A 922,746-nucleotide genomic window follows, 5' to 3' on the forward strand; every position below is an offset into this window, starting at 1 on the left:
TGTTTAATAATGAACGTGTAATCACAATTAATACAATCGCGATTCCAATTAACATAATTGTAGCTGTACGTAAGAAATCTTGCCCAGTTACTTCTTTTAAATCAACGTTTCTAGCTGTCGTTCCTCCGATTGCTGTTTTCGCATGATTTAATTCCGTCCCCTTCAAAGTACCATCTATCGTTTTATTGAGTTCTTGAATAATTGGCATCGCTTCTTTTGAATACGGATTTACGTCTAAAATGATTGTCATTTTAGCAGTCTTTCTATCATGTGACATGTACGTATTCAAAGCTTTTTGGAAATCTTCTCCCTCCAAAACTTCTTTTGGAATATAAAATTTCTCAGAGCTTTTTGATTCATTTAGTTCTCCTAAATATTTCTGAGCATCCCCTAGGCCATTACTTACCTTTTCAAGGCCTTCTGTACTTTTAGATAGTCCTGATTGTAATTGTCCCATCTGTTCTTGCAAGTCTTTCAGCCCTGTTAATAGCTGTCCTTGCCCATCATTTATTTTCGTTAATCCGGTTTGTAACTCCAATGACTTGTTTGCAATTTGTTTTGAACCTGTTGCTCCTTCATTTAATCCATTTTTAAGATCAGCTGCTCCTTTTTGTAACTTAGTAACTCCATTGCTCATTTCTTTTAAGCCGTTATCCACTTTCAATAACGATTGATTCGCTTCTTTAAATGATCCCATCGCCGCATTGTGCTGCGCTTTCAATTTATTTAATTCATTTGACAGCCCACCTAATTGCTTTTGAGCCTCTTTAGCAATTCCTATCGTCTGCAGAATGTTAGGATCATTTGCTAATTCTGGTTTCGTTTGAATGAAATTGGTCATTAACATTTCAATTTGTTCATAACCTTTCTTCGCACCGTCAATCGCTTGAGAAATACTTTCGAAGTATTGATCGTAAGAACTTAAACCTTTTTCTAACTGCGTATAGCCAGCATGAAGTTGTGAAGTTGCATGAGATAATACACTTATATTTTCATTTACTGAAGTTAACCCACTCTCAATTTGCTGCGCACCTTTTGCTCCGTCATTTATGCCATTTGATAGTTGATTTAAAGCTGTTCCTAATGCCGATACACCATTTTTCGCTTCATTTGTTCCATCAATTAACTTTTGAACGTTTGCAAGACTATTTGAGTTCTTATTACCCATCTTATCTTTCGCAGTAGTTAATCCATCATTAATTTCCTTTATACCACCATTGGCATCTCCTAAACCTGTATTTAGTTCACCCGCTTGTTTATTTATATATAGTTCTTTAATCCTATCACCAGTTGGACGTGTCGGTGCATATACTTCTGAAACACCTTTCACTTTCAAAATCTTATCAGTTAGTTCATCTAAAGTTTGAAGCGAACTCACCTCATCTAACTTGTTATTCGATTGAATGACTAACGTACTTGGTGAAGAAAAACCAGGTGGAAAATGTTCTTCTATTACGTTAATCCCCATTTTCGACTCATATTTATTATCTACTTCAAATAAATCGTTGTAATTAAGTGTATTAGAATACTTTAATATGAAAGGAATCGATATCACAAATACAATAATTAAAGCTACAAATGGTCTTACTACTGCGTTTTTCGCAAAGAATCCCCATAGACGACTGTCTTCATGACCTTTAAATGTTTTAACGGGATAAAACATCCCTTTTCCTAAAAGCACCATGAAAAACGGATTTAACGTAGTTAATACGAGTAATAATACTGCAACACCAATTGCTACCGCTGAAGTAGATTGATATAATTTAAAGCTCGCTAAAGCAAGAGATGCAAAACCAATTAGTACTGCTATCCCGCTATATAAAACAGTTTTCCCTGCCGATTTAAATGTTTCTTTCGTAGCCAAAAATACGTTTTCTTGTTTACTTAATTCTTCTTTAAATCTCGTAAATAATAAAATGTTATAGTCCGTTCCTACCCCAAACAGGACAACAACGACAAACACTTGTGTAAAGTTAGAAAACGGAAAATTAAATTGATCTACAAGATGAGCAATAACCCCCATTGAAACTAAATATGATACCCCAACAATAAGAAGAGAAACAATAGGAACAATCGGTGAACGAAATACAATGATTAATATAACTAGAATGAAAATAATTGAAATAACTTCAGTCTTTTTCACGCCCTCTTGAGAAGATGTAAGAAAATCACCCGCGATTAAGTCACTTCCTGTTAAGTACGTTTTTACCCCTTTCGTTTTCACTTTATTATGAAGATTATTTGAAACTTTCGATATTTCACCATGTTTTTTATCTATCGATATTTGCGTTAAAATAGTCGTATTATCTTTAGAAACTAATTGTTTCTCTAATTCTTTATTATCTAAATGTGAAACAACTTCTTTAATTCCTAATTGTTCTTTTTCATTTTGCAAAGCATTGATTGTTTTTGTTATTTCCTCTTTTTGTTCAGTCGTTAAAGCTGTTTTACTACCACTATTAAAAACTGCTATAATCTCATACTTTTCTGTCCCGTCTTTATTCATTTCTTTTATCATTTTGTCAGCAATACTACTTTGTTCTGTATTAGGAATCGTAATGTGCCCTTTTTCTTTCACTAATTTATCCATATTAGGCATCGTAACGATCATTGTAATGGTAATAACTATCCACAATAGAAAAGATAAACTTCTCCAATTTCTCAGCTTGCTCATTTGCATCATCTCCCGCGATTAAAATTTCATGTTAGTTTTGGAATGAATATTCATTCCCACCTTTTTAAAATACCATTCCGGAATGAACATTCATTCCTATTACTCTATTACATTATTTTATAAACTCTATTAAACTACTTTTTCGGAATGAATGTTCATTCCTTTAGTTACACAAATACCCTCTCCTACCCTCATTTTTTAACTATATTTAGGAATGAATATTCATTCCTGTCCTTATAAAGCTATAGAATCAAATGATTCTAATAGCGTTCCAAGAGCTTTCTTCCAATTCTTTTACTAATTCTTTTGAGTACTCTAATTGCCCTGTTGCAATTACTTTAATTAATTTTTCTAACGGTTGATATACAATAATAATTAAAGCAACTGGAGGTAACGGACGGAGTAAGCCTTTTACAATCCCATCTTCTATAATATTCATAAAGAAGCCTATAAAATCATCAAATATTTTCTTGCTTTGTTCATCAAGAAAATAACTATCACAGTGAGAATTTGTAAACAGAAAAGCATCCACATTATTTCTCGCAAATTCAAATAAACGGTTATACGTATGACTAAACTGTTCACGAATATTTGCTTCAACAGGAAAATCCGTTTTTATCATTTCAGAAAGCTGTAACATACTTTTTGAAAATAATGAATTAACAAGCGCCTCTTTATTTTCAAAATAGCGATAAATAGTACCCGCACCAACTTTTGCCTTTTCAGCGATCATTGGAATTGTCGTACCATCGTAACCACGCTCTGCAAAAAGTTGCATCGCAGCATCAAAAATATCCTCTTGTTTGTTTTTAGCCATTTTTTCCACCTCTATTTTCAGGAATGAAAATTCATTCCGTTTTTAATTATAAATTACAGGGAATAAAAGTCAAGTGTGTGACTACGTATAGTTGTAATTTTATTCCCTTATTTGTGAATAAAATTATATCAGCGATTTTCAGGATATATCAACTTACCGACAAAAACCGACGCCCAAAGAGAAAGCTGTCCCAAAATTTGATTTTGGACAGCCCTATTTTTTAAAAGAAATCATAAATAAATGCATCTCGTACCGGAACTATTTTCTCAAACGCTTGTATTTCCTCTTCTCTTCCGCTAATTAATTCTAATTCATTTAGTTCTAATGGGCGTTTGTATCCAAGCAATATTGTAGATAGTGCATTTATATCTAGCTTGATCCCTTTATCCATCAGTTCTTCTATAATTGTTATTTCATAATTTGCAAGTCTCACTGATACATTATTCCACGGTGCAAATGAATCTGTAATATGTAAGATTAATTCTTGCTGTACGTTGTTCCAGTTCAACTCATATTGTTTTAAGAACTGCTCTACATCTACAATTCTTCCCATAAAATATGGTTTTATTTCTGTTTTCACACGTGGTTCTTGCAATGTATATAACAACTGTTCGTTTTCACTTACTGTCATTTCAAGTTCTTTAATCATAGAATCATGTTGGCAAATAAAGTTCCATAGACCATTTCGTGCTTCATTATGCAGTGGTACGAATTCTTCTACAGTCATTTTAGATTTTTCTATTTTATATAACATGTAACCTGCTGCAGTTTTATTTTCATCGTAGTAAATTGCTAATGTTAAATCCTCATAAACAGCTTGTAACCACCATTTTTCATTGCGAACAAGCATACCAGAAAAACGTTCTGCAAATGTTTCATAAAGCTTCTCGACTTCTTCTGGGTGATTTTCTTTATTGAAACGTTTCACAGTACCATTCACTTGTTTTTTCATAACTAAATCACTCTTTGTCAAATGACATACGAGAAGATTCGCACAAAGTTCCCAGCCGTATTTACGGTAAAATGTAACAGCAAATGGATGTAACATTGATACTGTATATCCGTCTTTTTTCATCGTTTGAAGAGAATGTTGAAGCAATTCTTTCACATATCCGCTTCTTCTGTATTCTGGATACGTTGCTACCCCTGCAACGCCACCCATTTTAAATTTTTCTTTTCCTATGTATATATGAAACGGAATAAGGTGTAGTTTTGCAGCTAAGTCATTACCTTCCATAATACCGTATACTTCATGACTTTCCTTCATTTTTGTAAGTTGTTGTTGTATTCGTTCTTCTTCAACTTTATATTGAAAAGCGTATTCTGATAAGCGTAATGCTTCTCTAAATTTATCTTCTTTTAATCGTATAACGTTCATAGATTTTCCCCCTTCTTTATTTGAATTGTACCATAATTTAAAATATTACAGTGCGGTGAATGAAATTATATAGACTTAACGACACAAATTCAATATAAAAAAGCAGATACATCCTGTATCTGCTTCTCATCCATTTATTTAGTTAACCTTTGAAGTTCTTCGAAGAATGTAGGGTATGATACACCTACTGCTTCTGCGTCTTCAATTGTTGTTTTACCTTCTGCTAGACAGCCGGCAATCGCAAGCATCATTCCGATGCGGTGATCACCATAACTATTTACTGTATTGCCTTTTAAAGCTGATTTTCCGTAAATGATCATACCGTCATCAGTTGCTTCTATGCGAGCTCCTAGTTTCGTTAACTCAGCAACCACTGTATCAATACGGTTCGTTTCTTTTACTTTTAATTCGTGTGCATCTTTAATTACTGTAATTCCTTCTGCTTGCGTTGCCGCTAATGCGATTACAGGAATTTCATCAATTAATCTAGGGATAATATCTCCGCCGATTTCGATTCCTTTTAATGAAGATGTTTCAATTGTAATGTTTGCAGCTGGTTCTGATGCTCCTTCGTTAATTGGCTCTACAGTGAACGTAGCATCCATTTTCTCTAAAACATCAATAATACCTGTACGTGTTGGATTCATCCCTACATTTTGTAATACTAGTTTACTATTTGGAATAATTGCACCTGCTACTAAGAAAAAGGCAGCTGATGATACGTCACCTGGTACTTGAACATCTGTCGCTGTTAACTTTTGTCCACCTGCTAGTTTCACTGTCTTTCCTTCGCGAGTTACTTTAACGCCAAATGCTTCAAGCATTCTTTCCGTATGATCGCGAGAAATATGTGGTTCTGTAACAGCTGTTACACCCTCTGCACGAAGGCCAGCAAGTAAAATAGCTGACTTTACTTGTGCGCTTGCTACCGGCGAAGTGTATTCAATTGCTTTTAAATCTCCACCACGTATTGTTAGCGGTGTAAACGTTCCTTCTTCACGGCCATCAATGTTCGCACCCATTTGTTTTAATGGATTTGTTACACGTTTCATCGGTCTTTTTGCAATAGATGCATCACCTTGTACGCAAGAGAAAAATGGTGTATTTGCCAAAATTCCTGACATTAAACGTATAGTTGTACCAGAATTACCAACATCTAATACAGCTTTCGGTTCTTGTAAACCTTCTAATCCTTTACCAACTACAGTGACTTCATCACCGTTTTGCACGATGTCTACTCCCATTTCTTTAAAACAAGAAATTGTACTTAAACAATCTGCGCCAGGCAAGAAACCTTTAATTGTTGTTTTTCCTTCTGCAATCGCACCGAACATAACAGCGCGGTGAGAAATTGATTTATCTCCCGGAATTGTAATGTTGCCATTTAATCCGTTATTAACAGGTTGTATCGTTCTTTCCTTCACGTTTTCACCTTCTCATTTAAATTGTTTCATACGTTTGGTATTTTTCTTCTCCAAGCGCTAGCTTTGCTTTCGTACGATCTTCTTCTCGTTGGAAGCTAATACGTAATACCCCAAGCAATCCTTCACGCGCTTCTAATATTTGCAAGTTCGTAATACTAATTTCCTCGCGAGCCAAAATACTCGTAATATGAGCCAATGCCCCAACTTTATCTAAAACATCGACGTATAAGTCGTGATAGGCAGGAATTGCCCCTCTCTTTCGTACTGGTAAAGAGTCACGGTATTCTTTCGCATCTGCAAAATAGTTTTGAATCTCGCCTGCATCTCCAGTAGAAACTGTATCATATAAACCTTCCATTTCAGAGATCCACTCTTTTAATAATACCATTAAATGCTCACGATTTTGCTTAACAATATCACTCCACATTTTCGGACTACTAGATGCGATGCGTGTAATGTCTTTAAACCCTCCGGCAGCTAGTTGATGAATGAGTGGATTATCTCCTGCATGTTTTTCTACTTGCTTTACTAATCCAGCGGCAATAAGATGCGGGAAATGACTTACAATCCCTGTTACATAATCATGTTCTTCTGTATTTAAAACAAGGAAATGTGACCCTGTTCCTTTTAACCAATCTTTTAACTCTTCCACATGTTCATTTGGCACATGATTCATTGGTGTTAAAATGTAAAATGCATTTTCAAATAAATGCGCTTTTGCACTTTCAACTCCCGTTTTATGAGAACCTGCCATTGGATGTCCACCAATGAAAGAAATTTCCTTTGAAAATAAAGCTTCTGCTTCATTCATAATCGTGCCTTTTGTGCTACCAACATCGGTTACAATAACATCTTTTCGTAAACGAAATGACGCTAATTTGTGTAATAACTTCTTCGTTTCTTCAACTGGTGAAGCAAAAACAATTAAATGTGCCTCTTCACATGCATGTTGTAAATCTACTGCTATTTCATCTACTACGTGTAATTCTTTTGCACGCTCTACTTGTTCTTGAAATATATCATAACCTGTTATCGTTACATCGTGCTCTTTCTTAATTGCTAATGCGAGAGAACCTCCGATTAAACCCGTTCCAATTAATACTACCTGTTTACGCATTTGCCTCATCTCGAGACTTTCTTTTTTTATTTTCAAAGTGTTGTTGTAACACTGAAATCACTCCTTCATTTTGCTCCCTTGTTCCGACTGTGATGCGGACACCATTCGGGAACGGACGAATAATAAATCCTGCGTGTGCGCAAGCTTCATAAATCTCTCCACCATTTTCTACTGGCAAGAAGATGAAATTTGTTTGTGACTGATAAAATGGAATTTCATTTTCCTTACAGAAACTTTCGTATTGTCGTAAACCTTCTGTATTCACACGAACTATTTCTTCAATAAACTCGTCATCACCAAAAGCAATCGTCGCTGCTTTTTGCGCTAATGAAGATACGTTAAATGGCAAACGAACAACATTTAATTTTTCGATTAATTCTTCATGTCCAACCGCATATCCAACGCGGAAAGAAGCTAATCCGTACGCTTTAGAAAATGTTCTAAGCACAAGAATATTTTTATGTTTTTCTAAAAGCGGTAATGTCTCTGGGAAATCTTTTGCTGTTACGTATTCATAGTACGCTTCATCAATGACAATTAACGTATTTTCACTAATCCCTTCAATGAATTGAGTCAATTTTCGGTCATTCACATATGTGCCTGTTGGATTGTTCGGGTTACAAATCCATACGATTTTTGTATTGTTATCTACTACTGAAGAAATTTCGTCTAAGTCGTATACACCATTATTTAACGCAACTTCCTTCACTTCGCAACCTTCTATAATTGCATGATGACGGTACTGCGGGAATGTTGCCCCAGCCGTTACGATATTATCTCCTGCTTTAAGTACTGCACGGCTTATTATTTGAATGACTTCATCTAAACCACTACCGCAAAGTACTTGTTCCATTTGCACATGTAACTTATTTGCAATTGTTTGACGGAGCGTTGTAGCACCTCCGTCAGGATATAAAGCATGATCCAACCACGATTTTTGCAACTCATCTAAAACTCGTGGTGAACAGCCGAATGGATTTTCATTCGATGCTAATTTAACAAACGAATGATCTCCGTACACTTCTTTCATTTGTTCAGGTGATTTACCTGGTTTATATGGTTGTAATGATGATAGTTGATCTTTTACTTGCATGTTAAAACCACCTTTTTATTAAAATTCTTTTGCGTATTTATTATGTTGCGTAATGTTTTGTTGAATTAATTCCATACGATCTTTTCCGAATTGTTCGACTAGTGCATGTGCAAGTTCCCATGCTACAACAGATTCAGCTACTACACCTGCTGCTGGTACTGCACAGCTATCAGATCTTTCAATACTCGCTTGAAATGCTTCTTTCGTATCTATATCAACACTTGCTAACGGTTTGTATAATGTTGGTATTGGTTTCATTACACCTCTTACGACAATTGGCATTCCCGTTGTCATACCGCCTTCTAAACCGCCGGCATTATTCGTTTTTCTCGTGTATCCTTGTTCTTCATCCCATAAAATTTCATCATGCACTTTACTTCCTGGTTGTCTTGCTGCTTCAAAACCAACACCAATTTCAGCACCTTTAAATGCATTAATACTCATAATTGCACCAGCAAGTTTTGCATCTAATTTACGATCGTAATGAACGTAACTACCAACGCCAATCGGCATGCCTTCTGCAATGACTTCTACAATGCCGCCGATTGAATCTCCGCTACTTTTTGCATGATCAATCGCATCCATCATCTCTTGTTCTACTTCTTTATCTAAACATCGAACTGGTGAGTTTTCAGTAATTGTTTGAATTTCTTCAATTGACAAGTTAGAAATATGTTTTGCTTTTACTCCACCAATTTCAAGTACATGTCCTGCAATTTCTACACCTAATTCTTTTAAAATTTGTTTCGCAACCGCACCAGCAGCTACACGAACTGTCGTTTCTCTTGCAGAAGAGCGCTCTAGTACGTTTCTTATATCACGGTGACCATATTTAATTGCTCCATTTAAATCCGCATGTCCTGGACGTGGTTTCGTAATTGTACGTTTCATTTCTTTACTTTCTTTTTCCGAAATTGGCTCTGCACCCATTACTTTCGTCCAATGTTTGAAATCATCATTTTTTACGATTAACGTAATGGGTGAGCCAAGTGTCATCCCATGACGAACACCACTTACAATTTCAACTGTATCTGTTTCAATTTGCATACGTCTTCCGCGTCCGTGCCCTTTTTGTCTTCTTAATAATTCTTTATTAATATGTTCCGCCGCCAGCGTTAAACCTGCTGGTACACCTTCTAAAATAACTGTTAACTGCGGTCCATGTGATTCTCCAGCTGTAATGTATCTCATTTCTCTTGCCCCTTTACTATTTTTTTGTACAAAAAAATCCCTACTGAGCGCTCAGTAGGGACGATGTTCATCGCGGTACCACCCTAGTTGTAGACTTCTTTCGTCTACCTCTCTTCTTCTTTAACGATCATTAGACCGTCTTTCCCATCAAAACTTGACGAAAAAGATGCTCCAAGGCTGTAATTCATGCTTACCTTTGTACTGATTCACACCGACCATCAGCTCTCTTTAACAGTGAGATAAGCACTACTGTTTCCTCTTCAGCGCATATATGATATGGAATTAAGATAATTTATTTTTGAATCCTTTTAGCTCTTCCATAAATTTATGGAATTCTGGAATATCCATTTGTTGTGCAGAATCTGATAACGCCACTGCTGGGTCTGGGTGTACTTCAGCCATTACTGCATCTGCGCCAATTGCAAGAGCCGCTTTCGCTGTTGGTAATAATAAATCTCTACGGCCAGTTGAATGCGTTACGTCAACAACAACTGGTAAATGTGTTTCTTTCTTTAAAATCGGTACTGCTGAAATGTCTAATGTGTTACGTGTTGCTCTTTCGTATGTGCGGATACCGCGCTCACAAAGAATAATTTGGTCGTTACCTTGTGCAATGATGTATTCCGCTGCGTTAATGAACTCATCAATTGTTGCTGCTAATCCACGTTTTAATAATACCGGCTTGTTAACTTTACCTACAGCTCGTAGTAAATCGAAGTTTTGCATGTTACGTGCACCAACTTGAATTACATCAACGTAGTCTAATGCCATTTCAACATCGTTTGGATTTAAAATTTCACTAATGATCGCTAAGTCGAACTCATCTGCTACTTGGCGTAAAATTTGTAATCCTTCTACTCCTAAACCTTGGAAATCGTATGGAGATGTTCTCGGTTTGAAAGCACCACCGCGCATTAATTTTAAGCCTTGGTCCTTCATCGCTTGCCCTACTTGGCGAACTTGCTCTAAGCTTTCGACCGCACAAGGTCCCATAATGAACGTTTGTGTGCCGTTACCAATCAATTCACCTTTTACATCAACGATTGTGTTTTCTTGTTTCTTTTTACGTGATACTAGTAATGCTTTACGGTTATCATCTTCTTGTAATTCTAAGCTAGCTTTGAAGATTGTTTTGAAAATATGTTGAACCGTTGACGTTTCGAATGGTCCTTCGTTATTCTCTGCGATCATATCAAGTACTTCACGCTCACGTACTGGATCAAAACGTTTCGTACCTTGTACTTGCTTTTGCTCCCCAATTTTTTGAACGATTTCACCACGTTTGTTTAAAAGGTGTAATAGTTGTAAGTTAATTTCATCTACCTGTTTACGTAATTGATCTAATTCATGATTTGCCATTTGGAAATCCTCCTCTAATGTTTTAAAAGTATAGTAAGAGAATGAAAAATTCTCTATTTTCTGAACTGGTCAATTATACAAATTTAAAGTGGAATCGATACCTCTTCTTATTTTAAACTAATAATTAGTACAAAGACACTATCCACTAGTTAAAAACCCACTTTTTTTGTACAAAAAATCCCTACTGATCCAATCAGTAGGGACGATATTTATCGCGGTACCACCCTAGTTGTAGACTTCTTTCGTCTACCTCTCTTCATTGTTAACGATCATCTGACCGTCTTTCCCTTCATAAAGATATATACCATCTTTACTACGAAAAAGATGCTCTAGGACTGTAATTCGCTCTTGTTTTTGTACTGGTTCACACCAACCACCAGCTCTCTGTTACAGGGAAACAACAACTACTGCTTTTCCTTTCAACGCATACATATTTAATTTTCAAGTTGGGCCACTAAAATACAAAAAGTCCCTACTGAATAAATCAGTAGGGACGATATTTATCGCGGTACCACCCTAGTTGTAGACTAACTTTCCGTCTACCTCTCTTCACTGTTAACGATCAATTGACCGCTTTTTCTTCATAAAGAAAATACTATCTTTACTACGAAAAAGATGCTCCAAGACTGTAATTCATGATTATCCCTGTACTGGTTCGCACCAACCACCAGCTCTCTGTTACAGTAAGACTAACCACTACTGTGATCTCTTCATTGCACTTTGTTTATTCAAATGTTTTTTGAAATTGAATAAGTATGATTCGTATTATAGAACGCTTTTCAAAACACTGTCAACAACTTTTTATATATTTTTTAAAATTCTACTTTCGCCCTACATTTCTTCTTGTAAATTCTCCATAACAATTCCGATGCGAATTATCTCATTATCTATTGCATTTATTACACATTTTTCTACTCTATACCCGATTAATAATTCTTTTATTTGAATGATTTCCGTTTCAAGTAAATCCGCTTCCTGAAGCGTTTGCAGTAAAGTAAAAAATACGTTTGCATACAACTCTTTATACATTTTTATACTCTCTGTCTTCTCAAGTATTTCATTAAATAACTGTTTTAACTCCGTTTGATTTCCCTTTCCACCTACGTCCGAAAATGATTTACAAATTATCGATAACCCTCTTTCTACTATTTCATCCATAAATAAAATAATACGTAAAAGCATTACATATTCTCTAGCTGTGATTTCACCCATTTTCGGTCGTTCTCGCAAAAATATACTGAGCCAAACTGCCCAAAATTTTTGTTGCTCTTTTGCGCTTAACGTTTTGACGTAATAGCATAAAAACTGCATAAACTTAATTTTATTTTCTTCATTTTCTCGTGTAAGTAAAGGGTATAACCAGTCTGTTTTTTGTTCCCAATACAGTACACATTTAATAAATACAAAACTGAGCCATTTTAAGAAAGCTTCCCTCGTATGCGGATGTAATACTTCCAAATGTTCTACTGCATACTTAATAAATTGCTTCATTTCTGTAAATAAAGGTAAATTGATTTGCGTGTAACACAAGCCGGCCCATGCATATTTCGTGATCTCATTTTCCTTCTTTAACTCTAAGTACGGTAACAAATATTTTCGGCACCATTGCTTCTCAATATGATAAAGAAATGTAATATCTGCTACTAAACGCGCTAACATAAAATTTGTTCGTTCTGTACTAATTCTTACTTGTTCTTCAAATAAAAATAAATATTCATACACATTGCGATCGTATAAATGATCATATGATAACAGTTTTAATAGTACAGCTGTCATTTTCCCAACAGGATGCTGAATCGATTCATTGTAAAAATCTTGTTTTCCAAGCTTAAAATCCGTATCACTTTTCATTACTTGAGGGAATACCGAAAAAGCAAACCGTTTCACATTGCGTATACTATTTTCCTCTAACTCTTCTAATCGATTACTAATTTCATATAGAAAGCTACTAATTAACCAATGAAAAGCTGTATTTCTAACGAATTTCTGTAATAGAGGAATAACTTTTTGTATTTGTTCATTTGTCAGTCCTCGGTTATTTCGCCACTCCCTAATACAAACAAACCATACTTCATTACTTATTTCGTGCATTCCAACTAATTGATATGCAAATGAAATACTCCATTCTGTATTCAATTTACATGCTTTCGATAACATCTCTAAAAAATGACGTTGTTCAAAAACACCATCTTGAGAAAATTGCTGAACTTGCTTCATAATTTCATCGTCTTTTAGTTGCAATAATCCATCGGCAGTTACATTACAAGTAATACTTTGTTCTGCGGCCTCTTTCTTTTGTACACTGTATCGATCAGAATGAAAGTGAGGATGTTTTTGCTTCATTAACTCATAACCTTTTGCTGTAGATGGACTATTTGTATCACAATTGAATAATAAATCTAAAACGAAACAAACATCAAATGCCCTCTCCTCTGCAAGATCCTTCAGTACAATTTGAATGACTTCTTCTTTTGTTTTTTCTAAAGAGAGTGCGTAATGATTTTTTATAAGTTGAAAAACTTCTTGTTTATACGTGACATCTAAAAGAATTCCTTCCTGTAACAACCATTTCATTTTCTCATCGGCGCTAACAAATACATTTTTATTCATCGCATCAATTGCAATTCGATTTTGAAGTACGCTGTTTGCTTCTATCATTTCTGTAATATAATAATTTGCTTTTTTCTCATCGTTTTCACATAGATAGGTTAAACATTCTTTTACAATTTGAATTAAAAACGCTAGATCATTTTGCTGAAACTCTTTTTCCACATTTTCCTTATCCCTTTTTTTCAGTGCCGCTTGCCTTAGTGATAACATCCGCATCTTCTCTATTCCCATCATCATAATTGGAACGGCATAATAGGAAATATGCGGTTTCATCTTTTCATTCCAAATTTGCTCCACAAAAGAAAATGTAGACACGGGTAAACGACTCGATTCCTCAAGTTCTATTGATTCCCCGGTATCATTTCCCCACTTTCTTTCACGCTTCAACTTAAGTTTGCCGTCCAAAATAAACGTTAGTAACAATAAAGCGATTTCTTTATGCTCAGGAAAAGAACATTTTTGCAGTAAGTAAGAAATTGTTTCGATCGATTTACTATCTTTTTCAGCTGTTTCTAATAAAAGCAGTGTCCACCTTGCAAACAACAACGGGTCCATTTTCATTTTCGTTTCGTTTAAGTAGCTACAAATTGTTCTCCATAATAACGGAGATAGTTTAGAGTGATTTTTAAAAATTAATTGAAATAATTCTTTTTGATGACTAAAAAGAAATTGTTCCACTAACCATTTTGCAAGTAATTCATCTACCTCGTTATAGTTTGATGTAATTAAAAATAAATTTTGTAATTTCCCTTCCGCTTCAAGCCATTCCACCCATTCATAATCGTGAGCAAATTCAACGAAGTAGCGGACTGTTTCAATTTTTTTTATAGATTGTTTTATGTATGATAATTGTTCCTGCTCTACTGACGGCGGTACTGTTACTATGTCACGAATTCGCATTCGTTTTGTAATATAATTATCCCCCATTAACTCCGCCCATCGTTTTACTGCTTTAACGAGAGATTGATGATTATTACCTTTATTCGGATATACAATCGGCCGTATTCCTAAATGCTCCCAGTGGTACGTATTTTCCCCTTGTGCGACAAATGCATAACGTCTTGTACTTGGTGGTAAACCAGTTGCTAAATATTTCATTACTGGGTCATTATGGCTATATCCAACGAATAAAACGGTATAATTCGAGAATAAATCAACTAAAAACCTTCTTGCCCATCCTTCTGTCAAGTAAGCCCTTCCAAAATCACCATCTGTTAAAATTAACGCTTCTTTTTCTTGTTCTATATTGCCATGTATGTAAGCGAGTCCTTTAAACGCTCTACCTGTAGGTAACGCAGGTGCGTAATATACGTTTAATTCTCTATTCATTTCTTTTATCGCAGTTGTAAAATGTCGATCAAAATTTGTCGTTACAATACGAACTTCTGTGTCCAAAGGAAACAACCTCGGAATTGCATAATGAAGCGGATTCGGTTTTGACTTTTCTATATGAACTAGATCTCTTGCAACTTGATGTACATCTTTTGTTTTCGCAATTTTACCAAGATAATAATCATGTGGTTCTGTTATTTCACGTTTTTCTACATATAACGTTTTCGCAATTTCATCAACAAGATCATCAAAATTCGGTAAGTTTGATTTCCCTTTCATAGAAACTCCCGCTCCAACAAATAATACTAACTTTCCTTGTTCAAGATGATCAATTAACTCGTCTGGAATTTCTACTTCTGAAGTAATCCACACCCAGGATTCCCCCTTACCTAAAAATGTCATATACCCTCATTTTACTATAACATTTTTTCTTTATTTTTATAATATTTAGACTAAATTCCGAACATGAAAAAGTTTTATGTAAATAAATCCGTTACAATGTATGAACTTCAGAATTTATTGTAAAACTATGTATAAATCGGAGGTGTAAATTTTGAATGATTTCACAGTAGTGCTTATCAAGTTTATATCGTGCATTATCGCATTTAGTATTGGACTCGCTTTATTTTTCCCTGCAACGTTCGTCCAAATTATTTCATTTAGTCTCTTTGTAACAATCGTATCTTATATGTTCGTTGATAAAATCATATTAAATCGAATTGGCAATACTGGTGCCATTATGTCGGATTTCTTACTAACGTATTTAAGCGTATGGATTTTCGGTAATATTTTATTAGACAACTATATGCAAATTGCATGGGGAAGCATCCTTTCCGCGATTGTCTTTACATTATCTGAAGTAATCGTTCATCGTTTCTCTGGCTCTCACACAAGGCACCATAACGATAATATTCGTATTAATCGCCGCTTCGCATATGGTACGGAGTTTGCGGAAGAACAGAATATATTGGATAAAGATAAGAAGAAGTAATATTTTGATGCAGGAGCGCCCTTTTTAATTATGTGGTGCTCTTTTTTTGTGTTTTCATTATGGTACGTGAAATTATATGAACGATTTTTCAAATATATCAACGATTATTGCAATATATCGACGTTTCGACAAAGGATATCGACTTACCGACATTATTTGACACGATTTCCTCTAATAAAAAACTGCCTCTTATTTAGAGACAGTTTCTTTCAAATCTTTTAACGTAACAACATTAGCAAACGCTCCAAACACTACGTTATGATGCTTCACAATGTCTTCAGCACGTAACACCTCTGTATCAAACGTACTATGTGCATCGCTCACTAACGTTACTTTATACCCTTCACTACACGCTCTTCGCGTTGTCGTATCCACACAGTACTCCGTTTGCATTCCTGAAATGATAACATGATCGATTCCCTTGTCTTGCAATACTTCTTTTAGGTTCGTCTTGTGGAATGAATCTGGAGTCGTTTTTTCAACCACACACTCCCCTTCTAGTGGAGCAATTGCCGCATGGATTTTCCACCCGTCTGTACCTTTTTCTAACGGATGGTCTTTCCGTCCATTATGTTGCACATAAATTACCGGAATATCATTTGAACGGCATTTCTCAATAAGCTCTTGTAATGTTTGTAAAAACTTTTCCCCATTATGTACCGGCATTTTTGCTGTATACATACCTGCTTGCACATCGATTACTAATAATGCTTTTTTCATATCGCGCAGCTCCCTTTGTTTATATTCCATCATCCAACAATCTTCTAATACCCCTTCATGCAGTTCATGTTCTTTTAAAATCTTTACCTTTTTAAATCCGCATTTTTCATAACACTTTATTGCACGTTCATTATTTACTTTCGGGTCCATTGCGATTGCTTTTGCTCCCGTGTTCTCCATAATATATGTAATTGCTGCCTGAACAAGTTTAGTTCCAATGCCCTTTTCCCAATAAGCGGGTTCTCCGATAAATTGATCCATTCCCCATACATTTTGTGATGCTTCATAGTCATATAAAGTTTTCCACTCTGAATCAACTGGATACATTTGAATATAACCGATCGGCATACCATCAAACTCTATTAAGCATCTTTTTTCATGACTATTTGGATTATGTATAAAATGATCCAGTACCATTTCTACTGATTGCGGATTATCTCGTCCTTCATAATACTGCAACACTTCTGGGTCTGTTAACCATTTTGAAATGGTTGGTGCATCCTCTTCTACTACATACCTAACCGATACATTATCTTTTTGAAATAGCATATAATACCTCTTTTTAATTATTTATATTTTTTCTAGTAGTGAAATCTTTAATTGCACTTATTAATGCGTATGGTAACAATGTAATCGCAAAAAAAGCTGTAAATATATTAAAATGAGGGATTTTATATGGCGTGAACCATTCTGTGAAAAATTGAGAATTTAATACTCTATTAAAAAATTCTCCGCCAGGTCTAAAGTTTGGTGCCCATGCAGTTACTTCACAAATAATAAACAACAATTGTACAATTATAAATGCCCCAAGATAGCGAAACCATGTTCGTTTCCAAATGGGCTGCGCCTTATTTAATTTCGTTTCCATTTAGCCCCCACCTTTTTTATTTGCATCCTATTAATTATACACTTTCTATGTTTCATTTATTAAAATTTTCTATATAATCATTTACGTTGGGGGAATATATTATGTCTAATCCTATACTTAAATCATCCTTAGAGGAAACTCTGCAAGCGGTAAAACAACAATCGCAAAGCAACTACAAGAATATTTCGAAAAAAAATAAAAGCCAGCCTCAATAAAGAAAACTGACTTCTATCTAGAAAACTATATAAATTATAAAATTTTCACTTTAACAGTTTGTCTTCCCCAATTCATCGCTTTACTTTTTGAACCCATTAATACATCAATGCGATTACCTTTAATTGCACTTCCGGTATCTCCAGCGATTGCTTCTCCATAACCTTCTACCCATACTTTAGATCCTAATGGGATTACTTTCGGATCTACTGCGATAATTCTCATATTTGGATTAGCCGTTAAATCATGCCCCATCGCAGTTAAAACGCGTCCACCATATGTACCATTCTCACTCGGATCAGCAGTATATGCTGTCGCCACCACCGTTAATTCACGTTTAGCAGACTGCGCGTTATTTTTAGACTCTTCTTTTGCCTTTAGTGCTTCTCGTGCTTTTGCCTCTTCCTTGGCTTTGGCTATTTCTCGTGCTTTCGCTTCTTCCTTAGCCTTTGCTATTTCTCGTGCTTTCGCCTCTTCCTTAGCTTTGGCTATTTCTCGTGCTTTCGCCTCTTCCTTAGCTTTGGCTATTTCTTGCGCTTTTGCTTCTTCTTTAGCTTTGGCTATTTCTCGTGCTTTTGCTTCTTCTTTAGCCTTTGCTATTTCTCGTGCTTTCGCCTCTTCCTTAGCTTTGGCTATCTCTTGTGCTTTTACTTCTTCCTTAGCTTTGGCTATCTCTTGTGCTTTTGCTTCTTCTTTAGCTTTGGCTATCTCTTGCACTTTCACTTCTTCCTTAGCCTTTGCTATTTCCTGTACTTTCGCTTCTTCCTTAGCTTTGGCTTCTTCTTGCACTTTTACTTCTTCCTTAGGTTTCGCTACTTCTTGCACTTTCACTTCTTCCTTAGGTTTCGCTACTTCTTGCACTTTCACTTCTTCCTTAGGTTTCGCTACTTCTTGCACTTTCACTTCTTCCTTAGGTTTCGCTACTTCTTGCACTTTCACTTCTTCCTTAGGTTTCGCTACTTCTTGCACTTTCACTTCTTCCTTAGGTTTCGCTACTTCTTGCACTTTCACTTCTTCCTTAGGTTTCGCTACTTCTTGCACTTTCACTTCTTCCTTAGGTTTCGCTACTTCTTGCACTTTCACTTCTTCCTTAGGTTTTATTGTTTCTTTTGCCTTTGTTATCTTCTGTGTTTTAGCTTCTTCCTTAGCTTTCACCGATTTTTGTACTTTCGCTACTTGCTTCGTTTTCTCGTCAGCCTTTTTTTCAATTGGTGCTTTACTTGATAAGAAAGAAACATTTACATAAGCTGTTTTTCCCTTATACTCAAATTGTAGCCATCCGTCTTTTACTTGCTTCGTTGATTCAATTACATCATCTTTTTTCAGTCTGCCAAGAATTTTTGATTCTGTGTTTGATTCAGAACGTACATTTAACAAATCTGCTGTTACATGGTAAATATCTTTAGTAAACTCCGAGCTTACAAATACTTCTTTACCATTTAACTCAATTTTTGACCAGCCATCTTCGGTATTGATGACTTTTAACTCTTCCCCGTTTTTTACTTTTTCGACCACTTTTGATTCTGTAGTCGGTTTTTCACGTACGTTGAGTACATCTGCTGTTACGATCGTTTCTGCAGTAGCAGTTGTAGTAAATGCTCCCAATCCGAAAACAGTTGCTGTTGCTGCGCCAATTACTTTTTTCATATTAACCTCCATTATATTTTTTGAATTCTATCAAATACTCCCATTAAAATAAGAGATTTAATGAAAGCATTCGCAACAGATATATTAATACGACTTAATATACTGTTATTAAAACTCCTTACTCCAATACTATCAAATTCTTATTCTTAATTCTATATTTTATAAGTCGCCTTATCTTCTATAAACGTTTCATGTCGTAATTCCCGCCAAAAATAAACTTACGATTGCTAAAAAATGAAGATGAATTTGAGGATTATTCTGAGAAAGATGAATATAGAATATTATTTGAAACGAGAAGAAAAAAGTTACCGATATACAACTTGGCTTAGAAATCCCTCATTTAATAATTACATTAGAAAAATGAAATCATCACTTTGATTCCCAATCAGTTTAATAAAAAATAGCTAATGGAATATCTCCATCAGCTATTTTTTATTTTGAAGAAATACTAACAAGGCATCTTCTTCCCAAGCTTCCAGCTAAACCATCTCCCATGCCCTTCCGTTTCTCCAACCGTTTCACGATATTCGTTTCCGTTAATATAATAATCAATATGAAAGTCCCGGTCCCACATGTTGTTATAAAGATGGAATACATCACGCTTTGCACCGATTTCTTGGATTTGTTTTTCTAGCTTACGTTTTACTTGTTCAGGTATTTGATTGGCGACGTGTGTATGAAAAATGCAGATAACAGCATCTTCACTTATTTGTTCAATAATAGATGGTAATAACTCTACACCGTCTCCTTCTATTAATTGAACAGATTTATTTTTTACTAAAGATGCAGCTTGGTCAAAGAGTTCAAGCCTTTCCTTATGTTCTGGCCAAACAAGTGCACGTAGCCATAAATAATCTTCGTTACTATGTAAATCATTTACATGTAAATCTAGTCCAATTCTTTCTACGACAGGTGGACTTTCTTTTAATAAATGAGGCACATTCTCCCCTCTTATTTCAGAAGTTACATGTACATTCGAGTTTATATTTCCGTACGTTTCATCTGTACCGTACGAATAGCTATATTGGTCCCAAAATAATTGTAATCCAGAACTTGTCCCAATTTCTATTAACGCTAACGGTTTATTCACTTTGTTAAATATGTAACTGAAACTTGGATATAAGTACGCACATCGTCTTACTTCATTCGTTTGAACGAGTTTCGTTTGTAATAAATTAATCATTTCTTCTCTGTACATTTTACAGAAATCTTTAAAATGATCAAAAGCTTGATCTAAATCCGTATTAGCATGTTCAACTAAGCTACTATAATACGTTTTTACATGATGTTCTTTCCCTGCTAACAATAAATAATGTACTGCACCTAATAATAAGTTTGGGACTGGTTGACCTACCTGAGCATAGGACGATAGTGTAAGTACTTCCTCATCTTCAGCAATTTTCATTGATAAATATTCATATAAGTCACTTGACCCTTTACATTCCTTTATTGAAAAATTTCGAAATAAGTTTGCGATTTGTTCTTGTGTACGCATGTGTATCCCCCTTTTTAATATTCAGAATAATCATACAATAAATTTTTAAAAAAGTCCCATAAAAAGGTATCCTTTCTACCGACTTTTGGATACGTAAGCTTTTTCGAGATAATTTCAAACTGTAATTTTTTTCTATTCATTAACTGAAAAGTGCTTGTTAAATAAGAATTTTGGCAAATAAAGCGTTAAATATTTTAAAATTATCAGATAACACTAGATATTTTAGTCTATTAATTATTATAATAGAGTATGAGATGGTTATACAATTGAGACAAAAAAGGTAAATACCTAGGTGGGGCCTAGGCGGTGTTTTCTTTTTACGGCTTAGACACAGTAAACACCTACTCTTTTTTGCCAATATAGGGGATGGAGAGATTATCATGAGCAACATGCAGCAAAAAACAGACGTTATCTTAATTGGTGCAGGAATTATGAGTGCAACGTTAGGCTCATTGCTAAAAGAATTAGCACCAGAATGGGAAATTAAAGTTTTTGAAAAACTCGCAAGTGCCGGGGAAGAAAGCTCTAATGAATGGAATAATGCAGGTACAGGGCATTCTGCGCTATGCGAACTGAACTATACTTCCGAAAAATCTGACGGATCTATAGATATTAGTAAGGCTGTAAAAGTGAATGAGCAATTCCAGCTTTCAAGACAATTTTGGGCATATCTTGTAAAAAGCAAATTAATTCGTAATCCACAAGATTTTATTATGCCTCTACCTCATATGAGTTTAGTACAAGGTGAAAAAAATGTGCAGTTTCTAAAAAACCGTTTTGAAGCGCTTTCAAAAAATCCACTGTTTCAAGGAATGGAGTTTTCCGATTCTCCTGAAACATTAAAAAAATGGCTTCCACTCATTATGGAAGGTCGTACATCTAATGAGCCTATGGCGGCAACGAAAATTGACTCTGGAACAGATGTTAATTTTGGTGCATTAACACGAATGTTGTTTGATTACTTAAAAACGAAAAATGTCGAGCTAAACTACAAACATAGTGTTGAAAACATTAAACGCACGAAAAATGGTTTGTGGGAAGTGAAAGTACACGATATGAATAGTGGTAAAATTGAGCATCACACTGCTAAATTCGTCTTTATTGGCGGCGGTGGCGGTAGCCTACCTCTACTTCAAAAAACTGGTATCCCTGAATCAAAACATATCGGTGGCTTCCCGGTAAGTGGACTATTTATGGTATGTAAAAACCAAAAAGTTGTAGAGCAGCATCATGCGAAAGTGTACGGTAAAGCTAAAGTTGGGGCTCCGCCAATGTCTGTACCTCATCTAGATACGAGATATATAGACAACAAAAAAGCATTACTGTTTGGGCCATTCGCAGGCTTCTCACCTAAATTCTTAAAAACTGGTTCAAACCTTGACTTAATTGGTTCTGTAAAACCAAATAACGTCTTAACAATGTTAGCTGCTGGTGTAAAAGAAATGGGACTAACAAAATACTTAATTCAGCAAGTTATGTTATCACACGAAAAACGTATGGAAGAATTACGCGAATTCATTCCGAACGCTAAAAGTGAAGATTGGGATATTGTAGTTGCTGGTCAGCGTGTACAAGTAATTAAAGATACTGATGCCGGCGGTAAAGGTACACTTCAATTCGGTACAGAAGTTGTTAGTGCGGCTGATGGATCAATCGCGGCGTTACTAGGTGCATCACCGGGTGCTTCTACTGCCGTTCATGTTATGCTTGAAGTATTAGAAAAATGTTTCCCAAGCCGAATGGTAGAATGGGAAGGAAAAATAAAAGAAATGATTCCTTCTTACGGCATTTCACTAACTGAAAATCCAAGATTGTTCCAAGACCTTCACACTTCTACAGGTCGTACCCTTGGATTAAATGAAAAAGAAACAGTTCATAATTAATGAAGAAATAAAAACGTCCGATACATTCGGACGTTTTTTCGTTACTAGAAATTATATTTTTCAATATTATCCTTTGTAAATACGACTCGTTCTGGTAGTACGATAATTCCGTTCCCTTCTGCCTCATAGTCATATCCTTGAATGGAGTTTGGCTCTACTTTTACTTTTCCAATTCCTTTTACTTCGAAGCTATCCCCCACTTTTAACTTCTTCCCTTTTACAACAATTTCATTTGCAACATACGTTGCGAGTGCACCTTGTTGTTTTACATCCCATAAACCAAATTGTGCTACTGTTCCTCGTTTTACGTAATCACGCATAACGTTTGGTGTAGAGAAGCCCGTTACGACAACCTTTTTATCCATTTTTAAATTTTCAGCTGCTTGTGCCATTGCCGGAAGTGCCGTTGCATCTGGACAAATGACTGCATTAATATCAGGATACGTTTTTAAAATATTCTCTCCTACTGACAAAGACTTTTGCGCATTATTTTCACCGTACTGCGTCGTTACAATTTCCCAGTTCGGATATTTCTTTTTAATAATTTCTTTCGCTTTCGTTACCCATTGGTTTTGATCCGTTACTGTCGGGCTAGAATAAAAGAATGCTACTTTTCCTTTATCTCCAATTTGCTTTGAGGTCATTTCTATTAATAAATTAGCAAGTTGGTCTGGTGTTCCTTGGCTGATATAAAAGGAACGGTCTTTCGGATTCACATCAGAATCCCACGTTAAGACAGTCATTCCTTTTTTCTTAGCACGTTGCAGTGATTGTGATAAACCATCTACTGATGTAGAAGAGACCATAAGTGCATCATAGTTTTGGTTAATAAAATTATTTATATACTTTACTTGCCCTGATACGCTTGCTTCAGACGGTCCATCATATTTCACTTGTACGCCTAGTTTATCCCCCATCTCTTTTGCTCCTTCACCACCTGATGTAAAGAAGCCAACTCCAGTTAATTTTGGGATAAATGCAAATTTCACATCATCAGCTTTTTTCTTATCTGTGGTTTGACTAGAACAAGCGATTAAACCGATTAAACAAATACATACAATGAATACAATCCCTAGTTTTCTCTTCATGACATTTCCCCCTTATGCAAATTCTTTCTTTTCCCCAGTGTGAATTGATGTAATTTGAAATGTCTCATAATAACTGAAAGAATAAGAATCATACCAATTACTACGTTGGATTGTTCATTTGTTAAACCCGTCATTTGCAAACCATACTGCATGAGCCCAATAAAAATACTCGCTAGTACAGTACCGATAATGCTTCCTTTTCCCCCTGTAATAAGTGTCCCGCCTAATACGACTGCTGTAATGATTGGTAAAATTGTTTCACTTCCCATATCAGCACGTGCGGAACCAAAATATGCGGTTAAGAAAGCACCTCCTAATCCACCTCCTAACCCGGAAAGTATGTAAGCGATAATGACTACTTTTTTCGTTTTAATCCCGGTGTATTTTGCTGTATTCTCGTTCGCACCTGTTAATTTTACATGGCGCCCGTATATAGTTCGGTGAAATAATACAGTACATAAAACTGTTAATACGATCAGTAGCCATAATAAATTCGGTATTCCTATAAAACTACCGTTTGCCAGTTGTACAAATGTGTCAGGTAAACCGCTTATTCCTTCGTACCCAGAAGCACCTGCTCCTCCTGAAATGACGAGTGCAATTCCTCCGTATAAAAACATCGTTCCGAGTGTAACGACGAGTGGTTCTACATCTGTCATTTTTATAATGAGTCCGTTTATAGCGCCTGCTAAACAACTAATTATTAGGGCGATTATGACAGCAAACAAAATAGGTATTCCGTTCATCCAAAGTACACCGATCAAGATCGAAGTGAGACCCATTATTGAGCCGACCGATACATCAATTCCTCCTGTTACAATAACAAAAGTCATTGGTATCGCCGCAATTGCGATAAATAGGAAATCATTTGTACTAAAAAGGAGATTACTTATATTTAAGAAATCACTATTTATCAAACTAAAAAGGATGAATTCTATAAGAAGTAATACAACTAGAACTCCTTCCCATCTGTATACATACTTCATAGATTCATCCTCCTTTCTGCCTTCCACTTTTTCATAACACTATCTAATATGATGATAAGTAATAATAAAAAACCTGAAATAGCATTATTCCAAAATGCTGGTATTTTTAAAAAGACGAGTGAGCTGCTTATTGTTTCTAAAAATAATGCTCCTAATGCAGCTCCAAATATAGATCCTGTTCCGCCTTTTAGATGAATGCCTCCTAGTACAGCGGCTGCGATTACTTGTAATTCTAATCCTGTACCTGTCTGATTAGGAATGAACCCGATATTCATAACAAATATGCACCCAGCGAGCGCAGCACTTATACCTGAAATCATAAACGCATATATCTTCACTTGATTAACAGGTATACCAATAAGTCTCGCGCCATCTTCATTATCACCTACCGCATAAAAGTATCTTCCAAATGGCACCTTCCTTAAAAAGAAGTATAGTAGTAGTAAAATAATAAGAACAACCCATACAATTATCGGCAGACCAAGTATGACGATAGATGACAGCTGCTTAAAATCATTTGGAATATCTTCTATCCACTTACCGCCTGTAAAAATTAACATCGCACCTCTAACAATTCCTAGCATACCTAATGTCATAATAATGGCTGGCACCCGAAACATCGCAACGCCAATACCATTTACGAAACCGATAATAGTGCCAAGTGTAATAGCAGCAAATATCGACAAGGATGCACTATACTCATTCGTTAACATCATTCCGCAAACTGCTGCACTTAACCCCATGCTTGAACCAACTGATACATCTATATTTTTCGTAAATAAGACGAACGATTGACCGATTGCTAGCACGACTAAAATAACGCTTGATTTCATCAGTAAAGATAACGAGCTAAATTGAATAAAACTAGGGTTTATCATTCCTACAATAGCTATATAAATTAGTAGTAACAGTATGATAGACGTTTCATGCATTTTTAACATACGTTTCATTCCGCTACACCTCCGTATGCAAGGCGTGTAACTTCATTCACACTCAGTTGTTCTTTTTCCATATGAGAAACAAATCGCCCATTTCTCATTACATATACACGGTTTACTAGTTGGACAATTTCTTCAACATCTGAAGAGATTAATAAAATTGCGAGTCCTTCCCTTTTCATTTTTTCTATCGTCTCATACACTTCAAGCCTTGCTTTCGCATCAATTCCGCGAGTCGGCTCATCAAGAATAATAATTTTAGGATTACATGCAAGATACTTCGCAAGCACAACCTTCTGCTGATTACCTCCTGATAAAGATGCCAGTTCTTTATTCATATTCTGTACAACAATTCGGAACTGTTCTATAAACGAATTAACTAAAGCGCTTTCTTTTTCTTGATTTATAAAAAAGCGATTATTTTGATATAAACTTGCTGCTGCAATATTTTCTTTAACAGAAGCAATTGAGAAAATTCCATTCCTCGCCCTATCCTCTGGCACATAAACTAGTCCTTCGTCTAGCCTTTTATGCAAAGAACACGTATCAATTGATTTTCCACCCAATAAGATAGACCCTGATTTTATAGTTTTCAATCCAAATATCGCTTCTGCTAATTCCGTTCTACCGGATCCTATAATGCCAGCAACACCTACAACCTCACCCGCATGTACAGTGAATGATATATTTTCGAATGCGTGACCATTTATATCAACCACTTCTAATATTTTTTTCGTCTTTGCTGTCTCTTGAACTACTTCTATTTTCTCTTTCTGTTTATATCCTTTTGGCAATAGTCCCTCCATTAACATGTCATATGTATAGTCACATACATCACCTTGGCTTACAACCATTCCATCACGTAGTATTGCTACTTTGTTGGCAATTTCAAAGATTTCTGGAAAGCGATGCGTAATATAAATCATCCCAATTCCTTTTTCTTGTAAACTTTTCATCAACACAAAAAGACTCTTAATTTCGTGTGTTGTTAATGTCGATGTTGGTTCATCTAGAATAAGAATCTCAGCTTCTCTTATTAATCCTCTAACGATTTCTACTAACTGTTGTTGTGCAATCGATAATGTTCCTCCTAGTTTATTAAGGTCAATATCCCATCCTAAGCTGCTAATCAATTGCTCAATCTGTACTCTTAATTTCTTTTTCTTTTCTTTTAACCCGATACATATATTTTCTTCAATAGTCATATGCGGAAAAATGAGTGGTTCTTGCGGTATTAAATACATACCTTTTCGGTGTGCTTCTGACGGATTTGAAAACTGTTGCTTCCTTCCTTTTACATACATCTCTCCATCATCATACGAATATAACCCCGTTAATATTTTCATTAATGTTGATTTCCCGGCGCCATTTCCCCCCACTAAAGCGTATATATCTCCGCGCTCTACTTGTAAGTTCACTTCTTTTAATACAAGTTGATTTAAAAACGCCTTACTCATTTTCTTTACTTGTAATAAAGGTACGTTCTCCACATGATGTCACCTGCCTTTATCCAGAACATTTTTTGAGAAAATAATTATTTGTTCTACTTGTTTTGTAGCATTGTATATTCCTTTTTTTATATCTAGAACACTTTTTTCTACGTACTATTAATCGCTTCAACTGGAATAAACAAAATATATGGTACATATGTTTAAGCTGTGGTCAATTGTTGAAAGGGATGAAGAGTATGACTCAGCTGAACTTTGAAGAGAATTTATTAACGAAAGTAGCTTGGTACTATTATAAGGACCAATTAACACAACAGGAGATCGCTTCACTTCTTCATATTTCAAGAAATAAAGTCGTCCGGTTATTAGATAAGGCACGCAGTGAAGGCATCGTTACATTTCACGTAAAAGGGACTGGTTTGCACTGTTTAAGTATTGAGCGTGACTTAATGAAAAAGTTCTACTTAAAAGATGCTTTTATTATCCCGACCCCAGTAAACAATTATCACGATTCTCTCGGAAAAGCTGCTGCACAATATTTAGAAACTCAGCTCCAGCAAGGAGATTTACTCGGTATTGGCTGGGGAGAAACCATTAGCAAAATGCTAGAAAACATTCATTTTGAAAGTTCTATCAACCTTTCAATCGTAACGCTAACAGGCGGGGTAAATCACTATCTCCCGAGAAAACAAAACTATTTACATTACATGCAAGGTGATCTTCACATTATCCCTACGCCGTTTCTAGCGTCTACAACCGAAATGGCACAAAGTATTCTATCAGAACCGAGTGTAAAAGATATGCTTCATGTCGCTTCACTTGCTCATACGGCTGTTGTCGGTATTGGAGGACTATCTCAAGACGCTACGATTGTAAAGAAAGAAAAATTAACACTACGTGAGATGACATATATTCGTAGTCAAAACGGCGTAGGCGATATTTTAGGACAGTTTTATAATACAAATGGCGATTTATTAGAGCTCTCGCATCACAATCGTCTAATTGGCACGCCTCTCTCTATTTTGCGCAATATGAATCATGTCGTCGGTGTTGCTGGAGGTACAGAAAAGATAGATGCAATTTATGGTGCCTTAAAAGGAAAGTTTATTCATACATTAATTACCGATGAGGAGACTGCCCTCTCCTTATTACGAAAGGATGGTGATTGTTCATGTCCCATTTATTAGCTTTCGATGCTGGTACAGGAAGCATTCGAGCAGTTCTTTTTGATTTACATGGTAATCAAACTGCAGTAAGTCAAAAAGAATGGATTCACAAATCTGACCCTCGTTATCCAGGCTCTATGAACTTTGATGTAATAGAAAATTGGAAGCTAGTACAAGAATGCACGAAAGAGGTTCTTCAAAAAAGCAATACCCCTGCCTCTTCTATTCTTGCTATTAGCGCTACAAGTATGCGGGAAGGATTTGTTTTATATGATCAAGATGGGCAAGAAATATGGGCCTGTGCAAATGTTGATGGGCGTGCATCTGCGGAGGTTAGTGAACTAAAAGAAATTCGGTCACATCTTGAAAAAGATTTATATACAAAGTCTGGTCAAACTTTTTCATTAGGTGCTTTACCCCGCCTACTTTGGATTAAAAAACATGAACCTGACGTCTATAATACTATTCACTCTTTTACAATGTTAAACGATTGGATTTTATATAAACTGAGCGACGTGCTGCAAATTGATCCTTCAAACGGTTGTACGTCTGGAATCTTTGATTTACAAAATAGAAATTGGGATAACGATGTAGCTAAAGAGTGTGGTATAACTTTGCCATTTTCACCAAAAGTAAATGAAGCTGGTACAGTAATTGGCAACGTTACAAAAGAGTGTGCAGCATTAACTGGATTACGTGAAGGAATTCCTGTCGTAGCCGGGGGCGGAGATGCTCAAATGGCATCGCTCGGAACTGGAGTTGTGAAACCGAATCAAACATTAATATGCGGAGGTAGTTTTTGGCAACAAGAAGTGAATGTTACTGAGCCAATAATAGATCCACAAGCTGCGATTCGTATAAATTGTCACGTCGTACCTAACCTATGGCAATATGAAACGATTGCCTTTTTCCCAGGCCTCGTTATGCGCTGGTTTCGAGACGCTTTTTGCCAAGAAGAAAAGAAACTTGCTGACAAACTTGGTGTAGATGCTTATGAATTACTAGAAGAACAAGCGAAAGACGTACCTGTCGGTTCACATGGCATTATCCCTACTTTTTCAAACGTTATGAACTACATTTCTTGGCGTCATGCCGCACCTTCTTTTTTAAATTTAAGTTTAGACGCTGACAAATGCGGAAAAAAAGAACTATTTCGTGCTATTGAAGAAAATGCCGCCTTCGTTACACTTGGCAACTTAAAATTAATAGAAAATCTAACTGGTACATTCCCTTCTGAAGTTATTTTTGCTGGCGGTGCCGCTAAAGGAAAACTATGGCCACAAATTCTATCAGACGTCCTTGGTATTCCTGTAAAAGTACCTGTTGTGAAAGAAGCAGCTGCTTTAGGAACTGCAATTGCTGCAGGAGTTGGTGCTGGCATATATGCATCTATGGAAGAGACTGCCGAAGAGTTTGTACAGTGGGAGCAAACATTCGAACCAGTTACTGAAAATCACGAACTATATAAAGAGTTCTATAAAACATGGAAAACTGTATATGACAGTCAGCTCACTTTAGCTGATAACGGGCTCACCTCACATATGTGGATTGCGCCTGGTGCACTGTAACACATTACATAAAGGAGTGAACTGTATGCTAAAAGCGAATGAAAATGACTTCTCCTATCGCTTCGGTGATAACGGGCCGAAATATTTAATACAAGGTCCGAATATTGATCTTGGCCTTGTTGTCATTCAGCCTGGGCAGGAGTTTCAAAACCATTATCATACGACGTGCGAAGAGGTCTTTTATGCATTAGAAGGTGAAATAGATTTCTATGTAAATAACGAAAGATTTCCAATGAAACAAGGTGATGTCCTGCAAGTTCGTCCTCATGAATCTCACTATCTTATTAACCATTCTGACAAACCTTTTAAAGCGGTTTTTATAAAGTCACCACACTTACCAAATAAAGATACTGTTCAAACGGAAAATCCAACATTAACGAAGGAGTGATTTTGAATGACTTGGGGATTTAAAAATCGATTAAATACAATTTTACCTGATGGCAGAGCGGTTATGTTAGCGATAGATCACGGCTACTTTTTAGGACCAATTCACGGGCTTGAACAACCACTTGAAACAGTTAAAAACTTACTTCCTTACACAGATTCCCTCTTTTTAACGCGAGGTGTACTTAACTCCTGCATTCCTGAAAACTGCAGCACACCGATGGTTATGCGTGTATCAGGCGGAGCTACTGTCGTCGGTAAAGACTTAGCGAATGAAACAATTGTTACCCCTGTAAAAGAAGCAGTAAAACAAAATGCAATTGGCGTCGGCGTATCTGTTTTCGTCGGATCAGACTATGAAACACAAACAGTTACAAATCTCGCAAATGTAGTTTCAGAAGCTCACGATTATGGTCTGCCAGTACTTGGCATTACCGCAGTTGCAAAAGAACTGCAAAAACGTGAAGCTCGCTTTTTAGCACTTGCTTCCCGTGTATGCGTTGAAATGGGTGCTGACATTATTAAAACGTATTACTGCGAAGGATTCGAAAAAATTACAAGCACTTGCCCTGCACCAGTCGTCATCGCGGGCGGCCCAAAACTAGATTCAATTGAAGACGCATTAAACATTACGTATAACGCCCTGCAAGAAGGTGCAATCGGCGTAGATATGGGCCGCAACATATGGCAATCCGAACATCCAGCTGCGATGATTCAAGCGATACATGGGATTGTGAAAAATGGGTTGAATGTGAAAGAGGCGTTGGAACTTTATAATGATGTAAAGAACTAATGTAAAGGGACAGACTATATATTAGTTTGTCCCTTTACAACTTTCATAAACAAGTGTCTCTTCGTTTTCACTAATTAATCTGATGTACAACACTTAAAACTCATTGCTGATAGAGTGTACTTATTTACAACATCTGTTCATAATCTCTTTTATGACATTCCGTACAATGAAATGATTTTTGATTCATAAAGAAATTATGTATTTTATTTTGTGGTAAATTCGTATAACGAGCTGACTTAGTTGATATACACCCTGATGCCAATGAAACAGTGCTCCAAAGAGCTTCATCAAATTTCCCAGCATTACCTCCATGGTGCGGAACAACCATTACATACGGTTTTTCTATCTTTGAATTTGAAATTACTTTATAGATTTGTCGATAAGAATGATCTCCTGTTAATAAGCCTATAGAATCATTTCCTTCAACAGAAAGCACAATACCACTTTGATTTATATTACTTCCATCAGTTGAACGAAATAACTCAAAATTATTTATCTTTCCTTGAGAGATCAAATCTATCCTTCTTCCCGTTTTAGGAGAAGGTTTAATGATATCAATTCTTATACCTAATGATTTTAAACGATTTAAAGCTTTATTAGCTTGTAGAGTATTCGGAATTTTAGATGGGGCAACTAAATTCTTCATTAATTTCAATTCTACATCATTTAAATCTAATATCCCTCTATAATGATCAAAATCCCAATGACTAATAACGGCGTAATATGGTCTATCTATATTTACTTTATTAAGGATTTCATTCATTTCTTCATTACTAAACTTTACATCTCCACCTAAATCATAAATTAAACGAAACATACTATATCTAAAAAACCAATCAAAAAACTCGCATTTCAAATCCCCATCACAATAACATCGTCTTCTTTCAACTATCTCGTTCCAATTTCCGCATCCAACATCTTTAACAATTAACTCCAAATTACCAAATTTCTCTTTTTTCTTCATGTCTTTATATAACTTAGACTCAGTAAATTTTTCAATCATTTCAAATTCCCTAATAATCTCTTTTGTCGTTAGAAATTGTTGAAAATTTAGTTTTGCAGTACTTTTTTGTTCTAGGTAAAATCTGATTAGTCTATTTTCCCTTCCTTCTTCTTCATTTAAAATTCTGAATTCCTCAAATATACAAGCTGGTATATCGTACCAACTCCCTGCTCGCGGACCTTTATATGCCTCAAATTTCATTTTTTGAAAGTGCAAAAGTGTCTTCGAAGATTCTCTTGAAATTTGCACCTCTAAAAGTTGTGCTACCTTTTCTAAATCCGCCATTGAATTAAAATCCAATATAATATCGTATGTTTTTAATTTATTATTAAAATTTACCTTTTCACAATATAATTTCATTTCGTATCTCCTAATTATTTTGATGTATTTTTAGCCGTTAATTCATTTAGTAAAACCACTTCTTTTATCATTTTACTTCCGTCTAATTATAAAATCTAGATATTAAGTTTCTATATCGGACAAATAACTACTAGCTATTAAAAATATGTCTAAATCATTTAGACATATAAACAGGATATATCTCAACTAAAGTATGTTACTCAATAAGAATATTCAACGTGCTTAAATTTGAAATTCAGTTAGATTAAAAAGCGTTTTTAATGGGATTTATTCCCTTTCCAAACTGGATAAGGGGCTATAAAAGAGGATATTTGTTTATTAATAAACAAATATCCTCTACCTTTACATATATATTACGACTGTTGATAAGCCGCTTTCGATGATTTTACATAATAAACTGCATGATCCACATTAATAATATGATCTGGTTTTGGTTTACCACGGCTCGCTCTATGTCCAGCTAAATGTTCTTCACTTGTTTCCCAGTTTTTCCATGCTTCTTCAGATTCCCAGCGAATCATAACGACTACTTCTTCGTCGCCGCGTCTTACTTTTTTCACAAGAACACTTAAATCAATAAAACCTTCAAACTTTTCAATAATACCTTCTCCAGTAAAACGTTCTACAACTATATTTGATGTACCTTCTTTTACTGTAAATGTTTTCGTTTCGATAAACACATATCCCACTCCTTCATTGTAATACGAATACTACTATACTTCTATTATAGTTGATTATGATAATTATTTTCAATTATAAAGTTTAAATTTTTCGAATTATGCTGTTTTCTCTTCAACTGCCCCATCTAAAAATTTGAAATATGGGAGTAAGATTCCGATTAAAGAAGTGACACATATAATTGAACCGATAATAAAGTATAGTGCTCTTACTCCCCACATTTCACTCAAAATCCCCCCTACTAACACACCTAATGGCATAGCGGATCGTATGAAAAATAATCGCACCGAAAATACTTGTCCTATCATATTGTTCGGAACTGATTGTTGGCATATCGTCGTATTATAAACATTGAAAAAGGCAATACAAACACCTGCAACTATTTCAATTATTACCGCTATTACAATACTGTGGTTAAAACCTAGTGAAATGTATGTGAGCCCCCCTATAAACAATCCTCCAAGCATAAATATACGCCGGCTTTTATATGTTACTTTTCCGACTAGTATAGTTCCAACTACATAGCCAAGTGGGAATCCGGCCATAAAATAACCATATTCCGCATATCCCGCTGATAGCTCATCTTTTATATAAGGAAGATTTGTAACCATCGTTACCCCAACTCCAAATTGCACGAAAGTAAGAAATATACCGAGCCAAACGATGATTGGTTTTGTGAAAAAATATGTAAAACCGTGAAGAAACTGTTCTAGCCACGTTTTCCGAATAGGTTTCGACGTTCTATTTTCTTTTATATAAAATAAGAAAGCACCACTAACAAATAAACATATGCATACGAAAGATAATGTAAGTCCTGTTCCAATCAAATGAATGACTACTCCACCTAATACTGGCGCAAGAAACATCATAAGACGAGTCATTCCATCAATGTACGCATTTGCATCTTGAAGTTGTTCTTTCCTTACAATGCTCGGTGTAATTGCTTGATTTGCAGGTGTATAAAGTGGTGTAATAAGTCCCACTACAATTTGAACAACATAAATGTGCCAAACTTCTAAACTGCCGGAAACTAGCATTATCAAAGGTAATAAGAATACGGACGCTCGTATCCATTGTGAAAAAATCATAATCCACTTCCGACTCCATTTATCAATAAATGGGCCACTTATTAATTGCAGTATGAGTGATGGAATGAAATATAATAACCACATACTACTTAAAGCCATTTCCGATCCTGTTAACTCATATACTAGAATTGAATTACATAACGTTCCGAAAGCCCCTCCTAATTCTGAGATTGCACTACCAATCCACATAAAAAAGAACGAACGATTTTTCAATATATGTTTCAATTTCATACACCAACTTTTCTTTTATATTCCTCCCTTTATGTACATTCTTGTTGTATATTATCTATTTAAAAACGCATCTAATTCTTTCGCTAACAATTGTACTGCTTTCTTTCTTAATACATATTTTCCGTCATGTATATCCACTAACTTCGCCGCACGTAACAATTTCAAATGATGGTGTATAGTAGATTTACCAAGTTGCAGTCTTTCTGTAATTTCCTGCAATGTTCGTTCTTTTTCGAACAACATTTTTACAATACGTAACCTCGCTTCATCCCCAAGAACTTTATGCTTTTGAACTAAAAAATAATTCGGTTCATAAGGATCTTCAGGATGGATACTTTCGTTTGCAACTGGGTAATGAAATACTTTCGTATCTTCAATATCCGCCTCAATATTCCACGGTCTGTATGTCATTTGCGGAATAAGAAGTACGTGATGAACACTTGGCTCTGGCATATAGTTCACGCCACCAGTAGCCCACTCGACAAACTCTTCCGGTTTCATTTTTTTATTCATTTCATTCTTTGCTTCATAATCTCGTTTGAATATAGAAAGTATTTCTTCTTCCTCTTTCTGAATAACGCTCTCATACCAACCTGTCATAACAGCAATTAAATGGGATTTTAGCACTTGTACATCAACATCACATATAAAACGAATATACGTAGAGAAAAACTGATGTTCTTGTGTCAGTTCCATTAGTTCATGTATTGCAGTTACGTTTCCACTTGCCGCTAAAGTTCTTTTTTCTTGGTACTTCTCCCCTAAAAACGGTAAACATATATATTTCAAATCTACTTCTGAAAGCGAATCGATTTTACCATGAAACTGTGCTAAGTCCTGAAAATCCTCTTCATACAACAACTGAAGTAACGCTTTCCACGTATTATGTTTTTCTACAAACTGTAAGTGCTCTCTCATTTCTTCTGTTAATGATTGCTTCATTTCTTCCCATTCATTTTGGCTCTTTTCAAGAGTATCAATTAACCGCTTATGAGTAATTGCTGCAATGCCAAGAGCACATTCGAAAAGTATCGAATATTTCACTTGAACGTTATAAGTTTCCCTCTTTCTACTCGTTATGTGATAGACCTCCATTTTTATCCCTCCTTGTTTGCTATATATTAAATTCTATGTTTATCGAATTTTACCTTCTACATTTTTAGAATTAACAAAATTTTAGTTGAAATACATTCATTCTAAATTAAGAAGAATAGGAGCTTTTTTATATACAAATAATAAGCCTCAAGGAGTTGTTGACATGTATTTCATATTGAATATGTTAGGGATTTTCGTTGTCATATTAATCGTTTTCTTATGTTCGCCTAATAAAAAACATATAAAATGGAGACCAATTGTAATTCTCATCATATTGGAGCTTTTTATTACGTGGTTTATGTTAGGCACAAAGCTAGGCAGTATTATCATTAATAAAATTGCTTCATTTTTCAGTTGGCTACTGGCATGTGCGAATGAAGGAATTCGATTTGCATTCCCTTCTGCTATGGAAAATCAAACAATTGATTTCTTCTTTAGCGCATTACTTCCTATCATTTTTGTTATCACGTTCTTTGATATTCTTTCTTACTTTGGAATCTTAACTTGGATTATTGATAAAGTAGGTGCAATTATTTCAAAGATTTCTCGTTTACCCAAGTTAGAAAGCTTCTTTTCGATTCAAATGATGTTTTTAGGGAACACCGAAGCGCTTGCTGTTGTTCGGGATCAATTATCTGTTTTAAAAGAAAATCGTCTGCTGACTTTTGGAATTATGAGTATGAGTAGCGTCAGCGGATCCATTCTTGGTGCTTATTTATCAATGGTTCCAGCAACATATATTTTCAGCGCAATCCCATTAAACTGTATTAACGCATTAATTTTAGCCAATGTATTAAATCCTGTGGAAGTTTCGAAAGAAGAAGATGTTGTTTATTCACCTTCCAAACATGAAAAAAAGATTTCTTTTCTACTATTTCCAACAGTATGTTAGTCGGGATGAATATGGTTATCGTTATTTTAGCTATGGTAATTGGATATGTAGCTTTAACAGCATGTTTAAATGGGATTTTAGGATTTTTTGTAACGGGTTTAACAATTCAAAAAATCTTCTCTATTATCTTTAGTCCTTTCGCTTTTTTACTCGGTTTATCGGGCAGTGATGCTATGTATGTAGCTGAACTAATGGGGATCAAAATAACGACGAATGAATTTGTTGCAATGATGGATTTAAAATCAAACTTAAAGTCTTTACAACCGCATACGGTTGCGGTGGCAACGACATTTTTAGCTTCTTTTGCTAACTTTAGTACAGTGGGTATGATTTATGGAACTTACAACTCATTATTTGGCGGCGAAAAATCATCAGTCATCGGGAAAAATGTTTGGAAGCTTCTTGTGAGCGGAATGGCTGTTTCCTTATTAAGCGCTATGCTTGTTGGGCTTTTTGTATGGTAAATAATTTTTAAAATAAAAGACACCCAAACGAAAATTGAGTGTCTTTTATTTTTATTTTCGAATTTGTCCATTACCACGAATTATATATTTTGTGGAAGTTAATGCAGGAAGTCCCATTGGTCCCCTTACGTGTAGCTTTTGTGTACTGATGCCAATCTCAGCTCCGAATCCGAATTCAGATCCATCAGTAAAACGAGTTGATGCATTGTGATACAGCGCAGCAGCATCAACAGATACGAAAAATTTGCTGACGTTTTCCTCGTTTTCTGAAATAATCGCTTCAGAATGCATAGACCCATACGTATTTATGTGGTGAATCGCTTCTTCTATAGAAGAAACTATTTTAACTGCTAGCGTGAGAGATAAAAATTCTGTCCCCCAGTCTTCTTCTGAAGCAAGTACAATTGACGAATCCATTGCCAATGCTTTTTGATCACCACGTAGCTCCACGCCTCTTTCCTTCAAAGAAGAAAACAACTCGCTACCATATTGCTGCGCCCAGTTCTCATGAAGTACAATCGTTTCAATCGCATTACATACAGATGGACGCTGCGTTTTTGCATTTATAATAATATCAAATGCCATTTGTTTATCCGCTGTTTCATCAATGAAAATATGACAATTTCCTGCACCTGTTTCAAGTACTGGAACAGACGCTTCCCTCACAACAGTATCGATTAATTGTTTGCCACCTCTTGGAATAAGAACGTCTAGATAATCATTCATTGTAAACAACTGCTTCGCACTATCTCTCGTTGTATCTTCTATAAGCTGTACACTTTCTTCTGGTAAGCTTGTTTGTTTGAGCGCTCTGTGAATAACGGCAACAATGGCTTTATTAGAATGAATAGCAGAAGAACTACCACGTAATATGACTGCGTTTCCTGTCTTCAAACAAATAGTAGCAGCATCCACTGTTACATTCGGTCTTGCCTCGTAAATCATCCCAACAACACCAAGTGGTACACGCATTTCCTGAATAGATAGTCCATTTGGCCTTTCCCATGCACTTACACATTCTCCTACAGGATCACGTAATTCAATTAGCTGCTTAATCCCTTCTGTCATATCAACAATACGCTGTTCATTCAGCATAAGGCGATCAAGGAGAGAATCAGAAAACCCTTTTGCCTTACCTTCTTCAATATCCCTCTTATTTTCCTCTAAAATATAAGCTGTTTCACTTATTAATTGATTTGCAATTGCAGCAAGTGCTTCGTTTTTTTGATGTGTAGATTTTAGTACAAGTTCCCTAGCAACCTCTTTCGCTCTTTTCCCCTTTGCTAACACTTCATTCATTTTTATTTCCTCCTTTTTAACATCACTATTCTTAAAGTGAAACCCAATGATCCCTATGGATGACTTCATAATTATGCCTTTCGCCTCTTGCTTGAATATGTTGGCTTTGCATACCTTTTATCTCTCTTAATTCCTCTGCGCTATATGTGCATTGTCCTTTTCCAATTACGCGACCTTGTTGCGTCATGACTTCTACAACATCGCCAACTTTGAAAAATCCTGACACATTTGTAACACCCGCAGGAAGAAGACTCTTGCCATGCTGAATGATAGCTGTAGTTGCTCCGGCGTCTATTTCAATTTGACCGCTAACAACCGAATGCAAGGCAATCCATTGCTTGTTCATCTTCATTTCTTTTTGAGGGGCATTTCCGACATACGTCCCGTCACCTTTCCCCTTTAAAACATCAACAAATTTCTCTTGTCCACGTCCTGTACCGATAAATACACTTACCCCAAGAGATAGCGCCGTCTTTGCAGCATCAATTTTTGATTTCATACCGCCAGTCCCAAGTTTTGAGCCAGCATCTCCAGCAAGAGAAGCAATTTCTTCTGTAACTTCAGGAAGGAAATAATATTTTTTCGCATCCTCATTTTTTTGAGGATTTTTATCATATAAACCGTTCACATCTGTAAAAATCATCAGCATATCTGCCGAAACAAGTCCGCTTACTAAAGCTGACAGCATATCATTATCACCGAACGTTAACTCCTCTAAAGAGATGGAATCATTTTCATTAATAATTGGAAGAGCAGAACGGTTTAGTAACTCTCCTAACGTCGCGTAAGCATTACTATATTGTTCTTTTCTAGAAAAATCACTTCTCGTCAGCAATAGTTGCGCAGTAACGATGCCATATTTACGGAATTCCTCCGTGTATGCCTGCATTAATAAACTTTGTCCGACAGCTGCTGCAGCCTGTTTTCCTTTAATTGTTACAGGTCTGCTAGGGTATCCTAGAGCAGAAAAACCTGCAGCAACGGCCCCAGATGTAATTAATAAAACTTCATGCCCTTCCTCTTTCAATCGAGCCAATGCGGCAACATGATCTGAAAGTTGTTCTTTAGAAATGCCTCCATGACTATCCGCCAAAGAACTGCTCCCAATCTTTACAACTATTCGCTGTTTCTTCACTTTTTTATCCCCCAAGTCTAAAATCAAAGTTTTTTATACATTACACTTCTATTCATACAGCTTTCTTATAAGTGCTGCACGTAGCCTATTTAAGAGCAAAATAAAAATGACCGCTTCGCCCTTAATAAAATAAAAAGGACGAAACGGTCATTGTTCCGCGGTACCACCTTAATTGATATACATAGATATCCACTTGGCGCCTATAACGCAGGCGAACGCCTAAACTTTCATTTAAGACTCAGGGATAGGTTCGATATATTCTATACGAGGAATCTTTCAGCCGGTGAATTCCACTCTCTTTCGCAAGAAGACATATGTACTATTTCCCTTCAACGATTTTCGGTTTAATTTTTTTATATTATGCGATATAGTTCGATTTGGTGTCAAGAGGTATTTTAAAAATAAATAGAACGACAAGTTACTTGTATGAAATTATTGCCCTACTGAATGAAAATACAAATCGATATAAGGTGAATTCATATTTATAAACATAAACCTTATATTTTAGTGTATATATTTACAGAATGTTGAATATAATTGATTTTTATCTTTTCGTATTGCAAAAAGGAATATATTCTCTTAGAATGTTTCTTTATATTGCACAGAGATGTTATTGTTATATTAAGATAACAATTTCGAAATGATATAATTTATTAAAAAAGGAGCAAGATTGAGTTATTATGGATAAACAAATTGGATTCATCGGATGCGGAAATATGGGGATGGCTATAATTGGCGGGATGCTAAATAAACATATAGTGTCTTCAAATCATATCATTTGTTCAGATTTAAACACGACAAATTTAGAAAATGCTAGTGAAAAGTACGGAATAACTATAACTACTGATAACAATGAAGTCGCGAAAAATGCTGATATTTTAATTTTATCAATTAAACCAGACTTATACTCATTAGTAATTAACGAAATTAAAGAAGTGATAAAAAACGATGCTATCATCGTTACGATCGCTGCTGGTAAAAGTATTGAAAGTACTGAAAATGCCTTTAATAAAAAATTAAAAGTTGTACGAGTAATGCCTAATACTCCTGCTCTTGTTGGAGAAGGAATGTCAGCATTATGCCCGAATGAAATGGTGACAGAAAAAGATTTAGAAGATGTGCTAAACATTTTCAATAGTTTTGGTCAATCAGAGATTGTAAGTGAAAAGTTAATGGATATTGTAACATCTGTAAGTGGTTCTTCACCAGCATACGTATATATGATTATAGAAGCGATGGCAGATGCTGCTGTACTAGATGGCATGCCAAGAAATCAAGCATATAAATTTGCTGCTCAGGCAGTATTAGGATCTGCAAAAATGGTACTAGAAACAGGCATACATCCAGGTGAATTGAAAGATATGGTTTGTTCTCCTGGCGGAACAACGATAGAAGCTGTAGCAACTTTAGAGGAAAAAGGCTTACGAACAGCCATCATTTCAGCTATGCAACGTTGTACACAAAAGTCTGTCGAACTATCTGGTCAAACGAAAAAATAAAACTATTAAAGAGATCACGTTAGTTATGAATTTCATTAGAAATGCACTACATGATAAACGGCCAAACTCGAATTTACTTGAGTTTGGCCGTTTCAGTTGTTAATTATATTAAAATAATTTCCCTTCCCTACTATACTTGTGTAATTTTATTAGAAACAAGTAATTTTTCAATGCAAATCGGTAACATGTCTAATAGCGTTTCAAATGCGTAATTTACATCTAGACGTTCTGTCCATTGATGTGCATCTTTTCCTACCGGTCCCATATTTAAAACTGGAACATCAAATTCTTCTAGTTCCTGAAGTGGAATTGAGTAACCTTTATCCCATAATGGCATATTGTCTACAAGTGAACTCATTGAATCTAATGGATTCTGTAAGCCCACATAACTCAAATCTGAAATTCCTCCAAAATAGTTTTGGTTTTCAAATGAAATATTATGATTGAAGTTTGCATACTTTTCCATCTCTCCAACTACCTCTTTAATTAATTGGTTGTTACGTGAACTTACAGCTGGATAATATGGCGGAGCAAAGAAAAGTACAATCATCGGTGCTTTTTCTTTACATAAGATGGCTAATTTATCTACTAAATCAATCGTTACCGCACGATCATCTTTATCTTCTCTATTTTTTATAATGCTAGATTGAATTTCATTTATTTTCTCTTGCCCATGTTGTTCAATTGCATATGCGATAAGCTCTTCATACGTTAATACATTTACTTTGAGGTTAGGTGGTATGAATGGATTATATTTAGAAAAACGATATGCATGTTTTTCATACGACTCTTCTATTTTCTCTGCTACTTTCGTTACTTTTTGACGCAGCAATGAAACGACATCTGTCATTGATTTTTCTAATAAAAACAAATTAAATAATGTGACTGCACGATGCGGAATTTGTACAGAGTAATCCTCCTTTAAGTCCCTTTGAAGTAAATTAGTTGGCGGAGGACTCGCTTCCCCTTCTACAATATCACAAAGGTCTGTATTCAACTCTAATTCTGCTGTTATTAATGAAGCCATATAACTCCCATTTAGGCCCGCAAAAGGTTCACCTACATGTGTCTCTTTTCCGTAGCAAAGAAAACCAGGTAACACTTTACCAATAGAACCAGTATAAATATATTTCTTTTGATCACCAGGGTGCCTTGCAAACATAGGCTCTGAATTTAGTACTGTTTTATAATCTAAATCATGTTCTCTTGCTAAATCTAATAATCTTGGAACAGCAGCTCTCATCCCTACAGAGTTTACTTCTTCATCAGGTACGGCCAATAAAAGAACATTCCCATCAAATCTTCCTTCACAGGCTTGCTCAATCATCGCCATTTGTAACGTGAGGCCGCATTTCATGTCCATTGTTCCTCTACCAAACAGCCAATCTCCTTGTTCTATATCTTCACGTACATGGTCTGGTAATTCATCTTTATGAGAATAAAACATAGACGTTAACTTTTTAGGATTAAATGCATCTTCTTTCCACACGCCGTAATCTTGCACATCTACAACATCAAAGTGACTAACAAGAACTACGGTATTTTTTGTACTGTCACTTTTCTTTACTAGTGCTGTAACAAAGTATCGTCCATCGCCCGTCGGATTTTTTTGCAAATGGTGTGGATTTTCTTTGAAGTACTGTAAATCAGATAATTGTTCCACAACGAAGTCTGGCAATATCACTTCAGCTTCTGTACCTGTAATACTAGGAATTTCAACAAGACCGCTTAATAATTGAATCAATTGTTCTTTTGATTGCCACTTTGACATATAAATCCCCCTATTTTTCCGCATTATGAAAATGAATTCCAGTATATGAATAAAAAATGACGACAGTTATCAAAATTATAGTTCTGATGTACTGCCGATTTTTATTGATATTTCATGTGCTGCTTGTTTCACCTTACTAATAAGAAAAGAAAGTCGATCATCATTAATGCGATGACTAATTAACCCAACACTTAATGCTCCTACTACTTTATGATTAAATCCGATAATAGGTGCAGCTACTGAAGCTGTCCCTTCTGTTTTTTCTCCATAACTGACAGCATATCCTTCGTTTCTTATTTGCTTTATTTGATCAAGAAGAATTTGCTTTTGTTCTGGTAAAGCAGAAAGTAGTTGCTCAACAATATATTCCATTTCATTCTGTTTCATATTGGCAAGCATCGTTTTATTTGCAGCACCAATTGAAAGAGGAATCTGTTCCCCTAAGTTATCAATAACTCGAATTTTTAAAGGGCTATCCATTCTTTCAATGATAATAGAATGTGTTCCATTTGGAATGTTCAAATAAACACTTTCTTCCACTTCATAGGCCAATCGTTTCATTACTTCTCTTGCGACTGATCTGTAGTCTACCTTCTCCAATTGTCGTAATCCTATTTCCATCCACATTGGTCCAATTTTGTACTGTTTCGTCTCTGAAATTTGTGTAACTAGCCCATGCTCGATTAGAGAGTTAAGTAATCTATGTACTGTACTAACTGGGAGATGTGTTTTGTCCGCTATATCAGAAATGGCCCAATACTCTTTTTCATTAGTAGAATTTAATAACTTTATAATACTTATCGCTCGATCAATGGACTGTACCATAACTCACCTCTACTTCACTTGTAATATGTTAGCACGCTCAATTACCTATCAATTTAACAAACATTCGAAATGAAATCAATCTATTTATTCAATTTTCTAAAAATAAAAATATGTTGCGAACAATAATTTGAAAGCGTAAACAAAAAAATATTGACTTTTCTTTTTAATTATCTGAAAATTATAACAAGATTTCACATCACGGAATATATTCCACAATACGGAAAAACATCAAATTTTATGCTATCAACTACGAAAGTGAGGAAAACAATGGCGCAAGTAAATAATACAAACAATGAATTAAAACGTACGATGAAAAGTAGACACTTATTCATGATTGCACTCGGTGGCGTGATTGGAACGGGATTATTTAACGGATCTGGTTTTATTATAAGTCAGGCTGGACCTGGTGGGTCCGTACTTGCCTTTATGGCCGGTGGATTATTAATGTATTTCGTTATGCTATGTCTTGGTGAACTCGCTGTAGCCATGCCTGTTTCGGGGTCTTTCCAGGAATATGCCACTAAGTTTATCAATCCTGCAACTGGCTTTACAATCGGATGGTTGTATTGGTTAAGCTGGGCGAATACGACCGGCCTTGAATTTACAACTGCTGGCATTACAATGCAGCGCTGGTTTCCTGATATTCCTGTTTGGGTTTGGTGTTTAATATTTGGAGTTACAATCTTCACGATTAACGCACTATCTGCTCGTAGTTATGCAGAAACAGAATTTTGGTTTTCAAGTATAAAAGTATCTGCCATTATCGCCTTTATTATCCTTGGTGGCGCCGCTATGTTCGGTTTTATTGATTTAAAAGGCGACGAACCAGCTCCGCTATTATCAAATTTCGTAAATCATGGTGGTTTATTCCCAAATGGACTTGCAGCTATTCTATTAACAATGGTTACAGTCAATTATTCCTTCCAAGGTACAGAACTTGTTGGAATCGCTGCAGGTGAAAGTGAAGATCCAGCAAAAACTTTACCTCGTTCTATTAGAAATATTATATGGCGTACGATGTTTTTCTTCGTCTTAGCAATCTTTGTTCTCGTTGCTTTAATTCCTTGGGAAGAAGCAGGATTAACAAAAAGCCTGTTCGTTGCTGTTTTTGATAATATCGGTATTCCATATGCCGCTGATATTATGAACTTTGTTATTCTTACTGCTGTTCTTTCTGTCGCAAACTCAGGACTATACGCGGCAACTCGTATGCTTTGGTCATTATCCAAAAATGAAATGGCTCCAGCCTTTTTAAAGAAATTATCATCACGAGGAATACCTTTAAACGCTTTAATTATGACAATTGCTATTTCTGCTTTTTCTCTTTTGACAAGCGTAGTAGCTGCTGAAACTGTTTACTTATGGTTAATTTCCATTTCTGGCGTCATAACAATCATTGTTTGGATGTCAATTTGTGTCTCTCAATTCTTTTTCCGGAAACATTATGTAGCAGACGGTGGAAAATTAGAAGACTTAAAGTTCAAAACTCCACTTTATCCACTTGTACCAATTCTTGGTTTTGGATTGTATGGCATTATATTAATCAGTCTTATTTTTATCCCTGAACAACGACTAGGAATCTATTGCACTGTACCATTTATTATCTTTTGCTACACGTACTATCACTTTAAAGTTAAGAAAAGAATTGCTACTAACACTCGTAGTGAAAGTAAAATTAGCGAAACTATGTAATACTATACTTATATATAAAAGACCGCACATAGCTTTTACCTTATGTGCGGTCTTTTATCATTTTAATTCGCTTTAAAATTATATAATGGCTTAATAATGTGCTTTATATCTATTGTTTCTTTTGTATTTCCAATAATTTCATCCATTGGCTTATAAACCATTGGTGCCTCGTCAATTGTGCTTTCCACTGCTGATGTAGTCCAAACCTCTGTCATCGTATTTTGAAATTCCTCTAGACTCAATGATTCTTTAGCCTTCTTACGACTCATGATACGTCCTGCCCCATGCGGACCAGAAAAATTCCAGTCTGGATTACCTTTACCAAATGCAATAATTGAACCATCTCTCATGTTAATTGGAATAATGACTCGTTCATCTTTCTGAGCTGAAATAGCACCTTTTCGTAGAATCATATTTTCTATGTCTATATAGTTATGTATTGTAGTAAATTGATCGGTTACTTTCCAGTCCATTTTCGTAACAATTTCATCGATCATTGCTTTACGATTTAACGCAGCATACTTTTGAGCAATATTCATGTCATTCATATAATCTTTGAATCCCTGTCCTTCTAAATAAGCTAATTCTTTTCGAATATTAGGCTTCTTTATTCCACGTAAAGTTTCTTGTATTTCTTTTTCTCTCCCTTCTTTCATTAATCTCTTAATAATCTCATCTTTCATTGATGTAACATCAATGAGTTGTTCATATGCGAAGTTCTGATAATACTCTGCTATTTGCTTTCCTAAATTACGAGAACCACTATGAATGACAATATATACATTCCCTTTATCGTCTTCATTTAGTTCGATGAAATGATTCCCTCCTCCAAGAGTACCTATACTTTTTTGAGCGCGTTGTAATGTAAATGGTGCTCTCACACCATCAAAATCAATCATTTTTGAGAATCGATGTTCTTTATCTCGGATACGAAAACCACTTGGAACGAATTTACGAATTGTTTCGTCTAAATAATCGAAATTAATTTCTTCTTTTTTCTTATCAATTACAACAACTTCCATACCACAACCAATGTCTACCCCTACAAGATTAGGAACGATTTTATCTTGTATTGTCATTGTTGTCCCAATCGTACACCCTGCTCCCGCATGTGTATCTGGCATAATACGAATTTGACTATCCTTTACAAATTCTTGGTTACAAAGATCAATAATCTGCCCTGTCGCAGTCTCATCAACGTTATTCGTAAATACTTTCGCTTCATTGTATTTTCCTTGTAATTTCAACATCTTTCATTCCCCTTCCTTTTGAAAGAATTATTTTATTACGTTGTTTCTGTTCTCATCATTACTCTCATCCAGCTTTTGCTTTCCATTATATATGTATGATATCCTTCACAATAATAAAAAAAATGATGTTTTATCTTGTTTACATAATATGATTATCCTATTCTTTAATTTATACCTACATATGAGTATTCCACGTCCTCAATATCCGTTATATATAACAAAAACTCCCCTTAAATCGAAAATGATTAAGGGGGAGTTTTATAGCCGATGAAATTATAATTCCGATTTCACCCGAACAGAAACATTATTTTTAATTATATTTTTTACATCTTTAAAGCTAACAAAATTGTTACTTTTCTCATCCCAAAGACGGAAACGGAGTGATCGTAAGCTTGTAGCAAGTGTAATTGTTGGTACATTTTTTAACGGAAGCGTATTATTGTGTGCCTCTTCTAGTTTATAGTTAGGTACTCTTGGACTTAAATGGTGAACATGATGAAATCCAATATTACCAGTTAAGAATTGCAAGATTTTTGGAAGTTTATAAAATGAACTTCCTTCTACTGCCGCTTTCACATATTCCCAATCTTTATCTTCTTCAAAGTAAGAATCCTCGAATGTGTGCTGTACGTAAAACAGCCAAATCCCTACTGAACCTGCAATTAAGAATATCGTACCATGTACTAATAGGAACGATTGCCATCCTATTGCCCAGCAAAGTATTGCTACTACAGCAACGATAATAATATTCGTCAAATACGTATTCATACGTTCTTTCTGTCTTGCACCTTTTCGGTTAAATCTATTTTTAAGCAAGAAAACATAAATCGGACCTAATCCAAACATAACGAATGGATTGCGATATAAACGATATGCTAAACGAAGTCTAAATGGTGCAGCTACATATTCATCGACTGTAAGCGTCCAAATATCTCCTGTACCTCGCTTATCTAAATTACCACTTGTAGCGTGATGAATCGCATGCTCATGCCCCCATTGATCAAATGGGAATAACGTTAACACACCCATACATGTACCTACTATTCTATTTGCACGTCGACTTTTAAAGAATGAATAATGGGTACAATCATGAAAAATTATGAAAATTCGCGTCATAAAACCAGCAGCTAACAAAGATGGAACTAATGCTAACAGATAAGAAACAGACAAACTTTTATAAGCGAGATACCATAAAACAACAAATGGCACGACTGTGTTAATAAGTTGCCACACACTTTTTTTAATTGTTGATTTTTCATATGGAGCAACTTGTTTTTTTAAATTTTTAGTATTTTCTAATGTCATTTTACTAATTCCTTTCCTTTTTGTTGCTAATTCATATTATAGCATACTATTAGTATCAGGTGTTAAAAGTAGATGTAATAAATTGAAACTTTAATCAGTGGGGGTTTTGTTCATCCCCCACTGATTATTAGTTGAACCAATCGGGCTTTTACGGGCAGTTGATCCCCCACCTAACTTCTTTGCTTCCGCTGAATTTTGAGGTGAGGGTCTTACTGCCCGTTAATGCGGGATAAATATTATATACTATAAAAATCTCTTTTTTCTTACTCAATACTTACAAATTACTTACTCCCCAAATAGCGCTATAATTGGACAAATGGAGCGTTTTATTTATAAAATGAACTTCTACAAACTTTTTCACAAGCAGAAAAGAGCTGCCATAAGTCAGTTTCACCGGCTTATGGCAGCTCCTCTTCATTTTATTTTATCGATGGATCCAAACTGCACCTGCAGACTTGTCTTCAGCTTGACCTACTACTTCAAACTTCAATCCTAGTTTAGGTAACTTACGTCCCGCATCTGGAATAACGCTGTTGATGTATTGCTTAGAATCATCAAATTTTGCAACTCCTGGTAATCCTTTATAGTCAAAGATACCGCGAGTTGGTGAATTTACTTTCCATGCTGGCGTTTGATCAAATGAGAATGCCGCATCGGCAATTTGATAACGTGTACTGCTCTTCACAGTAGGTTGTCCGTTTAATGTTCCTACGATTGCCTCTGGATGAGAATCTACTACTCCAAGGAACCCTTCACCTGGATGAACGCCTACCCAGTTATCTGTAAAGCTTTGATCCGCATACCATACAACCATTCCTGTATTAAATACTGGACCACGTGCATATTGTAATGCAGTATCAGACCCAGCGTAATTACGCCACTCGATATAGTAGTTATGTTTCTTCTGTTCAAATCCGTTAGACACAGTAAATCCTTTTAATGTCATTGCTGGCTGGCCTTCTGCGTCATCAGAGAAAACAACTTTTCCATCTACAGTTAATGCTGCATTGTCTAACGCAAATCCTTTATATGCTACTGCAATATCTGTTACATACTCAAATTGCAGTTTTACTTTCTTTCCTTTGAATTGATTTAAATCATATGATTTATCAATCCACTTACCATCCGTTGTATCTATACCGCCTTTTACATCTTTTTCGCCCATTCGATCAATGCGTGTCTTCGTTCCATCTTCTGCAATCGCATATACGTCAAGGAAATCATACTTCGCTTCCAGTTCGTAAAATGCCTTATAATCGAACTTGGCATCCGTTGCAGTCGTTAAGTCAAATACTGGTGTCTCAAGTGTTGTATGAATGTCATTTCCTTTCGTGCTGTAATAAAACTTCTTACCAAATGCTGACTCAATATTTTTTATATCTTTGTCTGGCAAGTTAACACGAATGATTCCTGGTCGTTTTGATTTTGTCACACTTTGATCTAAATACGTTGCAGTACCGATTCCCGTGCGAAGTTTATCATAATCAACCTCAATAATATTCGCCCAGTTCCCCTTCATATTTTTTTGGAAAAACTCTTTATTTTGCGGTGAGAAACTTGTTGGCTCTGTACCTGCAATTTTTCCAGCCCAGCTACCGCCACTCATTAGAGACCATGATTCAACTGGTTCACCTTGTCCTGAATACTTTGTATCGTATTCATCTGGCAAGCCTAAATCATGACCATACTCATGTGCAAATACACCAACCGCTCCGTCTTCAGGCTCGATTGTATAATCGTATGCAGCCATCTTTCCGCCCCAGTTCGAAACAGAAGATTTTGTACCATCAATCGCATATGGCTTCGACCCTAGTTTTGAACGATGAGACCAAATTGCATCATCTTTCAATTTACCACCGCCAGCTTCTTGACCCACGCCTGCATGTACTACCATTAAATGATCGATGATTCCATCTGGCTCATTTTTATTTCCATCACCATCTTGATCGTATTGATCAAATTGGTCATAATCTGCTAAATTGATACCTTTTGCTACTGCTGCTTTCAATGCTTCTTTCACAAAATCTTTTGGGCCTAAAGGACCTTTGTTGTCATGACCAGTTCCCGCATCAGCACCATAATCTGACGCTTTTCCTGGAACAGTAAGCCATTCTGTTACAGTTCCATCAACTGTGTAGCTTCCGCCAGATTGTTCTTCATAATATTGTTTAAATGTATTAATCTTCGATCCATCAAATAACGTAAATGGCTCATCACCAAATAACATTTTTTGATAATGTTCACGATTAAAGTCCTTAGAATACATATACCCCGGTTCTTGATCGATATTATTATGCTTAAAATCGCTAAATTCTACGAGTAATACAAGTACTTTATCTTTTCGAACAGCCCCATTGTACTCAGCTTGCTTCGCTGGTGTAGTCGGTACTTTTCCATTTAATTTTCCTGGGTTCAATCCTGGACCTTGCCCAGCTACTGGTCCTACTTCGGGCTGCTGCGCTTGTTCATTTTCCTTCATTTTTGCATCTTTTACTTTTTTCATAAAATCTGAAGCTTCTTGCGTAAGATTATCTCCTGTCAAGATTTCTTTTCCAGGGTTTTCCCCTTTCTTTTTCTCAACATATTTTTCGACAGCCTTTGATGTCTCAGCTTGTGATGCAGATTGATCGATTACTCCCCGTTGCTTCAGCGCTTCTGCCAAGCGTTCCTCTGGTATTAAATGCTCATCAATTGGTAGAGATGGTGGCGTATCAGCATACGCTGCATGACTTCCAAAAGCAAACGTACTACTTAGCACTGCTGCTGTTGTTAATACCGCTAAAGGTTTTAATTTCTTTTTCTTTCTCAATGTATTTCCTCCCCAGTGTCTGCAAATTATCGATTTTTGCCGATAGCAATATAATATTCGTTATAATACGAATATTCAATCTTTTTAAAGTGCTAAAATGTTGAGAAATATTTTTTCTAGGATGAAAAACATAAAACAGGTAAATTTACAGGAAGTTCACTCTAGAATTTGTGGTTCTCTTTCCTCCTTTTTTCGAATGAAATCTCATCTATACAAAAATGCCAATTCCTAAGTAGTAGCTAAGGAATTGGCATTTTTTTAACGAGAATGCTTTATGAATAAACGACTTGCTTCTTCTGGTACATAGAACTTACCATTGCTTTCTACAACAACACTTCCTAGTTCATAATCTTTATTCTTAATACGAATTATATTTTTGTTAACAAATAATTGAGCTGTTACATTATTATGTTTTACTATGAGTACAGGATTCGCTACATCAGTTTTATCTATTGTTACAGTTGCACCATTCTGCTTAAAGGCTAATTCACTCTCTACAAATAATTTGTTTGTTACTTCTTCTAAATTAAAGCCCATCGCTTTCGCTATTGTCTTTGCAACGTCCGTGTTTTGAATCAAACCAACTGGCTTTTGAGGGCCGTATGAATATAAAAATACATCCTCACCAGTATGACCTCCTGTTGTAAAGCCTATGTTCGCACGGTTAGCCAATAATGTAGTGAAAATTGGACCTACGTCTATTTTCTTTTTAACCACTTTTAACCTTTCTTTTTCATCATAAGTTAAATTGTCCAACCCGTATAATTTAGCTACCTCTTCTACATTGGATAGATCAGATTTCAAATTATTGATAGTCCCTTCAAGTGTCATTTTCGCTTTTTTCAATGGATCAATATATGCAGAGACCGGCGTAGTATTATAACCTTTTGTCGTATTCATATTGCCAATAGAAATACCGCTGTTACCATGGTCCGCTACGGCTATTAGCATCGTATTACCATCTTTTTTTGCAAATCTTAATGCTTCTGCAACTGCATGATCAAATGCTAACACATCACTAATCATCCCAATTGGATCATTCACATGTGCAGCCCAATCTGGCTTACTTCCTTCCACAAATAAAAAGAACCCATCTTTATCTTTTGATAACGTTTGAATGGCTTTTTCCGTCATTTGCGAAAGTGTTGGTTGCTCCGGATTTGTTGCTTCACGATTCATATCAAATGCTAAGGCATTATGTGAGAATGAGCCCCAAATTTTATTAGATTTAGATTTCAATAATGCCTCTTTCGTTTCAATAAAGTCGTAGCCTTTATTTTGAATCACTTTTACTAAATCTTCACCATCTTTTCGAATCCCACTATCTGTCTCAGGTAGAAGTGCTGCTTTTCCCCCGCCTAATACGACATCTATATTTTGATATACTTGTTGCTCCGCGAGCACTTCAAAATTTTTACGATTCAAATGATGAGCGGAGAATCCAGCAGGAGTAGCATGCTGAATTTCAGCTGTAGCAACAATTCCAGTAGCGCGACCAGTACGTTTGGCACCTTCTAAAACATTGGCAACTGGCCGTAACTTGTCCTCTTCTTTTATTGGTTTTAAGCCAGGTGAACTCACAATTGTAGGTAATACCCCATGCCCATCAACTTAAGAACGAAAACAAAATGAACTTTCGTTCAAACAAACTAAAAAACACGTAATGTACTTTTGGTATTGAAAAGTACACACACCAAATAAACTCTAACGAGTTTCATTTTAAAAATTATGCAGCTTTCTTTTGTTTTCCAAACCCATTATACTCATAGACAACACCCATAATATCAAAGATAGTTTTCTTCTCATATCGATGAGATTTCCGTCCATTCTTCTGTAGGAGGTCGAACAAACGGATTAAAATCTTTGTTAGATTTTGGGTGTTTCTCTGTATCGCTTGATATAACAGCGATACATGATCTTGAATCATCCCAATGGCTTTATATTCACTTAATTCTCTTTTGTTCTTTTGCAAAAGAAGTTTACGCATCTTAAACATCGTAGAAGAACAGATAAAGATGGCAATAAGTCTTCCATACACATGACATTCTAATCGCTCTTTTTTGATAGTTTGCCAATGATGAATTTGAAATAAGGATTTCCACGTTTTAAAAATAATTTCTATTTGCCAGCGAAGGGAGTAAAAGTCATGTATTTGTTCCATCGGAACAACTCCTTCAGGCGTATTTGAGACATATATGTTGATACCCGTTAATCGTTTACTCTTTTCTGAAAATGTAATACCCTTTTTACTTTCAGTGTAACTTTGTTTTTTTCTACGTTCCTGTATCTGTTTGTCTGTTAAACGATAGATAATTACACGTGTGAATAGTTTTTGATTCTTTCCAATGTAAGCTTCTTTTATTTCGTATGTTTGACCGGGTTTTAAATTGTTCATAATATGTTCTAAATCAACTTGGATATACTGTGATTGCTTTTTTACGGTTCCGTTTCGAAAGTATTCTGGAAACGGATTTTTTACATACACGGTATGGTTTAATTTTAATCTGGATATATAATAAGCACCTCGTTGATCCATTTGATCTAAGTCTTCTAATGAAAAATAACCTAAATCACGGATACATAAATCGCTTGGACGTAATGTGTCTAAGCATTCTGTTCCAAAGGTCTTATCATTATTTTTTCCTGGACCTATCTGAAAGTTTAGAAACTGTCCGCTATGTAAGTCATATTCTAATTGAATCTTGATACCCGCTGTTTGTGCACAACCACCTGATCCAGGATATACATGGGCTAAATGTTTTGGTACTTGGAAAATCGTCGCATCTAAAATACGAATTCGTTGAAAATACATGAGCGCCGCGCTTGAAATGGCCGATGTTTCACAGATTTTACTTTTCCATAATGCCGAAAAAATATATTTCAAAAATTCAACCGCTTTTTTATCAAAGCGTTTATTGAGTCCTTCTGGACTCATAAGAGTGCCTGTGGCCGCATGTAATTGACTGCATAGTCGAACAAGCGAGTCACTCGCTGTACGTTGACTTACCCAAATACATATGGTAGCTAATTCATTTCCAGAAAACTTTCGTTTTCTTTTTACAAAACCTAATTCTTTTGCGAGTTCTTCCAAAAGAGAAGGGGTTAAATGACGATACAGTTCTTCAGAAAATAGTTGTAATTCATCTTGAATCGAAAGATTCATAAAAAATGTCACCCTTTCTAGCTAGCTTTTTAGAAAGAATAACGTTTTTTGTCACTTGGGGGTAGTGAAAATTCTTAAGTTGATGGGCATGAGGTAATACCCCTACAAATCCTGAATTCGATTTATTCCCCGTTGCTAAAGCTGTAGCTGCTGGAGCTGAGTCTGTTATAGCTGATTCCGCCGAATATGTACGAACTCCTCCTGTTACAATTTCATCTAATGCAAGTGGTTTCCCTTTATACAAGCGAGCTAATGTGGTTGCTGAAGAACTCGTTCCGTCCATAACCATCATGATTACATTTTTCGGTTGTCGTTCTACTTTTTTCACTTTAGCTTCCACCGTATGATCATTCATCATACTTTCAGTACATAACATACTTAGTGTGATTGTTCCTACTAACAGTAACTTCTTCATCTTTAAACCCAATACAAACATGATTGCGCCTCCATTAGTTTCACATTCATTTACATACAAAATTCTGACTGCCTACATATGTTTTATTAGTTCCCAATTTTTCTAAAGCTAACAATAGGAACTTTCTTATTCATTACATCTCGGTATAGTTCATCTATCTTATAAAGAAGATTTTTTATTATTAACTTGTTAAACAATAAATCCCCAATTGAATTAAATAAAAATTTATTGTTTAACAATAAATTTCGTGGTAAATTAATAAGATATTAAATAAATGAGGTGCTTTTTATGAAACAAGGATCAACACTCTTCCTAAAGACAGCTGTGATTCTAATGGGTATCCCTGTTCTTGCTATGTGCATTTTTTTAGTTCCTAAAATAGGAAACTTCGCCGCAGAACTTTATCCTGATATTGCATATATTAAATATCTTGTATTTATCAACTTATACGCAACAGCAATACCTTATTATTTTGCGCTGTATCAAACATTCAAACTTTTAAACTATATTGATAAAAACAACGCATTCTCTGAGCTGTCTGTTAAAGCTTTAAAAAATATTAAGTACAGCGCACTAGCCATTAGTGTATTATATGTATTAGGTATGCCACTTTTCTATCTTGTGGCAGAGAGAGATGACGCCCCTGGCATTATTATTATTGGAATGATTATAATTTTTGCTTCAATGGTAATCGCGGTCTTTGCTGCCGTACTCCAAAGACTATTAAAAGATGCGATAGATATAAAATCAGAAAATGATTTAACGGTCTGAGGTGAATAATATGGCAATTATTATTAATATTGATGTAATGTTAGCGAAAAGAAAAATGAGTGTAACAGAGCTTTCGGAGAAGGTTGGAATTACAATGGCTAACCTTTCGATCTTGAAAAATGGAAAAGCAAAAGCAGTCCGTTTTTCAACTTTAGAAGCCATTTGTAAAGCATTAGAATGCCAACCTGGAGATATTTTAGAATATCAACCGGAAGAAAGCGAATAAAAAGAGTCCTTCATACGAGAAGGACTCTTTTTACTGCACATTACGGCGCAAAACTAATTTGACCAGTAAACAATAAGATAATTGCGATGATCCAAAATATAAAAAATGATGAGGACAGTATGAATGAAAGAATAGCAATCCCCTTCTTCTCTGTTTTTTTCGTCATTGTAATGATAGAAAGTATGATACCTGCAACTGTCAGGGCAACGGTAATATAATCTCCCACTATATTACCTGCATTCGCTATCCTTGTCGGTGTAATAAATACGAACAAAAAACATAAAATACCGATGAGTAAACATATGTAGCTTATTATACTGTACTTCTTTTTAGGAACTAGTTCAGTTTTCATACTAACTCACCCCTTCTATATAGCTATAAGTTCATATTAGCACAAATAACCATAATTTGGTTAAATCAATAAAAAACAGATACAGCGGGAACTTCCACTGTATCTGTTTTTTATTTAATAACTAAACCTGCTATTTCTTCTTTATCATTATAAGTTATGATGAAGGTACGTTGTTCTTTACTATATTTCGCTACAAGAATAACCGTATATAAACCATCTTTTTCTTCAATCGATTGTTTTTCAATTTTTTCAAACGTACCAGCTTTCTCGATTATAGGTGTAAGATCTTTCATCTTTTCTTCTGACAATGCAGCTGTCATTTTACTATCAAATTTCTCATGCACTTCTTTATATTTTGCCTCATTTAATAATGATACAACTTCTTCCGCTTTCGAAATAAATTTTTTAGACGTACTTTCATCTACTTTATTACCGGTACATGCTGCAAGTGCAAACGCCGCGATAGCACTTATAATAATAAGTAACATTTTTCTCATTTTCATACACCCTTTCTTTTTAAAATGAAACTATAACTCAAAACGAATAACGCACAAATTGCTATTGAAACTTCTGACATAATAATCCCAATTTTCCCTGGCACATATAGCGAGATAATGCCCGCTAATGCATTTACAGTCCCATGGATGAGAATTGCATATACAACATAACGAAATTTCTTTTGGACGACAGCTTGCAATACAATGAAAGAAAGCCCAACATGTAATACCATCGCAAAGATGCGCTCAATACCACCGAGATAATAACTGTCACCATTTTGAATGACTGTTTGTGATAATAATAGGGATATTACTGGGATACCGACTATCAACACCGCCTCAATACCACCATGCCCTGCTCCAAATAAAAAACCAGACTGCCAATCTCGTTGCTTCATAAAATAACGCATTGCGATAAAACGAGCTATCTCTTCAAAAATTCCAGCTGATATACTAAGCAAAACCGCAAATAGTATAGGCTGCATAACAGAAAACATTTGAAAATCTGTGCTAGTTCCATTTACATAATTCAGTATTGGTATGCGAATCAATATTTGTGATACAACAAAAGCCAATACGCCTAACATATATGGAATATAGCGTTTCTTCCAAAAAGCATATAAAAGTGCAATAAGCGGTAAACCAAAGCTAATCATTGTTGTAAAAATTAGACCATTCATCTCGCTTCACCTCTTACTTGAAGTGTATAAAATTGAGTGAAGAAAGTATGTAGTTATTTCTTATTCGGTTTCCTTTTCATCATAGATGGTCATTTCATCTCACTTAATATAAATGTTTGCGTGAAATAGGGACTTACATAAGTTGTTTCTAACGTCGCATTATTTGTTTTATTTATGATACGTTTTAATGAGAATAGTCCGTATCCTCTAGTCCCTTCTTTACTTGAATGGTTTTTTTCATAAATTTTTTGCAAATCAATCCCTTCACTCTTTGAACTATTACGCACGATAAAATATTGTCGTAAATCCATTTCAAAGAATGCGATTTGTAATATCTTTTCCTCACTACGTACTGCTTCCTCAATTGCATTATCTACTAAAACTGAAATGATACGGATAAATGAAATAATCGTCATCGAAACACTTTCAATGTTCTCCGGTATATCAAGCATTACTTTTATTTGTTGCTGCTGAGCATCGCTAACTTTCGCTCTTAATACGCTTCTTACTTCAGGAATTTGTACGCGGGATAATTTCGCGATATCAAGTTCATGATCATTTATTGTTTTTAATGTAGGTGCGACAACATCATAGTACACTTGCTCAATTTCTTTCACATTTTTTGTACGTATTCCTTCTTCTAACGATAGTAATACATTCATATAATCATGACGAAAACTAGCAAGCTCATCATGCATATCCTCTAATTTTTCCACATAATCTAATAACTCTTTATCTAAACGTTTTTCATGCTCTTCTCGTAACTTTTCTTTCGATAAATGTGAGCTTATTAGTACGATGATTAGTAATAATAAAAAAATAATAATCGCTGAATTATAACTTACTTCACTGTATTGTTGATTTATTTTTGCTAAAAACTCAGTTGACGGCTGAGTTAAAATTAATTCAATAATAAACCCGATCATTAATAATATATAAGTTACATAGTATAACGGACTACTTACTATATATTGAGCGATTTTTTGAATTCTTTTTCGCGCTACTAAAATACCGATAAAAGTAAGGATTGATACGATAAGATGAATAATACTACCTGTCCATAAATATAAATTGAATGGCGTTAACATAAAGATTTTCATCCCTAAATCTAATAGCAACATTTTCACTAACGTTATAATCACCATACTCACCAGTGCAAAATATAAATTATGCTTAAATTTCAATTCATTTTGCATTAATCCTAAACTTATTAAAAATAACACAATCGTACTATTCAATTCTGGATATCTCGTTACTGTTACGACAATAGCAAGTAAAATAATGAATACCGTACTTAAAGCTATTAACATTCTAACTGACAATCTGTTGTATCGGATTAATTGTATATATAAAAACGTATGACACATACTAGTAAGCAGTATTGCAAATAAATCATAAATATACATTACATCTCACCCTTTAACATGTTACGTACTTTACTCACTAAACGCCGTGACACTGGAATGCGTTTCCCGCTTTTTAAAACTATCATTTTTTGTTTCGCATCGTAAGAAGACATTTGCTTCGTATTCACGATATATGACTGATGGCAACGAAATAAACGTTCATCTATTATTTCTATCTCCTTTAATGCTCCATAAAAATAAACGATTCGATCTAACGTCACTAATGCTAACCGGTGCGGTTCATCAGTCATAACATATTCAACTTCATGAAAAGGAACCCGCACAGTGGCATTACTATTTGCAACGATAAAGTCATCCGACGGAATAATATGCTTATTTCTTGCTTCATATTGAAGTAAACATTGTTCAAAAACTTTATATCTCTCCTCGTATGGCAACCCTTTATCAATAAAAGTTAAAGCTGATACCATGTATTGATATGAAATAGGTGCAAATTCAGAATGCGTCGTTACAAAAACAATAATTCCTTGCGTATCATACTTTCGTATCTCTTGTGCTACTTGTAACCCTTTACGCTCTTCCCTTTTAATCTCTATATCTAAAAAATAGATTGGGACATACTTCGCCTTCGGAATATTAGTAATAATATTTTCACTTTTACTAGTCACCTCAATAAAATCAAAAGGCAACCTATACTTCTCACAAATCTCTTCAACTAGCCGCTTCATTTGCTGTGCTTGTATGACATCGTCTTCTAAAATGAAAATACTCATGTAATCACTCGCTTTATTGGAATCTTTTCATCTATAGATTTATCTATAAATATATAATTCAAATTATAATAATATTCTCCTTCTCATTAATTGAAATAATTAATCTGCTATTACATAGAGAAACCTCAACTTTTCAAACAAAAAGTTGAGGTTTTCTTCAAATCAATTTATAACTAAATCCGCCCAATCCTTCGGCAATTCCGTTTCTAAGTAATAATCCTCTGCTTTCCAATACCTATTCTTAAACTTTGAAAGGTTCTTTTCCGGACTCTCCCGAAGAAAACGTGTCTCTCTTGGACAATCCAAGTACACCATATAATGAAAGAAATCTCTCCATTCTTTTCGCTGTAGAAAAACACCTTCAATTACTATGACACCTACTATGGGGATCTGTACTTTTTTCATTTCGCATGAGTCTGTCTTATCATTATAGAACGGTAATTTTAGTTTTGTTTCATTTTGTAACTTTCGAAAAAATTTCTGCCGAAGCCACTCAATATCCCATTGCAAATAATAATACTCATACCATTCTTCAAATCCGGTATCATAGCGTTTATTACGCTCCACTATATAATCATCAATATGAAAAATATGAAACGGAATGCTTTCCTGTTTCATATTTTCCTTTAAATTTGCAACAAATGTTGTTTTTCCTGAACGACTTAAACCATCTATACCTAAAATGAACCTATTTTCTTTATGCTTCTTCATAACATTTATCAATTCACTCGTACTCATTATTTCTTCCACTCTTCTTTTAATAAAGAATATAAAATCGTATCATGCGCAACTCCATTTTGAATCATATGTTTTCGAAGTAATCCTTCTTCTTGAAATCCTGCTTTACTTAATAATTTTTGAGAAGCTTTATTCTCTACATATACAACAGCAGCAATTCTTATAAGTTGCAACGTTTCAAACCCGTAAGCTAAAATCGCCTGTAACGCTTCCGAGGCGTATCCTTGTCCCCAATATGTATCGTCTAATTCATAACCAATTTCAGCTCGCTTATGATGATTGTTTATTAAATGAAAACCGCACGTTCCGATTAATTGGCCCGTCCCCTTTTTCTCTATTCCCCAGCGAAATACATTTCCCTCTTCATAACGATTTTTAAACGTTTGAATCGTTGTTTTCGCTTGCTCAATATTTTCGAAAGAATCCATTCCGAAATAACGTATAACAGATTCTTTTGAAAAATAACGGAACATCGTTTCTGCATCTAACAGCGTTAATTCTCTTAATTGTAAACGTTCTGTTTCTAGTTTCGGAAACCCCATCTCTTTTTCTCCTTCTATTCTAATGAACTGCAAATTTCAATATAATTTCCATCTGGATCGGCAATATATGCAATTGTTTGTCCCCACGGCTTTACAATTGGTTCAACTAAAATCGTAATACCTTGTTCTCTAAATTGCTCAATTGTTTTTTCTACATTTTCAACAACGAATCCTAATTCAAAATGAGAAGATTGTAACTCGCCTTCTGTAAGTGGTAATCCTGTTAATTCTTTCACGTCTTGCCGCGTATTCATTGCTAATATTGTAGATCCCGTATTAAATTCAATATATGTACCGTGCTCTGCTTTTATAGGCAACTGTAAAATATCTTTATAGAATTTTAAACATTCCTCAAACTTTTCTACATATAAAATGATGTACTTCATTTTTAAATTCATTTTACTTCCCCCTTTATATCCATCCCTAAAATTTCGACAAAAGTCTCATAAAAACCTTGTTTCCTATAGTAGCGAGCATAAAAAAATGAGGCCGATTTCTCGGCCCCCCAGCTTATTGGCATAAAACAGGAGATTTGGTTTGGACATAACCAGTTCGTACTCTTATTATATTTTATTTTTTCTGAATTTTAAATACATTAAATACCTATTTATATTGAGAAAGTTTTTTTATTTGCATAAAATTAAAGAATTTAAGAAATGCTACAAATGGAGGTGTATACATATGGAACCAATGCTATGTCCAAGCTGTAAAACGAACCGTACCCGCTTTAATATTCTTGAGCAACAAGTAAAACCCGTTAAGTTAAATCCACAAACTGGCCAAGTAGAAGAAGAATACACAAACGAAACGATGAACGCTTTTCATATGGCTTATCAAGGACCTACATACAGAGTCCAATGCGCTGTATGCGGACTTGTTGAAAATCCTGAACAATTTATTAAACCTGCTCAAAATCAGTCTTTCTAATAAAAACATGATTATCCCTTGTAGAAATAGATTTTTCTATAGGGGATTTTTTCGTTTTGTACTTTAATAAAAAACGTGTTTCTTCCTTATTATAAGTTACACCCCACATCTTTTTAGTCATCTTTTATTTTTTGATCCTCAATATGAATCTTTTTTCTTCATTTATTATTTTCAGGGTAAATTGCGGCTTTGATATTGTTAATTTTATGCCTTCATATAGATTTTTATTATATAAAAAAGAGTGAGCAAAAATACGATTATATAGAAACAAAAGAAGTTGATTCCCATATTAATTACCTCTTTACAAAATCAACTTCTTTTAAACTCCACTTTTTATTATAATATTTCACTTTTTAATTTCTTGATTTTCCAAGAAAGTCTTATAAAGAAGTACATCCACATACCACCTGTAAGACCGGTCATAACTTTCGCCCACATTGGCACTCTTGATTCCATCGGGCTTAAAAACAGATTATACATTGATGGTAATAAACTTGCTGATATAATAACAAGGAATAACAATAATTCATTTAGTTTTTGTATCCTCGTCTCCTTTTCTGAGTAAATATCAGGCAATTCATTTACTTCTTCTACTTCTTTACAAAAATAATTCCATCTTGTGAAACTTGTTACGCGTTTCCAACCTGACATTTCGTATATTTCGAAATATTCTTGTTGTTGTTCTTTCGAATCTCTATAAACCAATCTAAAATCAGCTTTGTACATTACATCTTTTGGCTCCGTTTTCTGAAACGTATACATTAAATTATATTTTTGTAATGCCCAACCTTGCTGATGCATCTTTCGTAAAAAAGCTTCTTCTTTTTCTAAATTCCATGCCGTAAAAAACTTGAATACCCTTTTTGTCTCCATCTTCCATTCACTCCCCTAATATACTATTCCCATTCCTTACAGATCTCTGCAACCTGTTATACTCTAGCTCTAATACTTCTTTACCAAGTGGCGTTAACTCATAGCACTTCTTTCTATCTGTTGAGGCAACTTCAATAATTAATTTCTCTTTTAATAACTTCGTCGTATTCCCGTATAAAGTTCCAGGACCGAGTTTTACTTCTCCATTTGTCATCTCTTCTACCATTTGCATAATTCCATATCCGTGCATTGGTTTCACTAGGGATAACAATATGTAATATGTCGCCTCAGTTAACGGAATATATTTTCTCGCTTTCGTATTCATTATAACCACCTCCGATACATCGCTTCATGATATATCGACTTGCGATACATCGTATACCGATATTATATATTCACATTCCAAAATATGCAAGAGTATAATTTAATAATTGAATATTTATTTCTTTGAATTGAAAAATCATATAAATTTTCTGAATAATTTGTTAAAATATAGAAATATCCGTTTATATTTTGAAAGGAATGATACATATGATAAATAAATTGAAAGAAAATATAGGTTCAGTTTTTGTAGGTAAAGAAAATGTTATAGATTTATTAATCGTTTCCTTGCTTGCTGATGGTCATGTACTTCTTGAGGATGTACCTGGTACTGGGAAAACGTTACTTGCGAAAACACTTTCAAAAAGTATTGGTGGTAATTTTTCTCGCGTTCAATTTACACCGGATGTACTTCCGAGTGATGTGACAGGTATTGAATATTTCAATCCGAAAACGAGCGAATTCGAGTTAAGATTCGGACCAGTCGTGGCAAACATTCTACTGGCAGATGAAATTAACCGTGCAATGCCGAGAACACAGTCTAGTTTATTAGAAGCGATGGAAGAACGACAAGTGACGCTTGAAAAGCAGTCAACTCCTCTTCCAAAACCGTTCTTTGTTATTGCGACGCAAAATCCAATTGAATCACAAGGAACCTTCCCTCTTCCTGATGCACAGCTTGATCGCTTTTTAATGACAATTTCTATAGGTTATCCGAATCCTGAAGACGAACTACAAATGATGCGACGTTTTCGTAACGATACACCACTAGAAAGTGTCACATCTGTTATTACTTTAGATGATATTTTAGAGGCACAGAAACGAGTGAAAGAAATTTTCGTATCAGAACCGTTAGAACATTACATCATTAAGCTTGCTCATGCTACAAGAAATCATGATTATATCGCTAACGGTGTAAGTCCGCGTGCCACACTTGCTTTAGTACGTGCTGTTCAAGCTTTAGCCTTTTTACGCGGGAGAGAATATTGCACACCAGAAGATATACAATTGTTAGTTCCTTCTGTTTGGAATCACCGTATCGTCTTATCAATGGAAGGTGCATTACGTACGACAAAAAATGAAATGATGCAAAAGATTTTAAAAGAGGTTGACGTACCAGTGGAGATTGAGCAAACATGAATGGACAGCGCGTTGTAACTGTACCTTTATTTTTTCAACTTCATATTATTCAACTATCTGTTCCAGGCGCGATACTATTTACATTTTTTATGCCGCAACGAATCATTATGTTTTTCTTTTTCTTCTACTATTTATTTGCGATTTTCATTTATAAATATGTCGCATATATAGAAAAACAGTTTCAAGTGCTAAACGAGAAACAAACAACTCGCTTATTTCCTAATGAATCTGGACAATTTTTTATTCATTTAAAAAACGGAGCAAACATACCACTCGTTAACGGTGTTTGTTATTTTCATTTAGATCCGTCCCTACTACCGCATAAAGATCAAGGAATTGAACAAATATCAAAAACACTATTCTCTTTCCCATTTTCACAACCTGCCCATTCAGCGCAAAAATGGGATTTATCATTAACTGCAACGAAGCGTGGCGTGTTTCAAATTGAACAATTCGAATGTGTTTTGAAAGATCCTTTTCATTTATTATCTGTACATTTACCTGTATTTGATAAATTAAGAACTGAAATTATTGTGTACCCTTCTCCTAAAGAAGTAGCAGGTTTGCAAGAACTTCAGCAACTTTTAAATGGATCTTATCGAACGAATTTTTCTTTTTACAATGATGAAACATCTATTATTGGTGTGAAACGATATGAACGTGAGTCTTTCCGTTCTATTCATTGGAAAGCATCTGCTAAAATGCAGGAATTACAGGCGAAGCAATATGAACCTGTAAAAAATTATAGTTGGACGATCTGTCTTTCTTTAGCTGCTGATCGCGGGTTTGGTTGGAAAGATAATATAGAAGATCTTATTTCATTTGCAACATACATTTGTCAATACGCTACGAAGCATCAAATACCGTTTGAATTATTTATTAGTATATTAGCTGAAGGTGGTCCTCTGCACTTACCATTAAATGAAGGGCAAACACATTACGCAAAAGCTTTAGAGGAATTGGCACGTATTTCAGACGATAGCACATTAATTCCGAAACAAGGATTTCTCCATTATACAAATAGAAAAGGAGAACGATCGTCTACAATGATTTACATTGGCTTGCAGAAGAATGACCTCTCTCTTCTATCGCAACCTACGTTTCTCATAAATAACGAAGGGATGGTGGAAAAGCTTGAAAACTTGGCTCTATCACATTAATGACTTTCTTCTGCTGCTCCTCCTTTCGTTATTAACAGAAAGGGACGAACTTATAGCTATTACTATATTTTTAGCACTAAGCTATATTGGTGTATTTCTAATCCATACATTCACGAAGAAAAAAACAACAGGATTTGTCATACTGTTAATGACTCAAATAATCGGTTGTTCTATTTTTCTCCCGTTCTCTCTATTTGGCACAATTATGTTACCGCTTTTCTTCTTTATCGTACATGTAGTTGGACCAGGATACCCAGTTCAAAAATCGTTAGGTGGTATTGTTTGGTTTGGTGTTTCAGCTATATTTTATGCTCCCTTTCCAACGCTCGGGAAACTGTTACTATTAGTTATACACATTATGATTACATTTTGGTTAACCGGGGCAAATCGGAATCAACAGTTATTACGTTTCACTTCTATCATTACGATTGGTGTAATGAGTATATTAATTGTTCAAGTATTTCCTTTTATTCGAGTTATTTTTAGTTTTATCATAGAAATAGTCGCATTAGGGGTCGGTTATATTTTAAATCCATTTCTCGTAGCAGCTGAATTGAAAGATACGGAAGGGGTTTGGGCGAGTAAAGGTCATCTCTTAAAACCACAAATTGAAGATGGAAAAACACCTCCTGATTTTGATCCAACTCTTATAAATAGCATTACCATAATAGCCTGTGTAGCCATTGCTATTTATGTCGTTTGGAAAATAATAAAAAAACGAAAACAATTCAGTTTACCAAATATACCTGTCTTTGAATCTACTATCATCACTGATAAAGAAGGAATGAGCCAAAAACGTTTGAAACGAAACAAACCGCCACATAACGAAATTCGAAAAGAGATTTTTAAGCTTGAAAGTAAGTTAACTCCCCCTTTAAATAGAAATCGAGGAGAAACTATTGAGGCATGGTTAGATAGAATAAATAGTGAAGAAGATGTAAATATTCAGAGTCATATTATTAGTAATGCTTATAATACAGTGCGTTATTCAAATGGGGAAAACACCGTACTTTTGTATGAATTTAAGGAAGAAATCCATAAACTCTATGCATATCAGAAAAGTTTAAAGAAAAGAAAGAAATAACACAACAAAAAGACTCCTATTTTCATAGGAGTCTTTTTATACTTCTACGTTACTTTTTAAATTGAGGCGTTTTTCCCTGCTTCAATCTCTAATGACTCTTCATGCCACCAAAGTGTTTCTTCAGGATCTTCTTTAGCAATTTGGTGTGCTTCTTTTTTCGATTCTACTGTAGGATATGAACCTTTTAGCGCACGTCCTGATGTTGTAACGAATAGTACACTAAATACAACTAATCCAATAATACTTACACCTGTTAAATAAAATGCCGGTGCAAGCGGGTTACCGGTTGCATGAACTAAGTATGAACATACAAGTGGTGTTGTACCACCAAATATCGATACAGAAATATTAAATGAGATCGAAAGTGCTCGATAACGTACATCAGTGAAAAAGAGTGATGGTAATAATGAAGGTAATGTTCCTTCATATACACTTAGGAAGAAACCTAATACGAAAATACCTGCAAATATAGCTGCAATATGCCCGTTACCTATTAGTAAAAATGCAGGGATTGCAAATACAGTTAAACCAAGTAAACCAATTTGCACGACGCGTTTATTACCAATTTTATCACTTAATTTACCGAAATATAGTGCTAGTGGAATCATAAGTGCCATCGTAATAGAAATAATTAGTAAGCCTGTTGTTTCTTCGACTTTAAGTACTTGAGTTAGATAAGAAGGAATATACGAAAGAATCATATAATTTGTAATATTAAAGAAGGCGACAATTACTGTGCTTAATAAGAAGTCTTTTTTGTGATATTTCATAATATCCATAAATGAAAATTGTTCATTGTCTTCAGATTCCTCTTGTGCTTTTTCCATCTCTTCAAAGATGGGAGATTCATCTAAATGACGGCGTAAGTATAAACCGACCAAACCAATTGGTGCAGCTATTAAGAAAGGAATACGCCAGCCCCAGCTGAGCATTTGTTCATCTGTTAACAATAACGTCAAAATGGTAACAATTACCGATGCAGCAATGTAACCTGAGAGTGTTCCAATTTCAAGACCACTACCGAGTATACCACGCTTTTTATCTGGAGAAGATTCTGCGATATAAACCATTGCTCCTGAATATTCGCCGCCTGTAGAGAAGCCTTGAATCATTCGGGCAACTAAAAGTAGTATTGGTGCCCATACACCAATTTGTTCATAGGTTGGTAGTAATGCGATGAATAATGTAGAAAGTGCCATTAAAATAATAGTAGTACTTAACACGATTTTTCGGCCGTACTTATCTCCTATTCTACCAAAGAATACACCTCCGATTGGTCGAACGAGGAAGGCCGCTGCAAATGTACCGAATGTAAGTACAAGTTGCAATCCACTATTATCAACACCTGAGAAGAATAATTGACTTAAAATTACCGCTAAATACGCGTATAATCCGAAGTCAAACCACTCCATTGCGTTCCCTATACCAGTAGCAACTACTGCTTTCCTGGCTTGTTTAGGATTAACAATATTAACGTCTTGAGGTTCAAAATTTAAATCATTATTTTGTTGCATATAATAAAACAGCTCCTTATTTAATTTAACTTCTTTAAGCACACCTTCTCTTATTGAATAAAATTAATTCGAAGCACTTAAGGAAAATTAACGTCTCCTTATCTGTTATTATTGTTTCACATAATTAATTATTTGTCCAATGAGATGCTCTCTAGGTTAAGTAATTTACTATTTTAAAAAGCTGAAGAAGTCGCTATTTTAGCGGCTTCTTCAGCTTTTTATATTTTTTTAAATACTTGCTGTAGCAGCTATGTTATGAACACAAGAAATAAACTCATAAGTGAATGCGTCAATTTCCTCTTTCGTAATAATATACGGCGGAAGTAATCGAATAATATTCCCTTGTGTTACATCGACCAACATTCCTTTACTCATTAACTCAATCTGTAATTTCTTCACATTTTCATTCGTATCATTCACACTTATTCCAAACATCATCCCCGCATGACGCACTTCCTGAATATAATAAGAATTTTCTTTCTGAATGTCTTGCAGTTTGTCATTCAAATATAGTGACGTTTCATATGCTTCTTGCATTAAACCATCGTCAAGTAATGTATTTAATACCGTTAAACCTAAAGCCGTTCCCATTGATGAATGAGCAAATGTGGTGCCGTGATCTCCTGGTGCAAATACATCACATAACTTTTCACCTACAATAATTCCGCCAAGTGGTATCCCGCCTCCTGCTCCTTTACCAATTTGAATAATATGTGGTGTAATATTGAAATTTTGATAAGCAAATAGTTTTCCTGTTCTCCCCATACCACTTTGAACTTCATCAACGATAAGTAATACATTATATTTCTCACATAAATTTTGAACACCATGTAAAAATTCACCCGATAATGGATAAATTCCCCCGCTTCCTAATACAGGTTCTAACAGAATTGCAATTGGATTTTCATGAATAATTGTTTCTTCTAATTGCTCTATATTCTCGCGCTCAACTTCATATACTGGGATCGATGTTTTCGGGAAATTTTGATATACACTTTCTTGTCTTGTAAAATGAAGTGCCCCCAACGTACGCCCGTGGAAACTATTCTTTAACACTACAATTCCTTCACGTTCTTCATGCATAATAGCTCTATATTTATCAATTAATTTCAACGTTGTTTCTGTCGCTTCCGTACCTGAGTTTGTAAAAAAGACCTTTCCGTTTTTTAAAGAGCAATCAACTAATTTCTTTGCATATTCAATCGCAACTGGATTTAAAAAATGAAACGGTAAATGCAACGACTTCGTAACTTGATCCATTGTCGTTTGCACAATTTTCGGATGATTGTATCCTAATACATTTACGCCTACACCAGAAAATAAATCTAAATACTCTTTACCATCCACATCATACAGCTTACACCCTTCTCCTCTTTCTATCGCAAGCTTTGTACGACAGTACGTTGACATCATATACTCTTTATCTAATTGAAACCAATCCGACATGTTACATTCCTCCTAGTTATTCTCCCTGTTTTATTTATGTTCATTTTCTATAAAGTCATGTATAAATTCATTTTTAAGATTGAAATTTTAATAGTAATGTTCTTCCCGATATTCATTTTTCCATAATTTCTTCTATTTCAACAGGTCCACTACATACGCGTTTTTCTCATCTAGCGGTCTGTAACTAGTTTGAACTTAGCGTGTTATACATAATCAAGGCTATAAAATCATATTTAGTAACAATGGACGAAAAAGATTTGGAGGCTATATTGATGAATGAACACTATGATAAACAGAGACAATCTTTACTAAGGAAAGACTTTAATGATAATGGAGAACGTAATGAACAAGCTATACTTCACTCTCAAACAGTTGGTTCACGTGGACCTGTTCTAGAGCAAGATAGTGTGCTTCACGAGGCGTTACAACAATTTATTCACGAAAAAATTTTAGAAAGACCTGTTCATGTAAAAGGATTTGGTGCGTTCGGTTATTTTCAAACAATCTATCCAATGCCCGAACATACTAAACTAAATTTCCTACAAAATGCTAATGAGAAAGTTCCCGTTATGGTGCGATTTTCATTAGCTGTTAGCACGAAAGGAACACCTGATACTTCTAGAAATGTACGCGGTTTTTCTACAAAATTTTATACTAAAGAAGGTATTTTCGATCTATTATGTAATCACATTCCTGTCTTTTCTGTACGCGATCCGATGCGTTTCCCTGAAACCATTCAAGCGTTGTCACCTTCACCTAAAAATAACTTATTAGACCCTAATAGATTTTGGAGCTTTGTCGCTAGAGCACCTGAATCCATACATTTCGTTGTACGTTTGTACTCTGATAATGGTACGGTCAAAAGCCTTCGCCACATCCCAGGACATAGTGTAAATACATATGTTTGGAGAAATGCAGAAGGCAATAGAAAGTATGTAAAGTATCATTGGTACCCATTTGAAGGTGTACAATTCATTACTAGTGAGGAAGCAAATAAACTTGCTGCTGAAAACCCAGATTATAGCGGGAAAGATTTATATGATGCAATTGCAAATAGTAAACCTGTGGAATATGGTTTATATGTCCAGCTCATGGACCCGAAAGATGAAGCGCATCTTTCTTACGATCCTTTAGATGATACAAAGATATGGGATGAAAAAGCGTATCCTCTTATACCAGTCGGCAAAATGGTATTAAATAAAAACCCTGAAAATTATATGGAACAAGTAGAAAAAGTCGCTTTCTCCCCTTCTAATTTACTTGACGGTGCTGAATTATCAGATGATAAAATGTTGCAAGGGCGAGCTAACATTTATAGTGATTCCCAAAGAAGAAGAATTGGTCCCGAATTTCGGAAATTAACGATTAACCAACAGCAAAATTGGACACCTGCTAATCAAATAACGAGCGGTGACGGAAGATACGTTGAAGGTAAAATTGAAAGAACTTCAATAACGAAACAAGATGACTTTACGCAGGCTGGTGAATTTTATACGAAGTTAAAACCGATAGAAAAAGAACATCTTGCCGAAAACTTAGCTGGTGATTTGAAAGTTATATCTGATGATATTAGAAAGATAGTGTTAGAGTATTTTCATAACGTGTCAGCTGATTTGGTGAAGAGGATTGAAACCAAAATAGAAAAATAATAAGAAGTAAGAACGCATCGACTTTTTTCATAAAAAAGAGCCATTTATCTAACCTTTTTTAGTCAGCTAAATGGCTCTTTTTTATTTTTTCACCACATTATATCTTTTCAGAACTACACTTCCGAATTTATTAAATATCCGATCCATCAAGAAGCCCATCAATCCAAGAATAACAAGACCGACAAAAATCCAATCTGTTTTGAAATATAACCTTGCATTCCAAATCATATAACCAATTCCTTCATTAGCTGCAACCATTTCAGCTCCAACAATGGCCATAAATGAGGATCCCATTGCAAGCTTTGCCCCCGTATAAATATAAGGAAGTGCTGCTGGTATGATGACATGGAACATAATTTGCCATTCTGATGCTCCCATACTTCTCGCTGAGCGAATTTTATCTTCTTCAACAGCTTGCACACCGGTAATTGTGTTAATCGTCACAATAAAGAAAGTTGCATACATAATGAGAAAAATTTTAGATTGCTCTCCAATACCAAACCAAAGCATAAATAATGTTATAAAGGCAAGAGGTGGAATAAAGCGAATAAAATTGATAACTGGATCAAAGAGCGCTCTTAACCATGGGATTCGGCCAATTAATAATCCTACCGGAATGGCTACAAGATTCCCTAAAATCCATCCAGCTATTACTCTTAAAAAACTAACTCCTATATATATAAATAAGGAACCATTTTGACTCAGTTCAATTGCTCCATACAAAACTGCTATCGGACTTGGCAAAAATTGCGGATCAGAAAAATTCGCTACAACACTCCATATCGTAAGAATAAGTATCCAAGCGATAATTCCACTTTGTAATAGCTTCTTTTGTAAACCAATCTTGAAATTATTTGTTTCATAAATAGTCTCTTTTCTTGCAATCTCATCTTTCAACACGCTCATATTTGGACCTCCTTTCAATCAAAGTGTGATTGAATCATTTGATAATAGTAATTAAATTCTTTATCTGTAAATGTTCTCGGATACGGTAGTGGAATATCGTAAATCTTTTCAATTTTTGAAGAAGGTCCTTTAGACATTACCCCTATTCTTTGCCCAAGTAATAGCGCTTCTTGAATATCATGAGTGACAAAAATAATCGTTTTGTTTGTTTCTTTCCAAATTCGTATTAACTCTATTTGCATTGTTCTTCTAGTCATTGCATCGAGTGCTCCAAATGGTTCATCCATTAATAAAAATTGCGAGTCATTGGCTAACACACGTGCTAATTGAACTCTTTGTTTCATTCCTCCAGAAAGTTCTCTTGGATATTTTCCTTCATGCCCATCTAGTCCAACAAGTTTTATATAGTGAGAGGATATATCATTTCGGGTCTGCTTTATCATTTTTTTCATTTTTAAACCAAATTCAATATTTTCTTTAATTGTTAGCCACGGAAAAAGCGCTGCGTCTGCTTGTTGAAATACGACGCCACGATTTCTATCAGGCTTAATTACCTCTTCATTATTGACTATTAGTTTCCCTGATGTCTTTTCAACAAATCCAGCAAGCATACTTAATAACGTAGATTTTCCACATCCGCTTGGGCCAAGTAATATAAAAAATTCACCATTCCCAATTGTTAAATTTACATCTTCTAAAACAAATTGTTCGTTATTAAATGATTTAGATAACCCAGAAATAGAAATGGCCACAGGAGATTTCAATACTTCTTTTTCACTTACTGTACTCACCATACTTCACTCCTATTCTATTTATAAGTAACAGATTCAGGGAAAGCTTTCTTTAGTGATTCAAGATCAATCTTATCTTTCAATTCATATTTATCTTTCAGCTTCCCTTTTTCTTCTAACCATTTTTTCATATCTTCTAGATGCTTAGCATCTTCTTTTGTAAATCCAAGAACATAGTTCTGTCTTTCAATATCTTTTAATGCATCTTTCTCGGGTAGTTTCAATTGTTCAAAAGCAAGTTTTGCTGTTTCTTTTTTATTGTTTTCTACGTACTTTATACCTTCAGAAAGAGCCTTAATTGTATTTTCAACGGCTTTTGGATTCTTCTCGACGAATGATCTTTTTGCTAGTAAATAGCTGTCAATTGTGACACCAGCACTTTCTAAATCACCTAATTTTGTTACACCTTTTATATTTTTAAATTTATCCTTTAATGCACCAGAACTCCAAACAGCATCTATATCACCATTTTTCATTCCTACAATAGCTTCGTCTGGTGTACTATATGGAACGAAGGTAATATCCTTTTCATTAATATGTTTCGCTGCCAAATATTTCGCCCAAACATACTCCGTTACAGTCCCTTTAGGTACGCCTAACTTTTTACCTTTTAAATCATTTTCTGTTTTAATACCCTCTCTAACTAGAAGCTCATTGTCTTTTGATGATTTTTCATTTCCTCGCGTAAGTGTTGAAATTACGACCATATCCCCTTTTCCTAACGAATTTAAAAGCGCATAATCAGCAGCAAGACCTGTATCAGCTTGTTCGGTTAATACCGCATTAACTGTATCAATTCCATAAGCAAAATTCGATAGTTGAGCTTTAATACTATTTTTCTCAAAATAGCCTTGTTTCTCGGCAGCTCTAAACTGAAAAGATCCGCCCGCAGCTGTATCTATAGCCATTTTCACCGTGGCCGTTTCTTTCCCATTACTTTTTGTCGTTCCCACACTTTCTTTTGAAAAGTTTGAGCACCCTGCTACAGCTAAACTAGTAATCATTGATAAACTTAAAAATAAAGGCTTTAATTTCACCATTTATCATTCCTCCATAACAATTTGTTCAAGCTTGAAGTAAGATTTGTTTAACCTAAATATTACGTTAAATTATTACAAATAAAGAAATGGAAACGTTTTGTCATATAACAAACCTATCAAGTTCATTTTAATAAGTGGGGGAAATGACTCTCCCCACACTTTAAATTACTAGCGTTAATCTCGTATTTTATTTATTTCTTCCAATGTCGCTACACAGAAATCTCCGGTGCCGTAAGATATTGTTCCTTCGACTGTCACAACAGATTCCGTACCAGCTTCTGCAGCATTCGGGACTCTAAATGCTGCTATATCAAGAGGAGTAATTTCTTTCTCCTCTGGTTTTTCTAGTTGAGGTACCCACTCATACGGTACACGATACGCACGGTAAACCATATTGGAGTTTCTGTTATTTTTATAAGGTGAAATATATTCCCATACAAGCTCATGCTCACGAGTAACTTCAAAAATCCGACCATCTGCTCCTTCTGTAATCAATGTATTTCCGTTTGGTAGCCTTTGGGCAGAACTAATATATGGACTGTAAAATCGATACGAATCTAAAGGAGCTTGATATCCAGCTTCAGTTGACGTATATTGCCACTCAATTTCTAAAGTTACTGGATTAATTTCTAGAATCCTCGAGTGATCACGAACAGCATTTTTGGAACCGTATGGAGATGCAGGGTTTGGAAGACCGTATCCTGCCCAACCACCATTATCAAATACAAGTAAATTCCCTTCTCCAGGCAATCCTTTCGGAATGATATGTGCATGATGTTGTCCAATGATCCATCCTAAATGCTTAACATCTGGGCTAGAATAATCAGGACCGAGTTTCCAAACTATATTTCCTGTCTTCTTGTCAATAATGGCAATTATATTTGACTCCCTAGCATCCCAAATAATATTTTCAGGATGAAAACGTTCATCTCCTTGGTCATAAAACTTATTCGGACCAATTGTAGACATAGAATTTATATGCATCCAATCTCCATCCGAATTACCACCAAAGGATCTAATATTAGGATTACGGAATAGTACATTTTTAGCACTTTCATCAAATCCAAGTTCTTCAAAATGATCACTGACAGCCCACTCCCATATAATATTCCCTTCCCAATCTACCTCAATAATGACATCATCTAATAACGGCTTATCGGATATATTCGGATTATGTACATTTTTGTGTGCTAAAATTAACGTATTTCCACCATCTGTTTTCGGTTCTAATTCTGGTGCATAGTAACCCACGGGATTTCCCTCACGCTGATAATCATGATGAGCTCTAGCCATCCACTGCGGATCATGGCCTGGGTCTTCAATGTGTTCCAGACGGTTAAATCTCCAGACTATGTTTCCTTCCCAATCTACTTGAACTAAATCTACTTCATCTTGAAAACCGTACTCAGGATCTCTTTGTGCTGTATGACCAAAAACATATCCGCCTGGTAATAACTTATTTGGAAATCCACGCAGTCCTTTCCATAAGTGTACTTCCTTTCCATTCATATCAATTAATAACGCACCATGATCTGCAGCTTGATAAATTGTATAACCACTCCAAGCTTTCCCGGGATTATATACTGTTGCCCCTGTTGGATAAATTGTTGGATGTCCCATTCTTTCCACTCCTATTCATATTATTAATAAGTCACCTTTTAATAGTTTGAATTTTCAGACCCAAATAACTAGAGTAATAGTATTCTTTGTTATTCCTCTGTATTCTCATTACTTAGTTTCATAATCCTATCCGAAAGGTGTTCTAAATTATAGGCTAAGCGTTTAAAAATTTCGGCCTGCACGTGTAATTCTTCTATTGAAAATCCATCGAATAAAACAGACATAAAACTTGTTCTTATTTTATTATTTCGCTTTATAAATTTCAGGCCATCTTCAGTAATATCAAGTAAAGTGATTCGTCTATCTTCCTGATGACGTTTCCGAATAGCCAAGCCTCTTTCTTCTAACTTATCGCATAATGCCGTAATCGCTCCTGATGTAAAATCCAGTTCTTCTGCTAAGTCAGTTAGACGCTGCTCACCATCTCGAATAATTTTGTTTAATATTAAGATGCCCGGCAACATAATACCTTCAATCTTAATTTTGTCACGTTCCTTTACAAACTTACGGACCATTTTACGAAACAACCAATCTGTTTCTTCGATTAATGTTGGCATCGTTTTATTCATATCTCCTCCGCTCCTTGCTCTATGAATAATACAAAAAGGCACGAACACATTTCAAAATTATGAAATGTATACGTGCCTTTGGTTATCCAATCAGCTATTCAATTTGTTTTAGCATTAAAATAATGAGTGGTAAAATAAGTAATATCCACATATTAATCCATTAATTCCTATGAGTCAAGTATGTTTTAAGAATATATTTTCCTAATTTATCTATTTGTTCTCGTTTAAGGTTATTTTTGAGATTATTTATATGTAACCCTATTTATAACAATACATCTAAAATATAAAACTCCCCCACTTTACATAACTACTGTAGCGGAGGAGTTCTTTCTAATATTACTTTATCAAATTCACCGGCGAAGCAACTACCTTTCCACTTTTCACATCATATAGCCCTATAGGCGTTACCCGTATAAAAGGCAAGTGCGTCGCAGAAAAGAATAAAATTGTAAATGATGGATCATCATACGCGTAGCCACGCTCTTGTAGTAATTTCACCATCTGTTTCTCTTCCTGTATTAATTCACTCATTTTTAAATTAGACATAATTCCGAGCAATGGTAATGCGATTTCATGTAATACTTCATTCTTCTCAGCTATTACCATTCCCCCGCCAAGCTCTTTTACTCTATGAAAAGCTATAAGCATATCTTCTTTTCTTTTTCCGATAAGAATGATGTCACCTGTACCAGAATAAGAGCTAGCAAGCCCACCTAGTTCTTTCGCAAAACCTTTCACAACTGTATTCACTCGCCAACTTCCATCACGAGCAATCATCATAAGGAAACATTCATCATGATCTGTGGACAATTCATTACATTCTATGTTGATTTTACTAGTATATGGTTTTGTAATAACGTTATTTAATAAGTGTATACCCGTTTTATTAGAGAAAATCATATCCTCTTTTTCTATGGACCAATCTAATGATAATGGAGTTACTTTACATTTACCCCAGTCTATATGTAATGCTTCATGCGTATTTACACCGTCACGCTTCACCCATTTCCCCTTTGCAATAACGCTCGCTGGCACTGGGTTTTCTTTACTTTCTAAAATATTGATATTAGCAATTCTCCCTGTCGCAATCGAACCATGTATATGCTCCATATTATAATAACGAGCAATATTATAACTTGCCATATGATATGCATCTATTACTGGAACACCTTGCTTTATAGCAGTAGTAATCATTACATTCGTCATTCCGTTTTCATAAAAGGACGGATGAGAACCATCTGTTGTGAAAAAGAATCTATCAAATTGCTTCACACCTAATTCCAATAGTTCTTTTAATAAAACTTCTAAATCTGGTCGGATGGAAGAGTTTCTAAGAGAAACAGTGTAACCTTGCATAAGACGAGTTAACGATTCTTGACCCGTCATTGCTTCATGATCACAGTCTGTACCTAACAGTTTTAATTTTACTAATGTTGCTTCAGATGCTCCTGGGAAATGTCCTTCTACTTTTTTCTGTAATCGCTTTGTTTCCTGCACCCAATTTAACATTTCATCATCGCCATGTAATAATTTTGGCCATGCTGTTAGCTCTCCTCCTTGAAGAACTGCTTCATGCTGTAGCCACTCTATTATTTCTTCACTATTAAATAAAGATTGCCCATTTTGCAATTCAGTTTGTCCATCAAAACGGCACCACCAATACATACTAGCTGGAAGCTTTTTAAATTTATCTAATAAATGAAATGATTCCTCACGCTTTAATGTGAAAAATAGAGTTAAATTATCATTAATAAAAGTTGTTGTCCCAAATTGCATCGCATGATTCGCTAACGTCTCTGGATTATATAATTGATATGGATGTGCATGCGGTTCCATGTAACTAGGAACGACATACTTTCCATCACAATCAATAACTTCACATTCATGTAGTTGCTCTGGTAGTTTTTCTCCTACATATATAATTCTGTCATCATAGATCCAAATATTTGCTTCCATCCATTCACGTATATAGGAATTTAAGTATGTTGCGTTCTTTAATAATTTATGAGGATTTCTTGTACCGTCTATTATTTCAACATGTTCTCGTAATTGCTCGTTACTCCATCTGAACTGATTTTGTCCCAATGTAGTTCACTCCAAATCAATTTACTTTTTTTATTAAAACAAAATAATTAATAAACTAAAGTATTATTCATTCATAACTCCCCTGTATAGCCCCTATACCTCTCATTATATGGAATAATCTCAAAAATAACAATTTTCAAAACAAACAACAACTCTTTGTCCCACAACAAAAAGGATGTCATGCAACTGACATCCTTTTTATACTAAACTATAAGATTGAATTGCAATTTGAAATACACTTGTATCATATTTATGTTCTACATATACTTAATACCATATCATGAATGTTAATACTGTCCTTATTTGTGAAATTTAAAAAGCATCTCTTTTATTTAAAACTATCGCAGAAACCTATTCGCTTTTTCTTCATCTATTTATTAAATTCAACTTGCATCATTTTATTAAACTGTGTAAGGATTTCAACCGGACCTAAAGAATTAGCATTGACAGCAAATGTATGCTTGCCTCCAATTACTCCACCAGCAAAAGTCATAAACCCAGGAATTGATCCTCCGTGTCCCCAAACTGAGACACCATTTGGAAGTTTCGTCTCATAGATTCCAAGGCCATATCCATCACCAACCCCTTTTCCTTCTATAGGAACTGTAGTAAGCATTTCTTTTAACTCGCGTTCCTTCAGTAACTTACCACCGAGTAAAGATGAAAAGAACTTGTTTAAATCATCCGCATTAGAAATCATATCTCCAGCTGCATTAGCTAAACTCGGATTATAATACGTAATGTCTTTCAACTCGCCTGTTTCGTCCATTTTCACATATCCACGAGCATGATTCTTTCCTGGGATGACGGGTGAATTTCCTGGTAAAAACGTATTTGGCAAGTCCAGAGGTTCAATAATTCGCTTTTCAATTTCTTCCGAATAACTATTACCAGTTATTTTTTCAATAAGCATTCCTAGTATTACGTATCCTGTGTTTGAATACAACCAGTCTTTACCCGGCGAGAAATCTGGAGGTAGAGAAAGACCTATTTTCACTATTTCTTCAGCTGTATACGTTTTTTTCGAATTCATTATGTCAGCATCTTTTGACTTTAAGTATTCAGCGATACCACTTGTATGATTCAAAAGTTGGCGTATCGTAATTTGATTGCCATCATACCCATTTCCTTGAACGAGACCCGGTAACCACTTCTCAATTGAATCGTCAAGTTGTACGCGATTTTCTCCAACTAATTGAAGAACCGTCGTGGCGGTAAAAGTTTTCGTCACACTACCAATTCGAAAGCGATAATCTGATTTCACCGGTTTCTTTGTGCTTAAATCTGCTACGCCAGCAGTATAACTACTAATTTTCCCTTTATTAGACGTCTTAGCTAATACCCCTGGCGCTCCAATTTGAATTGTTTCCTGCATGACCCTTTTCCAACCATTCCGATTCTTTTGATCATGTGCTTCTGACGAATTAGAAATATTTTGAGTAGACTCTGCTTTTACAGTAAAACCTGGTGTGAATACAGTGGTACCCGCTAATAAAACTGCCAAACTTGCTAACTTCATTGGATTACGTTTTTTCATAAGATTCTCTCTCCCCTATTCATATCATTTTGATTCGAAATATACTTTTATCCTATATGATAAAACTCTCTTTTTTCTTATCCATTCCTTACAAAATACTTACGTTTAAAGTTTGATACGATCTGCTAAGAAAGAATTATGTATGAAAATAAAAAGGACATAAAAAATAAGGAAAGTCCCTTAACTTCCCCCGTTTTTATTTCACCTTATCTTAATTATTTTAAGATGTTTCATTGTGTTCGTATTAAAATGAATAAAAAAGAACGTGTTTTCATTTTTTATGTAAACACGTTCTTTTTTTATTTAAGCAACTAATCTATATTCACCTTTACCATCCTGCACTAGCGTTCATACCATTTCCGATAATAGAAAGTAATAGTGGCCATAATACCGGTCCTAACGTAAGAAGTAGATTAAGAAGTATAAGTATTCTATATCCACCGGTGAAATTATGATTTTTACGATTAACAAATACGAGACTGACTAATGATAGTATAGTCGTTAAAAATAACACTAACATTACCAACCAATACCACACCATTAAACTGAGACTCCATGGTGTTAATAGCTCGTGTATGATACAAAATGAAATTCCTAACACAGCAAAACTAAAGCTAGTCACCGATGTTTTTATAAGCCATTTATTTATTTTTTTGTCGTATGTAGTTTTACAATATAAATCTATTAAAGTGAATAAAGATAAATATGCCATTAATACGCCTATCCAAGACAATAACCAGTCTCCGTCCCCTTTGAATAATAAGAACAGCAACCAACACATACCTACTGCAGAAAAAACAAAAGAAATAAGTATGCTTTTTAATACTGATTTCATTACATTTTCACACCCTTAAAAAACTTAAAAATTAATTATAATTTATAAAAATTAAGTATAGGTTAACATGTAATGAAGTATAAGTAAATAAAGTTAATTTATAGTTAATTTCATTTTAATCAAATTTCCGTATAAAAAAAGAAAAGGTGGATATTTACATATCCACCTTCCCATCTCCCTCTACCCACTTCATTATTTCTTCCACCTCTAAATCCGTATACGTCTTTTCCCCATAACGAACAGACTCATATAACGGGATAATATCCCTTGTTCTACAAATTCTTTTTAACCACTGTTGCATCGTTTCATAAGACCTTCTCTGTTCATGAAATGGTAAAGTTCTTTCCCATTCAACTAACGTTTTTCTTATCGTATCTGGTGGTAACGGCTGTTCTAACTGATGCTTCATTTTCTTGTTCTTTTCGATTCTGTCCGTATTTTCATTTGTTATCGATTGTTTATCCTGTTCTATTTCGGATTTCGTTACCTTTTTCCTAACGGATTTATAAAGAAAATATATAATTATCCCTGCAATCATTACATAAAAAGCTATACTAATCCATGAATTTGAAAGAACAGAAAATATGTGTCCCCATGAACTTTCCTTTTTAAAACCTTTAAATTTTTTACCCGTTGTCGTTCTCTCCCCATTATCTCCTACTTTTTTCTCTTCTATAGGTGTTCCATACTCTTCAGTATCACCGTAGTTTATAGTTTCCTTATAATTTTTTTCAGATTTCTTTTCACTAAAAAAACGTTCTTTTACTATGTCTTGCACATACAAAACACCTTGTGAAAACGTTATCGCACTAATCGCAAAGAAAAGTATGATTAAAGTTCTTACACCCCATAACTTCACTTTCATATGTCGCTTTTTATTCGCCATGACATAAGCCCCTTCTTATTCTTTCATTACAATCCATTTATTCGTTCTACTGTATTTCTTTGGTGAAGTACCAATAATTAAAGGAACCGCATCCAGTTCCTTTCGACGAAAGCCTGCTGTGTAAAAATAAGAAGAAGATACAGGCGTATCTTGGTCTGATATCGAGGCAAGTACCCTTAATACATTTTGCAAGTGTTTCCGATTATCCCCATTTTTTATATGTAGCAAACCGTTATCTTTTATACTATTGATCCATACTTCAAATGAACAGTTTTGCATGAGCAATTGTTTACATATACCCGCCGTTAATTCGATTAGTTCCTCTGTATCATTTCGCAAAGAAACACCACTTTTATTTTGCAAGTTGAGATAAATCGCATATTTATCTGATTGCGTTCGCTCATACTTTTTCGCAGTTATCGCCCCTGTTTTCGCTGTCGCACTCCAGTGGATAGAACGAAAATCTTCATTTTCATACGACTTCACTCCCATTACTTTCGTTTCATCATATAAGGGTGATGACATCGCTTTTCGAAATCCTCGTGACCATTCTTGTAATTCAGGAACTTGCATTTTCGGAACAGCTGGTAAGACTAAATAAGAGGGCGCATCAACTTGTTTATATGTGATATGGTTCGTCATAAATCCAAAGGGATCTGTAATGACAATTTCAACTTCTTCCCATCTCGCAATTCCCCTTTTTACAGCTACAGCTTGTAAATCAAATAAAACTGACTCTCTTCCTTTTAAATTAAAATTCATATAATAATTTGAACCTGTACTATGATTTTTGTTTATTTCATCATGATTCCAAGTTAGCTTATTTTCACATTTAAATCGAAATACAACATTAAAAATAGGAAAAATTGATTTGTTTGAAATTTTTATTTTGCATCTGTTCGTTTCACCTATAAAAACATTCGAATTTCCTTGACTGTATTCCCATTCAACACGAGATACTTTACGTATATAAACATGCATAGCACCTATTAAAATTACATATAAAAATACGAGAGATAATATGAGTAAATTACTTGAAAATACACTTAAAATAACGGCTACAACTGACATAACTCCTATTACGAAAGGCTCCGCTAAAGGTGTATACACAAGTTGTTGATTCATCGTACATTCTCCACTGGCACATTAATCGTATGAAGAATTTCTTTCATAATTTGTTCTTTCGTCGTTTTCATCTCTCCCTCAATCGTTAACGTTAAACGATGAGCACATATGGAAGCAGCAAGTTGTTTTATATCATCTGGCGTACAGTAATCTCTTTCATTTAATATTGCCCGTGCTTGAATCGCTCTCATAAATGCCAACGTTCCCCGCGGGCTTACACCAATTTCAATTAGCTCATGCTTACGAGTTGCTTCAATAATTTCAAGAAGATAATCTTGCACATCATTCCCTACTAGCACTTCTCTTGCACGTTTTTGCATCGTAATAATTTCTTCACTTGAAATAATAGAGTGTAATGTTTCTAACGGATCATTCGTTTGAAACCGATTCATCATTTCCTTTTCAGCTTCTCTCGTAGGATAACCTTGGCGTATTGTGAGTAAAAACCGGTCTAACTGAGCATCAGGTAAAGGAAATGTACCGGCCGATTCAAGAGGATTTTGCGTTGCAATTACTAAAAAAGGTTCTGGTAATAAATGTGTCTGTTTCGCAATTGTAACAGTACGTTCTTCCATCACTTCTAATAACGAAGATTGTGTTCTCGGTACAGCACGATTAATTTCATCCACTACTACTATATTTGCAAAAATAGGACCTAACCTCGTTTTAAATTCCGATTCCTTCACATTAAAATATTCGAGACCAATAACATCTCCGGGCAAAGTATCCGCTGTAAATTGTATTCTTTGAAATTTTGCGTCCACGCTTTTAGCCAAACTTTTCGCTAGTGTTGTTTTTCCTGTCCCCGGTACATCTTCTAATAAAATATGTCCTTTTGCTATTAGAGCAATGGCTGCAAGTTCTATGGATTCATCTTTTCCTATAATAACTTTCGAAATATTATTAGTGATTTTCTTTAATGTGTTCATCTATTTACCCCCCCATTTTCTTTTATTCCGAAAATTAAGAATTATTATTTTCCAAATTATAACACATTACGGTAAAAGTAAATATATTCCTGTCAAAATAAAAAAGATGACCTTAGCACTATAAGCTAAAGTCATCTTTCTCATTATTTTACTAACTCTCCATTATAAGCTGTTATATCAAGAGGAGCAGTTAAAAACTGTTTTACTTTGCTAACGAAAGATGTGAAGTGTTCACTCGTATTATGACTCGCAACTGCTGCTTCATCTTTCCACACTTCAACCATTGTATACACATTTTCTTTTTCTATGTCCTTATACAAGTCATAAGAAATATTTCCACTTTCTTCTCTTGAACTATGAATCAGCGGACGAATCTCTTCTAAAAATGATTGTTGTTTCGCTGGATCTACTTGAAATATTGCGTGAATAATAATCATGGTGTTTCCCCTCTCATCTTTCACTTATTGAAGTTCTTTTATAAAATTATTTCCACTCTGCAACTTTTTCAATTGGAAGACGTACTGATTGGTAACCACTGTCAGCTGCTTTTCCGATTGAAATTAACATAACTGGTACGTAACGTTCTTTATCTAATCCGAACGCTTCAGCAATTTGGTCTTTTTCAAAACCACCAATTGGACAAGTATCATAGCCGTGAGCACGAGCTGCTAGCATAAATTGCATTGCTACAAGACCGCCGTCAATAAGTACAGTATCTTTCATTACTTCTGGTGTAACCATTGAGAAGTAAGCTGAAAGTTTTTTCATTTGATCTTCTTTTACTTCTGCTGGCATGAAACCGCGCTCTACTGCTGTACCGTAAATTTCTTCTGCGTTATCAAAGTTGTTTAAATCACCAAATAAAGCGATCATTGCTGAAGATGTTTCTACTTGAGATTGATTGAATTTCGCAAGTGGTGCAAGTGTTGCTTTCGCTTCGTCACTTTCAATCACAAGGAATCTCCATGGTTGCATGTTTACTGATGATGGTGCAAGTGTTGCTTCTGTAAGAATTTCTGTCATTTCTTCTTTGCTAATTTTCACCGATGTATCGTATTTACGGATTGAACGGCGTCCTGTTAAAATTTCGTTAAAATTATTTGTTTTTACTGAGTTAGTCATAGTTGTATTCTCCCTTTTTTAAAGTTCTTTTATGTTTTCTTGAATGTGAATTAACATATTTAAAAGATTATCGCGTTCTTCTTCACTTAATCCTTTAAATGCCGATGCTGCAAAACGTTCTTTTTCCTCTTGAAACGCTTGAATTTTATTTCGTCCCTCTTCAGTTAGAGAAACTAACGTAATTCTGTTATCCTCTGGATTTTTACGTCTTACAATCATTTCATTAGCCTCAAGCTGCTTTAAATGCCTCGTAATCGCCGCATTATCAATATTCACTTCTTGTTGAAGTGCTTTTTGACTAATTTCACCTACTTCATATAACTGAAGTATAAGCTCTAATCGAGACTGGCTCATACCCGTACACCCTTCAAATTTCGAACTTACTTCTTTATTTAGAAAGTGTAATTTATATAAAATAATCGCTTCTTTTGAGCATGAACTTGTCAAACTATCCCTCCTTTACATACAAAACGAAAATGTTTGATGCATCAATAGTTGATATGTCAATTAATATAATCTATATCGATTTAGATTGCAAGCTTTTTGTTTTCATTTTTATTTTTCCAAATTAAGGCGCTTTGTCGCGTTACAAAAAATGTAAATTACATTATAATAGTAATAATTTAAATGACTGGAGAGTGATTGTAATGCGGCAATACACAAATAGAAATGAGGAAATGAAAATGGAAAATGAAATGAGGATATTGATATATGACAACATTAAATATAGGGATTGTCGCGCACGTAGACGCTGGCAAGACGAGTTTGACTGAGCGTATTCTTTATGAAACGAATGTGATTAAAGAAGTTGGCCGAGTTGATAGTGGAAGCACGCAAACTGACTCAATGGAATTAGAAAGACAGCGTGGAATTACGATTAAAGCATCTGTCGTGTCTTTCTTTATTGATGATATAAAAGTAAATGTCATTGATACACCTGGACACGCTGATTTTATCGCTGAAGTGGAGCGATCATTTCGCGTTTTAGACGGTGCGATTTTAGTTATTTCTGCCGTTGAAGGTGTGCAAGCACAAACGAAGATTTTAATGCGGACATTACAGAAACTCAACATACCGACTATTTTATTTGTTAATAAAATTGATCGTAGTGGTGCAAATACTGAAAAAGTTGTAAAGCATATAAAAACGATTCTTTCAAATGAAGCATTCCCCTTCTATTCTGTCCAAAACGAAGGAACAAAGGAAGCTCGTATTATTGAATATAAATCATATGACGATTGTATAGAACGATTAGCACCATATAATGAATCGTTACTTGAGTCATATGTAAATAACGAAATCGTAACGGACACAATGTTAAGAGAAGAACTCATTAAACAAATAGCGCAAGCAAATGTGTATCCGATTTTCTTCGGTTCCGCAATGACGGGTATAGGAGTATCTGAACTACTTGAAAATATTTCAACCTTACTTCCAGCTAATAATCTGTCTCAAGACGAAGAATTGTCCGGTGTTGTTTTTAAAATTGAACGTGAATCTTCTGGAGAAAAAATTGCTTACGTAAGAGTTTTTTCTGGTAGCTTACACGTTAGAAAACATGTTGATATACAGCGTGATCAGTCTCTACCACATAAGGAAAAGATTAAAAAAATGTGCATGTTTCATAATGGAGATGCTGTTCAAACTTCTACCGTTCCTAGCGGAGAATTTTGCAAAGTGTGGGGACTAAGTGATATTAAAATTGGTGATATTATCGGTGCACGGACTGATTATATAAAAGATATTCACTTTGCCGAACCACAAATGGAAGCTGCCATCGATGCAGTACCTAAAGAACGAATTCATGATTTATACGCTGCACTTATGGAACTATGTGAAGAAGATCCACTCATTAAAGTGTGGAAAGATGATGTTCATAATGAACTATATATTCGCCTGTTCGGTGAAGTACAAAAAGAAGTAATTGAAACGACTCTTTTTGAGAAATATAATTTGCAGGTTACTTTTTCAAGCACGCGAGTTGTATGTATTGAAAAACCAATTGGCATTGGGAATTCCGTTGAAGTAATGGGTGAAAAAGCGAATCCATTTTACGCAACAGTTGGATTCAAAGTCGAACGTGGTGAACTTAATTCTGGCATAACATATACATTAGGCGTTGAACTTGGCTCACTACCTTTAGCATTTCATAAAGCGATTGAAGATACTGTATTCCAAACGTTAAAACAAGGTTTATACGGTTGGGAAGTTACGGATATTTCTGTCACGTTAACGCATACAGGTTATGCTAGTCCTGTTACAACAGCGAGTGACTTTAGAAACGTAACGCCACTCGTTTTAATGGATGCTTTAAAGAAAGCTGAAACATATGTATATGAACCAGTAAATGCGTTTGAATTAACTGTACCGGAGCAGGCAATTAGTACCACAATGTATAAGCTCGCTGCCATTCCAGCAACTTTTGCAGAGCCTATATTCAATAATGATTCTTATCAATTAACAGGCTCATTACCTGTTACGAAAACAGAGAATTTTAAGCGAATGCTTCATTCATTCACTGAAGGAGAAGGAATATTTACAACGAAGCCAGCTGGTTTCACAAAAATTTCGGCTCCCTTCCCTACTCGAAAACGTGTTGATTATAATCCGCTGAACCGGAAAGATTATTTGCTTCATGTGTTGAAGGCTTATTAAAATAAAAGAGGTGCAATTCGCACCTCTTTTTGCATGTATTGATAAGTTAGTTTTCCCTAACAATTTCTTTAAGCTTTTCTATTATTTTCGCTATCGCTTCAATTGAATTCTCTGTTTCAAATTCCCCAACATTTACAGAATGATTTGCATTTTTGATAACATCAATCGTTAAATTCGTTTTATATAACTGCTTAACTTGATCTGCATTATATTGATGATCTTTATCCCCAATAACTAAAAGCCCTTCGTGACTACTATGTAAAATAGAATCAAAAATAGATTCAAAAGTTAGTAAAGGTGTAAGCACTATCATTTTTGACTGCGTGAATTCTTCTCTCTTCATTAAATCATTTGCAATCGGAATTGTTCCGAGTGACTTCCCTAAAAACATCGATTTGCTGTATTGTTCATTTTTCAACACTTCATTTATTACGGGATTAATATCATCCATCATTACTTTCGTTAGTTCTTCTATTGGTTTATTCATTACCTGTTCATCGTAAGAGTAATGAATATGTACAACATCAATTTTATGTTCAAGCATAAGCATCGTCGCGTAATAAAATAACGGCTTATCGTAATTATATCCTGAACCTGAGAACATAAAGCAAACCGTACTAGAACCTTTTTCGATATGTGTGTAACGAATTACTTTGTCATTTATATGTACCTCTTTTTTAGTCCCCTTCACCCTTTTTCCCTCCGAATACGTTTATTTTTGTAAAACGATATGTTCTGTATGTACTGCTATATCCTTTACTTTCTCTTTTATAAATGCAGGCTGTAAGTTATATGTATGCAGTTCTTCTACTGACACCCATCTAAACAAATACGTTCTACCCTCTTCTTCCAAAATATATTGATCCGCTCCATTCGCAGGTAACTCATGTAGCTCTACTTCATAATAAAAACTAATTTCATGAAACTTTCGCTCAGAAAGCGTAAAGAAATTTTCTACTGACCATAATAATCTCTTTATCTCAATAGAAACCGCTAACTCTTCAGCAAGCTCTCGTTTTAACGCATCTTCACTATTCTCTAGCATTTTCACTCTACCGCCGGGTACGTACCAATAATCTTCCCCTTTGTTTTGAAGAATAAGTATTTTATTATTATGTTTACAAATTGCTCCGACTCGGTAGTTAAAACATGTTTTCTCAACTTTGAACGTAAGATCCACAACGATTGTCCCCTATACTTCATTTAAAAATCGCTATAAAACTATTATGTATGTATCGTACAAATAAGATTACTAAATTTTTCTAGTTCGTTCAATAATTTTCGAACTTTCCAAAAATTATACACATCATTTGTCATCACAAGTATAAATACATATGTCACAATTACTGCGCACACTTTGGAAGCAGTATGGGGGACGAATGCATCTATCTCTATCAATATACAAAATTGAAGAATCAAATAATTTTCAAGAAATCATTGTAAAAGATAAAGTGAAACATCAATAAGTGGAGTTTTTATCTTTTTCCTGTTGTTTTTAAATATAGTTAAGACATTATTAAAAAGACGCAAGGTCAACTTATGTGCTAATTAATTCTTTTTCTAGAAAAAGCGTCTTTTATTGCACTTGTTACTACATTTAGGAATAATAAAATAGCCATAACTGCCGTTAGTACATTAAATTGCTTTGTTTTATAAGGAGCGAACCATTCCGTAAAGAACTCTGAATTAACGAGACGATCCCCAACTCCTCCTTCCTTGAAGTTCGGTATCCACGAATTCATGTCAAGGATGATAAAAATTAGTTGCATAACGAAAAATGCTCCAATAGTTTTCAGCCAATTTCGTATTCGACTAGGACGCTCTTTTTTTAATTTCATTTAAACCATCCTCCTTTTAGAACTTGCTATTAAAGAGCCTTGTTCTGATAGATACGAATAGATAATATCCATGAAACCCCATAGCACCCCACTGCTATGACAGCAAATAAAAGAAATATTTTCAAATCTGAAATCTCTTTTAAAAAGGTCAGTACACCATTAGCATATTTATTTAATAAATATGGAGTATTTTTCATTAAATATATAACTCCAATAGATAAAAATATAAAAACTGGTACAAGTGTTTTCACTTTAAATGCAACAAAAAATGGGATGTAAAATGCTGTTATCAGCATGACTGCCAAGAAGCCTAGTATGTAACTTTCTATGGAAAGTTGAAATTCCATGCTGTCTAAAATGAAATATTTTCCAACTAAACAAAATGGGATGATTACTATTGTAAAAAGTAAAGTTCCAACGTATTTTGAACTTATAATTTCCTTCCTAGTATACGGTAATGAGTTTACTAAAATATTAGCATTATCTTTATCATCAGATTGATATGTGTTAATTACAAAAACGGCACTACAAATGATTATGACATATGCTACATCCATGCCGGCCCACAAATAGGTAACTAGAAATAAGAGATAAGCAGGCAAGAAAGTTTTTTGTAAAATCAAATCCTTTTTAATTAAATTAAGCATCTTGAATCCCCCTTTTTCATGAAATACATAATATCCTCTAAACTCGGTTTTTCAATCACCACATCCTTATCAAATAAATTTTCGATAGAATGTGCATTTTCAATCAATCCCTCGAAACCTGTATTTGCCTTACGTACAGAAATAAATTCACGCTCAGTATCAAACTTTAACAAATCTAGTGGTCCTTTGACTAAAACATAATCCTCTGCAATGGCATAAATATCTTTTGTGAAAATATGCTTCCCATTTTGAATAAATGTAATATAATCGGCAATGCGGTCTAAATCCGTTGTAATATGTGATGAGAAAAAGATAGTTTTCTCTCCATCCTGCATAATATTTTGTAGAACATCCAATAATTCTCTTCTGAATACAGGATCAAGTCCAGATGTAGGTTCATCCATAATAATTAGTTCAGCATGATGTGAAAGGGCAATTGCGAGAGAGGCTTTCATTTTCATTCCTTTGGAGAATGTTTTCATTTTTTTGTTTAATGGTAATTCGAACAGCTCTTTATAATATGTAAATTGGTTAAAATCCCATTTTTTATAAGCAGGTGCAATAATTTTAGTAATTTCCTTTAATGTGAGTTCATCATAAAACACATTATCGTCATAAACGAAGCCAATTCTTTCTTTAATTCGTTTCGCATCAGTCGAATAGTTCATGCCAAATAAGGAGACGTTTCCACTATCCGGGTTTATTAGATTCATAATCATTTTAATTGTTGTAGATTTACCTGATCCATTTCCTCCAATAAAACCCGTAACAAATCCTTTTTTTACTTCCATCGAAAAATTGTTTATTTGAAACCCTTTAAAAGATTTACTGACATTTTGAAGTTCTATTACGTTTTCCAAAAGTTTTCCTCCTCGTATAAAATTGTAAGCATTTCTTTTAGCTCATTTAAAGAAACATCCATTTGCTTAGCATTTTGAATCGCTTCACATAACTTTTCTTCAACTGTTTTTAATTTTTCTTCTTTCATAGTTTCAATGTTTTGTTCTGCTACAAAGGACCCTCTTCCGACAATTGAATTAATAAAACCGTCTTTTTCCAGTTCTTCATATGCTCTTTTCGTTGTAATAATACTTACTCGTAAATCTTTTGCTAACTGACGCATTGAAGGAAGAGCATCTCCTTGTTTTAAATCACCTAGTAAAATAAGCTTTTTTATTTGGGCACTAATTTGTTCATAAATAGGTTCCTTTGAAGTGTTCGTAATAGTGATTTGCATGCAAATACCTCTTTTTAAAAATATTGTATATATACTTTATATACAATATATACTATCGTACATTTCAAATCAACAGAAATTTTCCAAAATATAGTTACAAACACAATCTAATAATGTAATTAATACAACTTATTTATACAGGCCTTCCTTGTATTAGCCGGATTTTGAGGCGGCGGTCTTGCTACTAGCTAATACACGATAAAGACTTCGTTGTGTTTTACAGAAAAATTGGCACAACTGATAGTGTGAAAAAGAAAGAGTTTGAAATAGAAGAAAAATTTGAGGAAGTTGATATCAAGTTAGACTAGGATGAGGATGACGAAGAAGGACTGAAAAATATGTTTTCTAAGCTGCGGGAAATGTACGAGGAAGAACCAATTGAATTATAAATTCACATACGAAAAACACCTTGTTTCTTTAGTAACAAGGCGTTTTTTCTTAATACTAGGTTTAAATTGTTATTTTTCCGCTAAATTTATTAATACCATCTTTCTAACAATTCCTTCTCCCTTTCGCCTGAAATACCTGCTTTTAATTCCCATTCGTCTGTGCTCTTCATCCACTCATACACGTCTGTAACTGTCTCTTCTATTCTTCTAAAAGTAAGCCCTTCTTTCACAGCATTCTCGACACTAATAGAAAACCCGCCTTTCCACGGCTTCGTCTCACCATCTAATGGAAAAGTTTCCGGAATCCATAAAGGCATTTCTGTCCACGGCTGCACATTATGTTCACTCATAAACGATTCGTCTACCCAAACAAATTCAGCATCACTATTCGTAACCTTTTTACACGTATTTAATAGCTCTTCCATCGTCAATTCATCATTCGGTGCTGTTACATTGAATATACCTGCTTTATTGTTTTCTGCCATGTTGAGTCCCCAGTTTGCGACGTCTTTTATATCAACTATCTGCACTGGACGGTCTTTTCTTCCTGGAACTAACACTTTACCTCCTTTTGCTACACGCTGAATCCAGTATGGAAGTCGATCTGTATAATCAAACATTCCTGATAGAAGTCCTGCTCTTACGTGTAAAACACGCCGAGGCCAATACTCCTCTGCTTCTTTTTCACATAATACTTTCAGTGCACCATAATGCTCATAAGGAGATATTTCACTATTCTCTACAGCCTTTATTTGCTCTTTCGTTGGTTCAGGTTGTAATATATAGTCTTCTTTTATGTCATGCGGAATCCAATCTTTATATACGGAAAGGCTAGAGATGAATATATAATGTTTTATATTATCTTTTAAGACATCTCCAATATTCCGAATGTGATGTGGAGAAAACCCACACGTATCCACGACAACATCCCATTTTCGATTTTCTAAGCTTGATACACCACCATTTCTGTCACCGATTAACTGCTCCACTTCAGGAAAGAGTTCTTTGTTTGTTCCGCGGTTAAATAATGTAACTTCATGACCCCTGTTCAAAGCCTCTTCTACAAATGCTCTGCCTAAAAATCGTGTACCACCTAGTATTAGAATTTTCATGGTTCTCCCCCATTCATCATTAAAAATCCTTTCTTTTGTTAAACGATTTTCTATCATAAAAAGTTACGGGGGGATTTTTTATTTTAATCCTACAAATAAAAAGAATCCGTCTTGAAAAATTAATCAATACGGATTCTTAAATTAGATATAATTGTTAAATTACTAACTCCGCACAACTTCCCCATCAACTAACTCAATAATTCTATTACACTTATTCGCTACTTCCATATCATGCGTTACAATAATAATTGTTCGTCCTTCTTCATTCAGTTGTAACAGTAGATTCATAATTTCTTCTCCTGTTTTTCTATCTAAATTTCCAGTCGGTTCATCTGCCAATATTAATTCTGGTTCGCCCACTAACGCTCTTGCAATTGCGACGCGCTGCTGTTGTCCACCTGATAGCTCGTCGGGTGTTTTATACATATGTTCTTTTAATCCTACTTTTTCTAAATAGAACTTCGCCTTATTTTCTTTTTCCCGTTGCTTTAGCTTTCTATATGTGAGTGGTAGCACTACATTATCCAGTACAGTATGTTCTTTTAACAATGCAAAATATTGAAAAATAAATCCGATCATTTCATTTCTTGTTTTATGAACTTTATTTGCTCTAATTTCAGTTAATGTTTTTTCATTTAACGTATATTCACCCTCATTTGGCATATCAATTAACCCGATAACATTTAGTAATGTACTCTTCCCTGAGCCTGATCGCCCCATTACCGCTATCATTTCGCCCTTATTTATCGTTAAATTTATACCGTTTAACGCGAACGTATTATGGTTCTTGTTACTATACACCTTTTTAATATCTTTTAGCACAATCAAACTCATTATTCCATTCCTCCTATTAATGTTTTCGGTTCGAGCTTTCTAATAAATAAGAAGACAATTACATTCGAGACAACGATGATCAATAATAAGAATAGAAATACTAAAAATAATATAGGCATATCCAATTTAAAGTCTAATACCGTTACTGTTTTTATATCCTTTGACATTTGCAATAGAGCCCCATATCTCCATGAAAAGTATACTAGTGACATCCCTAAGCCAACTATTGCTACAATAATATTTTCTAAAACAATTTGAATAAACATTCCAAATTTACTTTCGCCAAAAGCTATTTTTATACCAAATTCCCGCTTTCTCATCAAAATAGAAATAATAGTCGTTACTACAATTCCGACGATTGAGAATAAAATAAATAAGATTCCGACTATAAGTTGAGGTATTTCAGAATAGCTATCAAGAGTAACCCCTTCATTTATTTCTTCACCTAAACTTTTTAAATAAAACGTACCATCGTTTCCTTTAAGTTGAATTGATTCTTCTAATTTCTTTATATCTGCACCTTTTTGTAAATATAAAACTGTACTTTGATGTAGTCTTAAAAACATCGCTTCATATTTTTCATATCTATTAGATGACATAGGCATTATCATTGCGTAATCCAACTTCAAATATGTGTTCGTCGTATTATTATTTACGATAAATTTATTTTCTGGCAAAAATCCTGTAATTGTATATTGATTATTAATTGTATCCCCAACTTGAAAATATTTCTTAAAGTAAGAACCCATTAAAACCTTTGTTTTCTCTTCACTATTTTTTTGAAAATCTTCATGTAAGAAGCCTTCTTCAAATTTCAAAGGTAAATGTAACAATTTGTAGTAATTTTCATCTACAAAAATTGTTTTAATAGTAGGTCTGTCATCGTGATACGTTTTATGTTTCAAATCATTAATCATACTGGTTTGAAGTGGTCTATTACTTGACTCTATTTCAATAACTCTCTGCTCGTATGTACCATACGAAATCACATCTTTATTTTGTTGAATCGTTTTATAAACTTCTTGAATTTGTTCTTTATTAAATTTATTGCTTTGTGACCTATCTGCCGTCGTTTCAAAATTAATTAAATATGTTTTATCAACATTTAATACTGAGCTGGATTTATCGTTTAGGTGGTGTAAGTTATAAAATACATTAATTGAACTCGTTATAGTTGCTAATCCAAATGTAATCTGTATTAGAAGAAGTACCGAAAATAGAAGTCTCTTTTTTAATGCTAGGAACGCACTTTTTATTCTCATCATTTTTACTCCTTTAATGCTTTAGCAGGTTCACTTTTAAGCACATATACAATTGGTATTACAGAGAGGATAAAAGCTATAGTAAGTGAAAGAAATATACACATTACAATATGAGTAGACTGTAAACTAATGCTATAACTTGTAAACTCTAAAATATTTTCACTCAAAGTGCTAAAAATCCATTGTATGCATATTGCACAAACTGATGCAGCAATTGCACATAAAAACAATTGACTAAATATAAAAATAAAAAGATTTACATTACTTGCTCCCAAAGCCTTCCTTAACGAAAAACTCTTTTTCTTTGTATAAATCCAATAATAACTGACTATTATACTAGTAATTATAGCTATACAAAAAATTCTATATGGAAAACTGAGTAACTCTTCTACGGCTTCACTAGAGTTTTTTTCCTTCTCATAGTTCTCTTTTTCACTAAACACTTTGGCATTTATATCTTTATTGTTCTGCTTTACATGCTGTATGAAAGTTTCTATCTCTTCTTTAGGGTTTTCGTTAGAACGAACGATCATGTGGAATGTCTTTTCATTTTGTATCTTTTGTTTCACTTCATCTGGCATGTCATGTAAAGAGACATAAATTTTCATATCATACTCATATTCGGTATTTACTCCTGCTACGCCTTTAACTGTATATTCCTTATTAAATAGTTTTATTGTTTCCGTATTTTTATAAATTTTCCTCCCCACTATTACACTATTTTCTTCATGTTGTTCCATCTGAGAACCTTTTAGCAATGGTGGAGACCAATTTTTATTAAGGAGACCATTCATTGTTATTCGCCCGATATCTGGAATAGTAATACGAATATCATTTGTAATAACACTAGCATTTTTAAAATCAGATTCTACTAACGTCTGAAATTGTTTGAAATTGAATTCCCCCATATTAGTAAGTTGAACGGAATAGTAATAATTAAAATAACCATTTTTACTATCATAAAATCTCTCATCATAATAATCTTTCGTCGACATTGCGATAAGTATCGGCCATATTGTCAATACAAACGCAATAAATAACATAATGAATATCGCTTTGTTCACCACTATTTCTTTTAATACTAGATTCATATATCCTCCTTATTTTAAAAACCGTGAAAAAAGTATATATCCTTTTTCACGGTCTTTGTTGATTTTTATTTAATTGCCATTTCCTTATAGGCGAACGCACTATCATCCTCTACGACTGACCATTCATGAGTCGAATAACCACCATGCACTTTCCCTTTAGATGAAATTTCAAGATCTATACGATCTGTAATTCGTGCATTATCCACTTCTTCTTTTCTAAAAGAGCCATCACTAAATTTAGCTGTTACAGTCATTTTGTACATAAGAGGTTCATTTGATTTTGCAGTGTAGGCAGTTGCCGTAGCTTTCGAACCGGCTCCTGACCACCTTGCACTATTATCCCAACTAATCGAAGCAAATGAAACGGAAGAAACCATACCTAATAAAGAAGCAGTTAGTCCTGTAACAGCTAAAGTTTTTTGAAGTAAGCTTTTCATATATCCTTAATCTCCCTTTTTAAAATATTCACTTAAATATTTAAGTATTTTTAGGCCTTGTCCTCATTATACATAAAAAAAATAACCTCATACCTATAAAACCTAATATTTACATTTTTTAATATTTCTCTTACATTCCTCTGAACTTTTCGTCATAAAACAAAAAGATGGTATGAAACTCCAATTCACACCATCTTTTCACTAAAATTATTTATTTGACCGTATACAAGGAAGAATACATTTCACAATTAATTCCCATCTATCCCGTGCATTTGGTATAACTTCAGAAGCAATTACTACAACCAAATCCTGCTTCGGAATACAACAAATCATATTCCCACCGTCACCCATAGCACAGTATGAAAAGATTCCATCCTCTTCTCGTAACCACCATAAGTAACCATATTGATTTTGGTTCATTGTTGTCGATTCTTTTATCCATGATTTTGATAAAATTTGTTTTCCATTATGAATACCTTCATTCAAATACATCTGTCCAAACTTAGCCATATCTTTAACTGTTAACGTTAGTCCCCAGCCGCCTGTCGAAATACCATTTGGATCATGAACCCATCCTTTTACATCTTTTCCGAATAAGTCATCAAATCCAAACGCTTTCATATTGTAGTTTGGAATTTCTCTCATGTCGAGTGGCTGAAATAGCTGTTCATTCGCAAATTCACGCGCACTTTTTCCTGTTGCACTCGTGATAATTGCTGATAGTACATGCGCTCCTGCAGATGAATATTTAAAAGTTCCAATCTCTCCGCCGTTCCCCATTCTATGAAGTGTATACTGTACCCAGTCTGGTTGTGTACATAATTCTTCTAACGGTTCCTGCCAGTCTACAAAAGGATATGGAGCTGTCATTGTAAGTAAGTGTCGCACTGTTATTTCAGATTCCTTACGTTTATATTCAGGAAAAAACTCTATTACTTTTTGATCAACGCTTTTTATATAGCCTTTATCTATACATATCCCAATTAGGGCCGAGATTATCGTTTTTGTGACTGACGCTACATGAAATGCATCATCTGGACCATGCCCGTTATAATAGTTTTCAAAAATAACATTACCTTTCTGCACTACTAACATACCATTCATGTTTTTATATTCTTCTTGTATAATCTGATCTAACTTTTCAGCAGTTTTCATTATTCCTTCCCCTTTAACCTATAATTAAAAAGGTTCGATAGGTACATATATATCAACTATATGTTTATTTTCTGGGTGCTGCCTTGGGTCATTTTTATACATTTCAAAAGGATACGCATCTCTCGGTTTATATCCGCTATTTGGTAGCCATTCACCGTATAAAAAATCCCATGCTCCTTTATATTCATCTTGTTGTATTTCAAAATGACTTACCGCATACTTTCCAGAAGGTATTACCATTATTCCAATGTTGTTCGTTTCTACTGCGGATTCATCCGGAATTGTTATACATAAACTAGTCCTTAACTGATAGTCCTCTGTAAATTCATGATGATCGTGGTAAATGGTTAATACTTTCGTATCCTCAAATACATGATAGTTTTGCTTAGCTGCGTAATGAAATAATTTCTCTATCATTTTTGGAAAAGCTATAGTTAACTCCCTATATGTACCGATATGTCTTATGTATGCAACGTTTATATCGTCCGCTGTTACAATTTCAACATTTCCTCGAACCTTCTTACATTCATTGTATTGAGAAGTTCTTCTTACGTCTTTGCAATTCTTGCTATTATGGTTTCGATATTGAGACGGACTTACTCCGTAATAATTTTTAAATGTACGGGAGAAAACTGCCGAATCTGTGAAACCAAAATGGTAAGCGATGTCAGTAATCGTCATATCCGAACGGTATGTAAGAAGGTTTGTTGCCCTTTCCAGTTTCAATCGGTTTACATACCGAGATAATGGTTCATCTACTATCCCTTTAAAAATTCTATGAAAATGATACTTTGAAAATCCTGCTACATCGGCTAGCTCTTCAATAGATAGTGAACTATCGATGTTGGATTCTATATAATCTTGAACCTTATGTATGCGTCTTACATACTCATTTCTACTTTGTTTATTCTCCATACTTGTTATCTCCTCACAACAAAAAGGCTAACTTTTCGCTAGCCTACTTTTACACATTTTTCAAAAATAAAACTCTACTCCCGCCGTTCCCATCATAATTTGTATGTACCGATACACCCTCTACCTCATCATCCCCAGCCTCAATTCGAAAACCGATTTCTTGATGAAACTGTATCGATTTTTTATTAACTGGTGACGTAATTGCTTTTACAACTTTACGATTATTTGCACGTGCGACATCAAAGAAATACGAATACAATGTCGATGCAATTCCTCTTCTTCTATACTTCGGATTTACCCCGATAAAATGAACGTACGCTTCCTCTTTATGCGTTTGCGAAAAGAATCCGCATAAGAAACCTAACGTTTCGCCATCTTCTTCAATGATAAAACTCGTTTCTTGAAAGTGAACGAAAAACAATTTCGGCAACATAGCAGCCATGTCTCTCCCGCCCCACCAATCATTTAAAACAGAATGAATCTTTACATAATCTTCCCCTTGGATGTTTCTTACTCGCATACGTTTCTCCCTCTCACTCACTTCATTTTTTCATAAATTTTAATGACTGTTTCTACTAAAAGGATAAATACCCATATCCCGCAAAATACAAGAACTGACTGAAATATAGAACCTAACATAACAATACTTATTAAACCTAATTCTGATCCCGAAATAGATATTTCATCAAACCCAAGATTATGTATAAATGGACCAGTTGAAAAAGCCATAAAAATAGATCCTATTAAATAAATCACACTCATTATTTTTAATATTTTTATAGAAAGATACGAAGTTTGTTCTTGCTCCACTTGTGATAATTCGATTTCTCCACTCGCAATTCCTTTTTGCAAACAGTCTTCACATAAAAATTCTTCCTTAATTTTTTTACCACCGTGCAATGTACCTGTTATTTCTTTACAGCGCGAACACTTTCGATTTATCATTTTGTTATCACTCCAATCTCGTAAGATTATACTTATACAATTCCATTTTTACCTTATTATCCATTTTATGTATTTTATAGAGAGGTGACGTGTTTTATGATATCTAAACTTACTTTTGGCTATAAAAAGCCTACTGAGCAATATGTATTACGGCCTAGTTGTTATGCAATTATTTTTAACTCAACTTCTTCAAAAATTGCTGTTATCCAAAAAGGAGACCGTTATTTTTTACCCGGCGGTGGTATGGAAGGTACCGAAACAAAAGATGAATGCTTACATCGTGAACTACTAGAGGAATTAGGATGGGCAATTGAAATTAATCAATATATCGGTAATGCAATGCGATATTTTTATGCGGAAAAAGAAGATACTTATTATTTAAACGATGGGTTCTTTTATATTGCGAACATGGTGCAGAAACGAACTGGAAACTGTGAGGAGGATCATGTTTTAAGGTGGATGTCTCCATTACATGCTATAGAATATTTACTTCATGATCATCAAAAATGGGCTGTTGAACAAGCGCTTTTATTACGAAACAAAAAAGGATCTCCTTCTATATGAAAGAGATCCTTTTTACTGTTAGCTTACCTTTTTCAAATTGAGAGCTGGCTTTTTGATTCCACCTTTTTTTACAACATATAGACCCACAAAGATAATAAGTCCGCCAACCAGTTGCATCATATTGATTTGCTCCCCTATTGTTACTGCCGCAAAAATAACTGCGAACAACGGTACAAGATACATATATACCATTACTTTCGTTGAGCCTATTTGACTAATACCGACATACCACATCGCAAGTCCGAAGATGGTCGCGAAGACGATTGAATATGCTAGAGACCCCCAGCTTAGCATGTCTACTGGCCACGTTAATGTGTTTACGTTGAATAAACAATATATAACGAGAGGTACAATTCCAATTAAAGTAGACCATGATGTGACGCTCATTGCGGAGTATTTTGTAATAAGAGGTTGCGCTAATATCGGATACCATCCCCACGCAATTGCTGCGACTAATCCAATTATATTACCGAGCCATGCATACTCGTAAGTAGCTCCTCCCGTATGCCCTGTTAATAAAACAAATGCTGCACCAATAAATGCTACTATTGAACCAATCTGTACTTTCATGGAAAAACGTTCTTGTTTGTGTAATACCGCTAATATCCCTGTAAATATAGGTGACATCGCAATTAATAATGAGGCGTTCGTTGCTGAAGTATATTTCACAGATAGCATAAACATCGTTTGATACATTGTCGTTCCAACGATGCCGACTGCTACTAATCGTAACCAATCTTTTCTTTCAATACGTAATGAGCGTTCCATCATAAAAGTAATAAGTAATAATACCGGTGATGCTACTAAAAATCGTAAACTATTAAATTGAATGGATGACATAAATGCCACGCCATACTTTCCAATTGTATAATTTGCTCCCCATACTAACGCTACTGATACTAGGAGCCATTCCATTTGCCATCGTTTCATCCGAATCTCCCCTTCCATATTTAGCATAGTAAAATTGGCTGGATATAACACCGTCCAATTGGCTGTTTTTTTACCCAGCCAATTTGCTATACTGGATGTATATAAGAGATACGGAGGCGTTTTTTTATGGAATGGAAACTAGATAGTGACAGTAAAATCCCTATTTATCAGCAAGTTGTTGACTTTATTGAGAAACGTATTACATACGGAGAACTACCTCCAGGAAGCTTCCTACCTTCCGAACGAAAATTAGCTACGCAGTTAAATGTAAATCGAAGTACAGTTACTACTGCTTATAATGAATTACGTGCTATGGGAATTGTAGAAAGTACGACTGGTAAAGGAACACGCGTGAGTACACATATGTGGGGCGTTTCTCCGACATTAACGCCGAACTGGAGAAATTTCGTAGAAGGTGGTACATTTTTACCAAACTTACCGTTACTTCGCCATATTCGGGCAGAAGTACAACAAAATGAAAATATTATAGATTTTGCAAACGGAGAACTCGGTTGTAACCTCTATCCTCACGATCAACTACAAACAATTTTACGAGAACAACCGTTAACGCACTCATTAAGTTACGATCATCCGCAAGGGTACCTCCCGCTAAGACAAGCGGTAGTAAAATATATGAAAGAATATTTAAAAGTTGAAGCGACTGAACAATCGATTATGATTACATCTGGCGCACAGCAAGCACTTCACCTTATCGTACAATGTTTATTAAACCCAGGTGATGCTGTCGCTTTCGAAAGTCCATCACACTGTTATTCCTTACCGTTATTCCAATCAGCAGGTATTCGTATTTTCCCATTACCTGTCGATGAACACGGTATTAATCCGGATGATGTGCAAGAGCTATATAGAAAGCATCGTATTAAAATGATCTTTTTAAATCCAAATTTCCAAAATCCTACTGGCACAATGCTGCATCCAAATCGTAGAAAAAAACTATTATCACTTTGTGCAGACTTACGAATTGCGATTGTGGAAGATGATCCATCTAGTTTACTTACGCTAGAAAAGAAACAACCTTGCCCTACCTTAAAATCAATTGATGAAAACGGAACTGTCATTTATGTACATTCTTTATCTAAAATGATTGCACCAGGTTTACGAGTCGGCTGGCTTGTTGCCCCGCAATCGGTAGTAGAAAGGTTATCCGACGCAAGGCACCAAATGGAATTAGGTATGAGCATTTTCCCGCAGTGGCTTATGCAGCAATTTTTCGAAACCGTACCATTTCAGTCTCATATCGTACCGTTACGAAAACAACTAGCAGAAAAAAGAAACGTTATCGTCCGTGCTCTAAACGAGCAACTTCACAATAAAATCTCTTTTTCAAATCCGACCGGTGGTATATACATATGGGGGAAATTAAAAGAACCGATAAACGAAAAACAACTCATTATGCAAAGCTTAAAACAAGAAATAGCCTTTATGCCGGGGAGTATTTTCGGCGCGAAAGATGGTTATATACGTTTATCTTATGGAAAAGTGGATATTGATCAAATTGAGGAAGGTATTTCTCGGTTGCGTGAGGCTATTTTGGTTTGTGAAAAGTAACTTTAGATACAAACCCTCGTTTGACAAAACCTAAATCTACCATTATCATCAACACGAACCTAGTTATAGGAGTGATACCAATGAAAATCTATGTTGATGCAGATGCTTGCCCTGTAAAAGATGTAATTATTTTTGAAGCTACGAAGGCAGAAATTCCTGTTACCCTCGTTACAAGCTTTTCTCATTATTCTAATGCAGAGCAACCAAAAGGCGTGGAAACAATTTATGTTGATTCTGGAGCAGATGCTGCGGATTACCGAATTATGCAGTTAGCCCAAAAAGAAGATTTAATCATAACACAAGATTACGGTCTTGCTTCGCTTGCTTTAGCAAAAGGTTGTATCGTACTACACCATAAAGGCTATAAGTATACGAATGATAACATTGAACAATTGTTACAAACACGATATTTAAGTGCAATGGTTCGAAAAAGTGGTAAACGTACAAAGGGACCGAAACCATTTACAGCAGAAGATAAAGAAAAATTTAGAGCACTCTTTAAAAGTTTTATCGCACGTTAAAAATGAACCGTCTATTTGCAAGAAAAACTTCGTAAAATAAAGAAGAGAATATCCAAATGAACATTCTCTTCTTGGGGTTTACCCGTTTAAAATGAAGGTAAATTATCTAAGTTATTTTCTTTTATTCCATCAGGTTCGCTACGTATAATATCTCTGCCATACTTATGAAATACGTCCACATGAGCTAACTTCCCTGATTTTGCTTCACTAAGAGCAGTCATATAATCTAACTCTCTCCCGCTACTTGTTTTAAAAGCAATTAAATCCCCATCATCATTTTTACGAACTGCAACTATTTGTTCTGCTCCTGTATTAACTTCATGGTCTACTTCGAATTGAGCTTGTTCTTCTCCTTGATATAAATAATCATTATACACTTTTTCAAAATCTTTTTTGTCCATTAAACTCACCTCCAACACATTTTATTAGTATGGTTGGGAGGTGCTGGTTTTATGTAATTTCCTTTTAGCAAAATGGATTTTTAATACCTACGCAAATCCTTCAAAGTTTCCAAAATATCATCTGTAAAGGCTGTACTACCCTCTGTCTCTAAAACTCTAAAATATAAACTTCTTAAGAAAGCTCTAATATTTTGTACTAAAATATCATACTGAGGATGCGGGATGTCTTCAACAATTGCTATACTATGTAACCAGTTGCTCCACTCTTCTTCTGTTAAAAGATTTTGATTACGTAACGACATAATTGGCGTTACTAATCTCTCATCCTCAAAGTGTATGTAAACATAGTCATTTAGGCGAACTTTCTGACGAACAGCTGCAAGAATCGCATATGAAAACTCACGATTTTGTATTGTACGTGCTAACGCATCGAGCGCATCCGCTGCATGTGCAGTAGAGTGTGCCCATCCTTTTCCTTCTACATAACCTCTTACATCTTCTTCTAAATATACATATTCCAGCACTTGTTCTGCTACGCTGTATAGTTGTTCTTCTGATAACAACGGTTCTCTTTCATGAACAGATAAAATAAGTGGTGGAATTAATACAGAGAATGCACGTTTAAAAACAGAGTCTGTTCCCTTTTCACCAATTTTATAAAATAAATAATCAGGACTAATTGCTTGTAGCATTAATCCCCGTAATTCTTTTTGTCTAAATACATCATTTGTAATCCATGTGTGAAGCGTACTATAAATTAAATCATCACGTAATTCAGCATCAGGTGATCCGATATAATCTAGCATCCACTGCGCATATGGATATGCATCTACGTCTTCTGGTACAGCATAATTATTATTTTTAATTTGTAGTAGTTCTTCTTTTAATTCTAGTACTTCATTCATTCTATTTTTCTCCCCTTTTTGCGTTTCTTATTGCCTTATCCCCCGTTTTTCACTTTCTAAAGCTAATATAATTATACGAGAATTATAACTATTAATAAAAGGCTATACATATACTTTTGATTGTGTATTTCTTCCGCTAATTCATTTGCAAATGCTGTTTTTCCTGATGCTGTAATACCGCTTACTCCAACTCTTGTTGGGTGAGTTAAGTTTAATTTTAAAATATGATCTACAATTTCTTTAATTTGTTGTTTTCGGTTCATGATATTTCCCCCTCCATTTAGTTTACATAACAAAATTATAATTAATTTTCTATGTCACTATTTGTCGGTAAGTCGATATCCTATGTCGAATCGTCGATAAATCGAAAAAATCGTTGATATATTTTAAGTTACGATAGATATATTTGAAAAATCGTTGATATATTTTGATTAGCTTACTTCCCCTTAAACCCTCGATATAAAGCAGTCCGTAATTCTTGTTTGTATTCTTCAATTTCTGGCATATCGAGCTCTTCTGCCAGCCTTATAGCTAATTCAATATCGTACGGTACACGTACAAGCTGGATGGAAAAACTTGCTGCTTCTTTTTTATTGTAAGTTCCTTCGAATATTAAATAGGAAGCTTGTGTAATTTCAAGCGGATTTCCTACGCTACCAGCGTTACATAACGTTTTCCCTCTGAAATTTTGAACGAACGCTTGGTGAACATCACCGTAGCAAACGACATCTGGTTTTCTTTCTCCTTCTATATTCTCTGTGAGCTCACTGTTTTCGAACATACTAATACGCTCTTCTCTTGAAGCGTGTGGTTGAATTCTTTCATATAAACTTCTTGGTGAGGCGTGGAACATTCGAATGAGTTTTCCACTCATATAAAACTCGATTGAAAATGGTAAGCTTCTTAAATAGTCATTTTGTTCTTCCGATAGTTGTTTTTGATGCCATTTTAATGCTTCAAATTCAGTCGGCTTTGTAATAAAATCATCCCAGTTCCCCATTACGACTACTTCACATTCTTTACGAATGATTTCAATTACTTCGCTAGAATGAGGACCTTTTCCTACTAAATCTCCAAGACAAATAATGCGTTCGATCCCTCTCAATTTAATATCTTGTAGTACAGATTCTAAAGCCGGAATATTACCATGTATATCTGAAATTACTGCTATTTTGTTCATATAAATTCCTCCGTTATTTATTAAATTCACTTGATTGGTACCATTTTGGAATATAGGATGAAAATTGATTATGATCTTCTAAAATTCCGTTTAACCTTTCCTTCATATCACCTACTAAATGCGGCGTGCTTCGGTTTGTCCATACGATATCAGCTGGGAATGTCATTGCTGCATATAAAGAGTACATTTTCCAAAAATAAAGCGATGGTTCGCCTCTGCAATAACCATGGACTTGTCCAACCGCAAATGGTTTGCTTATTCTCGTAGTAAAAATCGCTACGTTATAAAAATCGTGAATTGGATCACCAAAATCATATCCACCAAAATCGATAACGATAAATTCTTTATTATGAATCATACTATTTGCTGGATGGAAGTCATCGTGTAAAAATGTGATTGGACGATTTTTTAATAAGTCTTTATGATTTTCTACAAAAGTTAATACTGGCTTCAAATCTATAAAATTCACTTCGTAATCTGCTAATGCCTCTATGTATTTTTCGTATTTATTCCATCTAGATGTTTCCCATTTATCACTTGCACTTTCTCTTTCAATTGAGTGAATCCGCTTTAATACTTCTCCAGCTTTTCTTCCTGCATGATACTGTTCTTCCGCCGATAGCTTACTTAAGCCCTCTTCACCATTTACACCTTGGGCCCATTCAAATACTTGAACACATTTATTTAATTCCTCAAGTTTTATGAAATGAATTAACTTAGGTGTTGGAATATGTAATGACTCTAATTGTTTCATATACGTATATTCTTCTTGTTTACGTTCAAAATGAACTGCATCACATACTTTTACAAAATATGTTACTTTGTTTTCTAATTCTATTTTATATTTCTCTTCATGTGAGAAACCTTTTGAAATAGCTGTACACTTTATAATACGAGGGCATTCTAGTTTTCTCTCTATCTCTCTAAGTATTTCATTCACAACGTTCACCTCTATTAATATATGTACAAACTACCTAACACTTCATGCTCTCGTTTATTTTCTCCTTTACATTCCACTGCAAATGGATATTCACCATAATTCTTTATGTATTCTTGTACTAGACCTTCTCCAATCGGTTCACAAAACTGTACTTGAATGTCACCAAACGATACACTTTGACACTCCGCATTCCATTCTTCATTTTTCATGACTAGAGTTGCAGTTAGCTCCATGACTGCTTTCCATTTCCGTACTGTTTCTCGAACATTTTTCACTGCGTAATGAATCGTTTCAATTTGTTGTACTTTGTTTTTATGTTCAGTGATCGTGCCAATGTTACGTAAATCATTTCTTCTTTCTTCGTCCGTTTCATTCCACTGTATAAAGAAAGGTAATTTCGGTCCGTTCTTATCTTGCTTTACAAATAACATTTTCCATTCTAAAAGACGGCCATCTTTTCTCATACGTTTCCCTTCAAATGGTCCTATCGTATGTAAACCGTGCTTACTAAACTTTACTGCTAGCTCTTCAATTGCATCTGTTCGAATTGCGATTTGAAGCATACCCTCACCGTCTTGTAATTTCACTACCGTTTCTTGTACTAATGGATTATCTGCTTTCTTCGCTTTTTCTTCATGTTGAACTGCTAAAAATTCTATATATGATAAATCAAAATAACATAAACTATTCCAAGTACCCCAAGTAGTATGCTCTCCGCCTAGTGCAGTATGAAATCCACGCTCCTGCATTTGTTTTGCCGCTTCCTCCGGTGTACAGTTCACTGCATGTACGAGGTGATCAAATAATAACATGTCTTTCTCCCCTTTCTCTCCATCCTTTTATTGTATATTTTATTTTTCTTTCGTTCAATTCAAAAAACTTTAAAACCTAGTTGATTTATACGATTAATGTGTATTATAATGAAACAAATTTAATTATTGCTGATTGGAAAAACCAAAGGCACTTTTCTCATACGGGAAAAGTGCCTTTTTCATTTACTATTACAGGGGGATTATTTATGCAGAAATTAATTGTCTTTGCTATTATTGGATTTTTCGCTCAATTGATCGATGGAGCGCTTGGAATGGCGTACGGGGTAACATCTACCTCGCTTTTACTAATGTTTGGTATCGCACCAGCGGTCGCTTCCGCTTCTGTTCATTTAGCTGAAGTCGTTACAACCGCCGCTTCTGGTGCATCTCACATCAAATTTGGAAACGTTGATAAATATACCGTTTCCAGGCTTACATTACCAGGAGCAATTGGCGCATTTATTGGAGCATGTTTTTTAAGCAATTTACCTGGGGATGTAATTAAACCGTACATTTCTGTATTTTTATTTACTTTAGGGGTTTATATTTTATTACGATTCATTATTCAAAAACAAGTTGTTACTTCAAATAAACGTATGTCGGCTAAACAACTTGTTCCGCTTGGCTTATTCGCTGGATTCGTTGATTCAACTGGTGGTGGGGGCTGGGGTCCGATTACGACACCTGTACTTCTAGCAAGAGGAAATGAAGCTAGAAAAGTTATCGGATCTGTAGATACGAGTGAGTTTCCTGTTTCACTTGCTGCAACAATTGGTTTCTTCATCTCACTCGGCTGGGAACAAGTAAGTTGGGTTTGGGTATTTTCGTTAATGCTTGGCGGTATTGTCGCAGCTCCAATCGCTGCATGGTTAGTGCGCATCGTTCCTTCTCATTTACTTGGCGTATTAGTTGGTGGCCTTATTATCTTTACAAACATTCGTACACTACTTACTACTTTTAAAGTGGATCCAACTATTATTTCACTTTCTTACGTGGTAATTGGTCTTGTCGTTATTATTTCTATTTTCATTGCTGTTCGCAATCATTCCAATCGTTCTAACACATCAACAGCCCAATATCCGAATGATCAAAAACAGATGCTACCTTAATTACTAAAAAACCGCTCAACTTACTTCGAGCGGTTTTTTTCTATTTTCCAATTCATCATTGTTTCTGTCGAATCTACTCTTTTCATATGTAACTTCTCTAACACACGAATCGAACCATAATTATCAAGGAGCGTCTCTGCAATAATCGTTTCTACCTCTCCTGTCTGAAAAGCCCAATCTATTAGTTCTTGTACAGCTTCTGTCGCATACCCTTTATTCCAATATTTCTCAATAAAACCGTAACCAATTTCTACTGTATGCTCCTCATTTGGTTTCCCTTTAAACCCTATATCACCTAGAACGATGTCATCTTCTTTTCGAATGACATACCAGGCGCCCCAAGGTAATAAATCCTTATCCTGTTTTACATTTTCTACATGTCCTACAATATGTGGACCACTATTATATCCTTGCTCGTTAGCAACGTGTATACTCTCTTCTGTACAAGGCATTATATAAAGCCTTTCTGTTTCTAATTTCATTTTGATTTCCCCTTTTTACTTAAACGTTACTCTAATTATAACAAAAAATATGACCTTATTATGAATGTCGAATTATATTTTCTGAATTTTCTTTTAATTTTTGAAGGGTTTTTCAATATTTTTTGCGAAACATTTGTATAACAATTTTTTCTTTGCTTATTGTTACATAATAGTAGGTTCGGGTGGAGTTTTGCGAGCGTTTCCTATACAATAACCGATATTTTTTGATTTTTTCCTACAAAATATCTTGCAATATATTCAGAAACTCATTACAATTGCCATATATTAAAAATCTTAGCAATATATCAAATCCTCATCAATCCGATGAGGTAGAGGTTGCGACTTTTAAGAGTAAAACGGACGAGACACAGAGAAAGTCACCGACTCCGTTTGAAAGGAAAAGTTGCCGAAGTTTATATTTCTTCTCTGGAAATATGAGCTGGGGCTGTCTCCGAAAGGAACAGAACTGTCACGTTTACAAAATTACCGTGTAAACGTGGGGTGCTATCTTAACGGAAGGGTATGATGGGGTGGTTATTTGTGAAACGTTCCGCCAAATTCCTTTGGCGGTTTTTTGTATTTTTCTCCCCCGCTCCTTCCTATCTTACAAGAAAAGGAGTGTTGAACATGAATAGCGCAACGAATCAAACTACCTCTCAAACAGAAACTACAAAAGGAAAAGGTGAATTAAGACGCGGTCTAAAATCAAGGCACCTTACGATGATTTCTCTCGGCGGTACAATTGGTACCGGACTATTTCTTGCCAGCGGTGGTGTCATCCATTCAGCTGGACCTGGCGGTGCATTAATTGCATACGCCGCAATTGGAATTATGGTTTACTTTTTAATGACAAGCTTAGCTGAACTCGCAGCTTACATGCCTGTTACTGGATCTTTTAGCACGTACGCAACAAAATTTGTTGATCCATCACTTGGCTTTGCACTTGGTTGGAACTATTGGTATAACTGGGCCATTACAATTGCTGCTGAACTAGCGGCGGTAACATTAATTATGAAATTTTGGTTCCCTGATACCCCTTCTCTTATTTGGAGCGGATTATGTTTAGCTATTATTTTCCTTTTAAACTACTTATCTGTTAAAGGGTTTGGTGAATCTGAATATTGGTTCGCACTTATTAAAGTAGTTACCATTATTATCTTTTTAATTGTCGGTTTCATGATGATTTTCGGAATTATGGGCGGCGAAACTGTTGGCTTCAAAAACTTCACTGTTGCAGATGCACCATTTAACGGTGGTATAATGGCAATTATCGGAGTATTTATGGCAGCTGGTTTCTCCTTCCAAGGAACTGAATTACTTGGAGTAGCTGCTGGTGAAACTTCTGATCCAGAACGCAATATTCCGAAAGCAATTCGTTCAATTTTCTGGCGTATTCTTTTATTCTATATCCTTGCCATTCTCGTTATCGGTTTATTAATTCCTTATACAACTGAAAGCCTTGCAGCAAGTGATGTAACAGTAAGTCCATTTACACTTATTTTTGAAAAAGCGGGCGTTGCCTTCGCTGCTTCTGTTATGAACGCTGTTATTTTAACGGCAGTACTGTCTGCTGGTAACTCTGGTATGTATGCTTCAACTCGTATGCTTTGGGATTTAGCTCGCCAAGGAAAAGCACCAAAATTCTTAGGAAAATTAGATAGCCGCGGTGTACCTGTTAACGCATTAATCGTAACATCAATTGTCGGTAGTATCGCTTTCATTGCTTCTCTATTCGGTGACGGCGTTGTATACATTTGGTTATTAAATGCATCAGGAATGTCTGGCTTTATCGCTTGGGTTGGAATTGCAATTAGTCATTACCGTTTCCGTAAAGCATATATTGCACAAGGAAAAGATTTAAATGACTTACCATATAGAGCAAAATGGTTCCCGTTCGGACCAATTTTCGCATTTACACTTTGTATCATCGTAATTTTAGGACAAAACTACGGCGCATTTATGGGTGAATCAATCGATTGGAACGGTGTACTCGTTTCTTACATCGGTTTACCACTCTTCTTAGTACTATGGTTAGGATATAAATTTACGAAGAAAACAAAAGTGATTCCACTTGATAAATGTGAACTGAAATAAAGGGAGACGAGCAAACAAATTTGTTTGCTCGTTTTTTATTACAAACCTCTTTACTTCCCTATTTCTTCTGTTTTTGCAATAATAAAGAAAATATAAATAAAGGTTGGGATACCATGAACATTCGCATTACTGATGAAGCAAAAGCAGCTATACATAGATTAGAACGTGAAGACAAAAAGATCATTCGCATTAGAGGGACAATGACAAACTCTTGTAGTATTTTCGTTGATGTCGATTTAATTTGGGATACATATGTTGCAAATGATGTTGTATATGAAGATGCAGACCTTATCTTGCAAATGGATTCATTTACGAAAGACTACACTGGTGATACAGTGAAGCTTGATTATAAGACGACAGGTTTTAGTATTACGACTCCGAGTGAGACTTTAGTTTATGGATTGTCGATTAAAAAATAAAACTTGTTTTCAACTGACCACTGAGGTGAAAAAATGGGTAAATATGTTCCATTAAAATTTTTATTTAACGAAGAATTAGCAGAAAAAATGGCTGATTCTATTTGTAAACATGATCCTACTTTCTCTAAAAGAAACTTTGTATCTTCCGTAACATGTAACGTTGAAAATTTAGAGCTAAAGCAGCGTATTGAAGTAATTGCAGATGAATTACACAATGCTTTACAAAAAGATTTTAATGAAGCAATACATACATTACTGAAAACATTAGGACCAGAAAATACAACAGAAGTAGGCACATTTACAAACGGATATATGTACATGCCTATTGCAAAATACGTTGAAAAATATGGACTTAACGAATTTGAAACCTCATTCAACGCCATGTATGAAATAACGAAAAGGAATACTGCTGAATATGCCATTCGGCCTTTTCTTGAAACATACCATGAAAACACACTAAACATATTACAACAGTGGATTCATGACGAAAACAGCCACATTAGAAGATTAGTTTCCGAAGGTACAAGACCAAGACTTCCTTGGGCTAAAAAAATAGGAGCTCTGAAAAGTGACTTTAAGTACAATTTACAGCTTCTTGAGCCTTTAATGAATGACCCTTCTAAATATGTTCAAAAATCTGTAGCCAATCATATTAACGATATTACGAAAGAAGATAAAGAACTCGTTTTTCAATGGTTGCAGCAATTACGTGATAAACAGCATCCAGTTAATCCTTGGATTATAAAACATGGGTTACGAACGGTGATTAAAAATGGTACTTTACCAAAAGATTTTTGTTTTTGAGTATTTTAAACAAAAACGCGTATGCTTCAAAAATAAAGCATACGCATTTCTTTCTTTTAAATACAGCAATAACAAACGTATTTTTCCAACATTCCATTTCTTCAATGAAAGGTCTATAGTATTATTTCGATAAAGCTAAACCACCTACCATTGCTCATAAAATCTATCCCTATTCCATTTCTACTTGCTTCATATAATATTCCATCGCTTCATTAAGCCATTTTTGTTCATCTTCTGCGAAAGGCGAAGGTATCATATTTTCAAGTTCTTGCATATCCAGTTCTTCCACACTAGTATTAGCTAACTTTTGTATCAGATCCTCATTAAGAAATGAAAAAGACTCTTCAATATATTCCTTAATCATCTCTTGTACTTTCGAATCCTCGACTGGTTTACCATTTAATTGCTTAACCTTTTTAGACAATTGAATGAACGTTTTATCCAAAGCAATTTTATCTTCTTCTGATTTCTTTGATATTTCTTCCACGATATCCGTTAACTTATGGCGTTCCGTCCATTCTTTGTGTGTATGTTCAGTATTCATACCGTAAATAAGACTAAATAATACAGTACTATCTACCTCTTCTTCCTCTTCGACTAACTTCATTACTCTTTTAATTACTTGCATTGATTGCTCAATTTGTTCTTGTTCTCTTTCTAACACTTGCAAATGGAGAGACAAGCTTTCATTCAGATCAACGCTAAAGCTTGATTCATGTAACAAATTAGCGACTTTATCTAGACTATAGCCTAGAAATTTTAAACTTATAATTTTTTGTAAGGTTATAATATCTTGATATTTATAAATGCGGTGCCCTGAAGAAGGATTCTTTTCTGGTTGTAACAATCCAATTTCATCATAGTAATGCAAAGTAGGAATTGGTATGCCCGTTTTTTTCGAGAATTCTCCAATAGAAAACTTTTTATCCGTATTCATGTAAATCCCCCTATTAAAAATATAAATTCATTATAAAACCTAAAGTAACTAGAGGTTCAAGAGGATAATTCAAGAAAATTCAAAAACGTTAAAATTCATGTAATCAATACGTATTGCACTATTTCATTTAATGGCCCAATTATTGAAGAGCATAACCTTCCCTCACAAATTCAAAGGACTTTCACTTACTTATCCCGAATATATAAATAACCATTCTTACAAGGAGCGAATGTATATGAATCTATTCGAACACGAAACGTAAAACCGTTCCCCTTTCATAAGAGGTCCTCCTTTTTTCTTTTCTCACCATATCATTTACTTACAAAATAGGAGGATACAATTATGAAACGTGATCCATTATTTTTAACTTTATTAGAAAGTGCTAATACAAATTTTAGCGGTTGGGATTTTTCTTTTATTTCAGAAACGGGTCGAATGAAGAGCGAGCCTTTATCGTGGTCATATGGCAGTACAGCTTTCCAGCTTATGCAGCATGCAGAATCAATGCTCGATATGGGGACTGGCGGCGGAGAGTTTTTATCTATGTTACAACCGTTCCCACCAACTATTTATGCGACTGAGGGTTATGCACCAAACTTGCCAATTGCTCGGAAGAAATTAGAACCTTTAGGGGTTACAGTTGTGGCAGTAATTGATGATACTGCTTTACCATTTCAAGATGAACAATTTGATTTCATTATGAATCAACATGAATCCTATTCTGCTTCTGAGGTAAATAGAATACTTTCTCCTAATGGAATATTTCTTACACAACAAGTTGGTGGTCTCGATTGTGCGGAACTAAATGAGCAGTTTAACGCACCGCTAAATAACGAATTTGCAAGTTGGTCTCTTGAAACAGCATGTAGTGAGTTAAAGGAAAATGGATTTACTATTTTAGAAGCAAAAGAAGAGTTTCCTTTCCAACGCTTTTACGACATTGGTGCTATTGTCTATTATTTAAAAGCAATTCCGTGGCAAATCCCTAATTTTACTGTCGAAAGGTATTATGAGGAATTATATCGTATACATAAAGTCATCTTACAAAAAGGATATTTTGATGTGACGCAACATCGTTTTCTGATTAAGGCGATTCGCAGTTAATCATGGAGCATATGAAAAAGAGATGGATCTACCATCTCTTTTTCCCCGTTTATTTTTAAAAATTTTGTGGTGGTTTCTAGATTGTTAAGTACGTCCACGTCTTGCAATCACATCAGCTAATGTAATAAGTTGCTCGTGCGTTATCTTTCCGGATACCTTTTCTTTTATAATTTTTTCCATTTCCTTTGTAACAGTCATGCCTTCTATTTCTAGACTCGCTTTGGCCGCCTCGAAAGCTTTATTTAGTTCTTCCTCGTTTTTGAATGTCATAATTTGAGTCACTCCCTTCAAATCATTTTTTTACTCTTTTAATACAAGAAAGGTAATATCATCCCATTTCCTCTCTAATTGTAAAGTAGTCTTTTCAATACTTCCTCCTGTTAACAAATCATATCCTTCAATCTCAGCTACCAATTGTTTCGTTTTACTCTTTGGATTCATATCTTTGTATAAGATGTATAACTTATTACCATGTACTTGTATATCCGAAATCCCTTTGTCCTCTCTAGTGATTTTTGTATTTTTGTCACTTTGTAATGAATATGTACGTATGATGTTCAAGTTCTCATCTAGCTCTTTCACTTTTTCATCATTATTTAAAATATACACCTTATCTTCAATCACCTGCACTAGAACAGGTATGAATTGCTTTTCGTCTAATATTGTTTCTTTTTCTACTACTCTAGTCTTTGTATTTACCATAATTAATTTAGGTGGTAACTTTTGATTTACATTATCACTTAGTACGAACAATAATTTATCTTTATACTTTTGAAAAATTATTTTTTGAGCAGTTGGTGCAAAATACACATTTTCATTAGGAATTTCAAATTCGTTTGTTTTTTTATTTGTGACCAAATCTATTTCTGAAATATATACTTTGTCTAGCGTTTGTGAAAATGCGTATATATGATTCTCAATAATATGTGCACCTTGAATCGTTCCCTTTAGTTCTACACTCTCTTGCCTTTTGTCACTATCTTTCCAATATACAAGTTCACTTGTATATCCCTTCTTTTCGTCTACCAATCCAATATTCACATCATAATATACATATCCTTGTTCTGCATGGATGAAATATGCCCCTGCGTTTACATCTTGTAATTCTTTAGGTCTATTGATCCCTTGTACCTTGCCTGTCTTATTTATTGCATAATGATTGTTATTTCTATTTGATGAAAAGTAGTATCCCTTTTCATCTTTTGCATTGCTCATCATACTTTGACCATCTACTTCCATTTTACTAATCGTATTTCCTTTCTTATCATATGCATATATGTAACCACCATCTTTCATTGCATTTGAATAGGATACTAGATAGTCCGCTTGTTGAATGTTTTTAAGTTCTTTATCACTTTTAGAACAAGCTACCAAGAGGAACATCGTACATATAACGATTATGGCCAATGAATTGTATTTCTGAAACATATCTTTCCCCCTTATATATAATGAGAGCAATCAACATACAAATGCTAATTGCTCTTTGAAAGATTTTATTAACTTGAGTATGAAAGATTTTTTTTTACATATCGTGTGTTCGCATTATCATCTGTCAAATATGAAGTTGTGTAAGTAATAATATTCCCGTTATCGTACGTGAATATATGCTCTAACTTATTTTCTTCTGTTAATACTATTGGTAAGTATTTTGGTAAATTGCTCACTACACCTCTATTATCCTTATTTAATATCCAATCAATTTCTTTCCATTCTAATAATCCTTCCGCCATACTTACTGGCGTGTCCATATGTACCCCATCTGGCAGATCAGCAAGGAATACATACATTCCTTCACGCCCCTGAGACTCGTCCTTACTTTTAAAAACGACATTCCCTTTATACGTTACACTTGGAAGATCTATGCCTGTTTCTTCAAGCGTTTCTCTAATTATTCCTTCATATGGCGTTTCATTATCTTCAATTTTTCCACCAACACCATTCCACATTCCCATATTTGGCTTTTTATTTCTATTCAATAAGAGTATTTTATTTCCTTTTCTAATGAAACAAATTGTGTACTTATACATACGTTTCTTTCCTTTCTTTTTCCCCTCATCTAAAAATTTAAACAGCATTTTGATTAGACTTGCTGCATAAAAAAATTCTTATTATACAAACAACTGTTTTTTTAATGAGGTATTTTGCTCATTTTTATTCAAAAACATTCTCCTTACAATCATATCTCACATAATATATTGTACAACTTTCGTTTCCAGAAAGGAGTGTTCAAAATCGATAACATAAGCAGCGAATTTTTAAAACAATTTTACGATAGTCGCGTCTGGTTATATGATACACATTGGCTTGGAGTCCCCATTCTCAAACTTCCTTCTGATCTTTTTTTGTATCAAGAAATGATTTACGAATTAAAACCCGATTTAATTATTGAATGTGGCACTTGTTATGGTGGTAGCGCACTGTATTTAGCTTCCATTTTAGATTTAATTGGAAAAGGTCATGTTCTTACTATTGATATATTTCCACAACCAAATCGTCCATCCCATGATCGTATTACGTATTTAACAGCTTCTTCTGTTTCAGTAACCGCTGTGCAAACAATATTAAGTATGCGCAAACCTGATGATGTGATTTTAGTTATTTTAGATTCAGATCATAGTAAAGAGCATGTAGCAAAAGAATTGTTGCTTTATAAATCTATCGTTACTAAAGGCAGTTATATTATAGTAGAAGATACATCTATTAATGGAAATCCTGTTTCTCCTGATTGGGGACCTGGCCCAATGGAAGCTGTTGAAGAGTTTTTAGCTACAAACAACAATTTCATAATCGATGAATCTAAGCATAAGTTTTTCATATCATTTAACCCAAAAGGTTTTTTAAAGAAGATAAAGTGAAACGTTAATAAGTGGGGATAGAGAAACCCCCACTTATTCTATGATCTTCATTTTTGAAAAAGGATAATATACAAATTCCACTTTGCCTATTAGATTATCTTCTTCAATATATCCTAAACCGTTTCGACTATCTCTACTAAGTTCACGATTATCTCCCATTACAAATAATTTATTTGGTGGGATTTTTGTCTTTTGAAAGTTATAAAACACTTGCGTATTATTGAATAAATCTTTATTTGTATACGGTTCTTCTTGTTTTTTATCATTCACATATACAGATCCATTCGTTATGTTAATTACGTCACCAGGAAGCCCTATTACTCGTTTTACATAATATTTTGACTCATCCTCTTCCTTTATAATGACAATTTCTCCATGCTCTAAATCAGAAAAGTGTACGGCTGCTTTATTTACAAATACGTAGTCTTCTTCATATAAAGTCGGTTGCATCGATTTCCCTTCCACTTTACATAAAGTAAAAGAATGATAGGCTATTACCAAAACAAACACGAAGAGTATGTATTTCCCCCAACCTCTTTTAATCTCCTGTTTCATATCCATTCCCACCTTATTCAAACGCTTTTTAAATCAAAAAATATATCACTGCACCATATGTCTCAATGCAGTGATATTATTTTTACTGGGCCTTGTTCGGCTGCTCTACTGGGACTGGATTTCCACCTGCTCTTTTCGCTTTCAATTCAAAATACGCATCCAAAATCTCTTTACCAATCGCGGAATTAATTCCTGATTTGTCATCATTTACCCATGGTACAACAACTGAAAAAGCTACTTCCGGATCAGCATCATACGGCGCATAACCGGCAAGAGTTAAATTATAACATTTTTTTCGATTATTGTTTTCATCTCTTCCAATTTCACTTTCTCCACCATACACAGTTTCAGCTGTCCCTGTTTTTCCAGCTGGTTTATACGGTAATCCTTTAAACGTTGCAGTACCTGTTCCGTCATTCTCTTGAAAAACCCTTCTAAATCCTTCTTTTACATGATTAATGTATGAAGTGTTCATATCCACTCGATTTAAAATAACTGGTTCAATAGATCGAATAACTTTTCCAACATCCTCTGGTCTATGTGGTTGTTCTCTCACTTCTTGCACAATTTGCGGTTTCATTCTGTAACCACCGTTTGCAATGGTTGAAATATATTGAGCAAGTTGAAGCGGCGTATATGTATCGTACTGTCCAATCGCATAATCAAGTAAAAAACCAGGTACGTTATCCGTTCTACCCATTTGACCAATCGATTCATTCGGCAAGTCAATACCAGTCGGTACACCTAAACCAAATTGTCTAAAATAGTAGCGCATTTTATTAAATGTCTCTTGTTTAATATCTAATGGATTGTTTGGCACATAATTTATACCTGCCATCTTTAATGCTGTATTAAACATATATACGTTTGATGAAACTTGTAAAGCTCTTAAATCATCAATATCACCAAAGTCTTTCCACGATTTCTTCGGCTTAGAGCTTCCTTTAAAATACATAGGTGCATCAAAGAAATGTGTATACGGCTTAATTGTGTCAGTTTGATAGCCGGCTAATAATGTAGCCCCTTTCACAGTTGACCCTAACTCATAAGAACTTGTCATCGTCCCTAAAGCATAGTCCTCTATTTGCATCCCGCCATCTTTATTTACAATTTTCTTTCCTGCCATCGATAAAATTTGACCGTTTTTCGGATTCATCATTACAACGAATGCACGATCCATCATCGGCTCTGCAGAATGAAATGCTCGTAAATTCTTTTCAAGACTTTCCTCTACTTTTTTCTGTAACTCCATATCTACTGTTAACATTAAATTATTTCCACTTTTTCCTTCGGTCACTTTTTCTGTCCGGATTATATTTCCTGCTTTATCTGTAATGCTTCTAGATTGCTCTTTCGTTCCATGTAATGCGTCTTCATATTGCTTTTCGATGTAACTCTTACCAATGCGGTCATTTCGGTTATAATCACGCACTAAATAATAATCTAATTGTTCCCTTGGCAATCCTTCATTTTCAGTAGAAACGCTACCAAGAATAGAACGAAGTATTTTATCATTTGGGTATTCACGTTCCCAGTCTACTGTCGTATCTACTCCGGGCAAGCTTGCCAATCTTTCACTTACGACTGCATATTCATTTTGACTTACATCTTTTTTAACGATTTGCGGCGTCATTTTATATCCCGCATTCATTTTGCTTTTAATAGCTAGTACTTCTAGGTCTTCTTTTGAAAGTTCGCTTAATTCTTCTTGTGTAATTCTTTCCCTACGTAACTCTTCCACTTTTTTATCTAATTCTTTTCCTTCTATCTCCTGCTTCCTAAATTTACTCTCATCTTCTTTCGTTACTTTTTCTGCTGCCCGCTTTTCATTTAACTGCATCCAAAAATCCTTTTTATCTGTTTCTGTTAACTTGTCTATATCCTCTGGCGACATTTCAATTAACTGGGCTAACTGTCTTGCTACTTGTAAAACTTCTTTCGAATCTACTCCTTTCATTTTCGTATATGTAACGGTTCGTAGTGGTTTGTTATTTACAATCACCTGACCTTGTCGATCAAACATTTTCCCTCTAGGAACAGGTGTACTTACCGTTACATCTTCCTTTTTGTTCACTTCATTTCTATACGTTTCTCCATCAATGATTTGTACTTTACCTAATTGAATTATAATAGCTGAAAATAAAAGAAAGACGATAAAAAATAGTACATTTAACCGAAAAGGAATATGAGTCTTTTTCTTTTTCGATTGTTTCTTCTGCTCCTTTTTCTGTCTCATTTCGCTCCCTCGCTTCATTCTATTAACATTTCTACATGGAACCATTATGTATCAAATTTATTTATATGATATATATAGAATTTTATATTAATTATAAAAGAAATAAAAGATTTAATTTTCAGTTTTTTAATTTTATATCCTATTTATTACCATTCCCTTAATGCACAATAACATGAATATTATTCTAAAAGAAAAATGGTACAAATTTATTTTTATACCATTAGTTTACATTTATTTGCATACTAAAGAAATAAATTCATAAAAGACATTACTTAAGGAGAGAACGAAAATGACAGATTCATTTACAATACATACTAATGCGCCCCATTGTTTAAACTTTATGATTTATATTCAAAATATTTATCTCAACCAAAAAGAGAAAAAGGAAAATTTAAAATTTCCTTACATAGCAAGACAATTCAATTTTTCTACTAACTTTGAAGCAAATTTCAAAGAATTATGGCATTCACTTCGCAAACAAATGGCTAATGACAAGTATGATTCGCAAATTTTTTATGATGAAAACCATATCTTTTATGAGAATCTTTTTGATAATCATTTATGTAATAAAGAATTATTCAAAGAATTAATATGTAGTTTTAAAGTATGGTGGACTAGCATAGCAGGTCAGCTTTCATTAGAATGGTCTGTAAGTGATTTTAGTAGACAACTTTACGAAGACTTAGTTTTATATATAAAACAACACCAAATAAAACCTTTACAACAGCTACATATTAGCTTACTTTATGACGATTGTGTATTCGTTAAAAATAATACTACTTCTTACTCTGCTATTTTACCTACGAAACACTTTTTTATTAATTATAGAGATGTTGTTACTACATTATCGACATGTTTTCACGCTGCTTAGTATAACGATTACTCAAATAAAAAACTGAGGCGGATACCTCAGTTTTTTCGATAACTTATTTCCTTGAAGACAATCCGTCAACAAATTCACCAATCTTATTTTGAAAAACATAATCAAAGTTATATTCCTGTCCTGTTAACTCTTCATTTACTAAAATCGTTGTTGCTCCTACTTCCCTCTTTGCAATTTGCGGGAATGAAGCGACAGGCTGTACTTTGAGTGACGTCCCCATTACGAGAAGTACATCTGTTTCATATAAACGTTTTATCGCGTTTTGATATTGTGGCAATGTATCTCCGTATAACACAACGTCTGGATTTAAAATGAAATTACACTTCTGACAGCGCGGCACCTCATGATCAATCATATACTGCAAATCATATCCCGTTTTACACTTCGGACAATGTGCTGTTTGCAGTGTGCCGTGTAAATCAATAACATGTTTACTACCACCTAATTGATGTAAACCATCAATATTTTGCGTTAAAATCGTAATATCTTTCCCTTGTTCTTCTAGTTCTGCTAAAAAGCGATGTCCACGATTTGGCTTATATTGATGAAACGTATTGATTTGAAATATTTCTTTATAATGCTTCCAAAATTCTTTCGGACTTCGGTTATAGTACCCTCTTGATAAGTACATTTCCACATTCGCATCAGCATACAATCCATTTGCTGAACGAAAATCTGGGATACCACTTTCCGTACTTGCTCCTGCACCTGTTAATACTGTCATTTTCTTCGCTTTTTCTAAAATTGAACGTACTTCTTCAAATTGTTGCACAACAATCACCTCTATGTATTTTCCTATACTATATTATACCAGTTGTTTACAGGAGGTGTCGTACAATTCATTCTACTTAATGCGTCGTGCCACCAACCTCTACAATATCCACCTCAACGGTCGTCGTTACTTCAACTGCCAACTCTATCCCTTTACGAATAGTAGAAAGTGACATACTCGGTTGCCCTGGATAATTACTCGCTTGCTCTGGTAAAAACGGAATATGAATAAATCCGCCTTTCATTTTTGTATCATGTTTTTCTAGTTCATGCATGAGACCATAGAATAAATGATTACAAACGAACGTACCTGCTGTTTGTGAAACGGAAGCCGGTATACCTTCTTCTTGAAGTTTTTTTACAATTGCTTTCATCGGAAGTGTAGACCAATAAGCAGCTGGTCCTTCTTCTACGACTGGTACATCTACCGGCTGGTTTCCTTCATTGTCAGCAATTCTTGCATCATCAATATTAATTGCGACACGCTCTATCGTAATATCTGGTCTACCTCCAGCTTGTCCAATGCATATAATGAATTCCGGTGCTAGTTCTTCTATATACTCTTTTAATACACTGATTGATTTATGAAATACAGTGGGTACTTGTTTACTAATAATCTTGTATTCTCCGATTGTTTTTTCATGCAAACTTTTTGCGACTTCCCAAGCTGGATTGATACTTTCTCCACCGAACGGATCAAATCCTGTTAATAATACTGTTTTCATAGTTTTCTCCTCCTAATTAGAAACGATATACTAGGCCGTACATGATAAACATATTAATAATGAAAATGGAAAGAGCAATTGGTACCTGCGCTTTAATAACGGCATTTTTATCTTTTAGTTCTAAAAGCATTGCCGGAACGATATTAAAGTTTGCTGCCATTGGCGTAAGTAGCGTTCCGCAATATCCCGCAAACATACCAAGCGCTGCCATAATCGCTGGATTCCCGCCGTGCATTTGTACAATTAAAGGTAAACCAATTCCGCCAGTAATAACGGCAAACGCTGCGAAAGCATTTCCCATTACAACTGTGAAAAGCATCATTCCTAAACAGTACGCCATAACAGCAACGAACGGATACTCTGTCGGTAACACTTGTCCGACTAAATCAGAAACGACTTGTCCAACGCCAGATTTTGCGAAAATACCGCCAAGTGCCGCTAACATTTGTGGTAAAATAACAGCCCAGCCGACAGCTTGTAATAGTCTGCTTCCTTCTTGTACAGGCGTTGTTATTTTCGATTTTGTAATACGCATTGCCGCAACGAATGCAAGTAATGCTCCTAATGCTAATGCTACTAGCGTTACTTTATCCGGATCAACAAGAGAAACATTTCCCCATTTGATTTTTCCTAACGTTAACGTACCGATAATTGTAAAAATAGGTATTAAAAGTGCAGGCATAAAAATTTTATTTTTTAATTTCTCCGCATGTTTCACACGTTCTTGTACTGGTGCTTCTTTCTCCTGAGATTTTGTTACTTTATTCATTGACGCTAACACAACCATAGCGAGTACGATACAGCCAACGTAAAACGAAGGAATCACATTTCCGAATAAAAATGTAACGGCAAACAATGCCCAAAATAGACTAGAACCAAATCGATTTGGATGTTCACGATCGAATGCGATACGAACGGCGATAAAGGCAACGATTATACCTAATACATAGTAGATTGTATCCATTGTGATGATGTTCATTTTATATCGCCTCCTTCTCTTCTTTTTCTTTTGATGTCATCGTTTTTGCTATATATTTATCAAACCTTCTAAATCTAATCCAGCTTACGATAAGTGCAGATATTGCAGTTGGGATACCCCAAAGCGCCATATCCCATACTCCGACATGCATACCTACTGAATCGAAGAACCCTTTCATTAATAGAATCGCACCAGTTGCGATAAAAATATCTTCTCCGAAAAACCAAGCTGTATTTTCCGCAGCCGCTGCATTTGCTTTAATCTTTTCTCTTAATTTTTCAGGGAGCTTACCGTATTTACCTTGCGCAGCCCCTTCTGCCATCGGTGCAACGAGTGGTCTTACCGTTTGTGCATGACCACCAATATTAAGCCCTAGTGCTGCTGATGATTCTCTTATCGTAAAATATGATATTAATACTCTTCCAGTTGTTGCACCTTTTGATTTCGTTATAAGTGCTTCTGCTCTTTCTTTCAAACCGTAACGCTCTAAAATTCCGATTACCGGTAAAGTTAATATGATAGGCATAGACATATATCTATTTTCTATGAAAAATTTACCGAACATGCTAATCACATCATAAAAACTTAATCCTGAAACCATACCAGTAACAATACCTGCAACCATAACGACTAAAAGTGTATTTAATCTAAATAAAAAGCCCACTGCAACTAGTAATATCCCGATTAATTTCACCAATTCCAACACTTCCCCACATTTTTTTATTTCGGTGCACAAATAGAAATACCATTATGTTCGAATGTTCTGTATATTCTTTTCGCAAATTGTACTGCTTTTTCTCCATCACCGTGTAAACAAATCGTTTGCGCTTGAACTGCTACCTTCTCTCCATTCACCGAATTTACATAGCCTTCTTTCACCATTTGAAGCACTTGCTTTATCGCTTCTTCTTCATTTTTTATAAGCGCATTTTCTTCCGTACGACTCGTTAATGTTCCATCTTGCTTATACGTACGATCTGCGAAAGCTTCTTGTATGAGAGTTATATTGTATTTTTCTGCAGCCTGTATAAACGCCTCGCTATTTGCTAATCCGTAAAGTAATAGACTTGGATTTATATGATATATTGCCTTTGCAATTGCATCTGCAATTTCCGGATTAGTTGCCGCCATATTATATAGAGCACCGTGGGGTTTCACATGATGCATCTTCCCGCCAGCTGCTTTTACAAAACCGTCTAATGCACCAATTTGATATAGAACATAATCGTATACTTCACTTGCTGGAACGTTCATATTCCTTCTACCAAATCCAATTAAATCTGGAAATCCGGGGTGTGCCCCTATCGCAACGTTATGTTGCATTGCCTTTTCAACTGTTTGACGCATAACGGACGGATCACCTGCATGAAAACCGCAAGCAACGTTTATTGAGGAAACGAACGGGAGAATTTCATCATCATTCCCCATTTTATAAGCGCCAAAACTTTCTCCTAAATCACAATTTAAATCAATTGTAGTCACACTGTTTCCCTCCTAATTTCAGCTTCGTAAAGCAATGAATTTCTTTAATAGATTCATATTTACTTCTTGTTCTATGTACAATTGTTCCGCTTCTTCAAGCGAAATTTTCTCAAAAGAAACATAGTCCCCCGGCTTTAGCTGGGCAAGAAGAGGTAAATCTACTGAAATGATATTTCCCATTCTCGGATAGCCACCTGTCGTTTGCCTATCTGCCATTAATATAATCGGCTGTCCACCATTAGGAACTTGAATGGTTCCAAATGTAACAGGACTCGATAAAATCTCTTTTTCTTCCATCCTATTTAATACTTCTCCCTCAACCCTATAGCCCATACGGTCAGCATAATTAGATACCTTATACTCTTTCGTAAAAAATGCCTTTCTACTTTCTTCTGTAAATTGATTATATTCAAAGTCAACTATGACACGAAGCTTAGGATGTTTCTTATACTTTGGTAGTACGCTGTTGCTAATTGCCCATTTCGTTTTTATTCTCTCATCTTTTTGTAAGTCTTGAACGAAACGATTCGCCATTTCTGGTTGTACACCAATTTGGAAGTAGTCACCCTTTTTCAACATTCTTCCTTCTATACCTCCAATCGCAGCACGTATGTAAGTACTTTTGCTTCCCATCGTACGATCAATATGGATACCACCTGCAAAAGTCACATACGTTCTGCAACCACTTTTCACTTTTCCAAAGCAAAGCATACTACCTTCTTCCGCTAAAATGGGACGCCATAATGGTATACGCTCCCCATTTAGTAACGGTTCCATATCTGCACCGCCAATCGCAAGTAACGTCGTTTTCTTTATTAACAATTTCGGTCCCATAATCGTCATTTCGAGTGCCGCCTCATTCTCTTCATTACCAACTAACATATTGATCATCCGAAGTGCACTTTGATCCATCGCCCCGCCAACTGGCACACCGTATTGTTGATAATGAGATCGTCCTAAATCTTGGACTGTTGTAAACATCCCTGCATGCAAAACCTCTACATCCATTCTTTAGCCCCCTCAAGTGATACGTACTCTTCCTTCGTTATTGGGATAAATCGTAAATACATCCCGCTTTGAATAAAGGTTGGTGTTTCTTCTTCCGGATTAAATAAGGAGATTGGTGTTCGGCCAATAATATTCCATCCACCCGGTGTTTCAAGCGGATAAATACCTGTTTGATTTCCGCCGATTCCTACCGAACCAGGAGAGATTTGTAACCGCGGTATTTCTTTTCTAGGTGTTTCTAGTTCTTTTGATAGTCCTCCTAAATATGGGAACCCTGGTGTAAAGCCTAACATATATACAAAATACGTTGTTTCACTATGTATGCGAATGACATCTTCTACTTGTAAACCGTGATAATGTGCCACCTCTTCTAAATCAGGTCCATATTCTCCCCCGTAATAAACGGGTATAGAAATATGTTTCACATCTCGTTTCAGCTCTTCCTTATACGTATCTAACATTCTAGCTATGTATTGGCATACGCAATCATATGGTCTTATCTTTCTATCATTTCCCTTCCATACTTCATACAAATTGTAGTAAACGGCTAATGAAGTAAACGACGGAACACATTCAACCATCCCTACAAACGGATGTTGCTGCAACGCTTGAAATAGTCGTTGTACTTTTTCGTATACATCCATCCCGATTTCTTCACCAAATGTAACAATAATTGCTTGATCCCCATGCCCATCAACTTAAGAATTTTCACTACCCCCAAGTGACAAAAAACGTTATTCTTTCTAAAAAGCTAGCTAGAAAGGGTGACATTTTTTATGAATCTTTCGATTCAAGATGAATTACAACTATTTTCTGAAGAACTGTATCGTCATTTAACCCCTTCTCTTTTGGAAGAACTCGCAAAAGAATTAGGTTTTGTAAAAAGAAAACGAAAGTTTTCTGGAAATGAATTAGCTACCATATGTATTTGGGTAAGTCAACGTACAGCGAGTGACTCGCTTGTTCGACTATGCAGTCAATTACATGCGGCCACAGGCACTCTTATGAGTCCAGAAGGACTCAATAAACGCTTTGATAAAAAAGCGGTTGAATTTTTGAAATATATTTTTTCGGCATTATGGAAAAGTAAAATCTGTGAAACATCGGCCATTTCAAGCGCGGCGCTCACGTATTTTCAACGAATTCGTATTTTAGATGCGACGATTTTCCAAGTACCAAAACATTTAGCCCATGTATATCCTGGATCAGGTGGTTGTGCACAAACAGCGGGTATCAAGATTCAATTAGAATATGACTTACATAGCGGACAGTTTCTAAACTTTCAGATAGGTCCAGGAAAAAATAATGATAAGACCTTTGGAACAGAATGCTTAGACACATTACGTCCAAGCGATTTATGTATCCGTGATTTAGGTTATTTTTCATTAGAAGACTTAGATCAAATGGATCAACGAGGTGCTTATTATATATCCAGATTAAAATTAAACCATACCGTGTATGTAAAAAATCCGTTTCCAGAATACTTTCGAAACGGAACCGTAAAAAAGCAATCACAGTATATCCAAGTTGATTTAGAACATATTATGAACAATTTAAAACCCGGTCAAACATACGAAATAAAAGAAGCTTACATTGGAAAGAATCAAAAACTATTCACACGTGTAATTATCTATCGTTTAACAGACAAACAGATACAGGAACGTAGAAAAAAACAAAGTTACACTGAAAGTAAAAAGGGTATTACATTTTCAGAAAAGAGTAAACGATTAACGGGTATCAACATATATGTCTCAAATACGCCTGAAGGAGTTGTTCCGATGGAACAAATACATGACTTTTACTCCCTTCGCTGGCAAATAGAAATTATTTTTAAAACGTGGAAATCCTTATTTCAAATTCATCATTGGCAAACTATCAAAAAAGAGCGATTAGAATGTCATGTGTATGGAAGACTTATTGCCATCTTTATCTGTTCTTCTACGATGTTTAAGATGCGTAAACTTCTTTTGCAAAAGAACAAAAGAGAATTAAGTGAATATAAAGCCATTGGGATGATTCAAGATCATGTATCGCTGTTATATCAAGCGATACAGAGAAACACCCAAAATCTAACAAAGATTTTAATCCGTTTGTTCGACCTCCTACAGAAGAATGGACGGAAATCTCATCGATATGAGAAGAAAACTATCTTTGATATTATGGGTGTTGTCTATGAGTATAATGGGTTTGGAAAACAAAAGAAAGCTGCATAATTTTTAAAATGAAACTCGTTAGAGTTTATTTGGTGTGTGTACTTTTCAATACCAAAAGTACATTACGTGTTTTTTAGTTTGTTTGAACGAAAGTTCATTTTGTTTTCGTTCTTAAGTTGATGGGCATGTGCTTGATCCCCTAACGCAGAAAATTTCATCCTACTCCCTCTTTCTATGCCAAAAAGCCAAGTTCTTTCGAAATGCGATTCGCTGTCTCTTTCACCTTCGCGATAAAATATGAAATGTTACTTTCGCTGTACTCAATTGCTAATCCTGAAATGCTAATGCCTGCTACAACCGTTCCATCATTTGCGAAAATGGGCGCTGCTATAGCTGCTGTATGATTTTCTAACTCAGAATAGCTAATGGTGTGTCCTTCCTTTTTCGCCATTTGTAACACTTCTAGTAATTGTTTCTTATCTACGATTGTTCCATCTGCAAATTGTTTTAAATTCGTTTCCTCTATGTATTTCCGTTTCTTTTCCTCAGAAAAATACGATAGTAAAATTCTCGGACATGCACCGGCATAAAGTGGCGCTCTTCTTCCAACCGCCGTATACACACGTACAGGCTGAACGCCTTCCATCTTTTCCACATAAATCGCATCATTACCATCTTGAATAATTAAATTAACTGCCTGCCCTAAACTATCTCTAAGCTCTTTCATATATGGAATCGCAATATTTCTTACGGATAGTCTTTGTGAAACAAGTTGACCGAACCGTAAAAACACAACTCCTAAACGATATTTCCCCTTCTCATTTTTTTGTAAAAACTCCATTTCTTCTAACGAACCAATTAAACGATAAACAGATGTTTTCGGCATACTCGTAAGCTGAACCATCTCTGTTAAACTGAGCTCTTCATGCTCATAAAACAACTCTAAAATGTCCATTGTCTTAACTGCCGTTTTATTTATACTCATTCTATCTCCCTCTTGTTCCGAATTTCGGAACTTAAATTCCGTTTTTCGAAACAAACATATAATTTAAAATTATAAAATATTCTTTCAATTCTATCAATATATTTTTCAGCTACTTAACCTTTATGTAAGGTCAATACAAAATAAAATTTAGAAATAATGATGGTTCTCTTTCAAAACCTCAAGTTATAGCAGAACCAAACGTTTAAATAAATAGGCATAAAAAAAGTATGGAAGAATATTTCTCCCATACTTTTTCTTTATAACGCTCTTACTTGTTTCAACGGCCAGAAAACAGCTTGTCCTTTTCCGACAATTTCATCTTCTGAAATAAATCCAAACATACGACCGTCTTTAGAAACTTCACGATTATCCCCTAAAACAAATACTTGGCCTTCTGGCACTTTCGTTTTTCCTGTGATTTGTTCTAACGTAAAGTCTGGAGTTAATACACGGCCTGCTGCTTTTTCTTTAAACTCTTTTAAATATGGTTCTTCCATCGCTTTTCCGTTTACATATAAAACATCATTTTTATACTCAACTGTATCACCTGGTAAACCAATTACTCGTTTTACTAAATCGTATCCTTCTTTTCCATGAAAGACGATAATATCAAAACGTTCTAATCCACTTATACTGTAACCAATCTTGTTCACGAGAACTCGTTCGTTATTTTCTAAAGTGGGCATCATCGATTCGCCTTGTACTAATGACGGTGTAAATAAAACACCGCGAATAATTGCGATTAATACAAGGGTAAATCCTATCGTTTTCGCCCATGAGAATAATTCTTTCTTCGTATTTTCCTTCATCGTTTCTCCTCTTTCTTAATTGTTTATTGTATGATTTGAACTAATTCTTGTACGAAATTAGGATCAATTTCAGCAAAACATGATTTCCCTTCTCTTACCGCTGTACCGACATGAGCTTGCGAAATTCCAGTTTCATTTAGCAATTGCTTTATATTTTCTTTCGTTACACCAGCTCCAACTACAAGCTGAATTTGACCATCGCTTACCTTTTGCATATCTGTAAGCACCGGAATATTATCAACTATATTCCCTTGTCCACCTGAAGTTAAGACGTGAGTCACTTTATGAAACTTCTTTAACGTTCTCATCGCTTCTACTGGATTTTCCGTGTCGTCTATTGCACGGTGATATGTGACATTTATCCCATCTACCACAGATAATAAATTCGCTAGTTTCTCTTCATCCACTTCATTTCTTTCATTTAATACACCTAATACAACACCAGCTACTCCTAAATTCTGAGCAACTACAATATCTTCTTTCATCATTTCAATTTCTTCTTCCGTATATGTAAAAGACTTCGCATGCGGACGAATCATAACGTGAATTGGTATATGTACTGCTTCTACCGCTTTTTTTATAAATGCATAACTCGGCGTTAAACCGCCTTCTGTATAAGATGAAATTAATTCAATTCGCTTCCCGCCAGCTCGTTCAATTCGTTTCACGTCTTCTAAACATGTTGCAATAACCTCTAGCATGAGATAACCTCTTTTCGTGCTTTTTTCTTATTATACAGTAGGTGAAATAAGAAGCATAGCATTCTCCTATAAAACGATAAAAAGAAGAATGAAAAGAAAGATTTTTTAACTACTAACATCTATTGGTAATTTTATTTTCTACAAAAAAGGAGTAACCTCCTAGCACTTCCGACTAGGTGTCACTCCTTTTTTATTTTAGTTATTTTTCTTAGTTACTTCATTATAATAATGGCTAAATGCTTCTACTAATGCGTCTACGGAAGCATACAGTTCTTCTGGAGTATTATCTACCCCTCCCATTTCAATAAGTAATGCATTTGGAGAAAGATCTTGATTATATACTCCATTCCCGCTTTTACGATCTTTAATAAAAATGCCTCGGCTTAAACCGTAATACTTCTCGTCTAAATATGAATTGATTGCCGTTACTATTTTTTTATTTTTTTCATAGTTAGGATTTTCTCGACCTAAAATAAAATAGAGTCGTGCATAATCCTTTCCATTAATCGTTTTCTTCGTAATATTTTTTCGTGCATCGTCCCTATGAAGATCAATGGGAAACATAATATTTTTATCTTGTGCTAATTTTTCTTGTAATATTTGACGAGATCCTTTGTAAGATTGGGCCCAGTTTAAATTTTTATTTCGTAGAAAGTCCCTCATATTTGTCGTATCATGTGAAACGCCTATTCCTTTTTCTTCTAACTTTTGTTTTAAATAATTTCCAACAAACGTAATATTCACTTCATTATTTGTACTAGAGGCATCATCAGGTTTAGTAGCACCTGGAATGAGAGGAATAAACGACTCCCAACTATGTGTATGATAAATAAAAACTTTATTTTCACCGTTATTTTGTGTATTTGAATTGTTTTCTTTCTCACTCTTTGGGTGTTTAACAGCAGTACCTTTATCTTGAATATTCTCTAAAGGAATGCTGGATTCTTCAGGAATGTTCGTATAATCTGTTCCTTCCCCGGCAATTAATATTTCTGAATAAAATTGATTCATATTTGGAAGTTCTCGAGTTAATAAGCTCCGGAGGTCATTTACATTAATATTTGTAGAAAGTGAAAGTAAAAAAGATTCCAAAGACGCTCGTCCTTTTTCTTTATGAAATTCTTCGGCAAAATAACGATTTTCACTGCCTATCATATACATAAGGCCTTTCGTAGAATTCGTTCCTAATAATTGATTAATATAATAAGATTTAAATACGTTTGAATTACTAGAAATGAAGAATGAAGTGAGAATACATATAATTGTGAATAAAAGACATATCATTACATACTTTATATTAAATACTTTCAGTTTCACTTTATTCATTTTATATCTCCCTTCATTTACTATATTCTTACGCATAATTTTCAATGAATATGATTACTAATTTAATAGAATCGTCTCAACTACTATTTTTTCAGCTAATCTCTTTCCGTAAAGCAAGTGAGGTTAATTTGTCGTGCGCAAATATCACTAAAGATTTTTAAAAGAAATGAAATAACCTGAGTCTACATTTGTATAGACTCAGGTTATTTCATTTCTTTATTTTCCATGTCAATGCCTAATTCGTCTTTCAAGAACTTCATACCTTTTCTTGTAAGATGGACAGCCCGATTCTTATCCGTTTTTGTAATCCATTTCTGTTCAAAAAATAGTTTTGCTATTGCAGATCCTAACCAACCAGAAATATGGTAGCGTCGTTCACTCCAATCAAGACAAGGTTTTGCAAATATTCTTCTCTTTATATTTGCCGTTTCAATATTTATTCCAAAATTCAGAAACCATCGCTTACCTTGTTCCGTTACAATGTATTCTCCTTTCTCTAAAATGATAAATTCCTTATCTAATAATTTTTCGGTTATCTCTACACCGAGTCTACCTGCAAGATGATCGTAACAAGTTCGAGCATAACGAATTTGTTTTAGTTGATCTGATTGTTTTAAAGACCGAACTTGAACTGTTGGTGCGATTGTTCCTAACTTTTCAAGAACCTCTGCTACCTCTTGATTAGCAAGTCGATAGTAACGATGTCTACCATGTTGTTCAACTTTAAGTAGATTCCCCTCTACTAATTTAGAAAGATGAGAACTAATTGTTGGATGTGACACCTTTGCCATATAAGCTAATTCGCTAGCAGGTAGTGCCTGATTATTCATTAAACACTCTAAGATAATTGCTCTTGTAGGTTCAGCAATAAGTTTAGCTATATATGAGATATTCGGATATACATTCATATTTCGATGATACCCTAACTATTAAATTGATACAATTATTTTAAATTTAACAGTAAAGGAGAATGTATTATGAATGCAATTGATCTTAGTATATTAAATTTAAAAGAAACGAGAAGGCGCTCTATCAAACTGTGGAGGTCACTTCCTGATAGCTTGCTTTCTTGGAAACCTGACAACGAAGCAATGACTTTTGGAGAGATGATCCGTCATGTGTGGAGTGCAAGTTTCCATTATCATTTGCTCTTAAGGAACGACGGATCGATAAAGACAGATATACATACTCCATACGATAAAGAACCAATCACTTCTGTTGAAAAAGAGATAGAGTTATCGCAATCGTATTTTTCCAATTTTATAGAATATGTTGAATCCATATCAACTGAAGAATTAGAATCAAGACTTATTGATAGAAGTGATGTAGGCTATCAACGATATTTGGGTGACATGCTTTTAAGAATTGCCTATCATGATGCCGTTCATACGGGTCAGTTTTTACAATACTTAAGAATGGTAGGATTGGAAAGACCCCTTATATGGGATTAACCTTAAATAAAGATTTTGTGAGGAAAGCCCGATTACCGTCAAGCTTAGATTAAGTAAAAAGGTTGTGGTAACTTGATGAATAATACGAATATTGTTGCAAACCGAGCACTTTCTCATTTTAGTGAAAAAATGGTAATCCTGACTGCTGGTATCGGGATGTTTTTATCATCTTTAGATACTGGTATTATCAATATTGCTTTACCATTTCTAGAAAAAGAATTTCACTCAACAGTAACTATAACGGCATGGAGTGTAACTATATATGTTACGGCACTTAGTGCCACTATCCTTTTATTTGGAAAACTTAGTGATCGCGTAGGCCGAATCCGAATATGTTTGTGGGGGTTTGTTCTATTTCTTTTCAGTTCTATATTATGCGGTTTATCTCAAGAAATGTGGCAAATGCTTGTATTCCGAGCCATTCAGGGCATTGGTGCTGCTGCTTTACAAGCTACATCTGCAGCTCTCATTACAACTCTTGTCACCCCTGAAAATCGTAGTCATGCATTAGGTACCTTAGGAGTAATGATAGGATTAGGGCCTATTTTAGGTCCCACTGCAGGAGGATTTTTCATTTCACTTGGAAGTTGGCGATGGATTTTTTTGATTAACATTCCATTATGCCTAATTGGATTATGGGCTTGTTACAAAATCTCTCGAGTTATAAAAGAAGAAATACATCCATCACCTATCGATGTATTAGGAAATATATACTTCACTTTAAGCGCCTTGCTATTTCTTTTTGGTTTCTCTCATGGATCAAGTGTAGGAATGAAAAGTATATCTACATGGGAATATATCATGATTTCAATTATTTTATTAGTTACTTTTATAATTCATGAATCCAAAGTAAAACACCCTATTATAGATGTACATTTATGCCAGCATTCAAACTTTATCGTTCCTATATTTGCAACAGTAGGTTTTGGAGTGGCCTCAGCAATTATTTTTATCATTCCACCCTATTTCCTACAAGCATTTACGCAATTAACTCCTTGGCAAACAGGATTTGTTTTATTATCAGCCCCGCTTGGTTTAGTAATATTTTCGCGAATAGCAGGAAAATACATGGAACGTTTTGGGCCAAAATTACTTATGAAAATAGGTTTATGTGTTATGTTTATAGCATTTGTTGGATTAAGCTTTATCCAAGCCCATTGGTCACCATATATAATGGTGAGCTTATTACTTCTATATGGGGGTGGAGGGGGAATTTTCCAGCCTGCTAATATTGCATCAATTATGACATCTGTATCTAAAGAGAAACAAGGTACGATTGGAGCTGTGCAACGTATGTTACAAAACGTTGCAATTGCATTTGGTGCCGCAGTTGCCGCAACATTTATGGATTCACAAGGCAATATGGAAACAGATGAGCTTATTCAAGCATTCCGATATTCGTGGTACTTTGGTGGAGGATTACTATTATTTAATCTTTTATGTTTTTTAGGCTATCGGAAATCTTAAAATGACCAAATATAATTTCTAACAATTAAAAGCCGAATTTATCCCAAGATAAATTCGGCTTATTTTTTTCGTTTTGGTGAACAATTAATTGCTTAAGTTGAGGGGCGTGTATAGTGACCCTTATGACTCTTTCTAATTTTGAAATATACTCTATATCAGACGATACAGTGTTGGCAACATATCGTGTAAGAGATGAAACTAGAATGCAGAATACTTTGTGAAGCTCCATTTGGAAACTAATAGAGGGAAGATGGCAAATGTTTTTCCAACAAGGAACACTTACAAAATCATGATAAGCATTTATATTAAAACGCGTGCTTTTTAAACTAGTATATCCAACGAATAAAAAGCACGTGTTCGATTACTAATCAAACACGTGCTTTCAAAACAACTATATTGCACTTAAATAATAAAGTTCAAGCTAAAAAAACTACGACCGAAACGCAGCATCCGCCAACATAGATAGTGTTGCATCGTCCATCGGCGGATTGTGTAATCCTGCTCTTACGTTTAAATAGTAACGATGAAGCGGATTTTTTTCTGATAAACTTTTTGCTCCTACGATGCGCATTGATTTATCCACTATCGATATCGCCGCATTTGTTACGGCGTATTTCACTGCCGCTAATTCTGCTTGCAGTGACAGTTTATCTTCTGCCTCATCGTATTTTTTCGCAATTTGATATAAAAAGACGCGAGCTTGCATAAGCTCGAGTTCTAATTCTCCAACTAATCTTCTAACATTCGGTAATAAACTAATAGAATGGTTTAAACTATTTGGTTTGTATGATCCCGCAAACTGAACTGCATAATTTCTTGCTGATTGTGCAATTCCTAAATAACATGCTGGTATATGTAGCAACCAGCCAATACCCTTTTGTTTCACTTTCCCGCCTTTTACATCCGTCAAAAAGCGACTTTCTATCTCTACATTTTGTAAGACAAGGTCGTGGCTAGCAGTCCCTCGCATCGCAACGCTATCCCACGTTTCTTCAATGGATACACCGATTGTATTTCTTGGAATAACAAACTCACCAACTTCTTCACGGCCTTCCATACTCGCTGAAATAATAAAATAATCAAGTACTGGCGCCATCGTTGTAAAAGTTTTCCTTCCATTTATAACCCACTTCTCGCCTTGTTGAACCGCTATTGTTTCTGGTTTACCGCCACGCGTCGGACTCCCTGTTTTCGGTTCTGTTGCTGCCCTATTAAAGAGCGCCCCATTTCGCACTTCTTCGCAAAACCATTTAAACATCTCATCATTCCAAGAGCGATTTTCCGCTAGTTCTTTCACAATGCCAAGATGCCAGCCAATCGATAATGCAGTAGCCCCGCAGCCTTCCGCAATTTTCTCTTGAAATAGAACGAAGTCATATAAAGAAATCGCACTACCACCAAATTCCTTCGGTAACGTTAATTTCGTATATCCGATATCTTTCAAATCATTTATATTTTCATACGGAAATGATCCTAATTCACTTAGTTGATGCTCCCTTTCCATGAACTTCGGAATCAATTTATTTATTTGTTCAATAATGAAAGATTGTTTTTCTGTTTCAACAAATGAGAGTGCCATACTATAATCTCCTTTATGTTCGATTCATAAACCGTTCATTTTGTCATTATGATTATATGAAGCTACCTCTCTATTGTTTCACTATTCCGATAAAAATACAATGTTTTTGACTAATAAGAAAAGTTCCTATTTAAAGATAGGTTCTTTTCTTATTAGTCTCCCTTCAATACCTTTAATGGCAACGAGGTTACATATCCAATATACGAGAATAATTCTTTAAAGAAGAATGGTATTTCTGTATCTAACGTTTTATATGCTGATGTCGGCGTTGGTGAAGCATACGCTTCAATATTAATATGTTTTGCGATTCTCATTGCGCGTTTCATATGAAGTGGATCACTTACAATCGTGTATGTGCGTATTCCGTTCTCTATTCCAACTTCCTTCGCATTCTTTAAATTTTCTTCAGTGAAAAGGGATTTTGTTTCAATTAAAATATCTTCCTCTTTTACACCTTGTTTCATTGCATATACTCTTGCAGTACGCGCTTCCTCAAGCTCTGCCTCGAACTTTGTACCACCTGTAAAAATAATCTTTTTAATATTTCCGTTCTTATATAAAGAAATCGCATGATTAATTCTTTCTTTAAATACAGGAGATGGTTTTCCATTCCAAGAAGCTGCTCCTAGTACGATACCAGCATCCGTTTTCACGCTATCATCTGTTTTAAAACGATAACTCCAAATATCGTAAGCTGCATAACTTACATATAAAATAGCAGAACAAATCATTAGTAAAAATACTTGAAAGATTCGCCTTTTCTTACTCTTCTTATTTTCTTTCATTTGTAATTGCCTCCGTACATCATCCATACTTCTATAAAAAAACATTTATATCAAATCGTTTTGTTTGAGTTTATTTAAAAGAAGGAACTTTACTTGTTATTTATGTATAAAAGGGTTTTCATTTAAAATTGAGGATTATCAATTCATTTTCATTTGCGGTTTTCATTACATGTTTTAAATTCATAAGTTTATTACCATACAACTACATTGTAACGAATTTTGTCTCAGAAGGGAACGATGAAACAAAAGGAATTAAAATAAAGTAGCATTTTGTAAGAAAAAAGGTATATTTTTCATGCCTTAAGAACAATATACCTTTCAAAACACGAATTATAGCTTTTCTTTATACAACTCTAATTTTTCTAACAATTGTTCTTTCACGTCTGGCCATTCACTTGAGATAATACTGTACACAACTGCATCTCTCACATAACCATTTGATAATTTTCTTTCATTTCTAAGCACACCCTCTTTTACTGCGCCTAACCTTTCAATTGCTCGTTGTGCTTTTTCATTTCTTGCATCCGTCTTAATTTGTACCCTGAGCATATGCAGTTTTTCAAAAGCATACTGGAGAAGCATATACTTACACTCTGTATTGATACTCGTACGCTGGACACTTGGATGATACCACGTTTGTCCTAACTCGACTGTTTTATCTTCCACTGAAATATTATATAGACGTGTACTCCCTACAATCTTATTCGTCTGTTGATCCACTACAACGAAAGGGATTTGCGTACCTTTTCCATAACCTTGTATCGCTTTTTGCACATATTGCTGCATATCTTGCATACTATCCATTTTAGAGATTAAATACGCCCAAATTTCCCGATTTCCTTCTACAATCGAAAACAAAGTTTCGACATCATTACTATCCATTAACCGTAGCTTTGCTCTTTCGTGAATGATTTCCATTTGTAAGCCCCCTTTTTCTTACTATATCACAGAAATAAACATTTAATTATATAGATATTAAAACATTAACACTAACTTTTAAATGCACTTAAAATTCAAGTTTTAATACCTTCTTACATAATAATCCGTAAAAGCCTGTAACAAATACCGTGTCCATCCCATTATATCAAGCTACATTTATATTGGTTTCATTTCATGTAAGGTTTTTCTTTTTCTAAAGGTCTAGTGTGCATTATTGAAAGATTTGCACACCAAAAACGCTATTATTTCTACAAAAAGATTATTTTTTCAATTTGGTAGTATGGATAATTCTGGATTACACCCAAAAAATACTATATAATAATAAAGTGAAAGTTTTACAGTTAATTCATATGGGGTAAATGGGAGGATATAAAAATGCTAGATCAAATTACTTGGGGAACGCCAGGCAGCTTATTATGCTTAGGATTCTTTTTTGCAGGATTAGGAATTTTCTTAAGAAGTATTACGTCATATTCGAAAAACAAATAAAACATCAAAAAAGTGTACATTTTAAAGTATTTACTTGATAAAAACACTAAACAAAAGAATCCTTCCTTTTATAGAAGGATTCTTTTTATACCTTTCCCCTTTTTAAAGCAACAAATAAGCAATCGGCGTAATGATAAGCAATGTTAATATCGTTCTTTGTACGTACAGAATAATAAGTTCTGATACTTTTAACGGAATATCTGTCGATAAAATACAAGGAATGGATGCTGAGAAAAACAATATAGATGATACCGAAACAACCGCAATGACAAACTTTGTCACAAGTGGTGCACTAACTACTAATAATGATGGTAAAAACATTTCCGCAATACCGACGGATGCCGCTTTAGCAGCTAAGTCTGCTTCTGGCAGTTGCAAAGCCCATGTAAAAGGATAAAAAATATAACTGATCCAATCAAATATTGGTGTGAACTTCGCTAAGACAATACCAATTAACCCTACAGACATAATAGATGGTAAAATTCCCATTGTCATAATAAAGCCGTCTTTTAAGTTCACTGCGATATTTTTCATAACGCTTGGTGCAGTTTTTGATACTTCTAATGCATCTTCCCAAGCGCGTTCTAACATTTTCTCTTTATAAACAGGCTCTGGGAACCCTTCTTCTGTTACATATGTATCTGGTTTTCTACTAAGGGGTGGAAGTCTTACGGTGATAGCAGTTACGATGAATGTTACAACGAGAGTCGTCCAAAAATAAACATTCCATAAATGCATAATATCTAATGTTTTTGCGATGATGATCATAAATGTTGCGGATACTGTAGAAAATCCTGTAGCGATAATGGCTGCTTCTTTTGTTGTATACTTTCCTTCTTTATAGACACGGTTCGTAATTAATAAAGCCAGTGAATAACTTCCCACAAAGGACGCAACCGCATCAATTGCTGATCGTCCAGGTGTTTTCCATAACGGCCTCATAATCGGACGGCAAAACGTACCGATAAATTCAAGTAATCCATACCCGACTAATAATGCTAAAAAAGCCGAACCAATCGGAACGAGTAAACTTACCGATATTACTAGTTTCTCATACAAAAACGGCCCAACATCTGGCGCAAAGAACCAAGCTGGCCCTACTTTCAAACAATATAATACACCGAAAACGACGCCAACCACTTTTAAAGTCGAAAAGCAAATATCTACGATAGATGTATTCCATTTTTTCGTATAAAACGGATAAATTGCACCCATTACCATAACGAGTAGTGCGTAATAAGGTACGACGCTCGGAACCGAAGCTCTAATCCACGACACGATATGATCAATCATTATGGAAGAAGCGCCATTTATCGTAACTGGTACGAAAAACATAAACACCCCAACGAGACTAGCGAGTATAAACCGAAGAATGATGCTCTTCTCACTCCCTGTCTTAATTACATTCCTTTTTAATTCAATTTCACTCAAAATTCGACACCCCCTATTTATCTAAATATTCTGTATAATTATATTAAATTCCTTCTTTTCATTTGAAAATGACACAAGCAATAATCTTACATTTTTATTGTCAGTCTCCAAAAATTATCATATAATATCTTTCATACATGTTACATATGCTCATTCCAAACATACATTTTGTAACTAAATTATTTCTTTTTTCAATTTACTCTTTAAATTATCCCACATAAAAATAGAAGGAGAATGGAAATTTGAAAACAATAAAAATAACTATGGCAAGTGCGTTGCTATTTGGTGCTATCATCGCTCCATCTAGTTCTTTCGCTGTGAGTGAAACTGTAACACAAAAAAATAATGCGCAATTGGAGAATTACGAAGACGAAGACGATTACTACTATCAATTTCCTGATGTTATTGGCTGGGCAAAGCCGTCCGTTGATTATTTAGTAAAGAAAAAAGTCTTATCTGGCTTACCAGACGGTACATTTGGACCTAATCTTGAAATTGATAGAGCTTCTGCCGCAATTATCATGGCAAAAATATTAAACTTACAAATAGACCCTTCAGCAAAGCCATCATTTAAAGATTCCCAAAAACATTGGGCTACTCCTTATATTGCTGCAGTTGAAAAAGCTGGGATTATTAAAGGCGTCGGGAATGGAAATTTCGAACCTTCTGGAAAGCTAACGAGAGCTGCTATGGCCTCTATGCTTGTTCATGCATATAACTTAGACAAAAAAGCCACTGAAAAACTACCTACTGTATTCCGAGATTTAAAAGGGCATTGGAGTGAAAAATCGGCTAATCTTCTTGTTGCTCTTGGTATTTCACTGGGCTATGGTGGTAGTCATTGGTATCCAGATAACACGATTACCCGTGCAGAAGCTGCAAGTTTAGTTGCTCGCACAGACCAATCGAAAGATAAAGAAATTAAATTAAAGCAAGTTACTATGAAACAACATTATTTTATTTATCCTGAAACCTCTCTTCATTCAGGTATACTTGCTGAATATGCACCACAAACCGTTACTGTATTCGATGAATCTGAAAACGGATGGATTAAAATTGCGACGGATCATGGGTTAAAGTGGACACCATTAAAAGAGAAACAAGTCTACATTGATAAAAACTTTGTTACCTTTGATAGACCGTCAAGAACAGGATACGTGGTTGGTAAATATCCCCCTCAAACTGTAACAGTCGTTGAAGAAAATAGCATCTGGTTAAAAATTCGCACTAGCGAAGGGCTTCAATGGATGAATCCATATTTAAAAGAGGGTGAAGGAAAAGAACTAACATACATACCAAGAACATTTTTTGCTTACGATAGCCCTAATTTTTCTTCTAAAATATCTGGAAAGTATGCTCCACAAGGCGGCATCGAAGAATTAGCTATGGGAGATGACGGATGGGTACAAATTCGTACAGATAAAGGACCGAAATGGATAAACATGTCTTATCTCTTACGTCCAAAGCTCCTCTTAAATGTTCCTGCCATTAATCAATTGCCGGAACTACAAAAAGGAAGTGCAGTTGTTTCACTCCAAATGCTTTTAGAATACTATACAGGACGCTCATTAAATAAAGTAGACTTTGCTAATCAAATGCCATTTGATACAACTCGACGCCAGACTACAGGTGATGGAAAAATTTCAGTTTGGGGTGATCCAGACATCGGATTCGTTGGTGATGTAAGAGGAATAAATTATGGTTACTCTATTAACCCGGCACCATTGAAACAATTACTTGATAAACATGCAAGAGGTACAGATTTAACAGGACAGGATTTCTCTGTATTAGAAAGCTATGTACGGAATGGTAAACCAGTTGTAGCGTGGGTAGGAAACAAAATAACTGCTCCACAACTAGAACAAACTTGGAAAACACCTCAAGGAAAAACCGTAAATGGATACAGAAATGCACATACTATTATCATAACTGGTGTAGATGATCGTAACATTTATTATAATGACCCACTAGACGGTAAAAAAGACCAGCCAATGGTAAAATCCCGATTTGAGCACAGTTATAATCAAATGGGTAAAAAAGCTTTAAGTATCGATTAATCATATAAAAAAGCCTATTTTGATCGTATGATTCAAAATAGGCTTTTTCTATTACTGTCCATAATCATCCACAATTACTTAAATGACACGATACGATTCTTCTGCCACTATCTTATTACTACTCTTATTCGCATCATATGTAATTAACGCTTTCCAAAGTGCCCATCCTCTCGCTCTATTCCACGTTTCTTCATCTATTTGTAGTACTTCTTTACATATCTTTCTACTACTTTTATCAAAAAACATCCATAACATCGCTGCATCACTTGGCAATCTTACACTCATCCCCTAAGTGAAATGTTCTGTTATCATGCCCACTAAACTTTACAGGTTTCACCTCTAAATGTGTCCAGTCAGGAAACTGTTCCCCCTATTAATCTTTTAACTAAACCAGTATTAATTTGATTCATTTACTCTCCCCTTTTCTTTTGAAACTTACTAAATCCATCTGTACTGCCAACATATTCAAAACCATTGCTCTTATAAAAATCATTCAATATGCGATTATGCCCTACACAATCTAGTTTTAAAAACTCTTTGTCATGTTGTACATTCTCTTCTACCCACTGTAACATCCATTCTCCGATTCCGTTCCCCTTATACTTCCGATTCACCGCAAATCTATGAATATATAATGAATTAGAAACTTCCTCTTTACCAAAAATATATTCATCCCATTCATTTTGTTTAGGAGATACTGTAACTGTACCGATAATTTCATCTTCTTTCGTAACCACATATGTATATTTCTCTCTTATACCTTCTAATATTTCAGCCGTAGCTTCTCCTCCTAAAAGGTACTGCCACTGGTCCACTTCTTTATGTTGTAGCCATTGTGCTACTTCTTTTAATAGAGTAATAATGTTATCGCTTTCCTCTTCAGTAGCGGTTCGAATTGTATATTCTTTACTTATAGTTCTCTCCATATTGCGTTTCCCCTTTCAAATTCTTACTATACTGACAAACGTGTTCTACCGTCATTTTCGTCTGTAACATATTCTACATAAAACCCCTGATTTCGTGCGTTTTCATACATCAGTTCAATCGCTTTTTGGTCTTCCGCATAAATTTGTATGTATTGACCGTCCGCCACTAATACGACTATCTCACACTTACTTTCCATAAACTCTTCATATGTTTCAATATCTAGTACTATTTCTCCTTTGAGATATGCTTTTAAATCTGCAAAAATAAGATAATATACGTTGGCTTTAAATAACCTGTTCAAATCCGATCCTTCCATTACACTTGGTTCTTCTGGAAATAACGCTTCATCCAATCCACCACGTGCTACTAAGTATGACTCCTCACTCCCTACCCACCAATCATATGAAGGAATATGAATTGGCTTTAATACTTTCCAAAGTAAATTATTATATTCATTTGGAATTTCTACAAAGATTCCTCTTTTCATATGTTTACTCCTAACATATTTGTTTCCATTTTTGTTTCATACATTATATACGAAATTCAGCTACTATATATAACTTGTATTTCATCACAAAAACCGTCCCACTACTAGTGAAACGGTTTTAATTCCTTAAGCATTCACTTCGTCTTCACAAAATAATATAAAAACCACACCGCATGATTTTGTTCATCGGCAGCTATTCTACGCAGTAACTCTTTCAAATGTGTATCTGATGTCTCATCTGCAATTTCCAAGTAAAAATCCACTGTCTTCTGTTCATCTTGTATTGCGAATTCTAATCCTTGTAAGTACGTATTCGGACATTCTTCTGTAATTTGTGGTTTTGGCTGCTGACCAGTTAAATTTGTATAGATCTGTACAAACTGATGAAAATGCTTTATTTCATCGTTACGAATTTCAAGAATTTGATTTCGTTCTGCCGTATTTGGAGCCATGTTAGCTAATTTCGCGTAACAATTTATAGCACTAAACTCTCCGTTAATTGCTTTCTCAATATCACGAATCAGCTTATCATTTTGCCTATACCAATCATAATAATTCGAACTATACATCGTATCCCCTCCATTATTTCACATAACACTTTATGCAATTTGAAATAGTAAGAGCATGTATACAAAATAAACCGCAAATACGAACTCTTCATCTCCCTATAGACTAATAATCATTTCACCACAAAAAGAACGCTTCACTACGAGTGAAACGTTCTTTGTTCTAAGCGTTTAATTCTGTTGTATGTTCCTTTATTGCACTATGTTTGAAAGCAGTCGCTAAAATAATAACGATACTTACCGCACCAATCCAAATAAGCACAATAACAGGTGTACTCCAGCTTAACCCTTTTCCGAAGAAGAATATTTCTCTAAGTCCTTCAATCATAAATCGCATCGGCAACCATGTATACACCCAGTCTTGGTAAAATGGAGACAACATTTCAGGCGCTAATGATAATAACGGTGCACCAAAGAATAGTAAGAGAGCAAATATACTGATTCCCTTTAGTCCGACTATTGAAAGTACCGCCGATATCATTAAGAAGAAACTAAAGGACGTAATAGTTAAAAACAGTGCCGTATCAGTGAAATTTGAAATATTTAGTCCTACCATTCCATCCGCAATCCATGTAAGACCGAACCCAATGACAAATGCTGCGACAGCCCCTGTTATGATTTGTTTTAGTTTTAATATGAAGTTTTCTTTTCTTGTACCTACTGGCATTTTACTTATCGCAATAAAGATAATTGCTGCGCTCGCTAAACTTGCAATCCATAACGGTTGGAATAAAGAAATTGGCGAGTTACCGTTCGCACTGTTTTTGCCAATTTCATTTACATTTATCACTTTCTTTGTAATCGGTGTTACTACATTTGAAACTTGATCTGCTGTTAACGTAACTCCTTTTGCTTTATATCCTTCTAATAGTTGCGCGCGAACAGTATTGTTCATATTATCAACTACACCATTTAACATTTGCCCTGCCATAGTTGATGCTGCTGTATTCATTCCTTGATTTATAAATATTTCTACCTCTGGCGAAGATGGATGTGGTGTTCGTAATGATGCTTGTTTTGTACTAAAGTCTTTCGGAATGACTAACGCTGCATAATACTCTTGATCATTTAAACCGTTTTGCAAGGTTTCCTCATTTTTCACTTCTATCCACTTCACCGCAGGTTCTTCTTCTGATTTTGATGTCTTTTTCATATTATCAACAATTGTTTGCCCCATATTCATCTTCGGTTGATTCGGAATTTCTACTCCTTGATCCTCATTTACAATTGCGATTGGCAAGTTTTTCGGCTGAGGTTGAACGGTTGGAAATAACGTTAATGAAAAAATAAAAACAACAAGTAGGGCAATAACTGGTGATAATAATAAAAGTTTATTTTTAAACATTTTCTTTTCTCCTCCTATCATTTGATTTATAATAACCAACAACGTGTTGTTTATTTATATTTGAATTATATGTTCGAGTTGAACCTTATACAATAATCAAAAATCGTGAATGTGTCGGTTATAAGACACTTTCTTGAAATGTGTTGGCTAAAATTAAGGAGGGACATGCTTTGCGCGATAGTAATTTAGATTTACGTGTTGTTCGTACGAAAACTGCCATACGAAATGCATTGGTGGAATTAATTGAGGACAAAGGTTTTGACGCCATTACAGTGAAAGATATTACAACGAAAGCAAACATTAATCGCGGTACTTTCTATACGCACTATCAAGATAAATTTGATTTAATGACAAAATGCCAAGAAGACATTATGTATGAGTTTTCTAGCATTGCAAAAAAGAGATTCCCAGAAGTGATTGCGGATCTCGGATCGAATCCTTCTCCAACAATGCCGTTTCTACTTATCACTTCTATTCTTGAATTTCTAAATGAAAATAGTGATTTTATGAAAGCTGTATTAAGCCCAAAAGGAGATTTATCTTTTCAAACAAAGTTGAAAGACTTTATGTGGAAAACATTATTTGAAGATACGAATGGTGCTCTCATTAATAAGGAAAATTTACTTGTTCCAAGCCAATATTTAGCTTCTTATATGGCATCTGCTCATATTGGTGTCATTCAGCAATGGTTAAATAGTGGCCAAAAAGAAACACCAGAGGAAATTGCTCGTATTTTATCAACAATCGCAGTTCATGGACCTTTTTATGCAGCTGGCTTAAAGAAGTGAGTTATTGCAAAATAAAAAGATCATCCACTATTTATAGCGGATGATCTTTTACTTCATTACAACACTTCAATATACCCTTCTGTTCCATGTACTCGTATTCGTTGCCCATCTTTTATTAATTTCGTAGCGTTCTCTACTCCAACGACTGCCGGTAATCCATATTCCCGTGCAATAACCGCCCCGTGAGTCATAAGTCCGCCGACTTCAGTGACTAGTCCTTTTATAGATACAAATAATGGCGTCCAGCCAGGGTCAGTAAAAGCTGTAACTAATATATCTCCCTCTTCTAAATTCGCTTCTTCCATGTTTAAAATAACGCGAGCTCTCCCCTCAACTACTCCAGAAGAAACAGGCAGACCTGCAATCGCGTCAGCTGGGAGGTTTTCTCGTTTATATTTACCTGTAATGATTTCTCCATCAGACGTCATTATACGAGGAGGCGTTAGTTTTTCATATAATTTATAATCATTTTTTTGTTTATGAATAAGCTCATAATTTAGTTTCTTCGTGCGAACAACTTCGTGAAGTTCTTCAAAAGTTAAATAGTATATATCATCAACTTCATGAATGACACCGCTCTGCACAAGTTGCTCAGCTTCTTTTAGTAACGCCTGCTTATATATGAAATAACGATTAATCATACCGTATTTCGGATATTCACGATAGCCGATAAAATTACGGATATTGCGAATCATTCGCTTCGTTTCTTCTACTTTTTGTTTTCCATCCGGCAATTGCTGCAATCGATCTACTAACTCTTCTTCTTTTTTCAAAGCTTCTTGCAGTCCTTCTTCAAATTTCCGTTTACTTGCACCATATTCAAAATCTCTTATATTATTTAAAATCATCGGGATAATGGTTGTTGGCTTCTCACTCCAGCGCGTTTTCGTAATGTCGATTTCTCCGCTACATCTCATTCCGTATTTATTTAGAAAAGCATCTATTGCCTCTCGAGCTTTTTCTCCGCCTTTAAACTGAACGAGTTCATCTAAAAAGCTATCATTTTCTACATGTTGTAAATACGCAATAACTTCTTCGTACGGCCGAATCACATCAGCAACTTCCATTAATGCTAAACCCATTTCCGACGTAATATTATTTTGCACCGATTGAGAAAGGGTGTCCGCTGCATTCTTTTCGCCCAGCCATTGCTCCATTTTTTCATTGATCCATGTTGAAGCATTCATACCTGCCATAATAACTGCTATACTTTGCGGATTAAACAATACTTTCTTTAATTGCTGAATATCTTCCAAAATAAAATCAAGTACGTCCACTCCTGATTTCAGTTGCATAGTTTCTTTTAACTCTTCAAGTGATGCTTCACTATTCTTTATTAATTCCGTAACGATTGCTGGATCATTTTCGATTTCTGGTTGCGTGCTTACAGGTGGCACACCTTTACCAACACTCTTTTCTTTTTCATCATCCGGCAACAATGTAATAAAATTATCTCGCTCGATTATAGTCGTTAATGCATCTCTTACGAGTGGATCTGATTTTCCTAACGTATTTATTAAATACTCTCTGCTAGCAGGTGAAGCTAATTGTTGCGTAGCATCAACAAACAGCCGTCCTCCCGCTTTACGCATTGGGGCACTTGTCGTTAACAGGAAAAAAGATAACCCTAATGGTTTCATCGCATCGATCATCATTTGTTGGTGACCAACTGATATATATACATGATTTTCCCCATCATTTTCTTCCGGAATTGGATATAAAGTCGTTATCGGCCTGCTTTGAACAATATAAAATGTATTACGGGCTAAACACCATTCAATATCTTGCGGACAGCCAAAATAAGCTTCAATCTGTCTCCCAATCTGTGCGAGTTGTAATATTTGTCGTTCAGACAATGTTTGAATCTTTTGCTGAGCTGAATCAATTTGTTTCGTCTCTGTTCCGCCCTCTTTTACAGCATAAATAGCTAATTTTTTAGTCGCTATCATCGTTTCAGTAATTTTACCTTCTTTTACTTTATAATTATCGGCAGAGACCAGTCCTGATACTAACGCCTCACCAAGTCCAAAACTGGCATCAATTGATAGCACCTTTCGGTTAGAAGTAACCGGATCAGCCGTAAATAAAATTCCCGAAGCCTGCGGGAAAACCATTTTTTGAACGACAACACATATAGAAACTTGATTATGTTCAAAACCATTTTGCATACGGTACATGACTGCTCGCTCTGTAAATAAAGAAGCCCAGCACTTTCTTACATGCTGTAAAATCGCTTCTTTTCCGATAATATTTAAATACGTATCTTGTTGACCTGCAAACGAGGCATACGGTAAATCTTCAGCCGTAGCACTAGAACGCACGGCATACGCATGTTCATTTCCAAAACGTGAGAGATAATGAGCTACCGCTTCCACTACATCAGAAGGGATTTGTACTGCTATAATGACTTCTCTAATTTCCTTACTCATTTCACCAATTTGAGCTCGGTCTTCAAGTTTCAACTTGGTTAGCTGCTGCAACAAAGTTTGAAGATTTTCATTTTGCTCGATGGCCTTTTCATATCCTACCGTTGTCACACAAAATCCTTCTGGCACCTCTATACCTTGAATGTTAGATAACTCCCCTAAATTCAAACCTTTTCCGCCGACGAGTGAAAGCTGCCCCTTTTCTATTTCCTGAAAATCGAGAACGAAAGAACTCATATAACATCTCTCCTTACTATGCATGTGTTCTTGATTGTAGCAGGAGTAAATGAGAAGAAATAGTCTATTTCGAATTTGATTTACATGATATAATTAAGTTAGGAAGAGATTAAATAATGCCCGAGTTGCATAATGAAGCAACTCGGGCTTCTTATTTCCTCTCAATTTTAAATTACAATTTGTTCACAACTAACTTCAATGTATTTCTGTTTTTTCCCCTTTATTATAGAAAGGCCATGAATTATCACTCACAATTCTTACCTCAACAAATGGTACATAACTCGAAATACGCCTTAGTTTAACCTCCTGTGAGCCTTTTCACAGGAGGTTTTATACATACATATATTATTTATAATTAACCCGTTCTCCTATTTTTCAAAAGCATATTTTGTGTCATAATAACGCTTTTTAGAATTTATATATACCTTCTAATTTTTCTAAAAAAGGATGATTGTATTGGAAATGAAAAAGCTTCAAGGAATGTATGATGATGTTATTAGTTTAGGGGAAAATTGTTATACTGCTATTCATCTAAAAAAATATAAGCTGCGGAAATACTCAGGTCCTCTAGATTGGTTTGTATCACCGAATCTTTCTTCTATCAACACATTATTGAAAAATAATTTCGTAGACTTTATGGATTTAAAAAACATGCAAGCAATGCCGGAGCAAAATGTCGTGTTTAATGATGGCGTGATACAACCTGTTTTTTCTCATATTATAAAAGATACAAAATATAACGTAACATCTTATCACGATTTCCCTGTTATTCCGAATGAAGATTGGTTCATCACATATCATGATTTTAAACAAAAATTAGATCGAAGAATTGATAACCTTTACGAAAGAATTCATAATTCTCAATCCATTTTATTTGTTAGATGGGGCGGAAGCTTAACTGAAACGCTTGAATTACAAACCGTTTTATCAAATATTGTTAAAAATAATTTTAAGATCCTTTTACTCTATCCAACAGGACTTGAAAATGAAATAAACGAATTAGAATGGGGGCTTGATCATGTTTTTCCCGTTCAAGTTTCAAGTAATTATCAAAATAAAAGAACTTGGTATATCCTCTTAAAAGATATACACTTAAACTCCAAAAAATAGTATAAACTACGACTTTAAAATCAATATTCTTTGTTTACATTTTAAATGAATTAACATATCTCCCCCTTAATTCTAAGTCTAAGTTATTGTTTTTTGTAATCCCCCACTCATTCTTTTCTCAAATGCTCCAAAATGGATTTTCAAAATTAGGGAACTATAATGTCATATTGGAATAAATTAAGGGGGAGAAAAATTGGACAATGAAATGAATTATGGAAGTGATTACAAGTTTATTCCGGCAACTTCAATTGAAAGTGGTCATGGCATTGAAGTATTGCCTGATTTATTTTGTTACACGATTCAAATCGTCAACATCTGTTTTGTTGGACATCCCAAGAGCAATGATTTTGTTTTAATTGATGCTGGAATGCCTAAATGTGCAAATGAAATTATCTCTGTCACTGAGACGCGATTTGGTACAAATAGTCGCCCTAAAGCAATTATTTTAACTCATGGGCATTTTGATCATGTTGGGGGAATAATTGAACTCATCAAGTATTGGGATGTTCCAGTCTATGCCCATCAAATGGAAATACCTTTCCTGACTGGACTACAAAGCTATCCTGAACCAGATCCAACAGTTGAAGGTGGTATGGTAGCGAAAATGTCGCCTTTGTTCCCTAATGAACCGATTGATTTAGGAAATAGCATAAAAGTACTACCTGCAGATGGAACTGTTCCTCATATGCCAGAGTTTAGATGGGTGCATACACCAGGACACACTCCAGGTCATATTTCATTATTCCGAGAAAAAGACCGAACATTAATTGCAGGGGACGCTTTTGTTACAGTGAAACAGGAATATCTATATAAGGTAATTACTCAAGAACAGGAAATAAGCGGTCCGCCTCGTTATTTAACAACAGACTGGAACGCTGCTAAAGAATCCGTTATTAAATTAGAAAAATTAAAGCCTCTAGTCACTGTTACTGGACACGGAATACCAATGTCAGGTGAATTGCTATCAACAAGCCTTAAAACACTCGTTCAAGAATTCGATAAAATTGCTGTACCTGATTACGGAAAATATGTAGATAAAAAGATACATTAAGCACAAAAACTTTGGTTTTTATATTAAAGAATTAACATATGATACAAAATTAACACGTCAAAAAAATATTAAGTTTAATATGAAAATACACTGTACTTAATTAACATCTCTATCCTAAGAATAGAACTACCCTTTTGGAATAAAAATCGATCTTTCACACACACTATTTATAATAAAGTCTGCTTCTTACCCAGGCTTTATTTCTTACCATTAAAGAGCAGTCATAATAAATAACTGCTCTTTTTAATTTCATAGTATAAGCTTACATTTTTTGTTCATACTATATTTAACCATGATATAGTTATACTCCTTAAATTCATGGATGTAATTTTCTCGCTGCAGTTAGCTTTTGCTAGCTGCTTTTTATTTATAAATTTTAAAAATGAAAATAAAATACTGATTTTTATCAAAGTTTCTTTTAAGTACAGTATGACCAAATTGCATTTCAAAGTTTTTAATTTCAAAAAATCTAATAATTACCATGAACTTAATACATTATTACCTTTTGTTCTCGATCTGCTGCCCCTAGACCATTGCAAACAAAGTATAAAAATAAGAACAATATCAACGCAATCCCCACCATAATACATCAGCACGCCCCCGATTTCAGCTTGTTCAGTGACTACACCAGCAGGCGGATGAGCATATATGTATTTTGATAATATCCCATGACCAGCTGATGCAACTATTAAAATAATTGATCGGTATTTATAACTATATCTATGGGATATTGGATCAATATAAATCATTGATGTGGTAAACAAATATCCTGCAATAAAAACGTGGAAATGTATGAACAAATGAAGAAGTATACTTTTGTGCATCATCGAGTATAAATTAGTAGTATAGAGAATCCATAGCCCTCCTAGATTAAGCAAGGTTGCGATAATGGGATGAGTAAGGATTTGTAGCGGCTTACTCTTTAATACACTTGAAAGACGTCGCGCTACTTTCACATTGAGCGTTCGTAAAAAAAGAGTCATCGGAGCTGCTAATGCTATAAAAATTGGAGCAAGCATCCCAAGGAGTAAATGCACAAGCATATGTATTGTGAAGTCATTATGAGCACGATAAGCTAATGGCCCAACAACTGCTATTGCCGCACAAATAAGCCCTAAAACCCAGAAGACAATTCGATATAACGGCCATCGTTTGTAATGGCGATTTGATAAAATCGTGGCTACTATATAAATGATTAACATAATTAAAATGAATACGAATAGTAAAATATCCAGTGCATTCCATATTTCATGATGAAGATGGTTATTGTTCATTTAAGCTTTTACCTCTCAATAATCTTTCATCAGTTCTTGTCTGAAAAACTAGCAGAATGCCAAATAAGAGCATTACAGTCGCAATTATATTCCATATTACATCGTAGATAAGAACATTCTCTACGTATCGAATCTGGTGTATTTTCATTAGTTTATGTTGAATTATACCGTCATATAATTGAAACCCACCACTACCAAGCATTAATCCGCTCCACCACCTTTTCAACCAAAATGCATCTCTACGACGAAGATCAGCAACTATGAACAAGGAACCAATCGTTGCAAACCAACTAAAAGCATGAAAAAGACCATCTGAAATGAGTCCAATATCTGTTGTAGATTTATCATAGAAATGGTGCCAATGCAGCAGTTGATGAAAAATAGTTTCATCTATAAAAGCTACTAATCCTAGTCCAAACAAGATACCTGACCATAGATTACGGGTCAAATAAACAGAAGAGGTTAAATAGCTTGTATTATCGGTTTTGGTAACCATTAAATCCTATCCTTTCCACTAATGTATATTCTTATTTTTCCCAAAAGAAAAACGTGCTAAACATACTTAGTGCCAAAGGAAAATAACATTCAACTAGATGTATCATATAAATACTTATTCTCAAGAGTATTTAATATTTGATTAAAACTCACTAAAAAAACTTGAAGGGGTTCACCATTCTAAAACAGCGCTAGTATAATTTCTTTAATATTTTAGAATGAATCTATATTTTTAGCATTTAATCAATTTATTAACAATGGAAATTACCATTTAGTCTTAACTATTTGATTTTCTATAAATAAACTATAGTTTTCCTCTAAAGATAATTTCCATATCTTCATTTTAATATTGCATTTGTATTGCCTTTTGCACATTTTGAATATCATTTTTTAATAGTTGTTTTAAATCGTAAGCTGGATAGTAACCACGTTCGTACATAAAGTTAAAAACCTGCGCATGTAATTGTATAGCACCATTTATTTGACGAGTTAAAACTTCTCTCAGTCGGGGTGTTGCAGTTTCGGTAATCGCGATTGCATAATTTCGAACAGATGTCTTTGCTAATCCAAGTAAATCTCCAGCGTAAAATCCAGTGTCATCACGATGCTGCTGCGATTGAAATCCAGGAGCATACGGATAAAACTGTACTAACTCTTGCAGATTGTTTTGGATGACATTTATAGCTTTAATATATAACGATTGAAGTGCTTGATCAGGTACATTTCTAACTGACTTTTTTAATTTGATTAAGCCGTTCGCTTGAAATGCTACTAATTCATGTAAATCCAATGTTTCATGCCAAGCTAACTGATTAGGATAAGACATGTATGTTCCCCCTTAATATTCACTCATGCTACATTATGCAAAAAAATTCAAAAAGGGCCTATACTACATGAATTCATTTCAATCTAATTCATGATTACTTTTCATCCTTCTATGTTAATCACAATAAAGTATCCTTAATTCCTCTTCCCTACTTTTTTATATCCTTAATTTTGATTTTCAAAATGACTTCCTCGCCTTTACAATCTATAAATTTAATTTTTTCTTCCTTAAAAATCCCCATCATAATACATCCCTTCTTGTTTCGTTATAAACCATATTAGTTAGAAAATATAAATGTGAACATTGTACCTACATATTCCTTATATATTTTTCAAATTTTATAGCTACTTAAAATTTATACGTTATTAAAGATCAACTATTAAAGTAACTACATTGAAGGGGATTCTTCATTAAATCATTTTATTTTTATAGATTAAAAAATAATTATTCTATCCGTGTTAGTCACCTATTCTTAAATAATTAATAGGTTATATATTATGACCTAGGAGGGATAAAAAGATGACTATACTTTATGATAAAGACTCTTTACAAAAACATATTATTAACCTTCCACATTGGCAACAAGAAGCTTTCTGTTCTTTTAAATTAAAAATGACAGATAAAAATAAACCTTTTCCTTGTATCCCGGCTCAACACGGCTTTACAGCGAATCACCTCCGGTACGGATTCATTGATGATCCTAGAGATACGAATACTAGCGAGGACTTTGCTACATTACTTAAAGAATATACTGAATGTTCTAGAGATACAGGTCAATATGCCTCACTTATTGTTTTTATTCATACACCAATAGATTTAATGAGAGAAACTACAGTTAAAGATTTTGAACATATGTATTGGTCTCTACTTAATACAACTAGTCGTTTGGACGAGATGGAATGGCCTACGCATATCCCCAATGACCCTATGGAAAATACTTGGGAATTTTGCTTTCATAATGAATCATATTTCGTCTACTGTGCTACACCTGCCCATGTCAATAGACAAAGTAGACATTTTTCATGTATGATGCTTGCTTTAACTCCTAGGTGGGTTTTACAGGGAATTATGAATTCTGAGAAACGCAGTAGAAAACTAAAAAACTTAATACGTCAACGTCTAGCCGCTTATGACAAAGCCCCTATTCACCCTTCTCTTAAAGATTATGGTGAAAAAGATAATTATGAATGGCAACAATATTTTTTACGTGATGATGAAACAATTCCATCCAAGTGTCCGTTTTCTCGAATCATAAAATACTTGCATAAAAATAAGTAATCCACTCTACTTTTTATTATTTAGTTGTACAAACTTTAACCACTGAATAGATTTAATATAGATTAAATTTAGTGGGAGGAGCATATCATACGTGGGCATATTTTTAAGCTATGTTTTCTTAGGTTTATCATTATCTGCTCCAATGGGACCTATAAATGCTGCGCAGCTAGAAAAAGGTATTAGGAGTGGTTTTTTCCATGCTTGGATCCTTGGTATAGGAGCCTTACTTGCAGATGTTATCTACATGGCACTTATTTATTTAGGTGTCATTCATTTCCTCGAAAAAGATATTATCAAACTTTTCTTATGGTCTTTCGGCGCTTTTGTTTTAATCTATACAGGCATTGAAAGTGTAAAAAATGCGAATCAAATTAGCATTAGTAATACTAGAAATGATGATTCAATTATTAAAAGCTTTTTTTCTGGTTTTTTTATGTCTTTATCGAACCCATTAACAATTCTATTTTGGCTTGGCATTTTCGGCTCTATATTAGCAAAAGCCGCTTCTTCCTATAATAAAGAGCAGCTTTTGTTATATAGCTTTGGTACTATTTTAGGTATTTTTATTTGGGATATTACGATGGAAAGTACTTCTAGTATATTTCGTAAAATTTTAAATACGCGTATATTATCTCTTATAACAGTAATATCTGGAATATCACTTATTATTTATGGATTATATTTTGGTTTTCAAACTTACCAAATCATTTTTCAATAACTTCTATTATTTTGTTCTGACATACTATTCATGGAGTAAAAGAAAGATACTTCATATAGCTGTATTCCTTTTTCTTGAGACAAAATGAACAATTATAGTAACGATAATAACTATTCCTAAAAACAACAAGCTCACAAGGAAACCAAAACGCGTTGTTTTTTGCAATAGTGTTCCACTAACAGCTAGTGCAATCATAATAAGACCAATAATACTTTTTATCTGCATCCAACCTTTTGGATTCATTAATCTCCAAAAGGAAAGAAGAATTAAACTCCATGTATACAACAACATCAATCCAGCTGCAGTTGTTACATATTCATATATATTTTTCGGTAGTAATAAAGCGCTAAGGATAGAAGCACCAAGCCCCATTATGATAAGAATTAAAGCTGGAAAAGAGATATTCTTCTTGTTTTTTTTCGCAAACATCGCAGGTGCATCACCCTCTTCAGCTAAGTTCATTAATACACTTGTCACCGCAAATAATGAACCAACTAACGTTGAAAAGCCCGCTAAAATTAATACTACATTTAAAATAAATGGCACATACGGTAAATTATAGTCTTGTAACGCTATTACAAAAGGACTTTCTTTCGTATTAAACTGGTTTAATGGTACCATCATAATTGCCAACCCTAAAGAGACTACGTAAATAATCGTTAAAATCATTAGCATTACTCTTCCTGATTTTTGTGCATCTTTAGGGTCTTTCAGTCTTATTGTCATTAACCCCATAATTTCGATTCCTCCAAATGCATAAAATGCATAAATTAGAGAGGACCAAGTGCCTTTTAATCCATTTGGGAACCAATCTTTGAAATTCCGCGGAATTTGTGCTTTATATAAACCACCCTTTATAAATCCTAAAATAACTAAAATAGCAATTACAATAAACCCCATAATAGCAGCGATTTTTATAATAGCCATCCATTTCTCTAAACGTTCGAATATCTTTACCCCTATAAAAATAATTAATATAGCCGCTACTCCATATATAGCAGCAAATATCCATAGTGGTATCTTAGGAAACCAGTAACGTGAAAAGATTCCTAACGCACTTAACTGGCTGCCCATAATAAGCAGTTCAGAACACCAATATGTCCATCCATGACTAAAACCCGCCCAATTTCCAAAAGCTTTTTTTGAGTATATACGAAAAGATCCTTTTTGCGGATCTTCTACAGCCATTTTTGCCAATGCTTCAAATACAATATAAGTAGTAAATCCAGTTAATATAAGAATAAGAATAATTGACGAACCACCTATTTTAATTCCTATACTGGATCCTAAAAAGAAACCGGTCCCTATTGTACAACCAATCCCAATAAGTGAGAGTTGCCACCATTTTAAATCTTTTTTTTCTTTCGTTTCGTTCTTAGCATCATGACAGGTCATATCACGATTCTCCTTTATTCATTTTGAGAATGCCCCTCATGATCACTTAAGTACTTCTCAGCAAGCTTTTCAACAACATCAGTGACATTATGAGCCTTTATTTTATGGTTTGCTACTAGTTCACTTCCTACAGAAATCTCAACTGTAAATAACGCTTCATATTTCATTTTCTCTGCCCCTTTCGCATCAAATATAATCTCTTATCTTTTATCCTTTATTTCACAAAAATTCATTATGTATGTAAAACCTCGAGAGTCTAAAAGTTAAACAAATAAAGTCGAAACGATTGTAACGCTACTAAGCTTATTTATTAAAAAAATGTATGAGAAAGGAGAGACGGCATGCCTCTCCTCTATATCCATTTCATATATAAAATTAACGAGTAACGCCACCGCCAAGTTGTTGCTCAGCTAATGATACAAGACGTTTCGTAATTTCACCACCAACAGATCCGTTTGCACGAGCTGTTGCATCTGCACCAAGTTGTACGCCAAATTCTTGAGCAATTTCATATTTCATTTGATCAAGAGCTTGTTCAGCGCCACGTACTAATAATTGATTGCTGCTTCCACTGTTATTGTTTGACATGTTCATTCACCTCCTTCTTTCTTTAATATGTTAAATTACATGCTAAAATATATAGCTAATTAATTGGTAATTACGACCGTGAATTCAAAGGTATAGTTGATCTTCTTTAAACTAAAAATAATCATGTATAGGAGAACGAAATACATCTTACGTGCCATGGGATATCATAAGTAGACCTCCATTACAACATAAAACGGGTTAAGCTATTTAACAGCATAACCCGTTTTTAATAAAATATTTTATTCCATATACGTTTAGACAATGGAGGAAAATAATGAAACATATTGTTGCTTTATTAATTAAATACACAGCGATAACTACAGTATTACTTATCGTACTTGGTATCTTTCAAGGTATTTCCATTCCTAGAGTATTGCTTATTTCTCTCTTCCTAACAGGAGTTGCCTATTTAATTGGCGATCTTTTCATTTTACCTAAATACGGAAATATGATTGCTACAATGGCAGATTTCGGCTTAACCTTCTTCGGAATTTGGCTTTTAACATCTTTATTTACTAATTTAGATACTACTCGTAATATTGGATTTTCTTCATTTATAGCCACATTAATTATTGGCGGAATAGAGATTTTCTTCCACATTTATATGAAGAGGTTAGTACTGCGTAACAACGATGAATTAAGAAATCACAATCATATTCACCATGATAAATACGCTATGGAAATGTCAGATGAATATATGGATTCTTCCACAATAAATAAATCCAAGCTTAAGGATACATCTAAAAAATAAAAAAGTGGCCAACGCCACTTTTTTATTTTTGTTTATTAAGCTTGATCAGAGTTTCTCACATGTAATGGAGGTGGAACCACCCATCCTTTTTTCTTACTTAAACGTAGCAAAGTTACACCTGCCTGCGCTTTTTTCATATGAAATTGTCCAAATAACATGCCTACATCTTCTCGAAGGCATTTTCCCATTACTTGACTACATGTCACAAGTCCAGCTGCTAATCCTGTAGAAACAGCTGCTGCAATTTCAACATCATTAATACGCGCTCCCGGAGGAATGTCTTCAATAGATGCTACTGGTCGTTCTGGAGGAGCAGGCGGTAAAGCAACCCCATTAACTTTTAAAAGTGCTTTTAATTCTTCTATTTCCGAGTTCATATCATTTTCAATTAAGCCTTCTAAAAACTTCTTCAAATCTTCATCACCTGTGTGATTCATAAATACTTGGTGGCTTGCAATCGCACCCTGCGCAGCAAGAAGATAACTCCAAATGTCGAACACTTCTCCGTAATGTAACGGTTCATTTTGAGGATTTCCACTTAATATACCCATTTTTAAATTCCTACCTTTCGAAAATATTATAATAAATATTGATTTCAATATTGAAATCAAATTTTTAAGTATGCTTTTTCCTGCAAAAGATTTTCTACTATGCATGGAAAACACCTTTCCAACACTGCGTGTTTATTGTTTAGGAAAGTAGTTTACAAATTAAATACCCAAAGATTATGAAAGAAGATTATCAATAATCTTTGAGTGAGAATTCATTTACTATAAGGTTTTGTTTTTATACATACACAAAAGAAATTGATTTACATATCTACTATATTTTATGTCAATTCACTTAACGGTTCGCTCTACCACCAAGTTGTTGTTCAGCCATTGCTACTAAACGTTTTGTAATTTCACCACCAACAGATCCGTTTGAACGAGCTGTTGTATCCGCACCAAGTTGTACACCAAACTCTTGTGCAATTTCATATTTCATTTGATCAAGAGCTTGTTCAGCACCTCGAACTAACAATTCATTACGACTTCCACTATTATTGTTTGCCATATTATTTCACCTCCGATGTTTTTAATATGCTTCAAGTTATGAAATAATAATTATCCTTTTTATGGGAATTAGATCATGAATAAATATTGAGTTTCTTCTTAAAATAGGGCAGAAGACATAAGAAAGAAGAGTTACTATAACATACTGTCATAACAACACTATGTATAGATTCCTCTTTACTAAAGATTTCTGTGTTGCCAAGAGGATACATATAAATTATGAAAAATGATTCCTAAGGAGAAATGAGATGAAAGCTGTAACCTATCAAGGACCAAACAAAGTACAAGTTAAACAAGTGGATGATGCAAAGTTAGAGAAAAAAGATGATATTATTGTAAAAATTACTTCAACCGCTATTTGCGGTTCTGATTTACATTTATATCAAGGCAACATGCCTTTACCTCCAGGGTACATTATTGGTCATGAACCAATGGGAATTGTTGAAGAAGTTGGTCCAGATGTTACTAAAGTAAAGAAAGGCGATCGTGTTGTTATCCCTTTTAATGTTGCATGTGGACATTGTTTTTATTGCCAACATGAAATGGAAAGTCAATGTGATAACTCGAATCCTCATTTTGATTCTGGTGGATACTTTGGTTACACAGAGAAATTTGGTAACCATCCAGGTGGACAAGCTGAATATTTAAAAGTTCCTTTTGGAAATTTCACTCCATTTGTTATACCAGAATCATGCGAACTGGAAGATGAATCCCTACTCTTTTTATCTGATGTTTTGCCAACAGCCTATTGGAGTGTAAAAAATGCAGGTGTTAAGCGAGGCGATACTGTTATCGTACTTGGTTGTGGCCCTGTTGGATTAATGACACAAAAATTCGCTTGGATGCAAGGTGCTAAACGTGTAATTGCAGTGGATTACTTAGATTATCGAATACATTATGCAAAAAAGATTAACAATGTTGAGGTATTTGAGTTTACAAAATTTCCTGATATGGGAGAACATTTAAAGGAAATTACGCATGGCGGTGCGGATGTAGTTATTGATTGTGTAGGCATGGATGGGAAAAAATCTCCCCTAGAATTTCTGGAACAAAAATTAAAATTACAAGGCGGTACCCTCGGTCCTATTCAAATCGCTACGAAAGCTGTAAGAAAATATGGAACAGTTCAAATGACTGGTGTTTATGGCGGTAATTATAATGCCTTTCCACTCGGGGCATTTTGGGTTAGAAATATTAATCTAAAAATGGGACAAGCACCTGTCATCCATTTTATGCCGGAATTATTTAAGAAAATAACAAACAAAGAATTCGATCCAAAAGAGATTATTACACACAAAATTCCCCTTGAAGAAGCAAGCTACGGTTATCAAATTTTTAATAATCGTGAAGATGATTGTATAAAAGTCATTTTAAAGCCTTGAACATATAATTCATCATTCTTAATGAAAAGATAAGATTACATTTCGTAATCTTATCTTTTTTATTAAAACACTAAGTATCTCCCCTATTTTCATCTCACATCGAAAATAGTTATTTCAAAAAGACTTTGCATTTTAAGGTAAAAGTTTTTGGTAAAAAAATGAATTTCAGTATTAAGTAACCAATTAACGGACACGATAACAATGTTAACTAACTTAAAAGAGGTGTACTTCATGTTTTATTATAAAGAGGAAATAATTAATATGATTAAGCCGGACAAACCAGATCCTGCTGCTGCAAAAGTTTTACAAGAAATATTAGGTGGGCATTATGGTGAAATGCGTACAATGATGCAATACTTTTTCCAAAGCTCAAATTTTAGAGGTAAAGAGAAGCAATATCGTGATTTACTTCGAGGTGTTTTTTTAGAGGAAATAAGTCATGTAGAACTTGTACAACATACAATTAATCAACTATTAACTGGATCTGGTGAACCTACGCCTGGAAATGCTGGTATTGACACAGCACCACTTGACGAAGCGGTTAAACATGCAAATCCTCATCACTTTATTGTAGGGGCTCAAAGTTCATTACCTGTTGATGCAGCTGGCAACCCATGGAATGGATCTTGGGTATATAGTCATGGAAACTTAATTAGCGATTTACTAGATAATGTTGTACTTGAATCTACAGGTGTACTTCAAAAAACTAGAATTTATGAAATGAGTTCTAATCAAACCTTTAGAGAAACACTTGCATTTTTAATTGTACGTGATAATGCACATCAAAATGCTTTCGCAAAAGCTTTAGAAACATTAGGGGTTGAATGGGGCAAACTCTTCCCAGTGCCGAACTATGATATTAATAAATATCCAGAGTGCAGAAAGTATGTCGACATGGGATTCCATAACGCACAATTTAATTTCAGCTTAGATTCAACAAGAATGGGAGAAATATTCCAAGGTGAATCACCAAGTAGAAACAAAGGAACATTAGCAGTAACTGACCCGCCAAAAGGTTTTCCTGTACCAGAGCTTCCTGAAATGCCAAATGAGCATAGTCCTGGATTAAAAGATATGGATCTTTAAGATTATTGTGGCCAACTATTTATTCATGGTTGGTCATAGTTATTTATAAAGATTCATGTAAACTTGTTGTTAACATGATAGGATGTTTTAATAAATCCTCTTTATTTAAAAGTGATGTTGATTATATTGCTGCTCCTCTTAATTTTGTTTCTATGAACCATTAAACGCCACTGTATACTTACTTATAACCTCCCTACCTCTATTCACATATAACATCCCTATATTGTAAAAAAAAGAGGAGGAGCTTGTCCCCCCTCTTCTTTTAATTTTTCTTTAAAAGAGTTGCTCCTGCAATCCCTGGGTGCGTCATTTCGAATGGATCTAGAATTAACTCTAAGTCTTCTTGTGACAGTACACCATTTTTCACACAAAGTTCTCGAACGGATTGCCCTGTCGCGATTGCTTCTTTCGCAACGCGAGCTGCTGCTTCATAACCGATATGAGGGTTCACGGCTGTAATAATTCCTACACTCTTCTCAACATACTCTTTTAAGCGATCTTCATTCGCTTCAATTCCTTTTAAGCAATTATCTGTAAAGGCACGGAAACCGTTATTCATAATGCTAATTGATTGTAGTAAGTTGAAAACAAGTACTGGTTCCATCACGTTTAATTCTAATTGACCTGCTTCTGAAGCAAGACAAATTGTATGGTCGTTACCAATTACTTGGAATGCAATTTGATTAATTACTTCTGGCATAACAGGGTTTACTTTCCCTGGCATAATAGATGAACCTGGTTGACGAGCCGGTAACATAATTTCTGCTAAACCAACACGTGGACCTGATGCCATTAAGCGAAGGTCATTCGCAATTTTAGACATATTCATCATACATACTTTAAGTGCTGCAGATACTTCTGTGTATGCATCCGTATTTTGCGTTGCATCTACTAAGTCTTCTGCACCAACTAGTGGTAGTTCACTAATTGCAGCTAAATGTTTTACAACTGCTTCAATATATTCTGGGTCTGCATTTAAGCCTGTACCAACTGCAGTTGCTCCCATGTTCACTTCATATAAGTGTTGACGTGATTGCTGAATTCGTTTCATATCACGTTCAAGTACACGAGAGTACGCTTTAAATTCTTGTCCAAGGCGAATTGGCACAGCGTCTTGTAAATGTGTACGACCCATTTTAATCACATGATCGAACTGTTCTGCTTTTAATTCAAATACATCGTGCATATAACCCATCGTTTGTAATAAACCTTCTAATGCGTTTAATGTAGCGATATGAATCGCCGTTGGGAATGCATCGTTTGTTGATTGCGCCATGTTTACATGACTATTTGGACTAATATAGTGATAGTCTCCCTTTTCCATTCCTAATAATTCAAGAGCACGATTGGCAATGACTTCATTTGCATTCATGTTCATTGAAGTACCTGCTCCGCCTTGGATTGGATCTACGATAAAATGATCATGCCATTTCCCGTCAAGAATTTCTTGAGCAGCTTCTGCGATCGCGCCGCCCTTGTTCAATTCCAATCTTCCTACATCTGTATTGGCAAGCGCTGCAGCTTTTTTTACAACTGCGAACGCTTTAATTAAACTTTCATGGATTTTATACCCTGTAATCGGGAAATTTTCAACAGCGCGTAAAGTTTGAATTCCGTAATATGCCTCAATAGGTAATTCCTTTCCTCCCAAAAAATCATTCTCCACTCGCACGTTCTTGTTTGTCATTGCCATTTTAATTTCTCCCCCATATTAAATGTAAAACCTAAATAAATCATATGAAGTCCTTACCAATCCTTATCAGATTTTATTGTTAAATCGTAGGCTAAAGGCTCTTCAATAATTTTTTTAATCTCTTCTAATTTATTAGTTTTTCCAAGCGCCCACATCAATTTTGCTATGATGGCTTCCGTATTCATATCTCCAGACAATATTACTTGATGTTGTGCCACTTTCCGTCCTACTTCATAGAGAAGTATGTCTTCTCCTTCTTCCAGGCATTGAGTAGTAATCACTACAGCAATCCCCATTTCAGTCAACTCTTGAATTTTCGAAAGCAAGTTCCTTCCTTCAAAAGGTAATCCACCGTTTCCAAAACTTTCAATAATAATCCCTTTATACAAATCTTTTAAACAATCAAATATCTCTGGCTTTGTACCTGGATACAATTTCATAAGAAAAACATCCGTACATAAATTAGTATTTATTGAAAGTTCATTATGTGAGGAAGTTGGCTTCCAATGATATTTCACTTCATCTTCATTTACTTCAGCAACATATGGAGAATTCACACTTTCAAATGCATCATAACTTTTTGTTCGCATTTTAACTGCTCTCGTCCCAATAATCACCCTACTATCAAAAACAATAAACACACCGCCAACACTCTCACAGGCAAACCTAAGAGCATCAGCTACATTTTTCTTTGCGTCTGTCTTTTTAAAACTAATAGGTACTTGTGAACCTGTTAAAACAACTGGTTTTCTTAAACCTTGCAGCATATAAGATAACGCAGAAGATGTATAAGCTAACGTATCCGTTCCATGTGTAATCACAAACCCGTCATAGTCATCATAGTGATTAAAAACAGCATTAGCTATTTCTTTCCAGTGCTCAGGTTGCATATTGGTACTATCAATATTCATTAAGATTTTGCAATCTATTTCTAAGTTTCGAGAAGACTTCGAAAAATAATTCAATAATTCCTCAGCGGACAATCCTGGAACAAGCCCCTCATTCCCCTCCACAGATGCAATTGTCCCACCAGTTGCAAGTAATAAAATTTTCTTCATACACAACCCCTCCATAAAATAAACAACGATATATCGTTCGCGTAATGCGTATTTATATTTATCATTATAGAACTTAATTTGAATTAATCAAGATTTTGTATTCAATACGCGTACTTTTTTTCTATTCTTGATTCTTTTTCTATGTTATAATTAATTTAATAAAAATAGATGGGGTATGAGACGAATGCTGGAACGTTTATCTGAATTAAGAAAAAATCAAAAGTGGTCCTTACAAGAGACAGCAGATCGACTTGGGATTGCGAAAAGCACCTATGCCGGGTATGAAAATGGTTATAGATTACCTTCCTTACAATCTTTATCTAAAATAGCCGATTTATTTGATACATCTGTAGATTATATATTAGGTCGAATTGAACATTCACATCAAAACAAAGATGTAATTGATATTACAAGACTCCTAAACGATCCAGATCCAACACTTTTAATAGATGGAGAAGCACTGTCAACAGAAGAGATAATAGATTTTATTGCTTTTGTGAGAAGTAAACGAGAACTAAGTTCCAAGAGAATAGAAAATATTGAACCAACATGTAAAAATTGATTCAATAAAAAACGAATACACTGCACTTTTAAACTAAAAAATACTTAGACACTTAATTTGTAAACAGTATATATAGGATTAGCTTTAGGAATATTATTAAAATGTAATTTATTAACTTTATATTTATAAATTACATTTTAATATTTTGCATATGCAAAATATTCTTCTAAAAACAAGGAATTCCCGCTATTTTAGCGTTACTTGCCCTTTTATCAGTCATATAGAACTAAAGCTTTTCAATAAAGGAACTCATTTGTAAAAAATACGCTATTCTTTCTGTAGATTTATAAGAAAGGATGGCGTTTTTGTATGTCTATTTCTGTATCGAAAAAATTTGGAAATATAACAGATTTCAAACAAGAATTAGCAAAGTATATAGAGTACTATAATCATGAAAGAATCAAGGGAAAATCAAAGGGAATGAACCCAGTATTGTACTAGGCTCATTCCCTAAAGGCTACCTAATAAACCGATCTTTCTAAATTTCGGGGGGCACATTCTAGTTGAATTGCTAAAAGCAACAAATTTACTACTTTAAAGTTAAGTGCTTAACCTTGACGTACTTAAATTCTTTTTTCCAGATAAAGCATACATTATATCTTGATGCTTGATTGTTCTCTTATAATTATGTGGTATCGGGAATTTGTTTCGGTGTTCTTTCATTATAATTAAAGTTTGAAGTTCTATGCTCAATACTTTTGCGAGGACATGATAGTTATATCCATTGTTTAACAGAGAAATTATGTCATAAAACATAGTTTTTCCACCCACTAATTTTACTAATCTATTCTTTAACTCATCCCTTTTTTCTTTAGCTTCATCAATTTCTAACAACATGGATTTTTTATTTGTTTGCTTAATGTATTGAGTATATAACTCTGGGAATTCTTTTTGGACTTCTTTGTTTAATACTGGTTTATATTTAATCATATAAGTAACTTGTAACAATGAGCGTTTTAACAAACTATCTTCAATGAGATACGCTACTTTATTAAATAAATGTACATATTCCTTAATATTGGAATAACTATTAAAATGAGCTAATACTCTACTTTTTATATTAAAAGCCTTGCCTATATAAATAATATTGTCATTATAATCTTTAATGAAATAAATACCACTGTCATCTTTTTCTAATTCATTATCCAGTTCTTCTAGACTCATAAAATGCAATTCACTCATACTTTCCTCTCCTTATTAGTTTTAAATCATGAAAAACAGGCAAGGTTTCTAAAAAAGGCACTCTGCTGTCCTAGGATTTTTCATTTTAGTTCTTGCTAAATATCAAAAAACTGTTTCTATTTTACTCAACTATCAATATGATTATTAATAAATTTTTCGATCGTTATTATCTCGCAATTTTATCATGTAATTTCGAGATCGTTTCCTCATTTAAATTACTGTGTTTTATCGAATAAAGGAAATATACTACTACCCCAATAGTAATCCAAATACTAAAGTACACCCATGTCCTTAACGGTAAATTTAGCATTAAAAACACACAGCATACAATTGCAACGCATGGTAATACAGGTACAAAAGGTACCATAAATCCACGTTTTAAATTTGGGTGTGATTTACGTAGCATAATAACTGATAGACAAACTAACGCAAACGTCACCAAACTACCGATATTAACTAAATTAACCAATTCTTTCAAATCAATAAACCCAGCTATTATAGAACTCCCTATTCCTGCCAATCCAGTTACAAAAGTGGGTGCTCCAGTTTTCTTATTAACTTTCGCAAATGATTTCGGTAACAATCCATCACGACTCATTGCAAAGAATACTCGTGTTGCCGCATACATATTCGAAAAAATAACTGCCATAAGGCCAATTACAGCACCTGCAGCAATTGCACCAGCGACTTTTCCTTGTCCTACCACTTCCATTACATAAGCCATTGCCTCAGGAACATTTAATTCTTTATAGGAAACCATTCCTGTCATAACAAGGCATACCATAATATAAATAATTGTACATATGATTAATGATGCAATAATACCGATAGGAAGATTACGTTTCGGATCTTTTACTTCTTCTGCTGAAGTTGCTAATATATCAAAACCCGTAAAAGCGAATAAAATAGCTGCTCCACCCGTAAAAACTCCACTTAAACCGTATGGTGCAATTGGTATCCAGTTCATTGGTTTTACATAGAATATACCAACCGTAATAAACAACAAAATCATTCCAATTTTAATCAATACCATTATATTATTGATTCGTTTACTTTCCTTCGTACCACGAGATAACATCCATGCCAATATCAATGTAATAATTACTGCTGGTAGATTCACAATACCACCATGCGAAGGAATCGTTACTAGAGCTTTAGGTATCTCTAATCCAAATCCCTTTATTAAATTGTGGAAATAGCCTGTCCATCCAGCAGCGACAGCTGCTGTTGCCACGATATATATTAACAGCAATGACCAACCTACTAGATGAGCAACAAACTCACCAATTGTTGCATATGAGTACGTATATACACTACCAGACGCCGGGAGTGTAGAAGCAATTTCTGCGTAACATAATGCTATAAATCCGCATATAATTGCTGCAAGTACAAATGAAAAAATAACTGCTGGACCAGCATCTCTTGCTGCTACTAATCCAGTTAAGACAAGAACACCTGTTCCAACTATCGAGCCTACTCCTAACATAATTAAATCAAATGCTCCTAATGTTTTCGTTAAAGTCTTGCTTTGATTATGCTCTAACAATTGTGTAACGGATTTCTTTTTTAGTAAATTACTCATATTTTCTGTATCCCCTTTAAAATAAGGTTTGTTCGTCTCGTTAGTGTTGTATATAAATTTACTTAGTTATTAACTAGCCTCATAATATTTCTTTTACATTAAATAGATTTGAAATATTATATAAATTCGCTTCTCACTTACTAGTTAAACTAGACATTTCCATAGATTTTTGCATACAACGTTTCATAGCTGAAATGATAGCTGTTCTTAAACCTTTTTCTTCTAGCGTTACTACAGCTTCTATCGTCGTTCCACCTGGAGAACAAACCATATCCTTTAATTCACCTGGATGTATTCCTGTTTCCAATACCATTTTTGCAGAACCTAATACAGCCTGAGCCGCAAATTTATAAGCTTGTTTTCTCGGCATACCGCCAAGTACAGCAGCATCTGCCATGGCTTCTATAAACATATACACATATGCTGGAGAAGAACCACTAATAGATGTAACAACATCCATTAGTTTTTCATTTACGACCTCCGTCTGGCCGAAAATATTAAATATGTTCAGTACCTCTTTTATATCTTTTTCTGTAACCATTTCATTAAAACATAACGCAGACATTCCTTCTCCAACAAGTGCCGGTGTATTAGGCATTACTCTAACAACTTTTAACTTTCTACCAAATTCATTCTCAGTGCTCTTAATACTTTTTCCTGCAGCAATAGTTACAACGATTACATCATTTTTTATTTGATCTTTTATTTGGTTAATTACCGATGAGTATAAATCTGGTTTGATTGATAAAATTAAAATGTCAGCACTGTTAGCGACTTCATTGTTGTTAGTAGTTATAGTTATGCCATATTCATTACTAGCATTTTTTAAATTACTGACGTTTAAATCTGAACAAATTATTTGATCTGGAGAAACTATATTTTTTTTAATCATCCCACCTATCATAGCAATACCCATGTTTCCACATCCGATGAATCCTATTTGTTTATTCATAATAATTTGCTCTTGCTCCTTCTACTCTAAATTTTATTGATTTTGAAATTATTATTCTAAATAAGGGCTATTACAATTACTGGGTTTATCAATAGAATTTAAAAATTCTCCTTCCTATATAGAGCTTACATATACCTCTAATAATTACTTATTTTCAAAATTCCCTTCTATTTGCACTGCTTTCGCTTGCACTTCAAACTCCTCCTATTCGGATATATAACGATTCCTCTTTTTTTCCTAACGTTAAATAAAACACCATTAGTAACGGTTGTTATTTACTTTATAGTGCAAAAGAAGTGTATAGGATAAAGAATGAACTTTTAATAAAATCATTTCTTTAATCTATAATAAGAAGGACATAAAAAAACAAAAAGTTACAAAAATTTTCAAATTAAAATTTTCGTAACTTTTTGTTTTTGTGTAAATATAAGGTCGATTAAGACGTCTCATCGTTTTAAACTTGACGCTCCATAATCTTGTATAGTTACATTTATATGATATTTAATCGGTACCTTACTAAATGTTCGATCCCAATCTTTTTTGACTTTCTCCCATGTTCTCGGGTGTTTAATTCTTAATTGGTTGCCAAAACCCGCAATATCGACTTGATATTCTTTTTGTATTTTTTTTGTAACATGATGCACTAAGTGCTTTACTTCTTTTTCAATAGCTTTTTCTTCCCTTTTTAAAAATTCATTTTCAAAATCTTTTCCTGATTGCATCCAATTTTCAGACAAACGTCCTTCTGATTCAATGTTTACATCAAAGGAAATATTATTTCTGTTAACATGGGGTATGATTTTGCTTTTTATTGACTTTATTTCGTATATAATGAGTTTCTTTGATTCTTTATCAAAAGTTTTTACCACACCACCATTCCTTTTTCCGTTTATCCATACTACTCCTTCCAATTCCTGTTCATTTAAAAAACCCATCAACTTTTTTGTCTTCCCTTTAATTACAGCAGCTCCTGCAAATTTTGTTTCTCCTTTTATCGAGATTACATTTTGCAAAAGAAAACTGGACCCTGACCGCATCTTTCCTTCCAATTTAGCGAGCGATACAGGAGGTAAAATCCTTGTTGTTCTATTTCTATTATCTGCAATTCCAGACAAACGAAATGCTGGGATTTCTCCTTTTTTGTTTGACTCCAGTACCTCCTTCGCTAGACCCTTGCTAATTAAGAGCATACAGCTAAGCCGAACTTCATTGTCACGGAGATACTGTTCAAGTAATTGTTCTAAACTGTATGTACGTACAAGATTATCACTAATAACAATGTTTTTTAAATGTGGGCTGAACATTGTGCTCTCTCTTTTCAATGAAAACTCACGAACAATTTGATGAATGGAATCACCGGTCTCAGAAACATTTATATAACGTTTTTGTTGTCCATTTCCTTTACTTTGTGCTTGCGAACTAACAATTTGATAAGTAGCTGTTATAAGATTTCTTTTAGGATAACCTCCTTCCTCATCCTCTTTCTCAATTGTTGAATCCTTCCCTTTATCTAGTGCTATACCTGCAGTTAAGCTCAACTCTTCTACTTCTTTACTGCTCCAACATCCTGTTAAAAATAGAAGCAAAAGCGTCCCTAACAAAGCCAAATAGAACCGCACATAATTAAATTTATGTTTCACACTACTCCTCCTTTTAATCGCGTAATAATAAGAAGAAGCAGTGGTAGTAAACCAAATAAAAATAATGCAACATTACCGAGCATATCCCCCAATTTAAGCAAGTCATTTATATTTTTCGAAGTCATAGCAATGATGTAAATAATTGGAATCAAGGCAAAAATAAACGGATGAATACTCTTTTTAAAGAGTTGCGCTAATCCTAATGCAGCTGCATAGTAACTAATTGTATATGTAGCAAATATTTGCATAATCCATATTACAAGCAGTAAAGATTCAAAACGTTCAAATATCAAACCAGAAATTTCAAAACTGCGCATAAGGTCAATTGTCGGCCATGTTCTTGTTACAACCCCATCAATTGATAATGCACCAATGACCATTACAACAGTTATTACATAAAAGATTAACGGAATAGAAATTCCAACTAAAATAGCTTTTACTGCTTTCTTTCGTTGTTCCATAAATACCAAAAGAATTAACATAATTTCAGGACCTGTATATGCGAGAGACGTTGTTTTTATCCCATCTAACACTGGTTTAATTCCCAAACCTAATACGGGACGGAGATTATCTATCTCGAATATTCCGATACTCATAAAGGAAATGATTAAAAAAATAAAAACAGTAATAGGAAATATTATTTCAAACATCCGTGCAATTGAATTAATACCACCCATAATCAAATAGAGACCTATCCACATAAAAGGCATAACAATAGCCCATGTGGGGGTTCCTTCGAGCAAAAAAAAGCTTATTACTTCTGCCATTGAACGAATTTGAAATGCTGAAGTTGTAAGAAAATACCCTATAATAAGAAAACTAAGCAATCTGCCTATCCATTTCCCTACAATATCTTGACTGTATTGGTAAAATGTTTTTTCTGGAAACTGCTGACTTAATTTGACCATAATTACTCCTGAAATCATTGCCAATATTCCACCTAATATCACACTTAACCATACATCTGGTGTTTTCACTTTTTCCACAGATGCTCTGGGCAAAGTAAGAATTCCTGTCCCAAGTATGTAATTTACAATAATAACAACTGCTTGTGAAGTTGTTATTCGGTCTTTAGGTATAGTAATCACTGAAGGTCACTTCCTTTCGTCATCAGCTACCTTTTGCGGATAGTTTTTTTGGTATGCATTATTTTCGGTCGACGTCTCATTATTTTTAATGGCATGCGAACCATAAAATCTTTCCAGTCACTGAATCGATATGGAACAGCAGGGCTGGTATAAGGAACGCCAAAACTTTTCAGTTTCACTAAATGACTGCAAAGTAAAAGAAAGAACAGAATAACTCCATACAAGCCAAATATCGCAGCACAAAACATAGCTACAAAACGAAGAATGCGTAACGTAATTCCCACACTATATTGCGGAATAGTAAAAGAAGAAATAGCTGTTACCGCAACAACGATAACCATTATTGGACTAACAATTCCTGCTCCTACGGCAGCCTGACCAATTATTAAACCGCCCACAATTCCCATTGCCGGTCCAATCGGTTTAGGCAGACGTAAACCTGCTTCTCGTAAAACTTCGATAGCTATTTCCATAATTAACGCTTCTATTAAAGCGGGAAAAGGAACTCCTTCTCGCGATCCGATAATAGAAATAGCGAGCTTAGTGGGAATTAATCCTGGATGAAATGAAATGAAAGAAATATACAGTGCTGGAGCAAATAATGAAACAAAAGCTGTCATGAAGCGTAATAAACGGAGAAGTGTACCAGGAAGCCACCTTTCATAATAATCTTCTGGTGATTGCAGCAGCATGCTAAATGTAACTGGAGCAATTAAAACAAATGGTGTTCCATCTAACAAAATAGCTACTCGACCTTCCATCAAAGCACTAATAACACGATCAGGTCGTTCTGTATTTTGAATTTGCGGAAAAGGACTTAGATAATTATCTTCAATGAGTTGCTCTATATAACCAGATTCGAGTACACTGTCTATGTCAATTTTCTGAATTCTGTTTTTTATTTCATCCACCAATTCTGTACTAGCAAGATCTTTAATAAATGCGACAACTAACTCTTTCTTTGCACGTTCTCCTACTGGTAGCTTTACTAATGATAAGCTCTCATCCGCACAATGTCGTCGCAAAAGTGAGGTATTATCACTTAATACTTCAGTAAAACCGACCCGTGGCCCTCTGACTAATGCCTCCGATACTGGTTCTTCAACGTTTCGTTTATTTGCTTTTGTTGTACCAAGAATAAACACATCTGCTAAACCATCAATTAAAAGAGCTGTTGAACCTATCAATACTTTGGGTATTAAATCTTTTATGTAATGGACTTCTGCTACTTCACTAATTGTAAGAACTTTATTTTTAATATATTCTTTTGAAACAGTCCCCTCCACATAAGAAGATTCATTTTTATATTCATCAGAAAAATCATCCATTAGTAATTTCATAATATGTTTGTCAATTATCTCTTTATCTGATAGACCATCAACAAAAACGATCCCAGCCTGAATATCTGTGCGCCCAATATTAAACTTCCGAAACCGAACATCAGAATTATGTCCGATTTGTTGCTTTATAAGTTCTAAGTTAGAGGCAAAATCATTTGTGAAATGAACGATTGTATTTTGAGAAGGTTTATACTCTTGTTTCGTTTTACTTTGAATATTATTTTTTTTCACTTGTTTGTCTCTTGACTTCCACCAACTCATTCTTCCCACTCTTTCTCTGACATACGAACCCAATGAAAAAATCTTGAGATAGTATACGGAATTAAAAACAAGATAAAAGCTTGTACAAAGACTTTCCAATCCGGAAGATAAGAAGTAATTATGTTCCACATTTTTATCACCCAATTTATATACTCTGCTAGGATTGAGATTTCTAAAAAACGATATGTACTTAATAAAAAATAACGATAAGATTAAAGAGCAGAAAAGCTAGACATTATGCTTATTTCGTACCAATAACCTAGTTAGTATAAAAACATTTCTGACCTAAAATACCCTTTCCAATTATAATTTGTTAGATATTATCTCCTTTTCCCTTATTTATATGCCCGCATTTGAATTTCAAATAATATAAGGATCGATGATATTTCCTCTTAAAGAAAAAAAGATGCTAGAAGATAGCATCTTTTTTCAACTCAACTTACTATGTATTTATATTTTATTGTGGAAATACTCGTTTTTTTAAATGAATATTAATGTTTAAAAAAATAAAAAATACATATTCTTTTGTTCTAAGTTCATACACTTCTACCAAATCGATACGGAATTTTCTGATTTTAAATTCAATATGAAATAAAGGAAAATCCTCTCTTAGAAAAACTATATAAAACAAATAACATGAAAACAACTATCAATCTATTAATTGAACGTAATAATGAGCAAGAGTTTATCATCTTAATTCCAAGTGTATTCGTTTTGCTTCAAAATAAAGAACTTGAATAAATTTTTTCGTATCAATACGAGCAGGTAATGTTGGTTCATTATTCAATTCTGTCATCTTTCTCCTTACGGTAGTAAAATCAAAAAATCTAGAAGCATAATTTTCGAACTTCGGGTTTAAAAAATCAGTAAGTCCAAGGGATGCTAAATGGTCTAATGATTGATAAATTGCTCTCCGAATCCGTTGTTTGGAAGCTTCTATGAATCTTTTTAATTCGGTATCTTCAGCTGAATCCCCAAGTTTTTTTTGAGCTAAATTCATAAAAATCTCTTTTAGTGAGGGAAAACCTTGTTCCAACGTGTTATCTTGTTCATATTTATATAAATAATCTAGCATATCCATTAAATCTTTACTTCCACTTTCACTGGCTATTCCTAATTCAGACAAAAGAAAATGAATGGAATTTTGAAAATGATTAAAAGTATTTAAATGTTTTTCATTACGGTATTTTTCTTGCACACTTGAATTACTATCCAATTTTAGTACCGTATTAAGCGATTCTTGAATGTTTTTTATCGATTTTTCCAAACGAATTCGTTCAATGACTTTCCGAACAACTGTTAATACTTCAATCCGGTTAATCGGCTTAATAATATAGTATTCAACACCTAGCGAATAAGCTTCAGCAATTAATTCTTTTGATTCTACTTGAGAGACCATGATAATTTTCCCTTTAAACGAAGGTTTTATTTGACGAATAGTTTTTATTCCATCTTGAATTGGCATTAACAAATCGATAAATAAAATGTCTATATTTTTAAGGATTAGCATTTGTTGCTCTAAAGATAAACCATCCTCAGCTTCTCCTATAACCTCCCCAAGATCTTCATCCTCGATAATTTGAGCCAACATTGAGCGAACCGCTTTTTCATCATCTACTATATAAAAATACATAGAATCACCCTTTCGAAATTATATGATCAATCCCTAATCTAATTATAAAAATTGATCCTTTTCCTTCGGTTCTGTCCTCAATCGTAACATCACCTTCAAGTTGTTCGACCATTTCTTTAACATACGATAATCCGATACCTGTCGATGGATTGCCTAAATCATCATATTTAGAAGTAAAACCAGGCTCAAAAATTGAATCTTTATATTTTGAAGAAATACCGGGACCATTATCGCCTATTTGAAATTCAACAAAATGGTGGTCTTTATTAATGTCAATTGTGATGGTTCCCATACCTTGGATAGCCTCTACAGCGTTTGTAACGATATTATTTATAATAGATAAGATTGTGTAAATATGATAATGAGGATGCACACCATCAATTTTATACACAAATTGGATGTCTTTCTCTAGCAACCGTGCATATTTCGCATTTGCCCGTATAATGATATTTACTAGTTCATGTACAGACATATAATCTGTAAAACTTTCATCAGAAATTAATTTTGAAAGTCCTGCAAAAATACGTTGGTTATCCTTTTTAACGTCATGAACCTCACCAGCAATTTGTAATGCCTGTTGCCTTAAATCCCCAAACTGAAAATCCATCTGTTTGTGCTCAAAAGAGTCTAAAGTTTTATATAAATCATAGGATTTTTTTGTTATATTCTCAGCATCTTGTAATGTTTTTTTTAAATGAACAGCATCTTCATATAAATTAGAGATGAGCATGAGCATGTGTTCATTTTGTTTCTTTATGTGTTTCTCCCTTGATTGCGCTTCATACAATTTCATCATATTGAAAAAGCTTAGAACTATAAAACTATGGGAACATGCGATAACAATGATCTCATTTATTGCCTCGGATGTGATCGATGTTTTTAATACGAAATATTGAATCATTAATTCCACACAGTCTGACAGTATTTCAATCATGCAACCAATCAAACCAATCATTAGTGGTTGATGATAAAAACGTTTAATTTTTGCTAAATGAAAGAGATACGAATAAGTAAAATAAAAGAAAAAACTAGGATAGTGAGTATGAAAAGCGGCTAGCCAATCCATATTTCCCTTTATAATGACATCCATTGAGATACGAAATACTACCACGACTATCGCTGTTAAAAAACCCGGTAAAAATGCTGGAATTCGTCGAAACAATAACAAAAAAAAGAAAAATGTTGGTGCACCAAAGCTCATTCTAAATGTTTCATTTAAAGGAAATGACTTTATTTCACCTACTAAGGGTACTGTAAGTATCATTAAAACGAGAATATAGATGTCTTTTTTTACTAAATTACTAAGATTCAAAATAATCACTTCTCACTTTCGCCTAACAGTCAGTATACAAACCTATTTGCATTAATACAATACTTACTCTATTTTTTTCAAAAACTGATAAATAAGATATAAACGAAAGCATTATAGATTGTGAGTATTCATTACACTCTTCTACTTTAGAAAGATACTTTATAACTCAAAAATGTTCAGACACAATATAAGGTCTGAACACTTTTGGACTCGCTCTAACACCAAAATATCTGTGTTCCTTTTTAAAATATACTTAAATCCCATTCTTTTGCAATATGTTCTAACAACATAATTCCTGGTAAACTATTCCCATACTCATCAATGGCTGGTCCGTAAATACCAATACCACATCCATCTTGGAACGATAAATCCTTCCTAGATTTTGAGGGAACAAGTGTCATAATTCCGCCGGATACCCCACTCTTAGCTGGTAATCCAATGAAAGCAGCAAATTTTCCGGAAGCATTGTACATTCCACAAGTAAGCATTAAAGCTTTTGTTAACCTAGCTACTTCTTTAGGGAGCACTTGTTCTTTGCGAATAGGATGATATCCATCATGTGCTAGTATAAGCCCTATTAAGGCAATATCTTCTGTATTTATTTCAATCGAACATTGTTTTAGGTAAACCTCTAGTGTCTCCTCCACATCTGATTCTAGAAAACCATTCTCCTTTAAATAGTATGCTAATGCTCTATTACGATGAGCCGTTTCCCATTCTGATTGAAATACTATTTCATTAATAGCGGGACGCTTCTCTATCATTTTTTCAATTAATACGTATATAGATTCTAATTTTTCTTGCACTGATGTCCCTGGCAAAAGTGAAGCTATCGTAATTGCTCCAGCATTAATCATAGGATTAAAAGGTTTTCCTGGTTTATGTATCTCCAAACGAATAATCGAATTAAAGGCATCTCCAGTTGGCTCTACGTCAACCCGTTCTAATACATAAGAAATACCGCGACTTAAACAAGCGGCTATAAAACCGATTACTTTTGATATACTTTGTAATGTGAACGGTATCTCCCAATCTCCTGACTTTATCATTGTTCCATCTGGCTTTACTATACAAATACCTAACTGTGATACATTTATTTCCCCCAGAGCTGGAATATAACTGGCGCTTCGTCCCTTAGCTGCATACGTTCGATAATGGGCTACCCATTGATCTAAGCAAACTTTTTCTTGACCCTCAACTTGAACGCTAGAATCCTTTATCATTTAATCATATTCCCCCGTACTATTAACTTTATATAGAATGATTTTTTCTTTACTATAATCAATAATATTTGCACTAGAACCAAGAAAAATATTCAGACATATTGCAGTCTGAATATCTTTCTTATTACACACTTTTCTTTTTTGAAGTTTCCTCATAACTATCCCAACATTCAATATTTTCAAGCCCTTTAATGTTTTCTTTATAAAAAATAGGATCTTTACCAGCTTTTTTCTGGTTTTTATAATCTTGTAACGCCGCAAATGCTACTTTTGAAAGTAAGGTAATAGCAATTAAATTAATAATAACCATAAAGCCCATAAATAAGTCCGCTAAATCCCATACAATTTGAATCTTTGCAACAGAACCAAATACAATCATAGCCAATACACTTATTCTGTATATCATTAACCACACTTTACTTGTATGTAAGAAGCGAATATTTGTTTCACCATAATAATAGTTGCCAATTAACGCACCAAATCCAAATAAAAAAACAAAGATAGCAAGACAACCCGATGCCCAAGGACCGATGTGTTCACTTAATGCTGCTTGTGTCAGTGCAATACCATTTAACCCCGGTTGTTTATATGCATCAGACAGCAAAATAATAAAGGCAGTGCTAGTACAAATGATTAGCGTATCCGTTAATACACCAAATGCTTGAATCAGTCCTTGTTTCACCGGATGGCTTGTTGTTGCTGTTGCGGCAACGTTTGGTGCACTTCCCATACCAGCTTCATTTGAGAATAAACCGCGTTTAACTCCATTCATAAGTGCTGCACCAATTGAACCACCTGCTATTTGTTTAAAACCAAATGCGTTTTGAACAATAAGAGAAAGAACTTCCGGCATTTTTGATATGTTGGTAACTACAACAAATAATGCAACTCCAATGTATAATACCGCTAAAAATACCACCTTGTATTCAGCCATTTTTGCAATACGTTGTACACCACCAAAAATAATTGCAGCAAAAGCAATGGCCATGATTATCCCAACTGTTAGACGATCTGTACCAAATGAGTTTTGAAAAGCGATTGTAACTGTATTTGATTGTACTGAATTGAATACAAGACCAAAAGTAATTGTGATTAAAATAGAGAATAATACTCCCATCCAACGTTTATTCAACCCTTTTTCCATATAATAGGATGGACCACCGCGGAAACCAGTTTTATCTTTTACTTTATATATCTGTGCTAATGTGCTTTCGACAAAACTGGAGGCCGAGCTAATAATAGAAATAATCCACATCCAAAATACAGCTCCAGGACCACCTAATGCAATTGCAATCGCAATTCCTGTGATATTCCCTGTTCCAACGCGGGCTGCCATACCAATACAAAACGCTTGAAAAGGAGAGATTTGATCTTTAGAACCACTTTTCCCCTCCATTAATACACGGACCATCTCTTTTAACATTCGAAACTGTACAAAATTCAATTTAAATGTAAAATAAATTCCGCAAATAACAAGCATAATAATTAACAATTTAGACCATAAAAAATCATTCGTTGATCCGACTAAATCTACAAAAAACCTTTCCATATTATCACCCCATACCAAAAATTTATCTATCATAATCTATATAAAATCACCTATATTCCCTGACATAAATACCTCATTCATATTCAAATACAACAAGGATAAAAATTTTCTATATGAATCGGATTGACCTGTTAAAGCAAACATCACAACATGTAACTGTAAAACTAAAATTTTGAAGAACTTAACATTTATACAAACGGATACTCTCCCCCTTTCTGCAAACTAATATTTTTATCCACTAACATTGTTGTACTATTATGTTTGTTTCGTTTACCGGTGATTTAAATCATAATAATCAATAGTGATTAAGTGGTTTTTTGTTAATTTTCTCAAGAACATGGAAGTATCTCCTTTCTCACTACTAATCTCAAAAATAGGCTAAGTAAAAACTTTACGAAAATTATATAAAGCGCTTTCAATCTTCAACTAAGAGAAGCTTGTTTTTAATTTATAATTAAAAGTACAGAATGTTACGAAAAAGTACAGATTTTTATAAAAACAAAAAATATTTTAAGATTTTTTCATATAAAAAAACAGTGAGATTTTGTGAATTTTATACAGTATCCAAATGTCGCGGATGCTGTTCTACCTAATCTCTGACAGGCCTCTATTTCCTTCATAAAAACATACATATTTTTTCTCTTTTAGAAGTTCATATAAAGTATTTGAAATCAAGAATCAACAGGACGTTATAAGAATATTTAAAAAATAAAACATTTAATTTATTTATGGTATCATACAAAAAACATTTGTTTTCTCAATTAATCCCCCTAGTTGGGTTCGTCTATATTGCACATATTTACAACATGAAAGACACTAAGAAAAAAAGGATTTTGTTGAAGGGATGAAACATTACAAAACTCTTATTTAGGACCTTATGACATCCTCTTTTCTAGCAATATCGAATTATCCCAAAAAACGTATATTTACTAACATAAATTACAGGTGGTGTATTGTGAAAGAAATAGTATTCGTTCAAAATAAAAAAAGACTCCTTATGAAATTCGAATTTTTAAAAAAGGATTTAGTACTTACCATCTCACTGATACTAGCAATTGTAAGCTGCTTAATACATTCGCCAAAGATCGAATATATTAACTTTGAAGTGTTAATTAGCTTATTTAATCTAATGGTGGCCATTAAGGCCTTGGAACAGCTAAAGATATTAGACAAACTTGCCGTTGCGATTTTAAATAAATGCAATAACAGCAGGTCAATATCTATTATTCTAATTTTGTTATGCTTTATTTGCTCCATGTTTGTAACAAATGATGTTGCTCTCCTCACTTTTGTACCAATAACACTTGTCATTAGTAAAAAAACACAAATGAACATGATGGATACAATCATCCTGCAAACAATTGCGGCAAACATCGGCAGTAGCTTGATGCCTATGGGAAACCCACAAAATTTATACTTATATTCTTACTATGGAATTAAGCTCCTCCCATTTTTAGGTTCAATCCTGCTTTTAGCTGTACTTGGAATCAGTTTGTTATTTATATTTACCCAAAAACTTCAAAAAACAGATTTAAAAATAGAACTACCTGTTATTACCTTGAAGAATCGAAAAAAAGCTACCATCTGGATTTTGATACTTATCACTATCATTGCATCCATTTTTGGTTTCATTAATTATTACATTGCTCTAATAGTTACATTGGTGGCAGCATTTACGTTAGATAGAAACTTACTATTTAAGATCGATTACTTTCTTCTAATAACCTTTGTCTGTTTTTTTATTTTTATCGGAAACATTTCCCATTCTGATGCGCTGGAGACATTTGCTCGCGCTAATTTAAGAGGAGATACTTCAGTCTTCTTTAGTTCCATATTTTTGAGTCAATTGATTAGCAATTTTCCTACTTCAATTCTTCTATCAAACTTTACTTCTGATTGGAAAGCTTTATTACTAGGAGTAAATATTGGAGGGCTTGGAACAATTATCGCATCTTTAGCCAGTGTAATTTCCTATAAACTATTCACTCAGGCCAATGGTAAAGAGAGTAAGGCATATTTAATTAAATTTAGCATTTACAACTTTTCATTTTTAATCATACTTACATGTATACAGTACTTTATCTTTAAATTTCTAAAGATTTTTTAAAGAATTGATTACTTTAGAAAAACCCAAATATCTCAGCATTCAATTGAGAAATTTGGGTTTTAATATAGGTATGTTTAAAGAGATACAACAAAGTTACCATCAATTTAATATTTTAAGATGTTCTCAAAGCGAAAATCTTTTAGCTTTTACGTTATTTATTAGATTTCAGCTTATTTTTTATGTACTCAGTTATATAATAAATGACTGAATTTATAGGGTAATAACTTTCAATTAATAATAGAAATATAGCATATTACAATGTTATTTCATTTTTGAAGTCCTCTTCACAAAATCCTTAATGTCCCTCAATTTTTTTCCGCTAATATTATCTTTGATGGTTGAATCTATTTCAATTTCTAATTTTGCAAATGCTGCTCCTGCACAATTATATATACTTGATTCAAAAGCAAGATGTCTTGCAGTACCACTAAATGCCTTTTTAATATCAATGTCAGGACGATAAACGTTGAATTTATCAGGCCCTTCAAATACGTTAGAGTCACAATTTGTTGCACCAATCATACAGTAGTATCCACATAACTAGTTACATTCTCCTTTTGTCTATTGTTAATAGCTTCGTAATAAAAGCTATTAAACAGCAAAAGTGCGAAGTCTTAAATTAGACTTCGCACCTTATACAAATTTACAATCCGTGACGATACCAACACAAATGCAATACTATATACATACTAATCACTCATTATATGTGTTGCTGTTTTAATTGGCCAATGTATAAACAAATCCTTTTACTTAGCCCTCCTTCATGTTTAGCTTAATTGTTTCTATATACTTAATCCCCTCTATACTCATTTCAAGCGATAATCCATTCTGATTGAAATTACAAATGACAAAATTTTTCCGTTTTTCCTTTTTGTCTACTTGCTAAATTCAGCAAGTAAAATATTTTTAAAAAATTCCGGATTATTAATGTTTAAACTGTTGGCATTGATAGCGAGTGTATGTTTACCTCCAAGTGTTCCACCAACAAAAGTGGAAAACCCTGGAACGGCTCCCCTGTGTCCCCATACCGAGACACCATTTGGAAGCTTAATTTCAAGTATTCCAAGACCATATCCAGTTCCCTCTCTTTCTGTAGGAACTGTAGTAAGCATTTGTTTTAATTGCTGTTCCTTCAGTAATTTGCCACCTAGTAAGTAAGAGAAGAATTTGTTTAAGTCGTCAGCAGTAGAAATCATATCTCCATCCGAGCTACCTGGGTTAATATAAGTAACGTCTTTTAGCTCACTCGCTTTGTCTAGTTGCAAATAGCCACGGGCATGCTTGGTGCCTGGAATCACGCTTGAATTGCCAGGTAGGAATGTATTTGACAAATCAAGCGGTTCAATAATCCGATTTTCAACCTCTTCCGCATAACTGTTTCCTGTTACTTTTTCAATAAGCATCCCCAGTAATACGTATCCTGTGTTTGAATAAGACCAACCCTTTCCTGGAGCAAAGTCTGGGGGAAGAGAAATCCCCATCTTTACAAATTCTTCAGCTGTATACGATTTTTTTATATCCGTAATATCAAAGTCTTTTGAATTTATATAGTCAGCAATACCACTTGTATGATTCATGATTTGCCGGATTGTAATCTGGTTACCATCATATCCGTTTCCTTGAATGACACCAGGCAACCATTTTTCAATGGAGTCATCTAGATTCAAACGGTTCTCTCCAGATAATTGAAGGAGCACTGTTGCAATGAACGTTTTCGTCACACTGCCAATGCGAAAGCGAAAATCTGCTTTCATTGGTTTCTTAGTTCTCAGATCCGCTATCCCAGCAGTATAAATCCAAGTTTTACCACCCTTAGAAATGTTAGCGAGTATTCCCGGGTATCCAAGTTGCAGTTCATCTCGCATTGCTTTCTTAACGGAAGTACGATTTACATTTTGCGTAGGTTCTGCTTTTACAATGGATGTTGGTGTTACGTATAACAGAGAACTTCCAGCTATTAAAAGTGCTAGACTTGCACATGTAATTTTACTGCGTGTTTTCATAAAGAATTCCTCTCTTCTATTAAAATTGTATAGATAGTTGATAGCAGTGTCCTATACGAACCACACAATTATCCATTCTCCCACTGATGAAAAGGCAACAATGTATTTGCAATCATTGTACTCATTATTTTCACAAAACACTCTTGTTACTGATTGTTTTATATGTAGGCCGTACTTATCCCCCTTTCACGCCTCCTTATATTTTTATCCTACACAATGAAAATCTCTTTTTTCTTACCTATCCCTTACAAATTCCTTACATTCGAAATCGCTTCTATAATAGGGTTGAAGTAGCATCTATGCCCGAAAGCGCAAAAGCACCAATGCTTTTCGCTTCAGTGTTTTTTTGCGCTTTACATATTGAAGATTCGTTTTACGCTTAACAGGTTACATTGCTGATTTTTTCTAATGCGATTATTCTTCTTGCTATATCACACAAATGAAATTACACTACACGAACCATTCCTAATGTTGTTAAAATCACTTGTTTCTATTTATACAAAAGTACAGATAAATTGAATACGCGTCCAATCACAATTTGCTATTTTCTAGACTCAAAGTTTACCTCTTCAATAAGTGGAAATAATAGAACTATAAAACTTTGGATGGAGGATTTATATTGAAGAATAACGATAATTACGATGGGAAATTACCACATAATGCTGAATCTTACTGGACGAGCAGTATTCATTTACCTGAATACCCTTCCTTAGAAAATGACATGCAGGTCGATGTTATTATTGTAGGAGGAGGAATTACTGGCATTACTTCTGCCTATCTTTTAGTAAATGAAGGTCTAAAAGTCGCTGTTATAGAGGCAGACAAATTATTAAATGGAACGACTGGACATACGACAGCTAAAATTACTGCTCAACATGATATGATTTATGAAGAGCTTATCAGATATACCGGAAGAACTACCGCAAGATTGTATTACGAAGCAAACATCGATGCTTTAAAATTCATTCAAACTACAATTAATAAACATCAAATCGATTGCGATTTCACTCAACAAGATGCTTATCTGTATGCCACAACAGAAGAATATGCATATAAGTTAGAAAAAGAAGCAGAAGCTTATAAAGAGCTTCATATTGAAGGCGAGCTTGTAAACAAACTTCCTATTGATTTAAAAATACATAATGCACTTGTTATGAGAAATCAGGCACAATTCCATCCACTTAAATATTTAGCCCATCTTTCAAATATAATTACAGAAAAAGGTGGATACATCTTTGAAAATACCACAGCAGTAAATATAAAAACAGGCGAGCAACCTGTGGTTCTTACCCGTGGAGGAGCTCAAATTACAGGGAAGTATATTCTCTCTTGTTCCCATTTCCCTTTTTATGAAGGTGCAGGACTTTACTCTACAAGAATGCATGCAGACCGATCTTATATAATTGCTGCTAAGACAAGAACAAATTATCCAGGTGGTATGTATATTAGTGTAGATGAACCGACACGTTCTCTCCGTTCCACAACAATTAATGGAGAAGAATTCATTCTTATCTCTGGAGAAAGTCATAAAACGGGACAAGGCGGCGAAATATTAAAACATTATGAAGCACTAGAAATATTCGGACAACAAGTTTTCGGCCTTGAAAATATCCCATATCGTTGGTCAGCACAAGATTTAATTACACTAGACAAGATTCCTTATATCGGTGAGATTACATCCGATCAAAAAAATATATTAATTGCTACTGGATACAGAAAATGGGGTATGACAAACGGAACCGCAGCGGCGCTTTTATTTCGAGACATCATATTAAAAGAAAAGAACAAATATCGGGAATTATATACTCCCTCTCGTTTCCACATGAACCCTAGTTTAAAGAATTTCTTAGTCGAAAATGCCAATGTTGTTGGACACTTAATTAAAGGCAAGTTAGAGATTCCTCAAAAATGTATTCGTGATTTATCTAACGATGAAGGAGCTGTCGTTGATATTGATGGACATAGAAAAGGAGCTTATAAGGATGTAGAAGGTAAACTTCATATTGTAGATACAACTTGTACTCACATTGGATGTGAAGTTGAATGGAACAATGGAGAACGTTCTTGGGATTGCCCATGCCATGGTTCGCGATTCTCGTATACAGGAGAGGTACTTGAAGGGCCTGCTGAAAAACCATTACAAAAGTATGACTATAAAATGCTTGATAATCTTACTTCAGAAGACTCTGGTTACTAATTAAATTTATGTAAGCAAAAACAGCTACATAGTATATAGCTGTTTTTGCTGTTTTTGCTTTTTTAACTCCTTATTGTCCGTAATCTCAAATCGAAATATAATCTGTCCTATTCCTATCAATTTAAGAAATATATTCTTCCCCAACATGAAAAATTGAGTTGAACTTCTAAAGATAACTATGAAAGGGTAAAATTGAATTTACAATTAAAACCAACATACTGCCGTTTGAGGGTAACTCGGTTTTATTCGTTTGATGATGTTATGGTCCTACTCCTAAAACTGACAACTTATAAGAGAATATCATTTTTCACCTTCTATTCTAACTAACAAGTCGTGAAATTCGTTTCTTCTTCCATGAAAGTTTATAATATCCATATTGCAAAAGTAAACTTACAATAAATGCTGCTGGATACCCAATCCATATTCCTTTTATACCAAGATTTGTATGATAAGAAAGGTAATAAGCAACAGGGACTTCTACAAGCCATATTGATACGACACCGATAATAGTGGGCCATAATACAGTTCCACTTGCTCGCATTGTTGCACCAATAATTTGAGCATGACCGAAAATTAAGTAACTCCAAAGTGTAATCATCACCAAACTATGCGCAATTTCAACTGTATTCGTGTTCGTTAAGAATAACGATAAGATTTCTCTTGAAAACAAGTAAATAAAAGCGATTAGTATACCACCAATTATATAATTCATAATAATTCCAGCACGAATAACTTCCTGTAATCGGTTAAATTGTTTCCCACCAATAGATTGCGCAGCGAAAATAGATACCGTAATTCCAAGGCTAACCGCAGGCATCTGAACATAACTTGCAACCTGGTTTACAACCCCATATGCAGCAGTCGCATCAGAACCGAAACGATTCACAAATGCGATTACCGCAATCTCAGATAACGAAACAAGAATCATATTAATACTCGCTGGAATTCCAAGGCGTAATAATAGTTTTAATAAATCCCAATCCATACGAAGATATTTCCGTACGGTCTCATCTAATTGCAGTGGATGATTCTTCTTTTTTAAATAAATAAGCATAACAATAAATGTTACAACTGTCGAGATAACAGAAGCATAGGCAGCTCCGTACACACCAAGTTTGGGTATTCCTAGCCAACCAAAAATTAGAATAGGTAATAGAATTATATTTAAGACTGTACTAACAATTAAGAAATAAAACGGTGTCTTAGAATCTCCTGTACCTCTTATAAACGTTGTATAAGAGAAATATAGAAATAAAACTGGCATAGAAATAAATAAAATACGCGCATAATGCACACTCATATCAATTATATTCTCTGGCGTACCCATAAAACGCATAATGTTCAGAGCAAATACATTTCCCACTATTGCCAAAATAACTCCTATTATAAAGGTAAATGTCAACGTCGTACCAACAATGGCTTTTAAACGATCTTCATTACGGGCTCCAAATGCCTGACCAATTAAAATCGAACTACCTGATCCAATTCCAATTACAAACGAAACAAGTAAAAAGAATAATGGGAAAAATGCTGAAATGGCAGCTAATTCATTCACACCAAGCCATCGTCCTACTACCACCATACCAAATAATTGTCCAACTGATTGTAATATGTTACTTAAAAGCAAGGGAACTAGAAAAATAGACATTAATTTCCATGTTGTTTTCTCTCCCTTTTGTTGATTTTTTAATTTTTTACTTTCTTGAATACTATCTATCGATGATTTCACATTTGATTTCCCCTTTTATTTGGAGGAATTATGTCATTCCGAGAATAATACGTTACAAATAAAAAAAGAAATTTTTAAATTAACGTTATTATCTTATCCATAGATTTCCCCCTACGTAATAAAGATTTTTGAGAATTTGTTTATCCATTCATTCTTTCTACCATTTATCTCTTTCCCCCCAAATTTTGATATAAACGAAATGAAGCTTTCCCCTTATAAAGCCTATCCTGATATTTCTTCTAAGCAATAGTAAACATCTTCCTTACCTCTTTAAGTTAACTCTTCAACATCTACAGTAGTTAAATTAATTTGCTTTGCATCATTTATTTTAATAAAATTATTTATATTATTAAATGTAATAAATAATTAGGAAGCGAAATTGGTATAAAAAATGTCTTTTGTTATGTTTTTAACATCGTGAATACTTAATAATTAATTTATTTTACAATTAATACTAGACCCTTGTTGCTTTGTTTGTTAAAGCAATTAACATAGATTACTGTTTTTAGTTATGTTGTATATTTTCTTAAAGATGTGTCCAAAATATAACTAACCTGTTTTAGAACAAATTGGTTACCGAGTAGTTAGCTTTTGCTAACTACTTTTTATTATTAAATATGTTCTTATCAAAATAATGAATTTCTAACTATTAGCTCAGTTCTTCCCATCCAGAAGAGTAGTTTGTACTTTTACTTAAAATTTCTTAAAAACCATTTGAGCATAGATTTTTCCCATTAAAAAAGGAGAGATTATAATCCCTCCTTCTAATCCATACACTATATAATTAGCGAGTGAATCGACCATCAAGTTATATATTGAAATTTTGTGCGATTTTATATTTCATTTGATCGTTTGCACTTTCAGCATCACGAACTAATAATTCGTTACGGCTTCCACTATTATTGTTTGCTATTATTACGTATACTCATTAAATTCCATGTCCATACTATTTAGCAACGGTAGTCCATGCCATTCGGATTGACCTCCAGCACATGATAAATCTATTTTTCTAATTTATGTATATTATTCAACTAATTCTACCATTAATCTTCTGTGCTACCTGTAGATCTTTTGTTTTAAATCCGCTATTTATAGCCCATCTATAAAATAGAAATGAAACAATTGAAATAAGTACCATATCCCATCCATAAGTTATAATATTTAACCCGCCAAATTTTTCACTTCCAATGTACGATATACAAATCATAAATAATAAATACCCCACAATCCATAATCCAGCTAAAAAATTCTTCTTAAATCCAACCCATTTTGTTTTTAATTGATAATAAAAATATATAGGTAAGCCCATAAGTATAATAAACATTACTTCTCCTGTTAATGGCCACCTTGCCCAATATAATGTTAATGATGCAAAAATGAACCCTAAAGGTGCGATAATTTTTAATCCCTTTATATAGAAAGGACGATGAAAATTAGGTGCAGTTTTTCTCAGAGTCATTACTGTTATTGGTCCAGTAACATATGAAATTAATGTAGCTACTGAAATCACTTCAGCTAAAACACCCCATCCTTTAAATAAAAATAAAAAAACAAAACAAATCATTAAATTAAACATCATGGCAAATCTAGGCACACCATATGTAGGATGTAATTTCCCAAAAACTTTAGGGAAATATCCATTCTTCTCCATTCCGTACAGCATGCGTGATGTGGTTGCCATATAAGTAGTACCTGTACCAGAAGGGGATACAAAAGCATCTAAATATAATACAATAACTAACCAATTAATATTTAGTGCTATTGCTAAATCAGCAAATGGTGAATTGAAATTTAAATTTGACCATCCGTTAATTATCATATTAGGATTTACAGCGCCGATAAACGCAATTTGTAATAATACATATATTATAGTTGAAATTAAAATAGATCCTACAACTGCCCGAGGAATGGATTTCCCTGGGTTCTTTGCTTCACCAGCCATATTAATTGGACTCTGAAAACCATTGAATGCAAAAATAACACCGGATGTTGCCATAGCAGTTAATACATTTGACCAATTAGATACATGAAAGTCCTGATGACTAGTAAAATTTTCTCCATGAAATCCAACGAATAGCAATGCACCAATTGTAAGACCAGGAATTACGATTTTAAATATAGTAATTAGAGAATTTACTTTTGCAAATAGACTAACAGTCCAATAGTTTAAAAAGAAATATATAATAATAAGTAAAGAAGCAGCTGCAAGACCTTTTGAAGTCAACATCCCATTGTCTACTAAATCCTTGGCCCAACTTGCCCACTCCCAAGGCCATGAACTCATATATTGTATTGAGGCTATAGCTTCAACTGGAATAACTGAGACGATGGCTATCCAATTCGCCCATGCAGCAATAAATCCTACGAAATCTCCATGTGAGTATTGGGTATATTTTACCATTCCGCCAGCCTCCGGAATCATAGCTCCTAACTCGCTATATGGTAAGGCAATAAATAATATTACAATCATTCCTAAGAGCCAAGAAAAGATAGCGGCCCCTCCTGATATTTTAGCAGCCTTCCATGCACCAAATAACCAGCCAGACCCTAAAATCGAGCCAATCCCAGTCATTGTGAGTGCAAAGGTTCCTAGCTTGCGTTTCATATTTTTCATTTTCCACACGCCCCTCGTTTACAAAATAAATAGGATTTTTTTATTTATTAACCATTTATTCATGTATACTAGCCCCCTTTTTATTTAAAGTAAGAATACAAATTTTATAGACTCATTCACCATAAAATTCATCTCCAATCAACTCTTTATATTGTATGTATACCCTTTATAATTCTCTCTAAACCTGAAATTTTTAACTATATTTGTTACGGAAAAACATCATAATCTAGTATGCCTCTATATTAAGAATATTTCAGTTCTAATAGACGAAAGTTCATCTTGTCTATGGTCTTAATTTGATAGGCGATACTACTCCCAGATGCACTCAAGCTAGATAAGGAACTGAAGGAAACTATTATAGAAATTTCTACATTTCTTTCGAAACATATGGTTCCCTTCTTACCAAAAACTCAACTCTAATTTAGTGAATTGATTAAGTGTATTGGGAGACTTTTATTGAGATAAATCTTCGGCAAATAATGACACCCCTTGTTTTTTATGCATATTCCTAAAAAGTATGTCACTCTTTCCCATTAATTAAGAAAATGCTAACGTGCTTTTAATCTCTAGAATAGTCCCAACTCTTAAGTTGATGGATGTGTGGCCGTACTCCATTGCTATCAAACAAAACAATGATAGTTACGGATGAATTAGCAATTATACGAATTTCATTTTTTTCGGCATTCTGCATCTAGACGGTATACCTATTAGCCACGGTAAAACTCTATTTCAAATCAAAAAAATAGATTACCTGCACACGAAAAAGTATAGTGCATAGGTAATCTATTTTTTTGAGATTAATAAAAACCTAATTTATTTTTTGAATTCTTCCATCAATAATAGACTGAATTGGTTCTTTTGATTTTTTTATGTAATCTACTAATGCTTCAAAATCAGTTGGTCCTGTTTCAGCATCTTTACCGTTTTTAAAGGATACAAATCCATCTCCACCTGAAGCTAAAAATGCGTTCGCAACGACGCTGTAAGTTTTAGAAGGAATCATTTCTTCTCCATTTGTTAGGCGAATACTTGTTACTTTTTCTCCATTAGGTTTGTTTGCATCCCAAGTGTATTGGATCCCTGAAATTTGAAGCATTCTTGTTATGTCTTTTTGCCATTGTTGATTTAAAATATCACGAATATCTTGACCCGTTAAATTTACTTTTATTAATTGATTTCCGAATGGTTGAATACCATATATCTCTCCCCATGTAATATCACCAGCATCTAAGTCATTACGAATACCACCAGGATTCATAAGTGCAATTTGAGATTGCATTGTTGCACGCTGGGCATCAGCAACTAAATTTCCAAGAGTAGATTCACCAGCCGTATTTAGTTTGCGATCTAGTGGAGCAATAGACTTACCTACAACTTCATTAACAAGAGGTGCGATTTTTGCTTGATATTTCTCCATCTTCTTCTTTATTTTTTTATCAGGCTCCATGCCTTCATGGTAAGTTGTAACAATTTCTGCTTTTTTCTCAACAATATCTTGTGTTTTACGATCAATCTTTACATCAACATCAGCAAAAGCCATACCGTAAGAATTTGCTTGTACGACAAGTTTATTATTAACAGTTCCATTTACATAAGTGTGGCTATGCCCACCAAAAATAACATCGACTTCTGGATCAGTCTCATTTGCTAATCGGACGATATCACCATTTGTTACGCCGTTCCCATCTGTTGTCCCCCCGTTATGTGCAAGAACAACGATAGATTTAACGCCTAGTTTTTTTAATTGCTTTACGGATTTGTTAATAGCTTCAACTTCATCTGTAATTTCTACATTCTTTAGCATAGTAGGCATAACAAGGTTAGGCACATCCGTTGTTACGACTCCGATAAATCCAACAGGAACTCCTTGTACCTTTTTTATAGTGAATGGTGGTAAAAATAAACGACCAGTGGATTTATTATAGAAATTTGCGGCAACATATGGGAATTTTGCACCTTTAAATTTCCCTGTTTTCTCATGGTATCCTCCATAAATAAGGCGTTTCATTTCTTCAACACCTTCATCAAATTCATGATTTCCTATAGTTCCAACATCGAATTTTAAATCATTTAGAAATTCAATGGTAGGTTCGTCTTGTAATAATGCTGAAACAGGAGTACTTGCTCCAACAACATCGCCAGCATGTACTTTTAATGTATTCGGATTTTGTTTTTCACGATCGCGTAAATAAGCCCCTAAGTACTCGATTCCCCCTGCATCTTTATTGTTAATTTTTTTTACTGTGTCTAGTTGCCCATGAAAATCGTTAATCCCGAGCATTTGCACATCTATGTAGCGGTTTGGTTCTGTACTTGCTTGGGCTGAAGGCACAGCGAATACACTAGTAAAAGTAACTGTACTTAATGCTAAAGCAACTGGAATGATTTTTTTCAACATAAAATTTCTCTCCCCTAATAATTAAAATCTTACATAATACGATGTTATTTTAATATATTAAGAGGATTATTTCTATAAAAATTCTACTAATTATAAAAATTAATAAGATTTTATCGTTTTCTGACAAAAACATTTCTTTATTTTGAGGATTATTCAAAATATTATCTTGATAGTAATATAGCAATCCACCTAAGAGACAAAAAACTCTAATCCATAAATTTTAGCCGTTAAGAAAAATATTCAACTCGAAACTAATAGAGATTTATCAACCTAACATTTCAATATCAATATTTAAAAATGAGCAAAAATTTCGTTATAGAAGATTTCAATTCTTTAAATTGGTTACAGTGGTGCACTACGCCGCATTCAAAAAGATGCTCCTGGATTTATCCAAGAGCATCTTTTTGAAACTTTATTTTTTATTTGTTTATGAACTATCTTATGATATTTAGTACTTCTCATATAAAAAAACATTTTAACAATCATATGGAAGGATACCTAACTATTTTCACGGAATCTCTAGGTATTCTACTGTGCTCACTTCAATTAATAAGCATCTGATTCATGGCTTTTCTTTACTGCATCTTTTGTTGCTTCGTTTGCAGCTAATGAACCTTGGCCATATTTTGATTTACTTACTTCGCGGCCTGGAAGTTTGTTTTCCGTTTTAGCTTCTTTCATTTTCTTTTCAATACCTTCTTTAACACGACGGCCATAATCTTCATCAGCTTGTGTGAAGTGTTCAATCATCGCATTCTGAATTCTTTTGTCACATACTGCAAGTGCTTCAGATAGATTTTTAACCAACTCATTTCGTTCCCACTCCTCAAAACTACGATACGTGTGACCTGCTTGACCATAATTATTAGGACGATCGATTGGTGCACTCATAGCAGCCGCATTGTAAGTTGGTTGGTGTGGATGGTGCTTTTCTTGTTTTGCATCTTTATAACCACCCAGCATAGATGGCTCATAGTTAATATGCGGATTTTCTCCAGACTCTTTCGGATTACGCATATCCATTTGACCACGATGTTGATTTGTACGAACAGGTGCTTTAGGTGCATTAACAGGTAATTGTAGATAGTTTGCACCAACGCGATAACGTTGCGTATCTGAATAAGAGAAAGTACGACCTTGCAGCATTTTATCATCTGAGAAGTCCATGCCATCAACAAGTACTCCTGTACCAAAAGCAGCTTGTTCAATGTCTGAATGGTAATCAACTGGATTACGATCAAGAACCATACGTCCTACTGGTAACCAGGGGAACTGCTCCTCTGGCCAAAGCTTCGTATCATCAAGAGGATCAAAATCGAGTTCTGGATGATAATCATCCTCCATAATTTGTACAAATAGCTCCCACTCTGGATAATCTTTGCGCTCAATTGCTTCATATAAATCTTGTGTTGCATGACTAACATTCATTGCTTGAATACTGTTTGCATCTTCTTGTGTTAAATTTCGAATTCCCTGCTTCGGCTCCCAGTGATATTTCACCAATACCGCTTCGCCTTTTTCATTTACCCATTTATAAGTGTTCACACCAGATCCCTGCATATGGCGATATGTTGCTGGAATACCCCATGGAGAAAATAAAAATGTAATCATATGCGTTGCCTCCGGGGTACGAGAAACAAAATCAAACATTCTCTGAGGATTCGCCACATTCGAAACCGGATCAACCTTAAACGCATGAATCATATCTGGGAACTTCATCGCATCACGAATAAAGAAAATTTTTAAATTATTCCCTACTAAATCCCAGTTACCATCTTCCGTATACATTTTCACTGCAAAACCTCGTGGATCCCTTGCTGTTTCTGGTGAGTCCTTAGCTCCAGCTACTGTAGAAAAACGAACCATTAACGGTGTTTTTTTGCCAGCCCCCGAAAACACTTTCGCACGAGTATATTTTTCTACCGGCTCATCTCCAACTTTTCCATACGTTTCAAAATACCCAAATGCTCCAGCTCCTCGCGCATGTACTACACGTTCTGGAACCTCTTCTCGATCAAAATGAGAAATTTTTTCGATGAAATGATAATTTTCAAGTGTTGCTGGACCACGATTCCCAATTGTTCGGATATTTTGATTATCCTTCACAGGGTGCCCCTGTCGTGTTGTCAATGTCTCACGTTTCATGTCTTGTTCATCTAGAGAATTCATGTCCTGGTTTTCTTCCATAATTGAAAACCTCCTCAAAATTATTCACCTTTAGGTATTTCCATTTATTAGAAAAAATATGATGGAATTGCAAATTATTTATCATGTATCAATTAACAATGATATAGTTGTAATCAGTCCTTTAAGAATAATAGGAGTGCTTCATGTGTTAATTTCCCACTATATTCAAATGGTACAGTTGCATCTGAATCATCATGAATAACAAGGGTAGGTATATTAATCTTGGCTAAATCGCCTCTGAAGTCTGTTTTGCTGAAAGCAGCGATATCCCTATTGTAAAGTCGAAATGATACTATCCCAATTAATAAATATTACTAACTATATATCTAGATTAATATCTGTCATATTTTTTATATACAAGATTAATTAGATTTAAAAAAAGATTTCTTTTTCTTTACTCGTAATAAATCACCTGTCCACCCTTTGAATCGCATATACATATACATACCTCCTGTTGTGAAAATAATAAATAAGAGAGCAATTAAATAGCTATATTTCCATTCTAGTTCAGGCATATATTTAAAATTCATCCCCCACAATGCTCCTAAGGCCGTCAAAGGCGTACTTACAGCAGTTAATACAGTAAGAGCTTTCATAATCTCATTCCCACGATGTGAAGAAACAACTTCTTGTAAATGAATCATCGTGTCCAATTCTTCTTGGTACTCTTTAACAAGTTGTAATCCACGCTCTAATTTTACGTTTGTTTGTTTATAACAAAGAGTGTTTGTTAAGTTTTCTAACCAAGCTTCTTTCAGGCCTTGTAACACTTCTTGTATTAAGCGAAACACATGTGTGTTCATAAATAGTTCATGACGAATATGATAAATTCTTTCTAAAACTGCTATGTTATTATGATGATAAAAATCCCATAATACATTTCTGAAATTGTTTTCGAAATAGTCAACCTTTCGCAAGTAGTGAGATATAAACATTGATAAAATAGCACATAATCCTTCAGCGGAACTATTACAATTTTTCACACTAAAAGAGGAATTATGTATTAATTTTTGAAAATCCTCTTCCTCTTTTTCCTGAACCGTTATGAGTATTCCATGAGCTACGAAATAATGAAGAAATTTTTGAATTTTGGCGTCCTTTTTATCTTGATCATATAAAAACGAACCATATACACAAGTTTGACTTGATGATAACGTATAAACATATAATCCATTTTCACAAGGAGAACTTATTTTCTTTATAAATTGAGAGAGATAAGATGTTACATCACGAGGGATTATAGAAGAAAGTTTTTCAAGCTCACTAGTTTTCACATGATACCAACTCCATTTCGTCATTTTTATGCATTCCATATTATTCTTCCTTTCTAAATAGTTTTATGTTTGATCGAATCATATCCGTAATATGAAATTTGTATGTAGGTATTCATGTCTTGGAGGAAAAGTTTTTAGATCAACTAAATTACAAAATAAAGTGAAACTTTAATCAGTGGGGGTTTTCTTCATCCCCCACTGATTATTAGCCCTCACCAATCGGACTTTAATGGCATAGAAGGTCTTATTCTATTAAAAGGAAGACCCCCTATATATTAGCTATTTTTATTCTCAATTTTAAACATTTCCTCTATATAAGCACTTTTTATCTTTTCTTATAAAGCATTTTTTATATGTGGAAAAGAAGCTACATAATTGGGCACGTCTATTCAACGAACTCCATTTCGGTCGTTATTATAATTTAGATTCATATACAGATTGATTGGTGATGTCGTCAAATACTTGACTTCCAATCATGTAGTATCCATGAAGTGCAGCCTCTTTCGAAGCGTCTACCATACGGAAAGAAGAAATTTCACCTTGTATTTTTTCAATTCGTTTTTTGTGGAGATCTACTATTCCTCCTGTCCAAATAATAGTGTCATACTGGTCTAACTTAAATTGTTCTTGTAATACACGCATAACGTCTTGGAAGTGTGCATCCAACTCTTTTTGAATCAAAGTATGAACCTGACTTGTCTGAGGATCTTCTTCTCGACCTCCATATCCTTTTTCTAATATGTTTGGCATATCGTTAATATGCAATTGATTACTTTCACCCGCATGATTCTGCACGATATTCTTAATATTTTTCAAGGGCTTGCTACATCCTAGTTCCGTCTCATAATGATTTAAAATGACATTCTGTTTCATATCTGTCATTTCTAATGTACGAAATCCACCATCAATAATTAAGATACGATCTCGTTCCTGAATGATTCCCTCTTTTAAGAAATAGGCATGTAAAGCGACCGGTTGCTGAAGAATTAAAGCATTTTCCACCGTAATAGTAATAAATTTTCCATCAATTTGCACAGAAGTTTCTTTTTTTAGTGCACGTTGTAATTGCTCATGCTGACTACCAAAACAAGTGACAGGAAGCCCGGTAACAACTAAAGGTAACACGACATTTTCTTTATAATCCTTTGCAATGCAACCAAATATTTGTTGTTTAAACCGTTCGCTTTCATAATAATTTTCTATTTCTTCGTCAAATGGAGGAAGCAATGAAGCGTCAGATTGATGCGCTTCATTTCCCATATAGTATGCAAAGTCTAAATCTATAAAACTTACCTTTGTTAAATCTTCACTTTCATCATGATTAGGTACAGGGGCTAGTGTGGAAGCTTCACTCTTAATCGTCACCTCAGAATCTACATCCTGTCGATATGCCCGCTTAGTAAAACCAATTCCTACATCAATTGCATACAGAGATTTCATACTTTCTTCCTCACTTTCTCTTTTTAGAATTAAATCTAAGCACTCTCTTCTTTCATATATTTCTTTTCATTTTTCGTTTTTTCTCCGTCTATGTCCTTACTGTTTTGATTTATTTCGTTATCCTTTTCATCTGTTTTCTTTTTGTTCGTTTCGTTTTCTGTTAAGTCTTTAATGGTAGAAATGACAACTGGTGTGGCTGTAAGCAGTTGTGGTAATGTTTGTTTTGCAACATTAGCTGCAGTTACAGAGAATTGTTTACTTGTTTCGGTTACCTTCTCCAATGTTTCCTTTATGTTTCCTTCTTGCAATTTTTCTTTTACGCTTTTTCCTTTTGTTTGTATCGCTTTCCGATTTTCCTTTTTTAATAAGGAGACTATAACTCCAGTCGTAATCCCAATCATAGCGTATTTAAATATTGTATGTTTCATTTTTTCTCACCCTTCTCCACTTTTATTTTCTTCCATGCTACAAGCTAAAATAATTACCTTACCTATTGCAATCTATTAGAGAGAATGATAGTTTTGCGGTTGCCTATCACTCGCCGTTAGTGTTTCATCTGTTACTAGGAGTAAAATTCTCCCTTGATCTAGTTTTTCTTCATATAAGTTAGCTTCCTCCTTCGACAACCCCATTTCTTCCATTTGATTTCGGAGCTCGTCCCCTTTTTTGGAGAAAAAGTTGATAATACTTGTGCCCAATCCTTGTTCTTTTACTCCAATCGTATTTATGTTTGTATCATCCGCAATCTTTTTTGTTATATGTTTTTCATGTGTTAAGACGTAAATGTCATCTTGGTGAATCCCTTGCAATTCTAGCTCTTTTACTTTCATAACTACTTCCTGTTCATTATCATATTCATGAACCACCGGTTTTCTTTCATTCTTATGCATCTTATTTTTCCTCCTTTAGATTTTTTATTTAGTTGTTATGTAATATGTAATACACCTATTTTAAAAATGTTAAACCTAAATTTTCAAAAAATTTCACACGATAGATTATTAATGTTTTTGAATATTAAAGAGATGTCACGAGCACTTTCCTTTGATAGCAGTGTTACAAATAACGATTTGTGTAAAAGGCATGTCCCTTATTTTATAGAAAATTTCTATTTAGAAAAATAAAAAACACTCCTTTTCAAAGAGTGTTTTTAAAAAATATAACCTAATAGTAATGTTTCTATTTTAATCGCAGAAAGAAAGTCTTTATTAAAACATATGGTTGCTAATTTAATTGCAATCTTCCTTGCACCCAAGCAGCAATATCATTTATAACATACTCGGGGATATTAGCAGGACATAATATTCATCTGGTTTACTTATTTCCCCATCACCCTCTGTAAAGAAATGATTTAACTTTGGATATAGTCGATAATCAACGTTACCTCGTTCTTTTAGTTGTTCTTTCCAAAGAGGGATTTCGATTTTCGATTGAACTTGATAGTCTCGTTCTCCTTGAATAATAAAAAGCGGTGTCTTTTGTTCTTTTGACATTTCCACTGCTTTCATTTTACGTATAGAATCCTTACTTCACAGGATTTTTTTGCTGTTTTCATTATATCCTTACTATACAAATGAAAATATACAATCATACTAAATATACAAACTTTGCATAAAAAAATGATTTTATAGTATCTTTTTAATATCCATGTCCGCCTTGCCAACCACCATGTCCGCCTTGCCAACCACCGTGTCCGCCCGGCCAACCACCATGTCCGCCTTGCCAACCACCATGTCCACCTTGCCAACCACCGTGTCCGCCTTGCCAACCACCGTGTCCGCCCGGCCAACCACCGTGTCCACCTTGCCAACCACCGTGTCCACCTTGCCAACCACCGTGTCCACCTTGCCAACCACCGTGCCCGCCTTGCCAACCACCATGCCCGCCTTGCCAACCACCGTGTCCACCTTGCCAACCACCGTGTCCACCCGGCCAACCACCGTGTCCGCCTTGCCACCAGCCTGCATAGCCTTGTCTCTGTGAGTTCATTCCTTCGCATCCCTTCTTATTAAAAGTTCAAATACTGTAACTGGGTATTCTCTAAATATAATTATGTATCCCAAAAATAAATGTATCCGCAAACATCCCGATTCTTGGTAAAGTAATTATCTAATGAAAAAAACATTTTCGCGGGATAAAAAATAATACGATTTGCATGAAAGAATAACCATACACTGTTATCCCTCCTTTAAACACCTATTTAAGAAAAACTTAAGAAATTCACTTCTAAATTCATAAGAATTTTTTCCTATACTTAAAATAAGTAATTTAACAAGAGGAGAAACGATCATGAAGAAATTTGTAATTTGCATAATAGGAATAGGTCTTCCTATATACTTACTACCTTTCATATTACGCGGGGATTTAGACAGATTTAATCCGATTGCTGAAGAAAAAAATGTATATGCGGTTGCAAAAGGATATGGTGTTCCGGATTATCATCATAAAGGACGAGCTATGTACGCCCTAAAAGGTGTTGATGAGTTAAACAATGAAAAAGAATATAAAGTTGGAACGAACACCCCTAATGATTTTATTAGAAAAACTTTCTTAAAGATTTATGTAAAAGGAAAATATGTTTATTCTTACGATATTATTGCAGAAAAGGATATTCCGGAGAAAATAAGAGATCAATTAAAAATAGTAAACAAATAAAAAATAAGCTGATTTTTTATCGGCTTATTTTTTTCATTCCCTTATCTTCTCCAGTCCAAAGAGTCGTCTTTGTTTCAGCATCAGCGATAAGATATTTTACTCGGAATTTTTTTTCTGTTTCTGTCCATGATGCTATTAAGTAAATTTGTCTATTCGGATTAATTTTAGGATTTTCTTGTGTACCCGCTGTCTTACTTATCCACGGTCCTATTTCGGATTTCATAGTCGATTGTAAATCTTTATATAGAACTGTTTTCTGTATATGATTTTCAGCGTCATGAAAAGGGACATAGAAAGAACGATACGTATGATTTTTAACCTTACTATAAAAAACTTTTGGATTTTCAAAGATTTTACTTGCATTGTTTTCTGTATAGGAAATCTCTTTTGAAGAATCCTCTGCATTTGCCATCCCTTGTACACTTAGTAAAAGAAAGCTACAAGTAAACAAAACCGCTATCATTTTTTTCATATTAAACTCCTTCAATTTTTTAATATTTATACCCAAATAAGGTTATTTCATGCGAATTGATCCATTCAAGATCTGGATATACATCAAAAATGCTAGCAATTACTAAAAAAAGACTCTTACATAGTAAGAATCTTTTTTATATAATCTCCATCGATTTATTAAACTGATTATCATTGTTTCAATAGCCATTCTTCCATTACTTTCACTGTTTCACCTTGTTGTGCTTTTGACGTAATTAAGCTCGCATTATCACCTTTTTGCTCACCGTACATGCCAAAATGAGCATGGTTTCCGCCTTTTATCATGTGCATAGTTGTATTCTTTGACATAAACTTTTTATTGTCCTCTATTTTTTCTACAGTTGCTAACGCATCTACTTCTCCATAAATTGATAACATCGGGATCGATTTCGTAGAGAAGTCATCTGCAGGATACGAACCTAAGAAAATAATCCCGTCTACCTTTTCTTCATGTTGAAAGGCATACTTAGAAATCATAGCTCCGCCCATTGAATGCCCCGCAACATACCATTTTTGAACTTCCGGATACTTTTCAATTACACTACCTACCTCATTGATTCCAAGTATCGCTAAGTTTAATGGTAATTTAGGCATTACTACAAAATGTCCATCTTTTGCAAGTGCTTCCCCTAAGTAACTATAAGCCTCCGCTTCTACTTTAGCTCCTTGATAAAAAATAACCCCTATTTTAGCATCTTTCTCTCCAAAAACTATATAATCTTCATCTTTTTTATCATCCACTAATGACAACGCCTCTTCCGTCGGTTTATAACTAAACTGAGACCAAACAAAAAAACTAATACTTCCTATAAGTAAAATACCTAGTAAAGAGTACAGAACAATTTTCATCCACTTCTTCACATATATGCCCTCCCTAAGATGTGTATATTCTATACTTTAGATTATCATTAATAAACATAAAAACTCGAGCATTTTTATTATGCTCAAGTTTTCATTTACGTCTTTAATTCATACTATAAATGGTCCAAGATAAATATGTAGCAAATGTAGTCCATAAAAAATACGGGATTAGCAACCATGCCGATACTTTAGATAAATTGGAAGAAAACATAATGAGAAGTAACGTAGTAATAGCGACTAGTAAACAATCTACAGTTGCTAAAAACAAATTCTTTTGGCTAAATTGAAAATAGCTGAACGCTTGATTGAATATATAATTTAAAAGGAATAAAAACCAAAATGTTTTTGGCTTGAATCCATAGTTGTTGTAAATAATTGCAACTGATAATGCAATAAGTCCAAATAATACAGCCCATATCATTCCGATTGTCATACCAGGAGGTGTCCAAAACGGCTTTTCTAACGCATCATACCAAGTACGATCAATAGGAAATAAAACACTAGAAACATAAAACAAACCATATGTTAGTAAAAATACTATAATACTAGATTTTTTCATAAACATTCTCCTTTTTAATAGAAGGTTTTAGAAACTCTATATGATTCGTATGCTCTTTCAATGAATACAACTTTAATACGTAAATAGACATTATAACCTTTACATATCAAATTCATATTGACTCGTGTATTTTATATAGATTCTTTCATACTTTTATATGCACAAAGGGCTCTCTCTCGTGCTGCCTTATGATCAACAACTGGCAAAGGGTATGTATCTCCTAGCTTTATATTGGCTTTTTGTAAAATATGCTCAGGTGCTTCCCACGGTTTATGTATATATTTATTAGGCATATCTCTTAATTCTGGTACCCATTTTCTTATATACTCCCCATCTTTATCAAACTTTTCACCTTGTGTGATCGGGTTAAAAATACGAAAGTACGGTGATGCATCTGCCCCACTTCCAGCAACCCATTGCCACCCCATTGTATTATTTGCAATATCAGCATCTAATAGTGTATCCATAAACCATTTTGCTCCTTCTTGCCACGGAATTAACAAATGCTTTACAAGAAAAGAGGCTACAGCCATTCTTGCTCGGTTATGCATAAAACCTGTTTGCCATAGTTCCCGCATTCCTGCATCAATAAACGGGTAACCAGTTTTGCCCTTCTGCCATACTCTTAATAACTTCTTTTCATTATTCCACGGAAAATATTCAAAGCTCTTATTAAGAGGTTTATATACTGTAAATGGATAATGATATAGCAAATAATAAGAAAACTCTCGCCAAATAAATTGACGTATAAAGCTATTCACTTGTTGTTCAAAAAGACTACATTGTTTTTCGTTACTTTTATTTATTAAGTAATGATACATTAGCTTTACTGATATTTGACCAAATGAAAGATACGGTGCCAACATCGAATGAGCATTTTGATTTGGAAAATCCCTTCCTTCACTATAAGAGACTAATTTGCTAGAGAAAAATTTCTTACATGTTTTGTATGCCCTTTCTTCTGTAGGCTCCCATATTGATTCCATATGAGATGTCCACGGTATAGTCGGCAACAAGTGTAATTCTGAAACAGATAAACTTGCTGGTAAAGAACTTCCCCATTTTATACTCTGCACTTTACTAATAGGTTTAGATATTACCTGCTTTTGAAATGCATTATAAAAAGGCGTAAAAACCTTATATTCAGTGTTATCTTTCTTTTTAATAATCCACGGTTCTAATAATAAATGCGAATTAAATTCCTTACAGGTAATACCTTTATCTTCTAACATCATTTTCATTTTTTGATTAGATTGTAATCTATCCGGATCATAACAAATATTCCAATATACAGCCGTTATACCTAACTGTTCTATGAGAGAAAGTATTTCTTCCATTGTATTTCCTTTGCGGATTATTAAAGTAGATCCCAATGCCTCAAGTTGCCTCTTTACATCTATTATAGTATGGTGTAGCCACCACTTTGACGCACTTCCTATTGAAAAAGTTTCATCATATACATATAGCGGAAGAACCTCACCAGACTGAGCAGCTTCAAATAGAGCTGGGTTATCATATAAACGGAAATCTTTTTGAAACATAACGATGATTTTATTTTGCATGGCTATCCTTTCTAATTCTTAAAGCACAATTCATTCTTTATTAGAACAAATACTTCTGTTATTTTTAAATGATTATAAGAATCATTTTTTGTAATTGCAAACAAACTCTTCTATCTTTAATGGATTTTTCCAACTCTTAATAAAGATAAAAATATAATGCACTTTGTACTTATCTTAAACTCTTATAAAATAAAAAAGAAAATGGAGAGAAAGATGAAAAAACAATTTTATAAACAATCAAACTTAAATACATCTATAGATTCAACAATCCTATGGACTTTTCAAAACCAAAATGCCATAAATACACTTTTGAATGAAGGTAAGCTTATAGCCGATCCTATTTTTGTTAGTAAAGAAGATTGCACAGCATATAAATACATTGTAAGACGCATGAAACAGAAAGGTATTGACTTTATTATAGATTTACCCATTTGGGCATGGCATTCATGCAATGGTTACCAAAAGAAGCCTACTTATGAGACTGCAAGAGAATTACTATCAGATATTCAATTAGAGAAAGAAATATACCTCATCGAATTCACATGTCCTAATTTTTTATTCATGTTAACAAACTATAGCCGATGGTGCGACATTTATTTTAAACTTACTGGCAATCCTAAAGCAAGTGTAACAAATGATGAAGAAAAATACTTATTTAATCTTTACCCTACCATTGAGGAAGAATGGGAATATCATCATATCCAAGCAACTCTACCCTACCTAAAAAAAGAATGGATTATACAAATAACTGAACTTAGTAAAATGAATGGATTTAACAAATAATATTGTTTATGAATGCTTTAATTAAGCATTCATAAACATAACAAATAGTCACATGAAACTAATACATTTAAAATAGCTTTTTTTATAATGGAATCCTAAATAAGCTCCTTACTACTATGATTTTGTATACATGCAGTTTACTCATTTAGTTTTGGTCTAGTTTGTAAATATAAACTCAAATCTGGACTTGAACCGTTAATAATTATATCTCGAACAATTTTAGAAAGTACCATACTATAAACTAATCCATTATCTCCATACGCATAGATAAAGTGACAATTTGGAAATTCTTCATACATTCCAATTATAGGTAAACCATCATGAGTACCACCATAAAAAGCACTAAAATAAAATTCAGGTTCAACTGTTATATTGGGAAAGAGCTTATTAAATTCATTCACTAATTTCTCTTTTTTATGGATTAATTTTGAATCTCTTTCTTGAGCAATGTTTGTATCTTCATCTAATCCACCTATAATAATCCTATTATCTACAGTAGTTCTCATATAAATATATGGTCTCGCAGTTTCCCAAATGAGAGTGCGTTTATACCAAGAAGATAAATCTTCCACAGGATTAGTAACAATTGCATATGAGCTAATCAGTGTAGCGTTCTTTTCCTTTTTAAATTCCAATCCTTCATATCCTGCAGCCACAATTACTTTATTGGCAGTAATAGAATTGCCCTCCTTTGTATAAAAGATAGCACATTCTTTCTCTAACTTTTTGCCAACAATCTCTGTATCTTCATAAATGTGAACTCCTTTATTAGAGGCTTGTTCTAATAAACTATGTGTAAATTTATAAGGATTTATTTCACCATCATTATACGTATAAATAGCTGCACGTTTTTTAAATGGATATCTCTGTCCAATTTGTTTTTCTGATAACCAAACCGCTTTAAAATCATGCTTATGTAAATAATACAGTTCCTTTTCTAATTTCTTTATATCCTCTTTATAACTTGCATAATATAAGCTGTCACGTCGTTTAAAGTCAGAGCAATAAGGCAAGTTTTGATCAGCATATTCAATATCATTAATAGCTTGTTCACATAATTTCATATGCTTAACTGCATACTCTTCCCCAAATGTATTTACAAGTTCATAAAACATCTTATCACCTAAATATTGAATAAGTGCTGTATTTGTAAGGTTACTTCCATGTCCTACCTTTCTTTTATCAACGATAACAATATTTAAATCTGATTCACTCAAATAGTATGCTGATTGAGCACCCGAACTTCCTGCTCCTATTATTAGTACGTCACATTTTATATCTTCGTCCAAACGAGGATAAGAAGGTGTATTAGAAAAAGTCGTGTTCCAATATAATTTCCCTTTCTGTAAATCCATTTTAATTGCACCGTCCTAAATAAAATAGTTATATCCCCATCGGTATCTCCAAATCATTCTTACTATATACTTCTTATCAAAATTATCTTGCTATCATGAATAAAGGTTTTCATAAACCTAAAAGCCTTGTCTTAAAAATTTTTTCGAAAAAACGTCAAATAATTTTTTATTTTTATTATAAAAAGAGCAAAAGATCTCCATTTATAGAAGATTTCTTTTACTCTTTTCAAAGGAAATAACTCCAAATATTTAACATATTATAGTATCTACCAAATAAAAGTTGCTTATCTATCGATAACTTACACATAAGAATACATTTGTTTCACTACTTTATTAACAGAAACTTTAACAACCGTTTCTTTTTCCCCTGTTCTATCAATCTTGAAACCATGAACTTTAACATCAGACGGTACTAGTGGATGATGACAAATCATATCTATACTCTTCTCAATATTTTCACTAACATTTTCTTTTCCACTTAGCCATTCCTCAAGGCTACCACTTGAAAATTCAGGCATACAATTTTCAAAGAGATAGTCTAGTTCCTTGTTATTTGTTATAGAATCACGTTGAATTTGTAGATTAACTACATTAGTTTCTTTATCCTCTATTCCGACAACAAAAATTTCTTCCACATTTTCTTCATAAATAGCAATAATAATAGATCTCATTATATCTCCAAAAGGATGTACAATTACGGAATCGTAGCTGTGTATAGTCAACATGTTTTCTTGTTGAATGTTAGTTACTTGTTGGATAATAGGCTCTATTCCTTGTTCCATCTCTGTTAACAATAAAACCTTTTTATGCTTTGAACTCATATATAGCACTCCTTCTTCATGATTGTATTTATGAAACTTTTAAGCTAGTAACAATGATTCATTACATGATTTTTACCAGTTTTTCCAGCGTCCCTCTGAATCAACACTTGCAAGTCTGACCCATCCATTTTGAACTTTTTCTCGAAATGTGAAATCATTATTTAGCAAACGTTCTATATATTTAGTAGGCGCTTGAATTACAATGAGTAAACGAAGTGGTGAGTGATACGTTTCACTATCTGACTGCATAACGGATTGCCAAGGTAAGCCTGATAACAAATCACTTGCATTTCCTTGCATAACACCGAGACCTGCCGTAACGGTTTGTGTTGTTTTGTTTCCACTACCATAATAATGAGGAGCTACAGTTGAAGCGTAATATTGTAGATTGATCCACTGCGCTACTGTTCCTGGTCCCGCTATGATGCTAGCTAATATATCGCCATTTTCATCCTGTTTCCAATCATAATTATGAAGGAAAGCCCTACCTTCTAAGTCACAATCCTGAGTCAATTCACGCTGCCCGATAATAAAAGATGCATTACGAGCTAATCCCCATTCCGGACGTATTTCACTCCAATCTTCTGCAAATCGATGTGCCTCTTTACTCGGATTTTTTATTTTCATTTTAAAATTAGGCAATTGTGTTAAACGCTCTCTATTTGCCTCTTGGCTCACATTTGGCATAACCGACTCAATATTATCAAATGCTTCTTGCGCAGCTTCCGAAAGTTCTGGAACGTAAATCCAGTCCAATTCGTCCACTGTTGTTTTATGTTCAGCTGCTGCAAAAATGGTATCCTCAGGAATTTTAATGCCTTCAGCAGACAATGCCTCTCTTACTTCTGGAAGATTACATAATGTAGCAAAAACTCTTGCATTGAACCCTCCTGCTGCTCCGCCACACGCACCACACTCAAGCGCTGCAGCATAAGGATTGTTCGTACTTTGACTACTGTGTCCGCACATTACAACTAAAGGAGCAAATTTTTCTGTCAGTCCCACCATTTTTAAAGCTTGACGCACATAGTTCACTTTTTCTTCTTTCGTAAAACCGATAGGTATCTCACATTTTGTATCATGGACATGATTAAGTGAGAATGTTGTATTAGGTTTTTGTAACATATTTTTACGAAGGTTACGAATGAAGCCACCTACTCTTCTTGGCACAAAACTCCTTGTTATCATTTGTAAACCAAGTAAAGGGCCACTTACCTCAGGTAATAGCATACTTGTCAATACATTTTTTTTCATCGTCTTAAACGTATAACTTACTGAGCTGTCTATCTTCTTACGTTGCTCATAAGATTTATATTCATTTTCATCCGCGAGTTCTTTTATTTGATGTTTCGGTTTTAATATAACTGGCAAAGAAGGATGGCTGTTATTACTGCCTAGTTCACTAGTCGCAATTGGTAACCCAAAGAAGCCAGCTATTCCAAACGTTTCAAACGGACCTAATTTTTCAAGGTGGCGACGAAACGGTTCTGAACGGACATCAATACAAAATGCTAATTGAGCTACTACACGCTTTTTATCATTCGTTGCACGTTGTTTAGAAGAAATCTTCTTCTTTAATTGCTCTGCATGCGTCTGTTCCCAAGCTTCCAGCCAAAGTTTCTTACGAGTATTTTCATCAAAACGATAAGCAAATGCTAATAATTCGCTTTGTTCAGTGGCAGACATTTGTAACCATTCCCGTGTTGAAATATCCCCCCAATAGATCCAAGAAGCTATAAGTGGGACAATCGAAACTTTTTTCTCAGCCTTTTGATTTTTTAAAGGTAAATAAGGTTTTACAATAGCCAGCTCCATTGAAATTCGAACTGCTAAATATTCTATAACGAGTGCCTGTTCCTTAATTGATTGTTGGGAGCGCCATCGTATCATTCCTGCCCACCCAGGCAAAGAAAGTAAGTGCCCTTCAAGGTAAGCTTGCCTGTTAGATTCAGGAATTCCTAGTTCAGATAATGCTTTTGTTAAAGCTCCCTGGGCATCCTGTGGCCAATCTTTTAAAACTTTACGCTCATTTTTACTGAGCGCTGGATCAAATGTAATAAGGTGATGCCATGCACGATACAAACCTTTCTCTCGGTTTGGCATCGTCCAACTTGATCCGGAGTCATCAAGATATAATTTACACCATTTAATAATATGGTAATTAAGAACATCTGATAGGTTGTCACCCTTTTGATTCTCTATAAGTGAACTGATTGGTTGCATAGAAGAGTCTTCCATACTCCCTGTATTTATATAACTTATTTCTTCTGCTAATTTATTTAATTCTGGCGATGATAATAAACTAGAAGGTAAACTCTCTAACTTTAAAGCTTCTTGGCAAAAACGCTCTGCTGTCTCTCGCGGAATATGAAAAGATTGTGAATCAAGCCAACGAGACAAGCCTATTTGTAAAAATGATTCCTCAATCTCACCTTTCGCCTTTGCCGAATGAATCATGGAGGCACTAGGATAAATATCTACATTACGAGCTTCTTTTAACCAATTTGCGACTTGTTCAAATGATTGCTTTTCAAGCCCCATCCAAGGGTGATGAGCTGCGAATGTAGAGATAGGCCAAAGTGGTGCAATCACTCGGCTAGCAGATTCAACTAAATCATTCATATTCTTTTCTTGTATTTCAATGTTTGTATCTTTCTTTTTTAAAGTTTCTTTCGTTACGATTGACTGTATGCTCATCACGAATTACCTCCCTTTGATACATAATGTTTCAGATAGCTTGGGTGACTTTCTACTGACTTTCGTCTCGCCTCACCTACTCGAACTAACCAAAGATAAAGTACAGCGAATAAAGTAGAAGATTGATTACGAGTAACGAAAGTACAAATAACACTACTAAATAGTAAGATACATATAACAAAAATAACGGCTGGAGCTGAGGGTTGAACACTTTGATACATGTCAGTATGCAACCATTTATAAAGAGAGTTATGAACAGTAAAGTAAATGAGAGAAAATCCACTCAAAACTATTAAGCCAGCAATTCTTCCCATTCTTCCCTCTCCAAAAACAACAAGCTGTTTCCACGAAAAGTATAATGACCATCCTAAGATTAACGCACTAACTAATTCATACCCCTCTCCAGAAGTCATAAACCAGAAAGCAATTGCTATAAATAATCCTAAAACACGTCCGAACATAATCCATAAATTGGACATCTTTTCATTAGATTGCTTCACTCCATCAAAACGTTGTACGGAAGAACCAGCTTGTAAAAACAGTGTGGCTTTAAATAAACCGTGTAAAATTAAATGAATAACAGCTGCTAAATAGGCCCCTAATGCGCATTGAATCAGCATAAATCCCATTTGTGCAATCGTCGAACCTACTAGCTGACGTTTATAATCAACTTGGACTAAACTAATTCCTGTACCTATTAAGACAGAAATACTAGAGAAAATGAGTAAAATGATTTGTGCAATATCATCATGAAAAAGTGGCGAAAATCTAGTTAACATGATACCGCCAGCATTTACTAAACCCGCATGCATAATAGCAGAAACAGGAGTTGGAGCAACAGCTGATTCAATTAACCATCTTTGGAAAGGCCATTGTGCTGCTGGAATCATCACAGCTACTATAATCAATAAGTTAATTCCTGTTTTCTCCAATGTTCCAAATTGAGCTACATTTTCATTCGTTAAAACTGATGTTAACTGCCACTGTCCAGTTATTTGAAACAACCAAATGATAGCTGATAGCAAGGCAATCCAACTTATTGTAAATAAATAGCCTGAGATTTTTGTTGCTTCACTAACTACCTTCCACCCTTTATTTAGCCCGATGAGTAGAACCAATCCTATAAGAGTTGCTCCCCAACACATAATCATGAAGCGAAGATCATCGCTTAACCATGCAACCGAAGATACACCTGTAGTAAATGTAAAAAGTGCAAAGTATTTTCGATATGAGCGGTCTCCCATTAAGTAACGTACAGAAAATCGCTGAATGATTAAACCAATTGTAAGAACGAAGAAAGCCATGAACCAAGCTAAAGTATCTAGATGCCAAGGCCCCACAACTCTATCTCCATTGTGATTAACAAGTGCAAGTAAAGAAACCAATGAAGGCAAAGCAGCGATACCAATATGGATATGAACAAAACGTAAAGGCATCCTTGCATGTAAAAACAATAATCCACTTAGCCAAGAAGCACTAAGCGCGATAAAAAATAATGTTAACAGTGTTGATGAACTTAGCGAAATTAACATGTAAAATACTCCCTTCCAAACGAAAATAACTTATAAAAATTCCTTTTCATTACGATAGTTTTTTTAATTTTAATTTTCATTCACTCTTTTTCGTACATCGTTTTTTTCCATAAAAAAAACCGACAACTTCCATAATTCAATGATTTTATATCATCATTGAATTATGGAGATTGTCGGTTTCACTTCAACTAACTTCAATAAAGTTTTTTGAAGAGCTCCCATTTTATAGAGGATAGTAATATATGTATTACTCCTATGAAAAATAACAGTATATCTCTGATCTCCTAGATTATGCAATCAATATATCAATTTATGTTATGCGCTATCTTTTCATTAAGAAACTTTTTCATTTAGTCAATATTACATATTAAAAAAATGCTAAAGCCTTAATTATAGCAAACAGTTAAAATAAGCATCTATTAATTTTTAAAACAATTATAAGATAAACCATATTAAGCAGTTTGTCAATTTATTTATCCGTTTTGCGAATCAAAATTCATTATACATAAATAATTTCAAGTTTTCTTGTTTTCTAATCATTACCTTGTTAATAAGATAAAATAAAGTACACAACTTGTAGATTTCTTAATTACCTCACTGCATTTTTAGTGTATCTTCCACTACCCCTACAGTGATTTTAATTTTTAAAATTTCTCCTCAAGATTATGGAACAATTTAAAAATCATTACTCGTTCACCAGTACGAGAACTTATATCCGTATGAAAACTTTTCACTTTTTCTCCAGTTAATTCTAGTATGATCTCTTTCAAATCGTCAATTCCAGATTCAACTAGCTCCGAACGATTTTTCTTTATCGTTAGCATACCGTCTTTCGTTTCGCAAACAGTATATTCAGCCGGTGTTAAAATACCTTGTAAATTTACGATAATCATATCTCGTAATATATCTGTCTTAACGGATATAGACCCGCGTCCTAGGTAGTCCTTTTCCCAGTGCGTAATTGCTTTACTTATCTCTGACTCAATAGAGCCTTTTGAGTTTTTCATTTATGTATCCTCCTTCAATAAAATGAATTTACAATAACAATATAATAATCTGGATTGATTTTATTTTCAATTATTGAGAAGAATTTATAGAAATCGTTTTAAGGAATCCTTTAGGATTAAAATAAATTTTCATATGGCGATATACGTTTTTGGGGTTATTCCTAACAAGATACTCTTACTATAAAGACTCTGTTGCATAGATTTCTGAAAAGGACATTCCGGGGAAAATAAGGAAACTTTTGTGACATAATACATAAACGAAATAGCCTACTCTGATGAGTAGGCTATTTCGTTTTATTTTCGTCAAAAATCTATGCATACCTTCATTCGAACACATTATCCGATTAGGTTTATGCATATTTCCTTCGAATTTTACCAACCACCAATAATAGTAAAGGAATTCCTAGCTCATAGACGGGAAATGCAATTGGAATTACAAAAAATATGTAGTAATAATGGGTAAATGTTTGGATATTTTTAACTGATACAGCTATGATGAACGAAATAGGAGCAAGAACTAAAGCTACTTTTCGCCAATCCTTTAAATGAAATATTTGTGCTGTTCCATAACAAGCGATAAACATGTATAACGCCAGTTTAACAAAAATACTAAAAAACCAAATAATTACTATCAAAATATCTACATTTTGAATGAACTCCATGACGGATATGTACCGGCTCAAATCGTAAACCGGATACAAAAAACTTGAAGATAGATTCGGACCGAATGTTAAAATGACCGCTAATGTTCCGATCGTTACCATGAAAACGGCCAGTCCTACTCCCCACATCGCCCGCGATGACGCTTGTTCTGGTTTGTCCATAAAGAAAACGAACATCATCATCATGACAGCCTCCCCGAAAAATGCAGCTACAGGAGTATAGGAGCCTTTAAGTATCGGAAGCCATCCAGAATCATGATAAATAGGCCGCATATAATCCCAATTCATATTGCCAATATTCAAAATGATTACAAACGTTATCATTAAAAGTACAATTGGCCCTATAATTTCACTTAAACGTCCAACCCCCTCCACCCCGCCTTGGTAAATAATAAAAATGAGCAATAACATCGCAGTCAAGACAATAACCCACAAAGGTGTATTATGAAACAAAGCGATAATAATGAACTCACCAAATTCACGGACGGTTATCCAAATTATCATGTACCATCCAAAGAAGTAAGGAATCAGCAGCAGCTTTCCTAGCCATTTACCAAGAATGGTTTGACTAAATTCAATTAACGTTTGTTTCGGATAGAGCGAACCAAGTGTAGTTGCCAAAAAAGTAAGAGCAACCCCTATCCCCCCTGCAATCAAGATCGAAATCCACGCATCTTGTTTGGCAGTGCGAATCGTCGCTGGAATAACTAGAAGGAGTGATTGTCCCACTTCAAATGTGAACATCATCCAAAAAATTTGCCTGCCAGAGATTTTCATTGAATTTCTCACACTCTATATTCCTCCTTATTTTTTCATTTCGTTTTTCTTTAACTGCAACGGTGGTCCAGTCAGTCCTACTCTCCGAATAGTAAGCTTTGTATGAACAGAAACTTGCACTTTTCGAAATTGTTTACTCCAATTCTTTTTTAGCCCTTTCCATTCGGATGGATATTTTCGATGAATGGCTTCCCCAAATCCAAAGATATCGGTTCCGTATTGTTTTTGAACCTTTTTAATAGTTTGGAGAGCTTGCTTTTCAGATTGTTTTTCCAATACATGTTCTAAAAGAGTGATATTTTTTGGCTGCGAAAGATCTAAATTCGTATTATTCTCCTGAATTGTTCCTTCACCAGAAAAAACAATATCACACTTAATTGTGTCCCCTTGTATAGTAGGTATAATTTTTCTATTGATTTTTGTCATATATAAACTTGCACTACCATTTCCTTTAGAGGCGCTTGCTGTAACCGTCTGTTTACTTAAACGATTCACTATCCAAAGAGTAGTTAACCATTCCTGCATGTTTAAATACCCTATCAATTTGAAATCGTTGTTAAATATAGCACCGCCTACAATTTGAAACCCTTTGACCTCAGTTTTTCCTTTTTTATGAGACACATTTAGTTTAATAACGGGTAAAATCGGAGTGATTCCATCACTCGTACTAGCAATAAGAAAATGTAATAAAGACATATCTCCTAACGCCTCTATTTGCATATGCTCTTTCAGTGCCCCAAGTGCCGGGATAGATTCTAAGGGGATGGATGCTTTCAAAAACTCTTTTGCAGTATGCCCCTTTATTACAAACGCATCTGCTCGTAATCGAATGTCAGGATCGCGGCTATATGCATCTAAAACTGAAGCGAGGCCATTTTTAGCCATTTTTTCTCCAATCAATATTACACGCTGGTGCCCTCGAAAGATTTCTCTCGACATTTTTGTTTGCATCATTTGTACAGCTTCATGTGTATCCTTTCCAATTCCTGATTCTATAAAAACCGATTTTCCTGCATTACTTCTTCCGCTCTGTCCCATTCCCATTTTTGATGGGATAATAAACTGCGCACTAATTTCAACCTTATTATTCTTCGCTTGATCAAGTCCCCACCCTAATTCAATTGCCAGATCATTTAGCTCCGTACGATCCCAACATCCCGTCAAGAAGCATAATGAAACGACCAGTATCATAGAGAGCGCCTTGTGCAGACTCATTCTGTTTCCCCTCCCCGTTTCTCATCTGGCTTTTGTCCATCTGGAAAACGAACTTTCTCTTCACCAGATACCATTATTGGGCGGTGTGTCATATTCCAACGAGGCGTTCGGAGAAAAACATCCTTTAAATCACGCGGAGTCTGAGGCGCAACTGGACTTAAATACGGAATGCCAAAAGAACGAATGTTAGTTAAATGAATCAAAATCGCAAGGGTACTTATTGCTATACCGTATAGCCCAAGCATTCCTGCCAATAACAGCATAGGAAAGCGTAACATCCGGTAAGCTGTTCCTAAGTTGTAGCGCGGGAACGCAAATGACGCAATACCGGTTGTCGCCACAACAATAACTAAAGGTGCGGAAATAATACCTGCTTGCACAGCAGCTTGCCCGATAACAAGTGCCCCCACAATGCTAACTGCTGATCCAACGGGTTTTGGTAACCGAACGCCCGCTTCCCTCAAACCTTCAAATAAAAATTCCATCATTAGTGCTTCTATAACAGCAGGAAAAGGAATACCTTCTCGCGCAGCTGCAATACTAATAAGCAAATTTGTCGGAATTAATTTCGGATGAAAAGTTGTAATAGCAACATAGAGAGACGGAAGAAATAATGAAATATTAATTAATATTAAACGTATCCATCGAACAAAAGTCGTGTAGATGGAGCGCTCATAATAATCCTCCGCTGCTTGCAAACCCGTCCAAAATGTCATCGGAACGATTAAAACGAAAGGTGTATTATCGACTAAAATGGCGACTTTCCCTTCTAATAAACTTGCACAAACCGCGTCTGGTCGCTCGGTATTTTGAATTTGCGGAAAGGGAGAAAAGGGTTGATCCTCGATAAACTCTTCAATAAAAGCTGACTCCAACACCCCATCAATTTGAATTCGCTTTACCCTTTGGCGAACTTCATCCAAAACCGAATCGGGTGCAATGCCCTCAATATAGGCAATTACCACATCTGTCTGTGATAATTCCCCAATCGAATAAGGTTCCATTTTTAGTCTTTGACTCCGAATCCTTCGGCGAATTAGGCTCGTATTCACCCTTAACGTTTCGGTAAATCCGTCCCGAGGGCCACGAACAGAAATCTCGGCAGCCGGTTCTTCAATACCTCGTTTTTCAAACCCTTTTAAATCAGCGACTAGAGCTTGACTCTCTCCTTCTGTTAAAATGACGATATTCGCTTTCAATATCGCTTCTATAACCTCATGAACTTTTGAAATCGTCTTTACTTGAGAAACCGCAACAAGCTGTTTTTGTATAATTTCTCCTACCGAATCCTCACTCTTTACCCCACTAGGCAAACCTTCAAACATCATTGGTTTGAAAACAACTTGTTCCACAATCTTAGTGTCAGCTAATCCATCTATATAAATAAAAAGAATTTCAATTTGACTATTTATGAGAAGTGGACGAAATACAATATCGGAACAATTTTCAAAAACTTGTCTCAAAACTTCTTCATTCGCACATACACTCTGCTTGAGTTCACACTCTTGATCATGTTGGATCTGCATACTTGCACTCTCAAGTTCCTGAATATTTTTTCTCAAACGATTTCTACTAAGTTTTTTCATCATACTACCCCATTTATCGAATGGTTTATGTTTTTATACTTGAACTTTAGTGTTAGTGATTTCTTGACAGAAAAGCTTTAGAAACCGTTCCACCACATGGTTTTTGGGTCAGTAATCATTTGGCTAGAAAACAACAGGAAAATATCCCCTCTATATCCTTCTTAAAATCTCCTTACACATGAAAATTATTCAATTTTTTCTATAAGTTAGTTATTCTAAAGTGTGGTATCCAAAAAGTAACTTGTAACTGATGAGTTGTTAAATTGGTACTAATACACTTATGGAAACGAGCCCAAAAAGCATGCTCTGAAGAAAGATAAATCAGAACATGCTCTGAATTGATTTAATGGAATCACTCTTTTAGAAAAGAACTAAGATCATTTCTTTAATCCTTCTTTCACTAAAATACTCTTTAATGAAATCATCTCATTTTTTAGTAACCCTGTTGATACTATATGATTTTTCTGGAAGTTTAATTGAAAATAATCCGCTTCATTTTAAACAATATTTTCATACTAGCATGCTAGTATAAAGATAAAATACAGAGATAGCCTTACCATTGAAATTCTATTATAATTTTGTAATCGCAATTCATTTGAATCAAATAAAAAATCAGAAGAAATAATATTATTGGGAGGTACTCCGATGAACCTTTTAATTAGAAAGTTAGAAAAAAATGATGTAGGCAATTTCCCGGAAATTGATGATAGTTTTATAGTGAATGCTCGGTTAATTCTTTCTCTTTCCAAAGTAAATAGACGCATAGAATATACAGTAGAAGACGTTCCAAATTATGAAAAAAGTTATTTGCAAAATCAATATGATAATGAAGCACTTGCTTACAATGACTATATAAATAAACCGAATCAAGTAATTTACATAGCACTGTTACATAACCAAATCATTGGATTCATAGTATTGAAAAAGAATTGGAATCACTATGCTTACATAGAAGATATAACAGTCGATAAAAAATATCGTACACTCGGAGTTGGTAAAAGATTAGTTGACCAAGCAAAGAAGTGGGCAAAAGAAGGCAATATGCCCGGGATCATGCTTGAAACGCAAAATAATAATGTCGCAGCATGTAAATTTTATGAAAAATGTGGATTTGTAATTGGTGGATTTGATTTTCTTGTTTACAAAGGTTTGGATATGACAAGTGATGAAGTAGCAATTTATTGGTATTTGCATTTCGAATGAAAATGCTCTTAACGTTAAACATAGTCAAAATAAAAACCCCAATCTCTCTAAATTAAAATTGAGAAACTGGGGGTTTTTATCTAAAACAGATAACTAATTAGTAATCCTGCTGATAATAAGAAGCCGAAAATCGTATTTGTCATCGCTGTTGATTTCATGGCGATACGCATATATCCGGGATCCTTTGCACCTTTTTGGAAACTTTGAATTGCAGAGATTGGTTTTCTCAAACCTAGGAACATAACTAATGCCCAAGGGCTTATATAACCCATTAATACAATTACCGCAATCCATAAATAAGCAACGAAAAAGGCTACAGCTAGTGTTACTACAGCTTTTTCTCTGCCAAGGAGGATTACTAATGTCTTTCTTCCACCTTTAATATCTTCTTCGATATCTCGGATGTTATTTGACATGTTGATTGCACCGACTAAAATTCCAATTGGAATGGAAATCAATACACTTTCAGTCGTTATCGTATTCGTTTGAATAAAGAAGGCAATAAGTACAAAGCATGTCCCCATTAACAAGCCAGAAACTAATTCTCCAAACGGAGTGTACGCAATTGGTAATGGACCACCTGTATATAAATAGCCAACCGCCATTCCGATTAAACCGATGACGACTAACCACCAGCTACTATTCATACAAATATAAATTCCGATAAGTGCAGCTAGTACATACAATAAAAGTGCGACTGTTAACACATTTTTTGGTTTCAATCCATGACGGACAATTCCGCCACCAATTCCAACAGAATCAGCTGTATCTAATCCACGTTTGAAATCATAGTACTCATTAAATAAGTTCGTCGCTATTTGCAATGCTAAACATGCAACCATCATCGCAATAAATAAAAGCCAATCAATTTTGGCAACATAAAGTGATGCCACTGTTCCTAAAATTACAGGAGAAAACGTCGCCGTTAACGTATGCGGGCGCGTCATCTTCCATATTAATTTAGCGGAACTAATTTCTTTTTCTGTCCCCATAACTCTGTTCAATCTCCCTACATTTAAGTATAAATTACTAGCAGTATCTTTCTATCTGTTTTCTGCCACGCATCCATTATATCAAAAAATGAATTGGTAATAGAACTGTAATGCTCTTGCTTATCTCTCCATCACTCTTAAATTCAGTTTTTCAAAAGAAAGCCCGTTGCTCGCATTCGAACAACGGACCTTTTTTATATGAACCAATTTAAAACATCCTCAGTAATCTCTTCTGGTCTATCCCTGTGCATTAAACGCTTATCTTCAAGTATAATCGATGCTATTTCATGTAAGTTGATGGTTAGACTACATCTTCACGCCCCTCAAATTAATATAGTTTAATAATTGTATGATTCGTTTATCATATGTGTGGTGTTTCAAGGTCCTATCCAGCCCATTTTTTGCTATACGTTTTCTTTCTTGTACATGTTCCAAATAATACTCTGTTTTTTGTATAAACTCCGATGCACTATTAAAAGTTTCTATTTCAACACCTGGTATGTAATGTTTTGCTATATCTGGACGTATATCAGTTAATTGAAAAGAACCTACGGCATTAATTTCAAACGTCCTATTATTTACGGAATACGCTTGAATATTTGCAGAGTTACAATTCAATTCCTGATCAATTAGTGAACGATGCAAATTTATATTGATTTTAGTAGATACGTAAAAATGTAACGCATCTTCATACTTTGCAAGTGGCAAGAGTTGTATTTTATCCTTTAATCTTTCATAATTCTTTAACTTCTCCCAACCGAATCCTACAATTTTTATGTTCTTCCCTACTAAATACTCTGCAATCGAATCAACAAAGTGAATTCTATTTTCAAATGCTGTACCTATAAAACTAAGGTCATACTTATATGTATCTTCTTTAAGAGAAGGTTTAAACACATCTTGATTTGCTGCTAACGGGAGATGAAATACATTCTTACATCCTATCCCCGTATAAAACTTGATACAATTTAAATCTTGCGTAAATATGTAGTCATAAAACGGAACAACGTTTTGTGTTACATCCGTATAATAAGGATCGTCTGTTAGCCAAAGCCCAGTAGTAAACCCTGCCTTTTTTAAGAATGGCATAATATGATTAAATTCTTCACTTAAACCGCTTAATACCAAAATAAAATCTGGTTTCATTTTTAACGCGGTTTTTATAGCTTTTTCTGGACTCACCATACTTGTATCGCTGTTTACCTTTTGTAAACTATTCAAAATTGCTGCTTCGATCATTGGATAATAAAAAGGAATTCCTGATTGAATAAATAGAATTTTCTTAGGAGTGTTGTCTTTCATGTCCTTCCTCCTATACATATTTTCTCATTCTCAAAAAAGCACTTTATATTCTGGGTTTAGCTAAGGCCCTTTTATGTAGGCTCTGCAATCTTTATTCATTTTCATAACATCCTACTTTATATTTATAAGCATCGTTTATGTCCATTATGTGGAACTTTCCTTATTTTATAGGCTGATGGGATTTGGGGAGGTGTCACAAAGGGAATAAAGTTAGGTTATATTCAGCCAAATTATTAAACATAGAAAATGAACATATCTGGACGATTATCCATTCGTAAAAATTCATGTGATTGAACCGTAACCCCAAACGAAGTAGTAACTTCTTGTTTTGGTTCACTTGAAACGAATTCAACTGTAAACGGAGCCCCTTCTTCTATCGCTCTTTTCAGTACCTCAAAAGGTGCAAAGGAGACAAGTTCTCCAAAACCGTCAAACAATACAATTTGTATTTTCATTTTTAGAACACCTCATATGGTTTCTTATTTGAATCCCAAATTAGGAGAATACATGTTATATACAAATTAATAATGAAGATAGTCTTTCTCCCCTCACTCTATAAACTTCCAAATGTTCTTCTAATTCCCTCTCATCACTTATTACACTTAGCGTTTTCTTCACAAAATTCCAATTCAAACTACCAGATAGCCAAAGTAATGAAGATAGTCTTTTATAATCATTTGATGTTACAATATTATGAGCCTTATATCCTTCTAAAAATTCACTAGCAACACTTGAACATACTTCATGCGAATGTATTCCTTCTGTTCGAGAATACCACTTTAGTAAAAAGGCTAGTCCTTCAATACGATCAACATATCCAATCGATTCGACATCTACAATTCCTTTTACCTGCTCACTTGAGTCCCATAAAACATTCAAAGGATTTAAATCTGTCTGTACGATAAACTTTAATTCACTCGTATATGCACACTCTATATGATATGTAGCTAGATTTATATACTCCCGTAATTCTTTGCATGCACTTGCCTTACTTTCTAACATATGAATAAACTGGGCATACCCATCCAAATGTGATTTCTTTTGAAAAATCGAGCTTTGAAATGCGCAAGATATGTCATGAATCTTTCTTGATTCCTTTCCAAAGGCTTTTGCGATAGCTTCTGTACAATGTGTAATATGTTCTCCCTCAATCCAATTAGACAAGACAAATCGGTATTGTTCCTCATTCCAAGCGACAAGTGTAAATGGCTCTCCTGCCCTATTCTTATTTATCTGCATAAAAGGAATTCCATGTTCGCGTACATAATACGTAAACCATACTTGCTCTATCAGTTGTTCGTTTGATAACGCTCCAAAAGCTGGATTGATTGTTCGCTTGCTATTTATAAATCTTGCGGAATATCGCTTTCCATTTACGATAATTTTATAGTGTAAATCTGTATGCCAACTATTATTATGTAATTCTTCTTCCACTGCTAATGTATGAATTTCTTTAAAATAATTTATTAATACGTCTTTTATTATGTGTTTCATCCTATTCTCCTTACATGTAAAAATCCTCGATGATAGGTTTGTAAAATACACTTAATTTACTCAAAAGGAAAATAATATCCTACGTAATTAAACACATTTGTAAACCCTACATTTTCCACAACTGCGATAGAAGACTTGTTCAATTCCATACAGTCCCAATATGGAGTAATGTCATTCTCCAAACAATCTTTCACAAAACTATGAGCTATCGTTTGAGCTAATTTTCTCCCCTGGTGCTCTTCTATTGTTTCAATATCTATACAGTGTATATTTTCAAATACAAATCCTGAAAAACAAACACTCACAATTAGATCACCATAAACAATGCAATAACCGATTCCTTCATTGAAAAAACAATCTGGTGAAGACCAAAACTCTAAAATTTTTGATTGTAAAAAATCAATGTTCTTAAATGTGTTATTATTATTTTCATAGAGAGCTTTACTCATTTTTAGCACAGTATATCCCTGTTCAAATTTAGGCTCATGATGATTTTTATAATCCTCTTTTCTTAGCATATACACTCTTTGATTCTAACTCTTTAAGTTACGGTGCTGAAATATTCTTTCAATTGTTTTGTTCCACTTTGAATGATTACCGATTCCTTCAAAACAATTTAGTCCAACCTTTTTCGCCTCAGGTTTTATTACATTATTAATAAGATGATTCATTTCTTTATTAAACTCTTCATTTTCAGCATTTCCAATAAAAAAGAAGCCATCATTATTGCCTAACCAAATAAGCCCCGAATTAGGGGAAGATATGTTATCTACAAATATACGACCAGGATTCACCCCTGCAATTACAGCTTTGACTTCTAATTGACCTCGTTCATTTATTAAACTACTACATTTATAAAAATCATTCTTGCTTAATTCAGAAATCATAAGTTAAACCACCTTTCCTAAACCAATCTATTCTAACTTTATCATTACGTCAGAATATTCTCTATTTAATTTAGTGTTTTTTGTAAATCAATGTAGTCTATGTATAAAAAGAGTCAATCTCCTATGCAACAGAAGATTGACTCTTTCCTTTATTTATAAAAATTGTTTCATACATTGAAGCTCAGACTACTCTTTTTCCTACCAGATCATCAAATCCCAAATAAACATGTGAGGGTATAGTTGGGAACATATAATCGGTATGACGAAAAAGAGCACCTATTATTACATCATCCTTATTTAAAACTCAACCAAGCATCCGCCCAGTCCGCATGATCATTTCCGTTACCGTTACCTGCATCATCAACGACTAGTTTTAATTCTTTTTTACCTGTAAGGTCAACATCAACAAATTTTGCTGGCGTATTATAGTACATTGTACCGCTATTAAATACTTCGGCCCCATCAAGTAGCACTTTAAATACGACTGAACCGCCTTTACCACCAGGCTCCTGGTCGATTCCTACGTATGAATGAAATCGTTTGTAAGTTGAATTTGATATGTCGTACGTAATTTCTGACTTCGAATGCGTTCCGATTCCTTTTTTGTACGTAATCGGCCCTGTCGTTCCGAGTAATGAAATTGGATTTTTGTCGGTACTTTTATCCTTTTGAACCGTTGCCCAGCCAGCAGTTGCTTTTACCCATGAAATGTCACTAAGGTAGATGCCGCCGGAAGCAACTTGCACTTTCGTTGATGTTACCACCGCATTCCCCAATTTTACAGAAACTTCAACTTCTTTTACTCCTTTAAACTGGGATGGTGGCGTGATAACAAACGAATATGTTTCCTCTCCTCCTGCCGATAATTGAAAGTCTGTCGCTAATGGCTGTGCATTCCAGCCTTCTGGTAATTGTAATTCAATTTTTCCAGGTGTAACTTTTTCCTTTATTTCATTTTGGACCTTTACCTTTAATGTAGTCGAACCACCTTCACTACTAATTGGATATGGGTCAACATTTGCCGAAATTAGCTTTACTGCTGGCGTTACTTCTATTTGATTGGATTTACTAATCGTCCCGCTATCTGTAGTTACCTCCGCTTCAATGGAATACTTATTAGCAACTACATCAATAGGGACAGATAAATCTGCCTCAATTGTTTTCGATTCCCCTGGTTCAACGCCTTCAAAAGCTACTTTAATTGGCTTCACATTCCAGCTCTCTGGAGCCTTTACAACCACTTCTCCAGATGAAGATTTCAGCGTACCAAAGTTTGATAAGTTTGCCTTTACCTTAACTGTATTTCCTGCTGTTACACTGCTGGGAGATTCTAGATCGAAACTAAGCATAGACTCAATTTTATACTTTTTACCTGCTTCCGTTTTAAATGAAATCGTATCGCCATCCTTCGTAAATGGCACCGGTGTATTCGTACCGACTCTTGTCACAGTAAACGATGTATTGAATATCGGACTTTTTAACTTTACATCGTTTCCATGATCAGAAGTCACCTGAATAACTGTAGGCGTGCCATTTTTCCAATCCGCATCAATCGTAAATGCACCGCGTGCTCTTAATCCTTTATAAGAACCGTCTTTCCAAGCCTTCGGAAGTGCAGGCAATAGTTGAATGGAGTCGGTATGGCTTTGAATTAACATTTCAGCAATTCCTGATGTTGCGCCAAAATTCCCATCAATTTGAAACGGCGGATGGGTATCAAATAAGTTGCTGAGCGTACTTCCAGTAAGTTGCCCTTGCAGGATTTTATACGCATGGTCACCATCTAACAAACGTGCCCATAAGTTAATTTTATTCGCTTTACTCCAGCCTGTTCCCTCGTCACCACGATGGTTTAAAGTAACTTTAGCTGCCTCTAGCCATTCTGGTGTATTGTGATTAATCATACTTCCCGGATATAGCGCAACTAACTGGGATATATGCCTATGCGTTTCGCCAGGGTCATCTATATCGTCCTTCCACTCTTGCACCTGACCATATCTACCAATTTGAATTGGCGGGAATAATTTATCCCTTTTCGCCTTTAACTCATCCCGAAATACATTATCAACCTGTAAAACTTCACTCGCTTCAATTACATTAGAGAACAATTCATATACTAACTGTTGGTCAAAGGCACATCCATTAGAAATGCCACCAAGCTCTGGAGACCAGCACGGAGAAACAACTAACTTCTTATTTTGATCTTCTACTAAAAACTTACTATGAAACACTGCCGCTTCTTTCAGTATCGGATAAATCTTTTCTTGTAAGTATTGTTTATCATCCGTAAACTTGTAATGCTCCCAAAGGTTTTGACCAATAAAGGCATTCGCACTAGGTGCCCATCCCCAGCCTAATCCCCATCCAGGCGCAGTAAATCCAAATGGATTATTCATCGTGTTAACGGTCCACCCGCCGCCTGTAACACCAAAATGTTTTTCTGCTGAAACCCTTCCCGGTTCTCTCAATGAATCAACATAATCCATTAATGGCTCAGCTGTTTCAGATAGATTTGTCACTTCTGCAGGCCAATAATTCATTTGCAAATTAATATTAAAATGATAATCACTTTCCCACGGTGGTGTGTTCGAATTATTCCATACTCCTTGTAAATTTGCAGGAAGCGTTCCTGGTCTTGAAGAAGAAATAAGCAAATATCTTCCATATTGGAAGAATAGTTCTTCTAAATACTTACTGTTTTCTTTACTGTAAGATGCTAGTAATTCATTTGTTGGAACGGATGGTTTTTCTCCTCCTAAATTTAAAGAAACACGATTAAATAAAGAGTAATAGTCTTTTATATGTGTATATTTTAAAACCTCATAACTCTTGTTAGAAATAGCGGACATAATTTTTTCAACCTTTTGATGTGGATCTTCCCCCTTATAACTCGGGTACTTATTTTCATAATCAGTAGCTGCAGTCATAATAATTGTTAAACTATCTGCATTTGCTACTTTAATTTTCCCATTCTCTGCTGTTAATGTACCGCCTTCATTTAGTACTTTAAATTCCGATTCATATTTCATTCCATTATTCGCTATTTGTCCTTTTATCGTGATTTTGTTATCTTTGGACGTTACTTGCCCTCCCTGTGCACTCGTTGGTCTAACATCTAATGAAAGCTGTTTCGATTCACTAGCAGTTAAACGCATGACCATAACGCGATCAGGGTAACTTGCAAAATATTCCCTATTATATTGAACACCTTTATAGTTATAGGACACCGTAGAAATTCCCTCATTTAAATTTAATTCCCTGCGATAATTGGAAAATGAAGACCCATCTGGCATATTAAAATCTAAGTATATGTCCCCGAAATTTTGATAGGAACCAAAGCCTTTTTGGAGACCTGTGAGAAATTGCGTAGATTCCCTTTCTGCTCCTGATTTATCACCTTTTGATAACTTTTCTCTAATGCTACCTAAGTGACTCGCTGCCCCATCACGATTCCCGTACGTATACTCACTTGTACTGCTTGGTCCGCCAGTCCAAAGCGTTTTTTCATTAAACTGAATACGTTCTTGTTGGACTCCACCAAAGACCATTCCACCCATATAGCCATTACCGATTGGCAATGCTTGTTTTTCCCAATCTTTTGCTGGCTCATTGTACCAAAGTGATAGTTTCTTTCCCTCTGGTTTTGGATTTTCAATCGTAATAGGTGCTGTTGCTTTTGCTTTACTAAACTCTCCAGTGCTTCCTAAAGAAAATAATAAAGTACTAAAAAGCAATCACCCTGTTAATACGTTTCTCAGTTTCAAATTTCCATCCCCTTTTGAAAAGCGAATGTAAAATGTCCCCTTCTGCACATTGACTTCTTTTATTCTCTCCTTGAAATTCGCTATTCTTTTATATGGAAGTATAAGAGGCAAAAAACATTTTCCTCTTATACTTCTTTTGAAATACCTTTTCACAAACGTAATAGTTATCTAGTAAATGCTGCTGTTACACCACCATCAACTGTAATCATACATCCCGTTGTTTTATCTGCCTTTGAGGAGGCAAAGAAAGCAATCGATTCAGCAATATCCCTCGAATAAATATTAACTAATAATGTTGTACGTTTACGGTAATGTTCCTCTAATTGATCAGGTTCGATACCATATGCTGCGGCACGTTCTTCGCGCCACTTTGAACCCCAAATAGCTGATCCTTGCAACACCGCATCGGGAAGAACTGAATTTACACGTATGCCATACTCACCGCCTTCAGCTGCAATACATCTCGCTAAATGCGTTTCGAGTGCTTTTACAGAACTGTATGCCGAAGCATTTTTTCCGGCATATACAGAATTTTTCGAGCCGACAAATACCATATTCCCGCCAATGCCTTGCTGTTTCATTTGCTTGAACGCTTCACGTGCCACTAAAAAGTAGCCTGTTCCAAGTACGTTCATATTTAAATTCCATTCTTGAAGTGTCGTTTCATCAAATGGACTAGACGTCGCAAGTCCTGCATTATTCACGATACTATCAACGCCTCCGTAAGTAAGAGCTGCCTTTTCAAATGCCGCCTTTACTTCTTCTTCTTTTGTTACATCCATTTTCACAGCAGTAGCGCGACCTTCGCCGTACTTCTCGTTAATTTCAGCCGCAACTTTTTCTGCCCCTTCAAAATTCAAGTCAGCAAGCACGACATGCGCACCTTCTGAAACGAGGCAGCGTCCCGTTTCACTTCCAATTCCGCCAGCACCACCTGTAATAAAAACAACTTTGCGAGAAAATTCCGCTTCAGCCGGTGCTAACGATAATTTATACAGCTCTAGCGGCCAGTACTCCACATTGTAAGATTCATTTTCATTTAAAGAAACGAAACGTCCGAGCGTTGTAGCACCTTTCATTACCGAAATTGCCCTATGATACAGCGCACCACTTACTTTTGACATTGCCACATTTTTACCGGTATTCACCATACCGATACCAGGAATTAAAATAACGCGAGGTGCAGATTCAAACATTTTGTCTCCTTCGTATTTGTTACGTTCAAAGTAAGCTTTATACTCATCTTTAAAGTTTGTAACACCAGATTTAATACTCTCTATTAATCCGTCTACGTTTTTTGTTTGCGGATCCCAATCAATATAAAGAGGACTGCGCTTTGTATGAACTAAATGATCCGGACAAGCTGCTCCAACTTGCGAAAGCTCTCGTGCATCGTGGCTGTTTACAAATTGAAGTACTTCATCTGTATCATCATAAGATAATAACATTTTCTTTTCGTCGCTAACTGCCCCGCGAATAATCGGCATTACTTTTGCAAGAATGCTTCTACGCTCTTCTACTGAGAGTGTTTCGTATTTTTCACCTCCGAATACAGTATTTTCATTCACTCGTTCATTGATGTATTGTTCTGCCTCATTAATAACTGCAATTGTTCTTTCATAGCTTTCCTTCGCCGTATCTCCCCAAACGACTAGGCCATGTTTTTCCATTAACACGAGTTCAGCATTTGGATTATTTTTCACACCTTCTGCAATCATTTTAGATAACGTAAATCCAGGACGCACATACGGAACCCAAACGAAACGATTGCCGTAAATCTCCTCCGCAATTTGTCTTCCATTATGTGCGCAGCAAAGACTAATAATGGCATCTGGATGTGTATGATCCACATGTTTAAACGGTAAAAATGCGTGTAATAATGTTTCGATAGATGCACGTGGATGCTTACTGTCAATCATACAATGAGCTAAATACTCTACCATTTCTTCATCTGACATTTCTTCACGCTCCATTAATAAGCGAATGTCTTCCATTCTTAAACCTGTAAAATTTTGTGCTTTCATCGTTGCTAAATCGGATCCACTTCCCTTAACCCACATCACTTCTATATTGCGGCCGCGGAAATCTTTTTCAAATGTCTTTACCGATGTGTTTCCGCCTCCCCAATTACATACAGCACGGTCTGTTCCAATTACATTTGAACGATATACTAATTCGTCTACTCCTTGCGATAATTGTGATGCCTTTGTTTCATTCCATAAACTGTTAACCATCTTTTTACCCCCGTTGTTTTTTTATTGTTCTATTATTTCGGATACGAAAATAGTGTGTATCCGTATGTTCAAGAGTTTCCTATTACTTGCGATTTTTTTAAACACTACAATTGTTACACTTTCATTCCAATGCGAAAAAATATGCTCTATAGTAACCCCCCGACGTACGATCAGGGGGATTTTTCACTTACTGATATAATGGACCAAAGTTTTGGCAGGCACGGTAATCTGCAGCTTCTGGATCTTTTGTTCCGAACATCCCCCATGCACTCGGTCTGAAGATGTCCTCTTCTTTGACGTTATGCATATTCACAGGAATTCGGAGCATGGAAGCAAGAGTAATTAAATCACTGCCAATGTGGCCGTAGCTTATTACACAGTGATTAGCACCCCAATTATTCATTACTGTGTAAACATCTTGAAAGGCACCTTCTCCCGTTAAATTTGGCACAAACCAAGTTGTTGGCCAAGTTGGATCTGTTCTCCCATCCAATACGTCGTGAACCTCTTCTGGTATTTCAACCGTATAGCCTTCTGCAATTTGTAAAACAGGTCCTAATCCTTTCACGAGGTTGAGACGAGCTGCTGTTACAGGCATATTTCCTTTTGTTAAGAAATCGCTCGAGAACCCGCCCCCGCGGAAATATCCTGTTGAAGCTGGTCGCCAGGAAGTAGCTGCCAAACATTTTTGCGCTTCTTCCTCTGTAATTTCCCAAAATGGTTTTATAGCAGGCTTTCCATCTTTCGTTTGTTGTCCTGTCCCGTCAAGTGCAGCTGAACCGGAGTTAATCATATGAATAAATCCATTTGCCGCCAATCCTTCAGGTTTATGTCCTGTCACGCGTTCTACTGCCTCTGGGCTCCAATACGTTCTTACATCTGCAAAAACTTGAGCTGTATTTGTTAATAAATGACCAAATAGCATCGTAACTCCATTTAAACTATCATTTTCAGTAGCCATAATGTATGGCGGGCGAATTCCGTTCCAATCAAATGAGGAATTTAAAATCGTCTCCATAAAATCACCATTCGGGAAATGATCCGTCCATTGACGCTGGCCTTGGAAACCTGCGGAAATAGCGTTATGCCCTAGCGCTTCTTCACCATAACCAAGTTCCTCTAGTTTCGGATTTCCAACCATGAGATCTCTTGCAATTAACGTCATTTTCACACTAGTTTCCCAGTCTTTATTCTTTTGCTCCCTTGATCGTTGCATCTCTTCCGCATTATTATCTGGACCTTCTGGGCAATACTCCTTCACCCAGTTTAAAGCTCTTTCATATTCTTCCTTATCATAAATCTCTTCATCTATCCTTCTGACAAATTCGGTCATATCAATATATTCATTTCTCATTCCTAAATAATCTTGGAAAAACTCGGGGTTAACGGTACTACCGGCAATCCCCATAGATACAGATCCCATCGAAAGATACGATTTTCCTTTTAAAGTAGCAACGACAAGACCAGACTTTGCAAATTGAAGTAATTTTCCCTGCACATCTTCAGGAATAGATGTATCACTTAAATCTTGCACATCTTTCCCGTATATGCCGAAAGCCGGAATACCCTTTTGATTGTGGGCAGCTAAGACAGCTGCAAGATACACTGCCCCTGGACGTTCTGTTCCATTAAATCCCCATACTGCTTTTGGAATGTCTGGATTCATATCCATCGTTTCAGAACCATAGCACCAGCATGGTGTAACAGTAATAGAAACACCAACTCCCTCTATCGCAAATTTTTCAGCCGCTTTGGCCGCTTCAGCCACACCGCCAATACATGTATCAGCGATGACACATTCTACTGCCTCTCCATTGTAATGACGTAAATTTTCAGTTAATAAATTCGCTACCGATTTTGCAAGATTCATCGTCATATCTTCAAGAGATTCACGTACACCATTTCTTCTGCCATCAATCGTTGGCCTAATTCCAATTTTCGGTAATGTATTATAAAATCTATTATGAACTGTTTTCATTTTAAAGCTCCCTTCTTACTACATTGTTATCGATTATTTCAAGAAAACGGCCGTATGCTTCTTGCCATTCTAATTGATTTTGAGGTTGATAATGTTTAACAGGAAACGAGTTTTCAACAACCTCTCTACCTTCCTTTAAATCCTTTATTTTTCCTAGCGCAATCCATTGCGATAATGCATTTCCAATTGCACTCGCTTCAACCGGCCCCGCTACAACAGGGCGGTTAATCGCATTTGCGGTAAATTGACAAAACAGATCATTTTGAATACCACCGCCGCCCATGTGGATAACTTCTATTGACTTTCCAGTTAACACTTCCAGCTTCTCTAACACCCATCTGTACTTGAATGAAAGACTCTCCAAAATACAGCGGAGGAAACTTCCTTCCGTTTCAGGCGGCTGTTGACCGCTCTTTATACAGAAATCAAGGATTTGTTTTGGCATATTTTCCGGATTGAAGAAAGAAGGATCATCTGGGTCTATGAAATGTGCAAATGGTTTTGTATTTCGAATGAACGCTGCTTCTTCTTCGTAAGTAAAAAGCTTGCCTTCTTTTGCCCAAGTCCCCCTACATTCTTGAATGAGCCATAATCCCATAATATTTTTAAGTAGCCGAAACTCGCCATCTGCCGTTCCTTCATTTGTAAAGCCCCATTCCAAAGCCTGTTCATTTATTACTGGATCCTTTACTTGGATTCCCATTAAAATCCATGTACCACAACTCATAAAAACAGAATATTCAGACTTTATAGGTAATGCGGCAAGAGCGCAGGCTGTATCATGCCCTGTACCAGCAATAACTTTAACAGGCTTCATGCCAAATTCGTTATGAATGGAAGGAAGCGTCGGTCCGAGAGTTGTTCCTGGCATTACAATATGTGCCATCATTTCTGTAGGCAAGCTCAACTTTGTCATGAGGGCATTATCCCAATTACGCTCGTGAATGTTAAATAACGATGTCGTTGTACTAATCGTATATTCATTCGCCTTTACACCTGAAAATAAATAGCTCAGCAAGTTTGGCGTTAATAATAGCGTTTTTGCCTTTTCCATTAAATTTTGGTTATGCTTTTTTATAGCATGAAGCTGGCAAATCGTATTAATTGCTGCTGGCGTGACTCCCGTTCGAGAGAACAAAACATCCCTCGGAATGACTTCCGTAATTTCTTTTAAGCTATCATTTGTATGCGGATCTCTATAAGAATAAGGATTGCTAAGCAATTCCCCTGTTGCAGAAAGAAGTCCGAAATCAACGCCCCACGTATCGATAGATAAACTTTCGATCGACTTATGACCGTTTCGAATACTTTTCCCTATTCCATTCTTCATTTCTTGGAAGATCCTTAAAATATCCCAATAATAATGACCTGTTGCGTAAATAGGGCGATTGGAGAACCGGTGAACTTCTTCCAGATAAAGGCGTTTCCCATCAAATCCACTTACCATTAAACGCCCATTAGATGCACCTAAATCAAAAGCCCAAACTTTTTCCATTCCTTCACACCCCTCGGAAACACTTCAATTACTCCCCATCTTTTAGTAGTTGTAATCTATATTTCTCAGAAGATAGATTTCTTAATTCGTGACATTCTTCCTCTGTCAAAATTCTTGGCACGCCCACCGTCGATGCAATCGTATATACTTTGGCTGCTTCTTCTAGAATTTGCATGAGAAAATATGCTTCTTTCATTGTTTTACCAACCGTAAGTACCCCGTGATTCCTCATTACGACTACATCATTTTCTTCAATCACATTTGATACAGCAGTAGCCAATACTTCTGTAGTCGGAATCATATATTCAAGATAAGATACGCTTTTGATCATTGCTGGAAAATCTGGGAATAGACTCGGAATGGTATGACCGGTACATGATACACCTACCGAATAACTTGGATGAGCATGTAAAACAGCTGTTATATCAGGACGTTTACGAAAACATTCCAGATGCATTAATATTTCAGAAGATGGTTTTAAATCATCCAATATCTCACCAGTTTCAATATTGACACGTACCCACTCGTGGTCTTCTATCTCTTGCAAATCAAAACCGCTAGGAGAGATATACATCATATTTCCGTCTCTCATACTTAAATTTCCACCTGCTCCTACTACAAGACCCGTTTGGACAATCTTATTTGCATATACTTTCAAATCATTTATTACACTCGACAATAGTATGCACCTCAGTTTCTCTCTTATTTGCACCGCTAGTTTCGCTTTAAATTTTATTGATATAGAACTTCCTTAATTTTTGGATCATCAATGTTCTTTTTATCGTACCAATAGAAACCAGTGTCAATTGTTTTGGATACTTGTTTCCCATCTAGGTTCTCAACAGCTGCTTTAACAGTTTCATAACCAATTCCAATTGGATTTTGCGTAATCGCACCTGCCATTACTCCGCTCTTAATCGCATCAATTTGTAGTTTTCCAGAGTCAAAGCCAACTACTACTACACTCTTTTTGTTCAATTCTTTAACAGCATTTACTACCCCTATCGCAGAACCTTCATTTGTACCGAAAATACCTTTTACATTTGGGTGCGCTTGCATAATTGCCTTAGCAGCGTCAGTCGATTTTAATTGATCGCCGCTACCATATTGAATATCGACAAGTTTGATGTTCGGATACTTTGATTTGATTGTATTTACAAAGCCATCTCGGCGTTCAACACCTGTTTTACTTGTCTGGTCGTGAGCAACTACTGCTACTTCTCCTTTTTCACCAATTAATCCAGCCATTTTCTCAGCTGCAAGAGCTGCCGCTGCTTTATTATCTGTTGCTGCTGTTGCAACAGGTATATCTCCCTCAACACCTGAGTCAAATGCAACAACCGGAATCTTTTTGTTTTTTGCTTGTTCTAATAAAGGAAGAGCTGCCTTAGAGTCTAATGCCGCAAACCCAATCGCATCTGGTTTTTTATCAAGTGTGCTACGGAGCATTTCAACTTGTTTATCCACCTGCGCTTCCGTTTCAGGACCTACAAATGTAATATTCACCTTATACTCATCTGCTGCTTGCTCAGCCCCTTTTTTAACTGCCTGCCAAAACTGATGCTGGAAACCTTTTGAAATAATCGCAACATAGCGCTTGCCGTCATCTTTTGCAGGAGCATCACTATCCTTACTTCCCGTGCTTGCATTATTTGAAGAACACGCTCCCATAAACATTGAGATTGCGAGAATTGATGATAAAACGATGCCCTTTTTTGCTTTTTTCATCCAAAACTCCCCCTATATATTGTTTTATTTAAAAACAGTATCGCAGTTAATTCTTTGCTTTTTTGTTTCGTAACACATCTGCGTAAACTGCCAATAAGATAACCGCTCCAACAACTACTGTTTGCCACTCTTGCGGTACGGAAAGGATTTGAAGACCATTTGTTAACACACTCATAATCAATGCACCGATAACAGTACCAAGAATTGTTCCTTTACCACCACTTAAAGAAGTTCCTCCGATAACGACTGCTGCGATTGCTTCCAATTCATATCCCGCTCCTAAAGCTGGCTGGGCAGAATTTAGACGAGATGCCATTATGATCCCTGCAACACCAGTAAAAACACCTGCAAGCATGTAGATAATGATTTTCCACTTATCAACATTCACTCCTGAAAGCCTAGTTGCTTCTTCATTGCTTCCTAGTGCAAATGTATACCTTCCGATAATCGTTTTATTTAAAATTAAGCTTGCGAAAATAGCCATTCCAAAAAAGATGAAAACAGCATTCGGAATAGCAAAGCCAGGGATAATAGAACCCATCGCAATTTTGTTAAAGCTTGGTATAGAAGTGAAATAAATTGGAGTGGCTTTCGAAATAACAAGTGCCAATCCTTTCGCGATCATCATCATCGCTAACGTTGCAATAAATGGCGGAATCTTCAATTTTGCAATTGCAGCTCCAGAAATTAAACCTACTACGGCACCTATTAAAATACCTCCGAGTACAGCTACCCAAACTGGTAAACCTAAGTTGACAGCAAACACACCTGTCATAACCGAAGACAAGGTTAGTACGGTTCCACAGGATAAATCAATTCCACTTGTAACGATAATCATCGTTGCCCCTAAAGCAAGGATGCCTGTAACAGCTGTTGATAAAAAGATGCCTATAATATTATCAAATTGCAGAAAATTAGCTGAAGCAATTGAAAAAATGACAACAAGTACAATTAAACTTGCAAATGCTAGAAGCTGCTGAAGAGCATTTGTATTCATCCCTTTCCTCATCTTCCCTTTAACTGGAAGTTCGACTACCTTTTGTATTTCCATTCTTGTTCACTCCTTTATCATCCGTTAGTATCCATTACATAATACGTTTTGTTGCAAGAGTCATAATTGCTTCTTGTGATGCTTTTTCATCATTTTTCAATTCTCCTGTTATTTTGCCTTCACACATAACAATCACGCGGTGACTGATCCTTAAAATTTCAGGAAGCTCTGAGGAAATCATAATAATAGATTTTCCTTGCTGTGCTAAATCATGTAGTAACTTATAAATTTCGTCTTTTGCCCCAATATCAATCCCGCGAGTAGGCTCATCAAAGATTAAGATATCTGAATCTCTAGTCAACCACTTGCCTATAACAACTTTTTGCTGATTCCCTCCTGAAAGATTTTTCACTAATTGATTACCTGATGGTGTTTTTATTTTTAACCTCTTAATTAATTCCTCAGATTGTTGATCCACTTTCGATACATGCATCCAGCCGAAAGGTTTCACATAATCTTTCATCGATGCCATTGCAATATTTGTTTTTACATCCATCCCAACTAAAAGGCCAAACTGTTTTCGATCCTCAGATAAATATCCAATCCCATGTTGCACTGCATCGGAAGGATTTTTAATATTCTGTCTTTTTCCTTTAATAAAAATCTCCCCTGAATCTAGTGGGTCTGCCCCAAATATAGCACGGGCTACTTCTGTTCTTCCAGCCCCCATCAATCCAGCAAAGCCAACGATTTCCCCTTTATACAGTTCAAAACTTACATCCTTTATCGTGTTCCCTCTCTTTAAATTTTTTACTTCAAACACCTTTTCTCTCGATCTCTCTTTCATTTCTGGTTTTTGATTGTTATCAATTTTCCTTCCAACCATCATCGAGATAATTTGTTCAATCGTTGCATCCTTTGTATGCATCGTTCCTACATATGTACCGTCTCGCATAATCGATACACGGTCCGTAATTTTCTTTAGCTCTTCCATACGGTGAGAAATATAAACAATTCCTACACCGTCCTCCCGTAATTTCCGAATCATCACAAATAATGCATCGATTTCAGTATCCGTTAAAGCTGCTGTTGGCTCATCCATAATCAATACTTTTGAATCAAAGGATAGGGCCTTAGAGATTTCTACCATTTGTTGTTTCGCAACTGTTAAATTGCCTACCAATTCTCTTGGGTCTAGATGAATGTTTAACCTTTCAAATAGTTTTTTTGCTCTGTTATTTAGTTCTTTTTCATCCAAAAAAAGATTAAATAGCCCTTTAGGTTCTCTTCCAATAAAAATATTTTGGGCAACTGTTAAATGCGGAGCTAAATTAAGTTCCTGATGGATTATACTGATTCCAAGTCTTTGTGCTGCTTTTGTATCGGGAACCTCGATTTCTCTTCCTTCGTATGCAATCGTTCCAGTATCCCTTTGATAAATCCCTGTTAAAATTTTCATTAATGTAGACTTTCCGGCTCCATTCTCGCCTAGGAGCGCGTGAACTTCGCCTTTTTTCAATTCAAACCGCACATTAGAAAGCGCTTGCACCCCAGGGAACGCTTTACTAATTCCATCCATTTTCAGTAGCAATTCACTCATCCTATCACCTACTACCCTATCAATTTTTTATTCAAATACTATATTAGTTTCATCATGCGTTAATCTGTAACCACGCCCTTTTTTAAAATCATATTGGCATAGAGAGCACTTTCACTCGTTGCAACAATTGCATACGCCTTCTTTGCCCTCTCATAAAACGCAAAGCGGTCAATCATCTCAAACCCATCAAAATGAGTATCATATTTTTTAATTGTCGCATCATACGTTTCCCAAATGGAGGGGGATACATGATCCCCCTTTACAACCTTCATTAACGAAACAGAATGATTACTATACGTATCGAGTGGAAAAAATTGCAAAATTGCCTGTAATACTTCAAGAACCCCATGACCTTCACATCGAATGAGCTTCGTCCCGCAAGAGGCAGCAGGGAAATTGCCATCCGCTAAAACAATCTCATCCCCATGCCCCATTTCTAAAAGAACTTTCATTAAATCCGGACTAATTATTTTCGGTATTCCTTTTAGCATTTCTATCTCCCTTCCGATTTTTATCTTAACGAAAATACGTTTCAACTACTTACACTTTGTGCATCTATTAATAACTTTGGTGTAAATATTTCATGAAAGGGACCTTCTTCATTATTTAAGCGTTTCAGTAATATATCGCCTACCCTTTCTCCCATTTCATATGGTTTGTGAGCGACTGATATAATCCCAGGCGCTTGTAATAATTGTGCGGCTTCCACATCACCAAAAGAAGCGATCACGATGTCCTCTGGTACAGAGTAGCCTCTCCTCGTTAATTCAAGAAGAACACCAAATGCCATTTCATTGTTCAAAGATAGAATAGCTGACGGTTTCTCAGTGAAATTAAGAAAATAATCAACTGCTTTCATACCACCTTCTCTTGTGAAAGTGCTATTAAACGTATAGTTTTCATCTTCTTGAATCCCAAACTCTTCTAAAGCTTTCTGAAATCCTTCATAGCGCTCTTTACCTGTACTAACGTTTAACAATCCATTTACAAGACCAATCGATCGATGCCCCTGTTGTAAAAGATAGCTCGTTAATCTATAAGCACTTTCAAAATTACTTTCTACAACCGAATCTAATTTTGAATCTCCAATCTCAACAGTCCGATCAACTAAAACGATTGGTACACCAGCTTGATGAATACTTCTTACTCTTTCTTCACAACCTCCAGCAGTAGCCAATACAATCGCATCCACCCGCTGTTCCACTAATAGTTGCAACAATTTATCCTCTTTTTTAGGGTTTTCATGACTGCTACAGAAAATAAGGTTATAGCCCTTTTGCTGTACAATATCTTCAATCGCCTTTGAAATTGTCATGTAATAATGGTTTGTAATATCCGGAATCACAACACCAATCGTGTATGTTTTATCTTGCTTTAAACTTCTAGCAATCGCATTTGGTTGATAATTCAATTTTTTCACAGCTAAATGAACACGATCTTTAATGTCGTCACTTACAAATCCACTTTCGTTTAACACACGAGATACTGTAGCTGTAGACACATTCGCTTCCAATGCAACATCTTTAATTGTAGACTTAGCCATTTCATCACTCTTTCTAAATTTTCAAGAAATCGTTTACTTCAGTTTTGTTTAAACCCTTATTTCATCCATGTAAACGATTACTTAGTAGTTTACATGGATAATAATAATTTAATTTTCAGAATATTTCAAGGCTTTTTATAAACATTTTTTTCACAAAAATACACCTATTCATCAGATAACCTGAAAAACGTGAATGGAGTCGTTTTTTTTCGTGATTAAATCCACGTTTATTACACATTCTACTGCCGTCATACCGTTCTATTTTGAAGTTTCATAGCACATAAAAAAGAGCCTACTCGATTGAGTTGGCTCTTCCCTTTATTTACTACTCCCCTGTTTCAGAAAATCGTTTTATACGTTCACCAATTTCATCACGAACACGTTGAAATTCAGACCATTCTTTTCCTGCTGGATCATCAAATCCCCAATGAACACGATTCACATCCGGCGGAGTAGATGGACAAACAGAATCCGCATGACTACAAAGCGTAACGACTAAATCAGCACGATTTAAAATGTTTGCATCAATTATATCTGATGTTTGATTTGTTATGTCGATATTTACTTCGTTCATTGCTTTAATTGCGTTTGGATTTACTCCATGTGCTTCGATTCCTGCAGAATACACATTCCAATTATCTCCTAAATATTTCTTTCCCCATGCTTCTGCCATTTGGCTTCGGCATGAATTTCCTGTACATAAAAAGTAGATTGTCTTTTTGTTCTCCATGTTGTTTTCCACCTTTATTTTTAAATTTAGACTGATTGATCATTAAAATATTTACGTTTAAACCAAAAAGCGACGTTTACAAGTGCAATCATGACAGGTACTTCAACTAAAGGACCGATAACAGCTGCAAATGCTGCGCCCGAATGAATACCAAACACACCAACTGCTACAGCAATCGCTAACTCGAAATTATTGCTACCTGCTGTAAATGCTAATGTTGTAGTCACCGGATAGTTTGCACCAATCTTTCTTCCCATAAAGAAAGAAACAAAAAACATTACAATAAAATAAATGAGTAATGGAATTGCTATTCTTACTACATCTAGTGGTACGCTAACAATCATCTCTCCTTTTAAAGAAAACATAATAATGATCGTAAATAGCAATGCAATCAATGTAAGTGGACTAATCTTAGGTATAAACACCTTTTCATACCACTGTCTTCCTTTTAACTTAACTAGTACAAAGCGCGTCAACATACCTGCTATAAAAGGAATTCCCAAATAAATAAACACTGATTTTGCTACTTCTATCATTGTAATATCGACAATAGCACCTTCAATCCCTAACCATTCTGGAATGACTGTTACAAACACGTATGCATAAATGGAGAAGAATAACATTTGAAATACCGAGTTAAAAGCCACTAAACCTGCCGCATACTCTTTATCCCCATCGGCAAGATCGTTCCAAACAATGACCATCGCAATGCAACGTGCTAATCCAATCATAATGAGACCAACCATGTATTCTGGTTTATCAGGAAGAAAAATAATTGCTAACACAAACATAAGTACCGGACCAATAATCCAGTTTTGTACTAAAGATAGAACTAACACTTTTACATCTTTAAATACTCGGCCCATTTCCTCGTAGCGAACCTTCGCCAATGGTGGATACATCATGACAATTAAACCAACAGCAAGCGGGATAGACGTCGTTCCCACTTGTAATGTATTCAGTCCGTCTACTACACTAGGAAACACAAATCCTAAACAAATCCCAACAGCCATCGCTAGAAAGATCCATAGTGTTAAATATCGGTCTAGAAAAGATAAACGTTTCATTTTATTTTCCATCTCCTATTAACAACAAGAATTTTTAGCTACCTCATTTGAAGTCGTGCAACAAGATGACTCTTCAATTTTGTGAACATTACTATCTGCTTTCGTATAAAAGAATTCCCACTCATTCCCATCAGGGTCTGTTACCCAAAACTTATCTTGCACTGCATAGCAACAAGTCGTATCCATCTCATCACGCGCAAAGAAACCTTCTTTTTCTAATCTTTCTTTATGTAATGTAATTTCTTCAGCTGTATCCACTTGGAAACCAAAATGATTTACCTGGTTTCCCTTCACCTCATCTCGTACGTTCAGCGTGAAATTCAGCCCTGGCGTCTCTAATAAAAATTTTGCATAATCCGTTTTCACCTTAACTGGTGAAACACCAAATACCTTTTCATAAAATTCAATAGACTTCTCTAAATTCGTAACGTTTATACCGACGTGAACATATCTCATACCTTATTCCTCCTCTTTATATATCGTTAATCAATTTTTTTTGATTAATAACTCAAAATTTTAACAGCAGCTACCTTTGCCTGTTTTTCTAAAGATACAGCACAATTCTTCTGATAATAAATTATTCACTTCCGCATCATTTAAATCATAATAACTCCACGTACCTTTTGTTTCTTTTACAATTAAACCTGCGTCTAATAAAATCTTTAAATGATAGGACAACTTAGATTGTGTCATTTCAAAAATCTCTGTTAAATCACATACACACGTTTGGCCTCTCTGACAAAGCTCATACATGATTTCTAGACGTTTCTGATCCGCTAATGCTTTAAACTTTTTCTCATAGAGCTGGAAATTTTGCGCCACTGTAGTTCACTCTCCCTTCATCAATTTTTTTTGATGTTTATAGTATATACGTAGATGAGTTCTATATGCAACTTGTTAATCAAGTTTTTTTGATTTATCAAAAAAACTTCCTCGCATCATCACTTTGCTACAACTAAAAAAGACTATAGCCTTTTCAAAAATGAAAAACTATGGTTCTTTTTACAACTTAATAGTTACAACATTTCCGAGAAATGGAGTCTCTATAACTATTTTTAATTTTAATTTTAATTTGATCATTATAGAGTAGTGCCCCGTCACCCTCAATCTAAGAAAAACAAATACCCCAAAATGAGAAAAATCGATATAACTCTTGTTTTTGGTGCATATTCATAAAAAGCACGTTACCCTTTCTCATTAACATAAGAGAATAATAACGTGCTTTTTATTTCAAAAATAGTCTAAATCCTTAAGTTGATGGTTGTGGGGCGGGACCCTAATAAGAACGGTATCTAAGGTTGTATGAGTGGTGTTAGTTCCATTCCAAAGGCCTCTGCCGACGATTAACTCAAGTACCGGTTTCGGATAACCCCCATGTGATGAAGCTCGTGTCCTGCAATGCTGTACGCGAGGGCGCGCGCCGTAATGCTTAGGTTGTTGGCTGTGCCCTTGCGGATCCACGCCTCCGCTGGTAGCCCGCGCAGCAATGTAATCGTTGATTGCCGTACGGCCCGGTAGTCTTCGGCCAATTGCGCGGTTGTCCAGCTTCCGAAAGGAGGTATGAATAATTCCTGATCGAAACCGGTCAAAGGCGTCTGGTCCCCTCTTGCGAACCGGAGCAGGCGGTAGGTCATGACGCGTTCCGCGTCTGTAATGTGGCCCACAACTTCTTTCAGTGTCCATTTTCCTTCCGCATACCGATATGCGGCCTGGCTTTCGGTCAACGATGCCAGGAGTTCGGTCATTTGCTTTTCCTGAGCGAGCAGAATGTCGATGATGTTACCGTCTGGCACCAAACGGATATATTCGCCGGAGCTCCCAGCGTATTCTTCTTCTGACGGTCTTTGATTCATACGTAATCACCTCTTTATGTATATATAGAAAATTATAGCACTCGTCTATGTCTAATCAATTCGCGAAATGATAAAACTTCCCTTCTAATAATTGAGGATAAGCAACTATTTAGTTGGTCGCCACACTATCCTGATTCGTTAGCACAATAAGCAATGCTAATCAATAATGCATAAAAATTAGAAGTTATACAATATTTCAAAGTTATGAATATATATTAGATTATTCCAAAACATACATAAATACATTTTGTCGAAACTATTAAAAAGGTAAATTTTCTCTAGCTGGAGAATTAATAATTGTTTTACCAATATGTAAAAATCTCAATTTAAAACTAAAGGAGAACAAAATGGGAAAAATAATTGTATCGATGTACCTCTCACTAGATGGTGTCATGGAGGAACCAGCTTGGACTGCTCCATACTTCAATGAAGAAGTAGCAAAGTTTCAATCCAATTTACTGTTTGAAAGTGAAGCTCTTCTACTAGGGCGAGTAACCTATCAAGGTTTTGCAGCTGCCTGGCCTTCTATGACTGATGAAGAAGGTTTTGCTGATAAGATGAACAGCATTCCTAAATTTGTTGCTTCAACAACTTTAGAAAAAACCGAATGGAATGCAAATCTTATCAAGGATAATGTTATAGAAGAAATATCGAAACTGAAGGAACAGCCCGGTCAGAACCTTTTAATCTATGGCAGTGGTGATCTTACACAAACATTAATGCAACATGACCTCATTGATGAATATCACTTTATAGTCAATCCCGTTATCGTAGGAAGCGGAAAGCGTCTCTTTAAAACCGGAAACGATACAAAGGCTTTAAAACTGATCGAAACAATAACGACCAGTTCAGGTGTCGTTATTCTTTCCTATCAGCCGGAGAAAAAAGAATAATTATTGATAAATTATATAAACCAAAAAACTCATCAGAATAAATCCTGTTGAGTTTTTTTATAAGATAATACATATATTAATTTATAAAAATCATACGGGTTAGTACTTTATCAGTCATACCTACATAGGCATCGGATATTCCATATGTTTGTCCTGTTTGGAGAGAGCTCATTAATACCTCCATATCTAGCTGTATATACTCTGTAGCTTTCTTTATTCTTTCATCCTGAAAATAATCAGGTTTGCAATTTTTACAGCCCATACAAAGACAAGGATCCAGAGAGTAATGATAATAATGCCTGTTATCCAATTCTTTGGTTTGCTTGTTATCTGTCTTTCCTCTACCTTTCTTTTACAATCCTCCAACACTTCTTTAGGAATCAGTTTTAATGCCAAGTATACACCTAATGGTACAAGAATCAAATCATCAAGATACCCCAAGATTGGAATGAAGTCTGGGATTAAATCTATAAGACTAAAAGCATACGCAACAACAAGCATTGTAAATAATTTAGCATACCAAGGGACTCTTTCATCTCGATATGCCAAATAAAGTACAAGAAGTTGTTTTTTTTTAGTTTCTAGCCCATTTTTTCATTTTTTGTATGATAGATATTTTTTCTTCTGTTTCTATCGGTTTATTTTGATTCAAATTATTCCTCTCCCATTTTATTACTACGTACACATCTTCTCAGAATTGTTCTTATTAACTGTATAATAATTACATAGCTACTATTGAGTCTAATACTTTATTTTAATAAAAACTATTTATAATATAAAACCTAATGATCAGTCTACATTTTATTAATCAATAAATTAGAAAGATAAGAGATAAGAAACACGTTTAAATCAACTAGGTTTAATCTAATTCAGTTTTTAAATGGGAACAAGCATGTGAGGGAGGGATCCCCAGATTTTCGTTCTGGGGTATTCTTTAATTTTAACCTGATAGACATAGGATATGTGTTGTTTTAAAGAAAATAGAAAAAGCGTATTTTGACTAGATAATCAAAATACACTTTTTTCTTTCTTTATTTATTTTGTAAAAGGTGTATAGGTTTAGCCGATAATGATTGTTTTGCTGCTATCCATACAACAATTATTGTTGTTATAACAGATAAAAGTATGCCTAAAATGGACCAAGTCATATCTATTTTCATCGGCATTTGGAATAAGAAGCGTAAAGTGATACCTGAAAAGGCTAGGGCAATTCCAGCGCCAACTAATCCAGCCGATAGGGAGATAATCGTGTTTTCTAATAAGATAGACTTCATCAAATTACTAGAAGACATACCAACTGTTTTCATAATAGCAACATCTCGTGTCTGTTGCATTAAGCGAATGACAACTTGATTTCCAATTGTAAGAACAGCTGTTAAAAATGCGAACAACGCTACAATTGAGAAGAAAGCACTTTGCATTTGAATAATATACTGAAGACTATCGATTGCTGTAGCGGCAATTGAATATGCCATTGCTGAACCAGGAAGTTTTTCATTTAATTCTGTTAATATAGTATTTGTTTTTTTAGGATCACTATCTAAGGAATAAGTAATTCGGCTTGGTTTCCCATATGTAGCTAATGTTTCAGTTGGAATACGGATGCCAACGGTTTTAACTACACCAGATTTAAAGAAACCTATAATTTCGCAGTTTACTAATTCATTTCCAATTTGAATGTCAACTGTATCACCGACTTTTACACCTAATTTCTTATAGCTGTCCAAAAGAATTGCTTTTTTCCCCTTTGCATCCGATAGAGCTAAATCACGCCCTTCAGATATCATATAGGATCTAGAGTTAAGAGAGGTATCTACCCCTTCTATTGAAATTTTAGTTGAGCTAAAAAATTTATCATCTTTTATATTTTTCATGAATATAGATGCTGCGTCCACTCCGTTAATATTTTGGAGTCTTCCATCTAATTGATAACCTTTTTTCGATCCTTTTATGTCCTTAATAGATTGTAGCTGCTTTTCAACGTTCCCTTCGTCATGAATGGAACTTGTAATAAGGATATTTCCCATTGCCTCTCTTTCCAATTGACCTTGAACTGACTCAATTAAATTGTCTGCAAATACATGACTAGAGACAACAGAAACAACACCAATAGTTAAGGTAACTGCCAATAAACCATTTCGTTTACTTGTAGTAGCCATGTTGTGTAAAGCAAGAAAGAGGCTTTGTGGCATTATGCTTTTCATGGCGCCAATTAATCTGAATAATAAAGAATATATAAACCCTATAAATCGGACAAAAGTAAAAATAAATAACAGAACTGCAGTTGTAAGTAAAAGAGCAAGAAACCACTTAAAGACTGCGTTGCCATTTGTATTTGTTGTGAAAGCTATATTGTAAACATAAATAGAAAGAATGCCACAAGTAAATATAAAAAGTTGAAATTTCTTTTTAAATGGTAAAGCATAATTCACACTTGTGTTCTCAGTATCACGTAACATTTGAAGTGGTGATACACACATTCCACTTTTTACTGGTATCCAAGAAGCTAAGAAGGTTACAATTAATCCCACAATAATTGTTGTAAAAATTACGGACCATGAAATTCCCCAATGTAGCGGTAGTGAAAGCACGTCTGCTAGATAGGACGTCAGCCAAACACTAGCTAATAAGCCGAGTACAATCCCACCAACTGTTCCGAGAATCGCTAGCCATAATGCTTCTAATAGAAAATATCGAATAATATATTTAGTTTTCATTCCTACGGACTTCATAACAGCGATATCATGCGTACGTGAAGCAATAATGACTTTCATTGTATTAGAAGTAGTAATAGCGGCAATTCCAAGAGCTAATATACTGAAAAGCTGAAGAAATGGTAACAACATCCGTAAATCTTTCTGTTTCTCTAGCTCCTTATCCTGAACATCTATTACACTACTTTGTGGTAATTGTTTTTGAATATTCTTTTTAAAAGAAGAGATATTAACATTTTCATTTAATAAGATTAATGCTTCATTAATTGTGCCTGCAGGTACATTTAAAAGCTGCTGTGCTTGATCTAAATGTACATAGGCAGTTCCAAAAATTGAAGCATCGCCATAGGATTCTTGGACACCTTCTACTAAACCACTAATTTTATAAGAGGTCATTGCCCCAGTAGAACGGTTAGGAATCTCAACTCTATCTCCTACTTTGACTTGCAAACGGTCAGCTGTATTTTTTGAAAGTAGTAGTTCATCTTTATGTAAAGTACGAATATTAGGAAACAGATTATCACCAAAGAAAGGATAGTGGTTCGTTTCAATTCCCTTTACAATTAAACTTGTTGTTTTCCGATCAGATTTGACCATACTTTGACCTAATAAAGAAGTTGTGAGCGCTTTCTGTTCTTCTTTAGGAATGGAAGAAATAAGAGTTTCGCGATCCATCGGTTTTAAATAGGATTGAACTGACACATCCCCTCCTAAAAGAATTTTAGAGGATTCGTGAATAGATCGCGGAACCAGCTCTACCAACATAGACATAGAAAAGAAACTAGCTACTCCTATTAAAATACTGAACACAGTAAAAAAAGTTCTTAAACGATTACGTGCTAAACTACGTAGTGCAGATTTTAGTAGCATGGTGTTATGCCACCTTCTTGCTCACTAGATTTTGTATGGTCGTTAAAGGTTTCTTGAACGAGGAGGCCATCTTCCATTTTTAAAACACGATCTGAAAGTTTTGCCACATGCGTATCATGTGTAGCAATAATAAACGTCATCTGGAGTTGGTCACGTAGTTGAAAAATTAAGTCCAAAATATTTTTTCCTGTTTTGGAATCTAAGTTCCCAGTTGGTTCATCAGCAATAACAATGGCTGGATTATTTACTAATGCACGAGCAATTGCTACACGCTGTTGTTGACCTCCAGATAGCTGGCTTGGTAAATGATGATATCGTTCTTTCATCCCAACAAGGTCCAACATTTCCCTAGACTTTGTTATCATTTCTTTTTGGCTTCTTACTCCAGCGCACATAAGTGCCATCATAACATTTTCTTGAGCGGTCATTGTTGTGATTAAATTATACGATTGAAAAACAAAACCAATCTTTTTTGCACGGAAATCAGCTAGCTTTTCTTCTGACATGGAGGTAATATCTTGTTGTTCAATAATAATACGTCCTTCGGTAGGGGTATCCAATGATCCCAGTATTCCAAGTAGTGTGGATTTTCCGCTTCCACTAGGACCAATAATACTAACAATCTCTCCAGAATAAAATTTAGTGCTAAGCCCTTTTAAAATTTGAATTGTTCCTGCTTCGGTTTCATAAGCTTTCTTGATTTTTTCTACTTGAAGGATGGTTTGTTTGTTTATCATCCTTTTCCCTCCCGGCCCTTTTAAATTTTAATGTAAAGACAACTATTGTTCTAATTAAAACTATAATTATTACAATAATGGCACCTTTTGCATTTCCCCATGTGAACGAATCTAGCGATGTGAATAAATAGATGGTATATCGAAGAATGAACCAGATAGCAGTGATAACTGAACAAAAATATATACTAGCATATGTAAGAAATGCTATTTTATAGTGCCTGTTCATCCTCTTAATTGTATCATTAAATTGCTTTCGATAATCAGGCTTGAAAAAAAAGTATCCCAGGAGACCACTTTTCACCAATTGGAAGGTTCTAGTATGCAAGTTTGCAATTCCTAGAATGTCAGTAAGAACCCAAAAACCGTCATATTGTAAAAATGGATATAAGTTATATAGAACTGTAATGAGTATGAATTGATTTGCTACAAAAAATTCCTGGAATCCTGAAATAAAATAACACAACTCAAATAATATAAATATTCATAATTCAAAGTAAATTCCGCCCAGGTCAATAACTACTCTTTGTCGTCTAGGCAATCGCCAGGTATCACTTAAATCAACAAATAAAACAGGCCGCATCATATAAAGACCCATTCCGACGTCTTTAGGTTGTATTTTATATCGATAAGCAGCAACTATATGACCAAGTTCATGGATAATAATAGAAAATAATAGCAGCAAAATTGCAATAGTAAATTTATAAACGGATCCAAATGTGTTTGATATATTTTCAGTATTAGCCTGAAAAAAATAATGTATTAGACTTATACTGAAGAAAATACTAAATAAAACAAATACGCCCCGAAAGAATAAGAATTCGAAATATTTGGATGCCTTTTTTAAGTAAGAAGCGTGGAATATTGCTATTCTAAATGTAATTGCAGAGTGATGAGATGCTTTTTTTTCAGAACCAACTAAAACCCCTTTTGGTAATAGATGTTCATTTATCAGTTCTGTTAACTCATTTATAGTAATATTGCCATCGTGATTCGTTTGTACCATTGTACATATATCTCCTATGGATGTGGTTCCATCCATATAATTGAATAAATTTCTCAGTGATTCAGTGACTTTTAATTGTAATCCGTTATCAAATTTTATTAAATAACGAGGCCCCTCCTCCCAAACATCCATATTATAAACTTCGTATGGAATTAACTTTGGAAAGATATTTTGCGATGCTGTCAAATTGATCACATCCTTTAAGAGAAAGTAACCCCACAATGGTGAAGGTATTTGTGGAGTTATATCTTTTTATTTAATTAGTTCTAAAAAGGCAGTTTCATTTTTCTTAATATAAGTCGAAATGGTTTGATGTGAATCATTACAGTAAGGTTTATTAATGGCACCATTTCGCATTAAATTAGCATAAGCACATCCTCCACCACAAAATAGTGAGATACTACAACTACTACACTGTTCGGAGTCAGTAATATCTGGATCCCAAATAGCATGCTTATCAGCATCTAAATTGTATTCAGGAAAAAAGGAACCCACTGCAGTTTCTGGCTTACCTACGGCCTCAGGACAAGCGTATATTAAACCTTCTGCACCAAATGCATAGAAACGCTGTTCTCTCGCACTACATTCTTTAAAATAAGGTAAACTATGCATGACAGAAGAGCAGGAATCAAGTTCACTTACCTTCTCCCAGTCAAAAGTTCGTATGGCTTGACGGATTCTAGAAGTACGAATGTTAAGGTCTGTACCCAGTTTTGCGTTAAATTTATCCATAAATTCTTCTAAATCTCCGAAAATATTATAAATTTCGGCGAGTAATTCATGCTCTGGAAGGTGATTTGGTAGATTATCTCCGTAATGATCAGTAACAGGAGATACCTGCCAACCAAAATTAGGATAAGTATTCCAATGTTGATCTTCGATAAAGGTTGCTAATTCTTTTACATATGCAAGATTATCTTTATTCACATTAGTACGTAAGCCTACTGCGAAACCACGCTCTAATGCCAGTGAAATATTAGCAGCAATTATCACAACAAATTGAGCAGTTGAAGCATTTCATTTCATCCCTGTTTTCAAGTGTTTCCATTTGATCAGCTAACTTTGTCCAAAGCTGTTCATTGTCATTAACTGAACGGATTTTAAAAGATTTTTTTTCCATTTTTAAATCCCCCTCTATTATAGTTGCTTTGTTTTCATATAAAATAAAATGAAAGTGGATTCTGATATAAAATAGCTTTATGAAAATAAGTTGATAAACATTGAAAATTACTTTGCTATACCAGAAAACTTCCATTATTTGGATCCGGCTCAATAATTATAATAAATGGAATCATATGTAATTAGCAACTTCAAAATTCGGAATATTTCGTGATAGATTTTTCAGATATTAAAGTATAGAAATGGTGTTATAAAGCTCACAAACATTCAAAAATACATACATAAAGAAATTCGTTCTCCTGAAAGAATAAGAGTAACCTGAACTATCTACAGAAGGGACGGATTGTATGATAACCTTTTTTTCATGAGTTTTGTGGTTTATCATTTGTGCCTCATATTTCTACTTTTTCACGTGTAGTGCTTGGTTTCGAGAAGAAGGCATTCCTCTGCTTCACGAACAGGTACTAAAAGAAATGCATCGTGATTGATTCCTTGTGCTTTAATTAAAAGTACCGCCACTGTACCTACAAAACAACAATTGTGTGATAATTATCCATCATTATATTGTTATCCCCATAGCAAAGTATCATTTCATTCTACTATGAAGCATTCCTCCTCTTTTTTTAATAGAAAAAGAGAGTCCCTTTATAGGCACTCTCTTTTATGTATATCCTCTATGTTTAATCGATTACGATTTCATGCATATTTAGCATGTTTAACTTTTCTTTATAAAAACTCAGTACTTTTTGAGCATGTTGTATAGTCATTAATCTATCTTAAACAGTAAGTGATTCAAAATACGGATAAACGAATATCTGTAGCATAACCATTTAGCTGCACGCACTGTTCTAAAATCAATGAGGATTCCTCATCTAATTTCCGACACGATTTGTGCAGCATTAAAAGGTTATGAGTTTTTGGGACTGTTCTACCGTTTAGTGCAATCTTATGTTCCATAGTTACGGTACGACTAGCACGTTCTAGAAACTCTTCTGGCCCATACACTAAAAAATCAACTGGTGTTTCCATAACATCGTAAATACCCCAATTGATACGATTAATGACTCCCCTTTTTCTTGCTCCTACACCTTCTACAACAATACAGAGATCAAATTCACTGTCTTCATTTGGTGTGCCATATGCATGAGAGCCAAAAAGGATGATTTTTTGGACAGAAGACACAGTTTCACAAATCTTTTGAACCAATAGGTCCAATTCCCTTTGTACTTCTTCGTTAATCCGAATCACTCCTCGGATAAAGTAATTATATTGACGTTTAAGTATATTATACATGCGTTGCTCTTCTCCTTCCTATTACATATTTATTTTTATATTGTTCTCTTGTTTCCCAACGTTCTGCAATGCTTGATAACATTCGTATACCTGCTTAAAATCCTGTAAGAATCCATCATCAGAGATACTATGAAATCCTTTGAAGTTCTTTCTACACCAATATAAGAGATCAAATTCATCCTTAGCTAAAAAAGAATCTGGATTGAAATGAATAAATGCCTCTGCTATACAAGCCAGAAGCAATGGTATCATTTCAGCATCCTCTTTTGATAAATCCAGTACAGATACAACGGGGTATACTGCTTATATTGATAGTATTGTGGCGGTACCCCACATCCATCAACTTGAAGGCTTTATAATGCCCCTAAAACAAAAAAATTACGCATTTTCACCTGGAGATGCCCATTTTCTCGTTTTGGGGTATTTGCTTTTCTTAGATTGATTGGCATGGGGCGGGACCCCAAACAGTACGATTTTATTTCAAAGACACAACGATCTTACTACACACTTTTTATTTATCCCACACTCTCATCTGCTAGTATTACTATTTTTTATTACTAATGTTGCCGTTTCACTCGGATGGCTAAGAGGAAAATGATGGCCATATGGAACAAAATCAACCTTACCAAGATGCGATGGAGCAGAATAGCCTCTGTCATACTCCCCCCAAATAATGTGAAGATTATACTTTGTTACTTCATTGAAATCACCTTGATCGTTTTTCAGTAGTAAACTGTTAAGCTGAACCGTAGTATTTAAAATTCTAGGAGAAGTAAAACTTTTACTTATTTTTTCAATATAATGTTCAGGGATGCTCTCCGTACTTTCAAACAAACCATTACTTAATAAATAACGCTCTATCAAATTAGTAGTTGCTAATTTTAATGTCCATTTGTTCATAAATTGAGGAACATTTAGCGATTTAGCATTTTTTTTAGCAACAGGTGGCTGTAGTAAAGTGATTGCATACTTCTCATCTATGTACTCTTGTACCAATGCTTCCAGAAGAATAAACGCACCGAATGAATGTCCAATTAGATGTGCACCATTCGTAGCTTTCTCCAATAACTTTTTCACTACATTCAAATAGATAGCTAGAAGATTTTTCTCTCGTTTAAAAGGAGAACGTCCCAAACCTGGAAGATCCAAAATCCATACAGGTTGACCAGTTTTTTCATGAAGCTCTTGTGCTAAAGGAAATAAATCCTCTCCATCACTCAATAAACCATGTAATAAAATAAACGGTTTACCCTTTCCTTGTAATTGGTAAAGGGTATTGTTATCGCATAATGTTCGTTTAAATACATGATTATGCTGGCCATTTTGATACATCATTCGATAATCCAGATCAGCTACTACGGCAGGGAAAAATTTCATTACACTCGTCTTCTTAAACCAATCTCCTCCCATAATTTTTTTCGCTGAAACATCTGAAAATTTTCGGTTTGTAATAAAATTCAGTCCATCAGAAGGAATTTTTGTTATTTTACTTACTCCACTATTCATAATTGCTTTCATAAATGGCATTGGAACAGAGATTTTTGGTGCCCTCATATTCATACTTTCCGACATAATACTTAATAATTCAGCAATGTTTTGATCGTGCTGTTTGTCTTCAACAAGTGTATATGTTTGAATAGTCGGTTGCTCCAATCTGAAAACCTGCACAATAAACTTCGCAAGCTCATCGTTTGAAATAAGTGGTAACCTGTATCCCTTACCTCCAGGAATCACTGGCATGAGCCCTCTTCGCATACTCATCACAAGCAAACCTAATCCTGCTATCTGCTCTGTACTCCCTGTTTTACTACTACCGACTACAGTTGGCGGATTAATTACAGAAAGCGGATAACCTACTGCTGATGCCTGCTGACGGATATAAAGATCTGCTAAAAATTTTGTTCTCTCATATGGATTTTTTATTTTCAAATAATTGTTTCCTTCTTTAAACACATCAATTGCAATCTTGCTATTTTTATCATCAAAGGGACTCATATAACCTACAACATGAATAAATTGTTGCAAGCCCTTCAATTGATGAATACTTTTAGCTAATTCACTAATATGTTTGGCGCCATTTAAAAATACGGAAGCTGCCTCTTTACTTGTCGCTTGAATATCCATGGGACCTCCTGCGTGAATAATCACATCCGTTTTCAATACCCTCTCCTTATCTTCAGCACTTAGACCTAAATCTATTTTCGTCAAATCACCTTCAATAAAGTGCATAACTTCCTTTTTTAAGATGCCTCTTTCTTGAAAAATGCTTGTTGCTTTACTTTTCGACCTCACTAAAAGAAGAATTTTAACATCCTCTTTGGCTAATTCTTTCACTAATTGCTTTCCAATAAAGCCTGTTCCACCAGTTAAAAATACTGTTCTCATATAAAATCCCCCTTTTAGTACTACTTAGTACTAATTCGATGTAAAAAAAATGCTTCTTTTATCGAAGCAATTTTAAAAAATGATCTGCTGTTTTCGTGATTACAGTTGCATCCTTCAATGTTTCTGAAATAAATAACGCCCCTTCAAGATTTGTAATAAAAAGGGATGCAACCTCATCAATATGAATCGTATTTCTGAATTCTCCATTCTCTACCCCTTGTTTAAGTAATAGAGCAACTTTCTCTTGTAATCCTGTAAAAAAAAGACCTATTTTTTCTTTTATTTGCGTGGCCTGTGTAGGACTTTGAATATAAAGAGTAATAAATGGACAGCTCCCCTTATACTCTCTCGACTGAACTCCTTGTGATAATTGCTTTAAAAACAGTTGGATACGATCTTCAACTAAAAATTGGTTCTGAGAAAGTACGTCATCAATTGCAGATTGATACATTTCAATCCAATAATCAACGACTCCTTCTAATAATTGTTCCTTATTAGAAAAGTGATAATACACATTAGACTTTGAAACTTTGCTTACACGTACTAATTCATCCATACTTGTATAAGCAAACCCTTTTTCTAAAAATAATGTTGCAGCTACTTCAATCACACGTTTTTGATTCATTAATTTTACCTTTTTCATAATTAGAACTATATAGTACTAATTTAAATATTGCAAGTATTTATGTTAATTTTCAAAAAAATTTAATTAAAAAATTCCACTAACATTGATTTTACTGCAAAAAAATCTTATTTTAAATAAAGTTTAACTGCCCCCCGAAATTGTTCATTCACTATTGTCTAATAGAGGTCACCATACATACCCATCACAACTTTAGAAAAAGAAATGCCCCCAAAACAAAAAATGAACGGCTTCTCAGAATAATTATCTGTAGAGAAAGAAAATTTTAATTTAGGAGTATATGAAAATATTAGCTTGATGGTGATGTGGTGCTCCTCCATAAAAAGAAATTTTAAACATCTTAATCTGCCTTTCCTTTATGTAAATATGGGAATAACGAAATTACCCCAAGGATAGCTAAACAAGCTCCAATCCATAACGGAGATACAAAACCATATCCTTTACTGATCCCAAGACCACCTAGTGATGAACCAATAACAATACCTAGCGTAATAAAAGAACTATGAACCGTATTTATCATTATTCCATTACTAGCTGTTTTCATCACCCTCGCAACCATAGCTGGATTCAATGCTACACCAGTTAAACCAATAAAAATTGTAGAAATCACTGCAATGTATTTATTCTCTGCACTTAAAGCAAATAAAGACAACGCTATGATTAATATAATTAATCCACCCATAAGTATTTTCATTGTAAATTTATCAGCAAACTTGCCGATTATTATATTTCCAATTACCGTCGCACTACCATAGAGAGCAAGTAAATACGGAATACTTGCACTTGAAAAGCCTGTGACATTTGTAAAGATCGGAGTGAAATAACTAAATGCTGCAAACGTACCACCAATAATGAACATACTTGTTACGTACGCTGCCCAAAGATGAATATTCTTAAATCGCAGAAGTTCGTCTTTCCAATGTAATTGCTCTTTATTTGAAGATGATGGTAACAACCATTGAATCATAAGCCCTGATACTAGCACAAGAACAGAAACAGCCCCAAAACTAATACGCCAGCCAAAAGATTGGGAAATAACGGTTGTTATAGGTAAACCTAATACAGTTGCGAACATTAAACCTGCAAGTACAATTGATGCAGCTTTTCCCCTTGAATCAGAGTGAACCAATGTCGCAGAAAAGGAAATCGCAACTCCAAAAGCTGAAGCTGAAGCAATACCAGTTATAATACGTGAAATCATCATAATATCATAGTTCCAAGCAATAGCTCCGAGCGATTGACCAATTAAAAATACGAACATTAAAAACAATAATGCTTGTTTGCTGCGCATTCGTAAAAGAATTGCAGTTAAAATGGGACCTCCTATTACCATTGCTCCTGCATAAGCTGAAATTAAATACCCAATAGATGATACAGAAACATGGAATGCAAGAGCAAGTTCATTCATCATACCTGCAACCATAAATTCTGATGTAGTCATACAAAAGATTGCTAAAGCTAATAAATAAATAATCGATGGCATAAAAACACTCCTTATTCATTATTGTAATGATCGGTACAAAAATAGTGCGAAAAAAGAGCGCACTAAGCGCCACAAATAGACTCCACTGTTCCTTTGATAACTTGTTCAGACAACATCCGATTTTGCATCGATACATTAAGAACACGGAATCCGTAATAACTGCTTAAAAGCAGACTAGCTAATTCCTCAGCTGATTGCTTCTTTGAAATTTCACCTGTTTGCAATCCTTCCTCCATCACTGTTTCAATAGCTTGTTTAAGAAGTTCAACATGCTTCGAGAAAATTTCTTGTACCATTAAATCGTTTTTAGCACGTTCTATACTGGCATTAATCAATAAACATCCTTTTTGATCAATATTCTCAAAGTCTTCTTTCAATGCCCATTCAAAAAAATTACTTAATCGTTCTTTAACTGGAATTGGAGTATGTAACAATTTCCTTTGTTCCTTAATCCCAATTTCATGGTAGCGTTCTAATACTTGTTTATACAGTTCATGTTTACTACCGAAAGTATTGTATAAACTTCCTTTTCCAAGTCCTGTATCACTGCATAAATCTTGTGTAGAACACCCTTCATATCCTCTTAACCAAAATGTTTTCATTGCAACATCTACAATTGAGGAATAATCAAACTCTCGAGGTCTGCCGCGTTTATTCAATCGTATCCTCCTCTCATTTTAAAGATAACATGAATAGAATACTCTTTTTTGTACCACGCGGTCAATAATTTATTTTATTGTTACTGTAAAATTAAATTTGACTATTTTAGATTATGAATAATTAAAAATAGCCCCCTTATTCAAGTTGCCTAGCGAAAAAATCACGTTTGAATAGGCTTTTTTAGCATCCCTATCCCTATCTTTCTATACATCACCAGATATGAAACGAAGATCGTTTCATATCTAGTAATTTACTTGGTTGGCTTAATAGGTATGGAGTAGTGCCCCTATAAACAAAATCCTCCAGAAACATCTAATACCTGCCCCGTTACCCAGCGGCTATCAGAAGAAGCAAGAAATACTACTGCATCTGCAATATCTTCAACTTGCCCAATTCGACCGAACACAGATGAATTCGTAGCAAAATTTCGTATTTCTGGATCATCTAGCAATTTCGCATTGATATCTGTCTTCGTATATCCAGGCATAATTGTATTCACAGTTATCCCTCTTTCTCCAAGATGTTTAGCTAGAGGCAGTGTCATCGTATTTAATGCACCTTTACTTAAGCCGTATGCAATGGACCCTGTAAAACCAAGTCTTACTTCAGCTGATGAAATGTTAATAATGCGCCCTTCTGCTCGTAGTAACGGTAATGTTTGCTGAATTAAAAAGAATGGCGCCTTAATATTTACGGCCATAATTTCATCAAAAACTTCTTCTGTCGTATTTTCAATCGTCCCTTGTGTACCTATCCCTGCATTGTTTACTAAAATATCAATCTCTGATGTACCAACTCTTATTTGTAATTCATTCTTTAATTGTTCTACTAGCTTTTTGACATTATCAATTGAATTGAGATCTGCTTCAATTAAGAACGCCTTTCCTCCATTAGATTCAATCTCACGAATTGTTTCATCTGCAGCTGCTTTATTTCGACCGTAGTGAATTGCCACTAATGCACCGTCGTTTGCCAATCTCATCGCAATCGCACGACCAATTCCGCGACTTGCCCCTGTTACTAACGCTACTTTCCCATCAAGATTCTTCATTTTTTCCATCCTTCCTAAATTTACGTTTGATAAAAACCTATACTTATATTTTTATGTAAAAACCAATTATTTTAAATATAGATTTATAGGTAATTTAGCTCGTTCACTTATGATATTATAGTTATAGTTTGTGATTCACTTTAAAAAATAAAATAAGGAGGCTACACAATGCAAAATGCAGTAAAACTAGATGAAATCGACCATAAAATAATGAACTTGTTGTATGAAAATGCAAGAATTTCTGTTTCAGAAATAGGACGAATTATATCCATGACGCAACCTGCTGTAAAGGAGCGTATGAATAAACTTGAAGATCAAGGAGTTATAGCGGCTTACCGAACGAAATTTGAACCTTCTAAAATTAATAAAAACATTCAAGCATTCATCATGTTTAAAACGAGCCAATGCTCTGATTTTATCCAATATTGTAATGCCGCTCCTGAAGTAACTGATTTATATCGAATTAGCGGGGAATTTAATTATATGATGAAGGTCATGAGCGATTCGATGGATTCCCTTGCTGCATTTTTAGACTCTTTAATGCAATTCGGCTTATCGTCTCCTTTAATTGTTTTAAAGAGTGAGTTTGAGGAGAAATTGTCATTCTAATAAAGTGATAGGCACCAGCTTTCCAAAAAAGAAAAAGGAGTGGATCATCCACTCCTTTCAATCACCTATCCCTGATTTCTCTGCGCCTCTCTAAACTCCTCCTTCACCTTCTCTAACAACCCTTCTTCTGTAATTAATCGATACGCCGTATTTGCTAATGCTTTTGCCGATGTAATTAATGCTTTATCCCCTAATTCTGAACGCGCTGCTTCTCTAAATTCATTCGTATGTGCAATTAAGTCATCTGGGCCGATTTTAATGTACGGGTGAATGGTTGGTACGACTTGACTTACGTTTCCTGCGTCAGTTGAGCCGATGCCGAGTCTTTCTTTACGGTTTACATCCTCACCTAGTAATTCCAGTTCTTCGGCTACGATATCGTTATATGTTTTTGTTACGAGTAGTTCATCGATTTCATTTTGGAATTGATGGATTTTTACTTTTGTGCCTGTTGCTAGTGCTGCCCCTTGTGCGATATTTTTTACTTTTTCTGTTACTTCCGCACATCTTTTTCTCGTTGCAGCACGGATGAAGAATCTTGCTGCGGCGTAGTCAGGAATAATGTTAGGTGCTTTTCCGCCTTCTGTAATCACGCCATGAATTTTCACGTCTGACGGAAGTTGTTGGCGAAGTGCGTTAATACTGTTGTACAGCTGAATCACCGCGTCTAATGCGTTAATCCCTTCTTCAGGTGATGCTGCGGCGTGAGCTGTTTTTCCGTAAAAATGAAAATCAAGTGGATCGACTGCTAGTGAAGGACTCGTTGTTGCTGTCTTTCCGCTCGGATGAATCATAAGCGCCGCATCAATATTTTTAAATAAGCCTGCCTTTACATAACTCGATTTTGCGCTACCGTTCGGTCCTCCTTCTTCAGCTGGTGTTCCGAACACAACAACTTCCCCGCCAATTTCTTCAAGCGTTTCTGATAATGCGATCGCTGCTGCAACGCTAATTGTGCCAATTAAATTGTGACCACACGCATGGCCAAGTCCTGGTAAAGCGTCATACTCAGCTAAAAATGCGATTGCTGGTCCTTGTTTCCCTGAACTTTTTCGCGCAATAAATCCCGTTTCATGTCCAGCTATATTGTGCTGCAACTGAAATCCTGCACTACCTAGCAATAAACTTAACGTTCTAGATGCATAAAACTCTTGGTTACCAATCTCCGGATTCCCATGAATATCATGACTTGTTTCTATGTACTTTTCCTTATTTCTTTCGATACTCTCTTCAATTTTTTTTCTTTGTGACGCTACTCCTGTCGCTCCCATTTTTCTTCCTCCTTTTATTTTCACGTAAAAAAGCCTCTTTCTAAAAGATAGAAAGAGGCTTCTGTATATACAGTCAAATTGAGCTTCTTTCTTATCTTTCAAGTTACCTTGCTGGAATTGGCACAGTATTCATAACGAATCCGCTGCCGAGGTATCATAGGGCCAGTCCCTCCACCTCTCGTGATAAGAATTTTCATAAAATTATATTAAATTACATTCATTCTAAGTTCATTTCAAATAAAAGTCAAGGAATTCCTATCCGAATTTACCGAATATCTAAAAACCCTTTTAATACACCAATGGTTTCTGGTGCTTGCAGTCTTGCACATACGTACGGAAATTCTGTACTACCTTCAAACATCATTTGAGATGTAAGGGGTGCGCCTGCCCAAAAGATTTCATCATCGATTACTAGGAACGGGAATGCTTTATTTTGTCTTTGTAACTTTACATTTTTCAGTGGAACTGGTCCATCACTATACACCGTTATTTGCGCATTTGTACGCATTAACGCTTGCCATACTCGTTTATCTACTTGTTTCGTACTTGGAAGTGAAATAATGATTTTTCGTTTTGCTGCTAAAATATCTTTTAATACCCCTTTCGTTTCCTCAAGATTCATTTCCATAAACCAGCGTAATCGTTTCGATATTTTCCGTTCCCACAATTGTCTTGATGTCGTGCGATCATACAGATCTCCGTGGCGTTCTATATGAGCCGTTAATTGTGACAACGCTTGTTTTCTCGATAAATTTTTGCGCATATAGTGGCAATCTGATAATTGAATAAACTTCCCTCTCGCTCTTGTCACTGCTACATTGACGAGGCGATGGTTTTTATGGTCAAAGAATAATACGCCAGGTCGTTCTTGCGGATAACTATCTACTGTATCAAAAATCATCATATCTCTTTCAGATCCTTGGAACTTATGAACTGTCGCTGCTAAAACAGGTATGTTTTGGTATTTCGTTCTCTGTAACATTTCTCTAATACACGTTGATAAAAAGCGAGACTGCGCTCTGTAAGGCGTCACAACACCAATGGATTGCACACCATCTAACAGTCCGATTAACATCATTTGCATTGCTACTAAACCAGACATAATGTTAAAACGAGATCCTGAAGCAGCGTCTTTTAACGAAAAAGCTCCCATTTGGCTCGTATCAAATAAAACACTCGCTTCATTTGCGAACGGTTGTAGTTTCGCAAGTTCTTTACGCTCGGAAACAGACGGATGATCGTATACTCTATTTTTATAAATAAACGAATTCGTAAACTTCGATATATCCGCATGCATACGTCTTTGTTCCTGCAACATAAACAGGTTCGGATGTGCTTCTGATTTATTAACAGACTCCACAATCCCGGCATGGTAAAACATATCTTCGCCAAGCCATTTTCGAACGAGTTCATGGTTTGCCATCGCAATTGGAGGTAACTGTAAAAAGTCACCACAAACGACGATACGTTTTCCAAGTGAAGCAGCTAATGCAATTTGCGGAACAAACGCCATACTCACTTCATCTACGACAACTAAATCAAATGTACGCTCATAAATAAGTGAATCAATAGCACATTTCGATAAAGTCGCACCAATCACTTTCGCATTTTCAATATATTCTTTTTCTACTTCTTTAATTTTCGCTTTTTGCTTTCGAAGATCACTTTCTATCTCTTGTATACGCTTCTTATCAGCAGATGTTGCTTTATACGATAAAATCTTTTCACGAAGCTCTTGTCGTGTCTCTTCTAAATAGAGTCTCTCCTCACCCCAAGACCCGTTCGTCGTTTCAACTAACTTCGACGCAAGTAACGTTTCATGATTTCGTATATGTTCGTGTTGACTATAACCGTAACGAACAATTTCACCAGGCGTCCATTTCTTTTTCTTTTCAATTTGCTTTGTTACTTCACTCATTAATACGTCCACTGCTGCATTACTATGAGCTAACACAAGTACCGACTTTCCTTTTTGATAATGAGCCGAAATAATACGTGATAAATTGTAAGACTTCCCTGTTCCAGGTGGTCCCCATACGTACGTTGTCGGATTATAAAACGAGCGATACGCCAATTCATTTTTCGGATTTTTCATCTTCTCAATATGTTTCGGACTACTCGTCCCATCAACAAGACGCTTTATACGATTACGTTTCAGCTTATCTTTACGCGCTTCCTTCAACCTCTCTTGCAGTTGCTCTAAAAGCTGCCACGGTTCACTGTACAAAACAGCTTCTCGTATTTCACCTTGTATATAATCATTTAATTTCAGTTCTATTTCTAATCCATGTACAGATAATACTTCTCCTGTCGCTTCCTCACCATCGAACTCAATTCGAATCGGTGAACCTTCAGGCAAGCTTACTTCCGAAATAAGCTGAAATACGTATACTGTACTTTCATAATCTGTATATAAAAAACGACCGTTCATGATAGAAATTTTACTACCACCTATCGTTTTCCAATGTTTAATTTCATACGCTAATGCATAATGCCACTCTTTCATCGTTTCCGATAATGAAGGAGTTTGAGTAGGTGTATTCATCGTATAATCTCCTTCCTTCTCCCCAAACATACTTTCTCACTATACCATATAACACGCTAAAATTTGTAAGGTTTTTATCTTGCTTATTTTCTTAATTTTCAATAACATATTGTATATAATTTTCAGAAAGAAGGAATCTACATGCCAGTTAGAAGAATCGAACACGTTGGACTTATGGTTGCAAACCTAGAAACATCTATCGCATTTTATGAAGAAGTAGTTGGCTTACAACTCATTAAGAGAATGGGACACCCGAATCCAGACTTAAAACTCGCTTTTTTAGGTGTGGAAGAATCGAAGGAAACGATACTGGAACTCATTGAAGGTTACAACTCCTCTCTTCCGGCAGAAGGAAAAGTACATCACATTTGCTTTAAGGTAGATTCATTAAAAGAAGAAATCAAAAGACTCAAGAAACATGGCGTAACATTTTTACTAGGAGAAGAAATCGAAACATTACCGGATGGAACACGTTACATATTCTTTGCGGGTCCTGATGGGGAATGGATTGAGTTTTTTGAGACGGAGAGATAAAGTAAAACTTTAATCAACCCACAAATAGCGGGGGATCATAACTTTATGATCCACAAAAGGAGTAGAAACTGATGAATACAGTTTTTATTATCGTTTTTTGGGTACTTATACTATTTCCACTTCTTTATATAATACTGATAAAGAAGTGGAATATAAAAGTAGCTGCTTTATTTGTTGGAAGGGTTCTATTAAGCATTGTCTATTTCATAAATGGAATGATGTTAGGACTGCAACGAAATTGGGTAGAACCTCCTTATGAAACAGAATGGAATTTCTTTGTAAAGTCTTTACTAAACGGAAAAACTGATGCACTTATGCACTTGTTACTTCTAATTATTATCATTACTTTGGATTTAGTTGTTACATTTTATTATATTAATAAAAAGAAATAGGATATCCACTCCTATTTCTTTTTTAATGGGTAGCACCACATGCCCATCAAGCTACTATTTTGATGTCCCCAAAAACTAAAAATTTATCTCTTCAAAGTTAGTTGTCTATGAAAATTGAGTTCATTTTTTGTCTTTGGATATTTGCTTTACTTAGCTTGATAGCAATGTGATTATACCTCTTATAAATGTTTTAAAAATCTTTCAAATAGTTCTAACTTGCACAATGCTTCCCGTTAATATAATACGCTGATTCTGTGAAAACCGTAAATACAACCTCTACTTCTGAAAGTCCAAAATCCATTATATATGTAGTAATGGCCTTGGCAAATCGATCACGAATTTCCTGTCCACGCTCAAACCATTTCACTTCTATAAGAGGAAACGCTTCTATTTCTTCTCCATTGAATACAAACGTAGAACTTGGTAGTTCCAAGGTAAAATTATCCGTACCACACTCACAGATATGTGCGAGCTCTTCTACTAATGGCTTGCTTATGCTTTTTAATTGTTCAGTAGTAATTCCACGAAACACAACATGTGGCATGTTAATCCCTCCTTTACATAGCTTTATACTTGCTCACATCATAACACAATTTATTTTGCTGCACTAACCTTTATTGGTACATTATTCTTAGTTACTAAATAATAGTTTTGTTCATAATTTTGCAACAAGTATACATTACAATTACTTTAGCAAATTAAAATAAATTTGCATTTCTTGTGCCCCTTACCTCCCAGTAAGGGGCGTACCCTTTTACAAATCATTATTTCAATACAATTTTCAAAGTACTTTTACATCAATTTCACAAATTCAAGAACTCTCATATGTTACATCCTTTTCCAAAGAACTATATGCTGATACACGAATCCCTATCTATATAGGGATTTTTTGTGCAAGTCCCCTCACCATCAATTTAAGAATAAAAAAAGAAGGGGATTATCCCCCCTCCTTTTACGCTTGCTCCGACTTTCAAAATTATTTCGTATACCCACGATTCAGTTCCGTTAACTTTTCATTGATGTTAAAAATTCTTACTCTAATATCTTTAACACCAGCTGCTTCAAGTCTGTTCTTGTGCATTTCCGCGTATTTTTCAGCATCTTGTTTTTCTTCAAATACATAAATGCCTCCAGCTTCTTTTGTTTCTTCATTCTCTGTCCATATTTTCCAGTGGAATCCTTCTTCTTCGTTAATACTGTTTGCTAAATCCCAAAATCCTTTTTCCATTTCTTCACCAAAAGGACCTTCAAACGGAAAATCAACTTGTAATAAATATGCCATCTTTGCTCACTCCTATTTTTAATATAAAACTCTTACCATTTCTTTTACTAATTATAATTTTTTGATTCTAACGATGATACTGTTTACATTCGTATTGCTATTATTCCACCACTAATTTGAAAATCATACTATTTATAAAATACCCACAAAACGGTAGCAATTTAAACGCAAACAGTTTTAAGTTATGTTTAAAAAATATGATACAAACTTATCCCTAAACTAAGAACAAACAAAACAAGCGCAGGTATTGCTTTCTTAAAGGGATCTCTCGCTAGTACAATTAGAGTTAATGCAGCTGCAAGCATCGTACCGCCTAACAACAATCCTGCTAATAAAGCTATTGTTGGAATCCAAATTCCTATTAACATTCCAATCGCTCCTACAATCTCAAAAGCTCCAGTTAAGAAATTAAAAAACGAAGGTAAACCAAATCGCTTGAACTCGTCTGCCATTTTCCCAGAAATAATTTTCGTACCTGTCATTAAAAAGAACAGAAATAATACAACTTTTACTACATTGATTAATATTAAAATAGCAATCACATCTTTCTTATTTATTTGATACATTTACATGCTATAGCATATATAATATGAAATTTTGACTGGTACTAGGAAAAAACGTGATCCTGAATCGAATCTCATACAAAATAAAGATATCTCCACTATTCCTTAAAACAAATTATATGCTATAGCATATATAATACATAAAATAAAGTTTGTTCCTTATGAATAGCATCAATAAGGAACAAGTATTAATAGCGTGTATCATACAATTTGTTTAATAATGATTGTAATACTTTAATCTCTTCTTCGCTCAAATTACTCGTAACGAAATGGTGAGCGTCTGTCACTACAGGCAAGATTGTTTTCTTTAACTCGTCACCTTTTTCAGTTAAAAACAGGTTGTGTGAACGTCGATCTTGCTCATTCAAATCCTTCTTTACAATCCCTTTTCTCTCCATTGACTGTATCATTCTTACGACAGTAGTTTGATCTTTATCAATCGCTTCTGCTAACTCTTTTTGAGTAGTGGCCCTTTGGCTACAAAGAACACTAATAATCCCCCACTGCTCTGGCGTAACTCCGAAAGGCTTTAATTTCTTCGTAAAATAATTCGTCATTTTCACATCGGTACGATGAACAAGATAGCCTAATAAATCATGTAAGTTCATATATCACCTCTATAAATTAATATATAAAAGAGTATAGCATACCAGTCAATTATTCACAGTTAATGTATTCATTTTATTAATTATATGCTATGGCATATATATTATAGTATGTCATTTTAATTGTCAAATGAATTACCTATTTCTCTACAGTATCAGTCCAACTTACTAAAAAAAACAAAATCCCGCATTCAATGAAAATACGGGATTTTTACAAATGAGTTATTCACTTATTCAAAAGAAGTTCATTCGTTACATATTACTTATTTAATTAAGAAACATTCATATACCAGCCCAAACATCTTTTCCATATCGCCCTTCATCTTGCAAACGATCTAACCAATTCCTTGCTTCTTGTTCACTAACTTCATGAATTTCTTGATAGGCTTGACAAAGGGTATCTTCTACGTCAGGAGCCATTTTACTTCCATCACCACATATATAAAGATGGGCCCCATTATCTAATAACGAAATTAAATGGATTCTATCTTCTTTTATTACATGCTGTACATATGTTTTAGGATGTCCTTCTAAGCGAGAAAAAGCTGTGTGTAAAGAGATTAATCCCTCTCTTTCATCATTTTCTAATTCTGTACGATAGAGATAATCCTTTTCAGGATGACGACAACCAAAGTATAGATGTGCTTCTCCTACCTTCATACCTTTTTGCTTTTGAACACGACGCGCTTGTAAGAATCCACGGAATGGTGCAATTCCAGTGCCTGGTCCAACCATGATAATTGGTGTTTCTAGATTTTCAGGTAATTGAAAGTTTGATTGTGGCGTTCGAATGAAACAGATAATCTCATCTTTATTATGACGCTGAGCTAAATAATTAGAAGCGACTCCTTCATATGTCCCTTCCCCACTCCATGCAGGCGCATTTACAACACCAACCGTAATGCTCAGACGATCCTGGGCAACAAGTGGAGAACTTGAGATAGAATAGTAACGCGGTTTGAGCGCCGGAAGAAGTTCTAAAAAGCGTTCAAATCGGATTTCACAAGCCTCATACTTTTCAAGAAGATCTAACATTGAAATACGTTTCTTTAATATTTGTTCTTGATAAACTCCCTCTTCCAATAATGATTCCAATTCCTTTTTATGAGGAGGGCATACTGTGAATGTCGCCATTTCTCGTATTTGTGCACGAGTAGCTGCTTCTTGCACTTCGACACTATAACTAAGAAGGTCATATAAACGAACAGGACTGTCTAAAGGTATATGATTTACACTGCGCCCACTTGCGCTTAAAATGACTTGATCCTTCCCGTTTAATCCAAAGCGTTTTAAAATTCGGTTGACATTTTTCTCACTATTAATTGGCAGTACCCCAAGGTGGTCTCCTTCTTTATATGTAGCGCCTTCTGGCAATGATATCTCAATATGTCGCGTACTTCTTTCACTGCTAGATGATTGAAGTTCACGATTTTCTAATATAGATGCATAAACTGCTTCATATGTTCGCGCAAGAGGAGATCCTCCAAGACGGCTGACAAATTGCAGGCTCAAAGTACTGCGTTCTTTCTCCATGTTTTTGTTAAGTTCCAATCCAAATGACTTCATCGCATCAGACCACATACTTTGTTTCCATTGCTCGAGCTGTTCCTCAAAATCACCACTTGCATCTGCTTCTCCGCGTTTAGAAAACCTTGTTGCTCCTTTTTGAGCCATTTGCTCATCAATGTATCTTGGAATTCGCTGATAAGTACTAGCCCAATTATGATCTCCACAACCAAAAACTGCGTATTGAACACCTTTTAGCTCATCTGGTTTTAATTCTTCCAACCATTGCACAAACTGTCCTGCATTACTTGGCGGTTTTCCATTATAAGAAGAAGTTACAATAAGAACCGCTCCTTCTTTCGGCAAACTTCCAATTCGATCGTTAAGAGCTGCCACTTCCGTTTGAACACCTTCTAAACTAGCTGTATCTGCTAGTTCTCTTGCAATGCCCTCTGCTACCCCTGTATCCGAGCCATACAGAACAAGAAGCGAAAGATTATCGGCTCCAATAATAGAAGGAGTTTTCTGAACTTGCTGCTTGGTTTCATCGTTTTTCAGTTTCTCCTCTGTAGGCGCAAGAACAGTATTATGGCTAATAGTTTCATTTCGAGGTACAATCCTAATTTTAAAATCACCAGGCTTTAGCGTTAATGTTTGTTTTACGTCCAGCTGATAGTCTTCATAATCGATGAATTCAAAATGTTGAAGAAGCATTCCCATTACGAGTGTGGCTTCATGAAGTGCAAACTGCATACCGATACATGCTCGCTGACCATTTCCAAATGGTTTATAAGCATGATGAGGAACCTTATCCAGCTCTTCAAATCGTTCAGGTTGGAATTCTTCCACATTGTCTCCCCACGCATCTTTATCCCTATGTAGCTGTGGAATAAGGACAGAAATACGATCCTCTCCTTTCTTAATTGGATATTTCCCACCAATCACTGTATCTTCTTTCGCATAGAGACTGAATGCTGGAGCAGTCGGCCATAGACGTAGTGATTCATTTAAAATCATCCGTATATACTTAAGCTTCATAACTTGTTGGTATGTTGGAGTGGGATCTGTCAAAACACGGTCTACTTCTTCATAGGCTTTTTCCAATTTATCCGGATTCTTTAATAAAAAATAGATTGCAAAAGATAACAATCCACTTGTTGTTTCATGCCCAGCTATTAAAAAAGTGATAATTTGAAAACGAATATTTTCATCATCTAATTTTTCACCCGTTTCCGGATCCTGCACATGTAACATACGGGAAAGTAAATCATTTTCTTCCTGATTTCCACTACTTTTACGTTCAGCAATAATATTATCTACTAAAGAAAACATAGATTGAATATCATGCTGAAATTGACGTTTCGTTCTCCACATGAGTTTATCTTCTATATCCAGCCGCTGCAATTGGTGCATCGCCTCATCTAGAGCACGGGTCATGCTAGTGATAAAAGGATGAGAGGTCTCACGATAAAAGCTATTAAATCGGTAATTAAAACCACATAGACCAATTGTATCTAATGTAAGGCGAGTCATATCCCCTGGGACATCTACATTTTCATTCGGATTCAGTCTTGCCCATTTTTGAACGAGTTGCACGGCAATATCGACCATCATAGCATGATAATCTTTCATTGCCCGTTGACTGAATGTAGGCATCAAAATATTATGAGCTTTTTTCCAGTTAGGCTCGTCAGTCTCGCTTGTAAATAATCCGTCTCCAGCAAAGGCACGAACCTTTGCTAAAGCACCCTCTATACTTTTATCAAATCTTGTTTCATCACAAACTTCCGCTACCAGTTCATGTCCAGAAACGACAATGATGGTATCACTCAAAGTTTGAATTTGAAAAATAGGACCATACTCTTCTGCCAGCTTAATAAACGATAGAGTCGGTTTATCTTTATCGATTAATGGGAGATTCCCTAGCGGTCCATATGTTTTCGGCTGGGGAATGGCAGATACTTTTTTATCCATTACAAACACCCTTTCAAAAAAGCATGAAATAAAGTGAAACTTTAATCAGTGGGGGTTTTGTTCATCCCCCACTGATTATCAGCCCTCACTAACCGGGCTTTTACGGGCAGTTGATTCCCCACCTAACTTCTTTGCTTCCGCTGAATTTTGAGGTGGGGTTTTACTGCCCGGCAAATAGCGAGATAAAATATCCCATTTAATAAAAAGAAGATAGCGATGAATCTCCTGGGATAAAAATATGTAATTGATTATCTTTTTTATCATTTCCCTAACTATTCACGATTATGATATTGCTTATAAGGTTGGTAATCTAAGTTGTTTATTGACATTAGATTTATAACTTGCAGAAAAAATAATATATTACAATGAGGCGTATTATTATAATGTTTATTAGAAATTGAGAGCTAAAGATTGTAGTATTTGGAAATCCAGTAGTTTCTCATATCAATTCAAACAAATACGATAAGCAAGTATACTGTGTTGCTAATGAAAAGGATCTGATATGAATATCAGACCCTTTTCATTATGTGTAATTATTTCACTGTTTCTTTCAGTTCTTTTCCCGCTTTAATTATCAGTTCCTTAGCAACAAAAAACTTGTAGAAATTATTATCTCAAGTTTTATTTTGCTCTACCGATTTAACCTCTCAACAGCTTCCGCGCTTATATCTACACGTTTAACGAAAAAAACTAATAGTAGCGCAACAACATTCATGCCAAGCGCTACATAGAATGAATGCTGAATTCCGGATAACAAAGCCTTCTGCGTTACCATTGCCTTCGTAGCTTCTGTGAAGGTTGTTGGATCTACATGAGCCATTAAACTTTCAGCTTTTGTTTTTGTTACAGAATTCATAATCGTAACAAGAATAGCAGTACCAATTGAACCGGACACTTGTTGAGCTGTATTATTAACAGCTGTACCGTGCGGATTTAAGCGAGTTGGCAATTGATTAAGGCCATTTGTCATAAGTGGCATCATCACCATCGCCATCCCAAACATCCGCAATGTGTAAATAAGGATAATATGTGTGTGACTAGAATCGAGTTGCAGATTTGCCAACATATAAGTTGAAACAGCTGTAATGGAAAGTCCTACTATACCAAGAAGCCGAGGGCCATACTTATCAAATAGTTTACCTGTAATGGGTGACATAACTCCCATTATTACCGCACCTGGAAGCATCATCAGCCCAGAGCTCAGCGGCGAAATACCACGGACATTTTGTACATAAGCCGGTGTTAAAATCATCCCCGAAAACATAGCCACCGCATTAACAATTGCAATTACAGACGCAAGTGCAAACATTGGGTACTTGTAAACACGTAAATCCAACAACGGTTCATTCATTTTTAATTGACGGATAATGAAAGCAATTAAGGCAATAGCGCCTATGATTAAGGTTGTTAAGACAACTTTATTCGTCCACCCATCTGAGCTTGCAGAACTAAAACCATATAACAGACCGCCAAAGCCGACAGAAGATAATAGTAATGAGAGATAATCAAGTTTTGCATTTTTGTTTTGTCTCATGACATTTTCCGATTTCCAAATCCCTAACAGTAAGCTAATGATTGCTAGCGGTAAAATCATTTCAAAAAGCAAACGCCAGTCATAATACTCTACAATATAACCTGATAATGTTGGTCCAATGGCCGGAGCTGTAATCATAACTAACCCAAAAATCCCCATTGCCGTTCCCCTTTTTTCTCTCGGAAAGCTTACTAGCATAATATTCATTAACAAAGGTCCCATGACTGAAGAACCTGCTGCTTGCACCATCCGGCCAGTAAGTAATAAACCGAAGTTCGGTGCTACAGCTGCTAAGGCCGTACCAAGAATAAAAATCACCATAGATGTAATAAATAAGCTCCTATTGGAGAATCGGGTTATTAAAAATGCTGATGCCGGAATTAATATACCACTTACAAGCATATAGCCTGTAGAAAGCCACTGGATCGTTGAATAATTTTGAATTTCTAAATCCTTCATTATTGATGGCAAGGCCACATTTAAAAGCGAGTTATTTAGAAATGAAACAAATGCCCCAATAAAAAGGATTACAAGCATTACATATGGTGGTTTTCTTTTATGTAACGTTTCACTCATATATTTATTTGCCCCTTCATTATAAATTCCGTTGATTCATTTCACTCGTTTGCATATTTGCACGAGAATATATTACCCTTGCAGTATTTTGCCAAACTCTTCGAATGGATATTCTCTTTTTAGCAATTCTACTTACCCAACTTAAGATTTTGAATAAATATGTAAATACGTTTGTAAACCGAATTTACATTAGGCTGCAATAAACAAAAGAAGCGACTGAAAATACGCTTCTAAAATAAAGTGAAACTTTAATCAGTGGGGGTTTTGTTCACCCCCACTGATTATTAGTTGAACCAATCGGACTTTTGCAGGTAGCCCACAACAAACAGCGGGATAAACCAACAAGTCCACACACCCATTCCTTTAAATACAGGCTTGGAAATCTAGTTATGTAACCATCCATAAAAAGGAATATTACATAGGCTAAGTCTAACATTACATTTTTAAAGTAAGGGGAATAAGCTTATGCACCAATATTGGTATGTGAATTCCAAGGAAAACGAGGAACAATATAATAACCAAAATTCAATGTCATCATTATATTCACAGCCCCAAATAACGAAAGCTGAGGGAATAAATGGTCTGAAGGTTCCTGAGTATTGGAGTTATCGAGTCTATCCATATGGTTGGGATTCACCAACCAATTATACAGGTTTCAATCCCGAGCCCCCTTCCTTCTCTTGGGGGCAGCCAATCCATTATGCAGGGTTGATGCCTCAAGGACATCCTGCTAATTGGACTCCATTACCAGGCAATGCAAGTTTTAATTATCAAAAACCTCCCATCCCCTGGGCCCAACCATTCAATCATGCAGGGATGTTCGCACAAGGTCATCTTGCCGCTTTACTATCGCCGCCAGCTAAAGCTTTTAACTTCGGTACCAATAACTGGGGTGTTTTCGGAAACTCTCCAGGATGGGGAGGGCAGGTAAGTCCCATGGGATGGGGGAATAACGGAAGTTATGGTCAGCCAGGAATGCTCGGAAACTTACTTACAGTAGGAAAAAACACCATGAATGGAATCGGAATGCTTAGTAGTCTAATGGGTATGGGAAAGTTCTTCTTTTAGTTAATTAGAGCGAGAGGATAGGTCCATAACCCAGAATTAAAAAACATTTCCTTTTCTATTCATTTAATCTTCTCAAACATGCTTCCAATACTCCCTCCACGTTCATTTCCTCGTCTTTCAAATTATAAAAACATCTATACTTGATAGAGGTGTGGTAGCACCAACAAAACGCAAATTCCGCACGTAAAAACCCGGTTCTTTTACGAAAGAACCGGGTTTTTAACTTTTATTTATTTGATAAAGAAGTCAAATCTCTTTTTCATTATTTAACACTTTGAACACGGCCAATTTGTCCATCTTGTAATCGAACTTTAATGCCGTATGTATGTGTTTCACTATGTGTTAAAATGTCTTTCACAACGCCACTTACAGTTTTACTATAATCATTATCCAATTGAATAACTACATGTGAACCAACTGAAATTTGTGATCTTGTTGGTTTCCCACCTGTTGCTTGTGTCGGTTTTTCTTGTTTTTGTGTTCTCTCCTGTTATGTAGATTGCTGTTGCTGAGCTTTCTTCTCTTCTTGCTTGCGTTTTTCTTCAGCGACTCTTTGTTGCTCTTCTTGCTTACGTTTTTCTTCTTCCGCTTTTTGTTGCTCTTCTTGCTTACGTTTTTCTTCTTCTACTTTTTGTTGCTCTTCTTGTTTACGCTTCTCTTCTTCTGCTCTTTGTTGCTCTTCTTGTTTACGCTTCTCTTCTTCTGCTCTTTGTTGCTCTTCTTGTTTATTCTTTTCTTCCTCTGCTACTTTTTTGTCTTCATCCACTTTTTGCTCATCTGGTGCGCCCTTTAATTTTTCTTCATTACCTTTACAAGCACTTAAAGCAATTACACATAAACTCATAAGTGCAAATAATAACAATTTCTTTGACATTTAAAAATCCTCCTATTTATACATTACAAATCAATAACTTTCATAGCATAACAAAAATACAATCCTTTCTTTGTCAAAATTTGTCGTATATATTTATTTTCTACTAAGACACTGACACTGCAATAAAAATGGAGATTATTATATCGATTCGTGCAAAAAATACGCTCGCCTGCTAGTCAAGTATACTTAATTCATGAAAACCTTCATCTATTTAGTGAAACCATTGAAAAAACATTAATAATCCCAAATATTTTAATTAACATAATTTATCACTTACAAACAATAGAAAAGGATCTTTCAATTGAAGATCCTTTTCTATCGCTCATCTAACTAAATAAATGGGTTAATTGCATAACGCTCTTCTAACTTTCCTTGCGAAGCTTAGTGGATCATCAACGTCTTCAATATTAACGTAAATCAAATTTGGTTCATCACATAACCACTCATTGTGTATAGATGAAACGATTATTCCTTGTTTAATAATCGTAGCAACAAATCCAGTGACTTCCTTTTGTAAGAGCGCTACCCGACCTAGACATAATGCCCGTCCAGTTTTTTGATTTCTTGATTCGAATGAGAAAGAACTTGTTACCCTAAAACGTTTCCCTAAGATTGTTGCCTTTATTTCATCCCGGTTTATCGTTGCCACGCATTTTCCACCGGCAAATCCTTCTTGGCCACCGATAATTCTTGCAAACTGTTGACAAATTAATTCATCATTACACGCCATACCTTTCATCATCCCCCCTTTTACTATTAGGTTATGAATGAATACAAAGCTCTGAAACGGTAATGAATCTATTCTATTATAAAAAAAGATGCTGGGAATCTTTTAAAGAGCATAAAAAATACACCCTAAGATGCCACCCTCCGACTTGAGAATCATATCTATGTATGAAAAAAATTTAGAAAAGGCCAATACAAAAGAGAAAGTTCTAACTGTAATGTATAGAGTGCTTACGATATTAAGAATCCCGTTATATTACTTTCTGATCAGTCTCGTTAAAGCCATCCCAATAAATCCAGCACCCATCCCTATTAGCCATCCAGCATGAGTATCACCTAATATAGATCCCACTCCTCCGCCAAGAAACATGCATCCAACGAATACTAATCCTCCAATTCCCCAATTCGACCGTTCCATAGTTCATTCACATCCTTTCAGTAAAATATATGCTATTAGCTACCTTAACTTTCTTGCATAGGATGGTTATTTATTTTGCGTAGTTTTAGTACTTTCAGGGAATTCATAAGATGTAGAGAATGGGACATTTAAATAAATGGCAGAAGGATGATTTGATTATTTATATTACAATACCTTAAGAGCTATGGAACAAATTCTTCAACTAATCAACTAATAGAAGCCTGGAGATTTTCCACAATCAGTAGCTCGTCGCTATCAAACTAAAATTTCATTTGAGGGAAGAATGTATTTCTTTACATAATAGCAATGGGATTCCTCCAGTATTTCGAACAAAAACCACACTAAGCACATTTTCATACAAAAAAGCCGATTTTTGTCCCACTAAGGATAAACCGGCTCATTGTAATTGACCTTGAAGGACTCGTTATATAAATTCGTCATTTTCATCAAAAAACATAGCTCTAGCTAAGACACTTTTATCCGGTTTTTGGTTAATAGACACATGTGATTTAAATTATCCTTTATTATATAGACCAGTCATCTGCCACATTTCTTTTTACATATATTTTTTAAAAGAAGGTTTCCATTCTGATAAATCCTTATAAACAAACGTTATGTTGTTACATATTTCCTCTGCAACTTCGTACATATGTTTTATATCATTAGCCGTAAATAATATAGACCCTTTGCGTTGCGTGCTATCTACAATAGTTGGTATGGTGTCGCCCTCTTTTACTACTAGATCAATTAATACTACCTCGGATATGTTAGTTAATCCTTTATACTTGATTTCTTTTAAGCAACCTGGTTTTGGAATCAAGCTTAAAGACATAGCTTGACATTTTGAAGGTAGACATCTAAATTCATCTATAGTCTCAGTAGCTAGCGTATCATAATAGTATCCAAATTGAGATATGCCAGTTGTTAGTTCCACCATCTTCCAGATGTTGCCACCACCTATTCTAACTTGAGACTCTATAATTATTGGTTTATTGTGTTTGTCTATCTTTATTTCTGTATGAGTAATGCCATTTTCCATTTGCATATCGTCCAAAAATAACATTACTTTCTCCATAATGAATTGTTTTTGAGATTCATCTATAGGTGCCGGCATAATCGTATAGTTTATTATAAATGTATCTTCTTTACATACTTCAGCTGATATAGCAAGTATAGAATGTTTTTTGTTATAAGAAACGGTTTCAACCGTATAAACTATATCACCTGCAATATACTCTTCCACTAAAACAGGTAGTTGAATACCATTTTCTTCAATAAATACCCCTACGTCATCTCCCGAGTTTAGCTTACATACTCCTTTACCCCCTGCCCCAATCGGCGGCTTTATTATAACACTATCTTTTTTATTCAAAAATTCATTAATGTCTTTAGTATTATTACAAACTGTCGAATCTATCGAAAAGTCTTTACCTGCTAGAATTTCACGCATCATGTCTTTATTACGAGTTATCATATTAGCATTGTAAGAGGGTCCTTTAACATTAAAAATCTTTGCAATTATACAAGCCGTATCTAATACTGTTTCGTTGAAAGATACAACCACATCAAAAGGTTTCTCTTTAAATAATTCTTCAGCATAGTATATAGACAAGGGTATGTTTGTTGTGTCTATTTCTTTTTTATAGAAACATTTTTCTAAGATAACTCCATCAAAATATATGTGTCTAGCGTAAGACCCTATATAGGAAACAGTGTACCCACTGTCTAATGCATCTTGTATAGGTTTTGTCCATCCCCCTATAAATAAAATGTGTGGTTTATTTTCTATGTCAGTTCCTTTTAATACCTTATGCATCATAATCATCCCCTCTAAAATGAACTCGTATATTCAATGTCAGTTCCTTTTGATACGCCTCGTCTTAACAACGCCACTAAACACAATGTTGTTCCGAAACCTCCTATAAATAACGTAGTTTGAAGCCCGAATATAGAAATTAAAAATGCACTAGCAAAACTTCCCAATGCCCAAGCTCCCCAATTAAGCGTGCGCTGTACAGCATTTACTCGGCCAAGCATGTGATTTGGTGAGGCAAGTTGTCGTATAGTTGCGGCGTAAGGGCCAAATACACCTTCTCCCATACCATGTATGATACTTGCGGCTACTATACCGTAAACTGTTCCCATATATCCCATTATCGGTATAAAAGCCAAACCGGTAACTGATACAGTAGCGCTATAAATAAGCATTTTTGTATTATTAATTCGTTGACTCTTTTTCATGAGAACCGTATTACCTATTAAAAACCCTACCGCTGCTGAACCTACAACAAATCCTATTTCAATTTCAGATAGCCCCATTACCTTATAAAGGAATATTACTAAAATGCTATTTAGTATGTATTTAAAAAAACCGTAAACAGCACCACATGTCACAATTGGCTCTAATACAGGGTGTTTTTTGAAATATATCAAACCCTCATATATGTTTTCGTATATGGATTTTAAATTTACGTCTTTTAAAGAACCCTCTGTATGCGGTTTAAACTTTGAAATAAATAATACAAACATAAAACAAACAAAATACGTTACTGCGTCAACAGTAAACGATCCTGTTAATCCGACTAGAGTAATGACGATTCCAGCTAGCATAGGACCAATTACTATAGAAAGAGACTCCGAAAGTGCTAGTTGAGCATTTCCTTTTTTTAAGTTGTCTTTATCTGTTACGATTTCCGGTAAGAAAGAAGGAATGGCAATGTTGTAAAACGTGGTGAATATTCCATTTAAAAACATGATAAACACCAATAAAGGGAACGTTATTATATTTGTTACAGTAAGTATGAATACTGATAAAAACAATATGCCTTGACATATACTACAAATTAGCAAAACATTTTTCCTATGAAAAATGTCTATTAAAGCACCGGCTACTAACCCAAAAATTAGGTAAGGGACGAATATAACCCCACGAAGCATAGCAGCATTTGCTTCACTTGTTTGTAACACCTCTAATGCAAAAAGTGGCAAAGCTACTATTGTAAACTGAGTACCTAACAAACTTATAGACTGTCCTAGCCAAAGCTTGTGAAAATTAAAATGTTTGCTACCTTTCATAATATCCCCCCCGTTAAATCCATCTTTATAAATTATCAAGTTTACGATATAAGTCAGAGTAGGCAAAAACTATCTTTCAACTAATGTCTGTACCACATAAAAATTCGAAACCTGCTATACAAGCGAGTTTAGTTTCAAAATGAAAACTTGATGTTTAAAAATTACCTGGCTAATGAAAAGCTCACCTTCCCAAAGATACTTCCGCATTCATTTATAAATCAATTGATATACGGATTGAATTTGCTTGTAAGAATCAGTTTATTAATTAGTTTGTTTCGAATTCATTTTCCGATTGTATGTCACTTTGAATCACCTCCAGCATCAGTATAACCTTGAAGGCACGCTGTTGTACGCATTTTGGAATGTAATAGCAAGATAACGAAGCTACGATGACGAACTGAATGGATTTAACCTTGTTATTGGAGGACACATATATACATGACAATTGATTAAAATACATCAAGCCCTATGGGATAAATTTTTAGATAAACCAAAATAACATGCAAAAAGCCCCTTCAAAATTTGAAGTGGCTTTTTAATATATAGAAATTAGCTTAAAGCAAAGATAACAACTCTTGAAGGGGGCATTTTTTATTATTCATGTTTATTGAGGAGCCTTTGTTTGAAGCAACTTTAACCCCCTCCCAATAAAAATCAGCCCTGTTACTTTGTTTAGAATCATTCCTACCTTTTGATTTCCTCTTAATTTTTTGGTGACATAGGAAGAGAAATAAGCAACAAATAAACACCACAATAGTCCAGTTACTGTAAAAGTAATTCCTAAAATGATAAAAGGTATAGAACCTGAAGCCTTTGTGTCTATAAACTGCGGCAGAAACGCAATAAAGAATAAAGAGACTTTTGGATTCGTAAGACTTGTTAAGATTCCTTGTAAATATATCTTTCTTTTGATTTACAACCGATAAAACTGATGGATTGTACCATTCGTATCACGGAGCCAAAACTCACTATTGAATAAATAAAACCCCAGAAATCCAAAGGTCTCTGGGGCTTCCTTATATATTTAGCTCTTTTTGCTTTTTGTTTTGTTTATGTCTATACAGTAATTTTCGACTTATGAGAGAAATCAGTAATAAGATCAATATTAGTACGAAAAGTTGCATAAATGACAAATCAAAATATTTAGCACCTGTAACGATTAAAAGTGTAGAAATTGTGCCTTTTACAACGAAAAAAATAATAACCCATAATCCGCCTTTTTTCCAGTTCATTTTATATTATCCTTTCCTACGTTTAAGTTCTTAAAAGATTTAGTAATAGTTCTTGAATGTGATACCTTAATAGAAATCTATTATATGAATATAAGAAATAGACTTTTTCATAAAATTCATGTCCAATTACATACGACGATTCCATCATAAATGAAAATGATATTCAGTGTCAATTTTATTGACTATTTGAAAACCTGTTTCTTCATCTTAATCTCTTTCTACTTTGTTTCTTATACGCAATAAACTCTTGTATTCAAACAAAAACACCTCCATTGCATTTGCACACTTTGTATGCGAATGCAAGAGGTGTTTTTTCATGTACCATCAGGTGCTTTATTTATTCGTTTAAGTTCTTAATACGTACCTATTTTCTAGTACACGATAACTGGATCATACGTGTTCAAACTATCATAAACAGTTTTTGCAACGTTAGGAAGAAGGTTCACACAACCGCCTGATCCTCCTGTTAAATAAGCATTACTTCCCCAGTCTTTTCGCCAGCCGGCATCGTGGAATCCTTGACCGCTATTTGTGAATGGAACCCAGTAATCTACTTTCACTGCATAATCAGCTTTCCCTACTGCGCTGCCTCTCAGCGTGTATGGAGTTCGTTTATATAAAACGTACCACACACCTGGTGATGTATCTTCACCCGTGCTATGTTTACCCGTTACTACATTTGTTGTAACGACTAGTTTGCCATCTTTATAAATCCAAATTTGTTGGTCTGCAATGGATACTTCTGCATATGTGTCTCCTATGCCATTATTCGATGTTGTTTTATAACCGATCCCTTCTTTCTCCCAACCATTCCCGTGAATGTTAGAAGCAGAAAGTGATTTTTCGCCTTTTTCAAAGGCTTGCCCAACTTGTTTTGTCTCTTTTTCCACATCTAGTGCCCAGCCATATCCTTGTCCTTTTACTGATATAACCGAACCAGAATGTGTTTTAAAAGCGAAGTCTTTATGTAATGTAGATTTAGCCTTATTAATTTCAGCAACCTTATTCTTAATTTCGCTCGCATCGATTGTCACTTTCATATCCTTTGACATAGTGGCATTTTGAATTAAATCTTTCGCTTTTAATGAATACACTTCATCCTGCACTTTATAATCAACAGACTGCGTAAGAAGATTCTGTAATGCTTTCTCTTCTTTTTTAATAATTGGATCGTCTTCTTTAATAGGTTGTATGTATGCAGACTTTAGATGAATTTCGCTTTTATGCTTCTGTTTATCGTAATCTTTTAGTAAACTCGCAACGTCATATTGTTTTCCATCAACGCTCTTCGAAATAACAATTTTTCCTTGTTCAAGCTTTGCCATAGCATCTTGAGGTGCCTTTAATTTTTCATTCATAGACACGAGCTTTTCTTCTACAAGTTTTTTCATCGTTTCACTACGATACTGCTCTGCCTTTTTTGGTAGCAATGAATAATCTTTTTCCTTTGAAGAAGGGAAAAATGTCCACTGGCTTTTTAATAGTTTCTTAACTTGCGGCAAATCTTTTTCCGTCAGTTCCGTTTTTGTCTCTTTTTCATCTAAAATTTGTTGTTGATCAATATAAACTTTGTTTGCTAGTCCAGATGTTTTTAATTTCTGTATTGCCTCATCAGCGCTCATACCACCGACTTTTGTATCATTAATCGTAACATTAGAATTGAAGTGAGTTGCCTGATAATAACTCATTCCCCCAAGGAGAAGTGCAAGTACACCGCCACCTGCTGCGATAAGCTTCCAATTTGTAAAACGTTTTTTGGATCTTACCCGTTTTTTCTCAACTTCTTCAACAGATTCATTTACTGTATTGTTGTTCATCAATCTTTCCCCCGTATACATTAACGTCAATTGATTTTAAACCAAAACCATTGAATAGTGTACCTTATTTTTCCTTAAATTTCATTGTTTTTAACTAGGTTTTATCTCATTTAATCGTTAAAAGTTAGATTTTTTATAGAAAGATATATAAATATGGTAGATAAAGTGAAAAAGGAACCACATCAATCGAGCTATTATGGGCCCTAGCATTCCTTGAATTTTGAAGAGTGGTACTCTCCATGAACTTTAACTTAGTGAAATAAATGTTAGAAGGTTCAAGTTAGAGAACAGCACCTTAGAATGTCTTCTACTTATGAAAAATATCCATAAAAAAGGGACTACATGTAGACTCTTTTTTGTGAACATTTTAATATCGTATTTTTATAAACATAGCATTCCCCTATGCTTTTCGCTTTTCACTAAGGTTCACAACATCTACTATCAGGCTAACTCATTTCACCTTATGGCCTTTTATCATCAATAATTTAAAAATTATTTAAACTATTATATATGTTTGTACCACGCTTTATTGATACGTTCAACCTTTACAGGTGTTGAAGTTTTTGACTCATTCTTTGTTATAACCCTATTATTAGAACATCCTGCAATAGTAAGGCAGCATGTAACCAATAAAACCAATAATATAAATTTATTCAAATAGCCACTCCTATATAAGTAAAATATTATATTGAGAAAATTAAACATACCATCGAATCTTTGTAAAAACAATATATTTACTAGTTTTATTTTCATTAGCGGATTAATGGACGCTTTAAGATGCTTTTTTTGCATTTATAAGGGTAAAACTTCACGTTCATCAAGTCAAGGTTCGATTTCTGTTTAATTCGCTCTCAGAGTTTATTCCCATATAAAAGATGGCTATTTTTCTTGAAAACTAAGTATCTTCCAAAACAAAAACTGGTAGACTCCATATACATTTATTCAACTAACTTCTCCCCTGTAACAATCTGAAACAAAGTGGCTACATTTTTCCCTTCTAATTGAACGTACTGGCTATTCCCCGCTATGATTTCTATTTTATCCTTATTAGGAATTACCCAAATTTGATACAACACAGCTTTCGCCTCTATTTTCGGATTTTTAAATTGAAAAATAAAATGATAATCAGCTGGACGAGACATTTGCACTTTTTTATTTTCAAAAGTAGTATCCTTTAATATTTTCTTTACTTGCATCACTTCATTATTATCTGTCACTACCTTAAAATCTTCATATTCATTATCACCAATATCTTTTTGCACTTCAATTCTTTGCTCTTCATTTTCTAGTCCAGTTGAACAGCCGGTTATTATGAATATACAGATACTGATCATAACTAGAGGCCAATTTCTAACTTTCATATTAATACCCTCTTTTCAATACAAAATATTTTAATTTGTAAAATAAAGGTAATTAATTTAGACTTAAAAATATAAATAATAAAGAGAAAGGAGTATCGTTCCATGCAGTTAAAAACATACACTTGGAAAAGCTATACGTTTCTCTTTGCAAGTATATTCGTTACTATTAATCTCTTTCTTTTCACACCTATTTTAGACAGGGTTGGAGTAGAATATGTTGTGCCTTTCGCTTACTTCATATTAGCTTCCGCTGTTATAGCAATCCTATTAGCGGTAATATCTTTTTGTAGTCGAAATGAAAGGAAAATTTTAGCGATTATCGGTTTATGTTTTACTCTATTTAATACAGCAATTATTTTATTCTTCCTTTGGTTCGGTTACCATTTCACTTAAGTGAAATATAAATAAACTCCATAAGCTACAAATAAAATTAATAAAATAAAAATACCGAGTATCGTGTATATCATCCATTTTAAGTTTGAACTCATATACTCCCCCTTCTGGCCTCCTAATAATTCCAGTATATAACAAAAAGCATTGGATACCCAATGCTTTTTCATACTTACGCGAATAAAGATGTATTCGCATATAAAGCTGGTGAACCACCTGAATGTACGAATAAAATGTTGTCCTCTTTATTAAATGTACCTTTTCTAATTAAGTCGATTAATCCCGCTACTGCTTTACCTGTGTATACTGGATCCAGTAAAATACCTTCAGTTTTTGCTAACAGCTGCACTGCTTCCACCATTTCTGGCGTTGGTAACGCGTAACCTGGTCCTACATATTCATCAAAGCATGTAACAGCTTCGCGCGGGATAAAGTTTGGAATACCAACGTGAGCTGAAGTTTCATCTACAAGTTTTGCTACTTTCTCTTCTTGCTCTGCTTTTCCTCTACTTACGTTAATTCCGATTACTGGGATGTTACTTTGTGTTCCAGCAAAACCTGTAATTAAACCAGCGTGCATGCCGCCGCTACCGCTTACGCAAATGACTGAACTGAAATCAATTCCTTGGTCAAATGATTGCGCCATAATTTCTTGCGCACAAGCAACGTATCCCATTGCGCCAGTAGGATTTGATCCACCAACTGGAATGACATATGGTGTATTCCCTTTTTCACTAACTTCTTTTGCGACTTTATGCATCTCTTCCATAAGATCTGCTCCGTTTTGTACAACAATGACATTTTCAGCACCTAGTAAATGATATAAGAAATAGTTTCCGTTAAAGTCTGGCTTCTCTTCTGGCTCAAGCCCTTCTTCTAATACAAGAATACATTTCATTTTTTCTTTTACTGCAGCTGCCAGTGTCAGGCGGCAATGATTGGACTGAATACCACCAGCTGTAATTAACGTATCTGCACCCTTTGCCTGTGCATCCGCAACTAGAAACTCTAACTTTCTCGTCTTATTACCACCAGCTGTTAAACCAAGTAAATCATCTCGTTTAAAATAAATAGTCGGTCCACCAAGCGCCTCAGAAAAATTGTTTAATTTTTCAATTGGTGTATATGACTCTGTATATTTTTTTCTCGGGAATTTAGCTAAATTCATGAATAACGCTCCTTTGTACTTCTTTCACAATGTATGTAACGATACTATTATTACATGTAAAAATGATGAAGTCATCTTTCTGGGGTAAAAATGTGTTGGAATTCGGTTTTGGCGAATGGAATTGTATTAAAGGTTTTATCTTCAATGCGGTACATGAAATTATAACAATGATTTTAACCATATTACGGTGCATGAAATTTATATCGACGATTTTTAAAATATATCGTTCATAACTTGAAATATATCAACGATTTTTTCAATATATCGACGATTCGACATGAGATATCGACTTATCGACAAAAACTGACAACGAAAAAGAACCCACTCGATAAAAAGTAGGCCCTCTTCCAATCATTTATTTGCAGAAAAACGAAGTAGCTGTGTTAATCCTGGTCCTAAATTCATTTCGCCTTTATGGCGTACGTATACGATTTTGTCCCCGTCAAATTTGGGTGGGTTTCCTGGATTATAAGTATGCCACTCGTCCGTTCCTTCTATAGAGTACTCCATGTATTCTGTTGCACCGACGATTACGTTTTTACTATCATCTGCCGTTACATTTGGTGCCATTTGTGCAATTTTCGAATCACTAATTAATAATTTCTTTATTTCCTTATCACGTTTGTAATCGTAAGCTGTCACCATTACATCGCTACCATATGCTTTCACTTGCAACCCTTGTTTAAATGAATAACCATCAGGAGCAGTCTTCTCTCCTCCATTTGGTCCAGCCGACATCCAGCCCGTTTCAATACCACCTGTATTTACAACTGTAAATCCTTTTTTATCTCCGCCTGCAATTTTCTTTTTACCAGCCCAGTCTGGCAAGTTTAAATCCCAGTGCGTGTGACTCGTAAAGAAAACGACCTGCGGATAGTCTTTTAATATATCGTACAATTTATCAACGTTTAAATAGTCTTGTAAATATGGTGATTGTCTTGATCCAGACACCGTATCAGGTAAAACGTGATGAGAAAAAATGAAAATCGGCTTGTTTTTATCTTTTTGGCTGTACTCTTCTAAATTTTGTTTTAACCAACCTAATTGTTCATCACTCATATATACTTCATCCCACATTTTTGAATCGTGGTATTTCATATATTTTTCCGTTCCTAAAAATAGAAGCGGATAACCGTCTAATTCTTTTTTATGATATACCTTTTCTTGTCCGCTAAATTTCAGATAGCGGTTAAATAAAGTTTCCTCAGTTACACCATTTGGCCATGTACTTTGAGATAACTTCCCATCAGCTGTCCATTTACCAGCATAAAACTCATGATTCCCAATAGCCGACCATACATTCTCGGGATGCTTATTTTTGTTTAACACACGCTTCACATCATCATATTGTGACTGTTGTCCAGTTGGCGTTATATCCCCATTCATAATAAGCGCTCTAGAAAGTGGCGTCACTTTGTTCATATCTTTTAACACGTGATCAAAGTCTCCTAAATCCCCTTGAATATCACTAATAACATTAAAAGTTGTAGCTGATTTTCGAACTTGCTCTTTCCCTTCCGCATGTGCTGAAAATGTCGGTAATAATGCAGTCATAACCACTAACGAAGCAACTGTCTTTTTCATACAAATTCTCCCCCTAATAATAGAATGTACAAACTGACATGTTCTGCCTTCTCTTAGGTGCTTGTCCAATTCACATTATAAGGAGGGATTGTAAAGATAGATGGAGTTAAAAGTTAAGTGTTTTTTAAGAGGATTTGTTGGTTTTCAGTTTATCTCTTTAACTTTTCTTCATTTAATCCAAATAACTCTGGCAAAACAAAATCCCCATCTTTCCTAATCAATACATCATCAAACCAAATTTCACCCCCGCCATACTCTGGTCTTTGAATGTTTACTAAGTCCCAATGTATCGCTGAATTATTTCCGTTATCTGCACCTTGCAATGAATCTCCAATCGCTAGATGAAAACTACCATTTATTTTTTCATCAAATAACGTATTATTCATCGGATGTAGTATGTAGGGGTTAAAAGCTAGCGCGAACTCTCCAATATATCTTGCTCCCTCATCCGTATCAAGAATTCGGTTCATTCGCTCTGTATCATTTGCATATGCCTCTATTATTTTCCCCTGTTTAACATGTAACTTTATATTTTGAAACGCATAACCTTGTTGAACGGAAACTGTATTAAATGTTATTACTCCATTTACAGAATCTTTGACAGGTGCTGTATATATTTCGCCATCCGGGATATTATCCGTACCATCCCCCTTTAAAACGCCTATTTCTTCAATGGAAAACTCCAAATCCGTTCCTTCTCCAATAATCCTCACTCGTTTTGTCTTTTCCATTAATTCTTTTAATGGCTCCATTGCTTTCGACATGTTGTTATAATCTAGCGTACATACATCATAGTAGAATTTTTCATAAGCCTCCGTGCTCATATTTGCTTCTTGTGCAGAAGCCGCATTCGGAATACGAGTTGTCACCCATCTCGTTTTATACACTGCTTCACCATGAGCTTTTCCAAATATTGTTTGATATAACTTCATTTTTTCTGCCGGTACATCCGCTAATTCATATGCATTTCTAGGACTACGAAGATTAATATACACTTGCATCTTACTTAATCGGTAACATTCCCAATCTGCTAATAACTTAAATTGTTCTTCAGATCCTGACAAAATTAATTACCTCGTAACAGACACGTCGCGCATTGATACATGCGCATATCCACTTGCTTTTTCCACTGACTTAATAATTTCACGAACGACTGCGGGGGCTATCTCTGTAACACTTTGGATCAACACTTGATCACCAGGTCGCACTTTCGTAGAATGGTTGACTAATACATCTGCTAATTTCAATAACCTTTGCTTCACTACACCCCTCACCCTTTCAAAAAAATAATAAAAAAAGAACTACTCTTTTAAATATTTCTTTCTTTCATCCAAACGATAGATAGAAAATAAATCATTAAAAATAGAATATATCAATTCCATAACTAGGGTATTACAGCAACACTCAAATAAAGAGTTCCTGGTAACATCCATATGAAGCAAACGATCATAAAAGTCTTTTTCCTTGCAACAGCCGCAATTACTGCTAGAAAAGATGGAAGTAGGAATATAAAAAATACAGTGATATATACTTCCTTGTCGAGCATTTGATTGCTGTAAGGATTGAAATAAAAATGCTTATAGCTGCTACTACCCCTATATAACTTTTCATAATTCCCCACCTTCCAATAGCAGTGTACTTAATACTTTTCATTCTTACTATTTATATCTCCCGTTCCATACAGAACTCTCTTTGGATTTATAACAATCATTAAAACTGCTACTACTAAATAAAACATCGCGTTATACATAATTAAATCGATTAAATTTCCGTTTAAGATACCAATAAAGAAATTAAAAAATTGATGGATAATGATTGGAATAATTAAATTCTGATTTATGTTGTAAAATGCAGTCATGACGATTTTTATACATATGATAGAGATCATAAAAAACAGAATATATTTCATTAGGTCCATGCCAAAAAATCCTGTAGTAAACCAAATAGGTAGATGCCACATCCCCCACCAAAATCCAATGATTATTGAAGCTTTTAATGGTGAATACTTCTTTTGAAGCTCAATTTGTGCAAAACCTCTCCATCCTAGTTCTTCTCCCAATGGCCCCGCAAGAAAGTTTTTAACAAAGAAATAGATTAGCATTCCCCATGAAGAGACAGTAAAGATAGAGTCTACTTCACTATTTTTAGACACGACAAATAAAATCATTAAAAATATGAAAGTTTGAATCGCACTCACAATAAGAAGGACAGAAACTTTAAGTTTGTTCTTGAACTTGTCTTTTACAAATTGTATAAAACTCTGTCCTGGATAGATTTTTTTAAATAGTATGGCAAAAGCAAAAGTTGAAGACCAAGACGATATACAAAACATTACATCAAAAACCCATGCTGGAAATCCTAGCATACTTATAGCTCCTACAAGCAAAAAAAGTGGCAGAAAAATGATATTGGTTAGTACAATAAAACTCGCTACTGGTTTTTTAAGTTTCTTTTTCCTTTTCATGCGTAATCCCCATTTCAAACTAAGTATTTCGTAAACATAATAGTATTTATATTTACAGATACTCTCAGCTTAAACCTGGGGGTTACTCACAGGTCAATACATGTCTGCATTATTTTACAGGTGCATAAATTTCTAAAAATATACGCTCAAGTTCATCTTCATACGTGGTAAGTAATATGTTTATATACACTAGCCCCAAAAGCTCATGCCCTTGTTCTATTGCTGCTTTTCTTAAACTGGATTCCACGATATGATCAATACTATTCCCACCAGTTGACCACCTGCCATCTTCAATAACTGTATACATACATTTTGGATACGATAGAATTTCTCCTTCTAATTCTTTATCAAAGTCCTCTACTTTTCTTACAATTATAAATTTATCTTCTATAATACCTTCTTCATTAAAACTTATAACTCTTCGTAAAGATGTTAAAGTAACTGCTTTTTTTAAGCTATCCGGATTCTTTTTCAAAGATTCATATTCATCATACGCAGTAAAATGCTCTATCTCTCCATTTACTTCTAAAGGCTTCATTTCTTTTACTACGCATTTCCCTAAGAATTTCTTTATTTTTTCGCAATCTTCTTTTGCAATTTGAATTTTTTTTAAAAGAAGTTTTTTATATTCTATCTCCTCTAAAACTTCTTGTTCTTTCTCTTCTAGTAATAATTTTATTCCCTCTATACTCTTACTTTTTCTTAATTCCTGAATTTTTTTTATTTCGATATCCATTTCCCTATAGAAATTGACCGTTGTTATATCATATATATCAAAATGATTATATTTTCTATACTTATTCTCAATATTTTGCTTTGGCTTGACCAAACCTTTTTCCTCATAAAACTTCAAAGTATCCCTAGATACACTTAAAAATTTAGCGACTTGTCCAATTGTGTACATTATGTTCTCCTTTAGCATCACTACTTAATTTGTTACATTCATACTTCATATTCTTTACATTATCGAAATTCCCTTCCTAGTTAATATTTCCCACTTGTTCTCCTACAAAAAAAGACACAGAGATTCCTCCCCATGTCTACTAATTCCTTACTTCTTCACCGCATGCACATAATGCACCGTCTCGAAAGCTTTTAAATAATCGTTTCGTCCTTCAAAATAGAATGCATTTATATCTTCTGGTGATAAATGCTCATAAATGAGTAAGCCCGCCTTCTCTAACAGTGCTTCCATTTCGGCGTAAGAATAACATGATTTCATCGGTTCTCCGCCTACTGCAGCCATTTTTACCATGTTTTCAACTCGATTAGACAGTCCCTTTTCTGTAAATAAGTTTTCATCTGGATAATCAAAAACGATAGAGCTCCCTTCCGAAACCATCTCGAACAAACATTCTATTAAACTAGAAAGCTCCTCTTTTGTTAAATAATACGACACACCTAAAAGGCTAAAGAACGTTTTTTTATGTTCAAATCCTTCATTCCGTAACTGTTCATAGGAAAATCCTTTCGTGAAATCCATCGAAATAAAATGAAGATTATTTGGAACTTCAAGTTCTGCTTCTTTTATTCTCTCCTTCTTAAACCCTTGTGTAGAAGGATGATCCACTTCAAATATTTCTATATTACTCTCTAATTCTCGGTGTCTAAAACTAAATGTATCTAATCCCGCACCGAGTATAACGTATTGTTTCGTTCCCAGCGTAATCTCGTGTAGTAATACTCTTTCACAATATGCCGCACGTGCTAAAGGTGTTGGTGATAATTGCACTTGTGTAATCCATTTTAATATTTCTTGTGGATTATCTTGAAACTGCTTTGCAATGTCTGTATTGAAAAAATGTATTTCTTGAACCATGTTCATTTCAATGTCGTTACGTTCTTTTTGAGAAATGAACTCTTTAGCTACATAATCATCAAAGATTTTAGGATTATCAAATTCACTATGATATGCCCTGCTGAAAGCTGATACTAACGATGTTACACTTGATTCACCTTTTTTCACGCACATACACTCCTTCATTTTCACAATAAAAATAGGGTCCCCCTGGCCAGGAGAACCCTATTATACACTTTATTTTTATATTGGTAAATTATAGAATAAATAAGTTTTTTTGTCAAGTTTCCAGCCTACTATCACTTCGGCACTTTGTATATTCTCTGGCAGGAAAATATTCAATCTACATTGAATATTCCAGACTATAACAACACACATGGAGGCCAATATGAAACGACTCGTCATTATTACGGTAGGAAAAACACACAGCGGTAAAACTACATTTGCAAAATCTTTAGAAAAAGAGTTACCCCACTCTTTCGTTATGGATCAAGATAACCAAGCTGAATTTATTAACACGCATTACGAAAAATTACAGCCGGCTGAAGGCCCTAATACATTTAAGCACGGTCTTTCGAAATTCATTGTTGATTATGCGAAAGGACATACAAATTTACACCTTATTATTAGTAACTCCAATCGCAGTAAAAATGGAAGGTTATATTTACTAAACGAATTATTTCCACAAAATGAATATGTACGTATACTCGTTCATTTTGATATTCCAGATGATGTACTTTACGAAAGAGTGGCTCGAAGCACGCGAAATACGAATATTTTTAGAGGTGGATATGCTAGTTTCAAAGAAGTACTTGATCGACAACAAACTGAATCACTACATGAAGATGTGGTGGATCCTATAGAAAACGAAGCTGACTATTTGTTTGTAATTCGTAATAGCAAAGATGTAAACTCTACTATAGAAGAAATTGTTCATCTAGCTAAAGTATTGTCCCCTACCCCAAAATAAGATAATTTTAAAATTACATAATCATAGATTATTATGCAAATACTTCCTCTGGGCGCCGCACATGGTATATAATAATAAAATAATCTACTTATATATGCTCAATTTTACACAAAACAGTTCATGCATATGAAAGAAAAGAGGTACAAAAATATGAAAACAAAACAAACAATCGCTGCGTCTACACTAGCTTTAGCAATGATTGCTGGCGCAAACTCTGCTCATGCGGAAGTAACCGATGCTACTCCTCAGCAAAGTACGGGAGATCGATTAGCTGAAATTAAGCAACATAAACAAGAGTTAGATGCGAAATTGCAGCAACACAAAGAAAACGTGGATCAAACATTGAATGAACTTAACAAAGTTAAGGAAAATGTTGATACGAAGGTGAATGAACTACACGAGCGTAAACAAGTTGCCGATGAAAAAATTAACGAAATTAAGCAACGTAAAGAAGAGTTCGATGCAAAACTTCAGCAAGATAAACAAATCGCCGAAGATAAAATCGCTGAAATAAAAGAGCATAAAAAACAAGTAGAAGATAAAGTTGCTGAAGTAAAAGAGCATAAGCAAAATATCGATAACAAAGTAAATGAGATTAAAGAACATAAACAAACTGTCGATGAAAAAGTGAATGAAATGAAGCAGCATAAAGAGAACATCGATCAAAAGGTTAATGAACTTAAGGAAGTTAAAAAACAAGTCGATGAAAAGTTAGCTGAGTTAAAGAAAGCGAAACAAACTGCTGAGGACAAACTTGCTGAGCTAAAAGAAAACAAACCGCATACTGGGAACACGTTAGAGGAACTTAAGAAAATTAAAGGCAATTTAGATAGCCTTTCCGCTAACTTAGAACTAGCTAAACAAGATGTGAAAAACAAACTAGCTGCATTACAAGAAGCTAGACAAGATTTAATCAATAAAATTAACGAGATTAAGCAATCGAAACAAACTGTTTCAGACGATTTATCAAAGAAAAAACAAGACTTAGATATTAAAATCAACGACTTTAAACATACTGAGAAAAAAATTGAGGACAAATTAGCTGAGTTACATACAACGAAGCAAAATGTAGATAACAAGATCAATGAAGTATCTCAATCGAAACAAACAGAAACAAAGACTGGTACTACAAATGCAAACAATAATGCTAGAGAACTCCCTAACGCTGGTAGTGAGCAATCAAACAATATGGCTTTAGGTATGTTATCTGTATTAGGCGGCGTTTTATTAATTGCGCGCAATAAAATTAAAACGTTATTCTCAAAATAAAGCCATTATACTTATTAGAAATAATTATACAAAGGCCAACCGCATGTACGGTTGGCCCTTTTTCTTTATATTAATTGTCCATCTCTAAGCGTCAATATACGATCACATACATCAAGCATTCTTTCATCATGTGTAATCATAATTGCTGCTTTTTGGCTTTCCTTCACTTCACGTTTCATCATTTCAACAACTTCACGTGCGCGTTTTGAGTCTAAGCTTGCCGTTGGCTCATCCGCTAATATTAAATCTGGGTTGTTCATGAACGCACGAGCAATTGCGACCCTTTGTTTTTCCCCACCAGATAGTTGATTTGGATAATGATTTTTTCTTTCTCCTAATCCAAATGCCGCTAATAAATGATCCGCACGCTTTTCTGATTCTTGTTTACTTTCTTTTTTCAGCTTAGCAATGTAAAGTAACTGTTCCTTCACATTTAAATATGGAACAAGGTTTGCAAACTGGAAGATGAAACCGATTTTTTTCAAACGAATGTCTGTCATTTCTTTTTCTGATAGCTTTGTTATATTTTGTTCACGAATGTAAATATCCCCTTTTGATGGTGATAATAATGCACCCGCGATTGATAATAACGTACTTTTCCCTGATCCAGAAGGACCGACGATTCCGATAAATTCTCCAGCTTTTACATCAAGCGATATCGGATGAAGGGCAGTTACTTCCGTATTCCCTTCCCCGTACACTTTACTTACTTTGTCTAATTTTAATAATGAAGTCATTATATCCCGCCTCCAATTGCTTCTAGCGCATCAACTTTTAATACTTGGTATAACGAAATAAGTGTTCCTAAAATACTAATGACGATAAAGATTGCTGCATATTGTACAATCATCGGTGTTGTTAATAAGAACGGCATACCCGCTGGTAAAATTTGTTCTAACCCTTGTACAAGAACGATGCTAATTATCATCGCAACGACTGATAAGAATAACGCCTGCACGACTAAGCTATTTGCTAAATATGAGTTCTTTGTACCAATTGCTTTTAATACGCCTAATTGCTGTGTTTTTTGCAGCGTAATGACGTAGAAGAATACACCGATTAATAGCGCAGCGATAACAAGTAAGAACGCAATAATCATCGTTAATGTTCCTTGCTCTTCTTTAAACCCTGGAATACTTTGCAGTACTTCTTTTTTATCAATAACGTGAGCATTTTTAATTTCTTTATCTGTATTAAGCGCAATTGCACTATAATCTTTTTGGTTTGGTTGTGTAATAGCACCCCAAACGTCTTCATTTACATATACAACTGGTGTATGGCTAAACATTTGATCTTTCGTAAATCCAACGATTGTAAATTCTTTCTTTGAAACAGGATCAATAATTGTATCCCCAATATCAATTCCTTTTTCTTTAATTGATTCATCAGCAACCATTTCATTGTTTGCTGTACCTAATTTCTTACCTTTTACAATGTTCGGTTCTAAAAATGTATCGCGTTCACTTGAGAAAATAGCGATATCCACTTTTTTCGAACTATCTTTCTTTTCATACGTTGAAACTTTCACGCGAAACGGAACGGCCTCTTTCTCGCCTACTTGATTGACTACGTTATCTACATCGTCTTTCTTAATTTGTGAACGAAGTAATTTATTTTCCGCATCATCCGCTAAAACGAACTTATTTGCCTCCATATTTTGAATCGATGAAGCATTATCATATGATAATCCATTTGCTAATCCTGAAATCACAAGGACTAAAAATGATAATAACACCATAATAAGTCCGATTAATCCGTATCTTAATTTTGATTGTTTCAATTCACGCAGAGCTAAAAACATTTCGCTCGCTCCTTCCTCTTTCTTTCTATGCACTTATCATAAAAAAGAAATATGAACGGAATATGAACAGAAGATTACAGTGTAAAAAAATAAATTTTCTGAAAGTATTGAAAATAAATAGAATCCTTGATACAATTCAGTCAAATAATATTGACCGAGTAATTTTATTCAAGGAGTTGATCATTTTGAAGCCTATGTTCACACTAACTACTTATAGCCAACTAAAAGCAATGAGCGATCCACTACGAGTCGAAATGATGATGCGTCTATGCGAACGTCCTTATACAGGACAACTACTATCTGAGAAATTCGGCATTCCAAGGGCGAAAATTCATTATCATTTAAAAGAATTAGAGAAAAATGGTTTTATAGAAATCGTATATACAGAAGAAAAAAATGGCATCGTTCAAAAGTTTTATCAATCTGTCGCTAGAGGCTTTACCCCTGCTGCAGAACTATTACCTCATCTAGAAATATTAAGTGAATCAGGTCGCCAAATCTTTTTACAAATGGCAGAAACAACGAAAAACCATATTCTCGCTGCTCCTGAAGAAGCTTTTATATTAAGAAAAGAAAGCGAAGACCCGGCTGAGTGGAATTACGTTTCATCCTGCTGGGAGTTTGATACTACGCCAGAACAATTTCAAGTGTGGGTGAAAAAGTTTTATGAATTGATGGGTGAATTAAACGAGATCACAAAAGACGGGGATAAAAATCCAAATAGTAAATCTTATTACATTTCTACTACTGCACTACAAATAGACGAACGAGCGATGCAGCGCTTTGTGAAAAAAGAAGAAAAATCGTAATACGATTTTTTTTACATAAAGTGAAACTTTAATCAGTGGGGTTTTGTTCATCCTCCACTGATTATTAGTTGAACCAATCGGGATTTTACGGGCAGTTGATCCACCACCTAATTTCTTTGCTTCCGCTGAATTTTGAGATGGAGGTCTTACTGCCCGTTAATGCGGGATAAACGGTCAAATTTATTTTACCGAATAAATTTATTATAAAGGAGTAGATAAAGTGGACATATTGAAAAACCGGAATTTCCTCTTATTATTTTTAGGAAGAATTTTCACCAACATAGGAGATAGCTTATATTACGTAGCAGCAATGTGGCTCGTATATAAGCTAAGTGGTAATCCTTTTTATTCTGGATTAGCAGGTTTCCTTACGTTACTACCTTCTGCATTACAATTTCTTACCGGTCCATTCGTTGATAGATGGCCAATTAAAAACACCCTCGTCATCACACAAGTTTTGCAATGCATTCTTATATTAATTATTCCTATTACACACTACTTCGACCTATTAACAGTCCAACTACTACTCATCATCATGCCCATCGTAGCCTTTATCGAACAATTCGCCTATCCTGCACAGTCAAAAGCTTTACCACTTCTACTGCATAAAACACAATTATTAAAAGGAAACTCACTCTTTTCATTTGCGTATCAAGGCATTGATTTAATTTGTACGACTCTTTCTGGAATATTAGTAGCACTACTTGGCGCAATCTCTTTATATGTAATTGACTCTTTCACATTCGCGATTACTGCCCTTTTGTTCTTTTCATTGAAAATGCCACAGCAAACTGCAGCAAACACATCACTTTCAACTAAACAATATTTCTCTGATTTAAAAGAAGGTTTTTCAATCGTCTTTCGTTCATTAATGAGCGTCTTCTTAATCGGTTCAGTTGTTGCCAATTTTTCTATCGGTATGACGATGGCCATACTCCCTTCTTTCGCTGATTCTTTAGGAGGCGTGAAATCATATGGCTTCTTCTTAGCTGCTATATCAGCAGGTAGTCTGATTGGTGCCTTATTCAGTTCATGGGTTGGCAAACGTAACGTTGGCCGCGCATCTATTATTAGCTTTGCGACTGGTGCTATCTTTTGGTTTCTCTCTACGGTTGTACCGTTTCAATGGCTATCTATTCTCTTATTCGGCCTATCTTGGATTCCAATTGGTGCAACCAACATATTATTTGCGACAATTAGCCAAATTGTAATTCCAAACCAATATATTGGCCGCATCAATTCAGTTATGCGAAGTATGGGCACAATTGCTATGCCGTTCGGTTCTTTAATTGGCGGATATGCTGCAAATGTATTTAGTAGCCAACTCATTTTCGCACTCGCTAGCATCGGGATTTTATTTATTTCTCTCGTATGGCTACTCCATCCGAAATTACGAGCATTGCCGAAAGCTGATGAAATTACAGCGGATACTTTTGGGGTTCGGTTTAAGGAAGAGCGCGGGAAAGGTGCGGCTTTATAGCAGGAACAAATATAACCCCGTTCTAAATTGAGGACGGGGTTAAAAATATAATTATTTCATTTTGGATGTAAAATACTTCACTAAAAATAAAGTCGTTTGAATATCTAAATTTTATTCAACAATAGCACCAACTAAAACGTTCAGTTAACGCTTTGATGGCCAAGACCCTTGCATTTTCCTTAATTGAATAATTTGTCCTGTATGATAAGCATCATGAAGCAAGATGTCCAGTAATTTTCCTTCTAGTGAATTTTGCTCAAGCTCTCTTTCGGAAATTGCACTTAATACTTGTCTTAAATTATGTTGAGCATCTTCAGAACGTTCAACGACTTTCTTCCATTCCATATCATCATTAGATTGCTTAGTAAGATAAAAGGTGTCATTACCGTCAAGATTATTTGTCCATTCCCGGCCTTCCAAATTTGCAGCAAGCCTCTCTTTATAGTAAATAAGATGATTAACGTTCTCCCAAATGGTATTCGTTTCCTCACTAGGTGGTTTCCACATAGCCTGTTCGGCTGTAAGTCCTTCTATAGCATGTTTAAACGGTGCATACCAACTCTCTTTATCGAATGTTGAATCTAATACGTTTAATAACAAGTCAATTCGTTTCAAAGTAATTTCCTCCCTACACAGTTCAAGTTTTAATACACTCTCTATAACTCTGTAGAGATTCTACATTTTCAAATAAATTCCCTCCTAGTCTCACTCCACAAACTCGTCCGATTATGTAATTAAAATGACTCACATTTTTTCATTTTACATGTACACTAGCAACAAAAAAGAAGAGGCCGTTCCCAAACAGCCTCTTCCCTCTATTTTGGAAGCTCCACCCGTACAGTAGTTCCTTCCCCTTTTGTACTATACACTGAAACGTTTCCGTTATGCAGTTCAACAATCTTCTGCACAATCGACAACCCTAAACCGCTACCTTCTACGTTTCTTGCCCTTGCTGTATCCACCTTATAAAAACGATCAAAAATACGATCCATTTCTTCTTGCTCCATACCAATTCCGTTATCGGATATAGAGATTATAACGCTAGACTCTAACTCTTCGACAAAAAACTCAATAGTCCCACCGTCGTTTGAAAATTTAATGCTATTCGTAAAGATATTACTCCATACTTGATGGAGTAAGTTTTCATCACCTTTTATAGTGATATCTGGCACATCAAATTCAACGGCGATATCTTTCTCACGCCATTTCCATTCGAGCATAAAAATGACGTCTTTAATTTGCTTCTGCAAATTGAATTCTTTTATTTGTAAAACTTTCTCTTCTTTATCTAATGACGCTAGCGTAAGTAACTGTTTACATAAACTAGACATTCGCTTACTTTCGCCCTCAATAATTTGTAAGTAATGGTTTCTTTCTTCCACGCTCATCTTTTCTGTTTGTAATGTCTTCGAAAATCCTTGTATGGAAGAAAGCGGTGACTGGAATTCATGTGAAACGTTCGAAACGAATTCTTGTCTCATTTCATCGAGTTCTTTAATACTTTTCGTCATCTTTTGGAAGCTTGTAGATAACGTTCCTATTTCATCTTTTCGTTTTACATCTAATTCAATTTCATATTCCCCACTCGCAATTTTTTGCGTAGCATTCGTAAATTTACGAATCGGACGAACGATGTAACCTGCTGCAATCGCTATAAAGATAATACTTAATAGTACGATAAACCCAAGTAATACCGCTAAGAAAATTCGCATCTCGCCAAATTGGTTTTGAATGTCAGGACGAATAAATAACGCGTACTGTTTATCACCGTGCTTTAGCGGTACACCGACACTATTTATTAATTCATTATCGAAAAAACCGGTAATAAAGAGGCGAGTCGGATATGTAGAAACACCGTTAAACGTTTCCCCTTGCAGTACTTTATGAACTGTATCGTCGCTAATAGACGTCTTACGAAACGCATTGCCGATACGCTTTCCATTCTTTTGATCATCTACAATATAAATTTCATACCCTAACTTCGCAATAGATTGTAAGTACACCTCTTGATTTTCTTCGCTTTGCTTTTCATATAGTGACTTAATTTCTTCCGCATACTTTAAAATCTTTTCGCTGTTATACGGCTTTAACTTCACTTGATAATATACGTTCGTTAATAAAAAGCCGATAATACTACTAAGTAGCATAATACCGACTGTCATAAATACAAACCTAGAATATAGTGATTTCATCTTATTTCAGCTCCAACTTATAACCGAGTCCGCGCACTGTTGTAATTTGAAAATCATCCGTTCGTTTTGAGAAACGATCTCGGAGCCTTTTCACATGAACGTCAACCGTTCGTTCATCCCCTTCAAAATCCATTCCCCATACTAGCTCAATTAACTCTTCTCTTGAAAATGTTCTCCCAGGATAACTAGCTAATTGTGATAATAATTCAAATTCCTTCAGCGGTAGTAAAATCGTCTGCCCGTTACACTTCACTTCAACACCTTTACGATCAATTGTCGTCCCGTGAAGTGTAATTATGTCCGCACTTAGCATTTGATAACGGCGTAATAAAGCTTTCATACGGAAAATGACTTCAGCTGGTTCAAATGGTTTTACGATATAATCGTCTGTACCAGAAATAAATCCTTTTTCTTTATCGACTAACTGATCCTTTGCTGTTAATAAAATAACAGGAATATCATGATACTTACGAATTTCTTCACATAACGTATAGCCATCAACGAACGGCATCATAATGTCTACGATCGCAAGATGAATATTTTCCTTCTCTAATACTTCTTGCGCTACCTTTCCATCTTCTGCTTCAAAAACTGTAAACCCCTCTTTTTGTAAATGATAATGTAACAACTCTCTAATATGCTTATCATCATCAGCTAATAAAATATGTATCATCTTCATTAAACCCTCTCTTATTCATCCTTCTACATCACTACATTAAGAAACAATTGGATTTTTTGCAAGAAAAAGAAAAGGATTCCTTAGAAGATACTCTTGTTATCATTGTGGTCAGCTACTTTATTACTCTTATAACTTGGTGATGTACTCTGGTGTACGAATAAGTAATCTAATACTTTTTTAGTAAGTGGCATAAAGAAATTCAGTAATAGCCCACCTAAACAAACGGTTAATATAGTTCCAATACCAATTGGTCCATGTAAAATCGTTGCCATTATTAAGAATATAAGGTAAATACATGTTCGTGATATAAAGATATTCGTTCTCGTTAATTCTTGTATGATTAAAGTTAATCGGTCAATTGGAATGGGAGCAAAATTTGTTTGTAAATATATCGCAGTTCCTAATCCTGTAATAACTAAGCCAATTCCAAAATAAATCATTTTACTGTACCATATTTCTGGTGTAATTAAATTGCGTAATAAAAATAGCCACACATCAATACCAATACCCGTGATGAATGCTGTTAACAACCCTATTATCTCTGGTCTATGTCTTTTTAAAATTGAGTTACAACATATTAATAATAAAGCTATTATTATTTCCCAGCTTCCCACAGTAAGTCCCACATTTAAAGAAAGTCCTACTAAAAGCGCATCAAAAGGTGACGTTCCAAGATCTGATTGTATTGTAAAAGAAATACCAAGGGTTAATATTAAAATTCCTAATACATAAAAAATATACTTCATTTTAATCAACCTCTTCATCGTTATTTTTGTTGCATTTACAATAAAAATACTTTATATTAAATGTAACTTCGAATTGTTGCATTTGCAACAAAAATAAAAGATAAGGAGTTCATTATGAAAGAAATTCTTCGTGAAATTGGCATGATTGCAAGGGCGTTAGATTCTATTAGTAATATAGAATTTAAAGAATATGAGCTTACAAAAGGTCAGTATTTGTATCTTGTGCGAATATGTGAAAACCCAGGAATCATTCAAGAAAAGCTATCTGAGATGATAAAAGTAGATCGTACAACTGCAGCCCGGGCTATCAAAAAGCTTGAAATCAATGGATTTATCGAAAAGAAAGAAGATGAATCTAACAAAAAAATTAAAAAACTTTTCCCGACAGAAAAAGGAAAAAATGTTTATCCTTTCATTAAGAGAGAAAATGATTATTCCAATACTGTTGCATTAGAGGGATTTTCGGAAACAGAAGCGGAAACTATTTCTAACCTTCTTCAAAGAGTAAGAAAAAATATAGAAAAAGATTGGGAATTTGTAAAAAAGGGAAATAAGAGAGATTATTGATTATATAAAGGAGCGAACTATTAATATGACTACACATATAGAAAAGTGCACCCTTAAAGATATACACAAACTTCAAGAAATTAGTTATGAAACATTTAATGAAACTTTTAAACATCAAAATTCACCCGAAAATATGCATCATTATTTGGAAAAGGCATTTAACTTAAAGCAATTAGAAAAAGAATTATCCAATAACTCTTCTCAATTCTTTTTTGTCTACTTCAAAGATAAAATTGCTGGGTATCTGAAGATCAATACTGATGATGCTCAGTCTGAAGAAATGGGCGATGAATCACTTGAAGTCGAGAGAATTTATATAAAGAGCTCCTTTCAAAAACATGGTCTTGGAAAATATCTACTAAATAACGCTATCGAAATTGCAATAGCAAATAATAAAAAGAATATTTGGCTAGGCGTATGGGAGAAAAATGAAAATGCTATTGCTTTTTATAAAAAATTAGGGTTTGTACAAGCTGGCTCTCACTCCTTTTATATGGGAGATGATGAACAAGTTGACCTTATCATGATTAAAACACTCATATAAATTTTTTGAGAGGTGGGCTATTATGTATATTCCAAAGTATTTTAAAGTCACAAATGTTGATGAAATTTGGGATTTTGTTCAAAAAAACTCTTTTGGAACAATCATCACAACAAAAAAAGAGAAACCAATCGCAACTCATTTGCCCTTTGGATTAACTAAAAAAGGTGATGACTATTTTATTACCGGACATATGGCTTATGGGAACCCCCAGTGGAGAACATTTGAAACCTGTGAGAATGTTCTTGTAATGTTTCAGGGACCGCACTCTTATATCTCTTCTTCTTGGTATGAAAATGAAGAAGTTCCAACATGGAATTATCAAGCCGTCCATATATATGGTAAAGCAAGTATTTTACATAAAGAGGAATTAATAGATGAATTAACCACAATGCTGAAAAAATATGAAGAGCATCGTGAAAATCCAGTATTATGGGATAAACTTTCCCCCACTCTCTTAGAAAATGAACTGAAGGGCATAGTTGGGTTTAAAATTAAAGTAGGAGACATTCAGGCTGCATATAAATTAAGTCAAAATCGAAATGAGACGGATTATATTAATATTATTGAAAAATTGTACGATGAAGAAAATCTAGATGCAAAACAAATGGCGGAACTCATGGGGAGTAGATTAAACAATCACATATAATCCATTGTAATTCAACTCTCACATTTCAAAATTAAAAAACAGACTGGAGCGCTTTATCGGCCGTTTCCATTAGAACGCAAAAGATTGAACTAAAAGTGAATGGCGTTTAATTAAAAAAGAATCTATTTTGAAAAAAGATTATTCAAAATAGATTCTCACGTTTTAGTATTAAGATTATTTTAAACAAAAATAATTTCTAAGCTTTCGAAATATCAACAAATCCTTCTCCGAACACATCACGAACATCGTGTATAGCAATGAACGCAGCCGGATCTGTAGTTTGAACAATCCTCTTTAGCTTCACTACTTCTTGCTTATTAATAACAACGTAAAGAATGTCCTTCGGCGTTTTCGTGTAATAGCCATGACCTGAATACACGGTAACCCCTCTGCCCATTAAGGTTGTCACCTTCCCGGCAATTTCATCCGGCTTATCGGAAATAATCGTAATGGCCTTTTTCGGATTTAACCCTTCAATTACAAATTCCATTACTTTCGTTCCTACATATAACATAATAATTGTCAGCATCAGTTTTTCTGCACCAATGATGAAATAAGATGAAAACGCAACGATTAAATCGAAGAACAGTAGACCATAGCTAATGCTCCATCCTAAATATTTATGCGTCATCCGTGCTAAGATGGTAGTACCTGCTGTCGTTCCACCAACGCGAATGATGAGACCAATCCCGCACCCGATAAATATTCCACCGAAAATGGCATTTACGAGCATTTCATCAGAAGCAATCGTCCATCCTTCTGTTAGATGAAGAAATAGCGAGTTCGTAACTACAGCGATAATCGTATAAATCGTTGTGATTTTATTTAAAAATTTATAACCGACTATTAACAAAATCGCATTTAAAATTAAATTCACTAAACCTGGTGACCACTCAAATAAGTAGTACGTAATAATCGTAATACCTGTTACCCCGCCTTCACCGAACTCATTCGGGATTACAAACAAATTCACACCTAACGCAAAAAGGAATGCACCAATAATAATAAAAATAATGTCTGTCGTTCTTTTTTTCATACAGTACCTCACTTCTTATGTAAATATTTATTCTGTCATAAACTCTCACCATTATATCGTGGAATATTCAAATCGAACAGTGGTTTATTTTTATTTTCATATAGGATGATAAATCAACTTTATTCTATATCCACATGTAATTTTAAAAGGGTAACAACTGTATTTATTATGTACTACAAATAAAGTTTTGATTTCACATGCTATTCATGCTAAAAACCGAATAGGAACACGTACTCGCATGAACTTCGAGTACAAAACAAATAGGCGAAGCTATAGAATAGGCTTCGCATTAAGCGTTTGATTGTAGAGATTTATATTCATACATTCCAAAAATAAATTTACTTATCTTTCTCCATATATTCTTTAATCTTTCGTTCTTCCCACTCTTTTCCGAATATCCCGAATGGAAAAGTTGTCAAACCATGTATAACGGTACCAATCCCCCAGCCTGCAAGTGGATATAAAAACCATAATTTACTTGAATCAGAGCTTATATTTATAAAAAAAGCATTAAGTTAACTAGTATATATAATGCTAAATGAATATAAAACGCTTTTAAATTCTCTACTCTTTTTTTAGCTCGTAAATAATTCTCATCTCGCTCCATATATAAACACCTCTTTCATTATTGTATTTTTTAAATTTACTCCGATTTAAACATCATATTCTAGTCGGATATTCCTTATTCTCAAAAAATACAAAGCAAAAAAGTATCCAGCAAATGGTTATACACATCAACATTTGCTGGATACTACATGATACTTTTGTTATTTACAGGTTTTTAATTAAGACCAAATCCAAACATCATCATTATTTTCAACGTTACTCTTTACCTCATGAACTTTTTCAATATGGTCAACTGTGTTCCAGTTAATAGAACTTCCGCCCCAGCCTACATACTTCATATCAATTTTCACTTTCTCACCCGTATGAAATACTTGTCCCTTTGTTAAGAAAACATCAATAATCACTTTCTTCCCGTTTAGCGATGGATACTCCACTACTGCATATTTAGTAGCACCGTCTCCCTCATCTTCCATCGTTCCTACTTTTGCTACTTCTCCAATTACATAATCAGGTGAGCCGTCTTCTTTCATATGCATACCTAATTTGTTTGTTGTATTTTCAATTGCAGTTGCAACCATATATTCTGTAAAATTACGCATCATAGATCCAGTAGCTTTTACTTCATCTCCTACTTTCACATTTGAAAGTGAATCTATATATACGCTAACAGGTTCTTCGTATTGCTTAGATTTTACAACAATTACACCGTTATCTACTTCTACTACTCGTCCTTCTAACGTCGAGAAATTCGATTCAATAGAAGCTGCACTCGCTTTTGTTAGTTCTAATCCTGGTACATTTGTTCCTGATAATGCTGCGATTCCTAAAGCACCTGCTAAAATTATTTTTTTCATACCCATTATGAAACATCTCCATTCATGATGATTTTATTTTTGATTGGATACAACCAACCTGTAACTATTATAGTTACAGGTCGTAAAAAATAGCAACCCTCTTTCTCATGCAATGATGCATACTGTAATTTTTAAATATACAACAAGAGGGCTTTAATTTAATTCAAAGCTAAAATAACCTTATGACCACGGTATAAAGAAATTAAGATCTACTTTCGGTCCTAAGGTTAACGAATAGCTTTATAAAAACTCAATCAAAATTTATTCAACTAGTTGAATAATGAACCATGTCGAATTTTATTTTCATAAAATTCAAATTTCAAGGAGGTTTTACAAAATATTACACAGAATTATTCGTATATCGTAATATATTTGGAATTTTTTACGATTCGTTTCATTTTATCTACCACGTTTAGACAAAATGAAATAAAACAATAAAAAGGAGAGAGATAGATTGAAAAGAAAAATTAGTACAGCTGTTGTAGGGTTATCAGTGTTTAGCCTTGGTCTTTTTGGTGTAAATATTGGGGATGGCGGCGTTGTAAAAGCTGAGCACGGTGAAACTTTTGCTCCGAAATTAGAAAATCATGGTGACTACGGTGGCGCTCCTGCTTATGATCATGGAAGACCCCCTATTTCATCATATAATAAAGGGGATACTTGGACTCCGAAACAAGAGACACATGCTGATTTAAGCTCGAAATTAGATTCACATGGAGATTCATGGGCTCCTGCTTATAATAAAGGCGATGGTGGGGATTCCCCTGCCTACACGAATACTCATGGAGAAGGAATGGCTCCTAAACAAGAGAGTCACGCTGACTTCTTTGCTCCTACGTTAGAAGCGCATGGTAATACTGGCGCTCCTGCTTTAAATGTTGGTGATACGCCGACTCCTAAACTTGAGAGCCATGCTGATACTCCTGCTCCGAAGCTTGAAGGACATGGTGATTTTCCTGCTCCAAAATTAGATGCTCATGGCGATACTCCTGCTCCTAAACTTGAAGGACATGGCGATACTCCTGCTCCGAAGCTTGAGAGCCATGCTGATACTCCTGCTCCTAAACTTGAAGGACATGGCGATACTCCTGCTCTGAAGCTTGAGAGCCATGCTGATACTCCTGCTCCTAAACTTGAAGGACATGGCGATACTCCTGCTCCGAAGCTTGAAGGGCACGAACATTTCCCTGCTCCGAAACAAGAAGCTCACGGTGAGACTATTTAACACAAAAATCCTAGCTATTGTAGCTAGGATTTTTACCTTCTTACCCTATTCACACCTCATGCATACTTTCTCAACTTTTATTTTAGTATTGTACATGTGGCATCATTTTATTAAGATTCTATAGTCAATTGTGTCCTTTTCTTCATAAAAACACATGGACTGACAGGTTTTACCGACTTATATAATTCTGAATATTCTTTATAAACAATAAATTCCATATAATTACTTTTAATTGTGTTACCATTATAGTTACAATTATATAAAAAAATATACAAGGGGGCTAATATGAACATTTCATTGAAGGGACATACATATACAACAAAACATTTAGAAGCTTGGTACCATGCAATCTTAACGCAAAACGTTAAGGAAGCACAAATTCAGTTTCAAGAAGCTAAAAAAGAACATGAAGAAATACTTTTGAAAGAAACAGAAACGATTCCACTTTATCAGTTATATTACGCATTACTGCAGTTCCGACATACAGCTCTGACAGATGGACTATCAATCTCGAAAGATAGTTTTCAAATCATAGAAGACCAGGAAAAAACAGAAGATAAACACTTATCTTATCTATATCATTATTATAAAGCGATTCACTTAACAGCTATCAATAAATATCAGGAAGCAGACAAAAATTTCTTAAAAGCACAAGCACTTTTATCTGGACACAGCCAAATTGAACAAGCTGATTTCTATTACCGATTTGCAACTTATCATTACCATCAACAACAACCAAGTTTTGCCATTGTAAATGCTTCTAAAGCATTAGAAATTTTCGAAATACAACACGGATGTGAAAGAAATATTTCTTCCTGTTTAAGTGTACTTGGTGCTTCTTATGCAGATGTTGGACATTTTGAACAAGCTGAGGAAAGTTATAACAAAGCGTTAGATATTCTTCAAAAATTAAATGAAGAATCCTTACAGCTTTTTATTCGTGGTAATTTAGGACTACTATATGCAAGCCAGAATCTATCTGAAGAAGCAATTCGTCATCTGACACAAGTCATTGAAAAACTCCCTTCTCACTACAAAGCTATATTCTTACTTGCACAAGAACATGAAAAATTAGGACTTGTAGACAAAGCAAACCACTACATTAAAATAGGGAAACAACTTATTTCTGAACTCGGTAATGAAGAGTATAAACATCACTTTGCTATATTAGAAGTTTTCACGAATCAAAATGAATTAGATCAAATTGAACCGATTGTTTTAAAAGGAATTGAATACTTCAATAGAGAATCCTTATATAGTTACGTTTCTGAATATCTTGAAAAACTAGCTCTTGCGTTTTATAACAAACAACAACATGAGAAAGCAAGTTTATACTTCTTTAATAGTACAGTAGCAAAAAAATCAAATGAAAGAGGGTTAAAAAAATGAAAAAAACAATTGGTAAAATTGCTGTAGGTATTGTATTTACGGGTATTGCTGCATTTGGCTTAAACGCAGGTTTCACAAATCAAGCTGGACATGCTCACTTCCCTTCTCCACCTGCTCCTTCTTTTTCTGAGGGACATACTGGCGGCGCTCCTGCATTAAACATCGGCGACACTGGTGGAGCTCCTAAACAAGAAGGGCATACACATTTCCCTGCTCCGAAAGTTGAATCTCATGGACATACTGGCGGTGCTCCTGCTAATTCTGAACATGGTATAGGTATTTAAGTTGTCCAAATTGAAATCTATTTAGTTTACCATTTTCATATATTTACAAGGAAACCATTCGATGTAACGAATATTATATATATACATGATTTCTATTGTGATCCACTCTACCCAAGAGAAAATTTCAATACATATGTGGTTTTCAAATCTAAAAAATACACCTAGTAATTAGGTGTATTTTTCATTTTATCTCTCTATCTAATAATTAAAGAATACTCCCCTAAAAACCCCAACAAAAAAAACGAAGAAACTCCCTATACTTCAGACACTTAAAGTACCACGAACGTTGCAATTTTTAGTGACACTCCAGATCCAATCCCACTTTCATCCCAAGTGCCTAAAGGCAATGCTTTCTTGTTCAGGAAAAACTGTACCCTTTCCATTCATGATGATTTTATTTTTTGGATTGAATACGACAAACTTATAATCATTACAGTTACAGCTCGCAGAAAATAGCACCCCTCTTTCTCATGCAATGTTGCATACTGTAATTCTCAAATGCAATTCAATACTAAGACTGAATTCTTGAATCCCAGCAGGTAAACGAATTGATGATGAAGAAACTAATGTCATGCATCATATTTTTCAATACTACAGTTTGATAATCATAGTCCATTACATTATGTAGGAGCGGAGTTAACATGTTAATAAAACCAAAGAGATTACAGGCAGGAGATATTGTGGCAACAGTAAGTCCTTCATGGGGAGGAGCAGGTGATCCTGAAATAAGATGGCGATATGAGCAAGGGGTAAAGAGGTTAGAAGAAGTTTTCGGTCTTACGGTTGTTCCCATGCCAAATAGTTTAAAAGGTAGCGAATTCATTTATAACAACCCACAAGCTCGTGCGGAAGATTTAATGACAGCATTTCAAGATACGCGCGTGAAAGCAATTATTGCGAATATTGGCGGTGAAGATAGCATTCGCTTACTTCCTCATATAGATTTTAATGTAATACGTGAAAATCCGAAAATTTTTATGGGATACTCTGACGTTACTATTTCACATTTATTTTGTCATAAAGCAGGCCTTTCCTCTTTATACGGTCCGGCAATTTTGACCGACTTTGCCGAAAATGTAGAAATGGATCCATATACAATTGAAATGGTAAATCGAACTCTCTTTTCCAATGAAACGATTGGCGAAATTCAACCAGCTCATGAATGGACGAGTGAGCGTTTAGAATGGATAGAGATAAATAAGGATACAAGACGTACGATGCAACAAAACAATGGATATGAGTTACTTCAAGGCTCTACCACTGTACAAGGTCGTTTAATTGGTGGTTGTATAGAAGTACTGGAATTTGCAAAAGGAACGGAACTTTGGCCTGAGAAAAAATATTGGGAGGATAGCATTCTCTTCTTTGAAACTTCTGAAGATCATCCAGAACCAAGTTATATAAAGTATTGGTTGCGAAATTATGCAGCGCAAGGCATTCTGCAAAAAGCAAAAGGTATCATTTTTGGTAAACCGAAAGATGAACAATATTATGAAGAATATAAACATCAAATACTGCAGGTTATGAAGGAACATCATTTAGAGGATTTGCCGATCCTTTATAATTTAAATTTCGGCCATACTGAACCGAAGTTTATTTTACCTTACGGTGCGATGGCGGAAATTGATTGTGAAAATGTATCTTTTTCTATTTTAGAGAGTGGCGTGGAATGAATAAAAACACTCCTATGAGATATGTCTGTGAATTGGTACTTTTTAAAAGTATATAATTGGAGGGAGATTACGTGTATGGAAGTAACATTTACAGTAAGTAAATGGGATGAAAAACCAATCGATGATAATAAAAAAGATTTCCCTATTAATATTGCTCATGTTGAATATGATATTGATGGGGAATTAAAAGGAAAGGCTTTTGTTGAATACTTATTATATTATTTAGACTCAAATATAAATGATGGTCACTTGGCTACTGCTAAAATTTCTGGATTTTTACACTTTGAAGGGATTTATAAGGGGCAACAAGGGACATTTACAGCTATAGAGCAAGGAATATTTGATAAAGGAAATTTAGATTCTCCAGGAACAATTATTAAAGCTACCGGTAACTTAAAAAACCTGAGAGGATCCTATCATTATCAGTTTGCAGGTCAAACTAGTAAACTAATTTTAGAGTTTGAATTTCAGCAAAATACCCTATAATTTAGTGGAAAGGACATTTCTTGTAATACTAGGAATGTCCTTAACTCTTTTAAAATAAGAAAAACCGAAACTAAAATCATTTCGGTTTTTCAAACTAATGAAGTCTATCATTATTTTAAAGAATGTACAAATAACCCACTACGCAGTTTCGGTTCAAACCACGTTGATTTTGGCGGCATAACTTCTCCAGCGTCTGCGATTGCTAATAAAGATTCCATTGATGTCGGATATAGCGAGAACGCCGCTTTATATTCACCGCTATTTACAAGGCGTTCTAGTTCTTCTAATCCGCGGATTCCTCCGACAAAGTCGATACGTGAATCAGATCGCGGATCATGTATTTCAAGTACTTGGCTTAATAAGTGATCTTGCAGAATAGATACATCTAAACCTTTCACAAGATCATTCGCATCAAACGTTTCCTCTTTCACTGTGAGCTTATACCACTTCTCGTTCACATACATGCCAAATGTTTTTGGTTCATTTGGTTTATACGGAGAAACAGATGCTTCTTCTACATAAAAGTACTGCGTAATTTGATTTAAAAACTGCTCCTCTGACAAGCCATTTAAATCTTTCACAACTCGGTTATAGTCCCAAATTGATAATTCATCGTGAGGGAATAAAACTGATAGGAAGAAATTAAACTCTTCTTCTCCTGTGTAATTCGGATATTGTTCTCTTCGCATAAGCCCTACTTTCGCAGCTGATGCGGAGCGGTGATGTCCATCTGCAATGTAAAGATTAGGAATGTCTTCAAATACGTTTACTAGGCCTGCAATTACTTCTTCATCTGTTATTTTCCAAGCAACATGCCTAACCCCGTCTTCCGCTGTAAATGTATAGATTGGCGTATGTTCTGCTTTCCAGTTTGCGATGAAACGTTTCACTTCTTCTTTTGTACGATACGTTAAAAAGATAGGACCTGTATTTGCGTCACACACATCTACGTGGCGAATACGATCAAGTTCTTTTTCATGGCGCGTTCTTTCATGTTTTTTAATTGTATCGTCTTCATACTCATCAATAGATGTACAAACGACAAGACCGGACTGCGTTCTTCCTTGCATCGTCAGTTCATAAATATATAGTGCTGGCTCTTCGTCTTGAATGAACACTTCTTCTCGTATCAATCGATTTAAATTTTCACCCGCTTTTTCATATACGCGATCATCGTACGGTGAAAGCGCTGGGTCTAAATCAATTTCTGCTTTATCAACGTGTAAGAAAGAATACGGATTCCCTTTTACAACCTCTCTTGCTTCTTCACTATTTAATACGTCATATGGTAAAGCTGCAACTTGTGCTGCTTTTTCTTCTACTGGACGAATGGCCCGAAACGGTCGGATTTTTGCCACATTCCTCTCTCCTTTACACAATCATTCGAACGGCTACAACACCTGTAATTTTGCTTATATTTTCCACAATGTTCTCTTTTATTATATCATCAATTCCGTTATCAATATCAATCATCGTGTACGCCCAAGAATGTTTACTACGATTAATCATATCCGCAATATTTATATGATGTTCTGCTAAACATCCTGTAATTTGTCCTACCATGTTCGGAACGTTTTGATGCATGATTGTAATACGTTTCTTTCCGATATACGGCAATTCTACGTTTGGATAGTTGACTGAGTTACGAATATTTCCTGTCTCTAAATATTCACGTAATTGACGCGCTGCCATGACTGCACAATTTTCTTCTGATTCAGACGTAGATGCACCAAGGTGAGGCGTCGCTGTTACATTTTTCATCTTTATCACATTTTCATTTGGGAAGTCCGTTACGTAATGTGCAATAACATCTTCTTCTAACGCTTTTTGAAGAACCTTTTCATCTACAAGTTCACCTCTAGAAAAATTGAATAGACGCATCCCTTTTTTCATCTTCTCTACAGCGTGTTCACCAATAATCCCCTTCGTTTGATTCGTAAGTGGAATATGCAGTGTTATATAATCACACGTTGCGAAAATTTCATCTAAACTAAATGCTCTTTGCACATGTGTAGAAAGGCGCCAAGCTGTTTCAACTGAAATGTAAGGATCGTATCCGACAACATCCATCCCTAAAGCTAACGCATCGTTCGCAACTAAAGCACCAATTGCGCCAAGTCCGATAACTCCTAGACGTTTTCCCGCAATTTCAGATCCAACAAATTGTTTTTTCCCTGATTCAACAAGCTGCGGTACTTCTTCACCCTCTAAATTTTTCGTCCAGCTTACTCCGTTAATAATGTTACGTGAAGACATAATAAGACTGGCGATAATGAGTTCCTTTACTGCATTAGCATTTGCCCCTGGCGTATTAAATACTACAATCCCTTTTTCTGTACATCGCTCGACAGGAATATTATTTACACCAGCACCAGCTCTGGCAATCGCCTTTAAATCTTTTGAAAACTCTTCTTGATGTAAAGAATAGCTGCGAAGTAAAATACCGTCTGGGTGATCCATTCTCTCCCCTACTTCATAGTGCTCTCCGCTAAGCACTTGCAAACCTTTTTCTGCAATTTGATTTAACGTTTGAACACGAAACATATCCCCATCTCCCTATCTATTCTCAAGCTCAAATTCCTTCATATAATTTACTAATTGCTGTACGCCGTGTGCTGGCATCGCATTGTAAATACTAGCGCGCATACCACCGACTGATCGATGTCCTTTTAGTGTAACAAGTCCTCGTTCTTTCGCTTTTTGTAGAAACTCACTGTTCAGCTCTTCTGACGGTGTTGTAAACGGAATGTTCATAAGTGATCGATACGTAGGATCAACTGGTGAAGTAAACAATTTTGATTCATCTAAGAAATTATAAAGTAGTGAAGATTTCATTCTATTTTGTTCTTCAATCGCAGATACCCCACCTTGCTCTTTCAGCCACTCTAGTACAAGTTTCGTTACGTAAATACTAAAGGACGGCGGTGTATTATATAAGGAGTTATTTTTGCTGTAAGTTTCATAGTTTAACATTGTAGGACAAGAGCGATCTGCTCCCCCAATTAAATCTCTTTTTATAATTGCAATCGTTAAGCCCGCTGGCCCTAGATTCTTTTGCGCTCCCGCATATATAAGACCAAACTTTGAAACATCATATCGTTCTGATAAAATATTTGAGGACATATCCGCAACGAGTGGTACTTTATCTACATGTGGAATGTCCACATATTTCGTACCCTCAATTGTATTGTTCGTTGTTATATGTACATAATCTAGTTTTTCATCGCCTAGTAAACCATCCAGTTTAGGAATTGTCGTAAACTTCTCATTTTCAGAAGAAGCAATCACTTGTACTTCTCCAACTTTTTCAGCTTCTTGCAGTGCCTTTTTAGACCATGAACCAGTCAATACGTACCCTGCTTTTTTATACGTATTCATTAAATTTAACGGTATCATAGAGAATTGTAATGAAGCACCACCTTGTAAAAACAATACTTCATACTCATCAGGAATGTTCATTAATTCACGAAGTAAGCTACCCGCTTCATCTATAATACTTTGAAAATAAGAAGATCTATGACTCATTTCCATAATAGACATGCCTGTCCCGTTATAATTTACAAGCTCCTTTTGCACTTTCTCTAAAACTGGCAAAGGGAGTATTGATGGTCCTGCTGAAAAATTATACACTCTTTCCATCACCCTAATAACCTCCCTATTTCTCATCTTTTATTTTTTAAACTTTCTGAATTATACCTCACAATACAAGACACGGTCAATTTGTTTTCTATTATTACGGCGTAAGACGCAATGGAATCGCTTGCAAGTGCCAATATTTTTATAAACACACAAAAAAGTGTTAAGTACATAATCGTACTTAACACTCTAGTAATAAAAGAATAATAGCTAATTATCCGTAAAGAACCGATCAAAAATTTGATAAATTGCAGAAAGACCAATGAGCCAATAAATAGTGTCCACAAGCGCCGGCATAGAACCAAACCATTTCTCAACTACATTGTAATCTAACGCTACAAATAACCAATTCAAACCGCCAAGAATCACCAAAATTACTGTAAGGTAAGACAAAAATTTCATTATGATTGCCCCCTAGGTGATAAGATGGTGAAAGGCCTTTCACTAGAAATATATGTGGTAAACTTTAAAACTTACCTATTTTATAAAAATTATTTTCGGTACCAGCCGTTAATAACTGCCGCCGTTTCTTGACTATGTATTTGATACGCATGCGTACTATTATTTGATCCAATAAACCAAATTGAAAAGCCTTTAAAATATGGCTTCGGTTCTAATACGTCACGGTAAGCGCGCCATCCGTTTAATTGTACGTCTTTTGAAAACACATTAGAAACATCTGGATTCCACGGATTTTGTAAGCCTAGTTCACGCGCCGGAACGTTAAATCCACCAAAATAAACCGGTTTTCCTGTTGCTTTATGTAATTGTTCTAGTTGTTGAACAACATTTTGTCCACGGTTATACACTGTCGTCGCAAATAAACTTTGCTTCACTTCTTCGTATGATGGATTTCTTTTTTCCGAAACTTCAAACCAACTATCGATACTAACAATGTCTACCTTCTTTAAATACGGACGATTTATTTTCTCAACAAACTTCGCTTCATATGAAGGATCCCAGCTTGCTGTTAACCACCAATTCATTTGATACAAAACATTTCCTTTATACTGCTGGCGAACAAAATCAATCGTATCGCTCCAATATCCTTCTGCATATTCCATATTCACGAAATTAGAAGCAATCTTGAGCCCGTACACATTGTATTTACTTGTAATCGAGTTAAAGATGTCTTGCAAAATAACCGTTTTCCAATTCCAGAAGAAATCATTAATATTACTTGGATTCCATTCCGTTTCTCCAACATTTCCTTGCTGAATATATGGGAACGGTTCTACTATAACTTGAATATTACGCTTTAATAATTCTTGAATTAAAATAATAGCCTGTTGCTTTTGCGCTTGATTAATTACCATGTTCGTAGAAGTCACATTCGGAATATCTACCTGAATCGGTACATTTACTGTATTTAAATTTAAGCGCTCTACATCAGCTAACACTTTCGCTATATTTCCAACTTCCCATACCGTTACATTTCCTGATTTAATTTTTCCAGATTGAACAGTATTTACATCTGCCTGTACATTTCCTTGAAAACAAAAAGAAAACAGCATAATAAACACTCCTAAAAAACTTATTAAACTCTTATTTTTCTTCACAACTTTCCCCCTATAATTTTTGGCTTTCTTGATTATTTTATACAACGTTTCATATATATTCCACAAAAAATCCAATAAATTTTTATTGATAAAAATGCTATTCATCCCTTATTCACATTTTATTCACACTAAGTTTCCAAAAATAGTAAGATAAATAAAAAAGGAACGGATTTCCGCTCCTTTTTTATCTTTTTACGATTATCAATCCATTTCCCTTTTAGGCTCTACCAACATAATGTGGGATTCCTTTTCAGTGAACGGTTTATGCTCAACGCCCCTCGGGACAATAAACATCTCGCCTTTAGAAATTTTCACCTGTCCATCACGAAAATCGATGAACATCTCCCCTTCAAGCACAATAAATAGCTTATCTGTATTAGGATGCTCATGCCATATAAAATCTCCATTAGCTTTAAAAAGCTGAATTTGATCGTCATTCATTTCACTAATCACTTGTGGATACCAATAATCGTTAATTTTAGATAACTCGTCATTTAGTTTAATAGGTTGGTAATGGATAATGATCCCTCCTCATTTTCAACTTCCGCTATATTACAGTAATCTAAGTAAAAAAGTCGTTATTACGCTTAAAAAGAAAATGCTCAGGCCAGAACTTTTCATTCAGATAGTACAAAGGAGTGATTTCAATGAAAGTACTTTCAATCTAATGTTTCCTTTAACTCTCCATAAGTATAGAACAGTGATTTTCAAATAAGAATGGACCTCTGTTGACATTAGTATGGATTATTGATGAACTTCTCGCGATATTTAGTAGGCGAAATGCCAACTCGCTTCTTGAAAACTCTACTAAAATAAAAAGGGTCTGCGATTCCAACAGCCTGCGCAATTTGTTGTACAGGCACACCACTTGTACATAACATTTTTTGAGCCATCTTTATACGATAGTTCAATAAATATTCTGCTGGCCCCATACCTGCATGCTTTCTAAACACGTAAGAAAGACGATTTCGATTAACATTATTTTGTTCTGTAAGCGCATTTATTGTAATATCTTTATAATAGTATTTATGAACGCAACTAGATATTCGTTCGAATAAAGTATGCGATTCATAGTTGTTTTCTCTATTGACAACACTTAATAAAGCTTCATTCAACGCTTCGCGAAACAGCATTTCAGCCTGAAACATCGAAATGCCTCCTCGCTGATTATACACATCCCAAAGACGCATAAGTAATTCGACAAGACGAGGAGATTGTCCTGTTAACAATTCAAAATGCTGATGAGTAAAGCCAGAGTCTTCTCGTTCTGAATTGCTTATCCGATATAAAACAAGAATATATTCCCAGTTTATTTCACCAAGCATTTTATGGGCTAATGTCATTTTTGCACCCCCATGTATAACTTTTCCTGGGGAAAGGATATACGGCGTACCATTAAATTGAAATTGCGTCTTCCCTGTAAGTGGAAATACAAATCCTGGGAAAGAATCTGTAGACTCAGCACAAGGCACACCTGGATTTTTAGCATAACGATATACTCCTTCTACTCGGAAAGGAGTATTGGCAAGATACCCTGCTAACTCATTCACGTCCAACTTCACAATGCAAGCCTCATTTCAATTATAGTTTTCTTGTAATTCGTGAGATTAATTGGTGTACATTCTGGGCAACGCTAAACTAAAAATAGTACATACGACTTAACAACATCTAGTTATTAACCTATAAATATATTGTTTTTCATTTATTTACAAAAATATCCTCCCTCTATTATTGATAATGATTTTCATTGTAGTTTGATAAAAAAACATTTGTCAAGTTGGATGGCCTAGAAAAATGATGAAACAAGGGGTACAGAGGAACAGTTCTGTTGCAAATAATATCTGGTCTTTGTTAACTAATTCCCCTTAAAACTGGAATGATCATGTTAATAGTTGTAATGGCTTTATTAGTTACAGCACTTGCAGCATGTAGAAATAATCGTAATCCTGAAGAAGTTGCTACAGCGTATTTCGAAGATGGAAACAGCCTACTATCCAATTAAATGATAGTAGGCTGGCTGTTAAAATGATTTAAGAACTGGGTTATGTTCTAAATGATAAGATTTCATTATCAAAAAGATTATTACTAGTCCTCTCCATAAACAAAAACACTCTATCACTTCGGCTCCAAATTTAACACCTTCCCTTCTATCCCCTCCGTATTCAATGTAGTCGTATGATACGTGCCATTTACCCAATCATCTATTTGATCATGATACCAATCACTTCTAAAATGTCCTGATTGTCCTGGTCCTACAATATGATAACCGTTTGACATATCTTTCGTATCAATAACGAATCGCCAAGAAGCTCCGTGATTGACAATACCGTTATCTCCGTAACTCGCCGCTTGAACGGTAACTTGACTTCCGCCAATTGGAACTGGTTTCTCACGATTAAATGCAAGTAGTGCTAACATACTAGATGATTTTGAAATTGGATGTGTAAAAGCAAGTTGATGGTAATCGCCCCACTTCCACTCTGTAACATCGGGTCCATATTCCTTCTGTAATTTCTTCATTACATTCTCGTACGATGTATGCACAACTTTTGTGAAGCCCCCGTATTTCTTAAACCAAGCGCTATTTTCTCCTGCTACTTCTTTTCGAATCAATTCATCCACAACTTGTGACTTCCCTTCAAATAACTCCATCACATCTTTCGGTATTTCTTTTGAAAATAACGTATTTGAAATCTCTTTCATTAACAAATGGAATAGTAACGGTGCCGCCTCATCTTTACTATCGTAAAAATTCCACTTCGTTAATTGTTTTACACCTTCTTTCTCTACTTCATTTAAAGATACTTTATTTAACTCTTTTAAAAATATAGGAGTAAATTCTTTCCCGTATAAATTTTTTTGATCCATCTGTAATTTTTCTAAATCTTTCACTGTATATTTTTCCTTCTCTTGTAAAAACTCTTGAATACGCATTTGCCTATATGGCTGCGCCCACGTATTACTAATATGGTACGGATAATTATCATCTACAATTTTATTATTCGCAGTTGAAATAAACCCTTGTTTTGGATTGATTACTTTTGGAAGTTGATCATACGGGATATACCCTTCCCATTCATATTCATCTGTCCATCCTGGCACAGGCAGACTACCATCACCTTTTTTACGCACTGGTATATTTCCATTTGCTTTATAAGCAATTGTGCCGTCGTTTGATGCAAATACAAAATTTTGAGTTGGTGTATGAAAATCTTGCAGTGCCGTTTCAAACTCATTCCAGTCTTTCGCCTTATTCATATTTAATACAGCCTTTAATTCAGCGGAAGGCTCCAAAGCAGTCCATTTCAAAGCGAATACTGTTTTCGTTTTCTTCTTCCCCTTATCCGCAAACTCTGAAATAACTGGACCATGCCTCGTAACGGTAACGTTATACGGTATTGTCTTTCCGCCTTTTACTTTAATAGATTCATCCACAACGGTAGCTTTTTCCCACTTATCGTTATACAGAAATTCATTTTCATTATTAGGATTTCTCTTCTCAATATATAAATCTTGTACATCAGGACCTGTATTCGTAACGCCCCATGCTATTTTGTCATTGTGTCCTAATATAACCCCGGGTACGCCAGCGAAAATAACGCCACTCACATGTAAATCTTTCATCTCAAGTTTCGATTGATACCAAATAGAAGGTGTCGCAAGAGATAAATGAGGATCATCCGCTAAAATCGGCTTACCAGATGCACTCTTCTCACCGCTTATAACCCAGTTGTTACTACCATTAAACTCTGGTGGAATGATTGCTTTTGCAAAACTTTGTACAACATTCACATTTGTATTCTCGAGTTCAGCTAGCAATCTAGGCGCATCTTTCGGATATGTAGGAAATAACTCATTTGCTTGCTCTTTCGGCAAATTTTTCAGCGCCCAATATCGAAATGCCTGTCCATGCCAATGTCCGCCTAAATCAAACGCCATATACTTTCCAATTGTTAACGTATCAACAATAGACCATTCAGCAGGTTCATAGCCTAATATAGTAAACTCGACCGGCAATTTCTTTTCCTCTTTTGCCTCGCGTATAAAAGCGTTCACCCCATCTGCAAATGACTGCAGAGCATCTTTCGCCTCCCCATCATATTGACTAACAGACGCTTCGGCTGCTCGCCGTAAACCGAGCGTTCGAAACAACTTATCTCGATCAACAGCTGCTTCCCCCACCACTTCACTTAACATCCCAGAAGCCTGCCTTCTACTTAAATCCATTTGAAATAATCGATCTTGCGCTTGTACATACCCTTGCGAAAAATATAAATCATGTGCATTTTCCGCTTTAATATGTGGTACTCCTTTACTATCTCGCTTTACCGTAACAGCACGTTGTAAATCCTCTAGTTTTATCGTTCCATCTATCTTTGGCACAGATTTCAGCGTATATATGTTTAAAAAAATCGCTGTACAAATAACTAATAAAAGAACGATACTACTAGACCAAATGAAAATTTTCTTACCCCTAGTTCGTTTCTTCTTTATAACAACTTCCATATAACCCCTCCTTTCTCAAACTATTCGCTTCTATTTTGAAAGAACCTTTTTGAAAAGTTGAAAACCCCCTTCATTTTCCTACAAATGAAGGGGGAATTTTTATCGTTTATTACGCCAGCTTTCATTATGACCAAGATTTGAATCGGTCGCTAATTGTACATCATATAATATTTCACTAAAGAAATACTTATCTACTTCTTTTGGCACAATGCGTCTTTCATCATCAATTTCATCGTATTCATATGAACCACGATTCACTGTACCTGCTTTATAAAATTCAATATCATACACACATATATCTTCTTCATTTTCATAGCCAATCGGCGCTCCGCTAAATGACAGTTGTGCCCCTAATCCAGTACGAGTATCTTCTTTATAAAACGTATAATACACACCGCCATCTTGAACTGATCCGCGAATCCATCCAAGTTTCGTCATCTTACCGAATAACGAGCGACCATTTAATAAAATACCACCAAACCTCTCAACAGTAACCTTATCATTTTCCTCTACTACAAACACTGGACGTTCCATTTGTAAGAACGGCTGGACAATCTTAGAATGTTCCAGTTGCTCTTTCCACAATTCCTTTTCCGTTTCGGATAATTCTAACGGATGAATGAAACCAATCACGGTTCCAGACGAAAATTCATGATTCTCTCCTATCACCGAATAAAACGTACCATCCTCCGCATAACGGAACATTTCCAGTAACTTTCCTTCCGTATATTCACCCCAAATAAGTGAAGTTGCAAATTGCTTCATAATTGGATTCTCCAGAAATAGCGCCTTCCACGAATCGTATGACCAATAGCGCTTTCTTGATAGAGCAGCTTCCAAACGTTGTTTCTGCATGGAAAGAGCACTTCGAAGCTCTTTCTTTAAAGTGGATACCTCTCTCTTAGCTAATTCAGCTTTTTCTATATCATCTTTTGCATTCGGCTTTGGAAGTGACTTCATACGTTTCCCTTCTTCTGTCTCTAATTCAATTTTTGACTCTGCAGTTAATATGGCCGTAAAACACCTATTCCCAAAATCAATCTCCTTCTCACCACGTATATTGAAACCAAGATTTGGTACCAGTTGATCTTCCAGCTCCTCTTCCGTTATACTACGTGTTTTTGCAGCGAGACTTAGTGCTTCTTTTGCCGCATTACGCACTTGTTTATGTTTATATTTAAAGGCCATTGCATGAATAGACATAAGTGCAAGCTTAGATGAGGACAAGCCTAAAGCCCGAACAGCATCAGCTGCAATTTTCCCTCGCATATCGAGCACCCATTCATCGATTTGCTTTTTCAGTATGCCGACCATTTTGTCATCACTATATATTCCATATAACGAAAGAATACCGCGTTTCTTCACATCTGCATCTTGAGAAATCCATGTTTGATATATTTCTTGCACACATTCTTTCAAGTCCTGTTCATTTAAAGTACTCCCAATCGCTTCAGCTTCTTCTTTCTTCTCGATAACAGAATCTGAAATGTACTGCTGCAAATAAGCTAATGGAATTGTAGCATCGGCAATTTCATTAGAATGACGAAGACGGATTTGTGGTTCATCCCCAATCAATTGCAGAAGTGAATTTCTTTTTTGTTCCGTTACGATACGGCCACAAAGTTCTTCTATATTTTCTGCGCTTCTCTCCGTTTCAAGTAACGGAGCAAACTTCTCGGCCAAAGAGGCATTCTTCTTATCTTGCAAAGCTTCCTGTACAAGTTCTGTATATTTTTCGATCTTATACTCTATAAGCAGTTTCATCACATTTTCACGAACAATTTTCTTTTTATTATTCAGTTCAACCGCTACATATTCTGCCGCTTCTATGTCTTTTGAAAGCAGCTCAACTATAGACTTACGTAATTTTTTAGATGAATCACCTAAGTTTTTAATTAAAACTGGACGTATTTCAACCTTGTTATCTCTTGCTAATTCATTCAAAATATACGCTTTTGCCTCAGCAGAATACGTATCAAATCGTTCCATTATGTATGCCTGTTCTTTTACAATGATTGTAACGAGCGCTTCCTTCGCTTTATTTCTCTCTTCTACATAATGTGAGACTTGTTCAACTGAATAATCGATCAGCTTTTCCTTACTTAGCCCATAAGAAAGTAGATCTTCTATTATTTGTTCTGGTTCTATTCCTCTAATTGAACACTCATACAGAAGTTCATATAAATTAACACTATATACATCTCCAAATTGCAAGGTAAGTGCCGCTTCTCTTTTTGCTACATCATCTATATCCCAAAGAAGTACAACTTCTAAAACTGGCATATCCCAATACATATTTCTATATTTCGGGTTTGTAAGTATTTGCTTCATTTCATCAAATGACAATTTCCCGAGTAAATAATCACGATACGTATCCCGCACCGTAGACAACTTAAGTTGCAAAGCAGCGATAAAAAATTCTTCTCGCATTCTCCCTCTATTTAACTCATGTCCTTTTTCAGCTAACGTTCGTGCGATTATGAGGTAATTACTTTTACTTATATACTGCAAAGTACGTTGAACAAATTCAGGATTTTCTTCCGCCACGGAGCATAACATTTCATATTCATACGCTTTACAAAATTCTTCATTATTTAAATCATGTTGCCTCAGGCGGTGCGCAAAGAATCTTTCCTCAGAAATCCAAAACTGTTTACAAAAACTTTGAATTTCATTATAGGTTTTCTTATTTACACTCCCTGTTCGTTTATAGTTTTGAGGCTGATTGAGAGTTTGACACACGTAACACGTAGCATGATTTATAAACCCCCACACGTTTTTCTTTGCTAATATTTCCACATATCGCCTCGCAACGTTTGAATACTTATGGACATGAAATAACAGTCGCCAAATATAGTCCGGTAAATTTCCACCTAAAAATAATTCCCTATCACTTTCATCTTTTATATATCTTTCAGTTGCTTCAATCTTTTCCTTTTCCCCATTCAAATTCAAAATAAATTCAGCATGTTCTTTTAATCTCTCTTCCAATAAAGAGCTATACGTATGGAACCTCTCATAATCTACTTCAAACATTACGAGAAGTAGTGATAGTTGTTGCTTATTTAGTAAAGTATGTAATTGTCTCTCTATATAGTTCGGATTCTCTTTTGTTAACTCTTTCAGAAAACTATACGCCTCATTCACATAACTAGAGATATTAGTTAAATATTTACATGCAATGACTACAAGTTGATCCAATGGAAGTGCACTTTTTTCTAAATAAACCTTCATATTAGAAAAATCTACATATTTAAACCTTATTATAAGAACATTTAACAACTGCTCCCCTAACAAGTAATAGAATAATCGTAAGAAAGCTGGATCTTGCTTATGCACTTTCCTAAAATCATTTATAAACCGCTCAGCAAAATCGCCTCTTCTTTGATCTCGAATTGTCGTTAATTGAATATCTTTCAAAATCTCTTCTTCTTTTGTTTGTAAATATAGCAGTGATAATTGTTCCTGTTTTTCTGTCATATGAATATATTGAAATAACCGAGTTGTATTTGTAGTCAAACTTTGTTCCCCCGCATCTTTTATCCATTATAAAAACATCCTTATTTAATGGTAGTATAGCATAAAATCTACCGAAACGAACATACATTCTATATTAAATTAATGTAAATTAAAACACACTACTCAAAACACTTCTCCTTCTCTCTAAACTACCCATTACACACTTCTCTCCACCATATTCGATACACCAATTCCTCAAAATCCCCTTCACATAAGCGAGCGTTCTCTTATTCTGTTCAAACGCAATTTTAAGCGCCTCTAATACTCTCTCTCCTGAAACTTTTCGTATCCATTCTTTCAATTCCTTCACGATATATGGGGATAGACTACTTATATGTTGCTCGTAAAACTTATAAACTTCACTATGTAGAGTGTCCTCTTCCACTTCCACATCTTTTATTTCTTCAACAACTTCTTGTAAACTACTAGTATCCTCTTCCTCTGGCATACCAAAATACTGCAATAACAATGGGATCTTCCATTTTTCTTCCAGACACGTACGTAAAAACATATGTATGAATTCTTTATTTTTTACAGTCTTTAACTCACGTAACACACATTTTTCTACATTCGTATTTAAAATAGGATTATAGTGTAGCCAATTTATTATATATAACTCTTTCGTTTCCGCATCATATAAAATCTTGCCGTATTCCACAAATCTACTTAACAATTTCTCAACAGTTTCCATACTGTAACCTGTTTCCAGCTCTGCCACTCGCTTCGGTAATACGTAAACTCCACATTGCTTCGTTTTCGTACCAGTTAACAAATATATGTAAAAATAACGCTCCTCTGGCGTTAAATCTAATATGAATTCATCTTGCCAAAAGTTCACTTGCACATTACGGTACACCGCCATATGTTTAACTCCCCCTCGCACTTATAAAAAGGCAGATTTCAATCCTTCAATATACATATAGGAGTGAGGGATTGGTTTTTGCAGTTGAATTCCAAATTTTTTTAACTACTACAACGACGGTTTTATTTTTTCGCGCTTTTTTGTTCTTGTAGTTGTTTTTGTTTTGTTTTTTCTTAGTGATTTATTACTTGGTAGGTGCTTATAAGGGGCTTGGAAGGGGCTTGGAAGGGGCTTAATAAGGGCTTATATAAAAAGGAGCTGTTCCAAATTCTCATTTTGGATAGCTCCTTTATCATTCTTTCTATTTTTGACTTGCATCTAACATCTTTACTAAAAAGGCAGCTGCTTCACCACGAGTTGTCGTGCCTTTCGGATTAAACACATTATTTCCAACACCTGTAACTACCTTTAAACTATATAATCGTTGAACAGGCTGTTTATATGTGATCAAATGTTTATCCCTAAATGACAATGCAACTAATTCACCTGTAACACCTTTATACTGTAATGCGTTGTCAATCATGATCGATGCTTCTTCACGTGTGATAGATGCGTTAGGATCAAAAATCCCGCCGCCACGACCGTTAATAATTCCTGCACTTGCACTACGTTTAATACCGCTATGAAGTGATGGATGCGCTTTGTTAATGTCTACAAATGACTTATCTCCTTCCGGTAGCTTGAGAGCATTTGAAATTAATGCAGCAAACTCAGCTCTCGTTACATTACGATAAGGCGCAAATACACCATTTCCTTCACCGTGCATAATTCCAAGGCTGTTCAGCTTACGAATGTTCCCTTCAAACCATCCACCTGTAATATCATCTTTTGGTTTTTGTACTTCTTTATGTGGCATATTATAGTTTATTTTAATCCAACTTGGGTTATAGAAAATCCACTCATCGTTACCTACTTTATACCAACCATTTTTAACTGCTAACACTTTGTAACGATCTCCGTTTGAAGCTTTACGAACGATATGATGTTCAAGTCCCGAACCACTACGTACGTTTATACCATCACCATTCACTACAAGCTCCATATTAGGTTCAGCTGGATTATATTCATTGGAATCAAATAGCTCATTTCTTTCTTGTAAAGGCGAATCAATTTGTGCGTTAACATTTGCATACCATTGAATACCTTGTACGAAGCCAGTCCAATTCCCACGAGAAATTAAAATATCAGGACAGTTTTTCCCGCTCCATTGTTGATGCCTATAAATGTGGTCCGCACTAATACCTTCTTTGTTCATTAAATAACCTGCAAGTCTCTTTGCATTCTCTAACGCTTTATTGTAATCTCCATCTTGGTTAACTGAAATTTCAATCCCGATAGATTCTCTATTTCCTGATCCATCCCCATCTCCTGCATGCCAACCGTTTTCATTTGTTGGTAAGTGCTGATAAATTTGTTTATCGTCTACAGTAAAATGCCATGAAGCTGTTCGGAACGTACCTTCCGTTGCTTGTTTATATAAATACTTCGCATGGTTTTCAGCATTTGCACCGCGGGCAGTGTTTGCAGTTTCGTGAATTGTAATATAACGTGCTTTCATCGGATTAGCGGGGCGAATATCAGGGTTTCCTGCTGGAACAATCCACTCTACAAACGGGACACCTGCAAGTGTTCCATATTTCTTCGTAGTCATCGATGCGCTATACTGAATAGCTCTTCGCTTTTCAACCGGCTTCATTTCGCGAGTAGAACCATCATTTCGACCGTCTACATGTTCAAATGCCTTTTCAATATTTGAAATGGCTTCATCTTCTGCTACTTCACCTTTTTTCGCTTCTTTCATTTTATGTAACTCTTCTGTTTCATCATGTTTATGTTTATATTCTTCTAGAAGAATTTCCTCGTTCTCTGATACTTCTGCTTCATTAATTTGCATGTGATCTGGAGTTTCTAGATTGAAATTAGAATAACGTAATACGTTCGTTCCACGCTCCCCTTGTGCAATACGAAGCTGGTCATTATGAGATTTATTTATCTCTTCTGCTGATATTGATAAAGGTGCACTCCCTAAAATTACTAGACTTGTTGATAGTGCGATTACTCGTTTTTTAATATTCATTGCTGTAATCGATATCTACACTGTTCGTGTAAATATCTCAACCTCCCTTTATTTTCTCATTCGTGAAAGACTATGAATCTACTATGTATAAAAATATGGTTATTCCGCCTTTTCATTTTATCCCCAGCAGGCGAATGATAGTTTCTAAAAAATCCCTTAACAGACATTATTTTATAACCAATTGCTATTGCCGTCAAAAGAACTTGTCCCCTTTTGCACATGCACACTACTACTTCTCAAAAAATAGATTAGGATACCTTTTACTGTTTTGCTTCAACAAGAAGGATGTTTATAATTTTTCATAACTATCAAGTCTCTATTAAATAAATGCTGTTTCCTTATACTTTCCTCTTTGAAAATATTAACATTTTTACATTCTTGCGATAATATAGATGTAACCTTTTACATTGAAATGAGTTTTATTTGGAAAGACAACTTACAAAAAAGATAATTAATAAAGTCGATTTCTTATCTCCATAAGGAATCGACTTTATTAATAGTAAATTTAAATATTTTTTCATTTTAGCTTCTATTACAAATTCCCTTTAACATTTTCGACAATCTCGTTTATCGTATTTCGATCAAACTTATCACTAATTTCGTATGGCTCACGATCTCCTACTAATTGTACGCCTACAATATCATTGCGATCCTTACCATATTGCACTTCAATAATCGATCCACGCTCTATTTGTTTCCAAACAAGACCTGCTTTATCCTTATTATCTAATACAATACAGTCCTCAATATTTTCGTCAATCCCAATTAACTTGTTATCATCCATATATCCAACCTCATATTGTTGACGTTCTTTCGCTTTTCCGCTTACTACTATACCTTTGCTTCCATATGAGTAATCCGTATAATCCTTTTTCTCCGATTGTATCGCTTTCGGCTCTTTTGCTTCAGTTTTTTCAGTATTTTCACAACCCATACTCATACTAATTGGCATCACTGCAGTTAATACTATTCTCGTAAATGTCTTCATCATTTATAACCAACCTCACATGTTTAACTTTACATTCCATTTATCCCCTTACCAAATAATAACATGATAATACCGAGAAAGAGTCAAAGTTAAAGTGAAATTTTAATCATTAGTTTTTTTATGCTAAAACTCTATGTAAAAAGCTAAAATTTCAAAATCACTAACTGAATTATCAACAAATGATAGAAAGTAGACATCCTACTCACATAAGATTTAAAATTAGAAAGTATGGAAAACATGATAAAAAATATTGGCTAGTTGTTCGCAATTAAAATGGTCTTTACATAAAGAAAGGAAGTGCACAGCTTTGGATTTTAAAACAGTTATGCAAGAGCTTGAAGCTCTAGGCAAGGAACGAACGAAAAAAATATACATATCTAACGGTGCGCAGGAACCAGTTTTCGGCGTAGCTACAGGTGCTATGAAACCAATCGCAAAAAAAATAAAAATAAACCAAAAGTTAGCAGAAGAACTTTATGCCACAGGCAACTACGATGCTATGTATTTTGCAGGCATTATTGCGGACCCGAAAGCTATGAGGGAGTCTGATTTTGATCGATGGATAGACGGAGCGTATTTTTATATGTTGTCTGATTATGTGGTGGCAGTTACTTTATCCGAATCAAATATCGCTCAAGAAGTTGCTGATAAATGGATTGCAAGTGGTGAAGAGCTTAAAATGTCTGCAGGCTGGAGTTGCTACTGCTGGCTTTTAGGAAATCGCAAAGACGATGAGTTTTCTGAAAGCAAACTTTCCGATATGCTTGAAATGGTGAAAAAGACAATCCATGATTCGCCAGAACGAACTAAATCCGCTATGAATAATTTTCTAAACACTGTAGCAATTTCATATGTGCCACTACACGAAAAGGCAGTCGAGATTGCAAAAGAAGTTGGTATAGTTGAAGTAAAACGTGCTAATAAAAAAAGCAGTTTGCTAAATGCTGCAGAGAGTATTCAGAAAGAACTTGATAGAGGCAGACTTGGGTTCAAACGTAAATATGTAAGATGTTAAAAAAGAAAAAGGTGGTAGCAATCTTTCGTGATTGCTACCACTTTTTTCTTTGACTACTGAACTCTCTTCTTAGAAAACATTCGTTTGCCTCTGGACAACTTATATGTTAGAAGCTTCTTCATTCCATTTATAAACCCTATCTCTTTTCTCATCACTTTTGACAAAAATAAGCTTTCCTTCTTTAACAAATCCTTCTAATAGTAAGCATACTTCTCCATATGCTTTCGGCTTATTCGTTGTGAATCTTTCATCTGATATTTTTCCAGCTCGTATTAATTGTTCACACAGCTCAAGTGCACTTATTTCTTCAGAATCCATTAATTCCAATATATCTCTTTGCAATGGTGATAAAGGTACTGGTATTTCAGCTACCTCCACCTTTTCTTTCGCGTTTTCTTCTTCAAATAAATCTTCAAATGAAATTTGATTCATTACTTCTTTTCCTTTCTAACGATTGATTTGTATAAAGCGTAGTTATTGTTATGTAGTACGTACCTTAATACATACATGTCAAACTCATGTACATCGTTTCATATAGTATATTTCGATTATACCAAATATACGTTCTGTTTTCTATCGTAGAATGGAAAACAGAACATTTTACTGTATGTATCATCATTAAATAACGCTGAATATCAATTATCCACATTTTTGGTTATATTATCAAAATTCCATCCACATTACGGAAATAAATGACAAATAATTATAACTTACATGTTACAATTACGATGCATGCATTTAGTTGTATTAAATGCATGCATCGTAATGAGTATATTTAATAAAGTTAAATGAAACCGGGGAGGCTTGCGCAAATGGGGAAGAAAACAAGCAAAGCTAAAAATTTTTTCGGATTCGTAATTACTGCAGCACTAGTAACTACAACGATGGTAGGCACAGCTAATGCACAAACAACTACGAATAGCTATAATGTAGCTAGTAATACGAACACTGTATTTACAGATGTACCAAAGGACCACTGGTCAAAAGATGCTATTGATTACTTAGCAGCAGCAGGGATTTATAAGGGGTATGGAAATGGGAAATTTGGTTTTGGCGACAATGTTACTAGAGGACAGGTAGCTTCTTTAGTCAATCGACATTTAGGTTTAAAAGTAGACGATAAACAAGGAAATATGTTTAGTGATATTGCAAATCATATGTTTGAAAAAGATATTAAAGCCATTGCGCAAGCTGGAATTATGACAGGTGATGGAACAGGTACATTCCGTCCAGATGATGTATTAACTCGATATGAGATGGCAGTAATATTACAAAAAGCATTTCATTTAGAATCAAAAGAACAAGGAAAATTTAAAGACGTACCAAAAGGTCATTGGGCTTATGAAGCTGTAAATACACTGCGTAGTAACCGTATAGCACAAGGTGACGAGTCCGGTAATTTTAACGGAAACACATTTGTGAAGCGTGAGCAGTATGCACAATTTTTCTATAATGCAATAGCAAAAAACAGAAATTATAATTTCAACATCAATTCAAAAGAAGAACTGAAACAAATGTTAACAACCGCTTTACAGAATGGAACGTTTGGTCCATTTACATTAAATTCATTGCGTAAAGATATATCTGAAGTAAAAAAAGAATATGGAGTGCCTGATGTTTTGAAAAAAGCACCATGTACAGAATGTGATGCACCTAATATAGCGGTATACGGCGATTATAATATTGATATGTACCCTTGGGACGCTAGATATATATGGGTGAAAATGGATATTTCTATCAATGAATTAAAAGAGTGGTTTGGTGAGCCCGATTTAATCGGAGAGGATATGACTAGCGAAGGCTTTATATATAATCGAGGAAGCTATTCTCTTTATTTCAGCTTCTCTGATGGTTATATTCAACGCGCTGAAATATCTAAACGTAAAGATCGTTAATAAGTTACAAACAATAAAAAAATCCTTCAAGAACATGCCTTTTCTTGAAGGATTTTTTGTCTCTATCTATTTAACATAATACAAAGCTATAAAACCCCTACTGATTAAAGTTTCACTTTATTCTTCTTGGTGCTCCGCTTCCCATTCACTTAAATACGTTGCATATTCTAATTCATCTGGATCATCATATAACATAGAAATAAACTCTAATTTATTTCCATCACAATCTAGAAAATATACGCTTGCAGCTGGCATCCATCTTTGAACAATTGGTTCTTCATTCCCTTTCCCCTGACTCCCTACTACCTCTATTCCACGATTCTCTAACCATAATTTAGAAATCTTTAAAAACTCTACATCTACACGAAAAGCGAAGTGTTTCATCTCAAAATCTTCATTACTATGTACTTCCCATAATCCAAGCATTTGCTCTTTACGTTCTCCTACCCAAAAGAATGCAACTCGTCTTTTCAATAGTTTTTTTGCTACTGTTAATCCTAACTTATTTTGATAGAAATCTATCGCTTTTTCTAAATTTCTTACATGTAAATGAGTTTCATATATGCTTTGTATCATTATATATTGCTCCCTCCCCTACATTCTGATTTTCTAAATTATATTTTGTTTTTATCATACAAATTAATATATTTTTAAGCATCCTACTTTTGTATAATTGTTCTTTCCTACAAAGGTATGTATATCTAGCTTTATCATTCATGTCCCAACGCCGAAATTCAATAAAAAAAACATTTACATTCTAGTAAATACATTTGTAAGTTTTTATAATGTAATATAAATAACATCTTAATAATAGAGGAGGAACCATTCTGGATAAAACCAAAGTTATGGCTTATTTTAGTGCAACGGGTGATATATTCCCCCTTGAAGCAATTACTGAAGCCCTAAGTATCGAGCCTACAAGAACTTATAAAAAAGGTGATGTTGTTGCAAGACGTGATAATCCGAATCTTGTATCCACCAAAACCCTATATAGAAAAGAAACTAATTGGACTTTAAGCACTGGCTATCAAGAATCATACGATATAAATAATCAGTTGTATGTTATTCTAAAATCACTTGAAGAGAAAACAGAACCATTAAAACAGCTTAAGAAAAAATATGATTTAGAATTTCTATTTATGGTAGTCATTCAAATTGAGAATAACGAATCACCCGCAATGTATTTACAAAAAAACATTATTGATTTTGCTAGTTCCATTCAAGCAGAAATTCATTTTGATCTAAATATTTATTAAAAACAAAAACGCTATTGATATTGGAATCAATAGCGTTTTTTTATGTGACTCTATTTTTTATCTTGCTTGTACCCAAAAGCAAATTCTTTTTATATAGCGTATTACTTCAATTTCCCTTCAAAAACAATCTTCCTACCGCACGGTTCTACTACTGTTTTGCCGTCTTTCTTCACCTCATGAAAGATTGGCTCTTCCATGCGGCGAGACGGTGCATAGCCTTCTTGTTCCATACGTGCTAAGCAGTCTGTAATTGTTTCGTTTTCGAGTACTTCAAATTTCTTTTTATTAGGTTGTTTTGTCATGCCCTAACCTACTTTCTATTTTTCTTGATGCGAATTGATTCTTCATGTAGATCATATATAACATTGCGAGAATTCCTATTATAATCATAACCGCAATAAAAAAGCTTGTATACTGTATTTTTTCTATAAATACGCCTCCTAATACAGGTCCCAGTATACTTCCTAAACTAAAGGCAATTCCAGATAATATATTACCTGCTGGCAATAAGTGTCTCGGTAATAAATCTGTCATAAATCCAAGTCCTAACGAGAAGCACGATCCAATGACCATACCCGCTAACAACATGCAGGCAAAGACGATCCAGTAATATTGATCAAATACGGCTGCAAGCAAGAAAATGCCCGTACTTATGCAGAACGTCCACGTTAAAATACGATCCCTTCCGTATTTGTCACTTAATATACCGAGCGGAATTTGTGTAATAATGCCCCCAACTGCAAATGCTGGTAATAAGAAGGATACTTCTGAAACGGACCATCCTTTTCGAAGCGCGTATACTGGTAAGTTACTGTTTAACATTGCTTCCAGTACACCATATGCAAGTGGTCCCAGCAGTGCAATCCATCCTAATCCAACAACTTGTTTATAACGTGAAAATGATGATTCACTCTTCACTTCTCTTTCATCTTGCGCCGGGAATGCATTTTTTGTTGGTAATAATAACAGCCAACCTATTAGACAAAGTATAGTAGATATAATAAATGGCGTTGCAAGACCGTACTGAACTGTGCTTGCTAAATACGGACCGACGGCAAAACCAATTCCGAAGAATACACCGTATATCGATACTTGTCTACCTATTTTACTCGGATCCGATGTTGTCGTAATCCATGTTTGTGTTCCGACATGTAGCATATGATCTCCCACTCCAACTAGAAATCTAAGGATAAACCATACCCAAAACGAAAATGTTTGTGTAAAAAAGAATAATGAAATAATAACGAGAAACCCACCAATCACGATAATTGGCTTCATTCCAAACCTTTGCATCGGTTTTTCAAGAAACGGCGAAATAACTAATATCCCAATGTACAATGCCGTCGCATGAATACCATTAATACTTGAACTAACCCCTTCTTGTTCAAAAATCATTGCAATGGCAGGTAAGAGCATACCTTGTGACAAACCCGAAATTGCTACAATCCCAACCATAATCCAAAAAGTAAAACGTATCGACATCCCTTTCCCTCTCCTTCTCACGCTTTCCACTTTTCATTATAAACTGTTTCTACAAATGCGTGTACGAATATTCGCAATAAAAAAGAAGCTAAAAGAATGAATCTTTTAGCTTCTTATCCTTCCCAAACTTGTGCTTTCACATTGTTATGGAATTGCTTGAAATACGGATGTTTATAAAAAGCAGTTTCATACAAATAATGATGCGAATGAACAATTGGTGGCTGTTGTATTTGTAACGGAACTACAACTGGTGAAACTTGCATATACAGCGGAGCTATCATCATTTTTGTATACACATGATGATTATATGGAGAATGCGCAATGAAGAACGGATGGTGCATGGATAATCTCTCCTTTTACTTACAATGTTATAGTATATGCAATACCTTTCATTTCGGGGATTATTTCTGTTCTAACCAATCCTCTACATGCTTTATAAATACATCTAAACAATCAATAAACGGCGAATGACCGCAATCTTCTAATACCTTCAACTCTGCATTTGGCAAATGTTTTGCTAACTCCTCACCGACTACTTGCGGTACGACATAATCTCTGTCACCTTGTATGACGAGTGTCGGCGCTTTAATATGATGAATTTGCTTACTTCCCTCTACAACCCCATTATGTTCATCTGAAATATTAAATGTAATGAGCGCATAATTCACATCTACGAAATTACGTTGCGTTAACATATCATCTAAATACTTTTCATAACGATCCGGTTCAGGTTGATTATGTGTATATATTAATAGATTCCATACTGTACGGTAATATAGTTTGTTCATATTTTTTATCGCGTCTAGCACTGGAGCGATTTGTACTGGATCTTGCGCAATTTCTTCTTTCGTCTTTACTAAACTTGATACAATCGGCTGCCCATTCGTATCTTTTTTAAAGATTGGGTATCCTTTCATTCCTACTGATTCTACTAAAATTAACTTTTCTACAAAAGTTGGGTGATTCGCTGTAAATTGCATTGCAACACCACCGCCCATTGACCAGCCCATTAATGAAAATTTCTTTAGTTTTAACCCGTCGATAAATAATTTTACATCTTCTGCAAAGTCTTGTATTGAATCTATCGCTTTATTATACGTTGATTGACCAAATCCTCTTAAATCGAGAGCGTAAATATGGTATTGATCTTGCAGCTTTTCAATAACTAAATCAAAGTGTTGTGACGATGTCATGTTCCCGTGAATAAGTACAAGAATATCTGTATTTCGCCTTCCAACTTCCTGATATGCAATCGTTTCTCCGTTCGATAGTGAAACAAACTCCATTGTTGCAGGCTTAATCATCACAAGTTCCCCCATTCTATTTAATAGAAAGAAAATTCTTTACTTACTTAAAGAATAGCACGTAGAATATACGTTCGCAACATAAAACCTATAAGAATTTTTTACATAAATCAACATGTCTATTACTAGACAATTAAAATAAAAAAGTATATAGTTAGCTAGGTAACTAATTTGAAAGGATCAAAATACATGGACGAAAAACAACATTTTTTTCACATCGTCAGCCAGACTTCTCGCAAGTTTACGAAGAAATTTAATGAACGCGTATCTCCAACTGGGTTATTTAGTGCGCAGTGGGCTGTTATTTTCCGTATCAATCAAACTGGTTCTTGTACGCAAACAGAATTATGTCAGTATTTAAACGTTGAATCACCAACGATGACCCGTACGTTAACACGTATGGAAACGATGGGCTGGATTATTCGTACAGAAGGAAAAGATCGCCGTGAGAAGCTCATTTCGTTATCAGAAACAGCGATAAAAATGATTCCGGTATGGCAAGAAGAAGTGGATACTTTCGAAGAAAAGACACTAGAAGGTATTAACGAAGATGATTTACATCAAGCATTTCAAGTGTTACAACAAATTATTAAAAACTTAGATTAACTTGGAGGGATGACCATGCAAAGTGAGAAACTTTGGACGAAGGATTTCCTCGGAACTTGTTTTAGTAGTCTATTTCTCTTCTTAACATTTTATATGCTTATGACTACTTTACCCGTCTATGTAATAGACGGCCTAAAAGGAAAACCTGAGGAAATTGGTTTAGTTGCAACTGTTTTTCTTATTTCATCTGTTTTATGTAGACCATTTACAGGAAAATGGCTTGATGAATTAGGGAGAAAGAAAATTTTATTTATTTCACTTTCACTATTTTTAGCTGCTACCGTTATGTATTTCGGTGCACAAAGTTTATTTTTATTACTTGCCCTTCGCTTCTTACATGGTATTGGGTTCGGTATGGCAACAACTGCAACTGGTACGATTGTCACAGATGTTGCGCCAGCTCATAGAAGAGGCGAAGCACTTGCCTATTTCGGCGTATTTATGAGTCTGCCAATGGTAATTGGTCCTTTTTTAGGTTTAACAATTATTTCTCATTTTTCATTCACTGTACTATTTATCGTTTGTTCCGTATTTTCATTGCTTGCATTTTTATTAGGACTACTTGTAAATATTCCGCATGAAGTACCAGTGAGCAAACAAAAACGAGAAAAAATGAAATGGAAAGACTTACTTGAACCTGCTTCTATTCCAATCGCTCTGACAGGATTTGTTTTAGCCTTTTCTTATAGTGGTATTTTATCCTTTATTCCTATTTATGCGAAAGAGCTCGGTTTAGGAGAAGTTGCTAGTTACTTCTTTATTTTATACGCACTCGTTGTTGTCATTTCTCGTCCATTTACAGGAAAGATTTTTGATCGCTTCGGTGAAAATGTACTTGTTTACCCAGCTATCATTATTTTCACAATTGGTATGTTCATTTTAAGCCAAGCTCAAACTCCGTTTTGGTTCCTTGGCGCAGGTATGTTAATCGGTCTAGGTTACGGAACATTAATTCCAAGCTTCCAAACGATTGCGATTTCTGCCGCTGCAAACCATCGACGTGGTTCTGCGACAGCTACGTACTTCTCATTCTTTGATAGTGGGCTCGGTTTTGGTTCTTTCATTTTAGGTATCGTCGCAGCGAAATCAAGTTACCATAATATGTATTTCATCGCAGCTATTATCGTTGCGTTCACTTTACTTTTATACTATGGATTACACGGACGAAAACAAAAATTCAAGAAACAGCGAACAGACGGACAAATATCCGCTTAACGTAAATAAGGAAAGTAAACTTATCCGTTTACTTTCCTTATTTTGTATTTCTTTCAATTGAAGCGTATACTTATAATAGAAATAAAAAGGAGGGACCCCTATGAAACTAAAAAAATCTCCCCTACTCTTACTCATAATCACATTCATATTTGTAATTACAGGGCTCGGTTTTACATACTTCAAACACAATAAAACAATCCCATCGAAAAATAACGTGACGAAAAAAAATTGGCTAGATGACCCGTACTTACGTTGGTCGTATACACATATGAAAGAATTCACTTTAATTAACGAGGTAAATCATAACCCAGATCAAGTTTCCCATTTCTCTACCGCTTTGCAAAACTTAGACGATTTTGCTGTAGAGCGTAGATTTGGAAATACAACTCCTCTAAAAAAACTTTTAGACGATAACAAAACGGATGCTTTTGTCGTTGTACATAATGGACAACTTGTATATGAACGATATTTCAATGGATATAAAGAAAGCGAACCGCATGGTATGGCGTCATTAGCAAAGGTATTTACCGGAGCAATAATACAATCTCTCGCTGAAGAAAATCGTATTGACTTAGAAAAAAAAGCTGACACATATATAAAAGAATTAAAAAATACACCGTTTGGTAAAGCCTCGCTTCAGCAATTATTGGATATGCAAGTTTCTGTAGAATATCCTACTCACGGATATGAACATCCAGCGTTAGAAAATCAAGATGCACAACTATACTTGGCAAGCAATATTTTACCTCGAGGTAAAAATTACGATGGTCCCATGAAAATTTATGATATGTTACGAGAAGCAGAAGAAACTGCACCGCCTGGTTCCGATTTTTCTTACGATAATGGATCAGCAGAAACACTTGCTTGGATTATTCGAACGATTACTGGTAAATCATTAGCTGAAAACGTTAGTGAGCTCATTTGGTCTCAAATTGGTATGGAAGAAAACGCGTATTACGTTACAGATGAAACAAGAGTTGAACAAGCAAGCGCTGGTTTAAATGCAACTGCTAGAGATATGGCGAGATTCGGACAATTATTATTAAATAACGGGGAATATAACGGAAAACAAATTCTCCCTTCTTCTATTACTGAAGAAATAAAAAATGTTCAAGAAGGTGAACTTGCAGTTGGCCCTGGCGCTTCCATTTCTTATCATAATCAATGGTGGATTCCGCACAATGAACAAGGTGCTTTCGAAGTGTTAGGTAGTTACGGACAAACACTTTACATCGATCCGAAAGCGAATATGGTAATTGTCCACTTCTCTTCTAACGCTACGCCAAGTAATGAAATCCATTCCGTTTACTCCAATATGTATATTGATATTGCACATCATTTAGAGAAGCTTCCACAGTAGTGGAAGCAGGAGTTTAAACCTTACATGTATGACTATTTGATTGAACACACGATCTGTTGTGTTGAAACATCAATATATCTAAAAAAAGGAGCTCTCTTCATAAAGAGAGCTCCTTTTTTTATTTCTTCTTCTTTTCTGTCGGTTGACTTTGTTTAGCGAAATTAGATGAATCATCGAAATTTGGTTGCTTTTTACCAGCATTATTACTTCTACCTTTTCCCATATGTAATGCACCTCCCCTCCTCCTTACTATTCCCAATAAAAAAATCCTCTTGCATCCAGAATTTTTTTATTGTCCCTTATTCATATGGCACTACTGTTCTCGTAGTACTTCCAACACCCCATTACCCTCATCACGTTTATTCATAATGAAACTTTTTATTAGCAATCCAATAATACGTTACGAAGAGTGTCAATAAGATCCAAACTATAGTTAGTACTCCTGTAATTATTGCGTTTGAATGTACGCCCCCCGTAACTAACGTTTCCATTGCATACTTACTCATACTTGCTGGATTAAGCAAATCCATTATTGGATTCAAACCGACGATTACTCTACAGGCTAAAAGGAAAACAATTGAAATTAATGCAATCATACCTTGACTGTGAAAAATAGTACTTATCATTGTTGTGAAAGATACGATAAAAAGAATCCAAATTAGATACAATAGTAATCCAGTAATTAGGTGCGCAAATGGAACGGCAGTAAAAAGAAAATTTACATATAGATAAGAAGTTACGTATCCAATTGTTACACTAAACGCTACCATTAAATAGTTTGACACTATTTTCCCACCTACATATGAAGTAACAGTAACTGGCCTTGTTAAAATAAAGGCCAACATGCCATTTTCTTTATCGGTTTGAATTGCACCCATCATAGAAATCACTAGAATCATAAGTCCAAGCTGATCAAACTGGGATCCTAATGTACTTGCTAATACTACGCCTCCTTTTTGTGTTGCCATATTTGGATCAATGATAATTCCCTGCCCTCCACCTAATGCTTCTAGAATTGATGGTAAATAATGAGTTACTATCGGTTGTGTCGCGCCTAAAAATATAAAAACAATTGGTAGCCAAATAATCTTAAAATCACGTAACATTTGAACATATTCTTTTTTTATCAATACAATTGAGTTGTTCATTTTTGCACCACCAATTTCAAAAAAATTTCTTCTAAAGTATCGTTGCTCATTTCAAATTTAACGATGTTCACTTTATGTTCGAGTGCATTTTGCAGTAACATATTTTTATTGATTTCGATACTTTCAACCTTCACTTTGATTTTAAGCCCAACCACTTCTACGTCCTTCACATACGGTAATTTTTTTACAACTTCAATCCACTTTTGATCTTTAGTTGTTATTTCAATAATCAATTTATTTTCACTATTACGGTGTAAAAGTTCGGTAATCGTTGTGTCTTCTATTTTTGTTCCATCTTTTATAATGACAAATCGTTCACAGATTTCTTCTGCATCGCTTAAGATGTGGGTTGATAATAAAATGGTTGTATCTTTTTTTATTTCTTCAATCAGATTCAATACTTCTCGCCGGCCGATCGGATCTAATGCGGATACCGGTTCATCCATGACAATAAGCGAAGGTTTATGCAATAATGCTTGTGCAATACCAAGTCGTTGTTTCATTCCACCAGAAAATGTACTAACCTTTGCGTTTTCTTCACCCTTTAGTCCAACTTTCTCTAAAATTTCTGGAATTGACTTTGACAATTCTACTTTATTCAATCCCGAAAGTTGGCCCATAAACATAAGCGTTTCTCTCGCTGTCATCCAATGAAAAAAATTAGGATATTGAGGTAAATAACCAATTTCACTTTTCATTTTTGATATTTTTATCCCATTCAATAAAACTTCACCAGCAGTTGGATTAGTAATATCCGAAATTACTTTTATTAATGTAGATTTTCCTGCTCCGTTTGGTCCAATTAATCCGACGCATTCCCCCGCTTGCAGTTCCATCGAGAAATTATTGACAGCAATTTTTCCTTTAAATGATTTTGTTACATTTTTAATCTCTAATTTCATAATTTCCCACTGTCCTTTCTCCCTATAACAAAGTACAAGATAGGTCCCAATATATTAACGAAAAGAATAATGAACGTCCATACAAGTACATTTTTTCTTGTTTTTCTATTTCGGTATAAATCAATGAATGCAATAAAAACTAAAAGTGCCCCCACTGCAATAACTGGCAATATAATAGGTAGAAAAGTCATAATATCAATGTCTTTAAGATCATTCAATCCATAATGTAGTTGCATTATTGTCATTCCTCCCTAAATTCATTCTCATTATTGATAATGATAAATCATAAACGAATGAATTGCAAACATTATTCTCATTATTTATAATGAGAATAAAAATATATGATAAATAAGGTGAGCGAATGAGTAATAAAGTTGAAATTTTAATGCATCCAGTAAGAATGAAAATTTGCCAAGTGTTAATGAGAAATAAGGAAAATGGGCTAACACCGTTAGAAATGGTAAAAATCATTAAAAATGTACCACAAGCTACACTATATAGACAGCTACAAACTATGGTTGATTCTGGTATCGTCCATGTAATTAAAGAAAAAAAGGTAAAATCTGTTTCTGAAAAATATTACGCAATCAATGAAGAAGATGCAAAAATTGAAGGAAGTGAATGGAAAGGCTTATCTGATGATGAAAAATTAAACTACATTTCCTATTATCAGTTATCACTTATGACACAATATCAAAGTTACCTTAAGAAATTAGAGGAACAAAACAGTCAAGAAGATACTGCTACTTTTTCTGTAGTGGAATTAAAGCTAGATGAAGAACGCTTTGGAAAATTTCAAAGCGAACTTAACGAATTAATGATTAAATACTACAATAGCCAAAATAAAGATGAAATAGAGGCTCCGGTTCGGACCATCGCTATTACAATTATTCCAGAAACGTGAACTCACTCAACATACATAATACAAGCCGATGATTCCTTACCGTAGGAATCATCGGCTATCTTCATTTTGACTTTTGCTGTATAGCTGGCGAAAAAAACGGATCTAGAAACTGAAATGTTTTAAAATCTAGAATTCGAATGTGCTTAAAGTTGCTATCTATATTACATGAATTCTTTTCTCGTGTTAATCTCATACGATCCACACTCTCTCCAAAAACTTTTAAAAAAGAAGCATGGGTAAACTAACAAATATAAATTAGGGATCCACCAAGACATATCAAAATCTAAACGAATTGTCCAAAATGCTAGAGCTTGTAACCCTGAGCAAAAAGTTAAAATTAATGATAGAAATGCAAAGTGGCTCCAAGTATGTTTTTGTTTAGAATGCAAATACAAACTTAAAAATCCCGTTAACGAGATTAACAAATCTAGAGGCAAGAAAGACCAATTCCATGCTACTAAAATAGGATCTTCATAATCTTTAAACAAATATTCTTGCGGAATCATATGAAAAATTGTTATGAGCCAATATACAACAAACCCAAAATCAGTAATAAAGAAAAAATACTTTAATCGATTCAATGTATACGTTCCTCCACCATTTCTTTTTTCTTCGCTTCATGTGCCGCACTATTAAAATTTAATATTACGACTCCAATTAAAATAAAAAGAATTGCTAGTATCTTAATTATATTGATACTTTCTCCAAAATAAATAAAACCAATTGTTGTAATCGTTACAATTCCCATACCTGACCACACCGCATATGCAACGGACATCTCCATCCCTTTTAATGCAAATGACAGAAATGCAAAACTTACTACATAAAATACAAAAATAAGAATGCTTGGTACAAGTTTCGTTAATCCATCAGATAGTTTCATCGCAGTTGTACCTGCTACCTCAAATAAAATTGCTAAACATAAATAAATCCACTGCACTACTCTCCCACCTTCTATTTCGAATTAGAAATGCCATATAGTAACATGTCCATAATCGATTCAAGCATACTTCCCAATGTATAATCACTCTTTTCAATAAACATAGGATCATATATGCGATTCAGTGCCCCTAAATACACTTCAATAAAAAACGGAATTTGAATTTTTCTTATGCTACCTTCTCTCATTCCCTCTTCTATTAAGCCAATTACAGTAGACCAGCCTTCACGTAAAAACTCATCTAATTTTAACCATTGGTAATAATGATGTTTTTTTAGTTCTACTAATAAACGTGCATCCATAAATGTAAATTGTTGTGGAATGCAAATTAAGATGAGTCTTATTTTGTCAACTATTTGTAACGTATCATCTTCAGCGATATTTTTTTCCTTTTCTTGAATACTTTCTATTACATTACGAATAACTTCATCTACTATTTCATCTTTTGAAGAAAAGTGCTCATAGATTGTCCTCTTACTGACAGCTAATTGTTTTGCTAAATCACTAATTGTAAATGTAAACCCCTTCGTTTGAATTTGATGAATTGTTTCTGTTACTATTCTTTGCTTCATAATCCGCCCCCTGAACCCTTGGTACCAATTTGTTTTTTTTAGTACCATTTCATTTTACAATATTTAACACAATGTATACAACTAACATTTCAAATTTTCTAACTTTTATCTCAAAACAGATAAACATGAGAGCAATGAGGAACATTCCTGCATATTCAACAATCAAGTGAATGTATAGAACCACACTGATGCATGAAGCCTTAAAAAAGTTACATGCAGCTCTATAAGAATATGTTAGTATATGTTCTTTTTTAGCTTGATGGGGCTGGATAGAAAATATTAGTCACTGCGCACTAATATTTTTGATTTCATATGATTCCTATAACAATTACAAAGCTGAATAATCATCGTTGGAGCTGCTTACTTCTGCAAAAAAAGATACCCTTATACGAGTGTCTTTTCTACTCTCTTTAAAGAATGTATATCAACCTCATAAGTATTCCCATATGGTCTAAGTGATGGGATCTCTTCCTTTGGCCCATAAAATATTACTTTCAAATCATCATCTTTATACTGAACTACGAAGAAGTCATCGAATTGGTCAAATGTATTTTGATTGATTGTGATAAACCCTTTTTCTTGGGCAGTTGTTTTAACACTTATTCTTCTTCCATCTTTAATGACATCATATCCATGCTGATTCGTCACTTTGGATAGCTCACCATTCGTGTAAAGGACACAAAAAAATTCACCTAGACGACCTATAAGATGTCTTAATTCAGTCGCCTTACAACCAAGAATATTCATTTCAAATCTTAACATTTCAAAGTATTCTTCATATAACTTTTTAATTTGTGAGATTCCTATTTGATCCTTATAAAAAAGAAGTTTCCCATTATCCCACTCACCTACAACAGATTCAAACTCTGCCCCTTTAGGCTTGTGAAAAACTAATCCAGTATAAGGATAATTTTCACCTACATATCTATAAGTTTTTTTGTTTATATATATAAACAGATTTTTATTAACATCTCTTCCTTTGTTATAGCGGTTATAACAATAATCAGCAGGATTCATACTCCCCGGTTTCGTATTAAATTTTGTTATTAATCTGTCCTTTATCTCTGCAGATGTTACAATATCGCCTATTTTTTCTTGAAGCGCCTCTATAAATTGCTCATAAATAGTCAATGTAATCCTCTCCTCGTGTTTCTAAATCGTTTTAGACATTGCAAAACTTTCACTCTATCATTTGGTCAAACTGTAGAATAATATATCTAGGGTTCCTCAGAAATTCATATAATCTTCTATATAAATTTTACATTTAATTAATTAAATTTCATAGACTATTAGAGTAAAATATGAATTTGAAGGCGAGAAACGCCAATCTACCTTTCACCTAAGTAAAAAAAGCGCCCTATAAACAGGGCGCTTTGCTCCAACCTAATGACTAATATTAGCCGTTGGGTATAATGTTGTTCCTCCAATTGAAACCTTTATTTCATTTGTTAATGGAACATTTTGTTCATTAATAATTGTTCTCCACCATTCCCATGCAAGACCTGTACATTCTCTTGCTACGATTTTTATATTTTTTGAATTTGGTGGAAGAGGGATTACTGTAGAATAATGAGCTGTTTTGTCTTTGCCACTACCTTCCCATGTTTTATGTGTTAGTATTTCTTTCCCATTTTGATCAAATGTGAATTCATCCCAAGATACATCAAATTGAGCAACATAAGCACCGTAATGATCAAGTGTCATTTTAGCACTTGAATATTCTGTAGTTGTCGTCTCGATATAATCTGTATTGTTATGAACAGCAGCAGTTGCATTATCTTTTAAGAACGTGCTTGTATATGAAATTGGATATGCTGGATTTTTAAAACTTAATTCAGCATTATCTTTAATGATATTTCGGATTTCATTGAAATCTTTTGTAACAACCTTGTTATGCTCTTTCGCATCTCCACCTAATACGACAGCAGTAAAGGTACTTTCTTCAAAAATATCTTTGTACTGCCCACTCGTTTCAACGCTGTTATTCTTAAGTAAAGCTTTAAAAGCAGCTTGTACATCTTTACTCTTAGATGTTGTTTCTAATTTTACATAAACCGTTCTACCATAAGCTACATTTGAAACCATAACAGGTGGAGCCGAATTGCTTACTCCTTTACGAGTTAACTCACCAAAAGTAACACTATTATCAAAGAGATCAGATGGATTGTTAGGTAGTTCAGCACTTACAGTATAAAATATTTGTTTATATGCGGCCACCATCACTTTCTTTTCTCCATTTGCAACTGCATTAAAGTCAATATTTAGACTGTTATCAAGATATTTAGCATTAACATTAAGAGCACTTGCGATTTGTGCTTTACTATACACCATAGATTCTGTATACTGCATTCTTGCAGGTAACGTATGTGTTGTGGAATACTTTTCATTCCAAGTAGATACTAAATCATCTACTGCTCCAGCCACATTACCATATGTCGGATTTTGGACAGTGATTGTATTTTCTTTTCTCATACCAGGTAAGTCTATACTAATATTCAAAGGCTTTCTCTTAGCCACTAATAAACTCGGTTGATTGTCTGCAAAAGCTTTATTGGCAAGTTGTACAGCTCCTGGATACGTACGATTCGCTACAGAATCAATAATCGAAATATCGACTGGTGACGTTGTAAGTGATTTTTTCTCACGTTCCACTACTACAAATTTACCATTTGAATTGATACTTTCTTTCGGAACAAAACTCTCTACTTTATCACCATTTACAGCTAAAACCTCTTGATTATTATATGTAAGATTCCCTATACCAGTATCAATGCTACTAGCATTTTTAGTTATATCATTTGCATGACCGGCTTGTGTTTCTGCGAAAGAAATAGATGAATAATTAAGAGTGCATAGACTAACTAATACACATGTAAGGAACTTTCTTCCCTTAAAATTTTTCATAATATTCAGAAAAAATCACCCCGTTCTTTTTTTAGTAAGATATAATAATGATGGATATATGATAGCTAACGAATAAACTTACATAAACGCTTTTAAAAGTTCTTGAACTAAAGGAATTACTCCACCTAAAAATTTTAAAACTGCCATTGCGATTTCCATATTCCTTCCTCCTCTTTGCTGTATTAAGATGTGTTGTATATTTATGCTTTCATTATAATAAGCTTTTACATTTGCATCAATTCATTTTTATATGCAATATTTCATATTAGGGAAAAAGCAACTTTTTCTGTCAGGGTGATGATGCTACCACTCTTCTTGAACATATTTCAATCCTTTTAAAAATATCAGAATTTTCTATTTTTAAGAGGTTATGAACGAAACAACCTCGAATAATTGTAATACATATACATAAGGAGGTTGATCTATTTTGTTTCGTTCTTTTACTAATGGTTGCGTCGCCTTAGTGCAACGCTTCTTGCCAGAACCGTTTATTTTATCATGTTTATTAACTGTTTTCGTTATCTTCTTTGGTATGTTTGCAACGCATCAAACACCTGTGGAAATGATTAATCACTGGGGTAATGGCATTTGGGGACTTCTCGCCTTTTCTATGCAAATGGCACTTGTACTCGTGACAGGATCTGCTTTAGCAAACGCTCCTCTTATTAAAAAAGGATTAACGAAAGCGGCAAGACTACCAAAAACAAATGGACAAGGTATTATTGCCATTTCAATCGTAAGTTTACTAGGGGCGTACATAAACTGGGGATTTGGTATTGTTGTATCTGTTTTATATGCAAAGGAAGTAGCAAGACAGCTGGAAGGATTAGATTATAGACTGGCAATTGCTTCTTCTTACTCTGGATTTCTCATTTGGCATGCGGGGCTTTCTGCTTCTATCCCTCTTACGTTAGCAACAGGCGGAGAAACGTTAATGAAAACGACAGCTGGAAGTATTAAAGAAGCGATTCCAATCACTGAAACGTTATTCTCACCATACGCCCTCGTTCCAGTTATTATCTTTTTAGTTACGATGCCTCTCATTAATAAGGCGATGCATCCAGATGAAAAACATACGATTACAGTAGACCCTAGCGTGTTTCATGAAGAAGCTGCGGCTCAAGAGGTAGGGAAAAATACGTTCGCTGAGAAAATGGAAAATAGTATCATCATTACACTTTGCGTTGGATTGTTAGGTCTCATTTATATTTTCAATTACTTTTATACGAAAGGCTTTAACCTTACACTTGATATCGTTATTTTCATGCTATTAATTGCTGGACTTATTTTCCACCGTACTCCGATTCGATATATTCGTGCTTTTTCAGACTCTACGAAAAGTGCTTCTGGTATTTTACTTCAATTTCCGTTTTATGCAGGAATTATGGGGATGATGATTGGAGCAAATAGTGAAGGCCTTTCACTTGGAGGAGCTATTTCGAATTTCTTTATTAGCATTTCAAACGAAACAACTTTCCCGCTCTTTACTTTTTTAAGTGCTGGCATCGTTAATATTTTCGTTCCATCTGGTGGCGGTCAATGGGCTGTGCAAGCACCCATTATGATTCCAGCTGGCGCTGAACTTGGTGTACCTGCTGCAAAAACAGCAATGGCCATTGCTTGGGGAGATGCTTGGACGAATTTAATTCAACCATTCTGGGCATTACCGGCATTAGCGATAGCAGGTTTAGGTGCTCGTGATATTATGGGATTTTGCGTTGTGAACTTACTATATGCAGGATTTATCATTAGTCTATGTTTCTTATTTATTTAAACGAAAAGCTAGTTTTATACTAGCTTTTTTACATAATAAATCATTTATTTCCCACGCAATTTATTATGGTCTTCCACTCTATCTCCGTAAGGTGTAATGCCTCAAATGCAAAAAAATCTTCACATACTTTTTCAATCAGATGTGGATTTTCCCTCAAGAAGTTCCACTGTAAAGCTTTAGGAAGAAAATATGTATCATATTCTTTACTTCCCCTTACTACTTCATCAACTTCTCTTTCACAAATTCCTCTTATTAAGTAATCATTTCTTAACTCTATTTGAATTTGCCCAAATATTTCACTACATTTTTTCAATTGAAGCAAACATGTAATATACGTTCGAAAAAGTTCGTTATCATACCCACAACAGTTTATAATACGTTCCATTTCATTCATAATGTACGAGCCTTTTCTTCTATTTGTAATAACCACTTTTCCCGCTTCTCTCGTTTACTCGTTTTCACAGATTGAAAAACTGACCGTTTTATATCGCGAATGCCGCAAAAACGTAAGACACCTCTCTTCATTATAATCCAATCTGCTGATCGATATAATAGTGCGACGTACCATAACGGTGAATCTAGCGTATTAATCACCCACGCCTTCTTCCCTTTCAATAACCCTTTCGGCAGAGCACCTTCATATTTATAAGCAAATCCGGCAACGAAAATACGATCAATAAATCCTTTTAAAATAGCTGGCATCCCCCACCACCATATCGGATAGATGAATAGAAACATATCCGCTTCTTCTACTAATGTTCTGTACCGAGCTGTTTCTTCTTCATTTACTAAGTCACGTCTTTTCTTCTCTTCATTAAATACAAGGACTGGATCAAATTGCTCCTTATATAAATCAAGTACGGTAACTGAATGATTTGTTTCCTGTAGTCCTTTTTGCACATGATTTAAAATTGCCGCGTTAAAACTTGAAGGACTAGGATGAGCGTATACAATAAGTACATTCACTACAAAACAACTCCCTTTATAAGTTAAAGTTTCCCCTTCTTTAACATCTTCTCCACAATTTGCACGTTTTTTGAACTTTGTAACAACCGGTTTAATACTGTAAGTAACTCTTCTTTTTCTAAACCTTGCAATTTCGATTTAACCGTACTCTCACCAGCACTTTGAATATCATAAACAACTGCCGCCATATGTTTGCAAAGATTCTCATACGGACACTCGCAGCTACTTTTTGCAAAATCTTCAAGATCAATAATCACTTCATCGTCCCCTGCATTTCCAGTAACGAAAGCAAATATTTTCTTGTCTTGTATTTCAACATCTTCTACATGTCCTTCTTCATAATATTCATACCCTTTATCCATAATGTACTTAGGAATCCATTTCGTTATATCATGTAACAAATAAGCGTACATAACAATCCCTCTTCCTTTAATTCCCTTTTGACTTCTAGAGCCACTGCATGTTATTCTAATAACTGTCAAATAGCAAGTCTATATGACAAAACGACTGACACCTATTCGGCGAAGGTGTCTCTTTTCATTTGCAGCCGATATGAAGTGCCTCTTTCAGGCACATTCAATCTTTGACACTACACACTCAACACCATTCCCTGTATCAGGCTGCTTAAGCAGTCTTTTACTCTACATACTTCAAAAAAAGAGAGCTTAGCTCCCTTTTCTCGCTTTATAAAATACCCCTTTTTCAGTATAGAGATATTCATCAGCTAATGTAATTTTCCCATCCAGTTTCAGTTCATCTAATAATCTTGATAAATAAAATTGATGTAACATCTTTTTCGTGAATTTTCCTTCATGATGCGAAACGATATGTTCTTGAATATCTAACAATGATATCGGCTTATCTTGCTCTATCATATATTCATAAACTGTACTACGCAGTTTTACGTATTTTTCGAGTGTCACAGTAACGCGCAACCCCTTTCTTCTTAATATAAATTTTCGTAATCGGTTTTTTTGCAATAAAAAAACCTCTCCGATAAGAAGAAGTTACGTATATATCTTCGTCTTATCTCCCAGAACAAATATGTTCTGCTGGAATTAGCACCTGCATCGCGGTTGCTGGGTTTCATCGGGCCAGTCCCTCCACCTCTCTGGATAAGAAAATATTCACTTAATTCTTACTATACGTAATTTCATTTCAATTGTCAAACAAATATAACAAATTATATTTTCTTCTTTACTGTTCATACTATACATATATGAGTATGCAAGGAGGATTATGAAATGCACGAAAATGCCCGCGGATATGTCCAAGACTCTTTTCAATCATTACAAGAAGCAAAACAATGTTTAGAAGCAGCATTACAGACTGTTGAAAAAGATTTTAATCGCGCTCGAATTGAGCAATCTCTTTATGCGATCGAACAAGCTATTCAACGCTGCGATTACACCGTTCATATTTTAGAACAAGATTGAAAAAACTTCCCATCATAAGGTGGGAAGTTTTTTCAAATGGCATACTTCATAATTATTGCCGTTATGATTAAAAAATATACAGAATTCACAATTTCTAAAATCCCTACTTTTATAATAGAAATTTTTTTGCCATACAATATAATGGCTCGAATGACACTTGGTATAAAAATAAGAGAACACAACGGATTAATAGCAAATACGATGACCGTTAACATGATATGATAACCCCAAGATATATAACGATACTTCGGATTATTTTTCTCACGTATCATCGTTTTCACATAAAACGTACTTCCTAAAAAATATAAAAATGAAATAAGCGCAATAAATAATGCAGTTTTATCTATCAGTTTCATTGAAAAATAATAACTAACTAAACCACCAATACAGAAAACAATAATTGCACTAACGTCATTTAATAATGCTCTTTCATTTTTTTGACGAGCGTAATACATATTTACTATAAAGAATGGAATCATGACTATTACGAATAAAAGAATGCGCCATTCATATAATAGAGAAATCATCCCAAATACGAACGCAATCAAAAAATATACAATTGCTGCATGTAAATACTCTCTTTTTCGTCTTTGCTTTATGTACGTAAGAAATGGATACGTAGCTAAATAGATAAAGAACCAAGCTATAAACAATGGAATATGATATATAGTAGGTTTCCCAAGTATGACACTTAATAGAAATGGTATAATAAGCATCGCCCATGCACCATGTTGCTTCGGAATAACTAACTTCATTAACTATACACCTCCCTTTTGAAAATAATTCTCACCTACTATTATACAAATAATTTTATATAGTAACGGATATATATTGGACTATTTTTTGACAATAAAAAATGCTCCTTACAATATGTAAGAAGCATGAAAGAGGCAAACGAATATGTAAGTCGCGACCCTACCTTATATGAGTATGCTTTTCTATGCCATGTTATGCTTATCTAATATGCCGTATTTCCTTTTAAATCTTGTAAGAATCGTAATCCAAGAAGTACTAAATAATAGTAAGAACACAACATTCGAAATCGCATGGCTCAAATCGAAATAAAAACTTGCGATATAATATGAAATGACAGCTTCCCACGTTGCTTCACGTATAAAACCGAGAAGCCCCCAGAAATTCATGATCCAGCCAAATAAAAAGCCCACGAAGAACCCATATAGTAGTCTCCCCCATAACTTTTTCATTAAAAATGTATTGCGAAGTAAGCCTGCTATAAAACCAATCATCCCCCATGAAAACATTTGCCACGGCGTCCACGGACCTTGTCCTAAAAAAATGTTAGATACGATAGCCGCTGTTGCCCCGATCATAAATCCAGTTTCGCTTCCGAACACAATTGCAGAAACGATAATGACAAAAGAAGTCGGTTGTACACTCGGTAAAATAGAAAATGGTACGCGGCTAACTGCTGCAATTGCCGCTAATACGGCAACGAGAACAATTTCACGTGAAACAAATGCCTTCCTTTCAAAACGGATATAGAAAGGTAACATAATAACAACTAATAAAAACAAACTACTTAACAGGTAATAACCATCCATGATAAGTGTAGTAAAGAGTAATGTGCCTATTATTACTGCAAAAATACATATTATGAATGCAACATATCGTTTGGACACGCTTCGTACACATCCTCCCACGTTAATGCATATGGCAATTCTTTTCGAATGAATCGGTTAATAGAAGTTGTATAAAAGAAGTTACCACTAAAAAATTCTTTCGGTGCATCATTCATAATGACTGCTCCGTCGAATAACATCATGCATTGATCAACGTATTTCGCTGCAAACTCAATATCATGCGTTGCCATTACAATTGTTGTACCTTCTTTTTGCAACTTCCTAAATAGCTCTCCTACTCTTTCTTTCTTCCATGGATCGAGTCCCTTTGTCGGTTCATCCAGTAATAATAAAGTCGGCTTTGATAATAACGTTGTACATAATGCAAGTAGTTGTTGCTCTCCCCCGCTACAATCATGTGGATGGCGTTCTTTAAGTGCATATAGCCAAAACTTTTTAAGCTGATGTTCTGCTATTTCTTTTCCTTGTTCTCCATATAATTCACGTGCTCGTTCATACACCTCGTCCCACACTGTATCAAATGTAAAATGATAATACGGATGCTGCGATACATACCCAATACTTTTAAATCGTTCTTTCGAATCAATTTTATGTATCACTTTCCCATTCCACTTTACTTTCCCTCTTCTCGCTTTTTGTAACCCTGCTAAAATCGTTAACAGTGTAGACTTCCCTGTACCATTTTTTCCAACGAGAGCTACCCATTTTCCTTTTTCAATCGATACTGTTAAATCTCGTAAAATGAGCGGACTATTCTTTTCATACTGGAACGAAATATGCTCGGCACTTAAAATGACTTCTTGCTTTTCACTTTGTACTATTGGCTCATTTACATATGATATCGCTGAAAAATCATTCATTTTCATTTGTGCTTCTCGCACTGTAAACGGAATATCTTTCGCATTCCACTCTAAAAACAATCTTGGAATTTGCGGAATAAATGGACGGAACTTTTCTACTTCCCACATATTCGCTACAACCGTTTTCGGACTACCGTCATACACGATTTGGCCGTTACTCATACAAATAACGCGCGTTGCAAGTGGTATTACTTCATCTAAACGATGTTCACTTAAAACGATCGTAATGCCAAGTTCTTCATTAATACGCTTTAACAACCCTAAAAACTCTTTCGCAGCAATTGGATCTAACTGCGCAGTTGGTTCATCTAATAATAGTAACTTCGGCTGCATAACTAATACGGCAGCTAAATTGACAAGTTGCTTCTGCCCGCCAGATAACGTATGAACAGATTGATGCAATAAATCTTGAAATCCTAAGAAACTAATAAGCTCGGCTATTCGTTTTTGAATAATATGAGATGGTAATCCGATATTTTCTAAAGAAAATGCTAATTCTTGAATGACCGTATCCATTACGAGCTGATTTTCTGGATTTTGAAATACCATGCCAATTTCTTGGGCAGATAACAAGTCCGGTACATTTTCTAATAAAGTACCATCATAATATATATCCCCAGTACGCTTACCAATTGGAAGTAATTCTTTTTTAAAATGTTTTAATAAAGTCGTCTTTCCAGATCCTGATCCTCCAGCAAGTGCAATAAACTCTCCTTTTTGAACAGAAAGAGAAATATGCTGTAACGCTTCTTCGTTTTCATCAGCATATACAAATGATAAATTGTTTATTTCTGCATGCGCCACCATATCCATTCCCTTCCTTCCATTATGATTGGTAAACTAATAAACATCGTAAATACAACAAACATCATCCCATCGTATTGCTGAAATAAAATAGATTCGACTTTCGGATAAATGATTAACTTTCCTCCGCCATATGTACTACATATAATAGCAACTATGAATAGAATACTTAAATAACTGAGCGTATACCAATCGCGTCTTTCCATTCTATACCGAATATATGTCGTACGTTTCGTTACACCAAATCCACGGGCTTGCATCGAATCTGCCGTTTGCAGTGCATCTTCTAATGAACAAATTAATAATACTTGCAATAGTTGCATACCATTTTTCACCCGTTCCATAATGGAACCTGCGTCTACTTGTACACCCTTCGTCTTTTGGACGAGTGTTATTTTCTGTAATCGTCTCATAAACAAAGGAACAAATCTCACTGTAATCATCGTTAACAATGCTACTTTCGGTGAAATTCTAGAAAATAAATATAAAAATTTATGGCTTGTAATAATATCATTATACGAAGCAAACGTAAACATAATCGCCACTAGTAATAACCCCATTACTAACCCAAACATAATTGCCTCAAGTTTAATACGACTATCACCTAACCAAAATAATGTCGTTCGGCCTCTATGCGTGAATAACGAATTGAATAAAATGAGCATAAAAAAGAAAATAATTGTGCTCGGTAACATTTTTCTTATCTTTTCGCTATTCCCTTGCATTATATTTAACATAACGATTAATAGTATCGCTCCAATTAAAAAAAGAGGATGAAGACACGTCATACATAGTATCATCACCCCGATATAATAGGAAAAATTCACAAAAGGATGTAAAGAAGAAAAACTTATTTTCATAGTCCTTTACCAAATGCCTTTCTTATTTTAATACATACACCCACTCGATTGTATCTCCTGGTTTAACTGTTACTACACCTGCACTATGATTTGGAAATGCCCCGTTCACACGATATTTCCATCCACTAGTAGCAGTAACATCTTTTTCATATAAATCATTAATACCTTTTACGTAAACATCGCCTTTAGATCCACTTGCATCCACATCTAAACCTGTACGCTGCAATACTTTATAAACAGTATCGCCGTCTTGTACATCCACCTTTTTCGCACCTAATAAATATCCTTCATTACCTTTTACTGAGATCGTAACTTGTTTTGCTTTAGGTACTGGTACTGGATCTGGTTTTGGTGGTTCAGGAATTGGTACTGGCGGAGTCGGTATCGTTTTCTCCTCTTTATTCGGATCAACTTTTTGCTCCTGCTTCGGTGTTTCTTTCGGCTGATTTACAACCTTCGCTTCTTCTTTTACTTCTGGTGCTTTCGGTTGTTGCTCTTGTTGTTTCTCTTGTTGTTTCTCTTCTTGTGCTTTTTGTTGTTCTGGTTGCTTAGTAGCGACAGGCTGTTCCTGCTTTTTTTCTTCTTTCTGTACTTCCGGTTGTGCTTGTGGCTTTTCTTCTTTCGGCTTCTCTTCTACTTTTTGCTCTTGCTTTTCTTTCTGTTCGTCTTGCTTATTTTGCTCTTGTTCAGCTTGTTTTTCCTCCGGTTTTTCTTCCGGCTTCGCTTCATCTTTTTTCTCTTCTTGTTTTGCTACTTCTTCTTGCTTTGGTTCTACTTTCTTCTCAGGCTTTACAGCTGCTTCTTCACATCCAGCAAGTAGCCCAAGTGAAAGCAGTAAAGAAATAAACCATTTCATCTTACTCATGTTGCCTCTCACCTTTCATATTAAAAATTAGGAGCAAATGATTGCTCCTAATTTTTGTTAAGCTGCTTTACGTCTCCATAATACATATGCAGAAGCAATACATAATACACCCATACCTACTTCTGCCGCTGCACTATGAGAAGATGCTCCTGTTTTCGGTAATATGCTACCGTTTCCGGATTTTTTATTTTTAACCGGTTCGTTATCCACAACAACTTTTAAAGTGTCATCTTTTGTTTCTTGTTGCACTTGTTTTTGTTCTTCTGGTTGTTCAGTAACTTCTTTTTCCACCACAACATTTTCTGAATCTACATTTGGTTTTGGATTAATTTCAGTAACAGATTCCGTTGACCAGTCATAAATCGATTTTCCAAGATCTTTAAACTGAAGTAAAGCTAATAACGCTTGCTCTGTTGCCATTCCGCTACCGTTTTGATCGCCTGGTAACCATTTAAATTCACCATTTGGAAGTTGATATGACAATAGATTTTGCATCGCCTTATGTAGACGGTTTTGATCTACATCTTTCACAAGTGATAATCCAATAATTGCTTGCGCAACACTATTAGAATTTTCTTGTCCATCAGCAGAAAAACCACCATTTTCTAGTTGTTCATTATATAAGTATGCGACAGCCTTTTGCACAGCTGGTTTCACATCTTCACGGTCTTGATAAGGAGCTAATGCTGATAAAACCATACCTGTTACATCAACGCTACTCGCGCTGTCTTTACTGCTTGCACTATCATAAGTCCAGCCGCCATCCGTATGCTGCGCGTTTAAAAGTGCATCTACTAAAGCAACTCGATTCCATTTTGAATCTACTGGAATTTCATATTTTTTCGTATCAAATGCAAGTAAAGCAAATGTATAACCTGTAACAGAATTCACTTTATCTGATTCGTACAATTTTTGAACTAAATTATGTTCGCCTACCATTTTTGGGTCTGCATTCATTGCATTCATCATAATAATTGTTCTAGCTAAATCTGTCGCTGAAAAACGATTAACGCGCTTTTCTACCTTTTCAGTTACAGCCTTAACATAATTTAATTTCGCCTCGATTGGTATATCCTTTCCAGAACGAGAAAGACCTAGCGCTACCCAATCACTTTCAATTCCATCTTGTAACATCTTTTCAGATGTTTTAGAGATCGCGTCATTTACTTGTGCTGCTGGAACTTGAATGTTCTCTTGCTTTGGTTGTTCTGGTTTTTCTTGTTTTGGATCATCCGTCTTCGGTTCTTCTGGCTTTTCTTGTTTTGGATCATCCGTCTTTGGTTCTTCTGGTTTCTCTTGCTTTGGATCATCCGTCTTTGGTTCTTCTGGTTTTTCTTGTTTTGGATCATCTGTTTTTGGTTCTTCTACAGTTTTACAAGTACCAAATTTATCTAATGTTTGTTGTAATGTTTCTTGACTCATATTGTTCCAATCTGAAACAAATCGGAAAACAACAACATCTCCAGATTTTAATTTATAACTATCCGCTCCAACTTCTGCAGATTGATCATTTACATCATATAGCCAGCCGCTTGTAGCCCCGGCCATTAAGCCATCAATGCCTTTTACATACGTTCCAAACGACATCGTTTCAGCTTCTACTTTGTCCCCCATGACTTTTTGTAGCAAGCTTAAAGCTGTTTCCCCATCTTTAATTTGCTCTTCTTTCGGACATAACATAATGCCCTTTTGTGATTCACCAATAATTGCAAGTTTTGCTGTATTTCCTTCAGCAAACGTAATATGTACTGTATTCGCAAAAGAAACAAATACAAGTGTAACGGCCATTAACGACGTAAGCAGCCATTTTTTTAACATTGCCATCCCAAAATTTCCTCCCTTACTACTATTCACACAAAAAAAGGCCCTTCAAGGGCGTGCAATTGACACTCTTTTTTTGTAAGTGTCGAACAAACTGTGCAACACCTCCTACCCGCATCATTCGCGGCTATATTTGTATAGGAAAAATAATTTTGTTCATGAACGTATCATTGTGATAACATTCACTTTTCTAGGCACAACTTACTTCCATTTAAGTTATCGTAAAACGATAAACCTATACATTCTGTTAATTTTAAATTTCTGTATTATTTTACTATTGACAAAGAATTTTGTCCATGCTTTATCGGATTTATTTTCTAAGAATAGTAACTTACTAACCTTTAACGATGCAAACTCTTTTCACTAATAATGACGCCATCTTCATCCACATACACATATTCATCCGGCTTCCATTCTACTTGTCCAAATTGCAATGAAATATTTCGTTCTCCTTTCCCTTCTTTTACACTTCTATTTGGCATCGTCCCTAACGCTAAAATACCTATATTAATATTCTTTAGTTCACTAGAATCACGAACATATCCATTCACAATAATTCCTGCCAGCTTTCTTTCCTCCGCAATAGCTGCCAAATTATCACCGAGTAACGCACAATTCGTAGAGGCTCCACCGTCAACAACTAATACCGTTCCTTCTGGTAATGTTTGCAATCCTTCCTTCACTAGTACATTATCATCCTTCACTTTTACCGTTGCAATTTTCCCGTGGAATTGTTCTTTCTTCCCAAAAGACCGAAAAGACTGGCGACATATTTGTAATTCATTTTCAAACTCATCACATAGATCCGTAGTTTTCCACATCTTTTTCCCTCTTTTCTTTTTACTTTCTATTTAACATATTCTTGGATTATTTTCGTTTCCCTGTCTAATGTTGCAATAATTGGTATGTGCGGGAAAAGAACAGAAAAACTATTGCCTTAAGAAGCCACCTTTATTATAATCTTTTTACAGATAAATTTCAGAATATTAAAAATTAACCAAGTGAAAAAAGGAGGGGTTTTATGCAATTACAAACTGAAGTAAAAAAACAGCCTAGTAAACGAAAGTTTAAAATGCCTGACGCGTACGTACTACTATTTTTTATTGCCTTACTTTGTGCAATAGCTACGTATTTCGTTCCTGCAGGAGAATTTAAAAGAGTTACAAACGGTACTGTTACAACGACAATACCAGGAAGTTATCATTCTGTTCCGCAATCGCCAGTAGGGTTTGTTTCTTTTTTTACTGCTATTGAAAAAGGAATGACACTTGCTGCTCCGATCATCTTCTTAATTTTATTTACAGGCGGTGCCATTGCAATTCTTGAAAAAACAGGTGCTCTTGACGGTTTAATCTATCATGTTATTAACAAATTTCGTAATCAGCAATTACTTTTCATATGTATTGTCGCCGCACTCTTTTCCATTCTCGGAACGACTGGCATTATCGTTAACTCAGTTATCGGCTTTATCCCTATCGGCATCATCGTGGCACGCACATTAAAATGGGACGCTATCGTTGGCGTAGCAATTATTTATTTAGGCACTTATGCTGGTTTTAATGCTACTATTTTATCGCCCTCACCTTTAGGCATTTCGCAAAAAATCGCAGAACTTCCTATGTTTTCGGGAATTGGTTTACGGACAGCAATCTATATATCTTTTTTACTCGCTACCATTTTATATATTAATTGGTATATAAAACGCTTAAAGAAATCGAATAAAGGAAGCATACTCGGCGACAACTGGTTTCCAAGTAATGCTCTTTCAAGTGAGAAAGAAATAGAGAAAACTGAAGTTCCTTGGACAATACGTCACAAATTGATTTTACTCGTTTCAGCTTTTTCCTTAATTGTATTTTTAATAGGCGCTTTTCGTCTACATTGGACAGACGCAGAAATGACCGCTACTTTTATTTTCATCGCAATTACAGCAGGAATAATAGGTGGTATGAAAGCAAACAATATCGCTTCTACTTTTCTAGCAGGCTGCCAAAATCTCATATACGGTGCTTTGATCGTCGGAATGGCTCGTTGTATTTCAGTCATTTTAGAACAAGGAAAATTACTTGATACAATCGTTAACCAACTCGCACAGTCTCTCGAAGGACAAAGCCCGGTATTTGGCGTTATCGGTATGTATGTAAGTAGTGCCGCATTACATTTCCTTATTTCATCCGGTACAGGTGAATCTGTTATTTTCATTCCGATATTAGCTCCGTTAGCTGATTTCATGCACATTACACGCCAAGTTACAGTACAAGCTGTTATGCTCGGCGAAGGTGTAGTGAACTGCCTCAATCCAACTTCCGGTGTTTTAATGGGCGTTCTCGCAGCGAGTGGTATTTCTTATGGAAAATGGATTCGATTTATGGCTCCACTTGCATTCATTTGGTTTATTATTGGACTTATTTTTCTTATTGTTGGCGTGAATATTGAGTGGGGACCGTATTAAAACTATGAAACTTTCTCCCTATTATTTCACCGTTATCTTATAATAATGAAAAAAAGGATTGATTATAGTAATCAATCCTTTTCACTTGCATCTCTCAAAGCTAAATCTCTGCAGCTAATAAATTGTACTCATTGTCAAAAGAAGCATGGATTCTATGGCCACCAAATACACCTCCATCATTGTATTCGCAATATATATCATTTTCTCTCATTACAATGTCCATAAGAGTAATAGATTGCTCAAGTGTTTCTTTCGTCATATCATATTCCCCTGCATCTACAGCATCCCAATCTAAATGTTCATCATTCTCATCATATTCAGGCCAAAAATCATTTTTATACTCTATTAATTCTTCCGCTATACCAAGCTTAGCTTTTTTATCAAATTCTTCTAAACATGTATAAAGCTTTTCTGCTCTTTTCATCATTTCATGTACATGTACACGCTCATTTCTAACATCCAATTCCCAATGTACTTTTCCTTCGTTTTGTTCATATGTATGTAAAGTTTCATTAAAGATAAACATTCCAATTAATTCACTTTTTATTGATTTTTCCATGATTTCATTTCCTTTCTATCTCTGAAAAGAAACTTTAATTAGTTTGATAGACATGGGACTGAACTCCTAATGCTTTATTTTTATGCTGACTTTTTTCATGAAATAAAACTCAGTTATCAGTCTAAACCATTTTTCAGATTTAACAATAACATGTGTGCATTTGTAAAATTCCAATTAAATTTGTTAAAAATGAAAAATTCTGAAGTTAGTATTTTATTAAATTTTATTTCAACCCAATAGCATTTTTATCCTTCAAATAGTCTCTTTCATTCTAATTTCTGCATTTCTTTCAGCCGTTCTATATCCTTTTCTGAAGCCTTTTCTATTTTATACAATTCATAGCTACCCTTTATCTCATTTATCACTACAAATTCGATTTCATTCCGAACATAGCTTTTCGTTTTTCCTTTTTTATAACCAATAACATTATCTAATATAGTTTCCCCACTATCTTTTTTATATAAATTATAGCTAACAGGTGGACGACCAATTACATACTTATTATCAGAAAATCCGACTATATCATCCCTTCCTAATCCTGTCGAAGCACTCCAGACAAACATAATCTGAAATATAGAATAAACAACAATACCGCATAAGAAAAAAAATAGGATTGATTTAAAAAATAACTTTACAGGCATGCTTCTCAAAAGACATTCCCTCCCATTTCACCTCAGGATAGCAAGAACAATACGTGAATTTTGTATGCTAAGGCACCAAAGTTTTTATAATGTTCCACAGCTAGTTTAAATAGTTCATCCTTACCTCAAAAACTATCGTAGAGAGTAGCTCGGCTTATGACCTTTCTCCCAAAATAAATACATAGCTTTATTTAAAGCTTGCTCTTTATTAAAACTAATCTTTCTACCCATTAACCACACCCCCGTATTATATATTTTAGTATAAATATTTTGGAACGATAAGCCCGCAAAATATTTTGAAATTAAATCTTCCGTTAGAGGGCGCTTTAAAGGTTTATATAAATGTATTAATAATAATCAAAAACACTTGAAGTTGACGTTGGGTCATTTTATATACTGTTAAGTAGCTACTATTTAGCAATTTCATAAAAGAAATTAGAAAAATAGGAGGTTTTCATATGAAACAGGGCGATATTATTATTTATGGATGTGTCATTATAGGTGCAGGTATCGGACTGACATTAGATTATGCATTTCCTAGTGTGCTAATTGGATTAGGAGCAGGCTACTTACTTAAAAATCTTTTTAGTAAAGAAGAATAGATGTGAAATAAGAAAATAATCGTTAAAGATAAAACCTTAACGTATAGAAAGGTAGGTTTATCAGTTGATACACATTAATAAAGTTGCAGAACTGACAGGCGTTACAGTAAGAACACTGCGTTATTACGATAAAATCGGATTATTAAAACCAGCATCCAAAACAGAGGGTGGCCATCGTTTATATACAAATGAAGAAATAAAAAAACTTCAGCAAGTTCAATTTTTAAAAAAGGTTGGATTTCCGTTACAAGAGATTAAACATATGCTCGACTTCAATGAGTGGGATTGGTCGGATAGTTTAAAGAGCCAATTATCTTATGTAATAAATGAGCAGAAAAATTTAAAGAAAATAGAATTATCCTTACGAGAAATGATAAATGGAATTGCGTTAGAGGGAGAAGAAAGCTGGATCGCGATTCAAAAAATCATGCAATTATCCAGCAAAGATAAAGAAATACAACAGTATTATCGCGAATCTGTATTTAAAGAAAAAGAAATAAAACTATTGGAAAAGGTTCCTAAAATGGCAAGTGACTGTTCTGATTCACTCGAATGGATTGCTCTCATCGGCCAGTTAAAGCGTTATATGAAGGATGGCCCAAAAGCAACGAAAGTTCAAAATATCATAAGACGAATGGAGGAAAAACGCTTAGAAGAATTTGAAGGTGAGGATGAATTTCTAAATAAGCTTTGGGAGATAAGGATGGCTCCCGAACAATCAGAGAAACTTAGTTTATATCCAATCGATCAAGATGTGCTTCAGTTTATGAACGAGGCATATGCCATTTTTATGACTAAAAAAAATAATCCTGAGCCGGAATAAGGAGGAAAGCACAATGGGTACAGAGCAACTTCTCCTAATAGGCGGATTAGCTATATTAGACACGCTAAGCCCTACTACAATAGGAGTAACAATATATCTACTTTTAACAGATAAAGAGCGTCTCACGAAACGTTTATTCGTTTATTTATTGACGGTAGCAGGATTTTATTTTGCTGTTGGCGTTTCACTCATGTTAGGATTAGATTTTTTGTTTAAATTTATTTCTGGCTTATTTCAAAATCGAATCGTAAGCTGGTTGTTATTTATTATTGGCGTCATATTATTCATCGTAAGCTTTTATATTCCACCAAAGAAAAATTCAGAGATCCCCTCACCAAAATCAAAAAGCATTTTTTCAATGATCGCGCTAGGATTCACTACTACATTAATTGAAGTGGGTACTGCATTTCCTTATTTTGCAGCAATTGGCATACTTACTACTTCTAATCTATCCTTGATACAATGGTCTTCTATTTTAGCGGGATACAACTTGATCATGGTACTGCCCTCTCTCCTGCTGTTTCTCTTCTATCTCCTATTTGGTCGGTGGATGCAAAAACCTCTCGAGAGGCTTCGAATGAAAATTGCTAATAGTACAGGATCAGCCCTATCATGGATTATGTGTATAGTTGGCTTCCTCCTAATATTAAATAGCCTGGATTATTTATAGGGTATTTATAGAACCTACACTCAGGGGAATATGTTTGAAACTACAGAAGTACTTACACCTACCATTCCCCCACACCAGTTTGTCTTTTACAGGCAGTTACTCTCCCTTCCATCTTCCTCATATTCACCTAATTTTGATGTAAGAGTCCTACTACCGGGGATAAAATATGATTCCAGCCAATTTATAATTATTTCTTCCAGCTCTGGATGAAGTGGCTTTCTTGCCCCTTCTTCATAATTCTTTTTAAAATCTAATGCTTTAAACTCACCTTCAAAAACTTTCAAACTATGATCCATATTTTTTATTACATATACTTCAGAATCACCTTTCACATAATCACTGATCCGCTTAGCTCTTTCAGGGTCAGCCTGAATATCTTTATCACCAGCGATAGCTAGCACTGGACATGTTACTTGTTGTAAGTCTTTATAAATGTCATGCTGAAAATGCTCTCTAAACCATTTTGCATTCATCGGTTTAAAACCAACTTTAATCGTATCTTTTTCTGTATTCATCATTTTCTCTTTTATTTTTTCCATCTGCTTTTCTCCACGTTTCTCCACATTGAGAAGGCGCATTAGTTTTCCCTTTATTCCTTTTTGTTCTTTTAATTCTTTATAAGCAATCTCTCTTTGTCTTTTCGTAGCTTCTTCTAACGATTCCGCAGCTCCTGTAAGAAGGATGAGTCCATTTACTGGTGTTCTTGCGTTTACTACAGTTGCTAACATACAACCTTCACTATGACCAGCTAAAATGATATTTTCCGGATTAACAAATGGTTGTTCTTTTAAATACGTAATCGTAGACTCTATATCACTAACTAAATCCCACATTCCAGTCTTTAGAAATTCTCCGTCACTCTTTCCTACTCCGCGCTTATCAAAGCGGAGCGTCACTACCCCAAGTCTCGCCATTACATGCGCTAAATCTTTATATATGTTCGCCTCAAGCTTTAGCGGTACGATTGTTCCATCACGGTCAATTTCTCCAGATCCTGCGATAATGACAACAGCCGCATACTTCCCGTCAGCTTTCGGTTTAGTGAGTGTACCTTGCAAAGTAAACTCACTATTGATCGCTACTTCATATTCATCAAAAGTCATCATTTTGTCCCCCTATTCTTTTATATCCAATTTAAATTTCAAACTCGTTATTATATTTTTATACTCTCTTACATCTTTCATTGGAGCAAAAACTGGATTCTCTGCAATACTTTGTAACATACTTCGCTTTATAATCTCTTCATTTCTAACTGTTTTAGCACCGAGCGGAAACTCTGCAAACCATCCATCAATCGCATCAAAATAGGAATCTCCATGTAAATGTAGACTATTTACTGTAAAGCTCGCCGCACAAACTGCTACATATTTCCGTAACATTTTTAAGGCTCTTTCAAAATTGCCTTGCATACAATATACTTGCGCAGCAGCATAGTATACTTTTAAAGTCATATTAGGATGTAATGTTTCTATTTCATATATATCTATTAACATAAAAGCTCTATTCAAAATCACCTCTACTTTTTCAACGCTTGAGGCATTTACTACTACATAATTCGGTATTGTCGCAACGAGTTGTATTAAATGTTGATACATGCTAATTTGCATTATTTCATTTGCCTTTTCAGCATTTCCAAGTATTTGATATGCTTGGGCAATTAAATCCTCTTCTGGAACGTTAGGACGTATCGTTCCGCCAAGCAATTGCAATACTTCATTTGGTTTATTGAGTATAAGATAGCAAGTTGCTTGAAACGATACCGCCTCTTTCACAAGAGAAACATCATCACTTTCTTCCTGCACCCTGCTAAAGAGATTCATTGCTTCTTCTAAAATTTCAATTCTTCTATCCGTGTCCTCCGTTAACATGTGATGATTAATAAAAAGTATTCCTATTTGAATTAATAATGGAAAACAAGAATAATATTTTTTTATGATTTTCCTGCACTCTATCATTACTTCATCAAATGGTTTTTCACTAAAAGCTTCCGCTAGTCTATGGTATAAATCTTTAATATCTTCCTGTTCCATTTGCGGTGTATAACTGATTAGTTCATCTATACTTATATTAAAGTACGATGCTAACAGTGGTAAAAATGTAATATCCGGATAACTCTGCCCCGTCTCCCATTTGGAAACAGACGCCTTCGTAATACCGATATACGCCGCTAACTCTTCCTGCGTAATTCCCTTTTCTTTTCTCTTATCAGCAATTACTTTATGAATGTTTATCTCCTTCACATCATCACCTCATACTTTTATTATATGCTTTTATTTCACACAAAATATGGATTTGAAGTCGACTTTCGTTAACAAAATCAACTGTTAGGAAACATGTCTCTAAAATCAAAGGCAGGGACATATTTGATATGTCCCTGCCTTTTTATTGTGGGGTACCGATACATAGCCATCTAGCTAAGAGTTTGAAGTGCTGCAAAATTAAACATTTCATCTCACCATAGTTTTCTATGGGAATCCATTGAACAGCTTATTTAGTCGGGTAAGCGGGGGGCATCGCTGCCCCCAACTCCCCTCAGAACCGTACGTGACAGTTTCCCATCATACGGCTCAAGCCTTCTTTTTATCCGATTTCAGTCCCTTTAGTATAGGCAAGGTAAGTGAACTAATTTTAAGTTTAAATTAGACAATATGAGGTGTTGCGGAACAGGCATGTCTTTTACGACTACCTTTTCCCCGTTTTGTAGTGGAGTTTTGCAGATAGCGCAGCGGTAACCTTGTTTTCTAGCCAGCTTCATTCTATCCATCGTGTTTTCCGTATCAAATACCTTACGGTCTCTTTTTTCCCAGTATTCTTTCAATGTTGGGTCATCAGGACTATTTTTGAATTTCACCATGTTGTGTCTCTCAATCTTAATCCATGACATATGTAAGAGTTGGATATTTGTTTTCGGGCAGGTTGGTGTCCAAGCATTTCCACCATGATGTGGATGCCTGTAATATCTTGCATATATCCATTTCCACGACTTCTTTGGATGGAGCTGTCGAAGATGTTTGCCGATTCTCCAATAGATATAGCTATCCATTGTACCAAAGATTTTCTTAGAAACGACATGTTTCCAGTATTGCCCGTATCCTCTGATAATAGGATTAAGCACTCGGATGATTTCTCCGATGGGTTGACCCCTCATGACACGTAAAGTATCTCCAATTTTCTTCTTCGCTTTCTGTCTACTGCCCTTACTTGGTTTGATGAACAGTTTATTCCCCTGTTCAGTTTGGTACTGCCGAATCAAGAATCCTAGGAACTCAAATCCTTCCTCAATATGTGTAACCTTCGTCTTTTCAGGGCTTAATTCCAATCCCCTGTCCTTTAAGTAGGGACGAAGTCTCATATATACAGAGAGTGCTTGTTCTTTTGTCTCCGTTAAGACCACAAAATCATCTGCGTAACGGATAAGGGTAAATTTGCAAGCAGGATTCATAATATAACTATCATTAGCTTTATAGTTTTTCTTGTAAGTAATTCCCAAGGTTTCTTCCATTCCATGAAGGGCAATGTTAGCGAGAAGTGGCGAGATAATTCCTCCTTGCGGAGTACCTTCTTGCGTTTCCGCGAAAAAGCTTTGCTCCATGTATCCCATCTTGAGCCATCGCTTCAATAGTTTTCTTCCTGGGAAGTAAGAAGTTTGTTTGAGTATCCACTCATGGTTGAGATGATCAAAACAGCCCTGAAAATCTCCTTCAAATATCCATTTCTTCTTTGTGCCCCCGTTGATTCTATTGAAAATGCTTCGTATGGCATCATGGGTACTTCGCTTAGGACGAAACCCGTAAGAAATAGCTTCAAATCTGGCTTCCCACTGTGGTTCAAGGGCATTTCGCACTATATTTTGATATACCCTATCCTTTATAGTTGGGATGCCCAACGGTCGCAATTTTCCGTTTTTCTTCACAATGTATATACGTTTTGCTGGTTTTGGTCGGTGTTGTAGCGTATTTAACTTTTTGAGTTGCTCATAGAGAAGATTTCTTTCTCTGCGACTCAAGGCTGTATGTTCATCAACACCTGCTGTTCGCTTTCCTTTATTCTGCTGTGTTACTCGTCTAATTGATAACAGTAAGTTTGCTTCGCTTCTCATGAGTAAGCGTTGAAGTTTTCTTACCTTTCTTTGTTGCTGTAACTGTTCGGCACGGTAAATTCTTTGTCGTAACTTCGTCACATACATCTGAACTGCTTTCCAGTTTGTATACGAGACGTGCGCCGACGCTCGTTCTGAGGTGTTCATAACTGCACGCTCCTATTCGTCAGAAGATAACTTACAAATGTATTTCCATGTTGAAGACCTATAAGAAGTGGGCTCCCTTTCAGGCTTGTCATGGGTTTGTCCGTAAGGACGACAATATCCGCTCAGTTATACATATTTCTATGCTTTCCTGTTTCCTTTCGGCTAGCGGCTTTTGCTTTCTCTTATATCCTTTACCCTCTGCCACATCGTTTGACTTTACAGTCATCCTACTGCTTGCGCAGATGACATAGGGCTTACCAAGTTTCACATTCCACAGATACGACAGGGTTAGGTGGACTCTTTACTCCGGATAAGTTGCGGGATGCAACGCGGCAGTATTATGAGAATGCCTTTCCTCTTATCAAGACCTGGGTAGAGCTGTACATTATCCCAAGCTAACGATTACGAAGCTTACGAGCCTTCACTCTCGTTCACCGTACCTGTCTTCTCCTAGCGGTATTCCGAGTCATGTACAGACTCTCTGTTTCCACATTTCCTCATGCAACCCACGAGCCCGTTACCAAGTCCGCAGTTTCGGATGGAGATAGACTTTGCATCTAATCTAGTAGCAGAAGCTACCCTGTGGGAATGCGACTTCTTGTCGCACCATAATTTTCGAAAGCGGAAGTCAGCTAACGAGAATTATGTTCATGAATAATAAAGTTGTGTCTGTAGTGCTTAAAGAAATATAGTATAGTGCTTTGAAAAAATGCCTTTTAGATATTATATCTGTGTTTTAATTTCATCCAATTCTTAGCTCTATTATCTATTTCTTTTATATAATCATTTTTGCCCTCTATATACTTTTCAATATTTATCGGGAATTTTTTAGCCAACGTTTGTTTTAAATTGCTATATTGTTGTGCTTCTTCAGGATGAGCAATCATATAATCTCTAAATGCTAGGTGACGTATTATTTCTTCGTTTCCTGTCTCGAAAATATGAACATGGTGGCTCCTATTATCTCCACCTTTGATAAAAAATCTTCTTCCCACTATTCCAAATTCACCTTTGTATTCATAACCAATTTGTTCCATACCGTTTATAAATTCATCGACTTGTTCTAGTACTTTTACTTCAATCAATATATCGATTATAGGTTTAGCTTTAATATTTTGGATTGCTGTACTTCCAATATGGTGAATATTTATAATTTCATTGCCAAAGATAGTGTTTATTTCTGTTGCTTCTTCCTTGAACATTTTTGACCATTCCTCATTATGTGTGACAACTTCAACTATTCTCAAAATAGTACCCCCTTTTTTTCTTCATTGTATCATTTAGAATAATTGATTTGTTGTAAAAATTGGATGTATATTCCATTCATGTCAGGTTGACATAACGCACCATTATCAGTAGCATGGAAAAAGGAGAACCCTGCTCTCACAAGGGAACCTTCTTTTTTAGTTCTATGAATCTATACATATTCTATACATTCCTATTCTGGTATCGTTTTATGGTTCTTGTTTGTTACTCGATTAGCCAAAAAACTGTATAAAATCTTGCATACTCTTATGCGTGGGGTTTTTCAAAAATACTAGCATCCCCAATATATGCTTTCTTATGGGTATTTCTTGAACCCTCATTAAAACACTCTCCAGTCCTTTAGCTATCTTTAAGAGTAACTCTTGTTTATTTAAGGTCCTCACACCGAGCCTTTGTCCTCCTCCCAAATCCAAACAAATGATTCATATTACAGTCTATTTCGAACTGAATATTCAATCTTTATTCATTTTAATATAGGTATGTAAATAAAAGGGATAATCAGCCCCATAATGGACTAATTATCCTATAAATGTTTATCTAAACTAGAACTTCTTTCCCTATGTATATTTATTTCGTTACCTCACCAAACTGCGCTCTCGTCACTTTCGCCAAGTCATCCACTTTCAGCTCAATTTGTATACCAATTTTCCCGCCACTTACAATCATCGTTTCAAGTGATTGGGCACTTTCATCGATACATGTAGAAAATAACTTTTTCATTCCGACTGGTGAACAACCGCCGCGAATATATCCTGACACTTTCGTAATATCTTTTACAGGAATCATTTCAATTTTCTTTTCACTTACCGCTTTTGCCGCAGCTTTTAAATTTAGTTCCTCATCCACCGGAATAATAAACACATGATAATTTTTACTATTCCCTTGAGCGATTAACGTTTTATATACTTCTCTCACTTCTCGTCCAATTTTCTCGGCTACTGATACGCCATCAATTTTCCCATCGTCTGGATTATATGACATCATCGAATATTCAATTTTCTCTTTATCTAATATTCGCATCGCATTTGTTTTATCTTTTTTCATAGTGATCTCCTTAAACGGTTATTTCATATTATTAAGTTTTATTATACACCCTTTTCCATTTCTCCTACATACCTTCACGTATTTTTCAAAACTAAAAATATTGATAATTCAAAAATCATCTGATATAATTTGGAAAAACTTATGTTAAGGAGAGATTTGTAATGCAAAATTTTAATACTTCTTTCCAACTTCATCATCATACGTAACGCCGTGTATCCGAAGAAAAATTTTTCTTCGTGGGTACAGGGCTTTTCCTGTTGACCCACGAAGCGTTCATAAAGCTATGTGGGTATTTTTATACCTGCATAGCTTTTTTTAATTTAAAAAGGAGTGATTATGATGGAAATGAGAAATGTAAAAGGAACGAAAGACTATTTACCAGAGGAACAAGTGCTGCGAAATAAAATTAAAAGAGCGTGTGAGGATACGTTTGAACGTTATGGCTGTAAACCGTTAGAGACACCAACGTTAAATATGTATGAGCTTATGTCATACAAGTACGGCGGTGGTGATGAAATATTAAAAGAAATATATACACTTCAAGATCAAGGAAAACGCGACCTTGCCTTACGCTACGATTTAACCATTCCATTCGCAAAAGTTGTGGCAATGAATCCGAACATCCGCCTTCCTTTTAAACGGTATGAAATTGGGAAAGTATTTCGAGATGGCCCTATTAAACAAGGGAGATTTCGTGAGTTTATACAATGCGACGTTGATATAGTCGGTGTTGAGTCTGTCATGGCAGAAGCTGAACTTATGAGTATGGCGTTTGAGCTGTTCCGAACGTTAAACTTAGAAGTAACGATCCAATATAATAACCGCAAATTGTTAAATGGTATTCTTCAGGCCATTAACATCCCTACTGAATTAACAAGTGACGTCATTTTATCATTAGACAAAATCGAAAAGATTGGGATTGATGGTGTACGAAAAGATGTATTAGAGCGCGGAATTACTGAAGAACTGGCTGATACGATATGTAATACTGTTTTATCTTGTCTAAAGCTTACAATTGCTGACTTTAAAGAAGCTTTCAATAATCCACTCGTTGCCGATGGAGTAAACGAATTACAACAATTACAGCAATATTTAATCGCTCTTGGAATAAATGAAAATGCTATATTTAATCCGTTTTTAGCGCGAGGACTCACAATGTATACAGGTACCGTATATGAAATCTTTTTAAAAGATGGATCAATTACATCTAGCATCGGTAGCGGAGGGCGATACGATAATATTATTGGGGCTTTCCGCGGTGATAATATGAACTATCCAACAGTCGGTATTTCATTCGGTTTAGACGTTATTTATACAGCACTAGCGCAGAAAGAAACGATATCATCTACAGCGGATGTATTTATCATCCCGCTCGGGACAGAATTGCAATGCTTACAAATCGCCCAGCAATTACGTTCTACCACTTCCATAAAAATTGAACTCGAACTAGCAGGACGCAAATTAAAACGTGCCCTTAATTATGCCAATAAAGAGAATATCCCTTATGTGCTTATTATTGGGGAAGAAGAACTTAGTACAGAAACCGCTATGCTGCGGAATATGAAGGAAGGTAGTGAGGTGAAGGTTCCGCTTTCTTCTTTAAGTAATTATTTGTAATACGAACCACCCTCGTTTGGGTGGTTTTTCTATTTTATAAATAACCAATAATTAGTTAACATAAAAAAATTACATTCTACTAAAATCTACAAATATTTAATATCCAGTTACCTATTATTTTTGGTAATATATAGATAAGAATTATTTTAGGAGGATTAACTTTGAAAACCTACATCCAAGCACTAAAGTGGACTACAGGGATCTATCATCTTTTATTACTTCCTTGTTATTATGTATTTCCAAGTCTTGTTAACCTATATGGGATACCTTTACTACTATTGATTGTTTTACATATCACTACTATTTTATTAGCTAAAAAAGAAGGCGTGAATACGTATCCCCATTATATAGGTATTATCGTTACTCTAGTTGCCTTTTTCCCTTATATAGACATCGTTCTACATATTATAGCAGCCATTTTCCTTTTATTAGATGCGGCTTCTATGAATGCAAAAGAAGTGTATGATTCATAACAGGATAAAATGAAACTTTAATCAGTAGAGTTTTGAAGTCGGTTAGCAAATTGCAAAACTTACATAATAACGTTATTGTTAACACCCAAAAAGGATTTACTTTTTAAGTAAATCCTTTTTCAAATTACTCTCCTTACCCCAGACTAATAAAAGAATATTCTGTTTTATTTTTATAAAATTCTAAAAATTTACAATATAACTTAATTATCATACATTTTAGTTATGTAAAAAAACTAAGTGTAAAGGAGATGAATTCATGCTAAAAAAATTGATAGTAGGTGCAGTGGTAGCCATTTCATCATTAACTGTAGGGTTAGGATCAGTATCAGCTAGTACCGAAAAGGATTATTCGATTACCTCTTTTGAATATGTAACTGTAGATGAAAAGACAGTAGATTCGTTTAACAAATTGGGTGCTCCATCTAAGGAAGACATAAAAATAACTTTAGTTCTACCGAAACAAAACCAAAATGGAGACTGGTTATCTTATGGTTTTTCGAGCAAAGAAAGTTTAGAGTCTTTTATTGAAAAAGATAAACAAAGATTGAATCATACAATCACTCCCCTTGGGGTTGAAGGAAGCGGCCCTGGTAGTACAGACTTCTATAAACGTACAAATCAAGGTAGCGAGTATTTTTCTCTAAGTAGCGGTTATAAAAACTTGTCTCCTAGTTGGCAAAATCAAATTTCTTCCGTAAGTACAGCATCCCCTACTGCTAGCTATTCAACAACGCTATGGGAACGTACTTCAACTGAAGGATATGGAAAAGGTGTTGTTTTTAAACATGCTGATTGGTATGGTAAAACTGCAAACTTGGCTGCCATTCCAACTTCAGCAGTTGAAGTTAAAAAGTAAAAATACAGAAATAAAAGGTGTCTTCACATATGGAAAACACCTTTTATTTCTACAACTCTTTCCTATTATTTTTCGTATTCCTACTCTCCAAAACTTTCTCCATATTATGAGTCGCCCACTCCATCATTAATAGAATCATTGGACGAAGTGATTCACCAAGCTCCGTTAGCGAATACTCTACTTTTGGAGGTACTTCACGGTACACTTCACGATGTATGATACCATCTGCTTCAAGTTCTCTCAGCTGCAGTGTTAACATTCTTTGTGTGATATTAGGCTTTAATCTTTTTAATTCATTAAACCGCTTTGTACCATCTAATAAATGATACAAAATAACCCCTTTCCATTTCCCTCCAATGACCTCGACCATCGCTTCCACTGGACAAGAATATTTATTTAAAAATGGGTAATTTATATTATTTTCATTTGAACAATCCATAATAAATCCCTTCCCTTAACATTAGTATCTTTTTTGATACTATACCACATAAATGTGCGTACTTGTGTCTATGTTACTTTAAAAATATAATTTACTTACAAAATAAATAAATGAAAAGAGGAACTTTTATGACAAATACAAATCAAATTACAAAAGAAAAAATTATGGAGGCTTTTCATTTCAGACATGCATGTAAAGAGTTCGATTCTATGCAAAAAATTTCAGAAGGGGATTTTAAATTTATTTTAGAAACAGGAAGATTATCTCCTTCTTCTTTCGGATATGAACCTTGGAAATTTGTTGTCGTACAAAATAAAGAAGTAAGAGAAAAACTACGACCATATTCATGGGGCGCTGGTGGGCAACTTGCAACAGCTAGCCACTTTGTCATTGTTCTTTCAAGAAATATTAAAGATATGCATTATGATGCAGATTATATTAAACATATGATGAATGATATTATTGAATTACCTGAAGACGCGCAAAAAATTAGATATGAATTCTTCAAAAAGTTCGAGGAATCAGATTTTAACTTATTACAATCCGAGCGTGCTGTATTCGATTGGGCATCTAAGCAAACTTATATTGCTTTAGGGAATATGATGACGAGCGCAGCTCAAATCGGGATTGATTCTTGTCCAATAGAAGGATTTGATAAAGAGAAAGTAGATTCTTTACTTCGTCAAGAAGGCATTATCAATGGAGATAACTTTGAAGTATCTGTTATGGTTGCCTTTGGTTACCGTAAAGAAGAGCCAAAACGTGATAAAACAAGACAGACTATGGATGCAATTGTTGAATGGGTTGAATAAGATAACATGCGCTCCTTATAGCTGCATACCCATACAAAAGAAGTAGAATTTGATTTTTCCTATGTATGAAATTCATTTTTCATGGAAAACTATATTAGTATGTATGCAGTTTAAACGCTCTATTTATTAGAGTTGGACAGGAGGAGAATGAATATGTCTGATATTGAAGTTGGCGAAGTGTTTACGCTTAGTGATGAGAATAACGAAGAGCAAGAAGTAGAAGTACTTGGAGCGATGGATGTCGAAGGTGCAGAATATATTGCAGTTGCCTTTGTTGAAGATATCCAAACAGAAACCGAGGAAGACATTGATATTTTCTTTTTAAAAGTAGAAGAAGATAGTGAATTCTCATATATTGAGAATGACGAGGAATTTGAAAAAGTATCTGCTGCGTTTGAAAAGATTTTGGATGAGCAAGAGCAAGAGTAGAATGAATGAAAAACACGAGGACGGATACATATCCGTCCTCTTTTTATTCATCACCCATCCAAAGACTTATGCAGCAATTCCAGTACATCTTTCATCGCAAAAGGACCGTCTTTTTTCACATGCTCAGCAAATTCAGAAACGAGACGTAGTGTACTCACACTTTCAACCGGATGCTCTCCTGAAGCACTTTCAGCAGAAAGCATAACAGCATTCGTCCCGTCCAGTACAGCTTGGAACACATCCGTTACCTCTGCCCTTGTTGGAATAGAATGATCTACCATAGATTGAAGCATTTGTGTCGCTGTAATAACATATGTATTCGTTCGATTGCATTCCTGAATCATCATTTTTTGCAAGAGCGGAACAAATTGAAACGGTAACTCAACTCCTAAATCTCCCCTTGCAATCATAATTCCATCTGCTTCTTTACATATATCTTGAAAATTCTCGATCGCTTCCATCGTTTCTATTTTTGCAATTAAATTAGGTGACGTTTCTTTATATTGTTGTATGAAATCTCGTATTTCTTTTATATGACTAGGTTTTCTTACGAAAGAACATGCGATAAAATCAACACCTTCTTCTAAAAGAAACTGAATATCTTTTTTATCTTTCTCTGTAATAGCTGGTAAACGAACGATTGCGCCTGGTAAGTTCACCCCTTTATGAGAGGAGATATTACCACCTGTTTTCACCTTCGTTTCTATTTTATCCGTACTTACTTTCTCAACGATTAACTCAACTTCACCATCATTCATTAAAATTCTACTTCCGACTTTCACATCATTCGCGATCCCTTCATAATCAACACTTGCTTCCGTACTACTCCCTGTAACTGGTTGCGTATGCAAAATAAAAGAATCTCCCGCCTGAAGTGTAATTTGTTCTCCTTTCATTTCACCTAACCTTATTTTAGGACCTTGTACATCGCCTAAAATTTTAATAGAATCATCTAATGATTTCACTAAACGAATGATATCTTTATGACTTTCATGCGTCCCATGTGATAAATTTAGCCGAACAATTTTCATACCATTGCTTATTAACTGCGCTAACGTTTCTTTATTATTACTTGCTGGACCAATTGTACAAATTCGATCGATTGTCACTTTTATCACCATCCTTTTTCATTATGATTCCCATAAACCTTCATTACACTCTCAACGTAAAAAAAGCCTACTCACACAAGTAGGCTTTTGAAACTACGAAAGTTTCGTCAATAACTGATTTAAATCTTTTTTCGTTTTCGTCGTTAATGACTTCATTTTAGTAATATCTATCTTTTCTTTCTCCGCTCCTACAATTAATGGATACATACTTTGTCCGATTGTTTTATATTCAGCTGGGTGTGATGTTTCTAACTCTTTCTCAATTACATCCCACTTTGCATTAATTTGTTTTCCAAGTTTATTTACTGTTTCTAATTTCGGATTAGCAGCTAATTGCTTATCTAAGCTATCAACTAATGCAGCAACTTCTTTCACACTCGTTTTCACAACTACACTTTTCTTAGGATCTTTCGTTGTTTTTCCGTCTGAGTTTGTACTTGTACTTTGATCTGTTGTTTTCCCACTAGTCGTTTGATCATTCGTCTTTCCTGTCGTCTCTTTTTCTTTTGTTTTTACATTCTCGTTTTGAGTTGACGTTTTACCGTTACTTTCTGTTCCTGATGATTCTTTCGTGTTTTTTGCATCTTTATCTGTTTTTTCGTTGGAAGAAGTATTTGTTTCTTTGTCAGTATCTTTCGTTGTTTTTGACGTTTCATCTGTACTTGTCGTTTTTACTTCTCCTTCATTTTGCGCAGTTACTTGCTCTTTCTTTTCTGTTTCTTTATCTGCTGACGGACTACAAGCTGCCATAGTAAGCATTGTACCAATTGTTATCGATGCGATAGCGACCTTTTTCATTTTCATATAAATCCCCCTATGTTTACGTTTTTATCCTCCCCTTTACGATTCGATTTCCCCTTAAAAAATCCCTTTTCATACGAATTACCATCTTTCCGACAGTAATCTTCATAATAATACGTACAAAAACTGATAAATCAATTTGAATATTCGAGTTTCTTCTACTTCATTTTTCTTCTCTGTAGTAAAAGAAAAAGAGTATATTGTCATATGAAGCATTACGATCTTCATATGACGATATACTCTTCTATCAAATTTTTATCTTTCTTGACATTTTATTTATACAAAAAAATAAAATTTTCTTTCGTTTTTTTGTTTCTCAACAATTGTTAACATAATATATTTATGAGTAACCACCATTCGAATGAATAACTTGCCCAGTAATCCATTTCGCTTCTTCACTTACTAAAAAAGATATTAAGCGCGCAGCATCCACCGGCTCTCCTACTTTACCTTGCGGGAACTTCCATACTAAATGATGCTTCAGCTCCTCTGTAATCCATCCTGTATTCGTCGGTCCTGGATCAACAGCATTTACTGTAATCCCCTTCTCCATCGCAACTGGTGCTACTGATTTTGTAAATGCTTCAATTGCTCCTTTCGTTGCTGCGTATGCTAATTCATCAGGCATCGGCCCTAGTGACTGCCCTGAAGTAAGGTTAATAATACTTCCACTCGCCTTGCTTGCATACTGTTTTATAAATAATGAACTTAATAACATAGTAGCCCGAACATTAACCGTATAATGTTTATCTAACTGTTCTACATTTAATTCCTCAATTCTCGTATGAGTAGCATACGCTGCATTATTAATTAAAATAGATGGATCACCTAACCGTTCTGATACCATATAAAACAAACGATTGGGCGAATACGACTGCGATAAGTTGATTTCTGCCATTTCACATCGAACACCGTAACTTTCAATCTCCTCTTTCAACAAAAAGGGCTCTTTGTCATGCATTCCCCACGGCATCGCTTTATCATACTGAGACCAGTACGTGAAAAAAATGTCTATTCCTTTTTGAGCAAGCACCTTGCATACAACTGCACCAATTCCATTCAGACGAGTGGCCCCTGTTACAATTGCTATTTTCTTCACCTTTTCTCCTCCACCTATGGATAAATCCTCTGCACGAATACAGAGGATTTATCTTTTTATTCAATATTTGACAATATACGTTCTGCACCTAATTTTAAAATTTTAATAAAGATATAATTTACAATCGTAAACATTACAAATAAAACGATAAACATAACCCACAGTCCCACTTGAAGGAAGAAGTATAATAGACTTACTCCCGCTACAATAACTAAAGCTATTAAAATATTAGCTAAAAAATTCCACAAAGTTGTATAGCGACTCTTAAATAATTTCTGCTCTGTATCCCAATGTATATCTGCAGTTTGTGCATCCCAGCGTGTACCAATTAAATTAATTAACAGTAAGCCGTTCGCACTTAGTAAAAACCACAGTAACATGAAAACAGGAGAAATTCCCGCTACAACTGCCATCGTAATACCGAACACTGCTAAAATAATTACATTAATTAACCAGGCAGTGATTGCTTTCGCAAAAAAGATATCTGAAGCCTTTACAGGTAAATATCGATTCACAAACCAAGAGCTTCCATCTCGCGAAAATGACGTTGTTGCGATAACGTTACTTCCCATTAAGAATAAAGAGGCACAAAGGCCAACACCAATTGCAAGTCCTGCTGATTTTGGATTATCAATATATCCCGTGATCCATTTTAAATTCCCATCTTGCACGAATAAAATGAAGAACAACATAATCGGCATAACGAAAGTTTGTACGATACAATTTAAGAAAAATTGTGGTGTACGGAATAACGTTTTAAATTCTTTTTTCACATACGCTTTCAAATGTGAACTTTGTACCGTTGATTTTTGTAAACCTTCTGCTGAAATGACTTCTTTTTTTGCTGTACTCGTTGAAAGTCCAATAACCCCTTTTAAATATGTACGCTCTGCAATGTAATAAAACAACACAAAAAATACAAATGAAATAACTGCAAAGATTATTACGTATAAAGGACCCTTCCAATTTGCATTTTCTACTAATGCTACTGCTCCAAAATATGTAGTTGGAAAATAGTTTGTCATTTGTACTAAAAGAGAAGACTGGTTGTTTGCAAGGTAATCCGCAATTGCATCTTCAGAAAACGAACTTTTATTTTTCCACTGCAAAAATACGTTAATTCCTACAATAAATAGTATACTTACGATTCCGATAAATATATTTCCTCGGTCTTTATTTTTCGCTATATTTGTATACCTCATAATAACTGTCATCAGTAACGAAGCTAGTACTAACGGCACAATCGGGAAGAGTAAGTAAATGAAAATCATATATATGTAATATGTAATAAACGCTCCACTTTTTAATCCGTAAGTAATGAAGATTGGTAGTAAAATAAATGAACTCATTACGTATTGTGTAATTAATACCGTTAAAAATTTGGCTGAAATAATTTGCGCTGGTTTTAATGGTAATGGTAATAACATTTCAATGTCATTGCTGTAGTAAAATACAGTTAAAATGTTCGTAATACTCATTAAAAATACCCATATACTCGCAATCGCAAGTCCCATTGCGATAATCATTCCTGGATCTTGCCCTAAATGTATCATTCCCTCATACATTGCATGCGTGATAGAACCAAACAGTAAAAATCCGACAAATAAAATAGCCGCAAATGAAAATACATACGCCCATCGCTTCTTCTTATCTGTTATAAAATCTGCATAATTTAATTTCAATAATACTTTCGTTAACGTCCAAATTTTACTCATTGCCCGTCATCTCCAAGAACATTTTTTCAAGTGATTCGTTGGATTTAAAATGATCTCTCATTTCATCTAAATTCCCTTTAAACTGCAAATTCCCCTTATTAATAATCGCGACGCGGTCACATAATTTTTCTGCCACTTCTAATACGTGTGTAGAGAAGAATACAATCTTTCCTTTATCCGCATGTTCTCTCATCATTTCTTTTAAAATATATGCAGATTTCGGATCAAGCCCCGTTAACGGTTCATCTAAAATCCATACATCTGGCTCATGCACGAGCACACCAATAATAACAATCTTTTGTCTCATACCGTGCGAGTAACTTTGAATTTGATCTGATAAAGCATTATAAAGATCAAATTTCTTCGCTAAGGACTCAATTCGTTCTTGGCGTACTTCTTTCGGCACTTCATACATATCTGCCATAAAGTTTAAATATTCAATTCCCTTTAATCGTAAAAACATATCTGGACTATCTGGGACATAACCAAACGTCCTTTTCGCTTCCATCGGATTTTTCATAATATCTATACCGTTAATCGTAATCGTCCCTTTGTCCACCCCATGGATACCAGTAATCATCTTAATTGTCGTTGATTTACCGGCACCATTTGGCCCTAAAAATCCAAAGATTTCTCCGCTAGGCACAGATAAACTTAAATCTTTTACTGCATAGGTAGAACCATTATAACTTTTTGACACATTCATAATCTCAATCATTCCATCCAATCCCTTCCTTAATTACCAAATAACTATATCAACATTATAGCATACTTCTATTTTCAGATTTTTGTATTTTTCAGTTTTTTAACCTTTGAAATAAATATACAAGCCTAATCCAACGATTAAAACGACAGCTAGTATAATATAAATCATCGTAAGTCTTCTAATATTTCCCTTTGTCGCTTTACTATAATTTGCATCACCATTTCGCCCAATTAACACTGTCGCGACTACAGTAATCACTACAAGCAATACAACGACCATGATCCAAGTTAACATACCTTCCTCCCCCTCCTTACAACCATTTTACAATATTATCCTCTTTATTTCGCAGCATATTTCCTCTTTTTACTATTCTTATGAAGCAAACTGGAAAACTATTATTACCATTCCTATCCATATGTGATATATTCATAACATAATGTTAATTATTCCCAAAATGATTAGGAAGCCCTATCATGAAAACAACTTGGATAAAATATTTAGGATTTCTCGGTTTCTTCGGTTTTCTTGGCTTTTTTTATGAAAAAGGATTGTTTACTATGTTTTGTTTCTTCTCCTTTTTCACCTCATATAGAACGGTTCAACACGATGAACTGTTTGAACAAATCGTTAATAAATCGTGCCGCAATGCCTTTATCGTTACGTTACTAACTACTGCTATCATTATGTTTATTGAAATGTTATTTCCAAACCCGGCGCTACAAGAAATTGATATCGTTCTTATTTTCGGCACGCTTATTCTTACGTTTGGTTTTTCTATGTTCTTTTACGATAAACCTGTTGACGAAATGGAAGATACACCATGGCGTTCATAACAAGAATAAAAGAATACCGCGCCAAATTGAATATGACACAAGAAGATTTAGCAAAGAACGTTGGTGTACGTCGTGAAACAATTAGCCACCTTGAAAAAGGAAAATACAACCCTTCCTTGCAGCTTGCTTACGATATAGCGAAGGCACTTCATAGTACGATTGATGAAGTTTTTATTTTTGAGGATAAATAAAAATACCGGCATTCTTTTCACAAAGAATACCGGTATTTTTCATTTATACAACAATCACCCATACAAAACCGCATGAAATACGCCCAATAGTAAATATTGATCCTCAATATAATCCTTATCATATACATTCATCTCGATGTGATACATATCTTCCTCAAGACGAATATTCCAATCTGCAATTACATAGCCTTTTCGTAATAACTTTCCCATCCCAAAAGTAGTTTTATGAACAACAAATTCTTCTCTCTTATATGTAAAGGTAAATAAGAAATTTGCATCCAATAACTTTCCGTCACATACAAGTATTTCATGCTCTGCATCATAATTATCTTTATATGTTACTAAAATTCTTCTTTGACGCTGCCTACTTACATCCTTTGCAATGACGCGAATGTTGTTCTTACTATCCTTTATTTCATAAATGATATTACTACCGACTTTCGGAATGAAATCTAGCACTCTCATCAACGTATTTTTGTAATAGCCCCGTACTGCGCCTACTCCTTCGCTTTCATTGTAAACCTCAATAGGCACCGTATCCGCTTTACTATCACACAGTCGTTTGTAAGAAAGCTGCATCACCCGCTCTCCTCTTAAGTACTGATCAAACGTCACAGGATATTCGATCGCGCGCAGTTCCTTATTTAGGTCATATAAATAACGCCCAACGCTCTCCACTAATGCTGTAGTAGAAATACTCTCCTGAAGTTCAAATTGTTGCCAACTGGAAGAAATCTTCCACTGATCGTCTTCTTCATAAAAGAAACTAAGAATGATCTCATCACGGTCAGGCGTTTCATAATTCATATGTACGTTCTGCCCGTGTTGCACTTGCTCCATCCACTGTCCTAAATAAATGCCAAGCTCTGCGACCTTCATACGTGACTTTTGAAAAAGTACGCTGTCACTCACGCGAATCGTTACATCCCCTTCGATAAAGCCCTTTGCATAAGCATCATACCGCGGCTCATCCTTCTGCGGGATATTCTTGTCTAACTCAAATAAAAATGTTAACATCTTTCACTCACCTCTAGTTATTACACCGATCGTACCTATAAAATGAACGCAACTCAAATTATATCGACGATTTTGCCAATATATCTACCGTAACTTAAAATATATCAACGATTTTTTTGATATATCGACGATTCGACAAAGAATATCGACTTATCAACAAATATCGACACTATTAAAATGAAACTACCTTTTCTTCCGCCACTTCTACAAGTTCTAAAATTTGCAGTAGACTCTTCACTTCATAAGTCGGCTTAACACTTGCCTTATTCTCTTTCAAACTCGGATTATACCAACACGTATCAATGCCGTAATCTTCTCCGCCTTTCATATCAGAAGTGAGCGAATCTCCAACCATTAGTACACTTGATTTATCCGTAATCCCAAACTTTTCAAATGCATAATCAAAAATCTCACGTGCTGGTTTTTGATGACCAACCTCTTCTGAAATAATAATATGATCAAAGAAATTACATAAAGGCGAATTTCCGATTCTAGATTGTTGTACTTTTGTATATCCATTCGTAATAATACCTAACTTGCAATCTTGTAGATTCTCACATAATTGCACTGCACCTTCTATAAGATGTACTTCTTTCCCTAAGTTTTCAAGATATACGTCACTAAATTGCTGCGCATCTACTTCTATATTATGAAGTGCAAATAATTGTCTAAATCGATCTACCGCTAATTCACTTAACGTAATCATTTTATTTTCTAAATCTCTCCATAACCCATTACTAATCTCTTTATAACTTGCAAGATAATCAGTATACCCTGTAGGCATACCAAACTGTATAAACGCATTATGTAATGCGTGTCTTTCCGTTTCAGGGAAATCTAATAATGTATCGTCTACGTCGAATAATATAACTTTGTATTTCATGATGTTCTCCTCAATTCCTATATTCTCATAGCCTAATTATAACAACAATAAGAAAAGGAGGCTAATCCAATCAGCCTCCCTCCTCTTTATTTATCTTCTAACAATAAAACTTTCATTTGTTCTAACGACTCTTTCGTAAAGCCAAGTGCTTTTTCAGCATACGCTTCAACTGAACCATATTGCTTTTTCTCTTCATCAATCGCAGCTTGTAAATACTCAGCACGTGCTTCGAACATCGCACCTAATATCGCTCTACTCTCATCGTTTTGTAGTTTTGCACCTAAAAAGGCCATCATTTTCTCGTTTAACTTTTCACGGAAACCGTTACTTAGTAAATAATCTTCCATTACTGTTTTCTCTGGTACACCTAGTAAAAGTAATAATAATGCTGATCCAAATCCAGTACGGTCTTTCCCAGCTGTACAATGGTTTACTAACGGTAAGTTTTCCGGGTTTTGCGCTAAGTTTAAGAAGCTTACGAACGCCTCGTTACCACTTACGAAATCTTGATTCATTTTCACAAGGTATTCGCCTGGTTTGCCTAACATAGAAAGGTCACCAACTTGGAAAAACTCATTTATGTTCAAGTCTTTTGCTAAGTCTTGCATAACTGGTAAACACACTTGACGAGCTCCTGTAATCTCAGGGTTTGGCTTATGCTTCACTTCAAAGTCTGTACGGTAATCGCAAATTAACTTTAAGCCAGACTTTTGTAAATACGCAATATCCCACTCTGTTAATCCTGCTAATTCTTCAGAACGGTATAATTTACCCCATTTTACTTTACGGCCTTCTGTCGTTTCATATCCTCCCATATCACGGAAGTTAAACGCGCCTTGTAATGGCAGTCTACGCTCAGCTACTGTTACTGCTTGTCCATTACTACCTACTAGTCTAAAATATGGACGCTCATTTTCGCTCGGGTTTTCAATTGTATATGATGATTCTCCATTTACCGTTGCAAGTAATTCTCCATTTTCTTCAATATGATCTGGCGAAGTACTCCAGTAAATGCGAACTTCCTCTATATTATTTTCCCACTTTATTTGTAACGTATTATCTTCATTTCTTTTTACAGTTGCTTGTAACCAATGTCTTTGCTGCCCCATTCTTTCACCAACGCTTTCTCTTATAATCGAACCTTACCCTATTGTATTATACAAATATCTACTTTGTCGTTCTCATTTTTCTTTTTATCTTACAAACAGGCAAAAAGTTCTTTTACTTGTTCAAAATTTGTACATGGATTTCCTCGAAATGAGTTCAAGAGAGTACATCATTCATCATCCTAAAACTTCCTCACATACCGCTCAGTAGAACTAAGCAGCTGACATCCGTTCTTTTCAAAAATATCCTTCATCCACTCATTTTGCACATTTGTCTCACCGATATAATAAGATGCTCCTATTTCTTTTAATACAAACATTGCTCCTGTAAAGAATGCTGCTTCGTATCCTTTATTTCGCATATTTGGAGCGACTGCGAAATACATAAGTTTTCCTTCTTCTAACGTCCCCTTTTCAATATGTGGGATTACAATTCCGATCGGCTCTTCATTAATACTCGCAGTTAAACAATGTTCTTTCCATTGCTCTCCAATTTCCTGTAGCATCATATTTACAAATTGATCATAAGTGACTTGTTCTTCTGTCATCTCGTTCCAAAGTGAATAAAAAGCATTTTCACCAACTTCTTCAATCAACTTAAAATCAATTTCACTTTCTACATCTTCTACTTTATATAGATCCTTAAACACAATGATGTTTTCAGTAACATATTCAAACGAATACGTTTCAAAACATTTTTTATACATATTATAATTGGGGCTTTTCGAAGAAATCTCAAAATGTAAGTTTTCTATTCCCTCTTCTTCAGCCTCAGCAACGCAATATTGCATCATTTCCTTTAATTGTTCTTCTGTAAAAATCTCTGCATTATTTTCTTTTATCATGATAGAAGAAGCATTTCTTCTTATTTTAAAATGTTTTTCTAACTGTTCTATGGTCGTCATATTCTTCCCTCATCTATGTCATACTTGAATTTCTACTTGTTCTCCTTGCATGAGCAGGATTGTCCTTGAATATATAGAATACTAGAAAACATCGCATCTTTAAAGTGCGGAGGAGGTTCTCCATTGGATATTACAGCGCTGCAACAACAGTTAGAGCTTATACAACAAAATGACTATACGCAACTGCGACATATAGATATAAATGAATTAACGCTCCATATGCTTCAGTATATCGGAACAACTGATAGTTACGTTCGTTACCAGCTTATATATAAATGTTTTGTACATTTTATTCATCATGAATTTCTTATGGATGATCAGCTGAAATTGCTTTTACATACTTGTTTAAGTGATGAGTATTTATATTGTGACATTTACACTCCGCATACAGATGGAGTTTTCACCCGTTCATACACTGTTTCGTTAATTGCGTTAATACTCCAATTCGCTAACTCGCACTACTTTTTTACTGAGGAGGATATCGAAGAAATAAAAAACAAACTCATTACATATACAAACTTAGAAACAGATTTTCGAGGCTATATTGAAAATAAAGGATGGGCTCATTGTCTTGCTCACGTATCTGATGCCTTTACGGAAATTGTTCATAATACGTATACAACTTTTGAATGGTACGAAGAGTTAATTCATTGCTTATTAAATAAAATCTTTATTCCATCTGACCTTTTTCATAATAACGAAGATGAACGAATTGTTACGCCATTACTAGCGATGTTGTATCATGACTTTCCGCAAGACGAGTTAATTTCTATTATTCATAAAAAAATAAAAAGGCTTCCTCAAATTAGAAAACGCCTTTCGTTAAATGAGTATTGTATTTTATGTGCCAACATTAAAACCTTTTTACGCACTTTATTTTTCAGAACGAAAGATGATCATAACTTAGCCTTTACAGCACGGAAAACAGAAAGAATGTTAAAAGAACTTCCTAATTATTACTAGATATAAGGAGAACAACTATGGGTTATATTGAAGATATGAGAAATTTAGTAGGAAATCAGCCACTGATTTTAATAGGATCACACGCCATTATAGTAAATGAAAACAATGAAATATTGCTGCAGCTCCGCACCGACTTTAACCGCTGGGGTATTATTGGCGGCGCCTTGGAATATAACGAAACGTTAGAAGACGCTTTAAAGCGAGAAGTATATGAAGAAACTGGACTTATTATTAAAAATCCAGAACTATTCCGTACATACTCAGGACCAGATTTCTTTCAAATCTATCCAAATGGCGATCAAGTACACGGTGTACTCGTTGTTTATATTTGCCGAGAATTTCACGGTGAGCTTGTATGTGATCAAACAGAATCAAAAGAATTACGTTTCTTTCCGCTTGATGAATTACCTAGTACTCTTCATCCAGTTATTGAGGGGATTCTTCGCCATTTTCATCACTCCAATTAAAGATAAAAATAAAACAGCCTCATCTCCCGTCATGATAATGCGAAATGAGGTTGTTCATGTTAGATCGTTATCTCAATCTGATTTCCTTCAGGATCACTTACTACACTTTCGTAGTAACCATCCCCTGTAGTTCGTGGGCCGTTTAACACAGCGTATCCTGCTTCTCTTAATGTATTCGTTAATTCGTTCACTTTTTCTTTACTACCTACAGAAAAAGCAATATGCGCATATCCTATTGTTTCTGTTTGTAATGCATCCTCTATCCCTACCCGCTTCATAAGTTCTAGACGCGCACCACCTTCAAAAGTTATGAAATAAGATTCAAACTGCTTTTTCGGATTGTGATATAAGCTATTTTCTTCACCATTAAAGTACTTTTTATAAAAATCACGCATTCCTTCTAAATCATTCACCCAAATTGCTACATGTTCAATTTTCATAATTGGCACCTTTTCTTTTATGTTATTCAACTGAAAATTGGATGCTTCATTGCCAGCACATTTAATTTTCTTTATTCGTTCTCGTAATCATAAGATCAAGTCCTAGACTTTTTAATCCATATAAATAATCTTCTTTCCAATTGCTCACTGTTATTTTCGGAATATGTTCTGCCGGAATGTACTGCGGACAACTTTTTACAATTTGCTCTATTACAAATTGATTCACTTCATCATCACAGAAGATAAAGGCATGCGGGTTAATAATAGCTATACATGTAGCGATTAAACGAGTAATAGCATCTATATTATATTCCTCTGGATTATTCGAATCTTCACTTCTCAAAGCTTGCAAGAAATTTTTATTATTATACTGCGGGACGAAAGATATCTCTCCTGAGAAAAATGTGCTTCCGCGTACGACATCTCCATTTACCATAATACCTGCACCTGGACCATTTTGACCGGAATACAAATATACAAGAGAGGAATTATCATAGTTTCCAGTGTTTTTATAATAACCAAGAACAGCAGCATTCATATCGTTTTCTATTACTACTGGTATAGAAAACTGTTCCTCCAAATGACTTTTCAAATTAAAATTTTGGAACTTTTCATATCCAGGAATATAAAAAATACGACCATTATCAACCGAACCAGGCACACCAATTGATATAGAGCTTATTTTCGGGAATGTAGCGATAAGACCTTCAATATGTTTAGATAATACATTTACGCCCGTATCAATTAACATACTTGAAGTACTCCCCTGTTCTTTTACTTCCCCTAAACAGTTAAAAATTGTATAGTTTGTTTCATTTTTTTCTAAAAATATCGCTAAACCTAACATATATTCTGGATTATATTCATATCGTTTCGCTCTTCTTCCACCACTTGAATCATCTAAACCAGCTAAAGTGACTTCACCGTCTTGTTTCATTTTTTCTATAAATTTACTTATCGTTGGAAAACTAATTTCTAATGTATTACTAAGCTCAACTTTCGTTGCACTACCTCGCTCTAAAAGAACTTTACGAATGCCACGAAGGATTGTCTCTTTAATCGATTTTTGAGTAACAAACTGTTTACTCAAATCGCTCACCACCTTAATCAACATACTTATTAAACCTTTTTAATAAGTTGCGTTGACAATATATCATACATCATTTTCTAAAGCAATAAAGATGATATATTTCTACTAGCAGTATTCCGAATGCTTCCCCTAGTATACTTAAAAATTGTGTATAACCTATGATAGAAACTTACGGCAAACGAGAAAACCAGCAAAACAAATAAGAAAAAGAGCGTTTCAAGAAGTAAGTAATGTCTTCGTACGATTTTCCGCACTATTTTTCTTTATATGAAACATCTTTCACATTTTCTATACGATACAACATCTGTTTATTCATGCACTCATAAAAAACGATTTCTATAAGTCTATCGTTTTAATAACTTTAGCTGGGTTACCACCAACTACTACATTATTGGGTACATCTTTTGTCACAACTGCCCCTGAAGCAATTACAGCGTTATCTCCAATTGAAATACCAGGGTTAATAATAGCTCCCCCGCCTACCCAAACATTGTTACCAATCTTTACAGGCTTTCCATATTCTTTACCAGAATTCCGCTCTACCGGGTGTAAAGGATGAGTAGCAGTATAAATGTGAACACCAGGTGCAAACATACAATTATCCCCAATTCGCACTTCACAAACGTCTAAAATCACACAATTGAAATTGGAGAAAAAATTCTTTCCAATATGGATATTGTAACCATAATCACAACGAAAAGTAGGTTTAATATGTGATGCCCCGTCAGCTGAAGAACCTAAAAGCTGATTTAATAATGTAAAACGCCTCTCATCTCCTGTCTCCATTGCCTCGTTATAAAGACGTGTTAAACGTTTTGCCTCCACCCTATCAGCTACTAATTCTTCGTCATCCGCAATATACATTTCTCCCGCTAACATCTTTTCTTTTTCTGTTTTCATACAATCATCTCCTTTGTAATCAAATGAACCCTACTTATTAAACATCTTTATTAAGTGACTTTCATTATACTTATTAAACATGTTTAATAAGTAACCCTATAGTAGCATACTTTTTAATATATGCAACTAATAAGTTTCAAAAGAATATGCGAACTCCTTGCTTTACTCATCGATATGACGAATAAGTTATAGGGAAAAAAGAGGGAACGCTCAGTGCTCCCTCTCAAATCCAATCCGTTTCTTAATTTCTGTTAAATTTACCTTCGCAATAGTCCGCGCCCGCTCAGCACCTTTTTCCAACGCTTCATATAATAAATTCGGTTCATTCATATACATAGCATATTTCTCACGTGGCCCAGCTAATTCACGGTCTACAACGCGAAACAACTCTTTTTTCACATCGCCCCATCCAATGCCAGTTTCATATTTTTCACGCATTGACTGCATTTCATCTTCCGTTGCAAATTCTTTATAAATTGTAAATAACGTTTCTAGTTCTTTCGGTTCATTTGGAAGTGAAGAATCTGTTTTGATTTTAAATATTAACTTTCGTAGTTTTTCTTGCTCCGCGAATAACGGGATCACATTCCCGTAACTTTTACTCATCTTTCTTCCATCAAGCCCTGGTAATATTGCACCCTCTTCTTGTATGACATACTCCGGAAGTGTAAATGTCGTGCCAAAAGTATGATTAAAATACGTCGCAATATCACGCGCGATTTCAATATGCTGAATTTGATCTTTTCCGACAGGTACATGCGTAGCCTGAAATAGCAATATGTCAGCTGCCATTAAGATTGGATACGTATATAATCCCATATTCACTCCTGCATCGACCTCTAAACCCGCTTCTTTATTTTGCTCCACCTTCGCTTTATACGCATGAGCACGGTTCATAAGCCCTTTCGGAGTTAGGCAAGCTAATATCCAAGCTAATTCTAGAATCTCCGGCACTTCTATTTGCCTGTAAAAAATAACATCTTCTCCAAGTCCAAGTGATAACCAAGTAGCTGCTACCTCTTTCGTATAACTACTGAACTTCTCCGGATCATGCACAGCATTTAACGCGTGATAATCTGCTATAAAATACAATGCTTTCCCTTCATTCTTCTTTGACATTTGCAACGCAGGTTTAATTGCACCAATATAATTTCCTAAATGCGGATAACCTGTCGGCTTAATTCCTGTTAACATTATTTTCTCACTCATCCTAACTCCTCCTTTCTCAAAACAAAAAGAGCCCCTCATCCTTAAAAAAGGACGAGAGACTCCCGCGGTACCACCTTAATTAGCTATTGTTAGCTCACTTCAACTTCTTAACGTGAAGCAACCGTCTTTACCTACTCATTTCAGTTAGAAGCTCCAGAGCCCATTCCATATTCATCCCTTACTGATTTCCACCACATATCAGCTCTCTGAAAAGTTTCGAATATGTACTCTTCTCTTTCATCGCTTTTCGTTATTTTTTTACAGTTTATCACATTTTCCCTCCATACAAAACTAAATATTCAAACTTTTTAGCATTTTAATAATAATCATTACCAATTTATTCCGCACAATATATAATCGATATGTACAGAAACAATTTGTAATACAAAAAAGAGGTGATGTCATGAGTTGGTTTACTAAAAAGAACGATGAAAAGATTGATGAGTTTAAAAACGATGATACAACGCAAGGTGATACTTTAGGAGTAATTATACATTTCACACCTGTCGCTATATATTTATACACTTGCGATGAGTACATAGAAACGTTTGAAGGTGCGCTCACTTTTGAAAATGAGAACGGAAATCAAGTAGAAATCGGAGGTACTTTTATTTCTCTTGAAGTGGATGCTAATTTTCGCATGGACGATTTAATCTTTGATTATAAACTAAAGGAAAGCAATCTACCTATTGTTGAATTAAAAGCTTACGCATAAGATTAACCTGTCTACTATAGAAAGAGCAAAAAAGCTAGAACAGTAATATCTGTTCTAGCTTTTTTCACGTATTCAACTTAACAAATCGATAACCATGCGTTACTAACACCTTTAATATCGCATACCCTGGAATTGCTAAAATAATCCCCATAATTCCAAATAAATTTCCGGCAGTTAAAATAATAAAAATGATAGTAATCGGGTGAATATCTAGCTTTTTCCCCATGACTTGCGGAGAAATAAATTTACCTTCTGCTAATTGTACAACCATCATTACAATAATTACCTTTAAAACCATCCCCGGCGAATCAATAAACGCAATAATTAACGCTGGTGTAATTGCGATAATTGGTCCTACGTACGGAACGATATTTACAATCATCGCTAAAATAGCGAGTAGTACTGCATATTTAATACCGATAATAAGGTAACCAATTAATAGCATAATACCGATAAATAAGCTAACGATAATTTGTCCTCTAATATACGAGCTAATCGCATAATGCATATCGTCTAGTATTCTCATCGCTGCTGGTCGTCTTTGTTCTGAAATAAACTTTAAAAAGTGATTTGGTAATTGCTCACCATCTTTTAAAAGATAGAACAATATAAACGGAACCATTACAAACGTTAAAACGACCTCTGTAATAGTACTTAAAAATCCAGTTACATTTCCTGTTACTGATGATAAAGATTTCGTAAAATCAACTGTATAGTCCTTTACCATACTCGCTACATCAATATTTAAATTCTCCTGAATTTTTCCTAGTAAATTACTTTCCCCAAATCTACGTGCTGCTCGTTCAATTTCATGACCGAAATACGGTAAGTTATCTATTAATGCATCAATTTGATCTTTAATAATTGGAATAACCGTTAAAACTAAAAACACAAATAATCCAATTACGATTAAGTATATCGAGGCTATTGATACGATTCTTGAAACACCTTTCTTTTCTAAAAGCGAAACGAATGGATGCAAAATGTAAAATAGTACGCCCGCTAATAATACTGGGAAGAAAATTGTTTTTAAAAAGACGATAAACGGCGTAAAAACAAATGATATTTTTGTTAGTAATAAAATATTAATGAACAATAGTGCAAACCCAAGTAACACTGCTAAATAATTGTGTTCTCTAAAAAACTTTTTCAGCTTATCTCTTTTTCTTATATTTATTTTCTCCAACGAAACCACCTCTTCGAATGATGAAAAGCCCTTATTCAGGGCTTTTCATCATAATCTATATATATCTATTTCTTTGCAGCTTTCACTACAAATGATACAATAAAAATTAACACGATTGCTCCTAATAATGCTGGCACGACATGAATCCCACCAAATGATGGCCCAAAGGACCCAAATAACTTACCACCTAACGAAGCACCTAATAAACCTGCAATTATATTACCGAACATACCACCTGGGAAATTTTTACCCGTTATAGAACTAGCAATTGCACCTATAATAGCACCAACTATTAATGTGATAATCCACCCCATTTTTAGTCCTCCATTTCTATTATGGTGTATTTCTTTCTAATACTAAATGATTATGTAACTATTATAATTATTATATCCAAAAAAGAAAAATGTTGTCAAATCTACGAAAATAAAGTCTACAAGGAGGTTTTTACACTATGATTCAAAAATTAATAACAACTTCTCACAACACGGCTACTTCTATTTTAAATATTCAAATATCCGCTTATAAAATCGAGGCAAAATATATAAATAGTACAGCTATCCCTCGACTTTATGATACTGTAGCCGATATTCAATCTTGTGATGAAATTTTTTACGGCTATTTTTTTGAAGATACACTTGCTGGTTTTATTTCTTTTAAAATAGATGAAGAAGAAGTGGATATTCATCGTTTAGTAGTATCCCCTGATCATTTTCATAAAGGGATTGCAACAAAACTACTACTTTATGTATTTGACATGTTCTCCCCTTCCAAAACATATATTGTACAAACAGGGAAAGAAAATACACCTGCTTTGTCTTTATATAAAAAACATGGCTTTATCGAAGTACAAAATATCGTATTGCCTGATGGTGTGATTTTAACCTCGTTAAAAAAGACAGAAAACAATGAATAGTTTGACTAACCTGATTATTTGTGTTATCTTTTACTTTATAAAACCTTTTGCTGAGTCCAAAATTTGGAGCGGGGGAACCATTTTTGTAGCTATGCTACTTGGGGCGAATCTTATTTAAGTAGGGAAACTCTCACTTCCCGAGTCCGACAGCTAACCTCGTAAGCGTAATGGGAGAGGAAGGTGCTTTTTGCCTATGTTACACATTTTGCCTCCTTAATTATAAATATGGGATCGATACCAAATAGACACCTATATTTATAGAAAAGGAGACATGCGCTATGTTACGTTTATCTGATCACGCAATCAAAATGATGGAGCAAAGACTTCGACTCGAACAACATCGCACATACCAAGCAAATAAAATTGTAGATAACTTACATCACAAATACTTCTTTCAACATATTTTTCAGCCGAAAAGATAAGGAAATAGTTCATTTAACATCAAAAACACAAGGTGTGTCTAAAAAGACATCCCTTGTGTTTTTGATTTTTCTTATAAAATTCTCACTACATTTAAACTTGCTGTAATTGCACCTGCTATGGTCGTTACATGCCCTACCCCTAACGGACCATTTTGTAATATTAATGTTGAATTGGCACTCGTTACATTCACAAGAAGCGTATTTGAAATGGCTGGTTCAATTACTACAGTTGATATCGTTACATTTTGTATAAAACTCCCTGCTACTTGTGTTCCGTTTAATAGTAATCTCACAGACACCGTTTCATTCCCACCAGTTGCATCCCCTTGAAAATAATAACTTACTAAATATATTCCTGGCGTCGCTACTGTGACTGTCGTAGCACTAGTTAAAGATACACCAGTTCCATATACAGTGGATCCTGAATTAATTGGAATGTTGGCATTTGCTGCAATTGTACTTGTTGAGGTCGAAAAGAAATAGCCACCACCTGTTGATATAGCAGAAGATCCTGTTGCTCCAGTTAAGCCGGTTGGACCCGTTGCTCCGGTTGGGCCTGTTACTCCCGTTCTCCCTGTTGCTCCGGTGATTCCTTGTATCCCTTGGATTCCTGTCGGTCCTGTTGCTCCTATCACTCCAGTCGCTCCGGTTGCTCCGGTCACACCCTGTGGACCTTGGATTCCTTGTGGACCGGTTGGACCCGTCGCTCCCGTCGGGCCGGTTGCACCAGTTGAACCTGTTATCCCTTGTGGTCCTTGGATTCCTTGTGGACCTTGTGAGCCCGTTGCTCCTGTCTCTCCAGTTGCTCCCGTCTGCCCTGTTACTCCTTGTGGTCCTTGAATTCCTTGTGGACCTTGAGGACCCGTTACTCCCGCCTGCCCTGTTGCTCCAGTTGCTCCGGTTGGTCCCGTCGAACCGGTTATCCCTTGAATTCCTTGCGGTCCAGTTGGGCCGGTTGGACCAATAGGCCCTTGGATTCCTTGGATTCCTTGAATGCCCTGTGGACCGGTTGGGCCTTGTATACCTTGTATACCTTGAATTCCTTGTGGCCCTGTTGCCCCTGTTGGACCAGTTGGACCCTCTGGACCTTGCACTCCTTGGATTCCAGTCGAACCGGTTGGACCTATATTTCCTTGAGGTCCCTGTATACCTTGAATTCCTTGTGGACCGGTTGGGCCTGTTATGCCGCTCAGCCCTTGTACTCCTTGGATTCCTTGGGGTCCAGTTGGTCCCTGTATGCCTTGAATCCCTTGTAACCCCTGTAAACCAGTTGGACCCGTTGCTCCCCTTACGCCTTGCTCACCTTGTATGCCTTGAATTCCTTGTGGTCCTGCCTGCCCGATTGGCCCCTGTGCCCCTTGCACACCTTGCGGGCCGGTTGGGCCGGTTGCTCCTACCGGTCCCTGTATCCCTTGTAAACCTTGTAGACCGGTTGGACCTGTTACTCCCATTACACCTTGAGGTCCTTGAATACCTTGATCACCCGTTGGACCCGTTGCCCCCATTGGTCCCGGCACTCCTTGCAAACCTGTTAAACCTGTTGCTCCAGTTGGTCCCTGTACTCCTTGCACTCCTTGAATTCCAGTCGCTCCCGTCGGGCCTGTTGGACCTCCTGGTGATCCTGCTGGACCTGTTGGACCGGTCGGACCTCCTGGCGGTCCGGTTGGGCCGGTTGCTCCCGTTGGACCTGTTGCAGATCCTGTTGGACCAGTTACTCCTGTTGGACCAGTCGGGCCTGTTGGACCTGGATCCCCTTGCAAGCCTGTTAGGCCAGTTGGTCCTATTACACCTTGCACTCCTTGAATTCCTTGAGATCCTGTTGGACCGGTTAGCCCCATCTCACCTTGTGGACCTTGTAAACCTTGAACGCCAGTTGCCCCTGTTGGTCCCATTGGCCCTTGTTCTCCTTGAATTCCTTGAGATCCTGTTGGACCAGTCGGGCCAATTGGTCCCTGAATACCTTGTATACCTGTTACACCTTGTAAACCACTATTCCCTAAATCCCCTTGAACACCTTGTATACCCGTATTTCCTGTTGGACCCGTTGGACCGATTTCTCCCTGCACTCCTTGTATACCTTGTATTCCTGTTGGGCCTGTTGGACCGATTTCTCCTTGCACTCCTTGTACGCCCTGTATTCCTGTTGGACCGGTTGGACCGATTGGGCCAGGAATTCCTTGTATTCCTTGAATACCTGTTGGACCCGTTGGACCTCTTTCTCCTTGTATTCCTTGAACACCTTGTATTTCCTGTGGGCCTCGTTCTCCCATAGGTCCTTGATTACCTTGAGAACCTTGTGGTCCAGTTAAACCAGTTGGGCCAGTTGGACCATTTTCTCCCTGCACCCCTTGCACTCCTTGTATTCCTGTCGGACCCGTTGGACCAATTGGCCCTTGTACGCCTTGTATTCCTTGTGGTCCTGTTGGTCCACCTAAAGAACCTGTCGGACCCGTTGGACCTGTTGGTCCCGTAATACCTGACGCCGGAAAAGGAATAGGTGCTTGAAACTTACTACACTTATCTTGATCCTTCACAAGCATCTCCCCCGTTATAACTAACGTATCAAACTATTTTTAATACATTTAAACTAGCTGTTATCACACCAGATAATGTCGTTACATGGCCGATAGCTAATGGACCATTTTGTAAAGACAAAGTTGCATTTGAAGCAGTAACTTCAATAACCATCGTATTCGAAACTGCTGGTTCTAATATAAAAGTACCTCCTGTAACATAAAAAATAAAACTCCCTGCGACTTGTGTTCCATTTAAAGTAAGCCTCACTGAAATCGTTTCATTTCCAGCAGTTGGATCGCCTTGAAAATAATAGCTTACTAAATAGATTCCCGGCGTACTTAACGTTACAGTTGTTGCATTTGTTAAACTGACACCAGAACCAAAAACTGTAGATCCGGAATTAATTGGTATTAACGCATTCGCTGCAATTGCACTCGTTGAAGTAGAAAAGAAATAACCACCCCCGCTTGGTAAACCAGTCGCTCCAGTCGCTCCCGCTATTCCCAAGAAACCTATTGAACCTGCACTACCAGTGGCTCCGGTAGGTCCCACAGCTCCAATAGGTCCTTGACTACCTTGCGCTCCGGCCGGTCCTACACTACCGCTAACCCCTGTCGCTCCCCTTGCTCCAGTTGGTCCTTGTGGGCCTTGTATACCTTGAGAACCTTGTATCCCGGTTACTCCCGTTGCTCCAGTTGGTCCGGTCATTCCTGTACTTCCTTGTATCCCCATAATCCCTTGAACGCCTTGTATTCCTTGTGCTCCTGTCGCCCCTGCTTCTCCTGTCACTCCTGTTTCTCCAGTTACACCCGTAGCCCCAATATTTCCTTGTGGTCCCTCGGGTCCCTCAATACCTTGTGCACCTTGCACCCCTTGAGGACCTGTTATCCCGTTTTCTCCTAGATTCCCTTGGGGACCTCTAATTCCTTGCGCACCTGTCGGACCTGTTATTCCTTGTATACCTTGCATACCTTGAGAGCCTTGCGCTCCTGTTGGGCCTACTATACCTTGTATTCCTTGAGGTCCTTGGGAACCAATAGCTCCAGTCGGCCCTATTATTCCTTGCACCCCTTGAGGACCTTGTGCACCTTGCGGACCTGTCAATCCCGTTATCCCTTGTATCCCTTGAACTCCTTGGATTCCTTGTACTCCAGCTGCCCCTGTTTCTCCTCGGATTCCTTGTGCACCTTGTATGCCTTGTGCTCCAGCTGGCCCGGTTGCGCCTTGTATGCCTTGTGCACCTTGAGCTCCTGCAGCTCCTGCCACTCCTGTTGGACCTTGTATACCTTGTAACCCTTGCATTCCTTGTGCTCCTGTTGGACCTGTTACTCCTTGTATACCTTGCACTCCTTTAGGACCTTCTGCACCCGTTGGACCGATTGCTCCCTGCGGACCTTGTATTCCTTGTGGACCTTCTACACCGGTTGCTCCTGTTATCCCTTGAAAGCCTTGGGGTCCCTGCGCTCCTTGAAATCCAACTGCTCCAACTACACCTTGAGCTCCTTGTGCCCCTCTTACACCTTGAGGACCAGTTGGACCAGTTATTCCTTGTAACCCTTGTGCTCCTATCGCACCAGTTCCCCCTGTTATCCCCCGTGCACCAGTTTCGCCCGTTGGACCTGTTGGCCCCCCAGGTGGACCGGGCGGGCCAGATGGACCAGTCACTCCACTAGATGGACCAATGGGACCTGTTGCTCCTGTCGGTCCCCCAGGAGGACCTTCTACACCTTGTGTACCAGTTGAACCGGTTGCTCCAGTTATCCCTCGTACTCCTTTTGCTCCTTGAAAACCTGTAGATCCACTTACTCCTTGTATTCCCTGAACACCTTGTGGACCTTGAGGGCCTGTTACACCGGTTATCCCCTTTATTCCACTTATACCTTGAGGGCCTTGCGGACCAGTAGAACCGGTTGGGCCTACTACACCTTGTATCCCTTGATCACCTTGGTGTCCTTGCTCTCCAGTAATTCCTTGTATTCCTTGTGGACCTTCTTCTCCTTGTATACCTGTAGTTCCCTCCTCCCCCTGTATTCCTTGTGCTCCTTGAGAACCTTGGGGACCTGTTACACCTGTAATACCAGCTTCACCTATCACACCTTGTATTCCTTGTGCTCCCGTTTGTCCTCGCTCACCTATCTCTCCTTGTATTCCTTGGGGACCTTGTATACCTTGACTACCGGCAGGTCCAATCGCTCCTTGTACCCCTTCTAATCCTTGTACTCCAATATCACCAATTAGACCTTGGTTTCCGATTAATCCTTGAGCACCTTGGAGACCAGTTGGGCCGGTTATACCTTGCTCTCCTGTATCACCAATAGCTCCTTGTATTCCTTGTGCTCCTGTTGTCCCTCGGGGACCTTGTATTCCCTTGATACCTTGAGGACCTTGAGGTCCAGTTGCTCCCGTCGGGCCAGTCACCCCTGTAGGACCAACAGGACCTTCATGCCCTCCAGTTGGACCAATCGGGCCACTATTACCAGTTGGGCCAGTTGCTCCTATAAGTGGAAGAGGCAGTGCCACTCCAAATTTTTTGCACTTTCTATGATGACGCACAACAATCCCCCTTCCCCAAAATAATTACACCTTTTATATGAAATGCATTTTTATAAGAAAAGTACACCTTTGACCTCATTTTTTTAAAAATAAAGAAGCCTATCATTTCATTTATTTGAAATGATAGGCTTCTTTTTATAAAACACTTTACTTTCTCGCCTTAATAATAAAAGTAGTCGGCACCATTCTAGCTTTATATAAAGAATAATATTTCGTAGACGGCTCAGCTAGTTCTTCATCAAACAAGCTCGATGTTTCAGGCTCTTCTATTCTCTCAATTGTAAATCCTGCTCTATTTAACTCATTTATGTATGTACTCATTTTTCGTTTATATAATGTCGCTTGTACATCTTCCCCTTTAAATGTTTCAAACGTAATAGGAGTTTCTTCATGATAAGACGAGCTGAAAGCAATCTCCTTTGTTCCATACATTAAGTTTGAATATACGGGATGCTCCCAGCTAAAAATAAAGCTTCCTTCTGGCTTTACATACGAATAAATCAATTCCAACGTTTTTCTTAAATCTGAAGTCCAACCTAATGCATAAATGGAGTATACTATGTCAAAATACCCTTTCGGAATATCCCTTTCCTCTTCCATTGCTCCACATATTAACTTTGGATTCCACGACTGTAACGTTTTATGTGCCGTTTCAATTTGTGTGCTCGAAAGATCAAGTCCCCACAATTCTTCTGCGCCATGTTCCGCCATATATTGCAACGAATGCCCACTTCCACATCCAATATCAAGAACCTTTTTACCTTTAATTGAATCAAACAAATGAATTTCATCTTCAGACGCTGTATATGGGCCATATTTCGGTAAACAATCCACTTGAAAGAAATAAGGTGCAACTGTATCCCAACACTTTTTATTTAATGCTATCATTTGTGTACCTTTCATATGCTACATTCTCCCATCCATTTTCTTCCCCTACTATTAATTACACATTATAACCCGTTCTTCCTTTTCTCTTTGCTCGGTAATTTTTCACTTTTGCAATTGTACCGCATGCTCTGCCTCCTTCTTCACCAGCATACATACCGCACCATCTTTTGCTTCCATTTCGCGAATGATCATAAAATACCCAGCGACAATCTGGACATGCTTTTAACCTTCCCCACAAATTTTCTTGAATCGAGATAAACACAATGCTTAATATTTTTGTATACACATTCTCTTCGTATACTGGTTCATATGTAATACCTTTCATATCTTCCTTTATATGTACATGAAATGGGTATTTCTCTAACCATTTTTGCAATGATCCTTCACCTTCAATTGCCGCCCGAATATCTTCTCGAAAACTTTTTAATTCCTCTATCGTATGAAATAGAAGCTCTTCATGAAAAGATTCTTTCATAAATTTCTTTATATCCTCTTCTGTTTGCAGCAAATCAATTGCTTCTCTCGTATCGTTTGGTATTCTCCATGTATTTAAAAATTCCCGAATATATTCTAGTTTATTTGGTGCGTTTTGATTCAATTCGATCCACCTTCTTCTTAAAATTTACTTTTTTCTGACTTTATGTATAATTATAATATAAAATAGTTAACCGCTAAAAAAATTTACTGGTTACAATATTAGGAGGAGTTCTATGAAAAGTTTCTCAACACCGATACGTTTCATGCTTATTTCTTCATTTTTTATGTCTTTTGGTTATTTTGCAGTATACGCATTTTTAGCTATTTATCTATTAACCTTTCTCCATTTTTCAGCTTTTCAAGTAGGAACAGTGTTGACGGTTATGATAATTACATCACGAGTTATCCCTTTATTCTCAGGATTAATTGCTGACAAAATAGGCTATATCATTATGATGGTAGCCGGTTTATTTTTGAGAGGAATCGGATTTATCGCTTTAGGAATATGCTCTGATTTCTATACAATTTCTATTTCTTCTGCACTTATTGGCTTCGGAACAACATTTTACGAACCTGCCGCTCGCGCTATATTTGGCTCACAGCCAGCTCATTTGAGAAAAAATTTATTTACATATTTAAACCTTAGCTTTAATTGCGGTGCAATAATCGGACCAATTGCAGGAGGGTTTTTACTCTTACTCGATCCAATCTATGCTTTCTCTCTAACAGGATTTCTTATGCTGTTATTTGCTTTTATCTTTTACTTACTTAAAAATCACTTCCAAGTCACTACTGAAAACACGTCTATTACATTAGGAATACAGGCCATCTTACAAAACAAGTCTTTCCTTCTGTTTTCCTTTATCATGATTTTCTTCTATATTATGTTTACTCAGCTTACTGTCGCACTTCCACTTCATATGAAAAACATTAGTAATAGCAATCAACTTGCTACACTCGTTATTACGATAAATGCAATAACAGGCGTCATATTTATGGTATTATTCCGAAAATTATTCCACAAATACAACACACTTTCGATTATTAAATACGGTGTTTTATTAATGAGTATTTCCTTTTTACTCATTCCTTTATTTCAACACCCATATTGGCTCTTTATTTGTGTAATTTTATTTACAATCGGTGAAACACTCGTATTACCTAACGCTGATATCGCTATTGCAAATTACAGTAATGAATCATATACAGCCACTTTCTTTGGATTTTATCAACTATCACTCGCATTTGGTTTTATCATCGGTAATTATACCGGTACATCTTTTACATCCAACTTAAGCGGGGTGTATACACCATGGCTTATTTTTGGCGGAATAGGACTTATTGGTTTTATTTCATTACATATTTTAAATACGAAAAAGGATTTCCTAAAGAAGATATATGCCTACTGTAAAAATACTAATTTACAGCAATAAGTAAACTTTCAATCTCCTTTAAATTGGATATACAGCCTGCGTCATTTTACATATTATGGTACAATCAAAAAGAATGCTCACTAAACGTTTACATAAAACACTAGCAATCTAACAATGCCAAAATCAGAAATCACATAGAATCGAGGGAATGTTATGAAAAGGAAATTACTTGTTCTTCTATTCACCGGAATCATACTATCAGGATGTTCAACTATAGCAGAAAATTCTTTAGAAACCGGAAACGCCAGTATGGAATTATTAACACCAACGATTACAACAAAAGATAATGAATTAGAAATTAAGACTGAAGGTATTGATGAAAATAAAGTGACTTTTATTTATGTTGCTAATAAAAAAGTGTTGGAACAAAAGCTAAAGAATGGTGAATCCTACAAGCTTAACATTAAAGATATCGAACACGCTCATCGGACAGACTACAAACCAAAAGTTCAACTTTTGCAAACGAAAGATAATAATGATGATGGAGAAATAGTCACCTTCAAACAAGTTAGATATACAGTTAAAAACTAATTTTAAAGTTGTTTCATTATAAATGTAACGAACGAAAATATACTTTTAACAGTAGATACATGTAAGGGGGGCTAACATGAAAAAACGATGGATTTCTTGGTGGATTGGTAACCTATTTTGGATTATCGTTTTTGGAATATGGGCAGCTATTATTTGGCTACGAGATGTGGATGGTGCTGGTGTCATTCAAACACCCGAAATTAAATCCCTATCACTTATCGTTATATTAATCGCGTTTATCATACCTGTATTTTTTCAAGTTATATGGCTAATCATTAATTTGAGGATGAGTAAAAAAAACAATTATACGATTTAGTTTTTCAATTAACAATAAAAAAGAGAGGAATCTATTTCAATGTAGATTCCTCTCTTTTACATATGGGAACTTTTAAAACGGCACTACTCCCTTTTCTTTACGATGCATGATGATCTTTCTTTTTCATTAACGCTCTCTTCTTCATCGCCTTCGTTAAATATCCGCCTTTAAATGAACGAATTTCATAAGAAGACATAAACGCTTTCGGTGCAATTTCATTAATGATTTCTAATAGTTCTTTTTCTCTAGAACGTTTTGCAACGATATCTAAGCGATAACGTATCGAATTAATACCTTCACCTTCAAATACTGTAACGCCAAATCCAGAGTGACGTAACTCATCTACTAATTCATTACAACGGTCTAGTAAACTAACTTGATACGTAATATAACCAATTGCTAATTTATTCTCTATATAACCGCCTAATAACAGTCCCGCACTAAAGCCAATGACATAGGCAACGATGTTCATCCAATTTGATAAATCTTGAAACACAATACCTAAACTGACAATGTAAATAGCTCCTTCTAACAATCCTACGCCAGCAGCGGATCTTGTTTGATTCTTTACAAGCAAAATCGTACGAATTGTTAAAATGGGAACGTAAATAATTTGAAGCACAAAAATAAGTAGCGCTTGTAACATTGGTATCCACCTCTTTCAAAAAGTCTTTTGTCATGATAACATACATAACCTTTAGAAATCGATGGGTTTTTAAATTTTTTTTTTATTATTTTTCATACTATTGAAAAACGCAAAAAAGAAGCGTATTATATTTGTCGTTAATTTGGTTACTTGTATCATATCGCTAAACTAAAAAAGGAACCCCATTAGGTCCCTCTCATCATAGCTCTATGTTTTTCGAAGCATGTTCCCTTTTCTTCTCTTCTTCTTTCACTACCTGCATATTTGCATAAGCTAAATTCGCAATCATTAAAAAGTGACCACCTAAAATGCCTGTACCAAATGCCCACATTTCCATTTCATGCTCAATTTCATACATGATAATAGCTCCTAAAATAGCCGCTGCAAATCGGTTTAAAACTCCTAACCCTGGAGCCTTTTCCTTCATTACAATACTTTTCCCAAGTTTCTCCACTCTACGAGCTAATAACCAAAGGCAATATGCACTTACAGCTAATCCGATCCCAAACCCTGTTACTTGTTTTCCAAACGGAGTAATCGTCCACATAAGTAGTAAACCACTAAAGATCACATACAATTGTAATCGATATACACGTAAGGCTACTTGAATCAAAATATCCGCTCCTAAGTTCTCATTTTTTGTACTTTAGAAGAAAAGCAGCAACTTACACAGTTGCTGCTTTCTCTTCTTCTTGTTCTTGTTCCATCTTACGAATTTCAACACGTTTAATTTGGTAAGCGTCTTTTTCTAACACTTTAAATTCATAACCTTCTGCCTCAACGTGTTGCCCTTCTTCGATTTCATGATTTTGCATCATAATCCATCCACCAATTGTATCCACATCATCTTCTTCAATGTGTAATCCAAATAAATCTTTCACTTCTGAGATAAGCACTTTTCCATCAACAATGATATGTTGCTCGTTCACATGTTGAATTGGTGGTGCTTCATCTTCATCATATTCATCACGAATTTCGCCGACGATTTCCTCCAAGATGTCCTCAAGCGTTACAATTCCAGCTGTTCCTCCGTACTCATCATATAAAACAGCCATCGGAATTCGCTTCTTCTGCATTTGAAGTAATAAATCGTGAATTGGAGTTGTTTCCATCACTTCAATAATCGGACGCATATACGAGCGAATGGATGATAAATCTTTTTGATCCTCGGTCATATATCGAATAAAGAAATCTTTTACGTTGACCATACCGATAATATCATCTTTATCTTCTCCAAAAATCGGATAACGTGTGTATCGCTCATTTTGGATTACTTTCATGTGTTCTTCTACTGAATCTTCCAGGTAGAAACCAACGATTTCTGTTCGCGGTACCATAATTTCTTTTGCAATACGATTATCAAATTCAAAAATGTTATTTACATACTTGTATTCAGCTTGATTAATCTCGCCACTTTCATAGCTATCTGAAAGGATAAGGCGTAATTCTTCTTCAGTATGAGCTACTTCATGTTCTGAAGCTGGTTTTAAACCGAATAATCCAGTTACAACACGAGCTGAACCGTTCAATACCCAAATAAATGGATACATTACTTTATAGAACATCATTAATGGACCTGCCAATAATAACGTTACCTTTTCAGCCTTTTGAATTGCCATCGTTTTCGGAGCTAATTCCCCTACTACAACGTGTAAATACGTCATAATCATAAAAGCAAGACCAAATGTTAATACTGATGAAATAGAAGGGTTTAAGTTCCATTTCTCAAATAACGGGTGTAATAACTTTTCAATTGTCGGTTCACCTAACCAACCTAATCCCATAGCTGTAACTGTAATACCTAATTGACAAGCAGATAAATATTCATCTAAATTTGTTGTTACCTTTTTCGCTGCTAAAGCACCGCGTTTTCCTTCTGCAACAAGCTGATCAATACGACTTGAACGTACTTTTACAATCGCAAACTCAGCTGCTACGAAAAATCCAGTAAATGCGATTAAAATCGCAACCATGACTAAATTAAATATTTCCAATGAATCCCCTTAGTTAAAAAACTAAGGTGTCCACCTCCTGTATACTATAATGTTTTCTTATTTGTTTCTTAGAAAACATAGCCCGATACAAAAATTAAAGAGGTCGGATTTCACTTTTTCTATAATAATAGAGCAAGTGTCTGTATTAAAGCTGTCGTTTGACCAGATAAAGATTTCGATATTTTTTCACGTTGTGAATCAGTCAATCCATCTAAAAGCGGCTTTAACTCTGTTAACTCTGCTTCTAATCGATGAATATGGTCTGTCACTTCATTCACTTGTTTCGAAACGTGTTCATTGATACCGAGCAGCTTCTTCTTCTCCTCGATTTTCTCTTTAATCTCACAAAGCGGCATATGCATTTCTTTGCACTTCTCAATAAATTGTAATGTTTCAAATGCTGTTTCGTCGTAATAGCGATAATTAGATTGAGATCGCTCCGCTTTTAAGATACCTAGATTCGTATAATAATCAATCGTTCGTTTCGACACGTGAGCCATGAGAGCCAACTGTCCGATTCGATACACCTTCCCAACGATCTTCCCCCCTTGTTTATATTACTAACATCATACAATACATAAACTGTACAGTCAAACGTGACGGTTTATTATTCATAATTTATACACAATTCCACTTACCATTTTATCATTTTGTAAATTAACAATACATTACTTAATTCTTATAATCGAATTATTTTTCCCATACTACATTACTATGAAAATATCATCATAGAATCGCATATTCCTTTCAACCTTTTTTAATACAAAACATATGATAATAATATTTAATTAAAATTATTATTCATGCTATTGGAGGAGATTAAAATTACTAAAACTATTATCTCTCACTTTTATAACGAGGAGTATTTATTACCATGGTGGCTTATGCATCATACAAAAATATTTGATCACGGTATATTAATTAATAGAGGTTCTACAGATCGTTCCGTTGAAATTTGTAAATTATTTGCTCCCCACTGGGAAGTACGAGATTCAAGATTCCTTGAATTCGATCCCACTAATACTGATATTGAGGTAATGGAAATTGAAAGAGAAGTTTCAGGTTGGAAGATGGTATTAAATACTACAGAATTTCTTTGCTGTAACAATGTAGAAGAATTTTTCTCATCACTTCATACGTTAGGCCAAAATATGTATGCAATTAGAATGATTGTCATGATTGATAAGCATGATTACAATTATTCAAAACTAAGATATTCCATTCCTTTAGTAGAACAACGATATCACGGGCTCTTTCCTTATAACCCAGCAATCGGCTGTGCCTGGAGATTTATACACAACCATCTTGATGGTGCATATTTACCAGGCAGACATTTTACTCGGCACCAACCTATCGTTTATAACTTCCCTTCATTCATTTTTAAATTTTATTTTAGCCCTTGGAACGAACATACAAAGGCAAGAAAATTACAAATTACACCCACCCTCTCAAAAAAGGGCGTTCGATTAGGACTTCAAAAACAATATGGGCGGTCTTCTGAAGAACTCGAAGCTCGATTTTTAACATTAACTAATGCAACACAGGATCTACGCAATCACCCTGAATATCAACAATTATTCCCTAAATTTAAACCTTAATATTTCTCACACCATCATTTTCCACACATTTTTACGCACTTAGTCAAAAACAAAACCATTTGCATACAATATGAATACTGTATATATTATAAATTTTTATTTTAGGAGGAAAAAATGAAAGCTGTTATTCTTGCTGGTGGATACGGGACAAGGATTGGGGAAGAAACACATTTAAAACCGAAACCTATGATTGAAATTGGAACAAAACCTATTCTATGGCACATTATGAGTTTGTATAGCCATTACGGCATTACAGAGTTTATTATTTGCTTAGGGTATAAAGGATATGCAATTAAAGAGTTCTTTCTAAATTACAACTTACACATGTCAGATTTCACGATACATTTAAGCGATAATACAATTACTAGCCATTCTCAACGTGTAGAACCATGGAAAGTTACACTAATCGATACTGGTGTAACTACCGAAACGGGAGGACGAGTGAAAAGAATTCAAAATTTTGTTGGAGACGAACCTTTCTGCCTCACTTATGGTGATGGATTAAGTAACGTAAATATAAAAGAACTTATTGCATTTCATAAAAAACATGGAAAAATGGCAACTGTTACCGCCGTACAACCTCCTGGTAGATTCGGTTCTCTCATATTAGATAAACAGTCTGTAACATCTTTTCAAGAGAAGCCACTCGGGGATGGCGGATGGGTTAACGGTGGATTTTTCGTTTTAAACCCTGAAGTTTTCAATTACATTAGTGGAGATAAGTCTGTTTTTGAAACAGACACTTTAGTTCAGTTAGTAAACAAAAACGAACTATCAGCATATCAACATACTGGTTTTTGGCATCCGATGGATACATTGCGCGATAAAAATAAATTAGTCGAGCTATGGGAAAGTAATAACGCTCCGTGGAAGGTTTGGTAATATGGCTTCTTCATCTTTTTGGAATAAGAAAAAAGTATTTATCACGGGACATACTGGATTTAAAGGCTCTTGGCTCACCCTTTTCTTAACTTCTTTAGGTGCAGAAGTAGTTGGCTTTTCTTCTCATCCCCCATCGATTCCTAATCTTTTTGAACAATGTAACGTAGCAAAAGAGTGCATAACAATTAAAGGCGACATTACAGATTACGATTCTTTATTACACGCCCTAAAACATCATAACCCTGACATACTATTTCATTTAGCTGCCCAGCCAATCGTCACCACTTCATACAAAGATCCTATCGAAACATTTAAAACGAATGTTTTAGGCACTGTTCACGTATTGGAAGTTGCAAAACATACAGAAAGTATACGTGGCATCATTAATGTTACAAGTGATAAATGTTATGAAAATGACGGGATCGGTAACCGGGCATTCGTGGAAATTGACCGGCTAGGAGGTTTCGACCCTTATAGTGCTAGTAAAGCTTGCGCTGAAATAGTGGCAACATCCTATCAAAAATCATTCTTCCACACTAATACTCAGAAACTCGCCTCAGTAAGAGCAGGTAACGTCATCGGTGGTGGGGATTGGGAAGAAGACCGATTATTCCCAGATGTCATTCGTGCATATTTACAAGATAGTACATTAACGATTAGAAACAAAAAGGCTATTCGCCCGTGGCAACACGTATTAGATCCTTTACACGGCTATATCCTTTTAGCTGAAAAACTTTGGACAGACGCTGCATATGCAGAAGCATGGAATTTCGGCCCGTTGAACGAACCTAACAGAACCGTTCATGATGTCATTCAATCTGTAATAAAATTATGGAATAAACAACTAACAATCACTTCCCCCTCTACAAACACTCCTTATGAATCGCCTGTTTTAACACTCGATAGTACAAAAGCAGTAACTAAACTCGGCTGGACTCCTAAGTTATCAACAGATAAGGCTATCACTTGGACTGTTGATTGGTACAAAAAATATGCATCTGGTGAAAATATCGAATCTTTCACGCGACAACAAATCGATGCATTCAAAAATTTATAAGGGGGCTATAAAATGGAACAGAAAAAATGCCGTTTTTGCCACTCATTACTCAGCAACACTTTTTTAGATTTAGGTGTTTCTCCTCTCGCTAACTCATTTGTTTCTCCAGAAAACTCATATAAAATGGAACCATTTTATCCATTGCACACATTTGTTTGTCACTCTTGTTTACTCGTACAATTAGATGAATTTGAATCTCCGCACAATATTTTTCATGACTATTTATACTTTAGCTCTTACTCATCCAGCTGGCTACTGCATGCTAAACAATATGTAGAAATGGCGATTAAGCGCTTCCACTTAAAGAAACATTCAAAGGTGGTTGAAATCGCGAGTAACGATGGGTACTTATTACAATACTTTCAAAAAGAACATATCGAAACGTTAGGAATTGAACCAGCAAAAAATGTAGCAGAAATCGCTATCCAAAAAGGAATTCCTACTGAAGTGAATTTTTTCAGCAACGACTTAGCAAAAAAATTACCGCAAGCAGATTTAATCATTGCTAATAACGTATTAGCACACGTTCCGAACTTACATGATTTTGTGGCAGGTTTAAAAACGTTATTAAAACAAGACGGAACAATAACAATTGAATTCCCGCACTTATTAAATCTCATATCCTTTAAACAGTTTGATACGATATACCATGAGCACTTCTCCTATTTCTCACTTATAAGCCTGCAAAAAGTTTTATCTCACCATCATTTACAAATTGTCGATGTAGAAGAACTTGCAACGCACGGTGGTTCCTTACGTATTTTTGTAAAACATCATAGTGACGAATCAACTATCCATTCTAGTGTTACAAAATTAATTCAAAAAGAAGTGGATCACGGGCTAAATACATTAGACTGTTATCTCCTTTTTTCTAAACGCATCGAACAATTGAAAATAAATATTTTACAGTTTTTTATCGAAGCGAAAGCTTTAAACAAACAAATTATCGGTTACGGTGCGCCAGCTAAAGGAAACACCCTTTTAAATTATTGCGGGATAGGAAAAGAATTTCTAGCTTATACAGTAGATAAAAACCCTCATAAACAAAATCTCCTTCTACCAGGAACCCGCATTCCAATAAAATCTCCAGAAGAAATAAAACGTACAAAACCTGATTACATTCTTATACTTCCTTGGAATTTAAAAGACGAGATTATGAAAGAATGCTCTTTCATTCGTGAGTGGGGCGGCAAATTTTTAGTAACAATACCAGAAGTTGAGGTAATTGAGCCATGAAAAAAATCCTTGTAACAGGCGGTAGCGGATGGATTGGTAAATATGTTGTACATTCTCTTATTCAAAAGGGCTATGAAGTGCACGCCACTTACAATACAAATAAGCCTTCCCATCTTTCTTGCCATTGGCATAAAGTCAACTTACTTTGCGATGAAGAAGTAAAAAAACTCATTTACGACATGAAGCCTAGTCATCTCATTCATTTAGCTTGGGAAGCAGTGCCGCCAGCGTGTTATGTATCTATCAATAATTACTATTGGCTTACGTCTAGTATCTCATTGATTCAACACTTCACAACATGCGGCGGAAAGCGAGTCGTCGTTGCCGGGACTGGCGCAGAGTATGAATGGTTTAACGGTGTATTATTTGAAGATTCACCGCTTCTTTCTTATAAAACCCCGTATTCATTATGTAAAAATGCACTACACTCCTGGCTCCAAACGTACGCCAAGCAAACCGGTCTCAGCATGTGTTGGGGCCGCATTTTTCATATGTATGGCCCTCACGAACAAGGGAATCGACTCGTTTCTAACATCATCACTTCTTTATTAAAAAATGAGGAAGCACTATGTACACATGGAAAACAATCAAGAGATTTCCTCCATGTGAGCGACGTCGCTGATGCTCTCATAACAGTATTAGAACATGGCGTTACAGACACAATCAATATCGCTTCTGGTCAATCTGTACAAATTAAAGAGTTAGCTTCTATCATCGCTAAAAAGATAGGAAAAGAACATCTAATTAAACTGGGTGCAATACCTTTCTCTAAAGATGAACCTTTATTTGTCGGCGTTCATGTAGAACGTTTAAAAACTGAAGTAAACTGGAAACCGACATACGATCTAAATACAGGAATCGAAGAAACAATTTCATGGTGGGAATCATTTATACAAAAACATAACGGTACGCATCACTAAAACGTAAATCCTTCGTTCCTCTCGCTAATTCCTTATACCATTCTTCTAATCTTTCCGGCGTAATAATATGATGCGTCCCCATTCCCCCATGCTTACTAGCTTCAGAAAGAGTCGGACCAATTTGTAACTTTCTCTTTCTCATCGCATCGTTCCACGGACTAAATCCAAACCATAATATACAAGCAAGAGGCGGATAAATCATAGATTCATGCGCGGATAAATGTCTTCCAACTGTATAACTTCCGTGTTCATGATTATGAATAAATCTACCTCTTCTCCACAACGGCCAATCTTCTGGTAAATAACCATGAAATCGCTGTTTCATTAAAGGGAGTCCAAAGTTAAGGTCCGGATAACTGTAGTTAGGATCATCAACCATAATAAGCCCTTCTAGCCAATACATCCTCCCTCCCAATTCATTTAGTGATTTCCAAAACTGATTTTTATCTTGCACACAAAGAAACTCAGTCGTATTTAAAATCATTTTCCATCCTTGTATTTCTTGTTCTACCCTCATCACTTCATGATCCGTCGCATATGCATCAAACTCTGGATTTACAGAATTTCGCACTTCCCAATGCGGTGCGAATTTCTTACAAATCTCCACCGAACGATCTGTTGAGCCTTTATTAATTAAAATACCATGATCAAACAGTTTCGTATGATGAGCAAGCCACCACGGTAATAAATACTCTTCATTATAAAAATGAGAAATAACGGTTGTAGTTATAATAATCTCCTCTTTCTCTATTAATCTATTTTTCATCCTACAACCAATATACTCATAAACTAAAAATATGTTTCCTATATTAATAACCAAATCGTATTACTAATATTTTTGTAAGTTTTCCTTTGGTACCCAGCCATCCTCACCACCTGTTTTTTCACACCAAACCCATCCATTCAATTCTTCTAACCCAATCAATCTTTCTCCAATACTTACATTTAATTCTTTGGCAGTATATTGTTTCGTAATGATTCCTACATCAGTTATATTTTTCATTATAATTTGCTCCGGAACCCACCCTTTCCGGTCATATTTCTCTTCGTGACAAAACATCCAGTTTTCAGGACCATCGTAACTCTCTATCATTTTCACTACATCCCCCTCTTCTAAGCGAATTGGATCAGGATAATTGCTAACATGTGATTTTATAACGATATATTTCATAACAACCTCCAATAATCAGAAAATTAAGTTATAATATCATTATAACTTAAGAAGGAGGAATACACATGTACTACAACACTTCATTCGAAAACGATCAACCTGTAGGCCGTCTATAAACTAAGACGGGCATTCATATAACACGTGCACTATGCCTCGTCTTAGGGAACTCATCATACCCTAAAAATAGACGGAGGTACTTTACATGAAACAAACCATTTTAGGAGCTATATGTTTATCACTAGCAGCTAGTATATGGGGCGGTATGTATGTTGTTAGCAAATATGTACTCGACTTTATCCCACCACTCACACTCGTTTGGCTACGCTTTATCATTGCTTTTGTTGTTTTGTATATGATTTTAAAAATTACTGAGAAAAAGCAAAAGAAAACAGTAACCATTCGTAAAAAAGATTGGCTATTATTCGCTTGGATTGGATTTATCGGATATTTCATTTCGATCACTTGTCAATTTATCGGAACAAAATTATCCGACGCTCATACAGGATCTTTAGTAACATCAGCTACACCTGCATTTATGGTTATATTTGCAGCGATCATTTTAAAAGAAAAACTAACCGCTCGTAGATTACTATCTACCATCATAGCGACAATCGGTGTCATTATCGTAATCGGATGGGATATTGAAATTGGCTCCTATTTTATCGGTACAATCATATTAGTCGGGGCAGCTATTACGTGGGCTTTACTATCTATTTATGTAAAAATTGCTTCAGCTCGATTTTCATCTTTAGTGATTACAACGTACGCTATATTCTTTTCACTCTTTTTTATTACACCTTTTATGGTATGGGAATTTCAATCAAACCCTATTGAACATATGAACCTATATGTAGTATTAGGCGTACTTTATTTAGGAATCGTCTCAACGGCAGGTGCCTTTTTCCTTTGGAATAAAGGATTAGAATTAATGGACGCTAGCATCGGTTCGTTATTTTTCTTCTTCCAACCTATCGTCGGATCGTTGCTTGGTTGGTTACTCTTAAACGAAACATTGAGTAGTAACTTTTTTATTGGTGGTATTCTTATTATATGTAGTGTTTTTATTACTACTTTTGAAAAGAAATGAAAAATAGGCAGAGATACTTAATCTCTGCCTGTTCGTATACACTCTTTACACACTCCAATGCGATGGACGAGACAACAATTTCGGTAATTTCGTATGTTTGTCCCCTCTTGCCGCATTAACTTGAACTTGCGTCAGAAAAATACTATTTGTAAAATCAGCCCCACGAATATCTGCATCTCGTAAATCTGCTCCAATGAGATCCGCCCCTCGTAAGTCTGCACCATTTAAGTTTGCCGCAATTAAATATGCTCCTCTTAAATTCGCCCCTTGTAAATTTTTCTTTTTCAGGTTTGCTCCCATAAGATCTGCGCCGCGGTGTATGATTCGTTTCCTACGCGCAGTATTCATTTCCTTCCAAACTAGTTCGCTCGTTTCTAAAAGAAGAATGTTCACTTCCGCTCTGTGTAATGGAACATTTATTTTCATTAACTCATCTGGACTTAAATTCGCAAGACGCTCTGTCTCTTCAATAGCTTCCTTCAGATCTTTATGAATTGGCTGCGTCGCCTTTAATAGAATGGCTTCATTCAAATACCAAAGCATTTCATGGAGCTGATGCATAACTGGAAAAGAATCATACATTTTTCTCGCATGCTTAGCATCTTTCCGCCAATCAATCCCGTTAAATGTAACTTGAGAAATCTTCTGTCCAGCGCCGAAACATTCAAATACTGTACAACCTTTATAACCTTTTCCTCTAAGATCTTTATGTATGCTACATTTATAATCTGACTGTAAATTAGAACATGGTTTACCACCATCTTTATTCACCGCAAAATCTACCGATGCTGCGAACGGTAACGCCACACAACATAAACCGAAGCATTTTTCGCAGTTTGCTTTTAAATGATCGTTATGATTAGTCAAAATGTATACCCCCTGTTGTCTTTTGACTATTTCATAATATTCTAACTGCATGAAATAATCAATTTAAAAATAAACGAGCGCCTTTCATTTCAAATCATAACTTTATCATTCGATTTCCTTTCAATTGAAAAGGACTAACTCTGCTCATTGAATTATAATTAAATTGTAAATATTCAAACTAAAAGGAGAGTTACTATGGCACTACAAATGAAAACAAACTGTCAAATTTGCGATCAATCGCTGGAGCAAGATTCTGAAGCATACATTTGCGTATATGAATGTACATTTTGCGCACCATGTACAGAAGAAAGACATAACGTTTGCCCAAACTGCGGCGGCGAGTTAGTACGTAGACCGAAAAAGAAACAGTAAAAAGCAAAGCGATATCGCTTTGCTTTTTTTTAGGCATATGAAATTATATCAACGATTTTTCAAATATATCAACGATTTTTTTTAATATATCGACGTTTCGACAAAGGATATCGACTTACCGACAAATAACGACACCTCTGCATGCATTCAGCTTCAACACAACTTAAGCATTTAAAAACTTCACACAAACAGGCTCTGGCACAGCAACGTCAGATTGGATAAGCGTTAACTTCCCTGTAGATTCATCTCTTGAAAATAGTACTAGATTATGTGACTTTTCATTTGTAGCAACAAGGAATTTTTCAGTAGGATCTAATACAAAGTCTCTTGGCCAATTTCCTTCTGTAGATGTGTGTTCCACAAATGTAAGCTCACCTGAGTTTTGATCCACACTGAAAACAGCGATACTATTATGACCACGATTGCCTGCATATACAAACTGGCCGTCAGAAGAAATATGAATCGCACTTCCTTGATTATTTTCATCAAACGCGGCAGGAATAGTAGAAATATACTGTACTTCTGTAAAAGCTCCTTCTGCCGGATTATATGTTAACACAATAACCTCTGAACTAAGCTCCGTCATCACATACGCATACTTTCCATTTGGATGAAAAGTAATATGTCTCGGACCACTTCCTGGATTTACAGCCAAGCTATTCACTTCTTTTAATACACTATCTTTTATTTCATACGTAATTATTTTATCTATCCCTAAATCAACACCTACCACATATTTTTCATCAGGCGTATATCCTGCGTAATGCGCATGTGGTTTCTCTTGTTTTTCTTTATTCAGACCTGAACCTTTATGCGTTATAATAGAGGTCGCAGGATTTACAGATCCATCTTCTTCATTTACTGCGAAAGACTCAATCGTTCCTTTATGATAATTTGCTGTAACTACCGTGTGAGTCCCACTATCAACACTCACATGACAAGGAGAAGCCCCTTCTACCACTTGTCTATTTTTCTCCTTTAGCTCTCCAGTTTTACTATCAATCGAATGCGCAGCTACACCACCAGATTCTCCTTCCTTAACAACGGAATAGAGATATTCATTCTTTCGGTTAATCGTTACATATGTAGGATTATCCAGCTTGGCCGCAAGTGTTACATTACTAATTTTCTTTGCTTCCGTGTCTAAAATAAACTTATATATTCCTGCACTTTTTTCTTTCGTGTAAGTTCCAACATATCCAATAAACTCTTTATTATCCTTCATTTTCATAACCCTCTCTCCCTATATTTTTCATTCATCTTACTTCCTATAATGTTTTATGTTGAAAGAGTATCCTAAAAAATTAGAGTACCTCTTTATACGTTACCATATTTTCTTGTTAAATAGCTTTTAAACCCACTTTTTTTGGTACGCTGCTATACTTTCATATTCTTCCTCCAATTGACGGGACAGACGAATATAAATCGGTGTTAAATCTTTATATTTTTCCACACTTTCCATGTTTGGTTCATGGTGGAAATTCGCACCTACCATTTCAGATACTACGCATAATGTATCTATTTCACCTAAACTATATAAACCGAGGATTGCAGCTCCTAGGCAAGAGCTTTCGAAACTTTCTGGAACATATACGTCTTGATGGAAAATATCCGCCATCATCTGTCTCCAAAGTTCCGATCTTGCAAAACCACCTGTCGCTTGAATTTTTTTCGGTTCACCAATGAGTTCTTTTAAAGCGAGAAGAACGGTGTATAAATTATAAATTACTCCTTCTAAAACAGCACGGATAAGATGTTCTTTCTTATGATGCAATCCAAGTCCGAAGAAAGATCCTCGTGCATTTGCATTCCATAAAGGAGCTCTTTCTCCTGCTAAATACGGATGAAATAATAAACCGTCGGACCCCGGACTCACTTTTGCTGCTATTTCAGTAAGCACTTCATATGGATCTTTTCCTAAACGCTTCGCAAGCTCAATCTCTGAAGTACCTAATTGATCACGAGCCCATCTGAAAATCATACCACCGTTATTAACCGGTCCACCAATTACCCAATGGTCTTCAGTTAAGGCGTAACAAAAAATTCTACCTTTTGGATCTGTTACAGGACGATTTGTTACAGCACGTATCGCACCGCTTGTACCAATTGTCACAGCAACAACGCCAGGATCTATTGCATTTACACCTAAATTGGATAGGACTCCATCACTCGCTCCTACTACAAATGGAGTAGAAACAAGTACATTCATTTCTTTGGCAAGCTCCTCATCTAATCCTGTTAAGCTGTGCGTCGTTGGAACAAGTTTAGAAAGCTTATCATCTGTAATGCCCGCTACACGTAAAGCCTCTTCATCCCATTTTAAAGATTCCAAATTAAACATCCCTGTTGCTGATGCTATAGAATAATCAATTACATACTCCTTATATAACTTATAAAAAACATACTCTTTAATAGAAATAAATTTATAACTTTTTGCGAACAATTCTGCCTGTTCATTCTGTAACCAAACTAATTTCGAAAGTGGTGACATCGGATGAATTGGTGTCCCAGTACGCAAATAAATTTCATGACCATTCATATCATTCTTTATTTTCTCTGCCCAGCTTGCACTTCTATTATCTGCCCAAGTGATACATCTCGTTAACGGTTTTCCCTTTTCATCTACAGCAATGATACTATGCATTGCCGAACTAAAAGAAACACAAAGAATATCATGCGGCTGTACACTACTTGTCTGTACAGTTTCTTTAATCGTATGTATTACTGCACGAAAAATTTCTTCTGGGTCTTGTTCTGCTGTTTCCGGCGTAGGAGAATATAAAGGATATTCAATTCCATGACTTGCAATAACAGATCCATCCGTAGAAAATAGAACTGATTTTGTACTAGTTGTCCCAATGTCTACACCAATCATATATTTTGTGCTCACCATTTCTTCCTCCTAACAAAAATCCCTACAGTATCCTAATCATATAAGAACCATAAAAATATATTTATTTTATCTGTTCATAACGTTATGTGCTAAAGTTGTCTCTCTTAATTGATATAAAAATATCCTTATTTTAAACAAACATATCGAGTAGTAAAACTCCTCCAAAAGCGATAAATGAAAGTAACGTTTCTAATACCGTCCATGTTTTAAATGTTTCTTTCACTGTTAAACCTAAGTATTCTTTTACCATCCAGAACCCAGCATCGTTTACGTGTGAAAACATTAATGCTCCTGCACCTGTTGCAATGACGAGCAACTCTAAATTCACACCTGTCGTATTTTCAATGATTGGTGAAACGATGCCTGCTGCTGTTGTTAAAGCGACTGTCGCTGACCCTGTCGCAATTCGAATTAGTCCTGCTACTATAAATGCTAATACAATTGGAGATAGAGCTAAATGCTCAGACATTTGAGCAATAGCATTGCCTACACCACTATCGATAAGAATTTGCTTAAATCCCCCGCCGGCACCAATAATCGCAACAATTGAACCGATTGGTAATAAGCTATCTTCTGTTACCTTCTTAATAGCCTTTTTATCGATACCTTGACGAAATCCAAGAAAATAAAACGCTGCAAAACATGCAATCAAAAGTGCAATGATAGGACTACCGATTAATGTGACAACCTTCATTAAAGTATCAGAAAGCGGAACATAAGGAGCTGCTGCCGCTAACACCATTAACATTACAGGTAACAATATAACTAAAAACGAAACTCCTATTCCTGGTAATTTCGTTGATTTTGTATTTACACGTATCAATTCTGGCTCATTTTCAGGAATTACACGTTTGTGAATCCATTTAGCGAATATAGGACCTGCAATAATCGCTGCAAAAAATGTAATAATGAGTGAATACAATAGTACCTTCCCAAGGTTCGCTTTATAAATACCAATTGCAACGATTGCCCCTGGATGCGGAGGAACTAGGCCATGTACGACAGATAGCCCAGCAATTGCTGGTAACGCTATCAATAAAATATTTTGTTTCGTAGTTTTATGAATTGAAATTACTAACGGCAACAATATTAAAATACCTACTTCAAAAAACACCGGAATTCCAATAATAAAACCTGCAATTAACATAGCCCACGGTAAGTTTTTTATCCCAAAGGATTTAATAAAGAACTCTGCTACTTGCATTCCAGCACCTGACTCTGCCATCATTTTCCCTAAAATTGTACCTAAAACTAAAATACCTACTAAATGCCCGAGAACACTCCCAACTCCCGTTTCATAAGCACTCACTATTTTATCCATTGGCATTCCAGACATAATTGCTAAAAACAAACTTGCAACCGTTAAACTAATAAACGCATGCCATCTCCACCACGAAACCCCTAAAATAACAATTACAATTGATAATAATGTAATCATTAAAAGGTACATATTCATACTTAATCCCCCTTTATGTAAACCCTTTCAAAAATGCTATATAATGAAAAGAACCTATATAGTTCTTACTTGAGTAAAAGATAGCTTTACATATTGATATGCACTTAAAAGCATCCTCACATCATAATGATTTATACAAAAAGAATCTCCCTTATCAGAGATATACTTTAACTCATCTCTCTGATAAGGGGATTTCTCTTTCATCATTGTAATGTTATTGTGATAAACACTTCGCGTAAGCAAATTTTCCTTTTTTAAAAGTGAATGACGCTTTCTTCTCTTGCTGTTTTCACATAGTAAGACTACAAACTCGGGATCCCGTTTAAACGATGAAGTTACTTAGGATTTGTCCTCTCATGAAAAGCAATTTTCGGAAAGCTCCTTCACTTTTATGCATTATAATTTAGGAGCTTTCGCCCAGTCCGCAGCAAACTTCTCAATACCTTGATCTGTTAATGGGTGCATAGCAAGTTGTTCAATTACTTTATAAGGGATTGTTGCAATGTGAGCACCTGCCATCGCTACACGAGTTACATGATCTGGATGTCTAACAGAAGCCGCAATAATTTGTGTATCTAATTGGTGAACATCGAATAATTCAGCAATTTTAGCAACTAATAATACGCCATCTTCAGAAATATCATCTAAACGTCCTAAAAATGGAGAAACATACGTTGCACCTGCTCTGGCAGCTAAAAGTGCTTGGTTCACAGTGAAAATAAGTGTAACATTCGTTTTCACACCTTTTTCAGTAAGATAGCGACAAGCTTCTAATCCTGCTAGCGTCATTGGAAGTTTTATTGTAACTTTCTCATCGCCGCCATTAATCTTAATCAACTCTTCTGCTTGAGCAATCATTTCTTCAGCCGTCACAGCATCTGGCGTTACTTCTGCCGAAACAGATTCAACTTTAGGAACTGCCTGACAAATTTCTGCGATACGGTCTTCAAATTTAATCCCCTCTTTTGCTACTAAAGAAGGATTCGTTGTAACACCAGCTAAAACTCCAAGTTTATATGCTTTTTTTATGTCCTCAAGATTTGCAGTATCAATAAAAAATTTCATGATTCATTCCCTCCATTTTTTAAACGTTAATGAGTTAAATTTTTAAGATGTTTATTTCTTTTCTACTGCATGTCCGCCAAATTCATTGCGCAGAGCTGCTACTACTTTTCCTGTAAATGTATCATTGTCTAATGAGCGGTAGCGCATTAATAACGACATTGCGATAACAGGAGTTGCTGTTTGAAGGTCTAATGCTGTTTCTACTGTCCATTTTCCTTCACCAGAAGAATGCATAACACCCTTAATTTCATCCAGTTTTGCATCTTTAGAAAATGCATTTTCTGTTAATTCCATTAACCATGAACGGATTACTGAACCGTTGTTCCATACTCTTGATACTTTTTCATAATCATAGTCAAATTCACTTTTCTCTAGAATCTCAAATCCTTCACCAATAGCAGCCATCATACCGTATTCAATTCCGTTGTGAACCATTTTTAAGAAGTGACCACTACCAGCTTTTCCAGCATATAAGTATCCATTTTCTACAGCAGTATCACGGAAGATAGGTTCAACGATGTCCCAAGCTTCTTGATCTCCTCCGATCATATAACAAGCACCATTACGAGCGCCTTCCATTCCGCCAGAAGTTCCTGCATCCATAAAGTGAATACCATCTTTCTTTAGTTGCTCATATCGGCGAATAGACTCTTTATAATGTGAATTACCCGCTTCAATTAAAATATCTCCTTTTGATAAAAGTGGTGTAACCTCATCGATAACAGAATCTACAACAGCGTGTGGTACCATTACCCAAAGAATTCTTGGTGATTGTAATGACTGAACAAGTTCACTTAAACTAGATGTACCTGTAGCCCCGTACTCTTTCATTTCTTCCACTGCACTTGCATTCAAGTCAAATGCTGCTACTTCATGTTTATGATCCATTAAATTTTTCCCTAAGTTTAATCCCATTTTACCTAAACCAATTAATCCTACTTGCATAATATAATTCCTCCTCAAATCATCTTTTATTAAAAATTCATATCACTACAATCTGGAATACCTTGCAGCACTGATATGTACGGAAAGGTATTCACAGTCATAGCTTAAGAATTCAATACATTTTTTGTAATTTGAACAACATTTTCTGTCGTAAATCCAAATAGATTCATGACTTCAGCACCAGTTCCTGAAGCTCCAAATGTTTCAATTGATAGTACTTTTCCTTCTTGTCCTACATAACGCTCCCACCCGAGAGATACACCCATCTCAAGAGATACTCGTTTCGTTACAGAAGACGGAAGAACGGATTCTTTATATTCTTTCGATTGGCGATCGAATAACTCCCAGCTTGGCATTGCAACGATGCGAACAGAGACATTGTCTTCTTCTAATTTCGCTTTCGCACTAGCAGCTAAGGATACTTCAGAACCTGTCGCAATTAAAATTACATCCGGATTTTCATTCGTTTGTGTTAATACGTAAGCCCCTTTAGAAAGATTCTCTATGTTTGCTTTCGTTTCATGAAACACCGGTAAATTTTGACGGCTAAGTACTAAAACGACTGGACCATCCGTTTGCTGTAAAGCATACGCCCACGCACTTGCTGTTTCATTTGCATCTGACGGACGGATAACTGTTAAACCAGGAATTGCCCGAAGAGCTGCTAAATGTTCAATAGGTTCATGCGTTGGACCATCTTCTCCTACAGCAATCGAATCATGTGTAAATACGTACGTAACAGGTAACTTTTGCAATGCAGCCAGTCGAATAGATGGACGAAGATAGTCATTAAATACAAAGAATGTACTCACGAACGGTTTTACTCCTCCATGAAGAGCCAGTCCATTCGCTGCTGCGCCCATTGCATGTTCACGTACACCGAAGTATATATTTCGGCCAGCATACGATTCTACCGCATACACTGCTTCACCTTTTATATCTGTCATCGTAGAATGAGAAAGATCTGCACTTCCACCGAAAATAGAAGGAATCGATTTCACATAATGATTAATAGCTTCCCCACTTGCAACACGAGTTGAAATCGTTTTTTCAGTATCGAAGGATAAAATGTCTTTCGCTTCGATTAAAACTTCACCTGTAATCGCTTTTTCTAATTCATCTGCTAGTGCAGGGTTTGACTCTCTGTATAAGTTGAACTGCTCATTCCAGCCATTTTCTTTTTCAATACCTTTTTGTTTCAGTTCATTAAAATGAGCTGTTACTTCTTCAGGTACAAAGAAGTCTTCTTCATAATGCCAACCATACACTTGTTTTGTCGCTGTCGCTTCTTCTACTCCAAGCGGGTTACCATGTGCTTTGTTCGTTCCAGCAACTTTTGGACTTCCGTAACCTATAATGGTTCTAATTTCTATAAGAGTAGGTTGGTCCGTATTATCTTTCGCTAATTGAATTGCTTTTGTAATCGCATCAACATCGTTTCCATCTTCAACTCTTACATATTGCCAATGTGCAGATTCTACTCTTTTCTGCATATCTTCAGAGAAAGCAATGTTTAATTCACCATCAAGTGAAATTTCATTTGAATCATACAGCACAATTAACTTGCCAAGTTTCATATGTCCTGCCATTGACATCGCTTCATAAGCGACACCTTCCATTAAATCACCGTCTCCAACTAAAGCGTACGTATTGTGATCAATAATAGAGTGACCATCCTTATTGAACTTCGCCGCTAAATGCGCTTCTGCCATTGCCATTCCGACAGCATTCGCAATCCCTTGTCCTAACGGTCCTGTCGTCGCTTCAACTCCAGAAGTGTGACCAAACTCAGGATGACCTGGTGTTTTACTATTTAACTTTCTGAAGTTTTTCAAGTCATCAATTGAAACGTCATATCCAGCTAAATGAAGTAGGCTATATAATAAGCTAGATCCATGTCCCGCCGATAAAACGAAGCGATCACGGTTAAACCATTTTGGATGATTAGGATTATGATTTAAATGATTCGCCCATAATGCATAAGCCATTGGCGCTGCTCCCATCGGAAGACCTGGATGACCTGAATTTGCCGCATTAATAGCATCAATTGATAACGTACGAATTGTATTCACTGCTAATTGATTTATGTTTTGTGTCATAGTAATCGTCCCCCTACATGCTTTCATGAAAGAAAGTACTTATTTTTTCGTTTCTTGATCTAACCACCATTTAAATCCACTTTCTTGCAATAATTCATTAGATGTCTCTGGACCATATGAACCAGACTCATATTCATGAAGTGGTAATAAGTTTTCCTCGAATGCTTCAAGAATTGGTTGTACCCATTCCCATGACAATTCAACTTCTCTCCAATGTGCAAAGAATGTAGCGTCTCCACTCACAGCATCATGAATGAGTCTTTCATACGCTTCAGGTACTCCCACATCCGCTTGCTCACAAGTAAAGTTAATACGGATCGGTTCAATTTCTCCATTTTTCAATGGATTTTTACTATTTAACTGTAATGAAACGTTCTCACCTGGGCTAATTTCAATTATTAACAAGTTAGGTGCTGCATTTGGATTACTATCTTGATATTGCTGTTTTAACGTATTTTTAAATTCGATTACAATACGAGTAGACTTTTCTTTCATTCGTTTGCCTGTTCGTATATAAAAGGGAACGCCAGTCCAAAATGGATTATCGATCCACAAGCGAGCAGCGACAAATGTGTCTATATTAGAAGAAGGATTTACTCCTGGCTCCTCTTTATATGCTACAACTTGCCCGCCATTTATCTCACCTGCACCATATTGTCCGCGAATGATATGGTTTTGAACGTCTTCTTTTTTCACTTTACGAAGCGCCTCCATTACCTTTCGCTTTTCCTCTCGAATTTCACATGCATTAACCTTTTCCGGCAAATTCATAGCAGTCATCATTAATATTTGTAACATATGATTTTGAACCATATCTCGAATGGCTCCTGCCTGATCATAATATCCTGCCCTTTCTTCAACCCCAACTGTTTCACTCGCTGTGATTTGTACATTCGCTATATGTTCTTTATTCCAAATCGATTGTAAAACAGGATTTGCAAACTCTAGTGCTTCAAGGTTTTGAATCATCGGCTTACCTAAATAATGATCAATACGGTATATCTCGTCTTCTTCAAACGTGCGACTAAGCTTATCATTCAGCTCACGAGCAGATGTAAGGTCGTGCCCGAACGGTTTCTCAATCATTAGGCGTTTCCATCCATCCGTTTTATCAAGTCCGCTTTCCTTAATATTTAAAGCGATTGTCTCAAAAAATTCAGGAGCAACGGAAAGATAGAACATTCTATTCCCTTTTATATGTAGTTCTTCTTCCCTTTCACGAACGACTTGTAATAATCTCTCATAGTCTTCCGGCTTACTCACATCTAATGGACAATAGCGAAAATTATCTAAAAAACCTTCGAGTTCTGGAGTACCTTCTTCTCTATGACGAGAAAACGTCTCTATTGATTCTTTTATTCTTTTTTGAAAATCTACATGAGATACTTCACGTCTCCCAAGCCCGATAACGGATATTTGCTTTGGAAGCTTTTGATCTCTATATAAGTTATATAGTGCGGGGTAAATTTTGCGTTTCGCTAGGTCCCCTGTCGCTCCAAATAAAACAAAGGTCATTGATTCCAATTTCAGTCCCCCTCTTGTTGTATAATCCTGGTCAATATATTAAAAATGAATTGTACAGAAGCTCATGTTTTTATAAAAAACAAAGAGTTATCAAATTCCAATTCTTTTTATACCTTTCGCTTTCTAATTGTCCCCAATATTAATAGTAGCAATTCAAAGCGTTTCTACCACGACTTACTTATTTATAATACTTTACGAAATAACATATATTTAATTACTTTTAGTAATTAAATAATCTTATGTCTAGTATATTAACCACATATATTATTATCGTCAATAAAAATGTCTTACATTACATACTATTTATTTCGTAATACTTTTCTAAGTTTATCCTTAGTTACCACTCATTTTCAAAGATAATGATCGATATAAAAAATATCAGTTTCATCAAAATCTTCAATTAATTTTTTGTTAAACTCGTGAGCAGACGTTACATGATGACCAAAAGGCTTCTCTATAATAAGACGGTTCAATCCTTTTGTAGCCCACAATCCACTTTCCTTAATATTTAAAGCAATGACATCAAATACTTCTGGTATAACAGATAGGTAAAACATGCGGTCTTCAGGAATGTTCAATTCTGTTTCACGTCTCTTTACAAGACTCAACAAATCTTGATAGTCCTCTATATTCGCTGTATTTAATTGACAATAACGAAATGTGCTAATAAATTCTTCTACTCCTAATTCGTCATCAGTAGATCTTCTAGAAAATGTAGCAAGGGATTGTTCTACCTTTGTTTGAAATTCCACATCTGACATTACCCTTCTACCAATACCGATAATAGAAATAGATTGCGGTATATTCCCATTACTAAATAATTTGTATAAAGCAGGGTAAATTTTGCGTTTCGCTAAATCCCCTGTCGCTCCAAATAAAAGAAATGTCATTGAATCCATTTGTTCTCTCCCTTTTAAAACAATTGCTAGAATAGAATATATAAACTCATTTGCTACTTAGCACAATACTGTCTCTAAAACCTCATACTTTACCAATGTTTCTTCAATACTATTTTGCCACGAGCACGCTCTGACTCACTTATGTGGTGTGCTTTTTTTACACCTTCTACATGTAAAGGCAACACATGCGTTACAATGGGTTTAATCTTCCCGTCCTCAATTAATTCTGTAATAAGAGAAAGTTCATATCCGTTAGGTTCAGTAAATATATGGTCACTCTCAATATTTTTCTCTCTTGATATCTCGGTTTGCGGAATTTCCATACCTTTCGGACCATAAATAGACGCTAACTTTCCATTTGGTGCAAGCACTTTATAACTATCCTTTAGTACATCTCCGCCTAACACATCAAAAACAATATTGTAATTATGCAAAAGCGAAGAAAAGTCTTCTGTTTTGTAATCGACGACAGTATCAGCGCCTAGATCCTTTACAAACTGCATGTTTTTCGTACTAGTCGTAGTTGCAACATGTGCACCGAAACTTTTCGCTAGCTGAATAGCAAACGTACCAATTCCGCCAGATCCAGCATGAATTAAAACCTTATTACCTTTTTGAACATTTGCGAACTTCACTAAGCTTTGCCAACTTGTCAAACCTACAAGAGGGATTGATGCCGCCTCTTCAAAAGATAAATTCCTCGGTTTTTTCGCCACATATTTCTCATCTACAGCCACGTACTCTGCATAAGCACCGTTTCGTTCAATATCCGGACGACTATATACTTCATCCCCCACTTTACATGCTGTTACGTTTGGCCCTATAGCAGCAACTACACCTGCAACATCCCATCCTAAAACGAGCGGGAAGTCATAAGAAATTACGTCTTGCAGTAAACCTTCACGTATTTTCCAATCCACGGGATTTATACCAGCTGCATATACTTCAATTAGTACATCGGTGTCTCCTAATAGCGGTGTCTGCATTTCAATCTCTTGTAGTACGCTTTTATCTCCATATTGCATAAGTCCTATCGCTTTCATTCTTTTCACTCCTTTACAATGCTGGGAAATGAGGTAGTACTTCTTCTCCTAGCTCATCCAATACTTCGTCAGCTGGACGTTGACCATCAAATAGAGCAAGGAATAAATGATTCACACCAATACTTTTATATATATCAAGTAATTCAATTAGTGCCTTACGCCCTGTACGGTAACCTAAACGTATCGGTGTAGGACGTTCATTTGGATCTTCAGATAAGTCTAAATGCATCGGTTGGATAAATGGTTTAAATACATCTGGATGATAATCCTCTACTAGTTCTCTCCATTGTCCAATTGCTGCTGCCTGATGCACTGGACTACGTGGGTAGTACATCCATCCATCACCATGTTCAGCGAACCAATCCATATTTTGCTGACTAAAACCTGTAATAAAGGTTGGAACACGTTTAGACGGTTTTGGAACCAAATTCGCTCCATTCACTTCTCCTAGTGTCGACTGGATAGACGGGAAGTTTTTATACAAAATCTCTTCCAAGTAAGCAAACGCTTCTCTAAACTTTTCACCTCGTGTTTCATGACTAACACCTAGCGCTTTGAAATCGGCACGTCTGTCACCGGATGAAACGCCAAGCATAATTCTTTCTGGAAATAGTTGATCTAATGTAGCAATTTCTTTTGCTACACGCAATGGATGACGAAGTGACAATACGGTTGCCGACGTTCCAAATGCGATTTTCTCTGTTTTACTTGCTAAATACGTTAAATAAATCATCATATCGTAAATTTGACCTGTTGCAGGATCACCAAAGTCAGGGTCTTGCAGTAAAACATCGCGAAGCCATACACCTGTAAAACCATATTGTTCTGCTTTTTGTACTAACTCTACTTGTTTTTCCATCGTTGGAGCATGAAACTGATAATTTTCAATCGGAATGTGAACTCCTAATGTAAGCTGATCTTTCGCAAACATACGATTATATCCAAAATGATTCGCAAACTTTTCCATTTGTTTCACTCACTTTCCTTTATTTATATAAATCTATACTTTTCATATTTCTTCTCAAAATTCATAAGCAATACTGTAGCACCACATTGTTGCCGATTGTCATCGTCATAACTTTCTTTGTGCTACGAGTGTTATTATAAATCGGCCATAACATGAATAACAGTACGTACTTTAAAGTGATGTAGGCACTTAAAAGTACCTATACTAAGTAAGTAGTAATAAACATAATGAATAAATCGTGCTGCAAAAATAACATCTATCCTTTCTTCAAAAAACTTTACTGTTGCTTTTGCAAGTACGTTACATGATTTCACGTACTTTCCCCTTCTCTATATAAAATTCTCACTAACCAAATTCAAAATATTATACTTATTTTTCGTACTTTGCTATGCTATAACCATAAACAGGAGGTATAAACTATGAAAGCACAAATTATCCATTCTTTTGGGGATTCATCTGTATTTCAATTAGAAGAAGTTTCAAAACCAAAACTTTTACCAGGTCATGTTCTAATCGATGTAAAAGCAACAAGTGTAAATCCAATCGATACGAAAATGCGTAGTGGTGCCGTTTCAGCAGTCGCTCCTGAGTTTCCAGCTATATTACATGGCGATGTAGCTGGTATTGTTATTGAAGTAGGAGAAGGTGTTTCGAAATTCAAAGCTGGCGATGAAGTATACGGATGTGCCGGAGGTTTTAAAGAAACTGGTGGTGCACTTGCAGAGTTTATGCTTGCTGATACGCGATTAATTGCTCACAAACCTAACAATATAACAATGGAAGAAGCAGCTGCTCTACCATTAGTGGCAATTACAGCTTGGGAATCTTTATTTGATCGTGCAAATATTAAACCTGGTCAAAATGTTCTCATTCATGGAGCTACTGGTGGCGTAGGACACATAGCCATTCAACTAGCTAAATGGGCTGGTGCTAAAGTTTTTACAACCGCTTCTCAGCAAAGCAAAATAGAAATAGCCCATCGTCTCGGAGCTGACGTAGCTATTAACTATAAAGAAGAATCTGTTCAAGAATATGTGCAAAAACATACGAATGGCAACGGATTTGAAGTTATATTTGATACAGTAGGTGGCAAAAATCTCGATAACTCTTTCGAAGCTGCTGCAGTCAATGGAACTGTCGTAACAATTGCAGCTCGTTCAACCCATGACCTCTCTCCTTTACACGCAAAAGGACTTTCTCTGCACGTTACTTTTATGGCGTTAAAAATATTACATACAGATAAACGTGACGCTTGTGGGGAAATTTTAAATAAACTAACGCAAATAGTAGAAGAAGGAAAACTTCGCCCATTGCTAGATTCGAAAACTTTTACGTTTGATGAAATTGCACAAGCACATGAATATTTGGAATCAAATAAAGCAATAGGGAAAATAGTGTTGAAAAACGTTTGGTAACTTTCACTAAATAATACAAATAACAGCAGGATCACTTCGCCTTATCTTTGTCTTAAGAGGCGTGCCACAACCTTAAAAGCTTCCCATCCTTTACAACAAATAAAAAAATAACAGCCGAATTTTTCTTATAGTAGAAAATCCGGCTGTTTTCATATCACAATTTGCTTTATATATATTTCTGTTAATAAGTAAAATACAACTCATTTGCCTTACCATCTTTACCTTCAACAGCATATTATATTGTTTTAAATTTATTAAAATACACTACGTACTAATCCCCCGTCTATTCGCAACGCGGAACCATTAATCGCTGAAGATAGTGGGCTGCTTAAGAAAGTGACAAGATTGGCAATTTCTTCTGGTCGAATAAGTCTTTGAATAATAGAGGTTGGTCGATTTTCTTTCATAAATCGCTTCTCAGCTTCTTCTATTGTCAATTGCTCATTAGGATAAAGACTATTTAACATAGTCTCCACTCCTTCCGTTAAAGTCGAACCAGGCATGATAGTATTAACAGTCACATTCGTTCCTGTCGTCAGCTCAGCTAAACTACGAGAAAGTGAGAGTTGCATCGTTTTAGTCGCACTATAATGAGCCATTTCTTGAGATGGCATAATAGCTGCTTCGCTAGCAATAAAGATAACTCTTCCTTCTTTTCTTTCAATCATTTTTTTCAAGTACGAGCGAGTAAGTCGAACACCACTCATAATATTGACTTCAAACAATTTAAACCAATCTTCATCACGGATATCAAAATATTCTACAGGTTCAAAAATTCCTAAGTTGTTAATAAGAATGTCTACTTCAGGGTACTTTTCAATCACATTTTGGCACCCTTGTTCTGTTCCTAAATCAGCTACTACAGGTTGAAGAATGGCATCAGGATACTGCGCTCGAATTTCGTTTATCGTTTGATTAACATTTTCTTCACGGCGTCCATTAATAAGTACAGTAGCTCCTTCCGCTACTAATGAAGTGGCAATTGCTTTTCCAATGCCTGCCGTAGATCCAGTAACCAGTGCTGTTTTCCCTTTTAATTGCATATGCATATAGATCCCTCCAAATTCATGTGCTACATGATTGACTTACGTTGGAATAAATAATTACGTTTATATTGTGGTTCATTTCTCTTATCTTTAACAGAAAATAAGCTGATCCACCCTTTTTTCAAAAGAGTATAAACGAAAATTATGTAGCTATTGCACTCTGTACGGAATTAAAAAATCACATCAACAGCAGAGTAAAGCTAAAACCAACTAATAAATACCATTATGATATATATTAACGATAAAGAAAATTACGCACTTTAAAGTTCCATAGGAACAAAAAAGTGCCCTATAAACTATAATTTCTAACTCTTTATATTTGCTAAAGTAGTATCTTTTTTATCATAGAAAAGGTTGTAAAATCACACATTCTTACATACAGTTATAGGATTATTTTTATCCTAATTAACTAAAAACCATCATACTCCTTTATCACTTTCAAACATGAACAAAAAAACACGAAGACTTTAAAGTCTTCGTGTTTTTTAATATACATATTGCTACATTTGTGATGGAATTCATAACTAGGATCTTTTTACTCATTCCTTATGAATAACGTTTATTACTTATGAAATTTCACACGCTCTTCAAGCGGTTGGAATTCTTTTTCTCCTGGTGCAGCTGTTGGATTACCAAATGGCATTTGTGCAATTAGTTTCCAATTAGAAGGAACATTCCATTCTTGTTTTACCTCATCGTCGATTAATGGATTATAATGTTGTAAAGATGCCCCTAACCCCTCTGCTTCTAAACCTGTCCACACGACTAATTGGTGCATACCTGATGCTTGGTGTGACCAAATTGGGAAGTTTTCAGCATATGCAGCAAATTTTTCTTGAAGCGATTTAACAATAGCTTCATCTTCAAAGAATAGTACTGTTCCATAACCAGCTTTAAAAGAGTCCATTTTTTGTTGCGTTCCTGAAAAATCTCCATCTCCAACTACTTTTCTTAATGTTTCAGTTGTAATATCCCATAATTTATTATGAGCTTCACCAAATAATACAACTAATCGCGCAGTTTGAGAATTGAAAGCGGATGGAGTATATTTCACAGCAAACTCCACGATTTCTTTAATTTTTTCATCTGATACTTGTACCTCTTTATTAATCCCATAGTAAGTACGTCTTTCTTTCAATGCAGTATAGAAATCTTTTGTCATAATTCAATTCCTCCTAAGTTTTAATATTCTTCAAAATGTTACATTGCGAAGATAATATGAGTTGAAATGAGTTCATTTTTGAACCATTGAACTCCATAACACCAATTGCCAGTCATTCTGAATCTAAACCACTGCTTATTGCTTCAGTTTACCTAAAAAAATTCTTATAGCATCATTGATACAATCTAGTGATCATTCGGTATTATTTTACCCATTCTCTATTCATGTATCCTGCTTGTTTCATATTTACACAAATATGAAAATAACCTTAAATTGATAGTCAAAAAGCCAGGTAACACGAATAACGCATTACCTAGCTTTTTACATTTTCAAATTCAATTCAAATAACCATACTTAATGAATAGTTGTAAAAATTATACTCATTACTTATTTAATAATTAACATCTCATAAGGGTGTTGTTCCATAAATCTGTTCTCCCATGGAATATCTAATGACGTCCAATTTGAACCCCCATCTACCGACTTATAAACCCCTTTATTACTAAATAAATAGAACGTTCCATCACTTGTTGCCTTTAATACTGGTATGATTGTGCCCTTAGGAGTTGGTAAACCTGCATTCATTTCTGTCCAAGGCTGATCTTTTTCTTTCTTATAAATATATGATTCACAATTTCCATTATTGTAATCGTGTGCTACGTGTGGATTTGAAGATGTCGCAATAATAATATTTTCCGGATCATTTGGATTAACTGCCATTTGATATGCGTAATGATGCTTTAGCCCACTACACATATAGTTCCACGTCTTACCTCCATCATTACTCTCCGCATACTCTTGACCTGGTTCTTTCAAGAATGAATCACCTAACACCCCGTATAAACGATTTGGAGCATTGCGATGTGATGTAAGAATGTGAATATCTTGAGGGTAGTTCCCCTCTTTTTCCTCAGTCCACGTCTTACCTCCATCTACACTTTTAATTAATCCCCCAACCTCAATCGTTGTATATATAGTTTCTGGATTATTAGCATCAATTTCAATATGTTTTACGTGGTGCGTATATGTTCTTTGAGGAAAGAACCATGATGAATACGATGGCATTTGTCGATAATCCGTTAGCAATTCAAAACTGTCTCCTCCATTTTTGGATACAAACATGGCGCTCGGTTCAGTTCCTACATATACGATCCCGTTACCGTCATCACCCTTCGCTGGAGATACAGAAACTGCTGTAATGGCTCTCATATGAATAGCATTAGCTGGGAACACTTCACCAAAAGAAGGTAAAGTTCCAATCGCTTCCCATGAACTTCCTCCATCTTTACTTCTCCATAATCCTCTATCAAAAGTACCACAATACATTCTTTCTGAATCGTATGGATCTAAAGCTAACGCAACTGGATTCGCACCTACAAACTGTGATTGGACACTCCATGTTGAGTCTTTTTTTTCTGCAATTACAAGCTCTCTATCAAACGCTAATATAAATTTTTCCATAAGTAAAATCTCCTCGTTTCATAATATATCTACTGTATTATTTAAATTTTCGCCATTACAATTTAAGAGGCGAATTTTATATGCCATAGCATATAAAAGATAAAATTTATAATCAATATGTGATTAAAAACTTACATTATATATTTTGTTAATTTCACATCAGTGCGATGAACAAGATACCCTGTTCACTCATATAAGTCCATATGCCACCTCCAAATAACTTGCAATATACATGCTATAGCATACATATTATAGAATGCATGATTACATGTCAAACTTTAATACTATCTTAGAGTAAGTTCTCTACATAGCCAAAAGCAATTTAACAGCCATAATATAAACGCTAATCAAATAAACAGAAACATTTTATTGAATAGAAAATAAAAAAGAGTGCAACTTTGCACTCTTTTTACTCATTCTTTAATCTTAGAAATCAAAGTTATCAGGGTCTGGACCAACGCGGTGATTTTGGTTTAACGCATCGATTTTTTCCATATCTTCTTTCGTTAATTCAAAGTTAAATACATCAGCGTTTGCAATAATACGGTGTTCTTTCGTTGATTTTGGAATTGTAATTACTCCATTTTGAAGATCCCAACGTAAAATCACTTGTGCTGTTGTTTTACCGTATTTCTCAGCAATTGCCTGTAATGTTTCATTATCTAATAATTGACCTTGCATTAGTGGTGACCATGCTTCCATTTGAATACCTTGTTCTTTACAGAAAGCTTGTAATTCTTTTTGTGTTAAACGAGGATGGTATTCTACTTGGTTGATCATTGGCTTAATTTCTGCATCTTTTATTACATCTTGCAAATGATGAATTTGGAAGTTACTTACGCCAATTGCACGTACACGCTTTTCTTTATAAAGCGTTTCTAACGCTCTCCACGTATCTTTATATTTCCCTTCTACAGGCCAGTGAACAAGATATAAATCTAAATAATCTAGTTGTAATTTTTTTAAACTCTCTTCATATGCAGCAATTGTTTCTTCGTATCCTTGGTCTGCGTTCCATACTTTTGAAGTGATAAATAATTCTTCTCTTGAAATTCCAGTCGCTTCAATACCAGCGCGAATTCCTTCACCTACAGCTGCTTCATTTCCATAAATCGCAGCTGTATCGATGCTACGGTATCCTGCCTTAATTGCTGATTTAATTGCTTCTACAAGCTCTGGTCCTTCTTCTACTTTAAATACACCTAAACCAAACCAAGGCATTTCTACACCGTTATGCAATGTTGTTGTACTTTGTAAGTTTTTCATTATATTTTCTCTCCTTTTATTTTACTTGATCTCGTTTTTCTAATGACATGCTCCATGCTGTTAAAATAACAGCACCTACTACCATAATGCCGCCTACCCAAGCCGTATGAATTAACCCTAACGAATTCGTTACAATACCACCTAAATAAGCACCAAGAGCAATCCCGGCGTTAAACGCCGCAATATTAATTGCCGATGCAACATCGACAGCACTCGGTACAAATCGTTCAGCTAACATTACGACATATACTTGTAACCCTGGAACATTCATAAATGCGAATAGTCCCATGAAAATAATTGTAATTAACCCAGCTACTTTAAATGGCGCTGTAAATGTTAAAACAAATAATATAATCGCTTGAATAAAGAACATGTAAAATAGCGCTCGAATCGGATTATGATTCGATAATTTCCCGCCAATCACATTCCCTATTGCAATGGCGATTCCATACACTAATAAAATGATAGTAACCGTATTAGCTTTAAATCCTGTTACTTCTTGTAATAACGGAGATAAATACGTAAATGTTACGAATGTTCCCCCATATCCTAATGCAGTAATGATGAAAACTAGTAACAGTCTTCCGTTTGTAATTAATTTAAACTGATCGCGGAATGATACAGACGCACCTTTTTTCATATTAGATGGAATGAGAATACTATTTGCGATTAAGGCAATAATTCCAATTACTACAATTGCTAAAAATGATGTTCTCCAGCCAAATTGTTGACCAATAAATGTTCCAATTGGTGCTCCTGTAATAGTTGCAACTGTTACACCAGTAAACATAATGGCAATGGCGCTAGCACGTTTATTTTCTGGTACAAGTGCCGCAGCAATCGTTGAACCAATTGACATAAACACACCATGCGAAAGTGCAGAAACAATTCGCGCAATAAGTAATACAGTGAAACTTGTTGCGACAGCTGCAATTCCATTACCAATAATGAAAATAATCATAATCCACATTAATAACGTTTTTCGTGACATATTAGCTGTTAACGACGTTAATACCGGAGCACCAAATGCTACGCCTAACGCATATAAAGAAACTGTTAAACCAGCTGTTGTCACCGACACATGTAAATCTTCCGAAATAGATGGTAATAAACCGACACTAACAAATTCAGTTGTCCCAATCCCGAACGCACTAATTGCTAGCGCTAATAACGCAAATATACTTCTTCGATTCGTCTGAACTTCTGAAGACGATGCTGTATATGAATTCAATTGATTTCCCCTCTTCCCTATAATTCCTATCATAATAGTGCGATAAAAAGGCCCTTTTATCTTTCAAAACATATATTTAATCTCTACAAACGCTATTATGAATGGTCTCATTCTCTTTTTAAAGAACGCACTTTAAAGTACTATAGATACTTTTTAGTACCGTAAAGCTTGTCTCTTTCCTACATGTACTATTATTAAATATATTTAACATAATGAATAGTACGCACTTTAAAGTGCTGTAGGTACTAAAAAGTAACATAGTTAATTACTAGTACCATAAAGCTTGTTTCCCTCTCACATGTGCTATTATGAATGATATTTAACATAATAAAAAGTACGTACTTTAAAGTACTATAGGTACTAAAAAGTAACATTTATATAACCTAGCTTATTTTGCTCAAAAATTGAAATCTACATTCCATGAAAAAGACTTTCAAATGAAGAAATACCCTTTCTCGTAGAGGCAACTTTAGAGGACATTACTTAAACATATAAAGGTCATGCTCATTACCACAGACAAATAATAAAAAGGCAAAAACGAACAGAAATTTGTTCATTTTTGCCTTTTTTATTTAACAATTAAAATGTACGACTTTTGGAAAGGAAATCTTTATCGGCTCCCGTTACACCACTTTGCCCCCAGTTTCCTGGAATCATTTCACGGATGAGAATAAGGACTTTATCCAAAGGTGCATGCGTATATTTAGAGGTTAATTGTGTAAGCTCATTTACCCACTTATCCTTCGTCTCTTGATCAAATGTATTCCATATATCAATCTTAATAATAGCCATTCCATCAACGTTACCAGACGGTGTATCGTAAGACTCTTTTGTCTCCCAATTGGACACCCTACTTTTCTCAGCAAAGGTAGCATCACTTGCTACAGCCCCAGCTTTCCCCCAATTTTCTTTCTCAAGTTCCGTTATCAACACTTGAATTTTGTCAGGGACAATTTTTAATCGTTTTATTGTAAGTTCCGTTACATTATAAATGAATTCCTTCTTTTCTTCTGTTGACATGGTTGGCCAAGTATTTAGTTCAATTAATGGCATAGTATTGCCCCCTAAAGTTAATTAATTATTTATTCACTAGCTACAACTATTGGTTTAAATGATTTTTAACTGCCCTTACTACCAATTCATGATCTTCTTCTGGTGGTAATCCTGATACTGTTATCATTCCAATAACCCCTACGTTTTTTATTCTAATAGGAAAGCATCCACCAAACGCAGCATATTCCGAAGTATCTAAAAGATATTTTTCATTATATGAGATTCCAGTTATTTCACTTTGTATCTGCATATAATACGAGCTACGATCATGCAGGGAAACGACTCGTTTTTTACGTTCAATCCATTTCGTATTTTCCGCATTTGTCCCTGTCATCTTGAAATGAAATAATTGCACACCATTTTTCGTTATATCAACAGCAATCAATTTCCCCTCTCGCTTTGCTGTTTCAACGATAAATAAACCTATTTGCAAGGCATCTTCATTTGTAAAAGAGGAAAATTGAAGTGTTTCCTCCTCTTTTAAAATTTGTTTACTTATTTCATTCAAATTTGAAGAACTCATATCTTTAACCTCCATAATTGTTTTATGCCACTACGGCATTTTTTGAAATTATTAGGCCATATAGTACAACCTTTCAATCAATCTGATTCTAAATAAAATGCTGTAACATCATTGGTAACTAGTACCGTAAAGCTTGTTTTCTTCTTACTGGTGCTATTATGAATGATATTCAAAGTTATAAAAAGTACGCACTTTAAAGTGCTATAGGTACTTTAAAGTACTATTTTACTTATCCCTATCTTACAGAGACTATTATGAAATATATTTAACATCTTAAAAATGTATGTACTAAAGAATAATATTTTTCATATCAAACTTTTTTTGCTCAATGACTGTAATTCAAATTCATGAAATTTTTGTATTAAGGCAAACAAAAATAAAAGAACCTAGCCGATACTAGATTCCTTTCTGATTAAAAAACACTCCTATATACCGAAACAGCCACCTTATCTGAAAAGGTGGCTGTTTGTTTACAAATTGAATAAAAAGGACAAACTCTCCAGCGTGAGAGGTTTGTCCAAAAATAGATATTCCATATCCTACTACTTTTACACTAAAATCAAAAATCGTGAATTAGAATAATGATTTAATACTTGCTAAAACAGTAAGGACACCTACAATAATAACAAATACGTTACTCATTTTCCCTTTGTACTTAGCTAATACCGGTACTTTTTGAATCGCATACATCGGTAATAGACATAAGATAGCAGCAACTAATGGACCGCTTAGAGAATCAATAAGTCCAAGAATACTTGGATTTGTATAAGCAACAAACCAGCATGATAATACAACAAAAGTAAGGATTATTGTCTTAATTGTTTTTTCTTCAATATCTTTTCCACGTGATTTACCAAACTTAATAATCATGTCTCGCATTACTTCAAATGCTCCGATATAATGGCCAAGGAATGACTTTGTAATAGCCACAAAAGCAATGATTGGAGCTGCAATCGTGATTACAGGCGAATTAAGCTCATTCGCAAGATATGAAAGAATTGATAAGTTTTGTTCTTTTGCCATTTTTATATCATCTGGAGTCAAGCTCAATGCGCTACTCCAAACGAAGAACATAACAACAGCGAATGTCATGATATAACAAACCTTTTGTATTTGCGCACATTTCGCATCAGTGGCTTCGATTCCATACGTAGCTCTCTGTTTCACAACAAATGATGAAATCATAGGTGAATGATTAAATGAGAATACGATGATTGGTAGAATCATCAATATCGTCCCAAAATAGCCTGTTCCTGTTGAAGCAGTTGAAACAGCTGAAAAACTAAGCATTGACGTATTCCACTGTGGAATTAAAGATATTGCGATAAACAGTAGAGAAACGATGAAAGGATACACTAACATACTCATTACCTTTACAGTAATATCTTGACCAAAATTTAGTATAGCGATAAGACCAAGAACTAATACAAGTGATAAAATTGCTCTTGGAGGTTCTGGCATGTGCAATTGATGCACGATAAAACTACTTGCAGTGTTTGTAAGCGCAACCGAATACATTAGTACGATTGTATAAATTGAACCGAAATATACGATGTTAAAAATGATACTCGCTTTATTTCCAAAATACTCTCTAATTGTACCTGTGATCCCCTCATCAGCAGAATTAGAAGCGTATATCATTTTAGCAAGTGCCCTATGTGAGTAGTACATAACTGGATATGCAAGCAATGTAATTAGTAGTAAAGATAATAAACCACCTGAACCTGCATTAATCGGTAAAAAGAGCACCCCTGCTCCAATTGCAGTTCCAAATAGACTGAGTGCCCATGTAGTATCCTGCTTATGCCACTTTTTCGGATCTGCATATTGCTCATTTTTTAGTGCGGTATTTTCAGCTTGAACTTCTATTTTCTTTGCAGTATTCCCGTTCATATAATAGCTCCCCCTTGTATCTATTCCTGCCTCTCTCTTAATAGCTACCGAATATTTTCCTTTTTGGGAAAATGAATTCCTTACAAGTTGCCCCACATTGTATGTCCTTCATCATAATGAATCCAAATTGAAACATTCGCTAATTAGCGTCCTAATATAATTGTTAGCGTTCACAAAAAAGTTTACTCGTAATATCCGCTCTTTATATAAAGACCCCTTAAGAGAACAATATAGAATAGACTTCATAAATACGTTGCAACATTTCTAATAACAGTGTATTACTTTCATGGTTTCTCTTTTTTACTTTTAACAGTAATTTTAGCTAAACCGGCCTCTCTTCATTTGCGAGGCATTTCTTTCTCAATTCTATACATTAACTTTCATAACTTCGGTAGCACTGATGATATTGCTTACACAAGCCACTGAAGTACTTTACATACATTTCGCCTCTAATCACACACCTTTCTTACTAATAATCGCATTTTTTATATTTTCTCCAGAGATAATAAAATTTCTCTCGACGCCCTCATTATAACGTGTATATTTATAAAATTAATATTTTTATATTTTCAGAAATATTAATCGGATATAATTTTACATGGATAACATTTTACAGTTCGCATGCAACCCTTGTTCCTATCGCTTAAAACTGAATGAATTAGCATAAAACACAGTCACATATTATTTATCCAAGTTACTTATTATAAAGATACTTATATTCTTCTTTGTCAAAAAAATTTATTTTAATTTAAAAAGATATTCTAATAAATAATTAATGTGGTTAAAAAGAAATATCTTTTTGAATATACCAACCAATTTTCAGGATATATATTATCGACATTGCATTCATATACATTTTTAGGAAGCTACCTTTTACTTGATGGCAATAAGAGGACCGCTAACATTTTACAAAAACCTACGCTAAACGCAAAAATACAATAAGCTGCCCATATCGGGCAGCTTATTTAGTCGGGTAAGCGGGGGGCATCGCTGCCCCCAACTCCCCTCAGAACCGTACGTGACAGTTTCCCATCATACGGCTCAAGCCTTCTTTTTATCCGATTTCAGTCCCTTTAGTATAGGCAAGGTAAGTGAACTAATTTTAAGTTTAAATTAGACAATATGAGGTGTTGCGGAACAGGCATGTCTTTTACGACTACCTTTTCCCCGTTTTGTAGTGGAGTTTTGCAGATAGCGCAGCGGTAACCTTGTTTTCTAGCCAGCTTCATTCTATCCATCGTGTTTTCCGTATCAAATACCTTACGGTCTCTTTTTTCCCAGTATTCTTTCAATGTTGGGTCATCAGGACTATTTTTGAATTTCACCATGTTGTGTCTCTCAATCTTAATCCATGACATATGTAAGAGTTGGATATTTGTTTTCGGGCAGGTTGGTGTCCAAGCATTTCCACCATGATGTGGATGCCTGTAATATCTTGCATATATCCATTTCCACGACTTCTTTGGATGGAGCTGTCGAAGATGTTTGCCGATTCTCCAATAGATATAGCTATCCATTGTACCAAAGATTTTCTTAGAAACGACATGTTTCCAGTATTGCCCGTATCCTCTGATAATAGGATTAAGCACTCGGATGATTTCTCCGATGGGTTGACCCCTCATGACACGTAAAGTATCTCCAATTTTCTTCTTCGCTTTCTGTCTACTGCCCTTACTTGGTTTGATGAACAGTTTATTCCCCTGTTCAGTTTGGTACTGCCGAATCAAGAATCCTAGGAACTCAAATCCTTCCTCAATATGTGTAACCTTCGTCTTTTCAGGGCTTAATTCCAATCCCCTGTCCTTTAAGTAGGGACGAAGTCTCATATATACAGAGAGTGCTTGTTCTTTTGTCTCCGTTAAGACCACAAAATCATCTGCGTAACGGATAAGGGTAAATTTGCAAGCAGGATTCATAATATAACTATCATTAGCTTTATAGTTTTTCTTGTAAGTAATTCCCAAGGTTTCTTCCATTCCATGAAGGGCAATGTTAGCGAGAAGTGGCGAGATAATTCCTCCTTGCGGAGTACCTTCTTGCGTTTCCGCGAAAAAGCTTTGCTCCATGTATCCCATCTTGAGCCATCGCTTCAATAGTTTTCTTCCTGGGAAGTAAGAAGTTTGTTTGAGTATCCACTCATGGTTGAGATGATCAAAACAGCCCTGAAAATCTCCTTCAAATATCCATTTCTTCTTTGTGCCCCCGTTGATTCTATTGAAAATGCTTCGTATGGCATCATGGGTACTTCGCTTAGGACGAAACCCGTAAGAAATAGCTTCAAATCTGGCTTCCCACTGTGGTTCAAGGGCATTTCGCACTATATTTTGATATACCCTATCCTTTATAGTTGGGATGCCCAACGGTCGCAATTTTCCGTTTTTCTTCACAATGTATATACGTTTTGCTGGTTTTGGTCGGTGTTGTAGCGTATTTAACTTTTTGAGTTGCTCATAGAGAAGATTTCTTTCTCTGCGACTCAAGGCTGTATGTTCATCAACACCTGCTGTTCGCTTTCCTTTATTCTGCTGTGTTACTCGTCTAATTGATAACAGTAAGTTTGCTTCGCTTCTCATGAGTAAGCGTTGAAGTTTTCTTACCTTTCTTTGTTGCTGTAACTGTTCGGCACGGTAAATTCTTTGTCGTAACTTCGTCACATACATCTGAACTGCTTTCCAGTTTGTATACGAGACGTGCGCCGACGCTCGTTCTGAGGTGTTCATAACTGCACGCTCCTATTCGTCAGAAGATAACTTACAAATGTATTTCCATGTTGAAGACCTATAAGAAGTGGGCTCCCTTTCAGGCTTGTCATGGGTTTGTCCGTAAGGACGACAATATCCGCTCAGTTATACATATTTCTATGCTTTCCTGTTTCCTTTCGGCTAGCGGCTTTTGCTTTCTCTTATATCCTTTACCCTCTGCCACATCGTTTGACTTTACAGTCATCCTACTGCTTGCGCAGATGACATAGGGCTTACCAAGTTTCACATTCCACAGATACGACAGGGTTAGGTGGACTCTTTACTCCGGATAAGTTGCGGGATGCAACGCGGCAGTATTATGAGAATGCCTTTCCTCTTATCAAGACCTGGGTAGAGCTGTACATTATCCCAAGCTAACGATTACGAAGCTTACGAGCCTTCACTCTCGTTCACCGTACCTGTCTTCTCCTAGCGGTATTCCGAGTCATGTACAGACTCTCTGTTTCCACATTTCCTCATGCAACCCACGAGCCCGTTACCAAGTCCGCAGTTTCGGATGGAGATAGACTTTGCATCTAATCTAGTAGCAGAAGCTACCCTGTGGGAATGCGACTTCTTGTCGCACCATAACAATTGTTATCAGAGGTGTGCAAACAACTGAATGCAATGTAATCTTAATTCGAGTTTTTTCAACTCTTCTTCAGGAATATTTCTATATTTATAATGAATCGTTTTTATATCATTTCCTTAGAGATGATATTATTGATTATTGCACGATTCAACCTATTAAAAGCAAATCATGTAATCTTTAAAATCCTTCGTTAACTAGCTCTTTTATTGAGTTTAATTTTGAAGAAAGCTCGATAAACCATTCTTCGTCTCCTGTTAATAATGCAAGGTCTATCAGATAAAGGATTTGCTCCTTATTGATTACCTTTGATTCAGGAAGTTTGTTAACATGTTTACTAAAGAGTAAAATCGCTTCGTTTATTGTGTACTTGTCGTCACGTTTCACAATACTAACTGTAACTATATCTTCCGCTTCATCAAGTGATACAATGTAACCAACTATGAATTCGCCCTCATTTGATATTCCACGAACCCAATCTCCTACTTTTACAACTTGATTATTATTTGACATCATACTTTTTCACCTTCTTATAAATATTTTTTGTGACGATAAAAACGAAATTAAACTGTAATATTTTCCATTACATTTCAATAGTAAGAACTTACGGCTCTATATAACAAGTAAGCCACTTAACGTTCTTGATTGATAAGATCCACAACTTCTTTCATTGTGTAATTCTTTAAGTATTCACCTAGATGTTCTTCCGCACCTAAGAAAATAGTGAACAGCACTTTTCGCATGTTTGAACCTACAATACACTGATCATTTGATTCTGGGCACTTAGGCTGCAATGCACCTTCAGAGGTTATTTGATAAATATGCCAAAGATTAACTTCATCTAAATCTCGGGCGAAAATAAAACCGCCACCAGTCCCCTCTTTCGATTGTATAAACTTATGTTTTTTTAATAAACTTAGTACTTTGCGAATACGTACTGGGTGAACACATGCACTTTCTGAAATCGCATTACTTGTTGACATCCGGTCTGGCTGTAAAGCTAAATAAGTTAAACTGTGTATGGCCAAAGTAAAGTCGCTGCTCATTGTTTTCCTCCTACGATCAAAAATATTGTTTCTCCTATATTAACATACTGTAGCCATAAATATTACAGATAGGTTAGTCAAACGTTAAAATATATAAGAACCACTCTTAGCATAAAGAAATAGATTCCATAACTCCCTTTAGCTTTTTAAGTTAAACATACATTTAAAGACTCCATTGTTTCTTCACTTGCTCTTCTGCCAATTGTTTAATTTTTGTCCATATCGTATCTTTGCTTACAATAACATTTGTTTGATAATTTCTATCATTATAATTGACTGTAACACATACTTCTATCATTTCCTGCTTCCTCCTTTCAAACAAATTTCTTATCTATATTTAAGTCCTGAAAAGTCTTGGATTTAGTTATAATCTCTAACCTATAACTTCATTTTTTTGATAATCATATTTAAAAATCCCACTGTTTTTTGACTTGTTCTTCTGCCAATTGTTTAATTTTTGTCCACACCGTATCTTTGCTTACAATAACATTTGTTTGATAGTTTCTATCTTTATAATTCACTGTAACGCATACTTCTATCACCTTCAGTTTCCTCCTTTCAAAAAATTTCTCTCTCATACCATTACTTATTAATTAGCCAACTTTTGCAGTTCAATATTTAAAAATGTTCGAACGCTACGTGGTAAAAATTTACGAATTTCTTCGTCATTAAAACCAATCTGTAATCTTTTCTCGTCCAGCATAATTGGGCGACGCAACATTAGCGGATGCTCAATTATTAATTGATAAAATTCATTCAGCGAAAGCTCATCTATATTTATATTTAAGTCTTGAAAAGTTTTGGATCTAGTTGAAATTATTTCAGTGGCACCCTCTTCAGTTAAACGAAGAATGGATTTAAGTTCATCCACTGTCATAGAATTGGATACGATATTTTTTTCAGTATAATCAATTTGATTCTCTTCCAGCCATGCTTTCGCTTTTCGGCATGAACCACAGCTTGCTGTTGTATATAAAACCACCATATTTCACTCACTCCTTTAATGTTCTTTATAAAATGTACACTTTAAATATCGTTTGTTGAAATGTATTAAAAAAAATTACAGTTTAGAATCAAATTCACGTAATGTTAGTTATTCGGCAATGTTTCGTTTATTTTTTACTACTCAGTTCTTTGCATGCTTCTTTTATAAAATAGTTGAAACTACATTTTACAGATGATGACAACTCACTTCTTAAATCTATACTGTAATTTTAAACCTTACAGTTCTATTAATCAAATGTTAAGTCTTGGATTAATTAATCATTTTTTGTGAATGTCCCCATAGTGTTATGCCGACCCATTCTAAATGCACTTCAAAGTACATTTTATTCATTTCTTACTTACATGTGTTAGTATGAACGATATTCCGCATAATAAAAAGTACGTACTTTAAAGTGTTATAGGTACTAAAAAGTAACATATAAACTTTCTAGTGCAGTTCTACATCGGTTATTATGAACGATATTTCGCACAATAAATAGTGCGCACTTTAAAGTGTTATAGGCACTAAAAAGAAATAATTTTATTATTAAAGCGTATGTAAGTCCAAAACTGTAATCTACATTCATCAAAGGAGTTTTTTTATGAAGACATACAATATTCCTGTAGAAGCGACTTTAGAAGTTATTGGCGGAAAGTGGAAGGTTGTTATTCTTTGCCATTTAAAAAAAGGAACAAAAAGAACGAGTGAATTAAAACGTTTAATGCCTGGTATTACACAAAAAATGTTAACACAACAATTACGGGAACTAGAAGAAGATGGTGTAATCCAAAGGAAGGTATATGACCAAGTGCCACCGAAAGTAGAGTATTCTTTAACGGATTACGGTTCGTCTTTAGGAGCCATACTTGATTCCCTCTGCACTTGGGGAGAAGTTCATCTTGAAAAAACCGGGAACACATCCATGCTGATTACAGCAGATGAATAATAGCTGTTCCTACTATATTGAAAACAGAAAATAGGTTGAGGCAATACGTGCCCCAACCTATTTTTTATACCTCTTTATAACTTTTTGCAGTAATAACTGTTTCGAATTCAAAGGTTTCCGGCAAATGATCGGCGTAAGAGTATTCAAAAGTGCGTCCATCCGTTAAGTAGGCCACCTGTTCCACTCTCATTAGGAAATCTTGATTTGTTAAGTTCATAAACTGCTTTTCTTTATCATCCGGGCGAATTCCTTTAACCCTAACAACGGATGTTCCCACTTGAAGACCTAGTTTATTTTGAATGTGGGAGTAGATTGATTCCTCTAAAACAGAAACATCAACACCTGGAATGACCGAAATCGGCATCCATGTATGCTCCATAATCGTTGGAATACTGTGAATGATGCGGAGGCGGATGATTTTATATACAAAATCCCCTACTGAAATACCCAATTTTTCAGCAATGACTTCATCGACACCGACAATCGTAAACTCAATAATTTTACTTTCTACCTCACTGCCATAAACAGCTTTTGTACCTGTTAAAGTTTGAATCATTCGCGCCTTTTCTTGCTGACGCCAATCTTGAACGACCGTTCCACTTCCGCGCCGGCGAATGATGTAGCCGTCTCTAACTAACAGATCCAGCGCCTTTTTTATAGTAAGGACAGAAACATCAAATTCTTCAGCAAGGACGGGGCTACTTGGAATTTTTTCGTTAATCTTATATTCGCCGTCTAAAATTTGCTGTTTCATTTTTTGATAAATGCCGAGGTATTTTACTTGTGTGGATCCGCTTGCCATTTCCATACCTCCTTTATGCTGTATTCCCTCTTCTATTCATTTAAGTTTAAAGCCTCAAGTTTGTAAACGGAAGGTGATGGCGCAGCAAATCCGTTTTCTAAGATTTCAATATTCGTTACCGCTTCTTCGTCTTTCACAAGCTTTGGTGCACCATTTACAATTGTTTCATACGCTGCATCATAAAAACGACCGTAATCACCAAGTGGCGTTTTAATTTGTTTTTCAATCCAATCACCGTTTGCGTTGCGATATTTCGCAATTCCATAGTACATCGGTGAATCTTCACCAAATCCTGCACTCTCAGGCATAATACCCGCTTTCAAATCATTTTCCTGCTGATCTTCACCATATTTAATAAACGATCCATTTGTTCCATGAACGATAAAGCGCGGATAATCTTTCGCTACAACATGGTTCGTTTTCAGTTTAATTTTCAACTTATTTCCGTAATGTAGACCAACATCGAAATAATTATCAACCGCACCTTCCACTTCATTATTACGAATATCGTATGTCACCGTATCTGGACGGCCAAACAGTGAAATCATACGGTCCATCGTATGAATACCTAAACTGTAAAATGAACCTTCTTCTTTCGGACCTTCGTGAGTGATTGAACCAGGACGGAAATAATCAATATGTGATTCAACCTCAACAATATCACCAAGGAATCCTTGTTCCACAACTTGCTTCACTGCTAAGAAATCACCATCAAAACGGCGGTTTTGATAAGGCATAACTACTACACCTTTTTCTCGTCCTAAAGCTAATAATTCTTTCGCATGTTCCACTGTATCGCAAAATGGTTTTTCAACGATAACTGATTTTCCAGCAAGTATAACTTTTTTCGCTAATTCGTAATGCGTATGTGCTGGCGTACAGATTGTCACTACTTGGATTTCTTTATCATTCAACAATTCGTTCAAATTAGTAGTGAAACTAACACCTTTTTCCTTATATGGAGCCGCTAATTCTTCATTAATTTGGCGAGCAAAAATCGTTTTTACTTTTATATTTTTACGTATATTCACATACGGTAAGTGATAGCGGTTAGCTGATTTTCCAAATCCAATAAAGCCCATTGTTAATGTCATATTCTTCAACTTCCTTGCTCATAAATTTTTGATTCTATATTTATTATATATTTTTATCATTAAAAGTATATAGTTTTGTTTTTAAAATTATATATAAAAAAGTCGAGATGGAAATCATTTTCTGATTCCAATCTCGACTTTAAGTTATAGACTTATGTCCTACCATCATTTTATTTACACTCGATGAGTAGTTACAGAGCTGCTTCATTACATGCTCTTATTCATACATATAAGAACGTGTCATCGGAATTGTATCGTTAATACCTTTTGTAAATACAAATTGATGTAAATCAATATTACCTGTAAAGAACGAAGCTGCACATGCATTTAAATATAAGCGCCACATACGAATGAATCGCTCATCTTTCGTTTTGCGAACTTCCTCCAGTACGTTTTCAAAATTTCGAGCCCAATGCTGTAATGTTTTCCCGTAATGTCTACGTAAGCTTTCCACATCAACAATGTAAAATTGTTCGTTTGTCATGTTCGTGATTAATTCGTTAACAGCAGGAACATATCCGCCAGGGAATATATATTTTTCAATCCAACCATTCGTAGCACCACCATTGGCCGGGGAAGTAATACAATGAAGTAGAGAAATCCCACCATCATTTAGTAGTGCATTCACTGTCTCAAAGTATTGTGTAATGTTGTCTTTTCCTACATGTTCAATCATACCTATACTAACAATTTTATCAAATTTACGATTCTTAATATCGCGGTAATCAAGTAAAGATACTTCAACTAAATCCGTAAGTCCCTCTTGTTTAATTCGCTCGGAAGTCTTAGCATATTGTTCCTCACTCAACGTTACCCCCATCGCTTTCACACCGTACTGCTCAGCGGCAGCTGTAATGAGCTCACCCCACCCGCAACCAATATCTAATAGCGTATCACCTTTTTGAAGGTTCAACTTTTTCAAAATATGATTCACTTTATTATGCTGAGCTGTCGTTAAAGAATCTTGCTCATTTTGGAAATACGCACAAGAATACGTCATTGTTTCATCTAGCCATAATTTATAGAAATCGTTCCCAATATCATAATGATGAGCAATATCATCTTTATTTTTTTGTTTTGAGAAATTCCATTTACTTTTGAAATATTGCAACTTACTATCACCTAAAAAGCTATCCTGCCTTTTATAAATTGATTGAATTGCTTTTTCAAGATTCCCTTCTATTTCAAGATCTCCATTCATATATGCTTCACCGAATGCGATAGAAGGATCCTTAGCAATCTCTTTTTTTGAAAGCGGCTTATGGAATGTTACATGAAATTGAGGTTCCCCTTCTCCATATTGTATTGTTTCTCCATTCCAAAGTGTAATTTGAACTGGATCTGAAAAAAGATTTTTAAGTATTTTTTTATAAAAAAGTTCTTCAACCATATAAACATCTCCTACTAAAGAAATTGAACAAAAAACTATACTAGTTAATAAGTCTTTTTGAACATAGCTTAAAACCGTTATGACTTCTTGCTACGAGTGTCATTATAAAACGGTTATATTATGAAGCATAGTACGTACTTTAAAGTGATGAAGGCACTTTTAAGTACCTATGAAAACTTTAATCCATTATTCATCACAGCTAAAACAGTTGTTAATATGGTATAGATCCTTACTTTCTAAATTTTCATACTAAAAAACACCACCTCGTCATTAGGTGGTGTTTGCAATATTACATAAAGAGATTTCATTTCACTTAACTTTACTATTTTTTCTATCTATGCATCGTTCTCCCCATACGGTCAATTGATTTAATACATTTTGCAAAGACCACCCATAATCAGTTAAGGAGTATTCTACTCGGGGTGGAATTTCTTTATAGATTTCACGTGTAATCACACCATCATCTTCGAGCTCACGTAATTGTTGCGTCAACATTCTAACAGAAATTTCAGGAATTAGACGCTGCAACTCGCTCGTTCGCTTCGTTCCTTTCGTTAAGTGACATAAAATGACGACTTTCCACTTTCCCCCGATAATTTCTAAAGTTGCTTCTATCGGTATATTGTATTGTTTCACACGATCTCCCCTCCTTTTTTCTAAATTTCTTCTCTATTGTTACGTAAAAACAAATAATTTTCTATACGGCACATTTTAGTTCCTACAGCACAAAAAAGTACCTATATTACCAAAAAGTAATTATGCCGTTTAAAAATATTCCTATATACAAAAAGAAAAACGAACGTATTCTCGTTCGTTTTTTTCTTGTTTATTCTGCTGTAATGAGCATAGACGTGTTACCATTCTTTTCAAGATGATGTTCTCCCCAGTTACAAAGAGAATCGAGTATAGCATCTAAAGAATGACCGTATTCCGTTAACGAATACTCTACTTTTGGCGGCACTTGGTTATACACTTTTCTCTCGATTACACCATCTTCTTCTAATTCACGTAATTGTTGCGTTAACATCTTTTGTGTAATACCAGACATTAATTGTTTTAATTCGCACGTTCTCTTTTTATCTTTCTTTAAATGACAAAGGATCACTACTTTCCACTTCCCACCGATAACCTGTAAAGTCGCCTCTACAGGAATATTGTATGTTTTCATATAAAAATCTCCTTTAATAATGTTATAAGGCAAGTAAGCTAAAGATTTAAATATTACTTTTAAGTATCTATAGCACCTTAAAGTACGTACTTTTTATCCTATTAAACATGTTTCATAATAGCATACGTAAACAGCAGATGAGTAGTACGGCACTAAAAAGTACCTGTATTACTTTCTAGTATCTATATCACTTTAAAGTACGTACTTTTCATTATGTAAAATACATTTCATAATAGCATTTGTAAGAGTTGAGTGAGTCATGCAGTATTAGAAATTACATTTTTGTCCCGGTACTTTAAAGTGAGTATTTTTATCATACATTTTGTCCGACGATGAAATGACATATTTTCATTTTCACATCCATTCACAATGATGAATTAATTTTTAAATACATTTTAGGAGGATATTAATAATGAGTAAATTACTAAAAGAAAAAATTGGTTTTGGTACAGCACCACTAGGAAATATGTACCGTAATATTCCAGAAGAAGAAGCAATCGCTACAGTGGATGCTGCTTGGGATAATGGCGTTCGTTACTTTGATACAGCTCCACTTTATGGATCTGGCTTAGCGGAGATTCGCCTTGGTGAAGCACTATCAAAAAGAAATCGTGATGATTACTTTTTAAGCACAAAAGTCGGTCGAACGATTTCAGATGAACTAGAAGATCCATCTGCACGTGATTTAGGTGAAAAAGGCGGACTTTTCGAATTTGGCCGCAAAAATAAAATGATCAATGACTATAGTGCAGATGCAACACTTCGTTCTATTGAGCAAAGTTTAAAACGTTTAAAAACAGATCGTCTAGACTTTGTTTTCATTCATGATTTAGCTCAAGACTTTTATGGTGATGAGTGGATTTCACAATTTGAAACAGCTCGAACAGGAGCATTCCGTGCACTAACACGTTTACGTGAAGAAGGCGTTATTAAAGGCTGGGGACTTGGAGTAAACAAAGTAGAATCAATTGAACTGATGCTTGATTTAGAAGAAGCGCAGCCAAATATATCCTTACTAGCTGGTCGTTATTCATTACTAGACCACGAGCGTGCATTGCAACGAGTAATGCCTGCAGCTGTTAAGCATAATATGGATATTGTTGTTGGTGGCCCATATAGCTCAGGTATTCTTGCTGGGGGTGCTCACTTCGAATATCAAAAAGCATCACCAGAAATCATTGCAAAAGTTGAGAAAATCAAAGCTCTTGCAGATCGTCACGAAATCAGTATCAAAGCTGCTGCATTACAATTTTCACTAGCGAATCCAGCAGTTGCTGCCGTTGTTCCTGGTGCAAGTAAACCGGAACGAATTGTAGAAGACCAAAACGCCTTAAATACAGTAATTCCAGCAGCATTCTGGGAAGAAATGCGTGAACAAAAACTAGTAGCACCTAATGCACCACTACCAATCAACGTAAAATAAATTGAAACCTTAATCAGTGGGGCAATCCCCACTGATTATTTACCCGCAAATACCGGGATGAAAAGGAGCGTAATGAACATGGCACATACTACTACATCTATGGAAATTTTCGGTTCACCTGAACAAGTATGGCAATTAATCGGAGGTTTCAACTCCCTTCCAGACTGGTTACCTTATATACCTAACAGTAAATTAACGGAAGGCGGTCGTGTACGTCACCTAGCTAATCCAGATGGTGACACGATTATAGAACGATTAGAAGTATTCAATGAGAAAGAACGATACTACACGTATTCAATCATGAATGCACCATTCCCAGTCACTAATTATCTATCTACAATCCAGGTGAAAGACGGTACTGAAAGTAACACATCGGTAGTAGAGTGGTCTGGTACGTTCACTCCTGTTGAAGTTAGTGATGAAGAGGCAATAAACCTTTTTCATAGTATTTACAGTGATGGACTGAAAGCATTGCAACAAGCATTTCTAGATTGAGCTATTAAAAACAATGAAAAGCAAAGCGATATCGCTTTGCTTTTTTATAAAATCCCTTTTAACTTTTCACCAATTAACTTCGCTACATACTCATAGCCTTCTGGTCCAAAGTGTAGCCCATCTCTTTCATCATTTTCTACAAACCTTTTATAATTCCGTTCTTGAATCATTTCAGCATACAAATTTAGAAAATAGCTTCCTGTTTCTTTCGCCACTTCCTCTACCACGTCTGCATACTGACCGAGTACTTCATTTGTTCTATTATGCTGTCTTTCTTCATCAACTGGGGCAGGACTAATAAGCAGTACTTTACCTGAAGAAATATGGTTCACAATCTTCTCTAAATTTTCTTTGTATGCTTGTAATGACCCTTGCGAAAAAGAGACTGCATCATTTGTACCAAGAAAAACTGTTACGAAATCTGGTTTATGTGATAATACATCTTCTTTAATCCCTTTTAACGCATCAAACGTATTATCACCTGGAACACCTGCATTCACTACGTTCCAATTCGGAAACATCTCTCGCAAACGTGGTGTTAACCTCGGTGTTCCATTGAAAAACATTTCATCAGCTGTAATACTATCCCCAAAGCATACTAACGTTTTCATAAAACTAACTCTCCTTTTACGTATGAAACAACTTTCCTTCTACCGCCTTAATATATCTTTCAGCAGAACGTTCCACTGCCTCAATTGCATTCTCTTTTACTACTCGATGAAAAGCGTTGTATAAACGATTAAACTGTAACGGCTTCACTCGATTCACCATTTCTTCCACTTTTCTCGCTGGTAATGGAATTAAGTTTGGATAGCTGTACATAAAGCTTACCCATCGTTCATCCGCTACAACTTGAATAATATCACCTGTTAACAAAATTCCTTTCCCATCATTACCTTCTTCCCAATGTAAGACAGATCCACCTTTAAAATGACCACCTAAACGATGAATAACCAATCCATCCGCTAATTGTAAAGACTCACCAGACCAATAAATAATACGACTACTCGGGCGCATCACCCACTCTTTATCATCTTCGTGTATATAAATCGGTACATCAAATGTCTCTGCCCATTCTACTTGTGTTGAATAATAATGAGGATGAGACAAGGCAATTGCATCTAGTCCACCAAGCTCTTTTATTTTCGCAATTGTCGTTTCATCTAAATAAGTAATACAGTCCCATAGTAAACAATATGATTCTGTTTTCACTACATATGCCGTTTGACCAATCGCAAATCCTGGTTTTGTTGTAATACTAAAAAGCCCATTTTCCTCTTCGATTATTTCATTTTTATATGTATCACTTGTTTGTAAGCTTTCTAGCGTCGTCCAAGACTGCCCTTTCGGATTCACATATTGTCTCTCTTCATCACAAATATGACAACTCACTGGTTCTTCTACACCCGCTGCATACTGCACGCCACACGTTGTACAAACGAAATTTTTCATCATAATTTCCCCTATCCCTCTATTTTTATTAAGCTGATTTTTGTTGATAATGATCTGCTTTTTTATTTTCAATTAATAAACTGATAAAAGTAAGTAAATAAACACCTGTAACGGATAATGGAATGACAGTAAATCCTTTTTCTGCAAAAAGAATCCCGCAAACTGACGTTACGAATACAGTCCCTACGGATAATAAACCATAACTTTTGCTTTCATAAATCCATACGTACGGGATAAAATGAACACCTATTAACATCGCTACTACAAAAGGTAACCATTCTGGAAATTGAAAATAGGCAAGTAATACAAGCGGAATATTCAATACATTTATCCCACCAATTAATCCTGCCAAAACCCCTAACGGGTTTCCTTTCGCAAACATATCAATTTTCAATATAGCAGCTATCATTAATCCAAAAGGAAACACACATCCCATACCGATTAAATATACCCACACCACTTGTTTTTCAGAAAGAACAAAGCCCATTATACTCATAACTATCCAAAATAAAACACCAGCTAATATAATCGGTAATCCTCGCTTCGTTTTGATTGCTAAATCCTTTTTCGCTTCTGAAACATTCATTTCACGATCCCCCCAAACATATTTGTACTATAAAGTCACCTCAACCTCGTCCATCCAATAACGCCAAGCTACTAAATAATCTTCTAAATCTTTCGGGTGACGTCTTAAACACGTATCTATACGCAAATATAATCCTATAACTATTTCTTCATATAAATCACGTTCTTTTTTATGAAATACACATTGTTTCATCGCATAATCAATCGTTTCTTTCGTTACATCTTCCGGGGTTGAACAGAACGCATAAATTAAATCGTATATAGGATCTCCTAACACTGGTAGGGGATCAATTACACCATGCAACTCATTTCCTTGAAATATAAAATTATGAAATCCAAGATCACCATGCAGTAAAAATGGATGATTTATTCCAGTCCCTCTATTTGGGCTATTTGCTAACTTAAGAACTGTTCTATACTCTTCCTCACTTATGTAACGTCTTACATTTTCATAAGCTTCCATCACATTTTTCGTTAAAAATGCACTCCAAGATTGAACCGGACTTTCTTTCCATCCCCAGCCATCTATACGTGAAACTATTTCATACTTATTAATAACTTCTTTTACAAGGGTACTAAGCGTAATTCTTTTTTGTCCTCGTCCGCACGAAGTACTACCTTCAAGGAAAGAATACACAATATATGTATGTAAAGGTTCCTTATACAAAAGATTTGCAAACAAAGTATTCCTTTCATAAAAAGAAAGAAAAATAGCTTCTTCACGTATTACTTCCGCTTCATTAAGTTTTACAACGTATTTTTCATCCAACAAATATACAGTACTTGCCGTTCCCCCGTTCAGCACTTTTACGCTAGTTGGATAATGTGAAATCACTTTCTCCTTAACTAGTTGTGCAGCGATTGTTGAAATGTCCATTCCCTCACCCTTTAATCCCGAAGATTTCTTCAATTCAAAAGACAACTTTACTATTATTTGACAAACAAATAGTAAATACCTTCCAAAATCATAATATAACAAAAATTCATTCACTTTTACATTTCAAAAATAAGGAAATACTAACAACAACGTTACATACATATAGGAGGACAATATGAAACCTGAATTTTTAAAAGCTGTACATGATGCCATCGGAAATGTCGAACACATTCATATAGAGGAAAGCGGTGCTGACAGCTTACTCATCCATCATGATGATGCACAGCAGTTACAACAAGTCGCTAAAACGTTAGAAAATAACAATTTCCGCTCTGCTTTAAGAACAACTGGAGATGCTTCGTATATTGAAGTATTGAACAGATAGTGAAAGTCCGGATGTATGCTGGGCTTTCTTTTTTATCCCGCATTAACGGGCAGTAAGACCCTCACCTCAAAATTCAACGGAAGCAAAGAAGTTAGGTGGGGGATCAACTGCCCGTAAAAGCCCGATTGGTTCAACTAATAATCAGTGGGGATGCCCCACCCACTGATTAAAGTTTCACTTTATATTAAAACTTCAAACTCTTTCACATATACCGCTGTTCCAGCAATATCTATTTGTAACTTCTCATTTTCTACATCTTTCGTTACATATACCGTTACACGACCATCTTTATGTATTTCTTGCCCTTGTTCAACGATTAACTCCATTTCATGGTCAAAATCTTTCTCCACATACGTCGCATAATATGCTCCCATTACACCTGAAGCTGTTCCTGTCACGGGATCTTCAATCGTTCCAGCATAAGCTGATGAGAAATGACGCCCATGCATATGTACCTTTTCGTCATAAGTTTCTAGACAAATTGGGTGAATAGAAGCGTTAGGTATTTCTTTTAATACCGATGGAAACACCTCATTGTTAGGTTTCATTCTCTCACATACATCTAGATTTTTAACCGGTACAATTACGGTCCAGTTCCCCGTACTTCCATATACAATCGGTAAACTTACATCTAAATCATTTACTTCTAAACCGATACTATGAGCTAATTCTTCTTTTGAACCTGTAAATTCTTTAAACTGAGGTGCTGCCTGCCTCATTTTAATAAAGGTTTCTCCATTTTCATTTACACCTATTTGTATCGGTAAAATCCCGGCCTTCGTTTCAATCGTAAGGCTTGCTTTCTCTTCTAATAAACCTCTTTCACGCAAGGCAAATATTGTCCCAACTGTCCCATGACCACATAAATCCATTTCAAAACCAGGTGTAAAGTAGCGCATTCTTATATCTGCTACTTCTGAGGAAAGAACAAAAGTTGTTTCGTTAAATCCAACTTTTTCAGCAATACGCTGCATTTCCTCTTCTGTTAATCCATCTGCATCTAATACAATACCTGCTGGATTACCCATATTCGGTTTATTCGTAAATGCGTCATAATGAAATACGTTTATAGTCTTCATTTTCTTTTCTCCTAACCTTCTTTAAAAATTTTATAATAAAGCTCTATCTCCGTTTTCAACGAACAATTATTTCTCCAAAATATTCTCTGCATCTTTTCATTTGAAGTATGTGTGCTTCCGATGTAATAAGTAGCCCCTATTTCCTTTAACATATGTAAAGATTGAAGATGCAGCCGGGAAGCAATTCCTTTCCCACGATAACAAGGCATTACCCCAAAATAAAATAATCGTCCTTCACTTTCTGTTCCAGTTTCTATATGCGGTATGGACATACCAATCGGCTCATTTTTATCATAAAAAACAATACATGACTTTTCCCAACCCTTACCTAACTCTGTTTGTACAGAATAAAAATGTTCATCGATAGTTAAAATTGAAGTTTGATTCCCTGAACCCGACATACATTGTTCCCAAATATATTTAAAATCTTTTTCCGATAACGTTCCTTCTGCTATTGATCGATATGTATATTGTCTTTCAAGTTCTTCTATATTGTTCAATTCTCTACATACTTCTATCTTTGCTGCGTGCAAAGAAAAACCGGCATCAAGTAACACTCTCACACTTGAGTTATAACTACTAAACCTTTTGTTTAATACAATACTCGCTCTTTTTAACTCCCAATTAAAACAAACCTCTTCAAATCTACTTATCTTTTCTTTATATGTTTGTACGTTATACAAAACGTCTTCTTCGATTTCTTCAATCGTTACTGCATTTGGTAAGCCATTTAATACTTTTTTAGAAGGGCCAAACAGATTCTGAATGATTGCAAGATCGTATATCACCACTTTAATTCACCTACACCTGGCTCAATAAACTTCCCTGAAACATCCTCATTTGAATCTATTATCCAATCATATATATTTTTTGCTCCTTCAGCCGGGGTCATATTCGCATCAAAAGCACCAATTTCAGTCTTTAATTTTCCAGGGTGAATAGCAGTTACACGAATTCCTTTATCCTCAAACTCTTGTTGTAAACAGAGCGTTAACATGTTTTGTGCAGCTTTAGCAATTCGATATGAATATGAGAAATGGCCTTGTGGAAACTCTTTGTTCGCCATTTTATGCAATGAACCTAACCGAGAGGACACATTTATGATTCTCGGATGATCCGATTTAGCTAAAGCCATATATGTACCTTTTACAGCTCGAATTACACCTAAGCAATGAATATTAAATAAGTCCGTTAACTCTTCTGAATTTGTATGTAAAACCTCAGTCTCCTTCCCAGTAATTCCTGCGTTATTTATAACTAGATCTATATACTCTGTATATTCCTCAAGCTGGTTTTTCATTTGCTCCGTACTCTCATCAATCGATAAGTCTGCCAATATAGGAAAACATCTGCAACTAAACATTTTCTTCAATTGTGTTAACGCAACCTCAGTTCTAACTAACGGATAAACGATATGTCCATTTTCATGAAACACTTTTACTAACTGTAACCCTAATCCGCGATTTCCACCTGTAATTAGAACTCTCATATATTCATCTCCTTATTTTTAAAATAAATAAGAAAATCCATCCACTTACCATTCTCTAATGAAAACGCCTCTCTCTTGCATTCAAAAGAAAAACCGGCTCTTTCCGCAAGACGAACGGATGGCTCATTATCAACACGTATATGTAATTCGATTCTATGAAAATGAAGACGATTAAAAAATAACGATACTGCAGCTTTCACACTTTCCATGCCATATCCGTTTTTCCAGTATTGATTATGTATGGAATATCCCCATCATCGCCCATTGATAGTCCATACGTAAAATTTTAATCAGCTCTAGCTTACCAATATTAGCTCCGTCTTCTTTACGAAAAATACCTAATACGTACATCTCATCTCGATGCGCTGCTTCATCAAAGCCCCTTATCCATTCCGTGAACCATTCTTTCGTTGATGATGCCATAACTTGATAACCATCATCATATTTATACTGCGATGGTAACCTCTTATGAAATCCATCTAACCAACTTTCATAATCATCATTTTGGAACGAACGGATCATCAGTCTCTCTGTCTCTACCTGTAATAGCGGCAGCTTCATTTACATCTCTTCCCTTGATTAATTTTCGAATATTCTTTATTATCTTACACAAAATACAAAATCTAGTAAATTATTATGTTTTGATAGACAAAAACCCAGTCATGCTTTATACATAACTGGGTTCTTCATCGTTTAATAACATTTTTATTTCACAAGAACTACATCCCTTAATTCCCTCTTCAACACTTTCCCTAAAGCGTTTTTCGGTAATTCTTCTACGAATACCACTTCTGGAATTTTGTAACTTGCTAACTTCTCCTTACAATACTGAATAATACTTTCTTCTGTTACTGTTGTTTCGCCATCCTTCACAATGTAAGCTCTTGGAACCTCTCCCCAAAATTCATCTGGAACTCCAACTACTGCCACTTCTAAAACACCATGTATTTCATGAATAACATCTTCTACTTGGTCTGGATATACATTGTCACCACCGCGTATAATAACGTCTTTATATCTTCCCATAATATGCAAGAATCCGTCGTCATCTATCATGCCAGCATCGCCCATGTTAAACCAATTATCTTTTACTACCTTCTTTGTCGCCTTTTCATTATTCCAATACCCTTTAAACATGTATGGACTTCTTACATGAATCTCTCCAACTTCATTTGTTTTTAGTTCATCGCCTGTTTCTGGATGAACAATTTTCACCTCTACATTTTTCAAGGCTTTTCCTACAGAAGACATCTTTTCCCATCATTGGATGCCATGAAGTTACAACCCAACCTTCTGTACTACCATAGCCTTGCACCATATAGATTCCTTTTTCCATATATTTTTGAATGAGCGTTTCTGGCACTTTTGTTCCACCGCTTTGTGCTACTTTAAAAGTAGAAATGTTACGTTCTTTTTTATTTAGTTCATCAAGCATATAGCTATAAACAGCTGGGAATGCAAGCATCGTAGTAATTTTCTCTTCTTCAATCTTATCCCAAATAAGAGTAGGATTCGAATCAGCTAAGAAGATCATCGTAACACCATGATAAATACAATTTAAAATAGAAAGCACACCACTCATATGAAACAATGGATGCACGGATAAAAAGCGTTCACCTGCTGGAATTTCTCTTTGTCCTGCAATCTCCTCAAAATAATGATGTAAGTTTTTATGTCCAATTACACATGCTTTCGCCTGTCCAGTCGTTCCTGAAGTAAATAAGTAAATGGCATCGTCTTCTTCATGAACTTCTACGTTCGGTTCTGTCATTGGCTGTTTTTGCAACTCTAATTCAAATGAACCAAAGCCTTCTTTTGTCGTTTGAATTACATACGGAATTTCTTTAACAGCATCAACATTTAATAACACTTCACTAAATTCTTCATCAATAACTAACACTTTTAATTTCGCTTCTTTTACAATCGTTTCGAGTTCATAAACAGTAAGCTGATGATTTAGCGGAATACATACCGCTCCAATTTTTAAACTTGCCATCATAACGCTTGGAAATGGGTGATTATTTTTGCATAGTATTCCTATACGATCTCCTCTTTGCACACCATTATGTAATAAATAATGTGCAAGCTGATTTACTCGTTCATTATATTGCTGAAACGAATATCTTTTCCCTCCGCCTACAAGCGCTTCCAAATTTGGTGATTGCATTGCTCTTTTTTGTAATAATTTTTGCATCGTTCTCAAGTAAAACTCCCCTTTATATATGTTAGGTTTTTTATTTTACCAGATTAACTATTAATTTACTAAAGATTATACTTAGTGAATATAATAAGAATATAAAATAGCCATTTACTTCACAAATAAATGGCTGTTTCTTCTTATATATTAGAATACTTCTTATTCATTACATATCGCACATACTCAGGTGCACTTTTATCAATCTCTTCATCACTTAGTTTATATTCGGCACCATATAAATAAAATGAAGGTATAAATTCCATACCTGTATATAAGCATGTAGCTTGGAATGGTTTCGTCAACTCATCCATCGTAATTCCGCTATTTTCATAATCTTTTTCTAATCCACCTATAGAAACTGCTACACCAAACTCTTTTCCCTTCACTTTATCCCCTTTTGATCCGTATGCAAATCCATATGTTAATACATCATCAAACCATTTTTTTAATAATGGCGGTGTGCTGTACCAGTAAAGCGGAAATTGAAATATATATCTGTCATGTTCTACTAATAACTTTTGCTCTTCTTCAATATTAAACTCCCAGTTTGGTGACACTTTATATAATTCATGCACCGTAATTTCATCTGAATGTTTCTCAAGTTCTTCTATCCATCTTTTATTAATTTTTGATTTTTCAATATGAGGGTGTGCTACAATTACAAGTGTTCTCATCATTTTCCATCCCCTTTATAAATGAATCAATCCTTTACATATTAGTATGAATGCATTACATATAATTGAAAAGTACGTACTTTCAGGTGCTATAGGAACCTTGAGGTACCTTTGGAGGTGTTATATGAATCAAAATGATAACTGTCCAATTGCAACGACGCTCGATGTAATCGGTGGAAAATGGAAAGTTCATATTTTATGTGTTTTGATGGATGGAAAAATGCGAACAAATGAAATCCGACGAGAAATCCCAAACATTACCCAAAAAGTTCTGACTCAACAACTTCGGCAACTTGAAGCTGATGGGATTATCCATCGTACTGTATATCAAGAAGTACCACCAAAGGTTGAGTACACAATAAGCGAATACGGGAAATCTTTAATGCAAATTATGAATGAACTATTTGAATGGGGAAAAGATCATCAGCTCAAAAGATTACATGACTAAAAAGCCACTATATACTTTTTTTAATCCTCAATGTTTATATTTTGTGTTTTTATAAATTTTATTTTTATCGTTTTTGGGCTAACTTGTTTTCTTAGATTGATGGACGTGACCCCACATCCATCAATCTAAAAAGATATAATTAGAAAAATGAGATTTCTATACAATTTCGCATATAAACACTACTTCTACCTCATTAAACACTTGCCCGACTTTTTCTAATCTCAATTGTACGTAAACTATAAAGGAGCACACCTAAACCGAGAATTTTTTCGTTATTAGACGCATTAGAACCTAAGGTAATAGTAGGTACATTTAAACCCATAAACCTTTCACTCCATTCTATAGGCATATATCCCTGCTTACCAATTACTAATGTACGTCCATCTATTGTACGGAGAGTACTTTGAATAAAATCAAACTCAACTTCTACATCTGACAATTTTGTGGCTTTATCTGTCATCAAAGTACCTCGTATCATAGTAAATCCTTGTATCATTTTTTCTTTAAACATACCAATCTGATTATAATTTGAATCATAGACTACCCAATCATATCCGTCCACTTCAGTATGAAAATAAGCTAGAATTTCCCCACTACTCGTTTCTAATCCGTAAACATCTTTATTATGTAAAAAGGGTATTACTGAAAAAAGAATATTTGATGAAACCATCTTTGTTCCTGCTATATACTTACCATCAGGATGATATAGACCAAATTGCTTGTTTCGTTTTGGTAATTCTAATACAACCAAAGTATCAACATCCCAAAATGTTGCATTACTTTTTATCATATTCTTTTGTATCAACTTTCCTTTTCTTAACTGCCAAAATCCAATCCCAAAAAAGATAGAAGCAGCGATAACAAAAAAGATAAACTGCCCCCAATTAATATGTCCCCAATCTTCATATACAGCGCATAAAGCAAGAATAAAAATACCCGTCCCAATTAACAGTTTCAACTTTCCTTTTCGTTTATAGTAATCAAATAATTCCATTTCTATATCTTCACCCCTTATTTGTGGTTCCTAACTATTAATATATCAAAAACATAGAATACCCTCTATTCAAAAATATAAGTTCTTCCACTGTCCACTGCATTGGAAACAAAGTGATAGTCGGCCTTTTGAGCTCAAACTCCTGAGAAAGAATAAAAGCGAAATCAATATTTTTTTATTTTAGAGATAATACCATATCACCATCAAGCTAATAAAAAGATACTCCTTAAAAATAAAAAACGCTATTCTCTCTGTAAAATCATAGAAAAGAATAGCGTTTCTTATTTTGAAATAGAAGTCAGCATTTAAACTAAACATGCTAATATTGATTTTGTGCGATTGTCAGTTACTTCATAATAAATTTCTAATCCTTTCCGAGTACCTGTAACCATTTTAGCAGCTTTTAGTTTAGATAAATGTTGACTAATTGTACTTTGAGGCATTTCCAAATCCCCATACATTGTTGTTACATTAGTAGGACCTTTTGCAAGCATTATTTTTACTAATGATAAACGAACAGGATGCGCCAATACCTTTAGTACTTCAGAGATTTCTTCAAACATTTCTTTTTGTTCTTTCATCTTATTGCTCCCCTTTTATATACATATTTATGTTATCCATATATATAATTCGAAGGTATATACGATTTTATGTCCGTCATTTTAAAAAAATATAAAAAAACTTTTTCTCGAAACTAAAGGAGTATCTTCACATAATGTCTCACTATTAGAACTCTTATAGATACAGATGTATGTACTCTACACTCAGCTCACTAAATCAATAAAAAAGAGAGCAGATAACCTGCTCTCCTAAGATGCCTCCTTATGTTCCGTAGAATGTTCTACACTTCCCACTCTCTTTAGCTTATTCCAACCTACCGCTACTCCTCGAATGGATGAGAATATAGATTTAACGACAACATAAGTCATAAATTGACGATAAATAAAGCGTTGTAAAATTAACCATACTAATGGTTTCGGACTCTCTTCCTCTAATTTAAATGCAAATAGAGATGCGAGAAGATCCATTAAAAAGAATACAAAATAAAATCCTAAAACTTTTAGCGGACTACTACTAAATAACCCCATAATCATTAATATATCTGCAAAAGGAGCAATGAATTGCAGAACATATTGGAATAACCACATGTTAGGCAATGCAATAAATCCTAACGTTTTTTGTTTTGTATGAAACAATGCTTTTCGATGTTTCCAAAGACATTGAAGTGTACCATATGACCAACGATATCGCTGTTTAATGAGACTTTTCACATCTTCAGGTGACTCCGTAAAAGCATACGCTTTTTCTTCATATACAATTCTATGTCCTTGACGTAAAAATGTAATAGTAAGATCTGTATCTTCTGCTAATGTATCTTCGCTTAAATATCCAGATTCAACTACATTCCTCTTACGCCACGCCCCAATAGCCCCTGGAACGACTGTAATACAATTTAATTCATCAAAAGCTCTACGTTCTAAATTAAATCCTGTTATATATTCAACATGTTGCCAAGTAGTTAACAAGTTTCGTCTATTCCCCACTTTAACATTACCTGAAACTGCTGCTACATTTTGATCTTCAAAGTGTCTAACCATGAGAGAAATGGCGTCTTGCGCAATAATAGTATCCGCATCTAAAGTGACAATAATCTCTCCTCGCGATTGTTGAAACCCTAAGTTCATTGCCGATGATTTCCCGCCGTTTTCTTTCTGAATGAAACGAACTTTAGGGTGTTTATAAAATGTTTCTTGCATTACTTTTGACGTACCATCTGTCGATCCGTCATCCACAACAATAACTTCAAATTCTCCATACTTACTATCCAAAATTGAGCGAATCGTCTTAGCTATCACTTTTTCTTCATTATATGCTGCTATGACAATACTAACAAAAGGTTGATAGGACGAATGAATAGTGCGAGATAGCGTTTTTCTTTTCTGCTTCCATGCAAAATAAATTAAGAATAAGAATCGAAAAATCCCTAATCCAATAGCGATATAAAAAATAGTTGTTAATATATGTTTAAAGTATCCCGCCCCTGAAAAGACAGCTTTATTGTAAAGTAAATACTGCTCACCCTCAGAAGAAACTGGGGGCATAATTTCATCACGTTCTTTATTCATTAAATCTGAAATTGTTACAAAACTATATCCATGCTTTTTTAAGTCTTTAATAATGATCGGCAACGCCTCTACCGTATGGGTACGATTCCCTCCCGCATCATGGAGAAGAATAATATTTCCCTCTCCCTTATAAACGGGATTAAGAGCACGCTTTACTAATTCATTTGTTGATGGTGTTGCCCAGTCCTCAGGATCCACTTTTTCTGCTACCATTGTATAGTTCATATTTTGTGCCCGTAAAATAGGCAATATTTCATTTGAGGAATCCGGGTTAGCATCCGCTTCGTATGGTGGCCTAAACAAAACTGTAGAATGCCCAGTTATTTCCTGGACCAGACGTTGCGTCGTATTAAGTTCTACTTTTGTTCGTAGTAAAGACGTATCAGCTACGTTAGGATGCTTGAAAGTATGATTGCCAATTTCATGCCCTTCATCGTATATTCTTTTCACAATACTAGTATTTAGTTGTGCGTTTTCACCAAGTACAAAAAAAGCAGCTTTGATCTTATTCTCTTTTAATATATCTAAGATTTCCGGCGTATATTTCGGGTCTGGTCCATCATCAAATGTTAGTACTACTTGTTTCCCTTTCGGTTTTCCATATCGTTGCACTTCGTATGCAGATGGTAAGGATTGATATACTTCATCTGTAAGATAACCATCTTTACCTACTTTAAAATCTCTCAATCCATTTTGCTTTTCATTCTCAATCTGTAAAATTTCACCTTGTCCAGAATAATTCACTTCATCTAAACTAGTGATTTTATGTAATACATCAGGATTTTTTTGTGCCTCAATCGGATTTTTTAAAACTTTCCATATTGTAGGATCTTCTGCTCCTAATCTCCATAACGCAAACCCCTTTGCTTTGTTTTCCATTGCGATTTTCACTTGATTATAGAGAGTAACGCCGTCTAAGAACCAAGCAGTATGTTCTTTATCTCCTGTTTTATATCTAAAATAAGGATTTCCACTCATCTTATCCCATTGAATATTCATATCTGAATTATGAGCCATTACCATAACTTCTGAAAAAGTTAAAGATTTCGCCGGTTCCTTACTATTTACTTTCCAATCATATCCATAGTTACCGAAAGCAACTATAAGTTTATTAGACGGAATATTCAGTTCTTTTAATGTATGTTGAAACCATTTATTTGAAGCAATTGGTCCTGGCTCTCCTGCTCCATAGTGCTCATCGTACATCATTACAATCATTCGATCTATTATTTTTGCTAACGCACTATAATCAAAAGCCTTATCATTAGCTGGAACATCTTGTGTAACGAGCAAATCATGTTTATGAAAGACCGTAGTAAGTTCTTTCATAAAATTTGTTAAGTTTTCTCTATCACTTTCAGGTACGGCCTCAAAGTCAATATTAATACCCGCAAATCGATTCTTTTCAACTTGCTTTACTAAATCATTTATAAACTTTGTCTTTACATCATTTGAGGAATTCAGCAACTTATGAATTAGCCCACTATCCGGACCAGAAGCTTCCTCAGTATAGTTAGTTAGTAAAGGCATAATTTTCACTTGATTTTTTTCTGCTAACTTTACTATCTCAGGTTTTATCTCACTTCTAATCGTTAAATCTGCTTTTAAATGATACCACTCTGGTACTAGCGTGGTTAATGAATCGATATTTTCTTTTAAAGAAGCGGTACTATTTTCATCCCAGTTTACATAAAAACCATACACTTCTTTACGTTGTTTACTATCCTTCGGCGAATTCACCAAATTTTTATTATCCTTCGTTTCGGTATTTGGTTTAAACTCTTCCTTCTTTAACTGCTGATCACTAAGTTTTTGATTAATTGGTACAAGTTTATTATCTTGTTGTACAGCGGTATTCATATTTGGAATTTCTGGTGTTGAAAAAATACTTTGAAAGAAAAAATAAAATACAATACTTACGCTAACTATTGAAATACATAGAAACGAAATAAAAGCTATGTTTCTTCTTCCTTTCGGATCATAAAAAACAGGTTTTACTTTATCTTTCTCTTGTTGAATGTTTTTCTCCATTATATTTTTCACATACTCCTTCTTAATAGAACTATAGAATAATAAAGTGCAACTTTAAGCAGCCCAACTCCCACCTAACTTCTTTGCCCTAGCCAAATTTTGAGATGGGAGTTTTACTGCCCGCAATAGTGAGATAACTCCTTTTCACTTTAAAATGAATCTCCCACTTCTATATTTCTATTGATTCTTCTTTTCATTCCCTTGCTGGTGGCCTCTATTCTCTTGTTGAGATCCCCTACCATTGTTTCCTTGCTCGTTTCCAACATTTTCTTTTTGGGATCCTCTTCCATTGTCACCTTGCTGGTTCCCATTATTTCCTTGTTGAGATCCCCTACCATTATCACCTTGTTGATTCCCATTATTTCCTTGGGGTACTCTTCCGTTGTTTCCTTGCTGATTCCCATTATTTCCTTGGGACCCTCTCCCGTTATTTCCTTGCTGATTCCCATTATTCCCTTGCGATCCTCTTCCATTGTTCTCTTGCTGGTGCCCATTATTCCCTTGCGATCCTCTTCCGTTGTTTCCTTGCTGATTTCCATTATTCCCTTGTTGGGATTCTCGACCGTCGTTTCCTTGCTGATTCCCATTATTTCCTTGTTGGGATTCCCTACCGTTATTCTCCTGCTGATTCCCTCTATTTTCTTGCTGAGATCCTCTACTATTGTTTTCTTTTATTTGCTTCGTTGGCTGTTCCTCTATTTTCTTTTGTTCTTTATGCTCTGGCTTCTCATATTTTTTGTCTTTTACAGAAGACAAATCTGGCGCTACATCAGGAGATGACTCCGGCTGTGATTGCACCTCTTCTTCGTTTTCCACCTGATTAGACGGCGTGGCAGGCGGCGTAACCGATTTGTTCTTCTCATTCTCTTGCATTATATAGACACCTGTACCAATTCCAGCTTTTCTAGCATTCTCTCGTACTTGCATCGTGCTACTTTGATATTCGACTGTAATATGTTTTAGCTCATATTCTTTCTTTAATTCTTTCATTACCTTTTCCAACTTCGGTTCTAGCAACTTATCCTTTGCAATAGCGGTTAGCATAACTTGCTTATCATTCGTTAAATACTTATCCTCTTGACTCTGCTTTATAATTGCACGTATTACTTCTTGCAATTGTTTATTTTCCCATTGCTTCAATTCTTTTAAAATACGCCTTCCATCATCATTACAAGCTTGTAAATCTATAACGCGAAGATCCTTCGTTACGCTCACTTCTAAACTTGGATTTATATCAACTGAGACGTAAGCGAATACTTTTTCTTCCGGTTGGTTGTAAAAAAATAACAGCGCACATAGAAAACAAGCAACAAGTAATGATGCCGGCTTTAAGAAATAAGGGATTGAAAAACGCGATGCTTTTTGTTCTTGCTCATCAAATGAAATTTCCTCTCCAATCATGCAAGAATCCCCTTTTCTTTTACACGTAATAAACTCTCCATTTGGCGTTAAAACAACTACGCTATGTTTTTTTATATCCATCACAATTCCTTTATTCATCATGCTTCCCTCCCCTTATATAATCAAGAATGTATGTATAGTTGTTTGCGAAGATAATACACATTGCAATGATATATTTTCTATGCCGTTCCAACGTTTTACGACTTACCCTAACACGCGGTTCAATATGTTTAAGCGGTAACTTTTTCTTCCGGAACAGCTCCTCCATCATTTCCTCTTCTTTTATAATCATCTTTACAATTTCTATTAAGTGTTCACGCGTATCACGATGCTTAGGAGATTCTTTAGCAAGCTCTGAAAATGTGATTTTAAACTCAGCTAACACACTTTGAAAATGGAGAATTTCTTCCTTACGGTTACCATTTTCTATTTCCTTCATATACTCGGTAAGCGATACTTGCATTTCTAACATTTCCTCTTGCTCATCTTCTTTTAAAAAGACAAAGTTATGCTTAGACTCCTTGCGTATATAGTCAATTACATCTCTTTTTATAAGAAGATCAGCAAACGCTAGAAAAGATTTCCCTTTTTTATATGAATACTGTTCAATTGCTTCGTTAAACGCAAACAATCCAATACTATATTCATCATCCTGTTCTGTAATATATCGGCGGCAGACAGACGAGATTGATTTTCTAATAAACGGCTGATACTGTACGATAAAAGCTTCTTTATCTTCTTCATTATTTTGTATGTTACATACGATATCTTCTATTTTCGGTTTTCTTAAGATCTTCATTACTAAACTCAACACGGGTAATCTCTCTCCCTCCTTCTGCTTGAAATAGAAAAATGGTCACTAAACAAGTGACCATTCAACCACAGTTTCTTTAGGCTTGTCTTCTTGTTGTTCATATTTTTCAAAGCCAACTTTTCTATCGTTCTTACAGTTAGGCTTACATTTCACTCTACTTTCTTATTTTCTTCCGCTTGTTTTGCTTGCTCTGTTTCTATTTTATCTGCAATCCTTGCATAACTCTTCTCTATATCATTGGTAATTTCACCCTTTTATTTCGGATGCCCCACTTAATCTAGTAATTTTATTAACACGTCAATATTCTTTCATAATCAATTTTCTTCTATCTATTTTCTTCACTATACATATTCGGAGGAATACAAAGTTTTATGGGGGTCAAAAAATATTTTTTATAAAAAATACATATTTATTTCAAAAATAAAAACCATTGATTTGAAAAAGGACTAATCAAATTGATGGTTTTCTTATCATATCTATTAAATTAAGTTAGGCTCTCATTATGTATAAAAAAATCTGCTGTTCTCCCTATTTCCTGCCGCTTTTCTCCATCGTTATCTTTCTTGATTATCATAATATGTCTTATCTGCATATTTTTGATCATTTCCTTTTAGATAAGCTAATATTACTTTTGGATTTTTAAGTAAAGCCCAGTCTCCATATGTATCAAATCTTCTGCATGAAGTTATCATGCCATTTTTAATGGTACCAAATTTCTTATTATTTCGTTTTCCCCATTCTTTTAAGCGTTTCGCGAAATCTGCATCCTCTGCCATAAGCATGTTTTCATTAAATCCGTTAATTGCCATAAAATCTTTTCTATAACACCAAAAAATCCCCACAGATATAGCTCCGTACTTAAAAAGTAAGGGAATTATAATTAGAATTGCAGAAAAGAATATTCCAAAAGACATTCTTTCGAACTTCCCATTCACCCCACCACCAATATATTTACCTGAAGATAAATATTTATCTACATTAGATAACAAAGACTCTGTCATTATCGTATCAGCATCTATAGTAACGATTATTTCTCCACTAGCTATTTCTGCCCCTGCATTTCGGATTTTAGATAAGTTTTTATCTTCATTTTTTAATGTAATACAATCATAAGATTTTGCTATTTCCTCTGTTTTATCTGTGCAACGATTTAAAACAACTATAACTTCCGTTTGCTCTTTATATGCCACTGATGCTTTTGCAATTGAATCCAAACATTTTCTAATGTACTTTTCTTCATTATGTGCAGGGATTATAATAGAAAACTTCACATCTTTTTGTAAATCGCTTCCTGAAGATTCGTTTATTTCAGTCATAATATTCCCCCTTATTTTAGATAAATATATGTTATACATAACATATATTAAAATTGATTAAGTTTTATTATAAAAAAGTACTTAAAACAATATAGACATATTGTTTTAATTGTAATAGGGCTACTATTAAGCTAACAAAAATTGACGTTGCATAAGCTTAGCTTAATAGGGACGTGTTGGGGCCTCTATATAAAAAACCACAGTTTACACCCAAACTGTGGTTTTTTGACGTACAATGATTTATCAACTTCTGTTTTTAGTCTTAAAATCTGCAACAGAACCAGGATCCCTCCTGAAAGTATAAATTCCAAGGAGGGAATCCGTTTTTTTATTTACTTATATACGTACAGCTGTACCACTTACAGCAACCATTAACATTCCATCACGAACAACTTCGTAATCTACGTCAATACCAACGATAGCGTTCGCACCTTTTTGTTTTGCAAGTTCTTTCATTTCGTCCATTGCGATATCACGAGCTTCTTTTAGCTTACTTTCATAAGAACCAGCACGACCACCGACAACATCACGAACAGAAGCGAATAAATCGCGTACAATGTTGGCCCCCATAATAGCTTCACCATTTACAATATCAATATAGTCAATAATTTCTTTACCTTGAATTCCAGACGTTGTTGTTACAATCATGTTTGACACCCTCCTAATTTTTTATAATATTCAACTGCATGTGTCTCTCTATGACATATGCAATTAAATAAAAGGAATAAAATTGTTTAACATATGTATCGCTATAACATATGCAAGGGATCTATTAGAAATAAGATACGCTGCAGTAAGCATCACCGTGCCAGGTAAATAAATAGCAATATCCGAAAGTTGGTTCGTGTGAAGAAGTGTAAAAATTATAATCGAAACGATGGATGCAATAGCAGTACCAACATATTCCGAAAAACGATTTACTAATATATGACGAAATATAATTTCTTCAATTATTGGTCCTATAATCCCAAATACAAGTAATGTGAATATAATAGGCATCTCTGCGCCATTTGTAAGGATCTGTTCTTGGTTCTCTGGCTGACCTGTATTTAGAAAATGCATAATAGAATTTTCCACAATTATCATAAGTAAAACTACCATAGGAATGCTTACTATTTTCAAAATTGTTTTCTCTTTAAAATAAGTAAAACTTTCAATAATTTCTTTCCTAAAGAAAATGATTCCTACAATAGCAGGTACAGTCACACCGATGGCACTAAGAGCAAATTCTGATTCAACTAAGTTGCTGTTAGTTAAAAGGGATATGCCAAATAATATGAACAAGCCAATTTGAAGTAGTGCAAACAGTATATAAACTATTAGCATAATAAGTTCTTTTGTATTCGTTTTTATAAAGCTCACTTTATTACCTCCATAATGAAATTACTTAGAATCTTTGATTTTTCTTTCTGCATAACGTTCTCCTTCTAAATATACTTATATAAATCCCAAACCGGACGGTTCGGTCCGAAAACTAATGATACTATAAGTTTCTAGTTTTTTAAACCCCCTTTATAAATTATTTACAAAATCAAAACGGTACAAAGCAATAAATTTATATTTCAGCTTCTTATTTACAATCAAATTCCAGTACTCATTCATTATTAACAATTAATCTTTTATAGTATGAAGTGATACGGCTTTTAACCGCAAGATCTCCTAATTAAACGAAGTGAAAATGAGAGTAGTTCAAACATTTTAGCTAAACATATTAATTAAAATTATATATAATACTCATATGTCGATACGGTAAAATTAGTTGCATGATATGACTGAATTAACCAACTGGTCATATTGTTTTTGACAGAAAATTCATTCGAATAGTATGGATAATACAGTTTGAGGTTTCCATCAGATAGGAATTGATAAGATATTTTTTGTTCCAAACTTATTTCTACTTACAAAAAAATCAAGGAAATAGAGGGTAAACATTACCTGGAATATTAAGCTCGTTTTTATTAGGAGGACTATAAAGCATGACTAAAGTTGATACAGTAAAAGAAAAGATTATTGAAACATCTTTATATTTATTTAATACTAATGGGATAACTCGCACATCCATTCAGGATATAATGACAGCCACTGAACTACCGAAAGGATCTATTTATCGTAGATTCAAAAATAAAGAAGAAATTGTTCTTGCTGCCTACGACAAAAGTGGTGAGATTATGTGGAGTCATTTTCATAAAGCAATGGAAAATAAAAAGACAGCAATCGATAAAATCCTTGCAATTTTCCTTGTATATCAAGATGCAGCTAATAACCCCCCTATCGCTGGAGGCTGTCCATTGCTTAATAGCGCAATTGAAAGTACTGGAGTATTTCCAGAATTACAAAAAGCAGCAGCAAAAGGCTATGATGATACAGTAATGTTAATGGCTTCTCTCATAAAAGAAGGAATAGAGAAACAAGAACTTAAAGAAGAGATAAACATTATTTCGCTCGCTTCTTTCCTTGCCTCTTCAATGGAGGGCGCTATTATGGCAAGTCGTGTATCTAACGATAATATACACCATCATTATTTTATTGAACAAATAAAACATCATCTTTTCTCTTATTCTAAATAAGTGAGAACTTGCATTTCCTTTTTATAGACTTAAATTGAATACCCTTCCCATAAAAAGTATTTACTGTTTATGAGAAGGGTATTAGTTTTTTTGACGTTGTATATTATACATACTACCAATCTCTTTTTCACATACCTCTTCTTTTTACTTTAAAAAATATCCACTTTGGTTTCTCCATTTAAAGCATTACCTATCTCCTTTTCCCTATAGATGGACAAAATATTGGGCACTAAATGAACTTTCCCAGAAGTAAAGTTCTAAAAGTAACCTATCCATAAAGCTACTAAAACTACTACTAACAAAGCAAAACAAAATGTGATATTTCGAATCCACTTTTGTATATCATGAAAATACTTTTCTATAAATGCGGTATAAGTAGAAAGCATAAGAAATAGCACAATGAAAGTAAAGGATCCCAATTTATCGTTAAATTTTTCATTAGTAAATGTGCTTACATGGAGGAAAAGAAAAACAAATGTTACTATGGATAGCTCAAATAATCTTTTTTTATTCACTCCGCCACCACCTTACAATAATTACCTTTCATTCCAGTTTATCAGAACATAATGTGTAGTAGTATATGAATATTATACTCACGTCAAAAAGGCCAACAATTCAAGATTGTTAGCCTCCATATTCCATAATCGTGCATTTTAAAATACTACAAACGACTGGATTCTTCAACTTACACTATATTCTCTTTTAATTACAAAAAACGAACCCCGAATTGTTCCAGCTAATTTAGACTTCTGCCTAGCAAACTTAAATTTCTCTGCCAATTCTGTTGGTACCTCCATTCCATCAGAAAGCTTAAATCCAACAGCCCTCTTCTTCGGGTTATCCAATGTATACATGACGTTAATCACAAGACCATCTTCATAAAAGACGTATGCAAACTTAATATTTTCCACTTGAAAATACGATGTTTCTAAAGGTTTCGCCGCAAATTCAATATCACGTTCTTCCTTCAAAATGCGGTTCACATAATCAAGAGTCTTCTGGCTTGCACTAGCTGGTACAACTATAAATTCATGCTTGTATTTATTCATAAAGTAACGGGCTTCATGAGCACGTAAACCAGCTAGCGCTTCTACTATAGGTGAAGACTCTAAACCAACTGTAGTTACATTTTTAAAATCAACGATACAGGACAATTTCATCTCTCCTTTTAACTATTTACTTCCTAACAACCGGAATCCACATTTCACCAAACACTAAACCGTTTCTTTTCCCCATCTCAACCGTCGTATTTGGTCCACCAACATAAGCAAAATCTGTTGCTTCTCGTAAAGCCTGACCGAAGGCGATACCAGTAAGCTTATTACTTAGCTCTTCAGCTGTTTTGTCTTCCCCTTTTACTACTAAGTATTCTCCCTTAGGAAACTGAATCACTCTAGATTCTTCTTCTATTTGTGCTTCTGTCATGACGCCCGCATAATACATCATCTTGTTATTCACCGCTTCGCTCACAGAAAAAATGTAATCATTTGTAGCTAGAGCTTTTAAAGTATCCAACCTTCCATCTTCTTTAACAGCCGACCAAAAGTCTTCCTTTTCTTTTTTTATTCCAACAAAATCTGTATATTCACTCTTAATTTCAGTTCCAATACCTAACACAATAAAGCTATCTTTTTCTTCAATCGTATAATTTTTCATATTCAAAACCTTCCTTCTTTTAAAATGAATCAAATGATTTATCTTTTCATCTGATGAGTTTATAATAACTTTAAATCATGTCAAAAAATGATACTGTTTAGGAGAACCAAATGAAAAAAGTTGAACGGATTAATACAATTATGCGGTATATCAACAATCGCTCCCACTTTACAATTTCAGAAATCATACGAGAATTTAACATCTCTCGATCGACAGCTATTAGGGACATTAGAGAAATAGAAGCTATGGGCATGCCACTTGTTGCTGAAGTTGGGAGGACTGGGGGATATTTTGTTATGCATAACTCTATCCTGCCCGTTGTTCGCTTTACTGATAACGAAGTGAAAGCTCTTTTTATTGCCTTTATGGCTACAAGAAATCAACAACTTCCCTATTTAAAAAGTCGTCAATCTTTAGCCGAAAAACTGTTAGGACTCATCTCAGAAACCCAGCAAGATGATATCGTTCTTTTAAATCAACTCTTGCTGTTTGAAGGGACTAACCCATATAACCCTGATCTACTTGAGCTTTCTGACCTCCCTCACCCTATGTTAGAAAAACTCATCCAAATCCTTCTTTTGGATAGACATTTATTGATTTCCATTAAAGAAGAGAAAGAAATCAAGTCTTATTCCATTTATCTATTACACCTGTATCAAGAAAAAAGTCAATGGATCATTGAAGGTTTTGACTTAAAAGAAGAAAAGAAGAGAATGTTTCCTGTCGATCATCTCATCCATATCGAACCATACACGACGAAAAAAAAGCTAAATAAGAAAAAGATTTTAGAAAAACTAAGTAAGAAGGATGAAGTGATTAACCTTATACTTGAACTTGGTTCAAAAGCAATTGCCCAATTCAAAAAATACCACCCTTTCAAAATTTCAATATCTTATACAAATCCTTACCAATCCACAGCCATTTTAAAAACATTTATCAATGTTAACAATTCGGATGAAGTAACGGAAATAGTAAATTGGCTACTTTTCCTAGGGAAAGATATTACAATTAGGGAAATGCCTGAAGAAATACTAGAGAATTTACAAAAGCAATTGTGCTTTTACACTCCATAAGCAGTGAGCCATTGTCACTGGGTAGATATCCTTTTTTAATATCATTTTATTTACTACAGCGAGAGCACAACAAATAATAAAAGCACGGAAAATCTTTCCGTGCTGTTTCAAAGATATATATTATTTCGGACGATTTATTTCACTTACCCTAACTGACGTTTAAATGCTTTACTAGCGAAAAAGTAAGAGATGATCATGATCCCTACGCACCAAGCGAGCGCAATCCAAATATCGCTTCCAACAGATCCTTCATATAAAAGAGCACGAATCGCATTCACGATTGAAGTTACAGGCTGGTTTTCAGCAAATGCACGAACAATTTTCGGCATCGTTTCGGTAGGTACGAAGGCCGAACTAATAAATGGAAGAAAAACGAGTGGGTACGAATATGCTGTCGCCCCTTCCATAGACTTCGCTTTCAGCCCTGGAATGATAGCCAACCATGTTAGCGCTAACGTAAACATCCCTAGTATCCCAGCTACTCCAAGCCAATCTAGAATATTCGCACTGGAACGGAAACCCATTAAGAGCGCAACAAGAATAACAACTAAGATAGTAAGTACATTCGCAACAAGAGAGGTTAAAACGTGAGCCCACAATATCGATGAGCGCTTAATAGGCATCGTAATGAAACGTGCCATAAGCCCACTCTTTACATCCGTAAATAATCGTACAGAAGTGTAAGCGACACCAGATGCGATAGCCATTAGCAAAATTCCTGGCAATAAATAATTGACGTAGTTATCTGTTCCTGTTTGTATAGCCCCACCAAATACGTATACAAACAATAGCATCATCATAATCGGTGTAATCGCTACCGTAATAATTGTATCTGGACTACGCATAATATTGCGCATTAAGCGCCCAAGTAATACCCCTGTTTTGCTTTTCATTTACATCTCCTCCTTTTTGCCAATGATCGCAAGGAATATTTCTTCCAATGTAGGCTGCTTCTCGATATACTCCACTTTTGCTGGCGGGAACATCTCTTTCAGTTCAGTAAGAGTACCTGTCGTAATAATTTTTCCACCATGTAAAATAGCGATACGGTCAGCTAATTGTTCTGCTTCCTCTAAATACTGGGTTGTTAGTAAGATAGTTGTTCCTCCACCAGCAAGCTCTTTAACTGTATCCCACACTTCAATGCGCGCTTCAGGATCAAGCCCAGTCGTTGGTTCGTCAAGAAAAATAACTGCTGGCGCCCCGATCAAACTCATCGCGATATCAAGCCGGCGCTTCATCCCGCCTGAATACTGATCTGCCCTTTGATTGGCCGCATCTGTCAGGCTAAATCTATCAAGCAAATCGTCAGCCACTTGAGCAGGATTGGAAACACCACGTAACTTGGCAATCATGATTAAGTTTTCCCTCCCGGTAAGCATGCCGTCTAAAGCTGCAAATTGTCCTGTCAAACTGATACTTTGACGAACATGATCTGGTTGGCGCTTAATATCAAATCCGCAAATACTTCCTTCACCGCTATCTTGTTTCAGTAGCGTCGAAAGGATGTTAATCGTTGTCGTCTTTCCCGCTCCATTTGAGCCTAGCAGCGCGAAAATTTCTCCACGCTGCACCTCAAAATCCACTCCCTTTAAGACTTCTTTATCTCTAAAAGCTTTTTTTAACCCTTTTACAGAAATCGCTGCATTACTCATACTTTTTCCCCCTTATAAAATTAAATTACCTGCACCCTCTATTTAGTACCACTGATAATCTGTATTACTTAGTAGTGGTTTAAAAATATAACTGAATAGCGATGGCGTTAATTCACATTTATGACCAGCTAATCAGTCGGTATTACTTGTTGCATTTATTTTTTTCTCAATTTCTTCATAATACTTTCATTCAAATCTTCACGATACTTAGAAACATACGTTTTAGCGTTTGCCACTAGTTCGTCAGCAAAAGATGCCACATCTTCCCCAGTAATATCTAGCACTTGTCTGCCTTCCGCTGCACCAGCTTCAAACAAATCGATTAATTCGTACTGAATGTGCAGCATATCCATCCCGTTTCCGGTCGAAAAATTCCACATGTAGTTTTGTATTTTCTTAAACACAAACTGATAGTCCTCTGGCAGTGCTGCAACACGTGCCATCATCATTCTGTACTCTTTTTTATCACCAATTAATTTTTTGAATATTTCCAACATCTTATTTTCCTCCTTTTTTTATAAAGCAGAACCAGAAACTCTCCAAATATGAGCCGAAACATTTTATATTATGAGGCTAGTTTGACTTCAAGACGTTAATTTTTGACGATACAAAATCCCATTTTTTCCAAAACAATTCAAGTTCCTGACGTCCAGCTTCATTTAATGAATAAAACTTACGAGGCGGTCCCATATCTGATGGTTTCTTTTCAATATTCACAAGCTTTTTCTTCTCTAATCGTACGAGGATAGTATAGACTGTTCCTTCCACGACTTCTGTAAACCCAAGATCATTCAGGTGGCGAGTAATCTCATAACCATACGTTTCACGGCGACTAATGATTTCCAGCACACACCCTTCCAGTGAACCTTTCAACATTTCAGTTAAATTTTCCATGTTCTGATCCTCCTTTACCCCCTATTCTGTCTGACTTATATTCAGTATTACAGAGTACTAAGGCGAATTTTTACTGAATAGCTTTTGAGTAAAACTACACTATTCAGTATTACTTATTACAACTACATTGTATGACTAAGTAGCGGTACATGTCAACTGATTTTCAAATTTCTTCTAAAATCCGCTATTACCTATTATTTAGTGAAAAGTTTTTTAAGAAACAACACTACTCAGTATCACCTATTACAACTACATTGTATGACTGAGTAGTTGTAAATGTCAACTCGATTTTTATATTTTTCTAAAATCAACTACTACCCACCCCGCTAAGAAAAGAAAATACCCCAAAACAATAATTCTATATTATTGTTTTGGGGCGCTATAAGCTAGCTCTTCTTCTGAATAAGACCAATCATCCTCTTGTTACGATAACATCATATCCATATCTTCTGCTGCAGTTGTAATTAATTTCAAACCGAATGTTTCTTGTAATACATCGAGCACGCCAGCTGAAATAAATTCAGGTGCCTTTGGACCGATGCGAATATCTTGAATTCCAAGACTAAATAGCCCAAGCAAAATAGCAACCGCTTTTTGTTCAAACCAAGATAAGACAATGCTTACTGGCAATTCATTCACTTCGCATTGGAAAGCATCAGCTAAAGCAGCCGCTATTTTCACTGTAGAAATGGAATTATTACATTGTCCTAAGTCGATGTAGCGCGGAATCTCAGTACCAGGTACAACGCCGTAATCCACATCATTGAAGCGGAACTTTCCGCAAGAAGTCGTTAAAATCACTGTTTCAGGCGGAAGTGACGTTGCTAATTCACGATAATATTCTCCGCCTTTTCCTGGAGCATCACAACCTGCAATAACAAAGAAACGCTTAATCTTTCCTTCTTGTACTGCCTCAATAATTTCTGGGGCTAATGATAATACTGTATGATGATGGAACCCTGTTACTAACTGTTCATCCGATTCCATATGTACTTCTGGAAGTTCTAGCGCTTTTTGAATCAATGGTGCAAAATCATCATTTTCAATTTTTTCTACGCCCTCTAAACCTGCAATATCATACGAAAAGAATCGATCAGAGTATGATCCTTTAATTGGCATAACACAATTCGTTGTCGCTAATATGGCGCCTGTAAATTTTTCGAAAAGACGTCTTTGATCATACCATGCCTTACCAATGTTCCCTTTTAAATGCTTATATTTTTTCAGCTGCGGATAACCGTGCGCTGGTAGCATTTCAGAATGCGTATAAATATTAATTCCTTTTCCTTCCGTTTGCTTTAATAGTTCTTCTAATGCAAATAAATTATGGCCTGTAACTACAATAGCTTTACCCTCTACATGGTTTTGTGTAATTTGAACAGGCTCTGGCACACCAAAGTGATTCGTATGTGCCTCATCTAACAACTCCATTACTCGTAAAGCTGATTTCCCAACTTTCATAGCCATATCAATATGTTCTTGTTCATTAAAATTAGAATTTGTTAATGTCATGTACAGTGCTTCTTGCGTCGTAGCATCTACAAAAGCATCCGTATACCCTAGCTGAGCAGCATGCGTACGATAAGCCGCAATTCCTTTTAACCCAAAAACAATCGTATCTTGTAAACTCGCAATCGTTTCATTCTTGCCACAAACACCCATTACTTTACATCCGCCTGTTGGGGTTTGCTCACATTGATAACAAAACATATCATCCCACCCTCTCCCAATCATTCATTACACCCTAAGCATAATATCCATTGAAAAAAAGTGATGTGATATCAATCACAATAATATATAAAGATTTGTGACAGTTCATATTGTTGACATAATATTTTTACTATATCCTGGCATTCATACTTGCACATGATTTATTTGCATCATATATCGGTACACTTTTAAGGAATACAAATATCCTATCCACCTAACATTTCACAAATTTTTCCTTACTAATGGTACAATTAAAGTTATGGAGGGACAATATGATGGTATATATGATGTTTTATTACGGAATACTGTTTCTTATACTTGGTATTGCAGTATTTCTGTTTATTATGGCTGGGGCACGAAAAATTAGGAATAAAAATCTTTCATTCGTATTGATCGGTTTAGGGATAAATATACTTGCAAGTCCAGTGGCACTTTTTATAGGGGGGATGGCAACAGATTCTCCATATAGTACTGCACTTGATTTTTGGAAAGGATTTTTCTTTATTCAAGGAATACCTCTTTTCTTACTACTTATAGCTTTCGTTTGGTGGTTTATTTGCCCGCCAAAAGTAACAGTTCAAACGAGTATTGAAAAAGAACTTGAACAAGATAGTAAAAGCACTAAGAAAAAAAGGAAAAGAATCCGTCCAATTACTGCCTTACGTATTGTAATTTCGATTATTTTAGTAGTGGGCTGTTTGTCTTACATTTTGTATTTACAGGACATTACACTAGAAAAAAGTCATTCTCCAAATAATAAAAATACGATTAAAGTAGTGAAAATAGATTCAGACTCTTCTCATGGTTCCTCTCCTGTCAGAATTAAATACGGCTTATGGGAACATTTTGACATAAGTATTGCAAATGAGGGAGAACGCCTCGATTCCTCAAACGTTTTCGTAGATTGGAAAAACGATTATGAAGCAACAATAACACTACGAGGCAAAGAATCCGTACCTGAAGTTGTGGAATTTAATGTATCAAATAAATCTAATGGTCCTGTTTTTAAGAAGGTACAAAAAATGGTCAGTTCCTTTACCTTTCAAAAAAGTGAATCTCCAAATTTAATAAATATTATCGAGCTTAGAGAAACAATAAAATCAAAAGGACCAAGTCCCAGTTCAACTGTAAGAATCTATTATGGGAAAAGAGGTAGCATTTTAGAAAAATATAAAGAGGTCACTCTTAAGGAAATGTATACGACAGATAACTTTAATATCAATTGGAGAAACGATGAACAAGTACAGGTAGAAGTATTAGAGGAAAATGTAGTAACAGCTACCATCGTGATTGATTTGTCAAAATGAATTTATTTTTCACATGTTATAACTGTGTTCTATCCGGCACACGAGAGATACATAGCATTTATAAATGAATAGATTTACAGACATGATGAACCGCCCCTTTCTTTACAATACATTTACATTACCTTAACATTGTTTACATTATTTATATGATATATTTATATAGAATCTACTTAATAAATTTCATGTACATTGTTATCTTTATAATCTCTGATTTAATTGATAAGAGATTATGTTATATTTTTTATACCAGGGGTGAATGAGGATGACTGAAACTTTAAAAACACTTATTATGCTTGATGCTACTTACGTTGTTATCGCAATTATGACGGTACTGGTATTTGTATACTTGGAATTAAAATCTCAGTAACGTATGCGGACTTCGCATTTAAATATAGTTAGAAGAAAGCGAGGAGAAAATTGTTTCTCCTCGCTTTTTTTATTTCAACAAATCCAATGTATGTAAAAGTAATCCTCTATCCCCTACTTCTCCATGACCAGGCACTACTAAATTTATATTTCCATATCGCTTCAGCACATTTTCAATCGATGTGGACCATTCATTTACATACGCATCAGCAACGTTTCCTAAATCTTTCGAGGACGCAGATTTAACTAAACAGCCTCCAGCTAAAATTTGATATTGTGGCAACCAAACAACAATATTATCTTCTGTATGTCCCTTCCCTGGATAAAATGTTTCTACTTTCATATTTCCAAACTTCAAATTTGTAACGCTTTGTAAGTCTCCAAGTGGTTCTTCATATCCATTTTTCTTTGCTAATTCCGCAGTTAACGCTGTACTATGCGCTTTAATGCCCCTTTCTTTCAATGTTTTCATTCCACCAATTCGATCAGCGTGTGCATGTGTAATAATGACATCTGTTACGCGCTTCTTAAATTTCTTTTCTACCATCTCTATTAATTCCTTCGTTAACTTATCATCCCAAGAAGAATCGACAAGTACTAACCCTTTAGAAGTATTAAGGACTAAACCGTTCGAAGGAACTGCTTCTCCGCTAAAATAACCTAACTCCGTATGAACCCATACATTTTTGTTTAACTGAGAAATCGAAATAGTTCCTGTCTCATTTTTTATTACTTTATGCTCTACCGTTCGTTCTGCTTGTACAGAAGAAATTGTACTAACAAATGGAGTTATTCCTAGTAAACTAACACATACCCCTAATTTTAATAATGTATTTTTCATTTTCTCCACCCTTTCTTTCAAACGAAATAGTTATTACCTATAATAGACAATTCACCTTCAGTGTTTGTTCCATCTTTTCTTACATATTTTTTTCATACCATTAATAAAAAGCGCACAAAATTTTGTACGCTTTTTAACTTCCCTTTTACCATTCACGTTTTTTATTAATCATCATTTTTTCTTCAAATGCCTTCTCCAAATCAATTTCTAACTTGTTTGCTAAATCACATATATTCCAAATGACATCAAACATTTCTAAACCGATTTCTCTTTTTGCATCTTGTATTTTATCGCGCTTTAATATAACTTCCGCTAATTCCCCTAATTCCGCCATTGTATACATTGTACGCTCTTCAATTGTTGTATCTTGAAATCCTTTTTCTTCACTGAAATTTGATACATATCTCTGGAATTCCACAATATTCATACTTAATCCCCCTTCATGATACATACTCCATTTTCTATTACACTTATATTTTGTTAAATTATAACATTCATATTATAATTGATTTATAGCCCTTTAACGGAGGTGTTCTCAATGACTCTCTTCGCTTCCCCATCATTATTCATACTAGCAATCATTTCATTTGCACTAGCTTATTTCATCGGAGTAAAACAATACACTTGGCTCTTATCAGGATTCAATGAACGCCGCGTGCTTGATAAAGTGAAGTTATCAAAAATAGTTGGTCTTTATAATTTAACTGCTGGTGTTATTACCACAATTGGTAGCGTCTTCCTTACTCCTAATGTAAAAATCTTATTTCCTATCATTATAATTGGACACTTTATAATCGCTGCTTATGTAAATACACGCATGGTGCAGTGAAAAAAGATCACCCACACGGATGATCTTCTTATAATTTATCAACATATTGCTTCGCTTCTAGTAAAGAAAAACCAAAAGCTTCTCTTACTCTCTTAACTGCTGTAACTGTTTTTCCTTCTTCCATAAGCTGCCGCAACTCTTTATTAATTTCCGGTTCTCTATCTACAATTCCCATTTCTTTCGTAATTAGCTGTAACCTATCTTCCATTCGCTTTAAACGCGCATCCGTTTTCTTTTCAATTTTATTTAACTTTTCGACGATATAAATAAACCCAAAGATCGCTATCGGTATGATCATCCAAAATTCCATGACTATTCCTCCTCACTAGCTTTCATTTGTTTTATTTCACTAACTTATGTAAATTTTACCACGAAACACATTTAATGTATAATAGTAATATACAACACTATTGATAAACCTTTTATTTCAGGGGGACACTTTATGAAAAGATTTTTTAAGACGTTACTACAATTTGTAGTTCTTTCAATTACACTACATGTATTATTTGATATCGTTGGCTGGCTTGTTTTCAATGCTCCAATTCAAAACAAACAAAGTATTATTTCCTTACTAACAATCTCATGGCTAATGTACATGTACCGCGATAAATTTTTTAAAACATTCACTTCGAATTAACTAAAAAAACTTCATCGATAAAAGATGAAGTTTTTTCTTTTTCTCTCATTCTCTATATTACATTTTTCGCAACAATTTTTATATGTTCTGGTGCAATAATCTCCGTTATACTTTCTTGGAAATCTTCCTGCAACATTTCTTCAATATGTTCTAGCTGCACTTCAACATGTGTGCATTCTAAATTATGTATATTTAAAAGTGCATAATGATCTTTTTTCTTTATTACTAAATATTGATTTTCTTCTGTTACAAGTACAGAACCTAATCGTACTCCTAGTAGGCGTTGATCATCAAACTTCACAGCCATCCCCCTTACTTTATATGTAATAAAATAACATTTTATGTAATCTACTCTTTATAAACTATATCATAATTTATTACAATATAAATATCATATTTCTTTTTACTAAAACCCCCTATTCTTTTATATATTTCGATACAAAAAACTTTCTCAACACGAAATTAGAATTTTCAGTTTTTATTCTTATGAAAATCAATTATAATAAAGTCAATAAATGTTTGACCTCTCCTAATTCATGTACATATGGATGATCAGTAGTCGCTGCTACTGATCTATTTTTTTGATTTCAGAAAGTAAATACGCCGCATCCTTTCCTACACCACAAATAAGTGCAGAACCTCTTTGAGACTGCCATGGCAAGCCGATATAATATAATCCTCTTACTGGACTTATTCCTTTTACATGATTAGGCAATCCATTCTCATCCACTGCCTTTTCTATTTCAATCCAGTTATAGTTCTGAATAAAGCCTGTTGACCATATAATGCTTTCTGCACTATATGTTTCACCGTTCTGAAACATAATGTTATTTTCTGATGCACTTACTACTTTTTCTTGTAGTTGTATTGATCCATTACGAATGAGTTCCTTACCTTCAAATCCAAAAATGGGATCCTTTCTCTTTTGAAACCATTTCCCCCTCTTTGTATTTACTTCGGCGTACAATAAACCCAATTTTTCTAACCAATTGAAAATACTTTTTCTAAAAAGATGTAACGGTAAATACGTTAAAGGATGACTAATAGACAGTGTAACTTCATGAGTTTTTGCCAGTTCTACTGCAATTTGCATTCCTGAATTCCCGCCACCTACTACGAGTACTTTCTCCTTAGGAATTTGTGATGGTGATTTATATTGTGATGAATGTATTTGAAAAACATGTGATGATAGATTTGCTGAAACTGAGGGAATAAACGGTTGCTGAAAACCACCTGTTGCGATAATAACTTTTTTCGTTTGTAAAATTTCTGTAGGGGTATGTAATTCGAATATATCTCTTTCTTTCTTTATTTTAAAAACTTTAGTTTGCAATTGGATCGGTAATTGAAAATGTCTTGCATATTCTTCTAAATACGTTGCAATTTCATCTTTATATGGAAATTCATTTTTTTCATCTATTAACGCCATACCTGGTAAACTACTGTAAGGCCGCGGAGTAAAAAGCTGTAAAGAATCATATCGATTTCTCCATGAATCACCAACTCGGTTTCCTGCCTCAAGTAATAAAAAATTATACCCTTCTTGTTTCAAGTAATATCCCATTGTTAATCCAGCTTGACCCGCTCCAATAATAATTAGGTCTTTCATTCTAATCCCTCCTCTTCTCAAATATATGAATACTTGTTCATATATTCATACGTTTCCATAATCATAACATTTTATTTTTATATAATTCAATATGTACTCAAAATAAAAAAGAGCAGTTTACCATAAAGTAAGCTCCCCTTCATTCTATCTTCCCAGTCTTTATCGCCTGTGCCCAATCATGCCTTTCATGTTGAGTAGCTAACCGAGCAGCTTCTTCCCAATTATACGGAACTGAAATTTGTTCAATTATCCATTCTCCCAAAACCTCTTCGATCACTACATATTTTGCATGCGGAGTTCCTGATTCCATTTTATGTATAACAGGTAACTCATCTTTGTATGCTGGAAGTCCTACACTCCCTGGATTTATAACGATTTTTCCGTTTGTTAAATACACAACTCTAGGAATGTGCGTATGACCGCATACTATTATTTTTTGCTCAATATTTTGAAGTCGATCCATTATATTTTTTTCATTCTTTAATATCGCACCATTTTCATTCATCTCTTCTAACAAATACACTTCATCTGAAATTGGCGTACCATGACAACATAACATATCTTCTATAATAAATTGTGACGGATGTTGTTGTAACCAATCTATATGATTTTTTGTTAATTGATTTTGGACAAAAGTTAGTGTAGCCGACTGCTCTTGTATAGGTTCCCAAAGCATGCGATCACAGTTTCCCTTAATATGTACCATCTCGTTCTTCATTAATATTTCAATGGTTCCTAAAGGATCTAATGGCCCATACACGCTATCCCCTAAATTTATTATCATTTCGGCCTTACGACGTGCAATATCTTTTAATACTGCTTGTAAAGCGTGACTATTTCCGTGAACATCTGAAATGATTGCTATTTTCATCTAAATCCCCACTTTACTATATTATTTATAAACATCTGCCGCCAATTCTCTCAAAACTTCCACGTTTACTACTTCAAAACAACCATCATTCTTCTTTATTATCTCTTTATCACAAAAAATATTTAATGTGCGCAACAAATGCCGATAACTCGTTCCTAACAATTCCGCTGTTTCCGTTAAATTCCCACTAAATACAATTCTATTTCCGTGCTGCACCGCTCGTTCCCCTGCCGCTAACATGTAACTCGCCAATCTATTTTCAAGTGGATATAGTAAATTAATTGTACTATTTTTTGAAAGTCGGTTTAATTTATGTGCTAACGATCCGCAAATACATCGTAAAAATTTTGCATCATGAAATAGTTGATTTCTCACTTTTCCTAAAGGCAAACCAACACAATATGAATCTGCCATTACTTGTACGTTTGAAGCTGTCTTTTGAGAATGAATTAACTCCACATCTCCTAACAGCTGCAAACTATCATAAAAACATAATAATACAGATTTACCGTTACTTAATGTATTAAACGCTTTCGCTTTTCCTTCAACGAAAAAATATAAATAATCTATCTCTTCATTTTCTCTACAAATAAACTCATTCTTTTTAAAAAATATAAGTTCCATATACGGCTTCATATCATTACTAAAAAATGAGTCAATATTATTTTGTTTCATATACCCTGCTAATTTAATAGAATTACATACTTTCTTCATAGTTCCCCCGCCTTTACAACTCATCCCCATTGTAATCAAAATTTTCTTCTTCCACTATGACATATGTCATAGTAATACACAATTTCAGCATGATACAGTCATTACAAATATGAAATACAAAGGGGATATTACATTGTATAACTTTCTTTCTGTCTTTATTGGTGTGCTCATCGCCGTTATGCTTCCACTGAACGGGATTTTATCTGAGTTAATTGGCAAGTACACAGCGAGCGTTGTCATTCACCTTGTCGGTTTAATTGCAGTTATTTTCGTTTTAATTATAAACAAACATAAAATCCATTTTGATAAAAGTATTCCACTTTTTTTATATAGCGCTGGAGCGATTGGAGTATTCACTGTTCTTTTTAACAATATAAGTTTCTCCGTCCTTGGTGCCTCTATTACGATCGCATTAAGTTTACTCGGTCAATCCATTGCTTCCATCGTTATTGATCATTTCGGTTTATTAGGAATGAAAGTTGCAAAGTTTGAAAAGAAAAAACTAATTGGATTATGTTTCATCTCTTCTGGAATTATAATCATGACAATTTATTAATGGAGGCAAGAAAATGTTATATATTACAATCGCTATTTTAGCTGGTGTTTCTATCGTTGTTGCTAGAATTATTAACGCGAATTTAGCAAAGAAAATTGGCAATTGGGAAGGCACGTTTTTTAATTATATTACTGGCTTATTTTTCTCTATGTTATTTTTAATGTTCAGTTCAGATTCATTTTACATTCCAATGCATACGTTACAGTCCATTCCTATCGCTGTATATTTAGGCGGATTAGTAGGCGTTATCGTTATTTCATTATCGAACTATATTACTCCTAAAATATCAGCATTTTATTTAACGTTACTCATCTTTATCGGACAATTATTTGCAGGAACTATCATTGATTTCTTCCTAACAAATGAACTCTCAACTGGAAAGATTATCGGAGGTGTTTTCGTATTAATTGGGCTTACTTACAATTTACTCGTTGATCGCCCAATAAAAACAGTGAAACATAACCACGTTCAACTATAATACTTTATGCTTACCTATCATATATTAATAGAAAAGCTCTTCATACGAAGTAATAGAGAGGAGAATATTCTATTAAGAAAATTATTTTACTGCTTTGTAGCACATTGATTATTTGCGGGATCATATGGTTTGTAAACTCTGGAAAATCTATTCAAGATTTGTATACAGCAAATAAGCCAAAGAAAAAAGCTACTATTATTTCAACGCAAAGGGATCCAAATGAGCCCCCTGTCTTCTTAGGAAAACAGGAAATAAAAGATATACATGTCGAATCCATTAAAACAAAAAAGGATATCTTCCTCACAAAAACAGATGAATTAAAAACGTTTATTAATAGTATGGATACCGCAAAAAAAGGAAAATTAACATTAGATGAAGAAGGATCAGATTTAATAGATTGTGATATGTGGATTACTTTTGAGGATGGAACTTATAAAAAATATTTCATATGGGTAGTTGATCATCACAGTAACGAAGTGATGATTGCTCAGCAAGATACTCCTGATGATGTAAACCTCAAGTACTATCAATTAAATGAAGATAGCTCAAAAAAGGTTTATAACTTATTCAAAAAAATTATTTAAACGAAAAAGTCATGAGCACGTAAGCTCATGACTTTTTGCACTATATATATTCCGGGAACACTTTACAACCCTTTTCCTGCTCTATATCATGACCAAAGAAAATAATTGGTTTCTCTTTCGCCACAACTTCTTTTAAACGTTTAATTGAAGATAAAGCTAATTCCGAATCAAATCCCGCAAACGGCACTTCATCTTCAAAATTTTCTTTCGTATAAGATGCATCAATCGTTAATAGTACAGGACCCCATTTTTCTGTCTCAATTAATAGCGACTGATGGCCTGGAGAATGGCCTGGCGTATACAATAACCGAACACCTGGTACCACTTCATAATCCCCTTCAATGATTTTGTAGTTTAAATTTGGCAGATATGCTATTGTTTTTCCACTGTAATATTTCCGTTATGTGTATTTAATTTAATTACATTTTCTCCTTTTCCAATAACGGTATTTCCATTATATTTATCAAGGATATTCGCTCTACCATTATCAACAGCAACATTAAATTGAACATTAGTTGGTTCTTTTTCCGTTTCAATATTAATTTTTCCATTGTGAGTCGTAAAATTGAGATTTCGATCCAGTTCATTCGTTTTCAGAGTAAGACTTCCATTTTTAGTTTGCCCCTCTATTTCACCTTCAACATGGTCTAGCATTATTCGTCCGTTGTTCGATTTCACATGAATATTTTGTGCCAATACATCTTTGAAATCCATAATTCCATTGTTTGTTTCCGCGATAATTTTTGGCGAATTGATTTCTCTTAATTCAACACGTCCATTGCTTGTATTGATATTAAAATTTGTTGCGTTTAGTTTTTTAGCAGAAACATAGCCATTATTATTGGAAACTTTTAATGATTCATATTGTTTTTCAGGTAGATACACATTTAATGTTAATGGCGCCAACACTTCAGAAATATTAAAGTTGAACCAACTCTGTTGTTTTTCTTTATAAGAAATAAGAAGCGTTGAATCTTTCTCATCCGTAGCTAATGTTCTTTTTACGTTTGGATTAACCTCACCATCTAATTTTACTTTCACGTTACTACCTGTTGTAGGGTTGATGTTAACACGAACATTATTCGTATCGATAATGACGCTTGACACATTATTATTAATGGCCTTTTCTTCTGAAATTGGTACCGCAGCAATTGAACGATAAGTGAATAAACTTCCGATAATACCAATAATGAAAATAATACCTGCAATGATTGAGAAACTCTTCTTATTTATCATGCTTCAAACCACCTTTTACTAGTGCTATATTGAACTTTAAATAACGAACAAATCCTTTCGTTGCTAACTTCGTTAAAAATAACATAGCAATAACAATGAAATATCCAAGTCCACAAAGTGCTAAAGAAACGAAAAGATTAAATAACAAGAATGTATTTGGATGTATAATCGTATCAACTAAAACAAGTAATGGTGCACCTAAAAATGAGATACCTAGAACCCAACCTGAAAAAATCAATGCCGCTAATGTAATTGCAGGTGCAAGTACGATTAACAAATTGAAAAAACCTAATCCAATTACTGCCCAAATTGCACGAAAAACATTTCCTGTTGTTGCACTTGTTGTTACTTTCTCAATATGATAATCTGCTAATAACTCTTTGGCGATTTGAGCTGGAGAACCTAATGAAGCTACAATTTCTTCTTCACTTTTCTCTTCCTCTAATCCGAAAGTAAAATGTTCTTCATAATCTTTTAAAATATCTGCACGCTCTTTTTCAGATAATCTTTTTAGAGATGCATTTAATTGTTGTAAAAATTCATTTTTCGTCATTACTTACACCTTCTTTTATTAATTGATTGACACCTTGTGAGAACTCATTCCATTCCCTCAAAAGTTGGTACAAATACGTTCTACCTTTATCCGTCAGCGTATAATACTTCCTTGAAGGACCTTCTGAAGACTCCTGTAAATACGTTGTAAAATATTCTTCTTTAGTTAATCTACGCAGTAGAGGATAAACAGACCCTTCTGATATTTCAATTCGATTGGAAATACTTCGAACTAATTCATACCCATAACGGTCTTGCTTATCAAGTAAGACAAGAACACAAAGTTCTAAAACTCCTTTTTTAAATTGTACATTCAATATTCATTCACCCTATTCTAATTGATGTTCACTACTATTTATTATTCAGTACTGTTTTATAATAAGTAACCACAAGTATAATATAACACTTGGTATTATTCATTGCAAGGTACACTGGAAAAATAAGTATAACTTTCATCCAACGCCTATAAAATCAAAACGATGGCGGATCCTCTCCAGTTACACGGTACTACATGATGCTGAAACAGGCCTTTTACAAAATAGAAGGGACTTAACTTTTTTACATAATGACGCTCCACCTACTATAATAAAAATAAAAGAGTAAATGACTCTTACTTTAATGGAGGGAATACAAATGAAAGCAATTGGTTTACATGAATACTTACCTATTGAAGAAGAAAACAGTTTAATTGATATGGAAGTTGAAAGACCTGTTGCTACAGGAAGAGATATACTCGTTAAAATTAACGCTATTTCCGTTAATCCAGTTGATACAAAAGTTCGCTCTCCGAAAGATAAAAAAGAAGAAGTAGCGAAAATACTTGGCTGGGATGCGAGTGGTGTTGTTGTACAAACTGGCGAAAGTTGTACGTTATTTAAAGAAGGCGATGAAGTGTTTTACGCTGGAAGCATTACGAGACAAGGTACATATAGTGAATACCACCTCGTTGATGAAAGAATCGTTGGTAAAAAACCAAAAACGTTAAGTGATGCTGAATCTGCAGCACTTCCGTTAACAGCTATTACAGCTTGGGAAGGTTTATTCGAACGTTTAGGTATTGATTATAATAAGAAAGATACGAACTCCTTTAAAAACATTTTAATTATAGGCGGTGCTGGTGGTGTAGGTTCAATTGCCATTCAACTTGCGAAATGGGCCGGACTAAATGTTATCACAACTGCATCCCGCAATGAAACGATACACTGGGTTGAAAAATTCGGTGCCGATTATATCATTAACCATCACCAACCTTTACAAGAACAAATATTAGAGTTTGGGCTAAAAGATGTAGATTATATTTTCTGCCTAAACAATACAGATCAACATTGGCAAGCAATATGTGACCTCATTAAACCACAAGGAAAAATTTGCTCTATCGTAGAAAATGAACACCCTCTTGAGATGGGCATTTTAAAAAGTAAAAGTGCTACACTCGTTTGGGAATTTATGTTTACAAAAGCGATGTATGAAACTGGAGACATGATTACGCAACACGAACTATTAAATAAAGTAAGCGAACTACTAGATGAAGGCATTTTAAAGACTACTTTAAATGAAACATTCACACCAATTAACGCTGAAAATGTAAAAAAAGCACATGCCCTGCTTGAAAGCGGAAGTACAATTGGGAAAATCGTTTTAGAAAAGTTTTAATAACAAAAAGTCCGATTTCCAAATAAGAAATCGGACTTTTTACTATCTTTATTTACTTGAAATCTCTTGATCATTTTGAACGTCTAACGGAGTTCGCTTCCCTATTCCGAAAGCATAGAAACTAATTGTAACGATAGCTAAGAAAATAATACCTACAACTAGTGAAATGCGCGTATCATCGTTAAACCACATTCCGATTAATACCATAATTAAAAAGGCAATTGTTAAATAGTTTGTAACAGGAGCAAACGGCATTTTGAACGGATGATCTTTCATCTCTGCTCCCTTTTCTTTTCTAAAATTAATTTGGCTAATTAAAATGACAAACCATGGTACCATACCAGGAAGTACACTCGCACTATATACATATACGAATAAGTTTTTTGGTGCAATATAACTTAGAACTACACCGACCGCTAAACCGATAATTACGCCAACTGTACCGAATAAAGGTACACCATTTCCAGAAAGTTTCGTGAAATATTTCGGTGCTTGTCCATTTACACCTAACGTATATAGCATACGACCAGCACTATAAATACCACTATTACAACCAGACATTGCTGCTGTAATAACAACAAAGTTAATTAATCCCGCAGCAGCCGTAATACCAACTTTCGCAAAAGTTGCTACGAATGGACTTCCAATTGTACTTAATTGATCCCACGGATACACAGTTACAATAACGAAAATCGCACCGATGTAGAAAATTAAAATACGCCAAATTGTACTTTGAATCGCTCTTGTAAGTGTCTTCTTCGGATCCTTCGCTTCACCAGCAGTAATACCGATTAATTCTACACCTTGATACGCTCCTACTACAAGTGATAATGCAAAGAAGAATCCAGAAAAACCACCTGTAAAGAAACCACCATTTGACCAAAGATTCGATATGCCAATCGCTTCTCCACCGTTACCAATTCCAAAGAAAATAAGTCCAAATCCCGCAATAATCATTAATAGAATTGTAACGATTTTAATCATCGCAAACCAAAATTCAAATTCACCAAATGACTTAACAGAAATTAAGTTAGCTGCGCCAAGAATAACCATTGCAATTACACCTGGTATCCAAGCTGGTAAGTCAGGGAACCAATATTGCATATACGCCCCCACCGCGATAATCTCTGACATCCCAACGATAACCCACTGGAACCAGTTACTCCACGCTGTCATGTAACCAGCTAACGGGTGAATATACTTATGACCGAACGTTGCAAATGATCCTGTACTTGGCTCCATATACAACATTTCTCCCATGGCACGCATGATGAAGAAGATAAAAATACCTGCAATTGCATACGCAAGCATAACTGACGGACCTGTCCATTTAATCGTGCTGGCTGACCCCATAAACAAACCAACACCAATCGTTCCGCCTAAAGCAATCATTTGAATATGACGTGCTTCTAAACCTCTTTTCAATTCTTTGTTTGCCACTTCACTTCCCCCTCTTAGATGATTCATAGCCGCATTTTAAAACAAGATGCTTTCCCCTAATTCCTTTCGGCCCTGAAAATGATGAAGCAAACGTCATTTTACACTAGCTTTAAAGCTATCCTAAAATCGTTTTTATTGCTTCTTATAAAATTCTCAAAACCTTTCATCTTCCAATATTCTATAAATCTTAAAATTACTTACCTTATATTAATTCATTAATCTGAAAAATTCAATTATTTTTTCAATAAATTATTATACATAAGTCTGATTAATTTTTAACTAAATTAACAATAAAATACATCTATTCAATATGATTCCGGCATGTATATTATTACAATATAAATAACCGAGGAGAGCATTTTTTCCTCGGTTTCACATCTCATGTACTTCAATCGTTATAGTTGATAACGTAATTTCCCACGCGTCCAATTCATATACCAACCAGAAATTTAATATATTAATAAACTACTAACTTTTTTAATCTAATTTTGAGGCAGGAATCTTACTGCCTCAAAACAGCGGGATAAAATATAAAAGAGTCTCATTTTTAATGAGACCCTTTTACCATTACATATTTAAATCGTTTTTGAAGTTTGTTTACCTAAAATAAACACTTTAGTAAACACTGTCATGATAACGACTATAGCTAGAAAATAAAGTGGCATCACTAGTAACGAGCCCGTATGCAGCTGACTCATTCCCCAAATTGTCATCGTTACAATTACATAGTACCCTAAGCTAAACAATGCACCTGCTGTACCAATAACATCTTGAAAATCTACTAATGCTAAACTTAAACAGTTAGGTAGCGCTACTCCGATTCCTAATAGCAATATAAACATCGCTACTAAAAATACAACCATATATATTGCATTCGGATTTGGTCCAACAAACGTAATAACAGATAAAAGGATAGCTCCTCCTGTCATTACGAGACAACCGATATATATAATTTTCTCTGGTTTATAAGTAGCAAGTAAACGTTTCGAAACTTTCGCTCCAACAATAGAAGCAGACGCTACAACAATTCCTAAAAATCCATACATACTAGGCGATAATTGAAAGTATTCAATAAAGATAAACGGTGCTTCTGCATAATAGCTAAATAAAACACCATTTGCTCCTCCAATTAATAGCCCATACGTTACTACTTTCGGATTTGTAATTAACCTCTTCAAGACTGAAAACACATTTATTTTATTCGTCACTGAGCCCGTTTTTGTTTCCGGAAGAGAAACAAACGTATACAGAAAAATCCCGATACTCATAACTACTAAACTCAAAAATACGATTTTAAATCCAAACATTTGATCAAGAAAGCCACCAATTAACGGTCCTATCGCTGGTGTAAAAGCAATAACTGCCGAAATTTGAGCAAACATAACGTGGCGCTTATGCCCCTCTACACTTTCACGTAGAATCGTTTGTGTCACAACTGATCCTGCACTTGCTCCAAACGCTTGAATAAAACGACTTACTAATAAAACTTCAATGGAATTTGTAATAAAGCATAAGAAACTCCCAACGCCATATACGACAATTCCAAGTAACATTGCTGGGCGACGGCCAATTATATCTGATAACCATCCAATAAAAAATACACCTAAAGCAAATCCAGCAAAATACACACTAAGCGTTAACTGTACCTCATTATTACTTACATGTAACGCCTTTGAAATGTCCGGTAAAGACGGTGTGTAGATCGTTTCACTAATTTGCGGAAATGCGACAAGAATAATCATTAACAAAAGTGATGGTACTGAGACTTTTTTCATTTTTCATACCCTCCTATAACTTTGAAAATCTCAGAAATAAAAAGACTTTCCTTAGCTACGGAACAGGAGGGGCCATGATAGAAATTCGCTCATAAAACAACAAAGAAAACACCTCAATTACGTATGTTAATACTTATAGGAGGGTAATATTAACATTGATTTTTTAAATACACTTTTTCAATTATATTACATATTGCGTTTCTTTTTCTATTATTCGGCCTTGGCAGATTTATTAAAGAGATACCTTGAATCAACAACCTTTTTACGGAATAATTAGAAATAGTTTGAATCAATAGATTTAATTATTAAACGATAGACTAGCATATTTCTAATTTCGCCAAGCTTACAAACAGGAGGACTTTCGTAATGATTGAAATTTTAAGGACACTATTAAACTTCCTAATTTCTCTATTCTCAGGAGAATTACCAATTGTATATTATGTATGGATTATTAGCCTATTCCTAATTCAAATAACCCAATCTACTCTGAACTATAAGCTTTTTAACAAGAAAGATAATTTCAGCACTTATATATTGGAAGGATTACTCGCTTTTATTATTTTATTGTTTGGAGGAATATTAGTATCTAAGTTACTTGCTTACATAATAGACGACCCTACTATTAGTATGACGAATGTAACACATTATTTTGTTTCTCTTATCATATTAACTATATTTGTCTTAATAACCTGCGTTAAAGACTTTATAGAGAGATCTATAAAGAATAAAAATATATCTCTTTTTAGCTTTTTAGTAATTTCCTTACTAACAAGTATACTTTCATTCAAGTTTTTATCACCTTTAATTGAAGGTTCTTTTTCTCTTTCTAAATCTTTTATAACTACTTTAATCATTCTTGTAACTATATCAATCCCTCTATTAATTTCCTTAGAGGATAAGTATGCAGATGAAAAAGAAACGGAAAATGTATAACTTCTTATTTACATAAAAGAAAGAGGGAGCTCCCCTCTTTCTTTTAAATCATCCCTTTTAATATCAATCCTAAAACTGACATTATTATCGTACTAATAATAATACGCAAAATCCAAGTTGTGTTTGTACTTATTTTTTCTAATTGCTTATTAATTGTTGCTATGTCTTTCTCATTAATAGTAGTACGCGTTTCTAAAGCACGAATGTCTCTCATAATTTCTTTTTGGTCGGCCTTGAGACTGTCAATTTTAGCGTAAACATCTTCCATATATTCACACCCTCTGTTCATCTTAATAGAAAAATCTATATATATTATGAGACAACCCTCTTACCGGTGAATACATTCCGTATATGTGCGCACCAAATTATTTGCACAATCTAATTATGTTTCCATTCTTCTATATTAAAATTAGCGTTAGGATAAATTAAATATAGAAAAGGAATCCCTTGTTTATGTAACAGCAAACAAGGTGCTCTCCAGCATACGAGAGCACCTAAGATAATTTCTATTGTTTTCATCACCATTTTCATGTTTACTAACTCAATATAGTCAGTATGATTTTATGAAGAGTCTACTTTGTTAGCTGCTTAATGTATACTAATAGTAATACGAAATAGTTCCATTGATAAACTCTCTAGAACAATAAATATACTGGCGGAAACAGACCTATACCCAATATTTTTTCCAGTAACATGAATGGTTATTTCTAATAAATGCGTTTGTATACCATTGTTTTCAAAAATACCATCCTCAATCTTTACAATATCTGCTTCACAATCTACTTCTTTAAAAGTTTTCATTAATTTTCTTTCCAATAAACTACAATCAAAGTTCTCATCTTTTATTACAGCAAATTTAACCTTCATATCGATTTCCCCATTTTTAGCAAACTAAAATCATTAAATCTATATAAATATATATTATTCTATTAAACAATTCAAAATATATGTTTCTTATAAACCATTACTAAATTCCAGTTCTAAGGCTTTATATAAAAAAGAAAACAAAAAAAGTGAAATTCTAATCATTAAGAGGGGTATCTATCCCCCACTAATTGTTTAGTTGAACTAACCAGACATTTACAAGATTAAAAAATTACTCTTTCAATCGCTAAACTAATTAATATATAATCCCCCTGTTTTCAGTGGCTCAAATTTTTTCATTTTTAATTCATGAATTCTGAGAACTTTTTGCTTTAATATTAATTAGTCGCTTCTTAAATTCTGTAATATTGGAAATAACTATATAGTGAAACAAATTAACTATTAGGAGTGCTATTGATGTTTGATATACTTCGTCTCTTAATTTTTTTCTCATTGCTATCTTTTTATTTTTCTCCATAATAATGGAATTTAAAAAACCTCAAAAAAGTGTATTTTGGTTTTCGATTGAAGTCTTATCTCTTCTAGGAATTGTAATGCTTTTTAAAGATTTTTTATCAAAAATATAACTTAACCCACGAATAATCACATGTTTCAAATACGATATCTTTATCTGTTGAACGACCTTATCTCTCGTTAAAAAATCTTGTTTTCACCCTATTTCTTAACAAGGGCTCTAGCCTTAAGTTGTCTTTTCTTTATAAAAAATAGCCTGCCTATTTCTGTAGGCGGGATATATCTTTATTACACCATACAAAAAGTATACTCTCTTCTCCACTTGAACTTTATGTAATAATACAGATTCCAAATAATGATAAAAGCAACAAACTTTCTTATAACATCCTCATTCTAGTAAGAAAGTAGCTAAAGCTGTCCTATCTTTAGAAAGGGATGATGCTAATATTGTTAATAGCACAAAAAAGCACCGTCACAAGTGACGGCGCTTTTTCTATGTAAGAGCTACTAGAAGGTTCCCTTCTAGTCTACTCCCATTTATAAGTCCAAAATTGTTCAAGTTGCAACCATTTTAATGTTGCTGCATCTTTGTTTTTAATTTTCGCGTGTGTTTCTTCAAGCATCGCTTCTGTTTGCGAACGGTGCGCACCTAGTGCAGCTAATTTATGCTCAAATACTTCACTAATATTATTTACAACATCCGGCTCACCGAGTACAGCTTCGCGATTTTTCGTAATCGCAACCGCATGAATAACTGGACGTTCTTCTTTTGACATACGTGATACAGCTCGAACTACAGCGCGGCCAAATGCATCATGATCTGGATGTACGCCGTGCTCTGGATAAAATGTAATAATTCGAGATGGATTTACTTCTTGAATAATCGCTTCAATTTTGTCTGCAACGAAATCAACATCTTCAAATTCTAACGTTTTATCATGGAAACCAAGCATTCTTAAATCTTTGATTCCCATCGCTTCACATGCATCTTTTAATTCTTTTTCACGGATATTCGGAATCGTTTCACGGTTAGCAAATACGTTCTTACCCATGTTACGTCCCATTTGTCCTAGCGTACCGCACGCATACGTTACAGGTACTCCTTGATCTGTTAATAAGCGAATTGTTCCTCCCGCCGCAAATGCTTCATCATCTGGATGCGGAAATACAACAAGTACATGTCTCTCCATAAGTTTCCCTCCTTCTTACTTAAATGGCGTTAAGCTTAACTCAAGTGCAACTGCTAAGCGGCCTTGGTTATCGTGCCCTGCAAGTAATAAACGCTCTTTATCGTCTACTTCCCAGTGCGTAATACCTTCTGCATATACCCAGCCATGATCCATCTTTAGACCAACTCGGTATGGGTTTGTTCCAGTAATCTTTCCGCGCTCAAAGCGAATCATTGCATTTCGAATGAATGCTCCAACTGTCATCATCTTTTCATTAAAGTGTGACGCGTACGCTCCATTCGTCGTTTCTAAATGAATATATACATCTTTATTTACAAAACGTTCAATTTCATTTTGAATAAGAGAACTATCTTTTACTATTTCCATCGGAATTCACCTCTTTAAACCATTTTACGCAAAAATAATGTAAATTGCTATCTCTATATTAGAGGACAACTCTCACTTTTCCTAATAATTTGCACTGTGTTTCTTTATTTTTTTATATCATATGTAAAAAACACATTTTTTCCTTCACTTTGTTAAATAGTTTTCTTTCTTTTTTGAATTTGCTACAATAAAAATTATGCAGAAGGATGCATGTTTACAATTGAATACATACTTTAAAGAAGGTGACATGATTGGAACAATCAGCACATGAAGTAGCAAATTGGCAATATTATTTTGCAATTGCCGTATTTTTAGTCACGTACGGATTTATTATTTCTGAGAAATTGAATCGTGCTGTAATTGCACTATTCGGTGCTGCTATTATGATTATTTTTGGAATTGTAGATTTACATACCGCTTTCACATCACATATTCAATGGGAAACGATCACCCTTTTAATTGGGATGATGATTCTCGTACATATTACGAGTCAATCAGGCGTCTTTGAATTTGTGGCCATTAAAGCAGCGAAGGCAGCTGGTGGAAAACCAATCCGTATTTTATTACTGCTCTCCCTATTAACCGCTGTCGGATCAGCATTTTTGGACAACGTAACAACCGTATTATTAATCGTACCTGTTACGCTATCCATTACACGTATTTTAAAAGTTAATCCTGTTCCTTATTTGATTTCAGAAGTATTATTTTCAAATATAGGCGGAACAGCAACATTAATCGGTGATCCACCTAATATTATGATCGGATCAGCAAATAAGCATTTAGACTTCAATGCCTTTTTACTTAACTTAGCTCCTATCGTAATTATTATTTCTATCGTGACACTTGGCATTATTTACTTTATGTATCGCAATAAACTAAAAACAACAACTGAGCAAATCGAAAAACTTATGGTATTAAACGAGAAAGATTATATTAAAGATCAAAGCCTCCTTTTAAAATCGATCACGATTTTGGGACTAACTATTTTAGGGTTTATCCTTCATTCTGTTATTCATGTAGACGCTGCGGTTGTCGCGATGACAGGCGCTACACTTCTTATGCTAATCGGCGTGAAAGAACATGATATTGAAGATGTATTTGCCCACGTTGAATGGGTAACTATTTTCTTCTTCACTGGACTATTCGTTCTCGTTGGCGGGTTAATTGATATCGGACTTATTTCTTCACTCGCAAAAGAAGTAATCGGCGTCACAAATGGCGATATCGGTTTCGCCGCTATACTTATTTTATGGGTATCAGGTATCGCATCTGCGACCATTGACAATATCCCATTTGTCGCAACAATGATCCCGCTTATTCAAGATTTAGCTACAGGACTCGGACTATCTGTCGATTCCCCGCAAATCGAAGTATTATGGTGGGCTTTATCACTTGGAGCTTGCTTAGGAGGAAACGGAACATTAATCGGAGCATCCGCAAACGTAGTCGTTGCTGGTATTGCTAAACGTGAAGGACATGCTTTCTCTTATATGGACTTCTTAAAAATTGGTTTACCGTTAACAATCATTGCATTACTATTATCACATGCTTATATATATTTACGTTATTTAATGTAAAAGTTGTATTGCATGAAATTATATCGACGATTTTTAAAATATATCAACGATTTTCTAAGTATATCGACGATTCGACAGACAATATCGACTTACCGACAAATAACGACAACGAAAAAGGTATGTAGCACTAAACTGCATACCTTTTTTCATCACCAAAATATACCTATAATTGCTAACCCACCTAAAATCATACCACCAATTTGTCCAACGATTGTTGGCGATAATTGAACACCTTTTCTCACTTCAACAACCGGTCTTTCGTGCCTTAGTTGCTGCACTTCGCTTTGAAGTTGATGTACACTTCCGTGCAATTCTTTAATTAACTCCTTTAATTCAGCGACCTCTTCATTTACTGGTTTTGCTTTTTCTAAATTCATTTTGCATGACTCCTTATAAATTCAATCCGTACACTGTAAATTTTCGCCAATTCTCATTATATCTCCTGCATACTACATATATAATTTCGAATATACTTTCTAACCTTGTAGCTCTATCCATTCATCCCGCAATATCCCCATAATCATGCGATCAAAACACTTCCCATCTCTTTGCACTGCTTCTCTAATAGCTGATAATTTAATCGTTTTATTTTGAAAAAGATTCATCATCATTTCAAACTCCCCCTAAATAACAGGGATAATTATTCGAGCCTATTTACCCCCTCGTTTCATAAACTGTTTCATAAACGGGATACTTACAATAAGCGCTGACATTGGCACATCTCCTCTACGTTAAATTAAATTCATTGTATAATTTTTCATTTATTCTAACAATAAAAAAAGACCCTCTAAATTTAGAGGATCTTCCTAACGACGAATCGATATTATTTCGTAAACATTTTCTCCGCTTCATCCATTGCCATTTTGTTTCCTAAAGCAGAATAGTCAAGCCATGGTTGGTCATTGATAATGTATACGTGCTTGCCTTTAACTGCTTTTAAGTCTTTCCAGATTGGTGTTTCTTGAAGTTGTTTAAATGCAGCTTTTGCTTTATCGTCTCTGTTTACAACAACGAAAATAGCATCTGCATCAAAGTCAGGTAATACTTCTTGTGAAATGACTTCGAAAGGACGGTTTCCATCGATTTTCTCTACACCATTTGCAGGTTGTAATCCTAAGTCTTGGAATAAAATTGGTCCCATCGGTCTTTTCGTACTAAATACACGTAATTCTTTTGCAGTAACGCGAATTGCCATTACTTTTTCGTTATTACCTAGCTCTTTATCTATTAAACCTTTTACTCGTTTTGATTGCTCTTCGTAATCTTGAATATATTGATCCGCTTCTTTCTCACGGTTTACAAGTTTACCAACTTGTTTTAAATGGTCTCTCCACGTACCTTCATCTAAATTGAAAGTATGTGTTTTTGCAATTTTTTCGTATTTCGCTACATCTTTACCCGCGTATTTTTCATCCACATAAATGTCAGTAGGCTTTAATTGAAGTAATGCTTCCATATTCGGATCAGTTACAACACCAAGTTTTTTCGTATCTTTCAGTTGTTCTTTTGCATGTGGTAAGAAATCTTTTAAATCTCCACCAATTACAGAACCTACTGGTGTAATCCCTAATGCAAGTAAATCATTTGTTAAATGAATAGACATTGAAGCAATTTTTGGGTCATTACTTTTTTCCGTTTTTTTCGTTGCCTCTTCATTAGATTTCGTTTGACCACATGCTGCTAATACTAAAATACACATGATGCTAAATAAAATAGTAAGTTTCTTTTTCATATGTTCTCCTCTTTGAAGTATTTATTTTGTTTTTGTAAGTAAATAAAGAAAATAAGGTGCTCCTAATGCGGCCACTACTACACCAGCTGGAATAGAGTTTGGCTCAAATATAGAACGACCTATCGTATCTGCTAGCACTAAAATAATCATTCCGATAATGCCAGCTAAAGGAAGGAAATGTTGATATGTAGTACCTACTAACTTCCTTGCGATATGCGGAGCAACTAAACCGATAAAACCAATCCCTCCTGCCATCGATACACTTGCGCAAGATAATCCAACCGCTGTAGCTAAAAGTAGTAACCGTTCTTTTTGAACAGAAACACCAAGTCCTGCTGCTACACTATCACCTAGTGACAATGCATTTAACGTTTTAGATTTTAGCCATGCATACGGGGTTAGTATGAAAATCCAAGGTAATAATGCTAGGACATGAATCCAATCCCTCCCCCACACGTTACCAACTAGCCATCTAGAAGCGAATGTATATGTCTCATCATTTAACTTGAGAGAGAAAAATAACGAAATTGCACTAAAGCCAGCTGAAACCGCAATACCAACGAGAATAAGTCTAATGGGAAGTAAGCCTTTTGACCGATCACTCGTAAGTAAAATAATAAGAAATGCAGCTAATACTCCTCCGCCAAATGTAAATAACGGTATTAATATCGATGCATTCTCATTAATAGAATGAAAGAAAGTAACGAATATAATTAGCCCGAAAGATGCACCTGAATGCAATCCAAGAATACCAGGATCGGCCAACGCATTCCTTGATAACCCTTGCAAAATCGCACCGGAAATCCCAAGGCCAATACCAGCTAACATTGTGATTATAATTCTTGGCATACGATAATCGTATAGCACGGTTGCACTCTCAAAATCACCATGACCGAAAAGCGTTTGAATTACTTTGAGCGGTGCAATGCTAAGTGTCCCCGTATTTAAGCTAAGCAAAATGACAGCGATACTAATACAACCAAATATTGTAGTTACAGTAACGGCTCTCGTTTTATCTGTGTTTAAAATCTTCTTCACTTACAACTCCCTCCCAACTTTACGTGCTATATAGAGGAAGAACGGAACTCCAACAAGAGCCACCATAATTCCTATTGCAAGTTCTTTAGGAGGATTTACTGTTCTTGCCCCTAAGTCAGCTACAACTAATAACATGGCTCCTAAAAATGCTGACATAGGAATAATGAGGCGATAATTAACACCAACTAATTTTCTAGCAATATGCGGGATAACGAGTCCTACAAATCCAATAGAGCCAACAGCTGAAACAGATACACCTGCAAGAATGACTACTATAATCATCCCTAGTATTCTCGTTCGGTTCGTTTTTACTCCTAAATTCGTAGCGACATCATCCCCCATTGATATGAGTGAAATAGACCGCCCTAAAATTGTCGCAAAAACAATTGTTATGAGAATAATAGGAACTAAAAATTTCAAGTGTTCCCACTTAACCCCTGCAACACCACCAGCGTACCAAAAAGCTAAATCTTGACTTAAGTCATAATAAATCGCGACACCTGAACTTAACGAATGTAAAAGCGCAGCCATAACTGCCCCAGCGATCGTTAATCTCATCGGTGTTAATCCGCCTGATGTTGCTGATCCGATAATAAAAATGAGCACTGTACTTAAGACCGCTCCAATAAAGGAGACAATCATTAAATAGGAATACGGCATATGCGGGAAAAAGGCAAAACTAAGTGCTACTACAAACATAGCACCTGCATTTATGCCAAGCACACCTGCATCCGCTAAAGGATTTCGTGTTACTCCTTGCATAACAGCGCCAGCCACTGCAAAAGCAGCTCCTACAATTGCTGCACCAATTACCCTGGGGAGCCTTAATTCATAAATAATTTGGTGCTGCGTTAATTTCGGATTATAATCAAAAACCGCTGTCCATACGGTTTGCAAATGGATATCCTTTGCACCAAATGCAACAGCTAAAAATATAGAGCCAATTAAACATAAAATTGTTAAGCTCATGAAACATATGAACTTAATATGTAGCCAGCGATTATTGCCAGCATATACAGCAGGCTTATGTAACATGTTTCATTTCATCCTTTATATTCAGTTGTTTTTTTATAAATATTTTTTATTTGTAATTATTATTGATAATAATTATCAATTTCATTTAGATATTATATCGCCACTTTTTTTAAATAGCAAACTATTTTTTCACTTCGCTAAATATTAAAATACTTATTACAATTCCCTTCCAAAACTTACAAATACACGCAAAATAGAATACTAGCTTATTTTTAAAAGTGTAGTATACTTAATCATTATTTTGAGTTTTCAAATAAAAATACCGAAGGTGACCCAATGTTATATATAAAACAACTACTACACTTCACTTACGAGCAAGCATTATCTTGCTTATTCCCAGTCGTTATTTTCTTAACACTAGCTCTTTCAAAAATCGTTTTGATTCCAGGGTTATACCGCTACGATTTCATACTCATCGTATGCCTTCTTATGCAGTGGGTTATGTACAAGACTGGCCTTGAGACGAAAGACGAATTAAAAGTAATTACTGTCTTCCACCTCATCGGCCTTTTACTAGAAATATATAAAGTTCATTTCGGTTCATGGAGTTATCCGGAAGAGGCATATTCAAAGGTTTTTGGAGTTCCACTTTACAGCGGCTTTATGTATGCAAGTGTTGCAAGTTACATATGCCAAGCGTGGAGAAGACTACATTTACAAATGTATCATTGGCCGAAAGCTATTTTTGTAATACCTCTAGGAGCAATGATTTACTTCAATTTTTTCACACATCATTTTCTATACGATTTTAGATGGTTCTTAACGTTACTTCTATTCATCGTTTTCTTTCGAACATTTGTGGAATTTTCATTACGAGGCGTTACATATAAAATGCCGCTCGTTCTCTCTTTTTTTCTTATCGGATTCTTTATTTGGATTGCAGAAAACATCGCAACATTTTTCGGTGCATGGCAATATCCAAATCAACGGGAAGCTTGGAATCTCGTTCACTTAAGTAAAATCAGCTCATGGTTTTTACTCGTTGTTATTAGCATTATGATTGTTACACAACTCAAACATTTGAAGCAGTCGAAAAGATAATACTGATTATGTAAAAACAGTTAGCCCATCACTCATTAGAGGGTGATGGGCTTTTTTTAGTAATATTTTTTAAACCGTCCTTATTAAAGGAGTTATAATTTACAATAGCATAAGCAGTTGCACATTAGGAACTACTACTAGCTGAAGATGTTGCTGCAGATGAAGCGGCAATCGTTGCCATCATAGCTGCTTGTTGTGCTTGGATAAGGACTTCTATCATAGTTTGTAAACCTGTGTTAGTAGCTTTACTTTCCTCACCTTTCTGACTTACGAACAATTGAATAGCAATAAGAATATTCGTATCTGTATGCCAACGGAATAATTTCTCTCCCTGCAATTTTTCAATCAACGCTTTAATAGAATGAATCTCTTTTTCTCCATCCTCAAGTAACGCTAATAGCCCGATTGCTGGGTAATGCATCTGTTTCACTTTTACCTTTTCTTGCTTTAACAAATTCCATATGTTTGTGCATGTTGCAACTAATATTTCTTCCCGGACATCCTTCTTTAGTGAAAGAATATGGCTTAGAAATTGGAGGTCATTCCCTTTGCGCAAGCCAGCTTTTGCTAGTTTCTGATAAAGACGCTCCACTCGGTCCATAAGTGTTTCTACATGCTCTGATTGTCCTGCTAATAAAACGGAGAGCGGATAATCATTTGTACCTGTTAGGAAAAGATGATCCTCTTTCATACGTTTATATACTTGCATCGAACGCTGAATGTGCGTGCCATGATGCTCATTATCTTCTGTTAAAAGCACAGCTGCTGCAAGATAAGTAAATATACTGCGGCTAAAGCCACCAGCGACCAATTGTTCATATAAGTCTAAAAACTCTCGAAAAGCTTTCTTATAATCTGTAAAGTGAATATCTAATGTTGCGGCCACTACAAAGCGATGATAAGACTTTAAGTATGAAAACATCCCTACCTCATTCTTAATATAACTACTAATTTCTAAAAAACGTCCGAGATCAAGCAATTTATCACTACTTGCATACATAGCAGCAATCATCATTCCTGTTCGAGAATCACTCGTTTTCCATTTTAGTTCTCCCTTTAACTGTGCATATGTATGTGTATATTGCTCCAGCTTTTGTTCTAATGTAATCATAGTATTCACCCCTCTTTCTAGTTCCTCTCTATTATTATACGCATATTCCATATTTAGGGATACTATAATTAATAATCCATCATAAAAATAATATTTTTTTATCCTTATATATTGTTTTTTCTCCCTCCTTCATCAGTATCACGATGATAATCCCTAATCCTTCAAGAAGTTATACAAAAAAGGTAGATAATAATTTATCTACCTTTTTTGTATATATTATTTAACATTACACCTGTATTGCTCGTTATATGCAATTAAGACTAAAGAGCTTTAATAATACGTTCCATCGCCTTCATTTGCCCAATATGATCAGCTTCATGATAAAGCATCATACCGTAAAGTTCCCCTACTGTTTCTAGTCCTAGGAACGGCTCTGGCAGTTTATTTTCAAATGCTTCTGCTGGAATTTCTTTAATACGTTTTGCTTGTTCTTTTAATTGAACCGTTAACACTTCTAACGATGGTCCTGCTGTTGTCCATTTAGATGGTCTTGATCCATATCCAAACATACCTGGATATTCCGTTGGTAATTGTTTGAATTCTTTTCCAAACATGAAAACTTCTGCTGCCGTTAACACATGACCGATATGCCAGCGAATTGTATTGTTAAAACCCTTTGGCTGCGTATCTGCAGTTTTATCATCTAGCGTCTCCATAAATGTAAGTAACGCACCGCGCGTTATTTCAAATTGTTTTAAGCCAACTAGTCTATTCATTTTATCGTTCCCTTTCTCCATGTTCAATTTATTATGAACTTAAAATGTTCAATTTATTAAACTTTCACCTTGTTTAATCTATCAGAAACAATGAAGAAATACATCTAATATGCTTAGTAAAAATAATAAAAAGGTTCCACCCTCGTAAATATAGAATTACTTACTACACAAATAGTTTAGTAAGTAAAAGGGGAGTGTTAATTTCATGTTACATGTTTTAAAACAGCAATATAATCTTATTAGCGCTACAAGAGAAACTCTATTCACATTTTTAGAAGAAATCCCATTAGAAAAATTACATAGCACTGTTCCGAATTTCGGGAGCGGTAGCATTATAAAGACACATATTCATGTAGCCGATTGCTACCGATACTGGCTTGGATCATTCGCATTTAAACAAAAGCGAGCAGATTTTTCATTTGCTAGTAATTATGAAATTGAACATGCAGATGTAGAAAAAGTTCGTGCTAGATTTAAGTTAGTAGATGAGACCGTACAACGCTTTTTAGATGAATACAATGACCGATGGCTTGAAAATATTGCAAATGAAGTAAAGTGGCAAAAAGAGCCTTGGAGTACAACTCCGCTATGGCTTTTAACTCATACGGAGACGCATGAGTTTCACCATAAAGGACAAATTGTATCTATGGCTAGACACCTTGGATATGTTCCTCCTGATACAGACCTGATTAGTTGATATCAAAAAGCTTAGGATGAATACAAATCGAACATGTTTTGAAAACCAATCAAAACATGCTCTTAAAATATTCTACCTTACAATCTCCATATCCTCATCAATACCAAATAGTCTCGGCATAATTATAAGCATCACTATTTGGTATAGCATGTTTCCCTTGTGCTTGTGCCTTTCTTGGATCTAAATCATATACCATTGGTGTATAGCATGATGTTTGCCCTTTATTTACAACACCATTTCCTCCAGCACTTCCGCAAGTATATGCCTTTCCATCTGTTTTTCTAACAATTCTTGCATCAGCTTCGTTATTATAAACTGCCAGGCGAGTTACAGTAACTTTTGCCCATGCTGTTTTACACGTCGTGCTAAATTTTAATTCCACATAAGAATTTGAATCAATCCACTTCTTCTCTTTCGTTACTGCGGATTGATCACAGCTATTATAATAAGGACTTTTCCCATCATATGAGTGGTCTTCTGCGTATGCTTTATCGCTATTAGTCGTACTAAACATACTAGTTACAACGAGTAAAGATAACAATAAACATGCACTCACCTTTTTTAATAGCTTCATATAATTTCACTCCTTTATTAATAACGTGCTGTTTTCCCGTAACCGTTATTAAACGTAACTGCTTCAGCATCTGCTGTGTATCCGAAATCAGCAGTTAAATCAAATACCATTCCTGTATAAGTACTCGTTTGACCAGTTTTAATTGTGCCATTTCCTTGATTGGAAGTGACTGATTTTTGAAACACACCATTTTTATATTTATTCACAACAGCGTACGCATACACTCCTCCCGAAACAGCTGGTGCTGGTTGATCTAAAACAAACTTAGCCCAAGCTGCATGACATTTATTACTGTAACGTAAATACACTGTCCCTACTTTTTTACTACCTTCGTATACCGCTGTAGACTTTGCATTAAATCCATCTGCATCACACGTTGTACTTCCCCCGTATACTTTTGTTGTTGCTGGATTTTTCCCGTCATAATAACTACTCAGATCGGTAGCTGCAAATGTACTTCCTTGAAAACTAAATAATACCCCTACACTTGCTACACTTAACACACATACTTTCATTAACTTTTTAAACATTGTAAATCTCCTCCCTCAAAATAAGTACGTATATCTATCCCCTATGTACGCCCCTCCTTTCATGCTGCCTAGAGGCATCTTACAGAAACGAATAAAAGTTGTAAATTCCCTTACGATTATTGGAATATACGAAGAAATTTACTTACCCTTGTAAGAAAAAAAGTTGAGAAATACACATTTGAAAACATCCTTTATTTAAAACATAAAGAACCGATACTCATTTCATGCAAGCATCGGTTTTTTATACAAAATTGCCATTTATTCTTTTATATAAAATAAATATTTCTCCACTTAATCCGTTGTAAAGAACTCCCTTGTTACATCAATAAATTGCTGCAGTGGCACTGTCATCCATTTATCTTTATGCCAAGCAATTTGTGTAAAAATTGGATTGATAGTATTTTCTAGATGTAACTCTTTTATCGTCCCCTCTCGTATATCTTTTTCTACTACTATCGCCGGTAAAACGGCTATACCTAAATCTGCAATAACACATTGTTTTATTGCCTCTACACTAACAAACTCAATCTTATTTGCTGGATACACATCTTGGATGCGAAATAACTCTTCAAATAAAGTCCGATATGAGCACCCTAGTTCTGTTAATAAAAGTGTTTCCGTCTCTAAATCTTTTATCGAAACAGAAGTTTGCTGGAGTAAATGATGCCCTGGAGCAGCTACTACTTTTAATTCTTCTTTCATAAGCGGCTCAACATGTAAAGCATCTTCTGTTTTACATTCATCCAAAATAAATGCAAGATCGACTTTTCCTTCCATCAATTGTTCCTTCGCATCTTTATTGGAATGTGCGGGTTTAAATATAAGTTTTATTTGAGGAAATTGTGCTTTAAATCTCTTTAATATAGAAGGAAGTCTATATGTACATTGGCTTTCTTGCGCACCAATGGTTAACGTACCAGCTATTTCTTCATCATCTTTCACAGCCGTCTTCGCTTCGTTACTAAGTACGATTATCTTGTCCGCATATAGTTGAAACTTTCTTCCTGCTTCGGTTAAGAAAAGACGTTTCCCTAATCTTTCAAATAACGGCGTACCTAGCTCAGCTTCTAACGTTTTAATTTGCGCCGTTACGCTTGATTGAGCAAAGTTTAATTTCTTCGCAGTTTTGGTAAAGTTCAAAGTGTCCGCGGCGATTTTAAAGGTAATTAATTGTTTTATCTCCATTTATCATCCCTCTTTTCAATCGAAATTCCCGATTGATTTCATCGAAATAATCCTCTTTTTCTATTGATATTTGTATTGTATGATAAAGAGCATCGACAAACAATATAATGGAGGTATTCCATATGAAAGCACTTTGTTTCGAACAGTTTGGAAGTCCAGATGTACTACAATATAAAGAAATACATGATCCAATCATAAATCCAAATGAAATTCTTCTCCGTACAAAAGCAATTGGATTAAACTTTGCTGATATTTACAGACGCCGCGGCGATTATCATCTCGCTGGAAACCCACCTTATATATTAGGTTATGAAGGTGCTGGTATTGTTGAAGAGGTAGGAGCTAACGTTACAAATATCAATCCTGGAGACCGTATTGCATTTGCTGATGTTCCATTTGCAAATGCAGAATTAGTTGCCGTTCCAGCAGAAAAAGCAATCCCGCTTCCAGATTCAATTTCTTTTGAAACAGCCGCTTCTGTCTTATTGCAAGGCTTAACAGCACATTATTTAACGAAAGATAGCTATCAACTAAAACAAGGTGACACAGCTTTAATCCATGCTGCGGCTGGTGGCGTTGGTCAACTTCTTATTCAAATGATTAAACTGCTAGGCGGAAAAGTAATCGGCCTAACTTCATCAAACGAAAAAGGAAAAGTAGCCACATTAGCTGGTGCCGATCACGTATTTTTATATACGGAATCATGGGCTACGAAAGTACTTGAAATAACAAATGGTACCGGGGTAAATGTTGTATATGAATCAGTAGGCTCTACACTTGAGGAAAGTTTTAACGCTACTAAAGTTGGTGGTACTGTCGTATTTTTCGGAATGGCTGGCGGTAATCCTGCTCCCGTTGATCCACGCATGCTTATGGATACTTCAAAAACTTTAACTGGTGGAGACCTTTGGAATGTGCTTACTACTTTTGAAGAACGAAAAAAACGCTCTACTCAATTATTTGATTGGATCGCAAGTGGAAAATTAAACATTGCAAGTCCTACTACATTCTCTTTACAAGACGGTGCCCGTGCTCATAAATTATTAGAGAGCAGAAAAAGTACAGGGAAGATTTTATTAATCCCATAATTCATAAAATAAAAAGGAAGCTAGATTTCTCTACCTTCCTTTTCTTATCTCTATTTGAGATATTTTTATATTTCCACACTTTCTTTCCCTTTTGCAACATAACTCATATCTCCAACTGACTCGACTGTATATGTTCCATCTTGATATACAATCTTCGTCACACTAGCATTTTCCACTCCAAGTTTTGTTTTATTACTGTCTAGCATTTCTATTAAGGTAGTAATCAACAGCCCATGAACGACAACTAAAACGTTACCGCCGCCATCTTTAGCTACTTCTTCACTAATTTTATCTATCTCTGCTTTTATACGAGTAGAAAATAATTCCCAATCTTCCGCCTGTTTCGTAGGATCTGCTGCTCTAATAAGATCAATAACTTCTTGAATAGAAAACTTCATAAGTTCTTCTGGTGATGCAACGCCTGCAGCTTTTCCAACCGCATCCCACATATTATCAAGTTTTTCACCTTCAAAAATACCAAAATTTAATTCTCGTAATTTTTTTCTTTGCTCAAGTTTCAATTTTGATTGCTCACTATATTTTAATACTAAATTAGCAGTTTCAATCGCGCGGCCGCTATCACTACTATACGCACTTGTAAAATGAATATCTTTTAATCCCGTTCCTAAATTAGAGGCAACTTCCACACCTTTTTCTACTAACGGAGAGTCTGCCCAACCTTGCGCGCGATGGTTCGTATTTAATATTGTTTTACCATGTCTTGTAACATATAACGTAACTACGTTGCTATCTGTTTCTCGATTCTTCATTCTTTTTTCTCTCCCTTTACATTTCTATCTCAATTTTAACACCTCAATTATTCATTGAGCAAAATATATGTAAGTAGCTTTGCTTAATAAAAAACGCTACCTTTCTGTATATCCATACAAAAAGATAGCATCTTTTATGATTATATTTCTTAACCGATACTCCTACTCAGCAAATGCACTCGAATATTGTACAACTCCTTCTACACTTTCAAGAGCATTCTCTGTTAATTCCATTACCATAAACACTTCTTCAGGCACTTCAAATGGTGCTTTTATATTCCACTCACTGGCTTTCTTAAAACCAAATTTCGGATAGTACTCTGGATGTCCTAATACTACAACTGATCCGTATCCAAGTTCTTTCGCTTTTTCTAACGCAGCTACTATAAGCTTTCCACCAATTCCTTTTTTCTGATAGCCCCTAGCAACTGATACTGGTGCAAGCGCTAATGAATCTACAGAAGCTCCATCTTGCTCTATCGTAATTTTAGATAACATAATATGACCGACTATTTCTTCATCTACTGCAACGATTGATAACTCTGGAATAAATGTGTCACACTCTCTAATACGTTTTACAAGTTCATGTTCCTTTTTATCACTAAATTCTTCATTTAAAAATGCTTGTTGTACAACTTCTTCCGTTTTTCTATAATCGGTTTGTCGTTCTTGTCTAATCGTTACCACTCTGGATTATCCTCTATTCTTTCTCATTTCTTTTTGAATTTTACGAAGTGCTTTTTTCGATCCCCGCTCAATATCATGTTGCATTTTTCTTTCTTTATAATCGACAAATAGCGTATTTAAATCGTATCCCTCTGGATATAATTCTTTTGCTGATACCTCTAAAGTAATACGTTTTACATTCACTTCAATGAATTCACCGTTATAATATACAACGACATTATAGAAGTTATCTTTTTCCTTATAGATGATACCAAAATCATCATGATCCAATAAATTTACACGGTCGCCAATTTTATACTCGTAATGATTTTCTCTTTTTTCTTGCAGGAATTTCGGCTTTCTAATTTTACTTTCATTCACTTTTTCTAAAGTATATTCTTTATTTTCCATGTACTCTTTCGCTCTTTTCAGTACACGTTCTCTTACGTTCATTTTATTTGCAATCCAAAGTGCATTACTTTCACCTGATTTACCGATCACTAATTTATAAAGCGGTTCTAGCGTCTCACTATTAAATTGCATTGCTGCGTTCATGAAATCATCGTGCATTTCTGAGAAGCGTTTAATTTCACCGTAATGCGTACTCGCAACTGTAATACATCCTGCAAGATAAAACTCCTCTAAAATAGAAATTGCAAGTGCTGCTCCTTCATTCGGTTCAGTCCCGCTTCCTATTTCATCAAATAATAGCAACGTATTATTATTTGACATCCTCATAATCTCAGATAAATTTTTCATATGTGATGAAAATGTACTTAGTGCATTTTCGATACTTTGATTATCACCAATATCTACAAATACATTTTCGAAAATAGCAATTTCTGTTTCTTTATCTCCGGCAATATGCAAACCTGACATTGTCGCTAATGTTAACAATCCAATCGTCTTTAACACAATTGTCTTCCCGCCCGCATTCGGCCCTGTAATAATTAAACTACGATAGTTTTGACCGATTTCAAAGTTTAATGGTACTACTTTTCCACTTAAAAGCGGATGCTTACAATTTACTAAATGAACGTAGCCATGATCATTTAACTTCGGCTCTATTCCATCAATCGATTTACTAAACTTCGCTTTCGCAAACACCATATCATACTGACTAATTAATTCCATATTAATTTTTATATGATATATATTTTCTACTACCATTCCTGATAAAGTCGCTAAAATTTGATATTCTTCCATCGCTTCTTCTGCTTTCAAACTTGCCAGTTCCGCATTTAACTTTGTAACCGTATGCGGTTCTATAAATACAGTAGAACCTTTAGCCGACGCTTCAACAATACTTCCGGCAACTTGATTTTTATAAGAAGATTTAATCGGAATCGTATAACGATCATCTTTTTTACTAATAAAGAACTCCTGAATATACTTCTTATTTGCACTGCTATTTAAAAACTTCGTTAAACGTTCTTTTATTTTCCCGTCTACCGAATCCATGTTATTTCGAATTCGTTTTAACTCTTTACTAGCGGCAGAATCAATACTATTTCCTTTAATTGAAAAGTTAATTTCCTCTTCAATACTTTTATATTCAGTCATTGAATTTGCATAAGAAGCTAATACTGGTGCAAAAAATTCTTTATCTAACATAAATTTTTTAATCTTTCTACATCCGCGTAAAAAGTCTGAAACACTTACTAACTCTTCTGGATCTAAAATCATTCCTTTTTCTAATTTTTGAATTGTACTTGCGATATTTGAAATACCGAAGAAAGGAACATGCCCTTCTGCATCTAATATAGCTCGCGCTTCGGTTGTTTCATTCAATCGATTCCTTACTACTTTTATACTTGCACTCGGCTCTAATTTATTTATTAATTCTTTTCCTAATCCACTTACACAATAAGATTTCACTATATCCTTTAATTCGTTATATTGTAACTTTTCAAAAGTCATCGTATTCATTTTGTTTCTCCTCACTATGATTGATTTCTATCATAAATGAAGATACCTACTCATTAGATTCCAATGAGTTCTACATTATTCAATTACCCTTTTTAAACATTAAAAATATACACAAAAAAGCTGCGGGGATACCGCAACTTTTACATTTACAAGGCATGAGTAATAACATATGGGGAAATAAACCATAAAAAACGGATGGCAATCCCCTTATTACACGCTTTATAAAGTATTGTAGGTATCTTCATAGGTATCGAAATAAATCCATGACAAAATTAGGGGTATGGTATACATAAAAATCCCCTGTTCTTATCCGATTTATTTCATTCAATTTTTCCTATTTAGTACCTACCGCACTCACAAAAAGCACCTCTCATTATTTTATATTATGGTCATTGAAATCTAATTTACTGAAATCATCATACTATATGTATAGCAAGAAGTAAAGGTGTCATACTTTAGTCGTACGCACATATGCAGATGTTTCCTCTTGCGATATTAGATACAATATATATAAATCGTTTAACGGAGGGGTTTCTATGACAGACTTTCAAAAACAATTTTTCGCACGATTACATATAGAAGAAAAAGACAAAGTTTCATTTGAAGATTTACCTAACATTATGTACGCGATGGCACAAACTGTCCCATTTGAAAACTTAAATGTTCTCGAAAACAACTTTACGCAAATATCTAAAGACAATCTGAAAGAAAAAATTTTAGTAAACAACCGTGGCGGTCTTTGTTATGAACTCAATCCTACTATGTATTACTTCCTTAAAGACGCTGGATTTGATGTTCATCTCGTTTCAGGAACAGTTTATAACGCTGCAAACTCCATATGGGCTGTTGATTCTGGCCATATCGCAACCGTTTTAACACATCATAATGAACTTTACTTAATTGAAGTAGGATTCGGATCATACTTACCTCTTGCACCTGTTCCTTTCTCAGGTGAAGTCATTCACTCCGTTACAGGAGATTATCGTATTTGTAAAGAAATGACCGAAAAAGGAAACTACATGTTAGAGATGCGTAAAAACAATGAATTTTTGGATCAATCTTCTACTGATGATTGGACGTTAGGCTATGCATTTTATATAGAAGAAGTGGATGAAGAAAAAGCAAATGCAGCACAAAAAATTATCGTTGAACATGAGTGCTCACCATTTAACAAAGTACCTCTTATTGTAAAACTAACTGAAGATGGGCATGCCTCTTTAACGAAGGATAGTCTCACAATAGCGAAAAACGGTAAAAAAACGAAAGAGAAAGTTACAGATGGGCAATATAAAAACCTTTTACATTCAAAATTCGGAATTACATTATAATTTGTTTAGCCTTGCCTTTTAGCAAGGCTTTTTAATTTTCAGCAGGGATTTTTTGCAATTTGTTGTATTTCATAGTTATATAGAAATATAACTACATATTTAGAAAGGAAATGATTATGACAGAACTTAAAGATCGACTACAAGTAGATGATAAAGAAAAATGGGATTTAACGGATATTTACGATACCATTGAAGATTGGGAAAGTGATTTTCATAAAATTGAAGTATTAACGAAAGAACTACACGAGTTTAATGGAAATATTCACGATGGCAATAATTTATTAGCCTATTTAACAAAGAGTGAAGAAATTTCTAGCATAATATCTTTAATGTTCGCTTATGCACGATTACAATCTGATCTTGATACACGCGATACTGACGCCCAATCTCTTGTCGATAAAGTATCACAATTACACGTGAAAGTAAGTGCGGCTAAATCTTTCTTTTCCCCATTCTTACTTAGCGTAGATGAAAACACATTACACACTTACATAGAAGAAGCTGAAGGCTTACAATATTATAAAGAAGATTTATTTGAATTATACCGTTATAAAAAACACGTATTGAATAAGGACCAAGAAGAGATTTTATCACAAATGGGCGAAGCACTTTCCTCTCCGCAACATACATATGGCATGCTAAATAATGCAGATATACTATTTGGTGAAGTGACTACTAATGATGGAGAAAAAGTTACTTTAACACGAGGAATGTATGCAAAGTTAATAGAAGATGAGAACCGCGAAAAACGTAAAGAAGCCTATAAAGCTTATTACAAACCATACGTTCAATTAAAGAATTCTATCGCTTCTACTTTATCTGCAGCTATTAAAAATAATGTTACTGTTTCTAAGCTAAGAAAATATCCATCAGCGTTAGAGAAATCATTATTTGGCGACATGGTTCCGAAAGAAGTATATGAAAATTTAATTGAAACAACAAAAAAAAACATACAATCTTTACATACATATAATGAACTTCGAAAAGAGAAATTAAATGTCGATGAACTAAGACAATATGACTTAAGTGTCGATTTAGTACAAGGTATAAAACAAGATATTCCATATGATAACGCGTTTGACATCATGATTGAATCACTAGCTCCTTTAGGTGAAGAATATATTGAAACATTAAAAAGCTTTAAAGATAAACGTTATATTGACGTAAGAGAAACGCCAGGAAAACGTTCCGGTGCTTATAACTTTGGTGTATACGGCGTTCATCCATTCATTCTTTTAAATCATCACGATGATTTAAATAGCCTTTTCACCCTTACTCACGAATGTGGGCATGGCATGCATACGCACTACTCACACGGATATCAACCAAGAATTTCTGCACACTATACTATTTTCGTCGCAGAAGTCGCTTCTACAGTAAATGAAGTGCTATTAATTCATCATTTATTAAAAGAAGCAAAAGATGCAAACGTACGTAACCATTTAGTAAACCATTTCATCGAGAAATTTAAAGGCACTTTCTTTACACAAATCATGTTCGCTGAGTTTGAAAAAATCACACATGAAATGGCACAGCAAGGTAAACCATTAAATGCCCAAACCTTTAGCGAGGTTTACGAAAACTTGTTTAGAGAATATAATGGCGACTCCCTCGTATTTGACGAAGAAGTAAAATACGGCTGGGCTAGAATACCGCATTTCTATCGTCCATTTTACGTATACAAATACGCAACTGGATTCGCTTCTGCAATCCAAATTGCCGACAAGTTATTGAGCGGCGATCCAAATGCTCAAAAACATTATATTGAATTCCTTAAAGGCGGAAGTTCAGACTACCCATTAAACTTATTGAAAAAAGCTGGTGTTGATTTAACTACGCCAGAACCGATTGAAAGTGCATTACATCGTTTTAGTGAACTTGTTGAAGAGTTTTCAACTTTATAAAAAAGAAGAGCCTCTCGCTAGAGGCTCTTTCTCTTTCATGCTCCGTTTCCTTCTATTAAATCATTCGCCATTTTCCTAAACTCTTGATTAAATGTATCATTCATACCATTTTGAACGTTAGAGAACAATATGACGAATGTTTTTTTATCCCAGTTAAAATTATTAAAAGTATTCCAGCCTGCTAATACCCCGTGGTTATGATAATAATCTGGATACGTATAGAAACTAAATCCATATTTTCTTGCAGGTGATGCAGTAAACATATCTAATACACTTTGTTTAGATAACAGCTTTCCATCCATTATTGCCTCATCTAATCTTTTCATATCTTCAACAGTTGTATACATTTCACCACACCCATACAACCAGTTCATTTTTAAGCGGGGGGCAGCTATTAATTCATTATCTTTTCTCGTATAACCTTCTGCTAAAAAAATATCTTCTGGGAGAGTCGCCCCCATTCCAGATTCATACATGCCAGCAGAAGTAAAAATATTTTCTTTCACGTATTCAGCGAGCGGTTTATTCGTAATTTTTTCTACAATATATGCAAGCACCATATAATTATAGTCTGTATATTTCCAGCCTGTCCCTGCAGGAAATTGCAATTTTTGCGCTCCAATCCACGTTACTAACTTTAAACGTGACCCTGCATCCACCCTACCTTGTCCTTGATCTGGCAAGCCAGATGTGTGTGTTAATAGATTTCGTAACGTAATGTTTTTATCTGCTGGAAACGATGGAATATACTTATTTACATTGTCTTCAATATTTAATTTCCCTTTTTCTTTTAGCTGCATAATAGATATTGCAACGACCGTTTTCGTAATAGAACCAATACGATATTACGTTCTTGGCGTTGTTACTACTTTATCTTTCACATTCGCATATCCATAACCTTTTCGTAAAATCACATGATCTTTACTAGCTACAAGAACGCTCCCATTAAATCCTTTATCTTTTAAATATTGATCTAGTTTTCCAGCTACAGCTTCATAGCGTTTTTTCTCAGTTGCATCAACTTCTTGCATATCGTCCTTTTGCTTACTATTTACATTAGAAAATGCCTTTATATCATATTTCTTACCTTTATTTGCATGTATTAGTGCAACGACACTCCCACAAAAAATAGCAAAAACAAAGAAAACGATTAACCATTTCTTTAGCATAATAGGAACCCTCTTTTATATAGTTTCACTTAACGCGCATCCATTCTATTCTATATCTATTAATTTTTAAATTTTTTATAATACTACCTATTATTCACCTAAATGAACTAGATTCCTTTTTCTCATATTCAGTTTTCGGCTACTCTCTATTGTATTTCTTTCCCGCAAAATTTCCACCATACAATCGGATGCACCCTACTATAATTTCAACATCTTATGTAACATTTGTTACACAAGATAAGAAACGGAGTTGTTAAGATGAAAAACACAGATAAAAACAATCGTTTAGATGATATGACGTTTCATTATCCTACAATAAAATATAGTTATAATTTAATATTAAGTAAAATAGATTACAACTTTAAAAGGAAATGATACTAAAAATTTTCAAACAAAATAAATCATGTAAATAACGATAAAGAAAAACAAATCATTATAGCTAAAATTACAGGCAATGAACTTCATTGAAAATGAATCTCATTTATACTTTGATTATACAACAAATAAAAAAAGAAATGTCGCTCACTCGGCATTTCTTTATATTTTCTTCATAAAAAATTTACATTGCTAACTTTCTTTTATTTTCTTGTTTTTTCTATATAAACTGACTGCCGAGATACTTAACAATACTACTATACATAACCACGCATACGCATACCCTTTCTCATCCACAATATAACCAAATAAAACAGGTGCAACAATAATAGCAATTTGATTTAATGTAAGCGCTAAACCCACTGTTATTCCTACAGACTCTTCACTTGCTAATTCAGCAACTTCGGCTATAAAAAGACTAAACCATCCAATTGAAAAGAATCCTAACAATGCACTTACACCATACAATACTCCACTCGTTATTGTATGTATATTCATTACTAACAGTAACATCAAGCCGATAGAAGCGCAGACAGCTATAAATAAAGGTATACGCCGATTCCCCTTATACAACACATCACTAATAGTTGCTAATGCAATACGACCAATCATTCCAGAAAAGAACATAACTGAAAATACTGTTCCGGCTACAATAAATGTAATCGATTGTTCCCCTGCTAAAAATTTCATGAAGTGTCCAACTAACACCATTTGTAATGAAATCATGCAAATACCCGTTATATAAATTGGATACAACTCTTTTTTGCATATCACTACTTTTAGCTCCATCCAAAAGGAAATGTTATTATGTCCTTTCCTCGCTTCCTCCTGAACATATGGCTCTTTGTAAAACATAAAAAATAATAGCCCTCCAATTATACAAATGCATGCGATACTATTGATCGCGTAAGTCATATTATATTGTACGGTAAGAAACGGGATTAACACTCCCGCTAACGCCCCACCAATCGGTATACCCGCTTGCCTTATTCCCATCGCTAATCCGCGATTTTCTTTTCGGAACCATTTTAAAATCACTTTACTTCCTCCTGGCTGGGAAACACTATAAAACATTCCTATTAATAAAAGTACAAATAATAACCCATTAAATCCACTTACTATATTAGTCAGTAAAAGCAAACTCCCTAGCAAAAATGAACTGATAGAAATTAATATTTTTTCATTATATTGATCAAGTAGCCGACCGACAAAAAGCATACAAAATAACGGTCCAACATTTACAACACTTACTAATAATCCACTCTCCGTATTCGTAAGTGCATATTCTTCTTTCCAAAATAAAGCGAAAACCCCGACACCATACGTTATAAGTGTCGCTGTGGTTTGAGCAATCGTCGCAACAATTAACATAACCCATTTATAAGTACTATTCACCCTTTCTTCAATCAACATAATAATCCCTCCCCCTTCCATTGTATGAAAGTTCTGATATCATATAAAATAAAGATTCATCATATAATCCATCAAAAAAATTGATACCTTTTCGGAGGGATGATACGTGGACATAAAAGATTTAACTGTATTTTACGAAGTCGCGAAGGAAAATAATATTTCTCGCGCAGCGAAAAATTTGAACTACGTGCAATCAGGCGTAACGATGCGTATAAAACAACTAGAAAATGAATTAGGTGTTCCTTTATTTTACAGAAACGGAAAAGGTGTAACTTTAACTTCTAACGGTGAGATTTTATTAACGTACGCCAAACAAATTATCCACTTAATGGATCAATCTATAAAAGCGGTTCAAAGTAATGGAACTGATCCTAAAGGTACTTTAAAAATTGGGTGTACAGAATCTACAACTGCGGTAAGGCTTTCCTCTATATTAACGGCCTACTATGAGAGGTACCCAGAAGTCGAATTGATTTTGGAAACAAATACGACTGAACAACTCATTAAGCTTGTATTAGAGCGAAAACTAGACGGAGCGTTTATAGCTGGCTCTACTCAGCATAATGAACTCCATACAACTGTATTTCATGAAGAAGAATTGGTTCTCATTAGTAAAAAACCTTTATCCTCTCTTACAGACATAGAAGATATGAATTTACTCGCTTTTAGTCACGGTTGCTATTATAGAAGTTTATTAGAAGACTGGCTTCAAGAAGAAGACATCTCGCCTAAACGAGTATTAGAATTCGGAACAATCGAAGCGATACTTGCATGTGTAAAATCAAATATGGGCGTAGCGATTATGATGAAATCAATTTTAAAGGGACATGAACATGACATATCATTCAACCCTTTACCAAATAGCTTCAAAAAGGTTCCTACTACTTTCATTACTAGAAAAGACATATTTCGCTCAGCTGCATTACAAAAATTTATGGAGATGACTCACAATGCATGAAAAGAAAATACGTGGGATGAAACGAAAAACAAACGCTATGATAAAACAAATTGAGGAACATACAAAAACGTTCCCTTCTACTTTCTATAACGATGAATATTGGTATATGCCTTTACCAGTTTCTCAAGCTTTTATCGATTTGTGTAAAACGCCTAGAAAAGTAAAACGATTATGTATACAAACCTTATTAAATCAAGCAAACCATTTAATAAAAATAAAACCGAGCGATACACATACATATCGAGTTGTTACTTTAATTTCTATAGAGAATTTATGGGAATCGCAAATTATCGTATTCAAAAACGATGACTATTTTCATAACTTTTTCAATAGAAATAATGAATTTCAAAAATGGATTTCTCTTTCAAATAAAATTGATTTTTGGAAAACATGGGGAATTTCAATTTGTCCTACTGCCCAAATTTTACACTTTCAAGAAGTCATTTATGATGAAGATGCAATCGATAAAAAAGAGATTTGGTTTATTGGAGAGTTATCTTAAAAGGGGTACTTTGAAATGAAAAGCTTCCCTTTTTTCACTTAATAAAATCGCTATATAATGAATTTATCATTTACTATATAGGAGGTTTTCACATGGTAATACCTAAATATCCTGATGTCCCTACTCTTACGAAAAAACAAATCGATCAAATTACAGAAATCGTTTTTCTAAAAGAAATAACAACACAAAAATGTGATGCTATTTTCGTTTTCGGCGGTTCTCATCCCGGCAATTGGCAAGCTCCTCTAGAAGCTTATCGACAAGGTTTAGGAAATCAAATTATCGTTACAGGTGGTACTAGTTTGCATGGCATGAAACATCCGAGCTGGAATTACGGAGATTTGTCAGATGCAGAAGTAATTGTAACTAAATTAATGGAACATGGCGTACCAAAAGATGCTATCCTATTCGAGAAAAACTCCCTCCATTCTATCGCGAATGTAATGGAAGCGAAAAAGATTTTTGATTTCACAAAGATTAATCAGCTACTATTTGTTTGCAAAAGTTTAGGCGCTGGTCGGCAATATCGAGTATTAAAAAAACATTTACCTAAAACTATTACTTGTATCCCATATACATTTGATACAAGTTTCGATGGTGAGTTTATCATTAATAGATATAATTGGATGGAAAATGAAAAAAGTCGCTCTATGATTTTTGGAGAATACTTGAGAAATGTTTGCTACGGTAGAAAGGGCGGCATTGAGCCACCTGAAAATGAGGTTGAAGGTTTAGAAGAATATGTATCCTATTACTATAATCTAGCATAATAAAAAAAGGTATACCAAAATGTCGGTATACCTTTTCTCCTATTTATTTTTCTTTTAACACACTATGTAATCGATCAGGATAATTTGTAAACATTCCTGTAGCACCCCATTTTATTAACAATCTCATATCTGGTTTCTCATTAATTGTATAAGGATGAATTAGCAGTCCATTATTTCTAGCTATTTTCATATATGACTCATCAATAATTAATTCTCTGTTATCATTACGTAAGTTTGGTCCAATACCAACTGCATACTTTTTAATTTCTTGAAAATCTTCATTCGTTACACGTTTCGGTTCATGTGTAATGCCAGACCATTCAACAATCTCATTGTTTTCATTTGGATAATACCAAAGCAGTTGAACTAACGGAATATTTTCATTCATACTATGAATCTTTGTTAAACTATCTTTACTAAATGATTGAATCATCACGCGGCTAGAAGACATGTTTTGACCTATTAAATTATATTTTTCTAATAAAGCTAATAATTTCTCTTCCATTCCTGGATACACATCTGGTGATTTTGTTTCAATGTAATACTTCATGCTTCTTCCGTACTTTTGGAAAATTTCTTCAAGAGTCGGAACTTTTTGACCAACGTACTCTTGCTTAGCCTTTTCTGGATACGCTTTATTGAACCACGATCCTGCATCTAAACTCTTTATTTGACTTAATGTTTTATCTCGTACTTCACCTGTACCATTTGTCGTGCGATCAACTGCCGTATCATGCATTGCAATCAACTGGCCGTCCTTAGTTAATTGAATATCTAACTCCAAATAATCCGCTTTCATTTTTTTCACTAAATCATAAGAAGCAAAAGTATGCTCAGGTGCATGTCCACTTGCTCCGCGATGTGCAATATTTAAAAACTTATTCTTATTCCACTCATGCTTTCCTTCTGCTTTCGCATGAACAGCTCCCCCAGCAAAGATACTTCCCGTCATAAAGAAGATAACTAAAACGCTAATAATTTTTCTCATCCTTCTAACCCTTCCTACGTTACAAATTTCAACAAGTTAATGAGATTTACACGAAATAGAAGATATACTTTCATCATTTTTATAAGTTTATATTAAAATTCCAATCTTACAAATATAATTCCCCTATGTTATTACTATACTATTTATTTTCCATATCCCCCCTATTCACATGTAACTTCCTATTGATTACATTTCATCAATAAAAAAAGCCATAAATTATTTAGAGGACACTTCTGTATCCTTAAATAAATTTATGGCTTATCTCAAATATCTCCGGCCTCGATTAACTTGTCGAAATTAATCATACCAAACCTATTAAAATTTGTGAATATTATTTTTTCAGTAAAGTGAAGCATATAAAACAATATACTTCCATAGCTACTTAAAAACTACATAATAAATTACTCATTACCTTCTCCAGTATTACATCTGGATTTACCACTGCTTTTTCCGAACGCCATCCAATAAAGCCGTCTGGTCTAATTAATACAGTTCCTTCATTTTCTATCCCATATAATTCACGAAAAACATTTTCTTGAGCAATAAAGTCTCCACTTCCACCTACTCGATACAGTTTAATATTTATTCCTAATTTAGATGAAACATCATATACAGCTTCAGCCCAAGAACTATTGTCTACTCCAGTAAGTAATACAAAATTGTTACCAAATAAGTCTAATATAGAAACTTCTTTCCCTTTATACATCCCCCAAAAGTGTGGCGCTCGCGTTCCAGGTCTCCCGTTCAACTCTACGCTATCCATTCTATGTGGAATGACTGAGTCATCTATAATCGCCTCTGAACAATACTGATATCCAACTGTAACAGCTAAACCGTCCATATTATTCAGACTGCCTTCCTCTCTATTCGCAGCACGAAACAGTAAACTACTCGCATAATCTGTCGTTAATTTTGCAACAGGATATCTCTCTTCATGATATGTTTCTAACAGTTTTGGTTTTGCCTTTCCTTTTATAACAGCCGCTAATTTCCAGGCTAGATTGTGCACATCTTGTATTCCTGTATTGGAACCAAACCCTCCTGTTGGCGGCATAATATGTGCAGAATCACCAACTAAAAAAATGCGATTATCTTGAAATTTTGTAGCAGTACTTTCAGCCGCTTTCCACGGTAAAACACTTACTATTTCCGACTTAACATTTGTGCTTCCAATTGCGGTTTGAATAATTTGTTTACAACGTTCTATAGTGAAATCTTTTGGTCTCTCTCCTTTTAATGGATCGTAGGATACATGATAAATCCATCTTCTTGCATTATCGACTGGAATGAGTGCACCGAGAACTTCCGGATGAAGTACCATAGAAAAACCAAATGCATCTCCTTGTATAAATTCACTTAAATCCGCTTCAAAATAAATATTCATATAATAACCACCAATTGTTCCACGGCCCTCGGTACTAATCCCTAAGTGCTCACGTATTTTACTTTTTGCCCCATCTGCTGCAATTATATAGTCACAATGAAAAATAATTTCTGCTTCCGTTTCACGATTCCGAATCGTTGCTATTACTCCATGCTCATTTTGTTCATAAGAAACCAATTCATGATAAAAAGATAATTCTCCGCCTAATGTTCTCGCTTCTTGTAACATGATCTCTTCTAAAGTAATTTGATAACAAGCAGTTTGTTTTGATGGACTAATCTCTTCTATTTTCTGAAGTAACTTTTCATCATTTTCATACTGATTCGCCCTCATTTGTGCCAACTCTTCATTATTCGCCCCAGCTATTGTATGAACAGCTATTCTTCCTCGGCAATTTTCTAATGTTTTACCCGCCGATCTAATTCTTTGTTCTAAACCTAATTCTCGAAATAACTCCATCGTACGAAAAGTGATTCCACCTGCTTTTGGATGAATTGCAGTAGACGGATGCCTTTCAATAAGCAAGTATTCAATATTATGTTTTGCAAGGAATAACGCAGACGCTAATCCTGATAATCCCCCTCCAACAATTAAAACTGGTACATAATTCAATTCCATATACTTATCCTCCACGTCATTGTTCTGAGCTCAGTGACATAAATATAATCAAAAAAACAACAAAGATATAGACTTATATTTCATTTTAAATTATCATATAGATAGATTACGCCCCAAATTACTTTTACTTTTTCATACATCTATAATCTGCTTGAATTATGCATGTATGAAAGAGTAAAACGAAACAACTCACTTCAAAATAATAAAAACATGATAAGCGGTCGTAACCCTATAAATTATATAGGGTTACGACCGCTTAATTTTTTGTGCAATGACTTAACCATCCTCATCTGTAAACAATGTATTATTAAGCCTTTTCTATCTCCTACCATTTTCAACTCATAAAATTTCATTCGTCTCGATTTTCTTTCCCAATATTGCAGCTCATACAACAATCATGTAGCATTACCGTATCGAAGTAATGGTCCATCATCTTAAACCTTTCGACTCATTAGCAGGAGGTAAAGTGATTGAAATGAATAAACAAGAACAATTAAATGTTATAAAAAGAGATTTTATTGATTCACAAAAAGTATTATTGGCAATTGGTGATGAAACACGTCAAGCTATTTTGTTAGTTCTCATGGAAACGGAATGTCAAACCGGATTACGTGTAGGAGAAATTACGAAACAAACACACCTTTCTCGACCAGCTGTATCACATCATCTTAGAATTTTACGAGAAGCCGGTATTATTTTAATGCGAAAAGAAGGTACAAAAAACTTTTATTATATTGATATACGTACAAAATTAAGTTTATTAAAAAATCTTGTATTAGATATCGAAAAGCTATTGCACAACTTTTATCCCACTTTAACGGGCAGTAAGACCCCCACCTCAGAATTCAGCGAAAGCAAAGAATTTAGATAGGGGATCAACTGCCCATAAAAGTCCGATTGGTGAGGGCTGATAATCAGTGGGGGATGAAGAACCCCCCACTGATTAAAGTTTCACTTTATTGAAATTTGGAGGTATAAGAAATGAAAGCGATGATAATTGATAAGTACGGAAAAGTCCCAATGCGTATGGCCGAGGTACCTATTCCTGAAATAAATGAGCATGAAGTGCTCGCAGAAATTCATGCAGCTAGTATTAACCCAATTGATTTTAAAATACGCGATGGAAAAGTAAAGATGTTACTTAAATATGAAATGCCCCTAATCCTTGGGAATGACTTTGCTGGTGTCATCATAAAGGTTGGATCAAAAGTAACTCGTTTTAAAGTCGGCGATGAAATATATGCACGTCCAAGAAAAAATAAGATTGGTACTTTTGCGGAGTATATAGCCATTCATGAAGATGACATAGCTTTAAAGCCGAAAAATTTAAGTTTTGAAGAAGCTGCTTCAATTCCACTTGTTGGCTTAACATCATACCAAGCATTACATGACATTATGCAATTACAAAAAAATCAAAAGATTTTAATTCACGCTGGATCTGGTGGTGTTGGTACTTTCGCAATTCAGTTAGCAAAAATAATGGGTGCTACCGTTACAACAACTGCTAGTGAGGCTGGTGCAAATTTAGTAAAGTCTCTTGGCGCAGATCAAATTATTAATTATAAAACAGAAAAATTTGAAGAAATACTAAAAGATTATGATGCAGTATTTGATACCATTGGTGGTACAACACTTGAAAAATCATTCGATATTATAAAAAGCGGCGGCAGCATTGTTTCTGTTTCAGGAATGCCAAATGCTCGTTTCGGTAAAGAATTCGGTTCTGGATTTTTTAAAACATTCTTATTTTCATTAGCAAGTAAAAAACTTACTGCACTTGAAAAAAAGCATAATGCTCAATATTCATTTTTATTTATGAAGCCAAGCGGAGATCAATTACGTACTATCGCAAACTATATTGAAGCCGGAAAAATCAAACCTGTAATCGATCGAGTTTTCCCTTTTGAAGATGCTCAAAAAGCAATGGAATATTCAGAGGCTGGAAGAGCAAAGGGGAAAATAATTGTAAAAATGAAATAATAATAAAACCTCCATTTTCTTAAAATGGAGGTTTTAAATTTGCTGTTAAATAGACATAGTGCAGTGAAGTCCTTACAATAGATTGCAAGGGGAAATATCATATTATACTTTTAGCTAATTTTACAAAGAATACATACGTACAAATACATAATAAAAAAATAAACAAGGAGGAGATAAAATGACTAAAAATAATGAAGCTGGTTGGAATTTAGACCATAGTTATACGACTTTACCACAATCATTTTATACAGAAATCCCCCCTACTCCCGTAAGTTCACCGGAGTTAGTTAAGCTAAACCATTCACTTGCGATATCTCTTGGCTTTAATCCTGAAGAATTGAAGAAAGAAGCCGAAATCGCTATTTTCGCCGGTAATGCACTCCCAGAAGGAGCTCATCCATTAGCGCAAGCATATGCCGGTCATCAATTCGGACATTTTAATATGTTAGGCGACGGTCGTGCTCTTTTAATTGGTGAACAAATGACTCCTGCAGGTAAACGTTTTGACATTCAACTGAAAGGTTCTGGCCCTACTCCGTATTCACGCCGCGGTGATGGTCGTGCTGCACTCGGTCCAATGCTACGTGAATATATTATTAGCGAAGCTATGTATGCACTTGATATTCCAACTACCCGCAGTTTAGCAGTTGTCACAACAGGCGAACCAACCTATCGTGAAACAAAGTTACCTGGAGCTATTTTAACTAGAGTAGCAAGCAGCCATATACGCGTTGGCACATTTCAATATGCTGCAGCTCGCGGTTCTATCGAGGATCTTCAATCACTAGCTGACTATACAATAAAAAGGCATTATCCAGAAATTGAAGATCATGAAAACCGATATACTGCATTGCTACAAGAAGTCATTAAAAGACAAGCAAGTCTTATCGCAAAATGGCAACTTGTTGGATTTATTCACGGCGTAATGAACACTGACAATATAACGATTAGCGGTGAAACGATTGATTACGGCCCTTGTGCATTTATGGACAATTACGACCAAGGAACTGTATTTAGCTCCATTGATACACAAGGTCGCTACGCATATGGAAATCAACCATATATGGCCGCATGGGATCTCGCGCGACTAGCTGAATCTTTAATACCAATCCTACACGAAGATGAAGAAGAAGCATTAAAGATTGCTCAAGACGAAATTTCAAAATTTAGCGTACAGTATGAAAACCAGTGGTTCCTTGGAATGAAAAAGAAATTAGGACTATTTAGCAACGAAGAACAAGATCAATCACTTATTGAGCAACTTTTAAAAATGATGGAGAAATTTAAAGCGGATTACACAAATACATTCCGTTCATTAACTCTTAATACGTTAGAAAATACCCCTCTATTCGATAGCCCTGAATTTAAAGAATGGTACAAACTGTGGCAATCTCGATTAGAAAAACAAGATGAATCGAAAGAAAATGCCTACGAAATGATGAAAAATAATAACCCATCAATCATCCCAAGAAACCATCGCGTAGAAGAAGCACTAGAAGCCGCTGTTACAAGTGGAGATTATAGCGTAATGGAGAAGCTTCTTGAGGCTCTAGCAAATCCTTATGCGTATACTACAGATCAAGAAGAATACTGCGTTCCACCTGCGCCTACGAATCGTCCTTATCGTACTTTTTGTGGGACTTGATGGTTTAATCTGTAAAAAGGTGTGTTCATACAAATTGTGTGAACACACCTTTTTTATATTCCCACCTCTCAACTAGAACTTTAAAATGCCCCTCCCCGATTCCCTTTCTTTACTCCAAAACAAAATTAACACTATTCCAATCGGCTTACTGAAAATTTTGTTAAACAAATATTGAGAAATAAAAATCATATTTCTAAATATTGCTATTTTTGATACTATATTTTATAAGAATATTCAAAAAGCGAGGGGATTTCATGAACGTTCAACTACAAGGTAATGAACAAATTACAAAATTATTTAATGACTGGTATTTAGCCATGCTAAAACAAGATGTGTCCCAGGCAACAAACTTAAAGCATGAAATTGAGGAAAAAGAACTAAACTTTGAAGAAGATGAAAACTTAGCATTATACTATTCTCTACTAGATTTTCGTTTCAAAGTTTTAACTGATGGTTTAAGCATCACAAAAGACAGTTTCAATAAAATAGATTCTTACGCGATTTCACCTAATCAACAACTTTCTTACTACTATCATTTATTTAAAGCGATTCATGCTACTTTAACAACAAATTATAATTTAGCAAGTGAACATTATGAAAATGCTGAAAAGCTATTAGTTAATGTTTCAGATAAACTAGAGGAAGCTGAATATAATTACCGATTCGCTATCTTTAATCAACATTTTTATAAACCGATTGATGCAATTCAATATGCTAATAAAGCTCGAGAAATATTTTTCATGTATAGAGATTATGAAAAAAATGTCGCTTCATGTGAAAGCGTTATAGGTGCATCATGTGTACAATTAAGACAATACGAGCAAGCTGAAGAACACTATAACTCCGCAATCAATATTTTACAAAAACAAAATGAAGAATCTTTACTTTTAAGAGTTCGTAATAATTTAGGCTGGCTATATGCCAATCAAAACCTATCAACACTGGCTATTCGCCATCTATCTGAAGTAACGACAAAAATGCCTACCCATTTCAAAGCAATTTTTTTACAAGCTAGGGAACATTCTAAACTCGGTGAAATAAATATCGCTTCAGAACTTATAAAAAAAGGATTAAAAATTTGTACAGAACTTAACAATGAAGAATATATGCTTCACTTTAAAATTTTAGAGTCCCTTAACAATAACGAGTCAACTGAAGACTTAGAAAAAATTATTCTTGAAGGAATTGCGTATTTCGACAAAGAATCTTTATATAACTACACTCAGGAATATTCAGAAAAGTTAGCCGTTAAACTTTACGATGAAAATAATCATATAAAAGCAAGCGAGTATTTTCATAAGGCGTTACAAGCAAAAGAAAAAACGTTTGAGAAAGGAGCATTAAAATGATAAGAAAAATTGGTTCCATCTTATTAGGATTATCTGTTATCGGAATTGTGTCTATTGGGGTAAATAGTTCGTTTACATATCAAGCAAGTCATGCAGATTTCCCTGCACCACAAAGGCCTGACCTTGTTCAATCCGTTGACGTAGGTAAAGACTATAACTCAACAACAGCTGAAAAAACACTTTAAAAAACGAAAGACCTTCATTTAAGAGGGTCTTTTTTAAATGCGCTTATTTAGAGTTAATGTAATCAAATGTTTCTTCATACAGAGGTTTCCATATGCCTCCGACGGGATTCGAACCCGCACTCCTTTCGTTAGCATAGGCTAAGGGGAACACGCTGCCCTACGGAATTCCACCTGTCTCAGCTTATTTGCTTTTCGGTGCTTCTGAAACCTTCGCCTTGCGACCCGGTGCGACATGTTTTCCGGCGCTCTTCCCTTCTAGAGCTACGGAGGCATTTTTCTTGCAAGTAAAATATATTTCTACAAAATTAGTAAATCACCTTTATTTTACCAAACTCATTTTGTTTCTTTCATCAATTCCGCAATCCCCTTACTCCCCTCACTACCAACCTTCTCAAGCTTCTCCACAACTAAGTTTCTTCTTTCCACAGAATGATTTTGACTTAACTTCGCTTTTCCTTCTATTTTATTTATCTTTACTTTGAACCCAACTATTCCCTTACTTAATCCTCCCATATAATTCGGGTCTACATCATTAAGTGAGTAGGCGCTCTCTGGATCTTCATACTTATGTACTAACTCTTGAAGAGAATCTATTAATTCCTGTTCATCTTCAACAAATTTTAATTCACCATATACATGCACTGCAACGTAATTCCATGTTGGTACTGCATTGTTTGTTTCATACCATGACGGAGAGATGTAACTATGTGGTCCTTGAAATATAGCTAGTACTTGCTGATTCCCAATATCTTTCCACTGTTCATTCGGCCGTGCGAAGTGACCATGTAAAGTAAGGGTCTCCCTATTTAATAACAATGGTAAATGCGTTGCATATGGTTCCCCATTATGTTGAGAAAATAACGTTGCAAAGCTATTTTGTTCCATTATTTCGTACTTCATTTCTTCATCTTGTATTGCGAAATATTTTGGTATATACATAAACTCCCTCTTTTCCGGTCTTTTATTTCTCATTATATTTAAGTCTTGTGGCATTCAACAGGGCCAGTTTGTATTTGTTTTATAATGGCAGCGTTCTATTTCAAAAGAATAGGCAGCATGTATTCCATGCCGCCTTAGTTTATCTTTTCTAATATATTTGTAATAAATGCTGTCTTACCTTCACTATAGCTCGTTCTACTTTTTGTCTCTCTTGCTAACTCTTCCTTTAAATGTCCATATTCAACAGCAACATCTTCATGTTCACGAAGATAATCCCGAAACGCTATATGTCTTCTTAGCTCTTCACTTTCTTTATCACACACATACAAATGATGTTCCATCCAATCTGTACTTTCTCCGTCCCACGGAACGAAAGCGTCCTTTCTGCCAAACGCCTCTCTCCCTTTGTAGCTCCATTCTGCCTGATGATAGTATCCTATCGCTTCAAGCTTTGTTACTACTTCAGGAAAAAAACCATAATCTTCTATTACGATATCAATATCTAATATTGGTTTTGCTGCAAGCCCTTTAATAGATGTACTCCCAACATGTTCAATGGATAAAATACTGTCTTCCATTACATCGTTAATGAGAGTTTGTAACTTATTAAATTCACTTTCCCATTTGATGTTATACTCTTTGATAGTAATTCTCTGTTTCAAAGTATCCCTCTCCTCAAAAGCAACTATAACCTCTGAATATGAGTATCCTTAAAATCCGTCTCATATTTCAACCCATATCCAAACATTCGATCCATTCCAATATGTGCTGTCCATATTAGGCCTATCATAATAACGGTATCTATCTTAAAATAAACACCAATGATAACAATTAATATCGATATGATATATGTGTGAAATAAATTATAAATGTTAGCCCCAACATGATTATTTATACCATACGCTAACATTGATAAATCCGGAGCTAAAAGGAACAGAAAAAATATTATCCAACTAAATTCATATAATGAATACGCATAAATCACAGCTATGAAAACAACTAGCCCTTCAAAATGTACAATACGTTTTTGCATTCTTTATCATTCCTATTTTTCTATATTTACCGATAAAGTTTCATCACTGAAAGTATCCTTTGCATTTTTTGACCAGATGGTTGCTAAAATCGGTCCTGCAATGTTATGCCATACTGCTGCTAACACACTTGGGAGGGCGGCAGCTGGTCCAAAATGTGCTGTTGCTAGCGCAACACCTAAACCTGAATTTTGCATTCCTACTTCTATTGAAATAGCTCTTCTTGTCCCTTCGTCTAGTCTAAGTATGAATGCTGTTATATATCCGAGTAAAAAACCGAAAGCATTATGGAGCATAACGGCAATAAAGATAAGAAGGCCTGAAGAAGTAATACTACTTACATTTGCTGAAACTACCGCTGAAACAATAATGATAATTGCTAAAACTGATATGAAAGGAATAACAGTCATTCCTTTCGTAACAGTTTTCGGGAAAAACTTCTTCACTACTAATCCTAAAATAATAGGTATGATAATAACTTGTACGATAGAAAGAAACATAGACATAGGATTAACCGGCATCCATTGTCCTGCAAGCAATAGTAAAATAAGAGGTGTAGCAATTGGTGCTAGTAACGTTGATAATGATGTCATTGCAATAGACAACGCTAAGTTCCCTTTTGCTAAATAAACCATAACATTTGATGCGGTGCCACCCGGTACTGAACCGAGTAATACTAATCCAGCTGCTAATTCTGCTGGCAGATTCATAACGTAGGCTAGTACGTATGCGACAAGTGGCATAATAATAAACTGAGCACATACACCGATAATAACTGGCAATGGTTTTGTAGCAATAATTTTAAAATCAACAGCCTTTAACGTTAATCCCATCCCAAACATAACAACCCCAAGTAAAATCGTTATGTAACTAGTTACCCCCAGAAATGGAGCAGGAATAAAATACGCAATAATTGCAATACAAATAACCCAAAATGCAAAATATTTTCCAGCTATATTACTTATCGCTTCTAGTACTTTCACCCGATCAGCTCCTATCCTTTAACTGAAAAACTTTATTCGGATTCAAAATATTTTGCGGATCAAGAGCTTTCTTTATTTTTTCCATTACGAGTAATGCCGCCCCATGTTCTTCTTCCTGATACTTCCGTTTTCCAATACCAACGCCATGTTCCCCTGTACATGTTCCTCCTCGTTTAAGAGCATATAGAACGATACTTTCATTTATTTCATCTGCTTTTTCCACTTCTTCTTTATCGTTTGGATCAACCATTAAGAGCACGTGGAAATTCCCGTCTCCTACATGACCAAGAATACCACCAACAAGACCATTCTTTTCTAATGTCTCTTTCGCTTGTTGGATAGCTCCAGCTAATTCTGAAATAGGTACACATACGTCTGTACTCATAAGCTTTTTACCAGGATAGCTATGAACGTAAGCGTATGCTAGGTTATGCCGTGCATCCCATAATTTATTTCTCGCTGCAGTTTCCGTTTCAAAAGCAACTTCTTTACATTTATGATCAAAAACAATTTCCTTCGTAAATTCAACATCTTGCTTTAACCCTGCTTCATTACCGTGAAACTCTAAAAACAATGTCGGTTCTTCTCTGTAACTTGTTTCACTATAATGATTGACTTGTTTCATAGATAGTTCATCAACGAGTTCAATTCTCGCAATCGGAATACCCGCTTGCAATATGTTAATAACAGCTTCTACTGCATCATTTATAGTTGGAAACGATGCTCTCGCGGCCATAACATGCTCCGGTATGCCGTATACTTTTAATGTTAACTCTGTAAAGCATCCAAGCGTACCTTCTGATCCTACGAAAACACCATTTAAATGGTAACCTGATGACGACTTCGCAGCTAAATTCCCAGTATGTATTACTTCCCCATCAGCAAGAACGACTTCTAAATCACGAACTTGATCACGCATTACTCCATACTTAACCGCTGTCGTTCCGCTTGCATTTGTAGCAACCATTCCCCCTAACGTTGCATCTGCTCCTGGATCCACACTAAAAAACAATCCGTATTTCTTCAATTCTTTATTGAGCTGAGAACGAGTCACTCCTGGCTGGACTTTCACCAGAAAATCTTTCTCTCTTATTTCAAGAATTTTGTTCATTAATGAAAAATCAACCGTAATTCCTTTTTCATAAGGAATTACATGTCCTTCTAAACTAGAACCTACCCCAAACGGAACGACGGGTGTCCCGTGCTCACTCGCTATTTTCATTATCGTGCTAACCTCTTCGGTCGTTTTCGGAAAAACTACTACATCAGGTAAACTACTAGCATGATAAGATTCATCTTTACTATGTAACTCTCTTACTGTTGTATTAATTACTACTCGATCTTCGGGAAGTACACCCTTTAATTCATTTACTAAACGCTCTACCGTTATTTCCATCTTACACTCTCCTACTTTCTATAAATTTGAATTACAAAATATGTTAACTATTTTATACATAATAATCCGAAAAATTAAATAATTCAAGTTTTACATATACGAAATTCATTTCTTACTTTCGAATAAAAAAAGAACTTGCAACAATTACTGCAAGTTCTTTTCTATAAAACTATATTTTAAATGACTTCTTTATTAACAACATAAACCAAATTAAAGTAAATGCCATCAGCGAATGAGAAAACCCAACAATATAAGTTAACCCTTTAAAGTCCGCTCCATTTAACTGAAGAAGCCCTCTTGCTGCCAATGAACCTAACATTAATATTAATGCGATATTATGTACAACAAACCACTTATTAAAACTTTTCGCTTCATGAAACGCGAATACTTTTGCTAATCCTAAAGCAATTAAAAAGAAGAAAAAGCCGAGTACATGTGTATGTGTATGTAAAAGGTTTAACAAAGTAGATCCTACAATCCCTTTATACTTTCCATACTCCCTAGCGAAAATCCCTGATAATAAACCGATAATCAAATACGTAAACGATGCATTATATAATTTCTTCATTATATACCTCCTTGAGTAGAATGTGTAGTGTGTCATATTTAGTAATAATGATAGTTATATAGTAAAAACTCCTAGTCACCTAGGAGTCATTGTATAAGCATCTCACTCTTTACAATCAATTCTAATTATAAAATATCCCTTTATGCAAAACAAACGAACTTTATGTGAACAATCCGGGATCTTGTAAAATATGTTGCGATTTTGTATTACACAATCCATACTAATGATTATAAATGTTAAAGGTGGTGCAGTAGATTGTGATAGTTCTTGAAACGGAACGACTCGTTCTTCGCTGGTTTCATCTAAAAGATGCTCCATTTATTCTCGAGTTAGTAAACGATCCTGCATGGATTCAGTATATCGGTGATAAAAGGATTAAAAACTTAGAAGATGCAAAAAAATACATCTTAAACGGCCCCGTTGATATGTATAATAAAATGGGCTTCGGCCTTTACTTAGTAGAACGAAAAGAAGATCTCACTCCGCTCGGTATGTGTGGCCTTATTAAAAGAGATTCATTAGAAGATGTTGATATCGGCTTTGCCTTTTTAGAGAAATTCCGTTCGAAAGGATATGGCTACGAGTCAGCTTCTGCTGTAATCGAATACGGAGTACAAAAACTAGGTCTGAAATGAATTGTAGCCATTACTACTACTGATAACATCCAGTCAGGAAAGCTTTTAGAAAAAGTAGGATTGAAGTTCGAAGAGATCATTTCGAACTCAGGGGAAGATTTAAAATTATTCGGCTATAACGCGTAAAAAGATTTTGAAAGAAAAACCCTTGATTTATCTACGCTAAGCAGAAAATCAAGGGTTTTATTTATGTTCTAAGAGGCGTAATAATCCAATAGAATGCTCTTCAATATGTAAATCTGTTTCGTGATGTAGTAAACCATCAATGACATGAACGGCATCCCTAGCATTCGGATTAATCACTTTTGTATGAAAGCTAGAGAATTGATCACTCATAAAGCGATAAAGTGAAACTTTAATTAGTGGGGGTTTTCTTCATCTCCCACTGATTATTAGCCTTCACCAATCGGACTTTAATGGTAGCACCTTTACCTGTTCCGTGATGTGGATTTGCGTCTGCATGTAAAGATGAAACCCCAATTTGCATGCCCATCCCATCTGAAGACGAAGTGGTACCATCTCCCCAATAAGAAGCTAAATCTAGTTGGTGCTGGTAATTTACTAATGTTGCTTGTGCCTTATTCATTGAATCTTCACCACTCGTTTTTTATCGGACTTCTTTTTATACTTTTATTTTCTTTATGAGTTATTAGAAAAATAATTGTCTATATAAGTCTTTATTTTTTCAAAATCCTTTTCCATAAATAAGTTTGCTGGTACTTCAATTATTGGAAGATTATTTTCATTATCAAAAGGTGGACACGGTTTGGGAACTACCAAATAGTCAACTGAGTTTTTATCCCTAATATAATTAATCGAAACATCATAATACTCAGAAAAATATTCCTTCAAATCATCGTGATTCCTTAAAAATGGTAGAGAAAATATTGAACCATAATTTATACCAGCGTCGACAATTAATACAAAGCATATTTTTTTCATGATACACCCTCCTAGTATAATAAGTTTTAAGTTAATAACTGTTCCTTGAAAATTAAATAGTTTTTATCTTCAAGAGCTACATCAAAAAAATAATGTAAGGGTAAAATGTAGTCTTGGATACCAGGGGTTTCCCAAAATAATGGAAGTGCAGAAATGGATCCATCGGGAATATGCTTACTCCTCCTGTAGTTCGAGCACGTTAAAAGACTGCGACCTAGACCAAAATGCACTGCATACGCACAAGCTGTATCGGTTTCCTTTTTCTTTATATTCAATTAAATCATATCATTATTTTACATAAATTTACAGACTTTGTTTTTTATTTTATTGGTAAACTTATGCTTAGCGTATAATTTCCGCGTTTCGTCGGCAGGCCCCCTTATATAGAATCTTGTACAATACCGTATTGAAATTAAATATGCCTAAATGGACTGCACATATGGTAGCTACGTTATTTTCTCTTGGTAGTGCCGATCAAGCTTTTGTAAATTTTTTTGTATAACACGCAACAAAAAGGTCGCCACTCACGGCGACCTTTTTACTATTTCACTTCTACCGTATAATTCCCTGTTCCCCCGCCATACTGATACACATGTAAATAATATTTCCCTGGATACGTGTAGTAACTTCCTACTAACTTATTTCCTTCTTGCTGGGCATACGTAACATAATTATTTAAATCTGCTTCCGAATAAAGAACCCAGTTTACTCCAATATTATTTTCCTTCGTTACATTAATTTGCAGGTTTTTCGCCGTTTCCACATTTATTTCAAAGTAATCACTCGTATCACCGTTTCCTAAACTAGCACGTAAAACTTGATTGAATTGCAGTTTATTTGCTGTCTGGAATGAGTTATTCGGCTCTTTTTCTACACTATTATCTTCTTTCTTTTGAACCGTTACATTCGTTGTAGCAGTATTCGTTAATCCTTTGTCATCTGTTACTGTTAATTTTGCCGTATATGTTCCTTCTTTTGTGTATACATGAGTCGGATTTTGTTCATTACTTACAGTACCATCACCAAACTCCCATTTATAAGCAACAATTTTTCCATCTTCATCTTTCGATCCATCGCTTTTAAACGAAATTGCTGCATTTACATTTCCGCTATATGGGCCGTTTATAACCGCAACTGGCGCTTTATTCACAGCACCTTCTTCTGTATTAATCCCATGGAATACAACATCATACTCAAATTGTCCTGCTGCATTCACACGGTAATTTACGAAATAAGCTGTTACTGTTTTATAGCCTGTCCATTCTTTCGCACTTAAACGTTTTAACGTATCATTTACGTTTTGTGTAATTGTCTTCCAGTCTTCATATTCTCCTTTTGCAGTCGTACCTGTATATGTTCCTTGTAGTGTAAATGTATGAAAGAACTGTGATTTGTTTTTCTTAACTGATACATTACTTAATTTTGCTTCTGCTGTAATTTCTGCTGCAATATCTGAAACTGGTTTCGGTGCGTGCGTCGCTAAATAATCATCTGATACTAATGGAACATTATATTTCTCACGGTTATCTACTAACATTTGCATATAGTCTTGATACTCTTTATTTAAATTCGCATCTTTACTTAAAGCAGAGCGGTATGCATCATATGCTGTTACATCATTTTTCCTAATAAGATCATGAATTTTGTCAAACATATCATATCTCTTATTGTACATGTACGATTGTAAAGCGAAGGAATAATTATAGAAATCCCACGTTCCATATTTTGCGTTTAACGTTCTCTCTGCTGTATAACGTTCTGCTGGATTTGAAGATATGCCTCCTATAATACTCTTTCTCGGTACAACATTATCTGTTCTCGTTGCACCTGCAAAAAACTCCGCATTTCCTTCTTCAAACCAAGATAATCTCTCATTCTCATACATCTTCCCTTGTCCCCAAAGTCCTGGCACTTCATATCTACCTTGTAAATAATGCGTGAACTCATGTCGGAACAATTCTTCCAAACTATAAATGCTTTCTTCTGGCGTACGTTCATAAGTAAAGAACGTACCTGTTCCTTCTATATAAAGACCGCCGTTATTCGTTTCATACCCGTATAATTGACGGTTAAATTGATATTCAGCTGGGCTATTATAAATAACCATCGTTAATACATCATCAGGATTGCCTTTTTCTAACGGCTGGTCACTTTCAACCGTACGATGGAATTGTGCCTTCACTTCTTTTGCCGCCCAATATAGACGTTTTACTTTTTCCTCAGTCACCTTATCTCCAGCTTTTAACACAATTGCTCCATCATCGAACGTATACGTTTTCGGTAAATATTTTTTCTTACCATCTTCTCTTATTTGATCTAGATCAACCACTTTACCATTCGCATCTTTCCCGCCATAATTCGTCGCAATTTGCTCAGCAGCTACGAAATATTGCTCACCTAAATACGGATAGATTTTCATGGCATCTGTTACAACTTGTAATCCTTTCGTTTCTGTACTATGGAACGTACCAAGTCTACCTGTATAATAAATACCATTATTAATTAACCAACCATTTTTCGCTGTCACCGTTCCAATTAAGGCAAAACGACTTAATTCATTAATATAGCTATCAATTTTTTGATACCATATTGTATCTTCCGGTGCTTTTCTCGTATCGTACAAATACGATTGAATATCGTAATCAACACCTTGCATAATATCGTAAATCGCATTTCCAGCTGAAAGATTATCTACCAATGTAGAAAAATTATCATTATATTGTTTAAAAATCTTTGCAGCTGATGTGATCGTTTCCACATCACTTGAAGCATTTCCAATTAATTTTCCATATGATGAGACAACTCTATTTTGTTCTAACGTACCGAGCTTGAAATTCGAGTTATTCGCAATCGTTTTTAATGCAGGTAAGCATTTATCATGATAGCTTCGCTCATTTAGTTTACTTAATTCTGTATGATAAAATCCTAAATAAAAACCAGATCGTAACACCTCTACTAAAGTCTCAATCCCTTTTGAATCATCTTTCGTATAAGCTTGTCCTTGCTGGTTCAATTTATCAATAATTGCCTGCATTCTACTATCATTTTGATAGAATGCAAGACTATCCTTATTAAACTGAAATAGCCCAGTAATTTGCTCCCAATCAATTGTTACAAGTAAGTCCACTAACTGCTGATTGCTCAATTGATTTAATTCAGCAATTGTATACGTTTTCGCTACAGCTAATTGCTTACTTTCCTTTTTCACTTCAGGCGGTCTTTGTGACAAATCAGCAAATTTTAGCCTTTTCTCAAAAGACTTATTTTCTAGCACTTTTGATGAATGAGCTAATTCTTGCACTGGTAATTGTAAACCAATCGGCTCCATTTTGAGCACATTCCGATATGAAACTTGCTCTCCCTTTGTACCTTCTGCCAATGCGTCCCCTTGAAAACTCCCTAACATGAAACTAGCAAAACTTACCCCTACTAACACTTTTTTTGAATAGCCTTTCATGCTCTCCCCTACCTTACATTTTTTAGTGTACCGCACCATTATTTTACTATTTTTACTTTTTATACTGTATTGAGAAAAAATAAGGTAACGTTCACACATGTATCCATACCATGCAAAATTAACACTTGACTTTATGTGCGTTTTATATCAAAAAAAGATAGATAATAGCGAAATTCCCACTACATCTATCCTCGTTTTCAAAACTATGATTTTAACTTTATGAATGTAACTTCTGGTAATGTTTGCATATGCTGAATAAACTCATTCTTTTCTTCTGACGATATGTTTTTCAGTTGCATCCCTACCTTATAAACAATTTCTATCCCTTGCTGTGAAGCTTCCACTTCATATGAAAGTATTGGAATGCCTTTCATATGAAGTGTTTCTAATATTTGTTGTACTGCTTCACGTTTATTTATACACATTTGCACCATTATATTTTGCGGAAATAAAAATTGCACCTTAAAAATACGACTTACAATCTCTAAACCAATTAAAACGAGAATCGTCGCTCCAATTCCTACTACATACATACCAGCACCAATTGCTAATCCAATTCCTGCTGTAGCCCATAAACCAGCTGCTGTCGTTAATCCTTTCACCGCCTGCTTTTGAATAATAATTGTACCTGCACCTAAAAAACCTACTCCACTAACAACTTGCGCTGCAATACGACTCGGATCTAGTGCCATATGATCTTCATTCATAATATCTGAAAAAGCATATTTCGAAACGACCATTATTAAAGCACTTCCTACCGCTACTAGGAAATGTGTTTTTAAGCCCGCTTCTTTTGATCGAATTTCCCTTTCAATACCGATTATTGCTCCTAACAAACCAGCAACACCGATTCGTATAATGAAATCAATATTTACACTCACGAGCCCTTCCCCCTTTCATTCATTATAGATAGATAAAATAAAAATTATCACACACATCCATTTATCAATATGAAGGAATTTTACTAAAATACACTTAATACCTAGGCCGTTTTATGTTAATATTTAAAATATTAACATAAAATAAATAACTTCTAATTTTAAACATACACTCATTTTCTTGAAAAAACAAAGGTGGATAACATGAAATGAGGTTGAGAAAATCAAGAAAACGCTTTCATTTCATGTCGTGATTTTTTTATACATACTACATAAATAAAGGAGCTTACTCACAATGAACGTCTCTTTGCTTACACCTACTACCGATTTACAAGACGAATACTTAGATTTTTATAACGAATGGAAAGATAGCGGTGAAACGATGATTCCGTGGGTTATTACAAAGGACCCTTCTAACTTCCCAGCTATGGTGCAAGAACTACACGATGCGCATAACGGAATAAACATTCCCCAATCTTGGGTACCAGACTCTACGTATTGGCTCGTTACAGATAATAATAGAATTGTAGGAGCTGTTAATATACGTCATAGTTTAACCGAACATTTATTTAACGCTGGCGGTCATATCGGTTATGGTATTCGCCCTTCTGAAAGAAGAAAAGGTTATGCTACGAAGTTATTAGAATTATCCCTAGAAAAAACTAAGAAATTAAACATCACGAGAGCACTTGTCGTTTGCGATGCAGTAAATACTGCTTCAGAAAAAACAATTTTACATAACGGCGGGGTTCGTGATGATGATTTCATTGAGGAAGATGGGAATGTAGTAAGAAGATTTTGGATTGAGCTATGAAGAAGTCCTCCAATGAAAATAACCTTGTTATAGAGAAGTATAGTAGAAGTAATGAGCTACAAGTAAAACAACTTATTGATTTATACAATGAAGAATCGTACGTATTTCACTTATTACGAGATAATAAAACAAAATGTGCGTATGTTGCCTACTATAAAAAAGATGTAGTAGGCATCTTTTTCACCTGGGGCAGTAACTTCCATCCATACTGCACATACTTTCGAATATATACGAATCCTTTCTATGCAGAGCTACACATTGAAGAATTTTTATTAAACGAGATTCAAAAGCGAGAAAACTTTAAACTCCCATTACAAACCTCTATATGGGAAACATCAGCTCATTTAAAAGCATTTTTTGAAGAACATAATTTTACGGAAATCCGAAGAACATATATGCCGATATTAGACTTACAAAAAATAGTTTCTATCGAGATAGTCCCTAATTCAAATTATCATATACAAACTTTATCGAACATCGTATCAAATAATAATTTATTAGAAAAACTAGCCTACTTAGTAAAAGAAAATTATGAGCAAACCCACCTAGCAAATCCCGTTGCCTCATTCCCACTACAAACTTGGCAAGAGATGATTTTAGCTGATGACGTACTACTAAATGGGAGCTTTCTCATTATAGATGAAGAGCATCAAATTATGGCATACTCTTTCCTCCATACATCAGAAAAGGATAATACAGTAGAACTAGGATGGTGCGGGACTCACAATACAGAAAATGTATCCTTACTGAAACTTCTCATTTTCAAACAAGCTATGTATGCAAATACACACGGTTATTCTTTCTTTCAAGGTGAATTCGATTCAACAAGTATATATGCAATGGAGATATTAAAATCTTTCCCTTTCAATCCTTGTGCTACCTGGATTACGTATCAAAAAGAAATCGGAAGGTAATTATACACCTTCCGACTTCTTTTATGCTGTTTCTATTTCAAACTGTACTGTAATACCACTCGGGTCTACTACAGTAAATCCATTTAAAATCTCATTTATTCTATGTTGTTTTTCTATTAATCTTTCTTTCACTTCATCTAACGCTTCTTTATGCGGCAGTACTATCGTATACACTTTTAATCCAGTTGCATATGCCGGTGGGTGCGGATTATTTACTCCGTTCCACGTATTTGCACCGATATGGTGATGATATCCTCCTGCAGAAATGAATAAGCAGTCATCTTCGCGTTGTTGCACTTCAAACCCTACTGTCTCTACATAAAACTCGTGTGACTTCTCTACATCAGCTATTCGTAAATGTACGTGCCCCACAACAGTATTAGCAGGTAATCCATCAAATTCATAATCAACAAGTGTTGCTAGTTCTTTTAAATCTAGCGGCGTACTTCCTCCTGGCCCTTCTCCCCACTGATCGCGCGGACGATCCGCATATATTTCAATACCATTTCCCTCTAAGTCTTGTAAATAAAACGCTTCGCTATACGTATGATCACTCGCACTATTAAACCTTGAAATTGGTAAAATTTCATTTGAATATGTATAACGTCCCTCTTGCTCAGCTGGACTATCAATTACATTCTTATTACGAATCACACCAAATAATGCCGACGCAAAAGCCTCACGAGTCGGAACTAAAAAGGCTACATGATATATACCAGTCGTACGCGGCTCTTGCAGTACCCCGTCCTCTAACTTTTCAAGAACAAGTAATGTATTCTTTCCACCTTTTCCAGATAAATATGCTTTATTCCCCTCTTGCTTAATTACTTCTAAGCCTACAACATTCTCATAAAAGGCAATTTGACGTTCTAAATCTAACACCTTAAATTCAACATGACCAATACGTGTTTTTGGATGAATTTGTACCATGAGTAACTTCCTCCCCAATTTCCTTTTATTTTTATATAAGTTGATGGACAATAGCCACATTCAACGAACATACTTTAATTTTGTTTTTTTGTAGCATCAACTTTCAGCCATTTTTTTGATATTTCGCTTAATGTCCCATCTTGTTCTAATTCTTTCAATGCTTTATTTATATCTTCTAACTTTTCGCTCTTTTTAGCAAATGGAAATGCAATCTCTCCCCATTTAAGTGGACCAAATCCTACTTTCACATTATCTAAATCTGCCTTTTTAATTGTTGTTTCTACTTGCACTTTATCATTATAGTAAGCATCTACACGACCAAGTCCCACTTCATTCAATTCTGCTGTTGGATCTTCTGAGAACGTTTTAATTGTAAAAGCATTATTTTTATTTAAAGCTTTTAATTCTTGTTCCCCGGCTGTACCAAGCCCCACACCTACAGTCTTTCCTTTTAGATCTTCTATCGATTTAATTGTATTATTATCTTTCTTCACCGCGAAAACAGATCCTGAATAAACATATGGAATTGAAAAGTCATATTTCTTTTTTCTTTCCGGAGAAACCGATAATTCATTTGCAATTGTATCAATACGACCCGAGTCTAATAAACCGAATAATCCTTCAAAATCAGAAACGTTCCATTCAACTTTATATCCAGCTTTTTTAGCAGCCGCTTCAATAATTTCAGCATCAAAGCCTTTTACTTTCTCACCCTCTTTAAAAATAAATGGACTACGACCTGCAGACGTCCCAACTTTCACTACTTTTTCATCTGTTTTTTTGCTCGCTGTATCTGAACCACAAGCAGATAAAAGCCCAACCGATACTGTTAATGCCAATGTTAGTAATAATGATGATTTCCTCATAATTTTTCCTCCTAAATAACGAAATGATTGCCTTCTTCTGAAGCATTCAATTGTCGTAAAAACTTTTTCGTACGCTCATTTTGTGGATTCCGAAAAATTTCTTCTGGCGTTCCCTGCTCTACAATAATGCCTTCAGCCATAAATATAATACGGTCCGCTACTTCTTTTGCGAAATTCATTTCATGTGTGACAATAACCATCGTTATATGCTGCCTTGCCAAATCCTTAATGACTTGCAATACCTCGTTCACTAATTCTGGATCAAGTGCAGAAGTCGGTTCATCAAACAATAATACAGCGGGATTTAAAGCCATTGCCCTAGCAATACCTATTCTTTGTTGTTGCCCACCTGATAACATCGTTGGGTAGAAATTTTCTTTTTCAGCTAAACCTACTTGTTTTAATATTTCTCTTGCTATTCTTTTTGCTTCTTCTTCACTTTTTTTCTGTACAACTGTTAATGGCGTTGTAATATTTTGCAATGCTGTTTTATTTTTAAATAAATTATAGTTTTGAAAAACCATTGCTGTTTTTTGGCGTAATTTTATTATTTCCTTTTTATAAAGCTTCTTCACATGAATCTCTAAATCTTCAATTCTAATACTTCCACCCTCTGGTTGTTCTAATAAATTTAAACATCTTAATAGTGTCGATTTACCTGAACCAGAAGGTCCAATAATGACTACCACTTCTCCTTTATTTACAGTAAGTGAGATTCCTTTTAGTACTTCATTACTCTTATAAGATTTATACAAATCACTTATCTCAATCACACATATCACCTCATCCTTGTTACAAATACGGTGCATCAAGTTTCTTTTCTAACTTTTTCTGTCCCCAGCTAATTACGATTGTAATAATCCAATATACAATCGCTACCGCTAAGTAACTTTCCATATAACGATACGATTGTGCCGCTAACATTTTCGCTTGCGCTAAAATTTCAGCCACCCCAAGTGCAAAAGATAACGAAGATTCTTTTAACAATCCAACAAAATTATTTCCAAGTGACGGTACTGCAACCCGAATAGCTTGCGGAAAGATAATCTGTCGCATAGCTTGCGCCTTTGTCATCCCAACTGATAAACAAGCATCCATTTGTCCCGATTCGACAGCATTTAATGAACCTCGAATAATTTCTGACAAATACGCTGCATTATTTAAACTGAGACCAATTAAAGTCGCTTGCATCGCTGTAAGTACTGTAAAGGTTGGGAATATTTGCGGCAATCCGAAATACAACACGAACAATTGAACTAATAAAGGTGTTCCTCTAAAGAAAGATATATATACTCTTGCAATAGAATATAGAAATTTCGTTTTGTTTTTCGTTATGATCGCCAAACCTATCCCTATAACAAAAGAAATAATCATTGAAACTACAGTAATTCCTAAAGTTATGTATACATACTTAAATAATTGCGGAAAACTTTCTAAAAAATACGTTACATCAAACTTCACTCTATCCCCCCTCTCTAAATAAAAAACTCTTCTTACACATATAAGAAGAGTTGAATGTTAATCCATTTCCCCTCATCTTCCAAACGCTTCATACGTTTGCTGGACTTAGCACAGTACTTTTATAGCCTGTTGCTGAGATTTCATCGGGCCAGTCCCTCCATCTCTCTTGATAAGAAAACTAATAAATTTTTCCATTTATTTAGTTGTTATTATGAAGAATACAATTAATAACTAATAATGTCAATATGAAAACTAAGAATTAAATTCGATAAAGTGAAACTTTAATCAGTGGGGGGGTTCTTCATCCCCCACCTAACCTTCTTTGCTTTCGCTGAATTTTGAGGTGGGGGGTTTTACTGCCCATTAAAGCCGGATAAATTCCCAAACATCTTGTTCCTCACATTCACCTAGTCTTGAAATGTATCACTAATACTGGATAAACTACACAGAAAAAGCCATTATTTCTATTGTTAGTAGAAATAATGGCTTTTTCTAGATTATGATTCTTATCGCATTTTATGTACTTCAGCAACTAACTTTCCGCCCTGAATGCCCATATAAAGCTTCACAGGTGCATCATTCGTATTTTCAAACACTAAATCTAAGTATGGATATGCAATTGTAGCATCTCTTCCTTGTGGAACGTAACCTACCGTTTTAGAATGTGTTGTTCTCTCTACCATTTTCAAACCAGCTTGATCTGCCGCATTGTATAATGTTGATGATGTTTGACAAACACCACCGCCATATCCATCTACTAATTTACCATCTACAATTTCTTTTCCTAATTGATATCCTTTATCTGGCGTTGTATCACCAATTAATGCATTGAAAGAGAAACGGTCTCCTTTTGCTAATACAACTCCATTTATGCTCGCTGCTGACAAACGAATATTTTCAATACGGCCACCTGTTGAGCCACCTAAATTCGTTTCATATCTACCAATTACCGTACCACTTCCTTGCGCATCACTTAATGTTGCAGTAGGCTTCTTCTCAACAATAGGTAATTGATAGGAAGAATCCCACATACCTACGTTTAATAATTTATCTACTAATTCTTTTTCCATTAATTCATAAGAAGGTTTCCCTTCTTGCCAACTTCCATCAGATCCTAGACGTGAAGGGACCATCTTTTTGTCAACATTTTTCCCAACTTCCCTAGCAACCTTCTCAACTGATTTTTTAAATTTCGCTTCATCTTCAAAATAACCTAGACTCGACAAATCTAACTTTTTTACTTCCGTACCTGTACGCCCATCTACTAAACTAATAGAATCCTGTACTTCTGCTTTAGCCTCTACCGTGTGGCCACCAATATCACTTACTAATGCAACATCACTTACTTTTGTACCACAGCCACTCACTACAGCTACACATAAAACCCCAACTAATATACCCTTTACTTTACGGAACAATATACTCTCCCCTTTTCCCCAATACTACTTTTATGTATTATTTCATTTTTATGTATGTTTTGTTACAATCATTTTACAATATATTTATAAATTGTTACAAGTTATTTTTTACTCTATATAAATTACTCTTTTCTTTTCCAAATGTCTATATATATTTACATAAAAGTTTGAGTTTGATAGAATTGTAACCTTTACGTAACCTCTCCCTATTATCCAGTATATACCATAAAACGAACGAAATACAAATGTAAAACTCCATATTCGTATTTATAAAAAACATCCTGTGAACATAAATAGGTATTTGCCGTGCCACACTCCGCTTTTACACATACATTATGGTGAATTAACCTATTTTAAAGAAATGGAGGATGTTTTTATGTACCCCTACAATCCATACGATCCATATAACCAAACTGGTTATCAACCTCAATATGATTTACAAGCACAATACCAACAATATATAGATCCAGTAGAACAAGTTAATCCATATGATCAAACTCGACAATTCCAACTTCCAATCTCTTTTCCTGGTGCTGGAAACCGTCAATTAGAAAGACGAGTAAATGAGCTTGAACAAAGAGTACGTCAATTAGAAAACACGGTTGAACGTCATACACGTAGATTAAACCGCTTAAACCAACGTTTACGTACAGTAGAAAACAGACTGAACATTCCATTTTCAGCATTAGAAGACGGATTTTAATTTCGGAAATAAAAAATATATGAAGGAAGGGGGCTTCCCCTTCCTTATATAAATTGACGAAAGTTTTTTCCATCTCTATACTGATAAGAGTTAATGAAATGAAACAAGGTGATAAATATGGATTTTGAAATAAATTATCTTTCCTTTTATGTTGTACAAGTAGAAGGAAAAGGTGAAGCTGTTGATAAACGCTACAAACATTTTCAAACATTAGACGCTGAAGAGTATGAAGATAGCTCCTTAAAAGAATTTTTGAATGGAGAATTATTAAAAATTTCAAAGAGAAAAGTAGAACGTCATGCGAAAACAGAGCAAGCTCCGACAAAGATCGGTCGCTTTATTGTAGAAGAAGGGCACGAACTTGATTCAAATCCTCATTACAACTTATTTAATCGCATCCGCTTTGCAGAAACGAAGGAAAACTTCAAAGATATGAGCGAACCTCTCGTTTATACATATCTTGACACAAGTGCTGTACGCGGTGGTGTATTTTTAATTGCGCAAGCTAAACTACGCAAATACTTTGATGATCCATTCGTTTTCGTTATGAAATGTGACTTCGAGCCGAAAGTCGCTTCCATTTCCGATGAATCCACACTAATTCGTAACGTTGAAATGGCCATCACAACAAAAAATATGAAATCTATCCAATATCCGTACATGCCCGAAGAAGGTATGGTCGAAGTGGGCGAGCTAAAGATTCACCAAGCATCACACGCCCGTTACTTTGAAGACTTCTTAAAATTCGTCGAATACGAACGCTCTATGCCTGAAATTATGAAAACACAAGTAATGGACATGGTATATGACCAAATTGAAGATGTATTTGAAGAAGGTACGGAAGAACGCGAACAATTCGACCAAGCAATGGAAGTATGGGCTGCCAGTCCGAAACGCGAAATTATGGAACAATTTTCAACCGAAGAAGTAATGGAAGCTACCGCTCAAATCGTCGAGCATGCGCCTGAAGTGGAATTAAAGCTAAAAGCAGATCATATCTCTGTAAAGGCCCTGCTTGCTGATTTCGGGGATCAAATACATATCGCAAAGGTAAATGACCGATACGTATTAATGATTGAGGCTGATACACTTACATTTGAGAAAGGCTTCTCTCCAATTGAGTTTCTGAAGCCAGACGAGTTGCAAGACGTAATTGAACGGATTGAGAATAAGCAGCAGTATTCTTATGATCCGAACGGGATTGAATAAATTCTTCTATTTAACTGTTTTTACTGGGCGCTTTTAATAAGCGCTCTTTTATTTGGGGCATAGTTTTCATTTATATTAAAAACCGATTCTACTAAGAATCGGTTTTTCTGCTTTATAACAAAATATGTTTATTTTTGATTCAAGAAGACATTTGTTGCAGTATTAAGTATATCGCTTCCTTGTTGTACAAGCTCATTTCCATTAAAAGTATCTTCTTCAATATTTTTAGTGGACCGAGTTCTTTTAGTCACTATGTATGTTGTTCAAGTGAAAATTTCACTTCACTACCTCAAACTTATTGTACTCGTAAAAGGATAACTGAAAACGATATTCCGGATGCTCTCTCACCCAATCGTAGGCCTCTTCTAAAATTTCCATTTTATTTTGTAAGTCATTAAGTTCACTACATTCGTTCCTTTTCTGTTTACACAGAGGACAGAATCCATTCACTATTTCAGCACTCGTTGCCCTAATCGTTTTCCTTTCTAAATCAACTACTAGACGAAGAATAAGAGAATGTTCTTCTTTTGTAGTCACCGTCATTTCAGCAATCCCATCCTCATTCCAAAAGACTCCGTTTAATTCCATCTGTACGGTAACATCGTTAATATCCAAGTCTATCACTATCACACCTCCCATATATATATATAAGACTCTTAGCTTACTCTTCTATTTTAATCTTTAATACACCACGACTTAAAGAGATATTAAGCTTTTTCCAATTCTTCTTCTTTGCTATGAAAGGAAGTGTAATTACCGCTAATAGCGTGGTAAATATTATCCCAAAAACTAAAACTGTTACAATGTTAAAGATTGCTTCCATTCAACTTTACCCTCTTTCATTTCTATGGGCTCTAATTTTATGAATATATTAAAAAATTTCTTACCACACCTTAAATTTCAAAGTAGCACAACAAATCAATTCCTATTTATATGAATACTTTATTCATCCATCAATACAATGACAGTAAATTTATGTAGCTACAAATAGAGAAGAATGTCATTTAACCTCTGCATTCTTCTCCATCTCAGCCAAATACCTAATCTGCCTTTCCGCTTTTCGAACCGCCGTACGAAAATGTTTTTTCAGAAGTTCTATTGTTGGTTCACTTATATAATATCTTTCCGTTATACTTTCCCACGTGTCACTACTTTCAAATGTACTCCAAACGAAAGGACGCTCAGTATTTTTTCTCATTTCTTTAAATACCCATTTTCGCATCTTTTTTTTCGCTTTTTCTGTTAGTTTTCCGTCCTTTACAAGCTCGAGTTCACCATGTCTTTTATATCTTTTAGTAATATCTCTCTCGCTATATGCTTTAAGAAGTATGTTCGCTGTATTCTCAGCATCCGCTAAAGCACGGTGTTGCTTCCCTTCCCATATTAAACCGAGCTGTTCTACTGCAGATTGTAAACTTGGTGTATGCTCAAACAATTCTTCATACGCTTGAAAAACAAATTTTTGTAAATCAATTCTTCTTTCTTTTTCCATACAAGGGCATTCTACACCATGTAACGTACAATCATGAGATAGAAATCGATAATCTTCTTTTCCCCATGTAACAAATATAGAATCTTCTCCGATAAACTGAATAAATCTCTCTATAATTTGCGGAAATTTCTCTACATTCATTAAATCTTTCTTTGTAATTCCCGTTAATTTTGTCGTATGACGAGTAAGTCGTGCACCGGGTTTTACTAACTCCGAAAATTCTCCAATTATCTTCATTGTACTTGCTTCTATTTTTACAGCCCCAATATCAACTATCTCTGACGGATCTTCTGATTTATATGGCCTAAAATTTCTCTCTATATCAAACACAATAAAATGTGTAGTGTTTTTCAATTTTTTTACCTCTTTCTACATTCCTTTTCACACACATACTTTATTTTCAGTATTTATTTATTCATACACTTTATGCATGTAATACTTCATCTAAAAAACGAAAATTCAATCTCATTATGCTATGTACATAGGAGGTTCTTCAATTAAAACGCAAAAAAAAAGAAGGGCAAGCCCTTCTTTTTTCCACAATTACTTCTTGTTAACGTTTGTAGCTTGAGGTCCACGGTTACCTTGTTCTACTTCGAAAGTAACTTCTTGACCTTCTTCTAAAGTTTTGAAGCCTTCGCCTTGGATAGCTGAGAAATGTACGAATACGTCTTCTCCGCCTTCAACTTCGATGAATCCGAAACCTTTTTCTGAGTTAAACCATTTTACTTTACCGTTTTGCATGAAAAAAATCCTCCTACAATGTACCTATATGTACATATTCATTTTCAACCACTTTACAAAAATAAGTCAGACATTAAAAAAACTGCAACTCTGAGGAGATTTAACATTGCTATCCTCCTCGGAAGTTACAGCTCATTTAAATCTCTATATTATTAAAAGTAAAATGGTTTAAATATAATATATCATATCAATATAATAAAAGCAAAGTTTTTTTTACTATACAACTTTTTTCTTCCATTGCATTGCTTTTGATTCACCTGATCCAGCTACAACATAGCCTTCTTTTTCGTTCACGATGCGCCAACCATGCCCTTTAACTGAGTCACATACTGTAACAATTCCTTCTTCTAGAAGTACACGACAAACAGTACTAATCCCCGCCTTATTTTGCGTTGACGTTGTATATAGCACATGTTGATCTACACTTAAGTCTAAATAGCTACTTGCTTTTTGCTCACTTTGACATGTGTGCCAATATGTTTTTTCACTCTCTATACTTTCATCTATTTTACAAAAAGAAATATTACCGCTAATCCCCTTGCACGACCCACTGGCTGCTACTAAATAAGAATTGTGTAACGTCAACGCTGAAATCATCTGATTCATTACGATTTTAATCCTCTTTAATTTACGTGTCTCTAAATTAAAGAGCCAAACACCACCATATTTAGCATGTATTTTCGTACCGATAAATAAGTAATGTTTATATAAAAACAACGATCGAATAGATGGTGCTCCGCCACCATATTCAAGAAATGGATGAATGGTTTCCCATGTCGAACCAAAATCATTCGAATGATACAACGTTTTATCTCCATGAGCAATGACAGTTCCTTCTATATTACTACACACGTTCCAACTCGTTGCCTTTGTTGGAAAACGTTGAACCGTCCAATTCTCTCCACCATTCATACTACGAATAAAAATTCCTTCGTCACCTACACCATACACTACATTATCTTCGCTATGTAAATCCCTAATTCGTTTTTGAAAACCATTTAAAATTTGTTTCCATTCTCCGTCTTGTTCAATAAATAAACCATTATATGTAGTAGCTAACATAAGCTTTCCATCTCTTAACTTTGTAATAGCGGTCGCACTTAACATTGTCTCCACGTTGACACTCCCATTCTTAGAACTTCTCAGCAAATGCAATTGCAAAATTACTGCATTTTTCAACATCCTCTTCATCTTCTGGAGCTAGTTCGATTTTCAACCCTTCTTGTACAAGCTCTGCACCGCGCTCTACAAGTCTTTCTTCAAATATCGTTACCGCTTCACAAAATAGTTCATACGCCGTATCACCTGATCCGAATACCGCTACTTTCTTCCCTGATAAATCTATATTTTCTAAGTCATCATGGAAATCTTCCGCTTCAAATGGTAATTCCCCATCTCCCCACGTATAAGATCCTAAAATGATTCCATCATAAGCTAATAATTCTTCAGCATCCATGCCTTCCATTTCTTGCAATACTACTTCATGATCAAAAGCATCTAAACTAACTTTAATTAAATCAGCAATACTCTCTGTATTTCCTGACATACTTGCATAAGCTATTAAAATTTTTGCCACTTTGGCATCCCCCTCTTACAATAAATGATTCTCATTCTCATTATATTAATAATGAGAATCAATTTCAATTGTATTTTTTATTTTTATTTATTCCATATAAAAAAGCACAGATGACTATACAATCATCTGTGCTTTTTATTACTTTTTAAAAATACCAAACGGCTTTCCAACTGGTAAAACAACTTTACCAAAGTGTGTGTTTAACACTGCTGCTGCTGAACCATAGAAAGATAATAATGAAATAAGAAGTTCAGAATATGCTGCTAAATTATGCATTGCATGCGGCATAACACCTAAAGTACTTAATGAAAGACCGATAAATAAGAAATCAATAAGGACGAAAATCATAAATAATACTTTATGTGTTTCCATTGCACCAATTGTCATAAAGATTGTGAAAATTAAATATCCGATAAAGGCTACACCAAGCTGTTTTGAATCTGCAGCTTGTGCTAATTTTTCGCCAAATACTCCAAGTTGAATTAACCAAGTCATTCCAACACCTAGCCAAAATAGACCGTATGCACCGAATGCTGTTGTACCGAATGTATTGTTATGCTTTGCATCGTGAATGCAAGCAAAGATTTGTGCAAATCCTCCTAAAAAGATTGCCCATGGTAATACTAGTGAAACGCCATCTGTTAAGCCTAACTTTTGAGATGATGCTACAAGTGTTACCATCGCTAATCCAAATAGACCAATTCCAGATGGATCTGCTGTTGTCATTTTCACATGATGTGTAGTTGTTTGATTGCTCATATAAACCTCCTGATTATAAACATACTCGAATACAATACTTAAATCAGAAGACTATGTCAATGGTTTTTTTTGTATGTTGTCAGACCTTATATTTTATAATGTTCTAATATACTTTCAACCACTTCATACGGTTTTATATTCACTTTTTCCAACTCATATATCGGCAACCATAACGGAATATAAATCCCTCTATCTTTCATTTCGAATTCTTCAGCTTTACCACTTCCAAAAACTCCACCTACAATATCGGCATTAAAATAATACTCCGTACCCTTATACTCCACCTTTGCAATTAGATGCTCTACTTTTATATGTACCCCTAATTCTTCAAAAATTTCTCGCTTTGTTGCTTCTTCAGGTGTTTCTCCTTCTTCAATTCCTCCACCTGGAAAAACATAGTACGTTTCATCTTCTCGGATACGTTTTATAAGAGCAATTTTCCCTTCCTGCACAATGATAGCTGCGCCGCGATTTCTTGTCATTTTATTACCTCAATACCGATCGCAACTGTTCCCCACTTTTGTTCTTGTTCTTTCGTATATATTTTGTATGTACTTTCTAACATTTCCTCTAAACTATCATTTCCACAATCCAATAATTTTTTATCAATTTGTTCGTACATTGCTTGAAAGTTTTTATATCGTTTTATCTCCGTTACTTTTACAACCATCGTTGCTGCTGTCGTAAGGTTCGTAAATACAATATGATCGCCTTGTTTTATGAGTTGACGCTTTTTATCGTATAAGCGCACTTCATACACTTTTTTTCCTGATTGAATTGACTGAAAAGGTTTATTATATAATCCCATTTCATATCTCATAATTCCACTCCCATTTATTTATTTTACCTATTAACACTGGTCACCTTATTACACCTTGCATATAATATTCCACGCTTATTTCTTGATTGAGAAAGAAGGTTGAAGAATCATGTTATATTTAAATCAAAAACCTGAATATAGTAAGTATGATATCGGTGATTATACTTATAGTAAAGTAGGTCCAACTATTTTTTCTTGGAATGATGAAACGAAATTAAAAATAGGTAAGTTTTGTTCATTAGGAGAAGAAGTTGTTTTCATACTTGGCGGAGAACATCGCGCGGACTGGATAACGACTTATCCATTTAACGCTCTTTTCAGCGAAGGAGCCCATATTACTGGTCACCCCTCTTCAAAAGGTGATATTGTAGTCGGCAATGATGTATGGATTGGTTATCAATCCTGCATTTTATCTGGTGTTACGATTGGTAACGGTGCCATTATTGGCGCAAAGAGTGTTGTTACAAAGGATGTACCGCCATATGCAATTGTAGCTGGTAATCCTGCAAAATTTGTTCGATATCGTTTCCCACAAGAAACAATTGACAAACTAGAAAATATCTCATGGTGGGACTGGGACATTTCTGTTATAAAAGGAGCTATTCCATTTCTACTCTCCGACAAAATTGATGAATTTTTCAGCTCACCCGAAAAAGAATCTACTTGATTCATACAGAAAGAGCATCCTTCTCTTACAGGATGCTCTTTCTGCATTTATTTTCTCTTTATTTGCAAGTGATCACACGGAGAACATTGAAAAGAAATTTTCCCTAAACAATTAAGATTCGTTTCGCAAATTTGTTCTATCGTTGGAACAAATGGAATAACAACTATATTACTTTCTACTATTTGTGTAACAGGTGGTAACACTGTGCCTACTTGATGTTCGAAACGAATACTTGCTTGATTTATATAATTCCCCGAACCACTTGGGGCACTCTGAACTACTACTTGGAACGAAACTGTTCGTGCTTCACCTGGATTTAAATTCCCTATAAGAAATCCTGATACCGGGCTTACATTTGGTACTGGTGTATTATCAACCGTTACACTTCCAAGGACAAATCGAACACTACTATCTAACATATCTTGAAAACGAATATTTTGTATGACAGTATCACCCGTATTTGTAATAACTGTCGTAAAGGTAATAACATCTCCAATCGTTGCTGCCTGTAAATCTGCCGTTTTTACGACTGTCGTTGAGACATTTTGAGGAATAAACGGGATAACAACTGTATTGCTATCACCTTCCACTACTACTGGTAACTCATTCGGATTTACAATTGCGAGCCCATTTGCTATAGCAGTATTTGTGACTAAATTATTTATTTGCCCTCCTGTTATGACAACTTGGAAATTAATAATTGCCGCATCATTTGGCTGAAAATCACCTAATGGAATACCGGTATTTGGATTAGCAAATGGAAGAGCTACATCGTTTACCGTTACCGTGCCATTTATAAATAACGTATTTGGATCAATGATATCCGTTAACACAATGTTGGTCACAGGAACTGTACTATCATTTATAACGGCAATTCCGTAAGTGACAACATCCCCTACCATCGCTACTTCAAAGTTTGCTCCTTTTGCAACAAATAAGATTGCAGTATTTACCGTTACAATAACTGTATTGCTCGTGTCCATCACTGTAACTGGAGGCTCTCCTGGTACTAAAATATATTCTGCTAACGCTCCAGCAACGTTTACTACTGTTCCACCATCCGGAAAACTTGTAATCGTAGCTTTATATGTTACAAGTGCCGTCTCACCAACTGGAATATCTGGTATCGTAAATCCAATTTGCGGATTTACCCCCGGTTGCAGAACCCCATTTATCGTTACACTATTTGGAACGAAATCAGCTTCCTGAGATAGCACATCGATAAATTGAACATTCATTGCATCAGCAGTACCAGTATTTAATATACGAACCGTATACGTTACCGTTTCTCCTACGCCAACAATTGAATGGTCTACTTCTTTTAGCATATCTAAGCTACCTCTATTTACCGGCGTAACCGTCGTATTACTTGAATTTGTAATTGTAGACGGAGGTTCTCCTGGAATCAATTCGAAATCACCCGTTACTCTCGCTGTATTCATAATGCTACTAGAAGACGGAACCGAGATTACATTTACTTCAAATGTAATTAATACGCTATCCCCTACAGCAAGATCCGGTAATGAAAAGCCTACAAATGGATCTAATCCTACTTGCGGAATCCCATTTATTTGTACACTTCCAGGAACGAATTCTAAACTAGGTGACGGAAAATCGATAAACTGAACATTCGTTGCTGTTACCGTTCCCGTATTTGTAACTTGCACACTATACGTTAACGTATCTCCTAAACGTGTCGCTTCTTTATTTACAGATTTTATAACGCTAAATCGTCCTCTATTCACTCTAGTTATCGTCGTATTACTCGGCTCTGTTACTACAACTGGTGGTTCTCCTGGCACTAAAGTAAAGCTTCCTGTTATATTTGCAACGTTCGTAATTGTTCCTGATGACGGGATGTTTGTAACTGTCGCTTGAAACGTCACTATAACCGTTTCACCAACTGGTATATCTCCAACTCCAAATCCAGTAATCGGATTTAAGTTTGGTTGCGGGGCTCCATTTATCGTTACACTATTTGGTACAAATGACGCTCCTGCTGAAATGGTATCAATAAACTGAACATCATTAGCTGTTACTGTTCCTGTATTCGTTATTTGCACTGTATACGTCAATACATCTCCAACTAGAGTAGCGGCTCTATTTACTTGTTTAATAACATTAAAGCGTCCTCTATTTACAGTTGTGAGAGTTGTATTACTTGGCTGATTTACTATAACTGGTGGTTCTCCTGGTACTAATACAAAACTTCCAGTTACATTTGCCGTATTAGCAATTGTTCCGTTTGACGGAACACTAACAACAGTTACTTGGAATGTGACTTCTACACTTTCACCTGGATTTATATCTGGAAGCGGGAATCCATTATTCGGATTGAATCCAGGTTGTAACACACCGTCTATCGTTACACTGTTCGGCACGAATGCTATAGAAGAAGGTAGTACATCACTATATTGAACATTCGTTGCTGGCACTGTCCCTGTATTTTGAACTACTGTTGTATATGTGATTGTATCGCCTACTGCAACAACTGGCTGACTTACTGATTTTAAAACATTCAAACCAGGCTCATTGATTTCTGTTAATGTCGTATTACTTGTCGTCGTCTCCGTAATCGGTGGTTCTGTTTCACTTACAGCAAATGTAGCTGTAACGTCTACAAAGTTAACAATCGTACCACCTTCTGGTATGCTTGTAACCACTTCCTGATATGTGACAAGTACAAAATCATCTACAGGTATATCTGGAATTGTAAAACCGATGAAAGGATCTAATCCTGGTGCAGATACCCCGTTGATGCTCACACTTCCTGGTACAAATGCTACACCAGCAGAAGTCGTATCGATAAATTGAACATTGGTCGCTGGCACTGTTCCGAAATTAAATATCAATACATCATACGTTAATATTTCTCCTACAGTGGCTACTTCTTTATCTACTAGTTTTAACGGAAAAATAGACGCTATATTAATTGTCGTAACGACTAAATTCGTTAATATCGTTTCTGTAATCGGTGGTTCCTGCGGATTTGGTTGTGAAGTAAATGTAACATCTGCATCATTTAAGATGACTTCATTATCTGGAATTTCCGTAATGGTCACTTGGAACGTGACCTCAATACTTCCACCAGCGATTAATAATGGCGTAACTGTAAATCCTATTTCTGGATTTAAACCAATTTGCTGCACTCCACCTATCGTTACACTACCTTCTACAAACGTTGTTCCGTCTGGTATGACATCTTGGAAGAACACATCTGTAACTGGTATAATTCCTACGTTTGAAATGAGCACGGTATACGTTAATACATCTCCAACCGCTCCAGTTGCAACGTCAACTGTTTTTGTTGCTGTTACTTCACCAGGAGGAGGTAATGGTATTGTAACTACCGTTGTATTACTTGAGTTCGTTGTTGTTACAGGTGGCTGTAAAGGATTTAATAAGAAAGTGGCTGTAGCAGATGCTGTATTTAATACTGCTCCACGTGTAGACGGTGCAACTACCGTAACTTGGAACGTTACTGTCACTGATGTTCCAGCTGCAATATTAGGAAGCGGAAAACCAACATTTGGGTCAAATCCTGGTTGTTGCGTTCCATTTATCGTTACACTATTTGCTACAAATGTTGTTTCTGGAGCAATTGGATCAAGGAAAGAGACATTCGTTGCTGTTACTGTACCGTTATTTCGAATGACAACAGAATACGTGTAAATTTCTCCAAGTGCTGCTTGTTGTACAGAAGAAGATTTTTGTATATTTAACTGTGCTGTGTTTACTTGCGTCACTACAAAATTACTATTTGTAACAGTCGTTATTGGAGGGGTTGCTGGATTTATAAGAAAACTGGCAGTAACGTTCGATTGGTTTCTAACATTTCCACCGCTCGGAACACTCGTCACTGTAACTTGAAACGTAATCGTAGCCGTTTGCCCGACCGGAATATTTGGTACTGGGAAACCTGCCATAGGATTCGCGCCTTGCTGAACGACTCCATTTATCGTCACACTATTTGCTACAAACGCAGTACCGGACGGAATTGGATCTTGAAAAATAATATTCGTTGCAGGAACAGTTCCTGTATTTTGAATAAGAATCGTATACGTTAACGTATCCCCTACTCCTGCTTGTGGTGTATTTACACTCTTCATTATATTAAGTGATCCTACATTCACTCGCGTCACAACAATATTACTAATCGTTACAATTGTAATTGGTGGCTGGAGAGGACTTACTTGGAAATCAGCAGTTACATTCGCATTATTCGGAAGAACTCTATTTGGTGGTACACTCGTGATTGTTACTTGGAAAGTAACTGTTACCATCCCTCCTACTGGAATATTAGCAAGTGGAAATCCAGTTGTCGGGTTCAAACCTGGTTGAGGTGTCCCATTTATTGTTACACTATTCGCTACAAAAGTAGTTCCAACTGGAATCGGATCAAGGAATGATACATTTGTCGCTACTACTGTTCCACTATTTTGTATACGAACTGTATACGTTAACGTATCTCCTACACCGGCTTCAGTAGCACTTACACTTTTCATTACATTTAACCCTGAAGAATTCACGACTGTCATAACAGTATTACTTGGTTCTGTTACAGTAATCGGTGGCTCTGTTGGATTTACAAGGAAATCTCCAGTTACATTCGCATTATTTACAACATTGTTTCCTTGAGGAATTTCATCAATTAACACTTCAAATGAAACAATTACATTCGCGCCAGTAGGCAAATCATTTAACGGGAATCCAAGTTCTGGATCTGCACCTTCTTGTAAAATACCATTAACCAATACACTGTTTTCAATAAATAATGTCCCTTGTGGAATTGAATCTTGGAAAAATACATTCGTAGCTGGCACACTACCTGCATTTATGATTTCAATTGTATATACTAAAACATCCCCTACAGTTGCAACATCTGTATTCACTGATTTCACAACTTCAAAGTTACCTGATTGTACAGTTGTATTCACAATGTTACTCGGAACATTGATTGTTACGGGTGGTTCACTCGGATTCACTTGAAAACTTGCTGTTACATTTGCTTGATTTAAAATATCTTCATTTTCTGGATCCTGTACAATTACTACATCAAATGTAACTACGACTGTTTGAGCCGCAGGGATATTAGGAAGAGAAAATCCTGTATTCGGATTCAATCCACTTTGTGGTACTCCATTAATTGTTACAGAATTTGCAACAAATGAAACAGCAGAAGAAATAGCGTCTTGGAAAAATACATTTGTTAACGAAACGTTTCCTGTATTTTGGACGGCAATTGTGTATGTTAAAGTATCACCTACCGCCGCTTGCGTTGTATTTACTTCTTTTATTACATTTAAACCGCCTGTATTAACTTGTGTCACAACTGTATTCGTTTGTCTATTAATTGTTATCGGTGGCTGATTCGGAATAACGACGAAATTAGCAGATACATTTCCGCGATTCGCAATCGTACCTCCCGATGGTGTAGATGTAACTCGTACTTGAAATGTAACAGTCCTACTTCCGCCAGGAGATATATTAGCTACTGTAAACCCAGTCGCTGGATTTGCCCCAGGTTGTGAAATCCCATCCACAGTCACACTATTTGCGATAAATGTCGTTCCAATTGGGATTGGATCTTGAAAAATAACGTTCGTTGCAAGTACATTTCCTGTATTTTGAATTGTTACCGTGTACGTAAGAACGTCGTTAACCGTTGCAAAAGCTTTATCCACTGTTTTTCTCGTTGTTATATCAGCTATATTAATTGTCGTAACTACAGTATTACTTGTCGCTTGCCCTGAAACTGGTTGTTGACCAGGCACTGGAGTAAAGGTAAATGTTGCACTCGCACGGTTCGGAATTGGGTTGACAAGAGGATTAGATGTTACTCGAACTTGAAATCGCACTACAGTCGTTTGCGAGGCATTAATACTTCCTAGATTAATACTACTTGCTGGATTTGCTCCTGGACGTGCTACTCCATTTACCGTAACGCTGTTTGCGACAAATGTTGTTCCTGCAGGAATACTATCAACAAAAATTACATTGTTTGCAGCAACATTCCCATTATTTGTGACATTAACTGTGTATGTTAATACATCATTAAGTGTCGCAGTCTGTAAATCTACAGATTTTTGCATACTTATAGTTGCTTGGTTCACTGTCGTTTGTACTGTATTTGAAGAAGATGTACTTGTAATAGGAGAACTACCGACAAAAGGACGGAATTGATATGACACCATTGCCCGATTTGGAATAGGGTTTGGGTTCGGAAACGATGTTATTCGTACTTGAAATGTAACAACTCTTTGCGTGTTATTTGGGATTGTTCCTAAATTAATTCCATTAGCAGGGTTTGCATTCGGCTGCGTTACCCCCCCTATCGTTACACTACCTGCAACAAACGTCGTTCCGCTCGGAATACTATCACGTAATACAACGTTTTCTGCACTTCCTGTTCCTGTATTTGGGACCGTAATCGTATAAGTGAGAGTATCCCCTACCCCTGCGACTGTTCTATTGACCGATTTAACAGGATTAATAATTGGACCTGTTGCATCAATTTGAACACCAAAACCAGCTGCAGCGTATCCGTCTCCATTTGTAACAAATCGAACAGTTGCTGACGTTTGATTGTTTACTAAAGATGCGGAGGCATCTACATTCGTAATATCCCACCCCTGTCTTCGGACAGCCAAAGCTACCCCTAACGGCTGATTTAAATCTCCAAATGTACCGCTCGTATCTAAATTTCCGCTGTCATTACAAATTTGAGACTGGAAGAAATTATTTGCAGGGTTTCTCGGCCCGAATAATGCAACTGTAGCACTCGCATTCGGTCCAAAGCGAAGTTGATCTCCAGAAATGTTAGAATCACCTTCTTGAGCAGTTACAAGTACCCTTCCTGTTACAGCTCCTGTAGCTGGCGTAGCAAATCCGGAAATAGTAGCATCAACTGGTGGTGATGAAGCATCAATAATTTCTTGACCTGCATATACTGACAAATTTCGAAGTGGTAAACTTGCATTTTGATACACAACCTCAAGCGTCCAGCCAACTGAACGACTAATTGTTGAATCAGCTGATGTTCTTGCAGCTGGCACGGCACCTGTAGTATATGTGCCGGCCCCAGCCGCACTAACAAGGTTCGTTACATTAGCAGAGCGACTATAATAAAACTGCTTCCCTACTGAACCTTGCTGCGCAGTTGTTGGGTCTGGTGCAACAGAAAATGCTCCCACTGGTGTTGTAAAGGTGATATCATCATTTAAAAACGCAGTAACATCCTCAGTATCAGTCCGGTATGTGCCAGCCCACACAAGTTCTGCGTATAAGACAGTACTCCCTGCTGGAAGGTTTAAAATTGCACTCGAAGAATTTAATGGCCAATCATTCGTCGTTCCTGCTGGGAATCCAGGTACTTGAAGTGATGTATTCACCGTTGTGAATACATCAATCGTACCAAAATTATTACCTGGTGCAGGTGATGTCGGACTTAGTCCTAACGTGTTCCCAGTGAACGTGACGGCACCAGTTACTGTTGTAGTAAAGCGATTCATAAAAGGCACACAATCATCTCATTTCAATTATAGTAAAAAGTGCTCTATACTATAAAATGTAGACAAACTATACAATGTACGTTGTCCAACAAAATTCCGCACATATGAGAGGGGTTTATAAAACTATGCGCTACGTTATTATAACAGGAACTTCACAAGGTTTAGGTGAGGCTATTGCCACACAATTGTTAGAAAAAAATACAACTGTCATCTCTATTTCTAGAAGAGAAAATAAAGAGCTTACGAAACTCGCAGAACAATATAATAGCAATTGTGTTCTCCACTCCTTAGATCTTCAAGATGTACATAATTTAGAAACGAACTTTAACAAAATCATTTCATCTATTCAAGAAGACAGTGTATCTTCTATTCATTTAATTAATAATGCGGGTACGGTTGCTCCTATGAAGCCAATTGAAAAAGCAGAAAGTGAACAATTCATTACGAACGTTCACATTAATTTACTTGCACCTATGATTCTCACCTCCACTTTCATGAAACATACGAAAGAATGGAAAGTAGATAAACGTGTTATAAACATTTCATCTGGTGCAGGAAAAAATCCATACTTCGGATGGGGCGCTTATTGTACAACGAAAGCTGGCGTAAATATGTTTACACAGTGCGTAGCAACCGAAGAAGCAGCAAAAGAATTTCCAGTAAAAATCGTCGCTTTTGCACCTGGTGTTGTTGATACAAATATGCAAGCACAAATTCGGGAAACAAATAGAGAAGACTTCACAAATTTAGATCGATTCATCGCATTAAAAGAAGAAGGAAAGCTATTATCACCCGAATACGTTGCGAAAGCTATTCGTAACTTACTAGAAACTGAAGACTTCCCTCAAGGCGAGGTTATTAGAATTGATGAATAACAAAAAGGCGTGCTATTTTAGCACGCCTTTTTGTTCTACTTCTCTAAAAATATAAGCACAGACTCCGCAATTTGTTCATAACCAATTTCTTGATAAATTTTATTCGATGTTGGATTTGCCAGGTCCGTATATAATGTCGTTGTTTTGTAACCTTCATCTAACATACGTTGACTAAGTGCCGCTACACAATTAGATGCGTATCCCTTTTTCCTTTCTTCTTTCGGCGTATATACGAAATTAACTGTTATATTATTTTTAGTTGGACGTGTTTTTGCTGCTACAGAAACAAGTTTTCCATCTACTTCTAGACCAAATAAACGATGATTAGTAATTAATGTATGTGCCGTTTGTTTTGCTTCCTCTTTCGTAGTAGGAAGATTCACATCTTCGCAAAATTGGTATATCCACTGTTCTATTAATGTTAGCTCATCACTATTTACTTCTCGAAAGACTTCATCTCCGTTCCACTTTTTCTTCACTTGTTTTAATTCATATATACCTTGCTCCATCGCAACAGTAGTTTTCTTATTTGCTAACACTGCAATCTCTTCGGCTAATCTCTGTACAATTTTCTTATTACCGATTAATCCAGGAACATTTGGATATACTTCCGCTAATTTTTTTGCAAGTTCCACGATGTCCTCTTCCGCAATTTCAGACGTAGCAACAATAATTTGTTTCTTCTCTTCTGTTTGAAGAAATACAACCGCAATTTCTTCTCCTTGTTTCGCTATCCCCATAAATATCGGTTGGTGGACCATTTGTAATACGCCTAATATGAGATTATTTTCCTGCTCATTCTTTTCTAGAAATGGTGTAACCTCTTCTTTAAAATTAACAATCTCTTCATATACATGCAATTGAATCATCGACAATCTCTTCTCTCTATTTATAGTTTTATTAAGGTATTGGCGATTAATTCACTAAATCCCTCTTTTACGATTCAATAATATTCAAAGCTAACGTATTCAAATTATTTTCAGCTTGTAAAATTCTCTGTTTTTCCTTTTCAAATACCTCTTCTTCTTGCTGAAATAACTCTTTTCGATTGTTAATCATGCGCTCCATTTCTTTTTTACTCGGCCCACCGTATACATTTCTTTTTTGTATAAAAGCTTTTGGCGATATAATTTCTTTCCACTCTTTTTCTAATAAAGTTATATTAAATTTTTCTTGTAAGTACATATTCACATCTTTCAAATGTAATTCATGAAGCTCCTTTTTCTGCTCCAATAACATATTTGCAATAGCACTCGCTGCATGATGCGCATGCCGAAATGGAATGTCATAGTTTTTTGTTAAAGCATCTGCGAAATCAGTTATCGTAATTGCATGTTTATAGGAACGATTTTTCAACGTTTCTTCCTCAACCTTCATCGTTCGAATAACTGCATTCATAATAGAAAAAACACGAATAGTCTTTTCAATCCCTTTATATAAGTATGGCTGCAAGTCATCCTCTGTATCAACAATATCACCAAATGGTGTATTATGAATCATTTGAAATACTGTAAATGCTTCTCCTAAAGCACTACTCGTAATTGCACGGGCGTGTTCAATGGAAACTGGATTTCGCTTTTGCGGCATAATACTACTAATTTGCACATATGGCTTCGCCACAGTAATACCATCATATTCTTTCGTCGCTAATAGTAAGAAGTCATGGATCCATCTGCTCGTATTCGTCATCATTACCATAAGTAAAGAGCTAACTTCTAATAAATAATCCGCTCCAGCAACAGCATCATATGAGTTCTCAATTACATTTGTAAACCCAAGTAACTCGGCAACTCGCTCTCGTTTAATTGGGAAACTTGTTGTAGCTAGCGCAGCGGCTCCCATTGGAGACTGATTTAAAAGTTTGTACGTTTTTTTCATGCGTTCTAAATCTCTCTGCATCGTATCATAAATCGCTAACGTATAATGACCAAATGTCGTTGGCTGCGCTGGTTGTGTATGGGTATAAGCTGGCATAATCGTTTCCTTATGATCAGCAGCAAGTTGCAATATACTCTCTTGCAATAACAAATGATGTTCCATTAATCGTAATACATACCGTCTTAAACTCATGCGATACATCGTGACACCCATATCATTTCTACTTCTACCAATATGCATATTACTTACAAAATTGCTTTTTGCTTCTTGAGAAATTAAATGTTCCACTAAAAAAAAGAGATCTTCATGCTGCTCTGTATAGAGCAATTGCTCTTCTGGCATTCCCTCTACCTTTTTTAACGCGTGTAATATAACTTTAGCTTCTTCCTTTTTCATTAAATTTTCTTCCATCAGCATCGTAATATGCGCTTTATGCACTTGAAACATATCTTTCAATAAGTAATTTCGTTGAAAATTAAATACATGTTGTAATACACAATCCACATATGTTTTCCCAGGGAAATCAGCGCCTTCACTCTTTATAAACTCTTCTTTACTTTGTTTCATCACCTTTTCCCCTTTCACCTAAGTATTACTACCCATCATACCCAGAGATAGCAAAAAAGTGCTTGTACACAAAAATAAACTCGGTGCTCTCTGCACCGAGTTTATTTAATAAAAGTCGCATCATACTTATCACTTTGCAACACTTGGAAATGCAAGTTTGCTAAATGTTTCCGTATTTCTGCACTGTCGTCCTCATTTAAATTATTTGCTAAAAACACTATTTCTGTACAGTTCCCCCGTTTATCCATCGCATAAACTGCTTTTGTAACTGTCCATGGCGTATAGCCGTTTTTTTGCCCTGCATGTCTAAATGTTTTACGGTATTTCTTAGCGCTCATATCTGTTTCAACGATGTTAGCCCATACTTTTTCTTCTGCTTCTGTCAGTCCACCCTTATGATTTGCCTTTTGAAGCAGTACCATATAATCGTTTGCAGAAGCAGCTGGCAATCGATCTGACCAAATTTTATCGTAACGTTCCTCTAAATAAAGAGGAATTTCCTTCTGTAATAATGGTCCCTTCTTTTTTAAGCGCTCATGAATAATCATCGCATATTGACGATATTGCTCTTGAGACATTTCTTTTAACTTTTTCTCTATTTTATATTTCGGAACGTGTAGTTCTTTATGCAAATATCCTGGAATGTATAAAGATGAAACGATTGGAAATAGCGGCTGATGTGCTGGAAGCGATAAACTTTGTAAATTCCGATTAATATTATCTAATCCTAACACTTCCATTAAATATTCAGCATTCGCATTCGAACTAAACTTAACCATTCCTTTTGCCACTTCTTCTAAAGAAATCGCTCCTTCAGTTATCTTACCTGTCTTCTCCAAATACCTTTGCCATCTATCTTGCGCACCACCATCTGTATTCGGTACATAATAACGATTCACATCATTTATGGAAACAAAACTAGACGAATCAATTTTCCCTTCCGTAACTTGTTTCGTAAATTCAAGCGCCACAATTAATTTCATTGTACTAGCAACTGGCAATACAACATTCGGATTTACAGAATAAACGACTTTATCATTTCTTTTTACTAGAAGCGCGCTATTTTTTTCATCTTTATGTTCTTCAATAAAGGATGCGATATACTGCGCATCATCATTATTCGAACTCCAAACTTTTTTCACTAAAAAATTACCCGATATTAGCAAAACGAAAATACCCACAATCACTGCGCATACTATAGTTTTTTTCAAGTAAAATTCCTCTCCTATTGTGTAGCTCTTCTCTATCTATCTCTTACAAACAAAATAATGGAGATGATTATTTTAGTAATCATCTCCATTATTTTAACTTGTATTCTCCCATTATGTCTACGTCATAATTTTAACGAAATCTTCGAGGAATTTTTTATAGTGTAACGACCAACCAATTCGAACCCAATTCTTTAAAGCTTTTGCATCAGGTTGAGGACGAAAATCAGCAATACTCTCTCCTTTTGCAATCCCTACTGTATCTACATCGACACGGCGGTATACATAGTCCAAAATAGAGGGATTTGCCGCAACCATCATTGTAACGACGTCATGTACTGGACTCCCTGTTATTTTCGGATTTAATTTTCTATAAGCTTTATAATAATACGTAAAAATCGGTTCAATTAATTTATTAAAACTCGTTTTAGAATGTTTCGTAATGTACTTTACCATCTCTGGCGTAATTATAGCTTCAGATGTAACATTAAGCGGCACCAATGTCACATTCTTGGCATTTTGCATTACTAATTGTGATGCAATAGGATCACCATGAAAATTCGCTTCTGCGACTGGTGTCACATTGCCAGGCATTAAAAAAGCACCGCCCATTATATAATATTCCTTCACATACTTCATCAATGGTTTTTCTAAAATAAATGCTGTCGCAAGTGTCGTTGACCTACCAGCATCAACTATAATTAATTCTCCTTTATATTTTTCAAGTATGTCAAAAAACTCACAAAAAGGCTTTATATTTGGAGAAAGATTTTTTGGCGGTCGAATTGGTCCTAAACCTTCCGCCCCATGAATTTCTGGATAATACGTTGTAATATCTCCAGATAAAGGGATTTTCGCACCATTAATAACAGGTATGTCTTCCCGCCCTGCCAGTTGCAATAAATATGCCGCATTACTTGTCGCCTTTTCTTGCGTTACATTTCCATATCCAGTTACTACACCAACAATATCAATATCAGGATGTAACAATCCATACATAATTGCCAAAGAGTCATCAATTCCCGGGTCTCCTAAAAACAATACTTTTTTCATCACCCTCAACTCCATCCCCTCAATTGTTATTAATTTATGAATATTCACAGGATTACAGAATAAAAAGAACAAATTTATACGAAAAAACGCAGTCCTCTAAGGACTACGTTCTCCCACTAACCTATACTGTTTTCTTTACAGCACTCATACTTCCAACGATATAAGCGATAAACGCAAAACAAATTGGGAAGACAACTGTATGTATACCGAACGGATTTGGATAGAAAAGATGGATACACATATATGAGCTTACCCCAACTAAAATAGATGCAAGCGCTCCTGTTGCATTTCCTTTCCTCCAATATAACCCTAATACGATCGGCCAAATGAATGCTGCTTCTAATCCACCGAAAGAAAATAAATTCAACCATATTAAAAAATCAGGTGGTTTAATTGCTGCTGCATAAACGAGCAGTCCTACGATAGCAGTAATCCATAAACTCCCTTTTCTAATCGTACTATCTGCCGCATCTTTATTTATGTAATTTACGTATATATCTTTAATGATTGATGAACTTACAAGTAACAATAGCGAGTTTACTGTAGACATAATCGCTGCCATCGGTGCAGCTAAGAAAACTCCAGCTAACCAGGGAGGTAACACCTCCATCGCGAGTAGCGGCATTACTTTATCTGGTACCGTTATACCTGGAAGTACGACTCGTGCGAACACACCCGTTAAATGCATACCAATCATAATTGTACCCACAACAATCGTCCCAATTATTAACGCTTGATGCATCGCTTTTGAATTTTTATAAGACATGGCACGCACACTAATTTGCGGTAAACCGACAACGCCAATTCCAATTAAAATCCAAAATGATGTCACATATGTTTTCGTTAAACTACCATCCGCTCCGAATGGTGTAATTAAATTTGGATTGATTTGAACAAGTTCCTGCATAATCTTTTCAATTCCACCACCGGCAATGACAGTAGCAATTAAAATGATTGTCGTTCCAACTAACATAATGATACCTAATAATGTATCTGATAGAGCAACTGCACGAAATCCACCAATTAATACGTACACAAGTACAGAAAAAGTAAATAAAAATAGTGCTGTTGTATAAGAGAGACCCGTTAGCGACTCAATTAATCGACCACCGCCGACCCACTGAGCTACTGTTGCTGAAAATAAAAAGATAATAATACATAACGCAGAAAGTATGACAACTGCTTTATTATTATATCTTCCCTTTAAATAATCAATAAGAGTAATGGCTTCCATCTTCCTAGCGATAATTGCAAACTTTTTACCGATAACCGTTAAAACGATATACCCTGTTACAACTTGAATCGCAGATAACAATACCCATCCAAGCCCCATATTGTATGCTATACCAGGGCCACCAATGAAGCTACTAGCACTACCGTACGTAGCAATCATTGTCATTGCTAATAATAAACCACCGAGCTCACGCCCACCTAAAAAATATTCTTGCAAAAATTTATTATGGGCAGTCGCTTGTACACGTCTTGAAGCATATACACCAATTAAAAATACAACGATAAACGAAATTATCATTGGAATGATTACATACCAATTCATCTATTATTCCTCACTTTTTTCTTCCTCATCGAGTGAAATATCTTGAAATACAAAACGAACAACTAAACTAAGTAAAATAACCATAACGATAAATCCAACGATACAGCTATAAAAAAACCATGCTGGAAAACCAAATACATATGTATATTCACTTGGATTTTTACTACCAAGCCCATAAGCAAATCCGTACCATATTATAAAATTGATAATAGCAAGTCCAAGACCAATTAACGCTTCTCTATGGGCGATTCGAAAGCGTGGATCATCATGATAATTCTTCATTTTTCTCCCTCCTCTCACGATGTATTATTGTACCATTGTTCTTCTAGTTTTTCCTACTAGAAAGCAAAAACAAGCAGGATTTTTTATAATCATATAGAAGATTCTCTTACATTACATATTTTTTACAATTGCAACACAAATGAAATTTGAATTTTCAGTATTTGTTAATTATGATTTTAATTAGAGGCTTTCCATCTAGTTCCTACATCCTTGATTTCGGAATAAACGCCGTCTCGTACTGCGTTTAATTATATTTTCAAGGGGGTTATACAATGAGTCAACTAGCTGTAAATCTTCATGAAAAGGTAGAGAAATTTCTTCAAGGTACAAAAAAGTTATATGTGAATGGATCATTCGTTGAAAGCGCTTCCGAAAAAACATTTAACACACCTAACCCAGCAACTGGCGAAACACTTGCCGTCGTTTCTGAAGCTGGTCGCGAAGATATTCATAAAGCTGTCGTTGCAGCTCGCATGGCTTTTGACGAAGGTCCTTGGTCTCGCATGAGCACTGCTGAGCGAAGCCGGCTTATGTACAAGTTAGCTGATTTAATGGAAGAACATAAAGAAGAGCTTGCACAGCTTGAAACGTTAGATAACGGAAAGCCAATCCGTGAAACAATGGCAGCAGACATACCACTCGCAATTGAACATATGCGCTATTATGCCGGCTGGGCGACGAAAATCGTTGGTCAAACAATTCCTGTTTCCGGTGATTACTTTAACTATACACGCCATGAAGCTGTTGGTGTCGTTGGTCAAATTATCCCTTGGAACTTCCCGCTTCTTATGGCAATGTGGAAAATGGGAGCAGCGCTTGCTACAGGATGTACAATCGTTTTAAAACCTGCAGAACAAACTCCACTATCCGCACTATACTTAGCTGAATTAATTGAAGAAGCTGGATTCCCGAAAGGTGTTATTAATATCGTTCCTGGATTCGGTGAATCAGCTGGACAAGCTCTTGTTAATCATCCACTCGTTGATAAAATTGCATTTACTGGTTCTACTCCAGTCGGTAAGCAAATTATGCGCCAAGCATCTGAAACATTAAAGCGCGTTACACTTGAGCTAGGCGGTAAATCACCAAATATCATCCTGCCAGATGCTGATTTATCTCGCGCGATTCCTGGTGCACTTTCTGGTGTTATGTTTAACCAAGGACAAGTATGCTCTGCTGGATCACGTTTATTTGTTCCGAAGAAAATGTATGATAATGTCATGGCTGACCTTGTCCTTTACTCTAAAAAATTAAATCAAGGTGCTGGCTTAAGTCCAGAAACTACAATCGGTCCTCTCGTTTCTGAAGAACAACAAAAACGTGTAATGGGCTACATTGAAAAAGGAATTGAAGAAGGTGCTGAAGTACTATGCGGAGGAAGTAATCCATTCGATCAAGGATACTTCGTTTCCCCTACTGTATTCGCTGACGTTAATGATGAAATGACGATTGCAAAAGAAGAAATTTTCGGTCCAGTTATTTCTGCAATACCATTTAACGATATTGATGAAGTAATTGAACGTGCAAATAAATCACAATTCGGCTTAGCAGCTGGTGTGTGGACAGAAAATGTTAAAACAGCACACTACGTTGCAAGTAAAGTACGTGCTGGTACAGTATGGGTAAACTGTTATAACGTCTTTGATGCAGCATCTCCATTTGGAGGATTTAAACAATCCGGTCTTGGTCGTGAAATGGGATCTTATGCATTAAATAACTATACAGAAGTGAAGAGCGTTTGGCTTAACTTAAATTAATGAGAAAGAACCTGACCTATCCGGTCAGGTTCTTTTCATTATGTATGTCTTTAAACTTGCAGTCCTCCGCTCACATTTAATACTTCTCCTGTAATATAGGATGCGTATTCTGATGCTAAAAAGGCTGCTGCGTTCGCAATATCTTCTGGGGTTCCAATTCTACCAACTGGAATCGCACCAACCATCTTTTCTTTCACTTTATCTGGTATCGTTTTTGTCATATCTGTATCCATAAACCCTGGACAAATCGCATTACACGTAATACCGAAACTTCCAACTTCTTTCGCTGCCGTTTTCGTTAAACCTACAACGCCTGCCTTCGTAGCCGCATAATTTGCTTGACCTATGTTTCCTTCCCTACTAATTGAAGATATATTAATAATGCGCCCATACCCTTGTTGTCTCATGTAAAGAAGCGCTGGTTGCATACAATAAAAAACACCGGTTAAGTTCACTTGTAATACTTGTTCCCAAGCAGACTTCTCCATTTTATGTAACATTGCATCTCTTGTAATCCCAGCGTTATTCACCAAAATATGTAATGTACCGAATTTTTGAACCGCATATTCAATTAACGATTTCGCTTCATTTTGATTACTCACATCACATCGATATGAGCACACTTCATATCCTTCGTCCGATAACTCACGTGTCGTTTTTTGTAGCTTCTCTTCATTTACATCGCTAATTAATACTTTCGCCCCTAGCTTTGCATACACCCTTGCAATCTCTTTTCCAATTCCCTGTGCAGCTCCTGTTACAACAGCTGTTTTCCCGTTTAAAAACTCCATTGCTATCCCCCATTTCTATTACTTATACTGTATATTTCGGCTTTTTACTTTCCAATTCCTCTTTGTATAAAAAAGTCTATTTGTGTCAAACTAACTTTGCAACGTCGCATAAAGTGAAACTTTAATCAGTGGGGGTTTTCTTCCCCCCACTGATTATCAGCCCTCACCAATCGGACTTTTATGGGTAGCCCGATCCCCACCTAACTTCTTTGCTTTCGCTGAATTTTGAGGTCGGGTCTTACTGCCCATTAAAGCGGGATAAAGTGCAAGGAGATTGTGTCGAATGAACAAAAAAAATTTCAAACAAAACAAAGCTACTGATGGCATTGATGTAGAGTTCTCTCGTGAACTTGCTGACCACAATGACTTAGAAGCAAATGCACGTGCAAATGCCGCTGATGCACGTCAAAAACGCCAGTCAACTGAAAAATAAGGAAAACACAACCTTATTCTTTTCAACAGGGACCTACTACCCAACAAAATAAACCGAGAGGTATCTCTCGGTTTATTTTCTATATTTTTTTATATAATGTGCCAAAGTAAGTAGTGGATATATATGGGCATAGCTATGGTAACGAATATAAAACCCACCTGGTAAACCTGTTCCAGTAGGATATTTTTCATTCACATAAGGATTCGCAAGCAAATATGAAATACCTTTTCGAATAATTGGCGTTTCTGTATCATAGTAAGAAATGAGAGCATCTAGCGCCCATGCCGTTTGGGATGGTGTACTAAATGGTAAAGTAACGAACCTTTTCTCCACACTACTGTGGCATGATTCTCCCCATCCACCGTCTTTATGCTGTATATGTTCAAGCCATAAAGCTGCACGTTTTAATGATGGATTGCTAGATGGAATTCCGAATGACCGTAAGCCTGTCATAACAGCCCACGTACCATATATATAACAAATCCCCCATTTCCCATACCATGATCCATTTTCCTCTTGTACATTCATTAACCAATTTATCGCACTTTGTTTTTGTTTCTCAGGTAATTCATTTTGCGCGTATGTCCCGAAAAACTCTAACACCCTCCCTGTAATATCTGGTGTAGAAGGATCTGTAATCATATCACTTGCATTTTCGATTGGTAATTTTGCTAATATATTGCTCGTCACACCTTTTTCAAAAGCTCCCCAGCCCCCATCATTATTTTGTAATCCTTTAACCCAATTAATCCCTTTCTGCCAAGCATGATCTACCTTTTCGTTTCCTCTACTCCTTGCCAACACTCTTAGTACAGCTGTTGTATCATCAACATCTGGAACTGTCGTATTTACATCCGAAAAACCCCAACCACCTGGAGTAAGCGCTGAAGCATGTACGCTCCAATCAGCTTTTTTTGTATGCTGTTTTTTTAATAAATATGCTGTTGCATTTTGAAGCATTTTATTATCTTTCGGAACGTGGGCCTCTTGTAACGCATAGCTGAGTAAAGCTGTATCCCATACAGTTGAAGGAGAGTTTTGCAAATGATTACCGCTTTCCATCTTCCATATATAAGATGTTATCCCGGTTATAGCATTTTGAATTATTGATGATTGAAGAGAATGCCCTAACGCAAGTAAAGCATAAATCATATAAAACGAGGCAGTTGCGTAACTATATAACGTTCCATTTTCATCAATACGCTCTTTCATAAATCGTTCGACTTCCTCATACCCTTTATGATGTAACGAGAGTGGATACGAGATAATTTGTTTTACATCACTTACTAACGTTTGAAACAACGGAGACCGCTCCTCCCGAAACCATTCTCCGCCCCCGCCTGCAATGTGATTTAAATTTGGCAATAACTTTTTCCCTACTCGAAACCTTTTATTTAAACAGAGCATCATCGGAATTAAATGGATACGTGCTGAGCTACTCAATTCAAATATACTGAGGGGAGAATCATTCTGTAGAAACATGATTGGTGTTGGCAAATGAAAGAGTGAAGGATATTCATATTCTCCATGAACCGCTAATAAAAACTTCGTCATAAAATGAGCACGCGCCACGCCTCCGCGTTCCTTAATGAAATTTTCCGCTCGCTTCATATTCGCATCTTCTTTTGTATATTTTCCTGATGCAAGTAAGGCGGCATAAGATTGAATGGTAGCAGATAAATTACCACCCACTTCATCTTCATACAATTTCCATGTTCCTTCATTTGTTTGAAGTGATGCTAATCTTTTTACAAACGGTTCTATCTCTTTATCTCTACCTAATAATTTTAATAAAAAAATCATATGGCAATCTGTTAACGGAGCTCCTTCAAAACAAAATCGCCACGTACCATCTTGCCATTGCATCGATTGAAGTGCAGTTGCTCTTCTCGCTATTTCTTCATGCGCTTTTTCATATAATAACAAGTTACTCACCCACCCTTTTGAAATCCGTATAACGATATTCAAGAAAGTAGCTGAATATGTATGAATACAAAGAAAAGCAGAACATATAAAATGTTCTGCTCATAAACAATATCCTACTCCGACAATAATCCCTAATAAAGCACCAACTACTACTTCATACGGCGTATGCCCGACAAGTTCATTTAACTTCTTATATTCTGTTTGTCTACCGTGAAAAAACTCATTCAATATTTTCGCTTGTTTACTTACCGCAAGCCTTACTCCTGAAGCATCATACATAACTATAATGGCAAAAATAGCAGCAATTGCAAATAAAGTACTTTCCACACCTTCCACAACGCCAACACCTGTCGCCAGTGCTGTAACAGTTGAAGCATGAGAACTTGGCATCCCACCTGAAGCGAAAAACTTTGCAAAATCAAATTCGCCCGTTTTAAATAATTTAAAGACTACTTTCGTTAATTGTGCTAAAAACCATGAAATTACAGCGGCCATAAGCGGATCGTTATGTAAAATCGTTTCCACGTTCTCAGCTCCCTACTAGCTATAATGGAAATCCTATAGTATCAGTATAAAGAAAAATGCGTAGAAAATACTACGCATTACGATACTTTTGCTGATTTATTTTTTATAAATTTCGGTTGTTTCTGCACCAAGAACTTTGTTTTCGCTACCGAGAATACAAATAATGCAACCCATATACAAAAGAATGCAATCATATGAGTAGATGTGAAATGTTCACCAAATACGAATACACCTAAAATCAAACTAATTGTTGGTGCAATATATTGTAAAAACCCTACCATATAAAGCGGAATAAGTTGGGCTCCTTTTGCAAAATAAAAAAGTGGCAATGCTGTAACAATGCCCGCCCCTATTAATAGTAATGTCGATAACATTGAAATCGAGCCAAATGAGCCGAAACCATGTACTCCTGTCATTACTAAATAAATAATCGCAAACGGCGTCACTAACATCGTTTCCATCGTAAGTCCAATTGTCGCATCATAGTTTAACAATTTTTTCGTTAATCCATATAATCCAAATGAAAGGGCAAGTGATAAAGAAACCCATGGAATAGCCCCGAAACGTACTGTTAAAATGATAACCCCTACTCCAGCTAAACCAACTGCAACGTATTGCCAAAAGTTTAACTTTTCCTTTAAAACGACTGTACCAAGTAAAATACTAATAAGCGGATTAATATAATAGCCAAGACTTGCTTCTATGACATGATTATGATTAACGGCCCATATGTAGACAAACCAGTTTCCGCTAATCAAGACTGAAGCTATTGTTAACGACATTAATAATTTAGGTCGTTTAAAAAGATTCACGAACTCTCCAATAAACTGACGAAATCTCTTCGTAACACCTAATACGATTAACATAAACACGAATGCCCAAACGATGCGGTGTGCTAATATTTCATCTGCTGGGACTTCCTCAACCCATTTCCAATAGATTGGTAGTATTCCCCACATCGTATACGCACCAGCCGCATATATAATCCCTTTTTTTTGCTCTGCTGATTGACTCCCCATCTTCCTTTTTCTCCTCTTCTCATTTTTTCTCCATTATACGTTCCCACGTGCTCACTTTACCAATAATCAATCTGCATTTCTTTCGACATTTCTCATACAACGAATAATAAACATACCGTTATTACAACAAGTAACGGTATGCCGAAAACAAATTTCTTTTTATGAGTTTTATGATGAAACATATACATACCAATCCAAGCTCCAACTGCTCCCCCAGCTGCTGCTGATAAAAACAACGTACTTTCTGGCGTTCTCCACTGTTTCTTCTTCGCTTTTCGTTTATCAAGCCCCATAAGGCTAAAAGCTATAACGTTAATCATAATAAAATAAATCCATTTCATCGCTTTCTCTCCCTATGAAAAATTCGCTTAATGGTAACATGAAAAAACGATGGAAACAACTGAAGAACACTTTTTATTAATTCGTTACCTTCATATTTACATAGCCAATCAAAAGACTAATTATAGCTATTAAATAGAAAGATGTTATGGGCAAGATCCTTATATTTCATTCCCTTCACCCACTACCATAGCATCGAAAAAACTTCTCTCAATCACTTTTTCATCAAAGTGAAGAACTACAATTAGCCCTACATATAAAGAAACGAAATTTAAAAACCATTCCCCATTATCATCCTTATTAGCTAAACATTTAAATATCTCTTGAAATTGCATACGCTCGTCTATAGCAACAACCGGTCGCACACCAAAATATTTCAATACGAAATGTAAATCAAGCTGCACGGATAAGGATAAAATATATTTTAATAACTCCGTATAATGAGCAACATTTTTTTTACTATATAACTTCACGAGCTTTTGATGTAAATGAGTAATCGATAATTCTTCATCAGTCATTTTTGTTGCTTCTATCGTTTCAATCATCTTCTTCATATTCATTACATTTACCCCTCCTGTTACAAAACAAAAGCCAAAGCGTATTTATTTTATAATCAGCAATAATTGAGTATTTCTCGTCTCTCTTTCTTCTTCACTAACTAAGTCATACTTTTTTAGAAGATGAAAGACATCATTTAATATTTCCTGTGAATGATTACCTTGCAAAAATCCCTTTACCTCTTTAAAAATCACTTCCGGTAAAAAACTCTTTTGGCTCTCGAGCTTATTCATTACATCTTCAATAGAATGATCGATATTACATGCCATAAAAAATTCCTCCTCTATCCTTTATAAATAATATCTTCTGCTAACGATGTAAACACTTCTCCAACAAGAGAATCTTCATCATATACAGATGAACCGCTATTTTCTTCACGTTTTGCAAAAGGTACTTGTGCGATTACTTCTGTTTGCAATTGTTCTGCTAACATTTCCCCGCCGCCTTTTCCGAACAGATAATTTTTCGATCCATCTTGTTCTTCATAATAAGCCATGTTTTCCACAATACCTAAAATCTCGTGTTTCGTATGTTTTGCCATTACGCCTACTCTAGATGCTACGAATGAAGCTACATTATGTGGTGTTGTAACAATAATTTCTTTCGCCTGCGGAATCATTGCTGCAACATCAATAGCAACATCTCCTGTACCAGGTGGTAAATCAAGAAGTAAATAATCTAATTCTCCCCAGTGCGTATTCGCAAGGAAATTTTGAATCCATTTATTTAACATCGGTCCGCGCCACATAACCGGATTATTTCCTTCTGTAAAAAATCCCATAGACATAATTTTAACACCGTGACTAATAACTGGAATTGCTGTTTGATCAATCATCGTTGGTTTTTGATTCGTTTCCATCATAGCTGGAATGCTAAAACCATATATATCTGCATCTAATATCCCCACTTTTTTGCCCATACGAGCTAAAGCTGTTGCAAGATTAATTGTTACAGTTGATTTTCCGACTCCACCTTTTCCGCTCGTTACAGTAAGAAATTGTACTCCTGAATCAGGACGAAGCATGCTTGGCATACCAGTTTCTGTTCTAGTATTTTTCTTTAACTTCTCTGTTAAGACTGCACGTTCTTCTTTTGTCATAGAACTAAATGTTACAGCCACTTTAGAGGCACCAATTGCGTGAAGCGATTCTTCAATATCTTGTTGAATTTTTGATTTTAACGGACACCCTTGAATCGTTAGCACTACTTCAAGTTTAACCTCTGTTCCATTCATTTGTATATTTCTAACCATGTTTAACTCCACAATACTTTTGTGTAATTCTGGATCCTCTACATGTTTTAACGCATTCATTATTTGTTCTTGAGTAAGCATAGAACTCATCCCTTCTCGTATTCGAATTTATATATAGCATCTTCTTATCGTTTCAAGAAACGCTTATTATCCACCACTAACAGGCGGGATGAATGCGACAATATCTCCAGCTCGTATCATCTCCTCATTCGTTACAAACTCTTCATTAACAGCCACCATCACTCTATCAAGCGATTGTAAACTATAGTTTGCTTTGAGCCATTCTTTTAATTGCTGCACTGTCATTTCTTGTTTTTCTGAAATTACGAATCGATCTAATCCGACTTCCTCACGCAAATTTGCAAACAGTAAAATTGTAATCATTTTCTCATTCTTCCTTCTTCGGTTTTCCTGCTGGATATGGTGTATTTTCAAGTTGATCGCCAATCCACATCGTCCCATCTTCCCAAAATTCTTTTTTCCATATTGGGACGATTCGCTTTATACGTTCAATTGCGTATTCATTCGCTTCATAAGCTACTTTACGATGCGGTGATGAAACTGCAATGACTACCGCAATATCCATTATTTCTAGCCGGCCTACTCGGTGAGTAATTGCTACTTTTGCATCCGGCCATCTTTCACTAATTTCTTCACCAATTCTCATAAGTTGTTTTACTGCCATCGTTTCATATGCTTCATACTCTAAATATAGCGTTCGTCTTCCTTTTGTTAATTCTCTCACTGTACCAATAAAAGTTGTAATCGCACCTGCCTCTCTTCTTGCAACTTTATTCGTTACTTCTTCAACTACAATCGGTATATCAACAATCTCAAATAGCACTTGTCCCATTAGAATCACCTCTCACTTTATAAAATGTCCAAGGCCATTCACTACCTTCGTTATCTTCCAACAAGAGAACATCTACGAACATATCTTTTTTATACCCTCTCGTACCACCTGGAAGTACAATAAATATATTTGTCTCTGCTAGAGAAGAAACTGAACTAGATTTATCAAACCCTGACGGATAAGCGATTAACTGCCCTTCGTTATATGTTAGTTTTCCTCGTACAAATCTTGTAAATGGATTTGGCTTTAAAAAGTCTTCTCCTAATAACGCTTTTTCTCTTTTTACATGTGCTTTTTCACTAAACATATACGTCCGAATACAAGGTCTTACAAATAATTCAAACCCTACGTAACAAGCAGATGGATTTCCTGATAAACCGAATAATAACTTGCCATTTAATTGCGCTACAGTCGTAACACTTCCTGGCCTCATTGCAACTTTATTGAAAAGAACTGATGCACCTAATTTTTCATATATAGCTGGCAAATAATCGTAATCCCCTACTGATACACCACCTGTTGTAATGAGCATATCTACTTGGCTTAATGCTTCTTTTACAGCCGTAAAACACGTATAAAAATCATCGCTAAACTTCCCAAAATATTTTACTCTTCCGCCTGCTCTTCGGATTTGAGACAATATCATATACGTATTACTATTTCGGATTTTCCCTGGCTGTAATGAATCGTTTACATCCAGTAATTCACTGCCAGTCGCTAATAGTCCAACTACAGGCTTTCTCGCAACTGGCACCTCGCTATACCCGAACGTAGCAAGAAGAGCTGAAATACCTGGATGAATGTATGTTCCTTTCTTTGCAAGAACCGTTCCTTTACGAGCATCTTCACCTTGAAAAGAAATATTATCGCCCGTTTTGAATGACCGTTTCAATTCCATATACTTACTGCCAGCCTCCTCATATTGACGAGTCAGCTCTAGCATAACAACTGCATCACATCCACTCGGAATCTGTGCTCCCGTCATAATTCGAACTGCTTGAAACGGACCTACTTTCTCATCGAATAGCGATCCTGCACCAATTTCACCCACTACTTCAAATACAATTGGCGTTTCATAACTTGCTAAATTCGTATCTTCTGCTCTAATAGCAAACCCGTCATACGGTGAACGATTAAATGACGGCACATCATGGTCAGCTACTAAATCCTCTGCTAATATACGTCCGTAAGCTAATTCAATAGGTAGTAGCTCCTTTAAGCCGTTATGAGCAAATCCCATCACTTTACGAACAGCCTCTTCAACTGTGATTGGTACTCTTCTTTCCATTGTTGACAACCCTTTCTATTAGCCGAATACGCAATAATATAGTTGTTTCGCTTTCGAAATATCATTTGTGCCATGAATAAAAACACGACCATCCCGAAAAACAACGATGCGGTACTCATCTAATTGGCAAGATAGTAAATACGGATTCCGATTTACTTCCCCCACTTTTTTTAATACTTTTTCTATATCATCAAAATTGTATTTTCTATTGTCTACTGATCTAATTTGAACTGTATTTCTTCCGCATAAAGCAGCTACCTTCGTTTGGTTTTCATATGATAAATAAGGATAAGTTCGATTCAAACCACATGAGAGACAAGCGTCTGTTTTTATTTTCCCTAGTTTTATAAAATGGTTTTGATTACTCCATATATCAAACATGAAAAATGTTTTTCTAATTGCTGCAAAATCTTCTACTAAAATTTTGAGTGCTTCCGCCACTTGATATGCTGCGACGATTTGTACAGTCGGGCTAATAATTCCAGCTGTATCACACGTCACACCTGTAACTGGAACGTTCTTCAGCACACAATGTAAACACGGTGTCTCTTGTGGAATAATTGTACAACTCATACCGTACGAGCCAACGCAAGAACCATATACCCACGGGATATTATGTTTTTGTGATAAGTCATTTATTATAAATCGGATATCGAAATTATCTGTTGCATCAATGATTACATCGACATTTTCTAATAGCTCTTCCAAGTTTTCTACACATGCATCCATTACGAAAGCATGTATTTGTACTTCCGCATTAAGTTTTTCTAGCCGATTTTTAGCAGCGATTGCTTTTGGCAATTTCTCTCTTGCATCTTGTTCAGAGTACAATTGTTGCCTTTGTAAATTACTCCATTCAACGTAATCGCGATCTATAATCGTCAACTTGCCAATACCTGCACGTACGAAACTTTCGGCACTTGCACTTCCTAATGCGCCTACTCCTACAATTAACACATGTTTATTTCGAATTTTTTCTTGCCCTCTACTCCCAATTGGTTTAAACAAATGTTGTCGTGAATACCGCTCAGCCATTACATACCCTTCCTCTCACGAACTCTATTTCATATTAGAATGTTGTTTTTGATAACAAGCAAAGTACGCAAATCCAACAAAACCAGCTCCGCCAATTACATTTCCGATAAAGACAGGAACAAAATTTTTAGCAAGATCCATCCATGTCAAATGACCTGCAAAAATAACTGCTGAGATGACAAACATATTTGCTACCACTTGCTGAAATCCAATCACTACAAATGCCATAATTGGAATCCAAATTCCGATTATTTTTCCGACAAAATCACTCGTCCCATAAGCGAGCCAAAGCGCCAAACAAACGAGCCAATTACACCCAATTGCTAAAATTAAAGTTCTCCCAAATGATTCATGTAACTTTCCTTCTGCTATCGCTACCGTTTTATTTAAATAATCTCCCTCTGTTAATCCGCCAAGATGACCGAAACAATACGCTACGAAAATAGCTCCTACAAAATTCATGAAAGTAATCCAAATCCAGTTATTTAGCACACTAACCAATGTAATTTTCTTTGCATATAGCGCCATAGATAGTGACATCATATTTCCGGTAATTAATTCTCCTCCTGCTAATACGACGAGCATGAGTCCAACAGGAAAAACCGCTCCTCCTAAAACATTCACTAAACTCCCCCAGCGCTCAGGCAAATTACCTAAAACGCGAATGTTAAGTAAAAAACCTAGCGAAATAAACGCTCCTCCTAAAAAACCGAGAATAAGCATTGCTGGCAAGGTCTGACTTACTTTTTGAACACCGGCCTCAATGACAAGCTCAGCAATTTGTTCCGGTTTATGAAATGCCATTACTAATTCCTCCATTTTCTCCAAATAAAAAAGCAGCTTCAAAAAACCTCCTCAAAATAAAGGTTTTTGAATGCTGCTTAATTTCTCTGCACATCTTTTACAGAGAGATCAATCATCACTTTTACTATAAAATAGAAAATCTACAAACGTTGCACATCTTCCATTTTGTATATACTGCATCATAGTGTCACGCTTATATATCAACCACCAATATGTGACATTTCAATTTTAGGTGCTCTTCTTTTACTTGTATGACTTAAGCGTTCATCTGAATAACGATCTTCTCGTTTGTTCCATATATCGCGTACGACATCTGTTATTTCCTCGTCAGTGTATTCTGATCGAAGCAGTTCTCTCAAATCATTTCCTATAGAAGCGAACAAACAAGTATATAATTTTCCTTCTGCAGAAATACGAGCTCTCGTACATGAGGAGCAGAAGGAGTCTGTTACTGATGAAATAATACCTATTTCTTCATCACTTCCAATATAACGATAGCGAGTCGCAACCTCTCCTGCATAATTCGCTTCTATTCGTTCTAATGGCATAACTTGATGAATCGTATCTACTATTTCTTGTTTAGAGACAACCTCTTTTAAATCCCAACCGTTATAATTTCCAACGTCCATATACTCAATAAAACGAAGAATATGTTTATTTTCCTTAAAGTATTGCGCCATCTGCAAGATATCTTGTTCGTTTTTCCCCTTTTGAACGACCATGTTTATTTTAATTTTCATACCGACTTCAGCTGCAGCTTGTATTCCTTCCAGAACCCTTTGTACTTTGCTTCTATTACCATTCAAATAGAAAAACCGCTCTTCTTCTAAGGAATCTAAACTAACTGTCACACGTGATAAACCCGCCTTATATAAATCAGGAGCAAACTTTTTAAGTAACGATCCATTAGTTGTTAAACCGATATCCTCCACACCATCTATTTTATTCAGGCGCTCGATAAGCTGCGGAAGACCTCTTCGAAGTAACGGTTCTCCGCCTGTAATCCGTAATTTTCTAACACCTAAAGAAACGAAAATACGCGTTATCCTTTCAATTTCATCAAAAGATAAAATTTTATCATTAGACAAAAACGAGTAATCCGGACCAAATATTTCTTCTGGCATACAATATCGACAGCGAAAATTACAGCGATCAGTAACTGAAATACGTAAATCCTTTAACGGACGTTGTAGTTTGTCTAATGTGACAGATTTCATATTTATTGCCTCGCTTTTACTTATTTTATATTTAAAACACGCTCCGGATGCGTATATACATTTAAGGATTCATTCCGAATAAACCCTATCGTAGTAATACCTAATTCTTCAGCTAGCTGTAAAGCCAACTCAGTTGGAGCTGATTTTGACAGTATAATTTCACAACCAATTTTTGCAACCTTCAATAGTATTTCCGAAGAAATACGACCACTAAAAACAATGATTTTATCTCTTATAGAAATATTATTTTTTAAGCAATAACCGTAAATTTTATCTAACGCATTATGTCTACCGATATCCATTCGACTTAAAATAATACCACTCACATTGCACAAAGATGCATTATGAACGCCGCCTGTATGATGAAACGTCTCTGCAGATTGCTGCATTTCTTTCATTAATCGAAAACAGTCTTCTGCAGCAACCTGTACATGAACGCCATTCATTTTCTTTGCGCTTAATGCATCATTTGCAAAAACAAACCCTTGTCTACTCATGCCACAGCATGAAGTAATATAGCGTTTATTTTGCATTTGTTCGTAATACGGATTTACTTTTGTCGTCGTGACATGTACAAATCCTTCTTTCTCTTGTACCCATATGTCATCAATATCTTCATACTTCCGAATAATTCCTTCAGATGCTAGGAAGCCTATTACCATATCTTCTATATATTCTGGAGTACTAACCATTGTAACAAACTCCTGTCCGTTCATTTTAATCGTGACTGGAAACTCTGTTACAATGCTGTCCTCTATATGCTTAAACGCCCCTTGTTCATAACGAAAGATTTCTCTTTCTACCTGTATCGGTTTCACGATCAGTATCCTTCTCTCACGTTATATTTTTATCAAAAACAAATACCGAAACTGCAATATCTTCTTCTACTTTCATATCTGAAAACAAATTCACTAATTTCGCTCCAACAAGTTCCTCCAAATGTTCACGGGAATTCGCAGCATACACTTCTTGAATCATTTTCGTTCTAGCCATATGAACCATTTCCGCACCGTCCATCGTACTTGAAATGAATTTCTCAGTAGGTGTTAAATTTCCGTAAAGAGTTGCAATCGCCATATTTTCAGCAAAAACAGTATGAATTCGTTCTGGCCCTTTTCCGAAAAGTTCCTTTCGAAGTTTTCGAATCATATCATTAAATTCATGTACTTTTTTTGACATACAATTATACCTCCCAAAAAACCTCATTTTACTTTATTATATATTTTACCAAAATGAGCCTTCCGCCCAAACTATTTCGTACAAACATTTGGGCGAAAGGATTCACTTCGTGAAGGTTACTCGTCTTTTAACCCTTTACCCATACCTTTTAAGAAATGAAGCCCAAATCCGATAGCACGGTTAATGTCCGGATCTTTCAATACTTTCATAAGATCGAATACTCCTACTTTTTTATTACTCTCTAGATGCTCATTACCTTCTTCTAGCCCTACTAATAAGCTACCTATAAGCTTTTTCGTAAGTTCCGGGTCAAGTTCTGTTAAAGCACCCGCAGCCCCCATCATATTATTAATTAAATTTGTAACCGGCTCACGAGTCACTTGGCCAAGAACAATCTTTGCGATTGGTTCTTTCGCCTTTAGCATAGAATTTGCAGCTTCTAACATGCCAATATCATTCAATTCCCCTACAATGTTAAACATTTGATTTAGAGCGTCTTCATTATTAACTAGAAGCTCTTTTAAATCATCTAATTTTTTCTGTTTTATTTCTTCCTCAGTTAATTCTTGTTTTTGAATCACTTTTATAGGTGCAGCCATATTTTTCTCCTCCTACTTATCCGTTAAATGCACATACCCTGGACGTGCCCACTTACGATGTACCTCAATGCCAGCTTGAGGGTGACGTTTTTTATTACGCGGATTCGCTTTTGGCATCGGATTTTCACCCTCAATTTCCAGCACTTCCATACGCACTTTCGTCTGTTTATAAGCAGGTGTGTTCGTACGCGTATCAACGGCAGGACCTGTTAAGAAATTAATTGCTGTTTCATTATCTGTAGAGTTCATCGGTAAATATAACTCATTCGCTTTTACACGATTTGTTACAAGTGCACGTAATTTTAACGCTCCAAACGGAGAGACAAGACGGACTAATGAACCAGTTTTTACTCCACGTTCTTTTGCAAGTGCTGGAGAAACTTCAACGAAAACGCCAGGCACTTTCGTTTGAATACCTGTTGATTTATTTGTCATATTCCCTTCATGGAAGTGCTCAAGCATACGACCATTGTTAATATGAAGGTCGAACTCAGCTGGGAATTCAGCTGGGCGCACCCAGTCAGCAATCGCAAAACGAGCTTTTTTATCTGGGAAGTTAAATCCATCTTGGAAAAGTAATGGTGTATTCGTGCCGTCAAAACTTCCCCAATGGAAACTATTCCATCCTTCCAGTACTTCATAGTTTGCTTGTGAGAATAGTGGTGATAAACTTGCCATTTCAGCAAAGATTTCACTTGGATGGCTATAATTCCAGTTTGCACCTAATTTATTCGCAACTTCCTGCACGATCCACCAGTCTGGCTTCGCATCTCCAAGCGTAGGAAGAACTTGATATAGTCTTTGAACACGACGCTCTGTATTTGTGAAAGTACCTTCTTTTTCAAGAGATGGCGCTGCTGGTAATACAACATCTGCATATTGAGCCGTTTTAGATAAGAAAACATCTTGCACAACGAAGAAATCAAGGCTTGATAATACTTCATGTACATGATTTGCATTAGAGTCTACAAGAGCCATGTCTTCTCCAACAAGATACATAGCTTTCATTTTCCCTTCGTCAATCGCGTGAAGCATTTCAATATTATTCAGACCTGGTTCACTATTAATTTTCACTCCGTAAGCCATTTCAAATTTCGCACGTTCCATATCGTTCGTAACGTGCTGATATCCAGGAAGCCATCCTGGTAAAGTACCCATATCACAAGCACCTTGTACGTTATTATGACCTCGAAGCGGATATGCACCAGCGCCTGGACGACGATAATTACCTGTTGCAAGTAGTAAGTTTGAAATCGCAGCGGAAGTATCAGATCCACCTGTATTTTGCGTTACCCCCATTCCCCAAAGGATACATGTACCATCTGCATCACGAATCATTTCAGCCATTTGAATCAGTGTTTCTTTTGAAATACCAGTCATTTCTTCTGCATATTCAAGTGTATATGCTGTAAGGCTCTCTTTGAAATCTTCAAAGAAATTTACATTCTCATCAATAAATCGTTGATCGTGCCAGCCTTGATCAATCGTATATTTCGTAACAGCCATTAACCATACTTGATCTGTTCCTTGTTTTGGACTAATAAAGACATCTGAACGCTCTGCCATTTCTGTTTTACGAAGATCAGCCACAATTAATTTTTGTCCGTGTAATTTATGTGCACGTTTAATACGTGTAGCTAAAACAGGATGACCTTCTGTCGGATTACAACCTACAATAATAACAAGACCAGATTGTGCAATATCTTTAATCGTTCCAGCATCTCCGCCCATACCAATTGTCCGGAATAATCCGTCTGTCGCTGGTGATTGACAATAACGTGAGCAGTTATCAATATTATTCGTTTCAAATACTTGTCGAGCTAATTTTTGAATCACATAATTGTCTTCATTCGTAATTTTAGATGAAGAAATAAAACCGATAGCATCTTTTCCGTACTCTTCTTTAATCGCTCCTAATTTACTTGCAACTACATTCAATGCTTCTTCCCATGTAGATTCAACAAACGTTCCATTTTTACGAATTAAAGGTTTCGTAATTCGTTCTTTAGAATTTACGAAGTCCCAACCGAATTTTCCTTTTACACAAGTAGAAATTGCGTTAACTGGCGCATCAGAAGAAGGTTGTACTTTAAGAATTTTACGTCCTTTCGTCCACACTTCAAATGAACACCCTACACCACAAAATGTACATACTGTTTTCGTTTTCTTCGTGCGAGTATCACGCATGGCCGCTTCCACTTCTGATACCGCAAAAATACCGCTATATCCAGGCTCAACTTCTTTAATTAAATCTACCATTGGTTCAAGAATATCTGGTTTTAATCCCGTCATAAATCCAGCTTCACCAAGCATCGTTTTTTCCATTAAAGCGTTACAAGGGCAAATCGTTACACATTGACCACAGCTCACGCATGAAGAATCATTAATATTTACTCCTTCATCCCAAATCACTCGTGGTCGCTCCGCTTCCCAGTCTATCGATAACGTTTCATTTACTTGTAAGTTTTGACACACCTCAACGCATTGACCACATGCAATACATTGATTCGGGTCATAGCGATAAAACGGATGCGTCATATCAACTTCACTTACATCTACTTTCGGTTCATAAGGATATTTTTGATGTTCGATTTCCATTAATTCTGCTGTATTATGCAGTTTACAGTTCCCATTGTTGTTGTCACATACTGTACAGTATAATAAATGATTTTCTAATAACCGATCCATTGCCTCTGTTTGTGCTTCTTTCGCACGAGTAGAGTTACGTTCAATGTTCATACCTTCTGTCGCTACTGTCGAACAAGAGCGCATTAACTTTCCGTCAACTTCTACAATACAAGTGTCACATGTTTGAATAGGATCTACTTCTGGCACGTAACAAATTTGCGGATGTTCAATCCCGTTCTCATTTATAACACCCAATATCGTTGAACCGGGCTCCGCTGTATACTTTTTTCCGTCAATTGTAATATGAACCATGTTGTTATTCATGGTCTTTCCCCCTTTTTGAGAATAAAAAAACTCCACCACGAAAATATACGCACCACATTTCGGCACGTTATTATCATGGTGGAGTAGTTTATTAGCACATCTTGCTAAAATACCAATCCATTTATTCATAAATAAAACGATAGATTCATAACAGGTCATATCACGATTCCATCTTTAACACTATAATTATAGCGTTAAAGTTAAAAATATACAATATAAAATTTAAACTACGCATATGTGAGCTTGGAACTATCCATAATAACCCATATAAAGTGAAACTTTAATCAACCCTCACCAATCGGGATAAAACATAACAAGGAGTAAGCAAACAAATGGGGTCTTTTAATAAATGGATTCGTGGTGAAAAATCTTTTTCTACCCAAGAGCAAGCTGATCACACATTAAATAAATTTATCTCTTCTTCCCTTTCCCTTAATTTAAAGCACTTGTCCAAACTGTTTAGCGGTATTCCAGAATTAATAACACGCACTTTTCCATTAAAAAACGGACAGGAAGCTGCACTTATATATATGGAAGGACTTGTAGACAAAACTGTTATTAACGTAAACATCCTTCGTCCTCTCTTGTTTAAAGAGTGGAATGAAGACGATTTTTGGGAAGCCTCTGTTTCTATCGGAAATATTAAAAAAGTTCAACAGTGGACAGACATTGAACAATCTCTTTTACACGGCAAAAGTATTTTATTTATAAACGGGCAATTATCCGCTTTAGAGCTTGATACGCAAGCGGCACCAAAAAGGAGCATTGAAGAGCCTACAACAGAGAGCTCCATAAAAAGCTCACACGAAGGATTTAATGAAGTAGCGAGCGACAGCCTTGCACTTATTCGTCGATATATTCCAAATCGCGAATTGAAAGTAAAGGAATTCACTGTTGGTGAACGAGCTACTTCAAAAGTTTTTTTGCTGTACTTAGCAGACATTGCAAACGAAGATGTTGTACAAGAGATGGCCTGCCGCATCGAATCAATCAAAGTAGATGCCATTCTTACTACCGGAGAATTAGAAGGATTTGTTGAAGATAATTCCTATACTCTCTTTCCGCAATTATCAATAACTGAACGCCCTGACACAACAGCACATCATATTCTGGATGGGCGAATTGCTGTTGTTGTAGATCGTTCACCAGGCGTATTAATAGGACCAATGACTTTTTCAGCTTTTTTTCAGACGATAGATGATTACAGCTTCAGACCAATGATTCCATCTTTTATACGATTACTTCGTTTCACTGGATTATTTATTGCAATTTTTGCTCCTGCTCTTTATATTGCTATGATTTCCTTTCATTATGAAGTGATTCCCCTTAAATTATTGTTAACGATTGGAGAATCTCGAGCTAAAATTCCTTTTCCTCCTATATTAGAAGCACTTTTGATGGAATTAGTACTTGAAATGCTCCGCGAAGCTGCAGTTCGGCTTCCTGGACCCGTTGGACAAACCATTGGTGTCGTAGGAGGAATTGTTATTGGACAAGCTGCAGTTCAAGCAGGAATAGTAAGTAATGTTATGGTTATCGTCGTATCTATTACTGCAGTTGCTTCTTTCATCATCCCTAATCTAGAAATGTCTGCAGGAATTCGCCTTCTTCGATTCCCAATGATGATAATTGCCTCTTTATTTGGTGTCATTGGTATTATGGTTGGGATGGCAATCATTATTATTCATATACTTTCTATGGAATCTCTCGGTGTTCCTTATGGTAGTCCTTTTTCTCCGTTATTTGCTTCGGATTTAAAAGATATTCTTATACGTTTACCATGGAAAATAATGAAGAAGCGCCCGCTATCCCTTAACTTAAAACAAGAGAATCGACAACGCGATATAGAAGGAACGGAGGAAGAGAAGTGACAAAGCATGCAAAGAGGGAGATTAGTTTATTTCAATACATTTTAACGATTAGTGGTGTTCAAGTAGGATTCGGTGTCCTTACACTTCCTCGCGAAGTTGCACAAGGGGCGAATACAGATGGATGGATTTCTATCATTATTGGATGCGCTATCACTACTTTAGTCAGTCTATGTATTGTGAAAATCATGGAAAAGCACCCTGGGTATACTTTACTCGATGTGCTAACTCGTTATCTTGGGAAGTGGCTAGGAAGAGCAGGAATGATTTTTTGGATTTTATATGCTGTCCTTGCAGCTATTTCCTTAATTTTTTCCCTCTTATACGTTATTCACATTTGGATTTTACCTAGAACTCCAATGTTTTTAATTATGATTTTACTATCTATTCCCATGCTTATGCTCGCATGTAAAGGCGTTCTTATTATAAGTCGTTACGCTGTTTTCACTGTGTTTTTCACACTGTGGATGCCTTTACTATTGTTTATCCCTCTTAAAGATGGGCATTGGATATACCTTCTCCCTCTTCTTAAAGAGGGCTGGATACCAGTTTTAAACACCGTAAAATCAACTATTATTGCATTTCTTGGATTTGAGTTTGCATTTATCCTTTATCCTTATTTGAATAACAAATCCTCTGCCAAAAAAGGGATTGTTATCGCAAATTTAATTACACTATTTCTCTATCTTCAAGTCACGTTCGTTTCTTTCGTTTATTTTAGTCCAGATGGTATAACAAAGTTTTTATGGCCCACCCTTTCTCTTGTTACACCATTTCACTTTTCATTTCTGGAACGGTTTGAAATTATTTTTTTATCTTTTTATCTCTTCATTATTTTTGATTCTTGCATTCCTTACATATTTACCGCTTCAGATGGAATCAATCAATTACTTAACAAAAAAGGGAGTTCCTTACCTATTTGGTTTTTATTATTCGGGTGTATTGTTGTCTTATTCTTTTATATCCCTTCCTCTTACCAAATAAGTGCTTTGCGAGACTTTTGGGGAACTGCCAGTTATTTTATCGTTTTTCTGTTTCCAGTCGTATTTCTCTTATACATGACACTTTATCAGCATTGGAAAAGGAGAAAAATTTAAATGAGACGCTTTATTCATTTCACTATACTTTACTTTCTCATAACCTTTTTAACAGGCTGTGGAGATCGGCTAGACTTAGAAAAACAATCAATTTCATTAATTTACGGCTTTGACGCAAAAGCAAAAGGAAAATTAATTGTGTACCACGTAAATCCTATTTTTAATGAAGATGTAGAAAAAAAGTACGAAACACATGAAGCGAAAGTACGTACACCTCGAGAAGCAAAAGCAACGTTTAATAGTTCAAGTGGCGGTTTAGTATCTACAGAAAAGTTACAGCTCATTTTATTTAGCACAAATTTTTTAAAACAAGAAGGGGCTATGCCTTACCTTGATGTTTGGTATCGTGATCCTAAAAACACTGGAAACATGCGTATGGTTGCAGTAGACGGTCCAATTTCTTCAGTTATATATAATAACTTTAAAGACAAGCCTGCCCTTCCCGAGTATTTAACAGATTTAATTAATACGAACAAACTGTACAATCGGACCGTTTTTACAACATTCCATGAATTTCACAGGCAAACGTTTAATAAAGGTATAACACCTGCTATTTCAGAAATAAAAAAAGGTAAAAAAGATGTTATCGTTACCGGTTCCGCGCTATTAACTTCTCGCGGAATTTATAAAATGTCATTAAATCGTTATGAAAGCGCCCTTCTTCTTTTGTTACAAAAGAAAGCGAATACACCGGTTTCGCTTACATTGAAAATCCCTTCTACTTCAGTTGAAAGTAATAGTGATTTAAAAGATACCGATGGCGGCGATTTCGTAACAATAAATGTTCTTAGCATGAATCGTGATATCCATACAGACTATAGCGATAACCGCTTCAAATTTAATGTTAAAATGAATTTAAAAATCGCTGTATCTGAACTTACATTCAATATGGATATAGACAAAGATAGAAAGAAATTAACTTCTCTTGTTACAAAACAACTAAACAAAGATTTGAACGATTTAATCCACAACATTCAAAAACAGCAGCTTGATCCATTCGGATTTGGTGATTATGCGAGAGCGTTTCAATATGAAAAATGGAAAAGAGTTGAAGACGATTGGCCGAGTGCCTTTTCAAAAGCTAACGTAAAAGTAGCACCTACTATTAAAATTTTAGAAAATGGGATTATTAAATAGCAAAAACACGCTACTTGTTCTTATACGTTTAAAGAACAAGTAGCGTGTTATCATCTTTATTTTGAAGCTTCTTATACAGTTACACTTCTGTTTCTGGTTCTTCGTTTTCCACTTCTTCCAATCTTTGCTGCTCTGCAAGCTCAGCTGAAATCATTCCATAATAAATTTCTGGATACAATCCAAATATTTGATATACACTTCCTAAAAACGGCATCGGAATCCCTCTTTTCTAAAGCTGTATTGCCACTTTTAAGGATTCCCTTTTCATTCATTATACATTCGTTTTTGGCGTTTCTTCTTCATCATGAACGCTTAATAAATTTTGCCACTTTTTATAAGGCGCACTATTTGGATCTACATATCCTTTCGCGTACGAACGATCCCACAATTGTTTAATAAACATTTCTTTCTCTTTCTTGGCAACCATATCGGCACCTGTACCGTAATAGTTTTGGAAATATAACTCAATTTCATCAAGGAACAGTCTTAATAATTCATCAGAAGTTTCTTCTAACGTTGGATCATATTTCGCTTCACGGTCATACATTAAAATCATATCTAAAATATTATGGACATGCTCTTTACGTAGCCATCTAATATCTTGAGCACCTAATACAAATGGATGCGTATATAAATGTCCACCTTGTATCATCGCCTTTTCTTGTTCTTCTTCAAATCTGGACAAAATGTTTTCATAAATAAATGGGTTATGAAGCAATGCTCTGTGTAATTTATAACTTTCACTTGAAATATTTTTACCCATCGACTGAATTAAGAAGCTACGTCCAACACCGTTATATTGATACACGAACTGACCATCAACAGCAACTAAACTTATCCAGCGATACATATACGCGTATAGAAGAGCTCGATTACATTTATCATAATCTAACTTCGTTTGCGTTGCATTTAAGTCTGGCATGAATGCTGGTAAGTGCCAATACTTATCTAAATGCGGTGTTAAACTAGATTTTTTACTATTCAACTTGTTTACACGGCGATAGTACGACTGAAAATAATCACCTTTATCATTCATAAATCCATTTGCAATATGTCCAGACGAAAGCTTAGGAAAGTCTTGTAGTGATAAACCGTAATGTGCACGATAACAAATGACTTCAAATGGCGAGAAAGCTTCATTTACTGTATCTTTTTCTTTAAACATTTCTTGCATTAATTCCTCTTGCAGTTCTTTCTTTAAAGATGGATGTATACCCCAATATTGTAATTCCCTATGATGAGAAACTTTCGGCACGAATGGACTTGCTAAATGGAACAAGTCTTCAATTTTTTCACGAACATATTCATCACGATCACGATTCTTATAATCCGCTTCTTTTCGTAATGCCTCAACGATATTCAGCTCTAATTTATCGCGATAGCGTATTTGTAATTCATCATAGCAATAACTTAGTATGTGCTCACGATAAAAGTCTTCTACCTTTTTCGATTGAATCTCTTCTGTTTTCGCATCCCGGCAATATTCCCCGTATAAGCTCATATAAATTTCTGCTGATATATCTTTCGGTAATACACCTAAATTTAAATGTTGTTGCATATCTTGCCATATCTTTTCTTGTAACTTCTCTTCCGCTAATACGTATACATTCGTTGGGTTTGTTTTCCCTTCAAATTCTTTGCTTCGTTTTTGAATTTCGAACAATAAATTTTCACGTGTTTCATGTAAATTATCAAAAAACCTTTCCCAATATTGAATCATTTTATTAACTGCTTGATATAGCGATTGATAAACGAGTTCTAATAGCATTTCTTTACGGTATTCGTTTAATTTGTGTACGTACTGCGTTACAATATCTTCAAATTCCTTTTTAAATAAACGCTGCTGGTTATTAATCATTTTTCCGAACCAACCTTGTTGTTGCGCAATTTCTACTCGGCGTACAGCTGTTACCGTTCCATCAATGTTACTCACATTAAATTTCTTATCGTAGTTTTGAATTAAATTACGCTTTTGTTCATTATTTTCATGTAGTCGATTCATTTTTTCCACTAACTGCTTTCGAATTTCATACAACATAAAACGAGCTGCTACTGGATGAACTGGATCTGTTTTCTTTAAAAACCATGTATTTAATTGATATGACTGGCCTTCAGAACCACTCGGTGAAAAACGGTCTGATTCAATCATGTCATATAAAAGTGTCGTTACATGTTCATGTACACGGCTCGGAATCGCATACGCATATAAACGAACCGCATGATCGACCCTTGCTACTTCACCTTTCATTTGTTCCATCATTTTCAGTTTCGCAGCCGAAATTTTACACTCATGCTGCAGACGATTTAATTCCTCGTCTTTTTGTACCGTACGCTGTACATAGCTTTCTACAGCTTCTAAAAACAGTTTAGATTTCGCAACACCAACCTTACCGCCTTCTGCTCCTTCACGCGTTTCATTGTACATTTGTCTATAGAAAATATGAGCCTGCTCTGGACGAGTAGCAAGATGTTCTAAATCTTCTAAATAACTTTTCCCGCGCTCTGGCTTTTCACGCTGCATACCACGTTTTACATCTTGGTCATATCTATGCTTCTTCTCTTGAAACAATTGATCTAAATGAAGCCACGATTCATCTAAACCTTGCACGGCCCATTTTAAAGCACAATATTTTAACACATGCTCATATGGATAAATAATCTTTGCCGTTCCTGCTCCGCAATATCGTCCTTTCCCACTTGATTCTGCTAATTGCTGAATTTGATTATCTTCCTGTGCAAAATGATTTGCGGACATCGGACTAAATAACTGTAAATAAATCGTATTTGCCATTTGCTCCATATAATCTGATAAATTGTGCAGATGGTGTCCATGTAAATTTTCGTAATCATATAAGAAACAATAATTGTACGGTAAATGATGTTGTTTAATTGTATGATTCGTTCTTCCGTCTTCATCTACTTGATCCGGTCGATACTCTAATTCAATCGTAACCCCGCCGCGTTTTGATAATTCTCCAGTAGAGCCAAGCGTAATAGCATGTAATTCTTTTAACGAGGCATAGCCATTTGCTTGCACCGTTTCAAACTCTTTCGCACTAACCGTTCTCGTCTTCACTAACACATCTGGCATTAGAAATGCACCGCGTATTAAAATGTTGTGATGCTGCAGTTTTTTCCGAAGCATTTCACGTAAATATAATGCAATTTGTAGAAACATTCCTGAACCTGTTCCGCCCGCTAGTGATGTTACGATAATGACACGCACTCCATATTCTGTTTGATCGCTCGTAACTGGAAAAATCTTCTCAATTTCTTGCCAAAAGGACGTGAGTTTATCTTCTTTCATCGCAGCACGTAACGCTAAACGGGAAATAACGCGTAACTGTCCTGCCCCTTCTGTCAGTGGTTTATCAAGTATAGTCGGGTCCATCGGAAACCATTCTGGAATCGTTGGATCTCCTGCAATATACTCCCTAGGCGTTTTGCTCGAACTCGTTTGCGTCTTAAACTTTCGAATATGATCAAATTTACTCAATGTATTCACATCTGTATCAAATACGTGCATTGCTACCTTTTTTCGACGCTCCTCAGGCAGTCTTTCATATATTTGATGTGTCACAGTACTACCGATTCCACCTAAACCAATTAATATCGTTGGAACTTGTAACGTCATGTGAACCACCTTCCTATTCTTGCTTGTTTGAAAAGAGGAGGGAAAGATAACATTCTCCTCTTCTCCCCACCTACTATTCACACTCGTATTTGTAAATCTCCTTACCATATCCTCTATCAATTACTAAAAGTTCATTTGGATATAGTGTCTTATGTTCCATTCCAACCTCATCCTCTGTTATAAACATCCCATCAATAATCATTCCTACTACTTGTGACTCTTTCGCTACAAATATCGATTTTGATCCTTTCTTCGCTATAAACGTAACGGATTGCACAGTCTTTCTTTCTGCCCTAAACGGAATACCAAAATAATGCTTCCACCATTTATTTTTCAGTAATTCTGGCTCAGATTGATATAACCAATCTTTCGCTACCTCTTGATCCCATTCGTAATACAATAGTGCTTTACGATGAAATCTCGGACGGACAATCCATCCTAAAACGATTATTCCTACTATTAACAGTAATAAAGTGATAGGAATAACAAACTTAAAAATAAGCGCATACTTTTCATAAAACGGTGCATCTTGAATGTGGAGTTTTATGTTTTTCTTTACTTCTTGTAACTTTGAATCCTGCACTACGATGGTAGCTTCTACGGTGCCGGTATCTGTAAAATTGAACGTGTCGGAGTAATGAGGTCGAGGATAAATATAAATTTGATTACCATGTTGTTTTATTTCATAGTTGATGGATTGTTTAGATGTGACACCAGTAGATTTTAATAGTTTTTTTACAGCCTCTTCTGTCATCGGCTTATCATCTAACTGTGGTTGTATAATAAATGGTTTACTACTCTCTAAATTCGTTACTTTTTCTTCATAATCTTTCGTGACAGTTCGAAGAGATAATTTAGGCTTTTTCGTTGTTTCGATTTTAAATTCTTTCGTCTGTCTGTAAAATCCTTTTATGTTCATATGAACTTTCCCGCGTACTAATCCTTTAGTAAGCTTCGTTTCGTAATAAAATACATGTCTTTTATCGTCCCACTTCATCGCATATTGCTTTCCGCCTATTTCTACTTCTGCCTGAAAGTAAGAAGACTGAACTGGCAACTCAGTAGGTTTTGCTTCAATAACAGCTGTCACACCTTCATACATTTCCTCAACATTTTTTCTATCCTTATCCTCTTTGTCATAAGTAGAAACAGTATAATTAAGCGCCGGTTCGACTAGTACTTGTAACCCTTCTTTCTCAATATCTCGATCCACTTCTATCGTATACGTTCCTGGTTTAATAACTTCTTCATTTTCCGTACTGATATGAACTATATTTCCGAACAATTTCGCTTCACCTGGTGCATGTATGGAAAAAGAAGATTGTAATTGTAATGGTTTAGAAATTTGTGTGACCTGATAATTAGACAAAGAAGGCGATTGTCGCACAAGCGTCATACGTTTTAACGGAAATGGTGTTGTAATCTCTACTTTCTTCCCTACTACTTTCGTTTTTACAATCGATTCAACAGAGGAGAACGGATCACGATTTGCAACTAATGCCGCCACTTGATTGACGCTTTTTACAATACCATCCTCTCCACTAGATGGCATCGTAACTCCATTTATCTCTTTCTTCCATATTTCTTTAAACGTATTTAGTTGTGCCTTTTCTTGCTGTCCTAAATCCTCTTCCATCGTAATTAAAATTGGATGTAACGATATCTTTTTTGCATCCATTTCTTTCTTAAACTGTGCTAACTTTTGTGTAATTTGTTCTTTTCCGCCAATCTTATCTTTCTCTAAATCATTAAATGCCCCGTCAGTTAAGACAATAAGCCAAAATTCACGTTTCCCATCTATATCTGCTTCCTTTTTTATAGATTGCATCGCCGTTTCTACTGCGCTAAACGGAGTATTTAAATACGTTTTCCACGCTCCAATTCCCTCAATTTCCGTTTGTCTCTTATCCTTCGTTAACGAAATGTTTAATGGATCATTCGGCTTGCTCATTGGAACGTAAGAAAATTTATCTTTTTCATCTAATAGCGCAACTAAACTTTGCAAAGCATAATTGGCATATTTCCAGCGATCGTTATTTCTCATGCTGCCCGAATCATCATATACAAGTGAAACGACCCTTTCCTTTGCCTCCTCTCCTTTTGCAAAAGTCCAAAAAGGATGTAACCATATAAATAGAAACAACATGAATGTGGCACAAATTCGAATTTTCATGATGAGGCTTCGCCACCTTTGTAGACAAATTCCTATGTTTAAATTTATGAGAGGATACAAGATATATGACTTGTATTTTAGGACAACGAACACAGCATAACTTTATTATGTAAACAGTTATAAAAGCTGAATATGATTCCTTCTAGCGTTTTCTATCCGATACTATAAGTAAAAAAAGCCTGTTTAAGCTCTACACTTAAAACAGACTTTTCCTACTTTTTATTTTAAAAACACATAACAAAAAGTTTGATTTATTGCTTCACATACACTTCAACAATCGGATTATCTTTATGATCCGCATGCAAACGTATATTCTCTTCACTTGTACTATAAATACTAGCTAATAACATAATCGTTAGCACATTAGGAGTTTTTGCATCGCTCCCGTATTTCCTTTCCAGCGCTTCCTTATATTCAAAATCCAAATCCCCTTGCACATATGTATACACTTCAAAACCGTCTTCTAAATTGCAAACTACTGTATCAATAATATCTGTCCCTACTTGTTTCTTCATTTCCTCTCGCAATGCTTCAATAAACTCTTCCCATGATACTTCGTATGTCTGAAACTGATCTGTAGATTTCATGCCTTTTCCTCCTTATATATCCTCTTCCTATATTTCCCCTTTCCTATAACAATTATGATAGATAGGGCATTCGTACAAGCCGCACTTGTCCCCTTTACATATCGTATTACTGTAATGCGGAAGGAGAAGAAACATGCATAGACAAAAATGTTATGATACGTGCCGACGTTATTTCGGTAAAGTTGTGCGAATTGAAGACATTGATGGTCGTATTCATTTAGGTAAAATAATCGATGTGACAAAAGATTCCGTATGGATTGAGCCCATGCAACAGCATTCATCTTTTGATACAGGCTTCGGATACTATGACGCATATGCAAACGGTGGCTGTGACCTTTGCGGTGGCCTTAGTAGATGTGACAGCTGTGGATTCGGTTGCGGCGGTGGATTCAGTGGTTGCGGTTGTGGTGGTCGAGGTTGTGGTAATTGTGATGGCGGCGGTTGTGGCTGGGGCGGCGGTTGCGGCTGGGGTGTTGAACTCGGATTTGGTTTTATCTTCGGAATTACATTAGCTGCATTATTTTTCATTTAATATAAGTAAAGAGTTGACTATTTTTAGCCAACTCTTTTTCTTCATTTTTCACATATAAAAATACGATGCCCTAAAATGTGTTGGTACATAAGCCTTATATTTTCATGTTGCACCCATGCCTCATATAACTCATTCGGAATAAATTGTGATACATTCCATTCCGGCTCTTCTATATAAGCAGTGATTGTTTCTGCAATTGTACCACCGCCAGCAATAGTAACCCGCTTAAAATTTGCTTTCTGAAATAATTGTACCCACTCACTCTCAGTTAATAGCTCTTTCATCCCGTATAATTGAGCGATTTTCTCTTCCTCACCCTTATCAATATGCCTATCAATAATCATTTCAATGACAACAAGCTTACCGTCTTTCTGTAGTACACGATAGCACTCCGAAATAACCCTTTCTTTCTCTGTAAAAGCAAGTATCGATTCTCCGAGTACCAATTCAAATGAGTTATTCAAACACGGTAAATTCTCTACATTTTCTTCAATTAATTGTATATCTAATCCTTCAAACGACCATCTATCTTTCGCCTTTTGAATCATAATTTCATTCTTTTCCACCGCTGTTACTTTATATCCAAAATTTTTTGCCATATATGCTGCGGTTTTTCCCGTGCCGCAACCTATCTCTAGGACATTCGCTCCCTGTCTAAGGGGCAGTTGTGCTAGCAATTGTTTTGTTAACGTAAAACCACCTGGATGAGCACTCCCTATTCCGTAATAAGCTAAGAAATCGATGTATGTGTTTCGTTTCATGGGATTCTCCCTTTTTCATTTTATATATTCAAGGAAGAAATAAAAGTGCATAGAAAAAGCATTTTCAAGTGCTCTAATACCGCAACTTGAAAATGCTCTTATCTTTTTTATTTCTCTTCTACATACGCCCATTTGAAACTATATTCCGGACTAATATTATGTTTCACGATTCCCTTTATATTTGGTTTCATTACATATCATCTAGCATTTTGATATAATGGTACAAGCGCTACATCGTCTTCAAGTAATATTTTTTCAGCCTTCCCTAACTCTGTCCAACGTTTTTTTGCATCAGCCATCCATTCTGTCTTACTTTTATTAATAATGTCATCATATTTTGAATTTGAGTAGCTCATCTGGTTTTGCGAATTTTTTGTTTCAAACATATCAAGATATGTCATTGGATCCGCATAATCTGGATTCCAGCCACCATATGAAAAATCATAATCTTGGTCTGATTCTAATTTTAGTTTTTGCTTAAATGGTTGCAGTTTAATATTTACTGTCACGCCTTTTAGGTTTTTTTCAACTTGATCTTTTACATACTCCCCAACTTTTTTCGCATTACCAGTATCATAATTTAATAACTCTATCGTCACTTGATCTTTTCCTAGTTCTTTTTTCGCTTCTTCCCAGGCTGCCGCTGCCTTTTTGGAGTCTTGTTTTAAACCATTCTTGAACGTTTCTGCAAAATCTTTACCGTCTGGTCCACTCGCTAAACCTTTTGGTACTAAGTAATCCACTGGTTTTGAACCATCATTTAAAATAACATTCGTTAAAGCTTTCTTATCAATAGATAATGCAATTGCTTCACGTAGTTTTTTGCTCTTTAATGGTGTATCTTGCCCACCACGTTTTTGATTTAAACGTAAGTAAAACGTACTTGTTTCCGAATATGCGCCAAACTCTTCTTTATTATTTCTATACTTATCAACAAATTCACCTGATAGAAGCGCGAAGTCAATTGCACCTGTATCATATAAATTCACTCGAGTAGCCCCTTCTTTTACTACACTATAGTTAATTTCATCTAATTTTACAGTCTTTTTGTCCCAATACTGATCATTTTTCTTTAATTTCCAGCCTTGCTCATGTTTCCAATCAGTAAGCACAAATGGACCATTATAAAGCGTTGTATCAGACTCTAAACCAAATTTATTTCCTTTTTCCTTTACAAACTTTTCATTTAATGGATAGTATGAAGCAAATGCCATTAAATTCAAGAAATATGGTACAGGTCTTTCTAGTTCTACTTCAAGCGTATAATCATCTACCGCTTTTACACCTAATGTCGAAACTTCTCCTTTTCCTTGATTTATCGCTTCTGCATTTTTAAGATAGTATGCAATAAATGCATACTCAGCAGCTGTTTTTGGATCTACTAGACGTTGCCATGCAAATACGAAATCTTTCGCTGTTACAGGATCCCCGTTTGACCATTTTGCATCTTTCCGTAATTTAAATGTATATTTTTTACCATCCTCGCTTTTTGTGCTAGATTCCGCTACAGCTGGGATTGGCTTATTATCTTTATCCAAGCGATATAAACCTTCCATTGTATTCCCTAAAATTTGTGAACCAAGTGTATCTGTATTTTTGGAAGTATCCATCGTCGGAATTTCATTCGTTTCTGTACGATTTAACACTTGCTTTGCCGCATATTTAATATCAGATTTCTTCTCTTCCCCACCATTATTAGACGTTGTAGTCGTTTTTTTCTCCCCACCAGAAGATCCAGAACATGCTGTTAAAGCCATACTCATCGCTAAAACTGGCGCTACAACCGACGTAAACTTTTTCATCTTTTTCTTCATTTTTGTACCCTCCCCAATTTATATGTACGAAACTAACTTTGAGAGATTTTTCTATGAACTTAGTTATTAATACCTTTTCACTAATTAACATCCTGTTAATTATCCTCATTTTTGAAGTTTCACTTATTTTATTTTTATAGTAACTAAGTATTTTACTATTACTACTATACGAATTCTCCCCCATCTACTATATGTCAGTACCACTTTTCTTATTCTTCTCTATTTAATTTAATAGAAAAAGAGCGTGTTAAAGGTAATTATCTTTTAACACGCTCCTTTTTATTATTTCCCTTCCGTTACATAAGCCCACTTAAAGCTATACTCTGGACTAATGTTATGTTTCACAATGCCTTTTACATTCGGTTTCATTACATATGCTCTACCTGTTTGATATAAAGGTACCATTCCTGCATCTTCTTCAAGTAATAATTTTTCTGCTTTCCCTAACGTTTCCCAACGCTTCTTCGCATCAGACATTAATTCATTCCCTGCTTTTTTCACCATTTCATCATATTTTGGATTCGAATAACTCATTTGGTTATATGGGCTCTTCGATTCGAACATATCAATAAATGTCATTGGATCCGCATAGTCCGGACTCCAACCAGCAAATGAAATTTCATAATCTTGTGCCGATTCTAATTTTAGTTTTTGTTTGAACGGCTGAATTTTCGTATTAACCGTTACACCTTTTAAGTTTTTCTCAATTTGATCTTTAAAGTAGTCAGCAATTTTTTTCGCTGTTCCATCATCATAGCTTAGTAATTCAATTGTAACTTGATCTTTACCAAGCTCTTTTTTCGCTTCTTCCCAAGCTGCTGCACCTTTTTTCGGGTTATATTTCAGACCATTTTTAAATGTATCTTGGTAATCTTTACCATCAGGTCCTGTCGCAAGCCCTTTTGGAACCAATTGATCTGTTGCTTTTGAACCGTTATTTAAAATAACGTTTGCTAAACCTTTTTTATCAATTGATAATGCGATTGCTTCCCGTAGTTTTTTACTCTTTAACGGTGTGTCTTGTCCATTACGTTTTTGATTTAAACGTAAGAAGAATGTACTTGCTTCTGAGTACTCACCATACTCTTCTTTGTTCGATTTATATTTATCAACAAATTCTCCTGATAATAGTGTGAAATCAATTGATCCTGTATCATATAAGTTTACTTTCGTCGCAACTTCTTTTACTACACTATAGTTAATTTCTTCTAATTTCACAGTCTTCTTATCCCAATACTTATCATTTTTCTTTAGCTGCCATCCTTGTTCATGTTTCCATGAAGCCATAACGAACGGTCCGTTATACAACGTTGTATCTGCTTCTAAACCGAATTTATCTCCTTTTTCTTTTACGAACTTTTCATTTAAAGGATAGTACGATGGGAATGCCATTAAATTCAAGAAATACGGCACCGGTTTTTCTAATTCTACTTCTAGCGTATAATCATCTACCGCTTTTGCCCCTAAATCTGTTAGTGGCTTTTCACCTTTATTAATTGCCTCTGCGTTTTTAATATAGTAAGCAATAAATGCGTATTCTGACGCTGTATTTTTATCCAGTAAGCGCTGCCATGCAAATACAAAATCTTTCGCTGTTACTGGATCACCATTTGACCATTTTGCATCTTTCCGTAATTTAAATGTATATTTTTTGCCATCCTCGCTCTTCGTACTAGATTCCGCTGCAGCTGGGATTGGCTTATTATCTTTATCAAGACGATATAATCCTTCCATTGTATTCCCTAAAATTTGTGACCCTAACGTATCAGTAGATTTAGACGTATCCATCGTCGGAATTTCTTGATTCTCTGTACGATTTAACACTTGTTTCGCTGCGTATTTAATTTCAGATTTTTTCTCTTCCCCACCACCACTAGACGTCGTAGTTGTTTTCTTCTCCCCACCAGATCCAGAACACGCTGTCAACGCCATACTCATCGCTAAAACTGGCGCTACAACTGCCGTGAACTTTTTCATCTTTTTCTTCATTTTTATACCCTCCCCAATTATATGTACGAAACTCATTTTGAGAGATTTTCTAATAACTAGTTATCAGAAAATTCTTATTAATTAATATTCTACTAATTTTTCTGGTTTTGTAAAGTTATTTTTAAAATATTCTAAAAATTATTTTTTTGTAATAGTAAAAGACATTTTTCACAGTTGTTACTATACAAATTATCTATATCTATCGGTTCATTTACATTTAATCTCATAATAAAAGAGCATTCCAAAAGTCAATAGTCTACTTTTGGAATGCTCTATCATTTTATCTTTCTATCGTGGACAACGAGATTCTTACTACAAAATAAGCTAAGAAACTTGTATGCATCCACTTCAAGATAGTATTATTCTTTAAAATTATTTCCCATCTTTTTCAGTCATATATGCCCACTTGAAGCTATACTCTGGGCTAATGTTATGGTGAACGATGCCTTTTGCATTTGGTTTTTGAACGTATGCATCACCACGTTGATATAAAGGTACAAGTGCTACATCTTGCTCAAGAAGTAATTTCTCAGCTTTTCCTAGCTCTTCCCAACGTTTCTTCGCATCACCCATTAATTCTCCGCCAGCTTTTTTGATCATATCATCATATTTCGGATCAGCGAAGCTCATTTGGTTATGAGAATGATTAGACTGGAACATATCTAAGAATGTCATTGGGTCAGCGTAGTCAGGTCCCCAACCAGCATATGATAAATCATAATCTTGCTCTGTTTCTAATTTCAGTTTTTGTTTGAATGGTTGAAGTTTAATATTAACAGTTACACCTTTTAAGTTTTTCTCAATTTGATCTTTTACATATTCCCCAACTTTTTTCGCATTACCAGTGTCATAGTTTAATAACTCAATTGTAACTTGGTCTTTTCCAAGCTCTTTTTTCGCTTCTTCCCATGCAGCTGCTGCTTTTTTCGCATCTGGTTTAATACCATTTTTAAATGTTTCTTGGAAGTCTTTACCGTCTGGTCCAGTCGCTAATCCTTTTGGTACTAAGAAGTCCGCAGGCTTAGATCCATCATTTAAAATAACATTTGATAAATTCTTTTTATCAATTGATAATGCAATTGCTTCACGTAATTTTTGGCTCTTTAACGGTGTATCTTGCCCGCCACGTTTTTGGTTCATACGTAAGAAGTAAGTACTTACTTGTGAGTATGTGCCAAACTCTTCTTTATTGTTTCTATACTTATCAACGAATTCACCCGATAATAGCGCGAAGTCAATTGCATTTGTATCATATAAGTTTACTCTTGTCGCTACTTCTTTTACTACACTATAGTTAATTTCGTCTAGTTTTACAGTCTTTTTATCCCAATATTGATCGTTTTTCTTTAGTTTCCAGCCTTGCTCATGCTTCCAATCAGTAAGAACGAACGGTCCGTTATATACTGTCGTATCAGACTCTAAACCGAATTTATCCCCTTTTTCTGTTACAAATTTCTCATTTAACGGATAGTACGATGGGAATGCTACTAAGTTTAAGAAGTATGGCACTGCTTGTTCTAATTCAACTTCTAAAGTAAGATCGTCTACTGCCTTTACTCCTAGTTCCGTTACAGGTTTTTCGCCTTTATTAACCGCTTCTGCATTTTTAATTGGGAATGCGATAAATGCATACTCAGCAGCTGTTTTTGGATCTAGTAAACGTTGCCATGCATATACGAAATCTTTCGCTGTTACAGGATCACCATTTGACCATTTTGCATCTTTACGTAATTTGAATGTATATTTTTTACCATCCTCACTCTTCGTGCTTGATTCTGCCGCAGCTGGGATTGGTTTGTTATCTTTATCTAATCGATATAAACCTTCCATCGTGTTCCCTAAAATTTGAGAACCTAATGTATCTGTATTTTTAGAAGTATCCATTGTTGGAATCTCATTTGTTTCAGTACGATTTAGTACTTGTTTCGCTGCTAATTTTTCTTCTGATTTGCTATCTCCGCCTGAGCTAGAATTTGTGCTTGTCTTCTTATCTCCACCTGATGTAGAACATGCTGTTAATGCCATACTCATTGCTAAAACTGGTGCTACAACTGCTGTTAGTTTTTTCATTTTTTTCTTTTTCACTTTCTGTACCCTCCCTAATTCTAAACGCTCTCATTTAAGAATTTTCTGATAATTCTGTTTTTCTTTATATATTTATCAGAAGATTCTTATTAACTATTATTCTACTAATTTTTTGAGTTTTGTAAAGTGTTATTATTGAAAATTTTTAAAAAATTATTTTATTACAGTAATATTCATAAAAATTCCATAATCTTTCGAAACACTATACCTCATTGAATTATATGTACTGATTTAATAACCTTTATATCCTTCCACTATAATACACCTGTAAATTATTGTTAATAAATAATGTATATCGTAACAAACCTCTTTTCTACAAAAATAAAAAAGTCAGCAAAGCTGACTTTTTATCCGACCATTTTCTCTTTTTTCATTTCCTCTATTACTCTCGTATACTTCTCTTCATCAAATTCATTTTCACTTTTTGCAACAACTACAGTCGCAATACCGTTACCAATTAAATTGACGATAGCACGTGCTTCTGACATGAAACGATCTACACCAAGTAATAGCGCTAACCCTTCTAATGGAATAACATTCATCGCAGATAAAGTAGACGCTAGTACAATAAAGCCTCCACCTGTTACTGCGGCTGCTCCTTTAGATGTAACTAACAAAATAGCTATTATCGTTAATTGTTGACCTAGTGAAAGATCGACGTGAAAGACTTGTGCTAAAAATATAGTAGCCATCGATAAATAAATTGTCGTTCCATCTAAATTAAAAGAGTATCCCGTCGGAATGACTAAACCTACTACCGGCTTCGAACATCCGAAGTCTTCCATCTTTGTCATCATTCGCGGTAATACTGATTCTGATGATGATGTCCCAAGAACAATGAGTAATTCTTCTTTAATGTGAGCTAAATATTTCCACAAACTAAATTTGTACAGTTTACAAATAAAATTTAAAACAATAAAAACAAATAATGCCATTGTCGCATATACACAAATCATTAATTTACCAAGTGGAATAAGTGTACTTAAACCATATTTGCCAATTGTAAACGCCATCCCGCCGAATGCTCCAATCGGTGCTAATTTCATTACAATTGATAAAATGTTAAAAAATACTTTCGATAACCTTTCAAAAAAATCGATTACCGGTTGTCCATTTTTCCCTAACATCGTTAACCCAGCACCGAATAAAATGGAGAAGAACAGCACTTGTAAAATATCACCTTTTGCAAATGCTTCAAACATGTTAGACGGTACAATATGTAAAAAGAAATCCACCCACTTCATTTCTTGCCCGCTTTGTACATATTGCGAAACATCTCCGCCCTTTAGCTTTGAGGGATCTAATCCATCTCCGGGACGTACAACATTCGCTATGATGATACCAATAATTAAAGCCGCAGTTGTAACAATTTCAAAATATAATAATGCCTTACCACCAACACGACCTACCTTTTTCATACTTCCCATGCTTGCAATACCAAGCACAATTGTTAAAAAGATAATCGGTGCAATAACCATTTTAATCATATTGATGAACGTTTCACCAATTGGCTTCATCTCTTGTCCAACACTCGGCCAAATAGCTCCTACTGCAATACCACAAATAATGGCCACAATAACTTGAAATGTTAAATTCTTTACGATTCTCATTTTTGATACTCCCCTGCTTCTTTCATTTCTCCCATACTTTTTCAATAATTGCTAATGATATATTCTATGTAATAGCCCCCCTGTTATGTAACTTAAACTACAATTTTATGTTACACTATTATCTTAAATTTGAAAATAGTATATAACATTAACGAATAAAGTACATACTATTAAACGTAATAAAAAAGCAGACATTACATCTGCTTTAATTTTCCTCAATCTGTTTTTCACTTAATCCTAAATGTGTTCTAAGCGTATTACTCAAACTCTGCAAATCTTTTTTATTAGGATTATAATAATATACACGTTGCCCATTTGGACCATTAGGTAAGTATAAATCATCACCTGCTAATTGAATTTTTTCAATCGAACAATTTAAACCGTATTTATAAAAAGATAAAATATCATCCATTGCTAAATTTGTTTTAAAATCACCATCAACCGCCTCGACTATTTTTTCTAGCTTCGTAATTGATCCTACACTTTTTAATTTACTTAAAATCGCCTCAATAACAAGTTGTTGGCGCTGTCCTCTCATTGCATCACTATCAATATGGCGAGTTCTTGCTAAGGCAAGTGCTTCTTCCCCTGTTAATTTTTGTAGTCCTTTTTTCAAATGGATCGCGTCAGGTTCATCTTTACTATTTTGCTCCGTAAATTCAACTGGGACATCTACTTCAATCCCATCTAATCCATCAACAATTTTAGTAAATGAATTAAAATTAAACTTTACAAAATAATCAACAGGCACTTGTAATAACTTTTCTACCGCTTCCACTGAAGCTTGCGGCCCTCCATCTTTACCATTTTTAACGAAACCACTTCCATATGCATGCGTTATTTTATCTTTTTTCTTTTCAACCGGAACATATGTGTATGTATCACGTGGTATACTCGTTAATTTCACAGTCTTATCATCTTTATTAAAAGTAGCTAACAGTAGTGCATCTGTATGAAATGCACCATTATACTCCTTTTGTCGTTCTTGATTTTCATCAATTCCCATAATTAAAAGTGAAACATTATTCGTAATCGGTTTTACAGTTTCCTCACGTAAATTTGATTTTTCACCACGTGCTAAATTAACATTTGATTTTTGTACGAGATTAGAAGTTTTCATATATACGTAAGTACCATATCCAAATCCGCAAAATAGTAATATTGCTAACAATACACTTATTATCGTTGTCTTTTTATATTTTCGTTTATTTTTCTGTTCTCTTGAAGAAGAGGTATTCTCCATATCATTTCCTCCGTTTTCTATTCATCTAATATATTTTTCAATTTTTCATACTTAGAGCTATCCTTTTGAAATGCATTCTCTTTCAACCCTTTGTTTATTTGTATCCATTCAGTCGTAATCGAATATTGAATCATACCTTCGTGGAAACTAAGGAACTTTAGCATAATCCCCGTATTTTTCTCTACAACCATTTCAAATTTCCCTCTTAAATCTTCAGATGTACTTACAGGTGTTTCTATATGTATTGTCCCTTCTATTTTGTAGCAATCCAGTCCAAGATACTTCGTTTCTTTATAATTCCAATCTTTATATCGAATTAATAGATCAGCAAATTCGGATTGAATACTATACTTCGCGAATCCTATATATTCATCATCATACCTTTTTTTCTCACCTGATTTTCTCAATAACCTTTCCGTAGGATTTAATTTTAATAGTTCATAGTTTCTTTCTTTCGGGCTCCATTTTGTTTCTTTGTACGTATACTTCTCGTCATCAAACTCTTTTTTCTTGCCCTCGTTATATATAATGGTTCGTTTTTTCACTAGTTTATCTTCTTTCGAAGAGATACCTCTTTGTTGCTCCGTATCAATCGCATATTTGTATGTTGTAGCAATTCTTGACGAACTAGAATATTCCTCAAATTGTCCTGAAATATTATTAAAATGATCAATGGAATCTAGCATCTTTTCATGAATCTTTTCTTTATCCGGATAATTTGCATTCGCCTTTATTTCCTCTTCATTTTCGTAATCAGAAAATGCCTTTTTCTTTACATATTCAAACACTCCGCCGTTTTGAGCAAAAATTTGATCAGAAAACTCCGACATAGACACAATTGAAAGTGCTAGAACCGCAGCACTTATAGCCATCATATAAACTCTGTAACCTTTCTTTTTTACCGGGAGATTATGTAGTGTACAATTGATCTTTTCATTTAACTCTGGTGGCACTATAACACTCTCTTCTTTTATTCTCTTTTTTAATTTCTCATCAAATATTTTTTCATTATCCATCCTTTGCACCCCCTATTCCATCTTTAATCGTTTCTGTAGTTGTTCCCTCGCACGTGCCAATCTCGATTTCACTGTTCCTTTTGGTACTTCTAAAAGCTTCGCTATACTCTCTTGATTCATATCTTCATAATAATAAAGCACCGTAACAGCTCTTAACTCTTCATGTAACGATTGAATCGCATTACACAAATCTATATCTTCATACTGATCGCACGCACTCATATTGTAATCATTCTCTTCTGTCACAATTATCTTTTTATACGTTCTAATAATGTTATTACATTCATTCATTAAAATTCGAATCAACCAAGTTTGAAAAAACTCTTCTTTCTTTAATTTTTTTATATTTTCATAGGCTTTTAAAATTGTTGTTTGTATCGCATCCTCTATATTTGTCTCATCACGTAACATAGCCTTTGCAATACGATACATCTTTACTTTTTCTGTATGTATAAGCCTCATAAATGCTTCATGATCACCTTTTTTCGCTAAAGAAACATCGGTTTCTTCTTTTACAATCATTTTATATAAAGGGATTACTTTCACAATTGCTCCTCCTGTTTCATCCTCACTTCAAATTTAACTTTACATGTATTAGACGGATGAGCCTAGAAAAAGGTTCATTTTTTTGAATATTTTCATAAAAAAAGGTAAACATTTTTCATGTTTACCTTTACTTAGATGTAATTCTAAGGAAATACCCATCTGGATCCACAATTTTAAATCCTCTCATCTCCCATGGATAAGTTTGAATTTCTTCTTGTATTGTGCACCGATTCTCTTTACAACGTTCATATACTTCTTCAATCCGATTGACAACAATAATTAGTTCAAAGCCATTCCCCTTCATCTCTTTTCGATTGTAAAAATAGTGATTTTCATTCAATCTTGAATCACTAACTAGTAATAAAGAAAACTGGTCGAAATTAAAACGTGCTGCATGCATATTTCGTTTATACAACTTTAAACCAATTACTTCTTCATAGAACAATAATGACTTTTCTACATCATTTACATATAGCTGCAACTCATTCGTTTCCTCCTCATCAAAAAAAGTCCACTCATATAGTGGACTTTCTACTCTACAACGGTAAATCCCTCTTCTTAAACAATACAATCGCTACTATAAAAATACAAAGCGCTCCCGCAGCTAAACCTATACTTACTGGCCATATATTATACGTTCCTTCCGCAATTTCTTTTGGACGAAACAGTGTAAATAACGATAGACTTTTCATCCACTCTAACTTATCACTTAATTTACCTACCATATTTAGTACAAAAAATAAAATAGTTAAACTTGCTGAGTAGCTAAGTGCTTTTCTTTCATCATTACATATACAAGAAAAGAAAAATGAATAAGCACTAACGACTAAAAATGTGAGCCCTCCGACTATATTTATCTTCAGGAATAATTCTTTATTTAAATTATTATCTTGTAAAAACCATTCCGCACCTACTATGCCCGCTACATACGTAACAACTACAATAATTAGTAGTCCTAATATGAGAACAGAGGCTTGCGTGACTGCAATTTTCACTCTAGATACAGGTGTCGCTAATAAATATGCCATCGCCCCTTTATCTACATGCCGGACAATTAAATGTGTTGCAACTGTAACGCAAAAAATTGTTAATATGATAATAAACAATAGACTATAGTACTCACCAGCTAAAAAATCCATTACGTTTTGAATCGGACTTTCCATGCCAACAATTTTTTTCACACTATCAGGCATAGCGCTTATTAATTCATTTAAACCTTTCGCTGATACCATTGAAGGGAATATCCAAATTAACAACCATAAATATAGAGCTGCACCAGTTGCGTAACTCAAAATACTTTTTTGCGTCTCTTTCAAACTAGCTAAAAACAATTGCTTATTCATGCTTTACCCCTTCTTTCTTATCGTAATAATGCATAAATAAATGTTCTAAATCCATCGCTCTCGTTTGAAGCGCTGTTACATTATAGTTTGAAAGTATTTGTAAAACAATTTGATAGTTTCCTTGTACAATAATCGATGCCTCTCTACCTTTTACCGCTTCAAATTGTAAATTACATTGCGTAAGAGATTTAATCTCTTCCTCTGATGATACGGTTACATCTATCACTTGTCGTCTCATACTTTGTAAATCATGAATATTTTCAACCGTTACAAGGCGCCCATCTTTAATAATCGCTACTCGGTCACATGTACGCTCAATCTCAGTGAAAATATGTGAAGACATAAGAATTGTTTTTCCTCTTTGCTTTTCCTCTACTATTAAATCTATAAACACTTGCTGCATAAGTGGATCAAGTCCTGATGTCGGTTCATCTAAAATTAACACCTCTGGATCATGCATAAATGCAGCGACAATCCCTACTTTTTGCTTCATTCCTTTAGACATTTTTCGAATTGGTGTTTTCACATCAAATTGAAGACGTTCTATTAATTCATCTCGTCTTTTCGTATCCTTTAGCCCACGCATTCCTTGCATTAACTTCAAAAACTCTAATCCGTTCATTCCTTCAATAAAAGAGATTTCTCCTGGTAGATAGCCAACTTCTCTTTGAATTTTCGCTGCTTCATTCCAACAATCCAATCCAAAAATTGTCGCTTTACCATCTGTCGGTTTTATAAACCCCATTAAATTACGAATTGTTGTGGATTTCCCGGCACCATTTGGTCCTAAGTAACCGAATACTTCCCCTTCTTTCACTTCAAATGTAATATGAAACAAACCTTTTCCATTTGAAAATTTTTTTGTGACATTTTGAACTGAAATCATAATTCCACCTCATTTTTTGAAATATTTAATATATGATATTTCAAAATTATTGTACTCCTCATCTTTCATATTCGCAACAACTTTTTGAAATATTTATATGTCTATATTTCAAATATTATTGTTTTTCATTATTTTTTCTTGTATATTTTAATTGAGGTGATTGCATTGAACGGCTTTGAAAAAGTGAAAGAAAAGAAAAAACGTGCTATTAAAGAGGCAGCCTTCTTATTATTTTCAGAACGCGGATTTAATGAAGTGAAAATAGAACATATTGCAAAAGAAGCAAACGTTTCTCAAGTAACCATTTATAATCATTTCGGAAGTAAAGATGCGTTATTTCGAGAGCTTATACAAGAATTTATTATATCTGAATTTCAATATTATAAAGATCTTGCAGCGGAAAAATTACCTTTTCATGATATGATGCAAAAAATGATTGTAAGAAAAATGAATACTGGTGGGTTATTTCAGCCGGATATGTTACTACAAATGATGCAAAGAGATGAAGAGCTCCGAAAGTTTATTTATAGTTATCAAAACGAAAAAATCTTGCCTTGGTATTTAGAAATATTAGAACAAGCACAGCAAAAAAATGAAATTAATCCCCACCTTACTAAAGAAATGATGTTGCTATACATTCAAATGTTTACTAAATTAGGCGATGATTTTGGAGCCAAGCTTCTTGAAGGAGATCGCGAAAAACATATTCAAGATATTGTCACTATGTTTTTCTATGGTCTTTCTGTTCCACAAAAATAAAAAGACACGAAATTCGTGTCTTTTTATTTTACAGTGATAACTCTACCTGTTTCACTACTTTCAACCGCTAATTGAATCAGCTTAATAACTTCTAAACCTTCTTGTGCTGTTACAGGTAATTTCTCACCACTTATAATACTATCTCTTACACCTTTATAGTACATGTCATAACAGCCGACTTCTGTTGGAATACATACTGACTCTTCTTCTGTTTCTAGAGTAGCAAAATTCTGTTCAATGTCTACCCCATAACCGTTATCGCCTGGCTTCATTCCATTTTTTAATTGTTCTTCCTGTGAATCCATACCGTATTTCACGATAGAACCTTTATCTCCATGCAGTGTAAAGTGTGGACCTGCCTTTTTCACATAACTGCTACTACGTAAAATGACACGTTTAACTCCGTAATGAAGTACTATGTGGAAATAATCATCAATTTCTGCACCTGGTCGTTGTTTGATTACATCTGCACTGATTGCATTTGGTTTCCCAAATAATGATAATGCTTGGTCAATTAAATGCGAGCCTAAGTCATATAATATACCTGATCCTGGTAAGTTCTTTTCTCTCCATCGATCACGTACATGTGGACGGAAGCGATCGAAATGCGCCTCATATGCGTATACATTCCCTATTCTATCCTCTTCTAATAATTTCTTTATCGTTAAGAAATCATTATCAAAACGGCGGTTATGATATACACTTAATACGACATTATGCTGCTCTGCTAATGAAATAAGCTCTTCTCCTTCTTCAATTGAAACAACAAATGGTTTCTCTACAACAACATGCTTACCGTTTAATATTGCTTCTTTTACATATGGAAAATGAGTTGTATTTGGTGAAGTAATAACAACTAAGTCAATATCAGCTCGCTTCACCAATTCATCAATTGCACTCACGACGTTAGCATTCGGTAATGTTTCTTTTACTACCTCTTCTTTTGAAGATAACACGGCACGAATATCGTATTCTTCTATCGTTTGTAATAATGGGATGTGAAATGTTGTACTAGAAAATCCAAACCCTACAATCCCTACACCTATTTTTTTCATGTTGCTGCCCCTCCATTTATCCCGCTATTTGTGGGTAGTAAGTCCACTTCATGAGAACGATTTCATTCAGTTATTATAACAAGATTATTATAATTTACATAATAAATTGCCTAGAAAAAAGCATCTTGCCATTATTCATGACAAGATGCTTTTTTTATTCCGGTCGTTTTTTCGTCCACGTTTCAATAACTTCACCAGTATCATTAACATCTAGCACTAAACTACCGTTACTATACCGGTCTTTATTTCGATACGCTTTCGGGTCAATTTCTTCTACGATATGTTTCTCTGTCTTCATGTAAACTAGTTCATCGTCTCTAACAATTTCTATACCGACAATGCGGTATGGATTACGTTTTAACTCTTTGAAAATAACAAGTCCCCGCTTCGCCCTCGTTGATTTCTCAATTTCTGATGCTTTTAGGCGTTTTACAGCACCACGCTGCGTTACGAGAATAAGTTGATCTTTGTCACCATTTAATGGCTTACCAGCAGCAACATAGTCATCTTCTTTTAAATTAATTGCTTTCACACCAGCGGCTCTTACACCGACTGGACTTACTTCATCTTCATGGAAAATAAGTGCATATGCACCGTGTGTAGCAAGAACGATATCACTCGTTCCATCTGTCGCAAATATATCAACAACTTCATCATCTTTTTTCAAGTTTACAGCAACGAACGCTCTTGAGTAACGCTGTACTTTATATTGGTTTAATTCTGTCTTCTTAATCATACCATTCTTTGTTACAAATACGATAAATCGCTTTTCTTCCTCAAAGTTCGGTACGACAGTTGCCCAAATGATGGTTTCATCCCGGTCGAGTGAAACGATATTAGCAACGTGCTGTCCTAAATCTTTCCAACGAATATCTGGCATTTCGTATACTGGCAGATATATATAGTTTCCTTTATTCGTAAATAAGAGGACTGTCTCTGTCGTATTCGTATCGAATCGTTCAAGTAAGATGTCACCCTCTTTCATACCGAAGTCTTTGCCGTTTGAGGCATTATGTGAGCGCCATCCAGTACGTTTCACATATCCTTCTTTCGTTACAGTAACGATGACATCTTCTTGTGGGATCATCACTTCTACATCGATTTTAATTTCCTCGATTTGATCTTCAATAATCGCGCGTCGATCATCACTATATGTTTTCTTAACTCTCTTTAAATCTGTTTTAATTACTTGAAGTAATCTTTTTTCACTTTGTAAAATTGCCTGTAGCTCAATAATTTTCTTATTAAGCTCATCTGCCTCTTGTTGTAGTGCTGTAATATCTGTATTCGTTAAACGATATAATTGCAAGGATACAATTGCTTCCGCTTGCGCTTCTGTAAATCCAAATTTCGCACTTAAATTATCTTTTGCATTACGCTTATCTTTTGAAGCTCGAATCGTTTCAATAACTTGGTCTAAAATCGATAATGCTTTCTTTAAACCTTCTACAATATGTTGACGATTTTCTGCTTTTCTTAATTCATATTGTGAACGTCTCGTAACAACTTCTTTTTGATGTCCAATATATGCATCTAAAATTTTCGGTAATGTCATAAGCGTTGGACGGCGATTATTAATCGCTACCATGTTAAAGTTATATGGTATTTGTAAATCTGTATTTTTATATAAATAATTTAAAATACCTTCAGAATTTGCTTCTTTTTTTAATTCTACGACAATGCGAAGACCTGTACGATCTGTCTCATCACGCACTTCAGCAATGCCATCTAATTTTTTATCTAGACGTAACTCATCCATTTTCTTAACAAGGTTTGCTTTATTTACTTCGTATGGAATTTCAGTAATTACGATTTGCTGTTTCCCACCACGAACCGTTTCAACTTCTGCTTTCCCGCGAATAATAATTTTACCTTTACCTGTTTCATACGCCTTTTTAATACCGTCAATCCCTTGAATAATACCACCTGTTGGGAAATCAGGTCCTTTCATAACTGTTAATAAATCATCAACAGTACTATTCGGTTTATCAATACGCATCATTGTAGCGTCAATAACTTCTCCAAGATGATGCGGAGGAATTTCTGTTGCATAACCAGCGGAAATCCCTGTAGATCCGTTCACTAATAAGTTCGGGAACGCTGCTGGTAAAACAACCGGTTCTTCACTCGTATCATCAAAATTGGATACGAATTCTACTGTTTCTTTATCAAGATCACGTAATAACTCAGATGCAATTGGTGATAATCGGGCTTCCGTATAACGCATTGCTGCTGCTGGATCCCCGTCAACACTACCGTTATTACCATGCATCTCAACTAAAACATTACGTACTTTCCAAGTTTGGCTTAAACGTACCATCGCCTCATATACAGAGGAATCACCATGCGGATGATAATTACCAATAACGTTACCGACTGTTTTAGCTGACTTACGGAACGCTTTATCGTGCACGTTTCCTTCTACATACATAGAATATAAAATACGTCTTTGTACTGGTTTTAAGCCGTCACGCGCATCTGGAAGTGCGCGATCTTGAATAATATATTTACTATAACGTGCAAAGCGATCACCTAACACGTCTTCAAGCGGGAGGTCATGAAACTTCTCTGCTTGCATGTTATTCCACCTCCGTCTCCATAATCATTTCATTTTCTAAAATATTTCCTTCTTCTTGCATACCAAACTGTACATTACGCTCAATCCATTTACGGCGCGGTTCTACTTTATCGCCCATTAATGTTGTTACGCGGCGCTCTGCTCTTGCTGCATCATCAATTTTCACGCGAATTAATGTACGTGTTTCAGGATTCATCGTTGTTTCCCATAATTGATCCGCATTCATTTCGCCAAGTCCTTTGTAACGCTGTAACATGTAACCTTTCCCAACTTTTTTCGTTACTTCATCTAATTCATCATCTGACCATGCGTATTCAATTACTTCACTTTTTCCTTTTCCTTTACTTACTTTGTATAAAGGAGGAAGTGCGATAAACACTTTACCAGCTTCGATAAGTGGTTTCATATATCTGTAGAAGAATGTTAATAACAATACTTGAATATGCGCCCCGTCTGTATCGGCATCGGTCATAATGACAACTTTATCGTAGTTAATGTCTTCCACATCGAATTCATTGCCTACACCGCCGCCAATTGCATAAATGATTGTATTAATTTCTTCATTTTTGAAGATATCAGCAAGCTTTGCTTTTTCTGTATTAATTACTTTACCACGTAATGGTAATACCGCTTGGAAACGTCGATCTCGTCCTTGTTTCGCAGAACCACCGGCAGAGTCACCCTCTACTAGGTACAGTTCATTTTTCTGCGGATTACGTGATTGTGCGGGTGTTAATTTACCACTTAATGTACCTTCTGATTTCTTTTTCTTTTTACCAGTACGTGCTTCTTCTCTCGCTTTACGAGCGGCTTCACGCGCTTGTGCTGCTTTAATTGCTTTTCTCACAAGAAGTGTAGCTACGTCCGGGTTTTCTTCTAAAAAGTAAGCTAAATGCTCTGATACAATGGCATCAATTGAAGAACGAGCTTCACTTGTACCTAGTTTCCCCTTCGTTTGTCCTTCAAACTGAAGTACTTCTTCTGGTACACGTACAGAAACGATAGCCGCTACACCTTCACGAATATCTGTACCTTCTAAGTTTTTATCTTTTTCTTTTAATAGCGAAACTTTACGAGCATACTCATTAAACACACGTGTCATTGCTGTCTTAAATCCAGCTTCATGTGTTCCACCATCTTTTGTACGTACGTTATTTACAAACGATAGAATATTTTCTGAGTAGCCATCGTTAAATTGAAATGCTAGCTCTGCCTCAATTCCATTTTGTTCACCAGAGAAATATACAACTGGATGAATCGAATCTTTCTCTTCGTTTAAGTATGAAACGAAAGCTTCAATTCCTGTTTCATAATGAAACACATCTTCTAAATCATTTCGTTCATCTTTTATTGAGATTTTCATCCCTTTTAATAAAAATGCAGATTCGCGTAATCTTTCACATAAAGTTTCATAGTTATAATTTGTTGTACTGAAAATTGTTGTATCTGGTTTAAAATGCATTGTCGTACCAGATTCTTTCGTCTTTCCGATTTTTTCAAGCGTCGTTACAGGAACACCACCATTTTCAAAGCGTTGTTCATAAATATTTCCGTCACGCTTAATCGTTACGACTAACCATTCTGATAAGGCGTTTACAACTGATGCCCCAACACCGTGTAAACCACCGCTTGTTTTATAGCCACCTTGACCAAACTTACCGCCTGCATGAAGTACAGTTAAAATAACTTCAGGTGTCGGTTTCCCAAGTTTATGCATTCCCGTAGGCATTCCTCGCCCTTTATCAATAACGCTAATACTATTATCTTTATGTATTACGACAGAAATTTCGTCGCCAAATCCCGCTAACGCTTCATCAACGGAGTTATCTACTATTTCGTATACTAAATGATGCAATCCACGGCTGTCCGTGCTCCCGATATACATACCCGGGCGTTTTCGAACGGCTTCAAGTCCTTCTAACACTTGAATCGCATCTTCATTATATTGGAACTGATGCTTCGCCAAACTCCTTGCCCCTTTCCTAATCCAAAATCAGAACATATGTTTCTATTATAGAATAACGCCTCGACTATAGTTTTGGCAAGTTATCTTATCTCTTTTATATACCATTTTCAATAGAAAAATCCTTGTTTTTTCACAAGGATTCCTCTAGGCTACTATTTCAGAAAAATAATCGTTTGTCAACGAGAAATGGATATGTATGCCAAGATTACATATTCCAAACCTTTATTATGATCCAAATGATCAAGATCCAAAACGGGATTACAAGTAACAATCCCCAAAAACAGCCTTTAAAAAATCTCATGATGAACACCTCGTTCATCGGCCCTACTTATCTATAATAAGGGCTGAAGCAATCTTTCTAACTTTACAATCTATACTATTTTGTCATTGCATGTTCTACTTTTATGCAACGATCCATTATTACAGTATAGTCTTTTTCTTTTAAAAGTTGATATGTATCTTCATCTTGTACTCCTAATTGTGCCCAAAAAACATCTGCATCAATCTCCACAAATTCTTTTGCAACATCCATTAAAAATTCTGAACGGCGGAATACATTTACAATGTCAACATGTTCCTTAATATCTTTTAGTGAAGCAACTGCCTTTTCTCCAAGCACTTCATCTACTGTTGGGTTTACTGGAATAATGCGATACCCAGCATCTTGCATTGCTTTTGACACCATATACGATGTACGTTCTGGCTTATCTGATAATCCAACAACCGCAATTGTTTTGCTTTTCTTTAATACTTCACCAATTTCCGTACGAGTTGGGTTTTCAATCATCATAATTAATCCCTCCTATTCCTTTAGTATAGCCGATAAAGAAAGTCTCTTTCAATATGAAAGAGACTTTCTTTTATTCCGATTATTGATTCTTTGTAGCTGAGTTATCTGCTAAAGTAGCTGTTTTCGTCATTTTTTGACCGTTACGATAGAATGTAACTTCCACTTTCTCGCCTACTTTTTTCTTTTCATATAAATATTTACGGAATTGAAGAGCATTCTCTACTTTTTGATTATCTAATGCTACTACAATATCATATTGCTCTAAACCAGCTTTTTCGGCCGGTGATATTGGGTAAATTTTACCTAATACAACGCCGTTTGTTACGTCTTTCGGTACTTTCAATTGATTTACTGCATAAGCTTGCACATCTTCTAATGAAACAACACCTACTCCAAGGGCTGGACGTTTCACTACTCCGTCTTTTTCAAGTGATTCAATAACTGGCTTTGCGATATTAATTGGAATAGCAAATCCAATTCCTTCAACTTCTTGTTGTGCAATTTTACTTGAATTAATCCCAATTATTTCTCCGTTTTGGTTAAATAACGCACCACCACTATTACCAGGGTTAATTGCTGCATCTGTTTGAATAACTTGAGCATTCCAATCTGCACGTTTATCGCCATCAATATCAACCGGAATTTCACGTTCTTTACTACTGATTATACCTTCCGTTACACTTCCATCAAACCCTAGTGGGTTACCGATCGCAATTGCTTTTTCACCCGCACGGATTTTACTTGAATCACCTAAAGTGGCAACTTTATTTACATTAGATCCATCAATTTCTACAACCGCTAAATCTAACCAAGGGTCTTTCCCTACAAGCTTTGCATCTACTTTTTTACCATCACTTAGTTTTACAGCAAGTTTATTTGCTCCATCTACTACGTGGTTGTTTGTTACAATATATGCTTTATTTCCTGCTTTTTTATAAATCACACCTGACCCTGAACCGGCTTGTTGTTCTTGACCTGTCGGTTGCATTGCAAATGGATCAATGCTTTGTTGCATATTAATAACACCAACAACAACATCTTTCGCGCCTTCAATCATCCCAGGTAAATCAGTCTCATTTTTTGCTTTATTGACTACAGGAACTACAGTACCTTCTACTTTCGAATCTGAACTAAATGATGATACCGCCGCTCCATTATTTTGAGCCCATGGCATATATGGTGCTGCAAAACTAATTGAAACAGCCCCAACTACAGCTCCGACTAAACCTGTGAAAAAATAGCCTTTTTTACTACCCGATTTTCTCACTTCTCTCGTTTCACTATGCTCTTCATTTAAATTTGGTCCGTCGTAATATCCCATGTTTACTTCCCCTCTCTGGTGAATTCGTATTTTCAGTATAGTCACGTTTTGTGTCCTTCTTGTGAACTCATCGTGAAATCCAATTAAAAAAATACGCTTATTTAACATTGTAGACAAAAAAAGCATTTTTTGTACATTCTACCTGCAAAAGAGGATATAAAATTGTTATTTTCCTAGAGTGAAGCGCACAATACGTTCCGCGTTATTCTTCAAATTTATAACCAACACGAATAACCGTACCGATATGCTTCGCTTTATCTCCTAGCTTATTTCGTAGTTTTTTTATATGAGTATCAACCGTTCGGTCATCACCGTAATAGTCATATCCCCATAACTGATCTAATAAATGTTGACGTGACAACACAATTCCTTTGTTCTCCATTAAATAAACGAGAAGTTCAAATTCTTTATGTGTCAAAATAATTTCTTCTCCATCTACTAAAACAGTTCTAGATAGACGATTCACTTCTATTCCAGCTAAAGACATAGCATTTTCTTCAGCTACCCCTACCACGCCATCCGCACGTTTCAGTAACGTCTTCGCGCGAGCTACTAACACTTTCGGGCTGAAAGGTTTCGTTACATACTCATCTGCACCTAATTCGAACCCTAGTAATGTATCATCCTCATCCGAACGTGCTGTTAGCATAATAATTGGTACTGCTGATTCTTTTCTAATTCGTCTACAAACAGACCATCCATCTATTTCTGGTAACATAATATCTAACATAATTAAATCAATTTCATGCTCTGCAAATAATTCTAACGCTTTTTTTCCGTCTTCTGCTTCGATTACTTCAAAGCCTTCATTGCGAAAATAATCGCTAACAATTTCACGTAATCTTCTTTCATCTTCAACAAGTAATACTGTTTTATTCATATAATCTATCCCGCCTTTTTACTCTTTCAATCGAATAATACGTTGATTGGAGCTTCCGCGAAATGGAAGTGTTAAATCTTTTTTCTCGATTTCAAATCTTCCATCGACTAAAACATCCCCATAATGTAACAACTCTATCATATCATTATTTTGAGAACTCTGTATCTCTTCTAACGTATAACCTGTATACATCCATAAATTTTTTTTCAAATCTTTCACTGCTCTTGCTACTTGTTTCACTTCAGCAGCTTGAAAAAATGGATCTCCACCTGAAAATGTTACATCAGTTAATGGATTACTTGCAATCTCTTTCACAATTTCTTCTACTGTCATTTCAGTTCCATTACAAATATTCCACGATTTTGGATTATGGCAACCGAAACAACGATGCGGACAGCCCGCAAAAAACACGACTGTCCGCAACCCTTCTCCATCTACTACACTATCATGAATGATGTTCATCACTTTCATTTATGCTTCACCCGATCCATCTCTTCACTACGTTTCGCACTATTCCACTTCGACATATCTCCTACAAGATAACCTGTTATACGGCGAATTCTTTCTATGTTAGCCTCATCTTCATTTCCGCAGCTCGGACATTCATTTCCAATAACTCCGTGATAACTACAGCACTTACAACGGTCAACAGGGTGATTAATTGAACCGTATCCAACGCCATTCTCTGCCATCGCTTGTACAATTTGTTTTAATGCCTTCTTGTTATGCATTGCTGCTCCATCTAGTTCAATATACGTAATATGTCCCCCGTTACATAGAGCGTGGAACGGGCCTTCTAAACGAATTTTATTTATCGCTTGCATGTTATAATAAACTGGAATATGGAATGAATTCGTATAGTAATTATGATTAGTTATACCGCTAATCGCGCCAAATTCTTCCCTATCCTTTTTCACAAACTTCCCTGATAACCCTTCTGCAGGAGTTGCAATGACTGAGAAATTCAGTTCATGTTCTTCTGTCGCTTTATCCATTCTATCTCTCATAAAGGAAATAATTTCATATCCGAGTTTCCATGATTCTTCATCTTCTCCGTGATGCTTTCCTGTTAAAGCTACTAAACACTCCGCAAGACCGATAAAACCAAGACTTAACGTCCCTTGCTTTAAAATCGATGCTACAGAATCTTCAGGCTGTAACTTTTCTCCACCGCGCCATACACCTTGTGAATATAAAAATCGAAAATCTCTTGCTCGTTTCGTACATTGATACTCAAATCTCTCTAATAATTGCTGGATTCCTACATCTAAGTAATAATTTAACGCTTCAAAAAACGCTTCTTGTGAACCACTAATGAGTGCTAATTTCACTAAGTTAATGGACGTAAATGATAAATTCCCTCTTCCAATCGCCGTTTCTTCTCCATGTATGTTAGACATAACACGAGTACGACATCCCATGTAACATACTTCACTTTCCGGTCTTCCATCATAATGCACAGCATTAAATGGCGCATCTAAAAATGAAAAGTTAGGGAATAATCGTTCAGCCGTTGTCTCTAACGCTAATTCAAATAAATCATAGTTCGGATCACTTTCTTCAAAATTCACACCTTTTTTCATTTTAAAAATTTGAATAGGAAAAATTGGTGTTTCCCCTTTACCAAGACCAGCTTGTGTCGCTTTTAAAAGTTGTTTAATTAAAAGTCTTCCTTCTTTCGATGTGTCTGTTCCATAATTAATAGAAATAAACGGTACTTGTCCCCCGCCCCTACTATGCATACTATTTGAATTATGAATAAAAGCTTCACACGCCTGATACGTATCATTTTCTGTTTCTTTCCACGCAAATTCTTCTATTTGTTCTTTCGTAAGCGGATATGACTGTAATCGTTTCTTATGTCTCTCTACTGTTTTTCTCACATATGGAGCTAAATCAACATCAAAGAGTGCAAACGATTGACCACCGTGCTGCATATTTTGATTCGCTTGAAAAATAATAGATGAAAGAGCTAATGCACTTTTAATGTCTTGCGGTTGTCTCATATGTCCATGTCCGGTATGAAAACCGTTCGCAAGCATTTGCGCTAACGGAATTTGCGAACAAGTTGTCGTTCCAGTCGCATAAAAATCTAAGTCATGCGGATATAATATATTTTCATTTATCGCTTTTTTCACTGAATCTGACAATAAATTTTCAACAGCGTAATATTTCGCACTCTCAGATGCGAACGTTCCCATTACTCCCATCGGAGAGCGGCCGTCTACATTTGCATTTTCTTGCATTAAATCTTGTTCATTGCCGTGGACTATTGTCTCAAATACTCTCATTAATTCTTCTCCACGTGTATTTTTTTGTAACATTTATAACCCTCCACCAATATGTTGTTGTCTTTTGATTAAAATGTTACTACATATAGTCTTAGTGTTTCTGTGAGAAATGTAACATTCCTGTGAAATTTTTTGCACGAAATAATGAATTTTTCATTTACAAAAAAGAAATGTGCTCTTTACAAATGTATGGTACAATATACGGGAAAAACTCTTTTTACCCTTTATCAACACATTTGAATAAAGGAGACTGAACTTATGGTTACTACATATCTTTTATTTATCGTTGCCTACTTACTTGGCTCCATTCCATTTGCACTAGTCGTTGGAAAGATTGGTTATGGAATTGACATTCGTGAGCACGGAAGCGGTAATTTAGGCGGAACAAATACATTCCGCACACTAGGGAAAAAAGCAGGTTTTATCGTTACAATTGCTGACATTTTAAAAGGTACATTAGCAACGAGTCTACCGATTATTTTCGCGTTAGACATTCATCCACTATGGTTCGGATTAGCAGCTGTTCTTGGACATGTGTATCCGATTTTCGCGAAATTCCGTGGTGGTAAAGCAGTTGCAACTTCTGCTGGCGTGCTATTATGCTACTCACCAGTTGTTTTTGCAATTTTAGCTGTTGTCTTTTTCAGCCTTTTATTTACAACAAGATACGTATCACTTTCTTCTATGGTAACAGCTGTCGTTGCCGTTATCGCATCAATTGTTAGCGGGGATAAAATCTTCATTATTGCGATGTGTTTATTAGCAGGTATGGTTATTTATAAACACCGTGCAAATATTGGACGAATTATAAATAAAACTGAACCGAAAGCAAACTTTTCAAAAAAGCAAAAATAAGATCGTAACCCACATAACGCAAAAAGAAAACGTGAAGCATATTAATAGCGTCTTTTTGCGTTATTTTTTATACTAAAGAAAAAGCAACATAATTTGGAGGAACTATACATGAATCTTTCCGTAACAAAAGAAGCAGCACAATGGTATAAAAACGAATTAAACTTACAATCGGGTGAAACACTGCGCCTTTTCGTACAATATGGCGGTTGTAGTACTGTGCAAAAAGGACTTTCTTTAGGTATTCGTAAAGATGATCCTGCACATCCTGCTGTTCAAATTCAAGAAGAAGGTATTAACTTCTTTATTGAAAGCGATGATGAATGGTTCTTCGATGGACATAATTTATCTGTTACATTTAACGACGGTGATGATTTCCCGCAATTTAATTATGAAAAATAAAAAAACGTGGCTTCCGCCACGCTTTTTTATTTTTTCTTAATTTCCTCATATTTCGCATACCACTCTGGATAGAACTTTTTAAATGATACGGGCCTGAACCCTTCTTTTTTCGCACAAATATTTGTCGTACTTGCCGTAATACAAAGTTCACCTTCACCATTATATATTTCATATCCATATACAACGCGAAGCGGGCTCACTGTATCAACCCACGTTTTTACAATTGCTTTTTCCCCGTAACGCATTGCTTTACGATAAGAAATTTGCAAATCTAACACAGGAGAAATAATTCCTTCTTTCTCCATTTCAACATATGAAAACCCTAAATCTTGTATAAGTTTCGTGCGACCTAATTCAAGCCACACTAAATAGTTTGAATGGTAAACAACACCCATTTGATCTGTTTCCGCATAACGGATTTCAACTTCATGTTCTGCTACAAACATATATATTCGCCTTCTTTCACTTCTGCTACCTTGCATACATTTAATCATAATACAGTGAAATCAAAAATAAAATAAAAACAGTGAATCTTTTACCGAAAGGAGCAAGCATATGATTCAAATTGTAACGGTTCGTAGCGGTGATAGCGTATATAGCTTGGCATCAAAATATGGATCAACACCTGACGAGATAGTAAAAGACAATGGATTAAATCCAGCTGAAACACTCGTTGTTGGTCAGGCACTGATCGTGAATACGAAAGGGAATAATTATTATGTACAGCCTGGCGATAGCCTATATCGAATCTCTCAAACATATAACGTTCCTCTCGCTAGTTTAGCTAAAGTGAATAACTTATCTTTAAAATCCATTCTCCACGTTGGACAGCAATTATATATACCGAAATGGACGAAACGTGCAGTAGAATCCATCGCTTATTTACAACCTTCCACTATACCTATTAAAGAAAGTTTAGTTAATGCTACACGTGCTATTAATCCATTTTTAACATACTTAGCTTACTTCAGCTTCGAGGCAAAAAGAGATGGTACGTTAAAAGAACCAACTGAAACAGCTAAAATCGCTAATATTGCAACGCAAGGTAATACCATCCCTATGCTCGTTATTACGAACATCGAAAACGGAAATTTCAGTGCCGATCTAACATCCGTTATTTTACGGGACGCAACAATCCAAAACAAATTTATTACAAATATTTTGCAAACTGCTGAGAAGTACGGTATGCGAGATATTCATTTCGATTTTGAGAGTGTTGCACCCGAAGATCGCGAAGCGTATAATCGTTTTTTACGAAATGTGAAAACACGCTTACCTAACGGATACACATTAAGTACAACGCTTGTACCGAAAACAAGTTCCAATCAAAAGGGAAAATTTTTCGAAGCTCACGATTATAAAGCACAAGGACAAATTGTTGATTTCGTCGTCATTATGACATATGACTGGGGATGGCAGGGCGGACCACCGATGGCAATCTCTCCTATCGGCCCTGTAAAAGAAGTACTTCAATACGCAAAATCTCAAATGCCTCCTCAAAAAATTATGATGGGGCAAAATTTATACGGATTCGATTGGAAACTTCCGTTCAAACAAGGAAACCCACCAGCAAAAGCAGTTAGCTCTGTTGCAGCTGTTGCACTTGCTCGTAAATACAATGTTCCTATCCGCTATGATTTCACAGCTCAAGCTCCACATTTCAATTACTTTGACGAAAACGGTGTACAACACGAAGTTTGGTTTGAAGATGCGAGATCTATTCAAAGTAAATTCAATTTAATGAAAGAACAAGGCATTGGCGGTATTAGTTATTGGAAGATTGGCTTGCCATTTCCACAAAATTGGCGTTTACTCGTTGAAAACTTTACAATTACGAAAAAGGGCTGACAAAAGTCAGCCCTTTTTGTACATTCTGTTAAGATTCATCTTTGATTTCACTTTTTAATGAGTCAATACTTTCTAAACGCCTTTGATTTTTTGCTTCAATAGCAGAACGGTCTTTTTCATTAGAAAGCTCCGCTGTTTCTTTTGCTTCATTAAAGTTATCAATTGTATTTTGCACCATTTCTTGTAACTTTTCAGCGTTATCACTTCGATTATCTGGATTTGGCATGTACTTTCCTCCTAATATTGTATATACACACCATCTTAAATTACCTATCTTCCCTCAAATTTATACATAAAAAAGGAGAATACAATATTCTCCTTTTCTTTAACCGTTATCAACAATCGGTTGTTTGCCCGTTTGGTCTTGCATTTGCTTTCCTTTATTGCCACCAGCTTTTTTTGATTGTGTTCCAATATGATTCGGTGCAAAGTCTTTTGAATTCTTTTTCGGATTACCCATTACTATCGCCTCCTTAACAGTAGTATCGTACTAGTGTTAAGAATTATTCAGCTTGCTTAAAAAGTTTCATTTCATAACGTTTTTCAATACGCTCTTCAATGCGATCGATTGCATCGCGATCGCTTAATAATTGTTGTTTATTTTCTTTCACAAGCTCGTCAAACGATTTACGGCGACTTCTTCTCATGCTGTTCACCCTCTCTCCTTCGCTTTCTTATTACATAGTATGAGCAAAGGAAAAACTATTTAATCAGATTTGCAAGAAAATTTTATGTTTTAGTACTCCTAAAAAAACTCCGTGTACAGTAAAATGTACACGGAGTTTTTTACACCATAATATTCAAATATTCTTTTAGTTTTTCATCTGCATTCATTTCACTTTGTTTATAATCATGCAGCGCTTGCAATACAAAATCATACTGTTCTAAAATATAACTTTCTAATTTCAGGACGTCCTCTAAGCTATTAAGCATAATTCTCGTGTTACCAACTTCACTTTTTAACGCCGGTTCACAGGCTAAACTCGTACATATTTCTTTCACATCATCTTCTAATATGTCTGTTAATACGTATTTCTTTCGCCCTTTTACCTTTAATCTCATAACTGGATAAAAAGCTTTTATATCTAAATAGCTTCCTACATTCATGCAACGAATCCATTCAATATCACGTTTATTTCGTACAAGTATCTCTTTTACCGCTTCATATACTGCTGTTTCATCAAGTACTTCTGTATTCGATTTCCTTTTCGCCTCTTCTTCAATAAAGGCACATTTTTGATAAACTGCTGCACAAGTAATACAATCATCAAATGCATTATGAGAACTTAAACGAATTCCAAGCATTCGCTTTAACGTTTCAAGTTTATGATTAGGCGCGTGCTTCATATATTTCTTTGCTAGAAACACAGTATCAATCACTTTATTTTGTGGTTCCGGTAAACCAAGCATATTCACATTACTTTTCAAAAAGCGCATATCAAAAGATGCATTATGAGCGACAATTACATTTGTATGTAAAAATGCTAAAAATAAAGGTAACACTTCTTCAATCGTCGGTGCATCCGAAACACGATAATTTGTAATACCTGTTAAACTCGTTATTCGGTCCGGAATTGGACGCTCCGGATTCACATAGGAAACAAATTGATCTACTAGTTCATGATTACGATATTTCACTGCTGCCACTTGAATGATCTTATCATTATAAGGATTAAATCCTGTTGTTTCAAAGTCAATTACAACATAATCTAACGGTAAGGATATATTCCCCACTCCAAATACACTCCTTTATCTTTCAACGTTTATATTTCTTTTATCATACCATGCAGTTATCACTACGTGAAAAAGAAAAGGCAGAAATGATTATATTTCATCTCTACCTTTTCACTGTTATTTTAATTTGGCAATCCGTTTCTCCATCTCTTTTTGCGTCATCGGCCCAATAAACTTATCTTGAATGACACCTTTTGTATCTATAAAATACGAAGTTGGGATCGTAATGACTTTATACGCTGTTGTTACATCAATGTTCTTATCCAATAAAATAGGAAAAGTAATTCCTTTTTCCTTAGCAAAATTACTTACCTTTTCTATCCCCCCGCCTTTTTCTGAAGGCGTATAATTTATTGCTAAAATTTCTACATTTTCTTTATGTTCTTTATAGAAAGCCTCCATATCTGGCATTTCTTGCTGACAAGGCCCACACCACGTTGCCCAAAAGTTTAAAATCGCTTTCTTTCCTTTTAAATCTGATAACTTTACATTCGTTCCATCTAACTTCGTTAATTCAAAGTCTGGCGCACTCTTCCCTATTTCAATACCATTACTTGCAATCATTTCTTTCATAGCAGCTTCACTTTTTGTTTGCTCCCCTTGCACTACCTGATCGTTTTTACCAAACTGTTCATAAGCTGCATATCCCGCTAAACAAAGTAACACTACAATAATCGTAAGCTTCCTCCACATTTTATATCACCCTAACGTATTTATCTTCTTATAACTTAATCACTCAAATACTATATACCTTATTTTAGCTTATACGGACAAGCTTGGAAATATTCACAGTCGAAATAATTAGAATATTCTTATTTAAAGTGCATTTTTTTCCTTTTTATCATATAATTAGAAAAATAAATGCAGTGTTGTTTATTTTCTTATGGACCTATTCACCTTTTTACTTTCGTAGTTATATAAACTTCAACAAAAGGGGGATTTTTTATGAATTCATTCGAAAAAATAACATTATATATTCTTAGTTTTCTTTTATACCCAATCGGTATTATTACATGGATCATTTCACTCTTTAGTAACGATCTTGAAAAAAAGAAAGTAGGGCGTATTTGTCTCTACGTTTCTCTAGTCTCATTCGTCCTTTTCTTAATTCTTGGAATTGCCACTTTCCTTATGACTGCTACTTTTAACGTTGATCTAAATCACTCCGAATCTATCGAGTATTAACTAAATGACGGTGAATAAAGATTAGAGCATTGCTCTTATCTTTATTCACATCTCTTAAAAAATGAATGACTATTTATTAATTTTTCAGGACTTCCACATGCTACAATACTTCCTTCTTTCATGATGACAACGCGATCTGCTAGTATTACTTTCTCTACATCATGCGTAGCCACAATTCTCGTGACCTCGCCTCCCAGCCCTTCTATCATATTCCAAACAATTTCTTGATTGCTCGGATCTAATCCGGCAGTCGGTTCATCTAAAATAATAAGATTTGGATTTGAAACAATTGCTCGCAGTAATGCAAGACGTTTCCTTTCTCCTCCCGAAAACTCTTCACCACTTTTATGTAATACAGTTTGAATCCCTTCAGGCAAGTCCCTAATAATTGATGTTCCATTTACAAGTTCAATATTTTTTTCTAACTGGTGTTCTATATACTCTTCACCGAAATACATATTCTCTTTTACTGTCGTCCGAAAAAAACGTGGTTCTTGCCACACTGTAGTCAATCGAGCCTCATTTCCATAATAAGCAACGCTACCGTTAGATGGTTTATACAAGCCTGCCATTAATTTTAAAAGCGTTGTTTTTCCTGCACCACTTTCTCCTACAATCATAATGAGTTCACCAGGTTTAATTTGCAAATCAATATTATAAATTCTGCATTTCTCTTCATCATTCTCCTGAAATGAAACATTTGTTAATGTCATCCCCATCGCTCTTTCTACATTACTATTTGCCACTCGTTTATCTAAAAAGGAAAAAACTCTATTTGCCGAAGCAATTGCAACTTGTGTCATCATTAATAAATCGCCCACATAACGGACAGGGAAAAAGAGCATTTCAATTGTCGCTAACACTGCAACAAGTGAACCAACTTCTATTTCCCCCTTCATTATTTTTTGCACACCTACAATGAGAACAACGATATATGCTCCTGTTTCCATCACCGTTCCAACTACCCCAATGCAATGTTGCATCATCGTCTTCTTTACTTCTGTTTTATAAGATTGTGCTGTTACTCTCTTAAATAAGCGAATGGCCCATTTTTCTTTTTGTAAACTACGCAAATCTTGTACTCCTTTTACAAACTGTGACACCATCTCTACAACAGTTGACTGATTGTTTTGAGCAATACTTGCAATATTTCTTACCTTTTTCCCCATCAATATCGGAACCGTTGCACTTAAAAATAAAAACGGAGTTACCCACAATATAAACTGTATATCTATATGTTGTAGTGCTATGAACGCACCTATAAATTGTGCAATGGCATGTATATATTCTATTAATATAGAACCATATAATCTGACCCAGTTTGGAATATCAGACACAACTAACGTTTCTAACTCTCCTTGTTTGATTTTCTCACTCTCTTCAAATGGTAATAAGAAAAAATGGCGCAATACATCTATACGCTTCTTTTGCAATATTCGTTGACTTGCTTTTGAGCTTACATAATCAAATGAAAGATTGTTCACCCACATCAACAAGCGGCTAACTGTAAACAAAGTAATGTAAAAATACGCTCCCTTCAGCTCTCGTTGAATTAGGTTATCTACAATTAGTCCCATGAATAGCGGACGGGATAGATTTAAAATAGCTGCAAAAATCCCACTGCATACTGCTGCTATTACTAATATTTTTTCTTTCTGTAACGGTAACAAAATTCTTTTATATTCTTTCATAATATCCCCTCCATTTTTTATAGTAAAAAGAAAGGGATGAAACCATTTGGTTTCATCCCTTTCCATAAAATAAGGAAGCTAACAGTTGTTAGCTTCCTTATCATTCATTTCAATTGTTTAGTTTGACACTTTAGACTCTTCGATTTTCTCACGAAGAACCATTTGCAGAATACCACCGTGACGGTAGTAGTCAATTTCTACTTCACTATCGAAACGAGCTACTACTTCAAATTGTTTTTCGTTGCCATCTGCATCAGTTGCAACTACTTTTACAAGATCGCGTGGTTTAACTGTTTTGTCGATTTGAATTTCAAATGACTCGTTACCAACAAGACCTAATGTTTCAGCGCTTTCACCATCTTTAAATTGAAGCGGTAATACGCCCATTAACACTAAGTTACTGCGGTGAATACGCTCGAAGCTTTCTGCGATTACTGCTTTAATACCTAATAAGTTTGTACCTTTTGCAGCCCAGTCACGAGAACTTCCCATACCGTAATCTTTACCTGCAACAACTAGAAGGCCTGTGCCGTCTTCTTTATATTTCATAGCAGCATCATAGATTGATGTTACTTCACCAGTTGGCCAGTATGTTGTATATCCGCCTTCTGTGCCTGGTGCAATTTGGTTTTTAATACGGATGTTCGCGAATGTACCACGCATCATCACTTCATGGTTACCACGACGAGAACCGTAAGAGTTAAAGTCAACTGGTTGTACGCCGTTTTCTAATAAGTAGCGTCCAGCTGGTGTATGCTTACCGATTGAACCTGCTGGTGAAATATGGTCTGTCGTTACAGAGTCACCAAATTTACCAACTACGCGTAAGCCTGATAACGTTTCAACTTCACCTGGCTCTTTAGATAAACCTTCAAAGAATGGTGGATTTTGAATGTATGTTGAATCATTATCCCAAGTATATAAAGCTTCATTTGAAGTTTGGATTTCATTCCAACGCTCATTGCTATTAAATACTTGTGCATATTCTTTTTTGAATAGTTCAGATGTAACAACGCTTTGAACTACATCTTCAATTTCTTTAGCTGATGGCCAAATATCGTTGAAGTAAACAGCATTGCCATTTGCATCTTTACCGATTTCATCATTTTTCAGGTCAATATCAACAGTACCTGCAAGTGCATATGCCACAACAAGTGGTGGTGATGCTAAGTAGTTCGCTTTTACAAGTGGATGAATACGACCTTCAAAGTTACGGTTACCAGATAAAACAGATGTTACTAATAAGTCGTTTGCTGCGATTGCTTCTTCTAATTCTGGCGCTAATGGACCAGAGTTACCGATACAAGTCGTACAGCCGTAACCAACTGTTTGGAAACCTAATTGATCTAAATATGTTGTTAAACCAGACTTATCTAAGTACTCTGTAACAACTTTAGATCCTGGTGCTAATGATGTTTTTACGTATTCAGGTACTTTAAGTCCTTTTTCAATTGCTTTCTTCGCAACTAGACCTGCTCCAATTAATACGTACGGGTTTGATGTATTTGTACAGCTTGTAATTGCAGCGATTGCAATTGCACCTGTTTTCATCGTTACTTCTTTATCTTCTAATGTAACCTTCACCTCTTTATCGAACTCTTGCTCATTAAATCCAAGTCCTTGTGTTCCAACTGGTGCTACAACAGCTTTGTGGAACGCATCTTTCATATCTGAAAGTGGAATTAAATCTTGTGGGCGTTTCGGTCCAGAAAGGTTAGATTCAATTGTATTTAAATCAATTTCAACAAGATCAGTGTAAATTGGATCTTTGCTGTCTGCTGTATAGAATAAACCGTTTGCTTTACAGTATTCTTCAACAACTCGAATTTGCTCTTCATCTCTACCTGTTAAACGTAAGTATTCTAATGAAATATCATCGATTGGGAAGAATCCACAAGTTGCGCCGTATTCTGGTGCCATGTTTGAAATTGTTGCACGGTCAGCTAAAGGCATGCTCTTTAGTCCATTACCGAAGAACTCAACGAATTTACCAACTACACCTTTTTGACGTAATACTTGCGTTACTTTTAATGCAACGTCAGTTGCTGTAGTACCACTTGGAAGTGTACCAGTTAATTTCACACCGATTACTTCAGGTACTGGGAAGTATGAAGGCTGTCCAAGCATTCCTGCTTCTGCTTCAATACCACCAACGCCCCATCCAAGAACACCGATACCGTTAATCATTGTTGTATGTGAGTCTGTTCCAACTAATGAATCTGGATATGCAACTAAGTCACCTTCCGCATTTTTCACAGCATGAACAACTGGTGCTAAATATTCAAGGTTTACTTGGTGTACAATACCTGTAGCTGGTGGAACTGCACGATAGTTATCAAATGATTTTTGTGCCCAGCTTAAAAATTTATAACGTTCTTCATTACGTTTAAACTCTAAGTCCATGTTGAATGCAAGCGCGTCTGCCGTACCCGCTCTATCAACCTGTACAGAGTGATCAATTACAAGGTCTACAGTAATTTCTGGATTAATTTTATCAGGATCCCCACCCATGTCTGCCATTGCTTTACGAAGCGAAGCCAAATCAACAACAGCTGGAACACCAGTGAAATCTTGTAAAATTACACGAGATGGTTTAAATGGAACATCGATATCTTGCACATCTTTCGTTCCCCATTTCGCTAAATTTGTAACATGCTCTTCTGTAATTACACGTCCGTCTACTTGACGAAGTACTGATTCAAGTAAAACTTTCACGGAATATGGTAATTGAGATACGTTGCCAACCCCTGCGTTTTCAAGCGCTTTCAAATCATAATAATGATACGTTTTTCCATCTACTTCAAAAGTTGCGCGTGATTGAAATGGATTATGTTTGACCATTATGTTTCCCCCCTGTTAAACGTGACTAAGTTGTCTGAATATAAAATGTAGACAAACTTTTCAATACCTTACGATAATATCTTATTACAACTTTCTAAATAAGTAAATAATAAGAAACTTATAGATTATCATAAGTTTTCTTTATGTTTCTAAATTTGAATAGTGTTCATGCTCCTTATGAATACTATTACCATAAAGTAAAGTGCTCTATTAGCGCTTTACTTACAGTTCATACATACTATGAACTGCTCATCATTCAACTTACAAAAAAAGTTATAGAGGTGAAATAAAATGGGTAAAAGAAAAGCAAATCATACTATTTCAGGAATGAATGCGGCATCTGCACAAGGACAAGGTGCTGGTTATAACGAAGAGTTTGCAAATGAAAACTTAACTGCTGCAGAACGACAAAATAATAAGAAACGCAAAAAGAACCAGTAACGAAAAATCCCAAAAGGAACATTCACCTTTTGGGATTTTTTCTAATGTTTATAACGTAACAATTCCGAAACCTTTACAAATCGATAGCCTTGCTTTTGAAGCTCCGGTAAAATTTTTGCTAGCGCTGCTACTGTTTGACTACGATCATTTCCTCCATCATGTAACAATACAATATCTCCACTTTTAGCATTTTTCACTACATGATTTACAATGGATTCAACACCTGGATTTGCCCAATCACGTGGGTCTTGGTGCCATGACCATAGTACAGTTTGATACCCAGCTTCTTTCGCTGTTTTAAATACAGCATCGTTAATATATCCACCAGGTGGACGGAATAACAAAGGTTCTTTTACCCATTTCTCAAAATATTTCTTTCCATCTAAAATATCTTTTTTTAATTTTTCATCTGATGAACTATTCGCATATAAATGATTCATCGTATGATTTCCAATTTCATGTCCCTCTTTCAACACTTGTTTTACTAAATATGGATTGCGCTGCACTCGAAATCCGATCATAAAAAATGTCGCTTCCGCTTTATATTGACGTAATAAATGTAAAACTTGTGTTGTATAAGTTGGATCTGGTCCATCATCAAATGTAATGGCAATAATCTTTTCATTATTAGGTACTTCCCACGTTACATAGCCAGTTGGTTCTAGCTCTTTTCTGAGCAACATTTTCGCTTCCACTTTTTCCACTTGAAATATATGTACTGCGCATAGTAAAGAAAAAATTACTAAAAAAACTTTCTGTTTTAGCATAATATTCATTAAAGTAAGAGATTGTCGAACACCAACAATCTCATTTACTTTTCTAATTGATCTACATTTCGCATAATGTTTTGGAGATTACTTTCATATTGCTCAAGTTGTGGACGTTGTGTTTCTGAAGCTACCTCTAGTGCATTTTGAATTTGTTCATATGCTTCCTGAACCTCTTGGCGTAATTCTTTTAAATCATGACCGTAGTTTGGATCATTTTTCACAATGTTGTTAAATGCATTTTCTGCTTGTGTAACGCCTTGCTGCGCCGCTTGAAAAGCTTGTTGCTTATCTTTATGATATGGCATTATACAATCCCCTTTCCATAATAGTTAGTCCCACTTATCTTTACCTTTTTTTCTAAAAACATTCTCGTATAAATTTGCAAACTTCTCTCATTCTAAAAAGAAAGAGGAGGTGTCACAAACAATGAGCAAAAACAATCGTGAAGCGAAAGAAAAAAAAGGACAACCCGAACCATTAAGCGGATCTCATAAAGTAAAAAACCGTAATCATTCACGTCAAAAACATCATGCACATCATGATATGTAAAACAAAAAATGCACACTAGCTACCTTTTCCACATACAATGTTTATATTTTTCCATTTATTCTTCACCCCTACTTCATTCATGCATAACATAGTATGAATTGAGATTTTACGGAGGGTGTCTTACATGGGCAAGAAAAAGAAGGATTGTCTTTTTCATGTTGATGGTTTCGAAGAATGGATGGATCAGTTTTGTTCTGATTCTTGTAGCAACTTTAGTTTCCCAAATCAAATTCATATTGACCTTTGTGAAACGGAACAAGAATACATTTTGGAAACAGATGTACCAAATGTGACAGAACAAAATGTAGTCATTAAAAAGATGAAGACAGGCCTAAACATTTGCATACTTCATAAAAATATTTCTTTGCAGAGGATCATTCCTTTACCCGATAATATTATTTATAAAAAGATGCTAGCCTGCTTAGAGAATGGATATTTAGCCATTCATATTTCCAAAAACGAAGTAGCTAATAAACATGAAAAGAAAGTTCTTTTTCAAATTGAGAATTAAAATAAATACAAAAATAAGCCCCAGTCGTTGACTGGGGCTTATTTTATTTCGCATGTACTTCCATATTAGAATTTCTGTCATATCTTTTTTTCAATAAACCTTTTGTAACTAAAAGTACAGGAAATGCTACAGTTGAAAATATAGCTAGCGCTGAAAAGACACTAAATCCATTTTGGTACCCGTAGTAATCGAGGAGTACTCCCCCAAACCACGGACCAATTACTGTTCCAATTCCCGAAAACCCCATTGCTCCAAAATAGGTTCCTTTTAAATGTGAGACAGCTATACTATCTATAAGTACAAACACCCAAGCGATCATGGACCATATTATAATCGTATTTCGGCCGAACCGATCCGATAAATTCCCTCCAATAAAACTAGCAAACACCCCAACAAGTGCACTCATTCCGATAATAGCACCCGTCATTCCTGCTGATACACCTTTCACAGTCGTTAAATAAATTGCTAAAAAAGGAATACTCATTGACGTGGCAAACCTCGCAAATAAAGTCCCTATTATAATTGTTATTCCTAACGGATGAATTTTTTGCAACTTCCCCTTCATCTTAAAAACCTACTCTCCCTGTTCTTACATAAAAAAAGAAAGCAAAGGTTTCTGATATTATCCCCTTTCATATATATTCTTCCACACAATCATCCATATCCTTATATATTGTTTTCGTGAAAAGGTATCAAAAAATACTATTTCGTAAAATTGGTAATTTGTATAGAGGAAGATACAGGATAATTAACTTCATCATTTTAATTTTAAGTATTTCTCCCCCCTTAAACTTTACAAAAAAGATTTTCTTTTAAGAAAAGATACTTAAAAGAAAATCTTTTTGATTATAAATGCCATTAAAATTAATTGAATTATTTATTCTGGGATTACTAAACTCAGTTTTCAGTTGTATTTATTTTATAATACTCTGCTGCTGTGTACATATTCCATCGCCAGAAACTAGATCCCTGAGATACAATATACCGGTCTAAAAAAATTTCAAAATTAGAATGGAGGGGATGTAAGTCTAATATATCATCTCCTAACAACAAATAATCTGGGCTATTACTTCTAGCTTTACTGTTATCAACTACTAAATAATTTTCATGCACATGTGCAATTGGATACACGTCTTTTGGTAGTTGTAGGTTACTATGTGTGACTTCTATTTCATTGAGAGAAAATATGCTTATACCACCACCTATATTTATATCCCCTTCCAATAACATTTCAAAGATGCGAGCTCCATTGTGTTGTTGTAAAAAGATTTTATAATCTATAGGTAATGTCCATTCAGTATTATTTTCGAATGATTTAATTTCTCTTTGTTCTACTGGTGAATTAAATGAACAAGTTACTGTACTAGTATTTCCTTGTTCATTTTGTAAATTTAATTTATTGTTTGCTTTACTTAATCTTTGTTTTAAGGAATCTAAACTTTTAAGAATGATAGTGTTTTGCATATTATTCACCTAACTTTAAATTTTAGTAGGCAGACCACCATGGGTTTACAATCTGTTGATGAATTTGACGTGGTAGAGGGAATAAATTATCAAAGGAATTATTACCTCCATATGCTCTAGGAATTATATGGTGTATATCTGCTTCAGACCAGTCCCATCCTGGGTTACCATAAGTATCGATGTATTGAGCTATATAAGCGGCTCTCTTATAAGAATCCCAATCCACAGGGTTATCTGCTTTTGGTAAGTTTGCTCTTTTTGGGATTGGCATATACTGTTTACTATGTCCATTATAAATGATAGGATACATTACTGCTTTCTTATTAGCTAAGGTTGGGTCATATTGCTCAGAACTTGTTTGAGGATAACTGCCTACCCATCCCGCTGTAGTGTTATGGTTTGTTGCCCACCACTTTGTAGAATTAACTTTAAATGATTTTTGTGCAATCTGTCCAGGATGTATTTGGGAACCTTGCCAATCTACTTCTAAGTAGCCTTGTCGATAATAAGCATCATCATAGATATCTCCTGCGTATAAGCTAAGATTGGATAATACAACTATAGGGGCTTGTCCGATAATGTCCGTAATTTTTATGCTAAGATCAATGCTTTGAGTAAATTCATTAAATGTTGTTGAGTATTCAAGAGCTAGAACACTTTCTTGTTGAGCTGTTTTAAACTGTTTTGTTTTATTATCTTGTTTCTGGTTAGGAACTACTGTTTGTTTACCTATTTGGAGTATGTCTGTATTCTTTGGAGTAATAGATTCCGGAGATTGTTTGTGTAATTCATTTGCCTCTTTAACTATTTTTGCTGCGTCATACGTACTTTTATCGATTTTTTTGGTGTTTCCATTAGACTCAACACTAAAATATTCAATATGTTTTATTGGGTGGTTAACTTCAATTACTATGTCGTTAGACTGAACTGGTTGTACTTCTGCCTGACTAATTATTGGAGAAAAAAATGTTAAAATTGCTAAACCTGAAACTAAAAGAAACTGAAATAATTTACTTCTAAATTTCATTTCACATGCCTCCATTTGTTTGTTTTTTCTAACAATTAAATATTAACATGTGTTAGCTTTGTTCAGGATAAATTTAATTGATAATGATTATCATTACCTGCAAGCGCTTCCTGGTGTGTAAAGTATAGATTTTTATTATTATCTATACCATTATCTCTTTGAATAAAGATAAACAAGCCACCCTTACAAGAAAGCAATAGCTTGTAAGGGTGGCTTAGTGTGTTTCGAATAGCTTTGTATTTAATTGTTTAATCTCCCCTTCTGCAAGGGGCTGATAAAATGCATGCTGTAATTCTTGTATGTGTAAGGTCTCTCCTATACATAATAAAACTCTACCAGGAATTAAGTCTAATAATAGTTCATGATTAATACGCTGTGCTTGCTTAACGGTAGAAACATAAATAACTAGGATAGTAGGGTTATTCCCCAAATCCTTCATGAGAATATCACTACCTGATTCCACGAAATCTTTCCATCTAGCAATAATTCTTTTCAAGCGTTCCCTTTTATCTGTTAATAAGGTGGAATATACAACGAAATTAAACTCTTGATTTACTCCAGCTTGCACTGCAAAACTTAAAGGAGGGGTAAAAACCCCCTTACTAATTGATGGATGCATAATATGCCCTAAAAAAGATGGAGCATAACGCAGGTGACAGAGTAAGTCTATATCATGCCAATAACGTAGGTGAACATATTTACCGTGATTATCAAGACGCTCAGGGGCAAAGAAGAACATATTACCTTGCCAGTACTTTAAGAGCTTATAACCGTTATCGGATAATGTATATGTTTCTTCAAAGATCTCCATATCAAAAACCTCTACTTGCCATTTTTCAATTAATTGATAGTAAAGTAACCCTTGAAGTGCATCATTTATTTTTTCCTGTAATTCCTCATTTGATAAATGAGGAATAGATGGGGTATAGGTAGATATAATCTGTACCCTTTTTATACTTGAGCTGTTGATACCCGCGTTGTTCTCGTTATATCCATATCTATGCCATATGTAAACTGTAATTCTTTACAAACATCTTTAATTAAAATTGCGACATTATACTTTTCATTAAATTGTAAAACGATGTTTTCTACTTCTTCATATGTATACTTATATTCCCCTGTAATGACACCTTTTAGATCAAAGCATTCATTTATACAAAGTTGCACAAGCAGCTGGTCATATTTCTCTAGTACATCTTCTTTCTTCCACAGTACCTCTTTTACATATAACCGATCAAACTTCACACTTTCTCGATTACAATCCGTTAAAATCCGGGTCATTTCATTTAATTCTCGATACAATTCAGAAATATTTTTGCTTAAACTAAGCAGTTTATCTACGCCGTTTTCATATAACATATTCATTCCACCCCCGCATTTTCTTTTTCTTATTATAGCAAGAAAATTCTAAAAAAAGTTTCTTTCTTCTGAAATATTAGGAAACTAATTTCGATTGCTTTACAATGAAACTAGTGAACACGAAAGGGGAAAGAAAATTGGAGCAAAAATTATATTACACTGACGCTTATAAACAAGACTTTACTACAAAAGTTATAAAGCAAAATTATGATAAAGACGGTAACTTATACGTTGTTTTAAACGAAACGGCATTTTATCCGACAGGTGGCGGGCAGCCCCATGACACTGGAACTTTAAATGGTATTGCTGTACTCGATGTTGAAGAAGTCGATGAAGAAATCCGCCACTTCATTACAGAACAATTACATACAGAAGAAGTAGAAGGTAAAATTAATTGGGAGCGTCGTTTTGATCATATGCAGCAACATGCGGCTCAACACATTTTATCTGCTGCTTTTTGGGATCATTTTAACATACCTACGATTGGGTTCCATCTTGGTAGAGAAATAGTAACAATTGATTTAGAAACAGAAAATCTGCATACAGAAACAGTTGAAAAAGCAGTACAAATTGCAAACAATATAGTTTTTGAAAACCATCCAATCCGTATAGAGTGGATGAACTTAGAAGCAGCAAAAACGTTACCCCTTCGTAAAGAACCGACTATGATTGAAAATATACGCGTTGTTATGATCGAAAACTTTGATTATAACGGCTGTGGCGGAACACACCCGAAACGTACTGGTGAAGTAGGTCCTATTCAAGTTCTTAGCTGGGAACGCAATAAAGGTGGCATACGACTAACGTTTATCGCTGGCTGGCGCACACTAAAACTTGTGGGGCAACAGCAACAAATTATGAAGGATGTTTCCAAACAATTAAACAGTAGCGAAAGTGATATTCCAGCAAAAGTAGCACAACTGCTTACTTCTCAAAAAGAAAACGAAAAAACAATACAAACAATGACTGAAAAATTATTATATGCAGAGGCACACGAACTACTTCAACACCCTACCGAAATACATGCTGGCATACTTATTTCTAAAATGTTTACAAATCGTTCTATGCAAGAAGTCTCAAAGCTTTCTGCTATTATTACAGAACAACAAGAGCACGCCATTACATACTTTGTCATTGAAAATGATGACAAACTACAATGCATCCTTGCTTGCGGAAAAACAGTCACGCTCGATATGAATGCTCTGTTAAAAAAGGCACTTCCTACAATCGAAGGAAAAGGCGGCGGAAATAAAAAGAGTGCGCGCGGCGGCGGAAAAGCGGTTATGACTGGGGATGAGTTTTTAAATCAACTTGTTTCTTCTTTACAGTCAGCAGTGTAAAACATGTTTATGAAGGATAGCTAACGGCTATCCTTCAACTATATTTACAGGCCTACATTTTGTTTCAAGCCTTGATAACTCCCTGCATTTGCAAACCCTTCATTTACCAATTTTATAAAAGTTTCCGAAAAACCATAATGACTTAATTCGTTAATCGGTACCATTTGCACATCATGAATTGGATTATGATCAAACTCATTAGAAGGTAGCGTAATTTCTCCCTCAATCCTTTCAAGCAGAAACGTAATATGTAATAAAGATGGCCTAACATCTGGTTTATCACAAACATAGAGTAGCTTCTTAATTTTAACTTCTAACCCTGTTTCTTCTCTCATTTCTCGAATCATCGCTACTTCTAACGTTTCACTATTCTCTACCCTTCCCCCAGGTAAAGACCAATTTCGATTAGCCACTTTTTGCTTTACTAGCAATACCTTTTCATCTTCAATTAAAATTCCGGTTACACGAACTTGCATTACATTTTCCATATGTAATCTCCTCTTCCCGTTATATTTACAAATTAATCCTTCCACAAAAAGAACGTATGTTTTATAATTAAAGAAAATTATGGAAGAAAGAAGTTGTTACATTCATGCGTCCACCTTTAACAAAGTTTATATCACTTGAAGATTTCCAAAACTATTATTGGTTAAAAGCAGAACTCCAAACATTTTGTCGTGAGCATGGTTTGCCAGCTAGTGGCTCTAAGATTGAAATAACCGAGCGTATCTCCCATTATTTACATACTGGTAAAATATTAAAAAACAACTCTGTTCGAAAGGTGAGTAAAGCTTCCCTCTCTTATAAAGACCTTTCTCTTCAAACAATTATTACTAACAATCACCGCTGTAGCGAAGATGTTCGTGCTTTTTTCAAAGAAAAAATTGGAGCAAACTTCCGCTTTACAGTAGCTCTTCAAAAGTTTTTTAAAGAGAATGTTGGCAAAACATATGAAGACGCGATAACGTTTTGGTATGAAGAGAACGAACGAAAAAAAGATCCTACTTATAAAACAACTATCAGCCCGCAGTTTGAATACAATCGCTTTACTCGCGACTTTTTCGAAGATCCAAATAACAAAGGGAAATCAAAAGCTGATGCTATCGCTGCTTGGAATGAAATAAAAGCAAAGCCTGGTAGCAACGCTTATATTCCTCAAAGAGTAGAAAACTAGTAGCACTACTATCAAGGCCTAAATCTAAAAAACTTTAAAAGATAATTAAATATTGAATAGAAATTAGTTGTTATTCAAGTATGTAATCACCGATATTAAGCATTTATCTCTTAGTTTGAATTTATATTTGCATAAATAGGCAATTGAGAAATAGATCCCAATTGCCTATTCAATTATTTAACTATCTCTTTTTCTTTCAGGAATAAAACTAGAAAGGAAAATGGCAACAACTAATGCCAGACTGAAGTTTTCAGTAGTATCAACCTCTAAACCATTTTTCCATTGATATATAAAGGATATCAATAATAAAAGTATTGCAATTCCACCCGTATATCTTACTACTTTTCGCTTAGTTCCCGTTTCGTTGCTTTTCATATGTATCCCTCTTTCTTATTTATTAAGTAAAGTATGCTGCATTGTATCTTCAGTGCCATCAATTTTTTTGTTCATCTCATTTGCATTTGCTTAAATACTGTCTTTTTCATCCATACTTTTTGTGATGTATGTTTCCGCTATGAGTGTTTATAAACATGATATGGCAATACTTCACGTTCATTTGAAAGGATTTTAAAATATTGATTATAACCTTTACTCTAATTCAAATGATAATTTATATTGTCTATCATATTTGTAGATCATTTTTTCTCTTGCATCAGAATAACTCCCTCCTTGCTGTTTGAGTTTCTGTACTTAAAATATACATGTTCATTTATGTTAATAACAATTAGTAAAATTCCATTAAAATTTTAGCGAATTATCAATTGTTTTAAACTTGATATTTTACCTTTTTGGAAATTTCAGAAGGATTTACTCCCCTAACTAGATATTTGACGAAAGTAATGTACTTGAATGGGAGCGTTATAAACATAGTAGTTTTACTAGTGTTAATTCCCTATTAGATCAATACATAAAAAAACCCACTTAAGCGTAGCTTAAGTGGGGAGTTGACTAGATATTTTCAAGTACTTTGCTGACATTTTATAAGCGCGATTATCATAAAAATAGTTTCCTAGTTCAGTAGCGAGTTCACGAACTAGAGGGTATTGCTTTTTTTCTAGACCCCTTTCAATAGCTTTTTGCATATTTTTCTCATATCCATGATTATCGCCCCTTAATTTGGATATTTTCCCCTTCAGTCCATATATTTCAACATATGCGTGTGGCATATCAGAAATTGATAACATTTCTAATGCATCATCCATCAGTTTATTAACAATTTTCCAGTCTTTAGATTCTATATAAATTTCTATTAAGTTTCTTACTGCGTATATTTTTTGAGCTTGATCTGGATAGAGATTGCTAGTCTGTAAACTTTTTTCATAGTATTTAATAGAATTGGTGTAATCTTTTAATCCTTGATATATTTTCCCATAATTATATGCAATCAAAGGTAAATACATGGGATTAGCACTAACCTCTGCTTTAATTTCTGCTTGTTTTAAAGATTCAAGAGCTTTCTCGGGTAGATTATCTTTTTGATATTGTAGTGCAATGATTATAAGAATGTTTATTACTTGATTTTCTACATTTAATTTTTCATACAATCTGTAGGCTTTTTTAGCATACAAACGACTAATCGTTTGATCTTTATAAAGACTTTGATTTGTTAGACTTAGATTATAATATATATCAGCGTGTAGCCTAGTTTCATCTAGACCAAGTAAACTCTCTGTCTGCATATAAATTTCATTTGCAGTCATATAGTCTTGTTTATTAGAAAAATAATAACCTCGAGCCATTAAATAATATATAAAGTCTTGAGTATACAGGGAGGCTACTTGATTTGGAAGTACTTGCGAAGCCTCATTTACAATCGTTGCTACATGTAATAAGTTATTATTTCGAGAATGGTAGTATATTAGAACACCATAGGCCTTTAATAATAAGAGAATAGAGTCTGTATCGCGAACATATAACTCTAAAGATGATAAGTCTTTAGAGTTTATAACATTATCATTTTTATACCTATTACATATTTCAAGAATCTTAGCTTCAATATCCTCATAATCTGCACCTACAAGAAAGTTGTAATCAATATCTAGATTTTTAGCGATTTTTTTTAAAACAGAATTTGAAGGTTTAATTTGTCCATTTTCAATTCTACTTAAATAAGTTATAGAACATACCCCTGATACTACTTCCCCTTGCGTGAATTCTTTATGTATACGTATTTGTCGAATCCGTTCACCAATGTTCATATTCCCATTCCTTTCTTCAAATAAACTGGTTTGATTATTTTAGAGCAATATAATAAGAATAACGCCTATATTATCTAGCATAATATGTGTATAGTTTTATGTTCAGAGAGAGAAATGTTATTAATACTTATCTGGATGCATATGAAATTTTTATGCTCAATTTACTAATATCAGCTTTTCCATCTCCCACCCATATTACAGATTTTCCGAATAGGAAAGCCCACTACGGTGCGATAGTACCCCCTTTAGGGGTGGGATGATAGTGAGGTCAAATGCGATGTACAGACAAAACACCGAAAGTATGTTCTGTACATCAAGTATTTGAAATGGTATAATTTTCATAACAGACAAGTAAAAGTCTCTAAAACAATCTTGTTCTCTGAAAACAGAATACATATGAGGTTGGAGTAACAAATTCTTCTGCTCCGTAAAATGTATTGAGTCGTCAAGTACAAGACGCTAAAACACATTTGAGAACTCACAATCTGACTCGTTTGGTAATAGAACGAGTGCCGTATCTGCTAGATGCACTGGATACGGAGTGGTGATGGCACACCGCAATCTTGCACGTCAGCGATACTAGAAATAGACGTCGCCTTTGGTAGCAAGAATCCCACTGACGTTAGTCAGCTTGCGGCTTTAGCCGTGGGAGTGTCAATACATTATACCAATAATCTGAGGATCAAGCTTACAAATTCAACCTCAGGTAACCCCAAAATATAGAATAATATTTGTTTGTTTTATAGTTACTAAGAGCGGATATTAACTCATATATTGAACTAATTATCCCCTATTAATCATAGTACAGTTAATACCTCGCTAATCTTCTACTTTCTCAAATAATAAAGCAAGCCCTATCCCGCCCCCTATTCCTAACGTCGTAATTCCATACTTCATATGCTCTCTTTGCGCTTGATAAAACAAACGTGTTACAAGCATAGCTCCAGATGCACCGTACGGATGACCGAGCGCAATTGCACCACCATTTACATTTAATTTCTCGTACGGAATTTGTAACGTCTTTGCACAAGCTACAACTTTTGAAGCAAATGCTTCATTTATTTCAAAATAATCGATATCCTCTACTTTCATATTCATTTCGTTTAGTAATTTGTTCACCGCAAATATTGGACCAGTCCCCGGAAGGTTGGGATCTACTCCAACTACAGCACTGCGAACAAAACGAAGAACAGGCTTGTATCCTAATTTTCGAGCTTGCCGCTCTTCCATTACAAGAACTGCACATGCCCCATCATTTACACCACATGAATTCCCTGCCGTTACTGTACCATTTTGTAAAAATGCAGGTTTTGTTCTTTTAATCATTCGTTCATAATTCATTTCTAGCTTTATAGATTCATCTAATAATCCATTAAAAGACATTATTTCATCATGTATATATCCTTTTTCTAATGCTTGCAGTGTTCGTTTGTAACTGAGGCAAGCATACTCGTCTTGCATTTCTCTCGTGATGTTATAACGTTCTGCAACATATTCAGCCGCTACTCCCATATCAGGATCACCTATTGTTTCTGGTGAAAATCGTGCTCTATTTTGAAAAGGTGATGTACTTGTACTCTCTACTCCTCCTGCAATATAACAATTACCTGCCCCGCCTTGAATGAAATAACATGCGGTGCGAATCGCTTCCAATCCGGCACCACATTGCCGATCAATTGTTACTCCCGGAATATGATAACCTAGTCCTGCTTCTAAAGCAGATAATCTCGCAATATTCCCTCCTGGTCCCACAACATTCCCTAATATAACATCGTCTATTTCTCTCTCAATCCCTTTACTTAAAAACGTAAGGAGTGGTGCTGCTAATTGCTGAACTTCATAATCTTTTAACATCCCATTCTCCTTGCCAATGGGTGTTCTTTTCGCCTCTACAATAACTGCCCTATTCATATATTTTCTCCCGTTTTTCAATCATACTTTTTGCTACCATACGAGCAATCTTTCCGCTATTTGTATAAGGTATTTCATCTACAAAATGCCATTCTTTCGGTATTTTAAACGAGGATAATCGTTGTAAGCAAAAACTCTTTAATTGTTGCCTCGTAGCACTTCCTTTGACGATGGCGACAGGCTTTTCACCCCAATAACTATCATTCACACCAACTATAACTATTTCATCTACAGCTGGATGTTCATGTAATACACTTTCTATTTCTTCTGGAAAAATATTAATTCCTCCAAATAAAATCATATTCTTTTCTCTACCTACAATATATATAAAGCCTTCTTCATCTTCATAGCCTACATCTCGCACTGTCATCCAGCCATCTGCATTCAATTCTGGAACTACAATCCCATTTAATATGTAACCCATAAAAAACTGATCACTTTTCACATAAACAGTTCCTACCTCACCTTTCTGTACTTCTTCACCTGCTCCATTACATATTCGAACTTGCACATTGTGACAAGATTTCCCTACTGAATTTGGCCTTCTTTCACTCTCTTCATCAACTAATGCTGTTACAAAACTTAGTTCCGATGCACCGTAAAATTCATATTTTTGCGCATAAGGAAATATACTCTTTATTTTTTCTTTCGCCTCAGCTTCCCATTTCGCTCCTGACGAAATAATTTTCAATGTATTTTCTATTACTCTCTTTTCTTTATATAAAGATTCTAGCATTGTCGGAACTGTATACATGACCGAATTTTTTTCCGTTTCTAACTTATCCAACACTTGATTTGGAATAAACTTTCTCATAATATGCACCGTTTGTCCTATATATAATGCACTTATTGCCCCGTATAAAAAAAGAGAATGAACGAGCGTTCCAGCTATTAAAATAGAATCTTCTTCTTTCATATGAAAATCATGTATATTGCAATCGAAACTATGAACCCACGATTGTTGTTCACGTAAAAATGCTTTTGCTTTTCCAGTTGATCCTGATGTGAATCCGATGTAAAAAGGAGCATTTTGTACATTTTTTACGGACTGATATGTAGGAAGATAGTGCTCTATCATTCTTTTCCACTCATCAATTTCTATTACTCTTCCTTCTTCACCGGGTAGATCATTTACCTTATATCGCTCTGTCACAATCACATCCGGATCACTGATTGCAATCCTTTCTTTAAGCTCATGCTGTTTCCACCTTATATCGAATGGCACACAAACCCATCCGGCCATAGCAGCACCAGCAAATAGTTGTAAAAACTCGATACGATTTTCTAATACAATTGCTATCGTTTTATTCTTTGACTTTTTTTCATCCAACCAGCTTGCTACTTTACACACTGACTCAAACCACTCTTTATATGTTAAAACTCGATCATTTTCCTTTATTGCTATTTTATTCGGTTGTAAGGAAGCATGCTTTTTATATTCTTTTGTAATCCCCATATGAGACGTCCTTTCTCTTAAAAATAATAAAAAGAAACACGCAATGAACGTGTTTCTTCTCTTTTTTATCCCGCATTTGTATATTTCCCACTCTTTAAAGCAGGCGTAATAATATGTTTCAATGAACGGTGTAATTTTGTTACAAGAACTGCTGCAATAATTATTTTTATACAATCCCCTGGTAAGAACACAGCACTTACTTTCATCGTCTGCCATATAGAAATATCCATTACGAAAGCTTGTACAATAATACCCAATACATAAACTACGAAAATACCACCAATTATATTAATGCATAATACTTTTATTATAGAAACTTCACGTAAACGCTCAATTAAATAACCAATGACAAACGCTCCAACAATATAACCAAGTAAATATCCTGCACTTGGCCCAACAAATACACCAAAGCCACCACGTCCACCAGCAAGTAATGGTGCTCCAACTCCTACAATAAGTAAGAAAACAAGTTGACTTAATGCACCAAGACGTGATCCTAACAGTCCACCAGCAAGCATAACACCAAGTGATTGTAATGTAATTGGAACTGGTGTAATAGAAAGAGCAATTGGAGGAATTAATCCTAACACTCCCATAATAGAACTAAATAAAGCGACGAAAACTAAGTTTTTTGTATTCATATTTGCTTCTCCCATTTGTAAACTGAAAATAATTTTCGGATAACATATTATAGAAGTTATATTATATTTCTATCTAGAATTTGTCAACTTATTTTCATAATAGGTTTACAAATATGAATTCCATTATTCCCCTTTACGCAAATGCTCAAGTTCTTTCCGAAGCGCTTGTTTTAAAAACTTCCCAACAGATGTTTTCGGTATTTCTTCCATAAATACAATCTCGTCTGGCAACCACCACTTTGCAAACTGCGGTTTTAAAAACGCATATATTTCTTCTTTTGTTACTGTACTATTTTTCTTTTGAACAACGCAGGCAACTGGTCGCTCTTGCCACTGCGGATGAGGAACGGCAACGACAGCTGCTTCAAATATAGCATCATGTGCCATTAAAGCATTTTCAAGGTCCACTGAGGAAATCCATTCTCCCCCACTTTTAATAACATCTTTCGTACGGTCAACAATTTTCACGCAACCTTCCTCATCGACTGTGACAACATCTCCTGTATATAACCATCCATCACGAAAACCTTCGACAGTACGCTCATCGTTATAATAGCTTTCAGCGATCCATGGTGCTCGTAAACAAAGTTCTCCCATCTCTGTACCATCCCACTTCACTTCACCATTTGTACCGACTACTTTCATCTCTACACCAGGTACAAGATACCCTTGTTTTGATCGAATTTCTAATTGCTCTTCATACGATAATTCTGTTTCATAACTTTTTAAACGCGCAAGTGTTACGAGTGGGCTCGTTTCCGTCATACCATATGCATGGATGAAAGGAACATTATGTTTCTGTTCAAATGCTTTAATAACACTTTTCGGTGCAGCTGCACCACCACATAGTATTCTCGTCATACTAGATAAATCGTAACTATTATTTTCTAACTCTTGTAATACACCGAGCCAAATTGTCGGCACACCAGCAGCTAACGTCACTTTTTCAGATTGGATCATTTCTAATAAAATTTTTGGTGTAAACATCGGTCCTGGAAGAACTTGTTTTGATCCAAACCACGTAGCAGCGAAAGGAAGTCCCCAAGCATTCACATGGAACATCGGTACAATCGCCATTGCTGCATCACTTTCCGATAAAGCAGCTGTATCCGCTAAACCAAGTGCCATACAATGCAATACAGTACTACGATGCGTATATACAACACCTTTTGGATTTCCTGTAGTCGCCGACGTATAACACATACCAGCAGGTGTGTTTTCATCAATATCTTTTACAAATTGGAAATTTGGATCGCCTTCTTCTAATAGCTTTTCATAATGATATACAGGTTCTAGCGTAGTATTTGGAAGTTCATCTTTATCAGTCATAATAATGTAAGCTTGTACAGCTGATAGTTGTGATTGAATATTTTCAACGAGCGGTACGAGATCTTCATCTATAAGTAGAATGCGATCTTCTGCGTGCTGAATAATATATAAAATATGTTGAGGAGATAAACGAATATTAATTGTGTGCAAAACAGAAGCAATACCTGGAATAGCAAAATACGCTTCCACATGTCGATGATGATTCCACGCTAACGTTCCTATACGCTCGCCTTCCTTAATTCCTAACTTTTTTAACGCACTGGAAAGCCTTCTCGTCCTTTCACCTAACTGCTTATACGTTAACGTCGTAATTGTATCATGTGTCCGTGAAACAATTTCTTTCTTTGAAAACAATTTTTCTGCTCTTTCCATCATAGAACTAATTGTTAGCGGTACATTCATCATCATATTGGTTACATCCCCCTTTAAAGCGTTTTCATTTTGTTTATTATAACAGACTTCTACAAATAATCACGACATTTTTCTGTATTTTCTGAATTATTCCTTTGGAAATAATTCAGAAAATACTAAGAGAAGATATACTAAAATTCCTTCTTACGATATATAAATACCGAAATAACAAAAGAAAAGATATATATGATAACGCCAAATATTGTATATAGAATTGAAACGTATAAAGATGAATTTAAATTTAATATTGGAAATTGTTCTATTAGATAGCCAATTACACTTTGTAATCCAAAATAAGTAACAAGTCCCCCGCATGCGCCTCCAATTGTAATAGCATCAGATTTTTCTGCTCCAAAAACATAGAGAAGTGGGTAGGCTATTGCTCCGGCATTAAGGATGATGAACGTCCCTAAAGAAACACTCTTAAATATACCATCATCAATTGGCGTACCTGAAACTGAAGCATGTACGTAAAATATGCTATACGATAATAAAGTACCAATAATTACAACTATAAAATAGAAAAGGTAGTGACTTTGCACAATGTTATTTCTAGTAACCGGTAAAGTAAGTACATATTTTTCATAACCCGACTTACTCTCATATTTAATAACTTCAAGTGCAGGAATTGCAGCAAATAAGATAATGAATGTAGCAATTAAACGGTACATTGAAGCATTACCAAAATAAAAAACAAATCCCGATCCTAATATCGCTATTCCCATGAACGTAAAGAAAGTTCGATACACTAGATAATAGTTTGTCAATAATAAACCTCTCATTTATTTTTCACTCCTCGTTAATAAGACACTCATTTCTTCTATTGAAATGGTTCTATGAGCAATCCCATTTGGTAGTTTATGCACATCTGATACAAGTACATTGAAATAAGAGCCATTATTCCTTTTCACCACAACTATATCTTTGTTAACTAAAGTTAGTTGTTCCTCATCAACATCTACAATGGCATAATTGTCCAAAACCTTATCCTTTTCTTCATTTAATAAAATTTCTCCATCTTTTATCACAATAAGGTGACTAGCTATTTTTTCTACATCACTCATAATATGTGAAGAGAGTAATATACCACCATTACTTTTATTCACAAAACCTTTTAATTCCTCTAATACCTGCTCCCTAGATGAAGGATCAAGACCTCCCGTCGCTTCATCTAGAATTAATAATTTAGCATTATGTGACAATGCAACAGCTATAGATAGTTTCATCGACATTCCACGGGAAAACCTACCTACTTTTTCATAAGTAGGTAAAGAGAAAGAATGAACTAATCGGTAAAAATTTTCTCCATCCCAAGATTCAAACATCTTTTCAAAAACTTTATTTAGTTGTTTTATTGTAAGATGAACCGGGAGATTCATAGCATCAAATACGACTCCTATCTTTTCCTTAATCTTGGCATCTTTATTTATATTTTCTTTACCAAATATTTTTACTGTACCATTATCTTTAGAAATTAATTGTAATACTGTTTTAAAGGTTGTTGATTTCCCAGCTCCATTGTTACCAATGAATCCAACAATTGATCCAGACGGCACATTGAAAGAAACATCTCTTAAAACAACTTTATTTCCAAATGATTTACTTAGATTTTCAATTTCTAGAAGATTTGACATCATTACACTCCTATCTTAACTTTTAATAAAAATATGTTTTCTCCTATTAAAAATTATCCACCTTTTCTCTCACTTTCTTTTTCAGTTTAAAAATAAGACGATTACTATATTCTTTATTTTCTACTAAAATTCGATACGCCTCTAATACTCCTAACACACGAACAAAAAGATAAACTCCGATAGCAATAAGTACAACACAGTAAGGGTAATACTGCACTAATTCCCCTGAAGTGATATGCTTTTTCTCAAACAAAAACGGGATTGCGCCTGCAGCTATAAAACAAAATCCAACGATCATTACTGCAGCATACTTTTTCTTAATAATCGCATATCTTTTTGTGAATTGTTTTAGAAAGTTTTGATCAAATAATAATTCTTCTTTTTTTAATACATTGTATCGACTCTCTTCTATCGTTACAGGTACCATCATTGCTCCAATTCCAAAGACAGCAATGATAATGACAAGAAACGTAGACATTGTTACATCTTCTTTAAATAATAAATATGGTATTGTAGATAAAATGAGCAAACTAAATCCTAACGCAATATATTTAGAAATTTTTTCTCCATACACTATATACCCTTCTGCCATTTCCTTGCTTACGTAATAACCATTTTCCTTTTCGTTACTTTGTTCAGCATTTTCTTTTAATAAGTAATCAAGAGATACTTCGAATACATTTCCAATCATTATTAATTTTTCAGTTTCAGGAAACCCTTGACCATTTTCCCATTTACTAACTGCTTGCCTTGTCGTGTTTAATTTCTCAGCTAACGCTTCTTGAGAAAGGCCTTTTTCCTTTCTTAATTTAAACAGCTTTTCACCAAATCCCATATGTGTGTCCCCCTTCGTTTTCTTAACTAAATTGTATGTAAACATAGCCCTTATCTCTATCTTCCTGCGGTTGCACTTTGTCAACTTACGGTTGCGATTATGTTATATAGCAGTTTTGTATACGATTTAGCTAGTTTTCTTCTATGATTATAGCGTTTATAAAACACCCCACCTCGATAACCAATTATAACAATAAAAGGTAATTATTGTTATAAAAAATAAAAAAACTCCTTTATTTATAAAGGAGTTTTCGATATGAAATATTCTAAGATGAGCTAATTTTTCTTTCTCATACTAATTCACAATTTCTTCTATACATTTTTGTACGTTGTGCAACGATTAATAAGCATCCCACACAGTATATGTTGTCATCTCTTTATATAAGGCGTATTCATATATATGTAAAATATTTCTCCTATTAACTTCCCTAATAAAAACACTTTTTAATAATCATAACGGCTTCTGCTTAAACTTTTCATAATGTCGTACTTTTAATAAAAGGACATTCCCGCAATCTGTACAAATATAAGCATCTACTGGTGAAGATGTGAACATCGTCTCCTTTTTCCGTATTTGTGCATAACCGACAAACTCACCTTCTCCTATATTTTGAGAACCACAATTAGAGCATGTCTGCACATTTTTCTGTTTCATGAGAGCACCACCTTTAATCTGTTTCTACTCCCTTCGACAATCCACTTCCATTTCCCTTCCAAAAAACTTCTAATTCTCTTACATTTCAACAGGAATCTTAGAACATAAAGCGTATATGTACTATGAAATATATTTAATGACGGGGGAATTTTATGAGTACTATTGTGACACTTAATACAGCAAATGAAATTGAAAACGCAGAAATACATATGCTTTCTTCTAGATTAGCGCTACTACAAGCAATAAGTGGAAATCCAATGCAAGTACAAATGAAAAAGTTCGGGAGTGCCACTGCCTTTTCATCAAAAGTAATTACTGGTCCTGCTTTTAACACAGTAAAAGGCGTTACATTTATAAATGCAGATGAGATAGATGCGATTATCTCTTATTATCACTCACTACAAATTCCTTGCCGTTTTGAAATTACACCAGCGCAAGGTACAGCTGAACTATTTCAATACTTATCTCAAAAAGGATTTTACCAATCTAGCTTCCATACCGCTTTATATAGTAAACCGAAAGAAGATCCATCTCTTCTTCCTTCTAACATTTCAGTACGTAAACTAAAAGAAAATGAGTTTGATATTTTTGCTGACATATATGTATGTGGTTTTAACATGCCATCCTTTACAAAAGATGGCGTGCGCCAAAATAACGAAATTCTTTACAATAAACCAGGATGGCATTTTTTCATAGCTGAAGTTCAAAACATTCCTGCGGGCATTGGTGTCCTGTATATAAATAAGGGTGTCGCATCATTAGCTGCTTCTGCTACTTTGCCAGAATTTCAGCGTAAAGGTTGTCACACTGCATTAATTCAAAAACGAATTGAGACAGCTATTGAATCCAATTGTCATTTAATAGTCGGACAAGCAAGATTCGGTAGCAGCAGTCAAAATAATATGGAACGTGCCCATATGAAGATCGCTTATACAAAATCAATCTGGACCGCCAAAAACATATAATTAACATTCTTTCTCTTCTCATTACAACTTTATACACTTTATGACAATTCCTTTTCAACTCTATTAATCATTTGAATATTCAAACTAAATCTGTTACGCTATTGCTAGATACATCATTCAACTTGCAATATGAAAAGAGCATTCTAATCAAACTACAAGGAGGAGAAATGTATGACTAAACATGATCATGGTTTAAAAGAAAAAGTAGAAGGTGCTATTGATAAAGTAAAAGGCGAAGTAAAAGAAGTTGTCGGGAAAGTAACTGACAATAAGAAATTACAAGCTGAAGGAAAATGGGATAAGGTAAAAGGCACTGCTAAAGATACTGTTGGTAATGTAAAAAAGAAAGTTAATGAATATAAAGAAAATAAATAAAAAAACGAAAATGTATGGTTGTGCAAGTAGTAAGTTACTAGATTTGAGAAAAGAGAAATTGCACCCATAAAAAATCATTTTAAAACGACAAATAGATGCCTCAAGGCATCTATTTGTCTATAAATAACTATTTTAATTACCCAACCCTTAAGCTTTTCCTTACTAACATTTTCTAACATAATGCCTTTGCTACAGTAAAGGCTTACTTTGTGAAATTTGGTTTTAGATCACCTGTATACGGTTCATGCTCAACAAAGATTTTTATATCTTTTCCATTCGCATCTTTCCCCATTCTTGTATACGTAAATTTCTCTTTATTTAATTCTGTAAGTTCAAGAACTGCACCGTATTTATTATTTCCTAACGAAACGTGAGCTCTTATTTTATTACCATGTACAACATCAAAGAAACCGTAGTCTCCACGACTTTCTCCTGTATTCACATTAAAAAACTCGTATTTATTTGTATTTTTATCGTATTTTGCTAGACTGATTAAGTTTGAGTTATATTTTGTTACATCATTACCTTGGTCGTCTAATACCACCGTTCCGTTCCATAGTGTACTAGATAAAATTTCATCTCCATCAACATCTTTAACTATTTTACCTGTCGAACTTTCTAAATTTTTATCAGGCCGCGTGAAAGAAAGTTCTTTTTCATGGTACGGAATATGTTCAACAAACACCTCTACATCGTTCCCTTTTGTATCTTTCCCCATTCTTTTATATGTAAATTTCTCCTTATCTAATTGCGTCAATTCAACAACTGCTTGATAATTTTGCGTCTCAGAAATTAGTACTCTTTTCTTTCCATCATTCGTTATAAAAAAGGTACCGCTATCATTACGACTCTCTCCTGTACTTGCATTAAAAAATTCATACCTTGCCGTTTTAGCATCATACTTTGCAAGCCCGATGAAATTTTGATTTTCTTTCGTTACATCATTATGATCTTTGTCATAGACTTTTGTCCCTTGCCAGTTTGTTTCACCAAGTATGCTAGCTAATAGTTGCCCTTTTGTTTCTTGAGTTTGCTCAGTTTCTTGTATTGCATTGTATAAAAATTGTGCATACTGTTCACGCGTCACATCCATATTTGGAGCAAAATTCCCTCCGCCTACTCCTTTTGCAATATTATTTGTTTGAACAGCACTAATTGCATTGCTTGCCCATGAGTTCGTTGAAACGTCATTAAAAGTATGATTACTCTTTGCCTTTAAATGAAAAGCATTTGTAAGAACTTGTGCCATTTCTGCACGCGTTAAGGAAGCCTTTGGTCTAAAGTTCCCATGCTCGTCACCCTTAAAAACGCCCATTTCTGTTAAAGACAAGATTTCCTTTATATAGCTTGTCGACTCTTTACTTATGTCCCCATATGGGTTCTCATAATTTTTGTCTTCTGCCAAATTAAAATAACGATATAGTAAAGCTGCAACTTGTTCACGTGTCACGTTATCTCCAAAACCAAATCTTCCATCATCATAGCCGAAAATGATTTTCTCGCCTGTTAATTGCTGAATCGCCTCATATGCCCAGTGCCCCTTTGGAACATCTTTGAATACCCCAGTATGATTCGTGTTTGGTGTAACTACTTCTGCTTTCACCTCTCCAGTCGTTTCACTTAGTAGACTTCCACCTAAAACTGCTGATATGATACATGTTTTTAAAATTGTTTTATTCATAACTTCCCAATCCCTTCCTTCATTTAACAAATAATTACACCACTTTTCTTTCAAAAGAAGATTCTATGTGCGCAATTTATGTTATAAATTTTGATTACAGCTAATGGAATACGAAGTGTTACACATCCAAATTTCTTATTTGTAGTATCAATAGCTGCTATATAGGAATTATAAATAGCAACTATAAATTGCCCATAAACAAATTATTAAAAAAAGATAAAATTAAGATTATATATTTTTAATCTCAATCTTTTTATAAAAAAACGTTCCTTTTGGCAAAAAGATGGCTTGAAATTAAATGTTCATTCCATTTTTTTGTTTATGCTATTATGATAAAAGAAAGAATATTTAGAAATAACAAACCTGAATTTGGGCAGAAATGAGGAAAAGAAATTGAATATTGAGCAACAATTATATGATGTGGTGAAACAGTTAATTGAACAAAGATATCCAAACGATTGGGGTGGAGCCGCAGCGATTCGTGTAGAAGATGGAACAATTTATACAAGTGTTGCTCCAGGCGTAATAAATGCTTCAACAGAACTTTGTATGGAAACAGGTGCAATTTTAGAAGCTCATAAATTTCAAAAGAAAGTTACACATTCTATTTGTCTTGCGAGAGAAAATGAGCATTCTCAATTAAAGGTACTCTCGCCTTGTGGTGTATGCCAAGAACGTTTATTTTATTGGGGACCAGAAGTACAGTGTGCGATTACAAATGCTAAACAAGATATTATTTTTAAACCTTTAAAAGAGTTGCAACCATATCATTGGACAGAAGCATATCATGATGAAATGGCAAAAGAATGGAGTACGAGATAGAGGAATAAGTTTCATTATTTTCCTGATGACAATAAAAAAATGTCACGGCCTTTTCCAAATAAAACATCGGAAAAGGCCGTGACATAACACTTATTTTATAATTGATGGAAGTTTACTTCCCTTCACTTTTTTCTAACACATACAAATCTTCTTCAATATTAGATAGCTTCTCTGTTACAAGCTTTCTAGCATCTCCAATTGCTTGATTGTATGCAAAAGGCCCTACTAATTTAATCATTTCTTCTATTAAACGTTCTGCTTGAAAACGCCCAATTTCATCTAAATCTTCTTCAACGAAAAATTGCTGAATTTGTGCTACAAGCTCTTCTTTTTTATCATTTGGTATTTTTATATTCATCATCATTTATTACTCCTCTATATGTAAGATAGTATGTTTCTTAACTCTACCATAGAAAAACGCTTTCCAGGACAACTTTTTGTAACGCCTTCTAGCTCCCTATGACCGAGTATATTTTCTTTCTTTATAGCAAACCGATTCATAAACATTTTACATAAAGAATATAATGCATTCATTTGTGCGGTAGTTGGATCATATTTATCAAAATTACCCGTCATACATATTCCAATTGTATCTCTATTATGATCTTTCGCATGTGCTCCAATATGTAAACCACGTCCTTCGACTACAGTTCCATCTTCTTCAATAAAATAATTGTAACCGATCCCGCTCCACCCTCTTACTTTTTGATGAAATTCATGTGTTTTATACACATCCCATCCATCTTCGGATGTATGGTGAATAATCAGTTTGTTTACTTTTTCTAAAGGAACTAATTCATCTTGAAATGCTAAATTTACACATTTAATTTCCATTTGAATATCCCCCTTAAAAATCAATCATCATAATTGTTTTATCATCTGGTCGTATTCTCTTTTCCCCTTCTAACTCTTCAATAATTGCTACATATTCATTTATACTATTCTTTCTTATATATGCAACAGTTTGTTCGAGTGGCCAATCTGGGTGGAATAATCCGTCTGAACAAATAAAAATCCCACTCACTTCATCTACATGTAATTCCCCATGCTGCAAATAATGAATTGCTTCTTTCATTCCATTTGCAACGGAATACCCACCCTGCATATTTGCAAGATAACGATTATATTTTAACTGTTCTCGCACATCTTGAAAAACATGTTCTTCTGGTACAGATACCCCTTCTTTACGATCTTCTTCTCTTTTCTTTTTTGCTCGTTTACTAATTCCTTCGACCGTATCTTTCGTTAATACTTGCATCGTTCCATTTTGAAGTATTGCAACAATCATACAGTCCCCTAATTGTGCATATTCAATTTTCTCACCAACTATTTGGACTGCCGCGATACATGTGCACCACAAATGCTCTTTCTTTCTCGTATCTACTCCATATGCTAACATTTTTCTTTGCAATGCTTCATTTGCTTTTGCAACAGCAACTTGTAAACTATGATTTTCGCGGAATGAATTAAAATAACTTGCAAATAAATGTGAAGCGATGTATGCTCCATTATGTCCCTTTTCATCACGAAACGGGACAAGTGGTGTTGCACCGTCACATACACCATAAATCTTTTTTTCTTCATTACAAAAATAAGAATCCTCACATTCTTGCTTCAACGGGCTTTTCTGTTGATATGTTTTTATCTTCATAACTGTATCCCCTTTCAAATGATAAAATACTCAAATTCTTTTGATTAATCAAATTTACCGAAATAAACTGTTTTTACCCAAAACTTTCAATATCATATATAATCTTGAAATAATATGAATTTTTCAGTGAAGGACGGGAAAGAGATGGTCAGATTTCTTGGTGTTATTATTGGTTCTATTATTATTGCGATTGCCTTTAATCTTTTCCTTATCCCCCACAAAATTTTAAGTAGTGGAATTGGCGGAATTGCTATTATTTTAGGGATTGTAACTCCTGTAAACACAGGTATTATTAACTTTGTATTAAACTTACCTATCCTTATTTTAGGATACATAGGCCTTGGAAAAAAAGTAATTTTTAACACGATTGTCTCTGTTATTGTATTATCTGTTGCATTATACTACGTTCCAGTAAAAGTCGTAGCAACAGATCCACTTTTATCATCTATCTTTGGTGGTGTTATTGCCGGAGCTGGTATCGGTCTTGTTTTTAACTGTAATGGATCAACTGGTGGATTTGATATTATCGGTATGTTGTTATCTCGCAAAAGAGATATTAAACTTGGCGGATTCCTTATTGTTTTAAATGCAGTCGTTGTAATCATTGCAGGATTCTTCTTCACTTGGGATGTTGCCCTTACAAGCTTACTTTCGATTTATGTAACTGGTAAAGTTATTGATGCTATTCATACGAAACATCGGAAGGTTACACTTATGATTGTAACAAATGAAGCAGAAAAAATGAAAAAACAACTTCTTTCAACTGTTGTACGTGGCATTACATTACTTGATGGCGAAGGTGCTTATTCTAGCGAAAAGAAACGTGTACTTATGACAGTCGTTTCTCGTGAAGAATTAGCAAGTATGAAATTAACAATTTCTGAAATTGACCCTCATGCATTCGTTAACATTACAGAAACAGTTGAAGTATTAGGATTGTTTAGAAAAGCTTAAAAAACTAGGTGGATTTCCACCTAGTTTTTATTTTCCATAAATTCAATTCGATTTCCGAACGGATCTGACACATAAAATCGAATTACATCTGGTCGTGCATGATCATCTATTACTTCAATGCCTTGCTGTATTAACGCTTGTTTAAATTCATCTATGTTTAAAACATAAAAAGCCGGATGTGCCTTTTTAGCTGGGGTAAAGTTTTGCTCAACTCCGGTATGAATCTCTTGATTTCCACACTTAAACCAGCACCCACCGCGCTTCTTTAATTCCTCTGGCTTTGGGATTTCCTCCATACCAATTTTATTACTATAAAACTCTCGCGCTTCTTCTTCACACCCTACAGGCGCAGCTACTTGTACATGATCGATCCCTTGAATATAAGTTCTCATTTTCTCTCCCCCTCTTCTACCCTAATGTTATAAGGAAAACCTACTCCTGTAACTTACAAATGATTTATAAAACAATATAAGCTCCCCTTATTACCACCCTATACGTACTTTTCCAAAATAAAGAAAACAAAATTTATTATATAACTTCCATTTTTTATAGAAATACACGTTACATCTATATTATAGTTATGAATAGACAAATCTTTTTAGATGCTATTTGTACGGAGGAACTATTATGAGTCGTAAAAAATATTCATCAACTCAAAAAAAACGTCATCCGAACATTTCTAGACGTTTGCGAAACCATATACAAGATCGTTCATTAACAGAAATGTACGCATCTCTGTTCGAACACAACCCTGATGGTATTATTTCATTAAATTTAGAGGGAATTATTATACACACTAATCCTTCTGCTGAAAGAATACTAGGTTACACTTCTTCAGAATTAGAGCGAAAAAGCATTACCTCGATTTTAGAAGCTCATATTTCTGAGCAAGTATTACAAAATATAAAGAATACGGAAGCGGATAATCAACAAGAGTATATTTTATCTATTTATCATAAAGATGGATTCTTATTAGATGTCGTGACAAAACTAGTTCCTATTTTTGTCCAAAATCGTCTAACTGGCGTATATGCCATTATGAAGCCTCTTGAAAAATCAGAAAGAATTGAGAAAAAGCTGAAAGAAAGTGAGAAGAGATTACGCACATTAGTAAACTCCATGCCTGCGTTTGTTATATTTAAAGATCATGAAGGGCGCTGGCTTGAGGCAAATGACTACGCACTTTCTTGCTTCAATTTCCATCATGTACCTTACCACGGAAAAAAAGATAGTGAACTCATTCAATATAATGAAGCGTACCGAGAAGCTTTTTTACATTGTGAAGAAGTCGATGAATTAGCATGGCAACAAAGACAAATTCTTCATGGTGAAGAATTTATTATTCATAGAGATGATTTCGACCTAATCTTAAGTATATCGAAAGTTCCTCTCTATCACCCTGACGGCTCCCGTAAAGGTCTTATCGTAATGGGAAGAGATATTACTGAGCTAAAGGAAACGGAAAAGTTATTACGAAAATCTGAAAAGCTCGCAGTAGTCGGACAACTGACAGCTGGAATTGCTCATGAAATTCGAAATCCACTCACTTCTCTAAAAGGTTTTCTAACATTGCTACTCCCTGAAATAAATGAGGAGCAGAAGTGGTATATCGATGTTATGTTAAGTGAAATTTCACAGATGGAATCTATCACGAGTCAATTTATGGCGATGTCTAAACCACAAGTATTAGCAATCCAAACTTGTAACATACAAACTTTAATTGAAGAGGTAGTTACATTTATTTTACCAACCGCAATTATGCATAGCGTTCATATCATTATGGATCATTTTGATTACGTATATGACATTCAATGTGACGGTAACCAATTAAAACAAGTTTTTATAAATATATTAAAAAATGCGATTGAAGCAATGCCAAATGGCGGAAATATTTTCATCCAAACAAAACCATTAGAGGGTAATTTCATCTTAATACGGATCATCGATGAAGGTTGCGGTATCCCAGAAGATCGTATCTCCCGTTTAGGCGAACCGTTTTATAGTTTAAAAGAAAAAGGCACAGGGCTAGGATTAATGATGTGTTACAAAATAATTGAAGAACATCATGGTAAATTACACATTTCAAGTGAATTAAATAAAGGTACGGTCGTTGATATTCACCTACCACTTTCTTCACCTCACCTTGCAATCCAGTCTTAAATAATAAAAGAAGCATCTGCTAACGATTAGCAGATGCTTCTTTTATTATTTATACTTATAGAACTGTTTTTCCATACCATTCTTTTGCTTTTTCTACTTCACCCATCGTTAATTGATGTCCTCTATTTTCCCAATGCATTGTTACATTAGCGTTTGCATTTTCTAATAGTAGCTTCAATTCCTCTGACTCAGAAGATGAACAAATTGGATCATTTGTCCCAGCAGCAATAAACACGGATTTCCCAGCTAAATTAGGCAATTGTGTTCCTCTTCTAGGCACCATTGGGTGATGAAGCACAGCACCTTTTAACGCATTTTCGTAATGGAATAATAAGCTTGCCGCAATGTTTGCTCCATTTGAATAACCGATAGCTACAATGTTGTTTCTATCAAATTCATATGTTTTTGCAGCTTCGTCTAAAAACTCATTTAATTCCTTCGTACGGAAAATAAGATCCTCTTCATCAAAAATACCTTCTGCTAATCGACGGAAGAAACGTGGCATCCCATTCTCTAATACATTTCCACGGACACTTAATACTGAAGCTTCCGGATCCATTATTTCTGCAAGTGGTAATAAATCTACTTCATTACCTCCTGTACCATGAAGTAATAGCAATACTGGTTTTGACGTATCTTTTCCTTTTTGAAAAACATGTTTCATCATAATCCTTTTCCCCTTTCAATCACTTTAATCTAAATTTCTCACTTCAAATGGTAAAAGCTTTTGTTCAATCTGTTTTCTATGTTTTTCATATTGTTCCGGTAACTTTAATTCCTCACCCATCGTCTCTAACGATTCATCATGAGCGAAACCAGGGGGATCTGTTGCAATTTCAAATAAAATTTCACCGTGTTCTCTAAAATAAATTGCGTTAAAATAATTTCGATCTTGTACAGGAGTTACGTGGTATCCAAAACGGGACACATGCTCTTTCCAGTCTAGCTGATCAGCATCGTCACTCGCTCTCCAAGCAATATGATGCACTGTACCAACACCCATTTGACCGCGTCCGATTGTCGATAATTTCAAATCAATAATATTGCCAATATTAGCAGAAGAACGGAATCGAACAAATTCACCCTCTTCTCCAATTTTCTCAAGACCCATGATATGTTCTAACAGTTCAGCAGTTTTTTGAGGCTCCGTTGATAAAAGAACTGCACCGCCAAATCCTTTAATTGCTACTTCTGGCGTAACTTCCCCAAAAGTCCAATTATTTAATTCGCCTTCTTCTCTTTCTACTAATTCTATATGCAAACCATGTGGATCATCAAATTCTAAGTACTGTTCTCCAAATCGAGTCATTTTTGTATACGAAATATCAAATTTTTCTAATCTATTTTCCCAAAACTCCATTGCCCCTTTTGGTACAACATAAGAAGTGATTCCTACTTGACCGTCACCAATAACTCCTTGACGAGCACCTGCCCATGGGAAAAACGTAATAATTGTTCCCGGTTTTCCTCCTTCATTACCAAAATAAAGATGGTACGTACCTGGATCATCAAAATTCACTGTTTGTTTCACTAAACGTAAACCTAACACACCAGCGTAAAAATCTACATTTTCTTGTGGATGCCCTACAATCGCTGTAATATGGTGGATGCCCATTGTTTTCTTTTCCATTTCTTCCACTCCTTTTTTATTCCATTATAAAAATTGCTTTACATTAAGATTCATTATTCATTTTGTCCATACTGACTAGTAAAATCCGTCATGATAATCTTATCTCGAATTCGAGATATTTATTTTAAAATTACACATTAACTTCCAGTTCCTTAAATTATCTCAAATTCGAGATAATTATCAAAAAAATATTTAATCCATTTGAAATCTTTATTCAAAGTACAAATTAACTCGAACTCAAATTTATTATAAGTTACTTACTTTTAGTTGTCAACAAGTTCCTTATTTTCATTTTAAATAAAAAGAGAGTAAACGCCAGTTTCGTTTACTCTCTTCGCTAATCATTTCGTTTCTTCTTCCAGCACTGCTTCCATCTCATTAAATTCACGATGAATTGCTTTAACTGGTTCTTTCGTTAATAAACTTATAACAATCACAGCTAATAAGCTACAGAAGAATCCAGGTACCATTTCATACATAGTCGCTTTTAAACTTGGAATTTGTACCCAAGTAATTACAACTACTGCACCAACAATCATCCCAGCAAGAACGCCCCATTTGTTCGTTCTCTTCCAATATAAACTTAATAAAATGGCAGGTCCGAATGCTGAACCAAATCCTGCCCAAGCATAACCGACGAGTGTTAAAATTGTATCACTTGGATGATACGCTAAAACAACTGCGATCATAGCTACTACTAAAACTGACAGTCTACCGATAAATACAAGTTCTTTATCACTTGCGTTACGACGGAAAAATGTTTTATAGAAATCTTCCGTTACTGCACTTGAAATAACAAGTAATTGCGAGGAAATACTACTCATAATCGAAGCCAAAATAGCTGATAATAAAAATCCAGTAATGTACGGATGGAATAAAATATTTGAGAATGTTACAAAGACCATTTCCGGATCTTGTAATGTCGCATTATTTTTAGCGTAATAAGCAATACCAACTAGACCAGTAAGCATTGCACCTATAATTGAAATCGTCATCCAACCGATACCGATTCTACGAGAAGTTTTCAAATCTTTAATAGAGGTAATTGCCATAAAGCGGACAATAATATGTGGTTGACCAAAATACCCAAGACCCCATGCTAAAAAGGAAATAATACCAAGAATTGTGGTCCCTTTAAACATATCTAAATGCGATGCATCAACTTGCTTAATCGTATTGAATGTTTCTGTTACACCACCGACATCTGTAAAAGCAACAATTGGTACTAATACGAGAGCAATAAACATAATACACCCTTGCACAAAGTCGGTCCAACTTACTGCTAAAAAACCACCGAATAGTGTATAAGCAACTACGACACCAACAGTTACAAATAAACCAATTTTATAATCAAGGTTGAAAGAATTTTCAAACAAACGTCCACCTGATACTAAACCAGCCGACGCATAAAATGTGAAAAATACTAAAATGACGATAGCGGAGACAAAACGAAGTATTTTCGTACGATCTTTAAATCGATTCTCTAAAAAGTCTGGAATCGTAATTGAATCATTAGCCACTTCTGTATACGTTCGCAAACGCGGGGCAAGAATTAAATAGTTTACATAAGCACCTATTAATAAACCTATCGCAATCCACACACTCGATAACCCTGTCGCATACATCGCACCAGGTAATCCCATTAGCATCCAACCACTCATGTCAGAAGCACCAGCTGATAAAGCTGTAACTGCTGGACCGAGTCCCCTTCCGCCTAACATATAATCTGATAAATCGGATGTCTTCTTATAAGACCAATAACCGATATACAACATACCTGCCATATAAATAGCAAGCGAAACCATAATCTCAATCTTCACCAAATCTCTCCCTTAGTTACATAAGCCATTCAAAATTTCGAAAAATGACTTTTTCTATTTTCTTGTTTTCGCTTATGGTTCCCTACCTTAACAAACATTTTTTGTTCTTTCAAGTGAACAGGTGTTTTTTACTGCATGTGAAAACCTTCATAAACGCCTTTATCCCAGTGGATTACCCGGTTTTTAAAATAAATTAAAGTAAAAATATTCAGAAAACAAAAAACGCTTTTCCACTTCTTATTTTCATTTATTTATCCGACAAATTTTCAAAAGAAAAAGCCATACAAATGCATGGCTTTTAGCTTATTGGCATCGTAATTTTCTCTTTCTCTACGTAAACTTTACGAAATTTTATATAGCAGCCAATACGCCAAGGTACTATATAACAAACCGCAAGGGTGTAGAAAAGAATGCCGATTGACTTTGGATCTAAACCTTGTAAATGTCTTCTAAAATAAGCACGTAAAAGAACGATAACTAAAAATGTAGCAATAAAAGCAATACTTTTTTTCGCATAAATTTGACCATCTTCTCTCACTTCATACCCACTTAAAATAATAAGTGGAATTGACAATAACAGTCCAATCCCAGCAGCTATCCCAATTTGCCAACCAGCAAGTTGTATCGGTGCAGCATATAAAGAAAAACCTGGTAATAAAAAGAATAATGGCAATAATAGTCGTCTTCCTTTATTTTTAATTGGTCGATTCATAGAACGCATACGTCTAAATATAACGAGCCCTATGACGAGTAAAAAAATTGTAATACTGTACGAACCTTGCTGCAAGTGAATCTCTCCCTAAAAATAGTCATTTTTAAAATCTTTTCCCATTATACTCCTAATATTTCCTAAATAATATAATTATCCCTTCGAAAAATCTTACATTTTCAATATACTTTTAGCTTTGATTTATTATAGGAAATAATTCCGAAAGAGGCACCACCCGCCCCACCTCATCTTTAAATACAATATGCTCCCTCGTTAAATGACGCGGACTCTTTACTCCCGCTGCTGCTGCAAGTGAGAACAAACTATATCTCATACTTATTATATAATTCATAACTCGCCACTTCTTCTCATACGGATCTAACGCTTTTTGATAGTGCGGATTCGTCGTGGCCACACCAGATGGACATTGGCCAGAGTTACATTGAAGCGCCATAATACAACCGCTTGCCATCATAAAACCACGTGCCGAGTTTACAGCATCTGCACCAATCGCTAAAGCAATTGCCACTTTATCTGGTGTAATTAATTTCCCCGAGGCAAACACTTTGAATTTATCACGAACACCATACTGATTCGCTGTATCAATACATGTCAGTAACGCTGGAATAAGCGGCATCCCCATACTATCTGCCATCGATTTATATGTTGCTCCTGATCCACCTTCTGAACCGTCAATTGTAATAAAATCCGGATAGATATTTAACTCTTTCATCGTTTTAAATAAATCTTCCAACGGCTCCTGCTGTCCAATTACAATTTTCATACCGATTGGTTTCCCGCCAGTTTCTTGCAAACGCTGAATAAAATAAAGTGTATCTGCCGCATTATTCAAAAATGAAAATCGATTCGGAGAATTAATCGTTTCTCCTACTCGTACATTCCGAACAGAAGCAATTTTCTCATTTACTTTTTGCCCCTCTAAATGACCACCACGTATTTTCGCACCTTGCCCAAATTTCAATTCAAATGCTTTAATATTACTTTCTTTCACTTTCTCCATAAATTTCTCCATTGAAAAATTCCCGTCCTCATCACGGTATCCAAATAGTCCTGGACCAATTTGCGCAACGATATTCGCCCCTGTATGTAAATGTTCTGGAATAATGCCACCTTCACCAGTATTAATCCACGATCCGCCTGCCATTCTCGCTCCAAAGCCGCTCGCTAAAATATAATTTTCGCCAATCGCACCGTAAGAAGTTGCTGATGCCCCAAACATGCCATACAGTTTCCACGGATATTTACGATTTTCGCCGACGATAATTGCATCGTCTTCTTCGTATAACCAAAGATTCGTTGTATCCGCTGTCAATTTTTCTCTCCGTGAAAATAATCCTTCTTTATGAATCACATACTTTTTCCCTTCACGTTCTTGCGTTACGTTCACACTTAATTCTTCTGTTAATACCGGAAACAACGTATTAGCAATATAATAACCAGATGCTTCAAAATCTCGTTTCGACCCAAAACCAAGTATTTCAGAGCGATACTTCGCTAAAAACATAACACTTTGAAAATCGTAACGTGAAAAAGGTTTTCCATCTGTATCGTGATCAAACCAATATTGTCGGAATTCCGGCCCTATCTTTTCCAGTAAGTAACGCATTCTTCCTAAGTATGGATGTAATTTTAAAATAGAATGATGCGTCCGTTTTTTTATAAAAAATGTGATAATAAAAAAGACGATTAAAAGCAACATTAATAATAGTAATATGCTAATAATAACGAGTAGCGTTTCACTCATCTCGCTTCCCCCTATGAAATTCCATAATAAAAGGAGAACACTCCATGTGTTCTCCTTTTATCTTTATTCAAATTAATGTAGCAAGATGCTCTTTCGCGTCATATTCAACTAAACTTTCAGCATGTTTAATTCGATGAACAAAATCTGGATTAGCAATTAACGGTCTTCCGAATGCAGCTACGTCAATTGTTCCTTCTTGCAACGCTTCTTCAGCTTCTTTCGGATTCAAATTACCAACCCCAACAATCGTACCCTCCCAATATTTTCTTACTAATTGATGAAAATTCTTTCCGTCAGCAATCACTTGCGTATAATTCATCGTTGAAGGATGAATCATCGTTAATCCAACTTCTTTAAACATATTTACAAATGTTTCAATTGCCAGCTCAGGGTTTTCCCACATATAAGTAGGATTATCCCCTTTAAAAGCAGAGAAACGAAGAAGTGTTTTATCAGCTCCAACTGCTTCTATTACAGCCTCAGTTACTTCTTTCATAAACGTTAATCTTTGCTTTAAGTCACCGCCATATTTATCAGTACGCTTATTTGCAAACTCATAAGTAAATTGATCAATTAAATATCCGTGTGCACCGTGAATTTCTACCCCATCAAACCCAGCTTCAATCGCATTTTTTGCAGCTTGTGCGTATTGACTAATAACTTCTTGTATTTCTTGTAACGTCATTGCTTCTGGTGTATCAAATGGTTTGCGAAAACGTGGAACATTCCCTTCTGCAGCGATGGCAGAAGGCGCTTGCGGCATTTGCCCACCAATTATTTCGTGATGACTCATACGTCCAACATGCCATATTTGAGCAATAATCGTCCCGCCTTCTTTATGTACTGCCTCTGTAACAGGTTTCCAAGAGTCGATTTGTTCTTGCGTATAAATCCCTGGTACTCCTGGATTGCCTTTCGCTCTCGGACTAATGATAATTCCTTCTGTAATAATTAATCCAACTCCGTCAGCAGCACGCTTTCTATAGTACTCCACTACATCAGCACCAACTACTCCAGTTTCATTGTCTGCAAAGCATCTCGTCATCGGTGCCATTGCTATGCGATTACGAAGAGACCAAGCTCCGACTTGAATCTGATCAAACAACTTCGTTTCTTCAATATTTTCAAAAGATCCCCAAGCGTTTACATTTGTTCCTTCATAAATACTTGCCGCTTTATTATTAGAACTTGCCATTTTTCTTCCCCCTTAAAAATTCTTGCTATAATCGCATCATACTTACTTTTAAATAGTAACGTCAATTTATACGACTTTTCTATAAAACATTCGAATATCCAAAAAACAGAATGCTATAAATAAACTAAAAAGGTTTCCTTAGTAGGAAACCTTTTTTAGTTGATCATATATGGCTGTCAATTTCTTCATCTCTTTAATATAAAGAATCCCTTATCAATAGAAGTGAAAATGGTTCAGTATTCTTCTAAAAATAATAACTTATATACCTAAAACAATGAAAGCCCTACCTCTCTTTCATCCTTACGGCTCCTCGTCCGTGCCAGTGTGAATCAGGATTGCAAAAATCAAGTAACTATTTTATCGAAGTATTGAATTAAACTTCGAACATTCGTAAAAGAATTAAAAAATAAAAATGGATTTGATTGTAGTAATAACAAAAGAGGTTAATGCTCTAAAAGTGGTTTGAAAGAGTTGAATGTCTTTGAAATGATTGATTGTCTATAATTATGTTCCCAAAAAATTCAAAACCTTTTTTGGGATGCAATATATTATTTGTAATGAACCTTAACAAAAGCTTTTTATTTGATTTTCTGTGATACCTTCAATTAATCCCAGTTCACTAATCAAAAATTCATGTGCGTTATCTAACATTTTCTTTTCGCTTGCATTAAGTGCCTTTTCTTTCTGTATACGCATTAAATCACGCACAACCTCAGCACCTTCTTGCATTTTACCTGTTTTTATTTTATCAGTATTCACTTTGTACCTTTGTTTCCACGTAAGTAATCTATCTGATTCTCCATGCTGAAAAATATCTATTATGTGTATTAATGCCGTGATATCTGTAACTGGTCGTATATTTGAATTCAATATTTTCCCTTCTGGAATCATTATTTCCATATTACTAGCCGACATTTTTATAACATAATACTGTTGTTTTTTTCCTGCGATTTCCTTCTCTTCTATGGCTTTAATTATACCTGCTCCTTGCATTGGATAAACAATGTTATCGCCAATTTGAAACAAATAATCCACCTCCATATATGGTAACCTTCTCAAGTTTAACACACATTCGTTTTTTTAGCAAAATTTTTATTTTATCACAAAATCATTTTACGTGTCAATCCTTATAAACTAAGAAAATGACTTCGTAAAATATCACTAAAAACCCGCGTTCTTATTAACTTTTCCACACGTACATACATTCTAATTTCACCTTCTCTTTTTACATAAAAACACATTACTACATATGAGTAGTAATGTGTTTTTTATACAGAATCTGTAAATACCCCCTATTCATTTTACACCTATATACTAACCTGCTTACGGATTGTCTCCCTCGCCAAAAGAAAACTCATAATCACTTGCGCAGCTACTCGACTCGTCATATCTCTAAAATCGAGGGTTGGATCAATTTCTACAATATCCATCCCTTGAACAAGCGGTTCGTTACCAAGCAATTCAATCGCATCAAGTAAAGTTGTACTGTCCATTCCACCAGGACCGATTGCTGGACAACCTGGTGCGAATGCTTGATCTAGCACATCCATATCAAGAGAAATGTAAATAGAGGTCACGCCTTGCTTTCTTAATACTTCAATACTTTCTATAATAATATCTTTGATTTCTCGCTCTCGTACATCTTTCATTGTATACACTGTCACATCTTGTTCTTTTGCATATTCATGGTACGCTCGTGCATTTGAAAAATTACGAATTCCGATTTGAACGAGTTGTTTTCCTGTAATCACATCATTTTCTAGTAAACTACGGAACGGTGTACCATTTGACGGACCACCATCTTCTAAATTGCGCAAATCATGATGGGCATCAAATTGAATAATACCGACCTTCCCTTTACTATTTGCAAATCCTGTTATACTCGGAAAACTAATCGAGTGATCCCCACCAAGAACGATTGGTATCATGTTCGGATTTACTTTCGTTACATGACCAACTGTTTTCGCAATTCGGTTATGACTTTCTTTTATATCCGTCACATGCATCGTAATATCGCCGCAATCATATAAGACACTTTCTTTCATATCATGTTCTTCTGTAATTGCATACGTGCTATATGCATCTAACATCGCACGAATTGTTTTTGGAGCAAAACTTGCTCCTGAATGACTAATAGACGGTTTAGAAAGGGGTGCTCCAATTAAGGCCGCACCGAATATTTCCACGCCTTCCTCCCAATCTTTAATCATTTCACTCCATTTTGTCACTTCACGATCGATAAACTTGGCATTTTTCTTTAAATAGTGGCCGTGCTCCACGATTGTTCACCTCTTGTATATGCGATATTACCATTCTTCCATACTGTATTTACATGACTTACGCCGTAATGATACGGTACGTAAGCATAATTGTAAGCATCCCATAGCACTAGATCTGCCTTGCGACCTACTCTAATTTTCCCAGCTACGTCACCACGATTAATTGCGTAAGAAGAGTTAACTGTTACGGCATTCCAAACTTCTTCTGGTGTCATTTTCAACTTCAGCATTGCGATGCTCATAATAAGCTGAATGTTTTCCGTTGGACAGCTGCCTGGGTTAAAGTCTGTAGCTAAAGCTACCGCAACACCTTCATCGATCATTTTACGACCGCGAGCAAAGCTTTCTTTATTTAAATAGAAAGTTGTTCCTGGTAATAAAGTGGCTACTGTATTAGAGTTTGCAAGCATTTCAATTCCTTTATCAGAAGCACCAACTAAATGGTCCGCTGATGCTGCACCAATTTCAGCTGCCGCTTCCGCACCACCAAGAGGATCAATTTCATCCGCATGAATTTTCACATCAAAGCCAAGCTCTTTCGCTTTTAATAAAAACTCTTTTGACTCTTCAACAGAGAACACGCCTGTTTCGCAGAAAATATCAACAAATTCAGCTAATTGCTTCTCTTTCATTTCTGGCAGTAAGTCTAACATCCATTGTAAAAATTCTTTCGATCTACCTTTATACTCTTTCGGAACTGCATGAGCACCTAAAAATGTAGAAACTAAATCGATTGGATGCTCTTTTTGTAATTGTGCAGTTGCCTCTAATTGTTTCCATTCTGTCTCATCATCTAATCCGTAACCACTCTTCGCTTCTACAGTTGTAACTCCGAAAGATAGCATACGGTCTAAATGGAATTTCGCTTTTTGAACGAGTTCTTCTTTCGACGCCTGTTTCGTTGCATTTACCGTCGAAAGAATACCTCCGCCTTGTTCCAAAATTTCTAAGTACGGAACTCCTTGTAATTTTAGCGCGATTTCATTTTCACGAGATCCACCAAATACAAGATGAGTATGCGGGTCAACAAGGCCAGGAGAAACCATTTTCCCGCCGCAATCAATAACCTCTTTCGCTTGTAACCCTTTTGCTTCTTCCGCTGTTCCAACGAAAGTGATCACACCATTTTCAATTCCAACCGCACCGTTTTCGATAACAGGAAGCGTGTTCATCGCCTCCCGTCTTAACAAGCCATCTTCTTGATCCATTGTTAGTAATTGACCGATATTGATTAGTAAAGTGTCCAGCATGTTTTTCTCCTCCTTATTTCATCATTGGAATGTTAACGCCTTTTTCTTTCGCTGTTTCCACAGCTAAGTCATACCCTGCATCCACGTGACGAACAACACCCATACCAGGGTCAGAAGTTAATACGCGCTCAATACGTTTTGCTGCTGCTTCTGTTCCATCTGCAACGATAACCATTCCAGCGTGAAGTGAATAACCCATACCAACGCCGCCACCGTGGTGAACAGATACCCAGCTTGCACCGTTTACACTGTTAATTAATGCATTCAAAATTGGCCAGTCAGCTACTGCATCACTACCATCTTTCATCGCTTCTGTTTCACGGTTTGGAGATGCTACTGATCCGCAATCTAAATGGTCACGGCCGATAACGATTGGTGCTGATAATTCACCATTTGCAACCATTTCATTAATGATGCGACCAAATTTCGCACGCTCACCGTAACCAAGCCAACAAATACGTGACGGAAGACCTTGGAACTCAACTTGCTGACGAGCCATACGGATCCAGTTACATAAATGCTCATTATCAGCAAACTCACGTAAAATTACTTCATCTGTTTTATAAATATCTTCTGGGTCACCAGAAAGTGCTACCCAGCGGAATGGTCCTTTTCCTTCGCAGAATAATGGACGGATAAATGCTGGAACGAATCCTGGGAAATCGAATGCATTTTTCAAACCTTCATCAAAAGCAACTTGGCGAATGTTATTTCCGTAATCAAATGTAATTGCGCCTTTTGCTTGCATAGTAAGCATTGCTTCCACATGTTTTGTCATGCTTTCTTTTGATAATTGTACGTAACGTTCTGGATCTTCTTCACGAAGTTTTGCTGCTTCTTCTAATGTGTAACCTACTGGAATATAACCGTTTAATGGATCATGAGCAGATGTTTGATCTGTAACTAAATCTGGCGTAATATTACGCTTCACTAGCTCTGGTAAAATCTCTGCCGCATTTCCTAATAAACCAATAGAAATCGGTTCTTTCTTCTCTTTATACTCGTTCGCAACCGTTAATGCTTCTTCTAATGATTCTGTATACATATCACAGTATCTCTTTTCAATACGGCGATCGATACTGCGCTTATCAACATCAATAGCGATAACAACACCGCCATTCATCGTTACAGCAAGAGGTTGTGCACCGCCCATACCACCTAAACCAGCAGTAAGTGTTAATGTACCTTTTAATGAACCACCGAAATGTTGACGTGCCGCTTCACCAAACGTTTCATATGTCCCTTGTAAAATACCTTGTGTTCCAATGTAAATCCAGCTACCTGCTGTCATTTGTCCATACATCATAAGACCCTTTTTCTCTAGTTCACGGAAGTGATCCCAGTTCGCCCACTTCGGTACTAAGTTTGAGTTCGCTAAAAGAACGCGAGGTGCATCTTCATGTGATTTAAAGATTGCAACTGGTTTTCCTGATTGAACAAGTAATGTTTCATCGCTTTCTAACGTTTTTAATGAATCTACAATTGCATTGTAGCTTTCCCAGTTACGAGCTGCACGGCCGATTCCACCATATACAACTAATTCTTCTGGCTTTTCAGCAACTTCCGGATCTAAATTGTTCATTAACATACGAAGTGCAGCTTCTTGCACCCACCCTTTCGTTTGTAACTCAGTACCTCTTGGCGCGCGAATTGTTTGTTTAACTTTTTCCATTTCAATCTCTCCCTTGTCTCATTTTATAGTGCTGCGTTTACATCTAATCTTTCTTTTATCGAATAATTCGTTTTTAACCAATACGCAATATTTTCAATATCCGTTGAGAATATACGGTCATTAGTAATAGAAGGTACTTGTTGACGACCTTGATGATAGAAGCTCTTCGTCACTGTACTCATGTTTTCAATACCGCGATATTCTGCTGCTTGCATCGCACAAATCATCTCAATTGAAAGAACACGTCTTACATTTTGAATAATTTGATGTGCATGGCGTGAAGCAATTGTTCCCATACTTACGTGATCTTCTTGGTTAGCTGATGACGGGATTGAATCAACACTCGCCGGATGTGCTAACGTTTTATTTTCAGAAACTAGTGACGCTGCAGCATATTGCATAATCATTGCACCAGACTGAAGTCCTGGTTCTGGACTTAAAAATGGTGGTAAATCGTTTAACTGTGGATTTACTAAGCGTTCAATACGGCGCTCTGAAATATTTGCAAGTTCTGCCATTCCAACTTTTAAGAAGTCCATCGCAAATGCAATTGGTTGACCGTGGAAATTACCACCTGAAATTACTTTTTCTCCGCCATCAAAAATAAGTGGATTATCTGTCGCGGCATTCATTTCAATTTCTAATTTTTCTTTCACATAATTTAAAACTTGCCAAGAAGCACCGTGTACTTGCGGAATACAGCGAAGTGAATAGGCATCCTGCACACGTAGTTCTCCTTGTTTCGTTGTTAATTTACTATCATGAAGGATGTCACGAATTCTGCTTGCTACTTCCACTTGCTCTTTATAACCACGTGCTTTATGAACATTTTCATCAAATGCATCAATAATGCCTTGTAAACCTTCAATTGTCATAGATGCAATGAATTCAGCTTGATAAGCCGTTGCTTCTGCTTCTATATAAGAAAGAACTCCTTGCGCTGTCATCGCCTGCGTACCATTAATTAACGCCAGACCTTCTTTCGCTTCAAGTTCAATTGGCTCAAGACCTTCTTCTGTAAGAGCGACCATTGCATGAACGCGTTTTCCTTTATAGAACACTTCACCTTCGCCTAATAATACGAGCGCAAGATGAGATAAAGGTGCTAAATCGCCACTCGCACCAAGTGAACCTTGTTGCGGAACGACTGGGTGAATTTTGCGATTTACAAACTCAAGAAGCATATTTACAACGAGCGGTCTAACACCAGATACTCCTTTAAGCATCGTGTTCGCTCGTAAAATTAACATACCGCGTGATACTTCTTCAGGGAAAGGATCGCCTATCCCACATGCATGTGACTGAATTAAATTGTGCTGAAGTGCCTTTACATCATCTTTTTGAATTAGCACATCACTAAACTTTCCAAATCCAGTTGTAATACCGTAAACGACTTTTCCGTCTTCTACAATTTTCTCAACTACTTCGCGGCATTCCGCTACCTTTTGCATACTATTTGGACAAGCTGTTACACCTTCCCCTTCAAGTAACAACCTCTTCATTTCTTCAATTGTCAATGTATGTCCCGTTAATGTAATCATTCTTTTTCCTCCTTAAAAAGGCAAAAGGGGGCCTTATCTTTTTAAGACAGACTTCTGTCCTAAAAAAAGTAAGGCCCCCTTCTAACTAATAGACTATGGGCAAATCATATGTGATTAATTCCTAAACCAATCGCCTCATGCTCAGATCCTTTTACAGGTGCACCAATCGTTCCATATAATGCAACAGCAACCCATTCGCCCTCTTTTTTTCCGTCGTATGGTGTACCGCGCACAATCGCAAAGCGAAGTCCTACTGTACGAAGAACGTCTGCTAACTGAATTTGACCTCTCGTCACTCCGTACAAAGCTTCCATAATTGCGTGATAAAGTGCATGTGTTTCTCTGTAAACGTCTGTTTCAATAACTTGGTTGCTCTTAGCCGCTGTTTCCATTGCTGCGACAACCTTTTGCGAATTCATCGAACCCACTTTCCCCGTACAATACTTCCAACCTTTTGGGATAGATAATACAGGGCTTTCATTCTCATCCGCAAGTGCCAACAGCATGGCCATACGACCAATTCGATGTGTTCCTTGAAGAAGCATGTGACTCTCTCATTTCTTTTAATTATTTGAATATTTCTTAATTTAAGAATATATGAAAACGGTTAAATCGTCAATAGTTTAAACTCACATTCAAACAATTTTTTCATCCCCTCCATTTGTGTACACAAATGATTTACACAAATTTTTCAGGCGTGTTATAGTCTCACTAACCGATACAAAGGGGGAGAGATTTCAGTGACAAAGCGAAAAAACATTCATTTTCGAATTGAAGAAAAATTACTTGAAAGGTTTGAAGCTGCACTCCATTACGAAGGCTTAAAGAAAACCGACGTATTAACGCACGCAATTCAGCAATTTTGCACGAAGGTGGAATGCGAAAAGATGAATGATGTAAAACGCCAGTACAATGTAAGCAACCATTTGCAAATACGTATTGATACGCATAAACATTACGAAGAAAAACAAGTGAATTTAGATGAAGTCGTCATGGATCATTTACAACTTCAAGGAGACGAGAAAATATTAGAGGTTGGGTGCGCTAACGGAAAATTTCTTTCCTTTTTGCAAGCGAATGGCCATAAAGGTCAATTAACAGGTTTTGATCAATCAGAAGCCATGCTCTCTGAAGCCACTAAAACAAATACTTTAATTGAATGGAGACTAGGTGACGCTGAAAAACTTCCTTTTGAAGCCAATTGCTACGACTGGATCGTCGCAAGACATATGTTATATCATATGAAAGATGTTGAAAGAACTATCCAAGGGTTCCATAAAGTAATACGTCCTGGTGGCTCACTTTTAGCTACTACAAATTCTGACGTTACATTACCTCGTATAGTTGAAATGTGTAATCGCATGTTAGACGCATTTGATTTACCGAAAACAACATCTTCAGTCACGCCATTTTGTTTGGAAAATGGTAAAGAGATATTACAGTCTGTTTTTTCAACTGTTGAAGAAGCAGCTATTCATAATGCTCTCGTTTTTCATCATGCTACTCCAATTGTAAACTATATTTCTAGCATGTTTCCGTCGCTAAATATACCTGATAATACACATCTTCACGCCGAAATGAAGGAATGGCTAAAAGAAGAAGTAGAAAATGAATTGGCAATTCATAACGGTATATGGCGCGATCCGAAAACGTTAGCCATTTATCGATGTCAAAAAGAAAAAAGCTAGCAAATGCTAGCTTTTATACATTCTCAGGCAAAAGCTCCTCCATCATCACATTCCCCTTACCACTGTAAAAATTTATATTGTGTTCGTTCGCTATCCCAAAATAAGAGGCAATCGCTATTCCAAATGGTACAAATGCATGCCCCTGCGCTGTAATAATGTTTGAATGTTCCACAACTTCTTCATACACAAAATTTTCTACTGGAAAACAATCTAATTTTCTATAATCCATAGTTACTGTATACGGGTTTTCTTTGAATAAGCCTGCTTTTGCTAGTGCATAAGGCCCAGCACAAATAGCAGCTACTAATTTTTCTTGTTCGTGAAACTGACGGATGACTGAAAAGAGTCCTTCTGCATCCTTCATATGTATCGCATCTCCGCCTGGAATAATAATCCCCTCATATTCTTCTACACGTACTTCACTTAATTCTATATGCGGTTGCACTTGCAAACCTGTTTCACTTATAATCAATTCTTTCGTTAAGCCAGCTGTAATGATTTCATATTTATTTTTCAGCAATGCCGTTGCTACTGTTATTTCAAACTCCGCAAATGTTGGGTATACAAATAAAAGTATTTTTTTCATATCCCTCTCTCCTTTAACCAATCCATAAAATATCCCTCTAATTCTTCCGCTGTTAATCTATTCGTGTCCACATAAGTTACAGGAAATTGTTTATACCAGTCTTTTTCAGTTTCTACTAATTTAAATTGCTCCTCAAATGTACTTCTGTTTCTTGTTCTATCATTATTTTTTCTATTATATAAATTACTTTCCGAGCCATCTAAATAAAAAATAGCATCTGAACGACATTCTCTTAATTTATATAATTCATCTCTTAATGCAGTTTCTATATCCCACTCTTCTCCTATAATCTTTGGATAAAAGATTGTATAAAATTCAATATCTTCTGGTCCACGATCAAAAATTACGACTGAACCTTTCGCATTTTGAAACTCTTTTATTTTAGCTTCTATAAACATTTTTTGATTTAGAATAAACCCTTCTTTTGAATTTATATCCAAATTTAATACTCTTCGCTTTTCTACAATTGGATAAGGGTTTTCATATATAACTGAAAACCCACATCGCTCTAACCTTTTAGCCAATGTCGTTTTTCCGCTTGCCATCGGTCCTTGGAGTGAAATTACATATGCCATTCCTCTCATTCCCTTGCGCTTTAGTAAAACTATAATATACAGAATATTGAAAACTATCAACGAAATATATATCATCTTGTTTCTTATTCTTATCTAACATATAATAAAAAATAGAGATTATGACGGACGCATCAATAATGTAAGCTTGGAAATCCAAGCTTACATTATTTTTTGCTTTCCCTTTTCTAATAAAAAGAGTATACTAGATTAGAACGTATGTTCTTAATGATTACATACAGTAAGGAGATAGAACAAAATGGTATACGACACAAAAGCAATTTCTTGGAATGAGTCTTTAAAACAACTTCAACGCCGCTATACAAACAAACAAGTTGACCGAAAAGAATTTGAGGATATTGAACTGATGGAATTCTTCCGCGATAACGACTACATTTCTTTACCTACACATATAAGCGGCCTATCAACAGCACGTTTTACTTCTTACTCTATTTTCACAACTGAAGATAAAGATCGTAAAGTTGGCACATTAATCATTGAATATGTAGAAGATGATAATAATAATTTATGTGTGGAACAACTATACTTCGTTTAAATGATAACGCTTGGTCAAAATGACCAAGCGTTCTTGCTTTCTATGAATCTCACTGTTTATAATATAAATAAAAGAAAACCGCAATCATTAAGGGGGGATACTCTTGCTCGAAGGATGGTTCAGTTGGTTTATTGTACTGTGGACTGTTATTTTATTAGGACTTATGTCTATCGGTGGATACTTTATGTTCAGAAAATTTTTAAAACGACTACCAAAAGAAGATGGTATGTCCATTTTAGATTGGGAAGAGCACTATATTAATAAAACGAGGCATTTATGGGATGACGAACAAAAACAATTGTTAGAAGAGCTCGTAAGTCCTGTTCCAGAGCTATTTCGCGATGTTGCTAAATCAAAAATTGCTGGCAAAATCGGTGAACTAGCCTTACAAGAAAAAGCCTCTCAAATTACACAAGATTTAATTATTAAAGGGTATATTATTGCTACACCGAAGCGTGATCATAAATTTTTAGTAAAAAAACTACAAGAAAAAAAGATTGATTATTCTCATTATCAATCTTTACTAACAAAATCTACCTCATAAAAAAAGATTGCTAACTTATAGCAATCTTTTTTAACTTACAGTTACTGATTTTACTGCTGTTAATTTAGCCTCCGCCAAGTCTATTTGTAATCCAACCGCACTTGTATAAATTGTATCTCCAGTACCTGTAATATTTACTTGTGTAGATGTCGTATTTGGTGCAATAGAACCTGTTGCATTTACATTTGTAATATCAAACTCAGCTCTTGCATTTGCAGTTGTAGTCGTTCCAGAAAAATTCCGATCTGCAAAACTACCAATTGTATTTAAATTTCCATTAATATCATTTACTTGCCCTCTAAAAAAGTTCCCTATTGGATTATTTGGTCCTGTTAATGTCACAGAGTTCAATTGAAAATTATCACCTGTAAAATTCGGATCACCATTTACCGCCATTACAAAAGCTCTTGCTGTCACCGTCCCTGTAGCTGGTGTAAAAAATCCTGAAATGGTTTGTGGTGTACCGGATAATAAAAAACCTGGAAATAAACTCACATTTCTCATCGGATATGAGGAATCACGATATACAACAATCAACGACCATCCTGCACCATAACCAACTGGCTGACGCGTAGGTAATCTTGTCACACTATATCTTCCTGCTGCTCGATTCGGTAAACCTTGCAGTAAAGGTGTAACGTCTGCTGCTCGATTATAAACATTGGCTATAAAAGGGAGATTTGTCCCTTCTGATGACCATGCTGAATTAATTGTCACTTGTGTACTCGTTCCATCAGGCGTAACTAAATTTGGAGGATTCGCATCAACAACAGCAGTTGTAACAGCCGTATCCAATCCACCTGACCAAACAAGTAACGCAAAATCTACAACCGCCGTAGCTGGAACGATAGTAGTTGATGGATTTAATTCAGCCCATGAGCCATCTAATGTCCAATCATTTGTTGTACCTCCAAATGTATTCGGGTCCGTCGATGAAGGAACTCCTCCAAAAGTAGAATCTGTATTTAATGTTATAAGTGCATTGTAAGCAAAGTTTGTATTTGCAGTACCGCGCATTCCCATCGTATTACCCGTATGCATCATAAATAAGTTATCGTTTTTACCGTAAGCTTGAACAAAAGCCAATAGAATTCACTCCTATTAGGATAAAAAATTTTATTAAAGTTTTCAATTTTTTAACTCACTATTACTGATTTTGTAGCAGTTAAACGTGCCTCCGCTAAATCTATTTGTAAACCGACAGCACCAGCGTAAAGATAATCAAATGTATTTGGGATATTCACGGTAGTAGAAGTAGAACCGGCTGTTAACACGCCATTTGCGGGTACATTTGTCACATCAAACTCTGCACGCCGATTAGTCGCAGAAGTACCAATTGGCATATTTCTATCCCCAAAACTTCCGACTGTATTTAAATTTCCCAAATAATTATTTACTTGTGAAGCAAAAAAGTTATTTATTAAATTATTAGGTCCTGAAAGTCCCGTACCGTTTAAGTTAAATCTATCACCTGTCGCATCAGTATCACCATTAATTGCCATTGTAAATACACGAGCATTAACCGGCGCTACAGCTGGAGTGATAAAATTTGAAATCGTTGCTGTCTCACCCAATGTAGAAATGAGTAAACCAGTATATAAACTAACATTCCTAATAGGATATGAATTATCGCGATATACAACAACCAATGCCCATCCTACGCCTGTCCCTTGCGTCGGAGGATTTGCCGTGGGAACCCTTTCTACAAAATAATCCCCCGCTGCTCGATTTGAAAGCCCTTGTAGAATATTTGTTACATTTGCAGCACGTGTATAAATGGTACCTTGAAATGTTCCGCTTGATCTCGTCTCTCCCCATGCAGGAACACTCGTAATTGTATGAGTGACCCCATCCGGTGTTTGTAAAGTAGGTATATTGTTATTTACCACCGTTTCTGTCACAGTTGCACTCAATGTTCCTTGCCATACTAGCATTGCAAAGTCTACAGTTGCTGTTGCTGGTACATCTGTTACTGAAGGATTAAGTCTTGCCCAAGAACCATTTAATGTCCAATCATTTGTCGTTCCCGCAAAAGTTAATGGATCTACCGAAGAAGGAACTCCTGCAAAACTTAAATTTGTATCTCTTGTTATTAATGCATTGTATTGATACGCCGTCGCTGTTGTAATACCACGCATGCCAACTGTATTCCCTGTGTGTACCATAAATAAAGAGTCCGTTTTCGTATATGTTTGTACAAAAGCCAACAATTCCACTCCCCTTCCATATAAGATAAATATTTATTCGCTATTTCATTTAATGCAAACAAGTAAAAAAAGTTCCATTTGTATATGCACAGACTAATTTGGGCAAAAAAAAAGCCTTTGCCTATTCCTATTCATTTAAATTTGAATAGGATGCAATGACGAGCTCATTTTATACTAATATTTACACATAGTATTGTTTCTAGATTATTAAATAATGCTATTTGTAAATATTCCATGCCTTGACCGGATTTAAATTTATACAGAAAGGACGAATCTAATGGCAATAGCAACAATAGGAAGTCGTTTAACCTATACAATCGTTGTCCAAAATACCGGAACACTTCCTGCCCAAAACGTTACATTTACAGACCCCATACCCGCTGGCACTACTTTCGTTCCAAACAGCGTTACAGTTGATGGCGTTGCAACAGCTGGAAATCCTGCTACTGGTATTCCCATTAGCAACATTCCTGCTGGCGGCTCTGTTACAATTACCTTTCAAGTAGATGTTACAAGTGTCCCTACCCCACCAGTTGCAAGTAACGTAGCATCATTTGGATACGAATTTCAACCTGCACCTAACGCACCCACTATCACACGTACGACAACAAGCAATATTGTTAATACAGATATTTTCACAGCTAATGTCGCATTAACAAAAGCAGTAGATAAAACAATTGCTACTATCGGTGATACGATTACGTATACAATTACGGCCACAAATCAAGCCACATTAGCTGCTAATAATGTTATCATTACAGACACGCCTCCTGCCGGCACATCGTTCGTACCGGGTAGCGTTACAGTTAATGGTACTTCTACTACAGATAATCCTGCTACTGGAATAAATGTAGGAACGATTGCTGCAAACGGGAATGCTACAATTACGTTTCAAGTTCAAGTTAATACTCTCCCTACACCTAACCCTATTCCAAATAGTGCAACTTCAGGCTTTCAATATAATCCACCAAACCAACCACCAATTAACAGAAACTCTACAAGTAATATAGTTGAAACACAAATTAATGCTACTATCATAAATCCAACTAAAAGTGCAAACCAACAAATTGTGAATATTGGTGACATCATTACGTATACGATTACTGTTCCAAATAACGGTAATATTTCAGCGACAAATGTTTCCATCACCGACCCTATCCCTACTGGCACTACTTTTATTCCAAACAGTGTTACAGTTAATGGAACGGCGCAATCTGGCGTAACTCCAACAAATATTCCGCTAGGTACAATTCCTGCTGGTCAAACTACAACTGTCACATTTCAAGTCCAAGTCACTTCCCTCCCAGCTAACGGAACGATTACTAACGAAGCAAATGTAACATTTACGTCGCAACCGAATCCGGCTGAACCCTCAACAACCACTACGATAACACCACCTCCAACAACTACTTCTGTACGAACTGCAATTGTAAATCCAACAAAAACTGCTAGTCCACAAATTGCTGATATCGGTGATATTATTACGTATACGATTACTGTACCAAATACAGGAAACATCGCTGCAACGAACGTTATTGTAACTGATCCAATTCCAAGTAGCACTACATTTATTCCGAATAGCGTCACAATTAACGGTACTTCACAACCTGGCGTAAACCCTTCTGGTGGTATACAAATTGGAACAATCGCAGCTGGTAATACTGTCACTGTCACTTTCCAAGTTCAAGTTACCGCTCTCCCAGAGAATGGCCTAATCCGAAATATCGGAACCACAACATTTACGTATCAACCAGATCCTACAAAACCAGCTATTACAACAACAAACCCTACACCACCTACTACTACTCCTGTTAACACCGCTATTACAAACCCTGTTAAAACGGCGGATAAAACTACTGTTGATATTGGTGATGTTATTACGTATACGATTACTTTCACTAATGATGGTACGATCCCTGCTACAAATGTAGTTTTTACTGATACCATTCCTACTGGTACAACATTCATTCCGAATAGCGTAATCTTAAATAATGTACCGGTTCCAAATTCAAATCCCGCACTAGGAATCCCGGTTGGAACAATTAATCCCGGTGAAACCAAAACACTATCTTTCCAAGTTCTTGTTACACAAATTCCAGCTGGCGGTGTTATTGCAAACGAAGCTTCAACGACATATACGTACCAGCCAGATCCAACAAGACCGCCGGTTACCACAACCGAACCGACAGCACCTACTACAGTCTCCGTTAATACCGCTACAGTTAACCCTACAAAATCTGCTGATCGTACTTTCGTTGATATTGGTGATGTTATTACGTATACAATTAGTTTACAAAATAACGGCACTGTTCCCTCAACAAATATTGTACTAACAGATCCAATTCCAAACGGTACAACATTTATTCCAAATAGCGTCACGATTGATGGTGTCTCACAACCTAACAGTAATCCTGAAAACGGTATATCGATTGGTACTTTAAATCCAAATCAAGCAAAAACAATTACATTCCAAGTTCAAGTTACAAGTGTCCCGCCAAATGGAATTATAGAAAACCAAGGCAGTGTATCATTTAATTATATTGTTAATCCAAATGAGCCTCCTGTTACAACAACTACCCCAACTCCTAAAACAGAAACTCAAGTTGGGACCGTTATTACAGCGCCTACAAAATCTGCCGACAAACAAGTTGCTGATTTAGGAGATACGATTACCTACACGGTCACATTTACAAATAACGGGACCGTTCCGGCTACAAATGTAGTCGTTACAGACCCTACACCTAACGGAACTATTTTCGTTCCAAATAGTGTTACAATCGATGGCATTACAACGCCAGGAGCAGCCCCATCACTTGGTATACCACTTGGTACCATTTCTGTCGGAGAAACGAAAACAATCACGTATCAAGTTGTCGTTACAAACTTACCACCTGATGGAATAATTAGAAACCAAGCATCCTTCACTTACCAATATCAACCGAACCCAAGTGAGCCTCCTGTCACAACAACTACCACCACTCCAAGTGTAAACATTCCAATTAATAATCCTAATCCAACGACTACAAAATCTGCTGATCGACAAGTTGTTGATATAGGGGATACGATTACTTTTACTGTAACATTCCAAAATAGAGGGACCGTCCCCGCTACAAATATTATTATAAAAGATACACTTCCATCTGGTGTTTCTTTCGTTCCAGGTAGCGTTGTCGTAAATGGCACATCACAACTTGGAGAAAACCCTGAAATTGGTATACCCGTCGGCACTGTAAATCCCGGCCAAAGTATTACAGTTACGTTCCAAGGTGTAGTAAATAGTATCCCGCCCGGAGGAGTTATTAGAAATCAAGCAAATGTTACATTCACATACGAGCCAAATCCAAATGAACCTCCCGTTACGACAACTATTACAACTCCTGAAACAGAAACAGCAGTTAATACCGCTACACTAAATCCACAAAAAACAGCAGATCGCTCCTTCGTTGCATTAAATGATGTCATTAACTATACTCTCTCATTTCAAAACACCGGTACTGTTCCTGCTACGAATATAACAGTAATAGATTCTATCCCTGCCGGTACTGTATTTATTCCAGATAGTGTTACGATTAATGGGATTCCTCAAGCAGGAACAAATCCATCATCAGGAATTTCACTTGGAACTTTAGCGCCATCCGAACGCGCAACGATTACTTTCCAAGTACGAGTAATAAACATCCCTGCTAGCGGCGAAATCCGAAATCAAGGTAGTGCAACATTTAATTATCAACCGGATCCAAATTTACCTCCAGTCACAAAAACAGAAACAACTCCTGAAACAACAACTCCTATCCAAACTGTAGTCATAAGTCCAACAAAAACAGCAAACCTTACGTTTGCAGAAATTGGCGATATTGTAACTTATACTGTCACATTTACAAACCAAGGAACTATACCTGCTACTGGTGTAACAATTACAGATTCTTTACCACCGGGTACAACTTTTATTACGAATAGTGTTACTGTAAACAATGTCGCTCAACCCGGCGTAAGTCCAGTCACAGGAATTCCTGTTGGAACAGTTAATCCCGGCGAGACAGTTACTGTTACATTCCAGATTCAAATAAACGCTATTCCTCCTAATGGAAAAATAGAAAATACAGCAAGTGTTACCTACACTTCTCAGCCTAATCCTAGCGAACCTCCTATTACAACAACAGAAACGACTCCTACCGTAACTTTACCTGTTCGTACCGCTAACCCGAACCCGCAAAAAACAGTGGATCGTGAGTTTGCAAGTATTGGTGATACGCTCACTTATACAATCACCCTTCAAAATACTGGTAATATACCTGCAACTAATGTCATTATTACAGATTCTATCCCTACTGGAACTACATTTATCCCTGGTAGCGTTACGATTAATGGCATTCCACAACCTAATTTGACCCCTGAAACAGGAATCCCAGTTGGCACATTAAACCCTAGACAAGTAGTGACTGTTACTTTAGAAGTACAAATAACAGCTTTACCACCAAATGGCATTATCTCAAATGAAGCAAATGTCACTTACACATCTCAACCAGATCCGACACTCCCGCCTATTACAACAACCACACCGACTCCAATCGCAGAAACAATTGTACAAAATGCAGAATTAGAGTCAACAAAAACAGTAGATTTGCCAATCGCTAACATTGGCGATGCACTCACTTATACAATTACCCTTGAAAACACTGGAAATATTCCTATGACAAATGTATCTGTCATTGATCAACCACCAGTAGGCACACAATTTATTGTAGATTCTGTTACAGTAAATGGCCTTTCACAACCAGGTGTTGATCCAAGCATTGGGATACTCATTGGTACAATACAACCAAATCAAATAATAACCATTACGTTCCAAGTAACGATTACGAATATACCCCCTAATGGGGTTGTTACAAATGTTGGTTCAATCAACTTTACCTCTCAGCCTAATCCAAATGAACCTCCTATTACAAAAACAGAAGAAACACCACCAGTTAATACTGAAATCATTAATAGTATTATTAATCCATCGAAAACGGCTGATCGAAACAACGTTGATATAGACGATATCATTACGTACACCGTTACATTCCAAAACTTACAAACTGTTCAACTAACAAATATCATTTTTACAGATTCGATTCCAGTTGGTACGACTTTCATTCCAAATAGTGTAACAATTAATGGTATCCCAACTAGTGATGTTGATCCAGCTCTTGGCATTCCTCTTGGCACATTAAATCCTAGTCAATCAGTTGTTGTAACTTTTCAAGTTCGCGTTGTTTCCATACCACCTAACGGAATTATTATAAATGAAGCTACTATCACCTACACATTCCAACCTAATCCTGGAGAACCTCCAGTAACAGTGACTACTCCAACGCCTCCTACTACTACCAATGTCAACACGGCAACAACAAACCCTACAAAATCCGCTGATAAAGTATTTGCTTTATTAGGTGACACAATCACCTATACAATCTCCTTACAAAATACAGGAACTGTCCCTGCAACAAATGTACTTGTAACCGATCCTATTCCAGCTGGTACTACTTTCATTCCGAATAGCGTTACGATAAACGGCGTCACGCAACCAGGTATCGTTCCTAGTTCCGGAATTCTTATCGGTACATTAGAACCTAACACTTCAGCCGTCGTAACTTTCCAAGTTCAAGTAACTTCGATACCACCGACAGGCTTTATTGAAAATGAAGGGATCGTTTCATTCCAATATCAGCCAGATCCTACTAGACCACCTGTATCTGTTACTACGCCTACACCTACTACAAAGACGCAAGTAAGTGAAGTTACTATTAATCCTAACAAACAAGGTAACCCTCAAACTATTAATCTTGGTGATACTGTCACATATACAATTACGTTCCAAAATGTCGGGAATATTAATGCGACAGATGTTATTATTACAGACCCTACTCCATCTGGTACTACTTTCATTCCGAATAGCGTTACGATTAATGGCGTCACGCAACCTGGAACAAATCCAAATAATGGTGTAAACGTTGGGACTGTAACTCCAGGACAAATTGTTACATTAACTTATCAAGTTACTGTAACTGAACTCCCACCAGACGGTATTATTAAAAACACTGCAACTGTCACTTACACATTCCAGCCAAACCCTAGCGAACCCCCTATTACTATTACAGATCCTACTCCAACTGTTGAAGTATCCGTTATTACACCTACACCTAACCCAAATAAACTAGCCGACAAACAAATTGTAGATATAAATGAAATCATAACGTATACTGTAACCTTCCAAAATCGCGGATCAGTCCCTGCAACTTCCGTTATCATTACTGATCCGTTAGCAAATGGGTTAACGTTTCTTCCAGGTACTGTTGTAATAAATGACATTTCAGATCTTGGAGCAAATCCTGTTGTAGGTATACCTGTTGGAACAGTCAATCCAAACGATACAATTACTGTTCAATTCCAAGCAAGAGTCACAAGTGTACCACCTGGTGGTATTATTCGAAATCAAGCAACTGTTACTTTCACATATGAACCAGGTCCTGGTGAACCTCCTATTACAATTACAGACCCTACTCCAATTAACACAACGAATGTAACTACAGCTATATTAAATCCGAAAAAAACAGCCACGCCGGAAACAGTTACTTTAGGTGATATCATTAATTGTCGATAGGTAAGTCTTTGAGGTTATCTCCAACTTTTCCCCCGATCCGCACGGTACGTGCCACTTTCACGGCATACCGCGGTCCACCTATATTGTAGTTTTCTTTTCATCTAATAATGATAAGCTCTAAGCAAACAACGCTAGTTGTTCATGTTCCATATCCACTTCATTTTGTGATTACATACAGATTTCCTCATTTTTGACTAATTTCCGCAATTTATTAAGTTTGCCTAACTGTTCCTCGTTGAGTTTTAATTTATTGAGGAATTGGTTTATGGTTTCTATATTGGTCGCGTGTATTAGTGTATGGACACTTGGCTTGATGATGGTAAGATTTTTGTAGCTGTCATCCCTTGTTTCACTCCATAATCGCTTATGGTGACAGTGGATGTCCCAAGGCGAGAGTTTCTCACCTGTTACACTGCATCTTCCTTTTTGTGCAATATAAAGAGAAATTCGATTATCATTGTATTCTATGGTTGCCCGTTCATTTATAACTGGGTTTTCTCTTAACCATTTCAGTTCCGCTTCGGTTATTTCTGCCAAGTTTTTGTGTATAAGGGCTCGTCCTTCTGCGGTGTATCTGTTAATAGATTGCTTTTTCATCATCGGTTTTTTGTGTTGAATATAGGAGATTGGTAAAATAGGACATTTCATGAGAAATCTCATCGCTTTTGACTTTAGGTATGGTTTAATACCTCTGTCTTTCCCTTTATATTTCCCTATATTCGTGTATCCATTTGTGTTGCTTTTTCCTCTAATTTTTGACTTTGGGAATCTGTTATACATCATGTGACCAAGACTATGGTTCATTTTACTGAAATCCAGGGAAGCATGCGTTGCTATTTTATAATAGTTGTGCTTACCAATGACCATGCTGTTGTATATACTGATTCTCTTAATTGTTTCATTAGAGTTTGGGGTTCTCTGTATCCTTTTCACTTGTTTTGCTAAATCTTGTTTTGTTTTTTCCAGTGCTTTTGGAGAGATGTGTGTTACTGCAATGTATCGTGTGTTACCGTTCTTCTTACCTTTCTTTACAGCCTTAAGAGTGAAACCTAAGAATTCACTCTGTTGCTTTTTCAGATTGGTTACTTTAGACTTTTCGGTTGAGATAGGCAGTTTTAGACGTTCTTCTAACCACATTTGAGTTGCTTCGAAAATTTTCTCCGCATTCCTACGTGTATTTGTAAAGATTTTAAAATCATCTGCGTATCTTACGATATACATTGGTTTCATCTTGGATGTTTTGGATAGACAATATGTTACAGTGTCATTACTCCAAATCCCATCTTTCAATCTCGGCTTTACCTTCTTGGCTTTGAAAGTTTCCCATTGATTACTAATCCACCAGTCAAATTCGTTAAGGTTAACATTGGCGAGTAGTGGACTAAGGATACCACCTTGCGGGGTACCTTTGGTCGGAAATATCGTTTTGCCGTTAGGCAGTTGCACTGGCGCTTTCAATATTTTCCGGATAATGACTAGTAGTTGTTTGTCACGAATACCCAGTGTCCATAGTTGGCGCATGAGTTTGACGTGACTTACTTCGTCAAAGAATCCCTGAATGTCTATATCCACCACATATGTAAGGTTTTGCTGATTTACCCGTTTTGTTGCGTCTGCTATAGCATTTTCAGCACTTCTGTTTGGGCGAAATCCATGACTTCGGTTACAGAAGTGTGCTTCACAGATAGGCTCCATTACTTGTAAGATGCATTGTTGGATAATCCTATCCCACATACTTGGTATTCCCAGAGGTCTGGTTTTCCCATTGGGTTTCGGTATTTCCTTGCGCCTTACTTTCTGCGGTTGGTAGTTTTGAAAGCGTCTTTTTACTTCGTTCAAGAAATAGCTTTGTTCCATTCTCTCAATATCCTTAATGTTTACATTGTCACAAGCTGCTGTTTTACTCCCTTTGTTTCCTTTAATATTACGAAACGCGAGGAGTATATTTTCATCTGATATAATGATAGGCATTAAATTTTTAAAAGAATTTTTCTTTGTTGCCTTCTGGTATAAGTTATCTAAGAAAGTTTGGATACCGTAGTATTCGTTGTGTCTTAGTTTCTTATTCTTTGGCGTGGACTTAGTTCTATCATTCATGGTCTATCACCTACTCTCATATTGATTTGGTGACCTTTTGAGTCTTACCAGAATCCATGCAAGATTAGATGAAATTTCAGTTCCTACAAATAGGCTTGTGGCTGTTCCTCCAATTCCATTACAGAATCTTCAACGGTCGTGCCACTACTCTCACCACTATTAAGAATACTTCCCTCGGTTACCCGTTTCGTATTCAACTATATCCGCCGATAGAGTCATAGACCCAACGTTAGTGGCTTTCGACGTTCCGTTCAGACTATCGTTGTTTTAAAGATCTTTCAATCTCCGATTTAGGTGCTTGCTTTACCCCGTGTCTAGCTCCGTTGCCTGTAACAACGTTAGGATTGGTCACTATGCGATGTTTCCAATCCATTAGACAAGTCTTATTTTCAGACTCCGAATCATTTCTGACCCGTAAACCTATCGAGGTGTACATTCGCAAGTTCGTCAGTGTTTACACATTCTCACCTTGTCGGTTGACAGCATACGGTACTTAGTTAGTTCCAGCCGGTTTATTATTCCTGCTGGCTTTCGGTTATCCATATAGACACTACGAACCGTAACCGCATGTTTTACCCTGCTTCCAACATCTCACTCTGCCGAGTGTATGCAGTTGGGAATCTCACTGGGAGAGTTTCGGGGCGTTACTCCTTCATTCCTCTCACTCGCCTGAACAGTTATCCTACTCTTTATTGTTTTCGATGTTTCTACAATTAAGAATAGTCCTCGTTGTCGCCTATGCTCCCGCATTACTTACTCGAGAACGTCTCGCACCGTATACGATTTCTCTCCAAAATACAGGTACCATTCCTGCTAATCATATACTTGTAACTGATACAATTCCTATCGGTACTTCGTTCATCCAAAATAGTGTCACAATTAACAACGTGCCGCAACCAACTGCAAATCCATCAGCAGGCATCCCAATTTCAACACTTGCTCCTTCTGAATCCGCAACGATTTCTTTCCGTGTCCTAGTTACTTCAATTCCACCAAGCGGAGAAATTCAAAACCAAGGTAACGTTTCCTTCCAGTACCAACCCGATCCTACTAAACCACCTGTATCCGTTACTACGCCTACACCTACTACAATTACTCCTGTAAACGTTGGGACTATTAACCCGATAAAAACCGCTGATAAATCCATCGTTTCAGTAGGTGATACGATTACATTTACTATCACATTCCAAAATGAAGGTACGATTCCTGTCACTGACATTTCTGTTACAGACTCACTTCCTGTCGGCACATCATTCGTTCCAAATAGTGTCACAATTAATAACATTCCCGTTCCAAACGCAAATCCATCCACAGGCATTCCAGTCGGAACTCTTAATCCAACAGAATCCGTAACTATTTCATTCAAAGTACAGGTTATTACACTTCCAGCTAATAGAATGATTACAAATATCGCATCCATTACGTATACTTCTCAACCCGACTCTACTAGACCACCTATCACAACAACGACTACAACACCACCAATTACGATAGAAGTAAACCCTAATGAGCCAAACACATTTATTAAGACCGCAAATGTAAATAGCGCCCATCTCGGTGATTTCATCACATATACACTTACCTTTACTAACAATGGCACCATCCCAGTAAATAACGTACTCATTACCGACCCACTTCCTCCTGAAGTTACTTTCTATCCAAATTCAGTAACAGTAAATGGAGTAGCACGTCCCGGAACTAGCCCAACTATCGGTATTCTTATCAATACTGTTAATCCAAGTGAATCCGTTGTTGTTCGTTTTATCGTTCAAGTAACAGCAGAGCCACGAAATGGTCTCATTCAAAATACCGCCCGCATTCGCTATACACTCAGACCAGATCCTACTAAACCACCGACTTTCGTTGATGAAACTTCAGAGCCAAACATTATTCCGTTTATCGGTCCGTTCGTCTCACCAAATTTAAATTGTTTCTTTAATGGGGAACGTTTTATCCGGCGCGGTTGGAATAGAAGATGTTAGCAATATAAAATAAAAAGACAGCGTCAAAAAACGCTGTCTTTTTATTTTATACATATACAGTTTTTAAGTTAATTTCATATCTTTTTCATTATAAAAACCATCTTCTTTTTCCATTTCCTTCTGTAATTTTGTAAAGGAACGGTACATGGCAATTCTCCATGACACAATCATCGCAAATGCCAGCAAGAAGAACATCCCACTAAGTTGTCCTAAATCAAGCGATTGGCTTAAATATGTTTTAAATACAATACGCACGACAAGTAATCCGATTAAAATAAAGACAAATGCTTTCGAACGCTTCAAATAAATCTCTTGTCCTCTAATTTCAAATTTAGATGTTTTAATAAGAAAAATAGAGAAAAACAAACCGACGCCAATTGCTTCTAACATTTCTGCTGGAGTTAATCGAAATTCAGGAAAAACATACATCAACGCTCCCGTACTCATAAAAAATGGTGGAAGTATAATTTTTTTCAATGTTGCAGGTTTCTTAGCTGCTTTTAAACGAATAAACATCGCACCAACAGCCATACAAACAGCAACGATACTGGATAAAACAACTATGTTCATATTTTCTCATCCTTTTTTGTGGCTATATGCAAAATATACTTTCATTATATGCTTTTCCGTTAGTATTTCCAACATTTTCACAGAATAATACTAAAAACCCGTAAAACCACCAAATAAACTTGAGAAATATACGATAATTTTTGTCATCCAGTTAAAGTATAAGAAGATACCCATGATAATCATAATGTATCCCCCGATTTTCATGAACTTCATACTATTTCTTTTAATCCAAGACATTTTCGTAATAAAGAATGATAGCACGAAGAACGGAATAGCGAATCCAAGTATGTATGCAATCATATAAATCATTGCTGATTCTGGATTTGTTGCTGCTAATCCGATTACAGACACTAAAATAGGTCCTGTACAAGGCGTCCACCCTGCAGCAAATGCCAACCCAATTAAAACAGATCCAAAATAACCACTCGGACGATTTTTAAACGTGAATTTACGATCTTGCATTAAAAACTTCGGCTTAAACACACCGACAATAATAAGACCGAACACGATGATAAATATACCACCTAACTGTCTAATTAAATCTTTATAATTTGTAAAGATGCCTCCAATAAAACTTGTACCAAATCCAATTGCAATAAATATAATTGAAAATCCAAGTAAGAAAAACGCTGTATGTATCATACTTCTTTTGCGAAGCATTGCATTTTCTTCTTTCAACTCAGAAACCGACATACCTGTTATGTACGATAAAAATGCCGGATAAAGCGGTAAGCAACATGGGGAAATAAATGATAAAAACCCAGCACCAAACGCTAAAAAAATACTAATATCTTGCATTATTCCACTCCTCTCCTTACATATTGTAGCAAAAACATATAAAAATACTATGAACAATTCGTGAAATTACTTTTCCAACATGATAATAAGAAAAACTACCCTTTCACACTTTTTCTGAAAAAACGTTTTCATTTCCTTCTATTTATATAGAAAAATCTCAATTACACTACAAAACCTCTCTAATGTTATTAACATAACAAAGGTAATATAGTTTCTCAAATGATTAGCATGTTATTCGTACGTTTATATACATATTGATTAAAAAATATTTTTTTCAAATGCTGTCTTTATACAATACAAACTTGATTTTACAATACTTCTATTATTACTAATTTCAAGATTATGCATAAATATCATACTTTTATTATTATTCTATAAAATGTCACACTTTTCTTTTATTTGACCCTTCATTTTTAATTTTGTATACTTCCCTCTAGTTATATATGTCCGTTACGGAACAATTTCATATAGATGGGAGGAATATTTCATGCTTCGTTATTCTCTTTTAGTTTTATTAGGAGCGTGTAGTTATGGAATTTTAGCTATTTTCGTTAAACTTGCATATGCAGAAGGATTTTCACTTGGAGAGGTAATTGGCAGCCAATATTTGTTCGGTTGGATTATTTTGCTTGCTATTACACTTCTATTTTCTAGACATCGTGTTCCATTAAAACAAGCTTTAATTTTATTCGTTGCAGGTACATCTGCAAGTTTCACTGGAATTTTTTATTATGCTTCATTAAAAACTGTACCAGCATCTATCGCCATTATACTTTTATTCCAATTCGTTTGGGTCGGAATTATTATTGAAGCAGTCGCAACAAAAACTTTACCTTCAAGAGAAAAAGTTATTTCTGTTATTTTCTTACTTGCAGGTACATTTTTATCAAGTGGTTTACTAGAAAAATCAGCAGGTGATTTCGATACGACTGGAATTATATTAGGCCTATTATCTGCTGTTACATTTGCAACATACATTTTCGTGAGCGGAAAAGTTGCTGTTGAAGTACCTTCATTACCACGCGGTGTTCTTTTAATGGCTGGTGCTTTAACTTTAGTAATGATCGTATTCCCTCCAACATTTATTTTTAACGGTGCAATTTCTGAAGGACTTTGGAAATACGGTTTAGGTTTAGGAACATTCAGTATCGTCATTCCTTCTATCGCCTTTACAATTGGTATTCCAAAGATTGGTTCTGGCTTAGCGACTATTCTTGGCGCTGCGGAACTACCAGTTACAACAATTATGTCTGTATTCGTTTTAAAAGAAGCTGTACTATCTTCACAATGGTTCGGTGTATCACTTATTTTAATCGGGATTGCAATCCCGCAAATTGCTTATGCAATGCGTGGACGTTATCGTAAACATCATACACACAAAAAATTGGCAGCATAAACGAGAGGGGATTTTCATTTGAGAATCCTCTCTTTTAATATTGTATACTTAATGTAAATACTTTATTTAAGAAAGAAGGCATTATAAGTGGCAGCAAATCTAGAGCAATTAACTGAGACGCTAATTTCTATTCGTCGAAATTTACATGAGCATCCAGAACTATCATACGAAGAATTTGAAACGACGAAAGCTATAAAGAATTGGTTGGAAGAGAAAAACATTACGATTATAAATTCTAATTTAGAAACGGGCGTTATTGCTGAAATTTCGGGGAATCGTAACGGACCGCTTATAGCAATCCGTGCTGATATTGATGCCCTTCCTATTCAGGAAGAAACAAATTTATCCTACGCTTCAAAAATCCATGGAAAAATGCACGCTTGTGGGCATGATTTTCATACAGCTGCTATTATAGGTGCAGCTTATTTATTAAAAGAAAGGGAACCTTCCCTAAATGGAACTGTTCGCTTTATATTCCAGCCAGCTGAAGAGAGTAGTAATGGCGCTTGCAAAGTTATTGAAGCTGGGCATTTACATGGCGTACAAGCTATTTTCGGTATGCATAACAAACCTGATTTACCAGTAGGTACAATCGGTATTAAAGATGGTCCACTTATGGCCGGAGTTGATCGATTTGAAATTAAAATTCACGGAGTTGGTACACATGCAGCTGTACCAGATGCTGGGGTAGACCCTATTGTCGCATCTTCTCAAATTGTGATGGCACTCCAAACTATTGTAAGCCGAAATATAAGTTCTTCACATAATGCCGTCGTTAGTGTCACAAACATCCACTCAGGAAATACGTGGAACGTTATTCCTGAAAAAGCAATATTAGAAGGTACTGTTCGTACTTTCCAAGCTGAAACACGCGAAAAAATTCCAGCCTTAATGGAACGTATCATTAAGGGCGTTTCTGATGCACTAGGTGTAAAAACAGAATTCCATTTTCATTCAGGTCCTCCTGCCGTCCATAATGATGAAAGTCTTACTCATTTATGTACACAAACTGCACAGGAAATGTCACTAGACGTGATTACCCCTACTCCTTCCATGGCTGGCGAAGATTTCTCTTTTTATCAACAACACATACCAGGATCATTCGTCTTTATGGGAACGAGTGGTACACATGAATGGCATCATCCAAGCTTTACAGTAGATGAGCGAGCATTACCTATAAGTGCAGAATACTTCGCTTTGCTAGCTGAAAGGGCACTTAAACAATTTGCATAAAAAAGGAGCCGTTAAGACATATTTAACGGCTCCTTTTTTAAGTTAAATCACGTTTTAAAAATACTGTATAGGAAATGATTAAAAATACAAATAAATACAGTAATAACATACATGATGCAAACGGGAACGTTACTCCATCAATAAAGCTTCCATTCTTTGCAATACTATATAAATCTGTGTTTGCTGGCAATAAATATTTCGCCCAATCATATCTAGTTGCTGCTAGTAATGCGATGTTTCCTGATAAAGCGAGAAATAGTGAAATACCAATCGCGCCTCCGCTAGATCTTGTTAGCACAGAAATCATAAATGCAAACGCTGCGTACACAATCGTCGGCAACCACGATAAAATATAATACTTACTAGCTTCTACAAAAATATTTTGTTTTATAATATTTCCATCTTGGAAAATAAACTCGCTCCATGCAGGCTGCTGGAATTTATAAATAACAAGCCCACATAAAATGGAAAAAATCATATTAAATATAAACAATAACGCTGCAAATATGACAATTGCTAAAAACTTAGCTGTCAAAATTTTAAAGCGACTCGCTGGTCGTATTGTTAAAAATTTATATGTTCCCCAGCTATATTCATTCGCAAAAATTGTACTTGCATACACGAGGATAAACGGAAGTAATATTGGAAATACGATAAAGCCTGTATCTCTCATGAAAGAAAGTGGAGAACTACTTGCCGGTGCTGTATCTGTATCTAAATGCTTCATCTTAAGCTGATATTCCTTTACAAGCTCATCCCCAGATCGTTCCGCTAAAATTGCTCCTTTTTCCATACCTAGCTTTTTCTCAATTTCTACAGTTCGTTCTGTATAATCAGCTTTCCATCCTTTTGTTTCCGGCTCCAAATACTTTACAGTAACCCATCCTAATCCGATTATTAATACTGCAATAACTGCAAATGGAATAATCGTTCGCTTTCGCTTAAATATTTTATACAATTCGTTATACACTAAATTAAACAATATCTTTTCCCCCTGTTAATTCTAAAAATTGCTCTTCTAACGTTTTTCTTTCTTCATATACACGATACACTTGAATGTTTTTCTCAAGCAATGTACGAATAACATTTGGGATTTCTTCATCTTTTACATGAATAAGTAAATCATTACCTTTTATTAAAACATCTTGGTCTAACATTTCTGCCGCTTTATTCGCATCATCTACGCGTATACGGATTGTCTCCATCTCTTCACTTTGATTATGCTGAATATTTTGCGTCGCGACATATTCTCCGTGCTGAATAATGATAACTCTATCACACATTAATTCAACTTCCGAAAGTAAGTGACTAGATACCAGTACCGCTTTTCCTTGTTCATGTGCAATTTTCTTTATGTACATTCTCATTTCATGTATTCCACTAGGGTCTAATCCATTCGTTGGTTCGTCTAATATTAATACATCTGGATCATGAATAAGCGCTTGGGCAATTCCTAAACGTTGTCTCATGCCGAGTGAATATGCTTTTACTTTGCGATCAATGACTTGTCCCATACCTAGCAGTTTCACTACTTCATCGATACGTTCTTCTGTAACGTTACCATTCATGCGTCCGAAATATGTTAAATTCTCATAGCCACTCAAAAACGGATAAAATTCCGGTGTCTCAATTACCGCTCCAATTTTCGAGGCAGTACTTTCAAATTGCTGTTTTACAGATTGACCATCAATCCAAACTTCGCCCTCTGTCATACGAATCATGCCGACCATCATTCTCATTAAAGTCGTTTTTCCAGCACCATTTGGTCCAAGCAAACCAACTACTTCACCTTTTTTAACTTCGAAACTAATATTTTCTACAAGTGTCTTTGAACCGATTCGCTTCGTTAACCGCTCGACCTTTACAATTGATTGTTCATTTGTCATGCTATACAACCTTTCCTTCCCATTCTTTGTCAGGTCTTTACACTGTAACATGATTATTTTTATGTGTAAAATGGAAAAAGGCATGATTTCTCATGCCTTTTCTTTAAACTGAAATGAATTTTCATCTTGTAAACTTTGAACAAATCGAATACATTGCACCATCGATAATAGAAGAATAACAATCATAATTATACTCACTACTACTATTGCATATATTGTAATCGGTGCACTATTTATCCCTTGTATTCCTGTTATTTTCATAAAGATAATCGTAAATAATTTTAAAAATAACATCCCATTAACTAATCCAAAAACAAACGCTGCTCCATAAATAAATAATTGCTCCTGACATAATAAACATAGTACATCATTTCTCTTCCTATTCTCTGCTACATAAGATTTAATTTCTTCTTTCCTCGCTTGCAAAAGAGAATAAGTCATTTTATATGTAATAAACGTACATATGAAAATGACTACGATAAACAACGTGTAAAAACACATTTGAAATAAAAGTGTAGTCCCTAATTCCCCAGCAACTACTTCATTAAATTGTAGCGATATCATAAAAAACAAAATCATAATACTCATAGCAATCCACATAAATTGCTTCTTCCTTTTGGCAGCAAATGTTCTTATATTTTTTCTCGCTAACCGACATAAAGACATAAAATTCTTCCCCTACCTTATTACATACGCATTCTATACTACTAGTGTATAAAAATATGACATTTTAAACATCGCACTACAATCGGAATTTTCTCTAAGTCTTTAGTCCTAGAAAACAAAAATGAACATGTTTATCTCTTTCGTATAGAACTAAAAAAGAACACTAAAGCGGAAATGCAATTACATTTCCGCTTTAGTGTTTAACGAGGTGTATTTTTCAATAACTTAATTAATCTCATCCTCAACTTCTATTCTTTTCTTCTCTCTTGCAATTTTTAAAAACTCTAAAAGCTCTGGATTGCTATTCATTTTTTTGTAAGCGACTGACATTTCCGCAACAAAATTAGAATCATATAGCTCTTTATATACAACTTCCGTTTTATATAATTTATTTGCCGATACCGGTATTACTGTAATTCCAATCCCTGCTGCTACAAGTCCCATAACTGTTTGATATTCCGTCGCTTCTTGTACGATACGCGGACTAAACCCGACGTCGCGGCAAAGTGATAAAATTGTATCGTATAACGCTGGCCATACTGGTCTCGTAATAAATACAAACGGTTCATCCCGTAAATCTTCTATATGTATTTCATCTTTCTCTGCAAGTGGATGAGCCTTCGGTAAACATAAAGTACAGGATAGTTTTTGTATTGGCTCTAACTCTAATAATTGTGTTGGGATTGGTGGACGCAAAAATCCAATATCAATTCGATTATCATGAAGTGCATGCACTTGATCTGGAGTAGATAATTCATGTAATGCAACAGACACCCTCGGAAATTTCTTTCTATACTCCCTTACGATAGATGGTAAAATATCATATATCGCCGCACCTACAAAACCAATTGAAAGTGAGCCCACTTCTCCCCTTTGGGCACTTTGTGCAATTTCTACCGCTTTTTCAATTTGTTCGAACGCTTTTTTTACTTCTTTCAAAAACATTTCTCCAGCTTCTGTTAATTCAACCTTTCTCTTCGTTCTTGAAAATAACATAACTCCCATTTCTTTTTCTAATTGCTGAATTTGTTGACTAAGCGGTGGTTGTGTCATTTGTAAACGAGCAGCCGCTCGTCCAAAGTGTAACTCCTCTGCCACTACAACAAAATATTGCAAATGCCGTAATTCCATTTTGGACACCCTTTTCCATTTCAATTAATACGTCTAATATATTAATAACATATAATTTATATATTAGACAAATTTTTTGAATGAACGTATAGTAGAAATTGTTAATTCTTTTTTACAATTTTTATGTAAAAAAAGAAAGAGGTGGTTACTGTATGAAATGGTGGAAATTAAGCGGACAAATTTTACTATTATTTTGTTTCGCTTGGACAGGTGAATGGATTGCAAAACAGGCACACCTCCCAGTTCCAGGAAGTATTATCGGTATTTTTTTATTATTAATTTCATTAAAATTTAACCTAGTGAAAAAAGAGTGGATACAAGACGGTGCAGACTTTTTATTAAAAGAACTTATTTTATTTTTCATTCCTTCTGCAGTCGCTGTCATACGCTACAAAGATACACTATCACAATATGGAATCGATCTCATCTTAATTATTATGATTAGTACACTTTGTGTCACTCTCGTTACAGGACTCTTAACAGAATTGCTACTAAAGCGGAAAGGATCCGTGCAATGATCGGCTTTCTTTGTTTACTATTAACACTATTCACATATTGGATATCGAAGAAAATGTATCAACGCTGGAATTGGAGCTTACTTTCTCCTCTTCTCGTATGTCCTATTATTTTAATCGCGTTATTACTCGGACTAGACACATCTTATGAAACGTATGAAACTGGAGGCCACTGGTTAACAGAATTATTAAAACCTGCAACAGTTGCTTTTGCATGGCCAATCTATAAATACTTTGATTTACTTAAGAAACATGGGATAGCTATTTTACTTAATGTCATTGTCGGTTCGTTTCTATCAGTTATTACTTCAGCACTACTAGCAAATTATTTTCAAATTGATTCATCGTTAGAACATAGTTTAGCACCTCATATTGTAACGACGCCAATTGCAATGGCCATTTCAGAAATGATTGGTGGTATGTCACAATTAACAGCAGTATTTGTTGTTTTAACTGCGTTAACAGGAGCATTGCTCGGACCTTCTCTCATTCGTATATGCCGTATTAAAACAGCAATTGCAAAAGGTATTATGTTAGGAACGAGCGCAAATGGAACCGGCACATCAAAAGCATTCGAAATCGGTCCTGTAGAAGGAACGATTGCAAGTTTATCTATGCTTTTAACTGCAGGAGCTAGTTTAGTTATCGTTCCGCTTTTCTTATCGTGGATACATTGAAAAAGCAAGTGTTTACACACTCGCTTTTTTATTTATGTATTTGTTTAAAATCTCATAATCCTCCGGGAAAGATAACGTTAATTCCTTCATTTCATCTATCCTCTTCCAAGCAATTTCATGTATTAACTCATCAGGATCTTGGATTTTCATACTACCGCCTATTTTTTTTACGACATAATAATGAACGTATACAGGAACCCCATATGTAATCCCTTCTTTTTCGTATATTTTACTTACAACCTCCACATTGTAACCTGTTTCTTCCCAAACTTCTCGGATACAACATTCCTCTAATGTTTCTCCTTTTTCAAGTCCTCCACTTGGGACGGACCACCTTTTTTCTTCACCCTTTTGTCCTTGCAATACCATTAAAACCTCATTTCTTTCATTTACACATACTGCTGCACAACCTATCCATCTTTCCATATACATCCCTCCCCTACTACTATTCGTCTCCTTTTTATTTTCTCCTTGAAAAAAGAGGAAAAAAGGAAAACAATGACGAAAATTTACATCAACTTCATAGGCAGTTCCTTCTTAAAAATTAAAAACGGAAGGATGAAAGCATGATTTTTAAATATGTTGTGGAATGTGTCTTTTGTGAAGAAAATCGACAACCTCGCCAAGCTATCGTCACAGTTCCTGCTACCACTCAGCTACTAGCCATTGAAAAAGTGCGTGCAGAATGTAAACGTCGTTTCGGAAAAGCTTTATTATTACAAACTGAAATTAAAGAAGAAATAGTTTTTGAACAAAAAGAAAGCTGACCATAAATTGGTCAGCTTTCATATCCGATCATATTTTCACATGAAGATTAGGGGCATCCTCTTTAAGGATCGGGATTTTCCCATTATGTACGTTCCATAATGGTCATCGAACAATATATTTCTATACAATTAAATATTGAATAGAATAGGGCAAAACTTGTTCGCATTTTTAGAAAAGGGATAGGGATATAATTCAAGTAGTACTTCGAATACTCGAACTTTACACTCATTATATTAAAGCAAATCCTTTTATATGGGAAATATGAATTACTTACATAATTCATTCGTAAAACATATTAGTTTGCTATATTATTTTTATCCCATTAATAACATACATCCAGCGAAAACTGGTGTCATAATCATTGAAAACTTTAAAAGCATACGTGGTGCATAATTTGTAAACTTCGCACCGATATAAGCTCCTAGCATCGTCCCAATTAATACTTGCAATAATAATATATAATCTAGATACCCTTCTGAACTATACCCTAAACCACCCCCAATCGCAATGGGCAATATAACAAGCATTGTTGTTCCTACAGATTGCTGAATCGTCAATCCTAATAGAACCATTAATCCAAGTTGAATAAATGGTGCAGAACCAATCCCAAATGAACCAGCCATCATTCCAGTGACTAATCCAAGACATATACATTTCATTATGTTCTCTTTCGAAAAATCTTTAATCTCTGCTAAAAGTAACTCTTCCCTATTTTGAAACTTAATTAATTTAATAAACATAAAAATTGCAGATAAAAATAACATCCCAGCTGTAAACCAATGAAGAAGATGTCCTGGTATAAGTGAACCAATTTTTGAACCGATATAAGAACCAAGCGCTCCACATCCCCCAACAATCCCGCCTATAGTAAGTACTACATTTCCTTCACGATAATGACTTATAACCCCAGATAATGTCGTAAATGCCATAGCAGTTAAAGACGTTGCAAGTGCAACGTGAATAGGAATATGGAATACTAAAGTGAGTATCGCGATAATAAACCCGGCTCCCCCAGCTCCAACAAACCCTAATAAAATCCCCATTACTAACATCGTTATAATAATTGCCACATACTCTCCCTCCAGTAAGGCAATTATCCACCATATTCTTTCTTCTACACAAATAAAAAGCATCCATCTAGGATACTTTTTATTTCAATACTATGTACTTAATCTTGATTAATCAAAATAACCGCGGGGCCAGCGACTACTACTCCAGCTACTTCGATTTTTTCAAATTCCTTTACTGTAATAGATATAACGCCTTCTCTTTCCATCAATTCTTTACTCAGGACATCAGTCGGTATAGCTTTCACCGTCTTACCTCCTTTTCATTTATACAATATGCAAAAAACAACTTAACGCATCTATATATATGCATCACCTCCGCTTTCATTCCTTATTCCCTTCAAAACCCTTCTCTCCCTTCCGTAACGTATTGAAAAATAAAAAAAGCACTCGCAATCGCGAATGCTTTTTCATTATTTACTTTCTATTACTTTTAACATTCTATTAATAAATGCTGCCGATTCTCCACGCGTTGCAGAACCTTTCGGCATAAATTCATTATTTTCATTTCCTTTTACAATACCTAATCCATAAACACGTTGTACAGCTTGTTTATCATATGCTAAATCTTGATCTGAAAATGGTAACGAGACTAAGTTACCTTTAATTTTTTTATATTGCAGTGCACGGTCAATCATGATAACAGCTTCATCTCGTTTAATCGTATCGTTTGGAGCAAATATACCATTTCCTCTACCACTTATTATCCCAGCACTTGCTGCACGATTAATACCATCTATTAGCGATGGATGTGCTGTATTTAAGTCATTAAAATTCGATGATCCTTCAGGTAGCTGCAATGATCTTGATATTAAATTTGCAAATTCACCACGTGTCACAAGGCGCTCTGGCCAATAAGAACCTTTTCCATCTCCAACCATAATACCGCGCTTATCTAATTCACGAATGTCTGCTTCATACCAACCACCCGTTATATCATCTTTATGGTTCGCATCATAATAAACTTTCGTTCCTTGCAAGAATGGTTCCCACCCATTATTTTTAATCATAATGGCTGGACAAATCTTCCCACTCCAAAATTGATGTTTTTTCACATTTTCTAAAGGAATATTTAATTCTCCCATTAAATAAGCTGCTAGTTTACGAGCATTTTCAACAGCTTTATTATAATCACCATCTTCGTTTACAGCAATTTCAATCGCAATTGATTCTCGATTCCCAGTTCCTTCAGCTCCATCTCCAGCATGCCAAGCATTTTCATTTAGTGGGAGATGCTGATAAATCTCTTTATCATCTACCGTAAAGTGCCACGACGCTGAACGATCTTCCGTTCCCGTTGCTTGGTTATATAAATATATCGCATGGTTTCTAGCATTTGCCCCAACATTATAATTATCGGTCTCATGAATCGTAATATACTTCGGGTTCATCGCATAACCTGGACGAATATTTTCATTTCCTTTTGGTACAATCATTTCTTTTAAAGGTACACCATAAATATCCGTTGTTTTCTCTTCTATTGGCGCAGCATACATAGCTGCTGCACGTTTTGTACGTGTTGGTGCTGCATCTTGTATAAGTGAAGCTTTTATTCCTTCAAATTTTGCTGAAGGTGAATGAATCCATTTCATCTCATTATTTATTTTTACTTGGAACCATTCTCCCGCCTGTCCAATTGCTTGAATAGTTTGCGGCTCCAGTACATTTTCTTCTTTGTATGAAGTAAATGGTTCAGAGTAAGTAGAGCTTTCTTCATTAATAACTAACTTTTCACTTAATAACGGGTGAATTTCTTTAACCTCTACATTTCCATCACTATTTTGTATCCATCCCGTTCCCGATGAAGTTTGAACATAGTAAGCGTTTCCTTTTCTCTTCTCAGCTTTTACGACTTGATTCGAAATACGAATCCCTGTCTCTTTTTGAAAATTACTAGAATCGTATAAAGGTACTTCTTTCACTATATGTACAAGAAACTCACCTTGCACTTCACTTCTTACTCCTTTATCTTCCCCTCGACCATCTTCATCTTTCATATGGTTTTCAATACTTTTTAAAGCTTGTTCTTCAGATGAAACTGTAACAGTTTTTCCAAGTTCATTAGCATAGGAATAATTTGGAATCGTTACCATACTAAATACAATTGATGCAGCTAAAACATTATGAAATCCTTTTTTCATCATACTACTTAACACGCATATCATTAAATTCGTGTTAAAATTCCCCTCCTCAACCAAAATATAGATTATCTACTAAACTATTAAGCAACATAACCATTTACAATATAACAGACTCATTCCAATTCGTATAGATAGGAATGACTACTATTTGCCTACATTTACTATATTGGAATATAAAAAAGAAGCTATAATATATAGCTTCTCTCTACGGTTCTTTAATCGGTATGCACCTTATATTCCAAAACTTTACCATCTCTATCAAATTGTAAAACAAGATGTTCACTATCTATGGGAATAAAGCCACGTTCAGTTCCAAGATAGTACGAAGTGATAACCCCGTTTTCTTCATTTCTCGTTTCAGTAGGCATTCCTAATAATTGTGTAATTTCTTCATTTGATTTTCCTGTTAATTTATATTTTTGCAATAGATCATCTACCATATGTACCCGTTTATCTTCAGCGTGTAACCACCGATCTTGGTTAAACTTGGAAGTGTACGTATTCATACTTAATTGTGCAGTACATACTACTAACGGAATAAGTGCTACTATTAATACTCCCGACATTTGCTTCTTTTCTTCATTACGATTTTTAGCAACATATAAGATCGACTTTTGAATCATAACTAATAAAACAAATGGCATGACTATTATAAAAATGCTCGTTACACTTAATGACGTATGAGCCATACCAATAATAAACATAAGAGCAAGATACATGAGTATATACAAACAAATATAAACATACAAAATACCCCTTAATATAGCACTCAGAAAGCCCACCTCTTTTTAATTCATTATATAATTCATTCGATTAATGGTTTCTCGAAGTTTTTCTAACTCTTGACCTGTATATATTACTTTCCCCGTTAAGAATTCATTTCTGAAAAACGATACAAGTTGCTCTCTATCTTTTAATCTCGCCGTTTTTTCTTCAGAAAGATCTAACACTTCTTTCCCATTCTCATTATAAAAATATACAATCGGATTTATGTTTTCCTTTACAATATCAACTTGCATTTCTTTCAAACAATTGTATAGAATATGAGATAGTTTCTTCGCTCTATATACTGGGTTCCCTTCATTTTTCACTTGTATCGTTAATGAATCTTCACCTGTAATATATTCAAACGTCTCTTCTTTCTCTATCTCTTGTTGATACTTGCCAATTTCATCAATCATAAATGAATATGTACTAGCATTTTCTTTCGTTAAGCCATGAATTAATTTCCCTGTCCATTCTTTCGTTTCAAGTACATACATACCCGTTTTACTTAAAACAAGATGATGAATTCGAAAATCATTTCTTCCATGCTGATTTCTCATAAAAACATTCGGCATAATATGAAATTCATTATCTAGTATTATGCCTTGCTCTACGAAGCCACGCTTCATATACTGTAATGTTTCGTGTGTACTCACTTCGGCTCCATTTTTCGTATACTCTCGCAAATCTGCAATTAACTTTTGAAACATATGTATTTCGTTACTATGTTTTTCTTGCATTTCACTGCGTTCTTTACTATGTTGCACAGCTAATTGATTTTTCATCATGCGCATATTTTCAAGTTCTCTCGCTGCACTTATTTGTAAATCATTATATTTTTTCTGTTCTATATTTTTTAATGTATTTTGCTGCTCTTTATGTTCTGTAACCGTAGCTGCAATTTCATTTTCGTACGTTTCAATTGCTTGTTTTTTTTCAAATTCCGCTTGCTGACTCTCTGATTCTAACTGTTTATTTTTATAAAACAGCACGAATACTGCAGCTAATAATAATAAAATTACACCTATTAACACGTAATCCATAATTCTTCTCCTTTATTTCATTTCCTGCTTTTTTCCATTCACATTTCTACTACATTATACTATGTAATTCCTATATTTTTTGTAAAAATTTCACACGCAGTCAAAAGACCTTGTAATTCTACAAGGCCTTTTGTAAACTTCCTTTATTTTGTAGTAAGTACATATTATAATACAATCCTTGTTCACTCAGTAATTCTTGATGTGTCCCTCTCTCTACTATCTCTCCATCGTGCATAACAAAAATTTGATCTGCATCTTGTATGGTAGATAATCTGTGTGCAATTGCTATCGTCGTCCGTCCTTTTCGCATTTGCTGTAACGCTGTTTGGATTGCATCTTCAGTTTCTGTATCAATATTTGCTGTTGCTTCATCTAATACTAACACTTTCGGATTCGTTGCTATCGTTCTAGCGAAAGCAATTAATTGTCGTTGACCACTAGAAAATGCAGCTCCTCTTTCTACTACTTCCGTTTCATACTGCTCTGGTAATTTTTCAATAAACGTATTCGCTTGCACAAATTGTGCCGCTTCTTTTACTTCTTCATCCGTAATTTCTTCATTATACATACGAATATTTTGCTTTACATTTCCCGCAAATAAAAATGCATCTTGCAATACAAGTCCTATTTTCTTTCTAATTTCTTGTTCTTCAAATTTCTCTAACTCTACACCATCTATTACAATATTTCCGGACTTAATATTATAGAATCTCAGTAATAAATTCATAATAGTACTCTTTCCGCTGCCAGTGTGCCCAACGAAAGCAACCGTTTGCCCTTGTTTCACGTGAAAAGATACATTTTTTAAAACATCACGTTTTCCATCGTACGAAAAAGTAACATTTTTAAATTCAATATCTCCATTAATAACTCGAGGATTTCCATCCCCTTTTTGAACTGGCGCTAAATCTTTCTCATCCATTAAATGAAATACACGTGATGATGAAACCAGTGCCTGTTGGAAAAATGATAATTTCATCATCATTTCATTTACAGGCTGGAAGAAACGATGGATATAGTTAACAAACGCATATAAAACGCCTACTTCAACAGGACTCTTCAAAGCATCAATTCCAAATAAACCAAGTACTAACGCAATAGCTACAATATGAACTAAATCAGTTGCTGGACGTAAAAGCAATGCATCTAACTTTAATGTACGTCGCCCTGCACTATAATGTTTATTATTCACTTCTTCAAATTCTTTTCTCATGCGCTTTTCTTGTCTGAACACTTGAACAATATTCATCCCTTGAATGGACTCGTTTAACTTTGCATTTAACACACTTAATTGATTACGGACTTCTAAATAAAAAGCTGCACTTTTCCGACGATATAGCACCATAATCGCAAACATGATCGGAATTAATACGAGAGAAAATAGCGCTAATTTGACATTTAATAAAAACATCGCTACTAAAATCCCTACTAAAAATACGATATTTTTAACAAATGTTGATAATACACTGACATAAAAGTCTTTAATTGCTTCTGTATCATTCGTTATGCGCGATACAAGCGTACCAATCGGCGTACGATCAAAGAAACTTAATGACAACTTTTGAACATGCTCATATACTTCAACACGCATATCTTGAACAATTTTAAAAGCGATATTTTGAAAATATAACAAGTCTAAATAAGTAAATAATACTTTTAATAAGTGAGCAACAATATACACTACAAATAGAGTAACAAGTGCTGATTGATCAAAGTTACGTGGTACTAAGTGTTCATCAAGGAATTGTTTAATTAAAAAAGGACCCATCATTTCTGTTACAGTTGCACCAACTAGAAATAAAAATGCTAATGCTAACAGTCCTTTATATGGCCTCATATAAGACAGTAATCTTCTTAAATCGCTCTGTTTTTTCTCAGCCATCATACGCCTCCTTTCTCGACTAATGCTTCTAACTGCTGGCTCTCATACATTTCTTTATACCAACCATGTTCTTTCATTAGTTGTTCATGTGTACCTCGTTGTACAATTTTACCTTCATCCACAACAAGAATAAGATTGGCATGCTGAATTGCACTTAAACGATGGGCAGTAATAATTGTCGTTTTCCCTGCTCTCTCCCTCTTTAAAGCATTTAAAATCGTTTCTTCTGTTTTTGCATCTACTGCTGATAAACAATCATCTAAAATTAATATTTCAGCATCCGTTAATAAAGCACGCGCAATAGAAATTCTCTGTTTTTGACCTCCAGATAAAGAAACGCCTCTTTCCCCAACTACTGTTTCATATCCTTCTGAAAATTGAAGGATGTCATTGTGAATACAAGCAATCTCTGCAGCACGGGTAATTTCATTATATGTAGCATCCGCCTTTCCAAAGGCAATATTCTCCCCAATACTTGCTGAAAATAAAAAATGATCTTGCGGCACATATGAAATGGCAGAACGGACACCGTAAAGTGTTACATCGCGAATATCCCGCTCTCCAACTTTTAATTCACCATTAAAATGATCATACTCACGGATTAAACATTTTAATAAAGTCGTTTTCCCTGCCCCTGTACGTCCTACAATCCCTAACGTTTCCCCTTTCTTCAAATCAAAATGAATATCTGTTAAATGTAACAGTTCATTTTTCTTATACGAAAACGAATCAACCGCAAATGAAACATCACCGCTCGCTATTGTATGCACAGCATTTTCTCTATTTACTACATCTGATTTTTGTGAGAGAATTTTTTCTACACGGTCATACGAAGCACGCCCACGCTCCATAATATTAAACAGCCATCCAAACGCTAACATTGGCCAAACGAGGGTACCTAAATACGTCGTAAATGTAACGAGATCACCTACTGTTAATTCACCTCTCACAACTAATACTGACCCGTAACATACTGCGATTAAAAAAGAAAATCCTACGATAAGAGCGATTGTTGGATCAAATAACGAATCAATACGTGCAACTAACATATTTTTATGTACGACATCTTCTGATTTTTTTCGAAACGCTTGTAAATCTTCTTTCTCCTGTCCAAGCGATCGAATTACCTTCATCCCACTCATACTCTCTTGCACTTTATCATTGATTTCCGAAAACGATTGCTGTGCTTTATGAAACCTTTTATGTAATAAAGTTCCGTAATAATTTGTCGATATTGCTACAATCGGCATTGGAATTAAGCTTAACAATGTTAACTTCCAACTAATTGTAAAACCCATCGCTACGAGTACACATCCCCCAACAGCCAATGAATCAACAAGTGTTAAAACACCCGCCCCAGCAGTTTGCTGAATTGCTTGAATATCATTGGTCGCGTGCGCCATTAAATCACCTGTGCGATTTGACTGATAGAAAGATGGACTCATCTTTGTAAAATGTTCATACAAATTTTTCCGTAATTGGCGAGCTAACTTTAATGAAGACCCAAAAATCATAATACGCCACACGTAACGTAATATGTACATCGTAATACCTACGAGTACTAAGAGTACAACCCATTTTAGTAACTTATCAGTCGTTAATGTTCCCTCATTAATTTCATCTACAACAATCCCAATCACTTTTGGTGCTACAAGTTCTAAAAGTGCAACGCCAAATAATAAAATAATTCCGGTTATGTACGCTCGTTTTTCTTGTTTAAAAAACCACGCTAAATTCATAAACACTTTCATATTTTTCCCCCTCTCTTAAAATGAGCGATGTTTTCAGTTTACCAAAAATACAGAATTTTTAAAAGTTTTAAACTCTGTCCATATCAAAAAGAAAAGACACTCTTAGCGAGTGTCTTTTAGCGCTTATTTCATTTGTTGCTTGTTCATTGCGCTCATCATTTGATTGATTTTCTTTTGGGAAGGTTTTTGTCCCATTTGCATCAAAAACCTTATATATCAAGGTTTGATGACTATTTCCCACCACTTTTTCTGTTAAGAAAAATATAGCACATCTTCATTTACCTTGTCTATAAATTTACAATATATTATACAAAAGTGGTTTATCATTCATCTATTTTCCAAATCGTCACTTCACACGTTAAAATAATTTACTGCTTTTGTATAAAATCTTTCATCGAAGCCACCGAATAAAAACCATTATCTGTATTATCTAAAGGAAGAACTTTTCTTATTGAGTCAATATCACTTAACATTTCCGATAATAATGCTTTGACTTTCTCTTCATTATCTTTTCCTTGATGATACTTGACTGCTTCATTTATGAATGTAATTGAGTTTGTTGATAAATTTTGGAGATTATTTTCTACACTTTTATATTCTTTTGGTAATAAATCTATCTCTATAGTTCCTTGGATATCCTTTGCATATTTCTCTATCCCTTTTAAATTGTCCTTTAATTTCTTATCCGTAGTGGCTTTATTACTTAAATCGTTTGCAACATTATCTAAACTAGATGTTAAACGGATTACATATAAAGGCATTGTTTTTAAAACCGCTTGCCTTCCCTCATCTTTCTTTTCCTCCATTTGAGCATCCTCTTGTTCTTTTGCCCTATCCTCTGTTTTCGAATTTTCTTCAAATGCTTTATCTGCCAACGTTTCTTCTTTTTTATTTTCACATCCCATAAGCAATAAAAAAATCGAAAGCATCATAAAAATAGATATAACTTTTCCTTTTTTCATATACTCACCTCTTAATAAATGTTTATCTATATTAAAATTATATAATTCATTGTTTATTAATCTGCCAAAATACCAATAAAAGCAAAAACTATAACAATAAAAATAATTAAAATTACACCACAACCAACAATATCCATAGTTTGCCCTTTATCAAATTGTTCTTTCCTTCTTTTATACTGTTCTGCATCATATTCCATATTAATAAATTCACTGTTTCCAGAACGTTTATTTTCTTCTACTTGTTGCAAAAGTTTTGTATACAATTTAATATCACATTCTATTAAATCGACATACCCATTATGATATCTAATTATTACATTAAATGTGGAATCATTTTTTGCAGACAAAGCCCCTGCTAATGCTCCTGCACCACCTAAGGCAATGTTGCCAATAACCCCTCGAACCACAGCACTTTGTACATTTTTCGCACTATCTTCACTCAAAATTTCAACCATTGAAATATTCTGCTTCCATTTTCTGGTCTCAATATTTATCAGTTCACTTTTCACTTTTTGTCCAATAATCAATTCTTGATTACGCCAATTTAATGTATACCCTTCTTTTAGTATCTGTCCTGTTACCGTCACCCCTGTAAATGGTTCCAATTTCCCCATCGGTATGCCCACTTCCCTCTAATAAATTTTGCACTTTATTAATAAAAATATCATACTTTTCCATACATATAAACTTCCTATTACGTACTATTAAAGAAATTTTAAACTTATTCCAAATAATCATGAGACAAATATACAACCCTATTTCATATTCCTTTAAAATTCAGTTTAAACATTCTTTTTATTATGTAAAAGAACGGGCGAAGCCCCACCGAACGAAGTGAGGTAATGAGCCGAAGGCGAACGGGAGAGCGTTAGCGAAAGAAAGATAGGGGAGCGCTAGCGACCTTCCTTTTATACTATCTATTCTTTTTACTATCTATTTTCTATACCTATCACTTTTCGTCCTAAAATGGACATTTTCTGATGAACTAATTTCGCTTTTTGACCAAAACAGGACAAAAAATGATACCCATTGCAGTTTAAACAATCATTTTAACACTACAAAGTGTCTAAGAGGGTGTCAAGATTAATAATTAGGTACTTTTGAGACAGGATAAAAACCTTTGTTATCAAGGGGTTTGAGGATTCTCTAATTTGCTAACTTCTTATATAGAAAACCAAATCACGAAAACGAAAATCAAAAAGATTCCCACCTCAAAAACGACCTCTCAAATTTGCTTGTACCAGATTTTAAGAACTAATCCAATACCAAAACATCTAAAACAACTAGAGCGCCATATAAAGAAAAATAAAGGCATATCATGAGATACACCCAATATTTCTATTACCAAGGGTCACCGCTGTCAAAATTATTTTGAACTGTTACATTTCCAAAAAACTTCTCTGAACCTAATGTCTCTATTTCACCATTTATAAAACGTGCACAGATTCTACCAGAATAAGTACCCTCACCTCTGTTAGTCCATTTATAAGACATTACATCTTTATCAAAGTTTAATGAGTAAGAATATGTACCATTACGATATAGATAAAGTGCATAACCAACGAATCCAGAATAGTTTTCAGCATTAACATCTTTGCCCCATGTATAAGTAACTATCCCATCTCCATCTTCGGCTACTTCTCCTACTGCTTTAATATCCATTGGTGATACATTAGTTTCATAATTGTTAGGTGGTAAAGGTTTAACAGTTTCATCTTTAATTTGAAATTTATTAGATGTCTGCGCTAAACTTCCTTCATCTTCTACATATGTATTAAATAGAATAGAAACCTTAATAAAATACTCACCTGCTTGCAAGTTTGTATAATTAATAGAATCAGATATAGTTGTAGTAGTTGAAATCTCCACATTATCCTTTAAAAATACAACCTTATATCCCTCCCATTCACGATACCTAACTTTATTATCATCGTGTGTCCAAGAGAAACTAATCTCTCCAAGAGATGTAGGTGTTTGATTTTTAATATCATAACCCTTAATTTCACCAACATTGGTTTGTAATCCATTAGGAGCACTAGGTAATGTAGGTGTTACACCTTCACGGTAGAATAAAGAATCATCAATTTGACTTTCCCAATCAGTAGGTCTAGTTTCTCTCCAATAAATTTCATTAACATAATCAGAAAAAGAAGTTGTATTGTCCAAACGACAGGTAACATTTAAATATCCCTTCTTTTCAACAGATACACCGATAATACTATAATTTTTGTTTCCTATAATTATTTGTCCATCGCTTTTACCAACAAGTTTCATAATTTTTCTGGTCAAAGAAGTATCCCTTACAAACACATGAATCTCTGAATCAATTGTAACCATTGATACTGTACTTTGATAATGCTGTGTGTAATCACTTGTGCGCTGAATAACCGCAGGACATTTCAAAAGATATTTACTTGTTTCATCCGCATACTTTAAATTAAATATGATATTGTGCTCACACTGTCTCATAATCCCTTTATAATTCTCCGAACGTGGTACAGTTACTTGATTCCAAATCATCCAATACATTTCTTTATAATAGATGTAATCACCACGCATCATTGCAAAATTGGTTGAAAGATATTTATCATTAAATTCTCGAGTATCAGTATTTGTAATAATTCCATACTTCTTCTCACCATTTACATACACTTCTTGACCTGCTAATGACATCATGTCATTGAATGCGTTATATTGCAGTTTAAAAATATTAAATTTATCCATTTTCTTATCCTCCTTTCTTATTGAAATAAATTGAAGAAGTTGCTAGGTGCAGAATCTTCATTTGGCATTTGACGAATCTTCTTTTCTAATTGGTCAACTCTTGACTGCAAATACTTAGCAAAACTGTCAATTGTCATATCATCTTGTCTATAGTTTTTGATTAAGTGTGGTTGGTTTGCAATTGAATTTAAGATTGCTAGTGCAGTCGCATAAATTGCTTTCTTATTGGCTTTTGACGATGCATTGTAAGTTGCATCACCGTTAATTCCTTCTTCCTCTAGGTACACAATTAATTCTTCATACGGCAATTCAATACCACCGATTTCCATTTTTAATCTATCGATATTATCCATATCTATATTCTCCTTTGTAATTGATTTGTTATATATTAAGCATTCATGAGAGTTACAAACTAATCTGTTAATGTACTCTTGAATGTAAGTTGGTGTATCCAATGGTTCATTGTTATAGAGCCAGATTCCTTCATATGTAAATACGAATATATGCGTTTTAGCGTTGTGGTGTTCCGTAATGTAAAATCCATTCAATTTGATTCCATTAACTTCATATCCCATGTTCTCATCATCTTCAAAATGAATAAGGGTTGCACCATATGGAGTAAAGGACAATTCTTGATACAACATACCTGCAACATATGGATAAATCGCTTCATATTGTTCAGTTGTCATTAGTGGACGTTGTTTGATTGGATTTAATGTTAGGTACGTTGATTTGATTTTATTTTCGAGATATAATAGAGATTGGCTAGGTAAATTTAGGATAGAATCAAACATCATGGATTCTCCTTTCTGAAATTTTTTAGGGTGTGTGTTGAGAGGTTGGCTATAGGAGTATTTCGCTAACATGGGGTAAACGTTTTGTTCGGATACACCCACTCAACAGGACAAAAAATGAACAATAAACGAATAATAAAGTATCCCCATAATACTAATTATGTGGTAGTTTACATAATTAAGGTTATAGGAAGTCCTATCACACGAACGTCTATTGACAATTCAGTCAGAACGTTCGTTTTTTGTTTTACGTTCATTTCCTTCCAAACGCACTTATTCGCCAACCCAAAAACGAACAAAATCGAGTGATTAGAACGTTCGTTCTCTATATACCTCCCTCATTTTTGTTCGCTTATTTTCTGGCTCGGCTCATCCTCGCACACATGCATTACTTAAAAGTGTGTCGCATGAAAGTAATACCTTTACACCACTAAACATTGATATATCAATATTTTTGCCAACTCCCCACACACAATCACAACACTTACATATGTCACGCTTGCTCCTCGACTATACCCTATTTCTTAGTTGCAACGTCTGCTTTTACATCCATTGTCTTTGCTTGCTCATGCTCATTGACCTTGTTATTGACTTGCTTCTGCTCACTAACTCGTTTCTCACGTTCAAGTATACGCTTCAACTCTAGGTGTTCATTGCTAACATATGGATTGATTGCAACCAATGACTCCATACTGATTGCACCAACATCATACATCTTAACTAAGTTATCAATGACCTCTGTCTCATTGACTGGTCTTGCATAGTGGAACACCATATCTAACGAGTCAATAGCATCTTCACTGTATGCCTTGCCTTGCTTACCTAACAGACCCACTACCTTGCTGTTGCGTTGCTCTAGTCCCTCTCTTAGGTAACGCTCGTTGAGTCCACCCTTCATGTCAGCAAGTTGATACAGCATTCTCATACTCATCTCTGATAAGTTACTTACATCAGAAGCATTCAATGCTACAGCAGGAACACTTGCAATGTTAATCAGTTGTTGCATAAGTGTATTGAAGATTACCTCAAATGCCTTATGATTGACACCATTACTTACCATCTTAAAGTCAGCACCATCATCTAAAGTAATTCCACCACCAACGATATGAGGATTCAGCCCCTCTCCTTTTAGTTGTTGCCCAATAACTACTGGGATTGGATTATGATGTTTATAGAATGAATCACTAAACTTAGATAATAAATCCTCCATAGCATCAATGATGTTAATAAAGTCATCTAAATCGCTCTTTCCAAATGTCGTGCTCAATTCATTATCTGTTTTATAGTGAATTGGTAGACCACTAACATTCTTATAAGAACCCACAACACGTAAATCCATTCCTCCAATTGTTGAATACTTCACTACTTCCTCTAGTGTATAGACAACATAGAAGTCACTCTCTAATGATGTATAATACTCAACAAATGCAATCATCTCGTTCTCATCATTATAGATAGGATATCCGCATTCTGTCGGTACGACCTTACTGCTCACATTTCCATCATCTTTGATATACACATACTCATATGCATTACCATACTTAACTAAGTTATTTAGCAGGTCGAAGTCAATCTTGTCATAATTACCTTTCTTATACACCCTCTGCATATCTCCAACAATTTTTTCCTCACCAGTAAAAGTTATCGTTTTTTTTAATAGGTAAGTAGTTTCAAGGTTCACAATTAACTTTGCATACTGTAATAAAACTTGTCGTTGTTGATATGGTTTATTATTATAACTTTCTACAACCCTATTTGAGATAGCATGTTTACCATCCAAATATTTTTTCTTCTCAATTGTGTCTAAAATTCTTTTCTGATTTTCAAAATGAGATACTTCATCAACAAACCAGAATTGGTTACCGTTATGTACGGTTTTAATATAATCTTTTAAATCCATTTCTTTCTTCCTTTCCAAAATAAAAACACCCTTTAAAAGGGTGTTTAATTCTAATCCACATTTATTGTTCCGGGAATTACACCGATAACTTGGTCTAAAAACAAAGTAAACTCTGACATGCGGATTGTGTTATTATTATGTATTATCTTTACATCTTCAAGATAAATCATTACATTTGATTCTTCTAATGCTTTATCATCATTTTCTACTAATCCATGCACCATCGCTAATGCAAGGTCTCTAACTTTAACCTCACCATTCTCTTCCTGCACTCTTTTAAATTGTTCTATAAACTCTTCCTCATTGTCTAGATCGTATTCTCTTATAGTCGCTAGCGCTCCCTCAATATACCCAAAACTAGTTAAAAATGTTACTTTAGGTACTGCTTTTCCACCTGCCTCAATTGCATGAAATAATGACCTAACATATGACCTTTTTAAATTTAATTTTACATTACTCATCTAAATATCATCTCCTTTTAATCAACATAATTCGACAAAAGGATACAAAAACCTTTTAAACATACCATTTATTTTGTTTAATACCTTGAATTGCTAATGCCATAGCAATTACACAATCATCATGTTTGTCATTACCTTTTTTATTTCCTGTTTTCCCATCTGTTTCAATGAAAATCTGCATTTGCTCTAGTGTTTCTTGACAGTTTATAAAAATCACTTCTAATTCGAATTGTTCTTTTAAATCTGTAATCATAATATTTTTTGTTACTTGTGTAGTTTGATATCCTAGTTGTAATTGTTTTTTACCTGATTGCTGATTAAAAACTTTATGCTTGTACAAATTCATATACTCATATTCTTTTCTTAAACGTTCTAAGATTGGCGTACCAAAAGAGTTTCTTTCTACTGTTAAAAAAGCATAATTATAAAACTTCCCAATGATATCAAGTAACTTAGCAAATTCATAAACAGGAATTTTATTGTCGTAAAAACTTAACACCTGTTCACCGTCTGCATTTAAAATTGAGATAGTAGAATAGTCACCACCACTACCACTTGCAGTATCCACACCACCATAATAACGGACACCCTCAACAGGTAATTCATAAATCATTAACGATTTTCCAATGTATTTTGCAATACTATCTGGAATAAACATTTTTACATCTCTATATAGAAATGGTTTTTTAATATATTTTAAGCGTTCGACAATCTTTTGTTGGTCGAAAACGTTTAATCCACTACTGATAAATGATTCCATTGGGGTTGCAGGAAACTCTTGATAAAATTGTTGTAAAGTCATATCAAGTAATTTCCACCTGCGCCACATTAACTGTTTAAGAGTAGCACCTTGATTATGTAAAAATATTTCATCTTGCTCTAAATCATCTTTAGTAAGACGCTTTCCTTTATTATTTTCTTTGTACCATATTTCCGCTTCATCATAATCATCTTTGAATTGTTTTGCGTATGAGGAAGAATAGAAAGGGAAGAAAAATGCTTTGTATTTTGAATTTCCCTTATATGCGTTCATGAAGAGTTTTTGATAGGAGTTGAAACCATTTGAAGTTGTTTCAATTACTAATTTTGATGTTTTACTCTTTGCCAATGCTTGTTCTGCTGATAATAATATTGAATCTTGATTCTCATAAAATGCAAATTCTGATAGTAAAATGTATTCATATGTTGTACCACGACCTATATCTTTACCTCCTGCTGTTGCAAGTGTAATAGATGAGCCATTATCAAATTTCAATTGGTTACGATTGTTTTGTGTATCTTTCGGAAACTTAAATTTGTCATGTGGAAGGTCATCGTACATCATTTTTAATTTGTCAAATAATGATGTTGATGACTCCTGTTTATAGGAAACTACCATGTAATTTGTTCGTGGTCTGTTCATTGCCATCCATAAACACAAAGCCAATGACATTGTACTAAAGCCAATTTGTCTTGCCTTTGCAATTACGTTAAAACGTCCCATTTCATCAATGAATTTTTTTTGTTGGTCATTGACCACAAAATGTATGTATTCGCCTGTGTTTGTCGTAATTTTGACGAAATTTTTAAGCCATAATACAGGGTCATTATTAATCAATTCTAGTTTTTCTTTTGTTGTTAATTTCTTGCTCACCTTACACCATCAACCCATCGTCATCTTCTCCATCTTCATTAGAGATGGTTTCGAATCCCTTCACGATAGAATTGATTTCCTTGTACAGTTTAAGGAATGTGCCAATGGATTTATCGTCACCACCAACTGCCTTCGCTCTTACTGCATCGTACATCAATCTAATATCATCAATCATTAACGATTGTAAATATAGTGCCACCAAATTTGCATACTCTGGTGTCTTTTCCCAATTTGTAAAACCATTCATAGTTTTCCTACCAACTGAAATAAGAAATTCTTCTTCACTTTTCGGCTGAATAGTTTGATTGAATCGTGTATCTGGGAATTTATAATTAAAATACATCCGATTCTCTTTTGTAACTTTTTTTAATGCTTCTTTCAACGTCATTTCATTTAAACCTCTTTCATACAAAAATCCCAAACCATACTGATAGTGAGTATAATAATAAATAATATATAACCAACTTATATTCTTCATTATTTATCATTAGGCACTTAATATATTTATTATATTACTCACTATTCGTATGGTTTTAAAAATCCGTTACTTTAACTTCTTCTTTCTTCGCTTCTTTAACACCTGTAACATTACGTGTTATATATTTCATTTCCTCTTCTGAATAACTTCCAATTCCATTACAAGAATAAACGCTTGCCCCATCTGCTTCTGAATTGATTACATATGTTGCAGGAAAACATTCAATTAGACCATGTTTCTTTAATCCGTCCAATGCACTATTCATTTTCCCTCTTGTTATTCCTGTTTGTTTCATGATTGTATCGTGTGAAATTTCAATTGTTCCACCTGCAACATCACATTTTGATTTTAGAAAACTATATATGTAAAACGCATCTGTACCAAGATTTTTATTCGTCATACACTTTATGAATATATTAAAGTTCACATTATGTGTTCTAGCGATGTTATCAGAATCCACCCCACCAAAAAATGTTCCATAACCATATTCACCATCACTATCGTATAAACCAAATATTGGTTCTTTAACTGTTTTGCGATTGTTTTCAACTTTTAACCCCACATCTGAAACAGTTTCAAAATCAATAAATCCATCTTCATCAATTGTGTAAGATGCAGGTGCTTCTTTATATGGAATTGTTTTAGTTAATCCAAGACCATCTAAAACACCATTCTTTTTGATTATTTTATCTATTCTTTGTTCTCTGGATGTAAACCCTATCAATTCTTTTAAAGCCCCTACATCTGTGTTTTGGTAACTCATAACACCGTATTTAGCGTTACGGTACAACCATGTAATAAGATACAAATATGAATATGCAACATCAACATATGTTGTGGTTCTTTTCCCTTTCGTTGTTAATGATTCTTCTTTTAATAAAGTTTCAAACAAACTGTTTGGTAGAAACACTTTCCCATGTTTATCTTGATGCTCATAATATTCAACTCTTGATTTAAATTCTCTTTCTGTTACTTTCCCCATCTTTGATTACCCCTTTATTTTTGATTATCCTTGTTGATAAAATCAACGATTATATTCTTTTAATGCCTTATCTAATTCTGATGTTTTATTAAACAACCAAAATTCTTTGCCATCTCTTGTATATGCCTTTGTAATAAATTCCATATCTTTGTCGTATCTCAAGTATTTTGCAACTCGCTTGTCGTAGCAGAAAAATAAATCCTTTGCAGTAATGTTTTTCATTTAACATCAACCCTTCTTTTAAATTAACTTTGTAAAAAATTCCTTTTTAATATCAACTTTTCACCATCGACTCTATATTCAGCCAATGCAATTTTTAATTCTTCTTTTCTTTCAAACAACCAAAATTGTTTATTTGTTGTAATATGCTTTGCACTACAGATATACTTGAATCCCTTTTCATATCTTAGAAATTCAAGTAAGTTTGTGCTGTAGCAAAAAAAATACTTTTCCATATTAACCATTATCATCTTCTCCTTTGATTTAATTCATTAATGTCATTTGTAAATTGTGCTTTCCTGTTAAGGCGTATGAGAATGGATTTTGTTGTATCTCTACCATCCCATTATCATATTTGCTATCTCTTTTTAATTCGAAACTTGTACGCTTAAACGCTTTTCTTAATTCAAATTCCTTTATAGGAAGGTGAATGTCTAACTCTAGAAGGTTACTAATACCCTCTAAATTCATTTTTGTTTCCAAGGAACCACTGTCATTTAAGAAAATTTTTTCAGAAGAATTGAATCTTCTTTTTACCTCTACGAAATCAATAAGTGTATGTCGCTCTTGTAAGCGAATCATTTCTTCCATGCCTAACTTCTCTAGCCAATTGCACTGTGTTTCTCTGAAATTACCTTTGTAATCGTAGTATCCTAAGTAACTAGAATCAATTGCCATGAGCATTAACATACCATCTTCTGTTGAAGGCAATGGAATATCATATAATGCGTATAATAGTAACGCTGTACTCATTGCATATTTGTCTGTGTAATTCTCTCTTGGAACTCTTTCAATTATGTTTGGATTTGCACTCATTATGTTTGGTTTACTTGTATTGGAGAGTATTGTTACGTGGTTGTCGTATGTCATGCCATTTACAAGGGCAATATCAACACCGACTGCTTTACGTTTATCTTTTTTATTTGTAGAGTAAAGATTGTTGAAATCGTAGAAGTGTTCCACTTCCCAACCTTTAACTTGTTTGATGATTGTTGCACCAACTAAACTGTCAATATCATCACTCATACATACTGTATAATCTGCTTCCTCAAATACCCATTGAGGAAATTTGTCTTTAAAATCTTGCTTCATAAATTAGCGAAAGTGTAACTTTCACTCTTAAAACTTTTGCACTAATTTATGTTTTTAATGTTTGATAAAATCCAAGTTTTATCTTTTTATTTACGTATCAATCTTTATTAATGTTATTTGTTATTCCTTTGTTCCCCTTTTACTCACGTGCTGATTGAGTAAAAGAGTTAAGTTTCTACTACTTCCACATATTTCACTCCTTTAACTTATCTTTTTTAATCTATTTGGATGATTCCTCATCCTGTATATAGTATAACATTTTTTGTTACACATTTCAAATTTATGTATTACATAAAACTAAATTGTCAAGTGTTTTTTAAAAATTATCTATAAATTCTTTGTACTTATCAATTTTAACTCTATCCATTTCACAATTACCTGTCTCATATTGACTGATTAATGATTGTGAACATCCAATATGTTCGGCTAATTGTCGCAAACGAATTTTCTTTTTTCTGCGCTTTAACACATATTCATCCTTAATGTTCACTTTGATTACCTCCTATTTAAAATTTTAAACGATTATCAAAATAATATAGGAGAGGGTTAGCCCCTCTACCTATTCATTGTTTGTTACATTATTACGCTTGTTTAAGGTTATAAACTGCGACTGCTTTTTTACTTCCAACCTCAAGTGAGCATTCTGCCACTACCTGACCTTTAACATTGTCACCAGTTTTACCTAGTTGTTCAAATTGTGGTTGACGTAAGAAAGCAACTTTAAGAGCATTTACATCAAATGCAACAATTTTATCTGCTGGCATATAACGGTCTAGGATAAAGTTAACTTTTCCGTAAGAAGTTTCTACAGAATTTACAACAATACCGAAGTCAGTAGTCACATGTTGGTAAGAATAACGGTCTTTGTATAGTTCGTCAATTTGGTCTTTTAAGTCAGCACCAACTAATGCATAAAATTCACCATTTTCATTTCCTGCTGTCCATAATTTCTTAACAAGTTCCTTAATTTCTTTCTCAGTTAATACATCTTTAGTAGCACCGTTTACAACGTTATCTGCGTCAACAAATTTTAAAATACCATCCATTTGACGTTTACCACTAGCACCATCGTTCTTAACACCATTAATTAGTTTTTTCTCCATACCAATAGCAAGTTCAATTAAGCGGTCATTGATTTCTTGTGCGAATAAGTCGCCAACTGCACCTGTTGCCTGTGCTGTACCAGATACAGAAGTTGCTTTGTAGAAGATTTCCATAACGTTATTTAGTTCTGCACGTCCAGATTGTACGAATTGAGTTGCGTCAATGCCTTCATCAACTGAAATGTCAGCAGTACCATCAAGAGTTTTTTCTCTCCATGTGTGAAATTTACCTTTCGAGTCAACATATAACCCTTTGCTTAAAAGTAAAGTCATGAAAGGAGTAGCGATAGGTGATACTAAAGCGATTTCATCGGTAAGATGAATATTTTCCTGTGTAGTTAATTTTTTAGAATCTAACATTCTTTTTTCCTCTTTCTTATATTAAAAATTTAATTTTTGACTAATCATAGATTTAGTGTCTTTGTTTTTCTTAGCAATGCTATAACCATCCACCTGTTTATGATTTGTCGGTTTATATCCATTTGCCAACTCTAGTTGACCAATGATTTCCTTTAATCTTGTAATTTGATTATTTAATGCTTCTGTATCATCGACAGAAACGTTAATGAAGTCAGCGAAAACTTCAACGCCTTCTTCTTTTAAGGTTTGTGCAACCTCTCTTTTCCAAATAGATTCCAACTTTTGTTGAATTTTAATTTCATCATCCGTTAATTCTTTTGGTTTGTATTGTGACAACTCTTCAATCTGGTTATATAGTAAATCTACTTCTTCTTTTGAATAAGTTTTTTCTTCAACTATTTCTTCATTTTGTTGAGTGTCTTTAATTTCAGTTTCCTCAACATCTTGTACCTGTTCTTGATTATTGATTTCGTCCATTTTTATTTAGCACTTCCTTTTAATTCAATAAAAATAGGAAACAGTACAGTCGTACCGTTTCCACCAGTTGGCTATCACTAAGATAAAATCCTAGCAGGTTACAACGGTTAGCAGTCCGTTGCAACTAATTTTAAGGGAATCCTTTTAAGGGGAATTAATTATGCAAAGGGGGTGCATAATTAAAATTTTCAATTTGAAAGCAAAAAATATTATTAAATTAGCGCCTTCATACATAAAATAAATATATGGAAAAGTGTAACTTTTTAATTTGTTATATGAAATCGTTAAAGTTATTAGGTGGATTTTTTAGTGTTTGAGGTGACTTTTTATTAGAAGAGATAAAAAACCACTCATACAGTTAAAATGAGTGGTTTAGAATCTATTTGAAATTACTTCTTTCCAGTTATCAAAGATTTTCTTTTCACAACGTTTAAGAGTTTGTTTGAAGTTTGTCTCAGTCATTTCTTGATTTGTTAATTTCGTCATCTGTTTCGCTATATGACGTTTCTTTAAAACAGGCGTGCCATCTTCTTTCCATCTGAAAGCATCTGTATTGTTTTCTTTTAAATCTCTTTCAATGATGTTGTAAACATCTTGCACAAATTTAGTTTGTTTTGGTGTAAGCCATAAACTAAACGCTTCCAATCCTCCAACATTCTTCAATGTTTTCCCAAACATCATCATCCATATATCTGTTTCTTCTGCTTTTGTTTCTGCCTTTACATATGTAGATTTATTTCCTTTACGGATACGCTTAACATTATCTCTCTTCATTTGTAATTCAATGAATTTCGTCAACATTGCTTTGTTTATATATTTCACCATTTCTTTTGTTTCTCTCTCACAATCTACTTTCTTAATTGCGTAAAGAAATGCTTCTTCAAACAATGGTAATAAATTATCTTTAGTTTGTTTGAAATCTGTTTTAAACTCATCACTATTTTGACTTAATCCTTCAAATTGGTTTAAAAGGTTAAAGAAGTCATACTGTCTAGCACGTAAATAATCTCTTACTTCGCTTTCATTAGCGTAAATTGAAGAAAAATCATAATTACGCAATGCTCTCCAATCTAATTCAATCCAATCTGCTTCATATAAACCATCTAAAAATTCATGCAATCCTTCAAAATCCTCTGATTGATTGCTTCTTTCAGTTAAGTTTCTAGCATTTCTCTTTGCAAAACAATTTTTCATCATGAATGCCCTAATACGATAAGCCACATATTTTAAACCATCTTCTACTTCTGGTGCATTATCATTGTATTTTAATGTTGTTAAATCTTCATTCACATAATTCAACAATGCTTCTAAAATTTCTGTATCTTGTCCAGTTTCTTGATACTTTCTAATTAATTCTCTCATACTTCATTTCCCCTATAATTTAACTCAAATGCTTTGGTTTAATTCTTCCAGATAGTTGAAGTGGTAGTATAACATCATTTTCAACTAATCTTTTATTTCTCATATCTAATTTTGAATTAATGATTGTAAGAAGATATTTCTTTTCATCTACTGTCCAATCAGTAATGTTTGCAAAAAGCGTTTCTTTTCTATTATGCGATTGATAATAAACACCTTCAACATCTTTTAAATTACAATCCTTATCTAAGGTAATTTTCTTTCCGTTTGATTTTGCAACCACATTATTTGATTTTTCATCTACTTCTTTAATCTCTTGACCTTTAATAATTTCAACTAACTGTTCATCTGTTAATGGCACTAAATCCATTTGTACTGTTTTTCTCATTTTAAACATCCCTCTATTATATATATAGGTTCTCCCCAACCCTTAATTAAAGTATAACATTTTTTGTTACACATTTCAAATTTATGTGTTACATAACCCTTGACTTTTTAAGGTTTTTGTTATAGAAATTTTCCTTATTAACATTTTTAAGCAATCACGTAATTTTTCTATTGACTTTGATTGTCCGTCCTTCAACATTGGTTGAGAGTTTGGAAATGGCTTGGCAAAGGTTGTCTACCTTGTTCACAAGATAAAAAAATTATCAAGTGAACAAAGATAGACGACTTTCACAACATTGTATATCGAGTATTGGTATCCGTATTGTATAACCCTATTTGTCGCAGGATTTTTCATCCTAACAAGTCTACTCTGTCAAGTAGCCCTAAGAGTTTCTCTATTCTGTAACCTTACACTTTGGCTTTTCAGTTACTTAATTCCGTACCTCATCATTCAGAGGAATAGGAAAAGAATAGATATTTATGACTTGTCCTACTGTACATATCTGTACACTACCTTTCCTAACAATCAGCGTTTATTGGTGGCTTTCACCATTCAGACACAAGCGTAAATAGGGAAACGCTTATTGTATCCTATCCCCTTTTTATGCGATGGCAGGGTCAGTACCTGTCAAGGTTATTTTATAGTCGTATTAGTCGGCAATCCACGACTGGAACATCCTAAAAAAGACAACACTTAATAACCCTTGCATCATCGAATTTTTTTCGATAGAATGAAGGTAGGACTTGTTCCTATTCAGTTTTTCTGCAAAAAACTAACGTGAGAAGTAGGGTGTTGGTAGCACTCTACTTCTTTTTTCTTTGACAATTAAACAACTATTGAAGCAATGACGCTTTCTGTTTCAATATCAGTGATGAGAAAGTTATTATGAAGACCTGCCAATATTCATTAATGGACTAGATGGCATTGCCTTTTTAATAAGTTCAAAATCCTCTAATGACTGTAAATAACGCTGTGTGGTAGATACATCAGAATGACCTAGCAATTTTGATAATGTGAAGATATCAATTCCGTTTAAAATACACTGAACAGCGAAGAAATGGCGAAACGTATGTGGACTACATCTTACCTCTTCAACTTCTACCCTTTTCCCTGCTTCTTTAATTACATTGTAAATCCCCATATGCGACAATGGGTCGGCTGTATAAGACAAAAAATAATTGTCTGTCTTAACAATTTTATCTTTGAGATATTGTTTTCTTAATCTCTCATATCGAATTAGAATCTTTTTTAACGGTGGAGAGATGAACATAATACGCTCCTTATTACCCTTACCATTAACTAAAATCGTTGTTTCTTTTACGTTTTGAGTCAATAACCCTCTAATCTCCATCGCTCGCAACCCACAATCGCTTAACATGGCTACTATTGCTTTATTTCTGGCTTCGATGTAGTTTTTAAAACTAAATGCGTCTATCATTGCTGATACCTCTTGAACAGTAAATCCCTTCAATAATTTCTTAGGAACTTTCGGCAATTCAACCTTTTTAGCAATATTCTCTTTAAGATATTCCTCTTTCTGACACCAACTAAAGAAAGCACGAACGATTTTAGACATAGCTACTATTGATTGTGGCTGTAAGCCCTCTTCATGCTTTGCTCTAACGTATTGCTTTAAATGTAGCGTATTGATGACTTCTAACTCGCTTATCCCCTTCTCATCCATTAGAAACCTTTTTAATTGCTTCATTTCTTGGCGTTTATTCTTCATTGTTTTTGGTGTGAATCCTTTCGCCAGACAGTGATACAAATACTCTTCAATTACATCTTCTAATTCCAAACAAAAAAACCACCTTTCCCATTGGTTGATATTCCAACAGAAAAAGTGGTTTTTAAGAAAAATAAAGCAAATTTCGTAAAAATTTCAGAGAAAGATAAACCAATGAATCCATTAAGTTTGTTCATCTTTACGAAATTAATGCTTATATCAGAGCGATGAAACGCTTGTGGCTCTAAGGATTAGCCGTGCGCTTATTTCATTTGTTGCTTGTTCATCGCGCTCATCATTTGATTGATTTTCTTTTGGGAAGGTTTTTGTCCCATTTGCATCATCATCATTTTTAACATTTGTTCGTTAATTGGTGGATTTTTTTGTAAGTAATTCATCATGTATTTGCGGGCAATGAAAAATCCTAACGCCACGCCTGCTACTAGTGCTACTACGCCCACTAGAATACCTAACCAAATTGGCATATATTTTCCTCCTTCATGTTGTCTACCTTACAGTGTACTAAAACCTTTTCAATAAGACAAGATACAATTCGACATTTTTTACACATATGTTCGTACTTGTTTTAGAGGATTCAGCCATCCGTACTTTGTATTTTCATAATCCATAGCTAAAAATGTTAATTCACACTTCCGAAGCACCTCAAAGAAAGTCGTTTCCATAGAAACATTTCCAGAGGTATTCATGCGAATATAGTGTGGTTTCACCATTATTTCGCCATATTCCGCCCCTGTATAAAGTGTATGTGTATGATGTGTTCGATCATATTTACCAAGAACGCGCAAAGCTTGTTCTAATTTATGATGAATTTTCATTACTTGTAATGGCATCGTTATATACATCATTTGTTTATATAACACTTTTTTCTCCGAAAGGGACCCAGATTCTGAAAATCGAGCAAATAAATCAAAAAACAAATATTCACGACCAAAGTAAGCTTTCGCAATATCCTCTTGAATTAAATACAATTCATACGTTTTCATCTTTCGCCTCCCAATCTGGACAACCTTTTCTCTTCATTATATAGAAGAAATTTTGCAATGATTGTCTGACTGCGGAGAGAGAAAAAACTTTTTCTGTCGAAAAAACTCATTTACATAGAAAAACCTCTCCATGCCGGAGAGTTTTTCTAAAATCATTAAAGCATTTCTTTTACTTTACGAACAACGTTCTCTACAGTAAATCCATACTCTTTCATAATCTTCTCACCAGGAGCAGAAGCACCGAATGTATCGATACCTAACACATCTCCTTCAAGACCTACGTAACGGTGCCATCCGAATGTAGCACCCATTTCGATTGCGAAACGTTTTGTTACTGCTTTTGGTAATACAGATTCTTTGTACTCAGCAGTTTGAGCTTCAAAGCGATCCATAGATGGCATGCTGACAACAGATGCGTCAACACCGTCTACTGCTAATGCTTTTTGAGCTTCAACAGCTAGACTTACTTCTGATCCAGTTGCAAGTAAGATTACATCAGCTGTTTCTTTCTTGCTTGCAGAAACTACATATGCACCTTTTGCTACTTTTTCATACGTATCGTCTTTTGCACCTTCTAATGTTGGAAGATCTTGACGAGTTAATACTAAAGCAGTTGGTTTGTTTGTAGATTCAAGAGCTAGTCTCCAAGCTGCAACAGATTCGTTACCATCAGCTGGACGGATAACAGATACATTTGGCATCGCACGTAGCGCTGCTAATTGCTCGATTGGTTCATGTGTTGGACCATCTTCACCAACAGCGATACTGTCATGTGTGAACACATATGTTACCGGCAATTGCATTAATGCTGCAAGACGAATTGCTGGACGTAAGTAGTCAGAGAATACGAAGAACGTACCACCGTAAGTTTTTAAACCACCATGTAGTGCAATACCGTTCATTGCTGCACCCATTGCGAACTCACGTACACCGTACCAGATGTTTTTACCGCTGTAATCATCTCTTGTAAAGTCTTTTTCGTTATTCATGTATGTTTTGTTAGAACCAGCAAGGTCAGCAGACCCACCGAAGAATGATGGCACAGACTCTGCAATTGCATTAATTACAGCACCTGAAGAATTACGAGTTGCTGCTTTTGATCCTAATTCATAAGTTGGTAAGTTTTGCTCCCAACCTTCTGGAAGAAGACCATTCATTGCCGCTTGCAGTTCGTTTGCTAATTCTGGGTATGCTTGTGCATATTCACCTAGCATCGTGTTCCACTCAGCTTGCGCAGTTTCACCAACATCTTGTACTGTTTTACGGAAGTTGTCATATACTTCTTCTGCTACATGGAAGTCTTGCTCAGCAGTCCAAGCGTATGCTTCTTTCGTTAACTTTGTTTCTTCTACACCAAGTGGAGAACCATGTGAAGCTGATTTTCCTGATTTGTTTGGAGAACCGAAACCAATTGTCGTTCTTACTTCAATTAGCGTTGGGCGTTTTTCGTCAGCTTTCGCTTCTTCGATTGCTTTCGCGATAGCTTCAATATCGTTTCCATCCTCAACACGGATTACTTGCCATCCGTATGCTTTGTAACGATCTTCTACACTTTCAGAGAATGAACGATTTAAATCGCCATCTAATGAAATATCGTTTGAATCGTAAAGAACAACAAGACGACCTAATTGTAAATGAGCAGCTAATGAAGATGCTTCAGCAGAAACGCCTTCCATTAAATCTCCATCACCACAAATAGCGTATGTATAATGATCTACTACATTATACGCATCACGGTTATATTTAGCAGCTAAATGTCTTTCTGCCATTGCCATACCTACAGCAGTTGCAATACCTTGTCCAAGTGGACCAGTAGTTGCATCTACACCAGCTGTATGACCGTACTCAGGATGTCCTGGAGTTTTGCTTCCCCATTGACGGAAGTTCTTTAAGTCATCCATTGTTACATCATAACCAGATAGGTGAAGTAGGCTGTATAATAACATTGAACCATGACCTGCAGATAATACGAAACGATCACGGTTAAACCACGTTGGGTTATTTGGATTGTGTTTCATAAATTGAGTCCATAATGTATAAGCCATTGGTGCTGCACCCATTGGCATTCCTGGGTGACCAGAGTTTGCTTTTTCAATCGCATCGATGGATAATGTGCGAATCGTGTTGATAGAAAGTTGTTCGATTGAATGTGACATGCTATTCTTCCCTTCGCTTATATTAGTAAACGTTTTATACATTTATATGATAGCTTCCCACGCAAGATTATACAACATGTATCGACAAATATGTTGATGTTTTTTTGATTTTTTATAAAAAAATCAATGTTTTCGGGAATGTATGGGTATTCAATATGACATACTTTTTCATTATTTTTATTTTGAAAAGAAAGGGAATTATCTGTATATTTATACAGATATACAAAATTCTTCTATACTAACTTTTTTAACCCGCTTGTGAACTCCCCCCACTTAACATGATTATTATCTACTTTCATTGTTATACCAAACTTTACCTCTTATAAGACTGATTATATCAGGGGTCAAATAAATAGGAAAACCAAATGTTTGGCTACGCCAAACCGAAATTCGTCTTTCACACGCCCCAGGAAGGAGATTTCTTTCGGATAATGCGTTAAAAATACAAAAAAGCATCTAAATTCGATGCTTTTCAAATCAGTTAAACAATCCGTTTCCGAATCGAACTTGAAATAAAATCAATGATAATGACCATTAAAATGATGCCCAATAAAATAATTCCCACACGAGACCAATTACGTGAACTCAGTGCAAAAATTAGGGGCGTACCAATACCACCTGCTCCAATAACACCTAAAATGGCAGCGGATCGCACATTAATTTCGAACCTGTATAACGTATAGGATAGAAAATCTGGTAATACTTGTGGCAATACTGCATACCAAAGTATTTGAAACCGGTTTGCACCTGTAGCTATTAACGCCTCTGTCGGCCCCTTATCTATATTTTCAATTCCTTCTGAATATAATTTCCCTAACATTCCAATAGAGTGTAATCCTAAAGCTAGAACGCCGGCAAAAGAGCCTGGTCCAACAGCCTTTATAAATAAAAGGGCCATAACTAATTCAGGAAATGTACGAACAAAACTAAGTACAAATTTCCCAGTTCCTGAAGTTAGTTTTCCACTGCTCATATTCGTCGCCGCCCAAAAAGCAAATGGAACAGATAAAAAGGCAGAAATAAATGTACCCAATATCGCAATTGCCAACGTATCAATTAAACCATGTAATAAATCTTCACCATCTGGCAAAGATACATACGCCCAATCTGGATTCAATACACCTGTCATAATTGCTTTTGTAATTTCTCCTGCCGTATCCTTGATTCCTTCTAGCGGTACTCCTGAAAAAGCCCATACATAAACAAATGTAAGTGCTATGAAAATAATCCAGCGATACATACTCGGTTTCTTCGGTTTTGGTACGATTAACGTCGTTTTACTCATTATAATTTCTCCCGCAACAATGTACTTACATAATCAATTAACAATACAACAACAAGGGTATAAATAATAATAGATGCAGTTTGTTGATATTGTAAAAACCCAAGTGTACGGTCATAATATAATCCAATACCACCTGCCCCTACTAAACCTAAAACAGCTGCTGCACGTACGTTCACCTCAAATGTATACAGAACATAGGAGACAAAATGTGCTTTCACTTGCGGAATTACTCCATAAACAATCCATTTCACTTTATTTGCTCCTACTGCTGTCATCGCCTCTAACGGACCTGGATCAATTGATTCAATTGACTCATACAACAATTTCGCCACGAGCCCAATTGAGAAAAAAGTAAGAGCCAGAATACCTGGAAGTGGCCCGATTCCAAAAATCGCTACGAAAATTGCCGCTAATAATAAATCTGGTATCGTTCGGATAAAATTTAATATCATTCGAGCTGGACTGTATAAAAATGTACTAGTAAATACATTACTTGCCGCAAATAGTGCCAGCGGAATAGCTAAAATCGCACCTAAAGTCGTCCCAATAATCGCCATACGTATTGTATCTAACATCGCTGTTGTAATAACTTGAAAATAACTCCAATCTGGCGGCACCATCTCTTTTAACAAATCCATCATATTAGGAAAACCAACTACTAGTTTTGACAATGATGCATCGACCTGTACACTACTTCCCCACAACAGTAAAATGACTAAAACAGCCGTTAACATATGTTTCAACTTACTCGGTGGCTTCGGTATCGATTTCGAATATATCGTCACGTCATTCATTTAACTGCCACCTCTAACAATTCACTTTTCTGTACTACGTCACCATAAATTTCAGCAAACTTTTCATCCGTTGCCTCTTCTACTAAGCCATCAAAAACAATTTCTCCTGCATGTAATCCAATAATGCGCGTCGCATATTGCCTAGCTAAATCAATAGAATGTAAGTTTACAATTGTTGTAATTCCAAAATCTTCATTAATTTTCTTCAAATCATCTAATACTTGCTTTGTTGTTAGCGGATCTAACGATGCAACAGGTTCATCTGCCAATATGATTTTTGCTTCTTGCGCCAACGCTCTAGCAATCGATACACGTTGCTGTTGTCCTCCTGATAATTCATCAGCACGCGCATATGCTTTTTCTAAAATATTTACTCTTTTTAACGATTGAAAAGCAAGCTCCAAATCTTCTTTCGGAAATAGGCCTAACGTTGTACGCAACGTCGAATGATACCCAACACGGCCAGCTAATACGTTCTTTAATACTGTTGATCGCTTTACAAGGTTAAAACTTTGAAAAATCATACCAATATCCCGGCGCATGCGGCGTAATCCTTTTCCTTTCGCAGCCGTAATAGACTCACCTTCAATCATGATTTCTCCTTCGGTAATCTCATGAAGACGATTTACCGATCTTAGAAGTGTAGACTTTCCAGCTCCGGAAAGCCCTACCATTACAACAAACTCACCTTTTTGAATTTTCAAGTTTATATTATTCAATCCTTTTGTACCATTTGGATACACTTTGGAAACATTTCGAAACTCTATCACACATCTTACCTACCTTCTATGTATTCAAAACGGCAAACTAACTGAAAACATACCTTTCCAGCTAGTTGCCATTTCCATATGTATTATTGCGTTTTTACTTTCTTTCCATATTCACGAACGATATCAAATTTACTATCATCAGATTTAACATATCCTTCATGTGAATATACTTCTTTAATGATTTTGTGACCTTCCTCATTCTTTCCAATTTCAATGAAAGCATCCTGTAATTTCTTGCTCCACTCTTCATCTAAATCAGAACGTACCGAAATCGTATCGTTTGGAATTTTCTCCGTAAATTTCACTATTTTCGTTTGATCGAATATATTCGGATAATCTTTTTTTACAATATTACGAGCATCTTGGAATACAACAGCTGCATCTACGTCACCATTTAAAAGAGCAATAAGCGACTGATCGTGACCTTTTAATGTAACAGGTTTCACATCTTTTAACGGATCAACGCCCTCTTTTAATAGTACAGCCGCAGGCCACACATATCCCGCTGATGACGTTACATCTTGATAGCCAATTTTTTTACCTTTTAAATCTTTTACACTATTAATATTTGAATCTTTCTTAACAACAAACTCAGATTTATAAAAGTCTACTAAGTTCTTTGTAGGAGCTCCCGTTTCATCATCTACGCCAAAACGTTGCGCTTGTAAAATTACGTTTGCTGCCTTTTTCTCATGTGCTAACACATACGCTGTTGGGGGTAAAAATCCCACATCTACTTGCTTAGATGCCATCGCTTCTACAATTGTATTATAATTCGTTGAAATACTAACTTTTACTGGAATATTTAACTTATCACTTAATAGCTTCTCAAGTGGTTTTGCCTTCGCCTCTAACGTATCTGCATTTTGAGAAGGAACAAATTGAACATTTAAAGTCTTCGGTACATACCCTTTTTTCGTATCTTCATTTTTACTTGCACTTGATTCCTTCGTTCCACAGCCACTTAACAAACCCGCTGCTAATACAACTGTTGTGCTCATTGCAAAAACTTTTTTCAACATGTTAATGCCTCCATTTTTCATTGTTATAAAATAACCTTTCATAAACATGAAGAAATATATCACACATTTTTACAAATAATTGATTATTTACAGAATCTTTACACATTCTATACACTCACATTAAAATTCTCTCCATATATTTGATATGCTTAATCAGTAGATAATAATAGAAAAGGTGAATGATATTGAATCAAAATCAAATTGTAACTTTAAACATCCTATTAACAAGTGATATACATGGTACTGTTTATCCAATTCACTACCAAGATAACTCTCCAGCAGAAATTGGTTTAGCTAAGATTTCTACTCTTATAAAAAAAGAACGGTCCCAAAATAAAAACGTTCTTTTAATTGATAACGGTGACTTCATACAAGGAACACCATTTACTTACCATTACGCTACATATGAAAAAGATAAGAAAAACCCAATGTCATTAATAGCAAACTATTTACGTTATGACGCTGCAGTGATTGGGAATCATGAATTTAATTATGGAATGGATGTATTAAACGATGCTATTTCTACTGCAAACTCCCCATATTTATCAGCAAATATTTTAGACAAAAGCAGTAAAAAACCTTATTTCGGGAAACCATATATAATAAAACATATTGAAGCAAATATAAAAATTGCTATTTTAGGGGTGACAACGCATTATATTCCAAATTGGGAACAACCCCATCACATTAAAGACTTGCAATTTGAAGATGCGTTAGAAACAACAAAAAATTGGGTTTCTTACATTCACGAACATGAGAAACCAGATTTACTAGTCGTAGCGTATCATGGGGGATTTGAACGCGATTTACAAACTGGAGAACCGACTGAAGTTTTAACAGGCGAAAACCAAGGGTATGCTATGTGTCATGAAATTGAGGGCATAGATATTTTATTAACAGGCCATCAGCACCGAGAAATGGCTCAAACAGTGGGTAATGATGTAACAATTTTACAGACTGGATGTAACGGACATTCAGTTGGAAAAGTAACTGTAACATTTGAAAAAATGAAACAAGAGTGGGTAAAAAAAGAGAGTTATTCAGAACTATTGACTGTGCAAGAAATCGAGGCAGATCCAGATGTTCTTTACTTGGTAACCGATTATGAAGAGAAAACACAAAAATGGCTTGATCAACCTATTGGAACCATCCACGGTGACATGCAAATTTCAGATGCTATGCAAACTCGTTTGCAAGACCATCCTTTTATTGAATTCATAAATAAAATACAGATGGATATGGCTAATGTTTCTATTTCTTGTACAAGCTTATTCCATAATACATCTCCAGGTTTCCCGACATATGTAACAATGCGTGACATCGTTTCTAATTATATTTATCCAAATACATTAAAAGTAATTAGAATAACTGGAGCTGATATAAAAGATGCTCTCGAACTCTCTGCTTCTTATTTCACATTAAAAGAAGATGGAACCATCATCGTAAACCCTAGCTACATAGAACCAAAACCGCAACACTATAATTACGATATGTGGGAAGGAATTTCGTACGTATTAAACATTTCCAAACCAATTGGCGACAGAGTAGAATCTTTACAGCATAAAGGCACTCCTCTTAATATGAGTGAAGAATATGACGTCGTTATGAATAATTATCGCGCGAGCGGCGGAGGGAACTTCTTTATGTTTCAAAATAAGCCCGTAATAAAAGATATACCAACAGATATGTCTGAACTTATCGCTAACTATATATTGAAGCATAAAAAGATAGAAGCAACAGTTAATAACAACTGGAAAGTTATTAAATAAATAAAAAAAGATGGGCTTCGCCCATCTTTTAGTTTAATTTTGCATTATCTTGCTTTTTTAAAGCTTTTAATTTCGCCGGTGTAACATCAGTACCTTGTTCGTTAACGACTTTAATTCCTTTTAGTTCGTTTAACATATTTTGACGAAATCCTTTTAAATATTGTTCACGTAGCGATTGACGCTCACGTTGTTCTTCTTCAGTTAAACCTTCAGCTTTTGCTTTTTTCGCTAAGAAGTTAATGCGTTCAACGAGTTCGTGACTAAGCATCTCGAATCCCCCTTCTACTCAAAACTGATTATTATCATACAATAGTTACTCTTCTTTATCAAGCAATTGCTTTGTATACTCTACATATCTACGATGTACCGTCGCTTTTGAAACATTATGACCAAAGCCACGTAGTGTTGCTGCAATTTCTTCGAAAGTAAGTTCACTCTTACGCAAACGTACAATTTCCTCAATTGGCACTTCTTTCTTCTCTCGTCCTACACTTAAATGACGATTCTTTAAATTATTTTCTGGACGATAGCCTTTTTCTACTGCTCGTTGCATACCACGTTTAATTTTTAAATTATGAATCTTTCTTTGATACTCTTCAACAATACCAATAATATCTAATACCATTGAATCAGAATCCGACAATTGCAATTCACCATTATGTGTATGCGTATATACTTTTATTCCTTCTTTATGTAAACAGTGCATTAACGCAATCTTTGCATTTCCCCTACCAAGGCGCGTTTCATCTTGTATAAGTAGCACATCAATTTGTTCGTCTCGAATTGTATCTAGCACTTCTAATATGCCGTCACGTTCAATTGTATAGCCACTAGCCTGTTCCTCAATTACTTTAGTAACATTCATTTGATAGCGCTCCGCTAAATGCAATAATTCATCTTTTTGACGTAATAATGATGTTTCTTGCGCTTCTTTTGTTGTACTCACACGCGCATAAATAATTGCATTCATTATGAACCCCTCTTTCTCACTATTATTTCCCTCCAGTGTAACATAAATTCGCCTTTTGTTCGAACTTATGTTTGTAGAATGTTTTTTCACATGTTATACTTGTTAATAAGAAAAATGAAAGAAAACGAGGTGTTAGAAAACATGGAAAAGTTAACGAAACGCCAGCAAGACATTCTCGACTTTATTAAGCTAAAAGTACAAGAAAAAGGATATCCACCTTCCGTACGTGAAATCGGTCAAGCAGTCGGCCTCGCTTCTAGTTCTACAGTGCACGGACATTTATCAAGATTAGAAGAAAAAGGATACATTCGACGCGATCCAACAAAACCACGTGCAATCGAAATTTTAGGTGAAGACCGAATGGATACAGAAACTCAATCTGTTATTCAAGTTCCAATTGTCGGAAAAGTTACTGCCGGTTTACCAATTACAGCGGTCGAAAGCGTAGAGGAGCACTTCCCTCTTCCAGCTAGCATTGTCGCAGGAGCAGATCAAGTGTTTATGTTACGTATTTCTGGAGATAGTATGATTGAAGCTGGTATTTTCGATGGAGATTTAGTTGTTGTTCGCCAACAACAGTCTGCATATAATGGTGAAATTGTAGTCGCTTTAACAGAAGATAATGAAGCAACTGTTAAACGTTTCTATAAAGAAAAAGACCATTTCCGTCTACAACCGGAAAACTCTTCATTAGAACCTATCATTTTAAAACAAGTGTCAGTTATCGGAAAAGTAATTGGCGTATATCGTGATTTACATTAAGAATATAAAAGAAGATAATTACCTTATTTATATACGGTAATTATCTTCTTTTTTGTATTTTGATAGATTTTCATACATTCTATTTCTTATGAACGTGTTTCAATCGTCACATCGCCCGCGGCTGTTTTACCACTAATCTTTTTACTCCCATTACCAATTGTTACGTTTTTATTTTCTTCATTAAAAATTGTTACATCCCCGGCAGCACTTTGCCCAGTAATTACCGCATCTTGTGGTTTCTCCGATAAAGTAATATCTATATCTCCCGCAGTTGAACTCGCTTCTAGATTATACTTAGAATCATGATCTAGAATATTTATCTCCCCACTGGTCGTTTTTGCGGTCACTTTCCCTATTACTTTTTTAAAGTTCACCTCACCTGCTTTTGTAGACCCCTCCACATTCTTAGCCGTTACATGTTTCAAATCCACTTCTCCAGCAAGTGTTCTAGCACTTACACGGTCACTTTTCACATCACTTATTTCGATTTGTCCAGCAGATGAACTTACTTTTACATCTTGGTAAGAGCGTTCAGGCACAAGGAGAGTCAATGTAGACGTTTGAAACCTAAAATCGTAAAAGGAAAAATCAAATGAAGTACCTTTTTCTCTTTCCCCAATGATTTTTAATGTGTCACCATCTTCAGTAATGCGAATCTCTTGTTTACGAGCATCTCCTGATTGCTTTACATAAAAAGAAGAGTCCGGAGATTTTTGAACAACAATATCCCTGGCATCTAACTTAACTTCTATATTTTTTAATATTTCGTTTTTAATTATATCTTCTTTGTTTCCTTTTTCTGCAGTTTGCACTGCTTTTTCATATGTTTGTGAAATTCCTATTACTCCAATAATGATACAAGCGATCGCCACTAACAATATTTTTTTCATCATCTACTCCCCTTTTATCATTTTGAAGTTCCATATGACATAACGTACACATAACCTTTTAAACCACTTCGTACTATAATAAGCGATAATACATAACAACAAACCTATCCCAACAAATGTTATACTTACGAATACATCTAACCATATAAATGTACCCATAAATACTTTTCCAATAACGAAAAATGGTGTAACTACACTAACAATCCCACCGACCCAAAAAGAGAATATAAAAGCGATAATTGCAACTAACGGGCCTAATACAATAATGAAATTAAACAAACTAAGTCCAATCGCTGCCATGACAGCTCTTGTCACATTTGAAGTTGACGGATCTTTTTTCATTTCATCAAATCGATACATCGCAAGTAATTCTTTTGCAATTACTTTCGGAGAGCCAAGACCCTTTATTATTTCCGATTCAGTTTTCCCCTCTTCTATCCCAAACTGAAAATGCTCTTCATAATCAAATAAAATATCTTTCCTCTCTTCGTCCGGTAACTTTCTAAGATGACTTGATAATTCCTTAAGAAACTGTTCTTTACTCATCCCATTCCACCCCTTCAATAATTTCTTGTACACCTTTCGCAAAATCACGCCACTCTGTTACTAACAAATTCAGTTGCGTTTCCCCTTGCTCAGTTAGTTGATAATATTTACGAGGCGGTCCCTCCGTAGATTCTTTTAAATACGTTTGAAAATATCCTTCTTTCGTTAAACGACGTAATAAAGGGTATACTGACCCTTCCGATATTAAAAATTTATTTGAGATTTGCTGAACAAGTTCATAGCCGTAACAATCCTTACGTTTCACAAGTGCCAGTACACATAGTTCTAACACACCTTTTTTAAACTGAACGTTCAAGGACAATCCCCCTTTCTCATTTCAGTACTGTTCAATACACAGTACCATCCTTATCCATAATATACCACTTAGTATTGTTTATTGCAAGGTACTATATTTTTAAACACTCGAACTTTAGTATGAAACATATCCAATACCGAACACAACATATCATTCAATTTTTTATATCCATAGATATTACGCATGTTACTTTTACTTATCCACCCTTTTGGAACACAAAACAATTCGAATTTCACCACGTTACATTAAAGATATGGAATAGAAATTTAAATACCATCATAATTTTTTCAGACATCTATTCAATTCATTTCAACTAACACCTATATTACCAACAAATAAAAAAGCCCTGATACCGTAGTATCAGGGCTCCTCACCTCTTAGTAAAGAGACATATATTGATCGCGTTCCCATTGGTGAACTTGCGTACGGAAGATATCCCACTCAATTTCTTTCGCTTCGATGAAGTGCTCAAGTAAGTGATCTCCTAATGCGTTACTAATTACTTCGTTAGATTGTAATGTAACTAAAGCTTGCGCTAATGTTGCTGGTAAGTCAACGATACCTGCTTCTTCGCGCTCTTCTTTTGTCATTACGTAGATGTTACGATCTACTGCAGCTGGTGGAGTTAATTTGTTTTTAATTCCATCAAGACCTGCTGCTAATAATGTAGCCATTACTAAATATGGGTTTGCAGCTGGGTCAACACTACGTACTTCTACGCGTGTACTAATACCACGAGATGCAGGGATACGTACTAATGGACTACGGTTTTGTGCAGACCATGCTACGTAACAAGGAGCTTCGTATCCAGGTACTAAACGCTTGTAAGAATTTACAGTTGGGTTTGCTACCGCTGTAAATGCTGGTGCGTGTTTTAAAATACCTGCGATGAAGTGACGAGCATCATCACTTAATTGTAAGTCACCGTTTTGATCATAGAATACGTTCTCACCATTTTTGAATAGTGATAAGTTACAGTGCATACCTGAACCGTTCACACCGTATAATGGTTTTGGCATAAATGTTGCGTGTAAACCGTGTTTACGAGCAATTGTTTTTACAACAAGTTTGAATGTTTGAATGTCATCACATGAACGAATTGCATTTGCATATTTGAAGTCAATTTCGTGCTGCCCTGGAGCAACCTCATGGTGAGACGCTTCAATTTCAAAGCCCATTTCTTCAAGTTCAAGAACGATATCACGACGACAGTTTTCCCCTAGATCCATCGGCGCAAGGTCGAAGTATCCACCGTTATCGTTTAATTCTAATGTTGGATTTCCTTTTTCATCTACTTTGAATAGGAAGAATTCTGGCTCTGGTCCAAGATTAAAATCTGAGAATCCTAAAGCTTCCATTTCTTTTAATACACGTTTTAAATTGTTACGTGGATCTCCTTCAAATGGAGTGCCATCTGCATTGTAAATATCACAGATCAATCGAGCTACTTTACCTTTTTCAGCTGTCCAAGGGAAAATCACCCAAGTATCTAAGTCTGGATATAAGTACATATCAGATTCTTCAATACGTACGAAACCTTCAATAGAAGATCCATCAAACATCATTTTGTTATCAAGAGCTTTTGTTAATTGGCTCACTGGAATTTCTACGTTTTTAATTACCCCTAAAAGGTCCGTAAATTGTAAACGTATATACTTTACATTCTCTTCTTTCGCCAAACGGAAAATATCTTCTTTTGTGTACCTAGCCATTATAAATTCCTCCTTAGTCCCTCTAAACACCTTCAGAATCAGTTCTCTTTAGTGAAAAAACCTTGAAATATCACCTTGTCGCAATGAAGTTCGATTAAATCTACCTGTATGTTGTAGTTCGTCTCGAAGTATTTTGCGAAGCTCAGTTTTTGAAATTTCTTTCGTTTCTTCTTTTACTTTCACTGCTTCTGTTTGATTTTCTTTCATTAGTAACACTTGTTTAATACCAGCCATATTCAAGCCTTGATCTAATAAATCTTTAATCTCTAACAACTTATCTACATCGTTAAATGAAAATAATCTACGATTCCCCTTTGTACGGGTTGGAGAAACAAGATTATGCTCTTCATAGTAGCGAATTTGACGTGCAGATAATTGTGTTAAATCCATAACAATACCAATAGGAAACAGCGGGGCAGAACGTCTATCTTCTTTCATCGTTTCAGTTCCTCCTTCGCCTTAACTGCTTCTCATTTTATACCATGTTATGTTTAATGTCAATAGATGTTAGATTTTCTTACATGATTTTTTTAAAAGTTTTTTCATTCTTTTTTCTAATGAAATAAATCATTACTTTCACGCGAAAAAAGCTGTCGAAATCGACAGCTTCCCTTTAAGAAATTGTTAATAATTCTTTTTCAATTAATGCATCAATTGCAGAACAAATCGCAATCTTCACATGCGAATAAGTTAGCCCACCTTGTACGTAAGCAACATAAGGCGGACGAATTGGACCATCAGCCGACAATTCAATACTTGCACCTTGAATAAACGTTCCCGCAGCCATAATTACATCATCTTCATACCCCGGCATATAGTTGGCATATGGAGTGAAGTGAGAGTTAATCGGAGATGCATATTGAATTGCTTGGCAGAATGCAATCATGCGATCTTTGTCATCAAATTGAACAGATTGAATTAAATCTGTTCTTGGTGCATTCCACGCTGGTGATGTATTCATTCCTAACTTTTCTAAAAATGCAGCTGTAAAAATCGCACCTTTTAGCGCTTGTCCTGCTACATGCGGCGCTAAGAAGAAACCTTGATACATTTCTTGCAGACTGTATAAAGATGCCCCTGCTTCCGCACCGATTCCTGGAGATGTTAAACGATAGGCGCACGCTTCAACATACTGTTCTTTACCAACAATATAACCACCAGTTTTAACAATTCCCCCGCCCGGGTTTTTAATAAGCGAACCTGCCATTAAATCTGCACCAACATGACATGGCTCTTGTTCTTCAATAAACTCGCCATAACAGTTATCTACAAACACGACAACATCCGGTTTAATTTCTTTAACAAACGCTATCATTTCTTTAATTTGAGAAATAGTAAAAGACGGACGAGTAGCATAACCTTTTGAGCGCTGAATACCGATCATTTTCGTATTACTATGAATGGCAGCCGCAACAGCTCCTAAATCAACAAGCCCCTCTTCAGTAAGCGGAACTGCATTATAACTAATATTATATTCTTTGAATGATCCTACACCTTTTCCGCGTACACCAACGATTTCTTCTAACGTATCATACGGCTTACCAGTGATGTACAATAACTCATCTCCTGGACGTAAAATACCGAATAGCGCTGTAGAAATAGCGTGAGTACCTGAAATAATTTGCGGACGAACAAGACCAGCTTCCGCTCCAAATACATCCGCATACACTTTCTCTAACGTATCACGACCAATATCGTCATAACCGTAACCTGTCGTTGGAATAAAATGTGAATCGCTAATTTTATGTTTACGAAAACTTTCTAACACACGAAACTGATTACTTTCAATTACTTCATCCGCACGTTTATGTACTTCTGTAATTTGGCTCTCTACTTCTTTTACGATTGGAGCAATTTTTTCTCCATTTTTCAAACGATCAAACATTTTTATTTTCTCCTTCTTCCACTAAAAATCTCTTTAATTGTACATTAAGCGATGAATGAGCAAAAATATACCCCGCGCAATCATATACAAATTTATCTTCCAAAAACTCCATTTTTGTTAATAGCGTCTCCGTCTTTAATAGAGTTAATAACTTACCTTCACTCGGAGGAATCTCCACTTGATAACGATTCATTTCTTCCTTCATTTTCGTTTCTATCGCTTCTTTTATATGTAATAGATCCTTTTCTTCAAAAGCACTAGTCATTAAGAAGTCATTTTTCGGAAACGGAATAAAGTTTTGATGTAATTCATCTTTTTTATTATATAACGTAATAATAGGAATATGATTTATTTCGAGTTCTGACAATAATTGTTTTACTGTTTTCTCATGCCCTACATAATTAGGATCTGCAGAATCCACAACATGTAAAATAACATCCGCTTCACCAGCTTCTTCTAATGTCGAACGGAATGCAGCAATTAATGACGTAGGTAAATCTTGTATAAAACCAACTGTATCAGTTAGTAATACTGTATAACCAGAAGGTAGCGGCATCTTCCTTGTTGTCGGGTCTAGTGTTGCAAACAACAAGTTTTCTTCAAACGTATCAGCTTCCGTTAATCTATTAAACAGTGTAGATTTTCCCGCATTCGTATATCCTATTAACGAAACTTGAAATACTTTATTATCTTTTCTTCTCTCACGATATCTTTTTCGATGTTCCACAACAACTGCAAGTTGCTTCTTTATTTCATCAACGCGCGCTCGAATATGACGACGATCAGTCTCAAGTTTCGTTTCACCTGGCCCTCTCGTTCCAATACCACCACCAAGACGTGATAAAGACAATCCTTGCCCCATAAGACGCGGCATTGTATATTGCAACTGAGCTAATTCTACTTGAAGCTTCCCTTCTCTCGACTTCGCACGTTGCGCAAAAATATCTAATATGAGTTGCGTTCGATCAATTACCCTCGCATCTAATACTGCGGATAAATTCCGAATTTGACTCGGTGTTAATTCGTTATTAAATACGATAACATCCGGTTCTAGTTCTTCAGTTAACATTGTAAGCTCTTCTAATTTACCTTTACCTATATAAGTCGCCGGATGAAACTTCGGTCGTTTTTGCGTTGTAGACACTAACAATTCTGCTCGTGCAGTTTTCGCTAATGATGCAAGTTCTTTCATGGAATGCATAAATTTTTCATCATCATCTTGCGGCAATTGACAGCCCACTAATATGACTTTCTCTTTTTCTTCCATCAAATATGTTCACTCATCCTTTTCGAAATTTAAACCTTCTAATATAATAGCAGAGGAAGCACATTTCATCTAGTTAGCGGGGGAGAAAATTCATGGCATGGGAGATTTTTAGCATCATAGGCACAATTGCTTTCGCATTAAGCGGGGCTATTGTTGCAATGGAAGAGGATTATGATATTTTCGGGGTGTATATTTTAGGAATGGCAACCGCATTTTGGGGAGGTGCCCTTCGTAATTTATTAATCGGTTATCCGATTGTCGCGTTTTGGCAACAAGACATGTTATTCCAAATCGCACTTTTATCAATGACGATTATTTTTCTTTTTCCAAATAAATTAATTAGACACTGGAAAAAGTGGGAAAACATCACTGATGCTATCGGCTTATCAGCATTTGCCGTACAAGGGGCATTATACGCTCAAAAATTAAATTTACCAATTAGCGCTACAATCGTAGCAGCCGTTTTAACTGGCATTGGAGGCGGTATTATCCGCGATCTTTTAGCCCGTAGAAAACCTCTCGTTCTTCGAGCTGATGTATATGCTTTTTGGACGATTCTGGCAGGTTTCTTAATCGGCGCTCAAATTATTGTTAGCGATTGGGCTCTATACACCTTATTCATTTTAATTGTTTGCTTCCGCATGGTTTCTATTCATTACAAATGGCATTTACCGCATAGACGCATCGACACAAACGAACGTTCAATGCATAAATAGCAATCCAGCCTCTTTACAAATCGTAAAGGGGTTTTTCTTTTCTAATGAGTTTTTCTTTACAGAATGTTTATACTAATCCTCAAAGCGAGGTGAATACAAATGACAAACCATGTGAATAAAGGGGCTCAAAAAAGCTCAGTAGGTCAAATTGGACACGACCCTAATTCCGCACACGAAAAAAGTGCTAAAATGGAACGATTCCATAAATCTTATCAAGAAAAAGCAAAAAAATAATAGAAGCACTTATACAGAAAAACAGACGCACAGCTTACGTACTGTGCGTCTCCTCTTCAAGCATCAAATCACTGCTTGATATTCCAATCAAATCATATTTATCATACGCATCCTCTTGTAACAACCGCATAGCTTGTGTACGAATCGATTTTTCAACAATATTCCGGACGTATCGTCCATTACTAAAGGATGTAATTTGCGATGAGTACTTTACAGCATGTAAATGATCTCTAAATTTCCATTCAGCCTCTTTCGATAACTGATATTCACGTTCTTCATACATCCTCTTCCCTATTTCTAACAGCTGATTTACTGAGTAATCCGCAAACTCAATTATAAACGGAAAACGAGATTGCAGTCCTGGATTCAATGAAAGAAAGTGATTCATCTCTCTGGAATATCCAGCTAAAATCAATACAAAACCGTGTTGTTTATCTTCCATATGTTTTACGAGCGTATCAATTGCTTCTTTTCCAAAATCTTTTTCTCCCCCTCGTGCTAATGAATAAGCCTCATCAATAAACAAAATTCCCCCCATTGCTTTTTTTATTAAATCTCTTGTTTTTTGAGCCGTATGACCGATGTACTCTCCTACAAGATCTGCACGTTCAGCTTCAACTAAGTGCCCTTTTGATAGAATATTCATCTCAAATAACAATTTTCCTATCATTCTAGCAACAGTTGTCTTCCCTGTACCCGGATTGCCTTTAAACAACATATGGAGTACTTGCTTCTCAGACTTCAATCCTATTTCTTGTCTTTTTTTATTCACATAAATCCAAGCATATATTTCTTTTATTATCTTTTTTATATCATCCATCCCAACGAGTTTTCCCATCTCTTCTTCAATTCTTTGCAGCATCTCATGTTTCGTAGTAGTTTCATTTGAAATTACTGTTTTATTTTCTGCAGCCGGTAAAGAAATTTTCTTTCGATGATTTAACACAATGTTAATTTGATTATTATTTTTCTTTCGCATCGATTGTTCCATACAATCACCTCATTTTATCCACTCACCAAATATTATTATTCTTGTCTCCTTTGCAAATGACTATTTTCAGAAAAGTTTGCTATAATAAAAGAAATAATGAAGGTGGTGGGACTATGGAGACAACGGAATTCCATGATACAATACAAGCCTTTTCTATTTTTTTATTGAATAAAGGCCGAAAACCTTCAACCATTAAACGTTATGTTTATGACATTGAAGATTTCGGACATTGGTTAGAAAAAAACAAAAAGCTCCCTTCCAGTAATATATGGGCTACACTTTGTACAAAAGACTACGAAGATTACTTTTCCGACTTAAAAAAGAATCGACATTACTCAGAGAAAACGATGCACCGTGTATTCATTGTATTAAATCGAATGCATCACTTTCTAAATATTCCCAACCCATTAAAGAACATGGAAATTTCTATTCAACCAGACCGCACACTCCGCAATGAAGATTTCATTTCATCTGATGAAGAAAAAAGATTAAAACATATAGTCACTTCATTAGAAGGACTTTCAGAAAAACAACGTCCTGTACGCCCTTTATTGATGGATCGTAATATCGCTATTTTAAATTTATTAATTGACTATGGATTATCCTTACAGGAACTTACAGCATTAACTATGCATCACGTCCACTTTGAAACTAACACATTATCTATACCTGCAACCGCAGGAGTAGAAAGAACAATTACTTTAACTAGCGAAGACAAAAAACAACTATATACTTATTACAAAAGCATCCCCGAACCCGTTCGTCCAAAATATCATAGTAATGACCCATTATTTGTCGCATTCGATTTTAATCGCGGAACATATAGATGGGTATACGAAAATGATGCACCGAAGGGATTAACAGAAATCGCTATCCAAAAAATGATTCGCCTTGAAGTATCCAGAGCTAATTTACGCAAAGGAATCTCAGGACAACACTTTCGTAACACCTATATTTTAAACTTAATAAAAAAAGAAACTCCGGAGTCAGAAATTATAAAGCTAGCTGGCTTCAAATCAAAGATTTCACTAAAACGATATTATCAATACGCAGAAAATAGAAAAAACGCCTTATTATAAGGCGTTTTTTCTATTTTTTCTTCAAACAAACGATTTTACTATGACCATTTAACTAATTTTTGCATCTACTATGATGAGTTTCGTTCATATCCTCATTAGAAAGGAGAGATTTAATGTCTCATTATAACGACAGTCAGAACAAATTCTCCAAACCATGCTTTCCAAGTAGCGCTGGACGAATTCCAAATACTCCATCAATCCCAGTTACTAAGGCACAACTTAGAACATTCCGCGCAATCATTATCGATTTAACAAAAATAATCCCAAAACTTTTCGCAAATCCATCTCCCCAAAATATTGAAGATCTAATTGATACATTGAACCTACTAAGTAAATTTATTTGTTCACTAGATGCTACTTCCTCCCTGAAAGCACAAGGGTTAGCTATTATTAAAAACTTAATAACTATATTAAAAAATCCAACTTTCGTAGCAAGCGCTGTATTTATCGAGCTTCAAAATCTAATTAACTATTTACTATCCATTACAAAACTATTCCGAATTGACCCTTGCACACTTCAAGAGCTTCTTAAATTAATCGCAGCATTACAAACCGCTCTAGTTAATTCTGCTTCATTCATTCAAGGACCTACTGGACCTACTGGGCCAGCAGGGGCTACCGGTGCTACTGGCGCTACCGGACCTCGGGGTAATACGGGGGCTACTGGTGCTACTGGACCTCAAGGTAATACGGGGGCTACTGGTGCTACCGGACCTCGAGGTAACACGGGCGCTACTGGTGCCACTGGACCTCAAGGTAACACGGGCGCTACTGGTGCCACTGGATCTCAAGGTAACACGGGCGCTACTGGTGCCACTGGACCTCGAGGTAACACGGGCGCTACTGGCGCCACTGGACCTCAAGGTAACACGGGCGCTACTGGCGCCACTGGACCTCAAGGTAACACGGGTGCTACTGGTGCCACTGGATCTCAAGGTAACACGGGTGCTACTGGTGCCACTGGACCTCGAGGTAACACGGGCGCTACTGGTGCCACTGGACCTCAAGGTAACACGGGCGCTACTGGTGCCACTGGACCTCAAGGTAACACGGGCGCTACTGGTGCCACTGGATCTCAAGGTAACACGGGTGCTACTGGTGCCACTGGATCTCAAGGTAACACGGGTGCTACTGGTGCCACTGGACCTCAAGGTGTTCAAGGGCCAACGGGTGCTACTGGTATAGGAGTTACCGGACCTACTGGACCTTCTGGTGGGCCTCCTGGACCTACTGGACCTCAGGGACCTCAAGGTATTCAAGGACCGGCGGGTGCTACTGGTGCCACTGGGCCTCAAGGCGTTCAAGGACCGGCGGGTGCTACTGGTGCCACTGGGCCTCAAGGCGTTCAAGGACCGGCGGGTGCTACTGGTGCCACTGGGCCTCAAGGCGTTCAAGGACCGGCGGGTGCTACTGGTGCCACTGGGCCTCAAGGCGTTCAAGGACCGGCAGGTGCTACTGGTGCCACTGGACCTCAAGGTGCTCAAGGACCGGCGGGTGCTACTGGTGCCACTGGGCCTCAAGGCGTTCAAGGACCGGCAGGTGCTACTGGTGCCACTGGACCTCAAGGTGCTCAAGGACCGGCGGGTGCTACTGGTGCCACTGGGCCTCAAGGCGTTCAAGGGCCAACGGGCGCTACTGGTATAGGAGTTACCGGACCTACTGGGCCTACTGGACCTAGCTTCCCTATAGCAACAATTGTTGTAACAAACAACATTCAACAAACAGTACTACAATTTAATAACTTTATCTTCAGTACTGCAATTAACGTAAATAATATTATCTTTAATGGCACAGACACAGTTACAGTTATCAACGGTGGTATTTATGTAATTAGCGTATCCATCTCTACAACTGCACCAGGATGTGCGCCACTCGGAGTAGGAATTTCAATAAATGGAGCAGTCGCAACTGACAACTTCTCTTCAAATTTAATAGGCGACTCACTTTCATTTACTACAATCGAAACATTAGCTGCAGGAGCAAACATTTCTGTCCAATCTACTCTTAACGAGATTACGATCCCTGCAACAGGAAACACTAACATTCGTCTAACTGTATTTAGAATCGCTTAAATTTCACTATTTATTGTTTATAGCAAATAAAAAAAGAGCGAGAAATTTCGCTCTTTTTTGTTATGTACAATAATTCATTACTATTCTAATTCAATTGAAACATTTTTTTGTGGTACAAATGTAGAAATTGCATGTTTATAAATAAGCTGTTGCTTACCTTCTGTTTCCAGTAGGACTGTAAAATTATCAAATCCTTTAATTAATCCACGAAGCTGGAAACCATTTAATAAGTACAGCGTAACAAACGTATTCTCTTTACGGAGTTGATTTAAAAACTGATCTTGAATATTGATTGATTGCTTCATGTCGAATCCTCCTCTTTTTCTCTACTTACTATTATTCGACTTTCGTTGTAGCTTTCCTTCTATGTATCGTAAAATTTCTGACGTTTTTTCACCGTCTGTAACATCAAACCATGTGACATCCATCTTATTACGGAACCACGTTAATTGACGTTTTGCATAACGACGTGAATTCGTCTTTAATTGTGATACCGCTTCTTCTAAAGAGACACGATCCTCAAAATAATCATATATCTCTTTATACCCAATCGCTTGAATAGATTGACAATCTCGTATCCCTCGATTATACAACCCTTCTACTTCTTCTAATAAACCTTGGTCCATCATTATATCAACTCGTAAGTTAATGCGATCGTATAGCATTTCACGATCCATTGTCAAGCCAATTAAGGAAACATCGTATAATAACTCGTTTTCTTGTTTTTCAAGTTGATCACTCATTTTTTCACCCGTCGTGTGGAAAATTTCTAACGCCCTAATGACACGGCGTACATTATTTGCATGAATACGCTCAGCGCTTTCTGGGTCTACTTCCTGTAATTTCTTATGTACATATTCCACACCACGTTCTAATGCTAACTTTTCCATTTGTTCTCGGTATATAGCATCACCAGCATCATCCGTAAACTGATAATCGAATAAAACAGATTGTATATACAGACCAGTTCCACCAACGATAATCGGCAATTTACCACGCTCTGTAATCTCGCGAATATGCTTACGAACACGTTCTTGAAATTCGGCAACCGAAAATGATTCTTCCGGATTTTTTATATCAACCATATAATGTGGAATTCCGTCCATCTCTTCTTTCGTCACCTTTGCGGTTCCAATATCCATCGTACGATAAATCTGCATGGAATCTCCACTTATAATTTCACCATTTAACGCTTTGGCAAGATCAATACTTAACTTCGTCTTCCCAACAGCAGTTGGTCCAATGATGACAGCAACTTTTTCACGTTGCACTTCTCCCATATCATTCAACTCTCTTTATGTAATGTACTCCATCTATTGATTATATCCAATCTTACCAATTTTAACGGCATGATTGCAAGTTCTTTCATTACGGTACATGAAATTATAAATAAAAAAGAACATAGTTTGTCCAATTCCGCATATACATGATTAAAAATACCTTCGAGAGGATGAGTTAACTATGAAACAATCCACTATCAATTTTTCATCTTTGACAAAAGACCTCATTTTAGCTACTGCTACAAAAGAACACAATTGTTCACAAGAAGAATTATACTTCGCCTTAAATTGTTTACTACGTTCTTTTCATTCTGCTCTCCAAGAAACAACATTACATCTAGAAAATAAAGATACAGAGTATATACAAAACCAATTTTGCAGCGCATATAAAATTATTACAGGTAAAACTATTTATCCTTTTCAATAATCCATAAAAGGCGATTGCTTACATACTTTCAAGCAACCGCCTTTTATATTAATACATATATACTACTCTATAACTTTCACTTTTACAGATTTGCGCCCCCAGCTATTCGCACTACCATCTGAGCCAACTAAAACATCAATACGATTTCCTTTAATCGCACCACCAGTATCTCCAGCAATCGCTTCTCCATATCCTTCTACCCATACTTTTGATCCAAGTGGAATTACTTTAGGATCAACAGCAATTACTTTCATATTTGGATTCGCTGTTAAGTCATGCCCCATTGCAGTTAATACACGACCACCATACGAACCATTCTCACTTGGATCTGCTGTATACGCTGTCGCTTCTACCGTTATTTCACGTCCACTAGTCGGTGCACTTGTTTCATTAGATTTCGCAACTTGTTTCGTAGTTGACTGCTGTTTTGCCACTGATTTACTTGATTCTACATTCTTAACAGACTCTTTGTTCTTAACTACTTTATTATTTTTAACCGGCGTATTTACTTTTACCGGTACTTCTTCTTGCGTTACAACTTCTTTCTTCTCAATTACAGGTGCCGTCCCTGTTAAAAATGGCACGTGAACATATCCTGTTTTTCCATTGTAGTCAAATTGTAGCCATTCATTTTGAACTTGATTTGTCGTTTCAATTACATCGTCTTTATTCAATTTACCAAGAATTTCAGAGTCAGTATTCGCTCCAGCGCGAACATTTAACACACCCGCCGTTACATAATATGTACTTTTTGTAAATTCAGCACTTACAAAAGCTTCTTGACCATTTAATTTAATTTTTGTCCATCCGTTTTCTGTATTTACAACATCTAATTTATTTCCACTTAACATTTTACCTACAAGCTTAGACTCTACAGTTGGGTTTTCTCTAACATTTAATACGTCTGTTGTTACAATCGTTTCCGCTTTCGCAGAACCTGCAAAAATCCCAAGACCAAAAACTGCCGCCGTTGCTATACCTAATAATTTTTTCATGAATAGCCTCCATTTGCTTTGTTTTCGTATTTTTATTATAGCAACGGATTTTTAAGATTTTTAGAAAACACACAATTACAAACCATTCGTAATATACGATTAATGAGCTGTAACATAAATTTCCATATTAATGAATTACATTTCCAATAGAATTCCCAATAGTTTTCATATATTTTCCACATACAAGCACCAGAATTTTTTTCCAGAAAAAATTACAGTATTACTTTTTTGTTACAAAAAAATCATATTTCATTACATCTTTTACCAAAATTCATCATTCTCCAATTATCAACCTCCTTTTTTGTAATAAAAAGGAGCAGCTAATAAAAGCTACTCCCTTTACACGTATTATTTAACTTTCTTTTTCCAAATTCCCATCATAAGAGCAGAAACAACTGCCCCTATCAATATCGAGAAAATATATAACACTGGTTTATTTACTAAAGCGATAACAAACAATCCACCATGCGGTGCTGGTAATGTAATTTGGAATAACATTGATAATGCACCTGCAATACTTGAACCGACAACACAACTGACAATTACCCGAACCGGATCTGCTGCTGCAAATGGAATCGCACCTTCTGTAATAAACGATGCCCCCATAATATAATTTGTTAAACCAGACTTACGTTCCGCTTCTGTAAACTTCGATTTAAAGAAGGTAGTTGCTAACGCAATTGCAAGCGGTGGCACCATACCACCAGCCATAACCGCTGAATGCACTCCAAAGTTCTTCGCTTCTATCGCAGCAATACCAAACGTAAATGCTGCTTTATTAATTGGACCACCCATATCAATTGCCATCATCGCACCTAAAATAAGACCTAGTAATATAGCATTTGTACCGTTCAAACCATTTAACCATCCTGTTAACATTTCATTCAATGCTACTACAGGCGGAATTACTACTTTTTGCATAACAACTCCTGTAATCAATAATCCAAAGACTGGATATAACAAAACAGGCTTAATTCCTTCTAACTGTACTGGTAACCCTGAAAATAATTTTTTCAATCCTAAAACAACATATCCGGCTAAGAAACCAGCAATTAATCCACCTAAAAATCCAGCATTCGCATGTGCCGCTAAAAATCCTCCGACAACACCAGGCATAAAACCAGGACGATCAGCAATAGAACTAGCAATAAATCCTGCTAAAATTGGTACAAGGAATAAAAATGCCCCTGTTCCCCCTCCTCCAATAGACATGAACAATTCAGCTAAAGGACCTTCTGCTTTTATACCACCAAACGAAAACGCTAGCGCAATTAAAATCCCGCCACCAACAACGAATGGAAGCATATTACTTACGCCGTTCATTAAATGCTTATAAATTCCTAATCCATTTTCTTTCTCCGTATTTTCTGCCTTTCCATCCTCTTTTACACCTTTAAAGATTGGTGCATCTTGTTTTACAGCCCGATTAAGAAGCGTCTCCGTTTTTCTAATCCCGTCAGCGACTGGCACTTGAATAACATGTTTACCAGCAAAACGATTCATTTCTACTTGTTTATCTGCCGCAACAATTATAGCTGTTGCGCGTTCAATATCCTCTTTCGTTAAACCGTTTTTTATACCTGTTGATCCGTTCGTTTCAACTTTAATTGCAATTCCTAGCTCTGCTGCTTTTGCTTTCAAGCTATCCGCGGCCATATATGTGTGAGCGATTCCAGTCGGGCAAGCTGTAACAGCTAATACGTACGGTTCATTCCCTTCTGGTTTTGCAACTTCAACCTCTTCTTCTTCTTTTTCATTTTCTTTTTCATCAAATAAACGAAGAAGTTCTTCTTCATCCTTCGCTTCTAACAATTGCTTACGAAACCCTTCATCCATTAATAGTGTAGATAGGCGTGATAACGTTTCTAAATGCGTATTATTCGCCCCTTCACTTGCAGCAATCATAAAAAATAAATGCGCAGGTTGTCCGTCAAGCGATTCATAGTTGATACCGCTTACACTTCTACCAAAACAAATCGCTGGTTGCTTAACAGCTTTTGTTTTCGCATGAGGTATAGCAATCCCTTCACCAATGCCGGTTGTACTTTGTGACTCCCGCTTTAAAATAGCTTCTTTAAATTCAGCTTTGCTATTTAAACGATTTGCCCCGTTTAATTTCTCAACTAACTCATCTATGACAACTTCTTTATTTGAAGCTGTCAAATTCATAATAACTGTATCCCTTTTTAATAGTTCTGTAATTTTCATATGTTGCTTCCCCCTATCGCTTAGTTACAATTACTTGCGACAATAATTCTTCTACTTTTTCCTTTTCACATAAATCGGCTGAAAATGCTGTTGCACTCCCTGTTGCAACGCCATATTGAAATGCCTTTTCAATATCTTTTGTCTGTTCATATCTTCCAACAAATCCCGCAACGAGAGAATCTCCAGCCCCAACCGAATTAATTACAACACCTTTTGGAATAGTTGCTTCATATATACCTTCTGCCGTAAATAATAAAGCCCCATCTCCGGCCATTGATACGATAACATGCTCTACACCTTGTTCAATTAATTTTCTTCCATACGGTAAAATATCTTCTGCTGTTGAAATTTCTACTCCAAATAACTCACCAAGTTCATGATGATTTGGTTTTATTAAAAATGGTTTATTTTTAACTACATGCTGTAAGGCACTACCACTTGCATCTACTACTACACGAATGCCTTTTTCAGCTCCGAACGCTGCGATTGATTCATAAAAAGTAGTTGGAATAGACGCTGGTACACTTCCAGCTAGTACAACACAATCTCCCTTTTGCATACTTTCAATTTGTTTCATTAATTGTTCAAATTGTTCCTTAGTCACACTAGGTCCTTGCCCATTTAATTCTGTTTCTTCTTTCCCTTTTATTTTCACATTAATTCGAGTATCTTCATTTACTTGGATAAAGTTTGTTGTTACACCTTCCGCCTGTAATACATCTTTAATAAATCGACCGGTAAATCCACCAGTAAATCCTAGCGCTACATTTTCAACACCTAAACGATGAAGAACGCGAGAAACATTAATTCCTTTTCCTCCAGGAAACTTCATATCTTTTTCTGCTCGATTTACTGCGCCTAACTCTAAGGAATTAACTTGTACTATATAATCAATAGATGGGTTTAAAGTTACTGTATAGATCATTGTTTATCAGCCTCAATTACATTGGTTTGTCTTTTATATTTTTCTAAATCAATTTCTAAATGGTTTGTAATAATATTCGCCTCTTCCACATTGGCAATTTTCGCAAACGCAACTTCCGAAAACTTACTTTCATCAATTAAGAAATATCCTTCATTTGCTAATGTTAATGCCATTTGCTTTAAAAGTGCCTCTTCCGGATCTGGTGTTGTAAAACCAAGTTGTTCATGTGCACCATTCGCTCCTAAAAAACATTTATCAAAACGATACTTCTGCATGCTTTCCTGTGCCATAGCACCGATTAAAGCTTTCGTCCTACTCTTCATCATTCCGCCTAGTAAATATGCACGAATATTATTTTCAACTAAAGCTTCAATATGCATAAGTCCATTCGTAACGACAGTAACATCCTTATTTATTAAAAATGGAATCATTTCAAATGTTGTACTTCCTGCATCTAAATAAATGCAATCACCTTGTTCCACAACGCTAGCCGCATACTTCGCAATTTGTTGTTTTATTTGAATGTTTTTGGATGATTTTTCAACCATCGTCGGCTCCTGTCCTTTTCCTGTTAAAACAGCTGCACCACCGTGAACTCTTTTTAATAACCGTTGTTTTTCCAATTGCGCTAAATCACGACGAATTGTTGATTCAGAGCTCGCTGTTCTTTCCACTAATTGCTGTAATTTAACAACCTTCTGCTCTTTTACAAGTTGCAATATCATTTGATGACGTTCAGGAGTTAACATTTTATTCACCTCTTCTTTGATTACAGTATAATGAAAACGATCACAAAAATCAACCATAAACATTCATAAATAACCAAAAACAATCACAAACAGTTATAAACAACAAAAAGAAACCCATTTGATTGTGATATCAAATGGGTTTCTTTTCTCGATTCTCTTATAAGGAAGCTTTATATATGCTTAAAACATCGTCTTTATTTAATTTTTTAAAATTACCAAATTCGCCATAAGCCATCGCTTTATCCGCCATTAAATCAATTTCATTTTCTCCAATAGCGTAATCAGATAACTTTACTGGTGCCTCAATTGAAGTCCAAAATTGACGTAAAACCTCAATTCCTTCTAACGCAATTTCTCGATCAGTCTTTCCATCTGTTTCTACATCGAATACACGAATAGCGAACTGTTTAAAACGACTTACATTTTCATCTACAACATGCTTCATCCAGTTCGGGAATAGAATCGCAAGGCCACCCCCGTGTGGTATGTCATGAACCGCAGAAACTGCATGTTCAATATTATGAGTTGCCCAGTCTCCTTTTACTCCCATCGCTAAAATCCCGTTTAACGCCATAGTACCGCAATATAAGATCGTTTCTCTATGCTCATAATTTTCTAAATCACTTAAAAGCTTAGGAGCTGTCTCAATTACTGTTTTTAAAACAGACTCACAATAACGATCTTGTAATTCTGTATTTGTTCCATGATGGAAATATTGCTCTAATACATGTGACATAATATCTACCATACCGTAAATTGTTTGATCCCTTGGCACAGACGCAGTATGGAGGGGATCTAAAATTGAAAACTGAGGGAAAGTAACTGGGCTACCCCAGCCATATTTTTCATTCGTTTCCCAATTTGTAATGACAGAACCAGCATTCATTTCAGATCCTGTTGCCGCAAGCGTAAGTACAGTACCAAATGGTAATGCCTCATTAGCAAATGCTTTTTTCGTTACAATATCCCATACATCTCCATCATATTTGCTACCAGCTGCAATTGCCTTCGTACAGTCAATTACACTTCCTCCACCAACTGCTAAAATGAATTCAACACCATTCTCTTTACAAATTTGAATTCCTTTCTTTACAGTTGATACACGTGGATTCGGTTCAACACCTGTCAATTCAAATACTTCCGCATTTATATCCTTTAAAATAGAAATTACATTATCATAAATACCGTTTCTTTTAATGCTGCCTCCCCCGTATACGAGAAGAACTTTTTTACCGAACTGTGGAATTTCAGTTTTCAATTGCTCTAATTGACCTTTACCGAAAATAAGTTTCGTTGGATTACGAAATACAAAATTTTGCATATCCCTTTACCATCCCTTCTATATGAAAAGCAACTATACTTTTGTATACCATATTTTTTTCATTTTACAAAAATATTTGCCTAACGAAAAAATCCCAGCCTATAGGCTGAGATTTTTTTATTGATAATAAGGTGAGATCATTAAGTAAACAATAACACCAGATAAACTTACATATAACCAGATCGGCATCGTCCAACGTACAATTTTACGATGACGTGTTAATTGATTTGTAAAACCAAATACAAGTGCAAACAATGCAAGTGGTACAATAATTGCTGCTAGGATAATATGTGTAATTAAAATGATGAAATACACATATTTAATGAATCCTTCTCCACCAAAATGTGTTGCCGGCGCTAAGTAATGATACGATAAATAAGAAACACAAAATAGCAATGTCGTCGTAAATGCTGCTAGGATAAAACCACGGTGCATTTTCACATTCTTCTTAATAATAGAGTATAGAGCTGCTAATAAGAATACGAACGTAAAGCTATTAAAAATTGCGTTTAACATTGGTAAAATCGTTACATCAAAATGTACTTCTCCTTCATAGCCAACAGGTCCAAAGAACAAAAATAAAATAATCGCATTTACAATTACAGAAAGCGTTATCACAATAGGAGCATAGCTTTTCTGATTTGTTGATTGATCCACCAAAATGGTCACTCCCTCTTCCTTCAAATATGTATACGTAACCTCACTATTTTAACATACTATTCACAGTGTAAATGTGACAATAGTTTGACACAGCAAGGCAAAACAAAGAAAAAATCCTTCTTAATAAAACTTCTTAAGAAGGATTTTATCGCTTTATTATTCAAATAGCAATGCGATTAATTTTTGTTAAAAAATGTATCGCTATATGCTTGAAAAATTTCAGACACTTGATATCCCATTAAAGAAATTGCTGTTAATGAAAAGAAACCAATCATAAGAAATCGAAACCACATATAAATCTCCTCCTTGTATTTAGCTTAAAGAACATTCGCTATATTACAAGTTGAGTGGCACTCTTCATCGTCACTTTCCTTTTTCTTTACAATTGCTGTAATAAATCGAATCATAAAGAAAAATACAAAAGGAAATTGTTCGTAATTTACCTTGGCATAGTTCAGCAACGGCTCGCGTTGCATATCGAACGGGGATGAGAAGGAATAGAACATACCTTGCTCTTCCATATATACAATTACAATTTTCATACAAAATACGATTCCTAGAAACGAAACAATATCTTGCCATTCTGTCGTATATAGCAGGTTATACAGCTCTAATACGTACTCTTCCATCGTCATCCCCCCTTCCTTTTTTATCATTTTGCTCGCCTTCGTATAAAAAGTCAAGAAAAAAGTTTATATTCACTATGACAATAGTAATTACTCATTTTTATGATTATATATGATTCTTTTATAGCAATGATTGGGTGTAACTCTCTTCGAAAACAAGAAATTAGAATCGAACAGATTCCTCATTCTTACTTGTAGTATTCGATACTGTACTATTTTTATTTCTATTAAAAATAAAATAAGAAAGTATTATAAGAACAGTAACAAGCATCGTCAAAAGTGCTTGTGAACGTAAAGATTCAATTGCAAGCATCGCAACTAAAACAGCTATAATAGCGGCAATTGTAACATACGTTACATACGGGAAAAACCACATTTTCACTTTCAAATTTTGTTGTTCTACTTTCCCCATTTTTTTACGGATCTTTAAATGCGAAACAGCTATAACGAGATAAACGAGTAACGCAATTCCGCCAGATGCATTGACTAAAAATAAAAAGACTTTATCTGGAGATATGTAACTAAAAACAACTCCAATATAAGCGAAGAACGTTCCGAATAAAACGGCCCGAACTGGAACACCACTACTATTCAATTTCAAAAATGCCTTTGGAGCATCTCCTCTTTCTGCCATTGAAAAAAGCATTCTTGAGTTCGTATATAAACCAGAATTTAAACAAGAAAGTACAGCTGTTAAAACGATAAAATTCATAATTTGTGCTGCCGCTGGTATCCCTATATGTTCCAGTACCGCTACAAACGGACTTTTTAATATGTTCGCTGAATTCCATGGAAGAAGTGTAACAACTACAGCAATCGATCCAATGAAAAATACGAGAATACGCCAAATTACACTATTTGTTGCTGTTTTTACTGCTTTTACAGGTTCAGCAGATTCTCCAGCAGCTACTGCAACAATCTCAGATCCCATAAATGAAAATATAACGACAGTAATTCCAAGTAGCACCGAACTTATACCGTTTGGCATAAATCCTCCTTGTCCTACTAAATTCGAAGTGCCAGGTGCTTCCGTTCCTGGTACAAATCCTAAAATAACAGCTAGTCCAAGACAAAGGAACAAAACAATACTTATTACTTTAATAAAAGAAAACCAATATTCAAACTCTCCAAATGATTTCACAGAAAAAACATTCGTCAATGTTAATAAAATCGTTAATATTAGGCTTAATAACCAAAGAGGGATTTCTGGAATCCAGTATTGAATAATACCAGCACCTGCTGTGGCTTCTATTGCAATAACAATTACCCAGAAAAACCAATATAGCCACCCAATTGTATAACCGGCCCATGGACCAATTGCTTCTCTTGCATATGTTGCAAATGACCCACTTGTCGGGTTAATAGCTGCCATTTCCCCAAGCATTCTCATAACGAAAACGACTAGAAGTCCTGCTAATGCATATGAAACGATAGAACCTGGTCCTGCTGAATGCACAACTGCCCCACTTCCAACAAACAAACCAGCTCCTATTACGCCGCCAATTGAGATCATTGTAATGTGGCGTATTTTGAGGTCTTTCTTAAGATTTTTATCCAACTCTTATACATCCCCTTCCAAACGTAATTTTGAAATTTCCCCCGCATTAACGGGCAGTAAAACCCCCACCTCAAAATTCAGCGGAAGCAAAGAAGTTAGGCGGGAATCTACTGCCCGTAAATGCCCGATTGGTGAGGGCTGATAATCAGCGGGGGATGCCCCCCACTGATTAAAGTTTCACTTTATGTAAGAGTATTATGTGAAAACCTTGCCTACACTTTAAAATATATCAAAATATTCTGAATTTAACAATTGTAATGCAAGCTCCTATAAAAATTATTACATTAGGTTTAATAATTTTCCATATACAATTGTTGAGAAAATTATAGCCACCTTACGAAAGAACGAATTTTCAGATATCATTAAATAAACAAGATTATACATCTAGACAACTTTTTGTATAGGAGTGTTGATATGTTAAACAAGTTCAAATTCATTTGTTGTACGTTAGTCATTTTTTTACTGCTACCACTAGCCCCCTTTCAAGCACAAGCAGCAAACAATTCAGGATCAAAACTACTCGTTGGATACTGGCATAACTTTGATAACGGTACTGGCATTATTAAATTAAGAGACGTTTCACCAAAATGGGATGTAATTAATGTATCTTTCGGTGAAACTGGTGGTGATCGTTCTACTGTTGGATTTTCTCCTGTGTATGGTACAGATGCAGAATTCAAATCAGATATTTCTTATTTAAAGAGTAAAGGAAAAAAAGTAGTTCTTTCAATTGGTGGACAAAATGGAGTCGTTTTACTTCCTGACAATGCCGCTGAGCAACGCTTTATTAATTCCATACAATCTCTCATTGATAAATACGGTTTTGATGGAATAGATATTGACCTTGAATCAGGTATTTACTTAAACGGAAATGACACTAATTTCAAAAACCCAACTACTCCTCAAATCGTAAATCTTATTTCGGCTATTCGAACAATCTCAGATCATTACGGTCCCGACTTTCTATTAAGCATGGCTCCTGAAACAGCTTATGTTCAAGGCGGTTATAGTGCATACGGAAGCATCTGGGGTGCATATTTACCGATTATTTACGGAGTGAAAGACAAACTGACATACATTCACGTTCAACACTACAACGCTGGCAGCGGGGTTGGAATGGACGGTAATAACTACAATCAAGGTACAGCAGACTATGAGGTCGCTATGGCAGATATGCTCTTACATGGTTTTCCTGTAGGTGGTAATGCAAATAACATGTTCCCAGCTCTTCGTTCGGATCAAGTAATGATTGGACTTCCTGCAGCACCAGCGGCCGCTCCAAGTGGTGGGTATATTTCTCCAACTGAAATGAAAAAAGCTTTAGATTATATCATTAAGGGAATTCCTTTCGGAGGAAAGTATAAACTTTCAAATGAGAGTGGCTATCCTGCATTCCGCGGCCTAATGTCTTGGTCTATTAATTGGGATGCAAAAAACAACTTTGAATTCTCTAGTAACTATAGAACATATTTCGATGCGATTCCCTTGCAAAAATAATGAAAACAACAATAGGTTTTATATGACCTATTGTTGTTTTTTATTTACCACCAATTAACATCGCTCGTTCATCAAAATCAAATTGAGAATGATGATGTGGAATTGAATACATTAGTTACTCTTTTGCTTCAATACAAATACTGAAAGTTCAGGTACACTCCAAAATCTAACAGGCATTCGGGTTGTCCCAATACCACGATTTACATATAAATATAACGGCTTACTCTTCCCCTCTACTTCATACATACCTTCAACATGACTCTCAGCTAGTTTTGTCGTAATGAATGGACCGATAAAAGGAATTTGAACTTGTCCTCCGTGACTATGGCCTGACATTTGAAAATCAACTGGGTAACGTGCTACTTTGTCTACAACATCCGGCTCATGTACTAATAACATATTGAAATCTTGTTGCCTTACATGTTTTAAAGTTGAGTCTATTTGCGGCTTACCTAATAAAAAATCATCCAAACCTGATATTGTAATATATTTGCCGTTTTCCGCTTTAATTTTCTGCACTTCATTGACTAACACAGCGAAACCAGCTTCCTCCATATATTTTTTATAAAATAAACTACCTCCGCCGCCCCTATCATGATTCCCAAACACTGCATATTTCCCTAAGGGTGCATGTATTTTTTGTAAAATCCCTTTCGCTTCTTCTCTTTCGGCTTTATACGATCCAAACTTATCTATTAAATCCCCTGTGAAAACTACTACATCTGGACTTAATGCATTTATCTTCTCCACCAAATTTTCTAATTGTTTCAGTGTGAATTCTGGCCCTAAATGTACATCTGAGAACTGCAATATTTTTTTATTATGAAACTCTTTAGGAATTGTAGAAGATTCTATTTCATTCCACGTAACTGTTACTAGTTTTCGTTCTATTTCTGTCGCATAGAAATACAAACTTATAGAAATCATTACTACACTTACAAAACTGATTATAGATACCTTGACGATTGATTTTTTTTGTTCTTCTTTTACGTGATACGTATTCATGTTCTCACCTCTAGAAGTACTTTAAAACCTTATTGTTACATGAATGTGACAACACGAACAATGTTAGTTATATTTAATTCCAGCCCTGCTCACTTTGACAAATTTATACAGAAGTCATAACATATTTTTATAATACATAGATTCTTAAAAATGTTCCATTTATTCTTTTATCATTTTATTAAGGAGAGATTATTCATGTCTGTATTTACACCAGAAGAAATTACGGAACTTGCTGCTAATTCCGGAAGAAAAAAAGCTCATTTATCATTACTCCCTATGCTAATTCTCGGTTTTTTTGGCGGTGCTTTCATAGCATTAGGGTATTTACTCGATATTCATGTTATTGGAACAATGCCAAAGGCTTGGGGATCATTTACTAGTTTTCTAGGCGCTGCTGTATTCCCTATCGGTCTTATTCTCGTTATTCTTGCAGGCGGTGAACTAGTAACTGGTAACATGATGACAGTTTCCATGGCCTGGCTTCAAAAGAAAATTACTTTATTTTATTTCATACGAAATTTAATTATTGTTACATTGAGCAATTTCATAGGTGCTGTATTCGTTGCTTATTTTTTCGGTCATATCGTCGGATTAACAGAGGGAGCTTTTTTAGCAAAAACAGTTTCTATTGCGCAAGCTAAACTACAAGATACACCACTACAAGCCTTCATTTCTGCAATCGGATGTAATTGGCTCGTTTGTTTAGCTGTTTGGCTTAGTATGGGAAGTAAAGAATTTATCGGAAAGATTATCGGCATTTGGTTCCCAGTTATGACTTTTGTTGCAATTGGATTTCAACACGTTGTAGCCAATATGTTTGTCATCCCAGCTATAATTTTTGCAGGTCATTTAACTTGGTTTGAATATTTTCCAAACTTCATTTTTGTTTTCTTCGGAAACTTAGTAGGAGGTATGTTATTTGTAGCGTTACCTTATTTCATATCTTATAATAAGAAACTACCTTCTACTAAAGAACAAACGGAATTAAAGAAAAAATCTGTATCCGCTTAAAAGGAACGACTATACAGCAATCCTGAAAAATATTACAAATTCCATTTTTTTTATGAATATATGTGCGTACACTTGTTCTCGAATGTTTTATACGTTATAATAACAACTTAAATAGCATTATTTACATATGAGGTGAAAAACATGAACAAAACAGAATTAATCAAAAACGTAGCACAAAATGCTGAGATTTCTCAAAAAGAAGCTACTGTAGTTGTACAAACTGTAGTAGAATCAATCACTAACACTTTAGCTGCTGGTGAAAAAGTACAACTTATCGGATTCGGTACATTCGAAGTTCGCGAAAGAGCTGCTCGTACAGGCCGTAACCCACAAACTGGTGAAGAAATGCAAATCGCAGCTTCTAAAGTACCTGCTTTCAAAGCTGGTAAAGAACTAAAAGAAGCTGTAAAATAATGAAAAATAGCCTTCTCGTTTACGAGAGGGCTATTTTTTTCATTACATAATTAATAAAAATCTGACCATTATGCTCTTTCTTTTGTTCCTTTATGCAAATAAAGCCTTTACTTATTTTAACTTCACTCTTTGCAATCGTAATGCATTTAATACAACTGATACAGAACTAAATGCCATAGCCGCTCCTGCAACCCAAGGTGCCAAGAAACCGAACGCTGCAATCGGGATTCCTAAGCCATTATAAGCTAGTGCCCAGAATAAATTTTGCTTAATATTTCTTATCGTCATCTTACTCATAAAGATTGCATCAGCAATACTATTTAAATCGCCACGAATTAACGTAATATCTGCCGCTTCCATCGCTACATCCGTTCCTGTTCCAATTGCCATACCGATATCCGCCGTAGCAAGTGCTGGAGCATCATTTATTCCATCTCCAACCATTGCTACTTTCTTACCTTGCGCTTGAAGTTTTTTCACTTCTTCTGCTTTTCCTTCTGGTAATACTTCTGCAATTACGTGTTCAATACCAACTTGCCCCGCAATCGCCTGAGCAGTTTGCGTATTATCTCCTGTAATCATAACAACGTCTAGACCCATTTTCTTAAGCCTTGTAATAGCTGCTTTTGAAGTATCTTTTACAGTATCTGCAACAGCCACTATACCAGCATATTCTTTATTAATTGCAATAAGCATTGCTGTTTTACCTTCTCGTTCTAACTCTTCCATCGATTTAGAAACTTCTTCAATATCAATATTGAATTTCTTCATTAATCGGCGTGTACCAATGAATAATTGTTTTCCTTCTACGACTGATTCAATACCGAATCCAGGAATCGCTTCAAACGTTTCTGAACTTGGAATATCAATTTTCTTTTCTTTAATTCCTTCTACAATCGCTTCTGCAAGTGGGTGTTCAGAATTTTTTTCTGCCGCACCTACTAAACGTAATATTTCTTCTTCATTGAATCCATCTGCGACAATTACATCCGTTAACACTGGCTTTCCATTTGTCACAGTACCTGTTTTATCTAGAATAACTGTATCCAATCGATGCGTTGCTTCTAAATGCTCTCCGCCTTTAAATAAAATACCATACTCAGCTGATCTTCCTGATCCAGCCATAATAGATGTAGGTGTCGCAAGACCTAATGCACATGGACAAGCGATAACAAGTACTGCTATCATTTTCTCAAGTGCTCCGCCAAAATCACCTGGTGTAACAAATATCATCCACACTGCAAATGTAATAATAGCAATCACAACTACAACCGGTACGAAAATACCTGAAATTTGATCTGCTACCCTTTGAATAGGAGCTTTTGAACCTTGAGCCTCTTCTACTACTTTAATAATTTGAGCTAATGCAGTATCTCTTCCTACCTTAGTTGCTTTCACTTTTAAAAATCCATTTTTATTCATTGTAGAACCGATTACTACATCCCCAATTGTTTTATCAACTGGAATACTTTCACCTGTTAACATCGATTCATCTATTGCTGACTTTCCTTCTACAATCTCACCATCTACCGGAATTTTTTCACCAGGCTTTACATAAACGATATCACCAGCTACTACTTCTTCGATTAAAATTTTCATTTCCGTTCCATCTCGCACAACTGTAGCTGTCTTTGCTTGTAAACCCATCAACTTTTTAATTGCTTCTGATGAACGTCCCTTTGCTTTTGCTTCAAATAATTTACCTAAAATAATTAGTGTAATAAGTACCGCGCTCGTTTCAAAATATAAATCTGTCATGTGTTCCGAAGAACCGATAGATTGAACGCTTAAATATACACTATAGAAATAGGCGGCCGACGTTCCAAGTGCCACAAGAACATCCATGTTAGCACTTTTATTACGTAACGCTTTATAAGCCCCAACATAAAACTGTCCACCAATGATAAATTGAACTGGCGTTGCAAGAGCTAGCTGCACCCAAGGGTTCATAAGCATATCAGGTAAATAAATAAACGATGTAAATGAGAAGTGACTTACCATTGCCCACAGTAACGGGAATGATAAAATAAACGAAATAATAAACTTCTTCTTTTGTCGCTCAATTTCTTGTAAGCGATGATCAGTTGATCCATCTTGCTCAGCTGATTTCACTTCCAATTTATATCCTAATTTCGTAATTGCACTCTTCATTTCATTTACATTAATTTCATCAGGATTAAAATCTACTGTAGCTGATTCCAAAGCGAAATTTACTGTCGCCCCGTTCACACCTTCTAACTTATTTAAACGCTTTTCTACTCTATTGGCACATGCTGCGCATGTCATTCCTGAAACAGTAAATTCAGCTTTATCACTTACAATTCCATATCCTAACGATTCAACTTTTTCCTTAAATTGTTGCGGATTTGTTTTTTGGGGATCATATATTATTTTCGTTTTTTCAAGTGCAAAATTTACATTTGCATCATGAACACCTTCTACTTTTTTTAGGCCTTTTTCAATTCTATTTGCACATGCGGCACATGTCATTCCTGATATTTGAAGATTGGCCTCTTTTTGTTCATTCATGTCTCTCACCTCTATATACCCTTATGAGGTATAATTATTAGCAAAATAAATCGTACTTCCTATAAAGTACGATTTATTTCCATATCTAAAAATAATTATTGAACATCGTATCCTTGATCTTCGATTACAGCAACAATATCTTTTAATGTTACAGCAGACGAGTCGATAGTAACTTCAACAGTTCCTTCTGCTAATTGAACTTTCACTTGTTCAACACCGTTTAGCTCTTTCACACTGCTTTCGATAGCATTTACACAATGTCCACAAGACATACCTTCAACTTGTAATGTTAACTGTTCCATTTAAAATCCTCCTCTTGTTTCTTTATTGTTTGTTAATCACAATTACATATTACCATACCCCCCTAAGGTAATCAATAGTTTTGTATCATGATTTTTCAATTATTTTCTAAAAGTTTATTTTACATACACTTTTTCACATCAATACCCCGAAACCTTATATGAAAGTAAACAAAAAACAAGCCAGTTACGTACTAGCTTGTTTTTACGCTTTTGAAAAACGTTCAAAGACTGTCATTAATTCTTCGATTGCTTCGTCACCATTACCATCTTTAATTGCACTTGAAACACAATGACTTGTATGGTTTTTTAATACACCCATTCCTACTTTTTTCATCGCTGCATTAATCGCTGAAATTTGCACTAAAATATCCACGCAATACCGATCATTTTCAATCATATTTTGAATACCCCGAACTTGCCCTTCAATTCTCTTCAATCTATTTATAATTTGCTCTTTTTCTTTTTCTGATCTATGTGTTACTGCTTCATGCTCTTTATGCCCCATATTATCACCTTCTTAAAGTTTCTCTTCATCCAATAAAACAATTACTTTTACGAGTATACCAATTATAGCATTAAATATCTATGCATGATACCCCATATGAGTATATTTCCACTTTATGATTATTCTTAACACATTGTTAGCTTCTCAGTCTTAATTTTCATTATACCCTTTCCTTTTTTCAAAAAACAATAATAAGCGAGGGTTGTCCATCCCCGCTTATTATTCATTCCCAAATATAAAAGCCTCAATCTTCACACATGTAAATTGAGACTTTTTCTTCCTATATATAATTATTGCTGATCACATACTTTTGTATCATTCACTACTGAAGTTCCTTCAACGGTTACCGTATGAAAACAGTCATTTACACGAACTGTCACAACATTATCTTGCCGATCAATGATATGATATTCATTAAAATTTTTATTTAGAGCACTGCGAATTTGTTCTCCTTCATAAATTGGGATACCATGCGATAAAACCCAAATAAGTCCAGCGATAGCGAGAATAGTTTTCATACGATCTACCTCCTTGAGAATATAGTGAACTTTTCATCCGTGCTTTTTCAGCTCTACGAATCATAATTGGAATGAACCAAGCCTTTTCGGAAATAAGTTCATTTCGTCTATTTTATGTTTATGCTAATTGTGAACGAATTGTGACAACTTTTTGTCTCTTTAGACGAAAAATTGCAACAAAACTTTCAAAAAGGACAATTCTACTTACGCAAACAAAAGGCTATGGAGAATTTCTCCATAGCCTTTTGTTTGCACTTTATTAAACAATCGTTTTATTATCTAACCTACTACAGATCATAGAAAAATGTGGATTCACTCAAATCACTAACCATTTAATCGATGGATACTTGACTAATGAATCTCAATCCTTTACTTAAAGAAGTCGGCACAACTGATGCATGGTTCTCCCCTTCCGCCTCATAAAACGTAAATCGAAACTGATCGTGTTTTACTTTGAAAAGGCGCTCTGATAATTCGTTTGCCCCTACAACCATATGCTCTCTTTCAAGTGAACCAACTGTAAGAAATACTCCTGTTTTAACCTTTGCATTGTTTAATTCATTTATAAGATTCCCTTCTTTTTCAAGCACAGATTGGTTATTCCACCAAATAGATGGACTACTAATAAAATAATTTTGAAAGGCATTTATGTTTGTAAATAATATATGTAAAGCAAATAGTCCACCTAAAGAATGCCCAAATATTGTTTGCTTTCCTTTATCAATTTCAAAATTCTTTTCAATTTGCGGCTTTAATTCTTCTTCAATAAAAGTAAAGAAATGATGTGCTCCTCCTGTTTTAGGCCAAGGTTTACCATCTGGTTTTAAAGCCGCATCTTTTGAAATTACGCTAGGCGTAAAATCATAACATCTTTCTTCACCTGAAAATGCCCCTTCTATTGGATAACCAATACCTACTATAATGGCTGGTGAAACACCTGTTTTTTCTGCTCTAACTGATTGTATTTTAACCGCTTCATGGAATGTTTGAAAAAAGGCATTACCATCTAATACGTAAATGACAGGATATCCTGAATCCAGTGCTGGTTGCCTCGGCTTTGAAATATGAATTTGATATTCCTTACCATCTAATTTTGAATACATGTTCCACTGTTCAGTATTAGATGTTACAATCTGCTGTTTTTCAATCGTAGTGTTCATCTTATATCCCCCCTTCTTAACTCGTTACATATATTTCTACTTTTTCTTCTTGAAATACAACGCTATCATAACCGAAGCAAACAGGAGACCCATTATACGGATCAATCATGACACGTGCATCAATATGAAATACTTCTTTTAACACTTCATTTGTAATGATTTCTTCTGGGCTACCAGTTGTAACGATTTCTCCTTCCTTCATTGCAATAATTTCATCTGAAAACCTTGCTGCATGGTTAATATCATGTAATACCATAACGACCGTACAATTATGGTCTTTATTTAATTTCTCCACAATTTGTAATACATCTAATTGATGAGACATATCAAGATATGTAGTTGGCTCATCTAATAACAACACTTCTGTCTCTTGTGCCAAAGCCATCGCTAGCCATACCTTTTGTCGTTGACCACCTGATAGATTTGCAATTTGTCTCGTTCGAAATGCAGAAGTTTTCGTTATATCTAATGCCCAGTCAATCATCTCTTTATCTTTTGAAGTTAACTTATTTACATTATTTCGATGTGGATAACGTCCATAAGAAATTAATTCTTCTACTTTAAGCTCTCCTGGTGCAATTGGAGTTTGCGGAAGTAGAGCTAACTGCTTCGCAATTTCTTTCGTTGGAATTGTATGTAAATCCTGTCCTTGCAAATATACTTTACCACTCTTTTGCTTTAAAATTCTTCCCATCGTTTTTAACAGTGTCGATTTACCGCACCCGTTTGGTCCTATAATTGTCGTTACTTTTCCTTCTTGTATTTCCACATTTAAATCGCGAAACACTGTAAGCTTTTCATAACTTGTTTCTAAATTTTTCGCACTTAAAATACTCACTTTTATTCCTCCTCTTACGCTTTCGCCTTATAAAGTAAATATAAGAAATAAGGTACACCGACAATAGAAATAACGATTCCAACTGGTAACTCTACAGGTGTGAAAACTGTTTTTGCGATAAAGTCTGAAGCAATTACAAGAAACATTCCAATTACTCCGCACGTAGGAATGATATGCTTATGCTGAATACCGACAAGTCTTTTCGCTATATGCGGTGCCATTAATCCGATGAAACCAATACTTCCTGAAACTGCAACACATGCGCTTACAAGTCCGATACTACTTAGTAGTAAAATTGATTTCTCTCTTTCTACTGAAACACCTAAACTTGTAATACTCGTTTCTTCCAATTGAAATAAATCTAATAAATAAGCTTTCTTTTGTATAAGTGGAATCAGTATGATAAGCCACGGTAACATTGCAATAATATACTTCCAGTTTGCACTATATATACTGCCTGACACCCAAACTGCAGCCATCTCGAAATCGGTTGACTTCATTTTGAGTGATAAATACATAGAAAAGGCTCCAAATCCTGATCCAATCGCAATCCCTGTTAATAAAAGACGCTGCGAATCTAACTTACCATTTTTCCAAGAAAACAGATAAATGATGATAGCTGCACCTAATCCGCCTACTAAACCAAACATTGGCATCATCATAATAGAAACCCAGTCTGTGCTTTTTAATTGCCCTTGGAAGAAAAACATAAAAATGACGATTGCTGTTCCTGCTCCTGCATTAACTCCTAAAATACCTGGGTCTGCCAATCCATTTCTCGTAATTCCTTGAATAACAGCACCTGCAACACCGAGACCTACCCCTACTAATCCCGCAATTATGATGCGCGGGAGACGAAACTCAAAAATAACTAAATCATGGTCTGGTACTGGATCTATTCTAAGGAGTGTTTTACATACATCTGTAATCGTAATATCAAACGTACCATTCGTTAAACTAATATAAATAGCACATAGTATTAAAAATATACTAATCCCCATCGTCATTCCAAAACGTTGACTTGAACTTTTAAGCATGTCTCTCTCCTCCTCTTGTACGGATTAAATAAAGGAAGAAAGGAATTCCAATTAAGGAGGTAACGACTCCAATCGGTGTTTCAAATGGATAGTTTACAAACCTACTTAAAATATCACATAACGCTAGAAAAACGCCGCCAATAACGCCTGCGCATGGCAAAATCCACTTATAATCTACCCCAATTATAAAGCGAGTAATGTGCGGAATAATTAAACCTACAAAACCAACTTTCCCCACTAAAGCAACTGCCGTTCCTGTTAAAAAGATAACTGATAAAATAGCCATCGCTTTAACTAGTTTTGTACGCTGCCCTAGGTTAATAGAAACTTCTTCTCCTAAAGAAAGAATCGTAATAGATTTTGATATTAACAGCGCTAAAACTATTCCAATTATCCCAAACGGTATCGTAATTTTAATGATATTAGGGTCTACTTGGTCTAATTTTGCATTAAACCAAAAACTAACATTTTGAGAAATTTGGAAGTATGAAGCCATTGCAGCAGACACACTGCTTAAAAATGTTCCAATAACTGTCCCAATAATCGCTAACCGAACTGGCGATAAACCATTTTGAAGGAGCGAACCAAAACCAAATACGATACCGGCTCCTAATGCAGAACCAATCATTGAACATACAACCATACCAATCGATGACATTCCCGGAAGAAAAATCATACAAAGTGTAATAACAAAAGCTGCCCCATCCGTCACACCCATAATAGAAGGGGATGCAAGATAGTTTCTTGTCATCCCCTGCATAAGTGCTCCTGATATGGCTAGAAATGCTCCAACTAAAAGAGCTGCAACTACCCTTGGTAAACGTGAAGTAATAATAATATTATGATTTACATCACTTGAATCAAAATGAAATATCGCGTTCCACACCGTTTCAGCATCAATACTTTTCGCCCCATACAAAATAGAAAGTATAACTGTAAATAAGATGAGTATGGGTGCTATACATAATATAGTTACTGGTACTGCATTTGTTTTCTGCATATCATTCAACGCACCTTACTTATTGTATTATTTAGATAAATTTTTCACTGCTTCTTTTAAGAACGCTGTTTTACTCCAAGCAGTACCACCTTGTGCCATTGGATCAACAACGTTTACAAATACTTTCTTTTCTTTCGCAGCATTCATACTTTGCCAAATTGGATTACTTTCAATTTCTTCTAGCACTTTCGGGTTTTTATTTTCAGTTGTTTCATATTGTAAGAAAATATAATCTGGGTTTAGTTCAGCAAGTTTTTCAAATGAAATTTTCTCTTGTGCTTTTACAGTTTTCAATTGTTCTGGAACAGTTAATCCAAGATCTTTATAAATTACAGGGTTGAAGTATACTCCTTCTGGGTATAGGAATAATTCGTTTGCTCTTAGTCTGATTACAAGGACTTTTTTGTCTTTTAACTTATCTCCTAGTTTTGCTTTTGCTTTTTCAGCGTCCGCATTGTAATCTTTAATAATTTTTTCTGCTTTATCTTTTTTGCCAGTTAATTCTCCCATTAACTTTAAGTTATCCTCCCAATTTGTTGAAACATGTGATACCGGGAATGTAGGAGCTACTTTCGTAAACTTTTCAGCTGTTTCTGCTGGGAATTTCGTACTAGATGTAATAACGTCTGGTTTTAATTGAAGTAATGTTTCGAAATTTGGTTGCATTTTCTCACCAACAGATTTCGCACCTTCTAAATCTTTCTCCAGATACTTTGGTAATTTACCACCAACCGTAATCGCACCAACTGGTTTAATTCCAAGTACTGCTGCATCTTCCATTGACTCTAAACTAGCTGTTGCAATTTTATCTACTTTTGCTGGCACTGTATATTCTTTACCTAAATATGTAATTTTTCGTTTTTCGTCTTTTTTCGTCTCACTAGCCTTTGTCTGTTGAGTTTTTTCTCCTGAAGTTTTATCCGCACTATTACATGCTGCTAGTCCTACACTTAAAACTGTTACCATACCTAATGTAAATAACTTCTTATTCATCTTTAAATATCTCCTCTCGAATTTCCAAACTATATTCTCAATAAAATTTAACTATATGAAACTTGTCCTACATATATATTTTATTAGATTAATAATTCTATCCAGAACTCATTCTCATTCACTTCCCCTAAGCTATAATTCTTTTATACCTCACCCATTGATAATCTTTTTCATTGATAATGATTATCGTTACTAATTATATATTTAATATGCAATTATTTCAAGAAAGATTTGAAAAATTTTAACAAACTGAATTAAAAAAGAAGTATCCGCCTCATGTTAGGTAGATACTTCTTTTTTAGAAATTTATATGTAATTCAACTGGGCAATGGTCTGACCCCATTACTTCACTATTAATTTTCGCCGCTGTTATTTGGTCTTTCATTCTTTCAGAAACAACAAAATAATCTAAACGCCATTCAATATTTTCACCTTTGTAATCTTGCTCTTACATTTATGAATACATACATACACACTTTATTCAGGTTATACTAATTTCAGAGGTGATGTTCTTTGCACAATGAAGGAGTTACGTTAACAAATGAACATTGGCAAGCAATTATCCATAATGATCCTTCCTATGATAGTAAATTCTTTTATGCTGTGAAATCAACTGGAATCTTTTGCAGGCCATCATGCAAATCAAGAATACCGAATAAAAACAATGTACGAATTTTTCATCATGCAGAGCAAGCATTAAATGAAAACTTTCGCCCGTGCAAGCGTTGTAAACCAAATGGGCTCACTTTACCTAATGAAGAGTGGGTAGAACAAATTAAAGAGTATATCGAAAAACACTTTGATGAATTATTAACTCTAGACATACTTGCGGAAATGTGCCATGGTAGCCCCTTTCATTTACAACGCACTTTCAAAAAAATGACAGGAATAAGTCCGATAGAATATATACAGCAGTTCAGAATTGTTAAAGCAGCAGAACACCTTTTACACTCAAATCAACCCATTAAAGAAATTAGTACTGCCGTCGGGATAGAAAATCCAGAATATTTCGCAACTTTATTTAAAAAGAAAACTGGATTTACCCCTACTGAATATCGAAAAAAGAATGAAATGAAAGAGGGATACAATAATGAATTCTTACAAAAATAATTATATATATTGGACGCTACTTACACATGCAAATTGGAAGTTTCATATTGCTGCAACTGAAACTGGACTATGTTTCATTGGATCACAAAACGAAACCTTTGAAGAAGTAAATATATGGGCTAGAAAAAAACTGCCTCAACATATATTGATCCATAGTCCAGATTACTTACAAGTATATACAAAAGAAATTATCGAGTATTTAGAAAACAAGAGAGAAACCTTTACATCCCCTATCGCTGCTTACGGAACTGCATTTCAATTATCTGTTTGGAGTACGGTACGTGAAATTCCTTATGGAAAAACATATTCTTATACAGAAATTGCAGATAGAATTCAAAAACCTACAGCGGTACGTGCCGTTGCGTCTGCTATTGCTGCCAACCCAATTCTCATTATGATTCCTTGCCACCGTGTTATTGGAAAGAATGGTAAACTAACTGGTTTTAGAGGGGGATTAGAAATGAAGAAAGAATTGCTTGCATTAGAAAAATTACAGGTGGAATTCATATGACAGCCGAATATAGTAACGCATTAACTTTAACAGTTCCAACAGAATTTAGTTTTCAAGAAAATTTACGCTATCTATCCCGTTCTAACAATGAATGTATGTTCCACATTGAACATAACAAAATTTATAAAGTTATCCCTGTTCACGATGTAAATCCTTTAGTTGAAATTAGTATGAATGCGGATGATACTATTCAAATACGTTTTTTAGGAGAAGCCTATATCTCTGCAAAACCGATACGCGATGCTGTAGCTAACTATGTAACTGAATGGTTTGATTTAACTACTGATTTAGCTCCCTTTTATACATTAGCTAAACATGATGTACTCCTTCAAAGACCAATTGAACAATATTATGGCCTTCGTACTTTAGGTATTCCAGACTTATTTGAGGCACTTTCCTGGGGAATTATCGGGCAACAAATTAACCTCACTTATGCTTATACACTAAAAAGAAGATTAGTCGAGACATTTGGAAGTTATGTAGAATGGAACGATAGAAAGCATTGGATATTCCCATCACATGAAACAATTGCCAATTTACACGTAGAGGATCTCAAAAATTTAAAAATGACGACTAGAAAATGTGAATATTTAATCGGTATTGCAAAGCTTATTACAGAAGGAAAACTATCAAAAGAATCTTTACTACAAACACAAGATGTAAAGATTGCTGAAAAACAATTAACTGCTATACATGGTATAGGTCCGTGGACTGCTCACTATGTTTTAATGCGCTGTTTACGATTCCCTTCCGCTTTTCCAATTGACGATGTTGGTTTGCACAATGCAATTAAATATATAACAGGTTCTAAAAGTAAACCGACTAAACAGGAAATAAAAGATTTTGCGGCAAATTGGATCAACTGGGAGTCTTACGCAACTTTTTATTTGTGGCGAGTATTATACTAAAAAACCAAGTAGCGTTTTTGCACTACTTGGTTCTTTTTTAAGCTTGTTCTTCAAATCGTCTTGCAATTTCTATAATAACTTGAACAGCTTTTTCCATAACATCTACCGAAACATACTCAAATTTACCGTGATAGTTTTCACCACCTGTGAAAATGTTTGGGGTTGGTAATCCCATATACGATAATTGTGATCCATCTGTTCCACCGCGAATCGGATGAATATTTGGTTCGATATTTAAACTTTTCATTGCCTCATATGCAATATCAACAATTTCTCTCACTGGTTCAATCTTTTCAAGCATGTTATAGTATTGATCATTCATTTCTAAAACGACTGCATCTCGTCCATACTTCTCTTGCATTTGCTTCACAATATTTTCAACGTTATGTTTACGCGCTTCAAAATTTTCACGATCAAAATCTCGAATAATATAATACGCTTTACTTTGCTCAACATCACCATTTAAAGAAAGTAAATGATAGAATCCTTCATACCCCTCTGTATATTCTGGTGCCTCTTCTACTGGTAAATAGCTATTAAACTCCATAGCAAGTTTAGTTGCGTTACGCATTTTATTTTTCGCTGTTCCAGGATGTGTATTTGTTCCGTTAAACGTTAACTTAGCACCTGCAGCATTAAAGCTTTCATACTCTAAACCACCTAATGGACCTCCATCCATCGTATAAGCAAATGAAGCGCCAAACGCTTCTACATCAAAATGCGCTGGGCCGCGGCCAATTTCTTCATCCGGCGTAAACGCAACTCTAATTTTCCCATGTTTAATTTGCGGATTATGTATTAAATAATTCATTGCAACCATAATTTCTGTAAGACCAGCTTTATCATCTGCTCCTAACAGTGTTGTACCGTCCGTTGTAATAATCGTATGACCTTTATAAGACGGTAATTCTGGGAACTGTTCTGGTGTTAATACAACATTAAGCTCTTCATTTAATGTAATTGCGTTCCCGTCAAAGTTTTCATGAATTTGTGGTTTTACATTTTTCCCAGTAAAGTCTGTTGCTGTATCTAAATGTGCTAAAAATCCGATTACAGGAACATCCTTATCCGTATTAGCCGGAAGTGTTGCCATTACATATCCGTTATCGTCCATCGTTACTTCTGTTAACCCAATTTCTTTTAACTCTTCAACTAATAACTTACCAAACTCAATTTGTCCTGGTGTTGTTGGCACTGTATGACTGTCTTCATTTGATTGCGTATCAATCTTTACATATCTCGTAAATCTTTCAATAAGTTCTTGTTTCAAATTCATTCACTCCCTTTTATACTTCTTTCTCTATTATAATCCTTGAGACGAAATATTTTAACTTTTTTGACTGTGAATACATATATTTCATTTGTATTTTAGCTATTTTAAATACCGGCTGAAAAGTCGTAAAATTTGTACATTAAAACCCTTACATGTAATATACATAATTATACAATATGGGAGGTTTTAAAAATGAGGCTAACTCTCTTTCGCTATTTTCTTTTTTTCTTAGGGTTAATCTTCTTTGGGCTTGGAAATGCTCTTGCAGTCAAAGTAAAATTTCTCGGTTTACATCCTTGGGAAGTTTTAAATATGGCTCTCTACCAAAGGTTTGGATGGACGATTGGTACGTGGAGTGTCATATGTGGGTTATGTCTCGTTCTCATTTCTTTACTAGTAGATCGAAAATATATAAATGTGGGAACATTTTTAAATGCACTACTTATCGGTCCCATTATGGACTTTTTCTTACAATCAAATATTCTTCCAAACGCTAGTGATTATTTATGGATAAACTTACTCATTTTATTTTCTGGTATTGCCATTACAGGTATCGGTGGAGGTATGTATGTTGCGGCTGGAATTGGTGCTGGACCTCGTGATGGATTCATGCTTACTATTTCCGACAAAACAGGTCTATCTATTAGCCGTGCTCGAATCATTGTAGAATGCATTGTACTAGTTATTGGATTTATGCTAGGGGGTCCTGTTTTTATCGTAACTTTTCTGTATACCTTTATTCAAAGTCCAATCTTTCAGCAATCATTTAAGGTATTTCAAACACTTTTACATACTCTACATAACAAAAAGAAAATTAATGAACATGTTTAAAGTACAATTTAATACAAATAAATTCACCCTATTTACGATTCTCACCGCAAATAGGGTGTTTCTTTTTTATTCCATAATTTAAGAAGATATACTAACCATTCACAATAAAAGTATATACATCGTTATAAATACAACCATTTACCCTAATAACGTACTTCCCGGGTTTACTAAAACGAATTGTGTATTTATTTAGCTGAATTGCTTCTTTATCTCCAGAAAGAATATCAATGCTTCTGCCACTTAATACATATAATTCATTTAGATTCATCGATACATCAATTGCATTGAAATTCTCCTCTTTCACTTGCTGTAATTCCGCAGCGCTTATACTTGGTTCTAAAAACAGTAGTCCACTTAATCCAATCGTCCCCGCTAAAGCAACTCCCGCAAACTTTTTAATTTGTTTCATTACAATGACCTCCTTATAGATTTTGCGTAAAGGTGATGTCCTCCCTTACACCACAAAGCCTATATGTAATGAAATAAAAAGTAAACGAGGACAGTAAGACAAACTTCTACATCTTTTTCTCCTATTGAATATAAATCCAACGTTTGGAGTTTTGTCACATTTAAAATTGTTTACTTAAACCAACTTTCAATTATATTATTCAGAAACTGAATAATTACTTATTGATTTAACATTCTAAAAATAGTTGATAAAAATGCTTTCTATTGAAATAAAAAAGATTTTGCTATAAAAGTAACTTTTACAACAAAATCCATACAACCAACTTTATTCCGCTTTCCATAATCTCTCTACATTCATTAATTGTTCTTCATTAAATTCCATCTTATATATATCTGGTTTTGACGTATTCATTAAAAATTCAAAAAAGCCTTTATCATTTTATATGCAATTTTGCATCTCTACTTTCAAATCACTAAAAAACCTTTACAATTCAAAAGATGACTAAATATACAATTTCTATTTAAAATCTTTATACAGTATATACTATCAAATGCAATATTTTTCATTTTTTAGAGCAATTACACTTTTCAAAACTTCCTTATAAACATGATTTTTATAAGGAAATCTGATACAATTCTTAAATAATATTATTATGTATAGATATTACGAATATAGTGCATAATTAAAGAAGGTGATTTTATTGAAATTAAATAAAAATTTACAGCTATGTATATTAATTGGAACATTAATGTGTTATTCAATCTATTTTATGTTTTTCTATCTGTTCCCCACTCATTTTTCAAATTCGGATGTACGCTTCGCTTCACTTATTGTTGAAGCCATTACATTTGTATCACTCATTTATTCTATATATTCTAAAAAAGTTAGTTCAAATCCGTTTTGGATATGTATCACGATAGCAATTGGTAGTTTTTTATTAGGAAAAATAGTATATACATATCAAGAGAGCTTCTTCAAAATTCCAATACATCGTTTTACTATTTCTGATGTGTTTTATATGCTTTTTCTACTCTTCTGTCTTATCGCTTTCTGCTATAAAATCCTAAAAGAATGCGATAAATGGGAAAAAGCGTTCTTTATTTGTGATATATGCATAGTACTTACTTCCATATTCACATTGGAGTGGTATTTATTTAATCAACCAAATTTAAATATATTCTCTCTGTCACTAGGAGATGTTTTCCTTTCATTTCTATATCCAATTGCAGATTTATTATTTCTTCTACTAGGTGTTAGTCTCTTTTTCCGTCCAACAATTTTTAATTCTAAACGGAAAATTTATATCTTTATTTTTGTATTAATAAGTTCTGCAACTTTTAACTATATTTATTTTTACTTACATAACCATTTATCAACTGAAACGATAACATTATTACGTCTTTTATATAGAATACCTATATTACTTATTGCAATAGCTGGATCTATTTCAGAAGATCATAATAGCCATAAAAATTATTTCATTGTTAACCCTATAATAGGAAAGAAAGCTTTAGTTATATTTCCTTATCTTGCCGTTGCAATACTAATCGGGTTTACGTTAAAAGAACAAACAGCATCTTCCATTCTCATTACGGGAAATTGTATTGCTTTTATTTTCGTACTCATTCGTCATTCTATTGTACGTATGCAAAACAATTCCCTAACCAAACGTTTACAAGTATTCAATGCCCAATTGGAAGAAAAAGTTAGATTACGAACTTCAGATTTAGTTCATAAATCAGAGGCTCTATCTCAAAAGCAACAAAAATTCAAATCATTATATGAATATCATCCTGACCCTATTTTTACAATTGATTTAAATGGCGTATTCTTAAATGTAAATAAAGCTGGAAGTATACTACTCGGTGCACCAACGGATGAGTTACTTGGTGAAACTTGTTTTTCGATTATTTTAGATGAAGACAAATATAAACTAGCATCTGCATTAGAAAAAGTGAAACAACAAGAATCAGCATCCTTACAACTTAGTTCTCAATATAAAGATGGATTTACTTATTCTTTATACGTTACCATCGTCCCTATTATGATAGACGGGCAAATTTCAGGAAGCTATATTATGATGAAAGATATTACTGCGCTAAAAAAACAGCAAGAAGAAATAAAATATTTAGCATTCCATGATACTGTAACGAAAATTGGGAACCGTGCCTTTTTTCATAAGAAATTAAAAAGAATTATAAAAAATGCTAAAACGACAGAAAGCGAGTTTGCATTATTATATTTGGACTTAGATCGCTTTAAAGCAGTTAACGATACACTTGGACATTCGGCAGGAGACTACATATTAGAAGAAGTAGCGAAGCGATTCCAATCCTGTCTTCCATCACATACTCATCTATCAAGAATCGGTGGCGATGAATTTACAATCTTAATTGAAAACTATACTGACGAAGATTCCTTATTCCAGTTATGCAACCAGTTATTTAAATGCATGGAAAAATCGTTTGTCATATATGAACATACATTAACTTTATCAATAAGTATCGGCATCGCTATTTATCCACATTCTGGAATCGATACCGCTACACTTCTGAAAAACGCTAATGTTGCAATGTATGATGCGAAAGCAAAAGAACTTAATTCTGTCTCTATTTATGATGATGTAATTGCAAAAAAAATTGAAAGACGATTACGATTAGAAAAAGATTTACCAAATGCAATTCAAAATGAAGAATTGTTCCTTTTATATCAACCTCAAGTTGATAGCAAATCTAACAAAATTATCGGTGCTGAAGCTTTAATTAGGTGGAATCATCCTGAATTAGGTGTTATTTCTCCATACGAGTTTATTCCGATTGCAGAAGAAACGCTACAAATCATTCCAATAGGAAAATGGACACTACAACAAGCTTGTGAACAAATGAAACGTTGGCACACAAGCGGATATTCACATTTGAAAATAGGTGTAAATTTATCTGCTAAAGAATTTGAACAAGAAGATTTTGTAAAGTCTATTTCTGCTACATTAACAAATACTGGTTTACCAGCAAGTTCTCTCGATCTTGAATTAACAGAGCGAATTGCAATGATGGATGAGCGAGAAACATTAATAAAACTACGTACACTAAAAAGTTTAGGGATTCATATTTCAATCGATGACTTTGGTACAGGCTATTCTTCGCTAGCTTACTTACCTTTATATCCAATCGATACGTTAAAAATCCCACGAGAATTTATTACAATGTCTGAAACATGTGACGATGGAATGGAAATTATTAAAACAATCATCACATTAGCAAATACATTAGGAATGTCAGTTATCGCTGAAGGTGTAGAAACGAAAAAACACGTGAGTTTCCTTCAAAAAAATAATTGTCAATTGATTCAAGGCTACTACTACAGCAAGCCTATTCATGCTGATTCATTTTCTACTCTTCTCAAAAAAGGTGTTCGTTATAACCATTAGCGCAAATACATACAAGAAAAAGGAAGAAGAGCCCGTCTCCTCTTTCTTTTTTTGTGCTTTGCAACTTTTCATTTCCTTCACATATCATTTATGTAAGTAGTTACTAATATATTTATGATAACAGACTTGAATTGGAGGGAATTACATGCAGCACGACAATCCAAATCATAAACTTTACAAAAACATTCCCCTATCCCTCTTCTCAATAAAAAATGAGCTAAAACAAAAATGCACCAACGCAAATAACTTTCTTTACCCCTTTTCGAAAGAAGAAGAAATATTAATACATACAATTAAAGAAAGAACAAAATTATTAAATCAAAATAATGTGACAAGAACTCGCGCTTACTATCAATTTTACAAAAGGTATCCTGAAATACATTGGGCATTACTTGGACATATGGTTTCGCGTAACGGCGGTTGGAACATGACAGATTTAAAGGGGGATTTATATACGAAGTTGTTATCTGAGAAAGATCAATTTACTTTCTTTTCTTTTTTAGAACGGGGGAATTGGCTTATCTTTCAAGATGTGTATCCACAATTTTTGTTATATGAACAGAGTGTAAAAAAATCCAAAAATCTTTTTTATCTCCTCCCTCATCTCAATGTGTCAACATTTATGGAAACGATGTGGAACTTTTTTTGGAAAACCGGAAACAAACAAATATTAGCTATTTCCACTATTATTAATGAACAAAACTACTTAGAAAAAAGAGTAATTCAAAATAAACACTTCAAAAAAAATGTACTAAATAGTATTGGATTCAAACTTTTTGATTTCTTTCAATTTAATCATATCCTCTTCCCTTTCTGCGAAGAAAAGCCTATACAGAAAACAAAATTAATTGGTGATACAATGAAACACTTCACTTCCTTACACGAACGAATTTTGCTCGGAAAAAGATTATATGCACTATTATTTCATGATGAGCATGTTTTAGCTCGTATACTACAATGGGCTGACACTCATCCACACACTGGATCACGAAAAGATTATTGGCCACATTTATTTTCAAGCGTAAATGAATCCTTTTCAAGAGAGTTTTATAAACGAAGAATAAAGAAATGCCAATTAAAAAGTGATGCCTACCGTATATATAGCCCTGCACTTATGTATGCATGGAAAAATATGAAACATGAAGAAGCAGAATATGAAGATTGGTTTAACGACTGGCAAGTCATACATTATTTAACTGATAAGGAGGAAAGGATACATGGACAAATCACAGAAGACTACTGTAAAACACTCGAAAAGATTGAACTGGCCATTCTTGCAAAGAAAAATGTTCTCCTTCGAGAAGAAGAATAACCTTTTCGCATTAGTCGTTACAATCTTACTCTCTTCTATTATCGGCACTTGCTTAGATGCTTTCTTTGTTGCGAAACAAATATATTCCTTTCCGGTTAGACCATTCTCATCCATATTTTCAGTTAACATAGGCTTTACTTTGTTTGTACTACCGATTTTAACAACAATTTTCATACACATTTCAAAAAACCTATCTGTATTTTCTAGGATTCTATTTATTCTTACAATAGGTATTTGTGCTAGCATTTTTGAACAGATTGCTGAAAGATTAGGTTTCTTTACTCATAGTGTAGATTGGAATCATACATACTCTTTATTTGGCTATATGATATTCTTTTTTTTTATTTGGAAAGTATATCATTGCATAAAAAAATAAAGAGATCATTATAGATCTCTTCTTAAGCATAATCTTTAGTTATTACTAATGGTGCACGGGTTTGAAGGCTTTTAGATCGTAAACGATAGGCAACGACTTTCTTCTTATATTGCTTTATTACGTCAACGTGTTCCTCATAGCTGTATAGAGAAAATCTAATCTCTTTATTCCCTTTTTTCGTATCAATGACGATTGGTATTCCTTCCCCGCGCGGTGGAAAATAATGTTTATCTAAAAATAAAGCTTCATTAAATTCATGAATAACTTGTAGTTTCGTTTCTCCCTCTATATTTTTTCCATCTATCGATATAGAGGTATTCTCCTCATCAAGTTTTTGATGTAATTCAAATCTACTAATAATAGATTCTACAACTGAAGTTGGCATACTAGAAACGAGTACTTTAAGGGCACCAAAAATAAATAATGTAACTATAAACCATGTTGTCACTTTCATCATCTCCATTACAATTTAAAATATAAATTTCGTTCCATATGGTATAAATATACTGATGAGTATTCCTGTTACAATCATAGTCACCGAACCGATTGTCGCTTCTTCAAACCACTTTAATGGTAAAATACGAGTGGAAAGGAGCAGAAACAGCATTAACATCCCTATTAAACTTCCTAGCATTGATAAATGGAATACTCCATCCACGTACCAACTAAACTAAATACATACAGCACGCCTACTTGAAGTAAAAGCATCACGTACTTCATTTCTTTCCCTCATTCCAATATTACGCCTCTCTATTATGAAATCTCATTTAACGTTTCAGCAAACCTCGTCATTCCCAGCTGAATTTGTTCGGCATTTACTCTCCCAAAAGTAAAACGAATATATTCACTTTTAGTACCTAAAACACTACCAGGGACAAACGCTACACCATTTCGTATAGATTCACCTAATAAATGATACTCATCAAACGTTCCTTGCACTTTGCACCATAAATGTATTCCACCCTCTGGAACAAAAAATTCAACCTGGTCTCCTAATATTTCTTCAAGCTTTCTAATTAATACATCTCTTCTTTCTTTCAATTGTCTACGAAGCATTGTAATATGCGCATGAAAATCGTCTGATTCTAAAAATTGATTTGCTACCCACTGCGTAAATACACTGTGCCCAAAATCAACTTGCTGCTTCGCATCCGCTAAACGTTCTATTACACGCGTAGGACCAATTACCCAGCCAATACGTAATCCCGATGCAACAATTTTTGATAATGAACTTACATAAAGAACATTCCCGTTTTGATCCATTGATTTTAATGTTGGATTCACTTCTCCATTAAAGGACGTTAAACTATACGGATCATCTTCTACAATCGGTATACCAAATTCAGAAGACAGTTCTAAAATCTTTTTACGTCTTGCTAATGACAGCACAGTTCCCGTTGGATTTTGATAATCTGGATTTAAAAATACCATGCGAATACGATGCTTTTTATGCAAATCAATTAGGTCATCTGGATTCATTCCATGCTGATCAATAGGTAAATGAAATATTTTCAAACCAGCAGATTTAAACATCGGCAATGAGAAACAATACGAAGGGTCCTCAATTGCAATCGCATCACCAGGTTTTAATAAGCACTGAACGATAAGATTAAGTGCTTGTTGTGCTCCAGATGTAATAAGAATAGAATTCGAATCTGCTTCAATTTGTTTATATTGCTGAACATGTGCTACAATTGTTTTTCTCAACATTTCATTTCCAAGTGGATGGTCATAACCGAGGTTTTCCATAAATGTTTTCTCCGACAAGATCGTTCGGAATCTATCACTTGGAATTAATTCTGGTGATAATTCACCACTCGCTAAATTAATTAAGTCGTCTTTTTGCGTTTCCGTTCGAATTTGTTGAACGAGTGGTACGTTAGGTAAGAACGATCCATCCTCAACGTACCTACCCCAGTTCGGTATTCGTTTATGTGACACACCCCATATGTCTGTATTCACCCGTGTTCCGCTTCCTTTTTGCCGTTCTACTACTCCAAGTGATTTTAATTCTTCATATGCAGCAACTATCGTACTCCGGTTCACTTGTAATTCTTTTGCTAACATACGCTCAGAAGGTAACTTGCTATCAGAAGGAAACTCACCCGAAGAAATACCCCTTTCAATATAATCTGCGATTTGTTTATATACAGGCGTCTTATCTGCACGATTTGGTTTCCATTCCATATAGTTGCCTCCTTTCAAAGCTAACTATCCTCAATTTATTACTAACAGTATTTACCGTAAAAATAGTATTAATTAGTCACATTCTCTCATCCTAAAATGGATATATTAAAATAGCTCCGTTTCTGATTACTCGATAGCTTCTGAAATTCCAGCTTCATACTCTCGTTGCAGTTCTGTTACAAACTATCAAATTATTACCGCATACCACGTTACCCCAACAAGTAGTACGAAAAGAAGGATAATATAAATAGTTGATAAGTTTTTCACATTTCTCTTTGTAGACTTGCCGTAATTCTCCTCCACATTCCGTGCAACTAGTACGGTTCCAAACAGTGATCCAATTACAATAATAACGACTAGTGAAATCGCAAAGCTCATAGTACTTTCACCTCTCTAAGGCCAGTCTATTTTTATTAAGAACTTCCTCTTTAAAACGTTAATAACATACTACCTTTCTTCTCTTATCATAATAGATGTTTACAAAAAACGGACCAACCACTTTTATGTTTTTTTGCTCATCCACTTTAAAAATAAAAAGCAACTGAACACTTATGATTAGTTGCTTTTTTGCAGGATTATTTATGCTAATTTTCATTTGAAATTAATTTGATTTAAAACTTTAGCCTCTTCATAATGAAACATCGATTGAGATAACTCAAAAATTGTTCCATTTACAAGATACACTGTTTTTTAATAAGAAGCGACGTATTTTATCGCTTCTTACTCTCATCATCTTTAATCTCTTATTAATGATTTATTCGCTCTTATAACTTCTTGATACAGCAATGGTGACCACTTTTCATTTATGTAGTCTTGAATGATCCAACCTACTCTTGTAGGACTCTTTTGTTTTATATAGTTTGCAATTTCAGGATTTATGTAAGAGGCGTAGTAATATGGACTATTCCATGCTGTACCACCAGAAGACAAGCTTGCAAAATTAATATATAGATGATGTAAGTCCTCACTATTATTCATCGTTTCATTGATCGTATCTTTAATAGATTTTACTTTCTCATCATAACCCACTTTATATTTATCTTGTACCGTTACATTTACGTTGTGATTTACAGTTGTCGTAAACGTCTCATTATCTGGCCAATAAAAATTATTATATCCTCCAGATTCATTACTACCGCCATATCTTTTTAGTAGTACAATTTTCCCACGAGCATCTCCAAGTTTTATATTTCCTTCTGTTTTTAAAAAGATAGGATCAACAAAATAATTTTTTTCAAACGTATTACTAAAGGAACCTTCTGCTCCTTTCATATCCTCATACTCTTTTTTTAAAGACATAATAATTGTTTCACTCGGGTTATCTTTTAAAAATTGTTTCGCTTCATTTATGAATTCATGCAGTGTTACATAAAGATATAATGGCCCATGATGAAGAACTATCGTATTATCATCTGTTAAGCGTCCTCTTATATCAAAAATGCGAGCTCCATGATCCATTTGATAGCGAAAATCATACTCTTGCGTCATTCCCCATACTTGCTTAATCGGATTTTGCAACTTAAACGTTCCACTATCATGTGTTCCTGGAATTGAAATTCGTGCTAATGGGATATTATCAGGTATAGGTTGCATCCACTTTGACCAATTTTCAAACTCATTAACAGAGCTAGCCGCAACTACTTGCTCATCATGTAAAGCAAATACAAATGTGATAAATATCGTACTACATATAAATAATTTCAAAATAAATTTCTTACTGCTCATTATCATTCCTCCTTTTTCTGTTTTATATCAAACTTATTGAATATAATATAATCTGGTGAGTAAAAAATAAATAATATTTCATAAATATGAAATATTACATAGAAGTAAAGTTAAAAAATCATTCACATATCCTAAATTAGAAAAATTTAAAGGAACTTCAATGTATTTTTATATGCAATATTTCATATTCGGACTCTACACTAAATAAATAAGAAACTTATAATGATTATTTATTTTATATGTGCTAATATACTTACATTAAAATATTATATGTAGACATTTTAAGCTACATTACTTAACCGTTTTACCTTATTTTTCCTAGGAGGATTTACAATGAAATTATTAAAAATAAAACATATAATCCCTTTATCTGCGGCTGCAATTACATTCGTATGTAGTCAAAGTACAGCTGAGGCTTCTACCATTCATACAGTAAAAAAGAATGATACACTTTGGGGCATTAGTAAACGATACGACGTTTCAATACAATCCATTAAACAGGCTAACCATAAAGGAAACGATCAAACTTTCATTGGCGAACAGTTACATATTCCAGGTTCCGTCAACTCAAATGAAATCACTGTTCACCAAAACGCCAAACCTGCGAACATTTCTGAGCAAATTATTTATCAAGTACAACCGGGAGATTCATTGGAAACGATAGCAAAGCGTTACAATGTTACCGTTCAATCTATAAAACAAATTAACAATACAGTCGGAAACAAGCTCTATGCAGGACAACATTTGAAAATCAACTCAAGCATTTCAGAAAAAGAAAAAGACTTAATGGCACGCTTAGTTACCGCTGAAGCAGGTGGAGAATCGTATAAAGGAAAAGTAGCAGTAGCGAAAGTTATACTAAACCGTGTAAACGCAAAAGGTTTTCCAAATACAATAACAGGCGTTATTTATGAACCTATTAAATACGGATATGCATTTACTCCTGTTACAGATGGAAGAATTAATCAGCCTGCAAGCGCAGAAGCAAAAATGGCTGTAGAAGAGGCTATCTCCACAAATGGAATACATTCTGATTGGCTTTATTTCTATAACCCGAAAACATCAACAGACAAGTGGATTACGACACGTCAAACAGTAGCAGTAATTGGTAACCACGTCTTCGCTAAATAACATTTAAAATCATTAACAGACCTCTTCACTTAAAAGGTCTGTTTTTTTGTATGTAAGAATTTATTTATCATGTGATATAGTGGGCTTTGAAAACTAATTCTTCTTGTAAATAAAGACACTTGTATTTACTTCATCACTCTAAGAAATTAAAAAAGCGTCAAGTTCAAAAACTCCCCTTTATTAATAAAATTTATTTCTTACCTTCATAAAATTGTTATACACTAGAAAAATAAAAAACAAACTATTCGTTAGCAGGTGAAAGAATATGTATGATGTTACAATTATCGGCGCTGGAGTAAGTAGCATTTTTATGGCTTATTTACTAGTTAAAAGTAACAAAAAGGTTTTAATTGTGGATAAAACTCAATAATCATTTTGAAACGAGTATACATGGACTATTTTTAGTTGGGGATTGTTCAGGCGTCACTCATTCATTATCTCAAGCTGCTGCAAGTGGGTTATATGTTGGAAAATATTTATCTGACATCTAATTGCATAATTAAGATACCAATCAAATATTTTAAGTTTCACAACGTTTTATTTATGTAGTAATAGCATAAATCACTATCCTCCCTCCGCTAACGATTATCCCACAAGGAATCGAGATTTCATGAGATACATATGTAATATAAACGTGTATATATAACTATTGACATTCAATTCTAACAAATTGAATGTCAATAGTTTTACAAGCCTCTATTCAGTTCCACCTTCATTTGTTCGATATTTTGTAACATCATCATAGTGTTTAATATGTTAGGATGTCTATAAGTATTTTTTACTACAACTATGACTTTTTCTGCCTGTTCTAAAAAATAGATTGGCGCTTGAAAATTCCTCATTGTACGTATGTGAATACTTTATATTTTTACCTTTAGAAACCATTAGCTAATTGATTCATTACACTCTAATAGTTATAAAAATATAATATATAACACAAGTTAAACAAATTATATAAAGAAGGAGTAAAAATGAAAAATAAAATCAATTTACAAATGCAAAATATAAGCTTTGTTTTAATAATTGCTTTAGCAGTATGGTTAAAAACATATCTTATTACAAGATTCAGTTTTGATTTAAAAATTGAGTCTTCTACACAAGAGCTGATTTTATTTATTAGCCCTCTCGCTGCTTCATTAGCTTTTGTCGGATGCGCATTATTTGCAACCGGTGAAAAGCGAAATTATATCGCGCTATGTATTAATTTCTTATTAACAATTGTACTTGTTGGGAATGTAATGTTCTATGATTTTTATAGTGATTTCGTTACGTTACCAGTACTTGGACAAACATCAAACTTTGGCCAATTAGGCGGTAGTATTATAGAAATATTGAACTACAAAATTATACTCGCATTCGCAGACATTATTTTCTTCTTTATTTTATTAAAGAAGAAGGCACTAGTCTTCCAAACGGGGCGCGTAACTCATTCGGCACGCTTGTTATATTTTCTCTTAACGATTGGTGTATTTTTTGCAAATCTACATCTTGCAGAAAAAGAGCGACCTGAATTACTAACGAGATCATTCGACCGAGTCATGCTTGTTAAAAATTTAGGACTATACACGCATCAAGTATATGATTTAACACTACAAGTAAAAGCAGGATCACAAAAGGCACTTGCTGATAGTAGTAAATTACAAGAAACAGAAAACTACGTGAAGGCAAACGAAAGTCAGCCGAATCCTAACATGTTTGGTGTAGCGAAAGGAAAAAACGTAATTGTTGTTACTCTTGAATCCTTACAAACCTTTTTAATAGGCGCAACAGTTAACGGACAAGAAGTTACACCATTTTTGAATGAATTCATAAATGAAAGCTATTACTTTGATAACTTTTTCCACCAAACTGGGCAAGGAAAAACATCCGATTCTGAATTTCTAATTGATACGTCGTTATATCCATTAAATCGAGGAGCTGTATTCTTCACACACGGTAACAATGATTATACTGCGACTCCAGAAATTTTACGTCAGCAAGGTTATTTCACTTCTGTATTCCATGCGAATAACGCAACATTTTGGAATCGTAATATCATGTACTCTGCTCTCGGTTATGATCGTTACTATAATGAACTTGATTACAAAATTACGCCCGAAACTAATTTAAATTGGGGATTAAAAGATATCGAATACTTTGATCAATCAGTAGATATATTAAAAACTGTTGATCAACCATTTTATGCTCGTTTCCTTACTTTAACGAACCATTATCCATTTACGTATGATGAAGATACAAAATTCATTGAACCATATAACTCTGGTAATGGCGTATTTGATCGTTATATCGTAACAGCACGTTACTTAGACGAATCAATTAAAAAATTTATTGAGCGTTTAAAAGCCGAGGGAATGTATGATGATTCTATTATTGTATTATACGGTGATCATTATGGCATTTCTGAAAAACATAATCGTGCAATGGCACAGTTTTTAGAAAAAGATCAAATAACAGAATTTGATACTTTAAATTTACAACGTACACCTTTATATATTCATGTCCCTGGACAAACAGAAGGTCAAACGATTTCAAAGCCTACGGGACAAATCGATATGAAACCTACTATTCTCAATTTATTAGGGATTGATACTACGAACGATATTCGTTTTGGTCATGATATGTTTTCAGATGAATATACCGGTTTTGTTGTTTTACGTGATGGTAGCTTCATTACAGACAAATATGCATACAAAAACAACACTTTCTATGACCGCATAACAGGTGAAATTGTAGATTTACCAAAAAAAGAAGCTCAAGCACTCATTAACCGTGCACAAAATGAATTACGAATGTCTGACAAAATTATTGAAGGAGATTTACTACGTTTCTCAGAAAGTAATAAAATTAAAACTGGCGAAGTACAAACTAAAATTAAAGAAACTGAAAAATAATGTGAATATGCAAAGGGAGCAACTCATTACAGTTGCTCCCTTTTACTCTCTTATAACATGTGATGCAATTTCACATAAAAAATCTTAAATATTTTACTTTTATTCTGCACTTGTTTCTAAAATTACATCTGTATAAGTATGATCATCACCCATATGTAAAATTACTTCACATTGACGTAATCTCAATTCAAAGAGCATGATAGAATCATGATAAACTTCAGGATTTGATTTCATTTTATGTAACATCTCTTGTTTTTCTTGTATTTCTAATTGCATATTTTCTACAGCTTGTTTCAAGGAGTTAAATGGATTCCTAAAGAAGATATGAATATCTCGCTCTTGTGTGTTTTCGAATAGCTCAAATTGCAAGAAAAATTTCTTCATAATAGAATCCGTTACCTCAGTATAATCTTCATTTTCTACATACTGTTTGTATTTGTTATATAACATAGTTTTATTTTTAGGAAGAACTCCAAATAATTTACCGGCACTTTTCAGTAAAAATTGTGCTGGCGTAAATCGACGTAAAATATTTACTTCATCCATTTGTATTCTAGTCGTCATTCTGTCAGTATCTCTGCGCCAGTCATCCAACACTTTAAAGTCACATTCTAACTGTATTCGATTTTCTCCAAATAAAGAATTAAGTCCTTCACTAAGTTCTTCTAAGTACGATTGACTTTGAAGGAGCTCATTATGAGAAGTTGCAATCCAATTTTGCATAGAAAGAGCAAGATGAGGTAATACCGTTTGTTCTAAATATTTATGCACTCTTTCATTCATTGCTTTATTTAGTTGCGTATCCATGTGACCGAAATCGCTTTCTTCACTTATTAAATCAGAACAACTCTGTAATACCTTCGGTATATTTTCAGTAAGATCATTCGTAATTTCCGTTTTCATTGTACGATATGACTCTGTAATGAAATGAATTTTTTCCCTCTCAAATGCAGTAAGGTTATTCATGCTACCGTTTAGTTTCACTAGCATATCTTCATTCCACTTAATCGCATCCACTAGATTGTTTTCTTTCTCAACGCGTTTAGCTAAAAGATATGTAATTGTTTTTCGGATGAAGAACAATAGCTTTTCAGTACGTTCTGCATCAATATTTTTATAATTAAAGTTAAAATGAATAAACTCAGTTAACTCATTTAATTGTTGACTACTTGTATATAACGAAGAATAAGGAAAAATTCTCGCTTGCGGGAAATATGTGTTTATTCTCGCTGCCGTATCTTGTAATACTCTTTTCACTTCTGCTTCACTGTAAATGTTATCGATTTTATTTAATAAGAAATGAATTTGTAAATTTGGTGTATGTTCTTGAATGCTTAATAGAATATCACGCTCTTTATCAGTAAAAGGTGAATCCGCATTCAATACAAACAATAATTCATCCACGGAATTTAGATATTCAAATACCTCATCCCTAGTGTCGTTATTCCTATTAAAGCCAGGTGTAACTACAAATGTAAGTTTATTTTCACTTAAAAATTTGCATGGTAATTTAAATTCAACACATGCTCTATCTCTATACGTTTGATGGTGTTGAGACATCATATTATGATAATCAGAGATATCTTCCGTTGTTGTAATTGCAGCATCTGTTATGGCGTTAATTTCTGTATGAGCATCATTTTTTAAAACTACTACATTCGAAATTGATTTTTCTAATATATTTTCTCCTAATATAGAGTTGATAAATGTAGTTTTTCCGTTCCCTGAAGTTCCTGTTACTAAAATACGATTCGTTCTTAAATCTGCAAGTTCGTCAACTAACCATCTAAATCGTTGACCTATTTCTATATTGTTCTTTTGTGCCCACTGTGTAATAGATTCAAAAAGATGTAGACTGTACTCTAAACCATTCACATGATTCATAGAATATGACAGTAGCTTTTCCGCATGTTGTATATCGCCTGAATCTATTTTAGATGAAAAAATCTCATCCCATGCCAATACAGCTGCTGATGGAAATACAGCATAAGACGGATTGACTACTTTTAACCAATTTGTTAAAAGACTTGGAATGATTTCGTGTAATTGTTTAAGCATATATTGCCCTTGAATTAATGCAAAGTATGTTTCTTCGTAAAGAGAAGAAATTTTGTCCCATATATCGGACGACTCTATTTCAATATGTAAGAAAAATTCATTTATTGTGTTAAGCCACAATAAGTAATTTTGTTCATTTTTATAACTGTTCCAAAGTGATGAAACCATTTGCGTAAATTGTACTTGATCTACATTATTTAATGTAATTAATGCATCATAAAAATAATCTGGTGAAATATGTTTAGTAAATCCTTTATCGATATATCCTTTTAACACCTCAAACCACGGATAAGATTCTATTCGAATTAACTCATTCACAGCAAGCTCTACTGCACTATTAAAATCTTGTTGTTCCTCATAAAAGGAACGGGCAATTTTTGTGACATTCGGATAATCCGGATTTAAAGAAACCGCTTCTTTAATAACAGCGAAAGCTGCTTCAAAATTATTTTGCTCTATGTAAAGAGAAAGTAATTGTAATCTAATTTCTGTCATCAATATTATATTATCAGTAGCAATGGAAGTATAAACATTTTCAGCAACTGCTAATTGATTCAGTTCGAAATAAGCATCCGCAATATTTTTTTGTGCCCATGGTGCTAATTCATTACTAACCTTCTCCCATTTAAAAATAGCTGCTTCAAAATCTTGATGCTGATAATAAAATTCACCTTGCGCAAAACGAATATAAGATCCATCAGAAATCTCATTTTTTTCTTCGTTTACATAAGCTTCTCCAAGTACGTCAAGAGGTGGTTTTGTTACATTCTCCATTAGGAATGTTTCATAATACATCTTTTTTATTAATTGTTTTTCTATTCTCATCTTTTCCCCCACTATATCTTGAAAATACATTTTTAAGATATGTCAACACTTTATTTATGTATGCTTTTTATCTTAACAAAGAATATCTTTTGGAAAATTTCATTTTCCTTTCATTTTTCAAGTTAGATTGAATTTTTATGAGAAAAGTTTCAGTTTTTTTTCAATTCCCTTTCAGTTATGAAACAGCATTAAATGTTCCTAATAACATAATAACACTATAATATTCCGCATTATATTATCAGGAAAAACCTATATGAATCATATTATAAAAACAATTTATAACGAATATATATGCAAAAACACCTCCCCAAACAAATAACAAAAATCAATATCATATATTTCACAAATTATTTTCCTTTAAAATATTTCAGTAGTTTCGTAATTAAATTCCATTAACCTCTATAAATAACTAGTCCAAAAAAAATCTATATGCATATCATGTTATAGTAAAGAATTCAGGAAATCCTAAAAGGAGGCATTTTCATGTTTGAAGATAAATCTAAAATAAACTACCCATATGAATTTACCGAAACTACAACAATCCCGCTAAAAAACCCTATCAATAAAAATTTCAAAAACGGCTCTGGTACACATACTTTCCCAATTAAGAAGCATTATAAAGAGCAGGTGCTATATACGGAAAAAATTAATAATAATAAAAATAAATAAGCGTATAGGCTCTTATAACAATTAATCAAATAAGAATCTATATTAGCCCTTGTATAGTTATAGGTAATATATAAGTTTTTCTTATACAACTCATGTACTTTTAAAAAGTGCTGATATACAGCGCTTTTTTATACATAGATAATAGAAGAACCAAAAAGGTATGGATATTTTCCACACCTTTTTGGTTCTTTACTATTTATAAATAAATTCCACCTTCACTGCTCCTTAGCCAATGCTCCTAGCAGCAAAATTCTACTCGTTGGAGTCATTGCAGAAAGGAGTAGATTTATGATAAATCCCAAAGTTAAAGAAGCATCCAAGAATGATATAAACCATTATTGCTCTATTATATATATTCAAAAATGCACCAAACATTGTTTCAAAGCTACTTAGTTTTCATAAAATATTTTTTGTTTCCGTTGGAACGGATAGGCTTTAATCTCATCTGTATCTAAATTTTCATGAAATAAATGAACAGCTATAATTTGTCTACAATCGTAAGTATGATAATAATATGTTCCGGACTCCATACACATTACGCTTGTATATATGGTATTATCTAATGCACCTTCTTCTGTTATTACTCCGCCTTTAGGTACCTCGCAATTTGATAAGATATGAAAAAGGGCGGATACTCCCTCTTCTTCACTATCTATACCTTGAATGTTTTGTTTGCCATATGCTGCCCGCACAAACCTCGATGGCGGCGTGAAATCCCCTGGAAGTCCCATTGAGCCTGAGCCCTGGCCAAAAGCACTTAATGGTAAATTACTCCATTCTGTTGGCGCGAATGGCTGCGATTTAAGGCCAATATATTGTCTTAAATTTTGCAAATGCCAATTAAACTCCGGACTATTCGTCATCACTCCTAGTGGGTTATCATACATCTTTAATCCTTCATTTGTCGGCTCCAGTACAATGCAATCTCCCCATTTATCCGCTAAGATCCAATGTAGCGGTGGCGTAAGTCCTAAATCCGGTAATGGTATATCCAAAAAGGTAATGCTATCTACAGATTTCTTTAACTCTTTGACAGAATTGAATTGTGTAAGACTCCAAGCTACAAAATCAAATGGAGCTAAATTCGTTTTATTGTCATCTATGCTTTGACTATAAGTAGCGAATCCTGGAAAATAGAGTGTTGCACATGTCATACCTGCTTCATTTACTCCGTCCGCCATAATGATCCTTCCTTGATGATTAATTCCCATTCCGACCGTAGCATGTTTCGTATTAATGATTTCACCAGTTATATTATTCCACTGGTAATGTCGAGGAATGATTATTACTTCTTGATTCATATCTAATGTGAAGTCCATCGTTCTTGCAAAAAGATGCTGACCGTTTTTTGTCTCTAATGTCAAACTAGTACACATAAAGAACACCCCATTTTATGGTTTTATCTACACTTTACATAATTCCGATAAGTCTGTAAATTAAAAACCTCTTTCCTTACAAACAAATTAAGAACGTACATATAAATTACAAATAGGTTGAGGTTATCTCTAGTTTATAAATGAATTTTTAACATATAGTTGTAAAAGAAGTATATTAAAAAGGAGCGAATTGTTATAATCTGCCCCCCTCCCTCTACTTCGCTGATATTTCCAAAACAACTTTTGCACCGTACAGCTTTTTCGAATTACTTAAGTAAAGATTTCCACCGTGTTGCTTTGCAAAGCTTTTAGCAATGTATAACCCCATTCCATGATGATCTTTGGAGTTTCTACTTTTATCTCCCCTATAAAACTGCTCTGTAGCTGAATGCATTTCCTCTTCTGTAAACCCTCTTCCCGAGTCCTCTACAATAAATTGCAGTTTTTCACTAATCATTTCCACTGAGAACATCAAGTCACCCTTTGTCGGAGAATATTCAATTGCATTCATCATTATATTCATAATTGCTCTTTTCAAAGCGGTCTCGTCAATAGGAATAAAATTTGGTATGTCCTGAACATTTTCAATTAGATTTAACTGTTTGCCTAAAACACAAATTGCACTTTCTTCTATAATATTATGAATAAAGTCTCGGAGATCTGTTTGCTTGAATTGAAGTGGAGCGCCTTCCTCACATTTCGTAATATCGAGTAAAGATTTCATATATATTTCCATCTCATCAATACTTTTCAAAATATGCTCATTGCATTTCTTCTGATTTGAATCTAGCATTGATTCATTTAATAGCTCTGCATTTCCTCTCAATATCGTTAACGGCGTTTTAATGTCATGTGCCAAAGCAGCAATCTGCTCTCTTCTATTTGTTTCCATATTCCACTGTGTACGTAACGAATGATTTAATTCATCTTTCATTTTTACTAAAGAAGTTAATACTTCATTCACTTCTTTTATTTTAGATTGTTCCACTTGAAAATCTAAATCTTCCTTTTGAATTTTATCTGTTACCTTTCTCAAAATCATCATTTCCTTTGACAATGATTTACCAAAAGAGCGAGATAGAAATATCACTTCGGCAACAAATAGTAGAATAAAAAGAACAATTTCACAAACTTCCGGACTCGGTAAATACTTCTGCAAAATAGGATTTTTAAAAGTAGCGTGTAACGTATATAGAATGACACAAATATCTTTATCGCGTTCTATAATTGCATAGTAGTACGTACTGTCACCTTTTTCATCATTATGTATGTTATTCCATATTTGTCCTGCATAATCTTTATTAATACTCCCTTGTATAACGTTTCCTGAAAAATCATACAGAGCATATTTATATTGTTTTAAAATTTGATCATCTTCCTGTTCCGCTTTAACTATAGCATCTCTTTGCGACTCAATCTGTTTTTCATAATAATTTGCTGGTAAGATTATTTCTGCGTTAACTCCAACTTGGAATAGAATCATAAAAAAAGTCACTAAAGCAATCGTCCCTATTGAAAATGCAAAAATATACTGTATTAAAATCTTACTAAGATTGACTTGCTTTTTCACTTTCTCCATTTATAACCAATTCCCCATACTGTTTCTATTGGATTCATGCCATACTTAGATAATTTATGACGGATATTTTTAATATGTTCCACAATTACTTGGTTATCACTTTCTCCCTCATAACCAAAAACATTTTCATAAATCTTTTCTCTTGAAAATACTTGTCCATGATTCAAAGCTAAATATTCGCAAATTCCATACTCACTTTTCGTAAATGCGATAGATGTATCGTCATGCCATATTTCTTTACATGACAGATGAAATGTAAGACCTGACAGGAAAAATGCATTTTGCTTTTCTCTATGCTCACGCCTTACATGCGCGGATACCCTCGCACGCAGTTCTCCAATTCCAAAAGGTTTTGTAATATAGTCATCTCCACCGAGACTAAGCCCTGTGATTAGATCCTTCTCCATTGTTTTGGCTGTTAGAAATACAATTGGACTATCAACCAAATCCCGTATTTCCTTACAAAGTGTAAAACCATCTATTTCTGGCATCATGACATCTAATAGAATTAAATCATAATGACAAAATTTCTCCTTTGGTATAGTAAGAGGATTACTAACAGCAGTTACCTCATGGCCTTCTTTCTCTAAAGCACTTTTTATAATATAAAGGATGCCTTCTTCATCATCAATTGCTAATATTCTTGCCATATAAAATCCCTCCTCTCGCTTCCATTATAATACAAATGTACTTACATTTCTTTACGGCCTTCATAAAAGGAAAACCACATAAGAGAAATAACAAATGCAATGATCGTGAAACAAACACAAATCACTGCTCCAGTTGCTGCTTCTACTGGTAAGACACGAATAGAACTAGAACTTAATTTGTATCCCAAAAAATAATTGCATAATCTCGCGCCCCATGCGCATGGCATGTATTTCCAAATTACATCCCCCATCCCTGTAAGCATTAAAGCTGCCAGCAAGCTGTCTATAATTCCAATCCCAATGGAAGCACCTTTACTAAAGCGAAAATTTAAGAACAGATGCCATATATACATAAAGATTTGACAACTAAAAAGAATGAAGGAAATTTCAACATACAAAGCAAATGGAATTTCATTTTGTCCTAACAGAAAATGAAAACCTGTCGCAAACCCAACGACTGCCAACATAGTGGAACAAAACCCACATATTAAAAGTAAACATACTTTACTAATTAACGCTTTACGTCTTCCGTATTCCGTTGATAAAAGTTCTTTAAAATTTCCTGCCAAAGCTTCCTGTTCCACGACAGAAGAACACACTATGCTAATTAGCAACGGAAAAGATATCGATAATACTTGTATATAGCCTGAAACTTTATTTATAGAATCAAATTTTGAAAAGGAATAATAACTTAAAAAAAGAGCAATACCGATGATTGGCATCGCTACATGTATCCAGAAAAAAATCGTGTGTTTCATTTTTATAAAATCAGCTCTTAATATCCTCGACAAAACCGCCATATTATTTTGCCTCCTGCTTTTCAAACCACTTTGCCGTCACATAAGTAAATAACAGGAACAACACAACAGAAATTACTATGCCTGGCAAAATCACATCGTAGGAAAGTAGTTCTGGTTTAAACGTTACACTTCCGGTTTCTGCATACAAACCATTTGGTAGTATTTTCAAAATAGGGATCATCAGTCTACTTGGATATGTGTATGGGCTAATCATCCAAATATTTTTTGTTGCCAATACAACTCCAAAAATTCCATTTGCCCCTACATTCAACAGAAGCGTCGGAAATAGACCTATTTTGTTACCTAAAAACAAGCAGATTGGAATTTGCCACATAAAAGTAACGATTAAAAGAACGCTTCCTAATAGTGCATTTACCGTAGGAATGATGCGGAAATTCTCTTTATTTACTAGTAAACTAGATAACTCGATTCCACAGAAAAACAGTATGCATGAAAAACTCAAAATCCCTAAAATTAGTAATACTTTAGAAATCCACACTCGTTTTAATGAAACTGGTAACGATAAAATGGAACGATTATTCATTTTTTTATCTTTCTCCGCAAGAAGTACACAACTTAAAGAAACCATTCCCGGAAGCATCGTAATGTACCACCAGTTGTAACTAGATAATTGAAAATAATCCGCCGATAATAAAAAGGCAATTAGTATTGTAGCAAATGGAACTAGCCATATAAGTTTATTCAAAAAAGTATGTCTAATTTTAATTTTTTCAGATGCAATATATAGATTCATTTCTTATGCCTCCCTTCTATACTTTCCAGCCACTTGTACAAATAAATCTTCCAAGTCATCATTCTTATTCAATTTCCCCTGATACCCCAATACACCACCTGATATAATCCCAACATGATCTGCAATTTGACTTACTTCGCTTAAAATATGACTCGATAAAATGACCGTAATTCCTTTTCCAGGAAAGGATAGAATGAGTTTTCTTAATTCCTGAATTCCAAAAGGATCCAGTCCATTCATCGGCTCATCTAATATTAAAAATTTCGGATGGTTCAGCAATGCAATCGCAATTCCCAGTCGTTGCTTCATCCCCATAGAAAAATCCTTCGCTTTTTTCTTATCTGTATTCTCTAGCTCCACAATATGCAATACTTCATCAATCCTTGATTTAGGCAAACCTAAAACAGTCGTACGAACCTGCAGGTTTTCTCTTGCTGTTAAATTTTCATAAAGCGGAGGAGACTCAATTAAAGCACCAATAGAATGTAGATCGTGCCGCGTCCATTTATGACCATCAAAGTAAATCTCACCAGAAGTGGGTGTAAGCATGCCTGTTATCATTTTTAAAGTGGTCGATTTCCCCGCTCCATTAGGACCTAACAATCCATAGATTGAATATTTCGGTACAGAAAGCGAAATATTTTGTACGACACTTTGCTTTCTAAATGTTTTACAAAGATTTTTTGTTTCTAACATAATCTCATTCATCCTAAACTTCCTCCTCGTATATTGTAATTCTAGAATAAATGATAATTATAAGGATTCTATAAGGAAAAGAAAAAACATATGGTCAAAGAAAAAGTTCTTCTCTCACGGAACTTTAATCTTTTCCTCATATGTTTTTTGTATTCTATTTCTAAAACATTTAAAGTTCATACAATTTTTAAATATAACATGTGTGAAACTGTGGATTCACATGATTTTTCGACACTTGCTATTACTGGCGCCTTGTTTGGACTTAAAATTGCGATTACTCCAAATGAAATCGTTGTTACCTAATTTAAAATCGAACTATTTATCGATTTAGTTATATAGAGAAGATGAGAAAACACATAAGTTTTTGTAAATATCGAATAAATTTTGATTAAATTGATACTAATAATGAACTGAAATAAAGAGCACAATTCTTGTTTTAGAATTGTGCTCTTTTGAGAAATAACTTCTCTATATAAATTATGATCAATTCCTTTACTCGGTGCTTAATATCGTCTATTTTTGGTAGATGCTTGTCCATATGGTTCCTCCCATTATAAATTCTTATGAATAGGAACATAAATATAATCAATTTCCCTTTTATATTCACAAATCACATCATCCAAAGTATCAACGCTAGTCTGAAGAGTAACTGATTTTAATTTTTTCTTTTATAAGCATTGTGGTAATTTGTCTAAACTAGTAGTCTATTTATAAAAAATGGGAATCCCCTAATACCAAATGTTCTTATAATGAAATAGTTCACCCTATCTGATCCATTAATAATCAAATAACATTTTAACACTATTTTACTAATATATTCTAAATATTACTAATTACTCTTATTATTATGATATACTACCTTTAAAAATACACAATTTGAACAGGAGAATGATTAACTTTGATTGAAAATCAATTACTAGACTTTTATAAAAATAAACTAACTAGCTGGAATTTAATATATAAACCTATTTCTTTAAAATATAAAATTTTTAAATCTATTTTCGCCATTATTTCTTTAATTTTTATAGGATTATATCTTTACGCTGTATTTTCGACAAATAATAATAAAACTATTTTATATAACCCTTTTGTACACCTTACTATATATTGTTTAATTGTCTTGACATTTTTTCAACTTTTCAAAAAAACAGTGATGATACCTGCCCAAAATCAGGCTTATAAAAAATATAAGATAGAAGTTAAAAGCCCTTATTGGAATGAATCCATTAGTTTAATAATCAAATCTTTTTTAACTCAAAACAACATATTAACTGGTAAACCAGAAACAGATGAAAAAACATTAGACTTTTTAATAGACATTTTTCATAATCGTATTGACCAACTCGAGAAAAAAGGATGGGCATCCATCCTTTCAACCTATGGTGGATTAGCTTTACTATTTATCATTCCTGCTTGGACAGCACTCAATCAATGGATTAATAATCCTATTAATAAAATATTTAATGACGTTTCTCAAGCAATAGGCTATTTTTTAGGAATTAGTTCTCTTATACTAATAATTATATTTTTCATTTGGGCACCTATCCGTCAAGGGGTTTTAGAAGAAATGTTTTCGTCCCAATTAAAGGACACTCGACACCTTACACAAGCCCTAGAGAATATAAGACTTGCAATACACACTCCAGCATATTATCAAAAAATCGAATCCAAAATTATGCAACCACAGATAATAGATTCAATCATCCAAGAATATATGAATGACAGTCAGGAACAGACAAATATTTCCCCTCTTCCTAACAACATGTTTGTCGCAGATGAAATTGAAAAATTAGCGATTTTAAAAGATAAAAAAATCATTACAGATGCAGAATTTATTAAACAAAAAGAAAAACTTTTAGACTAAATGCAAACAAAAAAGAAGCGATTTATTTCATCGCTTCTTTTTATTAAATCATATTATCCCTACATAACCCTCTTAAACATCTTCTCCAACTCATAAGTAGAATGATGCACAAGAATTGGTCTTCCGTGCGGGCATGTGTATGGGTTTGTTGTTGTACGAAGTTCTTCCAGTAAAGCAAATATTTGATCGTTCGTTAAATATTGATTTGCTTTAATTGAAGCTTTACAGCTCATCATGATGGCTGCTTCTTCACGTAATTTTTTAATATCAACTTTTTTTAGTTTAACGACCTGCTCCATCATTTCATCGATAATTTCTGTTTCTTGCCCTTTCGGGAACCACGTTGGATGCGAGCGAACGATAAAGGATTGATGGCCGAATTGCTCCAAAAATAGTCCAACTTTTTTTAGTTCTTCTAGTTGCTCTTCGACACGTAAAAATTCGGTAAGAGATAAATCGATACGATATGGTACGAGTAGTTCTTGTACTTCTTGTGCTACTCGTCCTACTTTATCACGGAAGTATTCATAATTAATACGTTCCTGCGCGGCATGTTGGTCAATCATATATAAGCCTTTATCATTTTGAGCGAAAATATATGTTCCATGCATTTGTCCAATTGGATAAAGCGGCGGTAAATCATTACCGTTCATTTCGATTTCTTCTATTTCCTGAACTTCTTCTTCCAATTCCTCTAATTCAAAGTCTTCATCGTTACTGTTCCACGATTTCTCTTCTCGAATCGGTTCTTCTATTATCGATTTTGTAGATGGTTGCCAACTTTGTTCTTCTCTCACGAGCGACTGTGGTGGTTGCCATTCTTGCTTCGGTGGTTGCCAAAGCTGCGCTGACTGTTTCACAGCCTGCGGTTCTTCTTGTTTTTCATCCATGCCCGTCGGTAAAACGATCTCCGGCATAGATGGTTCTTTCGGCTTCGCATGCTCAAACTGAAACTGTTCTTGCACACTTTCATCTTTTTCTTTTTTCTTCGTTGTTACACCTGCATCTGGAATGAGCTGTATTTTTTTGAATGCTGCTTGCAATGTTTCTTCGATAAGCTTTAGCAATTCTTGTTCTTTACTAAAACGAACTTCTAATTTCGCAGGATGTACGTTAACGTCAACTAGCATTGGATCCATTTCAATCGATAAGAAGCCGATTGGATATCGTCCGACTGGCAATAATGTATGGTATCCTTGCTGAATAGCTTTCATTAATACGAAATTTCGAACGTAACGACCATTTACGATTGTTGACATATAATTTCGAGATGCTCTCGTTACTTCTGGTAATGTTACATAGCCTTTAATTGTGAAATCTAAAGATTCCGCTTCAATTGGAACAAGCTTCTTTGCAACTTGAATGCTATAAATCGATGCAAGTACTTGTCTTACATCACCATTTCCTGATGTATGAAGCAATTTCTTTTCATTATGAAATAGCTTTAACGATACTTCTGGGTGTGACATTGCAATACGATATACGATATCTGTAATATTACCAAGCTCTGTATGAATAGTTTTCATATATTTAAGACGCGCTGGTGTATTAAAGAATAAGTTTTGTACTGTAATATCTGTTCCTTTTCGGCTCGCTGTTTTCTCCTGCTTTATAATGTCTCCACCTTTAATAATAAGGTGCGTACCAGGCGCATCACCTGTGCTAGTGATTAATTCTAATTCACTAACTGAGGCAATACTCGGCAATGCCTCACCGCGGAAACCGAGTGTTCTTATGCGAAACAGATCGTTTTCATCTTTAATTTTGCTCGTCGCATGTCGTTCAAAAGCGACAATACAATCTTCTTCTGCAATACCATCACCGTTATCAATGATACGAATTTTCGATAACCCAGCTTCTTCTAAGTGGATTTCAATAGATGTACTATTCGCATCGATAGAATTTTCCACAAGTTCTTTTACAACTGAGGCAGGACGCTCTACTACTTCCCCTGCCGCAATTAAGTTAGAGAGTTGGTCATCGAGTTTGCGAATTTTCCCCATCTACTTACTCATCCTTTCTTTAACTTTTTCTGTAAGCGATACAGTTCATTCATCGCTTCTAAAGGTGTCATATCAAGTAAATCAATTTTTTTAATTTGCGTCAGTACTGCCGTTTCTTTTGCATCTAAAACTGGCTTGTCTTGTTTTTTCGAAGATTGTTCTCCGCCAAAGAATGATAGTTGTGATTCTTCTTCAGTCTCTGCTTTCGTCTCTTCTATTTCTACTGGTTCTTCTTTTACAACTACAGGCTCTGGAATAACTTCTTGCGCCTGCGCTTTCACTTCTACACGCTTTGGAATAATAATTTCTTCCTGTCCTTCAAGTTGCGCTAATACTTCTTTCGCACGAGTGATTAAGCTATCTGGGAGCTCTGCAAGTTGCGCAACGTGAATTCCGTAACTTTTATCAGCTGCCCCGTCTTGAATTTTATGAAGGAATACTACTTTTCCGTTCTCTTCAATAGCTGAAACGTGTACATTTTTCAGTTGATCTAAACTGTCTTCTAGCACGGTCAATTCATGATAATGCGTAGAGAATAACGTTTTTGCACCAATTTGGTCATGAATATGTTCAATGATTGCTTGTGCAAGTGCCATACCATCATACGTAGATGTACCGCGTCCAATTTCATCGAATAAAATTAAACTTCTTTCTGATGCGTTTGCAATGGCATTTTTTGCTTCTAACATTTCAACCATAAATGTACTTTGACCTGAAATTAAATCATCCGCTGCACCAATTCTCGTAAAGATTTGGTCAAATACAGGTAATACTGCTTCTGTTGCTGGTACGAAACAACCGATTTGCGACATAACTGTTACAAGTGCTAATTGTCTCATATACGTACTTTTACCAGACATGTTCGGTCCTGTAATTAAAAATACATCCATATTCTCTGGCATAATACAATCATTCGGTACATACAATTTCCCGTTCAATACTTTTTCTACGACAGGATGACGACCATCTTTAATGAAAATTTCACGCTTCGTTGTTAGTACAGGTTTTACAAACTGTTCCTCTTCACTCACTGTCGCAAAACTTTGCAGTACGTCTAATTCACTAATTACTTTCGCTAAATGCTGTAATTTCGGAATAAATACTTTTACTTCTTCACGAAGCGCTGTAAATAAATCGTATTCTAGTTGTACAATTTTTTCTTCAGCTTCTAAGATTAATGTTTCTTTTTCTTTTAGTTCATCTGTAATGAAACGTTCCGCATTAGCAAGCGTTTGTTTACGCTCGTAGCGACCTTCTGGTAATGCTCCAAGGTTCGCTTTCGTTACTTCAATGTAGTAACCGAAAATACGGTTGTATCCAATTTTCAACGATTTAATTCCTGTAATATCACGCTCTCGTTTTTCAAGCTCAGCAATCCACGTTTTTCCGTTTTTACTCACATAGCGATATTGATCAAGCTTGTCATTATAACCATCTTTAATAATATCTCCATCTTTAATAGAAAGCGGTGGATTTTCTTGAATACTTCTTCCTAGTAATTCTGTTAAGCTCTCACATGGATCTGCACCTTGAATTAATCTCGCTGCATACGCGTTATCTAACAAACTAATCGCTTCTAAAATAGCTGGTACTTGCAGTAAAGATCGTCTTAACTGTAATAAGTCCCTTGCATTGACATTACCGAATGCAACTTTCCCTGCTAAACGTTCTAAATCATATACTTCTTTTAACTTTTCTTTTAAATCTTCACGCAAGAAGTAATCATTTACAAACGTTTCAACCATTTCTAAACGCTCTTCGATTCGTTCTTTCTGTATAAGTGGACGTTCCATCCACTGTTTTAACATACGACCACCCATAGCCGTTTTCGTCTTATCTAATAGCCATAATAATGATCCTGTTTTTTCTTTCGTTCGAAGTGTTTCTGTCAGCTCTAAATTTCGCTTTGAATGCACATCAATCTTCATAAATTGATTCGTATAATAAATTTCCACAGGCTGCAAATGATCTAATGAACGTTTTTGCGTTCTTATTACATAGTTAAATAAGCGCCCAACTGCTTTAATTAACTTTGCTTGTGAAACATTTTTCACAAGATGTTCTAGCCCTTCAGGAATTGCCGTTGCATCTTCATATGAAATCGTCATTTTTAACGTTTCCGTTAACTTGTTTAGTTCATCTTTAGAAAAGGAAGAATCTACAACAATTTCTTTCGAACCAGTTGCATACACTTCTAATAAAATATCTTCTACTGAACCAGTCAATAACGTTACTGTATTTTGTCCAGTCGTTAAATCGTTACAAGCTAACGCATATGATCCATCTTCAAAATGTGTTAATGCGGCTAAAAAGTTATTTTCTTTCTCATCAATCGTACGCCCTTCCATCATCGTTCCTGGCGTAATTAATTGTACTACTTCACGGCGCACTACACCTTTAGCTGTTTTTGGGTCTTCTACTTGCTCACAAACCGCTACTTTATATCCTTTTTCAACAAGTTGTTCAATATAGTTTTTAGCCGCATGATACGGTACACCGCACATCGGTATACGTTCACTACTACCACCGTCTCGGCTCGTTAATGTAATTTCAAGTTCGTGGGCTGCTTTAACCGCATCCTCAAAGAACATTTCATAAAAATCACCTAAGCGGAAAAATAAAAAGGCATCTTGATAGTCTGCCTTAACTTTTAAATATTGCTGTATCATAGGCGTATATTGCGTCATACTTATCCTCCATAATTCTTACATAATAATCTATATTCATATATGTCACATTTCACGGACACTCTTATCTCCTATTTCAGGAGTCTTTCTTCATTATAGCACATTTCATTAGCAATCATGTTCATCTAAGCACCACTTATGTAAAGTAAAAAGCTAGGAAGAACTTCTTCCTAGCTTTCTATTACTCTTCTTCTGCATCAACGATAAAGTTCGGATCTAACTCTTCAAACTCATCATCTTCAATTTGGAAAGCATCATCTGATTCTACACAACCTTCAGGGTTTACACTTACACAAATTTTCGTTTCGCCAACTACTTCTGTTACAAATTCACGTTCTACCGTTACAACAATTTTATTACCATTTGGTGATACAAGAGCTTCTAAACAATTTGGTGGCTGAATGACACGAGCAATAATTTCTAAATCATCACCAGAAAAGTTTTTATCACGATATCCAATGCTTACTTCATCTGTGTAGTTTACACGTTCTGTTACAACTTCTGTCTTTGTATTGCCATCGAATGAATACCAAGTGTTCACATCATAGAAACCTTCAATTTCCACATGTTTTCCATTCTTTCTTGCTTCGTACGAGTGGTTAATTACCCAGCATCCTAAAATACTTGTTGGCTCATTATTCGATTCACATGTATGCGTTGACTTTGTATACTTACGTCCTTTTCCAACCACTGCTTTTGTAATAATCTCTCTAAATTCGGACATTCGTAACCCTCCTCAATCACTATTCACTTAATCATATGCGTGACAATAGCGGAATGTGTCATTCTTTTTTGAGAAGAACTTACGTTTAATCCACTAAAAAAAGAGATGTCAATTCGACATCTCTTTAACAACCACAATTTCCTTTTTTACTTTCTACCGCTGCACCCGTTTCACCCTTCAATACATCGCCATTAGTTGAAATTAATATTTCATCTGTTACGTTGTTAGAAATCGTACTTGCAACTAGCTGTAGTAAGTCATTTACATATGTTTGTGAAGATTTAAATTCTTGTACAACTGGGATGCTATCTAACTTATCTTGCAGGGCATCAATTTCAGCTTCTACTTTTTTCAAAGCTTCCCATTTCCCGTAATGTTGCAAGTTTACTGCTTGTTTTTGCAGTGCTTTAATTTCATCAATTGCGCGCTTCACATTTTCATTTTTATGAATTTGTGCCTCTGCTTTCTTAAAGAAATCAACTTCTTCTGTTTCAGAAATCATTTTTGCTAATTCTTTCGCTTGCTCAACAATTTCATCTTTCGAATATACTTTCATCTATTATTCCACCTCAATCGGCTCTTCAACTAATTCTCCGTTAAGAGACCAAGTTTTTGCATCCGTTACTTTTACTTTCACAAGCTGACCAATTAAAGACTTTGGAGCAACAAAGTTTACAAGTTTATTTGTACGAGTATAACCTGCAAGTACTTCTGGATTATTTTTACTCTCTCCATCAACTAACACTTCTACAATTTGACCTTTATAACGATTATTCTTTTCAATTGCCAATTTATTTACTAATGCATTTAAGCGTTGAAGACGTTCTTTCTTTACTTCCATCGGTACATTGTCTTTCATTTTTGCAGCTGGTGTACCTTCACGCGGAGAATAAATAAAGGTAAAGGCAGTATCAAACCCTACTTCACGATATAACGACATCGTTTCTTCAAATTGCTCATCTGTTTCATTCGGGAAACCGACAATAATATCAGTTGTTAATACCGCGTTTGGAATTGCTTCTTTAATTTTTCTTACAAGCTCTAAATAATGCTCACGTGAATATTTACGCGCCATAATTTTTAACATTTCTGTGCTTCCAGATTGAACTGGTAAGTGAATATGTTCTACTAAGTTGCCACCTTTTCCAAGCACTTCAATTAAGTGATCATCGAAATCGCGTGGATGGCTCGTTGTAAAACGAATACGGGCAATATCAACTTTACGGAGCTCGTCCATTAAATCGCCAAGACCGTATTCTATATCTTCAAAGTCTTTACCATATGCATTTACGTTCTGTCCAAGTAACGTAATTTCTTTATAACCATTCGCAGCTAAATGACGAATCTCTTGGATAATGTCTTCTGGACGTCTGCTTCGCTCTTTTCCGCGTGTATACGGTACGATACAATATGTACAGAACTTATCACAGCCATACATAATATTTACCCAAGCTTTAATATCACCACGACGTACTTTCGGAAGATTTTCAATTACGTCTCCTTCTTTGGACCAAACTTCAACTACCGTCTCCTTCGAGAACATTGCATCTTTTAGAATGTACGGTAATCTATGAATATTATGCGTTCCAAACACCATATCTACATGCTGATTTTTTTGCATAATTTTATTTACAACAGATTCCTCTTGGGACATACAACCACATACACCAATTAAAAGATCAGGATTTCTTCGTTTTAGTGCCTTTAAATGCCCTAGTTCACCGAACACTTTATTTTCAGCATTTTCACGAATAGCACAAGTATTTAATAATACTACATCTGCTTCTTCAGTTGAAAAGGTTGGTTCATATCCAAGTGCAGTGAAAATACCCGCCATTACTTCTGTATCGTGCTCATTCATTTGACAACCATATGTACGAATATAAAACTTTCTTCCTGTACCGAAATTGCGAAACTCTTCAGGTAAGCCAAAATCCCGTTCAATTTTAACTTCTTCTTTCCCTCGCTTTTTCGCGTCTTTTAAGGAAGGTGGTTGGTATACACTTTCAAAGTATTTGCTATAATCTTTCTCTTCTTTTTTCGTAGAGGAATTCACTTGTTGACTTGCTAATCGTTGTTGCTCGTTCATCGGTAATCTCCTTTCACCCTTAACTATACACACTTTATAGTCCATTTTAATGCGCTTAGACCCACCTCAAAAATGGTTAGATAGCTGGAGAGATACTTGTCCTTTGAAACTTGAGTAATCAATCTAATCATCTATAAGAATGAAGTCTTCCCCACACAAATAGACATTCCCTTTTTGTATTTCTTTTGTCCTACTCAAAAGCATATTGCTTTATCCCTATACACATTACCATAGTATGAAGTGTTTCGCCAATTTTTACAAAGAAGAAGGCTTATCCTATTATTACATTTCCTAGTTAATGAACATGCAATTTTCATACAACGATTTATATATTATTTTACCATTCTGAATTTTCCAAGTAAATAAGACTGCTTTATATTTTTACTCATTAAAAAAGGCTGCCAAATGGCAACCTCCTCTTCTTACATTACATAAATTCAGCAACAAGCTCATCAAACATTTTCTGATCCATGTTTAAATCAGATTGCACTAAAGGCTTCTCACTATAGCCTTTTACTAGTTCTTGGTATGAAGGCTGCGCTGTATTTTGATAAATTAACCCTGTTACTAATCCGTTGTTTTCCATTAATGTTTGCATAGCCATCATGCGATTAGACGGATCATATCCCTCTACTGTACTTAGTTTTGTTAAATTCTCTTTAAACCAATCGTAAGTATTTACTTTATTGTAAGTAACACATGGGCTGAATACGTTAATTAATGAAAATCCTTTATGGTTAATACCAGCTTCAATAATTTGTGTTAATTCTTTTAAATCACTTGAAAAGCTTTGTGCCACAAATGTTGCACCAGCTGTTAAAGCCATTTCCATAACATTTAGTGACGGTTCAATTGAACCTTGTGGTGTACTTTTCGTTTTAAATCCAGCTTCACTACGTGGTGAAGTTTGCCCTTTTGTTAATCCATAAATTTGGTTATCCATTACGATGTACGTAATGTCAATGTTACGACGAATAGAATGGATCGTATGTCCCATACCAATCGCAAATCCATCACCGTCACCACCTGATGCGATAACTGTTAAATCACGGTTTGCCATTTTTACACCTTGTGCAATTGGAAGGGCACGACCATGAATACTATGCACACCATATGAATTAATATAACCTGAAATACGACCTGAACAGCCGATACCAGAAATAACAGCAAGTTCATCTGGATTTAAGCCAACGTTAGCTGCCGCACGTTGAATTGCAGCTTGCACCGAGAAGTCTCCGCAACCTGGGCACCAGTTTGGTTTTACACTGTTACGAAAGTCCTTAAATGTTGCCATTTAATACAACCCCTTTTTTGCATTCGTTGTAAATCTCTTTCGGCAAGAATGGGTTCCCATCATATTTTAAAAGACTAGAAATTTTCTCACCGTTACCAAGATTCATTTTCATAATGTTAGCAAGTTGACCTGTTGCATTGTTTTCTACCACTACAACACGCTTCGCATTTTTCACAAGTGGATCGATTTCAGCTGTTGGGAACGGGTGAATTAAACGCACATGAGCATGGTTTACTTTCATACCCTCTTGTTCTAAGCGCTCCATTGCTTCTTCGATCGCACCACGAGTTGAGTTAAATCCAACAAGCAATACGTCTGCTTCTTCATGCTTAACATTTTTATAAACAGGGGTATTAAACTTCAAGTTCTCCATTTTACGGAAACGTTTGTCCATTTGATCTTTACGGTTTAATGCTGATTCAGATGGTTTACCAGTTTCATCATGTTCTACACCTGTAACATGGTGAACACCATTTTTCATACCAGGTAAAACACGTGGTGAAACGCCATCTTCTGTTACTTCATAACGCTTGAAGTATGCTTTATTTTCACGTTCTGGTAATTCCGCTTCTAAATCAAGCTTACCGCGACGAATTTCCACTTTATCTAACTTAAGTGGTTCTACTGTCTGTTTCCCTAAAGAAAGCTGTAAATCTGTTAAGAAAATAACAGGTACTTGATATTCTTCAGATAAGTTAAACGCTTCTACAATATCATAGAAAGCTTCTTCCACTGTACTTGGCGCCATTACGATTTTTGGAATTTCACCGTGCGTACCGTAAATCATTGCCATTAAATCAGACTGCTCTTGTTTCGTTGGTAATCCTGTACTTGGACCACCACGTTGTGTATCAACAATTACTAATGGCGTTTCTGTAATACCTGCTAAACCAATCGCTTCCATCATTAAAGATAGACCTGGGCCAGCAGATGCAGTTAATGTACGAACACCAGCATAGTTTGCACCGATTGCCATTGTACAAGCTGCAATTTCATCCTCAGTTTGGATTACTGTTCCGCCGACTTTTGGCAATTTTTTAATTAAGTATTCCATAATTTCAGATGCAGGTGTAATTGGATATGCAGACATAAAGCGAGCACCACCAGCTACTGCACCAAATGCGATCGCATCGTTCCCAATCATAAACATGCGCTTCTGACCATCAGCTTTTTCAAGCTGCATCATGTTTACTTTCTCACCTAGTAACTCTTTCATATATTGAGAGCCGCGCTTAATTGCGTCCATGTTCTTTTGAACGACTTGCTCTCCTTTACGACCAAAGATCTCTTCAACAACATCTAAATAAGCTGTTTCATCTAATCCTAATACCGCACTTGATGCTCCAACAGCAACCATGTTTTTCATTAATGATGTGCCTAATTCTGATGCAATATCTGTAAACGGTATCACATATAGATTTACATCTGTATTGTCAGGTATTGTCGGATTAAATTTCGCATCTGCAACTACAATCCCGCCCGGACGTAGTTCGTGGAAGTTAAAATCAATTGTTTCTTGATCAAAAGCAATTAAAATATCTAAATCATCTGAGATCGCGCGTACTTCTGTTGTACTTACACGAATTTTATTATTTGTATGGCCGCCTTTTATACGTGATGAGAAGTGGCGGTAACCGTATAGGTAATATCCTAATCGGTTTAATGCAATACAGAAGATTTCTCCTGTACTTTCAATTCCTTCACCTTGTTGGCCTCCAACTTTCCATGAAAGTTGACTAATCATCTCCTACACCCCTTTTGGCTGCATTCATTGTAGTGTATTTTTTTACAGTAATAGTTTAGCATTTTTTATGCAAATAAACTACAATGGACGCAAATTATGCCTCTTCTGATTTCCCTGAATCTTTAGTATAAAGCTATTTTGTTTTTCATTCTAGTATTAGGTCTTAAAAAAAGCAATAATATCAAATGAATTAATTCTAATTTTTCTGGATTTTTAAAACAAAAATTTTAAAAGCTTATATATTCAACAAAATTATCATATAAAAATCGCTCTACAGTAGATGCAGCATAGTGTTTACAAAGCTCGTTAATTACATTTTCATAATCTCGATACGCTGATACATTTACAACTGTTTCTACTATCCCATCAAAATCCGAACCAAACCCTATATTGTTCTCTCCACCTAATGAACAAATATATTCGATATGTCTTACTATATCTGCTACATTCGCTTGTTTTTCATTTGTTAGAAACTGCGGTACAAAAGTGACACCGATCATGCCATTTCGCTTTATAAGAGCTTTAAGTTGTTCATCGTTTAAATTACGTGGGTGCTGGCAAAGTTTCATACAATTTGAGTGGGAAGCAATAGGATTTTTTGCAATTTCAATCACATCCCAAAAACTTCTTTCATTCAAATGAGAAACATCAGTCCATACATGTAATGTATTAAGTTCTTGTACAATATGTTTACCAAAAGTCGTTAAACCTGCCCCACGCGTCTCTAGCGCACCATCAGCTAATAAATTGGCATAATTCCATGTTAGTCCAAAAGAACGTACTCCTAGGCGATAAAACAACCGTAATTTCATTTCATCTTTTCCAAGTGCTTCGCATCCTTCTAGTGTTAATATCGCTCCAATCTCGTCCTGTTTTAACATGTTCATATCATCTTTTGTCCGAATAAACTTTACACCCGGTAGTGATAAAATTTCATTATAAAAAATATCTACCATTTGTAATGCCACTTCAAATCGTTTTTCATACGCCACTATTTCTGGAACATATATAGCAAAACATTGTATACTTCCTTTTCTTCTCTTTAACTGTTCAAACGTAATATGTAATTGCGAATCATGTTTAAAATCCTTTTTCCCCTTCGCATTCCATAACTGAAAGAGTACATCACAATGGGCATCAAAAATTTTCATTTTCATTCCTCCATTATAAAAACAACCTGTTTGCATACTGCAAACAGGTTGTTTAAACTTAACGAGGTTCTACAATTAATTTTATTGCTGTACGCTCTTCCCCATCAATCATAATATCCGTAAACGCTGGGATACAAATCAGGTCCAAACCACTAGGCGCTACAAATCCTCTTGCAATTGCTACTGCCTTTACCGCTTGGTTCAATGCACCTGCACCAATGGCTTGAATTTCTGCTGTTCCGCGTTCGCGAATAACACCTGCAAGTGCACCAGCTACAGAATTAGGGACCGACGTTGCTTTAACTTTTAATATTTCCATTCCGCGTTTCCTCCTCGTTTCTATAAAAAGTATTAGCAATTATTTCACTTTAACTTATATTCACGAGGAATGACACGTATTCCTGCTAAATTTCTGTAATTTTTCTAAAAAATTAAAAAATAATAACTTATCTAAATTTTAATAGGAATTACTCAAAAAATGGCTGATCATCATTAATTAAGATACGCTCAATTTTCTTAGCTTTTCCCGTATTAGGGTCCACATCAATTAGCACTGCACTTAATTGTGTTCTACCATTTGTCACTTCAAATCGTACTGGTAAGTTTGTTAAAAACTTCTTCAATACTGCTTCTCGGTCCATACCTAAAATTCCATCGTACGGTCCTGTCATACCAACATCTGTGATATATGCCGTTCCACTTGGTAAAATGCGATTATCTGCTGTAGGAACATGCGTATGTGTACCTACTACCGCTGTAGCACGACCATCTACATACCAACCTAACGCTTGTTTTTCGCTTGTAGTTTCCGCATGGAAATCAACAAAAATAATATTCGTACGTTTTTTCGCAATGTTAATTAATTCATCCACTTTACGGAATGGACAATCAATCGGAGGAAGGAACGTACGTCCTTGTAAGTTAATAACTGCAACTTCTGTTCCATTACAGTTCACAAAAATAAGCCCTTTTCCTGGAGTGCCTTCTGGGAAGTTAGCTGGTCTTGCAAGATATTTTGCATCATCAATAAATTCAAATACTTCACGGTTATCCCAAGCGTGATTTCCAAGTGTAACCGCTTGTGCTCCGCATTCTAAAAAGTTTCGGTATATTTTTTCCGTAATTCCACGTCCACCTGCTGCATTTTCCCCATTAATAATGGTTACTGTAGGTGTATATTTCTTCTTTAATGCCGGTACGTATTGTTGAATCATACCTCTACCAGGAGATCCTACTACATCCCCAACAAATAATATTCTCATATGTCTTACCCTTCCTATGTACTACATTTTTTATTACTATAGCTTCAAGTAATTATCTTACAATATATTTATTATAAGTTTGTTTCACTTGTATGCTAGGTATAACTAATTTCCTTTATTTTAACCAATTCCAACACAAAAAAATAAAGTGGTGTTTCACCACTTTATTTTGCGTATTCCACTGCACGTGTTTCACGAATAACAGTTACTTTAATATGTCCTGGGTAATCCAGTTCATTTTCAATACGTTTTCGAATATCACGAGCTAAACGATGAGCTTCTAAATCATCAATTGTATCTGGTTTTACCAGAATACGAACTTCTCGTCCTGCTTGAATTGCGAAAGATTTTTCTACGCCTTCATAAGACTCTGAAATCTCTTCTAACTTTTCAAGACGACGAATATAGTTCTCAAGTGTTTCACTACGAGCTCCAGGTCTTGCAGCTGATAATGCATCTGCTGCTGCAACTAAAACTGCAATGATAGAAGTTGGTTCTGTGTCTCCGTGGTGAGATGCAATACTGTTTATAACTACAGGATGCTCTTTATATTTCGTTGCGAGTTCAACACCAATTTCAACGTGGCTACCTTCTACTTCATGGTCAATCGCTTTACCGATATCATGTAATAGACCAGCACGTCTTGCTAGTTTTTCATCCTCACCAAGCTCTGCTGCCATAAGTCCAGTTAAATATGCAACTTCCATAGAGTGTTTTAAGACGTTTTGCCCGTAACTTGTACGGTATTTCAAACGACCTAAAATCTTAATTAAATCTGGATGTAAACCGTGAACACCCACTTCAAACGTTGTTTGCTCTCCGACTTCACGAATATACTCGTCCACTTCACGTCTTGATTTTTCGACCATCTCTTCAATACGCGCTGGGTGAATACGTCCGTCCTGTACTAGTTTATCAAGAGCGATACGAGCTGTTTCACGACGAATTGGGTCGAATCCAGAAAGGATAACCGCTTCTGGTGTATCATCGATAATTAGGTCAATACCTGTTAACGTTTCTAACGTACGAATATTTCGACCTTCACGTCCGATAATACGTCCCTTCATTTCGTCATTTGGAAGATTTACAACCGAAACGGTTGTTTCAGCAACATGATCAGCTGCACATCTCTGCATTGCAAGAGATAAAATCTCTTTTGCTTTCTTATCTGCTTCTTCTTTCGCACGAACTTCACTTTCTTTTACCATTACGGCAATTTCATGAGAAACTTCACTTTCTACTTTACCAAGAATAATTGCTTTCGCTTGTTCGCGTGTCAGATTGGAAATGCGCTCTAATTCTGTTTGTTGCTTTTGAACTAACTCTCCCACTTTGCTTTCCAACTCTTCAATCTGTTGTTGTCTCGCTACAAGAGAATCCTCTTTCTTTTCTAACTGCTGCTCGCGTTTATCGAGCGTTTCGTCTTTACGATCAAGGTTCTCTTCTTTTTGCATTAAACGATTTTCTTGTTTTTGTAATTCGCTTCTACGGTCACGAATTTCTAATTCAGCTTCTGTACGAAGTGTATGAATTTCATCCTTTGCTTCTAAAAGCGCTTCTTTCTTAAGTGCTTCAGCTTCACGATTCGCTTCATCTATAATACGTTTTGCTTCATTAGCTGCACCATTAATCTTCGCTTCAGCAATAGACTTTCGAACAAAAAAGCCAACAACTGCACCGACTGTTGCAAGCAAAATGGAGATGAGTATCCAAACTGCAGTACTACTCATGATTTCACCTCCCCTTGCTATGAATGAAAAAAGACTGTCGGCATGTACATTGAATAACAACATACAGCAAAGACCGTCGTCCCGCTTTTTTAAGGGACTTTCTTCATTTCACAATTAAAATGTCATATTATTATTTCGGCAAGATTTAAGTCTTACTCCGAATATTACTTCTCTTCTTGAGAAGAGTGTTTCGTATATAAGAAAAAATATACATTCTCATTGTATCTATCGCAATTTTCATTGTCAAGCGTTGTCTACTTTTACTTTCTTTACCTTCAGCTCTAATTTATATAGGAATCTAAAAAGCAGAGAGCATATTATCCTGGAAAACCTTAGTAAATTCCAGTTTATTCATGTAAAACACGCATATATCCCTCTGTACACATACTGTTTTAGATGGATTAAATATTTTATCTCCAACGATATACAACGCTTTCATAATGATACAAAAATAAAAGACACGAAGCCGTGTCTTTTATCCCACTTTAATCAAGAAGACTTGGATCTTCCATATCTTCAGCACCTGAATCTTCGCTAATTCCGTGATGCTCACGAATAAAGAAGGCAATTTCTTCTCTTAAATCCGTATTTTCTTTTAAGAACTGCTTTGAATTTTCACGACCTTGTCCTAAGCGTTCTTCATTATAAGAGTACCAAGCACCGCTCTTTTGAACGATATCAAGTTCAGAAGCCATATCTAAGATTTCACCTTCTCTTGAAATACCTTCTCCGTACATAATATCAACTTCCGCAACACGGAATGGTGGTGCCACTTTATTTTTAACTACTTTTACTTTTGTTTTATTACCAACAATGTCGTTACCTTGTTTTAATTGCTCCGCACGACGTACTTCAAGACGAACAGTTGAATAGAATTTCAACGCACGACCACCTGGAGTTGTTTCTGGCACTATCTATAGATTTTCCATCTCTATAGTCCGGACTATCTCTTCATCTCTTTACAGAGAGCCTTGCACTTCCAGCAGTAGCCTATCATCTGCCGTACCCTACTCAGTTAACTAAAAGTTCTTTTCGGTAGTCTCTACACCTTCCCCATATCACTATGGAGCTTGGCACGGTATTACCCTAAATAATGGTGGGCTTCACCGTTAGCAACTATATGGATAGTTACACCCTTAGGCAATAAGGTTCACAAGGTTTTTAACATGCTATCACTAGCAAGGGAAACCCATGGTAAACTCCTTAATCTTTACGATTAAGCAACTTGTAGTTGATTTCCGAACATAACCCCAACTTTTTCACGAATTTGGTTAATAAAGATTGCGATTGTTTTTGATTTATTGATTGCACCTGAAAGTTTACGAAGTGCTTGAGACATTAGACGAGCTTGTAAACCTACGTGTGAGTCACCCATGTCTCCTTCAATCTCAGCTTTTGGTACAAGAGCTGCTACAGAGTCAATTACGATAATATCAACCGCACCACTTCGTACAAGTGCTTCTGCGATTTCTAAACCTTGCTCCCCTGTATCAGGTTGTGATAATAGTAATTCATCGATGTTAACACCTAATTTTTGTGCATATACAGGATCCATTGCATGCTCCGCATCGATGAATGCTGCTTGTCCACCTTGGCGCTGTACCTCTGCAATTGCATGTAATGAAACTGTTGTTTTACCTGAACTCTCAGGTCCATAAATCTCGATAATACGGCCACGTGGGTATCCGCCTACCCCTAATGCCACATCAAGTGCTAAAGAACCACTAGAAACTGTAGAAACTCTACGCTCCGCTTGTTCTCCTAATTTCATAATTGAACCTTTACCGAATTGCTTCTCTATTTGTTTTAACGCCATATCTAATGCCGCTTGACGATCACTCATTCAAAATTCCTCCTTAACTGAATTGCTAATCTTATTATACCTATTTTCAATTCAATTTGCCAACAAAAATCGAACATTTATTCGATTTTTTTATTTTTCATTAAATATAACCACATTTAACCATTAAAAAAAGCTAAAAGAGACTTATATCTCTTCTAGCTTTTTATACAAATGATAAAATCCATATTTTGCTGAGCGTTCCCTAATTTGTTGACGACTTCCGCTTAAATTTAGAGGAAAGACTACAGTTGGTTCATCTTTAATCGCCAATCCAACAAATACAGTTCCCGGCTCTTTATGTTCTGAAGCATCCGGTCCTGCTACCCCAGTGAAACTAATTCCGATATCCGCTTTTAATAATTCTCTAACATTTTCAGCAAGATAACGAGCACATTCTTTACTAACTGCACCGTCAGTAGACAAGACTTCCTCAGGTACATGTAATACATGTTGCTTCACATCATTATGGTAACAAATGACACCGCCTTTAAATACGGAAGACACACCAGCGTTTTCTGTTACTTGATTACCAAATAGACCACCTGTTAAACTTTCCGCACACGCTAAAGTTAATCCTTTTTTCTTCAATAACTCTATCGCCTTATAATGTAGAAACTCTTGGTCATACCCGTAGAAAAATTCTCCAACTCTTTCTAAAATCAAATCTTCCACATGCTGAATGAGTTTCTCCGCTTCATGAACATTTTGATGTTTAGCCGTTAAACGTAATGTTACTTCTCCATCATTGGCAAGCGGGGCGATTGTCGGATTCGTTTGTCCATCAATTAAATCTTGAACTTTCACCTCTAATTGAGATTCCCCAATTCCGAAAAAGCGAAGCACGCGAGAATAAATGTTTTCTCCTGTTGTAAAGTTACGTAAAAAAGGCTCCACATAACTTACATACATCGGCTTCATTTCTTTCGGTGGTCCTGGTAATAAAATATAAACTTTTCCGTTCTTATTTAATCCCATACCAGGTGCCATACCGTGATCATTTGCAAATACAGTCGCCCCATCCAAAACGAGCGCCTGCTTTTTATTATTCTCCGTGAACTCTCGACCTGTTCGCTTAAAGTAATCGCTTATTGATGCCAATGCCTTTTCATCATATACAAGCTCTTCCGCTAAGCTAGACGCTATTGTTTCCTTCGTTAAATCATCTTTTGTCGGTCCTAATCCACCTGTGAAAATGAGCATATCCGCACGTTCTTCTGCAACTTCAATCGCCTGCTGCAGTCGCTTGTTATTATCACCAACTACAGTATGGTAGTACACGTTAATTCCAATTGAAGCTAACTTTTCAGACAAAAACTGGGCGTTCGTATTTGCAATTTGTCCAAGTAATAATTCTGTTCCAACCGCAATAATTTCAGCGTTCATCCCAATTCCCCCATAAACTTCTATTTTGAGTTTACAAAAGCAGCTCTATTTTTCCAGAAATAATCCCATCCTGAAATAACAGTAAAAATTAATGCAATCCATATAAAGATATCAGCAACTGGAATATGGATTAAATTTAAAGGTACATCGTGTAATAAATATGCCGCAATCGCGATGATTTGTGTCCACGTCTTAATTTTCCCTAGCTGATTTGCCGCAACTACTTCCCCTGTTCCAGCAAGTACAAGACGTAAACCAGTGACCGCAAACTCACGGCTTATAATGACAATAACGATCCAAGCAGGTACGTATTGCATCTCAACTAACGTGATAAGTGCCGCTGAAACAAGTAATTTATCAGCTAACGGGTCAAGGAACTTCCCTAAATTCGTTACAAGATTATACTTTCTTGCGTAATGCCCATCAATCCAATCTGTAGCCGAAGCAACAATAAAGATAAGCGCTCCTATTAAATGTTGAATTGGTAAATCAACATCACCAATTGTGTATGAACCCCAATCAAAGGGCGCTAACATAATTACCATAAAAATTGGAATTAAGCAGATTCTAGATATTGTAATTTTATTTGGTAAATTCACAGCTATTCCTCCATCATATCAAAAACATTTGTTCATTGAAAAAAGTCATCGAAGCGATGACTGTTATTGTGCAGGTTGCTCTATCCCTAGATTTTTAATCAAGAATTTTTGATGATAATTCTCTTCTGGATTCAACGGGAATGTAACCACTTGGCCATTTAATTTAAATTCAACATTCGGTGCACTTCCTATATTAAGGTTTACCACTTTCGCTGTTGATAAATCATATTTTTGAGTTTGACCTTCCTCTATTGTTCCACTAAAGATATCATTTCCTGCCTCATTTTTAATACCTACATAACTTGCACCTTTTGTTGTAATTTCTAATTCTAAAGTTTTATTGTTATGAATTTCCAAAGTGGACTCCTTACCAGTTGTCCCAACTACTTTGATTTCTTGTTGTCCTGTTGGTTGCGCTGGTTGTTCTTCTTTCTTTGGCTCTTCTTTTTTCGATTCTTCTTTTTTTGGTTCCTCTTTTTTCGGCTCTTCCGCTTTCACTTCATCTTTCTTCGTATCTAACGGAGAATTTTCCGCTTTTTTAACTTCAATTTTCTCACTTTGAGCATTCGGAACCTTCTCATCACCTTTTCCAGTTAACGCTTGGAAAATAAACCAAATTACCACTCCAACTGCGATTACTAACAGCGCAACTAAGATTTTCGGCATATGATCTGCAATTGGCCATGATGAAGATTTCTGCATTGTTTCTTGTGTTTTTTGTCCGGTTGACACTTGTGGAACGTCGCGTTTTTCAGATTGTGGTATCGTACTCTGATATTCTACAAGCAGTTCCTCTCCATTTAATCCAACCGCATCTGCGTATTGTTTAATGAATGCACGCGCATAAAAAGCTCCTGGCAATACATCATAACTGCCTTCCTCAATTGCTACTAAATGGCGTTTTTGAATTTTTGTAATCTCATGCAGCTGATCAATAGACAAGCCTTTCGTTCCTCTTGCTTCTTTCAGCTTTTGTCCTAATTCTGTCACTACTAACACCTCAATATTTCTTTAAAAGTCAAACATAGAGAAATTATTTTGCGTACCTTGCTCAATTTCATCTACTAAATTATATTGAATTTCTTCATCATAATCGTTACGCAACTCGATAATATAATCAAAATCATCCAATGTGTATTCTGACTGACTCACAAATACGTCAGGATGTTCCACAACTTTCGTTGCAGGCAATCTCATAATTTCACGAACAAGCTGCCAATGCCTTTCGTTAGCACGCTTTGTTGACACGATTCCATCTAAGATGAAAATATTGTCGTCGCTATACTCATCTTCAATCAATTGACTACGAACAGTTTGCTTAATAAGAGTAGACGATACAAATAACCATCTTTTATTTGCACAAACACTTGCGGCAACAATGGATTCTGTTTTTCCAACACGAGGCATTCCTCGTATACCAATTAGCTTATGGCCTTCTTTTTTCATTATTTCAGCCATAAAGTCTACAAGTAACCCTAATTCATCACGCACAAACCGAAATGTCTTCTTATCATCTGCATCTCGTTGTATGTACCTACCATGTCTAACCGCTAGCTTATCTCTTAGCTTTGGCGGACGATATTTCGTTACCGTTATGTTATCCATCGTATTTAAAATTGATTCTAGTCTAGAGATTTGCTCTTGATTATCACACATAAGGAGTAATCCACGCCTTGCATTATCTACACCATTAATTGTGACAATATTAATGCCGAGCATACCGATTAACGAAGAAACGTCACCAAGCAAGCCAGGTCGGTTTTTATGTATTTCATATTCAAAATACCATTCAATCATCCAAGATCACTCCCCTTGCTTACTTTACACCTACGTACTATATTATATGATTTCACCTTAATAGGGAAGCTAAATGTATAATCTATCCCTTTCAATTATTATACAAAAAAAATAGAGAGGAGAATCCCCTCTCTATTTTTTACTTATGTTGTACAAACTTTACCATTAAGTTTGCGATTGTATGTTGCTCTTGTTCGTCAGCAACTTTCCAAAGTTCAGCTAATAATTTCTCTTGATCGTTGCGTGCTTCTACTTCATTTGCTAAATAATCACCAACACGAAATGCCATATCTGATACAGCACCACCATCAAGACCTTTTCCTTGCGCTTGTTCTAAACGTTCTCCTAAAAAGCTCTTCCATTGATCAAAATTATCTAAAACTGACATGTGTAAGCACCTCACTACTTAGTAATAGAATCATGCTTAATTTGTACAGTTTTTCATTTTTTATGTAAGAAATTTTTAGCAATGCCACCCGCCATTTACTCCAATAATTTGTCCAGTTATATAAGATGCACCTGGTGATACGAGAAATGACACAGTTTTTGCTACTTCTTCCGGTAATCCTAATCGTCCTAACGGAATCTCTTCCGCAATTTCATTCTTATCCTCTTCTGAAAATACGTTTAACATTTCCGTTTCAATTGCACCTGGCGCCACCGCGTTCACTCTTATTCCACTTAATGAAACCTCTTTTGCTAAAGCTTTCACATATGAATTTTGCGCACCTTTTACCATCGAGTAAAGAACTTCACATGACGCGCCAATTTGTCCCCATATAGACGAAACAAGTACAATATTACCGCTTCTCCGTTGAATCATAGATGGCAATGCCATCGATAATAATTTATAGATACTCTTCACTTGAAGTTCTACCATATCATTCAATTCATCGTTCGTTACATCTGTTACGAGTCCAAAAATACTCTTCCCAGCTGCATATACGATAACATCAAGAGGATGTTCAATTTGTTTCCACAATTGCTCTGCTCCATCAGTAGAAGCTAAATTTGCTTGAACAGGAATTACTTCACCCCATTCTTTCTGCAACTCATTCACTTTCTCTTCACTGTTATTATAATGAACATATACTGTATATCCATCTTGAATTAATTGTTTCGAAATAGCAGAGCCAATCCCTCCGCTCCCTCCAGTTACTAATGCATACTTTTTCATACAATTCCTCTCTTATCTCAACAAAATCTTTTCCCTACAAATAAATAATACCCTCATCTTACAATTTATCAATGATAAGATGAGGGTATTATTATGAAACCTTTTATTTTTTTGGTAACACTTGACAAACGCTCATTTTTTCTTCTGATAATAATAATTTTGCTACTTCTTGTAAATCTTGAACAGTTAAACTTTCTAATACAGTCAATGCATCAAACAGACTCGATTCATTAAACGCATATCTTGTAAATTGATTTGCAATATATTCCGGTGAATTCAAGGAACGTAAAAAGCCACCTATTTTCTTTTTCTTTACTCGTTCTAATGCCGCCTCATCTAATTGATCATAATTTGTATTTAATAAAATACCTTTCAAACGCTCTTCCAGCTCATCAGGTTGCTTCGTATCGCCGCCAACCATTGCAAAACCGAAGTTATTCTCTTCCGTATAATCATACGAGAACGAATCATCAATGAGCCCTTCATTATATAAAGATTCGTAATGAACGGAGCTTTTCCCAAATAAATAATCTAAAAGTAACGTAAGCGCAATTTCTTGTTTTAAAAGGGCTTCCCCTTTTTCTTTTAAGTTTGTCGCTTTAATACCAACTAAACATTTCGGAGTTTGTACAGGCATTGAAATAATTTTCTTCTTTTCATTTACCTCATCTGGTTCTTCTTCGAATGAACGTACTATTTCTGGTTGGTTTTTATAATCTTTTTTCGCTTGATTTTCACGTATCAAATCCATCGTTTTCTCTGGATCAATTGCACCTACAACAAACATTAACATATTGCTTGGATGATAAAACGTTTCATAACATTCATATAGTAGATCTTTCGTAATTTTACTAATAGACTCGATTGTACCCGCAATATCAATTTTAATCGGGTGCTTTACAAACAAGCTATCAATTAACCCAAAATATAAGCGCCAATCTGGATTATCTTGATACATTTGAATTTCTTGCCCAATAATACCTTTCTCTTTTTCAACTGTTTTTTCAGAAAAGTAAGGCTCTTGTACGAAATTTAACAATGTATTTAAATTTTGTTCTACATTTGATGTACATGAAAAAAGGTAAGCTGTTCTTGTGAATGATGTGAAAGCATTTGCCGATGCCCCTTGTTTACTAAACAATTGGAAGGCATCGTGATCTTCTTTTTCAAATAGTTTATGCTCAAGAAAATGAGCAATCCCATCCGGCACACGAATCATTTCTTCTTTACCTAGTGGTACGAATGTATTATCCACAGAACCATATTTTGTCGTAAACGTTGCAAATGTTTTATTAAATCCTTGCTTCGGTAAAATATATACATCTAATCCATTAGGAAGTTTTTCATAATAGAGTGTCTCTTTTAATTGCTCATAAACAATTTTCTCCATTTATTCTCCCTCCGTTCCGTGTAAAAAGTAAATTGTATCTAATTCAATATTTTTAGCAACTTTCACAATCTCTTCTTTCGTCACACTTTCAATACCTGTAAGCCATTCTTCAACCGGACGCGTACGATCTGAAATAATACCATGATACAGCATTTCCACAAATCCACGCGGTGTATCAATTGCTTCTAATATTTGATTTCGAATAACACTTTTCGTTTGATGCATCTCTTCTTCAGAAAAATCACCATTTTGCATTGCAAGCATTTGCTCTTTAATAATCTCAACCGCTTTTTCATAATTTTTCGCTTCGATTCCTGACATGACAAATAATAAACCTTTATGACTTTCAAAGCGAGATGCTGCATAGTACGCTAAACTATTTTTTTCACGAACATTAACGAATAACTTCGAATGAGAAAATCCTCCAAACAATCCATTAAACAATTGCAGCGCAAAATAATCTTCGTCTTTATACGTAATAAATGTACGATATCCGATGTGTAATTTACTTTGTTTTAATTCTTGTTTTTCCACAACTTCTTTTTCTCCATTATTTCTCTTATGAAGAAGTACATTTCTTTCCCTCACAGGACGTGCTGAAATAGAAAAATACTTACTTACAAGATCAACTGCGTTTTCTGAAATATCACCAATAATGTATAGGTCCATTTCATCTTCCGCTAACACTTTTTGATAATATTGATACAAACTTTCATTTGTAATAGAAGAAACACTCTCTTTTTTCCCATTTGCGCTTAAACGATACGGTTCTACTTTGCACATTTCTTCAATTAAACGCTCGTTTGCATAACGCATTTTATCATCATACGTCGCTTCAATTCGTTGTAAGAGCGCTCTCTTTTCACTTTCTACAATAGAAGGCAGAAAACCATTCCCCTCTTTCGCTGGATGTAAAACGATATCCGATAACATAGAAAGCGCTTTTTCAAATAACGGTGGTGCATCATGTAAATATACTTCATTTGCAATGTCTACATAAATAGAGATGATATGATCTTCTCCTTTTTTACTTACATCTACCGCCAAAGAAGATCCGTATAATTCTTCTAAATATTGACGAAGACGAATTACAGAAGGAAGCTTTTCTGTCGCACTTTGCAATACGTATGGCAATAGGGCACGCTCTGTCACCGTCTCCTCATTTAAAGGTGCTTTCAAACGAAATACAAATGTATTTGTTTTATATTTATCAGTTGGAATAATATGTACTCGTAAACCACCTAACTCATGTAACTGTTGTTCCATCAGTTTCATTTATAGCCCTCCTTTACGTATATAGGAATATTCCTCTTCAATATACAGTTTTTAGAAATGAAAAATCAACTTTTCTTCCTCACTATACTTACATTAGGCTCTTTCTAAAAACTGTAATATGTAAGGAACATAGTAAAATTCCGTATTAAATATAGTCTATGTAAAAAAGCCCGCACTAATGTGCGAGCTTTTTTTATACTTATCGTTTTCCTTTTTCATAAGGAGTTCCTAATGCTTTCGGAGCTTCAGAACGACCTACAAAACCAACAAGCGCTAATATTGTGAATACATACGGTAATATCGTTAAGAATACACTTGGAATTTCTTTTAGTACTGGAATTGTACCGCCTGTTATTCCTAATGATTGAGCAAATCCGAAGAACAGAGCCGCTCCAAGAGCACCGAGTGGATTCCATTTACCGAAAATCATTGCTGCTAACGCCAAGAAACCTTGTCCAGTAATTGTAGCACCTGAGAAGTTACCAGAAATCGACATAGCGAAGACCGCTCCACCAACTCCTGCAAACATTCCAGATATAGCAACTGCAATATAACGCATTTTATATACGTTAATCCCCATCGTATCCGCTGCCATTGGATGCTCACCAACCGCACGAAGACGAAGACCGAACGGCGTTTTATAAATGATATACCAAACGACAAACGCTAAAATAATAGCAATATATGATGTTAACGGTACATTAGAGAAAAAGATTTTTCCGATTACCGGAATATCCGAAAGACCCGGAACATCGATTTTTTCAATGCGGTATTGAATGAAATCAGTTTGTCCTTTGCCAAAGATTTTCTTAATCGCAAATACTGTTAAACCAAGTGCTAAGAAGTTAATTGCTACTCCGCTCACTACTTGATCTGCACGGAATGTAATGGATGCTACTGCGTGAAGAAGTGCAAACAATCCACTACCAATTGCTGCAAATAATAATGCAATCCAAGGAGTCATCGATCCCCACGTATCACCCATTAATAACGTTGTAACAATACCAATAAATGCACCAAATAACATTAAACCTTCTAACGCTATATTTACAACTCCAGAACGTTCACTGAACACTCCACCTAACGCCGTAAAAATAAGTGGCGCTGCCGTATATAACGTACCCGTCACAAGAATGGCTAAAATATCTAAAAAGCTCATTTATTTCCCCTCCTTGCTCATGCGTGTAAGTGCCCAGCGTAAAACATAACTGCACGCTACAAAGAAAATAATACATGCAATAATAACGTTAATTAACTCCGAAGGTACATCTGCTTCGAAATTCATTTGTGGTGCTGCACTTTTCAAACCACCAAACAGTAAAGCTGCTAATAGTATACCAAATGGATTATTTCCGCCTAAAAGTGCTACCGCAATCCCATCAAATCCAATACCAGTAAACGAAGACATTGCTGTCATACTTTGGAATGTCCCTAATCCTTCCATAGCTCCACCAATTCCTGCAAAAGCACCAGCAATTGTCATTGATAATACAACATTACGCGATACTTTCATTCCTGCGTATTGAGAGGCATTTTGGTTAAAACCAACCGATTTTAATTCATACCCTAACGTTGTTCTATCTAATAAGAACCACATTACAATCGCAATGATAATAGCCACAACAATTCCCCAGTGTAAACGAGATCCATCTGTCAATGAAGATAACCAATCAGAAGCTAACGAAGCACTTGCTTGTACGTCATAAGATTTTTCATTACCTTCGTGGATAAAACGTTTAATAAGATCATACGTAACATAAAGTGCAATGTAGTTCATCATAATTGTAACAATTACTTCATTTACTTTAAGTTTCCCTTTTAAATATCCAGGTATAAAGCCCCATAAACCGCCGACAATTGCCGCCACTAAAATAGATAACGGAATATGCAAAATTGCTGGTAACGACACTGCATATCCAAACCAAACAGCAGCGAGCCATCCAACTAATAACTGTCCTTCCACCCCAATATTGAAAAGACCTGTACGAAATGCAAATGCTACTGAAAGACCAGCTAATACAAGCGGAATCATCGTACGCAACGTCTCACCGATAGCTTGTGGATTGCCAACCATCCCTTCCCAAAGCGCGGCATATCCAACAATTGGATCATATCCACTAACTAACATTACAATGGCACCAACAAGTAAACCGAAAACTACGGATAACACAGGTACTAAAATATTAATTGTTCGTTCTGTTAAAAATTTTTTAGCCATTTGTGTTCACCTTCTCTTTCCCTGTCCCGCCGGCCATTAATAATCCAAGCTGTTGTTCATTTGTTTCTTTCGCATCCACAATTGCTACAATTTTCCCTTCATATATAACAGCCACTCGATCGCTTACATTTAAAATTTCATCCAGTTCTAAAGATAAAAGCAATACTGCCTTACCATTATCTCTCTGCTCAATTAATTTTTTATGAATAAATTCAATCGCACCTACATCTAAACCACGTGTCGGCTGTGCTGCAATTAGTAAATCTGGATTACGATCTACCTCACGTGCAATAATTGCCTTTTGTTGGTTTCCACCAGATAGAGCGCGAGCTAACGTTTGCTCACTAGGTGTACGTACATCAAACTGTTCAATAAGTGCTTTCGCTTTTTCTGTAATTTTACTAAAATTTAAAATCCCTTTCTTTGAAAATGGATTTTTATAGTATGTTTGTAAAACAATATTGTCCCGAACAGAAAAATCGAGAACAAGCCCGTGTTTATGACGGTCTTCAGGAATATGACCAATCCCCTCTTCTGTTATTCTTCGAACAGGCCAATTCGTTATTTCTTTTCCTTTAATTGCAATAGAACCTGACTCAACTTTTCGTAAACCAGTAATCGCCTCTATTAATTCACTTTGACCATTTCCATCAATCCCTGCAATCCCAACGATTTCTCCTGCACGAACAGTTAAGTCAAGGCCTTTTACAGCAGGTAACTTGCGCGTATCATGAACAATTAGGTTTGCAATAGATAGTACTTCTTCCATTGGTTTAGCTTCTATTTTTTCTGTTTTAAAATTCACTTGACGTCCGACCATTAACTCTGCAAGTTTATGCTCATCCGTTTCCGCTACATCAACAGTACCAATCCCCTTACCTTTACGAATAATTGTACAACGATCGCAAACTTCCATAATTTCTTTCAACTTATGTGTAATAAGGATAATAGATTTCCCCTCTTGCACAAGCTTTTTCATAATTTGAATCAACTCATGAATTTCTTGAGGAGTTAACACCGCGGTTGGCTCATCAAATATTAAAATCTCAGCACCACGATAAAGAGTCTTTAATATTTCAACCCTTTGCTGCATCCCAACAGAAATATCTTCAATTTTCGCATGTGGATCAACAGCCAAACCATACTGTTCAGATAATTGCTTAATTTCTTTTGCCGCTTCTTCAACAGCAATTTTCCCGTTTTTCTTCGGCTCATTTCCAAGAATAATATTCTCTGTAACTGTAAAATTATGAACAAGCATAAAATGCTGATGGACCATCCCAATACCAAGGTCATTTGCTATATTCGGATTTGTAATTTTTACAGGTTTTCCTTTAATTTTAATTTCACCTTGTTCTGGTTGGTACAAACCAAATAGTACATTCATCAATGTGGATTTCCCTGCACCATTTTCTCCAAGTAAAGCATGTATTTCTCCCTGTTTTACTTGCAGCGTAATATCGTCATTCGCTACAATGCCTGGGAATACTTTTGTAATATTGTTCATCTCAATTACGTATTCCATTTTGTTCCTCCTTTTAGCAGGGAACACTCCCTAATTACACTCTATTAAAAGTATTTTTATATATGCAAAGGTTAGTTCTACGAACTAACCTTTGCTATTTCTCTATTATTATTTCTTTAGAGAAGCTTCATATGTTTTATATTCTTCATCAGTTGCAGGGACTTTAATTTCACCGTCAGTGATTTTCTTCTCAAGCTCTTCTACTTTTGTTAAGATTTCTGGATTTACTTTTTTCACATTGTCAGTAGTTTTCGCAATACCAACACCGTCATCTTTTAATCCGAATTCTTCTACTTTACCGCCTTTTAATTTACCGTCTTTCGCTTCTTGTGCTACTTTTGCTACTGCAATATCAACACGTTTTACCATTGATGTTAAAGTTACGTTTTCAGGCATACCTTCTTGATTTTGGTCACGGTCAACACCGATTACCCAAACGTTTTCACCTTTTTTCTTACGGTTTTTCGCTTCTGTGAATACACCGTTACCAGTTGCACCTGAAGCATGATAAATTACGTCAACTCCACCACCGTACATTGCTGAAGCTAATACAGAGCCTTTTTCTGGTTTATCAAATGCATCAGCATATTGTGATACAATTTCGATATTTGGATTTACTGCTTTTGCACCAGCTTTAAAGCCTGATTCAAATTTTGTAATTAATGGGCTTTTTACACCACCAACAAACCCAACTTTATTTGATTTTGTCGTCATCGCTGCTACAGCACCAACTAGGAATGAACCTTCATGGTCTTTAAATGTAATACTTGTTACGTTTGGCTTCTCTACAACTGTATCTACAATCGCAAATTGCTCTTTTGGATATTGTTCAGCTACCTTTGCAATTGATTTTTCCATTAAGTAACCAATACCAAATGTTGTGTTATAATGATCTTTCGCAAACTTCGTTAAGTTCGGGATATAATCAGCATCTTTACTTGATTGAAGATAACGATATCCTTCATTTTTCTTTAAATTATTGTCTTTACCGAATTTCGTTAAACCTTCCCAAGCTGATTGGTTAAATGATTTGTCATCAACGCCCCCAACATCCGTAACCATACCAACTTTAAACTCTTTTTTGTCGCTACTCGCTTTATCCGAGTTACCACATGCACCTAACACCGCACTTGCTGCTAATGTTAATGATAATAAAAGACCTGTTTTTTTCTTCATACTAGAAACCCCTCCTGAAATGATTTGTCTATTTTTTATACGCTGCTGTCCCTAACTTCTTGCTGTCACCTCCCTAAAAAGGAACCTACCTACATACGTTTTCTTAATACGTGGAAGCTAAACTTATCAGCTCTAAAGTAATTGATAGAATATAAGATTGGCTCATCATTTTGATCATAGTGCATTTGTTTTAATACTAGCAATGCCGTTTCCGGTTCACATTCCAAAATCGGTGAGATTTTCGGATGATAGCCAATTGGCTCAATATGAGCAACTGCGTATGTGATACGTTTGTGCGTATTGTTATGTATCACTGTAAGCAATGATTCTTCGTTGTATCCCGATAAATCTGGCAAGATTTCTTTTGCAAGTTTATCGATACAATATACAACAGGTTCCCCATCTGCTGTACGCACACGCTCAATCATCACTGCATTAAAACCATCTTCACTATTAAACTTCTCTTTTTCTTCTTCTGTTAAACTTGTTGTAGATGATGATAAAAAGATAGTTCCTGGTGTTTTCCCCACACTAGAAATCATATCTGTAATACTAGAAAGTTGTTCAATCCCAGAAGAAAATAACGGTTTTGCATTTACAAATGTTCCTACACCATGTCTACGAATGACAACATTTTCCTCTTCTAAAATACGCAGCGCTTCCCTTAAAGTCGCTCTACTTACGCCAAGTTCTTTCGCTAAATCAAACTCTGATGGCAACTTTTGTCTTTCTTTGTAAGCCCCATCTTTAATCTTTTCTTTGATGTGATCAATCACCCGTAAATATAGGTGACGACTATCGGATTTTACTGACATAAGACTCCCCCGCATTTCAATTATTCGACCTCTGATGTAAGACTTCTTTTCTCTTTTTTCAACTTACAACATAATAAAAATTGCTAAATACTAAAAATAAGCATAATTGTCGAATAAATATTAATAATTTTTTAAAATAAAATTTTCACTCTTTACTGCATAAAAAAAACTTTGCACCATAAACATTCCTCATAGCGAGAAAAAGTTCGGCACAAAGATCTCTTACATCCTTTGTTACACACTTTTCCCCTCATAGTCTAGCAATTCATGGTTGCCAGGTAGAAACTTATGGACCTTATCTCCAAGATTATATGAGGCAGTGATTCTTTTCGAAGTAATCTTACCACTTGCTCCCATACGTGTCAACAAAATTTAACATTTTTCTACATTAAATATCGAACGTTCACAAAAAACCATACAAAAGTATTCGTATTCTAAAGAACCACCTTAAATGTAAGCCCTTTCTTTAACACTGAATATAGTATATAACAAAACCAGCATATAAAAAAGCCTAATTGTAAAAACAATTAGGCTTTTTTCATGAACTTTTTTCTTGTACATCATTAATGAGCACTTCACGTGGTTTACTACCTTCATACGGACCTACTACACCATTCATTTCCATTGCATCAATTAATCGGGCAGCACGGGTATAACCAACTCTAAACCTACGTTGCAACATAGAAACAGAGGCTGTTTGCATTTCCACTACGAGCTGAACTGCTTCATCATATAATTCATCTTCTACTTCCTGCTTCGTATCAGGAACATCTTGCGGGATCATATCTTCTTGATATTGCGCTTTTTGCTGACCAATAACATATTCTACAACTCTCTCAACTTCATCATCTGATAAAAACGCACCTTGTACACGTACAGGTTTCGATGCACCAATTGGTATAAATAGCATATCCCCACGACCTAGCAGTTTCTCTGCACCACCGCCGTCAAGAATTGTACGAGAATCTGTTTGAGATGATACAGCGAATGCAATACGTGACGGAATATTCGCTTTAATAACTCCCGTAATGACATCAACTGATGGACGTTGCGTTGCAATAATTAAATGAATACCGGCAGCACGAGCCATTTGCGCTAGACGCATAATCGCATCCTCTACATCCGACGAAGCAACCATCATTAAATCTGCTAACTCGTCCACAATTACGACAATATAAGGTAATTCCGGTTGTTTCGCTTCTGATTGATTATTATGCTCTTTTATATAATCATTATATCCTTCAATATTTCGCGTGCCACTATGAGCAAATAACTCATAACGACGCTCCATTTCACTTACAACTTTTTTCAATGCTTGCGATGCCTTTTTCGGATCCGTTACAACTGGTGTTAACAAATGAGGCACACCGTTATATACATTTAACTCTACCATTTTCGGATCAATCATCATTAATTTTACTTCATGTGGTTTTGCACGCATTAAAATACTAACAATAATACCGTTAATACATACACTTTTCCCGCTACCTGTCGCACCTGCCACTAGCAAATGGGGCATTTTATTTAAGCGGGCTAATACAGCTTCACCTGTAATATCTCGTCCAAGGCCTATTAACAACTTCTCTTCCGGATGATTGTTAGCTTTAGAATCAAGAACTTCTCTAAGCGTTACCATGGAGACTTCTGAGTTCGGAACTTCAATTCCTACAGCTGATTTCCCGGGAATAGGCGCTTCAATACGAATGTCTTTCGCCGCTAACGCAAGTGCTAAATCATCACTTAAACCGACGATTTTGCTTACCTTTACTCCCATATCAGGATACACTTCATATTTTGTAACTGCAGGACCTCTATGTACTTTTGTTACTTTCGCTTTCACTCCAAAACTTTGGAAAGTACGTTCTAATTTACGAGCATTCTCATAAATTTCCGCATTTTCATTTGTAACTTGCTTATTCTTTGGAAATTTCAATATATCAAGCGCAGGAAGCTTGTAATCTTTATTTTCTACATTTGAAAATTGCATAGGAGGTGCTTGTGTTTCCCCCTCTAGCGATTCAACGATTTTTTCTCCACGCTTTTTCTTCGGCTCTTCAACTGGTGGAGCCTCTTCAATAAACGGTGAAGTGATTAACTCTTCTTCCTCTACTTCAATTCGTTTATCCTCTTCTTCATTTACAGGATAATTCTCAGTGAAATTCGAAATAATCGGAGGATCAATTGAGATTTCTTCCATCGGCTCAATAATTTCTTCATGTTCTGCAGCACGTTTGCTCCTTGTGCTTCTTGTTGTTTTTTTCTTTTCTGTTTGTTCAGCCGTTCTTTTGGCTCTCCAATCTTTATAGTCCCCTTGCATCACTTGAAATTGACTTCTAAGAATTCTACCAACTGGAGCTAACACTTCTCCAATATGCTTATTTGTTATACAAAGTATACCGAGAATAACTAAAATAATACCAATAATATAAGCTCCTACTTCGTCAAATAAGAAGTAACAAGTGGCGAACATAAGTGCACCAAACATGCCACCACCTAAATGAACGCTATCCGGCCCTTTTTTCATTTCAAGAAAGAAATTATCTTTCGTACTTACAATAACAGAAGTATTTTGCACTGCTCCATCTTTCGTAAGAAGGTTAAATAATGTAATATGACTAAACATTAATATCGCCAATACTATTAAATAAAAACCGATTAACCGTTTATTTAAAAGGTTCGGCCATCCACGTTTTATAACGAATGAAACGGATAAAGCTATTACACCTAACACACCAATTATGTACCACTCACCAAAGAAGAAGCGAAAAAATAACACAAACGATTTTCCTACAACACCTAGCTGTAAAATCGTAATGATTGAAAGTGCAAAAAGAGTTAAACCGACGATTTCATAATACAAAGTTGGCTTTATCGTACGTCTTGCCTTTGCCTTCGTCCCTCTTTGCTTTTGTTTTGCCATTTCTTCACCTCGTGATCTACATATAAGTAAAAATTCCTAAAAAACTCTGCTTATATGTTTATTTTCTCTATTTTTTCAGGTCTTTATATCTTCTATTTTTACACTTCTTGTAAAATGTTAAATAAACAGAAGAAAGCAGCCCTCTCATGGCTGCTCAACCGTCTTGTTTTTTATATTATACCATAGCTTCTAAACAAAATCCTTCTTTTTGCTAAAAGGTTATTTTCTGTCCCGGCTCAAACTCTAAGTAGTGAAGCGGATCCGTACTTAACACGCGTACAATAGAATAATACCCATGTTCTTCTTCTGAAACCATTAATTCAACACCATTTATATTTACGACTTTTTGACTTTCACATTGCGAATAATCGGCTGGATACACGAGTTGCTCTGGCATAATTGTATATAAAATCATTGTAACATTGTCCCTTCTGCATGATCATCCGCACGATTATCTATTAATTCGTTTAATTTTCGAATCGCATTTCCGATACCACCGACATCATCTATAAGACCATACTTCACTGCATCTCCACCAATTACATTCGTACCAATATCTCGCGTCAAATTTCCTTTCGCAAACATAAGCTCTTTAAAACGATCTTCTGTTACTTTCGAATGCTTCGTCACAAATCGAATGACTCGTTCTTGCATTTTATCTAAATACTCAAATGTTTGCGGCACCCCTATAACAAGACCTGTTAGACGAATCGGATGAATTGTCATCGTCGCAGTTTCCGCAATAAATGAATAGTCAGTAGAAACGGCAATCGGCACACCGATAGAATGCCCTCCACCTAAAACTAAAGATACTGTCGGTTTTGAAAGTGAAGCGACCATCTCAGAAATTGCTAGCCCAGCTTCAACGTCACCTCCAACTGTATTTAACACTAAAAGCAAGCCTTCAATTTTCGGATTTTGTTCAATCGCAACAATTTGTGGAATAATATGCTCATATTTTGTTGTTTTATTTTGCGGTGGCAACTGAACATGACCTTCCACCTGTCCAACAATTGTTAAACAATGAATACGTGATTCATTCATTTGCGGTACATTCGTTTGTCCAAGCTGTTGAATTTTTTCCACTATTGAAGCTTCTTTGCCAGTTTCTTTCGGCTCAGCCTCTTTCTCTTCATTTGTATAACGATCACGTTCTGTCATATCGCATCCCCTTTCACTCGTATATAATTAGTATTTCTTAAGTTATAAATTTCATTCGATAGAGTGAAAAAAGAAAAAAGATCACCCGTAAAGGTGATCTTTTTTATACTTCCATAATAATCGGTAAAATCATAGGTTTTCTCTTCGTCTCTTCGTACAAGAACTGTCCTAATAATTCACGAATATTTTGTTTTAACATAGACCATTCAATTGAATATTCTTTAATTGATTGCTCAACAATCATACGTACAATCTCTGTAGAACGGTCAATTAACGCTTCTGATTCACGTACATATACAAATCCACGTGAAATGATTTCTGGACCAGAGATAATTTTCTTTTCGTCTTTACCCAGTGTTACAACAACTACTAATATTCCATCTTGAGATAACATTTTTCTATCTCGAAGAACGATATTACCAACATCACCTACACCTAATCCATCAATTAACACATTGCCAGCTTGCACTTTGCCAACTAAGTTCGCTTCATCATCACCAAAACCAATTACATCGCCTTTTTCTACAATAAAGATATTTTCTCTTGCAATACCTACATCTTCAGCTAAGTATGCATGTGCTTTTTGCATACGGAACTCACCATGTACGGGTACAAAATATTTCGGTTTCATTAAATTTAACATTAATTTTAATTCTTCTTGACTACCGTGACCTGAAACGTGAACTTTTCTTTCACCGTAATAAACAACTTCAGCTCCCGCTCTAAATAACAAATCAATAATTTTCGATACAGATATTTCATTACCTGGAATTGGAGATGCCGCGATAATAACCGTATCACCTTTACGAATTGAAATTTGTTTATGAGCTTGCTTTGCCATTCTAGAAAGGGCTGCCATCGGTTCACCTTGGCTACCTGTCGTTAAAATAGCTACCTTTTTCTCTGGGAAATTGTCTACTTCTTGTAGTGAAATAACCATACCTTCTGGAACATCTAAATAACCAAGACGTCTTGCGATATCTACCACTTTCACCATACTACGTCCTACAACCGCTACTTTTCGTCCTGTTTCAGCAGCTGCATCAAATACTTGTTGAATACGATGTACATTCGATGCAAATGAAGCAACGATAATACGTCCTTCTGCGCCGTAGAACACTTTAGAAATTTCTACACCAACTTCTTTTTCAGAACCTGTATAGCCTGGACGCTCAGCATTTGTACTATCAGATAATAAGCATAGAACGCCTTCATTTCCGATTTGAGCCATTTTCCCAAGGTCTGCTCCACTATTTCCAATTGGAGTTTGATCGAATTTAAAGTCTCCCGTATATACGATCGCACCTTTTGATGTATGGAAACAAACACCAACAGAATCTGGAATACTATGTGTCGTTCCAAAGAATGACACCGTTGTAGTATTAAACTCTACTGTTGAATTTGAATCGATTGTTTTTAAATCTACACGGCCTAACATACCCGCTTCGCCAAGTTTTTCTTGTATAAGTCCTACCGTTAATTTCGTTGCATACACTGGAATTGATAATTTACGAAGTACGTAAACAATGCCACCAATATGATCTTCATGACCGTGAGTAATAAATAAACCTTTTACTCGCTCTTGGTTTTCTACTAAATATGTAATATCAGGAATAACGATATCAATTCCAAACATTTCATCTCCCGGGAACATTAACCCTGCATCTACAATAAAGATTTCAGAATCAATTTCAACACAGTACATGTTTTTCCCGATTTCACCTACTCCACCAAGAGCAAATACTTTAACAGACTCATTCTCTTTTCTCTTCATGTTGTTGCCTGGTTTAAAAATCTTTCAAACACTGATTTCACTAAAATTGCAGAGACACCAGGGGAAACTCTACAACCACCATATATTCACCGTCCAAGACGAATGTCCTTACCGTTATGCGATATCATGTCCTTGTTTATTTTTTAAACCAGGTTTCACCTCTCTTTCATTATATAAATCAAATATCTTATTCGATATGATATGAAAATGTAATCAAATTATAATTTTTACCAATTTTGCTAAGCATACCCGTACTAAGCTACTTAGCCATATTATACCTGATACAAGAAATAGAACACAAGTTAAATCGTGCGAAAGAAAAAGGAAAAGAACGCATTCCCAACAAACTTATCGAACTGATGTCCTTTATATTTACTCCGATTTCGTACCCCATATCGTTTTGAAGAAATAGCTATAAATACTCTAAATTTATTTCATAATATAGATTTTCAAGACTTATTTTTCTAAAATTGAACAAAAACACTTACAAAATGGAGTTTTTTTATGAATTACATCCTATTTGAAGGATTTTCTCTAAAAAACAAAACCGGTAGTTTATTATGTTCATACAAATGTTTATTCTATAATGACTATGATTTTTTAATTCCTTTAAAGGGGTACGATTATTTTCTTATACATGTTGCAATACATAACAAAAAAGTGATTAGTTAGGTGCATAATATAGATCTTATAAGAAGGTATCTAGATGAGAATAGAGAAGAAAAGATTTCATACCAATAAAAAAATGACCTAGTTCTACACTAGGTCATTTTTTATTAACGAGGGATAGATTGCATAACAGATTGTAACGTTACTCTTTCTTCTTCTGTTAATGGAAGAAGTGGTAAACGTACAGAACCTACATCTAATCCAACCATTTGTAACGCTGTTTTTACTGGTGTTGGACTTGGCGCCATAAATAATGAATCCGTTACTCTTACAAGTAATTGATGTAATTTTTGCGCCTTCTTAAATTCACCTGCTTGGAACGCTGCAATCATTTCTTGCATTTCATTTCCGATAACATGAGATGCTACAGAAACGATACCTTTCGCTCCAACTGCCATAGCTGGTAGCGTTAAACCGTCATCACCGCTGTATACTGCAAAGTCGTCCGCTGTTTTTTCAATGATTTCTGTCATTGTTAACACATCGCCGCCTGCATCTTTAATCGCAACAATGTTTTCTATTTCTGATAAACGAACAACTGTATCAACGGAGATTTGTACAATAGATCGTCCTGGAACATTATATAGCATAACCGGAAGCGGCGTGCTTTCAGCAATTGCTTTAAAGTGCTGATACATTCCTTCTTGACTCGGTTTGTTATAATACGGTGCTACTAGCATTACTGCATCAACACCAACCTCTGTTGCTTTTTTCGTTAAGTCAATAGAAGCATGCGTATTATTGCTACCTGTTCCAGCGATTACGGGCACCCTTTTATCGACAACAGATACGACATGGCGATATAACGCTACTTTTTCTTCTGAAGTTAATGTAGGAGATTCTCCTGTCGTTCCTCCTACCACGATTGCTGTTGTACCGTTATCAATTAAATAATTTACCAATTTCGTTGTCTTTGCAAAATCGATATTGCCGTTTATATCAAACGGTGTTACCATCGCGGTTGCAATTGTCCCAAAATCTATCATGGTCTCACTCCTTATTGTTCCAGTTGCTTTTCTTTTGAAAGCTCAAACGCACTATGTAATGCATTTACAGCCTCCACTAAATCAGTTTCTTTTACAAGAACCCAAATAGTTGTATGACTATCTGCTGATTGCAGAATTTGAATACCTTTTTCAGCTAAAGCTGTAACGATTTTCGCAGTAACCCCTGGGTATCCTGCCATTCCAGCTCCTACAATAGATACTTTCGCACAATGCTCTGTCACAATTGGCTCATATCCAAGGTTTTGTAATAGTTCAACTGCACGATTTGATACATTATCACTCACCGTATAAGCTACCCCAGTAGGTGAAATGTTAATTAAATCGACACTGATTCCTTCATTCGCCATTTCTTTAAACACATGCTGCTGCAAATCATATGCTGTTTCTTTTGCAAGTACTTTAATTTGCGTCACATTTGATACATGTGCAATACCTGTAACAGGACGTTCTTCTACATCACGGCCTTTTGTAGCGCCGTCAGATGCTGAAATAAGCGTACCTTCACTATCAGAGTACGTAGAACGTACACGAAGCGGTACTTTTGCATGCATCGCAATTTCAACTGCACGTGGATGAACGACTTTTGCACCTTGGTATGCCATGTTACAAATTTCGTTATACGTTACAGTTTGAAGATGACGTGCATCTTTTACAATGCGAGGATCCGCAGTCATCACACCTTCTACATCTGTGAAGATATCGATATATTCAGCATGAAGCGCAACACCTAAAGCTGAAGCTGAAGTATCACTACCTCCGCGTCCAAGTGTTGTCGTATCACCTTTTTTCGTTTGTCCTTGGAATCCTGTCACAACGATTACATCTACATTTTCTAGCTCTTCGTGTATACGATCACAATTCATTTCAATAATCTTAGCATTTGTAAAATCATCATTTGTTACAAAACCAGCTTGTGCACCATTTAATGCCGCCGCTTTTATACCGTTCTCATTTAACATGTTAGAGAAAACGATTGCTGAGATTAATTCTCCGCATGATAATAATAAATCTTGCTCACGATTAGAAATGTGAGATTCCTCTTGATTTACAAGACTTAACAACGTATCAGTTGCATATGGTTCACCTTTACGACCCATAGCAGATACGACAGTCACTACTTTATAACCCGCATCTAGCGATTTTTTTATATGATGAAGCGCATGCTTACGTCCATTTTCATCACGTACAGATGTGCCACCAAATTTTTGAACAATAATTTTCATATTTTGCACCTTCTCTTAGCCGTTTACACTAATTGTAATTTTACTAAGCGCTCTGCAATTTGAACAGAATTCCATGCAGCGCCTTTTAATAAGTTATCAGATACGACCCAAAGATGGAATCCTTTATCGTTATTTAAATCTTTACGGATTCTTCCAACGAATACTTCGTTTTTACCTACTGCAGTAGCTGGCATTGGATATAATTGCTCTTCTGGGTTATCTTGCAGAACGATACCTTCCGCATTTGCAAGTAAGTTCTTTAATTCCTCTACTGTTACGCCCTCTTTTTCTACTTCAATGTAAACAGACTCAGAGTGACCTGATACAACTGGTAAACGTACACATGTTGCCGCTACTTCTAGCTCTGGCATATGCATAATTTTTTTCGTTTCATTAATCATTTTCATTTCTTCAAATGTAAATCCATTATCTTGGAACTTATCAATCTGTGGAATCGCGTTGAAAGCAATCGGGAAATGTTTCTTATCACCTGATACAGGTAAAACATTCGCCTTTACTTCTTCACCATTTAAGATTGCTTGTGATTGTTCATGAAGTTCTTCAATCGCTGCCGCACCAGCACCTGATACAGCTTGATATGTGGAAACGATTACTCGTTTTAAACCATATTGCTGACGAACTGGCTCAAGAGCTACTACCATTTGAATTGTAGAACAGTTTGGATTTGCAATAATACCGTTATGTTCTTTTAAGTCGTTTTCATTTACTTCAGGTACAACAAGTGGCACGTTTTCTGTCATACGGAATGCACTTGTATTATCAACAACAATCGCACCACGCTTTGCTGCTTCTGGCGCTAATTGTTTTGATACAGATCCACCAGCACTAAATAGTGCGATATCTACTCCTTCAAAACTTTCAGGAGTTGCCTCTTGAACTGTAAATTCTTCGCCTTTAAATACAAGTTTCTTACCTGCAGATCGTTTAGATGAAAGTAACGTTAACTTCCCGATTGGAAATTCTCGTTTCTCTAAAGTATTTAACATTTGTTCACCAACTGCGCCGGTTGCTCCAACTACAGCGACATGAAAAGTTTTTTGCTTTTCCATCACTATGCCCCTTTCTAGATACCAATCCTTCTATAACTTAGAATGAGAAGGAGTATAGAATACCCCTTCTAATCTTAATAACGTTAATTTTATCATATTCTACAGTAAGAATGATGGTTTCATCAAAAATTGTCCGTTTTTTTTCGTTTTTTAATTCATATATCTGAATTTTTCTACGACAACCGGTTGCAATTGCTTCCCTTGCAGTGCTTCTAATACTGTATCTTCAAGCAGCTCCATGCGTGCTACCATTGAGTTCGGTTTTTTCTCTGGTGCGTCTTGACCGAATGGGACGAAGTAGATGTTTTTTGTGGCCATTAGGCGCATGAGATTTACTCCATTAAGCCCTAAAGCATCATTCGTCGAAACGGCCAATACGACAGGCTTGCCATTTCTTAGCGTCGCTTTTGCTGCCATTAGTACTGGAGAGTCTGTCATTGCATTCGCAAATTTACTCATAGAATTTCCTGTTAAAGGAGCAATTACCATACAATCTAATGGGATTTTAGGTCCAAGTGGTTCTGCGCCAACGATTGAATTAATCGCTTTAAAACCTGTTACTTCTTCAATCTTTTTAATCCATTCTGCCCCTTCGCCAAATCTCGTATTTGTTGATTGAACAGTGTAAGAAACAACTGGACGCACTTCAGCTCCCTCAGCAATTAACTTTTCTAAATGAGGCATTACTTCTTCGTACGTACAATGTGAACCCGTAAAACCAAACCCTATTCTTTTCCCTTTTAAATTCATTCCCCATTCTCCTTTCTTGCGATTACATCTTCTGCTAATAACTGAGAAAGAACGTTCGCTAAAATTTGTCCTGCTGTTTTTGGAGCAACAATACCTGGTAATCCAGGTGCTAACAGCGCTTTGACTCCTCTTTTTTCTGCATATCTAAAGTCGGTACCGCCTGGTTTAGAAGCTAAATCAATTACTAACGTATGAGCCGGCATTTTTGAAATGACATTCGCTGTCACAACGAGATGCGGAATTGTATTAATGACAATATCGATATCCCCTACTTCTTTCTCAATGTTCTGCATATGAAAAGGAGAAAACATCATTTCTGTAATACGTGCAATATGTTCCGATCGTCTTGCTCCAACTTTGACATGGGCTCCTAATGATTGAAATGCTCTGGCAACGCTCATCCCTGTTCTACCAAATCCTAAAACCATTACATTAGAACCATGAATTGTATAGTCGGTATGTTGAATTACCATCATTAATGTACCTTCTACAGTTGGTATAGAATTGTAGATTGCCACATCATCACGATCAAATAATTTAATTAGTTTACGGTTTGTAGTAGATACGAGATTTTCCAAGTAAGGCGTACCAATACCTGAATATATAGTAAAATGTTCTGGTGTATTTTCAATTTGTTCTTTCGTTATAGAAACTTTTTCATTTGAAAAAATAGTATCTACTTCTCCCTTGGCATTTGTACCTGCAACTGGCAAAATAATTGCATCTAAAGAAGTGAAATCTAAATTTTGTATACTTTCTTTTGCTGCCCCTGTGAAGCCATGGTCTAACTGATCAAACCCTATCAATGAAAGTTTCGCATCCAATTCAACGAGCTTGCGAATTACTTCTAGCTGTCTTGCATCTCCTCCTATGACAGCAATATGCATCTCAGTCAACATTCCCTAATTCACCTTCTTTTTCTGTCATTTATAAGAAAAGTGCCTACTTTTTCTTTTTCCTCCACATCATATGTAATGTACGAGTTTTAGGTGATTGAAAAACAAAAAGCACCTATCATGTATCCCGCTATTTGTATGTAGGAAGGCCCTACCTCAAAATTCGGCATAGGAAAGATATTCTGTTGGATTTTGCTCTGAGTAAAATGAACAAAAAAAGATGGCCAAAATGGCCATCTTTCACTTCGAATTTGAACGATCTGTAATATCACAAAGAATCATATCATGCCCCACTTTTTTAATTTGCCTCCATGCTACTCTTATTTCTTGTGGTTCCTTTTTGAAACCTCTCCATTTCCCAGCAGGTATAATAAGAGCCTGTATTTGTCCATCCTTCTCATCAACCTCTAAATCCACATAACCTAAAACCCCCATTTTTTCTGCTCTTTCTAAATTAACAATTTCTTTCCCACTTAGTTCACTTAATCGCATACTCTCTCCCCCTACCCAAATTATTCATTTAAGTTATCCATAATTAGTACCTATTCTATATACCCACAAAAAATAACCGTATCTCATTTAAAAGAGATACGGTTATTTTTAAATCATATATAGTAATTACAGTTTTATTCCTTTTGGAAGTTTTCCATCTGGACTAATTAATGCTGCAGAAAATTCATCTGTAAACATGTTACGAATTAACTCATCTACATTTTCTTTTGTTACCGTGTTTACACTTTCAATAATCTCATCAAGTGAACGGTGCTTACGAAGTAGCAATTCATTTTTACCATTACGGCTCATACGACTATTCGTACTTTCTAAACTTAACATTAAGTTTCCTTTTAATTGCTCTTTACTATTCATAAGCTCTTTTTCTGTAATACCTGTATTTTTCAATGTTTCTAATGTTTCTTGCATTGTTTCATACAGTGTATCCAATTGTTGGCTACCTGTTCCACCATACAGCGTTAACATACCTGTATCTTCATAAGAAGAATGGTAAGAGAATACTGAGTAAGCTAACCCGCGTTGCTCACGTACTTCTTGGAATAAACGGCTACTCATACTACCGCCTAAAACGTTATTTAATACAATTAAGTTATAAATATCTTCGTGTCCCATTTGTAAGCCTTTATATCCTAAACATAAATGAGCTTGTTCTGTTTCCTTTTTACGTGCTACCTTATTAAAATGGAAAATTGGGCTATGTACTTGTTCACGGTTTGTCGTTCCTTCATAACTACCGAAATATTGCTCTACTGTTTGTAAAAAGGCTTCATCAATATTTCCTGCAATTGATACAACTACATTTTCAGGTGTGTAATGATCCTTAATATATTGACGTAGCGTATCACCTGTAAACGTATTAAGCGTTTCTTCTGTTCCTAAAATAGGATATCCAAGCGGATGCGTTTCATATGTTGCTTTCGTTAACATATCATGCACAATATCATCTGGAGCATCTTCGTACATTTTAATTTCTTCACATACGACATTCTTCTCTTTTTTCAGTTCTTCTTCATCAAATGTTGAATTAAAGAACATATCTGCTAATACATCTAAAGCATATTTAGCATGCTCATCTAGCACTTTTGCATAGTAACAAGTGTATTCTTTTGAAGTAAAAGCATTCACTTGCCCACCAATGCTATCAAATGATTCTGCAATTTCACGTGCACTACGTGTTTCTGTTCCTTTAAAGAACATATGCTCTAAAAAGTGAGAAATCCCGTTATTTTTTTCATTTTCATTTCTTGATCCTGCATGGATCCAAATACCAATCGCAACCGATCTTACAGTTGGTATATTCTCCATAACTATTCTTACACCATTTTTACAAGTATATTTTTTAATCAAAAACTTTCCTCCTACTGCCAGTTTCTCTAAATAAGTGCTATTATTTAATGATAACAAGTTTAAGGATGAATGTCATGCAAATGTATTTAATCTACACGTTTTTCATCCAGTAATTCTGTTATATTCCCTACTTTATATCCTTGTTCCTTCAATTTTGTAATCATTGTATCTAATGCTTCTGTTGTGGACGAAGTAGGATGCATTAATACGATAGCACCTGGATGTATTTTTCTCATTACTCTCTGCAATAGTACACCTGGCTCAGGTCGCTTCCAATCAATTGTATCAACAGTCCACATAATCGTTCCCATTTGAAAATCATCTGCAATTTTCACGACTTCATCCCGAAAACTTCCACTCGGCGGTGCAAACCATCTTACCTTTTGATTCGTAGCTGCTTCGATCATTCGATTTGTTTTTTGTAACTGATCTCTTATTTCATCAGACGATAACGTTTTCATATTAGGGTGTGTGTAAGAATGATTTCCAACTTCTTGATTTGCATCGACAATCATTTTTGCAAATCGTAAATTTTCTTTCACCCAACGTCCTTCTAAAAAGAAAGTTGCCTTCACATCATGTTTTTTCAATATTTCTAATATACGAGGCAAATACTCATTTCCCCATGCCACATTTATTGTTAACCCGACCATCTTTTTATCCGGATGACCTCTATAAATTGGCGCTGGTGATAAATCTTCTAAGTGGACACTCGGCGATACTTCCTTGAATTCAAGATGTTTTTGATCAAATTTCTTTAACTTCTTCATATTTTTATAGGATGCTTCCATATCAACTTGTCTTCCATTATATCCTGGTGTGGCTTTCCATATCTTATCAATCATCGCATTTTGCGGTGCAATCTCATATTGTTTTGCATGCTTTTGAATTTCTTCATATAAGTTATCCTGTGCAAAAACGGAATAAGAGCCTACACTGACATATAAAAAGAATATACATATGTATGCCAATATACGAGCTTTCATATAAACCCTCCCATTAACTATATAAAAACCATTTTTCTTCTTATCTTTGTTAATTTGAGCGTTATAATGAAAACTATACCTATACTGACATAAAAATATATGTAAATCATATTTTTACATAACAAAAAAAGCCAGTTAAACTGGCTTTTACTTATTGCTGCTCTTGTTTGTTTTCTTCTTTAGCAGCTTCTTTTTCTTGCTCTTCTTTTAGCAATACTTTTCTAGATAAATTCACGCGACCTTGCTTGTCAATCTCGATGACTTTAACTGTAATTACATCACCGATTTTCACAACGTCTTCTACTTTACCTACACGCTCAAGTGCAAGTTCAGAAATGTGAACTAATCCATCTTTACCGCTGAATAATTCAACGAAAGCACCGAATTTCTCAACACGTTTCACTTTTCCTTCGTAGATTTCACCTACTTGTACTTCGCGAACGATATCCTCGATAATTTTCTTAGCTTTATCGTTCATTTCTTGATTTATTGAAGAAATGAATACTGTACCATCTTGCTCGATGTCAATTTTAACGCCAGTTTCTTCAATAATTTTATTAATTTGTTTACCGCTTGGTCCGATAACGTCACGGATTTTATCCGGGTTAATTGTCATTGTAATAATCTTTGGAGCGTACGCTGATAATTCAGTGCGTGGCTCTGCAATTACAGATAACATATGATCTAGAATGTGCATACGACCAACTTTCGCTTGTTGTAATGCCTCTTCTAAAATTTCACGAGATAGACCATCGATTTTAATGTCCATTTGTAGTGCAGTTACACCGTGTGCTGTACCTGCTACTTTAAAGTCCATATCACCTAAATGATCTTCCATACCTTGAATATCAGTTAAAATTGTGTAATGCTCACCTGATTTAACTAGACCCATTGCAATACCTGCAACTGGAGCTTTAAGTGGAACACCAGCATCCATCATTGCTAAAGTACTACCACAAATACTCGCTTGTGAAGTAGAACCATTTGATTCTAATACTTCAGATACAAGACGTACTGTGTATGGGAAATCTTTTTCAGACGGAATTACAGGCTCAAGAGCACGTTCTCCTAGTGCACCGTGACCAATTTCACGACGACCTGGTCCACGCATTGGTCTTGTTTCACCAACACTAAATGATGGGAAATTGTAATGGTGCATAAAGCGTTTTGATTCTTCTACACCAAGGCCATCTAAAATTTGCACATCGCCTAATGCGCCTAATGTACAAATACTTAATGCTTGTGTTTGTCCACGTGTGAATAAACCAGAACCGTGTGTACGAGATAAAATGCCAACCTCTGATGCTAATGGACGGATTTCGTCACCTTTACGGCCATCTGGGCGGATTTTCTCAACTGTAATAAGACGACGTACTTCTTCTTTTACAATTTTATATAAAATCTCATTTACTTGTCCTAATGTATCAGCATCAGCTTCTTGCGCTTCGTAATGCTCAATTACACGCTTTTTCACTTCGTTAATTGCATCTTCACGTGCATGTTTCTCATGTACTTGAATTGCAGAATGCATATCCTTCTCAGCCATTTCACGTACAGCTTGGTTAAGATCAGCGTCAACTTCATAAAGTTTCACTTCTGATTTCTCTTTACCTACAGCTTGTACAATCTCTTCTTGGAATGCAATTAGACGTTTAATTTCGTCATGACCAAACATAATTGCTTCTAACATTGTTTCCTCAGGCACTTGATCTGCTCCTGCTTCAACCATGTTAATTGCATCTTTCGTACCAGCTACAACAAGGTGAATATCACTTTGTTCTTGCTGTTCTACTGTTGGGTTGATAACGAATTCGCCGTTAATACGACCAACTGTTGCACCCGCGATCGGACCTTCAAATGGAATATCTGAAATCGATAACGCTAATGAAGAACCAAGCATAGCTGCCATTTCAGAAGAACAATCTTGATCAACACTCATTACGATGCTGACAACTTGTACTTCGTTACGGAATCCATCTGCGAAAAGTGGACGAATTGGACGGTCGATTAAACGACTTGCCAAAATTGCTTTTTCACTTGGACGACCTTCACGTTTAATGAAACCGCCAGGAATTTTTCCGACTGCATATAAACGCTCTTCATAGTTTACTGTAAGTGGGAAGAAATCTACATTTTTTGCTTCTTTTGATGCAGTTGCTGTAGATAGAACCGCTGTATCGCCATATCTTACTAATACTGCTCCGTTCGCTTGCTTTGCAAGCTGACCTGTTTCAACTGTTAGCTGGCGACCAGCTAAATCTATCGAGAAGACTTGCTTTTCTTGACTCATTTAAGTACCCCTCTCAATTTAAAGTATTCAATTCTTCTATGTAAATGGATAGTATATCACAATATTCTACCTCTAGTATTACCGAAAATGAAGTAAGCTATAAAGAGTAGAAGATATATTTTTACCTAACAAAAAAGCGGGAATATTCCCGCTTCTTTGACTATCGACGTAAGCCAAGCTTTGTGATTAATTCACGGTAACGTGTGATATCGCTATTACGAAGGTAAGTTAGTAAGTTACGACGTTTACCAACCATCTTTAATAGACCACGACGTGAATGATGATCTTTCTTGTGAGTACGTAAGTGCTCGTTTAGAGTGTTAATTTGCTCCGTTAGGACAGCAATTTGAACCTCTGGAGAACCAGTATCAGTCTCATGAGTTCTAAATTGTGCAATGATTTCATTTTTACGCTCTTGTGTTAAAGCCATCCTATTTCACCTCCTATTAATTAAACCCCCGATTACCTAGCAAGCGTCGGTGAGTCGCAATGCCAAGCAATGGTTGTCATAAAGTACATAACATAGAATACTACTTTTCATTTGAAAAAGCAAGTATATTATTTTCGTTCGCAAAATATTCTTGTGCTGTTTTCTTATCTTTTGCGATTTGTTCAACTAACTCATCGATGCCATTGAATTTCTTCTCTTCCCTTATACGCATATGCCACTCTACTGTAACATTTTGATCATATATGTCTTTGTTAAATTCAAATAAGTGCACTTCAATAGATAGTTGGCGCTCATCTTCTTTAAAGGTTGGTTTATATCCAATATTACATACACCATCGTACCATTCATCGTGAACTTTTAATCTCACTGCATAAACACCTACAGGTGGTAATAGATACTCATCACTTAAACCTACATTAGCTGTTGGGAAACCAATTTGACGTCCACGTTTATCACCGTGTACAACCGTTCCTCCTACTGTATATGCTCTACCTAAAATAGATGGAATTTGCTCCATTTCGCCATTTCGAATTAACTTTCGTAATGCCGTAGAACTTACTTTCTCTTCTTGAAATTCAACTTTTTCAATCACAGTCTGTGTAAACTCCCCTCTTGCATGAAATGGTAAAGTCTCCATCTTTCCTTTTCCTAAACGTCCATATGAATAATCAAACCCTGCTACTACATGCTTTACATTTAAACCAATAATATAATCATCTACAAATTGTTGTGGCAATAAGCCTGCAAATGATTCATCGAATTTAACAACATATAATATATCGATTCCTAAACTCTCGACTATTTTTTCTTTATCACACATTGGTGTAATATACTCCGCATGCGCTTCCTTTTTACCTAAAACAACAGATGGATGCGGATAAAATGTCATCACTGCACTTTTATATCCCTTTTCATCCGCTATTTGTTTCGCAGTTCGAATCACACATTGATGTCCTAAATGAATGCCATCAAAAAATCCTAATGCCATTACAGTAGGTGGTAATTCTAATTTATTTTGTTCATGTGGATGAGTTAAATGAATAAGTTTCACGCTTGAATTCACCTTTTTCTGTAATAATCCTTCCAATAATTCATTATAGCTTTAGTTCTTGATTATTCACAAGTACTTTCATCGGCTTTAGCATACCAGGGTGTTTTGGATGGTGCTCATAAATTGCAAGGCAACGATCGTTTTTATCAAACACTGTTATAAATGGCGTCGTTATTTGCAATTCATTTTTTAAGAACATACCATTTTTTATTTTTTCTGCTTGCTTTTCATCTACAACCATTTTCGGGAACTTACTTAATGCTTCATCAATTGAAATGAAGATAGACTCTACTGTTCCATTTTGCACGTTTTCTTCAATTTCTTCAAATGATATGCAATCTTCTAATACAAATTCACCTGAAGCCGTTCTTACAAGGTGAGACATATGTGATGGAAAACCAAGTTTTTCACCAATCATTACCGCTAATGTTCTTACATATGTTCCTTTACTACACGTTACACGGAAACGGAATGAAATATTTTCTCCTTCAAACACTTCACGATCATCTAGTAATACAAATTCATGAATTGTAATTGTACGAACTGGACGTTCAACCTCTTGTCCTGCTCTTGCATATTCATATAATTTTTTTCCGTTAACTTTTACAGCCGAAAACATCGGAGGCATTTGCTCAATCGTACCTGTTAATACGGCAAGAACCTCCTCCACTTCTTTACGAGTAATAACACGATCTACATGTTTCGTTTCCACAACTTCACCTGAAGCATCTTCAGTTGTTGTTGAAAACCCTAATGTTACTTCACCTTCATATGTTTTCGTTTCACTTGTTAAAAATTGTGCAATCTTCGTTGCTCGTCCAACACAAATAGGCAATACTCCTGTTACATCTGGATCTAATGTTCCTGTATGACCAATTCGTTTTTCACGCAATATCTTTCTTAATTTAAATACACAATCGTGTGATGTCATGCCTTTTGGCTTATGTAATAATACTACACCTTCCATATATGTTCACCTCATCGTAATTCTTTCATAATCATTACCTAAAACTTATTTTACATTGAAAAAATGGATAGACAAATGTCTATCCATTATTCTTCACGTTTACCTTCTTTATTAATTTCATGTAAAAGTGTATCAATTCGATGACCATATCCGATAGATTCATCAAATTCAAAGGAAATTTCAGGCGTTTTACGAAGACGAATACGTTGGCCAATTTCTGAACGAATGAAGCCTTTTGCCTTCACTAAACCTTTTAGTGTACTGTCTTTCTGCTCTTCATCACCTAAAACAGAAATATACACTGTAGCAATTTGTAAATCTCCACTCACTTGTACATCTGTTACAGTAACAAATCCGACACGTGGATCTTTAATTTTACGACTGATGATGTCGCCTAATTCTTTTTTCATTTGCTCGCCTACACGGTTTGCACGTAATTTCATAACTCTTCACCTCATTCAATACCATTCCAATTGTGTTATCGTACGTTCAATTTCAGGAAATGAATCGATATACTCAAGTACACGATTCATTTCTTTTTCACAAATAACACGATTTGAGGATACGGAAACAATCGCAATTTCTGTACGTTGCCATACATCTTGATGCCCTACTTCTGAAACAGCTACGTTATAACGCTGTTTCACACGAGTTAACACCCGTTGCAAAATTGCTCGTTTCTCTTTTAAAGAATGCACATCGTAAATCATACACTCAAATGAGAGAGAAGCGATAATCATCGCTTCACTTCTTCCATAATGTACGCTTCAATGATGTCCCCTTCTTTAAGATCGTTGTATTTCTCAATTGTAATACCACACTCATAGTTTTGAGCAACTTCTTTTACGTCGTCTTTGAAACGTTTTAACGTATCAAGTTGACCTTCATAGATTACCACACCATCACGGATAATACGCACGCCGCTATCACGTGTAATTTTACCATCTGTTACGTAACAACCTGCGATTGTTCCAACTTTTGTTACTTTAAACGTTTGACGTACTTCTGCTTGACCGATTACTTTTTCTTCAAATTCTGGATCTAGCATACCTTGCATCGCTGCTTCGATCTCTTCGATTACTTTATAAATAATGCGGTGTAAACGAATATCAACGTTCTCTAATTCAGCTGTACGCTTCGCATTTACATCTGGGCGTACGTTAAATCCAATTACAATTGCATTAGATGCAGAAGCTAAAATGATATCAGATTCTGTAATCGCACCTACGCCTGTATGGATAATTTTAACTTTAACACCTTCAACATCAATTTTACGAAGTGATGCTGCCATTGCTTCTACAGAACCTTGTACGTCCGCTTTCACAATTAAGTTAATTTCTTTTACATCGCCCTCTTGGATTTGTTGGAATAAATCTTCAAGGCTTAATTTAGATTTCTCACCACGTTGAGCAAGTAACGCTTCTTGTGCACGTGATTCACCGATTTGACGAGCTTTCTTCTCATCAGCGAATGCCATGAAACGATCTCCTGCTTGTGGTACTTCGTTTAAACCTGTAATTTCAACAGGAGTTGATGGACCAGCAACTTTTACACGACGACCAATATCACTTACCATTGCACGAACACGACCGAATGTAGTTCCAACAACGATTGGATCTCCTACTCGAAGCGTACCGTTTTGAACAAGTAATGTCGCAATAGTTCCTTTACCTTTATCAAGCTGGGCTTCGATTACAGTACCAGTTGCATAGCGGTTTGGATTTGCTTTATACTCTTCTACTTCACTTACAAGAAGAATCATTTCTAGTAAGTTGTCAATTCCTTCGCCTTGAATCGCAGAAATTGGTACGAAAATTGTGTCTCCGCCCCATGCTTCTGGAACTAATTCATATTCTGTTAGTTCTTGCATTACGCGATCAGGGTTCGCAGCTGGTTTATCCATTTTATTCACAGCAACAATAATTGGTACTCCTGCTGCTTTCGCATGGTTAATTGCTTCAACTGTTTGTGGCATAACACCGTCATCAGCTGCAACAACAAGGATTGTAATATCCGTTACTTGTGCACCACGAGCACGCATCGTTGTAAACGCCGCGTGACCAGGTGTATCTAAGAATGTAATTTTCTTGTCATTTACTTCAACTTGGTATGCACCAATATGCTGAGTAATTCCACCCGCTTCACCAGCAGTTACTTTAGAGTTACGGATAGAGTCAAGCAATGTTGTTTTACCATGGTCAACGTGTCCCATGATTGTAACTACAGCTGGACGCTCTTTTAAGTTTTCTTCATCATCTTGCTCATCGATGAATGTTTCAAACTCAGTTTCGCTTACAATTACTTCTTCTTCTACTTCAATACCGTAGTCGTTAGCAATTAACTCAATTGTATCTTTATCTAAATCTTGGTTAATTGTTGCCATAATTCCAAGCATGAAGAGCTTTTTAATAATTTCAGATGGCTCTTTGCTTAATTTCTTAGCAAGATCACCTACTGTAAGACTTCCAGAGAAAGTAATTTTATCTGGTGTTTCTACAGTTTGTGTTTGTTGTCTTCCAGCAAAGTTCTCTTGACGCTTATCTTCGTTTCCTTTGCCTTTTTTCTTTTTCTTATTGCTGTTCTTTTTACTACGAACAACTTTTTCTTCTACTTCAAACTCATCTGCAACAGAAGGTTTTTCAGCTTGATACTCATTATCTAATTTGTTTACTACTTCATCGTCTAACATTGTCATATGATTCGAAACCTCGATATTCATTTCTTTTAGTTTTGTCATAAGATCTTTACTTGAGATATTATGTTTTTTCGCATATTCATGCACTCGAATTTTACTCATACCTTCACCCCCGGTAATTTGTATCGAGCATGCTACGCAGCTTTTTCGCAAAGCCTTCATCTAACACAGCTACAACGACTCGCTCATCTCTCCCAATCGCATGCCCTAATTGTTGTCGATTTTCGACCTTTCTCATTGGTACGTTGTAGTACGTCGTTTTATCCGTGATACGCTTTGTAGTATTTACTGACGCATCCTCAGATAGCAACACAAGTTTTGCCTTGCCACTTCGTACTTCCTTTAAAACGAGTTCTTCACCCGAAATAATTTTTCGAGCCCGGTTTGCTAGTCCTAAAAACGATTTCCAATCGGACACTTATTTCGACTCCTTCTCAACAAGCTCAAGAAGTTCTTCATAAAGAGAACTGTCGATTTTCGCTTTTAGATGATGTTCCAAAACATTTTTCTTTTGAGCTTGAAGAATGCTTTCTTTATCTTTTGATAAATAAGCACCTCGTCCTGATTTCTTTCCAGTTAAATCAATAGACACTTCTCCCTCTTTGGAACGAACAATGCGAACGAGCTCTCGTTTTGATTTCATTTCTTGCGTTGCAACACATTTTCGTAACGGAACTTTTCGATTGCTCATACTCATCACCTCTATTCGATTTCGTCTTCAACAGAATCGAATCCGAATGCGACTACGCTATCTTCTTCTGTTACAATACCAAGTTGTTTCGCATCAGACTCACTCTTAATATCAATTTTCCAACCTGTTAATTTAGCTGCAAGACGTGCATTTTGTCCACGTTTACCGATAGCTAATGACAGTTGGTGGTCTGGAACAACAACTGTTGTTGCTTTTTCTTCTTCATCTACAAGTACTTTCACAACTTGTGATGGGCTTAAAGCATTGGCAACATATTCTACTGGATCATTTGACCAGCGAACGATGTCAATCTTTTCACCTTTTAGTTCGTCTACAATGCGTTGTACACGTTGTCCTTTCGGTCCTACACAAGAACCTACTGGATCCACATCAATGTTCTCTGCATGTACAGAGATTTTAGAACGATCTCCTGCCTCACGTGCTACAGAACGAATTTCAACCGTTCCATCATAGATTTCAGGAACTTCCATTTCGAATAAACGTTTTAAAAGACCAGGATGTGTACGTGATACGTAAATTTGTGGTCCTTTTGTTGTTTTTTCTACTTTCGTAATGAATACGCGAATACGATCATGTGGTTTGTATTGTTCGTTTGGCATTTGCTCACTTACAGGTAATAAAGCTTCTACTTTTCCTAAGCTTACATAGATGAAACGAGCATCTTGACGTTGTACGATACCAACCATGATATCTTCTTCACGGTCACTAAACTCAGAGTAAATAACACCACGCTCAGCTTCACGCACTCGTTGTGTTACAACTTGTTTTGCAGTTTGTGCTGCAATACGACCGAAATCTTTTGGTGTTACTTCAATTTCTAGTACGTCACCATCTTGATAGTTTGGATTAATTTGTCTTGCTTCTTCAACAGAAATTTCAAGACGTGGATCAAACACATTATCAACAACGTCTTTACGTGCTAAAACTTGGATTGTTCCCACTTGTGGGTTAAAGCTCACACGAACGTTTTGTGCTTGGTTAAAATTGCGTTTATAAGCAGAGATTAACGCTGCTTCAATCGCATCAATAATAATATCTTTGCTAATTCCTTTTTCTGACTCTAATACGAGCAAGGCATCTAACAACTCAGTGCTCATGAAGATCCCCCTTCTAACTAAAACGTAACAGCAAGTCGCGCATTTGCAACTTTGTCCATTGGAATTTGGATTTCTTTTTTACGTGTTTTAATTGTTAATAATAGTGTAATTGTAGTACCATCGTAGGAAAGCATTTTTCCTTCAAACATCTTTTCACCATCAATCGGCTCATATGTTTTAATTGCCACTTGTTTTCCTACCGCTTGCTGGAAGTCTTTCTCTTTCTTTAATGGACGTTCTGCTCCAGGAGATGACACATCCAAAAAGTAAAGATGAGGAATTGGATCCTCTTTATCTAAAGCTTCGCTTAAACGTTCACTCACCGCACCGCATTCTTCAATGTCGACTCCCTTTTCAGAATCGATGAATACGCGTAAGAACCAGTCTTGTCCTTCTTTCACATACTCTACATCTACAAGTTCAAGATTTAACTCTTCAACAATTGGCTGCGCAAATGCTTCTACAACTTCTGTGACTTTCTTATCCATAAACAGCCTCCTTCCTGCCGCCATGTACCATTCACAAGAAAAGACCCCGTCCATAGAACGGTCTATCTTATTCTTTCTCGTTAGCTAACAAAAGCCCCTGCCGTTAAGCAGGGAATATCTGTCTTAGTATTACCAAATTTAAGAAGTAAAACTTGTAACAAAATATGTATATACGACAGAAATTTCTTACCTCTCCACATCAATAAAATGTAGATAGTAACACGAAAGAGTGGGTTTCCCCACTCTTCTTTTCACACAATATACATGACATGGTTATCTCGGTTAATAGTATACCATACCAAATGTTGATTTGCAAAGACTTTTCCTACCTATCAGAACAGCGATAACTGGTTTTGATCCGGCAAATCACCTAAACAACCTTGACTATCTAAATACTCAATAATTGTTTTCGAAACCTTACTACGCTGCTGCAAGTCTTCTTTTGATAAGAATTCTCCATTTTTACGTGCTTCCACAATACTTAAAGCTGCGTTTGTACCAAGACCAGGCACCGCATTAAATGGAGGGATTAATGAGTCTCCATCAATAATAAAGTCTGTTGCATGTGAGCGATATAAATCGACCTTTTGGAATGAGTATCCACGCTCACACATTTCAAGTGTCATTTCTAGTACCGTTAATAAACTCTTCTCTTTCGGTGCTGCATCTAAACCTTTTTGCGCAATTTCATCGATTCTTGCACGTATAGATGCTGAACCTTTTGCCATCGCTTCTACGTCAAAGTCATCTGCACGAACCGTAAAGTATGCCGCATAGAATAAAAGCGCGAAATGTACTTTAAAGTATGCGATACGCACAGCCATAAGTACATAAGCAGCCGCATGGGCTTTCGGGAACATGTACTTAATCTTCTTACATGAATCAATATACCAACCTGGTACATTATTACTTTTCATGTCCTCTTCCCATTCTTCTGGTACACCTTTACCTTTACGTACTGACTCCATGATTTTGAAGGCTAATGATGGGTCCAAACCTTGATAGATTAAGTATACCATGATGTCATCACGACAACCGATAACTTCACTCAGCGTACATGTACCGTTATAAATTAACTCGTTCGCATTACCAAGCCATACGTCCGTACCATGTGATAATCCAGAAATTTGGACTAACTCTGAGAACGTCGTCGGTTTCGTCTCTTCTAACATCTGTCTTACGAATTTCGTACCAAACTCTGGTATACCAAGTGTACCTGTTTTACAGTTAATTTGTTCTTCCGTTACGCCTAACGATTCTGGCCCTGAGAAAATCTTCATTACTTCTGGATCGTCCGTTGGGATTGTTTTCGGATCAATACCACTTAAATCTTGTAACATACGAATAACTGTCGGATCATCGTGTCCTAGTATATCAAGCTTCAATAAATTATCATGAATAGAGTGGAAGTCAAAGTGTGTCGTTCTCCACTCAGCACCTATTGAATCTGCTGGATACTGTATTGGTGAGAAATCAAAAATGTCCATGTAATCTGGCACAACGATAATACCACCTGGATGCTGCCCTGTTGTACGTTTTACACCGGTACATCCTGCTACTAAGCGGTCAATTTCTGCATTTCGAATCGTTAAGTTATGATCATTTGCATAACCTTTTACATATCCATAAGCAGTTTTTTCCGCAACTGTACCAATCGTTCCTGCACGATATACATAATCTTCACCGAATAGTACTTTCGTATAGTTATGGGCACGTGGTTGGTATTCCCCGGAGAAATTCAAATCGATATCGGGTACCTTATCTCCTTTAAATCCAAGGAACGTTTCGAACGGAATGTCATGTCCATCTTTTACATATGGAATATTACAAGTTGGACATTCTTTATCCGGTAAGTCAAAACCAGAACCTACAGAACCATCATTAAAGAATTCTGATTGCTTACATTTCGGACATACATAGTGTGGTGGTAATGGATTTACTTCTGTAATTTCCATCATCGTTGCAACGAATGATGAACCTACCGATCCACGCGAACCTACTAGATATCCGTCTACTAACGATTTTTTCACAAGCTTATGTGAAATTAAATAAATTACGGCGAATCCATGCCCGATGATACTTTTTAATTCTTTTTCTAAACGCGCTTCTACAATTTCAGGTAACTCTTCACCATAAATGCTACGCGCCATTTTATAACTCATATCACGTGTTTCATCATCTGCACCTTCAATTTTCGGTGTGTATAGATCATCTTTTACTGGATGAACATCGCCAATTAATGATGCAATCTTTTGTGTATTCGTTACGACAATTTCTTTCGCTACATCTTCACCTAAGAATGAGAAACACTCTAACATTTCATCGGTTGTACGGAAATGTACAGGTGGTAATGAATGTCGGTTTAACGGATTGGCTCCGCCCTGCGAACTAACTAAAATTTTGCGATACATTGCATCTTCTGGATTTAAGTAATGCACGTTTCCGGTAGCGACAACTGGTTTATCTAACGTCTCACCTAGTTTTACTAAGTTTGAAATAATTGTTTTTAATTGCCCCTCATCCCGAACAAGTTCACGCTCTACTAAATGACGTAACACTTCTGGTGGCATTACTTCAATGTAATCGTAGAATTGCGCAATTTCTTCTACCTCTTCAGGAGCTTTTTGCATCATTGCCTCAAACACTTCACCTTTATCACAAGCCGTTCCTACTAAAATACCTTCACGATATTTTTTTAATAGTGATCTTGGTACTCGCGGTACACGGTAAAAGTAATTTAAATGAGAATATGAAACAAGTTTATATAAATTTTTCAATCCAACATCCGATGTAGCAAGTAATGTCATATGACTTGGACGCCCGCGCTTATATGCATCCCCTTGTCCCATACTATCGTTTAATTGATCGTGATATTCAAAACCTTTTTCAATTACATCTTTTAACATTTTCACTAGTAAGTATCCCGTTGCTTCTGTATCATAAATCGCACGGTGATGCTGAGTTAATTCAATGTCCATCTTTTTACACAACGTATTTAAACGGTGATTTTTCATTTCTGGGAATAAGAATCGTGCAAGCTCTAACGTATCTATTACTGGATTTTTTGTTTTTTCTAAACCAGCTTTTTTAAATCCTACGTTAATAAAGCCCATATCGAAGCTTGCGTTATGAGCAACAAGTGTATGGTCGCCCATCCATTCTTCAAACTTTTTAAACACTTCGTCCACTTCTGGTGCGTCGGTTAACATATCATCTGTAATACCTGTTAATTCAATGATCGTTGCCGATAATGGTTGATGCGGATTTGCAAAAGATTCAAAGCGGTCAATAATTTCGCCGCCTTTTACTTTTACAGCAGCTAACTCAATAACTGTATCATATACAGCTGATAAACCTGTCGTCTCAACGTCGAAAACAACATACGTTTCCTCTGCAAGTAAACGATGCGCTTCGTTATACGCTATTGGTACACCGTCATTCACTAAGTTTGCTTCCACACCATATATAACTTTAATTCCGGCTTTTTTCCCAGCTGAATATGCTTCTGGGAATGACTGTGCAACAGCATGGTCTGTAATGGCAATAGCCTCATGCCCCCATTTACCAGCTTGAGCAACAAGCTTAGAAACTGGAGTAACAGCATCCATTTGACTCATTGGCGTGTGAAGATGGAGCTCTACTCGTTTTTCGCCTTCTGGTGCTTTATCTTTACGAGACGGTCCTGTTATTTCATTAATATCATTTGCAATCATTACTAAATCTCGAACAAATGTATCATTTTGAACAGAACCACGAGCCTTCACCCACATTCCTTTTTTCAAGGATTGTAGCATTGGAATATCTTCTTTATCACGTGAGAACATTTTGATCATAATCGAATCTGTATAATCCGTTATTTTTAAAGTTAATAACGTACGTCCACTACGAAGCTCTTTCGTTTCCACATGGAAGACATATCCTTGAACTGTTTTTCTTCTTTCTTCATCTTGAATTTCTCGCATTGGTGTAATCTCTTCATCTGGCTTAATAAGATACCCGAGTGTGATCGGCCCTTCATGCACAACGCTGCTTTCTTCAGCTTGCTTCTTCGCCATTTCTTCCATAGCTTGTATAACACGCTCGCGGTCTTCTTGCTGCGTTTGCTCACGAAACTTTTGCATTTCTTCTGTATTTTGCTGTATATGTGTGTCTAACTGGAAACGCGGGAATCCAAAAGCCTCGTATTGATCCCCTACTGGTTTTGCAACGTTTTTCTTTAAAGCAGTAGATTCCAGCTCATTATTCACATTTATAAGTAACTTCACTCCATTGACCTGCGGAAGCTGCTTCTTTAAATAAGCAAACATAGGTGAAAATGTAATTCGTTCCGTACAAAGTGGCCAATACGCCCTCACTTCTTCTTCAGTAAATTGTTTGTTCTCTGTTTCTAATGCAAATGTTGTTCTTGCAATATGAGAAAATGATTGCTTAAGCTTTGTTTCTAGCAATTCATATAATTCTGTAGGCAAAATACGTGGCACTTGTAAATTAAAATGCCAACTTTTATTCGCTTTATCGATAACGAGCCTTTCAATACCACCGCCTTGTAAATATTGATTTATAAGGTCGTCTGGTATTTGCAACTGCTGGAGCAAAATTTGAAATCGCTCTTTTTGTTCATTTGTTAAAGACATAAGCACTCTCCTTCCATTTGCTATTATAAATTGAAACGTACTACAAAGAAAGATTTCTCCCTTCTTCTTTTACAAAATACGTTTACAAAGAAAGAGAAGGTACCTCATTACGAGGTACCTCTTCCTATTTTAAAATATTAGCAATATATGTTTGAAGTTCTTCTACTTTTACTTCTTCAGACTCACCTGTAGCACGTACTTTCACTTCTACAATACCTTCGTCTGCTTTTTTACCAACTGTCACGCGAACTGGAAGGCCGAATAAATCAGCATCAGCAAATTTAACACCTGCACGTTCTGCACGATCATCTAGTAATACTTCATATCCTTGCTCTTGTAATGAGTTATAGATGTTTTCACCCATTTCACGTTGTGCATCAGATTTCATATTTACTGGAATTACATGCACATGGAACGGTGCAACAGCTTTTGGCCAAACTAAACCGTTCTCATCATTAAACTGCTCTGCAATTGCTGCCACTGTACGAGACACACCAATGCCGTAACAACCCATAATAAGTGGTTGTGTTTTTCCGTTTTCATCTAGGAATGTTGCGTTCATTGCTTCACTATAACGAGTTCCTAATTTAAATACATGACCAACTTCAATTCCGCGTGCGAAAAGAATTGTTCCGTTTCCGTCTGGAGATTGGTCTCCTTCTTGAATGAAGCGTAAATCCGTATATTGACTTACTTTAAAGTCACGTTCTGGATTTACATTTACATAATGGAATCCTTCTTCGTTCGCTCCTGAACATCCGTTGACAATTGATGCTACAGCGTGATCAGCGATAATTTCGATATCACCTGTTACACCAATTGGTCCTAATGAACCAACTTCACAATTTAATAATTCTTTTACTTCTTCATGAGAGGCAAGCTCAACAACTGAAGCACCGTATACATTTTTCACTTTTACATCGTTTACTTCATGATCACCACGAACAAGTACAACTACTAATTTCTCATCTACTTTAAATACCATAGACTTAATGCACTTTTCAGCTTCGATGTTTAAGAATGCAGATACTTCTTCAATTGCTTTTTGGTCTGGTGTTGCTACTTTTTCAAGCGCTTTTTCTGCTTCGTCACTCTTCGTATACGTAGCTACAACAGGAGCCATTTCAATGTTCGCTGCATAATCAGATGTATCAGAGTATGCAATTGTATCTTCACCAACATCAGATAATACCATAAATTCATGTGTATCTTTTCCACCCATTGCCCCAGAATCAGCAATAACCGCACGGAAATTCAAACCACAACGAGCAAAAATATTAGAGTATGCTTTGTATAAGCGATCGTATACTTCATCTAAGCTCTCTTGCGTAGCATGGAAAGAGTATGCATCTTTCATTAGAAACTCTCTTCCACGTAATAAACCGAAACGAGGTCTTTGTTCATCACGGAATTTTGTTTGAATTTGATATAATGTTAACGGTAATTTTTTATATGATTTCACTTCATCACGTACAAGATCCGTAATTACTTCTTCATGTGTCGCTCCTAATGCAAATTCACGAGCGTTACGATCTTTCATACGCATTAATTCAGATCCGTAAGAATACCAACGACCTGACTCTTGCCATAATTCTGCAGCTTGCATCGCTGGCATTAATAATTCTACAGCACCTGCGCGCTCCATTTCTTCTCGAACGATACGTTCTACTTTGTGTAGTACTTTTAATCCAAATGGTAGAAAACTATAAATACCAGAAGCATTTTGACGCATAAAACCTGCACGAAGTAATAACTGATGACTCTTAATCTCCGCATCAGCTGGAACTTCACGTAATGTAGGACTGAATACCATACTTTGTTTCATCTATTCGCACCTCTTCATTTTACTCTTACACGCAGGAAAACCCCTCACCTCGAGTTAGGTGAGGGATTTTATTCTACGAGCTCTATTTCATTATAAGTTTCACTTTATTTTACAAGAAAAACTTACGAATGTCATTCCAAGTTACAACTAACATAAGTAACATTAATAATGCAAAACCAATAAAGTGAACCATTCCTTCTTTTTGACGATCAATTGGTTTCCCGCGTAACGCCTCAATTAAGAAGAAGAACAAACGTCCACCGTCTAAAGCAGGAACTGGTAGTAAATTAAATAAACCAAGGTTAATACTTAAAACGGCTGCTAAACTTAAAACACGCGTAAATCCATAATCTACAACTTGATCTGTTAGATTATAAATTCCTACTGGACCTGACAACTCATTAATAGAGAATTGACCAGTTACTAATTTCACAAGAGACTCAAAAATTAGTTTCGTCCATTGGTATGTTTGTTCAAAACCTGATTTAATAGAACCCATCACTGTTTTCTCTACAGGAGAGTAAACACCAATTCTACCAACTTCTTCTTTACCTTCTTTATCAAGCGTTGGCGTTACTTTCACATTAAACTGTTCACTATCACGCTTTACTTGTAACGTAATTTCTTTATTTGGATTTTCACGTACAATGGTAACAACATCTTTCCATGTACTTGTGTTTTTCCCATCAATAGCTTGAATTGTATCATTTTCTTTTAATCCAGCTTGCTCTGCTGCACTATTCTCCATCACTTTTCCGACCATTGGTTTGTCAACAGGAACACCTTGTACAAATCCAAGAATCACAAAAATAACAAATGCTAAAATGAAGTTCATTGCAGGACCCGCAAAGATCGTTAAAGCACGTTGACCTAATTTCTTAGAGCCAAACTGTCTATTATACGGAGCAATTTGAATTTCTTCACCAGCAGTAATAATACGAGCCTTTTCATTCACTCGGAATGTTTGAAGCTCTTCCTCGTACTCTTCATAACCCGAAATTGTTAAATTATGCTCTAAATCAGATTGTTCGACTTCAATAACGCGAACATTTGGATACTTTTCATATCCATCAAAAACTAATTTTACAACTTCGTCTTTTTCGTTTAATACAAGGCCAACCTTTTTCCCAGGCTTTAACTCAACTGTATCTGCATCCTCGCCAGCCATTCTTACATAGCCGCCAAGGGGCAGTAATCGAATCGTATACACCGTTTCATTCTTTTCAAATGAGAATATTTTCGGACCAAAACCAATCGCAAACTCACGGCATAAAATACCTGCTCGTTTTGCGAAATATAGATGCCCTAGCTCATGGAAAAATACGAGTGCACCGAAAATTAATATAAAGGCAATCGCTGTATTCAATTCCATACCACCTTTGCTAAATTTGTTCCATCACAAACCGTCTTGTGGCTGCATCAATTTCCAGAATTTCCTCTAAGCTTGGACGTGCAATGACATTGTGATGGTTCATTGCTTTTTCAATGAGGTCTTCCACTGTCAAGAAACCAATTCTCTTTTGTAAAAAAGCTTCAACAGCTACTTCATTCGCTGCATTCATTACAGCTGGCATACTTCCACCTGTTTTTCCAGCTTCATACGCAAAGCGCAAGCAACGGAAACGTTCTTGATTCATTTTCTCAAAATGCAATGTACCCATTTCCCATAAATTTAACTGCTTTGTGTCTGAAAGAGGTAATCGATCAGGATATGTAAGTGCGTATTGAATTGGCACTCGCATATCAGGTGAGCCAAGCTGTGCCATCACACTACGATCTTCAAATTCAACCATAGAATGAATAATACTTTCTTTATGTAAAACAACATCGATTTGCTCATAAGGGATACCGAAAAGCCAATGTGCTTCAATTACTTCTAGCCCCTTATTCATCATTGTAGCAGAATCAATTGTAATTTTCGAACCCATTGACCAGTTTGGATGTCGAAGCGCATCTTCTACGGTCACATGATGCAATTCATCTCTCGTTTTATCACGGAAACTTCCACCAGAAGCCGTTATAATTAGTCGAGAAATTCTTTTTTCATTTTCACCATTCAAGCATTGAAAAATAGCTGAATGTTCACTGTCTACTGGAAGTAACGAAACATTATGTTTTCGCGCTGCTTCCATTACAAGATGCCCTGCAGTTACTAACGTTTCTTTGTTTGCAATTCCAATTGTTTTTTTCGCCTCAATTGCACGAAGTGTCGGTAACAACCCTACGCTACCTACAACAGCATTTACTACGATCTCCGCATCTGGATGTAATGCTACTTCTAAAAGTCCTTCACTACCATATACAATTTTTGTATTACCAGAGACAGCTTGTAATTTTAAAACATCTTCCTCTCTTTGCACAGAGACAATTTGCGGAGAAAATTCTTGAATGACTTTTACTGCGTAGTCAATATTTTTCCCTACAGAAAAAGCAACGAGACGGAATTGGTCTGGGTGCGAGCGTAATACATCTAAAGTTTGTGTACCAATTGATCCGCTTGCACCTAATAAACTAATGTTTTTCATGACTCCAACCCCTCGTTCATTTATTAATTGTATTGTAATAAGAAGTAGAGAATTGGTAAAACGAATAACCAACTATCTGTTCGATCTAATATACCACCATGTCCAGGTAAAATTGTACCCGAATCTTTTACGCCATAATGACGTTTAAATGCAGATTGTACTAAATCACCAATTTGTCCAAAAATAGAAATGATAATTGTCAGCACAATTAAAATTACTACATTCGATTCCACCGGGAAGAACATGTTGTAAACAAGCGCCACAATAATTCCACAAACGATGCCGCCTAATGAACCTTCAATCGTTTTATTTGGACTAATTTCTGGCCATAATTTTCTTTTTCCTAATGCTTTTCCTACGAAATATGCACCTGAATCAGTAGCCCATATAACAAATAATGCGCAAAACACATATTTAATTCCTAAAATTCTCGTTTCATTCAAATATAAGAATCCCATTGCAACATATGTTGTCGCCATTAATAAAAATGAAGCATTATCAAAAGTAAATGTATTCTTAGAAAGGACTGTATATGATAAAAGTAATAGAACAATCACAAATGTGATTTCTAATTTACCTAATCCAATCCAAGTAAACAGTTCTGATGCACTACTTGGAATTAAAATAATCCATAATAATACTGCAGCTAAAACTGTTGGTACTGAAATAAGCGTAAGCTTATTCATACGAATTAATTCATATAAACCTATAGAAGCAAGTGCATACACTAAAACCGTAAAAGGCACGCCACCGTAAATTACGATGGGAATGAATAGCGCGGCAGCAACCACTCCAGTAATAATTCTCTGTTTCACTACCAAACCCTCTCTTTCTACACGCCTCCGAATCTGCGCCCTCTATGCTGAAAGTCTGTAATCGCATTTAGCAAATGTTCCTCGGTAAAATCTGGCCAATACACATCTGTAAACCAAAATTCCGAATATGCAATTTGCCATAACATGAAATTACTAATACGTAGCTCTCCGCTCGTACGGATTAACAATTCTGGGTCAGGTAAAGAACTCGTCATTAGGTAGGAAGAAAGCATTTCTTCGCTTACATCTTCAACACGAACTTTTCCTTCCTCACTATCTTTCATCATATGTTGCACAGCAGAAACGATTTCATCTCGACTTCCATAGTTTAACGCGAAATTCAGAATTAATCCCGTATTCTCTTTCGTCTCTTCCATGGCCTTCTCCATCGCTCTGCGTGTATGCGTAGGAAGACGATCTTGTTGCCCTATTACACGGACTTGTACGTTCTCTTCAATCAATTCTGGTAAAAATGTACCTAAAAATTCTTCTGGAAGCTTCATTAAATAATCAACTTCCTTTTTTGGTCTTTTCCAGTTCTCAGTTGAAAAAGCATAAAGAGTTAATACTTTCACATTAAGTTTGCTTGCAAATTTTGTGATTTTCTTTACAACTTGCATGCCTTCATGATGTCCCGCAATACGAGGCATCGCTCTCCTCTTTGCCCACCTTCCATTACCATCCATAATAATGGCAATATGTTCTGGGATGTATCCTTTTTTCACTTCTTCAACGAGATGATCAAACGATGTGTCCTTTTTACCTTTAAAAAAAGGAAAGTTTTTAAACATCATTCATACCCTCCAACAAGCAGACGTATGCCTAAAAGTGTAAAAAGACCCCCTTAAGAAGAGGGTCATATTTGCGAAAGTATCGCTATTACACTTCCATGATTTCTTTTTCTTTGTTTTTTGCGATTTCGTCAACTTTTGCAATATATTTATCTGTTTCTTTTTGGATATCTTCAGTATATCCTCTTAAATCGTCTTCTGTAATCTCGCCAGCTTTTTCAAGCTTCTTAAGATCATCGTTACCGTCACGACGTACGTTACGAACAGCAACTTTTGCTTCTTCAGCATATTTTTTCACAACTTTTACAAGATCACGACGACGCTCTTCTGTTAATGCAGGGAATGCAATACGAATTACAGTTCCATCATTAGAAGGGTTTAAGCCTAAATCTGCTTTTAAAATTGCTTTTTCGATATCACCGATAGAAGTTTTATCATACGGTTGAATTACAAGTAAACGTGCTTCTGGAACTGTAATGTTCGCTAATTGCACAACTGGTGTTGGTGCACCATAGTAATCAACTTGTACTTTATCTAATACAGACGCGTTTGCACGACCAGCGCGAACTGTTGCTAATTCGCGTGAATAAGCAGCAACCGCTTTTTCCATTTTTTCATTTGCAGACTTCAATACTTGTTGTCCCATATTTATTTCCCCCTTACAACTGTTCCGATATTTTCGCCTAACACGGCACGTTTAATATTCCCTTTTTCCATAACTGAGAATACAATTAATGGAATATCATTATCCATACATAGAGAAGAAGCTGTAGAATCCATTACACCTAAACCTTCTTTTAATACATCTAAGTAAGTAAGTGTTTCGTATTTCGTAGCTGTTGGGTCAATAGATGGATCTGCATTATATACGCCATCCACATTGTTTTTCGCCATTAAAATTACGTCAGCTTCAATTTCCGCTGCACGTAATGCTGCCGTTGTATCTGTAGAGAAGTATGGGTTACCAGTACCTGCTGCAAAGATAACAACACGTTTTTTCTCTAAGTGACGAACTGCTTTACGACGAATGTAAGGCTCTGCCACTTGACGCATTTCAATTGAAGTTTGTACGCGAGTTTGAATTCCGATGTTCTCCAAGCTATCTTGAAGAGCTAATGAATTCATAACTGTCGCTAACATGCCCATGTAATCCGCTCCTGCACGATCCATGCCCATCTCACTTCCAATTTTCCCACGCCAAATGTTACCGCCGCCAACAACAACAGCAACCTCTACATCTAGTTCTGCAATTTCTTTCACTTGTTCCGCAACTGACTTAATAACAGCTGGGTTGATTCCAAATCCTTGCTCGCCAGCTAAAGCTTCTCCACTCAGCTTTAAAACGACACGATTATATTTCGGTTTACTCATAATGAACCTCCAATTGCTTACATCTTTATTTTAAAAAAGGGAACACAATGTGTTCCCTAATCTGTATTAGTTACTACCTTTTACTTGGTTCATTACTTCTTCAGCAAAGTTGTCTTCGCGTTTTTCGATACCTTCACCAACAGCGTAGCGAACGAATCCTTTTAATGTTGCGCCTTTAGACTCAACGAATTGACGAACTTTCATATCAGGGTTTTTAACGAATGCTTGGTCAAGTAAGCAAATCTCTTCGAAGAATTTGCCTAGACGGCCTTCAACCATTTTTGCAACGATTTTTTCAGGCTTGCCTTCGTTTAATGCTTGTTGTGTTAATACTTGACGCTCATGCTCAACTTCTTCAGCTGTTACAGCATCACGATCGATGTATTTTGGGTTAACTGCAGCGATGTGCATTGCTACGTCTTTAGCAGCCGCTTCATCAGTAGAACCTTCAAGAACTGTTAGAACACCAATGCGTCCACCCATGTGTAGGTAAGCACCGAATGCATCTGCATCAGTTTTTGATACGATTTCGAAACGACGAAGTGTAAGCTTTTCACCAATTTTAGCGATTGCTTCGTTGATGTGCTCTTCAACTTTTTTACCGTTTTCCATTGTTTGAGCCATAGCTTCTTCAACGTTAGCAGGCTTCTTAGCTAATAAGTGAGCAGCTAATTCTTTAATTAATGTTTGGAAACCTTCGTTTTTCGCAACGAAATCAGTTTCAGAGTTTAATTCTAAGATTAAACCGTCGTTACCGTTTGTTTCGATGAAAGTTAAACCTTCAGCAGCGATGCGGTCTGCTTTTTTAGCAGCTTTCGCGATACCTTTTTCACGTAAGAAGTCAATTGCCTTCTCCATGTCGCCGTTAGTTTCTGTTAAAGCTTTTTTGCAGTCCATCATACCTGCGCCAGTTTTTTCACGTAATTCTTTTACCATTTGTGCAGTGATTGCCATACTTTTCATCCTCCTAAAATATGTATTTATACCTTTTATAAAGGTGTTTATACCTTAAAAAAGGTGATAAAAGGCCGAACCCCTTATCACCTTTCCAACTTTGTTACGCAGTAACAGTTTCTTCACCTTGTTTTGCTTCAAGGATCGCGTCTGCCATTTTAGATGTAAGAAGTTTTACAGCACGAATTGCATCATCGTTCGCTGGGATAACGTGATCGATTTCGTCTGGATCACAGTTTGTATCAACGATACCGATGATTGGAATGTGTAATTTGCGTGCTTCAGCAACTGCAATACGCTCTTTACGAGGGTCTACTACGAATAATGCACTTGGAAGACCTTTCATATCTTTAATACCGCCTAAGAATTTCTCAAGACGCTCTAACTCTTTTTTAAGTTGAACAACTTCTTTCTTAGGTAGTACTTCGAAAGTACCATCTTCTTGCATTCTTTCGATGTCTTTAAGACGCTTGATACGCTTTTGGATTGTTTGGAAGTTAGTTAAAGTTCCACCTAACCAACGTTGGTTAACGAAGTACATACCAGCACGAGTTGCTTCTTCTTTAATAGCTTCTTGTGCTTGTTTTTTAGTACCTACGAATAAGATGTCTCCGCCTTCAGCAGCGATGTCACGCATAACTTTGAAAGCTTCCTCAACTTTTTTCACAGTTTTTTGTAAGTCGATGATGTAGATACCGTTACGCTCTGTGAAAATGTAACGCTTCATTTTTGGGTTCCAACGACGAGTTTGATGTCCGAAATGAACACCAGCTTCAAGCAATTGCTTCATAGAAATTACTGACATAATATAGTTCCTCCTAAATGGTTTTTGATATCCTCCGTTTACTTCATCTCTAAGCGAAACTACAAACGTAGCACCAACACTTAAATCAGTAAACGTGTGTACTTTGTACTGACACCACTGCTTACTATATCATACTGAAATATTACAATCAAGTCGAAAATGCGAACAATGTAAAACTTTCTTTGTTCATACTCGAATTCTAGTATTACCAACCTACATTTCTTTTAAGCAAAAAAAGTGAAATGCAATTCATGGCCTTTCAAAAAAATGCGATTATGACGCTATGTACGAACAACATCAATCTGTTATACAAAAAAACTCTCCTCAAAAAATGAGAAGAGTTTTATAAATTAGTTTGTTTTCAATTTAGCAAGTTCATGTAAGAATTTGTCGTTTAGTACTTTAATGTATGTTCCTTTCATACCTAAAGAACGCGACTCAATTACACCAGCACTTTCTAATTTACGAAGTGCATTTACGATTACCGAACGAGTGATTCCTACGCGGTCAGCAATTTTACTTGCAACAAGTAAACCTTCTGTTCCGTTTAATTCTTCGAAGATGTGCTCGATTGCTTCTAACTCACTGTAAGATAATGAGCTGATCGCCATTTGAACAACAGCTTTGCTACGTGCTTCTTCTTCAATTTCTTCTGCTTTTTCACGTAAAATTTCCATACCTACAACAGTTGAGCTGTACTCAGCAAGAATTAAATCATCATCTAAGAACTCTTGACCAAGACGAGCTAAAACTAATGTACCTAGACGCTCACCGCCACCAACGATCGGTACGATTGTAGTTAAGCCTTGACCAAATAATTCTTTATTTTCTACTGGGAATGCTGTGTAAGCACTGTTTACATCTAAGTTTGAAGATGTTTCTGTAATGTTGAATAAGCTTTGTGTATACTCTTCTGGGAATTGACGCTCTGCAAGCATTTGTTTCATACGCTCATTCTCGATTTGTTGGTGAATTGCATAACCTAGTAATTTACCACGACGGCTTACTACGAATACGTTCGCTTCGATTACTTCACACATTGTGTCAGACATTTCTCTAAAGTTTACAGGCTTTCCTGCTGCGCTCTGTAATAACGCATTTAATTTTCTTGTTTTTGCTAATAATTCCATTTCAAAAGTTCCTCCTACATGTTACTCACATATTTTTTCATCACTTGGAAACTAGGGCGAGTCACCTGATGACACTATTACAAAATAAACTGGCTCACATCTTTATTTTTAGCAATCGTTGCTAATTTTTCCTCAACGTATTGAGGCGTTATCGTTATTTTCTCTAACGTAATTTCAGATGCTTCAAACGATAAATCTTCAAGGAGCTTCTCCATAATCGTATGAAGTCTTCTTGCTCCAATATTATCTGTATCCTGATTAACTTGATAAGCAATCTCAGCAATCTTACGAATAGCTTCGTCTGAAAATTCAATTTCTATACCTTCAGTCGCTAATAAAGCAATATATTGTTTAATTAACGCATTATCAGGCTCGATTAATATTTTAACAAAATCATCCGTCGATAATTTTGTTAATTCTACTCGAATCGGAAATCTCCCTTGTAATTCCGGAATCAAATCTGACGGTTTAGACATATGAAACGCTCCAGCTGCAACGAATAAAATATAATCCGTTTTTACTGATCCGTATTTTGTCGCAACATTTGATCCTTCTACAATTGGTAAAATGTCACGTTGCACACCTTCACGTGATACATCTACACTATTCGACTGCTTACCAGCAATTTTGTCAATTTCATCGATAAAAATAATCCCGAGCTGTTCAGCACGATAAACAGCCTCTTGTGTAACTTCATCCATATCAATTAAGCGCTGTGCTTCCTCATTTGTCAAGACTTTTCTTGCTTCTTTTACAGAAAGTTTACGTTTTTTTGTTTTTTTCGGCATAAAACTTCCTAATGCATCTTGAAAATTCATCCCCATTTGTTCCATGCCAGTTCCTTGCAGCATATCGAACATGGAAGACTGTTGTTCAGTCACTTCAATCGATACAATTTCATCTTCAAGAAGTCCTGCAGCAAGCTTTCTTTCCACATCTTGACGTTTCTTTTCGATTTCAACATCTTCCTGTGAATCTGTTGTTTGATTCGAATTTTGAGCGCCACCAAATAGCATTTCTAATGGGTTTTTAAATCCAGATTGCTTCTCCGGACTCGGCACTAAAATTTCAACAAGACGTTGGTTCGCTTGTTCTTCTGCTTTGTCTTGTACTTTTACTACCATTTCTTCTTTCACAATGCGAACTGACGTTTCCACAAGGTCACGTACCATCGATTCTACATCTCTACCTACATATCCAACTTCTGTAAATTTCGTAGCTTCAACCTTAATAAAAGGTGCTCCAACGAGTTTCGCCATTCGTCGTGCTACCTCTGTTTTACCAACACCTGTCGGTCCAATCATTAAAATATTTTTAGGTGCAATTTCATCACGTAGATTTTCAGCTAATTTACTTCGGCGGTATCGATTTCTTAAAGCTACAGCAACCGCTTTCTTCGCATCCTTTTGACCGATAATGTATTGATCTAATTTTTCCACAATTTGACGCGGAGTAAAATGTAAATGCATATAAAATGCCTCCCTTACGATTCTACAATTCTTCCACAATTATATTGTGGTTTGTATACACACAAATATCGCCTGCAATGTCTAAACTCGCTTTCGCAATTTGCTTCGCTGTTAAATGTTCACTTGCATATTGTTTTAAAGCACGACCTGCTGAAAGCGCATAATTTCCGCCAGATCCAATTGCTAAAATACCATCATCCGGTTCAATCACTTCTCCCGTACCTGAAACAAGGAGCATCGTTGTTTTATCCATGACAATGAGCATCGCTTCTAGCTGACGTAACATCTTGTCACCGCGCCATTGCTTCGCCATCTCAACAGCAGCACGCTGCAAGTTTCCATTATACTCTTCTAATTTCCCTTCAAACATTTCAAAAAGAGTAAATGCATCAGCAACTGAACCTGCAAAACCAGCTAAAACTTTCCCTTGAAAAAGTTTACGAACCTTACGAGCTGTATGTTTCATTACAACAGCATTTCCCATTGTCACCTGGCCATCTCCAGCCATTGCACATTCTCCATTATGATGAACTGCAAATATCGTTGTAGCGTGGAAATTTCCCATAGAAAAAACTCCTTTATATGTTTTTATAGCTTTAAAAGCAATTTATGCCCGTGGGTGATGCTTCATGTAGACAGAACGCAATCTTTCTTTAGAGACATGCGTATAAATTTGTGTCGTAGACAAATTTTCATGACCGAGTAGCTCCTGTACAGTACGTAAATCTGCCCCTTCATCTAACATATGTGTAGCAAATGTATGCCTTAACATATGAGGATTTATACGCATTGTCAGTGAAGCTTTCTTAATGAGTTCATTTAATACATAGCGTACTCCTCGACTTGTCAGCGGCGTGCCTTTCGCATTTAAAAATACCATATGAGATTGTTCTTCAGTTTTCTTGGCTAACTGTTTTCTCCCGTTCTCTATATAAGTAATTAAAGCATCTTGTGCATAGCTCCCGAACGGAATATACCTTTGTTTTTTTCCTTTTCCCATTACTAAAATTGTTCCCACCGCAAAGTCAATATCGGTAAGTTGTAAATTGACACATTCACTCACACGGATCCCGGTCGCATACATCAACTCTAATAAAGCTTGATTCCTTTGACCTAACGGGGTTTTCGTATCAGAAACTTCAAATAATTCCTCTAATTCTTCAGCATATAAAAACTTTGGGATTGACAATTCTTTTTTGGGGAGTGACGCAAGTGCAAACGGATTATCCTTCCGATAACCTTCACGCATCAAAAAACGATATAAACTTCGTAAGCTTGATACTTTTCTTGCGACAGATTTACGGGCTAACTTTTCATCATGCAACGTCGTTAAGTACAAACGAACATCCGCGTATGTAATATCTAAAAAAGAGGATATGCCTTCTCGCTCCATAAATTGTACAAAATGTTCTAAATCATTTTGATAACTTGCAATTGTATATTTTGAATAATTTCTTTCAATTTGTAAATATCCAACGAATAATTGTAACAATTTCTTCACATTCACACAATTCACCTCAATAAAGGCTACTAAATCGTATCACAACTTAGTAGCCTTTGCAAGAAATTTAACTAAATATTTACAAAATTTCGAATCGTTTCTAAAGCGCGTGTTGCATATGCTTCATTACGTTCTGCTTTCTTTTTAATTTTCTTCTCTAACGGTGCAAACAGACCGAAGTTTGCATTCATCGGTTGGAAGTTTTTTGCATTTGTCGCAGTAATATAATTCGCCATACTTCCCATCGCAGTTACTGGTGGTAATACAACCGGCTCTTCACCTTTTACAAGTCGAGCAGCGTTGATACCTGCTAGCAATCCTGAAGCCGCCGATTCAACATACCCCTCTACTCCAGTCATTTGACCAGCGAAGAATAAATCATCACGTTGTTTATATTGGTATGTTGGACGAAGTAAGTTAGGTGAATTAATAAACGTATTACGATGCATTACACCATAACGTACAATCTCTGCGTTTTCCAGTCCCGGAATCAACTGTAACACTTCTTTTTGCGGTCCCCATTTTAAATGCGTTTGGAAACCTACGATATTGTATAACGTCCCCGCTGCATCATCTTGACGTAACTGAACAACAGCATATGGCGTTTTCCCTGTTTTTGGATCTTCTAATCCAACAGGTTTCATCGGTCCAAATACTAGTGTTTGTCTTCCTCTACTTGCCATAACTTCTACCGGCATACAACCTTCAAAGAAAATTTCTTTTTCAAATTCTTTTAAAGGTACTGTTTCAGCAGCGATTAAAGCCTCGTAAAAACGGTCAAATTCCTCTTCCGTCATTGGACAGTTTAAATATGCCGCTTCACCTTTATCGTAACGAGATTTTAAATACACTTTATTCATATCAATGCTGTCTTTCTCAACAATCGGTGCTGCTGCATCATAGAAATAAAAGTAGTCTTCACCCGTTAATTCTTTTAATTGCGCAGAAAGATCAGGCGACGTAAGTGGACCTGTCGCAATAACAGTAGGACCTTCTGGAATTTCAGTGATTTCTTCATTCACCACAGTTACGTTCGGATGATTTTTCACATATTCCGTTACTTTTGCCGCAAATTCATGACGATCTACCGCTAAAGCCCCTCCTGCTGGTACAGAACACTCATCAGCTGCACGAATAATAACAGAATCCATTAAACGCATTTCTTCTTTAATAACACCAACAGCATTTGTTAATGTGTTTGCGCGAAGCGAGTTACTACATACTAATTCTGCAAATTTATCTGTGTGATGAGCTGGCGTTTGCCTTACCGGTCTCATTTCGTATAATCTTACTTGGACACCACGTTTTGCAATTTGGTAAGCTGCTTCACTTCCTGCAAGACCTGCGCCAATGACGTTTACTACTTGTGTTGTCATATATTTATCACCTTTCCTTTTCTTCCCGAAAAAAATGTGAGCAGTTACGCTCACATTTGTTGTTCTTCTTCATAATCACACGAAATACATTGTACTTGTACGCCTTTTTTCAACTTCTTCTCTACTAGCATACCTTCACACTTCGGACATTTACGGCCAATCGGCTTATCCCAAGATACAAAGTCACACTCTGGATACGTACCGCACCCATAGAAAAGACGTTTCTTTTTATTACTACGACGTTCAATAATTTGACCTTTATCACATTTCGGACAAGTAACACCGATTTCTTTCACAATCGGTTTTGTATTACGACAATCTGGGAAATTCGAGCAAGCCATAAATTTCCCGTATTTACCCATTTTAAAGACCATTGGGTGATTACATAATTCACAATCTTCCCCAGCTGGTTCATCTTTAATTTCCACTTCACGCATTTCTTTTTCCGCTTTTTCTAAACGCGGTTCAAATCCTACGTAGAAATCATCAACAATTTTTACCCAATTCGCATTTCCTTCTTCTACTTCATCGAGGCTTTGCTCCATGTTAGCAGTAAATTCAATGTTAATAATTTCCGGGAAAAACTCTAAAATAAGTTCAATTACTATTTCACCTAGTTCAGTTGGAACGAAGCGTTTATTATCCAAACCTACATATCCACGTTTTTGAATCGTTTCAAGTGTCGGTACGTAAGTCGACGGTCTTCCAATTCCAAGCTCTTCAAGTGTTCTTACTAAACGAGCCTCTGTATAGCGCGGCGGAGGTTGTGTAAAGTGTTGCTTCGGTTCTAAATCCTTCGAAAATACGGTTTCCCCTACTTCTAAAGGTGGCAACATCTTATCCTTTTCTTCAGCCCCATCATCTTTCGACTCTACATACACTTTCATAAATCCTGGGAACTTTACAACCGATCCACTTGAACGGAACTGAACATTATTATTAATGAGTCTCGCTGTCACAGTATCCATTATAGCAGACGCCATTTGACTTGCAACAAATCGCTCCCAAATCAATTTATACAATCGAAGTTGGTCACGACTTAAGAAACTCTTTAGTTCCTCTGGCTTTCTCATTACCGAAGTAGGACGAATTGCCTCATGCGCATCTTGTGCGTTCGACTTCTTCGTTTCTTTCTTCTTTTCTGTTCCTATGTATTCCGTACCAAACGCCTCAGTAATGTACGTACGTGCCTCTGTTTGAGCTGTTTCTGAGATACGTGTTGAATCAGTTCTCATATACGTAATAAGACCTACAGTTCCTTGTTTTCCAAGATCAATTCCTTCATACAATTGCTGCGCAAGCATCATCGTTTTCTTTGCTCGCATGTTTAACTTACGCGCCGCCTCTTGTTGCAAGGAAGATGTTGTAAATGGTAATGCTGGATTACGTTTTCGCTCTTTTCTCGTTACATTTTCAACTGAGAACGCATTATCTTTCAGCCGTTCAATTATTTCATTCACTTGTGTTTCATTCGTTAATTGAACTTTTTCACCATCTACACCGTAAAAGCTTGCTTCAAATGTGTCTTTCCCTTTCACAAATTCTGTCTTAATTGTCCAGAATTCTTCAGGCTCGAAACTTTGTATTTCTCTTTCACGTTCGATAATTAAACGAACTGCTACAGATTGTACGCGTCCTGCACTTAATCCTTTTTTTACTTTCTTCCATAATAAAGGACTAATATTGTAACCAACAAGACGATCTAGTATACGTCTTGCTTGTTGTGCATCTACTAAATTCATGTTAATCGCGCGAGGATGTTTGAATGATTCTTTTATTGCATCTTTTGTAATCTCATTAAACACAACTCGGCAATCTGATTCAACGTCCACATTTAACGTATTGGCTAAATGCCAAGCAATAGCTTCCCCTTCGCGGTCTGGATCGGCCGCGAGATAGACTTTCTTTGCTTTTTTTGCTGCTGATTTTAAGTCTTTTAAGACGGGACCTTTACCACGAATGGTAATATACTTCGGGGTGAAGTTGTTCTTTACTTCTATCCCCATTTGGCTTTTAGGTAAATCGCGAACGTGTCCCATAGACGCGACAACTTTGTATTTTTTCCCTAAATATTTCTCAATGGTCTTCGCCTTAGAAGGCGACTCCACGATTACGAGGTAATCTGACATGCTAGTGCCTCCTTAAGAGGTGGATTCAAGTCTTCATTAATCTTATTGATTTCTCTTGTTTTTGTCAATCAAGAATGAATATACCATACAGTGCCTATCTACCATTTGTCAATAATTGTTTAATAAAAACATAAAAATATAAGGTTAATTTAAAACCTCTTCCAGTATATCTTCTGCATTTCTTACTAGTTTCGCTCCTTGTTGAATGAGATGATTTGTTCCTGATGCACTATCTATAAATATAGGTCCAGGCAGTGCAAATACCTCTCTATTTTGCTCTAGAGCAAGGTCTGCGGTAATAAGTGTTCCACTTCTTGATTTCGCTTCTACAACTAAAACACCTTTACTTATGCCACTAATAATTCGATTCCTTTTTGGAAAATACCATTTTTTCGGTGCATAGTGCGGAGGATACTCTGTTAATAACAATATATATTCATTCCATACTTCATATAAATATCGATTCTCTCTTGGATATATATACGATAATCCATGTCCTAGTATCGCAATTGTTGGGCAATGCCGTCTTACTGTAATTTCATGAGACATCGCATCTATCCCTCTTGCAAATCCACTGACAATAAGCCATTCTTTTTCTAATAATGGATGTAAAATAAATTTCAAACTTTCATATCCATATAAAGTCGGTTCTCTCGTTCCAACAACCGCTAATTTATTCACTTTATTGAGAAAATCTTTTTCTCCTTTTCCATATAATACAAAGGGAGGATCTTGTATTTCACGTAATAATTTCGGATAATCTTCATCCCATATTGTCATATAAAAGAATCGATTTTTCTCTAAATAAGATATATATTGTGGGAGATTTGAACTTTGAAGAAAATTTACTAATTCTGAAGATTTTTTCGAGGATATTCCAGTGTAACATTCCATTTGTTTTGCATTAAAAGTGTATATTCCCTTCAATTCTGGATCGACATGTAATAGCCTCTCTATCGCCTTCCAATGGTCTGCTAACAAATAATGAAGATGTAATAATCGTTCTCTTTTCATCTCAATTCTCCTTACCCATAATTTTTATTATGTAAACAAGAAGTTTGTAAAAAGACACCTTCAAGCAAGAAGGTGTCTTTCAACAGATTAGTAGTTTTTACAAGTCTCAAATAGACCTTTTTCTTTTAAGACAGAGATTAGCGTTTCACCCATAACTGCTGGAGTTTCCGCTACTTTAATACCACAAGCTTCCATCGTTTTAATCTTTTCTGCAGCAGTTCCTTTACCGCCAGAAATGATTGCACCAGCATGGCCCATACGTTTGCCAGCAGGCGCTGTTTGGCCGCCAATGAAGCCTACAACAGGTTTTGTCATATTAGCTTTCACCCATTCAGCTGCCTCTTCTTCCGCTGTACCACCGATTTCACCAATCATAATTACAGCATGTGTTTCTTCATCTTCATTAAATGCTTTTAACGCATCAATAAAGTCTGTACCGTTAACTGGGTCTCCGCCGATACCTACAGCCGTAGATTGACCAATACCTTCTTGTGTTAACTGATGTACAGCCTCATACGTTAATGTACCAGAGCGAGATACGATACCTACATGACCTTTTTTATGAATGTACCCTGGCATAATACCAATTTTACATTCATCAGGTGTGATAACACCTGGGCAGTTCGGTCCAAGTAAACGTGTATGTTTACCAGCCATATATCTCTTTACATTTACCATATCTAATACAGGAATTCCTTCAGTAATACATACTACTAAATCAATTTCTGCATCAACTGCTTCCATAATTGCATCAGCCGCAAAAGCGGGTGGAACGTATACAACTGAAGCGTTTGCGCCTGTTGCTTTCACTGCATCTTCTACAGTATCAAATACTGGTACACCTTCAATATCAGTGCCACCTTTACCTGGCGTTACACCACCGACAATTTTCGTACCGTATTCTATCATTTGCTTTGTGTGGAATAACCCTTGAGAACCTGTAATACCTTGAACAATAACTTTTGTATCTTTATTAACTAATACGCTCATTTTTCTCCCCCGCTTTCTATTAGCCCACTAGTGAAACAATTTTTTGTGCACCGTCTGCCATAGATTCTGCTGCAACAATATTTAAGCCAGACTCATTTAAAATTTTCTTACCTAACTCTACGTTTGTACCTTCAAGACGTACAACTAAAGGCAATTCAAGACCTACTTGTTTCGTTGCTTCAATAACACCTTCTGCAATAACATCACACTTCATAATGCCACCAAAAATGTTAACGAAGATACCTTTTACATTTTTGTCAGAAAGGATAATTTTGAATGCTTCTGTAACCTTTTCAGCTGTCGCACCGCCACCAACATCTAAAAAGTTAGCTGGATCGCCATGGTAATGTTTAATGATATCCATAGTAGCCATCGCTAAACCTGCACCATTAACCATACAACCGATATTTCCATCTAAAGGAATGTAGTTTAAGTCATATTTAGAAGCTTCGATTTCTTTTGCATCTTCTTCATCAAGGTCACGAAGTTCTAAAATGTCCTTATGGCGATATAAAGCATTAGAATCAAAGTTTAATTTCGCATCTAATGCCATAACTTTACCATCACCTGTTGTAACAAGTGGGTTAATCTCTGCGATAGAGCAATCTTTTTCGATAAAAGCACGGTATAAGCCCATCATAAACTTCACAGCTTGTCCTACAAGCTCTTTTGGAATATTGATGTTAAATGCAATTCGGCGTGCTTGGAAGCCTTGTAAGCCTACTGCTGGATCAATATATTCTTTAAAGATTTTTTCAGGTGTTTTTTCTGCTACTTCTTCAATTTCTGTTCCGCCTTCTTCAGAAGCCATTAAAACAACTTGAGAAGTTGCACGGTCTAAAACAAGACCTACATAATATTCTTTTTTAATATCGCAACCTTCTTCGATAAGTAAGCGTTTTACTTCCTTACCTTCAGGACCTGTTTGATGTGTCACAAGTGTAGTTCCTAAAATGCTCTCTGCATATGTACGAACTTCATCTAAATTTTTTGCAACTTTTACTCCGCCAGCTTTGCCGCGTCCACCAGCGTGAATTTGTGCTTTCACTACACATACATCCGTTCCTAATTCTTTCGCCGCTTCTACAGCTTCTTCTACTGTAAATGCAACCTTCCCGTTCGGAACGCTAACCCCATAGCTTCTAAGGACTGCCTTACCTTGGTACTCATGGATATTCATGGTCCCATCCTCCCCTGTTTTCCTGTTTTACTCGAAAAGTTTTTTAATGTTTAAAAAACATTACATTGCCATTGTATAAGATGATTGGCACGCTGTCTACAATAAAGTGTCAGAAAACTGAAATCGCTTTATTCTTTTTGGAAAATAGTAATGTTTATATGTCAAAATACAAAATAAGCTGCGTTTTCGCAGCTTATTTTTGAATCATATCTTTAATTGGCGCAAACGATTTTCGATGTTCTTCTAATATGCCATGCGCTTCAATCGCTTCTAAATGTTGTTTTGTGCCATATCCCATATGTTGTTCAAATCCATATGCAGGATACTTTTCTCCAAGCTCTTTCATCATACGATCTCTCGTTACTTTCGCAATAATGGATGCAGCTGAAATAGAAATACTTTTTGCATCACCTTTAATAATAGATGTTTGCGGAATTGGTGTAGGGAGTTTCATCGCATCAATTAATAAATATTGTGGTGTACAAGATAAATTCGCAACAGCATCTAACATCGCTTGTTTCGTCGCTTGATAAATATTTATTTCATCAATAACTTGCGGTGATACAATTCCAACTCCAATTGCAATTGCTTGCGCTTTAATTTCATCATAAAAACGCTCACGTTTCGCTTCACTCAACTTTTTCGAGTCATTTAACCCCGGAATATAAAAATCCTTAGGAAGAACGACAGCTGCCGTCACAACAGGCCCAGCTAACGGTCCACGACCTACTTCATCTATACCTGCGATATATGTGAGACCTTTTTCACGTAATGCATTTTCATATTTAGACATTTCTAGAAATTTTTCTTTTTCCTTTTGTGCTAACTCTTTTTGTTTATACCACTTCGAAATGAGCTTTTGTACCCCTTTTCGCTCATCTTTCATTAATATCTGAAAGCGGTCGTCCTCTTCACTCATAATTTCTTGTAGTAAATGTTCCGCCTCTTGAATCGTCACTTTTTGCATTCATGCCACTCCCTTTATATACAAAAAAGAAAAGACGTACAAACGCACGTCTTATACTTCTTCTACTTTTTCTGCATCTTCTGTCTGCTCTGCAAACTCTTCTGGTGTTTCAAACGTCATTTTTCCAAGTTTGCCACCACGAAGCTCACGAAGTACAAGTTCAGATGTTTTATCATAATCAATCATTCCGCCGCCCATTAAACAGCCTCTATTTTTTCCAATCGCATCAAATAACTCCACGATATCTTCTGGAATGTCATTTAAATTATAGCGCTCTTTTAATCGCTCTGGGTAATGTTTCTCCATAAAACGTAGCGCATAAACAGCTACGTCTTGTAGATTTAAAATAGAATCTTTAATTGCACCAGTCGTAGCTAGACGTAATCCAACTAATTGGTCCTCAAATTTAGGCCATAGTATACCTGGTGTATCAAGTAATTCCATTTCCTTCCCAACTTTAATCCATTGCTGAGCTGTTGTCACACCAGGACGATCTCCTGTTTTAGCAATATTTTTCTTCGCTAACTTATTAATCAACGTAGATTTACCAACATTCGGTATCCCCACAATTAATGCACGAATCGCTCTCGGTCTAATACCTTTTGCAACCATTTTATCAAATTTCTCTTTCACTAACACTTTACAAGCCGCCGCAATTTCCTTCATGCCTTGTCCAGCCTGTGCGTTAATTGAAATTGCCATATGGCCTTTTTCTTTAAAATATGCGATCCATTGCTTTGTTAAACGATCATCTGCCATATCCGCTTTATTTAAAACAACAAGCCTCGGTTTATGTGTAATAATCTCATCGATCATCGGATTTCGAGAAGATAAAGGTAATCGAGCATCTACAAGCTCAATTACAACATCAATTAACTTTAATTTTTCTGTTACTTGGCGTCTAGCCTTTGCCATATGTCCCGGGAACCATTGAATTACCATGTTGCCACCTTCTTTTTCTTTTATTTCACAATACGAGCATCTTTTAACGGCCAATATAGTATATTTGCCTTTCCAATCACTTGGTCCATTGAAATTGTACCAATCGAACGGCTATCTTTACTAAAACGACGATTATCGCCTAAAACAAATAATTGACCTTCTGGAACAGTTTTCTTTCCTGTCATTTCTTCAAGAGTGAAATCATATGTAAGCGGTCCGTCAGCAATTTGTTTTTTCTGCTTGTCTAAATACGGCTCCTCATAAGCCTTTCCGTTAACATATAGTTTATCATTACGATACTCTATTTCATCGCCTGGCAGGCCGATAATACGCTTAATATAATCTTTATCTTCCGTTGCTCGGAATACAATAATATCAAATCGTTTCGGATCTCCTATGTGATAACCAATTTTATTAACAATCATTCGATCGCGATCATGTAATGTAGACGCCATCGATACTCCATCTACGAGAATTGGCGCAAAGAAAAACTGTCTAATAACACCTGCTAATACAACAGCTATCAAAATTGCCTTGATCCATTCCCAAAGTGAACTCTTTTCTTTCTTCATGCTTTTCCCCTCCACGATTATGTAAGCTGATCGTATTATATCAAAATTTTATATAGATTGGAAAAAGGGAGCTTGTGCATTTACAAGCTCCCATACATGTCTTATCGAATTTCTTTAATACGTGCTTTTTTACCGCGAAGGTTACGTAAGTAGTATAACTTAGCACGACGTACTTTACCACGGCGAAGTACTTCGATTTTCGCGATTCTTGGCGTGTGAACTGGGAATGTACGCTCTACACCTACACCGTAAGAAATCTTACGAACTGTGAATGTTTCACTGATTCCGCCACCACGACGTTTAATTACAACACCTTCGAAAAGCTGAATTCTTTCACGAGTTCCCTCAACTACTTTTACGTGTACACGTAAAGTGTCTCCAGGACGGAATGAAGGAAGGTCAGTTTTTAATTGGCCTTTTGTAATTTCTGCGATTAATTGTTGCATATTAAATTCTCTCCTTTAAACAGATGCTCTTATAAAGTCTAAATAAATTACAGCGGAACATCGTTAATACGGCTACTGATTTCAGCAGCACAAGTGTTATAATAGCATATTGCTAAGGCTGTTGCAATAGAAAATATATCAAGCACTTATTTGCCTTCTTTAATCTGTTCTAGCCACTTCTTTTCTTGCTTAGACAATTCTCGTTCTTCTAGTAAATCCGGTCTACGCGTGTACGTACGACGCAACGATTCTTTATGTCGCCATTCATCAATATTTTTATGATTTCCCGACATTAATACATCTGGCACTTTCATACCACGAAAATCAGCTGGACGTGTATAATGAGGATGCTCTAATAAACCTGTACTAAACGAATCCTCGACTTGTGAAGCATGATTTCCTAGTACTCCTGGAAGGAGACGTACGACACTATCAGTTATAACCATAGAGGCTAACTCTCCACCCGTTAATACATAGTCACCGATAGAAATCTCATCTGTTACGAGATGTTCACGAATTCGTTCGTCATATCCTTCATAATGCCCACATACAAAGATTAAATGTTCTTCCTCTGCAAGCTCTTCCGCTTTCTTCTGAGTAAACCTTTCACCTTGCGGACACATTAAGACAACCCGCGGCTTCCGCTCTGTCTCTTTCGTTAAATCTTCTACAGCATCAAAAATAGGCTGAGGAGTTAACACCATCCCAGCGCCGCCACCATACGGATAATCATCCACACTATTATGCTTACTCGTTGTATAATCGCGGAAATTGACAACACGAAGCTCTACCGCTTCTTTTTCTTGTGCTTTCTTTAAAATTGAAGATCCAAACACACCTGTAAACATATCTGGAAACAAAGTTAAAATGTCAATTTTCATTATAGTAGCCCTTCCATTACATGAATGGTTACTAATTTATTCTCAATGTTAACTTGAAGCACAACATCATCAATATAAGGAATTAACAAATCTTGACCTTTTGGACGTTTAATTACCCAAACATCATTTGCACCAGGAGATAGAACTTCTTTTATTGTCCCTAGCGCTTCTCCTTCTTCCGTTACAACGTTGCAACCAATAATTTCATGATAGTAGTATTCACCTTCAGCTAGTTCGCCTAATTGATCTTCAGGCACTTTTAAAAGAGAACCTTTAAACTGTTCTACTTCATTTACATTCCCATATCCTTCAAATGTCAATAAATCAAATGTTTTATGTTGACGATGAGAAGTAATCTTTACTGGGAAAGGCTCTCCACCTTTTTCATTCGATATGTATAACGTATTCCCTACTTTATATCGCTCTTCTGGAAAATCCGTACGAGAAACCACACGAATTTCTCCTTTTACGCCATGAGTATTTACAATTTTTCCTACGTTAAACCATTTTGTCATAAACAGTATGTCACCCCTAGTTTCTATATAAATTAAGCATCCCCATTTCACATATGGAACATGCTGCAACTTCTCTTTAAATGTTAAAAAAGGGAGAGGAATAACTCCTCGCCCTTTTTACGTTTATTGAATTTCCAGTGTTACTTTTTCACTATTGTGATGTCCCACTGAATACAAGAGCATTCGAATTGCTTTCGCAACTTTCCCTTGTTTTCCAATGACTTTTCCAACATCCTCAGGATGTACAGTTAATCGATACTTTATCTCTCCGTTGTAAAGTTCCTGTGTAACTTTTACATCTTCAGGATAATCGACAAGAGGCTTGACAATCGTCTCGACTAACTTCTTCATAGTCATTGCCTCAATTACTTACCTTGTTTAGATAAGTGGAATTTCTCCATGATACCTTGGTTAGAGAATAAGTTACGAACTGTATCAGATGGTTTAGCACCATTTCCTAACCATTTTAATGCTGCTTCTTCGTTGATCTTAACTTCAGCTGGTTGAGCAACCGGATTGTAAGTACCGATTTCCTCAATGAAACGTCCGTCACGAGGAGAACGAGAATCTGCAACAACTACACGATAGAAAGGAGTTTTTTTAGCTCCCATACGTTTTAAACGAATTTTAACTGCCATTTATAAAGCACCTCCGAATTTATTTCACACAGATAATTATATTAGCAAAAAGACTATTGCTTTGTAAAGTATTTTTTCTTAACAGAGCCATCTTTTTTCCTTACATGAATGGAAACTTCAATCCACCTAGTCCTTTTTTCTTACCTTTTTGCATTCCAGTCATCGTTTTCATCATTTTTTTCATATCATCAAATTGCTTGATTAAACGATTGATTTCTTGTACCGTTGTACCGCTACCTTTGGCAATGCGTTTTTTGCGACTAGCATTGATTATTTCCGGTTGTTCTCGCTCTAATTTAGTCATAGAACGAATAATTGCCTCAATATGCCCAATTTGTTTTTCATCAACTTGTGCATTTTTCAGCCCTTTAATTTTATTTGCACCAGGAAGCATTCCTAACAATTCATCAAGCGGTCCAAGTTGACGCACTTGTCCAAGTTGTTCTAGGAAATCGTCAAGTGTAAACGAAAGCGTACGCATTTTTTGCTCAAGTTCTTTTGCTTTCTCTTCATCAACTGTAGCTTGCGCTTTTTCAATTAATGTTAAGACGTCTCCCATCCCTAAAATACGGGATGCCATACGTTCTGGATGGAACGCTTCAAGTGCATCTAGTTTTTCACCCATACCAGCAAATTTAATTGGCGTATTTGTAACAGCTTTAATAGACAATGCCGCACCACCGCGCGTATCACCATCCAGCTTCGTTAATACAACCCCTGTTAAACCTAGCTGTTCATGGAAACTTTGTGCAACATTAACCGCGTCTTGTCCTGTCATCGCATCGACAACAAGGAAAATTTCATCCGGTTTCGCAACTTCTTTCACTTTCGCTAATTCATCCATTAGTTCTTCATCAATATGCAGGCGACCTGCTGTATCAATTAAAACATAATCATGATGATCTTCTTTCGCTTTTGCAATCGCTTGTTTCGCAATTTCAACAGGACTTACTTGATCTCCTAAAGAGAATACAGGCATGTCCAATTGCTTCCCTAATGTTTCAAGCTGTTTAATCGCTGCAGGACGGTAAATATCCGCCGCAACAAGCATTGGTTTACGATTATGCTTTTTACGAAGCAAATTCGCAAGCTTACCTGTCGTCGTTGTTTTACCTGCACCTTGCAGACCAACCATCATAATAACAGTCGGTGGCTTATTAGCAACAGCAATTTTGCTTTGCTCTCCGCCCATAAGTTCTGTAAGTTCTTCCTGTACAACCTTAATTACTTGTTGTCCAGGTGTCAAACTTTTCATTACATCTTGTCCGACAGCACGTTCAGATACACGCTTTACAAAATCTTTTACTACTTTAAAGTTAACGTCCGCTTCTAAAAGAGCTAGACGAACTTCTCTCATCATTTCTTTCACATCGGCTTCAGAAACTTTCCCTTTGCCGCGGATTTTTTGCATCGTCTGTTGAAGTCGGTCGGCTAATCCTTCAAATGCCATATTGCCGCCCTCCTAATCTAATTTTTCGATAGCTTCAACAACTTGTTTCATTTCTTCATTCACATGCTCTTCTTCGCTGATTAGCTGTTTTAGCTTTGCAACAAGTCGCTGTCGCTCTTGAAACTTTTGAAGTAATACTAATTTTTCTTCATATTCTTCAAGCATCGCTTCAGTCCGTTTAATGTTATCATACACGGCTTGGCGACTTACATCAAATTCTTCCGCAATTTCACCAAGAGATAAATCATCTAGATAATAAAGCGACATATAACTTCTTTGTTTTTGCGTTAACAACGATTGATAAAAATCAAATAAATAGTTCATTCTCGTTGTTTTTTCGAGCATGTTGGATCATCCTTTGTTAAGTGATTTCCCTTTACATGAATTAGTTTACATGGAGTACAAAAGAGTGTCAAGTTTTTTTCTTAACATCTCATATTTTTATAGAAAAAGAAGCGGAAAATACCGCTTCTTTCACTTATACTTCTTCTGTTTCTACTAAGTTCGCAAATAAACCATATACATATTGTTCTGGATCGAATTGTTGCAGATCATCCATTTGCTCTCCTAATCCAACGAATTTCACCGGTACATCCATTTCGTTACGAATTGCTAATACAATACCACCTTTAGCAGTTCCATCTAACTTCGTTAAAACAATACCAGTCACATTCGTTGCTTCACGGAATGTTTTCGCTTGACTTAAACCGTTTTGTCCTGTTGTTGCATCAATAACAAGTAATACTTCATGAGGAGCTCCTGGTACTTCACGCTCAATTACACGCTTTACCTTCTCTAACTCTTTCATTAAGTTTACTTTATTTTGTAAACGTCCTGCTGTATCACATAGTAATACATCTACTTTACGTGCTTTTGCAGCTTGTACAGCGTCATACATAACCGCTGCTGGATCAGACCCTGATCCTTGTTTAATCACTTCTACCCCAACGCGATCGCCCCATACTTCTAATTGTTCAATCGCTCCAGCACGGAATGTATCTCCTGCTGCTAATAAAACAGACTTACCTTCTGATTTAAACTTATGAGCCATCTTACCAATTGTTGTCGTTTTACCTACACCATTCACACCAACAAATAAAACAACTGTCAAGCCATCCTTTTGCTCATTAATTTCATTAGTAAAATCACTGTCACCTTTATAAATCTCTATTAATTTTTCCGAAATAACAGCTTGTACTTCTTTTGGATCTTGAATATTACGACGTTGCACTTCTTCTTTCAGCTGGTCGATTAATTCCATCACTGTCGAAACGCCAACATCTGCACCGATTAAAATTTCTTCTAATTCTTCGAAGAAATCTTCATCTACTTTACGGTAACGAAAGACTAAATCATTTACTTTATCTGCAAACGAATTTCTCGTTTTTTCTAATCCTTGTTTAAACTTCTCTGTTACCGTATCTGTTTGTTTTGAAATTTTTTCTTTTAGTTTTTTAAAAAAGCTCATACTGTCCCATCCTTTCTATTTGCTTGCAACTAGTTCTTCTCCATCATCTAAACGAACCGAAACAAGTTTAGATACCCCTGACTCTTGCATTGTTACACCGTACAATACATCAGACTCTTCCATTGTACCTTTTCTATGTGTAATTACAATAAACTGTGTCTCATCACTAAATTTCTTTAAATACTGAGCAAAACGGGCAACGTTTGCCTCATCAAGAGCAGCCTCTACCTCATCTAATACACAGAATGGGACTGGGCGCACTTTTAAAATACCAAATAGCAGCGCAATTGCCGTTAAAGCACGCTCTCCACCTGAAAGTAAACCTAAGTTTTGCAGTTTCTTCCCTGGCGGTTGCGCTACGATATCAATACCAGTATTTAATAAGTCCTCTGGATTTGTCATAACTAAATCCGCTCTACCGCCTCCAAATAATTCAGAGAACACCGATTGAAACTCCATTCGAATTCCTTCAAACGTAGTAGAAAAGCGTTTTTTCATTTCTTCATCCATTTCAGTAATAAGTTGGTGCAATGTCGTTTTTGCTTCTTCTAGATCATCTTTTTGCTCTAGTAAGAATGTATGACGCTCTGCCACACGCTCATACTCATCAATTGCTCCTAAGTTTACTGTACCTAGCTCTTCGATGGAGAGTTTAATTAGTTTCACCTTTTTACGTGCATCCTCAGCAGGCATCACCATTGTATACTTCAGTTTTGCCGCTTCAAATGAAATCGTATATGTTTCACGTAAATGTTGTAATCTATTTTCTAACTCTACATCAAGTCGGTTTATTTTTACCTCTTGATCTTTCAACATCTCAAGAATGTATTTATGTTTACCTGTTGTTTCTTTCAGGTTACGCTCTAACTGTTCTACTCTCTCTTGTAACGATACACGTTGTTCACGACGAGAGCGAATTAACTCTGAAGTTTGATTACGATCATATGCTTTCTTCTCAATCATATTCGTAATTTGTTCTTCACCACTTGAATTCGATGTCATTTCTTGTTTTAAGAATGCTAAATCCTCTTTCGTTTTGACAAGCGTTGCATCGGTTTCTTCTTTTTCCTTCGTCAATCGTTCTACTTTTTCTTTTTGATTAGATAAGCGTTGTTGCTTTTCAGCTGCTAACACTTTTAACTCAGTCATTTCTTTTTGAACTTTTTCTTTCGAAGAATGTTGCTCACTTTTTTGTTTTGTTAAAGCTGTTATTTTGCTATCTAATTCCGTAATCTCTGCCTGAAGAGTCGCTAAAATCTTTTCTAACTCTTCTTTACGACCTTGCATTTTCACTTGGTCTTGCAAGAACCCTTCAATCTCTAAATCGTAAATAGATAAACGATCATTAATACGATGTTCTTCTAATTCTAAGCGACTAATTTCTTCTCTTAATTTCTGTTCATCTACACGCTCTGCTTCTACACTTTGCCTTAGTTCGCGTATTTGCACTTCTTTTTCTTGAATCTCTTGTTTTACTGCTTTAACAAAGTTTTCTAACTTCGTTGTTTTTTCTTCCATATCAGTTAACTTACTCGTCCACTCTTCTAGTTCACGTTGACGTCCTAATAAAGATGATTTCGCCTGTTTTACCGCTCCACCCGTCATAGAACCGCCAGGGTTTACTACATCACCTTCGATTGTTACAATGCGATAACGGTATTGCAATTGTTTCGCCAACTCATTCGCTCCGCGTAAATCTTTTGCAACAATAACAGTACCTAATAAATTTGAAACTACATTTTCATATTTATTGTTATATTGCACGAGTTCTGCTGCCACACCTACAAACGATGGGTGCTGATTTACAATACGTAATTGCTCAAATGATAACGATCTACCTTTAATAACAGCTTGCGGTAAAAACGTTGCTCGTCCATGTTTATTTTGTTTTAAAAACGCAATTGCATTACGAGCATGTTCTTCTTTTTGTACAACTATATGCTGCATCGCTGCACCTAGAGCAATTTCCATTGCAATTTCATATTCTTTCGGTACCGTTAGCAGTTCTGCAACAGCACCCTCAATACCTTGCAACCTATTTTCTCTAGCTTTCAATACTTCACGTACCCCTTGATAGAAACCAGAGTAGTCCTCTTGCATCTCTTCTAGCATTTCTTTTCGAGAACGTGCCTGTTGTACAAATTGATATGCTTGATACAGTTTTGTTTCGTTTTCACTATACTGCGCCTTGCATTTCCCAAGTGCCGCTTCTGTCTTTTGTATATTCGAAAGGATTCCAGCTACTTTTTCTTTTACTTGTTCATAACTTTCCACAAGTTTTGTCTTTTTCGCTGTAATTTCCATACGCATTTCTACATATTTCGCATTTTCTTCATCAAGGCGTTCATTTTTTGAGTTTTGTTGTTTAGATTGTTCTTCAATCATAGATAACTCATTACGATGACTAGCTTGTTGATTTAAAAGTTCAATATAGTCACCTTTTAAATTCTCAATTTGCTCTTCTAAATTGTCAGCAAACGTTGCAAGTAATTGCTCATTATCATGCAATTTCGTCTCCAACTCTTTTACATGATTTACAAATTGCATCAATACTTCTGTACTCGATTCAATTTCACCATCATAACTTGTAGCTTTCTCTGTTAATTCAACAATTAACTGTTCGAGTTGTGCACAATGCGTCGTTGCATTTTGCTTTCTCTCTTTTAATAGCTCACGCTGTCCTTCTAACTTTTCTAGCTCTTTACTAGAAAGTAAAAGTACTTCTTGCAGGGAATCTACAGACTCATCTACTGCTTGTAATTGGCCCCGTAATTCCTCTAGCTCTTCTTCACCTTTTTGTAAATGCGTTGACATTTTCGCTTCTTCGTTTTTATTATGCCCAAACTGATTTCGAAGCGCTTCCCATTTCTCATGTAATTCTTCAATTTCATGTACAATAAGCGCCGCTTCTACTTTCTCTAATTCTTCTTTTTTCTCGAGATAATCCTTTGCAATAGAAGCTTGTCTTTCTAAAGGTTCTACTTGACTACTTAATTCGTGAATTATATCTTGTACACGATTTAAGTTTTCTTGTGTGTCTGCTAATTTACCTTCAGCTTTCTTTTTACGAAGTTTGTATTTCAGCACTCCCGCCGCTTCTTCAAATACACCACGACGTTCTTCTGATTTACTACTTAAAATTTCTTCAACTTTCCCCTGGCTAATAATCGAAAAAGCTTCTCTTCCCATACCAGAGTCCATAAATAAATCGATAATATCTTTCAACCTGCATGATTGTTTATTAATATAAAAATCACTATCACCAGAACGAGATACACGACGCGTTACACACACCTCATTATATTCAATCGGTAAACGTTGATCTTCATTATTTAAAGTTAATGTTACTTCAGCAACATTAACCGCTCTTCTCGTATCACTACCTGCAAAAATAATATCTTCCATCTTTGCACCACGTAATGATTTTGCCGATTGTTCACCAAGTACCCAACGAATGGCATCAGTAATATTACTTTTCCCACTTCCATTAGGTCCTACTACAGACGTTACACCTGGGACAAAATCGACAGATACACGCTCAGCAAAAGACTTAAATCCTGCTATTTCTAATCTTTTTAAAAACACGAAAGGCCTTCCTCCTATTCTCCGTTGCTATAAATGTTGTTTATACAAAAACAAACGATTATACGGATTTCATTTCCTTACATTTATAAACGAAAGGAAAGTTTCATTCTATGCACAAGGAATCCCCCTCATTCAAAGGGGGATTCCTTATAGTTGTTCTTTTAACTTTTTCAACGCTTCTGCAGCAGCTTGTTGCTCTGCTTCTTTTTTCGACTTGCCACTACCAAGACCTAAGGCCACGTTATTTAACGTAACACGTGACACAAATTCTCGATTGTGAGCCGGTCCTTTTTCTTGCAAAATTTGATACTCAATATTGCCACTACCATCACGCTGAATCAACTCTTGTAATTGACTCTTATAATCCATCACATGAGAAAAAGCACCTTCATTAATTTTAGGGTATACAATTTCTTTTAAGAAGCCCCATACTGTTTCTAACCCTTGATCAAGATAAAGGGCACCAATAAACGCTTCAAAGACATCCGCTAATAAAGCTGGTCGTTCACGTCCGCCTGTCATTTCCTCACCTTTTCCTAATAAAACTAGGCTACCAAATGACAACTCGTTTGCAAAACGAACAAGAGATGGTTCACATACAATAGCTGCACGTAGTTTTGTTAACTCTCCTTCGCTCATTGTCGGATATTTTTGAAACAGATACTGCGATACAGTAAGTTCCAATACTGCATCTCCAAGGAATTCGAGACGCTCATTGTCTTCATGCGGTTTTTTTCGATGCTCATTCACATACGATGAATGCGTAAATGCTTGAATCAATAATTTTTCATCTGTAAACGTAATACCTATTTTTTCTTGAAATACTTTAAACGCTTCACGATATTTTGTTTCGTATTTTTTTTCTCTATATTTACGGTACGGCATAGGTCCCTCCAGATATAAGCCGAGAAGCCCCGCTAAAAAACGGGACTTCATTCAAGCATTATAGATGACTCTCTATGTAAGTCACAGCATCGCCAACAGTAGCAATCTTTTCAGCATCTTCATCAGAAATTTCCATTTCGAATTCGTCTTCTAATTGCATTACAAGTTCTACTACATCTAGGGAGTCTGCTCCTAAATCTTCCTTGAAGCTTGCAGCTGGTACTACTTCTGTTTCTTCTACTCCTAAACGATCAACGATAATTTTTGTTACACGCTCTAAAACATCTGCCATTCCATTCACCTCCCCTCAAATATTATATTAAATATTGTCCAAAAAAACTAGCTGAAATCGATTCTTTTATTACATTACCATACCGCCATCAACATTTAACGTTTGACCTGTAATATATTTGCTTTGATCAGAAGCAAAAAACGTTACAGCATTTGCGATATCTTGCGCTTCACCAAACTGAGCTGCAGGAATTAATTTTAACATTTCAGCTTTTATATTTTCATCTAATACGTCTGTCATATCTGTCGCAATAAATCCAGGAGCAATTGCATTTACAGTAATATTGCGGCTTGCTAACTCTTTTGCTGATGTTTTTGTTAATCCGATTACACCTGCTTTAGCAGCAACATAGTTTGCTTGTCCTGGGTTTCCCGTTACTCCGACAACAGAAGCGATATTTACAATACGTCCATGACGTTGACGCATCATATATCGAGATACTGCCTTTGTACATAAGAATACACCTTTTAGGTTTGTATTAATAACTGTATCCCATTCTTCTTCTTTCATACGCATTAATAAATTATCTTTTGTTACACCTGCATTATTTACAAGAATATCAACTTGTCCAAATACATCTACAGTTTGTTTCACCATATTTGTAACGTCTTCAGCATTTGCAACATCTGCTCTTACTGCAATTGCATCCGAACCTAATTTCTTTATTTCATCAACTACTTCATTTGCCTTTTGCTCGTTACCAGCATAATTTACTACAACATTTGCCCCTTGTTTTGCTAAATCAATCGCAATTGCACGACCAATTCCACGTGAAGCACCCGTTACTAATGCTACTTTCCCTTTTAACATCAGTTTTCTCCTCTCAAATTCGAAATGGTATCTTGTAATGTCTCTTCATCGTATATCGCGTATGCTTTCACTGATGAATCAATTGACTTCATAAGTCCAGCAAGTACTTTCCCAGGTCCAATCTCAATAAATGTATCTACCCCTTGACTCACCATATATTCAATGGATGGATACCATAAGACAGGCGAATATAGCTGCTCGATTAGCTTTTCTTGAATATGCGCACCACTTGTAATAACGTCTGCTGTTACATTTGCGATTACCGGAATATTCGTATCTTGAATTGTAATTTCATTTAAGACACTTTGGAATTTCTCCGCCGCTGGCTTCATAAGCGCAGAGTGGAACGGTCCACTTACTTTAAGCGGAATTGCTCTCTTTGCACCATGTTCTTTCGCTCTTTGAGAAGCAATCTCGACTCCTTGCTTTGTTCCAGAAATCACAATTTGCTTCGTACTATTCATATTAGCAATTTGTACTGCATATCCTTCACTTGTTACTTCTTCTGTAACTTGTTTCAGCATATGTGGATCAGCACCTAAAATAGCCGCCATTGCACCTTCTCCGCCAGGAACAGCTTCTTCCATATATTCCCCACGTTTCCTTACAGCATATACTGCATCCTCAAAAGTTAATGCACCCGCTGCTACAAGAGCGCTATACTCACCTAAACTATGCCCTGCGACAAAGTCTGGTGTAATATCATACTCTTTTAAAGCTGTCAAAATAGCAAAACTCGTTGTTAATAAAGCAGGTTGCGCATTTGTTGTTAACGTAAGCTTTTCCTGCGGCCCTTCAAAAATCACTTCTGAAAGTGAATCTTGCAACACCTCATCTGCTTTTGCAAATACATTTGCAACCTCTTTATTATTCTCTGCTAACTGTTTACCCATTCCAACTGCCTGTGAACCTTGGCCCGGAAAAAGAAATGCTAGTTTTCCCATTTCAAATCCTCCTCTTATTGGAGTGGCTCTTTCTCCATTACGCTTGAAATAGTAGGAATAACTTCTTTCGCTACCATTTCTCTCGTTTGACGAATCGCACTAAATATCGATTGGTCATTGGAAGAACCGTGAGCCTTAATGACAGGAGCCTTCAATCCAAATAATGCCGCTCCTCCATACTCCGAATAATCCATTTTATCTTTTAATACCATAAGTTTTGGCTTTAATACCGCTGCTGCTAATTTGCTCGTAAACGAACTCATTAACTGTTCTTTTAACATAGAGAATAATGCAAGTGCTGTTCCTTCTAAAGATTTCAGTGCTACATTCCCTGTAAAACCATCACATACAACAACATCTGCTACACCTTGCAATAAATCTCTTGATTCAACGTTCCCAACAAAATTAATTGGGGCATCTTTAAGCATTGCAAAGACTTGTTTTGAAAGCTCGTTACCTTTACCATCTTCTGTTCCAACGTTTAAAAGTCCAACGCGAGGATTTTTAATTCCTCTTACTTTCTCAGCGTATACAGATCCCATTACTGCATATTGATATAAATGAATTGGTTTTGCATCAACGTTCGCTCCAACATCTAACATAACAAAACCTTCTCCATCAACAGTTGGCATTGTAGGGGATAAAGCTGGTCGCTCAATTCCTTCCATACGACCTACAACAAACAATCCAGCCGCCATTAAAGCTCCTGTACTACCAGCTGATATACAAGCATCCGCTACACCGTCTTTCACTTGCTGCGCCGCAAGTACCATTGAAGCTTGTTTTTTTCGACGAACCGCTCTTACTGGTTCATCTGTCGATTCAATTTTTTCGTCTGTATGAAGTATAGTAATTCGTTCTTCACTCGTTAAGTATTGACGAATTTCCTCTTCTTTCCCCACTAACGTAATATGTAAATCAGAATATTCCTTAATAGCTTTCATTGCTCCTAGTACGACAGCCTTTGGAGCATGATCGCCGCCCATTGCATCTATTGCGATTTTCATAAGTTGTTACCTTCCTCACTATAATTACTAGATCGATACATTTCAAAAGTGCCTGTAAAAACAAGTTCTTCTCCAACAAAGCTACGCACTTTGACAACCGTCCGTCCTTTATCATTCTCTACATCTTCCACGCGCGCTTTTGCAACAACACGCTCTCCTAATTTTACAGGACGAATGTATCGAATGGTAGACTTTGCAGTTAAAGCTAATTCTTCATCAATAACCGCAACAGCTAGTGAGTTTGCTTGTGCAAACAAATGATGCCCACGGGCAATTTGATTTCTTTTAAATACGTGTTCTACCTTCACTTCAAAAATAGAAATCGCATGTCTATCTAATTCTATATCAATAATTTCTCCGACAACCTCTTCTAACGGTAAAGATTTCACATCTTCTTCATGTTGCTTTGTAGCTACATGTTTAATTCTTTCTCTTAATTCAGGAATAGATAATTCCATACGATCAAGACGTACAGTTTGTATACTCACTTGAAATTTTTCTGCTAAATCTTCATCCGTAATAAAAGGATTCGTTTCTATCGTTTGTTGTAATAATTCTTGTCTTTCTTTTTTACTTCTTCTTTTTTTCATACCGCACCATCCATTTTTATGACTAGGTACTAACAGTAGTATATAATCATTAAAAGTAGAATGCAACAAAAACTTTTGTTGCCTCCCTTTAATCGAGCTTCTCTCCCTGGAACACACCTGTCCCGTCAAGATACGTACGCAACGACGCATATTGATCATTATGCCAAAACGCTTCTGAATCTACTAGTAACGCCGCATCTTGTCTAGCTGTTTCTAGCGCCCGATAATCATGTACCATATCAGCAACCTTGAATTCTGGTAAACCACTTTGCTTACTCCCAAAGAAATCTCCAGGACCTCGTAATTCTAAATCTTTTTCTGACAATACAAATCCATCATTCGTTTCGGTCATAATACGCATTCGTTCTTTTCCCGTTTCCGATTTTGGATCCGCGATTAATAAACAATACGATTGTTCACTACCACGCCCAACACGGCCTCTTAGCTGATGAAGCTGTGATAAACCGAAACGCTCTGCATCATAAATAACCATTACAGTCGCATTCGGTACGTTCACACCCACCTCAACAACTGTTGTCGACACAAGAATTTGCACTTTATTTTCACTAAATTGCCCCATTATCTCTTCTTTTTCTTGAGATGATAATCTTCCATGCATTAATCCGACTTGACATTTCCCCTGATAATGATGAGTCAGCATACTATGTAAGTCGATTGCATTTTGTACATCAAGTTTCTCAGATTCTTCAATTAGAGGACAAATAACATATGCTTGTCTTCCTTTTTTTATCTCTTTCTCTACAAAACCGAGAACACGATCTAACATGTCATGTTTTGCCCAGTATGTTTCAATTACCTTTCTACCAGCTGGCATTTCATCGATTATAGAAACATCCATCTCTCCAAATGCAGTAATTGCTAACGTACGTGGAATTGGTGTTGCTGTCATAAATAATACATCTGGACTTTCACCTTTCTCACGTAAAACTCGTCGCTGCGCTACACCAAATCGATGTTGTTCATCAGTAATCACGAGACCTAACCTATGAAAAATAACTTCATCTTGAATTAAAGCATGCGTTCCAACAAGGATATCTATTTCTCCTTGTTCTAATTTTGCCAAAATCTCTCGGCGTCTCACACCTTTAACTGAACTTGTTAACAATTCAACCTTCATACCAAAGTGCGAGAACGTCTCTGCGAGCGATTGATAATGTTGTTCTGCTAAAATTTCTGTCGGAACCATTAAAGCACCTTGATAATGCGCTAATTTTGCTGCATAAAGACCAATTGCAGCAACCACCGTTTTACCAGAACCTACATCACCTTGCAACAGACGATTCATTCGATAAGGAGATGTCATATCTTTCATAATTTCATCTACAACTCGGCGTTGCGCACCAGTTAACGGAAACGGAAGTGCATCGATAAACTCTTGCAATTCTTCTGAAGGAATTTCTTTTTTCGTCCCTTTCGAATTTTCCCTCTCCATTTTCCGTAACGTTTGCATTTTTAACTGAAATAAGAAAAACTCCTCATATACAAAACGGCGACGCGCTTGCTTCAAATCTTCCTGACCTGTTGGAAAATGCAACGCCCGAAGCGCTTCATAACGCGGCAATAATTTATATCGACTTAGCAATCCATCAGGTAACACTTCAACTATAGAATCTCCATACTCTTTTAACGCTTGTGCAATAAAACGGCGCATCTGTTTTACTGTAAGTTTCCCTTTCACTGAGTACACAGGCTCTACTTCTTGTTGACGTACAACCGGTCCAAAATGAAGTTCTGATACCGCAATCGTTTGACGATGCTGATCCCATTTACCAGTAATCGTTACCGTTTCATCTAAATTTAACTTCTGCTTATAGTACGGCCTATTAAAACATACAGCTGTAATTAAATAACGACCTACGAGGACACGAACCGTAAGACGCGACTTCTTCTTCCCGTAATATTGCAGTAAAGGAGCACTATGAACTTTTCCCTCTACTGTTACACGTTCATCATGCTTTACTTCAGCAAGATCTTTCATCGCATAGTCTTCATAACGGTACGGAAAATGTTCTAATAGATGAGAAACTGTATAAATTCCCATCTCGTGTAGTAATTCAGATGTTTCTCCTCCGATTCCCTTTACATCCGTAACAGGAACTTGTACAACTTCATTCAAGATTCTCACGCTCCGTCACATTATTTTTTGATTCATTATCCATTAACATGATTGACATCTGTAATCGCTCTCTTTCACCCTATATATTCTATCATAGGCATTCTAAGAGAAACTACTCAAATCCCTCATAAACAACACGAAAGAAAAGAGCCTCACTATTAGCAGCAAGGCTCTTTTTTATCTTCAATATGCTAGCCTTTTGAATAAAAACTAGTAATAAACTTCATATTACTACTTATTATCCATTAGCAAGTAAGTAATCCATTTATTTTCAAAACGAATTTTTTCTTATTCTACAGAGAAGATGAAAGAATACACCGGTTGGTTTCCAGCATGTACTTCTACTTCTGCATCTTCAAAATTCTCTTCTACAAACTCAACTAATTCAGCTACTTCTTCATCAGTTGCATCTTCACCTTGTAGAATCGTTACGATTTCAGAATCTTCATCAATTAGTGCTTCTAGTAATTGCTTCGCAGCTCCTACTTTTTGAGCATTTGTTGATACGATTTTTCCATCTGCGATACACATGAAATCATCTTTTTGAATTGCCACACCATCAATTTCCGTATCACGTACAGCATACGTAATTTGACCTGTTTTCACATGAGATAAAGCTTCTTTCATGTTTTCTTCATTTTCCTCTAGCGTTCCAACTGGATTAAATGCTAACATTGCAGCCATACCTTGAGGAACTGTTTTTGAACGAACTACAATCACTTCTTGATCCACAACTGACGCTGCTTGTTCTGCTGCCATTACGATATTCCCGTTGTTCGGTAAAATAATGATTTTTTCAGCGTTTGCTTCTTCAATCGCCTTCACGATATCCTCAGTACTTGGATTCATCGTTTGGCCACCTTCGATAACTTTCGTCGCGCCAATGCTTTCAAATAAAGTTTTAATACCAGATCCCATAGCTACAGTTACGATACCATATGGTTGTTTCTCTTTAGGCTGGCTAGTTGGCTCAGGCATCATAGCAGGCTCATCTAATAAAGCGGTATGCTGTTCACGCATATTCTCTACTTTAATCTTGATTAAACTACCGTAACGTTGTCCGTAGTTCATAGCGTCTCCAGGATGTTCTGCATGAATATGAACTTTTACAATTTCATCATCAGATACAACTAGTAGTGAATCACCATACACACTAATATCTTCACGGAATTTTTGTTCAGAGAAATTATGTTCTTTCACTTTATCAGCTTCTAATTTCACCATGAACTCCGTACAATATCCATACTTAATATCTTCTGTACTCAATTGGCTTTGTACACTACGGTGATGTTCTGCGCGCACCATTTCATTCATAGATGGTTGGGCAGGTGCATCAGAAGAAATCGTTTCTCCTTTTAAGTCAGCTAAAAAACCTTCGTAAACTACTACAAGACCTTTACCACCGCTATCTACAACGCCAACTTGTTTTAATACAGGTAATAAATCTGGCGTACGATTTAACGATGCATTTGCTTCTTTCACAACGTCTTCCATAAACAAAACAAAGTCGCGCTGTTTTTTCGCAACTGTTACTGCATATTTACCCGTTTCTCTTGCAACCGTTAAAATCGTTCCTTCAATCGGTTTCATAACCGCTTTGTAAGCCGCCTCTACTCCAGCTTCTAAAGCTGCAGCAAAATCAACTGTTGTTAATTCTTCTTTTTGTTCAATGGATTTCGAGAAACCACGGAACAACTGAGATAAAATAACTCCAGAGTTACCACGAGCTCCCATTAATAATCCTTTGGCTAAACTTACGCCGACTTTACCAGCATGTTGTGAAGGATTTGCTTTCACTTCACGTGCGCCTGAAGTCATAGATAAGTTCATGTTTGTACCGGTATCGCCATCTGGAACTGGAAATACGTTTAATGCATCAACAAGCTGAACATTATTCGTTAAATTATTCGCTCCTTGAATGATCATTTGTGATAAACGTTTTCCATCAATTTTTTGAATTGACACAGATTTTCCTCCTTAATGCACATTACAAGTTTATTACTTTAACTCCTTGTACGTAGATGTTTACAGAATCTACTGCTAGTCCTACAGTTTGATCTAATGTATATTTCACTTTCGTCTGCACGTTATGTGCTACTTCTGAAATTTTCGTACCATAGCTCACAATAATATACATATCAATATGTACTTCATCTTCATCTTTACGAACAATAACACCTCTAGTGAAATTTTCTTTTCGTAAAATGTCTGTTAATCCATCTTTTAACTGATTTTTTGATGCCATACCTACGATACCGTAGCAATCTACCGCGGCACCTCCAGCAATTGTTGCAATTACATCTGTACTAATATCAATTTGACCGTACTTCGTTTTAATTTCAATTGACATCTCGTTTTCCCCCTTCATAAATGGTGAAAGTGAGTTAGACTACTTTAGTTACTATCATATAATCTTTTTAACGAAAATTCCATCGTTCTTTCTTTTTCACTCTCATATTTTATGTTGAAAACTACACTTTTTTATGATGAGCAAAATAGTCCATTGTTATTATACAACATGTATCACTATAATATGTCAAGCAATTTTTCTTGATTTCAACTTTTCTTCATTGACATATAGTGTCAAGTAATTTTTCTTGATTTCTTTTTTCTACAGTGTTGCATTCTCTTTTTAGTTGTGTTAAATTATAGTAGTGTTTTTAGCATCGCATAAAAGACTAACATTGAAAAATTACGTATGGTAAGGTATCAAGGGAGGGAAATATAAATGGCTCGTGTTTGTGCTATTACTGGAAGAAAAGCTCGTTCTGGTAACTCTCGTTCTCACGCAATGAACGCTACAAAACGTAAGTGGGGCGCTAACCTTCAAAAAGTTCGCGTACGCATCGACGGAAAAGTTCAACGTGTTTACGTTTCTGCTAGAGCATTAAAATCTGGCAAAATCGAACGTGTTTAATAATAAAAAAAAGAGCCGCTAGGCTCTTTTTTTACTATACCAATGGAAAAAGCACCGGTAATAGGTGCTTTTTTTAATCTTTTTTGAAGGTATTTAACATGGCACGAACAATTCCACCAAGAAATTTAGGTAACTTAATTGTATAAAATCTCATGGTTTCCCTCCTAATCCCCATTACTCCATTTGGTCACTATATGATGTAAGGAGCAAAATTGTTTCTTTAATCAGTGCTTCTTATCACCATTAATATGCCAGAAGTAAATGAAAAAGTACCTTTTTCCTCAACGAGTTCATTACTAATACAAAGTGTGGATCCCCACTCTATTTTTTTATTCGTTAGAGGATATTTAAAACCAAGTAATGTAATCCCTTCCACTATTTCAGTAACAGGCACAAAAGATACATAAGGGAAATTTTTATTTTCTTCAATTATATGTGTACCCACTCTTTTTACACTTATTTCATTTTGATTGTCTACAATACACATCTCTATTCCTACTTCTAATCCTTTTAAAAGCATTTGTATATTCGCTAAACCGTGATCAAGTCTTCCGCCAGTAGCACCAAAAATACGAATGAGTGCCGGCTTTTGTTCTAACGCCCAGTTAATCGCAATTTCTAAATCAGTTTGATCTTTTTCACGAGGAACAATATGTAAATCATTTGTTTGTTGCCCCATCCATGCTAATTCTTCTTCCGTAACCGAGTCATAATCTCCAAACGCAACAGCAGGAGTAATACCTCTTTTTAATAAACGATATACTCCTCTATCAACTGCCGCCCACACTACTTTCTCATTTTCATATGAAGAAAAATCTGCACAATATTCCGCGGGTCCTCCCGCTAAAATATGAATAATCATGTTTCCTTCCCCTTCTATTGTAAAAAGGCAATCTGCCATTCGGTAGATTGCCTTTTTATATATTTTTTCTCTACCCTTTATAAATAGTGAAAACTTACTACACTAGAAGATTCACTGGGATAAAGACTCGTTCATTCATTATCCACGAATGACACGAATTGCTTCACCGCGGTCTTTTTGATTGTATACTGCTGACCCAGCTACAAGTACATTTGCTCCTGCTTCTACACAAAGTCTTGCTGTTTCAGCGTTTACACCACCATCAACTTCAATTTCTACTTCTAGATTGCGCTCTTTAACCATTTCTGCAACTTGTTTAATTTTCGGTAATACAGAATGGATAAATTTCTGCCCACCAAATCCAGGGTTTACTGTCATAAGTAATACCATATCAATATCTTCTAATACATGCTCAATCACTGAAACTGGCGTATGCGGATTTAATACAACTCCTGCTTTAATGCCATGAGATTTAATTAACTGAATTGTACGATGTAAATGAGGGCACGCCTCTACATGAACAGTAATAATATCCGCTCCCGCTTTTGCGAAAGTCGGGATATAGTTATCAGGATTTTCAATCATTAAATGTACATCTAACGGTAACGATGTGATCGGACGAATTGCTTCTACAATTAATGGTCCAATCGTAATATTTGGTACGAAATGTCCATCCATTACATCGACGTGAATGTAATCCGCTCCGCCTTTTTCTACATCTTTAATCTCTTCCCCTAATTTTGAAAAATCTGCTGATAAGATCGATGGTGCAATTTTAATCATAACTAATACCTCGGCTTTCTCTCTCTAATTTCTTCTACAAATTGTTTGTAATTCTTATAACGATATTCTGTAATCTTCCCCTCTTCAACCGCAGCCTTCACAGCGCATTTCGGTTCAGAAAGATGTGTACACCCTCTAAATTTACAGTATTGGCTCGCTTCTTTCAACTCTGGAAAACAATATGTAAGATCTTCTACCTCTATATCTATGAAATCGAGTGAACTAAAACCAGGTGTATCTGCAACTAGTCCGCTTCCAATCGCAATTAATTCTACGTGTCTTGTCGTATGTTTCCCGCGTCCTAAATGTGAGGAAATATCATTCGTTTTCAGTTCTAATTCTGGACGTAAGACGTTAAGCATAGAAGATTTTCCAACACCAGATTGCCCCGCAACAACGGAAACACAACCTTCTAAGAATGGTTTTAAAATATCAATACTTTCCGATGTATTTATAGAAGTAAATAATACATCATATCCCATCTCACGATAGTCATTTGCATAAGATTCAACAGTTTCTCTCATTTTTTCATCCACTAAATCCATCTTACTAATGCAAATAATCGGCTTAATGTTATGATATTCAATCAGCACTAAAAATCGATCTAACAGCCCCGGATTAAAATCTGGTTCTACTGCTGAAAAAACAAGAATTGCTTGATCAACATTAGCAATAGGAGGCCTGACAAGTTCATTTTTTCGATCAAATACTTCAAGCACGTATCCTTCACTCGGATTATCAGCCTGAAAAACAACTTGGTCTCCTACCAGTGGTGTAATTTTATTTTTTCTAAACACACCACGCCCGCGACATTGTGTAATCCCTTCTTCATGCTGCACATAATAAAATCCACTTAGAGCTTTTACAATTTTTCCTTCTGGCATATAATTCTCCTTTATTCTGTATAAAGTGAAGCTGGAATTCATATTGAATGGATTATCATTCTTTAAATAAAGATTTCAAAACCCGTCATATATACACATTAATATATTTAATCTACCATCAAATTTAAAATATTATTTATAACAGTATCACTTTTATATCTTTTTGAATCATATATTTTTGCCTGTTATACAGTCCACTATATGTAGACAGCATAACAGGCAGAAGTAATACATTCCATTCTCTTTGGAGATAAAATGGAATTCATTATTATTGAGTTGGGTATGGTACTTCTTTGTCAATAATCGTTACACCATCTCGTACAATTTTATAATGTCCTTTTGTACCTTCTTGAATTACAAATTCTAATGAAATAGTTGCCGACTCTGAAATTGTTCTAGTTTCAATTGGTCTATCCATTTTTTGTTGCATATCTTCTTTATAAATTTCTATCGTTTGCGGTTTTTTCTCACCTATTATAGAAGACTCATACGGAATAGAAATATTATCCACTTTCACTGTTTTCGTTACTTTCGGCTTAGGACCATCTGAAATAACAATCGTCACTTTATCTCCTTCTTTTAACGGCGTTCCTGGTTTTGGAGATTGCGAAATTACAAGTCCTTTATCAACAGTATCAGAATACTCTCGTTTTATATCTGGAGTTAGTTTTCTCTCATTCAGATAACCAGTTGCACTATTTTCAGTCCACCTTGAAAAATCACCCGGTCTAATTTGATAAGGACCTTTACTCACCCAGATTTTCAGTTCTTGCTCGGCCTCTACCACCATTTGGTCAGACGTCGGAAATTGCTCTACGATTGCACCTTTTGGCCTATCATCTTCAATATAATATACTGTAACTTGTTTATATTTCTCTTCTAACTCTGTTCTTATACTCTCTAAATCTTTTCCTGTGAAATCAATCATCTTACTTTTCTTTTTCCCACCTGATTGATAGATAGTAATTTTAGAGTTTTCTTTCACGACTCTTCCTGCCACAGGGTCTGTTTTTATAACATCACCGGTTTCAACATCATCTGTATATACAATATTAGGTTCCGTAACCTCAAAACCCTTTTCAACTAATGTATTTACTGCGGTCGTATATTTCATACCAGCCACATCAGGGACTTTTACATCTTTTGGAATAAAGAATCCTGGAATAACAGTAAGGGCTAACGTTATTCCGATCGCTAAAAGTAAAAATGTTGTAATTAAAACTTTGAGCCATTTATTACTTCGTTTTTTCTTCTTATTTAAATCCTCATCTTCTTTTCTTGCCTGTTCATCCACTTTACTTCCTTGTAAAACAATTGTTTCATCAGTTACATTTTCGAATAATTGTTCCTGTTGAATAACCGGAATCGCTTTTGTCGCTTCCATATCTTCCGGTATGTAAAATGGCTGCTCATTTATCCTCTCTGGATATAGCGCAGTTTCAATATCTCGTTTCATCGCATTAGCAGATTGATATCGATGAAACGGATCTTTCGCAGTTGCCTTTAATATAATATTTTCGACACTTTGCGGAATACTTTCATTCCATCTTTTTGGAGACGGAATTTCACTTTGTAAATGTTTTAAAGCTATAGCAACAGCAGATTCTCCAGAAAATGGTTGTCTTCCTGTTAACAACTCAAACATAACAATCCCTAGGGAATAAATATCTGATTGTTTATTTGCTATCCCGCCACGTGCTTGTTCTGGTGATAAATAATGCACCGAACCGAGTACTGAATTTGTATGTGTAATTGTTGTTGCACTTGTAGCTGTCGCAATTCCAAAATCTGTTACTTTTATTACTCCATCAGCTCGAATTAAAATATTGTGCGGTTTAATATCGCGGTGCACAATTTCAAAATGATGGGCGTGTGCCATGGCGGATGTTAACTGCTCCATAATATCAAGAGCTTCTCCTATCGGTAACATTCCTCGCTCAATTATGTATTGCTTCAATGTTTGTCCTGGTACATACTCCATTACAAGATAATATATACCATCTTCTTCTCCGACATCATACATATTCACAATATTTGGATGCGACAACGTTGTAACAGACTGCGCTTCTCGATGGAAACGTTTAATAAACTCTTCGTTATTTGAATAGTCGAGTCTTAATATTTTCACCGCTACATCTCGGCCTAGTATATCATCATGAGCTAAATACACATTGGCCATTCCACCGCCACCAATCATTTTCAGTAGCTTATAACGGTCATTTAAGCGTTTTCCAATCAGCACGTTGCACTTCACCTACTTTCGTTTGTCGAACCCGCATAATCAATGAGAACAAGGGTGATATTATCTTCCCCGCCACGATCATTCGCCAATTGAATGAGACGTTGTCCCTTAGTTTCTAGCTGTTCATTTAACTGTAAAACTTGTTGCATATCAGCAATAGAAACTTTGTTAGATAGTCCATCAGAGCAAAGAAGTAACTGATCATCTTCCTCTAGCACTAATGTTTTCACATCTAATCCGACTTTCTCTTCTGTTCCTAATGCCCTTAACAAAACATTCTTTTTCGGGTGATATTCTGCGTCTTCTTTTGAAATTTCACCATGTCTCACAAGTTCATTGACAAGTGAGTGATCTTCCGTTACAAGCGAGATTTCCCCCTCTGATACCATATAACAACGACTATCTCCTATATGACCTATCGTCACAAAATTTGGTGTACAAATCGCTATTATAAGTGTTGTTCCCATACCATTACATTCTACATGTTGCTTAGAGTATTCATATATACGCTCATTAATAATCCCCACGCTAGTATGTAACCACTCTTCTACTTTTTTGGGCTCGTTCATATTATGCGTTTGCTTCCAATAATCATGGAATAATTGAATGGTCATCGAGCTAGCTACATCACCAGCTCGATGACCTCCCATTCCATCTGCTACTACCGCTAAAATATTTCCATCTAAATTGTGAAAAACTCCTGCACTATCTTCATTATGTTGACGAACTTTTCCTTTATCTGATAGAAACACGGCTTTCATCTCGTCACCTCGTCTCTTCTTTGCGCTCCTTCGCACGCAACTGACCGCAGGCTGCATCAATATCATGACCTTGTTCACGGCGAATCGTTACATTTACTCCACGATCTTTTAACGTTTTTTCAAATAAGAAAATTTGTTCACGTGGCGTACGTACATAATCACGTTCAGGTACGTAGTTTACCGGAATTAAGTTCACATGACATTTTACACCTTTCAAGAGCGCAGCAAGCTCTTCAGCGTGCTCAACTTGGTCATTTTCGCCTCCAAATAGTCCATATTCAAAAGTAATACGACGCCCTGTTCTATTTACATAGTATTTAATAGCTTCCATCAAATCTGGTAGCTTATAAGCACGGTTAATCGGCATTAATTTTGAACGTAATTCTGAGTTTGGAGCATGCAGTGAAATCGCAAAATTAATTTGTAAATCTTCTTCAGCGAACTTATAAATTTTCGGGATGATTCCACTTGTCGAAACTGTCATATGTCTCGCACCAATATGAAGTCCTTTTTCATGATTAATGATGCGTAAGAATCCCATTAAATTATCATAGTTATCAAATGGTTCTCCAATTCCCATAACGACAAGAGAACTTACACGTTCTTCTGATTCATCAAGTGCACGTTGCACTTCTACTACTTGTGCTACAATTTCTCCAGCTTCTAAGTTTCGCTTTAAACCGCCAAGCGTTGAAGCACAGAACGTACACCCAATACGACAACCTACTTGTGTTGTTACACAAATGGAATTTCCATATTCATGTCGCATTAATACCGTTTCAATAGAATATCCATCATATAATTGGAATAAGAATTTAATTGTTCCATCCGAAGACGTTTGTTTTACTAACGTATTTAAAGTAGTAATATCAAAGGAATTCGACAATTTTTCACGCAATCCTTTAGAAAGGTTTGACATATCCTCATAATTTTTTACACGTTTTTTATATAACCAATCAAAAATTTGTCCAGCACGGAACTTTGGTTCTCCTTGCTCCTTTAACCAATCTTGCATTTCATGAAGTTGTAAAGAGTAAATTGATGGTTTTTTCGTTTCTAAATTTTTCTTTTGTTTTCTCACAGTCGTTTCCACGATGCTACACCTTCTTCCTTAAACAAGCAATATAAAAGCCATCTGTTGCAAAATAATGCGGTAAAATTTGTACTTGACCTTCATCAATATACGGACTTAACTTTTCTGGCATACGCTCTTTTATCGTAGTATCCCACTCAAACTCAGGATGCTCTTGTAAAAATCGTTCTATTACTTGTTCATTTTCTATTTTTTCAATTGTGCACGTACTATAAACAAGGCGACCACCTTGTTTTAATAACGGTGCGATTTTTTCTAGTATTGCAAGTTGGATCGTCGATAATCTTTCACTATCGCCTTTATCTTTACCTAACTTAATATCAGGCTTACGTCTAATTACACCAAATCCAGAACATGGGGCATCTACTAATATTTTATCAAACGTTTCATTTGCAAAATGTTCTTGCACTTTTCTAGCATCTAATGCCTTTGTTTCGACATTTCCTAGACCAAGTCGCTCTGCTTGTTGTTTAATTAAACGTACTTTGTGTGCATGTAAATCAAGGGACATGACTTGACCAGTTCCTTTTAATCGCTCTGCGATATGTGTTGTTTTTCCACCTGGAGCAGCACAACTATCAAGAACTACATCTCCCTCATCTGGTTCTAAGGCACGTGCTACCAGCATAGAACTTTCATCTTGAATAGAAAGAAAACCTTTTTTAAACGCATCTGTGTGCGCTACATTCCCTTTTTCAATTTGAATTGCATCATCTGATAAATCGCCACGCTTCGCTTCTATACCTTCACTAGCTAATAATGCAATTGCTCCTTCTACTGTTATTTTATCAACATTTACACGCGCTGTTGGTACAGGCGGTAACATGTTCACTTCACACATTTTCTCAGCAGTTTCTAAACCATATTCTGAAGTCCACTCTTGGACAAGCCAAATTGGATGACTCGTTGCAATTGCCAAACGTTCTACTGGATCTTTGATTTCATCTACAGAAGGTACACCTTCTCTTTGAATCGAACGTAATACACCGTTCACCATACCAGCAATTCCTTTATGCCCGCGACGCTTTGCAATCTCAACGGCTTCATGAATAGCCGCTCTTTCAGGCACTCGGTCTAAATAAATCATTTGATATAAAGATAAGCGAAGTAATACTCTTACCCACGCTTCAACTTTCTTTTTTAAAAAAGGCTGTAAATAATAATCTAATGTATCACGACGTTGGATTGTTCCATATACAATCTCAGTTAATAAACCAATATCTTTTCTATCAATTGTACTTTTTTCAATTAGATTATTTAAAAGTAAGTTACTGTATGCACCACTTTTTTCTACTTGAATTAAACCATCAAGAGCTAATTCACGAACATTTTGTCTCATGCATTTTCTCCTAACTTCGTTCCAATTTCAGGTTTTGTTCCACGTAAAAATTGTGAACAGCTCATACGCTTTTTACCAGAAGGTTGCAATTCTGTAACTTTAACACCCGTTTCATTACCAGTTGCTACAACGAAACCATCTTCTTCGATCGCAACAATCGTACCTGCTTCAGCTGATTTCGTTACAGGTACTTTTTCTCCCCACCATACTTTAACAACTTGTCCTGCTAAAGTTGTATAAGCAACTGGCCATGGATTCAATCCGCGAATGTGATTGTATACTTCTTCACCTGTTTTTGTCCAATCAATTTTCTCTTGCTCACGTTTTATATTATATGCAAACGTTACTTCTTCCTCGTTTTGTTTAATTGGTTCTAACTTACCTTGAATTAGTAAAGGTACTGTTTTAGATAGAAGATGTGCCCCTGCTTCACTTAACTTATCAAATAACGAGCCTGTCGTTTCACGCTCTTCAATTTCCACTTCTACTTGCGTTAAAATATCACCAGCATCCAATTTTTCTACCATATACATAATTGTAATACCTGTTTTTTCTTTCCCTTCCATAATTGCATAATGGATTGGTGCACCACCACGAAGTTCAGGAAGTAAAGAAGCGTGGACGTTAATACATCCATACTTCGGTGCTTCTAAAATTTCATTTGGTACAATTTGACCGAACGCAGCTGTTACAATTAAATCTGGCTCTAATGCCAATACTTTTTCATATTCGTCTTTTTCACGAATTCTTAACGGCTGTAACACCGGAATACCATGCTTTTCTGCTTCCACTTTAACAGGTGTAGGTGTTAATACTTTTTTTCTGCCTACCGGACGATCTGGTTGCGTAACAACACCTATTACATCATAGCCATCTTCAATAAGACGACGAAGCACCGGCACTGAAAAGTCCGGTGTTCCCATAAATACTACTTTTATCATTTAAAAACCGCTCCTTTTAATACCTATTCTAATTCATTTTCCTCATAATATCTTGTCACTTTCGATGTAAATAACACACCGTGTAAATGATCGATTTCATGTTGAATTGCACGCGCTAAAAAACCCTCTGCTTCTAGTAAAAATACTTTGCCTCGACGATTTTGCGCACGCACTTTAATATAATCCGCACGTTCCACTTCACCATAAAGTCCCGGGAAGCTTAAACAGCCTTCGGGACCTACTTGTTCACCACGTTTTTCTAATATCGATGGATTGATTAACTCAATTTTCCCAGTATCATCACCGATATCAACTACCGCCACTTGCAAGCTTACCCCTACTTGAGGCGCAGCTAAACCGACTCCGTCCGCAATTAACATTGTTTCATGCATATCTTTCAACAATTTCACTAACTTTTTATCAAAGTTAATTACTCTTTCACACGGTGTTTCTAACACTTCATTTGGATGCTTTACTATTTCTAAAACTGCCATATTTCCCTCCGCTACATTAACATTGTTGGATTAAAATCAATTGAGATTTGTAGCTCTTTTTGCATTTCTGCTTGATAATGTTCATTTACCATTTTGAGCACGTTCTTTAAGTTTGGTTCCCGTTTGTATTTTATCATGCATTGATAACGATATCTATCTTTTATCCTTGGAATTGCTGAAGCAACCGGTCCTAACACCATCGTTTGCTGCGAACAATGCGTCCGTAAATACAAGGCAATTTTTTCCGTCACTTGTACTGCCTTTAATAATTCCGGATGAGATACCGTCACAAGTACAACATAGTAATAAGGTGGGTATTGTCTCGTTCGCCTCATTTGCATTTCTTGATCAAAAAACACATCATATTGTTGGTTCTTTGCTAACTCTATACTATAATGTTCTGGCGTATACGTTTGAATTATAACTTCCCCTGGCAATTCATGTCGGCCTGCTCGTCCACTTACTTGCGTCAATAACTGATAAGTCTTTTCACTCGCCCGGAAATCAGGTAAATGAAGCATCGTATCAGCAGTTAAAACACCAACAAGCGTTACTTTCGGAAAATCTAACCCTTTTGCAATCATTTGTGTTCCAAGTAATATATCTGCTTTTTCTTCCCCGAACGCCTTTAATAATTTCTCATGCATTCCTTTACGACTCGTCGTATCTACATCCATTCGAATGACTCGTGCCTCTGGAAATAGTTTTGTAATTTCTTCTTCTACCTTTTGCGTACCTGTACCAAAGAAACGAATGTATGTACTTTGACAAGCAGGACACGCAGTCGGCATATTTTCTTCGTAACTGCAATAATGGCATTTTAAACGATGATTCATTTTATGATATGTCAGCGAGATATCACAATGCGGACATTGTACAACGTACCCGCAATCACGGCACATAACAAATGTAGAATGACCTCTTCTATTTAAAAAGAGCACCATTTGTTCTTTCTTTTCTAACCGATCTGCTATTTTTTCATGCAGTGCCTTTGAAAACATGGAGCGATTCCCGTCACGAAGTTCTTCACGCATATCAACAATCTCTACTGTCGGTAAAGCTTGTTCGTTCATACGTTTTTCCATCGTCAGTAATTCATACACACCTTTTTTCGCTCTTGCAAACGATTCAAGCGTCGGTGTTGCACTACCAAGAACGATAGGGCATTTATGATATTGTCCTCTCCACACAGCTACATCCCTTGCATGATACCTCGGATTATCTTCTTGCTTGTAGCTCGATTCATGTTCCTCATCAATGATAATAATCCCTAAATTTTCAAAAGGAGCAAATACAGCTGAACGTGCACCAACTACGACTTTCACTTCTTTTCTTAAAATCTTACGCCATTCATCATATTTTTCTCCAACAGACAGCGCACTATGAAGAACTGCAACTTGTGAGCCAAATCTACCTTTAAAACGATCTACCATCTGAGGCGTTAGTGCAATTTCAGGAACAAGTACAATAGCTTCTTTTCCTTTCTCGAGCACCGCTGCTATAGATTGTAAATATACTTCTGTTTTTCCGCTTCCTGTAACACCATATAGTAAAAATGGATTGTAAGTTTCATTTGTAATTGATGATAAAATCGGTGTAATAACTTGCTTTTGTTCCTCAGTAAGTGGGAATGGTTTCGTTTGTTCAAAATCGTCATCGTCATACGGATTTCGGTACACTTCCACATACTTTTCTGAGAGTAGTCCCTTTTTAACAAGTGCTTTAATTGGAGCATCTGTTATTTGTAACTCTTCTGTTATTACTTTCAACGGTACACTTTTATAATTTTCCACAAAATAATAGAGGACATCTTGTTGTTTTTTACTTTTCAGTTCAAATGCTGCTAATTCTAATTTATCTTCTGGCAACTCCGGTTGAACGACTCTTTGTTTCTTCTTTTGTACTTTATCTTTTACTTGATAAACAACTTCAATCGTACCATGTTTAATTTCTTGTTGAATCGTGCGATATAGCTGTGGCTGCGTCTCAATCGCTTCCCAATCTATCGCTTCTTTGTCCTGAAATAAAAACAGTAGTTCAGGTGCTACTTCTTCTTGTTTACGAAGTTGTAGACGTTTTTTATATGTTGCTTTTATCGCCGTTGGAAGCATAACTTGAAAAGCTGAAATCATATAACATAACGTTTCACTTGTAAGCCAATACCCTAGCTTTAACAACTCTTCATTTAAAACGGGTGTTACATCTAAAATTTCATGAATTGTCTTTAACTTCTTACTTTCTACTTCAACCGAATCTTTAATCCCAATAATAAAACCTTGCAATTTCCTTGGGCCAAACGGAACTACTACACGCATGCCTGTCTGGACAATATCTTCCCATTTTTTAGGGATAATATAATCAAATGGTCGATCTGTCTGACGTGCAGGTACATCAACAATTACACTTGCAAATTTCATAGACGATCATCTTCTAACATCATTTCAATTTGCTTTAATATTTCACGAGCAACCTCTTTCTTCGTTAAAAGTGGCAACTCTATAACTTCTCCATCTTTTCTATACATTGTTACAATGTTCGTATCTGTACCAAATCCAGCTCCTTGCGCCTTTACGTCGTTTGCAACAATCATATTCGCATTTTTCTCACGTAATTTTTTCGTTGCATATTCCTCTACGTTTGTCGTTTCAGCCGCAAAACCGATAAGTAACTGTTTGTCTTTCATCTCACCTAACGTTTTTAAAATATCTACTGTTCTCTCAAGTTCAATTACAGCATCGCCATTTTTCTTTTTCATTTTATTATCATGAACATATTTCGGGCGATAATCTGCAACTGCTGCTGTTTTAATAACAACATCCACGTCTTCATAATGTTGAATAACCGCCTCTAACATATCTTGTGCAGATTCCACTTGCACCGTAGTTACATGTAATGGTGGATGTAATGCTGTCGGTCCCGAAACGAGTATAACATCAGCGCCTAAGTTCGCTGCCACTTCCGCAATCGCGTATCCCATTTTTCCAGAAGAAAAATTGGTCATAAAACGAACTGGATCAATCTTTTCACGTGTTGGACCAGCAGTTATTAATATTCTTTTTCCATACAATGGTTTTTGTTCTGAAAAAGCCTCTTCTAACCGTGCGATAATCGCTTCAGGTTCTTCTAATCTTCCTTTCGCTACATAACCACACGCTAAAAAACCTTCGCCAGGCTCAATAAATGTATATCCTAACGTTTTTAACGTCATCATATTTTTTTGAACAATTTTATTTTCATACATATGCACATTCATAGCAGGTGCAATCCACACTGGGGCTGTAGTAGCTAACAAAGTAGTTGTAATCATATCATCTGCAATACCGTTAGCTAACTTTCCAATACAATTGGCTGTAGCAGGTGCAACAAGTACAACATCTGCCCAATCTGCTAAATCGATATGAGCAATAACAGCTGAGTCTTTCTCATCGAATGTATCCGTATATACATCATGGCGAGAAAGCGCTTGGAATGTAAGAGGTGTAACAAATTTCATTGCCGACTCACTCATCATTACTTTTACAATAGCACCAGATTGTGTCAATTTACTCGTTAACGCAGCCGCTTTAAAGACCGCAATGCCTCCTGTTACACATAAAAGTATCTTTTTCCCTTTTAGCATATGGCTCGTCCTCTTTCTTTTTCAAACTTATAATACTGAAACAAGATTATCAGCTCATCAGTATCAATATTTCTTCCCTACCGTAAAAAAATAACAACCTACTTGTAAATAGGTTGTTACCGTTACATAGAAAATTATAAAGTCTATGTTTTAAATTGTCGAAGACAAAGTCTTATTCAGTTACTTTATCTTCACTTGGTACGTAGCTTAACGCTTCCATATCGATTTCTTCTAATGCTTTACCTACACATTTATGAGAAACTGGTTTTTCTACAACACAGTTATTAGCAAGTTGCATTTCGCGCGCACGTTTTGCAGCCACTGTTACAAGTGTATATTTAGAATCGATTTTTGTTAATAATGAATCAATTGATGGATTTAACATAATTATAGACCCTCCGTCATTTCTTTATAATATTTTGCTACTCTTTCGCGGCGGCAATGTTCGCCAACCACAATTGCTTTAATTCTTTCACAAGCTAGTTCAACTTGGTCGTTTTCTACAACGTAGTCGTAAGCGTCCATCATATCAATTTCTTCTTTCGCTACCGTTAAACGATTTTCAATAACATCTTCAGTTTCTGTACCACGACCGACAATTCGGTTCTTTAGTTCAGATAAACTTGGAGGTGCTAAGAAAATAAATACACCTTCTGGGAAAGCTTTCTTAACTTGAATTGCTCCTTGCACTTCAATTTCTAAGAATACATCTTTTCCTTCTTGTAATGTTTTTTCAACATAGTCAATTGGTGTTCCGTAATAATTACCTACGAACTCAGCCCACTCAAGTAATTTTTCATTACGAATCATTTCCTCAAATTCTTCTCTCTCTTTAAAGAAATAATCCACACCATCCACTTCACCTTCACGTGGCTTACGTGTCGTTACTGAAATGGAGTACTGAAAACGTGTATCCTCATGACTAAACAGCTCTTTTCGAACCGTTCCTTTACCAACCCCAGAAGGTCCTGAAAGAACGATGAGCAATCCTCTTCTACTTCTCATAAATATGTAAAACCTACCCTTCCTCACTTAACTCTTCTTTATTATTCAAACGATGTGCAATCGTCTCTGGCTGAATTGGACTTAATACAACATGCCCATCATCCATAACAATAACCGCCCTTGTTTTTCTCCCATACGTAGCATCAAGCAAAGCATTATGTTCGCGTGCTTCCTGTACTGTTCGTTTAATAGGAGCTGACTCCGGACTTACAATAGCAATAATTCGATGAGCAGATACAATATTTCCGTATCCAATATTTAAAAACCGCATGGCCATAGTTTGCGCCTCCTAGTAAGTCTATCCGATTTCTCCACCACGTATAACTTTATATATTTTTTGAAAGCTACTCAATATTTTGTACTTGTTCACGAATTTTTTCAAGGTTATTTTTCATTTCTACAACATATTTTGAAATTGTTAAGTCATTTGCCTTAGAACCAATCGTATTAATTTCTCTATGCATCTCTTGCACGATGAAATCCATTTTCCTTCCAACAGGCTCTTCAATCTGCAGTGTTTCACGGAATTGTTCTAAATGACTTTGCAAACGAACTAACTCTTCGTGAATATCACAACGCTCAGCAAAGATTGCAACTTCTGTTAGCAATCTTTGTTCATCTAGATCTTGATTATGTAATTCCTTTAAGCGATTTTCTAATCTTTCACGATATTTTTGTGTAACAATTGGTGCATGCGGAATAATAGCATTTACACAATTATGAATCTCTTGTAAGCGATACGCTATATCTTTATGTAATCGTTCTCCTTCGCCATCTCTCATCGTTTTTAACATATGAGCAGCTTGGCGAACAGCCTCATATAAACTGTTCTCAAATTGTTCATTTACGTTTTCTACCTCTTCAATCGCTGTTACTTCTGGCATTGCCATTAATTGCTCGAGTGTAATAGAATCTTGTAATTGAAATTTTCCTTTTATATCTTCCATAATCGATTGGTACTGCTCAAGAAGCGACCAATTCACACTTAATTTTCTTTCAACAAGCCCTTCACCCGCTATACTAATAGACACTTCAATACGTCCACGGCGAACTTGCTGTGCAATTATTTTACGAATTTTGTCTTCAAATACCGTCATTTGCTTCGGTAGTCGAATACTCATCTCTAGAAAACGGTGGTTCACCGATTTCATTTCTACTGTAATTTGAAAAGTATCACTCTCTACTTTCGATCTTCCAAACCCTGTCATACTACAAATCATTTTTTATCACATCCAAGCCATGAAATAACTCAATGAAAAAGGTAATAGAGACAAGGCTCTACTACCTTCTGTAAATTATATCACATTTTCATATCATTGACTATTTCAAGTTTAATCCCTTCTTATATAATATTGGCTTTTCCTTCTTCCCCTTTTTCCCTGTTAATAAAGAGCCTACTAATAAGAAGGTCGGAATTGACGATAAACCTCCAATTAACAACCAATCTCTCGCTTGTATTGGCATCGTGCTAAAAATCGGTTGTAACGGTGGATAATATATAACGACTAGCATGAGTAGTAATGAAATGATAACCGCTCCTACTAAATACACATTTCCAAACGGATTACGGTGGAAAACAGAATGCTCACTTCGGCAATCAAATACATGAATCAGCTGAGCAAGTACCAATGTTGCAAACGCTACAGTTTGTGCATATTTCAGTTCATTTGGATGTTGATTATACGCAATAATAAATGCTACTAGCGTCACTGCCCCAATTAGAAAGCCACGACTTATAATTTTCCAGGCAAGCCCTCTAGCAAATACCCCTTCTTTCGGATGACGCGGCGTTCTCTTCATCACGTCTCCCTCGGCCTTATCCAAACCTAACGCCATCGCCGGTAAACCGTCAGTAACTAAATTCACCCATAAAATTTGAATTGGAACCATCGGCAGCGGTAGTGCAAGTAACATGGCAAATAACATGACCAAAATTTCTCCAACGTTCGATGCTAATAAATAACGAATAAACTTACGTATGTTCTCGTATATATTTCTACCTTCTTTAATTGCTGATTTTATCGTAGCGAAATTATCGTCCAGCAATACAAGAGAAGAAGCTTCTTTCGCAACATCTGTCCCTGTAATTCCCATCGCTATCCCAATATCCGCAGTTTTTATAGCTGGAGCATCGTTTACTCCATCACCTGTCATCGCCACTATATGTCCTTTATTTTGCAACGCCTTAACAATTTTTAATTTATGTTCTGGTGATACACGAGCAAATACATACGTATCTTCTACAACATTTTCTAATTCTTCTACATCCATAGTTGCGAGTTCTACCCCTTCAACAACGCGTCCACCTGGTGGTAAAATGCTTAATTGTTCTGCAATCGCCATTGCAGTCACTTTATGATCACCTGTAATCATCACTGTTCGAATACCAGCTTCTCTGCACTCTTTTACTGCCTGCTCTACTTCTGGTCTTGGCGGATCAATCATTCCTTGTATTCCAACTAACATAAAATCTTTTTCAACGTCTCTTTCATGTTCAATTGAGTCTGTTACTTTTAAAGGCTTAAAAGCAACTGCAATTGTTCGAAGTGCTTGACTACCTAAGCTATGAATAGCCGCCTGTACTTCTTTTCTATACAACTCACTTAATGGTTGCTGCTTATCCCCCCATAAAATCGTTTGACTCATTTGCAGAAGGACATCTGGTGCTCCCTTCGTAACGACAAACTTTTTCCCCTCTCGATCTCGTACAATAACACTCATCATTTTTCGAGTTGAATCAAACGGAAATTCACGAATAATTTCAAATTTCCCTTTCAGCGCCTCACGCGTTATCCCCGCTTTCATTGCTGCAGCTACAAGCGCCCCCTCAGTTGGATCTCCATCTAATACATACGCCTTTTTCTTTTGAATAATATTTGCGTTATTACATAGCGAACCAAATGTAAGTAGTTGATAAAGTGATTTCGTCTTAGCTGGATTCACTTCTTTTTCACCTTTCATAAAAGAGCCATTAGGTTCATACCCTTGGCCTGTCACTTTCCACAATTCTCCACCTGACCACATATGTGTTACCATCATTTTGTTTTGCGTCATCGTTCCTGTTTTATCAGAGCATATGACAGAAGCACAGCCTAACGTTTCTACTGCTGGTAACTTCCTTACAATTGCTCTCTTTTTTATCATACGCTGTACACCAAGCGATAAAGCTACTGTAACGATTGCTGGTAACCCTTCTGGAATAGCAGCAACAGCTAGCGACACGCCAGCTAAAAACATATGATATACTTCATTCCCTTGATACACACCAGCTAACACGACAAGCGCTGTCAAAATAAGAGCTACAATAATTAATATTTTTCCAAGTTGCTCTAATCTTCTTTGCAATGGTGTTTCCATTTGCTCTGCATTTTGCAACATATTTGCAATTTGGCCCATCGCTGTATTCATACCCGTTGCTACAACGACTCCTGTTCCAGACCCTCGTGTAATCATCGTACCCATAAAAGCCATATTTTTTTGATCACCAATTGAAACATCTTGCCCTTGCAACGCTTCTACTTTCTTCTGCACTGGAACTGACTCTCCTGTTAAAGCTGATTCTTCAATATATAAACTCGACGCCTCAACAAGACGTACATCAGCTCCAATACGATCGCCACTAGAAAATTTAATAACATCACCTAAAACGAGTGCTTTAGACGGTGCCTTTATCCACTTTCCATTTCGCAGTACAGTTACTTGTGGGGCGGCTAGCTCTTTTAAAGCTTCCAAGGACTTTTCAGCCTTTCTTTCTTGAAAAAATCCGAGAATACCATTGATAATAACAATTGCCACAATCGCAATAGAATCAATGTATTCCCCTAAAAAAGCCGAAACGATTGTTGCACCAAACAAAACAAGCACCATAAAATCTTTAAATTGTGCCAAAAATACCATTAGTGCAGAAGGCCTCTTTGCTTCATCTAGTTCATTTGTACCAAATTTTTTTATTCGCCCTTCTGCTTCTTTCTCTGTAAGTCCAACCTTCACATTCGTATTCGTTCTTTCTTCCACTTCATGTGCACGCATTCCATACCAGTTCATCCTGCTATCGACCTCCTGATTCCAGACATACTCTATTGAAAGCTTATTCAGCCTCGTCCAAAAAAATGCTATAATTAACTTTTAGTTAGAAAGGAGTGTTCATTTATGGCATTCGATGGATTATTTACAAGAGCGATTACACATGAAATTGCAAATTCTCTTTACACGGGAAGAATTTCAAAAATATATCAACCTTCAAAATACGAGATTTTATTACATATTCGAGCAAACGGAAAAAATCAAAAACTGATTCTTTCCGCTCATCCGACATATGCACGTTTACACTTAACAAATCAAAATTATGATTCACCTGCACTTCCGCCAATGTTCTGTATGCTTCTTCGTAAGCATTTAGAAGGTGGATTCATTGAAAAAATTGAACAAATTGATTTAGAGCGTATTATTCAAATTACCGTTCGTAGCAGAAATGAAATTGGTGATGAATCGCTAAAAACATTAGTAATTGAAATTATGGGACGACATAGTAACATCATTTTAGTAGACACAAAAACAAACAATATTTTAGATAGCTTAAAACACGTTTCCTTAGCAGTAAACCGACATCGAACTGTATACGCTGGAGCTGAATATATTGCACCACCAGCACAACATAAAATTAACCCACTTCAGATCGAAACAAATGATGAATTTATTAGACCGCTAGACTTTCTATCTGGAAACATGGATAAACAGCTAGTCGGAACCTTTACCGGAATATCACCGTTATTCGCAAAAGAAGTAGTGAAAAAAGCAGGTATGGTAAATGAAAAAGCATTAGCTGACGCATTTTTCTCCATACAAAAACCATTATTAACTCATACATATTCACCAACAATGACTACTTCAAATGGGAAAGAATTCTTTTATCTTTTCCCTCTTGCGCACTTAGCTGGAGAAGACAAGACATTCTCATCTGTTAGTGAATTGCTAGACCGTTTCTTTTTTGGAAAAGCAGAGCGTGACCGTGTAAAACAACAAGCTCATGATTTAGAGCGCTTTATGCAAAACGAAAAAAATAAAAATGAGAAAAAACTCATTAAACTAGAAAAAACATTACAAGATGCTGGAAAAGCAGATAAATATCAACTATTTGGAGAACTACTTACAGCCAATATGTACGCTTTGAAAAAAGGCGATAAAGATATTGAAGTCGTTAACTATTATGATGAAAGTGGTGGAACTGTAAAGATCGCATTAGATCCTTTAAAAACGCCATCTGAAAATGCACAACGCTATTTCCAAAAGTACCAAAAAGCGAAAAATTCAGTTGTTGTTGTAGAAGAACAAATCGAAAAAACAAAGGAAGAAATTCTTTATTTCGATAGCTTACTTCAACAAATGGAAGCTGCTTCTTCAAAAGATATTGAAGAAATTCGTGAGGAATTAGCTGAAGAAGGTTATATGCGCAATCGTAAAACGAAAAACGGAAAGAAAAAGCCTACTAAACCAGTATTAGATAAATATGTAGCAAGTGATGGCACAGAGATTTTCGTCGGTAAAAACAATAAACAAAATGATTATTTAACAACGAAATTTGCCCGCCGTGATGAAATTTGGTTACATACGAAAGACATACCTGGTTCTCACGTTGTCATTCGTTCTTTAGAACCTGCTGAAGAAACTTTACTAGAAGCTGCCAAAATTGCTGCTTATTACAGTAAAGCAAAAGAGTCTAGCTCTGTACCTGTTGATTTCACCAAAATACGCCATGTGAAAAAACCGAGTGGTGCAAAACTTGGTTTTGTTACGTACGACAATCAGCAAACTGTTTATGTAACACCCGATGCTGATACTGTAATGAAATTAAAAGCTTAAATAAAAAAATGCGTTGCTTATAAGCAGCGCATTTTTTATTCTTTTCCATTAGTTCGTAATATCTTTCTTTTGTCATTTTATATATTGTCAAAAAGATTGACAGTGTTATTCCATACCTGTATAAATTTTTTTACAGTATGTATATAAAGCACGACTCAAATCAATGTTTCTTCATCCCTACCAATTATTTATAAATGACCTGTCTCCTACAAGTGGCTAGCTATTTTTTCACTTCAACTTAAATATATGTAGTTCTTATCCTTTCTTCAAATATACATTTTGGCACGCTATTTGCTTTATTCAATACTGTGAATAGGAGGAATTAACATGACTTTAAAAATGAATAAAATCCAAAACCAACTACAAAACTATGAAATTGACGGGTTACTTATTACAAAAAAAGAAAACCGCCAATATGCAACAGGCTTTACAGGTAGTGCTGGCGCCGTCTTAATCTCTGCGGATAAAGCTGTTTTTATAACAGATTTCCGCTATGTAGATCAAGCAAAATCACAAATAAAAGATGCTGAAATTATTATGCATAAAGGAAATTTAGAGGAAGAAGTTGCAAATCAAGTATCAAAATTAAACATTCAAAAACTCGGAATTGAAGAAAACAACATGACATTGCAACAATATAAAAACTTGCAAAAGTACGTACAGGCGGAAATGATTCAAGTGTGCGAAATTATCGAAAATATTCGTATCATTAAAGACACGCCTGAAATAGAAACAATGAAAATTGCAGCTAATATTGCGGACGAAGCATTTCACCACATTCTTACGTTTCTAAAACCAGGAATAAGTGAAAATACTGTACGAGATGAATTAGAATTTTTCATGCGAAAAAAAGGTGCTGCATCTTCATCATTTCAAATTATTGTAGCTTCTGGTGTTCGTTCTTCCCTTCCACATGGAGTTGCATCAAATAAAATAATTGAACGAGGCGACATCGTTACATTAGATTTCGGTGCACTTTACGACGGATATTGTTCCGATATAACACGTACTGTAGTAATCGGGGAACCATCAGAAGAATTCAAAAAGATATACAATATTGTACTTGAAGCATTAAAACGCGGGACTGAAGCGATTAAGCCTGGAGAAACTGCAAAACGTATCGATGATATAACGAGAAACTACATTACTGAGCATGGATACGGTCAATATTTTGGACATTCTACTGGTCATGGTCTTGGATTAGAAATTCATGAACCTCTCCGCCTATCCCAAGAAAGTAAGGCTACTTTAGAAGAGGGTATGGTCGTTACAGTTGAACCAGGTATTTACATACCGAACTGGGGCGGTTGTAGAATTGAAGATGATATTGTCATTACAAAAGACGGATATGAAGTTATTACAAAATCAAATAGAGAACTAATTGTAATCCCTTGTTAATATTTTGAAATTTTCAACAGGATTTTTTCTCTGCACATAGAATTCCTTCTCTGGAGTATTCGTTTCAAGAGGGGGAATTGTAATTGAACTTTGTAATCGATAAAATAGATGGTTTACATCCTGAATTTTCCAAACTAGTTTCCATGATGAATTACGCTCGCTATACAACAATGCAAGCGGTGGAAGATTTAACAATGGAAGAACTTGATTATTTATATAACGAGGAAGCAAATTCAATCGGCATGCTATTATATCACATGGCTGCTGTTGAATTTTACTACCAGATTCATACTTTTGAAGACCGCGAACCAACGGAGGCCGAACTAGAAAGATGGTTACCTGGCCTCGAGTTAGAAGCTCTTGGACGTGAGAAAATAAAAGGAAACTCTATAGAATTTTATATTGATACATTACAAGAAGTACGTTCCAAAACAATTGAAACATTCCAATCGTTACCTGATGAATGGCTGTTTAAAACGACAGACTTTTGGTATGACAAACAAGCAAATAACTATTTTAAATGGTTTCACGTATTTGAAGATGAAATCAATCATCGCGGACAAATTCGTTTAATTAAGAAGATGCAGAAAGCTCATTCAATAAAGTAAGAAAGTGCCACCAGATAAGGTGGCACTTTCTTCTATTCATTAACGAATAGCTTTTCATTTACTGTTTTAGTGACTACCGCTACCAACATTAAAATGCAAATTAAATATAGCAATTTCGCAATAAATAACCACCCTTGAAACATTACAATTCCATCTATTATCTCATTTCCCTTCAGTAACAAAAACGGAATCGTACTAATTATCATGACAAACTCAATACTGAATACAATTTTCTTTTTTCGGCTATATGCTTTCCACTCATCCCAGCGATACATAGGAGCAAAAATCAATACTCCTATACATAATATAACTGGTACCCATTCACTTTTAAAAAATTGCCCTGAAATAACTGATAATAGTAAACAAACGAGCACACCATAATATCCTATTTTCTCTCTCATTCGTACTCCCCCATTCTACTTCTCCTTTAATATGTAACTTGCTATGCTTATAACAATTCTTAGAAAAATAACTACTACAATTACAATATAAAGACTTTTTGCAGACGACATCCATTCTTGAAAAATAGACATTTTCTCCATTTGTTTCTGACCCTCTATTAAAATAACTCCTACGAATAATGAACAAACAACGATGATACCTATCATAATTCCAATACTTTTCTTGCTATATTGTTTCATATCATCCCAGTTATATAAAAGTATAAGTACAAACCCAAAAACAGGTATAATACTGATCCATTCATTGCTTGTAAACAAATTTAAAATGCTTAATAGACTACAAGAGAGGATAAAGCCCCAAAACCCAATTATTTTGCGCATAAGCCCTCCTTTCATTCCATTTTTAGGATTAATTGTATTTTAACATCCATTTTTTATTCTTACCATTACAGTACATGAAATTTTACCTTTTTTCTGTTTCTTATACTCACATACTTTCCCTACTTTCATACAATAAACTACACGATTGCCTAAGGATGTGAATGTTATGGGAGTTGAATTAACGCTATTACACGCTCTCTATGTTATTTGTTTACTCACCATTATTACCTTTTTTATTTTCCGAAAGGATACGACGATTATTTGTATCGTTTTCATCTTTTTATTAGCATTAACTGCTACAAGTTCTATCCCTCTTGCCGTTAGCGGCATTTTTCAAAGTTTTATTTACGCTATTACTGAGCTATTACCAACTATATTAATCATTTCCATTATCGTATCCATGAGCAATTTACTCGTTCATACTGGCATAAATGATACAATGATTTCACCATTTACAAAGATGATTCGTACCCCTACCCTCGCCTACTGGATTATCGGTCTTTTGATGATGACAATTTCTTTCTTCTTTTGGCCTTCTCCAGCTGTTGCCTTAATGGGAGCTATTTTATTACCGGTTGCTGTACGTGTCGGCCTTCCGCCAATTGGAGTGGCAATTGCTATGAACTTATTCGGTCATGGGATTGCTTTATCCGGCGACTTCGTTATACAAGGCGCACCAAAATTAACCGCGGACGCTGCTGGTCTTCCTGTTTCTAGCGTTGTTTCTGCCAGTGTTCCTCTCGTAATTGTTATGGGCATTGTGACAACTTCCGTCGCTTTTTTCTTCTTACGAAAAGAGTTTCATACAGGCTTATCTATACAAGAGTCTATTTCATCAACTACGTCTTCTAAAACGCTCACTTCATTATCTACTCGGACAAAAAAATGGCTCGCTATTTGTATTCCGATCGTATATGCCATCGATATCCTTTGCATGATTCAATTTAAACTACAAGGAAGCGACGCAACTGCACTTATCGGCGGAACAACTGTTATTATGATTATCATCATTTCTCTCATCGCCTACAAAGGTAATGGACTGAATAAAACGACCGATTACTTTATAGAAGGGCTCCAATTTGGCTTTAAAATTTTCGGACCAGTTATTCCTATCGCTGCACTCTTTTATTTAGGAGATAGTGGCTTTGTGAAAATTATCGGGGACTATTTACCGAAAGGTTCACACGGAATCATTAACGACTTAGGCATCGCTTTATCTCAAACTGTTCCTTTAAATCAATATGTATCGGCAGGGACATTAACTATCGTTGGTGTCATTACCGGCTTAGATGGATCAGGTTTTTCAGGTATATCACTTGCTGGTTCCATTGCCAATCTTTTCGGAACAGCACTTGGCCATGGAACAGCTACATTAACAGCACTCGGGCAAATTGCAGCTATATGGACCGGGGGCGGGACGTTAATTCCTTGGGCACTTATTCCTGCCGCTGCGATTTGTAAAGTCGATCCATTTGAACTTGCACGTCGAAACTTTTTACCAGTTATGATTGGCTTAATTGTCACCACGATTGTTGCGATGTTTATTCTATAGCGTAAGCAAGTGTTCTCTTGCTTACGTTTTTTGCTTGTAAAATTCATCATGAATTGTCAGTTTTCAAGAGGGATTCGTTATTACTTAGCGAAATTATATTAGGAGAGTAATTATTTCAAAACGTTTATAAGAAACAGATTACTGCAATTAGAAAAGGGGACATACCTATGAATGAATTGATTTTCGTCTTATTAATTTGTCCGTTATTTATCTTTATCGTATCTGTTATTGGAACACGCAAAACGAAAACGTATTACGTAATGCCGATTGTAACGTTTGCTAGTTTTTTAATAATAGGTGTTATCGCCTTTACTCCAAAATTTTTCTTTTGGGTTGGCATGTACAGCATCTTCTCATTTCTTGTTTCTTATATGACGCTATTGTTTGTGAAAGGATATGAGGTTGCTGAAAACGCTAAATAGTTGTTGGCAAGGAGACAAGAATATGATTTTCTTTGATATTGATGGAACTTTACTTGATTATGAGGCTGCTGAAAGAAATGGTATTATTGATTTTTTTCAAATATATAATACTATTTCTTTCAGGCAATGAATTAGAGGCAACAGAAGTCTGGCATGAATTATCAGAAGAATATTTCAACAAATTTTTATCCAGGGAATTATCTTTTCAAGAACAACAATTAATGCGAATGTATCATTTATTTAAAACATATGGAGTAAACCTATCACCCAAAGAATCTCAGCATAGATTCAATCAATATATAGAACTATATAAGAAAAACTGGACCCTGTTTGAAGATGTACTCTATACATTACAAAGCTTACAGCAAAGAGGACACTCACTAGGTATCATTAGTAATGGTGAATATGAACAACAAATCGAAAAATTAACAGCCTTAAACATTCTACAGTATTTCAAATATATTTTTACTTCTAGTGAAATTGGGGTATCAAAACCAAACATTGAAATGTTTCACAGAGCCGTATTACAATTGAATCTTGAAATGAAAGATTGCTATTATATTGGCGATCGATTAGAGACTGATGCAATTAGTAGTACAGCAGCTGGAATGCAAGGGATATGGTTAAATCGGGATAACTCGCAACTCAAGTACAATATTCCTACTATATGCTCTTTACATGAAGTTTTAACAGTGATATAAAAAGACGACCGCGTTCCCCCGCAGTCGTCTTTTTTCGTGTTACGCTGTGATCCAAGCTTCGTTAGCTGGATCTTTACGCCACTCTTGTAATTTTTTCGTTTCAGCTTGTCCGATCATACCTTTTTCTGCTGCAACTTCAGTTAATGCACTGTAATCACTTAAAGAATATGATGCTACGTTAGCTGATTCTAGCTTTTCTTTTCCTGCTTCTAGCTCATATGTGAAGATTGATACGATTCCTAATACTTCACAGCCAGCTTCGCGAAGTGCTTCTACACATGTAATTGCACTACCGCCAGTTGAAATTAAGTCTTCTACTACTACTACTTTTTGACCTTTTTCAGCTTTTCCTTCGATTTGGTTCCCTTTACCGTGACCTTTTGCTTTACTACGTACGTAGCACATTGGTAAATCCATACGATCGCTTACCCATGCAGCGTGCGCAATACCAGCAGTTGCTGTTCCTGCAATAACTTCTACAGTTGGGAAGTGCTCTTTAATTAACTCTTCTAATCCAGCTGCAATTGCTTGACGTACTTTCGGATAAGATAAAGTTAAACGGTTATCACAATAAATTGGTGATTTCATACCTGAAGACCATGTAAATGGATCATTCGGTTGTAAAAATACTGCTCCAATTTCTAATAAATGCGATGCGATTTCTTTTTTCATACTGTTACACCTTCCCACTGTTGTTTTACTGTTTTATACGCTTCAAGCGGATTTTCTGCTTTTGTAATACTACGTCCAACTACGATGTAGCTTGAGCCAAGTTCCCTCGCACGTTTCGGTGTTGCTACGCGCACCTGGTCATTTACATCATCGCTTGCAAGACGAATCCCCGGTGTTACTGTTACAAATTCATCTCCGCATACTTCACGTAATTTTGGAACTTCAAGCGTTGAGCAAACAACGCCATCAAGTCCACTTTCTTTCGTTAATTTTGCATAATGAGCAACCGCTTCTTCTAACGTTTTCTCAATGCCGATCTCTTTTTTCATCATAGCTTCCGAAGTGCTTGTTAGTTGTGTAACTGCAATACAAATCGGTCTCTCTTTTCCTTCTTGCTTACCTTCCTCTAATCCCTCAATCGCAGCTTTCATCATGCTGCTTCCCCCAGCAGCATGAACATTTACCATATCTACATCTAGACTAGCTAGGCTACGCATAGCGCTTTTTACTGTATTTGGAATATCATGAAGTTTTAAATCTAGAAAAATCTTATGTCCTTTTTCTTTTAAGTACGTAATAATTGCAGGGCCTTCTTTATAAAATAACTCCATACCAACTTTGACAAATAACTCTTCCCCTTCAAAGTGGCGCAAGAATTGTTCTACATCTTGTTTCCCCGGAAAATCTAGTGCAACGATTAACGACTGTGACATGTTTGCTTCCAGCTCCTTCCTTGACATTCCGAAATGTGATCAAATCCTAATTCATCTAGTAATGCTGGTAACTCTTCAATAATTGTCGGACATACGAACGGATCGATAAAGTTCGCTGTACCTACTGCAACTGCGCTTGCGCCAGCGTAGAAGAATTCAATTACATCTTCCGCTGTTTCAATACCGCCCATTCCGATAATTGGAATGTTAACCGCTTGACTTACTTCATGTACCATACGAATTGCTACTGGCTTAATCGCAGGACCTGATAATCCGCCTGTACGGTTTGCTAAAATTGGTTTAGCTGTTTTTAAATCTAGACGCATACCAAGCAATGTATTAATCATCGTTAAACCATCTGCACCTGCATTTTCAATCGCTTTTGCAATTTCCACAATGTTTGCCACGTTCGGTGACAACTTCACGTATACAGGTACTTCAGAAACCTCTTTTACTCGCTTCGTTAAATCAGCAGCAATTTCAGGGTTTGTACCAAAGGCGATACCACCTGTTTTTACGTTTGGACAAGAAATATTTAATTCTAGTGC

General features: G+C 35.4%; 863 protein-coding genes, 43 pseudogenes, 6 riboswitches and 5 other annotated features (2 of these 917 running past the window's edge). Of the genes and pseudogenes, 201 read left to right on the forward strand and 705 right to left on the reverse strand.

What is annotated here, in order from left to right; all coding sequences use genetic code 11:
* The 9 genes from EGX95_RS13220 to EGX95_RS13265 form a co-directional block, all read right to left on the reverse strand.
* Positions 1 to 2,674, reverse strand: partial view of an MMPL family transporter gene (locus EGX95_RS13220; RefSeq protein WP_000040974.1) — the 5' portion only. The gene continues 443 nt to the left of window position 1, outside the view; the window shows 2,674 of its 3,117 coding nt (coding positions 1-2,674); its start codon is at positions 2,672 to 2,674; its stop codon lies off the left edge, out of view.
* Between the two features lie 250 nt (positions 2,675 to 2,924).
* Complete coding sequence (locus EGX95_RS13230) at positions 2,925 to 3,491, reverse strand: TetR/AcrR family transcriptional regulator (protein WP_001107304.1); 567 nt, start codon at positions 3,489 to 3,491, stop codon at positions 2,925 to 2,927.
* A gap of 220 nt (positions 3,492 to 3,711) precedes the next feature.
* A complete protein-coding gene (gene eis, locus EGX95_RS13235; RefSeq protein WP_001100967.1) occupies positions 3,712 to 4,869 on the reverse strand; it encodes a GNAT family N-acetyltransferase in 1,158 nt (385 codons plus the stop codon).
* Positions 4,870 to 5,003: 134 nt separating this feature from the next.
* A complete protein-coding gene (gene aroA / locus EGX95_RS13240; protein ID WP_000664608.1) occupies positions 5,004 to 6,293 on the reverse strand; it encodes a 3-phosphoshikimate 1-carboxyvinyltransferase in 1,290 nt (429 codons plus the stop codon).
* A 16-nt stretch (positions 6,294 to 6,309) separates the two neighbouring features.
* Positions 6,310 to 7,410 carry a prephenate dehydrogenase gene (tyrA, locus tag EGX95_RS13245; RefSeq protein WP_001231392.1) on the reverse strand — a complete coding sequence of 367 codons (1,101 nt, stop codon included), beginning with the start codon at positions 7,408 to 7,410 and terminating at the stop codon, positions 6,310 to 6,312.
* Complete coding sequence (gene hisC / locus EGX95_RS13250) at positions 7,403 to 8,503, reverse strand: histidinol-phosphate transaminase (RefSeq protein WP_001197247.1); 1,101 nt, start codon at positions 8,501 to 8,503, stop codon at positions 7,403 to 7,405. The genes tyrA and hisC overlap by 8 nt, the downstream gene beginning before the upstream one ends.
* Before the next feature lie 18 nt (positions 8,504 to 8,521).
* Entirely contained in the window at positions 8,522 to 9,694 is a 1,173-nt protein-coding gene (aroC, locus tag EGX95_RS13255; protein ID WP_001269405.1) for a chorismate synthase, read from the reverse strand.
* Positions 9,695 to 9,747: 53 nt separating this feature from the next.
* Positions 9,748 to 9,967, reverse strand: a binding site (T-box leader).
* Between the two features lie 9 nt (positions 9,968 to 9,976).
* On the reverse strand, positions 9,977 to 11,053 hold the full coding sequence (locus EGX95_RS13260; protein WP_001273581.1) for a bifunctional 3-deoxy-7-phosphoheptulonate synthase/chorismate mutase: 1,077 nt from the start codon (positions 11,051 to 11,053) through the stop codon (positions 9,977 to 9,979).
* Between the two features lie 195 nt (positions 11,054 to 11,248).
* Positions 11,249 to 11,485, reverse strand: a binding site (T-box leader).
* 54 nt (positions 11,486 to 11,539) lie between these two features.
* Positions 11,540 to 11,776: a binding site (T-box leader), on the reverse strand.
* Between the two features lie 108 nt (positions 11,777 to 11,884).
* Positions 11,885 to 15,397 (reverse strand): DUF4020 domain-containing protein, encoded by a 3,513-nt coding sequence (locus EGX95_RS13265; protein ID WP_002027791.1) that lies wholly within the window; start codon positions 15,395 to 15,397, stop codon positions 11,885 to 11,887.
* Between the two features lie 151 nt (positions 15,398 to 15,548).
* On the opposite strand from EGX95_RS13265, the gene EGX95_RS13270 reads away from it, so the two are divergent.
* Positions 15,549 to 15,986 carry a YndM family protein gene (locus tag EGX95_RS13270; protein ID WP_000997699.1) on the forward strand — a complete coding sequence of 146 codons (438 nt, stop codon included), beginning with the start codon at positions 15,549 to 15,551 and terminating at the stop codon, positions 15,984 to 15,986.
* 189 nt (positions 15,987 to 16,175) lie between these two features.
* Here EGX95_RS13270 and EGX95_RS30770 read toward each other — a convergent pair whose 3' ends face one another.
* From EGX95_RS30770 to EGX95_RS13295, 5 genes and pseudogenes are all read right to left on the reverse strand, one after another.
* Complete coding sequence (locus EGX95_RS30770) at positions 16,176 to 16,706, reverse strand: cysteine hydrolase family protein (protein WP_014297874.1); 531 nt, start codon at positions 16,704 to 16,706, stop codon at positions 16,176 to 16,178.
* Between the two features lie 15 nt (positions 16,707 to 16,721).
* Positions 16,722 to 17,255: pseudogene (locus EGX95_RS30775) on the reverse strand (GNAT family N-acetyltransferase); the annotation flags it as partial.
* A 13-nt stretch (positions 17,256 to 17,268) separates the two neighbouring features.
* On the reverse strand, positions 17,269 to 17,574 hold the full coding sequence (locus EGX95_RS13285; protein ID WP_000448507.1) for a YfzA family protein: 306 nt from the start codon (positions 17,572 to 17,574) through the stop codon (positions 17,269 to 17,271).
* Positions 17,575 to 17,823: 249 nt separating this feature from the next.
* Positions 17,824 to 19,434: a cell wall-binding protein EntB gene (gene entB / locus EGX95_RS13290; protein WP_123805629.1), complete on the reverse strand. Its 1,611-nt coding sequence runs from the start codon at positions 19,432 to 19,434 to the stop codon at positions 17,824 to 17,826.
* A 448-nt stretch (positions 19,435 to 19,882) separates the two neighbouring features.
* Complete coding sequence (locus EGX95_RS13295) at positions 19,883 to 20,929, reverse strand: DUF2332 domain-containing protein (RefSeq protein ID WP_001260252.1); 1,047 nt, start codon at positions 20,927 to 20,929, stop codon at positions 19,883 to 19,885.
* Positions 20,930 to 21,309: 380 nt separating this feature from the next.
* Here EGX95_RS13295 and EGX95_RS13300 point away from each other — a divergent pair, with 380 nt between their 5' ends.
* Complete coding sequence (locus EGX95_RS13300) at positions 21,310 to 22,812, forward strand: malate:quinone oxidoreductase (RefSeq protein ID WP_000069168.1); 1,503 nt, start codon at positions 21,310 to 21,312, stop codon at positions 22,810 to 22,812.
* Between the two features lie 44 nt (positions 22,813 to 22,856).
* On the opposite strand, the gene lsrB is transcribed toward EGX95_RS13300, so the two are convergent.
* From lsrB to EGX95_RS13320, 4 genes are read right to left on the reverse strand one after another with little or no spacing between them, the layout of a single operon-like run.
* Complete coding sequence (lsrB, locus tag EGX95_RS13305) at positions 22,857 to 23,900, reverse strand: autoinducer 2 ABC transporter substrate-binding protein LsrB (protein ID WP_000823639.1); 1,044 nt, start codon at positions 23,898 to 23,900, stop codon at positions 22,857 to 22,859.
* Positions 23,897 to 24,886 carry an ABC transporter permease gene (locus tag EGX95_RS13310; RefSeq protein ID WP_000878530.1) on the reverse strand — a complete coding sequence of 330 codons (990 nt, stop codon included), beginning with the start codon at positions 24,884 to 24,886 and terminating at the stop codon, positions 23,897 to 23,899. Before EGX95_RS13310 ends, lsrB begins: the two co-directional genes overlap by 4 nt.
* Positions 24,883 to 25,836 (reverse strand): ABC transporter permease subunit, encoded by a 954-nt coding sequence (locus tag EGX95_RS13315; protein ID WP_046951886.1) that lies wholly within the window; start codon positions 25,834 to 25,836, stop codon positions 24,883 to 24,885. The genes EGX95_RS13310 and EGX95_RS13315 overlap by 4 nt, the downstream gene beginning before the upstream one ends.
* Complete coding sequence (locus EGX95_RS13320; protein WP_000432619.1) at positions 25,833 to 27,314, reverse strand: sugar ABC transporter ATP-binding protein; 1,482 nt, start codon at positions 27,312 to 27,314, stop codon at positions 25,833 to 25,835. The genes EGX95_RS13315 and EGX95_RS13320 overlap by 4 nt, the downstream gene beginning before the upstream one ends.
* Positions 27,315 to 27,511: 197 nt before the next feature.
* Here EGX95_RS13320 and EGX95_RS13325 point away from each other — a divergent pair, with 197 nt between their 5' ends.
* The 4 genes from EGX95_RS13325 to lsrF are packed head-to-tail and all read left to right on the forward strand — an operon-like array spanning position 27,512 to position 31,183.
* Positions 27,512 to 28,459: a sugar-binding transcriptional regulator gene (locus tag EGX95_RS13325; RefSeq protein ID WP_000192721.1), complete on the forward strand. Its 948-nt coding sequence runs from the start codon at positions 27,512 to 27,514 to the stop codon at positions 28,457 to 28,459.
* Entirely contained in the window at positions 28,444 to 30,006 is a 1,563-nt protein-coding gene (lsrK, locus tag EGX95_RS13330; RefSeq protein WP_000018821.1) for an autoinducer-2 kinase, read from the forward strand. Before EGX95_RS13325 ends, lsrK begins: the two co-directional genes overlap by 16 nt.
* A gap of 25 nt (positions 30,007 to 30,031) precedes the next feature.
* The gene (locus EGX95_RS13335) at positions 30,032 to 30,394 is read left to right on the forward strand and encodes a cupin domain-containing protein (RefSeq protein WP_000909982.1); all 363 of its coding nucleotides are present in this window, start codon (positions 30,032 to 30,034) and stop codon (positions 30,392 to 30,394) included.
* Between the two features lie 6 nt (positions 30,395 to 30,400).
* Entirely contained in the window at positions 30,401 to 31,183 is a 783-nt protein-coding gene (lsrF, locus tag EGX95_RS13340) for a 3-hydroxy-5-phosphonooxypentane-2,4-dione thiolase (RefSeq protein ID WP_000219758.1), read from the forward strand.
* Positions 31,184 to 31,307: 124 nt separating this feature from the next.
* On the opposite strand, the gene EGX95_RS13345 is transcribed toward lsrF, so the two are convergent.
* The 4 genes from EGX95_RS13345 to EGX95_RS13360 all read right to left on the reverse strand — a co-directional run bounded on the left by EGX95_RS13345 (position 31,308) and on the right by EGX95_RS13360 (position 35,638).
* On the reverse strand, positions 31,308 to 32,546 hold the full coding sequence (locus EGX95_RS13345; RefSeq protein ID WP_000780636.1) for a ComEC/Rec2 family competence protein: 1,239 nt from the start codon (positions 32,544 to 32,546) through the stop codon (positions 31,308 to 31,310).
* A 353-nt stretch (positions 32,547 to 32,899) separates the two neighbouring features.
* A complete protein-coding gene (gene hmoA, locus EGX95_RS13350; protein WP_000469503.1) occupies positions 32,900 to 33,226 on the reverse strand; it encodes a heme-degrading monooxygenase HmoA in 327 nt (108 codons plus the stop codon).
* 96 nt (positions 33,227 to 33,322) lie between these two features.
* A complete protein-coding gene (locus EGX95_RS13355) occupies positions 33,323 to 34,543 on the reverse strand; it encodes an MFS transporter (protein ID WP_000768247.1) in 1,221 nt (406 codons plus the stop codon).
* Between the two features lie 51 nt (positions 34,544 to 34,594).
* The gene (locus EGX95_RS13360; RefSeq protein ID WP_000454572.1) at positions 34,595 to 35,638 is read right to left on the reverse strand and encodes an ArsR/SmtB family transcription factor; all 1,044 of its coding nucleotides are present in this window, start codon (positions 35,636 to 35,638) and stop codon (positions 34,595 to 34,597) included.
* A 163-nt stretch (positions 35,639 to 35,801) separates the two neighbouring features.
* Here EGX95_RS13360 and EGX95_RS13365 point away from each other — a divergent pair.
* Positions 35,802 to 36,994, forward strand: a pseudogene (locus EGX95_RS13365) (NupC/NupG family nucleoside CNT transporter).
* 51 nt (positions 36,995 to 37,045) lie between these two features.
* Here the strand turns inward: EGX95_RS13365 and proA are convergent.
* Together proA and proB are read right to left on the reverse strand one after the other, a co-directional pair.
* Positions 37,046 to 38,293 (reverse strand): gamma-glutamyl phosphate reductase, encoded by a 1,248-nt coding sequence (proA, locus tag EGX95_RS13370; RefSeq protein ID WP_001006654.1) that lies wholly within the window; start codon positions 38,291 to 38,293, stop codon positions 37,046 to 37,048.
* A gap of 31 nt (positions 38,294 to 38,324) precedes the next feature.
* The gene (gene proB, locus EGX95_RS13375) at positions 38,325 to 39,428 is read right to left on the reverse strand and encodes a glutamate 5-kinase (protein WP_000744724.1); all 1,104 of its coding nucleotides are present in this window, start codon (positions 39,426 to 39,428) and stop codon (positions 38,325 to 38,327) included.
* Between the two features lie 131 nt (positions 39,429 to 39,559).
* Positions 39,560 to 39,770 (reverse strand) — a binding site (T-box leader).
* 338 nt (positions 39,771 to 40,108) lie between these two features.
* On the opposite strand from proB, the gene proC (EGX95_RS13380) reads away from it, so the two are divergent.
* Positions 40,109 to 40,927 carry a pyrroline-5-carboxylate reductase gene (gene proC / locus EGX95_RS13380; RefSeq protein ID WP_000360695.1) on the forward strand — a complete coding sequence of 273 codons (819 nt, stop codon included), beginning with the start codon at positions 40,109 to 40,111 and terminating at the stop codon, positions 40,925 to 40,927.
* 130 nt (positions 40,928 to 41,057) lie between these two features.
* Here proC (EGX95_RS13380) and EGX95_RS13385 read toward each other — a convergent pair whose 3' ends face one another.
* A complete protein-coding gene (locus EGX95_RS13385) occupies positions 41,058 to 42,698 on the reverse strand; it encodes a M20/M25/M40 family metallo-hydrolase (protein WP_000049532.1) in 1,641 nt (546 codons plus the stop codon).
* Between the two features lie 75 nt (positions 42,699 to 42,773).
* On the reverse strand, positions 42,774 to 43,523 hold the full coding sequence (locus EGX95_RS13390; RefSeq protein WP_000250759.1) for an IclR family transcriptional regulator: 750 nt from the start codon (positions 43,521 to 43,523) through the stop codon (positions 42,774 to 42,776).
* 267 nt (positions 43,524 to 43,790) lie between these two features.
* On the opposite strand from EGX95_RS13390, the gene EGX95_RS13400 reads away from it, so the two are divergent.
* Entirely contained in the window at positions 43,791 to 45,215 is a 1,425-nt protein-coding gene (locus EGX95_RS13400) for an amino acid permease (RefSeq protein ID WP_063246818.1), read from the forward strand.
* Between the two features lie 62 nt (positions 45,216 to 45,277).
* Here the strand turns inward: EGX95_RS13400 and EGX95_RS13405 are convergent, their stop codons facing one another.
* The 6 genes and pseudogenes from EGX95_RS13405 to EGX95_RS13430 form a co-directional block, all read right to left on the reverse strand.
* Entirely contained in the window at positions 45,278 to 46,465 is a 1,188-nt protein-coding gene (locus EGX95_RS13405; protein ID WP_000916222.1) for an RtcB family protein, read from the reverse strand.
* Positions 46,466 to 46,738: 273 nt separating this feature from the next.
* Positions 46,739 to 47,770, reverse strand: coding sequence for a Delta(5) desaturase DesA (locus EGX95_RS13410; RefSeq protein ID WP_000171518.1), 1,032 nt, complete (start codon positions 47,768 to 47,770; stop codon positions 46,739 to 46,741).
* A gap of 424 nt (positions 47,771 to 48,194) precedes the next feature.
* Positions 48,195 to 50,579, reverse strand: a complete 2,385-nt coding sequence (locus tag EGX95_RS13415; RefSeq protein WP_001227688.1) for an immune inhibitor A domain-containing protein — start codon at positions 50,577 to 50,579, stop codon at positions 48,195 to 48,197.
* A 258-nt stretch (positions 50,580 to 50,837) separates the two neighbouring features.
* Positions 50,838 to 52,178: pseudogene (locus EGX95_RS13420) on the reverse strand (alkaline phosphatase); the annotation flags it as partial.
* Between the two features lie 127 nt (positions 52,179 to 52,305).
* A complete protein-coding gene (locus EGX95_RS13425; RefSeq protein ID WP_061184285.1) occupies positions 52,306 to 53,742 on the reverse strand; it encodes an IS4 family transposase in 1,437 nt (478 codons plus the stop codon).
* A gap of 13 nt (positions 53,743 to 53,755) precedes the next feature.
* Positions 53,756 to 54,178 (reverse strand): annotated as a pseudogene (locus tag EGX95_RS13430) (alkaline phosphatase); the annotation flags it as partial.
* 267 nt (positions 54,179 to 54,445) lie between these two features.
* Between EGX95_RS13430 and EGX95_RS13435 the strand changes: the two are divergent.
* Positions 54,446 to 54,928, forward strand: a complete 483-nt coding sequence (locus tag EGX95_RS13435) for a DUF2975 domain-containing protein (protein WP_000809096.1) — start codon at positions 54,446 to 54,448, stop codon at positions 54,926 to 54,928.
* A 10-nt stretch (positions 54,929 to 54,938) separates the two neighbouring features.
* Positions 54,939 to 55,154 (forward strand): helix-turn-helix domain-containing protein, encoded by a 216-nt coding sequence (locus EGX95_RS13440; protein ID WP_000974621.1) that lies wholly within the window; start codon positions 54,939 to 54,941, stop codon positions 55,152 to 55,154.
* Positions 55,155 to 55,194: 40 nt separating this feature from the next.
* Here EGX95_RS13440 and EGX95_RS13445 read toward each other — a convergent pair whose 3' ends face one another.
* The 8 genes from EGX95_RS13445 to EGX95_RS13480 form a co-directional block, all read right to left on the reverse strand.
* Positions 55,195 to 55,506, reverse strand: coding sequence for a hypothetical protein (locus tag EGX95_RS13445; protein WP_000845971.1), 312 nt, complete (start codon positions 55,504 to 55,506; stop codon positions 55,195 to 55,197).
* Between the two features lie 110 nt (positions 55,507 to 55,616).
* Positions 55,617 to 56,003 (reverse strand): DUF3887 domain-containing protein, encoded by a 387-nt coding sequence (locus EGX95_RS13450; protein WP_001230586.1) that lies wholly within the window; start codon positions 56,001 to 56,003, stop codon positions 55,617 to 55,619.
* Between the two features lie 2 nt (positions 56,004 to 56,005).
* The gene (locus EGX95_RS13455; RefSeq protein ID WP_001013702.1) at positions 56,006 to 56,683 is read right to left on the reverse strand and encodes a YhfC family intramembrane metalloprotease; all 678 of its coding nucleotides are present in this window, start codon (positions 56,681 to 56,683) and stop codon (positions 56,006 to 56,008) included.
* Between the two features lie 89 nt (positions 56,684 to 56,772).
* A complete protein-coding gene (locus EGX95_RS13460; protein ID WP_000276087.1) occupies positions 56,773 to 58,089 on the reverse strand; it encodes a GHKL domain-containing protein in 1,317 nt (438 codons plus the stop codon).
* Positions 58,089 to 58,823 (reverse strand): response regulator transcription factor, encoded by a 735-nt coding sequence (locus EGX95_RS13465; protein WP_000021640.1) that lies wholly within the window; start codon positions 58,821 to 58,823, stop codon positions 58,089 to 58,091. The genes EGX95_RS13460 and EGX95_RS13465 overlap by 1 nt, the downstream gene beginning before the upstream one ends.
* Before the next feature lie 162 nt (positions 58,824 to 58,985).
* Entirely contained in the window at positions 58,986 to 59,561 is a 576-nt protein-coding gene (locus tag EGX95_RS13470; protein WP_000107743.1) for a kinase, read from the reverse strand.
* Positions 59,561 to 60,103 (reverse strand): GNAT family N-acetyltransferase, encoded by a 543-nt coding sequence (locus EGX95_RS13475; protein WP_000506663.1) that lies wholly within the window; start codon positions 60,101 to 60,103, stop codon positions 59,561 to 59,563. The genes EGX95_RS13470 and EGX95_RS13475 overlap by 1 nt, the downstream gene beginning before the upstream one ends.
* 14 nt (positions 60,104 to 60,117) lie before the next feature.
* Positions 60,118 to 60,501 carry a VOC family protein gene (locus tag EGX95_RS13480; protein WP_001049848.1) on the reverse strand — a complete coding sequence of 128 codons (384 nt, stop codon included), beginning with the start codon at positions 60,499 to 60,501 and terminating at the stop codon, positions 60,118 to 60,120.
* Positions 60,502 to 60,784: 283 nt separating this feature from the next.
* Between EGX95_RS13480 and EGX95_RS13485 the strand changes: the two genes are divergently transcribed.
* Positions 60,785 to 61,030 (forward strand): hypothetical protein, encoded by a 246-nt coding sequence (locus EGX95_RS13485; RefSeq protein WP_000433609.1) that lies wholly within the window; start codon positions 60,785 to 60,787, stop codon positions 61,028 to 61,030.
* 336 nt (positions 61,031 to 61,366) lie between these two features.
* On the opposite strand, the gene EGX95_RS13490 is transcribed toward EGX95_RS13485, so the two are convergent.
* Positions 61,367 to 61,903: a DUF2812 domain-containing protein gene (locus EGX95_RS13490; RefSeq protein WP_000448687.1), complete on the reverse strand. Its 537-nt coding sequence runs from the start codon at positions 61,901 to 61,903 to the stop codon at positions 61,367 to 61,369.
* A gap of 7 nt (positions 61,904 to 61,910) precedes the next feature.
* Positions 61,911 to 62,228, reverse strand: a complete 318-nt coding sequence (locus EGX95_RS13495; RefSeq protein WP_001092638.1) for a PadR family transcriptional regulator — start codon at positions 62,226 to 62,228, stop codon at positions 61,911 to 61,913.
* 206 nt (positions 62,229 to 62,434) lie between these two features.
* Between EGX95_RS13495 and EGX95_RS13500 the strand changes: the two genes are divergently transcribed.
* The 3 genes from EGX95_RS13500 to EGX95_RS13510 are packed head-to-tail and all read left to right on the forward strand — an operon-like array spanning position 62,435 to position 65,608.
* Entirely contained in the window at positions 62,435 to 63,364 is a 930-nt protein-coding gene (locus tag EGX95_RS13500; protein ID WP_000608762.1) for an AAA family ATPase, read from the forward strand.
* Complete coding sequence (locus EGX95_RS13505; RefSeq protein ID WP_001014369.1) at positions 63,361 to 64,524, forward strand: DUF58 domain-containing protein; 1,164 nt, start codon at positions 63,361 to 63,363, stop codon at positions 64,522 to 64,524. Before EGX95_RS13500 ends, EGX95_RS13505 begins: the two co-directional genes overlap by 4 nt.
* Positions 64,499 to 65,608: a DUF4018 domain-containing protein gene (locus EGX95_RS13510; protein ID WP_000860499.1), complete on the forward strand. Its 1,110-nt coding sequence runs from the start codon at positions 64,499 to 64,501 to the stop codon at positions 65,606 to 65,608. Before EGX95_RS13505 ends, EGX95_RS13510 begins: the two co-directional genes overlap by 26 nt.
* 56 nt (positions 65,609 to 65,664) lie before the next feature.
* On the opposite strand, the gene EGX95_RS13515 is transcribed toward EGX95_RS13510, so the two are convergent.
* Together EGX95_RS13515 and EGX95_RS13520 are read right to left on the reverse strand one after the other, a co-directional pair.
* Complete coding sequence (locus EGX95_RS13515) at positions 65,665 to 67,122, reverse strand: MFS transporter (protein ID WP_001186942.1); 1,458 nt, start codon at positions 67,120 to 67,122, stop codon at positions 65,665 to 65,667.
* 228 nt (positions 67,123 to 67,350) lie between these two features.
* Positions 67,351 to 68,568: an aspartate aminotransferase family protein gene (locus EGX95_RS13520; protein ID WP_001286495.1), complete on the reverse strand. Its 1,218-nt coding sequence runs from the start codon at positions 68,566 to 68,568 to the stop codon at positions 67,351 to 67,353.
* 272 nt (positions 68,569 to 68,840) lie between these two features.
* On the opposite strand from EGX95_RS13520, the gene EGX95_RS13525 reads away from it, so the two are divergent.
* Entirely contained in the window at positions 68,841 to 70,217 is a 1,377-nt protein-coding gene (locus tag EGX95_RS13525) for a catalase (protein WP_001002149.1), read from the forward strand.
* An 81-nt stretch (positions 70,218 to 70,298) separates the two neighbouring features.
* Here the strand turns inward: EGX95_RS13525 and EGX95_RS13530 are convergent, their stop codons facing one another.
* The 14 genes from EGX95_RS13530 to EGX95_RS13595 all read right to left on the reverse strand — a co-directional run bounded on the left by EGX95_RS13530 (position 70,299) and on the right by EGX95_RS13595 (position 84,109).
* Positions 70,299 to 71,123, reverse strand: coding sequence for an ABC transporter permease (locus EGX95_RS13530; protein ID WP_000114664.1), 825 nt, complete (start codon positions 71,121 to 71,123; stop codon positions 70,299 to 70,301).
* A 14-nt stretch (positions 71,124 to 71,137) separates the two neighbouring features.
* On the reverse strand, positions 71,138 to 71,917 hold the full coding sequence (locus EGX95_RS13535; RefSeq protein WP_000255349.1) for an ABC transporter ATP-binding protein: 780 nt from the start codon (positions 71,915 to 71,917) through the stop codon (positions 71,138 to 71,140).
* Between the two features lie 14 nt (positions 71,918 to 71,931).
* Positions 71,932 to 72,954, reverse strand: a complete 1,023-nt coding sequence (locus EGX95_RS13540) for an ABC transporter substrate-binding protein (RefSeq protein ID WP_000239835.1) — start codon at positions 72,952 to 72,954, stop codon at positions 71,932 to 71,934.
* 174 nt (positions 72,955 to 73,128) lie between these two features.
* Entirely contained in the window at positions 73,129 to 74,574 is a 1,446-nt protein-coding gene (locus EGX95_RS13545; protein ID WP_000509955.1) for an aryl-sulfate sulfotransferase, read from the reverse strand.
* 89 nt (positions 74,575 to 74,663) lie between these two features.
* Positions 74,664 to 75,143 (reverse strand): MarR family winged helix-turn-helix transcriptional regulator, encoded by a 480-nt coding sequence (locus EGX95_RS13550; protein ID WP_001044427.1) that lies wholly within the window; start codon positions 75,141 to 75,143, stop codon positions 74,664 to 74,666.
* 336 nt (positions 75,144 to 75,479) lie between these two features.
* Entirely contained in the window at positions 75,480 to 77,228 is a 1,749-nt protein-coding gene (locus EGX95_RS13555; RefSeq protein WP_000531393.1) for an adenine deaminase C-terminal domain-containing protein, read from the reverse strand.
* 370 nt (positions 77,229 to 77,598) lie between these two features.
* Positions 77,599 to 78,765: a serine hydrolase domain-containing protein gene (locus tag EGX95_RS13560; RefSeq protein WP_000747141.1), complete on the reverse strand. Its 1,167-nt coding sequence runs from the start codon at positions 78,763 to 78,765 to the stop codon at positions 77,599 to 77,601.
* Between the two features lie 328 nt (positions 78,766 to 79,093).
* Complete coding sequence (locus EGX95_RS13565) at positions 79,094 to 79,600, reverse strand: DUF3902 family protein (RefSeq protein WP_000843827.1); 507 nt, start codon at positions 79,598 to 79,600, stop codon at positions 79,094 to 79,096.
* Between the two features lie 154 nt (positions 79,601 to 79,754).
* Entirely contained in the window at positions 79,755 to 80,486 is a 732-nt protein-coding gene (locus tag EGX95_RS13570; protein WP_123805631.1) for a signal peptidase II, read from the reverse strand.
* 15 nt (positions 80,487 to 80,501) lie between these two features.
* A complete protein-coding gene (locus EGX95_RS13575) occupies positions 80,502 to 81,611 on the reverse strand; it encodes a DUF58 domain-containing protein (RefSeq protein WP_001075918.1) in 1,110 nt (369 codons plus the stop codon).
* The gene (locus EGX95_RS13580) at positions 81,608 to 82,540 is read right to left on the reverse strand and encodes an AAA family ATPase (RefSeq protein WP_001094248.1); all 933 of its coding nucleotides are present in this window, start codon (positions 82,538 to 82,540) and stop codon (positions 81,608 to 81,610) included. The genes EGX95_RS13575 and EGX95_RS13580 overlap by 4 nt, the downstream gene beginning before the upstream one ends.
* Positions 82,541 to 82,683: 143 nt before the next feature.
* Positions 82,684 to 82,977 (reverse strand): putative quinol monooxygenase, encoded by a 294-nt coding sequence (locus tag EGX95_RS13585; protein ID WP_000583825.1) that lies wholly within the window; start codon positions 82,975 to 82,977, stop codon positions 82,684 to 82,686.
* Positions 82,978 to 83,023: 46 nt separating this feature from the next.
* Positions 83,024 to 83,662 carry a nitroreductase family protein gene (locus EGX95_RS13590; protein ID WP_000185412.1) on the reverse strand — a complete coding sequence of 213 codons (639 nt, stop codon included), beginning with the start codon at positions 83,660 to 83,662 and terminating at the stop codon, positions 83,024 to 83,026.
* Between the two features lie 18 nt (positions 83,663 to 83,680).
* On the reverse strand, positions 83,681 to 84,109 hold the full coding sequence (locus EGX95_RS13595; RefSeq protein WP_000204176.1) for a MarR family winged helix-turn-helix transcriptional regulator: 429 nt from the start codon (positions 84,107 to 84,109) through the stop codon (positions 83,681 to 83,683).
* A 264-nt stretch (positions 84,110 to 84,373) separates the two neighbouring features.
* On the opposite strand from EGX95_RS13595, the gene EGX95_RS13605 reads away from it, so the two are divergent.
* Positions 84,374 to 86,317, forward strand: coding sequence for a GTP-binding protein (locus tag EGX95_RS13605; protein WP_000209604.1), 1,944 nt, complete (start codon positions 84,374 to 84,376; stop codon positions 86,315 to 86,317).
* A gap of 46 nt (positions 86,318 to 86,363) precedes the next feature.
* Here the strand turns inward: EGX95_RS13605 and EGX95_RS13610 are convergent, their stop codons facing one another.
* The 15 genes from EGX95_RS13610 to EGX95_RS13680 form a co-directional block, all read right to left on the reverse strand.
* A complete protein-coding gene (locus EGX95_RS13610) occupies positions 86,364 to 87,008 on the reverse strand; it encodes an alpha/beta family hydrolase (protein WP_000679149.1) in 645 nt (214 codons plus the stop codon).
* A 21-nt stretch (positions 87,009 to 87,029) separates the two neighbouring features.
* Positions 87,030 to 87,497, reverse strand: a complete 468-nt coding sequence (locus EGX95_RS13615; protein WP_000366268.1) for an NUDIX hydrolase — start codon at positions 87,495 to 87,497, stop codon at positions 87,030 to 87,032.
* Positions 87,498 to 87,861: 364 nt separating this feature from the next.
* Complete coding sequence (locus tag EGX95_RS13620) at positions 87,862 to 88,155, reverse strand: YfzA family protein (RefSeq protein ID WP_000768433.1); 294 nt, start codon at positions 88,153 to 88,155, stop codon at positions 87,862 to 87,864.
* Between the two features lie 29 nt (positions 88,156 to 88,184).
* Positions 88,185 to 88,802, reverse strand: coding sequence for an ABC-2 transporter permease (locus tag EGX95_RS13625; protein ID WP_000933346.1), 618 nt, complete (start codon positions 88,800 to 88,802; stop codon positions 88,185 to 88,187).
* Positions 88,790 to 89,662, reverse strand: coding sequence for an ABC transporter ATP-binding protein (locus EGX95_RS13630; RefSeq protein ID WP_000432461.1), 873 nt, complete (start codon positions 89,660 to 89,662; stop codon positions 88,790 to 88,792). Before EGX95_RS13630 ends, EGX95_RS13625 begins: the two co-directional genes overlap by 13 nt.
* The gene (locus tag EGX95_RS13635; RefSeq protein ID WP_001167462.1) at positions 89,650 to 90,039 is read right to left on the reverse strand and encodes a GntR family transcriptional regulator; all 390 of its coding nucleotides are present in this window, start codon (positions 90,037 to 90,039) and stop codon (positions 89,650 to 89,652) included. Before EGX95_RS13635 ends, EGX95_RS13630 begins: the two co-directional genes overlap by 13 nt.
* A gap of 478 nt (positions 90,040 to 90,517) precedes the next feature.
* Positions 90,518 to 91,540, reverse strand: coding sequence for an SDR family oxidoreductase (locus tag EGX95_RS13640; RefSeq protein WP_000697720.1), 1,023 nt, complete (start codon positions 91,538 to 91,540; stop codon positions 90,518 to 90,520).
* Between the two features lie 162 nt (positions 91,541 to 91,702).
* The gene (locus EGX95_RS13645) at positions 91,703 to 92,374 is read right to left on the reverse strand and encodes an ABC transporter ATP-binding protein (RefSeq protein WP_000053192.1); all 672 of its coding nucleotides are present in this window, start codon (positions 92,372 to 92,374) and stop codon (positions 91,703 to 91,705) included.
* Entirely contained in the window at positions 92,374 to 93,639 is a 1,266-nt protein-coding gene (locus EGX95_RS13650; protein WP_001992558.1) for an ABC transporter permease, read from the reverse strand. The genes EGX95_RS13645 and EGX95_RS13650 overlap by 1 nt, the downstream gene beginning before the upstream one ends.
* Positions 93,640 to 93,641: 2 nt before the next feature.
* Positions 93,642 to 94,727, reverse strand: a complete 1,086-nt coding sequence (locus EGX95_RS13655; RefSeq protein WP_001055045.1) for an FtsX-like permease family protein — start codon at positions 94,725 to 94,727, stop codon at positions 93,642 to 93,644.
* Positions 94,728 to 94,792: 65 nt separating this feature from the next.
* Positions 94,793 to 95,164 (reverse strand): hypothetical protein, encoded by a 372-nt coding sequence (locus EGX95_RS13660; RefSeq protein WP_000838697.1) that lies wholly within the window; start codon positions 95,162 to 95,164, stop codon positions 94,793 to 94,795.
* A 207-nt stretch (positions 95,165 to 95,371) separates the two neighbouring features.
* Positions 95,372 to 96,319, reverse strand: coding sequence for a serine hydrolase domain-containing protein (locus tag EGX95_RS13665; protein ID WP_000844674.1), 948 nt, complete (start codon positions 96,317 to 96,319; stop codon positions 95,372 to 95,374).
* 24 nt (positions 96,320 to 96,343) lie between these two features.
* Positions 96,344 to 97,234, reverse strand: a complete 891-nt coding sequence (locus EGX95_RS13670; protein WP_000428678.1) for an AraC family transcriptional regulator — start codon at positions 97,232 to 97,234, stop codon at positions 96,344 to 96,346.
* Positions 97,235 to 97,283: 49 nt separating this feature from the next.
* A complete protein-coding gene (locus EGX95_RS13675; protein WP_001266049.1) occupies positions 97,284 to 97,754 on the reverse strand; it encodes a GNAT family N-acetyltransferase in 471 nt (156 codons plus the stop codon).
* Positions 97,755 to 97,771: 17 nt separating this feature from the next.
* The gene (locus tag EGX95_RS13680; RefSeq protein ID WP_000610497.1) at positions 97,772 to 98,179 is read right to left on the reverse strand and encodes a DUF3980 domain-containing protein; all 408 of its coding nucleotides are present in this window, start codon (positions 98,177 to 98,179) and stop codon (positions 97,772 to 97,774) included.
* Between the two features lie 96 nt (positions 98,180 to 98,275).
* Here EGX95_RS13680 and EGX95_RS13685 point away from each other — a divergent pair, with 96 nt between their 5' ends.
* A complete protein-coding gene (locus tag EGX95_RS13685; protein ID WP_000624031.1) occupies positions 98,276 to 98,743 on the forward strand; it encodes an NUDIX hydrolase in 468 nt (155 codons plus the stop codon).
* Between the two features lie 18 nt (positions 98,744 to 98,761).
* Here EGX95_RS13685 and EGX95_RS13690 read toward each other — a convergent pair whose 3' ends face one another.
* A complete protein-coding gene (locus EGX95_RS13690) occupies positions 98,762 to 99,673 on the reverse strand; it encodes a DMT family transporter (protein WP_063246819.1) in 912 nt (303 codons plus the stop codon).
* A gap of 126 nt (positions 99,674 to 99,799) precedes the next feature.
* Between EGX95_RS13690 and EGX95_RS13695 the strand changes: the two genes are divergently transcribed.
* Together EGX95_RS13695 and EGX95_RS13700 are read left to right on the forward strand one after the other, a co-directional pair.
* The gene (locus EGX95_RS13695) at positions 99,800 to 101,242 is read left to right on the forward strand and encodes a MocR-like pyridoxine biosynthesis transcription factor PdxR (RefSeq protein ID WP_000454939.1); all 1,443 of its coding nucleotides are present in this window, start codon (positions 99,800 to 99,802) and stop codon (positions 101,240 to 101,242) included.
* A gap of 80 nt (positions 101,243 to 101,322) precedes the next feature.
* On the forward strand, positions 101,323 to 101,763 hold the full coding sequence (locus EGX95_RS13700) for a YaiI/YqxD family protein (RefSeq protein WP_000708750.1): 441 nt from the start codon (positions 101,323 to 101,325) through the stop codon (positions 101,761 to 101,763).
* Between the two features lie 86 nt (positions 101,764 to 101,849).
* Here the strand turns inward: EGX95_RS13700 and EGX95_RS13705 are convergent, their stop codons facing one another.
* The 6 genes from EGX95_RS13705 to EGX95_RS13730 form a co-directional block, all read right to left on the reverse strand.
* Positions 101,850 to 102,164: a DUF3892 domain-containing protein gene (locus EGX95_RS13705; protein WP_000358184.1), complete on the reverse strand. Its 315-nt coding sequence runs from the start codon at positions 102,162 to 102,164 to the stop codon at positions 101,850 to 101,852.
* An 80-nt stretch (positions 102,165 to 102,244) separates the two neighbouring features.
* Positions 102,245 to 103,069 (reverse strand): DUF2785 domain-containing protein, encoded by an 825-nt coding sequence (locus tag EGX95_RS13710; protein ID WP_001006678.1) that lies wholly within the window; start codon positions 103,067 to 103,069, stop codon positions 102,245 to 102,247.
* A 71-nt stretch (positions 103,070 to 103,140) separates the two neighbouring features.
* A complete protein-coding gene (locus EGX95_RS13715) occupies positions 103,141 to 103,332 on the reverse strand; it encodes a nucleoside/nucleotide kinase family protein (protein WP_002027942.1) in 192 nt (63 codons plus the stop codon).
* 173 nt (positions 103,333 to 103,505) lie between these two features.
* A complete protein-coding gene (locus EGX95_RS13720) occupies positions 103,506 to 104,249 on the reverse strand; it encodes a metallophosphoesterase family protein (protein ID WP_001033080.1) in 744 nt (247 codons plus the stop codon).
* 13 nt (positions 104,250 to 104,262) lie between these two features.
* Entirely contained in the window at positions 104,263 to 105,189 is a 927-nt protein-coding gene (locus tag EGX95_RS13725; protein WP_001002792.1) for an aminoglycoside phosphotransferase family protein, read from the reverse strand.
* A gap of 14 nt (positions 105,190 to 105,203) precedes the next feature.
* Complete coding sequence (locus EGX95_RS13730; RefSeq protein ID WP_000923851.1) at positions 105,204 to 106,001, reverse strand: VOC family protein; 798 nt, start codon at positions 105,999 to 106,001, stop codon at positions 105,204 to 105,206.
* Between the two features lie 206 nt (positions 106,002 to 106,207).
* On the opposite strand from EGX95_RS13730, the gene EGX95_RS13735 reads away from it, so the two are divergent.
* Positions 106,208 to 107,110 carry a sulfite exporter TauE/SafE family protein gene (locus EGX95_RS13735; protein WP_001170732.1) on the forward strand — a complete coding sequence of 301 codons (903 nt, stop codon included), beginning with the start codon at positions 106,208 to 106,210 and terminating at the stop codon, positions 107,108 to 107,110.
* A 20-nt stretch (positions 107,111 to 107,130) separates the two neighbouring features.
* On the opposite strand, the gene EGX95_RS13740 is transcribed toward EGX95_RS13735, so the two are convergent.
* Entirely contained in the window at positions 107,131 to 107,592 is a 462-nt protein-coding gene (locus EGX95_RS13740; protein WP_000764590.1) for a GNAT family N-acetyltransferase, read from the reverse strand.
* Positions 107,593 to 107,914: 322 nt separating this feature from the next.
* Positions 107,915 to 108,107, forward strand: a riboswitch (Lysine riboswitch).
* 112 nt (positions 108,108 to 108,219) lie between these two features.
* On the opposite strand from EGX95_RS13740, the gene EGX95_RS13745 reads away from it, so the two are divergent.
* From EGX95_RS13745 to EGX95_RS13755, 3 genes are all read left to right on the forward strand, one after another.
* Entirely contained in the window at positions 108,220 to 109,686 is a 1,467-nt protein-coding gene (locus tag EGX95_RS13745; protein WP_001083412.1) for an amino acid permease, read from the forward strand.
* 113 nt (positions 109,687 to 109,799) lie between these two features.
* Positions 109,800 to 110,105 (forward strand): iron-sulfur cluster biosynthesis family protein, encoded by a 306-nt coding sequence (locus EGX95_RS13750; protein ID WP_001026185.1) that lies wholly within the window; start codon positions 109,800 to 109,802, stop codon positions 110,103 to 110,105.
* A 33-nt stretch (positions 110,106 to 110,138) separates the two neighbouring features.
* Entirely contained in the window at positions 110,139 to 110,909 is a 771-nt protein-coding gene (locus EGX95_RS13755) for a DNA alkylation repair protein (RefSeq protein ID WP_000521724.1), read from the forward strand.
* Between the two features lie 169 nt (positions 110,910 to 111,078).
* Here the strand turns inward: EGX95_RS13755 and EGX95_RS13760 are convergent, their stop codons facing one another.
* Positions 111,079 to 111,846: a MerR family transcriptional regulator gene (locus EGX95_RS13760; protein WP_001090707.1), complete on the reverse strand. Its 768-nt coding sequence runs from the start codon at positions 111,844 to 111,846 to the stop codon at positions 111,079 to 111,081.
* A 342-nt stretch (positions 111,847 to 112,188) separates the two neighbouring features.
* Between EGX95_RS13760 and EGX95_RS13765 the strand changes: the two genes are divergently transcribed.
* Entirely contained in the window at positions 112,189 to 112,950 is a 762-nt protein-coding gene (locus tag EGX95_RS13765) for a class I SAM-dependent methyltransferase (RefSeq protein ID WP_000817585.1), read from the forward strand.
* Between the two features lie 84 nt (positions 112,951 to 113,034).
* On the opposite strand, the gene EGX95_RS13770 is transcribed toward EGX95_RS13765, so the two are convergent.
* From EGX95_RS13770 to EGX95_RS13780, 3 genes are all read right to left on the reverse strand, one after another.
* On the reverse strand, positions 113,035 to 113,220 hold the full coding sequence (locus tag EGX95_RS13770; RefSeq protein WP_000143190.1) for an antitoxin VbhA family protein: 186 nt from the start codon (positions 113,218 to 113,220) through the stop codon (positions 113,035 to 113,037).
* Between the two features lie 30 nt (positions 113,221 to 113,250).
* Positions 113,251 to 114,378 (reverse strand): hypothetical protein, encoded by a 1,128-nt coding sequence (locus EGX95_RS13775; protein ID WP_000487035.1) that lies wholly within the window; start codon positions 114,376 to 114,378, stop codon positions 113,251 to 113,253.
* Positions 114,379 to 114,446: 68 nt separating this feature from the next.
* On the reverse strand, positions 114,447 to 114,977 hold the full coding sequence (locus EGX95_RS13780; protein ID WP_000280179.1) for an NUDIX hydrolase: 531 nt from the start codon (positions 114,975 to 114,977) through the stop codon (positions 114,447 to 114,449).
* A 195-nt stretch (positions 114,978 to 115,172) separates the two neighbouring features.
* On the opposite strand from EGX95_RS13780, the gene EGX95_RS13785 reads away from it, so the two are divergent.
* Positions 115,173 to 115,805, forward strand: a complete 633-nt coding sequence (locus EGX95_RS13785; protein WP_003161750.1) for a cephalosporin hydroxylase family protein — start codon at positions 115,173 to 115,175, stop codon at positions 115,803 to 115,805.
* A 33-nt stretch (positions 115,806 to 115,838) separates the two neighbouring features.
* Here EGX95_RS13785 and lepB (EGX95_RS13790) read toward each other — a convergent pair whose 3' ends face one another.
* Both lepB (EGX95_RS13790) and EGX95_RS13795 read right to left on the reverse strand, forming a co-directional pair.
* Entirely contained in the window at positions 115,839 to 116,360 is a 522-nt protein-coding gene (lepB, locus tag EGX95_RS13790) for a signal peptidase I (RefSeq protein ID WP_000806878.1), read from the reverse strand.
* A gap of 82 nt (positions 116,361 to 116,442) precedes the next feature.
* Entirely contained in the window at positions 116,443 to 118,596 is a 2,154-nt protein-coding gene (locus tag EGX95_RS13795; protein ID WP_001249210.1) for a peptidoglycan D,D-transpeptidase FtsI family protein, read from the reverse strand.
* Between the two features lie 289 nt (positions 118,597 to 118,885).
* Between EGX95_RS13795 and EGX95_RS13800 the strand changes: the two genes are divergently transcribed.
* Complete coding sequence (locus EGX95_RS13800) at positions 118,886 to 119,467, forward strand: hypothetical protein (RefSeq protein WP_000132272.1); 582 nt, start codon at positions 118,886 to 118,888, stop codon at positions 119,465 to 119,467.
* Positions 119,468 to 119,522: 55 nt separating this feature from the next.
* Here the strand turns inward: EGX95_RS13800 and EGX95_RS13805 are convergent, their stop codons facing one another.
* From EGX95_RS13805 to pxpB, 7 genes are all read right to left on the reverse strand, one after another.
* Positions 119,523 to 120,251 carry an NAD-dependent protein deacylase gene (locus EGX95_RS13805; protein ID WP_001183815.1) on the reverse strand — a complete coding sequence of 243 codons (729 nt, stop codon included), beginning with the start codon at positions 120,249 to 120,251 and terminating at the stop codon, positions 119,523 to 119,525.
* A 76-nt stretch (positions 120,252 to 120,327) separates the two neighbouring features.
* The gene (pcp, locus tag EGX95_RS13810) at positions 120,328 to 120,975 is read right to left on the reverse strand and encodes a pyroglutamyl-peptidase I (RefSeq protein WP_000859733.1); all 648 of its coding nucleotides are present in this window, start codon (positions 120,973 to 120,975) and stop codon (positions 120,328 to 120,330) included.
* A gap of 16 nt (positions 120,976 to 120,991) precedes the next feature.
* Positions 120,992 to 121,954 (reverse strand): DUF979 domain-containing protein, encoded by a 963-nt coding sequence (locus tag EGX95_RS13815; RefSeq protein WP_001021671.1) that lies wholly within the window; start codon positions 121,952 to 121,954, stop codon positions 120,992 to 120,994.
* Position 121,955: 1 nt separating this feature from the next.
* Positions 121,956 to 122,651, reverse strand: a complete 696-nt coding sequence (locus EGX95_RS13820; protein ID WP_000239799.1) for a DUF969 domain-containing protein — start codon at positions 122,649 to 122,651, stop codon at positions 121,956 to 121,958.
* 23 nt (positions 122,652 to 122,674) lie between these two features.
* On the reverse strand, positions 122,675 to 123,436 hold the full coding sequence (gene pxpA, locus EGX95_RS13825) for a 5-oxoprolinase subunit PxpA (protein WP_000207332.1): 762 nt from the start codon (positions 123,434 to 123,436) through the stop codon (positions 122,675 to 122,677).
* A gap of 18 nt (positions 123,437 to 123,454) precedes the next feature.
* Positions 123,455 to 124,444, reverse strand: a complete 990-nt coding sequence (locus tag EGX95_RS13830) for a 5-oxoprolinase subunit C family protein (protein WP_000382222.1) — start codon at positions 124,442 to 124,444, stop codon at positions 123,455 to 123,457.
* Positions 124,435 to 125,118, reverse strand: coding sequence for a 5-oxoprolinase subunit PxpB (pxpB, locus tag EGX95_RS13835; protein WP_123805632.1), 684 nt, complete (start codon positions 125,116 to 125,118; stop codon positions 124,435 to 124,437). Before pxpB ends, EGX95_RS13830 begins: the two co-directional genes overlap by 10 nt.
* 102 nt (positions 125,119 to 125,220) lie before the next feature.
* Here pxpB and EGX95_RS13840 point away from each other — a divergent pair, with 102 nt between their 5' ends.
* Entirely contained in the window at positions 125,221 to 126,657 is a 1,437-nt protein-coding gene (locus EGX95_RS13840; protein ID WP_001053964.1) for an IS4 family transposase, read from the forward strand.
* A gap of 172 nt (positions 126,658 to 126,829) precedes the next feature.
* On the opposite strand, the gene EGX95_RS13845 is transcribed toward EGX95_RS13840, so the two are convergent.
* The 5 genes from EGX95_RS13845 to EGX95_RS13865 form a co-directional block, all read right to left on the reverse strand.
* A complete protein-coding gene (locus EGX95_RS13845) occupies positions 126,830 to 127,582 on the reverse strand; it encodes an IclR family transcriptional regulator (protein WP_000026387.1) in 753 nt (250 codons plus the stop codon).
* A gap of 257 nt (positions 127,583 to 127,839) precedes the next feature.
* The gene (gene lepB, locus EGX95_RS13850) at positions 127,840 to 128,391 is read right to left on the reverse strand and encodes a signal peptidase I (RefSeq protein WP_000662493.1); all 552 of its coding nucleotides are present in this window, start codon (positions 128,389 to 128,391) and stop codon (positions 127,840 to 127,842) included.
* Positions 128,392 to 128,414: 23 nt separating this feature from the next.
* Complete coding sequence (locus EGX95_RS13855) at positions 128,415 to 129,092, reverse strand: copper homeostasis protein CutC (RefSeq protein ID WP_000895083.1); 678 nt, start codon at positions 129,090 to 129,092, stop codon at positions 128,415 to 128,417.
* Between the two features lie 195 nt (positions 129,093 to 129,287).
* Positions 129,288 to 130,418: a stage II sporulation protein P gene (gene spoIIP, locus EGX95_RS13860; RefSeq protein ID WP_001045277.1), complete on the reverse strand. Its 1,131-nt coding sequence runs from the start codon at positions 130,416 to 130,418 to the stop codon at positions 129,288 to 129,290.
* Positions 130,419 to 130,621: 203 nt separating this feature from the next.
* Positions 130,622 to 131,326, reverse strand: a complete 705-nt coding sequence (locus tag EGX95_RS13865; RefSeq protein WP_001103829.1) for an ArsR/SmtB family transcription factor — start codon at positions 131,324 to 131,326, stop codon at positions 130,622 to 130,624.
* 69 nt (positions 131,327 to 131,395) lie between these two features.
* Here EGX95_RS13865 and EGX95_RS13870 point away from each other — a divergent pair, with 69 nt between their 5' ends.
* On the forward strand, positions 131,396 to 131,869 hold the full coding sequence (locus EGX95_RS13870) for a DinB family protein (RefSeq protein WP_000991290.1): 474 nt from the start codon (positions 131,396 to 131,398) through the stop codon (positions 131,867 to 131,869).
* Between the two features lie 75 nt (positions 131,870 to 131,944).
* A complete protein-coding gene (locus EGX95_RS13875; RefSeq protein WP_063246821.1) occupies positions 131,945 to 133,336 on the forward strand; it encodes an MFS transporter in 1,392 nt (463 codons plus the stop codon).
* A 430-nt stretch (positions 133,337 to 133,766) separates the two neighbouring features.
* Here EGX95_RS13875 and EGX95_RS13885 read toward each other — a convergent pair whose 3' ends face one another.
* The 4 genes from EGX95_RS13885 to EGX95_RS13900 form a co-directional block, all read right to left on the reverse strand.
* A complete protein-coding gene (locus tag EGX95_RS13885; protein ID WP_001218387.1) occupies positions 133,767 to 134,915 on the reverse strand; it encodes an acyl-CoA dehydrogenase family protein in 1,149 nt (382 codons plus the stop codon).
* Between the two features lie 152 nt (positions 134,916 to 135,067).
* Positions 135,068 to 135,700, reverse strand: a complete 633-nt coding sequence (locus EGX95_RS13890) for a YdcF family protein (RefSeq protein WP_000662224.1) — start codon at positions 135,698 to 135,700, stop codon at positions 135,068 to 135,070.
* 330 nt (positions 135,701 to 136,030) lie between these two features.
* Positions 136,031 to 136,618 carry a GNAT family N-acetyltransferase gene (locus EGX95_RS13895; RefSeq protein ID WP_000402596.1) on the reverse strand — a complete coding sequence of 196 codons (588 nt, stop codon included), beginning with the start codon at positions 136,616 to 136,618 and terminating at the stop codon, positions 136,031 to 136,033.
* Between the two features lie 612 nt (positions 136,619 to 137,230).
* Positions 137,231 to 138,559: a YjiH family protein gene (locus EGX95_RS13900; protein ID WP_001289406.1), complete on the reverse strand. Its 1,329-nt coding sequence runs from the start codon at positions 138,557 to 138,559 to the stop codon at positions 137,231 to 137,233.
* 242 nt (positions 138,560 to 138,801) lie between these two features.
* On the opposite strand from EGX95_RS13900, the gene EGX95_RS13905 reads away from it, so the two are divergent.
* Positions 138,802 to 140,616, forward strand: coding sequence for an S-layer homology domain-containing protein (locus tag EGX95_RS13905; RefSeq protein WP_000848939.1), 1,815 nt, complete (start codon positions 138,802 to 138,804; stop codon positions 140,614 to 140,616).
* Between the two features lie 78 nt (positions 140,617 to 140,694).
* On the opposite strand, the pseudogene EGX95_RS31130 reads toward EGX95_RS13905, so the two are convergent.
* From EGX95_RS31130 to EGX95_RS13930, 5 genes and pseudogenes are all read right to left on the reverse strand, one after another.
* Positions 140,695 to 140,880, reverse strand: a pseudogene (locus EGX95_RS31130) (aminoglycoside phosphotransferase); the annotation flags it as partial.
* A gap of 146 nt (positions 140,881 to 141,026) precedes the next feature.
* The gene (locus EGX95_RS13915) at positions 141,027 to 141,542 is read right to left on the reverse strand and encodes a GNAT family N-acetyltransferase (RefSeq protein WP_000442524.1); all 516 of its coding nucleotides are present in this window, start codon (positions 141,540 to 141,542) and stop codon (positions 141,027 to 141,029) included.
* 26 nt (positions 141,543 to 141,568) lie between these two features.
* Complete coding sequence (locus EGX95_RS13920; RefSeq protein ID WP_000820158.1) at positions 141,569 to 142,030, reverse strand: DUF2691 family protein; 462 nt, start codon at positions 142,028 to 142,030, stop codon at positions 141,569 to 141,571.
* Between the two features lie 134 nt (positions 142,031 to 142,164).
* Positions 142,165 to 142,599: a ferritin-like domain-containing protein gene (locus tag EGX95_RS13925; protein ID WP_000287397.1), complete on the reverse strand. Its 435-nt coding sequence runs from the start codon at positions 142,597 to 142,599 to the stop codon at positions 142,165 to 142,167.
* A 160-nt stretch (positions 142,600 to 142,759) separates the two neighbouring features.
* On the reverse strand, positions 142,760 to 143,962 hold the full coding sequence (locus EGX95_RS13930; protein ID WP_002027958.1) for a YhgE/Pip domain-containing protein: 1,203 nt from the start codon (positions 143,960 to 143,962) through the stop codon (positions 142,760 to 142,762).
* 149 nt (positions 143,963 to 144,111) lie between these two features.
* Between EGX95_RS13930 and EGX95_RS13935 the strand changes: the two genes are divergently transcribed.
* Positions 144,112 to 144,729: a TetR/AcrR family transcriptional regulator gene (locus EGX95_RS13935; protein ID WP_001205689.1), complete on the forward strand. Its 618-nt coding sequence runs from the start codon at positions 144,112 to 144,114 to the stop codon at positions 144,727 to 144,729.
* A 56-nt stretch (positions 144,730 to 144,785) separates the two neighbouring features.
* Here EGX95_RS13935 and ppsA read toward each other — a convergent pair whose 3' ends face one another.
* A complete protein-coding gene (ppsA, locus tag EGX95_RS13940; protein WP_000094164.1) occupies positions 144,786 to 147,392 on the reverse strand; it encodes a phosphoenolpyruvate synthase in 2,607 nt (868 codons plus the stop codon).
* A gap of 447 nt (positions 147,393 to 147,839) precedes the next feature.
* On the opposite strand from ppsA, the gene EGX95_RS13945 reads away from it, so the two are divergent.
* Positions 147,840 to 148,502 carry a DUF1796 family putative cysteine peptidase gene (locus EGX95_RS13945; protein WP_002027960.1) on the forward strand — a complete coding sequence of 221 codons (663 nt, stop codon included), beginning with the start codon at positions 147,840 to 147,842 and terminating at the stop codon, positions 148,500 to 148,502.
* Positions 148,503 to 148,695: 193 nt separating this feature from the next.
* Positions 148,696 to 149,553: an MBL fold metallo-hydrolase gene (locus EGX95_RS13950; RefSeq protein ID WP_000368268.1), complete on the forward strand. Its 858-nt coding sequence runs from the start codon at positions 148,696 to 148,698 to the stop codon at positions 149,551 to 149,553.
* Positions 149,554 to 150,029: 476 nt separating this feature from the next.
* Here the strand turns inward: EGX95_RS13950 and EGX95_RS13955 are convergent, their stop codons facing one another.
* The 3 genes from EGX95_RS13955 to cotF form a co-directional block, all read right to left on the reverse strand.
* Positions 150,030 to 150,827: a cytochrome c oxidase assembly protein gene (locus EGX95_RS13955; RefSeq protein WP_001063488.1), complete on the reverse strand. Its 798-nt coding sequence runs from the start codon at positions 150,825 to 150,827 to the stop codon at positions 150,030 to 150,032.
* Positions 150,817 to 151,323, reverse strand: coding sequence for a DUF2243 domain-containing protein (locus EGX95_RS13960; protein WP_000256784.1), 507 nt, complete (start codon positions 151,321 to 151,323; stop codon positions 150,817 to 150,819). The genes EGX95_RS13955 and EGX95_RS13960 overlap by 11 nt, the downstream gene beginning before the upstream one ends.
* A gap of 342 nt (positions 151,324 to 151,665) precedes the next feature.
* On the reverse strand, positions 151,666 to 152,148 hold the full coding sequence (gene cotF, locus EGX95_RS13965) for a spore coat protein CotF (RefSeq protein WP_000121380.1): 483 nt from the start codon (positions 152,146 to 152,148) through the stop codon (positions 151,666 to 151,668).
* 519 nt (positions 152,149 to 152,667) lie between these two features.
* Between cotF and EGX95_RS13970 the strand changes: the two genes are divergently transcribed.
* A complete protein-coding gene (locus tag EGX95_RS13970) occupies positions 152,668 to 153,426 on the forward strand; it encodes a YqcI/YcgG family protein (protein WP_000154279.1) in 759 nt (252 codons plus the stop codon).
* Between the two features lie 91 nt (positions 153,427 to 153,517).
* Positions 153,518 to 154,144, forward strand: a complete 627-nt coding sequence (locus tag EGX95_RS13975) for a LysE family transporter (protein ID WP_123805634.1) — start codon at positions 153,518 to 153,520, stop codon at positions 154,142 to 154,144.
* Between the two features lie 51 nt (positions 154,145 to 154,195).
* On the opposite strand, the gene EGX95_RS13980 is transcribed toward EGX95_RS13975, so the two are convergent.
* The 3 genes from EGX95_RS13980 to EGX95_RS13985 all read right to left on the reverse strand — a co-directional run bounded on the left by EGX95_RS13980 (position 154,196) and on the right by EGX95_RS13985 (position 156,127).
* The gene (locus EGX95_RS13980) at positions 154,196 to 155,539 is read right to left on the reverse strand and encodes an amino acid permease (RefSeq protein ID WP_000128209.1); all 1,344 of its coding nucleotides are present in this window, start codon (positions 155,537 to 155,539) and stop codon (positions 154,196 to 154,198) included.
* Positions 155,540 to 155,553: 14 nt separating this feature from the next.
* Positions 155,554 to 155,706 (reverse strand): hypothetical protein, encoded by a 153-nt coding sequence (locus EGX95_RS30425; protein ID WP_000872949.1) that lies wholly within the window; start codon positions 155,704 to 155,706, stop codon positions 155,554 to 155,556.
* A gap of 208 nt (positions 155,707 to 155,914) precedes the next feature.
* Complete coding sequence (locus EGX95_RS13985; protein ID WP_000069660.1) at positions 155,915 to 156,127, reverse strand: alpha/beta-type small acid-soluble spore protein; 213 nt, start codon at positions 156,125 to 156,127, stop codon at positions 155,915 to 155,917.
* Positions 156,128 to 156,401: 274 nt separating this feature from the next.
* Here EGX95_RS13985 and EGX95_RS13990 point away from each other — a divergent pair, with 274 nt between their 5' ends.
* Positions 156,402 to 156,878 carry a YndM family protein gene (locus EGX95_RS13990; protein ID WP_000680688.1) on the forward strand — a complete coding sequence of 159 codons (477 nt, stop codon included), beginning with the start codon at positions 156,402 to 156,404 and terminating at the stop codon, positions 156,876 to 156,878.
* Positions 156,879 to 156,913: 35 nt separating this feature from the next.
* Here EGX95_RS13990 and EGX95_RS13995 read toward each other — a convergent pair whose 3' ends face one another.
* Complete coding sequence (locus EGX95_RS13995; RefSeq protein ID WP_000512122.1) at positions 156,914 to 157,429, reverse strand: DUF3231 family protein; 516 nt, start codon at positions 157,427 to 157,429, stop codon at positions 156,914 to 156,916.
* A 292-nt stretch (positions 157,430 to 157,721) separates the two neighbouring features.
* Entirely contained in the window at positions 157,722 to 157,934 is a 213-nt protein-coding gene (gene sasP, locus EGX95_RS14000) for a small acid-soluble spore protein, SasP family (RefSeq protein ID WP_000002841.1), read from the reverse strand.
* A 247-nt stretch (positions 157,935 to 158,181) separates the two neighbouring features.
* On the opposite strand from sasP, the gene EGX95_RS14005 reads away from it, so the two are divergent.
* Together EGX95_RS14005 and EGX95_RS14010 are read left to right on the forward strand one after the other, a co-directional pair.
* The gene (locus EGX95_RS14005; protein ID WP_000649061.1) at positions 158,182 to 159,315 is read left to right on the forward strand and encodes a zinc-dependent alcohol dehydrogenase; all 1,134 of its coding nucleotides are present in this window, start codon (positions 158,182 to 158,184) and stop codon (positions 159,313 to 159,315) included.
* 231 nt (positions 159,316 to 159,546) lie between these two features.
* A complete protein-coding gene (locus tag EGX95_RS14010; RefSeq protein ID WP_000500346.1) occupies positions 159,547 to 160,401 on the forward strand; it encodes a manganese catalase family protein in 855 nt (284 codons plus the stop codon).
* Positions 160,402 to 160,663: 262 nt separating this feature from the next.
* Here EGX95_RS14010 and aspA read toward each other — a convergent pair whose 3' ends face one another.
* Together aspA and ansA are read right to left on the reverse strand one after the other, a co-directional pair.
* Positions 160,664 to 162,094: an aspartate ammonia-lyase gene (aspA, locus tag EGX95_RS14015; RefSeq protein ID WP_001251914.1), complete on the reverse strand. Its 1,431-nt coding sequence runs from the start codon at positions 162,092 to 162,094 to the stop codon at positions 160,664 to 160,666.
* A gap of 53 nt (positions 162,095 to 162,147) precedes the next feature.
* Positions 162,148 to 163,152, reverse strand: coding sequence for an asparaginase (gene ansA / locus EGX95_RS14020; protein ID WP_000722306.1), 1,005 nt, complete (start codon positions 163,150 to 163,152; stop codon positions 162,148 to 162,150).
* Positions 163,153 to 163,336: 184 nt separating this feature from the next.
* Between ansA and ansR the strand changes: the two genes are divergently transcribed.
* Positions 163,337 to 163,714: an HTH-type transcriptional regulator AnsR gene (gene ansR, locus EGX95_RS14025; RefSeq protein WP_000893555.1), complete on the forward strand. Its 378-nt coding sequence runs from the start codon at positions 163,337 to 163,339 to the stop codon at positions 163,712 to 163,714.
* A 313-nt stretch (positions 163,715 to 164,027) separates the two neighbouring features.
* Positions 164,028 to 164,155: pseudogene (locus tag EGX95_RS14030) on the forward strand (IS3 family transposase); the annotation flags it as partial.
* Positions 164,156 to 164,254: 99 nt separating this feature from the next.
* On the opposite strand, the gene EGX95_RS14035 reads toward EGX95_RS14030, so the two are convergent.
* The 10 genes from EGX95_RS14035 to EGX95_RS14085 all read right to left on the reverse strand — a co-directional run bounded on the left by EGX95_RS14035 (position 164,255) and on the right by EGX95_RS14085 (position 177,476).
* Positions 164,255 to 164,896, reverse strand: a complete 642-nt coding sequence (locus tag EGX95_RS14035) for a nucleotide excision repair endonuclease (protein ID WP_001292172.1) — start codon at positions 164,894 to 164,896, stop codon at positions 164,255 to 164,257.
* Positions 164,897 to 165,062: 166 nt separating this feature from the next.
* On the reverse strand, positions 165,063 to 166,478 hold the full coding sequence (locus tag EGX95_RS14040; RefSeq protein ID WP_000067445.1) for an amino acid permease: 1,416 nt from the start codon (positions 166,476 to 166,478) through the stop codon (positions 165,063 to 165,065).
* A 133-nt stretch (positions 166,479 to 166,611) separates the two neighbouring features.
* Positions 166,612 to 167,430 (reverse strand): pyrroline-5-carboxylate reductase, encoded by an 819-nt coding sequence (proC, locus tag EGX95_RS14045; protein ID WP_001041300.1) that lies wholly within the window; start codon positions 167,428 to 167,430, stop codon positions 166,612 to 166,614.
* A 446-nt stretch (positions 167,431 to 167,876) separates the two neighbouring features.
* Positions 167,877 to 169,070 carry a Ger(x)C family spore germination protein gene (locus EGX95_RS14050; protein ID WP_000680803.1) on the reverse strand — a complete coding sequence of 398 codons (1,194 nt, stop codon included), beginning with the start codon at positions 169,068 to 169,070 and terminating at the stop codon, positions 167,877 to 167,879.
* A complete protein-coding gene (locus tag EGX95_RS14055; RefSeq protein ID WP_000628601.1) occupies positions 169,067 to 170,158 on the reverse strand; it encodes a spore germination protein in 1,092 nt (363 codons plus the stop codon). The genes EGX95_RS14050 and EGX95_RS14055 overlap by 4 nt, the downstream gene beginning before the upstream one ends.
* 26 nt (positions 170,159 to 170,184) lie before the next feature.
* On the reverse strand, positions 170,185 to 171,759 hold the full coding sequence (locus EGX95_RS14060) for a spore germination protein (RefSeq protein WP_000119244.1): 1,575 nt from the start codon (positions 171,757 to 171,759) through the stop codon (positions 170,185 to 170,187).
* Positions 171,760 to 172,447: 688 nt separating this feature from the next.
* Positions 172,448 to 173,392, reverse strand: coding sequence for a response regulator (locus tag EGX95_RS14070; RefSeq protein ID WP_000274078.1), 945 nt, complete (start codon positions 173,390 to 173,392; stop codon positions 172,448 to 172,450).
* Positions 173,393 to 173,396: 4 nt separating this feature from the next.
* The gene (locus EGX95_RS14075; protein WP_000584797.1) at positions 173,397 to 174,713 is read right to left on the reverse strand and encodes a sensor histidine kinase; all 1,317 of its coding nucleotides are present in this window, start codon (positions 174,711 to 174,713) and stop codon (positions 173,397 to 173,399) included.
* Between the two features lie 233 nt (positions 174,714 to 174,946).
* Entirely contained in the window at positions 174,947 to 175,927 is a 981-nt protein-coding gene (glsA, locus tag EGX95_RS14080; RefSeq protein ID WP_000588653.1) for a glutaminase GlsA, read from the reverse strand.
* A gap of 124 nt (positions 175,928 to 176,051) precedes the next feature.
* The gene (locus EGX95_RS14085) at positions 176,052 to 177,476 is read right to left on the reverse strand and encodes an alanine/glycine:cation symporter family protein (protein WP_000439278.1); all 1,425 of its coding nucleotides are present in this window, start codon (positions 177,474 to 177,476) and stop codon (positions 176,052 to 176,054) included.
* Between the two features lie 955 nt (positions 177,477 to 178,431).
* Between EGX95_RS14085 and EGX95_RS14090 the strand changes: the two genes are divergently transcribed.
* Positions 178,432 to 179,583, forward strand: a complete 1,152-nt coding sequence (locus EGX95_RS14090) for an anion transporter (RefSeq protein WP_000659289.1) — start codon at positions 178,432 to 178,434, stop codon at positions 179,581 to 179,583.
* 261 nt (positions 179,584 to 179,844) lie between these two features.
* On the opposite strand, the gene EGX95_RS14095 is transcribed toward EGX95_RS14090, so the two are convergent.
* Positions 179,845 to 180,105 carry a hypothetical protein gene (locus EGX95_RS14095; RefSeq protein WP_001992624.1) on the reverse strand — a complete coding sequence of 87 codons (261 nt, stop codon included), beginning with the start codon at positions 180,103 to 180,105 and terminating at the stop codon, positions 179,845 to 179,847.
* A 353-nt stretch (positions 180,106 to 180,458) separates the two neighbouring features.
* Positions 180,459 to 181,628, reverse strand: a complete 1,170-nt coding sequence (locus EGX95_RS14100; RefSeq protein ID WP_223290739.1) for a serine hydrolase domain-containing protein — start codon at positions 181,626 to 181,628, stop codon at positions 180,459 to 180,461.
* Between the two features lie 577 nt (positions 181,629 to 182,205).
* On the opposite strand from EGX95_RS14100, the gene EGX95_RS14110 reads away from it, so the two are divergent.
* The gene (locus tag EGX95_RS14110; RefSeq protein ID WP_000794268.1) at positions 182,206 to 183,783 is read left to right on the forward strand and encodes an FAD-dependent oxidoreductase; all 1,578 of its coding nucleotides are present in this window, start codon (positions 182,206 to 182,208) and stop codon (positions 183,781 to 183,783) included.
* Between the two features lie 319 nt (positions 183,784 to 184,102).
* Here EGX95_RS14110 and EGX95_RS14115 read toward each other — a convergent pair whose 3' ends face one another.
* The 10 genes and pseudogenes from EGX95_RS14115 to EGX95_RS14155 all read right to left on the reverse strand — a co-directional run bounded on the left by EGX95_RS14115 (position 184,103) and on the right by EGX95_RS14155 (position 196,315).
* Complete coding sequence (locus EGX95_RS14115) at positions 184,103 to 185,431, reverse strand: MATE family efflux transporter (RefSeq protein WP_012644468.1); 1,329 nt, start codon at positions 185,429 to 185,431, stop codon at positions 184,103 to 184,105.
* An 892-nt stretch (positions 185,432 to 186,323) separates the two neighbouring features.
* Positions 186,324 to 186,425: pseudogene (locus EGX95_RS14120) on the reverse strand (spore protein); the annotation flags it as partial.
* A 114-nt stretch (positions 186,426 to 186,539) separates the two neighbouring features.
* Positions 186,540 to 188,126 carry a glutamate/serine transporter AimA gene (locus EGX95_RS14125; protein WP_000794162.1) on the reverse strand — a complete coding sequence of 529 codons (1,587 nt, stop codon included), beginning with the start codon at positions 188,124 to 188,126 and terminating at the stop codon, positions 186,540 to 186,542.
* 808 nt (positions 188,127 to 188,934) lie between these two features.
* Positions 188,935 to 190,524, reverse strand: coding sequence for a bifunctional metallophosphatase/5'-nucleotidase (locus EGX95_RS14130; protein ID WP_000913795.1), 1,590 nt, complete (start codon positions 190,522 to 190,524; stop codon positions 188,935 to 188,937).
* Positions 190,525 to 191,070: 546 nt separating this feature from the next.
* On the reverse strand, positions 191,071 to 192,711 hold the full coding sequence (locus EGX95_RS14135; protein WP_000392237.1) for a catalase: 1,641 nt from the start codon (positions 192,709 to 192,711) through the stop codon (positions 191,071 to 191,073).
* A 113-nt stretch (positions 192,712 to 192,824) separates the two neighbouring features.
* A pseudogene (locus EGX95_RS30790) lies at positions 192,825 to 192,998 on the reverse strand (alpha/beta fold hydrolase); the annotation flags it as partial.
* Between the two features lie 75 nt (positions 192,999 to 193,073).
* Positions 193,074 to 194,024: a magnesium transporter CorA family protein gene (locus EGX95_RS14140; RefSeq protein WP_000388937.1), complete on the reverse strand. Its 951-nt coding sequence runs from the start codon at positions 194,022 to 194,024 to the stop codon at positions 193,074 to 193,076.
* 375 nt (positions 194,025 to 194,399) lie between these two features.
* Positions 194,400 to 195,425: a ParM/StbA family protein gene (locus EGX95_RS14145; RefSeq protein ID WP_000839466.1), complete on the reverse strand. Its 1,026-nt coding sequence runs from the start codon at positions 195,423 to 195,425 to the stop codon at positions 194,400 to 194,402.
* Between the two features lie 35 nt (positions 195,426 to 195,460).
* Positions 195,461 to 195,853 (reverse strand): hypothetical protein, encoded by a 393-nt coding sequence (locus tag EGX95_RS14150; protein ID WP_000683204.1) that lies wholly within the window; start codon positions 195,851 to 195,853, stop codon positions 195,461 to 195,463.
* Between the two features lie 75 nt (positions 195,854 to 195,928).
* Complete coding sequence (locus EGX95_RS14155) at positions 195,929 to 196,315, reverse strand: YflT domain-containing protein (protein ID WP_000549422.1); 387 nt, start codon at positions 196,313 to 196,315, stop codon at positions 195,929 to 195,931.
* 132 nt (positions 196,316 to 196,447) lie between these two features.
* On the opposite strand from EGX95_RS14155, the gene EGX95_RS30795 reads away from it, so the two are divergent.
* On the forward strand, positions 196,448 to 196,546 hold the full coding sequence (locus EGX95_RS30795; protein WP_080445125.1) for an acyl dehydratase: 99 nt from the start codon (positions 196,448 to 196,450) through the stop codon (positions 196,544 to 196,546).
* Between the two features lie 100 nt (positions 196,547 to 196,646).
* Here the strand turns inward: EGX95_RS30795 and EGX95_RS14165 are convergent.
* Positions 196,647 to 196,945: pseudogene (locus EGX95_RS14165) on the reverse strand (hydrolase); the annotation flags it as partial.
* 115 nt (positions 196,946 to 197,060) lie between these two features.
* Positions 197,061 to 197,411, reverse strand: a complete 351-nt coding sequence (locus tag EGX95_RS14170) for a hypothetical protein (protein ID WP_001088222.1) — start codon at positions 197,409 to 197,411, stop codon at positions 197,061 to 197,063.
* Positions 197,412 to 197,711: 300 nt separating this feature from the next.
* On the opposite strand from EGX95_RS14170, the gene EGX95_RS14175 reads away from it, so the two are divergent.
* Positions 197,712 to 198,077, forward strand: coding sequence for a YxeA family protein (locus EGX95_RS14175; protein ID WP_000714880.1), 366 nt, complete (start codon positions 197,712 to 197,714; stop codon positions 198,075 to 198,077).
* Positions 198,078 to 198,093: 16 nt separating this feature from the next.
* Here the strand turns inward: EGX95_RS14175 and EGX95_RS14180 are convergent, their stop codons facing one another.
* The 4 genes from EGX95_RS14180 to EGX95_RS14195 form a co-directional block, all read right to left on the reverse strand.
* Positions 198,094 to 198,549, reverse strand: coding sequence for a hypothetical protein (locus EGX95_RS14180; RefSeq protein ID WP_000738169.1), 456 nt, complete (start codon positions 198,547 to 198,549; stop codon positions 198,094 to 198,096).
* Between the two features lie 170 nt (positions 198,550 to 198,719).
* Positions 198,720 to 199,430 (reverse strand): alpha/beta hydrolase, encoded by a 711-nt coding sequence (locus EGX95_RS14185; RefSeq protein ID WP_000759143.1) that lies wholly within the window; start codon positions 199,428 to 199,430, stop codon positions 198,720 to 198,722.
* Positions 199,431 to 199,533: 103 nt separating this feature from the next.
* On the reverse strand, positions 199,534 to 199,989 hold the full coding sequence (locus tag EGX95_RS14190) for a TspO/MBR family protein (protein ID WP_000749735.1): 456 nt from the start codon (positions 199,987 to 199,989) through the stop codon (positions 199,534 to 199,536).
* A gap of 131 nt (positions 199,990 to 200,120) precedes the next feature.
* Entirely contained in the window at positions 200,121 to 201,551 is a 1,431-nt protein-coding gene (locus EGX95_RS14195) for a cryptochrome/photolyase family protein (RefSeq protein ID WP_063246670.1), read from the reverse strand.
* Between the two features lie 213 nt (positions 201,552 to 201,764).
* On the opposite strand from EGX95_RS14195, the gene EGX95_RS14200 reads away from it, so the two are divergent.
* Positions 201,765 to 202,334, forward strand: a complete 570-nt coding sequence (locus EGX95_RS14200; protein WP_000743892.1) for a DUF3841 domain-containing protein — start codon at positions 201,765 to 201,767, stop codon at positions 202,332 to 202,334.
* A 137-nt stretch (positions 202,335 to 202,471) separates the two neighbouring features.
* Here EGX95_RS14200 and EGX95_RS14205 read toward each other — a convergent pair whose 3' ends face one another.
* The 8 genes from EGX95_RS14205 to EGX95_RS14240 all read right to left on the reverse strand — a co-directional run bounded on the left by EGX95_RS14205 (position 202,472) and on the right by EGX95_RS14240 (position 213,989).
* The gene (locus EGX95_RS14205; RefSeq protein ID WP_123805636.1) at positions 202,472 to 203,689 is read right to left on the reverse strand and encodes an NAD(P)/FAD-dependent oxidoreductase; all 1,218 of its coding nucleotides are present in this window, start codon (positions 203,687 to 203,689) and stop codon (positions 202,472 to 202,474) included.
* 299 nt (positions 203,690 to 203,988) lie between these two features.
* Positions 203,989 to 204,510, reverse strand: a complete 522-nt coding sequence (locus EGX95_RS14210; protein WP_000095513.1) for a carbonic anhydrase — start codon at positions 204,508 to 204,510, stop codon at positions 203,989 to 203,991.
* 72 nt (positions 204,511 to 204,582) lie between these two features.
* Positions 204,583 to 207,207, reverse strand: a complete 2,625-nt coding sequence (locus EGX95_RS14215) for a DUF2309 domain-containing protein (protein WP_123805638.1) — start codon at positions 207,205 to 207,207, stop codon at positions 204,583 to 204,585.
* On the reverse strand, positions 207,207 to 208,739 hold the full coding sequence (locus tag EGX95_RS14220) for an NADH dehydrogenase subunit 5 (protein WP_000908900.1): 1,533 nt from the start codon (positions 208,737 to 208,739) through the stop codon (positions 207,207 to 207,209). Before EGX95_RS14220 ends, EGX95_RS14215 begins: the two co-directional genes overlap by 1 nt.
* Before the next feature lie 644 nt (positions 208,740 to 209,383).
* Complete coding sequence (locus EGX95_RS14225) at positions 209,384 to 209,746, reverse strand: Na-translocating system protein MpsC family protein (RefSeq protein ID WP_000798158.1); 363 nt, start codon at positions 209,744 to 209,746, stop codon at positions 209,384 to 209,386.
* A 350-nt stretch (positions 209,747 to 210,096) separates the two neighbouring features.
* Positions 210,097 to 211,185, reverse strand: a complete 1,089-nt coding sequence (locus EGX95_RS14230) for a GerAB/ArcD/ProY family transporter (RefSeq protein WP_002027996.1) — start codon at positions 211,183 to 211,185, stop codon at positions 210,097 to 210,099.
* Positions 211,186 to 211,212: 27 nt separating this feature from the next.
* Entirely contained in the window at positions 211,213 to 212,400 is a 1,188-nt protein-coding gene (locus EGX95_RS14235; protein ID WP_000052122.1) for a Ger(x)C family spore germination protein, read from the reverse strand.
* Positions 212,397 to 213,989, reverse strand: a complete 1,593-nt coding sequence (locus EGX95_RS14240) for a spore germination protein (RefSeq protein ID WP_063246668.1) — start codon at positions 213,987 to 213,989, stop codon at positions 212,397 to 212,399. The genes EGX95_RS14235 and EGX95_RS14240 overlap by 4 nt, the downstream gene beginning before the upstream one ends.
* A gap of 642 nt (positions 213,990 to 214,631) precedes the next feature.
* On the opposite strand from EGX95_RS14240, the gene satA reads away from it, so the two are divergent.
* Positions 214,632 to 215,189: a streptothricin N-acetyltransferase SatA gene (satA, locus tag EGX95_RS14250; RefSeq protein WP_001050471.1), complete on the forward strand. Its 558-nt coding sequence runs from the start codon at positions 214,632 to 214,634 to the stop codon at positions 215,187 to 215,189.
* A gap of 80 nt (positions 215,190 to 215,269) precedes the next feature.
* Here satA and menA read toward each other — a convergent pair whose 3' ends face one another.
* The 20 genes and pseudogenes from menA to EGX95_RS14350 form a co-directional block, all read right to left on the reverse strand.
* Entirely contained in the window at positions 215,270 to 216,181 is a 912-nt protein-coding gene (gene menA / locus EGX95_RS14255; RefSeq protein ID WP_000536372.1) for a 1,4-dihydroxy-2-naphthoate polyprenyltransferase, read from the reverse strand.
* Positions 216,182 to 216,487: 306 nt separating this feature from the next.
* Positions 216,488 to 217,483, reverse strand: coding sequence for a CgeB family protein (locus EGX95_RS14260; protein WP_000654560.1), 996 nt, complete (start codon positions 217,481 to 217,483; stop codon positions 216,488 to 216,490).
* 245 nt (positions 217,484 to 217,728) lie between these two features.
* A pseudogene (locus tag EGX95_RS14265) lies at positions 217,729 to 217,938 on the reverse strand (DJ-1/PfpI family protein); the annotation flags it as partial.
* Positions 217,939 to 217,993: 55 nt separating this feature from the next.
* Positions 217,994 to 218,977, reverse strand: a complete 984-nt coding sequence (locus tag EGX95_RS14270) for a phosphotransferase (protein WP_000680481.1) — start codon at positions 218,975 to 218,977, stop codon at positions 217,994 to 217,996.
* A 56-nt stretch (positions 218,978 to 219,033) separates the two neighbouring features.
* Positions 219,034 to 219,864: pseudogene (locus EGX95_RS14275) on the reverse strand (GNAT family N-acetyltransferase).
* A gap of 293 nt (positions 219,865 to 220,157) precedes the next feature.
* On the reverse strand, positions 220,158 to 223,598 hold the full coding sequence (locus EGX95_RS14280; RefSeq protein ID WP_226812340.1) for a glycosyl hydrolase family 95 catalytic domain-containing protein: 3,441 nt from the start codon (positions 223,596 to 223,598) through the stop codon (positions 220,158 to 220,160).
* A 194-nt stretch (positions 223,599 to 223,792) separates the two neighbouring features.
* Positions 223,793 to 225,862, reverse strand: a complete 2,070-nt coding sequence (locus tag EGX95_RS14285; RefSeq protein ID WP_000248239.1) for a bifunctional rhamnulose-1-phosphate aldolase/short-chain dehydrogenase — start codon at positions 225,860 to 225,862, stop codon at positions 223,793 to 223,795.
* Positions 225,863 to 226,049: 187 nt separating this feature from the next.
* A complete protein-coding gene (locus EGX95_RS14290) occupies positions 226,050 to 227,840 on the reverse strand; it encodes an L-fucose isomerase (RefSeq protein ID WP_000859474.1) in 1,791 nt (596 codons plus the stop codon).
* Between the two features lies 1 nt (position 227,841).
* Positions 227,842 to 229,335, reverse strand: coding sequence for a rhamnulokinase (locus tag EGX95_RS14295; RefSeq protein ID WP_000416988.1), 1,494 nt, complete (start codon positions 229,333 to 229,335; stop codon positions 227,842 to 227,844).
* 28 nt (positions 229,336 to 229,363) lie between these two features.
* Complete coding sequence (locus EGX95_RS14300) at positions 229,364 to 230,014, reverse strand: class II aldolase/adducin family protein (protein ID WP_000100000.1); 651 nt, start codon at positions 230,012 to 230,014, stop codon at positions 229,364 to 229,366.
* 53 nt (positions 230,015 to 230,067) lie between these two features.
* Positions 230,068 to 231,063: an ABC transporter substrate-binding protein gene (locus EGX95_RS14305; protein WP_000709393.1), complete on the reverse strand. Its 996-nt coding sequence runs from the start codon at positions 231,061 to 231,063 to the stop codon at positions 230,068 to 230,070.
* 46 nt (positions 231,064 to 231,109) lie between these two features.
* Entirely contained in the window at positions 231,110 to 232,114 is a 1,005-nt protein-coding gene (locus EGX95_RS14310; RefSeq protein ID WP_000405465.1) for an ABC transporter permease, read from the reverse strand.
* A gap of 34 nt (positions 232,115 to 232,148) precedes the next feature.
* Entirely contained in the window at positions 232,149 to 233,654 is a 1,506-nt protein-coding gene (locus tag EGX95_RS14315) for a sugar ABC transporter ATP-binding protein (protein ID WP_001292576.1), read from the reverse strand.
* Positions 233,655 to 233,713: 59 nt separating this feature from the next.
* Complete coding sequence (gene fucU / locus EGX95_RS14320) at positions 233,714 to 234,145, reverse strand: L-fucose mutarotase (protein ID WP_000911706.1); 432 nt, start codon at positions 234,143 to 234,145, stop codon at positions 233,714 to 233,716.
* Positions 234,146 to 234,186: 41 nt separating this feature from the next.
* Positions 234,187 to 235,197, reverse strand: coding sequence for a LacI family DNA-binding transcriptional regulator (locus tag EGX95_RS14325; RefSeq protein ID WP_001140121.1), 1,011 nt, complete (start codon positions 235,195 to 235,197; stop codon positions 234,187 to 234,189).
* A 325-nt stretch (positions 235,198 to 235,522) separates the two neighbouring features.
* Positions 235,523 to 235,927 (reverse strand): arsenate reductase (thioredoxin), encoded by a 405-nt coding sequence (gene arsC / locus EGX95_RS14330; protein ID WP_000428338.1) that lies wholly within the window; start codon positions 235,925 to 235,927, stop codon positions 235,523 to 235,525.
* 26 nt (positions 235,928 to 235,953) lie between these two features.
* On the reverse strand, positions 235,954 to 236,994 hold the full coding sequence (gene arsB / locus EGX95_RS14335; RefSeq protein WP_000826525.1) for an ACR3 family arsenite efflux transporter: 1,041 nt from the start codon (positions 236,992 to 236,994) through the stop codon (positions 235,954 to 235,956).
* An 18-nt stretch (positions 236,995 to 237,012) separates the two neighbouring features.
* Entirely contained in the window at positions 237,013 to 237,450 is a 438-nt protein-coding gene (locus tag EGX95_RS14340) for an ArsI/CadI family heavy metal resistance metalloenzyme (protein WP_001271014.1), read from the reverse strand.
* A gap of 60 nt (positions 237,451 to 237,510) precedes the next feature.
* Entirely contained in the window at positions 237,511 to 237,816 is a 306-nt protein-coding gene (gene arsR / locus EGX95_RS14345; RefSeq protein WP_000068188.1) for an arsenical resistance operon transcriptional regulator ArsR, read from the reverse strand.
* A 521-nt stretch (positions 237,817 to 238,337) separates the two neighbouring features.
* Positions 238,338 to 238,847: a DinB family protein gene (locus EGX95_RS14350; RefSeq protein ID WP_001076313.1), complete on the reverse strand. Its 510-nt coding sequence runs from the start codon at positions 238,845 to 238,847 to the stop codon at positions 238,338 to 238,340.
* 347 nt (positions 238,848 to 239,194) lie between these two features.
* Between EGX95_RS14350 and EGX95_RS14355 the strand changes: the two genes are divergently transcribed.
* On the forward strand, positions 239,195 to 239,740 hold the full coding sequence (locus EGX95_RS14355) for a dihydrofolate reductase family protein (protein WP_000516235.1): 546 nt from the start codon (positions 239,195 to 239,197) through the stop codon (positions 239,738 to 239,740).
* An 88-nt stretch (positions 239,741 to 239,828) separates the two neighbouring features.
* Here the strand turns inward: EGX95_RS14355 and EGX95_RS14360 are convergent.
* The 7 genes and pseudogenes from EGX95_RS14360 to EGX95_RS30430 form a co-directional block, all read right to left on the reverse strand.
* Positions 239,829 to 239,993 (reverse strand): annotated as a pseudogene (locus tag EGX95_RS14360) (IS4 family transposase); the annotation flags it as partial.
* A complete protein-coding gene (locus EGX95_RS14365) occupies positions 239,954 to 240,289 on the reverse strand; it encodes a YkvA family protein (RefSeq protein WP_042469516.1) in 336 nt (111 codons plus the stop codon). The pseudogene EGX95_RS14360 and the gene EGX95_RS14365, both read right to left, overlap by 40 nt.
* Before the next feature lie 482 nt (positions 240,290 to 240,771).
* Positions 240,772 to 243,324, reverse strand: a complete 2,553-nt coding sequence (locus EGX95_RS14370) for an ABC transporter permease (RefSeq protein ID WP_000925106.1) — start codon at positions 243,322 to 243,324, stop codon at positions 240,772 to 240,774.
* Positions 243,315 to 244,061 carry an ABC transporter ATP-binding protein gene (locus tag EGX95_RS14375; protein ID WP_000608860.1) on the reverse strand — a complete coding sequence of 249 codons (747 nt, stop codon included), beginning with the start codon at positions 244,059 to 244,061 and terminating at the stop codon, positions 243,315 to 243,317. Before EGX95_RS14375 ends, EGX95_RS14370 begins: the two co-directional genes overlap by 10 nt.
* Positions 244,062 to 244,542: 481 nt before the next feature.
* Positions 244,543 to 245,259, reverse strand: a complete 717-nt coding sequence (locus tag EGX95_RS14385; protein WP_002027981.1) for a hypothetical protein — start codon at positions 245,257 to 245,259, stop codon at positions 244,543 to 244,545.
* 57 nt (positions 245,260 to 245,316) lie between these two features.
* On the reverse strand, positions 245,317 to 246,057 hold the full coding sequence (locus EGX95_RS14390) for an SPASM domain-containing protein (protein ID WP_123805640.1): 741 nt from the start codon (positions 246,055 to 246,057) through the stop codon (positions 245,317 to 245,319).
* Positions 246,041 to 246,184 carry a hypothetical protein gene (locus EGX95_RS30430; RefSeq protein ID WP_000412663.1) on the reverse strand — a complete coding sequence of 48 codons (144 nt, stop codon included), beginning with the start codon at positions 246,182 to 246,184 and terminating at the stop codon, positions 246,041 to 246,043. Before EGX95_RS30430 ends, EGX95_RS14390 begins: the two co-directional genes overlap by 17 nt.
* A 353-nt stretch (positions 246,185 to 246,537) precedes the next feature.
* On the opposite strand from EGX95_RS30430, the pseudogene EGX95_RS14395 reads away from it, so the two are divergent.
* A pseudogene (locus EGX95_RS14395) lies at positions 246,538 to 246,700 on the forward strand (ISNCY family transposase); the annotation flags it as partial.
* Positions 246,701 to 246,863: 163 nt separating this feature from the next.
* Here the strand turns inward: EGX95_RS14395 and EGX95_RS31135 are convergent.
* The 8 genes and pseudogenes from EGX95_RS31135 to EGX95_RS14435 all read right to left on the reverse strand — a co-directional run.
* A pseudogene (locus EGX95_RS31135) lies at positions 246,864 to 247,128 on the reverse strand (HEPN domain-containing protein); the annotation flags it as partial.
* Positions 247,105 to 247,476: pseudogene (locus tag EGX95_RS30805) on the reverse strand (nucleotidyltransferase domain-containing protein); the annotation flags it as partial. The pseudogenes EGX95_RS30805 and EGX95_RS31135, both read right to left, overlap by 24 nt.
* A 21-nt stretch (positions 247,477 to 247,497) precedes the next feature.
* Positions 247,498 to 247,811: pseudogene (locus EGX95_RS14410) on the reverse strand (hypothetical protein); the annotation flags it as partial.
* Positions 247,812 to 248,004: 193 nt separating this feature from the next.
* Positions 248,005 to 249,861 (reverse strand): alpha/beta fold hydrolase, encoded by a 1,857-nt coding sequence (locus EGX95_RS14415; protein ID WP_001261157.1) that lies wholly within the window; start codon positions 249,859 to 249,861, stop codon positions 248,005 to 248,007.
* 58 nt (positions 249,862 to 249,919) lie between these two features.
* Positions 249,920 to 250,486 carry a TetR/AcrR family transcriptional regulator gene (locus EGX95_RS14420; RefSeq protein ID WP_001072298.1) on the reverse strand — a complete coding sequence of 189 codons (567 nt, stop codon included), beginning with the start codon at positions 250,484 to 250,486 and terminating at the stop codon, positions 249,920 to 249,922.
* A gap of 358 nt (positions 250,487 to 250,844) precedes the next feature.
* Positions 250,845 to 251,987: an MFS transporter gene (locus EGX95_RS14425; RefSeq protein WP_001139224.1), complete on the reverse strand. Its 1,143-nt coding sequence runs from the start codon at positions 251,985 to 251,987 to the stop codon at positions 250,845 to 250,847.
* A 62-nt stretch (positions 251,988 to 252,049) separates the two neighbouring features.
* Positions 252,050 to 252,646 (reverse strand): TetR/AcrR family transcriptional regulator, encoded by a 597-nt coding sequence (locus tag EGX95_RS14430; RefSeq protein ID WP_001042188.1) that lies wholly within the window; start codon positions 252,644 to 252,646, stop codon positions 252,050 to 252,052.
* 287 nt (positions 252,647 to 252,933) lie between these two features.
* Positions 252,934 to 253,698, reverse strand: a complete 765-nt coding sequence (locus EGX95_RS14435) for an SDR family oxidoreductase (RefSeq protein ID WP_000792656.1) — start codon at positions 253,696 to 253,698, stop codon at positions 252,934 to 252,936.
* Between the two features lie 168 nt (positions 253,699 to 253,866).
* On the opposite strand from EGX95_RS14435, the gene EGX95_RS14440 reads away from it, so the two are divergent.
* The gene (locus tag EGX95_RS14440; protein ID WP_001178573.1) at positions 253,867 to 254,307 is read left to right on the forward strand and encodes an Lrp/AsnC family transcriptional regulator; all 441 of its coding nucleotides are present in this window, start codon (positions 253,867 to 253,869) and stop codon (positions 254,305 to 254,307) included.
* A gap of 65 nt (positions 254,308 to 254,372) precedes the next feature.
* Here the strand turns inward: EGX95_RS14440 and EGX95_RS14445 are convergent, their stop codons facing one another.
* Positions 254,373 to 255,578: a M20 family metallopeptidase gene (locus tag EGX95_RS14445; protein ID WP_000501332.1), complete on the reverse strand. Its 1,206-nt coding sequence runs from the start codon at positions 255,576 to 255,578 to the stop codon at positions 254,373 to 254,375.
* Between the two features lie 88 nt (positions 255,579 to 255,666).
* A riboswitch (SAM riboswitch) is annotated at positions 255,667 to 255,768 on the reverse strand.
* A gap of 75 nt (positions 255,769 to 255,843) precedes the next feature.
* Positions 255,844 to 258,153: an AAA domain-containing protein gene (locus EGX95_RS14450; RefSeq protein WP_063246667.1), complete on the reverse strand. Its 2,310-nt coding sequence runs from the start codon at positions 258,151 to 258,153 to the stop codon at positions 255,844 to 255,846.
* Positions 258,154 to 258,264: 111 nt separating this feature from the next.
* Here EGX95_RS14450 and EGX95_RS14455 point away from each other — a divergent pair, with 111 nt between their 5' ends.
* Positions 258,265 to 258,657 (forward strand): VOC family protein, encoded by a 393-nt coding sequence (locus EGX95_RS14455; protein ID WP_001145276.1) that lies wholly within the window; start codon positions 258,265 to 258,267, stop codon positions 258,655 to 258,657.
* 71 nt (positions 258,658 to 258,728) lie between these two features.
* Positions 258,729 to 259,049, forward strand: coding sequence for a hypothetical protein (locus tag EGX95_RS14460; RefSeq protein ID WP_001098765.1), 321 nt, complete (start codon positions 258,729 to 258,731; stop codon positions 259,047 to 259,049).
* A 211-nt stretch (positions 259,050 to 259,260) separates the two neighbouring features.
* Here EGX95_RS14460 and EGX95_RS14465 read toward each other — a convergent pair whose 3' ends face one another.
* The 6 genes from EGX95_RS14465 to EGX95_RS14490 form a co-directional block, all read right to left on the reverse strand.
* Positions 259,261 to 259,593 carry a DUF1904 family protein gene (locus tag EGX95_RS14465; protein ID WP_001120977.1) on the reverse strand — a complete coding sequence of 111 codons (333 nt, stop codon included), beginning with the start codon at positions 259,591 to 259,593 and terminating at the stop codon, positions 259,261 to 259,263.
* Positions 259,594 to 260,025: 432 nt separating this feature from the next.
* Positions 260,026 to 260,331: a monooxygenase gene (locus tag EGX95_RS14470; RefSeq protein ID WP_000323763.1), complete on the reverse strand. Its 306-nt coding sequence runs from the start codon at positions 260,329 to 260,331 to the stop codon at positions 260,026 to 260,028.
* A 188-nt stretch (positions 260,332 to 260,519) separates the two neighbouring features.
* Positions 260,520 to 260,897 carry a DoxX family protein gene (locus EGX95_RS14475; protein ID WP_000284351.1) on the reverse strand — a complete coding sequence of 126 codons (378 nt, stop codon included), beginning with the start codon at positions 260,895 to 260,897 and terminating at the stop codon, positions 260,520 to 260,522.
* A 185-nt stretch (positions 260,898 to 261,082) separates the two neighbouring features.
* A complete protein-coding gene (locus tag EGX95_RS14480) occupies positions 261,083 to 261,502 on the reverse strand; it encodes a MarR family winged helix-turn-helix transcriptional regulator (protein WP_063246666.1) in 420 nt (139 codons plus the stop codon).
* A gap of 279 nt (positions 261,503 to 261,781) precedes the next feature.
* Positions 261,782 to 264,979: a bifunctional P-450/NADPH--P450 reductase gene (gene cypD, locus EGX95_RS14485; protein ID WP_000359061.1), complete on the reverse strand. Its 3,198-nt coding sequence runs from the start codon at positions 264,977 to 264,979 to the stop codon at positions 261,782 to 261,784.
* A 631-nt stretch (positions 264,980 to 265,610) separates the two neighbouring features.
* Positions 265,611 to 267,089, reverse strand: coding sequence for a DHA2 family efflux MFS transporter permease subunit (locus EGX95_RS14490; RefSeq protein ID WP_000005136.1), 1,479 nt, complete (start codon positions 267,087 to 267,089; stop codon positions 265,611 to 265,613).
* Positions 267,090 to 267,554: 465 nt separating this feature from the next.
* Here EGX95_RS14490 and EGX95_RS14495 point away from each other — a divergent pair, with 465 nt between their 5' ends.
* Positions 267,555 to 268,157 carry a hypothetical protein gene (locus tag EGX95_RS14495; RefSeq protein WP_000554442.1) on the forward strand — a complete coding sequence of 201 codons (603 nt, stop codon included), beginning with the start codon at positions 267,555 to 267,557 and terminating at the stop codon, positions 268,155 to 268,157.
* A 262-nt stretch (positions 268,158 to 268,419) separates the two neighbouring features.
* Here EGX95_RS14495 and EGX95_RS14500 read toward each other — a convergent pair.
* The 9 genes and pseudogenes from EGX95_RS14500 to EGX95_RS14540 all read right to left on the reverse strand — a co-directional run bounded on the left by EGX95_RS14500 (position 268,420) and on the right by EGX95_RS14540 (position 277,660).
* Positions 268,420 to 269,031: pseudogene (locus tag EGX95_RS14500) on the reverse strand (YwbE family protein).
* A gap of 343 nt (positions 269,032 to 269,374) precedes the next feature.
* Entirely contained in the window at positions 269,375 to 269,773 is a 399-nt protein-coding gene (locus EGX95_RS14505; protein WP_002028021.1) for a DUF1259 domain-containing protein, read from the reverse strand.
* Positions 269,774 to 270,013: 240 nt separating this feature from the next.
* On the reverse strand, positions 270,014 to 270,175 hold the full coding sequence (locus EGX95_RS30435) for a hypothetical protein (RefSeq protein WP_000442360.1): 162 nt from the start codon (positions 270,173 to 270,175) through the stop codon (positions 270,014 to 270,016).
* 556 nt (positions 270,176 to 270,731) lie between these two features.
* Positions 270,732 to 271,991, reverse strand: a complete 1,260-nt coding sequence (locus EGX95_RS14510) for an ATP-grasp domain-containing protein (protein WP_000549729.1) — start codon at positions 271,989 to 271,991, stop codon at positions 270,732 to 270,734.
* Between the two features lie 14 nt (positions 271,992 to 272,005).
* Positions 272,006 to 273,250, reverse strand: a complete 1,245-nt coding sequence (locus tag EGX95_RS14515; RefSeq protein ID WP_000678759.1) for an MFS transporter — start codon at positions 273,248 to 273,250, stop codon at positions 272,006 to 272,008.
* 604 nt (positions 273,251 to 273,854) lie between these two features.
* Positions 273,855 to 274,157, reverse strand: a pseudogene (locus EGX95_RS14520) (LysE family translocator); the annotation flags it as partial.
* 109 nt (positions 274,158 to 274,266) lie between these two features.
* Positions 274,267 to 274,482, reverse strand: coding sequence for a hypothetical protein (locus EGX95_RS14525; protein ID WP_001104100.1), 216 nt, complete (start codon positions 274,480 to 274,482; stop codon positions 274,267 to 274,269).
* Between the two features lie 371 nt (positions 274,483 to 274,853).
* A complete protein-coding gene (locus tag EGX95_RS14530) occupies positions 274,854 to 276,299 on the reverse strand; it encodes a L,D-transpeptidase family protein (protein ID WP_001064107.1) in 1,446 nt (481 codons plus the stop codon).
* A 938-nt stretch (positions 276,300 to 277,237) separates the two neighbouring features.
* On the reverse strand, positions 277,238 to 277,660 hold the full coding sequence (locus tag EGX95_RS14540; RefSeq protein ID WP_063246665.1) for a hypothetical protein: 423 nt from the start codon (positions 277,658 to 277,660) through the stop codon (positions 277,238 to 277,240).
* 102 nt (positions 277,661 to 277,762) lie between these two features.
* Between EGX95_RS14540 and EGX95_RS14545 the strand changes: the two genes are divergently transcribed.
* Positions 277,763 to 278,053, forward strand: a complete 291-nt coding sequence (locus tag EGX95_RS14545; protein ID WP_001176308.1) for a hypothetical protein — start codon at positions 277,763 to 277,765, stop codon at positions 278,051 to 278,053.
* 169 nt (positions 278,054 to 278,222) lie between these two features.
* On the opposite strand, the gene EGX95_RS14550 is transcribed toward EGX95_RS14545, so the two are convergent.
* The 6 genes and pseudogenes from EGX95_RS14550 to EGX95_RS14585 form a co-directional block, all read right to left on the reverse strand.
* A complete protein-coding gene (locus EGX95_RS14550) occupies positions 278,223 to 279,218 on the reverse strand; it encodes a D-cysteate sulfo-lyase (RefSeq protein WP_001046588.1) in 996 nt (331 codons plus the stop codon).
* A 351-nt stretch (positions 279,219 to 279,569) separates the two neighbouring features.
* Positions 279,570 to 280,802, reverse strand: coding sequence for a DUF4073 domain-containing protein (locus EGX95_RS14560; RefSeq protein ID WP_000754320.1), 1,233 nt, complete (start codon positions 280,800 to 280,802; stop codon positions 279,570 to 279,572).
* A gap of 149 nt (positions 280,803 to 280,951) precedes the next feature.
* Positions 280,952 to 282,064 (reverse strand): annotated as a pseudogene (locus EGX95_RS14565) (aminopeptidase).
* 377 nt (positions 282,065 to 282,441) lie between these two features.
* On the reverse strand, positions 282,442 to 283,266 hold the full coding sequence (locus tag EGX95_RS14575; RefSeq protein WP_000823425.1) for a CPBP family intramembrane glutamic endopeptidase: 825 nt from the start codon (positions 283,264 to 283,266) through the stop codon (positions 282,442 to 282,444).
* Between the two features lie 109 nt (positions 283,267 to 283,375).
* A complete protein-coding gene (locus EGX95_RS14580) occupies positions 283,376 to 284,170 on the reverse strand; it encodes a MerR family transcriptional regulator (RefSeq protein ID WP_000288020.1) in 795 nt (264 codons plus the stop codon).
* Positions 284,171 to 284,317: 147 nt separating this feature from the next.
* Positions 284,318 to 285,238, reverse strand: coding sequence for a class I SAM-dependent methyltransferase (locus EGX95_RS14585; protein WP_012644480.1), 921 nt, complete (start codon positions 285,236 to 285,238; stop codon positions 284,318 to 284,320).
* A gap of 214 nt (positions 285,239 to 285,452) precedes the next feature.
* Between EGX95_RS14585 and EGX95_RS14590 the strand changes: the two genes are divergently transcribed.
* Together EGX95_RS14590 and EGX95_RS14595 are read left to right on the forward strand one after the other, a co-directional pair.
* On the forward strand, positions 285,453 to 286,034 hold the full coding sequence (locus EGX95_RS14590; RefSeq protein ID WP_000826980.1) for an ATP-binding protein: 582 nt from the start codon (positions 285,453 to 285,455) through the stop codon (positions 286,032 to 286,034).
* A gap of 150 nt (positions 286,035 to 286,184) precedes the next feature.
* On the forward strand, positions 286,185 to 287,303 hold the full coding sequence (locus EGX95_RS14595; RefSeq protein ID WP_000851022.1) for an LPXTG cell wall anchor domain-containing protein: 1,119 nt from the start codon (positions 286,185 to 286,187) through the stop codon (positions 287,301 to 287,303).
* Between the two features lie 65 nt (positions 287,304 to 287,368).
* Here EGX95_RS14595 and EGX95_RS14600 read toward each other — a convergent pair whose 3' ends face one another.
* A complete protein-coding gene (locus tag EGX95_RS14600) occupies positions 287,369 to 288,040 on the reverse strand; it encodes an ABC transporter ATP-binding protein (RefSeq protein ID WP_000202587.1) in 672 nt (223 codons plus the stop codon).
* The gene (locus tag EGX95_RS14605) at positions 288,040 to 289,104 is read right to left on the reverse strand and encodes an ABC transporter permease (RefSeq protein WP_000477758.1); all 1,065 of its coding nucleotides are present in this window, start codon (positions 289,102 to 289,104) and stop codon (positions 288,040 to 288,042) included. The genes EGX95_RS14600 and EGX95_RS14605 overlap by 1 nt, the downstream gene beginning before the upstream one ends.
* Positions 289,105 to 289,289: 185 nt before the next feature.
* Between EGX95_RS14605 and EGX95_RS14610 the strand changes: the two genes are divergently transcribed.
* Complete coding sequence (locus EGX95_RS14610) at positions 289,290 to 289,913, forward strand: ArsR/SmtB family transcription factor (RefSeq protein WP_000803747.1); 624 nt, start codon at positions 289,290 to 289,292, stop codon at positions 289,911 to 289,913.
* Positions 289,914 to 290,133: 220 nt separating this feature from the next.
* A complete protein-coding gene (locus tag EGX95_RS14620) occupies positions 290,134 to 291,393 on the forward strand; it encodes an MFS transporter (RefSeq protein WP_000353352.1) in 1,260 nt (419 codons plus the stop codon).
* Between the two features lie 144 nt (positions 291,394 to 291,537).
* Here the strand turns inward: EGX95_RS14620 and EGX95_RS14625 are convergent, their stop codons facing one another.
* The 4 genes from EGX95_RS14625 to EGX95_RS14640 form a co-directional block, all read right to left on the reverse strand.
* Positions 291,538 to 292,008 (reverse strand): DinB family protein, encoded by a 471-nt coding sequence (locus EGX95_RS14625; protein ID WP_000821002.1) that lies wholly within the window; start codon positions 292,006 to 292,008, stop codon positions 291,538 to 291,540.
* Positions 292,009 to 292,208: 200 nt separating this feature from the next.
* Entirely contained in the window at positions 292,209 to 293,585 is a 1,377-nt protein-coding gene (locus tag EGX95_RS14630) for a sensor histidine kinase (protein ID WP_000839487.1), read from the reverse strand.
* Position 293,586: 1 nt separating this feature from the next.
* Positions 293,587 to 294,264, reverse strand: coding sequence for a response regulator transcription factor (locus EGX95_RS14635; protein WP_000781974.1), 678 nt, complete (start codon positions 294,262 to 294,264; stop codon positions 293,587 to 293,589).
* Between the two features lie 80 nt (positions 294,265 to 294,344).
* Positions 294,345 to 295,010 carry a YczE/YyaS/YitT family protein gene (locus EGX95_RS14640; protein WP_000873871.1) on the reverse strand — a complete coding sequence of 222 codons (666 nt, stop codon included), beginning with the start codon at positions 295,008 to 295,010 and terminating at the stop codon, positions 294,345 to 294,347.
* 114 nt (positions 295,011 to 295,124) lie between these two features.
* On the opposite strand from EGX95_RS14640, the gene EGX95_RS14645 reads away from it, so the two are divergent.
* The 3 genes from EGX95_RS14645 to paiB are packed head-to-tail and all read left to right on the forward strand — an operon-like array spanning position 295,125 to position 296,767.
* Complete coding sequence (locus EGX95_RS14645; RefSeq protein ID WP_000658984.1) at positions 295,125 to 295,577, forward strand: MarR family winged helix-turn-helix transcriptional regulator; 453 nt, start codon at positions 295,125 to 295,127, stop codon at positions 295,575 to 295,577.
* 25 nt (positions 295,578 to 295,602) lie between these two features.
* Positions 295,603 to 296,121 carry a spermidine/spermine N(1)-acetyltransferase gene (locus EGX95_RS14650; RefSeq protein WP_000207063.1) on the forward strand — a complete coding sequence of 173 codons (519 nt, stop codon included), beginning with the start codon at positions 295,603 to 295,605 and terminating at the stop codon, positions 296,119 to 296,121.
* Between the two features lie 22 nt (positions 296,122 to 296,143).
* Positions 296,144 to 296,767 (forward strand): protease synthase/sporulation negative transcriptional regulator PaiB, encoded by a 624-nt coding sequence (paiB, locus tag EGX95_RS14655; RefSeq protein ID WP_000275818.1) that lies wholly within the window; start codon positions 296,144 to 296,146, stop codon positions 296,765 to 296,767.
* 196 nt (positions 296,768 to 296,963) lie between these two features.
* On the opposite strand, the gene EGX95_RS14660 is transcribed toward paiB, so the two are convergent.
* The 3 genes and pseudogenes from EGX95_RS14660 to EGX95_RS14670 all read right to left on the reverse strand — a co-directional run bounded on the left by EGX95_RS14660 (position 296,964) and on the right by EGX95_RS14670 (position 299,230).
* Positions 296,964 to 297,803, reverse strand: a complete 840-nt coding sequence (locus tag EGX95_RS14660) for a YitT family protein (protein WP_000747496.1) — start codon at positions 297,801 to 297,803, stop codon at positions 296,964 to 296,966.
* A 338-nt stretch (positions 297,804 to 298,141) separates the two neighbouring features.
* Positions 298,142 to 298,410, reverse strand: a pseudogene (locus EGX95_RS14665) (2TM domain-containing protein).
* Between the two features lie 178 nt (positions 298,411 to 298,588).
* Positions 298,589 to 299,230: a F0F1 ATP synthase subunit alpha gene (locus tag EGX95_RS14670; protein ID WP_000525480.1), complete on the reverse strand. Its 642-nt coding sequence runs from the start codon at positions 299,228 to 299,230 to the stop codon at positions 298,589 to 298,591.
* A 448-nt stretch (positions 299,231 to 299,678) separates the two neighbouring features.
* Between EGX95_RS14670 and EGX95_RS14675 the strand changes: the two genes are divergently transcribed.
* The 5 genes from EGX95_RS14675 (at position 299,679) to EGX95_RS14695 (ending at position 304,281) form a co-directional block, all read left to right on the forward strand.
* Positions 299,679 to 300,449, forward strand: coding sequence for a hypothetical protein (locus tag EGX95_RS14675; RefSeq protein ID WP_000823373.1), 771 nt, complete (start codon positions 299,679 to 299,681; stop codon positions 300,447 to 300,449).
* A gap of 285 nt (positions 300,450 to 300,734) precedes the next feature.
* Entirely contained in the window at positions 300,735 to 301,838 is a 1,104-nt protein-coding gene (locus EGX95_RS14680; RefSeq protein ID WP_001027121.1) for a tetratricopeptide repeat protein, read from the forward strand.
* Positions 301,835 to 302,122, forward strand: coding sequence for a hypothetical protein (locus tag EGX95_RS14685; protein ID WP_000750951.1), 288 nt, complete (start codon positions 301,835 to 301,837; stop codon positions 302,120 to 302,122). The genes EGX95_RS14680 and EGX95_RS14685 overlap by 4 nt, the downstream gene beginning before the upstream one ends.
* A gap of 641 nt (positions 302,123 to 302,763) precedes the next feature.
* On the forward strand, positions 302,764 to 303,795 hold the full coding sequence (locus EGX95_RS14690) for a S66 family peptidase (RefSeq protein WP_000905853.1): 1,032 nt from the start codon (positions 302,764 to 302,766) through the stop codon (positions 303,793 to 303,795).
* Positions 303,796 to 303,870: 75 nt separating this feature from the next.
* Entirely contained in the window at positions 303,871 to 304,281 is a 411-nt protein-coding gene (locus EGX95_RS14695; protein ID WP_000454092.1) for a DUF3224 domain-containing protein, read from the forward strand.
* A gap of 110 nt (positions 304,282 to 304,391) precedes the next feature.
* On the opposite strand, the gene EGX95_RS14700 is transcribed toward EGX95_RS14695, so the two are convergent.
* From EGX95_RS14700 to EGX95_RS14735, 7 genes are all read right to left on the reverse strand, one after another.
* Positions 304,392 to 305,639, reverse strand: a complete 1,248-nt coding sequence (locus EGX95_RS14700) for a DUF1015 domain-containing protein (protein ID WP_001063065.1) — start codon at positions 305,637 to 305,639, stop codon at positions 304,392 to 304,394.
* A gap of 13 nt (positions 305,640 to 305,652) precedes the next feature.
* On the reverse strand, positions 305,653 to 306,825 hold the full coding sequence (locus tag EGX95_RS14705) for a 3-phosphoglycerate dehydrogenase family protein (protein ID WP_000490254.1): 1,173 nt from the start codon (positions 306,823 to 306,825) through the stop codon (positions 305,653 to 305,655).
* 12 nt (positions 306,826 to 306,837) lie between these two features.
* The gene (serC, locus tag EGX95_RS14710; RefSeq protein ID WP_000442932.1) at positions 306,838 to 307,920 is read right to left on the reverse strand and encodes a 3-phosphoserine/phosphohydroxythreonine transaminase; all 1,083 of its coding nucleotides are present in this window, start codon (positions 307,918 to 307,920) and stop codon (positions 306,838 to 306,840) included.
* A gap of 207 nt (positions 307,921 to 308,127) precedes the next feature.
* A complete protein-coding gene (locus EGX95_RS14715; protein ID WP_000670803.1) occupies positions 308,128 to 308,319 on the reverse strand; it encodes a DUF378 domain-containing protein in 192 nt (63 codons plus the stop codon).
* Positions 308,320 to 308,408: 89 nt separating this feature from the next.
* The gene (locus tag EGX95_RS14720) at positions 308,409 to 309,476 is read right to left on the reverse strand and encodes a glycoside hydrolase family 113 (RefSeq protein WP_000739757.1); all 1,068 of its coding nucleotides are present in this window, start codon (positions 309,474 to 309,476) and stop codon (positions 308,409 to 308,411) included.
* Between the two features lie 201 nt (positions 309,477 to 309,677).
* Positions 309,678 to 309,917, reverse strand: a complete 240-nt coding sequence (locus tag EGX95_RS14725) for a cupin domain-containing protein (protein ID WP_000997182.1) — start codon at positions 309,915 to 309,917, stop codon at positions 309,678 to 309,680.
* A gap of 293 nt (positions 309,918 to 310,210) precedes the next feature.
* A complete protein-coding gene (locus EGX95_RS14735) occupies positions 310,211 to 311,038 on the reverse strand; it encodes a helix-turn-helix transcriptional regulator (RefSeq protein ID WP_063246663.1) in 828 nt (275 codons plus the stop codon).
* Positions 311,039 to 311,352: 314 nt separating this feature from the next.
* On the opposite strand from EGX95_RS14735, the gene EGX95_RS30925 reads away from it, so the two are divergent.
* A complete protein-coding gene (locus EGX95_RS30925) occupies positions 311,353 to 311,478 on the forward strand; it encodes a hypothetical protein (protein WP_012644485.1) in 126 nt (41 codons plus the stop codon).
* Positions 311,479 to 311,591: 113 nt separating this feature from the next.
* Here EGX95_RS30925 and EGX95_RS14740 read toward each other — a convergent pair whose 3' ends face one another.
* The 5 genes from EGX95_RS14740 to EGX95_RS14765 all read right to left on the reverse strand — a co-directional run bounded on the left by EGX95_RS14740 (position 311,592) and on the right by EGX95_RS14765 (position 321,431).
* Positions 311,592 to 313,982, reverse strand: a complete 2,391-nt coding sequence (locus EGX95_RS14740; protein ID WP_000454343.1) for a penicillin acylase family protein — start codon at positions 313,980 to 313,982, stop codon at positions 311,592 to 311,594.
* 99 nt (positions 313,983 to 314,081) lie between these two features.
* Positions 314,082 to 317,501, reverse strand: coding sequence for a DUF4132 domain-containing protein (locus EGX95_RS14745; RefSeq protein WP_000210764.1), 3,420 nt, complete (start codon positions 317,499 to 317,501; stop codon positions 314,082 to 314,084).
* Positions 317,502 to 317,610: 109 nt separating this feature from the next.
* On the reverse strand, positions 317,611 to 318,363 hold the full coding sequence (locus EGX95_RS14750; RefSeq protein ID WP_000312126.1) for a DnaD domain-containing protein: 753 nt from the start codon (positions 318,361 to 318,363) through the stop codon (positions 317,611 to 317,613).
* Positions 318,364 to 318,664: 301 nt separating this feature from the next.
* Positions 318,665 to 320,440 (reverse strand): S-layer homology domain-containing protein, encoded by a 1,776-nt coding sequence (locus EGX95_RS14760; protein ID WP_001022197.1) that lies wholly within the window; start codon positions 320,438 to 320,440, stop codon positions 318,665 to 318,667.
* A gap of 532 nt (positions 320,441 to 320,972) precedes the next feature.
* Positions 320,973 to 321,431 carry a hypothetical protein gene (locus EGX95_RS14765; RefSeq protein ID WP_000978302.1) on the reverse strand — a complete coding sequence of 153 codons (459 nt, stop codon included), beginning with the start codon at positions 321,429 to 321,431 and terminating at the stop codon, positions 320,973 to 320,975.
* Between the two features lie 304 nt (positions 321,432 to 321,735).
* On the opposite strand from EGX95_RS14765, the gene EGX95_RS14770 reads away from it, so the two are divergent.
* Positions 321,736 to 322,443 (forward strand): DNA alkylation repair protein, encoded by a 708-nt coding sequence (locus tag EGX95_RS14770; RefSeq protein ID WP_000346345.1) that lies wholly within the window; start codon positions 321,736 to 321,738, stop codon positions 322,441 to 322,443.
* Positions 322,444 to 322,542: 99 nt separating this feature from the next.
* Here the strand turns inward: EGX95_RS14770 and EGX95_RS14775 are convergent, their stop codons facing one another.
* On the reverse strand, positions 322,543 to 322,875 hold the full coding sequence (locus EGX95_RS14775; RefSeq protein ID WP_001071913.1) for a DUF3895 domain-containing protein: 333 nt from the start codon (positions 322,873 to 322,875) through the stop codon (positions 322,543 to 322,545).
* A 380-nt stretch (positions 322,876 to 323,255) separates the two neighbouring features.
* Between EGX95_RS14775 and EGX95_RS14780 the strand changes: the two genes are divergently transcribed.
* Complete coding sequence (locus EGX95_RS14780) at positions 323,256 to 324,338, forward strand: S-layer homology domain-containing protein (protein ID WP_000516912.1); 1,083 nt, start codon at positions 323,256 to 323,258, stop codon at positions 324,336 to 324,338.
* A 117-nt stretch (positions 324,339 to 324,455) separates the two neighbouring features.
* On the opposite strand, the gene EGX95_RS14785 is transcribed toward EGX95_RS14780, so the two are convergent.
* A complete protein-coding gene (locus tag EGX95_RS14785) occupies positions 324,456 to 324,914 on the reverse strand; it encodes a VOC family protein (protein ID WP_001992609.1) in 459 nt (152 codons plus the stop codon).
* Positions 324,915 to 325,183: 269 nt separating this feature from the next.
* Between EGX95_RS14785 and EGX95_RS14790 the strand changes: the two genes are divergently transcribed.
* Positions 325,184 to 325,594, forward strand: a complete 411-nt coding sequence (locus EGX95_RS14790) for a DUF4279 domain-containing protein (RefSeq protein ID WP_000323206.1) — start codon at positions 325,184 to 325,186, stop codon at positions 325,592 to 325,594.
* A gap of 101 nt (positions 325,595 to 325,695) precedes the next feature.
* Here the strand turns inward: EGX95_RS14790 and EGX95_RS14795 are convergent, their stop codons facing one another.
* The 4 genes from EGX95_RS14795 to EGX95_RS14810 form a co-directional block, all read right to left on the reverse strand.
* On the reverse strand, positions 325,696 to 325,896 hold the full coding sequence (locus tag EGX95_RS14795; RefSeq protein WP_000166303.1) for an NETI motif-containing protein: 201 nt from the start codon (positions 325,894 to 325,896) through the stop codon (positions 325,696 to 325,698).
* Positions 325,880 to 327,076 (reverse strand): MFS transporter, encoded by a 1,197-nt coding sequence (locus EGX95_RS14800; protein WP_000027644.1) that lies wholly within the window; start codon positions 327,074 to 327,076, stop codon positions 325,880 to 325,882. The genes EGX95_RS14795 and EGX95_RS14800 overlap by 17 nt, the downstream gene beginning before the upstream one ends.
* 113 nt (positions 327,077 to 327,189) lie before the next feature.
* Positions 327,190 to 327,417 (reverse strand): hypothetical protein, encoded by a 228-nt coding sequence (locus EGX95_RS14805; protein ID WP_000546480.1) that lies wholly within the window; start codon positions 327,415 to 327,417, stop codon positions 327,190 to 327,192.
* A 60-nt stretch (positions 327,418 to 327,477) separates the two neighbouring features.
* Positions 327,478 to 328,380 carry an intracellular short-chain-length polyhydroxyalkanoate depolymerase gene (locus EGX95_RS14810; RefSeq protein WP_000594873.1) on the reverse strand — a complete coding sequence of 301 codons (903 nt, stop codon included), beginning with the start codon at positions 328,378 to 328,380 and terminating at the stop codon, positions 327,478 to 327,480.
* Positions 328,381 to 328,569: 189 nt separating this feature from the next.
* On the opposite strand from EGX95_RS14810, the gene EGX95_RS14815 reads away from it, so the two are divergent.
* From EGX95_RS14815 to EGX95_RS14825, 3 genes are all read left to right on the forward strand, one after another.
* Positions 328,570 to 328,986, forward strand: a complete 417-nt coding sequence (locus EGX95_RS14815; protein ID WP_000343680.1) for a MarR family winged helix-turn-helix transcriptional regulator — start codon at positions 328,570 to 328,572, stop codon at positions 328,984 to 328,986.
* Positions 328,987 to 329,001: 15 nt separating this feature from the next.
* The gene (locus tag EGX95_RS14820) at positions 329,002 to 330,201 is read left to right on the forward strand and encodes an MFS transporter (protein WP_001190341.1); all 1,200 of its coding nucleotides are present in this window, start codon (positions 329,002 to 329,004) and stop codon (positions 330,199 to 330,201) included.
* A 100-nt stretch (positions 330,202 to 330,301) separates the two neighbouring features.
* Positions 330,302 to 331,561 carry a serine hydrolase domain-containing protein gene (locus tag EGX95_RS14825; RefSeq protein ID WP_000768703.1) on the forward strand — a complete coding sequence of 420 codons (1,260 nt, stop codon included), beginning with the start codon at positions 330,302 to 330,304 and terminating at the stop codon, positions 331,559 to 331,561.
* Between the two features lie 359 nt (positions 331,562 to 331,920).
* Here the strand turns inward: EGX95_RS14825 and EGX95_RS14830 are convergent, their stop codons facing one another.
* Genes EGX95_RS14830 through EGX95_RS14840 form a run of 3 tightly spaced genes read right to left on the reverse strand, consistent with a single transcriptional unit; the run spans position 331,921 to position 333,847 of the window.
* Positions 331,921 to 332,709, reverse strand: a complete 789-nt coding sequence (locus EGX95_RS14830) for an ABC transporter permease subunit (RefSeq protein ID WP_123805641.1) — start codon at positions 332,707 to 332,709, stop codon at positions 331,921 to 331,923.
* Positions 332,706 to 333,611 carry an ABC transporter ATP-binding protein gene (locus EGX95_RS14835; protein ID WP_000763103.1) on the reverse strand — a complete coding sequence of 302 codons (906 nt, stop codon included), beginning with the start codon at positions 333,609 to 333,611 and terminating at the stop codon, positions 332,706 to 332,708. Before EGX95_RS14835 ends, EGX95_RS14830 begins: the two co-directional genes overlap by 4 nt.
* Entirely contained in the window at positions 333,608 to 333,847 is a 240-nt protein-coding gene (locus EGX95_RS14840) for a PLD nuclease N-terminal domain-containing protein (RefSeq protein WP_001175970.1), read from the reverse strand. Before EGX95_RS14840 ends, EGX95_RS14835 begins: the two co-directional genes overlap by 4 nt.
* A 125-nt stretch (positions 333,848 to 333,972) precedes the next feature.
* Between EGX95_RS14840 and EGX95_RS14845 the strand changes: the two genes are divergently transcribed.
* Positions 333,973 to 334,515 (forward strand): transcriptional regulator, encoded by a 543-nt coding sequence (locus EGX95_RS14845; RefSeq protein ID WP_000066859.1) that lies wholly within the window; start codon positions 333,973 to 333,975, stop codon positions 334,513 to 334,515.
* A gap of 161 nt (positions 334,516 to 334,676) precedes the next feature.
* Here EGX95_RS14845 and EGX95_RS14850 read toward each other — a convergent pair whose 3' ends face one another.
* The 5 genes from EGX95_RS14850 to alo all read right to left on the reverse strand — a co-directional run bounded on the left by EGX95_RS14850 (position 334,677) and on the right by alo (position 338,931).
* Positions 334,677 to 335,096, reverse strand: a complete 420-nt coding sequence (locus EGX95_RS14850; protein ID WP_001080896.1) for a YvaD family protein — start codon at positions 335,094 to 335,096, stop codon at positions 334,677 to 334,679.
* Positions 335,093 to 335,455 carry a DMT family transporter gene (locus EGX95_RS14855; protein WP_001198604.1) on the reverse strand — a complete coding sequence of 121 codons (363 nt, stop codon included), beginning with the start codon at positions 335,453 to 335,455 and terminating at the stop codon, positions 335,093 to 335,095. The genes EGX95_RS14850 and EGX95_RS14855 overlap by 4 nt, the downstream gene beginning before the upstream one ends.
* A gap of 14 nt (positions 335,456 to 335,469) precedes the next feature.
* Positions 335,470 to 336,027, reverse strand: a complete 558-nt coding sequence (locus tag EGX95_RS14860; RefSeq protein ID WP_000813653.1) for a TetR/AcrR family transcriptional regulator — start codon at positions 336,025 to 336,027, stop codon at positions 335,470 to 335,472.
* A 384-nt stretch (positions 336,028 to 336,411) separates the two neighbouring features.
* Positions 336,412 to 337,158 carry a DUF7225 domain-containing protein gene (locus EGX95_RS14865; RefSeq protein WP_000158218.1) on the reverse strand — a complete coding sequence of 249 codons (747 nt, stop codon included), beginning with the start codon at positions 337,156 to 337,158 and terminating at the stop codon, positions 336,412 to 336,414.
* 252 nt (positions 337,159 to 337,410) lie between these two features.
* A complete protein-coding gene (gene alo / locus EGX95_RS14870) occupies positions 337,411 to 338,931 on the reverse strand; it encodes an anthrolysin O/cereolysin O family cholesterol-dependent cytolysin Alo (protein WP_000787695.1) in 1,521 nt (506 codons plus the stop codon).
* 427 nt (positions 338,932 to 339,358) lie between these two features.
* Between alo and EGX95_RS14875 the strand changes: the two genes are divergently transcribed.
* Complete coding sequence (locus EGX95_RS14875) at positions 339,359 to 340,705, forward strand: short-chain fatty acid transporter (protein WP_000490024.1); 1,347 nt, start codon at positions 339,359 to 339,361, stop codon at positions 340,703 to 340,705.
* A 40-nt stretch (positions 340,706 to 340,745) separates the two neighbouring features.
* Here EGX95_RS14875 and EGX95_RS14880 read toward each other — a convergent pair whose 3' ends face one another.
* The 4 genes from EGX95_RS14880 to EGX95_RS14895 form a co-directional block, all read right to left on the reverse strand.
* Entirely contained in the window at positions 340,746 to 341,099 is a 354-nt protein-coding gene (locus tag EGX95_RS14880) for a hypothetical protein (RefSeq protein ID WP_001004515.1), read from the reverse strand.
* Positions 341,096 to 341,671 carry an NAD(P)H-dependent oxidoreductase gene (locus tag EGX95_RS14885; protein ID WP_001101673.1) on the reverse strand — a complete coding sequence of 192 codons (576 nt, stop codon included), beginning with the start codon at positions 341,669 to 341,671 and terminating at the stop codon, positions 341,096 to 341,098. The genes EGX95_RS14880 and EGX95_RS14885 overlap by 4 nt, the downstream gene beginning before the upstream one ends.
* A gap of 23 nt (positions 341,672 to 341,694) precedes the next feature.
* The gene (locus EGX95_RS14890; protein WP_000271500.1) at positions 341,695 to 342,084 is read right to left on the reverse strand and encodes an SWIM zinc finger family protein; all 390 of its coding nucleotides are present in this window, start codon (positions 342,082 to 342,084) and stop codon (positions 341,695 to 341,697) included.
* A 252-nt stretch (positions 342,085 to 342,336) separates the two neighbouring features.
* A complete protein-coding gene (locus EGX95_RS14895; protein ID WP_000171478.1) occupies positions 342,337 to 342,594 on the reverse strand; it encodes a hypothetical protein in 258 nt (85 codons plus the stop codon).
* A gap of 100 nt (positions 342,595 to 342,694) precedes the next feature.
* Positions 342,695 to 342,793: riboswitch (SAM riboswitch) on the reverse strand.
* 122 nt (positions 342,794 to 342,915) lie between these two features.
* Here EGX95_RS14895 and EGX95_RS14900 point away from each other — a divergent pair.
* On the forward strand, positions 342,916 to 343,107 hold the full coding sequence (locus EGX95_RS14900) for a hypothetical protein (protein ID WP_000545001.1): 192 nt from the start codon (positions 342,916 to 342,918) through the stop codon (positions 343,105 to 343,107).
* 32 nt (positions 343,108 to 343,139) lie between these two features.
* On the opposite strand, the gene EGX95_RS14905 is transcribed toward EGX95_RS14900, so the two are convergent.
* The 7 genes from EGX95_RS14905 to rraA all read right to left on the reverse strand — a co-directional run bounded on the left by EGX95_RS14905 (position 343,140) and on the right by rraA (position 350,739).
* A complete protein-coding gene (locus EGX95_RS14905) occupies positions 343,140 to 343,862 on the reverse strand; it encodes a YwiC-like family protein (protein WP_000779948.1) in 723 nt (240 codons plus the stop codon).
* Positions 343,863 to 344,045: 183 nt separating this feature from the next.
* Positions 344,046 to 344,747, reverse strand: coding sequence for an ECF transporter S component (locus EGX95_RS14910; RefSeq protein ID WP_000044891.1), 702 nt, complete (start codon positions 344,745 to 344,747; stop codon positions 344,046 to 344,048).
* On the reverse strand, positions 344,720 to 346,381 hold the full coding sequence (locus EGX95_RS14915) for an ABC transporter ATP-binding protein (protein WP_002028034.1): 1,662 nt from the start codon (positions 346,379 to 346,381) through the stop codon (positions 344,720 to 344,722). Before EGX95_RS14915 ends, EGX95_RS14910 begins: the two co-directional genes overlap by 28 nt.
* Positions 346,354 to 347,232 (reverse strand): energy-coupling factor transporter transmembrane component T, encoded by an 879-nt coding sequence (locus EGX95_RS14920; protein WP_063246662.1) that lies wholly within the window; start codon positions 347,230 to 347,232, stop codon positions 346,354 to 346,356. Before EGX95_RS14920 ends, EGX95_RS14915 begins: the two co-directional genes overlap by 28 nt.
* Positions 347,233 to 347,254: 22 nt before the next feature.
* The gene (locus tag EGX95_RS14925) at positions 347,255 to 348,097 is read right to left on the reverse strand and encodes a DUF4430 domain-containing protein (protein ID WP_000041428.1); all 843 of its coding nucleotides are present in this window, start codon (positions 348,095 to 348,097) and stop codon (positions 347,255 to 347,257) included.
* 57 nt (positions 348,098 to 348,154) lie between these two features.
* Positions 348,155 to 349,921, reverse strand: coding sequence for a DUF4430 domain-containing protein (locus EGX95_RS14930; RefSeq protein ID WP_001241084.1), 1,767 nt, complete (start codon positions 349,919 to 349,921; stop codon positions 348,155 to 348,157).
* A 338-nt stretch (positions 349,922 to 350,259) separates the two neighbouring features.
* Positions 350,260 to 350,739: a ribonuclease E activity regulator RraA gene (gene rraA / locus EGX95_RS14935; protein WP_000266059.1), complete on the reverse strand. Its 480-nt coding sequence runs from the start codon at positions 350,737 to 350,739 to the stop codon at positions 350,260 to 350,262.
* Positions 350,740 to 350,939: 200 nt separating this feature from the next.
* On the opposite strand from rraA, the gene EGX95_RS14940 reads away from it, so the two are divergent.
* Positions 350,940 to 352,370 carry a YfcC family protein gene (locus tag EGX95_RS14940; RefSeq protein ID WP_063246661.1) on the forward strand — a complete coding sequence of 477 codons (1,431 nt, stop codon included), beginning with the start codon at positions 350,940 to 350,942 and terminating at the stop codon, positions 352,368 to 352,370.
* A 100-nt stretch (positions 352,371 to 352,470) separates the two neighbouring features.
* On the opposite strand, the gene EGX95_RS14945 is transcribed toward EGX95_RS14940, so the two are convergent.
* The 3 genes and pseudogenes from EGX95_RS14945 to EGX95_RS31140 form a co-directional block, all read right to left on the reverse strand.
* Positions 352,471 to 352,929 (reverse strand): DUF2262 domain-containing protein, encoded by a 459-nt coding sequence (locus EGX95_RS14945; RefSeq protein WP_000415685.1) that lies wholly within the window; start codon positions 352,927 to 352,929, stop codon positions 352,471 to 352,473.
* A gap of 266 nt (positions 352,930 to 353,195) precedes the next feature.
* Positions 353,196 to 353,570, reverse strand: coding sequence for a hypothetical protein (locus EGX95_RS14950; protein ID WP_012644490.1), 375 nt, complete (start codon positions 353,568 to 353,570; stop codon positions 353,196 to 353,198).
* Between the two features lie 128 nt (positions 353,571 to 353,698).
* Positions 353,699 to 353,801, reverse strand: a pseudogene (locus EGX95_RS31140) (TetR/AcrR family transcriptional regulator); the annotation flags it as partial.
* Between the two features lie 227 nt (positions 353,802 to 354,028).
* Here EGX95_RS31140 and EGX95_RS30440 point away from each other — a divergent pair.
* The 3 genes from EGX95_RS30440 to EGX95_RS14965 all read left to right on the forward strand — a co-directional run bounded on the left by EGX95_RS30440 (position 354,029) and on the right by EGX95_RS14965 (position 355,665).
* Positions 354,029 to 354,172, forward strand: coding sequence for a hypothetical protein (locus EGX95_RS30440; protein WP_000808930.1), 144 nt, complete (start codon positions 354,029 to 354,031; stop codon positions 354,170 to 354,172).
* 64 nt (positions 354,173 to 354,236) lie between these two features.
* Positions 354,237 to 354,995 (forward strand): MerR family transcriptional regulator, encoded by a 759-nt coding sequence (locus EGX95_RS14960; RefSeq protein WP_000581356.1) that lies wholly within the window; start codon positions 354,237 to 354,239, stop codon positions 354,993 to 354,995.
* Positions 354,996 to 355,008: 13 nt separating this feature from the next.
* Positions 355,009 to 355,665 (forward strand): GAP family protein, encoded by a 657-nt coding sequence (locus tag EGX95_RS14965; protein ID WP_000536411.1) that lies wholly within the window; start codon positions 355,009 to 355,011, stop codon positions 355,663 to 355,665.
* 86 nt (positions 355,666 to 355,751) lie between these two features.
* Here the strand turns inward: EGX95_RS14965 and EGX95_RS14970 are convergent, their stop codons facing one another.
* The 5 genes from EGX95_RS14970 to ybaK all read right to left on the reverse strand — a co-directional run bounded on the left by EGX95_RS14970 (position 355,752) and on the right by ybaK (position 362,221).
* Complete coding sequence (locus EGX95_RS14970; RefSeq protein ID WP_000141803.1) at positions 355,752 to 356,768, reverse strand: alpha/beta hydrolase family protein; 1,017 nt, start codon at positions 356,766 to 356,768, stop codon at positions 355,752 to 355,754.
* 12 nt (positions 356,769 to 356,780) lie between these two features.
* Positions 356,781 to 357,905: a helix-turn-helix domain-containing protein gene (locus EGX95_RS14975; protein WP_000659040.1), complete on the reverse strand. Its 1,125-nt coding sequence runs from the start codon at positions 357,903 to 357,905 to the stop codon at positions 356,781 to 356,783.
* Positions 357,906 to 358,264: 359 nt separating this feature from the next.
* Positions 358,265 to 359,911 (reverse strand): group II intron reverse transcriptase/maturase, encoded by a 1,647-nt coding sequence (ltrA, locus tag EGX95_RS14985; protein WP_001097732.1) that lies wholly within the window; start codon positions 359,909 to 359,911, stop codon positions 358,265 to 358,267.
* Positions 359,912 to 360,627: 716 nt separating this feature from the next.
* Positions 360,628 to 361,158, reverse strand: a complete 531-nt coding sequence (locus EGX95_RS14995; protein ID WP_001223425.1) for a GrpB family protein — start codon at positions 361,156 to 361,158, stop codon at positions 360,628 to 360,630.
* Between the two features lie 586 nt (positions 361,159 to 361,744).
* On the reverse strand, positions 361,745 to 362,221 hold the full coding sequence (gene ybaK / locus EGX95_RS15000) for a Cys-tRNA(Pro) deacylase (RefSeq protein WP_000710882.1): 477 nt from the start codon (positions 362,219 to 362,221) through the stop codon (positions 361,745 to 361,747).
* Positions 362,222 to 362,560: 339 nt separating this feature from the next.
* On the opposite strand from ybaK, the gene EGX95_RS15005 reads away from it, so the two are divergent.
* The 3 genes from EGX95_RS15005 to EGX95_RS15015 all read left to right on the forward strand — a co-directional run bounded on the left by EGX95_RS15005 (position 362,561) and on the right by EGX95_RS15015 (position 365,167).
* The gene (locus tag EGX95_RS15005) at positions 362,561 to 363,838 is read left to right on the forward strand and encodes a histidine--tRNA ligase (protein WP_000425984.1); all 1,278 of its coding nucleotides are present in this window, start codon (positions 362,561 to 362,563) and stop codon (positions 363,836 to 363,838) included.
* A 161-nt stretch (positions 363,839 to 363,999) separates the two neighbouring features.
* Complete coding sequence (locus tag EGX95_RS15010; protein WP_000860721.1) at positions 364,000 to 364,311, forward strand: hypothetical protein; 312 nt, start codon at positions 364,000 to 364,002, stop codon at positions 364,309 to 364,311.
* A 256-nt stretch (positions 364,312 to 364,567) separates the two neighbouring features.
* A complete protein-coding gene (locus EGX95_RS15015; RefSeq protein WP_000914260.1) occupies positions 364,568 to 365,167 on the forward strand; it encodes a hypothetical protein in 600 nt (199 codons plus the stop codon).
* A gap of 49 nt (positions 365,168 to 365,216) precedes the next feature.
* On the opposite strand, the gene EGX95_RS15020 is transcribed toward EGX95_RS15015, so the two are convergent.
* On the reverse strand, positions 365,217 to 365,606 hold the full coding sequence (locus EGX95_RS15020) for a winged helix-turn-helix transcriptional regulator (RefSeq protein ID WP_000340655.1): 390 nt from the start codon (positions 365,604 to 365,606) through the stop codon (positions 365,217 to 365,219).
* 128 nt (positions 365,607 to 365,734) lie between these two features.
* Here EGX95_RS15020 and EGX95_RS15025 point away from each other — a divergent pair, with 128 nt between their 5' ends.
* Together EGX95_RS15025 and EGX95_RS15030 are read left to right on the forward strand one after the other, a co-directional pair.
* Positions 365,735 to 366,418 (forward strand): NAD(P)H-dependent oxidoreductase, encoded by a 684-nt coding sequence (locus EGX95_RS15025; RefSeq protein WP_000185741.1) that lies wholly within the window; start codon positions 365,735 to 365,737, stop codon positions 366,416 to 366,418.
* Between the two features lie 147 nt (positions 366,419 to 366,565).
* Positions 366,566 to 366,847 (forward strand): DUF1292 domain-containing protein, encoded by a 282-nt coding sequence (locus EGX95_RS15030; RefSeq protein WP_001997837.1) that lies wholly within the window; start codon positions 366,566 to 366,568, stop codon positions 366,845 to 366,847.
* Between the two features lie 50 nt (positions 366,848 to 366,897).
* Here the strand turns inward: EGX95_RS15030 and EGX95_RS15035 are convergent, their stop codons facing one another.
* From EGX95_RS15035 to EGX95_RS15060, 6 genes are all read right to left on the reverse strand, one after another.
* Complete coding sequence (locus EGX95_RS15035) at positions 366,898 to 367,968, reverse strand: pyruvate kinase (RefSeq protein WP_080001944.1); 1,071 nt, start codon at positions 367,966 to 367,968, stop codon at positions 366,898 to 366,900.
* Positions 367,969 to 368,049: 81 nt separating this feature from the next.
* Entirely contained in the window at positions 368,050 to 368,760 is a 711-nt protein-coding gene (locus EGX95_RS15040) for a hypothetical protein (protein WP_000782559.1), read from the reverse strand.
* 337 nt (positions 368,761 to 369,097) lie between these two features.
* A complete protein-coding gene (locus tag EGX95_RS15045; protein ID WP_000716986.1) occupies positions 369,098 to 369,856 on the reverse strand; it encodes an SDR family oxidoreductase in 759 nt (252 codons plus the stop codon).
* Between the two features lie 56 nt (positions 369,857 to 369,912).
* Positions 369,913 to 371,571, reverse strand: coding sequence for a putative ABC transporter permease subunit (locus EGX95_RS15050; protein ID WP_000036872.1), 1,659 nt, complete (start codon positions 371,569 to 371,571; stop codon positions 369,913 to 369,915).
* Positions 371,564 to 372,289, reverse strand: coding sequence for an ABC transporter ATP-binding protein (locus EGX95_RS15055; RefSeq protein WP_000570056.1), 726 nt, complete (start codon positions 372,287 to 372,289; stop codon positions 371,564 to 371,566). Before EGX95_RS15055 ends, EGX95_RS15050 begins: the two co-directional genes overlap by 8 nt.
* An 87-nt stretch (positions 372,290 to 372,376) precedes the next feature.
* Positions 372,377 to 372,571, reverse strand: a complete 195-nt coding sequence (locus EGX95_RS15060) for a hypothetical protein (RefSeq protein ID WP_000958870.1) — start codon at positions 372,569 to 372,571, stop codon at positions 372,377 to 372,379.
* A gap of 179 nt (positions 372,572 to 372,750) precedes the next feature.
* Here EGX95_RS15060 and EGX95_RS15065 point away from each other — a divergent pair, with 179 nt between their 5' ends.
* Positions 372,751 to 373,110 carry a DUF3796 domain-containing protein gene (locus EGX95_RS15065; protein ID WP_000859217.1) on the forward strand — a complete coding sequence of 120 codons (360 nt, stop codon included), beginning with the start codon at positions 372,751 to 372,753 and terminating at the stop codon, positions 373,108 to 373,110.
* On the forward strand, positions 373,098 to 373,301 hold the full coding sequence (locus EGX95_RS15070; protein WP_000874185.1) for a helix-turn-helix transcriptional regulator: 204 nt from the start codon (positions 373,098 to 373,100) through the stop codon (positions 373,299 to 373,301). Before EGX95_RS15065 ends, EGX95_RS15070 begins: the two co-directional genes overlap by 13 nt.
* Before the next feature lie 54 nt (positions 373,302 to 373,355).
* Here the strand turns inward: EGX95_RS15070 and EGX95_RS15075 are convergent, their stop codons facing one another.
* From EGX95_RS15075 to EGX95_RS15095, 4 genes are all read right to left on the reverse strand, one after another.
* Entirely contained in the window at positions 373,356 to 374,318 is a 963-nt protein-coding gene (locus EGX95_RS15075) for a tubby C-terminal domain-like protein (protein ID WP_000955091.1), read from the reverse strand.
* 172 nt (positions 374,319 to 374,490) lie between these two features.
* Complete coding sequence (locus EGX95_RS15085; RefSeq protein WP_000875904.1) at positions 374,491 to 375,201, reverse strand: YjjG family noncanonical pyrimidine nucleotidase; 711 nt, start codon at positions 375,199 to 375,201, stop codon at positions 374,491 to 374,493.
* A gap of 86 nt (positions 375,202 to 375,287) precedes the next feature.
* The gene (locus EGX95_RS15090) at positions 375,288 to 376,310 is read right to left on the reverse strand and encodes a tyrosine-protein phosphatase (RefSeq protein WP_063246688.1); all 1,023 of its coding nucleotides are present in this window, start codon (positions 376,308 to 376,310) and stop codon (positions 375,288 to 375,290) included.
* Positions 376,311 to 376,489: 179 nt separating this feature from the next.
* Positions 376,490 to 377,212, reverse strand: coding sequence for a GNAT family N-acetyltransferase (locus EGX95_RS15095; RefSeq protein WP_000207375.1), 723 nt, complete (start codon positions 377,210 to 377,212; stop codon positions 376,490 to 376,492).
* A gap of 123 nt (positions 377,213 to 377,335) precedes the next feature.
* Here EGX95_RS15095 and EGX95_RS15100 point away from each other — a divergent pair, with 123 nt between their 5' ends.
* Positions 377,336 to 378,175 carry a DUF2785 domain-containing protein gene (locus EGX95_RS15100; RefSeq protein ID WP_000355457.1) on the forward strand — a complete coding sequence of 280 codons (840 nt, stop codon included), beginning with the start codon at positions 377,336 to 377,338 and terminating at the stop codon, positions 378,173 to 378,175.
* 17 nt (positions 378,176 to 378,192) lie between these two features.
* Entirely contained in the window at positions 378,193 to 378,642 is a 450-nt protein-coding gene (locus tag EGX95_RS15105) for an NUDIX hydrolase (RefSeq protein ID WP_000540488.1), read from the forward strand.
* A 59-nt stretch (positions 378,643 to 378,701) separates the two neighbouring features.
* Here EGX95_RS15105 and EGX95_RS15110 read toward each other — a convergent pair whose 3' ends face one another.
* The 4 genes from EGX95_RS15110 to EGX95_RS15125 form a co-directional block, all read right to left on the reverse strand.
* Complete coding sequence (locus tag EGX95_RS15110) at positions 378,702 to 379,082, reverse strand: VOC family protein (protein ID WP_000687552.1); 381 nt, start codon at positions 379,080 to 379,082, stop codon at positions 378,702 to 378,704.
* A 61-nt stretch (positions 379,083 to 379,143) separates the two neighbouring features.
* Positions 379,144 to 380,172, reverse strand: a complete 1,029-nt coding sequence (locus EGX95_RS15115) for an ROK family transcriptional regulator (RefSeq protein WP_000043165.1) — start codon at positions 380,170 to 380,172, stop codon at positions 379,144 to 379,146.
* Between the two features lie 336 nt (positions 380,173 to 380,508).
* Positions 380,509 to 381,072: a maltose acetyltransferase domain-containing protein gene (locus EGX95_RS15120; protein ID WP_000845609.1), complete on the reverse strand. Its 564-nt coding sequence runs from the start codon at positions 381,070 to 381,072 to the stop codon at positions 380,509 to 380,511.
* A 210-nt stretch (positions 381,073 to 381,282) separates the two neighbouring features.
* Positions 381,283 to 382,320, reverse strand: a complete 1,038-nt coding sequence (locus EGX95_RS15125) for a tryptophan--tRNA ligase (protein WP_123805643.1) — start codon at positions 382,318 to 382,320, stop codon at positions 381,283 to 381,285.
* A 5-nt stretch (positions 382,321 to 382,325) separates the two neighbouring features.
* Positions 382,326 to 382,531: a binding site (T-box leader), on the reverse strand.
* 153 nt (positions 382,532 to 382,684) lie between these two features.
* Between EGX95_RS15125 and EGX95_RS15130 the strand changes: the two genes are divergently transcribed.
* Complete coding sequence (locus tag EGX95_RS15130; protein WP_000118346.1) at positions 382,685 to 382,996, forward strand: hypothetical protein; 312 nt, start codon at positions 382,685 to 382,687, stop codon at positions 382,994 to 382,996.
* A 64-nt stretch (positions 382,997 to 383,060) separates the two neighbouring features.
* Here EGX95_RS15130 and EGX95_RS15135 read toward each other — a convergent pair whose 3' ends face one another.
* Together EGX95_RS15135 and EGX95_RS15140 are read right to left on the reverse strand one after the other, a co-directional pair.
* Positions 383,061 to 384,182: an AI-2E family transporter gene (locus tag EGX95_RS15135; RefSeq protein ID WP_000411471.1), complete on the reverse strand. Its 1,122-nt coding sequence runs from the start codon at positions 384,180 to 384,182 to the stop codon at positions 383,061 to 383,063.
* A 65-nt stretch (positions 384,183 to 384,247) separates the two neighbouring features.
* A complete protein-coding gene (locus EGX95_RS15140; protein WP_000539725.1) occupies positions 384,248 to 384,496 on the reverse strand; it encodes a GlsB/YeaQ/YmgE family stress response membrane protein in 249 nt (82 codons plus the stop codon).
* 137 nt (positions 384,497 to 384,633) lie between these two features.
* On the opposite strand from EGX95_RS15140, the gene EGX95_RS15145 reads away from it, so the two are divergent.
* The gene (locus EGX95_RS15145; protein ID WP_000615118.1) at positions 384,634 to 385,095 is read left to right on the forward strand and encodes a GNAT family N-acetyltransferase; all 462 of its coding nucleotides are present in this window, start codon (positions 384,634 to 384,636) and stop codon (positions 385,093 to 385,095) included.
* Positions 385,096 to 385,133: 38 nt separating this feature from the next.
* A riboswitch (cyclic di-AMP (ydaO/yuaA leader) is annotated at positions 385,134 to 385,276 on the forward strand.
* Between the two features lie 97 nt (positions 385,277 to 385,373).
* A complete protein-coding gene (locus EGX95_RS30445) occupies positions 385,374 to 385,517 on the forward strand; it encodes a hypothetical protein (RefSeq protein WP_000945244.1) in 144 nt (47 codons plus the stop codon).
* 71 nt (positions 385,518 to 385,588) lie between these two features.
* On the opposite strand, the gene EGX95_RS15150 is transcribed toward EGX95_RS30445, so the two are convergent.
* From EGX95_RS15150 to EGX95_RS15165, 4 genes are all read right to left on the reverse strand, one after another.
* Positions 385,589 to 388,057, reverse strand: coding sequence for a BC_3345 family exosporium-associated protein (locus EGX95_RS15150; RefSeq protein ID WP_097648788.1), 2,469 nt, complete (start codon positions 388,055 to 388,057; stop codon positions 385,589 to 385,591).
* Positions 388,058 to 388,079: 22 nt separating this feature from the next.
* Positions 388,080 to 390,587 (reverse strand): collagen-like protein, encoded by a 2,508-nt coding sequence (locus tag EGX95_RS15155; protein ID WP_001215794.1) that lies wholly within the window; start codon positions 390,585 to 390,587, stop codon positions 388,080 to 388,082.
* A 147-nt stretch (positions 390,588 to 390,734) separates the two neighbouring features.
* Positions 390,735 to 391,490 (reverse strand): class I SAM-dependent methyltransferase, encoded by a 756-nt coding sequence (locus tag EGX95_RS15160; protein ID WP_000679170.1) that lies wholly within the window; start codon positions 391,488 to 391,490, stop codon positions 390,735 to 390,737.
* A gap of 40 nt (positions 391,491 to 391,530) precedes the next feature.
* Positions 391,531 to 392,073 carry a CGNR zinc finger domain-containing protein gene (locus tag EGX95_RS15165; protein ID WP_001072953.1) on the reverse strand — a complete coding sequence of 181 codons (543 nt, stop codon included), beginning with the start codon at positions 392,071 to 392,073 and terminating at the stop codon, positions 391,531 to 391,533.
* A 112-nt stretch (positions 392,074 to 392,185) separates the two neighbouring features.
* On the opposite strand from EGX95_RS15165, the gene EGX95_RS15170 reads away from it, so the two are divergent.
* From EGX95_RS15170 to EGX95_RS15180, 3 genes are all read left to right on the forward strand, one after another.
* On the forward strand, positions 392,186 to 393,385 hold the full coding sequence (locus EGX95_RS15170; protein ID WP_000834854.1) for an MDR family MFS transporter: 1,200 nt from the start codon (positions 392,186 to 392,188) through the stop codon (positions 393,383 to 393,385).
* A 153-nt stretch (positions 393,386 to 393,538) separates the two neighbouring features.
* Positions 393,539 to 393,916 (forward strand): hypothetical protein, encoded by a 378-nt coding sequence (locus EGX95_RS15175; RefSeq protein WP_000823782.1) that lies wholly within the window; start codon positions 393,539 to 393,541, stop codon positions 393,914 to 393,916.
* Positions 393,917 to 393,992: 76 nt separating this feature from the next.
* Positions 393,993 to 394,232, forward strand: a complete 240-nt coding sequence (locus EGX95_RS15180; protein WP_000747692.1) for a DUF3923 family protein — start codon at positions 393,993 to 393,995, stop codon at positions 394,230 to 394,232.
* A gap of 97 nt (positions 394,233 to 394,329) precedes the next feature.
* On the opposite strand, the gene EGX95_RS15185 is transcribed toward EGX95_RS15180, so the two are convergent.
* The 4 genes from EGX95_RS15185 to EGX95_RS15200 form a co-directional block, all read right to left on the reverse strand.
* Complete coding sequence (locus EGX95_RS15185; protein WP_000938439.1) at positions 394,330 to 394,878, reverse strand: DUF2179 domain-containing protein; 549 nt, start codon at positions 394,876 to 394,878, stop codon at positions 394,330 to 394,332.
* A 199-nt stretch (positions 394,879 to 395,077) separates the two neighbouring features.
* Positions 395,078 to 395,491 carry an ATP synthase subunit I gene (locus EGX95_RS15190; protein WP_000616837.1) on the reverse strand — a complete coding sequence of 138 codons (414 nt, stop codon included), beginning with the start codon at positions 395,489 to 395,491 and terminating at the stop codon, positions 395,078 to 395,080.
* 52 nt (positions 395,492 to 395,543) lie between these two features.
* Positions 395,544 to 396,872: a hemolysin family protein gene (locus EGX95_RS15195; RefSeq protein WP_000402268.1), complete on the reverse strand. Its 1,329-nt coding sequence runs from the start codon at positions 396,870 to 396,872 to the stop codon at positions 395,544 to 395,546.
* 119 nt (positions 396,873 to 396,991) lie between these two features.
* The gene (locus EGX95_RS15200; RefSeq protein WP_000285637.1) at positions 396,992 to 397,399 is read right to left on the reverse strand and encodes a MerR family transcriptional regulator; all 408 of its coding nucleotides are present in this window, start codon (positions 397,397 to 397,399) and stop codon (positions 396,992 to 396,994) included.
* Between the two features lie 276 nt (positions 397,400 to 397,675).
* On the opposite strand from EGX95_RS15200, the gene EGX95_RS15205 reads away from it, so the two are divergent.
* The 5 genes from EGX95_RS15205 to EGX95_RS15225 all read left to right on the forward strand — a co-directional run bounded on the left by EGX95_RS15205 (position 397,676) and on the right by EGX95_RS15225 (position 402,565).
* Positions 397,676 to 398,470: a glycosyltransferase family 2 protein gene (locus EGX95_RS15205; protein WP_002028078.1), complete on the forward strand. Its 795-nt coding sequence runs from the start codon at positions 397,676 to 397,678 to the stop codon at positions 398,468 to 398,470.
* A 114-nt stretch (positions 398,471 to 398,584) separates the two neighbouring features.
* A complete protein-coding gene (gene rfbF, locus EGX95_RS15210; RefSeq protein ID WP_000648799.1) occupies positions 398,585 to 399,352 on the forward strand; it encodes a glucose-1-phosphate cytidylyltransferase in 768 nt (255 codons plus the stop codon).
* A gap of 1 nt (position 399,353) precedes the next feature.
* Positions 399,354 to 400,409 carry a CDP-glucose 4,6-dehydratase gene (rfbG, locus tag EGX95_RS15215; protein ID WP_123805645.1) on the forward strand — a complete coding sequence of 352 codons (1,056 nt, stop codon included), beginning with the start codon at positions 399,354 to 399,356 and terminating at the stop codon, positions 400,407 to 400,409.
* Positions 400,410 to 400,421: 12 nt separating this feature from the next.
* Positions 400,422 to 401,645: a class I SAM-dependent methyltransferase gene (locus tag EGX95_RS15220; RefSeq protein WP_000435748.1), complete on the forward strand. Its 1,224-nt coding sequence runs from the start codon at positions 400,422 to 400,424 to the stop codon at positions 401,643 to 401,645.
* Positions 401,642 to 402,565, forward strand: coding sequence for an NAD-dependent epimerase/dehydratase family protein (locus EGX95_RS15225; protein ID WP_000723106.1), 924 nt, complete (start codon positions 401,642 to 401,644; stop codon positions 402,563 to 402,565). Before EGX95_RS15220 ends, EGX95_RS15225 begins: the two co-directional genes overlap by 4 nt.
* Here the strand turns inward: EGX95_RS15225 and EGX95_RS15230 are convergent.
* Together EGX95_RS15230 and EGX95_RS15235 are read right to left on the reverse strand one after the other, a co-directional pair.
* Positions 402,534 to 403,331 carry a glycosyltransferase family 2 protein gene (locus EGX95_RS15230; RefSeq protein ID WP_000797329.1) on the reverse strand — a complete coding sequence of 266 codons (798 nt, stop codon included), beginning with the start codon at positions 403,329 to 403,331 and terminating at the stop codon, positions 402,534 to 402,536. The two genes, EGX95_RS15225 and EGX95_RS15230, sit on opposite strands and share 32 nt — an antisense overlap.
* Before the next feature lie 63 nt (positions 403,332 to 403,394).
* Positions 403,395 to 403,736, reverse strand: coding sequence for an SH3 domain-containing protein (locus EGX95_RS15235; RefSeq protein ID WP_000875280.1), 342 nt, complete (start codon positions 403,734 to 403,736; stop codon positions 403,395 to 403,397).
* A gap of 202 nt (positions 403,737 to 403,938) precedes the next feature.
* On the opposite strand from EGX95_RS15235, the gene EGX95_RS15240 reads away from it, so the two are divergent.
* Positions 403,939 to 404,823 carry a DMT family transporter gene (locus tag EGX95_RS15240; protein ID WP_000814745.1) on the forward strand — a complete coding sequence of 295 codons (885 nt, stop codon included), beginning with the start codon at positions 403,939 to 403,941 and terminating at the stop codon, positions 404,821 to 404,823.
* 45 nt (positions 404,824 to 404,868) lie between these two features.
* Here EGX95_RS15240 and EGX95_RS15245 read toward each other — a convergent pair whose 3' ends face one another.
* Positions 404,869 to 405,690 carry a pentapeptide repeat-containing protein gene (locus EGX95_RS15245; protein ID WP_000181449.1) on the reverse strand — a complete coding sequence of 274 codons (822 nt, stop codon included), beginning with the start codon at positions 405,688 to 405,690 and terminating at the stop codon, positions 404,869 to 404,871.
* A 195-nt stretch (positions 405,691 to 405,885) separates the two neighbouring features.
* Here EGX95_RS15245 and EGX95_RS15250 point away from each other — a divergent pair, with 195 nt between their 5' ends.
* Positions 405,886 to 406,062 carry a DUF1272 domain-containing protein gene (locus tag EGX95_RS15250; RefSeq protein ID WP_001207874.1) on the forward strand — a complete coding sequence of 59 codons (177 nt, stop codon included), beginning with the start codon at positions 405,886 to 405,888 and terminating at the stop codon, positions 406,060 to 406,062.
* Positions 406,063 to 406,225: 163 nt separating this feature from the next.
* On the opposite strand, the gene EGX95_RS15255 is transcribed toward EGX95_RS15250, so the two are convergent.
* From EGX95_RS15255 to EGX95_RS15305, 11 genes are all read right to left on the reverse strand, one after another.
* On the reverse strand, positions 406,226 to 407,293 hold the full coding sequence (locus EGX95_RS15255; RefSeq protein WP_000782207.1) for a lactonase family protein: 1,068 nt from the start codon (positions 407,291 to 407,293) through the stop codon (positions 406,226 to 406,228).
* Positions 407,294 to 407,413: 120 nt separating this feature from the next.
* Positions 407,414 to 408,955, reverse strand: coding sequence for a gluconokinase (gntK, locus tag EGX95_RS15260; protein ID WP_000255196.1), 1,542 nt, complete (start codon positions 408,953 to 408,955; stop codon positions 407,414 to 407,416).
* A 130-nt stretch (positions 408,956 to 409,085) separates the two neighbouring features.
* Positions 409,086 to 410,411: a gluconate permease GntP gene (gene gntP / locus EGX95_RS15265; protein ID WP_001057630.1), complete on the reverse strand. Its 1,326-nt coding sequence runs from the start codon at positions 410,409 to 410,411 to the stop codon at positions 409,086 to 409,088.
* Between the two features lie 396 nt (positions 410,412 to 410,807).
* The gene (fsa, locus tag EGX95_RS15270) at positions 410,808 to 411,476 is read right to left on the reverse strand and encodes a fructose-6-phosphate aldolase (protein ID WP_000667676.1); all 669 of its coding nucleotides are present in this window, start codon (positions 411,474 to 411,476) and stop codon (positions 410,808 to 410,810) included.
* A gap of 51 nt (positions 411,477 to 411,527) precedes the next feature.
* Positions 411,528 to 412,421: a phosphogluconate dehydrogenase (NAD(+)-dependent, decarboxylating) gene (gnd, locus tag EGX95_RS15275; RefSeq protein WP_001195912.1), complete on the reverse strand. Its 894-nt coding sequence runs from the start codon at positions 412,419 to 412,421 to the stop codon at positions 411,528 to 411,530.
* A gap of 104 nt (positions 412,422 to 412,525) precedes the next feature.
* The gene (tkt, locus tag EGX95_RS15280; protein WP_000193023.1) at positions 412,526 to 414,520 is read right to left on the reverse strand and encodes a transketolase; all 1,995 of its coding nucleotides are present in this window, start codon (positions 414,518 to 414,520) and stop codon (positions 412,526 to 412,528) included.
* A gap of 39 nt (positions 414,521 to 414,559) precedes the next feature.
* Positions 414,560 to 416,044 (reverse strand): glucose-6-phosphate dehydrogenase, encoded by a 1,485-nt coding sequence (gene zwf, locus EGX95_RS15285; RefSeq protein ID WP_000445344.1) that lies wholly within the window; start codon positions 416,042 to 416,044, stop codon positions 414,560 to 414,562.
* A gap of 350 nt (positions 416,045 to 416,394) precedes the next feature.
* Positions 416,395 to 416,943 (reverse strand): glucose-6-phosphate dehydrogenase, encoded by a 549-nt coding sequence (locus EGX95_RS15290; RefSeq protein ID WP_000377928.1) that lies wholly within the window; start codon positions 416,941 to 416,943, stop codon positions 416,395 to 416,397.
* An 89-nt stretch (positions 416,944 to 417,032) separates the two neighbouring features.
* Positions 417,033 to 417,986, reverse strand: a complete 954-nt coding sequence (locus EGX95_RS15295; RefSeq protein ID WP_000643801.1) for an NADP-dependent oxidoreductase — start codon at positions 417,984 to 417,986, stop codon at positions 417,033 to 417,035.
* Between the two features lie 13 nt (positions 417,987 to 417,999).
* Positions 418,000 to 418,953 (reverse strand): LLM class oxidoreductase, encoded by a 954-nt coding sequence (locus EGX95_RS15300; RefSeq protein ID WP_000410338.1) that lies wholly within the window; start codon positions 418,951 to 418,953, stop codon positions 418,000 to 418,002.
* Between the two features lie 134 nt (positions 418,954 to 419,087).
* On the reverse strand, positions 419,088 to 419,267 hold the full coding sequence (locus EGX95_RS15305) for a hypothetical protein (protein ID WP_000833784.1): 180 nt from the start codon (positions 419,265 to 419,267) through the stop codon (positions 419,088 to 419,090).
* Positions 419,268 to 419,372: 105 nt separating this feature from the next.
* On the opposite strand from EGX95_RS15305, the gene EGX95_RS15310 reads away from it, so the two are divergent.
* A complete protein-coding gene (locus EGX95_RS15310; protein ID WP_000647244.1) occupies positions 419,373 to 420,368 on the forward strand; it encodes a zinc-dependent alcohol dehydrogenase family protein in 996 nt (331 codons plus the stop codon).
* Positions 420,369 to 420,622: 254 nt separating this feature from the next.
* On the opposite strand, the gene EGX95_RS15315 is transcribed toward EGX95_RS15310, so the two are convergent.
* From EGX95_RS15315 to spxA, 14 genes are all read right to left on the reverse strand, one after another.
* Positions 420,623 to 421,417: an SDR family NAD(P)-dependent oxidoreductase gene (locus EGX95_RS15315; RefSeq protein ID WP_000551093.1), complete on the reverse strand. Its 795-nt coding sequence runs from the start codon at positions 421,415 to 421,417 to the stop codon at positions 420,623 to 420,625.
* A 559-nt stretch (positions 421,418 to 421,976) separates the two neighbouring features.
* Positions 421,977 to 422,576 (reverse strand): nitroreductase family protein, encoded by a 600-nt coding sequence (locus EGX95_RS15320; RefSeq protein WP_000158947.1) that lies wholly within the window; start codon positions 422,574 to 422,576, stop codon positions 421,977 to 421,979.
* Between the two features lie 387 nt (positions 422,577 to 422,963).
* A complete protein-coding gene (locus EGX95_RS15325; protein ID WP_000410429.1) occupies positions 422,964 to 424,037 on the reverse strand; it encodes a WD40/YVTN/BNR-like repeat-containing protein in 1,074 nt (357 codons plus the stop codon).
* A 426-nt stretch (positions 424,038 to 424,463) separates the two neighbouring features.
* Entirely contained in the window at positions 424,464 to 425,303 is an 840-nt protein-coding gene (locus EGX95_RS15330) for an aldo/keto reductase (protein ID WP_000793586.1), read from the reverse strand.
* 16 nt (positions 425,304 to 425,319) lie between these two features.
* Positions 425,320 to 426,534 carry an MFS transporter gene (locus EGX95_RS15335; RefSeq protein WP_001089895.1) on the reverse strand — a complete coding sequence of 405 codons (1,215 nt, stop codon included), beginning with the start codon at positions 426,532 to 426,534 and terminating at the stop codon, positions 425,320 to 425,322.
* Between the two features lie 579 nt (positions 426,535 to 427,113).
* Complete coding sequence (locus tag EGX95_RS15340; protein WP_001128300.1) at positions 427,114 to 427,587, reverse strand: tautomerase family protein; 474 nt, start codon at positions 427,585 to 427,587, stop codon at positions 427,114 to 427,116.
* 46 nt (positions 427,588 to 427,633) lie between these two features.
* Positions 427,634 to 428,125: a heme-degrading domain-containing protein gene (locus tag EGX95_RS15345; protein WP_002028060.1), complete on the reverse strand. Its 492-nt coding sequence runs from the start codon at positions 428,123 to 428,125 to the stop codon at positions 427,634 to 427,636.
* 558 nt (positions 428,126 to 428,683) lie between these two features.
* Complete coding sequence (locus tag EGX95_RS15350; RefSeq protein WP_001014168.1) at positions 428,684 to 430,003, reverse strand: aromatic amino acid transport family protein; 1,320 nt, start codon at positions 430,001 to 430,003, stop codon at positions 428,684 to 428,686.
* Positions 430,004 to 431,076: 1,073 nt separating this feature from the next.
* On the reverse strand, positions 431,077 to 432,723 hold the full coding sequence (gene ltrA, locus EGX95_RS15360) for a group II intron reverse transcriptase/maturase (protein WP_001097732.1): 1,647 nt from the start codon (positions 432,721 to 432,723) through the stop codon (positions 431,077 to 431,079).
* A gap of 790 nt (positions 432,724 to 433,513) precedes the next feature.
* Positions 433,514 to 433,849 carry an IDEAL domain-containing protein gene (locus EGX95_RS15370; protein WP_000987477.1) on the reverse strand — a complete coding sequence of 112 codons (336 nt, stop codon included), beginning with the start codon at positions 433,847 to 433,849 and terminating at the stop codon, positions 433,514 to 433,516.
* Between the two features lie 116 nt (positions 433,850 to 433,965).
* On the reverse strand, positions 433,966 to 434,379 hold the full coding sequence (gene saiR / locus EGX95_RS15375) for an Rrf2-family transcriptional regulator SaiR (RefSeq protein ID WP_000093214.1): 414 nt from the start codon (positions 434,377 to 434,379) through the stop codon (positions 433,966 to 433,968).
* A 163-nt stretch (positions 434,380 to 434,542) separates the two neighbouring features.
* On the reverse strand, positions 434,543 to 434,677 hold the full coding sequence (locus EGX95_RS15380; protein WP_000573531.1) for a BA3454 family stress response protein: 135 nt from the start codon (positions 434,675 to 434,677) through the stop codon (positions 434,543 to 434,545).
* Between the two features lie 109 nt (positions 434,678 to 434,786).
* Entirely contained in the window at positions 434,787 to 434,921 is a 135-nt protein-coding gene (locus tag EGX95_RS15385) for a BA3454 family stress response protein (protein WP_000573519.1), read from the reverse strand.
* A gap of 47 nt (positions 434,922 to 434,968) precedes the next feature.
* Complete coding sequence (spxA, locus tag EGX95_RS15390; RefSeq protein ID WP_000261183.1) at positions 434,969 to 435,364, reverse strand: transcriptional regulator SpxA; 396 nt, start codon at positions 435,362 to 435,364, stop codon at positions 434,969 to 434,971.
* Between the two features lie 601 nt (positions 435,365 to 435,965).
* Between spxA and EGX95_RS15395 the strand changes: the two genes are divergently transcribed.
* Positions 435,966 to 436,310 carry a winged helix-turn-helix transcriptional regulator gene (locus tag EGX95_RS15395; protein WP_000860835.1) on the forward strand — a complete coding sequence of 115 codons (345 nt, stop codon included), beginning with the start codon at positions 435,966 to 435,968 and terminating at the stop codon, positions 436,308 to 436,310.
* A gap of 64 nt (positions 436,311 to 436,374) precedes the next feature.
* Here the strand turns inward: EGX95_RS15395 and EGX95_RS15400 are convergent, their stop codons facing one another.
* The 5 genes from EGX95_RS15400 to EGX95_RS15420 form a co-directional block, all read right to left on the reverse strand.
* Positions 436,375 to 437,112, reverse strand: coding sequence for a GntR family transcriptional regulator (locus tag EGX95_RS15400; protein WP_000146306.1), 738 nt, complete (start codon positions 437,110 to 437,112; stop codon positions 436,375 to 436,377).
* A gap of 32 nt (positions 437,113 to 437,144) precedes the next feature.
* The gene (locus tag EGX95_RS15405) at positions 437,145 to 438,206 is read right to left on the reverse strand and encodes an oxidoreductase (protein WP_000176611.1); all 1,062 of its coding nucleotides are present in this window, start codon (positions 438,204 to 438,206) and stop codon (positions 437,145 to 437,147) included.
* A gap of 217 nt (positions 438,207 to 438,423) precedes the next feature.
* Positions 438,424 to 439,596, reverse strand: a complete 1,173-nt coding sequence (locus EGX95_RS15410) for a cyclopropane-fatty-acyl-phospholipid synthase (protein WP_123805646.1) — start codon at positions 439,594 to 439,596, stop codon at positions 438,424 to 438,426.
* 309 nt (positions 439,597 to 439,905) lie between these two features.
* Entirely contained in the window at positions 439,906 to 440,232 is a 327-nt protein-coding gene (locus tag EGX95_RS15415) for a winged helix-turn-helix transcriptional regulator (RefSeq protein ID WP_000816333.1), read from the reverse strand.
* A 190-nt stretch (positions 440,233 to 440,422) separates the two neighbouring features.
* Positions 440,423 to 440,764: a winged helix-turn-helix transcriptional regulator gene (locus EGX95_RS15420; RefSeq protein ID WP_000860838.1), complete on the reverse strand. Its 342-nt coding sequence runs from the start codon at positions 440,762 to 440,764 to the stop codon at positions 440,423 to 440,425.
* A 412-nt stretch (positions 440,765 to 441,176) separates the two neighbouring features.
* Between EGX95_RS15420 and EGX95_RS15425 the strand changes: the two genes are divergently transcribed.
* Positions 441,177 to 442,187, forward strand: a complete 1,011-nt coding sequence (locus EGX95_RS15425) for an aldo/keto reductase (RefSeq protein ID WP_000040518.1) — start codon at positions 441,177 to 441,179, stop codon at positions 442,185 to 442,187.
* Between the two features lie 78 nt (positions 442,188 to 442,265).
* Positions 442,266 to 442,682, forward strand: a complete 417-nt coding sequence (locus EGX95_RS15430; protein WP_000951516.1) for an SRPBCC family protein — start codon at positions 442,266 to 442,268, stop codon at positions 442,680 to 442,682.
* Between the two features lie 44 nt (positions 442,683 to 442,726).
* Here the strand turns inward: EGX95_RS15430 and EGX95_RS15435 are convergent, their stop codons facing one another.
* The 4 genes from EGX95_RS15435 to EGX95_RS15450 are packed head-to-tail and all read right to left on the reverse strand — an operon-like array spanning position 442,727 to position 445,596.
* The gene (locus EGX95_RS15435; RefSeq protein ID WP_000855194.1) at positions 442,727 to 443,293 is read right to left on the reverse strand and encodes an SGNH/GDSL hydrolase family protein; all 567 of its coding nucleotides are present in this window, start codon (positions 443,291 to 443,293) and stop codon (positions 442,727 to 442,729) included.
* 16 nt (positions 443,294 to 443,309) lie between these two features.
* On the reverse strand, positions 443,310 to 444,137 hold the full coding sequence (locus EGX95_RS15440; RefSeq protein WP_002028107.1) for an MBL fold metallo-hydrolase: 828 nt from the start codon (positions 444,135 to 444,137) through the stop codon (positions 443,310 to 443,312).
* Between the two features lie 25 nt (positions 444,138 to 444,162).
* A complete protein-coding gene (locus EGX95_RS15445) occupies positions 444,163 to 444,720 on the reverse strand; it encodes a DUF7010 family protein (protein WP_001102937.1) in 558 nt (185 codons plus the stop codon).
* A gap of 27 nt (positions 444,721 to 444,747) precedes the next feature.
* Positions 444,748 to 445,596 carry an aminoglycoside phosphotransferase family protein gene (locus EGX95_RS15450; protein WP_000355399.1) on the reverse strand — a complete coding sequence of 283 codons (849 nt, stop codon included), beginning with the start codon at positions 445,594 to 445,596 and terminating at the stop codon, positions 444,748 to 444,750.
* A 175-nt stretch (positions 445,597 to 445,771) separates the two neighbouring features.
* Here EGX95_RS15450 and EGX95_RS15455 point away from each other — a divergent pair, with 175 nt between their 5' ends.
* Positions 445,772 to 445,981 carry a hypothetical protein gene (locus EGX95_RS15455; protein ID WP_000801653.1) on the forward strand — a complete coding sequence of 70 codons (210 nt, stop codon included), beginning with the start codon at positions 445,772 to 445,774 and terminating at the stop codon, positions 445,979 to 445,981.
* A 179-nt stretch (positions 445,982 to 446,160) separates the two neighbouring features.
* Here the strand turns inward: EGX95_RS15455 and EGX95_RS15460 are convergent, their stop codons facing one another.
* The 6 genes and pseudogenes from EGX95_RS15460 to EGX95_RS15485 all read right to left on the reverse strand — a co-directional run bounded on the left by EGX95_RS15460 (position 446,161) and on the right by EGX95_RS15485 (position 451,420).
* Positions 446,161 to 447,060 carry a PhzF family phenazine biosynthesis protein gene (locus EGX95_RS15460; RefSeq protein WP_000849347.1) on the reverse strand — a complete coding sequence of 300 codons (900 nt, stop codon included), beginning with the start codon at positions 447,058 to 447,060 and terminating at the stop codon, positions 446,161 to 446,163.
* Positions 447,061 to 447,071: 11 nt separating this feature from the next.
* Positions 447,072 to 447,848 (reverse strand): GNAT family N-acetyltransferase, encoded by a 777-nt coding sequence (locus EGX95_RS15465; protein WP_000638688.1) that lies wholly within the window; start codon positions 447,846 to 447,848, stop codon positions 447,072 to 447,074.
* Positions 447,845 to 448,549, reverse strand: coding sequence for an SDR family NAD(P)-dependent oxidoreductase (locus EGX95_RS15470; RefSeq protein ID WP_001264491.1), 705 nt, complete (start codon positions 448,547 to 448,549; stop codon positions 447,845 to 447,847). The genes EGX95_RS15465 and EGX95_RS15470 overlap by 4 nt, the downstream gene beginning before the upstream one ends.
* Positions 448,546 to 449,110: pseudogene (locus tag EGX95_RS15475) on the reverse strand (GNAT family N-acetyltransferase). The gene EGX95_RS15470 and the pseudogene EGX95_RS15475 overlap by 4 nt, the downstream one beginning before the upstream one ends.
* A gap of 144 nt (positions 449,111 to 449,254) precedes the next feature.
* Positions 449,255 to 450,743: pseudogene (locus EGX95_RS15480) on the reverse strand (class I adenylate-forming enzyme family protein).
* Between the two features lie 143 nt (positions 450,744 to 450,886).
* Positions 450,887 to 451,420, reverse strand: coding sequence for an NAD(P)H-dependent oxidoreductase (locus EGX95_RS15485; protein WP_002080694.1), 534 nt, complete (start codon positions 451,418 to 451,420; stop codon positions 450,887 to 450,889).
* Between the two features lie 124 nt (positions 451,421 to 451,544).
* On the opposite strand from EGX95_RS15485, the gene EGX95_RS15490 reads away from it, so the two are divergent.
* Positions 451,545 to 451,868 (forward strand): winged helix-turn-helix transcriptional regulator, encoded by a 324-nt coding sequence (locus tag EGX95_RS15490; protein ID WP_001072984.1) that lies wholly within the window; start codon positions 451,545 to 451,547, stop codon positions 451,866 to 451,868.
* 193 nt (positions 451,869 to 452,061) lie between these two features.
* Here the strand turns inward: EGX95_RS15490 and EGX95_RS15495 are convergent, their stop codons facing one another.
* From EGX95_RS15495 to EGX95_RS15535, 8 genes are all read right to left on the reverse strand, one after another.
* Positions 452,062 to 452,862: a hypothetical protein gene (locus EGX95_RS15495; protein WP_000418468.1), complete on the reverse strand. Its 801-nt coding sequence runs from the start codon at positions 452,860 to 452,862 to the stop codon at positions 452,062 to 452,064.
* A gap of 305 nt (positions 452,863 to 453,167) precedes the next feature.
* Positions 453,168 to 453,443, reverse strand: a complete 276-nt coding sequence (locus tag EGX95_RS15500) for an ArsR/SmtB family transcription factor (RefSeq protein ID WP_000662957.1) — start codon at positions 453,441 to 453,443, stop codon at positions 453,168 to 453,170.
* Between the two features lie 228 nt (positions 453,444 to 453,671).
* A complete protein-coding gene (locus EGX95_RS15505; protein WP_000414325.1) occupies positions 453,672 to 457,019 on the reverse strand; it encodes a trifunctional glycoside hydrolase family 18/polysaccharide deacetylase/glycosyltransferase family 2 protein in 3,348 nt (1,115 codons plus the stop codon).
* Between the two features lie 177 nt (positions 457,020 to 457,196).
* Positions 457,197 to 458,522 carry an anti-sigma-I factor RsgI gene (gene rsgI, locus EGX95_RS15510; RefSeq protein ID WP_080344778.1) on the reverse strand — a complete coding sequence of 442 codons (1,326 nt, stop codon included), beginning with the start codon at positions 458,520 to 458,522 and terminating at the stop codon, positions 457,197 to 457,199.
* The gene (sigI, locus tag EGX95_RS15515) at positions 458,512 to 459,234 is read right to left on the reverse strand and encodes an RNA polymerase sigma factor SigI (protein WP_033689984.1); all 723 of its coding nucleotides are present in this window, start codon (positions 459,232 to 459,234) and stop codon (positions 458,512 to 458,514) included. Before sigI ends, rsgI begins: the two co-directional genes overlap by 11 nt.
* A gap of 554 nt (positions 459,235 to 459,788) precedes the next feature.
* Complete coding sequence (locus EGX95_RS15520; RefSeq protein ID WP_000136100.1) at positions 459,789 to 460,550, reverse strand: glycosyltransferase family 2 protein; 762 nt, start codon at positions 460,548 to 460,550, stop codon at positions 459,789 to 459,791.
* Positions 460,551 to 460,886: 336 nt separating this feature from the next.
* The gene (locus EGX95_RS15530; RefSeq protein WP_000637502.1) at positions 460,887 to 461,198 is read right to left on the reverse strand and encodes a YbjQ family protein; all 312 of its coding nucleotides are present in this window, start codon (positions 461,196 to 461,198) and stop codon (positions 460,887 to 460,889) included.
* Between the two features lie 63 nt (positions 461,199 to 461,261).
* Positions 461,262 to 461,912: a CPBP family glutamic-type intramembrane protease gene (locus tag EGX95_RS15535; RefSeq protein ID WP_000008258.1), complete on the reverse strand. Its 651-nt coding sequence runs from the start codon at positions 461,910 to 461,912 to the stop codon at positions 461,262 to 461,264.
* A 614-nt stretch (positions 461,913 to 462,526) separates the two neighbouring features.
* Between EGX95_RS15535 and EGX95_RS15540 the strand changes: the two genes are divergently transcribed.
* Positions 462,527 to 463,117, forward strand: a complete 591-nt coding sequence (locus EGX95_RS15540; RefSeq protein ID WP_000169674.1) for a TetR/AcrR family transcriptional regulator — start codon at positions 462,527 to 462,529, stop codon at positions 463,115 to 463,117.
* Positions 463,118 to 463,374: 257 nt separating this feature from the next.
* On the opposite strand, the gene EGX95_RS15545 is transcribed toward EGX95_RS15540, so the two are convergent.
* From EGX95_RS15545 to EGX95_RS15555, 3 genes are all read right to left on the reverse strand, one after another.
* Entirely contained in the window at positions 463,375 to 463,632 is a 258-nt protein-coding gene (locus EGX95_RS15545) for a DUF3963 domain-containing protein (RefSeq protein ID WP_001036219.1), read from the reverse strand.
* A gap of 165 nt (positions 463,633 to 463,797) precedes the next feature.
* Positions 463,798 to 464,277 (reverse strand): hypothetical protein, encoded by a 480-nt coding sequence (locus tag EGX95_RS15550; RefSeq protein WP_001997902.1) that lies wholly within the window; start codon positions 464,275 to 464,277, stop codon positions 463,798 to 463,800.
* 16 nt (positions 464,278 to 464,293) lie between these two features.
* Positions 464,294 to 464,773 carry a GyrI-like domain-containing protein gene (locus EGX95_RS15555; RefSeq protein WP_000801047.1) on the reverse strand — a complete coding sequence of 160 codons (480 nt, stop codon included), beginning with the start codon at positions 464,771 to 464,773 and terminating at the stop codon, positions 464,294 to 464,296.
* A 110-nt stretch (positions 464,774 to 464,883) separates the two neighbouring features.
* Between EGX95_RS15555 and EGX95_RS15560 the strand changes: the two genes are divergently transcribed.
* Positions 464,884 to 465,846, forward strand: coding sequence for a helix-turn-helix transcriptional regulator (locus tag EGX95_RS15560; RefSeq protein ID WP_000755049.1), 963 nt, complete (start codon positions 464,884 to 464,886; stop codon positions 465,844 to 465,846).
* Between the two features lie 143 nt (positions 465,847 to 465,989).
* Here the strand turns inward: EGX95_RS15560 and EGX95_RS15565 are convergent, their stop codons facing one another.
* The 5 genes from EGX95_RS15565 to hcp all read right to left on the reverse strand — a co-directional run bounded on the left by EGX95_RS15565 (position 465,990) and on the right by hcp (position 470,105).
* Positions 465,990 to 466,739: an ABC transporter permease gene (locus EGX95_RS15565; RefSeq protein ID WP_000837823.1), complete on the reverse strand. Its 750-nt coding sequence runs from the start codon at positions 466,737 to 466,739 to the stop codon at positions 465,990 to 465,992.
* Positions 466,740 to 467,501 carry an ABC transporter ATP-binding protein gene (locus EGX95_RS15570; protein ID WP_000063319.1) on the reverse strand — a complete coding sequence of 254 codons (762 nt, stop codon included), beginning with the start codon at positions 467,499 to 467,501 and terminating at the stop codon, positions 466,740 to 466,742. It lies immediately after the preceding gene.
* Between the two features lie 155 nt (positions 467,502 to 467,656).
* Positions 467,657 to 467,998: a DUF1048 domain-containing protein gene (locus EGX95_RS15575; RefSeq protein ID WP_000889650.1), complete on the reverse strand. Its 342-nt coding sequence runs from the start codon at positions 467,996 to 467,998 to the stop codon at positions 467,657 to 467,659.
* Between the two features lie 76 nt (positions 467,999 to 468,074).
* Positions 468,075 to 468,395 (reverse strand): PadR family transcriptional regulator, encoded by a 321-nt coding sequence (locus EGX95_RS15580; protein ID WP_000429483.1) that lies wholly within the window; start codon positions 468,393 to 468,395, stop codon positions 468,075 to 468,077.
* 423 nt (positions 468,396 to 468,818) lie between these two features.
* On the reverse strand, positions 468,819 to 470,105 hold the full coding sequence (hcp, locus tag EGX95_RS15585; protein WP_002080697.1) for a hydroxylamine reductase: 1,287 nt from the start codon (positions 470,103 to 470,105) through the stop codon (positions 468,819 to 468,821).
* Between the two features lie 275 nt (positions 470,106 to 470,380).
* On the opposite strand from hcp, the gene EGX95_RS15590 reads away from it, so the two are divergent.
* Positions 470,381 to 471,412 carry a hypothetical protein gene (locus EGX95_RS15590; protein WP_033670286.1) on the forward strand — a complete coding sequence of 344 codons (1,032 nt, stop codon included), beginning with the start codon at positions 470,381 to 470,383 and terminating at the stop codon, positions 471,410 to 471,412.
* A gap of 436 nt (positions 471,413 to 471,848) precedes the next feature.
* Here EGX95_RS15590 and bla2 read toward each other — a convergent pair whose 3' ends face one another.
* Together bla2 and EGX95_RS15600 are read right to left on the reverse strand one after the other, a co-directional pair.
* A complete protein-coding gene (gene bla2, locus EGX95_RS15595; RefSeq protein WP_000799232.1) occupies positions 471,849 to 472,619 on the reverse strand; it encodes a BcII family subclass B1 metallo-beta-lactamase in 771 nt (256 codons plus the stop codon).
* 145 nt (positions 472,620 to 472,764) lie between these two features.
* A complete protein-coding gene (locus EGX95_RS15600) occupies positions 472,765 to 473,046 on the reverse strand; it encodes a MazG nucleotide pyrophosphohydrolase domain-containing protein (RefSeq protein ID WP_001028126.1) in 282 nt (93 codons plus the stop codon).
* A gap of 111 nt (positions 473,047 to 473,157) precedes the next feature.
* Here EGX95_RS15600 and EGX95_RS15605 point away from each other — a divergent pair, with 111 nt between their 5' ends.
* A complete protein-coding gene (locus EGX95_RS15605) occupies positions 473,158 to 473,448 on the forward strand; it encodes a DUF3784 domain-containing protein (RefSeq protein ID WP_000171753.1) in 291 nt (96 codons plus the stop codon).
* Between the two features lie 28 nt (positions 473,449 to 473,476).
* Here EGX95_RS15605 and EGX95_RS15610 read toward each other — a convergent pair whose 3' ends face one another.
* Positions 473,477 to 473,758: a hypothetical protein gene (locus EGX95_RS15610; protein ID WP_000397700.1), complete on the reverse strand. Its 282-nt coding sequence runs from the start codon at positions 473,756 to 473,758 to the stop codon at positions 473,477 to 473,479.
* 132 nt (positions 473,759 to 473,890) lie between these two features.
* Between EGX95_RS15610 and EGX95_RS15615 the strand changes: the two genes are divergently transcribed.
* Positions 473,891 to 474,085, forward strand: coding sequence for a hypothetical protein (locus tag EGX95_RS15615; protein ID WP_000819251.1), 195 nt, complete (start codon positions 473,891 to 473,893; stop codon positions 474,083 to 474,085).
* A 52-nt stretch (positions 474,086 to 474,137) separates the two neighbouring features.
* Here EGX95_RS15615 and EGX95_RS15620 read toward each other — a convergent pair whose 3' ends face one another.
* From EGX95_RS15620 to EGX95_RS15635, 4 genes are all read right to left on the reverse strand, one after another.
* The gene (locus tag EGX95_RS15620; protein WP_000666946.1) at positions 474,138 to 474,386 is read right to left on the reverse strand and encodes a hypothetical protein; all 249 of its coding nucleotides are present in this window, start codon (positions 474,384 to 474,386) and stop codon (positions 474,138 to 474,140) included.
* A 264-nt stretch (positions 474,387 to 474,650) separates the two neighbouring features.
* Positions 474,651 to 475,694, reverse strand: coding sequence for a flavin-containing monooxygenase (locus EGX95_RS15625; RefSeq protein WP_000653887.1), 1,044 nt, complete (start codon positions 475,692 to 475,694; stop codon positions 474,651 to 474,653).
* Positions 475,695 to 475,833: 139 nt separating this feature from the next.
* A complete protein-coding gene (locus tag EGX95_RS15630) occupies positions 475,834 to 476,565 on the reverse strand; it encodes a metallophosphoesterase family protein (protein ID WP_000684262.1) in 732 nt (243 codons plus the stop codon).
* A gap of 21 nt (positions 476,566 to 476,586) precedes the next feature.
* Complete coding sequence (locus EGX95_RS15635) at positions 476,587 to 477,279, reverse strand: cyclic nucleotide-binding domain-containing protein (protein WP_000754855.1); 693 nt, start codon at positions 477,277 to 477,279, stop codon at positions 476,587 to 476,589.
* Positions 477,280 to 477,388: 109 nt separating this feature from the next.
* Between EGX95_RS15635 and EGX95_RS15640 the strand changes: the two genes are divergently transcribed.
* The 3 genes from EGX95_RS15640 (at position 477,389) to EGX95_RS15650 (ending at position 478,897) form a co-directional block, all read left to right on the forward strand.
* Positions 477,389 to 477,835 (forward strand): DMT family transporter, encoded by a 447-nt coding sequence (locus EGX95_RS15640; protein WP_002028123.1) that lies wholly within the window; start codon positions 477,389 to 477,391, stop codon positions 477,833 to 477,835.
* 13 nt (positions 477,836 to 477,848) lie between these two features.
* Complete coding sequence (locus EGX95_RS15645; RefSeq protein WP_000965819.1) at positions 477,849 to 478,313, forward strand: DMT family transporter; 465 nt, start codon at positions 477,849 to 477,851, stop codon at positions 478,311 to 478,313.
* Positions 478,314 to 478,402: 89 nt separating this feature from the next.
* Positions 478,403 to 478,897 carry a hypothetical protein gene (locus EGX95_RS15650; RefSeq protein WP_033674952.1) on the forward strand — a complete coding sequence of 165 codons (495 nt, stop codon included), beginning with the start codon at positions 478,403 to 478,405 and terminating at the stop codon, positions 478,895 to 478,897.
* Between the two features lie 40 nt (positions 478,898 to 478,937).
* Here EGX95_RS15650 and EGX95_RS15655 read toward each other — a convergent pair.
* The 4 genes and pseudogenes from EGX95_RS15655 to EGX95_RS15670 all read right to left on the reverse strand — a co-directional run.
* Positions 478,938 to 479,264: pseudogene (locus tag EGX95_RS15655) on the reverse strand (MBL fold metallo-hydrolase); the annotation flags it as partial.
* 5 nt (positions 479,265 to 479,269) lie between these two features.
* The gene (locus EGX95_RS15660) at positions 479,270 to 480,133 is read right to left on the reverse strand and encodes a DUF4097 family beta strand repeat-containing protein (RefSeq protein ID WP_000608742.1); all 864 of its coding nucleotides are present in this window, start codon (positions 480,131 to 480,133) and stop codon (positions 479,270 to 479,272) included.
* Entirely contained in the window at positions 480,123 to 480,686 is a 564-nt protein-coding gene (locus EGX95_RS15665) for an HAAS signaling domain-containing protein (RefSeq protein ID WP_123805648.1), read from the reverse strand. Before EGX95_RS15665 ends, EGX95_RS15660 begins: the two co-directional genes overlap by 11 nt.
* On the reverse strand, positions 480,673 to 481,002 hold the full coding sequence (locus EGX95_RS15670; protein ID WP_001102641.1) for a PadR family transcriptional regulator: 330 nt from the start codon (positions 481,000 to 481,002) through the stop codon (positions 480,673 to 480,675). The genes EGX95_RS15665 and EGX95_RS15670 overlap by 14 nt, the downstream gene beginning before the upstream one ends.
* Before the next feature lie 316 nt (positions 481,003 to 481,318).
* Here EGX95_RS15670 and EGX95_RS15675 point away from each other — a divergent pair, with 316 nt between their 5' ends.
* A complete protein-coding gene (locus EGX95_RS15675) occupies positions 481,319 to 482,338 on the forward strand; it encodes a zinc-binding alcohol dehydrogenase family protein (RefSeq protein ID WP_000643776.1) in 1,020 nt (339 codons plus the stop codon).
* A gap of 48 nt (positions 482,339 to 482,386) precedes the next feature.
* Here the strand turns inward: EGX95_RS15675 and EGX95_RS15680 are convergent, their stop codons facing one another.
* Together EGX95_RS15680 and EGX95_RS15685 are read right to left on the reverse strand one after the other, a co-directional pair.
* On the reverse strand, positions 482,387 to 483,778 hold the full coding sequence (locus EGX95_RS15680) for an amino acid permease (protein ID WP_001284419.1): 1,392 nt from the start codon (positions 483,776 to 483,778) through the stop codon (positions 482,387 to 482,389).
* 575 nt (positions 483,779 to 484,353) lie between these two features.
* Entirely contained in the window at positions 484,354 to 485,553 is a 1,200-nt protein-coding gene (locus EGX95_RS15685) for a multidrug effflux MFS transporter (RefSeq protein ID WP_000757991.1), read from the reverse strand.
* A gap of 366 nt (positions 485,554 to 485,919) precedes the next feature.
* Between EGX95_RS15685 and EGX95_RS15690 the strand changes: the two genes are divergently transcribed.
* Positions 485,920 to 486,486 (forward strand): DUF5823 family protein, encoded by a 567-nt coding sequence (locus EGX95_RS15690; RefSeq protein WP_000570015.1) that lies wholly within the window; start codon positions 485,920 to 485,922, stop codon positions 486,484 to 486,486.
* A gap of 43 nt (positions 486,487 to 486,529) precedes the next feature.
* Here the strand turns inward: EGX95_RS15690 and EGX95_RS15695 are convergent, their stop codons facing one another.
* The 4 genes from EGX95_RS15695 to EGX95_RS15710 all read right to left on the reverse strand — a co-directional run bounded on the left by EGX95_RS15695 (position 486,530) and on the right by EGX95_RS15710 (position 489,380).
* Positions 486,530 to 486,754 carry a hemolysin XhlA family protein gene (locus EGX95_RS15695; RefSeq protein WP_000390460.1) on the reverse strand — a complete coding sequence of 75 codons (225 nt, stop codon included), beginning with the start codon at positions 486,752 to 486,754 and terminating at the stop codon, positions 486,530 to 486,532.
* 320 nt (positions 486,755 to 487,074) lie between these two features.
* Positions 487,075 to 487,353 (reverse strand): hypothetical protein, encoded by a 279-nt coding sequence (locus tag EGX95_RS15700; protein ID WP_000865001.1) that lies wholly within the window; start codon positions 487,351 to 487,353, stop codon positions 487,075 to 487,077.
* Between the two features lie 998 nt (positions 487,354 to 488,351).
* Positions 488,352 to 489,014 carry a bacillithiol biosynthesis deacetylase BshB2 gene (bshB2, locus tag EGX95_RS15705; protein WP_000439461.1) on the reverse strand — a complete coding sequence of 221 codons (663 nt, stop codon included), beginning with the start codon at positions 489,012 to 489,014 and terminating at the stop codon, positions 488,352 to 488,354.
* 15 nt (positions 489,015 to 489,029) lie between these two features.
* On the reverse strand, positions 489,030 to 489,380 hold the full coding sequence (locus EGX95_RS15710) for a YojF family protein (RefSeq protein ID WP_000407043.1): 351 nt from the start codon (positions 489,378 to 489,380) through the stop codon (positions 489,030 to 489,032).
* 251 nt (positions 489,381 to 489,631) lie between these two features.
* Between EGX95_RS15710 and EGX95_RS15715 the strand changes: the two genes are divergently transcribed.
* Positions 489,632 to 490,957, forward strand: a complete 1,326-nt coding sequence (locus EGX95_RS15715; protein ID WP_001992897.1) for an ArsB/NhaD family transporter — start codon at positions 489,632 to 489,634, stop codon at positions 490,955 to 490,957.
* 149 nt (positions 490,958 to 491,106) lie between these two features.
* On the opposite strand, the gene EGX95_RS15720 is transcribed toward EGX95_RS15715, so the two are convergent.
* The 5 genes and pseudogenes from EGX95_RS15720 to EGX95_RS15740 form a co-directional block, all read right to left on the reverse strand.
* Positions 491,107 to 491,334, reverse strand: coding sequence for a coiled-coil domain-containing protein (locus tag EGX95_RS15720; protein WP_001047304.1), 228 nt, complete (start codon positions 491,332 to 491,334; stop codon positions 491,107 to 491,109).
* Between the two features lie 99 nt (positions 491,335 to 491,433).
* Positions 491,434 to 491,523 (reverse strand): annotated as a pseudogene (locus tag EGX95_RS15725) (GNAT family acetyltransferase); the annotation flags it as partial.
* Between the two features lie 257 nt (positions 491,524 to 491,780).
* A complete protein-coding gene (locus EGX95_RS15730; protein WP_000728195.1) occupies positions 491,781 to 492,689 on the reverse strand; it encodes an iron-hydroxamate ABC transporter substrate-binding protein in 909 nt (302 codons plus the stop codon).
* A 21-nt stretch (positions 492,690 to 492,710) separates the two neighbouring features.
* The gene (locus EGX95_RS15735; protein ID WP_000722685.1) at positions 492,711 to 493,727 is read right to left on the reverse strand and encodes a FecCD family ABC transporter permease; all 1,017 of its coding nucleotides are present in this window, start codon (positions 493,725 to 493,727) and stop codon (positions 492,711 to 492,713) included.
* On the reverse strand, positions 493,728 to 494,762 hold the full coding sequence (locus EGX95_RS15740; RefSeq protein ID WP_000902671.1) for a FecCD family ABC transporter permease: 1,035 nt from the start codon (positions 494,760 to 494,762) through the stop codon (positions 493,728 to 493,730).
* 276 nt (positions 494,763 to 495,038) lie between these two features.
* Between EGX95_RS15740 and EGX95_RS15745 the strand changes: the two genes are divergently transcribed.
* Positions 495,039 to 495,803: a DUF817 domain-containing protein gene (locus EGX95_RS15745; RefSeq protein WP_000965750.1), complete on the forward strand. Its 765-nt coding sequence runs from the start codon at positions 495,039 to 495,041 to the stop codon at positions 495,801 to 495,803.
* Between the two features lie 124 nt (positions 495,804 to 495,927).
* On the opposite strand, the gene EGX95_RS15750 is transcribed toward EGX95_RS15745, so the two are convergent.
* Both EGX95_RS15750 and EGX95_RS15755 read right to left on the reverse strand, forming a co-directional pair.
* Positions 495,928 to 496,965, reverse strand: a complete 1,038-nt coding sequence (locus EGX95_RS15750; RefSeq protein WP_002028115.1) for a DUF4003 domain-containing protein — start codon at positions 496,963 to 496,965, stop codon at positions 495,928 to 495,930.
* A gap of 209 nt (positions 496,966 to 497,174) precedes the next feature.
* Positions 497,175 to 497,651 (reverse strand): DinB family protein, encoded by a 477-nt coding sequence (locus EGX95_RS15755; protein WP_001992886.1) that lies wholly within the window; start codon positions 497,649 to 497,651, stop codon positions 497,175 to 497,177.
* A gap of 184 nt (positions 497,652 to 497,835) precedes the next feature.
* Here EGX95_RS15755 and EGX95_RS15760 point away from each other — a divergent pair, with 184 nt between their 5' ends.
* Positions 497,836 to 498,327, forward strand: coding sequence for a DinB family protein (locus EGX95_RS15760; protein ID WP_000903458.1), 492 nt, complete (start codon positions 497,836 to 497,838; stop codon positions 498,325 to 498,327).
* A gap of 97 nt (positions 498,328 to 498,424) precedes the next feature.
* Here the strand turns inward: EGX95_RS15760 and EGX95_RS15765 are convergent, their stop codons facing one another.
* From EGX95_RS15765 to EGX95_RS15775, 3 genes are all read right to left on the reverse strand, one after another.
* A complete protein-coding gene (locus EGX95_RS15765) occupies positions 498,425 to 498,901 on the reverse strand; it encodes a DUF2690 domain-containing protein (protein WP_000771169.1) in 477 nt (158 codons plus the stop codon).
* Between the two features lie 17 nt (positions 498,902 to 498,918).
* A complete protein-coding gene (locus EGX95_RS15770; RefSeq protein ID WP_000473749.1) occupies positions 498,919 to 499,431 on the reverse strand; it encodes a YjfA family protein in 513 nt (170 codons plus the stop codon).
* A gap of 291 nt (positions 499,432 to 499,722) precedes the next feature.
* On the reverse strand, positions 499,723 to 500,616 hold the full coding sequence (locus EGX95_RS15775; protein ID WP_000403846.1) for a LysR family transcriptional regulator: 894 nt from the start codon (positions 500,614 to 500,616) through the stop codon (positions 499,723 to 499,725).
* 122 nt (positions 500,617 to 500,738) lie between these two features.
* Between EGX95_RS15775 and EGX95_RS15780 the strand changes: the two genes are divergently transcribed.
* A complete protein-coding gene (locus EGX95_RS15780) occupies positions 500,739 to 501,704 on the forward strand; it encodes a quinone oxidoreductase family protein (protein ID WP_000645253.1) in 966 nt (321 codons plus the stop codon).
* Between the two features lie 65 nt (positions 501,705 to 501,769).
* Here the strand turns inward: EGX95_RS15780 and EGX95_RS15785 are convergent, their stop codons facing one another.
* The 3 genes from EGX95_RS15785 to EGX95_RS15795 all read right to left on the reverse strand — a co-directional run bounded on the left by EGX95_RS15785 (position 501,770) and on the right by EGX95_RS15795 (position 505,069).
* Positions 501,770 to 502,474, reverse strand: a complete 705-nt coding sequence (locus EGX95_RS15785) for a histidine phosphatase family protein (RefSeq protein ID WP_000797122.1) — start codon at positions 502,472 to 502,474, stop codon at positions 501,770 to 501,772.
* 162 nt (positions 502,475 to 502,636) lie between these two features.
* Positions 502,637 to 503,161: a GNAT family N-acetyltransferase gene (locus EGX95_RS15790; protein ID WP_000256497.1), complete on the reverse strand. Its 525-nt coding sequence runs from the start codon at positions 503,159 to 503,161 to the stop codon at positions 502,637 to 502,639.
* Between the two features lie 6 nt (positions 503,162 to 503,167).
* Positions 503,168 to 505,069, reverse strand: coding sequence for an endonuclease MutS2 (locus tag EGX95_RS15795; RefSeq protein ID WP_001095176.1), 1,902 nt, complete (start codon positions 505,067 to 505,069; stop codon positions 503,168 to 503,170).
* A gap of 536 nt (positions 505,070 to 505,605) precedes the next feature.
* Here EGX95_RS15795 and EGX95_RS15800 point away from each other — a divergent pair.
* On the forward strand, positions 505,606 to 506,397 hold the full coding sequence (locus EGX95_RS15800; protein ID WP_000129181.1) for an arylamine N-acetyltransferase family protein: 792 nt from the start codon (positions 505,606 to 505,608) through the stop codon (positions 506,395 to 506,397).
* Positions 506,398 to 506,513: 116 nt separating this feature from the next.
* On the forward strand, positions 506,514 to 508,301 hold the full coding sequence (gene pepF, locus EGX95_RS15805) for an oligoendopeptidase F (RefSeq protein ID WP_000137571.1): 1,788 nt from the start codon (positions 506,514 to 506,516) through the stop codon (positions 508,299 to 508,301).
* A 35-nt stretch (positions 508,302 to 508,336) separates the two neighbouring features.
* Here pepF and EGX95_RS15810 read toward each other — a convergent pair.
* Positions 508,337 to 509,470: pseudogene (locus tag EGX95_RS15810) on the reverse strand (serine hydrolase domain-containing protein).
* A gap of 258 nt (positions 509,471 to 509,728) precedes the next feature.
* Between EGX95_RS15810 and EGX95_RS30810 the strand changes: the two are divergent.
* Positions 509,729 to 509,938 (forward strand): annotated as a pseudogene (locus EGX95_RS30810) (hypothetical protein).
* Between the two features lie 99 nt (positions 509,939 to 510,037).
* On the opposite strand, the gene EGX95_RS15820 reads toward EGX95_RS30810, so the two are convergent.
* Entirely contained in the window at positions 510,038 to 511,258 is a 1,221-nt protein-coding gene (locus EGX95_RS15820) for an MFS transporter (RefSeq protein ID WP_000904353.1), read from the reverse strand.
* Between the two features lie 106 nt (positions 511,259 to 511,364).
* On the opposite strand from EGX95_RS15820, the gene EGX95_RS15825 reads away from it, so the two are divergent.
* The 3 genes from EGX95_RS15825 (at position 511,365) to EGX95_RS15835 (ending at position 513,488) form a co-directional block, all read left to right on the forward strand.
* Positions 511,365 to 512,216 carry a LysR family transcriptional regulator gene (locus EGX95_RS15825; RefSeq protein WP_000351713.1) on the forward strand — a complete coding sequence of 284 codons (852 nt, stop codon included), beginning with the start codon at positions 511,365 to 511,367 and terminating at the stop codon, positions 512,214 to 512,216.
* Positions 512,209 to 512,718, forward strand: a complete 510-nt coding sequence (locus EGX95_RS15830; protein WP_000544594.1) for a DUF3916 domain-containing protein — start codon at positions 512,209 to 512,211, stop codon at positions 512,716 to 512,718. The genes EGX95_RS15825 and EGX95_RS15830 overlap by 8 nt, the downstream gene beginning before the upstream one ends.
* Positions 512,719 to 512,810: 92 nt before the next feature.
* On the forward strand, positions 512,811 to 513,488 hold the full coding sequence (locus EGX95_RS15835; protein WP_000236557.1) for a YdcF family protein: 678 nt from the start codon (positions 512,811 to 512,813) through the stop codon (positions 513,486 to 513,488).
* A gap of 43 nt (positions 513,489 to 513,531) precedes the next feature.
* On the opposite strand, the gene EGX95_RS15840 is transcribed toward EGX95_RS15835, so the two are convergent.
* Positions 513,532 to 514,476 (reverse strand): glycerophosphodiester phosphodiesterase, encoded by a 945-nt coding sequence (locus EGX95_RS15840; protein WP_001226331.1) that lies wholly within the window; start codon positions 514,474 to 514,476, stop codon positions 513,532 to 513,534.
* Positions 514,477 to 514,858: 382 nt separating this feature from the next.
* Positions 514,859 to 516,478 (reverse strand): FAD-dependent oxidoreductase, encoded by a 1,620-nt coding sequence (locus tag EGX95_RS15845; protein ID WP_000422616.1) that lies wholly within the window; start codon positions 516,476 to 516,478, stop codon positions 514,859 to 514,861.
* Positions 516,479 to 516,944: 466 nt separating this feature from the next.
* On the opposite strand from EGX95_RS15845, the gene EGX95_RS15850 reads away from it, so the two are divergent.
* From EGX95_RS15850 to EGX95_RS15870, 5 genes are all read left to right on the forward strand, one after another.
* Positions 516,945 to 517,349 (forward strand): ArsR/SmtB family transcription factor, encoded by a 405-nt coding sequence (locus EGX95_RS15850; RefSeq protein WP_000571889.1) that lies wholly within the window; start codon positions 516,945 to 516,947, stop codon positions 517,347 to 517,349.
* A gap of 110 nt (positions 517,350 to 517,459) precedes the next feature.
* Positions 517,460 to 518,458 (forward strand): NADP-dependent oxidoreductase, encoded by a 999-nt coding sequence (locus EGX95_RS15855; protein WP_000646400.1) that lies wholly within the window; start codon positions 517,460 to 517,462, stop codon positions 518,456 to 518,458.
* Between the two features lie 178 nt (positions 518,459 to 518,636).
* On the forward strand, positions 518,637 to 520,103 hold the full coding sequence (locus EGX95_RS15860) for a protein adenylyltransferase SelO (protein WP_000164881.1): 1,467 nt from the start codon (positions 518,637 to 518,639) through the stop codon (positions 520,101 to 520,103).
* A gap of 254 nt (positions 520,104 to 520,357) precedes the next feature.
* Positions 520,358 to 521,452 carry a response regulator aspartate phosphatase gene (locus tag EGX95_RS15865; protein ID WP_001102718.1) on the forward strand — a complete coding sequence of 365 codons (1,095 nt, stop codon included), beginning with the start codon at positions 520,358 to 520,360 and terminating at the stop codon, positions 521,450 to 521,452.
* Positions 521,449 to 521,637 carry a Phr family secreted Rap phosphatase inhibitor gene (locus EGX95_RS15870; protein WP_000619635.1) on the forward strand — a complete coding sequence of 63 codons (189 nt, stop codon included), beginning with the start codon at positions 521,449 to 521,451 and terminating at the stop codon, positions 521,635 to 521,637. The genes EGX95_RS15865 and EGX95_RS15870 overlap by 4 nt, the downstream gene beginning before the upstream one ends.
* A 333-nt stretch (positions 521,638 to 521,970) precedes the next feature.
* On the opposite strand, the gene EGX95_RS15875 is transcribed toward EGX95_RS15870, so the two are convergent.
* The 6 genes from EGX95_RS15875 to EGX95_RS15900 form a co-directional block, all read right to left on the reverse strand.
* A complete protein-coding gene (locus tag EGX95_RS15875) occupies positions 521,971 to 522,576 on the reverse strand; it encodes an FMN-binding negative transcriptional regulator (protein WP_000275791.1) in 606 nt (201 codons plus the stop codon).
* Between the two features lie 134 nt (positions 522,577 to 522,710).
* Entirely contained in the window at positions 522,711 to 523,238 is a 528-nt protein-coding gene (locus tag EGX95_RS15880) for a GrpB family protein (protein WP_000813624.1), read from the reverse strand.
* A gap of 23 nt (positions 523,239 to 523,261) precedes the next feature.
* Complete coding sequence (locus EGX95_RS15885) at positions 523,262 to 523,609, reverse strand: DUF4260 domain-containing protein (RefSeq protein WP_001172039.1); 348 nt, start codon at positions 523,607 to 523,609, stop codon at positions 523,262 to 523,264.
* A gap of 12 nt (positions 523,610 to 523,621) precedes the next feature.
* Entirely contained in the window at positions 523,622 to 524,590 is a 969-nt protein-coding gene (locus tag EGX95_RS15890) for a bile acid:sodium symporter family protein (RefSeq protein WP_000865833.1), read from the reverse strand.
* 4 nt (positions 524,591 to 524,594) lie between these two features.
* Positions 524,595 to 525,986 (reverse strand): FAD-binding oxidoreductase, encoded by a 1,392-nt coding sequence (locus EGX95_RS15895; protein WP_000406950.1) that lies wholly within the window; start codon positions 525,984 to 525,986, stop codon positions 524,595 to 524,597.
* A gap of 169 nt (positions 525,987 to 526,155) precedes the next feature.
* Positions 526,156 to 526,554, reverse strand: coding sequence for a DUF2871 domain-containing protein (locus EGX95_RS15900; protein ID WP_000737897.1), 399 nt, complete (start codon positions 526,552 to 526,554; stop codon positions 526,156 to 526,158).
* Between the two features lie 257 nt (positions 526,555 to 526,811).
* Here EGX95_RS15900 and EGX95_RS15905 point away from each other — a divergent pair.
* Positions 526,812 to 527,315 (forward strand): annotated as a pseudogene (locus tag EGX95_RS15905) (GNAT family N-acetyltransferase).
* Positions 527,316 to 527,408: 93 nt separating this feature from the next.
* Here the strand turns inward: EGX95_RS15905 and EGX95_RS15910 are convergent.
* The 4 genes and pseudogenes from EGX95_RS15910 to EGX95_RS15930 all read right to left on the reverse strand — a co-directional run.
* Positions 527,409 to 527,784, reverse strand: a pseudogene (locus EGX95_RS15910) (Tn3 family transposase); the annotation flags it as partial.
* A 44-nt stretch (positions 527,785 to 527,828) separates the two neighbouring features.
* The gene (locus tag EGX95_RS15915) at positions 527,829 to 528,131 is read right to left on the reverse strand and encodes a hypothetical protein (RefSeq protein ID WP_000717602.1); all 303 of its coding nucleotides are present in this window, start codon (positions 528,129 to 528,131) and stop codon (positions 527,829 to 527,831) included.
* A 541-nt stretch (positions 528,132 to 528,672) separates the two neighbouring features.
* Positions 528,673 to 531,588, reverse strand: a complete 2,916-nt coding sequence (colA, locus tag EGX95_RS15925; protein WP_000679534.1) for a collagenase ColA — start codon at positions 531,586 to 531,588, stop codon at positions 528,673 to 528,675.
* Between the two features lie 203 nt (positions 531,589 to 531,791).
* Positions 531,792 to 532,469, reverse strand: a complete 678-nt coding sequence (locus EGX95_RS15930) for an MgtC/SapB family protein (RefSeq protein ID WP_000115697.1) — start codon at positions 532,467 to 532,469, stop codon at positions 531,792 to 531,794.
* Between the two features lie 292 nt (positions 532,470 to 532,761).
* Here EGX95_RS15930 and EGX95_RS15935 point away from each other — a divergent pair, with 292 nt between their 5' ends.
* Entirely contained in the window at positions 532,762 to 533,280 is a 519-nt protein-coding gene (locus EGX95_RS15935; protein WP_001103104.1) for a GNAT family N-acetyltransferase, read from the forward strand.
* Positions 533,277 to 534,194: a hypothetical protein gene (locus EGX95_RS15940; protein ID WP_000749784.1), complete on the forward strand. Its 918-nt coding sequence runs from the start codon at positions 533,277 to 533,279 to the stop codon at positions 534,192 to 534,194. The genes EGX95_RS15935 and EGX95_RS15940 overlap by 4 nt, the downstream gene beginning before the upstream one ends.
* Before the next feature lie 21 nt (positions 534,195 to 534,215).
* Here EGX95_RS15940 and EGX95_RS15945 read toward each other — a convergent pair whose 3' ends face one another.
* The 5 genes from EGX95_RS15945 to EGX95_RS15965 all read right to left on the reverse strand — a co-directional run bounded on the left by EGX95_RS15945 (position 534,216) and on the right by EGX95_RS15965 (position 538,869).
* Entirely contained in the window at positions 534,216 to 535,124 is a 909-nt protein-coding gene (locus tag EGX95_RS15945) for a VOC family protein (RefSeq protein WP_000249887.1), read from the reverse strand.
* A gap of 74 nt (positions 535,125 to 535,198) precedes the next feature.
* On the reverse strand, positions 535,199 to 535,990 hold the full coding sequence (locus EGX95_RS15950) for an amino acid ABC transporter substrate-binding protein (RefSeq protein WP_001232341.1): 792 nt from the start codon (positions 535,988 to 535,990) through the stop codon (positions 535,199 to 535,201).
* A gap of 11 nt (positions 535,991 to 536,001) precedes the next feature.
* Positions 536,002 to 536,763, reverse strand: coding sequence for an amino acid ABC transporter ATP-binding protein (locus EGX95_RS15955; RefSeq protein WP_000570173.1), 762 nt, complete (start codon positions 536,761 to 536,763; stop codon positions 536,002 to 536,004).
* 19 nt (positions 536,764 to 536,782) lie between these two features.
* Positions 536,783 to 537,451 carry an amino acid ABC transporter permease gene (locus EGX95_RS15960; RefSeq protein ID WP_000667175.1) on the reverse strand — a complete coding sequence of 223 codons (669 nt, stop codon included), beginning with the start codon at positions 537,449 to 537,451 and terminating at the stop codon, positions 536,783 to 536,785.
* Positions 537,452 to 537,520: 69 nt separating this feature from the next.
* A riboswitch (SAM riboswitch) is annotated at positions 537,521 to 537,627 on the reverse strand.
* A 330-nt stretch (positions 537,628 to 537,957) separates the two neighbouring features.
* Positions 537,958 to 538,869 (reverse strand): VanW family protein, encoded by a 912-nt coding sequence (locus EGX95_RS15965; protein ID WP_000488988.1) that lies wholly within the window; start codon positions 538,867 to 538,869, stop codon positions 537,958 to 537,960.
* 361 nt (positions 538,870 to 539,230) lie between these two features.
* Here EGX95_RS15965 and EGX95_RS15970 point away from each other — a divergent pair, with 361 nt between their 5' ends.
* Positions 539,231 to 539,572, forward strand: a complete 342-nt coding sequence (locus EGX95_RS15970; protein WP_001997954.1) for a hypothetical protein — start codon at positions 539,231 to 539,233, stop codon at positions 539,570 to 539,572.
* Positions 539,573 to 539,689: 117 nt separating this feature from the next.
* The gene (locus tag EGX95_RS15975) at positions 539,690 to 540,781 is read left to right on the forward strand and encodes a DUF3900 domain-containing protein (protein ID WP_000345047.1); all 1,092 of its coding nucleotides are present in this window, start codon (positions 539,690 to 539,692) and stop codon (positions 540,779 to 540,781) included.
* 276 nt (positions 540,782 to 541,057) lie between these two features.
* On the opposite strand, the gene EGX95_RS15980 is transcribed toward EGX95_RS15975, so the two are convergent.
* The 9 genes from EGX95_RS15980 to EGX95_RS16015 all read right to left on the reverse strand — a co-directional run bounded on the left by EGX95_RS15980 (position 541,058) and on the right by EGX95_RS16015 (position 546,172).
* A complete protein-coding gene (locus EGX95_RS15980; protein ID WP_000566120.1) occupies positions 541,058 to 541,405 on the reverse strand; it encodes a hypothetical protein in 348 nt (115 codons plus the stop codon).
* Between the two features lie 37 nt (positions 541,406 to 541,442).
* Positions 541,443 to 541,604 (reverse strand): hypothetical protein, encoded by a 162-nt coding sequence (locus EGX95_RS30450; RefSeq protein WP_000387290.1) that lies wholly within the window; start codon positions 541,602 to 541,604, stop codon positions 541,443 to 541,445.
* Between the two features lie 177 nt (positions 541,605 to 541,781).
* On the reverse strand, positions 541,782 to 542,627 hold the full coding sequence (locus EGX95_RS15985) for an exonuclease (RefSeq protein WP_000799576.1): 846 nt from the start codon (positions 542,625 to 542,627) through the stop codon (positions 541,782 to 541,784).
* 189 nt (positions 542,628 to 542,816) lie between these two features.
* Complete coding sequence (gene cspB / locus EGX95_RS15990) at positions 542,817 to 543,017, reverse strand: cold shock-like protein CspB (RefSeq protein WP_001179150.1); 201 nt, start codon at positions 543,015 to 543,017, stop codon at positions 542,817 to 542,819.
* A gap of 216 nt (positions 543,018 to 543,233) precedes the next feature.
* On the reverse strand, positions 543,234 to 544,133 hold the full coding sequence (locus tag EGX95_RS15995; protein ID WP_000449509.1) for a WD40/YVTN/BNR-like repeat-containing protein: 900 nt from the start codon (positions 544,131 to 544,133) through the stop codon (positions 543,234 to 543,236).
* A gap of 16 nt (positions 544,134 to 544,149) precedes the next feature.
* Positions 544,150 to 544,593, reverse strand: coding sequence for a flavodoxin (locus EGX95_RS16000; RefSeq protein ID WP_001062756.1), 444 nt, complete (start codon positions 544,591 to 544,593; stop codon positions 544,150 to 544,152).
* Between the two features lie 138 nt (positions 544,594 to 544,731).
* Positions 544,732 to 545,352 carry an acetate uptake transporter gene (locus tag EGX95_RS16005; RefSeq protein ID WP_000070938.1) on the reverse strand — a complete coding sequence of 207 codons (621 nt, stop codon included), beginning with the start codon at positions 545,350 to 545,352 and terminating at the stop codon, positions 544,732 to 544,734.
* Between the two features lie 86 nt (positions 545,353 to 545,438).
* On the reverse strand, positions 545,439 to 545,834 hold the full coding sequence (locus tag EGX95_RS16010; RefSeq protein ID WP_000197781.1) for an NUDIX hydrolase: 396 nt from the start codon (positions 545,832 to 545,834) through the stop codon (positions 545,439 to 545,441).
* The gene (locus tag EGX95_RS16015) at positions 545,831 to 546,172 is read right to left on the reverse strand and encodes an ASCH domain-containing protein (RefSeq protein WP_001268358.1); all 342 of its coding nucleotides are present in this window, start codon (positions 546,170 to 546,172) and stop codon (positions 545,831 to 545,833) included. The genes EGX95_RS16010 and EGX95_RS16015 overlap by 4 nt, the downstream gene beginning before the upstream one ends.
* Positions 546,173 to 546,281: 109 nt before the next feature.
* Here EGX95_RS16015 and EGX95_RS16020 point away from each other — a divergent pair, with 109 nt between their 5' ends.
* Positions 546,282 to 546,839, forward strand: a complete 558-nt coding sequence (locus EGX95_RS16020) for a CatB-related O-acetyltransferase (RefSeq protein WP_000966320.1) — start codon at positions 546,282 to 546,284, stop codon at positions 546,837 to 546,839.
* A gap of 47 nt (positions 546,840 to 546,886) precedes the next feature.
* Here the strand turns inward: EGX95_RS16020 and EGX95_RS16025 are convergent, their stop codons facing one another.
* On the reverse strand, positions 546,887 to 554,359 hold the full coding sequence (locus EGX95_RS16025) for a DUF7507 domain-containing protein (protein ID WP_001116419.1): 7,473 nt from the start codon (positions 554,357 to 554,359) through the stop codon (positions 546,887 to 546,889).
* Positions 554,360 to 554,475: 116 nt separating this feature from the next.
* Between EGX95_RS16025 and EGX95_RS16030 the strand changes: the two genes are divergently transcribed.
* Entirely contained in the window at positions 554,476 to 555,225 is a 750-nt protein-coding gene (locus EGX95_RS16030) for a (S)-benzoin forming benzil reductase (protein ID WP_001271066.1), read from the forward strand.
* A 35-nt stretch (positions 555,226 to 555,260) separates the two neighbouring features.
* On the opposite strand, the gene EGX95_RS16035 is transcribed toward EGX95_RS16030, so the two are convergent.
* The 6 genes from EGX95_RS16035 to EGX95_RS16060 all read right to left on the reverse strand — a co-directional run bounded on the left by EGX95_RS16035 (position 555,261) and on the right by EGX95_RS16060 (position 561,768).
* Positions 555,261 to 556,094 (reverse strand): GNAT family N-acetyltransferase, encoded by an 834-nt coding sequence (locus tag EGX95_RS16035; protein ID WP_000615394.1) that lies wholly within the window; start codon positions 556,092 to 556,094, stop codon positions 555,261 to 555,263.
* A gap of 67 nt (positions 556,095 to 556,161) precedes the next feature.
* Positions 556,162 to 557,670: an argininosuccinate lyase gene (gene argH / locus EGX95_RS16040; RefSeq protein ID WP_000813995.1), complete on the reverse strand. Its 1,509-nt coding sequence runs from the start codon at positions 557,668 to 557,670 to the stop codon at positions 556,162 to 556,164.
* A 101-nt stretch (positions 557,671 to 557,771) separates the two neighbouring features.
* A complete protein-coding gene (locus EGX95_RS16045) occupies positions 557,772 to 558,881 on the reverse strand; it encodes a serine hydrolase (RefSeq protein WP_000751358.1) in 1,110 nt (369 codons plus the stop codon).
* A gap of 117 nt (positions 558,882 to 558,998) precedes the next feature.
* Complete coding sequence (locus EGX95_RS16050) at positions 558,999 to 559,946, reverse strand: nucleoside hydrolase (RefSeq protein ID WP_155005152.1); 948 nt, start codon at positions 559,944 to 559,946, stop codon at positions 558,999 to 559,001.
* A gap of 106 nt (positions 559,947 to 560,052) precedes the next feature.
* Positions 560,053 to 561,486, reverse strand: coding sequence for a sodium/pantothenate symporter (gene panF, locus EGX95_RS16055; protein WP_001104828.1), 1,434 nt, complete (start codon positions 561,484 to 561,486; stop codon positions 560,053 to 560,055).
* A gap of 3 nt (positions 561,487 to 561,489) precedes the next feature.
* Positions 561,490 to 561,768: a YhdT family protein gene (locus EGX95_RS16060; protein ID WP_000800722.1), complete on the reverse strand. Its 279-nt coding sequence runs from the start codon at positions 561,766 to 561,768 to the stop codon at positions 561,490 to 561,492.
* Between the two features lie 272 nt (positions 561,769 to 562,040).
* Between EGX95_RS16060 and dhaS the strand changes: the two genes are divergently transcribed.
* Positions 562,041 to 563,525 carry an aldehyde dehydrogenase DhaS gene (dhaS, locus tag EGX95_RS16065; protein WP_123805650.1) on the forward strand — a complete coding sequence of 495 codons (1,485 nt, stop codon included), beginning with the start codon at positions 562,041 to 562,043 and terminating at the stop codon, positions 563,523 to 563,525.
* Between the two features lie 50 nt (positions 563,526 to 563,575).
* On the opposite strand, the gene fabG (EGX95_RS16070) is transcribed toward dhaS, so the two are convergent.
* The gene (gene fabG / locus EGX95_RS16070) at positions 563,576 to 564,316 is read right to left on the reverse strand and encodes a 3-oxoacyl-ACP reductase FabG (protein WP_000395029.1); all 741 of its coding nucleotides are present in this window, start codon (positions 564,314 to 564,316) and stop codon (positions 563,576 to 563,578) included.
* A 283-nt stretch (positions 564,317 to 564,599) separates the two neighbouring features.
* Here fabG (EGX95_RS16070) and EGX95_RS16075 point away from each other — a divergent pair, with 283 nt between their 5' ends.
* Complete coding sequence (locus EGX95_RS16075) at positions 564,600 to 564,749, forward strand: YfhD family protein (protein ID WP_001035808.1); 150 nt, start codon at positions 564,600 to 564,602, stop codon at positions 564,747 to 564,749.
* A 72-nt stretch (positions 564,750 to 564,821) separates the two neighbouring features.
* On the opposite strand, the gene EGX95_RS16080 is transcribed toward EGX95_RS16075, so the two are convergent.
* The 17 genes from EGX95_RS16080 to fdhF all read right to left on the reverse strand — a co-directional run bounded on the left by EGX95_RS16080 (position 564,822) and on the right by fdhF (position 580,295).
* Positions 564,822 to 566,675: a terpene cyclase/mutase family protein gene (locus EGX95_RS16080; protein ID WP_000928116.1), complete on the reverse strand. Its 1,854-nt coding sequence runs from the start codon at positions 566,673 to 566,675 to the stop codon at positions 564,822 to 564,824.
* A 99-nt stretch (positions 566,676 to 566,774) separates the two neighbouring features.
* Positions 566,775 to 567,200 carry a divergent PAP2 family protein gene (locus EGX95_RS16085; RefSeq protein ID WP_000447815.1) on the reverse strand — a complete coding sequence of 142 codons (426 nt, stop codon included), beginning with the start codon at positions 567,198 to 567,200 and terminating at the stop codon, positions 566,775 to 566,777.
* 77 nt (positions 567,201 to 567,277) lie between these two features.
* Complete coding sequence (gene rarD, locus EGX95_RS16090; RefSeq protein ID WP_000535531.1) at positions 567,278 to 568,219, reverse strand: EamA family transporter RarD; 942 nt, start codon at positions 568,217 to 568,219, stop codon at positions 567,278 to 567,280.
* Positions 568,220 to 568,311: 92 nt separating this feature from the next.
* Positions 568,312 to 568,560 carry a DUF1294 domain-containing protein gene (locus EGX95_RS16095; RefSeq protein ID WP_000871342.1) on the reverse strand — a complete coding sequence of 83 codons (249 nt, stop codon included), beginning with the start codon at positions 568,558 to 568,560 and terminating at the stop codon, positions 568,312 to 568,314.
* A 159-nt stretch (positions 568,561 to 568,719) separates the two neighbouring features.
* A complete protein-coding gene (locus EGX95_RS16100; protein WP_001056291.1) occupies positions 568,720 to 569,118 on the reverse strand; it encodes a hypothetical protein in 399 nt (132 codons plus the stop codon).
* Between the two features lie 42 nt (positions 569,119 to 569,160).
* Positions 569,161 to 569,385 (reverse strand): hypothetical protein, encoded by a 225-nt coding sequence (locus EGX95_RS16105; protein ID WP_000752381.1) that lies wholly within the window; start codon positions 569,383 to 569,385, stop codon positions 569,161 to 569,163.
* A 14-nt stretch (positions 569,386 to 569,399) separates the two neighbouring features.
* Positions 569,400 to 570,449 (reverse strand): P-loop NTPase, encoded by a 1,050-nt coding sequence (locus tag EGX95_RS16110; RefSeq protein ID WP_000957502.1) that lies wholly within the window; start codon positions 570,447 to 570,449, stop codon positions 569,400 to 569,402.
* A gap of 66 nt (positions 570,450 to 570,515) precedes the next feature.
* Entirely contained in the window at positions 570,516 to 570,752 is a 237-nt protein-coding gene (gene moaD / locus EGX95_RS16115) for a molybdopterin converting factor subunit 1 (RefSeq protein WP_000628477.1), read from the reverse strand.
* A gap of 4 nt (positions 570,753 to 570,756) precedes the next feature.
* On the reverse strand, positions 570,757 to 571,221 hold the full coding sequence (moaE, locus tag EGX95_RS16120; RefSeq protein WP_000531880.1) for a molybdopterin synthase catalytic subunit MoaE: 465 nt from the start codon (positions 571,219 to 571,221) through the stop codon (positions 570,757 to 570,759).
* Positions 571,202 to 572,509 carry a molybdopterin molybdotransferase MoeA gene (moeA, locus tag EGX95_RS16125; protein WP_000442208.1) on the reverse strand — a complete coding sequence of 436 codons (1,308 nt, stop codon included), beginning with the start codon at positions 572,507 to 572,509 and terminating at the stop codon, positions 571,202 to 571,204. Before moeA ends, moaE begins: the two co-directional genes overlap by 20 nt.
* A gap of 18 nt (positions 572,510 to 572,527) precedes the next feature.
* Entirely contained in the window at positions 572,528 to 573,544 is a 1,017-nt protein-coding gene (locus EGX95_RS16130) for a molybdopterin-synthase adenylyltransferase MoeB (protein WP_000840940.1), read from the reverse strand.
* A gap of 24 nt (positions 573,545 to 573,568) precedes the next feature.
* Positions 573,569 to 574,348 carry a formate channel gene (locus EGX95_RS16135; protein ID WP_000864003.1) on the reverse strand — a complete coding sequence of 260 codons (780 nt, stop codon included), beginning with the start codon at positions 574,346 to 574,348 and terminating at the stop codon, positions 573,569 to 573,571.
* A 200-nt stretch (positions 574,349 to 574,548) separates the two neighbouring features.
* Entirely contained in the window at positions 574,549 to 575,565 is a 1,017-nt protein-coding gene (gene moaA / locus EGX95_RS16140; RefSeq protein WP_000844135.1) for a GTP 3',8-cyclase MoaA, read from the reverse strand.
* A gap of 20 nt (positions 575,566 to 575,585) precedes the next feature.
* Positions 575,586 to 576,383, reverse strand: coding sequence for a formate dehydrogenase accessory sulfurtransferase FdhD (gene fdhD, locus EGX95_RS16145; RefSeq protein WP_000802680.1), 798 nt, complete (start codon positions 576,381 to 576,383; stop codon positions 575,586 to 575,588).
* Positions 576,384 to 576,399: 16 nt separating this feature from the next.
* Positions 576,400 to 576,744 (reverse strand): Na-translocating system protein MpsC family protein, encoded by a 345-nt coding sequence (locus EGX95_RS16150; RefSeq protein ID WP_000039582.1) that lies wholly within the window; start codon positions 576,742 to 576,744, stop codon positions 576,400 to 576,402.
* A 116-nt stretch (positions 576,745 to 576,860) separates the two neighbouring features.
* Entirely contained in the window at positions 576,861 to 577,343 is a 483-nt protein-coding gene (locus tag EGX95_RS16155; protein WP_000729916.1) for a helical membrane plugin domain-containing protein, read from the reverse strand.
* Between the two features lie 12 nt (positions 577,344 to 577,355).
* Positions 577,356 to 580,295: a formate dehydrogenase subunit alpha gene (gene fdhF / locus EGX95_RS16160; RefSeq protein ID WP_001063646.1), complete on the reverse strand. Its 2,940-nt coding sequence runs from the start codon at positions 580,293 to 580,295 to the stop codon at positions 577,356 to 577,358.
* A 332-nt stretch (positions 580,296 to 580,627) separates the two neighbouring features.
* Between fdhF and gerSA the strand changes: the two genes are divergently transcribed.
* Genes gerSA through gerSC form a run of 3 tightly spaced genes read left to right on the forward strand, consistent with a single transcriptional unit; the run spans position 580,628 to position 584,397 of the window.
* On the forward strand, positions 580,628 to 582,166 hold the full coding sequence (gene gerSA, locus EGX95_RS16165) for a spore germination protein GerSA (RefSeq protein ID WP_000534508.1): 1,539 nt from the start codon (positions 580,628 to 580,630) through the stop codon (positions 582,164 to 582,166).
* Positions 582,163 to 583,260: an endospore germination permease gene (locus EGX95_RS16170; protein WP_000160318.1), complete on the forward strand. Its 1,098-nt coding sequence runs from the start codon at positions 582,163 to 582,165 to the stop codon at positions 583,258 to 583,260. Before gerSA ends, EGX95_RS16170 begins: the two co-directional genes overlap by 4 nt.
* A complete protein-coding gene (gene gerSC / locus EGX95_RS16175) occupies positions 583,261 to 584,397 on the forward strand; it encodes a spore germination protein GerSC (RefSeq protein ID WP_001252221.1) in 1,137 nt (378 codons plus the stop codon). It begins immediately after the preceding gene.
* A 79-nt stretch (positions 584,398 to 584,476) separates the two neighbouring features.
* On the opposite strand, the gene EGX95_RS16180 is transcribed toward gerSC, so the two are convergent.
* The 4 genes from EGX95_RS16180 to EGX95_RS16195 all read right to left on the reverse strand — a co-directional run bounded on the left by EGX95_RS16180 (position 584,477) and on the right by EGX95_RS16195 (position 590,791).
* Positions 584,477 to 584,611, reverse strand: a complete 135-nt coding sequence (locus EGX95_RS16180) for a hypothetical protein (protein WP_001116176.1) — start codon at positions 584,609 to 584,611, stop codon at positions 584,477 to 584,479.
* Positions 584,612 to 584,668: 57 nt separating this feature from the next.
* On the reverse strand, positions 584,669 to 588,031 hold the full coding sequence (locus EGX95_RS16185) for a tubulin-like doman-containing protein (protein WP_000175139.1): 3,363 nt from the start codon (positions 588,029 to 588,031) through the stop codon (positions 584,669 to 584,671).
* Between the two features lie 73 nt (positions 588,032 to 588,104).
* Positions 588,105 to 590,204 carry a vWA domain-containing protein gene (locus tag EGX95_RS16190; protein ID WP_000702087.1) on the reverse strand — a complete coding sequence of 700 codons (2,100 nt, stop codon included), beginning with the start codon at positions 590,202 to 590,204 and terminating at the stop codon, positions 588,105 to 588,107.
* A 251-nt stretch (positions 590,205 to 590,455) separates the two neighbouring features.
* Positions 590,456 to 590,791: a hypothetical protein gene (locus EGX95_RS16195; protein WP_000842920.1), complete on the reverse strand. Its 336-nt coding sequence runs from the start codon at positions 590,789 to 590,791 to the stop codon at positions 590,456 to 590,458.
* A gap of 133 nt (positions 590,792 to 590,924) precedes the next feature.
* Between EGX95_RS16195 and EGX95_RS16205 the strand changes: the two genes are divergently transcribed.
* Entirely contained in the window at positions 590,925 to 591,323 is a 399-nt protein-coding gene (locus tag EGX95_RS16205; protein WP_000554981.1) for a hypothetical protein, read from the forward strand.
* A gap of 41 nt (positions 591,324 to 591,364) precedes the next feature.
* Here EGX95_RS16205 and EGX95_RS16210 read toward each other — a convergent pair whose 3' ends face one another.
* The 11 genes and pseudogenes from EGX95_RS16210 to EGX95_RS16260 form a co-directional block, all read right to left on the reverse strand.
* Positions 591,365 to 592,084: a class I SAM-dependent methyltransferase gene (locus EGX95_RS16210; RefSeq protein ID WP_000828280.1), complete on the reverse strand. Its 720-nt coding sequence runs from the start codon at positions 592,082 to 592,084 to the stop codon at positions 591,365 to 591,367.
* Positions 592,085 to 592,191: 107 nt separating this feature from the next.
* Positions 592,192 to 593,898, reverse strand: a pseudogene (locus EGX95_RS16215) (peptide ABC transporter substrate-binding protein).
* A 282-nt stretch (positions 593,899 to 594,180) separates the two neighbouring features.
* Entirely contained in the window at positions 594,181 to 595,887 is a 1,707-nt protein-coding gene (locus EGX95_RS16220) for a peptide ABC transporter substrate-binding protein (RefSeq protein ID WP_000728459.1), read from the reverse strand.
* A 372-nt stretch (positions 595,888 to 596,259) separates the two neighbouring features.
* Positions 596,260 to 597,972, reverse strand: a complete 1,713-nt coding sequence (locus EGX95_RS16225; RefSeq protein WP_000727524.1) for a peptide ABC transporter substrate-binding protein — start codon at positions 597,970 to 597,972, stop codon at positions 596,260 to 596,262.
* Between the two features lie 347 nt (positions 597,973 to 598,319).
* Positions 598,320 to 599,582: a dicarboxylate/amino acid:cation symporter gene (locus tag EGX95_RS16230; RefSeq protein WP_001223614.1), complete on the reverse strand. Its 1,263-nt coding sequence runs from the start codon at positions 599,580 to 599,582 to the stop codon at positions 598,320 to 598,322.
* A 205-nt stretch (positions 599,583 to 599,787) separates the two neighbouring features.
* Entirely contained in the window at positions 599,788 to 600,825 is a 1,038-nt protein-coding gene (locus tag EGX95_RS16235; protein WP_000432319.1) for an LCP family protein, read from the reverse strand.
* 17 nt (positions 600,826 to 600,842) lie between these two features.
* Entirely contained in the window at positions 600,843 to 601,841 is a 999-nt protein-coding gene (locus tag EGX95_RS16240) for a hypothetical protein (RefSeq protein WP_000368231.1), read from the reverse strand.
* A gap of 12 nt (positions 601,842 to 601,853) precedes the next feature.
* Positions 601,854 to 602,387: a sigma-70 family RNA polymerase sigma factor gene (locus EGX95_RS16245; RefSeq protein WP_000864742.1), complete on the reverse strand. Its 534-nt coding sequence runs from the start codon at positions 602,385 to 602,387 to the stop codon at positions 601,854 to 601,856.
* Positions 602,388 to 602,514: 127 nt separating this feature from the next.
* Positions 602,515 to 602,868, reverse strand: a complete 354-nt coding sequence (locus tag EGX95_RS16250) for a VOC family protein (RefSeq protein ID WP_001177812.1) — start codon at positions 602,866 to 602,868, stop codon at positions 602,515 to 602,517.
* A gap of 55 nt (positions 602,869 to 602,923) precedes the next feature.
* Complete coding sequence (locus EGX95_RS16255; protein WP_001041456.1) at positions 602,924 to 603,730, reverse strand: ABC transporter permease subunit; 807 nt, start codon at positions 603,728 to 603,730, stop codon at positions 602,924 to 602,926.
* Complete coding sequence (locus EGX95_RS16260) at positions 603,723 to 604,616, reverse strand: ABC transporter ATP-binding protein (protein ID WP_000626590.1); 894 nt, start codon at positions 604,614 to 604,616, stop codon at positions 603,723 to 603,725. The genes EGX95_RS16255 and EGX95_RS16260 overlap by 8 nt, the downstream gene beginning before the upstream one ends.
* A gap of 156 nt (positions 604,617 to 604,772) precedes the next feature.
* Here EGX95_RS16260 and EGX95_RS16265 point away from each other — a divergent pair, with 156 nt between their 5' ends.
* The gene (locus EGX95_RS16265) at positions 604,773 to 605,375 is read left to right on the forward strand and encodes a TetR/AcrR family transcriptional regulator (RefSeq protein ID WP_002028150.1); all 603 of its coding nucleotides are present in this window, start codon (positions 604,773 to 604,775) and stop codon (positions 605,373 to 605,375) included.
* A 23-nt stretch (positions 605,376 to 605,398) separates the two neighbouring features.
* Here EGX95_RS16265 and EGX95_RS16270 read toward each other — a convergent pair whose 3' ends face one another.
* From EGX95_RS16270 to EGX95_RS16305, 8 genes are all read right to left on the reverse strand, one after another.
* Positions 605,399 to 606,430, reverse strand: a complete 1,032-nt coding sequence (locus tag EGX95_RS16270) for an oxidoreductase (protein WP_000719753.1) — start codon at positions 606,428 to 606,430, stop codon at positions 605,399 to 605,401.
* A 154-nt stretch (positions 606,431 to 606,584) separates the two neighbouring features.
* Positions 606,585 to 609,008 (reverse strand): DNA topoisomerase IV subunit A, encoded by a 2,424-nt coding sequence (gene parC / locus EGX95_RS16275; protein WP_001147473.1) that lies wholly within the window; start codon positions 609,006 to 609,008, stop codon positions 606,585 to 606,587.
* Between the two features lies 1 nt (position 609,009).
* Positions 609,010 to 610,974 (reverse strand): DNA topoisomerase IV subunit B, encoded by a 1,965-nt coding sequence (gene parE / locus EGX95_RS16280; RefSeq protein ID WP_001062200.1) that lies wholly within the window; start codon positions 610,972 to 610,974, stop codon positions 609,010 to 609,012.
* 376 nt (positions 610,975 to 611,350) lie between these two features.
* Positions 611,351 to 611,764 (reverse strand): CoA-binding protein, encoded by a 414-nt coding sequence (locus EGX95_RS16285; RefSeq protein WP_000972424.1) that lies wholly within the window; start codon positions 611,762 to 611,764, stop codon positions 611,351 to 611,353.
* A gap of 79 nt (positions 611,765 to 611,843) precedes the next feature.
* On the reverse strand, positions 611,844 to 613,085 hold the full coding sequence (locus tag EGX95_RS16290; RefSeq protein ID WP_000542635.1) for a S1C family serine protease: 1,242 nt from the start codon (positions 613,083 to 613,085) through the stop codon (positions 611,844 to 611,846).
* A 202-nt stretch (positions 613,086 to 613,287) separates the two neighbouring features.
* The gene (locus EGX95_RS16295; protein ID WP_001044683.1) at positions 613,288 to 613,965 is read right to left on the reverse strand and encodes a response regulator transcription factor; all 678 of its coding nucleotides are present in this window, start codon (positions 613,963 to 613,965) and stop codon (positions 613,288 to 613,290) included.
* A gap of 18 nt (positions 613,966 to 613,983) precedes the next feature.
* Complete coding sequence (nrdG, locus tag EGX95_RS16300) at positions 613,984 to 614,436, reverse strand: anaerobic ribonucleoside-triphosphate reductase activating protein (protein WP_000867064.1); 453 nt, start codon at positions 614,434 to 614,436, stop codon at positions 613,984 to 613,986.
* Positions 614,433 to 616,289 carry an anaerobic ribonucleoside triphosphate reductase gene (locus tag EGX95_RS16305; protein WP_000939613.1) on the reverse strand — a complete coding sequence of 619 codons (1,857 nt, stop codon included), beginning with the start codon at positions 616,287 to 616,289 and terminating at the stop codon, positions 614,433 to 614,435. Before EGX95_RS16305 ends, nrdG begins: the two co-directional genes overlap by 4 nt.
* A 225-nt stretch (positions 616,290 to 616,514) precedes the next feature.
* Here EGX95_RS16305 and plsY point away from each other — a divergent pair, with 225 nt between their 5' ends.
* Together plsY and EGX95_RS16315 are read left to right on the forward strand one after the other, a co-directional pair.
* Positions 616,515 to 617,111 (forward strand): glycerol-3-phosphate 1-O-acyltransferase PlsY, encoded by a 597-nt coding sequence (plsY, locus tag EGX95_RS16310; RefSeq protein WP_000258965.1) that lies wholly within the window; start codon positions 616,515 to 616,517, stop codon positions 617,109 to 617,111.
* Between the two features lie 108 nt (positions 617,112 to 617,219).
* Entirely contained in the window at positions 617,220 to 617,510 is a 291-nt protein-coding gene (locus EGX95_RS16315; protein ID WP_001054446.1) for a HesB/YadR/YfhF family protein, read from the forward strand.
* A gap of 26 nt (positions 617,511 to 617,536) precedes the next feature.
* Here the strand turns inward: EGX95_RS16315 and EGX95_RS16320 are convergent, their stop codons facing one another.
* The gene (locus EGX95_RS16320; protein ID WP_000495815.1) at positions 617,537 to 617,956 is read right to left on the reverse strand and encodes an acyl-CoA thioesterase; all 420 of its coding nucleotides are present in this window, start codon (positions 617,954 to 617,956) and stop codon (positions 617,537 to 617,539) included.
* Positions 617,957 to 618,065: 109 nt separating this feature from the next.
* Between EGX95_RS16320 and EGX95_RS16325 the strand changes: the two genes are divergently transcribed.
* Entirely contained in the window at positions 618,066 to 619,358 is a 1,293-nt protein-coding gene (locus EGX95_RS16325) for a glycoside hydrolase family 18 protein (protein ID WP_123805652.1), read from the forward strand.
* 28 nt (positions 619,359 to 619,386) lie between these two features.
* Here EGX95_RS16325 and tlp read toward each other — a convergent pair whose 3' ends face one another.
* The 5 genes from tlp to EGX95_RS16355 form a co-directional block, all read right to left on the reverse strand.
* Positions 619,387 to 619,584, reverse strand: a complete 198-nt coding sequence (gene tlp / locus EGX95_RS16330; RefSeq protein ID WP_001133509.1) for a small acid-soluble spore protein Tlp — start codon at positions 619,582 to 619,584, stop codon at positions 619,387 to 619,389.
* A gap of 99 nt (positions 619,585 to 619,683) precedes the next feature.
* Entirely contained in the window at positions 619,684 to 619,818 is a 135-nt protein-coding gene (gene sspN, locus EGX95_RS16335) for an acid-soluble spore protein SspN (protein ID WP_000527987.1), read from the reverse strand.
* Between the two features lie 43 nt (positions 619,819 to 619,861).
* The gene (locus tag EGX95_RS16340; protein ID WP_001254697.1) at positions 619,862 to 620,005 is read right to left on the reverse strand and encodes an FbpB family small basic protein; all 144 of its coding nucleotides are present in this window, start codon (positions 620,003 to 620,005) and stop codon (positions 619,862 to 619,864) included.
* A 139-nt stretch (positions 620,006 to 620,144) separates the two neighbouring features.
* The gene (locus tag EGX95_RS16345) at positions 620,145 to 621,092 is read right to left on the reverse strand and encodes a 3'-5' exonuclease (protein WP_000526908.1); all 948 of its coding nucleotides are present in this window, start codon (positions 621,090 to 621,092) and stop codon (positions 620,145 to 620,147) included.
* Positions 621,093 to 621,209: 117 nt separating this feature from the next.
* Positions 621,210 to 621,785, reverse strand: coding sequence for a TlpA family protein disulfide reductase (locus tag EGX95_RS16355; RefSeq protein WP_000269070.1), 576 nt, complete (start codon positions 621,783 to 621,785; stop codon positions 621,210 to 621,212).
* A 252-nt stretch (positions 621,786 to 622,037) separates the two neighbouring features.
* Here EGX95_RS16355 and EGX95_RS16360 point away from each other — a divergent pair, with 252 nt between their 5' ends.
* Entirely contained in the window at positions 622,038 to 622,277 is a 240-nt protein-coding gene (locus EGX95_RS16360; RefSeq protein WP_001083878.1) for a hypothetical protein, read from the forward strand.
* A gap of 41 nt (positions 622,278 to 622,318) precedes the next feature.
* Here EGX95_RS16360 and EGX95_RS16365 read toward each other — a convergent pair whose 3' ends face one another.
* Together EGX95_RS16365 and acnA are read right to left on the reverse strand one after the other, a co-directional pair.
* Positions 622,319 to 624,034 carry an ABC transporter ATP-binding protein gene (locus tag EGX95_RS16365; RefSeq protein ID WP_002028147.1) on the reverse strand — a complete coding sequence of 572 codons (1,716 nt, stop codon included), beginning with the start codon at positions 624,032 to 624,034 and terminating at the stop codon, positions 622,319 to 622,321.
* A 51-nt stretch (positions 624,035 to 624,085) separates the two neighbouring features.
* Positions 624,086 to 626,809 carry an aconitate hydratase AcnA gene (gene acnA, locus EGX95_RS16370; RefSeq protein ID WP_000238560.1) on the reverse strand — a complete coding sequence of 908 codons (2,724 nt, stop codon included), beginning with the start codon at positions 626,807 to 626,809 and terminating at the stop codon, positions 624,086 to 624,088.
* A 291-nt stretch (positions 626,810 to 627,100) separates the two neighbouring features.
* Between acnA and sspO the strand changes: the two genes are divergently transcribed.
* Positions 627,101 to 627,250, forward strand: coding sequence for a small acid-soluble spore protein SspO (gene sspO / locus EGX95_RS16375; RefSeq protein WP_000518051.1), 150 nt, complete (start codon positions 627,101 to 627,103; stop codon positions 627,248 to 627,250).
* Between the two features lie 41 nt (positions 627,251 to 627,291).
* Here sspO and pdaB read toward each other — a convergent pair whose 3' ends face one another.
* Both pdaB and EGX95_RS16385 read right to left on the reverse strand, forming a co-directional pair.
* Positions 627,292 to 628,017 carry a polysaccharide deacetylase family sporulation protein PdaB gene (gene pdaB / locus EGX95_RS16380; protein ID WP_123805654.1) on the reverse strand — a complete coding sequence of 242 codons (726 nt, stop codon included), beginning with the start codon at positions 628,015 to 628,017 and terminating at the stop codon, positions 627,292 to 627,294.
* A 44-nt stretch (positions 628,018 to 628,061) separates the two neighbouring features.
* On the reverse strand, positions 628,062 to 628,325 hold the full coding sequence (locus EGX95_RS16385; protein WP_001146297.1) for a hypothetical protein: 264 nt from the start codon (positions 628,323 to 628,325) through the stop codon (positions 628,062 to 628,064).
* Positions 628,326 to 628,446: 121 nt separating this feature from the next.
* Between EGX95_RS16385 and EGX95_RS16390 the strand changes: the two genes are divergently transcribed.
* A complete protein-coding gene (locus EGX95_RS16390) occupies positions 628,447 to 628,569 on the forward strand; it encodes a small acid-soluble spore protein P (RefSeq protein ID WP_000042141.1) in 123 nt (40 codons plus the stop codon).
* Positions 628,570 to 628,693: 124 nt separating this feature from the next.
* A complete protein-coding gene (locus EGX95_RS16395) occupies positions 628,694 to 629,080 on the forward strand; it encodes an Hsp20/alpha crystallin family protein (RefSeq protein ID WP_000516746.1) in 387 nt (128 codons plus the stop codon).
* Positions 629,081 to 629,123: 43 nt separating this feature from the next.
* On the opposite strand, the gene EGX95_RS16400 is transcribed toward EGX95_RS16395, so the two are convergent.
* From EGX95_RS16400 to EGX95_RS16420, 5 genes are all read right to left on the reverse strand, one after another.
* Positions 629,124 to 629,645 carry an MFS transporter gene (locus tag EGX95_RS16400; protein WP_000676815.1) on the reverse strand — a complete coding sequence of 174 codons (522 nt, stop codon included), beginning with the start codon at positions 629,643 to 629,645 and terminating at the stop codon, positions 629,124 to 629,126.
* Between the two features lie 332 nt (positions 629,646 to 629,977).
* Positions 629,978 to 630,544, reverse strand: coding sequence for an SMI1/KNR4 family protein (locus tag EGX95_RS16405; protein WP_001181681.1), 567 nt, complete (start codon positions 630,542 to 630,544; stop codon positions 629,978 to 629,980).
* Between the two features lie 22 nt (positions 630,545 to 630,566).
* Positions 630,567 to 631,571, reverse strand: coding sequence for an HNH endonuclease signature motif containing protein (locus EGX95_RS16410; RefSeq protein ID WP_000672225.1), 1,005 nt, complete (start codon positions 631,569 to 631,571; stop codon positions 630,567 to 630,569).
* 214 nt (positions 631,572 to 631,785) lie between these two features.
* A complete protein-coding gene (locus tag EGX95_RS16415; protein ID WP_372465498.1) occupies positions 631,786 to 632,511 on the reverse strand; it encodes a hypothetical protein in 726 nt (241 codons plus the stop codon).
* An 11-nt stretch (positions 632,512 to 632,522) separates the two neighbouring features.
* Positions 632,523 to 632,930, reverse strand: a complete 408-nt coding sequence (locus EGX95_RS16420; protein WP_000965143.1) for a hypothetical protein — start codon at positions 632,928 to 632,930, stop codon at positions 632,523 to 632,525.
* Positions 632,931 to 633,067: 137 nt separating this feature from the next.
* Here EGX95_RS16420 and EGX95_RS16425 point away from each other — a divergent pair, with 137 nt between their 5' ends.
* Positions 633,068 to 634,270, forward strand: a complete 1,203-nt coding sequence (locus EGX95_RS16425; protein ID WP_152034562.1) for an alanyl-tRNA editing protein — start codon at positions 633,068 to 633,070, stop codon at positions 634,268 to 634,270.
* Positions 634,271 to 634,314: 44 nt separating this feature from the next.
* Here EGX95_RS16425 and EGX95_RS16430 read toward each other — a convergent pair whose 3' ends face one another.
* Entirely contained in the window at positions 634,315 to 634,758 is a 444-nt protein-coding gene (locus EGX95_RS16430) for an NUDIX hydrolase (RefSeq protein WP_000432577.1), read from the reverse strand.
* Between the two features lie 104 nt (positions 634,759 to 634,862).
* On the opposite strand from EGX95_RS16430, the gene EGX95_RS16435 reads away from it, so the two are divergent.
* Entirely contained in the window at positions 634,863 to 635,444 is a 582-nt protein-coding gene (locus EGX95_RS16435; RefSeq protein WP_123805658.1) for a DUF6434 domain-containing protein, read from the forward strand.
* 177 nt (positions 635,445 to 635,621) lie between these two features.
* On the opposite strand, the gene EGX95_RS16440 is transcribed toward EGX95_RS16435, so the two are convergent.
* From EGX95_RS16440 to EGX95_RS16485, 10 genes are all read right to left on the reverse strand, one after another.
* The gene (locus EGX95_RS16440) at positions 635,622 to 635,819 is read right to left on the reverse strand and encodes a hypothetical protein (protein WP_000840055.1); all 198 of its coding nucleotides are present in this window, start codon (positions 635,817 to 635,819) and stop codon (positions 635,622 to 635,624) included.
* A gap of 557 nt (positions 635,820 to 636,376) precedes the next feature.
* A complete protein-coding gene (locus tag EGX95_RS16445; protein WP_001020463.1) occupies positions 636,377 to 637,642 on the reverse strand; it encodes a helix-turn-helix domain-containing protein in 1,266 nt (421 codons plus the stop codon).
* Positions 637,643 to 638,461: 819 nt separating this feature from the next.
* The gene (locus EGX95_RS16450; protein WP_001077965.1) at positions 638,462 to 639,553 is read right to left on the reverse strand and encodes an acetyl-CoA C-acyltransferase; all 1,092 of its coding nucleotides are present in this window, start codon (positions 639,551 to 639,553) and stop codon (positions 638,462 to 638,464) included.
* A complete protein-coding gene (locus EGX95_RS16455) occupies positions 639,546 to 641,009 on the reverse strand; it encodes an acyl-CoA synthetase (protein WP_000513146.1) in 1,464 nt (487 codons plus the stop codon). Before EGX95_RS16455 ends, EGX95_RS16450 begins: the two co-directional genes overlap by 8 nt.
* A 65-nt stretch (positions 641,010 to 641,074) precedes the next feature.
* The gene (locus tag EGX95_RS16460; protein ID WP_001093342.1) at positions 641,075 to 641,650 is read right to left on the reverse strand and encodes a biotin transporter BioY; all 576 of its coding nucleotides are present in this window, start codon (positions 641,648 to 641,650) and stop codon (positions 641,075 to 641,077) included.
* A 123-nt stretch (positions 641,651 to 641,773) separates the two neighbouring features.
* Positions 641,774 to 643,387 (reverse strand): long-chain fatty acid--CoA ligase, encoded by a 1,614-nt coding sequence (locus EGX95_RS16465; protein WP_000980169.1) that lies wholly within the window; start codon positions 643,385 to 643,387, stop codon positions 641,774 to 641,776.
* A 134-nt stretch (positions 643,388 to 643,521) separates the two neighbouring features.
* The gene (locus EGX95_RS16470; RefSeq protein ID WP_001214699.1) at positions 643,522 to 644,172 is read right to left on the reverse strand and encodes an ABC-2 transporter permease; all 651 of its coding nucleotides are present in this window, start codon (positions 644,170 to 644,172) and stop codon (positions 643,522 to 643,524) included.
* Positions 644,173 to 645,024 carry an ABC transporter ATP-binding protein gene (locus EGX95_RS16475; protein ID WP_000067341.1) on the reverse strand — a complete coding sequence of 284 codons (852 nt, stop codon included), beginning with the start codon at positions 645,022 to 645,024 and terminating at the stop codon, positions 644,173 to 644,175.
* Positions 645,025 to 645,070: 46 nt separating this feature from the next.
* Complete coding sequence (locus tag EGX95_RS16480) at positions 645,071 to 645,859, reverse strand: helix-turn-helix domain-containing protein (RefSeq protein ID WP_000505600.1); 789 nt, start codon at positions 645,857 to 645,859, stop codon at positions 645,071 to 645,073.
* Between the two features lie 450 nt (positions 645,860 to 646,309).
* Complete coding sequence (locus EGX95_RS16485; protein ID WP_000810865.1) at positions 646,310 to 646,513, reverse strand: hypothetical protein; 204 nt, start codon at positions 646,511 to 646,513, stop codon at positions 646,310 to 646,312.
* A gap of 152 nt (positions 646,514 to 646,665) precedes the next feature.
* On the opposite strand from EGX95_RS16485, the gene EGX95_RS16490 reads away from it, so the two are divergent.
* Together EGX95_RS16490 and EGX95_RS16495 are read left to right on the forward strand one after the other, a co-directional pair.
* Entirely contained in the window at positions 646,666 to 647,478 is an 813-nt protein-coding gene (locus EGX95_RS16490; RefSeq protein ID WP_000104594.1) for a GNAT family N-acetyltransferase, read from the forward strand.
* A 171-nt stretch (positions 647,479 to 647,649) separates the two neighbouring features.
* Positions 647,650 to 647,853: a CsbD family protein gene (locus EGX95_RS16495; RefSeq protein WP_000160412.1), complete on the forward strand. Its 204-nt coding sequence runs from the start codon at positions 647,650 to 647,652 to the stop codon at positions 647,851 to 647,853.
* Between the two features lie 202 nt (positions 647,854 to 648,055).
* On the opposite strand, the gene EGX95_RS16500 is transcribed toward EGX95_RS16495, so the two are convergent.
* Complete coding sequence (locus EGX95_RS16500) at positions 648,056 to 649,534, reverse strand: DUF4822 domain-containing protein (RefSeq protein WP_002080728.1); 1,479 nt, start codon at positions 649,532 to 649,534, stop codon at positions 648,056 to 648,058.
* Between the two features lie 393 nt (positions 649,535 to 649,927).
* Here EGX95_RS16500 and EGX95_RS16505 point away from each other — a divergent pair, with 393 nt between their 5' ends.
* A complete protein-coding gene (locus EGX95_RS16505; protein WP_001019675.1) occupies positions 649,928 to 650,356 on the forward strand; it encodes a cytidine deaminase in 429 nt (142 codons plus the stop codon).
* Between the two features lie 112 nt (positions 650,357 to 650,468).
* On the opposite strand, the gene EGX95_RS16510 is transcribed toward EGX95_RS16505, so the two are convergent.
* From EGX95_RS16510 to EGX95_RS16520, 3 genes are read right to left on the reverse strand one after another with little or no spacing between them, the layout of a single operon-like run.
* A complete protein-coding gene (locus tag EGX95_RS16510; RefSeq protein ID WP_001983516.1) occupies positions 650,469 to 650,720 on the reverse strand; it encodes a DUF2164 domain-containing protein in 252 nt (83 codons plus the stop codon).
* 11 nt (positions 650,721 to 650,731) lie between these two features.
* Positions 650,732 to 651,190 (reverse strand): peptidoglycan recognition protein family protein, encoded by a 459-nt coding sequence (locus EGX95_RS16515; RefSeq protein ID WP_000402952.1) that lies wholly within the window; start codon positions 651,188 to 651,190, stop codon positions 650,732 to 650,734.
* Positions 651,191 to 651,203: 13 nt separating this feature from the next.
* On the reverse strand, positions 651,204 to 652,007 hold the full coding sequence (locus tag EGX95_RS16520) for a protein phosphatase 2C domain-containing protein (RefSeq protein ID WP_000695708.1): 804 nt from the start codon (positions 652,005 to 652,007) through the stop codon (positions 651,204 to 651,206).
* Between the two features lie 114 nt (positions 652,008 to 652,121).
* Here EGX95_RS16520 and EGX95_RS16525 point away from each other — a divergent pair, with 114 nt between their 5' ends.
* Positions 652,122 to 652,961, forward strand: coding sequence for a YitT family protein (locus tag EGX95_RS16525; protein ID WP_002028192.1), 840 nt, complete (start codon positions 652,122 to 652,124; stop codon positions 652,959 to 652,961).
* A gap of 20 nt (positions 652,962 to 652,981) precedes the next feature.
* Here EGX95_RS16525 and EGX95_RS16530 read toward each other — a convergent pair whose 3' ends face one another.
* On the reverse strand, positions 652,982 to 653,353 hold the full coding sequence (locus tag EGX95_RS16530) for a VOC family protein (RefSeq protein ID WP_063246575.1): 372 nt from the start codon (positions 653,351 to 653,353) through the stop codon (positions 652,982 to 652,984).
* Between the two features lie 235 nt (positions 653,354 to 653,588).
* Between EGX95_RS16530 and EGX95_RS16540 the strand changes: the two genes are divergently transcribed.
* Positions 653,589 to 655,121 (forward strand): BA3702 family sensor histidine kinase, encoded by a 1,533-nt coding sequence (locus tag EGX95_RS16540; RefSeq protein WP_000087673.1) that lies wholly within the window; start codon positions 653,589 to 653,591, stop codon positions 655,119 to 655,121.
* 55 nt (positions 655,122 to 655,176) lie between these two features.
* Here the strand turns inward: EGX95_RS16540 and EGX95_RS16545 are convergent, their stop codons facing one another.
* From EGX95_RS16545 to hutP, 12 genes are all read right to left on the reverse strand, one after another.
* Positions 655,177 to 655,788: an alpha/beta hydrolase gene (locus EGX95_RS16545; protein ID WP_000975497.1), complete on the reverse strand. Its 612-nt coding sequence runs from the start codon at positions 655,786 to 655,788 to the stop codon at positions 655,177 to 655,179.
* A gap of 24 nt (positions 655,789 to 655,812) precedes the next feature.
* Positions 655,813 to 656,751, reverse strand: a complete 939-nt coding sequence (locus tag EGX95_RS16550; protein WP_000412742.1) for a ring-cleaving dioxygenase — start codon at positions 656,749 to 656,751, stop codon at positions 655,813 to 655,815.
* Positions 656,752 to 657,092: 341 nt separating this feature from the next.
* Positions 657,093 to 658,571 carry a sodium/proline symporter PutP gene (gene putP / locus EGX95_RS16555; RefSeq protein WP_000687615.1) on the reverse strand — a complete coding sequence of 493 codons (1,479 nt, stop codon included), beginning with the start codon at positions 658,569 to 658,571 and terminating at the stop codon, positions 657,093 to 657,095.
* Positions 658,572 to 658,869: 298 nt separating this feature from the next.
* Positions 658,870 to 659,358, reverse strand: a complete 489-nt coding sequence (locus EGX95_RS16560; protein WP_001183914.1) for a cytochrome c biogenesis protein CcdC — start codon at positions 659,356 to 659,358, stop codon at positions 658,870 to 658,872.
* Positions 659,359 to 659,470: 112 nt separating this feature from the next.
* Positions 659,471 to 661,045 carry an FMN-binding glutamate synthase family protein gene (locus EGX95_RS16565; protein WP_000005202.1) on the reverse strand — a complete coding sequence of 525 codons (1,575 nt, stop codon included), beginning with the start codon at positions 661,043 to 661,045 and terminating at the stop codon, positions 659,471 to 659,473.
* A gap of 67 nt (positions 661,046 to 661,112) precedes the next feature.
* Complete coding sequence (locus EGX95_RS16570; protein WP_000168640.1) at positions 661,113 to 662,240, reverse strand: alkene reductase; 1,128 nt, start codon at positions 662,238 to 662,240, stop codon at positions 661,113 to 661,115.
* Positions 662,241 to 662,804: 564 nt separating this feature from the next.
* Positions 662,805 to 663,266 (reverse strand): CarD family transcriptional regulator, encoded by a 462-nt coding sequence (locus tag EGX95_RS16575; RefSeq protein ID WP_000486324.1) that lies wholly within the window; start codon positions 663,264 to 663,266, stop codon positions 662,805 to 662,807.
* 281 nt (positions 663,267 to 663,547) lie between these two features.
* Entirely contained in the window at positions 663,548 to 664,519 is a 972-nt protein-coding gene (hutG, locus tag EGX95_RS16580) for a formimidoylglutamase (protein WP_000399841.1), read from the reverse strand.
* Positions 664,498 to 665,769: an imidazolonepropionase gene (gene hutI, locus EGX95_RS16585; RefSeq protein WP_000887529.1), complete on the reverse strand. Its 1,272-nt coding sequence runs from the start codon at positions 665,767 to 665,769 to the stop codon at positions 664,498 to 664,500. Before hutI ends, hutG begins: the two co-directional genes overlap by 22 nt.
* Positions 665,770 to 665,782: 13 nt before the next feature.
* Positions 665,783 to 667,441 carry a urocanate hydratase gene (gene hutU / locus EGX95_RS16590; RefSeq protein ID WP_000416707.1) on the reverse strand — a complete coding sequence of 553 codons (1,659 nt, stop codon included), beginning with the start codon at positions 667,439 to 667,441 and terminating at the stop codon, positions 665,783 to 665,785.
* A 23-nt stretch (positions 667,442 to 667,464) separates the two neighbouring features.
* Positions 667,465 to 668,982 carry a histidine ammonia-lyase gene (gene hutH, locus EGX95_RS16595; RefSeq protein WP_000631839.1) on the reverse strand — a complete coding sequence of 506 codons (1,518 nt, stop codon included), beginning with the start codon at positions 668,980 to 668,982 and terminating at the stop codon, positions 667,465 to 667,467.
* 104 nt (positions 668,983 to 669,086) lie between these two features.
* Complete coding sequence (hutP, locus tag EGX95_RS16600) at positions 669,087 to 669,527, reverse strand: histidine utilization transcription antiterminator HutP (protein WP_000926516.1); 441 nt, start codon at positions 669,525 to 669,527, stop codon at positions 669,087 to 669,089.
* Positions 669,528 to 669,722: 195 nt separating this feature from the next.
* Here hutP and EGX95_RS16605 point away from each other — a divergent pair, with 195 nt between their 5' ends.
* Positions 669,723 to 670,670: a class I SAM-dependent methyltransferase gene (locus EGX95_RS16605; protein WP_000166812.1), complete on the forward strand. Its 948-nt coding sequence runs from the start codon at positions 669,723 to 669,725 to the stop codon at positions 670,668 to 670,670.
* 13 nt (positions 670,671 to 670,683) lie between these two features.
* Here the strand turns inward: EGX95_RS16605 and EGX95_RS16610 are convergent, their stop codons facing one another.
* Together EGX95_RS16610 and EGX95_RS16615 are read right to left on the reverse strand one after the other, a co-directional pair.
* The gene (locus EGX95_RS16610; RefSeq protein WP_000722204.1) at positions 670,684 to 671,256 is read right to left on the reverse strand and encodes a DJ-1/PfpI family protein; all 573 of its coding nucleotides are present in this window, start codon (positions 671,254 to 671,256) and stop codon (positions 670,684 to 670,686) included.
* Complete coding sequence (locus EGX95_RS16615) at positions 671,253 to 671,840, reverse strand: AAA family ATPase (RefSeq protein ID WP_002028186.1); 588 nt, start codon at positions 671,838 to 671,840, stop codon at positions 671,253 to 671,255. Before EGX95_RS16615 ends, EGX95_RS16610 begins: the two co-directional genes overlap by 4 nt.
* Before the next feature lie 247 nt (positions 671,841 to 672,087).
* On the opposite strand from EGX95_RS16615, the gene EGX95_RS16625 reads away from it, so the two are divergent.
* Together EGX95_RS16625 and EGX95_RS16630 are read left to right on the forward strand one after the other, a co-directional pair.
* The gene (locus EGX95_RS16625; protein WP_000262403.1) at positions 672,088 to 672,384 is read left to right on the forward strand and encodes a hypothetical protein; all 297 of its coding nucleotides are present in this window, start codon (positions 672,088 to 672,090) and stop codon (positions 672,382 to 672,384) included.
* Between the two features lie 103 nt (positions 672,385 to 672,487).
* Positions 672,488 to 672,928, forward strand: a complete 441-nt coding sequence (locus EGX95_RS16630; protein WP_000889384.1) for a DUF2621 domain-containing protein — start codon at positions 672,488 to 672,490, stop codon at positions 672,926 to 672,928.
* A 30-nt stretch (positions 672,929 to 672,958) separates the two neighbouring features.
* Here the strand turns inward: EGX95_RS16630 and EGX95_RS16635 are convergent, their stop codons facing one another.
* Positions 672,959 to 674,014, reverse strand: coding sequence for a hypothetical protein (locus EGX95_RS16635; RefSeq protein WP_000896225.1), 1,056 nt, complete (start codon positions 674,012 to 674,014; stop codon positions 672,959 to 672,961).
* A 50-nt stretch (positions 674,015 to 674,064) separates the two neighbouring features.
* A complete protein-coding gene (locus EGX95_RS16640) occupies positions 674,065 to 675,135 on the reverse strand; it encodes a hypothetical protein (RefSeq protein WP_000896247.1) in 1,071 nt (356 codons plus the stop codon).
* Positions 675,136 to 675,412: 277 nt separating this feature from the next.
* Here EGX95_RS16640 and EGX95_RS16645 point away from each other — a divergent pair.
* Positions 675,413 to 681,766: pseudogene (locus EGX95_RS16645) on the forward strand (hypothetical protein); the annotation flags it as partial.
* 180 nt (positions 681,767 to 681,946) lie between these two features.
* Here the strand turns inward: EGX95_RS16645 and ltrA (EGX95_RS16650) are convergent.
* Positions 681,947 to 683,875: a group II intron reverse transcriptase/maturase gene (gene ltrA, locus EGX95_RS16650; protein ID WP_000999901.1), complete on the reverse strand. Its 1,929-nt coding sequence runs from the start codon at positions 683,873 to 683,875 to the stop codon at positions 681,947 to 681,949.
* A 773-nt stretch (positions 683,876 to 684,648) separates the two neighbouring features.
* Between ltrA (EGX95_RS16650) and EGX95_RS16655 the strand changes: the two are divergent.
* Positions 684,649 to 685,857, forward strand: a pseudogene (locus tag EGX95_RS16655) (hypothetical protein); the annotation flags it as partial.
* A 63-nt stretch (positions 685,858 to 685,920) separates the two neighbouring features.
* Here the strand turns inward: EGX95_RS16655 and EGX95_RS16660 are convergent.
* From EGX95_RS16660 to EGX95_RS31065, 3 genes and pseudogenes are all read right to left on the reverse strand, one after another.
* Positions 685,921 to 686,427, reverse strand: coding sequence for a CcdC family protein (locus EGX95_RS16660; protein WP_001028639.1), 507 nt, complete (start codon positions 686,425 to 686,427; stop codon positions 685,921 to 685,923).
* A gap of 90 nt (positions 686,428 to 686,517) precedes the next feature.
* Positions 686,518 to 687,225 carry a cytochrome c-type biogenesis protein CcdA gene (gene ccdA / locus EGX95_RS16665; RefSeq protein ID WP_001152681.1) on the reverse strand — a complete coding sequence of 236 codons (708 nt, stop codon included), beginning with the start codon at positions 687,223 to 687,225 and terminating at the stop codon, positions 686,518 to 686,520.
* A 16-nt stretch (positions 687,226 to 687,241) separates the two neighbouring features.
* Positions 687,242 to 687,386: pseudogene (locus tag EGX95_RS31065) on the reverse strand (peptidase T).
* A 326-nt stretch (positions 687,387 to 687,712) separates the two neighbouring features.
* On the opposite strand from EGX95_RS31065, the gene EGX95_RS16675 reads away from it, so the two are divergent.
* Positions 687,713 to 688,621 (forward strand): EamA family transporter, encoded by a 909-nt coding sequence (locus EGX95_RS16675; protein ID WP_000947030.1) that lies wholly within the window; start codon positions 687,713 to 687,715, stop codon positions 688,619 to 688,621.
* Between the two features lie 87 nt (positions 688,622 to 688,708).
* A complete protein-coding gene (locus EGX95_RS16680) occupies positions 688,709 to 689,854 on the forward strand; it encodes a M20 peptidase aminoacylase family protein (protein ID WP_000729803.1) in 1,146 nt (381 codons plus the stop codon).
* Between the two features lie 37 nt (positions 689,855 to 689,891).
* Here EGX95_RS16680 and EGX95_RS16685 read toward each other — a convergent pair whose 3' ends face one another.
* The 4 genes from EGX95_RS16685 to alsR form a co-directional block, all read right to left on the reverse strand.
* Positions 689,892 to 690,836 carry an ABC transporter permease gene (locus tag EGX95_RS16685; protein ID WP_000482769.1) on the reverse strand — a complete coding sequence of 315 codons (945 nt, stop codon included), beginning with the start codon at positions 690,834 to 690,836 and terminating at the stop codon, positions 689,892 to 689,894.
* Positions 690,829 to 691,740 (reverse strand): ABC transporter ATP-binding protein, encoded by a 912-nt coding sequence (locus EGX95_RS16690; RefSeq protein WP_000180642.1) that lies wholly within the window; start codon positions 691,738 to 691,740, stop codon positions 690,829 to 690,831. Before EGX95_RS16690 ends, EGX95_RS16685 begins: the two co-directional genes overlap by 8 nt.
* 90 nt (positions 691,741 to 691,830) lie before the next feature.
* A complete protein-coding gene (locus EGX95_RS16695) occupies positions 691,831 to 692,406 on the reverse strand; it encodes an FtsX-like permease family protein (protein WP_000050604.1) in 576 nt (191 codons plus the stop codon).
* A gap of 225 nt (positions 692,407 to 692,631) precedes the next feature.
* On the reverse strand, positions 692,632 to 693,537 hold the full coding sequence (alsR, locus tag EGX95_RS16705; RefSeq protein ID WP_000423223.1) for an acetoin biosynthesis transcriptional regulator AlsR: 906 nt from the start codon (positions 693,535 to 693,537) through the stop codon (positions 692,632 to 692,634).
* 152 nt (positions 693,538 to 693,689) lie between these two features.
* Here alsR and EGX95_RS16710 point away from each other — a divergent pair, with 152 nt between their 5' ends.
* Positions 693,690 to 694,055, forward strand: coding sequence for a CidA/LrgA family holin-like protein (locus EGX95_RS16710; protein WP_000872364.1), 366 nt, complete (start codon positions 693,690 to 693,692; stop codon positions 694,053 to 694,055).
* Positions 694,052 to 694,729 (forward strand): LrgB family protein, encoded by a 678-nt coding sequence (locus EGX95_RS16715; protein WP_000578957.1) that lies wholly within the window; start codon positions 694,052 to 694,054, stop codon positions 694,727 to 694,729. Before EGX95_RS16710 ends, EGX95_RS16715 begins: the two co-directional genes overlap by 4 nt.
* Before the next feature lie 12 nt (positions 694,730 to 694,741).
* Here the strand turns inward: EGX95_RS16715 and EGX95_RS16720 are convergent, their stop codons facing one another.
* The gene (locus EGX95_RS16720; protein ID WP_000442971.1) at positions 694,742 to 695,155 is read right to left on the reverse strand and encodes an NUDIX hydrolase; all 414 of its coding nucleotides are present in this window, start codon (positions 695,153 to 695,155) and stop codon (positions 694,742 to 694,744) included.
* A 140-nt stretch (positions 695,156 to 695,295) separates the two neighbouring features.
* On the opposite strand from EGX95_RS16720, the gene EGX95_RS16725 reads away from it, so the two are divergent.
* Complete coding sequence (locus EGX95_RS16725) at positions 695,296 to 695,496, forward strand: DUF3903 domain-containing protein (protein ID WP_000576450.1); 201 nt, start codon at positions 695,296 to 695,298, stop codon at positions 695,494 to 695,496.
* 315 nt (positions 695,497 to 695,811) lie between these two features.
* On the opposite strand, the gene EGX95_RS16730 is transcribed toward EGX95_RS16725, so the two are convergent.
* From EGX95_RS16730 to EGX95_RS16890, 33 genes and pseudogenes are all read right to left on the reverse strand, one after another.
* A complete protein-coding gene (locus EGX95_RS16730) occupies positions 695,812 to 696,567 on the reverse strand; it encodes a sulfite exporter TauE/SafE family protein (protein ID WP_000974648.1) in 756 nt (251 codons plus the stop codon).
* A gap of 98 nt (positions 696,568 to 696,665) precedes the next feature.
* Positions 696,666 to 696,812, reverse strand: coding sequence for a BC1881 family protein (locus EGX95_RS16735; protein ID WP_000644411.1), 147 nt, complete (start codon positions 696,810 to 696,812; stop codon positions 696,666 to 696,668).
* Between the two features lie 165 nt (positions 696,813 to 696,977).
* Positions 696,978 to 698,705, reverse strand: coding sequence for an S-layer homology domain-containing protein (locus EGX95_RS16740; protein WP_002080739.1), 1,728 nt, complete (start codon positions 698,703 to 698,705; stop codon positions 696,978 to 696,980).
* Positions 698,706 to 698,920: 215 nt separating this feature from the next.
* A complete protein-coding gene (locus EGX95_RS16745) occupies positions 698,921 to 699,487 on the reverse strand; it encodes a hypothetical protein (RefSeq protein ID WP_014297940.1) in 567 nt (188 codons plus the stop codon).
* Positions 699,488 to 699,493: 6 nt separating this feature from the next.
* Positions 699,494 to 700,513, reverse strand: coding sequence for a nuclease-related domain-containing protein (locus tag EGX95_RS16750; protein ID WP_000386799.1), 1,020 nt, complete (start codon positions 700,511 to 700,513; stop codon positions 699,494 to 699,496).
* 118 nt (positions 700,514 to 700,631) lie between these two features.
* Complete coding sequence (locus tag EGX95_RS16755; protein WP_000818394.1) at positions 700,632 to 702,395, reverse strand: ABC transporter ATP-binding protein; 1,764 nt, start codon at positions 702,393 to 702,395, stop codon at positions 700,632 to 700,634.
* Complete coding sequence (locus EGX95_RS16760) at positions 702,395 to 704,146, reverse strand: ABC transporter transmembrane domain-containing protein (protein ID WP_000862469.1); 1,752 nt, start codon at positions 704,144 to 704,146, stop codon at positions 702,395 to 702,397. Before EGX95_RS16760 ends, EGX95_RS16755 begins: the two co-directional genes overlap by 1 nt.
* A gap of 123 nt (positions 704,147 to 704,269) precedes the next feature.
* Positions 704,270 to 704,350: pseudogene (locus tag EGX95_RS16765) on the reverse strand (YneF family protein); the annotation flags it as partial.
* Positions 704,351 to 704,514: 164 nt separating this feature from the next.
* Positions 704,515 to 705,108 carry a hypothetical protein gene (locus EGX95_RS16770; protein ID WP_123805660.1) on the reverse strand — a complete coding sequence of 198 codons (594 nt, stop codon included), beginning with the start codon at positions 705,106 to 705,108 and terminating at the stop codon, positions 704,515 to 704,517.
* A gap of 56 nt (positions 705,109 to 705,164) precedes the next feature.
* Positions 705,165 to 705,722, reverse strand: a complete 558-nt coding sequence (locus EGX95_RS16775; protein WP_017561990.1) for a hypothetical protein — start codon at positions 705,720 to 705,722, stop codon at positions 705,165 to 705,167.
* Between the two features lie 727 nt (positions 705,723 to 706,449).
* Positions 706,450 to 707,832 (reverse strand): hypothetical protein, encoded by a 1,383-nt coding sequence (locus EGX95_RS16780; protein ID WP_123805662.1) that lies wholly within the window; start codon positions 707,830 to 707,832, stop codon positions 706,450 to 706,452.
* A 17-nt stretch (positions 707,833 to 707,849) separates the two neighbouring features.
* Entirely contained in the window at positions 707,850 to 708,626 is a 777-nt protein-coding gene (locus EGX95_RS16785) for a glutathionylspermidine synthase (RefSeq protein WP_123805663.1), read from the reverse strand.
* A gap of 517 nt (positions 708,627 to 709,143) precedes the next feature.
* The gene (locus tag EGX95_RS16790; RefSeq protein WP_123805665.1) at positions 709,144 to 710,526 is read right to left on the reverse strand and encodes a phage portal protein; all 1,383 of its coding nucleotides are present in this window, start codon (positions 710,524 to 710,526) and stop codon (positions 709,144 to 709,146) included.
* A gap of 50 nt (positions 710,527 to 710,576) precedes the next feature.
* Entirely contained in the window at positions 710,577 to 710,987 is a 411-nt protein-coding gene (locus tag EGX95_RS16795) for a hypothetical protein (RefSeq protein ID WP_000073165.1), read from the reverse strand.
* A gap of 55 nt (positions 710,988 to 711,042) precedes the next feature.
* A complete protein-coding gene (locus EGX95_RS16800) occupies positions 711,043 to 712,620 on the reverse strand; it encodes a terminase large subunit domain-containing protein (RefSeq protein WP_123805667.1) in 1,578 nt (525 codons plus the stop codon).
* 1 nt (position 712,621) lies between these two features.
* Positions 712,622 to 713,008, reverse strand: a complete 387-nt coding sequence (locus EGX95_RS16805) for a hypothetical protein (RefSeq protein WP_123805669.1) — start codon at positions 713,006 to 713,008, stop codon at positions 712,622 to 712,624.
* Positions 713,009 to 713,153: 145 nt separating this feature from the next.
* Positions 713,154 to 714,080, reverse strand: a complete 927-nt coding sequence (locus EGX95_RS16810; RefSeq protein WP_123805671.1) for a helix-turn-helix domain-containing protein — start codon at positions 714,078 to 714,080, stop codon at positions 713,154 to 713,156.
* A gap of 42 nt (positions 714,081 to 714,122) precedes the next feature.
* Complete coding sequence (locus tag EGX95_RS16815; protein ID WP_123805673.1) at positions 714,123 to 714,302, reverse strand: hypothetical protein; 180 nt, start codon at positions 714,300 to 714,302, stop codon at positions 714,123 to 714,125.
* A 23-nt stretch (positions 714,303 to 714,325) separates the two neighbouring features.
* A complete protein-coding gene (locus tag EGX95_RS16820; protein WP_123805674.1) occupies positions 714,326 to 714,544 on the reverse strand; it encodes a hypothetical protein in 219 nt (72 codons plus the stop codon).
* A gap of 19 nt (positions 714,545 to 714,563) precedes the next feature.
* Complete coding sequence (locus EGX95_RS16825) at positions 714,564 to 715,391, reverse strand: hypothetical protein (RefSeq protein WP_123805676.1); 828 nt, start codon at positions 715,389 to 715,391, stop codon at positions 714,564 to 714,566.
* A gap of 316 nt (positions 715,392 to 715,707) precedes the next feature.
* Positions 715,708 to 715,881 (reverse strand): helix-turn-helix domain-containing protein, encoded by a 174-nt coding sequence (locus tag EGX95_RS16830; protein ID WP_001021805.1) that lies wholly within the window; start codon positions 715,879 to 715,881, stop codon positions 715,708 to 715,710.
* 91 nt (positions 715,882 to 715,972) lie between these two features.
* Positions 715,973 to 716,854, reverse strand: a complete 882-nt coding sequence (locus EGX95_RS16835) for an SU10 major capsid protein (protein WP_123805678.1) — start codon at positions 716,852 to 716,854, stop codon at positions 715,973 to 715,975.
* 21 nt (positions 716,855 to 716,875) lie between these two features.
* Positions 716,876 to 717,331 (reverse strand): xanthine phosphoribosyltransferase, encoded by a 456-nt coding sequence (locus EGX95_RS16840; protein WP_123805680.1) that lies wholly within the window; start codon positions 717,329 to 717,331, stop codon positions 716,876 to 716,878.
* Between the two features lie 372 nt (positions 717,332 to 717,703).
* Positions 717,704 to 718,693, reverse strand: a complete 990-nt coding sequence (locus EGX95_RS16845) for a hypothetical protein (RefSeq protein ID WP_123805681.1) — start codon at positions 718,691 to 718,693, stop codon at positions 717,704 to 717,706.
* Between the two features lie 19 nt (positions 718,694 to 718,712).
* Positions 718,713 to 719,078, reverse strand: coding sequence for a hypothetical protein (locus tag EGX95_RS16850; RefSeq protein WP_123805683.1), 366 nt, complete (start codon positions 719,076 to 719,078; stop codon positions 718,713 to 718,715).
* An 883-nt stretch (positions 719,079 to 719,961) separates the two neighbouring features.
* A complete protein-coding gene (locus EGX95_RS16855; RefSeq protein ID WP_123805685.1) occupies positions 719,962 to 720,876 on the reverse strand; it encodes a tyrosine-type recombinase/integrase in 915 nt (304 codons plus the stop codon).
* Positions 720,877 to 721,067: 191 nt separating this feature from the next.
* Positions 721,068 to 721,289 carry a YneF family protein gene (locus tag EGX95_RS16860; protein ID WP_001123317.1) on the reverse strand — a complete coding sequence of 74 codons (222 nt, stop codon included), beginning with the start codon at positions 721,287 to 721,289 and terminating at the stop codon, positions 721,068 to 721,070.
* Positions 721,290 to 721,367: 78 nt separating this feature from the next.
* Entirely contained in the window at positions 721,368 to 721,808 is a 441-nt protein-coding gene (gene sirA, locus EGX95_RS16865) for a sporulation inhibitor of replication protein SirA (protein WP_000860645.1), read from the reverse strand.
* Between the two features lie 155 nt (positions 721,809 to 721,963).
* Positions 721,964 to 723,964 carry a transketolase gene (tkt, locus tag EGX95_RS16870; protein WP_063246738.1) on the reverse strand — a complete coding sequence of 667 codons (2,001 nt, stop codon included), beginning with the start codon at positions 723,962 to 723,964 and terminating at the stop codon, positions 721,964 to 721,966.
* A gap of 481 nt (positions 723,965 to 724,445) precedes the next feature.
* Positions 724,446 to 725,249 (reverse strand): phosphonate ABC transporter, permease protein PhnE, encoded by an 804-nt coding sequence (gene phnE / locus EGX95_RS16875; protein WP_000047911.1) that lies wholly within the window; start codon positions 725,247 to 725,249, stop codon positions 724,446 to 724,448.
* Positions 725,249 to 726,043: a phosphonate ABC transporter, permease protein PhnE gene (gene phnE / locus EGX95_RS16880; RefSeq protein ID WP_001000756.1), complete on the reverse strand. Its 795-nt coding sequence runs from the start codon at positions 726,041 to 726,043 to the stop codon at positions 725,249 to 725,251. The genes phnE (EGX95_RS16875) and phnE (EGX95_RS16880) overlap by 1 nt, the downstream gene beginning before the upstream one ends.
* The gene (gene phnC, locus EGX95_RS16885) at positions 726,040 to 726,813 is read right to left on the reverse strand and encodes a phosphonate ABC transporter ATP-binding protein (RefSeq protein ID WP_000569254.1); all 774 of its coding nucleotides are present in this window, start codon (positions 726,811 to 726,813) and stop codon (positions 726,040 to 726,042) included. The genes phnE (EGX95_RS16880) and phnC overlap by 4 nt, the downstream gene beginning before the upstream one ends.
* A gap of 83 nt (positions 726,814 to 726,896) precedes the next feature.
* Entirely contained in the window at positions 726,897 to 727,835 is a 939-nt protein-coding gene (locus EGX95_RS16890; RefSeq protein ID WP_000915059.1) for a phosphate/phosphite/phosphonate ABC transporter substrate-binding protein, read from the reverse strand.
* Positions 727,836 to 728,020: 185 nt separating this feature from the next.
* Between EGX95_RS16890 and EGX95_RS16895 the strand changes: the two genes are divergently transcribed.
* Positions 728,021 to 729,604 (forward strand): bifunctional metallophosphatase/5'-nucleotidase, encoded by a 1,584-nt coding sequence (locus EGX95_RS16895; RefSeq protein WP_001075242.1) that lies wholly within the window; start codon positions 728,021 to 728,023, stop codon positions 729,602 to 729,604.
* A gap of 28 nt (positions 729,605 to 729,632) precedes the next feature.
* On the opposite strand, the gene EGX95_RS16900 is transcribed toward EGX95_RS16895, so the two are convergent.
* Together EGX95_RS16900 and EGX95_RS16905 are read right to left on the reverse strand one after the other, a co-directional pair.
* Positions 729,633 to 729,872, reverse strand: a complete 240-nt coding sequence (locus EGX95_RS16900) for a DUF896 domain-containing protein (protein WP_000948565.1) — start codon at positions 729,870 to 729,872, stop codon at positions 729,633 to 729,635.
* A 45-nt stretch (positions 729,873 to 729,917) separates the two neighbouring features.
* The gene (locus EGX95_RS16905) at positions 729,918 to 730,574 is read right to left on the reverse strand and encodes a YneB family resolvase-like protein (RefSeq protein WP_000991471.1); all 657 of its coding nucleotides are present in this window, start codon (positions 730,572 to 730,574) and stop codon (positions 729,918 to 729,920) included.
* A gap of 141 nt (positions 730,575 to 730,715) precedes the next feature.
* On the opposite strand from EGX95_RS16905, the gene lexA reads away from it, so the two are divergent.
* Positions 730,716 to 731,336, forward strand: coding sequence for a transcriptional repressor LexA (gene lexA, locus EGX95_RS16910; protein WP_000413738.1), 621 nt, complete (start codon positions 730,716 to 730,718; stop codon positions 731,334 to 731,336).
* An 86-nt stretch (positions 731,337 to 731,422) separates the two neighbouring features.
* Here the strand turns inward: lexA and EGX95_RS16915 are convergent, their stop codons facing one another.
* The 7 genes from EGX95_RS16915 to hflX all read right to left on the reverse strand — a co-directional run bounded on the left by EGX95_RS16915 (position 731,423) and on the right by hflX (position 737,952).
* On the reverse strand, positions 731,423 to 732,229 hold the full coding sequence (locus tag EGX95_RS16915; protein WP_000976112.1) for a DUF4097 family beta strand repeat-containing protein: 807 nt from the start codon (positions 732,227 to 732,229) through the stop codon (positions 731,423 to 731,425).
* Positions 732,230 to 732,772 carry a DUF1700 domain-containing protein gene (locus tag EGX95_RS16920; protein ID WP_000032399.1) on the reverse strand — a complete coding sequence of 181 codons (543 nt, stop codon included), beginning with the start codon at positions 732,770 to 732,772 and terminating at the stop codon, positions 732,230 to 732,232.
* Positions 732,765 to 733,088, reverse strand: a complete 324-nt coding sequence (locus tag EGX95_RS16925; RefSeq protein ID WP_001102620.1) for a PadR family transcriptional regulator — start codon at positions 733,086 to 733,088, stop codon at positions 732,765 to 732,767. Before EGX95_RS16925 ends, EGX95_RS16920 begins: the two co-directional genes overlap by 8 nt.
* Positions 733,089 to 733,465: 377 nt before the next feature.
* Complete coding sequence (glnA, locus tag EGX95_RS16930) at positions 733,466 to 734,800, reverse strand: type I glutamate--ammonia ligase (RefSeq protein WP_000135330.1); 1,335 nt, start codon at positions 734,798 to 734,800, stop codon at positions 733,466 to 733,468.
* A gap of 48 nt (positions 734,801 to 734,848) precedes the next feature.
* Positions 734,849 to 735,238 (reverse strand): transcriptional repressor GlnR, encoded by a 390-nt coding sequence (glnR, locus tag EGX95_RS16935; protein ID WP_000656783.1) that lies wholly within the window; start codon positions 735,236 to 735,238, stop codon positions 734,849 to 734,851.
* Between the two features lie 175 nt (positions 735,239 to 735,413).
* Positions 735,414 to 736,685: a methionine gamma-lyase family protein gene (locus EGX95_RS16940; protein ID WP_000460306.1), complete on the reverse strand. Its 1,272-nt coding sequence runs from the start codon at positions 736,683 to 736,685 to the stop codon at positions 735,414 to 735,416.
* On the reverse strand, positions 736,678 to 737,952 hold the full coding sequence (hflX, locus tag EGX95_RS16945) for a GTPase HflX (RefSeq protein WP_000391389.1): 1,275 nt from the start codon (positions 737,950 to 737,952) through the stop codon (positions 736,678 to 736,680). The genes EGX95_RS16940 and hflX overlap by 8 nt, the downstream gene beginning before the upstream one ends.
* A gap of 92 nt (positions 737,953 to 738,044) precedes the next feature.
* On the opposite strand from hflX, the gene EGX95_RS16950 reads away from it, so the two are divergent.
* The gene (locus EGX95_RS16950) at positions 738,045 to 738,668 is read left to right on the forward strand and encodes a trimeric intracellular cation channel family protein (RefSeq protein ID WP_123805686.1); all 624 of its coding nucleotides are present in this window, start codon (positions 738,045 to 738,047) and stop codon (positions 738,666 to 738,668) included.
* A 99-nt stretch (positions 738,669 to 738,767) separates the two neighbouring features.
* Positions 738,768 to 738,902 carry a hypothetical protein gene (locus EGX95_RS30930; protein WP_000181496.1) on the forward strand — a complete coding sequence of 45 codons (135 nt, stop codon included), beginning with the start codon at positions 738,768 to 738,770 and terminating at the stop codon, positions 738,900 to 738,902.
* Positions 738,903 to 738,936: 34 nt separating this feature from the next.
* Here the strand turns inward: EGX95_RS30930 and spoVK are convergent, their stop codons facing one another.
* On the reverse strand, positions 738,937 to 739,893 hold the full coding sequence (spoVK, locus tag EGX95_RS16955) for a stage V sporulation protein K (protein ID WP_000438181.1): 957 nt from the start codon (positions 739,891 to 739,893) through the stop codon (positions 738,937 to 738,939).
* A 113-nt stretch (positions 739,894 to 740,006) separates the two neighbouring features.
* Between spoVK and EGX95_RS16960 the strand changes: the two genes are divergently transcribed.
* Positions 740,007 to 740,972 carry a tyrosine-type recombinase/integrase gene (locus EGX95_RS16960; RefSeq protein WP_000450313.1) on the forward strand — a complete coding sequence of 322 codons (966 nt, stop codon included), beginning with the start codon at positions 740,007 to 740,009 and terminating at the stop codon, positions 740,970 to 740,972.
* 113 nt (positions 740,973 to 741,085) lie between these two features.
* Positions 741,086 to 743,044 carry a Gly-Xaa-Xaa repeat protein gene (locus tag EGX95_RS16965; protein ID WP_123805688.1) on the forward strand — a complete coding sequence of 653 codons (1,959 nt, stop codon included), beginning with the start codon at positions 741,086 to 741,088 and terminating at the stop codon, positions 743,042 to 743,044.
* Positions 743,045 to 743,124: 80 nt separating this feature from the next.
* On the opposite strand, the gene hfq is transcribed toward EGX95_RS16965, so the two are convergent.
* Both hfq and miaA read right to left on the reverse strand, forming a co-directional pair.
* Positions 743,125 to 743,349, reverse strand: a complete 225-nt coding sequence (gene hfq / locus EGX95_RS16970; RefSeq protein ID WP_000813896.1) for an RNA chaperone Hfq — start codon at positions 743,347 to 743,349, stop codon at positions 743,125 to 743,127.
* Positions 743,350 to 743,370: 21 nt separating this feature from the next.
* Positions 743,371 to 744,324: a tRNA (adenosine(37)-N6)-dimethylallyltransferase MiaA gene (miaA, locus tag EGX95_RS16975; RefSeq protein ID WP_000504942.1), complete on the reverse strand. Its 954-nt coding sequence runs from the start codon at positions 744,322 to 744,324 to the stop codon at positions 743,371 to 743,373.
* A 181-nt stretch (positions 744,325 to 744,505) separates the two neighbouring features.
* Between miaA and EGX95_RS16980 the strand changes: the two genes are divergently transcribed.
* Complete coding sequence (locus EGX95_RS16980; protein ID WP_000814415.1) at positions 744,506 to 744,751, forward strand: hypothetical protein; 246 nt, start codon at positions 744,506 to 744,508, stop codon at positions 744,749 to 744,751.
* Positions 744,752 to 744,813: 62 nt separating this feature from the next.
* On the opposite strand, the gene entD is transcribed toward EGX95_RS16980, so the two are convergent.
* From entD to gabP, 8 genes are all read right to left on the reverse strand, one after another.
* Positions 744,814 to 745,746, reverse strand: a complete 933-nt coding sequence (gene entD / locus EGX95_RS16985) for a cell wall-binding protein EntD (RefSeq protein ID WP_000734630.1) — start codon at positions 745,744 to 745,746, stop codon at positions 744,814 to 744,816.
* A gap of 348 nt (positions 745,747 to 746,094) precedes the next feature.
* Positions 746,095 to 747,954 carry a PTS fructose transporter subunit IIABC gene (locus EGX95_RS16990; RefSeq protein WP_000704653.1) on the reverse strand — a complete coding sequence of 620 codons (1,860 nt, stop codon included), beginning with the start codon at positions 747,952 to 747,954 and terminating at the stop codon, positions 746,095 to 746,097.
* A gap of 13 nt (positions 747,955 to 747,967) precedes the next feature.
* On the reverse strand, positions 747,968 to 748,879 hold the full coding sequence (pfkB, locus tag EGX95_RS16995) for a 1-phosphofructokinase (protein ID WP_000640765.1): 912 nt from the start codon (positions 748,877 to 748,879) through the stop codon (positions 747,968 to 747,970).
* The gene (locus EGX95_RS17000) at positions 748,876 to 749,628 is read right to left on the reverse strand and encodes a DeoR/GlpR family DNA-binding transcription regulator (protein ID WP_000957267.1); all 753 of its coding nucleotides are present in this window, start codon (positions 749,626 to 749,628) and stop codon (positions 748,876 to 748,878) included. Before EGX95_RS17000 ends, pfkB begins: the two co-directional genes overlap by 4 nt.
* A 157-nt stretch (positions 749,629 to 749,785) precedes the next feature.
* Positions 749,786 to 750,949 carry an iron-containing alcohol dehydrogenase gene (locus EGX95_RS17005; protein ID WP_001179083.1) on the reverse strand — a complete coding sequence of 388 codons (1,164 nt, stop codon included), beginning with the start codon at positions 750,947 to 750,949 and terminating at the stop codon, positions 749,786 to 749,788.
* A gap of 117 nt (positions 750,950 to 751,066) precedes the next feature.
* Complete coding sequence (locus tag EGX95_RS17010; protein ID WP_000228316.1) at positions 751,067 to 751,609, reverse strand: DUF420 domain-containing protein; 543 nt, start codon at positions 751,607 to 751,609, stop codon at positions 751,067 to 751,069.
* Positions 751,610 to 751,926: 317 nt separating this feature from the next.
* On the reverse strand, positions 751,927 to 752,265 hold the full coding sequence (locus tag EGX95_RS17015; protein WP_002028298.1) for a hypothetical protein: 339 nt from the start codon (positions 752,263 to 752,265) through the stop codon (positions 751,927 to 751,929).
* A 133-nt stretch (positions 752,266 to 752,398) separates the two neighbouring features.
* On the reverse strand, positions 752,399 to 753,793 hold the full coding sequence (gene gabP, locus EGX95_RS17020) for a GABA permease (protein ID WP_000360126.1): 1,395 nt from the start codon (positions 753,791 to 753,793) through the stop codon (positions 752,399 to 752,401).
* 414 nt (positions 753,794 to 754,207) lie between these two features.
* On the opposite strand from gabP, the gene EGX95_RS17025 reads away from it, so the two are divergent.
* Positions 754,208 to 755,290: a chitinase gene (locus EGX95_RS17025; protein WP_002028296.1), complete on the forward strand. Its 1,083-nt coding sequence runs from the start codon at positions 754,208 to 754,210 to the stop codon at positions 755,288 to 755,290.
* Between the two features lie 111 nt (positions 755,291 to 755,401).
* Here EGX95_RS17025 and EGX95_RS17030 read toward each other — a convergent pair whose 3' ends face one another.
* Positions 755,402 to 756,295 (reverse strand): metallophosphoesterase, encoded by an 894-nt coding sequence (locus EGX95_RS17030; protein ID WP_001099529.1) that lies wholly within the window; start codon positions 756,293 to 756,295, stop codon positions 755,402 to 755,404.
* Positions 756,296 to 756,490: 195 nt separating this feature from the next.
* Between EGX95_RS17030 and EGX95_RS17035 the strand changes: the two genes are divergently transcribed.
* Together EGX95_RS17035 and EGX95_RS17040 are read left to right on the forward strand one after the other, a co-directional pair.
* The gene (locus EGX95_RS17035; protein ID WP_000110527.1) at positions 756,491 to 757,306 is read left to right on the forward strand and encodes a formate/nitrite transporter family protein; all 816 of its coding nucleotides are present in this window, start codon (positions 756,491 to 756,493) and stop codon (positions 757,304 to 757,306) included.
* Between the two features lie 141 nt (positions 757,307 to 757,447).
* Complete coding sequence (locus tag EGX95_RS17040; RefSeq protein ID WP_001043904.1) at positions 757,448 to 757,720, forward strand: HU family DNA-binding protein; 273 nt, start codon at positions 757,448 to 757,450, stop codon at positions 757,718 to 757,720.
* 19 nt (positions 757,721 to 757,739) lie between these two features.
* On the opposite strand, the pseudogene EGX95_RS17045 reads toward EGX95_RS17040, so the two are convergent.
* The 11 genes and pseudogenes from EGX95_RS17045 to EGX95_RS17095 form a co-directional block, all read right to left on the reverse strand.
* Positions 757,740 to 757,832 (reverse strand): annotated as a pseudogene (locus EGX95_RS17045) (GNAT family N-acetyltransferase); the annotation flags it as partial.
* Positions 757,832 to 760,249 carry a heavy metal translocating P-type ATPase gene (locus EGX95_RS17050; RefSeq protein ID WP_001005289.1) on the reverse strand — a complete coding sequence of 806 codons (2,418 nt, stop codon included), beginning with the start codon at positions 760,247 to 760,249 and terminating at the stop codon, positions 757,832 to 757,834. The pseudogene EGX95_RS17045 and the gene EGX95_RS17050, both read right to left, overlap by 1 nt.
* Positions 760,250 to 760,344: 95 nt before the next feature.
* Positions 760,345 to 760,551: a copper chaperone CopZ gene (copZ, locus tag EGX95_RS17055; protein ID WP_000436973.1), complete on the reverse strand. Its 207-nt coding sequence runs from the start codon at positions 760,549 to 760,551 to the stop codon at positions 760,345 to 760,347.
* Between the two features lie 202 nt (positions 760,552 to 760,753).
* Positions 760,754 to 761,056, reverse strand: a complete 303-nt coding sequence (locus EGX95_RS17060; RefSeq protein ID WP_000509878.1) for a metal-sensing transcriptional repressor — start codon at positions 761,054 to 761,056, stop codon at positions 760,754 to 760,756.
* A 290-nt stretch (positions 761,057 to 761,346) separates the two neighbouring features.
* On the reverse strand, positions 761,347 to 761,574 hold the full coding sequence (locus EGX95_RS17065; protein ID WP_000849103.1) for a hypothetical protein: 228 nt from the start codon (positions 761,572 to 761,574) through the stop codon (positions 761,347 to 761,349).
* A gap of 332 nt (positions 761,575 to 761,906) precedes the next feature.
* Positions 761,907 to 762,734: an alpha/beta hydrolase gene (locus EGX95_RS17070; protein ID WP_001098334.1), complete on the reverse strand. Its 828-nt coding sequence runs from the start codon at positions 762,732 to 762,734 to the stop codon at positions 761,907 to 761,909.
* 16 nt (positions 762,735 to 762,750) lie between these two features.
* Positions 762,751 to 763,572, reverse strand: coding sequence for an ABC transporter ATP-binding protein (locus EGX95_RS17075; protein WP_000025757.1), 822 nt, complete (start codon positions 763,570 to 763,572; stop codon positions 762,751 to 762,753).
* A 14-nt stretch (positions 763,573 to 763,586) separates the two neighbouring features.
* Positions 763,587 to 764,609 carry a FecCD family ABC transporter permease gene (locus EGX95_RS17080; protein WP_000920465.1) on the reverse strand — a complete coding sequence of 341 codons (1,023 nt, stop codon included), beginning with the start codon at positions 764,607 to 764,609 and terminating at the stop codon, positions 763,587 to 763,589.
* Positions 764,602 to 765,609 (reverse strand): FecCD family ABC transporter permease, encoded by a 1,008-nt coding sequence (locus EGX95_RS17085; RefSeq protein WP_001173045.1) that lies wholly within the window; start codon positions 765,607 to 765,609, stop codon positions 764,602 to 764,604. The genes EGX95_RS17080 and EGX95_RS17085 overlap by 8 nt, the downstream gene beginning before the upstream one ends.
* Positions 765,610 to 765,636: 27 nt before the next feature.
* Positions 765,637 to 766,602, reverse strand: a complete 966-nt coding sequence (locus tag EGX95_RS17090) for an iron-hydroxamate ABC transporter substrate-binding protein (RefSeq protein WP_001035495.1) — start codon at positions 766,600 to 766,602, stop codon at positions 765,637 to 765,639.
* 298 nt (positions 766,603 to 766,900) lie between these two features.
* Positions 766,901 to 767,038: pseudogene (locus EGX95_RS17095) on the reverse strand (exodeoxyribonuclease III); the annotation flags it as partial.
* A gap of 77 nt (positions 767,039 to 767,115) precedes the next feature.
* Between EGX95_RS17095 and adaA the strand changes: the two are divergent.
* From adaA to alkA, 3 genes are read left to right on the forward strand one after another with little or no spacing between them, the layout of a single operon-like run.
* Positions 767,116 to 767,712, forward strand: a complete 597-nt coding sequence (gene adaA / locus EGX95_RS17100; protein ID WP_000551305.1) for a bifunctional transcriptional activator/DNA repair enzyme AdaA — start codon at positions 767,116 to 767,118, stop codon at positions 767,710 to 767,712.
* Positions 767,693 to 768,223: a methylated-DNA--[protein]-cysteine S-methyltransferase gene (locus tag EGX95_RS17105; protein WP_001089826.1), complete on the forward strand. Its 531-nt coding sequence runs from the start codon at positions 767,693 to 767,695 to the stop codon at positions 768,221 to 768,223. The genes adaA and EGX95_RS17105 overlap by 20 nt, the downstream gene beginning before the upstream one ends.
* Complete coding sequence (gene alkA, locus EGX95_RS17110) at positions 768,220 to 769,131, forward strand: DNA-3-methyladenine glycosidase II (RefSeq protein ID WP_000123537.1); 912 nt, start codon at positions 768,220 to 768,222, stop codon at positions 769,129 to 769,131. The genes EGX95_RS17105 and alkA overlap by 4 nt, the downstream gene beginning before the upstream one ends.
* Positions 769,132 to 769,168: 37 nt before the next feature.
* Here alkA and pepT read toward each other — a convergent pair whose 3' ends face one another.
* Positions 769,169 to 770,401: a peptidase T gene (pepT, locus tag EGX95_RS17115; RefSeq protein ID WP_000806991.1), complete on the reverse strand. Its 1,233-nt coding sequence runs from the start codon at positions 770,399 to 770,401 to the stop codon at positions 769,169 to 769,171.
* A gap of 195 nt (positions 770,402 to 770,596) precedes the next feature.
* Here pepT and EGX95_RS17120 point away from each other — a divergent pair, with 195 nt between their 5' ends.
* Positions 770,597 to 771,235 carry a YczE/YyaS/YitT family protein gene (locus tag EGX95_RS17120; protein ID WP_001241262.1) on the forward strand — a complete coding sequence of 213 codons (639 nt, stop codon included), beginning with the start codon at positions 770,597 to 770,599 and terminating at the stop codon, positions 771,233 to 771,235.
* A gap of 91 nt (positions 771,236 to 771,326) precedes the next feature.
* Here the strand turns inward: EGX95_RS17120 and EGX95_RS17125 are convergent, their stop codons facing one another.
* Together EGX95_RS17125 and EGX95_RS31145 are read right to left on the reverse strand one after the other, a co-directional pair.
* Complete coding sequence (locus EGX95_RS17125) at positions 771,327 to 771,644, reverse strand: hypothetical protein (protein WP_000809485.1); 318 nt, start codon at positions 771,642 to 771,644, stop codon at positions 771,327 to 771,329.
* A 324-nt stretch (positions 771,645 to 771,968) separates the two neighbouring features.
* Positions 771,969 to 772,067 (reverse strand): annotated as a pseudogene (locus EGX95_RS31145) (histidine phosphatase family protein); the annotation flags it as partial.
* 277 nt (positions 772,068 to 772,344) lie between these two features.
* On the opposite strand from EGX95_RS31145, the gene EGX95_RS17130 reads away from it, so the two are divergent.
* The 3 genes from EGX95_RS17130 to EGX95_RS30820 all read left to right on the forward strand — a co-directional run bounded on the left by EGX95_RS17130 (position 772,345) and on the right by EGX95_RS30820 (position 776,759).
* On the forward strand, positions 772,345 to 775,071 hold the full coding sequence (locus EGX95_RS17130; protein WP_000773573.1) for a putative bifunctional diguanylate cyclase/phosphodiesterase: 2,727 nt from the start codon (positions 772,345 to 772,347) through the stop codon (positions 775,069 to 775,071).
* A gap of 145 nt (positions 775,072 to 775,216) precedes the next feature.
* Positions 775,217 to 776,383, forward strand: coding sequence for a DUF2515 domain-containing protein (locus EGX95_RS17135; RefSeq protein WP_001163389.1), 1,167 nt, complete (start codon positions 775,217 to 775,219; stop codon positions 776,381 to 776,383).
* Positions 776,289 to 776,759 carry a CBO0543 family protein gene (locus EGX95_RS30820; protein ID WP_014297950.1) on the forward strand — a complete coding sequence of 157 codons (471 nt, stop codon included), beginning with the start codon at positions 776,289 to 776,291 and terminating at the stop codon, positions 776,757 to 776,759. Before EGX95_RS17135 ends, EGX95_RS30820 begins: the two co-directional genes overlap by 95 nt.
* A 22-nt stretch (positions 776,760 to 776,781) precedes the next feature.
* On the opposite strand, the gene EGX95_RS17145 is transcribed toward EGX95_RS30820, so the two are convergent.
* The 6 genes and pseudogenes from EGX95_RS17145 to plcA form a co-directional block, all read right to left on the reverse strand.
* Positions 776,782 to 777,207, reverse strand: coding sequence for a YfmQ family protein (locus EGX95_RS17145; protein ID WP_000214618.1), 426 nt, complete (start codon positions 777,205 to 777,207; stop codon positions 776,782 to 776,784).
* A 75-nt stretch (positions 777,208 to 777,282) separates the two neighbouring features.
* Positions 777,283 to 777,479, reverse strand: a pseudogene (locus EGX95_RS31150) (CidA/LrgA family protein); the annotation flags it as partial.
* A 33-nt stretch (positions 777,480 to 777,512) separates the two neighbouring features.
* On the reverse strand, positions 777,513 to 778,946 hold the full coding sequence (locus EGX95_RS17150; RefSeq protein ID WP_000454973.1) for a MocR-like pyridoxine biosynthesis transcription factor PdxR: 1,434 nt from the start codon (positions 778,944 to 778,946) through the stop codon (positions 777,513 to 777,515).
* A 186-nt stretch (positions 778,947 to 779,132) separates the two neighbouring features.
* On the reverse strand, positions 779,133 to 779,324 hold the full coding sequence (locus tag EGX95_RS17155) for a hypothetical protein (RefSeq protein ID WP_000006450.1): 192 nt from the start codon (positions 779,322 to 779,324) through the stop codon (positions 779,133 to 779,135).
* 213 nt (positions 779,325 to 779,537) lie between these two features.
* Positions 779,538 to 779,633 (reverse strand): annotated as a pseudogene (locus tag EGX95_RS17160) (GntR family transcriptional regulator); the annotation flags it as partial.
* Positions 779,634 to 779,681: 48 nt separating this feature from the next.
* Positions 779,682 to 780,671, reverse strand: a complete 990-nt coding sequence (plcA, locus tag EGX95_RS17165) for a phosphatidylinositol diacylglycerol-lyase (protein WP_000095606.1) — start codon at positions 780,669 to 780,671, stop codon at positions 779,682 to 779,684.
* 333 nt (positions 780,672 to 781,004) lie between these two features.
* Between plcA and EGX95_RS17170 the strand changes: the two genes are divergently transcribed.
* The 4 genes and pseudogenes from EGX95_RS17170 to EGX95_RS17185 all read left to right on the forward strand — a co-directional run bounded on the left by EGX95_RS17170 (position 781,005) and on the right by EGX95_RS17185 (position 784,693).
* Positions 781,005 to 781,802, forward strand: a complete 798-nt coding sequence (locus EGX95_RS17170; protein ID WP_000771014.1) for a cell wall hydrolase — start codon at positions 781,005 to 781,007, stop codon at positions 781,800 to 781,802.
* A 310-nt stretch (positions 781,803 to 782,112) separates the two neighbouring features.
* Positions 782,113 to 782,172, forward strand: coding sequence for a hypothetical protein (locus EGX95_RS31155; RefSeq protein WP_350494402.1), 60 nt, complete (start codon positions 782,113 to 782,115; stop codon positions 782,170 to 782,172).
* Positions 782,159 to 782,293 (forward strand): annotated as a pseudogene (locus EGX95_RS17180) (NAD(FAD)-utilizing dehydrogenase); the annotation flags it as partial. The gene EGX95_RS31155 and the pseudogene EGX95_RS17180, both read left to right, overlap by 14 nt.
* A 480-nt stretch (positions 782,294 to 782,773) precedes the next feature.
* A complete protein-coding gene (locus EGX95_RS17185) occupies positions 782,774 to 784,693 on the forward strand; it encodes an LTA synthase family protein (RefSeq protein WP_000791044.1) in 1,920 nt (639 codons plus the stop codon).
* Positions 784,694 to 784,792: 99 nt separating this feature from the next.
* Here EGX95_RS17185 and EGX95_RS17190 read toward each other — a convergent pair whose 3' ends face one another.
* The gene (locus tag EGX95_RS17190) at positions 784,793 to 787,606 is read right to left on the reverse strand and encodes a dynamin family protein (protein ID WP_002028277.1); all 2,814 of its coding nucleotides are present in this window, start codon (positions 787,604 to 787,606) and stop codon (positions 784,793 to 784,795) included.
* Between the two features lie 453 nt (positions 787,607 to 788,059).
* Between EGX95_RS17190 and EGX95_RS17195 the strand changes: the two genes are divergently transcribed.
* Positions 788,060 to 788,245: a hypothetical protein gene (locus EGX95_RS17195; protein WP_000461128.1), complete on the forward strand. Its 186-nt coding sequence runs from the start codon at positions 788,060 to 788,062 to the stop codon at positions 788,243 to 788,245.
* 389 nt (positions 788,246 to 788,634) lie between these two features.
* Here EGX95_RS17195 and EGX95_RS17200 read toward each other — a convergent pair whose 3' ends face one another.
* From EGX95_RS17200 to EGX95_RS17225, 6 genes are all read right to left on the reverse strand, one after another.
* Positions 788,635 to 789,621 carry a choloylglycine hydrolase family protein gene (locus EGX95_RS17200; RefSeq protein ID WP_000337574.1) on the reverse strand — a complete coding sequence of 329 codons (987 nt, stop codon included), beginning with the start codon at positions 789,619 to 789,621 and terminating at the stop codon, positions 788,635 to 788,637.
* Between the two features lie 214 nt (positions 789,622 to 789,835).
* On the reverse strand, positions 789,836 to 791,200 hold the full coding sequence (locus EGX95_RS17205) for a sensor histidine kinase (RefSeq protein ID WP_000416686.1): 1,365 nt from the start codon (positions 791,198 to 791,200) through the stop codon (positions 789,836 to 789,838).
* Positions 791,188 to 791,850: a response regulator transcription factor gene (locus EGX95_RS17210; protein ID WP_000101086.1), complete on the reverse strand. Its 663-nt coding sequence runs from the start codon at positions 791,848 to 791,850 to the stop codon at positions 791,188 to 791,190. The genes EGX95_RS17205 and EGX95_RS17210 overlap by 13 nt, the downstream gene beginning before the upstream one ends.
* Positions 791,851 to 791,891: 41 nt before the next feature.
* Positions 791,892 to 792,650 (reverse strand): lantibiotic immunity ABC transporter MutG family permease subunit, encoded by a 759-nt coding sequence (locus EGX95_RS17215; protein ID WP_000279844.1) that lies wholly within the window; start codon positions 792,648 to 792,650, stop codon positions 791,892 to 791,894.
* A gap of 1 nt (position 792,651) precedes the next feature.
* The gene (locus tag EGX95_RS17220) at positions 792,652 to 793,404 is read right to left on the reverse strand and encodes a lantibiotic immunity ABC transporter MutE/EpiE family permease subunit (RefSeq protein WP_001055399.1); all 753 of its coding nucleotides are present in this window, start codon (positions 793,402 to 793,404) and stop codon (positions 792,652 to 792,654) included.
* 3 nt (positions 793,405 to 793,407) lie between these two features.
* Positions 793,408 to 794,112 carry a lantibiotic protection ABC transporter ATP-binding protein gene (locus EGX95_RS17225; RefSeq protein WP_001002802.1) on the reverse strand — a complete coding sequence of 235 codons (705 nt, stop codon included), beginning with the start codon at positions 794,110 to 794,112 and terminating at the stop codon, positions 793,408 to 793,410.
* A gap of 886 nt (positions 794,113 to 794,998) precedes the next feature.
* Here EGX95_RS17225 and EGX95_RS17235 point away from each other — a divergent pair.
* Positions 794,999 to 795,964: an SHOCT domain-containing protein gene (locus EGX95_RS17235; RefSeq protein ID WP_000572125.1), complete on the forward strand. Its 966-nt coding sequence runs from the start codon at positions 794,999 to 795,001 to the stop codon at positions 795,962 to 795,964.
* A gap of 59 nt (positions 795,965 to 796,023) precedes the next feature.
* Here the strand turns inward: EGX95_RS17235 and mutL are convergent, their stop codons facing one another.
* From mutL to EGX95_RS17685, 89 genes and pseudogenes are all read right to left on the reverse strand, one after another.
* Complete coding sequence (gene mutL, locus EGX95_RS17240; protein ID WP_000516479.1) at positions 796,024 to 797,967, reverse strand: DNA mismatch repair endonuclease MutL; 1,944 nt, start codon at positions 797,965 to 797,967, stop codon at positions 796,024 to 796,026.
* Positions 797,968 to 797,975: 8 nt separating this feature from the next.
* A complete protein-coding gene (gene mutS / locus EGX95_RS17245; RefSeq protein WP_000196013.1) occupies positions 797,976 to 800,654 on the reverse strand; it encodes a DNA mismatch repair protein MutS in 2,679 nt (892 codons plus the stop codon).
* Positions 800,655 to 800,835: 181 nt separating this feature from the next.
* The gene (gene cotE, locus EGX95_RS17250) at positions 800,836 to 801,378 is read right to left on the reverse strand and encodes an outer spore coat protein CotE (protein ID WP_001288798.1); all 543 of its coding nucleotides are present in this window, start codon (positions 801,376 to 801,378) and stop codon (positions 800,836 to 800,838) included.
* A gap of 124 nt (positions 801,379 to 801,502) precedes the next feature.
* On the reverse strand, positions 801,503 to 801,934 hold the full coding sequence (locus EGX95_RS17255) for a YlbF/YmcA family competence regulator (protein WP_000870462.1): 432 nt from the start codon (positions 801,932 to 801,934) through the stop codon (positions 801,503 to 801,505).
* Between the two features lie 3 nt (positions 801,935 to 801,937).
* Positions 801,938 to 803,467 carry a tRNA (N6-isopentenyl adenosine(37)-C2)-methylthiotransferase MiaB gene (gene miaB, locus EGX95_RS17260; RefSeq protein WP_001005403.1) on the reverse strand — a complete coding sequence of 510 codons (1,530 nt, stop codon included), beginning with the start codon at positions 803,465 to 803,467 and terminating at the stop codon, positions 801,938 to 801,940.
* Positions 803,468 to 803,894: 427 nt separating this feature from the next.
* The gene (locus EGX95_RS17265) at positions 803,895 to 804,761 is read right to left on the reverse strand and encodes a 2-oxoacid:ferredoxin oxidoreductase subunit beta (RefSeq protein WP_000190154.1); all 867 of its coding nucleotides are present in this window, start codon (positions 804,759 to 804,761) and stop codon (positions 803,895 to 803,897) included.
* On the reverse strand, positions 804,748 to 806,505 hold the full coding sequence (locus EGX95_RS17270) for a 2-oxoacid:acceptor oxidoreductase subunit alpha (protein WP_000625425.1): 1,758 nt from the start codon (positions 806,503 to 806,505) through the stop codon (positions 804,748 to 804,750). Before EGX95_RS17270 ends, EGX95_RS17265 begins: the two co-directional genes overlap by 14 nt.
* A gap of 227 nt (positions 806,506 to 806,732) precedes the next feature.
* Positions 806,733 to 807,656, reverse strand: a complete 924-nt coding sequence (locus EGX95_RS17275; RefSeq protein WP_000688008.1) for a dipeptidase — start codon at positions 807,654 to 807,656, stop codon at positions 806,733 to 806,735.
* 58 nt (positions 807,657 to 807,714) lie between these two features.
* Positions 807,715 to 807,975, reverse strand: coding sequence for a stage V sporulation protein SpoVS (gene spoVS, locus EGX95_RS17280; protein WP_000404341.1), 261 nt, complete (start codon positions 807,973 to 807,975; stop codon positions 807,715 to 807,717).
* Between the two features lie 148 nt (positions 807,976 to 808,123).
* Positions 808,124 to 808,918, reverse strand: a complete 795-nt coding sequence (locus tag EGX95_RS17285; protein WP_001221095.1) for a TIGR00282 family metallophosphoesterase — start codon at positions 808,916 to 808,918, stop codon at positions 808,124 to 808,126.
* A gap of 164 nt (positions 808,919 to 809,082) precedes the next feature.
* Positions 809,083 to 810,648: a ribonuclease Y gene (rny, locus tag EGX95_RS17290; RefSeq protein ID WP_000099355.1), complete on the reverse strand. Its 1,566-nt coding sequence runs from the start codon at positions 810,646 to 810,648 to the stop codon at positions 809,083 to 809,085.
* A 485-nt stretch (positions 810,649 to 811,133) separates the two neighbouring features.
* Positions 811,134 to 811,556: pseudogene (locus tag EGX95_RS17295) on the reverse strand (recombinase RecA); the annotation flags it as partial.
* 326 nt (positions 811,557 to 811,882) lie between these two features.
* Positions 811,883 to 812,491 (reverse strand): annotated as a pseudogene (gene recA / locus EGX95_RS17300) (recombinase RecA); the annotation flags it as partial.
* Between the two features lie 144 nt (positions 812,492 to 812,635).
* On the reverse strand, positions 812,636 to 813,874 hold the full coding sequence (cinA, locus tag EGX95_RS17305; RefSeq protein WP_000990717.1) for a competence/damage-inducible protein CinA: 1,239 nt from the start codon (positions 813,872 to 813,874) through the stop codon (positions 812,636 to 812,638).
* A gap of 20 nt (positions 813,875 to 813,894) precedes the next feature.
* Entirely contained in the window at positions 813,895 to 814,473 is a 579-nt protein-coding gene (pgsA, locus tag EGX95_RS17310) for a CDP-diacylglycerol--glycerol-3-phosphate 3-phosphatidyltransferase (RefSeq protein WP_001052963.1), read from the reverse strand.
* Positions 814,474 to 814,536: 63 nt separating this feature from the next.
* Positions 814,537 to 815,463, reverse strand: coding sequence for a helix-turn-helix domain-containing protein (locus EGX95_RS17315; protein WP_000137489.1), 927 nt, complete (start codon positions 815,461 to 815,463; stop codon positions 814,537 to 814,539).
* Between the two features lie 21 nt (positions 815,464 to 815,484).
* Complete coding sequence (locus EGX95_RS17320; protein ID WP_000574107.1) at positions 815,485 to 816,270, reverse strand: DUF3388 domain-containing protein; 786 nt, start codon at positions 816,268 to 816,270, stop codon at positions 815,485 to 815,487.
* Between the two features lie 139 nt (positions 816,271 to 816,409).
* Positions 816,410 to 816,658 carry a DUF3243 domain-containing protein gene (locus EGX95_RS17325; protein WP_000114454.1) on the reverse strand — a complete coding sequence of 83 codons (249 nt, stop codon included), beginning with the start codon at positions 816,656 to 816,658 and terminating at the stop codon, positions 816,410 to 816,412.
* A gap of 75 nt (positions 816,659 to 816,733) precedes the next feature.
* A complete protein-coding gene (gene ymfI, locus EGX95_RS17330; RefSeq protein ID WP_000759622.1) occupies positions 816,734 to 817,447 on the reverse strand; it encodes an elongation factor P 5-aminopentanone reductase in 714 nt (237 codons plus the stop codon).
* Positions 817,448 to 817,550: 103 nt separating this feature from the next.
* On the reverse strand, positions 817,551 to 818,837 hold the full coding sequence (gene yfmH, locus EGX95_RS17335; RefSeq protein WP_000411947.1) for an EF-P 5-aminopentanol modification-associated protein YfmH: 1,287 nt from the start codon (positions 818,835 to 818,837) through the stop codon (positions 817,551 to 817,553).
* Complete coding sequence (gene yfmF / locus EGX95_RS17340) at positions 818,838 to 820,112, reverse strand: EF-P 5-aminopentanol modification-associated protein YfmF (RefSeq protein WP_000772431.1); 1,275 nt, start codon at positions 820,110 to 820,112, stop codon at positions 818,838 to 818,840.
* Between the two features lie 199 nt (positions 820,113 to 820,311).
* Positions 820,312 to 821,271, reverse strand: a complete 960-nt coding sequence (locus tag EGX95_RS17345) for an ABC transporter permease (RefSeq protein ID WP_000008842.1) — start codon at positions 821,269 to 821,271, stop codon at positions 820,312 to 820,314.
* Positions 821,272 to 822,330: an ABC transporter permease gene (locus EGX95_RS17350; protein ID WP_001074499.1), complete on the reverse strand. Its 1,059-nt coding sequence runs from the start codon at positions 822,328 to 822,330 to the stop codon at positions 821,272 to 821,274. It lies immediately after the preceding gene.
* Positions 822,323 to 823,855: an ABC transporter ATP-binding protein gene (locus EGX95_RS17355; protein ID WP_000456919.1), complete on the reverse strand. Its 1,533-nt coding sequence runs from the start codon at positions 823,853 to 823,855 to the stop codon at positions 822,323 to 822,325. The genes EGX95_RS17350 and EGX95_RS17355 overlap by 8 nt, the downstream gene beginning before the upstream one ends.
* A 108-nt stretch (positions 823,856 to 823,963) precedes the next feature.
* Positions 823,964 to 825,031: a BMP family lipoprotein gene (locus EGX95_RS17360; protein ID WP_000730594.1), complete on the reverse strand. Its 1,068-nt coding sequence runs from the start codon at positions 825,029 to 825,031 to the stop codon at positions 823,964 to 823,966.
* Positions 825,032 to 825,120: 89 nt separating this feature from the next.
* A complete protein-coding gene (locus EGX95_RS17365) occupies positions 825,121 to 825,846 on the reverse strand; it encodes a GntR family transcriptional regulator (RefSeq protein ID WP_000114176.1) in 726 nt (241 codons plus the stop codon).
* Positions 825,847 to 826,079: 233 nt separating this feature from the next.
* Positions 826,080 to 826,181: riboswitch (purine riboswitch) on the reverse strand.
* Positions 826,182 to 826,384: 203 nt separating this feature from the next.
* Complete coding sequence (locus tag EGX95_RS17375; RefSeq protein ID WP_001118775.1) at positions 826,385 to 828,766, reverse strand: DNA translocase FtsK; 2,382 nt, start codon at positions 828,764 to 828,766, stop codon at positions 826,385 to 826,387.
* Between the two features lie 211 nt (positions 828,767 to 828,977).
* Complete coding sequence (locus EGX95_RS17380; RefSeq protein ID WP_000605027.1) at positions 828,978 to 829,181, reverse strand: YlzJ-like family protein; 204 nt, start codon at positions 829,179 to 829,181, stop codon at positions 828,978 to 828,980.
* Positions 829,178 to 829,927, reverse strand: a complete 750-nt coding sequence (gene tepA / locus EGX95_RS17385) for a translocation-enhancing protein TepA (RefSeq protein WP_000139815.1) — start codon at positions 829,925 to 829,927, stop codon at positions 829,178 to 829,180. Before tepA ends, EGX95_RS17380 begins: the two co-directional genes overlap by 4 nt.
* A gap of 103 nt (positions 829,928 to 830,030) precedes the next feature.
* The gene (locus EGX95_RS17390) at positions 830,031 to 831,701 is read right to left on the reverse strand and encodes a ribonuclease J (RefSeq protein WP_000823085.1); all 1,671 of its coding nucleotides are present in this window, start codon (positions 831,699 to 831,701) and stop codon (positions 830,031 to 830,033) included.
* 776 nt (positions 831,702 to 832,477) lie between these two features.
* Complete coding sequence (gene dapA / locus EGX95_RS17395; protein WP_000564761.1) at positions 832,478 to 833,356, reverse strand: 4-hydroxy-tetrahydrodipicolinate synthase; 879 nt, start codon at positions 833,354 to 833,356, stop codon at positions 832,478 to 832,480.
* Positions 833,357 to 833,367: 11 nt separating this feature from the next.
* On the reverse strand, positions 833,368 to 834,600 hold the full coding sequence (dapG, locus tag EGX95_RS17400) for an aspartate kinase (RefSeq protein WP_000692473.1): 1,233 nt from the start codon (positions 834,598 to 834,600) through the stop codon (positions 833,368 to 833,370).
* A gap of 23 nt (positions 834,601 to 834,623) precedes the next feature.
* Positions 834,624 to 835,670, reverse strand: coding sequence for an aspartate-semialdehyde dehydrogenase (gene asd, locus EGX95_RS17405; RefSeq protein ID WP_000414848.1), 1,047 nt, complete (start codon positions 835,668 to 835,670; stop codon positions 834,624 to 834,626).
* A 150-nt stretch (positions 835,671 to 835,820) separates the two neighbouring features.
* Positions 835,821 to 836,420 carry a dipicolinate synthase subunit B gene (gene dpaB / locus EGX95_RS17410; protein WP_001049480.1) on the reverse strand — a complete coding sequence of 200 codons (600 nt, stop codon included), beginning with the start codon at positions 836,418 to 836,420 and terminating at the stop codon, positions 835,821 to 835,823.
* The gene (dpaA, locus tag EGX95_RS17415; RefSeq protein WP_000954725.1) at positions 836,417 to 837,319 is read right to left on the reverse strand and encodes a dipicolinic acid synthetase subunit A; all 903 of its coding nucleotides are present in this window, start codon (positions 837,317 to 837,319) and stop codon (positions 836,417 to 836,419) included. The genes dpaB and dpaA overlap by 4 nt, the downstream gene beginning before the upstream one ends.
* A 237-nt stretch (positions 837,320 to 837,556) precedes the next feature.
* Entirely contained in the window at positions 837,557 to 837,808 is a 252-nt protein-coding gene (locus tag EGX95_RS17420; protein WP_001239754.1) for a YlmC/YmxH family sporulation protein, read from the reverse strand.
* Positions 837,809 to 837,934: 126 nt separating this feature from the next.
* A complete protein-coding gene (locus tag EGX95_RS17425; RefSeq protein ID WP_000592994.1) occupies positions 837,935 to 839,176 on the reverse strand; it encodes a M16 family metallopeptidase in 1,242 nt (413 codons plus the stop codon).
* Between the two features lie 86 nt (positions 839,177 to 839,262).
* The gene (locus tag EGX95_RS17430) at positions 839,263 to 840,162 is read right to left on the reverse strand and encodes a polysaccharide deacetylase family protein (protein ID WP_000647527.1); all 900 of its coding nucleotides are present in this window, start codon (positions 840,160 to 840,162) and stop codon (positions 839,263 to 839,265) included.
* Positions 840,163 to 840,313: 151 nt separating this feature from the next.
* On the reverse strand, positions 840,314 to 842,452 hold the full coding sequence (pnp, locus tag EGX95_RS17435) for a polyribonucleotide nucleotidyltransferase (RefSeq protein WP_000076746.1): 2,139 nt from the start codon (positions 842,450 to 842,452) through the stop codon (positions 840,314 to 840,316).
* A gap of 160 nt (positions 842,453 to 842,612) precedes the next feature.
* Complete coding sequence (gene rpsO, locus EGX95_RS17440) at positions 842,613 to 842,882, reverse strand: 30S ribosomal protein S15 (RefSeq protein WP_001229392.1); 270 nt, start codon at positions 842,880 to 842,882, stop codon at positions 842,613 to 842,615.
* A gap of 100 nt (positions 842,883 to 842,982) precedes the next feature.
* Entirely contained in the window at positions 842,983 to 843,954 is a 972-nt protein-coding gene (ribF, locus tag EGX95_RS17445; protein WP_000766710.1) for a bifunctional riboflavin kinase/FAD synthetase, read from the reverse strand.
* Between the two features lie 43 nt (positions 843,955 to 843,997).
* Positions 843,998 to 844,921, reverse strand: coding sequence for a tRNA pseudouridine(55) synthase TruB (gene truB / locus EGX95_RS17450; RefSeq protein ID WP_000399344.1), 924 nt, complete (start codon positions 844,919 to 844,921; stop codon positions 843,998 to 844,000).
* An 86-nt stretch (positions 844,922 to 845,007) separates the two neighbouring features.
* Positions 845,008 to 845,364: a 30S ribosome-binding factor RbfA gene (gene rbfA, locus EGX95_RS17455; RefSeq protein ID WP_063246741.1), complete on the reverse strand. Its 357-nt coding sequence runs from the start codon at positions 845,362 to 845,364 to the stop codon at positions 845,008 to 845,010.
* Between the two features lie 15 nt (positions 845,365 to 845,379).
* Positions 845,380 to 845,661 carry a DUF503 domain-containing protein gene (locus tag EGX95_RS17460; protein WP_000582364.1) on the reverse strand — a complete coding sequence of 94 codons (282 nt, stop codon included), beginning with the start codon at positions 845,659 to 845,661 and terminating at the stop codon, positions 845,380 to 845,382.
* Positions 845,658 to 847,718 carry a translation initiation factor IF-2 gene (gene infB, locus EGX95_RS17465; RefSeq protein WP_000036342.1) on the reverse strand — a complete coding sequence of 687 codons (2,061 nt, stop codon included), beginning with the start codon at positions 847,716 to 847,718 and terminating at the stop codon, positions 845,658 to 845,660. The genes EGX95_RS17460 and infB overlap by 4 nt, the downstream gene beginning before the upstream one ends.
* Before the next feature lie 4 nt (positions 847,719 to 847,722).
* Positions 847,723 to 848,034: a YlxQ family RNA-binding protein gene (locus tag EGX95_RS17470; RefSeq protein ID WP_001286523.1), complete on the reverse strand. Its 312-nt coding sequence runs from the start codon at positions 848,032 to 848,034 to the stop codon at positions 847,723 to 847,725.
* Positions 848,035 to 848,307: an RNase P modulator RnpM gene (rnpM, locus tag EGX95_RS17475; protein ID WP_000071128.1), complete on the reverse strand. Its 273-nt coding sequence runs from the start codon at positions 848,305 to 848,307 to the stop codon at positions 848,035 to 848,037.
* A gap of 11 nt (positions 848,308 to 848,318) precedes the next feature.
* Complete coding sequence (nusA, locus tag EGX95_RS17480) at positions 848,319 to 849,425, reverse strand: transcription termination factor NusA (RefSeq protein ID WP_000102609.1); 1,107 nt, start codon at positions 849,423 to 849,425, stop codon at positions 848,319 to 848,321.
* A gap of 17 nt (positions 849,426 to 849,442) precedes the next feature.
* A complete protein-coding gene (rimP, locus tag EGX95_RS17485) occupies positions 849,443 to 849,913 on the reverse strand; it encodes a ribosome maturation factor RimP (RefSeq protein WP_000359097.1) in 471 nt (156 codons plus the stop codon).
* 332 nt (positions 849,914 to 850,245) lie between these two features.
* Positions 850,246 to 854,547, reverse strand: coding sequence for a PolC-type DNA polymerase III (locus tag EGX95_RS17490; protein ID WP_000059980.1), 4,302 nt, complete (start codon positions 854,545 to 854,547; stop codon positions 850,246 to 850,248).
* Between the two features lie 124 nt (positions 854,548 to 854,671).
* Entirely contained in the window at positions 854,672 to 856,372 is a 1,701-nt protein-coding gene (locus tag EGX95_RS17495) for a proline--tRNA ligase (protein WP_000814305.1), read from the reverse strand.
* 109 nt (positions 856,373 to 856,481) lie between these two features.
* Positions 856,482 to 857,738: an RIP metalloprotease RseP gene (gene rseP, locus EGX95_RS17500; protein WP_001090248.1), complete on the reverse strand. Its 1,257-nt coding sequence runs from the start codon at positions 857,736 to 857,738 to the stop codon at positions 856,482 to 856,484.
* Positions 857,739 to 857,754: 16 nt separating this feature from the next.
* Positions 857,755 to 858,897 (reverse strand): 1-deoxy-D-xylulose-5-phosphate reductoisomerase, encoded by a 1,143-nt coding sequence (gene dxr, locus EGX95_RS17505; protein ID WP_000790362.1) that lies wholly within the window; start codon positions 858,895 to 858,897, stop codon positions 857,755 to 857,757.
* A gap of 23 nt (positions 858,898 to 858,920) precedes the next feature.
* Positions 858,921 to 859,712, reverse strand: a complete 792-nt coding sequence (cdsA, locus tag EGX95_RS17510; protein ID WP_000813584.1) for a phosphatidate cytidylyltransferase — start codon at positions 859,710 to 859,712, stop codon at positions 858,921 to 858,923.
* Positions 859,713 to 859,729: 17 nt separating this feature from the next.
* Positions 859,730 to 860,506, reverse strand: a complete 777-nt coding sequence (uppS, locus tag EGX95_RS17515; RefSeq protein WP_000971301.1) for an undecaprenyl pyrophosphate synthase — start codon at positions 860,504 to 860,506, stop codon at positions 859,730 to 859,732.
* A gap of 85 nt (positions 860,507 to 860,591) precedes the next feature.
* Positions 860,592 to 861,149: a ribosome recycling factor gene (gene frr, locus EGX95_RS17520; protein ID WP_000531500.1), complete on the reverse strand. Its 558-nt coding sequence runs from the start codon at positions 861,147 to 861,149 to the stop codon at positions 860,592 to 860,594.
* A 2-nt stretch (positions 861,150 to 861,151) separates the two neighbouring features.
* Positions 861,152 to 861,874 (reverse strand): UMP kinase, encoded by a 723-nt coding sequence (gene pyrH / locus EGX95_RS17525; RefSeq protein WP_000042663.1) that lies wholly within the window; start codon positions 861,872 to 861,874, stop codon positions 861,152 to 861,154.
* 66 nt (positions 861,875 to 861,940) lie between these two features.
* Positions 861,941 to 862,828, reverse strand: a complete 888-nt coding sequence (gene tsf, locus EGX95_RS17530) for a translation elongation factor Ts (RefSeq protein WP_001018580.1) — start codon at positions 862,826 to 862,828, stop codon at positions 861,941 to 861,943.
* Between the two features lie 103 nt (positions 862,829 to 862,931).
* Positions 862,932 to 863,633 (reverse strand): 30S ribosomal protein S2, encoded by a 702-nt coding sequence (gene rpsB, locus EGX95_RS17535; protein WP_000111483.1) that lies wholly within the window; start codon positions 863,631 to 863,633, stop codon positions 862,932 to 862,934.
* A gap of 350 nt (positions 863,634 to 863,983) precedes the next feature.
* Positions 863,984 to 864,763 carry a GTP-sensing pleiotropic transcriptional regulator CodY gene (codY, locus tag EGX95_RS17540; protein WP_000421288.1) on the reverse strand — a complete coding sequence of 260 codons (780 nt, stop codon included), beginning with the start codon at positions 864,761 to 864,763 and terminating at the stop codon, positions 863,984 to 863,986.
* A 77-nt stretch (positions 864,764 to 864,840) separates the two neighbouring features.
* Positions 864,841 to 866,232, reverse strand: a complete 1,392-nt coding sequence (gene hslU / locus EGX95_RS17545) for an ATP-dependent protease ATPase subunit HslU (RefSeq protein ID WP_000550081.1) — start codon at positions 866,230 to 866,232, stop codon at positions 864,841 to 864,843.
* A gap of 22 nt (positions 866,233 to 866,254) precedes the next feature.
* Positions 866,255 to 866,797: an ATP-dependent protease proteolytic subunit HslV gene (gene hslV, locus EGX95_RS17550; RefSeq protein ID WP_000526271.1), complete on the reverse strand. Its 543-nt coding sequence runs from the start codon at positions 866,795 to 866,797 to the stop codon at positions 866,255 to 866,257.
* Between the two features lie 42 nt (positions 866,798 to 866,839).
* On the reverse strand, positions 866,840 to 867,739 hold the full coding sequence (gene xerC, locus EGX95_RS17555) for a tyrosine recombinase XerC (RefSeq protein WP_123805690.1): 900 nt from the start codon (positions 867,737 to 867,739) through the stop codon (positions 866,840 to 866,842).
* Between the two features lie 65 nt (positions 867,740 to 867,804).
* On the reverse strand, positions 867,805 to 869,109 hold the full coding sequence (gene trmFO / locus EGX95_RS17560) for an FADH(2)-oxidizing methylenetetrahydrofolate--tRNA-(uracil(54)-C(5))-methyltransferase TrmFO (protein ID WP_002028254.1): 1,305 nt from the start codon (positions 869,107 to 869,109) through the stop codon (positions 867,805 to 867,807).
* Positions 869,110 to 869,159: 50 nt separating this feature from the next.
* A complete protein-coding gene (gene topA, locus EGX95_RS17565) occupies positions 869,160 to 871,238 on the reverse strand; it encodes a type I DNA topoisomerase (RefSeq protein WP_001286973.1) in 2,079 nt (692 codons plus the stop codon).
* Positions 871,239 to 871,382: 144 nt separating this feature from the next.
* Complete coding sequence (gene dprA / locus EGX95_RS17570; protein WP_000818031.1) at positions 871,383 to 872,252, reverse strand: DNA-processing protein DprA; 870 nt, start codon at positions 872,250 to 872,252, stop codon at positions 871,383 to 871,385.
* Positions 872,253 to 872,339: 87 nt separating this feature from the next.
* Complete coding sequence (sucD, locus tag EGX95_RS17575; RefSeq protein WP_000115178.1) at positions 872,340 to 873,242, reverse strand: succinate--CoA ligase subunit alpha; 903 nt, start codon at positions 873,240 to 873,242, stop codon at positions 872,340 to 872,342.
* A gap of 19 nt (positions 873,243 to 873,261) precedes the next feature.
* Complete coding sequence (sucC, locus tag EGX95_RS17580) at positions 873,262 to 874,422, reverse strand: ADP-forming succinate--CoA ligase subunit beta (protein WP_001020785.1); 1,161 nt, start codon at positions 874,420 to 874,422, stop codon at positions 873,262 to 873,264.
* 193 nt (positions 874,423 to 874,615) lie between these two features.
* Positions 874,616 to 875,389: a ribonuclease HII gene (gene rnhB, locus EGX95_RS17585; RefSeq protein WP_001174725.1), complete on the reverse strand. Its 774-nt coding sequence runs from the start codon at positions 875,387 to 875,389 to the stop codon at positions 874,616 to 874,618.
* Between the two features lie 51 nt (positions 875,390 to 875,440).
* Positions 875,441 to 876,331, reverse strand: a complete 891-nt coding sequence (gene ylqF / locus EGX95_RS17590; RefSeq protein WP_000236700.1) for a ribosome biogenesis GTPase YlqF — start codon at positions 876,329 to 876,331, stop codon at positions 875,441 to 875,443.
* 20 nt (positions 876,332 to 876,351) lie between these two features.
* On the reverse strand, positions 876,352 to 876,903 hold the full coding sequence (lepB, locus tag EGX95_RS17595) for a signal peptidase I (RefSeq protein WP_000711857.1): 552 nt from the start codon (positions 876,901 to 876,903) through the stop codon (positions 876,352 to 876,354).
* 101 nt (positions 876,904 to 877,004) lie between these two features.
* Positions 877,005 to 877,349, reverse strand: a complete 345-nt coding sequence (rplS, locus tag EGX95_RS17600; protein WP_001186516.1) for a 50S ribosomal protein L19 — start codon at positions 877,347 to 877,349, stop codon at positions 877,005 to 877,007.
* 146 nt (positions 877,350 to 877,495) lie between these two features.
* A complete protein-coding gene (gene trmD, locus EGX95_RS17605; protein ID WP_000686892.1) occupies positions 877,496 to 878,230 on the reverse strand; it encodes a tRNA (guanosine(37)-N1)-methyltransferase TrmD in 735 nt (244 codons plus the stop codon).
* Positions 878,230 to 878,745 (reverse strand): ribosome maturation factor RimM, encoded by a 516-nt coding sequence (gene rimM, locus EGX95_RS17610; protein ID WP_000170268.1) that lies wholly within the window; start codon positions 878,743 to 878,745, stop codon positions 878,230 to 878,232. Before rimM ends, trmD begins: the two co-directional genes overlap by 1 nt.
* A gap of 123 nt (positions 878,746 to 878,868) precedes the next feature.
* Positions 878,869 to 879,096, reverse strand: coding sequence for a KH domain-containing protein (locus EGX95_RS17615; RefSeq protein ID WP_000737403.1), 228 nt, complete (start codon positions 879,094 to 879,096; stop codon positions 878,869 to 878,871).
* Between the two features lie 14 nt (positions 879,097 to 879,110).
* Positions 879,111 to 879,383, reverse strand: a complete 273-nt coding sequence (rpsP, locus tag EGX95_RS17620) for a 30S ribosomal protein S16 (RefSeq protein WP_000268750.1) — start codon at positions 879,381 to 879,383, stop codon at positions 879,111 to 879,113.
* A gap of 100 nt (positions 879,384 to 879,483) precedes the next feature.
* A complete protein-coding gene (gene ffh, locus EGX95_RS17625; RefSeq protein WP_000863461.1) occupies positions 879,484 to 880,833 on the reverse strand; it encodes a signal recognition particle protein in 1,350 nt (449 codons plus the stop codon).
* A gap of 12 nt (positions 880,834 to 880,845) precedes the next feature.
* Positions 880,846 to 881,178, reverse strand: coding sequence for a putative DNA-binding protein (locus EGX95_RS17630; RefSeq protein WP_000891062.1), 333 nt, complete (start codon positions 881,176 to 881,178; stop codon positions 880,846 to 880,848).
* A 133-nt stretch (positions 881,179 to 881,311) separates the two neighbouring features.
* A complete protein-coding gene (gene ftsY / locus EGX95_RS17635) occupies positions 881,312 to 882,301 on the reverse strand; it encodes a signal recognition particle-docking protein FtsY (protein WP_000007646.1) in 990 nt (329 codons plus the stop codon).
* Between the two features lie 15 nt (positions 882,302 to 882,316).
* Positions 882,317 to 885,886, reverse strand: a complete 3,570-nt coding sequence (smc, locus tag EGX95_RS17640; RefSeq protein ID WP_000479000.1) for a chromosome segregation protein SMC — start codon at positions 885,884 to 885,886, stop codon at positions 882,317 to 882,319.
* Positions 885,887 to 886,033: 147 nt separating this feature from the next.
* Positions 886,034 to 886,771, reverse strand: a complete 738-nt coding sequence (rncS, locus tag EGX95_RS17645) for a ribonuclease III (RefSeq protein WP_001146876.1) — start codon at positions 886,769 to 886,771, stop codon at positions 886,034 to 886,036.
* Positions 886,772 to 886,829: 58 nt separating this feature from the next.
* Positions 886,830 to 887,063 (reverse strand): acyl carrier protein, encoded by a 234-nt coding sequence (gene acpP, locus EGX95_RS17650; protein ID WP_000786062.1) that lies wholly within the window; start codon positions 887,061 to 887,063, stop codon positions 886,830 to 886,832.
* Between the two features lie 69 nt (positions 887,064 to 887,132).
* On the reverse strand, positions 887,133 to 887,873 hold the full coding sequence (fabG, locus tag EGX95_RS17655; RefSeq protein ID WP_000911784.1) for a 3-oxoacyl-[acyl-carrier-protein] reductase: 741 nt from the start codon (positions 887,871 to 887,873) through the stop codon (positions 887,133 to 887,135).
* Entirely contained in the window at positions 887,873 to 888,817 is a 945-nt protein-coding gene (fabD, locus tag EGX95_RS17660; RefSeq protein WP_000516951.1) for an ACP S-malonyltransferase, read from the reverse strand. The genes fabG (EGX95_RS17655) and fabD overlap by 1 nt, the downstream gene beginning before the upstream one ends.
* 14 nt (positions 888,818 to 888,831) lie before the next feature.
* Positions 888,832 to 889,824 carry a phosphate acyltransferase PlsX gene (gene plsX / locus EGX95_RS17665; protein ID WP_000684108.1) on the reverse strand — a complete coding sequence of 331 codons (993 nt, stop codon included), beginning with the start codon at positions 889,822 to 889,824 and terminating at the stop codon, positions 888,832 to 888,834.
* Positions 889,821 to 890,414, reverse strand: a complete 594-nt coding sequence (fapR, locus tag EGX95_RS17670; protein WP_000747352.1) for a transcription factor FapR — start codon at positions 890,412 to 890,414, stop codon at positions 889,821 to 889,823. Before fapR ends, plsX begins: the two co-directional genes overlap by 4 nt.
* Positions 890,415 to 890,502: 88 nt before the next feature.
* The gene (gene recG, locus EGX95_RS17675; RefSeq protein WP_001006883.1) at positions 890,503 to 892,551 is read right to left on the reverse strand and encodes an ATP-dependent DNA helicase RecG; all 2,049 of its coding nucleotides are present in this window, start codon (positions 892,549 to 892,551) and stop codon (positions 890,503 to 890,505) included.
* 288 nt (positions 892,552 to 892,839) lie between these two features.
* Positions 892,840 to 894,516, reverse strand: a complete 1,677-nt coding sequence (locus EGX95_RS17680) for a DAK2 domain-containing protein (protein ID WP_000027111.1) — start codon at positions 894,514 to 894,516, stop codon at positions 892,840 to 892,842.
* 22 nt (positions 894,517 to 894,538) lie between these two features.
* A complete protein-coding gene (locus EGX95_RS17685; protein ID WP_000021109.1) occupies positions 894,539 to 894,901 on the reverse strand; it encodes an Asp23/Gls24 family envelope stress response protein in 363 nt (120 codons plus the stop codon).
* A gap of 378 nt (positions 894,902 to 895,279) precedes the next feature.
* Between EGX95_RS17685 and rpmB the strand changes: the two genes are divergently transcribed.
* Positions 895,280 to 895,468 (forward strand): 50S ribosomal protein L28, encoded by a 189-nt coding sequence (rpmB, locus tag EGX95_RS17690; RefSeq protein ID WP_000124776.1) that lies wholly within the window; start codon positions 895,280 to 895,282, stop codon positions 895,466 to 895,468.
* 73 nt (positions 895,469 to 895,541) lie between these two features.
* Here rpmB and spoVM read toward each other — a convergent pair whose 3' ends face one another.
* The 17 genes from spoVM to EGX95_RS17775 form a co-directional block, all read right to left on the reverse strand.
* The gene (gene spoVM, locus EGX95_RS17695; RefSeq protein WP_001213599.1) at positions 895,542 to 895,622 is read right to left on the reverse strand and encodes a stage V sporulation protein SpoVM; all 81 of its coding nucleotides are present in this window, start codon (positions 895,620 to 895,622) and stop codon (positions 895,542 to 895,544) included.
* A 66-nt stretch (positions 895,623 to 895,688) separates the two neighbouring features.
* Positions 895,689 to 896,369: a thiamine diphosphokinase gene (locus tag EGX95_RS17700; RefSeq protein WP_001998094.1), complete on the reverse strand. Its 681-nt coding sequence runs from the start codon at positions 896,367 to 896,369 to the stop codon at positions 895,689 to 895,691.
* A gap of 99 nt (positions 896,370 to 896,468) precedes the next feature.
* Complete coding sequence (gene rpe, locus EGX95_RS17705) at positions 896,469 to 897,113, reverse strand: ribulose-phosphate 3-epimerase (RefSeq protein ID WP_000589966.1); 645 nt, start codon at positions 897,111 to 897,113, stop codon at positions 896,469 to 896,471.
* Positions 897,114 to 897,115: 2 nt separating this feature from the next.
* The gene (rsgA, locus tag EGX95_RS17710) at positions 897,116 to 897,997 is read right to left on the reverse strand and encodes a ribosome small subunit-dependent GTPase A (protein ID WP_001113936.1); all 882 of its coding nucleotides are present in this window, start codon (positions 897,995 to 897,997) and stop codon (positions 897,116 to 897,118) included.
* A 268-nt stretch (positions 897,998 to 898,265) separates the two neighbouring features.
* Positions 898,266 to 900,239 carry a serine/threonine protein kinase PrkC gene (gene prkC / locus EGX95_RS17715; RefSeq protein ID WP_000904766.1) on the reverse strand — a complete coding sequence of 658 codons (1,974 nt, stop codon included), beginning with the start codon at positions 900,237 to 900,239 and terminating at the stop codon, positions 898,266 to 898,268.
* An 8-nt stretch (positions 900,240 to 900,247) separates the two neighbouring features.
* Positions 900,248 to 901,000, reverse strand: coding sequence for a Stp1/IreP family PP2C-type Ser/Thr phosphatase (locus EGX95_RS17720; protein ID WP_000648696.1), 753 nt, complete (start codon positions 900,998 to 901,000; stop codon positions 900,248 to 900,250).
* Positions 901,001 to 901,004: 4 nt separating this feature from the next.
* Complete coding sequence (gene rlmN, locus EGX95_RS17725) at positions 901,005 to 902,093, reverse strand: dual-specificity RNA methyltransferase RlmN (protein WP_000450543.1); 1,089 nt, start codon at positions 902,091 to 902,093, stop codon at positions 901,005 to 901,007.
* Positions 902,094 to 902,097: 4 nt separating this feature from the next.
* Positions 902,098 to 903,432: a 16S rRNA (cytosine(967)-C(5))-methyltransferase RsmB gene (gene rsmB / locus EGX95_RS17730; protein ID WP_001249674.1), complete on the reverse strand. Its 1,335-nt coding sequence runs from the start codon at positions 903,430 to 903,432 to the stop codon at positions 902,098 to 902,100.
* On the reverse strand, positions 903,429 to 904,373 hold the full coding sequence (gene fmt / locus EGX95_RS17735) for a methionyl-tRNA formyltransferase (RefSeq protein WP_000598791.1): 945 nt from the start codon (positions 904,371 to 904,373) through the stop codon (positions 903,429 to 903,431). The genes rsmB and fmt overlap by 4 nt, the downstream gene beginning before the upstream one ends.
* A gap of 23 nt (positions 904,374 to 904,396) precedes the next feature.
* Positions 904,397 to 904,867, reverse strand: a complete 471-nt coding sequence (gene def / locus EGX95_RS17740) for a peptide deformylase (protein WP_000279468.1) — start codon at positions 904,865 to 904,867, stop codon at positions 904,397 to 904,399.
* A gap of 11 nt (positions 904,868 to 904,878) precedes the next feature.
* Positions 904,879 to 907,284 (reverse strand): primosomal protein N', encoded by a 2,406-nt coding sequence (priA, locus tag EGX95_RS17745; protein ID WP_000666726.1) that lies wholly within the window; start codon positions 907,282 to 907,284, stop codon positions 904,879 to 904,881.
* Positions 907,281 to 908,486 (reverse strand): bifunctional phosphopantothenoylcysteine decarboxylase/phosphopantothenate--cysteine ligase CoaBC, encoded by a 1,206-nt coding sequence (gene coaBC, locus EGX95_RS17750; protein ID WP_000911758.1) that lies wholly within the window; start codon positions 908,484 to 908,486, stop codon positions 907,281 to 907,283. The genes priA and coaBC overlap by 4 nt, the downstream gene beginning before the upstream one ends.
* 172 nt (positions 908,487 to 908,658) lie before the next feature.
* Positions 908,659 to 908,871, reverse strand: a complete 213-nt coding sequence (gene rpoZ, locus EGX95_RS17755) for a DNA-directed RNA polymerase subunit omega (protein ID WP_000933970.1) — start codon at positions 908,869 to 908,871, stop codon at positions 908,659 to 908,661.
* A 2-nt stretch (positions 908,872 to 908,873) separates the two neighbouring features.
* Positions 908,874 to 909,491 (reverse strand): guanylate kinase, encoded by a 618-nt coding sequence (gene gmk / locus EGX95_RS17760; protein WP_001257738.1) that lies wholly within the window; start codon positions 909,489 to 909,491, stop codon positions 908,874 to 908,876.
* 13 nt (positions 909,492 to 909,504) lie between these two features.
* Positions 909,505 to 909,768 (reverse strand): extracellular matrix/biofilm regulator RemA, encoded by a 264-nt coding sequence (gene remA / locus EGX95_RS17765; RefSeq protein ID WP_001251458.1) that lies wholly within the window; start codon positions 909,766 to 909,768, stop codon positions 909,505 to 909,507.
* A 67-nt stretch (positions 909,769 to 909,835) separates the two neighbouring features.
* Positions 909,836 to 910,711 carry a YicC/YloC family endoribonuclease gene (locus EGX95_RS17770; protein WP_000564125.1) on the reverse strand — a complete coding sequence of 292 codons (876 nt, stop codon included), beginning with the start codon at positions 910,709 to 910,711 and terminating at the stop codon, positions 909,836 to 909,838.
* Positions 910,712 to 910,811: 100 nt separating this feature from the next.
* A complete protein-coding gene (locus EGX95_RS17775; protein ID WP_001104743.1) occupies positions 910,812 to 913,535 on the reverse strand; it encodes a calcium-translocating P-type ATPase, SERCA-type in 2,724 nt (907 codons plus the stop codon).
* 105 nt (positions 913,536 to 913,640) lie between these two features.
* On the opposite strand from EGX95_RS17775, the gene EGX95_RS17780 reads away from it, so the two are divergent.
* The 3 genes from EGX95_RS17780 (at position 913,641) to EGX95_RS17795 (ending at position 917,356) form a co-directional block, all read left to right on the forward strand.
* Positions 913,641 to 915,350: an Rqc2 family fibronectin-binding protein gene (locus tag EGX95_RS17780; protein ID WP_000863255.1), complete on the forward strand. Its 1,710-nt coding sequence runs from the start codon at positions 913,641 to 913,643 to the stop codon at positions 915,348 to 915,350.
* Between the two features lie 327 nt (positions 915,351 to 915,677).
* Positions 915,678 to 916,748, forward strand: a complete 1,071-nt coding sequence (locus EGX95_RS17785) for a M24 family metallopeptidase (RefSeq protein WP_000172894.1) — start codon at positions 915,678 to 915,680, stop codon at positions 916,746 to 916,748.
* Between the two features lie 83 nt (positions 916,749 to 916,831).
* Positions 916,832 to 917,356 carry a DinB family protein gene (locus tag EGX95_RS17795; RefSeq protein WP_001012019.1) on the forward strand — a complete coding sequence of 175 codons (525 nt, stop codon included), beginning with the start codon at positions 916,832 to 916,834 and terminating at the stop codon, positions 917,354 to 917,356.
* A 32-nt stretch (positions 917,357 to 917,388) separates the two neighbouring features.
* On the opposite strand, the gene EGX95_RS17800 is transcribed toward EGX95_RS17795, so the two are convergent.
* Positions 917,389 to 917,757, reverse strand: a complete 369-nt coding sequence (locus tag EGX95_RS17800; protein WP_001208253.1) for a YoqO family protein — start codon at positions 917,755 to 917,757, stop codon at positions 917,389 to 917,391.
* 15 nt (positions 917,758 to 917,772) lie between these two features.
* A complete protein-coding gene (locus tag EGX95_RS17805; RefSeq protein ID WP_002028235.1) occupies positions 917,773 to 918,153 on the reverse strand; it encodes a YoqO family protein in 381 nt (126 codons plus the stop codon).
* Positions 918,154 to 918,304: 151 nt separating this feature from the next.
* Here EGX95_RS17805 and EGX95_RS17810 point away from each other — a divergent pair, with 151 nt between their 5' ends.
* The 3 genes and pseudogenes from EGX95_RS17810 to EGX95_RS17820 all read left to right on the forward strand — a co-directional run bounded on the left by EGX95_RS17810 (position 918,305) and on the right by EGX95_RS17820 (position 920,813).
* Positions 918,305 to 919,690: a membrane protein gene (locus EGX95_RS17810; protein ID WP_000537900.1), complete on the forward strand. Its 1,386-nt coding sequence runs from the start codon at positions 918,305 to 918,307 to the stop codon at positions 919,688 to 919,690.
* A gap of 167 nt (positions 919,691 to 919,857) precedes the next feature.
* Positions 919,858 to 920,112, forward strand: a complete 255-nt coding sequence (locus tag EGX95_RS17815; protein WP_001003921.1) for a YbeF family protein — start codon at positions 919,858 to 919,860, stop codon at positions 920,110 to 920,112.
* 22 nt (positions 920,113 to 920,134) lie between these two features.
* A pseudogene (locus EGX95_RS17820) lies at positions 920,135 to 920,813 on the forward strand (HAD family hydrolase).
* Positions 920,814 to 920,852: 39 nt separating this feature from the next.
* Here the strand turns inward: EGX95_RS17820 and pyrE are convergent.
* The 3 genes in view from pyrE to pyrD are tightly spaced (each overlapping or abutting the next) and all read right to left on the reverse strand, a layout consistent with a single transcriptional unit that may run on beyond the window.
* Positions 920,853 to 921,485, reverse strand: coding sequence for an orotate phosphoribosyltransferase (gene pyrE, locus EGX95_RS17825; RefSeq protein WP_000711452.1), 633 nt, complete (start codon positions 921,483 to 921,485; stop codon positions 920,853 to 920,855).
* Positions 921,482 to 922,198: an orotidine-5'-phosphate decarboxylase gene (gene pyrF, locus EGX95_RS17830; protein ID WP_000083493.1), complete on the reverse strand. Its 717-nt coding sequence runs from the start codon at positions 922,196 to 922,198 to the stop codon at positions 921,482 to 921,484. The genes pyrE and pyrF overlap by 4 nt, the downstream gene beginning before the upstream one ends.
* Positions 922,183 to 922,746, reverse strand: the 3' portion of a protein-coding gene (gene pyrD / locus EGX95_RS17835) for a dihydroorotate oxidase B catalytic subunit (RefSeq protein WP_001081057.1). The gene runs 366 nt beyond the window's last position; 564 of the gene's 930 nt are visible here — the last part of the coding sequence; the start codon falls outside the window, past its right edge; its stop codon occupies positions 922,183 to 922,185. The genes pyrF and pyrD overlap by 16 nt, the downstream gene beginning before the upstream one ends.

The sequence above is a fragment of the Bacillus sp. FDAARGOS_527 genome (assembly GCF_003812125.1).
Classification (GTDB): domain Bacteria; phylum Bacillota; class Bacilli; order Bacillales; family Bacillaceae_G; genus Bacillus_A; species Bacillus_A paranthracis.

Excerpts from the sequence above, each read along its gene's own strand:
- EGX95_RS13230 (WP_001107304.1), bottom strand. The coding sequence starts at position 3,491 with ATGGCTAAAAACAAACAAGAGGATATTTTTGATGCTGCGATGCAACTT.
- eis (WP_001100967.1), bottom strand. The coding sequence starts at position 4,869 with ATGAACGTTATACGATTAAAAGAAGATAAATTTAGAGAAGCATTACGC.
- tyrA (WP_001231392.1), bottom strand. The coding sequence starts at position 7,410 with ATGCGTAAACAGGTAGTATTAATTGGAACGGGTTTAATCGGAGGTTCT.
- hisC (WP_001197247.1), bottom strand. The coding sequence starts at position 8,503 with ATGCAAGTAAAAGATCAACTATCATCATTACAACCATATAAACCAGGT.
- aroC (WP_001269405.1), bottom strand. The coding sequence starts at position 9,694 with ATGAGATACATTACAGCTGGAGAATCACATGGACCGCAGTTAACAGTT.
- EGX95_RS13260 (WP_001273581.1), bottom strand. The coding sequence starts at position 11,053 with ATGGCAAATCATGAATTAGATCAATTACGTAAACAGGTAGATGAAATT.
- EGX95_RS13265 (WP_002027791.1), bottom strand. The coding sequence starts at position 15,397 with ATGACATTTTTAGGTAAGGGGGAATCCTGGGTGTGGATTACTTCAGAA.
- EGX95_RS30770 (WP_014297874.1), bottom strand. The coding sequence starts at position 16,706 with ATGAAAAAAGCATTATTAGTAATCGATGTGCAAGCAGGTATGTATACA.
- EGX95_RS13285 (WP_000448507.1), bottom strand. The coding sequence starts at position 17,574 with ATGGAAACGAAATTAAATAAGGCGCAGCCCATTTGGAAACGAACATGG.
- entB (WP_123805629.1), bottom strand. The coding sequence starts at position 19,434 with ATGAAAAAAGTAATTGGCGCAGCAACAGCAACTGTTTTCGGATTGGGA.
- EGX95_RS13295 (WP_001260252.1), bottom strand. The coding sequence starts at position 20,929 with ATGCGTACACAAGAACAAATCGCAAACTTATTTCGAAATTTTTCAATA.
- EGX95_RS13300 (WP_000069168.1), top strand. The coding sequence starts at position 21,310 with ATGAGCAACATGCAGCAAAAAACAGACGTTATCTTAATTGGTGCAGGA.
- lsrB (WP_000823639.1), bottom strand. The coding sequence starts at position 23,900 with ATGAAGAGAAAACTAGGGATTGTATTCATTGTATGTATTTGTTTAATC.
- EGX95_RS13310 (WP_000878530.1), bottom strand. The coding sequence starts at position 24,886 with ATGAAGTATGTATACAGATGGGAAGGAGTTCTAGTTGTATTACTTCTT.
- EGX95_RS13315 (WP_046951886.1), bottom strand. The coding sequence starts at position 25,836 with ATGAAACGTATGTTAAAAATGCATGAAACGTCTATCATACTGTTACTA.
- EGX95_RS13325 (WP_000192721.1), top strand. The coding sequence starts at position 27,512 with ATGACTCAGCTGAACTTTGAAGAGAATTTATTAACGAAAGTAGCTTGG.
- lsrK (WP_000018821.1), top strand. The coding sequence starts at position 28,444 with ATGTCCCATTTATTAGCTTTCGATGCTGGTACAGGAAGCATTCGAGCA.
- EGX95_RS13335 (WP_000909982.1), top strand. The coding sequence starts at position 30,032 with ATGCTAAAAGCGAATGAAAATGACTTCTCCTATCGCTTCGGTGATAAC.
- lsrF (WP_000219758.1), top strand. The coding sequence starts at position 30,401 with ATGACTTGGGGATTTAAAAATCGATTAAATACAATTTTACCTGATGGC.
- EGX95_RS13345 (WP_000780636.1), bottom strand. The coding sequence starts at position 32,546 with ATGAAATTATATTGTGAAAAGGTAAATTTTAATAATAAATTAAAAACA.
- EGX95_RS13355 (WP_000768247.1), bottom strand. The coding sequence starts at position 34,543 with ATGAAATTGAAACATATATTGAAAAATCGTTCGTTCTTTTTTATGTGG.
- EGX95_RS13360 (WP_000454572.1), bottom strand. The coding sequence starts at position 35,638 with ATGGAGGTCTATCACATAACGAGTAGAAAGAGGGAAACTTATAACGTT.
- proA (WP_001006654.1), bottom strand. The coding sequence starts at position 38,293 with ATGAATGAAGTGTTAGCAAAGGGGAAAAGAGCGAAAGAGGTTGCTAGG.
- proC (WP_000360695.1), top strand. The coding sequence starts at position 40,109 with ATGGATAAACAAATTGGATTCATCGGATGCGGAAATATGGGGATGGCT.
- EGX95_RS13385 (WP_000049532.1), bottom strand. The coding sequence starts at position 42,698 with ATGTCAAAGTGGCAATCAAAAGAACAATTGATTCAATTATTAAGCGGT.
- EGX95_RS13390 (WP_000250759.1), bottom strand. The coding sequence starts at position 43,523 with ATGGTACAGTCCATTGATCGAGCGATAAGTATTATAAAGTTATTAAAT.
- EGX95_RS13400 (WP_063246818.1), top strand. The coding sequence starts at position 43,791 with ATGGCGCAAGTAAATAATACAAACAATGAATTAAAACGTACGATGAAA.
- EGX95_RS13405 (WP_000916222.1), bottom strand. The coding sequence starts at position 46,465 with ATGTTGAAATTACAAGGAAAATACAATGAAGCGAAAGTATTTACGAAT.
- EGX95_RS13410 (WP_000171518.1), bottom strand. The coding sequence starts at position 47,770 with ATGACATTAGAAAATACTAAAAATTTAAAAAAACAAGTTGCTCCATAT.
- EGX95_RS13425 (WP_061184285.1), bottom strand. The coding sequence starts at position 53,742 with ATGAATCTTTCGATTCAAGATGAATTACAACTATTTTCTGAAGAACTG.
- EGX95_RS13435 (WP_000809096.1), top strand. The coding sequence starts at position 54,446 with ATGAAACAAGGATCAACACTCTTCCTAAAGACAGCTGTGATTCTAATG.
- EGX95_RS13440 (WP_000974621.1), top strand. The coding sequence starts at position 54,939 with ATGGCAATTATTATTAATATTGATGTAATGTTAGCGAAAAGAAAAATG.
- EGX95_RS13445 (WP_000845971.1), bottom strand. The coding sequence starts at position 55,506 with ATGAAAACTGAACTAGTTCCTAAAAAGAAGTACAGTATAATAAGCTAC.
- EGX95_RS13450 (WP_001230586.1), bottom strand. The coding sequence starts at position 56,003 with ATGAGAAAAATGTTACTTATTATTATAAGTGCTATCGCGGCGTTTGCA.
- EGX95_RS13455 (WP_001013702.1), bottom strand. The coding sequence starts at position 56,683 with ATGAATGGTCTAATTTTTACAACAATGATTAGCTTTGGTTTACCGCTT.
- EGX95_RS13460 (WP_000276087.1), bottom strand. The coding sequence starts at position 58,089 with ATGTATATTTATGATTTATTTGCAATACTGCTTACTAGTATGTGTCAT.
- EGX95_RS13465 (WP_000021640.1), bottom strand. The coding sequence starts at position 58,823 with ATGAGTATTTTCATTTTAGAAGACGATGTCATACAAGCACAGCAAATG.
- EGX95_RS13470 (WP_000107743.1), bottom strand. The coding sequence starts at position 59,561 with ATGAGTACGAGTGAATTGATAAATGTTATGAAGAAGCATAAAGAAAAT.
- EGX95_RS13475 (WP_000506663.1), bottom strand. The coding sequence starts at position 60,103 with ATGGGGTTTCCGAAACTAGAAACAGAACGTTTACAATTAAGAGAATTA.
- EGX95_RS13480 (WP_001049848.1), bottom strand. The coding sequence starts at position 60,501 with ATGAATTTAAAAATGAAGTACATCATTTTATATGTAGAAAAGTTTGAG.
- EGX95_RS13485 (WP_000433609.1), top strand. The coding sequence starts at position 60,785 with ATGGAACCAATGCTATGTCCAAGCTGTAAAACGAACCGTACCCGCTTT.
- EGX95_RS13490 (WP_000448687.1), bottom strand. The coding sequence starts at position 61,903 with ATGGAGACAAAAAGGGTATTCAAGTTTTTTACGGCATGGAATTTAGAA.
- EGX95_RS13495 (WP_001092638.1), bottom strand. The coding sequence starts at position 62,228 with ATGAATACGAAAGCGAGAAAATATATTCCGTTAACTGAGGCGACATAT.
- EGX95_RS13500 (WP_000608762.1), top strand. The coding sequence starts at position 62,435 with ATGATAAATAAATTGAAAGAAAATATAGGTTCAGTTTTTGTAGGTAAA.
- EGX95_RS13505 (WP_001014369.1), top strand. The coding sequence starts at position 63,361 with ATGAATGGACAGCGCGTTGTAACTGTACCTTTATTTTTTCAACTTCAT.
- EGX95_RS13515 (WP_001186942.1), bottom strand. The coding sequence starts at position 67,122 with ATGCAACAAAATAATGATTTAAATTTTGAACCTCAAGACGTTAATATT.
- EGX95_RS13520 (WP_001286495.1), bottom strand. The coding sequence starts at position 68,568 with ATGTCGGATTGGTTTCAATTAGATAAAGAGTATATGATGTCAACGTAC.
- EGX95_RS13525 (WP_001002149.1), top strand. The coding sequence starts at position 68,841 with ATGAATGAACACTATGATAAACAGAGACAATCTTTACTAAGGAAAGAC.
- EGX95_RS13530 (WP_000114664.1), bottom strand. The coding sequence starts at position 71,123 with ATGAGCGTGTTGAAAGATGAGATTGCAAGAAAAGAGACTATTTATGAA.
- EGX95_RS13535 (WP_000255349.1), bottom strand. The coding sequence starts at position 71,917 with ATGGTGAGTACAGTAAGTGAAAAAGAAGTATTGAAATCTCCTGTGGCC.
- EGX95_RS13540 (WP_000239835.1), bottom strand. The coding sequence starts at position 72,954 with ATGGTGAAATTAAAGCCTTTATTTTTAAGTTTATCAATGATTACTAGT.
- EGX95_RS13545 (WP_000509955.1), bottom strand. The coding sequence starts at position 74,574 with ATGGGACATCCAACAATTTATCCAACAGGGGCAACAGTATATAATCCC.
- EGX95_RS13550 (WP_001044427.1), bottom strand. The coding sequence starts at position 75,143 with ATGAATAAAACGATGCCAACATTAATCGAAGAAACAGATTGGTTGTTT.
- EGX95_RS13560 (WP_000747141.1), bottom strand. The coding sequence starts at position 78,765 with ATGAAAAAACGTAATCCAATGAAGTTAGCAAGTTTGGCAGTTTTATTA.
- EGX95_RS13565 (WP_000843827.1), bottom strand. The coding sequence starts at position 79,600 with ATGAAATCAGTATTAAAAAGCATACTTATTTCTTTTGTTTTTTCTGCA.
- EGX95_RS13570 (WP_123805631.1), bottom strand. The coding sequence starts at position 80,486 with ATGGCGAATAAAAAGCGACATATGAAAGTGAAGTTATGGGGTGTAAGA.
- EGX95_RS13575 (WP_001075918.1), bottom strand. The coding sequence starts at position 81,611 with ATGAATCAACAACTTGTGTATACACCTTTAGCGGAGCCTTTCGTAATA.
- EGX95_RS13580 (WP_001094248.1), bottom strand. The coding sequence starts at position 82,540 with ATGAACACATTAAAGAAAATCACTAATAATATTTCGAAAGTTATTATA.
- EGX95_RS13585 (WP_000583825.1), bottom strand. The coding sequence starts at position 82,977 with ATGATTATTATTCACGCAATATTTCAAGTAGATCCAGCGAAACAACAA.
- EGX95_RS13590 (WP_000185412.1), bottom strand. The coding sequence starts at position 83,662 with ATGACTAACTCAGTAAAAACAAATAATTTTAACGAAATTTTAACAGGA.
- EGX95_RS13605 (WP_000209604.1), top strand. The coding sequence starts at position 84,374 with ATGACAACATTAAATATAGGGATTGTCGCGCACGTAGACGCTGGCAAG.
- EGX95_RS13620 (WP_000768433.1), bottom strand. The coding sequence starts at position 88,155 with ATGAAATTAAAAAAAGAGCGTCCTAGTCGAATACGAAATTGGCTGAAA.
- EGX95_RS13625 (WP_000933346.1), bottom strand. The coding sequence starts at position 88,802 with ATGCTTAATTTAATTAAAAAGGATTTGATTTTACAAAAAACTTTCTTG.
- EGX95_RS13635 (WP_001167462.1), bottom strand. The coding sequence starts at position 90,039 with ATGCAAATCACTATTACGAACACTTCAAAGGAACCTATTTATGAACAA.
- EGX95_RS13640 (WP_000697720.1), bottom strand. The coding sequence starts at position 91,540 with ATGAAAATTCTAATACTAGGTGGTACACGATTTTTAGGCAGAGCATTT.
- EGX95_RS13645 (WP_000053192.1), bottom strand. The coding sequence starts at position 92,374 with ATGAGTTTGATTGTGCTAAAAGATATTAAAAAGGTGTATAGTAACAAG.
- EGX95_RS13650 (WP_001992558.1), bottom strand. The coding sequence starts at position 93,639 with ATGATGAGAATAAAAAGTGCGTTCCTAGCATTAAAAAAGAGACTTCTA.
- EGX95_RS13655 (WP_001055045.1), bottom strand. The coding sequence starts at position 94,727 with ATGAATCTAGTATTAAAAGAAATAGTGGTGAACAAAGCGATATTCATT.
- EGX95_RS13660 (WP_000838697.1), bottom strand. The coding sequence starts at position 95,164 with ATGAAAAGCTTACTTCAAAAAACTTTAGCTGTTACAGGACTAACTGCT.
- EGX95_RS13665 (WP_000844674.1), bottom strand. The coding sequence starts at position 96,319 with ATGAAAACTGCTGAAAAGTTAGATCAGATTATACAAGAAGAATATAAA.
- EGX95_RS13670 (WP_000428678.1), bottom strand. The coding sequence starts at position 97,234 with ATGGAGAATAAACAAAGTAGAAATGAGTATGTAAGACGCATACATAAG.
- EGX95_RS13675 (WP_001266049.1), bottom strand. The coding sequence starts at position 97,754 with ATGCGAGTAAGAAACATCCAAGGGGAAGATTATGTAAAGATTCATTCT.
- EGX95_RS13680 (WP_000610497.1), bottom strand. The coding sequence starts at position 98,179 with ATGATAAATCGAAAGTGTTCGCGCTGTAAAGAAATAACAGGTACATTG.
- EGX95_RS13685 (WP_000624031.1), top strand. The coding sequence starts at position 98,276 with ATGATATCTAAACTTACTTTTGGCTATAAAAAGCCTACTGAGCAATAT.
- EGX95_RS13690 (WP_063246819.1), bottom strand. The coding sequence starts at position 99,673 with ATGAAACGATGGCAAATGGAATGGCTCCTAGTATCAGTAGCGTTAGTA.
- EGX95_RS13695 (WP_000454939.1), top strand. The coding sequence starts at position 99,800 with ATGGAATGGAAACTAGATAGTGACAGTAAAATCCCTATTTATCAGCAA.
- EGX95_RS13700 (WP_000708750.1), top strand. The coding sequence starts at position 101,323 with ATGAAAATCTATGTTGATGCAGATGCTTGCCCTGTAAAAGATGTAATT.
- EGX95_RS13705 (WP_000358184.1), bottom strand. The coding sequence starts at position 102,164 with ATGGACAAAAAAGATTTTGAAAAAGTGTATAATGATTATTTATATCAA.
- EGX95_RS13710 (WP_001006678.1), bottom strand. The coding sequence starts at position 103,069 with ATGAATGAAGTACTAGAATTAAAAGAAGAACTACTACAAATTAAAAAT.
- EGX95_RS13715 (WP_002027942.1), bottom strand. The coding sequence starts at position 103,332 with ATGAACCGAAAACAACAAATTAAAGAAATTGTAGATCATATTTTAAAA.
- EGX95_RS13720 (WP_001033080.1), bottom strand. The coding sequence starts at position 104,249 with ATGAACAAAATAGCAGTAATTTCAGATATACATGGTAATATTCCGGCT.
- EGX95_RS13730 (WP_000923851.1), bottom strand. The coding sequence starts at position 106,001 with ATGTTATTATTTGATCACCTCGTACATGCAGTGAACTGTACACCGGAG.
- EGX95_RS13735 (WP_001170732.1), top strand. The coding sequence starts at position 106,208 with ATGCAGAAATTAATTGTCTTTGCTATTATTGGATTTTTCGCTCAATTG.
- EGX95_RS13740 (WP_000764590.1), bottom strand. The coding sequence starts at position 107,592 with ATGAAATTAGAAACAGAAAGGCTTTATATAATGCCTTGTACAGAAGAG.
- EGX95_RS13745 (WP_001083412.1), top strand. The coding sequence starts at position 108,220 with ATGAATAGCGCAACGAATCAAACTACCTCTCAAACAGAAACTACAAAA.
- EGX95_RS13750 (WP_001026185.1), top strand. The coding sequence starts at position 109,800 with ATGAACATTCGCATTACTGATGAAGCAAAAGCAGCTATACATAGATTA.
- EGX95_RS13755 (WP_000521724.1), top strand. The coding sequence starts at position 110,139 with ATGGGTAAATATGTTCCATTAAAATTTTTATTTAACGAAGAATTAGCA.
- EGX95_RS13760 (WP_001090707.1), bottom strand. The coding sequence starts at position 111,846 with ATGAATACGGATAAAAAGTTTTCTATTGGAGAATTCTCGAAAAAAACG.
- EGX95_RS13765 (WP_000817585.1), top strand. The coding sequence starts at position 112,189 with ATGAAACGTGATCCATTATTTTTAACTTTATTAGAAAGTGCTAATACA.
- EGX95_RS13770 (WP_000143190.1), bottom strand. The coding sequence starts at position 113,220 with ATGACATTCAAAAACGAGGAAGAACTAAATAAAGCTTTCGAGGCGGCC.
- EGX95_RS13775 (WP_000487035.1), bottom strand. The coding sequence starts at position 114,378 with ATGTTTCAGAAATACAATTCATTGGCCATAATCGTTATATGTACGATG.
- EGX95_RS13780 (WP_000280179.1), bottom strand. The coding sequence starts at position 114,977 with ATGTATAAGTACACAATTTGTTTCATTAGAAAAGGAAATAAAATACTC.
- lepB (WP_000806878.1), bottom strand. The coding sequence starts at position 116,360 with ATGAAACAGGAGATTAAAAGAGGTTGGGGGAAATACATACTCTTCGTG.
- EGX95_RS13795 (WP_001249210.1), bottom strand. The coding sequence starts at position 118,596 with ATGAGACAGAAAAAGGAGCAGAAGAAACAATCGAAAAAGAAAAAGACT.
- EGX95_RS13800 (WP_000132272.1), top strand. The coding sequence starts at position 118,886 with ATGACAGATTCATTTACAATACATACTAATGCGCCCCATTGTTTAAAC.
- pcp (WP_000859733.1), bottom strand. The coding sequence starts at position 120,975 with ATGAAAACAGTATTATTAACAGGATTTGATCCGTTCGGTGGAGAAAGT.
- EGX95_RS13815 (WP_001021671.1), bottom strand. The coding sequence starts at position 121,954 with ATGAACATCATCACAATGGATACAATCTACTATGTATTAGGTATAATC.
- EGX95_RS13830 (WP_000382222.1), bottom strand. The coding sequence starts at position 124,444 with ATGGATGTAGAGGTTTTGCATGCAGGGATGTTTACAACAGTCCAAGAT.
- EGX95_RS13840 (WP_001053964.1), top strand. The coding sequence starts at position 125,221 with ATGAATCTTTCGATTCAAGATGAATTACAACTATTTTCTGAAGAACTG.
- EGX95_RS13845 (WP_000026387.1), bottom strand. The coding sequence starts at position 127,582 with ATGAGTATAAATAAAACGGCAGTTAAGACAATGGACATTTTAGAGTTG.
- lepB (WP_000662493.1), bottom strand. The coding sequence starts at position 128,391 with ATGAAGGAAAATACGAAGAAAGAATTATTCTCATGGGCGAAAACGATA.
- EGX95_RS13855 (WP_000895083.1), bottom strand. The coding sequence starts at position 129,092 with ATGCTAGAGGTTATTGCAACATGTTTAGAAGACGTGAAACGAATTGAA.
- spoIIP (WP_001045277.1), bottom strand. The coding sequence starts at position 130,418 with ATGAATAAAGTGAAACTGAAAGTATTTAATATAAAGTATGTAATGATA.
- EGX95_RS13865 (WP_001103829.1), bottom strand. The coding sequence starts at position 131,326 with ATGAATGTATATCCGAATATCTCATATATAGCTAAACTTATTGCTGAA.
- EGX95_RS13870 (WP_000991290.1), top strand. The coding sequence starts at position 131,396 with ATGAATGCAATTGATCTTAGTATATTAAATTTAAAAGAAACGAGAAGG.
- EGX95_RS13875 (WP_063246821.1), top strand. The coding sequence starts at position 131,945 with ATGAATAATACGAATATTGTTGCAAACCGAGCACTTTCTCATTTTAGT.
- EGX95_RS13885 (WP_001218387.1), bottom strand. The coding sequence starts at position 134,915 with ATGGCACTCTCATTTGTTGAAACAGAAAAACAATCTTTCATTATTGAA.
- EGX95_RS13890 (WP_000662224.1), bottom strand. The coding sequence starts at position 135,700 with ATGAAAGAAAATAAGAAGAGTAAGAAAAGGCGAATCTTTCAAGTATTT.
- EGX95_RS13895 (WP_000402596.1), bottom strand. The coding sequence starts at position 136,618 with ATGGAAATCATTCACGAAAGAGCAAAGCTACGGTTAATGGATAGTAAT.
- EGX95_RS13915 (WP_000442524.1), bottom strand. The coding sequence starts at position 141,542 with ATGGAGAGAACTATAAGTAAAGAATATACAATTCGAACCGCTACTGAA.
- EGX95_RS13920 (WP_000820158.1), bottom strand. The coding sequence starts at position 142,030 with ATGAAAAGAGGAATCTTTGTAGAAATTCCAAATGAATATAATAATTTA.
- EGX95_RS13925 (WP_000287397.1), bottom strand. The coding sequence starts at position 142,599 with ATGTATAGTTCGAATTATTATGATTGGTATAGGCAAAATGATAAGCTG.
- EGX95_RS13930 (WP_002027958.1), bottom strand. The coding sequence starts at position 143,962 with ATGATAGGAGGAGAAAAGAAAATGTTTAAAAATAAACTTTTATTATTA.
- ppsA (WP_000094164.1), bottom strand. The coding sequence starts at position 147,392 with ATGAGTTCTTTCGTTCTCGATTTTCAGGAAATAGAAAAGGGGCAGCTT.
- EGX95_RS13945 (WP_002027960.1), top strand. The coding sequence starts at position 147,840 with ATGATTGTATTGGAAATGAAAAAGCTTCAAGGAATGTATGATGATGTT.
- EGX95_RS13955 (WP_001063488.1), bottom strand. The coding sequence starts at position 150,827 with ATGAACAATAACCATCTTCATCATGAAATATGGAATGCACTGGATATT.
- EGX95_RS13960 (WP_000256784.1), bottom strand. The coding sequence starts at position 151,323 with ATGGTTACCAAAACCGATAATACAAGCTATTTAACCTCTTCTGTTTAT.
- cotF (WP_000121380.1), bottom strand. The coding sequence starts at position 152,148 with ATGTCTTATCCTAATCAGTTAGCTTGGCATGAAACATTGGATTTACAT.
- EGX95_RS13970 (WP_000154279.1), top strand. The coding sequence starts at position 152,668 with ATGACTATACTTTATGATAAAGACTCTTTACAAAAACATATTATTAAC.
- EGX95_RS13980 (WP_000128209.1), bottom strand. The coding sequence starts at position 155,539 with ATGACCTGTCATGATGCTAAGAACGAAACGAAAGAAAAAAAAGATTTA.
- EGX95_RS30425 (WP_000872949.1), bottom strand. The coding sequence starts at position 155,706 with ATGAAATATGAAGCGTTATTTACAGTTGAGATTTCTGTAGGAAGTGAA.
- EGX95_RS13985 (WP_000069660.1), bottom strand. The coding sequence starts at position 156,127 with ATGTCAAACAATAACAGTGGAAGCAGCAATCAATTATTAGTACGTGGC.
- EGX95_RS13990 (WP_000680688.1), top strand. The coding sequence starts at position 156,402 with ATGAAACATATTGTTGCTTTATTAATTAAATACACAGCGATAACTACA.
- EGX95_RS13995 (WP_000512122.1), bottom strand. The coding sequence starts at position 157,429 with ATGGGTATATTAAGTGGAAATCCTCAAAATGAACCGTTACATTACGGA.
- sasP (WP_000002841.1), bottom strand. The coding sequence starts at position 157,934 with ATGGCAAACAATAATAGTGGAAGTCGTAATGAATTGTTAGTTCGAGGT.
- EGX95_RS14005 (WP_000649061.1), top strand. The coding sequence starts at position 158,182 with ATGAAAGCTGTAACCTATCAAGGACCAAACAAAGTACAAGTTAAACAA.
- EGX95_RS14010 (WP_000500346.1), top strand. The coding sequence starts at position 159,547 with ATGTTTTATTATAAAGAGGAAATAATTAATATGATTAAGCCGGACAAA.
- aspA (WP_001251914.1), bottom strand. The coding sequence starts at position 162,094 with ATGGCAATGACAAACAAGAACGTGCGAGTGGAGAATGATTTTTTGGGA.
- ansA (WP_000722306.1), bottom strand. The coding sequence starts at position 163,152 with ATGAAGAAAATTTTATTACTTGCAACTGGTGGGACAATTGCATCTGTG.
- ansR (WP_000893555.1), top strand. The coding sequence starts at position 163,337 with ATGCTGGAACGTTTATCTGAATTAAGAAAAAATCAAAAGTGGTCCTTA.
- EGX95_RS14035 (WP_001292172.1), bottom strand. The coding sequence starts at position 164,896 with ATGAGTGAATTGCATTTTATGAGTCTAGAAGAACTGGATAATGAATTA.
- EGX95_RS14040 (WP_000067445.1), bottom strand. The coding sequence starts at position 166,478 with ATGAGTAATTTACTAAAAAAGAAATCCGTTACACAATTGTTAGAGCAT.
- proC (WP_001041300.1), bottom strand. The coding sequence starts at position 167,430 with ATGAATAAACAAATAGGATTCATCGGATGTGGAAACATGGGTATTGCT.
- EGX95_RS14060 (WP_000119244.1), bottom strand. The coding sequence starts at position 171,759 with ATGAGTTGGTGGAAGTCAAGAGACAAACAAGTGAAAAAAAATAATATT.
- EGX95_RS14070 (WP_000274078.1), bottom strand. The coding sequence starts at position 173,392 with ATGTATTTTTATATAGTAGATGATGAAAAAGCGGTTCGCTCAATGTTG.
- glsA (WP_000588653.1), bottom strand. The coding sequence starts at position 175,927 with ATGATAAAGGATTCTAGCGTTCAAGTTGAGGGTCAAGAAAAAGTTTGC.
- EGX95_RS14085 (WP_000439278.1), bottom strand. The coding sequence starts at position 177,476 with ATGGAAAGGTTTTTTGTAGATTTAGTCGGATCAACGAATGATTTTTTA.
- EGX95_RS14095 (WP_001992624.1), bottom strand. The coding sequence starts at position 180,105 with ATGATTGGTGCAACAAATTGTGACTCTAACGTATTTGAAGGGCCTGAT.
- EGX95_RS14115 (WP_012644468.1), bottom strand. The coding sequence starts at position 185,431 with ATGTCTATTTTTCTAGTTCCCTTGCTTTTAAGTAACATATTACAATCA.
- EGX95_RS14125 (WP_000794162.1), bottom strand. The coding sequence starts at position 188,126 with ATGAAAAATATGAAACGCAAGCTAGGAACCTTTGCACTCACAATGACT.
- EGX95_RS14130 (WP_000913795.1), bottom strand. The coding sequence starts at position 190,524 with ATGTTGAAAAAAATCATTCCAGTTGCTTTAGCATTAAGTACAGTTACT.
- EGX95_RS14135 (WP_000392237.1), bottom strand. The coding sequence starts at position 192,711 with ATGGAAGAAAACCAGGACATGAATTCTCTAGATGAACAAGACATGAAA.
- EGX95_RS14140 (WP_000388937.1), bottom strand. The coding sequence starts at position 194,024 with ATGGAATGCATAAAAATGACGAAATGGAGTTGGTATCATGTGAAAACT.
- EGX95_RS14145 (WP_000839466.1), bottom strand. The coding sequence starts at position 195,425 with ATGAAATCTCTGTATGCAATTGATGTAGGAATTGGTTTTACTAAGCGG.
- EGX95_RS14150 (WP_000683204.1), bottom strand. The coding sequence starts at position 195,853 with ATGAAACATACAATATTTAAATACGCTATGATTGGGATTACGACTGGA.
- EGX95_RS14155 (WP_000549422.1), bottom strand. The coding sequence starts at position 196,315 with ATGCATAAGAATGAAAGAAAACCGGTGGTTCATGAATATGATAATGAA.
- EGX95_RS30795 (WP_080445125.1), top strand. The coding sequence starts at position 196,448 with ATGTCACGAGCACTTTCCTTTGATAGCAGTGTTACAAATAACGATTTG.
- EGX95_RS14170 (WP_001088222.1), bottom strand. The coding sequence starts at position 197,411 with ATGAACTCACAGAGACAAGGCTATGCAGGCTGGTGGCAAGGCGGACAC.
- EGX95_RS14175 (WP_000714880.1), top strand. The coding sequence starts at position 197,712 with ATGAAGAAATTTGTAATTTGCATAATAGGAATAGGTCTTCCTATATAC.
- EGX95_RS14180 (WP_000738169.1), bottom strand. The coding sequence starts at position 198,549 with ATGAAAAAAATGATAGCGGTTTTGTTTACTTGTAGCTTTCTTTTACTA.
- EGX95_RS14190 (WP_000749735.1), bottom strand. The coding sequence starts at position 199,989 with ATGAAAAAATCTAGTATTATAGTATTTTTACTAACATATGGTTTGTTT.
- EGX95_RS14195 (WP_063246670.1), bottom strand. The coding sequence starts at position 201,551 with ATGCAAAATAAAATCATCGTTATGTTTCAAAAAGATTTCCGTTTATAT.
- EGX95_RS14200 (WP_000743892.1), top strand. The coding sequence starts at position 201,765 with ATGAAAAAACAATTTTATAAACAATCAAACTTAAATACATCTATAGAT.
- EGX95_RS14205 (WP_123805636.1), bottom strand. The coding sequence starts at position 203,689 with ATGGATTTACAGAAAGGGAAATTATATTGGAACACGACTTTTTCTAAT.
- EGX95_RS14210 (WP_000095513.1), bottom strand. The coding sequence starts at position 204,510 with ATGAGTTCAAAGCATAAAAAGGTTTTATTGTTAACAGAGATGGAACAA.
- EGX95_RS14215 (WP_123805638.1), bottom strand. The coding sequence starts at position 207,207 with ATGAGCATACAGTCAATCGTAACGAAAGAAACTTTAAAAAAGAAAGAT.
- EGX95_RS14220 (WP_000908900.1), bottom strand. The coding sequence starts at position 208,739 with ATGTTAATTTCGCTAAGTTCATCAACACTGTTAACATTATTTTTTATC.
- EGX95_RS14225 (WP_000798158.1), bottom strand. The coding sequence starts at position 209,746 with ATGAAAAACTCAAAAGGCTCTATTGAGTCAGAGATAAGTAAAGCAATT.
- EGX95_RS14230 (WP_002027996.1), bottom strand. The coding sequence starts at position 211,185 with ATGAAAATCTCTGGCAGGCAAATTTTTTGGATGATGTTCACATTTGAA.
- EGX95_RS14235 (WP_000052122.1), bottom strand. The coding sequence starts at position 212,400 with ATGAGTCTGCACAAGGCGCTCTCTATGATACTGGTCGTTTCATTATGC.
- EGX95_RS14240 (WP_063246668.1), bottom strand. The coding sequence starts at position 213,989 with ATGATGAAAAAACTTAGTAGAAATCGTTTGAGAAAAAATATTCAGGAA.
- satA (WP_001050471.1), top strand. The coding sequence starts at position 214,632 with ATGAACCTTTTAATTAGAAAGTTAGAAAAAAATGATGTAGGCAATTTC.
- menA (WP_000536372.1), bottom strand. The coding sequence starts at position 216,181 with ATGGGGACAGAAAAAGAAATTAGTTCCGCTAAATTAATATGGAAGATG.
- EGX95_RS14260 (WP_000654560.1), bottom strand. The coding sequence starts at position 217,483 with ATGAAAGACAACACTCCTAAGAAAATTCTATTTATTCAATCAGGAATT.
- EGX95_RS14270 (WP_000680481.1), bottom strand. The coding sequence starts at position 218,977 with ATGAAACACATAATAAAAGACGTATTAATAAATTATTTTAAAGAAATT.
- EGX95_RS14285 (WP_000248239.1), bottom strand. The coding sequence starts at position 225,862 with ATGGTTAACAGTTTATGGAATGAAACAAAGGCATCACAATTATCGCAA.
- EGX95_RS14290 (WP_000859474.1), bottom strand. The coding sequence starts at position 227,840 with ATGAAAACAGTTCATAATAGATTTTATAATACATTACCGAAAATTGGA.
- EGX95_RS14295 (WP_000416988.1), bottom strand. The coding sequence starts at position 229,335 with ATGGAAAAAGTTTGGGCTTTTGATTTAGGTGCATCTAATGGGCGTTTA.
- EGX95_RS14305 (WP_000709393.1), bottom strand. The coding sequence starts at position 231,063 with ATGAAAAAAGCAAAAAAGGGCATCGTTTTATCATCAATTCTCGCAATC.
- EGX95_RS14310 (WP_000405465.1), bottom strand. The coding sequence starts at position 232,114 with ATGGAAATACAAAAGGTAGTCGAACTTCCAGTTAAAGGGAAGATGAGG.
- EGX95_RS14315 (WP_001292576.1), bottom strand. The coding sequence starts at position 233,654 with ATGAGTGAATTGCTACTGAAAATGGATGGAATTAGTAAAGCGTTCCCT.
- fucU (WP_000911706.1), bottom strand. The coding sequence starts at position 234,145 with ATGCTAAAAGGAATACCGAAAATAATTAGTCCGGATTTAATGAAAGTT.
- EGX95_RS14325 (WP_001140121.1), bottom strand. The coding sequence starts at position 235,197 with ATGGCTAAGTCTACAATTAAAGATGTTGCATTGGAAGCGAATGTGTCT.
- arsC (WP_000428338.1), bottom strand. The coding sequence starts at position 235,927 with ATGGAGAACAAAAAGACAATCTACTTTTTATGTACAGGAAATTCATGC.
- arsB (WP_000826525.1), bottom strand. The coding sequence starts at position 236,994 with ATGAAACGTTTATCTTTTCTAGACCGATATTTAACACTATGGATCTTT.
- EGX95_RS14340 (WP_001271014.1), bottom strand. The coding sequence starts at position 237,450 with ATGAGATATGTTCACGTCGGTATAAACGTTACGAATTTAGAGAAGTCT.
- EGX95_RS14350 (WP_001076313.1), bottom strand. The coding sequence starts at position 238,847 with ATGAATCAAAGACCGTCAGAAGAAGAATACGCTGGGAGCTCCGGCGAA.
- EGX95_RS14355 (WP_000516235.1), top strand. The coding sequence starts at position 239,195 with ATGGGAAAAATAATTGTATCGATGTACCTCTCACTAGATGGTGTCATG.
- EGX95_RS14370 (WP_000925106.1), bottom strand. The coding sequence starts at position 243,324 with ATGCTACTAAAATCTGCACTACGTAGTTTAGCACGTAATCGTTTAAGA.
- EGX95_RS14375 (WP_000608860.1), bottom strand. The coding sequence starts at position 244,061 with ATGATAAACAAACAAACCATCCTTCAAGTAGAAAAAATCAAGAAAGCT.
- EGX95_RS30430 (WP_000412663.1), bottom strand. The coding sequence starts at position 246,184 with ATGGAAAAAAAATCTTTTAAAATCCGTTCAGTTAATGACAATGAACAG.
- EGX95_RS14415 (WP_001261157.1), bottom strand. The coding sequence starts at position 249,861 with ATGAGAACAGTATTTTTAACTGGTGGAACAGGCTTTATTGGAAAGCAA.
- EGX95_RS14420 (WP_001072298.1), bottom strand. The coding sequence starts at position 250,486 with ATGAATCAAAAACGTGTGATTGAAGTAGCTGCAACATTATTTTTAGAA.
- EGX95_RS14425 (WP_001139224.1), bottom strand. The coding sequence starts at position 251,987 with ATGCCATCGATTATTTATTTATTAGCTTTAGCAATCTTTTGTATGACT.
- EGX95_RS14435 (WP_000792656.1), bottom strand. The coding sequence starts at position 253,698 with ATGAAGAATCTTGATGGGAAAGTAGCGTTAGTAACAGGGGCAAGTCGC.
- EGX95_RS14440 (WP_001178573.1), top strand. The coding sequence starts at position 253,867 with ATGCAAAATGCAGTAAAACTAGATGAAATCGACCATAAAATAATGAAC.
- EGX95_RS14445 (WP_000501332.1), bottom strand. The coding sequence starts at position 255,578 with ATGGGAGCGACAGGAGTAGCGTCACAAAGAAAAAAAATTGAAGAGAGT.
- EGX95_RS14450 (WP_063246667.1), bottom strand. The coding sequence starts at position 258,153 with ATGTTTGGGGAGAAGGAAGGAGATTATACGATGAATACACCTACTCAA.
- EGX95_RS14455 (WP_001145276.1), top strand. The coding sequence starts at position 258,265 with ATGCCAGTTAGAAGAATCGAACACGTTGGACTTATGGTTGCAAACCTA.
- EGX95_RS14460 (WP_001098765.1), top strand. The coding sequence starts at position 258,729 with ATGAATACAGTTTTTATTATCGTTTTTTGGGTACTTATACTATTTCCA.
- EGX95_RS14465 (WP_001120977.1), bottom strand. The coding sequence starts at position 259,593 with ATGCCACATGTTGTGTTTCGTGGAATTACTACTGAACAATTAAAAAGC.
- EGX95_RS14470 (WP_000323763.1), bottom strand. The coding sequence starts at position 260,331 with ATGGCATATTTATTACAAGTTGATTTTCCGTTTGAAGGTCCTTTTGGT.
- EGX95_RS14475 (WP_000284351.1), bottom strand. The coding sequence starts at position 260,897 with ATGTATCAAATAAATAAGAAAGATGTGATTGCTATTTTAATATTAATC.
- EGX95_RS14480 (WP_063246666.1), bottom strand. The coding sequence starts at position 261,502 with ATGAACTTACATGATTTATTAGGCTATCTTGTTCATCGTACCGATGTG.
- cypD (WP_000359061.1), bottom strand. The coding sequence starts at position 264,979 with ATGGATAAAAAAGTATCTGCCATTCCCCAGCCGAAAACATATGGACCG.
- EGX95_RS14490 (WP_000005136.1), bottom strand. The coding sequence starts at position 267,089 with ATGAGTGAAACGTTACATAAAAGAAAACCACCATATGTAATGCTTGTA.
- EGX95_RS14495 (WP_000554442.1), top strand. The coding sequence starts at position 267,555 with ATGCACCAATATTGGTATGTGAATTCCAAGGAAAACGAGGAACAATAT.
- EGX95_RS14505 (WP_002028021.1), bottom strand. The coding sequence starts at position 269,773 with ATGATGAAAGGTATGGCGTGTAATGATGAATTAATTTGTCAACAGTTT.
- EGX95_RS30435 (WP_000442360.1), bottom strand. The coding sequence starts at position 270,175 with ATGGAACGGTCGAATTGGGGAATTGGAGGATTAGTATTCGTTGGATGC.
- EGX95_RS14510 (WP_000549729.1), bottom strand. The coding sequence starts at position 271,991 with ATGCATAAGGTATTAAAAGGAACTGACATAGAAAATAAACCACACATT.
- EGX95_RS14515 (WP_000678759.1), bottom strand. The coding sequence starts at position 273,250 with ATGAAAGGTAGCAAACATTTTAATTTTCACAAGCTTTGGCTAGGACAG.
- EGX95_RS14525 (WP_001104100.1), bottom strand. The coding sequence starts at position 274,482 with ATGAACTGGAAAAAAGGCGGATTATGGGTTATTATTTTTTTCGTTGTA.
- EGX95_RS14530 (WP_001064107.1), bottom strand. The coding sequence starts at position 276,299 with ATGAACAACAATACAGTAAATGAATCTGTTGAAGAAGTTGAGAAAAAA.
- EGX95_RS14540 (WP_063246665.1), bottom strand. The coding sequence starts at position 277,660 with ATGAAAGTTAGAAATTGGCCTCTAGTTATGATCAGTATCTGTATATTC.
- EGX95_RS14545 (WP_001176308.1), top strand. The coding sequence starts at position 277,763 with ATGCAGTTAAAAACATACACTTGGAAAAGCTATACGTTTCTCTTTGCA.
- EGX95_RS14550 (WP_001046588.1), bottom strand. The coding sequence starts at position 279,218 with ATGAATTTAGCTAAATTCCCGAGAAAAAAATATACAGAGTCATATACA.
- EGX95_RS14560 (WP_000754320.1), bottom strand. The coding sequence starts at position 280,802 with ATGAAAAAGACAGTTGCTTCGTTAGTGGTTATGACTGCATTATTACCG.
- EGX95_RS14575 (WP_000823425.1), bottom strand. The coding sequence starts at position 283,266 with ATGAAAAGGAAAAAGAAACTTAAAAAACCAGTAGCGAGTTTTATTGTA.
- EGX95_RS14580 (WP_000288020.1), bottom strand. The coding sequence starts at position 284,170 with ATGTACACAATTGGACAAGTCGCTAAATTTTTAAGTGTATCTAGGGAT.
- EGX95_RS14585 (WP_012644480.1), bottom strand. The coding sequence starts at position 285,238 with ATGTGCGTGAAAAAAGGTGAATCAAGTGTAACATCGTTAGTATCAGCT.
- EGX95_RS14590 (WP_000826980.1), top strand. The coding sequence starts at position 285,453 with ATGAAACGACTCGTCATTATTACGGTAGGAAAAACACACAGCGGTAAA.
- EGX95_RS14595 (WP_000851022.1), top strand. The coding sequence starts at position 286,185 with ATGAAAACAAAACAAACAATCGCTGCGTCTACACTAGCTTTAGCAATG.
- EGX95_RS14600 (WP_000202587.1), bottom strand. The coding sequence starts at position 288,040 with ATGACTTCATTATTAAAATTAGACAAAGTAAGTAAAGTGTACGGGGAA.
- EGX95_RS14605 (WP_000477758.1), bottom strand. The coding sequence starts at position 289,104 with ATGTTTTTAGCTCTGCGTGAATTGAAACAATCAAAATTAAGATACGGA.
- EGX95_RS14630 (WP_000839487.1), bottom strand. The coding sequence starts at position 293,585 with ATGAAATCACTATATTCTAGGTTTGTATTTATGACAGTCGGTATTATG.
- EGX95_RS14635 (WP_000781974.1), bottom strand. The coding sequence starts at position 294,264 with ATGAAGATGATACATATTTTATTAGCTGATGATGATAAGCATATTAGA.
- EGX95_RS14640 (WP_000873871.1), bottom strand. The coding sequence starts at position 295,010 with ATGAAGTATATTTTTTATGTATTAGGAATTTTAATATTAACCCTTGGT.
- EGX95_RS14645 (WP_000658984.1), top strand. The coding sequence starts at position 295,125 with ATGAAAGAAATTCTTCGTGAAATTGGCATGATTGCAAGGGCGTTAGAT.
- EGX95_RS14650 (WP_000207063.1), top strand. The coding sequence starts at position 295,603 with ATGACTACACATATAGAAAAGTGCACCCTTAAAGATATACACAAACTT.
- paiB (WP_000275818.1), top strand. The coding sequence starts at position 296,144 with ATGTATATTCCAAAGTATTTTAAAGTCACAAATGTTGATGAAATTTGG.
- EGX95_RS14660 (WP_000747496.1), bottom strand. The coding sequence starts at position 297,803 with ATGAAAAAAAGAACGACAGACATTATTTTTATTATTATTGGTGCATTC.
- EGX95_RS14670 (WP_000525480.1), bottom strand. The coding sequence starts at position 299,230 with ATGGGTATGAAAAAAATAATTTTAGCAGGTGCTTTAGGAATCGCAGCA.
- EGX95_RS14680 (WP_001027121.1), top strand. The coding sequence starts at position 300,735 with ATGAACATTTCATTGAAGGGACATACATATACAACAAAACATTTAGAA.
- EGX95_RS14685 (WP_000750951.1), top strand. The coding sequence starts at position 301,835 with ATGAAAAAAACAATTGGTAAAATTGCTGTAGGTATTGTATTTACGGGT.
- EGX95_RS14690 (WP_000905853.1), top strand. The coding sequence starts at position 302,764 with ATGTTAATAAAACCAAAGAGATTACAGGCAGGAGATATTGTGGCAACA.
- EGX95_RS14695 (WP_000454092.1), top strand. The coding sequence starts at position 303,871 with ATGGAAGTAACATTTACAGTAAGTAAATGGGATGAAAAACCAATCGAT.
- EGX95_RS14705 (WP_000490254.1), bottom strand. The coding sequence starts at position 306,825 with ATGTTTCGTGTTCAAACGTTAAATCAAATTGCAGAAAAAGGTTTGCAA.
- serC (WP_000442932.1), bottom strand. The coding sequence starts at position 307,920 with ATGGAAAGAGTGTATAATTTTTCAGCAGGACCATCAATACTCCCTTTG.
- EGX95_RS14715 (WP_000670803.1), bottom strand. The coding sequence starts at position 308,319 with ATGAAATTTTTGTCTTACCTTACAGTAATTTTGGTGATTCTTGGCGGT.
- EGX95_RS14725 (WP_000997182.1), bottom strand. The coding sequence starts at position 309,917 with ATGAATGACGATCAAATTCAGCTTTTTAAAGCTAATGGAGATTTTATA.
- EGX95_RS30925 (WP_012644485.1), top strand. The coding sequence starts at position 311,353 with ATGATCATGTTAATAGTTGTAATGGCTTTATTAGTTACAGCACTTGCA.
- EGX95_RS14740 (WP_000454343.1), bottom strand. The coding sequence starts at position 313,982 with ATGGAAGTTGTTATAAAGAAGAAACGAACTAGGGGTAAGAAAATTTTC.
- EGX95_RS14750 (WP_000312126.1), bottom strand. The coding sequence starts at position 318,363 with ATGGCGGTGTACCGTAATGTGCAAGTGAACTTTTGGCAAGATGAATTC.
- EGX95_RS14760 (WP_001022197.1), bottom strand. The coding sequence starts at position 320,440 with ATGAATATTAAAAAACGAGTAATCGCACTATCAACAAGTCTAGTAATT.
- EGX95_RS14765 (WP_000978302.1), bottom strand. The coding sequence starts at position 321,431 with ATGATGAAGACATTTACGAGAATAGTATTAACTGCAGTGATGCCAATT.
- EGX95_RS14775 (WP_001071913.1), bottom strand. The coding sequence starts at position 322,875 with ATGAATCAAATTTCATTTGAAGATTTATTTGAAGAAGAAAACGCGAAA.
- EGX95_RS14780 (WP_000516912.1), top strand. The coding sequence starts at position 323,256 with ATGGGGAAGAAAACAAGCAAAGCTAAAAATTTTTTCGGATTCGTAATT.
- EGX95_RS14785 (WP_001992609.1), bottom strand. The coding sequence starts at position 324,914 with ATGATACAAAGCATATATGAAACTCATTTACATGTAAGAAATTTAGAA.
- EGX95_RS14790 (WP_000323206.1), top strand. The coding sequence starts at position 325,184 with ATGGCTTATTTTAGTGCAACGGGTGATATATTCCCCCTTGAAGCAATT.
- EGX95_RS14795 (WP_000166303.1), bottom strand. The coding sequence starts at position 325,896 with ATGACAAAACAACCTAATAAAAAGAAATTTGAAGTACTCGAAAACGAA.
- EGX95_RS14800 (WP_000027644.1), bottom strand. The coding sequence starts at position 327,076 with ATGTCGATACGTTTTACTTTTTGGATTATGGTTGGGATTGTAGCAATT.
- EGX95_RS14805 (WP_000546480.1), bottom strand. The coding sequence starts at position 327,417 with ATGCACCATCCGTTCTTCATTGCGCATTCTCCATATAATCATCATGTG.
- EGX95_RS14810 (WP_000594873.1), bottom strand. The coding sequence starts at position 328,380 with ATGATTAAGCCTGCAACAATGGAGTTTGTTTCACTATCGAACGGAGAA.
- EGX95_RS14815 (WP_000343680.1), top strand. The coding sequence starts at position 328,570 with ATGGACGAAAAACAACATTTTTTTCACATCGTCAGCCAGACTTCTCGC.
- EGX95_RS14820 (WP_001190341.1), top strand. The coding sequence starts at position 329,002 with ATGCAAAGTGAGAAACTTTGGACGAAGGATTTCCTCGGAACTTGTTTT.
- EGX95_RS14825 (WP_000768703.1), top strand. The coding sequence starts at position 330,302 with ATGAAACTAAAAAAATCTCCCCTACTCTTACTCATAATCACATTCATA.
- EGX95_RS14830 (WP_123805641.1), bottom strand. The coding sequence starts at position 332,709 with ATGAACAACTCAATTGTATTGATAAAAAAAGAATATGTTCAAATGTTA.
- EGX95_RS14835 (WP_000763103.1), bottom strand. The coding sequence starts at position 333,611 with ATGAAATTAGAGATTAAAAATGTAACAAAATCATTTAAAGGAAAAATT.
- EGX95_RS14840 (WP_001175970.1), bottom strand. The coding sequence starts at position 333,847 with ATGCAACTACATTATGGATTGAATGATCTTAAAGACATTGATATTATG.
- EGX95_RS14845 (WP_000066859.1), top strand. The coding sequence starts at position 333,973 with ATGAGTAATAAAGTTGAAATTTTAATGCATCCAGTAAGAATGAAAATT.
- EGX95_RS14860 (WP_000813653.1), bottom strand. The coding sequence starts at position 336,027 with ATGAAGCAAAGAATAGTAACAGAAACAATTCATCAAATTCAAACGAAG.
- alo (WP_000787695.1), bottom strand. The coding sequence starts at position 338,931 with ATGAAAAATTTTAAGGGAAGAAAGTTCCTTACATGTGTATTAGTTAGT.
- EGX95_RS14880 (WP_001004515.1), bottom strand. The coding sequence starts at position 341,099 with ATGAATGAAATGGAACGTATTATAAACTGTTGTGGGTATGATAACGAA.
- EGX95_RS14890 (WP_000271500.1), bottom strand. The coding sequence starts at position 342,084 with ATGTACGCTTATTTGTTACATGATATAACGAAATGGATTCCTAAGTAC.
- EGX95_RS14900 (WP_000545001.1), top strand. The coding sequence starts at position 342,916 with ATGCACGAAAATGCCCGCGGATATGTCCAAGACTCTTTTCAATCATTA.
- EGX95_RS14905 (WP_000779948.1), bottom strand. The coding sequence starts at position 343,862 with ATGAAGTTAGTTATTCCGAAGCAACATGGTGCATGGGCGATGCTTATT.
- EGX95_RS14915 (WP_002028034.1), bottom strand. The coding sequence starts at position 346,381 with ATGGATATGGTGGCGCATGCAGAAATAAACAATTTATCATTTGTATAT.
- EGX95_RS14920 (WP_063246662.1), bottom strand. The coding sequence starts at position 347,232 with ATGAAAATAAGTTTTTCTTCTTTACATCCTTTTGTGAATTTTTCCTAT.
- EGX95_RS14925 (WP_000041428.1), bottom strand. The coding sequence starts at position 348,097 with ATGAGTAAGATGAAATGGTTTATTTCTTTACTGCTTTCACTTGGGCTA.
- EGX95_RS14930 (WP_001241084.1), bottom strand. The coding sequence starts at position 349,921 with ATGGCAATGTTAAAAAAATGGCTGCTTACGTCGTTAATGGCCGTTACA.
- rraA (WP_000266059.1), bottom strand. The coding sequence starts at position 350,739 with ATGTGGAAAACTACGGATCTATGTGATGAGTTTGAAAATGAATTACAA.
- EGX95_RS14940 (WP_063246661.1), top strand. The coding sequence starts at position 350,940 with ATGCAATTACAAACTGAAGTAAAAAAACAGCCTAGTAAACGAAAGTTT.
- EGX95_RS14945 (WP_000415685.1), bottom strand. The coding sequence starts at position 352,929 with ATGGAAAAATCAATAAAAAGTGAATTAATTGGAATGTTTATCTTTAAT.
- EGX95_RS14950 (WP_012644490.1), bottom strand. The coding sequence starts at position 353,570 with ATGCCTGTAAAGTTATTTTTTAAATCAATCCTATTTTTTTTCTTATGC.
- EGX95_RS30440 (WP_000808930.1), top strand. The coding sequence starts at position 354,029 with ATGAAACAGGGCGATATTATTATTTATGGATGTGTCATTATAGGTGCA.
- EGX95_RS14965 (WP_000536411.1), top strand. The coding sequence starts at position 355,009 with ATGGGTACAGAGCAACTTCTCCTAATAGGCGGATTAGCTATATTAGAC.
- EGX95_RS14970 (WP_000141803.1), bottom strand. The coding sequence starts at position 356,768 with ATGACTTTTGATGAATATGAAGTAGCGATCAATAGTGAGTTTACTTTG.
- ltrA (WP_001097732.1), bottom strand. The coding sequence starts at position 359,911 with ATGAACACCTCAGAACGAGCGTCGGCGCACGTCTCGTATACAAACTGG.
- ybaK (WP_000710882.1), bottom strand. The coding sequence starts at position 362,221 with ATGAAAAAAGATAAAACAAATGCGATGCGAATATTAGATAAAGAGAAA.
- EGX95_RS15005 (WP_000425984.1), top strand. The coding sequence starts at position 362,561 with ATGGAAATGAGAAATGTAAAAGGAACGAAAGACTATTTACCAGAGGAA.
- EGX95_RS15015 (WP_000914260.1), top strand. The coding sequence starts at position 364,568 with ATGCTAAAAAAATTGATAGTAGGTGCAGTGGTAGCCATTTCATCATTA.
- EGX95_RS15020 (WP_000340655.1), bottom strand. The coding sequence starts at position 365,606 with ATGGATTGTTCAAATGAAAATAATATAAATTACCCATTTTTAAATAAA.
- EGX95_RS15025 (WP_000185741.1), top strand. The coding sequence starts at position 365,735 with ATGACAAATACAAATCAAATTACAAAAGAAAAAATTATGGAGGCTTTT.
- EGX95_RS15030 (WP_001997837.1), top strand. The coding sequence starts at position 366,566 with ATGAATATGTCTGATATTGAAGTTGGCGAAGTGTTTACGCTTAGTGAT.
- EGX95_RS15035 (WP_080001944.1), bottom strand. The coding sequence starts at position 367,968 with ATGGTGATAAAAGTGACAATCGATCGAATTTGTACAATTGGTCCAGCA.
- EGX95_RS15040 (WP_000782559.1), bottom strand. The coding sequence starts at position 368,760 with ATGAAAATGAAAAAGGTCGCTATCGCATCGATAACAATTGGTACAATG.
- EGX95_RS15050 (WP_000036872.1), bottom strand. The coding sequence starts at position 371,571 with ATGAGTAAAATTTGGACGTTAACGAAAGTATTATTGAAATTAAATTAT.
- EGX95_RS15055 (WP_000570056.1), bottom strand. The coding sequence starts at position 372,289 with ATGATTGAGATTATGAATGTGTCAAAAAGTTATAATGGTTCTACCTAT.
- EGX95_RS15060 (WP_000958870.1), bottom strand. The coding sequence starts at position 372,571 with ATGTTAACTTGGATCATGGTCGTTGTATTGCTTGTAGTGATTACTGTA.
- EGX95_RS15065 (WP_000859217.1), top strand. The coding sequence starts at position 372,751 with ATGAAAACAACTTGGATAAAATATTTAGGATTTCTCGGTTTCTTCGGT.
- EGX95_RS15070 (WP_000874185.1), top strand. The coding sequence starts at position 373,098 with ATGGCGTTCATAACAAGAATAAAAGAATACCGCGCCAAATTGAATATG.
- EGX95_RS15075 (WP_000955091.1), bottom strand. The coding sequence starts at position 374,318 with ATGTTAACATTTTTATTTGAGTTAGACAAGAATATCCCGCAGAAGGAT.
- EGX95_RS15085 (WP_000875904.1), bottom strand. The coding sequence starts at position 375,201 with ATGAAATACAAAGTTATATTATTCGACGTAGACGATACATTATTAGAT.
- EGX95_RS15090 (WP_063246688.1), bottom strand. The coding sequence starts at position 376,310 with ATGGGGCAGCAAAGACATTGGTTACAAGCAACTGTAAAAAGAAATGAA.
- EGX95_RS15095 (WP_000207375.1), bottom strand. The coding sequence starts at position 377,212 with ATGACGACCATAGAACAGTTAGAAAAACATTTTAAAATAAGAAGAAAT.
- EGX95_RS15105 (WP_000540488.1), top strand. The coding sequence starts at position 378,193 with ATGGGTTATATTGAAGATATGAGAAATTTAGTAGGAAATCAGCCACTG.
- EGX95_RS15110 (WP_000687552.1), bottom strand. The coding sequence starts at position 379,082 with ATGAAAATTGAACATGTAGCAATTTGGGTGAATGATTTAGAAGGAATG.
- EGX95_RS15120 (WP_000845609.1), bottom strand. The coding sequence starts at position 381,072 with ATGAAAACAGAAAAAGAAAAGATGTTAGCGGGAGAAATGTATATTGCG.
- EGX95_RS15125 (WP_123805643.1), bottom strand. The coding sequence starts at position 382,320 with ATGAGGGGCTCTTTTTGTTTTGAGAAAGGAGGAGTTAGGATGAGTGAG.
- EGX95_RS15130 (WP_000118346.1), top strand. The coding sequence starts at position 382,685 with ATGAGTTGGTTTACTAAAAAGAACGATGAAAAGATTGATGAGTTTAAA.
- EGX95_RS15140 (WP_000539725.1), bottom strand. The coding sequence starts at position 384,496 with ATGGGGTGGATTATCACATTAATAGTTGGTGCTATTATAGGTGCAATT.
- EGX95_RS15145 (WP_000615118.1), top strand. The coding sequence starts at position 384,634 with ATGATTCAAAAATTAATAACAACTTCTCACAACACGGCTACTTCTATT.
- EGX95_RS30445 (WP_000945244.1), top strand. The coding sequence starts at position 385,374 with ATGTTACGTTTATCTGATCACGCAATCAAAATGATGGAGCAAAGACTT.
- EGX95_RS15150 (WP_097648788.1), bottom strand. The coding sequence starts at position 388,057 with ATGCTTGTGAAGGATCAAGATAAGTGTAGTAAGTTTCAAGCACCTATT.
- EGX95_RS15160 (WP_000679170.1), bottom strand. The coding sequence starts at position 391,490 with ATGAAAGGTACACAAATGATAGCATTAAATAAAAAGTGTTGGGATACA.
- EGX95_RS15170 (WP_000834854.1), top strand. The coding sequence starts at position 392,186 with ATGAAAAGTTTCTCAACACCGATACGTTTCATGCTTATTTCTTCATTT.
- EGX95_RS15175 (WP_000823782.1), top strand. The coding sequence starts at position 393,539 with ATGAAAAGGAAATTACTTGTTCTTCTATTCACCGGAATCATACTATCA.
- EGX95_RS15180 (WP_000747692.1), top strand. The coding sequence starts at position 393,993 with ATGAAAAAACGATGGATTTCTTGGTGGATTGGTAACCTATTTTGGATT.
- EGX95_RS15185 (WP_000938439.1), bottom strand. The coding sequence starts at position 394,878 with ATGTTACAAGCGCTACTTATTTTTGTGCTTCAAATTATTTACGTTCCC.
- EGX95_RS15205 (WP_002028078.1), top strand. The coding sequence starts at position 397,676 with ATGCTATTGGAGGAGATTAAAATTACTAAAACTATTATCTCTCACTTT.
- rfbF (WP_000648799.1), top strand. The coding sequence starts at position 398,585 with ATGAAAGCTGTTATTCTTGCTGGTGGATACGGGACAAGGATTGGGGAA.
- rfbG (WP_123805645.1), top strand. The coding sequence starts at position 399,354 with ATGGCTTCTTCATCTTTTTGGAATAAGAAAAAAGTATTTATCACGGGA.
- EGX95_RS15220 (WP_000435748.1), top strand. The coding sequence starts at position 400,422 with ATGGAACAGAAAAAATGCCGTTTTTGCCACTCATTACTCAGCAACACT.
- EGX95_RS15225 (WP_000723106.1), top strand. The coding sequence starts at position 401,642 with ATGAAAAAAATCCTTGTAACAGGCGGTAGCGGATGGATTGGTAAATAT.
- EGX95_RS15230 (WP_000797329.1), bottom strand. The coding sequence starts at position 403,331 with ATGAAAAATAGATTAATAGAGAAAGAGGAGATTATTATAACTACAACC.
- EGX95_RS15235 (WP_000875280.1), bottom strand. The coding sequence starts at position 403,736 with ATGAAATATATCGTTATAAAATCACATGTTAGCAATTATCCTGATCCA.
- EGX95_RS15240 (WP_000814745.1), top strand. The coding sequence starts at position 403,939 with ATGAAACAAACCATTTTAGGAGCTATATGTTTATCACTAGCAGCTAGT.
- EGX95_RS15250 (WP_001207874.1), top strand. The coding sequence starts at position 405,886 with ATGGCACTACAAATGAAAACAAACTGTCAAATTTGCGATCAATCGCTG.
- EGX95_RS15255 (WP_000782207.1), bottom strand. The coding sequence starts at position 407,293 with ATGAAAATGAAGGATAATAAAGAGTTTATTGGATATGTTGGAACTTAC.
- gntK (WP_000255196.1), bottom strand. The coding sequence starts at position 408,955 with ATGGTGAGCACAAAATATATGATTGGTGTAGACATTGGGACAACTAGT.
- gntP (WP_001057630.1), bottom strand. The coding sequence starts at position 410,411 with ATGAATATGTACCTTTTAATGATTACATTATTATCAATTGTAATTGTT.
- fsa (WP_000667676.1), bottom strand. The coding sequence starts at position 411,476 with ATGAAATTTTTTATTGATACTGCAAATCTTGAGGACATAAAAAAAGCA.
- gnd (WP_001195912.1), bottom strand. The coding sequence starts at position 412,421 with ATGCAAGTAGGATTAATTGGTTTAGGTAAAATGGGATTAAACTTAGGG.
- tkt (WP_000193023.1), bottom strand. The coding sequence starts at position 414,520 with ATGACACAAAACATAAATCAATTAGCAGTGAATACAATTCGTACGTTA.
- EGX95_RS15290 (WP_000377928.1), bottom strand. The coding sequence starts at position 416,943 with ATGGATTCAATGACATTTCTTTTATTTGGAGCGACAGGGGATTTAGCG.
- EGX95_RS15295 (WP_000643801.1), bottom strand. The coding sequence starts at position 417,986 with ATGAAAGCGATAGGACTTATGCAATATGGAGATAAAAGCGTACTACAA.
- EGX95_RS15300 (WP_000410338.1), bottom strand. The coding sequence starts at position 418,953 with ATGGAAAAGTTTGCGAATCATTTTGGATATAATCGTATGTTTGCGAAA.
- EGX95_RS15310 (WP_000647244.1), top strand. The coding sequence starts at position 419,373 with ATGAAAGCACAAATTATCCATTCTTTTGGGGATTCATCTGTATTTCAA.
- EGX95_RS15315 (WP_000551093.1), bottom strand. The coding sequence starts at position 421,417 with ATGCATATGCAATTAAAAGGGAAAACAGCACTGGTTACTGGATCTACG.
- EGX95_RS15320 (WP_000158947.1), bottom strand. The coding sequence starts at position 422,576 with ATGACAAAAGATTTCTATACTGCATTGAAAGAAAGACGTACTTACTAT.
- EGX95_RS15325 (WP_000410429.1), bottom strand. The coding sequence starts at position 424,037 with ATGGAAAAATTTATATTAGCGTTTGATAGAGAGCTTGTAATTGCAGAA.
- EGX95_RS15330 (WP_000793586.1), bottom strand. The coding sequence starts at position 425,303 with ATGAAAAACTTACAAAGTACAACAACATTGCATAACGGTGTAGAAATG.
- EGX95_RS15340 (WP_001128300.1), bottom strand. The coding sequence starts at position 427,587 with ATGCCATTAATTGAACTAAATACTTGGCCAACCATGTCAACAGAAGAA.
- EGX95_RS15345 (WP_002028060.1), bottom strand. The coding sequence starts at position 428,125 with ATGGAGGTTAAAGATATGAGTTCTTCAAATTTGAATGAAATAAGTAAA.
- EGX95_RS15350 (WP_001014168.1), bottom strand. The coding sequence starts at position 430,003 with ATGAACGGGAATACTGCAAAGAAAATAGAAGTTCAAGCTGAAAATACC.
- ltrA (WP_001097732.1), bottom strand. The coding sequence starts at position 432,723 with ATGAACACCTCAGAACGAGCGTCGGCGCACGTCTCGTATACAAACTGG.
- EGX95_RS15370 (WP_000987477.1), bottom strand. The coding sequence starts at position 433,849 with ATGATGTCAAATAATAATCAAGTTGTAAAAGTAGGAGATTGGGTTCGT.
- saiR (WP_000093214.1), bottom strand. The coding sequence starts at position 434,379 with ATGAGCAGCGACTTTACTTTGGCCATACACAGTTTAACTTATTTAGCT.
- EGX95_RS15380 (WP_000573531.1), bottom strand. The coding sequence starts at position 434,677 with ATGATAGAAGTATGTGTTACAGTCAATTATAATGATAGAAATTATCAA.
- spxA (WP_000261183.1), bottom strand. The coding sequence starts at position 435,364 with ATGGTGGTTTTATATACAACAGCAAGCTGTGGTTCATGCCGAAAAGCG.
- EGX95_RS15395 (WP_000860835.1), top strand. The coding sequence starts at position 435,966 with ATGAAGACATACAATATTCCTGTAGAAGCGACTTTAGAAGTTATTGGC.
- EGX95_RS15400 (WP_000146306.1), bottom strand. The coding sequence starts at position 437,112 with ATGGCAAGCGGATCCACACAAGTAAAATACCTCGGCATTTATCAAAAA.
- EGX95_RS15405 (WP_000176611.1), bottom strand. The coding sequence starts at position 438,206 with ATGACATTAACAATGGGCTTTATTGGATTTGGAAAATCAGCTAACCGC.
- EGX95_RS15410 (WP_123805646.1), bottom strand. The coding sequence starts at position 439,596 with ATGGTTGAAGAACTTTTTTATAAAAAAATACTTAAAAATCTTTTTTCA.
- EGX95_RS15420 (WP_000860838.1), bottom strand. The coding sequence starts at position 440,764 with ATGAAAACATACAATATTCCTGTAGAGGCGACTTTACAGGTTATCGGT.
- EGX95_RS15425 (WP_000040518.1), top strand. The coding sequence starts at position 441,177 with ATGAGTAAATTACTAAAAGAAAAAATTGGTTTTGGTACAGCACCACTA.
- EGX95_RS15430 (WP_000951516.1), top strand. The coding sequence starts at position 442,266 with ATGGCACATACTACTACATCTATGGAAATTTTCGGTTCACCTGAACAA.
- EGX95_RS15435 (WP_000855194.1), bottom strand. The coding sequence starts at position 443,293 with ATGAAAACGTTAGTATGCTTTGGGGATAGTATTACAGCTGATGAAATG.
- EGX95_RS15440 (WP_002028107.1), bottom strand. The coding sequence starts at position 444,137 with ATGATGAAAAATTTCGTTTGTACAACGTGTGGCGTGCAGTATGCAGCG.
- EGX95_RS15445 (WP_001102937.1), bottom strand. The coding sequence starts at position 444,720 with ATGAATGTTTCAGAAGCGAAAAAGGATTTAGCAATCAAAACGAAGCGA.
- EGX95_RS15450 (WP_000355399.1), bottom strand. The coding sequence starts at position 445,596 with ATGGACATTTCAACAATCGCTGCACAACTAGTTAAGGAGAAAGTGATT.
- EGX95_RS15455 (WP_000801653.1), top strand. The coding sequence starts at position 445,772 with ATGAAACCTGAATTTTTAAAAGCTGTACATGATGCCATCGGAAATGTC.
- EGX95_RS15460 (WP_000849347.1), bottom strand. The coding sequence starts at position 447,060 with ATGAAGACTATAAACGTATTTCATTATGACGCATTTACGAATAAACCG.
- EGX95_RS15470 (WP_001264491.1), bottom strand. The coding sequence starts at position 448,549 with ATGAGAGTTCTAATTACAGGTGGAAATCGCGGATTAGGGTTACAGTTA.
- EGX95_RS15485 (WP_002080694.1), bottom strand. The coding sequence starts at position 451,420 with ATGAGAACACTTGTAATTGTAGCACACCCTCATATTGAAAAATCAAAA.
- EGX95_RS15490 (WP_001072984.1), top strand. The coding sequence starts at position 451,545 with ATGAATCAAAATGATAACTGTCCAATTGCAACGACGCTCGATGTAATC.
- EGX95_RS15495 (WP_000418468.1), bottom strand. The coding sequence starts at position 452,862 with ATGGAATTATTTGATTACTATAAACGAAAAGGAAAGTTGAAACTGTTA.
- EGX95_RS15500 (WP_000662957.1), bottom strand. The coding sequence starts at position 453,443 with ATGAAAGAACAAAAAGAAATGTTTGAAGAAATCTCTGAAGTACTAAAG.
- EGX95_RS15505 (WP_000414325.1), bottom strand. The coding sequence starts at position 457,019 with ATGGAGAAAAACATTCAACAAGAGAAAGATAAAGTAAAACCTGTTTTT.
- rsgI (WP_080344778.1), bottom strand. The coding sequence starts at position 458,522 with ATGATGAATAAAGGAATTGTGATGGATATAAAAAAACATAGCGTAGTT.
- EGX95_RS15520 (WP_000136100.1), bottom strand. The coding sequence starts at position 460,550 with ATGACTGAAATAAACGAATCTTCAGGAAGCGATTTACAAAAAGATGTG.
- EGX95_RS15530 (WP_000637502.1), bottom strand. The coding sequence starts at position 461,198 with ATGATTGTAACAACAACGTCTGGAATTCAAGGTAAAGAAATTATTGAC.
- EGX95_RS15540 (WP_000169674.1), top strand. The coding sequence starts at position 462,527 with ATGACTAAAGTTGATACAGTAAAAGAAAAGATTATTGAAACATCTTTA.
- EGX95_RS15550 (WP_001997902.1), bottom strand. The coding sequence starts at position 464,277 with ATGAAATTGTCCTGTATCGTTGATTTTAAAAATGTAACTACAGTTGGT.
- EGX95_RS15555 (WP_000801047.1), bottom strand. The coding sequence starts at position 464,773 with ATGAAAAATTATACGATTGAAGAAAAAGATAGCTTTATTGTGTTAGGT.
- EGX95_RS15560 (WP_000755049.1), top strand. The coding sequence starts at position 464,884 with ATGAAAAAAGTTGAACGGATTAATACAATTATGCGGTATATCAACAAT.
- EGX95_RS15565 (WP_000837823.1), bottom strand. The coding sequence starts at position 466,739 with ATGAAAAGCAAAACAGGGGTATTACTTGGGCGCTTAATGCGCAATATT.
- EGX95_RS15570 (WP_000063319.1), bottom strand. The coding sequence starts at position 467,501 with ATGAGTAATGCAGCGATTTCTGTAAAAGGGTTAAAAAAAGCTTTTAGA.
- EGX95_RS15575 (WP_000889650.1), bottom strand. The coding sequence starts at position 467,998 with ATGTTGGAAATATTCAAAAAATTAATTGGTGATAAAAAAGAGTACAGA.
- EGX95_RS15580 (WP_000429483.1), bottom strand. The coding sequence starts at position 468,395 with ATGGAAAATTTAACTGAAATGTTGAAAGGTTCACTGGAAGGGTGTGTG.
- hcp (WP_002080697.1), bottom strand. The coding sequence starts at position 470,105 with ATGTTTTGTTATCAATGTGAGCAAACCCCAACAGGCGGATGTAAAGTA.
- EGX95_RS15590 (WP_033670286.1), top strand. The coding sequence starts at position 470,381 with ATGGTATATATGATGTTTTATTACGGAATACTGTTTCTTATACTTGGT.
- bla2 (WP_000799232.1), bottom strand. The coding sequence starts at position 472,619 with ATGAAAAATACATTATTAAAATTAGGGGTATGTGTTAGTTTACTAGGA.
- EGX95_RS15600 (WP_001028126.1), bottom strand. The coding sequence starts at position 473,046 with ATGAATATTGTGGAATTCCAGAGATATGTATCAAATTTCAGTGAAGAA.
- EGX95_RS15605 (WP_000171753.1), top strand. The coding sequence starts at position 473,158 with ATGACTCTCTTCGCTTCCCCATCATTATTCATACTAGCAATCATTTCA.
- EGX95_RS15610 (WP_000397700.1), bottom strand. The coding sequence starts at position 473,758 with ATGGAATTTTGGATGATCATACCGATAGCGATCTTTGGGTTTATTTAT.
- EGX95_RS15615 (WP_000819251.1), top strand. The coding sequence starts at position 473,891 with ATGAAAAGATTTTTTAAGACGTTACTACAATTTGTAGTTCTTTCAATT.
- EGX95_RS15625 (WP_000653887.1), bottom strand. The coding sequence starts at position 475,694 with ATGAAAGACCTAATTATTATTGGAGCGGGTCAAGCTGGATTAACAATG.
- EGX95_RS15630 (WP_000684262.1), bottom strand. The coding sequence starts at position 476,565 with ATGAAAATAGCAATCATTTCAGATGTTCACGGAAATAGTCACGCTTTA.
- EGX95_RS15635 (WP_000754855.1), bottom strand. The coding sequence starts at position 477,279 with ATGAAGAAAGTATGTAATTCTATTAAATTAGCAGGGTATATGAAACAA.
- EGX95_RS15640 (WP_002028123.1), top strand. The coding sequence starts at position 477,389 with ATGAAATACAAAGGGGATATTACATTGTATAACTTTCTTTCTGTCTTT.
- EGX95_RS15645 (WP_000965819.1), top strand. The coding sequence starts at position 477,849 with ATGTTATATATTACAATCGCTATTTTAGCTGGTGTTTCTATCGTTGTT.
- EGX95_RS15660 (WP_000608742.1), bottom strand. The coding sequence starts at position 480,133 with ATGATAAATAAGAAGAGTTTCTCAATCATTGCAGGTATTATTTTCATT.
- EGX95_RS15665 (WP_123805648.1), bottom strand. The coding sequence starts at position 480,686 with ATGACGAAAAATGAATTTTTACAACAATTAAATGCATCTCTAAAAAGA.
- EGX95_RS15675 (WP_000643776.1), top strand. The coding sequence starts at position 481,319 with ATGAAAGCAATTGGTTTACATGAATACTTACCTATTGAAGAAGAAAAC.
- EGX95_RS15685 (WP_000757991.1), bottom strand. The coding sequence starts at position 485,553 with ATGAAAAAAGTCTCAGTACCATCACTTTTGTTAATGATTATTCTTGTC.
- EGX95_RS15690 (WP_000570015.1), top strand. The coding sequence starts at position 485,920 with ATGATTGAAATTTTAAGGACACTATTAAACTTCCTAATTTCTCTATTC.
- EGX95_RS15695 (WP_000390460.1), bottom strand. The coding sequence starts at position 486,754 with ATGGAAGATGTTTACGCTAAAATTGACAGTCTCAAGGCCGACCAAAAA.
- EGX95_RS15700 (WP_000865001.1), bottom strand. The coding sequence starts at position 487,353 with ATGAAGGTTAAATTTGCTGTAATAAAAGATGAGAACTTTGATTGTAGT.
- bshB2 (WP_000439461.1), bottom strand. The coding sequence starts at position 489,014 with ATGGAGAGACATGTACTTGTTGTATTTCCGCATCCAGATGATGAAGCA.
- EGX95_RS15710 (WP_000407043.1), bottom strand. The coding sequence starts at position 489,380 with ATGGAAATAGTAAAAGATAGTTCTCTTATTCAAAATGAAATTGAACGT.
- EGX95_RS15720 (WP_001047304.1), bottom strand. The coding sequence starts at position 491,334 with ATGAATTTAGAAAAAGCAAAACCAGTAAATGAAGAGGTCGCTGAATTA.
- EGX95_RS15730 (WP_000728195.1), bottom strand. The coding sequence starts at position 492,689 with ATGAAAAAGAAACTTACTATTTTATTTAGCATCATGTGTATTTTAGTA.
- EGX95_RS15740 (WP_000902671.1), bottom strand. The coding sequence starts at position 494,762 with ATGTTACATAAGCCTGCTGTATATGCTGGCAATAATCGCTGGCTACAT.
- EGX95_RS15745 (WP_000965750.1), top strand. The coding sequence starts at position 495,039 with ATGTTATATATAAAACAACTACTACACTTCACTTACGAGCAAGCATTA.
- EGX95_RS15750 (WP_002028115.1), bottom strand. The coding sequence starts at position 496,965 with ATGGAATATGCGTATAATAATAGAGAGGAACTAGAAAGAGGGGTGAAT.
- EGX95_RS15755 (WP_001992886.1), bottom strand. The coding sequence starts at position 497,651 with ATGGAGAAAGGGAACGATAAAATGAATAGACTAGTTGGCTTAAAACAA.
- EGX95_RS15760 (WP_000903458.1), top strand. The coding sequence starts at position 497,836 with ATGTTACATGTTTTAAAACAGCAATATAATCTTATTAGCGCTACAAGA.
- EGX95_RS15765 (WP_000771169.1), bottom strand. The coding sequence starts at position 498,901 with ATGAAGCTATTAAAAAAGGTGAGTGCATGTTTATTGTTATCTTTACTC.
- EGX95_RS15770 (WP_000473749.1), bottom strand. The coding sequence starts at position 499,431 with ATGTTTAAAAAGTTAATGAAAGTATGTGTGTTAAGTGTAGCAAGTGTA.
- EGX95_RS15775 (WP_000403846.1), bottom strand. The coding sequence starts at position 500,616 with ATGGAGATAAAACAATTAATTACCTTTAAAATCGCCGCGGACACTTTG.
- EGX95_RS15780 (WP_000645253.1), top strand. The coding sequence starts at position 500,739 with ATGAAAGCACTTTGTTTCGAACAGTTTGGAAGTCCAGATGTACTACAA.
- EGX95_RS15785 (WP_000797122.1), bottom strand. The coding sequence starts at position 502,474 with ATGAAGAATCGAGAAACAGATAGCAACGTAGTTACGTTATATGTTACA.
- EGX95_RS15795 (WP_001095176.1), bottom strand. The coding sequence starts at position 505,069 with ATGAATACGATGACTTTTGAAAAGTTACAATATAACGAATTAAAGGAT.
- EGX95_RS15800 (WP_000129181.1), top strand. The coding sequence starts at position 505,606 with ATGACAGACTTTCAAAAACAATTTTTCGCACGATTACATATAGAAGAA.
- pepF (WP_000137571.1), top strand. The coding sequence starts at position 506,514 with ATGACAGAACTTAAAGATCGACTACAAGTAGATGATAAAGAAAAATGG.
- EGX95_RS15820 (WP_000904353.1), bottom strand. The coding sequence starts at position 511,258 with ATGTTGATTGAAGAAAGGGTGAATAGTACTTATAAATGGGTTATGTTA.
- EGX95_RS15830 (WP_000544594.1), top strand. The coding sequence starts at position 512,209 with ATGCATGAAAAGAAAATACGTGGGATGAAACGAAAAACAAACGCTATG.
- EGX95_RS15835 (WP_000236557.1), top strand. The coding sequence starts at position 512,811 with ATGGTAATACCTAAATATCCTGATGTCCCTACTCTTACGAAAAAACAA.
- EGX95_RS15840 (WP_001226331.1), bottom strand. The coding sequence starts at position 514,476 with ATGAGAAAAATTATTAGCGTTTTAGTTATCTTCTTTATGACGGGAAGT.
- EGX95_RS15845 (WP_000422616.1), bottom strand. The coding sequence starts at position 516,478 with ATGGAATTGAATTATGTACCAGTTTTAATTGTTGGAGGGGGATTATCA.
- EGX95_RS15855 (WP_000646400.1), top strand. The coding sequence starts at position 517,460 with ATGAAAGCGATGATAATTGATAAGTACGGAAAAGTCCCAATGCGTATG.
- EGX95_RS15860 (WP_000164881.1), top strand. The coding sequence starts at position 518,637 with ATGACTAAAAATAATGAAGCTGGTTGGAATTTAGACCATAGTTATACG.
- EGX95_RS15865 (WP_001102718.1), top strand. The coding sequence starts at position 520,358 with ATGAACGTTCAACTACAAGGTAATGAACAAATTACAAAATTATTTAAT.
- EGX95_RS15870 (WP_000619635.1), top strand. The coding sequence starts at position 521,449 with ATGATAAGAAAAATTGGTTCCATCTTATTAGGATTATCTGTTATCGGA.
- EGX95_RS15875 (WP_000275791.1), bottom strand. The coding sequence starts at position 522,576 with ATGTATATACCAAAATATTTCGCAATACAAGATGAAGAAATGAAGTAC.
- EGX95_RS15885 (WP_001172039.1), bottom strand. The coding sequence starts at position 523,609 with ATGCAAAAACGTATTGTACATTTTGAAGGGCTAGTTGTTTTCATAGCT.
- EGX95_RS15895 (WP_000406950.1), bottom strand. The coding sequence starts at position 525,986 with ATGGAAATAACGGTAGAGCGTTTAGTAAATGAATTAAAGGGTGTACTT.
- EGX95_RS15900 (WP_000737897.1), bottom strand. The coding sequence starts at position 526,554 with ATGAAGAAATTATATAATGCATCGTTTACGTATTTGATTATCGGTTTA.
- EGX95_RS15915 (WP_000717602.1), bottom strand. The coding sequence starts at position 528,131 with ATGAAAAAAATATGCTTTGTATTAATTGTCGACGCTGGTATAAATTAT.
- colA (WP_000679534.1), bottom strand. The coding sequence starts at position 531,588 with ATGAAAGGCTATTCAAAAAAAGTGTTAGTAGGGGTAAGTTTTGCTAGT.
- EGX95_RS15935 (WP_001103104.1), top strand. The coding sequence starts at position 532,762 with ATGAACGTCTCTTTGCTTACACCTACTACCGATTTACAAGACGAATAC.
- EGX95_RS15940 (WP_000749784.1), top strand. The coding sequence starts at position 533,277 with ATGAAGAAGTCCTCCAATGAAAATAACCTTGTTATAGAGAAGTATAGT.
- EGX95_RS15945 (WP_000249887.1), bottom strand. The coding sequence starts at position 535,124 with ATGGTACAAATTCATCCAAAAACACGTATTGGTCATGTTGAATTTAAG.
- EGX95_RS15950 (WP_001232341.1), bottom strand. The coding sequence starts at position 535,990 with ATGAGGAAATCATCATTATTACTAACATTGGCATTAACAGTATCGGTT.
- EGX95_RS15970 (WP_001997954.1), top strand. The coding sequence starts at position 539,231 with ATGGAGGATGTTTTTATGTACCCCTACAATCCATACGATCCATATAAC.
- EGX95_RS15975 (WP_000345047.1), top strand. The coding sequence starts at position 539,690 with ATGGATTTTGAAATAAATTATCTTTCCTTTTATGTTGTACAAGTAGAA.
- EGX95_RS30450 (WP_000387290.1), bottom strand. The coding sequence starts at position 541,604 with ATGGAAGCAATCTTTAACATTGTAACAGTTTTAGTTTTTGGGATAATA.
- cspB (WP_001179150.1), bottom strand. The coding sequence starts at position 543,017 with ATGCAAAACGGTAAAGTAAAATGGTTTAACTCAGAAAAAGGTTTCGGA.
- EGX95_RS16005 (WP_000070938.1), bottom strand. The coding sequence starts at position 545,352 with ATGAGCAATCAAACAACTACACATCATGTGAAAATGACAACAGCAGAT.
- EGX95_RS16010 (WP_000197781.1), bottom strand. The coding sequence starts at position 545,834 with ATGACAAGAAATCGCGGCGCAGCTATCATTGTGCAGGAAGGGAAAATT.
- EGX95_RS16015 (WP_001268358.1), bottom strand. The coding sequence starts at position 546,172 with ATGAGATATGAAATGGGATTATATAATAAACCTTTTCAGTCAATTCAA.
- EGX95_RS16020 (WP_000966320.1), top strand. The coding sequence starts at position 546,282 with ATGTTATATTTAAATCAAAAACCTGAATATAGTAAGTATGATATCGGT.
- EGX95_RS16030 (WP_001271066.1), top strand. The coding sequence starts at position 554,476 with ATGCGCTACGTTATTATAACAGGAACTTCACAAGGTTTAGGTGAGGCT.
- EGX95_RS16035 (WP_000615394.1), bottom strand. The coding sequence starts at position 556,094 with ATGATTCAATTGCATGTATATGAAGAGATTGTTAATTTTAAAGAAGAG.
- argH (WP_000813995.1), bottom strand. The coding sequence starts at position 557,670 with ATGAAACAAAGTAAAGAAGAGTTTATAAAGAGTGAAGGCGCTGATTTC.
- EGX95_RS16050 (WP_155005152.1), bottom strand. The coding sequence starts at position 559,946 with ATGGAGTTGAGGGTGATGAAAAAAGTATTGTTTTTAGGAGACCCGGGA.
- panF (WP_001104828.1), bottom strand. The coding sequence starts at position 561,486 with ATGAATTGGTATGTAATCATTCCAATGATAATTTCGTTTATCGTTGTA.
- EGX95_RS16060 (WP_000800722.1), bottom strand. The coding sequence starts at position 561,768 with ATGAAGAATTATCATGATGATCCACGCTTTCGAATCGCCCATAGAGAA.
- dhaS (WP_123805650.1), top strand. The coding sequence starts at position 562,041 with ATGAGTCAACTAGCTGTAAATCTTCATGAAAAGGTAGAGAAATTTCTT.
- fabG (WP_000395029.1), bottom strand. The coding sequence starts at position 564,316 with ATGGAGTTTTTAAACGGGAAAACAGCTGTTGTAACAGGAGCTGCACAG.
- EGX95_RS16075 (WP_001035808.1), top strand. The coding sequence starts at position 564,600 with ATGAACAAAAAAAATTTCAAACAAAACAAAGCTACTGATGGCATTGAT.
- rarD (WP_000535531.1), bottom strand. The coding sequence starts at position 568,219 with ATGGGGAGTCAATCAGCAGAGCAAAAAAAAGGGATTATATATGCGGCT.
- EGX95_RS16095 (WP_000871342.1), bottom strand. The coding sequence starts at position 568,560 with ATGAAATGGATTTATTTTATTATGATTAACGTTATAGCTTTTAGCCTT.
- EGX95_RS16100 (WP_001056291.1), bottom strand. The coding sequence starts at position 569,118 with ATGAATATGAAGAAGATGATTGAAACGATAGAAGCAACAAAAATGACT.
- EGX95_RS16105 (WP_000752381.1), bottom strand. The coding sequence starts at position 569,385 with ATGGCATGTAATATCGATCATTCTATTGAAGATGTAATGAATAAGCTC.
- EGX95_RS16110 (WP_000957502.1), bottom strand. The coding sequence starts at position 570,449 with ATGCTTACTCAAGAACAAATAATGAATGCGTTAAAACATGTAGAGGAT.
- moaD (WP_000628477.1), bottom strand. The coding sequence starts at position 570,752 with ATGATTACAATTTTACTGTTTGCAAATTTGCGTGAGGAAGTCGGATTA.
- moaE (WP_000531880.1), bottom strand. The coding sequence starts at position 571,221 with ATGGGACAAGTGCTATTTGAGATTGTTGATATACCGATTGTAGTTGAA.
- moeA (WP_000442208.1), bottom strand. The coding sequence starts at position 572,509 with ATGGAAAGAAGAGTACCAATCACAGTTGAAGAGGCTGTTCGTAAAGTG.
- EGX95_RS16130 (WP_000840940.1), bottom strand. The coding sequence starts at position 573,544 with ATGGCTGAGCGGTATTCACGACAACATTTGTTTAAACCAATTGGGAGT.
- EGX95_RS16135 (WP_000864003.1), bottom strand. The coding sequence starts at position 574,348 with ATGGCATTTCATAAACCGGAACAAATTGCTGAGCTTGTCATTGAGGCC.
- moaA (WP_000844135.1), bottom strand. The coding sequence starts at position 575,565 with ATGAAATCTGTCACATTAGACAAACTACAACGTCCGTTAAAGGATTTA.
- EGX95_RS16150 (WP_000039582.1), bottom strand. The coding sequence starts at position 576,744 with ATGTCAAAAAAAGTACATGAATTTAATGATATGATTCGAAAACTTCGA.
- EGX95_RS16155 (WP_000729916.1), bottom strand. The coding sequence starts at position 577,343 with ATGGCTGCACCTATAAAAGTGATTCAAAAACAAGAATTAACTGAGGAA.
- fdhF (WP_001063646.1), bottom strand. The coding sequence starts at position 580,295 with ATGAATAACAACATGGTTCATATTACAATTGACGGAAAAAAGTATACA.
- gerSA (WP_000534508.1), top strand. The coding sequence starts at position 580,628 with ATGGGGTCTTTTAATAAATGGATTCGTGGTGAAAAATCTTTTTCTACC.
- gerSC (WP_001252221.1), top strand. The coding sequence starts at position 583,261 with ATGAGACGCTTTATTCATTTCACTATACTTTACTTTCTCATAACCTTT.
- EGX95_RS16180 (WP_001116176.1), bottom strand. The coding sequence starts at position 584,611 with ATGCCGTTTTTAGGAAGTGTATATCAAATATTTGGATTGTATCCAGAA.
- EGX95_RS16185 (WP_000175139.1), bottom strand. The coding sequence starts at position 588,031 with ATGACGTTACAAGTTCCAACGATATTAATTGGTTTAGGTGGAATCGGT.
- EGX95_RS16190 (WP_000702087.1), bottom strand. The coding sequence starts at position 590,204 with ATGAAAATTCGAATTTGTGCCACATTCATGTTGTTTCTATTTATATGG.
- EGX95_RS16195 (WP_000842920.1), bottom strand. The coding sequence starts at position 590,791 with ATGAAATCTACAGATCAGTTTCAGACATACGAAGTATCATGGGAAGAG.
- EGX95_RS16205 (WP_000554981.1), top strand. The coding sequence starts at position 590,925 with ATGCATAGACAAAAATGTTATGATACGTGCCGACGTTATTTCGGTAAA.
- EGX95_RS16210 (WP_000828280.1), bottom strand. The coding sequence starts at position 592,084 with ATGAAACGAAACACATACATCGATTTCTTAGCTTATTACGGAATAGGG.
- EGX95_RS16220 (WP_000728459.1), bottom strand. The coding sequence starts at position 595,887 with ATGAAGAAAAAGATGAAAAAGTTCACGGCAGTTGTAGCGCCAGTTTTA.
- EGX95_RS16230 (WP_001223614.1), bottom strand. The coding sequence starts at position 599,582 with ATGAGAATCGTAAAGAATTTAACATTTCAAGTTATTGTGGCCATTATT.
- EGX95_RS16235 (WP_000432319.1), bottom strand. The coding sequence starts at position 600,825 with ATGGAGAATACCTCTTCTTCAAGAGAACAGAAAAATAAACGAAAATAT.
- EGX95_RS16240 (WP_000368231.1), bottom strand. The coding sequence starts at position 601,841 with ATGGATAATGAAAAAATATTTGATGAGAAATTAAAAAAGAGAATAAAA.
- EGX95_RS16255 (WP_001041456.1), bottom strand. The coding sequence starts at position 603,730 with ATGAATAAGCAATTGTTTTTAGCTAGTTTGAAAGAGACGCAAAAAAGT.
- EGX95_RS16260 (WP_000626590.1), bottom strand. The coding sequence starts at position 604,616 with ATGATTTCAGTTCAAAATGTCACAAAAAAATTTTCAAATGGAAAAGGT.
- EGX95_RS16270 (WP_000719753.1), bottom strand. The coding sequence starts at position 606,430 with ATGAAAAAAATAGGTGTAGGGATTGTAGGGTTTGGATTTTCTAGTACA.
- parC (WP_001147473.1), bottom strand. The coding sequence starts at position 609,008 with ATGCAAGCAGAGAAGTTTCATGACCTCCCGCTTGAAGACGTGTTAGGT.
- EGX95_RS16285 (WP_000972424.1), bottom strand. The coding sequence starts at position 611,764 with ATGATGATTGAAAACCCAACTCGTACGGAAATTGGTGAAGTATTAAAG.
- EGX95_RS16290 (WP_000542635.1), bottom strand. The coding sequence starts at position 613,085 with ATGGGATATTACGACGGACCAAATTTAAATGAAGAGCATAGTGAAACG.
- EGX95_RS16295 (WP_001044683.1), bottom strand. The coding sequence starts at position 613,965 with ATGAATAAAACAGTATTACTTGTTGAAGATGAAAGAAGATTACGTGAA.
- nrdG (WP_000867064.1), bottom strand. The coding sequence starts at position 614,436 with ATGAAAGTGATGAACATCATTCATGATAGTGTAGTAGATGGAGAAGGG.
- EGX95_RS16305 (WP_000939613.1), bottom strand. The coding sequence starts at position 616,289 with ATGTTACAAAAAAATACACGTGGAGAAGAATTAATGAGAGTATTTGAG.
- plsY (WP_000258965.1), top strand. The coding sequence starts at position 616,515 with ATGGTTACTACATATCTTTTATTTATCGTTGCCTACTTACTTGGCTCC.
- EGX95_RS16315 (WP_001054446.1), top strand. The coding sequence starts at position 617,220 with ATGAATCTTTCCGTAACAAAAGAAGCAGCACAATGGTATAAAAACGAA.
- EGX95_RS16320 (WP_000495815.1), bottom strand. The coding sequence starts at position 617,956 with ATGTTTGTAGCAGAACATGAAGTTGAAATCCGTTATGCGGAAACAGAT.
- EGX95_RS16325 (WP_123805652.1), top strand. The coding sequence starts at position 618,066 with ATGATTCAAATTGTAACGGTTCGTAGCGGTGATAGCGTATATAGCTTG.
- tlp (WP_001133509.1), bottom strand. The coding sequence starts at position 619,584 with ATGCCAAATCCAGATAATCGAAGTGATAACGCTGAAAAGTTACAAGAA.
- sspN (WP_000527987.1), bottom strand. The coding sequence starts at position 619,818 with ATGGGTAATCCGAAAAAGAATTCAAAAGACTTTGCACCGAATCATATT.
- EGX95_RS16340 (WP_001254697.1), bottom strand. The coding sequence starts at position 620,005 with ATGAGAAGAAGTCGCCGTAAATCGTTTGACGAGCTTGTGAAAGAAAAT.
- EGX95_RS16355 (WP_000269070.1), bottom strand. The coding sequence starts at position 621,785 with ATGTGGAGGAAGCTTACGATTATTGTAGTGTTACTTTGTTTAGCGGGA.
- EGX95_RS16360 (WP_001083878.1), top strand. The coding sequence starts at position 622,038 with ATGAATTCATTCGAAAAAATAACATTATATATTCTTAGTTTTCTTTTA.
- EGX95_RS16365 (WP_002028147.1), bottom strand. The coding sequence starts at position 624,034 with ATGGAAAGGGATGAAACCAAATGGTTTCATCCCTTTCTTTTTACTATA.
- acnA (WP_000238560.1), bottom strand. The coding sequence starts at position 626,809 with ATGGTCAAACATAATCCATTTCAATCACGCGCAACTTTTGAAGTAGAT.
- sspO (WP_000518051.1), top strand. The coding sequence starts at position 627,101 with ATGGGTAAAAGAAAAGCAAATCATACTATTTCAGGAATGAATGCGGCA.
- pdaB (WP_123805654.1), bottom strand. The coding sequence starts at position 628,017 with ATGCTAAAACAGAAAGTTTTTTTAGTAATTTTTTCTTTACTATGCGCA.
- EGX95_RS16385 (WP_001146297.1), bottom strand. The coding sequence starts at position 628,325 with ATGCCATATCATAAAGATAAGCAACAAGCTTTTCAAGCGGCGCAGCAA.
- EGX95_RS16390 (WP_000042141.1), top strand. The coding sequence starts at position 628,447 with ATGAGCAAAAACAATCGTGAAGCGAAAGAAAAAAAAGGACAACCCGAA.
- EGX95_RS16395 (WP_000516746.1), top strand. The coding sequence starts at position 628,694 with ATGGGCAAGAAAAAGAAGGATTGTCTTTTTCATGTTGATGGTTTCGAA.
- EGX95_RS16400 (WP_000676815.1), bottom strand. The coding sequence starts at position 629,645 with ATGAAGGGGAAGTTGCAAAAAATTCATCCGTTAGGAATAACAATTATA.
- EGX95_RS16405 (WP_001181681.1), bottom strand. The coding sequence starts at position 630,544 with ATGCAAAACACTATCATTCTTAAAAGTTTAGATTCCTTAAAACAAAGA.
- EGX95_RS16410 (WP_000672225.1), bottom strand. The coding sequence starts at position 631,571 with ATGAAATTTAGAAGTAAATTATTTCAGTTTCTTTTAGTTTCAGGTTTA.
- EGX95_RS16420 (WP_000965143.1), bottom strand. The coding sequence starts at position 632,930 with ATGTTATATGAAAACGGCGTAGATAAACTGCTTAGTTTAAGCAAAAAT.
- EGX95_RS16430 (WP_000432577.1), bottom strand. The coding sequence starts at position 634,758 with ATGGAAAATGTAATGCAAGTTCGTGTAACCGGAATTTTAATTGAAGAT.
- EGX95_RS16435 (WP_123805658.1), top strand. The coding sequence starts at position 634,863 with ATGCGTCCACCTTTAACAAAGTTTATATCACTTGAAGATTTCCAAAAC.
- EGX95_RS16440 (WP_000840055.1), bottom strand. The coding sequence starts at position 635,819 with ATGAAAAGCAACGAAACGGGAACTAAGCGAAAAGTAGTAAGATATACG.
- EGX95_RS16445 (WP_001020463.1), bottom strand. The coding sequence starts at position 637,642 with ATGAACATTGGTGAACGGATTCGACAAATACGTATACATAAAGAATTC.
- EGX95_RS16450 (WP_001077965.1), bottom strand. The coding sequence starts at position 639,553 with ATGAATAGGGCAGTTATTGTAGAGGCGAAAAGAACACCCATTGGCAAG.
- EGX95_RS16455 (WP_000513146.1), bottom strand. The coding sequence starts at position 641,009 with ATGGGGATTACAAAAGAATATAAAAAGCATGCTTCCTTACAACCGAAT.
- EGX95_RS16460 (WP_001093342.1), bottom strand. The coding sequence starts at position 641,650 with ATGAATACAAAAAACTTAGTTTTCGTCGCTTTATTTAGTTCTATTATG.
- EGX95_RS16465 (WP_000980169.1), bottom strand. The coding sequence starts at position 643,387 with ATGATGATGAATGTACCGCTAACAATTAGTTCTATGATGGAAAGAGCA.
- EGX95_RS16470 (WP_001214699.1), bottom strand. The coding sequence starts at position 644,172 with ATGAGAGGTTTATTATTGACAAACTATTATCTAGTGTATCGAACTTTC.
- EGX95_RS16475 (WP_000067341.1), bottom strand. The coding sequence starts at position 645,024 with ATGTCAAATCTTCTAGAAATTGAAAATCTAAGTAAATCATTTGGAAAT.
- EGX95_RS16480 (WP_000505600.1), bottom strand. The coding sequence starts at position 645,859 with ATGGGATTTGGTGAAAAGCTGTTTAAATTAAGAAAGGAAAAAGGCCTT.
- EGX95_RS16485 (WP_000810865.1), bottom strand. The coding sequence starts at position 646,513 with ATGAAACAGAAAAATGTGCAGACATGCTCTAATTGTGGTTCTCAAAAT.
- EGX95_RS16490 (WP_000104594.1), top strand. The coding sequence starts at position 646,666 with ATGAGTACTATTGTGACACTTAATACAGCAAATGAAATTGAAAACGCA.
- EGX95_RS16495 (WP_000160412.1), top strand. The coding sequence starts at position 647,650 with ATGACTAAACATGATCATGGTTTAAAAGAAAAAGTAGAAGGTGCTATT.
- EGX95_RS16500 (WP_002080728.1), bottom strand. The coding sequence starts at position 649,534 with ATGAATAAAACAATTTTAAAAACATGTATCATATCAGCAGTTTTAGGT.
- EGX95_RS16510 (WP_001983516.1), bottom strand. The coding sequence starts at position 650,720 with ATGATGATGAATATAAAAATACCAAATGATAAAAAAGAAGAGCTTGTA.
- EGX95_RS16515 (WP_000402952.1), bottom strand. The coding sequence starts at position 651,190 with ATGGAAATTAAATGTGTAAATTTAGCATTTCAAGATGAATTAGTTCCT.
- EGX95_RS16520 (WP_000695708.1), bottom strand. The coding sequence starts at position 652,007 with ATGAAGATAAAAACATATCAACAGAAAAGCCCGTTGAAGCAAGAATGT.
- EGX95_RS16525 (WP_002028192.1), top strand. The coding sequence starts at position 652,122 with ATGAATTTTTCAGTGAAGGACGGGAAAGAGATGGTCAGATTTCTTGGT.
- EGX95_RS16530 (WP_063246575.1), bottom strand. The coding sequence starts at position 653,353 with ATGAGAACTTATATTCAAGGGATCGATCATGTACAAGTAGCTGCGCCT.
- EGX95_RS16540 (WP_000087673.1), top strand. The coding sequence starts at position 653,589 with ATGAGTCGTAAAAAATATTCATCAACTCAAAAAAAACGTCATCCGAAC.
- EGX95_RS16545 (WP_000975497.1), bottom strand. The coding sequence starts at position 655,788 with ATGATGAAACATGTTTTTCAAAAAGGAAAAGATACGTCAAAACCAGTA.
- EGX95_RS16550 (WP_000412742.1), bottom strand. The coding sequence starts at position 656,751 with ATGGAAAAGAAAACAATGGGCATCCACCATATTACAGCGATTGTAGGG.
- EGX95_RS16565 (WP_000005202.1), bottom strand. The coding sequence starts at position 661,045 with ATGAGTGAAACGCTACTCGTTATTATTAGCATATTACTATTATTAATG.
- EGX95_RS16570 (WP_000168640.1), bottom strand. The coding sequence starts at position 662,240 with ATGGCAAGTTCTAATAATAAAGCGGCAAGTATTTATGAAGGAACAAAT.
- hutI (WP_000887529.1), bottom strand. The coding sequence starts at position 665,769 with ATGCTGGACACTTTACTAATCAATATCGGTCAATTACTAACAATGGAT.
- hutU (WP_000416707.1), bottom strand. The coding sequence starts at position 667,441 with ATGGAAAAAGTTAAACAAACAATTCGCGCGCCAAGAGGTACTGAGTTA.
- hutH (WP_000631839.1), bottom strand. The coding sequence starts at position 668,982 with ATGATTACATTAACGGGACATACATTGACAATTGAAGAAATGAAGAGG.
- hutP (WP_000926516.1), bottom strand. The coding sequence starts at position 669,527 with ATGCTTCTTCAAGGAACACATCGAATTGGTCGTATGGCCATGCTGTTG.
- EGX95_RS16610 (WP_000722204.1), bottom strand. The coding sequence starts at position 671,256 with ATGAAAAAAATACTTTTATTTGTATACCCAACATTTGCGGAGTTTGAA.
- EGX95_RS16615 (WP_002028186.1), bottom strand. The coding sequence starts at position 671,840 with ATGAGAGGAATGGCATATGTAATTTCACTCCAAGGACCGATGGCAAGC.
- EGX95_RS16625 (WP_000262403.1), top strand. The coding sequence starts at position 672,088 with ATGGTATACGACACAAAAGCAATTTCTTGGAATGAGTCTTTAAAACAA.
- ltrA (WP_000999901.1), bottom strand. The coding sequence starts at position 683,875 with ATGAATGATAGAACTAAGTCCACGCCAAAGAATAAGAAACTAAGACAC.
- EGX95_RS16660 (WP_001028639.1), bottom strand. The coding sequence starts at position 686,427 with ATGAACATAGTTGTTTTATCCAGTATCGTTGCTGTTTGTATGGCTGTT.
- ccdA (WP_001152681.1), bottom strand. The coding sequence starts at position 687,225 with ATGCAAGATATTAGTATTTTTTTAGCGTTTGGTGCTGGGTTTTTATCA.
- EGX95_RS16675 (WP_000947030.1), top strand. The coding sequence starts at position 687,713 with ATGCTTCGTTATTCTCTTTTAGTTTTATTAGGAGCGTGTAGTTATGGA.
- EGX95_RS16690 (WP_000180642.1), bottom strand. The coding sequence starts at position 691,740 with ATGACAAATGAACAATCAATTGTAAAGGTCGAGCGGTTAACGAAGCGA.
- EGX95_RS16695 (WP_000050604.1), bottom strand. The coding sequence starts at position 692,406 with ATGTCTTTATGTCGGTTAGCGAGAAAAAATATAAGAACATTTGCTGCC.
- alsR (WP_000423223.1), bottom strand. The coding sequence starts at position 693,537 with ATGGAATTACGGCATTTGCAATATTTTGTTGTAGTGGCAGAGGAGTTA.
- EGX95_RS16710 (WP_000872364.1), top strand. The coding sequence starts at position 693,690 with ATGAAATGGTGGAAATTAAGCGGACAAATTTTACTATTATTTTGTTTC.
- EGX95_RS16715 (WP_000578957.1), top strand. The coding sequence starts at position 694,052 with ATGATCGGCTTTCTTTGTTTACTATTAACACTATTCACATATTGGATA.
- EGX95_RS16720 (WP_000442971.1), bottom strand. The coding sequence starts at position 695,155 with ATGGAAAGATGGATAGGTTGTGCAGCAGTATGTGTAAATGAAAGAAAT.
- EGX95_RS16725 (WP_000576450.1), top strand. The coding sequence starts at position 695,296 with ATGATTTTTAAATATGTTGTGGAATGTGTCTTTTGTGAAGAAAATCGA.
- EGX95_RS16740 (WP_002080739.1), bottom strand. The coding sequence starts at position 698,705 with ATGAAAAAAGGATTTCATAATGTTTTAGCTGCATCAATTGTATTTAGT.
- EGX95_RS16750 (WP_000386799.1), bottom strand. The coding sequence starts at position 700,513 with ATGGATTACGTGTTAATAGGTGTAATTTTATTATTATTAGCTGCAGTA.
- EGX95_RS16755 (WP_000818394.1), bottom strand. The coding sequence starts at position 702,395 with ATGGCTGAGAAAAAACAGAGCGATTTAAGAAGATTACTGTCTTATATG.
- EGX95_RS16760 (WP_000862469.1), bottom strand. The coding sequence starts at position 704,146 with ATGAAAGTGTTTATGAATTTAGCGTGGTTTTTTAAACAAGAAAAACGA.
- EGX95_RS16770 (WP_123805660.1), bottom strand. The coding sequence starts at position 705,108 with ATGAAAAAAGGAAAAGTTATATCTATTTTTATGATGCTTTCGATTTTT.
- EGX95_RS16775 (WP_017561990.1), bottom strand. The coding sequence starts at position 705,722 with ATGGGGAAATTGGAACCATTTACAGGGGTGACGGTAACAGGACAGATA.
- EGX95_RS16780 (WP_123805662.1), bottom strand. The coding sequence starts at position 707,832 with ATGGATAAATTTAATATTTTTAAACTGCAATATAACGCATTCAATGAC.
- EGX95_RS16785 (WP_123805663.1), bottom strand. The coding sequence starts at position 708,626 with ATGTTTGATTCTATCCTAAATTTACCTAGCCAATCTCTATTATATCTC.
- EGX95_RS16790 (WP_123805665.1), bottom strand. The coding sequence starts at position 710,526 with ATGGATTTAAAAGATTATATTAAAACCGTACATAACGGTAACCAATTC.
- EGX95_RS16795 (WP_000073165.1), bottom strand. The coding sequence starts at position 710,987 with ATGAGTAATGTAAAATTAAATTTAAAAAGGTCATATGTTAGGTCATTA.
- EGX95_RS16805 (WP_123805669.1), bottom strand. The coding sequence starts at position 713,008 with ATGACGTTGAAAGAAGCATTAAAAAAAGTTACAAAAGAGAATCGGATG.
- EGX95_RS16810 (WP_123805671.1), bottom strand. The coding sequence starts at position 714,080 with ATGGGGAAAGTAACAGAAAGAGAATTTAAATCAAGAGTTGAATATTAT.
- EGX95_RS16815 (WP_123805673.1), bottom strand. The coding sequence starts at position 714,302 with ATGAAAAACATTACTGCAAAGGATTTATTTTTCTGCTACGACAAGCGA.
- EGX95_RS16820 (WP_123805674.1), bottom strand. The coding sequence starts at position 714,544 with ATGGTTAATATGGAAAAGTATTTTTTTTGCTACAGCACAAACTTACTT.
- EGX95_RS16825 (WP_123805676.1), bottom strand. The coding sequence starts at position 715,391 with ATGAAGCAAGATTTTAAAGACAAATTTCCTCAATGGGTATTTGAGGAA.
- EGX95_RS16835 (WP_123805678.1), bottom strand. The coding sequence starts at position 716,854 with ATGTTAGATTCTAAAAAATTAACTACACAGGAAAATATTCATCTTACC.
- EGX95_RS16840 (WP_123805680.1), bottom strand. The coding sequence starts at position 717,331 with ATGGACGAAATCAATAATCAAGAACAGGTACAAGATGTTGAGGAAACT.
- EGX95_RS16845 (WP_123805681.1), bottom strand. The coding sequence starts at position 718,693 with ATGAGAGAATTAATTAGAAAGTATCAAGAAACTGGACAAGATACAGAA.
- EGX95_RS16850 (WP_123805683.1), bottom strand. The coding sequence starts at position 719,078 with ATGAGAAAAACAGTACAAATGGATTTAGTGCCATTAACAGATGAACAG.
- EGX95_RS16860 (WP_001123317.1), bottom strand. The coding sequence starts at position 721,289 with ATGCCAATTTGGTTAGGTATTCTAGTGGGCGTAGTAGCACTAGTAGCA.
- sirA (WP_000860645.1), bottom strand. The coding sequence starts at position 721,808 with ATGAAAACGTATGAATTGTATTTAATTCAAGAGGATATTGCGAAAGCT.
- tkt (WP_063246738.1), bottom strand. The coding sequence starts at position 723,964 with ATGTCACATTCAATCGAACAACTTTCTATCAACACGATTCGCACATTA.
- phnE (WP_000047911.1), bottom strand. The coding sequence starts at position 725,249 with ATGAGTAAAACGACGTTAATCGTACCAAAACCGAAGAAACCGAGTATG.
- phnE (WP_001000756.1), bottom strand. The coding sequence starts at position 726,043 with ATGAATGACGTGACGATATATTCGAAATCGATACCGAAGCCACCGAGT.
- EGX95_RS16890 (WP_000915059.1), bottom strand. The coding sequence starts at position 727,835 with ATGTTGAAAAAAGTTTTTGCAATGAGCACAACAGTTGTATTAGCAGCG.
- EGX95_RS16900 (WP_000948565.1), bottom strand. The coding sequence starts at position 729,872 with ATGCTTAGTCACGAACTCGTTGAACGCATTAACTTCTTAGCGAAAAAA.
- EGX95_RS16905 (WP_000991471.1), bottom strand. The coding sequence starts at position 730,574 with ATGAATGCAATTATTTATGCGCGTGTGAGTACAACAAAAGAAGCGCAA.
- lexA (WP_000413738.1), top strand. The coding sequence starts at position 730,716 with ATGGAAAAGTTAACGAAACGCCAGCAAGACATTCTCGACTTTATTAAG.
- EGX95_RS16915 (WP_000976112.1), bottom strand. The coding sequence starts at position 732,229 with ATGATGAAAAAAATATTGTTAGTGGCGATCGCTTGTATCATTATTGGA.
- EGX95_RS16920 (WP_000032399.1), bottom strand. The coding sequence starts at position 732,772 with ATGAGTAAAGAACAGTTTCTTAAGGAATTATCAAGTCATCTTAGAAAG.
- glnA (WP_000135330.1), bottom strand. The coding sequence starts at position 734,800 with ATGGCTAGGTACACAAAAGAAGATATTTTCCGTTTGGCGAAAGAAGAG.
- glnR (WP_000656783.1), bottom strand. The coding sequence starts at position 735,238 with ATGAAAGAAGATAGACGTTCTGCCCCGCTGTTTCCTATTGGTATTGTT.
- EGX95_RS16940 (WP_000460306.1), bottom strand. The coding sequence starts at position 736,685 with ATGTTTGATCGTTTGAAAAATGGAGAAAAAATTGCTCCAATCGTAAAA.
- hflX (WP_000391389.1), bottom strand. The coding sequence starts at position 737,952 with ATGGAAGAAAAAGAGAAAGTCATATTAGTGGGCTGTCAATTGCCGCAA.
- EGX95_RS16950 (WP_123805686.1), top strand. The coding sequence starts at position 738,045 with ATGGCATGGGAGATTTTTAGCATCATAGGCACAATTGCTTTCGCATTA.
- EGX95_RS30930 (WP_000181496.1), top strand. The coding sequence starts at position 738,768 with ATGACAAACCATGTGAATAAAGGGGCTCAAAAAAGCTCAGTAGGTCAA.
- spoVK (WP_000438181.1), bottom strand. The coding sequence starts at position 739,893 with ATGGAACAATCGATGCGAAAGAAAAATAATAATCAAATTAACATTGTG.
- EGX95_RS16960 (WP_000450313.1), top strand. The coding sequence starts at position 740,007 with ATGGAGACAACGGAATTCCATGATACAATACAAGCCTTTTCTATTTTT.
- EGX95_RS16965 (WP_123805688.1), top strand. The coding sequence starts at position 741,086 with ATGTCTCATTATAACGACAGTCAGAACAAATTCTCCAAACCATGCTTT.
- hfq (WP_000813896.1), bottom strand. The coding sequence starts at position 743,349 with ATGAAGCAATCAATCAATATTCAAGATCAGTTTTTAAATCAACTCCGT.
- miaA (WP_000504942.1), bottom strand. The coding sequence starts at position 744,324 with ATGGGAGAAGTGCAACGTGAAAAAGTTGCTGTCATCATTGGACCAACT.
- EGX95_RS16980 (WP_000814415.1), top strand. The coding sequence starts at position 744,506 with ATGAAACAATCCACTATCAATTTTTCATCTTTGACAAAAGACCTCATT.
- entD (WP_000734630.1), bottom strand. The coding sequence starts at position 745,746 with ATGAAAAAATTATTAGGTATAGCAACGGCGGCAGTTTTTGGTCTTGGG.
- EGX95_RS16990 (WP_000704653.1), bottom strand. The coding sequence starts at position 747,954 with ATGAAAATTACAGAACTATTAAAAAGGGATACAGTTATTATGAATTTG.
- pfkB (WP_000640765.1), bottom strand. The coding sequence starts at position 748,879 with ATGATCTATACAGTAACTTTAAACCCATCTATTGATTATATAGTACAA.
- EGX95_RS17000 (WP_000957267.1), bottom strand. The coding sequence starts at position 749,628 with ATGTTAACTCCTGAACGTCATCAAATGATATTGCAACTTGTAAAAGAG.
- EGX95_RS17005 (WP_001179083.1), bottom strand. The coding sequence starts at position 750,949 with ATGCAAAATTTTGTATTTCGTAATCCAACGAAACTTATTTTCGGTAAA.
- EGX95_RS17015 (WP_002028298.1), bottom strand. The coding sequence starts at position 752,265 with ATGATAAAAAAGGAAGGGGGGATGACGATGGAAGAGTACGTATTAGAG.
- EGX95_RS17025 (WP_002028296.1), top strand. The coding sequence starts at position 754,208 with ATGTTAAACAAGTTCAAATTCATTTGTTGTACGTTAGTCATTTTTTTA.
- EGX95_RS17030 (WP_001099529.1), bottom strand. The coding sequence starts at position 756,295 with ATGAATACGTATCACGTAAAAGAAGAACAAAAAAAATCAATCGTCAAG.
- EGX95_RS17035 (WP_000110527.1), top strand. The coding sequence starts at position 756,491 with ATGTCTGTATTTACACCAGAAGAAATTACGGAACTTGCTGCTAATTCC.
- EGX95_RS17040 (WP_001043904.1), top strand. The coding sequence starts at position 757,448 with ATGAACAAAACAGAATTAATCAAAAACGTAGCACAAAATGCTGAGATT.
- EGX95_RS17050 (WP_001005289.1), bottom strand. The coding sequence starts at position 760,249 with ATGAATGAACAAAAAGAGGCCAATCTTCAAATATCAGGAATGACATGT.
- copZ (WP_000436973.1), bottom strand. The coding sequence starts at position 760,551 with ATGGAACAGTTAACATTACAAGTTGAAGGTATGTCTTGTGGACATTGT.
- EGX95_RS17060 (WP_000509878.1), bottom strand. The coding sequence starts at position 761,056 with ATGGGGCATAAAGAGCATGAAGCAGTAACACATAGATCAGAAAAAGAA.
- EGX95_RS17065 (WP_000849103.1), bottom strand. The coding sequence starts at position 761,574 with ATGAAAACTATTCTCGCTATCGCTGGACTTATTTGGGTTTTATCGCAT.
- EGX95_RS17070 (WP_001098334.1), bottom strand. The coding sequence starts at position 762,734 with ATGAACACTACGATTGAAAAACAGCAGATTGTAACATCTAATACTGAA.
- EGX95_RS17080 (WP_000920465.1), bottom strand. The coding sequence starts at position 764,609 with ATGCTTAAAAGTTCAAGTCAACGTTTTGGAATGACGATGGGGATTAGT.
- EGX95_RS17085 (WP_001173045.1), bottom strand. The coding sequence starts at position 765,609 with ATGCAGAAAACAAATGCAGTACCAGTAACTATATTATGTATAGCACCC.
- EGX95_RS17090 (WP_001035495.1), bottom strand. The coding sequence starts at position 766,602 with ATGAATAAGAAGTTATTTACATTAGGTATGGTAACAGTTTTAAGTGTA.
- EGX95_RS17105 (WP_001089826.1), top strand. The coding sequence starts at position 767,693 with ATGAATTCTTACAAAAATAATTATATATATTGGACGCTACTTACACAT.
- alkA (WP_000123537.1), top strand. The coding sequence starts at position 768,220 with ATGACAGCCGAATATAGTAACGCATTAACTTTAACAGTTCCAACAGAA.
- EGX95_RS17120 (WP_001241262.1), top strand. The coding sequence starts at position 770,597 with ATGAGGCTAACTCTCTTTCGCTATTTTCTTTTTTTCTTAGGGTTAATC.
- EGX95_RS17125 (WP_000809485.1), bottom strand. The coding sequence starts at position 771,644 with ATGAAACAAATTAAAAAGTTTGCGGGAGTTGCTTTAGCGGGGACGATT.
- EGX95_RS17135 (WP_001163389.1), top strand. The coding sequence starts at position 775,217 with ATGCAGCACGACAATCCAAATCATAAACTTTACAAAAACATTCCCCTA.
- EGX95_RS30820 (WP_014297950.1), top strand. The coding sequence starts at position 776,289 with ATGGACAAATCACAGAAGACTACTGTAAAACACTCGAAAAGATTGAAC.
- EGX95_RS17150 (WP_000454973.1), bottom strand. The coding sequence starts at position 778,946 with ATGGAATGGAAACCAAATCGTGCAGATAAGACGCCTGTATATAAACAA.
- EGX95_RS17155 (WP_000006450.1), bottom strand. The coding sequence starts at position 779,324 with ATGAGCTTTGCGATTTCACTAGTCGTTATTATTGTAATTGGATCACTG.
- plcA (WP_000095606.1), bottom strand. The coding sequence starts at position 780,671 with ATGAGCAGTAAGAAATTTATTTTGAAATTATTTATATGTAGTACGATA.
- EGX95_RS17170 (WP_000771014.1), top strand. The coding sequence starts at position 781,005 with ATGAAATTATTAAAAATAAAACATATAATCCCTTTATCTGCGGCTGCA.
- EGX95_RS17185 (WP_000791044.1), top strand. The coding sequence starts at position 782,774 with ATGAAAAATAAAATCAATTTACAAATGCAAAATATAAGCTTTGTTTTA.
- EGX95_RS17190 (WP_002028277.1), bottom strand. The coding sequence starts at position 787,606 with ATGTATTTTCAAGATATAGTGGGGGAAAAGATGAGAATAGAAAAACAA.
- EGX95_RS17195 (WP_000461128.1), top strand. The coding sequence starts at position 788,060 with ATGTTTGAAGATAAATCTAAAATAAACTACCCATATGAATTTACCGAA.
- EGX95_RS17200 (WP_000337574.1), bottom strand. The coding sequence starts at position 789,621 with ATGTGTACTAGTTTGACATTAGAGACAAAAAACGGTCAGCATCTTTTT.
- EGX95_RS17205 (WP_000416686.1), bottom strand. The coding sequence starts at position 791,200 with ATGGAGAAAGTGAAAAAGCAAGTCAATCTTAGTAAGATTTTAATACAG.
- EGX95_RS17210 (WP_000101086.1), bottom strand. The coding sequence starts at position 791,850 with ATGGCAAGAATATTAGCAATTGATGATGAAGAAGGCATCCTTTATATT.
- EGX95_RS17215 (WP_000279844.1), bottom strand. The coding sequence starts at position 792,650 with ATGGCGGTTTTGTCGAGGATATTAAGAGCTGATTTTATAAAAATGAAA.
- EGX95_RS17220 (WP_001055399.1), bottom strand. The coding sequence starts at position 793,404 with ATGAATCTATATATTGCATCTGAAAAAATTAAAATTAGACATACTTTT.
- EGX95_RS17225 (WP_001002802.1), bottom strand. The coding sequence starts at position 794,112 with ATGAATGAGATTATGTTAGAAACAAAAAATCTTTGTAAAACATTTAGA.
- mutL (WP_000516479.1), bottom strand. The coding sequence starts at position 797,967 with ATGGGGAAAATTCGCAAACTCGATGACCAACTCTCTAACTTAATTGCG.
- mutS (WP_000196013.1), bottom strand. The coding sequence starts at position 800,654 with ATGACGCAATATACGCCTATGATACAGCAATATTTAAAAGTTAAGGCA.
- cotE (WP_001288798.1), bottom strand. The coding sequence starts at position 801,378 with ATGTCCGAATTTAGAGAGATTATTACAAAAGCAGTGGTTGGAAAAGGA.
- EGX95_RS17255 (WP_000870462.1), bottom strand. The coding sequence starts at position 801,934 with ATGAAAGTATATTCGAAAGATGAAATTGTTGAGCAAGCGAAAGAATTA.
- miaB (WP_001005403.1), bottom strand. The coding sequence starts at position 803,467 with ATGAACGAGCAACAACGATTAGCAAGTCAACAAGTGAATTCCTCTACG.
- EGX95_RS17265 (WP_000190154.1), bottom strand. The coding sequence starts at position 804,761 with ATGGCAACATTTAAGGACTTTCGTAACAGTGTAAAACCAAACTGGTGC.
- EGX95_RS17270 (WP_000625425.1), bottom strand. The coding sequence starts at position 806,505 with ATGATTAGTCAACTTTCATGGAAAGTTGGAGGCCAACAAGGTGAAGGA.
- EGX95_RS17275 (WP_000688008.1), bottom strand. The coding sequence starts at position 807,656 with ATGAAAATTTTTGATGCCCATTGTGATGTACTCTTTCAGTTATGGAAT.
- spoVS (WP_000404341.1), bottom strand. The coding sequence starts at position 807,975 with ATGGAAATATTAAAAGTTAAAGCAACGTCGGTCCCTAATTCTGTAGCT.
- EGX95_RS17285 (WP_001221095.1), bottom strand. The coding sequence starts at position 808,918 with ATGAGAATATTATTTGTTGGGGATGTAGTAGGATCTCCTGGTAGAGGT.
- rny (WP_000099355.1), bottom strand. The coding sequence starts at position 810,648 with ATGAGTAGTACTGCAGTTTGGATACTCATCTCCATTTTGCTTGCAACA.
- cinA (WP_000990717.1), bottom strand. The coding sequence starts at position 813,874 with ATGAACGCTGAAATTATTGCGGTTGGAACAGAATTATTACTTGGACAA.
- EGX95_RS17320 (WP_000574107.1), bottom strand. The coding sequence starts at position 816,270 with ATGATTGAATGGTATTTTGAATATGAAATACATAAAAACCGACCTGGC.
- EGX95_RS17325 (WP_000114454.1), bottom strand. The coding sequence starts at position 816,658 with ATGTCAGTTTTAGATAATTTTGATCAATGGAAGAGCTTTTTAGGAGAA.
- ymfI (WP_000759622.1), bottom strand. The coding sequence starts at position 817,447 with ATGAAAAAGTATGCATTAGTAACTGGAGGGAGCGGAGGGATTGGCTCT.
- yfmH (WP_000411947.1), bottom strand. The coding sequence starts at position 818,837 with ATGGAGAAAATTGTTTATGAGCAATTAAAAGAGACACTCTATTATGAA.
- yfmF (WP_000772431.1), bottom strand. The coding sequence starts at position 820,112 with ATGAAACTGATGGAACAACAGTTACATGAGTTAGGTGGTTTACGAGTA.
- EGX95_RS17345 (WP_000008842.1), bottom strand. The coding sequence starts at position 821,271 with ATGAGCTTTTTAGATATTTTAGCCATTCTTGTGACGGGTACGTTATAT.
- EGX95_RS17350 (WP_001074499.1), bottom strand. The coding sequence starts at position 822,330 with ATGGCTAAAAAATTTTTAACAGAACGAACAATTAATATTTTAGTACCT.
- EGX95_RS17355 (WP_000456919.1), bottom strand. The coding sequence starts at position 823,855 with ATGGAATACGTAATTGAGATGAACAATATTACAAAAGTATTCCCAGGC.
- EGX95_RS17360 (WP_000730594.1), bottom strand. The coding sequence starts at position 825,031 with ATGAAGAAAAAAACAGGTCTTTTATTATCATTAACATTAGCAGCAAGT.
- EGX95_RS17365 (WP_000114176.1), bottom strand. The coding sequence starts at position 825,846 with ATGTCAGTAAAATCCGATAGTCGTCACCTATATTTACGGGTGATTGAT.
- EGX95_RS17375 (WP_001118775.1), bottom strand. The coding sequence starts at position 828,766 with ATGGCAAAACAAAAGCAAAGAGGGACGAAGGCAAAGGCAAGACGTACG.
- EGX95_RS17380 (WP_000605027.1), bottom strand. The coding sequence starts at position 829,181 with ATGATTTTATATACAATTATGCCAGAGCAACTCGTGTATCCAGCCGAT.
- tepA (WP_000139815.1), bottom strand. The coding sequence starts at position 829,927 with ATGACAGAACGTGATCGTTATACAAATGAAGAGAAAGAGGCTGAGCCG.
- EGX95_RS17390 (WP_000823085.1), bottom strand. The coding sequence starts at position 831,701 with ATGAAGAGAAAAGAGAATGAGTCTGTTAAAGTATTTGCTCTTGGTGGA.
- dapA (WP_000564761.1), bottom strand. The coding sequence starts at position 833,356 with ATGATAGATTTTGGGACAATTGCAACCGCGATGGTAACACCGTTTGAT.
- dapG (WP_000692473.1), bottom strand. The coding sequence starts at position 834,600 with ATGAAAATTATTGTTCAAAAATTTGGTGGCACATCTGTACGTGATGAA.
- asd (WP_000414848.1), bottom strand. The coding sequence starts at position 835,670 with ATGGAAAAGCAAAAAACTTTTCATGTCGCTGTAGTTGGAGCAACCGGC.
- dpaB (WP_001049480.1), bottom strand. The coding sequence starts at position 836,420 with ATGAATTTAAAAGGGAAAAGAATAGGGTTTGGTTTTACGGGTTCACAT.
- dpaA (WP_000954725.1), bottom strand. The coding sequence starts at position 837,319 with ATGTTGACTGAGATGCATATTGCTGTCATAGGAGGAGATGCAAGACAG.
- EGX95_RS17420 (WP_001239754.1), bottom strand. The coding sequence starts at position 837,808 with ATGCGATTAAGTGAACTAAGTGGGAAAGAAATTGTTAATTTAGAAAGA.
- EGX95_RS17430 (WP_000647527.1), bottom strand. The coding sequence starts at position 840,162 with ATGAAAGCTCGTATATTGGCATACATATGTATATTCTTTTTATATGTC.
- pnp (WP_000076746.1), bottom strand. The coding sequence starts at position 842,452 with ATGAGTCAAGAAAAGCAAGTCTTCTCGATAGATTTAGCTGGTCGCCAG.
- rpsO (WP_001229392.1), bottom strand. The coding sequence starts at position 842,882 with ATGGCTTTAACACAAGAGCGTAAAAATGAAATCATTGCACAATTTAGA.
- truB (WP_000399344.1), bottom strand. The coding sequence starts at position 844,921 with ATGGAAGGTGTAGTATTATTACATAAGCCAAAAGGCATGACATCACAC.
- rbfA (WP_063246741.1), bottom strand. The coding sequence starts at position 845,364 with ATGAAATTACGTGCAAACCGTGTAGGCGAGCAAATGAAAAAAGAATTA.
- EGX95_RS17460 (WP_000582364.1), bottom strand. The coding sequence starts at position 845,661 with ATGATTATCGCTTCTCTCTCATTTGAGTGTATGATTTACGATGTGCAT.
- infB (WP_000036342.1), bottom strand. The coding sequence starts at position 847,718 with ATGAGTAAAATTCGAGTGCATGAATATGCGAAAAAACATAATATCTCA.
- rnpM (WP_000071128.1), bottom strand. The coding sequence starts at position 848,307 with ATGAGCAATCGAAAAGTTCCGTTACGAAAATGTGTTGCAACGCAAGAA.
- nusA (WP_000102609.1), bottom strand. The coding sequence starts at position 849,425 with ATGAGCACTGAGTTGTTAGATGCCTTGCTCGTATTAGAGTCAGAAAAA.
- rimP (WP_000359097.1), bottom strand. The coding sequence starts at position 849,913 with ATGGATAAGAAAGTCACAGAAGTTGTAGAAGCATTTGCGCAGCCAATT.
- EGX95_RS17490 (WP_000059980.1), bottom strand. The coding sequence starts at position 854,547 with ATGTCTTTAACAAATGAACAAAAAGAGCGATTTCAAATTTTGCTCCAG.
- EGX95_RS17495 (WP_000814305.1), bottom strand. The coding sequence starts at position 856,372 with ATGAAACAAAGTATGGTATTCAGTCCTACATTACGTGAAGTTCCAGCT.
- dxr (WP_000790362.1), bottom strand. The coding sequence starts at position 858,897 with ATGAAAAACATTAGTTTATTAGGTGCAAGCGGATCAATTGGTACACAA.
- uppS (WP_000971301.1), bottom strand. The coding sequence starts at position 860,506 with ATGATGTTTAAAAACTTTCCTTTTTTTAAAGGTAAAAAGGACACATCG.
- frr (WP_000531500.1), bottom strand. The coding sequence starts at position 861,149 with ATGGGACAACAAGTATTGAAGTCTGCAAATGAAAAAATGGAAAAAGCG.
- pyrH (WP_000042663.1), bottom strand. The coding sequence starts at position 861,874 with ATGAGTAAACCGAAATATAATCGTGTCGTTTTAAAGCTGAGTGGAGAA.
- tsf (WP_001018580.1), bottom strand. The coding sequence starts at position 862,828 with ATGGCAATCACTGCACAAATGGTAAAAGAATTACGTGAAAAAACTGGC.
- rpsB (WP_000111483.1), bottom strand. The coding sequence starts at position 863,633 with ATGTCAGTAATTTCTATGAAGCAATTGCTTGAAGCTGGTGTTCATTTC.
- codY (WP_000421288.1), bottom strand. The coding sequence starts at position 864,763 with ATGGAATTATTAGCAAAAACAAGAAAATTAAATGCGTTATTACAGAGC.
- hslU (WP_000550081.1), bottom strand. The coding sequence starts at position 866,232 with ATGCATTTACATTTTACTCCGCGTCAAATTGTGGAAAAATTAGATCAA.
- hslV (WP_000526271.1), bottom strand. The coding sequence starts at position 866,797 with ATGGGAAATTTCCACGCTACAACGATATTTGCAGTTCATCATAATGGA.
- trmFO (WP_002028254.1), bottom strand. The coding sequence starts at position 869,109 with ATGACAACACAAGTAGTAAACGTCATTGGCGCAGGTCTTGCAGGAAGT.
- topA (WP_001286973.1), bottom strand. The coding sequence starts at position 871,238 with ATGTCAGATTACCTCGTAATCGTGGAGTCGCCTTCTAAGGCGAAGACC.
- dprA (WP_000818031.1), bottom strand. The coding sequence starts at position 872,252 with ATGAAAAGAGAACGATTATTACATCTTCATTATTTGTTAGCAGACCAT.
- sucD (WP_000115178.1), bottom strand. The coding sequence starts at position 873,242 with ATGAGCGTATTAGTTAATAAAGATACAAAAGTTATTGTTCAAGGTATT.
- sucC (WP_001020785.1), bottom strand. The coding sequence starts at position 874,422 with ATGAATATCCATGAGTACCAAGGTAAGGCAGTCCTTAGAAGCTATGGG.
- rnhB (WP_001174725.1), bottom strand. The coding sequence starts at position 875,389 with ATGCAAAAAGTGACGATTCAAGAGGCGGAACATTTACTACAAGAAATT.
- ylqF (WP_000236700.1), bottom strand. The coding sequence starts at position 876,331 with ATGGTAATTCAATGGTTCCCGGGACATATGGCAAAGGCTAGACGCCAA.
- lepB (WP_000711857.1), bottom strand. The coding sequence starts at position 876,903 with ATGAAGAAAGAAAAGAGTTCACTTTGGGAATGGATCAAGGCAATTTTG.
- rplS (WP_001186516.1), bottom strand. The coding sequence starts at position 877,349 with ATGCAACAATTAATCGCAGAAATTACAAAAGGCCAATTAAAAACTGAC.
- trmD (WP_000686892.1), bottom strand. The coding sequence starts at position 878,230 with ATGAAAATTGACATTTTAACTTTGTTTCCAGATATGTTTACAGGTGTG.
- rimM (WP_000170268.1), bottom strand. The coding sequence starts at position 878,745 with ATGACAAAATGGTTTAACGTAGGAAAAATTGTAAATACTCATGGCGTA.
- EGX95_RS17615 (WP_000737403.1), bottom strand. The coding sequence starts at position 879,096 with ATGAAGAAGTTAGTCGAGACGATTGTCAAGCCTCTTGTCGATTATCCT.
- rpsP (WP_000268750.1), bottom strand. The coding sequence starts at position 879,383 with ATGGCAGTTAAAATTCGTTTAAAACGTATGGGAGCTAAAAAAACTCCT.
- ffh (WP_000863461.1), bottom strand. The coding sequence starts at position 880,833 with ATGGCATTTGAAGGATTAGCCGACCGACTTCAACAGACGATGCAAAAA.
- EGX95_RS17630 (WP_000891062.1), bottom strand. The coding sequence starts at position 881,178 with ATGCTCGAAAAAACAACGAGAATGAACTATTTATTTGATTTTTATCAA.
- ftsY (WP_000007646.1), bottom strand. The coding sequence starts at position 882,301 with ATGAGCTTTTTTAAAAAACTAAAAGAAAAAATTTCAAAACAAACAGAT.
- rncS (WP_001146876.1), bottom strand. The coding sequence starts at position 886,771 with ATGCCGTACCGTAAATATAGAGAAAAAAAATACGAAACAAAATATCGT.
- acpP (WP_000786062.1), bottom strand. The coding sequence starts at position 887,063 with ATGGCAGATGTTTTAGAGCGTGTAACAAAAATTATCGTTGATCGTTTA.
- fabG (WP_000911784.1), bottom strand. The coding sequence starts at position 887,873 with ATGTTAAAAGGGAAAGTAGCATTAGTAACGGGTGCTTCACGTGGAATT.
- fabD (WP_000516951.1), bottom strand. The coding sequence starts at position 888,817 with ATGGGAAAACTAGCATTTCTTTTTCCGGGCCAAGGTTCACAGGCAGTT.
- plsX (WP_000684108.1), bottom strand. The coding sequence starts at position 889,824 with ATGAAAATCGCAATAGATGCAATGGGCGGCGATCATGCTCCAAAGGCT.
- fapR (WP_000747352.1), bottom strand. The coding sequence starts at position 890,414 with ATGAAAAAAAGAAGAAGTAAAAAAGAAAGACAAGAATTATTACAACAA.
- EGX95_RS17685 (WP_000021109.1), bottom strand. The coding sequence starts at position 894,901 with ATGTCAATTGAAATTAAAACGAAGTACGGTCAAATTGATATTAGTACA.
- rpmB (WP_000124776.1), top strand. The coding sequence starts at position 895,280 with ATGGCTCGTGTTTGTGCTATTACTGGAAGAAAAGCTCGTTCTGGTAAC.
- spoVM (WP_001213599.1), bottom strand. The coding sequence starts at position 895,622 with ATGAGATTTTATACAATTAAGTTACCTAAATTTCTTGGTGGAATTGTT.
- EGX95_RS17700 (WP_001998094.1), bottom strand. The coding sequence starts at position 896,369 with ATGGCAGATTGCCTTTTTACAATAGAAGGGGAAGGAAACATGATTATT.
- rpe (WP_000589966.1), bottom strand. The coding sequence starts at position 897,113 with ATGATTAAAATTGCACCATCGATCTTATCAGCAGATTTTTCAAAATTA.
- rsgA (WP_001113936.1), bottom strand. The coding sequence starts at position 897,997 with ATGCCAGAAGGAAAAATTGTAAAAGCTCTAAGTGGATTTTATTATGTG.
- EGX95_RS17720 (WP_000648696.1), bottom strand. The coding sequence starts at position 901,000 with ATGAAAGCCGTGTTTCTATCAGATAAAGGAAAAGTTCGTCAACATAAT.
- rsmB (WP_001249674.1), bottom strand. The coding sequence starts at position 903,432 with ATGAGACAAAATGTTCGTGAATTAGCTCTTGATGGTTTAATTCAAGTA.
- fmt (WP_000598791.1), bottom strand. The coding sequence starts at position 904,373 with ATGATAAAAGTAGTATTTATGGGAACACCGGACTTTTCAGTGCCGGTG.
- def (WP_000279468.1), bottom strand. The coding sequence starts at position 904,867 with ATGGCAGTTTTAGAAATAGTAAAGCATCCAAATGAAGTGTTAGAAACA.
- priA (WP_000666726.1), bottom strand. The coding sequence starts at position 907,284 with ATGAAATTTGCAAGTGTAATTGTTGATGTACCTGCACGTCAGACAGAT.
- coaBC (WP_000911758.1), bottom strand. The coding sequence starts at position 908,486 with ATGCTAAAAGGGAAAAAGATACTTTTATGTGTAACAGGAGGCATTGCG.
- rpoZ (WP_000933970.1), bottom strand. The coding sequence starts at position 908,871 with ATGTTAAATCCATCAATTGATTCATTATTAACAAAAATCGATTCTAAA.
- gmk (WP_001257738.1), bottom strand. The coding sequence starts at position 909,491 with ATGAGAAGTAGAAGAGGATTGCTCATCGTTCTTTCAGGACCTTCTGGG.
- remA (WP_001251458.1), bottom strand. The coding sequence starts at position 909,768 with ATGGCCATGCGGTTTTTAAATATTGGATACGGAAATATTGTATCTGCT.
- EGX95_RS17770 (WP_000564125.1), bottom strand. The coding sequence starts at position 910,711 with ATGATTTGTAGTATGACAGGGTTTGGAAGATCGAAAGTAGAGAGTGAT.
- EGX95_RS17775 (WP_001104743.1), bottom strand. The coding sequence starts at position 913,535 with ATGAACTGGTATGGAATGCGTGCACATGAAGTGGAAGAAAGAACGAAT.
- EGX95_RS17780 (WP_000863255.1), top strand. The coding sequence starts at position 913,641 with ATGGCATTCGATGGATTATTTACAAGAGCGATTACACATGAAATTGCA.
- EGX95_RS17785 (WP_000172894.1), top strand. The coding sequence starts at position 915,678 with ATGACTTTAAAAATGAATAAAATCCAAAACCAACTACAAAACTATGAA.
- EGX95_RS17800 (WP_001208253.1), bottom strand. The coding sequence starts at position 917,757 with ATGAGAGAGAAAATAGGATATTATGGTGTGCTCGTTTGTTTACTATTA.
- EGX95_RS17805 (WP_002028235.1), bottom strand. The coding sequence starts at position 918,153 with ATGAAAGGAGGGCTTATGCGCAAAATAATTGGGTTTTGGGGCTTTATC.
- EGX95_RS17810 (WP_000537900.1), top strand. The coding sequence starts at position 918,305 with ATGGGAGTTGAATTAACGCTATTACACGCTCTCTATGTTATTTGTTTA.
- EGX95_RS17815 (WP_001003921.1), top strand. The coding sequence starts at position 919,858 with ATGAATGAATTGATTTTCGTCTTATTAATTTGTCCGTTATTTATCTTT.
- pyrE (WP_000711452.1), bottom strand. The coding sequence starts at position 921,485 with ATGAAAAAAGAAATCGCATCGCATTTATTAGAAATTGGAGCAGTATTT.
- pyrF (WP_000083493.1), bottom strand. The coding sequence starts at position 922,198 with ATGTCACAGTCGTTAATCGTTGCACTAGATTTTCCGGGGAAACAAGAT.